Raw genomic sequence first — 922,746 nt, 5'->3', positions numbered from 1 at the left:
CCCCCGAACTGCCGCCCAAGACGGAGACGGACCACCCGGTGGGGCTGGGGCGCGAACAGGCCGCGCTGTATCAGGCCGTCGTCCGCGAGACCCTCTCCCGGATCGAGAACGCCGAGGGCATCGCCCGCCGCGGCCTGGTCATGAAGCTGCTCACCGCCCTCAAGCAGATCTGCAACCACCCCGCGCAGTACCTCAAGGAGGCCGCGCCCGGCGTCGCCGCCCGCTCCGGGAAGCTCGAACTCCTCGACGAACTCCTCGACACCATCCTCGCCGAGGGCGGCGCCACCTTGATCTTCACCCAGTACGTGGGCATGGCACGGCTGCTGGACGCACATCTGACCCGGCGCGGCATCCCGGTACAACTGCTGCACGGCGGCACCCCGGTCGCCGAACGGGAGAAGATGGTCGACCGCTTCCAGTCGGGACACGTCCCGGTCTTCCTGCTGTCGCTGAAGGCAGCCGGCACCGGCCTGAATCTGACCCGTGCGGGCCATGTGATCCACTACGACCGCTGGTGGAATCCGGCGGTGGAGGAGCAGGCCACCGACCGTGCGTACCGCATCGGCCAGACCCAGCCCGTCCAGGTCCACCGCCTGATCGCCGAAGGCACGGTCGAGGACAACATCGCCCAACTCCTCGGCGCCAAAAGGGCGCTCGCCGACGCGGTGCTGACCGGCGGCGAGAGCGCGCTGACCGAGCTGTCCGACGCCGACCTCGCCGACCTCGTCTCCCTCCGGAGGCCCGGATGAACCCACGTCCCGCCTCCGGGCGCGCCGCCGCAGCGGACCGGCTGGCCCGCGCGGACCGCTCACGCACCTTCCCGCCGCTGCCGGTCCGTACTGGCGCCCGGGGGCTGTTCGCCGAGTCCTGGTGGGGCAGCGCCTGGTTGGACGCCCTGGAGACCACGGCTCTCGACAGCGCCCGGCTCGCCCGCGGCCGCACCTACGCCCGCGACGGCCATGTCGACACCATCAACGTCACCCCCGGCCGCATCGTCGCCACCGTCCGCGGCAGCCGGCCCCGGCCCTACAGCGCCGAGATCCGCCTCCGGACCCTCACCGACCAGGAGTGGGACGGCCTCCTGGACGCCATCGCCGCGGAGCCCGGCCGGCTCACCGCCCTGCTGGCCAAGAAGCTTCCGCCCGCACTGGCCGAGGGCGAGGTACGCCTCCTTCCGGGGCCGGGCGACCTCGTCCCCCGGTGCTCGTGCCCCGACCACGGCCGTCCCTGCAAGCACGCCGCCGCGCTCTGCTTCCAGGTGGCCCGGCTCCTGGACGCCGACCCGTTCGTGCTGCTGCTGATGCGCGGCCGCGGCGAACGCGAACTCCTCGACGCCCTCTCCCGCCGCAACGCCGCCCTCACCGCCTGCGAAGCCCGCGACCATGCCCCCGACGCCGACCGGCCGGCCCCGTACCGCCGCGGGCCCGGGGGAGGGCCGCCGGCCGCCGACGCTGAACAGGGCTCAACGGCGGCCTCCGTCGGCGCCCCCGGGGAGGCTGCCTTCGGCGGCGTCCCCGGGGAGCAGCCCGCACCGGCCGAGGCCCGGTCGCGCGGTGTCCAGGCCCGGTTGGCCCTCTCCGACCGCCCCCGGCCGCCGCTGCCGCCACCGCTGCCGCTGCCGCCGCAGCCCGGCCGGCCGTCAGCCCTCCCGGACGGCGACGGTCTCCCCTTCGACCCCGCCACCCTCGAATTCCTGGCAGCCGACGCCGCCGCCCGCGCGCACGCCTGCGTATCCGCCGGCCGCACCCCTGGCCCCGGTGCGCGACACACGGCCGGCCACAGCCCGTTCCCGGCCCTGCCCCCCTGGGAGGACGCCATCCGCCTCACCGCCACGGCCCACCCCACCGCGGGCCTGACCGCCACCACCCGTGTCCTCTACCGCGACCTCGCCGCGGCGACCGGCCGCACCCCGACGGACGTGGCCCGCGCCGTCGCCGCCTGGCGGCAGGGCGGCCCCGAAGGCCTCGTCCTCCTCGACACCCCTTGGAACCCCCCGGCCGGCGACTTCGACCGGGCCCGCAGCGCCCTTCTCGCCGCGGACCTCCCGTCCCTGCGCCCGCGCCACAACCACCTCACCGACCCGGACCGCGGCATTCAGCTCCGCTTCGGTCACGACCACCGCTGGTATCCGTACGAATCCGAACCCGGCGCCCAGGACTGGTGGCCCGCCGGTCCCGCGGACCCCGACCCCGTGGGCGCGCTCACCACCCTGCTCGCGCGATGACTAACCTCGACGCCGTGGAAGGTCTCGACGCACTCACCCGGTCCCTCGCCCGGCGCACCCCCGAGCAGCTCGCCGCGCTCCTCACGCGCCACGCCGAGCCGCTCGCCCGCCGCCCCGCACCCACCGAACTCCGCGGCCTGGCAAGCACCTTGTGGTCGTACGAAACCCTCCACCAGCTGGTGGTGCATCTCGATCACCCGCGCCTCACGGTGCTCGCCACCGCCGCCCGCCTCAGCCAGGAGCGCGCCGGGCAGGCTGCCCCCGGACCCGCGGCCCCCGCCCCGGGCGCCGACTACCAGTCCCTGATGGCGCACCGGCTCTCCTTCGCGCATCTGGCCACCGAACCCGTCCCGGCCCAGGACGTGTTCGCCGCCCTCGACGCGACCTCGCCCGGCCTCACCCGCACCGCCGCCGAAGACGCCCTGCACGCCCTCTGCGACGACGGACTCGCCGCACCGGGCGAGGACGACACGATCGTCGTCCCGCCCCGCGCACCGCAACTCCTCGCCGCCCACGACCTCGGCCCGTTCCTCGCCCACGCCCCACGGCCCGTCCCGGACACCGCCGCCGCCCCGGAAGAGCGCGCCGCCACCGTCCCTCCGACCTCGCCGCACGACGAAGCCCGGGCGGCCGTGGCGACCCTCGCCGCCACCGTGGAGCGCCTGCTGGCCTCTCTGGCGACCCAGCCCGCCGCCCTGCGCAAGTCGGGCGGGCTGACCGTACGGGAGATCAAACGGCTGGCCAAAGCGGCCGGCGCCGACGAACCGCACACCCGCCTCCTCCTCGACCTCACCCTCGCCGCAGGCCTCATCGCCCTCACCCGCACCCCGTCCGGCATCACCGCCCTGCCCACCGGCGCCTACGACGACTGGCTCACCCGCCCGCCCGGCGCCCGCCTCGCCCCCGTCCTGGCCGCCTGGTCCGACCTGTGGGACGTCCCCACCCACACCCCGTTCGGCGAGACCCCGACCGCACTCGTCCGCGGACACGACCGGCATGCGCCCGCCCTCCGGCACGCCCTCCTCGCCGCCCTGGCCACCGTCCCCCTCGGCGCGGGCGTCCCCCTCCCCGCGCTGCCGCTCAGCGAACCCCCGCAGCGGGAGACGGACCACCGCACCCCGTGGACGGACCTCCTCCGGGCGGCCGACTGGTACCGCCCCCTTGCCGTCACCCGCCGGCCGATGGCCGAAGAACGCGCCGCCCACACCCTCCACGAAGCCGCCTACCTGGGTCTGGCCGCCCACGGGAGGCTCACCCCTCTCGGCCGTGCGCTGCTCACCGACCCGCAGTCCCTCGACGAGCCGCTCGCCGCACTGCTGCCGCCGCTCCTCGAACAGGCCCATTTCCAGGCCGATCTGACCGCCGTCGTACCGGGCCGCCCCTCCGCCGCGCTCACCGGACTCCTCGCCTCCGCGGCCGACCGCGAATCCGAAGGCCACGCCGTGACCTGGCGCTTCACCCCGCACTCGGTACGCCGCGCGCTGGACTCCGGCCACACCGCCGCCACGCTCCTCGAAGACCTCACCCGCGCCTCGGTCACCGACACCCTGCCGCAGCCGCTCGATTACCTCATCCAGGACGCCGCCCGCGCCCATGGCCGGATGCGGGTGCTGCCCGCCGCCTGCTGCATCCGCTCCGACGACGAAGCCCTCCTCAAGGAGCTCGCCGCGCACCGCGCGCTGCGCGCCCTCGGGCTGCGCGCGATCGCCCCGACCGTCCTGGTCAGCGGCCGGCCGCCGACCGCCACCCTGGACGCGCTGCGCGCCGCGGGCTATGCACCCGCCCTGGAATCCGACACCGGCACCACGACCGTCGAACGCCTCCCCGCCCACCGCGCCACGGCCCCCGCTCCCACCCGCAACCCCCAGGCACCACTCACCCTCGCCCACCGGCTCCTGGGGCTCACCACACAACCCCGACAGACGGAGGGGGACCGGCAGCCTGCAACGGCCGGTGATACGTGACCTCTGGGGGCGGACCCGCCCCAGCCTGCGGCGCCCGCGCCGCATAGGCAGGCGCGCCACGCCGGGTGTCCGCGCCGTCACCGAGATCCTGCCGGCGGCCGGGCAGCCAATACGGCAGGGCGGACCGCCACCCAGCCATACGGCGGGGCGGACCGCCACCCGCAGTGCCGTCCCGGGCGGTCCGCGGCGCTAGCCCCGCCGACGTGACGGCGGTCCGAACGGGTCTGTGGCCCCGGCCTCAGCCCTCGCCCGGCTTCCGCCGGTTCGCCCCGCCGAAACGGCGCAGCGCCGTCGGCGCGAAGCCGAGTCGGCGGGGGAGCCGTCCGGCCGTGGGCGCGGCGCCGGGGCGGCGGGACGGGGACGAGGGCTGCCCCGGGACGGGTGGCACCGCTGAGAGCGTGGTGGCAGGCAGCGCCGGGAGGGGGGATGCAGCACCGGTCGATGCCGGGGGCCGGGCGCCGGCGGCCGACGAGGGGCCGGGCGTCGTCGGCAAGGACCCCGCCGCCGGCCTCGGTGCCGCCTGCCGGGCCGGGGAACCGCCGGCCGCCGGGCGGCGCCGTGCCGTGTTCCGGAGTGCGTCGAGCGCGGCGGAGGGCCGCAGGAACGGGGCGGCGGGAGCGGCGGGCGTGACGACATCGACGTACGAACGGCGGATGGCGGTGCGGCCGGTGCCGGGGAACGGGAGCGCCTCGCCGGCCGCCAGGGCCCACGGTTCCTGAACGATGCGGCCGATGGCCCGCTGTGTCCTTTGGGCGAGCGCCGGATCGTCCATCCCGTGGCGGCGCAGTACCCGGCGCAGCGCGGTGGCGCCGTGGGCGGCCAGGGACAGGCCCTGACCGCAGTCGGCGGCGAGCGAGACCACGGCGCCACCGAGGACGATGAAGCCCGTGGGCCAGGACGCCAGCTCTTCGTAGCGCCGCCGGCGGCCGGCCGTGTCGCGGGTCAGCCGCACCTCGCTCAGCGGCTCGGCGCCGGCGATGAGGTCGCCGATGAGCGGGCTGCAGCGTTGGGCGAACGGCACGAAGCGGCCCGCGTGTTCGGACGGCCGGTCGTCGCCGGTGCCGGTGAGCGTGACCAGCCAGCGGCCGCCCTCGATCGGGACCAGCGTCGCTGTCTTACCGGGCAGCGCGCGCCGAGGTGCGAACGGACCGGGAACCGGCTGGGTGAGCGGGGAATGGGCGGTGAGCACCGGACAGTTCTCGGTGCCCTCAGGGGCGCGGAAGATACGGGTCGCCGAGACGATCCCGGCGTCCGAGACGTCCTCGGGGGTGGTGGGCAGCCCCAGCGTGGCCAGCCGGGACGGGGTGGTGGAATGGCGGCCCGTGGCATCGATGACGAGGTCGGCATCGAGCCGGTACGTCCCGCCGCCGGTGGTGTCCCGGACCCGTACCCCGGTGATGTGTTCCGCGGTGCCGGTCAGCTCCGCCGCTTCGGTGCCGTCCAGGACGCTCACTCCGGGCAGGCCGGGCACCTGACGGCGGATGACCCGGTCGAGCAGATCGCGGGAGCAGGCCAGCAGATACTGCGAGTGCGGTCGCCGGCCTAACCAGCTCTTCGGGGAACGGTCGGCGAACCCGGCCGGCACCGGCATCCGGCGGGCCCCCTCGCCCAGCCACTGATCGACGCTGCCCGGCAGCAGCGCCTCGACCAGCCGGGCGCCGTTTCCCGTCAGCAGTTGGGCATGCCGGGCCTGCGGAAGGTCCGTGGGCAGCGCAGGAGTCCGCGGCTCGCGCTCGACGACGATGACGTCGGCGTGACGGGACAGGGTGGCGGCGGCGAGCATGCCCGTGAAGCCGCCGCCGAGCACCACGGCGAGGTAGGGGTGGGTGAACTGGAGCCCGTTGCTGCTCGCAAAGCTCGACGCGTTCATGGGCAGTCCCTTTCTCGGCGGCGGAGCACGGTTCCCCGGCCGGCGCGCGACACGTCCACGAAGGGCGGTGCCGCATACGGGCGGGAACACCGGCGTGCGGCGGCGATGACGGCGTCGGTGGCGGCCGTGAAGGAAGCCGTCAGCGAGAACGGCAGGGACGCGGATGCGGTCCGCAGGAGGCGCAGCGGCGCCGGCGGAAGTGGTAGTGCACGCTGGGGGTCCCGGCAGGCCGACGCGAACGCCGGCCTGCCGCCCCCCGATTTCCCCTTCATGATTCCCCCTCAGGCCGTGCCCGCCTTGCCCCGCGCACGGCCACCCCCTCCGCCACCCGCCCGTGTCACCGGGTGGGGCGGGCGAGCACAACTGCCTCGCGGAACGCGCTCGGCCCAGGGGGACGCAGCCGTCACATCTGGTCAACGGCGGACACCCTTCGGGATCGTAGGCTGCGGCGATCACATCCGACAGCGGCGTGTGCAGGAGAGACGCGTGGCAGCCACCCCGGGGATACCGAGGGGTAGATCCGATGCAAAGTGGCGCAATGGGCGGAAATCGCTGCAGGGGTTTCTCGCGTCGCGAGAAAGCAGAGCGAAAAATTTCACCAGGAGAAGGGTGGCGGCGCCGGAAGCCTCTCATGGTTGGCGCGAAATGATCGGATAACCGCGGGTACTTGGCCGGCCTGCCTACCCTGTGCGGGCACCGCACCGGAGAACCAAAGGGAGAGTCGTGCGCGCGATTGTGATGCGAGAATTCGGCGGCCCGGACGTGCTGCGGCTCGAGGACGTTCCCGAGCCCGCGCCCCGCGGCGGCCACTCGCTGGTCGAAGTCGCCCTGGCCGGTATCAACTACGCGGATGTGCACGTACGGGGGGACTCCTACCTCGCGCCCGTGGAACTGCCGTACGTACCCGGCAACGAGGTCGTGGGGACGGTCGACGGCACCCGGCGCGTCGTCGGGCTGTGCCGCGGCGGCGGATACGCGGAGCGGGCGCTGCTGCACCGCCGGGTCACCTGGGACGTCCCCGACGCCGTCAGCGACGAACAGGCCGTCGCACTGGCGCTGCAGGGCAACAGTGCCTGGCACCTGCTGTTCACCTCGCTGCGCCTCACCCAGGGCGAGACGGTCGTCGTGCCGGCCGCGGCGGGGGGCGTCGGTTCGCTGGCCGTCCAGCTCGCCGCGCACGCCGGGGCCAGGGTCATCGGGCTCGCGGGCTCCCCGGAAAAGCGCAAGCTGGCGGAGGAGTTGGGTGCCTACGCGGTGGTCGACTCGACCGCCGAGGACCTGACCGAACGCATCCTGGACGCGGCCGGCGGCCCGGTCGCGGCGGCGCTGGAGATGACCGGTGGTGTCACCTTCGAGCGGACCCTCGCCGCCGTCGCCCCGCGCGGCCGGCTGGCCGTGTACGGGTTCGCCGGCGGCGACCTGGCGAGCGTGCCGACCCGGGACCTGATGGAACGGAGCATCACCGTCTCGGGCTTCTGGCTGCCGCAGCTCTACGCGGACCGTACGGCGCTGCCGACGTCCATGCGGGCCCTGTTCGACGCGGTCGTCGACGGCAGCCTCAAGCCGCTGACCGGCGCCGTCTACGGGCTCGGTGACGCGGCGCAGGCGCACCGGGACCTGGCCGCCCGTACCCCGACCGGGAAACAGGCCCTCGACGTCGCCCGATAATTCCGGTAGCCCAGGGCGCCCGACGGGCAGAACGGCTGCGGGAGTGCACGCCGGGGCCGGCCGTCGGGAACCGTGGGCGACGGGGGAGCCGGCTCGCACCGGAAAAGCCGTGCGCCTTCGGGCGCGGACCATTGCCAGGGGAGAGAGCACACGATGGGCCACAGCACCACAGCCTCGGGATCGCCGGCCTCGGCCACCGCACCCGACTCCGCTTCGGGCACCACCGCCAAGGCGCCGGGGACCACCGCCAAGGCGCCGGGGACCACGGCCAAGGCGCAGGGGACTGCGGCCAAAGCGGCGGGCAGCACTGCCAAGGCGCCGCGCACCACGGGTCATGCCAAGAAGCCCCGCCAGGCAGCCAAGGGCGCGTCGTCCACGGGCTCCCGGACGTCGGGATCCGGCCATGCCGAGCGGGTCTTCCTCGTCCAGACGGCGTTCGCCGAACTCGGCGGCTCCGCCCACGGACCCGGTGAGATTGCCGAGTTCACCGGCCTGGACGACTCCGTCGTCTACCGCATCCTGCAGTCCGGTATCTACCAGCGGATCTTCGAGCGGGTGGACCGCGGCCTCTACCGGCTGCGGACCTCGGCCGCCCAACTCGCCTTCACCGCGCTCGACCACCGTCTCGACGGCGCCCAGACGGTGCTCCGCGATCTGCGGGACGCCACCGACGGGGGGCTGGCGTTCCTCTACATGGTGGCGCCCTTCTCCGGTGCGCAGCGTCAGTGCGTCGACATGGCCGTCGGCGACTCCGACCTCGCGGAGCTGGGCATGACGCCGCGCGATGTGCTGTCCGTGACGCGTTCCTTGCGCACCGGTGCCTCCGGGCGGACGATCCTCGCCTACCTGCCGGAGGTACTGCAGCAGCGGGTGCTGGCCGAGCCCGTGCCCGACCAGGCGGGACCGGGCGTCTACCGGGACAACGACGCACTGGTGGCGTCGCTCGCGGAGGTGCGCGATCTCGGCCATGCGCTCGGGTACGAGGAGTGCATGGCCGGGTGGAACTCCTGCGCGGCGCCCATCATGTGGGACGGCTCCATCATGGGAGCGGTCCTGCTGCTCAAGCTCAAGTCCGTCATGCCGGTGGCCCCCGAGAGCGTCATCGAGGCGACGAAGGAGGCGGCGGCCGTACTCAGCCGCTACGGAGCGGCCCGGCCGGCCGCGGACCAGGCCTGAACCACGGCACCGGGCCACCGGCCCGCCCATGAACCGGCCCGCGTCATGTGGGCGGCACCTGCCGCCCCAGGGCGGACCGACGGGACTCAAGGAGGTCTGATGGAACCGGAGTTGGCGGCGCTCGCCGCGGCAGGGGCGACGACGCTGGTGCAGCAGATGGCGACGGACGGCTGGGCGACGGTCCGCCGCAGAATGGCGGCCTTCCTTGCCCGGCGGCGGGACACGGCCGACGAGGAGGTCCTCGCCGGCGAGCTGGAGGTCTCGCGCGCCGATCTGGCGGCGGCCCGGGAGGAGGACGACGAGAGCGGGGCGGCCGGGGTGACCGCGTTCTGGCAGCTGCGGCTGCGGCGGCTGCTGAGCGAGGACCCGGCCGCGGCGGCCGAACTGCGCGCGCTGCTCGACGAGGTGGCCCCCGAAACGGAGCGCGGAGGGGTGCGGGAGGTGCACAACACCGTCAGCGGCGGGGTGCACCACGGTCCGGTGATCCAGGCCGGCATCATCTCCGGGTCCCACTTCACCACCGGGCCGAACCCGCCGCTGCCGGGCTGACACGGGACGCTCCCGGGCCGCGCGTCCGTGCAGAATGGCGGGGTGCGGCTCGAAGCGATCACCTGGGAACGGCTCACCGACGCGCTCGCCGAGCGCCTCGTCGCGATGCCGTCGAAGGACGGGAGCCCCTGGCTGCGGGTGGCCGTCGACGGGGCACCCGCAGCCGCCCCGGACGAGCTGGCCGGCCGGCTCGCCGAGGCGCTGCGGGTGCGGGGGCGGGCGGTGCACAAGGCCGGCGCCTTCGGCTTTCTGCGCCCCGCCTCGCTGCGGCTCGAATACGGCCGAAAGGACCCGGACGCCTTCCACGACGAGTGGTTCGACCGGCAGGCGCTGTGGCGGGAGGTGTTCCAGCCGCTGGATCCGGGCGGCACCGGGCGGGTGCTCCCCGATCTGTGGGATCCGGTGGCGGACCGGGCGACCCGCAGCGGATACGTCGAACTTCCGCCCGGCGGCGTCCTGTTGCTCCACGGTCCGCTGCTGCTCGGTCACTGGTTCCCCTTCGACCTCTCGGTGCATCTGAAGCTGTCGCCGGCCGCGCTCGCCCGCCGCACCCCGGAGGCCGAGCGCTGGACGACGCCCGCGTTCGCGCGCTACGAGTCCGAGACCCGGCCCGAGGAGGCGGCGGACATCGTCGTACGGGCCGACGATCCCCGCCGGCCGGCCTGGAGCGGGGCGTCCTGAGCGCTCGGCTCGTCCTGCGGCCTGGCTCGTGTGGAGCGCCGGGCCCGGGCTGGGCGCCCGCCCTTCCTCAACGCCCGGTCCGACCCGAGCGCCGGGGCTCACCGGGACGACCGTGCCCTGCACCGTCACCTCGTAGAACTCGTGGGCGCCGCCGCCCTCTTGCGACAGCTCCGGATACGTCGTGCCCTCGGACATGGTGATCCCTTCCACGGCCGGCCCCACGGCCGTCCCCCGCTGGAAAAACCGTACGGCCGACCACTGACAACGGATCGGGGAGCGTCGATCGAGGGCCGCTGATCAGCGCGTTCGCGACGGCGGTTAGCGTGCACCCGTGACGACTTCATTCAATGCACCCGACGAGTCCCCCGCGTTGCCCGGAAGTCAGGGGCCGGCCGCGACCGTGGAGGCGCGGCCGCGTTCCGTCGGCACCGTGACCATGACCTATGCGCCCGACCCCGACGGCGACCCGGACCCCGGAGAGATCGTGTGGACCTGGGTGCCCTACGAGGAGAACGACGGCCGCGGCAAGGACCGTCCGGTGCTGGTCGTCGCCCGTGAGTCGGCCGGAACGCTGCTGGCCGTCCAGCTGTCCAGCAAGCGGCACAACAACGACCGGGAATGGGTGCCCCTGGGCACCGGCCCGTGGGACCGCGCGGGGCGCGACTCCTGGGTGGCCGTGGACCGGGTGCTGCGGGTGCACCCGGCCGGGATGCGGCGCGAGGCCTGCGCACTGGACCGGGGCCGCTTCAACCTGGTGGTCAACCGGCTGCGCGAGCGCTACGGCTGGCGCTGACGGCCGCATGGGGCGTCAGGCGTCCGCCAGGGCCAGAAGCTTGGTGACGGTGTTCCAGTTACGGGCGGTGGCCGTCACCCCGAGCCGGGCGCGGCTCACGGTCTCGGCGAGCTTGGAGCGGCCGATGCCGCCCGGGCACCACAAGTACAGTTCGCGCCCGATCAGCCGGTACTGATCGGGCGCGAACGCGGCGAGGTCGAGCGCGTCGAGCCGCGAGGTGTCGGCCGGCACCGCGGACAGGAACGTCACATGCAGGCTCTTGGGCTCCGGCACGGCCTGCGGGAACGGATTCGCGGCGACGGCGGCGGCCAGCTCGTCGCGGGTCCGGACGACGACCGGCACCGTCAGTCCGAGGTCGGTGGCAATCCGGTCGTGCAGCATCCGGGCCGTCTCCTCCGGCGGCGTACCGGGGTCGGCGAAGACGATATTTCCGGTCTGCAACAGGACCGAGACCTCCTTCAGACCCAGCGACTCGGCCAGCGCCAGCTGCCGGGCCTTGGGGAAGGAGTTGTGTCCGCCGACGTTGATGCCGCGGAGCAGTGCGATCTGACGGGACATGACGCTGCCATTCGTGGGAGCCGGACTCGGTGCGTACGGACGACGGTCGGAATCAGAAGAGCGGGGCGGGCAGCACACCTTCCAGGGCCAGCAGCAGGCGTTTGGTCTCCAGGCCGCCGCCGAAGCCGCCGATCCCGCCGTCACTGGCGACGACACGGTGGCAGGGCACGACGACCGGCAGCGGATTGGAACCCATCGCGGCGCCCACCGCGCGGGCGGCGCCCGGCTCCCCGACCCGGTCGGCGAGGTCCTGATAGCCGACGACGCCGCCATAGGGGACGTCGGTGGCCAGGACCTGCAGGACGCGGGCGGAGAAGCCGGAGGACAGCGACCAGTCCAACGGGACCGTGAAGGTCCGCAGCCGACCGGCGAAATAGGCGGAAAGCTCGGTGGCGGCCGTCGCCAGATGCGGTAGGCCGCTGAGCGGAGGTCCGCCGAAGAACTGCTCCAGACGGGTCAGCGCGCGGCGGGCCGTCCGCTCGTCGGCATGGAAGGCGACCTGGACCAGGCCCGCGCGGGTCGCGGCGAGCAGCAGCGGACCGATGGGGGTCTCCAGCCGGGTCCAGGCCCAGTCGCGCCGGGCCGCCGCCGGGTCCGGCGCTGCGTCCGGCCCGGTCGCCGACGGGGAATCCTGCTCTGCATGCGTCACCTGTTCAGGGTAGGACGCACCACTGACAATGCGCCGGGGCCAGGCGCCCGCCCCCGGTCCGCTCCCGGCGCTCAGTCGTCCTCGTCGTCACTGCCCTCCACGACGTCCCGCACCACGTCGGGCTTGTTGGTGATGATGCCGTCGACGCCCAGGCCGGCGACCTTGAGCGCGGTCGCCGGGTCGTCGACGGTCCAGGTGTACAGGTCCAGCGGCCGGCGGTGCGGGCCCTTCAGCCCGTGGACGGCGGTCACGTAGTCCCGGGTGACCACCGTGTGGACGGGGTTGATCTGGTCGCAGTACTTGGCGAACTTCGGGAGGTCGGCAACGGACGGATTGCCGAGGAAACCCGTCCTGATGTCCGGCCGCAGGGTGTGCACGGTCTTGAGGGTGTCGGCATTGAAGCTCTGGATGATCAGCCGGTGCTTGACGTGTGAGCTGCTCAGCCAGCCCTCGCTGCGCAGCTCCTTCAGGGTCTGCCGCTCGATGCCGGGGTAGAGCTCCGGCGACTTCAGCTCCATCAGCAGGCTCTGGTCGTTGTGCTCGACCTCGTCCATGTAGTCCTCCAGGGTCGGCACCCGCTCGCCTTTGAACTTCCGTCCGAACCAGCTGCCGGCGTCCAGTTTGTCGATCTCGCGCAGCGTGAAGTCCGACACGTTCCACGGGGAGCGGTCGGGGAAGACCTGCTCGACGTTGGTGGTCCGGGCGAGCGAGCTGTCATGGAGGATGACCAGCTCGCCGTCCTTGGTGCGCTGGACGTCGTTCTCGACCCATTCGACCCCGAGCCGGGCGGCGGCGTCGATCGAGGCGAGGGTGTTCTCGGGCGCGTACGACGAGGCACCGCGGTGGGCGACCGTCACCGGAGGGTGTCCCTGTCCGTGCGGTGCTGCCTGGGCGGCGGCCGGGGAGAGGGCGAGCGCGGACAGACCCAGGAGCGCACCGGCGGCGACGGCGGCGACGGGGCGAATACGCATACGGACTCCTCGTGACGTCGTGGACGTGAGCTGACGTGAAGTGACGTGAACCGGGGTCGGACGGACAGAGGCTCGCAGCCGGGCCATGGCGGGAGGCGGTGGTGCGGTGGCGGGGCGCTGAACGAGAAGTGGCCGGTGTTCGGTTCCGGAGCGTCGCGCAGTCGCAGGATGCCCGGACCAGCCGTGCCACAGACGTACGCTCCGACGCCGTCCAACTTGCCGGAGCCACGGCATCCGCGCATCTTGACCGATGATGCGTCACCCGTCGTGCTTCTGAACGGTTTTGGTCGCACACCTCACCGGCCGGCCCGCCGCGACCCGGCTCGCGTGCGCGCCCCCGGCGGTCCCGGCGCCGGCCCGGGACCGGCCCGGGGAATCTGCCGGATGCCCGGCGCCCCCGCCCCGGCGGCGTTCCGCGGCCGGCGCCGCACCGACCCGAGCAGCCAGCCGGGCCGGCCACCGTCCGCCGCCCCGCGCCCGCCGCATGGCGCGGGCACGCGGGGAGCGGGGACACTCGCCTCCATCACCACAAAGCCGCAGGTCAGGGCATTATCCGCGTCGGATGTCAGTGCGGGGTCGTACGGTGGATCCCATGCGGCCCGTATCAAAGATCGAACGCACGGTGGCGCCCTTCGAGGTCGTCAGCCCCTACCAGCCCAGCGGTGACCAGCCGACGGCCATCGCCGAGCTGGAGCAGCGCATCCGCGGGGGTGAAAAGGACGTCGTCCTGCTGGGCGCGACGGGCACCGGAAAGTCGGCGACCACCGCGTGGATGATCGAGAAGCTGCAGCGGCCGACGCTCGTCCTGGCGCCCAACAAGACCCTCGCGGCCCAGCTCGCCAACGAATTCCGCGAACTGCTGCCGAACAACGCCGTCGAGTACTTCGTCTCCTACTACGACTACTACCAGCCCGAGGCGTACGTCCCGCAGTCCGATACGTACATCGAGAAGGACTCCTCCATCAACGAGGAGGTCGAACGGCTGCGCCACTCCGCCACGAATTCGCTGCTCACCCGGCGTGATGTCGTCGTGGTCGCCTCGGTGTCCTGCATCTACGGCCTCGGTACACCGCAGGAGTACGTCGACCGGATGGTGCCGCTGAAGGTCGGCGACGAATTCGACCGCGACCAGCTGCTGCGCCGCTTCGTCGACATCCAGTACACCCGCAACGACGTGTCCTTCACCCGTGGCACCTTCCGGGTGCGCGGCGACACCATCGAGATCTTCCCGGTGTACGAAGAGCTGGCCGTGCGGATCGAGATGTTCGGCGACGAGATCGAGGCGCTGTCCACCCTCCATCCGCTCACCGGCGAGGTGATCAGCGACGACCAGGAGCTGTACATCTTCCCGGCCAGCCACTACATCGCGGGGCCCGAGCGCATGGAGCGGGCCATCGCCGGGATCGAGGCCGAGCTCGCGGACAGCCTCGCCACGCTGGAGAAGCAGGGCAAGCTGCTGGAGGCCCAGCGGCTGCGGATGCGCACCACGTACGACATCGAGATGATGCGTCAGATCGGTTCCTGCTCGGGCATCGAGAACTACTCCATGCACATGGACGGCCGCGAGCCCGGTTCCGCGCCCAACACCCTCATCGACTACTTCCCGGACGACTTCCTCCTGGTCATCGACGAGTCGCATGTCACGGTCCCGCAGATCGGCGCCATGTATGAAGGCGACGCCTCACGCAAGCGCACTCTCGTCGAGCACGGCTTCCGGCTGCCGTCGGCCATGGACAACCGGCCGCTGAAGTGGGAAGAGTTCCTCGAACGCATCGGGCAGACCGTGTATCTGTCCGCGACCCCGGGCCCGTACGAGCTGGCCCGCGGGGACGGCTTCGTCGAGCAGATCATTCGTCCGACCGGCCTGGTCGACCCGGAGGTGGTGGTCAAGCCCACCGAGGGACAGATCGACGACCTGGTGCACGAGATCCGTGCCCGCACGGACAAGGACGAGCGCGTCCTGGTCACCACCCTCACCAAGAAGATGGCCGAGGACCTCACCGACTACTTCCTCGAGCTCGGCATCCAGGTCCGCTATCTGCACAGCGACGTGGACACCCTGCGCCGTGTGGAGCTGCTGCGCGAGCTGCGATCGGGTGAGTACGACGTCCTGGTGGGCATCAACCTGCTGCGCGAGGGCCTCGACCTCCCCGAGGTCTCCCTGGTGGCCATTCTGGACGCCGACAAGGAGGGCTTCCTGCGGTCCGGTTCGGCGCTCATCCAGACCATCGGACGTGCGGCGCGCAATGTCTCCGGCCAGGTGCACATGTACGCCGACAAGGTCACCCGGGCGATGGAGAAGGCCATCGACGAGACCAACCGCCGCCGGGAGAAGCAGCTGGCGTACAACACGGCGAACGGCATCGACCCGCAGCCGCTCCGCAAGAAGATCGGCGACATCGTCGCCACCATCGCCCGGGAGGAGATCGACACCCAGGAGCTGCTGGGCTCGGGCTACCGGCAGGCCGCCGAGGCCAAGGACGCCAAGGGCAAGGCACCGGTCCCGGCGCTCGGTGCGAAGGGTGCGAAGGGCAAGGGCGGCAAGGGAACGGCGACGCTGACGGACCGTCCCGCCGCCGAACTGGCCGAGCTCATCGAGGAGATGACGGAGCGGATGCGGGCCGCCGCGGCCGAGCTGCAGTTCGAGGTCGCCGCCAGGCTCCGCGACGAGGTCGGCGAACTGAAGAAGGAGCTGCGGCAAATGAGGGAGGCCGGGGTGAAGTAAGGGGGCGGCATCGGCTGAGGGGGAGTGAGGACCGGGCGGTGCGCGGCCGGTCCGTCCGGAGGGGGCCGCATCCGCTGCGGTGCGGCATCACCCCAAGTGAACGGGGTGTGCCCAGCGGCTCCCGGTGTGTTGCAGAAACGCCACAAAAGGCGAGCCAGAGTCTCTCCCGGCACGCCGTCGTGCATAGGGTCGAAGGGGCCGCCGGAGAGGCTGGGCGGGACAGTACAGAGAGGGGACGGCGCGTGTCGGTCAATTTGTCCAAGGGGCAGGGCATCAGCCTGGAGAAGTCCGACGGCGGAAGCCTGACCGCGGTGCGGATGGGGCTGGGGTGGCGCTCGGCGCCGCGCCGCGGGCTCTTCGGGAGGCGGACCAGCGAGATCGACCTCGATGCCTCGGCCGTGCTGTTCGCCGAGAAGAAGCCCATAGATGTCGTCTTCTTCCAGCACCTGACCAGCGATGACGGCGCGGTCCGGCACACCGGCGACAACCTGGTCGGCGGTGCGGGCAAGGGCGGTGACGACGAGGCGATCCTGGTGGACCTGGCGCGGGTGCCGGTGCACATCGACCAGATCGTGTTCACCGTCAACTCCTTCACCGGCCAGACCTTCGCCGAGGTGCAGGACGCCTTCTGCCGCCTGGTGGACGAGACCACCGGCGAGGAGCTCGCCCGCTACACCCTCACGGGCGGCGGCGACTACACCGCACAGGTCATGTCCAAGGTGCACCGGGTGGGCGGCGGCTGGCAGATGACCGCCATCGGTGAGCCCTCCGTCGGCCGTACCTTCCAGGACCTCGTGCCGGCGATCCTGCCGCACCTGTAGCCACCACACCGCGGCAGCGCGCACCGGGCCGCGCCGCCGTCGGCTCCGGGCCCGCCGCCCGGTCGGCCCGGCGACGCGCCACGACAACCAGGGGGAACACCGATGACGGCCGAGCTGGTCCGGGGGCAGAACCATCCGCTGGACCGGACGCGGGTGGAGATCCGGGTGGCGGCGGGCGGTCCCGTCGTCGCGGGGGTCACGCTCGGCGACGCACAGGGCAGGCTCTCCGGCGTCGAGGCGGTGGCGCATCCGGGCGCACCCCGGCGCACCGGTATCGAGGTTCCCCGTCAGGCGGCCGCCGAGCACCGCATCGCGGTGGATCTCGACGCGCTGCCCGGGGCCGTCCACCGGGTCAGCGTGCTGCTGGCGCTGCCCAGCACCACCGGTGCGCTGACCACCTTCGGTGCGGCCGCCGCGCCCGCCGTCGCGGTGACCGGCCTCGACGGCACCGCCCTCGCGCGCTACACCCTCACCGGCCTGGACGCCGAGTCCGCCGTCGTCGCCGTGGAGCTCTACCGCAGGCAGGGCGCCTGGAAGGTGCGTGCCGTGGGCCAGGGCTACGCCGGCGGCCTCCCGGCGATGCTGCACGACCAGGGGCTGCCGCAGGCGGCCGAGCTGGCCGCGGAGATCGAGCAGGCGGTCGGCCAGGGGCAGGCCCGCGCGGTCCCCGCGCCCGCCCCCGTGGCGGCAGGCCGGTCCGAACGGCCCGTGACCGGCCCGGCCGCCCCGCCCACCGGGGGCCGGCCATCCTCCGTGCCCCGTACGGCATCTGACGACCCGGCAGCCCCGGCACCCGGCGCCGGACCCACAGCGGAGCCGACGGCCGCAGCCGACGCCGCGTCCGGGACCGGTGCCGCCTCGCCCGCCCCGCCCGCCGCCGGCCCCGTCGACTACCGGCACCCCCGGCGCCGCAGCACCCCCGCACCGCCGGACCCCGCTCCGTCCCCCGCGGCCACGCCGAGCGCTCCGGCCACCGTCCCCGCCGTGGCCGACGCCCCCGCGCAGCCGGTGGCCGGTGACGCCGCCGGCTGGAGCATGGAAGAGCGGCTCTACAACCAGGTCTGGGGCATGTTCGAGGACCTGGCCCGTTCGGTCGCCGCCTACCGCAGCGCCGCCGATTTCGCCGCGTCCCGTCTGGAGCAGGAGCTCGACGCGGCCCTGGCCGACCCGCGCAACCGCCTCGGTACGGCCGCCGATGTCGCCCGTGCCACCGCCCGCGACCGGCACGCCTCCCTCGTGACGCAGGCCCGGGCCGCGCTCGACCGCGACCTCGGCCAGCTGGTGGCCGAGTCGCAGGTCGTCGAGCCCGCGCTGCCGCCGGCCGTCGCCCGCTGGGACAGCCCCGTATGGCACAGCTACCAGGCGCCCCAGGAGCGGCCGATGGCGCTGCGCCTGGGCGATCTGCACCTCCCGGAGGTCCTGGACCTGCGCATCCCCATGCTCGTACGGCTCCCTCTGGAGCGCGGGCTGTGGATCGACAGCGGGCCCGCTGCCCTTGTCCACGGTGGCCCGGACCCGGAGCGCGAGGTCGGCCGCCGGGAGTTGGGCAGCGCGCTCACGGACGGCCCGCCCGACGAGGCCGAACTCGACCGTCTGGCCATGGAGACGGCCGTCGCGATCGCCGCCCGGCTGCTCGCCGTCCACCCGCCCGGTGACTTCGCGGTCCAGGTCATCGACCCGGCCGGTACCGCGGCGCCCGCGCTCGCGCCCCTGCTGGAGAGCGGTGCGCTGCCCGCCCTCCCGGTGCCCGGCGCCCAGGGGGTGGCCTCGGTCCTGGAGGGGCTGACGCGGCGGGTCGACCTGGTGCAGATGGCCGTCCGCCATCGCGCCGCGGATTGGCTGCCGCCGGACCTCGACCCCGCCGAGCAGCTGCTGATCGTGCACGACTTCCCGCACGGCTTCGACGACCGTGCCCTCACCCGGCTCCGCTATCTGGCCGACGAGGGGCCGGCCGTCGGGGTGCATCTCCTGATGGTCGCCGACCGCGCCCGGACCAGGGAGTACGGCCCCGTCCTGGACCCGCTGTGGCGCTCCCTGCTGCGGATCACGCCGGTCCCCGATGCCCACCTCGCCGACCCCTGGGTCGGCCATGCCTGGACGTATGAACCGCCGCTCGCCCCGGAGGGCAGTCAGGTGGTGCGCCAGGTGCTGGGGCAGCTGGCGGCCGCTCGCCGAACGCCCTGACCAGGCACTTTACCTTTCTCTTTACTATTCATTGGATTTCCTTTACTGTTCTTGGTGCGGAGGGGAGTATTCCCACGCGACGTACCCGTCATCACGGATTGCGAGTGTGACGAGATCCCGGGGCGTCGGTCCCGCCCCCCTCGGGCGGACGGGACGGAAGAGACCTCCGGCAGCGACGACGCTGTAAGTGCCGTACGACTCTGCCGGAGGAGCAGTGGACGTTTCCCTGAACCTGTGGGTGCTGACCATCCTTGGTCTGTGCGCCCTGATCGCCGCCGATTTCTTCATCGGCGGCCGCAAACCGCACGAGGTCTCCCTCAAGGAGGCCGGAATCTGGACCGGTGTCTGGATCGCGCTCGCCGCGCTCTTCGGCCTCGGGCTGCTGGTCTTCGGCGGCACCGCGCCCGCCGGGGAGTTCTTCGCGGGCTTCATCACCGAGAAGTCCCTGAGCGTGGACAACCTCTTCGTCTTCGTACTCATCATGGGGAAGTTCGCGGTTCCCGCGATCTACCAGCAGCGGGTGCTGATGGTGGGTGTGCTGATCGCGCTGGTGCTGCGAGCCGGCTTCATCGGCGCCGGTGCCGCGATCATCGCCAACTTCTCCTGGGTGTTCTACCTCTTCGGCGCGTTCCTCATCTGGACCGCGTGGAAGCTCATCAAGGAGGCGCGCGCCGAGGAGGAGGACGAGGAGTTCGAGGAGAACCGCTTCCTCAAGATGGTCGAGAAGCGCTTCCCCTCGACCGACAAGTACCACGGCACCAAGCTGTTCATCGTCGAGAACGGCAAGCGGCTGATGACGCCGATGCTGATCGTCATGCTGGCGATCGGCACCACCGACGTCCTCTTCGCGCTGGACTCCATACCGGCGATCTTCGGCCTCACCCAGGACCCGTACATCGTCTTCACCGCCAACGCCTTTGCCCTGATGGGTCTGCGGCAGCTGTACTTCCTGATCGGCGGGCTGCTGAAGAAGCTGGTCCACCTCTCGTACGGCCTGTCGATCATCCTGGGATTCATCGGGGTGAAGCTGGTGCTGCACGCGCTGCACGAGTCCGGGGTGGCCGTTCCGGAGATCAGTATTCCGGTCTCGCTGGGCGTCATCTGCGCCGTGCTGATCGTCACCACGATCACCAGCCTGCGCGCCTCGAAGAAGCAGGCCGCAGCCGAGACGGCGGCCAAGGAGGGCATCGACGCCTGAGGCCGTTCCCCGGCCCGTGAGGCAACGACGGCGCCCGGCCCACTCCGTGTGGAGCGAGCCGGGCGCCGTCCGTTCTCCCTACCAGCCGCGCTCGCGCCACTGCGCGAGCTGCGGCCGCTCCGCGCCGAGCGTGGTGTCGTTGCCGTGGCCCGGATAGACCCAGGTCTCGTCGGGCAGCCGGTCGAACAGCTTGCGCTGCACATCGTCGATCAGGCTGGCGAAGTTCTCAGCATTGCCGAAGGTGTTGCCGACGCCGCCGGGGAACAGGCAGTCCCCGGTGAACAGATGCGGGGCGCCGTGCGGGTCGTCGTAGACCAGCGCGATGCTGCCCGGTGTGTGCCCGACCAGATGACGCGCGGTCAGCTCGACCCGGCCGACGGTGAGGGTGTCGCCGTCCTCGACCGGCACGTCCGTGGGGACGGGGATGCCCTCGGCGTCGTACCGCCCCGCATACGTCCGTGCGCCGGTCGCCTCGACCACCTCCTGCAGCGCGCCCCAGTGGTCACCGTGCCGGTGCGTGGTGACCACGGAGGAGAGGCCGCTGTCACCGATCAGGGCGAGAAGCGTGTGCGGTTCGGCGGCCGCGTCGATCAGCATTTGCTCATCGGTCGCCCGGCACCGCAGCACATAGGCGTTGTTGTCCATCGGACCGACCGCGACCTTCGAGATCATCAGGTCGGTCAGCTCGTGCACGTCGGCCGGTCCGCCGACCTTCACTGCTCCGCTGTAGCCCATATGACCACTCTAGAGCGGCGGTACGGCGGGCAGCCCGGAGCCATGGCTGTCGAGTTTGCCGCCGTCACCGCGTCCGGTCAGCCAGCCGACCAGCGCGGTCGCCGGGCCCGTCACCACCACCGGTGCGGCCTCGCCGCCCGGCGTGGTGTCCCAGCGCCCGGTGCGCCACCGGCCGCCGTCATCGGCCCGCAGCTCCAGCGCGGGCAGATCCGGATGGCCGGCGAACTTGACCGTGCACAGAAAGGCCAGCTCGCCGGCGACGAACGCGGGCGACAGCTGTTCCACGGTGTGGCCGACGCCGAGGTCGACATGGTGCAGTTCGACCTCCGTCAGCCGGCGCATCGGCAGCCGGTCGGCCCGCTCGACGACGCCGTTGCGCATCTCGACCTCGAACGCCCGGCGCGCCTCGGGCAGCGCCTCCATCGCCGCGTCGAAGCGTGCCGCCGTCTCCTCCAAGTCGGCCAGATGCGCCGTCAGCGGGCGGGCGGCGCCCCGCTCGATATCGTCCTCGCGCGCCTGGGCACTGGCGTACATCGGCGTCCGGACGTCCGTCCGCGCCCAGGTCAGGAGGTTCCCCAGCGCGTCCGCGTTGCGTGCCAGATGGGCCAGGACATGGCCGCGGGTCCAGCCGTCGAGCAGCGACGGCTCGGCGATCGCCGCGTCGTCGAGCGTGCGCACCGAGTCCAGGAGCCGGCCGGTGGCCTCGCGGACGGCTGCCACATCGTGCGGGAAGTCGGGCAGGATGAGGGTCATGGTCCGACGCTAGCGCCGCCGGGGCGCGTGCGGGAGTCGGCCGGCGCCGATCGGGGCGTACGCGGGGGTGCGCCGGCCGGGGCGGGCGGCGCCCGGCAGCCGGGCCGGCGCCGCCCGCGACGGTCAGGCCGCCGTGGCGTCCGGCAGGCCGAACCAGCGCCGTAGCGCGGCCGCCAGCTCCTCGCCCGTGTCCGGCCCGCCGGGGGAGTCCGCGGCCCAGGCGGTGCAGCCGTCCGGCCGTACGAGAAGACCGGCCAGACCCGGCCGCCCGGGGCAGTCCGCGGTGAGCAGACGTATCCGGTCGCCGTATCCCGTGGCGCGCCTGTGCACCTCGCCGTCCCCGGTGAGGTCGAGCAACAGCCCTTGCCCGCCCCGCAGATGGTCCGCGAGCCGGGTGCCGTCGGAGAACTCCAGGTCGGGGGCGCTGCGGCCGGTCAGCGGATGGTCGCCGGGCAGGTCGTAGCGCTGCTGGACACCGGAGATCTTCTTGGCGAAGAACGTGGTGGCGGTGACCGTTCCCGCCAGTTCGGAGATCACCCCGCGCAGCGCCCGGGCGTGCGACTCCGGCCGCATCAGCGCCACTTGGGCCCGGGTCCACTCCAGCACCCATGCGCCCAGGGGGTGCCGCTCGGCCGTGTACGTGTCGAGCAGCCCCTCCGGTGCCCAGCCGCGCACCGTGGCGGCGAGCTTCCAGCCGAGGTTCATCGCGTCGCCGATGCCGAGGTTCAGCCCCTGGCCGCCGAACGGCGAGTGCACATGCGCCGCGTCACCGGCCAGCAGCACCCGCCCCGAGCGGTAATCGGGTACCTGACGCGCATTGTCCGTGAACCGGGTCGCCGTGAGCACCTTGTGGATCCGCACGTCCGGCACCCCGGACACCTTCCGCAGGGAGGCCTCCAACTCCTCGGCGGTGACAGGGGATTCGCGGTCCTCGGGCGGCCCGTCGAACTCCACGGTGAGGATCCGGCCGGGTATCGGGCCGTGGACGTACGTCCCGGTCTCCGTCCAGTTCCACCCGGCTCCCAGCGCCTCGGCGCCGGTCAGCTCCACCAGGGCCTGCCGGCCGGTGATCTCGGGCGCCGTGCCGGGGAACGGGAAACCGGCGAGCCGCCGGACCGTGCTGCGGCCGCCGTCGCAGCCCACCAGCCAGCCGGTACGCAGCGACCCGGCCGAGGTGTGCACCCGCACGCCGTCCTCACCGGCGTCGAATCCGGTCAGGGTCACCCCGCGGCGCAGGTCCACCCCGAGTTCGGCGGCGCGGGTGTTGAGCAGCCGTTCCAGCTCCTCCTGCGGTACGAGACCGACCTCGCCGGCGGGTCCGGGGGCGTCGAAGTCCGGGTCGGACTCGTCCAGCAGGTCGCCGCGCAGCATGATGCCCGCGAAATGCCCGGCGAACTTCGGAGGCTGCCGCACCGGGGAGGCGCCGGCGGCCTGGCGCGCGCGCACGAACGAGCTGAACTTCCCGAGGGCGGCGCGCTGTGCCTCGGCCAGGCCCGGCAGCATCCCGCGCCGGTAAAATGCCTCCGCGCTGGGGGAGTTGATCGCCCCCGCCTTGATCGTGGTGCTCACCTCGGTCAGCCGCTCCAGGACGACCACGGGGACACCGGCCAGTGCGAGTTCGCAGGCGAGCATCAGCCCCACCGGGCCGCCCCCTGCCACTACTACGTCTGCGTCATGTTCCATGGCTTGAGTGTAGTGACTAAAAAATTGTTGCGGCTAAAAATTAGCTAGAATTCCGGCCATGGCGGAAGAGGAGCGGCGCGGCGGTGCACGGACGACGGGCGAGGGGGAGGCCGGTGGCCGGCCGGGCGCGATCGGTGGCCGGCCGGGCGCGCCCGGTGGTCGGGCTGGTGAGACCGGCTTCACCGCCGAGGACGGGCGGCTGACGCTGCGCGAACGCAAGAAGCTGCGGACCCGGCAGCGAATCTCCGCCGAGGCCACGCTGCTCTTCATCGAGCGCGGCTTCGACCACGTCACGGTCGCCGAGGTGGCCCGCGCCGCCGAGGTGTCGACGATGACGGTCTTCAATTACTTCCCGCGCAAGGAGGATCTGTTCCTCGACCGGATCCCCGAGGCGCGGGAGCTGATCGTCCGTGCCGTCCGGGAGCGCGGCGCGGACGAGTCGCCGCTCGCCGCGCTGCGCGCGCTGGTGCTCGGCCTGCTGGCGGAGCGGCATCCGCTGGCCGTGGTGGGGGAGGGGTTCGAGCACTTCTGGCGCACGGTGCTGGACTCCCCGGCGCTGCGGGCGCGGGGCCGCGAGGCGGTCGAGGAGATGGAGGGCACCCTCGCCGCGCTGCTCGCGGAGGCCGCGGGCGGCGACGCCGGCCGGCCCGGTCAGGACGCCCGGCTGGCCGCGGCCCTGATCGTCGCGGGGGTCCGGGCGGCCTGTGCCGGCGCCCTGGCCCGGCAACTCGAGGGTGACCCGGTGGACGAGGTGGCCGTTGAGCAGGCGGAGGTGCTGCGGCGGACGTTCGATGCGCTGGAGCGGGCGCTGCCCGACGGCGCTTGAGGGGCGAGTTTCCGCAGCGTACGGGCGTGCGGGCGGGGCGGGAAGAGAGTGCGGCCGCCACACGTTCGGATGAAGAGGGCTTGCGGCCCCCTAAATCGAATGGGCGTGCTATAAGCTCGTGCGTGGCATCCCAAAGACAGTGCCGCGGCGGGCCCCATACCCTGGGGCGGGGGCTCCGCTCCGCTTCGTCGCCTCTGCTCACCCATCGCGCGGCGGACGCAGGGCCCGCGGCCCCCGCCCCCCTCCAAGAAAGGTGCCGACCGGCGTGGCCGACCGTCTCATCGTTCGTGGCGCTCGCGAGCACAACCTCAAGAATGTCTCGCTCGACCTTCCCCGCGACTCCCTCATCGTCTTCACGGGGCTCTCCGGGTCGGGCAAGTCCTCGCTCGCCTTCGACACGATCTTCGCCGAGGGGCAGCGGCGTTATGTCGAGTCGCTCTCCTCCTATGCCCGGCAGTTCCTCGGGCAGATGGACAAGCCCGATGTCGACTTCATCGAGGGCCTGTCCCCCGCGGTGTCGATCGACCAGAAGTCGACCTCGCGCAACCCGCGCTCGACGGTCGGCACGATCACCGAGGTCTACGACTACCTCCGCCTGCTCTTCGCCCGTATCGGCAAGCCGCACTGTCCCGAGTGCGGGCGGCCGATCGCCCGGCAGTCGCCGCAGGCCATCGTCGACAAGGTGCTCGAACTCCCCGAGGGCAGCCGCTTCCAGGTGCTCTCCCCGCTGGTGCGCGAGCGCAAGGGCGAATTCGTCGATCTCTTCTCCGACCTCCAGTCCAAGGGCTACAGCCGGGCTCGGGTCGACGGGGAGACGATCCAGCTCTCCGAGCCGCCGAAGCTGAAGAAGCAGGAGAAGCACACCATCGAGGTGGTCGTCGACCGCCTCACGGTCAAGGAGTCCGCCAAGCGGCGGCTGACCGACTCCGTCGAGACCGCCCTCGGCCTCTCCGGCGGCATGGTCATCCTCGACTTCGTCGACCTGGACGCGGACGACCCGCAGCGCGAGCGGATGTATTCGGAGCATCTGTACTGCGCCTACGACGACCTCTCCTTCGAGGAGCTGGAGCCCCGCTCCTTCTCCTTCAACTCGCCCTTCGGCGCCTGCCCGGAGTGCACGGGCATCGGCACGCGCATGGAGGTCGACCCCGAGCTGATCATCCCCGACGAGGACCGTTCCCTCGACGAGGGAGCGATCCACCCCTGGTCGCACGGCCACACCAAGGAGTACTTCGGCCGCCTGGTCGGCGCGCTGGCGGACGCCCTCGGATTCCGTACGGACATCCCCTGGGCCGGGCTGCCGGCTCGCGCCAAGAAGGCCCTGCTGAACGGCCACAAGACCCAGATCGAGGTGCGCTACCGCAACCGGTACGGCCGCCAGCGGGCCTACACCACCCCCTTCGAGGGTGCCGTGCCGTTCGTCAAGCGGCGGCACTCCGAGGCGGAGAGCGACAGCAGCCGGGAGCGCTTCGAGGGCTATATGCGCGAGGTGCCCTGCCCGACCTGTGAGGGCACCCGGCTCAAGCCGATCGTCCTCGCCGTCACGGTCCAGCAGCGGTCGATCGCCGAGGTCGCGGCCATGTCGATCAGCGACTGTGCCGACTTCCTGCGGGAGATGACGCTCGATGCGCGCGAGAAGAAGATCGCCGAGCGGGTCCTCAAGGAGGTCAACGAGCGGCTGAAGTTCCTGGTCGACGTCGGCCTGGACTACCTCTCGCTGAACCGCGCGGCAGGCACCCTCTCCGGCGGTGAGGCCCAGCGCATCCGCCTCGCCACCCAGATCGGCTCCGGCCTGGTGGGCGTGCTCTACGTCCTCGACGAGCCGTCGATCGGTCTGCACCAGCGCGACAACCACCGGCTGATCGAGACCCTGGTGCGGCTGCGCGACATGGGCAACACCCTGATCGTCGTGGAGCACGACGAGGACACCATCAAGGTCGCGGACTGGGTCGTGGACATCGGCCCCGGTGCGGGTGAGCACGGCGGCAAGGTCGTGCACAGCGGCCCGATGAAGCAGTTGCTGACCACCGAGGAGTCGATCACCGGTCAGTATCTGTCCGGCAAGAAGGCCATCGCGACACCGGACATCCGGCGGCCCGCCGACCCGGCGCGGCGGCTGACGGTGCACGGCGCGAAGGAGAACAACCTCCGTGACATCGACGTCTCCTTCCCGCTCGGGGTGTTCACCGCCGTCACCGGCGTCTCCGGCTCGGGCAAGTCGACGCTGGTCAACGACATCCTCTACACCCACCTCGCGCGCGAGCTGAACGGCGCCAAGTCGGTGCCGGGCCGGCACACCCGGGTGGCCGGCGACGACCTGGTGGACAAGGTCGTCCATGTCGACCAGTCGCCGATCGGCCGCACCCCACGCTCCAACCCGGCGACGTACACGGGCGTCTTCGATCATGTCCGCAAGCTCTTCGCGGAGACGATGGAGGCCAAGGTCCGCGGCTATCTGCCGGGGCGCTTCTCCTTCAACGTCAAGGGCGGCCGCTGCGAGAACTGCTCCGGCGACGGCACCATCAAGATCGAGATGAACTTCCTGCCGGACGTCTATGTGCCGTGCGAGGTCTGCCACGGGGCCCGCTACAACCGGGAGACGCTGGAGGTCCACTACAAGGGCAAGTCCATCGCCGAGGTGCTGGACATGCCCATCGAGGAGGCGCTGAGCTTCTTCGAGGCGGTGCCGACCATCGCCCGGCATCTCAAGACGCTCAACGAGGTCGGCCTCGGGTACGTCCGGCTCGGGCAGTCCGCGCCGACGCTCTCCGGCGGTGAGGCACAGCGCGTCAAGCTCGCCAGCGAGCTCCAGAAGCGCTCCACGGGCAGCACGGTCTATGTCCTCGACGAGCCGACCACCGGTCTGCACTTCGACGACATCAGCAAGCTGATCAATGTGCTGTCCGGTCTGGTCGACAAGGGCAACACGGTGATCGTCATCGAGCACAACCTCGATGTGATCAAGACCGCGGACTGGGTCGTCGACATGGGCCCCGAGGGCGGCAACGGCGGCGGTCTGGTCGTCGCCGAAGGCACCCCGGAGGGCGTCGCGTCGATCCCGGCCAGCCACACCGGCAAGTTCCTGCGGGAGATCCTCGGCGACCGCGTCAGCGATGCCGCGCCGGCGGGGGCGTCCGAGAAGAACCCGGTGGCCAAGAAGACCCCGGTGGCCAAGAAGACCGCGGCGAAGAAGGCCCCCGCCAAGACGGCTGCCGCCAAGAAGACCGTCGCCAAGAAGACCGCCGCCAAGACGACGACGGCGCGGGCCCGCCGGACCTGACGCCGACGGGCTGTTCCCGGCACGGACCGTTCGCGGCACGGGCCGTCACCGCTCCCCACAGGGGGGGCGGTGGCGGCTCGTCGTGGGTTACGGGGCGGCCCGCCCCCCCGGTGATCGCCCGCCCCGCCCGCTACGCCGCCAACTCCCTCGCGAACGGCGGTTCCGCGCCCGCGCGGGAGCAGGTGACGGCGGCCGCGCGGGCGGCGAAGCGCAGGATGTCGCGCCAGTCGTCGTCGCCGAGCGCGGTGACGGCGGCGTACGAGAGGGCGTCGTGGGCGTCCAGACGGTGCAGCAATGCGGCGTTGACCGTGTCACCGGCACCGATGGTGTCGACGACCTCGACCCGCTCGCCGGGGACCGTCAGCTCCCCGCCGCCCCGCGTCAGCACCGTCATACCGGCCCCGCCACGGGTGAGGACGATCGCCGCGGGCCCCGCGCCCAGCCATTCCTTCGCCGCCGCGGTGACCGCGTCCCACCCGCTGCCGCCCGCCGCGGCACCGGCCCCCGCCAGCCACAGGGCGTCCTCCTCCGACATCTTCAGGAGGGCGAGATCGGGGAGCCAGGTGCGAAAGCGGGCCCGGTAGGCGTCCGGGTCGGCGATCAGACCGGCCCGGATATTGGGGTCCAGCGCGGTGAACACCCCGCGCCGGGCCTCGCGGTGCAGCAGCGCCTCGTAGGCGCTGGCCCCCGGTTCCAGCACGAGCGAGCAGGTGCCCAGGGACAGCGCACGGACCGCGGCGGGCAGCGCCGGCGGCAGGGTGAAGAGCCGGTCGGCGGTGCCGTCGGCGTAGAAGCCGTAGCCCGCCGACCCGTCCGGGCTGATGTCGGCCACGGCGAGGGTGGTCGGCTCACTGCCGCGCTGCACCAGCGAGGTGTCCACGCCGCTGCTGTGCAGCCCGTGCAGCAGCGCCGCACCGAAGGCGTCGGTGGAGACCCGGGAGCAGAACGCGGCGGGCGACCCCAGCCGCCCCAGCGCGACCGCGGTGTTGTACGGGCCGCCGCCGCGCTGCGGCTGCAGCGCCGGAAGCCGGCCGTCCGGGGTGGCGGCGTCCCGCTCGCCCCGGCTGCTCGGGGAGGGCTCCTGCGGGCTGGGGACGAGGTCGATCAGTGCCTCGCCGGCGACGACGATCACGGGGTGCGGTTCCTTTCCTGGGCGGCCGGGGGCGCGGCCGGGGCGGGTTCGGCGCAGCCGCACGACGTACGGTGCACAAAGGCGCAGGGGAGGCGGACGGTGCGCGGCGGACGGTCCGGCTGCTCCAGCCGCTCCAGCAGCAGCCGGAGGGCCGCCGCCCCGATCTCCTTGCTGGGCTGGGCGATCACGGTCAGCCGGGGCGTGAACAGATCGGCCCACGAGAAGTCGTCGAAACAGGCCAGCGCGATATCGCGGGGCACCTCCAGGCCCAGCTCGCGCAGCGCCCGGAGCGCGCCGATGGTCATCGCGTTGTTGGCGGTGACGAGCGCGGTGGGCGGATCCGCCGCGGCGAGCAGCTGCCGGGTGGCGTCATGGGCGCCTGCCGCCTCGGAGTGGCCGCCGGCGAGGAGTTCGGGGGCGAACGGCAGCCCGCGGGCGCGCAGTCCCTCGTGGTAGCCCTGGACGCGCTCGGTGGTCGTGCTCAGCCCGGGGAGGCCGGCCACCAGACCGATCCGGGCGTGCCCCAAGTCGGCCAGATGCTCGACCAGTTGACGCACCGGCCCGGTGCTTTCGGCGCACACCTGGTCGTGGCCGTCGCCCACCAGCCGGTCCAGGAAGACGGTGGGCACCTGGCGCCGGGCCAGGTACTCCACCATCTCGGCGGGCTCCGCGGACGGCGCGACGATCATGCCGTCCACCCGCCGCTCGTGCAGCAGCTGGACGACCGTGCGCTCATGCCGCGGGTCGTCGTGCGGATCGGCGAGCAGCAGGCTGTAGCCGGCTTCCAGGGCACCGGCCTCGACGCCCTGGAGGATCTCGGTGAAGTACGGATTGCTGATCGCCGAGACCGCCAGGCCGATCGAGCGGGTGCGGGAGGTGACCAGGGAGCGGGCCAGGGTGTTGTGGGTGTAGCCGAGCGCGTCGATGGCGCCGAGTACCGCGGTACGGGTGTCCGGGCGCACCGGCCGCGTCCCGTTCAGCACATGCGAGACCGTGGCGACGGAGACCCCCGCGCGCCGCGCCACATCCGCCATCGTCGTCATCCGGCTCTTCCTTCCCGCGCGGGCCACCACGGCGGCGCCCCGGGCCGCGCTGGCACGGCCTCTTCCCGCGAAGCCCCCACACTACGAGGCTCCGCCCCAAACGTAAACGCTTGCGTAAGCGTTTACGTCCTGCGGCCTCGACGCTGCCCGGCCCCGCTCCGGACCCGGCCACGCCGCGCTGCTGCCCGTACCGCCCCTCCTGCTGCACCGACGCCCGGCCCGGCCGGAAGCGGCAGGGTCTGTGCCGGTATCGTCGTCAGCCGCCAGCCACTCACGCCGTCCCCTCTGGAGCAGCCATGAGCCCGTCCCCCGCCCGCCGCACCGTGCTGCGGGGGGCCGCGCTCGCCGGTGCCGCCGGCTGCGGACTGACCGCCTGCTCGCCGGGGGACTCGGGCGCGAACGCCTCGGCGGTGCCCGACCGGCCGGTCGAGCTCGGGGCCGCGGCCGAGGTGCCGGTCGGCGGCGCCAAGCTCTACCGCGAGGACCGTCTCGTGGTGTCGCAGCCCGCCAAGGGCACCTACAAGTGCTTCAGCGCCAAGTGCACCCACGCCGGCTGCATCCTGTCGGAGGTCGACAAGAAGGAGGGCAGCTGCCCCTGCCACGGCAGCCGCTTCGACGTCACCACCGGCAAGGTCCTCCAGGGGCCGGCGGCCGACCCGCTGCCCGAGGTGCCGGTCAAGGCCAAGGACGGCAAGCTGATCGCGGGCTGAGGCAGCGGCCCGCCGCCCCGGCCGCGGGGCTCACCCCCAGTCCCAGGCGATGCCCAGTATCCCGGGCCGTACCCCCTGCTCCACGAGGTGCACGGCGCGGTGCCGTCCGCTGAGCGTCAGTTCTTGCTGACCGCTGCGCGGAGCGCCCGGCGAGGTCTGGGCGAAGCGGCGGCAGCGCACCGGCAGCGCCGCCTCGTCGAAGCGGACCTGGAGTACGTACTGGCCGCCGGCGAAGCTGAAGCCGCGCAGGTACTCGGTGCTCGGGCCGCCGCTGCCGTCCTCGAAGGCGTAGCCGAAGACATGGGTGTCACCGGCCCGCAGCCGGGTGTCGAAGAGCAGCTCGGCGACCACCACCCCGGCCTCGGCGCTCCCGCGCACCCGGCCCAGCCGGCAGTTCTCCGCGGCCCGCACCCGGACGCGGGAGGGGTCGCAGCCGGCATCGCCGCGGTGGATGGCGACATAGCGGTCCACCCCGTCCCGGTGGGCGCGCACCACCTGGAGCGACTCCCGTTCCAGGAGCCGGCGCTCGGGCCCGATGCGGACCCGTTCGTGATGGCCCACGGTGTGCAGACCGCCGTCCGCGGGAGCCTCCAGCTCGGTGAACAGCTGCCGCAGCGCCTCGGCGGGCGCCACCAGGGAGCGGTATGTGCGGGCGGCCGGCCGCTCGGCCTCCGGGTGGCCGCCGCCCTCCGGCACCAGCAGCCGGTGCAGCGAGTGCGCGGGCAGCTCCAGGACCTCCTCCAGGGCGCGCACCGCCCGCAGCGACTCGGGGCGCTGCGGGCGCCGGGCGCCTTGCTGCCAGTAACTCAGGCTGGTCACCCCGATGGTGATGCCGCGCTCTGCGAGCTTGTGCTGGACGCGGGTGAGGGCGAGCCCGCGCTCGGTGAGCGCCGAGCGCAGTGCGAGATGGAACGGGCCGGTGCGCAGCAGCTGGGCCAGCTCGGCCGACCGGGGGGTGTCCTGTGCCATTGCCTCAATCCTCCGGCGTGAACGTTCACATCCGGATCGCCCGCTGCGCGCCGTACAGCCTGGTCACTGCAGCAAGCCGGGCACCGGCCGTTCACATCCGGGCCCGTCCGTCCACACCCCCATGTCACCTCGCATTGAAGCGTGTTGACCTGCCTGCGACAACACCCGATGCTGCTCAACAGCATCCGGATGCGCTCCTCTCACCCCCCTCACCCCCTTTTCGGGAGGAACGCCATGACTCGTGCACCCCACGCACGCGTTTCCCGCCGCAGATGGCTGTCGGCCGCGGCGCTCACCGCCGCCGCACTGACGGCGCTCACGGGCACGACCCCAGCCTCTGCCACCCCCCTCACGCCCCCGGCGCACGCCCTCACCGCCCGTAGTACGGCCGCCGCCCCGCTCGCCGCCAACAGACTCGGCATCTCCATGCAGGCCCAGGAGAACACCAACTGGTGCTGGGCGGGCTCCGGCAACACCATCGCGGCCTGGTACGGCCGGAACTACAGCCAGAACCAGTTCTGCAACGCCGCCTTCCAGCGCCAGCAGGGCACCTCCTGCCCCAACGACCAGGCCACCCTGGGCAATGTGCAGAACGCCTTCGCCTGGATGGGCATCAACTCCGGCTCCTACGTGAGCGGTTCGCTCGGCTACGGCACCGTACAGAGCGAGATCGACGCCGGCCGTCCGATGGAGACCCGCATCCAGTGGTCCTCCGGAGGTGGCCATATGCATGTGCTCTACGGCTATGACACGGAACGCAACTGGGTCTACTGGGGTGATCCCTGGGCGACCAACAATCGCTACAACTGGGGCGATTTCGACTACTACGTGAACGGCAGCTCCTTCTCCTGGACACACTCCCTCTACCGGATAGGAGCCTGAGGCCATGACGAAGCGCACCGCCGTCCGCACCGCCCTCCGCGCCGTCGCCACCGGGACGGTCGCGACCGCCCTCATGGGCCTCGCCCCGCACCCCGCACTGGCCGCAGCCGTCCCCGCGCCGCAGGCCCCGGCCCGCGCGAGCCTGACCGCCGCCCGTGCGGCGGCCACCGCCCCCGCGACCCTGCACACCCTCGCCCGGTTCTTCGCCGCCGAGCGGCAGCGCGGCGGCGCCGCCGCGACCGGGGCCGCACCGGCCGCCCCGCACATCGAGGGCGGCACCGTCCCCGTGTACGGCCTGTCACCGGACTTCGTCCGCGGCCGGCCGGCGGCCCCGGTAGCCCGGCTGGAGTTCCTCGCCACCAAGGCGGTGGCCGCCGACGGCCGCACGGCCTCGGTGTGGACCGCCTCGCAGGGCGGCTCCTGGAAGGTCGTCAATATCGCCGGCGGCGACGACGAGACCCGTTACACCGCGGCCGGGGCCGCCCGGGTACAGGGCGGCACGGTCTTCCACGAGCCGCAGATAGACGCCTGGTACGTCCAGCGCGGCGACCGGATCGAGCCACTGGACGCCGACGCCCGCAAGGCCGTCGGCGCGCACGGCACCACCGTCGCCGCCTACCGCACGCGGGTGGCGAAGGCCTACGGGGACAAGCTCCCGGGCTCCGCGTACGACAGGCGCGGGGAGGCCGGCGGCTACGGGCCGCCCGCCGCCGGGAAGCGTCCCCGGAAGGCGCCCGTGGAGGCCGGGGCGCTCACGGGCGGCTCCTTCCCGGTGACCGCGGCCTCGACCGTGGCGGCCGCCGCCGCACTGCTCGCCCTGGGGCTGTCCGCCACCGCGGCACTGCGCCGCCGGCACAGCCACTGAGCAGGCCGTCTCCCCGTTGCCGTACGGAGGGCGGCAGCGGGGGGACGGGGCGCGGAGCGCGGGACGGCCCGCCTGCACCCGGCGCACGGCGGCGCCTGATCCGCGACTCGTGCGACGGGGCATCCCGGCTGCCGCCCTCCGGGCCCCCGTACGGGCATTGACCGGCCGTCATGCCCCTGACGTGCCTTCCCGGCAGGAGCCGTCCCGGACGTCTCCTGGACGTTCCTCCCGGCGGGCGGGCGCCGGTCTGCCGCGTCGCGCGCCCTTGCCCTGGATCGGCCGCGCGGCGCGGCTCGGCCGGGCCGCGCCGCCCGCTGCTGACCGTCCACCGCCGCCCTGCTCCACCCGGGCGCGCGCACCGCCCCGCCCCGCCGTCACCCTGCCCGCGCCCGGCCCGCCGCAGTCCGGGGCCGGCAGTGGCGCGGGGCTCCGCCGGACCGACCGCGCCCGGCCGGCCGCGGGAGTGGTCGGGGCACCGTGAATGTCGGTGGCGGTCAGTAGGGTGGTGTGCATGGCAGACCCCAGCAGCTATCGACCCAAGCCGGGACAGATCCCCGACTCGCCGGGGGTCTATAAGTTCCGCGACGAGCACGGCCGGGTCATCTACGTCGGCAAGGCCAAGAGCCTGCGCCAGCGCCTGGCCAGCTACTTCCAGGACCTGGCCGGCCTCCATCCGCGTACCCGCACGATGGTCACCACCGCCGCCGCGGTGGAATGGACCGTCGTCTCCACCGAGGTCGAGGCGCTCCAGCTCGAATACACCTGGATCAAGGAGTTCGACCCCCGCTTCAACGTCAAGTACCGCGACGACAAGAGCTATCCGTATCTGGCGGTGACCCTCAACGAGGAGTTCCCGCGCGTCCAGGTCATGCGCGGTGCCAAGAAGAAGGGCGTGCGCTATTTCGGCCCCTACGGCCACGCCTGGGCCATCCGCGAGACCGTCGATCTGATGCTGCGGGTCTTCCCGGTGCGCACCTGCTCCGCCGGTGTCTTCAAGCGCTCCGCCCAGATCGGCCGCCCCTGCCTGCTCGGCTACATCGGCAAGTGCTCGGCCCCCTGCGTCGAGCGGATCTCCGCCGCGGACCACCGCGAACTCGCCGAGGAATTCTGCGACTTCATGGCCGGCCGCACCGGCGCCTACCTCCGCCGCCTGGAGCGGCAGATGCAGGAGGCCGCCGAGGAGATGGAGTACGAGCGCGCCGCCCGGCTGCGGGACGACATAGGGGCGCTCAAGCGGGCCATGGAGAAGAGCGCCGTGGTCCTCGCCGACGCCACCGACGCCGATCTGATCGCCGTCGCCGAGGACGAACTCGAAGCCGCCGTCCAGATCTTCCACGTCCGCGGCGGCCGAGTCCGCGGCCAGCGCGGCTGGGTCACCGACAAGGTCGAGGCCGTCACCACCGGCGATCTCGTCGAGCACGCCCTCCAGCAGTTGTACGGCGAGGAGCAGGGCGACGCCGTCCCCAAGGAGGTCCTGGTCCCCGCGCTGCCCGAGCCCGTCGAGCCGGTCTCGCAATGGCTCTCGCACCGCCGCGGCTCCCAGGTCTCGCTGCGGATCCCGCAGCGCGGCGACAAGAAGGACCTGATGGCCACGGTCGGCCGCAACGCCCAGCAGGCGCTGGCGCTGCACAAGACCAAGCGCGCCTCCGACCTGACCACCCGCTCCCGCGCGCTGGAGGAGATCGCCGAGGCGCTCGGCCTGGATTCGGTGCCGCTGCGCATCGAGTGCTTCGACATCTCCCACCTCCAGGGCGACGACGTCGTCGCCTCGATGGTGGTCTTCGAGGACGGCCTCGCCCGCAAGAGCGAGTACCGCCGCTTCCAGATCAAGGGCCGGGTGGGCGACGAGCAGGTCTGGCACGGCCAGGGCCAGGACGACGTCCGTTCCATGCACGAGGTCACCGCCCGCCGCTTCCGGCGCTATCTCCAGGAGAAGCAGCGGTCCGGCGAGTGGACGGAGGAGCCGGCCGAGGACGCCCCCGTGGAGGCCGACGGCCCCCTGGAGGCCGACGGCCGAATGGCCCCGGCCGCCGGCCGCCCCGTCGACGAGGACGGCCGCCCCAAGCGGTTCGCCTATCCGCCCCAGCTCGTGGTCGTCGACGGCGGCGCCCCGCAGGTCGCGGCCGCCCGCCGGGCCCTGGACGAGCTGGGCATCGACGATGTCGCCGTCTGCGGCCTGGCCAAGCGCCTCGAAGAGGTCTGGCTGCCCGGGGAGGACGACCCGGTGGTGCTGCCGCGCAGCAGCGAGGGCCTCTACCTCCTCCAGCGCGTCCGTGACGAGGCGCACCGCTTCGCCCTCAGATATCAGCGCACCAAGCGCGGCAAGCGGCTGAAGGCCTCGCCACTGGACGCCGTCGCCGGCCTGGGCGACACCCGCCGCCAGGCCCTGCTCAAGCACTTCGGCTCGCTGAAGAAGCTGCGGGCCGCGACGGTCGACGAGATCTGTGAGGTCCCGGGCGTCGGCCGCAAGACCGCCGAGACGGTCGTTGCGGCGCTGGCCGGGGCGGCACCGTCCGCCCCCGCGGTGAACACCGCCACAGGAGAGATCATTGAGGATGACGGGGCCCCACCGGCCGCGTTGTCGGCAGAACGGGGGCAGGAACGATGAGTACACCGCACGAAGCGAAGGAACCGGAGAGAGACGGTGCAGAGGTGAACACGGGCACGACCGACCAGGGCGAGAGCGCCGCGATCCCCGAGTTGGTGATCATCTCCGGGATGTCCGGCGCCGGCCGCAGCACGGCCGCGAAGTGCCTGGAGGACCTCGGCTGGTTCGTCGTCGACAACATCCCGCCCGAGCTGATCGCGCCGATGGTCGAGCTGGGCGCCCGCTCGCAGGGCAATGTCGCCCGGATCGCGGTCGTCGTCGACGTCCGCGGCCGCCGGTTCTTCGCCAACCTCAAGGAATCGCTGGCCACCCTCGACGCGCAGAACGTCAAGCGCCGCATCGTCTTCCTGGAGTCCTCCGACGAGGCCCTGGTGCGCCGCTTCGAGTCGGTGCGCCGCCCGCACCCCCTCCAGGGCGACGGCCGGATCGTCGACGGCATCGCCGCCGAGCGCGATCTGCTGCGTGAGCTGCGCGGCGACGCCGACCTGGTCATCGACACCTCCAGCCTCAACGTCCATGAGCTGCGCGCCAAGATGGACGCCCAGTTCGCCGGCGAAGAGGTCCCCGAGCTGCGCGCCACGGTCATGTCCTTCGGCTTCAAGTACGGCCTGCCGGTCGACGCCGACATGGTCATCGACTGCCGCTTCATCCCCAACCCGCACTGGGTCCCCGAGCTGCGCCCCTTCACGGGCCTCAACGACGAGGTCTCCAGTTACGTCTTCAGCCAGCCCGGCTCCAAGGAGTTCCTGGACGGCTACGCCGAGCTGCTGCGGATCGTCGCGGAGGGGTACCGCCGGGAGGGCAAGCGCTATGTGACCATCGCCGTGGGCTGTACGGGTGGCAAGCACCGCAGCGTCGCGATGTCCGAGAAGCTCGCCCGCCGTCTGGTCTCCGAAGGGGTGGAAACGGTCGTCGTCCACCGGGACATGGGGCGCGAGTGAGCGGGCGCACTCCCCGGCTGCGCCGGGTCCGCCGCTTCGTGCCCAGCGGGCGGACGACGAAGGGCGCCACCCCCAAGGTGGTCGCCCTCGGCGGCGGCATGGGCCTGTCCGCCTCGCTGACCGCGCTGCGCCGGATCACCGGTGATCTGACCGCCGTGGTCACGGTCGCCGACGACGGCGGCTCCAGCGGCCGCCTGCGCGACGAGCTGGGCGTCCTGCCGCCCGGCGATCTGCGCAAGGCGCTGGCCGCCCTCTGCGGCGACGACGACTGGGGCCAGACCTGGTCCCGGGTGATCCAGCACCGCTTCCAGAGCGAAGGGGAGCTCCACGACCACGCGGTCGGCAATCTGCTGATCGTCGCGCTGTGGGAACAGCTCGGCGACCATGTCCAGGCGCTCGACCTGGTCGGCAAGCTGCTCGGCGCGCACGGCCGGGTGCTGCCGATGTCGGCGGTGCCCCTGGAGCTCCAGGCCCAGGTCAAGGGGCATGACGCGGACCGCCCGGACGAGATCTCCACCGTCCGCGGCCAGGCCACCGTCGCGCTCACCCGCGGCGAGGTGCAGTCCGTCCATGTGGTCCCCGAGGACCCGCCGGCCGTCCCCGAGGCGGTCGCCGCGGTGCGTGACGCCGACTGGGTGGTGCTCGGCCCCGGATCCTGGTTCTCCTCGGTGATCCCGCATCTGCTGGTGCCGGAGCTGCGCGAGGCCCTGGAGGAGACCAAGGCCCGGAAGGTCCTTTCGCTCAACCTTGCGCCCCAACCGGGCGAAACCGATGGCTTCTCCCCGCAGCGTCATTTGGAGGTTTTGGCCCGACACGCCCCTAAACTCGCCTTCGACGTGGTGCTGGCCGACAAGGCCGCCGTGCCCGACCTCGACGGCCTGACCACTGCTGCAAAGCAGCTGGTCGGCAGCGAGGTCGAGCTGGCGGCGGTCGCCGCACAAGGAGACGACGCCCGGTCGAGCGCCGGGGGAGCCCCCGACCGGCACGACCCGGAGCTGCTGGCAGCCGCGTACGACCGTATTTTTCGGATGCATGGAAGGATCGGCCCATGGCGATGACGGCAGCGGTGAAGGATGAAATCTCCCGGCTCCCCGTCACCCGGACCTGCTGCCGGAAGTCGGAGGTCTCGTCGATCCTGCGGTTCGCGGGCGGTCTGCATCTGGTCAGCGGACGCATCGTGATCGAGGCGGAGCTGGACACCGGCATTGCCGCCCGCCGGCTGCGCAAGGACATCCTGGAGATCTTCGGGCACAGCTCCGACCTGGTGGTGATGGCCCCCGGCGGGCTGCGGCGCGGCAGCCGCTATGTCGTCCGGGTCGTGGCCGGCGGCGATCAGCTGGCCCGGCAGACCGGCCTGGTGGACGGCCGCGGCCGCCCGATCCGCGGCCTGCCCCCACAGGTGGTCTCCGGCGCGACCTGCGACGCCGAGGCGGCCTGGCGCGGGGCCTTCCTGGCCCATGGCTCGCTGACCGAGCCCGGCCGCTCCTCGTCGCTGGAGGTCACCTGCCCCGGGCCCGAGGCGGCGCTCGCGCTGGTCGGGGCCGCCCGCCGGCTCGGCATCGGCGCCAAGGCCCGTGAGGTGCGCGGCGTGGACCGCGTCGTCGTCCGTGACGGTGATGCGATCGGCGCCCTGCTGACGCGGCTCGGGGCCCATGAGTCGGTGCTCGCCTGGGAGGAGCGGCGGATGCGCCGCGAGGTCCGCGCCACCGCCAACCGCCTGGCCAACTTCGACGACGCCAACCTCCGCCGCTCGGCGCGCGCCGCGGTTGCCGCAGGCGCCCGGGTCCAGCGCGCCCTGGAGATCCTCGGCGAGGAGGTCCCCGAGCACCTCGCCGCGGCCGGCCGGCTGCGCATGGAGCACAAGCAGGCCTCGCTGGAGGAGCTGGGCGCCCTCGCCGACCCGCCGCTCACCAAGGACGCCGTCGCCGGCCGGATCCGCCGCCTGTTGGCGATGGCCGACAAGCGGGCCCAGGACCTCGGCATCCCCGGCACGGAATCCAATCTCACCGAGGAGCTCGCCGAGGGCATGGTCGGCTGACGGCTCCCTGCTGCGTACGCCCCCGGAGGCTCTTCGCGGCCCTGCTGTCACTCCCGCATCGATGCTGGCGGGGGCGGCACGGACAAGCCCCGAAGAGCACGACCGGGGGCGCTCGTTTGAGGTATCAGAGGCCCGTTTGTCAATGTCACGTACGTCTCTCATTGGGGGTAGGGTCGGAGGCGGTCGGGGACAGCCCATACAGCTCGCCGGTGGCTCATCGGCGTACCTAACGAGGAGATCGGTTCGTGACGATCCGCGTAGGCATCAACGGATTCGGCCGCATTGGTCGCAACTACTTCCGCGCGCTCCTGGAGCAGGGCGCGGACATCGAGATCGTCGGTGTCAACGACCTGACCGACAACGCGACTCTGGTTCACCTGCTGAAGTACGACACCATCCTGGGTCGCCTCAAGCAGGACGTCAGCCACACCGACGACACCATCACGGTCGGCAACCAGACCTTCAAGACGATGGCCGAGCGCGACCCGGCCAACCTCCCCTGGGCGGCGCTGGGCGCCGACATCGTCATCGAGTCGACCGGCATCTTCACCAAGAAGGCCGACGCCGAGAAGCACATCCAGGCCGGCGCCAAGAAGGTCCTGATCTCCGCGCCCGCCAAGGACGAGGACATCACGATCGTGATGGGCGTCAACAACGACAAGTACGACGCGGCCAAGCACCACGTCATCTCCAACGCCTCCTGCACCACCAACTGTGTGGCGCCGATGGCGAAGGTTCTCGACGAGAACTTCGGCATCGTCAAGGGCCTGATGACCACGGTCCACGCGTACACCAACGACCAGCGGATCCTGGACTTCCCGCACAGCGACCTGCGCCGCGCCCGCGCCGCCGCGGAGAACATCATCCCGACCTCGACGGGTGCCGCCAAGGCCACCGCCCTGGTCCTCCCGCAGCTCAAGGGCAAGCTGGACGGCATCGCGATGCGCGTGCCCGTCCCCACCGGCTCGGTCACCGACCTGGTCCTGGAGCTGGACCGCGAGGTCACCCGGGACGAGATCAACACCGCCTTCCAGAAGGCCGCCGAGGGCCAGCTCAAGGGCATTCTCGAGTACACCGAGGACCCGATCGTCTCCTCGGACATCGTGAACTTCCCGGCCTCCTGCACCTTCGACTCGAAGCTGACGATGTCCCAGGGCAAGCAGGTCAAGGTCGTCGGCTGGTATGACAACGAGTGGGGCTACTCCAACCGCCTGGTGGACCTGACCACCTTCGTCGGCGGCCAGCTCTGATCTCTGGTTGACACCCGAGGCACCGAGATGTGAGGACGGGGCTCGTACGGCGCGAGGAAGCGTCGTACGAGCCCCGTCCCGCGACCGACCTACGCACAACGGAGCCACTCCTCATGAAGACGATCGACGACCTTCAGGTCGCCGGGCAGCGGGTCTTTGTCCGCGCCGACCTGAACGTGCCGCTGGACGGCACCACCATCACCGACGACGGCCGGATCCGTGCCGTCGCCCCGACGATCGCCAAGCTCGTCGAGCGCGGCGCCAAGGTGATCGTCGCCTCCCACCTGGGCCGTCCCAAGGGCGCCCCGGACCCGGCCTTCTCGCTGGCCCCCGCGGCCGCGCGGCTGGGTGAAATCCTCGGCCAGAACGTGGCGTTCGCGACGGACACGGTCGGCGAGTCCGCCGCGTCCGTGACCGCCGGCCTGGCGGACGGCCAGGTCGCCGTGCTGGAGAACCTCCGCTTCAACGCGGGCGAGACCAGCAAGGACGACGCCGAGCGCGGCGCCTTCGCCGACCAGCTCGCCGCCCTGGCCGACCTGTACGTGGGCGACGGCTTCGGCGCCGTGCACCGCAAGCACGCCTCCGTCTACGACCTGCCGAAGCGCCTTCCGCACGCCGCCGGCGACCTGATCGCCACCGAGGTCGGCGTCCTGAAGAAGCTCACCGAGGACGTCAAGCGCCCCTACGTCGTCGCGCTCGGCGGCGCCAAGGTCTCCGACAAGCTCGCCGTCATCGACCAGCTGATCGAGAAGGCCGACCGCATCCTGGTCGGCGGCGGAATGGCCTACACCTTCCTCAAGGCCAAGGGCCACGAGGTCGGCATCTCGCTGCTCCAGGAAGACCAGGTCCCGGCCTGCCTGGAGTACCTGGCGCGGGCCGAGAAGCGCGGTGTGGAGTTCGTCCTCCCCGTCGACGTCCTGGTCGCGTCCGAGTTCCCGGACCTGAAGACCAAGGCCCCGGCCCACCCCGGGACCGTCGCCGCGGACGCGATCCCGGCCGACCAGGAGGGCCTGGACATCGGCCCGAAGACCCGCGAGCTCTACGCCGCGAAGCTCGCCGACGCGGGCACGGTCTTCTGGAACGGCCCGATGGGTGTCTTCGAGCACCCGGACTACGCGGGCGGCACCAAGGCCGTCGCGCAGGCCCTGCTGGACTCGGACGCCTTCACCGTCGTCGGCGGCGGTGACAGTGCCGCCGCGGTCCGCCTGCTGGGCTTCGACGAGAATGCTTTCGGCCATATCTCGACCGGCGGCGGCGCCAGCCTCGAATACCTCGAAGGCAAGACGCTCCCCGGCCTCGCCGCTCTGGAGGACTGAACATCGTGACTGACCGCACCCCGCTGATGGCGGGCAACTGGAAGATGAACCTCAACCACCTCGAGGCCATCGCCCACGTCCAGAAGCTCGCCTTCGCCCTTGCCGACAAGGACTTCGACGCCGTAGAGGTCGCGGTCCTGCCGCCCTTCACCGACCTGCGGTCGGTGCAGACGCTGGTCGACGGCGACAAGCTCAAGATCAAGTACGGCGCCCAGGACCTCTCCGCGCACGACTCCGGTGCCTACACCGGTGAGATCTCCGGCTCGATGCTGGCCAAGCTCAAGTGCGCGTACGTGGCCGTCGGCCACAGCGAGCGCCGCCAGTACCACGGCGAGAACGAAGAGATCTGCAACGCCAAGGTCAAGGCCGCCTTCAAGAACGGGATCACCCCGATCCTGTGCGTCGGCGAGGGCCTGGACGTGCGCAAGGCCGGCAACCAGGTCGCGCACACCCTCGCCCAGGTCGACGGCGGTCTGGCGGACATCCCGGCCGAGCAGGCCGAGACCATCGTGATCGCCTACGAGCCGGTGTGGGCCATCGGCACCGGCGAGGTCGCCACCCCCGAGGACGCGCAGGAGGTCTGCGGTGCCATCCGCGGGCGCCTCGCCGAGCTCTACAGCCAGGAGCTGGCCGACAAGGTCCGCATCCAGTACGGCGGCTCCGTCAAGTCCGGCAATGTCGCCGCGATCATGGCGCAGCCCGACGTCGACGGCGCGCTGATCGGCGGCGCGGCGCTGGACGCCGACGAATTCGTGAAGATCGTCCGTTTCCGCGACCAGTAGCCGCTATGACGAGGGGGAGCCCTCGTCGTACCCTGTCGGGGCCGGGACCGGTGCAGCAGCGCCGACCCCGGCCCCGCACCATATGTTCCACAGATTTTGATCCATACGTCCGTCCGTCAGTCCTAGAGAGTTGGTCCAGCCGTGGTCATCGGGTTCTCGATCGCCCTCATCGTCTTCAGCCTGCTGCTGATGATGCTGGTGCTCATGCACAAGGGAAAGGGCGGCGGCCTGTCCGATATGTTCGGTGGCGGCATGCAGTCCTCGGTCGGTGGCTCCTCGGTCGCCGAGCGTAACCTCGACCGCATCACCATCGTGATCGGTCTGCTGTGGTTCGCCTGCATCGTCGTACTCGGCATCCTGATGAAGCTCGGCAACTGACAAGGCGTCGGAGGCGCGGCCTATCATGAGGGTGGCGTCCTCGGACGGGTAACTCCAGCCACTGGACGCGCGTTGGGCCTTACGTAGACTGGGGCGTTCCGCAGCGCAGCTGCTGCGAGAGGCTGTGCAGCACCATTACGCAGGGAGTTACGACCGTGGCAAGTGGCAACGCGATCCGAGGAAGTCGGGTCGGGGCGGGGCCGATGGGGGAGGCCGAGCGCGGCGAGTCCGCGCCGCGCACCCGCATCTCCTTCTGGTGCTCCAACGGGCACGAGACGCAGCCCAGCTTCGCCGGCGATGCGCAGGTTCCGGACACCTGGGACTGCCCGCGCTGTGGTTTCCCGGCAGGCAAGGACCGGGACAGCCCGCCGGACCCGCCGCGCACCGAGCCGTACAAGACCCACCTCGCCTACGTCCGGGAGCGTCGCAGCGACGCCGACGGTGAGGCGATCCTCGCGGAGGCGCTCGCCAAGCTCCGCGGCGAGATCTGACGGAGCACCACACACACCGGCCGGCCCGGCCGGAGGGGACAGCACCCTCCGGCCGGGCCGGCCGCGTACGTGCGCCCTCACGGGTCGGCCCCCCAACTCCGGGAGCAGGCGGGGCAGCGATGCGGCGGTCGCCCGAGAGCGACTGTCAGTGGTCGCCCGTACTGTTTTCCGTATGCGCACGAGGCGGACGGGACGGGACGACGAGCAGGGTGCCGGTGCGCCGATACCTGTTCTTCAGGCCGCCGACAGCGCCTCGTCCGGCGGTGGACAGATGCCCCCTACCGCGGGCTGATCAATTAGGTTGGGAGACGGCGGGGCCGCTACGAGACGAAGAAGGCAGATGTCCGAGATGAACGCAGAAGGCCGCAGCAGGCTCGACCAGTTGCCCGAGTGGACCGCGCTGGTCAAGCACCGCGAGCAGCTGGGGAAGGTGCATCTGCGCGAGCTGTTCGAGCGGGATCCGGGGCGCGCCGAGCGCTACACCCTCCAGGTGGGCGATCTGCACCTGGACTACTCCAAGCACCTGGTCACCGACGAGACGCTGCGGCTGCTGGGCGAACTGGCCTCGGCGACCGGTGTGGCGGAGCTGCGGGACGCGATGTTCCGCGGTGAAAAGATCAACATCACCGAGCAGCGCTCCGTGTTGCACATCGCGCTGCGCGCGCCCGGCTCGGCGGTCATCAAGAGCGACGGGGAGAACGTCACCCCCGCGGTGCAGTCCGTCCTGACGAAGATGGGCACCTTCGCCGACCGGGTCCGCTCGGGCGACTGGAAGGGCCACACCGGCAAGCGCATCAAGACCGTCGTCAACATCGGTATCGGCGGCTCCGACCTGGGCCCGGCGATGGCGTACGAGGCGCTGCGTGCCTACACCCACCGGGACATGCAGTTCCGCTTCGTCTCCAATGTGGACGGTGCCGATCTGCACGAGGCGGTCCGCGATCTGGACCCGGCCGAGACGCTGTTCATCATCGCCTCGAAGACCTTCACCACCATCGAGACCATCACCAATGCCACATCGGCCCGCGACTGGCTGCTGAGCGGGCTGCGCGCCGGGGGAGAGGCCGTCGCCCAGCACTTCGTGGCGCTGTCGACCAACGCCGAGAAGGTGACGGAGTTCGGCATCAACCCGGACAACATGTTCGAGTTCTGGGACTGGGTCGGCGGCCGTTACTCCTTCGACTCCGCCATCGGCCTGTCGCTGATGGTCGCGATCGGCCATGAGCGGTTCCGCGAGATGCTGGCGGGCTTCCACCTCGTCGACGAGCACTTCTGCTCCGCCCCGCTCCACGAGAACGCCCCGCTGCTGCTCGGCCTGCTGGGCATCTGGTACGGCAACTTCTGGGACGCCCAGTCCCACGCCGTGCTGCCCTACAGCCACTACCTCTCCAAGTTCACCGCCTACCTCCAGCAGTTGGACATGGAGTCCAACGGCAAGTCGGTGGACCGCGACGGACACCGGGTCAACTGGCAGACCGGCCCCGTCGTCTGGGGCACGCCGGGCACGAACGGCCAGCACGCCTACTACCAGCTGCTCCATCAGGGCACCAAGCTGATCCCGGCCGACCTCCTGGGCTTCGCCGAGCCGGTCGCCGATCTGCAGCCCGGCCTGGTGCCCCAGCACGACCTGCTGATGGCCAACCTCTTCGCCCAGGGCCAGGCGCTGGCCTTCGGCAAGACGCCGGACGAGGTGCGCGCCGAGGGCGTGGCCGAGGAACTGGTCCCGCACAAGACCTTCCCGGGCAACCGCCCCACCACCACCATCCTGGCCAAGGAGCTCAGCCCGTCCGTGCTGGGCCAGTTGATCGCGCTCTATGAGCACAAGGTGTTCGTCCAGGGCGCGGTCTGGAACATCGACTCCTTCGACCAGTGGGGCGTGGAGCTGGGCAAGGTCCTGGCCAAGCGGGTCGAGCCGGCGCTGACCGACGGCGCCGAAGTGCCGGGGCTGGACGCCTCGACGGCCGGTCTGGTCGCCAAGTACCGCGCACTGCGGGGTCGTTGATCCGGACGGTCCCGCCGGCGCGGCCGCCGTGACGCCGAAGGCCCCGCACCCCTCCCAGGGTGCGGGGCCTTCGTATGGCGGCCGGGCCTGACCGCTCAGGCCGAGGCCGGCGGATAGAGCCCGCGTGGCAGCTGTGCCGCCGCCGCCTCGTCCAGCAGCCACAGCGTCCGGCTGCGGCCGCGGGCACCGGCCGCCGGGGCCTGTACCTCGCCGGCGCCGGACAGCGCGATGGCCGCGGCGTTGGCCTTGTCCGCGCCGGCCGCCAGCAGCCAGACCTCCCGTGCCGCGCGGATCGCGGGTAGGGTCAGCGAGGTACGGGTCGGCGGCGGCTTCGGCGCACCGTGCACCCCGACCACCGTCCGCTCCTGCTCGTAGACGGCCGGCAGCTCCGGGAAGAGCGAGGCGACATGGGTGTCCGGGCCGACGCCCAGCAGCAGCACGTCGAAGGACGGCACCGGGCCGTGGTCCTCGGGCCCCGCGGCGGCGGCGAGTGCGGTCGCGTACGCCTCGGCGGCGGCGTCGGCGTCATTGCCGTACGGGCCGTCCGACGGGGGCATCGGATGCACCCGGGCCGGATTCAGCGGGACGCTGTCCAGCAGCACCTCCCGGGCCTGGGTGTAGTTGCGCTCCGGATCGCCGTCCGGTGCGAACCGCTCGTCGCCCCACCACAGATCGAGCCGGGTCCAGTCCACCGCGTCCCGTGCGGGCGCCTCGGCGACGGCTGCGAGCAGCCCGTTGCCGTTGCGCCCGCCGGTCAGCACCACGGACGCGGAGCCGCGGGCGGCCTGCGCATCCACGATCTTGGTGATCAGCCGGGCCGCCGCCGCCTTCGCCATCAGCTCCTTGTCGCGATGGACGACAACCTGCGGAGCACTCACTTGGCGGCTGCCTTCCTGGCGGGCGCCTTCTTCCCCGCAGGCTTGGCCGCAGTGCTTCCGGCCGCCGCCGGATCCCCGGCCGCCGGCGAGGAGTCCTTGCCCTCACCGAGCCGGTCCACGCCGTACTTGAGCGCGGCGGCGTAGATGTCGTCCGGGTCGAGCCGGCGCAGCTCCTCGGCGAGCAGCTCCGAGGTGTCCCGCCGCTTGAGCGCCACCGCACGGTCCGGCTGGTGCGGCATGCAGAGCGTGGCCAGCGAGCCGTCCGGGCGGTCCAGCACGATCGAGCCGATGCTGGACTCCATCCGTACGGCGGTCAGGCCGGGGCCGGCGGACACCTTGCGGGTGACCGGGACTTTCAGCCGGTCGGCGAGCCACATGGCGAGCAGCTCGCAGCTGGGGTTGAACTCCTCGCCCTCGACCTCGGCCGAGCCGACCGTGCACGGGGCCTGGTCGAGCGCCGCCGCGAGCATCGAGCGCCACGGCGTGATCCGCGTCCAGGACAGATCGGTGTCGCCCGGTGTGTAGGTCTCCGCGCGGGCGGACAGCTCCCGGACGGGCTGCTCGGCGGCGTAGGCGTCGGTGACCCGGCGCTGGGCCAGCGCACCGAGCGGATCCTTGGCGGGGTCCAGCGGGGCGTTCACCGCCCACCAGACCACGACCGGGGCGTCCGGCAGCAGCAGCGGCAGCACCACGGACTGGGCGTGGTCGATGACCTCGCCGTAGAGCCGGAGTATGACCGTCTCGCCGGTGCCGGCGTCCGTGCCGACCCGCACCTCGGCGTCCAGGCGGGCCTTGGCGCGGTCGCGCGGCGACCGGCTGACCCGCTTGATGACGACGAGGGTGCGGGAGGGGTGCTCACGCGACGCCTCGTTGGCCGCCTTGAGGGCGTCGTAGGCGTTCTCCTCGTCGGTGACGATGACGAGGGTGAGCACCATGCCGATGGCGGGGGTGCCGACGGCGCGCCGGCCCTGGACCAGTGCCTTGTTGATCTTGCTGGACGTGGTTTCCGTCAGATCGATCTTCATGGCCGGCGCCAGCTCCGTCCGTCTCGTGCGAGCATTTCGTCCGCCTCGGTGGGACCCCAGGTGCCCGCCGGATACTGCGCGGGCTTGCCGTGCTTCTCCCAGTACACCTCGATCGGGTCGAGGATCCGCCAGGACTGTTCGACCTCCTCCAGCCGCGGGAAGAGGTTGGCGTCACCCAGCAGCACGTCCAGGATCAGCCGCTCGTACGCCTCGGGGCTGGACTCCGTGAAGGACTCGCCGTACGCAAAGTCCATCGAGACGTCGCGCACCTCCATCGAGGTGCCGGGCACCTTCGAACCGAACCGCACGGTCACGCCCTCGTCCGGCTGCACCCGGATGACCAGGGCGTTCTGTCCCAGCTCCTCGGTGGCGGTGTGGTCGAAGGGGGAGTGCGGGGCGCGCTGGAAGACCACCGCGATCTCGGTGACCCGGCGGCCCAGGCGCTTGCCGGTGCGCAGATAGAAGGGGACGCCCGCCCAGCGGCGGTTGTCGATCTGCAGCTTGATCGCGGCGTAGGTGTCGGTCTTCGACTTGGGGTCGATGCCCTCTTCCTCGAGGTAGCCGACGGCCTTCTCGCCGCCCTGCCAGCCCGCCGCGTACTGCCCCCGGACGGTCTCCTTGCCGAGATCCTTGGGGATCTTGACCGCACCCAGCACCTTGGTCTTCTCCGCGACCAGCGCGTCCGCTCCGAAGGAGGACGGCTCCTCCATGGCGGTCAGCGCGAGCAGCTGGAGGAGGTGGTTCTGGATGACGTCCCGGGCGGCGCCGATGCCGTCGTAGTAGCCGGCCCGGCCGCCGATGCCGATGTCCTCGGCCATGGTGATCTGGACGTGGTCGACATAGCTGCGGTTCCACAGCGGCTCGAACATCGTGTTGGCGAACCGCAGCGCCAGGATGTTCTGGACCGTCTCCTTGCCCAGGTAGTGGTCGATCCGGAAGACCTCGTTGGTCGGGAAGACCTCGTGGACGATCCGGTTGAGCTCCTGGGCGCTCTGAAGGTTGTGGCCGAAGGGCTTCTCGATGACGGCGCGGCGCCAGGAGCCCTCCGTCTGGTCGGCCAGCCCGTGCTTCTTCAGCTGCTGGACGACCTTGGGGAAGAACTTCGGCGGCACCGAGAGGTAGAAGGCGAAGTTGCCGCCGGTGCCCTGGGCCTTGTCGAGCTCGTTTATCGTCTCCTTGAGCGTCTCGAAGGCCTCGTCGTCGTCGAAGGTGCCCTGGACGAAGCGGCAGCCCTGGACCAGCTGCTGCCATACCTCCTCGCGGAACGGCGTACGGGAGTGCTGCTTGACCGCCTCGTACACCTCCTGCGCGAAGTCCTCGTGCTCCCATTCACGACGGGCGAACCCGATGAGCGAGAAACCCGGCGGGAGCAGACCGCGGTTGGCCAGGTCGTAGACGGCAGGCATCAGCTTTTTACGGGACAAATCGCCCGTGACACCGAAGATGACCAGGCCCGACGGCCCCGCGATGCGCGGGAGCCGTCGGTCTGCGGGGTCACGAAGCGGGTTGGCTCCGCGTGCATCGGACAAAGGAGATCAGCCCTCCGAGGGAGCGAGGCGCTTGAGCTCCGCCTCCGTCGACTTGAGCAGGTCAATCCAGGAGGCCTCGAACTTCTCCACGCCCTCCTCCTCCAGGACCTGCACGACATCGTCGTACGAGATCCCGAGCTTCGCGATCGCATCGAGGTCGGCCCTGGCCGCGTCGTACCGGCCGCGGACGGTGTCACCGGTGATCTCACCGCGGGCGGCGGTGGCCTCCAGGGTGGCCTCCGGCATGGTGTTGACCGTGCCCGGGGCGACCAGCTCGTCCACGTACAGGGTGTCCTTGAAGTCCGGGTCCTTGACGCCGGTCGAGGCCCACAGCGGGCGCTGCTTGTTGGCGCCGGCCTTGTCGAGAGCGGCCCAGCGCTCCGAGGACCGCGTCGATTCGTCGGCGGAGCCGAACACCTCCTCGTAGGCCTGGTAGGCCAGCCGGGCGTTGGCCAGCGCGGCCTTGCCCTTGAGGGCCTTGGCCTCGTCCGAGCCCTGCTTCTCCAGGCGCTTGTCGATCTCGGTGTCCACACGGGACACGAAGAACGACGCCACCGAACGGATCAGGGACAGGTCCAGACCCGCGGCCTTGGCCTTCTCCAGGCCCGCGAGGTAGGCGTCCATGACCTCGCGGTAACGCTCCAGCGAGAAGATCAGCGTGACATTGACGCTGATGCCCAGGCCGATGACCTCGGTGATCGCCGGGAGGCCCGCCTTGGTGGCCGGGATCTTGATCAGCGTGTTCGGCCGGTCCACCAGCCACGCCAGCTGCTTGGCCTCGGCGATGGTCGGCACGGTCTTGTGCGCCAGACGGGGGTCGACCTCGATGGAGACCCGGCCGTCCTGGCCGCCGGTGGCGTCGAAGACCGGCCGCAGGATGTCGGCGGCGTCGCGGACGTCCGCCGTCGTGATCATGCGGATGGCTTCCTCGACGGTGACCTTGCGGGCGGCGAGGTCGGTGACCTGCTGCTGGTAGCCGTCGCCCGCGGAGATCGCCTTCTGGAAGATCGACGGGTTCGTCGTGACACCGACGACATGCTGCTGGTCGATCAGCTCTGCGAGGTTGCCGGACGTGATGCGCTTGCGCGACAGGTCGTCCAGCCAGATCGCGACGCCTTCGTCGGAGAGGCGCTTGAGTGCGTCTGTCATGGGTTCTGCATCTCCTACTTGTCGTGTATGGGCGTCAGCGCGCGGCGGCTTCGAGCGATTCCCGGGCGGCGGCGGCGACCGCATCGGCGGTGAAGCCGAACTCGCGGAAGAGAACCTTGCCGTCGGCCGAGGCACCGAAGTGCTCCAGCGAGACGATGCGCCCGGCGTCACCCACGAAACGGTGCCAGGTCAGACCGATGCCGGCTTCGACGGCGACACGGGCCTTCACGGACGGGGGAAGCACGCTGTCGCGGTAGGTCTGGTCCTGCTGCTCGAACCACTCGACACACGGCATCGACACCACACGGGTGGGAACGCCCTCGGCCTGCAGCTGCTCGCGCGCCGCGACGGCGAGCTGCACCTCGGAGCCGGTGCCGATCAGCACGACCTGCGCCGCGGCGTCCCCGCCGTCCGCTTCGGCCTCGAACAGCACGTAACCGCCCTTGGCGGCATCCTCGTTGGCCGGGTACGTCGGCACACCCTGACGGGTCAGCGCGAGGCCGTGCGGGGCCCCCACGCCGTACTCCTTCGTCCAGCGCTTGAGGATCTCGCGCCAGGCGGTGGCGGTCTCGTTGGCGTCGGCCGGGCGGACGACGTTCAGGCCCGGGATGGCGCGCAGCGAGGCCAGGTGCTCGACCGGCTGGTGGGTCGGGCCGTCCTCGCCCAGACCGATGGAGTCGTGCGTCCACACGTACGTCACCGGCAGGTGCATCAGCGCGGACAGTCGGACGGCGTTGCGCATGTAGTCGGAGAACACCAGGAACGTGCCGCCGTAGACACGGGTGTTGCCGTGCAGCGTGATGCCGTTCATCTCCGCGGCCATGGAGTGCTCACGGATGCCGAAGTGGATCGTGCGGCCGTAGGGGTCGGCCTCCGGCAGCGGGTTGTCCGCCGGGAGGAACGAGGAGGTCTTGTCGATCGTGGTGTTGTTCGAGCCGGCCAGGTCGGCCGAGCCGCCCCACAGCTCCGGGATCACCGGGCCGAGGGCGTGCAGCACCTTGCCGGACGCGGCGCGGGTGGCCACGGACTTGCCGGTCTCGAACGCCGGGAGGTGGTCCTCCCAGCCCGCGGGCAGCTCGCCCGCGGCGATCCGGTCGAACTCCGCGGCGCGCTCCGGGTTGGCGGTGCGCCAGGCGGCGAAGGACTTCTCCCACTCCTTCTTGGCGTCCCGGCCGCGGTCGAGGGCGCCGCGGGTGTGCTTGAGCACCGCGTCGCCGACGTCGAAGGACTTCTCGGGGTCGAAGCCCAGGACGCGCTTGGTGGCCGCGACCTCGTCCTCGCCCAGCGCCGAGCCGTGCGCGGCCTCGGTGTTCTGGGCGTGCGGGGCCGGCCAGGCGATGATCGAGCGCATCGCGATGAACGACGGGCGCCCGGTCTCGGCCTTGGCGGCCTCCACGGCCCTGGCCAGACCGACCGGGTCCAGGTCGCCGTTGGGCAGCTGCGCGACGCGCTGGACGTGCCAGCCGTAGGCCTCGTAGCGCTTGACGGTGTCCTCGGAGACCGCGGTCTCGGTGTCACCCTCGATGGAGATGTGGTTGTCGTCCCACAGCAGGATGAGGTTGCCGAGCTTCTGGTGGCCCGCCAGGGAGGAGGCCTCGGCGGAGATGCCCTCCTGGAGGCAGCCGTCACCGGCGATGCAGTAGATGGTGTGGTCGAAGGGCGAGGTGCCCTCCGCCGCGTCCGGGTCGAACAGGCCGCGCTCGTAGCGCGAGGCCATCGCCATGCCGACCGCGTTGGCGACACCCTGGCCCAGCGGGCCGGTGGTGGTCTCGACGCCGGTGGTGTGGCCGTACTCGGGGTGGCCGGGGGTCTTCGAGCCCCAGGTGCGGAACGCCTTCAGGTCGTCCAGCTCCAGGCCGTAGCCGGCGAGGTAGAGCTGGATGTAGAGAGTCAGGCTGGAGTGGCCCGCGGAGAGGACGAACCGGTCGCGGCCGGTCCAGTTCGCGTCCGCCGGGTCGTGCTGCATCAGCTTCTGAAAGAGAAGATAGGCGGCCGGCGCCAGGCTCATGGCCGTACCGGGATGGCCGTTACCGACCTTCTGCACGGAATCCATGGCCAGGACACGGACGGTATCCACCGCACGCTGGTCCAGTTCGGTCCACTCGAGATCTGTGGTGGTCGGCTTGGTGCTCACCCTGAGTCAGGGCTCCTCTCCACATGTCGAATGCCGCGGACGGTGTGCCCGCCAGGCGGTGTCGAGCCTACCCCCGCAAGTGCGTGCGTCTTTTCGACGCTCAGTCGAAGTTTCCGGCGCTCAGTCGGTGGGTGCGGGGCGGGCCGGCTGTCGCTCCGGGCAACCACATGGGGACCACGCGGATTCCCCGCCCGGACCGGACAGCCATACGACCAGACTGCCGGGCGCCGGTCCGGTTCGCCTCCCGAACGCCGGGTGAACGGGCGAGGAAACATGCCCGGGTGCCCCCGCGGCCCGCCGCCCAACACGACCCCACCCCCGCGAAGATCGCCGAATGGCCAACGTCTAAAGTGGCGTGGTACGCGCAAGCCCTTCCCCACGGGTCCACACCGCCGAAGGAGCTTGCAGGCCTTATCTCTTCCGCGGCAGAGGCCGCTGATGTTACTTCCAGGGGTGTGCGTGACGGCCGTCGAATCCCGTCCTGCGGGTGGGGGCACCGCCCACGCCGGCGAGGCTGTGGGGAAACGCTCTCAGTTCCCCAGAAGTCCCGGCGACCGGCCGTTCGGGGCCCGCGTCAAGGCGTTCGTGGCGCTGACCAAGCCACGGGTCATCGAGCTGCTGCTGATGACCACGGTGCCGGTGATGTTCCTGGCGGCCAAGGGCGTGCCCGATCTGTGGCTCGTCCTGGCGACCTGCGTCGGCGGCTATCTCTCCGCCGGCGGCGCCGCCGCCTTCAACATGTACCTCGACCGCGACATCGACGCGCTGATGGACCGCACGTCCCAGCGGCCGCTGGTCACCGGCATGGTCTCGCCGCGCGAGTGCCTGGTGTTCGCGACCGCCCTCGCGGTCGGCTCCACCGCCTGGTTCTGGTACCTCGTCAACCCGCTGTCGGCGATGCTGTCGCTCGGTGCGCTGCTTTTCTATGTCGTCGTCTACACGATGATCCTCAAGCGGCGCACCTCGCAGAACATCGTGTGGGGCGGTATCGCGGGCTGTATGCCGGTCTTCATCGGCTGGTCCGCGGTGACGAACTCGTTCTCCTGGGCCGCGGTGATCCTCTTCCTCGTCATCTTCTTCTGGACGCCGCCGCACTACTGGCCGCTGTCGATGAAGGTCAAGGACGACTACGAGCGGGTCGGCGTGCCGATGCTGCCGGCCGTCGCGGGCAACAAGGTCGTCGCGCGCCAGATCGTCGCCTACAGCTGGGTGATGGTCGCCGTCTCCCTGCTGCTCCAGCCGCTGGGCTACACCGGCTGGTTCTACACCGCGGTCGCGCTCGTCTGCGGCGGCTTCTGGCTCAAGGAGGCGCACGGTCTGCAATCCCGCGCCAAGGCCGGGATCACGGGCGCCAAGCTCAAGGAGATGCGGCTGTTCCACTGGTCCATCACCTATGTGTCGCTGCTGTTCGTCGCCGTCGCCGTGGATCCCTTCCTCCGTTAGGGGTGTGGGGGATCACCCCCACACAGAGCAGTACTCGCGGGTAGCATGCTGTTCATGGCAGACACCCAGCAGGCGGACGAGCAGGTGGAGACGGTGGCCGGCGCAGCGGCCGGAAAGCGGGCCGGCCGGCACACGGCCAAGCTCGCCCGGGAGATCCGCGCCTTCGCCGCCACCCATGGCGGCAGCGCCGAAGGCCAGCTCGCGCACATCGGCCGCGGCCGCATCCGGATCGCCCTCGTCGGGGCCAACGGCGAGTGGGGCAACCTCGTCGCGGACACCCTCGAATCCGCCAAGGCCGCCGCCGAGCAGGCCGGCCTCACGCTCCAGGACGACTTCGACGGCGACCTCGCCGCCAGGGTCCGCACCGGCCGCTACGAGTGGTCCCGGATGGCGGGCATCCAGGTGGGCGGCCGGGCCAACGCCTGACGGCCGGTCCCGGGCGCCGTGCGCCGGAGCGCACGCCGGAAGCGGAGCCCGCTACCTCACCACCACCTCGGCCGTTAGGTTCACCGGGCGCGGCGCTCCGGCCACGCCCGGCGGGCTCACGGCGAGGAGGGGCGGATGGACGGATCTCCACCGCTCATCGATCAGTACAGCCACGGCGCGGTGCACGGCGAGCTCGGCCTCGGCTCCTTCGAGAGCCACCTCGCCGCCGCGGTCGGCGCCCAGGGCCCGGCCCCCGCCGGCACCAGCTACTTCGACAGCGTCACCGGCCTGGCGATACGCCGCTGGTGCCCCCCGCTGCTCGGCCTGGAACCGCACTGCCCGCCCGCCCGCTACCTCGCCCGCAGGCGCGAGGTCGGCGCCTACCGCGCCGGACGGATACTGCTGCGCGGCTGCGGCATCGGCACGTTCCTGCTGGAGGCCGGCACCCCCAGCGAGCTGACCTCGGCCACCGAACTCGCCACCGCCGCCGAGGCCCCGGCCCACGAGGTCGTCCGGCTCGAACCGCTCGCCGAGCAGGTCGCCGACACCTCCGGCAGCGTCGACTCCTTCATCGGCTACACCGCCGAGGCGCTCTACGCCGCGGCCCAGCACGCCACCGCCTTCGCCTCCGGCGCCACCCACTGCGACGCACACGCCCCCGAGGCCGGTGAGGTACGGCGCGCCGCGGACCGCTGGCTGCGCGGCCGCCGCCCCGGGGAGCGACTCGGCGAGCCCGCCCTCGTCCGGCATCTGCTGTGGAGCGCGGTGGCGACCGGTCTGCCGGTGCAGCTGCACTGCACCGATCCGCAGCCGCTGGCGGCGTTTCTGCGGGCCACGGCCGGCATCGGCTCGGCCCTCGTCCTGCTGCCGGCCGCGCCGCACCACCGGCGGGCCGCGCAGCTCGCCGCGCTGCACGCCCATGTGTACGCGGACGCCGGTCCCCGCCCCGAGGAGACGCTGGGTCAGGCGCCGTTCGGCAAGCTGCTGTTCTCCTCCGGCGCCCGCGGGTTGCCCGAGCTGTACGTCACCGGCGCCCGGTTCTTCGTCCGCGCTATGGACCGGCTCGTACGGGAGTGGACCGACGAGGGGCTGTGCGGCGCCGAAGACGGGCGGCGGATCATGGAGATGGTGGGGTCGGGGACCGCGCGCCGGGTCTACCGGCTGGACGCGGCGGCCAGCTGAGAACCGGGCTCCTCGCGCTCGCCCGCGGGGGCGGGCACGCCGGGCTCCTCCTCCGGGAGCGGACCGCGGTCGCGCAGCGACATGGCAACCCGCAGCACGCAGATCCACACCAGGGTCGAGCCCAGCATGTGCACCCCGATGACGAACTCGGGCAGGCCCGTGAAGTACTGGACATAGCCGATGGCGCCCTGCGCGGCGAGGCAGACGAACAGCTCCAGGACCCTGCGGCGCGGGGCGGCCGGTGCCGTGACGGCGCGCAGCGTGAACCACAGGGCGACGCTCAGGCCGATGACGATGTAGACGAAGTCGACGTGCAGCTGGGTGATCTCCTGCCAGTCCACCGGGATCCGGTGGACCTTGTGGGCGTCGCCCGCGTGCGGCCCCGCGCCGGTGACGACGGTGCCGATGACGGTGAGCGCGCCGGACGCCGCCACCAGCAGCCATGCCAGCTGCCGCACCGGGCGCGCGACCAGGCCGTGCGGCTCCTCGTCGCCCTCGCTCGCCCGCTGCCAGGTCAGTACGGCGACCGTGAGCAGCGCCGTGGCCGCCAGGAAGTGCGCGCTGACGATGTACGGGTTCAGGCCGGTCAGGACCGTGATGCCGCCGATGACGGCGTTGCTCATGACGAGCCAGAACTGCGCCCAGCCGAGGCGGGTGAGCGGGCGGCGCCGGGGGTGGCGGGCGCGGGCGGCGATGATGAACAGCCCGACGACCCCGCACAGCACATAGGTCAGCATGCGGTTGCCGAACTCGATGAGGCCGTTGATCCCCATGGCGGCGGTCGGCGTCAGGCTGTCCGGTGTGCACTTGGGCCAGGTCGAGCAGCCCAGTCCGGACTGGCTGAGCCTCACCGCGCCGCCCGTGACGACGATGATCACGGCCATCACGACGGTGGCCAGCGCGGCCCGCCGCACAAAGGCCGCGGACGGCTGCCAGTGGCGGGCGATCAGCTCAAAGGGATTCAGCGTTTTCGGCACGGGAGACATCGTAGGACGGCCCTTGTGCAAGATTTCACGAGGGGTCCCGGACTCGCCCGGGGCCACTCCCGCGGCCGGGAGCGCGGCCCGCCGGCGACTACTCCCACCGGAAGAACTTCGCCGCCGCGCCCAGCCCGAGGACCGCCCACACGGCGAGGATCCCCAGGTCGGTCCACGGCATCCCGGTGCCGTGCTGAAGGACGTCCCGCAGGCCGTCCGACAGGGCGGAGACGGGCAGGAACTGCAGGACGGACTGCGCCGCCGCCGGGAACTTCGCGAGCGGCACGATCACCCCGCCGCCGACCAGCAGCAGCAGGAAGACCAGGTTGGCGGCGGCCAGCGTCGCCTCGGCCTTCAGCGTCCCCGCCATGAGGAGGCCCAGGCCCGAGAAGGCGGCCGTACCGAGGACGAGCAACAGCAGCACCGGCACCGGGCTGCCCTGCGGGGACCAGCCCAGCGCCAGCGCGATCACCGTCAGCAGCACGGTCTGCAGGACCTCGGTGACCAGCACCGCGCAGGTCTTGGCGGTCATCAGCGCCCAGCGGGGGAGCGGGGAGACGGCGAGCCGCTTGAGGACTCCGTAGCGGCGCTCGAAGCCGGTGGCGATGGCCTGGCCGGTGAACGCCGTGGACATCACGGCCAGTGCGAGGACGCCCGGCGCGAGGAAGTCCACCGGCTTCCCGGACCCCGTGTCGACGATGTCGACGGCGGAGAACAGCACCAGCAGCAGCGTCGGGATGACGACGGTCAGCAGCAGTTGCTCGCCGTTGCGCAGCAGCATCCGGGTCTCCAGCGCCGCCTGCGCCCGGATCATCCGGGACAGCGGCGCCGCGCCGGGCCGCGGGGTGAACGTGCCGGAAGCGACACCGGCTCCGGTGGCGGTCATGCGCGCAGCTCCTTGCCCGTGAGCTCCAGACTGTGCCTTCCCGGGGGACGACCCCCGGGCCCCCGGCCGAACATCGTGGGGCCGTGATTCATCCGCGCAGCTCCTTGCCGGTCAGCTCCAGGAAGACGTCTTCCAGGGTGTGGCGTTCGACGGCTATCGCGTCGGGCATCACGCCGTTCTGGGCGCACCAGGAGGCGACGGTGGCCAGTAGTTGCGGGTTGACCTTGCCGTGCACCCGGTAGACGCCGGTGGCCGGTTCGGTGGCGGCGCTGTCCGCGGGCAGCGCCTTGAGGAGCGAGGCGAGGTCGAGGCCGGGGCGGCCGGTGAAGCGCAGGCTGTTCTCCGCGCCGCCGCGGCACAGCTCGTCCGGGCTGCCCTGGGCGATCACCCGGCCGCCGTCGATGATCGCGACATCGTCGGCGAGCTGCTCGGCCTCGTCCATGAAGTGGGTGGTCAGCACGGTGCTGACGCCGTCTGCGCGCAGTTCGCGTACGAGGTCCCAGGTGGCGTGCCGGGCCTGCGGGTCGAGTCCGGCCGTGGGCTCGTCGAGGAAGACCAGCTCGGGGCGGCCGACCACGGCCATCGCCAGCGCCAGGCGCTGCTGCTGGCCGCCGGACAGCCGCCGGTAGGGCGTCCGGCCGCAGCTGCCCAGGCCGAGCCGGTCGATCAGCATGCCCACGTCGAGGGGGTCGGCGTGCAGGGTGGCGGTGTGCCGCAGGATCTCCTCGGCCCGGGCGCCCGCGTAGACGCCGCCGGACTGCAGCATCACACCGATCCGCGGCCGCAGCGCCGCGGCGTCCGCGACCGGGTCCAGGCCCAGTACCCGGACGCGGCCGGCGTCCGGGCGGCGGTAGCCCTCGCAGGTCTCGACGGTGGTGGTCTTGCCGGCGCCGTTGGGGCCGAGCACGGCGGTCACCGCGCCGCGCTCGACGGTCAGGTCGAGTCCGTCCACGGCGGTCTTGGTGCCGTAGCGCTTGACCAGTCCGACGACCTCGACGGCAGGCTCTCGGCCAGGGGGCCGGGGGGCGCCCCCCGGAGAGGTGCTGGGCATGCCGGGCAGTCTACGGAGAGTGGCAGGGCGCTCTTCAATGGGGGCGTGGGTGCGGAAGGCGCCGGGGTACGCAAGATGGCGGTGCGCGGCCGCACAATTTCCGCCTCCCCGCGCGCCCGGATGCGCCCTTGTCCGCTGCTGTCGGCGGAGCCCGTCCCGTTGCAGGTCGGAGGGGCATCGGAGGGTTTCGGCAGGTGCTTGAATTAGGTGAACCTAAGTGATAGAGGCCACCCGCCCGTGATCGGGACGAGGCTTGTATCGCTTTGACGAATTACGCAACAATGGCGTTGTGAAATACGCGAGCGAGGATCAGGAAGGGCCCGCGGCCGAGCAGACCGCCGGGCCGGCCGCCTCCGCGCCCGAGCACTCCGAGCGCCGCGCAGCCGGCGCCGGGCACCCCGCGGCGCCGCACGACGAACAACAGGGCACCCGCAACAAGGTCGCCCGCTCCATCCTCGACCACGGTCCGTCCACCGCGGCCGAGCTGGCCCTCCGACTGGAGCTGACCCAGGCGGCCGTCCGCCGCCATCTGGACGCGCTGGCCGCGGAGGGCGTCGTCGAGCCCCGCGAGAAGCGGGTCTACGGCACGCGTGGCCGCGGCCGCCCGGCCAGGGCCTTCGCCCTCACCGACTGCGGACGGGACGCCTTCGACCAGGCCTACGACCAGCTCGCCACCGAGGCGCTGCGCTGGATCGCGCAGAGCGCGGGCGGCGGCGAAAAGGGCGAGGCGGCCGTTGCGGCCTTCGCCCGCGCCCGGCTCGCCGCCCAGGCCGAGGGCTACCGCAAGGACGTCGAGGCCGCCGAGCCGGAGGCCCGTACCGAGGCCCTGGCGAAGGCATTGACCGCGGACGGGTACGCTGCTACGGCGCGCAGCGCGCCCAATCCCCAGCTCGGTGAACAGCTCTGCCAGCACCACTGCCCGGTCGCCCATGTCGCCGAGCAGTACCCGCAGCTGTGCGAGGCGGAGACCGAGGTCTTCTCCCGATTGCTGGGGACCCATGTACAGCGGCTGGCCACCATCGCCCATGGCGACGGGGTGTGCACGACCTTCGTCCCGAAGGCCGGCGCCGGCAAGGCCGCTCACCGCACGCCACGCACCACCAAGACCACCACAGCATCTGCAAGCACGGCCGGGAGGAACCCCGCATGACGCTCCCCACGGAGACTGCTCACCCCGAGCTCGAGGGCCTGGGCAAGTACGAATACGGCTGGGCCGACTCCGACGTGGCCGGCGCCTCGGCAAAGCGCGGGCTCTCCGAGGCCGTCGTCCGCGACATCTCGGGGAAGAAGAACGAGCCGGAGTGGATGCTCAAGCTCCGCCTCAAGGGCCTGAAGCTGTTCGACAAGAAGCCGATGCCGCAGTGGGGCTCGGACCTGTCGGGCATCGACTTCGACAACATCAAGTACTTCGTCCGCTCCACCGAGCAGCAGGCCGCCTCCTGGGAGGACCTGCCCGAGGACATCAAGAACACCTACGACAAGCTCGGCATCCCCGAGGCGGAGAAGCAGCGCCTGGTCGCCGGTGTCGCCGCGCAGTACGAGTCCGAGGTCGTCTACCACCAGATCCGTGAGGACCTGGAGGAGCAGGGCGTCCTGTTCCTGGACACCGACACCGCCCTCAAGGAGCACCCGGAGCTCTTCCAGGAGTACTTCGGCACGGTCATCCCGGTCGGCGACAACAAGTTCGCGTCGCTGAACACCGCGGTGTGGTCCGGCGGCTCGTTCATCTACGTCCCCAAGGGTGTCCACGTCGACATCCCGCTGCAGGCCTACTTCCGGATCAACACCGAGAACATGGGCCAGTTCGAGCGGACGCTGATCATCGTCGACGAGGACGCCTACGTCCACTACGTCGAGGGCTGCACGGCGCCGATCTACAAGTCGGACTCGCTGCACTCCGCGGTCGTCGAGATCATCGTGAAGAAGGGCGGCCGCTGCCGCTACACGACCATCCAGAACTGGTCGAACAACGTCTACAACCTGGTCACCAAGCGCGCCGTCGCCTACGAGGGCGCGACCATGGAGTGGGTCGACGGCAACCTCGGCTCCAAGGTGACGATGAAGTACCCGGCGGTCTACCTCATGGGTGAGCACGCCAAGGGCGAGACCCTGTCCATCGCCTTCGCGGGCGAGGGCCAGCACCAGGACGCCGGCTCCAAGATGGTCCACATGGCGCCGAACACCTCCTCCAACATCGTCTCCAAGTCGGTGGCGCGAGGCGGCGGCCGCACCTCCTACCGCGGTCTGGTCGAGATCGGCGAGGGCGCCGCGGGCTCCAAGTCCAACGTGCTGTGCGACGCCCTGCTGGTGGACACCATCTCCCGCTCGGACACCTACCCCTACGTCGACGTCCGCGAGGACGACGTCTCCATGGGACACGAGGCCACGGTCTCCAAGGTCAGCGAGGACCAGCTCTTCTACCTGATGGCGCGCGGCCTGACGGAGTTCGAGGCCATGGCGATGATCGTGCGCGGCTTCGTCGAGCCGATCGCCCGTGAGCTGCCGATGGAGTACGCCCTGGAGCTCAACCGGCTGATCGAGCTGCAGATGGAAGGCGCGGTCGGCTGACGCCGCACCCCCAGCAGCGACCGACTCCCTGATTGCAGAAAGCGAGCACTACGACAGCCATGGCTGAGGCTCAGAACATCCCGGCGGGCTCCACCACCACCGGCTCCCTTGCGGTGGCGGCGGAGTCCACCGTCGCCACGAGGATGAGCGCCCCGCCGTCCTACGACGTGGCGGACTTCCCGGTGCCGCACGGCCGCGAGGAGGAGTGGCGCTTCACGCCCCTCGCGCGTCTGAAGGGCCTGCACGACGGCAGTGCCGTTGCCGGCGGTCCCGACCTGAAGATCGACATCACCGCTCCCGAGGGCGTCACCCACGAGCTGGTCGACCGCACCGACCCGCGGGTCGGCAAGGCCGGCAAGCCCGTGGACCGCGTCGCCGCCCAGGCGTACAGCTCCTTCGAGAAGGCCTCGGTGGTCTCGGTCCCCAAGGAGACCGTGCTCGCCGAGCCCATCCGGATCACCGTGCACGGTGAGGGCGGCACGACCTTCGGCCACCAGGTCATCGAGCTCGGCGCGTTCGCCGAGGCGGTCGTCGTCATCGACCACACCGGCGACGCGGTGCTCGGCGCCAACGTCGACTACCTCCTCGGCGACGGCGCCAAGCTGACCGTCGTCTCCGTCCAGGACTGGGACGACGACGCCGTCCACGTCGGGCAGCACAACGCCCTCGTCGGCCGGGACGCCACCTTCAAGTCCGTCGTGGTCACCTTCGGCGGTGACCTCGTCCGGCTGCACCCGCGCATCACCTACGCGGGCCCCGGCGGTGAGGCCGAGCTCTACGGTCTGTACTTCACCGAGCAGGGCCAGCACCAGGAGCACCGCCTCTTCGTCGACCACGAGGCGTCCAACTGCCGCTCGCACGTCGTCTACAAGGGCGCGCTCCAGGGGCAGGACGCCCACGCGGTCTGGATCGGCGATGTCCTCATCCAGGCGTCGGCCACCGGCACGGACACCTACGAGCTCAACCGCAACCTCGTCCTCACCGACGGCGCGCGGGTCGACTCGGTGCCCAACCTGGAGATCGAGACCGGCGAGATCGTCGGCGCCGGCCACGCCTCGGCGACCGGCCGCTTCGACGACGAGCAGCTGTTCTACCTGATGGCCCGCGGCATCCCGGCCGATGAGGCCCGCCGTCTGGTCGTCCGCGGCTTCTTCGCCGAGCTGGTCCAGCAGATCGGCCTGCCGGACGTCGAAGAGCGTCTGATGAGCAAGGTCGAGGCCGAGCTGGAAGCGTCCGCGGCATGACGTACGTACGCGCAGCGGCGCTCAGCGAGCTGGAGGAGGACACCCCCAAGCGGGTGGAGCTCGACGGCGTCCCGATCTCGCTGGTCCGCACCGAGGGCGAGGTGTTCGCGATCAACGACATCTGCTCGCATGCGAACGTCTCCCTCTCGGAGGGCGAGGTCGAGGACTGCTCGATCGAGTGCTGGCTGCACGGTTCGAGTTTCGACCTGCGCACCGGCAAGCCGAACGGCCTTCCCGCGACGCGCCCCGTCCCCGTTTACCCCGTCAAGATCGAAGGGGACGACGTGCTCGTCTCCGTCACCCAGGAGTCCTGAGTTCCCCATGGCAACGCTTGAGATCCACGACCTGCACGTCTCCGTCGAGGCCGAGAACGGCCCGCGCGAGATCCTGAAGGGCGTCGACCTGACCGTGAAGCAGGGCGAGACGCACGCCATCATGGGCCCCAACGGCTCCGGCAAGTCGACCCTCGCCTACTCCCTCGCAGGTCACCCCAAGTACACGATCACCGGCGGCACCGTCACCCTCGACGGCGAGAACGTCCTGGAGATGTCCGTCGACGAGCGCGCCCGCGCCGGCGTCTTCCTCGCCATGCAGTACCCGGTCGAGGTGCCCGGCGTCTCGGTCTCCAACTTCCTGCGGACCTCCGCGACCGCGATCCGCGGCGAGGCCCCCAAGCTGCGGCTGTGGGTCAAGGAGGTCAAGGAGGCCATGGAGCGTCTCCAGATGGACCCCGCGTTCGCCGAGCGCAACGTCAACGAGGGCTTCTCCGGCGGTGAGAAGAAGCGCCACGAGATCCTCCAGCTGGAGCTGCTGAAGCCCGCCATCGCGATCCTCGACGAGACCGACTCCGGTCTGGACGTCGACGCCCTGCGGACCGTCTCCGAGGGCGTCAACCGCGTCCGCGAGACGGGTGAGGTCGGCACCCTGCTGATCACCCACTACACGCGCATCCTGCGCTACATCAAGCCCGACCACGTCCACGTCTTCGCCAACGGCCGGATCGCCGAGTCCGGTGGCGCCGAACTCGCCGACAAGCTGGAGGCGGAGGGCTACGAGGCTTACACGAAGGGTGGCGCAACCGCGTGACACAGCTGCCGGGCCTCCTCGACACAGAGGCGATCCGTAAGGACTTCCCCATCCTGGATCGTCAGATCCACGACGGGAAGAAGGTCGTGTACCTGGACAACGCGGCGACCTCCCAGAAGCCGCGCCAGGTCCTCGACGCCCTGAACGCCTACTACGAACGCCACAACGCCAACGTCCACCGCGGCGTACATGTGCTCGCCGAGGAGGCCACGGCGCTGTACGAAGGTGCCCGCGACAAGGTGGCCGCCTTCATCAACGCGCCGAGCCGCGACGAGGTGATCTTCACCAAGAACGCCTCCGAGTCGCTCAACCTCGTGGCCAACATGCTCGGCTGGGCCGATGAGCCCTACCGCGTGGACCGCGAGACCGAGATCGTCATCACGGAGATGGAGCACCACTCCAACATCGTCCCGTGGCAGCTGCTCGCGCAGCGCACCGGCGCGAAGCTGAAGTGGTTCGGCATCACCGACGACGGCCGCCTCGACCTGTCCAACATCGACGAGATCATCACCGAGCAGACGAAGATCGTCTCCTTCACGCTGGTCTCCAACATCATGGGCACCATCAACCCGGTCGAGACGATCATCCGTCGCGCCCAGGAAGTCGGCGCGCTGGTCTGCATCGACGCCTCGCAGGCCGCCCCGCACATGGTGCTGGACGTCCAGGCACTGCAGGCCGACTTCGTGGCCTTCACCGGCCACAAGATGTGCGGCCCGACCGGCATCGGCGTTCTGTGGGGCCGCCAGGAGCTGCTGGAGGACCTCCCGCCGTTCCTCGGTGGCGGCGAGATGATCGAGACCGTCTCGATGCACTCCTCGACGTATGCGCCCGCGCCGCACAAGTTCGAGGCCGGTACGCCCCCGATCGCCCAGGCCGTCGGCCTCGGTGCGGCCGTGGACTACCTCAGCGCGATCGGTATGGACAACATCGCCGCGCATGAGCACGCGATCACCGAGTACGCCGTCAAGCGGCTGCTGGAGGTCCCCGACCTGCGCATCATCGGCCCGAGCACGGCCGAGGACCGCGGGGCGACACTCTCCTTCACGCTCGGCGACATCCATCCGCACGACGTGGGCCAGGTGCTGGACGAGCAGGGCATCGCGGTGCGGGTGGGCCACCACTGCGCACGGCCGGTCTGCCTGCGCTACGGAATTCCTGCGACCACGCGAGCGTCGTTCTATCTGTACTCCACCCCCGCCGAGGTCGACGTCTTGGTCGAGGGCCTGGAGCACGTCCGCAACTTCTTCGGTTAAACAGACACAGCCGGTTAACAAGCACAGCGGATGAGGACGAGGACTGACTGAGCCGTGAAGCTGGATTCCATGTACCAGGACGTCATCCTGGACCACTACAAGCACCCGCACGGGCGCGGTCTTCGGGACGGCGACGCCGAGGTGCACCACGTCAACCCCACCTGCGGTGACGAGATCACCCTGCGTGTGCGGCTCGACGGCACGACGATCGAGGACGTGTCCTACGAGGGCCAGGGCTGCTCCATCAGCCAGGCCAGCGCGTCGGTGCTCAACGAGCTCCTGGTGGGCAAGCAGCTCGGGGACGCGCAGAAGATCCAGGAGACCTTCCTGGAGCTGATGCAGTCCAAGGGCCAGGTGGAGCCGGATGACGCGATGGAGGAGATCCTGGAGGACGCGGTGGCGTTCGCCGGTGTCTCCAAGTACCCGGCGCGCGTGAAGTGCGCCCTGCTCAGCTGGATGGCCTGGAAGGACGCCACGGCCAAGGCCCTCTCCGAGGAGGCGAAGACCGCATGACCGACACCCCGACCACCACCAAGCCGGCCTCGGAGGAAGAGGTCCGCGAGGCGCTGTACGACGTCGTGGACCCCGAGCTGGGCATCGATGTCGTCAACCTGGGGCTGATCTACGGCATCCACATCGATGACGCCAACATCGCGACCATCGACATGACGCTGACCTCCGCGGCCTGTCCGCTGACCGACGTCATCGAGGACCAGGCGAAGTCCGCCACGGACGGCATCGTCAGCGAACTGAAGATCAACTGGGTCTGGATGCCCCCGTGGGGCCCGGACAAGATCACCGACGACGGCCGCGAGCAGCTCCGCGCGCTGGGTTTCAACGTCTGACGAGATCTCCCTGAGCGATACGGCCGTGCCCGCCAGCCACCACTGGCGGGCACGGCCGTATCGCGTTGCGGGGCCGACGGGTGTTGTGGGGCCCGTACGGATATGTACGCCCGTACGCAACGTTGTGTACGCTCGTACGCATGGCCTATCTCTTGCTCGCCGGTGCGATCCTGTCCGAGGTCCTCGCGACCACCGCGATGAAGTACAGCGACGGCTTCAGCCGGCTGTGGCCGTCGGTGGGCACGGCGGCGGGCTACCTTCTCGCCTTCGTGCTGCTCGCGCAGACGCTCAAATCGATGAGTGTCGGCACCGCGTACGCCATCTGGGCCGGGGTCGGCACGGCGCTGATCGCCGCGATCGGGATGGTGTTCCTGGGGGAGAGCGCCAGTGGGCTCAAGGTTCTCGGGGTGGTGCTGGTCATCGCCGGGGTCGTGGTGCTGAACCTGGACGGGGCGCACTGATGGGGCGGCGCTACGACCCGGACCGGCGGCAGCGGATCATCGACGCGGCGATCACCGTGGTCGGCGAGCGCGGGATCGCCGGGCTCAGCCACCGCTCGGTGGCCGCCGCGGCGGATGTGCCGCTCGGCTCGACCACGTACCACTTCGCGACCCTGGACGAGCTGCTGGTGGCCGCGTTGCGGCAGGTCAACGGCGAGTGCCTGACCGACTTCGCACGCTGGGTGGACGGCATCGATCCGGCGGCGCCGCTCGCCGATGAGGTGGCCCGGTTCGTCGAGGAGACCCTGACCGGGGACCGCTCGCGGATGGAGCTGGAGTACGAGCTGTATCTGGCGGCGCTGCGGCGCGAGGCGGTGCGGCCGATCGCGGCCGAGTGCCTGGACGAGATGGTGCGGCTGCTGGGCCGGCGGATCGGCGACGAGCGGACGGCGCGCGCCGTGGTGGCCTTCGCGGACGGGCTGCTGCTCCAGCATCTGCTGACCGGCACGCCCTTCGAACCCGCCGTGGTGCGGGACGGGCTGGCCGGGGTGCTGGGCTGACCGGCCGGCCGGCGGGCGGGCGCAGGGCTGGTGCGGTCGTACGAGGCCGGTGGTGCGACCGCAGGGCCGGGCCCGATCGCTGAGACCGGTTCGCCTCGACGGGCGCCCTCCGGTTAGGTTTCGAGCATGACCGATGCTGCTGTTTCCGCTGCTTCTTCCCGTACCACCGGCGCCGTCGCCGCCGGGCTCGCCACCGTCACCTCCGACGGCACCGTTCTCGACACCTGGTTCCCGGCGCCCGAGCTGGTCGCCGGGTCCGCCGCGGACCTCGGGCCGGCCGGCACCGAGCACCTCGACGACGCGCGCGCCACCGAGCTGCTGGGCGCCACCGTGCTCAAGGCGATCGGCCCCGACCCGGTCCGCCAGGTGGAGGTCGTCGCCGTCCGTACGGTCATCGCCTCCCTCGACGACAAGCCGCTGGACGCGCACGACGCCTACCTGCGCCTCCACCTGCTCAGCCACCGGCTGGTCAAGCCGCACGGGCAGAACCTGGAGGGCGTGTTCGGCCTGCTGGCCAACGTCGCCTGGACCTCGCTGGGCCCGGTGGCCGTCGACCAGGTGGAGACGGTGCGGCTCAACGCCCGCGCCGAGGGGCTGCACCTCCAGGTCACCAGCATCGACAAGTTCCCGCGGATGACCGACTACGTCGCGCCCGCCGGGGTGCGGATCGCGGACGCCGACCGGGTGCGCCTGGGCGCGCACCTCGCGGCCGGCACCACCGTCATGCACGAGGGCTTCGTCAACTTCAACGCCGGGACGCTGGGCACCTCCATGGTCGAGGGCCGGATCAGCGCGGGTGTGGTCATCGGCGACGGCTCCGACATCGGCGGCGGCGCCTCCACCATGGGCACCCTGTCCGGCGGTGGCAAGCAGATCATCTCGGTCGGCGAGCGCTGCCTGCTCGGTGCCGAGTCGGGCATCGGGATCGCGCTGGGCGACGAGTGCGTCGTCGAGGCCGGTCTGTATGTGACCGCGGGTACCCGGGTCACCCTGCCCGACGGTCAGATCGTCAAGGCCCTGGAGCTCTCCGGCGCGGACAACATCCTCTTCCGCCGCAACTCCACCACCGGCACCGTCGAGGCCCGCCCGAACAAGGCGACCTGGGGCGGCCTCAACGAGGTCCTGCACAGCCACAACTGAGCGCATACGGCAGCACCGACGGCCCGGCGGACGCCCCGCCGGGCCGTCGGCGCTGCGGCCGCCGTCCCGGGCCCGGGCGGGCGCCGATAGGCTTGCGCCATGCGTGATCTTGTAGCGGGGATGCGGTATCTGGGCAAGGGCCAGCGCTGGGTCGCCCAGCACGGCCGGTGGTGGGGCTTCGGCCTGGTTCCGGCGCTGATCGCCCTGGTGCTGTACGCGGGGGTGCTCACCGTGCTCGCCCTGTGGTCCGGCGACATCGCGGCCTGGGCGACGCCGTTCGCCGACGGCTGGGGCGAGCCCTGGCAGGGGCTGCTGCGCGGGGTGTTCGTGGCGCTGCTGTTCGCCGGCGGGCTGACGCTCTCCGTGCTGACGTTCACCGCCGTCACCCTGCTGATCGGCGACCCCTTCTACGAGTCGCTGTCCCGGGCGGTCGAGGAGTCCGAGGGGCACTGTCCGCCGGACCCGGACCGGCCGCTGTGGCAGGAGATCGGGATCGCGCTGCGCGACAGCGTGCATGTGCTGCTGCGGGCCGCCGGCTTCGGGATCCTGCTGTTCGCCCTCGGGTTCGTGCCGTTCCTCGGGCAGACCGTGATCCCCGCCGTCGGCTTCTGCGTCTCCGGCTTCTTCCTCGCCGTCGAGCTGACCTCGGTGGCCATGCAGCGCCGGGAGGTCCCGGTGCGCGAGCGGCTGCGGCTGCTGCGGGGGCGCAAGGGGCTCGCCGTCGGCTTCGGCACCCCCGTCGTGCTGCTGTTCCTGATCCCCTTCGTCGCGGTGGTGCTGATGCCGGGCGCGGTGGCCGGGGCGACGCTGCTGGTACGGGATCTGGTGCCGGACGGCAGCGAGCCGCCGGCGCCGGACGAGGGCGCGGGCGCAGCCGGGCCGGATCCGGCCGCGCCCTCCTACGGGCAGACCGCGGCCGGGGCGCCGTACGGGCAGCACGGAACCGGGGCGCCCTACGGACAGCACGGCGCCGCGGCGCCCGGGCAGCCCGGTGCGCAGGGCGGTTCCGGCCCGGCGCCCGCGCCCTTCCCGCCTAGCCGGGGACAGTCGCAGGCACCGCGGTATCCGCATCCGCCGTCCGGTCCAGGGTCGTCCGCAGGGCGTCCACCAGCCGGCTGGTGAGCGGGGCGTCCGCCGCCAGCAGCGGGCCGCGGACCGGCCCGGCGGGCAGGCCGAGGTGGTTCAGCAGCGCCTTCGCGGTGACCGTGCCGGGCGTCTCGGTGCCGGTCACCGCCTCGATGAGGGGGACCAGGGCGAGCTGACGGCGGGCCGCCTCGGCGGTGTCCCCGGCGTCATAGGCGTCCAGGACGGCGCACACCGCCCGCGGCGCGGCGTTGGCGGCGGTGCTGATGCAGCCGGTGCCGCCCAGGGCGCGCAGCGGCAGGATCTGCTCGTCGCAGCCCGCGTAGTACGCCAGGCCCGTCGCGGCCAGCACCTTCGCCGACTTCAGCAGATCGTTGCCGCAGTCCTTGACCGCGGCGATCCGCGGGTGGGCGGCCAGCCGCAGCAGGGTGGCGGCGCTCAGCGCGGTGCCGGTGCGGCCCGGGATGTCGTAGAGCATCACCGGCAGCCCGGTGGCGTCCGCGACCGTCCGCAGGTGCTGGGTGACGGCCTCCTGGGTGGGCCGTGAGTAGTACGGGGTGACCACCAACAGGCCGTGTGCGCCCGCCCGTTCGGCGCTGCGGGCCAGCGCGACGGAGTGCCGGGTGTCGCTGGTGCCGACCCCGGCGGTGATTCTCGCCCGGTCCCCGACGGCCTCGACGACGGCCCGCAGCAGGGCCTCCTTCTCGGCGTCCGAGGTGGTCGGGGCCTCCCCGGTGGTGCCGCTCAGTACCAGCGCGTCGCAACCGCCGTCGTCGACGAGGTGGGTGGCGAGCTGCTGTGCGCCGTCGGTGTCGAGCTCCCCGTCGGCGGTGAACGGGGTGATCATGGCGGTCGCGGTACGGCCGAAGGGTGATACGGCCGTCCGGGGTGCGAGGTGATCGGTCACGGAGGTCATGCCAGGAGTCTGAGGGCGCCTCATATTTCACGTCCAGTTAGTTGTTCTGGCTGTTTCGTTAAGCACTGCTGCTATGTCCCGGGTGTGGTGGCGGAACGCGGAACGGCCGCCGCACCTTCGGTGCGACGGCCGCTCGGGCATCACAGGCCCATCACGCGTCAGTCAGGCCATTCCGCGAACGCTTCAGGTCCTGGGTCCGCTCGGAAGCGGACTCCTCCGACGACTTCGGCTTCCGCTGGTCGGCGCGCCGCTCGGCGGCACGGTCCTTGTTGCCCGACTTACGGTTCTGGGACTTCGGCATGATGACTCCCTATGTCTCGCCGAATGTTTCTTACGTGCCCAGTACCGCATCCCCGGCGGCAGTCGGCCCCCGGGCGTGGGCCGTCGGAGTGACGGGGGAGTTACGCGGGGTGACCCCGTGCGGGTCTCACGGCCGGATGCGCAGCACCTGCGGATCGTGGTCGCTGGCCTGGTCGGCGTACTCGGAGTTGAGGTGCACGATGTCGTAGTCGGCCCTGGTCAGCGGGCGAGTGGTGAGCATGTGGTCGAGCACCTGCGAGTTGCCCTGGTAGACGTAGCCGTAGCGCTCGGCGGCCGGCAGCCGGTTGACCTGGTCGGTGAGCACCCCGCCGGCGGTGAGGTCCTTCAGGGCCGGCGAGAACTGGTAGTCGTTGAGGTCACCGGCCACCACCACACCGGCCTTCGGGTCCTTGGCCAGCAACTCCTTGACGAACCCGTTGACCAGCTCGGCCTGTGCGGTGCGCTGGGTCTCCGAGCTCCTGGCCGGCGGCTGGAAACGGCTGTCCATGCCCTGGTCGCCGCCCTTGGAGTTGAAGTGGTTGGCGATCACGAAGACCCGGCTGCCCGGCCGGCTCTTCAGCGCGAACTGGCCGACGAGGGGCTTGCGGCTGGTCTTCCACGCCTCGTCGGTGGGCGCGATCCGGCCCGGGGAGGCGGACAGCGTGACCTTGCCGTGGTCGTCGACCACCTTCACCGGGGTGGTGGCGTCGCCGCCCTTGATGTCCGTGAAGGACACCCGGTCGGGGTTGAACAGGAACGCCGTGCGGATGTTGCCGCCGGGCTGGCCGCCGTCCTGGTCGTTGACCGGGTCGATCTGCCGCGCCTCGTACGCGGGGCCGCCGGCCGCCTTGATGGCGTCGGTCAGCTTCTTGAGGGTCTCCCCGGCGGTGACCACCCCGTTGTCCTTGGGGCCGCTGTCGTCCTGGACCTCCTCCAGCGCCACGACGTCGGGGGCGGACAGGTTGTGCACCAGCGCCTTGGCCAGCCGGTCGAACTTGGCCTGCGGGGTGGCGGGGGAGAGGTTCTCGACGTTGTAGGTGGCCACCGCCAGCTCGTCGGACTTCTGCTTGCGGGTGCTCTCCGGCGCCGGGCCGTGGTCGGTGGGCTTGCCCAGCTCGGTGGCCTGGAGGGTGTAGCCGCCGAAGTTGTCGTAGTCCAGCGGCCCGGCGGTGGTGCCGGTCAGCGCCTGGCCGACATCGGCCACCGGGAACGGCTGCTGCGAGAACGGGATCAGCGACCCCACCTTGATCCGGCCGCCGTTGGGGTCCGCGTACGAGCGGTAGAGCGTCCCGCCGCGGGTCGTGCGGTCGTGGCCGGGCTCGGCGGTCACCCACAGCTCGTGGTACTTGTTGGTCGGGCCGACGACCGGCGCGTTGGAGACCGCGACCCGCATGCCCTCCAGGGACTCATAGCGGTCCAGGGCGTACGACGAGGGGCGCAGCTTCAGCGACTCGATGCTCTTGCCGCCCGCCGCGGGGGCGTAACGGCCGGGCACCGAGGCCGGGTTGAGCTTGAAGGCGGCCGGCAGCGGGGCGTCGGAGGAGACCGTCTTCCAGGTCGCGCCGGTGATCTCGGTGACGGACTGCAGACCGGCGTCCTTGCCGCCCGGGTAGTACTCGCTGACCGTGCCGGAGAACGTGAGGGCATCGCCGACGGCGACCTTCGGCGTCTCCTTGCCGGTGAAGACGAAGACCGCCTCGCTGGTGGCGGGGTTCTTGTCCGGGTGCGGGTCCTGCACCCAGAACCCGCGCGCCGAGCCGAACGAGCGGATCGCGGTGACCGTGCCGGGCACCTCAGTGACCTGCTGTCCGGCCAGCGGGGATATTCGGGTGCTGCCTTGTATGTCGTGGATCCGGGTGCCGGCCGCGGAGGCGGACTGCGTGGTGATCAGCAGTCCGCCGGTCAGGGCGGCACAGGCCACCGCGCTGACGGCGAGCGGCCTGCGGAGCGAACGACGGGACGGCATGCGTGCCTCCGAGGGGGTGATGGGGGGTGGTCGGTGCAGCGGGCCTACGGAGCAGTAACCGACGCGCTACGCGCGTCAATCTCTTGTGTACGCACGGGAGTTGTCAAGACTCCGCGGGTGTCCGGCGGGAGGCGCCGGGGTGAACCGTCCGAGATACGGAGAATTCCGTCTACGCTTGGGCGCGCACGAGCCCGTAGCCGTTCGAGGAGCTGAGCACCCGATGTCCGCAGACCGTCCCACCCTGCCGCCGGTGCGGCTGCACTCCGAAGCGGAGCTGGCCCGGGACGCACTGAGCGCCCCGCTGATGGCCCGGGCCGCGAAGCTCGCCCGCTGGGCCGAGCGGGGCGTCCCGGTCGGGGTGGGCGGCGAGATCCTCCAGGAGCCGCTGGCCGCCGCCACCGAGCACCTCGGCCTGGCCGGCGACGAGGACGGCCCCGCGTACACCGCCGAGGCCTGGCAGCTGGCGGTGGACACCGGACTCGTGGAGATCGAGGAGGCCCCCGACGACGAGGACGGCACCGACCTGCCCGACAACGCCGCGGCCGGCACCGCCACCCCCGGCGAGGAGCTGGGCCTGCTCACCTCCGGCAGTCCGCAGGACATCCTCGACATCTGGCTCGGCGGCATGGAGACCGTGCTCGCCGACGCGGCCGCCCCCGATCTCGCCGACCTCGCCGACCAGCTCACCCAGGGCGGCGAGCTGGACCTGGACGCGATCGACTGGAACCCGGAGGAGGAGGCCGAGATGCTGGACGGCATCCTCGGCAACCTCTATCTGCTCACGGCCCTGAGCGAGCGCCCCGACCAGGACGTCCCGCTCCCGGCGCTGGCCGCCTCCATGATCGTCCCGGACGACATGGACGAGCCCACCGACGACGTCCTCGAAGAGGTCTCCGAGGCGATGATGCGCCTGGACGACCAGTTCCGGGTGCTGGAGCCGATCGGCCTGGTCGCCTACAAGCCCGTCGACGAGGCGCTCATCGAGGAGCTCGACGAGGACGGCGAGACGGTCCTCCCCCAAGGACCTTCGACAGGCTCCGGTCCAGGGGGGACCCCCATCGCCGAGCCGCTGACGGACGAGGACGTCTCCCGCTACGGCCTGGTCCGCCTCACTCCGCTCGGCGTCTACGCCGTCCGCGCCCGGATGCTGGACGCGGGGGTGCACGCCCCGGCGGTCGGCGATCTCTCCGACAAGGGCGCCGACGTCCTCCTGGAGGCGCTGCCCGACTACCCCGAGCCGCTCGCCCAGGCCGAGTCCGAGCTGTGGCTCGCCGCCCGTACGCCCCTGGACGCCGCGCGGGACCTGCTCGCCGCGGCGCGGGGCGACGACGAGCGCGCCCCGCGCCGCCGGCTCGACGCCCAGCAGACCCTCTCGCTGGTCGCGCCGGACGCCGAGGAGGCGCTGCGCGAGGTGCTCGACGACCGGCAGCTGGGCGGTCTGGCCCGGGTCTGGCTCGCCGAGCGCGCGCTGCCCGGCATCCCCGAGCCCTCCCAGGAGATGATCTTCTGGCTGACGGTGGACACCCTCGCGGCGCAGCTGGACAGCGCCGAAGAGGAGGAGGCCACCACCGAGCTGCGCGAGCTGGTCCAGGGCCTGACCGACCAGCACAGCGGATTCTTCGAGACCGCCTGGCGGGTGGACCACCCGGCCACCGCCGACGTCCTGGAGGCCATGGGCCGGCTGCACCCGGACAAGAAGGCCGCCAAGGAGGCCCGTAAGGCCGCCTTCAAGGCGCGCTCGCGGCAGTCGGACTGAGTCCCCCAAGGCACCGGCGGGGCCGGTCCGGCGGAGCAGGGCCCACTGCGGCCCGGTTCCGCCGGGCCGGCCCCAACTGCTTCCTGGATGTCGCGCCGCGTTCAACTGGAGTTCGACGGCGCGCGGAAACGTAAGCGGCGCAGGCCCCAGGGGAGAAGAAACCGGCCATCTTGGAGATGACAATGCCGCTCACCCGAAGAGACTTCGCCACGCGTTCCGCGCTCGCCGGCGCGGGGGTTGCGCTGGCCGGCAGCGTCGGGGTGCTGGCCACCGCGCCCGGAGCCCTCGCCGAGGAGCTCCCGGACGCCGGCCCGGACGGCGCGCCGGACGGGCCCGCGGCCGGCTACGGCCCGCTGGTCCCCGACCCGGACGGCATCCTCGCGCTGCCCGCCGGCTTCTCGTACCGGATCATCACCCGGACCGGCGTCACCAAGCTCGACAGCGGTGAGTCCACCCCGTCCAACCATGACGGCACCGGCACCTTCGAGGGCCACCGCGGCACCACCCTGCTCGTCAACAACCACGAGCTCAAGGGCCCGCGCACCGACTGGCCGCACCCGGTGCCACTGACGGAGGGTCTGGTCTACGACCCGGCGGCGGCCGGCGGCTGCACCGTGGTCGAGGTCGCCAAGGACGGCAGCCCGGTCGGGGAGCGGGTCGGCATCGCCGGTACCGCCACCAACTGCGCGGGCGGCACCACCCCTTGGGGCACCTGGCTCACCTGCGAGGAGACCGAGGACAAGGCCGGCGACCACGGCATGACCAAGGACCACGGCTATGTCTTCGAGGTCGACCCGCACGACCTCGCGGCCGGCCGGAACCCCAAGCCGATCAAGGCGCTGGGCCGTTACGCCCACGAGGCCGTCGTCGTCGACCCCCGGCGCGGTCACCTCTTCCTGACCGAGGACGCCGCCGGCCCCAACGGCCTGTTCTACCGCTGGACTCCGCCGCACGGCTTCCGCCACGGCCACGGCCGGCTGCGCACGCTGGCCGACGACGCGGGCGTGCTGGAGACCTTCAAGTGCTTCGACTCCGGCGGCCGGTTCGTCGACGACCTCTCGCGCGCCACCAAGACCGGCACCGTCTACGGCGTCGACTGGGTCGAGGTGCCCGACCGCGACGCCCGGACGGTCTCGGTCCGCAAGCAGTTCAAGGACGGTGAGGTCACCCGCGCCCGCAAGCTGGAGGGCCTGTGGTGGGCGGACGGCGGCGCCTATGTCGTGTCCTCCTACGCCCGTGCCGAGAGCCCCGTCCCGCACGACGGGCAGGTGTGGTTCTACGACCCGCGGCGGCGGACCCTGACCTTGAAGGTGCTGCTGGGCGTCAACCCGGACCCTTCCAAGGACGGCGCGCTGGACGGCCCGGACAACATCACCGTCTCGCCCTACGGCGGCCTGATCATCGCCGAGGACGGCGAGGGCGTGCAGCACCTCTTCGGCGCCACCGACGACGGCCGGACCTACCCCGTCGCCCGCAACGAGCTCAACATCGGCACCGCGGACAAGCCGGAGTTCAGCGAGTTCACCGGGCCGGTGTTCTCCCCGGACGGGCGGACGCTGTTCGCCAACATCCAGGAGCCCGGCATCATGCTGGCCATCACCGGCCCGTGGAAGCGGCAGCGCCGGCAGCGGTAGCCGCCACGGCTCGCGACCGGCGACGGTCGGCGACCTGCGGGCGAGGCCCTCTGCCGTACGGGCGGAGGGCCTCAGCCGGCCGTCGCGGTGAGCACGTAGTAGTCCAGCAGACCGGTCTCATAGGCCGTCAGATAGCGGCGCGGCCACTCGTCGCGGAGCTCCGGCTGCTGGGCCATATAGCGGTCGTAGGCCTCCCAGACCCCCTCGCCGATCGGCCGGACGCGGACCTGCCGCAGGCCCGCCGCGGAGAGCGTCGCGGCGACCTCGTCGACCACATGCGGCACGTCCAGGCCGTCGGCGTACGGGGGCAGCAGCCCGGGCAGCGCGCGGGCGGCGGCCGGGGTACGGGCGAAGAACGTGGTCAGCGCCAGCCGGCCGCCCGCGCGCAGCACCCGCGCCGACTCCCGGGCGAAACCGGGCAGATCGCGGAAGTGCTGTGCCGCCTCGACGGAGAAGAGGCAGTCGACGCTGCCGTCGGGGAGCGGGATCTGCTGCGCCGCGCCCTGGAGGAACTCCAGCCGGCCGGCGGTGTCCGGGGACGCGGCGAGCAGCTCCGCGTTCGCCTTCCTGGCCCGGGCGATCTGGTCGGGGTGCGCATCCAGCCCGATGACCGTTCCCAGGCCGCACTCGCGCAGCGCCAGCGCACAGCCCAGCCCGCGCCCGCAGCCGACCTCCAGCGCGGTGCGGCCCTGCGCCGGCTCGAAGGTCTCCAGCACCAGGCGGTAGAGGTCCTCCTCGCTGCGCACGCGGTCGGCCTCGGTCAGCGGCCGGTCCGCGGGGCCGGTCAGCCCCGCCCAGTAGCCGAAATTGATGAAGCCGCCGGCGAAGGCCGGGACGGTGCTGAGGTCGAGCTCGCCGTAGACCTTCACGACCCGGTCGGGAAGGTCCGGGGGGCCGGCGGGGCCGGCGGGCGGCGGCTGCTGCGTCATCGAACGCTCCTCGTGCGTGCCGTAGGGGACGTGTCGTGAGGGGTGGAGCCGTGACGGGTGGTGCCGGGGGCGGGTGCGGAGTCCTGGGGTGTGGCGGCCGGTGGACGGGATGTGGCGTGCCCGAGGACAGGGACGGCGGGGCGGCAGGGACCGCACAATTCTCGGCCCGGAGCGTTCCCGCGCCGGGGAAGGCGCGCCGCCCGTACGGACGCTGACGGCCCGTCAGGGTAGCGGGCCGCCGCCGTGGACGGCCCCCGCCGCTCGCCGCGGGGCGGGGCCTCCGGCGGGCGTCACCGGTTCACAGTGCCTGGGCGGCCGGTTTGGTCATGCCGCGTACCGTGCGGGCGTCGACGAACTCGCCCATCGCGGTCATCTCCCACTCGCCGGAGAACTGGCGGATGAGCTTCGCCATCATCACGCCCGTACGCGGTTCGGCGTGCGTGAGGTCGAAGCGGACCAACTCCTCCCCGCTCTGGGCGTCCAGCAGGCGGCAGTACGCCTTGGCGACATCGGAGAACTTCTGGCCGGAGAAGGAGTTCACGACGAAGACCAGGCCCGTCACCTCCGGGGGCAGCCCGCCGAGGTGGACGGTGATCGCCTCGTCGTCGCCGGCGCCCTCGCCGGTGAGGTTGTCGCCGGAGTGCTGGATCGCACCGCCCAGGATCATCAGCTTGCCGAAGAAGCAGTTGTCGACCTTTTTGCGGTCCGGGCCGTAGGCGATGACGGAGGCGTCCAGATCGATGCTCCGGCCCTGGAAGGCGGGCTCCCAGCCGAGGCCCATCCGGACCGAGCCGAGCACCGGACGGCCGCCCTTGACCAGCGACACGGTCTGGTTCTTCTGCAGGCTGACCCGGCCCTTGTCGAGGTTGACCTTGCCGGAGCCGGAGCCGGAGCCGGAGCCGGAGCCGGGGGCCGGGGCGGGCGGCGCGGGAGCCGGGGCCGGGGCCGCCGGCGCGGCGGCGGACGGTGGGGCGACCGGGGCCGGGGCGCCGGTGGGCGGTCCCCACGGGGCGGCCGGGGCCGGGGGAGCGGGGGGTGCCTGCGGGGCGGCGGCGGGCGCGGCCGGTTCCTCCACGCTGACGCCGAAGTCGGTGGCGATCCCCGCCAGGCCGTTCGCGTAGCCCTGGCCGACCGCGCGGACCTTCCAGGCGCCGCCCCGGCGGTAGATCTCGACGACCACCAGCGCGGTCTCGGTGCCCAGCCGCGGCGGGGTGAAGGAGGCGAGGACGCTGCCGTCGTCGGCGTTGCGGACCGTGCCGGTGGGTTCCGTGCCGGCGAAGGTGGCGCCGGGGGTGTCCAGGCTCGCGGTGACGACGATCTTGTCGATGCCCTCGGGTACCGCGGCGGTGTCCACCGTGATGGTGTCGCCGCCGGTGGCGGCTGCGGAGTGCGTCACGCCCGGTGCGGAGGGCTGGTTGTAGAACACGAAGTCGTCGTCGGAGCGCACCTTGCCGTCGGCGGCCAGCAGCAGGCCCGATACGTCCAGCCGCACGGGGGCGGTGACGTCCACCGCCACCCGCACGGCGCTGAGCGGGAGGTTCGAGCCAGGAGTCATAGCGGTCATGTCGGGGTCAACGATCGGCTCGCCTTTGCGGTTCCATTACCTGCGGCCGGTTGGCCGTTACCTGCGGCCGGTTGGCCGTCCGCGGTCACCGGCGGTCCCGGGAATTGCCGAACAGCAGCCGGTAGGCGATCAGCAGGACCAGGGCCCCGGCGATCGAGGCGATCCACATGGAGGGTTCGCCGAAGTCCTTGGGTATCGGGCGGTGCAGGAACTTCGTGGAGAGCCAGCCGCCGATGAAGGAGCCCACGATGCCGATCAGGGTGGTACCGACGATCCCGCCCGGGTCCCGGCCCGGCAGCAGGACCTTGGCGATGACGCCTGCGATCAGCCCGAGTACGAGCCAGCTGACGATGCCCATGATGCATTCCTCGTTCCTGCGCGGAGGGTTGGTACACAGATCAGGACGCCGACCGGGCGGCAGGGGTTCCGTGGCGTGGCACGGGCCACGTGCGCAGGTCACGGCGGTGGGCCGGGCCATGCGGCCACGGACACGGACACGGCCACGGCCGGCACCACCGGGACCGTCGTCGTAGCCTGTCCTCGCCCCGGCCCGTCCTCGCCCCGGCCGTCCTCATCCCGGCCGGACGAACCCGCACTCGTACGCGGCGATCACCGCCTGGGTCCGGTCCCGCACCCCGAGCTTGGCCAGCACCCCCGCCACATGGGTCTTGACCGTGGCCGGGCCCACCCCCAGCCGCTCCGCGATCTCGGCGTTCGTCAACCCCGCCGTCATCAGCCGCAGCACCGCACGCTCCCGTTCCGACAGCCGGGCCCGCAGCGTCCGCACCGCCTCGTCCGCCGCCCGCTCCCCGGCGTGCCGGGCGGCCAGCCGGCGCACCGCCGCCGGGAACAGCAGCGAGTCGCTGCGCGCCACCAGCCGTACGGCCTGCACCAGTTCCTCCGCGCCGGACCGCTTGAGCAGAAACCCGCTGGCACCGGCCCGCAGCGCGGCATAGACGGCGGCGTCGTTCTCGAAGGTCGTCACCACGATGATGCGCGGCGGACCGGCCATCGAGGCAAGCACCTGCTCGGTCGCCCGGATCCCGTCGATCTCCGGCATCCGGACGTCCATCAGCACGAGGTCCGGGCGCAGTTCCCGGATCAGCGGCACCGCCTCGGCACCGGTCGCCGCCTCCCCGACGACCTCCATGCCGTCCTCGGCGCCCAGGATCGCGCGCAGCGCGCTGCGCACCAGCTGCTCGTCGTCGGCGAGGACGATGCGCAGCGGACGGGGCGGTTCCCCGTCACCGGCCCGCCGGCCGTCGTTCCGCACGGTGGTCATACCCCGTTCCCCCTGTTTCCGGCCGGCTTCCCGGCGCCGCTCGGCTCCTCATGTCGTGGCCCCCTTCAGCGGCAGCCGGGCCGTCAGCCGCCAGACGCCGTCCTCGGCCGCGGCCGTCGCCCCGCCGCCCAGCAGCCGGGCCCGCTCGGCGATCCCCCGCAGCCCGCGGCCCCCGCCCGCGCGGGCGTCCGGGGCGGCGCGGCCGGCTCCCGGCACCGCATTTTCCACCCGTATCGTCACGTCCGCGTCCGTCACGCATACGGCCAGCCGGACCGGCACCGGCCCGGCATGCCGCAGCGCGTTGCCGAGGCCTTCCTGCACGATCCGGTAGGCCTCCCGTGAGACCACCGGCGGCAGCCCCGTACACCGCCCCTCGACGTCCGCCTCGATCGGTACGCCCGCCGCCCGGGTCCGGTCGAGCAGCGCCGCCAGGCCGTCCAGGGTGGGCGCGGGCGCGGCCGGATCGCTGCCGTCCTCCTCGCGCAACAGGCCCAGTACGGTGTCCAGTTCGGCGACCGCCGCGCGGGTGGTCTCCTCGATGGCGGCCAGCGCCCGGCGGGCGAACTCCGGGTCCGCCTCCAGCACCCGGCGGGCCGCGCCCGCCTGGAGGGTGACCGCGCTCAGCGCATGTCCGACGGCGTCGTGCAGCTCGCGGGCCAGCCGGTTGCGGGACGCCAGATCGGCGGCCCGGCGCTCGGCGGCGGCCAGCCGGTCGGCGGGCGTGGGGCCCAGCAGCGCCGGGGCGCAGCGCGCCAGCAGCGTCCCGGCCCCCCAGGACGTGCCGGCCACCAGGGCCAGCAGCGCCAGCCCCGCGAGCGGGCCCAGCAGGCCGTGGAAAGCCGGCCACCCCAGCGCGGTGTGCCGCAGGGGATCGGCGAACGGCAGCAACAGCAGCACCACTGCGGCCGGCGGCGCCGCCAGCGTCATCCCGCTGACGATCCCGCCGGCCAGCAGATGCGCCACGAACCACAGCGCGGTACGCCGCCGGGCCGCCCACGAGACGGCCGGCCCCTCGGCCAGCAGCTCCGCGGGCACCCCGCACAGCGACCGCACGGCGCTCACCTCCAGCGGCCGCACCGGCGGGAAGAGCAGCGCGGCCAGCGCGGCCACCGGCAGCGCACAGCCGAACGCGACCAGCTGCCAGCCCACTTGGCGCAGCGGGTCGGCGCCCTCCGCGACCAGCGGCAGGACGACCGAGACCAGCAGGAAGAACGGCATCAGCAGCGCGCCGCCCAGCACCAGATGGACCCAGCGCCGTCCGGTCAGCCGCACCGGACGGCCTCGCGTGCGGCGCAGAACGGCGCCCCGGCCCTGGCGGGTGCGGTGGTGTACGGGGCTCGGGCCGGGCGCCCGGTCATCAGGCTCATGGCCGCCAGCCTTCCGGTGGCGGGCCCGCTGCGCCTCGGCCCCGCTGACGATCCGCCTCCGCCGCACGGGGGAGGGCCGCCCGGCGGGGACGGTGGCCGCGGTGGCTCACAGCCGCCGGCCGGCCGGCGCCAGCCGGTCGCGGGCGGCGAGCAGGGCGTCCTTGATCATCTGCTCATGGGCCGGGGTCAGCCGGGCCACCGGCACCGAGCAGCTGAGCGCGTCCCGGGCCGGTGTCCGGGAGGGCAGCGCGACACCGAAACAGCACAGGCCCAGGGTGTTCTCCTCGCGGTCGACCGCATACCCCTGTGCGCGCACCGTGTGCAGCTCCTCGATCAGCTGCTCGCGGTCGGTGCGGGTGTGCTCGGTCAGCCGCGTGAGGTCCGGCGGCAGCAACGACCGCACCTGGTCGTCGGTGTGCGTGGCGAGCAGCGCCTTGCCCAGCGCGGTGGAGTGCGCGGGCAGCCGCCGGCCGACGCGGGTGACGGGGCGCAGATGGTGCGGGGACTGCCGGGTGGCGAGCGAGACGACGTGGGTGCCGTCGAGGCGGGCGAGGTGGATGGTCTCGGTGGTGTCGTCGGAGAGCCGGTCCAGCGTCGGCCGCGCCGCGGCCACCACCTCGTCGCCGTCGAGGTAGGACGTGCCGACCAGCAGCGCACGGACGCCGATGCCGTAGCGGGTGCCGGTCGCATCGGTCTCGATCCAGCCCAGGTCGACGAGGGTGCGCAGCAGCATGTAGAGGCTGGACTTCGGATAGCCGACCGCTTCCTGGACGGACGCCAGGCTGTGCATTCCAGGGCGCCCCGCGAAGTATTCGAGCAACTCCACCGTCCGCACCGCGGATTTGACCTGCGATCCACCGGTATCGGCAGCTGACATCGCCCTTGACCCCTCTGTTCCGGCCGCCATAGAGTCCCAGTGGTTCGGGTTCATGATCTGGAACGCCGTTCAGCATATAGAACGCGGTCCGGTGTGCTGCACGAAAGCGGAACGTCTCCGAACGACTCGGCACGGCATCGCCCGGGAGGAATGCACGGTGGCAGCAGCAGCTCCAGTCTGGAGTGTCGATCCGCGAACCGGGAAGCAGCGGGAACAGGTTGCGGTGGAGGCCACAGCCGACGAGGTGGACGCCGTGGTCCGGGCCGCGCACGCCGCCCGCGGCGCACTCGCCGACCGCGCCGTACGCACCGCCCTGTTGCGCCGCGCCGCCGATCTGCTCGACGAGGCGGGCGAGGCGGTCATCGAGGCCGCCGACGCCGAGACCGCGCTCGGCCCCGGCCGCCTCACCGGCGAACTCGCCCGCACCACCTACCAGTTGCGGGCCTTCGCGGACCTCGTGCAGGAGGGCGCGTTCCTCGACGTACGGATCGACCACGCCGACCCCGGCCTTGCTCCGCCCCGGCCCGACCTGCGCCGCTACAAGATTCCGCTCGGCCCGGTCGCGGTCTACTCCGCCAGCAACTTCCCGCTCGCCTTCTCGGTACCGGGCGGCGACACCGCCAGCGCCCTGGCGGCCGGCTGCCCGGTGGTCGTCAAGGCCCACCCGGACCATCCGGCCACCTCCGAGCTGTGCGCCGCGCTGCTGCGCCGCGCCGCCGCCGAGGCCGGCCTGCCCGAGGGCGTGCTGCACCTGGTGCACGGCTTCCAGGCCGGCGTCGACCTGGTGCGCCACCCGCTGATCACCGCGGCCGGCTTCACCGGTTCGGTCCGCGGCGGCCGTGCGCTGTACGACGCGGCCGCCGCCCGCCCGCACCCCATCCCCTTCCACGGCGAACTGGGCAGCCTCAACCCCGTGGTGATCACCGAGGCCGCGGCCGGGGAACGCGCCGAGCAGCTCGGCGCCGGACTGGCCGGGTCGATGACGCTCGGCGTCGGCCAGTTCTGCGTCAAGCCCGGCCTGGTCCTGGCCCCCGGCGGCGAGGCGGGCGACCGGCTGCTGACCTCGCTGACCGCCGCGGTCAGCAACAGCGAGGCCGGGGTGCTGCTCGACCACCGGATGCGCCAGGCGTTCCTCGACGGGATCCGGAGCCGTGCCGGACTCCCGGACGTCGGGGCCCCGGTGACGCCGGGCGCCGGCGGCGAGCACACCGTCAGCGCCGGCTTCCTCACCGTCCCCGCCGACCGCCTCACCACCGACGGGCCCCACGACCTCCTCCTGGAGGAGTGCTTCGGCCCGGTGACCGTCGTCGCCCGCTACACCGACGAGGCCGAGATCGCCGCCGTCCTCGCCCGGCTGCCCGGCAACCTCACCGCCACGCTCCACCTCGGCGACGCGGAGAGCGCCGGCACCGACGGGGCGGGGCGCGGCGCCCGGCTGCTGGCCGACGTCACCCCGCTCGCCGGCCGGGTGGTCGTCAACGGCTGGCCGACCGGGGTCGCGGTCGCCCCCGCCCAGCACCACGGCGGCCCCTACCCGGCCACGACCTCCACCTCCACCTCCGTCGGCGGCACCGCCGTGGAACGCTGGCTGCGCCCGGTCGCCTACCAGGACACCCCGCCCGCCCTGCTGCCGCCCGAACTGCGCGAGGACAACCCGCTCGGCCTGCCGCGCCGGGTCAACGGCAAGGCCGAAGGCCTCTAGGCCGTTCCGTTTGGTGGCGAGGGTGGAGAGCTTCTGCCCACCCGACCGATGAGTTCCGCCTCGCCGCGTCGTCTGCATAGTGGGAACGTCCCCCTTCCGCGCCTGCGGGAGGCCCGAGACGAGATGACGAGGAGCGTGAACACCGTGGACCAGGAGAACGTGAGCGCCACGCTGACTGTGGCCGTGCCCGCCGCGAGGGTGTTCGCGGTGCTGGCGGACCCGGCGGCCCATGCGGCGATCGATGGCACCGGCTGGGTGCAGAAAGCTGCCGACCGGGCGCCGCTGACCGAGGTGGGGCAGATTTTCCGGATGGACATGTACCACGCCAACCATCCCCATGGTGACTACCAGGTGGCCAACCAGGTCCAGGTGCTCGACCCGCCGCGGGCCATCGGCTGGCTGACGGGGCAGGAGAAGGACGACGGTCGCCTGGAGTTCGGCGGCTGGCTCTGGCGTTACGACCTTGCGCCGCTCGGCCCGTCCGAGACCGAGGTGACGCTCACCTACGACTGGTCGGCGGTGCCGCAGAGCATCCGGGAGTACATCCAGTTCCCGCCGTTCGGCCCGGAGCACCTCACCAACTCGCTGCACCACCTGGCCGAGCTCGTCTCCGGACCGACGACGACCGGCTGAGCCGAACGAAACGGCTAGCCGCCCTCCGCCGCCTCGTTCGGCTCCCTCCGGGCGACGAGCTGCAGCCGCTCGGCCGTACGCCCGTCCAGCGTGCCCACCGACCCCCGCCGCTCCGCCAGCACCGAGAAGCCCGCCGCCCGCACCAGCCCCCGCAACCGCTCCGGCGGATGGTGCCGGAAGACCCCGCCGTCGGGCGTCTCGAACACGCCGTACGTCCCGTACCGCTCCGCGAACCGCGCATAGCGCTCCTGGTTGAGCGCATCGCCCTGCAGCGGGACATCGCTCAGGTACAGCACCCCGCCGGGCCGTACCAGCCGCCCCAGCTCCCCGGCGATCGCCGTCTGGTCCGCGTCCCCGGGCACACAGGTGAGCACCGCGAACAGCAGCGCCGCATCGAACGCCGCGTCCTCGAACGGCAGCGGAAACCCGGCCCACCGCAGCAGATCCAGCTCCGGATGCTCCCGCCGGCCCCGGGCGATCAGCGCCGCCGACACATCCACGCCGCGCACCGCGCGGTAGCCGAGCCCGGCCAGCTCGGCGGTCAGCCGCCCGTAGCCGCAGCCGTAGTCCAGTACGTGCGCGCCGCGCGGCACATACGCGTCCAGCAGCGCCGGATCGAGGGGATGGGTGAAGGTCTTGGCGGACCCGGTCGTCTCCCAGAAGCCGAGGAAATCCTGTGGCGAGGTCATGGCGGGACGCTACCCCTCGGAACGAGAAGCCCCGCTTCAGGGCGCCGGCCCGCGGACGAAAACGAGGTGCGCGCGATCTCTGTCGTTGACACGCTGCGTGGACATTTCCGAGGACGCCCTGGCACAGGCCCGCCGGGCAGCGCGCGACCTCGGCGTTCAAGAGCGCCTCTCCCTGCTCCTGCGCCGGCCGCCCGACTGCCCCTGAACCTCCTGTGGCGAGGTCACGCCGGTTCGCCACCCCCGGGAATAGCCACACGCCCCGGAAGGTTGCACCGGGGCACACCCACCCCGAGGAAAGTCAGCCGTCCCATGCGCGTCGAAATCTGGTCCGACATCGCCTGCCCCTGGTGCTACATCGGCAAGGCCCGCTTCGAGGCCGGGCTCGCCGCGTTCGCGCACCGTGAGGTCGTCGAGGTGGTGCACCGCTCCTTCGAACTGGACCCGAATGCGCCGGCCGCCGACGGCGTCCCGGTGCTCGACATGCTCGCCGCGAAGTACGGCGTGACCCGCGAGCAGGCCGCGGCGATGGAGGCGCGGGTCGCCGAGGCCGCGGCCGGGGAGGGGCTGGACTACCGCTCCGACCGGATCCACGGCAACACCTTCGACCTGCACCGGCTGGTGCACCTGGGCAAGGCGTACGGCGTCCAGGACGCCCTGCTCGACGCCTTCTACCGCGGCCACTTCGCCGAGGCGCGGGCGCTCGGCGACCCCGCCGTCCGCAGCGAGATCGCCGTCGGCGCGGGGCTGCCCGCCGATGAGGTCGCCCGGGTGCTGGCCGACCCCGGGGCGTATGCCCAGGAGGTGCGCGCCGAGGAGCGCGCGGCGGCGGAGCTGGGCGCCACCGGCGTGCCGTTCTTCGTCATCGACCGCCGCTACGGCATCTCCGGCGGGCAGCCCGCCGAGGTCTTCCGGCAGGCCCTGGAGCGGGCGTACGCCGATGCCGGCGAGCCGCTGTCGGCGGTCGGCGAGGGCGAGGTGTGCGGGGACGACGGCTGCGCCGTGCCCGGGACATGACCGCGCCCGCCGGCCTGCCGCACCCCGCCCGCACTCCGCGCGGGCCCGTAAGGCCCGGTGGCGGGATACGGCCCGCGTCACGGCCCGTGTCATGGACGGGCCGACGATCACCGACCACAGTGGGCACATGCAACGACGTGAGCCACTCGGCGGGGCCGAATTCGCGCCCGAGACGACGTATCTGAACTCCGCCTCCAGCGGACTCCTCCCGGCACGCAGCGCCGCCGCCCTGCGCGCTGCGCTCGACGAATCCGCCTCCTACGGCACCATGGGCCGCGACTACTTCGCCGCCGCCTCGGCGTCGCGGGAGGCCTTCGCCCGGCTGATGGGGGTGCCCGCCGAGCGGGTCGCCGTCGGCAGCTCGGTCGCGGTGCAGTCCGCGTTCGTGGCCGCCTCGCTCCCGGCGGACGCCGAAGTGCTGGCCCCCGAGGGCGACTTCAGCTCCCTGGTCAACCCGCTCGCCGCCCGCCCGGGCCTCACGCTGCGCACCGTACCGCTGGAGGCGCTCGCCGACGAGGTGCGCCCCGGCACCGCCCTGGTCGCCTTCAGCGCCGTGCAGTCGAGGGACGGCCGGATCGCCGACCTGGCGGCGGTGCGCGAGGCCGCACGGGCGCACGGGGCGCGGACCTACCTCGACGCCACCCAGGCCGCCGGCTGGCTGCCGCTGCGCGCCGCGGACTTCGACTTCGTCGTCGCCGGCGCCTTCAAGTGGCTGCTGTGCCCGCGCGGTACGACCTTCATGGCCTTCGGCGGGGAGCTGGGCACGGGCGCGCCGTGGCCGGCCGCGCCGCACGCGGGCTGGGTCGCCGGTGCGGACCTCGATGCGTCCAACTACGGCCTGATCCGGCCGGCCGCCACCGCCCGGCGCTTCGACGAGCCGCATGCCTTCTACTCCTACGTCGGCGCCGAGCAGTCCCTCGCCCTCATCGAGGAGCTGGGGGTGGACACCCTCCACGCCCACAACACCGCACTCGCCGCCCACTACCGTGCCGGGCTGGCCGAGCGCGGCCTGACGCCGGTTTCCGCGCCGGGCTCGGCGATCGTCTCCACGCCGGGGCTCACGGACGCCGAACACCGGCTGTCCGAGGCGGGGGTACGGATCTCGGTGCGCGGCGGACTGCTCCGCGCGGCCTTCCACCTGTACAACTCGACGGATGACGTGGAGCGGCTGCTGTCGCTGCTGGGGTAGGGGTGTCCGCCCTTGGGCCGCCGGGGAATCCCCGCGGGGGACGCGGTGGTGAGACTGATGTAATGGGCAACGGCCATGTCCCGAGCAGCAGTTGAGAGGCCCTCAGTGACCACCGCATTCGACCCGATAGACCTCGCGGGCACCCGGCTCGCCAACCGCATCGTCATGGCGCCGATGACCCGAAACCGCGCCACCGCCGAGGGCGTCCCCACTCCCTCCATGGTCCGCTACTACACCCAGCGGGCCTCGGCCGGCCTCATCATCACCGAGGCCGCCCAGACCGCCCCGATCGGCCGCGGCTACCCGCTCACCCCCGGCCTGCACACCCCCGCACAGGTAGCCGGTTGGCGCGAGGTCACCGACTCCGTGCACGCCGCGGGCGGCAGGATCTTCGCGCAGTTGTGGCACGGCGGCCGCATCGGCCACCCGGTGCTGCTGGCCGACGGCCGGCTGCCGGTGGCGCCCTCCGCGGTCGCCGCGGCCGGCCAGGGCTTCACCCACGAGGGCCCCAAGGACTTCGTCACCCCCCGTGCGCTGACCGGCGAGGAGATCCCCGAGACCATCGCCGGATTCGCGGACGCCGCCCGCAACGCCCTTGAGGCCGGGTTCGACGGGGTGGAGATCCACGGCGCCAACGGCTATCTGATCCACCAGTTCCTGGCACCCGGCTCCAATCTGCGCACCGACGAGTGGGGCGGCTCCGACGAGGCCCGCGCCCGTTTCGCCATCGAGGTCGTCAAGGCCGTCGCCGCCGCAGTCGGCGCGCACCGCACCGGCCTGCGCCTCTCGCCCGGCAACCCCTTCAACGACATCCACGAGCCCGCGCCCGAGGCCACCTACACCACGCTGGTGGACGCCATCGCCCCGCTGGGCCTGGCCTATCTGCACACCTGCGACGTCCGCGACACCGAGCTGCTGAGCCGGCTGCGCAAGCGCTTCGGCGGGACGTTCCTGCTCAACCCGGCCACCGACGGCCGGCCCACCGGCCCCGAGGAGCTGCCGCTCGTCGAGCGGGGCGAGGCCGATCTCCTCGCGTACGGCGCGCTGTTCCTCGCCAACCCCGACCTGCCCCGCCGCCTGGCGCGCGGCGGCCCCTTCAACACCCCCGACCGGGACAGCTTCTACGGCGGCGACGACTCCGGCTACCTCGACTACCCGGCACTGGACGTCTGAAGGGAGTGGCCGGCCCCGCAGCGCACACGGCGCGGCCGCCGCACAGACCCTGCTGTGCGGCGGCCGCGCCACCGGGATCTCCGCGACTACCTCACCGGCGTGAAGTCACGGGCCCCGATGTACTCCGGGCGCCGGACCGGCGCCGCGAACGGCTCCACCGCCGCGTTCTCCACGCTGTTGAAGACGATGAAGACATTGCTGCGCGGGTACGGCGTGATGTTGTCACCCGAGCCGTGCATGGCGTTGCAGTCGAACAAGGTCGCCGAGCCGGCCTTGCCCGTGAAGAGGCGGATGCCGTGCTTGTCCGCCATCTTCGTCAGTACCTCGTCCGACGGGATGCCCGCGTCCTGCATCTGCAGCGACCGCTTGTAGTTGTCCTTCGGCGTCGCGCCCTCGCAGCCCACGAAGTGCCGGTGCGAACCGGGCATGATCATCAAGCCGCCGTTGGTGTCGTAATTCTCCGTCAGCGCGATCGAGACCGACACGGTGCGCATGTTCGGCAGCCCGTCCTCGGCGTGCCAGGTCTCGAAGTCCGAGTGCCAGTAGAAGCCGGAGGCACCGAAGCCCGGCTTCACATTGATCCGCGACTGGTGGACGTAGACGTCCGAGCCGAGGATCTGCCGGGCACGGCCGACCACGCGCGGGTCGGAGACCAGCTTGGCGAACACCTCGCTGATCTTGTGCACCTCGAACACGGACCGCACGGTCTGCGTCGTCTTCTCGACGATGGAGCGCGGGTCGGCGCGCATCGTCGGGTCGAGAACGAGCCGGTCCAGTTCGGCGCGGTACACCGCGACTTCTTCCGCCGTCAGCAGCTCCCCGATGGCAAAAAAGCCGTCGCGTTCGAAGTCGCTCAGCTCGGACGGCGCGAACGGGCCGGCCGTTCCGGGCTGCGACCACACCACCGGGTCCTTCCGCGGGGTGATGACCTCAGCGGTCCCACGGGTCGGGTACAGGTCGGCGGTGCGCTCGGGTGCGGTGGTCATGGTGTTGCCTTCCTCTCCTCTCGTACGGGCTCTGGCTTACGTGGTACAGGCCTTCCTCAGCTGCCGGACGGGGCAGGCGGGGGGTGCGCCTCAGACCGTTTCGGGCTCCGGATCCGGCTCGGTGAGCAGAGGGTAGACACCGTTCTCGTCGTGGTCCTCACGGCCGGTGACCGGCGGGTTGAAGACGCAGACGCAGCGGAAGTCCTTCTTGATCCGCATGGTGTGCTTCTCGTGTCCGTCGAGCAGGTACATCGTGCCCGGCGTGATGGTGTGCTTCTCGCCGGTCTCGTCGTTGGTGAGTTCGGCCTCTCCCTCTACGCAGAGTACGGCCTCGATGTGGTTCGCGTACCACATCGAAGTCTCCGTACCGGCGTACAGGGTGGTCTCGTGCAGGGAGAAGCCGACGCGCTCCTTGGCGAGCACGATGCGCTTGCTCTCCCACGTGCCGGACTTGGCCTTGACGTGGCGGTCGGTGCCTTCGATGTCCTGGAGGGATCGGACGATCACGGTGCGGGGTGCCTTTCTGTGGAACGGTAAGGAACGCTGAGGGCCGTTGGGCCGATCAGGCGCAGTCGCGGACCGCGCGGGCGAGGATGCGCAGACCCTCGTCCAGTTCCTCGGGGGTGGTCGTCAGGGCCGGAAGCAGCTTGACGACCTCGCTCTCCGGGCCGGAGGTCTCGATCAGCAGACCCAGCTCGAAGGCGCGCTTGGCGATTTTGTCGGCCAGGGGCTTGTCGTTGCACTCCAGGCCCCACACCAGACCGCGGCCGCGGTACTCGGCGATGGCGTCCGGGTGCTCCTCGGCGATGGCCTTCAGGTGTGCTTCGACGATCTCACCGCGGGCGAGAGTCTGCTTCTCCATCTGGCCGTCGGCCCAGTAGGTGTCCAGCGTCGCGGCGGCGGTGACGAAGGCCGGGTTGTTGCCGCGGAAGGTGCCGTTGTGCTCGCCCGGCTCCCAGATGTCCAGCTCCGGCTTGAACAGGGTGAGCGCGAGCGGCAGGCCGTAGCCGCTGATGGACTTCGAGACGGTGACGATGTCCGGCACGATGCCCGCCTCCTCGAAGGAGAAGAAGGCACCCGTACGGCCGCAGCCCATCTGGATGTCGTCGACGATGAGCAGCATGTCCCAGCGCTCACACAGGTCGGACAGGGCGCGCAGCCACTCGGGCCGGGCCACGTTGATGCCGCCCTCGCCCTGGACCGTCTCGACGATCACGGCGGCGGGGGTGTTCAGACCGGAGCCCTGGTCCTCCAGCAGCCGCTCGAACCACAGGAAGTCCGGGTAGGTGCCGTCGAGGTAGTTGTCGAACGGCATCGGGGTGCCGTGCACCAGCGGGATACCGGCGCCGGCCCGCTTCATGGAGTTACCGGTGACGGCGAGCGCGCCCAGCGACATGCCGTGGAAGGCGTTGGTGAAGGACACGATCGACTCGCGGCCCTTGACCTTACGGGCCAGTTTCAGCGCGGCCTCGACGGAGTTGGCGCCCGTCGGGCCCGGGAACATGACCTTGTAGGGCAGGTCGCGCGGCCGCAGGATGATGTTCTGGAACGACTCCAGGAACGCCCGCTTGGCCGTGGTGGACATGTCCAGGCCGTGGGTGACCCCGTCCCGCTCGATGTAGTCGATCAGAGCGCGTTTGAGTACGGGGTTGTTGTGGCCGTAGTTGAGCGAGCCGGCGCCGGCGAAGAAGTCGAGGTAGGTGTGACCGTCCTCGTCGGTCATGCGGCTGCCCTGTGCACGGTCGAAGACGGTGGGCCAGCTACGGCAGTAGCTGCGGACCTCCGACTCCACGGTCTCGAAGACGCTCAGATCGGGCTGGGTGATGGTCACAGCATGCTCCTGGGAGATGAGTGGCGAAAGATGGGAAGTCTGTGGGGCTGGGCGGTGCCGGCGGGTGTCGCGGGGTGTGGTGCCGGATCCGCATGGCCGCTGCGGCGCGGTGGCCGCGCGGCCCTCGGGCTCGGTCAGTGCCCTGAGCGGGCCGGTGGGGGGAACGGGCCGATGAGGTGGAGCACCTCCGGCTCGTGGCCCTGCTCGGGGAACAGCCCTGCGTCGAAGAGCACCTCGCGCTTGATCGGCACCGAGTGCCGCTCGGCGAAGGACGCGAACAACCGGTTCGATGCGTCGTTGTCGGGGGTGACGGTGGTCTCGACGAAACGTACGCCCAGCGTGTCCGAGGCACGGGCGGTGAGCCCGTCCAGGAGTGCGGCCGCCAGCCCCTGGCCACGGTGCGCGGCGTCGACGGCTACCTGCCAGACGACGAGCGTTTCCGGGCGCTCGGGGCGGATGTATCCGGTGACGAAGGCGGCCGGCTCACCCTTCGCGTCGCGCGCGACGACGGAGGTGGCGGCGAAGTCGCGACACCACAGGAGGTAGCTGTAGGAGGAGTTGAGGTCCAGCGCCTTGGAGTCGCGGGCGATGCGCCAGATCGCGGCTCCGTCCTCCACTCGTGGGGTGTCGAGCTTGAAGCCCTCCGGAAATTCTCTCAAATCGCTTCGGGCACCTGCATGGTCTGCTTGTGCGGCGGTCATGGGAATTAAATTTACCCAGGGAAAAAGGAAATTGCATCGCGGGCAGGGGTTACGGAAGCGGCGAAGATGTGTTATCGCGCGGGGGCGCCCGTCCGCGCGATGCCACCGTAAAATGTCACGATTTGACCAGGATGTTCGGGGCGAAACGGACACGTTGTGTAGTCGGTCACAGCTCCGTAACACCCAAGAGATGCGTCCGAATTACGGTACTTGCCACTAGCAAAATCTTGGCGTTTGAGGTGCGGAAAAGCGGGCAGAAGAATACGGGAAGCTGTACCGCAAGGGAATTGGGAATTCGTCGCCCGAAGGCTCGGCGTAAGCCCATCGAAACCTGAGCGACAAGTCCGTGACAAGACCTGGAACACCACGCGCGAGATGATGTTGGCCGACCCCTGAGAACGGACACGGAACGTGTGCACAACGTTCCCGGAACCGGACACGGAACGTATGTCGACCGATCACGGAGAGAGCGCGGAGAGAGCGCGGCCAAATGCACGGGCAATGCGCCGGGTTCCCGGGGAGGCGGCCGCGCGAAAGCGCCCGCCGGCCCGTTGCGGCAGCGGCGTGGGCCCACCGCACCACGGCGCCTAAAGTGCCGGTATGACGTCGATGAGTGAGGGTGCGGTGCTGCACCTCAAGGGGCGGGTACTCGTCGGGCCGGACGAGGTCCGCGACGAGCTGTGGGTCGTCGGTGGCCGGGTCACCTTCGACCGGCCGACGATGGCACGGGATGCCACCACCGTGACGGGCTGGGCGCTGCCGGGCCTGGTGGACGCCCACTGCCATGTGGGCCTGGACGCGCACGGCCCGGTGGACGACGCCACCAGCGAGAAACAGGCGCTCACCGACCGTGACGCGGGGACCCTGCTGATCCGCGACGCCGGCTCGCCCTCCGACACCCGCTGGATCGACGACCGCGAGGACCTGCCGCGGATCATCCGCGCCGGCCGCCACATCGCCCGTACCAAGCGCTACATCCGCAACTACGCCCATGAGATCGAGCCCGCGGACCTGGTCGCGTACGTCGCCCGGGAGGCCCGCCGCGGCGACGGCTGGGTCAAGCTCGTCGGCGACTGGATCGACCGCTCCACGGGCGATCTGGAGGCCTGCTGGCCCCGGGGCGCGGTCGAGGCGGCCATCGCCGAGGCCCACCGGCTGGGGGCCCGGGTGACCGCCCACTGCTTCGCGGAGGACTCCCTGGCCCCGCTCGTCGAGGCCGGCATCGACTGCATCGAGCACGCCACCGGTCTCACCGAGGACACCATCCCGCTGTTCGCCGAGCGCGGCGTCGCCATCGTCCCCACGCTCGTCAACATCGCCACGTTCCCGCTCCTCGCGGACGGCGGCGAGGCGAAGTTCCCGCGCTGGGCGGACCACATGCGGCGGCTGCACGCGCGCCGCTACGACACCGTACGGGCGGCCTACGACGCCGGGGTGCCCGTCTTCGCCGGTACGGACGCCGGCGGCTCGCTCGCCCACGGGCTGGTCGCCGAGGAGGTCGTCGAGCTGACCCGGGCCGGGCTGCCCGCCGTGGCGGCCCTCTCCGCCACGACCTGGGGCGCCAGGGACTGGCTGGGCCGCCCCGGCCTCACGGAGGGCGCCTCGGCGGACCTGGTGGTCTACGAGAGCGATCCGCGCGAGGACGTCCGGGTGCTGGCCGCGCCCCGGCGGGTGGTGCTGCGCGGGGAGGTCGTGGGCTAGGGGGTGTCCGATGGGGTCAGGGTCGGACAGGCCCTAGGGAGCCCCGCCGCGCACGGCCGGGCGGCCGCCCCTACGGCGGCCCGGCGGTCCCGCCCACCACAGCGGCCGGGCCGGACCGCGTTGCATGACGGCCTGATCCCCGTCGTGTGAGCAACCGATGACGACCCCGCTGACCGGCGATTTCTGCTGGTTTCGTAGGGGACATGAACCCTGAAACCAGTCCTCATCGCACGTCCCCCCGTCGCCGGGGCCCGGCCGTCCTTGCCACTGTCGTCCTGGTCGCCGTGGGTGGCACTGCCGCCCTGGCCGGCTGCAATGGCGGATCCGGCGGCGGGGCGGCGGACGCGGACTCGTCCGCGCAGCAGCAGAAGACCGGCAAGAAGGTGCTGTGGATGGGGGACTCCATCGCCGGCGCCGAGGCCCCGCCCCTGGAGGCGGCGCTCCAGGCGAGCGGCCAGCGCTTCAAGGACGCGTCCTCCGACGGCGGCGGCACGGTCGTCGAGGGCGACAAAATGGCCGGCTCGATCGCACAGGCGACGTGGAAGGACCTGAAGAAGCACCTCGCGTCGTTCCGGCCGGACGTGATCGCCTACCAGCTCACCTCGTACGACTGGGGCACGCCCGCGCAGCAGCGTGCCGCGTACGAGAAGCTCGCGAGGACCGCACGGGACGCCGGTGCCGAGCTCGACCTCGTCTCCGCGCCGCCGTTCAAGATCGACGACTTCTACAAGAAGTACGAGGGTGCGATCAAGAGCGCGCCGAAGGCGGCCAAGGAGGTCGCCGACAAGAGCGGCGGCAAGGTGCACTTCCTCGACGCCACCCCGCTGTGGGGCACCGACAGCGCCGGTCGGCGGGCCCAGCGCTCCCCGGACGGCATCCACTCCTGCCAGCAGGGCTCGGCCGCCTTCGCCAAGTGGTTCACCGAGCAGCTCGGCAGGCAGGACGGCTTCACCCCGGCCGCGCCGGAGAAGTGGGCGAAGGGTTCGTGGACCGGCAGCAAGCGGTACGTGCCGCTCAAGTGCGGCTGACACCCCCGGTGGCCCCCGCGCCGGTTCCGGCGCACCGTCTCCTTCCCGCTTCGTACGTGGCGGACCTGCCGAGGTGCCCGCACCGGCCGCCGGTCCGCCGAGGACTCCGCCATGGCTGACACCCTTCCCGCACGGCCCGTGCACCGCCGGCCCCGCCCCGGGCGCGCTCCCGGCCGCGCCCATGTCGCCCCGCTCGACGGGCTGCGCGGCCTGGCCGTCGCCGCCGTGCTGCTCTTCCACGCCGGCTACCTGGGCGGCGGCTTCCTCGGTGTCGACCTGTTCTTCGTCCTGTCGGGCTTCCTGATCACGGGGCTGCTGCTGGGGGAGGTGCAGGAGCGGGGCCGGATCCACCTGGGCGTCTTCTGGGCGCGGCGGGCGCGCCGTCTGCTGCCGGCGCTGGCCGTCATGGGCACCGCGGCCCTGCTGCTCGCCTGGGCGGCCGGGCCGCCGTCCCTGCTCGGCTTCGCGCTCGACGATGCGCCGTGGGCCGCGGCGCAGGCGGTGAACTGGCACTTCATCGCCGAACAGGTCGGATACTTCGACGCCTCCGACACCCGCCTTTTCTCGCACCTGTGGAGCATCGCCGTGGAGTGGCAGTTCTACCTGGTGTGGCCGCTGGTGGTCGCCGTCGCCGGCCGCGGCCGGGGCGGTGCGCGGCGGGTCGCCGTCCTCGCCGGTGCGGGCGCGCTCGCGTCGCTGGCGCTCATGATCCAGCTCGGCAATGCGGTGGACACCACGCGGGCGTACGAGGGCACCGACACCCGGGCCTTCGCGCTGCTGCTCGGCGCGCTGGCGGCGACCGCGCCGGTGCGCCGGTCGGCCGCCCGGGTGCCGGGACCGGTCGCCGACGGGGTGTGCGCGCTGCTGGTGTGCGGGCTGGTGGCGTCGTGGGCGCTGACCGGCGGCCAGAACGCACCCGGCCTCTTCCAGGGCGGGCTGTGCGCGCACTCGCTGGCCGCCGCCGTGCTCATCGCGCTGCTCGCCGCGGCGCCGGGCGGCTATGCCGGGCGGGTGCTGGGCAGCGCCGTCCCCCGTCGGCTCGGGGAGCTGTCGTACAGCCTCTACCTGTGGCACTGGCCGGTGTATCTGCTGCTGCCGCAGGAGGTCTTCGGCGTCGGCGGATGGGCGCGTACCGCCCTGGCGATCGGCCTGTCGCTGCTGGCCGCGGTGCTGTCGAAGCTGCTGGTGGAGGACCCGGTGCGGTTCCGGGCGCGGTGGGCCACCGGGCGCCGGGGGCTGGTGGCGCTCACCGCCGCGGCCGTCGTGGCGGCGGGGGTGTGGACGGTCATCCCGCGGCCGCAGTTGGGGGCCGGAACGGTGGATGTGAACCGGCTGATGTCGCCGTAGGCGGCGGCGTACGGCGCCGGCCCCGGCACGGAGGAGAGACTGGGCGAATGCGGAATATGCGGAGGAAGTGGGCGGCATGCGGATGAGGCGTGCCGTGCGCCGCGGGGGCGGGTGGCCGGCGACGGCCGCCGTAGTGGTCGCGGTCGTGGCGCTCGCCGGCTGCGGGGTCACGGACGCCGGGCCGGCGGCGGCCGGTGCGCCGGCCCGAGGGGCGCGAACGGCCGGCGGGCCGGTGGTGCGGGCCTACTTCCTCACCGCGAACGGCACCTGGGCCGTCGCCCGGCCCGCGCCGCCCGGCGCCGGACCGCAGACGGCGCTGAACGCGCTGCTGGCCGGGCCCACCCGGGCCGAACGGGCCCGCGGGCTGGTCACGGCGCTGCCGGCCGGCCCGCACGAGGTCCGGGCCCAGGCGGCACCGGGGGCGGTCGACCTGTATCTGCCGTGGGTGGTGTCGGAGCTGGCGACGGCGGCGGTGAGCCAGCTGGTGTGCACGGCCGCCGCGGCGCCGGGCATCCCGGGCCACAAGCGCCCGGTGGACGTGGTCGTACGGATCCATGAATCAGGGCTGTCCCCGAAGGGCGAGAGCCCTTGGCCGGTGAGGTGCGACGAGACCGGCGCGGCCGCCCCCGTGGAGGCCGTCCGTGCGGCCCGCTGACCCGTGCCTGCGCCCGTGCGCCCCGCCCCGGCGACCACCGCTGCCCCAGATAGGTAGCTTTTCCCGCATCTGTCCCGATAGGGGCGGATATGCCGACCGACGAAGAGGAGAGCCCCGGCCATGACACGCGTCCTGCTGATCGAGGACGATCCGGCGGTACGCCGCGGGGTCTCCCTGGGCCTGCGCCGCCGCGGCCACGAGACCGAAGCGGTCGGCACCGGCGAGGACGGCCTGGCCGCGCTCGTGCCCTTCGCGCCGGACATCGTGCTGCTCGATCTGATGCTGCCCGGCATGAGCGGCCTGGAGGTCTGCCGGCGCATCCGTGAGACCAGCCAGGTGCCCCTGGTGATCCTCTCCGCGCGCGGCGACGACATCGATGTCGTCGTGGGCCTGGAGGCCGGTGCCGACGACTATGTCGTCAAACCCGCCAGCGGTGAGCTGATCGAGGCCCGGATGCGCGCGGTGCTGCGCCGCGTGGCCCCTGCCCAGCCCCCCGCGGGGGCGCGCGAGCGGTGCCGCACCTACGGCGACCTCACCATCGACGGGGTCGGTCTGCAGGTGCACAAGGACGGCCAGGACCTCGTGCTGGCGCCCTCGGAACTCAAGCTGCTGCTGTTCCTGTCCGCCTCGCCGCAGCAGACCTTCAGCCGTCAACAACTCCTCGAACAGGTCTGGGAACACAGCTACTACGGTGACGCCCGCCTGGTCGACGCGTGTGTGATGCGGCTGCGGTCCAAGATCGAGGACGATCCGCGCTCCCCGCGCTACGTCCAGACGGTGCGCGGCTTCGGTTACCGCTTCGGCCCGCTGTGACGCGCCGCCTGATCCCCCGCGGCCTGCGCACCCGGCTCGTCGTCGGCTTCCTCCTGGTGTCCGCGCTCAGCGCCCTGACCACCGCCGCGCTCACCTACCACCAGGCGCGCACCGCGATCCTGGCCCGCGCCCAGGACAGCGCCGTGCACGACCTGCGCGACCAGGTCGACTCGCTCGCGCCCGACCTGCCCGCCCGGCCCACCGACGCGGATCTGCGCGACCTCACGCTCCAGCTCGACCGGGCCGGCGGCGCGCGCGACTGGCGCACCGCCGCCGCGTACCGCAGCGGCCCGCTCGTCGCCACCACCACCCCCGCCCCCGCCGTCCCCGAGGAGCTGCGCAGCGCCGCGGGGACGGCCCGCGACGCCGTCGTGCAGCGCTTCCACCGCGGTGGGGATCCTCGGCTCGCCGTCGCGCTGCCCGTCGCCTCCGCCGACCGCCCGTCCCAGCCGTCCGGACTCGTCGTCTACGCCTCGTTCTCGCTCGCATCCGAGCAGCGCGATGTCTCCTCGCTGGTCGCCGCGGCACGCGCCGGTGCCCTGCCCGTCGTGCTCGCCTCCCTCGTGCCCGCGCTGCTGGCCGCCCGCCGCGTCCTGCGCCCGGTGCGGCAACTGCGCTCCGCCACGGAGTCCATGGCGGCCGGCGCGCTCGACACCCGTATCGACGTCACCGGCGACGACGAACTCGCCGATCTGGGACGCACCTTCAACACCATGGCCGCGACCCTGCAGGCCGATGCCACCACCCTGCGGCGCATGGAGGCGGGCGCCCGCCGGTTCGCCGCCGATGTCTCGCACGAGATGCGCACCCCGCTCGCGGCGATGACCGCCGTGACCGGGGTGCTCGACGAGGACGCCGCCTCCGGCCGGCTGGACCCGGAGACCTCGGAGGCGCTGACGCTGGTCGCCGACGAGACCCGCAAACTCGCCCGCATGGTCGAGGACCTGATGGAGATCTCCCGGTTCGACGCCGGTGCCGCCGTGCTGGACCTCGACGAGATCGATGTCGGCGAACTCGTCCGCAAGACGCTGGCGCTGCGCCACTGGCAGGACCGGGTCGAGGTCGCCGTACCGGACGGCCTGCGCGCCCGCCTCGACCCGCGCCGCATCGATGTCGTCCTGGCCAACCTCCTCGGCAACGCCCTGCGCCACGGCGGCACGTCGGCGCCGGTGCGGCTGCGGGCCCGGGCCGGCGCGGACGCGCTCGTCCTCACCGTCGCCGACGGCGGTGCGGGCATCCCCGACGACGTCCTGCCGCATGTCTTCGACCGCTTCACCAAGGGCGACGCGGCCCGCACCCGCAGCGAGGGCAGCGGGCTGGGCCTGGCCATCGCCGCCGAGAACGCCCGGCTGCACGGCGGCACCCTCACCGCCGCCAACGCCCCCGACCGAGGTGCGGTGTTCACCCTGACCCTGCCGTGGGACCCGGTGTGAGACGGCTCCCGGGAATCCTTGTGCCGCTCGTGCTTGCTCCCCTTGCGCTGGTCGGCGCCTGCGGCATCACCGACAGCGGACCCGCGCGGGCCGGCCCCCCGGCCGCCGGACTGCCCGAGCCGGCGCGGCCCGCGGACGTCGTGCACGTGTACTTCTCCTCGCCCCTCGGACTCGAACGCGTCTCCCGCCTCGACCGCGGCCCCAACTCCCCGCAGGACGCCCTGAATCGCCTGCGGGAGGGCCCTGACGAGGCCGAGCGGGCCCGCGGCCTGATCAGCTTCGTACCGCCCGACGCCCCCGCGCCGACGGTCACCGGGCAGCGGCGCGGCAGCGTCGACGTCCTCGTGCCCCGCGGGTGGGGGACCAGCCGCACGGCCCTGCGCCAGCTGGTGTGTACGGCCGCCGACGCGGTGGGCACGGCGGACGGCACCCGGACCGGCGAGGTGGACGTACGGGTGCGGCGCACGCCGGGCGGCGCCACGGACACCCAGCGCTGTGAGCTGAACCCGGGCTCAGGGCGGGGCCCCGCACCACCCGAATCGAATAGAGACGCGGAAACCACCTAATAGGGTGAACTGACTGCGGGTGGCTCCCCGTTCACCGTCGGTGCGGACACGATGTGCGGGTCGATGTCGCCGGCCCGCGTGATGTCCCCCATTGGCGCGGCCGGCGGCTCCATTTCTCCTGTGAGGGTTCCACACACGTGTCCACCAGTTCCGCCCGTTCCTTCGGCATGCCCCGACGCCTCGCCGCGACCTTCGTCGCCACCGCGCTCACGGCCGGCCCCGCCCTGCTGCTCGGCGCCGTGCCCGCCCATGCCACCGGAGGTCACGGCCCGGCCCGCGGGAGCGCCGACGCGGTCGTGCTGCGCACCGGCCTGAACGTCGGGCTGCTCCACAAGACGCTCGATGTGCCGCTGAACGCCGTGCTGAACGAGGTGCACGCCCCGGCCTCCGCCTCGAAGACCGCGCTCACCGTCAGCCTCGACGGCCTCGACCACGGCAAGCCGTTCAGCGTGCTGCGCGCCGATGCCGCCACCGCCCGGGGCACCGCCGACCGCCACCAGGCCGAGGGCTACGCCAACCTCGTGCGGGCCAAGGTCCATCTGCCCGGTCTGCCGCCGCAGTTGTCCCTGATCGAGGCGCAGCAGGTCACCGCCAAGGCGGTGTGCGAGGCGGGGCAGCGACCCCGCGCCGAGTCCAACGTGCTGGGGCCGGTCCGCGTCCTGGGCAAGAAGGTCACGCTCACGGCGGGCGGGACGACGGACGTCAAGGTGCCGGGCGTGGGCGAGGTGCGGCTCGACCTGTCCCACAAGAGCGTCACGTCCAAGAGCGCCGCGGCCACCGCGCTGGAGCTGAAGGTCTCCCTCAACCCGCTGCGGCTGAACGTCGCCGAGGTGCACGGCCGGGTCACGCTGGTCCGGGCCGGCTGCACCGCACCGGGCGGCACGGCGCCCGGGGACAACGGCTCCGGCGGCACCAGTGGCGGTCAGAGTGGTGGCCAGACGGGCGGCCAGGCCGGCGGTCAGACGGGCGGTCAGAGCGGCGGGGGCACGAAGCCGGCCGGCGGGGGCACCGAGGTGCACCAGGCCGGGACCCGGCCCGGCAGCAGCCAGAACCTCGCGGAGACCGGCGGCAGTTCGGCCACGCCGTACCTCGCCGGTGGCGCGGCCCTGCTGGTCGCGGCCGGGGCCGGCTCGATCGGCTACGCCCGCCGGCGTCGTGGCGCCGCGGCGCAGGGCGGCCGCGGCTGACGGACCCGTACACCACACCGGTGCTGTGGGGGCACTGGGTGTGGGGTACGGCCGGGGTGCGCCGTACGGGCCCGTACGGCGCACCTCACCCCTCGCCTACGTCAGGGCCTCGCCCAGCACGTCGTCCAGCGCCGCCGCGAACCGGTCCGTCGTGGCCCGGTCCCGCACCGCCAGCCGCAGCCAGTCGGGGCCCAGGCCGGGGAAGGTGTCGCCACGGCGCACCGCGAAGCCGCGGGTCCGCAGCGCGGCCCGTACCTCGTCCGCGCCCGGCAGTCGGAGCAGCACGAACGGGCCCGCCGCCGGAGCGACCGTCCGGATCTGCCCGAACGCGGCCAGCCGGGCCAGCAGATGGTCCCGGTCGGCGGCGATCCGCCCGGCCGCGGCGGCGGCCTCGGCCAGCGCCCCGGGCGCGGAGCACGCCTCGGCCGCCGCCAGCGCGGGACTGGAGACCGGCCACAGCGGCTGCGCCCGCTCCAGGGCGGCGACGGTGTCCGGGGCGGCCAGCACGTAGCCGATCCGCAGCCCGGCCAGCCCCCATGTCTTGGTGAGGCTGCGCAGCACCACCAGCCCCGGCAGATCCGTGCGGCCGGCCAGCGCCTCCCGTTCGCCCGGCACCGCGTCCATGAACGCCTCGTCCACCACCAGCGTCCGGCCGGGCCGCGCCAGGCGGGCCAGGTCGTCCGCGGGGTGCAGGACCGACGTGGGGTTGGTGGGGTTGCCGACGACGATCAGATCGGCGTCCTCGGGCACCGCGGCCGGATCCAGCCGGAAGCCGTCCCGGGCGTCGAGCAGCACCCGTCCGACCTCGTGCCCGGCGTCCCGCAGCGCGGCCTCGGGCTCGGTGAACTGCGGATGCACCACGACCGGCCGGCGGGCCCGTACGGCCCGGGCGAGCAGGACGAACGCCTCCGCGGCGCCGGACGTCAGCAGCACCCGCTCCACGGGCAGCCCGTGCCGGGCGGCGACCGCCCGGCGCGCCGCCCGGCCGTCCGGGTACGCGGCGAGGGTGTCCAGCGACGCGGCGATCCGTGCCTTGAGCCAGGCCGGGGGAGTGCCGGTGCGGACATTGACCGCCAGATCCGTCAGCGCGCCGTCCGCGCCCCGCACTTCGGCATCGCCGTGATGCCGCAGATCGGGCTCGGGCGGCGGGGCGGCCGGGGGAGCGGGGAGCCGGGCGGAACCGGTGCGCGCCGGCACGGTCACCGCTCCCCGGTGTCCGCCGCCGGAGAAGCGGTCGGCCGCGTCGCGCCGGCGGTCTCCCGGGCGTCCTCCGCCGCCGCCCGGCACCCGCACGGCGCGCCGCTCAGCAGCGGATCGCCCGCCGCCGCGTGGTAGCGCTCCATGACCACCTCGGCCAGCTCGGCCGGGGTGCCGAGCACCCCCGCCCCGAGCACCTCCGTGCCCGGGTGTGCCGCGGCCCAGCCCTCGGTCTGCATCCGCAGCCGCTCCAGCAGACCGCCGGGGAAGAAGAAGTAGGGCAGGACCACGATCCGGCCGCCCGCAATGGCTCCCGCCGCGGCGGCCAGGGCCCGGCACCGGTCCAGTCCGGCCGGCACGTCGGGGGCCGTCCGGGCGACGAACGCGGTCTCCACGCCCGCGAAACCGCGCCCCTCCCACAGCAGCCGCGCGGCCCGTACCACCTCGGCGTTGGCCTGCGGATCGGCGGTGCCCCGCCCCACCAGCAGCACGGTCGTCCGCGCCCGGTCCTCGGGCCGGCGGGCCCCGCCGCCCAGCGCCTCGTCCAGCCGCCGCTCCAGCACGTCCAGCAGCTTGGGGTGCGGCCCCAGCTCGGCGCCGCAGACGTGGTCGAGGCCGGGGTGGCGCTCCGTCGCCCGCGCCAGCGCCGCGGGCAGCGCCTCCGTGACCGGCCCGGTGGGGGCGAGCAGCAGCGGTATCACCGCGAGCCGGGTCACCCCCCGCGCCACGAGCCCGTCGACCGCCTCGTCCAGCGGCAGCGACGCCGGTGAGGTGCCGAAGAACCCCCCGGCGACGGGGACGTCGGGGTGGCGCTCGCCGAGCACACGCACCAGGGTGCGCAGGGCCTCGGCCCCGCTTTCGTCACGGGTGCCGTGACCGGCGATGAGCAGTGCGGGAGGAGGGGTCACTGGGTCTCCTTGGTGCCGGTGGTTGTGCTGTCGGGCGCCGGGCCGCCGACGGCCGCCGTCCGCCGATCCGTGCCACGGCGGGGCGGGTTGGACGAGGTCATGACGATATCCGCAGCCCCCGAGGGGGCCTCGGCGGCTCCCTCCCTACCAGCGGTAACCCCACCGTGATCCGTTACAGCCGGCCCGGCGAGCGCGCAGGTCGCCCGCGCCGGCCGGCCCCGCGGCGCCGACTTCCGCTTGCCGGCGAGGAGTTCGGCGCCCGGCCCCGCGGCCAGCAGTGCGGCGGCCTCGGCCACGCTCGGCGTCCCGACGGCGGCCGCCGCGGCCGCGGACGGCGCCGGTACCCCTACGGCCGCCAGCTCCGGCGCCGGGAACGACCGCAACGGCACCCCCAGTCGGCGGGCCGCGCCGAGCAGACCCGGCTCCGCCGACTTGTCCGCCACCGTCGCCAGGGCGACGATCCGGGCCGCCGGGTCCACCGTGGCCAGCGTGGCGTGGAGCAGCTCCAGCACCTCGGCGACCGGGACGCCGCGGCGCGCTCCGACGCCGGCGACCAGCGCCGCCGTCGGCTCGCCGGCCGCCTGCCCGCTCATCCCCGGGCCGCGGCGATCCGCGCCGCGCTCGCCACCAGACGCCCGGCCAGCGCCGGTTCGGCGGCCCAGTGCACATGCAGATACGAGGCATGCACCCCGCCGGCCACGAAGCCCTCCACCCGCCGCTCCGGGTGCGTCAGCCCCCACGCGGGATCCGCGCCCGCCCCCGGCTCCAGCACCGTGCGGTGGAACTCGTGGCCCCGCACCCGGGTCCCGGCCGCGGCCAGCGCGTTGTCCCGCAGCGCCACCGCCTCCCGGTAGCCGAGGGTGAGCCGCTCGGTCATCCGGGCCTCGGCGGGCAGCACCCCGCACATCGGCTTCCCGTCGATCGACCGGGACAGATAGAGCAGCCCGGCGCATTCGGCGGAGACCGGCGCCCCCGAGGCGGCCAGTTCGGCCACCGCCGCACGCAGCGGCGCGTTCGCCGACAGCTCCGGGGCATAGACCTCGGGGAAGCCGCCGCCGATCACCAGCCCCTGGGTGCCGGGCGGCAGGCGCTCGTCCCGCAGCGGGTCGACGGGCACCACCTCGGCGCCCGCGACGGCCAGCAGCTCGGCGTGCTCGGCGTACGAGAAGGTGAACGCGGCGCCGCCCGCGACCGCGATCCGCGGCCTGGCGGAAGGGTCGGCCGCGGCCGTCTCCGCCGCCGGTGCCAACTCCGCCGCCGGATCCCACGGCGTGTCCGGAAGTTCGGGCACGCTGTGCGCCAGCGCCAGCAGCGCCGGGAGATCGCAGCCCTCACGGATCCGCGCGGCGAGCTCGCCCACCGACTCCAGCGCCTCGGCCCGCCGTTCGGCGACCGGCACCAGGCCCAGATGGCGCGACGGCGTCCCGGCCCGCCCGTCGCGGCGCAGCGCGCCGAGCACCGGCACCCCCGAGGAGTCCATCGCCTCGCGCAACAGCTGCTCGTGACGGTCCGAGCCGACCTTGTTGAGGATCACCCCGGCCAGCCGCACCTCCGGGTCCCACGAGGCGAAGCCGTGCACCAGCGCGGCCACCGACCGGGACTGCGAGGAGGCGTCCACCACCAGCACCACCGGCGCCCGCAGGACCTTCGCGACCTGCGCCGTCGACGACAGCTCGCCCCGGTCCGACGCCCCGTCGAACAGCCCCATCACGCCCTCGACCACGGCCAGATCCGCGCCCGCCGCACCGTGCAGGAACAGCGGCGCGATCCGGTCCGTCCCGCACAGAAAGGCGTCCAGATTGCGGCCGGGGCGGCCGGTGGCCAGGGAGTGGTAGCCCGGGTCGATGTAGTCGGGGCCCACCTTGTGCGGCGACACCGTGAGCCCGGCCTCGGTGAACGCCGCCATCAGCCCGGTGGCCACGGTCGTCTTTCCCGCACCCGACGACGGCGCGGCGATCACCAGCCGGGGGACCGCACCGCCGCTCATGCCGTACTCGCCCCCTTCACCGTGGTCACCATTCGATGCCCCGCTGGCCCTTCTGGCCCGTGTCCATCGGGTGCTTGACCTTCGTCATGTCCGTCACCAGATCGGCGAAGTCCAACAGCGCCTCGGGGGCGCCCCGCCCGGTGATGACGACATGCTGCTGACCTGGGCGGTCGCGCAGCGCCGACACCACCTCGTCGGTGTCGATCCAGCCCCACTTCAGCGGATAGGCGAACTCGTCCAGCACCAGCAGCCGGTAGGTCTCCGCGGCGAGATCCCGCTTGACCTGCTCCCAGCCCTCGCGCGCCGCGTCCTCACTGGAGGCGATGTCGCGCTGCACCCAGGACCAGCCCTCGCCCATCTTGTGCCAGGCGACGGTGCCGCCCTCGCCGGACTCCCCGAGCACCTTCAGCGCCCGCTCCTCGCCGACCTTCCACTTCGCCGACTTCACGAACTGGAACACCCCGACCGGCCAGCCCTGGTTCCAGGCGCGCAGCGCCAGCCCGAAGGCGGCGGTGGACTTGCCCTTGCCCTGGCCGGTGTGGACGAACACCAGCGGGCGGTTGCGGCGCTGGCGGGTGGTGAGCCCGTCGTTCGGTACGACGGACGGCTGTCCCTGCGGCATTACGCGGCCTTCCTGTTGCCTTGCACGGTCCGTACGAGCGCGGAGACGCTGTCCGCGCGCAGTTCGTCGAGGGTGATCGCGGTGCCCTGCAGCTCACGGGCCAGCTCGCCCGCGAGCCCCAGCCGCACCGGGCCCGCCTCGCAGTCCACGACCACCGAAGCGGTGCCCTGGGCGGCCAGCAGCCGGGCCGCGCGGGCGGCCCGCACCACCGGCTCCGGGCCGCCGGTCGCCCGCCCGTCGGTGACGACCACCAGCAGCGGCCGCCGCGAGGCATCCCGCATCCGCTCCACCCGCAGCACCTCATGGGCCCGCAGCAGCCCCTCCGACAGCGGCGTACGGCCGCCCGTCGGCAGCTGCTCCAGCCGCGCCGCACCCGCCTCGACCGACGACGTCGGGGGCAGCGCCAGCTCGGCGCCGGAGCCCCGGAAGGTGATCATGCCGATCTTGTCGCGCCGCTGATAGGCGTCCAGCAGCAGCGAGAGCACTGCGCCCTTGACGGCACTCATCCGCTTCCGGGCCGCCATCGACCCGGACGCGTCCACGACGAACAGGACCAGATTGCCCTCGCGCCCCTCGCGCACCGCCTCGCGCAGATCGTCGCGGCGCACCACCAGGCCCGGCCCGCGGCGGCCGCGTACCCGCTGGTGCGGCGCCGCGGCCTGCACGGTCGCGGCCAGATGCAGCTTGCCCAGGGCGCCGTGCGGGCGGCGGGCGCCGGTCGTCCGGCCGTGCGCGGTGCGGGCCCGCGACCGGCGGCCGTCCGCGCCCTCGCCCAGCCCCGGCACGTCCAGCCGCCGGGTGCGGAACGGCTCGGTGGCGCCGACCGCGGCCTTCTCGCCGCCCGCGCCCGGTGCGCTCTGCGCGGCCGGTTCCGGAGCCTGTCCCGTGGCCTGCTCCGGGGCCGCGGGCTGCTCCTGGGGGGCCTCCCGCTCCTGCTGGTGCGGGAGTTCGGGGCCCGGCGCCGACTCGTCCGGGCCGCCGTCCTGCGGCGGGCGCCCGCCGCCCTCCGGACCGCCCCCGCCGGGGCCGTCGTCCGGACCGTCCGGCTCCGGATCGTCGTCGCCGCCCGTGCCCTCGTCCGCCCCGAACTCCTCCAGCGTCTGGTCGAGTCTGTCCTCGTCCAGGCCCGGCGCATCGAACGGATTACGGCGCCGGCGGTGCGGCAGCGCCAGCAGCGCGGCCTGCCGCACGTCCTCCTGAAGGACCTCCGTCCGCCCCGCCCACGCGGCCAGCGCGGTGGCGGTGCGCGCCATCACGATGTCCGCGCGCATCCCGTCCACCTCGAACGCGGCACAGGTCGCGGCGATCTGCCGCAGCGCCGCGTCCCCCAGCGTCACACCCGGCAGCAGCTCCCGCGCCACGGCGATCCGCCGGCGCAGCTCGTCCTCCTCGGCCGCCCAGCGCGCCGCGAAACCGGCCGGATCGGCGTCGTACGCCAGCCGGCGCCGTACGACCTCCACCCGCAGGTCCGGCTCGCGCGAGGCGGCGACCTCGACCGTGAGCCCGAATCGGTCCAGCAACTGCGGCCGCAGCTCGCCCTCTTCGGGGTTCATCGTCCCGACGAGCAGGAAGCGCGCCGCGTGCCGTACCGAGACGCCCTCCCGCTCCACGTACGAGGCACCCATGGCGGCCGCGTCCAGCAGCAGGTCCACCAGGTGGTCGTGGAGCAGATTGACCTCGTCGACGTAGAGGATGCCGCGGTGGGCGTCCGCCAGCAGACCCGGCTCGAAGGCCTTCACGCCCTCCGACAGGGCCCGCTCGATGTCCAGCGCGCCGACCAGCCGGTCCTCGGAGGCGCCGACGGGCAGTTCGACCATCCGTGTCGGGCGTTCCTCGGCGGCGCCGGTGCCGTGCGGTCCGTCGGGGCAGCCGGGGTCGGGCGCGTCCGGGGCGCAGGCGAAGCGGCAGCCGCCGACCACGTCCACGGCCGGCATCAGCGCCGACAGCGCACGCACCGCGGTGCTCTTGGCGGTGCCCTTCTCGCCGCGGACCAGCACACCGCCGACCGCGGGGCTCACCGCGTTCAGCAGCAGCGCCAGCCGCAGGTCGTCCATGCCGACCACCGCGCTGAAGGGGTACTGCGGGGTCGTGTCGTGCGGGGTTGTCATGCTGTGTCGTCCTCCACGTCGCCGTCGAGCTCCGTATTCGTCCCTTGGGTACCCCTCATGGCGCCCCCGGAGGCACGAACGGCAGCCCGTCCGGTACCCCCTCCTCGATCAGCCGGAGCAGCGCGGCGGTGTCCGCGTGTTCCTCGATCAGATCGCCCAGCCGGTCCAGCTGCTCCTCGCGCAGGGCGGCGAAACAGGTGTCGGGGGCGGGCACGAAGGCCCGGCCGGCGTCCGCCGCGACCCGCCGCAGCAGGGCCCGGCGGAAGCCGTCGCTCTCCAGGGAGCCGTGCCAGTGCGTGCCCCATACGGAGCCGGCCCGGCACCCGTCCAGGAACTCCTCGTCCCCGCCGGTCACTTCGGCGACGCCGTGGTGGATCTCGTACCCCTCCACCGGCTCGCCCAGCGCCTCACCGGCCGGACGCGCCAGCGTCTTCTCCGCCGCGAACCGCACCCGTACCGGCAGCAGCCCGAGCCCCTCGACGGTGCCCGCCTTCGACTCGACCTCGTCCTCGATGAGTTCGCCCAGCATCTGGAAGCCACCACAGATGCCCAGCACCGGCCGGCCCTCGGCGGCCCGCCGGGCGATCGCGTCCGCCAGCCCCCGCGCGCGCAGCCACTCCAGCGCCCGGACCGTGCCCCGGGTCCCCGGCAGCACCACCAGATCCGCGTCGGCCAGCTCCTCGGCCCGGTCCACGAACCGCACGACCACGCCCGGCTCCGCGGCCAGCGCGTCCACGTCCGTGAAGTTCGACATCAGCGGCACGGCGCAGACCGCCACCCGCAGCATCTCCGCGCCGTGCGGCGGGGCCACCATGCTCTCGCGCACCGCGCCGCGCAGCGACACCCTCAGTCCGTCCTCTTCGTCGATGCCCAGCCCGTGCGCGAAGGGCAGCACGCCCAGCGTCTGCCGCCCCGTGAGGCCGCGCAGCATCGCAAGGCCCGGCTCCAGCAGCGTCACATCGCCCCGGAACTTGTTGACGAGATACCCCGCGACCAGCGCCTGGTCCTCCTTCGACAGCAGCGCGGTGGTGCCGAAGAAGGACGCGAACACCCCGCCGCGGTCGATGTCGCCGACCACGACGACCGGGATCCGGGCGGCCCGGGCGAGGCCCATGTTCACGATGTCGGTGCGCCGCAGATTGATCTCGGCGGGGCTGCCGGCGCCCTCACAGATCACCGCGTCGTGCGTCCGCCGCAGCTCGGCGAGGCAGTCGGTGACGGTGCCGAGCAACTGCTCCTGCCGCCCCGCATGGTAGCCACGGGCACTGAGCTCGCCCACCGGCTTCCCCAGCAGCACCACCTGGCTGCTGCGGTCGCTGCCCGGCTTGAGCAGCACCGGATTCATCAGCGCGGTCGGCTCCACCCGCGCCGCGGCGGCCTGCATCGCTTGGGCCCGCCCTATCTCCGCGCCCTCGCGCGTGACGAACGAATTCAGCGACATGTTCTGCGCCTTGAACGGCGCCACCCGGACGCCCTGGCGGGCCAGCCAGCGGCAGATCCCCGCCGTCACCACGCTCTTGCCGGCGTCGGACGTCGTACCGGCCACCAACAGACCACCACCGACCGCCCCGCCGGCTGCCTTCGACCGCCCGTTCACGGGGTCCTCCTCCTACGCCGGGGCTCCGGCTGTCTTGAGTCGTACGTGCAGCACTTCGGGTCTCTACGGCTGCTCAGCCTTCGATGGCACTTCGGGTCTCTACGGCTGGCCAGCCCGCTAGGGCACTTCGGGTCACTACACCCGCCGAGCTCCCGAGGGCACTTCGGGTCACTACACCCGCCCACCCCCCGAAGGGGGGTGGGCGGCGGGGAAAAAGTAGGCCGCGGCGAGAACGTGGGCCGCAGAGAAAAAACGGACCGCCTCATACCCGCCCCGCCCTGCATCCAAGCCCCGCCCCAACCCCACGCCCCGCACCCGCCCGAGCCGCCGCCCCCCGAGCCCCCGTCGCCCGCCCAGCACCGAACGCCGCCCTCACAGCACCGAACCCCACCCGAGCCCCCACCGTCGCCACCAGCGCCCACACACTCACCCGGCGCGAGAGCCGCACCGCCCGCTCGATGTCGGACACCGCGACCGGCCGCGCCCCGCCGTTGAGCACCGGACGGTGCTCCACCCGCCCGCCGTACGCCAGCGTGCCGCCCAGCCGTACGCCCAGCGCGCCCGCGAACGATGCCTCCACGGGGCCCGCGTTGGGGCTCGGGTGGGCGCCGCCGTCCGCCCGCCAGGCCCGTAGCGCAGCGCGCCGGCCGGGGCCCGCGAGGACCGTGAGGGCGGCGGTCAGCCGGGAGCCGGGCCAGCCGGCGAGATCGTCGAGCCGGGCCGCGGCCCAGCCGAAACGGCGGTAGCGCGGGGACTTGTGCCCCACCATCGCGTCGAGGGTGTTCACCGCCCGGAACGCCACCAACCCGGGCACTCCGCCCAACGCGCCCCACACCAGGGCGCCCACCACCGCGTCCGAGGTGTTCTCGGCGACCGACTCCACCACCGCACGCGCCATCTGCGGCCCGTCCAGCGCCTGCGGATCGCGTCCGCACAGATGGGGCAGCCGCTCGCGCGCGACCTCCAGATCACCCGCCGCCAGCGCCCCGCCGACGGCCCGGGCCTCCCGGCCGAGCGAGGTGCCGCCCAGTACGGCCCACACCGTCGCCGCGGTCAGCGCGACCCCGGCGGAGCCGCGCAGCGGGGACGGCGACGGCGCGGAGCCCCGTACGGCGCGCACCAGCAGCGCGGCACCGGCCGCGGCACCGCCCGCACACAGCACGGCATGGGCCGCCCCGTATCCGCGATGGTCGCGCCACAGCCGGCGCTCGACGGCGGCCGCGGCCCGGCCGAAGGCGGCCACCGGATGGCCGCGCCGGGGATCCGCCGCGATCAGGTCGCCGAGGAAGCCGAGAGCCGCGCCGCACGCATATCCCGCGTGTTCGCCGCGCATCGGGTCAGACCGCCGCTAGGGCGTGTCCACAAAGTCCCGCCTGGCTCGCGACGCCTGGCACGCACGCTCGCTGCGTTGTCGGGATCATCCACGTAGACCCACTACGAGGACGACCCTCCGCCTTGCGAGCGCACGCACCAGACGCCGCGAGCCCCGCCCTCCGGGCGGACGACGGGACTTTGCGGACACCCCCTAGGGCATGTCCGCAAAGCCCCGCCCGTCCCGCGACGCCTCGCCCTACGCCTCGAAGGGGCCCTGCGGCAGCGGGCAGTGGAGCTCTCGACGGGCAGCCGGGCATGGCGGTATGTCCTCACTCAGGGTCCGCGCCCTGGCTCGACGTGACGGCGACATGAGTCTCCTGGCTCCCCGGATCGGCGAGTCCTCCGGCCTTCCAGCCCTGCGCGTACGCCGTCCGGCGTCCGCGAGATGGACCGTGGCCTTCGCTGGAGGAACCCTCCCCGGTGACAGTGGCGGGACCGCGCCGGATTCGCACCGGACTTCCTCAGCTGTCGCCGAATGGCTCGGGCAGTCCACCACGCCCCGCGAATGCCCGTCAACTCACCCTTGACCTGCGACGCCGGCCCGTGGCATGGGCTGTGGTGCACGCCACAGCGTGGTGGCCGGATCACAGACGGTTGCCCGCGCCCCTGATTCCACGTCACTATCGGGAGCGCGGCGGCGATGGGGCCGCCGGAAGGGGGCCGGGGGATGCCGCAGCGCGCTGACCGTCACGAGATCCGCATCAGGATCACGGGCACCAACAATCCCGATCAGGACATCGAGGACCTCAAGTCCTGGCTGGAGCGCGAGCCGTGGCTGGCCCGGCGGCAGTACGACTGGGCGCTGCGGCCACGGCCGGCGGACGCGTACGACGACGACGGCGACGCCCCGCGCGACATGGCCGTCGGCGTCGACGATCTGGTCCTGGTCATCGTCGGGGCCGTGGCCGCCGAGATCACCAAGAGCCTCAGCATCGCCCTCAAGGAGTGGCTGCGCCGCCGCCGGGAGGAGCGGGACACCGGCGAACGGCCCGCCGTCGCGGTCGGGGGCGGCGCCGGCGGCCTGCGCGCACTGGCCGACGAGGGCCCGGGCGTCCCGGCGCCCGAACCCCCCGATCCCGGCCGCCCGGACGACGGAAGCGGCAGCACCGCCGGGGACTGAGCCGGATGTCCGAATACGACGCGCGGGGCAAGGTCAACCGGGCGCTGCTGATCTGTGTCGACGACTACCGCCATCTGCGCCCGCTCCCCGCGGTGAAGGACAACGCCCAGGAACTCGAACGCGCCCTGCTCGCCCCCGGCGCCGACCTGTTCACCCGGGGCGAGGTCGTCGTCTGCCGCCCCCAGGAGCCGTGGGAGGTGGAACAGGCGCTGGACACCGTCACCCAGGAGGCGCGCGGACTGCTGCTGGTGTACTTCTCCGGCCACGGCCGGGTGGGCCGGGACGGCGGCAATCTGCAGCTGATGGTCGGCGCCTCGGAGCGGCGTCACAAGACCGTCTCCTGGCAGGACATGGTGCTGTCCTACCTCGACAACGCCCGGGCCGACCGGATCGTGATCATCCTGGAGTGCTGCTACGCCGGCAACGCCGGGGAGGCCTTCCACAACTGCCGCAAGCCCATGTCGCTGCTGATGGCCGCGCAGCCCAACCGGCGGATCTTCAGCGGCGAGGAGCCCACCGGGGGCAGCGTCTTCACCCGTGCCGTCCGTCAGACCCTGGAACAGGGCTTACCCGGCAGGCGGTTCGTCACCTTCGAGGACCTCGTCCGGGTGCTGTGGGAACAACTCGCCGCCGAACGGACCCCGATGGGCGACATCTGGGAACCGCGGTCGGCGAAGCAGAACACCGTCGACGACGTCATCCTGTCCTTCGCCACCCCCGAGATCCGGCCCCCGACCCCGCTGCGGATCCGCCTGCGCCGCCGGCTGAAGTCCTCCTTCCAGCACTGGCTCAGGATCCTGCTGGTGTCGGCGATCATCCTCGTCCCGGCCACCGCGGGCATCGTCGTGCTGAACCTCCCGAACGCCGACGCGCCCTGCCCGCCCGCCCTCGAACTGCGGCTGCTGACCGCCCCCGAGGCCGAACCCGCCCTGCGCCAGGCCGCCTTCGACTACGAGATGTCCGGCGCCAACCTGAAGCCCCTCAGCGGCGAGGGCGACCTCCCCGACGGCTGCCGGCGCGCCCAGATCACCGTCTACTCCGCGGCCAAGGACCAGGTCGACCAGGGCTTCGCGGCCGCCGACCGCTGGCAGGGCGAGGCCCGCGGCACCGGCAAGGACCGGCCGGCCGACAAGGGCCTCGACCCCCTCAACCGCCCCGGCCCGCAGCCCGACATCTGGATACCGGAATCCACCGCCGACTACTACGAGGCCCGTCGCGGCATGCCGGCCACGGGATCCCCGGCGACCCTGCACTACGGCGACCCGGTCGCCTACACCCCCCTGGTCGTCGGCATCCCCGCGAACCGTCGGCTGGACGACGTCGAACCGGGCGGCGCCTCCTGGCCGGAGCTGCTCACCGGCACCGACCACGCCCACCGCGACCTGAAGCTCCTGCGGCCCAGCCCCGTACTGTCCGGCACCGGCCTGCTGCACACCATCGGCCTCTACCTCGCCCACGGCGGCCCGGGGGCGGCAGCCTCGCCGTACGGCCCCGATCCCGACCCCGCGCTCGCCCGCACCGCCGAGGACCGGCTCTCCGCCCCGGGCAGCCAGTACGCCGGCAGCACCGAACTCCTGTGTTCGCTGCGCCCCGACGTCGCTGCCTCGGGCGCCGTCGACCGCACCAGGTCCGCGCCCCTGGTGTCGGAGAAGTCCCTGGCCGACTACAACCTCGGGCGGGCCATCGGCAGTTGCCCCGCCCTGGGCTCCGCGCTGCCCGTGCACGACCGCTACGTCGCCTACTACCCCGAGAACGTCCCCGCCCTCGACCACCCCCTGATCCGCGTCGACTGGCGCGGCACCACCGACGCCACCCCGCGGCGAGCCGCCGTGGCCCGCTTCGCCACCTGGCTGCGCGACCCGGAGGGCGGTCAGCGCACCCTGGCCGCGCAGGGCTACCGCGGAGTGGACCACCACACCCCGGGCCGTGGCTCCCCGCTCAGCGACAGCCGCGCGAACGTCGGCCGCGACAGCCGGGTCTCCCGTTACACGGCAGGCCCCGACCAGGTGGCCCGCGTACTGGACGGCTACGACAAGGCACAGAAGTCCAGCCAGGTGCTGATCCTCATGGACACCTCCACCTCCATGGCGGACGGCGGCAAACTCCCGGTCGCCCTGAGCGCGGCCGGCCGCGCCCTGGAGATGGCCGGCGCCCGGCACACCTACGGCCTGTGGGCCTTCCCGGACCGTGCGCACCCCGACGACCGCGCGGCCGTGCGTGAGCTGGTCCCGCTCGGCAGCGACGACCCGGCCCGCGGCAAGGCCGCACTGGACCGGGTCGCGGGCGGTGAACTCGTCGATCACGGGGCCGCGATGGAGGAGGCGCTGACCCGCGCGGTCCGCACCATGAAGAAGTCCACCGCCACCAACAAGGCCATCGTGCTCCTCCTCGACGAGGACGACGGCACGGGCGGCCGCGCGGCGAGCGTCGACCGCACCCTCGGCACCCTCGTCGGGGAGGGACCCGAGGTGCCCATCCTGGCCCTGGTGCTGGGCAAGTCCGGCTGTGACAGCTTCGCCCTGCGGCAACTGGCCGGGGCCTCCCACGGCCAGTGCGTACCCGGCGGCCCGCAGGCCGTCGACATCCTGGCCGGACGGATCGCCTCCATCGGCACGGCCACCAAGGGGGAGCGATGACCGCCAAGCGCACCACGGCGGGCGCCGCGCTGGCCGGCCTGGCGCTGCTCACCGCGGTCAGCGGCTGTACCCCGGGGGACCAGGCCGTCCCGGAGAAGGGCGCGATCGTCCTCGCCACCGGCAGCGACCTCAGCAGCTCCGGCGTCCGGCAGGACCTGATCCGCGCCTGGGAGAAACGCACCGGCCACACCGTCCGGATCGTCAAACTCCCCGACACCGCCGACGGCCAGCGCAGCCAGCTGCTGGCGGCGGGTCAGTCCGGCAACGGCGGCTACGACGTGCTCAACCTCGATGTGGCCTGGACCGCGGAGTTCGCCGAGGCGGGCGTCATCAGGCCCTGGCCCGCGAGCCTGGACGGCGACTTCCTGGGCAGCGTGGCCAAGACGGTGGAGTACGACGGAAAGGTGTGGGGCGTCCCGTTCAACACCGATGCCGGGCTGCTCTATTACCGCAAGGACCTCCTCGAAGCCCACGGCCACCACCGGCCGCCCGCCAACTGGGGCGAGCTGAAGGCCTGGGCCCTCCAGGCGGCGGACGCCTACAACCGCCGCTCGGACCAGGACGCCAAGGCCGGGATGAAGAAACGGCCCAGGATGTACGGCATGGTCGCCCAACTGCGGCCCTACGAAGGCCTCACCGTCAACACCCTGGAGTCCGCCTGGGCCAACGGCGGCGACCCGTACGCCACCGGCTTCGCCAAGGGCGAGCAGGTCGGCGCGCTCCAGCTGGGCATCGCGGACCTCAAGGACCGGCTCGGCACGCTCATGCCGCACGAGGCCGTCACGATGGACGAGACCGAAAGCCGCCGCTGGTTCGCCGACGGGCGTGCGGTGTTCATGCGCAACTGGCCGGTCGAGTACGCCTCGGTCGCCGAAAAGCTCACGGCCGGCACCGCCTTCGACGTCGCCCAGCTGCCGGCCCGGCCGTCCGACGGCCGGCGGCTGTCGGTGCTCGGCGGACAGAATCTGGCGATCTCCGCCGGCAGCAGCCGCCCGGCCGGCGCACGGGCCCTGATCGAGGCCCTGACCGACCCGGGCAGCGAACGCTGCCTGCTGGAGCGGGGGTTCGCGGCCACCCGAGACTCGGCGTACCGCGAGGGGGCGAAGGCACCGCGCTGCCCGCTGCCGCCCGTCGGCGCGGAGCAAGCGGAGCACGGCGCCACGGGGCAGCCGGAGCCGCGGCCGGACCCCCGCACCCTGCACGACGCGCTGATGGCGGCCGCCCCACGCCCACGCAGCGCCCATTACCAGACGTTCAGCAAGGTCCTGCAGCTCGGCGTGGCCGCCTATCTCAACGGCAGCGGCGGCACGGCCATCGCCGACCGGCTGGCCCGGCAGGCCGATGACGCGCTCGGCGGCCGGGGCACCCCACAGGAAAGGCGCCCGGCGGACGACGGCTGATGCCGTGCCCCGCCGGACGCCTCGCCGCGTCCGTGGCCGCTTGGTACGCCGCCGTTGCCGGCTGCGTCAGGCGGCGACGATCAGATAGATGCCGTAGGTCACGGCCACCGCGCACAGGGCGAAGGCGGCCACCGCGCCGGCCCGCGCACCGGCACCCGGGGCGGCGACCGCGACCGCCGCACCCTCCTGGGCCGGCTTGCGGGACGCCCCGACGATGCCGACGGTGAACAGGCCCACGATCCCGACCGTCACCACGAGGGTGACGCCGAAGACCTGGCCGAGAGCTGTCCAGTCGATGGTCATGAGGTTCCTTTAAGTGATGACAGCTAGCGGGTGACCGTCGCGGCCTGGGGGCGCGGGGCGGATGTCGGGGTGGCGTCGGGGCCGGCCGGCTGGGCGGGCACCTCGGCGTCGGGGGCGGTCGGCTGGGTGGGCACCCCGGCGGTTTCCGGTGCGTCGGCGGCCGGCGCCGGCTGGCCGGCCGGCGGCGGGGAGACGCTGCGCAGCGCGGCGGTCACCACGCCCGCCGGCTCCGCGGCCGGGCCCTCGTTGACGTTGGTGGCGTCGATCGGCTTGCGCCGGGAGGCGGCCCAGATCGCGCCGCAGATGCCCAGTCCGAGGACCGCCACCGCCGCCACGCCCCAGTCGCCCTGACCGGCGAGGAACGCGGCGCCCGCCGCGACCGCACCGGCGGCCGGCAGCGTCAGGCCCCAGGCGGCGACCATCCGGCCGGCCGTGGACCAGCGCACCACGCCGCCCTTGCGGCCCAGGCCCGAGCCCATCACGGAACCGGAGCAGACCTGGGTGGTGGAGAGCGCGAAGCCGAGGTGGGAGGAGGCCAGGATGGTGGCCGCGGCGCCGGTCTGGGCGGCGAAGCCCTGCGGCGGCTGGATGTCGGTGATGCCCTTGCCCATCGTGCGGATGATCCGCCAGCCGCCCAGGTACGTACCGAGCGCGATGGCCAGACCGGCCGAGGCGATGACCCACAGCGGCGGGTCGGCGTGCGGGGCGACGACCCCGCCGGTGATCAGCGCGAGCGTGATCACCCCCATCGTCTTCTGGGCGTCATTGGTGCCGTGGGCGAGCGAGACCAGGGCGGCGGAGGCGATCTGCCCCGCGCGGTAGCCCTTGGCGGTGTCCGCCTCGTCGCGGTTGCGGGTCAGCCGGTAGGTGAGCCGGGTCGCCGCCATTGCGGCCAGACCGGCCACGAACGGGGCGGCCACCGCCGGGATCAGGACCTTCATCACCACGGCCTCGCCGTGCACACCGTGGGTGCCGACGGACACCAGGGTCGCGCCGATCAGACCGCCGAAGAGAGCGTGGGAGGAGCTGGAGGGGAGACCCGCGAGCCAGGTCAGCAGGTTCCAGACGATCGCGCCGACCAGGCCGGCGAAGATCACTTCTGGTCTGATGCCGGCGCCCTCATCGATGATCCCGCCGGAGATGGTCTTGGCCACCTCCACGGACAGAAACGCACCGACGAGGTTGAGCACTGCCGACATCGCCACCGCGGTCTTGGGTCGCAATGCCCCGGTGGAAATGGTGGTGGCCATTGCATTGGCCGTGTCGTGGAAGCCGTTCGTAAAGTCGAACACCAAGGCCGTGACGATCACGATCCCGATGAGAAGCGTGATGTGTTCCATTCACCCAGGCAATCAGTTCGAAGGTCAGTGTCGCTCGGACCGTACGGAGAGCGGGTGAACGGAAAGTGAACTGGGACGGGCCGGGTGGTGACACCACCGCACTGTTCACGCGGAGGCACCCCAGCTGTCACTTCCGCCTCACCCGTTGGCGACCTGCGGATGCTGTGTCTGCGCGCCGTTTTGGAGGTCGCGGCAGCTCGGCGGCAGCCGCGGTGCACCCGGACGACGGCGTGCGGACCCGGCTCCCCGATGCTCCCAGGCCCCGTCGCACGAGGGTCCGATTTCGGCCGGTTCACGGCAGCGCTAGGGGTATCCCTGAAGAACACGCATATCCCCGGCGGGCACGCACCGGTTCGGCGGGCCGCGGCGTACAGCGCCCGCCCCGGCTCGTACGGTGTCGCGCACCGCATCCGTATCCGATCCGCATTCGCCGCACCGCGCCGGAGGACCCATGAAGGACCACCCCGACCACCTCGCCCAGGCCTGGAGCGACCTGGTCACGACCGCCCGCAGGACCGTCGCCGACGGCCTGGTGGTCGGCACCTCGGGCAATGTCTCCTGCCGCCTGAAGGACCTGGTCCTGGTCACCCCCAGCGGCGTCCCCTACGACCGGCTCGGGCCGGGCGACCTCACCGCGGTCGACCTGGCGGGAACCCAGATCATCGGCACGCTCCGGCCGACCAGCGAACTCCCCATGCACCTGGCGGTCTACCGCAGCACCACGGCCGCCGCCGTCGTCCACACCCACGCCCCGAACGCCACCGCCGTCTCCACCCTCGTGCCCGAACTCCCGCCCGTCCACTACATGACCGCGGCGCTCGGCGGCCCCGTCCGCGTCGCCCCCTACGCCCTCTACGGCAGCGACGAGCTCGCCGCCCACATGCTCGACGCGCTCCGCGACCGCACCGGCTGCCTGCTGCAGAACCACGGCACCATGACCTACGGCGACAGCCTGGACCAGGCCCTGGACCGCACCGCCCAGCTGGAGTGGATGTGCCGCGTCTGGCTCACCGCGCAGTCCGTGCCGGGCCACACCCCCAGCCTGCTGTCGGCCGGGCAGCTCGACGCGGCCGCGGCCCGGCTGCGCGGCTACGGCCAGCGGGGCCGCGGCCGGGACTGACCCCGCCCCGGGCCGCCGCCCCGGCCCCTCACCCGCCCGACTCCGCCAGGTGGCCGCACCCGGCGGCGCTGCGCACACTGGTGAGGTGCGCCTGGGTACTGCGGCGGCCGCGGCCGCCATCACCGTGATAGGTGCCGGGGCGGCCGCCGTGGCGGTCGGCCGGTACGCCAGCGACACTGCCCTGAAACCCTCGCCGGACCAGCCGTTCCCGGGCGACTCGCGGCTCACCGTGCACTCCGCCACCGAGGAGCGCATCGCCCTCACCCGCAGCCTGGCAGCCATGCGGCCCGGCACCTACGGGCTCACCGGCAACGGCTGCCACGCCGTGGTCGGCTCCGTCGTCCACGGCATCCCGCACCCCGCCGACGCCGTCGTCCGCCGCCTGGAGCGGGTCAGCCACGGCACCCTCCGGCCGGGCAACCGGATGCGGCTCACCCCGCAGGTGCACATCGGCAACCCCCGGGACGCCCTCGGCCTCGACTACGCCGACGTCGACGTCCCCGGCGAACTCGGCTCGCTCCCGGCGTGGTTCGTGCCCGGCGTCCGCGACACCTGGGTCATCACCGCACACGGTCTGGGCACCACCCGCGAGCACCCCATGGTGGCCATGCCGTTCCTGCACCGCCACCGGCTGCCCGTCCTCGACCTGGCCTACCGCAACGACCTCGGCGCCCCGCGCACCGCCGACGGAATCCACCACCTCGGCGACACCGAATGGCGCGATCTGGACGCGGCGATCCGCTACGCCCTCCGCTACGGCGCCCAGGCCGTCGTCCTCCACGGCTGGTCCACCGGCGCGACCATGGCGCTGCGGGCCGCCACCCGCTCCGCGCTGCGCGACCGGATCAGCGGTCTCGTCCTGGACTCCCCGGTCCTGGACCGCAATGCCACGGTCCGTGCGCTGGCCGCCGCCCGGCGGGTCCCGCGCGCCCTGCTGCCGCTGGTGGTGCGCGCCGCCGAGGGCTCCACGGGGATTCCCCTGGACCACCCCGTCGACGCCGTCGACCCGGAGGAGCTGGACATTCCCACCCTGCTCTTCCACGGCCCCGACGACCGGATCGCCCCCTGGACGGCCTCCCGTTCCTTCGCCGCCCGCCGCGCCGACCTGATCACGCTTCAGCCGGTTCCGCACGCCCCGCACGCCGCGATGTGGAACGCCGACCCCTCGGGCTACGAAGAGGCACTACGGCGCTTCCTCACCCCGCTCATGTAGCACCGCTGCCGGTCTCCTGCGGCCCCGGTGCCGGCTCCCGGTGCCGTCCCGCCGCCTCCCCGCCGACGCCGCCCCCATGAAGCCCGGGCATACGGCAGGACAACTCCGCCCATCAGGGATGGGACGGCGAAATGACCCGGCCCCAAAAGGCCGCACGCCGGGTTCCGATTGGGCTTTCGGGCCGTCAGCGGCAACACTGCTCCTGTGACGTCCCGTACCCCGCGCGACTCCCGGCTCCGACTCGTCCCCCGTCAACCGGTTGGTGCCGCCCGCCGAGCGGTGACCACCAGGACCAAGCGCCCGGCGCCCCGCCCGCCCGAGGGCACACCGCCGCCCGCGGAGCTGGCCCGGCAGGCCCGCGCCGTGCTGGCCGGCGCGGCCCGCCTCGCCCGGTGGGCCGACAGCGCCGACGGCACCGGCGGCAGCCTGCGCGCCGGCCCCGACGGCGCACTGCCCGAAGCGGCGGTGGAACGGGCCGCCGAGGCCCTGCACCTGACACCGCAGCAGGTCCGCGTCGACTGGGACCGGGCCCGGCTCGCCGGGCTCGTCGAGCTCCACGACGGTCTGGCCCGCCCCGGCTGGCGGCTGCGCGCCTGGGACCGCGACGACACCGCCGTGCTGCGCGGCTGGGTCGCGCTCTTCGACGCCTGGTCGCTGGCCCGCCCCGCCCCGGCCGCCGCCGGCCCCGCGATCGTCGCCGAAGTCGTCGAGGCGCTGCCGCAGTTGCTCTCCCTGCTGCATCTGTCGGCCGGGCCGGTCCAGCTGCCGGTGCTGCTCGACATGCTCGGCCAGCGCGTCGCCGAGCTGCGCACGGAGCGCTGCGAGGTCCCCTACGGCCAGGAGCCCGACCCGGACGGCCCCCAGGACACCGCAGCCGCGGCCGACGACGCCGCGGGGGCGTCGCTGGCCGAACTGCTGGCCTGGGCGCTGGACGCGCTGCGGATCGTCGGGGCGCTGGTCCCGCCGGGGGGTGCGCCGGACGGCGTCCACGAGGCCGTGTACGAAGCGTCCGAGGCGCAGCTCACACCGCTCGGCAACTGGTCGGTGTGGGTCAAGCTGGAACAGATCTGTGTCGCCGCGCAGAGCCCGGCCGGACATATCGAACAGTCCGCGGAGGCGATGCTGCGCGGCTGCGCCCGGCTCACCCCCGGCCCGGCCCGCACCGAATACCGCGCCTGGCTCGCCGCCCGCTCCGTCGGCTCGGCCGTCGAGGAGCTGCTGACCGTGGCCCGCGGTGAGGACGCGCTGCTGCGCGGCCTGGCCTTCGAGGCACTCCGGGCGGTCGGCGCCCCGGCCGAGGCCGCCGTACGGGCCGCGGCCGACGAGCCGGCCCTGCGGCCGTACGCCCTGTTGTGGCTGGTCGAGCACGAGGGCGGCGACCCGGAGACCGCGCCCGATGTGCTCACCCGCGAGGAGTCGACCTGGCTGTGGGTCGACACCGCGGCCGCCGTGGCCGACCACGGCGAGACCCAACTCCTGGTCCGCCACCTCGATTCGGCGGTCCAGGGCTCGGTCCCGCGCCTCCTGGAGGAGGTCCGCGCAGTAGGGCACCCCCGTACGGTCCAGGTACTGGTGGCCCTGGCCGCAGCCCACCCGGACCCCGCCCTCGCCAAGGCGGTACGGCGGGCGGCGTTCCAGGTCCACACGGGTGGCGTTTGATTCCCACGTTGTCGGCTGTCCCGCCGTGGTGGTTTGTCGCCGTTGCGCTTTGCGGCGCCGCCGCACGTTTTTGTCTTTCCCGCCGTGGTGGTTTTTCGCCGTTGCGCCTGCGGCGGGCGTGGGTTGTCGGGTGCGGTGCCGCTCCTCCGGACTTCGTCCTGCGGCGCGGCCCCTCCCGTGGGTGGGAGGAAGAAGGCCGGTGGGGGTGTTTGTAGGTGGTCCGGTGCGCCTCGTCGGTCGCAGTGAACCGGCTACGAGTGGCCAGCCCCCACCAACCGTCACTCACTCCATCCACGGGAGGGGGCGGGCCGGAGGGGCCGGTGTGTGGGACGTAAAGCGAAGCAGTCCCACACACCGGCCCCGGAGGTCCGTCACCGCACCCGACATCCACCCAGCCCGCCGCAGGCGCAACGGCGAGACGACACCGCGGCGGGAAAGCCGACAACGTGCGGCGGCGCCGCAAAGCGCAACGGCGAGCAAGCCCCACGGCGGGAAAGCCGACAACGTGGGGCACGAAAAACCACTTGCAGGGGCCAGATAGACTGCCCCCATGGCAGTTCTCCCTTGGGTTCATTAGACGGCGCAGCTCGCTCTCGGACCGTCCCGTCCAATCCGCCGTCTTTTCCGACCCTGGAGCTTTTTCCCGTGATCACCGCCTCCGGCCTCGAGCTGCGCGCCGGCGCCCGCGTTCTCATCGAGTCCGCCTCCTTCCGTATCGCCAAGGGCGACCGCATCGGCCTGGTCGGCCGTAACGGCGCCGGCAAGACCACCCTCACCAAGGTGCTGGCCGGGGAGGGCATCCCCGCCGCCGGCTCGGTCACCCGCGGCGGCCAGGTCGGCTATCTGCCGCAGGACCCGCGCACCGGCGACCTCGACGTGCTCGCCCGCGACCGCATCCTGTCGGCCCGCGATCTGGACAGCGTGCTGCGCAAGATGCGCGAGAACGAGGACCGGATGGCCAACGGCAAGGGCGCCACCCGCGAGAAGGCCATGCGGAAGTACGAGCGCCTGGAGACGGAGTTCCTGACCAAGGGCGGGTACGCCGCCGAGGCGGAGGCCGCGACCATCGCCGCCAGCCTGGGCCTGCCCGACCGCATCCTCGGCCAGCCGCTCCATACGCTCTCCGGCGGTCAGCGCCGCCGTGTCGAGCTGGCCCGGATCCTGTTCTCGGACTCCGACACCCTGCTCCTCGACGAGCCGACCAACCACCTCGACGCCGACTCCATCGTCTGGCTGCGCGACTACCTCAAGACCTACCGCGGCGGCTTCATCGTGATCTCCCACGATGTCGACCTGGTCGAGACCGTCGTCAACAAGGTCTTCTATCTGGACGCCAACCGCTCCCAGATCGACGTCTACAACATGGGCTGGAAGCTCTACCAGCAGCAGCGCGAGGCCGACGAGAAGCGCCGCAAGCGCGAGCGCGCGAACGCCGAGAAGAAGGCCGCCGCGCTCAACACCCAGGCCGACAAGATGCGGGCCAAGGCCACCAAGACCGTCGCCGCGCAGAACATGGCCAAGCGCGCCGACAAGCTGCTCGCCGGTCTGGAGGCGGTGCGCGCCTCCGACAAGGTCGCCAAGCTGCGCTTCCCGGACCCGGCGCCCTGCGGCAAGACCCCGCTCACCGCCGAGGGCCTGTCGAAGTCCTACGGCTCGCTGGAGATCTTCACCGATGTCGACCTGGCCATCGACAAGGGCTCCCGGGTCGTCATCCTCGGCCTGAACGGTGCCGGCAAGACCACCCTGCTGCGGCTGCTGGCCGGCGTCGAGCAGCCGGACACCGGCGAGGTCCGCCCCGGCCACGGTCTGAAGCTCGGCTACTACGCCCAGGAGCACGAGACCCTGGACCCGGACCGCACGGTCCTGGAGAACATGCGGTCGGCCGCCCCGGACATGGACCTGGTCGCCATCCGCAAGACGCTGGGCTCCTTCCTCTTCTCCGGCGACGACGTCGACAAGCCCGCCGGGGTGCTCTCCGGCGGCGAGAAGACCCGGCTCGCCCTGGCGACCCTGGTCGTCTCGTCCGCCAACGTCCTGCTGCTCGACGAGCCCACCAACAACCTCGACCCGGCCAGCCGCGAGGAGATCCTCGGCGCGCTGCACACCTTCACGGGCGCGGTGGTCCTGGTGACGCACGACGAGGGAGCCGTGGACGCGCTGGCGCCGGAGCGGATCATTCTGCTGCCCGACGGCGTCGAGGACCTGTGGGGCCAGGACTACGCGGATCTGGTCGCGCTGGCCTGACCGCGGCGAATGGATCATGCCGTATGGATCATTCGGCCGACGTGTGATCCATCATCTGAGTGAGAACGGCTCGTACACCGGCGAGCCTGCGACGGATGGCCGGGCCCGTGCGGCCCGGCCGTCACCTTTTTGGCCCCTTACCTCCTGACCTGCCATTTCTCTGGGAAATCCGGGCTCGGAGGGCCTTCTGGGCAGCCGGAATGAGCGCTTCTGGCCCGGCCGGCCGGGTGTCCGACGGCAAAGGATGTCGTAGAGACCTTGCGGAATGGGTGGCCAGGAAGCCGGGGAGGGGTGATCATGAGAGTCCAGAGCGCACTTCCCATGAGGAGGCACGGGTGGCCGAGACTCTGAAGAAGGGCAGCCGGGTAACCGGCGCCGCGCGCGAGAAGCTCGCGGCAGACCTGAAGAAGAAGTACGACTCCGGTGCGAGCATCCGGGCGCTGGCCGAGGAAACCGGCCGGTCCTACGGATTCGTGCATCGGATGCTCAGCGAATCCGGTGTGGTCCTGCGCGGTCGTGGCGGAGCCACGAGGGGCAAGAAGGCCGCTTCGGCCTGACGGCCACGCCTTTGAGTGCAACGGTGTCCCCCCGGCCGACGAAGCCGTCGGCCGGGAGGTTACCGTTCAGTCACTTACGCACGCAGGTGCGGCTGGCTGACTCGGAGGCGCTGATGACTCTGCTCGACAAGGACGGTGTGCGACTCACCGTGGACGATGCCATCGCCACGGTGACCCTCGCCCATCCGGCCAAGCGCAATGCGCAGTCCCCGGCCATGTGGCGGGCGCTCGCCGAAGCGGGCTCGCTGCTGCCGGGCAGCGTACGGATCGTGGTGCTCCGCGGTGAGGGCGCGTCCTTCTCCGCGGGCCTGGACCGTCAGGCGTTCACGCCCGAGGGCTTCGACGGCGAGCCGTCGTTCATCGACCTTGCCCGGGGCACGGACAGCGCACTGGACGCCACCATCGCCGAGTACCAGGAAGCGTTCACCTGGTGGCGGCGCAATGACCTGGTGTCCATCGCCGCCGTGCAGGGACATGCCATCGGCGCGGGCTTCCAGCTCGCACTCGCCTGCGATCTGCGGGTGGTCGCGCCGGACGTCCAGTTCGCCATGCGTGAGACCAGTCTGGGACTCGTACCGGACCTGACCGGTACCCACCCCCTGGTCGGGCTGGTCGGCTACGCCCGGGCGCTGGAGATCTGCGCCACCGGGCGCTTCGTGCATGCCGAGGAGGCCGAGCGGATCGGCCTCGCCAATGTGGTCGTGCCCGCGGACGAGCTCGACGGCGCGGTGGCCGACCTGGCGGCCGCGCTCCTTGCCGCGCCGCGGGACGCCGTGATCGAGACCAAGGCCCTGCTGGCCGGTGCTGCGGGCCGTACGTACGAGGAGCAGCGCATCGCCGAGCGGGCCGCGCAGGCGCGCCGGCTGCGCGACCTGGCGGGCGTGGGGGAGTAGCGCCCCTCCCGCACTGCGGCCGGCTGCCGGCCGGGCTGCCCGGTCGGCCGCCTCAGCCCTGCTCCACCGCCGTGACCAGCACGGCGATCGTCGACACCGCGGGCGGCGCGGCCGCCACCGCCTGCCGTACGGCGGCGGAGACATCCAGCGCCCGGTGGCCGGGCGCGGTAGCCAGCTGGATCAGCGCATGCCCGTCGGTGAGCCGCACCGGACGTGATGAGCCGAGCAACGGCGCCAGCCGGGCCACGCCCGCGACGTCCAGGACGACCGCGGCGATCCCGGCCGCCCCGTCCTGCGTCGCGCCGCTCCGTTCCCCGGCCGCCGGTGCGGCGGGCGGGCCGCCCGACGGGGCGGGCGCCGGTGCCTGCGGTGCCCCGGCTCCGGCTTCGTCCGCGTCCAGCAGGCCGCTGACCCGCAGATCCACCGCGGCCACCACCAGCCCCAGCTCCCGGACCGACGCCTCCAGCAGGGCGGCCCGTACCTGGTCGGCGACCGTGGGCAGCGGCCGGTCGCCGGTCGCGGCGAAATCCGCCTCGATCCGCAGCGGGCCAGGCGGCAGCCCGCTCGGGGGCGCCGGCACCGTGGGCTCCGGCGCACGGTCGGGGTCGGCGACCGACAGCCGCAATGAGCCCAGGCGTACTCCGGGCGGTGTCCCGGCGGCCGTCCGCAGGACCCCGGCGGCGGCCTGCTCGGTGATCCACGAGCCGTCCGCCGGCCCGCCGAGCGGCAGCACCCGGCCGATCTTGAGCTGCGTCCGCACCGCCTGCGCCCACTGGTCCGTGGTCACCGCGTCACCCCTTTCCCGGCAGGTCCCGGCCCCTCGTGCGGGCACGTCCCGGACCACGCCCCCAGCCTGCCGCAGACCGGCCCCCACAGCAGCGCGCTCTCCCGCACGGCGCCGTAGGGAGCACTCCGCTGCCGCATCCCCCAAAGCGGAAGGGAGGAACCCGACCTACTGTGGGCAGCGGAGCGGGCGGACCGCTTCTCCCCGCGGAAAGGGACGTTACGGCGATGAGCGAGAGCCAGCAGGCAGAGGCACCCAGGACCCCGACCAAGCGGGGCGGCGGCGATCCCGCCACCCGCGGGCGGACCACCATCGCCGACGGTGTCGTGGAGAAGATCGCCGGTCTTGCGGCCCGGGACGTCGTCGGTGTGCACGCCATGGGCAGCGGCCTGGCCCGTACGCTCGGCGCCGTGCGCGACCGGGTGCCCGGCGGCGGTAGGGGAGCGACCGCCACCCGCGGGGTCAAGGCCGAGGTCGGCGAGGTGCAGACCGCGCTGGATCTGGAGATCGTGGTCGACTACGGCGTCGCCATCGCCGATGTCGCGCGGTCGGTGCGGGAGAACGTCATCTCCGCCGTGGAGCGGATGACGGGCCTGGAGGTCGTCGAGGTCAATATCGCGGTCAGCGACGTCAAACTCCCCGACGAGGTGGACGAGGAAGAGGAAGAGCCGCGGCTCCACTAGCCGGGGCCGTCCGGAGCGGTAGCGAAGGAGCGCACGATGAGCATGGCCGTGGCCGGCCTCTTGGCCGGTATGGCGCTGGGCTTCGCCGGATTCTTCGGTGGCTTCGGCGCCTTCGTCCTGGTGGCGGCGCTGGGCGCCATCGGGTTCGTGGTCGGCAGATTCCTCGACGGGGATCTGGAAGCCGGCGAATTCTTCCGTCCGCGCCGCGGCGAACGCGACGAGCGGCGGCGGTGAGGCCGGGTGGCGACGGTGTCCCCGCCCGCCGCCGTACCGGCGGGTGAGCGGGGCGCGACCAGAATCGCGGACCGGGTGGTGGCGAAGATCGCCGCACAGGCGGCCCGGGAGGCGCTGCGCCGGGAGTCCCCGCAGGCCCGCACGGACGCCCACGCGACGGTGACCGTGCACCGGCGCGAGGAGCGCCAGAACTTCGGCGAGGCACGCGTACGGATCGCCGTGGAGCTGGGCTACCCCTCCGACATCGGCGCCCAGAGCCGCGTGGTGCGCAGTCATGTCACCGAGCGGGTGCAGGAGTTGGCGAACATGGCGGTCCCCGAGGTCGCGGTGGAGGTCGAGCGGCTGCACTCACCGCAGCTGGACCGTACCGACCGCGGGAGGGTGCGATGAGCGACGACGACGCGCAGCCGGCGGACACCCGGCGGCTGCCCACGCTCGACAAGACACCGGACACCGCGGACGAGGCGGCGCGGTCCGGACCGGACGGCGCCCCCGCGGGCGGCGGCGAGGACGACGGCACCGGACGCTTCTGGTCGGCCCGCCGGGTGCCGGCCGCCGTGGTCGCGCTACTGCTGCTGGCCGCCGCCGGGCTGCTGCTCTACGACGTGGCCGCGGTGCGCGCCGACCGCCCCGCGATGGCCTGGCGCCGGCGCCTCGCCCATGAGCTGGCCACCCGTCCGCTCGACAGCCCCTGGGTGCTGGGCGCCGCCGCGCTCGCCGTCGTCCTCGGCATCGTGCTGATCGTGCTGGCCCTCACCCCCGGGCTGCGCCAGGTGCTGCCGATGCGGTGGACGGCGCCGGGTATCCGGGCCGGGCTGGACCGGTCGGCCGCCGCGCTGGTGCTGCGCGACCGGGCCATGGAGGTCGCCGGCGTCCAGTCCGTACGGATGAAGGTCGGCCGCCGCAAGGCCAGGGCGCATGCCGTGTCGCACTTCCGCGAGCTGGACGAGGTCCGCGCCGACCTCGACGTCTCGCTCGGCGAGGGGCTGCGGCAGCTGGGGCTGGCGCACCCGCTGCGGCTGACGGTGCACGTCCGGCGCCCGAAGAAGGGGTGAGCGCGCAATGCTCAGGGTCCGCAGAACGACCAACCGGGTGCTGCTCGGCCTGGCCGGTGTGGTGCTGTTCGGCACCGGCGGCGCGGTGCTGTTCGGCGGTCTCGACCTGCCCGCGAAGTGGCATCTCGGCCTGCCCGCCGGCTGGCCGTGGTCCCGGCCCGGCGACGTGCTGCTCCCCGCGCACGCCCGCACCCGCTGGACCCACCAGGGCTGGTGGTGGCCGGTCGTCATCGCGGCGCTGGCCGTCTTCGTGCTGCTGATGCTGTGGTGGTTGCTGTCCCAGCTGCGGCGGCACCGGCTGCAGGAGATCCTCGTCGACAGCGGCGACGGCGAGGGCGCCGAGCTGCGCGGCCGGGCGCTGGCCGCCGCCGTCGCGGCCGAGACGGAGTCGCTGGACGGTGTCGACGGGGCCGGTGTGCTGCTGACCGGCAGCCGGACCGCACCGCAGGTCAGGGCGCTGCTGGCGCTGGCCCCGCACGCCGACCCGGGCACCGTCCTGCGGCGGCTGTCCCACGAGGCGGTGGCGCACGCCCGCCACTCGGCCGGGCTCGACGAGCTGCCGGCGGAGGTCCGGCTGCGGGCGGTCAAGCACCGGCCCGAGCGGGTCAGTTAGGGGCGGCGTGCCGTCCCCTCGTCAGAACCCGTGCCGGGCCCCGCCGTCCACCGGCACCATCACACCGGTGACGTACGAGGCGGCCGGTGACAGCAGGAACGCCGCGGCCCGGCCGAACTCCTCCGGTGTGCCGTAACGGCCCAGCGGGATGGACGCACAGTTGCGGGCGCGGCTGCCCTCCGGGTCGCCGGAGAGCGCATCGAGCTGGGTCATCCGGTCGGTGGCGATCCGGCCGGGCAGCACCCCCAGGACGCGGATGCCGCGCGGCCCCAGCTCGTTGGCGAGCGACTTGGCGAAGCCGGCCAGCCCGGGGCGCAGCCCGTTGGAGATGGTCAGACCGCTGATCGGCTCGTACACCGACCCGGACAGCACAAAGCCGATCACCCCGCCCGCCGGCAGCTCGGCGGCCGCCGCCCGGGCCAGCCGTACCGCGCCGAGGAAGACCGTTTCGAAGGCCGACTGCCACTGCTCGTCGGTGTTGTCGGCGGCGGTGCCGGGCGCCGGGCCGCCCACGCTGATCAGCACACCGTCCAGCCGGCCGAAGCGGGCACGGGCCGCCGCCAGCAGGCGGTCGGGGGCATCGGCGGCGGCGTTGTCGGCCGCCACGCCCAGGGCACGGTCGCCGAGCGAGGCGGCTGCCGCGACCGCGCTCTCCTCGGTGCGCCCGGTGAGCACCACGTTGGCGCCGTCGGCGACCAGTTCACGGGCGGTGGCGAAGCCGAGGCCACGGGTCGCCCCGGTGAGCAGGTACGTCCGGTCAGTGAGTCCGAGATCCATGGTCCTAGTCTGCCGTTGCTCCGTCGAGGAGTCCGAAGGCGGTCCCCACCAGGCCGATGTGGCTGAACGCCTGCGGGTAGTTGCCCAGCTGGCGACCCGCGGCCGGGTCGTACTCCTCGGAGAGCAGCCCCACATCGTTGCGCAGGTCCAGCAGCCGCTCGAACATCTCCCGGGCCTCGTCCCGGCGGCCGCTGAGCTGCAGTGCGTCGGCGAGCCAGAACGAGCAGACCAGGAAGGTGCCCTCGCCGCCCGGCAGCCCGTCGACCGAGCCGCCCTCCGTGCTGTAGCGGCGTACCAGACCGTCGTGCGTCAGCTCCCGGCGCACCGTGTCGATGGTGTTCAGCACCCGTGGGTCGTCACCGGGCAGAAAGCCGACCCGGGGGATCAGCAGGGTCGCGGCGTCCAGTTCCTTCGAGCCGTAGAACTGGGTGAAGGTGCCGCGCTCGGCGTCGTAGCCGTGCTCGCACACCTCACGGTGGACCTTCTCGCGCATCGCCCGCCAGCGGTCGGCGTCCCCGCTGAACTTCGGGTTCGCCTCGATCGCCCGTACCGCCCGGTCGGCCGCGACCCAGGCCATGACCTTGGAGTGCACGAAGTGCCGCTGCGGCCCGCGGATCTCCCACAGGCCCTCGTCGGGGTCGCGCCAGGTGGACTCCAGATAGTCCACCAGGGCGCGCTGGATGCTCCAGGCGTGCGGCTCCGACGGCAGCCCGGCCCGGCGCGCGACGTGGAAGGAGTCCAGCACCTCGCCGTAGACATCGAGCTGACGCTGTTCGACGGCGGCGTTGCCGATACGGACCGGCGCGGAGTCGCAGTAGCCGGTCAGCCACGGCAGCTCGGCCTCCGGCAGCCGCCGCTCACCCGCCAGCCCGTACATGATCTGCAGATCGTCGGGGGCACCGGCCACCGCGCGCAGCAGCCAGTCCCGCCAGGCGCCGGCCTCCTCCAGATAGCCGGCGGACAGCAGGGAGTTCAGGGTGAGGCTGGCGTCGCGCAGCCAGCAGTAGCGGTAGTCCCAGTTGCGCACCCCGCCCAGCTCCTCGGGCAGCGAGGTGGTGGGGGCCGCCACGATGCCGCCGGTCGGCGCGTAGGTGAGCGCCTTGAGGGTGATCAGCGAGCGCATCACGGCCTCGCGGTACGGCCCGTCGTAGCGGCAGCGCGCGGACCAGGTGTGCCAGTCGTCCAGGGTGTCCTGGAGTGCCGTGTACGGCTCGATCTGGATCGGCCGCGGCTCGTGCGAGGGGTGCCAGGTCAGCACGAACGCGGCGCGCTCGCCCTCGGCGACGGTGAGGTCCGAGCGGGTGCTGAAGTCCTTGCCGTAGGTGCTGCTCTGCGGCGGGGTGCGCAGCCATACGGAGTCCGGTCCCGCGACCGCGAACCGGCAGCCCTCCGTGGCCCGCACCCAGGGCACCACCCGCCCGTAGTCGAAGCGCAGCCGCAGCTCGCTCCGCATCTCGACGCTGCCGCGCAAGCCCTCCACGATCCGTACGACATCGGGCGCACGGTCGCGCTGCGGCATGAAGTCGATGACCCGGACGCTGCCGGTGGGGGTCTCCCACACCGTGTCGAGGATCAGCGAATCGCCGCGGTAGGAGCGCTGTGCGCGGGCGTCCGCGGACCGGGGAGCCACCCGCCAGTGGCCGTTTTCCCTGCCGCCGAGGAGCGCCGCGAAGCAGGCGCCGGAGTCGAAGCGGGGCAGGCACAGCCAGTCGATGGAGCCGTCGCGGCCGACGAGGGCGGCGGTCTGCAGATCACCGATGAGCGCGTAGTCCTCGATATGTGGATGCACGCCTCGCACCTTCCCGCCCGGCGCCCGCGCTACGCGGTGGGGCGGCTGTCCGGGCTACCCGCGGGCCGGGGCGGTGGCCGCTTCCTCGCCGTCCTGCGGATCCGGGACGTCGTGTGCGTCCCCGCCGTCCTGCGGGTCGTCGGCATTCCCGGTCTCGCGGGGCTCCGCGGCCTCCCGGGCCTCCTTGGCCGCGGCCTCCGCACGGTCGCGGCGCTCACGGCGTACGAGGACGATCCAGCCGACCGGCACCGCCGCCGCGAACAGCCACCACTGGACCGCATAGGCCATGTGCGGGCCGATGGAGTCGTGGTCCGGCTCGGGGACCGGCTCCGGAGTGCCGCCGGCCGGCTTGGGCCCGGTCTGCTCGATATAGCCGCCGAGCGTCGGCCGGCCGACCCGCTTCGCCTGCTCCTTGCTGTTGATCAGCATGATCTGGCGCGGGGGCAGGCCCTTGGTGTCCTTGATTCCGCTGAACGCGGTGGTCTCGTCGGCCATCATCCGGCCGGTCACGGTGACCTTGCCCTTGGGGGCCGCCGGTACGTCCGGGAACTTGGTGAGGTCGTTGCCCGCCGAGATCCAGCCGCGGTTGACCAGCACGGCCTGTCCGTCGCCCAGCACCAGCGGGCTCAGAACGTAGTAGCCGATGCTCTGCTCGTCGGCGGCGGTGCGCTGGCGGACCACGACCTCGTGCGCGGTGTCGAAGGTGCCGGTGGCGGTGACCGGGCGCCACATGTCGTGGCGGGGGAGCGTCCGGCCGGGGGCGGTCAGCTCGGTGACCGGGACCGGCCTGGCCGCCAGATTGCGCCCGATGAGCTGGTTCTGCGCCACTTTGTGCTGATGGCGGTGGAGCTGCCAGAAGCCCAGCTTGATCATGACGGGGATCAGTAGCAGAGCCACGAGGGTGACGATCACCCACTGCCGGGACAACAGGAAGCGGTACACGGCTTCGACGGTACCTGGGGCGCCACGGCCCCGGGGCGGCGGGTCCTGCCGGGTCCTCGCGCTCCGGTCCGGCGGACCCGCCGGATCAGACCCGGTCGACGATGCCCACCCTCCCGTCCGAGCGGGCGCAGTGGGCACCGCAGTACCACTTCTGGTCGGCCTCGACGCCCTGGCCGATGATCTGGCACCGGCAGTGCTCACAGATCGGCGCCATGCGGTGGATGGCGCAGGCGAAGCAGTCGAAGACATGCACCGCGCCCTGCGCGTGCACCTCGAACGTCATGCCGTATTCGTTTCCGCAGACCTCACAACGTGCCATGCGCCACAGGGTGCGGGCGCCGCCCGCGCGGGGCGAGGTGCCGACGGGTGTGTTGACCGGGCTTCACCCGGACGCACGCGCCGGGACCACATCCTGCAGCAGCTGCATGAACGCCGCCTCGTCGACCACGACCGTGCCGAACGAGGCGGCCTTGGCGGTCTTGGACGTACGGGCGTCGGGATCGTTGGTCACCAGCAGGCTGGTCAGCCGGGACAAGCTCGTGGCGACATGCAGCCCGGCCTCGATGGCCCGGTCCTCCAGCAGCTCGCGGTCCACGGAGGTGTCGCCGGAGAAGGCGACCCGCATCCCCTGGACGAGCCGGCCGCCCGCCTCATAGCGCCCCGGGTTGGGGTAGGGGCACGCCGGGCGCTTACGGGACGGCCGCCAGGACGTGGGGCGGTAGGACGAGGCGGTGGGGTGCTGCCGGGGGGCGGGGGCGTCCGACCACTCCGTCAGCGGCTGGCAGGTCAGCAGCGGCAGCCGCAGATTCTCCTGCGCGGCCCGCCGCAGACTGGGCCGGAACGCCTCGGCCAGCACCCGGGCGTCGTCCAGGGCATGGTGGGCGCGCTGCTGCACCACGCCGTAATGGGCGGCGAGCGACTCCAGCTTGTGGTTGGGCAGCGGCAGCTGCAGCTCCTTGGACAGGGCGATGGTGCACAGCCGCTGGCGCACCGGCGCGGCCGCCGCGGCGCGGGCATACTCGCGGGCGATCATCGACCAGTCGAACATGGCGTTGTGGGCGACCAGGACCCGGTCCTCCAGCCGCTTGGAGAGTTCCGGGACGATCTCCGGGAAGAGCGGCGCATCGGCGAGCACGGCGCTGGTGAGACCGTGGATCCAGACCGGTCCCGGGTCCCGCTGCGGGTTGACGAGGGTGTACCAGTGGTCCTGGACCTCGCCCCGGGCGTCGAGTTGGTACACGGCGGCGGAGATGATCCGGTCGTCACGGGCCAGGCCCGTGGTTTCCACGTCGACCACCGCGTACCCCTGGGGATATGCGGTCGGCCAGGGAGCCGGCGGCGTCTGCGGGCCCGGCTGCTGCCCGATCTTCGGCGCGATCGGGTCGGCTGCTGCCATGGGGTCTTCGAGCATGGTCCCTGAGGATACGGGCCGCCACTGACAGCCACCGAACCGCCGTCGGCCGCAACGCCGGTGGGGCGTCGCCTGCAAGGCCCCCACCGCGCGTCTGAGCCCCCTGCAATTCCCGGGTGGGGGTGGGAGTTGACGAGGCGACGAGAAGGGGCGGGATGGGGCGGGAAGGGACGGGAAGGGACAGGAATGGCTGAGAACGGCCGGGATGGGGCGGGATGGGGGCGGGGAGTGGGGCGGGTTGGGGGAGTGGGCCGGGGGGCGGGGCGGGGAGTGGGCCGGGGGGTTCGGGGCGGGCGCCCTGTTGGGATACCTGGGCGTGCTCTCCCCACCCGCCCTCTCCCCACCGCCCTCTCCCCACCTCCTCTCACCTCCTCACCCGCCCACCCCCCGAAGGGGGGTGGGCGGCGGGGAAAACCACCGCCCCCCCCGCCGGGAAAACCCACCGCATCCCAAAAGCCAGGGAAACGAGCATCTAAAGGGAGCGGTGGGAGAAACCACCCAAATGGGTCAACGACTGTACGCCTTGCCAGAATGGGCCAACGGCCGTACGGCTTGCCCGGCTACCGGCTACCGGCTACCGGCGAACGGGTTGAGGTGAGCGTCTCTACGGTCGCGCGCCTCTCCGGCTGAACGCCACTCAGAGGAGACCACCACCCCGTCAGCCGGCCCCTCCGGCGGAGAGCAGCGACGTCACCAGCGCGTCCAGCGAGACCGTGAACAGCCGCTCGGTGTCGACCGGGCCGGCCAGCGCACGGGCCAGCGCCGGATCGTGCTCGGCGGTGGGGGAGTCCCACAGTTCGCCCTCGCTCGGATGCTGCTCGGGCGACCGCTCCCGGTTGCGCTCGACCAGCACGAAGCCGACGACCTGGAACTGGACGGCCCGCACCGCCTCGGCGGCCGTCTCACCGCACAGCCCGGCGGCGTGCATCTCATGGACCAGCGCCTGCTGCGCGGGCAGGAACATCCGCTCCGTCAGGCCGCGTTCGTGCACCATCGCGATCAGCTGCGGACGCTCGCGCAGCGCCGTGTACAGCGCGCGGGCGACCGAGACGATGCGGGCGTGCGGGGTGCGTCCCGCGGGGTGGATCTCGCCCATCTCCCGGACGGTGCGCTCGACGAGGGCGTCCAGGAGTGACTCGCGGTTGCCGACGTGCCAGTAGATGGAGGTGACGGCGGTGCCGAGCTCCGTGGCGAGCCGACGCATGGTCAGCGCCGCGGGGCCGTGCGCCCGCACCAGCCGGGCGGCGGTCGTCAGCACCTCTTCGCCGGTCAGTGCGCTGCGTGTCATGGCCCCACTCCAAACTCTTCCCTCAACCGTCGCCCGGACCTCCCCGAGTCGGCCCTGAGTCACCCCGGAACCTTCCCTGAGCTGCCCCCTGAGTCGCCCCTGAGCCGGCCCTGAGCCGCCCCGGAACCCTCCCTGAGCCGCCCCTTGAGCCGCCCCTGAACCGCCCCTGAGTCAATCGCTGAGCCGCCCCCCGAGCCGGTCCTCCCCCTGGACTCCCCTCCCCCAACTCCCCACCCTCCCCCGCCCTTTACCCTTCGCCCCCCACGGTGTAACAGTGTTACAGACGCCTGGCACGACCCCCGCAAGTCACCGATGGCGAAGGGTGGTACGACATGGCACGCGTACGCTACGGAGCGCGCACCGAGGCGGAGATCAGCGCGGCGCGCACCGCCGGCTCCCGGCTTCCCGACATCTGGTCCACCGGCGTGGTCGCCGTCTGGGAGAGCGACCCGGACGCCGTCGCGGCCGTTCTGCCGCCGCCGCTCGTACCCACCGGACGACCGCTGGTCCGGGCCACCATCAGCCGGGTCGAGCTGACCGGCTACCCCTTGGGCGCGGGCTCGGTCGCCGTCGCGGCCGCGCACCACGGCACCGAGGGCTGGTATCCGCTCGTCATGCCGATGACCCACGAGCGGGCGCTGACCGGCGGCCGCGAGGTCTTCGGCGAACCGAAGAAGCTGGGCGAGGTCACTGTCGAGCGCGACGGCCCGGTGGTGCGCGCCGCGCTCGCCCGGCACGGCATCGCCTTCGTCGAGGTGCGCGGTGAGGTGAGCGGCCCGTTGCCGATCCCGGAGCCGGTCCGGAAGACCGACTTCTACTTCAAGTTCCTGCCCGCCGTGGACGGTTCGGGATTCGACGGCGACCCGGTGCTGGTGCACTGCCTGCGCCAGGAGAAGGTCCGCACCCTGGAGAGGGTCACCGGCGAGATCGTCCTCCGGGAGTCGGCGTACGACCCGGTCGCCGACCTCCCCGTCCGCACCCTCGTCGAGCTCACCCTCGGCGAGAAGACCACCGACCAGCAGGGCCGGGTCGTGGGGCGGGTCAGCGCCCGGGACCTGCTGCCGTACGCCCACCAGCGCTACGACGATCCGCAGCAGCTCCTCGACGGCCCGCCCGAGGGGAGCGCCTGATGGAACTGCGGGCAGGACAGGTCGCGGTCGTCACCGGCGCCGCGAGCGGGATCGGTCTGGCCATGGCGCGCCGCTTCGCCGCGGAGGGGCTGCGCGTCGTCCTCGCGGACGTGGCGGAGGAGCCGCTGCGCGCCGCCGCCGACGAACTGGCCGCACAGGGCGCCCAGGTGCTGGCGCGCACCGTGGACGTCGGCCTCCGCGACGAGGTCGCCGCGCTCGCCGACGCCGCGTACGACGCCTTCGGCGCGGTCCATCTGCTGTGCAACAACGCGGGGGTGGGCTCCGGCGCCGAGGGGCGCATGTGGGAGCACGATCCCCGTGACTGGGAATGGGCGTTCGCGGTGAACATCTGGGGTGTCTTCCACGGCGTCCAGTGCTTCGTGCCCCGGATGCTGGCGGGCGGCGAGCCCGGCCATGTCGTCAACACCTCCTCGACCGACGGCGGTGTCGCGCCGCTGCCCACCGCGTCCGTCTACGCCGTCACCAAGGCGGCCGTGGTGACCATGACCGAGTCGCTGTACGCCCATCTGAAGGCCGAACGGGCCCCCGTCGGCGCCTCGGTGCTCTTCCCCGGCCCGCACATGCTGCGCACCGGCCTGTGGGAGTCGCACCGCAACCGGCCCGAGCGCTACGCCAAGTCCCGGCCGCGCCGTACCCCGTACCGCAGCCTGGCGCAGTGGGAGGCGGCGATGAAGGAGGCCGGCCAGGAGGTCGTCTTCACGCCCGTGGAGGACGTCGCGCAGCAGGTCGTGGACGGCGTCCGGGCCGGCCGCTTCTGGCTGCTGCCGCCCGCCGCACACACCGACGCGCAGCTCAGGGCGCGGTCCGCCTCGATGCTCGACCGCGCCGCCCCGGCGTATCTGGAGCACTTCATCCTCGACCCGGACGACTGAGGGAGGTTCCGCCATGACGGACCCGCAGGGTTCCCCGGACCGGCAGTTCCCCGAGCAGGGCCAGGCCTCCGAGCAGTGCCGGGCCCCCGAGCACCGGCCCGGCGCACAGCAGGACCTGCACGACCCGTACCTGATCATCTCCTCCGACTGCCACGCCGGACTCCCCACCGAGGAGTACCGCCCCTATCTCGACGCCCGCTTCCACCGCGCCTTCGACGAGTTCCTCGGGCAGCGCGATGCCCGCCGTGCCGAGGCCACCCGCCTCGGCATCCGCAACGACGCCTTCGCCGAACGGTGGTTCCGGGACCACGAGGAGGGCCTGCGCGGCGGCTGGGACCCCGCGCAGCGCATCAAGGAGCTCGACGGTGACGGGGTCGCGGCGGAGGTCGTCTTCCCGGACGCGGACGCCGTCGACAGCGGTACGGCCGCCCCCTTCGGCGTGGGCCTGGGCCTCTCCGGTGACCACGACCCGGAGCTCGGCATGGCCGGTGCCCGGGCGCACAACCGGTGGCTCGCCGACTTCGTCTCCGCCCACCCCGAACGGCACTGCGGCGTCGCCCTGTTACCGGTCACGGCCGAGACCGGCCAGGTCGTCGCCGAGATCCACCGCGCCCGGGAGTCCGGGCTCGGCGCGCTGATGATCCCCGCCATGTGGGGCGGCAACGCGCCGTATCACGACCGCCGTTACGACCCGGTGTGGGCGGCGGCCGCCGAGTGCGCGATGCCGGTGCTGACCCACTCCGGGTCGTCGCCCCGCCAGGAGTACGGGGACCACCTGGGGATCTTCGTTTCCGAGGTGACCTGGTGGCCGGCTCGCCCGCTGTGGTTCCTGCTGTGGTCCGGAGTCTTCGAACGCCACCCGGGCCTGCGGTTCGGTATCGCCGAATCCGGCTGCTGGTGGCTCCCCAACCTCCTGTGGTTCATGGACCGCCTCTACCTGGGCGCCCACGGCGGCAAGAAGCTCTCCCCGTTCGCCGCCCTCAAGCGCCCGCCGCACGAGTACCTCGACCGGCAGGTCTTCGTCTGCGCCACCAACACCAAGCGCCGCGAACTCGCCCAGCGCTACGAGATCGGCGTCGACAACATCCTGTGGGGCAGCGACTTCCCGCACCCCGAGGGCACCTGGCCCGACACCCGCGGCTGGCTGAAGAAGACCTTCCATGACATCCCGGTCGCCGAGACCCGGCGGATGCTCGGGCTGTCCGCCGCCGAAACCTTCGGCTTCGACACCGCCGCCCTGGCCCCGCTGGCCCGCCGCATCGGCCCCACCCCGGCCGGACTCGGCCAGCCGGCCGACCAGTTGGCGGTCGAGGCCTCCTGGGCCCGCTCGCGCGAGGTGGGCCGCCACTGGCTGACGGATCACGACTTCCCGGTACTGGGGCCTCAGATCAAACAGGAAGGCAGGACCGCCCGATGACACCGGAGCGCTACACCGTCATCTCCGCCGACTGCCACGCCGGCGCCGACCTCCTCGACTACCGGCCGTATCTGGCCTCCCGGCACCACGAGGCCTTCGACGACTGGGCGGCGGCCTACGTCAACCCGCACGAGGACCTGCTCGCCGACACCGCCGACCGCAACTGGAACTCCGCCCGCCGGCTGGCCGAACTCGAAGCCGACGGCATCGTCGCCGAGGTCGTCTTCCCCAACACCATCCCGCCGTTCTTCCCCTCCGCGTCCCTGATGGCCCCGGCGCCCGCCACCCGTGAGGAGTTCGCGCGGCGCTGGGCGGGCCTGCGCGCCCACAACCGCTGGCTCGCCGACTTCTGCGCCGAGGCCCTCGGCCGGCGGGCCGGCGTCGCCCAGATCCTCCTCAACGACGTCGACGAGGCCGTACGGGAGGTCCGCCGCACCAAGGAGGCCGGCCTCACCGGCGGCATCATGCTCCCCGGCACCCCGCCCGGATCCGGCCTGCCCGAACTCCACTCCGAGGTCTACGACCCGCTCTGGGCGGTCTGCGCGGAGCTGGAGGTCCCCGTCAACCACCACGGCGGCTCCGCCTCCCCGCCGCTCGGCGACGCACCCGCCGCCCGCGCCGTGTTCATGGTCGAGACGACCTGGTTCTCGCACCGCGCGCTGTGGCACCTGATCTTCGGCGGGGCCTTCCGCCGCCACCCGGGCCTGCGCCTCGTCCTCACCGAACAGGGCTCCGGCTGGATCCCCGGCGTCCTGGACATGCTGGACTACTACCACGGCCGGCTGGCCGCCGCCGCGTCCGCCGCCACCGCCGAGGCCAAATTCGGCGCCGGCCTGGCCGCGGCCATGGGCCGCACCCCGGCGGAACTGTGGCGCGACCACTGCTTCGTCGGCGCCAGCTTCATGCGCCCGCACGAGGTCCCGCTCCGCCACCGGATCGGCCTCGACAAGATCATGTGGGGCAGCGACTACCCCCACGACGAAGGCACCCACCCCTACTCCCGCGAAGCCCTGCGCCTCGCCTACGCCGGTCTGCCGCCCGACGAGGCCGCCGCCATGCTCGGCACCAACGCGGCCCGCGTCTACGGCTTCGACCTCGCCCGCCTCGCCCCCCTCGCGGCCCGCGTCGGCCCGGCGGTCTCCGAGATCGCCGCACCCCTGGACGAGGTCCCACCGGACGCCACCAGCCCGGCGTTCGCCCCGGGCGGGTCGGTACGGGTGTGGTGAGCGACGTACGGCCGCCGATGCGGGCGCCCGGCATCGGCGGCCGTACGGGGCCCTCCGGCGCCTTCCGGGCCTGTCGCAGAGTGCGCCGGCGAGACGTACGGGGACGTGCTCGTGAAGGGCTCCGCGGAGTGCCCCGTCGCACACAGCTGACGGCGCGTCTCACATACTTCTCGGTAACAACCCCTAGCGGCACCGCCGTCCACGCCTTTATCGTGCGGGGCATGCCGCACCTGCCCGATGTCGTGTTGTGGTCCGTACCGGCCTTCGTCCTGCTCACCGTGGTCGAGATGGTGAGCTATCGCCTGCATCCCGACGAGGACGCGGAGGGCTACGAGGCCAAGGATGCCGCCACCAGCGTCGGCATGGGCCTCGGCAGCCTGGTCTTCGATGCGCTGTGGAAGGTCCCCATCGTGGCGATCTATGCCGCGGTCTACGAGCTCACCCCGCTGCGGATACCCGTGGTGTGGTGGACGCTGCCGCTGATGCTGCTCGCCCAGGACTTCTTCTACTACTGGTCGCACCGCGGGCACCACGTCATCCGCGTCCTGTGGGCCTGCCACGTGGTGCACCACTCCAGCAAGAAGTTCAACCTCACCACCGCCCTGCGGCAGCCCTGGACGACCTGGACCGTCTGGCCGTTCTACGTCCCGATGATCGCCCTCGGTGTGCATCCGGCCGCGATCGCCTTCACCTCCGGGGCCAACCTCGTCTACCAGTTCTGGGTGCACACCGAGCGGATCGGCACGCTGCCCCGGCCCGTCGAGTTCCTGCTCAACACCCCGTCCCACCACCGCGTCCACCACGCCTCGCAGGGCGGCTACCTGGACCGCAACTTCGGCGGGATCCTGATCATCTGGGACCGGATGTTCGGCTCGTTCGTCGCCGAGACCGAGCGACCGGTCTACGGCCTCACCAAGAACGTCGAGAGCTTCAACCCACTGCGGGTGGCCACCCACGAATACGCCGCCATCGCCCGCGACATCCGCGCCGCGGACAGCTGGCGCGAGCGCGCCGGACGGGTGTTCCGCGGACCGGGCTGGCAGCCGGCCGGGCGGGTTGCCGCGGCGGCGGGCGCCGCGCCCGCGGGCCCCGGCTCGCCGGCGCACGCCTCCGTCGAGGAGCCCGCCGCGTGACCGCACGGTGGCCGCGGGCCGCGGGGCCGCTGCTGGGGGTCTTCGCCGTACTGGCCCTGGTGCACCTCGGGGCGCTGCTCGGGGGCGTCCCGGCCGTCGCGCAGTTCACGAAGCCCGCGCTGATGCCGGTGCTCACCGGATACGCGCTGGCGCGCGGCGGCCCGCCGCTGCTCGCCGGTGCCCTGCTGTTCGGCTGCGGCGGCGACACCCTCCTCCAGATCGGCGGGGACCTCGCCTTCCTGGTGGGCATGGGCTCGTTCGCCGCCGGGCACGTCTGCTACCTGCTGCTGTTCGTCCGGCACGGGGCCCGGCCCGGCGGGGGCCGTCGCGGACTCACGCCCGTGCTCGCCGCCGCGTACGGCGCCCTGCTGGCCGGCACCGTCGTACTGCTGTGGCCGGACCTCCCGGCCGAGCTGCGGATCCCGGTCGCCGGCTACAGCCTGCTGCTCACCGCGATGGCGTTCGGGGCGCTGCGGGCGGGCTCGTGGGCCGCGCTCGGCGGGCTGCTCTTCCTGCTCTCCGACACCCTGATCGCCGGCGGCATCGCGCACTGGCCGCAGCTGCCGCTGCCGCAATTCTGGATCATGCTCACCTATGCCGCGGCCCAATACGCGCTGGCCGAAGGGGTGTTGCGGACGCTCACGGGCGCGGCCCGGCAGCCCGCGCCCCCGCCGGCCCGCACGCTCCCGGAAGCAGGCGTCGCGGAGGGCCGGCGTACCGCTTGAGTCTCCCCCCGTGGGAGACCCGACAGTGGACGGCATGTACGAGGACGGCACAGGCCTGCTCACCATCGGCGCGCTGGCGCGCCTGACCGGTGTCCCGGTCAAGACGATCAGAAACTGGTCCGACCAGGGCCTGTTGCCGCCCGCCGCCCGCACCCCCGCGGGCTACCGGCTCTACGGCCCGGACGCCCCGGCCCGCCTGGAGATCGTGCGCGGCCTGCGCGACCTGGGTATCGGGCTGGCGGCGATCCGGTCGGTGGTGGACCGCGAGCGCACGGTCGCCGAGACGGCGACGCAGTGGGCGGACGCGCTGGACGCGCAGATCCGCACGCTGCAACTACAGCGCGCCGTGCTGCGATCGGTGGCCGCGCGGGGCAGCGCAGCAGAGGAGCTGCCCCACATGACCGAACTGGCCCGTCTGTCGGCCCAGGAACGCCGCCGGATCATCACCGACCTCGTCGAGGACGCCCTCGCCGGGGTGCACGCCCCCGCCTACCGCAGCGGCCTGCTGGCCGCCACCCCCGATCTGCCCGACGACCCGACCCCCGAGCAGATCGGCGCCTGGATCGAACTGGCCGCCCTGGTCCGTGATCCCGAACTGCGGGCGGCACTGCGCCGGCTGGCCGAGTACAGCGCACGGACGGCACCGGCGGCGGGGGAGGGGTCCGGACTGGGGGAGACGGACACTGCCGGGCCGGAACAGGCCGCCGTACGCGTCACGGCCATGGCCGAGCAGGAGCAGGCCGCCCTACGCGTCGCGGAGCTGATGCGGGTCCGGGGCGAGGAAGCCGTCGCGGCCGGCATCGCCCCGGACTCCCCGGCCGCGGAACCCGTGCTCGCCGCGCTGATCGCCGCCTGGATCCCCACCCAGACCGGCACGCCCGACCCGCCCGCCGAGGACTGCCCGGCCGCCCGCGCCCGGCTGCTGGAGCAGCTGGAGTGTGCCGCCGAGCCCGCCGTGGAGCGCTACTGGCAGCTGCTGTGCACGGTCACCGGCCGGCCCGCCCCGCCCCGCTGGGACCTCGCCGGCACCTGGACCGCGGCCGCGCTGCGGGCCCACCCCCGCCCGTCCGCACTGGACCGCTCCGCTTTCGACGCCACCGACCCCGACCGGGTGCTGTACGCCTATGAGCAGGTGACCCGGGACGTCCTGGCCCTGGTCGCCGCCGTACGGCCGGGGGACCTGGCGCTGCCGACGCCGTGCGCGGGGTGGACCGTACGGCAGCTGCTCGACCACATGGTGTGGGAGAACCTGATGGCCGCCTCGATCGCCGAGGACGCCCCGCGCACCGACCACACCGCCGACCACCTCGGCGACGATCACCGCGCCGCCTTCGCGGACTCGGTCCGCGCCGCCCGCGCCGCCTTCACCGGCAGCGGGATGCTGCACCGCACCTACGGGCCCTACGAGGCGCCGGGCGCCATGATCGTCCAGCAGGTGGTGGTCGAACTCCTCGCGCACGGCTGGGATCTGGCGCGGGCGACCGGCGCGCCGACCGTTCTGGCGCCCGAGGTCGCCGAGGAGACCCTGGAGGCCGCGCAACGGATCTACGGGGCGGCGCCGCGCACCGCGGGCAGCTCGTTCGCCCCGGAGCGGCCCGCCCCGGCCGGCGCGAGCGCCACGGACCGGCTGGCGGCCTTCCTCGGCCGTGACCCGGCCTGACCTGTGGGCCCTCGCACCCGCAGGGGGCCGGGTGGCGCACGCACCACCCGGCCCCTCCCGCAACGGCCGTGTCCGGCCCGGGAGTTACTTCTTCACCGCGTCCAGCGCATCGACGATGCCATAGCCGAAGTGGCTGTTGTTGTGCTTGGTGCCGGTGCAGGTGGCGTCACCCGTGGGGCAGCCGGGGTTGTCCGCCTGCTCCTTGAGGAGCCACTGGAGCTCCTGCGGGCTGGACTTCGGGTGGGCGCTCTTGAGCAGCGCCGCGACGCCGGCGACATGCGGGGTCGCCATGGACGTGCCGGCCAGGTAGGCCCAGTCACCGCCCGGCATGGTGGAGAGGATGTTGCCGTTCTTGGCGGGCAGCTCGGGCACCTGCCGCGAGTCACCGCCCGGCGCGGCCACATCGATCTGGCCCAGGCCGTAGTTCGAGTAGTACGACTTGAGCTGGTGCACACCCGTCGCCGCGACCGTCACCGTGCCCGGCAGCTGGGTGGGCACGTCCCAGCAGGTCTTGGGGTTGATGGTGCGCTCGACCGGGGTGGAGTCGTTCGGGCTGGAGGCGTCGGGCAGCTGCGGAGCCGCCAGGTCGAGGCCGGAGTTGCCCGCCGCGGCGACATTGAGCACGCCCTTGCGCTGGGCGAAGCTCGCCGCCCGGCCGACCGCGTCGATGATGGCGGCCTGGTCCGCGTCGTTCTTGCAGTTGAACATCCACGGGTCGACGTAGTAGCTGTTGTTGGTGACCGCGATGCCGTGGTCGGCGGCGAAGACGAAGGCGCACACCACGCTCTCGGCGTAGAAGAGGCTGGTCTCCGGCTCGCTGACCTTGAGGGCGGCGATCTTCACGCCCGGGGCGACCCCCGCCACGCCGACGCCGTTACGGGCCGCCGCGATGGTGCCCGCCACATGGGTGCCGTGGTAGTCGTCGTCCGGGTTCCAGGGCCGCCAGGCGCCCTTGGACGTATCGGCCACCCCGCCCACGCAGTTGGCGGACTGCTTCGCGGAGAAGTTGGCCTTCAGGTCGGGGTGGGTGTCGTCCACCCCGGTGTCGATGATGCCGACGGTGACGTTCCTGCTGCCGGGGTTCACCTTCGCGGCCTTGTCGGCCTTGATGGCCGGCAGGTCCCACTGCAGCGGTTCGAGCGGCTCCTCGCCGTTCGCCTTCGCCATGCTGCCGGCCGCCTTGAGCTGCGCCTTCGACAGGTCGATCCGCTGCGGCTTGCCGACGTCGGTGGTGCCCTGCGCCTTCAACGGCGCGGTGCGGGTCGCGCCCGCCGACTGCACGCCCGGCACCGTCCGCATCTCGGCGGCGAACTGCGGGTTGGCCGAGTGGACGACGGTCACGCCTATCCGCTCATGGGCGATGACCACCTTCCCGCCGGCCTTGGTTATCGCCTTCGTGATCCGGCCGGCCGTGGTGTGGCCGGGCGTGGCGTTCACGACGTACGACAGCAGCGGGCCACTGTCCGAGGCGGCGGCGGCCGGGGCGGTGTCCGTGGACGCGGCGGTGGCCGCGGTCGGGAGGAAACCGAGGGACGCCGTCAGAGCCAGTCCGAGCGGTACGGCCAGCGCCCGCGTGCGTCTGGATCGGGGATGAGCCATGGGTACTCCACATCATCCGTGAGACCGCCCGTGCACGGATTGCGCACGGGCGGATACATGAGACGTGAAGTTATCGGCGATCACCGGCCCACAGCAATGGAACGGGGAGAAAAGCCGTCAGGAGTGGCGAATTGATATCGCGTCAGTCCGCTTCCGTACTACGCCCCTGAGGGGACGTCAGGGCCGGTCAGCCGTCGCGCCGCAGGGCGGCGATGCTGAGCAGTGGCAGGGCGATCCGCGGGCCGTACCAACGGCGCGCGACCGCGGCCGGGCCGGAGCGCGGCTCCTGCGGGGTGACGGGGAGCGGCCCCGGCAGCCGGACACTGCCGTACGGGCGCCGACGGGGAGCGGGTGGCTGCGGGGCCTGCTGTGGCGGCGGGTTCACACCGGACTCAACGAAGCGCCCCGCGCACGGTGGCGGCCGTCATGGCCATTCCGCGGAATCTTCTGGGATTCAACCAACGGCCCCCTGTCGCATCGTATGACGCACCTCTACCATGCGTGATCTACATCACTTACCTGAGCTTTACTGTCGGTCCGGCTCCTCCCGTGCAGCGCCGCCGGACCGGCCCTGGGAACCCGCCCCTTCGCGTCAGGAGATTCCGTGAGCGCCGCACCGACCCTCGACCCGGGGACACACGAGCCGCCCGACTACCGCCAGGTGCAGTCGAGCGCGGAATTCGATGAACTCCGCCGCGCACACCGCTCGTTCGCCTTCCCGGTCACCGTCGCCTTCCTCCTCTGGTACCTCGGCTACGTGCTGCTGTCGAGCTACGCCGGCGGCTTCATGGCCACCAAGGTCCTCGGCCACCTCAACGTCGCCTTCGTGCTCGGCCTCGCCCAGTTCGCCACGACCTTCCTCATCGCCTGGTGGTACTCCCGGCACGCCGCCGCCCGGCTCGACCCCAGGGCCGAGGCCATCAAGTCCCGTCTGGAGGGCGACGCATGAACCTCACCCCCCAGGCGCTCGCGCTCCCGCTCGCGGCCGGCGGCGGCGCGGGCGAGCACCGCGCCCTGATCATCACCCTCTTCGCGGTCTTCGTCGCCGCCACCCTCGGCCTCACGGTCCGGGCCGGCCGGCAGACCAAGGGCGCGGAGGATTTCTACGCCGGCGGCCGGCAGTTCAGCGGCTTCCAGAACGGCCTGGCCATCTCCGGCGACTACATGTCCGCCGCGTCCTTCCTCGGCATCGCCGGCGCCATCGCCCTCTTCGGCTACGACGGCTTCCTCTACTCCATCGGCTTCCTCGTCGCCTGGCTCGTGGCGCTGCTCCTGGTCGCCGAACCGCTGCGCAACACCGGCCGGTTCACCATGGGCGACGTCCTCGCCCACCGGATGCGCCGGCGCCCGGTCCGGACCGCCGCCGGTGTCTCCACCATCATCGTCTCGATCTTCTACCTGCTCGCCCAGATGGCGGGCGCGGGCGCCCTGGTCACCCTGCTTCTGGGCATCACCAGCGAGGCGGGCAAGATCCTGGTCGTCGTCCTCGTCGGCGTCGTGATGATCCTCTACGTCACCATCGGCGGGATGAAGGGCACCACCTGGGTCCAGATGGTCAAGGCGGTGCTGCTGATCGCCGGCACCCTGCTGATCACCTTCCTGGTGGCGCTGAAGTTCCACTTCAACATCTCCACGCTGCTCGGCGCCGCCGCCGAGAACAGCGGCAAGGGCTCCGCCTTCCTGGAGCCCGGCCTCAAGTACGGGGCCACCGCCACCTCGAAGATCGACTTCCTCTCGCTGGGCCTCGCCCTCGTCCTGGGCACCGCGGGCCTGCCGCACATCCTCATCCGCTTCTACACCGTCCCCACCGCCAAGGCCGCCCGGAAGTCCGTGAACTGGGCGATCGGCATCATCGGAGTCTTCTACCTGATGACCATCGCGCTCGGCTTCGGCGCCGCGGCCCTCATCAAGCCCGGGACGATCACCGCGTCCAACAAGGCGGGCAACACCGCGGCCCCGCTCCTCGCCGAGGCGATCGGCGGCGGCGCCGGCTCCACCGGCGGCGCCATCCTGCTCGCCGTCATCTCCGCGGTGGCCTTCGCCACCATCCTCGCGGTGGTCGCCGGCCTCACTCTCGCCTCCTCCTCGTCCTTCGCCCACGACCTGTACGTCAACGTGATCCGCAAGGGCAAGGCCACCGAGAAGGAAGAGATCGGCGCGGCCCGGTGGGCGACCGTCGGCATCGGCGCGGTCGCCATCGTGCTGGGCGTCTTCGCCCGCGGGCTGAACGTCGCCGGCCTGGTGGCGCTCGCCTTCGCGGTCGCCGCCTCCGCCAACCTCCCCACCCTCCTTTACAGCCTCTTCTGGAAGCGCTTCACCACCCGGGGCGCGCTCTGGTCCATCTACGGCGGCCTCGCCTCCTCCGTCCTGCTGGTGCTCTTCTCCCCGGTCGTCTCCGGGAAGGAGACCTCGATGTTCCCCGGCGCGGACTTCGGCTTCTTCCCGCTGGAGAACCCCGGCCTGATCTCCATCCCGCTCGGCTTCCTGCTCGGCTGGCTGGGATCCCTGCTGTCCAAGGAGGAGCCGGACGCCGCGAAGTACGCCGAACTGGAGGTCCGCTCGCTGACCGGGACCGGGGCCCACTGAGACCGGCCACTGGGCCGTCCCCACAGGGCCAGGGCGGGGTCGCGTCGTAGAGAGCTACGACGCCACCCCGCCCACCTCGTGCTTCTCCGCCCTGCTCGCTGTCACACCCATCGCGTAGGCTCGAATACGTACCTGTCCGCGAAGGGCAGACGTCTTGAGTCATCACTCTCGGGGAGGGGGCCCAGTGCTCATCGACACCTACGGTCGTGTGGCCACCGACCTGCGCGTTTCACTCACCGACCGCTGCAATCTGCGGTGCACGTACTGCATGCCGGAGGAAGGCCTGCAGTGGCTCGCCAAGCCCGATCTGCTCACCGACGACGAAATCGTCCGGCTGATCACCATCGCCGTGCGGGACCTGGGCATCGACGAGGTCCGCTTCACCGGCGGTGAACCACTGCTCCGCCCCGGCCTGCCCGGCATCGTCGAGCGTGTCGCCGCCCTGACCCCGCGCCCCCAGATGTCCCTGACCACCAACGGCATAGGCCTGCAGCGCACGGCCGCCGCGCTGCGCGACGCCGGGCTCGACCGCGTCAACGTCTCGCTGGACACCCTGCGGCCGGAGGTCTTCCAGGCCCTGACCCGCCGCAAGCGGCACGACGACGTCCTGCGCGGTCTGGACGCGGCCCGCGAGGCCGGGCTGACCCCCGTCAAGGTCAACAGCGTCCTGATGCCGGGCCTCAACGACGACGAGGCCCCCGACCTCCTGGCCTGGGCGATCGCCCACGACTACGAACTCCGCTTCATCGAGCAGATGCCCCTGGACGCCCAGCACGGCTGGAAGCGCGACGGCATGATCACCGCCGGTGACATCCTCACCTCGCTGCGCACCCGCTTCACGCTCACCCCCGAAGGCCAGGAGGAGCGCGGCTCCGCACCCGCCGAGCGCTGGCTGGTGGACGGCGGCCCCCACCGCGTCGGGGTGATCGCCTCCGTCACCCGCCCGTTCTGCCGGGCCTGCGACCGTACCCGGCTCACCGCCGACGGTCAGATACGGACCTGCCTGTTCGCCACCGAGGAGACGGACCTGCGGACGGCGCTGCGCTCCGAGGCCCCCGACGACGAGATCGCGCGGCTGTGGGAGACCGCGATGTGGGGCAAGAAGGCGGGCTCCGGTCTGGACGACCCGTCCTTCCTGCAGCCGGAGCGCCCCATGTCCGCGATCGGCGGCTGACGCGAGCGGAGGTGGAAGCGGTCAGTGGCTGAAGCGGTCAGCTGCCGGCGGCCGACGCCTCCCACTCCTCCAGCGTCACCACGTCCTTCAGAAAGCCGCGCACACCGAGGAACTGCGACAGATGCTCCCGGTGCTCCTCGCACGCCAGCCAGGTCTTGCGCCGGTCGGGAGTGTGCAGCTTCGGGTTGTTCCAGGCCAGCACCCATACGGCGGCGGCGCGGCAGCCCTTCGCGGAGCAGATGACGGCACTGTCGTCCCGGGCGGCGGGATCCTGGGAATTCGGGGAGTTCACGGCCTCAACCCTACGTCCTGCGCACGGACCCTTCGGGCTCCCGGACATGACGACGCCGGGCAGCCACGGGGGGAGCCGCCCGGCGTCGGTCCGTCGCTCCGACGGGGGATGCGGAGCGCGTACGCAGTATGTCACGGGGGATGGTGCCTGGTGCACCGGAACTCCATGATTGATCTGAGCTTTTCTTGAGCTTTGCAGACCGCGTCGAGATCAACTGGGGTCGGGCCGCGGGCCGGACGTGCCCGTCGCCGGCCGCTCGGGAACGGACTCCGCGGGGGCGTCGGAGGCATCCCGCGTCAGCATCGGCCTGGTCGGGGCCGCGATGAACGTCTTCGGGACCGAAGTGGCGTTCTCCCGGCCCGCGTTGGCGATCACCACTGCGATATAGGGCAGCGCCAGACCGAGCACCAGCGTCGCGATCGCCACCGGCCGCTCGACGTTCCACAGCACCACGGTCAGCACCACGGCCACCGTCCGCACCGCCATCGAGATCACATACCGGCGCTGCCGCCCGCGGACGTCCTCGGACAGGCCCTGCCGGGCCCCCGTGATCCGGAAGGCCTGGCCGCTGCTCTGCTTCCGCATCACTTCCACCACCTGGTCAGTCGTGCCGGATTCTCCCCGAAATCCGGTCGGATTCCACGGTACGCCGCGGTCGCGTCGCCTACGAGACCGGGGCGTGCCGTGCCCGCCCCGACCCCGTCTCCCCGTCGCCTCGCTCCGGGTGCGCACGGGCCGCCGTGGGGCGACACTGAGGGGCGAACATCTGCACCGCGCCGCAAGAGGAGGCGTCATGACGTGGTTGTGGGCCATCATCGTGGGCCTGGTGCTGGGCCTGATCGCCAAGGCCCTCATCCCGGGCAAGCAACAGATTCCGCTCTGGCTGACCGTGATCTTCGGCATGCTGGGCAGCGTCCTGGGCAACTGGGCGGCCACCGGCCTCGGGGTCGCCGACACCAAGGGCATCGACTGGATCCGGCACCTGCTGCAACTGGCGGGCGCGGTCCTCATCGTCGCCATCGGGGACCGTCTCTGGGTCTCCATGCGCGGCCACAAGAGACACGCCACCTAGGTGGTGTCCCGCCCGGGCGGGCCCGGTGGCGCACACGACAGGGGCGGCCGGCGCGCGAAGGATGCGCGCCGGCCGCCCCTGTCGTGTGCGCCCGCTCAGCGGCCGTCGAGCTGCGCCAGCTTCCGCCCGGCCTTCAGGTACGTCACCCCGGCCGTGTCCGCCAGCTTCTCAGCCAGGACCTCGCGCAGCGGGCGGACCGCGTCGGCCTCCGCGAGCACCACGGTCTGCTGACCGTCCGCGCCCTCCACGACCAGCCGCAGCGCATTCTGCTTGGCCAGCCGCCGCGCCGCCGAGGCGCTCGGCGTGAACTCCAGCACCGTCGTCAGCACCGTCGCCACCGTCTCGGCGCCGTGCGCGGCGACCTCGACGACCGGCAGCGACTCCACATCGGAGAACGACTTCTTGGAGAACTGCGCGATGAACCCGGCCCGCGCCGCCATCGCCGCGTCCAGGCCGTACAGCGCGGCCACGACCTCGCCCGCGAGGATCTTCTTCAGATCCATCGGGTGCAGCGAGCGGTCCGCGACCCGGCCCAGGGCGAGCCCGATCTCCTCGTCGGTCCACTCCGTCCAGGCCTTGAGGTACGGCTCCATCAGCCGGTCCGGCACCGACATGATCTTGCCGAAGACATCGTCGGCGGGCGCGCTCAGCCCGACGTAATTGCCCTTGGACTTGGACATCTTGGCGCCCGTGCCGTCCGTGCCCTCGATCAGCGGCATGGTGACGATCAGCTGCGGGGTCTGCCCGCGCAGCTCCATCAGCTTGCGGGCCATCTGCAGATTGAGCAGCTGGTCCGAGCCGCCGAGCTCCACATCGCAGTTGAGCGCCACCGAGTCCAGGCCCTGCGCGACGGGGTAGAGCAGCTCCGTCATGGTCAGGCCGGAGCCGGCCGCCAGCCGGTTGCGGAAGTCCTCGCGCTGCAGCAGCTGCGAGGCCGGGACGTGGGCGAGCAGCGCGAGCAGCTCGGGGAAGGTGTAGGGCGCCAGCCACTCGCTGTTCTGCCGGAAGCTGACCTTCTCGAAGTCGAAGAAGGGGCGTACCTGTTCGCGGTAGGTGGCGAGGTTGTGCGCGATGTCCTCGTCGGTCAGCGGCGGGCGCTCGGCGGTGCGGCCCGACGGGTCGCCGATCTTGGCGGTGAAGTCGCCGATGATCAGCGTGACGTCATGGCCCAGCCGCTGGAACCGGCTCAGGATGATCAGCGGGACCGCATGCCCCAGGTGCACATCGGTCGCCGTCGGGTCGATGCCCAGCTTGATGTGCAGGCCCCGGCCGCCCGCCCGGCGCTCCTCGATCCGCTCGGCCAGCTTGTCCACGCCCGGCAGGACCTCGACCGTACGGGATGCGATCAGCTCGGCCTGCTCCTTGGCCGACAGGTCCGTCAGGTCGAGATAGCGCCGCGCACCCGTCTCCTGGAGCAGCTCCTGGACGGTGGCGTCCGAGGAGAGGTCGCTGGAGAGCAGCGTGCTGGCGCGGGCGACGGATTCGCCGAGGCGTGTCATGGCGTTCCTGATCGATCGGTATTTCCCGTAAGGGAGGACAGGGTGGCCCAGAGGGGACCGGGCAGAAGTCTATGGCCAGCGCAGCGGGCCCCACACACGGGTTTGCGCGCGCGGGGCCCGACAGCGGGCGGGACCGGCCCCGTCACACCCCGCGGCTGACCGAACTCATATGGAAGTCCGCGACGCGCAGGGCCGGCATCGCGGCCCGGGTGAAGTAGTCGCCCCACTCGCGCGGCAGGGTCCGCTCCGTACGGCCCGCCTCCACCGCCCGGGACAGCAGATCCACCGGCGACTCGTTGAACCGGAAGTTGTTCACCTCGCCGGTCACCTCGCCGTTCTCGACCAGATAGACGCCGTCCCGGGTCAGCCCGGTCAGCAGCAGCGTCGCCGGGTCCACCTCGCGGATGTACCACAGGCAGGTCAGCAGCAGCGTGGGACCGTCGTGCCCGGCGGCCGCCACCATCTCGTCCAGCGAGCGTGAACCGCCGCCCTCCAGGAGGAGGTTGTCGATGGCCGGCGCCACCGGGAGCCCGGTCAGCCCGGCGCTGTGCCGGGTGGTCGGCAGCCGGTGCAGGACGCCCTCGCGGATCCACTCGGTGGGCGCGAGCGGCAGCCCGTTGTCGAAGATCGAGGCGTCGTCGCCGGAGGAGTGCGCCAGGACGAACGGGGCGCACTCCAGACCGGCCGCCCGCGGGTCGCTGCGCAGCGTCAGCGGCAGCTCGCTGAGCCGCTCGCCCAGCCGGGTGCCCGCCCCGGGCCGGGCCGCGTCCGAGCCGTCGGCCGGCCGGGAGAAGACCGTACGGCCCTCCGCGGCGTCCCGGGCCCCGGACGACCACATCTGGTAGATCAGCAGGTCGGCGACGGCGGTCGGCGGCAGCAGCGTCTCGTATCGCCCGGCGGGCAGCTCGATCCGCCGCTCCGCCCAGCCCAGCCGCCGGCTCAGCTCGGCGTCCATCTCCCGCGGATCGACATCGGTGAAGTCACGGGTCGCCCGGCCCGCCCAGGCCGAGCGGGGTTCGGCGCCGGTACCGGCCGACTTGGCGTTCAGCTCCAGCGTCCCGGTGGGCTGGTCGTGCCGCAGCCGCAGCCCGGCCGAGGTGCCCAGATACGACGAGACGACGCCGTGGTGTGCGAAGCCGTACAGCTCCCGGCCGCCGGAGCGGGCCTGCCGGAAGGACTCGCCCAGCGCCGGTGCGAACGCCGCGAACACCTCCGAGGAGGTCTCGGCGGGCGCCTCGGTGAAGTGGGCGGACGCCTTCCCGCCGCCCACCAGCGGCTGCGCGTCCTCGGCGGGCCCGGCCTCCCGGGCCGCCGCCTCGGCCGCCCGGACCAGCGGCTCCAGCTCGTCCGCCGTCACCGCGGAGCGGGTCACGACGCCGGACGCGGTGCCCTGCCCGCCGTCGACGGTCGCCACGACGGTGAGGGTGCGGCCGCGGGTGACGCCGTTGGTGGTCAGGGCATTGCCCGCCCAGCGCAGATTGGCGCTGGAGTGCTCGTCGGCGATGACCACACAGCCGTCGGCCCGCGAGAGCTCCAGGGCCCGCTCGACGATCTCGTGCGGCGTAGTGGTGCGACGGCTCATCGACACGCCTCCTGCGTCGTGTTCGGCATGGTCACGAATGTGGTGCCGACCTGGGAGCAGAGCTTATCGGCGGCCCCCGCGCCGGTGGAGACATACGTCGGCCGACCGGAGCGGGCGGTGGCGACCGGGCCGGGTGCGTGCTGTGGCCGCTCAGACGTCGCCGGGCAGGAGAGCGGTCAGCAGACCGCGGATCCGTTGTTCGATCTCGTCGCGGATCGGGCGGACGGCTTCGACGCCCTGCCCGGCGGGGTCTGCGAGCTTCCAGTCCAGGTACGTCCTGCCGGGGAAGACGGGGCAGGCGTCGCCGCACCCCATGGTGATCACCACGTCGGAGGCCCGCACGGCGTCAGCGGTGAGGATCTTGGGGGCCTGTGCGGACAGGTCGATGCCGACCTCGGCCATCGCCGCCACCACGGCCGGGTTCACGGTCTCGGCGGGAGCGGATCCGGCGGAGCGGACCTCGACCCTGCCGCCGGCGAGACGGGCGAGGAAGGCGGCGGCCATCTGGGACCGGCCTGCGTTGTGGACGCACACGAACAGCACGGACGGCGTGGACTCAGACACGGGCAGGACCTTCCTCGGTGGCGGCCGGCGCGGCAGTCGTACCGGTGGTCAGGGGGAAGAAGCGGCGGGCGGACCGGGCGACATGGACCAGTCCGATCAGGACGGGCACCTCGATGAGCGGGCCGACGACCCCGGCCAGAGCCTGGCCGGAGGCGGCGCCGAAGGTGGCGATGGCGACCGCGATGGCGAGTTCGAAGTTGTTGCCGGCGGCGGTGAACGCCAGCGTCGTCGTCTTCGGGTAGTCCAGGCCCACCGCCCGGCCCAGGGCCATGGACCCGGCCCACATCACGGCGAAGTAGACCAGCAGCGGCAGCGCGATCCTGGCGACGTCCAGGGGCCGTGAGGTGATCGCGTCGCCCTGGAGGGCGAAGAGCACGACGATCGTGAACAGCAGCCCGTACAGGGCGAACGGCCCGATCCGCGGGATCAGTCGGGCCTCGTACCAGGCCCGGCCCCTGGCCCTTTCGCCCAGGCGGCGGGTGAGGAATCCGGCCAGCAGCGGGATGCCGAGGAAGAGCAGCACGGCGCGCGTGATCTCCCACCCGCTGACGTCCAGGGTCGTCCGCTGCAGGCCGAGCCATCCCGGCAGGACAGCGAGGTAGAACCAGCCCAGCAGGCCGAACGCGATCACCTGGAACACGGAGTTGAGGGCGACGAGGACGGTGGCGGCCTCACGATCGCCGCAGGCCAGGTCGTTCCAGAGGAGGACCATGGCGATGCACCGGGCGAGACCGACGATGATCAGGCCGGTCCGGAATTCCGGCAGGTCGGGCAGGCAGATCCAGGCCAGCGCGAACATCACCGCCGGGCCGAGGACCCAGTTCAGGACCAGCGACGGCACCAGCAGCCGTCGGTCGCGGGTGACGGTCCCCAGGCGGTCGTAGCGGACCTTGGCCAGCACCGGATACATCATCACCAACAAGCCGAGCGCGATCGGCAGCGAGACGCCGGCGACCGTCACCTCCGCCAGTGCGCCGCCGAGCCCGGGAACGAGGCGCCCGAGGCCGAGGCCGGCGCCCATCGCGATCAGAATCCAGACGGCGAGGAAGCGGTCCAGGAACGACAACCGGGCGGCGAGGGGCCCCGCGGCGGGGGCCTCTGCGGTCATGAGGCGTCCCCGGCGGGCTCGTTGAGGGACCGGCCGGACCGCGGTTCCGGACGGGTGAGGATCCCTGCGAGCTTGTCCGTCATCTCGGGCAGCAGCCAGTAGTAGACCCACGTCCCGCGGCGCTCGCAGTCGATGAGACCGGCCTGCCGCAGCAGCTTGAGGTGGTGGGAGATCGTCGGCTGGGACAGCTCGAAGGCCGGCGTGAGGTCGCAGACGCAGACCTCCCCGCCCTGCCGGGAGGCGATCATCGACAGCAGTCGCAGCCGGATCGGATCCCCCAGGGCCTTGAAGACCTTCGCCAGCTCGACGGCCTGCTCCTCGTCCAGCAGGGCGGTCAGCAGCCCCGGACAGCATCCGCCGGCATCCCCGGCTCCCCGGCCGAGCGCCATCAGCTCTTGTTTCGACACGCATCTATGTTGACGTTCATCTATCCAAGGCGCAAGCTTGATTCGACAGACATCAATTCAGCGAGGATCAGGGAGAGTGCCATGTCCCGTGTGCAGCTTGCCCTCACCGTGGCCGACCTCGAAGGATCGATCGCCTTCTACTCCAAGCTCTTCGGCGCCGAGCCGGCCAAGCGCCGCCCCGGATACGCGAACTTCGCTCTCACCGAGCCCCCGATCAAGCTCGTCCTGATCGAGGGCGAGCCCGGCCGGGAGACCCGTCTGGACCACCTCGGCGTCGAGGTCGGCTCCACCGACGAGGTCACCGCCGCCACGGCCCGTCTCAAGGAGGCCGGCCTGGCGACCTTCGAGGAGAACGACACGTCCTGCTGCTACGCCCTCCAGGACAAGGTCTGGGTCCACGGCCCCGGCAATGAGCCCTGGGAGGTCTACGTCGTCAAGGCCGACGCCGACCGGATGGACAAGAGCGCCGCCCTCGATTCGGGGGCCGACGCCTGCTGCACCGGTCGGTCGGCGGCCGAGCCCGCCGCGGGGTGCACCTGCGGCAGCTGACCGCTCGCCGGCCGCGCAGGCGCCAGGAGCCCGGCCGGGGCGGTCCGCGGTCTGCAAGAGCGGTGGTTACCCACCCGCGCGCGCAGCTCCCCAGGTCGATGGGGAACGTCCGTGGACCGGCCCCACAGGCCTGGGGAGACCACTGCCGGTCAGCTGTGATGCGGTCGGGCCGCCCGCTCGGTCGCGCCCCGACTCGGCCGACGTGTTCAGGATGTTGACCTCCCGGAACAGTGCCGACGGGCAGCCGTGGGAGACCGCGGCGACCTGCCCCGGCTGAGCCTTGCCGCAGTTGAAGGCGCCGCCCAGGACATAGGTCTGCGGGCCGCCGACCGCCGTCATCGAGCCCCAGAAGTCGGTGGTGGTCGCCTGGTAGGCCACATCGCGCAGTTGCCCGGCCAGTTGGCCGTTCCGGATGGCGTAGGCCTGCTGCTGGGTGAACATAGAGGCTGTTGACCTGCTGTGCGGACGGTGGCGTAGCAGGCTCCCTGGTCGTGGGGGGCGGGGGCCGGAGGAGCCCCCACGAGGTTGCGCGTGGCGCATGGCGCCTTGACGGCCTTTTGCTGCGCGGGAATGGCGCTGAGGTGAACGACGGTGCCGCAGTCCGCGGGCGCCTGCCGGGCGCGCCACTGCCGGATCGCCCCGCAGGGGTGATGACGTTCTGACCGGCCGGACCTGCTGGTGCCGGCTAAGGCGAATCTGAGATCGGGGTATCGGGATGGCATGGGGACGGACGCTCAAGACGCGACAGGGCAGTGAGGTGCGGATTGAGGAGGACGGTCGGGGCGTTCGCTGGGTGGTTTGCGCGGGCTGCCGTAAGCGGCGGATCGTGACGGGCTTCGGTACGCCTCGGTCCAAGGCTGAGCGTCACGCACGCATGTGCGGCCGCTGAACGGGCACTCAGGGGCAAGTGGCCCCCGGCTCTCAGGTGTAGAGGAAGGCCCCGGGGGCGGTGGCGGTGCCGCCCGTCGTCGTCACCGTGACGTCCGCGGGGCCAGGGGCGGCTGCGGGGGGAGTGACGGCGACGATCCGGGTGTCGGAGACGGACCCGAAGGAGGCTGCGACTCCGCCGATCGTCACTGACTGGGTGAACGCGAGCTCGGTGCCCTCGATGAGGATGGGGGTGCCGCCCGCTGTCGGGCCGGTGGAGGGGCTTACGGAGGTGATGCCGGGCGACGCCACGTAGGTAAAGGTGGCCCGTCCGTAGGAGTTGCTCCGCGTGACCAGGGTGATCGACACGGGGCCGGCCGTCGTCGCGGGAGGCACCGTCACGGTGACCCTGTCATCCAACACGAACGATGGGGTGACGGCCACGTCGCCGAAGCGCACCGATGTGGTGGTGATCAGGCCGTGACCGAACACGGTGAGGGTGCCGCCTCCGCTCAGCGGCCCGGACGTCGGGCTGATCCTGCTGAGCACCGAGTCGGGGAGGTAGTAGAAGCGGCCCACGGTCCGGGTGGTGTCCTGCCCCAGCGTGGCGTCGATCTTGACGTCGGTGACGAGGCGCGGCGAGACGGCCAGGAGTTCCTGGTCGTTGAGGACCGTGAAGGAGACGGCCGGTTGGCAGCCGAAGCGTACGGCGGTGGTGTTGCGCAGTCCTTCTCCGAAGATGTCGACCGTCGTCCCACCGGACATGGGCCCGACGTCGGGGTACGCACCGGATGGTGCGGTCAGCACCTTCACTGTCTCGTTGCCGTTGTTGACCACGTAGACCTCGAGGTCGTCCGGGGTGATCACCGGCCAGGACGGCGCGTGGAAGCCCGGCACCGTATCGATGATCTCGTTCCTGATGAGGTCGATGGCGGAGACGCTGTCGTCGCCGTCGCGTGCCACGTACGCGAGCAGCCCGTCATGGCTGACCGCCACGCCGAAGGGGATGGGCAGCCCGGTGACCGTGTCTACGGTGGTGTGCGTGGCCGTGTCGATGACGTCCAGTTGGTTGCCGCCGTACTCCGTCACATAGACGCGCTGCCCGCCCGGAGAAACCACCACCCCCCGGGGAAAGAGGAACCCGGTGAGGGCCGCGATGACGGTGTGGGTGGCGGTGTCGATGACCGAAACCGCGTTCGCACCTTCCTCGGTGACGTACACCTCCGTCCCGTCGGGGGTGACCGCCACGTTGCGTGGCCCGGTGCCCACCGGTACCGAGGCGATGATGGTGTCGGTGGCCGTGCTGATCACATCCACCCGGTTCCCACCCTGGCTGGCCACATATAGGCGGGAGCCGTCGGGTGACACCGCGAGGCCCAAGGGCTTGTTTAACCCCGAAATGCTGGCCGTGACGGTGCGGGTGGCGGTGTCGATGACTGCCACACTGTTGGTCCCGAAGCAGGCCACGTAGGCGCGCAGCCCGTCCGGGGCGACTGCGACCCCCCACGGCCCGTTGGCCACCCCGATCGTGGTGATGACGCTGCGGGTGGTCGTGTCGATGACGCTGACGCTGCTGCTCCCGAAGTTCGTCACGTAGAGGTACCGGCTGTCCGGGGTGATCGAGGCCACGATGGGTGCGTGCCCGACTGGGATCTCGTCTGCCAACAGCGGCTCATTTGGCTCCATGACGTCCCCCCAGCTCCGCGATGCCGGCCGTATGGACGGCCGAGGCACCGGTGACACCGGTTCCGCTGACAGGGACGGACGTGCCTCTTGCTGGAGCGCTCTGGGTGGGGCCGACACTGCTCACTACGGGGGCCATGAGGCTCTTCTCCTTGGAACATGCCACTCTGCCGGGAGCGAGCAAGAGCACGGGGACGCTGACGCGCCCATGGCCCCACAAGAGGTGCGGTAGGGCTGGAGGGGCCTGCGAAGACCAAGTGGCTCAGGCAGGGCGTCGCCTGGAAGGCAGGTCATTCACGCGAAGCGACCCGGCCGGGGACGCTGCGGGGCCTCTGTCAAGCTCGCTAGCGTCGAGTAAAGCCATCAGGTGACAGCGACGGCAGGTGCAACTGGATCATTCGGAAGTGATGCGAAAAACTGCCTAAACGCCGAAGAGCGGACGTCGCACGCCGGGGTGCACCATCGCGGTCATCTCGTCGCCGGACAGCGGGGAACCGGAAGGTGGCAAGGTCTGCGACAGCGGCCGGACGCGGCCTAAAGGGCACAACGAAGCCCCCATCGTTTTGCTGCCGGTGGGGGCTTCGCACGTTCAAGGCGGTACGGCTGGAAGGGCGGTGGGCGTCCGGACGGGACCGGCCGAAGGCCGCACGCCCGGCCGGGGCGCCCGGCTCCGCCCGGCGCGCCGCATTGCGCGGTCGACCGCCTGCGCGCAGGCCTGGCTTCGGTGTTCGCGATCCAGGAGGTCGGTTGGACATCCGGCGACCAGGAGCAGGAGGCGCAGTTGCGCTTGGTGACCCGGCCGACCGCCGCGTAGCCCCCGCCCCCTCCGTAAGCGCCCTCGGGAAGAAGGCCGCGTCGTCGTTGAGCCGCCTCCCGCGAAGGAGCGCTCAGGTTCGCACCCGGTTGCGGAAAAAGGGCCTTTTGCGTGGCAGCTTGGCGGCGGCCAGAGCGAAGGTGACGGCCAGCACGATGCTCGCGAAGACGAATCCGTGGAGGGTTGCCGACGCCTTGATGATTCCGGCGGCGTTGGATTCCCGATCGTTGGCCGACAGGACGAGTGCTCCCGCGGCGGCGAACCCGAAGGCCCCGCCCAATTGCCGCAGGGTTTGCCGGAGGACGGAGGCATCCGCACGTTCGTCGACGGTGACGGCGCTCATCATTTCCGCACTCAGCGCGGGAATGGGCATGCCCATCCCGAGGCCGGCGACGATCATCCCGGGGACCTGCCACAGGTATGCGCCCCAGGGAAGAACGGCCGCCCAAGCGGCGGTCCCGAGGGTGGCGACCGCCAAACCCCACAAGACAGGCACCCGGATCGCCTGGAAGCGCTCAAGGAGAAATCCGGAGGCGAAAGTTCCCACGGCCAGCGCAGCGACAAAAGGGAGCAGTGCCACGCCGGAGCCGAGCACCGTCAGGTGCAGATCCTGTCGCAGATAAACGGCGCCGTGCACCAGCACGGGCAATTGGGCGGCCTGGACCAGGAACGTGACCGCCACCGCCGCGGCATAGGTGCGGTTCCGCAAAAGACCCAAATCGAGAAGAGGATGGGCGGCTCTCAGGATGACCCGGACCGAGAGAGCCAGCAGAAGCACGCCCAAGGCCAGGGCAGGAACCGTCCTCGCATCAAGGCCCCAGATTCCGCTCTGATACAGGGCGAAGACGAGCACGACCAGTGCCGGGGTCATGAGGAACGGCTGAAGGACATGGAGCGGCTCCCCCGGAGCCTGATCGCGCCACCGCGCTTTGGCGATCGCCCACAGGACCGATCCCGCGAGCGGAATATTGACCAGGAAGACGGAAGGCCATCCGAAGAACCGCGTCAGCAAGGCCCCCGCCAGGGGCCCGAGCACGAAGAACAGCTGGGCCACACCGGCGTAGGTGGCCAAGGCCCTGCCACGCTCGCGTTCCTCGTAGACATCGGTGATGACGGTTGTGGCGACGGGGAGTATCAATGCGGCCCCCGCTCCCTGAACCGCTCTCGCTCCGAGGAGGAGCGAGGCAGCGGGCCCGACTGCCGGCGCCAGGGCACAACCCCCGGAGGCAAGGGCAAAGAGCACGACCCCGCACCGGAAGACGGGAAGGAGACCGAACCTTCGCGTCGCCATTCCGCCGACCGGCACAAGTGCCGCCAGGGACAGGGCGTAGACGAGTACCACCCGGTGCATGGCGGACGCATTCATTTCCAGGCCTCGCGCCACCGGATCGAGAGCCACCGCGACGACCGTCACGTCGAGGAGGACCATGCCCCCGGTGCACCCCATGGCAGCAAGGACATATCGCTTGCGGGTCAGCGAGGGATCCGTGCCGGGCGAAACCAATGTAAGCCCCTAGATGAATGAGTCCGATGTTTGTGCTGGCCGCGACCATGGCGAAGGGCGCCCGTTGGCTCGTGTGTGACGACAAACCTGGACGCCCTTCTGGCGGCACTGTACGTGTTCATCGCGACCACGTGGCCCCGCGTCGCCGGATCGGGCGACCCCCGAAACTGACGGACGCCGAACTTTTGTGCCTTGCCGTCGCCCAGGTCCTGCTGGGCTTTGCCTCGGCCGGACACTGGATCCGCTTTGCCCCCGCCCGGCTGGGGCACCTCTTTCGCTACCTGCCTCAGCAGTCTGCCTACAACAAGCGGCTCAACACGGCCGGATCGCTGATCAGCCACGTGATCGAGGCCCTGGCCCGGCGGGTGCCGACCTGGCACGACGACCTGAGGCTGATCGACCCCACACCACTGCCCTGCGCGGCCTCCCGCCGGCCGGACCGGAAAGGCGAGCCCGTCCGGCACGGCCGTCTCGCCCGCGTCCGCCTTGGATCGAGGCCGTGTTCGACACGCTCAAAGGCCCGCTCAGCCAGCCTGGAACAGCACGGCGGCAGAACCCTTGCCGGCGTCTTCGCCCGCACCGGCCAACGGCTCCTCGCCCTCGCAGCCGCCATCTGGCACAACTGGCCCACCGACGCCAAGATCAAACGATCCCTGATCGCCTTCGACCACTGAGAACACCGGACTCATTCGTCTAGGGGGTTCGCCGTGCTTGCGTGTCGACCTGGTGCAGACTTCGGGACCCGGCGTGCTGCCTGTCAGGAGCGGCCGGACTCCTGCGAAGTGTTCAGGATGTTCACGTTCCGAAACAGTGCCGTGGGGCAGCCGTGGGACACCGCGGCGACCTGGCCAGGTTGAGCCTTTCCGCAGTTGAAAGCCCCTCCGAGGACGTACGTCTGCGGTCCTCCGACCGCCACCATGGAGCCCCAGAACTCAGGGGTGGTGCCCTGATAGGCAACATCCCGGACCTGCCCGCAAAGGCGTCCGTTCCGGATTGTGTATGCCCTCTGCTCTGTGAATTGGAAGTTGTACCGCTGCATATCGATGGACCAGGAGCGGTCGCCGACGACGTAGATGCCGCGCTCCACGCCCGAGATCAGCTCCTCGGTGGACGGGCCGTCCGGCGCCGGCTGGAGCGAGACGTTGGCCATCCGCTGGACCGGGACATGGTCCGGCGAGTCCGCGTAGGCGCATCCGTTGGAGCGGGAGAAGCCGGTCAACCGGGCGATTCTGCGGTCGAGTTGATAGCCGACCAGGGTTCCGTCCTTGATCAGGTCCCAGGACTGGGCGGCCACTCCCTCGTCGTCGTAGCCGATCGTCGCGAGGCCGTGTTCGGCGGTCCGGTCGCCGGTCACGTTCATCAGCGCGGAGCCGTACGCCAGCTTGCCGAGCTGGTCGAAGGTGGCGAACGAGGTGCCCGCGTACGCCGCCTCGTAGCCCAGGGCCCGGTCCAGCTCGGTGGCGTGGCCGATCGACTCATGGATCGTCAGCCAGAGGTTGGAGGGATCCACCACCAGGTCGTAGGTGCCGGCCTCGACGCCGGGGGCGCGCATCTTCTCGGCGAGGTGCTCCGGGATGCGGGCCAGTTCCCCGTCCCAGTCGTAGTGGTCGCCGGTCAGGTACTCCCAGCCGCGTCCGACCGGCGGGGCGAGGGTGCGCATCGAGTCGAAGTCGCCGCTCACCGGGTCCACGGCGACCGCAGTCAGCTGCGGATGCAGCCGCACCCGCTGCTGAGTGGTGCTGGTGCCCGCGGTGTCGGCGTAGAACTTGTTCTCCTGGACGGTCAGCAGCGAGGCGTCCGCGTGGGACACGCCCTCGGCGGCCAGCAGGCGGGCGCTCCAGTCGGCCAGCAGCCCGGTCTTCTCGGCGTCCGGAACGTCGAACGGGTTGATGTCGTAGGAGGAGATCCAGGTCCGGTCCGGATGCACCGGTTCCGCCGCCAGCTCGACCCTCTCGTCGGAGCCCGCGGCCCGGATCACCTTCGCCGACAGCTTCGCCATCGCCACGGCCTGCGCGGCCACCCGCGCCGCCGCGTCCATGGTCAGATCCACCCCGGACGCGAAACCCCAGGCCCCGCCGTGCACCACCCGCACCGCGTACCCGAGGTCGGTGGTGTCGGACGTCCCGGAGGTACGGGCGTCCCGCAGCCGCCAGGCGGCGCTGCGGATCCGCTCCAGGCGGAAGTCCGCGTGGTCGGCGCCCAGCGCGCGGGCGCGGGCCAGCGCGGCGTCCGCCAGCGCGCGCAACGGCAGCGCCAGGAACGAGTCGTCGAGGGCATGGGGTGCAGGCAAGGAGTCCTCCCGTGGTCGGCGCCTGCATCATCCCCTGCGGGGCGCCCGCGGCCCAGAGCGCAGGTGGGTCCGGCACCGTGAGTCGGCCGGGGCGGCGCGGTGCCGGGCCCGTCGCGACACGGCCGACCGGGCTGCCGGGGAGCGGTCCCCGGCGCGTGGTTCTGTGGGATCCCGACAGTCACCGGCGCATGCGCCTGTCCGTGCTCGATTCCACGGAAGCGCCCCGTGACCGATAGTTTCGTATCGAACGCAGGACGGACAGGAAACGGAAAGGGTGATCTCTTGAGCCGCTCGGTTCTGGTCACCGGAGGTAACCGCGGCATCGGCCTCGCCATTGCCCGTGCCTTCGCCGAGGCAGGCGACAAGGTCGCCATCACCTACCGCTCGGGCGAGCCACCCGCGGGGTTTTTGGCCGTGAAGTGCGACATCACGGACAACGAGCAGGTCGAGCAGGCGTACAAGGAGATCGAGGAGAAGCACGGTCCGGTCGAGGTGCTGGTGGCCAACGCCGGCGTCACCCGTGACCAGCTGCTGATGCGGATGTCCGAGGAGGACTTCACCTCGGTCCTGGAGACCAACCTCACCGGCACGTTCCGGGTGGTCAAGCGCGCCAACCGCGCGATGCTGCGGGCCCGCAAGGGCCGGGTCGTGCTGATCTCGTCCGTGGTGGGCCTGATGGGCGCGCCGGGCCAGGCGAACTACGCCGCCTCCAAGGCCGGGCTGGTGGGCTTCGCCCGCTCGCTCGCCCGGGAGCTGGGCAGCCGCAACATCACCGTCAACGTCGTCGCCCCCGGCTTCGTCGACACCGACATGACCCGTGTGCTCACCGATGAGCAGCGGGAGGGCATCGTCAAGCAGGTACCGCTCGCGCGGTATGCGCAGCCCGAGGAGATCGCCGCCTCGGTCCGCTTCCTGGCGTCCGACGATGCCGCTTACATCACCGGAGCCGTCATTCCCGTCGACGGCGGATTGGGCATGGGTCACTGATCAGCATGAGTGGAATCCTTGCAGGCAAGCGCATCCTGGTCACGGGTGTCCTGACCGAGTCGTCGATCGCGTTCCAGGCGGCCAAGGTCGCCCAGAACGAGGGCGCCGAGGTCATCCTCACCGGCTTCGGCCGGCTCTCGCTCGTGGAGCGGATCGCCAAGCGGCTGCCCAAGCCCGCTCCGGTCATCGAGCTGGACGTCACCAACCAGGAGCACCTGGACGGGCTGGCCGACAAGATCCGCGAGCACCAGGGCGAGGGTGCCCGGCTCGACGGCATCGTGCACTCCATCGCCTTCGGCCCGCAGGGCGCCTTCAACTTCCTGGAGGCGGAGTGGTCGGACGTGGGCACCGCGGTGCAGGTGTCGGCGTACTCGTACAAGTCGCTGACGATGGCCTGCCTGCCGCTCATGGAGCACGGCGGCGCGGTCGTCGGCCTCACCTTCGACGCGCAGATCGCCTGGCCGAAGTACGACTGGATGGGCGTGGCCAAGGCGGCGCTGGAGAGCACCAACCGCTACCTGGCGCGGGACCTCGGCCCCAGGAACATCCGCTGCAACCTGGTCTCGGCGGGCCCCATCAAGTCGATGGCCGCCAAGTCCATCCCCGGCTTCGAGGAGCTGGCGGACGTGTGGAACCACCGCGCCCCGATCGGCTGGGACCTGGCCGACCCGGAGCCGGCCGGCCGTGGTGTCGTCGGCATGCTGTCCGACTTCTTCCCGCGGACGACGGGCGAGATCGTGCACGTCGACGGCGGTGTGCACATGATGGGCGCCTGACGCCCCGAGCTTCCTCCGTACTGCCCGTCCCGGTGTGCCGGGGCGGGCAGTACGCATTGCGCCATGGGAGTCAGCCATGGGGATCAGCGATGGGGATCAGCCATGGACCAGCCATGGCAATCATGGGAATACCGCCCCCGCCTGCCGCGTTGTGGCCCCGCAGGGGGCGCCGGCATCCCCTACGGGAACCGTTCGACCAACCCTCAGGTCCCCGGTACGGCCGGCCGGCAGCCGAAGGGGTGCACGCTCGCCTCCGCGGCGGCCCGGTCACCGTCGCCCGCGCGGATCGCCTCCACCAGGCGGGAGTGGTCCATGTGCGCCTCGGGCCGCAGCTCCGCACCCACGTCGGCCCGCAGGTGGTCGCGGAGGACGCCTCCGAGGTCGGCGTAGACCTCGGCCAGCACCTCGTTGTGCGAGGCCGCCACGATCGCCAGGTGGAAGGTCGCGTCCGCCTCCACGAAGGCTTCGGTCGCCCCCGACTCCCAGGCCGCCTCGCGCCGCTCCAGCAATCCGTCGATCTGCCGCAGGTCCGCTTCGGTGCGGCGGCGGGCGGCGAGCCGGGCGGCCGACGCCTCCAGGGCGCTGCGCAGCTCGGCGACGTGGCCGGGCTCGGCCGCCGCGAACCGCCGGTGCATCACCCCGGCCAGTTCACTGGTCGCCACCACGTACGTGCCCGAGCCCTGCCGGATGTCCAGCAGCCCGTTGTGCGCCAGCGCCCGTACGGCCTCCCGGACGGTGTTCCGGGCCACCCCGAGCTGCTCGACCAGCTCCGGCTCGGTCGGGATACGGGATCCCACCGGCCACTCGCCGGAGGTGATCTGGGCGCGGAGCTGCGCGATCACCTGGTCGGCCAGCGCGGACCGGTGGGGAGAGGACAGGGGCATGGCTGCGCTCCGAAGTGGAGGGGAGGACGGACGACAGCGTGCGGCGCGGTGGACCTGGTGGGCCCCGGCGGCCGCCCGGGCCAGCAGAGGGTACCGATATCCGCTGGACAGGGATTCATCCCATGATTCTATGCTTGACCCATGGCAGACGACGACACCGCGATACTCGGCGCCGCCGAGGAGCGCTCCACGGCCCCGCCCGCCCGACCGACCGACGACACCGGGCTCCCGCAGTCCGGTCCTGCGGGAGGCGCCTCCCGGGGTCCGGCGGGCGGCTCCCGGAGTCCGGCGGCGGGCGGAGGACCGGCCGGCCGCTGGCTGCCGCGGATCGTCATGGCCGGTCTGGTGCTCGCCGCGCTCACCCTCCGCCCGCCCATCACCAGCCTCGGCGCGCTCCTGGAGGAGGTCCGCGACGGTCTGGGCATGAGCGGCACCGTCGCCGGGCTGCTGACCTCCGTACCGGCCCTGTGCTTCGCCGTCTTCGGTATCGCCGCGCCCCGGCTGGCCAGACGCTGGGGGCCCGGCACGATCGTCTGCGCCGGGCTGGCCGCGATCACTCTGGGCATCGCGGTGCGCCCGTTCGCGGGTGGCACCGGCGGCTTCCTCGCCGCCAGCGCGGTCGCCCTGGCCGGTATCGCGGTCAGCAATGTGCTGATCCCGGTCGTGATCAAGGCCTGGTTCCCCGACCGGGTCGGCCCGATGACCGGGCTCTACTCCATGGCGCTGGCCCTGGGCACCTCGCTCGCCGCGGCGCTCACCGTGCCCATGGCCGGTGCGCTGGGCGGCAGTTGGCGGGCCGGACTGGCGGGCTGGGCGGTGCTCGCCGCCGTCGCAGTGCTGCCCTGGCTCGTGGTGGCACGGCAGCGCGGGGCCGCCGCCGGACCGTCCGCGGGCGCCGCGGTACGCCCCGAGGACGCCCCCGTACGGATCACCTCCTCGCCGACCGCCTGGTGGCTGGCCCTCTTCTTCGGTCTGCAGGCCACCGCCGCGTACATCACGATGGGTTGGATGCCGCAGATCTTCCGCGACGCCGGGGTCCCGGCGGGCACCGCGGGGGTGCTGCTCGCGGTCACCATGGCGGTGGGCGTCCCGCTCTCCTTCGTGGTGCCGCGGCTGGCGGCCCGGATGCGGCATCAGGGTCCGCTCGTGGTGCTGCTCGGCCTGTGCGGGCTGGCCGGCGAGGCCGGGCTGTGGCTGGCCCCGGCCGCCGGCGCCTGGGCCTGGGCGCTGCTGATGGGCGTCTCCAACTGCGCCTTCACGCTGGCCCTGACGATGATCGGGATGCGCGCGACCAGCTCCGCCGGGGTCGTCAAGCTGTCGGCCTTCGTGCAGTGCGTCGGCTATCTGCTCTCCATCCCCGGACCGCTGCTGGTCGGCACGCTCTACCAGCACAGCGGTGGCTGGGGGCTGCCGATCGCCCTGATGGCGGGGCTGATGGTGCCGCAGATCGCGATGGGGGTGCTGGCCGGCCGGGACCGCCGGATCGAGGACGAGGCCTGAGTGCGACACTGGGCCCATGCCAGTGCTCGAACCGAATCCGCAGAACAGCCACAAGAAGCTGCTCCTCGTCCTGGGCGCCATGCTCGGCGTGACCGTTCTCGTCGCGATCATCGCGAGTATCGCCGCGCCCTAGTCCGCCCTGGTCGGGCCCGCAGGGGAGGGGGGCCTCCCCACCGTCCCCTAGGGGGCCGGGATCAGGGACGAGTGGGTGGTTTCCCGGGTGGGAAGGGCGGGGGCGGATCCGTAGCGTCGAAGTACACCGCACCACGCGGTGGGCGCACCGCGGTCCGCGGTCGCGCCGCCCTTCGCGCCGCCACGGAGGCGATCCGCATGCCCCCGGTGTTCCGCCGGTCACCCGCCGCCAGAGCCCCGCGTCGGCGGGCGCGGTTGCCGTGGTGGGCGGTGGCCCTGCCGGTGGTCTCTTTCGTGGCCCTGCTGGCGCTCGTCGCCCATTCCTCCCCGGCGAGTGCCGCGGGCGTCCCGCAGGGCCTGGCCCCGCTGCTGGAGATCTTGGCCAGGATTGTCCGCAGTGGTGCCTGATGACCGTCCGCGGACCGTCCCAAGAGGCGGAATCAGCAGTTCAACACCCCGCGCCCCGCGCCGCCTTTCGTGCGAAGCTGGGACGCATGAGCGCCGATACACCACGCCGGATTGTCCTCTTCCGACACGCCAAGGCCGAATGGTCGGAGTCCAGCGACCATGAACGTCCGCTCGCCGAGCGCGGCCGCAAGGATGCCCCGGTCGCCGGCCGCTGGCTGGCCGGAGCCGGGATCACCCCCGATCTCACCCTGTGCTCGACGTCCACGCGCACCCGTGAGACATGGAAGCTCGCCGTCCACGAGCTTCCGCAGCGGCCCAAGACCGTCTATGAGGAGCGGATCTACGAAGCCTCCCTCGGGGAGCTCATCGCGCTGCTCAACGAGACGTCCGACGACGTGTCCGACCTGATGCTGGTCGGACACAACCCCGGTGTGCACGCCCTCGCCGACGCGCTCTCGGGCGAGGCCGAGGGCGATCTGCTGCCGCGGATGAACCGCAGCGGATTCCCCACCGCCTCGCTGGCCGTGCTCAGCTTCAACGGCTCCTGGAAGTCGGTGGAGCACGGCGTCGGCCGGCTGGTCGCGTACTGGACGCCGCACGACTGATCCCGGCGCCCCCTGCGCCGTGCGCGCGGGGCGGCCCGGACGCGACGAGGCCCCGGCAGCAGCTGTCTGCCGGGGCCTTCGTGTGTGCGGGACCGCTCCCGGGCGGGCGGGGTGCGTCCGCCGGGACTCTTTCCATGCCCGGACGCCAGCAGCCGCACTCCCGTACGGGTGGTCCGGGCAGCCGTACCGCTGGGTCCGGGCGGCCGCGGCGGCGACCGGGCCGGCGTACGGCCCCGGGCCTGCCCCGCTCATACGGCCCCGGCCTGCCCCGCCCGCAGTCCGGGCCCGCCCGCTCAGCCGACGTGCGTCTCCGCCGCCTCGACCTCTTCGCGGGTGATGCCCAGCAGATACAGCACGGTGTCCAGGAACGGCACGTTCACGGCGGTGTGCGCCGCCTCCCGCACCACCGGCTTGGCGTTGAAGGCGACACCGAGCCCGGCGGCGTTGAGCATGTCGAGGTCATTGGCGCCGTCACCGATCGCCACGGTCTGTGCCAGCGGCACCCCGGCCCGCTGGGCGAAGCTGCGCAGCAGCCTGGCCTTGCCGGCCCGGTCGACGATGTCGCCGGTGACCCGGCCGGTGAGCTTGCCGTCGACGATCTCCAGGGTGTTGGCGGAGGCGAAGTCCAGCCCCAGCTCCTCCTGGAGCGCATCGGTGACCTGCGTGAAACCGCCCGAGACGACGCCGACTTGGTAGCCCAGCCGCTTGAGGGTCCGTACCAGGGTGCGGGCCCCGGGGGTGAGCCGCACCTCCTTGCGCACCGCCTCGACCACGGACGCGTCGAGCCCGCCGAGCAGCTCGACCCGGGCGTGCAGGGACTGCTCGAAGTCCAGCTCACCGCGCATCGCGGCGGCGGTGACCTCGGCGACCTCGGCCTCACAGCCGGCGTGCGCCGCGAACAGCTCGATGACCTCGTCCTGGATCAGCGTCGAGTCGACATCCATGACGACCAGCCGCTGGGCCCGGCGCTGCAGCCCGGCCGCGACCACCGCGACATCCACCCCGAGCTGCGCGGCCTCGGGGGCCAGCACGCTGCGCAGGCTCGCGGTCTCCGCACCGGAGACCGCGAACTCGACGGCGGTCACCGGATACTTGGCCAGCCGGAAGATGCGGTCGATGTTGCCGCCGGTGGCCGTTATAGCGGCGGCGATCGCGGCGGTGGTCTCCGCGGTGAGCGGATGCCCGAGCACAGTGACGTGCGAACGTCCGGTGCCGCGCGGGCGGTTGTCGCCCCGGCCGGAGATGATCTCCGCCTGGAGGTTCATCGACTCGGCCCAGCCGTGCACGGTGGCCCGCAGGTCGCCCTCGGCGGAGCCCTGGCCGGGGGAGGGGGCGGTGACCAGCGCGCACAGCGTGATGCGTCCCCGGGTCACGACCTGTTCGATGTCCACGACATCGACGGAGTAGGCGGCGAGGGTCTCGAAGAGACCTGCGGTGATGCCGGGCCGGTCCTTCCCGAAGATCTTTACGAGCAGGGTCGGTACGTCATCGCCCGGTACGGCGGTGGCAGGCGGGATCTGCGATGCGCTCATGGTGCCCTTACGGTAACCGCCGGACGGCCGCGTCCAAACGCCTGTCCGGGGTTCGGACCGGCGCGGCCCCGGGCCGGTCCCACCCGCGCCCCGTCGCCCCCGGCTCCGGGTGCCCCGTTGATCGTTATGGAGTCGTGTCCGGTGCGCCGGCCGGAGGCCTGCGCCGGCCCGGCCAACGTCCGTGGCGGGCCGACGCGTTCGGCGCCCCGTCGGCACCCGGCCACGACGGATCGCCTGGCCGGAAGGTGTCCGTCTCCTCCATCATGCCGCTTGCGCGGCGGACCCGCAGGACATCCCCGGCGAGGGCGGACCGTGCCCGAATGGCCCCGCCCTATCCGGAACATCCGGAATGCGGTGATCTCTGCGCTCTATGGGGTCTTCCCGCGCTCCGGGAGCCTTTGGCGGGCGCCCCGGCGAGGCCCGTGCAGCCCTGTCGCGTCCCGGTTTCCGGTCGGGCCTCCGAGCCTGAAATAGTTCCTACGATGTTCGCCATCCCTGGACTTCCCATACAGGGCGTCACTCGGGGGACTATGTAATGGGGCATGGAGTGCCTGAACTCGTACTCGAATTGAACGGAAGGACCTGGACGCTCGATCCGTCCCGGTCCTACAACGTGGGGCGTGATCCGCAGGGCGACATGGTGCTGGACGACGCCAGGGTCTCCTGGCGGCACGCCACCGTCCGATGGGCCGGCCGCAGCTGGATCATCGAAGACCAGGGCAGCACCAACGGCACCTACGTCCAGGGCCAGCGGATCCACCAGATGGAGATCGGCCCCGGCTCGACCGTGCATCTGGGCAATGCCACCGACGGCCCCCGGGTGTCGCTGTCCGCCCCGGCGGCCGCCGACGCCTTCGGCGCACAGCCGGCGGGGGCCGTGCAGCAGCAGGCCGCGCAGGGCTGGCAGGCACCGCCCGCCCAGCAGCCGCCGCCCGCCCAGCAGGGCTGGCAGGCACCACCGCAGGGCGGCCGGCCGCCGTACGCCCCGCCGCAGCAGGCCCAGCAGCCGCAGCAGGCCGTGCCCCCGCAGCAGGCCCGCCCGCCGCAGGAGCGCCCCGCGCAGCAGGCGGGCGGCGCCCCGGCCGGCGGCGACCGCAGCCCGACCACCTTCCACCGCCTCGACACGGGCCGGGTGATGCGCATCGGCCGTGCGCTGGAGAACGAGCTGGTCGTCTCCGACCTCCAGGTCTCCCGCCACCACGCCGAGTTCCGCGCCACCCCCGACGGCCGCTTCGAGATCCGCGACCTGGGCAGCCACAACGGCACCTACGTCAACGGCCAGCCGGTCACCAAGTCCGGCACGAAGGTCATCGGCCAGAACGACATCATCGGCGTCGGCCACTCCACCTTCCGGCTGGTCGGCGACCGCCTGGAGGAGTTCGTCGACACCGGCGAGGTCTCCTTCTCGGCCCGCCACCTCACGGTCACCGTCGACGGCGGCAAGCAGATCCTCAAGGACGTCTCCTTCGGCGTCCCGGAGAAGTCGCTGATCGCGGTCATCGGTCCCTCCGGCTCCGGTAAGTCGACGCTGCTCAAGGCGCTGACCGGCTACCGCCCCGCCAACCAGGGCGATGTCCTCTACGACAACCGGAACCTCTACAAGCAGTTCGCCGAACTGCGCCAGCGCATCGGTCTGGTCCCGCAGGACGACATCCTGCACAAGGAGCTGACGGTCCAAAAGGCGCTCAAGTACGCGGCCAAGCTCCGCTTCCCCGGCGACACCGCGGAGGCCGAGCGCGAGGCCCGGATCGACGAGGTGCTGCACGAGCTCAAGCTCGACGTCCACAAGGACAAGAAGGTCACCTCGCTCTCCGGCGGCCAGCGCAAGCGCGTGTCGGTGGCCCTGGAGCTGCTGACCAAGCCGTCACTGATCTTCCTGGACGAGCCGACCTCCGGCCTCGACCCGGGCATGGACCGCGATGTCATGCAGCTGCTGCGCGGCCTGGCCGACGACGGCCGTACGGTCCTGGTCGTCACGCACTCGGTGGCCGAACTCGCGCTGTGCGACAAGCTGCTGGTGATGGCCCCGGGCGGCGGCGTGGCCTACTTCGGGCCGCCCGAGGAAGCGCTCAACTTCTTCCAGTACGACACCTGGGCGGACGTCTTCTCCGCGTTCGAGAACTACCGCGACTACGACTGGATGGGGCGCTGGCGCGGCTCCCCGCACTTCCAGCTGTACGCGGCGGACTTCGACGCCGTCGCCCCGCAGTCGGGCAACGTCCAGGCGCCGCCGGCCCGGATACAGAAGTCCCAGAGCTGGGGCTCGCAGCTGTGGACGCTGATGCGCCGCTATGTCTCGGTGCTCGCCTCCGACCGGGGCTTCCTGGGACTGATGCTGATCCTGCCCGCGGTGCTCGGTGTGGTCTCGATGCTGATCCCCAGCGACTTCGGCCTCGGATACGGCCCGCTGGAAAAGCACCGCACCAACCGGGACGCGAGCACGATCATGCTGATCCTCGCGGTCGGCATGTGCTTCTCGGGCGCCGCCAACTCGGTCCGTGAGCTGATCAAGGAGCGGGTCATCTACGAGCGCGAACGGGCCACCGGTCTGTCGCGGTCGGCATATCTGATGTCCAAGGTGATCGTGCTCGGCGTGGTCACGGCCTTCCAGGGCGTGATCATCGCGGCGATAGGTTTCTCCACCCGCAACATGCCCGCGGAGGGCCTGGTGGTGGCGGATGCCCCGGCGATCGAGATGGCGCTGGCGATCATCGCGCTCGGCTTCACCTCGATGATGTTCGGCCTGATCATCTCCGCGCTGGTCAAGACGGCCGAGAAGACCATGCCGCTGCTGGTCATGTTCGCCATCGTCCAGGTCGTCTTCACCGGTGTGCTCTTCCAGCTCTTCGACACCGTGGGCGTCGCCCAGTTCGCCTGGCTGATGCCGTCGCGCTGGGCCGTCGCCGCGATGGGCGCGACCGCCGACATGAACACCCTGCTGCCGTGGGAGCCGGGCAACCCGGACCCGCTGTGGAAGCACCAGACCGGTGTCTATGTGATGGACATGATCATCCTGATCACCCTGGGCGTCGGACTCGCCTTCGTCGTCGCGCGGCTGCTGCGCCGCCACGAGCCGGAGGTCATGCGCAAGTAAGCGCCACGGACCGCACCGCCACGCCCGAGGGGCGGCACCCGATGTCGGGTGCCGCCCCTCGGCGGTGTGTGCGCGACGCGCGGAGCGTGAACTGCGGCTCAGTAGGCCGAGTTGACGTTGTCCATCGAGCCGTACTTGGCGGCCGCGTAGTTGCAGGCGGCGGTGATGTTGGCGACCGGGTCGTAGATGTTCCAGGAGGTACCGGCGACGTGGTACGCCCGGAAGGTCGGGTCGATGACCTGGAGCAGACCCTTGGACGGGATGCCGTTCTGGGCGTTGATGTCCCAGAGGTTGATCGCCATCGGGTTGCCGGACGACTCACGCATCAGGTTGCGGTAGATGCCGTTGTACGAGCCGGGGATGCCCTTCTTGGCCATGACGTCCAGCGACTCGCGGATCCAGCCGTCCAGGTTGTTCGGGTACGTCTTCACGACCCGCTTCACGACGGGCTTGGCGGTCGGCTTCGGGGCGGCGGCGGGGATCGCGGTGCGCACGGCAGAGCGGCTCGCGGCGGCCTTCTCGGCGCGCGCCTTCGCGGCCTTGGCCTTCGCAGCGGCGACGGCCTTCGCCTTGGCGGCCTTCGCAGCGGCAGCCTTCTTGGCCGCGGCCTGCTTGGCGGCGGCCTCGGCCTTGCCCTTGGCAGCGGAGCTGTCGGCCTGCCTGGCGATCGTGGCCTGCTGGGTCCGGCCGGCGGTGCCGACGGCGCTGAAAGCGGCCGGCTGCACGTTCTCCACCGCGGTGGCCTGGGTCTTGCCGTGGTCGGCCGCGTTGCCCGGCACCACGGAGAGGGCCAGAGCGGCGGCACCTGCGGCGGCCACACCGGCTACGGAGAGCTTGTGGGTCCGGGTCAGGCGAGAAAAACCAGAATTGGCGTGCTTGGGCATGGCGGGGGCGACCTCTTCCGATGGGGGACATCGCACGGGCCTGTGAGCGGCGGCAAAACGCCGAGTTCAGGTCACGGCGCCGAGCGACGAGAGTCATTCTTAGCGGCCGGAAATTCCCACGGCAAAGGTGCTATATACGATCGAAGTTAGTGGAACCCAGGGCGGAGATAATGCGTCCCGGATACGACCTTCCCAGCTCACGATGTATCCCTGGGTCCACTAAGCCGGCTCGTAAGTGACCTGCGTCCTATGTCCGGCGTCACAATTCCGAGAGGTTTATCTCGCGGGAAGTAATTGCAAACGCACAGTCGGTATGCGGAAATCCTCAACCCTGGCCCGGTTGGGGGGCGTTCGGCGCAAATCGGGCACTTCGCATTCCGTGGATGCCGTTCGGGGTGGGAATCGCGGGGACGCCGGCCGCTCACCCGGGCCGGAACGGCGGGGCGCGTCGGCCGCTCACCGGGCCCGAATTACGGGCTGCGTCGGCCGCCTCACCGGGCCGTACCGGGCGCCCCCCCGGGGAGGCCCTGCCGCGCCCGGCGGATGCGGCAGCGAGGCCGCTCTCCCTGCCCGGGTGCCCGCGTCTTTCCCCGCCCGTACGCCCGCGCGCGAGGCCAGGCCCCACGATCCAGGCTCAGATCTCGCGGCTCCGGGTCGCCCGTGCGCCCGCGCGCGCGAGGCCCGGCGCCGCCGGGTGAGCCCCCGCCGCCCCGCCCAGGTCAGCCGCCCGGCCGCTCCCCCCGGCCGCATCCGACGGTCCCGGCACTCAGTCCGGCAGCACGAGGTGCAGATCGCCGAATTCGTGCCACAGATAACGCCGCTCCACCGCCGCCGCATAGGCGCGCCGCAGCACGTCCGCGTCCGCCACCGCCTCCAGCATCAGCAGATGCGAGGCGGTGGGCTCGTGCAGCCCGGTGAGCAGGCCGTCCACCGCCCGGACCCCGCGCCGCGGCGTCACCACCAGGTCCGTCCAGCCGGCCGCGGCCCGCACCCGCCCGTCCGCGCCGGCCGCCGACTCCAGGGCCCGTACGGCCGTGGTCCCCACCGCCACGATCCGCCCGCCCGTCCCACCCTGCGCCGTCCGCCGCCGCGCCCGTACGGCGTTCACCAGCCATGCGGTGGCCGGCGGCACCACGAACCGCTCCGGATACGGGGGCTCGAACGCCTCCGCGGACGCGACCCCCGTGTGCAGCGAGACCGGCGCGAACTGCACCCCCTTGCTGACCAGCCGCGCCACCAGCTCCGCGGTGAAGGGGCGGGCGGCGCTCGGCATCTCCGCGCTGCCGCCGGGCCCGTCCAGCGCGAACACCGTCTGGTACGCGGCCAGCGGCTGGTCCCGCTCGGTGTAGCCGTAGCGGATCGGCCGCCCGTGGCGCCGCATCAGCTCCGGCACGCCCACGCCCGTCACCCGCGCCCACCACAGCCGCGCGCTCCCGGGGTCCAGCGGGGCCTCCAGCACGAGCCGCGCCCCGCCGGGCAGCCGCACCGCCGCGCCGGCCGGGCCGCCCGCCCGTGGCCGGGTGCTGCCCCGCCCGTCCGGGCTGCGCAGTTCCACCGCCCAGTGCCCGGCCACCGCCCGGCCCGCCGGATGCCACCGGTCCGCCCGGGTCGAGAAGTGCACCACCACCGGCTCGCCGCGCCCCCGGCCGTCCCCGACCCGGCCGTCCACCGCCGCCGGCAGCGTCCGAGAGGTGTTCACGACCAGCACGTCGCCCGCCCCCAGCAACTCGGGCAGTGCGCCGAAGTCGTGGTGGCCGGGCTCGGCCGTCCCCCGGCTCACCAGCAGCCGTACGGCGTCCCGGTCCAGGCCGGGCCCCCGCTGCTCGGCCGGAACCGCGGCCGACAACTCCTGCGGGACCCGCAGCGCCGCGGTCACCGCGGGCTCCGCTCCTCGGGCACGGCCCGCCCCGCGGCCACGGTGTACCGCCCACTACGGGCGGCGTGGTCCAGCAGCCACAGCAGCGCCGGGACCACCGTCTCCGGCAGCGGCCGCCCGGAATCGTCGTCGTCCGGGACGGCGGCCGCGTACAGATCGGTCCGCATGTCGCCCGGGTCCACCCACCACACCCGCAGCCCCGGCTCCTCGACCGCGAGCACCGCCGACTGCCGGTCCAGCGCCGCCTTCGCCGCTCCGTAGCCGCCCCAGGTCGCATACGCCTCGACGGCGGCGTCCGAGCTGAGGGTGAGGACCGCGCCACCTGCCCCTACATAAGTGGGCAAATCGGACAACTGGGCATTTTGGGAATTCTCGGAATAAGGGTACGGATCGTATGTCTCGCTCTTACCTATACCTCCTATATAAGGAGCCTCTTCTCTATAAGGGGTGACTTCTTCATACGAGGGTAGATAGGAGGAAGCGTGCAAAAGCGACAATGCTTCCTGGGTGAGCCCCAGTGGCGCCACCACATTCACCTCCAGCGCCCTCCGCAGCCCCTCCAGCGGCTGTTCCGCCAGCCGCACCAGCGGCTCGGCCCCCAGCGCACTGGCGTTGTTCACCAGCAGATCGAGCCCGCCCAGCTCCCGGGCCGCGGCCACCAGCGCCGCCCGGTGCCCGCCGTCCGTCACATCCCCGGGCAGCGCCACCACCCGTGCCCCCGCCCCGCGCAGCTCCCGCGCCGCCTCCTCCAGCGGCCCGGCCGACCTGGCGTCCACCACCAGATCCCACCCGCGCCGGGCCAGCGCCCCGGCGAGCGCCCGGCCCAGCCCCTTCGATGCCCCCGTGATGACCGCCACCGGCATGATCACGTCCCCTTTTCCGGCCGGGTCCGCACCCGGCCCTCGCCCTCACGGTAGGAACGCCACCGCGCCCGGGACGTCGGCCACCGGACCGGCCGTGGCCAGGGCATTCGCCCTAGGCCCGGGGGCGTAGGCGGCGGCCGCCATCGGACCGATACGGGCTGGTCGCCCCGCCGGTACGGTGAGGCCATGACCAACGGACCGGGCGCGGGGATCCCCGCGGTGAGCACCGCGATCCTGGCGATGAGCAGGCATCTGGAGGTGCGCGACGTCCTCAAGACGATCGTGGCCTCGGCCCGCGAGCTGCTGGATGCCGAGTACGCCGCCCTGGGGGTGCCCGACGACCACGGCGGCTTCGCCCAGTTCGTGGTGGACGGCGTGAGCGCCGAGCAGTGGAGGGCCATCGGCCCGCTGCCCCGCCAGCACGGCATCCTCGCCGCGATGCTGCACAACGCCACCCCCGAGCGGCTCGCCGACGTCCGCGAGGACCCCCGCTTCGGCGGCTGGCCGGCGGCCCACCCGGACATGTCCGACTTCCTCGGCCTGCCGGTCGCCGACGGCGACGAGATCCTCGGCGCCCTCTTCCTGGCCAACAAGCGCTGCCCCAAAGAGGACGGCCGCTGCGGCTTCACCGAGGACGACGAGCGACTGCTCGGCATACTCGCCCAGCACGCCGCCATCGCGCTGACCAACGCCCGTCTCTACGAGCGCAGCCGCGAGCTGACCATCGCCGGGGAGCGCGCCCGGCTCGCCCACGAACTGCACGACGCGGTCGCCCAGAAGCTCTTCTCGCTCCGCCTCACCGCCCAGGCGGCCACCGCCCTGGTCGACCGCGACCCCGGCCGCGCCAAGGACGAGCTCCACCAGGTCGCCGCGCTGGCCGCGGAGGCCGCCGACGAACTGCGGGCCGCCGTCATCGAGCTGCGGCCCGCGGCCCTGGACGAGGACGGTCTGGTCGCCACCCTGCGCTCCCAGGTCCAGGTACTCGACCGCGCCCACTCCGCACACGTCTCCTTCACGGCCCACTGCGTCCGGGCGCTGCCCGCCGCCCAGGAGGAGGCCGTGCTCCGCGTCGCCCAGGAGGCGCTGCACAACGCCCTGCGGCACTCCGGAGCCGAGCACGTCGAGGTGACCCTCGGCCGGAGCGGCCAGGGCGCGCTGCTGCGGGTCGCCGACGACGGCTGCGGCTTCGACCCGGCCACCGTCCGCCGGGCCGGCCGCCATCTCGGCCTGGTCTCGATGCACGACCGCGCCGGCGGCGTCGGCGGCAAGCTCACCGTGGAGTCGGAGCCCGGCAAGGGCACCGCTGTCGAGATGGAGGTGCCCGGTGGCTGACAGGGACAGGGACGGCGCGGGGACGCTCCCCCCGGACGACCGCAGCGGGAGCGGCCGTACACGGGCCGCCGGCCCGGCGATCCGGGTCCTGCTCGTGGACGATCACCAGGTCGTGCGCCGCGGGCTGCGGACGTTTCTGGAGGTCCAGGACGACATCGAGGTCGTGGGGGAGGCCTCTGACGGGGCCGAGGGCGTCGCCGCCGCCGAGGAACTCCAGCCGGACGTCGTCCTGATGGACGTCAAGATGCCCGGCATGGACGGCATCGAGGCGCTCCGCCGACTCCGCGAACTGGCCAACCCCGCCCGGGTGCTGGTCGTGACCAGCTTCACCGAACAGCGCACCGTCGTCCCGGCGCTGCGCGCGGGCGCGGCCGGCTACGTCTACAAGGACATCGACCCGGACGCGCTGGCCGGCGCCATCCGCTCCGTCCACGCGGGCCATGTCCTGCTGCAGCCCGAGGTCGCCGTTGCCCTCCTTGCCCAGGAGGAGGGCAACGGCGGCCAGGGACGCGGGACGTCACTGACCGACCGGGAACGCGAGGTGCTCGGCCTGATCGCCGACGGACGCTCCAACCGCGAGATCGCCCGCGCCCTGGTGCTGTCCGAAAAGACCGTCAAGACCCATGTCTCCAACATCCTCATGAAGCTCGACCTCGCCGACCGCACCCAGGCCGCCCTGTGGGCCGTACGGCACGGCATCGGCGCCTGAACTCCGTACGGGAGCACCGCCGTACCCGGTGCTCCCGTACAGCGACGACAAGCGGAATGTCGTCTTCAGATCCGAGATTCATACTGTCGTGTAGCGGTAGCCCGTTCGGCGCATCCCTTCCCGGGCCCGGCCGTTGTCCAGTGCAGTCGTGGCGGCTGGCCACGGCAACGGCAAGGAGGAGTCAGAAGTGAAGAACATCAAGCGGGCAGCGGCCATCACCATGGCGGCGAGCGGTCTCGCCCTCGCGGGCGCCGGTGTCGCCTCGGCGCAGTCGCAGGCCGCCGGCGGTGCGGACCACTCCCCGGGCATCGTCTCCGGCAACTCCGTCCAGGCTCCGGTGCACGTTCCCGTGAACGCCTGCGGTCTCACCGTCACCGCCATCGGTGCGCTCAACCCCACCTTCGGCGACCCCTGCCTCAACCACTGAGCGCAGACGTCCGCTGCATCCGCCTGACCCGCCTGACGCCATGGTCCGCGCGGGTCACGCCGGACCGGCCCCGTCCGCCCATGGGCGCGCGGCCGGTCCCCTCCCTCAGACACTGTCCTTCCGGCACTGTGCCACCACGTGAGGAACACGTCCCATGAACACCGCCAAGAAGGCCGCCCTCGTCCTCGCCACCACCGGACTCGCCCTCGGTGCGGCCGCCGGTTCCGCCTTCGCCGCCGGCGAGGCCGCCGGTGCGGCGACGCAGTCCCCCGGCATCGGTTCGGGCAACCTCGCCCAGGTCCCCGTGCACGTCCCGGTGAACGCCACCGGCAACACGGTCAACGTCGTCGGTGTGCTCAACCCCGCTGTCGGCAACATCGCCGCCAACAACTGAGGTTGTCCGACCCGGGCCGAACGGCTTCGCCTGCCCAGAGGCGTTCGGCCCCGGTCGGCAAGGGCCCCGCCGGACCACACAATGGTCCGGCGGGGCCCGTCTCGTTCATCCCCGGTGCCGCTCCCGCTCCTCCACCGCGGAGTTGTACGCCGCCACCTGCGCCCGCCGGGCCGTCCGCTCCACCGGTCGCAGCGCCTCGGCGCGGGCCGCGATCTCCGACGAGCTCACCGCGCCACCGTGCTCCCCGCCGGCCTGCTGCGCGATGTCGATCAGCGCACCGACGCGCTGCGCCAGCTCCAGCACCCGCACCGCACGCGGCGGGTACCCGGGAGCCAGCACCTGCCGGCCCGCCTCCGCCCGCGCCCGGTACGCCGCCAGCGCCGCCTGCGCCACCGGACCGGCCCCGGCCACGTCCAGCGTCGACAGCAGCTCGGTCGCCTCCCGCAGCGCCTCCGCGAGCTCCCGCTCCGCCTCACCCAGCGACGGCACATCGGCCGGCGGAGCCTCGCGCACCGGAAGGCAGCGCCAGACCACCTCCACATGCACATCGGGCCCGGCCCCGCCCTCCGGACCGGCCTCGTACGTCTCCGGGATCAGTCCGAGCCCCGCCCCCGAGGCGAGCACCGCCTCCTCGGCCTCCAGCGCCGCCGCATTGAATTCCGGCGGCCCGCACAGCCCCAGCGGATGGCCGGGCACCGGCAGCGCCACCCGCAGGCCGACCGCCCCCAGGGCCCGCAGCCGCCCCAGCGCGAGGGTCAGCCCGACCGGCTGTTCCTCCCCGGGCAGGCCCTCCACGCGGTGCACCGCATCGTCGTCCGCGATACGGTCCGCGGCGTCATCAGGTGAGATAAGTCCGGCCAAAAGGGCATTTCCCCATGCCGCCAGCCGTCCTGAACGAGGTTCATCGAGCATGCCCCCCAGCCTAGGGAACAGCACCGACAACGAGTGGCGTAGGTTTGCAGGGGGGCTGCGCCTACCGGTGCACACGACGACCGAGAAGCAATGGGAGAGATCGCGCTCATGAGCGATGTGCTGGAGCTGGTGGACGTATCCGTGGTCCGCGAAGGACGGGCTCTGGTGGACCAGGTCTCCTGGTCGGTGAAGGAGGGGGAGCGCTGGGTGATCCTCGGCCCCAACGGCGCCGGCAAGACCACCCTGCTGAATCTCGCCTCCAGCTACCTCTTCCCGAGCGCCGGCAGCGCGTCGATCCTCGGCGAGCAGCTCGGCAAGGTCGACGTCTTCGATCTGCGCCCGCGCATCGGCGTCGCCGGCATCGCGCTCGCCGACAAGCTCCCGCGCAGCCAGACCGTCCTGCAGACCGTGCTCACCGCCGCCTATGGCATGACCGCGCACTGGCAGGAGAACTACGAGGACGTCGACGAGCAGCGCGCCCGCGCCTTCCTCGACCGCCTCGGCATGAACGACTACCTGGACCGCAAGTTCGGCACCCTCTCCGAGGGCGAGCGCAAGCGCACCCTGATCGCCCGGGCGATGATGACCGACCCCGAGCTGCTGCTGCTGGACGAGCCGGCCGCCGGCCTCGACCTGGGCGGCCGCGAGGACCTGGTGCGCCGCCTGGGCCGCCTCGCCCGTGACCCGTACGCCCCCTCGATGATCATGGTCACCCACCACGTCGAGGAGATCGCCCCGGGCTTCACCCACGTCCTGATGATCCGTCAGGGCAAGGTGCTGGCCGCCGGCCCCCTGGAGCTCGAACTGACCTCCAGCAACCTCTCCCACTGCTTCGGTCTCCCGCTGATCGTCGAGCGCAACGGCAACGACCGCTGGACCGCTCAGGGTCTGCCCCTGACCTGAGCGCCCGCCCGCCGGCCCGCAAGGAGCCCCCAGCCGTCGTCCGGGGCCCCATTTCGGCGCGTGGTCCCTGCCGCTGACCGATCGTCCCCTGTCCCGCGCAGCCGTACGGATCTACCATGAAGCCGTGGATCCATGGGTGTGGTGGCTGATCGCCGCCGTAGGACTGGGTATTCCTCTCGTCGTGACCGCGATGCCCGAATTCGGGATGTTCGCGGTCGGTGCCGTCGCCGGTGCCGTCACCGCAGGGCTCGGTGGCGGCACCGTTCTGCAAGTCCTGGTGTTCGTGGCGGTGTCGGTCGCGCTGATCGCCGTCGTCCGCCCGATCGCCAACCGCCATCGCGGCCAGAGCCCCCAACTCGCCTCCGGAATCGACGCGCTGAAGGGCAAGAGCGCCACGGTCCTGGAGCGCGTCGACGGCGGGGTCGGCGGCCGCATCAAGCTCGCCGGCGAGGTCTGGTCCGCCCGCGCTCTCGACGCCGGCCAGGTCTACGAGCCCGGCCAGCAGGTCGACGTCGTCGAGATCGAAGGCGCCACCGCCGTCGTCATCTGACCCCAACACGCTGCGCGACGAGCCACGTCTCTGAAAGACTGATCAACGTCAAGCCGGTCGCCGGCCGGCACGAACCAGCAACGAAGGGCACGGGAGCCGCTGTGGAACCGATCATCATCGTCCTGATCATCCTGGTGGTGCTCGTGTTCATCGCACTCATCAAAACGATCCAGGTCATCCCACAGGCCAGCGCCGCCATCGTGGAACGCTTCGGGCGCTACACCCGCACGCTCAACGCCGGCCTGAACATCGTCGTCCCCTTCATCGACTCCATCCGCAACCGCATCGACCTCCGCGAGCAGGTCGTGCCGTTCCCGCCGCAGCCGGTGATCACCCAGGACAACCTCGTCGTCAACATCGACACGGTGATCTACTACCAGGTCACCGACGCCCGCGCCGCGACGTACGAGGTCGCCAGCTACATCCAGGCGATCGAGCAGCTCACCGTCACCACCCTTCGGAACATCATCGGCGGTATGGACCTGGAGCGGACCCTGACCTCCCGTGAGGAGATCAACGCGGCGCTGCGCGGCGTCCTCGACGAGGCCACCGGCAAGTGGGGCATCCGCGTCAACCGCGTCGAGCTGAAGGCCATCGAGCCGCCGACCTCCATCCAGGACTCGATGGAGAAGCAGATGCGCGCCGACCGCGACAAGCGCGCCGCCATCCTCCAGGCCGAAGGTGTCCGGCAGTCCCAGATCCTCACCGCCGAAGGTGAGAAGCAGTCCTCGATCCTGCGCGCCGAGGGTGAGGCCAAGGCCGCGGCCCTGCGCGCGGAGGGTGAGGCCCAGGCGATCCGGGTGGTCTTCGAGTCGATCCACGCGGGCGACCCGGACCAGAAGCTGCTCTCCTACCAGTACCTCCAGATGCTCCCGAAGATCGCCGAGGGCGATGCCAACAAGCTCTGGATCGTGCCGAGCGAGATCGGCGACGCCCTCAAGGGCCTCGGCGGCGCCCTCGGCAACTTCACCCCGCCGACCGGCGGCGGCTCCATCCCCAAGCCCAGCTCGCCCCCTCGCGAGACGCCCCCGATCGACTGACCCCGCGCCCCCTGGTGCATGATCGGTCAGACACCACACCGCTCATGCACGGGGGGACTCCGCGTGACCATCTGGGAAGCCTTCGCCGTCTTCGCCGCGGGGCTCGGCGCCGGAACGATCAACACCATCGTCGGATCGGGCACCCTGATCACCTTCCCGGTGCTGCTCGCCTTCGGCCTGCCTCCGGTCACGGCCAATGTCTCCAACACCCTCGGCCTGGTGCCCGGCTCGCTGAGCGGGGCCTTCGGCTACCGCCGGGAACTCGTCGGCCAGCGCCGCCGCGTGCTGCGCTTCGGCCTCACCGCCCTGACCGGCGGCCTGGGCGGCGCGATCCTGCTGCTCGCCCTGCCCTCGAAGGCCTTCGACACCATCGTCCCCGCGCTGATCGGCCTCGCGCTGGTACTCGTGATCGCCCAGCCCAAGCTCGCCGCCGCCCTCCGCGCCCGCCGCGCGCGCAACGGCACCACCGCGGACCGCGACGGCGGCTGGGCCCTGCTGCTGGGGCTGCTGCTCGCCAGCGCCTACGGCGGCTACTTCGGCGCCGCCCAGGGCGTGCTCTACCTCTCCCTGATGGGCCTGCTGCTCAGCGAGGACCTGCAGCGCATCAACGCCCTCAAGAACGTCCTCGCCGCGATCGTCAACGGCGTCGCGGCGCTCTTCTTCCTCTTCGTCGCCCACTTCGACTGGACCGCGGTCGCCCTGATCGCGGTCGGCTCCACGCTCGGCGGCCAGCTCGGCGCGACGGTGGGCCGCCGTCTGCCGCCCACCGCCCTGCGCGCCGTCATCGTCGTCGTCGGCCTGCTGGCCATCGTCCAACTCCTCCTGAAATAAGGGGAGTCGGGCGACGGCCCAGTACGGGGTGGACCGGCCGGCCGCGGGCTACGCGGGCACCGGCAGCCACTCCGGCAGCCCGTCCCGCACCGACACCCCCAGCGTCGACAGCAGCGCATCCGTCGGCGTCGGCTCGAAAGGGCGTCGCAGCAGCTGCATCCCTGCCTGCTCGGGCGTACGGTCCGCCTTGCGGTGATTGTCCTCCGCACACGAGGCGACGGTATTCAGCCAGGTGTCCCCACCGCCGTGCGACCGCGGTACGACATGGTCCACGGTCGTCGCCCGGCGCCCGCAGTACGCACACCGGTGCTGGTCACGCACCAGCACACCCCGCCGCGACCAGGGCGCCCGTCTTCGGAACGGCACCCGTACGTATCTGCTGAGCCTGATCACCTGCGGCACCGGGACATCCACCGAAGCGGCACGGATGCGCAGCCCCGGGTGCGCGTGCTCGACGACGGCCTTGTCCTGCATGACCAGCACCACCGCACGCCGCAGCGTCACCGTCGACAGCGGCTCGAAGCTCGCATTCAGCACCAGCGTCTCGCGCATCCCGTCCCACCTCCCGGACCCGCTCCGCCCCCGTGGCGAAGTTGCTCCACTGTGCAGCGGCAGGTATTCCCCGAACAACGCAATTTCCGCATGCCACAAGGGAAATGGCGGGCGATCGGCAGATGAAAAAGAGGTGCCGCGGCAGAGCCGCACACCGCGGAAAGAGTGCGCTCCGGGTCCCACCCCCGTGAACACGCGAGACCCGGAGCGAACGGCAGCCGACGAGGACACCCGGAACGCGGGCTCCGGCGAACGGCGGACGACACACCAGCGCCCCGCCGCTCCCGCCACTGCGGTACCGACTGTCCGACGCCCGGTGAGGGGCGGCGGCACGGACACCACTGTGCGCGCGGGAAGCGCCGGGGCGCAACGGAATTACGGGGCTCAGCCCGCCGCGGGCACCTCGTACTCCGCGATCAGCTGGGCCCGCCCGATCGCATGGAACCGCAGGTTGAAGCCCACCACGGCCGGCGAGGCATCCGCGTCCGGACCGAGCTTCGCCTGGTCCACCGCGTACACCGTGAACACATAGCGGTGCGGACCGTCCCCGGGCGGCGGCGCCGCGCCCCCGAAGTCCCGCGTGCCGTAGTCGTTACGGACATGAACGGCGCCCTCGGGCAGGCCCTTCATCTCCCCGGACCCGGCACCGGCCGGCAGCTCCGTCACCGACGCCGGGATGTCGAACAGCGTCCAGTGCCAAAAGCCACTGCCCGTCGGCGCATCCGGGTCGTAGCAGGTGACGGCGTAGCTCTTCGTCCCCGCGGGAGCACCCTCCCACCGCAGCTGCGGCGAACGGTTCCCCTCGGCGAAGACCTGCTCCGCGCGCAGCGTCCCGCCCGGCTCCACCTCTTCGCTCTGCACCGTGAACGACGGCACCGGCGGATGGAAATCGTGCGGGAGCGGCCGCCGCTTCAGCTCGGACACCTCAACACCTCCTGATCGCTTGCTGACACCTGTCCGGCCAGGTTAGAGCCAGTTCCGCTTACCGCCGACCTCCGCCAGCCACTGGTTGAGATATGCCGCCCAGTCGGTCCCCTCGAAGTCGTTCAGCCCCACCGTGAACGACCGGTAGGTGTCCGAACCCTCCGTGAACAGCCCCGGCTTCTTGTCCATCTCCAGGACGACGTCCATCTCGCGGTCGTCCGCCACGAACGACAGCTCGACCTGGTTCAGCCCCCGGTACTGCTGCGGCGCATGGAACTCGATCTCCTGGTAGAAGGGCAGCCGCTGCCGGGTCCCCCGGATGTGCCCCTGCTCCAGATCGGCGGCCTTGAAGCGGAACCCGAGCCGGCCGAACGCGTCCAGAATCGCCTGCTGCGCCGGCAGCGGGTGCACGTTCACCGGGTCGAGATCACTGGAATCCACGGCACGGGCGATCGCCAGCTCCGTCGTCACCCCGACGCTCATCCCGTGCAGATGCGTCCCGAGGAACGTCGTGACCGGCGTCTCCCACGGGATCTCCAGCCCGAACGGCACGGTGTGCGCCGCGCCTGGCTGCACCTCGAACGCACCGCCCAACTGCACCTTGGTGAACTCGATGTTCCGCTTGTACTCCTCGTCGCCGCTCTCGACCTCGACGCGCGCCTGCAGCCCGACCGACAGCCCCTCGACCTGCTGCGCCACGGACCCGCCCTGGATCCGCACCTCGCCCTGTACGACCCCGCCCGGGACCACGTTCTCCTCGAAGAGCACCGTCTCCACCGACGCGCCCCCGGCCCCCAGGCTCGCCAGCAGCTTCTTGAATCCCATGCTCGTCCTCCCCAGGCGGAACGCCTGTGTTTCCTGTAGCGCGCCGTGGTCCCGGCGCGCTTCCTACGAACGCGGAACCACGCGACCCGGTTCCACGGCCCACACCTTCCCAACAGCGGTGCCCCCATGGCCAGCCGCCCGCCCGAACGGCTCCACTACCCTCGGTCCGTATGACCGACGTACCGGAACGAATGCCGCTCAGCCGCGACTTCTTCGCCCGCCCCGTCGTGGAGGTGGCCCCCGACCTGCTGGGCCGCACGCTCCTGCGTCACACCCCCGACGGCCCGATCGAACTCCGGCTGACCGAGGTCGAGGCCTACGACGGCGAGAACGACCCCGGCTCCCACGCCTACCGCGGCCGCACCGCGCGCAACGCCACCATGTTCGGTGCGCCCGGCCATGCGTACGTCTACTTCATCTACGGCATGTGGTTCAGCCTCAACGCCGTCTGCTGCCCCGAGGGCCAGGCGAGCGGTGTCCTGCTGCGCGCCGGCGAGATCGTCACGGGCGCGGAGCTGGCCGCGGTCCGCCGTCCCAAAGCCCGCAGCGCCAGGGAACTCGCCAAGGGCCCCGCCCGCCTGGCCACCGCCCTCGACATCGACCGCAGTCTCGACGGCACCGACCTGTGCGCCGGCGGCAACGCGCCCCTCTCCGTACTGCACGGCCGCCCGCCCGCCCCGGAACTGGTGCGCAACGGCCCGCGCACCGGCGTCGGTGGAGACGGAGCCGACCACCCCTGGCGCTACTGGATCGCCGACGACCCCACGGTCAGTCCCTACCGCCGCCACGTCCCCCGACGCCGCACGACGACCGCAACTTGACTCTGTATCGCCAACCGCCTAACGTAGCCCGAGCCGCTGGAGACGGGCAGCGCTATTGTGCGCGAACCGCAGGCGGCGCAACCAACTACTTCGCACGATTCCCTGACGGGTCTGCTTTCGCGTTGCCGAATTTCAGACCCCGCCGACTCGATTATGAGTCGCCAGGGAAAACCGTTAAAGTAGTAACCACGCCGAACGGCAGCAGCGAATAACTGCTCCCGGCGGCCTCCGATGAAATTCGGACCCGGAATCGACAAGAAACCGGATCTGCTAGAGTCGGAAACGTGAAGAAGCTGAAAGGCGGAAACGCACCGGCGAAAATCGGGCCCGCAAGGATCTGATAGAGTCGGAAACGCAAGACCGAAGGGAAGCGCCCGGAGAGCCTGGTGAAACAGGCACAAAGGAAGCGTCCGTTCCTTGAGAACTCAACAGCGTGCCAAAAGTCAACGCCAGATATGTTGATACCCCGTCCACCTCGGTGGATGAGGTTCCTTTGAAAGTCCATCCCGCCCATGTGGTGCGGATGGCACACACAGCGAGGACGCTGTGAACGACCGGACCTATTCCGTCTGGTCGTTCCACTCTTCTCGTGTGTGTTTCACCCGATTACGGGTAAACATTCACGGAGAGTTTGATCCTGGCTCAGGACGAACGCTGGCGGCGTGCTTAACACATGCAAGTCGAACGATGAAGCCCTTCGGGGTGGATTAGTGGCGAACGGGTGAGTAACACGTGGGCAATCTGCCCTTCACTCTGGGACAAGCCCTGGAAACGGGGTCTAATACCGGATATGACACACGACCGCATGGTCTGTGTGTGGAAAGCTCCGGCGGTGAAGGATGAGCCCGCGGCCTATCAGCTTGTTGGTGGGGTGATGGCCTACCAAGGCGACGACGGGTAGCCGGCCTGAGAGGGCGACCGGCCACACTGGGACTGAGACACGGCCCAGACTCCTACGGGAGGCAGCAGTGGGGAATATTGCACAATGGGCGAAAGCCTGATGCAGCGACGCCGCGTGAGGGATGACGGCCTTCGGGTTGTAAACCTCTTTCAGCAGGGAAGAAGCGAAAGTGACGGTACCTGCAGAAGAAGCGCCGGCTAACTACGTGCCAGCAGCCGCGGTAATACGTAGGGCGCAAGCGTTGTCCGGAATTATTGGGCGTAAAGAGCTCGTAGGCGGCTTGTCACGTCGGATGTGAAAGCCCGGGGCTTAACCCCGGGTCTGCATTCGATACGGGCAGGCTAGAGTTCGGTAGGGGAGATCGGAATTCCTGGTGTAGCGGTGAAATGCGCAGATATCAGGAGGAACACCGGTGGCGAAGGCGGATCTCTGGGCCGATACTGACGCTGAGGAGCGAAAGCGTGGGGAGCGAACAGGATTAGATACCCTGGTAGTCCACGCCGTAAACGTTGGGAACTAGGTGTGGGCGACATTCCACGTCGTCCGTGCCGCAGCTAACGCATTAAGTTCCCCGCCTGGGGAGTACGGCCGCAAGGCTAAAACTCAAAGGAATTGACGGGGGCCCGCACAAGCAGCGGAGCATGTGGCTTAATTCGACGCAACGCGAAGAACCTTACCAAGGCTTGACATACACCGGAAAACCCTGGAGACAGGGTCCCCCTTGTGGTCGGTGTACAGGTGGTGCATGGCTGTCGTCAGCTCGTGTCGTGAGATGTTGGGTTAAGTCCCGCAACGAGCGCAACCCTTGTTCTGTGTTGCCAGCATGCCCTTCGGGGTGATGGGGACTCACAGGAGACTGCCGGGGTCAACTCGGAGGAAGGTGGGGACGACGTCAAGTCATCATGCCCCTTATGTCTTGGGCTGCACACGTGCTACAATGGCCGGTACAATGAGCTGCGATACCGCGAGGTGGAGCGAATCTCAAAAAGCCGGTCTCAGTTCGGATTGGGGTCTGCAACTCGACCCCATGAAGTCGGAGTTGCTAGTAATCGCAGATCAGCATTGCTGCGGTGAATACGTTCCCGGGCCTTGTACACACCGCCCGTCACGTCACGAAAGTCGGTAACACCCGAAGCCGGTGGCCCAACCCCTTGTGGGAGGGAATCGTCGAAGGTGGGACTGGCGATTGGGACGAAGTCGTAACAAGGTAGCCGTACCGGAAGGTGCGGCTGGATCACCTCCTTTCTAAGGAGCATCTAGATCTCGCAAGAGATCCAGAGCCACTACGTCGGCAAATGTTCGACGGTGGTTAGCTCATGGGTGGAACGTTGACTATTCGGCGCACTTGGTTGGTTGTCACTAGTACTGCTTCGGCGTGGAACGTGGTGATGGATCGAGTGGGCCGGGCACGCTGTTGGGTATCTGAGGGTGCGAGCGTTGCTCGCCCTTCGCGATGCCGGCCCCAGTGAACTCAGCCTTCGGGTTGGGGTGGTGGGTGGCTGGTCGTTGCTTGAGAACTGCACAGTGGACGCGAGCATCTGTGGCCAAGTTTTTAAGGGCGCACGGTGGATGCCTTGGCACCAGGAACCGATGAAGGACGTGGGAGGCCACGATAGGCCCCGGGGAGCTGTCAACCAAGCTTTGATCCGGGGGTGTCCGAATGGGGAAACCCGGCAGTCGTCATGGGCTGTCACCCGCTGCTGAACACATAGGCAGTGTGGAGGGAACGCGGGGAAGTGAAACATCTCAGTACCCGCAGGAAGAGAAAACAACCGTGATTCCGGGAGTAGTGGCGAGCGAAACCGGATGAGGCCAAACCAGTCACGTGTGATACCCGGCAGGGGTTGCGTGGTTGGGGTTGTGGGATCTCTCTTCTGTTGTCTGCCGGCAACAGGACGAGTCAGAAACCGTTGATGTAGGCGAAGGACATGCGAAAGGTCCGGCGTAGAGGGTAAGACCCCCGTAGCTGAAACATTAGCGGCTCGTTTGAGAGACACCCAAGTAGCACGGGGCCCGAGAAATCCCGTGTGAATCTGGCGGGACCACCCGTTAAGCCTAAATATTCCCTGGTGACCGATAGCGGATAGTACCGTGAGGGAATGGTGAAAAGTACCGCGGGAGCGGAGTGAAATAGTACCTGAAACCGTGTGCCTACAAGCCGTGGGAGCGTCGCTGTGTGTGCTTGCACATGCAGTCGTGACTGCGTGCCTTTTGAAGAATGAGCCTGCGAGTTTGCGGTATGTTGCGAGGTTAACCCGTGTGGGGAAGCCGTAGCGAAAGCGAGTCCGAATAGGGCGTTGAGTAGCGTGCCCAAGACCCGAAGCGGAGTGATCTAGCCATGGGCAGGTTGAAGCGGAGGTAAGACTTCGTGGAGGACCGAACCCACCAGGGTTGAAAACCTGGGGGATGACCTGTGGTTAGGGGTGAAAGGCCAATCAAACTCCGTGATAGCTGGTTCTCCCCGAAATGCATTTAGGTGCAGCGTCGTGTGTTTCTTGCCGGAGGTAGAGCACTGGATAGGCGATGGGCCCTACCGGGTTACTGACCTTAGCCAAACTCCGAATGCCGGTAAGTGAGAGCGCGGCAGTGAGACTGTGGGGGATAAGCTCCATGGTCGAGAGGGAAACAGCCCAGAGCATCGACTAAGGCCCCTAAGCGTGTGCTAAGTGGGAAAGGATGTGGAGTCGCAGAGACAACCAGGAGGTTGGCTTAGAAGCAGCCACCCTTGAAAGAGTGCGTAATAGCTCACTGGTCAAGTGATTCCGCGCCGACAATGTAGCGGGGCTCAAGCACACCGCCGAAGTCGTGTCATTGCGATATTACCCCCAACGGGGATCGTGATGGGTAGGGGAGCGTCGTGTGCCGGGTGAAGCAGCCGCGGAAGCGAGTTGTGGACGGTTCACGAGTGAGAATGCAGGCATGAGTAGCGATACACACGTGGGAAACGTGTGCGCCGATTGACTAAGGGTTCCTGGGTCAAGCTGATCTGCCCAGGGTAAGTCGGGACCTAAGGCGAGGCCGACAGGCGTAGTCGATGGACAACCGGTTGATATTCCGGTACCCGCTTTGAAACGCCCAGTATCGAATCCATTAATGCTAAGGCCGTGAAGCCGGCCTGGAGTCTTCGGACAAAGGGACGTGGTGGAGCCGCCGATCCAAGGTGGTAGTAGGTAAGCGATGGGGTGACGCAGGAAGGTAGTCCAGCCCGGGCGGTGGTTGTCCCGGGGTAAGGGTGTAGGCCGTGTGGTAGGTAAATCCGTCACACGTTAAGGCTGAGACCTGATGCCGAGCCGATTGTGGTGAAGTGGATGATCCTATGCTGTCGAGAAAAGCCTCTAGCGAGTTTCATGGCGGCCCGTACCCTAAACCGACTCAGGTGGTCAGGTAGAGAATACCGAGGCGTTCGGGTGAACTATGGTTAAGGAACTCGGCAAAATGCCCCCGTAACTTCGGGAGAAGGGGGGCCATTTCCGGTGATGAGACTTGCTCTCTGAGCTGGGGGTGGCCGCAGAGACCAGCGAGAAGCGACTGTTTACTAAAAACACAGGTCCGTGCGAAGCCGTAAGGCGATGTATACGGACTGACGCCTGCCCGGTGCTGGAACGTTAAGGGGACCGGTTAGTCATGATTCGTCATGGCGAAGCTGAGAACTTAAGCGCCAGTAAACGGCGGTGGTAACTATAACCATCCTAAGGTAGCGAAATTCCTTGTCGGGTAAGTTCCGACCTGCACGAATGGCGTAACGACTTCTCGACTGTCTCAACCATAGGCCCGGTGAAATTGCATTACGAGTAAAGATGCTCGTTTCGCGCAGCAGGACGGAAAGACCCCGGGACCTTTACTATAGCTTGATATTGGTGTTCGGTTCGGCTTGTGTAGGATAGGTGGGAGACTTTGAAGCGGCCACGCCAGTGGTTGTGGAGTCATTGTTGAAATACCACTCTGGTCGTGCTGGATGTCTAACCTGGGTCCGTGATCCGGATCAGGGACAGTGTCTGGTGGGTAGTTTAACTGGGGCGGTTGCCTCCTAAAGAGTAACGGAGGCGCCCAAAGGTTCCCTCAGCCTGGTTGGCAATCAGGTGTTGAGTGTAAGTGCACAAGGGAGCTTGACTGTGAGACTGACGGGTCGAGCAGGTACGAAAGTAGGGACTAGTGATCCGGCGGTGGCTTGTGGAAGCGCCGTCGCTCAACGGATAAAAGGTACCCCGGGGATAACAGGCTGATCTTCCCCAAGAGTCCATATCGACGGGATGGTTTGGCACCTCGATGTCGGCTCGTCGCATCCTGGGGCTGGAGTCGGTCCCAAGGGTTGGGCTGTTCGCCCATTAAAGCGGTACGCGAGCTGGGTTTAGAACGTCGTGAGACAGTTCGGTCCCTATCCGCTGTGCGCGTAGGAGTCTTGAGAAGGGCTGTCCCTAGTACGAGAGGACCGGGACGGACGAACCTCTGGTGTGCCAGTTGTCCTGCCAAGGGCATGGCTGGTTGGCTACGTTCGGAAAGGATAACCGCTGAAAGCATCTAAGCGGGAAGCCTGCTTCGAGATGAGGACTCCCTCCCCCTTGAGGGGTTAAGGCTCCCAGTAGACGACTGGGTTGATAGGCCAGATATGGAAGCGCCGTAAGGTGTGGAGTTGACTGGTACTAATAGGCCGAGGGCTTGTCCTCAGTTGCTCGCGTCCACTGTGTGGTTCCCGGGTTGCGAACAGTCGCAATCGCTGGTTGAACCAAGTTTCACTCTTAACTAAAAAGTGTGCTTGTTCGCTAGAACCCGATAGGGTTTCGGTGGTCATAGCGTTAGGGAAACGCCCGGTTACATTCCGAACCCGGAAGCTAAGCCTTTCCGCGCCGATGGTACTGCAGGGGGGACCCTGTGGGAGAGTAGGACGCCGCCGAACAATCTTTCAGGACCCTTGGTCCCAGCGTTCATGCTGGGACCAAGGGTCCTTTTTGTTTTTGCCGAAGCGCGCCGAACTGGTCGGTGCGCGAGAATGAATGCAGTACCGAAGACAGGAGTCACGTCGATGTCCACCAACTCTTCCGACGATCGTTCGGAGCGCCGACCGCAGCGGCGCGACGACGGCGACCGCGGTGGTTTCCGGCGTGATGACCGGGGTGACCGGGGAGCCCGTGGCGCCAACCGCGGTGGAGACCGCGGCGGTTACCGGCGTGATGACCGTCCGTCGGGTGGCGACCGTGGTGGCTTCCGCGGCGGTGACCGTCGGGACGAGCGCGGTGGTGACCGTGGGGGATTCCGCAGGGATGACCGGCCGTCCGGTGGTGACCGGGGCGGGTTCCGTGGCGGGGAGCGTCGGGACGACCGCGGTGGCGACCGTGGGGGAGTCCGGCGTGATGACCGTCCTTCGGGCGGTGACCGTGGCGGGTTCCGCGGTGGTGACCGGCGGGACGACCGTGGCGGTGACCGTGGAGGTTTCCGGCGCGATGACCGGCCGTCCGGTGGCGACCGTGGTGGGTTCCGGGGCGGTGAGCGGCGGGATGAGCGGCCGCGTGGGCCGCGTCGTGATGATGAGCGTGGTGGGTTTCGTAGGGATGACCGGCGGGATGAGCGGGGCGGGGATCGTCCCGGGTTCCGGCGTGATGACCGGCCGTCCGGTGGTGACCGGGGCGGGTTCCGTGGTGGCGACCGGCGGGACGAGCGCGGGGGTGACCGCGGGGGGTTCCGTCGGGACGACCGTGGCGGTGACCGTGGTGGTTTCCGGCGTGATGACCGTCCTTCGGGCGGTGACCGTGGCGGGTTCCGCGGTGGTGACCGGCGGGACGACCGTGGCGGTGACCGTGGAGGTTTCCGGCGCGATGACCGGCCGTCCGGTGGCGACCGTGGTGGGTTCCGGGGCGGTGAGCGGCGGGATGAGCGGCCGCGTGGGCCGCGTCGTGATGATGAGCGTGGTGGGTTTCGTAGGGATGACCGGCGGGATGAGCGGGGCGGGGATCGTCCCGGGTTCCGGCGTGATGACCGGCCGTCCGGTGGTGACCGGGGCGGGTTCCGTGGTGGCGACCGGCGGGACGAGCGCGGGGGTGACCGCGGGGGCTTCCGCAGGGACGACCGTCGGGACGACCGTGGTGGGTTCCGCGGCGGTGACCGCCGGGATGACCGCGGTGGCGACCGTGGTGGGTTCCGTAGGGATGACGAGCGTGGGGGGCGTCGGCCGTATGGGGGCGGGCGTGGGCGTGACGACCGGCGCGACGACCGGCGGGATCGGGAGCGGGAGCCGATCAAGCGGCTGCCGATTCCGGAGGACGTCACCGGTGACGAGATCGACAAGGATGTGCGTCAGGAGCTGCTGAGCCTGCCGAAGACGCTGGCCGAGGACGTTGCCAAGAACCTCGTGATGGTGGCGAAGCTGCTGGACGAGGAGCCGGAGCGGGCGTACGGCTACTCGCGGGTGGCGCTGCGGCTGGCGTCCAGGGTGGCGGCGGTCCGTGAGGCGGCCGGTTTTGCGGCCTACGCGGTCGGCAAGTACAGCGAGGCGCTGGCGGAGTTCCGGGCGGCGCGGCGGATGACCGGCAGTGTGGAGCTGTGGCCCGTCATGGCCGACTGCGAGCGTGGGCTCGGGCGGCCGGAGAAGGCCCTGGCGATGGCCGGTGAGCCCGAGGTGCAGAAGCTGGACCGGGCCGGGCAGGTCGAGATGCGGCTGGTCGCGGCGGGTGCCCGGCGGGACATGGGGCAGGCCGACGCCGCGGTGGTCACGCTGCAGAGCCCGGAGCTCGCGTCGAGCGCGGTGCACCCGTGGACGGCGCGGCTGCGGTATGCGTACGCCGATGCGCTGCTGGAGGTCGGCCGCGAGGACGACGCGCGTGACTGGTTCGCCAGGGCGCTGGAGGCCGACCAGGGCGGCACGACGGATGCCTCCGACCGGCTCGCGGAGCTGGACGGGGTGGAGTTCACCGACGCGCTGGACGAGTCCGAGGCGGATGAGGCCGAGGGTGACGAGGCCGGGGACGACGGTGCGCAGGGCGAAGCCGGGGCTGCGCAGGGCTGAGCCGGCAGCCGCTGCTGCGGGCTGAGTTGACGATGGTCGAAGGGCGGGATCCCGTACGGGTCCCGCCCTTCGGCATGTGTGGGGGAGGGTCAGGCGGCCGGTGCGTAGGGGGCGAGGGGGTTGCGGAGGGTGCCGATGAGCTGGAGGGCGCCCGCGGGGTCCTGGAGGTCGACCATCTCCTGGTTGTTGCGCAGCTGGAGGCGGTTGAGGCAGGAGAGGGCGAACTCCTCGGCGAACATGTCGTACTGGGCGAATTTGTCGGCGAGGTGCGGGGCGCACGCCTGGTAGTCGAGGACGCACTCGGCGACCGTGCGCCAGAAGGTGGCCTCGTCGAGGACGCCGCGGTCGTCGAGGAGGCCGCTGAGGAAGCGGAAGAAGCAGTCGAAGACGTCGGTGAAGACCGAGAGGAGCTTTTTGTCCTCGGGGACCTCGGCGCGGATGCGTTCGACGGCCGGAGGCAGGACCGCGGAAGGGTCCATGACGGCGATCTCCTCGGCGATGTCCTTGAAGATGACCCGGGCCACGGCGCCGTCCTCCAGGACCAGGATGGCGTTCTCGCCGTGCGGCATGAAGACCAGGTCGTAGGCGTAGAAGGCGTGCAGGACCGGGGTCAGATACGCGTCGAGGTAGCGGCGCAGCCAGTCGGTGGGGGCGAGGCCGGACTCCTTGATGAGGGCGGCGGCGAAGGAGTCGCCCGCGTCGTCGGTATGGAGGAGGGAGGCCATCGTGGCGAGCCGCCGGCCCGGTTCGAGGCCGGCGACGGGGCTCTCGCGCCAGAGGGCGGCGAGCATTTTGCGGTACGGGGAGCCCTTGGCGGTGGCGGCCTCGTACTGACGGTGGTGGTAGCCGATGGCGGCGCGCTCGCGGATGATCGAGAAGCCGGCGGCCCGGAAGGTGTCGTCGGCGTCGATCAGGCGGGCGAGCCAGTCGTTGATGGCCGGGGTGGCTTCCATGTAGGCGGCGGACAGGCCGCGCATGAAGCCCATGTTGAGCACCGAGAGGGCCGTTTTGACGTAGTGGGCGGCGGGGGTGGTGGTGTTGAAGAAGGTGCGCAGGGACTGCTGGGCGAGGTAGGTGTCGTCGCCGGGGCCCAGGCAGACCAGGTGCTGCTGGGCGACCTCGGCGGCGAAGGTGACCGAGAGCTTGTTCCACCACTGCCAGGGGTGGGTGGGGAAGAGGTAGTAGTCGTCGGGGTCGAGACCCAGGCCGGTGAGGGTGGCGGTGAAGCGGTCGCGGGTGTGCCGGGGGAGTTCGGTGCGTATCAGGGTGTCGTAGTCGAGGCCGGCGCCGGCGGTGAAGGTGGCGTGGTCGCGGCGGGCGGCGAGCCAGATCAGCCGGAGGGGGCTGGCGGTTTCCGGGGCGTAGGCGTGGTACTCGTGGATGCCGAAGCCGAGGCGGCCGTTGTTGGCGACGAAGCAGGGGTGGCCCTCGGTCATCCCGGTCTCGATGGCCTGGAAGCCGGCGTGCGCGAGTTCGGCGGCGGGGGGCTGCTGGGCGGCGAGTTTGTAGGCGGTGCCGGAGAGGGTGGAGCTGATCTCCTCCAGGTAGACGGGGAGGATCTCCGCGCCCAGGCCCAGGGAGTCGCGCAGTTCCAGGATGAACTCCAGGGCATCCAGGGGGAGTTCGGTGTGGCCGCGGTGGCGGGTGATGCTGTCGGCGTCGATCTGCCAGTGGTCCAGGGCCTGTCTGCGGGCGGCGAAGCGGTACTCGGTCGAGCCGTCGTCGCTGTGCAGGCAGTAGTGGCCGTCCGGTGGCAGCCGCTTGGGGGTGAGCAGTCGTTCATGGGCGAACTCGGCGAGGGCCTTGCGGAGCAGCAGGCGGTTGGCCCGTGCCCACCGGGCGGGGGTGAGGTGGGCGACGGCTTCCTGGGCGGTGGGCCGGCTCGCGGCGGTCATCGGTGGTCTCCTCGGGTGGCCAGGAACTGGTCGCGGGTGCAGGTGCTGAGGCGGGCGTCTTTGGCGGGGAGCGAGACGGTGCGCAGGACCTCGAAGCCGACGGCCTCGTTGAGGGCGTGGACGGCGGTGTTGCGGGTGTCGGGTTCGACGACGACGCGGCGGGTGGCCGGGTCGGCGAAGAGCATCTCCATGACGGTGGTGAGCACAGCGCGGGTGAAGCCGTGCACGGGCGTGGTGGTGGGGGCGGTGAGGAAGTGCATGCCGACGTCGCCGGGCTCGGCGGTGTGGATGCCGACCAGCTCCCGGTGGGCCGGGTCGTAGCGCTCCATGAGGAAGGCCGGGGTGCCGTTGTGCAGGCCGAGGAAGGCGTCGTGGAAGGGGTCGGCGGCGATCCGGGCGCTTTCCTTCTCGACGGCGGCGAGGTCGCAGTCCTGCATCAGCCAGAAGACGGCTTTGGGGTGGGTGACCCAGCCGTGCAGCAGGGCGGCGTCGGCGGCCGGATCGACCGGGCGCAGGGTGAACTCCCCGAGCGCGGGGTCGGTGCGGGTGAAGAGCGGGTCGGGGGCCGGCCGCTCGCCGTGCCCGGCCTCGGGTGCGCTCGGCGGGCGCTGTCCGGGGATGCGCGCGCTGTGCTCGTTCATGCGGGGATCTCCATGGGGTGGTGCGGGCCGGCCGGGGCGGCGAACTCCTGGAAGGCGATGGCCTTTTCGACCGGGTAGTACTCGCGGCCGAGCAGCTCGCGCACCAGACACGAGTTGCGGTAGGCGGCCATGCCGAGGTCGGGGGTGGCGAAGCCGTGCGTGTGCAGCTCGGCGTTCTGTACGTAGATGCCGTGGCCGGTGGTGTCGATGCTGTAGTTGCGGGCCACGTCGTAGCGGCCGGCGTCGTCCCAGACGATGCGGTCGCGGACCGGGGCGAGGAAGTCCGGGACGCGGTAGCGGTAGCCGGTGGCGAGGATCAGGCCCTGGGTGTCGAGGGTGAAGTCCGCGCCCTGTTCCTCCTGGCGCAGGCCGAGGGTGTAGGTGCCGGAGCTCTCGTCGTACCGCGCGGTGTCGAGGGCGGTGTTGGTGAGCAGACGGGTGCGGACGGGGCCGGCCAGGTTCTTCTGGTAGAGGAGATCGAAGATGTCGTTGATCAGCGCCGAGTCGATGCCCTTGTAGAGGTGTTTCTGGGTGGCGTTGAGGCGGTCGCGGGTGGCCGCGGGGAGGGCGTGGAAGTAGTCCACGTACTCCGGCGAGGTCATCTCCAGGGTGAGCTTGGTGTATTCGAGGGGGAAGAAGCGCGGGGAGCGGGTCGCCCAGGTCAGGTGGTAGCCGTGGCTGTCGATGTCCTGGAGGAGGTCGTAATAGATCTCGGCGGCGCTCTGGCCGCTGCCGATCAGGGTGATGCTGTCCTTGGCCTGGAGGGCCGCCTTGGCGTCGAGGTAGTCGGCGTTGTGCAGCAGGTCGCCGCCCACGCCCTGGCAGGCCTCGGGGAGGTGCGGCGGGGTGCCGGTGCCCAGGACGAGCTTGCGGGCGCGGTGGGCGGTGACCTCGCCGGTGGGCAGGTGCGCGGCGTGGACGACGTACAGCTCCTCGGCCGGGTCGTACTCGACGGTGGTGACCCGGTGGGAGAAGCGGACGGTGTCGAGTGTGCCGGCCGCCCAGCGGCAGTAGTCGTTGAACTCGGCGCGCAGCGGATAGAAGCTCTCGCGGATGTAGAAGGGGTAGAGCCGCCCCGATTCCTTGAGGTAGTTGAGGAACGAGAAGGGGGAGGTGGGGTCGGCGAGGGTGACCAGGTCGGCCAGGAACGGCACCTGGAGGTGGCTGCTGTCCAGCATCATGCCGGGGTGCCAGTCGAAGGACGGCTTGTCGTCCAGGAACAGGCCGTCGAGTCCGTCGATCGGCTCGGTCAGACAGGCCAGGCCCAGATTGAACGGGCCGAGGCCGATGGCGATGAAGTCGTAAGGGGCGGACACGGGGGCTCCGATGGGGGGTGGGGAGGGTCAGCGCGCACTGAGCGTCGGCAGGGGCCGGGCGGCGAGGAAGGTGCCGGCGTGCTCGGCGATCAGATCGAGGACGGTGGCGATGTCCTCCAGCGTGGTCTCCGGGTTGAGCAGGGTGAACTTGAGGTAGTGGCGGCCGTCGACGGTGGTGCCCGCGACGACCGCGTCGCCGGAGGCGAACAGGGCTTCCCGGGCGTGCAGATTGACCCGGTCGCTGAGGTCGGGGTCCTGGTCGGTGCTGGGGACGTAGCGGAAGACCAGGGTGCTCAGCCGGGGCTCCACGACGACCTCGAAGCGGGGGTCGTCGTGGAGCAGCTGCCAGGCGTCGGCGGCGCGGTCGATGACCTCGTCGAAGAGTGCGCCGATGGCCTCGGCGCCCATGATGCGCAGGGTGAGCCAGAGCTTGAGGGCGTCGAAGCGGCGGGTGGTCTGGAGCGACTTGTCGACCTGGTTGGGGATGCGCTGCTCGACCATCCGGCGCGGGTTGAGGTAGTCCGCGTGGTAGGTGACGTGCCGCAGGGTGCTGCGGTCGCGGACCAGGAGCGCGCTCGAACTGACCGGCTGGAAGAAGGACTTGTGGTAGTCGACGGTCACCGAGTCGGCGCGTTCGATGCCGGTCAGCAGGGCGCGGCGGCGGGAGACCAGCAGGCCGCAGCCGTAGGCGGCGTCGACATGCATCCAGGCGCCGTACCCGGCGCACAGGCCGGCGATCTCGGGGAGCGGGTCGATCGAGCCGAAGTCGGTGGTGCCGGCCGTCGCGACGACGGCCATGGGTATCAGGCCCTCGCGGTCGCAGCGCGCCAGTTCGGCGGCCAGGTCGGTGGTGCGCATCCGCTTCTGCTCGTCGCAGGGGACGGCGATGACGGCCTCCGCGCCGAGGCCGAGCAGGGTGGCCGCCTTGCGGATGCTGAAGTGGCTGCAGGCGGAGGCGAGGATGCGCAGCCGCGGCAGGACGTCGGACCGCCCGGCGCCGGCGGGGACCTCGCCGCCGGCCGGCGCGCGGCGGCAGGCCTCGTCCCGGGCGAGCAGCATGGCTTGGAGGTTGGACTGGCTGCCGCCGCTGGTGAAGATGCCGTCGGCGCGCGCGCCGAGGCCGATCCGCTCGGCCGTCCAGTCGATCAGCCGGCGCTCGATGAGGGTGCCGCCGGCGCTCTGGTCCCAGGTGTCCAGGGAGGAGTTGACGGCGGCGAGCACGGCCTCGCCGACCAGGGCGGGGATCACCACGGGGCAGTTGAGGTGGGCGAGGTAGCGCGGGTGATGGAAGTAGACGGCGTCGCGGAGGTAGACGTCCTCCAGTTCGTCCAGCGCGGCGTCCGCGTCGTACAGCGGTGTGTCCAGGTCGACGCCGGAGACGGTGGGGGTGAGGCCGTCGACGGTGATGCCGGTGAACGGGCGGGTGGTGCCGGCGATTTTGGCGCTGATCCGGGTGACGGTCTCGGTGACCGCGCGGTGGTAGTGGTGCGCCGTGCCGTTGTGGAGCAGATGTGTCCGGCTGTCGGCCGGGTCCTCGGTGGAGTGCGCGAGGAGACTCATGACGATGTCCTCCCTGGTGCGGAGTCGACCACGTCCTGCGCAGGGTGGGGTGTGCGCAGGGGCAGGGAGGCCCGCCCGGCGACGTAGTTAGGTAAGCCTAACCTAACTACGTCTGGGGGTGGGTGTGTGGTGCCGCGGTAGGGGCGGGGCGGGAGTGTGAGGGCCTGTTCGGTGGATCGGTGTGCGGGAGAACCCCACAGGTTGATCACCACCCGAAACGCGCTAGCTCACCGATGGAGCGTCGGGCACCTGAGCCCAAATCCCGATCGTGCCCATGCCGACGCACCACTCACCGGGCTGACCGGCCATGCGCTGCCACTCTTCGAACCGGTGGGATGCGATCGCCAAGGGGTTGGCGCTGCCGTTCAACAGCTGGAAAGTGATACGCAACCACTCCATCCCGGGGGAACCGCTCTCATGGATCGGGACGTCGCAGTCGACCACGATGTTCGTAAGACCGTGCGCCCGGTACATTTCTGGTAGTTGCCGCCCCCAGCGAGCCGCGAACCCGTTGGACTCCGCGGACGTCATGGCGGCTGCCATCACGTCCCTGTGCAGTTGGGGGCCCAAAGCTGCGGACGCGAACCAGTCCGCCTCCTCCAGAAACAGGTAGCCGCCGGGAGTTACCGCGTCGATCAGCTTTTTGAGGACGTGTTCACGTTCACGAATGTGCCCCAGCACCAGACGCGTGTGCACCAGATCGAAAGCCGCCCGTGGCAACGGATCGACGCGAAGGTCCGATCGAACAATGTCGATGACGTCGGACTTGACGTCCGCCAGTTCGCTCACGTCCAGCTCGGTCGCGGTCACGTGTCCGTTCGGCCCGACCTGCTCGCCCAGCCACCGGGCGATCGAGCCGCCGCCGGCCCCGGCATCCAAACAGGACCATCCCGTTTGGACGCCTATGCGGTTGAGTCGACTGATGCTCGTGTCGTCGTACGTCGACTCCATCACGGACACCCGACGACTCGCGTCAGGTAAGTCACTCTTGAAGAAGTACTCGGCCGCGCCTGTCGGCAGCACCACGATCGTCCACCTCCATTCCACTTCGACGAAGCATCTTCCCGCTCGATGTGCGAGGGATCTTTCCACGACCGACGAACGTGATGGTGGTAGCCGTGATGCCGAGCTCGGCAGAGAGCGCGGAACGTATGCGAGCGGACATGCGCTCCTGAGCCGCCGGCGCCCGCTCGGTGGATTCGACGACCAAGCCCAGCCCGCTGCCGTCGTGACCCTCGACCTGATGAGCCAGCACACCGTGCACCCCGAGGCCGACGATGTCGCGCACCACCGATTCGATGTCACTCGCGTAGTGGTTCGCACCGAAGACGATGACCGTCTCCTTGCTGCGCCCGACGACGTAGAGCTCTTCCTCGTGCCGGACCCCGATGTCACCCGTGGCGACCCAGCCGCCTGGGCGAGCCACCTGCCGTGTCGCTTCGGGATGACGCTCATAGCCGGCCGTGACCGCAGCACCGCGGACCTGGATCTCACCCACGACACCTTCTCCGAGAGGGTGGGCCTGGTCATCCACCAGCCGGACCTCCATCCCGGCAACCGGTCGGCCCACCGACACCAGTTCGCGGTATGTTCCCGGTTTGCCTGTCACTGCTTCGCAGCGCCCTCGACCCAGCGCCTCACGAGACACCCTGATCGTCTTCGTCGGCCGGCCGAGCGGTGGGAACGTGACCGCCAATGTGGCCTCGGCGAGCCCGTAGGCCGGCAGGAACACGGTCTCGGCAAGGCCGGCCCGGGTGAACCGCCGGATGAACGCCCGCTGCAACCGCTCGTCAACGGGTTCCGCACCGTTCACCGCGATCCGCCAGGCCGACAGGTCCAGGTCGCCCACAGCCTCGGGGCCGGTGCGCTGTAGCGCGTACCGGTACCCGGAATCCGGCGACATGGTGAAGGTGGCGCGGACCCGGCTGATCGTGCGCAACCAGTCCACGGGATCACGCAGAAACTCCTCCGGCGGCTGCACATAGATGTCGACGTCGTGCATGGCCGGCGTGATGAAAGAACCGATCAGGCCCATGTCGTGAAAGAGCGGCAGCCAGTTGCACCCGATGTCCGTGTCCGTCAGGCGGGTGCCCGACGCGATGGCGTTCACCCCGGCGGCCACGTTGCCGTGGCTGAGTACCACCCCCCGCGGATCGCTGCTCGTCCCCGACGTGTACTGGACCAAGGCGTCGTGCGAGTCCGCCCGATCCACGAACGTCGCCTCCTGCGCCATGACGCCTCGCACGTCGACCGCCGCGGCCGAGCCGGACGCCGCCGGCATCGACCGAGTCAGCACCGGGGCGATCGACTCGCTGGTCAGAACGAGTCGCACTCGTGACTGACGCAACGCCATCGTGGTGCGTCGGAGGTAGGTTCGCGAGGAACTGAAGGGAGGGGGCGCGGGCAGCGGCACCGCCACCGCTCCGGCAGCCAGCACGCCGAAGAACGCGCTGGCGAACTCCACGGACGTGGGCAGGACCACCGCCACACGGTCGCCGGGTGCAACGCCGCGGGTGAGCAGACCGGTAGCGACCCTCCCCGCCTGCTGGTACAGGTCGCCGAAGCTGAGCGCGGCGACTTCCCGCCCTCGACGCACGATGTGTATGCCATGACCGGATCGGCGCCCGGCCACTCTTCTGAGCCCCTCGACAAGGCTCACGACGTGACGGCGGAGTCGGCCTGGACCGCCACGATCTGGTGGATCACGGCGGCGAACTCCCGCACCGTCCGCACCTCGAAGACGACGTGGTCCTCGACCTCGACATCGAAGTGCTCCTCGACGTCGAGGACGATCTGCAGCGCATGTATCGAGTCGAATCGGGGCAGCGAGCGGAGATCGACGTCCAACGCCACCTCCTCGTCGGATATCCCCAGACGATGCGCGACAAAGTGCCGAACTGTGTTCTCCGTGTCCACTTCTTGAAATCCTTTCCTGAACAGGCAGGCTGGTCATAGCCTCAGCCACCGGCAGACCAGGACCGGCTAGGACCGGCGAGCCATGCTGCGCAGCTTCGCCTTGATGTCGCGCGGTGTCTCCATCGAGTCGTCGTCGACCATGATCCTGATGATCGACATCACTTTGGCGTCGGCGGCGTCCACCGCGTCGTGCTGAATGGTCTCGATCCGTCTGATGCCGTCGGTGGACGTCGAATGCGGATAGAACACGCCGGCCGGGTGCTTGATGCCGTTGCTCCGGTCGGCCAGCCAGATGTACGCCATGCGCAGAGCGGCGACCTGATTCGCCGCATTCCCGTCACACAGTTCTCGCATGAACACCGAGAAAGCCCGGCAGTGCCGCGCCTCGTCCCTGCCCAGCAGTTTCCAGATTCTCCTGATGACGGGTTCGGAGACCTGCGCGGACAGTGCCTTGTAGAGTGCCGCCGCGCGGGCCTCGGAGATCACGTTCATCATGAGGGTCGCGGCGCGGATATCGCCCTGCGGATAGGGCTCTCGTTTGTAGAGGGCGTGCTTGGAGCGCACTTTGACGCCGATGCGATCGAGATACCGCGCCTGGACGAGCGAGTGCCTCGCTTCCTCGGCGCCCCACATCAACACCCACGAAGAGAAGCTGGCCTCGCCCTGCCACTCGCGCAGGAAGTTGTGGGCTCCAGGCAGGGTCCCGAACTCGATGACCGCCGCTTCGGTCAGGAAGTCCACGTCACGCTCGCTCAACATGGCGAGGTCGATCTTGCTGAGATCGACCTCGTTCCAGTCCCACCGCGTGGTCTCGAACCAGTCGAATATCTTGTTGAACGTCATGTCGAGGTAGAAGTGGGTGTACAACTCGTCCCTCATCAAGGCGCGGTGAGCGCGCAGGGCCAGTTCGACCGACTGGCCGATACTTTCCTCGCCCAAGGCCGAAGGCGGGACGACGTCCTCGACGTCCCATGTCTCGAGCCAGCCGGGAACGGGGCCACCGGCACCCGGATCGACCACATACGCCCTGGTCCGGTCGAACCTGCCTACGGACCTCAGGTCGCGAACCGCCGACAGCGCCGACGCCTCCGCGCCGACGAATACCACGCCGAGGTCAGCCTGAGGATCCAACTCGTGCAGGTACCGAACCCAGTCCGCTCGCTCCGGGCGGTCCACGGTGATCCTGCCGAACCTCGGCAAGACCATCTTCTCAGCGGTCGAGGCATCCCGGGAAAGCCCCAACAACGCTATTCGGGTATCACCGCTCATGGCGATCCTCTCCGGGCACGTCGACAAGGTGCGTAAGCGATCGGTCGCACCTGTCGGAGGAAGGGAACGGGACATGCGGGCCGTCACCTTGACGGCAGATCCGGCGCCGCCGCCGGGCCGAGCAACACGGGAAGGCACTCGAGACTGTTGCTGACGAACGACGGGACGGGAGTTGGCTTCCACTCCTGCTGCTCCGGGGTCGCCAGGGACGCTTTGGGGAAACGGCTGAAGAACCCGGCCAGCGCGGTCTCCAACTGCAGGCGTGCGAGGTGAACCCCGACGCAGAAATGGGGTCCGTGACCGAATCCGAGATGCCCGGCCTGTCGCCGTCGGATATCGAACTCGTCGGCGTCGTGGCCGTGCTGGGCGGGATCGCGGCCGGCTGATCCGAAGGAGGACAGGATCGCCTCACCCTTCTTGATCATTGTTCCGTCGATCTCGATGTCTTCGAGCGGGTAGCGCATGGGGAACTGGTTGACCGCGCCGTTCCAACGCATCGTCTCCTCGACCACCGCGCCCCACGGCCACTGACCGGATCGCACCAGAGCAAGCTGCTCAGGATGGGTGAACAGGGCGTAGGAGGCATTCACGATGACGTTGATGATGCTCTGGTGCCCTGCGAAGAACATCAGGAGCACCATGCCGACGAGTTCTTCCTCGCTCAACCGATCGTCATCGCTCAAGGTCGCCTCGATCAGCGAACTGATCAGATCGTCGTGCGGCGCAGCACGCCGTTCCGCGATGATGTCGTGCAAGAGATCATTGATGTGACCGTCGATCTCCCGTACCTGTTCAGGTGAATTGCTGGTGCGTGTCTGCACACCGGTGAGCACGTGCAGCCTGCGCCTCTTCCGTTTCGGGATGCCGAGCAGGTCCGATATCACGGTGGTCGGAATCGGGTAGGCGAACACAGAACGCAGGTCCACCGGCCGGTCCGCCGGCTGACCAGCCAACCGATCGAGCAGCGAGGCCACGAGTGCCTCCACTTGAGGGCGCATGGCCCCGACGCGCGCGGGCGTCAGCGCCTGATCCACCAAGCCGCGTAATCGTCGGTGTTTCGCGCCGTGCGAGTTGATCACGCTGTTGGTGCCGACGAAACCGATCAGCGGCCAGCCGTCCGGCACTTCGCCGCGCGCCATCGCGCCCCAATGCTCTATTCCCTTGGCTACCCGGGGGTCGGTCAACACCTTCCGGAGATCATCGTGGTGGGGAATCGCCCACGCCTGAACCCCACCAGGAAGCTCCACCCGAACCGCCCGGCCCGCTGCCCGCAGGCGCGCGTTCTCGGCGTGCTGGTCGGTGCCGTTGACGTCCAAGACGAACGGGCACTGCGACTTGTGGGTTGATGCCGTGCCAGCGTCCACCCTCGCTCCTGTTCCGCCGCACGTCACGGTGTGGCGCTCGCATCATCCAAGGAAGCGGCGCCGAGGAAATTACGGACCACGGCGGCGAAGTCTTCCGGATTTTGAAAGAGAGGCGCATGGCCGGCGTCCTGGAAGATCCGCAGGATCGAATGCGGTATGTGTCTGGCCAGGAGTCGTCCCTTCTCGGCATCGACCATGACGTCGAGTTCTCCGTGCGCCACCAGCGTTGGCTGTGTCATATGCGCGAGTTTGGCCAAGGCTCCCGGATCCGGAAGTCCCCATGCCGTTGCCGCCGCGATCTGCGCCTGCCAGGCCGACCGGCTGACGCTCCGATCCGGGTCCGGCCGGTGCTGACCGATTCGGCGGATGAAGTCGACCCCTCTCTCGCGACCGGCCGGATGCGCCGGAAAGAAAAGCGACAGGAGGTCTTTGGGGCCGATCACCTCCTTGGTGGCGGATGTGTGGGCCCGTCCGCCGAGTGCGAGATCCCCGCCAGTGCCGCGTGGTGCGGTGCCGACCAGGATGACGCGCCGCACCAGGTTGGGGTGTTGGAGCGCCAATTCTTGGGCGACGTAGCCACCGATGGAGAATCCGAGCAGATCCACCTCGGAGAGCTGACGGGCCTGTAGGAACGCGTGGATGTCCCGCGCCATCTCTTCAATGGTGTGCGGGGTTCTGCCGCCGGAAAGTCCGATACCCGCGTTGTCCACCAGGACAACCGGCCGCTCGGCCGCGATCTCGCTGATCAACAGCGGGTCCCACATGTCGAGGTTGGCGCGAAAATGGGAAAGCAGCAGCAATGGAGTCTGTGCACTGTCGCCAAAGCACCGATAGGCATAGCAGACTCCGTTGGAAGCCTCAACGAAGCGATTTTGCACCAATCTCCCTTCTCGATACACGCGTATCGACGGGAAATTCCATGAGTACCCACCGCTATCTACCCGGTCAGGGTAGCGACCGTGAGCAAGGTCAACAAGACCGTGACGGCGGCGTGGACGAAAGGTGGCGGATTTCGCGCATCAGCACGCAGTCACCTCAAGGACAGCCCTCAGTCGCCCGTGTCGTCCAGCGTGCGCAGGACGAGGCCTGTGGCGGGCTTGGGGCCGAAGGAGGTGGACTTCCGCGGCATCGTCACGCCCTGCTCCGCGAGCTGACGGACCGTCTCCTCGGAGGTGGCGCGCATCAGGACCGCGGTGCCGCCGTGCCGGGCGGCCTGCTCGACCGCGGCCCCGGTGTGATGCAGATAGCCGATGTCCGACGGGTGGTCAGGGATGTGCCAGACCTCGTCCAGCAGGACGGAGTGCAGCACCGTGGCGTCCAGCTGCCGCCAGGCCTCGGGGCGGTCCCGGCGGATCGTACGGTCCAGCAGACCGGGGTCGGGGCGGTCCAGGAGATGGAACGAATCCGGCCCGCCGGCGAGGACGAAGGCGGTACCAGGCGTCTCCTCCAGGGCCTGAAGGGCGGCGGACAGCTCGCCCGGGAGCGTACGGGCCCGGAAGGAACCGGCCAGATCGGCCAGCGCCTTGGCCGGCGGCAGATGCGGCAGTACCCGGTGGATCGCCCGGACCTGGAGCGGATAGCGGGCGGTGTCGACCAGCAGCACCAGGCCGGACGCCCAGGGGGAGGCGACGCCGGCGCCGGGCTGCTGCTCGTACAGCCGCTGGTAGGTCGCCCAGCGGTGGTGGCCGTCGGCGATCAGGGCCTGCCGGGCGCTGAGATCGTCGTCGATGGCGGCGAGATCGCCGGTGTCGGTGACCGCCCACAGGCGGTGTGCGAAGCCGTCCTCCGTGACGGTCGCGAGCAGCGGCTCCTCCTCCACCACCCGCTCGATGACCGCGGCGGCGCCGGTCGCGGTGCCCTGGCCGCGGTAGGACAGCAGCAGCGGTTCGAAGTTGGCGGCCGCCGCACGCATCAGGGCGGCCCGGTCCTCGACCACCTCCGGGATGACGCCCTCGTGCGGCAGCACCGGGCCGTCCAGCCGCAGCGCCCCGATCAGTCCGCGCTGCAGCACCTCACCCGCGCGCTGCTCGTAGACGTACAGCGCGGGCTCGGCGTCCTGCGTCAGCACGCCCTCGGCGCGCCAGCGGCGCAGGGTGTCGGCGGCCTGGCGGTGGCGGGTGGTCGGGTCCGCGGCGTGCGGGAGGATCAGCCGGACGATGTTGTACGGATCGGCGGTCTCCAGATGGCGCACGCCGTCCGGCCGGACCACCACGTCGTACGGCGGGGAGGTCACGGCGGTCAGGCTGCTGACGCGGTCCCGGGCGTAACGCAGTCCGCGGAACGGGAGGAGTCGGAGGCCGTCGCTACTGGTCATTGAAGAATGCTATGCCGCCACACCGATGAGGGAAGATCGGGGGACAGCCCGTATGTGGCTGGAAATACCGGTAGGTGCAAAGTGGAGGGTCACGCACCGGTGCCGGGCGGCGAGTGCGCCCCCGGTGGCGGCGGGTCCCTGCGCAGGCATGTGGGAGCGAGGAGCGAGACGGCATGAACGAGCAGGTTCGCAGGCGGCCCGACGGGTGCCGGCGCGCGCTGAGCGAGGCGTATGACACCGCGCTGCTGGATCTGGACGGGGTCGTCTACGCCGGCGGACAGGCCATCGCGCATGCGGTCCCGTCGCTGACCACCGCGCGGGACGGGGGAATGCACCTCGCCTATGTGACCAATAACGCGGCCCGGACGCCGCAGGCCGTGGCCGACCAGTTGTCCGGTTTCGGGCTGCCGACCGGTGCCGAGGACGTGATCACCTCGGCGCAGGCGGTGGCCCGGCTGATCTCCGAGCAGGTGCCGCCGGGCGCGCGGGTGCTGGCGGTCGGCGGCGAGGGGCTGCTGGTGGCGCTGCGCGAGCGCGGTCTGGAGCCCGTCTTCTCCGCGGAGGACGAGCCGGCGGCGGTGGTGCAGGGCTACGACCCGACGCTGGACTGGGCGCGGCTGGCGGAGGCCGCGTACGCGGTGCAGCGCGGGGTGCCGTGGTTCGCGTCCAACACCGATCTCACCATCCCCAAGGAGCGCGGGATCGCCCCGGGCAACGGTGCGTTGATCGAGGTGGTGCGGATCGCCGCGGGCGGATCGCCGCAGGTGGCGGGCAAGCCACAGCCGCCGATGCACCGGGAGACGGTGCTGCGGACCGGCGCGCGGCGGCCGCTGGTGATCGGCGACCGGCTCGACACGGACATCGAGGGCGCCTGCAACGGCGGGGTCGACTCGCTGCTGGTGCTCACGGGCGTCACCACCCCCGCCGAGCTGCTGGCCGCCCCGCCGCAGCACCGTCCCGCCTATGTGGAAGCGGACCTGCGCGGACTGCTGGCACCGCAGCCCGAGGTGGCCGCGGACGGGGACGGGTTCCGGTGCGGCGGCTGGCGGGCCGAGGCTTCCGGCGACACCCTCGCGGTGACCGGCGAGGGGACGCCGCTGGACGGGCTGCGGGCGCTGTGCGCGGCGGCCTGGACGGCTGCGGGGGACGGCAGTTGCGCGGCGGACGCGGGGAAGGCGCTGGCCCGGATCGGGATCTGAGGGCCGACGAGGGCACCGGGGCTCCGGCGGCGGGCCCGGTCGGTGCGCCCCGGCCGGCGCGCGCCCCGCCGCCCCGCCGCCCCGCCGGCGCGTTCCGGCCGCGGGGTGGCTCAGTCTTCCTGGGAGGTCGCCGTCCCGGCCGTCAGTTCCGCGATCAGGTCCTCCTCGGTGGCGCCGCGCCGCCAGTAGCCGGTGAACGTGACGGCCCGGCGGTCGAGGCCGCGCTCGCGGACCAGATGGCGGCGCACCGCCTTGACCGTCCCGGCCTCGCCGGCGACCCAGGCGTACGGGGTGCCCTCGGGCAGGTCGGCGGCGCGCAGCGCGTCGAGCACCGGCTCGCCGTGTGCGGCGGCCGCCCCGTCGCGGACCAGCCAGGTGATCTCGGCGTCGGCGAAGGACGGCAGCTGCTGCCGGTCGTCCTCGTGCGCGATCTCGATCCAGACCTTGGCGCGGGTGCCGGGGGAGAGCCAGGACAGGATGCCGGCGATCGCGGGCAGCGCCGTCGTGTCGCCGGTGAGCAGGATCCAGTCGGTGCCGGCCGGCGGGCGGAAGTCGACCCCGCCGTTGTCCGCGACGGCCGGGGCGAGCACGGTCAGCCGGTCGCCGGGCCGGGCGTGGGCGGCCCAGCGGGAGGCCGGGCCGCCCGCCGTGAGGGGGCCACCTCCCTGCTCGAACGGAGCGGAGAGCTCGGGGGAGGTCCCCGGCTCCGCGCCGTGCAGGGCGAAGTCGACATCGAACTCCGCCGGGTCGGGGCGCTGTTCGCGGATGGTGTACGAGCGCATCACCGCCCGCTCGGCCGGATCCTGCGCCCGCCAGGCGGCGTACCAGCCGTCGCCGGTGTCGTCGAGGCGGGGCCGGTCCTGATGGGGCTGCGGGAGGAAGAGCTTGAAGCGCTGGTCGCGACCGCCGGACGCCAGCTCGGCCAGCCGTTCGCCGCCGAAGGTGACCCGCACCATGGACGGGCCCAGCCGCCGGGTGCGCAGGACCCGGACCTCGAAGAAGCGGAACGGTGTGGTGGCGGGGGCGGCGGTCGTGGTCATGCGGGGAACCTCCCGGGGCGGACGGCGGTGGGGCGATGGTGGGGGTGCGGTGGTGCTGCGGCAGAGTGCGCCGGGGCCGGGGCGGCGGCCTGGGTTGGCGGCCTGGGCGGCGATCCACCTCAGCCGGGCGTCAGCTGACCTTCCTGGCGCTCCCGATCGCCTTGGCGAGCGACTCGATGAGCGGGGCGGCGCCCGCGTAGGAGAAGCGGGGCTCGCTCGACCAGGGGGTGATCTGGTGGGCCTTGACGGCGGGCAGCGTGGCCCAGGAGGGCTTGGCGGCCAGGTCCTTGGGCTGGAGAGTGGCCGTCCGGTTGTCCAGCAGAAGGACATCGGCCCGGTACTTGTCGGCGTTCTCCCAGCTCAGGCTCTCGAAGTAGCCGTCCTTGTCCAGGTGGTCGGGGACGATCAGGTCGACGCCGAGGGACTTGTAGTACATGAGGTCGGCGTTGATGCCGGGGTTGGAGGCGTAGAAGAGGTCGGGGCTGCCGGAGCAGGCGAGCACCTTGACCGGGTGGGCCTTGGCGGCCTTGCGCAGCGACTCGGAGGCCTTCTCGAAGCGGGCCTTGGCGTCGGTGACCTTCTTGGCCTTGAGGTCGGCGCCGAGCGACTCCGCCAGCTCGGCGTAGCGCTCGATGATCTTGACGAGCGGGGTGCGGGAGGAGGTGAGCGCAACGGACTTGGCCAGCTTGGTGATCTTGTCCTTGCTGTCGTCCGGTACGAACCACAGCGCGTCCGGCTCGTACATGTTGGTGACCAGCAGATCGGGGCGCAGCGCCGCGTACTTCTCGACGTCGAACTGGTTGTAGGCGTTGCCGAGGAGGGTGACCTTGTGGATGTCCAGGTCGCCGGCCTGCGGGTCGGGCTTGCCGTTCTTGAGCTTGGTGGGGCCGAAGACGCCGACGATCTTCTCGTCGATCCCGAAGTCGTGCAGCGCGGCCGCGGTGCCGGTGAAGGCGACGAGGCGCTGGGGGGTGTGCGCCAGGGAGACCTTCTCCTTGCGGTCGTCGGTGAAGGTCCAGGAGCCTTTCCCGGCACTGCCGTTGGTGCCTCCCGGGCCCTTGCCCCCGCCGCAGGCGGCCAGCAGGGCGCCGATACCGACGGCGCCGCCCGCGGCCAGGATGCCGCGACGGGACACAGGGGTCCTTCGGGAGGTACTCATGGTGGCTGCACTTCTCTCTGGGGGCCGGCGCGGTCAATGTGAGGGTAGGCTAACCTAACTAGCGTGTTGGTTGACAGTCCCCCCGAAGCACCGGCCGCCCCGGCCCCGGTGTCACCCCGGCGACGGCAGGTCCTGCGCATTGCGGGGCTGTTCGCCTCCGTGGCCGTACTGGCCGTCGTCGCCGTCCTCGGCATCGCCGTCGGCGCGAAACAGATCCCCCTCGACCAGGTGTGGCACGGGGTGTTCCACTACACCGGCACCGACACCGACGTGGTCGTCCGCGATGTCCGCTTCCCGCGCACTCTGCTCGGTCTGCTCGTCGGCGCCGCCCTCGGCCTGGCCGGCACGGTCATGCAGGCGCTGACCCGAAATCCTCTGGCGGACCCCGGAGTTCTCGGTATCAACGCCGGCGCCTCGGCCGCGGTCGTCACCGCCATCAGCTTCTTCGGCGTCACCTCGCTGTCCGGCTATGTGTGGTGCGCGTTCGCCGGTGCCGCGGTGGTCTCCGTCGCGGTGTACGTCCTCGGCGGCACCCGCAGCGCCACGCCCGTACGGCTCGCCCTCGCCGGCACCGCGCTGACCGCCGTCCTCGTCGGCTACCTCAACGCGGTCAACCTGATGGACACCGCGGCGCTGGACAAGATGCGCTTCTGGACGGTGGGTTCGCTGGCCGCGGCCACCATGCCGACGGTCACCCGGATCGCGCCGTTCCTGGCGGTGGGCGCCGTCCTCGCGCTGCTGCTCGCCCGGCCGCTGAACGCCCTTGCGCTCGGCGACGACCAGGCACGGGCGCTGGGCACCCGGCTGACCCGCACCCGGGTGCTGGCGATGGTCACCGTCACCGTGCTGTGCGGCGGGGCGACCGCCGCCTGCGGCCCGATCGTCTATGTGGGCCTGATGGTTCCGCATGTCGTACGGGCGCTGACCGGGCCCGATCTGCGCTGGGTCCTGCCGTACTCCGCGGTGCTCTCGCCGGTGCTGCTGGTCGGTGCGGATGTGCTCGGCCGGGTCGTGGCCCGGCCCGGCGAACTCCAGGTCGGCATCGTGACGGCCCTCGCCGGCGGGCCGGTCTTCATCTACCTCGTACGGCGTCGGAGGATGGCCCAGCTGTGAGCGCGACCGTGAAATCCGGGCAGGACACCGAGCAGACGCGGACGAAGGGGGCCGGGCGCGGCCGGGGAGCGGGGGCGGCCCGGCGGACCAGAACGGTGCGCACCAAGGGCGGGCTCTCGCTGCGCCTGGAACCACGCGCCCTGTGGACCGGACTGCTGCTGCTGGCCCTCGCGCTGGCCGCCGGCGTCGCACTGATCGGCTCCGGCGACTACCCGATGACGCCGGCCGAGGTGATCGCCACCCTGACCGGCGGCGGCGACGTGGGCCAGCAGTTCATCGTGCAGGACCTGCGGCTGCCGAGGGTGCTGGTGGGGCTGCTGGTCGGCGCCGCGTTCGGGATCGCCGGGGCGGTCTTCCAGACCGTCTCCCGCAACCCGCTGGGCAGCCCGGACGTCCTCGGCTTCGCCCAGGGCTCGTCCGTCGGCGCACTGGTCGTCATCGTCTACTTCCAGGGCGGCGGCTTCGCGGTCGCCGCCGGAGCGGTCGTCGGCGGCCTGGTCACCGGTCTCGTCGTCTTCCTGCTCGCCTGGCAGCGCGGCATCCACGGCTACCGCTTCGTGCTGGTCGGCATCGGCGCCGGCGCGATGCTCTACGCGATGGTGCTCTACCTCCTGACCAAGGCGAACATCGTCGAGGCGACCCGGGCCACCACCTGGATGACCGGTTCCCTCAACGGCCGTGACTGGGACCAGGTCTGGCCGCCGGCCGCCGTCTGCGCCGTCCTCGTCCCGCTGCTGCTGTGCCACGGGCGGGGGCTGCGCATGCTGGAGATGGGCGATGACGCGGCGGCCGCGCTGGGCGTACGGGTCGACCGGGTCCGCGTCGTCGTGCTGATCGCGGCGGTCGTGCTGGTCTCCGTCGCCACCGCGGCGGCCGGGCCGATCTCCTTCGTGGCGCTCAGCGCACCCCAGCTCGCCCGGCGGCTCACCGCCTCGCCCGGCCCCAACCTCCTGCCGTCCGCCCTGATGGGAGCCGCCCTGCTGGTCGCCGCCGACTGGTCCTCGCAGCGGCTCTTCGGCGCGGACCAGCTGCCGGTGGGGGTGCTCACCGGTGTCCTCGGCGGCGGCTATCTGCTGTGGCTGCTGGCCACGGAGCGCCGGGCGGGCCGGATATGAGCGGCCCGGGCAGCGGAGGCCGGCGGCGGATGTCCGCGGCCGTACCCTCGCCCGCACCGTCGCCCGCACCGTTCGCCCGTACCGCGCGGCCCGGGCCGGGCGACGGTCCCGCCGTGCCGGGCAGCAGCAGTGATACGACCCAACCCCCAGGAGTGCTGAAGTGAGCCGTCTCACGGCCGAGAAGGTCACCCTCGCCTACGACCAGCGGGTCATCGCCGAGAATCTCTCGGTCGCCGTTCCCGACCACTCCTTCACGGTCATCGTCGGCCCGAACGCCTGCGGCAAGTCCACGCTGCTGCGCGCGCTGTCGCGGATGCTCAAGCCGGCCGCGGGATCGGTGCTGCTGGACGGCTCCGCGATCTCCTCGCAGCCGGCCAAGAAGGTCGCCAGGACGCTCGGGCTGCTGCCGCAGTCCTCGATCGCCCCGGACGGGATCACCGTGTCGGACCTGGTCGCACGCGGCCGCTACCCGCACCAGGGCCTGCTGCGGCAGTGGTCGGCGCAGGACGAGCGGATCGTCCGGGAGTCGATGGCGGCCACCGGGGTGGACGGGCTGGCCGACCGCTGCGTCGACGAGCTGTCCGGCGGACAGCGTCAGCGGGTGTGGATCGCGATGGCGCTCGCCCAGCAGACGCCGCTGTTCCTGCTGGACGAGCCGACGACCTATCTGGACATCCAGCATCAGATCGAGGTGCTGGACCTGTGCGCGGAGCTCCACGAGGAGCAGGGCCGCACCCTGGTCGCGGTGCTGCACGACCTCAACCACGCGGCCCGGTACGCGACCCATCTCATCGCCATGAAGGACGGTGCGGTCGTCGCCGAGGGAGCGCCGGGCGACATCGTCACCGCGGACCTGGTGGAACGGGTCTTCGGGCTCGGCTGCCGGATCATCGAGGACCCGGAGACCGGCACCCCGCTGGTCGTCCCCGCCGCCCGCCGGCCCCGGCACCGCGGCGGCCGGGCCGTGGCCGGGCAGGCGTCGGGCGGGGCGGCGGCTACAGCAGCGTCCTGAGGCGCAGCAGGTCGCGCAGGCCGGCCTCCAGCTTGACGCGACCGCTGCTCCAGGCCCGGGCGAAGTTCAGCTCCCCGTCCACCAGGGCGACCAGATCGTCGCCGGTCATGGTCAGGCGGATGTCGGCCTTGTGCGGGGGCGGGCCGGGGACGGCGCGCACCTCGTGGATGGTGCCGTCGGTCAGCCGCCCGACGAAGGTCACATCGAGGTCCGTGATGCGGCAGCTGAGCGAACGGTGGACCGCGGTGGCCCCGCGGACCCTGCCGTCGGCCGAGGACATGTTCTGGGCCAGCCGGTCGAGAGCGGCACGGCACTGGTCGAGGGTTGCCATCGGAAGCGACGATACGCCAGGTCGGGGACGGCTCGTTCGCCCCTGGCGCCCTTCGCCGAGGTAGCGTCGGGGGCATGGAACAGCCGATGTCCGGCCCGGAGCCGGAGGCACCCGCACCCGCCGGGCCGGGGCAGCCGGAGGAGCTCGTGGAGCCCGAGGACGGCGGAGCGGGGGAAGCGGTGGGCGCCGGGCCCACCGGGCCGGAGCGCCCCACCGGGCCGCAGCCGCTCGGGGTGGGCGTGACCCCCACCGGCCAGGCCGCGGTCGACGCCCGGCTGCGGCGCCTCGCCGACGCCGACCACCTCCCCGCCGAGGGCCACCTCCCGGTGTACGAGGATGTGCACCGTGGGCTGCGTGACGTGCTGGCCGGCCTCGACCAGCACCCCGGGCCGCCCACACCTTCCTCGACCGTCTCGACGACGCACGACAACAGGAGCTGAACCACAGGTGGCAGGAGTGGCACGACGCCGACTCGACGCGGAGCTGGTGCGCCGCAAGCTGGCTCGTTCGCGCGAGCACGCCGGCCAGCTGATCGCCGCTGGCCGGGTGACCGTGGGCGGGGCGACCGCGACGAAATCGGCCACCCAGGTGGAGACCAGCGCGGCCGTGGTCGTCCGCGCGGACGAGAGCGATCCGGACTATGTCTCGCGCGGCGGGCACAAGCTCGCCGGCGCCCTCGCCGCCTTCGTTCCGCTCGGCCTGAAGATCGAGGGCCGGCGGGCGCTCGACGCCGGCGCCTCGACCGGCGGTTTCACCGATGTCCTGCTGCGGGCCGGCGCCGGCCATGTCGTCGCCGTCGACGTCGGGTACGGACAGCTCGCCTGGTCGCTGCAGAGCGACGAGCGGGTCACCGTCAAGGACCGCACCAACGTGCGCGAACTGACCCTTGACCAGATCGACTCGCAGCCCGTCGACCTGGTCGTCGGTGACCTCTCGTTCATCCCGCTGGGGCTCGTGCTGCCCGCGCTGGCCGCCTGTGCGGCGCCCGACGCGGACCTGGTGCTGATGGTCAAGCCGCAGTTCGAGGTCGGCAAGGAGCGGCTGGGCAGCGGCGGGGTGGTGCGCAGTGCGCAGCTGCGGGCCGAGGCGGTACGGGCCGTCGCCGAGCGGGCGGCCGTACTCGGTTTTGGCGTACTTGGCGTAACTGCGAGCCCGCTGCCGGGTCCTTCGGGAAATGTCGAGTACTTTCTGTGGCTGCGCGCCGGGGCGCCTGCACTCGACCCGGCGGACGTCGACCGTGCAGTGGCGGAGGGGCCTCGTTGACCACTACCCAGGCAGTTGAAGGCAGCGCAGCACACGAGAACGACGGTGCCGGGCGGACGGTGTTCCTGCTCGCCCACACGGGCCGCCCCGCGGCCATCCGCAGCGCCGAACTCGTCGTCCAGGGCCTGCTGCGCTGCGGCATCGGGGTGCGGGTGCTGGCGGAGGAGGCCGCGGACCTGCCGCTGCCGTCGTCGGTCGAGCGCGTCGAGTCCGAGCCGTGCGCGGCCGAGGGCTGCGAACTGCTGGTGGTCCTGGGCGGGGACGGCACGCTGCTGCGCGGCGCCGACTTCGCCCGGACGTCCGGGGTCCCGATGCTCGGCGTCAACCTCGGCCGGGTCGGCTTCCTCGCGGAGGCCGAACGCGACGACCTCGACAAGGTCGTCGACCGGGTCGTCACCCGCGCCTACGAGGTCGAGGAACGGATGACGCTCGACATCCTCGTCCGCAACAACGGCAACGTCGTGCACACCGACTGGGCCCTGAACGAGGCGTCGGTGGAGAAGGCCGCCCGGGAGCGGATGCTGGAGGTGGTGACCGAGGTCGACGGCCGGCCCGTCTCCCGCTTCGGCGGCGACGGGGTGGTCTGTGCGACCCCGACCGGCTCCACCGCCTACGCCTTCTCGGCCGGCGGCCCGGTGGTCTGGCCCGAGGTCGAGGCGCTGCTGATGGTCCCGATCAGCGCACATGCGCTGTTCGCCAAGCCGCTGGTGACCTCGCCGCGTTCGGTCCTGGCCGTCGAGGTCCAGCCGAAGACCCCGCACGGCGTCCTGTGGTGCGACGGCCGCCGCAGCGTCGAACTCCCCGCCGGCGCCCGCGTCGAGGTCCGCCGCGGCGCGATCCCGGTACGCCTGGCCCGGCTGCATCACGCCTCCTTCACCGACCGCCTGGTCGCCAAGTTCGCCCTCCCGGTGGCGGGGTGGCGCGGGGCTCCGCAGTAGGCACGGCCCGGCGCCCGTCCGCCGTAAGACAGCCGTCGGACGGGCCCCCGGGCCCCGGCCCTAGGGGCCTTCCTCCGGCGCCCCCTGGGAGAGGAGTTCCCTGGCGAGGGTGAGGGCGGAGTCGCGCCGGGCGGAGAGCTCGTCGTCGGTGAAGACCGGGGTGCGGACGGCGGGGGGTATGCCGGGGCCGTCGAAGGTGCGGCCGTCGGCGGTCAGGAACTCCTCGTTGGGCAGGCCGAAGGACCAGCCGTTCGGGAGGGCGCGGCCCAGGACGTCGGAGAAGACGCCCTGGGTGTTCTCGCCGATGCGGAGCGGGGCGGGGGAGCGGCCCATCAGGGCCTGGGTGAAGGTTTCGCCCGCGCTGACGGTGAGGCGGCCGGTGAGGACGGCGATCGGGCCCGTGTAGACGGGGCCCTGGTACGGGCGGATCCGGCTCGGCTGCGGCGTGGTGAACCGGGTCGGGTCGTGGGGGTCGTTCCGCGTCCGCTTGCGGTACGCGAGGTACGGGCGGCCGGTGAGCCGGGAGGCGATCCGCAGACCGAGCGGGTCCGCGCCGCCGCCGTTGAGCCGGACGTCGATGATCAGGCCGCGCAGGGAATGCGGCCCCTGGGTGCGGGCCTTGGTGAAGACGGCGTCCAGGGCGCGGTCGAGCTCGGCGACGTCGCCGGCGTAGTCGCCCTTCTTCGTGTAGTGGGCGAACGAGGTGACACGGAAGTAACCGAGGCGGCCGGGCAGATCCGCGTAGCCGAGCTGGCCGTTGGCCCACTGGTGCCGGATGACTCCCGGGCCGAGGTTCGCGGCGATCGCCTTGTCTATCCGGGCGGTGGATTCGGCGGTGGGCAGCACCGTGCCGGGACGCATGCCCGCGAACCACTTGTCCTTGCTGACGACCACGCGGGTGTGGGCGTCGTGCAACGGCTCGATCATCTTGCGGAACACCGCGAAGAGTTCGTCCTCGCTGGTCTTCGCCGTGATCTGCGGCCGGAAGCGGTCGCGGACCGCCGTCCAGTCGATCTTCTTCGCACGGAAGAAGGGGTAGTTCTCGGCATAGGTCTGCCAGAAGATGTCGAAGACCGTCCGGGGATCGTGCGGCGTGCGCCGGGTGCAGCGGGCGGGGAGGGCGTCGATGCGGTGCAGGGTGCGCCGGCCGACGTTGTCCTCGATGGTCAGCCGGGCGCGGCCGGCGCCGGCCGGTACCACGGTGATCGGGGCCGAGTCCGCAACCGTGAAGCGGAGGCTGCCGTGGGCGCCGGGAGCGCCCGCGCGGGTGCCCGTGACGGAGCCGGGCAGACAGCTGATGCCGGTGGTTTCGTACGTCCGCAGGCTGCGGCCCCGGAGCGTGACGAGGGTGCCGTAGCCGTCCATCCGCCAGACGCCCTGGAGGGAGTCGGCCGGGGTGCGGGCGGACCGGGCCGCCGCCGGGTCCGCGGAGGCAGCCCCCGAGCGCTGCGCGCGGGCCGGGCCGGCGCAGGCCGTGGTGGCGGTCAGGACGGTGGTGGCCGTGAGGGCGGTGAGCAGTAACGCCGCCGCGCCGCGGGGGCGGTGGGTGTGCCGGGTGCCGGAGTCGTTCATGGCAGGTACCTCAGGGTGGGGTCGGGCCGCGGACGGCGGCAGAGTGGGGCGGCGCCGTCACGCGACGGCGCTCGGCGGTGCTCATGGCCGGGGGACCGGCGGCGGGGGACGGCCGCCCACCGCCGTGGCTCGGGCGGCCGGACCCGGCTCGACCCCGCCCGCCCGCTCGCGGCCGCGGCGCACGGCGTCATCGCCGCTCCCCAGGCGTGAGCCGGAGCCCGCACACCGCCGTGTGCACCGATCCGCTGTATGCACCGATCTGCCCGACATGAGCACACCTTTCGTTCCGGCTTCGTTCCGGACCGTGCTCAGCGTGACGGCCGGGCCGGGGCCCGCACCATGAGGCATCCACCCGCTTTGCGGTGGGGTTTTCCGTAGGGCCGGGGCAGGAGTGAGGGGAGGCCGTCGCGGGGCGGCCCCCGGACCTCGTAAGGTCGTATCCGTGTTGGAGGAGATGCGGATCCGGTCCCTGGGCGTCATTGACGATGCCGTTGTCGAGCTGTCCCCGGGCTTCACGGCGGTGACCGGCGAGACGGGCGCGGGCAAGACCATGGTCGTCACCAGCCTCGGCCTGCTGCTCGGCGGGCGCGCCGACGCCGCCCTGGTGCGGATCGGCGCCAAGTCGGCCGTCGTGGAAGGCCGGATCAGCGTCGGCTCCCGCGCCCCCGCGGCGGTACGCGCCGAGGAGGCCGGCGCGGAGCTGGACGACGGGGCGCTGCTGATCAGCCGCACCCTCTCCGCGGAGGGCCGCTCGCGCGCCCATGTGGGCGGCCGTTCCGTACCGGTCGGCCTGCTGGCGGAGCTGGCCGACGACCTGGTCGCCGTGCACGGCCAGACCGACCAGCAGGGCCTGCTGCGGCCGGCCCGGCAGCGCCAGGCCCTGGACCGCTACGCCGGGGACGCGGTCGCCGTCCCGCTCGCCAAATACACCGCCGCCCACCGCCGGCTGCGTGCCGTCGCCGCCGAGCTGGACGAGCTGACGACGCGGGCCCGGGAACGTTCCCAGGAGGCCGATCTGCTGCGCTTCGGCCTCGACGAGATCGCGGCGGCCGAACCGCAGCCCGGCGAGGACACCGAACTCGCCGCCGAGGCCGAGCGGCTCGGTCATGCCGAGGCGCTGGCCTCGGCCGCGACCGCCGCACACGCCGCGCTGGCCGGCAACCCCGAGGACCCCGAGGGCGTCGACGCCACCACCCTGGTCGCCGGCGCCCACCGCGCCCTGGAGGCCGTCCGCAGCCACGACCAGGAACTCGCCACGCTCGCCGAGCGGCTCGGCGAGATCGGCATCCTGATGGCGGACGTGGCCGGCGAGCTGGCCAGTTACGCGGACGGTCTGGACGCCGACCCGTTGCGGCTGGCCGCCGTCGAGGAGCGCCGCGCCGCCCTGAACCACCTGATCCGCAAATACGGCCACGGCCCCGGCCACGATATTGCCGCGGTGCTCACCTGGTCCCAGGAGAGCGCCGCCCGGCTCGCGGACCTGGACGGCGACGACGACCGGATCGGCGAGCTGACCGCCGAGCGGGACGCGCTGCGCACGGAGTTGGGCGAGCTGGCCCAGACGTTGACCGACGCCCGCACCGCCTCGGCCGAACGTTTCGCCGACGCGGTCACCGCCGAACTCGCCGAACTCGCCATGCCGCACGCCCGGGTGACCGTCGAGATCCGCCAGACCGAGGTCGCCGACGACGCCGACGGCATCGAGGTCGGCGGCCGCACCGTGGCCTACGGACCGGCCGGTGCCGACGAGGTCGAACTCCTCCTGGCGCCGCATCCGGGCGCACCGCCCCGGCCGATCGCCAAGGGCGCGTCCGGCGGTGAGCTCTCCCGGGTGATGCTCGCCGTCGAGGTGGTCTTCGCCGGCTCCGACCCCGTCCCGACGTACCTCTTCGACGAGGTCGACGCCGGGGTCGGCGGCAAGGCGGCGGTCGAGGTCGGCCGACGGCTGGCCCGGCTCGCCAAGTCGGCGCAGGTCGTGGTGGTCACGCACCTCCCGCAGGTCGCGGCGTTCGCGGACCGTCAGCTGCTGGTGGCGAAGACCAGCGACGGCTCGGTCACCAGGAGCGGCGTCACCGTCCTGGAGGGCGAGGAACGGGTCCGCGAACTCTCCCGGATGCTGGCCGGCCAGGAGGACTCCGAGACGGCCCGCGCGCACGCCGAGGAGTTGCTGGAGACGGCGCGTACGGGCAGCTGAGCCGGCTTCGTCCGGGCGTTGTGCGTCAGGCCCCCGAGATGTGAGCAGTGTCTCCTCCCCGCCCGAGCCGTCGGCCGCGGGCGGAACGCCTTCTGCGCCACAGGGAGGGGAACGCGCACCCACGGCCGCGAGCCGACGGCGGCCGGAGAGGCGTCCTGCGGGGTGGCGTTGATCACGGGTCGCCCGCTGCCGCGTCGGCGGCCCCCCGCTCCCGCTGCGCCGCCGCTTGCGCAGGTGTGACAAACCTCCTGCTCACGGCCGGGGCGCTGATGATTCGCGGTGTCTACCCAGACGGCGTCGTGAGTACACTCGCCCACCATGTGTGAGGCCCGACGGTATGCAAAACGGCGCAAAATATCCGATGACCGACCATGGGTTGATGCTTCCCCCCGGCGCGCGAGGGCTCCGAGGAATCTGCTCGACATCGCCGCAAATGCCCCGTACCAGACCCTTGTTGACCGAAGAAGGGACACAGCGACGCCTGCCTCCGGCGTCCCGGGGGCGATGTGAGGCGCCGCGCGCACCGTGCCCGGCACCGGCAGTCCCGTGACCCGCGCGGCCACTGGCTGCTGCTGTGCATGGTCCTCCCGGTGATGTTCGGCGCCCTGCTCTTCGAGGGCTGGACCACCCACGAGGTCGACGCCGCGAAGACCCGCAAGGACTGCACCACCCCCGTGCCCAGGTCCGTCGAAAAGGGCGGCCCGGTGCTGCGGTTCGACGGCGGCAAGGTGGTCTCGTCCGCGGTGCCGGCCCGTACGGTGGCGCTCACCTACGACGGCGGACCCGACCCCGTATGGACACCCCGGCTGCTCGACCTGCTGCGCAAATACCACGCCCATGCCACGTTCTTCCTCCATGGTGCCCAGGCGGCCCAATACCCGGACCTGGTGCGGCGGATCCGGGCCGAGGGCCATGAGATCGGCTCGAACACCTTCACCGGCGCCGCCATGGGCGAGTCCTCGCCGGTGCGCGCCTCGCTGGAACTGTCGCTCACCCAGAAGGCACTGGCGGGCAGCGCGGGCATCCACACCAAGCTGCTCCGGCTGCCGCAGACCACCGCGGTGGACACCCTGTGCGGGCCCGAATGGAAGGCCGCCGAGAAGGCCGGCGCGCAGGGGTACACCCTGGTCGCCGCCGACCAGTGGTACCGCAAGCCGTCGCGGGGCGTGATCCGGCAGTTCAGCCAGAACGACCTCGCCTACCTGGGCACCAAGGAGCTGCTCGACAACCCGAGGATCGCGAAGTTCACCACCGTGACGGCGGGCGTCCGGCAGCCCTCACCCGACGCGCCGGTCTCCGCCGTCGAGCGCTGGACGGGTACCGGCCTGATCTGGGCCAAGGCCCTGGGGCACGCCTTCGTCAGCGGGATGGCCTGGGTGCTCGCCGTCGCGGGCGGGCTGGGGCTGCTGCGACTGGCGATGCTGGCGTTCCTCGCCCGTGCCCACGTCCGGCGGCTGACCCGATTCCGCCCCGGATCGCCCTGGCTGCGCGAGGTCACCGACCCGGTGACGGTCCTCGTCCCCGCCTACAACGAAGAGGCGGGCATCGAGTCCACCGTCCGTTCGCTGCTCGCCTCGACCCACCGGCAGATGCAGGTCATCGTGATCGACGACGGGTCGACGGACCGGACGGCGGACCTCGCGACCTGGATCGACGATCCCCGGGTGCGGGTGATCCGGCAGCCCAACGCCGGCAAGGCGGCCGCCCTCAACACCGGTCTGGCCCACGCCCGGTACGACATCGTGGTCATGGTCGACGCCGACACCGTCTTCGAACCGGACGCCATCCAGCGCCTCGTCCAGCCGCTCGCCCACCCGGCCGTCGGCGCGGTCAGCGGCAACACCAAGGTCGGCAACCGGCGCCGCCTGCTGGGCAGATGGCAGCACCTGGAGTACGTCTTCGGGTTCAACCTCGACCGCCGGATGTTCGAGGTGCTGGAGTGCATGCCGACCGTCCCCGGTGCCATCGGCGCCTTCCGCCGGGACGCGCTGATGGGCATCGGCGGGGTCAGCGAGGACACCCTCGCCGAGGACACCGACCTGACGATGGCCCTGTGGCAGGCGGGCTGGCGGGTGGTCTACGAGGAGTCCGCCGTCGCCTGGACCGAGGTGCCCACCTCGCTGCGCCAGTTGTGGCGGCAGCGCTACCGCTGGTGCTACGGCACGATCCAGGCCATGTGGAAGCACCGCGGGGCCGTCCTCCAAATGGGCCCGGCCGGGCGCTTCGGCCGCCGCGGGCTGAGCTATCTGGCCCTGTTCCAGGTCGCCCTGCCGCTGTTCGCGCCGGTCGTCGACATCTTCGCGCTGTACGGGGTGCTCTTCCTCAGCCCTTGGCAGTCGGCCGGCGTCTGGGGTGGCTTCCTGCTCGTGCAACTGCTCTGCGCGGCATACGCGCTGCGCCTGGACGGGGAGAAGATGCGGGCGCTGTGGGCGATGCCGTTCCAGCTCCTGGTCTACCGGCAGTTGATGTATCTCGTCGTCATCCAGTCCGTGGTGGCCTTCCTGCTCGGCACCCGCCTGAAGTGGCAGCGGATGCACCGCTCGGGGACCGCCGCGCAGCAGATCGGGCAGCCGGTGGCCTATCAGAGCGTGTCGTCGAGGTGAACGAGCCGGTTGGGGGGGCGGGCCCCGTCACAGGGCGCCCGCCCCGCCTCCGGGCGCCCGCAGCCGCCGGCCCACCTGGCCTCTCACGCACGCCGGTTACCGCACGAAGACTCCGCCGCATAAACACCCCGCCACGCACGAAGTCCGTCTTCCTCCCCCCAACACCGCTCCTCTGGTGCGGAATTGCGCACCATTTGGTGAAGGGCTCGTGAGCATGCAGACTGTCCGCCCATGAATGACTGGCTGGACGGGTCCCACGACACCCACCAATACGGCGGCGCAGCGGAACCGGCGCACGCCGTCACGGGGCAGATATGGCAGCACGCCCCGTACGCGCCGCAGCCGGCCACCGCCAGACCACTGTCCGGCCATCCGGGCGGCGAGGACCCGTATGCCGCGCCCGCCCCGGCCTCGACCGGCGCTCCTGTGGCCGACCCGGCGTTCCCGCCCGGCGGAGACGGCTCGTACGGCGGGCCGCCCTCGCGCGGCGAACCCGGCGGACCCGGTGGGCCCGTGCGCAGAAGCACCCGGCCCGCGGCCACCCGCCCCACCCGGCGCCGCCGGATCCTGCGGCTCGCGGGCCTCCTGATCGTTGTGACCCTGCTCACTTCCGTCGGCACCTACACCTGGGCCGACACCAAGCTCGAGCGCGACGTCGACCTCGGCAAGCTCGCCGCCCGGCCGTCACCGGGCAAGGGCGCCAACTATCTGATCGTGGGCTCCGACAGCCGCCAGGGCCTGTCCGGAAAGCAGTTGAAGGACCTGCACACCGGCGGCTCGGCGGACGCGGGCCGCCGCACCGACTCGATGATCCTGCTGCACACCGGCGCCCACGGCACCACGATGATGAGCCTGCCGCGTGACTCCTGGGTGACCATCCCGCCGTACATCCGCCCCGAAACCGGCAAGCACTACGCCGCGTCGCAGGACAAACTCAACGCGGCGTTCTCGCGCGGCGGTCCCGAGCTGCTCATACGGACCATCGAGCACAACACGGGCCTGCACATCGGGCATTACACGGAGATCGGCTTCGCGGGCTTCGTCGGCATCGTGGACGCGGTCGGCGGGGTGCCGATGTGCCTGGACAAGGCCGTCAAGGACAAGAAGTCCGGCGAAAACCTCACCAAGGGCTGCCATACGCTCGACGGCCGCGCCGCGCTCGCGTTCGTCCGCCAGCGCCACCAAGAGGCCCAGGGCGACCTCGGTCGCGGCCAGAACCAGCAGAAATTCCTGGCCGCGCTCTCCCACAAGGCGGCCACGCCCGGCATCCTGCTCAACCCGTCCAAGGTCTACCCCACGATGAACGCGGGCCTCGGCACGCTCATCGTCGACAAGAACATGAGCCTGTGGAACCTCACTTCGCTCTTCGAAGCGATGAAGAGCGTCTCCGCCGGCAACGGCACCCGCCTCCATGTCCCCGTCTCCAGCCTCGCTTTCCAGACCCCCAAGGGCAGCGCCGTGAAGTGGGACGTGCCACGGGCGAGGAAGCTCTTCGCGGAACTGCACAACGACCAGCCGGTGACGGTCGGGGCGAAGGGCTGAGTGTGCTGTCTCGGCACGTCGGCCCCCATGGCGCGCCCTAGGGTGACGGGAGTTGAGCCCGGCAGGGTGCGGGGCGAGGGGAGTGACGTGGTGACGGCGGCAGGCGGCGGGGCGCTGGGGCGGATCTCTTCGTTCCTGGGGGCGGCGGGGGCGACCCGGGCCGCCTATACGGCGCTGCGGAAGCGGCCACCGGGCGGCGCCGCCCGGTGGGAGCGCACGAACCATGCGGGCCGGACCGTGCAGCTGCATGCCGGACTCGCGACGGTCACCGGCACCGCGCTCGCCGCCGCCGGTGCACCGGGTCTGTCCGCCCGGACCCGCACCGCCGCCGCGCTGGCGGTGCTGACCGCCGGGGCCTGCGGGGCCTACGACGACATGTGCGCGGCCGGCGACCCCCGCCGCGGATTCCGGGCACACCTCTCGGCGCTGAGGGGCGGCGAGGTCACCAGCGGCGCCGTGAAGCTGTTCGGAATCGGTGCCGCCGGGCTCGCGGCGGGCGCGCTGCTGAAGCCGCGCCCGGCCGACAAGCTGCTGGCGGGCGTGGTGATCGCGGGCTCGGCCCATCTGGTCAACCTCCTCGACGTCCGGCCCGGCCGGGCGACCGGCGCCGTCCTGGCCCTCGGGGCGCCCGGGCTGCTGCGCCGTGGACCGGCGGGCCCGCTGTCCGCCGCGCCCCTGGGGGCGGTGGCGGCCGTCGCCGCGGACGACCTGGGGGAGCGCACGATGCTGGGGGACGCCGGCGCGCATGCCCTCGGTGCCGCGCTCGGCCTCGCCGTCGTCATGGGCAACGGCCGTCGCGGACTGGCCGCGCACGCTGCCGGGCTGATCGCCGCCGCGGCCGCGGGGGACCGCATCAGCCGGGCGGCCGCGGCGCTCTGAGGCCGCCCGGGGTGGGAGGCCGGGGCGAGAGGCCGGGAGGCCGGGGCGTGAGGCCGCCCGTCCGAGGGACGGTTGCGTCCGGGATCGCCGTCCGTACGGGCTATGTGACACATGTCCGGGGTGGGCGCGATGTCTGGGATGTGGGGGCGCGCCCCGCAACCCGCCTCCCGTACGCCCGGATCCGGACAACCTCCGGGCGCGCCCCGGCCAACGGCGCACGCGCCCCTCGGGGTGGTGGCAGGCGCACTCCGGAGAGTGGGCACGCCCTACGGACCGTTAACACGCGCGGGCGGTTTGTCGCCCATGTGGGTGATCTGGTGGGCGCTGGGGTGAGACTTCCCACCGGAACGGCGGGCCGACGGTGCCGAATTGACGTCGCCGGGCTGGCATCCTGGGCGCGTGCGCAACCCCGGGCGGACTCGCCGCGTCCGGCCCGTCCTCCGGGCGGGCAGGCGGTCGGTCGCGGGGTGCGCGCCGCAGCACCTCCAGCAATCGGACCCGGCCCGCCGGTACGGTCCGTCCCGCCCCGACCCAGGAGCCCCGATCACGTGATCAGCACCCCGACCTCGGCGCACGGGCTGTCGCCGCTGCGCACGGTCCAGGTGCTGGGGCACGGCAGCGCCGGCAGCGCCGCGCATGTCCGCTCGCTGGCCGAAGGGCTGGTCGCGCGCGGGGTACGGGTGACCGTCTGTGCCACGCCGGAGGCCGAGCAGGCCTACGACTTCGCGGGTGCGGGCGCCCGCTTCGTGCACGTCCCGCCGCGGATGGACCCGGCGAGCGTGGCCCTGCTGCGCAGCGCCTGCTGGGATGCCGATCTCGTCCATGCGCACGGCCTGCGCGCGGGGATGCGTGCCTCGATGGCGTTGCGCGGACTGCGCGGCCCCCGGGGCGGCGGGCGGGTCCCCCTGGTCATCACCTGGCACACCAAGGCCCACACCGAGGGCGCGCGGGCCGGGCTGGTGCATCTGATGGAGCGGCGGGTGGCGCGGGCCGCCGCCGTCGTCCTGGGCGCCTGTTCCGATCTGGTGGACCGGGCACGAGAGCGGGGCGCCCGCGATGCCCGGCTGGCGCCGGTCGCCATTCCGGGGCCCCGGTCCGGCGGTGCCCCGGCCGAGCCCGAGGACGAGGACCGGATGCGCCACAAGGAGCGGGCCGAGCTGGGCGCGGTGGACCGCCCGTTGCTGCTCGCGGTCGGCCGTCTGGATCCGAGCCAGGGCCATGACCTGTTGCTGGACGCGGCACACGCCTGGTGCTCGCTCGATCCGCAGCCGCTGGTCGCCATCGCGGGGGAGGGCGAGCAGCGGGCCGTGCTCCAGCGCCGGATCGACACCGAGCGGCTGCCCGTCCAACTGCTCGGCCGCCGCGACGACGTGCCCGAACTCCTCGCCGCGGCCGACCTGGTGGTGCTGCCCAGCAGATGGGAAGCGCGCTCGCTGATCGCCCAGGAGGCGCTGCGCGCCGGGGTGCCGCTGGTCGCCACCGACACCGGCGGCACCCGCGAACTGGTCGGCCGGGCCGCGGAACTGGTCCCCTACGGGGATGCCGCCGCCCTGGCCCGTACCGTTCTCGCGCTGCTCGCCGACCCGGCACGGCGGGCGGCGCTCGCCGAAGCGGGCCGGGCCCAGGCGGCCGGCTGGCCCAGCGAGAACGACACCGTCGCCCAGGTCCTCAGCGTCTACGACGAGTTGGCCGAGCCGGTTCAGCCGGTGTAGCCAGGACCTGTGTGCGGCGGCCGGCGCACGGGCGCCGCCACGGCCGTCGCCGCCGCCGGTTCGCTCGCCTGGACGGCGGCCGAGACGGTCACCGGCCCCGACCCAAGGCCGCCGCCCGTCACCCCCTAGTCCGTATGGCGTCTGGCGCGCAGAGCCAGCCGCAGGCCCAGTACCGTCTGCGGATCGTCCAGGTCCGTGCCGAGCAGCTGGGCGATGCGGGCCAGCCGGTCGTACAGCGTCTGCCGGTTCACCTTCAGATCGCGGGCGGTCTCGGCCTTGCGGCCCGCGCTGGCCAGATAGGCCTCCAGCGTCGGCAGCAGCGGCTGGCGCGCGCCCCGGTCGTGCGCGAGCAGCGGCCCGATGGCGCGCTCCACGAAATCGGTGAGGACGCCCTGCTCGCCGTGTTCGCGCATCCGCCACAGCAGCAGCTCGATGTCCAGCCGGCGCGCGTCGTACCAGGGCGCCGCCGGCAGGCCCTGGGCCGCGGCCGCCGCCTGCGCCGCGTGCCGCAGGCCGGGGCCCGCGGCCGCCCAGTCGCCCGGTGTGCCGACGACGATCACCGGGCGGTGCGCGGCCGGCCGGTCGAGACCGGCGCGGACGACTCCGGCGTGCAGGGCCTCGGCGATCCGGTCGGCGAGCGCCGCACGGTCCTGGCCCGCGCGCAGCGCGACGAGCACCGGGACCCGGCCCTCCACGGGGCGTACGCCGAGGAGCACCGGCACTCCGGGAGCGGCGAGTTCCTCGCGCAGGGCCTGGGCGAGCAGCGCCCAGCTGCCGGGGGAGGGGAGACCGGCCGGCAGCCGCATCACCACCGGGAGGACGGGTTCCGCACCGGGGCGGAAGCCCAGCAGGCGGGCCTGGACGGGTGCCTCGGCCGCGGTGATCCGGCCCTCCGCCAGATCGGCGAGGAAGTCGCCGCGGCCCCGGGCGGCGAGCACCTCCTCCTGACGGGACTGGAGCATGACGACGGCGAGGAGATCGGCGGCCCGCTCGGCGGCGATGCGGTGCACCGGAGCCAGCGGGGCGTTGACGGGCAGCAGGACGAGACGGGCCCGGACCGCGTCGGGGCCGTGGCCGCCGCCGGGGACGTCGATGCGTACGCCGGTGTCGCGCAGCCCCTCCCAGGCCAGCAGTGGGTCGGCGTCCGCGGGCCCGTCGTCGCCCTCCGGCCCGGCCGCGTACAGCGGGCTGCCGTCGGGGGCCTCCAGGCAGAGCGGGTTGCCGGTGAAGCCGGCCAGCAGCCGCAGCACCTCCGGGGCGCCGCCGCCGCGCAGCAGCACGTCGGTGCAGCGCCGCAGGACCTCGTCGGCGCGCCGCAGCATCGCATAGTGGCTGTTGATGATCTCGGTGTGGATCGCCTCGGTGACCGTGACGTACGGGACCTCACGGTGCAGCTGGATCAGCGGCAGTCCGCAGTCCCGTGCGGCGTCGACCAGGGCGGCGGGCAGCGAGGCGAAGCGGGAACCCAGTTCCACGACGAGTGCGGCGATCTCGCGGTCCGCGAGCTTGCGGATGAAGGCGCGCTGCTCGGAGGGCCGGGCACCCAGCCCCAGGCCGGTGGTCAGCAGCAGCTCGCCGCCCTTGAGCAGCGACGCGATGTGCGGGACCTCGCCCGCATGCACCCAGCGCACCGCACGGTCCAGCCGGTCTCCGCCGGCCAGCACCTCCGGCAGGCCGCGGCGCAGCGCGGGCAGCTCCAGCGCCCTGCGCACCGTGATCTCGGTCTCCATCTTCGCCTCCGGCCCCATGGCCAGGAACGGTACCCGCAGTCCGCTATCCGGAGGGGGTCGGTCCGGATCAGTGCGGGTGTGTGGCGGCGGATTGTGGTGTCCCGGCCCGACCGCCGCCGAGCCTGTTCTGGCGCGGCGCCCGCCCCGCAGGGCCTGTCCGTCGCGGCCGAGGTCGTCCCGCCGCCGAGCCCGCCGCGGCCGAGTCCGTCCCGCCGCCGCCCCAGCTCCTCACGTCGACTCCCGCACCACCAGCCGCGCCTCGGTGATGATCGGCGCCGGCTCCGCCGGGCCCGGCCCCTCCGCCGTCTCCTCCGCCCTCGCCTTCTCCCGGTCCAGCAGCCGCAGCAGCAACTGGGCCATCAGCCGCCCCATCTCCTCCACGTCCTGCCGCACCGTCGTCAGCGGCGGATCGGCCCAGGCCGCCGGCTCCAGATCGTCGAAGCCCACCACCGCCACCTCGTCCGGCACCCGCCGCCCGTGCGCCCGCAGCGTGCGCAGCGCTCCGTTCGCCATCAGATCGGAGCAGGCGAAGACGGCGTCCAGATCCGGTGCGGCCCGAAGGAGTTCGGCCATCGCCCGCTCGCCGCCGTGCGCGGTGAACCCCCCGTCCGCGATCAGCCGCGGATCCGGCTCCGCCGGGCCCAGCGCGTCGCGGTAGCCGTCGAGACGGTCCACGGCCGAGGCCTGGGCCAGCGGTCCGGTGATCACCGCGATCCGGCGCCTGCCGCGGCCGAGGAGATGGCGTACGGCCTGGCGGGCGCCGCCGCGGTTGTCGGTGTCGACGTACAGCGGCGGCGGTGTGCGGTCCGCGCCCGCCCAGTCGGGCCGGCCGCCGTAGACGGTGGGCAGCCCGGCGCGTTCGGCGAGGGCGGGCAGCGGGTCGTCACGGTGCAGGGAGAACATCAGCGCCCCGTCGACGTGCCCGGCCGACAGCCAGCGGCCGATGCGGTCGTAGTCAGCGCGGCCCTCGACGAACATCAGCAGCAGCTGGGTGTCGGCACGGGCCAGCGCCCGGCTGATGCCGCGGAGTTGGCGCCCGAAGAACGGATCGCTGAAGACCCGGCTCTCCGGCTCGGCGATGATCACGGCGACCGCTCCGGTGCGGCGGGTGACCAAGGAGCGGGCCGCGCTGTTCGGTACGTAGCCCAGCTCGGCCACCGCCCGGTGCACCCGCTCCCGGACCGCGGGCCGTACGCCGGCGCCGCCGTTGATCACGCGGGACGCCGTGGCGCGCGAGACCCCGGCGAGCGCCGCGACCGCCTCCAGCGTCGGTCGGGGGCCGTTCGGCTGAGACCTCATCCAACTCCTTTTATCACGCGGTGACTTGACGAGTGGCCGTCGGGTCGGCAGGGTTCACTGGGCGGGAGGTGAGAGCGCTCTCACGCGGGGCGCTCACGCTGCGCCACGCCCCGGCCGGCGGGTGGAGACCACCGGCCACGGGACTCCCCACCACGCTCCCGCCCCACGGAACTCCTCACCACCCCCACTGCACCGAGGAGAGAATGACATGAGCATGCCTATCTGCCCAGGAGTGGTCTCGTGATCACCCGTCGCCGTCTGCTCGGCGGGCTCACCGCCGGCGCCGCCACCACCCTCGGCCTCACCCAGGCCGGCCGCGCCCTCGGCGCCCCCGCCCGGCCCGGCGCATCCGCCCCGTCCGCCGCCGGCATCCCCCTGCACCTCGTCAACCGCTCCGGCGCCTTCGCCAACTCCTCGGTATGGGTCTACCTCGTCGGCAACGACGGCACCCGGCAGGTGCATGTGACCCCGGACGGCGAACTCCGGCCGGTCGCCCTGGCCGACAACGGGCCGGACGGCTTCACCGACTACGCCATTCCGCTCGCCGCGAGCGGCACCACGACCCTCCGGCTCCCCCCGATGTCCGGCCGGATCTACACCGCGCTGGGCGGCAAGCTGAAGTTCAAGGCGGTCCAGGACGGCAACGGCAAGGCCGCGCTCGCCTACCCGGCGGGCTGGGTCTCAGGCGACCCCAACTATGGCGTCGTGCACGACTGCGCCGAGTTCACCTTCCAAAACGGCGGGATGTACTGCAACACCACCATGGTCGACATGTTCAGCGTCCCGCTCGCGATCACGCTCACCGGCGCGCGGCAGCAGACCACCGGCACCCTCAAGGACGGCGCCCGCGCCGCGGTCTTCTCCGCGGTCCGGCAGGCCGAGGGCTTCGACCGGCTGGTGATCGACGACAAGCGGGTCATCGCCCCCGGACACGGCCTGGACAGCGGCCTGTTCGCCGCCGACCACCTCGCCCCGGCCATCGACGAGGCCTGGTCCGCCTACGAGAACAAGGACCTGACCGTCACCACCGACGCCGGCACCTTCACCGGCCGGACCCGCGGCGGCACCCTCACCTTCACCGGCCCCCGCACGGTCTCCTTCCGCAAGCCGTCCACCCGCGACGTCCTCTTCTGCGACGGCACCCTGGCCGCCCCCAACGACGGGGTCCTCGGCCCGGTCGCCGCCGTCCTGGGCGCCGCCCTCAACCGCTCCACCCTCGCCGGCCACGCGCGCCAGCCCACCACCGACCCGGCCGCCTTCTACCAGCAGCGCCTGACCAACCACTACGCCAAGGCCATGCACGCCGCGACCCGCGACGGCAAGGCCTACGGCTTCGCCTTCGACGACGTCGGCGGCTTCGCCTCGTACATCGAGGACCCCGCCCCGACGGAGATCACCCTCACCCTGACCCCCTTCTGACAAGGAGAAGGGTGCCACCCGCAGACCGGGCGGCACCCAAGAACGCCGGGCGGTTGGGCCCCGAAAGGGGGTCTAACCCCCGTACGCCCCACTGGCCGTCAGCCGCAGTGCCGTGTCGATCAGCGGAACATGGCTGAACGCCTGCGGGAAGTTGCCCACCTGCCGCTTTGCCTTGGGGTCCCACTCCTCGGCGAGCAGGCCCAGGTCGTTGCGGAGCGAGAGCAGCCTCTCGAAGAGCTTGCGGGCCTCGTCCACCCGGCCGATCATCGCGAGGTCGTCGGCGAGCCAGAACGAGCACGCCAGGAAGGCACCTTCCTCCCCTTCCAGGCCGTCCACGCCGAGATCGTCCGCACCGGACGTCGGGTAGCGCAGCACGAAGCCGTCCTCGGTGGACAGCTCCCGCTGGATGGCCTCGATGGTGCCGATGACGCGCTTGTCGTCCGGCGGCAGGAAACCCATCTGCGGGATCAGCAGCAGCGAGGCGTCCAGCTCCTGCGAGCCGTAGGACTGGGTGAAGGTGTTGCGCTCCTTGTCGTAACCCTTCTCGCAGACGTCCCGGTGGATGGTCTCGCGCAGGTCCTTCCAACGCTCCAGCGGTCCGTCGACGTCCCCGGACTCGATCAGCTTGACCGTACGGTCGACCGCGACCCAGGTCATGACCTTGGAGTGCACGAAGTGCCGACGCGGCCCGCGGACCTCCCAGATGCCCTCGTCCGGCTCGTCCCAGTGCTTCTCCACCCACTGGATCAGCTTGAGCTGGAGCAGCGAGGCGTAGTCGTTGCGGGCCAGGCCCGTCATGTGCGCCAGGTGCAGCGCCTCGGTGACCTCGCCGTAGACATCGAGCTGGAGCTGTCCGGCGGCGCCGTTGCCGACCCGCACCGGACGGGAATTCTCGTATCCCGGAAGCCAGCTGAGCTCGTTCTCGCCCAACTCCCGCTCACCGGCGATGCCGTACATGATCTGCAGGTTCTCCGGATCGCCGGCCACCGCTCGCAGCAGCCACTCCCGCCAGGCCCGCGCCTCTTCGCGGTAGCCGGTGCGCAGCAGGGAGGACAGGGTGATCGCCGCGTCCCGCAGCCAGGTGAAGCGGTAGTCCCAGTTGCGGACGCCGCCCACGCACTCCGGCAGCGAGGTCGTCGGCGCCGCCACGATCCCGCCGGTCGGCGCGTACGTCAGCGCCTTGAGCGTGATCAGCGAACGCACCACCGCATCGCGGTAGGGCCCGTGATACGTGCAGTGCTCGACCCACTCGCGCCAGAACTCCTCGGTGGCCTCCAGCGACCCCTCCGGGTCCGCCACGGCCGGCGGCTGCTTGTGCGAGGGCTCCCAGCTGATCGTGAACGCGATCCGCTCACCCGGCGCGACGGTGAAGTCGGAGAACGTGGTCAGGTCCTTGCCGTAGGTCTCCGCCGCGGTGTCCAGCCACACCGAATCGGGACCCGCGACCGCGACGGTACGGCTGTCCACCTTGTGCACCCAGGGCACGACCCAGCCGTAGGAGAAGCGCATCCGCAGTTCGGAGCGCATCGGGACGCGGCCGCTGACCCCCTCCACGATGCGGATCAGCTGCGGGGCGCCATCGCGCGGCGGCATGAAGTCGATCACCCGGACCGTGCCGCGCGGGGTGTCCCACTCCGATTCCAGCACCAGCGAATCGCCCCGGTAGCGCCGGCGGTCGGCGGGCGCCGGCCGACCGCCGGGCCCGTTGACCGGGCCCATCCGCCAGAAACCGTGCTCCTCCGTACCCAGCAGCCCGGCAAAGACCGCCGGCGAGTCGAAGCGGGGCAGGCACAGCCAGTCCACCGTGCCGTCCCGGCACACTAGAGCGGCGGTTTGCATATCGCCGATAAGTGCGTAGTCCTCGATGCGCCCGGCCACGTGCGTCTCCCGTCGAACTGGAGTCACGCCCCCCATGGGACGTTGTGATTGTCCGTCCTGCCCATGAAACGTCGCCGAGCAGCGGGACCGGAAATCGGGCGGGGGTGGTGCCTTCCCGGACGGCTCGTAGCGAGTGTCCGAGCAGGATACGACGCACCCGGGGGCTGCGCGCGACCCTCGCGAGCAGAGAAGTGGTCCGAACGGGTGGCCTCCGTCACGTGCCGGGGGCAGCCTGGCCGCCCGCGCAGGGTTTCCGCCTCCGGCCGGGCGCGACCATGCCCGGTCGCTGTTAGCCTGGTACCCCGTGGACCGGTGGGACGCCCAGGACGTCACGGTAGTGGTGAAGGCACCCCCGAACCGCAGCGAGGGCACCCCTGAAACCCCAGGCCGGCGCCGCTTCGCACCTCTCCACCTCGCGACCACGGGAGCTCCCTCTTGGCCATGCCGCCCACTGCTTCTCGATTGAATGCAGCCACGACGACCAAGCACCTCTTCGTCACCGGGGGCGTCGCCTCCTCTCTCGGCAAGGGGCTCACCGCCTCCAGCCTGGGTGCTCTCCTGAAGGCGCGCGGCCTGCGGGTCACGATGCAGAAGCTCGACCCGTATCTGAACGTCGACCCGGGAACGATGAACCCGTTCCAGCACGGTGAGGTGTTCGTCACCAATGACGGCGCCGAGACCGACCTGGACATCGGCCACTACGAGCGGTTCCTCGACGTCGACCTCGACGGCTCCGCGAACGTCACCACCGGCCAGGTCTACAACACCGTGATCGCCAAGGAGCGCCGCGGCGAGTACCTCGGTGACACCGTGCAGGTCATCCCGCACATCACCAACGAGATCAAGCACCGCATCCGGCGGATGGCGACCGAGGACGTCGACGTCGTCATCACCGAGGTCGGCGGCACCGTCGGCGACATCGAGTCGCTGCCGTTCCTGGAGACCGTCCGCCAGGTCCGCCACGAGGTCGGCCGGGACAACGTCTTCGTCGTGCACATCTCGCTGCTCCCCTACATCGGCCCGTCCGGTGAGCTGAAGACCAAGCCGACCCAGCACTCGGTCGCGGCGCTGCGCAACATCGGTATCCAGCCCGACGCGATCGTGCTGCGCGCCGACCGCGAGGTCCCCACCGCGATCAAGCGCAAGATCTCGCTGATGTGCGACGTCGACGAGGCCGCGGTCGTGGCCGCGATCGACGCCCCGTCGATCTACGACATCCCCAAGGTCCTGCACACCGAGGGCCTGGACGCCTATGTCGTACGGAAGCTGGACCTCCCGTTCCGCGATGTGAACTGGACCCAGTGGGAGGACCTGCTCGACCGTGTCCACAACCCCGACCACGAGGTCACGGTCGCGCTGGTCGGCAAGTACATCGACCTGCCGGACGCCTATCTCTCGGTCACCGAGGCGCTGCGGGCCGGCGGCTTCGCGAACAAGACCCGCGTGAAGCTGAAGTGGGTCACCTCCGACGACTGCAAGACCCCGGCCGGCGCCGCCGAGCAGCTCGCGGACTGTGACGCGGTCTGCATCCCCGGCGGCTTCGGCGACCGCGGTGTGGACGGCAAGGTCGGCGCGATCACCTACGCCCGGGAGAACAAGCTCCCGCTGCTCGGCCTGTGCCTGGGCCTGCAGTGCGTGGTCATCGAGGCGGCCCGTAACCTCGCCGGCATCGAGGGTGCGAACTCCACCGAGTTCGACCCGGCCGCGGCCGACCCGGTCATCTCCACGATGGCCGAGCAGATGGACATCGTCGCAGGTGAGGGCGATATGGGCGGCACGATGCGACTGGGCATGTACCCGGCCAAGCTCGCCGAGGGCTCGATCGTCCGCGAGGTCTACGACGACCAGCCCTACGTCGAGGAGCGGCACCGCCACCGCTACGAGGTCAACAACGCCTACCGCGGCGAGCTGGAGAAGAAGGCCGGGCTGCAGTTCTCCGGCACCTCTCCGGACAACAAGCTCGTCGAGTACGTCGAGTACCCGCGCGAGGTGCACCCCTACCTCGTCGCCACCCAGGCGCACCCCGAGCTGCGCTCCCGCCCGACCCGCCCGCACCCGCTCTTCGCCGGGCTGGTGAAGGCCGCGGTCGCGCGCAAGACGGGTGCCGTGAAGTAGCCGCGCCGCGACGGATACGGTTGCCGGGGTACGGCCTCGTTCTTCGAGGTCGTACCCCGGTTTCTGCGTGATAGAGGCATATACAGGAGGACGCGCCATGGCGATCAAGGACACCCCCGAGGAGTGGACGGTCACCGCGACCACGACGCCGTTCACCGGGAACAAGACCAGCGTGCGCACCGACCAGGTCGTCATGCCGGACGGGGCCACCGTCTCGCGCGACTACCAGGTCCACCCCGGTTCCGTGGCCGTCCTCGCGCTCGACGACGCGGGCCGGGTGCTGGTGCTGCGCCAGTACCGCCACCCCGTACGCCAGAAGCTGTGGGAGATCCCCGCCGGGCTGCTCGACGTCCCCGGCGAGAACCCGCTGCACGCGGCGCAGCGCGAGCTGTACGAGGAGGCGCACGTCAAGGCCGGGGACTGGCGGGTGCTGACCGACGTCTACACCACGCCCGGCGGCTGCGACGAGGCCGTGCGGATCTTCCTCGCCCGGGAGCTGTCCGAGGCGGAGGGGGAGCGGTTCGAGGTCTCCGAGGAGGAGGCCGACATGGAGCTGGCGCGGGTGCCGCAGGAGGAGCTGGTGCGCGGGGCGCTCGCCGGAGAGCTGCACAACAACTGCCTCGTCGTCGGCGTGCTCGCGCTCACCGCGGCCCAGGGCGGCCCCGGCCTGGACGCGCTCCGGCCGGCCGACGCGCCGTGGCCGGCCCGCCCCTTCGAGGCCTGAGCCGCCGGGCCGCCACCGCCGCACCACAGGTCTGTCGGATGATCCGCCGATCCGATCGGGTGACTCAACCGCCCTGCTCCGCACCGGACGTGACGGGCTGTGAACTACGCTCGACGGCGTGCCGTCCGCGCCCCAGCGGCGGACTCGTACGCGCAGGTGGACGGGAGCGTGACCGGTGACGGACCAGGCGGTGGGCGGGGGACCCCTCCTGCCGGAGACGGGGGAGGCGCCCGCCGCGACGGCATCCGGCAGGCGGGCCCCGCGGTCCCGCCCGGACGGTGCCGCCGCCCGCCCGGCCGTCCCCGCACCCGCCCCTGTGCACTTCGCCGGGCGCCGCCGTGAGCTCAAGGAGCTGCACGCCGATATCGCCCGCGCCGGCCTGGACACCCTCTCCGGCCGCAAGGGCGCCCGCAGCCGGGTGCTGCTGATCGCCGGCCGCCCCGGCTCCGGTCGTACGGCCCTGGCCGAGGAGCTGCTGCGCGAGCTGGCCGGCGACCACCCCGACGGGGTGCTGCGGGCCACCCTGACCGGACCGGGCGGCGAACCGGCCGACACCGGCCGTACCGCCCGTGAGCTGCTGGCCGCCCTGGGCGCCGGTGCCCCGCCGGGCGCCGCCGAGGACGAGCTGACCGAGCAGCTGCGCGGGGCGCTCGCCGGGCGCCGTGCCCTGCTCTTCCTGGACGACGCCCCCGGCGCGGAACAGGTCGAACCGCTGCTCCCGGACGCCCCGGACTGCCTGGTCGTGGTGGTCTCCCAGGGGCCGCTGACCGGCATCCCGGACGTCCGGCCGTGCACCCTGGGCGGGCTGGACAGCGCGGCCGGCGTCGAGATCCTCACCCGTTACGCCGGACCGACCCGGATCACCGTCGACCCCCGGACCGCCGACAGCGTCGTGGAGGACTGCGGTGGCCAGCCCGCCGCGCTGGTGCTGGCCGGTGCCTGGCTCGCCGCCCGCCCGATGTCCTCGGTCGCCGATCTGCGCCAGGCGCTGCATGCCGTCCCGCTGCCCGAGGACCTGCCCACCGGCGCCCGCCCGCTGTTCCGCGCCTTCCGGCTCGCCCATGACGCGCTGCCGGCGCCCGCCGCCCGGATACTGCGGCTGCTCACCCTGGCGCCGGCCGGTCTCGTGGACGCCCACCTCGCCTCCGCGCTGGCCGGCTGCTCGGTGGCCGCGGCCGCCACGACACTGGACGACTTCGCCGCGCTCGGCCTGCTGCGGCCGCTCGCCGCACCGGAGGACGGGGTGGCGGGCGCCGGTACACCCGATGCCGCCATGCACGCCCGGTACCGCCTGCCCGGCTGCCTCGCTCCGCTGGTGCGCGCACTGCTTAGGGAACACGAGCGCCCGGCGGAACTTGAGCTCGCCCGCGCCCGGATGCTGGAGCGGACCGTACGGCTGCTGCAGTCCTGCCGTGCGATGGGCGAGCCGGCCGACTCGCCCGCCCGGCACAAGGTCGCCGGGCTGCCGCGCTCCCTGCGCTTCGCTTCGAAGAGCACGGCCGCGCACTGGCTGCGCAGCCGTCGGGTGGCGCTGCTCGACGCCGCCGCGATCGCCGTCGCGGACGGTGAACTCGACACCCTGGACCGGCGGTTGATGGCCGCGCTGACCCGCACGCTGCTCGTACACCAGGGCCCCGAGGCCGCCGCGCCGGACCTCTACGCGCTGCACGGGCTCGTCCTCCAGGTCGCCGAACGGCGGGGGCTGGCCCGCGAGCGGGCCGCCGCGCTGCTCAACCTCGCCGACCTGGACGGTCGGGCGGGACGCAGCGCGCAAGCGCTCACCCGTTACCGGAGCGCGCTGGAGGCGGCCCGCTCGGTGCCGGACCCGGTGGCCACCGGCCGGGCGCTGGAGTCCCTGGGAGGTACGTACACCCAGCTCGGCGACTGGCAGCGGGCCGCCGACTGGTACGGCCGGGCGCTGGAGCTGCGGCTGGCTCGCGACGAGGGCGCCGACGCGGCGCGGCTGTACGGCCGGATCGGCAGCGCACACACCTACGCGGGCCGATGGGGCGAGGCGCTCACGTCGTGGCGGGCGGCCGCCCGGACGTACCGCCGGCTCGGTGAGATCTCCGGGCAGGCGCGGGCGACCGGCGAGATGGCCCGGGTGCAGGAGTACGCGGGACGGCCCGAGGAGGCGCTGCGGACCTGCCTCGAAGCCCTCGACGTCGCCCGCAAGGCGGGCGACGGACGACTGGAGGCGGCCCTGCAACTACGGATTGCGGACACCCTCGATCGGCTCGGCGATCCCGCGGCGGCACGGCTCCATCGCTCCGTGGGAGAGCGACTCCTCGACGATTACCCCGAGTGACCTACGAAATCGGTAGTGCTACTCCGAAAGATTATTGCTTTGCAAGGCTAGACAAGAAGAGCTCCTTCAATAGACTGGCGGGGCCGCGTTCGGCGCGGTCAGTTCCGTCATGCAGCGCATGAGGGGATAATTCCTCCTGCACCCTCTCTTTCAAGGACCGTGATCGACGTGAAGGTCGGCATCCCCCGCGAGGTCAAGAACAACGAGTTCCGCGTGGCCATCACGCCCGCCGGAGTCAACGAACTCGTCCGCCACGGCCACCAGGTCGTCATCGAGAAGGACGCCGGTCTCGGTTCGTCCATCACGAACGAGGAGTACGTCGCCGCCGGCGCCAGCATCCTCGACACCGCCGATGAGGTCTGGGGCGCCGCCGACCTGCTGCTGAAGGTCAAGGAGCCGATTGCGGAGGAGTACCACCGGCTCCGTAAGGACCAGACGCTCTTCACCTACCTGCACCTGGCCGCGTCCAAGGAGTGCACGGACGCGCTGCTGGAGTCCGGCACCACCGCCATCGCCTACGAGACCGTCGAGACGGCCGGCCGCCAGCTGCCGCTGCTGGCCCCGATGTCCGAGGTCGCGGGCCGTATCGCCCCGCAGGTCGGTGCCTACCACCTGATGCGCCAGGCCGGCGGCCGCGGTGTGCTGCCCGGTGGCGTCCCCGGTGTCCACGCGGGCAAGGCCGTCATCATCGGCGGTGGCGTCTCCGGCTGGAACGCGCTGCAGATCGCCGTGGGCCTCGGCTTCCACGTCACCCTGCTCGACAAGGACATCAACAAGCTCCGCGAGGCCGACAAGATCTTCGGCACCAAGGTGCAGACGATCGTCTCCAACGCCTACGAGCTGGAGAAGGCCGTCGTCGACGCCGACCTCGTCGTCGGTGCCGTCCTGATCCCCGGCGCCAAGGCCCCCAAGCTGGTCACCAACGAGCTCGTCGCGAAGATGAAGCCCGGAAGCGTTCTTGTCGACATCGCGATCGACCAGGGCGGCTGCTTCGAGGACTCCCGTCCCACCACGCACGCCGAGCCGACCTTCCCGGTCCACAACTCGGTCTTCTACTGCGTCGCCAACATGCCCGGCGCGGTGCCGAACACCTCCACCCACGCGCTCACCAACGCCACGCTGCCCTACATCGTGGAGCTGGCGAACCGCGGCTGGGTCGAGGCGCTGCGCCGTGACCCGGCGCTGGCCAAGGGCCTGAACGCGCACGACGGCAAGGTGGTTTACCAGCCCGTCGCCGAGGCCCACGGCCTCGAGCACATCGAGCTGCGCACGCTCCTCGGCTGACACGTCAACGCCACGCGTCAACGCGGCACATCCGGCCGGGTCCTGTCCACGGGGCCCGGCCGGTCGCATGTCCGACCAGCGGAATCATGTGTTCCGGAACGCCTGCTCTCAACTCGCCGCGAACGTAACCCTTTAACCGATTCGCGCACCCCCAAAACATCGGTGCGATACCGCCTGCGCCCTTGACATCGGGGGGTCCGGTTACCGACACATCGTGCCGGGTCCGGTGGATTGTGTTGCTGCGGACGCCCGACACGCCATAGAGTCGCCAACCGTCGGCATGGTGCCACGCTGACCTATCGATAAAGTTTCCTGGTCACATCCAAGGAGGTAAGACGACTTGTGAATGAGTCGACATTTTCTCCCGGAGGTGGTCAACCAGGAGTGGTTGCACGGGGCCAGGGTCCCTCGGGGCGCGAGGCTGTCGGCTCCGTTGCGGGCCACACCTACGCAGCCCACCAGAGCATTTCCACGACAGCCCACCAGAGCATGGACGGCCATCACGTGAACGCCATGGCCGGCGACCGGGGCAGTGGAGAACCCGCCCGTCTCGCCGACTACGACGACCTGCCCCAGGGGCACTTCTACGATCCGGACGCGGAGTACGAGCCGGACCCCGAATACGCCGCGACGCTCGCGCCGGACGCCGCGCGACAGCGCCGCGAACGCGTCGGCCCGACCGGACGCCCGCTCCCCTATTTCCCCATCCCCGGACCGCTGTCGGACCACGGCCCGGCCAAAATCATCGCGATGTGCAACCAGAAGGGCGGGGTCGGCAAGACCACCTCGACCATCAACCTGGGTGCCGCACTCGCCGAATACGGACGACGGGTGCTGCTCGTCGACTTCGACCCGCAGGGTGCCCTGTCGGTCGGACTCGGCGTCAACCCGATGGAGCTCGACCTGACGGTCTACAACCTGCTCATGGAGCGGGGGATGTCGGCCGACGAGGTGCTCCTGAAGACCGCGGTCCCCAACATGGACCTGCTGCCCAGCAATATCGATTTGTCAGCGGCAGAGGTGCAGTTGGTCAGCGAGGTCGCGCGTGAGTCGACCCTGCAGCGTGCGCTGAAGCCGCTGCTGGCCGACTACGACTACATCGTCATCGACTGCCAGCCCTCCCTCGGCCTGCTCACCGTGAACGCGCTGACGGCGGCTCACAAGGTCATCGTGCCGCTGGAGTGCGAGTTCTTCGCGCTGCGTGGTGTCGCGCTGCTCACCGAGACGATCGAGAAGGTCCAGGAGCGGCTCAACCCCGAGCTGGAGCTGGACGGCATCCTGGCGACGATGTACGACTCGCGCACCGTGCACAGCCGTGAGGTCCTGGCCCGCGTCGTCGAGGCCTTCGACGATCACGTCTACCACACCGTCATCGGCCGGACGGTCCGCTTCCCCGAGACCACCGTCGCGGGCGAGCCGATCACCACCTACGCCTCCAACTCCGTCGGCGCCGCCGCCTATCGCCAGCTCGCCAGGGAGGTGCTCGCCCGGTGTCACGCCGAGTGAGTCTGCCGGGAGCCGACGAACTGTTCCGTACCACCGGGGGAGGGGGCCTGCAGCCCTCCAGCCCCCGTCGGCAGGCGAACGGCTCGGCGGCGCCCGGCGAGGCGCCCCGGGTGCCCGCACCGGCCGGCGAACCCGATCCGGCGGCGGACGGGCCGGAGGCGGCCACCGCGGTCCGCACGCGCCGGCCGGGCACCGGGGCGGACACACCGGCAGCCACGGCCGGCGACGGCGGACCGGCGACCCCGCCGCGAGTGCCCGCCGTCGGCTCCCCGGCCGAGCACAGTGGCCGTGAGACGGACGGCGAGGCGGCCAAGTCCCCTCGGAGCCAGGCGGGCCAGGGCGGCCAGGCCGGTTCCGACGCGGCGGCCGCGGCCGCGCAGCAGGCCGGCGGCCAGGGCCGGCGGCGCGGCGGCCGCGGTGCCAACCGCCGCCCCAGCGGCCGGGAACGGCACGACGAGAAGATCACCGTCTATGTCTCCGCCGAGGAGCTCATGGACCTCGAACATGCCCGGCTGGTGCTGCGCGGTGAGCACGGCCTCGCCGTCGACCGCGGCCGGATCGTCCGCGAGGCGGTCGCCGTCGTCCTCGCCGACCTGGAGTCGCGCGGCGACGCCAGCATCCTGGTGCGGCGGCTGCGCGGGCGTTAGGGCGGAGACGGGATAGCCTGCCTCCTCGGCGGGGTGTCCCGCCCGTGACCAGCCCGTCGCCCCCGGCACGGGACCACAGCAGCATGGACCGCGATGCCGACGACCCACGACGATGCCCCCCGGCCCCGCGCCCGCAGACCACTTGGGCGCGGGGCGGGCGAGGCAGCTACGGCGTCGGGGGTGCCTGAGACGCCTGAGATGCCCGAGGCGCCTGAGGAGTCTGGAGCCGTCGAGGTGCCGGTGCGGCCCCCGGCCGTGGACCCGGCGGCAGGGCCCGGGACCGGGGCCGAGGTCGTACCGGAACAGCCCGAGGCCGTTGACGCGGCGGACGGGACCGAGCCACACGGCGCGGCGGACGGGCCTCAGGGGGGCGACGCGGCGACCGGCCCCGAGGCCGTTCACGTGCCGCAGCCGGCGGCCGTTCCGGGCGAGGAGTCCCCGGAGACGGATGCCGCCGCAGCCGCGCCCGTAGAGGCCGACGACGGCGGCGAGGGCACCTTCACCCTCCACCTGGACAACTTCGAGGGCCCCTTCGACCTCCTGCTCCAGCTGATCTCCAAGCACAAACTGGACGTCACCGAGGTCGCCCTGTCGAAGGTCACCGACGACTTCATGGCGCACATCCGCGCCATGGGACCGGACTGGGACCTGGACCAGACCACCGAGTTCCTGGTCGTCGCGGCGACCCTGCTGGACCTGAAGGCGGCCCGGCTGCTGCCCGCGGCCGAAGTGGAGGACGAGGCGGACCTCGCCCTCCTGGAGGCTCGTGACCTGCTCTTCGCCCGGCTTCTGCAGTACCGCGCCTACAAGCGGATCGCGGACATCTTCAGCGGCCGGCTGGCGGACGAGAGCCGGCGCCATCCCCGTACGGTCGGGCTGGAGCCGCACCTCGCCGAGCTGCTGCCCGAGGTCGTCATCAGCATCGGCGCGGAGGGCTTCGCCCGGCTCGCGGTGAAGGCGATGCAGCCCAAGGCCAAGCCGCAGGTCTACGTCGACCACATCCACGCGCCGCTGGTGAGCGTGCGCGAGCAGGCCGAGGTGGTGATGGTGTGGCTGCGGGAGGCGGGCGAGGCCAGCTTTGCGAAGCTGGTCGCCGACGCCCCGGACACCCTCACCGTCGTGGCGCGCTTCCTGGCCCTCCTGGAGCTCTACCGGGAGCGGGTGGTGGCCCTGGAGCAGGAGGAGGCCCTGGGCGAGCTGATGGTCCGCTGGACGGGCGCCGAGGGGGCCGCGCCGCAGGTCACGGATGAGTTCGACCGGGAGCCGGGGCAGCACGCCGCCGGGGAGGAGCCCGCGGAGCAGGCGGAGGAGGAGCAGGCATGAGCGGTGTGGCCGGTGGTGAGGCGTACGACGTCACGGAGGCCGGAGCGGGCACGCAGTCCGGGACGGGCACGCAGCCCGGGGCCGGCGGTGGTCCTGAGGAGCGGCCCGGGGCGCCGGCCGGTGCGCTGGGCGTCGACGGGCTGGCGCTGAAGCCCGCGCTGGAGGCCGTCCTCATGGTCGTCGACGAGCCCGCGACCGAGGAACACCTGGCCAGAGTGCTGCAGCGGCCCCGCCGCGCGGTCGCCCTGGCGCTGCGCGAGCTGTCCGACGACTACACCCGCCAGGGCCGCGGATTCGATCTGCGTCTGGTGGCCGGGGGCTGGCGGTTCTACTCCCGGGCCGCGTACGCGGACGCGGTGGAGAGCTTCGTTCTGGACGGCCAGCAGGCCCGGCTCACGCAGGCCGCATTGGAGACTCTGGCCGTGGTCGCGTACCGTCAGCCGGTCAGCCGTTCCCGTGTCTCGGCCGTACGCGGCGTGAACTGTGACGGTGTGATGCGCACGCTCCTCCAGCGCGGCCTGGTGGAGGAGGCGGGGACGGAACCTGAAACAGGTGCGATCCTGTACAGGACGACGAATTACTTTCTGGAGCGGATGGGCCTGCGCGGCCTGGACGAGCTCCCTGAGCTCGCACCGTTCCTCCCGGAGGCGGATGCGGTCGAGGGTGACTCCCCGGAAGGTATCCCGTCGTTCGACGTAGACGACAGCGGCGACTCTCAGACGGATCATTGATGCGAAGCAGCGGCAGGAACGACAGGGACAGCGGGCGCGGTAACTACCGCGGCGCGGGGGGCACCTCCCAGCCGAAGGCTGGGGGAAAGAGGGACGACAAGCAGCAGCGCGCGGGCCGCCCCCGTCCCGAGGAGCGCCGCTACGACGTGGGCGGATCCGGCGGCACCGGTGGATCCGGTGGTCCCGGCGGCTCCTCGGGCCGCAAGGACGAGCGCGCGGGCGGCGGCGCCAAGGGCGGCGGTGCCAAGAGCGGCGGCAGCCGGGGCGCGGCGGCCCGCGGCGGCGCCAAGGGAGGCCCCCGTACCGGAGCTGCATCCAAGGGTGCCCGCCCGGGCGCCAAGGGCGGTCCCCAGCGCGGCCGGGGCCAGGCGCCCGCGCGGCCCCGTGAGTACGACGCCCAGGTAGAGGAGCGCAACCGCGCCCGCCACAACAAGCCGCAGGTCAAGACCCCCAAGACCTTCGGCGAGCAGGAGGGCGAGCGGCTGCAGAAGGTGCTGGCCAGGGCCGGTATGGGCTCGCGCCGGGCGTGCGAGGAGTTGATCGACCAGGCGCGGGTCGAGGTCAACGGCCAGATCGTCATGGAGCAGGGCGTCCGGGTCGACCCGGAGAAGGACGAGATCAAGGTCGACGGCCTGACGGTCGCCACCCAGTCGTACCTCTTCTTCGCCCTGAACAAGCCGGCCGGTGTCGTCTCCACGATGGAGGACCCGGACGGCCGCCAGTGCCTGGGCGACTACGTCACCAACCGCGAGACGCGGCTGTTCCACGTCGGCCGGCTGGACACGGAGACCGAGGGCATCATCCTGCTCACCAACCACGGCGAGCTGGCCCACCGTCTGACGCACCCCCGCTACGGCGTCAAGAAGACCTACCTGGCCGCGATCCAGGGCCCGCTCCCGCGCGACCTGGGCAAGCAGCTCAAGGACGGCATCCAGCTGGAGGACGGCTACGCCCGTGCCGACCACTTCCGGGTCGTGGAGAACACCGGCAAGAACTACCTCGTCGAGGTGAGCCTCCACGAGGGCCGCAAGCACATCGTGCGCCGGATGCTGGCCGAGGCCGGCTTCCCGGTCGACAAGCTGGTGCGGACGGCCTTCGGCCCGATCGCGCTGGGCGACCAGAAGTCGGGCTGGCTGCGCCGGATGACCAACACCGAGGTCGGCATGCTGATGCGCGAGGTCGAGCTCTAGCTCGTTCCTTCCCACGTTTTTGTCTTTCCCGCCGTGGGTGTTGCTCGCCGTTGCGCTTTGCGGCGCCGCCGCACGTTGTCGGCTGGCCCGCCGTGGTTGCTTCTCGCCGTTGCGCCTGCGGCGGGCTGGGTGGGTGTCGGGTGCGGTGACGGACCTCCGGGGCCTGTTGTGTGGACTGCTTCGCTTTACGTCCACACAACAGGCCCCTCCGGCCCGTCCCCTCCCGTTGTGGGGAAAGTGAAGGTGGGTGGGGGCGGGCCACTCGTAGCCAGTTCACTGGGACCGACGAGGCGCACTGGACCACCTACGAGCACCCCCACCGGCCTTTTTCCTCCCCCACTCACGGGAGGGGCCGAGCCGCAGGACGAAGTCCGGAGGAGCGGCACCGCACCCGACAAACCACGCCCGCCGCAGGCGCAACGGCGAGAACACCCATGGCGGGAAAGCCGACAACGTGCGGCGGCGCCGCAAAGCGCAACGGCGAAAAACCACCACGGCGGGAAAGCCGAAAACGTGCGGGTGCGCCGCAAAGCGCAACGTCGAGAAACCACCACGGCGGGAAAGCCGACAACGTGGGAAGCCAGCCAAGCGCAGCGGACCGTCAGCCAAGGGCAGAGATTCGGCGCGCTCGGAACAAGAAGTCCGCCACCCGGCCGTGGTCCGGTTCGGCCGGCAACGGCGACCCGGACACCGCCGCCTCGGCCTCCTCGGACAGCCGCGCCATCCGCCGCTCCACCGTGGCCCAGGGCACCTCCCCGCGCCGGACCGCCAGCAGCGCCTCCCGTTCCGGGCCGACATCCAGGGTCAGCACGCCCGTACGGAGCAGATCACGCGAGCTGGCCAGCAGCCGCAGCAGATGCATGGCCTGCTTCCAGCGGGGCGCGCCGTGCTGCCGGACCTCGGCCCGCAGCTGCTTGAGCTGGCCGGTGGCGTAGCCCGCGAAGGTGCGGTGGGCCTGCCGGGACAGGAACGCCTGCCGCAGGGTGAGCAGCTCCCGCCCGACGGGGTCGATGCGCTCGACCAAGGGGGAGTGCAGACACTCCAGGATGGTGGGGTTCGCGCGCAGCCCCAGCTGGCAGAACCGTTCCAGCTCCCAGGAGAACTCCTCCTCGCGCGGCCCCTCCACATGGGTGGGCGGCTTCTCGAAGCCCCAGAAGAGCGGGGTGGGGGCGAGATAGACCCCGCGGCGGTCGGTGTCACTGGTCTCCGTGGCCAGTCCGAAGGCGCGCGAGCCCATGACGCATGCGTACACGGTGTGCTCGGCGACCAGCGAGTGACCTGCGGCGGCTTCCGACATGGCGGAGATTGTCGCTGGTGGGAGGGCGAATGTCACCCGTTTTGCCGGCCGATCGGGAACGCGGGACGGCGTGCTCACGGTCGGTGCGCGGAAGATCGCCGCCTGCACGGGCGCGGGCCGGCCCGTTCCCCTGTCCGGCCGCCGGACACGGAATGTCGGTGCGGCTGGTTACGCTGATCTGGACGCGCGCAGGTGCGTGCGGCCGGACGCAGGGGAGCAGTGACGTGGCGGTACGAGCGGTCCGCGGGGCCGTCCAGCTGGAGCGGGACGACGCGGAGCACATGCAGGAGCAGGTCGGCGAGCTGCTCACCGCCATCCTGGAGCGCAACGGCCTGCTCGCGGACGACCTCATCAGCGTGTGGTTCACCGCCACCCCCGACCTGCACAGCGACTTCCCGGCCGCCGCCGCCCGCGCCCTGGGCATCACGGACGTCCCGCTGATCTGCGCCCAGGAGCTGAACGTCGCCGGCGCCATGGAGCGCGTGGTGCGGGTGCTCGCCCATGTCGAGACCGACCTGTCCAAGGCCGGGATCGCCCATGTCTACCTCGGCGCGGCCGGGGCGTTGCGGAAGGACATCGCGCAGTGAGGACCGCACTCGTCATCGGAACGGGCCTGATCGGCACCTCGGCCGCCCTCGCGCTGCACGCACGGGGCGTGCAGGTGTTCCTGGAGGACCACGACCAGGCCCAGGCCCTCACCGCCGCCGCACTCGGCGCGGGCACCGCCGAGGCGCCCGCGGAGCCGGTCGATCTGGCCATCGTGGCCGTCCCGCCGGCCCATGTCGCCACGGCCCTGGCGGACGCGATGCGCCGCGGGGTGGCCCGCGCGTACCTCGACGTCGCCAGCGTCAAGGGCGGCCCGCGTCGTGAGCTGGAGGCGATGGGCTGCGATCTGTCCGGCTACCTCGGCACCCATCCGATGGCCGGCAAGGAGCGCTCCGGCCCGCTGGCCGCCACCGCCGACCTCTTCGAGGGCCGCCCCTGGGTGCTCACCCCCACCCGCGACGGCAACACCGAGGTGCTCAACCTCGCCCTGGAGCTGGTCGCGCTGTGCCGGGCCGTCCCGGTCGTGATGGAGGCGGACGCGCACGACCGCGCCGTCGCCCTGGTCTCGCACACCCCGCAGCTGCTCTCCAGCCTCGTCGCCGCCCGGCTCAAGAGCGCCGACGAGACCGCCGTGCGCCTCTGCGGCCAGGGCATCCGGGATGTGACACGGATCGCGGCCTCCGACCCGGGGATGTGGATCGACATCCTGTCCGCCAACCCGGGCCCGGTCGCCGACGTGCTGTCCGAGATCGCCGCCGACCTCGACGAGACCGTGCGGTCGCTGCGGGCCCTGGAGTCCGCCGACGAGGAGAAGCGCGGCGGCGGCGCCCTCGGCATCGAGGACGTGCTCCGCCGTGGCAACGCCGGCCGGGACCGGGTGCCCGGCAAGCACGGCGCCGCCCCGGCCACCTACGAGATCGTCGCCGTCTACATCGGCGACCAGCCCGGTGAGCTGGCCCGGATCTTCGCCGACGCCGGCCGGGCCGGGGTCAACATCGAGGACGTCCGCATCGAGCACGCCACCGGCCAGCAGGCGGGCTTCATCCAGCTCATGGTCGAGCCGCAGGCTGTGCCGGGGCTGACCGCGGAGCTGCGGGAGCGGGGCTGGTCCATCCGGCAGTGACACCGTGGACGGGGCGGTGCGGGTGAGCCAGTAACCTTGTGCGAGGCCCTTATGGCCCTTGGACCCCCGCCCCGTGTACAAGAAAGGTGTTCGTCACCGTGGAAACCGCCGCTCGGACCGCCCCGGCAGCAGTGATTGTCGCCATCGACGGCCCCGCAGGCACGGGCAAGTCCAGCACGTCCAAGGCCGTCGCCGCCAAGCTCGGCCTCGGCTACCTCGACACCGGTGCCCAGTACCGCGCGATCACCTGGTGGATGCTGAACAACGGCATCGACGTCGATGACGCGACCGCGGTGGCCGACGCCGCCGCCAAGCCCGTGATCGTCTCCGGCACCGACCCGGCCGCACCGACCATCACGGTCGACGGCCTGGACGCCGCGGGCCCGATCCGCACCCAGGAGGTCACCGCCGCGGTCAGCGCCGTCAGCGCGGTCCCCGAGGTGCGGGCCCTGATCACCGACCTGCAGCGCTCCATCGCCGCCGAGGCGCCGAACGGCATCGTCGTCGAGGGCCGGGACATCGGCATCACGGTCCTGCCCGACGCCGACCTCAAGGTCTTCCTGACCGCCTCCCCCGAGGCGCGGGCGGCCCGCCGCAGCGGCGAGCTCAAGGGCAAGGACCCCCAGCAGGCCACCGACCTGGCCGCCACCCGCGAGGCGCTGATCAAGCGGGACGCCGCCGACTCCGGCCGCAAGACCTCCCCGCTGGCCAAGGCGGACGACGCGGTCGAGGTGGACACCACCGAGCTGACCCTGGAGCAGGTCATCGAGTGCGTGGTCACCCTCATCGAGGGCGCCGGCGCAGAGAAGGCGGGGCGGGTCGCCCGGTGACCGACAGCGGCAGGGCGCCGAGCGCGGCAGGGGCCGCGGTCGGCCGGCGGATCGGCATCGGCCTGATGTACGGGCTGTGGCGGCCGCGGGTGCTGGGCGCCTGGCGGGTGCCGTCCACCGGACCGGCGATCCTCGCCGTCAACCACTCGCACGGCATCGACGGCCCGATGCTGATGGGCACCGCGCCGCGACCGGTGCACTTCCTGATCAAGAAGGAAGCCTTCGTCGGCCCGCTGGACCCGTTCCTGCGGGGCATCGGGCAGGTGAAGGTGGACCGCAGCACCGCCGACCGCAAGGCGATCACCGACGCGCTCGGGGTACTGGAGGACGGCGGGGTGCTGGGGATCTTCCCGGAAGGCACCCGCGGCGAAGGCGACTTCGCCTCCCTGCGGGCCGGTCTGGCGTACTTCGCGGTGCGCTCCGGCGCCCCGGTCGTGCCGGTGGCGGTGCTCGGCAGCACGGACCGGCACAGCCGGCTGACCTCCGCCGTCCCGCCGCTGCGCGCCCGCGTCGACGTCGTCTTCGGCGACGCCTTCCAGGCGGGCGACCAGAGCGGCCGGCGCACCCGTAAGGCGCTCGACGAGGCGACCGTACGGATCCAGGAGCGGCTGACCGCCCACCTGGACCGGGCGCGCCGCCTGACCGGGCGCTGACCCACACTTGAGTAGTGGGCCGCGGACGAGCGGCCCACCGACCACGCGGCGGTAGCCGCACATTGAATGCGTGAGGAACGGACTTCATGAACGACCAGATCCCTACCGGCGACGAGCACGGTGCGCTTGGCGACGCCGAGTACGCGGAGTTCATGGAGCTCGCCGCGGAGGAGGGCTTCGACCTGGAGGAGGTCGGGGGCGACATCGCCGCGGCCGGCCACGGTCCGCTGCCCGTCCTCGCCGTCATCGGCCGCCCCAACGTCGGCAAGTCGACGCTGGTGAACCGCATCATCGGCCGCCGTGAGGCGGTCGTCGAGGACAAGCCGGGCGTCACCCGCGACCGCGTCACCTACGAGGCGGACTGGAACGGCCGCCGGTTCAAGGTCGTCGACACCGGTGGCTGGGAGCAGGACGTCCTCGGCATCGACGCCTCCGTGGCGATGCAGGCCGAGTTCGCCATCGAGGCCGCGGACGCGGTGGTCTTCGTCGTCGACGCCAAGGTCGGCGCGACCGACACCGACGAGGCCGTCGTCAAGCTGCTGCGCCGCGCCGGCAAGCCCGTGGTCCTGGTCGCCAACAAGGTCGACGGCCCGTCAGGCGAGGCCGACGCCGCCATGCTGTGGTCGCTCGGCCTCGGCGAGCCGCACCCGATCTCCGCCCTCCACGGCCGGGGCACCGGCGACATGCTCGACGCCGCACTGGACGCCCTGCCCGAGGCGCCCGCGCAGACCTTCGGCGCCGCCCTCGGCGGCCCCCGCCGGGTCGCGCTGATCGGCCGGCCGAACGTCGGCAAGTCGTCGCTGCTGAACAAGGTCGCCGGCGAGGAGCGGGTGGTCGTCAACGAGCAGGCCGGCACCACCCGTGACCCGGTCGACGAGATGATCGAACTCGGCGGCAAGACCTGGAAGTTCGTGGACACCGCCGGTATCCGCCGCCGGGTGCACCTCCAGGAAGGCGCCGACTACTACGCCTCGCTGCGCACCGCGGCGGCCGTCGAGAAGGCCGAGGTCGCCGTCGTCCTGATCGACGCGTCCGAATCCATCAGCGTCCAGGACCAGCGCATCATCACGATGGCCGTCGAGGCCGGCCGCGCCCTGGTCATCGCCTACAACAAGTGGGACACCCTCGACGAGGAGCGCCGCTTCTACCTGGAGCGGGAGATCGAGCGGGACCTGGTACAGATCCCGTGGGCGATGCGGGTGAACGTCTCCGCGCGCACCGGCCGCCACATGGAGAAGCTGGTCCCGGCGATCGAGACCGCGCTGGCCGGCTGGGAGACCCGGATTCCCACCGGGCGGCTGAACGCCTTCCTCGGTGAGATCGTCGCCTCGCACCCGCACCCGATCCGCGGCGGCAAGCAGCCCCGCATCCTCTTCGGCACCCAGGCGGGCACCAAGCCGCCGCGCTTCGTCCTCTTCGCCTCCGGCTTCCTGGAGGCCGGCTACCGCCGCTTCATCGAGCGCCGGCTGCGCGAGGAGTTCGGCTTCGACGGGACGCCGGTCCACATCTCCGTGCGCGTCCGCGAGAAGCGCGGCAGGAAGAAGTAGCGGCGGTCCCCGGGCCGCGCGGGCGGATCAGCGTCCGTGCGGCCGGTTGTCCCGCTGCGCCGGCGGCAGCGCCGGGGCGTGGCCCCGCGGGTGGTACGGCGGGCGGCTCACGACCTCCCAGTGGCCCGTGGGTGCCGTATGGCTCCAGTCCCCGGCGCCGCGCAGCACCTCCGGGACCTCCGGCTCGTCCGTACGGTCCCCGGGCAGCGCCCGGAAGGAGCGGCGGTACTCGGCGTACAGCGCGTCATAGATCGGGGTGGCCGAGCCGTGCTCCGCGGTGTGCGTCGTCCCGTGTTCGTACGACGGGCGCATGCCGGGGATCGGGTGGGTGTACGGGGCGCGGGAGGGGTCGTATGCGTGCACGTATGTGCCAACGACCCCGAAGGCCCCGGGATGCGGCTTTCGCACGGAAATGGCTGATCGCGAGGGCATGACCGTCCGGAATGGCGGTCCTGCCCCCGCGATCGGGTGCCGGGGACGGTCAGGTGCCGGCCAGCGGCATCTCCGCGGCGACCAGGGCGCCCTTCGCCGCGGCGTTCTCCAGCGCCTGCCGCATCAGGTCCTCGCGCGGCTGGTGGCCGATGGTGCCGGCCGGCGCGGCGTACATCACCACCGACTGCGCCTTGTTGGCCGCGGCGCGCCAGCCGTCGGAGACGGCCAGCGGCTGGTGGGCCTGCCACCAGGCGGCCTGGTTGCCGGCGCTGCCCGGCTGCAGGACGGCGTGCAGCTTGCCCATGGCCAGCAGCGCGGACCAGCCCGGGTTCGGGCCGGGGAGCTGGTTCACGTCCGTCACCGGGTGGAAGCCCTGCTCCAGGAGCAGCGGGAGGAAGTCGTCGTCCGGGCCGGTCGCGCCGGGACGGGCGATCGGGCCGTCCGGCTCGACCACCAGGGCCGGGCGCAGATCGCCCTCGATCAGCACCAGCCCGCAGGTGATCCCGAGGGTGGCCTGGCGCGGGGTGGTGGGGACCGGGGCGGTCGGCGCGGGCCCCGATCCGGGCGTACGGGCGGCGGCGTCCTCTCCGGTGATGGAGCGCACGGCTCCCTGGAGCTGCTCCTCCGACACCGGGACGACCTGCGACGGGATGCACGTGGCATGGGCGAACGCGAGCACCGCGGTCTCCTCGCCCACGAACAGGACGGTGCTGGTGCGCTCCTGGTCGCTGTCTCCGGGGGTCCGGCAGGAGGTGCAGTCATAGCTGCCGGGGGCGTCGCCACCGGCCAGCAGGCGGTCGGCTTCTTCGTCGCCGATCTCGGCGCGAACGTCGTCACTGACGTCGAGCATGCGCGGCACGGGTGGCTCCTCGATCTCTGTGCGTCTGCCGGGTGGTCTCCCGGCTCGTACAAGGACAACGGGTGACCTGCGGCAGGAGTCACGCGAGGGCGGGAACAGAATCGAACCAATCGCCGCACAGGGGAAATCAACGGAAAGCCGCCCCGCAAGCGGTCACATAGCGCCAGCTCTTGCGCAGAACTTGGCGCAGTCGGCGGCGTTCCGTACCCCGGTCCGGGTGGCAACGGGCCGGTGGGGGCGTGCCGCGCTGGTCAACGGCGGACGGCTGCCTACCGTCACCGGCTATGTCGGAGAACTCTTCGTCGCCACGGCGCTTCGCGGGATCCGTCGGACTGCTCACCTCGGCGGCCGCCGCCCTGGTCCTGTGTCTGCCCGGTGGTGCCGCCGCCGACGGGCCGGGCGGCAACGGCACGGGCGGCAACGGCCCCGGCCGCAGGGGCGCCTACGCCTGCGCCGAGGACCAGTGGCCGTGGGGCTGCCTCGCGGAGTGCGAGAGCAGCGGTGACTGGCACATCAACACCGGCAACACCTTCTACGGCGGACTGCAGTTCTGGCAGCCCACCTGGGAGGAGTTCGGCGGCCTGGAGTTCGCCCCGCGGGCGGACCTCGCCACCCGTGACGAGCAGATCGAGGTCGCCAAGAGGGTGCAGGCCGCGCAGGGCTGGGGTGCCTGGCCCGAGTGCGCCAGACGCTACGGGCTGATCGAGGAGGGCGGCCGGACCCATGTCGTACGTCCCGGGGAGACGCTCCGCAAGATCGCCCGCAAGTACCGGGTGAAGGGCGGCTGGCAGGCGCTCCACGAGGCCAACCGGACGGCCCTGGGGGACAACCCGAACCGGCTGATGGTCGGCACCAGGCTGCGGCTTCCCTAGGGGACCTGTCGGGGATCCGCCGGGCAGCGGGCGGTGTCGCCCCTCACGGGCCTGGAGGGCATTCAGGGCTCCGGGGTTCCACAAAGCCGTTACCGATGTCCTAACTCTTTCGGCACAACTTGGCGTGCCCGCCCAACCCGGAACCTCCTCTCGTCGTCCTTCCGTTCAGCAGGGGGATACGTCGCGCCATCAGGAGGGGAGCGCGACGTGCCCACGGGGAGACCAGCAAGGACCGGAAGACCAGGGGACACGGGGACGGATGCACATCTCATTCCTGATTCACAATGCGTACGGGATAGGGGGGACGATCCGCACGACGTTCAACTTGGCCCGTACGCTCGCCGAGCAGCACGACGTCGAGATCGTGTCCGTCCTGCGCCACCGCGACGCGCCGGTCTTCGACCTCGGCCCCCGGGTCGGCTTGCGGCATCTCGTGGACCTCAGGGAGAGCGGCCCCGGCTACGAGGGCGCGGATCCCGCGCACGCCCGCCCCGCCAGGGTCTTCCCCGCCGCCGAGGTCCGCTACCGCCAGTACAGCGAGCTCACCGACCGCCGGATCGCCCAGCATCTGCGCCGCACCGAGGCCGATGTCCTGGTCGGCACCCGGCCCGGACTCAATGTGCACATCGCCAAGCAGGCGCGCCGCGGCCCGGTCCGCATGGGCCAGGAGCACCTCACCCTGGACACCCACCACCCGGCGCTCAAGCTGGCGCTGCGCAGCGCCTATCCGCGCCTCGACGCGGTCACCACCGTCACCGAGGCCGACGCCCGTTCCTACCGCCGGACGCTGCGGCTGCCCGGTGTGCGCATCGAGGCGGTGCCCAACAGCGTGCCGGCGCCCGCCGTCGCGGCCGCCGACGGCAGCGGCAAGTGGGTCGTCGCGGCCGGCCGGCTCACCCGCGTCAAGCGCTATGACGTCCTCATCCGCGCCTTCGCCCAGGTCGTCGCCGCGCGTCCGGACTGGCGGCTGCGGATATACGGCGGCGGCACGGAGAAGGCCGCGCTGCGTGCGCTGATCGACGAACTCGGCCTGTACAACCACGTCTTCCTGATGGGCCCGGCCAACCCCCTGGAGCCCGAGTGGGCCAAGGGCTCGATCGCGGCCGTCTCCTCCAGCCTGGAGTCCTTCGGGATGACGATCGTCGAGGCCATGCGCTGCGGGCTCCCGGTCGTCGCCACGAACTGCCCGCACGGCCCCGGCGAGATCATCGCCGACGGGGTGGACGGCAAGCTGGTGCCGGTCGGCAATCCGCAGGCGCTGGCCGGCTCACTGCTCACGCTGATCAACGACGACGACGCCCGCATCCGGATGGGCGACGCCGCGCTGGCCTCGTCCGCCCGCTACGACCCCGCCATGGTCGCCGGGCGCTACGAGGCCCTTTTCGGGGAGCTGCTCGCCCGCCGCCGGGGAAGCCGGCTGCACTGCAGCCTGCATCGCGCCCGGGGAGCCCTGCTCGGCGGCGCATACGCCACGAAGGATGCGGCCCGCGCCGCGCTGAGAGGGGTGCGGACGGTATGACGGCGTCGAGCCAGCTGACCGAGACCGGACAGAACACGAAGGAGTCCTCCGCCATCGATCAGGAACCTGAGGTGCCGGCCAGACCGGGGCCCGACGGCACCGAACCGCCGCGGGAGCGGGGCGCCACCACGGCGCCGACGGAACTGCGGGCCGACTGCATCGCGGACTCCGCCGGCGGTCTCACCTTCGATCTGAACGTCCCTCAGGACACCCACACCACCTGGAGCGCGGCGCTGGTGCTGCGGCTGCGCGGCGGCGACGGCGCCGACGACGAGGTACGGCTGCCGCTCGGGCCGAACGGCGCCGGCCGGCTGCGCGCCGTGCTGCCCAGCACCGTCGCGCTCGCCGAGGGCCGCTGGAACGCCTACGCCGACCTCGGCGACGGCGAGGACCCCCGGCGCCTGCTGCCGGGCATCAACGATCTGCGGTCGCTGGTGGACCGCCGGCCGCTGGCGGGCATCGGCCGGCTCGGTGTGCGCATCCCGTACGCGACCAAGTTCGGCAATCTCGCGCTGCGCAGCTGGCTGCGCGGCCCGCACGCCGAGGCCGGCGACATCCTCGTCACGCCCGACGGCATGACGGTCTCCGGCCGGCTCTACGGCGCCGCGCCGACGGCCGGCGCCCGGGCGGAGGCCTGGCGGCGCCGCACCGCCGCGTCCGCGGAGGCTCCCGCGGTCACGGTCACCGTCCCGCTGACCGTCGAGGGAGCGGAGTTCACCTTCACGCTGCCCTATGCGGAGCCGGCCGGTCACTGGGAGGACGGCAGCGAGCCGTGGGACCTGTGGCTGCGCCTGACGGAGGGCGCCCGGCCGGTGCGGATCGCCCGCCTCCTGGACGATGTCGCCGACAAGAAGCAGGTCTTCAGCTACCCCGCAATGCCGGTGCGGACGGCTGCGGGGCACCTCAGGGTCGGCCCGTATTACACGCTCGACAACGACCTGGCCCTCCGGGTCGCGGGACCGGCCGGAAGCTGACGGCGAGCGGGCCGGGGGCGCACCGCGGACCGCGGCTGTCCGCAAAGGCTGCGAGACTCGGGCCATGTTGGAGACCTCGGCACGCCTGCTCCGCCTGCTCTCCCTGCTGCAGTCCCACCGGGAGTGGACCGGCGCGGAGCTCGCCGGCCGGCTCGATGTCACCGCGCGCACGGTGCGCCGGGACATCGACCGGCTGCGCGAGCTCGGCTACCCGGTCCACTCCGCCCCCGGGACGGCCGGCGGCTACCGCCTCGGCGCCGGCGCCGAACTCCCGCCGCTGCTGCTGGACGACGACGAGGCGGTGGCCGTCGCGGTCGGGCTGCGCACCGCCGCGGCCGGCGGGGTCGAGGGCATCGAGGAGACCTCCGTACGGGCGCTGGCGAAGCTGGAGCAGGTGCTGCCGCACCGGCTGCAGCGCCGGGTCGGTGCGCTCAACGCCTTCACCGTGCCGATGTTCGGCGCGGGCGGCCCCCGGGTGGACCCGAACACCCTCACCGAACTCGCGCACGCCTGCCGCGACTGCCACCGGCTGCGCTTCGACTACACCAGCCATGACGGCACGCTCTCCCGGCGTACCGTGGAGCCGCACCGCCTGGTCTGCGCCCGGCGCCACTGGTACCTCGTCGCCTGGGACGTGGACCGCGCGGACTGGCGCACCTACCGCGCCGACCGCATCACCCCCACCCCGCCGCACGGGCCGCGCTTCACGCCCCGCACCCCGCCGGCCGAGGACCTCGCCGCGTACGTCTCCCACGGCATCTCCACCCGCGCCTACGCGCAGCAGGCCACCGTGCTGGTGCACGCCTCGCGGGAGCAGGCCGCGGAACGCATCGGCCCGGCCGCCGGGACGCTCGAAGCCGTCGACGCGCAGCGCTGCCTGCTGCACACCGGGGCGCACAGCCTCGACGTGATGGTGGTGCACCTCGTGATGACGGGCTTCGACTTCGAGGTCCGTGAGCCGCCGGAACTGCTGGACCGCGTACGGGAGATCAGGGACCGGCTGTCCCGGGCACTGGCAGCGGCACCGGCTGCTGCCCCACCTCCGGGTGGTGCAGATCGAACGCGGGGGACTCGGAGCGGATCCTCGGGAGAGTCGTGAAGTTGTGCCGCGGCGGCGGCGAGGAGGTCGCCCACTCCAGCGAGCGGCCGTAGCCCCAGGGGTCGTCCACCGTGACCTTGGCGCCGTAGCGCGTGGTCTTCCAGACGTTGTAGAGGAAGGGCAGGGTGGACAGCCCGAGCAGGAAGGAGCCGATGGTGGAGAGGGTGTTCAGGGCCGTGAAGCCGTCGGCGGCCAGATAGTCGGCGTAGCGCCGCGGCATGCCCTCCACCCCCAGCCAGTGCTGGACGAGGAAGGTGGTGTGGAAGCCGACGAACAGCGTCCAGAAGTGGATCTTCCCGAGGCGTTCGTCGAGCATCTTGCCGGTGAATTTCGGCCACCAGAAGTAGAAGCCCGCGTACGTCGCGAAGACCACCGTCCCGAAGACGACGTAGTGGAAGTGGCCGACGACGAAGTACGAGTCGGTGACGTGGAAGTCCAGCGGCGGCGCGGCGAGGATGACGCCGGTCAGCCCGCCGAACAGAAAGCTCACCAGGAACCCGATCGACCACAGCATCGGCGTCTCGAAGGACACCGAGCCGTGCCACATGGTGCCGATCCAGTTGAAGAACTTCACCCCGGTCGGCGCCGCGATCAGGAACGACATGAGGGAGAAGAACGGCAGCAGCACAGCCCCGGTCACGAACATGTGGTGCGCCCAGACCATCACCGACAGGGCCGTGATGGCCATCGTCGCGCCGATCAGCATGACGTACCCGAAGATCGGCTTGCGGGAGAAGACCGGGATGATCTCCGTGATGATGCCGAAGAACGGCAGCGCGATGATGTAGACCTCGGGATGGCCGAAGAACCAGAACAGGTGCTGCCACAGCAGCGCGCCGCCCCACTGCGCCTCGAACACCACCGACCCGAACTGCCGGTCCGCCTCCAGCACCAGCAGCGCGGCCGCCAGCACCGGGAACGCCATCAGCACCAGGATCGAGGTGAAGAGGATGTTCCAGGTGAACACCGGCATCCGGAACATCGTCATGCCGGGCGCCCGCAGCGTGATCACCGTGGTGATGAAGTTGACCGCACCGAGGATGGTGCCGAAACCGGCCAGCGCCAGCCCCATGATCCACATGTCGGGGCCGGCGCCGGGGGAGCGGGTCAGCGAGTTCAGCGGCGCGTAGGCGGTCCAGCCGAAGCTCGGGCCGCCGTCCGGCGTGAGGAAGCTGCCCAGCACGATCAGGCCGCCGAAGAGGAAGAACCAGTACGAGAGCATGTTCAGCCGGGGGAAGGCCACATCCGGGGAGCCGATCTGCAGCGGCATGATCTCGTTGGCGAAGCCGGCGAAGGCGGGGGTGGCGAACAGCAGCAGCATGATCGTGCCGTGCATGGTCACCGCCTGGTTGAACTGCTCGGGGCCGATGATCTGCAGCCCGGGGCGCGCCAGTTCGGCCCGCATCACCAGCGCCAGCACCCCGCCCACCAGGAAGAACCCGAACGACGTGATCAGGTAGAGGTGCCCGATCTTCTTGTGGTCGGTGGTCGTCAGCCAGTCGACCAGCACCGCCCCGAGACTCCGCGCCCCGGGAGGCCGGAGGTCCGCCCGGCCGGTGTCCGTAACCATCCGCTGCACCTCGTTCGTCGACGGTGGACTGGGGCCCGGGACATGATCCCCGCGGCCGCGGCGCAGTGCGAGAGGGCGCTCCGGGCCGTTCCGGTGGGATCCGGCGGAACCGGTCCGGTGGGAACCGGCGCTCCCGGCGGCCCGGTGGCCGGGCGGACGGGGCGGGCCGGGAAGTACGCGGGCCCGGCAATCGGGGCGATGTGCGGGAAATGTGTGTGGAGTGTGTCTCGTTGGTCAATTTCCGGACGGCCGATAAACGGCGTCGAGTAACGGAAATCCGATGCTGCCCGGGGGATTGTTTTCGGGCAGTGCGCCGCGCGGCCCCGAGCGGTTGTGCCCGTTTTGTATTCGATCAAGGTGGAATTTCGGCTGCCGAAAAATTCCACCCGGTTGCGCGGTCACGCGGCGCGTACGGGTGACGGAGTCCGGCGAACGCAGCAACGCACGCTGTGACACAAGTGTGACGAAGGACGGACCGGACGGTCATCGGCGTGTGGCAGGCCGGACTTCCACGGGCCGACGCGGGCGCATACGGTGGCGTCATGGCTGATCTACCGAACCTGCCGGACAACCCTCAGGACGACATCGAGGCCTACGTCGGCCTCGCGCAGGAGAGCGCCGAGGAGCAGGCCAGAGCGCGTGGCTGGACCACCGTCCGCTCCCTGCCGCCGGGCGCGATCATCACCATGGAGTTCCTGTCCGGCCGGCTCAACTTCGAGGTCAAGGACGGCACGGTGCACCGCTGCTGGCAGGGCTGAGCCGCACGGACGACGAAGGCCCCGGCCGCTTCCTCGGGAGCGGCCGGGGCCTTCGTTGCGGGGTGGGGGTGTGCGTACCGGCCCCGCGGTCCGTGGGCGGTCAGCCGCTCCCGTTGCGGCCGCGCCCGGAGGTCGGGCTCAGCGGCGTGGCGCGGGGCATCCGGTCCGCGTGCGGCGGGCGCCGGCTGCCCGCCGGGGTGACCGGGGCGCGCTCCGAGCGGATGGTGTACGGCCGTGCCGGGTGGTGCGGCCAGCCGTCCGGGGAGTGGCCGGCGGAATGGCCGCCCGTGCCGGCGGGGACCGTCTCGCGTACGAGCACCTCGCCGTCGGGCGCGACGCGCTGCCGGGACACCCCGGGAGCCAGCGAGTCGACCGGCAGCGGGCCGCGCAGCGAATCGGGGCGCAGCCGCAGCCACAGCCGCAGCAGGATGCCCATGAGCCGGTCCTCGAACCAGGTGACGCCGGGCTCCAGCCAGGGCATCGCCAGCAGCACCAGCAGCCCCGCGGCCCAGCCGAGCAGGACATCGCTGACCCAGTGCGTGCCGAGGTAGACGGTGGTCATCCCGACGCCCAGCGCGCCGAGCGCGGCGATCACCGACAGCGTGCGGCGGCGCAGCGAGGTGGTGGCGAGGTAGGCCAGCACGCCCCAGGTGACCACGGCGTTCGCGGTGTGACCCGAGGGGAATATGTCGCCGCCCAGATTCATCTCGTTGGCGCCGACCACGGTCGCGTAGTGCGGGCCGAGCCGGCCCATGCCGAGCTTGGCGGCGCCCACGGTGATGTTCAGCAGCAGCAGGGAGGCGCCGAGCACCAGCAGCGGGTGGAGGTTGCGCTGCTGCCAGCAGCGCCAGCCCAGCCAGGCCGCCACTGCCAGCGCGGTCGGCCCGCGCTGCCCCAGTACAACGAAGTAGTCGAGGAAGGCATGGATCTCAGGCCACTGCTTGTACGGCCTGAAGAACATGACTTGCCAGTCGAACGTGACCAGCCATGAAGTCGCCAGCACTCCGACCACGATCGCGAGATACACCGCCAGCGTGCCCCAGAACAGCCACATCCGGGTCCGGGTCATGCGGGGTGGTCGGGCGCGATCGGTCGGGCGCTCCTCCATCTGGTCGAGCTTGTCATCGGTACGCACTCAATCGACGTTACCGCGTGTGATGTAGGTGCTTGGTCAAACTGTGCGCTTTGTAATGACGATGTGATGTGGAATGAGTCTCAAACCAGGCTTCGCCGAAGGGATTTGCAACGGAATTCCTGGCGGTTTTCCATCGCTTCCCGACCGTCCGCGTGTCGGCACCCCGAGCGCCTTATCTGCTTTTCTCCGGATGGAGTTTATCCGGCCTTTGCCGCCAGGCCCCGTAACGTTTCCCCGCGGGGGTGCTCACGGAACGGAACCGGCCGGTCACGGCGGGCCCGAGCCGTTCAGCCAAAACGCCCCGTAGACCGCGGAGCCCGCCGCCATCACACTGATGGCCAGCCACGACCACACCGGGCGCCGGCGGGCGAGCGCCGCGGCCAGCGGCAGCAGCAGCGGATAGGCGGGCATCATCAGCCGCGGCTTGGACCCGAAGTAGCCCTTGGCGGTCAGCGCGAGCAGCAGCACCGTCCCGCCGTAGACCGCCAGCGGCAGCGGCTGGCCCTGCCGTACGCCGTGCACATACAGCCAGATCACCAGCCCGACCCCGAGGAGCAGCCCGAGCCCGCCCGCGACGGTGGGCCCCGACAGCTGCTGCCAGATGAACGCGCCGAACGCGAGGCCCCCGTCGAAGCCGTTGCCCCAGCCGCCCTGGACGTCCAGATACCCGGTGAACGAGCCCTGCCGCGCGCCCACCCACAGGAAGAAGCTGCACCAGCCGAGCGGCGCCAGCAGCACACCGGCCGGCATTCCAGGGTGCGCACGGAGCGCCGCGCGCAGCCGGACGCCGCCGCTCCGCTCCTGCCACAGCGTCACCGCGGCGGTGAGCCACACCGCCGCGACCACCGCCGCACCCACCGGGCGGGTCAGCCCGGCCAGCGACGCCAAGACCCCCGCCGCCACCCAGCGTTCGGTCAGTACGGCGTACACGCCCCAGGCCGCGAGCGCGGTGAACAGCGACTCCGAGTACGCCATCGACTGCACGATCCCGACCGGCAGCGCGGCCCACAGCGCGGCCAGCGCGATCCCGGCCCGCGGCCCGTACAGCCGCTCACCGGTCGCGTACAGCGCCCAGGCCGCGACCGCCGACGCGACCCAGGCCACCGCCATCCCGGCGTCGGCGGGCGACAGCGGCAACAGCGCCGACAGGCCGCGCTCCAGCCACGGCAGCAGCGGGAAGAACGCCAGGCTGGAGTGGAGGTCGCCGTTGGGCATCGGCACCGTGTAGCCGTAGCCCTGCCCGGCGACCCGGGTGTACCAGAGCGAGTCCCAGCGGGCGGTCAGCAGGGTGTGCCAGTCCTTGCCGGCGGCCGCCGACCAGACCGCGAGCACGAGCAGGCCCAGCAGCCGGACCGCCGCGTACGCCGCCAGCGCGGGCGTGGCCCGGCGCAGCGCGGTCCCCGCGGCGGGGCCGGCGCACGTGGTCGGGCCGGGAACGCCGGCGGGCGCAAGATCGTTCATCCCGTCGATTATCCCGTGGCCGAAGAACGTCGGTCGACGGTGGGTGGGGGAACGCAGGGCACTGCGATGCGCGTCTCATCGTGAGGTGAGCCACGCAGGGTACCTGCGGACTCGCGTAGTCTGACGTCTCTACTCGCCCGTGCCACCGGTTCCCCCGGGGCGCTTTCGCGCCCTGATCCGTGGCCGCGAGAGCATGACTGGAGGTACTGCATGTCCGGGTCGACCGCGTCCGGCAGTGGACGGACGGCTGGTGTTCCCCGGCTTTCAGCTGGCGGTGTGAACCGCTGGACCGTGCTGATCGTGCTCTGCGTCAGCCTGCTCTTCGTCGCGCTGGACACCACGATCCTGTACGTCGCCGTGCCCTCGGTCACCGAGGACCTGCGGCCGGGACCCGTGGAACTGCTGTGGATCGTGGACGTCTATCCGCTGATCGCGGCCTCGCTGCTGATCCTCTTCGGCACCCTCGGCGACCGCATCGGACGCCGGCGCGTCCTCCTGCTCGGCTACGGCCTCTTCGGGCTGGCCTCGGCCGCCGCCGCGCTCGCGCCCAACCCGCAGATCCTGATGGTGGCCCGCGCGCTGCTCGGCATCGGCGGCGCCATGATCATGCCGGCCACGCTGTCGATCCTGCGGCAGGTCTTCCCCGACCGGCGCGAGCGCGCGGTCGCCATCGGGGTGTGGAGCGCGGTGGCCGCGGTCGGCGCCGCGGTCGGCCCGGTCCTCGGCGGCTTCCTCGTCGAGAACTTCTGGTGGGGCTCGGTCTTCCTCATCAACATCCCGATGATGGCGGCGATGCTGCTGATCGGCCGATGGCTGCTCCCGGAGTCGCGCGGTGAGCGCAACGGCCCCTGGGACGTGATCGGCGCGATCGTCGCGGCGCTCGGTGTGCTGGGCGTGGTCCTCGGCGTGAAGCGGATCGGCAGCGGCGCCGCGGTGCTGGGCTGGACGACCCTGCTGCCCATCGTCCTGGGCGTGGCGCTGCTGATCCTCTTCGTCCGTCGGCAACACCGGCGCACACACCCGCTGATCGACATGCGGCTGTTCGCCCGGCCCGCGTTCGGCACCTCCGTCGGCTGCATCGTGCTGGCCATGCTCGCGCTGGTGGGCCTGCAGCTGATCGCCGTGCAGTACCTCCAACTCGTGCTCGGACTGAGCCCGCTGGAGACCGGGTTGCGGATGCTGCCGCTGGTCTTCGCCGCGATGGCGGCCGGCCTGACCGGCTCGAAGATGCTGCAACTCCTCGGCCCGCGCGCCATGGTGTCCCTCGGCTTCGTGCTGACCGCCGTCGCGGTGCTCTGTCTGACGGCGATGAGCAGCCAGGACCGCCCCTGGCTGCTGTCCCTGGGCTTCGTGCTGCTCGGCTTCGGCTTCCAGTCCACGCTGTTCGGGGCGTACGAGTCGATGCTCAACGAGGCGCCCGCCGAGCAGTCGGGCGGTGCCGCCGCGCTCGGCGAGACCTCCTACCAGCTCGGTGCCGGCATCGGTGTCGCCCTGCTCGGCAGCGTCATGAACGCCGCGTACGCCCCCGGTCTGGACCGGGTCGACGGCGTCCCCGAGCGGGCCTCCGCCTCGGCCGCGCACTCCCTCGGCGAGGCCTACAAGGTCGCCGCAGGTCTGCCCGGCCCGGCCCGGGCCGCGCTGCGCGAGGCCGCCCGGGACTCCTTCGTCCGCGGGCTGCACATCACCCTCGTCGCCAGCGCCGTGCTGCTGCTGATCGGCGCGGGGATCGCGCTGCGGCTGCCGCGCCGGGCGGCGGAGTCCACGGAGCGGGCGGAGGCCGAGGGTGAGGCGGCCGCGGGCGGGCCGGCCGGTGCCGGCCGCGGCGAGCCCGCCACGGCGCGCTCCGGTCGCTGAACCGCGGATCTCCGCTGCCGTGCGCCTGCGTGCCGCACGGCGATGCCCCTTGCCGGGCGGCACGGTGGGCCGTACCGTCGGAGGCGAAATAACTACCACTGCTAGTTTTTCGCATCCGCCGGAGGCCCCGCCATGTCCGCAACGCCGCCCGCAGAGTCCTCAGCGTCCTTGACGGGTTCGCCGTTCGACGCCCGCGACCCGCTGGGCATCGACGATCTGCTGACCGACGAGGACCGTGCCGTCCGTGCCACCGTCCGCCGGTGGACCGCCGAGCGGATCCTGCCCTCGATCGCCGACTGGTACGAGCGCGGCGAACTCCCCGGTCTCCGCGAACTCGCCCGTGAGCTGGGGTCGATCGGCGCCCTCGGGATGTCCCTGACCGGCTACGGCTGTGCCGGCGCCTCCGCGGTCCAGTACGGCCTGGCCTGTCTGGAGCTGGAGGCCGCCGACTCCGGCATCCGCTCACTGGTCTCCGTCCAGGGCTCGCTGGCCATGTACGCGATCTGGCGCTTCGGCTCCGAGGAGCAGAAGCAGGAGTGGCTGCCGCGGATGGCGGCCGGCGAGCTCATCGGCTGCTTCGGCCTGACCGAACCCGACATCGGCTCCGACCCCGCCGCGATGCGCACCCACGCCAAGCGCGACGGGACGGACTGGGTGCTCAGCGGGCGCAAGATGTGGATCACCAATGGTTCGGTGGCCGATGTCGCGGTGGTCTGGGCCCGTACCGACGACGGCATCCGGGGCTTCGTCGTCCCCACCGGCACCCCGGGGTTCGCGGCCCCCGAGATCAAGCACAAGTGGTCCCTGCGGGCCTCGGTGACCAGCGAACTGGTCCTGGACGAGGTGCGGCTGCCGAGCGATGCCGTGCTCCCCGGGGCCACCGGACTGCGCGGCCCGCTCGGCTGTCTCAGCCATGCCCGTTACGGCATCGTCTGGGGCTCGATGGGCGCCGCGCGCGCCAGCTTCGAGGCGGCGCTGGACTACGCGAAGACGCGCGAGCAGTTCGGCAAGCCCATCGGCGGCTTCCAGCTCACCCAGGCCAAGCTCGCCGACATGGCCGTCGAACTGCACAAGGGGATCCTGCTCGCCCATCACCTGGGGCTGCGGATGGACGCCGGGCGGCTGCGCCCCGAGCAGGTCAGCTTCGGCAAGCTGAACAACGTACGGGAGGCGATCGAGATCTGCCGTACGGCCCGGACGATCCTCGGCGCCAACGGGATCTCGCTGGAGTACCCCGTCATGCGCCACGCCACCAACCTCGAATCGGTGCTCACCTACGAGGGCACCGTCGAGATGCACCAGCTGGTGCTGGGCAAGGCGCTCACCGGCCTGGACGCCTTCCGGTGACCGGCTCCGTGCGGTGATCCGGGCGGCCGCCGCCCGGCCCTGCGGGCCGGGACACGCCGGCGGCGGCCGCCGCGGTTCCGGGCCCGCACCGCAGGCCCGGAACCGCTCAACTCTGGTTGAAGAAACCGCCGTTGCGGTGCGCGCGGGCCTCGCCGCTGACCACCTTGTAGTCGGCGGGGGTCAGCAGGAACACCCGGGTCGCGACCCGCTCGATCGAACCGCGCAGGCCGAAGGTCAGCCCGGCCGCGAAGTCCACCACCCGCTTGGCGTCGGCGGACTCCATGGACGTCAGATTGACGATCACCGGGACGCCGTCGCGGAACAGCTCGCCGATACCGCGGGCGTCCCGGAAGCTCTCCGGGGAGACCGTGGCGATGCGGGTGCCCTGGTCCTGGGCGGCCTCATCGGCCACCCGGACCCGGGGGTCGGTGACCCACGGGTTGTCACCCGAGTCACCGGCATCGGGTCCCTCGGCGTAGTCGTCGTCGTAGTAGCGCTCGTCATCACTGTCGTCGACGAGGCCAAGCCAGGCACTCGCCTTGCGCACCGATCCCATTGACGCCTCCTCTCACCCGCGGTCTCTGCGTGTCCGCCCCTATCGTCGTCCATGAGGCGGAGGGTGTGCCAAGTGGATAGCCGCCGCACGGGGGGTTCGTGACACATCTGGTGCAAAGAGGGTGGCGCGCCATCAGGGTACGCGCCCCATAAGCAAACTGACAGTACGAAGAACGTGACGGTCGGTATTTTACCGGGCCGATACCGAAAAGTGGCCGGTGAAAGGCGGAGTGAACCCCTGGGTAGGTTCGTGCACGGGACCAGGGCAAATGCCAAAGGCGCCGGCGCACCACCGGGAAATAGGACGATGATCGGGTGACTGGCCCATCCGAGGGTCGTTGACACGGCAGCAGATCGCGATCTGCCCACCGCATCAACTTCCCTCGAAAGTTCTGTACGTGGAAACTCAGACCCCACACGCCGGGTACCGGCGCCTCAGGCAATTGGTGACGGCCACGGTCGTGGCGCCACGCACCATCCGTGCCAAGCTCATCCGCATCCTGGCCGTCTCCCTTGCGATACTCCTCGCCCTGCTGGGGTTATCCGCGACGCGGCAGGTGGGCGACTACGAGAACGCCGGTACCACCGCGGCCGACGCCCGGCTCTTCGACGCCCTCCAGGGCTTCATCCACGAGCACCAGAAGGAACGCGGGCTGACGACCGGCTATGTCGGTGGTGTCCGGGAGTTCCACGACCGGATGCTCGCCCAGCGCAAGCTCACCGACGCCGCGCGCGGCGCGGTGGACCGCGAGCTGGCGGGCCGTCACGACAGCGCCGCCGGCGCCGTACGCGCCGCCCTGGCCCGCGTCAACGCCCTGCGGGACATCCGGGCCGCCGCCGACCGCGGCTCCGGCCGGGTCGAGCGCACCTACTCCTACTTCACCGACGTCGATGTCGCCCTGAACGGGCTCGGTGCCGGTCTCGTCGAGGTCCGCGACGGCGAGCTGCGCTCCGACTACCAGGCGCTGCAAGTCCTGGGCTCGGCAAAGGAGTTCACCGGTCAGGAGCGGGCCATCGTGCTCGGCTCGCTGCACGCCCGGCGGTTCCACGGCGAGGACTACACCCGCTTCATGACGGCCCGCTCCGGGCGGCTGGCGGCCCTGGACTCCTATCCGGCGTGGGCCTCCGCGAAGCAGCGGCGGGAGGTGACGGAGGCGCTGGCGACTCCGGCCGCCCGGCGGCTCTTCGGCTACGAGAAAAAGATCGTCGACGGGCGGGGGGCGATGCCGGCCCCCGCGGCGGTGCCGCCGACCGCCTGGTACGACGCGGCGACCGGCACCATCAACGGGCTGCGCACCGTCCAGATCGCCCTGGGCGAGGACATCAAGGACCGCGCCTCGGCCCTGCAGGGCGAGGCCACCCGGACGCTGGTGCTCTTCGGGCTGCTGGCCCTCGGCTCGGTGCTGGCCCTCGGCGCACTGGCCGTCGGCGCCGCCCGGTCGGTCTCCGGGCCGCTCGGCTCCCTGACCCGCCAGGCCCGTGAGGTCGCCGGCGGCCGGCTGCCCGACGCCGTCGCACAGGTGCAGTCCGGGTCCGGCACGCCCGCCCCCCTCGGCCCGCTGACCGTCCCACGGGGCGCGGGCAGCGAGGTCCAGCAGCTGGCCGACGCCTTCGACCAGATGCAGAAGGTGGCCTACGACCTGGCCACCGAGCAGGCCGTACTGCGCCGCAACGCCACCGAGTCGCTGGTCAGCCTCGGCCGCCGGAACCAGAACCTGGTGCGGCGTCAGATCAGCTTCATCAACCGGCTGGAGCACGAGGACGCCGACCCGGAGACGCTGGCCAACCTCTTCGAGCTGGACCACCTCGCCACCCGGATGCGCCGTAACGCCGAGAGCCTGCTGGTGCTCGCCGGTGAGGCCAGCCCGCGGACCTCGGCCACCCCGCTGTCCGTCACCGATGTCATCCGGGCGGCGCTCTCCGAGGTGGAGGAGTACCGCCGGGTGACGCTGCGCCGGGTCGATCCCGGATTCCTCAGCGGGGCGGTCGTCTCCGAGATCGCCCATCTGCTCGCCGAACTGGTCGAGAACGCGCTGAGCTTCTCGCCCCCGGAGACCGAGGTGGAGGTCGAGGGCCGCCGCACCAGAGCCGGCTATCTCATCGCGATCGTCGACCACGGCACCGGCATGACCGCCCCCGCGATGGCCGAGGCCAATGTCCGGCTCTCCGGCATGGCCGGCTTCATGGCCGAACCGACCCGCTTCCTGGGGCACTTCGTGGTCGGCGCGCTGGCCCGCAGGTGCGGTGTCGAGGTCCGGCTCGGCGAGGCGCCGGCCGCCGGCACCGTCGCCCGGGTGCTCATCCCGGGCAGCCTCCTCACGGAGCCGTCCGCGGTGGCGGCCGACGTGGACGTCCCCGGCACACGCGGGGAGCAGGCCGCGGAGCCGGAGCGGAAGCGGCCGGCGGCCGGGCCCGGTGCGGACGACGGAGCCGAGCGGCACGACGCGGCCGGCCCACCCGCCGAGCCGCGGACCGCGGCCGGGCCCGCCGCGGACGACCGGGCCGGCGAGGCGCTGCCGCACCCCCGCGCCGCACGGGAATCCGAGGCGACGACCCCGGCGACGACCCCGGCGGAGGCCCGCGGTTCGGCCGCGTCCCGCACCCGTAACGGGCTGGTCAAGCGCGCCCGGCGCAGCGCCATCCAGTCGGCGGTGAACGAGGCGGCCGCGCCGCGCTGGCAGCAGCAGGCCGCCCCGACGCCGGACCGCACCCCCGACGAGGTGTCCGGCATGCTCGCCACCCTCCGCAGCGCCCATATGCGCGGCGGGATCAGCGTGGAGAAGGAGCGGGAGAGGGAACAGGCGACGGGAGCGGCGGAGTCCGGGCAGGACACCCGGCCGGAGACGGCCCGGACGGCGAAGAAGGGTGACGAGAAGTGAGCGTCGATCTCCACAGCGATTCCCAGACCTTCAACTGGCTGCTGGCCAGCTTCGTCCGCAAGACGGACGGGGTGCGCGACGCGGTGGCGGTCTCCTCGGACGGCCTGCTGATCGCGGTCTCCGAGGGCCTGGGCCGGACCGACGCCGATCATCTGGCGGCGGTGGTCTCGGGCCTGTCGAGCCTGGCGCGCAGCGCCTCGCGCCGCTACGAGTTCGACGGCGTCAAGCTCATCATGATCGAGATGGGCCGCGGCTACCTGCTGGTCTCGGCGGTCCGGGACGGCAGCTGTCTGGGTGTGCTCGCCGACAGCACCGGCGAACTCGGTCTGGTCGGCTACGAGATGGCGGTGCTGGCCGAGCGGGCCGGGGATCTGCTCACTCCGGCGCTGATCGCGGATCTGCGGCAGGTCCTGCCGCGATGAGCGAGGAAGCCGATGCGGCGGAGCTGTTCGTCCGGCCGTTCATCATGACCGGTGGCCGGGCCGAGCCGATGCACGACGGGCTGCGCCTGGAGACGCTGGTGGTCGCCGGGCCCGAGGCGTCGCTCGCGGGCCTGGAGTTCGAGCGCCGCCGGATCGTGGCGCTGTGCGCCCGGCCGACGATGGTGGCCGAGGTGGCGCAGAAGACCGGGGTGCCGCTGGGCGTGGCCAAGGTGCTGATCGCCGATCTGGTCGTCGCCGGACTGCTGGTCTGTCAACAACCCAAGGAGCTGCCGCTCCATGTCCTGGAGAGGATCAGGGACCATGTCAGGGCGCTCTGACAACGCCGCACCGCTCGCCGTGAAGATCGTGATCAGCGGCGGTCTCGGCGTCGGCAAGACGACGTTCATCGGCGCGATCTCCGAGATCGAGCCGCTGGACACCGAGGCCGCCATCACCCAGGTCTCGGTCGGCGTGGACTCGCTGGCCGGCGTGGAGAACAAGACCACCACGACGGTCGCGCTGGACTTCGGACGGATCACCCTCGACCCCACGATCGTGCTGTACCTCTTCGGCACACCGGGCCAGGACCGCTTCTCCTTCCTCTGGGACGACCTGGTCGAGGGCGCCCTGGGCTCGATCGTGCTGGTCGACACCCGGCGGATCGAGGACTCGTTCCCGGCGCTGGACTACTTCGAGGAGCGCGGCACCCCGTTCGTGCTGGCGGTCAACCGCTTCGACGGCGCCCGGCACTTCGCGCTGGAGGAGGTCCGGGAGGCGCTGGGCATCGACGGCGGGGTCCCGGTGCTGGCCTGTGATGCGCGCGGGCGCCCGTCCGTACGCGAGGTACTGGCCGCGCTGATGGACGAGGTCGTACGGCGGCACACGGCCGGCGGCCCGGCGCGGGCGGGGGCGCTCGCCCGCTGACGGCGGGGGCGGGCGGACCGGCCGGATCGCTCGCCCCACGTCCCAGGGGCCGGACCGCCCGCCCCACGCCCCGGCCGAGCGCCGCCCCGGCAGCCGCCAACGAGGCTGCCGGGGCGCAGTGTTACGGGACCCGTGGGGGAGGGGGCGGCCGGGTGCCGGACACAAGACGTTGGTGAACGCCTCTTGCGCAGCGGGGGCGGTGCGCCCGACACTCCGCTCAGCGCTTGTCAGGGGCACGCCGAAAAGGAACGTGCGGATTCCGGTCTGCCCCTCGGCTGCGCCTCACGGGCTGCCCACCGGCGGCCCCCCGATCCCCCTCGGAGGAATCAGTGAGGAACGCGCGCACCAACCCCCACAGCGGCGTGGCGAGACGTACCCGGCTGATCGCCGTGGCGTCCGGACTGGTGGCCATCGGAGCCATCGCCATCCCGACCGCCAGCGCCCAGAACCCCGCACCCGCAAGGACGTTCAGCGCCGCCCAGCTCAGCGCCGCCGGAAACGCGGTCCGTGCCGCGGATGTCGCCGGCACCGCCTGGCGGGTCGACAGTGCCACCCACACCCTGGTCGTCACCGCCGACCGCACGGTCTCGCCGGCCGGGATCGCCAGGATCGAGCGGGCCGCCGGCAGCAACGCCGACGCGGTCCGCATCGACCGCATCCCGGGCACCTTCCGCAAGTTCATCTCCGGCGGCGACGCCATCTACGCCCCCAGCTGGCGCTGCTCGCTGGGCTTCAACGTCCGTAGCGGCAGCACCTATTACTTCCTGACGGCCGGTCACTGCACCGAGGGCAAACCGCCCTGGTACACCAGCTCCTCGCACGCCACGAGCATCGGCCCGACCACCGGCTCCAGCTTCCCGGGCAACGACTACGGCATCGTGAAGTACACCAACACCTCCCTGTCGCACCCCGGGATGGTCGGCAGCCAGGACATCACCAGCGCCGGCACCCCGAGCGTCGGCCAGTCGGTCACCCGCCGCGGCTCGACCACCGGCATCCACAGCGGCAAGGTCACCGCGCTGAACGCCACCGTCAACTACGGCAGCGGCGACATCGTCTCCGGACTCATCCAGACCACCGTCTGCGCCGAGCCCGGCGACAGCGGCGGACCGCTCTACTCCGGGACCAAGGCCCTCGGCCTGACCTCCGGGGGCAGCGGCGACTGCACGTCCGGCGGCACCACGTTCTTCCAGCCCGTCACCGAAGCGCTCAGCGCCTACGGCGTGAGCGTCTACTGACGCCGGCCGGCTGACGTCCCTGCGGGCCGCGGTCCGCAGGGACCGACGGCACGGCGGACCGCCGGAGCCGGCTCCGGCGGTCCTGGGGTCTGTCGTTTGGATCAGACCCCGCGAGCCCGGCCCGATCCAAACGACAGGCCCCAGGGCTCCCGTCCGCCGGCGGACGGGAGCCCGGCCGCGCCATCGCAGTCTCGACCGCCCTCCGAGCCGGGCATACCATGGTAAACAACGCGATTCGGATGGCGTACGGCACACGTTCAGGGAGCCGTGATGGTCGAAGAACTGGTGACGAGCGCGGTGGCGCTGGCCTCTGTGGGCGCGGTGTATCTCGTCGCGGCGGCGCGGGTGGTCAAGCAGTACGAGCGCGGTGTGGTGCTCCGGCTGGGGCGGCTGGCCTCCGAGGTGCGCGAGCCGGGATTCACCATGATCGTTCCGTTCATCGACCGGATGCGCAAGGTCAATATGCAGATCGTCACGATGCCGGTGCCCGCCCAGGAGGGCATCACCCGGGACAACGTCACCGTGCGGGTCGACGCGGTCGTCTATTTCAAGGTCGTGGACGCCGCCGACGCGGTCATCCGGGTCGAGGACTACCGTTTCGCGGTCTCGCAGATGGCGCAGACCTCGCTGCGGTCGATCATCGGCAAGAGCGAGCTGGACGATCTGCTGTCGAACCGGGAGAAGCTCAACCAGGGCCTGGAGCTGATGATGGACAGCCCGGCCATCGGCTGGGGGGTGACCGTCGACCGGGTGGAGATCAAGGACGTCTCCCTGCCGGAGACGATGAAGCGCTCGATGGCCCGCCAGGCGGAGGCGACCCGGGACCGGCGTGCCCGGGTGATCAACGCCGATGCCGAGCTGCAGGCCTCGAAGAAGCTGGCCGAGGCGGCCGCGGCGATGTCCGGCCAGCCCGCGGCCCTGCAACTGCGGCTGCTGCAGACCGTGGTGGCGGTCGCCGCCGAGAAGAATTCCACCCTTGTCCTGCCTTTCCCGGTCGAACTGCTGCGGTTCCTGGAGCGCTCCGGACTGCAGGCCCAGGCGGAGACCGCGGCGGCCGAGGCCGAGCGGGGGCGCGCACGGCAGCCGGCCGCTCCCGAGGTGTCCGACGCGTCGCCCGCGGCCGTGGAGCGTGACGCGGAGGGCGAGCTGCCACCGGAGCTGGAGGACCTCCCGGAGGCGGAGGACCTGCCGTAGGGCGGAGCGCGCCCGCCTGCGCAGCGGCTCGGGGGCGGGCCCAGGCCCCACTCCGCCCGCCTGATGTCCAGTTGAGCGCCGTATATACCCGTTGAGGTGGGTGTGTACGGCGCTTTCTGCTGCCCAGGGGGCGGCCCCCGGCCGCCGTTTTCCGGCCAGCTATAGTCCTCACACGTGGCGAGGCCGCCGCGCTTCCGGATGCCCGCTGATGTCCGCACTCGATGCCGAGGGGCACGGACACAGGTGTGACCACCGTGTGGCGAAATGGTGAACTCCCGTATGTGAGACCGGTAACCGGTCTTGTGCGCGAGTGAGGCGGATGGGGATACTCGGCCGCGCACACGTTGGCATGGACGCGACTTCCCAGGGGTGCGGCTTCCGGGGGGACCGTCCGTGTTCCGATTCCCACTCTCCGGGCTCGGGCAACTCCCCACGGTTTCCGGGCTCTTCCCCCCACGGGAGGCTCTGAGTTGAAGCACCGACGCATACCCAACCGACGCGCCGTGATCGCAGGTGCGGGAGCGCTCGCGCTCGCCGCCAGCGCCACGGTGGTCCTCGCCCACGCCAATGCGTCCCCGGCGCCGGCTCCCACCCCCCTCGCCAAGCTGACCTCCGCCGCGGCGACCACCCTCGCATCCCACCTCAAGACGGACACCGCAGGTGCGTTCTACGACGCCAAGGCCAAGAAGCTGGTGGTCAATGTCGTGAACCAGGCGCAGGCCAGGGCCGCGCGGGCGAAGGGGGCGGAAGCCAGATTCGTCCAGCACACCTTCGCCCAGCTCGACTCGGCCCGGCAGACGCTGAAGTCGAAGGCGACCATCCCCGGGACGTCCTGGGGGATCGACCCGCAGAGCAACAAGGTCGTGGTGACCGCGGACCGCACGGTCAAGGGTGCCAAGCTGGACCGGCTGACCAAGGTCGCCCAGAGCCTCGGTGACAAGGTCGAGCTCCGGCACAGCAAGGGCAAGTTCACCCCGTTCATCGGCGGCGGCGACGCGATCTGGGGGAGCGGTGCCCGCTGCTCGCTCGGCTTCAACGTGGTCAAGGACGGCCAGCCGTACTTCCTGACGGCCGGCCACTGCGGCAACGAGATCAAGAGCTGGTCGGACCAGCAGGGCGGCTCGGCGATCGCCACGACCGAGGACTCCAAGTTCCCGGGCGACGACTTCTCCCTCGCCAAGTACACCGGCGACACCGCGCACCCGAGCGAGGTCGACCTCTACAACGGCAGCACGCAGAAGATCACCAAGGCCGCGGAGGCCACCGTCGGCGAGAAGGTGCAGCGCAGCGGCAGCACCACCCAGGTGCACGACGGCACCGTCAAGGCGCTGAACGCCAGCGTCAACTACCAGGAGGGCACGGTCGACGGTCTGATCCAGACCGATGTCTGTGCCGAGCCCGGTGACAGCGGCGGCGCGCTCTTCGACGGTGACGCGGCGATCGGCCTCACCTCCGGCGGCAGCGGCGACTGCACCAAGGGCGGCGAGACCTTCTTCCAGCCGGTCCCGGAGGCGCTGAAGGCCTACGGCGCGGAGATCGGCTGACCCGGTCCGCACCCGGCAGGCCCTGAGCTGCCGAACGTGACGATCCCCGGGCACCGCCGTCCGGTGCCCGGGGATCGCGAACGGTCCGGTCAGAAGTCGAAGACCGAGCCGCGGCCGTCGGTCATCGCGCAGGGGTTGGCGAAGGTGTAGCTGTACGAGACCCGCTTGCCCTGCCACACGCCGTCCGCGGTGACCACGATGGGAGCCCACTCCTTGGTACACAGGCGCTGTGACGGTGCGGCGGTCACCGCATTGAAGTCGCCGGCCACCGTGCGCAGTTGGTCACAGGCGGCTATCGGGTTGGGGTGGCTGCCGCCGGCCTTCGGCATGCAGGTGAGCGTGACCGCACGTTGGACGGTGGCGGTCGCACGGCTTGCGCCCTGGCCCACCGTCAGTACCAGTTCCGACGGGGCGTACAGGCCGCCGGACCGCCCGGACTGCGCCGGGGCGGCGACGGCCTGTGCGCTGGTGGCCAGGCCGCCGAGAACCAGCGCCGCGCCGAGCGCGACCGCCCCAGTGATGTACCGCATGACGAACACTCCCTTGCTCGAAGGTGCAGATACCGGACGGGAGTCTGGCCCAACCGCATCCCGAAAGCATCTTGAGTCGGCATGAAGCGTTCACTTTGAGTCGTTACCCGAAAGCTCAGGGTAATGGCGCGAACGAGCCGGAGGGGGTGCGGGGCGGCCGGGTGAAAGTGCCGCGCGGCCAGTGGAGTTGCCCCGTTCGTCATGCTCCTGGCAAAGGGTGGCCGCCTCCGGAATGCCGCGATCCGGCCACCGACCGGCCGTTCGGGAAGGTTTCGATCTCCGGCGATTGGCTGAAGAGGGGGGCCGGAGGGTGCCTCCGTGCGGCGCCGGGCGCCCGCCGAGGTAAGAAGCGGCCCGCCGTCGGTCGCCTTACCGGCCCGCGGGCGGCCCGTCGGCGTGCCTTCCCGGGGGTCCTACCGGCCTGCCGGCGGCCCGTCGCCGTACCGTCCCCGGGGTCCTACCGGCCCGGCCGTTCCGTGCCCGCCGGCCCGTCGCCGCGCCGCCCTTCCGCTGTGTGGCCCGGCTTCCGCGCCCTCGCGGCAGGCTTGTGCGCCCCCGCCCGCCCCGGCTTCCCGGTCAGCTCCGGCAGCCCTGCCGTCAGGGCCCGCATGCTCCGCGCCACCAGCTCCGCCGGCCCCTGCGGCCCGTCCGGCGCTTCGTCGCCCGCCGCCCACTGCTCCACCGCGACCCGCATCGCGGTGTTCGCGGCCGCCGCGGCCAGCCGCACCTCCAGCGGGCCGGCGCCGGTCAGCCGTTCCAGGACCGGCATCAGCGCCTCCTCGGCGTCGTGGTGCACCCGGTGCCAGACCGCGCGCAGCGCCGGGTCGCCCGGCATCGCGCGCAGCAGCCCGCGGGTGCGGTGCAGGGACTCGGCGGACGGTGCGTCCGCGGGGGTCAGCGCCCGGCGGGCCGCCCGCTCCAGCGCCTCGCACAGGGGCGGTGCGTCCGGGCCGGCCGGTGACGCCGCCAGATCGTCGACCCACTGCCGCACCCCGGTGGCGAGCAGCGGCACCACCGCGTCCTCCTTGGTGCGGAAGTAGCGGTAGAAGGTGCGCAGCGAGACCCCCGAGGTCCGCGCGATCTCCTCGGCGGTGACGGCGGCGCCGCGCTCCGCGAACAGCGCGGCCGCGGTCCGGGCGATCTCCAGCTGGGTCTCGGCCTTGCGCCGCTCGGTGAGCGAAAGGCGGGGGAGCGGGGCGGGCTCGGACGGCATGGGCGCAGCTTACGCGGCATGCCGTATCGGCACAGGATGTGAGGTTGGCACGATGTGCCACTGCGGAGTTAGCGTGCGCGGACGCCTTGAGAACGGAGCTGGATCATGAACCGTTTTGACGCCCGCCGCGCCCTGATCACCGGAGCTGGCTCGGGTATCGGACAGGCCACCGTCCACCGGCTCCTCGCCGAGGGCGCCCGGGTGGTCGCGGCGGACATCGACGCGGCGGGCCTGCGGAGCACCGCCGGCCGCGCCGCCGAGGACGGGACGGCCGGGCGGCTGGAGACGAGGGAGCTGGACATCGCCGACGAGGCGGCGGTCCGCTCCGGCGTCGCCGCCGCGGTGGCCGGCCTCGGCGGTCTGGACGTCCTGGTCAACGCGGCCGGCATCCTGCGCTCCGCGCACACCCACGAGACCGGCCTGGATCTCTTCAACGAGATCATCTCGATCAATCTGACGGGTACGTTCCTGGTGACCCGTGAGGCGCTGCCCGCCCTCCTGGAGGGCAGCTCGCCGGTCGTGGTCAACTTCAGCTCCACGTCCGCCGCGTTCGCGCACCCGTACATGGCCGCCTACGCGGCGAGCAAGGGCGGCGTCCAGGCCATGACGCACGCCATCGCGAGCGAGTACAGCAAGCAGGGGCTGCGCGCGGTGTGCGTGGCGCCGGGGTCCATCGCCAGCGGGATGACCCACGGGCGCGGGCCGGGGCTGCCCGAGGACGCCGATATGTCGCTGTTCGCCAAGCTCACCCCGGCGCTCGGCGAGGGCTTCGCGGCCCCGGAAACGGTCGCGGGCGTGATCGCGATGCTGGCCTCGCAGGACGGCGCGTTCATCACCGGCACGGAGATCCGGATCGACGGCGGCACGCATATGTGAGCCGGCCGACGGCGGACACCCCCTAGGCCTGCCCGGTCTCGAAGCGGCTCACCTTGCCGTCCTCGACCGTGAACCGCCAGCGGGTCCGCATCTCGCCCCAGGTGTCGTTGCGGTAGTTCGCGACGAGGGACAGCCCGTGGTCCGATTCGGACTGCACGTCCAGGTGCCCTCGGGTGGCAAAGATCTCCCGGTCGCACCACTCCCGCAGGTCCCGGTCGAGGCCGTCGTCGGACATCGTGGCGCCGGTGGTCAGGGCGTCGTAGAACGCCTGCTCGTCATTGCCGTTGAGGGCCGTGACCAGGGCACGGACCGCGGGGTGGGACAGCCGGCCGGCGGAGATGGTCATGAGGGATCACGTCCTTCGCGCGCTTTTGTCCCCCATCTTCCGGGCGGCGGCAAAGCCGTGCAGAGCAGGTGGGGCCGATCGGCGGAGGCGGGAAGATGATCTTCGGCTGCTCTTCGTACGAATGTTCGATGGACGGGTATGGTGGAAGAGAGGGACGGGGGATACCGGGGCGGATGAGGCGCAGGAGGTGCGGATGCCAGGGTTCACGCATCTGCACACCGCTTCGGGGTTCTCCCTGCGCTACGGCGCCTCCCATCCGGAGCGTCTCGCCGAGCGCGCGGCCGAGCGCGGGATGGACGCCCTCGCACTGACCGACCGGGATGGGCTCTCCGGGGCCGTACGGTTCGCCAAGGCTGCGGCCGAGGCCGGCATCCGCCCGCTGTTCGGCAGCGAACTCGCCGTGGCGGAGCACGCGTCGGGACCCGCGACCGGCAGCGCCACCGTGCGGCGGCGCACCCCGGTGCGCGGCGGCGCCTTCCTCGACGAGTCCGCCGCCCGCGCCGTCTTCCTGGCCCGCGACGGAGCGGCCGGCTGGGCCGCGCTGTGCCGGCTGGTCTCGGCCGCCCATGCGGGCGGGGCCGAACAGCCCGTCCTCCCGTGGAGTGCCCTGGCCTGTGCCGCGGACGGGCTGACCGTGCTGCTCGGGCCGGACTCCGAGGTCGGCCGGGCGCTGGCCGCCGGCCGCCCGGACCGCGCCGCCCGGCTCGTCGCCCCCTGGCGGGAGCTGTACGGCGAGGGGCTGCGCCTGGAGGTCGTCGATCACGGGCGGCCCGGCAGCGGACCCGGCTCGGCGCGGCTGGCCGCCCGCACCCTCGGCTTCGCCGTCGACCAGGGCATCCGCGCCGTCCTGACCAACGCGGTGCGCTATGCCGACCCCGGCCAGGGCCCGGTCGCCGATGTCCTGGACTCCGCCCGCCGCCTGGTGCCGGTGGACCGGCACCGGCCCGAGAGCTGGGACGGCGGTGAGCGCTGGCTCAAAGATGCCGCCGCGATGCGGCACACCGCCGGGCGGGTCGCCGAGGCGGCCGGCTTCCGGCGCGACCTCGCCCACCGGCTGCTCGCCATGACCGAGGAGACCGCCGGCGAGTGCCTGGTCGACCCGCAGGACGACATCGGGCTCGGCCGTATCCACTTCCCCGAGCCGCGGCTGGTCGGCGCGGAACACCGCACCGCCGCCCGGGTGCTGCGCTCACGCTGCGCCGCCGGGATGGTGCTGCGCGGCTACGACCGCGACCGGGTGCGCTGGGCGCGGCTGGCGGACGAGCTGCGCACGATCGAGCGGCTGGGCTATCCCTCGTACTTCCTGACGGTCGCTCAAGTCGTGGACGACATAAGGGAGATGGGAATCCGGGTCGCGGCCCGCGGGTCCGGCGCCGGGTCCCTGGTCAACCACCTCCTGGGCATCGCACACGCCGACCCGGTCGCCCACGGGCTGCTGATGGAGCGCTTCCTGTCCGAACGGCGGGCGGCGCTGCCGGACATCGACATCGACGTGGAGTCCGCCCGCCGGCTGGAGGTCTACCGCGCGATCTTCGACCGCTTCGGCGCGGAGCGGGTCGCCACGGTCTCGATGCCCGAGACCTACCGGGTGCGGCACGCCGTACGCGACGTGGGCGCGGCGCTGGGCATGGACCCGGCGCAGGTGGACCGGCTGGCCAAGGCCTTCCCGCACATCCGCGCCCGGGACGCGCGGGCGGCGCTGGCCGAGCTGCCGGAGCTGCGCGGGGTGCGGGAGGCCGGCGACGAGCGGCTGTGGCAGCTGGTCGAGGCGCTGGACGCGCTGCCGCGCGGGATCGCCATGCATCCGTGCGGGGTGCTGCTGTCCGACGCCACGCTGCTGGACCGTACGCCCGTCGTGCCCACCAGCGGCGAGGGCTTCGCGATGTCCCAGTTCGACAAGGACGACGTGGAGGAGATGGGGCTGCTCAAGCTCGATGTGCTGGGTGTGCGGATGCAGTCCGCGATGGCCCATGCGGTCGCCGAGATCGGCCGGGCCACCGGGCGCCGGATCGACCTCGACGACCCCGCGCAGGTGCCGCCCGGCGACGAGGCGACCTACGAGCTGATCCGCTCGACCGAGACGCTCGGCTGCTTCCAGATCGAGTCGCCGGGCCAGCGCGATCTGGTCGGCAGGCTGCAGCCCGCCACCTTCCACGATCTGGTCGTCGACATCTCCCTCTTCCGGCCGGGGCCGGTCGCCGCCGATATGGTGCGGCCCTTCATCGAGGCCCGGCACGGGCGCAAGGCCGTCCGCTATCCGCACCCTGACCTGGAGGAACCACTGCGCGAGACCTACGGGGTGGTGGTGTTCCACGAGCAGATCATCGAGCTGCTGCGGATCATGACGGGCTGCTTCCGGGACGAGGCGGACGAGAAGCGGCGGGCCCTGTCGCACCCCGAACTGCAGGGCCGGGTCCGCGCCTGGTTCGCGCAGTGCGCCGAGCGCCGCGGCTACACACCCGACGTGATCGCGCGCACCTGGGAGATCGTCGAGGCCTTCGGCTCGTACGGCTTCTGCAAGGCGCATGCGGTGGCTTTCGCGGTCCCCACCTATCAGTCGGCCTGGCTCAAGGCGCACCACCCCGCGGCCTTCTACGCCGGGCTGCTCACCCATGACCCCGGGATGTATCCGAAGCGGCTGCTGCTCGCGGACGCACGGCGGCGCGGGGTGCCGGTGCTGCCGCTGGACGTGAACCGTTCGGGCCTCACTCATCGAATCGAACTGGTGTCCGGCGACGGGTCACGTTCCGACGGCTCCGGGGGCCGCCCCGGCGCGGTCTGGGGGCTGCGGCTCGCGCTCTGCGATGTGCACGGCATGAGCGAGGCCGAGGCGCGGCGGATCAAAGCGGGGCAGCCCTACCACTCGCTCCAGGACCTGTGGCAGCGGGCCAGGCCGGGCCGCCCGGTGGCCGAACGCCTCGCCCGGGTGGGCGCGTTGGACGCCTTCGGCGCGAACCGGCGGGACCTGCTGCTGCACATCGCCGAGCTGCACCACCACGGGCGGCAGGCGTCCGGAGGCCAGCTGACGCTGCCGGGCCGGTCCCTCGACGGCGCGGAGCCGGGGGCGTCGGCCGATCCGGTCGAGCCGGCGGGACTGCCCGACCTCAGCGAGGTCGAACGGCTCAGCGCCGAGCTGGGCGTCCTCGGCATGGACGCCTCCCGCCATCTGATGGCCGACCACCAGGAGTTCCTCGCGGAGCTGGGTGCGCTGCCGGCCCGGCTGCTGCGGAACGCCCGGAACGGCGAGACGGTACTGGTCGCCGGCGCCAAGGCGGCCACCCAGACACCACCGATCCGTTCCGGCCGCCGGGTCATCTTCACCACCCTCGACGACAGCACGGGCCTGGTCGACTGCGCCTTCTTCGACGACAGCCATGCGGCCTGTGCGCACACGATCTTCCACTCCTGGCTGCTGCTGGTGCGCGGTACGGTCCAGCGGCGCGGTCCGCGCAGCTTCAGCGTGGTCGGCACCGCCGCATGGAACCTCGCCGAACTGGCCGAACTGCGCCGCGAGGGCGGGCTGGAGGCGGTCACCGCCCGGCTCGCGACCGGGCCGGACGGGGGAGGGGCCGCGCCGGACACCGAGGATGCCGGGGCGGACCAGGGGTCCGGAGAGGAGCGCGGGCCCGGCGAGGAGCCCGAACCGGCCGGCGCCCCGGACCGCACCATCCGCCTGGAGACCGGCTACGAACTGCACCCGTGGGCCGACCTCCAGCCACCGGGTGAACGCGCCGCCACCGGACGCAAGTTGTGGCACTCCAGCCCCGGGAGCGCGGGATGACCCCTGCCCCGAGGCCGCCCGCCGCGCCACCGGAGCACCCCGGCGTCCCGCGGCAGCCGGGCATGCTCCACATCCGCTTCCGGGCCGCCGACGGCACCCCGCCGAGTGCCGGATGCTTCGAGCAACTGCTGCGGCTGCTCGCCCAGTTCACCCCGGTGATCGAGGCGCTGCCGCCGGACGCCGCGCTGGCGGACGTCCGCGGTGCGCTGCGCTACTTCGACCGGGACGCGGCCGGCATCGCCGAACTGGTGCGGCTGCGCGCGCTGGCCTGGCACGGCGTGCAGTGCACGATCGGGATCGGCGCCAACCCGCTGCTCGCCCGGATGGCGGCCCAAGGGGCGGGACCGGGAGAGATCAGGGTCGTCCCCGATGACGCCGACGCCGTCGCCGCGTTCCTGGAGCGCCGGCCGGCCTCGGCGCTGTACGGCGTCGGCCCGGCGACCGCGCGCGCCCTGTGTGCGTACGGGCTCGACAGCGTCGGCCGGATCGCCGCCGCACCGCCCGCGACCCTGCAGCGGATCCTCGGCGCGAAGGCCGGCCGGGTGGTGTACGAGCGGGCCCACGGCATCGACCCGACGCCGGTGACCCCCAATGCGGCGGCCCGCTCGATGGCGGCGGAACACCGCTTCGCCCACGACGAGCTGGACCCGGACCGCCGCCGCCGGGCGCTGCTCTCGCTCGCCGACGGCCTCGGGGCCCGGATGCGGGCGAGCGGGCAGGTGGCCCGTGCGCTCACCCTCACCGTCCGCTACGCCGACCGCTCCACCACCAGCCGCACCCGGCGGCTGGACGGGCCGACCGCGCACGGGCCCGCCCTGACCGAGGCGGCCTACGCCCTGCATGCCGCGCTCGGGCTGCAGCGGGCGCGGGTGCGGTCGGTGGCGCTGCGCGCGGAGGACCTGTGCCGCGCCGAACTCGCCGCCCGCCAGCTGACCTTTGACCCGGCCGACGACCGGGCACACCGCATCGAGGCCGCCGTCGACCGGGCCAGGGCCCGCTTCGGCACCGGGAGCGTACGGCCCGCGGCGACCCTCGGCGGAGCCGGCCCTGCGCCCCCGCCTCCGCCCCCGGGGACGAAGCCCCCTGGCCCCGGCGCCGCCCGGCCGTAACGCACCGGCCCCGGCGCCTCGATGCCCAGCTCCGCTGCCCCGGCGCTCAGCCTCGGCGCGCCCCGGCCCCTAGCCTCGGCGCCCCCGGCCTCTCAGCCGTACAGCTGCTCCGGCCTCTCAGCCGTACAGCCGCTCCGCATACTGCGGGCCATAGTGCTGCTCCAGCTCCTCCAGGGGCAGGTCCTGGGCCTCGATGCCCTTGACCATCCGGGCCCGCGAGGGCAGCGCGTCCGGCTGCCAGGTCTCCGGCTTCCACAGCTCGGAGCGCAAAAACGCCTTGGAGCAGTGGTAGAAGACCTCCTCGACCTCCACCAGCAGCGCCAGCCGTGGGCGGTTGCCCTTGACGATCAGCTCGTCGAAGAACGGGGCATCGCGCAGCAGCCGGGCGCGGCCGTTGATCCGCAGGGTGTCGCCGCGCCCCGGAAGGACGTAGTCCAGCCCGACATGCGGATTGGCCAGGATGTTCGCGAAGCCGTCCAGGCGCTTGTTGCCGGGGCGGTCGGGTATGACGAGGGTGGTGTCGTCCAGGACATGGGTGAAGCCGGCGGGGTCGCCTTTGGGCGAGACATCACAGCGGCCCTGGGCATCCGCGGTGGCCAGCATGCAGAACGGCGAGCGGGCCAGCCACTGGCGGTCGAGGTCGTGCAGCCGGTGCCGGACCTTGTGCGCGGCATGGGAGCTGGGCTCACCGATCAGCTCACGCAGCTCCGCCTCCGACGAGATCTCCACCAGGCCGGCCTCCGCCGATGCCCCCGCCGTTCCCACCGTTCCCGCTGTTCCCGACGTCTCCATCGGCGTCTCCCCTCGTTCCCCTGGTCAAGGCATCACCGAATGTACGGGATGCCACTGACAATCGGCCGTGTACTCCCGCACGCATGCGGGCCCTTGGCTTTGCAGGAGCCTCAACCACCCCTAATGGAACGTGAGTTGGGGGTGACAGGACAAGCCTCCCGGCGGCGCGGCAGGTGACGCGTCCGTTGCGGCACGCTGCATGCAGCACGATCCGGCCGCCGTGTGCCCCGGACGTCCGGTGAGGGTTGTGTGGTGTTTCCTTCACCGTCACGCCGCTGGCACATCCCGCTTACCCGGCCGTAACTTACTTGCGAGTCAACTGCGTTGGCCCTTGCGATCCGGATCGCAGGTGAACGGCTCACCGAGCACTTCGGAGTCCCCTCACCCCCCGCAAGGAGCATCGTATGAAGCTGCGCTGGTCAAGATCGCTCACCTTCCTCTCCGCCCTCGCCCTGGCCTTCGGGGCCGCCACCGTTCCCGCCGCTGCCGACGCCCCCACCGTCAGCAGCGGCTGGAACAACTACTCCTGCAAGCCCTCCGCCGCCCACCCGCGGCCGGTGGTCCTGGTGCACGGCACCCTCGGCAACTCCATCGACAACTGGCTCGGTCTCGCGCCCTACTTGGTGGCGCGCGGCTACTGCGTCTTCTCCCTTGATTACGGTCAGCTGCCCGGCGTCCCGTTCTTCCACGGGCTGGGCCCGGTCGATGCCTCCGCCGGGCAGCTCGCCGCCTACGTCGACCGGGTGCTGGCCGCCACCGGGGCGCCGAAGGCCGACCTCGTCGGGCACTCGCAGGGCGGCATGATGGCGCGGGTCTACATGAAGTTCCACGGCGGCGCGGACAAGGTGAACGCGCTGGTCGGGCTGGCTCCCGACAACCACGGCACCGACCTGGACGGCCTGACCCACCTGCTGCCGTACTTCCCCGGCGCCAAGAAGTACCTCGACGAGCTGACCCCGGGGCTGTCCGACCAGATCGTCGGCTCCGACGTCCTGCGCCGCCTCAACGAGGGCGGCGACACCCTCCCGGGGGTGCACTACACCGTGATCGCCACCAGGTACGACGAGGTCGTCACGCCCTACCGGTCCGCGTTCCTCGACGGCCCCGATGTGCACAATGTCGTGCTCCAGGACCTGTGCGCGATCGACATCTCCGAGCATGTGGCCATCGGGCTCGCCGACCTCGCCGCCTTCCACGAGACGGCCAACGCGCTCGACCCGGCCCACGCCACCCCGACGACCTGCACGTCGGGCTGACCGGGAGCCCGGCCCGGTCCCCTGTCGGCGAGGGGATCGTGCCGGGCTTCGTACCGGGGGCGCCCGCCGCGGTCGGTCGCCGGCCGGTGGTCAGTCGTCGGCCAGCAGGGCGCCGGTGCACTGCTCGGCGAGGTCCTCGGCGTGTGCGGGCAGCGGGGACCCGCCGCGCAGATGGCGGCGTACCAGGGACAGCGGCAGATCGATGACCGCGAGCGTCACCCGGTCCAGGCCGGGGCGGCCGTGGATCCCGAGCGCCCCCGCGAGCGCCGCCACGGCGGCCCGTACCCGCATGTTTCCGTCCTCGGCCCGCAGCAGATGCTCGTCCGGCCAGTCGTCGTGGCCGAAGTCATGGGACCCGTAGAGAAGCAGCGCAGCCTCCTGCGGATGGGCGCGGCTCCACGCCACGATGTGCCGGGCGGCGGCCCGGGCCCCGGTGCGTGGATCGTCCGACGATTCCAGGGCCTCGAAGTAGCCCTCCTGGAAGTCCTCGACGGTACGCAGCCACACCTCGGCGAGCAGCGCCGAGCGGCCGGGGAAGCGGTGGTAGAGCGAGCCGCTGGGCGCGCCGACGGCCGCCGCGACCGCGGACATGGTGACGCCCGAGGGCCCGGATTCGGCCGCCAGCCGTACGGCGGCGTCGAGCAGCTGCGGGGTGTCGAAACGGGGTGGCCTGGCCATGTTCTAGAGGGTACTCTCCACTATATTGGAGAGGCTCCTCTAAAACGGGGGTGCGGACCACACGGGGGAGGGGCGCGATGGGCGTCTACAACGTGCACGAGCGGATGCTGCCGGTGCCCGGGGCCGAGGCCGGACTGCTCATCGACGGCCTGTCGGGGGACGGCGACCGGCTCTGGCCGCGCCATGACTGGCCCCCGATGCGCTTCGACGGCCCGCTGGCGCCGGGCGCGGCCGGCGGCCACGGCCCGGTCCGCTACACCGTGGCGGCCTACGTCCCGGGCCGATGGGTGCGCTTCACTTTCAGCGGCCCGCGCGGCTTCCACGGCTTCCACGAATACACCGTCCACCCGCTGGGGCCGGACCGCACCCTGCTGCGCCACACCCTCGCCATGCACGCCCGCGGCCCGGCCCGTTTCAGCTGGCCGCTGGCCTTCCGGCCGCTCCACGACGCGGCCCTGGAGGACAGCCTGGACCGCGCCGAAGAGGCCTGCACGGGCACCGTCGCCCGGCCCGCCCGCTGGAGCCGCTACGTCCGGCTGCTGCGCCGGCTCGTCCGCTGACCCGGCGCCCCGCGGCCAGCGCTCAGAGGCGGCACGGATTCCCGTGCCGGTGCGTTCCGAGCGTCAACAGGCCGGCGCCGCCCCCGCCTTGACGGGCGAGGGCGGCGCCGTTTACCGGACGGCCGGGCCGCCGGGGTCAGCCGCGGGACCGGGCGGCCTTGCGGCGGGTGGTGGCGACCAGCACCCCGGCGCCCAGGGCCAGGACGGCGGCGCCGGAGACGGCCAGCGGGGCGGTGGAGGAGTCACCACCGGTCTCCGCCAGCCGCCGGCCGCCGGCCGGCTTGGCGCCGCCGTCGGGCCGCGGTGCGTTGCCGGCGGCGTCCGAACCCCCGCCCACCGCGGGGCTGTCGGCGCTCGCCGCGCGCACGGTGCCCGTGTGGTCGCCCGCAGCCCGGTGGCCGTGGTGGCTCATGTCCATCGACGACTTCCCGGCACCCGCCGCGATCTGGGCGTCGCTCGGCGCGGAGGCGGTGGGCGCGGACTTCGCGGTGGCGCCCGCGGCCCGGCCGCCGGCCTTCCCGAAGACGACGTCCGAGCAGGTGTAGAACGCCTCCGGGCTGTCCGACCGCTGCCAGATGCTGTAGATCAGCTGGCGCCCGGACCGCGCCGGCACCGTCCCGTCGAACACGTACTCGCCGTTGGTCAGCTTCGGGTCGGTGACCTTCGCGAACGGCGTCGACTCCAGGTCGGACCACTTCAGCGGCTTGGTCGGGTCATAGCTCTTCTTGGTGAGGTAGAGCTCGAAGGAGCCCTTGTGCGGAGCGGTGGCCTTGTAGTGGAACGTGTGCCGGCCGGCCCGCATGCGGGAGGACGGCCAGTCGGCGCGCGGGAGGTCCAGGCCCTTGTACGTGGCGTTGCCGGCGCTGCACAGCTTGCCGTCCGGGATCTTCTCCTTCGACTTGCCGCCGGCGTTGCCGTCCCGCACGCCGTTCCAGTCGTAGAGCGCCTGGGTCCCGCCGACCTGCACGGCGGCCTTGCACGCCGCGGACCGCGGGCTCTCCGGCCCCTCCGCGTAGCAGGCCGAGACCCGGCTGACCGGGTCCGTCATCGAACCGTGCGCGGCGGCCGGGCTCGCGGTGAGCATGGTGAGCGCGAGCGGTGCGACACCGGCCAGCGCGATCCCGGTGGCCTTGCGACGAGCGGTCATCGTGGGGGTCTCCTTCATGAGGGGGCAGCCAACCGGGGAGGGGAGGGCAAGGGCAGCACAGTGGTGGGGGGTCGGGATGCGGACGTCGGCACCGCCCCCGGTGTACGGCACCGACGCCCCGCAACGCCGCCTTGCGAGAAGCACGTTAGCCCTGCTGAACAGCGGATTTACGGCCCGAAGGCCGATGCGGAGGATCTTTAGGGCGCGCTTAAGGGACCGCTAAGCAGGGGCACAGGAAGGCGGGGAGGAAACGGGCATCGCTCCCCCGGCCAACGGGCCTTGCCGTCACCAAGGTGGGGGCAACCACAGGGAGCTCCCCGGGCCACGGTCCACCCCGGGGCCCGCACCCCCAGCCAAGGCGCCCCGGGAGTCGTCCCCCACCTCAGTAGTCGTCCGCAGTGGAGAACGCGGACGGGTCGCCGAGGTCGGCGGCGAGTGTGCTCAGTTCGTTGGCCGCTGCGCTCACGGGGACGGCGCGGAGCGACAGTTCGGCCCAGATGATCTTTCCCTGGGCGGTGTAGCGGGTGCCCCACCGCTGGGCGTACCGGGCGATGAGGAACAGCCCCCGGCCGCCCTCGTCGGTGGTCCGCGCATGGCGGAGGTGCGGCGAGGTGCTGCTGGCGTCGGACACCTCGCAGATCAGCGCCCGCGCCCGGATCATCCGCAGACCGATCGGTCCGGAGGCGTGCCGGATGGCATTGGTGACCAGCTCGCTGACGATCAGTTCGGTGGAGAAGCCGAGGTCCGCCAGGTCCCACTCCGCCAGCCGGGTGGACGCCGCCCGGCGGGCCTCGCCGACCGCTGACGGATCGGCGGGGATCTCCCAAGTGGCCAGCTGCGTATGGGGCAGGGCCCGGGTACGTGCCAGCAGCAGCGCCACATCGTCGACCGGCTGGGCGCCCGGCAGACCGCCGACCACCGTGTCGCAGAGGCTCTCCAGCGGCGCCTGCGGATCGGCCAGGGCGGTGCGCAGCCGGGCGATCCCCCCGTCGAGGTCGAGGGCCTTCCCCATCAGCAGCCCGTTGGTGTAGAGAGCCAGCAAACTCCCCTCCGGCAAGGGCACTTCGACGGATTCGAAGGGCATCCCGCCCAGCCCCAGCGGCGGGCCGGTCGGCAGCTCCAGCAGCTCGGCGGCGCCGGCCGGGCTCACCAGCAGCGGCGCGGGGTGACCGGCGCGGGCCAGCGTGCAACTACAGGCGACCGGGTCGTAGACCGCGTACAGGCAGGTGGCGCCGACGACCCCGTTGTCGGCGGTGTCGGGGTTCGTGTCGTCGGCTACCCGGTTGACCATGTCGTCGAGGTGCGCCAGCACCTCTTCCGGGGACAGCGGCAGGTCGGCGAGCGCCTGGACGGCGGCGCGCAGCCGGCCCATCGTGGCCGCGGCGTGCACCCCGTGGCCGACCACATCGCCGACCACCAGCGCGACCCGGGCTCCGGACAGCGGGATCACGTCGAACCAGTCGCCGCCGACGCCGCTGAGCGAGTCGGCCGGCAGATAGCGGTAGGCCGCGTCCACCGCGCACTGGTCGGGCAGATCGCGCGGCAGCAGGCTGTGCTGGAGGGTGAGGGCCGCGGTGTGCTCCCGGGTGTAGCGGCGGGCGTTGTCGATGGCCATCGCGGCGCGGGTGACGAATTCCTCGGCGAGCACCAGGTCGTCGGGCTGGAACGGTCCGGTGTGCTGCCAGCGGGCGAACGCGGCCGCGCCCAGGAAGACCCCCCGCGCCCGCAGCGGCACCACCATCAGCGAGTGGAAGCCGAGCCCCCGCAGGTGCGCGGCGTGCACCGGGTCCTCGGCCGCCCACTCGCCGTCGGCGAGATCCAGCGTCTGCAGCAGGGTGGAGTGGCCTTCGGTGAGACTCAGCACCACGGGCGCCGACGGCGGGTAGGAGGCCCGGTCCCCGACGGCGACCTCCGCCTCCGGGCAGCCCTCGCGTACGGACTGCTGTCCCGCCCGGCGCATGGTGAACAGCGCCGTGGCGTCGACCGGGCCGGCGCTCGGCTCCTCCCCGCTGAGCAGCGCGTCGAGCAGGTCGACGGTGACGAAGTCGGCGAGATCGGGCACCGCCGCATCGGACAGCTCCTGTGCGGTGTGCCAGACGTCCAGCGAACTGCCGATGCGTTCCCCGGCCCGGTTCAACAGCGTCATCCGCTGCCGGGACCGGTAACTGTCCGTGACGTCGAGGACCATGTAGCAGACACCGAGCACCTGGCCGGAACCGTCCTCCAGGCGGAAGAACGACGTGGAGTAGGCGTGCTCCCGCTGCGGATCGGACTGCGGACGCCCCAGGTATTCGTAGCCGACCGAGGGGACGCCGGTGCGCAGCACCCGGCGCATCTCGGCCTCGATGGCCTCCACGGCCAGGCTCGGCTGTACGTCCCCCAGGCGCTTGCCGAGGCGGTCCTCGCGCCGGACCCCGCCCATCCGCTCCAGGGCGTCGTTCATCCACACGAACCGCAGATCGGCGTTCACCATGGCCACACCGATCGGCGACATGCCCAAGATCCCCTCCAGGAACGACCGGCTCGCTCCCGACCAGGGCGTCTGTGCCATCTCGGCGGCGAGCACCAGCCGCGCGGAGCGCTGTTCGGCGTCCAGCACCGGCAGCACGCGGAACTCCAGGTCGAGGCGGTGCCCGTCCTTGTGCCGTACGGCCTCCAGCCCGCTCCAGCCGTCCGCCGCCGCCAGCCGGGCCTGCCACCTGGTGTCCTGCGCCGACCGGGGATCCACTCCGGTGAAGAGGTCCGCCAGCGGCCTGCCGACGGCCTCGGACACCGTATAGCCGAGCAGCCGCTCGGCCCCCTCGGTCCAGCCCTGCGCCACCCCCGCGCGATCCGCCATCACCACGGCCGGCCGCGTGAGGTCGAAGACGCCGCCTCCGGAGAGACCGCTGCTCTGGGGCACGCTCATGTGACCGGTCCAATGCCGGTACCACCTGCGACGGACGCCCTGTTGCGGACGGCATCGCCGCACCGTACCGGCCTTTTCCACGGTACTCCCTCACCCTCGCCGGTGCCCTTCCCGGCGCCGCGCTCCGGCCCGCCCGGCTTGCCCGCGCACCGCGTCCGACCGGCGTTGTCAGTGGTCGCTGCCACCATCGGCACATGAGCACCGACGCACCTGCCGACCCGTCCCGCCGGCCCTTCGCCGGATCCGCCAACCCCCGTGCCGGCCGCGGGGAATCGCCCCTGCCGACCGCGGCCGCCGCCTACTGGGAAGCGGCCGCCGCCTCGTTCGACGAGGAGCCCGACCACGGCCTGCGGGACCCCGCCGTCCGCGCCGCCTGGGCCGTCCGGCTGCGCGGCTGGCTGCCGTCCGGGCCCGCCGCCGTCCTCGATCTGGGCTGCGGTACGGGAAGCCTGGCCCTGCTCGCCGCCGAACAGGGGCATCGCGTCACGGGCATCGACCGCTCACCGCGCATGATCGCCCGGGCGCGCGCCAAGCTCGCCGGCCGGGAGGCGGCCTTCCTGGTCGGTGACGCCGCCGAACCACCCGTGGGGGAGCGGCGGTTCGATGCCGTCCTGGTGCGTCATGTCCTGTGGGCGCTGCCCGACGCCCGGGCCGCGCTGCGCCGCTGGGCCGGTCTGCTCGCTCCCGGGGGCCGGCTGGTGCTGGTGGAGGGCCGCTGGGGCGAGGCCGAACCCATAGGGGTGTCGGCCGCCGAACTCACCTCCCTCGTGGAGCCGTTGGCGGCGTGGACGCGGGTGGAGAGCCTGGTGGACGATCCGGCGCTGTGGGGCAAGGAGGTGACCGATGAGCGCTATGTGCTGCTCGCCGAAGTCCCGGGCCGGGACGGCGCCGTGGCCGATGCCCCTCTCGCGTCGCCGAGCGGGTGAGGCCTCGGCTGCGGGCGGTGCCTCAGTCCCGCCGCAGCTCGCGTACGTAGCGCCACTCCCCGGCGCACGGCCGGTAGCCGAAGGCCTGGTTGACGGCGAGCATCGGGGCGTTGGCGGCGTCGTTGCCGGTGACCGCCTCGGTGTAGCCGGCGTCGCGGGCACGGTGGAGGGAGGCGGTCTTGGCCAGCCGGGCCAGGCCCCGGCCGCGGAAGGCGCGACGGGTGCCGGTCATCGCGGAGGAGTAGCGGGTACGGCCGTCGGTGGCCGCCAGGGTGAAGGAGGCGATCTCGCCGTCGACGGTCACCACCGAGGTGAGGTCCAGGTCGAGATGGGGGTGCTCCCAGGTGCGCAGCAGCCAGTCCTCGTAGGCGAGGGCGTCGGCGGGGACATCGCCCGGCTCGTCCGCGGCGGCTTCGGCGTCCGCCTCGTACAGCCGGCGCGGCTCGGCCTCGAAGTCCGCGCCGGTGTGCAGCCGGACACCGGGTGGCAGGGCGGCCGGGAGCGGCGGCAGTGCGGCAGCGGTGAGGTCGAGCCGGAGGAAGCGGGCCTGCCGGGTGCGGCGGTAGCCGTGGTGTTCCGCGAAGGCCGGTGCGCCGGTCCCGTCCACCGCCCAGGCGTACAGCCGGGTCGCGCCGGCCGCGGCGAGATGGTCCTCGGCCGCGGTCAGCAGGGCGTGGCCCGCGCCGCGGCCGCGGTGGTCCGGGTGGACCTGAGGGGTGGCCGCGGCCTGGCCCGGAACGCCGGCGTCGTGCAGCAGGACGGCCCGGATCGCGCCGACGACCCTGCCGTCCAGCTCGGCGACGAACAGCCGCAGACGCTGCGCCGCGGGGGCGGTGGCGACCTCCCAGGCGATGCCCTGCGGGGTGGAGAGGAGGAAGGGCAGGGCGGCCCGTCGCAGCTCGGCGACGGCCTTGGCGTCGGAGGGACGGAAGTCGCGCACGGTAGGCGTCATGACGGCGGAGAGTACGCGCCGGTGCGCGCTGGCGCCGCTCCTTTTCCGGTGGGCGGGGTGCGGTATACGTCCGCTTTTCCGCTCCGCGGCGCGTTTTTCGCCCCGCGGCGCGCGGATGGCTCGATCCGGGCGGCCCGTACGCGGTTTGTGTGGCCCATACACCTATTCGGGCGTACGGTGCGGGCACGGGCCGCCGCCGGAGCGCGGCCGCCCGTCGCTGCCACGAAGGAGGGGCCGCCTCATGTGCGGAATCACCGGATGGATCTCCTACGACAACGACCTCACCACCCAGCGCCCCACGCTGGACACGATGACCGCGACCATGGCCTGCCGCGGGCCGGACGCGGCCGGTATCTGGCTCGACACCCATGCCGCGTTCGGCCACCGCCGGCTCGCCGTCATCGACATCGACGGCGGCACCCAGCCCATGACCGTGGACCACGACGGCCGCACCCTGGTCGTCACCACCTACAGCGGCGAGGTCTACAACTACCGCGAACTGCGCGCCGAACTGACCGGGCTGGGCCACACCTTCCGCACCCAGAGCGACACCGAAGTGGTGCTGCACGCCTACCTCGAGTGGGGCGAGGCCTGCGCCGAGCGCCTCAACGGCATGTACGCCTTCGCGCTCTGGGACCCGCGCACCGAGGAATTACTGCTGATCCGCGACCGGATGGGCATCAAGCCGCTCTACTACCACCCCACCCCCGACGGAGTGCTGTTCGGCTCCGAGCCCAAGGCGATCCTCGCCCACCCCACCGTACGGCCCATCGTCGACACCGAGGGCCTCGCCGAACTGATCACCTTCACCAAGACCCCCGGCCACGCCGTCTACAAGGGCATGCACGAGGTCCGCCCCGGCCATATCGTCCGGGTCGGCCGCGCCGGGACGACCGTCACCCGCTACTGGGCCCTTGAGGCCCGCGACCACACCGACGGCCTGGACACCACCGTCGCGCACATCCGCGAACTCCTCGACGACATCGTGGCCCGCCAGCTGATCGCCGATGTGCCGCTGTGCACCCTGCTCTCCGGCGGCCTGGACTCCTCCGTCATCACCGCGCTCTCCGCCAAGGCGCTGGCGGAAGCGGGCAGCGGCCCGGTCCGCTCGTTCGCCGTCGACTTCACCGGCTACACCGAGAACTTCACGCCCGATGACCTGCGCGGCACCCCCGACGGACCGTACGCCCACGCCCTGGCCGAACACGTCCGCTCCGACCACCGCGACATCGTCCTGGACACCGCCGACCTGATGGACCCCGGCCACCGCGCCGCGGTGCTCGCCGCCCGCGATCTGCCCAACGGCTTCGGCGACGGCGACACCTCCCTCTACCTGCTGTTCCAGGCCGTCCGCGAACAGTCCACGGTCGCCCTGTCCGGCGAATCCGCGGACGAGGTCTTCGGCGGCTACCGCTGGTTCCACGACCCCGCTTCCGTCCAGGCCGACACCTTCCCCTGGATAGCCGCCGGCCTCTCCGGCCGGTTCGCCGGCGGCAACGCCACCCGCGAGGCCCTGCTGGACAGGGGCCTGCTCGGCAAGCTCGACCTGCCCGGCTACGAGCAGCGCCGCTACCGCGAGGCGCTCGCCGAAGTGCCCTACCACGAGGGCGACACCGGCCATCAGCGCCGGATGCGCGAGATCAGTTATCTGCATCTGACCCGCTTCGTACAGATCCTGCTCGACCGCAAGGACCGGGCCAGCATGGCCGTCGGCCTGGAGGTCCGCGTCCCGTTCTGCGACCACCGCCTCGTCGACTACGTCTTCAACACCCCCTGGGCGATGAAGACCTTCGACGGCCGGGAGAAGTCGCTGCTGCGTGCCGCCACCCGCGACGTACTCCCCGCCCTGGTGGCCGACCGGGTCAAGAGCCCCTACCCCAGCACCCAGGACCCGCGCTACAACGAGGCGCTGCGCACCGAGCTGAGGGCGCTGTGCGCCGACCGCGACGCCCCCGTACGACCGCTGCTGGACCCCGAGGCCACCGCGCAGGCCACCGCCGACGGGGCGCGGGACGACATCCGCCCGGGCGCCGAACTCGTCCTCGGCATGAACGCCTGGCTCCGGACGACCGGCACCACCCTCGCCCTGTGACCACCCCCGCGGGACAGCACCTCCCGGCACGGCGGGCGCTCTTGGCGCACAATGGATGCGACAAACAAGCGCACCGGCGGGTCCGCGCACGGCACGCCTCCCGGTACGACCCCGGGCAGCCGCGTCGTCGCCCACCCGCCCCACCACCAGCAACAGGAGCGCCCCCGTGTCCCCGCAGACCTTGTCCCTCACCATCGATCCGGCGGCGTCCGCCGCGCCGTTCGAGCAGGTACGCACCCAGATCGCGGATCAGGCCCGGGACGGCGGCCTGCCGGTCGGCTACAAACTCCCCACCGTCCGCGGCCTGGCGGAGGACCTCGGGCTGGCCGCCAACACCGTCGCCAAGGCCTACCGCGCCCTGGAGACCGACGGGGTGATCGAGACCCGCGGCCGCAACGGCAGCTTCATCGCGGCGGCCGGCGAGGCCGCCGACAAGGAGGCCGCCGCGGCCGCCGAGGCCTACGCCCGCCGTGCCCGGCGCCTCGGCCTGGACCACCGCGCCGCCCTCGCCGCCGTCGAGGACGCCCTGCGCGCCACCTACGACGCCGACGCCTGACCGCCCGGACCCCGCCGCCGCCCGAAAGGATCCGCATGCCCAGCCAGCAGGCGCTCGTCCGCCGCCCCGGCCCCCGCCTCGCCGAGGGTCTGGTCACCCATATCGACCGGCGCCCGGTCGACCCCGCGCTCGCCCTGCGCCAGTGGGAGACCTACGTACAGGTGCTGCGCGACCACGGCTGGCAGACCAGCGAGGTCGCCCCCGCCGACGACTGCCCCGACGCGGTCTTCGTCGAGGACACCCTGGTCATGTTCCGCAACGTCGCACTCCTCGCCCGCCCCGGGGCCGGCCCCCGCCGCCCCGAGGTGCCCGCCGCCCGCGCGGCGGCGGAGGCACTCGGCTGCTCCGTCAACGAGATCCGGGCCCCCGGCACCCTGGACGGCGGCGACGTCCTCAAGGTCGGCGACACCGTCTACGTCGGCCGCGGCGGCCGTACCAACGGCGAGGGGATACGCCAACTCCGCGCCGCCTTCGAGCCGTTGGGCGCGCGCGTGGTCGCCGTACCGGTGAGCCGCGTGCTGCACCTCAAGTCCGCGGTGACCGCCCTCCCGGACGGCACCGTCATCGGCTACCCGCCGCTGGTCGACGACCCCGCCCTCTTCCCCCGCTTCCTGCCCGTCCCCGAGGAATCCGGCGCCCACGTCGTCCTGCTCGGCGGCGGCAGGCTGCTGATGGCCGCCGGCGCCCCGAAGAGCGCGGAGCTCTTCACCGACCTCGGATATCAACCGGTCCTCGTGGACATCGGCGAATTCGAGAAGCTGGAGGGCTGCGTGACCTGCCTCTCGGTACGGCTGCGCGAGCTGTATGCATGAGGGGCATCACCCCGCGGCGCCTCGTGCGCCTGCCCGGACCGCACCCCCGACCGCGCCTATCGTGACGCCATGAGCAACCTCGACCTCAGACCCGCGCCCAGCCTGTGCGGTGGCACCGCCCGTACGGGCCCGGTACGCGACGTCCAGCCCGGCAAGCAGGTGCCGCTCGGCGAGAGCACCGTTGTCCGCAGACTGCTGCCGAACCTCGGCCGGCGGATGGTCGGCGCCTGGTGCTTCGTCGACCACTACGGCCCCGACGACATCGTCGGCGCGCCCGGTATGCAGGTGCCGCCGCATCCGCACATGGGTCTGCAGACCGTCAGCTGGCTGCGCCAGGGCGAGGTACTGCACCGCGACAGCCTCGGCAGCCTGCAGACCGTACGGCCCCGGGAACTGGGCCTGATGACCTCGGGCCGGGCCATCGCGCACTCCGAGGAGTCCCCGCACGGCCACGGCCCGTTCCTGCACGGCGCCCAGCTGTGGGTCGCCCTCCCCGGCGAACACCGCGACACCGCCCCCGCCTTCGAGCACCACACCGACCTGCCGGTGATCGACGGCGGCGGGCTGTCCGCCACCGTCCTCCTCGGCGAACTGGACGGCGCCGCTTCGCCCGGCACCACGTACTCCCCGCTGGTCGGCGCCGACCTCACGCTCGCCGCCGGCACGGACACCCGGCTGCCCGTCGACCCCGACTTCGAGTACGCGGCGCTGACCATCGCCGGCGAGAGCGAGGTCGACGGCGTCCGCCTGAGCCCCGGCGCCCTCCTCTACCTCGGCTGCGGCCGCAGCGAGTTGCCGCTGCGCTCCGACGCCGACAGCAGCCTGATGCTGCTCGGCGGCGAACCGTTCGAGGAGCAGATCGTGATGTGGTGGAACTTCGTGGGGCGGTCACAGGAGGACATCGAAGAGGCCCGGTCGGCCTGGATGTCCGGCTCCCGCTTCGGCGAGGTGACGGGCTACGACGGTGACCGGCTGCCGGCTCCTGCACTGCCGCCGGTTCCGCTGAAACCTCGGGGGCGGGCGCGCTGACCTGCGATGACGTCGAGGGATCGACGGAGGGTCGGCTCGGGCGACGTCAGCGGGGCAGCCAGACGGGCGCGCAGCCGGCGGCCTGTCGAGCAGCATCGGTGGACGACGCCCTCAGGCCCTCGGCACCGACTGCCTTTCGTTGATCCGGCGGTAAATCCGTTCCGGCGTCAGGGGCAGGGCGCGGTAGCGGACGCCCGTGGCGTCGTGCAGCGCATTCGCCAACGCGGGGGCCACCGGGTTGATACAGCATTCCGCGATCCCCTTCGACCGCAGCGGCCCCACCGAATCCGTCGAGTCCACCAGGAGCACGTCGGTGCGGGGAATATCGGCGTAGCCGGGGATGCGGTAGTTGCGGAAGTTCGGGTTGACCATGACGCCGTTCTCGTCGACGTGGAAATTCTCGGTCAGCGTGAAGCCGATTCCCTGGGCGACACCGCCTTCCACCTGTCCCCGGACCTGCCCGGGGTTGATGATCACGGCGGCGTCGGTCGCCTGGACGCTGTAAAGGATACGGATCTCACCCGTCACCCGATGGACGGCGATGCGGAACCCCTGCGCATTGGAGGTGATGCTCCGGGGCGAGCCGTAGGCCTTGCGGGCGGCGGTGAAGCGGATCCCGCGGGCTCGCGCCGACGCGACGAGCTCGGCCAACGACACGCGCTGGTCGCCGCAGACGACACCCTCGTCGTCCATCGAGCACATCACGAGATGGACGCCCGTATGAGCGGCGGCAAATTCGAGGATGCGGTCGCGCACGGCGTTGGCCGCGCGGAGTACCGCGTTGCCCGCCACGAAAAGACCCGCACTCGCAAAGGCGCCGGTGTCGAATCCCGTGCGGTCGGTGTCCGATTGCACCAGACGAATCCGTGACGGCGTCGTGCCCAGCTGGTTGGCTGCGAGCTGGACGTGCGCGGTCGACGTACCCTCGCCGAATTCGACGGTGCCGACGGCCAATTCGTAGAGGAGGTCGTCGCCGAGCGTGACCCAAGCCTCGGAGAGGTGTTCGGTCGGCGGTGCGGTCTCGTGCAGAGAACTCGCGACGCCGGCCCCGACGAGCCACTCCGGGCCGGGGGAGGGCTCATCGGCGCTGCGCGCCATGGCGTCATCCACCAGGTCGATGCACTTCGCGAGTCCGTCCTCGGTGAACACCACGTCGTCGGGGCCGACCTCCATGGAGACGAGCGGATCGCCCGGTCGCACGATATTGCGTCGCCGCAGTTCGAGCGGATCGAGGTGCAGGGCGCGGGCGAGTTCGTCCATCGCCGATTCCACGGCGAACGCCGGTTGCGTCATCCCGTAACCGCGCAATGCCCCGCTCGGAACGGTGTTCGTGTAGACGGAGAATGCGTCGTACTTCTTGTTGGGGCAGCGGTAGAGCATGACGGCGGCGCCGCCTGCATACAGCGTTTCGCCGCCGTGGTTGCCGTAGGCGCCCGTATTCGACACATTGCGGACCTGGAACGCCGTGAGCGTGCCGTCGGCCTTCGCCCCGAGTTTCACCGTCAACGCCATCGGATGCCGTGGCGAGGCCGTGGTGAACTCCTCCTCGCGGGTGAATTCGAAGCAGACCGGCCGCCCGGTGTCCAGGGTGGCGAGCGCGGCCAGATCCTCCGTGATCACTTCCTGCTTGCCGCCGAAACCGCCGCCCACGCGCTTGCAGAACACCCGGAGCTGGTCGGGCCGCAGCGCGAACAGATAGGAGAGTTTGACCTTCGCGATCGACGGCGACTGCGAACTGGTGCGGACGTGCAGACGACCGTCCTCCATCCAGGCGATCGAGCCGTGGGTCTCCAGATGCGCGTGCTGCACGCGCGGTGAGAAGTACGTGCCTTCGTGGACCACGTCGGCTTCGGCGAACCCGGCGTCGGTATCGCCGATATGGGAATGGATTTCGAGCAGGATGTTGCGCACCGGATCGCGGACGAAGGGATCGTCCGAGCCGTGCAGCTGCGGCGAATGCTCGGTCATCGCCTCTTCGGGGTCGAATACCGCCGGCAGCACCTCGTACTCCACGTCGACCTTTCGGCAGCCCTCTTCTGCCGCCCTGGGCGTGTCGGCCAGGACCGCCACGACGCGTTGACCGACGAAGCGGACCGTGCGGTCGAGGATGTAGGTGTCGTCCGGATCGACGAGATGGTCGGTGTGGATCGCCGTGGTGAAGCGTCTGCGCGGCACATCTTCCCAGGTGTAGACCCGATGCACGCCGGGAACGGCGAGTGCCGCGGTCTTGTCGATCGACCGGATCCGGGCGTGCGCGTGGGGCGAGTGCAGCACCTTGAGGTGCAGCATGCCCGGCATGTCGGTGTCCATCGTGAATTCGGCGCGACCGGTTACCACGTCATTGGCTGCCGGCGGGCCGACGCTCGTCCCGACGGCCTTTCCCGGCACGGCCGTCTCCACGCCGACGACGCCCTTCACGGCATCCTCGATCCCTCGATAGCCGGTGCAGCGGCAGAGGTTGCCTTTCAACGCCTGTGGCAGGTCCTCTTTCTGGGCCTCGGTGAACGTCGTCGACGTCATGATCATCCCTGCGGTGCAGAAACCGCATTGAAACCCCGGGGCGTCGCGGAACTGCCGCTGCATCGGATGCAGATTGCCGGGTGATCCGAGACCCTCGATCGTCGTCACCTCATGACCCTCCGCGCGAAACGCAGGGGTGATGCAGCTGTGTACCGGATCGCCGTCCAGCCACACCGTGCAGGCGCCGCAGTCGCCCGCGTCGCACCCCTTTTTGACGCCGAAGTGGCCGAGTGAGCGGAGAAACGTGCGCAGACACTGGCCGGGGTCTGGTTCGTCGTCGAAGCGCTGACCGTTCACGAGGTAGGTCATGCCGGGCCCCCAGCCTTGAGTTCGCGGCGGATCTCTTCGGCGAAGTGCTTCGTCAGGTGGCGACGGTGGTCGGGGGTCCCGTTGGGATCTGCGAACCAGACATCGGCGGGGATGGCGTCGATGCTCTGCTGCAGCGTCCGGGCATCGGGCATGGTGTCGAAGGCGAAGCGCACCGGCCGAGTGGTGCCGGCGGTGACGGTGAGCAACAGATCGCCCGTACCCGGAGTATGAGTGCCGATCAGGAAGACCGTCGAACGGCCGAGGTGGGTCAGTGTGAAGCGGCGGTGCGCGGTACGTTTCCGCAGGGCGCGCGCCGGAATGTCGATGCGCCGCAAAATTTCCCCGGGAGCAAGCACGTTCTGATTGTTGCCGGTCACGAAGTCGAGGGCCTCGACGATACGCACGGACCCGTCAGGAGCCCACAGTTCGTACGTCGCCTCAAGGGCGACCGTCAGCGTGATCATTGGGCCGGCAGGCAACGACATGCAGATATTTCCGCCGACGGTCGCCGAGTTCCAGACCTTGAACGAGGCCAGGAATGCCTCGCAGCTCGTCGTGAAAAGGGTGCCCGCGATCCAATCCGCCGGCACCGGAAAGGCATACAGGTCGTGGATGGTGCAGGTGGCGCCGATTTCGAGACCGGTGTCGCTCGGGACGAGGGGATTCCAATGCAGCGCCGTCAGGTCGATCAGGCGGCGCAGGTGTGGCTGCTCCGCGGAGAACAGCCACGTTCCGCCGGCGAGCCAGGCATCGCCTTCGCGCCAGTCCAGGCCCGGCCGATCGGCCGGTCGCCGGACGACTTCGGTGATGGTGTTGAGGTCCATGGGATCTGATCTCCCTGGCGACGACAATCGTGCGACGGACCGCCTACCGAACTCGACCCACCAGTGCGCGGCGCTCGCGTTCGCGGCAAGGCCGACATTTCCCCGATCTTGTTATTATGGCAGACGGGGCTGCGAACTTCCGGCCCTGAAAATTCGGCGCTGAACTTCCAGCGCTGAAGATCCGACCCTGAAGATCCGGCGCCGATGGGTGGCTCCGGCGCTGAAGATTCGGCCCTGAAAATTCGGCACCGAACATTTGGCTCAGTGCATTCGCCGAATGGCACCGGGTCACCAAGCGCTGGTCACCAAGACCACTGGGGACGGGACAACCTAGGGCCTTTCCGACCCTGACCCGTCGGACAGGCCCTAGCGACGGAGCGGCGCCTCAGATCGGGTCGTCCATCGAAAGGCGCCGCACGCCGGGAAGGTGCTCGTCGAGTTCGCCGGGTTCGAACCGGCACATGCCCACCACATGCCAGAACTCGCCCGCGATGTCACCCTCGTACTTGTAGCCGCCCGATGGAGTCAGCGCGGCCCAGCCCCCCGGCACGCCGATCAGCGTGGCCCGCGGGGTCGGCGCGCCGTCGGCCGGGACGTTCCAGAGCCGGACCGTGCCGTCCTCGCCGCCGCTGGCCAGCAGCGAGCCGTCCGGGCTGAAGGCGACGGTGAGGATGCGGCTGGTGTGGCCGGTCAGCCGGGCCGCCTCACTTCCGTCCAGCGGGTTCCAGAGGCGTACGACCCGGTCGTCGCCCGCCGTGGCCAGCAGCGGCCGGCTCGGGTGGGCGGCGGCGGTCCACAGGCGGCCGACGTGGCCCCGGAGCCGGTGCTGGAGCTCGCCGTCCCGCCAGATGATGGCCTCGCCGTCCCACGACGCGCTCGCCAGCCAGGCGTCCCCGGGCCCGTACGCCACCGCATACACCCGCGCGGTGTGGCCCGCGAGTTCGGCGAGGAGGCGGCTGTCCGCGAGATCCCACAGCCGAACGAACCGGTCGTCGCAGCCGGTGGCCAGGCCCGCCCCGTCCGCGCTGAACGCGATCGACCGCACCCGGCCCCGGTGGTCGGCGAGCGTGGTCACGCGGGCCCCTGTGCTGCGGTACCACAGCGCTACGGTGTCGTCGTCGTTCGCGGTGGCGAGGATCCTGCCGTCGCGGCTGAACGCCTCGGCCCACACATGGTCGGTCTCGGCGTCGATCTCGCGCTGGTACTCACCGGTGAGGGCGTCCCAGAGGTAGATGTCGCCATCGCTGCTGGCGGTGGCGAGTTGGTGGCTGCCGGGGACGAACAGCGCCGAGACCAGGCGGTCGTGGTCGCCGGCGAACTCTCTTGTCCGACGGCCGGTCGCGGATTCCCACACCCGGGCCACGCCGTCGTTGCCGCACGCCGCCAAGTGCGTCCCGTCGGGGCTGAACGCCAGGCTGGCGACGCGCCGCCCGTGGCCGCGGAGGATCCGCCTGCCCTGGCCGGTGGAGGTGTCCCACAGCCGCACCAGGCCCTCGTTGCCGATGGTCACCAGCATCGGGTCGGTCTCCCGGGCGCCGAAACGGCTCCGCGGCCGGAACCGGCAGGCCCAGACCGACCCTTGATGGTCCGCGGGCTGCTGCCGCAGCGGGGCCACCGTCCAGCCCGCGGACCCCTGCGCCACCCGCCACAGGCGGACCGATCCGTCGCTGCCGCCCGCGGCCAGCATCGTCCCCTCGGGGTCGAACACCACCTGGTACACGTGACCGCCGCGGTCGGCCGGCGTCCCGGCGGGGGCCCCGGTCACCGGGTCCCACAGTCGTACCTGGCCGGTGGTGTCGCCGCTGGCCAGCAGCCTGCCGCCGGGGTGGAAGTCGAGGGTGTAGACCCGGCCCGTGTGGCCGGTGAGCTCGTGTTGCAGCCGCAGCTCAGCCACGTCCCAGACGCGCACCGTGCCGTGGTCGTCCTCGCCCATGTCACCGGTGGCCAGGAGGGTGCCGTCCGGGCTGAACTGTGCCCGGTACGCCGGCCCCTGATGGCCGTCGAGGGTGCCGAGGAGCCGGCCGGAGCCGGTGTCCCACAGGCGTACGGACCCGGCGGCGTCGCCGGTGACCAGGGTGCGGCCGTCGGGGCTGAACACCGCGGTGTAGACGGGCGCCGTGTGGCCGTACAGCCGGTGCAGCGGCGTCCCGGTCGCCACCTCCCACACGATGACGGTGCCCTCCGCGTCGCCGGTCGCCAGCCGCGCCCCGGCCACGTCCAGGGACACCGGCCACACCCCGTCCGGGTGCACCTCCAGCTGGTGGAGGCAGGTGCCGGCGACCGGGTCCCACAGTCGGACGGTGCCGTCCGCGCCGCCGGTGGCGAGCACCCGGTCGCGGAACTTCACCGTGTAGACCCGGCCGGTGTGCCCCTGGAGCGTGCGCACCGCGGTGCCGGTGGCGGCGTCGCACACCAGCACGCCGCCGTCCTCGCTGCCCACGGCGAGGAGTTCGCCGTCGGGGCTGTAGGAGACCGGCTCGGGAAGCCGGCTGGTGCGCATGTCGAAGCCGTACGGCACGCCGACCGCGGACGGCCGGAAGCCGGACTCGACGGGCATGCCGGGGGCGAGTGCCGCCGCCCGCAGCTCCGGTGTGTTCAGCGTGGCCTCGTCGGCGACCGCGTTGATGAGGGCGGCCCGGTGCCAGTGGCTGCCGGCCACCCGGGCGCCGCGCAGGTCGGCGCGGAGCAGCCGGGCCATCCGCAGATCGGCGCCGCGCAGGTCCGCCCCGGTGAGCTTCGCCTCGTCGAGACGGGCCCCGGCGAGGCAGGTGTCGCGCAGGACGGCACCGGAGAAGTCCGCGCCGACGAGGCCGGCGTCGGTGAGGTCGGCACGGGTGAGGTCGACGCCGGAGAAGTCGCGGTAGGAGAGGTCCTCCCCGGCGAGGAGGGCGCCCCGCAGATCCGTATGGGCCGGCACCCGGAGCCGGCTGAGGACCTTGACCGCGTTCGCCCGGGCGACCTCGTCGCTCTCCCGGGAGCCGCTCTGCGCGCTGCCCGCCCCGTCGCCCCCGTCGGCCAGGACGCGTTCGGCCCACTGCTGGCAGGTGCGGTGGTCGGCGAGGTCGCACAGGAACTCCACCGCCAGCTGGCTCAGCGGGCGGCGGGCGAGCAGGCCGCTGTCGTCGGGGGCCGCGTTCCCCAGCTGGGCGGCGGCCTCACGGGCCACCAGCCACTCGACGACGGAGCCGTGGATGAACTGGAACAGGCCGTCGTCGGTACGCAGCAGCAGACTGCCCGACCCGACGGCGTGCGCGGCCTGCGGCACGGACAGCCTGCTGTCGGCGAGGCCGGTCAGCACCTCGCCCACGTCGTTGAGTTCGTCCAGCCGCAGTGCGCTGCGGCCGCTCTCCCACAGGCGCAGCGCAAGGGTCGTCACGCCCCGCCAGAGCTGACGCTCACTCAGCCCGGGAGTGCTGCCGGGGCCGCCCTGGCCACGGCGCTCTTCGTACTGCAGCCAGGAGGTGAACACCTCCTCGTACAGCCCCGCGGGGCTCAGGGCCCGGCCGGCGCCCGCGACGGCGCGCAGCCGCTCGTGGTCGAGGTCGGCGACGAAGCTGAGCAGGCGGGGGTTGCGGCACATCGCGAGCAGGTCGGGGATGCCTTCGAGCAGCCGGAGCCGGCGGTCGGCGGCGTGCTCGTCGCCGTAGCGGTTCACCAGATAGGTGCGGATCTGCTGCGGTGAGAACTCCTGGACGGCCAGGACCCGGCGCTGCGGCAGCAGCCCGACGCGTTCCCCGAGCGCGGTCAGCACCTGGGCCTGCGACCGGAAGTGCTGGGTGCGGCTGCTGACCACGATCTTGGCGTTGTCCACCGCGGCGTCGAGCAGCATCTGCAGGTGGTCGGCGGCGCGTTCGTAGCTGACCTGGTTGACCAGTTCGTCGAAGCCGTCGAAGAGCAGGACGATGCGTCCCTGGCGGAGCATGTAGCGGAAGGCCCGCAGATCGATGGTGTCGACGCCGTGGCTCGCCAGATGGGCCGCCACCAGGCCGTCGATGGTGTGGGCCTTGTCGAGGGTGCTCAGCTCGATCAGCAGCGGGACGGTCTGGGGGAGTTCCTCGGGGAGGCGGCGGGCCAGCTCGCGCAGGGCGAAGGTCTTGCCGTGGCCGAAGTCGCCGAGGAGCAGGACGAAGCGGCCGTGGTCGGCGTCGAGCAGCCGCAGCATGTCCTGGACGAGCCCGTCGCGCTCCGCTCCGCCGGGGCGCTCGACCTCGCGGTAGCGCTGCGGCAGATAGAGACTCGGGTGGTACTGGAGATCGCTGCTGAGCCGCTCGGTCTGGCGGGTCACATAGCCGCGCAGATCCAGCAGCCCCTGGAACTCGGTGAAGCTGCGCACCCGGACGCCGCGGCGGCGGGCCCGTTCCCGCAGCTCCGGCGCGGGCGGCGGGCCGTCGTGGACGAGCTCGGCGTCGGGCACCGACTCGGACGCGTGGATGTGGTCGAGGAAACGGTCGACGAACTCCGGCTGCGGGGTGCCGGCACAGACCGCCACCCGCTGCTGCCGGACGAACCCGGATTCCGTCCAGGTGACCAGCAGTTGCGGCACGTCGCCCGGCACCCGCCGGAGCTGGGCTCCCTCGTGGCGGGTACGGCAGACCTCGGTGACCCGGGCGATCAGGGTGTCGAGCGGGTCCTCGACGGTACGGGAGACCTCCGGCCCGGGGGCCGCGGAGCCGGCGTCGGCCACCAGCGCCGAGTCGGTCCCGCCGGACGCCTCGCCACCCGGGGCGTTCGACGGTTCCTGGCCGCCGAAGACGCGCCGGCCGCCGGGCCATGCGGTCGCGAAGCGCCGCGGTTGTCCGTCGGAGCGCTCGGGCCAGCGGGTGACGCCGTCGTCGGTGATCCGGAGCAGTTGGTGCCGGGCCGGGGCGGCGGCGCCGAAGACCGGCAGCTCGCCGGCGGCGAGGGGGAGCGCGGCGGCGGTGGGCGCGGCCGACGCGGCCCGGGGGTTGCCGGCGGGCCCGTGCAGCAGGAGGTGCAGACGCGGGCCGGTGAGCCGGGCGAGGACGTCGCCGTCGCGTACCGGTGCGGCGCCGGATGCGGTGTCGGGACCGGCCCCGCGGCGCGGGCTCCGGTCCGGATCCGCTGCCGGCCCGTCGTCGGCGGCGAGCGGCCGGTCCGCCCCCACCGGGTGCCGCAGGGCACCGATCCGCAGCCACCCCTCCTGCTCGTACGGGCGCAGCGCCTGCGCGAACCAGGCGGCCTGCTCCGGCCCGAGCAGGCCGTACTGGTCGTCGGGCCGGTGGCTGTACGCCATCGAGGAGTTGAGCCCGGCGACGACCGTCCGCAGGTCGGGGATGGGGAACAGGCTCCAGGGCTGGTCGCCGTCGAAGACGACGTCGAGCCCTTGGTAGAGCTCCTGGAACAGCCGGTGGTAGTGCCGCCACTTGGGCCAGTAGGGCGGCCTGGGCTGCATCTCGTCGGCTTCGCAGGTGCTGAAGTAGGCACGGCAGGCGGCCTGGCTGACGTCCTGCCCGCCGGGTACGACGGCGAGCCGGTCCGGGTCGAGGCCGAGCCGCGACCGCAGTCCGGTCAGGAAGCTGAGGGCCTGTTCGCACTCCCGGGGACTGCCGGACGCCGTGAGGTCGCCGGTGACGACCAGGAGGTCGGGGTCGGGCGCCCCGGCATCGGCGAGTTCGACGAGGTCGCCCCAGATGGCCGCCTGCAGCGCGGCCGGTTCGGCGCCGCGGCCGAAGCACGGCCCGGCGAGGTGGAGCACCGAGACGGCTTCTCTGGACGGGCTCGACTCCGCGGCCTGCGGGTAGCGCGGCGGGACCGCCGGCCGCCGGCGCCCCGCCCAGCCCGGCTGGCCGAGCGGCCGGTCCGGGGAGGGCCCGGCCGGCCGCGGGATGCTCGGTACGGCGGTGGGGGCACCGGGCGGTCCGCCGGGGAAGCCGGGGCGCGCGGTGGGCCGGGCCCGGCCCACCAGCGCCTGGCCGACGCGGGTGAGCAGCAGGTCGCGGGCGGCCGCGGTGTCACTGACCCCCACCAGATCGACATAGGTGATGGTGGCGAGCAGACCCTCGACCGGAATGTCCTCGGTGCGGACGGTGATCAGCCTGCGCTCCGGGGCGTCGGGGTCGGCACGTAAGGCGGCCTGCCACTCCATCCGCCCGTACCGGGAGCGCTCGTAGTTCCGGGAGAGGACGGCGATGACGGCGGCGGACTCGCTGACACCGCGGTCCATGAAGTCGACGAAATTCGTGCCGGCCACGAAATCCCAGGCTTGCAGGACGGTACGGTAACCGGCCTCCTCCAGCGTCCAGGCGATCCAGGAAGCCCATCGTTCGTCGGCTGGTGAATAGCTGATGAAGAAGTCCAACAGCTGTGTTTCCCCCGTAAGTTCCTGACGCCCGACCATGACGCCATCCTAGGGAGCCGACCGTCGGCGGACACCGTGTTCGCACAAATGGTGTGCCATGCTTTGCGGGTGCGTGCCGCCATAAAACGTCTGCATGTGCTCGACTGGCTGGCCGGGGGGATGCTCGCCTGCGGCCTGCTGTGTCTTGCCACCGGACTCCTTCCGGCCGAACCCGCCGGGGACGCCATGCTCCGCATCGCCCCGCTGCTCGCCTTCCTCGGGACGGTGATCGTCCTCGCCGAACTGACCAGCGCGGCCGAGGTGTTCGACGTGGTCGCCTCCGGAGTGGCGCGCGCCGGGCGGGGCAGTTACGCCGCGCTGTTCGTACTGTGCGTGGCCTTCGCCTCGCTCACCACGATCACGCTCAACCTCGACACGACGGCGGTGCTGCTCACCCCCGTCATGCTGGCCCTCGCCTCGCGGGTGGGCATCGCGCCCGTACCGCTGGCCATGACGACGGTGTGGCTGGCCAATACGGCGAGTCTGCTGCTGCCCGTGTCGAACCTGACGAACCTGCTGGCGGCGGACCGCGTCGCGCTGACTCCCGCCGGGCTGGCGGCGAAGATGTGGGCGCCCCAGCTGGCGGCCATCGCGGTCAGCATGGGCTGTCTGTGGCTGTTCTTCTGGCGCAGCGGCAAGCGCGGCGCGGAGAACTACCCGCCGCCGGCGGTGCACCGGCCCGCGGACCGCACGCTCTTCCGCGTCTGCGGGCTCGCCTGCGTCGGTTTCCTGCTGGCCATTCTGCTCGCCGACATCCCGCTGTGGGCGGCGTCGGCAGCGGCTGCGGGGGTGGCGGTGGCGGCGTTCGCGGTCCGCCGGAGGGGCGTGCTCCGGCTGTCGCTCGTACCGTGGCGGCTGCTCGTCCTGGTGCCGGGGCTGTTCCTGGTGGTCGAGACGGTCAATGTGAACGGGCTGCACGAGATGCTGGCGTCCGCCATCGGCCCGGACGGCGGGCTGCTCGGCATGCTCCGCGCCGCGGCCGTCGGTGGCGGGCTGTCCAACGTGCTCAACAACCTGCCCGTCTACCTGGCCGGGGAGTCCGCCGTGCCGGTGGGCAACCATGACCAGCTGCTGGCGCTGCTCATCGGGACGAACGTCGGCCCGGTGGTGACACCTTGGGCCTCGCTGGCGACGCTGCTGTGGTTCGAGCGCTGCCATGCCCAGGGCGTCAGGGTGTCGCTGAAGAGCTTCATGGGCACCGGAGCGCTGCTCGCCGCCGGGGCCCTGCCGGCCGCCACCGTGGCGCTCGCGCTGGCCGGTTAGGCGCCGGTCGGACGGGCGCGGGACCACCCCGTCAGCCCCTCGGACCCCCGCTCAGCGGACGCCGGCCGCCGCGCTCCGCTCGACCAGATCCAGCAGATACGGCATGTCGTCCGGCCGCCCGGCCACGAAGCTGCGGTCGGTGTCCGGGCCGGTGGCGTTCCCGCGGAAGGGGCTGCCGTCGAGGGCCCGGATCTCCACGCCCGCTTCCGTGGCGAGCAGCGCGCCCGCGGGCAGGTCGATGGCCTCCGCGCGGTAGCCGACGAAGCCGTCGATCGCACCGCGGGCGAGCATGGACCAGGTCAGCAGGGGCGCCCACAGCTGGAGCAGCCGCCGGGAGCGGACCTCCAGCACCTCCTTCAGGGCCCCCGCCGTCGGATCGTCACGGGCCACCCCGTGCCCCTGGGTCCAGGCGAGCAGCGGCCCCGCGGGCGACAGCGAGCGCCCGGGACCGGTCATCCGGCCCAGGGGCCCGTACGCGCCGCAGCCGGCGAGCGCGGTCCAGGTCCGGTCGGTGACGGGGTCGTGCACGACACCCACGGCGGCCGTGTCGCCGACGCACAGGGCGATCCCGACGACATAGGCGGGCAGGCCGATGACGACGTTGTTGCTGCCGTCTAGCGGGTCGATCAGCCAGGTGCGGGAGGCGCCGTTGGCCGTCCGGTCGCCTTCCAGCGCCCCGGCCTCCTCGGCGAGGATCCGGTCGTGCGGAAAGCGCTCCTGGATGCGGCCGACGATCAACTCCTCGGCCAGCACGTCGAGTTCGGTGACCACATCTCCGTCGTCGCCCTTCGCCCGAACCCGGTAGTCGTCCTGGAAACGGGAGCGCAGCAGGGCACCCGCTTCCCGCGCGGCGGAGACGGCCAGCTCCCGCTCGGCCGCGAACTGCTCCGACGGGTCGTCAGGGGCGGGGGTCATGGATCCTCCTGAGGACGGTCCGGGCGGTCCGGGCGGTCGCTTCGGCGTTGCATGCCTGTCGTACCACTTGATGACCGGTGCCGTGCAGCGGTCCGAGGGAAAGGTCGAAGCGCCCGGGCAGAGACCGGCCGAGCACCAGCGTGGCGGCGACGCCGCCCTCGGGGACGACGGTGGTGTGGAACTCTCCAGCCGGCAGGGTGTAGACCGTGCCGCGCAGGCTGGTCTGTTCGGTGCCCGGCTCGCAGCTCACCAGGCGAGAAGTCGGCTGGATTTCATCTACGCCCGAGGGGTGGCTGAGGACCTCGAAGACCCGGTGGGTGGGTTCCGCGGGCCGCTCGACGACCTGCACGCGCAGATTGCCCACCGCCCCGTACAGCACACAGCTGGTCAGCTCCCAGCTGTGCGAGTGCACCGGCGAGGTGGTCGGCTGCGCCGCCTCCTCCTCCGCCTCGCCGCCGAAGGCATGCACACAGACGCCGCGGTCGCCGACGCGCTCCACCGGAAAGCAGGTGAAGCCGAGCGGATGCCGCACGGCGTGCAGTCCGCGGCGGCCGGAGGCGATCTCTTCCAGGACCGAGGCGGCCGTCTCGAAGATCTCCGTGGCCGCGCCGGGCCGGCTCATGGCCACTTCGAGCTGTCGGTGATCCATGGGGCTGTGCACTCGGCCGCTCACCTCCGGTACGGATTCTCCGCGTGCAGCGCCTTGTCGATGACCTCGCTGACGTCTCTGTCGGTGAAGGTCGTGGGGAGCGGGAGGCCGAGCCCCTCGAAGAGCCGGTGGGTCTCGTCGACCGTCGGCTCCTCGCTCAGCGGCACGGTGCGTCGCAGGTCGAGCGCGACGGCCTGTTCCCGGCTCTGGTGGAGTTCGGTGACGTAGTAGTCGTAGAGCGGCCGGTCGCGTTCCACGAGGAGGTTGACCCGCCGGGGGTCGTCCTGAGTGATGATCAAGCAGGAGGCCGAGAGGTCGAAGCGCAGGGTGGGCACGACCGACGAGAGATGCACATCGATCTCCAGGGTGTCGAGCCGCTGCCGGTGCCAGCAGGCCGCGAGCACGGTGGCGAACGACTCCTTGCGGGTCCGGTCGGCGCTCCAGCTGTCCGGCGGGACGACGTCCAGCCGATGGGCGAAGGTCTGCCGGAAGCGCGCGTACGCGGCGCACGCCTGCTCGTCGGCCGGGTTGATGATGTCGATCTTGACGGTCAGGGAACGGCGCTGGAGCTGCGCCTCCCGGATGCAGACCGGCAGGGTGACGGCCCGCAGATAGGTTCCGGTGCCGCCCTTGAACACCCAGCGGTCGGTGTGGTGGCGCGCCCGGTCCAGGGCCTGTTCGAGCTCGGCGCCGGTCAACGACCGCACCATGGTGAGGTCTTCGAGCGCCCGGTGCGTCGCCGACATCGCCCCCTGGATGTCCGCCACGCGGCGCCTGCGCTCGGTCAGCGTCCCGAAGACCAGCGCGGCCAGCACCAGCAGGGTCGCGCCGGACGTGACATTGTCCTGAATCGCCCCACCGAAGACATCCAGCAGACCGATGACCAGCGCGGCGCCGAGAGCAACGACGCTGTCGAGATTGCGGATGGTCCAGGCGACGGAGTTCTCGATGCCCCGCCGCGTCTCTGCGGTCCTGCGTGCCACGCCCACAACCTCTCCCCCGGGTACTCGCATCGTAGGAGCGAGCCGAGCCCGGCGGCCAGGGATTCCGGCACCGACGATATCTTCTGCGCCACCTCTGTACGGGAGTTGGGGCGGGGAGCGGAGGCTGGTGGATCAGCGGACAGCTGCCACGGCGGGAGACCGGTCCGCGGCCGCCTCACTCGCCGTGGTGGAGGGTGCCGTCCTCGTCCATCCTCGGGTGCATCTTCGTCGGCCCGTAGTCGTCAAGGTCCGAGGGGCGGGGCGGCTCCGGGCCGTCGGGGCCGCATCTGATCATCCGTTCGATACGGCAGATCCGGTACAGCGTGTCGGCCACCCGTACTTCGTCGGCGCGGCCCGCGGCCCTGAACTCCTCGCCGGCCCGCGCGTACTGCTCCCGCTCCCGGTCGTCGAACTTGTGGAGCAGCGGCCAGAATTCGGTCAGCCCGCTGTAGAGCTGCCGCCGCGCCTCGTGCGGGGTCGCCATCAGGGCTCCCTGCGGCTGCCATCCCGGGCCGCTGCGTTCCACCACGCCGAAGCCGACGGGAAGGAGGACGACCTCCGGATGGGACGTGCGTGCCCGGGCGGAGTCCTTGCGCACCTCCGGGGGGAAGCGCGCGCCGGTATAGGCGAACCCCCGCAGCGCCAGCCTCATGGCACCGGCCATCAGGCCGTCCTCCCGGCCGGGGGCGAGGGCGAAGCCCAGGTCCGGCGACGGGGTGTCGTGCCGGCCGTCCCAGGACCGGTCGGCGGGTTCCGGGTCCGTGGGGCGCGGCGGTTCCAGGCCGCTCTCGCCGCTGCGCGCGAACTCCTCCCCGCGCACCACGCGGTAGCGCACCCCGAGGACCGTGAGCTCGTCGACCGGCTCGCGCTCCAGAACCGCCACCGCGGCCAGTAATTCCCGCCGGACGCCGGGGTCGTCGGTGTCGTCCTTGGCCTGGAACCACAGCAGGGAATTCAGGCCGTCCCGGGCCTCCTGGGGCGTACCGCTCGTCGCGGACCGCACCAGCCGCCAGTCCGCCGAGGCGCCGGGGTCCTGTACGGCGAGACCGAAGACCGGTCCGCGGAGCACGAGATGCGGATAACGGTAGGAGGCCTGCACGGCGTCGGCCTCGGTCACCCACTCGGCCGGATCGTCGCGCCGGACCAAGCCCTCGTGCAGCCGCTCGATCTGTCGCTTCCAGTCATCATCCATGTACGCATTGTTGTGCGCGGGCAGTGGGCGGCGGGGCGGAACGTCGCAAATGATCAGGCCCCGCCGCGGTGGCGGCCCGGCCTCAGAGGTAGAGCCCCGCGTCGGCCCCCGCGTCCTGGGCCGGGACCGACGCCGGACGGGTGCCGCGGCGCAGCGCATACAGCTCGGCCAGCGAGGCGCCCTCGCGTCCGATGCCCTGGTCCGTGCCGAGCCAGTGCACCGCTTCCGCGCGGCTCAGCGGGCCGACCTCGATACGGGCCAGACAGCGGCCCGGACGGATCACCGCCGGGTGCATCCGCTCCAGGTCCTCATTGGTCGTCACCCCGACCAGGACGTTACGGCCCTGGCCCAGCAGCCCGTCCGTCAGATTGAGCAGCCGTGACAGTGCCTGCCCCGCGGCGTGCTTGGCCTCGCCGCGGATCAGCTCGTCGCAGTCCTCCAGGAGCAGCAGCCGCCAGCGGCTCTTGCCGGTGCTGTCGTCCTCGCCGATCGCGATGTCCATCAGATAGCCGACGTCGTTGAACAGCCGCTCCGGGTCCAGTACGCAGTCCACCTGGCACCAGTCCCGCCAGGAGCGGGCCAGGGTGCGCAGCGCGGAGGTCTTGCCCGTACCGGGCGGGCCGTGCAGCAACAGCAGCCGGCCGGCGATCTCCTCGGGCGCCACCTTCATCAGCCGGTCCATCGCCTCGGCCACCGGCGCGGTGTAGTTGGGGCGGATCTCTTCCCAGGTGCCGGCCGAGATCTGCCGGGAGGTGCGGTGCGGTCCGCGGCGCGGGGAGAAGTACCAAAAGCCCATGGGAACGTTCTCCGGCTGCGGCGCCGGCTCGTCCTCGGCGCCCTCCGTGGCCTGTGCCAGCACCTTCTCGGCCAGTTCGTCGGTGACGGCGGTGACCGTCACATCGCCGCCGCGGTTCCAGCGGGAGACCAGCACGGTGTAGCCGTCGCCCTCGGCGAGCGTGGCGCTGCGGTCGTCGTCCCGCGCCGCGCGCAGGATCCGGGCGCCCGGTGGCAGCAGCGTCAGCCCGGAACGCACCCGGTCCACGGACCGGCTCCGGGCGTAGGGCTGTTCCCCCTTGGCGAACCGTCCCAGAAAGAGCGCGTCGACGACATCGGCGGGCGAATCGCTGTCGTCCATGGTCAGCCGGAGCGGAAGGGACTCCTCGGTGGCGGACGGCTGGACGTGATCGGCACACATCCCGCCATGATCGGTCACGGCGGCCCTGCACGCACACGGATTATCCCGGCGTTTTCCCGGTACCAGAACAGAACTGTTACGCAGAAAGCCGGGGGGTGAGCGACGGGCCGAAGACGGCCGGAGGACGGCGCCACCGGACGGCGGTGCGCCGCCGGTGAGCCGCCCTCGGACGGCGCAATGGCGACACCGCGGGCGGGCCGTCCGGAGACTGGGGGGACGTGCCGCGAGGTGAGTGACCGCCGGAAGGAGCCGCGTCCGTGGAGCCGCCGGGCGGAATCGCCCTGACGTTGATCATGGTGTGTCTGACCGTGGTCACCGGGATGCTCGACGCCGTCAGCTTTCTGGCGCTCGGTCAGGTCTTCACCGCCACCCAGACCGGCAATCTGCTCTTCCTCGGCTTCGGCATCGCCGGGCAGGGCGGGGTGCCGGTGGCGGCGACGGTGGTGTCGATCGGTGCCTTCGTACTGGGCGCGGCGCTCGGGGCCCGGGTGGAGTCGGGGCTGGCCCGCCTCCGGCGCCCGTGGTTTCCGGTTGCGCTGATCACGGAGGCGGTGATGCTGGCCGCTGCCGCCGCGGCGGCCTGGCAGTCGGGGCCGGCCCGGGGGCTGCCGCCCGGTCGCCGCTATGCCGTCATCGGTCTGATGGCGATGGCGATGGGCATGCGCAACGTCACGGCCATGCGGGTGTCCGCGCCCGACCTCACCACCACCGTGGAGACCCGGGCGATGACGGCACTGGTCAGCGGATCACCGGTGGGGCGCGACAGGCGGCTGGGGTACGGCAGGCACCTGGCGGGCCGTCGGCTGGCGTCGGTCGGCGCGATGTTCGCCGGCGGCCTCCTGGGAGCCGGACTGCTGGGTCTCGGGACCAGTCCGATGCTGGTGATCGCGCTGGTGGCGGCGACCGTCGCGGCCACCGCCTTCCTGGTGCCCGGCCTCGCCCGCCGCCGTACCGCCACCGGGGACTGACGGGCCGTCGGTCGCGCCGGCTGGGCGACGAGCGCGCACGCGTGCGCGGTCGCGCTCTCCGCGGTCCGCCATCGGGGTGGACATGGACGTGTCGGGCAGCGGGCGCCGAAGCGGCGATATGGCGGTGAACAACGGTGAACATCCCTTCGGATCGGCAGATTTGCCGCGAACTGCCGATGAGTTTTGGCATGGACACTTCCGGCTACCCGTGAGTCTTGCTACGACGGATGTGGCAGAGCTCCTGCTAAGGGAGGTTCCATGAAACTGTCCCGATTCGCGGCCTTGACGTCCGCCTTCTTCGTCACCTCAGCGCTCGCGCTCACCGGCGCGAGCGCCGCCGCGTCCGCCCAACTCCCCACCGCCACCGGCTATGTGGCCCTCGGCGACTCCTACTCCTCCGGCGTCGGGGCCGGCAGCTACGACAGTGCCAGCGGCTCCTGCAAGCGCAGCGCCAAGTCCTACCCGGCCCTCTGGGCCGCCGCGCACTCCCCCTCCTCGTTCCGTTTCACGGCCTGCTCCGGCGCCCGAACGGGTGATGTTCTCAGCAGTCAGCTCGGGCCGCTCAGCAGCACCACCGGGCTGGTGAGCATCACCATCGGCGGCAATGACGCCGGATTCGCCGACACCATGACGACCTGTGCGCTCCAGGGCGAGAGCGCCTGTCTGGCCCGGGTCGCCCAGGCCCGGACCTACATCGACAACACCCTGCCCGGCCGGCTCGACGGGGTGTACAGCGCCATCTCCCAGAAGGCCCCCGCCGCCCGTGTGGTCGTCCTGGGCTATCCGCACTTCTACCGGCTCAACGGCACCTGCATCGCCGGTCTCTCCGAGAAGTCCCGTGCCGCGATCAACGCCGCGGCCGACGACATCAACGGCGTCACCGCCAAGCGGGCCGCCGACCACGGCTTCTCGTTCGCCGATGTCAATGCCACGTTTTCCGGACATGAGCTGTGCTCCGGCAGCGCCTGGTTGCACAGCGTGACCTTCCCCGTCGAGGAGTCCTACCACCCGACCGCCGCCGGCCAGTCCGGCGGCTATCTCCCGGTGTTCGCCTCCGCTGCGTGACGACCCGTACGCCGGGCGCCGGGGAGAGGCAGTGAGATCCCGGTCTCTCCTTGTGCGCCCCGGCGGCCCGTCAGGCGCCCCCCCCGGGCTCCGCCGGCGCCCGGTAGTTGCTCAACTCGCCCTGGTCCACGCCGTGTAGGTGACATTCCGTATGGTGTGCGTCAACGTCAAAGCGAGGCAGGTGAATCCGTTGACCGGTCTGCACGCGTGTCCTCCGAGAGAGATAGGGTTACCCTGCCCGGGCCGGGTGCCCTCGTAGGGTGGGGAGAGTCATGGAACAGATAACAGTGCGTAGCAGGGCGCGAGTCCCTGCGATCAACTGCGGGAGTAGTGCATCCAGTGCGCGCCTCGACCGCCATTTCGCCGTGCTGGGGGGTCCCGCCGTCCCGCAGCGTGAGGTGGAGGGCGCGACCTCGCTGATGCAGGAGCTCACCACGCGTGATCGTGCGCGTTCGAGGAACAGCCGCGGTGCCAGGGTGTCGCTGTTCGCGCCGCTGCGCAGGCTGCGGCGCTCGCTGTTCGGCGGGCACGGCTGATCCGCTTCTGAAGCGGCATCTCGGGCGATCACACCGTCCCGGCGCGGCACTGCGGTCCGATCGCTCGTCAGACCCAGGGCGCCGGCAGCGTGTCGGTGTGCTCGCCGGGGCGGGAACCCTCGCCCCGAAGGTGCCGTGAGCCGCTCACTCGCCGGCCCCGTCCCCGCCCGGCCGGCGCAGGAGACTCCCCACCACCCGTTGCGTTGCGACGGGTGGTTTCTTGTGGGCGCCCCGGGCGGCGCCGCGCTCACAGCAGCACGAACTGCCCCTCCGGGCCCTCCTCGTGGTGGTCGAGCACGGAGGCCGGACGGTGGGCGAAGACCGGCGCGGGCAGGATGCCGGCCGCCCGCAGCTCACCCGCCGCCAGCTGCGGACCGCCGTCCGTGGCCTGCTGCAACTCCGCGCACTGGGGCCGGAGTTCGGCCAGCAGCGCCAGTACGGTGACCAGCTCCAGCAGCTCCGAGGTCCACTCCTGGAGCCAGCTGGTGGGGCGCAGCGCCGCCAGCGAACCGGGCTCGGGCTCGTCCGCCGACGTGCCGGTGCGCGCGGCGAACCACGCCTCCAGTACGCGCGTCCCGCCCGCGTGGAAGTCCCAGGCGCCCGCGGGCACCGGGGAGATCCGGCCGTCGCCGAGCAGCAGCGCCTCCTCCTCGGGGTCGTAGCCCAGGGACGGGGGCAGGCCGCGGGTGGGGAGCGCGGAACGGACGTACGGGCGGCGGCCGCCGGGCATCCGGGGCCGCTCGCCGCGGTGCCCGCCCGGGGTCCCGTCGAGGTGGGCGCCCCGGGTCCACAGCCACAGCAGCCGCCCGCCGAGCGCGACACCGCGCTCCCAGATCTCCGGTTCGGCGGTGAGCGGCACCGTGCAGCCGTCGGGGGAGTGCCGGGCGCTCGCGGCGAGCCAGGCGAGCAGGTCGGTGGGGTGCACCGGGCGGTCCAGGCGCCGGCCGAGCAGGGGGAGCAGGCCGGGGGCGAGGTTGGGCTCCCGGCCTCCGGGCCGACGGTAGAACGGACGGATCCGGCCGGGGCGGCCGGCCGGGGAACGCCCGTCGGGCAGCAGCGTGGAGCAGACCACCGGCGGGCCGGGCAGCTGCGGCACCTGGGCCCACTCGACCACGAACAGCTGCCGCTCGTCCGCCACCCGCCACAGCTCCGGCCGCGCCCCGTCGATCAGCCGATGGTCGGGCAGCAGCCACTGCTGGTCGAACGGGCCGTGCAGGATACGCACCGGCTCGGGGCAGGGTCCGCTCGCGCGGTGCAGCCGCCCGGTCGGAGTCGCCTGGCCCGGCAGCTGGCCGACGGCGGAGTGCAGGGTGCGGGCCCTCGACGGCCGGAACAGCCGCTCGCGGGCCGCCGGGTCGCCGGCCTCCACCAGCGCCGACCAGCGGGCGCGCAGGGTCGCCGGATCCGGCGCGCGCACCCAGGAACGGCCGAGCCGCAGCGGCGCCACGGACCACGGCATGAGATCGGACAGCCGTGGCGCGTCCTGCTTCGCCGTCACGCGGAGCCCCTCCCGGACCGTTCGGTTGACCCCGGCATGGTAACCACGGGGCCCGGTGGGCGTGCCGTCCCGCGGGGGACACCACCCCTCCGGGGCGGGCCGCCCCGCGGTCTTCCGCTTGCTGATCTTGGCGGAGTACGGTCCTCGCCGTACGCCCGGCCACGGTGCGGACCTGGCTCCGTGCGGTGCGCCGGGACCTGCTCAGGGGAGGAGCGCCATGACGGACACCGCCTCCCCCGCGCCTGAACGGCGCGGGGGCACCCCCATCGGCCACCGGGCCGCCGCGCGGCTGGACCGGCTGCCGCCGTCCCGGTGGCACCGCCGCCTCACCCTCGTCGTCGGCATCGGCGCCTTCTTCGACCTCTACGAGATCTTTCTGGGCGGGGTGCTGGCCGCGGTGCTCGCCGGGCAGTGGCATCTGGGGCCCACCGCGAAGTCCTGGGTGATCGCGGCCGGTTTCCTCGGGATGTTCGTCGGCGCGAATGTGCTGTCGGTGCTCGCCGACCGCTTCGGACGGCGCCGGATGTTCCTGGTCAACCTGGCGGGGTACTCGCTCTTCTCGCTGCTGAGCGCCTGCGCCCCGGACCTGTCCTGGCTGCTTCCGCTGCGCTTTCTGGCCGGGCTCGGGCTCGGCGCCGAACTCGTGCTGGTGGACACCTATCTCGCCGAGTTCTTGCCCCGGGCGGTGCGCGGGCGCTCCATCGCCTGGGCGTACACCGTCGGCTTCGTCGGCGTGCCGGTCGCCGCGCTGCTCGGGGCCCACCTGGTGGCCGCGCACCGGCTGCTCGGCATCGAGGGCTGGCGCTGGCTGCTGGTCGCCGGTGCGCTGGGCGCCGGGTTCCTTCAGCTGATGCGCCGCCAACTACCCGAATCCCCAAGGTGGTTGGCGGTGCAGGGGCGTGGCGCGGAGGCCGAACGGATCGTGGCGGGGCTGGAGGAGCGGGTGGCCCGGGAGAGCGGCGGCAGCCTGCCGTCGGTACCCGAGACGGAGACCGTCCCGGAACGCAAGGTGCCGCTGGCCGAGATGTTCCGGGGCTGCTACCGACGGCGGACCGTCATGTGGTGGCTCTTCCAGGTGCTGCAGACCGTCGGCTACTACGGCTTCGGGTCGCTGGCTCCGGTGGTGCTCACCGCGAAGGGGCACACCGTCACCGAGTCGCTGCTGTACGCGGCGCTGAGCTTCTGCGGCTATCCGGTCGGCTCCGCGCTGTCCATCCCGCTGATCGACCGGATCGAGCGCCGGACGCTGATCATCGCCTCGGCGCTCGGCATCGCCGGCTGCGGTCTGGCCTTCGGCTTCGCCGCCGCCACCTGGGCCGTCGTCACCTTCGGCTTTCTGCTGACGGTGTGCAGCAACGTCTTCTCCAACGCCTTCCACGTCTACCAGACCGAACTCTTCCCGACCGGTCTGCGCAGCAGCGCGATCGGTATCGCCTACTCGCTGTCCCGGCTCACCTCGGTCGTCCTGCCGTTCGTCGCACTGAGCGTGCTCAGCGACCTCGGGCCGGCCGCGGTGTTCACCGGCTCGGCGGGGCTGATGTTGTTGCTGTGCCTGGACGTGGCGCTGCTGGGGCCACGCACGACTGGGCGCAGTCTGGAACGCATCTGACTTCCCACGTTTTTGGCTGGCCCGCCGTTGCGCCTGCGCTTGGCGGCGCGGCGCACGTTTTCGGCTTTCCCGCCGTGGTGGTTTTTCGCCGTTGCGCCTGCGGCGGGCGTGGGTTGTCGGGTGCGGTGCCGCTCCTCCGGACTTCGTCCTGCGGCTCGGCCCCTCCCGTGGGTGGGGGAGGAAAAGGCCGGTGGGGTGTTTGTGGGTGGTCCGGTGCGCCTCGTCGGTCGCAGTGAACTGGTTATGAGTGGCCCGCCCCCACTCACCGTTACGTACTCCTCTCACGGGAGGGGACGGGCCGGAGGGGCCGGTGTGTGGGACGTAAAGCGAAGCAGTCCCACACACCGGCTCCGGAGGTCCGTCACCGCACCCGACACCCACCCAGCCCGCCGCAGGCGCAACGACGAACAACACCCACGGCGGGCCAGCCGACCACGTGCGGCGGCGCCGCAAAGCGCAACGGCGAGCAACGCCCACGGCGGGAAAGCCGAAAACGTGGGAGGCCTACGCGTCCAGCGTGACCGTGAACGAGAAGCGGTCGCCCCGGTAGTGGATCCGGGCCACATCGACCGCGCGGCCGTCCTCGTCGTAGGTGACGCCCGTGTAGTGCAGGATCGGGCTGAGGAGCGGGATCTGCAGCAGCCGGGCGGTCTCCGGGTCGGCCAGCCGCGCCTCCACGGTGTCGGTGATCCGGCTGATCCGTACGCCCACCATGTCCCGCAGCACCTTCGTCATCGGCCAGCGCGTCAGGTCCGCGGGGTCGATCCGGGCGGCGACCTCGGGCCGTACGTAGTTGTGTGCGTGGTTGGTCGGCTCGCCGGTCTCCTCGTCGCTGCGCAGCCGGCGGAAGCCCGTCACCTCGGCCAGGCCGGGGAAGTATTCGGACAGTTCGGACGGCACGGGGGTGGGGCCGTGGCCCAGCAGCTCGGTGCTCATCCCGGACTGCTGGGCCACGATCGCGTCCACGGAACCCAGCAGCCGCACCGGCGCACCGCGCTGTGCGCTCGGTTCGATGAAGGTGCCACGGCGCCGGTGCCGGCTGATCAGGCCCTCCGCCTCCAGCTCCTTGAGGGCCTGGCGCATGGTCAGCACGCTCACGCCGTAGTGCGCGGCGAGCGCGTCCTCGGTGGGCAGCCGCAGCGGCGCCTCGGGGGAGCGGCCGAGTATGGAGGCGCGCAGCGACTGCGAGACCTGGTACCACAGCGGCAGCTTGCGGTTCAGGTCGAGCGAGTCGGGAGCGAAGGTGGTCACGAGGTCCCCGGTGTCAAGGGCGGAAATGGCGCTGGAGACCCTGCCATACGTCGTCGTAGCCCTGCTGCAGATGGCCGGCGTCCCGGGCCTGTTCGGTGAGCGTCAGCGGCCAGCGGGTCTCGAACATGAAGGCCAGGCCGTCGTCGATCTTCTGCGGCTGCAGCTCGGCGGCGCTCGCCCGGTCGAAGGTCTCCCGGTCGGGCCCATGCGCCGACATCATGTTGTGCAGCGAGCCGCCGCCCGGGACGAAGCCCTCCGCTTTGGCGTCGTAGGCCCCCTCGATCAGACCCATGTACTCGGTCATCACATTGCGGTGGAAATACGGCGGCCGGAAGGTGTCCTCGCCGACCAGCCAGCGCGGCGCGAAGACCACGAAGTCCACGCCCGCCAGCCCCGGGGTGTCGGAGGGCGAGGTCAGCACGGTGAAGATCGACGGGTCGGGGTGGTCGTAGCTGATCGAGCCGATGACGTTGAAGCGCCGCAGGTCGTAGACGTACGGGACGTGGTTGCCGTGCCAGGCGACCACGTCCAGCGGCGAGTGGTCGTAGGTGGCCGTCCAGAGGTGGCCGCAGAACTTGTTGACGACCTCGACGGGGCCCTCGACGTCCTCGTAGGCGGCGACCGGGGCACGGAAGTCACGGGCGCCCGCGAGGCCGTTGGCGCCGATCGGGCCGAGGTCGGGCAGCTGGAAGGGCCGGCCGTAGTTCTCGCAGACATAGCCGCGAGCGGTGGCGTCCAGCAGCTCGACGCGGAAGCGGACACCGCGCGGGATGAGCGCGACCTCGCCCGGTTCGGCGCGCAGCAGGCCGAGTTCGGTGCGCAGCAGCAGCCCGCCGCGCTCCGGCACGATCAAGAGCTCGCCGTCCGCGGAGCTGAACACCCGCCGGTCCATGGAGGTGTTGGCGCAGTACAGATGCACGGCCATGCCGGTGCGCTGCGTGGCGTCGCCGTTGCCGCCCAGGGTCCACAGGCCGTCGAGGAAGTCGGCCGGGCCGGCGGGCTCGGGCAGCGGGTTCCAGCGCAGCCGGTTGGGGTCGGGGACACAGTCGGTGAACGGCGCCGAGCGCAGGGCGCCCTGCCCGGCGCGGACGAACGGCGGATGGGCGGCCGACGGGCGGATGCGGTAGAGCCAGGAGCGGTGGTTGCGGTCGCGCGGTTCGGTGAACGCCGAGCCGCTGAGCTGCTCGGCGTAGAGGCCGAGCGGGGCGCGCTGGGGGGAGTTGCGGCCGATCGGCAGCGCACCCGGGACGGCCTCCGAGCTGTGCTCATTGCCGAAGCCGGTGGTGTACGCCAGCGCCTCGGCCACTTTCCGCGCCTGCTCGTTGCCCGTGCCTGCCATCGCGTGCTCCCGCCGCTCAAGGAATCCTATGCAAGACATTAGGATTGCGGCAGGGGGTCGTCAACGGAGACTCCCGGCCGCGCGGCCGGAACGTCACGGTTGCGCACTGCCGGCCCGGTTGCCGGGCAGGATGGACGGGTGCAGCAGCCCACCCCGCGCCCCGCCCCGCCTGACGGCTCCCTCCGCCGCGCCCCCGTCCAGCAGCGCAGCGCCCAGCGCCTGGCCCGGATCCTCGATGCCTGCGCCCATGTGCTGGAGGAGAGCGGATACGACAACCTGAGCACGCGGTCCGTGGCCGTCCGCGCCGGCGTCCCGATCGGCTCCGTCTACCGCTTCTTCCCCAACAAGCGCGCCATGGCCGAGGCCCTCGCCCGGCGCAATCTCAACGCCTACGCGGACCGCATCACCGCCCGGCTGACCACACCGGCCCATGCGTCGTCGGAGTGGCGCCGGGCGATGGACGTGGTGATCGACGAGTACCTCGCCATGAAGCGGACGGTGCCGGGCTTCGCCCTGGTGGAGTTCACCGTCCCCGCCCCGCGCGCCGCCCGGCAGGCCAACTACGAGGTGGCCGACCGGCTGCTCGCCCTGTTCGCCGGACCGCTCGGCCTGGACACCGCCGACGAGCGGCTGCGCACCGCCTTCCTGGTGGGCGTCGAGACCGCCGATGCCCTGCTCCAGCTCGCCTTCCGTACGGATCCGCAAGGAGACCCGGCGATCGTCGCGGAGGCCAAGCTGCTGCTGCGGGCCTATCTGGCGCGCTATCTGGACGGCGACGGCGACGGTGACGGCGACGCGGCGGACGGGGGGACCGCGGCGGCCGCGGGGGAGGGGTGAGCGCGGTACCCCGGCCGGTGAGATCCACATTGACCTGGGGTTTTGCTCGTATTGCTCGCACGTCAAGCCCTTGTTAACAAAAGTTTGCGGGACCTAACGTCAGCCCAACCGCCACCCCCGGCAGATGTTCAAGGGCGAACGTGAGGTACCCCAATGCTGACAATCCTCGGATTCGTCATGATCGCCACCTTCCTGGTGCTGATCATGATGAAGAAGATGTCACCGATGGCAGCGCTCGTGCTGATCCCGGCGCTGTTCTGCGTCCTGGTCGGCCAGGGCGCGCACCTGGGCGACTACGTCCTCAAGGGCATCGGCGACCTGGCCCCCACGGCCGCGATGCTGATGTTCGCCATCATCTACTTCGGGGTGATGATCGATGTCGGCCTCTTCGACCCGGTCGTCCGCGGCATCCTGAAGTTCTGCAAGGCCGACCCGGTCCGCGTGGTGGTCGGCACGGCGCTGCTCGCCGCGATCGTCTCGCTCGACGGGGACGGCTCCACCACCTTCATGATCACCGTCTCGGCGCTCTACCCGCTCTACAAGCGGCTGAAGATGAGCCTGGTGGTCATGACCGGCGTCGCCGCCACGGCCAACGGCGTGATGAACACCCTCCCCTGGGGCGGCCCGACCGCCCGCGCCGCCACCGCGCTCAAGCTCGACGCCGGCGACATCTTCGTCCCGATGATCCCCGCCCTGGCCGTCGGCCTGGTCGCGGTCTTCACCCTCGCCTACGTCCTCGGCCGGCGCGAGCGCAAGCGGCTGGGCGTCCTGACCCTCGGCGACACCCGGGTGGTGACCGAGGCCGCGGACGAGAGGGAGAGCGAGCAGGTCCTGGTCGGCGCGGGCGCCGTCGGTACGGGCGGCGGCCCGCGCACCTCCGGAGGCGCCGGCACCGGCACCGGGTCCGGCGCCACGTCGTCCGCCGGTGGCCGGCAGGACGAGGGCGACGACGACCTCCAGGTTCTGGACCCGCACCGTGCCACCCTGCGCCCCGAGCTCTACTGGTTCAACGCCGCGCTCACGGTCGCGCTGCTCGCCCTGCTGATCCTGCAGGCGCTGCCGATCCCGGTGCTCTTCCTGCTCGGCGCCGCCCTCGCGCTCACCGTCAACTTCCCGCACATGAAGGACCAGAAGGCCCGGGTCGCCGCGCACGCGGAGAACGTCCTCAACGTCTCCGGCATGGTCTTCGCCGCCGCCGTCTTCACCGGGGTGCTCACCGGCACCGGCATGGTCGAGCACATGGCCCGCTGGCTGGTCAGCGGCATCCCCGACGCGCTCGGCCCGCACATGGGCCTCGTCACCGGCGTGCTCAGCATCCCGCTGACCTACTTCATGTCCAACGACGGCTTCTACTTCGGCATCGTGCCGATCCTCGCCGAGGCCGGCGCCGCCCACGGTGTGGCCCCCGTCGAGATCGCCCGGGCCTCCCTCGTCGGCCAGGCCCTGCACATGTCCAGCCCGCTGGTCCCTGCCGTCTACGTCCTCGTCGGCATGGCCAAGGTCGAGTTCGGCGACCACACCAAATTCACCGTCAAATGGGCCGCGCTGACCTCCCTCGTGGTCCTGGGGGCCGGTCTGCTCTTCGGCATCCTCTAGGGGGTGCCTCTCCGATCTCCTAGGGGCTCGGAGAGGGGGCCCGGAGGGGCGGGGGCCAGGGGTTCCCGAACCAAGAGCGGGGGGCGCGGCCGGCGGGGGTGGGGTCGCGCCCCCGACCACGTGGGGGTCGCGCCCCTGACCACATGGGGCTCGCGCCCCGACCGCATAAGGGCGCGCCCCGACCCCATAAAGGGACGTTGCGGACGCACCGTAGGCTCGTTCCCGCCGTCACCCGGGCGGGTGGCGGCGGGCTCCCTGGCGCACGCAAAACTACCGGCGCTAGTTTGGGAGCCGGAAGAGCACCGGCGGCAGGGGAGGATCACACGTGAAGCAGCACGACGCGATGTACATCGACGGAAGCTGGCGGCCCGCCGCGGGCAGCGACACGATCGAGGTCGTCAACCCGGCCGACGAACGGGTCATCGCCACCGTCCCGGCCGGCTCCGCGGCGGATGTGGACGCCGCCGTACGCGCCGCCCGCGCCGCCCTGCCGGGCTGGGCCGCCACCCCGCCCGAGGAGCGCGCGGACCGGCTGGCCGCGCTGCACGGCCGGCTCACGGAGCGCGCCGAGGAGATCGCCGCGACCGTCACGGCCGAACTCGGCTCACCCCTCGCCTTCAGCACGGCGGTGCACGCCGGAGTGCCGCTCGCGGTCAGCGCGTCCTACGCCGAACTCGCCCGTACGTACGCCTTCGAGGAGAAGATCGGCAACTCCACCGTGCTGCACGAACCGGTCGGGGTGGTGGGTGCGATCACGCCCTGGAACTACCCGCTGCACCAGATAGTCGCCAAGGCCGCCCCGGCCCTCGCGGCCGGCTGCACGGTGGTGCTCAAGCCCGCCGAGGACACCCCGCTGGTCGCCCAGCTGTTCGCCGAGTGCGTCGACGAGGCCGGGATACCCGGCGGGGTCTTCAACCTCGTCACCGGGCTCGGCCCGGTCGCCGGGCAGGCCCTCGCCGGACACGAGGGGGTCGATCTGGTCTCCTTCACCGGCTCGACGGCCGTCGGCAGGCGGATCGGCGCGCTCGCGGGCGCCGCGGTCAAGCGGGTGGCGCTGGAACTCGGCGGCAAGTCCGCCAATGTCATCCTGCCCGGCGCCGACCTGGCGAAGGCGGTCGGCGTGGGCGTCGCCAACGTGATGGCCAACTCCGGCCAGACCTGCAGCGCCTGGACCCGGATGCTGGTCCACCGGGACCATTACGCCGAGGCCGTCGAGCTGGCGGCCGCCGCGGTCGCCAAGTACGTGCCCGGCGAGCGGGTCGGCCCGCTGGTCAACGCCCGCCAGCAGGGCCGGGTCCGCGGCTACATCGAGCAGGGCATCGCCCAGGGGGCGCGGGTCGTGGCGGGCGGCCCGGAGGCGGTCGAAGGGCCCGGCTATTACGTCCGGCCGACCGTCTTCGCGGACGTCACCCCGGAGATGACCATCGCCCAGGAGGAGATCTTCGGCCCGGTCCTGACGCTCCTGAAGTACGAGGACGAGGACGACGCCGTCCGGATCGCCAACGGCACCGTCTACGGTCTGGCCGGCGCGGTCTGGGCGGGCGACGACGCCGAGGCGGCCGCGTTCGCCCGCCGGCTGGACACCGGTCAGGTCGACATCAACGGCGGCCGCTTCAACCCCCTCGCCCCGTTCGGCGGTTACAAGCAGTCCGGCGTCGGCCGGGAGCTGGGGCCGCACGGCCTGGCCGAATATCTGCAGACCAAGTCGCTCCAGTTCTGACCCGGCCGGGCCGCGCGGAGGTCGTCGCCACCCCGCAGCCCGGCACCTTCCGTCCCCGTCCTCCCGCACCGAGGAGACCCCCGTGGTCCGCGCCGCCGTACTGTCCGTCGTCAACGCCCCGCTCCAGGTCACCGAGATCGACCTGCCCGCACCCGGCCCCGGCCAGGTCCGGATCAAGCTCGCCGCCGCCGGCGTCTGCCACTCCGATCTGTCGCTGTCCAACGGGACCCTGCGCCAGCCCGCCCCCGCCGTCCTCGGACACGAGGGCGCGGGCACCGTGACCGCCGTCGGTCCCGATGTGACCACGGTGGCCCCCGGCGACCAGGTCGTCCTCAACTGGGCGCCGTCCTGCGGCGACTGCCACTTCTGCGGACTGGCCGAGCCCTGGCTGTGCGCCGACGCGGGCCTCGCCGCGAACTCCCCGTACGCCACCCTCGCCGGCGGCGACACCGCGCTCTACCCCGGCCTGGGCACCGCCGCGTTCGCCGAGGAGACCGTGGTGCCCGCGCGGGCCGCGCTGCCGCTGCCCGACGGGGTGCCGCTCGCCGACGCCGCACTGCTCGGCTGCGCGGTGCTCACCGGCTGGGGCGCGGTCCACCACAGCGCCCGGGTGCGGGCGGGGGAGTCGGTCGTGGTCTTCGGCGTCGGCGGGGTGGGCCTGGCCACGCTGCAGGCGGCGCGGATCGCGGGGGCCGGTCCGATCGTGGCCGTGGATGTCTCACCGGCGAAGGAGGAGCTGGCCCGCGCGGCCGGCGCCACCGAGTTCGTGGTGGCCGGGGATGCCGCGTTCTTCGAGAAGGAGGGCGCCAAGCGGATCCGCAAGCTCACCGGGGGAGTCGGCGCCGATGTCGCCATCGAGTGCGTGGGCCGCGCCGAGACCATCCGCACCGCCTGGTCGGCGACCCGCCGCGGCGGCCGTACGACGGTCGTGGGCATCGGCGGCCAGGAGCAGCAGGTGACCTTCTCCGCCCTGGAGCTCTTCTACTTCGGCCGGACGCTCTCCGGCTGCGTCTACGGCAACAGCGACCCCGCCCGCGATCTCCCCGTCATCGCCGGCCACGTCCGCTCCGGCGCGCTCGATCTCTCCGCGCTGGTCACCGAGCGGATCGGCCTCGACGGCATCCCGGCCGCGTTCGACGCGATGCTGGCGGGCAAGGGCGGGCGGGCGCTGGTCGTCTTCTAGACGGCGCTGTTCTTCACGGCGGCAACGAAGGACCCCCAGGCGGTGGCGCTGAAGACGAGCGCGGGCCCTTGGGGGTTCTTGCTGTCCCGTACGGGGACGAGGGCGGGGAGGTTGTCGGCTATCTCGATGCACTCACCGCCAGACGTGTTGCTGTAGCTGCTCTTGCGCCAGTTGGCGGCGGTGAGGAAGTCGTCGGAGACCTCGATGCAGTCGCCGCCACTCGTGTTGCTGTAGCTGCTCTTGCGCCACGTCGCATTGCTCAGGTCGATGGCTCGCACGGCACTTCCTCCAACATCTGGATGATGTACTTCCGCGACTCGGCCGGGGACAGCGCCAGGTCACGCATCGCATCGTATCGGCGCTGCAAACCCTCAACCCTGCCGTTTTCCTCGATGAGTTCACCGCGATCGTCATTCTCGGTGTACGCCACGGTACGACCGTCCAGCAGCCGCAGGAACATCATGGCGGTGTTCATCAGGCCATGCGGACCGGCGCTGAACGGCAGGACGTGGAGGGTGATTTTCGGGCGTTCCGCTGCCTCCGCCAGGTACTCCAGCTGCTCCCGCCACTTCTGCGGGTCGCGCAGCCGCGTGCGCAGCACCGCCTCGGAGAGGATGACGCGAAAGGGCGGTGCGTCGTCCCGCTCCAGCAACTTCCGACGCCCTATGCGCGCCTCGACCTGCTGGTCCAGCTCCCGGCCCTGGAGGTCGCCCGTCGCGAGCGCTTCGCGCGCATACCCGGCCGTCTGGAGTAGGCCGGGCGGCGCGCTCGGGGCGTAATGCCAGAGGCTCATCGCCTCCTGTTCCAGCGCCATGTACCTCCGGTACTGCTCCAGGAACTGCGTAGGATCCCCCACCGCCAACTCCCACAGCGTCAGCAGCCATTCCTGCGCCCCGTAGTGCTGGGCGAGCGCCTCCACCACCTCCGGGCTGCCGATGGTCTTCCCGCTCTCCATCTTCCCGAACAGCGACGCGTCCCAGCCGAGCACCTCACCGAGCTTCCGCAGGCTGTCGCCCTTCTGCGCACGCAGTAAGCGCAGTTCCTCCGCGAACCGCTTGCGCGGCTCCTTGCTCCGTCCGGTGACGACCCTTCGCGGCGGCATGGGACCTCCTCCACAACCGGCCGATTCCGGTAATGGCCGGAACACTCACGGTAGTCAGTGCTCGGCGGGCCGCGCAGGGAATTGCAGCGCCAGGCCGTCCACCAGCGCGCGCAGCCCGGTCTCGAACGCGCCCTCGTCCACCTGCCGTTGATGCTCCGCCAGCAGATGGGCCTGGCCCAGATGCGGATAGTCGGCGGGGTCGTAGGCGCTCGGGTCGTCGACGAAACCGCGGGCGAACGAGCCCAGCGCGGAGCCGGCGACGAAGTAGCGGACCATCGCACAGACCCGGGTGGCCTGGGCGGGCGGCCAGCCCGCCTCGACCATGCCGCCGAACGCCGCGTCGGCCATCTTCAGTCCGGCGGGGCGGCGGCCGGGCCCCTGGGCGAGGAACGGCACGATGTGCGGATGGGCGGCGAGCGCCGCGCGATAGGAGCGGGCCCAGCCGAGCAGCCCGGCGCGCCAGTCCCCGCCCGTCTCCAGCGCCGACACATCGACCTGGGCGATGACCGTGTCGGCCACCGCGTCGAGGATCTCGTCCTTGGTCGTGAAGTGGTTGTAGAGGGAGGGCCCGCTCACCCCCAGCTCCGCCGCCAGCCGCCGGGTGGAGAGCGCCGGCAGCCCCTCGGAGTCGATGAGCGCCAGCGCCGTGGAGACGATGCGTTCGCGGCTCAGCAGGGGCTTACGGGGTCGGGCCATGACGCACATAGTAGGGGCCGTTCGCGGAAAACTAGCAGTGCTCATTAACCGCTCCGGCCGGCCCGCCCGCACCCGCCGGACCCTAAGCGCTTGCTCAGCGGCGCGATATGGTGTTCGATCCGTCAGTGGAGGGTCCCTGGTGGATCGAGGAGCGGGGAGCGCGATGGGTGCGGCGGCGGAACGGGCCGAAGAGGAGAACGAGGAGTGGGCCGGGGTGACCCCGGACGCCGCGCGACGGCTGGTCGGTGCCGCCGTCGAGGCCTTCGCGGAGCGCGGCTACCACGCGACCACCACCCGTGACATCGCCGGCCGGGCCGGTATGAGCCCGGCCGCGCTCTACATCCACTACAAGACCAAGGAAGAGCTGCTCTACCGCATCAGCGGCATCGGCCACGAAAAGGCGCTGCGCATCATGGGCGCCGCCGCCGGGGCCGGGGGCAGCGCCACCGAGCGGCTGCGCGACGCCGTGCGCACCTTCGCCCGCTGGCACGCCGAGCACCACACCACCGCCCGGGTCATCCAGTACGAGCTCCAGGCGCTGAGCCCCGAGCACTACACCGAGATCACCGGTCTGCGCCGCCGGACCGACCGGTTGCTGCGGCAGATCATCCAGGACGGCGCCGACAGCGGGGAGTTCCGGGCCGATGACGTCCCCGGCACCACCCTCGCGGTGCTGTCGCTGTGCGTGGACGTCGCCCGCTGGTTCACGGCCGACGGCCCGCGCACGCCGGACGAGGTGGGCACCCTCTACGCCGATCTCGTCCTGCGGATGGTGGGGGCGCCGGACCGGGGCTAGGTGTGCTGTCCGGAGAGGTTGGTGAGGCGGCCGGCGGGGTTCCGCCCCGCGCACCGGCCCGTCGGTTCCGCCCCGGCACCGGCCCGTCGGGTCCCGGACCGGTGTGCGGGGCGTAGGCCGGACTAGAGGTAGAAGCGGCTGACCGTCTCCGCGACGCACACGGGCTTGTCGCCGCCCTCGCGTTCGACGGTCACGACCGTGGTGAGCTGGACGCCGCCGGACACCTCGGCCACCTCCGCGATCCGGCCCGTGGCGCGCAGCCGGGAGCCGACCGGGACGGTCGCGGGGAAGCGCACCTTGTTGCTGCCGTAGTTGATGCCCATCGTCACGTTGTCGACCCGCATCAGCTGCGGGACGAGGGCGGGCAGCAGCGACAGCGTCAGATAGCCGTGCGCGATGGTGGTGCCGAAGGGGCCGGCCGCCGCCTTCTCCGGGTCCACATGGATCCACTGGTGATCGCCGGTGGCGTCCGCGAACAGGTCGATCCGCTTCTGGTCGATCTCCAGCCAGTCGCTGGTGCCCAGGTCCTCACCGACCGCGGCCCGCAGTTCGTCGAGCGATCCGAACACTCGGGGCTGTGCCATCTCCGTCTGCCTCCTCGGGATCCATCCGCCGCCGACCGGCCGGGCGGCGGACTAAGCGCTTGCTCAGCATGCGGAGTACGGGCACCCGCTGTCAACGCTTGGGGACCACCGGACACGTCCTAGGGTGGAACCGTGCCCCAGCTTCCGTACAAGGTTCATGAGCTCTCCGTCGGCCAGCTTTCCGCGCGGAGTGGCGCCGCGGTCTCCGCGCTGCACTTCTACGAGTCCAAGGGGCTGATCAGCAGTACCCGGACGGCGGGCAACCAGCGCCGCTACTCCCGTGATGCGCTGCGCCGGGTCGCGTTCGTGCGGGCGGCGCAGCGGGTCGGGATTCCGCTCGCGGTGATCCGTGAGGCACTGGCGGAGCTGCCCGACGAGCGCACCCCCAACCGCGCCGACTGGGCCAGGCTCTCCGAGGGCTGGCGTTCCGAGCTGGACGAGCGGATCACTCAACTCGTCGAATTGCGCGACCGGTTGACCGACTGCATCGGCTGCGGCTGTCTCTCGCTGGAGACCTGCGCGCTGTCCAACCCGTACGACAGCCTCGGTGAGCAGGGGCCCGGCGCGCGCCGGCTACGGGTCGACCGGAGCGCCCAGGACCCGGAGGGGGCGCAGCGGCGCGCCGGCGACCCGCAGGGCGCGGCCGGGCGGCCCAGCGGCACGCCGGGTGGCCACAGTGCGCCGGGGTGCTGTCCGGACGAGCGGTGAGCGGGTGTGCGTCCGTCCCGGCGCGGGGCGGACGCACACCCGGGTGTCACCACATGGCCGGCTTGCGGCCCGCCCACGGGCGGGCCTGCTCCAGCTGGGCGGAGAGCGCGATCAAGGTGGCCTCGTCGCCGTACCGGCCGGCCAGCATCACCCCGATCGGCAGGCCCTCGGCGTTCCACTGGAGCGGGACGCTCACCGCGGGCTGGCCGGTGGCGTTGTAGACCGCGGTGAACGGGGTGAAGGCGCCGATGGCGGCGAACTCGGCCTGCGGATCGGCGTCGTTGCGCAGGGCGCCGACCGGGACCGGAGGTGCGGCCACGGTCGGCGAGAGGATCACGTCATAGCCGCCCGGCGGCATCAGCCCGTCCGCGAGGGACTGGGCGAGCATCCGGAAGGCATACAGCGAGCGGGAGAATTCCGTGCCGGAGACCTCGGCGCCGCGGGACCGCAGATAGCGGGTGAGCGGCATCAGCAGCTCCTCGCCTCCCGGTGGCACGGGGCGGCTCGCGGCCAGCACCGACCAGACGCGGGTGAAGGCGGTGAGGATGCCGTCGTCGGCCGGCAGTGACAACTCCTCGACCTCATGGCCGAGTCCGGACAGCAGCGCGGCGGTGTCGGTGGTGGCGGTGCGGCAGTCGGGGTGGACCTCGACACCGGGGACGGGCGCCTCGGTGAGGCAGGCGATCCGCAGCCGTCCCGGGTCGCGGCGGGCGTGCCCGGCGAACGTCTCGCCGGGCCGCAACGACGGCGCCGCGAACGGGTCGCCGGGCATGGGGCCCGCCAGGACGTCCAGCAGCGTGGCCGCATCGGCGACCGTACGGGCCAGCGGGCCCGAGGTGGCCAGGCCGGAGACGTCGTGCAGCAGGGGGCCGCCGCTGATCCGGCCCCGGCTGGGCTTGATGCCGAACAGCCCGCAGACGGAAGCCGGAATGCGGATCGAGCCGCCGCCGTCGCTGGCATGCGCGAGCGGCGCCAGTCCGCCGGCCACCGCCGCGGCCGCCCCGCCGCTGGAGCCGCCCGCCGAGCGCTCCGGGTCCCAGGGGGTGCGGGCGGGCGGCGCGAGGCCGTTCTCGGTGTAGCAGGGCAGCCCGAATTCGGGGGTGTTGGTCTTGCCGAGCAGGATCGTGCCGCCCGTCCGCAGCTTGGTGACCACATGGTCGTCGAGCACTGGCACATTCTCGGCCAGTGCCCGGGAACCCATCGTGCAGCGCACCCCGGCCACCTGGTTGAGGTCCTTCACCGGGACCGGGACGCCGTACAGCGGGGGGAGTTCGCGGCCCTCGCGGCGGGCCGCGGCGGCCTCGCTCTCCGCCTCCGAGGCCTGCTTGCGGGCGATCTCCGGGGTACGGGTGAGGAACGCGCCGAGTGTGTCGTCGAGCCGCTCGATCCGCGTCAGATAGTGCTCGGTGAGCTCCACGGGGGAGATCTCACCGGACCGGATCCCCTCGGCCTGTTCGAGCGCGGTCAGATCGTGCAGTTCGGCCATGGACGTCCACCCTCTCCTGGGGGTACCTCCCATGCCCTGGAGGCATGGGGCGGGAGCCCGTGCGGCCTGGTGCCGTACGGGCGGGGCCGGTGCCCGCCGGGCGCGATGCCGGTGCGGGTGGTCAGCCCGTGCACAGTTGTTTCAGTTTCCGGGTCGGTGCGTAAAGGCCGTATTTGACTCCTCCCCCTCGTAAACGAGGGGGTATCCACGAAGCAGACCTGATGAACGGGCAGTTCATGCGTCGCGGGCAGGCCCGCTCATCGCGGCGGCTGCGGCGCGTATCAGCTCAGCGTTGTCGCGGGCCGGGCGGCCGTCGGGCAGCAGGAGGGTGTCCTCCAGGCCGATCCGGGTGTCCAGACCCAGTGCGCCGGCCAGCCGCAGCACCGGCCAGGCCCCGCCGTCCATTCCATGGAGCAGCACCGGGCGGCCGGGCGCGGCACCGGCCAGCGCGGCCAGCAGCTCGCGCGCGGTGGCCGGCGCGGAAGCGGCGTCGGCGCCCGCGTCGGTGCCGGCTTCGGTGCTGATCACTTCGGCCAGCACCCGCAGCACCCTGGGTGCGAGAGGGGAGCGGGCGAACAGCCCGGCGGCGGCGGTGCGCGCCCAGATGCCGGCCTCGACGCCGACGCCGCGCTCCATCAGGGCCGCGGCAAGCGCGTCGGCGCCCGGCTCGTGCCAGTTCACCGACGCGTGATCGGGCAGCACCGTCCAGGACGTGATCCGCGCCAGCCGGCGCTCGGGATCCGGCTCGGCCCAGGCGCCGGTGGTCACCCCGACCGGGACGTCCACCACCGCCCGGATCGCCTCCAGGGCCGCGGCCACCACCTGCGGGGCGAGCGAATCCTGGCCGCACGGGGTCTTGGGATGGACGTGGACATCCTCGGCTCCGGCCGCCACCGCCTGCCGTGCGGCAGTGGCGAGGGCGGCCGGTGACATCGGTACAGCGCCGGAATCGGCCGCGGTCCGGGGGCCGTTGAGGCAGACCTGAATCATGCCCTCATGATGGCAGCAGGGTCCGACAACGCCCGGACACGGCCTTTCCCCCTGAGCCCGGTGCGGCTTCGCCGGCCTGCTCAGGCCGCCGCGAACGCCCCCGCGCCGTGGACCCGGTCCGCGGCCATCAGCACCTCGGGCGTGAGCACGGACACCGGCGCGAGCACCCCGCACTCCCGGCAGGCCGGCCCGGACGCCGGGTGGTTCATGGACTCGGGGAGCCAGGTGAAGCGGGTGCCGCCGCACACCGGGCAGTCGCGGCGCGGGCGTCCCGCCTCCATCGCCGCGATCATGTTGCGGAGCACCACCGCGAGGCGGGCCGCGGGGTGCCGTTGCGGCGACTGGCACGGCACGATGTCGCAGCCGCCCCAGGTACGCCGGTGCCACTCGTCGAGGGCACCGGGCTGCCGGATGCCGTCGTGCTTCTCCTTGCGGCGCCGGGCGGCGAACTCTTCCTCGTACGCGAGCCAGAGAGTACGGGCCTCCTCCAGCTCGGTCAGCGCGGCCACCAGCCGCTCCGGATCGGGATCGCGGTCCTGGGTTGCGATACCGGCCCGGGTGCACAGATGGTGCCAGGTCGCCCGATGCCCGTAAGGGGCGAAGCGTTCAAGGCACTTGCGCAGCGCGGTACGTCGCTGGGTCGCGACGAGACGTGGATTGCGGACCTGCTCTGCGAGGGCTCTGAAACCGGCCATTTCTTCCCACCTCCGTGGGGAGGATCCGACTTGACGTGGATGAGACGTAGCCTGCCCCCACTTGGATCCATCGAACTTTTTTGCGGTTTTGGCTGGTGGGGTGCGGGGGTGCGGGGGTGCGGGGGTGCGGGGGTGCGGGGGTGCGGACCGGCGGGGTCCGGGAGGCGAGCCGGGGTGCGGGGCCGGGCGGAGCTCAGGGGACGGCCCGGGGTGCGACCCGGCGGTGCGATGGCGGCCGTCATCCCCATGTCCCGTGAGAAAGCAAAAAGTTGACTGTTGTTCATCTTCCGGCCTGGGATAACCGCCGGTAACGTCCCGCCCACCTTCCCCCCAAGGTCTCGAAGAGCCGGGGGACCCCCACCGAGGAGCAGGAATGCGACGACGTACCGGAAGGCTCAGGACCGCCGCCGCGGCGGCCCTGTTCGCCTTGGGTGCCACGTTCTTGGCACCGCCCCCCACCGCGGCCGCGGCCGTGCACGACGCCGACGACTACTGCCAGGGCCAGTGCGCCGACATCCTGCCGCCCGGCGCCACCGGCAACGCCACCTTGGTGGAGATCCTCGGCAACAAGCTGTTCGGCACCCACCCCGAGCACTCCACCGACCAACTCGGCCCGTACGGCGCGCTGGCGAGCGGCTATCAGTCGCTCACCGACGACACCCTCACCCAGTTCTTCAACGACGCCTCCTTCGGCGTCCCCCAGGACCAGGTCGGCAAGGTCACCACGCCCCGCAACGACGTCACCATCACCCGGGACAAGAAGACCGGTGTCCCGCACATCAAGGGCACCACCCGCTACGGCACCGAATACGGCGCCGGCTACGCGGCGGGCCAGGACCGGCTCTGGCTGATGGACCTCTTCCGCCACATCGGCCGCGGCGAACTGACCTCCTTCGCGGGCGGCGCGCTCGCCAACCAGGGCCTGGAGCAGCAGTTCTGGCCGCAGGCGCCGTACACCGAGGAGGATCTGCAACAGCAGGTCGACTACATCAAGGACCACAACGGCGAGCGCGGCAAGCTGGCCATGCAGGACGCCCAGGCCTACGTCGACGGCATCAACGCCTACCGCGAACAGTCCAAGAACGGCCGCTACTTCCCCGGGGAGTACGTCCTCACCGGCCATGTCGACGCGATCACCAACTCCGGTGAGATCCAGCCCTTCAAGCTCACCGACCTGATAGCCCTGGCCTCCGTCGTCGGCGGGCTGTTCGGCAACGGCGGTGGCGGCGAGGTCCCCTCGGCCCTCGCGCTGCTCTCCGCCCAGCAGAAGTACGGCGTCGAGAAGGGCACCGCGGTCTGGGAGTCCTTCCGGGAGCGCAACGACCCCGAGGCCGCCAAGACCCTGCACGACGGGAGCAGCTTCCCGTACGCGGTCAAGCCGGCCGAGGCCAAGGGCACCGCGCTGCCCGACCGCGGCTCGGTCACCGCCGAGCCGCTGGTCTTCGACCGCACCGGCGCGGCGACCGTCAAGAGCGGCACCCCGCCGCGGGACCCGGTCAAGGCCCCCAGGAAGTACAAGAAGCTGGAAGGCCTCTTCAAGGACGGGGTGCTGCCCAAGGGGAGCTTCGACCCCACGCAGCACCGCGGGATGTCCAACGCCCTGCTGGTCTCCGGCAAACACACCGCGAGCGGCCACCCCGTCGCCGTCTTCGGCCCGCAGACCGGCTACTTCGCGCCCCAGCTGCTGATGCTCCAGGAGATCCAGGGCCCCGGCATCAGCGCCCGCGGCGCCTCCTTCGCGGGCGTGGGGATGTACGTCCAGCTCGGCCGCGGCCAGGACTACGCCTGGAGCGCCACCTCCGCCGGCCAGGACATCACCGACACCTACGCCGTCGAGCTGTGCAACGCGGACGGCTCCGCGCCCACCAAGGACTCCACCTCCTACCGCTACCGCGGGGGCTGCGTCCCCATGGAGAAGCTGGAGCGGACCAACTCCTGGAAGCCCACCGTCGCCGACCCGACCGCGGCCGGCTCCTACCGGATGCAGGTCTTCCGGACGAAGTACGGGATCGTCAGCCACCGCGCCACCGTCGACGGCAAGCCCGTCGCCTACACCGCGCAGCGCTCCACCTACCGCCACGAGGCCGACTCGATCATCGGCTTCCAGATGTTCAACGACCCGTCCTACGTCACCGACGCCGCGTCGTTCCAGAAGGCCGCCGGGCACATCGGCTACGCCTTCAACTGGTTCTACGCCGACTCCCGGAACATCGCGTACTACAACAGCGGCCTCAACCCGGTCCGCAACCCGGACGTCGATCCGGCGCTGCCCGTCAAGGCGGACGACGCCTACGAGTGGAAGGGCTACGACCCCGCCACCAACACCACCGACTACACCCCGCCGGCCCAGCACCCGCAGTCCGTCGACCAGGACTACTACATCTCCTGGAACAACAAACAGGCCAAGGACTACGACTCGGCGGGCTTCGGCAACGGCTCGGTGCACCGCGGCAATCTGCTGGACGACCGGGTGCGCGCCCTGACCAAGGACGGCGGGGTGACCCGGGCGTCGCTGACCCGCGCCATGTCCCAGGCCGCGGTCACCGATCTGCGCGGCGAGGACGTGCTCCCCGAACTCCTGCGGGTCCTCACCAGCAAGCCCGTCACCGACCCGAAGCTGAAGACCGCAGTGCAGCAACTGGAGGCCTGGGGCAAGGACGGCGCCCAGCGACGGGAGACCGCCGCGGGCTCGCACACCTACGCCCACCCCGACGCGGTGCGGCTGATGGACGCCTGGTGGCCGCAGATGATCGAGGCGGTCTTCAAGCCCGGGCTGGGCGGCGACCTCTATGACGCGCTGCGGGCCAACCTCGGCATCGACGAATCGCCGTCGGCCGGCCACGGTCCGACCGGGGGGCACGCCGGTTCGGCCTTCCAGTACGGCTGGTGGAGCTATGCGGACAAGGACCTGCGGGCGGTGCTCGGCGACAAGGTGCAGGGCCCGCTCGCGGAGCCGTACTGCGGCGGCGGTGACCTGTCCGCCTGCCGTGACACCCTGCTGGCCACCCTGCAGCAGGCGACCGGGAAGACCGCCGAGCAGGTCTACCCCGGCGACGGCAGCTGCAAGGCCGGCGACCAGTGGTGTGCGGACGCGATCATCCACCGCACGGTCGGGGGTCTGACCCACGACACCATCAGCTGGCAGAACCGGCCGACCTATCAGCAGGTCGTGGAATTCCCCGCCCACCGGTAGCGGAGGTACGGCGGCCCGCCCATTCGGCGGACCGGATACCGGCGGCAGGCCCCGGGCGCGCGCCCGGGGCCTGTGCCCGTCCCGCGATCCCGGGATTTACTTGACCATTCCACGGTTCACCGAGAACGCATCCCCTGTTTTCCGGAAGAAACCCCCAGCTATCCCGGCGGTGTCCGGGCGGGTTTTCCCTGGGGTTATGCTGCACCGTCCTGAATTCCGGGGATGGGAAGGCGAGTAGGGGCGCATGGCTTTGTTAGGCCCGCAGCAGTACCCGACGGAGTTGCTGGATACCACCATGGACCAGCTGCGCACGCTGATCGTCGTCCACGAGACGGGCACCGCGCTGGGTGCCGCGCGCCGGCTCGGCCGGGAACAGTCCAGCGTGCAAAAGCAGCTGGACACCATGAACCGCACCTTCTCCGGGCTGTGCGGCGAGGAGTTGGTCCTCAAGCAGGGGCGGGGCAGGGACGCCCTGTTCACCGCGACCGGCGAGGCGCTGGTGGAGCTGGCGCGGCGCACGCTGGGGGAGTGGTCGGACGGGGTGCGCGATGCCCGCCGCCGGCTGGGCCGGACGCTGTCCGTCGGCACCACCCGCTATACGCTCGGCTTTCTGCTGGACGCGGTGGAACGCGTCACCGGGGAATTCGAGCGCGACGACGTCGATCTGAAAGTGACCCATGTCCGCACCGGCGACCTTTTCGCCAAATTGCGCTCCAAGGAGCTCGATCTGGTCTGCGGCAGCGTGGTCGTCACCGAGGGCGCAGAAGCGGAAGTGTTTGGTCCGTACGAGGTCATGGAATGGCGGCGCAGCGGGCTTTCCCTGCTGACGAACCTGCCGCCGGAGACGCTCCCCGGCACCTCCTTCCACGCCCGTGCACTGCCCGGGCTGCCCCTGGTCGTCTCGGCGCGCGGCCTGATAGACCGCTTCCTGACCTCGTGGTACGGCCCGGACTACGGGCAGAAGCTCTCCATCGCGGCCGAGATCGAGGCCGCCCACTACGGCTTCGAGCTGCTGCGGTCCGGGGTGGTGAGCGGGGCGATGCTGGTCACCCGGGGCATCGGAGAAGCGGCCGCGGACGGCCGTCTCCCGGAGGCCGGCGGACTGCGCACCCTGGAACTGGTCGGGGAGGCGGGTCCCCGGACCGAGGTGCTGGTCGGGGTGTTCACCCGCCGCGGGGAGCGCGGCTCCTACGCCCCCGACCACCCCCTCAACCTCCTGTGGGACGCCCTGTCGTGGGAGAGCGGCCGGTGGTGGTTCCGGTCGTGAGGCGGCGCGTCCGCCGTTCTGAGGTGTCGTCAGGAACCGGCCGTGGCGCCCGCCCGGTGGCGGACCGGGGTGCCGTACGCTCGTTCCCGACCAGGGGTGCTTGGGGCGGGACAACGTTGGGGGGACTCCCGTGACGGAAACACAGCAGACCACCGGTGCACCCGCGGCGGACGCCGCCGAGGAGCGCGGCCCGGTCCGGCGCAAACGGCTCATCCCGGTGCTCTTGGCGGTCGCCGCCCTGGCCTACCTCCTCGACCTGAGCAGCAAACTGCTCGTGGTCGCGAAGCTGGAACACCACGACGCGGTACAGGTCATCGGGACCCTGCTGCAGCTCCGGGTCCTCCGCAACCGCGGCGCCGCCTTCGGCCTGGGCGAGGCGATGACCATAATGTTCAGCTTCATCGCCGCGGTGGTGGTCGTCGTCATCGTGCGCCTGGCCCGCAAGCTCTACAGCGTGCGCTGGGCCCTCGCGCTCGGCCTGCTGCTCGGCGGGGCGCTGGGCAACCTCACCGACCGGCTCTTCCGCGCGCCCGGCGGATTCCAGGGCGGGGTGATCGACTTCATCGCCCCCGCCCACTTCGCCGTCCTCAACCTCGCCGATGTGTCGATCTGCTGCGGAGGGTTCCTGGTGGTCCTGCTCGCCTTCCGCGGACTGGACCCCGACGGCACCGTCCACCGGAGCGGCGGCGGGCGCCAACAGAGCGGCGGCGGGCGCCGGCCCTCCCCGGCGCGCTCTCAGCGGTAGCGCAGATAGCGCTCCCGCACCGACCGGAAGCGCCGCAGCCCCTCCTGCCAGGCCGCGATGATCTCGTCCGGCCCCGCACCCGCGTCGATCATCGTCCGTACGGCCGCGGAGCCGGTCAGCCGGTCGATGCCGTGGTCCGGCCGCCAGGCGAAGCCCTTCCAGACGCGCTTCGCGGTCACCAGGAGGCCGATGCCGGTGCGTACCGGGTCGAACGCCTCGGGGTCGTGGACGTGCAACTGGACGCCGCCGATCGTGGTGCCCTGGAACTTGGAGAAGGTGGGGGTGAAGTACGCCTCCCTGAAGTGGACGCCGGGCAGGTCCAGTTCGGTGGCGGCCGCGGCCCACCGCCGGTCGATGCCGTCCGCGCCCAGCAGCTCGAAGGGGCGGGTGGTGCCGCGGCCCTCGGAGAGGTTGGTGCCCTCGAAGAGGCAGCTGCCGGCGTAGACGAGGGCGGTGTCGGGGGTGGGCATGTTGGGGCTCGGCGGCACCCAGGGCAGGCCGGTCGCCCCGAAGAAGTCGGTGCGCCGCCAGCCGGTCATCCGGACGGTCTCCAGCTCCACCGGGCGCCCGGCGGCCTGCGGGACGAACTCGCCGTTGAACAGCAGCGCCAGCTCCGCCACCGTCATCCCGTGCGCCTGGGCGATCGGCTCCCGGCCGATGAACGAGGCGTACGCCTTGTCGAGCACCGGGCCGGTGGCCGCGCGGCCGGTGACCGGGTTCGGCCGGTCGAGCACCACGAAGCGCTTGCCGGCGAGGACCGCCGCCACCATGCAGTCGTAGAGCGTCCAGATGTAGGTGTAGAAGCGCGCGCCGACGTCCTGGATGTCGAAGACGACGGTGTCCACACCGGAGGCGGTGAAGATGCCGGCGAGTTCCTTGCCGCTCTTGTTGTAGGTGTCGTAGACCGGCAGTCCGGTGGCCGGGTCGTCGTAGCGGCCCTCGGAGCCGCCGGCCTGGGCGGTGCCCCGGAAGCCGTGCTCGGGGCCGAAGACCGCGGTCAGCCGCACCCGGTCGTCGGCGTGCATCACATCGACGAGGTGCCGCAGGTCCTGGGTGACGCCGGTGGGGTTGGTGACGACGCCGACGGTGCGGCCGTCCAGGAGGCGGTAGCCGTCGGCGGCGAGCCGGTCGAAGCCGGTGTGCACCCGCCGCCGGCCGCCGTGCGCGGGCCGTGCGGCGGCCGGGCCCGCGGCCGCGGTCAGGGCCGCCCCGGCCGCTCCGGTCGCCGCCAGCCGCCCGAGCAGAACACGTCTCGACAGAGCCATCCGCACACCTCCGTGATCAGCAGCCGGTAATCCAGCGACTACGTGTCGTGTGCACGCTAACGCGCACCGGCCCGCTGCGGAACGGCCCCGGCCGTGACACACGGCCCGCCCGGCGGCGGCCGTGACGGAAACGGGCCTCTTCCGCCAAGACATACCGACTGGTTAGTCTGCCTGCAGCCGATTCGGCGCGACCGAGGGAGACACCGCAGTGGAAGCCGTACGGGACAAGGCCGTTGTCGTGACCGGGGCGGGCGGGGGGATCGGCGCCGCCCTGGCCCGCCGGTTCGCCGCCGAGGGGGCCCGGGTCGTGGTCAACGATCTGGACGAGGCCAAGGCGCAGCGGACCGCCGCGGAGATCGGGGCGCTCGCGGTCGCCGGGGACGCCTCCGGCGTCGTTCCGGCCGCGCGGGCGGCGCTGGGCGGCGGCATCGACATCTTCTGCGCCAACGCCGGGGTCGGCACCGGCGGCGGGCCCGAGGCGTCCGAGGAGGACTGGACGCTGGCCTGGGACGTCAATGTCATGGCCCATGTCCGGGCCGCCCGTGAGCTGCTGCCCGAGTGGCTGGAGCGCGGCAGCGGGCGCTTCATCTCCACGGTGTCCGCCGCGGGCCTGCTGACCATGGTCGCCGCGGCCCCCTACAGCGTCACCAAGCACGGTGCCTACGCCTTCGCCGAATGGCTCTCGCTGACCTACCGCCACCGCGGCATCGACGTCCACGCCATCTGCCCCCAGGGCGTCCGCACCGACATGCTGGCCGCCACCGGCGCCGCCGGCGACCTGGTCCTCACGCCCACCGCCGTGGAGCCCGAGGACGTCGCCGAGGCGCTCTTCGCGGCCATGGCCGAGGGCCGCTTCCTGGTCCTGCCGCACCCGGAGGTCGGCGGCTACTACGCGACCCGGGCCGCCGAGCCCGACCGCTGGCTGGCCGGGATGAACCACCTCCAGCAGAAGCTGGAGCAGGCCGAGGGCCGCTCCTGAGGGAGGCTGCGCGCGCACTGCGCCCGTACGGACGGGGGTGGTGCACCGGGCCGGCCGGTGTACCACCCCCGCCACACCCCCGGTGTTCCCCCGCAGGGATGATCAGGCGATCAGGAAGAAAGGGCCGCACCCGATGACCTCCTACCAGGACAAGCCGTGGCTGGCACAGCTCACCGACGCCCAGCGCGCCCCCGTCCAGCCGCCGCCCACGACGCTGCACGCCTTCCGGGCCGCGGTCGGCCGCGTCCCCGACCGCACGGCGCTCGCCTACTTCGACGGCCGGCTGTCCTACGCCGAGACCGATGCGCTCTCCGACGGCATCGCCGCCCATCTCGCCGGGCGCGGCTTCCGGCGCGGCGACCGGGCCGCGGTCATGCTGCAGAACACCCCGCACTTCGTGCTCGCCGTGCTCGGCGTGTGGAAGGCCGGCGGGGTGGTGGTCCCGGTCAACCCCATGTACAAGTCCGCCGAGATGCGGCACATCCTGGACGACGCCCAGGTCACCGCCGTCATCTGCGCCGACCGCACCTGGGACGGCTTTCTGCGCCTGATCGCCGACGGGGCCCCGTCCGTACGGATCGCGCTCACCGCATGGGAGCGGGATCTGCAGACCCGCGACGACCGGCGGGTGCTGCGCGGCGCCCGGCTGGAGCCGCAGGAGGGCGCCGACGATCTGCTGACCGTCGCCCGCACCGCCGGCCCGATACGTGCGGTACCGGCCGACCCGCAGCTCACCGCCGACGACCTCGCGCTGATCAGCTACACCTCCGGCACCAGTGGCACCCCCAAGGGCGCGACCAACACCCACGGCAACATCACGTACAACGCCGAGCGCCAGCGCACCGGTCTGGGCCTGCCCGACGGCGCCACCTACTTCGCGCTCGCCCCGCTCTTCCACATCACCGGCCTGGTCTGCGAACTGGCGGCCTGCCTCGTCAACTCCGGCACCCTCGCGCTCGCCTACCGCTTCGAGGCCGGCGTCGTCCTGGACGCCTTCCTGGAGCATCGGCCCGCCTATACGGTCGGCCCCTCCACCGCCTATATGGCGCTGATGGCGCACCCCGGGGTCACCCGCGACCACTTCGCGTCCTTCGTGACCATGTCCTCCGGCGGCGCTCCGCTGCCGCCCGCCCTCGTCGAGACGTTCCGTACCGGCTTCGGCCCCTACCTCCACAACGGGTACGGCCTGACCGAGTGCACCGCCCCCTGCGCCAGCGTCCCGCCGGGCAGGGAGGCGCCGGTCGACAAGGTCTCCGGCACCCTCGCCGTCGGCGTCCCCGGCCCCGACACCGTCGTACGGATCATCGACGAGCAGGGCCGGGACCTGCCGTTCGGCGAACAGGGCGAGATCGCGGTCCGCGGGCCGCAGGTCATCCCGGGCTACTGGCGCCGCCCGGACGCCACCGCCCAGGGCTTCCCGGACGGTGAGCTGCGCACCGGCGACATCGGCTTCATGGACACCGAGGGCTGGCTCTATGTCGTCGACCGCAAGAAGGACATGATCAACGCGGCCGGCTTCAAGGTGTGGCCGCGGGAGGTCGAGGACGTGCTCTACAGCCACCCCGCGGTGCGCGAGGCGGCGGTCGTCGGGGTGCCCGACGCCTACCGTGGCGAGTCGGTGAAGGCGTACGTCAGCCTGCGGCCCGGCACCGCCTCGGAACCCGCCGAGCTGGCCGCGTACTGCAAGGAGCGACTCGCGGCGTACAAATATCCCCGTGAGGTGGAGATCCTGGCCGAGCTTCCGAAGACCACGAGTGGCAAGATCCTCCGACGGGAGCTGCGCCACCGCGCATGACAAGGCACGAAGGACAGGTGAGGGCGATGGCCGGCACGAAGGACGGCAACGGCAACGGCGGGGCGAAGCCGGTGGCCCAGCGGCTGCTGGCCACCGCCACCCGGCTCTTCGCGGAGCAGGGCTACGACCGCACCTCCGTCCAGGAGATCGTCGATGCGGCGGGCGTCACCAAGGGCGCCCTGTACCACTACTTCGGCTCCAAGGACGATCTGCTGCACGAGGTCTACGGCCGGGTGCTGCGGCTCCAGCAGGAGCGGCTGGACCACTTCGCCGGCGCCGACGCGCCGGTCGAGCAGCGGCTGCGGGACGCGGCCGCCGATGTCGTCGTCACCACCATCGAGAACCTCGACGACACCAAGATCTTCTTCCGCTCGATGCACCACCTCGCCCCGGAGAAGGACAAGCAGGTACGCGCCGAACGGCGGCGCTACCACGAACGGTTCCGCGCCCTGGTCGAGGAGGGCCAGCGCACCGGCGTGTTCGCCGCCGACATCCCCGCCGACCTCGTCGTGGACTACCACTTCGGCTCGGTGCACCACCTGGGCACGTGGTACCGCGAGGACGGCCCGCTCAGCCCGCAGCAGGTCGCCGACCACCTCGCGGAACTGCTGCTGCGGGCGCTGCGGCCGTAGCGCGCACGGCGAAGGGCCCCGCGACCGCCGGTGGTCGCGGGGCCCTTCGCCGTTCTGCGGCTGCTCGGGCCTTCAGAGGTACTTCTTCAGCTCACGGCGCGCCAGCGACCGCTGGTGCACCTCGTCCGGCCCGTCCGCCAATTGGAGCGTGCGGGCCCCGGCCCACAGCTCCGCCAGCGGGAAGTCCTGGCTGACCCCGGCGGCGCCGTGCAACTGCACCGCCTTGTCGAGGATGTCCACGACGGTGCGCGGGGTGGCGATCTTGATGGCCTGGATCTCGGTGTGGGCGCCCTTGTTGCCGACGGTGTCCATCAGCCAGGCGGTCTTCAGCACCAGCAGCCGCAGCTGCTCCACGGCCACCCGGGCGTCCGCGATCCACCCCTGGACCACACCCTGCCGGGCCAGCGGCTGACCGAAGGCCGTACGGCTCACCGCCCGGCGGCACATCAGCTCGATGGCGCGCTCGGCCATCCCGATCAGCCGCATGCAGTGGTGGATCCGGCCGGGGCCGAGCCGGGCCTGGGCAATGGCGAAGCCGCCGCCCTCCTCGCCGATCAGATTGCCCGCCGGCACCCGTACGTCGTGGAAGACCACCTCGGCATGGCCGCCGTGGTAGTGGTCCTCGTAGCCGTAGACCTGCATGGCGCGCTTCACCTCCAGGCCGGGGGTCTCGCGCGGAACCAGGATCATCGACTGCTGACGGCGGATGTCCGAGCCGTCGGGGTCGGTCTTGCCCATCACGATGAAGATCTGGCACAGCGGGTTCATCGCCCCGGAGATGTACCACTTACGGCCGTTGATGACGTACTCGTCGCCGTCCCTGGCGATATGCGTCTCGATGTTGGTGGCGTCCGACGAGGCCACCTCCGGCTCGGTCATCGCGAACGCCGACCGGATCTCGCCGGCCAGCAGCGGCTGGAGCCACTGCTTGCGCTGCGCCTCGTTGCCGAACTGGGCCAGCACCTCCATGTTGCCGGTGTCCGGCGCCGCACAGTTCAGCGCGGTGGGCGCCAACTGCGGGCTGCGGCCGGTGATTTCGGCCAGCGGCGCGTACTGGAGATTGGTCAGCCCGGCGCCGTGCTCCGCGTCCGGCAGGCTGTGCTGGTCCACAAAGAAGAGATTCCACAGCCCCTGCTTACGGGCCTCGGCCTTCAGCTCCTCGACGATCACCGGGGTGTCCCACGGCGAGGCGAGCGCGGCCCGCTGCTCATGGGCGGTCTGCTCGGCCGGGTACACATGCTCGTCCATGAACGTCAGGAGCCGCTCGCGCAGCTCCTCGGTACGGGCGTCGAATGCGAAGTCCATGGGTGCCTCAGCCTTCCTTGAGGGTGGTGAGTCCGTGGTCGATGAAGACGGGGACGAGCTCGCCGATCCGGTCGAACCCCGCGCCGACGGTCTGGCCGAGCGTGAAGCGGTAGTGGATGCCTTCGAGGATCACGGCGAGCTTGAACCAGGCGAAGGCGGTGTACCAGGGGAGGGCCGAGACGTCCCGGCCGGAGCGGGCCGCATAGCGCTCGATCAGCTCGGCCGGCGAAGGGTGGCCGGGCGCGCCGCTGGTGGTGCTCACCGGGGACTGGGGCAGGCCCAGGTCCGAGCTGTACATCGCCAGCAGCCCGAGGTCGGTCAGCGGATCGCCGAGCGTGGACATCTCCCAGTCCAGGACGGCCTCGATGGTGTCCCCGGCGCCGACCAGGACGTTGTCGAGGCGGTAGTCGCCGTGCACGACGGCGGGCGCCGGGGAGGCGGGCAGCGCCCGGCCCAGCGCCTCGTGCAGCTCCTCGATGCCCGGCAGCTCGCGGTTCTTCGAGGCGGCCAACTGCTTTCCCCAGCGCCGCAGCTGCCGCTCCAGGAAGCCGTCCGGCCGGCCGAAGTCGCCGAGCCCGACCGCCTGCGGGTCCACCGCGTGCAGGTCCACGAGCGTGTCGACCAGGGAGAGGACCACCGCGCGGGTGCGCTCGGGGCCGAGCGGTGCGAGCTGCGCCGCTGTGCGGTACGGGGTGCCCGCCACCAGCTCCATCACGTAGAAGGGCGCCCCGATCACCGACTCGTCCTCGCACAGCAGCAGCGCCTCGGGCACCGGCACCGGGGTGTCGTGCAGCGCGCTGATGACCCGGTGCTCGCGGCGCATGTCGTGCGCGGTCGCCAGCACATGGCCCAGCGGCGGCCGGCGCACGACCCAGGAGCCGGTGCCGTCGGTGATCCGGTACGTGAGGTTGGACCGCCCGCCCTCGATCAGCTCCGCCCGCAGCGGCCCGCCGGTCAGCCCGGGCCGCTCCCGGTCCAGGTGCGCGCGCAATCGTTCCAGGTCGAGGCCGGGAGGCTGCTCCCGGCCCGGGGCCGGCGGGGGAGGGGTGCCCTTGCTCATCGTGCTCCTCCATGCGGAGTGGACGGTCCATCGGTCGCTGGGCACGATCATGCCGACTAGTCGGTATGGCGTCCAGTGGCCCGGCGTGGGGCGTCCGTCACGCAGGGGAATTCCCGCCATCGCCGCGGCCCCGGCCCTCCCCCGGCTGCCTGCGGCAGGAGGGCGGAGCTCAGGCGTGACAGGCCATCGGCACCCCGCCGTTCATCGCCGCCATATCGCCGAAGGCGGCGATCGGATCGAGCGGTGCGCCCGGCGCCGCGCCCGCCAGCTCCGCATACGCCCGGTGCAGGTTGGCCACCAGCCGCTCGCTCTCGGCCAGCTCGGCGAACGGCCCGAGATCCGCCTCGCGGGCCACCTCCAGCGGCGTACGGCCGGCCGCCCGGCCCTCCTGCGCCAGCCGGCCGACGAACCGCAGATAGCGCTCGATGCCGTCGTACACCTCGGGGCCGGTCACCGGCCCGTGCCCGGGGACGACGGTGACCGCGTCCAGGGAGCGCAGCAGCTCCAGCGCGCGCAGCGAGCCGGTCAGCGAACCCATCAGGATGAACGGGGTGCCGCCGTGGAAGACCAGGTCACCGGCGAAGACGAGGCGCTGCCGGGGCAGCCAGACGAGGGTGTCGCCCGTGGTGTGGGCCACGCCCGGATGGAGCAGCCACACCTCGATGCCGCCGGTGTGCAGGGTCAGTTCGTCGGTGTAGGTGACCTCCGGGGCCGTCAGCCGGATGTCGCCGTACTCCACCTCCGGCCACACCGCATGGAGTTGATGCCCGGCGGCCAGCAGCTCACGGCGGCAGGAGACGTGCCCGAGGACCGTCGCCTCCGGTGCGAAGACGGCGTTGCCGTAGGTGTGGTCGCCATGGTGGTGGGTGTTGACCAGCGTGCGGGGCGATGGCGCGCCGCTCTCGGCGATCCGCCGGCGCAGCAGACGGGCCCGGCGCTCGGTGGCGGCGGTGTCCACGACCAGGGTGGCGTCCCCGTCGGTGACGAAGCCCGCGTTGTTCAGGCACCAGCCGCCGTCCGGCTGGATGAACGCATGGACGCCGGGGGCCGGTTCGGTGAGGTACGGCTCGGGTACGGCGGCGCCGGCGGCGGGTGGTGCCGCCGAGGCCGGCCCGTCGGCGTCCGGCCCGGTGGTCCGTGCCGGGTCCGCGGAGTGCGGCGCCGGTGTGGGCGGTGCCGTCTCGTCGTCCATGGGGTGTCTCCCGTCGTCCGATGACCCGTCAGCCCCGCGGCCCGGGCCCCTGGTGCCGCGGGGTCGCGGGGGTCGCGTCACGCTACCGCCGCCGGGCGCCGCGGCGGCACCGCGCCCCCGTCGTCCTCACCCCGGCCGCACCAGCATGACCCCGCCGCACAGCGCCGGCGCGAGGGTGCAGCCGACCAGCAGCAGGGCGGTCCGCGGCGGCAGGCCCGGCGGGCGGCCGGTGGTCATCGCCTGCATCCGGCGGTGCGCAAGCGCCACGAAGGCCAGCCAGAACAGCCCCATCAGCACCACCAGAACCACCTCCACCGCCCCCGGCGCCCGGCTGCCCAGCAGCTGGCGGCCGGCCAGCACCGCCATCGCGGTCGCCGACAGCGTCGTACGCCGCCACGCCAGCCTGGTCCGCTCCGGCTGCAGCCCCGGGTCCCGGTCGGGAGCCGGACGCGGCGCCCCCGCGTCCGGCCGCGCTCCGCCCGCCACCGGTCAGCCGGTCCGGCCGAGCAGCACCAGCACGACCACCGCCACCGCCAGCACGCCGACGGCCAGCGCCAGCGCCGTGGGGAAGCGGGTGACCGGCAGGTCCTCGCCGCGCCGCATCGCCCGCTCGCAGCGCACCCAGTGGTTGACCGCCCGCAGCGCACACAGCGCCCCGCCCGCCAGCAGCACCACGGTGAAGGTCACCCGCATCCCCGGGTGCAGCCGGGGCAGGAACTGGTCCACCGCGAACCCGCCGCCGATCAGCGCCAGCCCGGTGCGCAGCCAGGCGAGGAAGGTGCGCTCATTGGCGAGCGAGAAGCGGTAGTCGGGGGTGGTGCCCTCCGCGCGGATCCGCGCGGGCGCGAACCACAGCCGTACGGCCGCGCCGGCCGACCGCAGCCCGTCAGTGAGGATCATGGCCGAAACCTTAGGTCGGTCCCGCACACCGGTCGCATCAGAGGTCCCCCGCCTCCCGCCGGGCGAGCAGCTCCCGGTAGGCGGCCATCCCGTCCGGCGTCCACGGCCACACGTCGAGCTGCCGGGTGAGCTCCTCCTCGGTCAGGAACGCGTACCAGTCGATCTCCGCCTCCTGCGGGGCGACCGGCAGGGTGCAGCGCACCTGGTAGACGGCCGACCACCAGGTGTGCTCGGCCGTCTCGTAGAGGAACTTGAACAGCGGCTCGGGCCGAGCCAGGCCCTGGACGCCCAGCTCCTCCTCCGCCTCGCGCAGCGCCGCCTCGTCATAGCTCTCGCCGGTGCCGACCACCCCGCCCACGAACATGTCGTAGTGCGCGGGGAAGACCAGCTTCTGCGGGGTGCGGCGGTGCACGAAGATCCGGTCCTCGGCGTCCCGGACCAGGATGAAGGAGCAGCGGGTGCGCATTCTGCGGGCGTAGGCCGCACCGCGTGGGGCCTGCCCCACGACCTGATCGTTCTCGTCCACGACATCGAGGATCTCGTCCGCGTTGAGCGGTTGCTGATCGGTCATGAGGCCATGCAATCACCAGGTGCGGGGGCCGCACCCCGCGGGGCGCCGGTCCTGCCACGCCGTGGCCGGGTCCCCGGGCACGGCACGAGGAGGGCCCTGACGGCGGAGTGCACGCGGGGCCGGACGGGTCACGGGACGTCCCAGGGGGCGTGCTCTGGGAAGAGCCGCCGGGCCCGCCGGCCTCAGCGCGGCTCCAGCTCCCGGACGTCCTCCCGCCGGCCGGCTCCCGGCGGCATCGCCGGATGGCTGCCGATCAGCACGATGCCGGCGACGACGGCCGCGATCCCGGCCACCTCCCAGGCCAGCGCGCCGGCCGTCACCTGGAGCCGGTCGCCGAGAAATCCCACCCCGCAGGCGATCCCGGCGAGCGGCTGGGCGGCGGTCAGCGCGGGCAGCGAGAGCCGCAGCGGCGCCGACTCGAAGGCGCTCTGCACCAGCACCAGCGCCAGCACCCCGAGCACGACGATGGCGTACGGCTGCCAGCTGGTCAGCAGGGCGCCCCAGCCGCCGCGCCCGAAGTTCTCCCCGCTGATCCGGGTCAGTGCGTCCTGGAGCCCGTAGAGGAGCCCGGCGGCGACGCCCAGCAGGGCGGCCTCCAGGCTCACATGCACCCGTTCCCGCTTGGCGACCGCCGCCAGCACCAGGGCGGCGCCCAGCACCATGCCCATGATCAGCCACTGCCAGGTCTGATCGGCGCTGCTGCGCCCGCCCTGCGGACGGCCGGCCACGATGAAGGCCGTCACCCCGCCCGCCAGCAACCACAGCCCCGCCCAGCCGCTGCGGCCGAGCCGCTGCCGGGTCAGCCGCCGGGACAGCGCCATCGCGAACAGCAGATTGGTCGCCAGCAGCGGCTCCACGAGAGTGATGTCGCCCATCCCCAGCGCGATCGCGCCGAGCGCCATCCCGGCCACCATCAGCCCGATACCGGCCACCCACAGCGGCATCCGCACCAGATCGAGCAGCAGACGGACCGAGAGGAAGTCCTTCATCGGGGCGTGCTGCGCCGCGGCCTGCTGAAACACGAAGCCGAGTCCCAGACAGCACGCCGCTCCAAGGGCGAGCAGTATCACCGTCACGTCGCACCTCGTATCGCGCGGGGTGGGGGATTGCGCCTGAGGATAGTCATCCGGCGTCGGGCGTGGGGTGGCCCTCGTCACCCACCATTCTCCCGCGCGCCCTGCGGTACCGCGCAGTAACCCTGTGGTTGACGCGGCAGTCGGGTGCGCTGAGGATCGTTCCACCACGGCGGCCCGGGGCGCCGGGCGTGCCCCGTTGAGGAGAAGCAGATGGCGTACGACGCTGATGTGATCGTGATCGGAGCGGGGCTGGCGGGGCTGGCGGCCACCGCGGAACTGGTGGACGCCGGACGCAAGGTGATCCTGCTCGACCAGGAGCCCGAGCAGTCCCTCGGCGGGCAGGCCCACTGGTCCTTCGGCGGCCTCTTCCTGGTGAATTCCCCCGAACAGCGCCGGCTGCGGATCCGCGACAGCCAGGAGCTGGCCTGGCAGGACTGGCTGGGCACCGCCGGGTTCGACCGGCCCGAGGACCACTGGCCGCGCAAATGGGCCGAGGCCTATGTCGACTTCGCGGCCGGTGAGAAGCGCTCCTGGCTGCACCGGCAGGGCGTACGGCTGTTTCCCGTCGTCGGCTGGGCCGAGCGCGGCGGCTACGGCGCGACGGGGCACGGCAACTCCGTCCCCCGCTTCCACATCACCTGGGGCACCGGGCCGGGGCTGCTCGCCCCGTTTCTGCGGCGGGTGCGGGCCGGGGCCGCCCGCGGCCTGGTCGAGCTGCGCTTCCGCCACCGGGTGACCGGACTGTCGCGCCGCGCCGGGGGCGTGGACACCGTCAGCGGCGAGGTCCTGGAGCCCTCGGACGTCGTGCGCGGGCGGCCCAGTAGCCGTGAGGTGGCCGGCGCCTTCGAGCTCCGGGCCCAGGCCGTGATCGTCACCTCCGGCGGTATCGGCGGCAATCACGGGCTGGTGCGCGCCAACTGGCCCGAGCGGCTCGGCAAGCCCCCGCGGCGGATGCTCTCCGGGGTGCCGGCGCATGTGGACGGCAGGATGCTGGGCATCGCCGAGGCGGCCGGCGGCCGGCTCATCAACCGTGACCGGATGTGGCACTACACCGAGGGCATCGAGAACTGGAGCTCCATCTGGCCGCTGCACGGCATCCGCATCCTGTCCGGACCGTCCCCGCTGTGGCTGGACGCCCGCGGCCGGCGGCTGCCGGTGCCGCTGTTCCCCGGCTTCGACACCCTCGGCACCCTTGAGCACATCATGTCGACCGGCCATGACCACACCTGGTTCGTGCTCACCCAGAAGATCATCGAGAAGGAGTTCACCCTCTCCGGCTCCGAACAGAACCCCGATCTGACCGGAAAGAGCATCCGCGGGGTGCTGGGCCGGGCCCGGTCCGGCGCGCCCGGCCCGGTGCAGGCGTTCATGGACCAGGGTGCGGACTTCGTCGTCGAGCGGTCGCTGACCGATCTGGTCCGGCGGATGAACGAACTGACCGTGGAGCCGCTGCTCTCGGAGGAGGCGGTGCGCGGCGAGATCGTGGCGCGGGACCGGGAGATCGCCCATCCCTTCACCAAGGACCTCCAGGTGACCGCGGTGCGCGGGGCCCGCAAGTACCTCGGCGACCGGCTGATCCGCACCGCCGCGCCGCACCGGCTGCTCGACCCCAAGGCCGGCCCGCTGATCGCCGTACGGCTGCACATCCTCACCCGCAAGACGCTCGGCGGGCTGGAGACCGACCTCTCCTCGCGGGTGCTGACCGACGACGGCACACCGCTGCCGGGCGTGTACGCGGCCGGTGAGGCGGCCGGGTTCGGCGGCGGCGGGGTGCACGGCTACCGCTCGCTGGAGGGCACCTTCCTCGGCGGCTGTCTCTTCTCCGGCCGGACGGCGGGGCGGGCGGCGGCCCGGGCGGTGTCCTGAGCGGTGTCCTGAGCGGGCCGGGCCGGGGGAGCGGCGGACCGGGGGAGGGGCGGACGGTACCGGGTCCGGTTGGCCCGCCGGCCCAATACCGTGATACGTAACGGGGGTTGGCGGATCCAGCCATTCCCCTTCCCGTCTTGACGCGGAGCTCTGCGTACCGCTTTGCTGTCCGTGATGACTGGTACGGACCACGCCATCACCCTCTGTAGAGGCGCGCACAGATCCGGCCCCACCCGCCGAGGACGGCTCGGTACGGCGAACGGCCGGTGCGGCGCGTCATGGAGCCCGCTGACCCGTGATCTCGATTACCCCGTCCCCACCGCCCCCACCGTCGTCCCTCGTGCCCACCTGCAGCCCGGACCTGCGGGCCCTCGCCCCGGCCCTCGACGATGCCGAACTGGCCGTCACCGCCGATGCGCTGGCGCTCGGCCAATGGGCCCGGGTGCGCACCCTGCTCACCGGGACCGGCGCCGACTGGGATCTGCGCGGCCACCGATTAACCGTCCTGGCCACCTCTCCCGGCAGCGCCGCCTGGGCCGCCGACTGGCTGCTCGCCGAACCGGACAGCGGTGACGCCGCCACCCTCCTGGCCCTCGCCACCGTCCGGCTCGCGCTGCGCGGCGCGAGCAGCCCCACGGCCGCCGCCCGGGCGTGTGCCACCGCCGCCGGGATGCTGCCCGACGACCCCACCCCGTGGCTCGGTGCGCTGATCCTCGCCCGCCGCCGCGGCACCCCGGACGGACAGGGGCACGCCTTCCGGCAGATCCGCGCCCGGCACCGCGACCACCACCACGCACACCACCTGATGACGGCCGCGCTGGCCGAACGGCAGCCGGACGGCGGCGACGGCCCGCGGCACCCGGCCCATGACTTCGCCGCCCGGGCCGCGGAACGCGCCCCCGCCGACTCCCCGCTCGCCCTGCTGCCCGTCGTGGCGCACGCCGAGCGCTACCGCGCCCTGGCCGCCGCGGGCCTGGCACCGCCCGACCCCGCGGACTGTGGCCACTGGTCCACCCCGCACGCCCATCAGGTCCTCCAGGCCGCCTTCGACTGGTGGCTGGAGTGGGAGGGCGAGGACCATCCGCGCCGCACGATCGATCTCAACTTCCTCGCCCACGCCATGTTCCACGAGGGGCGGATGGCCGAGGCCGCCGCGCTCTTCCAGCGCATCGGCCCGCACCCCACCCGCGCCCCGTGGTCGTACGCGGGCCGCGACGCCGAGGCCGCGTTCCGGGCCGCCCGCGCCACCGCCCTGCGCCGCGCCGGGACGCCGGCGCCCGGTGCCGCGCTGCTGATGACGAAAGTCTGACGCCGGGGCCCGGACGCTGGCCCCGGCGGCCGCGGGGTGTTCGAATCGGGGAATGACCAAGGACGCGAATCCGGCCCGCGCGGCGGGCGGCGGCGAGGACGGGCGCGGCGCCCCCGTGGGCCGCCGCGTGGTGCTCGGCATGCTCGCCGCCGGTGCCGCCGGCGTCGCCGCGGCCCCCTTCCTCCAGCGCGCCTACGACGAGACGCTCGGCGCCGCCGCCCAGAAGGACCCCACCGGGCTGTCCGGTCTGCTCCCGGCCGGCGGCGGCTTCCGCTACTACTCGGTGACCGGCTCCGTACCGGACAAGGACGCCCGCACCTACCGCCTCACGGTCGACGGCCTGGTCCGCCACCGCACCAGCTACCGCCTCGACGACCTGCGCCGGATGCCGCAGACCCGGCTCGTGCGGGACGTCCAGTGCGTCACCGGCTGGCGGGTGCCCGGCACTCCCTTCGAGGGTGTCCGCCTCTCGGCGCTGCTCGACGCCGCCGGTGTCCGCCCGGAGGCCAAGGCGGTCCGCTTCACCTGCTTCGACGGCGCCTACAGCGAGTCCCTCACCCTCGCCCAGGCCCGCCGCGACGACGTCCTGGTCGCCCTGCGGATGCAGGACAAACCGCTGGCCCATGCACACGGCGGCCCGGTCCGCCTCTACGTCGCGCCCATGTACTTCTACAAGTCGGCGAAGTGGCTCTCCGGGATCACCGTCACCGACCACGTCGCGCCCGGATACTGGGAGAACCTCGGATATGACGTCGATGCCTGGGTCGGCCGGTCGAACGGACGCGACGATGCCCCCACCACCTGACGATCCGTCCGCGGCCCGCCCCCGGGTACGGCGCTTCACCCCCGCCGAACACCGGGTCCACCAGGCCACCGCCGCCCTGATGGCCGTCTGCGTGCTCACCGCGGGCTGTCTCTACCTCCCCTTCCTCGCCGAACTCGTCGGCCGCCGCGCCCTGATGGTCACCGTCCACGAGTGGTCCGGCATCCTGCTGCCGGTGCCCGTGCTGCTCGGCCTCTTCTCCCGGGCCCTGCGCGCCGACCTCACCCTCCTCAACCGCTACGGCCCGCACGACCGCCGGTGGCTGAGCGCCGCCCTGCGCCGCCGCGGGGGCCGCCCGGCCGGAAAGTTCAACGCCGGCCAGAAGCTCTACGCCGCCTGGATCGCCGGCGCCGTGCTGGTGATGCTCGGCACCGGCCTGCTGATGTGGTCCACCCTCCCGCAGGCGCTCGGCCTCGTACGAGCAGGGACGCCCGTGCCCCTGGTCTGGCGCACCGGCGCCACGTTCGTCCATGACTGGCTCGCGCTCGCAGTGATCCTCGTGATCGCCGGTCATGTCGGGAAGGCGTACGGCGATCCCGAGTCCCGCCGCGGGATGCGGACGGGCTCCGTCGATGCGGGGTGGGCTCGGCGCGCGCATCCGTTGTGGCGGCATGGGGACGGGGAGCGGGACGGGGAGCGGCGCGAGCCGCGGGCCTGACGACCCGTCCGACCTGCCGGGGTATCGATTTCAGACAGCTATGCAGAGAACCCTCTGCAAGGGACCCTCTGCGGTCCTAGCCTGCCGTCCATGACCGACACCCCTGGGCCGCCGTCGCGGCCGGCCGCCTCCGGTGCACCGCCCACCCGGCAGATGGACGCCCGCAGTCTGCGCGGCCTCGCCCATCCCCTGCGCATGCGCATCCTGGAACTGCTGAGGCTCGATGGCCCGGACACCGCCACCGGGCTCGGCGGCCGCCTCGGTGAGAACACCGGCACGGTCAGCTGGCATCTGCGCCACCTCGCCGCACACGGCTTCATCGAGGAGGAGACCGGGCGCGGCACCCGGCGCGAGCGCTGGTGGCGGGCGCCCCGGGGCAGCAACAACCTCAACACCACCGAGTTCCGCGACGATCCGGACACCCGCGGCGCCCTGTCCGTCTACGTGCACGAACTGGTGCAGCAGCAATTCCACCGGGTCGTCGACGACCTCACCGAGGACTGGGACGCCGAGTGGCGGAACGCCGGCACCCTCACCCAGTGGCACGACCTGCGGCTCAGCTCCGCACAACTGGCGGCACTGAACGCGGAGTTGGCCGAGGTCGTCGACCGGCACCGGGCGGCGGCGCAGCGCGCGTCCGATGCCGAGGAGGCGGCGGGGCAGCCGGTCCTCGTCCAGCTGCAGTCCTTCCCGCGCAAGGAGCGGGGCGAGCGATGAGCGGACTGCTGCGCCGGCACCGGGACTTCCGGCTGCTGTGGTGCGGGGAGACGGCGGGCAAGTTCGGAGGCGCGTCCGGCAGCCCGCGAGCGCGGACTGCGGGCCATGACCGCGGAGCTCGCCGAGGGGCTGCGGCTGGTCGCCGGCGATGTGTGGTTCCGTACGCTGACGCTCTTCGGCGCCGTCTCCAACCTCGCGCTCATGGGCTATCAGTCGATCGCGGCGGTCTTCCTGGTCCGCGAGGTCGGCCTGGCGCCCGGTGCGGTCGGCGGGCTGCTGGCGCTGGGCGCCTCGGGAGGTGTCGCGGGGGCCTTCCTGGCGCGCCGGGCCGCCGGCCGGTTCGGCACCGCCCGCGCCCTGCTGCTGTCCGAACTCGGCCTGTCCAGCGCCGCGTTGCTCGTGCCGCTCGCCGTCCACGGAGCCGGGGCGCTGCTGTACGTCGCGGGCAGCTTCGGCGTCAGTGCGGGCGTGGTGGCCGGCAACGTCCTCAAGGTGAGCTTCCAGCAGCGGTACTGCCCACCTGCCCTGCTCGGCCGGCTGATCGCCGGCAGCGCCTTCTTCAACTACGGCACGCTGCCCCTGGGGGCGCTGCTCGGCGGGGCGCTCGGCTCGGCCCTCGGCGTCCGCCCGGCCATGTGGATCATGACCGCCGGTGTGCCGCTGGCCGCCCTGATCCTGCTCTTCTCACCGATCGGGCGGGTGCGCGACCTGCCGGTACGGCCCGTGGAGGACGAGCCGGGGCCCGGTGCGCGCGGCCCGGAGCCGGCGGGGCGGGACGGCGTGACGCCACTGCCGGGGGCCTGAGGCAGGGGCCGTCCCGCAGGGCGCGTCACCCGGCCGGCTGCAGTGCCGGTGCGTCCGTGGCCGGCGGCGGTCCCACGGCGGGCAGTTCGACCTCGAAGCGACAGCCCGCCCCGGCATTGCGCACCGTCGTCCGGCCCTCATGTGCCTCCACGATGCCGCGCACGATCGCCAGCCCCAGCCCGGCGCCGCTCTCGCCGTCCGCCCGGGGCGTGCGCGCCGCGCCGCCGCGCCAGCCGGTGTCGAAGACCCGCCCCAGATCCTCCGGCGGGATGCCGCCGCAGCCGTCCTCCACCGCCAGCACCACCCGGCCCTGCTCCTGCCGTGCGCTGACCGCGACGGTCCCGTCGGCCGGGGTCGCGCGGATCGCGTTGACCAGCAGATTGCCCAGCACGCGGGTGATCTGCTGGGCGTCCACATGCACCGGCAGCTGCACCACCCCACCGGCCACCAGCCGCACCCCGCTCGCCCGCGCCAGCGGCCCGGCGCCCGCGAGCGCCTCGTCCACCAGGTCGTAGACCGACACCCGGGACAGCGTCAGGGCCAGCGCCCCGGCCTGGATACGGGAGAGTTCGAAGAGGTCGTCGACCATGGCGGCCAGCCGGTCCACCTCGACCCGCATCCGTGCGTGGTAGCGCGCGGTGTCCTCGGCGACCCCGTCCTCCAGCGCCTCGGCCATCGCCCGCAGCCCGGCGAGCGGGGTGCGCAGATCGTGGGAGATCCCGGCGATCAGCTCCCGCCGGGAGGCGTCCAGGGTCCGTTCGCGCTCCCGCGCCTCCGCGAGCCGCCCGCTGGTCTCCTCCAACGCCTGTGACAGTGCGGCCAGTTCGGCCGTCGGCGGCTCGGCCGGCGCCACGAAGCCGCCCTCGCTGCCGACCGTACGGGCCGAGCGCGCCAGCTCCCGGCTGCCCGCCGCGATCCGCCGCCCGAAGAGCAGCGCGGCCGCCAGCGACACCACTCCGGAGACAGCCACCACGGCCATCACCACGCCCAGGTCGTGCCCGGACAGGAACATCGCCTGGGCGACCGCCACGGTGCCCGCCGCCATCGCGGCCACCGCCAGCGCAGCCACCGCGAACAGCGACAGCGCGACCGAACGGCGCCGCAGGGCCCGTACCGCGGGCGCGGCGAGCAGTCCCGCCAGCGCCGCACCGAGCGCCGCCAGCGCCACGATCACCAGGAAGTCGCTCATGACAGCAGGTCGCCTCCCAGCAGCGGCCCGTCCTGCGGCGGTTCGCTCCGTACGGGGTCGAAGCGGTAGCCGGCGCCCCAGACCGTCGTCACCAGCCGGGGCGCGGCCGGGTCCGCCTCGATCTTCTCGCGCAGCCGCCGCACATGCACGGTCACCGTGGACAGATCGCCGAACTCCCAGCCCCAGACCCGGTGCAGCAGCTCGTCCCGCGAGAAGACCTGCCCGGGGTGGCGCATCAGGAAGACCAGCAGATCGAACTCGCGGGCGGTCAGGGAGAGTTCCCGCCCTGCGCGCTCGGCCCGCCGGCCGGCGGGATCGGCGCTGAGGTCCCCGGCCCGCAGCACGGCGGCCGCCGACGCGGCCGGCGGCGCGGACTCCGCACGGCGCAGCACCGAGCCGATCCGCAGCACCAGCTCCCGCGGGCTGAACGGCTTGGTCACATAGTCGTCCGCGCCCAGCTCCAGGCCCGCGATGCGGTCCGCCTCCTCGCCGCGCGCGGTGAGCATCACCACCGGCACCGGGGGGCCGTCGGCGGACCGGCGCAGCCGGCGGCACACCTCCAGGCCGTCGAGGCCCGGCAGCATCAGATCGAGCACGACCAGATGCGGGCGGAAGTCCGCGGCCCGGTCGAGGGCGGCGAAACCGTCGGCGGCGTGCGCGGTGGCGTAGCCGGCGCGGGAGAGATAGCCGGTGACGACCTCGGCGACGGTCGGATCGTCCTCGACGACCAGGACACGGCGCGGCGGCCCGGATACGGGGACGGGCGGCGGCGTGGCGGGCGGTGTGGCGGGCTGCACGGGTCAGCGTGCCGTTCCCGGGAGGCGGCAGGTCATGGTGCCAGCCAACACCAGCACCCGAGGCGGCGGGCGGCCGGGGCCGTATCCGTAAGACTCCGGTAACCGGTGACGGTGTCCCCGTGCGCTGCCGTACGCCGCCGGGCGGGCCGCGGCGGCGGCCCGGCGGCTCAGCCCTCCAGCCCCTCCCGTACCCGCCGCGACACCGTGATCGCATACAGATCGAGGACGCCCGGCGGCTCCGCGAGGCCCGGGCCGCCGGCGCGGATCCAGGCGGCGATGTCCGCCAGTGCGTCGTCATCGTTGACCAGCCCCAACCAGACGGGCCGCCCACCGGCCGCCCGCCCCGCGGCCGACGGCTGGACCACGACCACGTTCGCCTGGTCGCAGACGTCCAGGCACTCCGAGGCCCGCACCGGTGCCGCGCCGTCCAACGCCGCACGCAACCGCGGGATCTGCGCGGCGTGGTCGACCCCCGGAATCTTGGCCGCATCGCCGCAGCAGCAGCCGCGGCACACGGTGACCCGGCACGGGGCCGCAGTGGCCGCCCGACCGGCACGCTTATTGATCATCCGGCTCATGCTACGGGGGCCGCTCCGGCGCACGGTACGGGGATCCGGGGTGGGGGCAAAATAAACGCAACAAAAAATGCGTTTGCGTTTTGACTGCCGCCCCCGTACTGTCATCCCCGTTCCATTGCCGCCGATCGGAGAAGGCCGTTGCTCGTCTGAGGTCCTGAGACACCGCGCCCGTAAGAGGCGAATCCGCCCTGTGCTCCCGGTATTCCGGAGCGGCGGATCATGCCCCGCGCAGCCTGTCCGTGACCTCGGCGTACCGCAACCGCGTACCCCGACGCACCCCCGCGCTCCGGCCCGGTGTCTCCCGCGCAGTCCTCCCTCCCACCCGCGCCCAGGAGACCCGTATGTCTACGCACCCCACCTCCGCCTCCATCGTCTGCACCGCCCTCGGCTTCGCCTGGCCCGACGGCAGCCCCGTCCTGGAGAACCTCCCGCTGACCGTCGGCCCCGGCCGTACGGGCCTGATCGGCCTCAACGGGGCGGGGAAATCCACCCTGTTGAAGCTGATCGCCGGCGAGCTGACCCCGACCGCGGGCAGCATCAAGGTCGCCGGCGAGATCGGCTACCTCCCGCAGCACGCCCCGCTCGACACCCAGCTGCGGGTCGACGAGGTCCTCGGCATCGCCCGGGCCCGCGCCGCCCTGCACGCCATCGAGGGCGGCGACGCCCGCGAGGAGCACTTCACCGCCGTCGGCGACGACTGGGACGTCGAGGAGCGCGCCCGCGCCACCCTCGACCAGCTCGGGCTGCCCGGCATCGACCTCGACCGCACCATCGGCGAGGTGTCCGGCGGCGAGTGCGTCCTGCTGCGGCTGGCGGCCCTGCTGCTGCGCCGGCCGGACGTGCTGCTGCTCGACGAGCCCACCAACAACCTCGACCGGGCGGCCCGGGAGCGGCTGTACGCCGCGGTCACCGGCTGGTCCAAGGTGCTCGTCGTGATCAGCCACGACCGCGAACTCCTCCAGCTGGTCGACCGGATCGCCGACCTCCGCGACGGCGAGGTCCACTGGTACGGCGGCAACTTCAGCGCCTACGAACAGGCCCTGGCCGTCGAACAGGAGGCGGCCGAGCGGATGCTGCGCGTCGCCGAGGCCGATGTCCAGCGTCAAAAGCGCGAACTTGCCGACGCCCAGGTCAAGTTGGCCCGCCGGGTCCGCTACGGCAACAAGATGAACGCCACCAAGCGCGAGCCGAAGATCGTCATGAACGAGCGCAAGAGGGAGGCCCAGGTATCCGCCGGCAAACACCGCATCCTGCACACCGAACGCCTCAAAGAGGCCAGGGAGCGCCTCGGCGAGGCCGCCGAAGCGGTCCGGGACGACGACGAGATCCGCATCGACCTGCCGCACACCGCCGTGCCCCCGGGCCGCACCGTGCTCAGCCTGGAGGCCCTGCACACCCGCTACGGCGCACCCGCCGACCTGGAGGTACGCGGCCCCGAACGGATCGCCCTGACCGGCCGCAACGGCTCCGGCAAGACCACCCTGCTGCGCACCGTCGCCGGCGAGCTCCCACCGGCCGGCGGCACGGTCCGAGCCCATGTCCCCTACCGCTTCCTGCCGCAGCGACTCGATGTCCTCGACGATGCGCTCACCGTCGCCGAGAACGTCGCCCGCTTCGCCCCGGACGCCACCCAGAACCGCATCCGGGCCCGGCTTGCCCGCTTCCTGTTCAAGGGGGCCCGCGCCGACCAGCAGGCCGGCACGCTCTCCGGCGGCGAACGCTTCCGCGCCTCGCTGGCCGCGCTCATGCTGGCCGAACCGGCCCCGCAGCTCCTGCTGCTCGACGAGCCGACGAACAACCTCGACCTCGCGTCCGTCCGCCGACTCGTCACGGCCCTGGAGTCCTACGAGGGCGCCCTGGTCGTGGTCAGCCACGATCTGACATTCCTGCGAGAGATCGGCATCACACGATGGCTCGCCCTCGACGACGGCGAACTGACCGGCACGGCACCGCTGTAGGCACCCGGGTCGGTGCGGGGGCAGGCTGCGCCCGCCGCCCCCGCACCGACCCGTCCCCAGCCTCGATCAGCCTTGCCGACGCCCGGGCCGCCGCCCACGGGCCCCCATGCCGAAGAGCTCCAGAGCCGCCCCGCACTGCGAATGCAGCGGCACCGGCAGCGCGTGCGGAGCGAACCAGTCGAGCGCATCGAACTTGTGCGGTTCGCCGATCGTCACCTCATCCCGCTCCACCCGTACGGCGAAGACCACCGCGACCCAGTGCGAGTCGACCGGATCACCACGCAGCACATTGCGCACCCCGATCTGCTCGATGTCGAGCGGCCGCACGCCGTACTCCTCGTACACCTCCCGCGCCACGGCCCGCTCGAAGGACTCACCGAATTCCAGCGCCCCCGCGCCACAGTCCCAGGTCCCCGGCTCATCCCTGGCCCCCGCGCCGCGCCGGGCCAACAACACCCGCCCCGCACCGTCATGACACACGAAAACACAGGACACCGCGGGCCTCTTGGGCCCCTTGGCTCCCACCACCCTCACGTCCCCTCCCACCGTCACGTCCTCTCCCACGGTCACCCTCACGTCGCCCCTCCCCGCTCCCCCTCAGAAGTGCCGCAGCAACTCACCGAACGCCGACAGCCGCAGCACCTTCTCGTCGGCCGGGTCGAGGTCGGCGTGCTCCAGCACCCAGGTGTGCTGATGGGGGATGAACACCGCATTGAGGCCGGCGGAACGGGCCGGCAGGATGTCCGACTTGGGGGAGTTCCCGATCATCCAGGCCGAGGCCGGCACCAGATCGTAGGAGCGGGTCAGCTCCTCGTACGTGGCGGTGTTCTTCTCCGCCACGATGTGCACGTCCCGGAAGTGCCGGGTCAGCCCGGACGCGGTGATCTTCCGCCGCTGCTCCTCGGCGTCGCCCTTGGTCAGCAGCAGCAGTTCATGCCGCCGGGCCAGCTCGGCCAGGGTCTCGGCCACCCCGGGCATCAGCTCCACCCGCTCCCCGGCGAAGGCCGCCGCCCACCCGGAGATCCGCGCCGACTCCTCGGCCGTCGCGCCCCGCCCCCGCAGCTGTGCCGCACACTGCCCGAGGCTGTGCAGAAAGACCTTGCTGCCGTAGCCGAGGGTCACCGCGTTCGCCGCCTCGATCCCGTCGAGCATGCCCCGGACCCCGGCCCGGCCGAGCCCGGGAGGGGCCATCGGAGTCATCCACTCCAGGAACTCCTCGATCACCCGCTCGTAGATCACGTTGTTCTCCCACAACGTGTCATCCGCATCGAAGATCAGCATCCGGCAGCACGCCCTTCTCCCACGTCACCGACCCGCGCACCCTACGCACGCACCGGGTCCGGCCGCACCGGAAATACGGTGCGGCCGGAGCCGTGGAAGAACCGGGACGGTCGCCGGGCCCCAGCTCGTCACTCTCGCGGCAGCGAGCCGTCGTCCCACTCCGCCAGCCGCAGCCGGCTCTCGAACCGCCGGGTCCGCCCGTCGACCGGATCGGTGAACTCCAGCACCCTGGCGAGCAGTTGCAGCGGCGCGGAGAAGTCGTCGGGGGCCGGATCCCGGACGACCGGATACACCGGATCATGGCGGATCGGCAGCCCGAGGCCGTTCATATGGACCCGCAGCTGATGCGTACGCCCGGTCGCGGGCAGCAGCCGATAGCGCCCGAGCTCACCGCGCCGCTCGACCAGCTCGATCCGGCTCTCCGCATTGACCGCACCGGCCTCCTCACGCGCCGCGATCACCCCGCGCTCCTTCACGATCCGGCTGCGCACCGTCACCGGCAGCGCCACCCGCCCGTCGTACGGCGCCACCGCCTCGTACTCCTTGCGCACCCGCCGCCCGCTGAACAGCCCCTGATAGGCACCCCGGTCCTCGGGCCGTACGACGAAGAGCGCCAGCCCCGCCGTCAGCCGGTCGAGCCGGTGCGCGGGCTGCAGCGCGGGCAGCCGGAGCGCGCACCGCAACCGGGCCACCGCGGTCTCGGTGATATGCCGCCCCCGCGGCGTGGTGGCCAGAAAGTGCGGTTTATCGGCGATCACGATCCGCTCGTCCTGATGGACGATCCCCACCTCGAACGGCACCGGCACCTCCGGCACGAAGTCCCGGTGAAACCACACATACCGCCCGGCCACATACGCTTCGCCGCCACCGAGCACCCCGTCCACCCCGACAAACCGCCCCGCCTCCAGCATCGCGCCCACCCGCCCGGCCCCGATCGCCCCCTGAAACCGCTCGACGAGATGCTCACGAACCGTCCCCCACCGCCCCTCCGGATCAGCGGGCAGCCGCACCCGTACGGGATCGATCCCCTCACGCTGGGGGAGCGGGGCAGGAGGAATCGGGGCTCTGCGTCTCACCTGGCAAGGGAACACCGAGACGGCCGCCGGCTCAAGTCACGGTCCGATGGCGCGGGCGCCCAGCCGCGCCGCCGACCGGTGCGATCCGGCCGTTTCCCCGGCGCCCGCGCGCCACGGACCGCCCGCAAAACGACCGACGCCCGCGCGACCGGAGCCGAGCGGGCGTCGATAAGGGAAAGCGAAGATTCAGGCGAGGAGGGGTTCAGGAGCGATGGGGGTTGCGCGGCCTGATGGCATGGAGTCGTCCCGCAACGTCATCGCCAACTTCAAAGTCTGCACTTTGAAACTGGTAGGTACCTGCAGGCAACGAGACGAGTAGCGTCTCGACTTCTTCCAAGGAATTTCCCGGAATCGTTGCATCGAACATGATCAATTGGTCATGGACTTCAAGTACCGGGCCCTGATGCCAGTCTTCAATCCCATTGAACGAGCGGCGGGCACCGTCAATCAGTGCCTGCTCCGATGGCGCGTAGCTCCATTGGAGAATGCATTGGAGATCTGGCAAGAACGTGGAAGGCATCGGCTCATCCGCTACGACAATGCCTGTCACTTTCTGGGCTGCTGGACCGAATTCGACCTGCCCGAGATAGTCTTCCACGAGACATGCTTCGTCGTAGTCATCGCCCTCGACTCCCCGCCAGGTGTCACCGCTAGCAGTGGGAACGATGACGAATGGACCTCCAGCGGACTCAATCCATTTCGTCGGGTGATGCGGCAATTCGGCAGGCGTGCCCATATCCTCCATCACTTCCACTTGTTTTCATACAAGGGCTTCATGACAGGCGCGAGCTGCCTTGCCCATCCCGCCTGCTGTCTGCTACACGGCAGGCATTGTGGGTAGAGACGCTGCGGTGTCCCGTCCGGGACCCATGAGCTGATGGGCTGATGATCGGGCACGAAGTTTCCACCCTTCGACATCGGGTCCTTGGAGCCGCATGTGTGGCAACCGAATTGCCTGCCAAGGTCGTTGATCTGATGCCGCTCCTCACTCGTAAACTTCTGGGACTTACTCTGCGCTGGAATGGACTCCTGAGCGTAATCTCCGATGGTGCATACCTTCTCAGGGTCACTGCGCTGACGCTTGTTGTTCTTGCAACCCTCGGGGGCCAACCCCAGAGGGTCAGACCAGCTGTGGGGGTTATGCGGGTAGGTGGCGGGATTTGGTGCGGGCTCGAGACCGAGGGGGTCGGGCGTTGCGTAACGCGCCGTGTCTGGGTCGTAGTGACGGTGGAAATTGTAGTGGAGGGCGGTTTCCTGGTCGTCGTATTGGCCAGGAAACCGCAGTGGTGTGTGGGCGGTGGCATCGCGATTCCGTGCGGTAGTTCCCCAGAGAGTTCTGCGGGAGTACCAGGCGACGTGTCCGGTCTCGTCGACGAGGTCTGTAGGCGTACCGATGAGGTCGGTGATGATGGCGAAGAAGCGAGAGTCGACCTCGGACTGGTCCCAGCGTTGACGCCGTTCGGTCTGCGTCAGGGGGCGATGGCCGTCGTGATCCCAGGTCAGAGTGACACCAGTATCGGGAGTGGTCTGTTCCGAGAGGCGTGTGCCATCCCAGGTGAACATGATTTCTTCGGCAACTGAACCGTCTGCTGCGAGCCGACGCTTGGAGGTCCTGCGTCCCAGAGGGTCGTATGTATAGTTCCATACCGTTCCGTCAGGGGTTGTGCAGGCGGTCAGGCGATCTTCGACATCCCACTCATAGCGCCATGTATCTGGCTTCCTTGACAGGCGGGCTTTCTGGCGCTGACGCGTGCGCCCGGCGTCGTCGTATTCGTACCGGATCCTTCCAGCGGCCAGAAGACGGGTGCCAGAGTAGGTGCGCTCGCCACGAGCGGCGGTGCGACCGGCGTGGTCTGGCCACTCGGCAGTCGTCTGGTTGCCAGCTGAGTCGTAGGCATAGGACTCGGACCAGTTCTCGGCTGTAACGGCCACTGGTCGGCCAACCGGATCCAGATCGAAATGACTTTGCGTTCCCCTCAGCTCGTCAATGACGGTCGTGAGGTAGCTGTCGGGGCGGTAGCGGTAGACGCGAGAGCGGACGGTGTGGGCTTGTGTGGCCAGCGTCTGTTGAGTGGGCCGGCTGCGTTCGTCCCAAGCCGTGGTCAGAGTGACGACGTCATGTGCGGTGCCGAACGCGCGTTTCACTTCACGGCCCAGCTCATCGTGATCGAAGGCTACCTTGTGGCCATGTACGGACATTTCTGTGCGATTGCCAGCAAGGTCGTAGGCCAGGTGTGTGACGACGCCAGTGGGAGTGACGCGAGTGATGCGACGGCCTTCTGCATCATAGGAATAGGTCGTGGTGCGACCTTCCACGGTTTCTGACAAAACGCGACCCATAACGTCTCGTTCAAAAATAAGCGTGGAAGTTGGGGAAGTAGCTCCGATGAAGTCGCCAGCTGTGTTGTAGCTATAGTTAGTAACCTCGCCGGAGGCGTCCTTACTCGCCAACTGGCCAAGGGGATTCCAGATGTAGGTAATGGTCTGCCCGAGCGGATTGGTGCGGGACGTGGGTCGGCCGGCGGCATCATACTGGTAGGTTATAGCGCGATTGTCGAAATCCGTCTCGGATATTAGACGTCCTGCCGCATCGTAGACGTAGTCCCAGGTGAGCCCCTGTGGGTTTCGCACGCTGGTAACTCGAAGTTCGGTGTCGTAAGAGAACTCATATCGGACACCGTCGGGGCCCGTACGCGACGCCAACTCGTCGAAGTGAGTGTACTCATAACGCGTTAGGCCACCGTTCGTGTCGGCGTGAGACAAGAGATTTCCCTCACCGTCAAACGTCCACGTCTCCTCGCGGCCGTCTTGCAAGATTCGCCGAATGGGGTTGCCTTCGGCTGTCCACTCCAGATGGACGATTCCGCCAGTTGGATCAATCAGCTGTGCAACATGCCCAAATGCGTCACGGATGACTGACGTGGTATGCCCAAGCGGATCCCTGATTGCAATCGGAAGCCCTGCGTCGCCGTTGAGGTAGTGCCTTGTTGCCCCAGTCGGATCCGTGGCTGACGCAACAGCTCCCGTTGCGTCGAAGGTGAATGTCGAACGCGCGCCGTCCGGAGTGGTAACCGAGGTGCGATTTCCATTGCTGTCCCACTCCTGCCGCCACACCGCACCATTGGTGCCTATTATCTCCGCAGGCAAGTGGAGTGAGTTGCATGTAATCGTTTGCGCGCTGCCATCAGGAAGCTGAATCGCCGTCAGGTTGTCGTCGCTATCCCATTCGTACTTGGTCACGTTCCCGAGCGCATCCGTATAGGATAGGAGATGGTCCCGACTATCCCATTCTTGGTGGCTTGTGTTGCCCAGCGGATCAGTCTCGGCCACGACTTGAAGTCGTTCGTTGATCCGATAGTGGCTCGTGTGGCCAAGGGAGTTCGTGGCGGCAGTGATACGGTGGCCGGTTTCGGGATCGACTTGATGGTAATTGTAACGGTAGAGCAGGTATCCGTCGGTGCCGCCCTGAGATACGCAGCGGCTCTCCGAATCGTAGGTGTACTCGTAGCGGCTGCCGTTGGTGTCGACCCAAGCCGTCATCCGGTGCTGATCATCGTACTCAAACAGTTTAGGCACACCACTGGAGTTGGTGATTGAGATGAGATTTCCCACGTCGTCGTGCCCGTAAGACACGACCAAGGCATCACCTCCGTCTTCCGCGCCACCAGCCAGGTATAGCGCGGTAATACGGCCCTGATCGTCGCAGGTGAACTTGAGGTGGTATCCGCCGGAGTGCCTGATGGCGAGCGGAGCGCCTGTCTCGTCGTCGTAGTCGAAGGAGATGTAGTTGCCGTTACGATCCGTTATCTCATCAAGCAGAGCCAAGCCGGGGGCGTGGTTAGCTTCGGAGAAGTAACGAGTGCGTCCGCTGTTCGGATTTTCAATGGCCCAATCGCCCTGAGGCGTGCGTAGCAACGGCCAACGAGGGCCGTGGTCGGGCAGAGTCCGCTGCCCAGGCGCAGGGAGACCGTAAGACAGCAGCATCCCGTCCTCGGTGACGAAGACGATCCCCTGATCGTCAATCTCCAGACGCTGGTCAATCGTGGAGGACCACGATGGCCCCACGTGTCGGCCGACGCGGTACGAGGACTCGAACTTCCGCACAAACCGCAGAGGCAAGATGCCCGACAGGGCGATGTCGGTTTCCGTCAGGAAGACGTGTCCGGTGGCGACATCCACCGGATCCCCGCAGCTCTCCTTTGCGCTGTCAGGTCTGGTGCTGTTGTTCGGGTGACTCTTCTCCAGCTGGTCCCGAGTCTTGCCATTTACGCTTGGGCTTTTGGAGCCGCCCGCTGTTGCCGCCGGATGGGGGCTTGTGGGCGTCTCATGGTGCCCGCGGTTCTTGAGGATCTTGTCGAGTTCCGCGGCGTGTTTGGCGTCGTTCTCGGCGTGGTTGGTGGCGACCTTCTTCATCCGATGACCCGTCCCGTGGTACAGGTCCTCGACGGCCTTGCCCGCGTCCTTGCCGAGGGTCTTGCCCAGCTTTGCGGCAGCGTGCTCCAGGGCTTTGACGATCGGATTGGTCATATGAAGCTCGCCCCCGCGGCTTTCGTTTCGAATTCGGCGGCGTGCCCGGCCACCGTCCGTGCATGTGCGTGCAGCTTCTCCGCGCGCGCGTGCAGCGCCTCGGGATGGATGGAGAAGCTCTCGCCGGCACGCCCCCCGCCTCCGCCGGCGGAGACGCCGAGGGTGGACTCGGCGGCCTGGAAGACCAGTCCGCCCACCGCCTTACCGACCGTCTCGACCAGCGGATCGATGGCTGCCTCGATGACCTGGCCGATGATGTACTGCTCCAGCTGCTGGACCAGGTAGTCCATGAGCTTTTCGGCGGCCTCGATGACCAGCGCTTCGGCGGCCTCTGCGATCCCGAGGGTGGCGACGGCAGCGGCCTGGTCAGCGACGAACGTGATGGCCAGGACGGTGAGTTCGGCGATGGCCTCCAGCTTCATCGCCACGATCGTGTCCGCCGCGATGTCCAGTGCGTCGGCCACCGTGTGGCAGGCGTTGACCAGCTCCGTCATGTGGCTGTCGGACATCTGGCCCCACTTGGCCAGCAGCGCCTCGTACGACGCGCCCTGATACACGTCCTCCAACTGCTTGACCGTGGAGGTGGATTCCTTGTGGGTGTCATCCACCTTCTGTGCGAAATCCCGCACGTGGGACCCGAATTCGCGGACCTTGTCCTCGTTGATGTCCGGCCAGTTCACCCCGATGAACTGCAGGAATGACACCACCTGACCAGGCAGCTCAATCGCCACACGGATCCCCCCGATCGCATCCATGACAGCTCACCAGACGACGTTCAAGAGAGAGCAATGCAAGGGCAAATGGTTATCCTATGAGCGGTCATCAGTGCGTACGGCAGGAAGGGCTTCTCTTGCATCCGCCGGCCTCCCTCTGCCCTCTACCCGGTGACAGGCCCGGCGCCCGCGCTACCGGAGCATCGGCACGGACCATGTGAGGAGTTGGCGTGCATCTGGTCGCGCTGCCGCACGCGGACGTGCTCAGCAAGAGACGCGGGCAGGCGGAATACGCTCGCCTTCTACGGCCGGGTCTCCACCGAGGACCACCAGGACCCCGCCCCCCCCCGCGCCTGGCAACTGCTGCGGGCCCAAACTCTTACTGCTGGCCACGGCCGGATCACGACCGAGTACTTCGACATTGGTCGCAGCCGCCCGAGGTATGGCGATCAAGAAACGTGCCGCGGCCGTGCGACCGCAAGGTCAGCAGGCCCTCAGCCCGCTGATGCAGGCCTGCTCGGTCACGTCGGTCAGTCCGACCTGGCTCCGCTCGCGCTCGTCGGCCATGCCCGGCGTGGCAGGCGGTCTGTTTCGGCGAGCAGTTCGAAGTAGGGCTCCTTGCGCCAGCTGTCGTGGTCCCCGATAACGAAGAGCCGTCGCTTGGCACGGTTCACTGCCACATTCGCAGATTGGGTGTCTCGGCTGCCCAGACGCGGGCGTAGGCGCCATGGCGCGGATGCGTCCCCAACACCAGGATGATGACGTCCGCCTCCTTGCCCTGCATCGTGTGTACGGTTCCGATGTGGTCTTTGAGGAATGCGGAGACTTGCCGCGATAGGCCCTCGCGTCGTCACCCGCCCGGACGTGGTCCTCCAGGCGCATGTCTCGTACGGCCCGTGCGCATCCGAAGACCACGTCGCGGAAGGGACTGATGATGCGCACCGGCCCAGGCCGACACCCCACTTCAGATGCAGCATGGTGAGCATGCGTGTCAGAGCTCTTTCTTCCTCGGGCACCCACTTGCCGACCGCATCGGACGGTGCCATATCCACCCAGCAGCTCAGCGGGTATACGCAACGCCGGCAGCATTCCCCGTCGTTTCTCACCTGGCATTCCTCGCACCGTGAGGGCCCCGGGAAGGGCTTCTCCGCGGTGCCGTACACCATCAGCCCGTCGTACGCGATGTCGTTGCTGAGCTCGAACATCGTCCGCTCGCACCGTCGGTGCACTCGCAGTGGCGCACCCACCCACACCGGTTCGATCTCACCGTCCCGGCGGCGGTAGTCGACCGTCGTTCCCCAGCGATTCGTCCGGCCCGCGACGCGCTGGGCGGAAGTCTGCGACGGCAGCCACTCCTCGTCAACGCCGTACGCCTGCCGCAACCGCTGCTGCACCGACAGCGGCAACGGAATCACAGGCTCCAGCTGTAGCGGGTCACCGACCAACACGGCCCGCTGGGCCGGCCGCTTCTGCGTCTTCGCTCCAGACGAGGCCGTCGTCGTGGACGTCGCGAACCTGCAGCACAAGAACCCGGTATCCGCCTACTGCGGCCGAGCGCTCGCCGGCACGGTGCGCAGCACCTGGCGCAGCGGTGTGCGGATCGATAGCGGCGACGAACCACGCGGACGTCTCCTGAAAGGGGGATGGCGTGACCGATGCGGTCTTGGGCCCAGGTGGGCAGCGTTCCGGCCGGTCTCGCGTTCGGCTTGGCGGCGCGCGGCGTACGCCGGCCGGTGCACGGCCCGGTCGGCCGCCGCGAACAACTCGTTACCGCTCCCGAACCTGCGTCCCCAGAGCCCCGCATGGAGGTCATGGAGGGTGCTGACGGCCCACCTGGCTCGTCGCCGACCTCACGGACACGAGATACCGATGCCGCTGAACAGGGCGAACAACCTCATGGCCGCCGAGGCCGAGCGACTGGAACCTTCGCTTTCGCGACGCGCCCCTGTTCCTTGGCCTGTTCACCGCCCAGATCGTCCTCGGCGCAGTGGTGGCCATGACCCCCGTCAAACCGCTTATCGGCACTCAGGTCCCGCAGAGCCTGATCAGCCCCCATCGTCCTCATCTACCTGCTGGTCCTCACCAACCGCCGCGTTTCCTCGGCTCCGCCGCGAACGGACCGCGCTACCGGGTCGCGGCCACCACCGTGGTGGTCGGCGTCGCGGGCATGTCCACCGTCCTGCTCGTCCAGACCATCCTCGGCCGGGTCGGCCTCGGCTGACAGCGCCCCGCGCTTCCGGAACACGCGGAGGACCCTGGCCATGAAGACGTACGCCCGTACCTGGTGGCCACCGCGCTGCCGGCCTGGATCGCCACCATCGTGCTTGTTGATCGACCTGTGGGCCCGAGTGGCAGCGGTACGCCCTGAGCTTGAGAGCGCACCCAGGTGCCTGTCGGAGAGCAGCACAAGTTGCCGTCAGGACACGGCGGTTGGCCCCTCCATATGCGCGCTGATCCATTGCAAGCTGCTGTCGGCCATTCCCTGCACATATTTCTTGGCATCGTGCTGGCCGCCCGGAATTTTCAACAGGTGTGTCTTGACGGGGCCGTGGCCGTACTGGGCGATGAACTTGTCGACCTTCGGCATCACAGTTCGCTCAAGGGTGCCGACCTGGAACTCGACAAAGACGTCGGGGCCCTTCTCGGCAATCAGCTTCCGGGCCAGCCTCTCAGGGTTGTTCGCTTGCTCGGCTGCTCCGTAGCCCGCCCACAGCGGGGAGTCCGGCACGATGTCCGGTCCGGAGGCAATCACGGCCTTGAACTTGTCCGGGTACTTGAGTACGGCTTTCAGCCCCGAGAAACCACCGGAGGAGGAGCCCATGAAGGCCCAGCCGTCGCGCGACTTGAGGGTACGGAAATTGGCCTTCATCAGATTGGGGACGTCCTCGGTCAGCCAGGTGCCCATCTTGGGCTGGCCGGGTATGTCGCTGCCGTCGTAGTAGTTATTGGCATTCGGGTTCAGCACCGGCATGGCGAGCAGGAAAGGCAGGCTCTTGCCCTCCTTCGACAACTGGGCGATGGTCGCCTGCAGCTTGAGGTCGGTTCCCATCCAGTAGTTGTACGGGAAGCCCTCGCCGCCGGGCAGCGCCACCATCACGGGGAAACCGCTTTTTGCATACTTGGGCTCGCTGTACTGCTTCGGAGCCCACACCCACACCTTGCCGGTGAACCCGGATTTGGGGCCTTTGAGCGTCACCACGCCGATCGTGGTGCCATCGGACAGTCGATTCTGAACCCGGAAGTCGGCCTGGGGGCCGGTCGGCATCAACGTCTTGGCCGGGTTGGCGCCACCCCCGCCCTGGTTCCCGCCGGATCCCGATGACTGTTGGCCGTAGCTCACGTGGTCACTCTGGGCCGGGTGAACGGTGGAGTGGTCGATCATGGGCCATGCGAGAACGCCGAGAGCTGCCAGGGCGGCGATCCCGATCAACCAGAGTTTGGCCCGAGAGGCCCGCCGACGGCCGCGGGAGCGGTGGGCTCCCCGGGAAGAATGCTTCATCATGTCCCTCCGGATGGTGCTGCCCCGAAGGGCGAGACTCACGGTTCCCTTCTGCTTGATGGGTGAAGCCGCCGGAGGGTTCCGGCCCCGGACCACGACATGCATGTCACCGTGTTGCCGGCCGACAAATGCGGTCCGCAAGCGAGGGTCGGGGCAACACCGCCGGCCGCAGCACCGTCACCGGACGGCCGTGCGCACCGGCAGCCGCCCTGGCCTCGGGGGCGTTGCCGAGGCCCTGGCCGCACGGCTCACCGGCGTACGTGACCTCTACGGTGCCCCGACGGGCCGAGCCGCAGGTGGACACCCCGCCCGCCGGCAGCGAGCATGAGCCGCATGTCTGAGCAACCGGAGCCCGGTGACATGGGAGGGGCTCTGTCCGAGCGGCTTGCCCGTATCGAGGCGCTGCTGGTGCCCGCCCGGTCAGAGGCCGAGCAGACGGGGCGTGGGTTGCTGCCGGCGTGGCGGCGTGTGACCCGTGGTGAGCCGCGCTGGCCCTCGACGGTCGCGGTGCTGGCGGCGATCGGGCTGCAGTGGCTGCTGCCCGAGCGGCTCACGATTCATCCGGAGTGGTTGCTGCCGTCACTGGAGACCGCGCTGCTGATCGCGCTCGTCGCTGCGAATCCGTACCGGATCGAACGGGTCTCGCGGTTGTACCGGTTGGCGGGGCTGGCTTTGATCGCGATGATCAGCGCGGCGAACGGCTGGTCCGCGGTGCATCTGGTGATCGGGCTGGTGCAGGGGGCCGGAGGCACCGATGCCGGGCCGTTGCTGACGACCGGCGGTGCCATCTGGCTGACGAATGTCATCGTCTTCGCGCTGTGGTACTGGGAGTGGGACCGGGGCGGGCCCGTCGCGCGCATACACGCCACCCGGGCGTATCCCGATTTCCTCTTCCCGCAGATGCAGGCGGCCGAACTCGTGCCGGAGCACTGGGAGCCCGCGTTCCCCGACTACTTGTATCTGTCCTTCACCAATGCCACGGCGTTCAGTCCCACTGATGTGATGCCGCTCAGCCGCTGGGCGAAGATGCTCATGCTCGTGCAGTCGGCGGTCTCGCTGCTGACCGTTGTCCTGGTCGTCGCCCGCGCGGTCAACATCCTGAAGTAGCCGCACAGCGCCACCCCGTGTGGCGGTGGGGAGGCTTCGGCGCGGAGTCGAGGTGACGTCCGGATGAAGAATTTCGTAGGTGCGGCGTCAACTAGCCAAGGCTTGACCGGCCAGCTCTGCGGCAGGCTACTGGCGAGCCTCTGACCTGGGGTTTTGCTCGAACAAAGCGTCGGCCCGAAGACAACCGGACAAAGCCCCGCTCTACGCCGACTTCGGCCTTGAGCTGCAGCACCACGCACATCAGCGGGTTGTGACCGTACGGTCACAACCCGCTGATGTGCGCGTATTCGAGTGTCCGAGGGGGGACTTGAACCCCCACGCCCGATAAAGGGCACTAGCACCTCAAGCTAGCGCGTCTGCCATTCCGCCACCCGGACAAGGTGTCTGCCGGTGCGGCCTGGGCCGTTCCGACGGGGAAAACAATAGCAAACCTCGGCGGGTGGTCGATCACCCGCACTGTTGGCCGGCGGTGGGGCTGTGACCAGGGCATGTCGGGAGTATTGCGCTCTTGGGTGCAGGCGGTGGCGGGTGGAGGATGGCGGTGGACCCCGCTGCGGGCCGTGCTCCCCGGGGGCGTGTGACGCGGCGGCCGTGAACCCAGAGGAGGCAGTGTGAGCGAGCACCGCGAGCGAACCATGGAAGGGTGCGAGCCCCGCGCATGCGAGGCCGGGCGAAGCGAGGTTCCGGCATGAGCGAGTCGCAGTCGGGCCGTGCGGTCACCGGCGAGGACGAGGTCGTCGATCTGTGCCGGGATCTGATCAGGATCGACACCAGCAACTACGGCGATCACTCGGGCCCGGGTGAGCGGGCCGCCGCCGAGTACGTTGCGGAGAAGCTCGCCGAGGTCGGCCTGGAGCCGCAGATCTTCGAGTCCCACAAGGGCCGCGCCTCGACCGTCGCCCGCATCGAGGGCGAGGACCGCTCGCGGCCCGGGCTGCTCATCCACGGCCACACCGACGTCGTACCGGCCAACGCCGACGACTGGACCCACCACCCCTTCTCCGGCGAGATCGCCGACGGCTGCCTCTGGGGCCGTGGCGCGGTCGACATGAAGGACATGGACGCGATGACGCTGGCCGTCGTCCGTGACCGGCTGCGCACCGGGCGCAAGCCCCCGCGCGACATCGTGCTGGCGTTCCTCGCGGACGAGGAGGCGGGCGGCACCTACGGCGCGCGTTATCTCGTCGATCACCACCCGCACCTCTTCGAGGGCGTCACGGAGGCGATCAGTGAGGTCGGCGGCTTCTCCTTCACCGTCAACGAGCAGGTGCGGCTCTATCTCATCGAGACGGCCCAGAAGGGCATGCACTGGATGAAGCTGACCGTGGACGGGAACGCCGGTCACGGTTCGATGATCCACAAGGACAACGCCATCACCGAACTGTCCGAGGCGGTCGGCCGGTTGGGCCGGTACGAGTTCCCGGTCCGGGTGACCAAGACGCTGCGGTCCTTCCTCGACCAGCTCGGGGACGCGCTGGGCACCGAACTCGACCCGGAGAACATGGACGAGACCCTGGCCAGGCTCGGCGGCATCGCCAAGCTGATCGGCGCCTCGCTCAAGAACACCGCCAACCCGACCCAGCTGGGCGCCGGCTACAAGGTCAACGTCATCCCGGGACAGGCCACCGCGCATGTCGACGGCCGGTTCCTGCCGGGCCACGAGGAGGAGTTCCTGGCCGACCTGGACCGGATCCTGGGCCCGCGGGTCAAGCGCGAGGACGTGCACGCGGACAAGGCGCTGGAGACCACCTTCGACGGTGCGCTGGTCGAGGCGATGCAGTCGGCGCTGCAGGCCGAGGACCCGATCGCACGGGCCGTGCCGTACATGCTCTCCGCCGGCACGGACGCCAAGTCCTTCGACGATCTCGGAATCCGCGGATTCGGCTTCGCCCCGCTGAAGCTGCCGCCGGAGCTGGACTTCGCAGGAATGTTCCACGGTGTGGACGAGCGGGTGCCGGTGGACGGACTGAAGTTCGGGGTGCGGGTGCTCGATCGATTCATCGACCAGAGCTGAATTCGGCGCGGATTTCCTGCCTTTCGCGCCGAGTTCGCTGAAACGAGTGAACGCACCGATGTGTTCGTAGCTTCAACGGCCTTTTCTTCGTTGCAGTGTGTGCGGTCCGCGGCTGGGATCGTATTGCCTACAAGGAGGAATAATGATCAAGAAGGTCGCCGCTGCTGCGGCACTGGCCGGTGGTGTCGTGCTCGCCGGGGCGGGCCTGGCCGTTGCGGACTCGGGTGCGCAGGGTGCGGCTGTGAACTCCCCTGGTGTGGTGTCCGGCAACACCGTCCAGGTGCCGGTGCACGTTCCGGTGAACGCCTGCGGCAACACGGTCTCCGTGGTCGGCCTGATGAACCCCTCCTTCGGCGAGAACTGCGTCAACAAGTGACTTTCCGACGTCCTTTGGCGTTGTACTTGCACCCGTAAGGGTCGGACTCAGTCCAGTTCCGGAAGGCGTTTCCCGTATTCCGGAGCCGCTGAGGATTTAGGCGGACGGGTGAATCTTTTCGAGGATCGCCACTCGTCCGTATTCCTGTAAGGCACTAGGCAGGGGAACAATCTATGAGACAGGTCGCACGAAAGGGCCTGATCACCGCGGCGGCCGCCGGTGGCGTACTCGCCCTGGCAGCCGGCTATGCACACGCCGACGCGGGAGCCGCCGGAGGCGCGGCCAACTCGCCCGGTGTGGGATCCGGCAACAGTGTTCAGGTCCCGGTCCATGTACCGGTGAACGCCTGCGGCAACACCGTCAATGTCGTCGGGTTGCTCAACCCCGCGTTCGGCAACCGGTGCGCCAATGGCGGCGGTGGCGTCCATCACGGCGCCCACCACCACGGTGGCGGCGGCGGGGCGGGCGCGGCAGGCCAGGCGTCGAACTCGCCGGGCGTGGTGTCGGGCAACAATGTCCAGGCCCCGGTCGACGTTCCGGTCAACGCCTGCGGCAACCAGGTCTCCGGAGGCGGGCTGCTGAACCCGGCCTTCGGCAACCACTGCGCCAATGAGACGCCGACCGGCCCGGGCGTGCCGCAGCACCCCGGCAGGCCCCACCACCCGGGCAAGCCGCACCACCCGGGGAAGCCGCACCACCCGGGGAAGCCGCACCACCCCGGCACGCCGGAGCACCCGAGCACGCCCCATCACCCGGGCACGCCGGAGCACCCGACGACGCCGCACACCCCGGGCCAGCACACCCCGCACACGCCGGGTACCCACCCGTCGACCGGGGGTCACGGCCCGCATGTGACGCCCGCCAAGCCCGCCAAGCCCGTCGGGCACCTCGCGCACACCGGCGCGGGGTCGATCGGGTACGCGGTGCCGGCCAGCGCCGGGCTGCTGCTCGGGGGCGCCGTGCTCTACCGTCGGGCGCGCGCCGCTCGCCGGTGACCGGCCACGGATAGCGCACCGGGCGCACGACGGAGCGGGCCCCGCCTCGGCGGGGCCCGCTCTGCTGTCCTCACCCGCCGGTGGCGGTCACCAGGTGGCGCGGAGCTGCCGGATGATCCGGCGGCGCAGCCGTACCTTGCGGCTCCCGTCGGGATTCAGCCGCAGGCGGTCCAACTCCCAGTGTCCGTACTCGGCATGGTCGGTCAGCAGGCGTGTGGCGGCCTTCCGGGACACTCCCCGGGGCACATACACATCGCAGAATTCGTATTCCGGCATCGCATCTATTGTGCGGGACCGGCCCCGGTACGGATAGCGTCTGCACTATGTCTGATGCTGCGCAGCCTTCCGCTGCCGAGGTACGTGCCGCCGCCGAGGCGGTCAAAGCCGCGCTGGACCGTCACCTCGACGCGGTCGAACGCCGCTCGGGGCAGGATGATCCGGCTGTCTACGCCGCGTTCGACGAGCTCGCCGCGGCGGCTGAGGTCTATGACGAGCTGCTGTACGACACCTACGACGAGGTCACCCCCTTCGAGATCCCCGGGAGCGACGCGCTGCCCGCCTATGCGGGCCCGGAGGAGCCAAGCGCGCTGAGCGTGCTGATCCGGCGCGACTACACCGTCGCCGAACCGCAGCGGCTGCTGCACCAGGCACAGCGCATCGCCGATCTTGATCCGGACGCCGCCGACGAGGCTGCAGGTCGGGGCGGGGGTGCCGACGCCGCCGCGGTCGTCGGCACCAGCGTGCACGCCGCGCTCGGTGTGCTGTTCGGCGAGTTCGAACCGGACGAGATCGCCTCCCGGCACAAGGAGTTCGGCCTGGAGGAGGGCGATTCCACCCTGTGGGTGGCGGCCGGCGACGACCCGGCCGAGCCGGGGGAGTGGCTGTCCGCCCCCTTCGACCAGGCGGATCCCCAGCGGGTCGTCTGCCGCTTCGACGTCAGCGCGGTCTTCGACGAGGAACTCGGCGACGACGATCTGATGGAGCCGCTCGACCACGAGCGGTGAGTCCGGGTCGGGGTTCGCTGCCGTGGCGCCGCACCCCGACCCCGATACGATGCTGTCCCGGCCGTCGGCAGAATCCTGCCGACGGCCGGGACAGCGGGCGTACGGGGGGCCGGGCTCAGTCGGCCGTCGACGGCTCCTGCGTGGTCTGCACGCTCTGCTGGAGCAGGGTGCGCAGCCGGGTGGTGCGCTCCTTGACGGGTACCTCGGCGACCGCCCGGGGCAGGGCCTGGTCGACACCCTGGACCACCGACAGATGGCGCTCGCCGCGGCTGAAGGCGGTATAGACCCAGGCGCGGGTCAGGCCGCCGGCGGCATCCCCGGGGAGCACGACCACCGCGGCGGGCCAGCGCATCCCGGCCGCCTGATGTGCGGTGAGCGCCCAGCCGTGGCGTACGGCTCCCGCACCGACCTGCTCGCGCGGTACCACGACCGCGGCGCCGTCGCAGTCGAGCCGCAGCCCGGCCGCATCCGCGCCGGTGACCGTGCCGGGCACCGTACGGCCGGGGGCGGGGGCGTAGGCCACCCGGTCGCCGGGGTCGAAGCCGCCGAAGCGGCCGGGGCCGGGGTTGAGCCGCTCCTTGAGGGCGGCGTTCAGCGCGCGGGTGCCGGCCGCGCCGCCGTGGCCGACCGTGATGACCTGGGTCCGGTCCGCGGGGACGCCCAGCGCCCGGGGCACGGAGTCCGCGACCAGCTGGACGGTGCGGTGCACCGCCTCCTTGGCATCCCGCACCGGGACGATCACCACCTCCTTGCCGGGCGCTTCGACCTGGCTCAGCTCGCCGATGCCGATGCCGGACACCAGCTCGCCGATCGGGCCGAAGTCCGGGGTACGGGAGGCGACCTGGGGGCAGAAGCGGGCCGCGAGCAGATCGGCGAACAGCCGGCCGGGGCCGGCCGACCACAGGACGCCCGGGTCGCCGCTGAGCACCAGCCGGGTCCCGTCGGGCAGCGACTCGACGAGCAGCGCGGCGGTCTCCAGATCCAGTTGCGGGGCGTCCAGCACCACCAGCAGATCGAGCGCGAGGGCGCCGTCCGCGTCCCGGCCGGGCCCCTGCTGCCCGGACAGCAGGGCGGACACGGTGACGGCGGCTGTGCCGATGGCCGTGTCGCCGGGCGCGCACTCGGTGAGGTCCGTGGCCAGGCGCCGGCGGCCGTTCTCGGTGTGCGTGGCGCCGAAGGCCCGCAGGCCGAGCGAGCGGGCCGCGGCGAGCAGCGCAGCCGGTTCGGCGCGGGCCGCCTCGGCGCCCGTGTGAGCCACCAGGCCGCTGTGGGCGGCGGTGCGGATGAGCTCCGCGGCGGAGGGCGATGGCGCGGCGGCCGCCGCGGCCTCCCACTCGGCGGAGGAGGGACGGGCGGGGCGGGCGACGGTGGTGTGGTCGGTGGTGTGGTCGGTGGTGCCGTCCGCGTGGCCGGCGGGACGGCCGGCCTCCGCCCCGGCCTCGGTGCCCTTGTCGGTGTCGGCAGCCGGGGTGGTGTCGGTCTCAGCGGCCGGGCGCCCCTCGTCGGTTGCCGGTGCCGGTTCTGCCTCGGTGGCGTCGTCAGCCGTGGCGTCCTCGTCCGGAGCCGGGCCGTCCGCAGGGTGGTCCTCCGGCCCGGCTGCCGCTTCGAAGGTGTTCAGCAGCCGCGCCAGCCCGTCGGCGACGCTCTCCTCGGCCATCGCGAACCGGTCCAGGCCGAGCAGGATCCGGACCGGCTGCGCTTCCTCGCCGTCCTCGTCCGTGACGGGACGTGGCCTGCCCGGTTCCTCGATGGCGTCCTGGAAGACCAGCACGGCGCCATCCGCGATGGCGGTCTGCAGGGCGTCATCGGGATCGGGCACCGCGCGCTGGGCGAGCGCCGCACGCAACGCGGAGGCCTCCAGGGCGGAGTGCCCCGCGACGGCGGCCTGCTCCAGCAGCCAGCCGACCAGCGCCTGTGCGCGCCGCTCGTCGCCCGGCCCGCAGGCGGGGCCGAGCAGTGCGCGGGCGAATCCGTCGGCCTGCTCGGGGCGGATGCCGGGCACGGCGAGCAGCTGCCAGGGGTCCTCGCGCAGCGCCTCGGCGGCCCGCTCCCCGAGCACTTCGGCGGCCCGGTCCGCCAGCGCCTCGGGGGCACCGCCCGCGGCGAGGACCTGGCGGACGCCTTCGGCTCCGGGGGCGTACGCCCCCGGGCCGGGAGCCGCTGCGGGGCTGGTGGGGGCCGCTGCCCCGGAGGCCGGGCCCGTGGTGTCGCGGTCCACGACGGGAGGACGGGCCGGGCCGCCTGCCTCGGGGGCGGGCTGCTGCCGGGCCGGTTCCGGGGCCGGGCCGGCCGGGCGGTCCTGGGGTGCAGGACTGCCGGGCGACGGGGCGCCCTGGGTGGGCCGGCCGGCGGGCGCGGCCGGCTTGGCGGGGCGCGGGGCGTTGAAGAACGAGGCGGCCGAGCGCTCGCCGCTCTCCACGGCCCGCACCGCCGCGGCCAGCGCCGCGGCGGTCGCCTGGGCCGATCCGGACGCCGCGGTGTCCCGCGCCGCACCGGCCGGTGCCGTAGGGGCCTGCGAGCCCGGCGCCGCGGCTTCCGGAGCGCTCGCTGCCGCGTCCTCGCCCGGCGCGGCAGCGCCCCGCGCGGGCGTCCTGCCGTCCTCTGCCGCGGTGGCGTTCCCCGGAGCCGCTGCTGCGGTGGCGTCTCCCGGAGCCGCTGCCGCGGGGCCGTTCCCCGGAGCCGTCGTGTCGTCATCGGACGCCACGGCCTCCCCAGGAGCCGCGGCTTCTCCGCGCGGAGTCGCTGCGGCCCCCGCAGCCTCCGTGTTCCCGCCCGGCGCCGGCGCGGCGGCGGGCGTCCGGGCATCCGCAGTCCCGGGCGCGGCCTCCTGCTCGGGCGGGGTGTCGCCGGCGAGGCGGTCGGTACTCACAGCGTGCTCCAGTCCTGATCGGGGTAGTGGTGCACCGGAGCCGATACATCGTCCAGCGCCCGGCGGATCTCGTCAGGAAGACTAAGGGCCTCCACTGACAATGCCGCGCTGAGCTGCTGTGCTGTGCGGGCGCCGAGGATCGGCGCGGTCACTCCGGGACGGTCGCGGACCCAGGAGAGCGCGACCTGGAGCGGGGTGACGGCCAGTCCGTCGGCGGCGGTGGCGACCGCGTCCACGACCCGGCCGGCCGTCTCGTCGAGATACGGTGCGACGAACGGCGCCATGTGATCCGAGCCGCCGCGCGAATCGGCCGGGGTCCCACGGCGGTACTTGGCGGTCAGCACACCGCGGCCCAGCGGCGACGACGGCAGCAGGCCGATGCCGAGATCCAGCGCCGCGGGCAGCACCTCCCGCTCCACGCCGCGCTGGAGCAGGGAGTACTCCATCTGTGTGCTCGCCAGGCGATGGCGGCCACCGGGCACCGCGAGCTGCCAGGTGCCGGCCTTGGCGAGCTGCCAGCCGGAGAAGTTCGACACCCCCACATAGCGCGCCCGGCCGCTGCTGACGGCGAGGTCGAGGGCCGCCAGGGTCTCCTCCAGCGGCGTGTGCGGATCGAACGCGTGCAGCTGCCAGAGGTCGACGAAGTCCGTGCCCAGCCGCTCCAGGGACGCGTCCAGGGCGGCGAGGAGATGGCGCCGGGAGCAGTCGACACGGCGGTCCGCCTCCAGGACGCTGCCGGCCTTGGTCGCAATCACCAGATCGGCGCGCGGCACGAGCTCTTCCATCAGCCGGCCCAGGAGGTATTCGGCACCGCCGTCGGCGTAGATGTCGGCGGTGTCCACGAGGGTGCCGCCGGCCTCCCAGAACGCCTTGAGCTGGTCGGCGGCTTCCTGCTCGTCCGTGTCGCGGGCCCAGTTCAGGGTGCCGAGCCCGAGGCGGGTCACGCGCAGGCCCGTACGGCCGAGGTGCCTTTGCTCCATGAGCCTTGAGATTACTGGCCGCGCGCGAGGATCAGGGGACCTGTGGACAACCCGCCGATGACGGCCGGCGCGAGCGCGCGCTACAGTCCCCGGAACAGCGACGTTACCGATCGGTAAGGGGAGCGGCATGAGGCTTGGCATCAACCTCGGCTACTGGGGCGCCGGGATGGACTCCGACAATCTCGCGGTGGCGCAGGAGGCCGACCGCCTCGGATACTCCGTCTGCTGGGCCGCCGAGGCCTATGGCTCCGACGCCGCCACGGTGCTCTCCTGGGTCGCCGCCCAGACCGAGCGCATCGACATCGGTTCGGCGATCTTCCAGATCCCGGCGCGGGCGCCCGCCATGACCGCGATGACGGCCGCGACCCTGGACTCGCTCTCCGGCGGCCGCTTCCGGCTCGGCCTGGGCGTTTCGGGGCCGCAGGTCTCCGAGGGCTGGTACGGCGTCAAGTTCGACAAGCCGCTGGCCCGCACCCGCGAGTACGTGGACATCGTCCGCAGGGCCATGACCCGCGAGCGGCTGTCCTACGAGGGCGAGCACTGGACCCTGCCGCTGCCCGGTGGCCCCGGCAAGCCGCTGAAGCTCACCGTGCACCCGCAGCGCGAGCACATCCCGCTCTACATCGCCGCGATCGGCCCCAAGAACCTCCAGCAGACCGGTGAGATCGCCGACGGCGCGCTGCTGATCTTCCCCTCGGCCGACCACCTGGAGGAGACCGCGATTTCGCACCTCCGGGCCGGCCGCGAGAAGGCGGGCAAGACGCTGGACGGCTTCGACGTCTGTCCTACGCTGCCGCTGGCCGTCGGCGCGGACAAGGACGTCAGCGCCCTGGCCGACATGTTCCGCCCGTACACCGCGCTCTACGTCGGCGGCATGGGCAGCCCCAAGCAGAACTTCTACAACCAGCTCGCTCAACGCATGGGTTACGGGAAGGAAGCCGCCGCGATCCAGGAGAAGTACCTGTCCGGCGACAAGGAGGGCGCCGCCGCCGCGATCCCGGAGAAGCTGATCGACCAGACCACGCTGCTCGGTTCCGTCGAGCGGATCGCGGAGCGGATGCAGGCCTACGCGGCGGCGGGCGTGACCACCCTGAACCTGGCCCCGGCGGGCTTCGGCCTGGAGGACCGGCTGGCGTCGCTGCGGGCGGGCACCGAGGCCCTGGAGCGCGCCGGACTGGCGTAGTCCCGCAGGAGCGCCGGTCTCGCGCGGGCCCGTCCGGCCCGTCCCGTCACGGTCCGGCGCCATGACGCGGACCGGACATACGCAGCGGCCGTGGTGGGGGCTCGGGGGAACCTCCCCGCCACGGCCGTCGCGCTGCACAACGCGGTGGCGGGCAGGCTGGTTACGCCCGCCACGAGGGCAGCTGCCGCCCGAACGGCTCATGGGGCCGCGACTGCGGTTGCCGCCCACGGGACACCCCACTTGACTCGTTCTTTGCGGGTGTGTCCGTTCGGAGGTGGCGCAGATGTTCTCGGCCCGAAGCCTGTTCCAGGAGATCGTCGACAACGACGACTCCTACCGACTGTTCTGTTCCATCGCGGCGAGCGGTGAGGCCCAGGGCGGCTGGGAGAACGGCCGGATCGCCGCGCTGCTCCCGGTAACCATGCGCGCGCTGGCGCCCAAGGTCAGCCGGCACGGCGCCGACGAGGACAAACACGGCCGGATCTTCCACGCCCTGATGCGCCGGCGCGGCCTGACACCCACCACGGTCCCCGACGAGACCGACTACACCGCCCTGCTGGAGCGGCACGGCATCGGTCTGGCGCACGACAAGCTGCGCCGCAACCAGCCGCTCACCGAGCTCGACATCATCACCTACCTCGCCCACAGCCGGGTCACCGAACAGCGCGCCGCCGACCAGATGGAGATGCTCACCCGGCACTTCGGCGACCACCCCGAGGTGGGCAAGGCGATCCGGATGATCTGCCATGACGAGGAGAACCACCTCGCCTACTGCCACGAGGAGCTGCTGCGGCTGGCCGGCGCCGGGCACGGCCGGACCATTCAGCGGATCCTGCACGAGTGCGCCCGCGCCGAGATCGTCATCTACCGGGACGTCAGCCTGGCCGTGATGGACCACATGGGCCGCATCCTGAAGTGGCCGAAGGCGAAATCCGCCGCGCTCGCCACCGGGATCCGGGCGATGTACGGCTATGAGCGGCTGGGCGGCTGGCGCCGGATGGTCAGCCTCCAGATGCCCGAGCGGCGCGATGCGCTGGGTGGTCCGGCCGCCTCGGCGCCGGAGTTCGCCTGAGCCTTCGGCCCGTACCGGCCCACGGCCCCCTCTGTGTCACAGCCAGCCGCGGCGCTTGAACAGCCGGTACAGCGACACCTCGATGACGGCCATCAGCAACAGGATCACCGGATACCCCAGGTGCCACTTCAGCTCCGGCATGTCATTGAAGTTCATGCCGTAGATGCCGGCGATCAGCGTGGGGACGGCTGCCAGCGCCGCCCAGGCGGAGATCTTGCGCATGTCGTCGTTCTGCCGTACGCCCATCTGCGCGAGATGGGCGGAGAGAATGTCCGAGAGCAGCCGGTCCAGGCCCTCCACCGATTCGTTGGCGCGAGTGAGATGGTCCTCGACATCGCGGAAGAACGGGCGGGCGTGGTCGTGCACGAACGGCACCCCGGGGTTCTGCAGCCGGGCCATCGGCTCCGCCAACGGGCCGGTCGCCCGGCGGAATTCGAGCACCTCGCGCTTGAACGCATAGATCTCGGCAGCGGTGTTCCGGGTGTCCTGGCCGCGCACCGGAGCGAACACTTCCGCCTCCAACTCCTCCAGATCCACCTGGAGTTCGGCCGCCACCTCGATGTAGTGGTCCACGACCGCGTCGCTGACCGCGTACAGCACCGCCCCCGGGCCGTGCCGCAGGATCTCCGGGTGCTCCTCCAGCCGGTGCCGCACCGCGGCCAGGGGGCTGGCCTCTCCGTGGCGGACGGTCACCACGAACGAGTCGCCGACGAAGACCATCAGCTCCGACGCGGTCACCGTGTCCGCCCGGTCGTCGTAGGTGACCGGCTTCAGCACCATGAACAGGGAATCGTCGTAGACCTCCAGCTTGGGCCGCTGGTGTGCCTTGAGGGCGTCCTCGACCGCCAGCGGATGCAGCGCGAACTCGGACCTGACGAGCGCGAACTCCTCCTCCGTCGGCTCGTACATCCCCAGCCACAGGAAGGAATGTCCCTCGGTCCGCGCCGCATGCAGGGCATCGGAGAAGTCCGTCGCGCACTCGTTGCGACGGCCTTCCCGGTAGATGGCGCAGTCCACGATCACACCTGGCATTCTCGCCCCTCGCCCGGCCACCTGCCAGAAAGGCGACCGCGGAACGTAGGCTGGCGGTCATGCCCACGCTGATCCTGCTGCGGCACGGCCGCTCCACCGCCAACACCGCCGGGGTGCTCGCCGGGCGCGCGCCCGGAGTCGCCCTCGACGAGCGCGGCGCCGCCCAGTCCGCCGCGCTGCCCGCCCGCCTCGCCCAGGTGCCGCTGACCGCCGTCGTCTCCAGCCCGCTGCAGCGCTGCCGGGAGACCATGCGACCGCTGCTGGACGCCCGGCCGTGGCTCACCCTGCACATCGAGGACCGGATCAACGAATGCGACTACGGCGACTGGTCGGGCCGCAAACTCGCCGAGCTGAGCGACGAGCCGCTGATGGAGGTCGTCCAGCGGCACCCGTCCGCGGCGGCCTTCCCCGGCGGCGAGTCGCTGCGGGCGATGCAGGCGCGGGCGGTGGACGCGGTACGCGACTGGAACGCCCGGATCGAGGAGGCGCACGGCCCCGAGGCGACCTACGCCATGTGTGCGCACGGCGACATCATCAAGGCGCTGGTCGCCGACGCCCTGGGCATGCACCTCGACCTGTTCCAGCGGATCTCCGTGGAGCCCTGTTCGGTCACCGCGATCCGCTACACGCGGCTGCGCCCCTACCTCGTACGGCTCGGGGACACCGGTGATTTCGGCTCGCTCGCGCTCCGGGAGGAAGGCGGCGCCGCGGCGGCCGACCGGGACGCGGCCGTCGGCGGTGGTGCGGGAGCAGCGTGATCAGTCGGCGCAGTAGGGTGGTGCGACGGCGCTGCCCGCCACGCCCCTGCGATCCGCGCAGTGACCGCAGGACGTGCAGCGACCGCAGTGACCCCGCAGTCGAGCAATCGGAGCAGGACGTTGTCCCGTCAGGTGTTCTTCTACGACGCGCCGGACCGCTTCGTGGCCGGTACGGTCGGGCTGCCTGGCCGCCGTAGCTTCTACCTCCAGGCCACCGCGGCCGGCCGCACGACCAGCGTCGCCCTGGAGAAGACCCAGGTCGCAGCCCTCGCCGAGCGGATCGACGAGCTGCTGGACGAGGTCGTACGGCGCAGCGGCGGCAACGCGCCGGTGCCCGCGGTCTCGCCCGCCGAGCTGGCCGACACCGCCCCGCTGGAGTCACCGGTCGAAGAGGAGTTCCGGGTCGGCACGATGGCGCTGGCCTGGGACGGCGAGGACGAGCGGATGATCGTCGAGGCCCAGGCCCTGGTCGAGCTGGACGCGGACAGCGACGAGGACCTCGCCGACGCCGAGGAGCGGCTGCTCCAGGACGACGAGAACGGCCCGCCGATGCTGCGGGTCCGCCTCACCGGAACCATGGCCAGGGCATTCGCCAAGCGGGCGCTGGAGGTCGTCAACGCCGGCCGCCCGCCGTGCCCGCTGTGCAGCCTGCCGCTCGACCCGGAGGGACACGTATGCCCGCGCCAGAACGGATACCGGCGGGAAGCCTGAGCGCCATGGAGCCCGCCGCCCGCCCGGCCGCCCCGCTGCCCGGTCCCGCCGCTCCGCAGGAGGTGCCGTCGGCCCCGACACCCGTCCCGGACCCGCGCGACGTCCTCCTCGCCGAGGGGGAGCTGACCGTACGCGGCCGCATCCAGGAGGCGTCCAACGCCGTGCTCTACTGCACGGTCGCGTACGACGGCACCAGCGCCGCCTGTGTCTACAAGCCGGTCGCCGGCGAGCGCCCGCTGTGGGACTTCCCCGACGGCACGCTCGCCCAGCGTGAGGTGGCCGCGTACGAGATCTCCCGGGCCTGCGGCTGGGACCTGATTCCCCCGACGGTGCTGCGGGACGGCCCGTACGGGACCGGCATGGTCCAGGAGTGGATCGAGCCGCCGGAGAGCGCCGACGAGGTGCCCGAGCTGCTCGCACTGGTCGAGGACGAGGAGCCGGGGCCGGGATGGAAGGCGGTCGGCTTCGCGCAGACCGGCGAGGGCCGCACGGCGCTGCTGGTGCACGCCGACGATCCGCGGCTGCGGCGGCTCGCGGTGCTCGACGCGGTGATCAACAACGGTGACCGCAAGGGCGGACATCTGTTGCCCGGCGCCGGCGGGGAGTTCTTCGCCATCGACCACGGCGTGACGTTCCATGCCGAGGACAAGCTGCGCACGCTGCTGTGGGGGTGGGCGGGGGAGCCGCTGACCGAGGAGGCGCTCGCGGCCCTGCGGGAGCTGGACGCGGCGCTGGCGGCCGACCGGCCGCTCGCCGCCCGACTGGCCGAGCTGATCACGGAGCACGAGGCCGCGGCGCTGCGCGCGCGGGTGGCCGGGCTGCTGCGCAGCGGCCGGCACCCGGAGCCGAGCGGTGACTGGCCCGCCATCCCCTGGCCGCCCGTCTGATCCGCCCGTCTGACTCGTGAGGCCACCGGGCGGTGACGCCGGACCGCCCCCTTGCACGTCCGTCCGTCGAACACAAGACCGCCTTTCCGGCCGAGAGTCCTGGTCCGGTTCGTATGCGGAACTTCCGTCCGGTTACGCTCATGGCATGCATGCATGGCCCGCTTCTGAGGTCCCCGCCCTGCCTGGCCAGGGCCGCGACCTGAGGATCCACGACACCGCGACCGGCGGACGAGTGACCCTCGCCCCCGGTCCCGTCGCCCGCATCTACGTCTGCGGCATCACGCCGTACGACGCCACCCACATGGGGCACGCGGCGACCTACAACGCGTTCGACCTGGTTCAGCGCGTGTGGCTCGACACGAAGCGCCAGGTTCACTACGTGCAGAACGTCACCGATGTCGACGATCCGCTGCTGGAGCGGGCCGTGGCCACCGGCGACGACTGGACGGCGCTCGCCGAGCGCGAGACCGCCCTCTTCCGCGAGGACATGACGGCCCTGCGGATGCTGCCGCCCCGCCACTACATCGGCGCGGTCGAGGCGATACCCGGCATCGTCCCGCTGGTGGAGCGGCTGCGTGACGCCGGCGCCGCCTACGAGCTGGACGGCGACATCTACTTCTCCGTCGAGTCGGACGCCCACTTCGGTGAGGTCTCCGGACTGGACGCCGACGCGATGCGGCTGCTGTCCGCCGAGCGCGGCGGCGACCCGGAGCGGGAAGGCAAGAAGAGCCCGCTCGACCCGATGCTGTGGATGGCCGCGCGGGACGGCGAACCGAGCTGGGACGGCGGCTCGCTGGGCCGCGGCCGGCCCGGCTGGCACATCGAGTGCGTCGCCATCGCCCTGGACCACCTCGGCATGGGCTTCGACGTGCAGGGCGGCGGCTCCGATCTCGCCTTCCCGCACCACGAGATGGGCGCCTCGCACGCCCAGGCGCTCACCGGCGAGTATCCGTTCGCCAAGGCGTATGTGCACGCCGGGATGGTGGCCCTGCACGGCCAGAAGATGTCCAAGTCCAAGGGCAACCTCGTCTTCGTCTCCACGGTGCGGCGCGAGGGCACCGACCCGGCCGCGATCCGTCTGGCGCTGCTCGCCCACCACTACCGCGCCGACTGGGAGTGGACCGACGCCGTGCTGGAGCAGGCCGTGGAGCGGCTGGCGCGCTGGCGTGCCGCCGTCTCCCGTCCCGACGGCCCGTCCGCCGACGCCCTGGTCGAGGAGATCCGTACGGCGCTCGCCGACGACCTGGACTCCCCGGCCGCGCTGGCGGCCGTGGACCGCTGGGCCGCCGCCCAGCAGGCCGACGGCGGCACGGACGAGGGCGCACCCGGCCTCGTCTCCCGTGCGGTCGACGCGCTCCTCGGCGTGGCCCTGTAACACCCGTCCGCTCCATCCTCGGGGGCGCTTTCGCCGGCCGGCGAAAGCGCCCCCGCTCACGTGCGGCGCGCCCGGAAATCCAGCAGCCCGCCGCAAGAGTCCATGGTGGCGCGCCCCGCGGGCGGACTAGAGCTTGCGGTCATGAGAACACCAACAGGACTGCGGGCGGCGGTCGTTGCCGCGCTGCTCGGGCTCGCGATGACGGTCGTGGGGCCGGCCGGCAGCGTACGGGCCGACGGCCGGGCGTCCGCACAGACCGTCGGCGACGTCACCGGCTTCGCGGCGGACGGGCCCGTCTACCATCTGCACGCCGGCCGGGCCGAGGCCCGCATCAGCTTTGTCACCCCCCGCACCTTCCGGCTCGAACTCGCCCCGGACGGCACCTTCTCCGACCCCACCGGCAAGGACATCGTGCTGCCCCAGGGCGCGCCGCCCGCCACCCGCTGGCGGGACGCCGGCGACGCCTATGAACTCAGCACCTCCCAGGTCACCCTGAAGGCCTTCAAGGCGCCGCTCCGCTTCGAGCTGCGGCGGGCCGACGGCTCGCTGGTGTGGTCCGAGACGAAGGGGCTGAGCTGGGACGACAAGACCACCACCCAGACCCTCGCGCGCGGCGCCGGCGAGCAGTTCTACGGCGCCGGCATGCAGAACGGCCGCGGCAACACCTCGCACCGCGACCACACCACCGAGGTCGGGGTGGACTACCACTGGGACGACGGCGGACACCCCAACTCGGTCCCCTTCTACCTTTCCTCCGCCGGCTACGGCGTCTTCCGCAACACCTACGCGCCCAACACCTACGCCTTCCAGGACCCGGTGACGACCAGCGCACAGGAACGGCGCTTCGACGCCTATTACTTCGCCGGGCCGAGCGCCAAGGACGTCATCGGCCAGTACACCGCACTGACCGGAAAGCCCTTTCTGCCACCGCTGTACGGGCTGGAGATCGGCGATTCGGACTGCTATCTGCACAATGCGAACCGGGGCGAGCGGCACACCCTCGACGCGCTGAAAGTCGCCGACGGATATACGAAGAACGATCTGCCCAACGGCTGGATGCTGGTCAACGACGGCTACGGCTGCGGCTATGAGCATCTCGCCGAGACCGCACAGGGGCTCGGCGAACGGAAGATGAAGCTCGGGCTGTGGACCGAGGACGGTATCGCCAAACTCGCCGACCAGGTGAAGGCGGGCCAGCGGATCGCGAAACTCGACGTCGCCTGGGTCGGTGACGGCTACAAATTCGCCCTGGACGGCTGCAAGGACGCCTACCGCGGCATCGAGGACAACAGCGACGCGCGGGGCTTCACCTGGGCACCGGAGAGCTGGTCGGGGGCCCAGCGCTGCGGCGTCCAGTGGTCCGGTGACCAGAGCGGCAGCTGGGACTACATCCGCTGGCAGATTCCGACCTATGCCGGCGCCACCATGTCCGGACTCGCCTATACGACCGGCGATGTGGACGGCATTTTCGGCGGCAGCCCCAAAACGTACGTCCGCGATCTGCAGTGGAAATCCTTCCTCCCGGCGATGATGACGATGGACGGCTGGGCCGCCAGCGACAAACAGCCCTATCGCCAGGGCGAGCCCTACACCTCCATCAACCGGAAATACCTGAAGCTGAAGGAGTCGCTGCTGCCTTACATGTATGCATACGCGGCGGAGGCGACCCGCACCGGCGTCGGTCCGGTGCGCCCGCTGGCGCTCGAATATCCCGGTGACCCGAAAGCCGGCACCGACGCCGCGAAGTACGAATTCCTCTCCGGGCAGGATTTTCTCGTCGCGCCCGTCTACCGGGACAGCGACACCCGCGACGGCATCTATCTGCCGAAGGGCACCTGGGTCGACTACTGGTCCGGGCGCACCTACCAGGGGCCGACGACCGTCAACGGCTACAGTGCTCCGCTGGACACCCTGCCGCTGTTCGTCAAGGCCGGGGCCGCCGTCCCCATGTGGCCGGGCATCAGGTCGTATCAGGACCGCACCGCACACGCGCCGCTCGCCTGGGACGTCTATCCGCAGGGCCGTTCCTCGTTCACGCTCTACGAGGACGACGGCGTCACCCGCGCGCACCGGCGGGGCGGCAGCGCCACCCAGCAGGTGCGGGTCGCGGCGCCGCGCTCCGGCGGCGGCGACGTCCGGGTCGACGTCGGCGCCCTGCGGGGTGAGTTCCACGGCAAGCAGACGACTCGGCCCTACCGCTTCACCGTGCACACCGGTGACGCGCCGCGCGCCGTCGAGCTGGCCGGGCGGCCGCTGAAGCAGCTGCCGTCCGCGCGGGCGTTCCGGGCGGCGGACGAGGGGTGGCGCTACGACCCCGCGGACCGCGCGGGCGTCGTACAGATCAAGACCGCCGCCCGCACCACCGGCCGCGCCTTCGCCCTGACGCTCAAGGGCGCGAGCGCCGTCGGCGGCAGAACACCGGGCGCCCCGGCCGTCGTTGCCACCCCCGGCGGCCAGGAGGTGACCAAGGGCGCGCCGACGCCCGTACGGACCACCGTCACCGCCGGCGTCCGTGACGCCCAGGACGTCTCGGTGGCGCTGTCCGCACCCAGGGGCTGGACCACTTCGGCGCCGGTGCACCACCGGCGGATCGCGGCCGGTGCCACCGAGGACGAGACGCTGACGCTCACCGCGCCCCGGGACGCCGTCAGCGCGGACCCGGTCCCCGTCACCGCGACCGTCCGCTACCGCGCGGCCGGTGCCTGGCGCACGGCGGTGCACCGCTTCGAGGTACGGGCCGTGCCGCCGGCGCCCGCCGGGGACACCTGGGCGAGCGATCTGGAGTGGCTGAGCGCGGCCAACGGATACGGGCCGGCCGAACGCGACCGCAGCAACGGCGAGTCGGGGGCGGCGGACGGCCATCCGCTCACCCTCGCCGGGCAGACCTACGCCAAGGGCATCGGGGCGCACGCCGACTCGGACCTGGAGTTCTTCACCGGCGGGCGCTGTACGTCCGTCACCGCGGACGTGGGGATCGACGACGAGATCGCCGACTACGGCGAGGTCGCCTTCTCGGTGGAGGCGGACGGCAAGGTGCTGTGGACCTCACCGAAGCTGACCGGGAAGTCGGCGCCGGTGGCGGTGGACGTGCCCCTCGGCGGCGCCCGGCACGTCCGGCTCAAGGTGACCGATACGGACGGCAAGAAGTCCGGCGATCACGGCGACTGGGCGGGGGCGCGCTTCCACTGCGCACAGTGAGCGCGGCTCCCTCCGGTGAGCGCACGCAGGGCGCCGGACCGGCATGACGGCCGGTCCGGCGCCCTGGTGGGGCAGGTCAGCTCCCGCTGTCCTCCGGGCCGTCCTCCGGCTTCGCGGAGTCGGCGGAGTCCGTACCGCCGGACGCATCCGCTTCGTCCGCGGAGTCCATGGCGCCCTTGTCGTGGCCCGGGTCCGTGGGGCCGGTGCCCGGGTCGTCGCCGGGCCGGGGCTCGCGCGGCTCCTTGGACACCGGACGGGGCGGGCGGGTGCGGCCGCTCGTGGAGTCGCGGTGGAAGGAGCCGTCGCGGCCGTCGGCGAGCCCGCCCTCGGTCGCCACTCCGGGACCGGACTGCGGGTCACGGCGGCGCAGATAGCGCTCGAACTCGCGGGCGATGGCCTCGCCGGACGCCTCCGGCAGATCCGCGGTGTCCCGCGCCTCCTCCAGGGACTGGACGTACTCGGCGACCTCGCTGTCCTCGGCGGCGAGCTGGTCCACGCCCAGCTGCCAGGCGCGGGCGTCCTCGCTCAGCTCGCCGAGCGGGATACGGACGTCGAGGAGGTCCTCCAGGCGGTTGAGCAGGGCGAGGCTGGCCTTCGGGTTGGGCGGCTGCGACACATAGTGCGGCACCGCGGCCCACAGGCTCACCGCAGGGACGCCGGCATGGGTGCACGCCTCCTGGAGGATGCCGACGATGCCCGTCGGGCCCTCGTAGCGGGACTCCTCCAGGTCCATCCGGCGCGCGAGTTCCGCGTCGGAGGTGACGCCGCTGACCGGAACCGGGCGGGTGTGCGGGGTGTCGCCGAGCAGCGAGCCCAGCACCACCAGCATCTCCACACCCAACTCATGGGCAAAACCGAGGATTTCGTTACAGAACGAGCGCCAGCGCATGCTCGGCTCGATGCCGCGGACCAGGACGAGATCCCGCGCCCGCCCCTTGCCGTTCGCATCGCCGACGCGGACGACGGAGAGCCGGGTCGTGGGCCACGTGATCTTGCGTACGCCGCCGTCCAGGAAGACGGTGGGACGGTTCACCTGGAAGTCGTAATAGTCCTCGGCGTCGAGCGCGGCGAAGACCTCGCCCTTCCACTCCCGGTCCAGATGCGCGACCGCGGCGGAGGCGGCGTCGCCGGCGTCGTTCCAGCCTTCGAACGCGGCCACCATGACCGGGTCGATCAGCTCGGGCACCCCCTCGAGCTCGATCACCCAGCGCCTCCTTCCGACCGGTCCGGCCGCCTGGGGCGGCCGCCGGCAGCAGTTCCTTTGCGTGCGATCCCAAGACTACGGCTTCTGTGGTGCCGGTATGCAGCCCCTTTCCAGCAAGGAGTAGTGATTCATCCGACCTGTCGGAGGTCCCATCGACCCAACTTCCGTACGGGGTCTGGACTTCGTCTTGCGCGAAGGGCTATACATCGGATGACCCGGAAAGGTCCGATGTTCTTCCCCAACATCTCAGGGGGCATGCGCATGGCCGGTTCCGATACCCTCACCGCGCTCGAATGCCACGACATCCGCTTCCCCACTTCGGACCGGCTCGACGGCTCGGACGCCATGAACCCGGACCCCGACTACTCCGCCGCCTACGTCGTGCTCCACACCACGAGCGGCCCACAGGGGCACGGCCTCTGCTTCACCATAGGACGCGGCAACGAGGTCATGGCCGCCGCGATCCGGTCGCTCGCACCGCACCTCGCCGGCCGCCCCGCGCCCACCACCGCCGCCGATCTCGCCGCACTCCACCACGACCTCACCCACGACTCGCAGCTGCGCTGGCTCGGCCCGGAGAAGGGCGTGATGCAGATGGCGGCCGGCGCGGTCGTCAACGCCGCCTGGGACCTGGCCGCCCGCCGGTCCGGCCTGCCGGTGTGGGAGTTCCTGGCCACCCTGACGCCCGAGGAACTCGTCTCGCTCGTCGACTTCCGCTACCTCTCCGACGCCCTGACCCCCGGCGAGGCCCTCGCCCTGCTGCGCGCCGCCGCACCGGGCCGCGCCGAGCGCACCGCCCGCCTCAAGGCCGAGGGCTACCCCGCCTACACCACCTCGCCCGGCTGGCTCGGCTACGACGACCGCACGCTGGTACGGCTGGCCCGCGAAGCGGTGGCCGCCGGCTTCGGCCAGATCAAGCTGAAGGTGGGCGCGAACCTCGACGACGACCGGCGGCGGCTGCGGCTCGCGCGGGAGGCGGTCGGCCCCGGCGTACGGATCGCGGTCGACGCCAACCAGCGCTGGGACGTGGCCGAGGCGGTCCACTGGATGACCGCGCTGGCGCCGTACGCCCCGTACTGGATCGAGGAACCGACCAGCCCGGACGACGTCCTGGGGCACGCCGCGGTGCGCGCCGGCCAGCCCGTGAAGGTCGCCACCGGGGAGCACATCGCCAACCGGGTGGTCTTCAAGCAGCTGTTGCAGGCCGGCGCCGTGGACTTCGTACAGATCGACGCGGCGCGGGTGGCCGGGGTCAACGAGAACCTCGCGATCCTGCTGCTGGCCGCGAAGTACGGCGTACCGGTCTGCCCGCACGCGGGCGGGGTGGGGCTGTGCGAGATGGTGCAGCATCTGGCGATGTTCGACTACGTGGCGGTGTCCGGTAGCCGGGAGGACCGGGTCATCGAGTACGTCGACCATCTGCACGACCACTTCACCGACCCGGTCGTCATCGGGCGCGGCCGCTACCGCGCCCCGGCCGCGCCCGGCTTCTCGGCCCGGATGAAACCCGCCTCGCTCACCGCCCACCGCTTTCCCGACGGACCGGTGTGGCGCGCCCGCCGTACGCAGCCGGACCGGCCCGACGCACAGGAGGTCACCGCATGAGTGCCGCACCGCACACCGGCCTGCCGCCGGCCGACTTCACGGGCATGGCCGCCCTCGTCACCGGCGGCGCCTCCGGCATCGGAGCGGCCACCGCCGCGCTCCTGCGGGACCGCGGCGCCCGGGTCGCCGTCCTGGACCGGGACCCCTCCGGGGCGCCCGCCGGGACGATCCCGGTGCGGGCCGATGTCACCGACGACCACGCGGTACGGGCCGCCGTCGCCCGGGCGGTGGCCGAACTCGGCGCCCTGCACACCCTCGTCGGCAACGCCGGCATCGGCGCCGTCGGCACCGTCGAGGACAACGACGACGCGGAGTGGCACCGGGTCCTGGACGTGAACGTGCTGGGCCTGGTGCGCTGCGCCCGCGCCGCGCTCCCGGCGCTGCGCCGCACCGCCGCCGGGGCCCCGGGCCGGGTGTCCATCACCCACACCTGTTCCATCGCCGCCACCGCCGGGCTGCCGCAGCGTGCGCTGTACGCCGCAGGCAAGGGCGCGGTCCTCTCCCTGACCCTCGCCATGGCCGCCGACCACCTCCGCGAGGGCATCCGCGTCAACTGCGTCAATCCGGGCACCGCCGACACCCCGTGGATCGACCGGCTGCTGGACGCGGCCGACGACCCGGCCGCCGAACGCGCCGCTCTGCACGCCCGCCAGCCGATGGGCCGGATGGTCACCGCGGGCGAAGTCGCCGCCGCCATCGCCTCGTTGGCGTCCCCGGGAGCCTCCGGCATCACGGGGACGGCACTCGCCGTGGACGGGGGGATGCAGGGGGTGCGGCTGCGGGCCGTCACCTGAACCGCCTCCTCCGCTTCGACCCTGCAGGGCTTCCCCCGCCCCCTCCCCCTCCTCCCCCTTCGGGGGAGGGGGCGGGGGGGTGGGTTCGGGGGTGGGGGGGATCCGCACACCACGACCGAAGGACCACCCATGAGACTGCGTACCACCGGCGCGGCCGCCTGTGCCGCGGTGCTCGCCACCGCCGTGCTCGCCGGCTGCAACCGCGGCAGCGACACCGCGGGCGGCAGGATCGGCATCGATGTGCCCCGTACGGACACCGACTTCTGGAATTCCTACCAGCAGTACCTCGAAAAGGACCTGGACCACGGCGGCCCGGCCGCGCTGCCGCTGTCCAACTCGCAGAACGACATCGCCAAGGTCGTCGCCGACGTACAGGCACTGACCGGCCAGGGGGCGAAGGCGATCGTGATGGCCCCGCAGGACACCGGCGCCATCACCGCCGAGCTGCGGCGCCTGGCGGAGAAGAAGATCCCGGTGGTGAGCGTGGACACCCGCCCCGACGAGGGCAGCGTCTACATGGTCGTCCGCGCCGACAACCGCGCCTACGGCGAGAAGTCCTGCGAGTACCTCGGCCGGCGCCTGGGCGGCAGGGGCCGGGTCGCCGAACTCCAGGGCGACCTCAGCTCGGTCAACGGCCGGGACCGGTCCGAGGCGTTCGCCTCCTGCATGCGGCGGAAGTTCCCCAGGATCGCCGTGCATGAACTGGCCACCGACTGGAAGGGCGACGTCGCCTCCGGCAAGCTGCAGAGCCTGCTCGCCCAGCACCCGGACCTCGACGGCCTCTACATGCAGGCCGGCGGCGCCTTCCTGCAGCCGACGCTCGCCCTCCTGGAGCAGCGGAAACTCCTCAAGCCGGCCGGCTCCCACGGGCACCTCACCATCATCTCCAACGACGGCATACCGGACGAGCTGGACGCGATCCGCGCCGGAAAGATCGACGCCACCCTCTCCCAGCCCGCCGACCTCTACGCCAAGTACGCGCTGTACTACGCCACATCCGCCCTGGCCGGGAAGACCTTCCGGCCGGGGCCCACCGACCACCACTCGACCATCGTGAAGATCAAGAACGGTCTGGAGGACCAGTTGCCCGCCCCCCTGGTCACCAAGGACAACGTCGACGACAAGTCGCTGTGGGCCAATCAGCTGGCGAAGAAGCGGTAATGGGCGCCGAGACCGGCGAGCGGCCGGCGGCCGTGCACGCCGAGGGAATCGTCAAACGCTACGGCCCCACCGTCGCCCTCGACGGCGCCCGGCTGACCGTACGGCCCGGCGAGGCGCACGCCCTCGTCGGCCGCAACGGCGCCGGCAAGTCGACGCTGGTGTCCGTGCTGACCGGGATGGCACGCCCGGACGCCGGCCGTGTCACCTTCGACGGTGCGCCCGCGCCCGCCTGGGGCGACACCGCCGCCTGGCAGCGCAGAGTCGCCTGCGTCCACCAGAAGTCGATGACCGTCCCGGAGCTGACGGTTGCGGAGAACCTCTTCCTGGGCCGCATCCCGGGCGGCCGCACCATCCGCTGGCGGGCGCTGCGGGAGCGGGCCCGCGCACTGCTCGCCGAGTACGGCGTCGAGGCCGACCCGGCCGCCCGGATCAAGGATCTCGGCGTCGAGCAGCGGCAGTTCGTGGAGATCGCCCGGGCGCTGTCGTGCGGCGCCCGGCTGATCGTCCTCGACGAGCCCACCGCGCGGCTGGACGCCCGCGGCATCGCCCGGCTCTTCGGCAAGCTGCGGGCGCTGCGCGACCAGGGGGTGGCCTTCCTGTTCATCTCGCACCATCTGCAGGAGGTCCACGAGCTGTGCGACACCGTCACCGTCTTCCGGGACGCCCGGCACGTCCTGACCGCGCCGGTCCCCGGACTGGCCGAGGACGCGCTGGTGGCGGCGATGACGGGGGAGGAGGCGGGGTCCGCGCGGCAGCCGCGGGCGGGCGCGCGGACGGCGGGGGAGGCGGTGCTGCGGACCGAAGGGCTGGCCGTCGACGGGCACTTCGCACCGCTCGATCTGACCGTACGCGGCGGCGAGGTGGTAGGGCTCGCGGGCGCCGCGGCCGGCGGCGGCACCGCGATCGGGCGGACCCTGGCCGGGCTGCGCGCCCCGGACGCCGGCCGGATCACGGTGCGCGGGCGGCCGGTCCGCACCGGCAGTGTGCCGCACGCCCTCGACGCGGGCATCGGCTACGTCCCCGAGGACCGGCACCGCGAGGGGCTCGTGCCGGGCCGCAGCCTCGCCGAGAACGCCACCCTGACCGTGGCCGGCCGGCTCGGGCCGCTGGGCACCGTCCTGCCCTCCCGGACCCGCGAGTTCGCCCGGCGGATGATCGCCGCGCTGGACATCAAGGCGACCGGGCCCGGCCAGCCGGTGTCCGGGCTCTCCGGCGGCAACCAGCAGAAGGTGGTGGTCGCCCGTGCGCTGGCCCGCGATCCCGCGGTACTGGTGGCCGTCCGGCCCACCAACGGCGTCGACGTCCGGTCCAAGGAGGCGCTGCTGGGCGTCGTACGGGAGGTCGCCGACCGGGGGAGCGGCGCCGTGATCGTCTCCGACGAACTGGACGATCTGCGGATCTGCGACCGGGTGCTGGCGGTCTTCCACGGCCGGGTGACCGCCGAGTTCGCCGCCGGCTGGCACGACCACGAACTGGTCGCCGCCATGGAGGGCCTCACGGGCACCGGCGGCCCGGACGGCCCCGCGGACACCGGGCGGCCCGCCGCACCGGCCCACCCCGCCACCGACGGAACGGAAGGGACCGCGCCATGACCGAGACCGCCTCGCCGCCGGCCACCCGACGCCCCGGCACCGCCGCACCGCGCCGCCGGCCCCGGACCGGTCCGGGCCGCTGGCGGGACCTCTCCCTGGTGCCGGTGATCTTCGTACTGGGCGTCATCGGCTTCATCGTCTCGCCCGCGTTCCTCACCGGCGACAACCTCATCGGCGTCGTCCAGCAGTCCACGGAGCTGGGTCTGCTGGTGCTCGGTGAGGCGCTCATCCTGATCAGCGGGCGGATGGATCTGTCGCTGGAGTCGACCATCGGACTGGCGCCGGTGCTCGCCCTGTGGCTGGTGATGCCCGCACACGGCGCCCGCTTCGCCGGGCTGGGGCTCCTCCCCACCTGGACGGCGGTCCCGCTCTGTCTGGCCGTGGGCGCGGCCGTCGGCGCCGCCAACGGGTTCCTGATCCTCACTCTGCGGGTCAACGGCTTCATCGCCACCCTCGGCATGCTGACCATGCTGCGCGGACTGCAAGTCGGCATCTCCGAGGGGCAGTCCATCGGCGACGTCCCCGACTCCTTCGCCTATCTGGGCAAGGCCGACTGGCTGGGCGTCCCGGCCGCCGTATGGATCTGCCTGGCCCTCTTCGCGCTCGGCGGCGCCGCCCTGGGCTTTCTCCGGCACGGGCGGGCGCTGTACGCGGTCGGCGGCAACCCGGAGGCGGCCCGCGCGGCCGGCATCCGGGTGGACCGCCTCACCTGGACCGTGCTGACGCTCGGCGGGGTGCTCGCCGCCTTTGCGGGGATTCTCTACACCGGCCACTACGGCGCGGTCTCCGCGAGCCAGGGCAATGGCTGGATCTTCCAGGTCTTCGCCGCCGCGGTGATCGGCGGCATCGGCCTCAAGGGCGGCCGGGGCACCCTCTTCGGGGCGCTCACCGGTGTCCTCACCCTCCAGCTCGTGATCAATGTGATGACGCTGGCCGGGGTGCCGCCGCTGTGGACGCAGTTCCTCAACGGCCTGATCATCATCATCGCCCTGGTCGTCTCCCGCTTCACCAGCGGCGAGAAGCAGGACTGAGCAGCGTTATGGATCATCATCCTTTCGGGGCAAGGGAGTTGGGGCGTACCGGCGTCACCGTTCCGTCCCTGGGCCTGGGCTGCGCACCGCTCGGCAATCTCTACCGCGCCCTCCCGGAACGGCAGGCGCACGAGGTCGTCCGTGCCGCGTTCGCCGCCGGCGCCGGTTACTTCGACACCGCACCGCACTACGGCGCCGGGCTGTCCGAGGAGCGGCTCGGCCGGGCTCTGCGCGGCCACGACCGCACCACCTACACCCTGTCCACCAAGGTCGGCCGCCGCCTGCGGCCGCTTCTGCCGGGGGAGGAGGCGTCCGGTGAGGGGTTCGTCGGCGCCCCCGCACGGGCCCGCGTACGGGACCACTCCCGCGACGGCATCCGCGCCACGCTGGAGGCGTCCCTGGAGCGGCTCGGGGTGGACGCCGTCGACGTCGTCTACCTGCACGATGTCGAGGACCACCTGCGGGAGGTGTACGAGACCGGCTTCCCGGCCCTCGCCGAGCTGCGCGCCCAGCGGATGGTGCGGGCCATCGGCTTCGGGATGAATCACAGCGGTGTGCTGGCCCGGCTGGTCGCCGACCTCGATGCCGATGTGGTGCTCTGCGCCGGCCGCTGGACCCTGCTGGAGCGCACCGCCTTCGACGATCTGCTGCCGGTGTGCCTGCGCCGCGGCACCTCGGTCGTCGTCGGTGGCGTCTACAACTCCGGCCTGCTGGCCGACCCGTCACCCGGCGCGCCCTACAACTACACCCCCGCACCGGCCGGATTGCTCACGCGCGCCCGGCAACTCTCCGCTGTCTGCGCAGAGTTCGAGGTGCCCCTCAAAGCGGCGGCACTACGCTTCCCCTTCGGTCACCCCGCTGTCGCCTCGGCGGTCGTCGGCGCGGCCACACCCGGCGAAATGACCGAGAACGCCGCGCTGTTCACCCGTCATATCCCGGACGAGCTGTGGCATACGCTCGTCGCCCGCGGCCTGCTCGACCCCGATCTGCCGCTGCCCCTGAACGACCGAGCCCGACCCGGAGCGCACCCCTGATGCGTATCGACGCCCATCACCACCTGTGGGACCTGAACCGGCGCGCGCAGCCGTGGATGGACGGGCCATGGGCCGACCCGATCCGCCGCACCTACACGCTCGCCGACCTCACCCCGCATCTGACCGGGCACGGCATCGACGGCACGCTCCTGGTCCAGTCGTCGTCCTCGTACGAGGAGACCGCCGAACTGCTCGCCCTCGCGGCGGGGGAGGGACCCCTCGCCGGCGTCGTCGGCTGGGCCGATCTCCGCGATCCGGCGCTCGCCGAGGTGCTGACGGCGCTGCCCGCGGGGCTGGTGGGCATCCGGCACCAGGTACAGGACGAACCGGACCCCGACTGGCTCACCCGCCCCGACGTCCTGCGCGGCCTGGGTGCGCTGGCCGACGCCGGACTGGTCTACGACCTGCTGGTCACCCCGCGCGAACTGCCCGCCGCACAGGCCGCCGTCCGCGCCCTGCCGCAGCTGGCCTTCGTCCTGGACCACGCCGCCAAACCGGCCGTGGCGCAGGGGGACTGGCAGCCGTGGGCGGCCGCGATCACCGCGCTGGCCGCGCTGCCGAACGTCAGCTGCAAGCTGTCCGGGCTGGTCACCGAGGCCGACTGGGAGGCCTGGCGGCCGCAGCAGATCCTGCCCTACGCCCGGCATGTGCTGGATGCCTTCGGCCCGGGCCGGGTGATGTTCGGCTCCGACTGGCCGGTGTGCACACTGGCCGCCGGCTATGAGGACGTCATCGCCCTCGCGGAGTCGGCCACGAGCCAGCTCGACGGGGCGGAGCGGGCGGCCGTCTTCGGGGGGACGGCCGCGCGGGTGTACGGGGTCGTGGTGCCGCCGTCGGCGGAGTTCCCGGGTCGCTGACACGGCGTCCGGATTCCGCCAGCGCCGGCTCCCGCCGCGCCGGAAGATCGAGTCGTACCGCGGAGAAACCTCCGCGACGCGGCGTCGCCACGCGGTAGCTCGGCATTCCGCACGGCTGCGCCCGGCCACGGACGACTCGATACGAAGGTGATGACGATGACGGCGACGGTGCTGACGGCGACGACGGTGGCGGGGAACGGCGTCCGGCCGCTGGCCGGCAAGGTGGCGCTGGTGACCGGCGGCAGCCGGGGCATCGGCCGGGCGATCGCGCTGCGGCTGGCGGCCGATGGCGCGGGGGTGGCCCTGACCTTCCGGAGCGGGCAGGACCTGGCCGAGCAGGCGGTCAAGGAGATCGAGCGGGCCGGCGGGCAGGCCTGGGCGGTACGGGCCGACAGCGGTGACGCGGCAGCGGTGCGGGCCTCGGTGGCCGGCACCGTCGACCGGTTCGGGCGACTGGACATCCTGGTGAACAACGCGGGCATCGGCGTGCTCGCGCCGTTCGAGGACATCGCCCTCGACGATGTCGACAGAGTGCTGTGGACCAATGTCCGGGCGCCGTTCCTGGCGGCGCAGGCCGCGGCGGCGCATCTGACCGAAGGCGGGCGGATCATCTCCATCGGCAGCTGTATGGCCGAGCGGGTCGCCTTCCCCGGTGGCAGCCTCTACGCCACCAGCAAGGCCGCGCTCACCGGCCTGACCAGGACCCTGGCCAGGGAGCTGGGGCCGCGCGGGATCACCGCCAACCTCGTGCACCCGGGGCCCATCGACACCGATATGAACCCCGCGGACGGCGACAGCGCGGCGATGCAGGCGGGGCTCACCGCGCTGGGGGCGTACGGCCGGGGCACGGATGTCGCGGCGACCGTGGCCCATCTGGCGGGCGACGGCGGACGCTACATCACGGGCGCCTCGATCGCGGTGGACGGCGGCTTCGCGGCCTGACGGCCGGGCGCGGGCACCCACCTCACAGCGAGGCGCGCAACCACTGCTCCACGCTGGCGATGTGCACCGTCGCCCAGGCCCGCGCCGCCTCCGCGTCCCGGTCGCGCAGGGCGCCGAGGATCGCCCGGTGCTCGGTGAGGGTGCGGGTCACCGCGTCCTTCTGCGTCAGCCCGCGCCAGATCCTGGCCCGGGTGGTCGGCCCGGACAGCCCCTCCAGCAGGGAGCACAGCACGGAGTTGCCGGAGGCCGCCACGATGCCGCGGTGGAACTCCAGATCGCAGGCGACCAGATCCTCGACCGAGGGGGCCGGCCCCAGGGCGTTCAACTGCGCCTCCAGGGCGTCCAGTTCATCCACCGGGATGCGGCCGGCTGCCATGGCCGTGGCGGCCGGCTCCAGGATCCGGCGGACGGCGAGGAACTCCAGCACCGTGTCGTCGCGGTGGAAGTCCACCACGAAACTCATCGCCTCCAGCAGGAGGGTGGGATCGAGGCTGGTGACATAGGTGCCGTCGCCCTGGCGCACGTCCAGGATGCGGATGAGGGAGAGCGCGCGCACCGCCTCCCGCAGGGAGTTGCGGGACAGGCCGAGCTCGGCCGCCAGCTCGCTCTCCTTCGGCAGCCGGTCGCCCGGCCGCAGCGCGCCGGAGACGATCATGCCCTTGATCTTCTCGATCGCCTCGTCGGTGACCGCCATGCCGACCTCCCCGCCCGGACCCGTCCGGATCTCGCCGCCGGACGCCTGGCGCAGACATCCGATGTCTGAGCCCATTATGACCTGTGATGCCCACCCCAGCCGCTCCGATAGGCGGCCCAGTCCTCCTCCGTGGCGGCGAAATCGACGTACAGCGCCCTCCCCGTAGATGTGGCCTGGTGCACATCATGGCAGTCGCCACTGACAGTGCAGCCGCCACTGACAGTCACCGCCCGGCCCGGCACGCGGAGACGACGACGGGGCGGCCCCCCTCGTGGACCGCCCCATCCTCACGCGCCGTGCGTCACCATGACGCACCGTCAGCTCTTGGCGCTCACCTCGGCGCTCAGCACTCCGCGCTCAGCACTCCGCGCTCAGCACTCCGCGCTCAGCTCCCGGCCGTAAGCCGCCGACCGCCGACCGTCAGCCGTCAGCTCAGCCGTCATCGGCCGCGCCCGGCGCCCGTACTCAGCCCGCCAGCACGTCCTTGACCTTCGCCCGGACGTCCTCCGTGTCCAGTCCGCGGATCATCAGGGTGGTGCGGCGGCGCAGCACATCGTCGACCGTCTCGGCCCACTCGTGGTCGCGGGCGTAGGCGACCTGCGCCCAGATCTCCGGCGCCTCGGGGTGGATGCGCTCGGCCAGCGCCGGGTTCTCGTTCGCCAGCCGGGCGATGTCGAAGGACAGCGAGCCGTAGTGGGTGGCGAGGTGCCGCGCGGTCTCCGGGGCCATCCGCGGGCCGGGCGTACCGCCGTCGACGAGCAGCCGGTGCGCGACCGCGTTGGGGTTGGCGATACCGGGCAGCGGAAGCTTCTTCGGCAGATGCGCGATCGGCTCCATGTCCTCGGCCAGCGGGTGGCCGGGCAGCGCGGCGAGCTTGTTCATGACCGTACGGCCGATGTGCCGGAAGGTCGTCCACTTGCCGCCGGCCACCGACAGCATGCCGCCGCTGCCTTCGGTGACGACCGTCTCGCGCTTGGCCTTGGAGGTGTCGCCGGGGCCGCCGGGCAGCACCCGCAGACCCGCGAAGGAGTACGTGATCAGATCGCGCGACAGCTGCTGGTCGCGGACGGAGAAGGCCGCCTCGTCCAGGATCTGGGCGGTGTCCTTCTCGGTGACCGCGACATCCGCCGGGTCGCCCTCGAACTCCTCGTCCGTGGTGCCCAGCAGCAGCATGTCCTCCCAGGGGAGGGCGAAGGTGATGCGGTACTTGTCGATCGGGGTGGCCAGCGCGGCCTTCCAGGGAGCAGTGCGCTTGAGGACCAGGTGCGCGCCCTTCGACAGCCGGATGGAGGGGGCCGCGTTCGGGTCCTCCATCTTGCGCAGGTGGTCCACCCACGGGCCGGTGGCGTTGAGCACCAGGCGGGCGTTGACGCCGAACTCCGCGCCCTCCACCCGGTCCTTGAGCTCGGCGCCGGTGACCCGGCCCTGGGTGAAGCGGAGGCCGGTGACCTCGGCGTGGTTGAGGACCGTCGCGCCGGCCGCGGCCGCCGCACGGACGGTCATCAGAGCCATCCGGGAGTCGTTCATCTGGTCGTCGCCGTACACGGCCACGGCCTTGAGGTTGTCCGTCCGCAGCTCCGGGACGTCGCGCGCCGCCTTGGCCGGGGATATGACATGGCCGACGCCGTCGCCGAACGCGGACAGTGCCGAGTAGGCGAAGACGCCCGCGCCCAGCTTGGCGGCGCCGTGCGGGCCGCCCTTGTAGACGGGCAGGTAGAAGGTCAGGGGGTTGGCGAGGTGCGGTGCGACCTGGCGGGACACCGCACGCCGCTCGAAGTGGTTCTCCGCCACCAGCTTGACCGCGCCGGTCTGCAGGTAACGCAGGCCGCCGTGCAGCAGCTTGGAGGAGGCGGAGGAGGTGGCGCCGGCGAAGTCACCGGCGTCCACCAGGGCCACCCGCAGTCCGGCCTGTGCGGCGTGCCAGGCGGTGGAGATGCCCAGGATGCCGCCGCCGATCACCAGGAGGTCGTACGTCGCCTTGGAAAGCTGCTCCCGAGTCTCGGCGCGGCTCGCGTGCGAACCACTGGCCGGGTGCGTCCCGAGTGCCGGGACGCTCTGCAGGGTGCTCATGTTTACTCCTCGTCCTCGATCCAGCCCATGGTCCGCTCGACGGCCTTGAGCCAGCTCTTGTACTCGCGGTCACGGGTGGCCGCATCCATCCGGGGGGTCCATTCGGCGGCCCGGCGCCAGTTGGCGCGCAGTTCGTCGGTGCTGGACCAGAAGCCGACGGCCAGACCGGCCGCGTAGGCAGCGCCGAGGCAGGTCGTCTCGGCGACCATCGGGCGCACTACGGGAGCGTCCAGGAAGTCCGAGATGGTCTGCATCAGCAGGTTGTTGGAGGTCATACCGCCGTCGACCTTGAGCGCGGTCAGCTCGACGCCGGAGTCCTTGGTCATGGCGTCGGTGATCTCGCGGGTCTGCCAGGCGGTGGCCTCGAGCACGGCACGCGCGATGTGCGCCTTGGTGACATAGCGGGTCAGGCCCGCGATGACACCGCGCGCGTCCGAACGCCAGTAGGGGGCGAACAGGCCGGAGAAGGCCGGCACGAAGTACGCGCCGCCGTTGTCCTCGACCGTGCTGGCCAGGGTCTCGATCTCGGCCGCGCTGTTGATCAGGCCCATCTGGTCGCGCATCCACTGGACGAGCGAGCCGGTGACGGCGATGGAGCCTTCCAGGGCGTAGACCGGCTCCTGGTCGCCGATGCGGTAGCCGACGGTGGTCAGCAGCCCGTTGTACGAATTGACCGGCTCGTGGCCGGTGTTCATCAGCATGAAGGTGCCGGTGCCGTACGTGGACTTGGCCTCGCCCTGCTCGAAACAGGTCTGGCCGAACAGTGCGGCCTGCTGGTCACCGAGGGCCGAGGCGACCGGGACGCCGGCCAGCACACCGCTGGTGGCGCGGCCGTAGACCTCGGAGGAGGACTTGATCTCCGGCAGCAGCGCGGCCGGGATGTCCATCGAGGCGAGGATCTTCTCGTCCCACTGGAGGCCGTGCAGGTTCATCAGCATGGTGCGCGAGGCGTTCGTGACGTCGGTGACGTGCACGCCGCCGTCCACACCGCCGGTCAGATTCCAGATGACCCAGGAATCCATGGTGCCGAAGAGGATGTCGCCGCGCTCGGCGCGCTCGCGCAGGCCCTCGACGTTGTCGAGCAGCCAGCGGATCTTCGGGCCGGCGAAGTACGAGGCCAGCGGCAGACCGGTCTCGCGGCGGAAGCGGTCCTGGCCGACATTGCGGCCGAGCTCCTTGCAGAGCGCGTCGGTGCGGGTGTCCTGCCAGACGATGGCGTTGTGGACCGGCTCACCGGTGGTCCGGTCCCACAGCACGGTGGTCTCGCGCTGGTTGGTGATGCCGATGGCCTTGACGTCGGCCGCGCTCAGCCCGGCCTTGTGGACCGCGCTGTCGACGACCTGCTGGACGTTGGTCCAGATCTCGGTGGCGTCGTGCTCGACCCAGCCCGGCTTCGGGAAGATCTGCTCGTGCTCCTTCTGGTCGACCGAGACGATCCGGCCGTCCTTGTCGAAGACGATGCAGCGGCTGGACGTGGTGCCCTGGTCGATGGCCGCGATGAACGGGCCGACCCCGTGGGAGGAGGTGGTGGGGGTGTCACTCATGGTGTGTGCTCCAAGAAGTCTGTGCGGGCGGACGGGGCGGTCAGGCGGCTCAGGCGAACGCCACCTGGTAGATGCCCCCGGCGAGGGCTCCGCCGATCAGCGGACCCACGACCGGGATCCACGCGTAGCCCCAGTCTGAACCGCCCTTGTTCGGCAGCGGCAGCAGCGCGTGCACGATGCGCGGGCCGAGGTCGCGGACCGGGTTGATGGCGTACCCGGTCGGGCCGCCCAGCGACAGACCGATGCCGACGACGACCAGCGCGACCAGCAGCGTGCCGATGACGCCGACGCCCTTTCCGTTGTCGCTCAGACCGAGCGTGAGGATCGACAGCACCAGCACGACGGTGGCGATGATCTCGGTGGCCAGGTTCTGCACGGCATGACGGATCTCCGGGCCGGTGGAGAAGATGCCCAGCACCGGGCCGGCCTTCGGCGCGGTGGCCTGGTCGACCAGGCCTTCGTGGCTGGTGTGATCCGCCAGCACCTCGGGGTCGGTCAGATGCGCATGGAACTGCCCGTAGTACACGATCCACACCAGTACGGCGCCGATCATGGCGCCGAACATCTCGCCGGCGAAGTAGACCGGCACCTGGCTCCATTCGATCCCGCCCTTGATGGCGAGGCCGATGGTGACCGCGGGGTTGAGGTTGGCGCCGGACTTCGCGGCGATGTAGGCACCCGTGAGGACGGCGAAGCCCCACCCGAAGGCGATGGCGACCCATCCGGCGTTGAACGCCTTGGAGCGCTTGAATGTGACGGCGGCGCAGACGCCACCGCCGAGCAAGATCAGAACAGCGGTACCGATGGTTTCGCTGATGAAGATGTCGGAGCTGGACACCCGCGACTCCTTTGTCCTTCGTCCAGGGGAAAGACGAACCCCGGGTCCCGTCCGGTGGTCCGCCGCCCTCCGAGAGGGCGGTGATCGGTCCGCGGCGATGCCCCACCATAGCGAATATTGCCGTCAGGTGTTCGACAATGCCGACCGATGCACGGCAGTTTTGTTCACCCGTAGCACCCCGTCAAGGGTTCCGTGGCCAAAAACTTAGGTGAACTTATGGGGTGAATACGGTCAGAATCGCCCGGCACCAAGATCCCGGGACACTGCGCGTGCGCAATCCCTCACAGCGGCGATGATTTCCGGCCGCAATTCGCCGTCGTTGCAGACCCGCTCCACCGCCCCCGTGATGCCCACCGCACCCACCGGCATCCGCCGCCGGTCGTGGATCGGCGCAGCCACCGAGGCCACTCCGTCCCAGGTCTCCTCCACGTCCGCGGCCCAGCCGCGCGCCCGGGTCAGATCCAGCAGCCCCTCGACGTCCCCCAGCCCGGTCACCGTGCGCGGGGTGATCGCCTCCCGCTCCGCCTCGACGACCTCGCTGTGCGCGACCGGGTCGTACGCGCACAGCACCTTGCCCAGCGCGGTGCTGTGCAGCGGGTGCATCGCGCCCACCTCCAGCACCTGCCGGCTGTCGTCCGGCCGGAAGACGTGGTGGACGACCAGTACGCCCTGCTGGTGCAGGACGCCCAGGTAGACGGCCTCGCCGCTGGAGCGGGCCAGGTCGTCGGTCCACACCAGGGCGCGGGCCCGCAGCTCGTGCACGTCCAGGTAGCTGTTGCCCAGCCGCAGCAGCTCCGCACCCAGCTGGTAGCGGCCGGAGGCGGCGTCCTGCTCGACGAAGCCCTCCTGCTGCAGCGTCCGCAGGATCCCGTGGGCGGTGCCCTTCGCCAGTCCCAGTGAGGAGGAGATGTCGGAGAGTCCCAGCCGCCGTTCCCCTCCTGCGAGCAGCCGCAGCATCGCTGCGGCGCGCTCCAGCGACTGGATGGTGCGTGCCATCGGGCAACCTCCGAAGTGAGCGGTTCGACAATGCTGAACGATATCGGCCCATGCCGACTGGAGTCAGCGAAGTGACGCGACTTGGTCAGAGAAGCAACGAGTCTGCCAACGGGCGCGGAAGGTGCCGCAGTGGGGTGGACCAGTGCTGTCCAGGGCGTGGAACGGGGAACATGTGTACCGGACCGGCAGCTACGCTGGCCGGGTGCGCCCTCTGAAGGAGGGTGCAAAGCCGACAGCCGTCGCAACCACGGGAGCATCTCCATGGCCTCGAACACGCCATCGCCCATCAGCACATCCCGCGTCGACTCGCTCCGTGAGGCCCTGGCCTCGCGGGTGGTGGTCGCGGACGGTGCGATGGGCACCATGCTGCAGGCGCAGGATCCGTCCATGGAGGACTTCCAGCAGCTGGAGGGCTGCAACGAGATCCTCAACATCACCCGGCCGGACATCGTGCGGTCGGTGCACGAGGAGTATTTCGCGGTCGGTGTCGACTGCGTCGAGACCAATACGTTCGGTGCGAATTTCGCCGCGCTGGCGGAGTACGACATTCCCGAGCGGGTCTTCGAGCTGTCCGAGGCCGGCGCCCGGCTGGCGCGCGAGGTGGCGGACGAGTTCACGGCCTCGACCGGACAGCAGCGCTACGTCCTGGGCTCGATGGGCCCGGGGACGAAGCTGCCGACGCTGGGGCACGCCCCGTATGTGACGCTGCGCGACGCCTATCAGCAGAACGCGGAGGGCATGATCGCCGGTGGTGCGGACGCACTGCTGGTGGAGACCACGCAGGATCTGCTGCAGACCAAGGCCGCGGTGCTCGGTGCCCGCCGTGCCCTGGAGGCCACCGGCAGCAATCTCCCGGTGATCTGCTCGGTGACCGTCGAGACGACGGGCACCATGCTGCTGGGCTCGGAGATCGGGGCGGCGCTGACGGCGCTGGAGCCGCTGGGCATCGACATGATCGGCCTGAACTGCGCCACCGGCCCGGCCGAGATGAGCGAGCACCTGCGCTACCTGGCCCGGCACTCCCGCGTCCCGCTGGCCTGTATGCCCAATGCGGGCCTGCCCGTGCTGGGCAAGAACGGTGCGCACTATCCGCTGACCGCCGGCGAGCTGGCCGATGCGCAGGAGACCTTCGTCGCCGAGTACGGCCTCTCGCTGGTGGGCGGCTGCTGCGGTACGACGCCGGAGCATCTGCGGCAGGTCGTCGAGCGGGTGCGCGGCATCGCCCCGCCCGCGCGCGAGCCGCGCCCCGAGCCGGGCGCCGCCTCCCTCTACCAGACGGTGCCGTTCCGTCAGGACACCTCGTATCTGGCGATCGGGGAGCGGACCAACGCCAACGGGTCGAAGAAGTTCCGTGAGGCGATGCTGGACGGGCGCTGGGACGACTGCGTCGAGATGGCCCGCGACCAGATCCGCGAGGGCGCGCACATGCTCGACCTGTGTGTCGACTACGTGGGCCGGGACGGCGTGGCGGACATGGAGGAGCTGGCCGGGCGGTTCGCCACCGCCTCCACCCTCCCGATCGTGCTGGACTCCACGGAACTGAACGTCCTCCAGGCCGGGTTGGAGAAGCTCGGCGGCCGCGCGGTCATCAACTCGGTCAACTACGAGGACGGTGACGGGCCGGAGTCGCGCTTTGCGAAGGTCACCGCGCTGGCGGCCGAGCACGGTGCGGCGCTGATCGCGCTGACCATCGACGAGGAGGGCCAGGCCCGCACCGCCGAGCACAAGGTCGCCATCGCCGAGCGGCTGATCGAGGACCTGACCGGCAACTGGGGCATCCACGAGTCGGACATCCTCATCGACTGTCTGACGTTCACGATCTGCACCGGCCAGGAGGAGTCCCGGGGCGACGGCATCGCCACCATCGAGGCGATCCGGGAGCTGAAGAAGCGCCACCCCGAGGTGCAGACCACGCTCGGGCTCTCGAACATCTCCTTCGGCCTGAACCCGGCCGCCCGGATCGTGCTGAACTCCGTCTTCCTCGACGAGTGCGTCAAGGCCGGCCTGGACTCGGCGATCGTGCACGCCTCGAAGATCCTGCCGATCGCGCGGCTGGAGGAGGAGCAGGTCACGACCGCCCTGGACCTGATCTACGACCGGCGACGTCCCCAACAGGGCGACGAGCCGGCCTACGACCCGCTGCAGAAGCTGATGGAGCTGTTCGAGGGCGCGACGGCGAAGTCGCTGAAGGCGGGCAAGGCGGAGGAGCTGGCCGCGCTGCCCCTGGACGAGCGGCTGCAGCGGCGGATCATCGACGGCGAGAAGAACGGCCTGGAGGCCGACCTCGACACCGCGTTGCAGGACCGCCCCGCGCTGGACATCGTCAACGACACCCTGCTGGAGGGGATGAAGGTCGTCGGCGAGCTCTTCGGCTCCGGCCAGATGCAGCTGCCGTTCGTGCTGCAGTCGGCCGAGGTGATGAAGACCGCGGTGGCGTATCTGGAGCCGCACATGGAGAAGTCCGACGACGAGGGCAAGGGCACCATCGTGCTGGCCACCGTCCGCGGGGACGTCCACGACATCGGCAAGAACCTCGTCGACATCATCCTGTCCAACAACGGCTACAACGTCGTCAACCTCGGGATCAAGCAGCCGGTCGCGGCGATCCTGGAGGCGGCCGCGGAGCACCGCGCCGATGTGATCGGCATGTCGGGGCTGCTGGTGAAGTCCACGGTGATCATGAAGGAGAACCTCGAGGAGCTCAACCAGCGCAAGATGGCCGCCGACTTCCCCGTCATCCTCGGCGGCGCCGCCCTCACCCGCGCCTACGTCGAGCAGGACCTCCACGAGATCTACGAAGGCGAGGTCCGCTACGCCCGCGACGCGTTCGAGGGCCTGCGGCTGATGGACGCCCTGATCGCCGTCAAGCGCGGAGTGCCCGGCGCCACCCTCCCCGAACTCAAGCAGCGCCGCGTTCCCAAGCGGGACACCGCGGTCACGGAGATCGAGGAGTCCGAGGGCGCGGTGCGTTCGGACGTCGCCGTCGACAACCCGGTCCCGGAGCCGCCGTTCTGGGGGACCCGGGTGGTCAAGGGCATCCAGCTCGCCGACTATGCGTCCTGGCTGGACGAGGGCGCGCTGTTCAAGGGCCAGTGGGGCCTGAAGCAGGCCCGCACCGGCGACGGCCCGACGTACGAGGAGCTGGTGGAGACCGAGGGCCGGCCGCGGCTGCGGGGCTGGCTGGACAAGCTGCAGACCGAGAACCTCCTCGAAGCCGCCGTCGTCCACGGCTACTTCCCCTGCCACTCCAAGGGCGACGACCTGATCCTGCTGAACGAGGACGGCACCGAGCGCACCCGCTTCACCTTCCCCCGCCAGCGCCGCGGCCGCCGCCTCTGCCTGGCCGACTACTTCCGCCCGGAGGAGTCCGGCGAGACCGATGTCGTGGGGCTCCAGGTCGTCACCGTCGGCTCGAAGATCGGCGCCGCCACCGCCGAACTCTTCGAGGCCAACTCCTACCGCGACTACCTCGAACTCCACGGCCTGTCCGTCCAGTTGGCCGAGGCGCTCGCCGAGTACTGGCACGCGCGCGTCCGCGCCGAGCTGGGCTTCGCCGGCGAGGACCCCGCCGACGTCGAGGACATGTTCGCGCTCAAGTACCGCGGCGCGCGCTTCTCGCTGGGCTACGGGGCCTGCCCCGACCTGGAGGACCGCGCCAAGATCGCGGACCTGCTGCAGCCGGAGCGGATCGGCGTCGAGCTCTCCGAGGAGTTCCAGCTCCACCCCGAACAGTCCACCGACGCCATCGTGATCCATCACCCCGAGGCCAAGTACTTCAACGCACGGTAGCCAACCGGTACCGGGGCGAACGGGCCACCCGGTGGCGCCGTGTGTCCAGGTCAGGGTCGTCCCCGAACGTCCCCGACCTGGAGCACCGCGCATTCCGGCGCGCACCGTCGTACACTTGTCGGTCCGGTAGTGGCCGGTCGTTCCCCCGCCGGGGAGGGCGACCGGCCCTTGCGTCCCTTGGGGACGTGGCAACGGAGGTGGATGGATGACCAGCAGCATCCCCGCAGTCGGCACCCGAACGGCCGAAGCCGCGACCCTCCAGGCCGTATTCCTCGATCTGGACGGGACCCTCGTCGACACCGAGGGGTTCTGGTGGGAGGCGGAGGCGGAAGTCTTCGCCGAGCTCGGGCACATCCTCGACGACGCACACCGCGAGGTCGTGGTCGGCGGCCCGATGACCCGCAGCGCCGGCTATCTCATCCAGGTCACCGGCGTCGACATCAGCCTGACCGAGCTCAGCGTGCTGCTCAACGCCGCCTTCCTGGCCCGGATCGGCCGCGGCGTCCCGCTGATGCCCGGTGCCCGCAGGCTGCTGGCCGAACTGGCCGCCCATGACGTGCCGACCGCACTGGTCTCCGCCTCGCACCGCGCCATCGTCGACCAGATGCTCTACTCCCTCGGCCCCGAGAACTTCCGGGTGACCCTCGCGGGCGACGACCTGGAGCGCACCAAGCCGCATCCGGATCCGTATCTGACGGCCGCCGCACGGCTGGGCGTGGACCCGGCGCGCTGTGCGGTCATCGAGGACACCCTGACCGGTGTGGCCGCAGGTGAGGCGGCGGGCTGCCCGGTCGTCGCGGTGCCCTCGGTGGCGCCGGTCCCGCCGGCCGCGGGCCGCACGATCGTCCCGTCGCTGGAAGAAGTCGATCTGCCATTTCTCCGAACGCTCATCACGGAAAGCCGCCGGACCGTGCACTGAGCGTGTCCCGGAGAAAGCCCCGGGAACCGAGGGGAGCGGCCCGCTTATTTTCCGTGACGAATGCACTGACCAAATTGCTGCAGCGCCGTGGATCCTCGAATGCGTGACGTTTCTCACGCGCCAGGGCATCGACAGCGGGCCCAACAGGTGTTCCAGGGGCCCCCATGGGGGGTTTCTACGGGGGTAAGTGTCCGCATTGATGGAGCAACGCGCGTATCGTTCCCCCGTCCGGATATCGATCCGGCCGCCTCCGTTATCCATACGCCATATCGATTCAACTCCTTTGTGTCTCAGCGCGGCTGGCCGTGCCTACTAATCTCGACGCGAGCAACACCTCTGCGCTGATAAGGAACCTGCCGACGATGATTCGCAAGACCTTGGTGCTGCCGGCGCTGGCCGGACTCCTGGCCCCCGTCCTTGCTGCCTGCGGTGGCGCGGACGGCGCGGGCGACGGCGGCAAGCCCATCGTCGTGGGAGTCGCGTCCCAGATCGAGGCAACCAAGGCAGCGCCGGCCCCTCTCGACCCGGCACAGGCCTACGACGTCGACGCCTGGAACGTGCTGCGCAGCACCCTCCAGACGTTGATGCGCCTGCCCAGGTCCGGCACCGCGCCGGTGCCCGAGGCCGCCGAGTCCTGCGGGTTCCGCGACACCCAGAACGAGCAGTACCGCTGCACCCTGCGCAGCGGACTGAAGTTCTCCAACGGCCATGCCCTGACCGCGCAGGACGTGAAGTTCTCCATCGACCGGATGCGTGGCATCAACAACGCCAACGGTCCGGTGTCGCTGCTCAGCGGCATCGACAAGGTCGAGGCGCCCAGCGACTCCGAGGTGGTCTTCCACCTCAAGAAGCCGGACGCCACCTTCCCGCAGAAGCTCGCGACGCCGGCCGCCGCCATCGTCGACAGCGAGGTCTACCCCAAGACCCGTCTGTACACCGGCTTCGACGTGGTCGGCTCCGGCCCCTACACGGTCAAGACCGAGCGCAGCAACGGCCGTATCACCAAGGCGCTCTTCACCAGGAACCCCGGCTACAAGGGCGGGGAGAAGCCGAAGAGCGACAAGGTCGAGATGCGCTTCTTCGACGACTCCACCGACATGGAGAAGGCGCTGCGCGCGGGCGCCATCGACCTGATGAACCGTGGTCTGTCGCCCACCCAGGTCAAGGGCCTGGAGAACTCCCGCGACAGCCACATCGTGCTCCAGGAGATGCCCGGCCAGGAGATCCGCTATCTCGCCTTCAACACGAAGGACCCGGCGGTGTCCGACAAGGCCGTACGGCAGGCGATGGCGCAGCTGATCAACCGCTCCCAGCTGGTCCGGGACGTCTACTCCTACACCGGTGACCCGCTCTACTCGATCGTCCCCACCGGCCTCACCGGCCACATCAACTCCTTCTTCACCAAGTACGGGAACCCCAGCGTTTCCGCCGCCCGCAAGACCCTTCAGCAGGCGCACATCAACACCCCGGTGAAGTTCACGCTCACCTACACCACCGGCCACTACGGCTCCAGCACCGTCCAGGAGTTCCGTACGCTGCAGCGCCAGCTCAACCAGAGCAAGCTGTTCGATGTCGACATCAAGGGCATCGACGGCTGGCAGCAGTTCCGCACCGACTCCACGGCCGGCAAGTACACCGTCTACGGCATGGGCTGGTTCCCCGACTTCCCCGACGCGGACAACTACATCGCGCCGTTCGTCGGCAAGGGGAACTTCCTCAACTCCGCCTACCGCAGCACCAAGATCGAGTCTCAGGTGATCCCGGAGACCCGGCAGCAGACCGACCGCAACGCCGCCGCGGCCGGCTTCAAGCAGGCGCAGGACACGTTCGCCGACGATGTCCCGCTGCTCCCGCTGTGGCAGGGCAAGCAGTACGTCGCCGCCCGCGACGACGTCACCGGCGTGGAATGGGCCCTCAACTCCTCCTCGTCGCTGCAGATGTGGGAGCTCGGCCGCGGTGTGGCCGACTGACCCATGCGCATCCGACCGATGCGCCACAGATCCGCCGCGGCCATCACCCCGCGGCCCGACAGGCATGACCCAGAACGTGAGGAACCATTAGTGAGGAAGCGTGACCCGCGGCTGGCTGCCCCGATCGGAGCGGGGCTGGCGACAGCTCTGCTCGCGCTCGCCGGGTGCGGCACGGACGACCCGGAAGCAGCCGGCAACGGTGTACCCGTGGTCATGGGAATGACGAACACGACCATGGCCACCGACCCGGCGGCCGGTTACGACCCCGATTCCTGGCTGTTGTTCAACAACGTCTTCCAGTCGCTGCTGAGCTTCCCCAAGGGCGGTACCACTCCGGAGCCGGAGGCCGCCCAGCACTGTGGCTTCACCGACGGTGACAGCAAGGTCTACCGCTGCACCCTCAAGGACGGCCTCAAGTTCAGCAACGGTGACGCGCTGACGTCCAAGGACGTCAAGTTCTCCTTCGACCGCACCCGGCGCATCAAGGACAAGAACGGCCCCGCCGTGATGTTCGCCGCGCTCGACAAGGTCGACGCACCGGACGCCAAGACCGTGGTCTTCCACATGAAGACGCCCGACGCCACCTTCCCGATGAAGATAGCCTCGGGCGCCGGCTCCATCGTCGACCACGCCGACTACCCGGCCGACCGGCTGCGTACCGACGGCAAGGCCACCGGGTCCGGCATGTACACGCTCAAGGAGTACAACTCCCGTAAGGCCGTCTTCAAGGTCAACGGCTCCTACAAGGGCCCCGCGAAGGCCAAGAACTCCGGGATGACCGTGAAGTTCTTCAACGGCGCGGAGCAGCTCAAGACGGCCGTCGAGAAGGGCGAGGTCGATCTGGCCTACCGCGGCCTGTCCATGAAGGACATCGCCGCACTGGACGGCGCCTCCCTGCAGCAGCAGCACGGCACCCAGGTCGTCGAAGGCAGCAGCGCCGAGGTGATGCACCTGGTCTTCAACCTCAAGGACCCGGTCGCCGGCAAGCTCGGCGTCCGCAAGGCCATCGCCTACCTCCTGGACCGCTCGACCCTCGTCCGGGACGTCTACCAGCACACCGCGGAACCGCTCTACTCGGTCGTCCCGGCCGGCATCACCGGCCACAGCACCGCCTTCTTCGACACCTACGGCGACCAGCCGAAGCCCGACAAGGCGAAGGAAGCGCTGCGCTCGGCCGGCATGCACGGCAAGGTGCCGCTCACCCTGTGGGCCACCCCCGACCGGTTCGGCCCCGGCACCGTCCCCGCCTTCCAGGAGATCGCCCAACAGCTCAACCACAGCGGCCTGTTCGACGCCAAGGTGCGCAGCGTGCCCACCAAGGAGTACGAGCAGGGCGTGGCCGCCGGCCGGTTCGGCGTCTACGTCAAGGGCTGGGTCCCCGACTATCCGGACCCCGACAACTTCACCCAGCCGTTCTTCGGCAAGGACAGCGTGCTGTCCAACCACTACAGCTCGCCCACCATCACCGGCCGGCTGCTGCCCAAGACGGCCGACCAGCCGGACCGCGGCGCCACCAAGTCCGACTTCCGGGAGCTGCAGAACATCATCGCCCAGGACGTGCCGGTCATACCGATCTGGCAGGGCAAGCAGTACGCGGTCGCCCGTGACGGCGTCTCCGGCCTGGAATGGACCCTGGACTCCTCGACCGTCTTCCGGTTCTGGGAGATCAGCAAGCCCTCCGACGCCTGACCGGGCCCGGCACACGACGGCGGGGCCGGTCCGGGAACTCCCGGGCCGGCCCCGCCGCCGTTCGTCTGCCGTGCCGTGCCGGCCCGGCGCTACTGCGCGCCGGGCCGCACCAGCCCGCTCTCGTACGCGTACACCGCCGCCTGCACCCGGTCCCGCAGCCCCAGCTTCGTCAGCACATGCCCCACATGCGTCTTGACGGTGGTCTCGCTCACGAACAGATCCGCGGCGATCTCCGCGTTGGACAGCCCGCGTGCCACCAGCTTGAGCACCTCCACCTCACGCTCGGTGAGGGTGTGCAGGGTGTCCGGCACCGGCTCCTCGCCCGACGGCAGATGGCCCGCGTACTTGTCCAGCAGCCGGCGCGTGATGCTCGGCGCCAGCATCGCCTCGCCCGCCGCCACCACCCGGATCGCCTGCACCAGCTCATCGGCCGGCGCGTCCTTGAGCAGAAAGCCGCTGGCCCCTGCCCGCAGCGCCTCGACGACGTACTCGTCCAGATCGAACGTCGTCAGCACCAGCACCTTCGCCGGGCCGTCCTTCGCCGGGCCGGTGATCTGGCGGGTCGCCTCCACCCCGTCCATCCGGGGCATCCGGATGTCCATCAGCACCACGTCCGGCTGCAGCGCCCGCACCTGTTCCAGTGCCTGCAGACCGTCACCGGCCTCCCCGACCACCGCCAGGTCCTGCTCCGCCTCCAGAATCATCCGGAATCCCGTACGCAGCAGGGGCTGGTCGTCGACCAGCAGGACGCGGATGGCCACGAGCTCTCCTTCGATAGGCCCTCTCCGGGCGATCGCGGGCCCGGCCCTGATCGCCCGGACAGGGCCTACTAGATCTCTCCCATTCTGCCCTGCGGCACCACCGCGCCGTCCGCCGGGCGCACCTCCAGCGGATACACCGGGGGAGTGCCGCCGAATTCCGGACAGTGCGCCTGGTGGTCGCACCAGCCGCACAGCTTGGTCGGCCGCGGCCGCCAGTCGCCGGTCGCCGTGGCCCGCTGGATGGCCTCCCACAGCGCCAGCAACTTCCGCTCCACGCCCCGCAGGTCGGCCTCCCCCGGGTCGTACGTCACCACATCCCCGCTGCCCAGATAGACCAGCTGCAGCCGCCGCGGCACCACACCGCGCAGCCGCCACATCACCAGCGCATAGAACTTCATCTGGAACAGCGCGCCCTCGGCGAACTGCGGCCGAGGCGCCTTGCCGGTCTTGTAGTCGACGATCCGCACCTCGCCCGTCGGCGCGACATCCACCCGGTCGATGAACCCCCGCAGCCGCAGCCCCGACTCCAGCACCGTCTCCACATACAGCTCACGGTCCGCCGGCTCCAGACGCGTCGGATCCTCCAGCGCGAACCACCGCTCCACCAGCGCCTCGGCCTCCGCCAGCCAGGTCGCCAGCCGCTCGCCCGCGGTGTCGTGCGCCGCGTCGTCCGCGGTGTCGTCCGCGAACAGCCCGGCCAGCTCCGGCCGCTTGGCCAGCAGCTTCTCCCACTCGCCCGGGACCATCGCCCGCGCCCCGGCGGCCGTACGCTCCGCCGCCGGAGCGTCGAAGAGCCGCTCCAGCACCGCATGGACGACCGTGCCCCGCGTCGCCGCCGCGCTCGGCTTCTCCGGCAGCCGGTCGATCACCCGGAAGCGGTACAGCAGCGGACACTGCATGAAATCGCCGGCCCGCGACGGCGACAGCGCCACCGGCGGCCGCGGCCCCTCCCGGTCCTCGGTCCCGGTCCCGGCAGCGCCTGCCCGCGCCCCGGCAGACTCCGTCCCCGGCCCGCCGGGCCCGCCCTGCGTGACCGCCTCGGTCTGCTCCGCGCTCCATCCCATGCCGCAAAACCCTACGGCCCGCCACTGACAGGCGCTCACGCCGCGGTAGCCGCAAGGCCCCCGCGGCAGGTCGGGCCGGGGCATTCCGCATACCATCGACGCCGGACCCCTTCGCCCTGCATGATCGAGATACCAGGCCGAACAGGGGCGAATGCCGTATTCGATGAGGGGACGCCGTGGACCAGAGCGGGAAGTCGCAGGACCCCCAGGAGTCCGTGCGGCCTCAGCCGCCCGAACCGCCCGAGCACCACGACCCGCCCAAGGCGCCCACGCCGGGCAGAAAGGGCAGTGGCGGCGGCATCCTGATGGGCCGTCCCTTCGGCGTGCCCGTGTACGTGGCCCCCAGCTGGTTCCTCGTCGCCGCCCTGATCACCTGGGTCTTCGGCGGCCAGCTGGAGCGGGTCCTGCCCGAGCTCGGCGCCGCCCGCTATCTCGTCTCGCTCTTCTTCGCCGTCGCCTTCTACGCCTCGGTGCTCGTCCACGAGCTGGCGCACACCGTCGCCGCGCTCCGCTTCAAGCTCCCCGTACGCCGCATCCAGCTGCAGTTCTTCGGCGGCGTCTCGGAGATCGAGAAGGAGACCGAGACCCCCGGACGGGAGTTCGTCCTGGCCTTCGTCGGTCCGCTGCTCTCCCTCGTCCTCGCCGGCGTCTTCTACGCGGGGATGCACCTGGTCGAACCGGGCACGGTCCCCGGCGTGCTGCTCGCCGGCCTGATGATCTCCAACCTCATCGTCGCGATCTTCAACCTGCTGCCCGGCCTGCCCCTGGACGGCGGCCGGATGCTGCGCGCCGTCGTCTGGAAGCTCACCGGCCGGCCCATGAGCGGCACCATCGCCGCCGCCTGGGTCGGCCGCGCGCTCGCCGTCACCGTCCTCTTCGGCCTGCCGCTGCTCACCCACACCGGCGCCCTGGGCAACGCCCGCCCCGAGATCGGCGGCGCCGACTCGCTCACCGACGCCCTGCTCGCCGCGATCCTCGCCGCCATCATCTGGACCGGCGCCGGCAACAGCCTGCGCATGGCCCGGCTGCGCGAACGCCTCCCCGACCTCACCGCCCGCATCCTGACCCGGCGTGCCGTCCCCGTAGAGACCGACACCCCGCTCTCGGAGGGGCTCCGCCGCGCCAACGACGCCGGCGCCCGCGCCCTGGTCGTCGTCGACCGCCAGGGCCACCCCACCGCCCTCGTCCGCGAGGCAGCCATCGTCGGCGTCCCCGACCACCGCCGCCCCTGGGTCGCCGTGGGCACCCTCGCCCAGGACCTCAAGGACGGGATGCGGGTCTCCGCCGAACTCGCCGGCGAGGACCTCCTGGAGTATCTGCGCGCCACCCCCGCCACCGAATACCTCGTCGTCGAGGAGAGCGGCGAGATCTACGGCGTGCTGTCCACCGCCGACGTCGAGCGGGCCTTCGTCTCCGCCATGGCCCGCCGCCCCTGACCCCGCGCGCACGGCTCGCCTGCCGCCTCCCGGTCCGCCCGGCGGCCGCCCACTGGTCCGCGGCGCCCCAACGGGCCGGTAGGCTGGTCACATGTCCGAACCGACCGGTGCCGCCCGCCGTCGCGGGCCCTTCAAGGTCGGGGACCAGGTCCAGCTCACCGACCCCAAGGGACGCCACTACACCTTCACGCTCGAAGAGGGAAAAAGCTTCCACACCCACAAGGGAGCCTTCCCCCACGACGAGCTGATCGGTGCTCCCGAGGGCAGCGTTGTCCGTACCACCGGGAACGTCGCCTACCTCGCGCTGCGCCCGCTGCTCCCCGACTACGTCCTGTCCATGCCCCGCGGCGCCGCCGTGGTCTACCCCAAGGACGCGGGGCAGATCCTGGCGATGGCCGACATCTTCCCCGGCGCCCGCGTCGTCGAGGCCGGTGTGGGCTCCGGCTCGCTCAGCAGCTTCCTGCTGCGCGCCATCGGTGACGACGGCATGCTGCACTCCTACGAGCGCCGCGCCGACTTCGCCGAGATCGCCACCCAGAACGTCGAGCGCTACTTCGGCGGTCCGCACCCCGCATGGACGCTCACCGTCGGTGACCTCCAGGACAACCTCTCCGACGTGGACGTCGACCGCGTCATCCTCGACATGCTCGCCCCCTGGGAGTGCCTGGAGGCCGTCTCCAAGGCCCTGGTCCCCGGCGGCATCCTCTGCGCCTACGTCGCGACGACGACGCAGCTGGCCCGCACCGTCGAGGCGATCCGCGAGCACGGCACCTTCAACGAGCCGTCGGCCTGGGAGACCATGGTCCGCACCTGGCACGTCGAGGGCCTCGCCGTCCGCCCCGACCACCGCATGATCGGCCACACCGGCTTCCTGCTGACCGCCCGCCGCCTCGCCGACGGCGTCGAGCCCCCACTGCGCCGCCGCCGTCCGGCCAAGGGCGCGTACGGGGACGACTACACGGGGCCGGGCGGACGGGAGAAGGCCGCACCGGGTGGACGGGGGAAGGCGACGCCGGACGGGCAGGAGAAGGCCGCACCGGACGAGGACAGCTCCGCGGCGTCCGGAGACGGCTCCGCCGAGCGCGGCTGACCGACGACCCCGGGTCGGCCGACCGCACGGAACCGGCCACCGAATCCTCAGGCGCCGCCGACGAGTTCCCGTACGGGGAACCGCCGGCGGCGCCGTTGCGTTTCCGCACGGGATCCCCACGGAAAACTCCGCCGGATCGGCACGGAAAACTCCCGTCCGGCCGGTTCCTTGGTGCCCCCTGCTGTGGAACGATGCTGGGCACTCCCACCTCCACAGCACCTCACAGGAGTTACCCCGCGTGCAGCCCATGGCAGGCCAGGACCTCTTGCACACCCAGCCGCGCCCCATGCACTGGCTCGCCACCGCCACCGCCCTCTCGGCGGTCGTCGCGGCCGCGTCCTTCCTCCAGCCCGCCGACGCCACGGCCACGACCTCCCCCGACGCCGGCACCGGCCGCCGCCCCGCGGCCGCCCCGGACCCGGCCAAGGTGACCTTTCCGGTCGACTGCGGCCCCTACCGCCTGGACGTGGTGAAGAAGGCCTCCGCCGACCTCGACGGCGACGGGACGACCGAGACGGTCGCGGCGGTCCGCTGCCACAGCGGGACCGGCACGCCGCCCACCGGCGTCTACGTCCTGGCCCAGCCGGCCAAGGCGGGCACGGCACCACGGGTCGTGGCGACCCTCGTCGCGCCCGCCCAGCAGCTCACCGTCCAAACCCTCACCGTGAGGCATGGCACGATCGCAGCGGCGTTCCTGGGCTACTCCACCCGCGACGTGCCGCGCTGCTGCCCGGACACGCACAAGAGCCTCAAGTGGCAATGGAAGGGCGGGAAGTTCGTTCAGAGCGAACTCCCCGCCGCCCTGAGCACCGGGCGTGCGTGATCTGTCACATGATGTGGTCGGCGGGCGCGTTCCGCGCCCCGCCGGCTACTCCGCGTCCGGGCCGTAGACCTCGACGCCGTCGTTGACCCGGCGGACGTGGATGCAGTCCCCGGGGCACTCCTTCGCCGAGTCCCGCACGTCGGCGAGCAGCTTCAGCGGGACGGGCGTTGTGGCCCCCTGGTCCTGCAGCAGCTCGTCAGCGGGGCTTTTCACATAGGCCAGCCCGTCGATGTCGAGCTCGAAGACCTCAGGCGCGTACTGCGCACAGATGCCGTCCCCGGTGCACAGATCCTGGTCGATCCATACTTCCAGCTCTGGGGCTTCGTCCTGTGCGGTCATCTCGCCTGCCGTTCCTGCGTACGTGAACCGTTTTTGTCTAAGTGGCGCCAGCCCTGACGGGTGTTGACCGACTCGACGATACAACCGCTCGCTTTCCGATGTTGTTGGGTGGGTATTCCCTTGGCGTGAGGACGTGCGCAAGGGTGAAGATCGGACACGCCCCGACAGTCTTTTCGATCTAGGGGTTTCAACCTGCACCGGCCCAGGTAGGGTCAGGAAGCGTCCAGCTCCTTGGAGGAGGTGAGGACCGTGGCAGCCCACGACGACGACATCAACCGCGGCATCCGGCCGGGGCGAGGGTCTGAAGATCCCGCCGGCCAGGTTGCCTATCTCGAGCAGGAGATCGCCGTCCTGCGACGCAAGCTCGCCGACTCTCCGCGTCACACGAGGATTCTCGAAGAGCGGATCGTCGAGCTGCAGACCAACCTGGCCGGCGTCTCGGCGCAGAACGAGCGTCTCGCCAATACTCTCCGCGAGGCCCGCGACCAGATCGTCGCGCTCAAGGAAGAGGTCGACCGGCTCGCACAGCCGCCGGCCGGCTTCGGTGTCTTCCTGCAGGCGAACGAGGACGACACCGTCGACATTTTCACCGGAGGCCGGAAGCTCCGGGTCAATGTCAGCCCGAGTGTGGACACCGAAGAGCTCAGGCGTGGCCAGGAGGTCATGCTCAATGAGGCGCTCAACGTGGTCGAGGCCATGAGGTTCGAGAGCGCCGGCGACATCGTCACCCTCAAGGAAATCCTGGAGGACGGCGAGCGCGCCCTGGTGATCGGGCACACCGACGAGGAACGGGTGGTCAGGCTCGCCGAGCCGCTGCTGGACATCACCATCCGCCCCGGCGACGCCCTGCTCCTGGAGCCCCGCTCCGGCTACGTCTACGAAGTCATTCCGAAGAGCGAGGTCGAGGAACTCGTCCTCGAAGAGGTTCCGGACATCGACTACACCAAGATCGGCGGTCTGGGCGGCCAGATCGAGCTGATCCGGGACGCGGTCGAGCTCCCCTACCTCTACCCCGACCTCTTCAAGGAGCACGAACTCCGCCCGCCCAAGGGCGTCTTGCTCTACGGCCCGCCCGGCTGCGGCAAGACCCTCATCGCCAAGGCCGTCGCCAACTCCCTTGCCAAGAAGGTCGCCGAGGTGACCGGGCAGCCCGCGGGGAAGAGCTTCTTCCTCAACATCAAGGGCCCCGAGCTGCTCAACAAGTACGTCGGCGAGACGGAGCGGCACATCCGGCTGGTCTTCCAGCGCGCCAGGGAAAAGGCGAGCGAGGGCACCCCCGTCATCGTCTTCTTCGACGAGATGGACTCCCTCTTCCGCACCCGTGGCTCCGGCGTCAGCTCGGACGTGGAGAACACCATCGTCCCCCAGCTGCTCTCCGAGATCGACGGCGTCGAGGGCCTGGAAAACGTGATCGTGATCGGCGCCTCGAACCGCGAGGACATGATCGACCCGGCCATCCTGCGCCCCGGCCGTCTCGACGTGAAAATCAAGATCGAGCGCCCGGACGCGGAGGCCGCCAAGGACATCTTCTCGAAGTACCTCACGGAAAACCTCCCGCTGCACTCCGACGACCTCGCCGAACACGGCGAATCGCGGAAGGCCGCAGTGAGCGGAATGATCCAGTCGGTGGTCGAGCAGATGTACGCGGAATCCGAGGAGAATCGCTTCCTGGAGGTCACCTACGCCAATGGTGACAAGGAAGTTCTCTATTTCAAGGACTTCAACTCCGGTGCGATGATCGAAAACATCGTAGGACGCGCAAAGAAGATGGCCATCAAGGCCTTTCTGGAACACAATCAGAAGGGTCTGCGGGTCTCCCATCTCCTCCAGGCTTGTGTGGACGAGTTCAAGGAGAACGAGGACCTGCCCAACACCACCAACCCGGACGACTGGGCCCGGATCTCCGGAAAGAAGGGCGAGCGGATCGTATACATCCGCACGCTGGTCACCGGAAAGCAGGGCGCGGACACCGGTCGCTCCATCGACACGGTGGCGAATACCGGCCAATACCTGTAACACCGCTCTCCGGCTGCGGATGTCCTGCACGGGGCGTCCGCAGCCGGACGCTTTTCCGGGAGCACACCGGAACCGCTCCCCATAAGAGCGCGATGAACCAGGTAAAACCGGACTGGAGCAATGACTGTAATGATCTCCCCAGCGCCGCAAAGGCGTTCTAGGCTCTTCGGTACCGCTACATCACGCTGTGCGGGCGTGGGGCACGCACAGGGACCGGAGGCACAGCGGTACTTGAGCGCCGCCCTTATCCAGGGGCGCCGCCGGGCTAGGAGGGCCGCATGACCGTACGGCGAGTAATGGGAATCGAGACGGAGTACGGGATCTCCGTCCCCGGCCACCCGAACGCCAATGCCATGCTCACCTCATCCCAGGTCGTCAACGCCTACGCGGCCGCGATGCACCGGGCACGCCGTGCCCGCTGGGACTTCGAGGAGGAGAACCCGCTGCGGGACGCCCGCGGCTTCGACCTCGCACGGGAGAACGCGGACGCCAGCCAGCTCACCGACGAGGACATCGGCCTGGCCAATGTGATCCTCACCAACGGCGCGCGGCTCTACGTCGACCACGCCCACCCCGAGTACAGCGCCCCCGAGGTCACCAATCCGCGGGACGCCGTGCTGTGGGACAAGGCCGGCGAGCGGATCATGGCCGAGGCCGCCGAACGGGCCGCCCAGGTCCCCGGCGCCCAGCCCATCCACCTCTACAAGAACAACACCGACAACAAGGGCGCCTCCTACGGCACCCATGAGAATTACCTGATGAAGCGGGAGACCCCGTTCTCGGACATCGTGCGGCACCTGACGCCGTTCTTCGTCTCCCGCCAGGTGATCACCGGCGCCGGCCGGGTCGGCATCGGCCAGGACGGCCACGAGCACGGCTTCCAGCTCAGCCAGCGCGCCGACTACTTCGAGGTGGAGGTCGGCCTGGAGACGACCCTCAAGCGGCCCATCATCAACACCCGCGACGAACCGCACGCGGACGCGGAGAAGTACCGCCGGCTCCACGTGATCATCGGGGACGCGAACCTCTCCGAGATCTCGACCTATCTGAAGCTGGGCACCACCTCGCTGGTGCTCTCCATGATCGAGGACGGCTTCATCGCCGTCGATCTGGCCATCGACCAGCCCGTCCGCACCCTGCACCAGGTCTCCCACGACCCCACCCTGCAACAGCTGATCACGCTCCGCAGCGGCCGCACCCTCACGGCCGTCCAGCTCCAGATGGAGTACTTCGAGCTGGCCCGCAAATATGTCGAGGACCGTTACGGAGCGGATGCGGACGAGCAGACCAAGGACGTTCTGACCAGGTGGGAGGATGTGCTCGGCCGGCTGGAGAACGACCCGATGAGCCTGTCCGGCGAGCTGGACTGGGTCGCCAAGCGTGAGCTGATGGAGGGCTACCGCCGCCGCGACGGTCTGGACTGGGACGCCGCCCGCCTGCACCTCATCGACCTGCAGTACGCCGACGTACGCCCCGACAAGGGCCTGTACAACCGTCTGGCGGCCCGCGGCAAGATGAAGCGGCTCCTGGACGAGCCGGCGGTCGAGCGGGCCGAGCAGAAGCCTCCAGAGGACACCAGGGCCTACTTCCGCGGCCGCTGCCTGGAGCAGTACGCGGACGACGTCGCGGCCGCCTCGTGGGATTCGGTCATCTTCGACCTGCCCGGTCGTGACTCCCTGCAACGGGTTCCCACACTGGAGCCGCTGCGCGGGACCCGTAAACACGTCAAGGAGCTCCTGGACCGCTGCCGCACCGCAGAAGAGCTGGTGAGGACGTTGTCCGGCCGCTGATCCACGACAGGGTCACGACAAAATTCCCGGCGATCCGCAGCCGATCCGGGGCTGAAATTGCCGCGGTGCGGGAATCATCGGGGTGACTCCCGGGCGTTGCAGCAAGTGCAGGGCCGATGTCGGACCCTGCTTGTAGGGTCAGATCTTGAAGGTCACATCGAGCGGGGCGAACCGAGCGGGGTGAGGGACATGGCGACCAAGGACAGCGGCGGCGGACAGGCAAAGGCCACGCGTTCCACCGAAGAGGTCGAGGAGCAGACACAGGACGCGCAGGCCTCGGAAGACCTCAAGGAACGCCAGGAGAAGTTGTCGGACGACGTGGACTCGGTGCTGGACGAGATCGACGATGTCCTTGAGGAGAACGCAGAGGACTTCGTGCGCTCCTTCGTGCAAAAGGGCGGCCAATAGCCGCGCTGCGCCTTTGAATCGAAGGCTCGGGGTGGGTGAGTGGCGGAGTGGGAGCAGACGAAGCGCTGCGCGCGGTGTGGTGAGGAGACACTGCGCGCGGCCTTCGCTCCCCGGGCGGTCGAATCTTGAGGTGTGCAGCGGCATGGCCGAGGGGACGCGCGGCCGGCTTCCCCCTGCCTCAAGCGCCGATACGGCCTCAGCGGGGCCGAACGCGAGGCGATGATCAAGGAACAGCGCGGGATGTGCGTGATCTGCCGGGCTGCCGACCCTGGGCATGTGGATCACGACCACGAGACGGGTAAGGTCCGAGGCGTACTGCTTCAGCTGTAACGCAGCCTTGGGTCAATTCAAGGATCGGCCGGACGTCTTGAGGCGGGCGGCCGAGTATCCGGAAGGAAACGTGTGGAAGCCAACACTCGAAGCATCGGGCGTCTACCAGCTGCCTTCCTGACGCCTGGCTCCTCGTCGTTCATGGACTTTCTCGGCGCGCACTCGCCCGATCTGCTGCCGGGCAACCGCCCGTTGCCGCCGGTGCAGGGTGCCATCGAGGCGCCGCACGGCACGACGATCGTGGGTGCGGCGTTCCCCGGGGGCGTGGTGCTCGCCGGTGACCGGCGGGCGACAATGGGCAATGTCATTGCGCAGCGTGATATCGAGAAGGTTTTCCCGGCCGACGAGTATTCGGCGGTCGGCATTGCGGGCACGGCGGGTCTCGCGGTGGAGATGGTCAAGCTCTTCCAGCTGGAGCTGGAGCACTTCGAGAAGGTCGAGGGTGCCCAACTCTCCTTGGAGGGCAAGGCGAACCGTCTGTCGACGATGATTCGCAGCAACCTCGGGATGGCCATGCAGGGTCTGGCCGTGGTGCCGCTGTTCGCCGGCTACGACCTCGACCGCGAGAAGGGCCGTATCTTCTCCTACGACGTGACCGGCGGGCGCTCGGAGGAGCACGGTTTCGCGGCGACGGGTTCCGGCTCGGTGTTCGCGCGCAGTGCCCTCAAGAAGCTTTTCCGGGAAGACTTCACGGAGAATCAGGCGGCCACCGCCGTCGTCCAGGCGCTCTATGACGCCGCGGACGACGACTCGGCGACGGGCGGGCCCGATATGGCGCGGCGGATCTACCCCATCGTCACGGTGATCACCGAGGACGGCTTCCGGAAGCTGTCCGACACGGAGGTCTCGGACATCGCCCGGGCCGTGTACGAGCGTCGCCTGGAACAGCCCGACGGCCCGCGCGCGGCGCTGCTCTGACGGGACGGATGGTCCGCTATGCATTCGCCAGTGAGAGAGCTTTTGACAGGAAGGGACGGATAGCCGGTGTCGACGCCGTTCTATGTCTCACCCCAGCAGGCCATGGCCGATCGCGCCGAGTACGCCCGCAAGGGCATCGCGCGCGGGCGCAGCGTCGTGGTGCTGCAGTACACCGACGGCGTGGTCTTCGTCGCCGAGAATCCCTCCCGCGCCCTGCACAAGGTCAGCGAGATCTACGACCGGATCGCCTTTGCGGCGGTCGGCAAATACAACGAGTTCGAGAATCTGCGGATCGGCGGCGTGCGCTATGCCGATCTGCGGGGCTATACGTACGACCGTGAGGACGTGACCGCGCGGGGCCTGGCGAATGTCTACGCCCAGACGCTCGGCACGATTTTCTCCAGCGCCGCCGAGAAGCCGTACGAGGTCGAGCTGATCGTGGCCGAGGTGGGCAGTGCCCCCGAGGAGGATCAGATCTACCGGCTGCCGCATGACGGCTCGATCGTGGACGAGCACGGTTCGGTGGCGGTGGGCGGCAACGCCGACCAGATCAGCAGCTACCTCGATCAGCGCCACCGCGACGGTATGACGCTGGCCGAGGCGCTCAAGCTGGCGGTGGAGTCGCTGTCGCGGGACACCAACGGCGGTGAGCGCACCCTGACCGCCGAGCAGCTGGAGGTCGCGACGCTGGACCGTACGCGGCCGCAGCAGCGCAAGTTCAAGCGGATCCTGGGGCGGCAGCTCTCGCGGCTCCTGGACGAGCACGCCACTGCGGACGCCGGGGACGCGGCGGACGCGGACGCGGATGCGGAGGAGGGCGCCGGTGCCGGAGAGGCCGGGGCGTCCGACAAGAGCACCAAGGGCAAGGGAGCGACCGGCAAGGACGACTCCGAGGGGGAGTCCGGCCCGCTGCTCTGATGCCTGGTCTCCGGGAGGGATACCCGGAGCGCGCGCCCCGGTGGGTCATCGCCCGCCGGGGCGCGCGGCGTTGCCGGGGGCGTCCGCGGGCGGGGCGGTGGAGCCGCGGGTGACCAGCTCCACGGGCAGGGCGGGTGCCGGGGCCGGGTGGCCGTCGAGCACCGCCATCAGGGCCCGCATCCCGGCCTCGCCGAACTCCTCTGCGGGCAGCCGTACGGTCGTCAGCTCCGGCTCGACGGCGACCGCCAGGGCCAGGTCGTCGAATCCGGTGACGGAGACGTCTTCGGGGATCCGCAGGCCCAGCCGGCGGACGGCCTTGCAGGCGCCCGCGGCGATGATGTCGTCGTCGCAGAGCAGCGCCGTGGGGCGGGGGCCGGGGCCGGTCAGGGCGGCGTGTGCGGCCTGCAGTCCGGCGTCGATCTGGAGGGCGGTCGGCAGGCGCCGCAGGTGTGCCTCCGGGACGCCGTGGAGGGCGTCGGTGACGGCACGGGCCCGGACCTCGAAGGTCCAGGAGCGCACATCCGCCGCGAGATGGGTGAGGCGGCGGTGCCCGAGGGCGACCAGATGGGTGGTCAGCTGCCGTACGCCGTCCGCGATATCGAGGTTGACGGTGGCGGTGGCCCGGTGGTCGTCGGGGTCGCTGTCCAGCATGACCAGGGGCAGACCGGCGTCCCGGAGGGGGGCGAGGGCGTCGGCGGCCATGGAGGAGGCGATCACGCCGTCGAGGGTGGCCGCGGCGGAGTCGAAGGGGTCGCGGGCGGGGCCGATGCCTTCGGGGGAGGGGTAGAGGACCACACCGAAGCCGTGGTCGGCGGCGACCCGGGCCGCGCCGGTGTAGACGCGGGCGAAGAATTCGGTGGTCAGGGCGGGGACGACGAGGAGCACGGTGCGGGTGCGGCCCATCCGCAGGCTGCGGGCGGCGAGGTTGGGGCGGTAGCCCAGTTCGCGGGCGGCGTCGCGCACGGCCTCCGCCTTGCCGGGGGAGACCCGGCCGTGCCATTTGTCGCCCAGGACGAGGGAGACGGCAGCCTGCGAGACGCCGGCGAGGCGGGCGACGTCCCGGCTGGTGGTGCGGGCGGTGGCCGGCCAACCAGAGTGCGCGGCGCCGGCCGCTCCGGTGGAGCCGGCGCTTGCACCGGGGGGCGTCGTGGCCTCGTTGCTGGTCACCGGGTGTGTCGCTCCTCGTGTTCGGCCGTTGCGGGGTGGACCGCGGCGTGCCGTCATGATACGTATGACGTCGGAAGTTATACGTAACACGTCCGGTCGGGCCGGGCGGAAAGGGGCGGGGATGGCCGAGGGATATGCGGAGCTGCTCAGAACCCGGCACGCGGCCCGGCTCCTGGCGGGGACGCTGGCCGGCCGGCTGCCGAATGCCACCGCGGCGCTGGCCGTGGTCCTCTTCGTGCGGGCCGAGGGCGGCAGCTACGCCCTGGCCGGCGCGCTCTCCGCGGTCTACGGCCTGTGCACCGCCCTCGGCCAGCCGCTCCTCGGCCGGGCCGTGGACCTCTGGGGCCAGCCGCGGGTGATGCTGCCCGCCTCGGTCCTCTCGGCGCTCGGTGCGTCGCTGCTCACGGTCGTCGGCCTGGATGTGCTGTGGCTGGCCTATGCCGCCATGGTGATCGCCGGTTTCTTCACCCCGCCCCTGGAGGGCGGTCTGCGGGCACTGTGGCCCGGCGTCCTGCGGCGCGCGGACCGGGTGCATGCCGCCTACGCGCTGGACGCGGTCGCGCAGGAAGTCATGTTCGCGGTGGGCCCGTTGCTGGTGACGCTGTGCGTGGCGGTCTGGTCGGAGCGGGCCGCACTGCTGGTGATCAACCTGATCGGGGTGCTCGGGGCGCTCTCCGTCGTGGTCTCGGAGCCGTCCCGGAAGTGGCGCAGCGCCCCGCGCGAGGCGCACTGGCTGGGGGCGCTGCGCTCGGCGGGGCTGCGGGTGCTGATCGGGTCGTTCTTCTTCGTGGGGCTGGCGCTGGGGTCGATCGCGGTGGCGGCGGTCGCGTACGCCGATGAGCACGGCGGCGGGATGATCTCCAGCTGGCTGCTCTCCGCGCTGGGCGCCGGTGCGCTGGTCGGCGGGGTGGTCTACGGCGCCCGCCAGTGGCCGGGGCGGCCGGAGGGGCGGCTGCGGCTGCTGATCGGACTGCTGGCGCTGGGGTATCTCCCGCTGGTGCTGGTCCCGGGCGTCGTCGGGATGACGGTGCTGACCGGGGTCGCCGGGGTGTTTCTGGCACCGGCGCTGGCCTGTGCGTTCGTGGTCGTGGACCGGCATGCCCCCAAGGGCACCGTGACGGAGGCGTTTTCGTGGCTGGTGACGACGTTCGGGGTCGGATCGGCGATGGGCGCCTCGGTGGTGGGGCCGGCGGTCGAGCGGGGCGGCGCGGTGGCGGGCTTCGCGGTGGCCGGTGCCGGCGGGCTCGCCGCGCTGCTGGTCCTTTTGTCGACGAAGCGATTCCTCGGGGATCCCGTGCAGCGTACGGCTGATGCGGGCACGATGGAAAATGATCGAAACGGGGCAGCCGAACCCGGTTTCAGAGCAGGCCGTCAGGCGTAATGTTCAGTCATGGACCGCCGCATTTTCGGGCTGGAGAACGAGTACGGCGTCACGTGCACGTTCAGGGGACAGCGCCGACTGTCGCCTGACGAAGTGGCGCGCTACCTCTTCCGCCGTGTCGTGTCATGGGGCCGCAGCAGCAATGTCTTCCTGCGGAACGGCGCCCGCCTGTACTTGGACGTGGGTTCGCACCCGGAATACGCAACTCCCGAGTGCGACAACGTGACCGAGCTGGTCACGCACGACAAGGCCGGCGAGCGCATTCTCGAAGGCCTGCTCGTCGACGCCGAGCGCCGCCTGCATGAGGAGGGAATCGCGGGCGACGTCTATCTGTTCAAGAACAACACCGATTCGGCGGGTAACTCCTACGGATGTCACGAGAATTATCTCGTCGCCCGTCATGGTGAGTTCTCCCGGCTCGCGGACATCCTCATTCCGTTCCTGGTCACGCGTCAGCTGCTGTGCGGCGCGGGCAAGGTGCTGCAGACCCCCAGGGGCGCCGTCTACTGCGTCAGCCAGCGCGCGGAGCACATCTGGGAGGGCGTCTCCTCGGCGACCACACGATCCCGGCCGATCATCAATACGCGCGACGAACCGCATGCGGACGCCGAGCGCTACCGGCGGCTGCACGTCATCGTCGGCGACTCCAACATGTCCGAGACGACCATGATGCTGAAGGTCGGTGCCACCGACCTCGTCCTGCGCATGATCGAGGCGGGCACGGTCATGCGCGATCTGACCCTGGAGAACCCGATCCGGGCCATCCGCGAGGTCAGCCACGACATCACGGGGCAGCGCAAGGTGCGGCTGGCCAGCGGGCGGGAGGCCTCGGCGCTGGAGGTCCAGCAGGAGTACTACGACAAGGCCGTGGATTTCTGCGACCGCCGCGGCATCCGTACGGGCCTCGTCGAGCAGGTGCTGGAGCTGTGGGGCCGGACGCTGGAGGCGATCCGGGACCAGGAGCTCGACCGCATCTCGACCGAGATCGACTGGGTGATGAAACATCAGCTCATCGAGCGGTACCGCACGAAGAACAACATCACCATGTCCCACCCACGGGTGGCGCAGATAGACCTCGCGTACCACGACATCCACCGCCGCCGGGGGCTCTACTACCTCCTGGAGCGCAAGGGCCAGGCCGCGCGGATCTGCAATGACCTGAAGATCTTCGAGGGCAAGTCGGTGCCCCCGCAGACCACCCGTGCGCGGCTGCGCGGCGACTTCATCCGCCGTGCTCAGGAGCAGCGCCGTGATTTCACGGTCGACTGGGTGCATCTCAAGCTCAATGACCAGGCGCAGCGCACGGTCCTGTGCAAGGACCCGTTCCGGTCCGTCGATGACCGGGTGGAAAAGCTGATCGCCGGAATGTGACCCGCGGGGAATGCGGAGGTGTGCCGGGGGCCGTACGGCTCCCGGCACATTGCCTTGTTGTGCCGGGCAGCGTCCGGCGGCACAGGTCGTAGAGTGGCGGGCATTGCCCATTCCCCACGAGCCCGAGTTGGACTGATGAACCTCACGAAGAACACCTGTCGCGCCGCCGCAGCAGCGCTGACCGTGCCCGTCCTGCTGTTCACCGCCGCCTGCGGGTCCGACGACGGCAAGGGCTCGGCGGGCGACGCGGTCGCCAAGGTCGACGGCAAGGTAGGGGCGCAGCCCAAGATCACGGTGCCCAAGGGCGCCAAACCGACCGACAAGGCCGTCACCAAGACCCTCGTCGAGGGCAAGGGCGCCACCGTCAAGAAGGGTGATCTGGTCCGGCTGGACTACTCGGCGCAGTCGATGAAGGGCCAGAACCTCGGCAGCAGCTGGATGCGGCAGCCCGGCGCCAAGCCCGGTGGCCCGCGCGCCCAGATCGTCAGCGAGGTCACCGATCAGGCTCAGCAGCAGCAGCTGCCGCCGAAGGTGCTGTCCGCGGTCGCCGGGCAGAAGGTCGGCAGCCGCTTCGAGGTCGAGGGCACCGCCAAGGAGCTGGTCGGCCCCCGTCTGAACCCGCAGCTCGGCATCAAGCCGGGGGACGGCCTGGTGTGGGTCATCGATGTCGTCGGGGCGAAGAAGCTCGACAAGAAGGCGAAGGCCGAGGGCAAGCAGGCGGCTCCGGAGAGCGGGATCCCCGAGGTGACGGCCGCGGACGAGAAGGCCGCGAAGATCACCGTGCCCAAGGGGGAGCAGCCGCCCAAGGACCTCAAGCAGCAGGTCCTGATCAAGGGCAAGGGCCCCGAGGTGAAGGCCGGCGACGGGCTGATCGCGCAGTACACCGGTGTGAAGTGGGAGGACGGCAAGAAGTTCGACTCCTCCTGGGACCACGGTGGCGCGACCGCGTTCCAGATCGGCGCCGGTCAGGTCGTCCAGGGCTGGGACAAGGCGCTGGTCGGCAAGCACGTCGGTGACCGGGTCGAGATCGTGATCCCGCCGAAGCTGGCCTACGCCGGGCAGCCGCAGAGCGGGCTGGACAAGAACACCCTGGTCTTCTCGGTCGACATCGTCGGCACGGTCTGACGGCGGCGCCCGCAAGATCTGCAAGACTGGCCCGGTAATCGTAAAGATTCGTAAGTAGGAGCACATCCGTGAGCATCGACAAGCCCGAGATCGACTTTCCTGAAGGCCCGGCTCCCACCGAGCTCGAGATCGTGGACCTCAAGGAGGGCGACGGGCCGGTCGCCAAGGCCGGGGACACCGTCTCCGTCCACTACGTCGGTGTGTCCTTCAGCACCGGCGAGGAGTTCGACGCGAGCTGGAACCGCGGCAAGCCGCTGCAGTTCCAGCTGGGCGCCGGCCAGGTCATCGCCGGCTGGGACAAGGGCGTGCAGGGCATGAAGGTCGGCGGCCGCCGCCGGCTGACCATCCCCGCGCACCTCGCCTACGGCGACCGTGGCGCCGGTGGCGGCGTGATCGCTCCGGGCGAGACGCTGATCTTCGTCTGCGACCTGGTCTCCGTCTGAGACCGCTGCCGGTCGCCCCGCGGGGCCACGGCTGACGTATCCGAGGGCCCGTGCCGCGATGGCACGGGCCCTCGGACGAGTAAGCCCTCGCTCCCTTCTGCCCTGCGGGCGGACGAAGGGAGCGAGGGCTTACTCGTCCGCCTTTTGCCCTGAGCATCGCGAGCGGTACGGTCAACGATCGGGAAGACAACGAGAAAGGGCGTCGATGGCCATTGCCAAGGCCGAGCGGTTGATGAACCTGGCGCTGTGTCTGCTGGGGACGCGACGCCCGCTGACCAAGCGTGAGCTCAGGTCGTCCATCGAGGCCTATATCGAGGCCGGCAACGACGACTCGTTCAACCGCATGTTCGAGCGGGACAAGGACGACCTGCGGGAGCTCGGTCTGGTCATCGAGACCGTCGAGGGCATCGAGGGCGACGTCGGCTATCTCGCCCGGCGGGACAGCAACCGTCTGCCCCCGATCACCCTGGACGCCGAGGAGGCCGCCGCCCTCGGGCTGGCCGCGAAGATCTGGCAGCAGGCCCGGCTGGCCGGCGCCGCCTCCGGTGCGCTGCAGAAGCTGCGCGCGGCCGGGATGCCGCTGGCCGGGGAGGGCGCGGACTACGACGCCACCCAGCCGCACAGCGCGCTGGAGCCGCGGATCCCCGCCCACGAGGCCGCCTTCGAGCCGCTGATGCTGGCCTGCCGGGACCGCCGGCCGGTCGTCTTCGACTACCGCAAGTCCACGGCCGCCCACCCCGAGCAGCGGCAGGTCGAACCCTGGATCCTGGAGTGCTGGCGGGGCCACTGGTACGTCGCCGGCTGGGACCGCGCCCGCAAGGCGGAGCGGGTCTTCCGGCTCTCCCGGATCACCGGCAAGGTCCGTTCCCGGCAAGGGAAGTTCACCGCGCCGGTGCCCGACCACGTCACCGTCCGCGAGACCGTCGAGAGCTGGGCCGGGGAGACCGCCACCGGCACCGCCCGCATCAAGCTCCGTGCGGAGCACGGCTATCCGCTGCGGGCCCGTGCGCTCACCGTCCGCGCGCTGGGCGACGGCTGGGACGAGCTGGAGATCCCCAGCGGCCATGGACTCGACGCCTGGCTCGTGGAGTTCGGGCCGGACGTGGTCGTACTGGAACCCGCGGAACTGCGCGCCGAGGTCATCGACCGGCTGCGTGCCGTGGCCAAGGGCTGAGAGGGATACGAGACCCATGGCGACGAACGCGATCGACCAGACCCGCCGGATGCTGTCCCTGGTGACCTACCTGCGCGAGCGCCCCGGCGCCCGCGTCGGGGACGTCGCCCGCGCCTTCGGCATCACCGAGGACGAGCTGATCGCCGACCTCGACGTCCTGCCGATGTGCGGGACGAGCTTCCGCGGCGGCGACCTCCTGGACATCGACACCGACGGCGACCGCATCTGGTGGCACAACCCCGACGATGTCGCCGAGCCGCTGCGGCTGGCCGCCGACGAGGCGACCGCGCTGCTGGTCGCGGCCCGGGCGGTGGCCACCCTGCCCGGACTGCGCGAGGGCGACCGGCAGGCGTTGCTGCGCGCCACCGCCAAGCTGGAGGCGGCGGCCGGTGAGGCGGCCGGCGCCAGCTCCCGGCTCTCGGTGACCTTCGAGTCCGAGGGCGGGGTCTTCGCCGACGTCGACCGCGCCATCGCCGAGCGGCGCCGGCTGTGGCTGCGTTACTACTCCCCGGCGCGCGACGAGCTGACCGAGCGCGAGGTCGACCCGATCCGGCTGTTCGCCGTCGGCCATACGTATATGGAGGCGTGGTGCCGGCTCTCGGAGGCCCGGCGCACCTTCCGGCTCGACCGGGTCGCCGAGATCACGCTGCTGGACGCGCCGGCCGATCCGCCGCCGGTCGAGCTGCGTGATCTGTCGGAGGGCCTGGTGCAGCCCGCGGCCGAGGACCCCGAGGTGTGCATCGAGGTCGGGCCCGGCGGCCGCTGGGTCGCCGAGTACTACCCGCACGACAGCGCCGAGGAGCTGCCCGACGGCGGTCTGCGGATCACCCTGCGCACCCCCGACCCGGCCTCGCTGCGGCGGCTGGCGCTGCGGCTGGGCGGGGACGGTCGGATCGTCGCGCCGCAGGCGCTCGCGGACAGCGCACGGCAGGCCGCCGACCAGGCACTCGCGGCATACGGCGAGTGAGCCCCGCGGCCACCGCGGGGAGAAGGAGGAGGCAGGGATGGTGAGGACCACGAAGGCGACCGTCGGCCTGGCGGGCCGGGCCGCTCCGGTGCTCTTCAAGGCGGCCTGCCCGGACTGCCGGGGCTGCTTCGAGCTCGCCTCGGACGCCTTCCGGCTGGCGATCGGCGCCAGCAGCCGTACCACCTTCTACTCCTTCACCTGCCCCGACTGCCGGCGCGCGGTGCGCAAACCGGCCGGCGAGCGGATCATCGAGCTGCTCACCGGCGGCGGGGTCCGCACGCTGCGGCTGCACACGGGCTGACCGATAGGCTCGTCCCATGCTCTGGCCCATGATCGCAATCGCCCTCGGCTTCGCCGGGATCGCCGTGCTCGGCGTCCTGGCCGTCCGCGTCTTCGCGGAGGTGCGGCGGCTGGCTCGTCAGGTCGGTGCGGCCTCCGAGCAGATCCAGCGGGCCGCCGACGACCTGGAGCGGGCGGCGACGCCGCTCGCCTCCCGGATGTCCGGGACCGGCCGGGACTGACCGGCGGGGCGGGCAGGGAGTCGTTGCCGCGGGCGGCAGTGGTCTGCTGCCCGGAAGGCCGGAGGGGTACCCTGAGGCGCGGTGCGTACAGAGCGGCGGTCGAGGCAATCGGGAGGACGCACGGGCATTGCCCGGCGTTCACCACCGAACGTTACGATCGAGTGAGCACCAGGACGCCAGTCCGACCCCTATCGGCAGGCACCACAGCAGACGCCGCCCCGGCGAGAAGGTAGTCGCACATGCTCAGCAACCTGAGGCCCTCCGAGATCATTCTGATCCTCGTCGTTATTGTGCTGCTGTTCGGCGCGAAGAAGCTTCCGGACATGGCGCGTTCGCTCGGCAAGTCGGCCCGCATCCTCAAGAGCGAAGCCAAGGCGATGAAGAAGGAGAGCGAGACCGAGGGCGGTGCGGCCTCCGGCACGTCCGAGGCTTCCGACGGTGCCCAGCAGGCTCCTCGTACCATCCAGGCGGCTCCCGGTGATGTGAACAGCTCGCGCCCCGTGGCCGAGCCGCAGCACACCACCAAGCAGAGCTGACCCGAACCGATCCCGCCGGCCGGTCCGGCCGGCGACGGCTGATGCACGAGACGAGGACGTGGGTTGCCCAAGTCTGCCCGCAAGCAGGAGAAGGACCCCGAGGGGCGGATGCCGCTCGCGGCGCATCTGCGTGAGCTGCGCAACCGGTTGCTGAAATCGGTGCTCGCCGTCGGTGTGATCACCGCTGTGGCGATGTGGCAGTACGACGCGATCGCCCACTTCATCACCGGGCCGGTCATCGCTTCGGTCGGCTGCCCCGGCGGTACCGCGACCGGCGGACCGCGCACCCATCCGTGTGCGCAGGTCGTCGCCAACGGTCTGCTGGCCCCCTTCACCATCCTGCTCAAGCTGTCCCTCACGGTGGGTGTCGTCGGCGCCAGCCCGATCTGGCTCTACCAGCTCTGGGCCTTCCTCGCGCCGGGTCTGCACAGGCACGAGAAGAAGTACGCGCTGAGCTTCGTCGCCGCCGGCGTACCGCTCTTCCTCGGCGGTGCCTACCTCGCCTACGCGGTGCTGCCGACCACCGCGGGCGCCCTGGTCGGGCTGACCCCCGACGACTGGGCGAACCTGTTCCCGGCCGACGAGTTCTTCGACATCGTCACGCGCATGGTCGTGGTCTTCGGCCTGGCCTTCGAACTGCCGCTGCTCCTGGTGCTGCTCAACTTCGGCGGTGTGGTCACCGGCCGCCGGATTCTGAGCTGGTGGCGGTTCATGGTGCTGGGCATCACGATCTTCTCGGCCATCGCCACCCCGACCGGTGACCCGCTGACCATGAGTCTGCTGGCCGCGCCGATCGTGGTGCTGTACTTCGGTGCTGCCGGCATCTGCCTGTTCAACGACCGCCGCCGCAAGCTGGGCAACCCGGACGCCGACCTGGACGATGACGAGGCCTCGGAGCTGGACCTGACGCCGTCCTCGCTCGAGGAGATCGAGTCGGTCTCCTCCGGGCGGATGCTGCCCGAGCAGGCCGGCGGCGACCGGTCCGACGACGGGCCGCGGCGCCCCGGCGGCTACGACGATGTGACCTGACGCGAGTGACCTGGTGTGACGGGTCGTGACATGACGTGACATGGCGGGATTCGGGGTGACCCGGCCGGGTCCCTTGCGGCCCCCGTGCGCAGTGCGCCGGGGGCCGTTCGCGCGCCGGCGGTCGGCCGCGCCGTACGGGACGGCCGCCGGGGCGGCGTACCAGGCGCCCGCTCGGTAAAGGGCCGACATAAAGATCGCGTCGTTGTCAGAGGTGGCCGGTAGGCTCGTAGACACGATGACCGAGGACATGTCCCCTGCTGAGCGCTATGCCGCCGCCAAGCTCCGGGCGGCCGAGCAGGCCACCGCACTCGCCCCTTTCCGAGAGATGTACGACTTCGGCCTGGACCCGTTCCAGGTCGAGGCGTGCCAGGCGCTGGAGGCCGGCAAGGGCGTGCTGGTCGCGGCCCCCACTGGATCCGGCAAGACGATCGTCGGCGAATTCGCCGTCCACCTGGCCCTGGAGCAGGGCCGCAAATGCTTCTACACCACGCCCATCAAGGCGCTGTCCAACCAGAAGTACCAGGATCTGGTCAGGCGTTACGGCGCCGGCAAGGTCGGTCTGCTGACCGGCGACAACAGCGTCAACTCCGAAGCCCCGGTGGTCGTGATGACCACCGAGGTGCTGCGGAACATGCTCTATGCCGGCTCGCAGTCGCTGGTGGGCCTCGGCTATGTGGTCATGGACGAGGTGCACTACCTCTCCGACCGCTTCCGGGGCGCCGTCTGGGAAGAGGTGATCATCCATCTTCCCGAGTCGGTGACGCTGGTGTCACTGTCGGCGACGGTCTCCAACGCCGAGGAGTTCGGCGACTGGCTGGATACGGTCCGCGGCGACACCGAGGTGATCGTCTCCGAGCACCGCCCGGTGCCGCTGTGGCAGCACGTCCTCGCCGGCCGCCGGATATATGACCTGTTCGAGGAGCGGGACGGACAAAGCGGCGGGCGCCGCGAGGTCAACCCCGATCTGGAGCGGCTGGCCCGGATGGAGAACTCCCGGCCGACGTTCGGCCGGGACAAGCGCCGGGGCCGCACCATGCGCGAGGCGGACCGCGAGCGCGAGCGGCGGCAGCGTTCCCGGATCTGGACGCCGAGCCGGCCCGAGGTCATCGACCGCCTCGACAACGAGGGCCTGCTGCCCGCGATCACCTTCATCTTCAGCCGGGCCGGCTGCGAGGCGGCCGTCCAGCAGTGCCTGTATTCGGGCCTGCGCCTCAACGACCAGGAGGGCCGTGAGCAGGTCCGCCGCATAGTCGAGGCGCGGACGGCCGGGATCGCGGACGACGACCTCCATGTGCTGGGCTACTTCGAGTGGTTGGAGGGCCTGGAGCGGGGCATCGCGGCGCATCACGCCGGCATGCTGCCGACGTTCAAGGAGGTCGTCGAGGAGCTGTTCGTCAAGGGGCTGGTGAAGGCCGTCTTCGCCACCGAGACGCTGGCGCTGGGCATCAACATGCCCGCGCGGTCGGTGGTGTTGGAAAAGCTGGTGAAGTGGAACGGCGAGCAGCACGCCGACATCACCCCCGGCGAGTACACCCAGCTGACCGGCCGGGCCGGGCGCCGCGGCATCGACATCGAGGGCCATGCGGTCGTGCTGTGGCAGCGGGGGATGGATCCGGGGGCGGTCGCCGGGCTCGCCGGGACGCGTACCTATCCGCTGCGGTCCTCCTTCAAGCCGTCGTACAACATGGCGGTCAACCTCGTCTCGCAGTTCGGCCACCACCGTTCGCGGGAGCTGCTGGAGATGTCCTTCGCGCAGTTCCAGGCCGACAAGTCGGTGGTCGGCATCTCGCGGCAGGTGCAGAAGAACGAAGAGGGGCTGGCGGGCTACCGCGGCTCGATGACCTGCCACCTCGGCGACTTCGAGGAATACTCCCGGCTGCGGCGGGAGCTGAAGGACCGTGAGACGGAGCTGGCCCGGCAGGGCGCGGCCCAGCGGCGGGTGGCGGCCGCGGCGGCGCTGGAGAAGCTGAAGCCCGGTGATGTCATCCATGTGCCCACCGGCAAGTTCGCGGGTCTGGCGCTGGTCCTCGACCCCGGGATGCCCTCGGGGCGGACGAACGGCCACCGCGGCTTCGATGCGCAGGACGGCCCGCGGCCGCTGGTGCTGACCGCCGAGCGGCAGGTCAAGCGGCTGGCCTCGATCGACTTCCCGGTGCCGGTCGAGGCGCTGGACCGGATGCGCATCCCCAAGTCCTTCAACGCCCGCAGTCCGCAGTCGCGCCGCGATCTGGCGTCCGCGCTGCGCACGAAGGCCGGCCATCTCGTCCCGTCGCGGCATCGCAAGCCCCGGTCGGCGGCGGCCGACGACCGGGAGATCACCCGACTGCGTACGGCCCTGCGCGCGCACCCCTGCCATGGCTGCGACGAGCGCGAGGACCACGCCCGCTGGGCGGAGCGCTACCACCGACTGCTGCGCGACACCCGCCAGTTGGAGCGCCGCATCGAGGGCCGGACGAACACCATCGCCCGCACCTTCGACCGGATCTGCGCCCTGCTGACCGAGCTGGACTACCTCGAAGGGGACAGCGTCACCGACGAGGGCCGCCGCCTCGCCCGGCTCTACGGCGAACTGGATCTGCTGGCGAGCGAGTGTCTGCGCGAGGGCGTCTGGGAGGGGCTGGGCCCGGCGGAGCTGGCGGCCTGTGCCTCGGCGCTGGTGTACGAGGCGCGCCAGGCGGACGATGCGGTGGCGCCCAAGCTGCCGGCCGGCCAGGCCCGGGAAGCCCTGGGCGAGATGGTCCGTATCTGGGGCCGGCTGGACGCCCTGGAGGAGGACCACCGGATCAACCAGGCGGAGGGCGTCGGCCAGCGCGAACCGGACCTCGGCTTCGCCTGGGCCGCCTACCGCTGGGCCTCCGGCTTCGGGCTCGACGAGGTGCTCCGTGACGCGGAGATGCCCGCCGGTGACTTCGTCCGCTGGTGCAAGCAGCTGATCGACGTACTCGGTCAGATCGCGGCGGCGGCCCCGCCCGAGGGCACGGTGGCGCGCACGGCCCGCCGCGCCATGGACGCGGTACTGCGCGGCGTGGTGGCGTATTCGTCGGTGGGCTGAGGGGCACGGCCCGCCCGTTCCGGGCCATGCAGCGGTGCCGCGCCCCGTCCTGGAGGGGGCGCGGCACCGTTTTTCCATGCTTTGGCACCGCGGCGAGTCAACGGCACCGCGTGCGGTCGGCCGGGTGTGACGGCCGGAGCGGTGGGACAAGGATGCCGCCATGACTATGCCAAGCGACGAGGGTGCCGCCCCGGTGCGGCGCTTCGGAAAGCTCATCAGGCTGCGCCCGGAACATCGTGCGGAGTACCTGCGGCTGCATGCGGAGGTCTGGCCGGAGGTACTGGCCACGCTCACCGCGTGCCACCTCCGCAACTACTCGATCTTCCTGGAGGGCGATCTGCTGTTCTCGTACGCCGAGTACGTCGGGGACGACTACGACGCCGATATGGCCGCGATGGCCGCCGACCCCGTGACCCGGCGATGGTGGCGGCTCACCGAACCGTGCCAGGAACAGACCCGGGGAGCCGTGCCGGGGGAGTGGTGGACACCGATGCGGGAGGTCTTCCACCACGACTGAGCCGCCCAGTGCGGACGGTCAGCTCGCGGCGCCCGCCGTGTACACCCCGTCCAGCCAGCTCTGCCAGGCCCGGCCGGCCTTCTCGGCGTCGGTGTCGCCGGCGAACAGATGGAGCGTGAGGCCGACCGGCGCCTTGAAGGCGTTGCGCCCGAAGAAGCGGTACAGCCCGCCGTCGGTGCGCAGGCCGAGGAAGTGCTCGGTGCGGTAGTCGACGACCGCGTCCAGCGGGGCCGTGCCCGGCAGTTCGAGGCGCAGCCGGTCGCCCACCGCCGTGGTGGCGGCGACGCCGAGGGCGTGCAGCAGCCGCTCGAACCCGTCGGGGGTGAGCGAGGCCGCCGGTCCCTGGATGTCGGCGAAGGCGGCCTGGCGGCCGGTGAAGTACGTCAGGTACTGGCCGAGGGTGTGCAGATAGAAGTCCGTGTGCAGGGAGGCGCCGTCGTACTGGCCGTCCCAGTCGTCGTCGCTCAGCACGCCGCTGTGGACGTACCGCAGTACGGCGGTGCCGCCGTCGCGGGCCTCGATGACGTACTCCAGCGCGTTGAACCAGCCGTCCTCGCCGTCCATCCGGACCTCGAAGCGGTGCGGCGGCTCCCAGACGGTGACCGCGTCGTCCTCGGCGTCGCTGCCCCCGACGGCGGCGACCTTCTCCTTGGGGAACATCCACGCCCCCGTACCGGTGGTGACGGCCGCGAAGACGTCTTCGGGGGCGGCCGGCAGCACGACCTCCCGGCGGATCTCGAACTCTCTGGGCATGGCTACTCCTCGGTCGGTGCGGTGGGCCCGTGCGCCGGGGCCGGTGCGGGCTCGTCGGCGTCGCGGGTGATGCTGGGGTGCAGGGCGACGATCAGCCGGTGCTTGCGACCGCCCGCCGCGCTTTCGTCGTGGTACTTCGCGACGAGGTGGTGCACGGTCGCGCCGAGCTCCTCGGCGAAGGCGGCCCGGTCGGCGGCCGAGGCGAACCGGATCTCACCGTCGACGGCGAAGGTCGCCAGCCGTTGCCGCGCCTTCGTCGAGCGCGCGATGAGCTCGCCCACCTCGCGTACCAGCCGGGCCGCGAGGGCCAGCAGCCAGCGGGCGGAGAGCTGGTCCGGCGCCCGGCCGGGGTCGGGTGCGACCGCGGCCAGCGCGGCGGGGGAGATCACATAGGACGCGGCCGTCGCCTGCACGATCCGCTCCGTCACATTGCCCTTGCGGCGCTCCTCGACCAGCTCGACCAGGCCGTGCCGCTCCAGGGCTCGCAGGTGGTAGTTGACCTTCTGCCGGGACAGGCCGACCTGCGCGGCCAGCGTCGTCGCCGAACCCGGCACGGCGAGCACGGCCAGCAGCCGGGCCCGCACCGGATCGAGCGAGACACCGGCGGCGGCCGGATCGTCGATCACTGCTACATCGATCACCCCACCAGAATGTGACCGAAAATCTTTGTTGTCAAGGAAGGGGATGTTGTCGGAGGGGGGAGTGGGGGGGGCGGTGAGGGGCGGCGACCTGGTGGTGGCGATACGGGCGGCGATGGGCAGGAGGGATGGCTGCGCCACAGTCCCGGATGGCCGCGTCACGGTCCCGGATGGCCGCGCCACGGTCCCGGATGGCCGCGCCACAGTCCGGATGGCCGCGCCACGAGTCAGGAACGGCACGCCAAAGGCCCGGAGCCAACGTCGAGTTGCTCCGGGCCCATGGATGAGCAATTGGCCCACACCTGCGCCCGCGGGGGCCACGTCGTAGCGGGGCTGCCGCCCCATGGTTCAGGAGGCTGTGGCCGCCGGGGACTCCTGCTCGGCCTCGACCTGCTGGTTCCAGTCCCGCTTGGAAGCCTGCCAGCCGTCCTCGTCATGGCCGGCGCGCCAGTAGCCGGAGATGGACAGTGCCTCGCGGGGGACGTTCCGCTCGACGCGGAGCAGCCGGCGCAGCTCCTTCACGAAGCCGGCCTCGCCGTGCACGAACGCCTGGACCGCACCGGCCGGGAACTCCAACTCACTGACGGCCGCGACCAGTTCGCGGCCGACGGGGGCGTCGCCGCGGTACAGCCAGTGGATCTCGGCGCTCGCCGGGGCGGCCAGCTCCTGGCGCTCCTGCGGGCCCGCCACCTCGATGAAGGCGTGCACCGGCACCCCCGAGGGCATCCGGGCGAGCGAGGCCGCGATGGCCGGCAGGGCGCTCTCGTCGCCCGCCAGGAGATGCCAGTCGGCGTCGCCGTCCGGGACGTAGGCGCCGCCGGGACCGAGGAACAGGATCTCGTCGCCCGGCTGGGCCGCGGCCGCCCACGGCCCGGCCAGGCCCTCGTCGCCGTGCACCACGAAATCCACGGTCAGTTCACGGCTGCCGGCATCCCAGGCGCGGACGGTGTACGTACGGGTCCTGGGCCACCGGTCGCGCGGGAAGTCGGCGCGGATCTGCGCGATGTCGAACGGCTCGGGGTACTGCACGCCGGGCACCGGGAAGAGCAGCTTGATGTAGTGGTCGGAGAACTCGCCCGCGGTGAACTCCGCCGGCTCCTCACCCCCCAGCACCACGCGAACCATGTGCGGGGTGAGCCGCTCCGTGCGCTGGACCCGGGCGCGGTGCACGGTGGGCTTCTTGCGGGACGGACGCTCTGCAGCCACGGCGGTCTCCCCTGACGCGTGATGGTTAGGTTTACCTAACCTAACAGGTTACCGGCGAAGTGTGACGAGCAGCCGCTGCAGCGCCCCGCCCAGACCCCACTGTGCGGCGAGCGCCTCCAGCCGCTCGGGGTCGGCCGGTTCGGCCGGGAGGCTGTGGTCGACGGCGGGGACGGGCACGTCGGTGGCCACCTTCACGACCTTCGGGGCGACCGCCAGGTACGGGCCGGCCTCCAGCAGCCGGGTGCGCTGGGCGGGGGTCACCTTCGAGGACGGGTCGGCGGCGGCGGCCAGGATGCCCGCCAGGTCTCCGTAGGCGTCCAGCAGCTTGGCGGCGGTCTTCTCGCCGATGCCCGGTACGCCGGGCAGGCCGTCGCTGGGGTCGCCGCGCAGCAGCGCCAGATCGGCGTAACCGGGGCCGTCCACGCCGTACTTCGCGCGCAGCAGCGCCTCGTCCGTGAGCTGCAGGGTGCCGACGCCCTTGAGCGGATACAGGATGCGGATACCGCGCCGGTCGTCGACGAGCTGGAAGAGGTCGCGGTCGCCGGTGACGATGTCCACCGGGCCCTTCGCCTGGGCAGTCAGGGTGCCGATGACGTCGTCGGCCTCGTAGCCGGCCGCTCCGATACGGGCGATGCCCAGGGCGTCCAGGACGTCCTCGATGACCGGGACCTGCGGCGAGAGGGTGTCGGGGATCTCCTCCTCGTCGGGCTCCGCGGACCCGGCGGGGGCCTCCTCGGCGACCCGGTGCGCCTTGTACGAGGGGATCAGATCGACCCGCCACTGCGGGCGCCAGTCGAAGTCCATGCAGGCGACCAGGTCATCGGGGTGGTGGTCCTGGACGAGTCGGGCGATGAAGTCCAGCAGTCCGCGGACCGCGTTCACGGGAGTGCCGTCCGGGGCCCTGACCGATTCCGGTACCCCGAAATAGGCGCGGAAGTAGAGCGAGGCGGTGTCGAGGAGCATCAGGCGTCGAGTCACATCCCGCATGATGCCGTATGCCCCATACGCCACACAGATGTGATCTAAAACACCGCCGTGTTTGGGACAGATAAAGGCGGGCAGGCGCGCACGCGGAGCTAAACCGGTAGCGGATTCAAGTATTCCACCGGTAAAGGCGGGCCGACCCCGTGTCGCTCCACGACCTGTCCATGGGGGTGACAGGTCGTTTCTCATGCGACAAGAGAGGCATATGTGGCCAGGCTGCAAGCCGAGCACCTGTACAAAGTGTTCGGCAGAAGACCCGAGGAAGCGGTCCGCAGGCTCCGGGACGGTGCCGGCCGCGAGGAACTGCGGGACGAAGGCACCACAGCGGCGGTGATCGACGCCTCGATCGAGGTGGACGAGGGCCAGATCTTCGTCGTCATGGGCCTGTCCGGATCCGGCAAGTCCACGCTGCTGCGCACCCTCAACGGGCTGTTGGAGCCCACCGCGGGAACCGTACGGTTCGACGGCCAGGACCTCACGTCGCTCAGCGACAAGGAGCTGCGCAAGGTCCGCTCCGAGAAGATCTCCATGGTCTTCCAGCACTTCGCGCTCTTCCCGCACCGCAGTGTGCTGGAGAACGCCGCCTACGGCCTCGACGTGCAGGGCGTACCGCGCGCGGAGCGCACCAGGCGCGCCACCGAGGCGCTGGAACTCACCGGGCTCAAGGGCTGGGAGAAGTCCTGGCCCGACGAGCTCTCCGGCGGTATGCAGCAGCGCGTGGGCCTGGCCCGGGCGCTGGCCACCGACGCCGATCTCCTGTTGATGGACGAGTCCTTCAGCGCCCTCGACCCGCTGATCCGGCGGGACATGCAGGACCAGCTGCTGGAGCTGCAGAAGACCCTGAAGAAGACCATCGTCTTCATCACCCACGACCTCAACGAGGCGATGCGCCTCGGCGACCGGATCGCGGTGATGCGCGACGGCCGGATCGTGCAGATCGGCAGCGCCGAGGACATCCTCCTGCGGCCCGCCAACGACTATGTGGCGTCCTTCATCCAGGACGTCGACCGCAGCCGGGTGCTCACCGCCGGCGCGGTGATGGCCGAGGTCGGCACCGTATTGGGTGCTACGGCCCCCGACGGCCGGACGCTTCGCACCGCCGCGGAGTTCCGGGCCGCCGCGCCCGCGACGGTCGGTATCGACACCCCGCTCGCCGAGCTGTTCGCCCCCTGCTCGACCAGCACCGTTCCGGTCGCCGTGACCGATGCGAACGGTGAACTGGCCGGCGCCGTACCGGCCGAGCGGCTGCTCGCCGTCCTCGGCGACAGCGCGGACCGGGAGCCGGCCTCCGGCATCCCCTCCCAGGACACGGGCGCGCCCGCCACGGCGGCGCGGCTCGACAAGCAGCCCGCCACGGGCACGGCGGCGGAGGACTCCCCGGCCGCGCCCGGGGACGACGCGCCCGAGGAGGAGGTGAGCGCCGATGCCTAGGATCCCGATAGGCAGCTGGGCCGAGCACGCGGTCAACTGGCTGCGCGACCACCTCGACTGGCTCTTCACCCTCATCACGAAGGTGCTGAACGGCCTCTACGACGTCATTCACACGGTCCTGTCCGGGCCGCAACCGCTGCTGCTGGCCGGCATCCTCGCGGTGCTCGCCTGGTGGCTGCGCGGTCTGCCGGCCGCGCTGCTGACCTTCCTCGGCTTCGCGCTGATCGAGTCGGTCGAGCAGTGGGGCCCGACCATCGAGTCGCTCTCCCTGGTGCTGGTGGCCTGTCTGATCACCGTCGTGATCGCCGTGCCGCTCGGTATCTGGGCGGCCCGCAGCCGGGTCGTCGGCGGGGCGCTGCGCCCGGTCCTGGACCTGATGCAGACGATGCCGGCGATGGTCTACCTCATCCCCGGCATCCTCTTCTTCGGCCTGGGCGTCGTGCCCGGCATCGTCGCCACCATCGTCTTCTCCATGCCGCCCGCGGTCCGGATGACCGAGCTCGGCATCCGGCAGGTCGACGAGGAACTGGTCGAGGCGGCCGAGGCGTTCGGCACCCACCCGCGGCGCACGCTCTTCCGGGTGCAGCTGCCGCTGGCGCTGCCCACGATCATGGCCGGTATCAACCAGGTCATCATGCTGGCGCTGTCCATGGTCGTCATCGCCGGCATGGTCGGCGGCGGCGGTCTCGGCTCGTCGGTCTACAACGCGATCAGCTCAGTCGATGTGGCGCTGGGCGCCGAGGCCGGCCTCGCGGTCGTCATCCTCGCCATGTACCTGGACCGGATGACCGGCGCGCTCAACCAGCGGGTCTCCCCGCTCGGCCGGCGTGCGCTGGCCAAGGCGCAGGCGGCGCTGGGCGGGATGAAGTTCCTGCAGTGGCGGCCCGCCACCTCCGTGGCGATGGTCGGTGTGGTGGTGCTCGCGCTGCTCGCCGGCGGGATGAGCTACTTCGGCCAGTCCCACGGCAAGTCCGGCGGCGGCAACGGCCGGCCGATCAGCCTCGGTTACGTCAACTGGGACGAGGGCAAGGCCACCACCTACCTCTGGAAGGAGATCCTGGAGGAGCGGGGCTACAAGCCCAAGGTCCAGGCGCTGGAGGCCGGTCCGCTGTTCGCCGGGCAGGCCCGCGGTGACATCGACGTCCAGACCAACGCCTGGCTGCCGACCACCCACGCCTCGTACTGGAAGAAGTACAAGGACAAGCTGGAGGACCTCGGGGCCTGGTACGACAAGACCTCGCTGGAGATCGCGGTCCCGTCGTACATGAAGGACATCAAGTCCCTCGACGACCTCAAGGGCAAGGGCGGCCAGTTCGGCGGCAAGATCACCGGTATCGAGCCGGGCGCCGGCGAGATGAAGATCCTCAAGGACAAGGTCCTCAAGGACTACGGCCTGGGCGGCGAGTACAAGGTCCAGGAGTCCAGCACCGCGTCGATGCTCAGCGAGCTGGACCGCTCGATGCACGCCAAGAAGCCGATCGCGGTCACGCTGTGGTCGCCGCACTGGGCGTACGACAAGTACAAGCTCACCAAGCTCAAGGACCCCAAGGGCTCCTTCGGCTCCGGAGACAGCCTGCATCTGCTGGGCCGCAAGGGCTTCGCCAAGGACGAGCCCCAGGTCGCCAAGTGGATGAAGAACTTCCATCTGGACGAGAAGCAGCTCACCAGCCTTGAGAACGACATCAAGAGCGCCGGTGACGGCCATGAGCAGGACGGTGTGCGCACCTGGCTCAAGAAGCACCCCGGCCTGGTCGACAAGGTCGCGCCGTCCGCGGACGCCTCCTACGCCAAGGGCAAGGACGCGGGCAAGGCCCCGAACATCGGCTACCCCGCGTGGGACGAGGGCATCGCCACCACGTACCTGTGGAAGAACGTCCTGGAAAAGCGCGGCTACCGGCCGAACATCCGTAACCTCGACGTCGGGCCGATGTGGACCGGGCTGTCCACGGGCCAGGTCGATGTGGAGACCGACGGCTGGCTCCCGGTGGCGCAGAAACAGTACTGGGACAAGTACAAGAAGGATCTCGTCGACGTCGGGCCCTGGTACGACAAGACCTCGCTGGAGATCGCGGTCCCGTCCTACGTCAAGGGTGTCAAGACCCTCGACGATCTGCGCAAGCACAAGGACGAGTTCGGCGGCAAGATCATCGGGATCGAGCCCGGCACCGGCGAGATGAAGCGCCTGAAGGACACCGTCGCCCCGGCGTACGGCCTGAAGGACTTCGACGTCACCTCGGCCGGCACCAGCGCCATGCTGACGGAGCTGGACCGGGCGTACCACAAGAAGGAGCCCATCGCCGTGGTGCTGTGGTCGCCGCACTGGGCCTACAGCAAGTACAAGCTCACCAAGCTCGCGGACCCCAAGGGCACCTGGGGCGCCAACAACCAGATCAAGACGCTCGGCAACAAGAGCTTCCCGAAGAAGTTCCCGGAGTTCGCCGGCTGGCTGAAGAACTGGAAGATGGACGCCGAGGAGCTCGGCAGCCTGGAGAAGGACATCCAGGACGCCGGCAAGGGCAACGAGAACAAGGGCGTCGAGAAGTGGATCGGTGACCATCCGGGCATCGTCGACAAGATGGCGCCGGTGAAGTAGGCGAGCGGAGCGTGCCCGGCACGCTCCCGCAGTGGGCCCCGTCCCCGGCAATGGCCGGGCGGCGGGGCCCGTCGCATGGGCGCCCGTGCCGGGTGACCCGTTCGGCGGCCGCCGCCGGTCCCAAACGCGGCCGGTACGGCGAGATCTCCGGACGGCTCACCTGACCGGCCGCGTTTGCTGCGCGGCGCTACGGGCCAGGTGATTCGCTCTGGTATATGACGGTATTTCCTTGGCGGTCGCCGTGGTCTGCCCACGGCCGCAGCGGTCGCGGACGCCGAAGGAGAGGATCGTGAAGCCTGCGCACACCGCCGCTGCCGCCCTGATCGGCGTCGCCGTCCTGGGCCTCGCCGCGCCCGCCGCGTCAGCCCATGTCGAGCCGGATCCCATGGTGGCCGGCCAGCGGGTGCGCATCAGCGACGGCAGCCGGTGTGCGCCGGCCACCGGGGCGCGGGTGGCCTCGCCGCTGTTCGGGTCGGTCGTGCTGCGGCCGGGGCCCCGAGGGATGGCCGCCGATGTCCAGGTCGCCGAGGGGACGGCACCAGGCCGCTACCCGGTCACCGTCGAATGCGGGCCGGGCCGGGAGAGATTCACCGAGACCGTCACCGTGCGGGACGGCCGGGTCGAGGGGGTCGACGCCGGTCAGGCGGTCGGCGGTCTGGCGCTGTTCGCCCTGGCCGGGGGCGCGGCGTACTGGCTCCGCCGCACGGCCAACGGGCGCTCCCCGGGGACGGGTTGACCGGCGGATGCCGGGCGGCGGTCCGCGGCCGGGCCGGGGGCGGGCGCGTACCGTGGGCGGATGACCGGTCCTCGTTCCCCCCGGCGCGTGGTGTCCCTGGTGCCCTCCCTCACCGAGGCGGTGGCCGCCTGCGCGCCTGAGCTGCTGGTCGGGGCCACCGACTGGTGCAGCCACCCCGCCGGGCTCGACGTCACCCGTATCGGCGGCACCAAGAATCCCGACCTCGGCGCGATCGCCGCGCTGGCTCCCGGGCTCGTCCTCGCCAACGAGGAGGAGAACCGTCCGCAGGACCTGGCCGCGCTCCGCGCCGCGGGGACGGACGTCCTGGTCACCGAGGTGCGGACGCTGGACCAGGCGTGGCGGGAGCTGACCCGGGTGCTGGTGGACGGCTGCGGGCTGCCCCGGCCCGGGTGGCTGGCGGCCGCCGAGGCCGCCTGGCGGGAGCTGCCGGTCCCGTCCACGGAGCGCACGGCGGTGGTGCCCGTCTGGCGCCGGCCGTGGAGGGTGCTGGGCCGGGACACCTTCGCCGGCGACCTCCTCGCCCGGCTCGGCGTACGCAACCGGTACGCGGGCCACGCCGACCGCTACCCACGGATCCCGTTGGCGGAGCTCCACACCGCCGGCGCCGAGCTCGTCGTGCTGCCCGACGAGCCGTACCGCTTCACCGCCGAGGACGGTCCCGAGGCGTTTCCCGCGCTGCCCGCGGCGCTGGTGAGCGGCCGGCATCTGACCTGGTACGGGCCGTCGCTGGCGGAGGCCCCGGCGGTGCTGGCCGAGGCGCTGGCCACGGCTCGCTGACCGACGGGCGGACGGCGGCTACGGGACCGCCGGGCGGACGGCGGCTACGGGGTGACCGGCCGGGGCGGCGCCAGCAGATGTCCGCGGGCCAGCCCGAGCGCGGTGCGGGTGAAGGCCACCGCCACCGCCGTGACGAGCAGCGCGTAGAGGGCCACCGCGAGCCCGTCGAAGGCGCCCAGCCCGGTCTGCCGGGCAAGCCCCGCCGCCCCCGTGACACAGGTCCCCAGCGGGAAGGTGAAGCCCCACCAGGTCATCGCGAAACCCATGCCGTCGCGGAAGGCGCGGACCACCATCGCCGTCGCGAGCGCGAGCCAGAGCAGGGCGAAGCCCATCACCGGGACGCCGTAGAGCACCGCGAACGCGCCCATCGCGGGCGCCAGGGAGGCGTCCACGACTCCGGGCGCGACATGGGCGAGGTTGGTCACGGCGGTGGTGGACTGGCCCAGCGGGCCCAGGACGAGGAACAGCGTGGGGGTCAGGGCGAGCGGGAGCGGGCCGTGATGGATCAGCCGGGACAGCACGAGCGGCAGCACGAGCAGCGTGGCCAGCAGGGACATGCCGAACAGCGCGTAGCAGGCGAACAGCAGGGTCCGCTGCCACGGGCCGGCCGGCAGATACGGCACCAGCGCCGGGCCCAGCGCCGCCGAGACCATGGGCGCGACCAGCGGCAGCAGCCAGACGGGGGAGGCGCTGCCGGGGTCGATGCGGTGCCGGGTCACCATCAGATACGGGATCGCCGCGGCCGCCGCGAGGCCGACGAGGGTGCCCAGGCTCCACAGGACGGCGTCCGCGGCGAGGGCGGCGGGTGCGCCGATGACCTCCCGGCCCACGGTCAGCGTGCCGCCGCCCACCGCCAGCAGCGCCATCGCCGTACAGCCGTAGAAGGGGGCGACCGCGGGGTCCAGCAGATGGCGGCGCGCCTGGTCCCCGTGGCGGGCCCAGTGCACACCCCGGGCGGCCAGCAGGGTCAGCAGCATCAGCGCCGACAGCGCCCAGACGGCCTGGTACGCGAGGTGGGGACCGGCCGCGGTGAACGGCAGGGCCGCACCGGCGTTGGCGACGATCGCGGTCCCCATGACGGCGGCGTACCAGTTGGGCCCGAGATGGCGGACCGAGCCCTTGGGAGCGGGTGTGCCGGTTCCGGTGCCGGCGCGGGAAGGTGCGTGCACGAGGGTTGCCATGGCATACAGCGTCGGTGCCCGGCTCCGGCGCCACCAGGGGCGTTGCGTCTATGAGGGCATAAGCTGGGGTTATGTGCAGGGTCGTGTCTGGGGGAGTCGATGGGTGAGGAGGCCGAGCCCGGTGCCGTGTCGCTGGCACACCGGGTCCCGGATCTCGGTGCGCTGGAGCTGCTGCTCGCCGTCGCCCGGCTCGGCAGTCTGGGGCGGGCCGCCCGTGCGCGCGGGATCAGCCAGCCCGCCGCCAGCAGCCGGATCCGGTCCATGGAGCGGCAGTTGGGGGTGGCGCTGGTCGAACGCTCGCCGCGCGGCTCCCGGCTGACGGACGCCGGTGCGCTGGTGACGGACTGGGCGCGGCGGGTGGTCGAGGCGGCCGAGGCCTTCGACGCGGGGGCGCAGGCGCTGCGCGGCCGCCGCGATTCCCGGCTGCGGGTCGCGGCCAGCATGACGATCGCCGAGTACCTGCTGCCGGGGTGGCTGATCGCCCTGCGCGCCCAGCGGCCCGGGACCGCCGTCTCGCTGCTCGCCGGCAATTCCAGCGCGGTCGCCGAGCGGCTGCTGACCGGCGCGGCCGACCTCGGATTCGTGGAGGGGCTGCAGGTGCCGGAGGGGCTGGACGGGACGGTCATCGGGCACGACCGGCTGATCGTGGTCGCCGCCCCGTCCCACCCCTGGACCCGGCGCCGTACGGAGCTGACCGCCGCCGAACTCGCGGCCACCCCGCTGATCCTGCGCGAGCGCGGCTCAGGGACCCGGCAGGTGCTGGATGCGGCGCTGGCCCGCCATGGCGGACTGGCCGCACCGCTCCTCGAACTCGCCTCCACCACCGCCGTGAAGGCGGCGGTGGTGAGCGAGGCGGCACCCTCCGTCCTGAGTGAACTCGCCGTCGGCGAGGAGCTGACCGCGCGCCGGCTGGTGGAGATTCCGGTGCACGGGCTGCGGCTGGGCCGTGAGCTGCGTGCCGTGTGGCCGGCCGGTCAGCGCCCGGTGGGCCCGGCCCGCCAGCTGCTGGGACTGACCCGCGGGACGGCCTGAGCGGCGGCCGCCCCCGCGGGCCGCATGGTCACTCCTCGGCGGCCGCCCCGCTCGCCGCCACGAGGGCTTCCATCACCCGGGTGTCGTCGCCCGCCTCCGGGTGCCACTGCACCGCCAGCGTGAAGCCGGGCGCGTCCGGCAGCTCCAGGGCCTCGATGGTGCCGTCCTCCGCGTAGGCCGAGACCAGCAGTCCGCGGCCGAGCCGGTCCACGGCCTGGTGGTGGTACGTCGGTACGGAGACCGGCTCGGGCAGCGTACGGTCCAGCAGCGTCCCGGGGACCGGCTTGATGTCGTGCCGTTCGAAGACCCCGGGGGCGCCGGCGTGGCCGTCGAGGTGCTGGACGAGGGTGCCGCCCAGCGCCACGTTCAGCAGCTGGAGGCCGCGGCAGATGCCCAGCAGCGGGACGCCGCCCGCCAACGCGGCCTCGATCAGGGCCAGTTCCCAGGCGTCCCGGTCCAGGGACGGCGGACCGGTGCGGGGGTGCGGCTCCGCGCCGTACCGCGCCGGTGCCACATCCGCACCGCCGGCGATCACCACCGCGTCCAGCCGGGCCACCGTCGCGGCGGCGGTCGCCGGGTCGCCCGGCGGCAGCAGCACGGGCAGCCCGCCCGAGCGCTGCACCAGCCGTGGATATCCGGCGGGCACCAGCGCGGCCGGCAGCGTCCAGACCCCCCAGCTGGCTTCCTGCTGGTAGGTGCTGATGCCGATGAGAGGCATGGACACGGATCCCGTCCCTTCAGACGTCCAGTTCGTGCTCAATGGCGGCCAGCTCCTCGGCCGAGCCCTGGACCTTCGGACCGGTGAACCACTTGCGGGCCGATACCAGCCACCAGGTTCCGGCGAAGCCGAGGACGACGAGGACGGCGAGCGGGGTGTAGTTGAAGGTGTCCGCAGTGACCGGGCTGCTCGTCGGGAGCATGAACAGGACGGAGATCACCAGGGTCCATCCGACGGCGATGGTGCCGATGACCTTGCTCCAGCGGCCGAGGTGCCACGGGCCGCGCTCGAACCGGTCGCCCTGCAGCAGGCGGAGGAAGATGGGCAGGACGTAGGCGATGTACAGGCCGATCACGGCGATCGAGGTGACGGCCGCGTACGCCGTGGTGTTCCACAGGTACGGCAGGCCCAGCAGGAAGGCGCCGCCGGCGGACAGCCAGACCGCGTTGGTCGGGGTCTTGGTCCGCTTGTTGATGCGGTGCCACAGCCGGGAGCCGGGCAGCGCGCCGTCCCGGGAGAAGGCGTAGATCATGCGCGAGTTGGCCGTGACCGACGCCATGCCGCAGAAGAACTGGGCGCCGATGGCGATCAGCAGGAGCAGCTTGCCGCCGGTGCTGCCGAGGGCGTCGATGAAGATCTGTGCCGGGGGGACGCCGGTCTTGCTGCTCAGCGCACCGTCGTAGTCCTGGATGGCGAAGGTGATGCCGACCAGCAGTATCCAGCCGGCGACCAGCGAGACGAGGATCGACATCACGATGCCGCGCGGCCCGGCCTTGGCCGCGTCGTGGGTCTCCTCGGTCATGTGCGCCGAGGCGTCGTAGCCGGTGAAGGTGTACTGCGCGAGCAGCAGTCCCAGCAGCCCGACGTAGAGGCTGGAGTGCCAGCCGGTGTTGTTGACGACGTGCGTGAAGACGAAGGAGGCGGACTGGTGCTTCGGGGGCAGGACGACCAGCGCGCCCACGATGACCAGTACTCCGAAGACGTGCCACCACACGCTGACGTTGTTGAGCAGCGAGACCAGCTTCACGCCGAGGGTGTTCAGCAGGCCGTGCGCCAGCAGGACCAGTCCGAACAGCATGATGGTGTGTGCCGGGGTGGCGGTGAAGCCGAACTGCAGGTCCAGCAGCGCGTTCAGGAAGGACGCGGCCCCGAAGTCGACGCCCGCGGTCACCGCGACCTGGCCGAGGAAGTTGAACCAGCCGGTGAACCAGGACCATGCCGGGCCGTGTGAGGGGGCCAGCTTCGCCGCCCAGTAGTACAGGCCGCCCGCGGTCGGGTAGCTGGAGCAGACCTCGGCCATGGCCAGGCCCACGAACAGGGTCATCACGCCGACCAGCGGCCAGCCCCAGGTGATCAGGGCGGGTCCGCCGGTGTTCATGCCGAAGCCGTACAGCGTCAGACAGCCGGAGAGGACCGAGATGATGCTGAACGAGACGGCGAAGTTGGAGAACGCCGACATGGAGCGGGCGAGTTCCTGAGCGTAACCGAGTTGGTGGAGGCGCTCTTCATCGCTGGACAGCTGAGGAGATTGATGTTCCTGGTCTGGGTTCGTCGCGGGCTTGTCGATGGACACAACGCCTCCGAGGGCCTCGGGAATCCGTGGCGGGTACGGCGTCCGGCGAACCGCTCCCAGCCTCGCAATAAAGGTATGGGGCGATACCTTTGCTGCCAGGGCGGCTGAGCGCAAGACCTGGACGAAAATATCTCGTGACGGTCAGGTTTCCCGAGGTGAGCGGTTTCATGACAGGAAGCCGCGCAGCAGGGCCGCCGTGCCCGCGCAGTGCTCCCGCATCACCTCGCGCGCACCGTCCGCATCGCCCTCCAGCACCGCCTCGACCAGCGCGCTGTGCTGGGTCTGGGAGTGCTCCAGGTTCCGCACCAGCAGCGGGATGCAGTCCAGCAGATCGTTCACGCTCGCCCGCACCGCCGCGTACTGCGCCGCCAGCGACGGCGAGCCGGACAGTTCGGCGAGCGTCAGATGCAGCAGGGTGTCCTGCCGGCGGTAGTCGGCCAGCGGGGCCTCCTGGGTCGCCGCGAGCGCCGCCCGCAGCCGGTCTTGCCGCACGTCGGACAGCCCGTGGGCGGCGCACAGCCCGGCCGCGCCCACCTCCAGCACCTCCCGGAAGCGCAGGGTGTCCTCGACGTCGATCTTCTCGGTCCGGCGCCGCAGCTCGGCCTCGCCCGGATTCTCCGCCCGCACCCGGACGAACGTGCCGCCGTAGCGTCCGCGCCGGCTCTCCACCAGGCCCTCGTCCTGCAGCACCTTGAGCACCTCGCGCAGGGTGACCCGGCTGATCTGCAGCCGCTCCGCCAGCTCCCGCTCCGCGGGCAGCCGCTCGCCCTGGGGGACCAGGCCGAGCCGGACGATCTGGAGTATCTGCTCCAGCGCCTCCTCGAAACCGTTGCCCGCCCGCACCGGCCGCAGCACGGGCGCCAGCCGGTCAGCCGCACCGTCCATCGATACCCCTTCCCAATCAATGGTTCGTGTGCCTACCTTATGACCTCCGGATGCAGTGACAGGAGGCAACACCGTGGCAGACCGCACGCCCCCACTCTCCGTCGAGGAGCTCAGAGTCCTCGTCGACGCCGGGGAGATCGACACTGTCGTCCTCGCCTTCACCGATATGCAAGGCCGGCTCCAGGGCAAGCGGTTCGCGGCCCGCTATTTCCTCGACACCGTCCTCGACCACGGCACGGAGGGCTGCAACTACCTCCTCGCCGTCGACGTCGACCTCAACACCGTCGAGGGCTACGCCATGTCCTCCTGGGAACGCGGCTACGGCGACTTCGCCATGCACGGTGATGTCGCCACCCTGCGCCGCATCCCCTGGAACGCCGGCACCGCCCTGATCACCGCCGACCTCGCCTGGCACGACCGCTCCCCGGTCGTCGCCTCGCCCCGGCAGATCCTGCGGCGCCAGCTCGACCGGCTGGCCGAGCGCGGCTGGAGCGCGTACGCCGGCACCGAGCTGGAGTTCATGCTCTTCAAGGACTCCTACGAGGACGCTTGGTCCCGCGGCTACCGTGAGATGAACCCCGCCAACCAATGGAACGGCGACTACTCCGTCCTCGGCACCGGCCGCGTCGAGCCCGTCCTGCGCCGGATCCGCAACGAGATGGGCGCGGCCGGGATGACCGTCGAGTCCGCCAAGGGCGAGTGCAACCTCGGCCAGCACGAGATCGTGTTCGTCTACGACGAGGCGCTCACCACCTGCGACCAGCACAGCATCTACAAGACCGGCGCCAAGGAGATCGCCGCCCAGGAGGGCATGTCGCTCACCTTCATGGCGAAGTACGACGAGCGCGAGGGCAACTCCTGTCACATCCACCTCTCGCTGCAGGACGCGGACGGCCGGCCGGTGCTGGCCGACGAGAGCGGCCCGTACGGCATGTCGAAGACCATGCAGCACTTCCTGGCGGGCCAGCTCGCCGCGATGCGTGACTTCACGCTCTTCTACGCACCCAACATCAACTCCTACAAGCGGTTCCGCCCCGGCTCCTTCGCGCCCACCGCCGTCGCCTGGGGCCCCGACAACCGCACCTGCGCCCTGCGGGTGGTCGGCCACGGCCGCGCCCACCGCCTGGAGAACCGCCTGCCCGGCGGCGATGTGAACCCCTATCTCGCGGTCGCCGGCATGGTCGCGGCCGGCCTGTACGGCATCGAGCACGAGCTGGAACTCCCCGAGGCGACGACCGGCAACGCCTACAACGGCGACGCCGCTCACGTCCCCACCACCCTGCGCGAGGCCGCCGAGCTGTGGGAGAACAGCCCGATCGCCCGCGAGGCCTTCGGCGACGAGGTCGTCGACCACTACCGCCACATGGCCCGCGTCGAGCAGGACGCCTACGACGCCGCCGTCACGGACTGGGAGCGCTTCCGCTCCTTCGAGCGCATGTAAGGAACCCGCACGTGTCCACTGGTCTGCACGAGCTGAAGATCCTCAACCCGGCGACCGAGGAGGTGGTGGCCACCGTCGCCACCACCTCCCCTGAAGAGGTCGACGCCGCGGTCCGCCGGGCCGCCGCCGCCCAGCAGTCCTGGGCCGCGGTGGCACCCGGCGACCGGGCCCGGCTGCTGCGCCGCTTCGCCGAGGTCGTCGACGCCCATATCGAGCCGCTCGCCGCGCTCGAACTCAAGGAAGCCGGCCACCCGCTGGGCAACGCCCGGTGGGAAGCGGGCAACGTCCGCGATCTGCTGCACTACGCGGCCGGGGGAGTGGAGCGCCTGAACGGCACCCAGATCCCCGTCGCGGGCGGCCTGAACATCACCGTCCAGGAACCGCTCGGCGTGGTCGCCGTCATCGCGCCCTGGAACTTCCCGATGCCGATCGCCGCCTGGGGCACCGCCCCCGCGCTCGCGGCCGGCAACGCGGTACTCCTCAAGCCCGCCGAGACCACCCCGCTCACCGCGCTCAAGCTCGCCGAACTCGCCCTGGAGGCCGGGCTGCCCGAGGGCCTCTTCCAGGTCCTGCCCGGCGAGGGCCCGGTCACCGGCACCGCGCTGGTCGACCACCCCGGCGTCGCCAAGGTCGTCTTCACCGGCTCCACCACGACCGGCCGGCAGATCGCCGCCCGCTGCGCGGCCCAGACCAAGCGGCTCACCCTCGAACTCGGCGGCAAGAGCCCCAACATCGTCTTCGCCGACGCCGATCTCGAAGCCGCCGCGGCCGCCGCCCCCGGCTCCTTCCTCGACAACACCGGCCAGGACTGCTGCGCCCGCAGCCGCATCCTCGTCCAGCGCGGCGTCTACGACCGCTTCCTGGAGCTGCTGGAGCCCCAGGTCAAGGCGTTCACCGTCGGCGACCCGGCCGATCCCGCCACCCAGATGGGCCCGCTGATCTCCGCCGCCCAGCGCGAGCGGGTACGGTCCTACGTCCCCGAGGACGCCCCGGCCGCCATCCGCGGCGAGGCGCCCGCCGGCAAGGGCTTCTGGTACCCGGCCACCGTCCTGGAGGGCCGCCCCGAGGACCGTACGGCCGTCGAGGAGATCTTCGGCCCGGTCGCCGTGGTCATGCCCTTCGAGGACGAGGCCGACGCGGTCCGGATCGCCAACACCACCGACTACGGCCTGTCCGGCTCGTTGTGGACGCGTGACGTCGGCCGCGCACTGCGGGTCTCGCGCGGTGTGGCGGCCGGCAACCTCTCCGTCAACTCCCACAGCAGCGTGCGGTATTGGACCCCCTTCGGCGGGTTCAAGCAGTCCGGCCTCGGCCGTGAACTGGGACCGGACGCGCTCACCGCCTTCACCGAGACCAAGAACATCTTCATCAGCACAGAGGAGCGCTAAGTGACCGACCAGACCGCAGTGTGCCGCCGCCTCGTCGGCCGTACCGCCGTGATCACGGGAGCCGGCAGCGGCATCGGCCTGGCCACCGCCCGCCGACTGGCCTCCGAGGGCGCCCACATCGTCTGCGCCGACATCGACGAGGTGGCGGGCAAGGCCGCCGCCGAAGAGGTCGGCGGCCTCTACGTCCAGGTCGATGTGACCGACTCCGATCAGGTGGAGGCGCTCTACAAGACCGCCTTCGACACCTACGGCTCGGTGGACATCGCCTTCAACAACGCCGGCATCTCGCCGCCCGACGACGACTCGATCCTCACCACCGGCCTGGACGCCTGGAAGCGCGTCCAGGAGGTCAACCTGACCTCGGTCTACCTCTGCTGCAAGCACGCACTGCCCTACATGCAGCGCCAGGGCAGGGGATCCATCATCAACACCGCGTCCTTCGTGGCCGTCATGGGCGCCGCCACCTCCCAGATCAGCTACACCGCCTCCAAGGGCGGCGTGCTGTCGATGTCCCGTGAACTGGGCGTGCAGTTCGCCCGCGAGGGCATCCGGGTCAACGCGCTGTGCCCCGGGCCGGTCAACACCCCGCTGCTCAAGGAGCTGTTCGCCAAGGACCCCGAGCGCGCCGCGCGCCGCCTGGTGCACGTCCCGGTCGGCCGGTTCGCCGAGCCCGAGGAGATCGCCTCCGCGGTCGCCTTCCTCGCCAGCGACGACTCCTCGTTCGTCAACGCCGCCGAATTCCTGGTCGACGGAGGCATCGCGGGCGCGTACGTCACCCCGGTGTAACCACTCGTTGTTCACCTCCACTTCCGCGCCATGGCGGCTGGGCTTCGCACCACGCCCGGCCGCCATGCGCTAGCCTCCGCCTTCGATTCTTCGTTCGACAGGTTCGACAGGAGTGTGTTCCATGCTCACCAAACGTCGCTGGCTGGCAGCAGGTGCCGCCCTCGCGGTCGTGGGAGGCGGCGTCGCGTCCGCCCAGACGGCCACGGCGGGCCCGGCACCGCGTCAGTGCCCCACCCTCCATGTCACCAAGGGCTGGTACGGCGACAACCGTGCCAAGCTGCAGAAAATGATCGATGAGCAGGGCAGCTGCTCCGGCTCCGACGGCGCGCGCCCGGTCGCGACCTTCGACTGGGACAACACCGTCGTCAAGAACGACATCTCCGACGCCACGCTGGCCTGGATGCTGCTGCACGACAAGGTGCTGCGCCCCGCCAGCTGGAAGGCCACCAACAAGTGGCTGACCGACGACGCGGCCACCGCGCTCACCAAGGCCTGCGGCACCTCCGTACCGGCCGGCCACCCGCTGCCGACCTCGACCGACACCGGCTGCACCGACGAGATCCTCGACGTCTACAACGACGAGAAGACCTCCGGCGGCAAGCCCGCGTTCGAGGGGGAGTGGAACCACCGGCGTACGGTGCCCTCCTACGTCTGGATCACCCAGCTGTTCGCCGGGCACAGTCCGGACGCCCTGACCTCGTACGCCGCCAAGGCGCGCAAGCAGAACCTCGCCGCGCCGATCGGTACGGAGCAGACGGTCGGCACGCACAAGTGGGCCGGATACATCCGCTACTACGAGCAGCAGCGCGACCTCATCGGCACCCTCAAGAAGGCCGGCTTCGACGTCTACATCGTCTCGGCGTCCGCCGAGCCGCTGGTGCGCGCCTGGGCGCCCGGTGTGGGCATCGACCGTGACCACATCGTCGGCATCCGCAACATCGTCCGCGACGGCCGGCTCACCACCGGTGTCCAGGGCTGCGGTGACGTCAAGGACACCAACGGCGAGGTCCTGACGTACATGGACGGCAAGCGCTGCTGGATCAACCAGGAGATCTTCCACGTCAAGGGCGCCAAGGCCTGGCAGCAGCAGGACCCGGCGCACCGTGCCGCCTTCGCGGCGGGCGACGCCGAGACCGATGTGACGTTCGTCGGCGATGCCACCGCCGGCCACCTGGCCATCAACCGCAACAAGACCGAGCTGATGTGCCGGGCGTACGACAACAGCGACCACCGCTGGATCATCAACCCGATGTTCATCGAGCCGAAGAAGCGCAAGACCGACCCGTACCCGTGCTCGACCGCCGGCTCCGTCCAGCCGGACGGCACCCTCGCCCCGATTCACCGCCCCGACGGCTCGGTGATCCCGGACCAGCAGGACACGGTGTACTGAGCCACCGGCTCCGTACGGGGGAGGGCCGCACCGGTCAGAGAAAGGTGCGGCCCTCCCCGCGGTACGTCGGGACCGTGTCCACCACCCGATCACCCTCGATCAGGTGCAACTCGCCGAACCGCTCGCACAGTTCACCGGCCTTGGCGTGCCGGAACCACACCTTGTCGCCCAACCGCAGCCCGTCGGCGGCCGGCCCCAGCAGCGGCGTCTGCACCTCGCCGGGGCCCTCCTGCGGGTCGTAGCGCAGCCCGGCCGGCAGATACGGCACCGGCAGCCGGTCCGCGCCCGCCGCCCCCGACGCCGGATAGCCGCCGCCCAGCACCGTCACCACCCCCGGGCCGGGCCGGCGTACCACCGGCTGGGCGAACAGCGCCGCCGGACGCCCGCTGAACGAGCGGAAGTTGTCGAACAGCCGCGGTACGTACAGCCCGGATCCGGCCGCGATCTCGGTGACCGCCGCCTCCGCTGCGGTGTGCTGCACACTGCCGGTCCCGCCGCCGTTGACGAACTCCAGCCGCGGTGCCACCGCCCGCACCGCCCGTACGGCCTCCCAGCGCCGCCGCGCCAGCTCCTTGCGGGCCGCCGCCTGCATCACCCGGACCGTCCGCGAGAACACCGGCTTGCCGGCGACCTCGTCGCCCACCCCCGCCAGATGCCCCTCGTACGCCATCAGCCCCACCAGCCGGAACCCGGGGCGGCGGGCCACCGCCCGGGCCAGCGCGGCCAGTTGGGCCGGCTCACGCAGCGGAGAGCGGCGCGCGCCGACCCGTACCTTTCCGCCCAGCAGCCGGAAGGAGGTGTCCAGCTCCAGGCACACCCGCACCTCCGCGCCGCCGCGCGCACCGTCCGGGCGGGCCGCGTCGATCAGATCCAGCTGCGCCGGGTCGTCGACCATCACCGTCACCGCGGCGGCCAGCTGCGGTGCGGCGGTCAGCTCGGCCAGCCCCGCCCGGTCCGCCGTCGGATACGCCAGCAGGATGTCGCCGAAGCCCGAACGCGCCAGCCACAGCGACTCGGCCAGCGTGAAACTCATGATCCCCGCGAAGCCCTCCCGGGCCAGTACCCGCTCCAGCAGCGCCCGGCAGCGCACCGACTTGCTCGCCACCCGGATCGGCTTCCCCTTGGAGCGGCGCACCAGATCGGCGGCGTTGGCGTCGAAGGCCTGCAGGTCGACGACGGCCAGCGGGGCGTCGAGGTGTGCGGTGGCCCGGTCGAACGGGGTCTCCCCGTCGAGAGCCGGGGGGCGGGCCCGGTCGCCGTGCGTGTCGGCAGTCTGCGGTGACATGGCCGCAGCCTGCCAGAACTGCCTACCACGGGGTAAGGGGAGAGATGGCCACAGAGCGGACAGGGGTTGGAGCACGGACACCGCCAGCCCTTAGAGTGGCTCGACACCGCAACCAGCAGGTCAGCGGGTGTTGTCCGGATACGAACCACCGTGCCCCGATTCCGGATCGGGTCGTGGCGGTCAGCGGTGCAAGGGGGAGCGCGGGTGAGCACCGACGCCGAATTCGCCGATGCGCGGCGCATCCCGCCCATACCCCCGCAGCCGCCCCGGCGGCCCGCTCCGGCCGCGCCGCCGGAGCCGGCGGGCGACCCGCACACGGCCGTGCTGCGCCGGGTGCCGGCCGAACCGTCCGCACCGGGGACGCCCCCCGTCCCGCCGCGCCCCACCGCTCCACCGCCCGCCCCGCCGGGTGCGCAGCCGCCCGCCGCCGGCGCCCCGCTGCCGCCCCGCCCGGCCGGCGCGCCCGGCCCGGCCGTCCCGCCGCGGCCCGCCGCCCGCCCCGACGCCTTCCGCGACACCGCCGCCTTCCATCTGGCGCACAGCCAGGACCTGTGGAGCGGGCCGGGCGCCCCGTCGCGCCCCGGCGAGCCCGACCCCGCCACCCCGCAGGCGCCCGCCGGCAGCGCACCGCCCGGTCCCGCCGCCGCGCGCCGGCCACAGCCGCCGTGGTCCTCGGCCCCCGTGCCGGTGCAGGGAGGCGGGCCCGGTGTGCCGAGCCGCCCCTCGGCGAACCGCCCCGGCGCCCGGGTGCTGGCCGCCGCGGCCTGCCTCGTCCTCGGCGTCGGCCTCATCGGCGGTGCGGCGGCGGGCAGTTGGCTCACCGACGAGGCCGCCGGCGCCACCCCGGACGCCGCGGCCACCTTCGCCAAGGGCCGCGACGTCTGGCACAACACCCCCGTCGACACCCTCTTCCCGCGCACCGTCAACGGCTTCGGCGCCGGCCCCGGCGGCGCCGACCGGACCTGGAGCCGGATCGCCGTCGCCCCCGACAGCGGCTGCAGCGGCGCCTACGACCCCAAGCTCGCCGCCGCGCTCGCCCGGGCGGGCTGCCTCCGCCTGCTGCGCGCCACCTACGTCGATGCCACCCGCAGCAGCGTCATCACCGTCGGGGCGCAGATCACCAAGGCCGACCAGGCCGGGATGATGGCCCTCAACACCCGCTTCAGCACCAGGAGTCTGGGCACCCGCACCGACCTGATGCCGCTGCCGTACGCCGCCCGGGACACCCCGGCCCAGGACTTCGGCCGCGCCCAGCGGGTCAGCTGGACCGTCCGGGTGCTCACCGACATCCCGGTCGTCGTCTACGCCGTCTCCGGCTTCGCCGACGGCCGCACCTTCGCCGAGCCGCAGCCCGCCGAGGCCGCGACGAAGCCCGGCGCCACCACCGCCCCGGCCGAGTCCGGTCTGGGCCATGACGCCAAGGACCTGGCGGACCGCATCGGGAAGGACTTCCGCACGGCAGCCGGCAGCCCCCCGCAGGCCACGGAGGCATCGTCATGACGAAGACCGTGCTGCGCGGCGCCGCTGTCGCACTGTCCTGCGCGGCGCTCGCGGTGCTGCCCGCCGTCCCCGCACAGGCCGACGCCCTGCGCGCCCAGGAGTGGGCCCTGCAGGCCGTCCACGCCCAGCAGGCCTGGCGCACCACCAAGGGCGCGGGCGTCACCGTCGCCGTCCTGGACACCGGCGTGGACGCCAACCACCCCGACCTCGCCGGCCAGGTGCTGCCCGAACAGGACCTGGTCGGCTTCGGCGCCGGGCCGGGAGACACCGCCTGGGCCCAGCACGGCACCGGCATGGCCAGCATCATCGCAGGTCACGGCCATGGCGCTGGCCGCCAGGACGGTGTGCTCGGGCTCGCCCCGAAGGCCAGGATCCTGCCGGTCCGGGTGATCCTGGAGGACAACGACCCGCAGCGCGAGCGGGCCCGCACCCAGAAGGCGGGGGCGCTCGCCGACGGCATCCGCTGGGCCGCCGACCACGGCGCCGACGTGATCAACATGTCCCTGGGCGACGACAGCGAGTCCGCACACCCCGAGCCCCGGGAGGACGCGGCGATCCAGTACGCCCTCGGCAAGGGCATCCCCGTCGTCGCCTCGGCGGGCAACGGCGGCCAGAAGGGCAACCACGTCTCCTACCCCGCCGCCTACCCGGGCGTCATCGCGGCCACCGCCGTCACCCATGTGGGCGCGCGCGCCCGCTTCTCCACCCGCCACTGGTACGCCACGGTCAGCGCGCCCGGCTTCGACATCGTCATGGCCGACACCGGGAACGGCTACCTCTCCGGCTGGGGCACCAGCCCCGCCGCCGCCTTCGTCTCCGGCGCCATCGCCCTGATCCGCTCCGCCCACCCCGACCTGAGCCCGGCCCAGATCCGCCGGCTGCTCACCACCACCGCCCAGGACAGCCCCGAGGGCGGCCGCGACGACGATTACGGTGCCGGTCTGATCGACCCCGCCGCCGCCCTCGCGGCCGCGGGGGACCTCAAGCCCACGCCGCAGAAGCCGTCCCCCGCCGCCTACGCCGACCGCTACTTCGGCCCCGGCCCCACCATCGGCGATGCCGCGGACTCCCCGGTCAACTGGCTCCCCTGGACCGCCGGAGCCGCCGGACTGGTCCTCGTCGCGGCCGCCGTCGTCCTCTGGCGCAACCGCCGGACCCACCCCTGACCGGTCCGCGCCCCGTCAGCCTCCGGGCCCCGGCCCGGGCCGCGGACACCGCACCCCCAGCCGATACGCTCACGTGGTGCAGAAGAACATCCCCGACCCCGGTTTCGCCGACGACGACGGCTCCGCGGACCCGGCACTGACCGCGGCCCTGGCGGCCTACGAGCGGGACCGCGCCGCCGAGCCGGAACTCCTGTCGGCGCTGGCCGGGGCGCGCGTCCTGGTCCCCGTGGTGGCCGTGCTCGGCGAGGTGGAGACCGGACCCGACGGCCTGCGCCGCGAGAAGAGCAGCGACATGGCCGTCCCCACCCTCCAGGCCCCGGACGGCCGCCGGGCCCTCCCCGCCTTCACCTCCACGGAGACCCTCCAGCGCTGGCGCGCCGACGCCAGGCCCGTCGCGGTCCCGCTCCAGCAGGCCCTGCTGGCCGCGTCCCACGAGCAGGCCGACACCGTCGTCGTCGACCTGGCCGGGCCGGTCACCTACCAGCTCACCGGCCCCGCCCTGCGCGCGCTCGCCGAGGGCCGTACCAGCGCCGACCCGCTCGCCGACCCGGCCGTCACCGACGCCCTGCGCGCCCTGCTCGACGCCGAGCCGGCGGTGCGGGTCGCCCGGCTCGTGCCGTCCGGTGAAACCGACGCCACCCTCGCCCTCGGCCTCGCCCCCAGCGCGGACCCGGCCACGGTCGCCCAGCGGCTGGCCCGCGCGGTGGCCGCCGACGAGGTACTGCGCGCCCGGCTGGTGAGGGGTCTGGACCTGGCCCTGCTGCCGCCCGGCGCCCCCAGCGACGGGGAGCCGCTCTTCCGGCGCTGACACCCCGCCGCCGGGGCCCGCCGCCGGGCCCCGGCCCGCCGACGGGCGGGTTCGTCTCCAGGGCCGCACAATGCGGAGGAGAGCTCAAGATCCACGCGAGGAGAGCCCCCATGGAGAAAACGGAGATCTCGACGGTCTTGACCCGCCCGGTCGTATCCGAGTTCCTCGGCACGCTGCTCCTGGTGTTCTTCGCCGTCGGCTCGGCAGTGCTGGCGGGCGAATACATCGGCACCTTCGGCATCGCCCTGGCCTTCGGCTTCACCATGGTGGCGCTTGCCTACGCGCTCGGCCCGGTCTCGGGCAGCCAGCTCAACCCCGCGGTGACCCTGGGCATGCTGCTGGTCCGCCGGATCACGCTGCGCACGGCCGCCGAGTACTGGATCGCCCAGGTCGTCGGCGGCATCGTCGGCGCGGCCCTGCTCTTCCTGGTCGCCAAGCAGGTCCCGGGCCTGCAGACCCATGCGTCCTTCGGCACGAACGGCTGGGGCGACCGCTCGGCGGTGCATCTCAACCTCGGCGGCGCGTTCGTCGCCGAGATGGTGATGACCTTCCTGCTCGTCTACGTGTGGCTGGCGGTCACCCACAAGGTGGCCGTGATCGGCTTCGGCGGCCTGGGGATCGGCCTGGCGCTGGCCACCGTCCACCTCATCGGCATCCCGCTCGACGGCACGTCCGTGAACCCGGCGCGCTCCATCGGCCCGGCGCTCTTCGCGGGCGGCGCGGCCATCACCCAGCTGTGGCTGTTCATCGTCGCGCCACTGATCGGCGGCGCCCTCGCGGCGGCGGTGCACCAGGTCACCCACCCGCCGCACGAGCCGTTCCTCATCGCCGACGAAGCGATGCCCCACGACGCCCCGACGGAGCCCCACGAGCCGATCTGACGCCCGCCGCCCGCTCTCCGCGCAAGACGGGCCCCGGCCGGGGCCCGTCAGATGTGCGGTGTCGCCGCGTTCCTAGCCGTGGACGGGCCCGGTGTACTTCTCCCCGGGGCCCTGGCCCGGCTCGTCCGGCACGACCGAGGCCTCGCGGAACGCCAGCTGCAGCGACTTCAGTCCGTCCCGCAGCGGCGCCGCGTGGTACGAGCCGATCTCGGTGGCGCTGGCGGTGACCAGCCCGGCCAGCGCCTGGATCAGCTTGCGCGCCTCGTCCAGGTCCTTGTGCGCCTCGCCCTCCTCGGCGAGCCCGAGGTTGACCGCCGCCGAACTCATCAGATGCACCGCGACCGTGGTGATCACCTCGACCGCCGGCACCTCCGCGATGTCTCGGGTCATGGCGTCGAAGTCAGGCGTCGCCGCGTTCGGGGCGTCGGGCTGCTGCGGGGTCTGGTCGGTCATGTCTCGGGCTTCTTCCTGCTGAGGGGTCGCCTCCAGCCTATGGCCAGCGCATCCGGGCCCCGCGTGCGGGAGGGCCCGTGACTGCCCGCCCCGCCTGCAGGAACTGCACAGGAGTGGGTGCCACCCCTTGACTCGTGTATTCTGGTGTTCCGACCGGCCGGACACGCATGTGACCGGCCCACAAGTGGAGGCTCCGATCTCCCACCCGACTGGCCTCACCGGCTGGCGGGTCAACGGTCCGGCTGCGCCCCGCGGAGACTTCGCGGCGGTGCTCCAGATCCACGTGGAGCCCCGCCTGTGTCCCGTCCGGGGCATTTTTCATGTACCGGCGCGGTTGGTCACACCGAAAAGACGTTACGCGGCAGTCCGCCAGGCCGTCGCGTGGTGCTACCGAGGAGGATCCATCAGCGCCGAGCCCCGCATCAACGACCGGATTCGCGTTCCCGAAGTGCGACTTGTCGGTCCCAGCGGCGAGCAGGTCGGGATTGTTCCGCTTGCCAAGGCCCTTGAGCTTGCTCAGGAGTACGACCTCGACCTGGTCGAGGTGGCGGCGAACGCTCGCCCGCCCGTCTGCAAGCTCATGGACTACGGGAAGTTCAAGTACGAGTCGGCCATGAAGGCCCGTGAGGCGCGCAAGAACCAGGCGCACACGGTCATCAAGGAGATGAAGCTCCGGCCGAAGATCGACCCGCACGACTATGACACCAAGAAGGGTCACGTCGTCCGGTTCCTCAAGCAGGGTGACAAGGTCAAGATCACGATCATGTTCCGTGGTCGCGAGCAGTCCCGCCCCGAGCTGGGCTTCCGGCTCCTGCAGCGGCTCGCGTCCGACGTGGAGGACCTCGGCTTCATCGAGTCGAATCCGAAGCAGGACGGCCGAAACATGATCATGGTCCTCGGTCCGCACAAGAAGAAGACCGAGGCGATGGCCGAGGCCCGCGAGGCGCAGGCCGCCCGCAAGGCGGAGCGCCAGGGTGGAGTTCCCGCGGAGCAGTCCGTGGAGGAGCCCACCGAGGAGCACGCCGAGGCGTGATCCCGTGGCGAGAGCCCCGGATTTCATGCCGGGGCGACCCGCCCCGGACAACAACCGATACATGACGCTCCCGCCAGCCGGTCCGTCCCGGTGGGAGCGCCACTGACGAGGAGAGTACGGCGCATGCCGAAGAACAAGACGCACAGCGGTGCCAGCAAGCGCTTCAAGATCACCGGCTCCGGCAAGGTGCTCCGCGAGCGCGCCGGCAAGCGCCACCTGCTCGAGCACAAGTCGTCCCGCGTGACGCGTCGCCTCACCGGCAACGCCGAGATGGCCCCGGGCGACGCCGCGAAGATCAAGAAGCTTCTCGGCAAGTGAGCCGCTGCGCCCCGCATGACGTACGGGGCGCGCGACTTCGACCGGGACCCAATCGATTCGGGCCGTGTGACGACAACCACGGCCCCGCTACAAGGAGTTAACAAGTGGCACGCGTCAAGCGGGCAGTCAACGCCCACAAGAAGCGTCGGGCGATCCTCGAGCAGGCCAGCGGCTACCGTGGCCAGCGCTCCCGCCTGTACCGCAAGGCGAAGGAGCAGGTCACCCACTCCCTCGTCTACAACTACAACGACCGCAAGAAGCGCAAGGGCGACTTCCGTCAGCTGTGGATCCAGCGCATCAACGCCGCTGCCCGCGCCAACGGCATGACGTACAACCGCTTCATCCAGGGTCTGAAGGCCGCCAACATCGAGGTGGACCGCAAGATCCTGGCCGACCTCGCGGTGACGGACGCCAACGCGTTCGCCGCGCTCGTCGAGGTCGCCCAGAAGGCGCTTCCGAGCGACGTCAACGCCCCGAAGGCTGCCTGAGCCTCAGCCTGACGACGTTGTGACGCGGACCCGCAGGCCCCGGCCTGCGGGTCCGCCGCTTTTCCGGACCGGATGACGCCCGGCTCCGGGCCCCATGCACCGAACAACAGAAGCGAGCCGCCGCCCATGGGCACCCCCGAGCTGATCTCCCCGCGTTCCCCGCGTGTCACCGCCGCCCGGCGGCTGGCCCGCCGCGCCTTCCGCGGCAAGGAGCGCCGGTTCATCGCCGAGGGGCCGCAGGCCGTACGGGAGGCCATCGCGCACCGCACGGACGGGGTGCCCACCCTGATCGAGTTGTTCGCCACCGTCGAGGCCGCCGAGCGGCACACCGAGATCGTCGAGGCGGCCCGCGCGGCCGGGGTGCGGGTGCACCTCGCCGACGACCGGACCATCGCCGACATCTCCCAGACCGTCACCCCGCAGGGCCTGCTCGGCGTCTGCCACTTCCTCGACTCGCCGTTCGAGGAGATCCTCGCCGCCCGCCCGCAGCTGATCGCGGTGCTCGCCAACGTCCGGGACCCCGGCAACGCCGGCACGGTGCTGCGCTGCGCGGACGCCGCCGGCGCGGACGCGGTGGTGCTCACCGACGCCTCCGTGGACCTGTACAACCCCAAGTCGGTGCGGGCGTCGGTCGGTTCGCTCTTCCACCTCCCGGTCACGGTGGGCGTGCCGGTCGAGCGGGTGGTGGACGGACTGCGGAACGCCGGGGCACGGATCCTCGCCGCCGACGGGGCGGGCGACCGTGACCTGGACGCCGAGCTGGACGGCGGCTCCATGGGCGGGCCCACCGCCTGGGTGTTCGGCAACGAGGCCTGGGGGCTGCCGGAGGAGACCCGGGCGCTGGCCGACGCCGTCGTACGCGTCCCGATCCACGGCCGGGCCGAGAGCCTCAACCTCGCGACGGCCGCCGCGGTCTGCCTCTACGCCTCCGCCCGCGCCCAGCGCGGCACCGGCGGATGCCGTGCGGTGTCACCCGCCTGAGGGGCGTAACCCGGATCCTCGCGGCACAGGTGGTGTGAGCTAGTAGGCTTTGGTGCCCGGGGGCCCGGAAGGGGGTAACGGGGATGAGTGTGAGGACTTCCGGCACCACAGCCACTGCCGGCGGCCGCCCGTCCGGCGGACCGCTGCCCGAGCCGTCGCCCGCGACGGGCGGGGGAGCGGACGCCCTGGGGACCGGTCTCGGACTGGACCCCGACGATCTGCCCGACGGCCTGGTGGTCGCCGACGAGACCGGCCGGGTGATCTGCTTCAACGCCGCGGCGGCCAGGATCACCGGCATCGCCCCCGAGGACGCGCTCGGCCACCCCCTCGAACACGCCCTGCCGCTGCAGGACATCGAGGGCCGCCGCTGGTGGCGGCTCACCGACCCCTACGGCGGCCCGGCCATCCGCCGCGGCCAGCCGGAGCGCAATCTGCTGCTCGGCGGCCGCGAGGTGCTGGTCTCGGCCCGCTATGTCCGCCGCGCGCCGACCGGCCCCGTCCAGCGGCTGGTGATCGCGCTGCGCGGCACCGAGGCGCGGCGGCGTACGGAGCTCAGCCACGCCGAGCTGATCGCCACCGTCGCCCATGAGCTCCGCTCGCCGCTGACCTCCGTCAAGGGGTTCACTGCCACCCTCCTCCAGAAGTGGGAACGCTTCACCGACGACCAGAAGCGGCTGATGCTGGAGACGGTGGACGCCGACGCCAACCGCGTCACCCGGCTGATCGCCGAGCTGCTGGACATCTCCCGGATCGACTCCGGGCGGCTGGAGGTGCGCCGGCAGCGGGTCGACATGAGCGCCGCGGTCCGCCGGAACGTCCAGGCGCAGACCACCGCCGGCCAGCGCCCCGACCGCTTTCTGATCCGGATGCGGGAACCGCTGCCCGATCTGTGGGCGGACCCGGACAAGGTCGACCAGGTCCTGGGCAACCTGCTGGAAAATGCGGTGCGCCACGGTGAGGGAACCGTCACCATCGAGGTCGGACCGGTATCGGACGCGACCAGCGCGGAGGGGACGAGCGTCACCGTGAGCGATGAGGGCCCCGGCATCCCCGAGGAGTCGATGAGCCGCGTCTTCACCCGCTTCTGGCGGGGCAGCAAGCGCGGCGGCACGGGCCTGGGCCTCTATATCGTCAAGGGCATCGTCGAGGCCCACGGCGGGTCGATCACGGTCGGCCGGGCGCCGGCCGGCGGCGCGCAGTTCCGATTTAGCCTGCCCGTCGCGGCCCCGGCCTTCCTGGCCTGAGGCCCCGCGGCGGGCGCCCCGCAGGGGCTCGGGCCTGCCGCGGGGCCCGTCCCCCTTAGACTTGACCTTTGGCACCTTTGGCGCACAGGCCTCGCGGGCACAGCGCGGGCTCGGCATCCGACCTTTGTGATCGAGGAGCCGAGGCGAAGCGAGCCAAGCCAAGCCAGTCCACCGGAAGCACGGGAAGAGATGTCCGCACCCAATAAGTCGTACGACCCTGTCGAGGTCGAAGCCCTGAAACCGGAAGAGATCGCCGCCCGGCTGGACGAGGCGCTGGCCGCCATCGCCGCCGCGGCCGATCTGGAGGCGCTGCGTGAGGTGAAGGTCGCGCACACCGGCGACCGCTCGCCGCTCGCGCTCGCCAACCGCGAGATCGGCGCCCTGCCGCCGCACGCCAAGGCGGACGCCGGCAAGCGCGTCGGCCAGGCCCGCGGCCGGGTGAACCAGGCGCTCAAGGTCCGCCAGGAGGAGCTGGAGGCGGAGCGCGACGCGCGCGTGCTGGTCGAGGAGGCGGTGGACGTCACGCTGCCCTACGACCGCACCCCGCCCGGCGCCCGGCACCCGCTGACCACGTTCATGGAGCGGGTCGCGGACGTCTTCGTGGCGATGGGCTACGAGGTCGCCGAGGGCCCCGAGGTCGAGGCGGAGTGGTTCAACTTCGACGCCCTGAACTTCGTGCCCGACCACCCGGCGCGCCAGATGCAGGACACCTTCTTCGTGCAGGGTGGGGGCACCTCCCAGACGGAGTCCGGGGGAAGCACGGAGGGCGACGAGTCCGGCGTGGTGCTGCGCACCCACACCTCGCCGGTCCAGGCCCGTACGCTCGTCGACCGTGAGCCGCCGGTGTACGTCGTCTGCCCGGGGCGGGTCTACCGCACCGACGAGCTGGACGCCACGCACTCCCCGGTCTTCCACCAGATCGAGCTGCTCGCCGTCGACGAGGGCCTGACCATGGCCGACCTCAAGGGCACCCTCGACCACATGGTCCGGGCGCTCTTCGGCCCGGACATGAAGACCCGGCTGCGGCCGAACTACTTCCCGTTCACCGAGCCGTCCGCCGAGATGGACATGGTCTGCTACGTCTGCCGTGGCGAGTCCGTGGGCAACCCCGACCGTCCCTGCCGTACCTGCTCCAGCGAGGGCTGGATCGAGCTCGGCGGCTGCGGAATGGTCAACCCCAAGGTGCTCATCGCCTGCGGCGTCGACCCCGAGAAGTACAGCGGCTTCGCCTTCGGGTTCGGCATCGACCGGATGCTGATGTTCCGGCACAACGTGGAAGACATGCGTGACATGTTCGAAGGCGACGTCCGGTTCACCCGGCCGTTCGGGATGGAGATCTGATGCGGGTCCCGCTTTCTTGGCTGCGGGAGTACGTCGACCTGCCGGCCACGGCAACCGGTCGTGACGTACAGGAGAAGCTCATCGCGGTCGGCCTGGAGGTCGAGACCGTCGAGCGCCTCGGCGAGGGCCTCAAGGGCCCGCTCGTCGTCGGTCAGGTGCTGACCATCGAGGAGCTGGAGGGTTTCAAGAAGCCGATCCGCTTCTGCACCGTCGACGTCGGCCAGGCCAACGGCACCGGCGAGCCGCAGGAAATCGTCTGCGGTGCGCGGAACTTCTCCGTCGGCGACAAGGTCGTGGTCGTCCTCCCCGGCGCCGTACTGCCCGGCGACTTCAAGATCGCCGCGCGCAAGACGTACGGCAAGACCTCGCACGGCATGATCTGCTCCGGCGACGAGCTCGGCATGGGCGACGACGGTTCGCACGGCATCATCGTGCTGCCGCCCGAGTACGAGGTCGGCACCGACGCCATCGCGCTGCTGGAGCTCGTCGACGAGGTGCTGGACATCGCCGTCACCCCGGACCGCGGCTACTGCCTGTCGATGCGCGGTGTCGCCCGCGAGACCGCCACCGCCTACGGCCTGCCGCTGCGCGACCCGGCGCTGCTCGACGTGCCGCCGCCGAACGCCGGCGGCTACCCCGTCCAGGTCTCCGACCCGATGGGCTGCGACCGCTTCACCGCCCGTACGGTCGCCGGCCTGGAGCCCGAGGCGCGTACGCCGCTGTGGATGCAGCGCCGGCTGCAGAAGGCCGGGATGCGCCCGGTCTCGCTGGCCGTCGACATCACCAACTACGTGATGCTGGAGCTCGGTCAGCCGCTGCACGCCTACGACCGGACCCAGGTGGCCGGCCCGATCGGTGTCCGGCGGGCGACCCCGGGCGAGCAGCTGACCACCCTCGACGGCACCAAGCGGGTGCTGGACGCGGCGGATCTGGTCATCACCGACAACCGCGGCCCGATCGGGCTCGCCGGAGTCATGGGCGGGGCCAACACCGAGATCGCGGCTGCGGTCGCCGACCCCGAGACCGGGCGGCTGCGCGGCACCACCGATGTCGTGATCGAGGCCGCGCACTTCGACGCGCTCTCCATCGCCCGTACGGCCCGCCGGCACAAGCTGTCCTCGGAGGCCGCCAAGCGCTTCGAGCGCGGGGTCGACCCGGAGGCCGCGTCCGCCGCGGCCCAGCGGGCCGTCGACCTGCTGGTGCTGCTCGCGGGCGGTACCGCCGAGGACGGCGTCACGGAGATCGTCACCCCCAGCGGGCCGCGCACGATCACCGTCTCCGCCGACCACCCGGACAAGGTCGCCGGTGTCGCCTACGGCCGGGAGACCGTCGTCCGCCGCCTCCAGCAGGTCGGCTGCGACGTCTACGGCCAGGACGAGCTGGTCGTGACCGTGCCGTCGTGGCGGCCGGACCTCAGCGAGCCCAACGACCTGGCCGAAGAGGTCATCCGGCTGGAGGGCTACGAGAACCTGCCGTCCACCCTCCCGCGGCCGCCGGCCGGCCGTGGGCTGACCGAGCGTCAGCGGCTGCACCGCCGGGTCGGCCGGGCGCTGGCCGGTGCGGGCTATGTCGAGGCTCTGAACTACCCGTTCACCGGCTCGCACGTCCTCGACCAGCTCGGCATCGAGCAGGACGACCCGCGGCGCGCGGCGGTCACCCTCGTCAACCCGCTCTCCGACGAGGAGCCCGACCTCCGCACCACGCTCATCCCGGGCCTGCTGAACGCGCTGCGCCGCAACTACGGCCGCGGCTCGCACGATCTGGCGCTCTTCGAGACCGGGCCGGTCTTCCGGGCGACCGGTGACGAGAAGCCGGCCAGCCGGCTGGTGGTCGACCGCCGGCCGACCGACGACGAGATCGCCTCGCTGGACGCCTCGCTCCCGCAGCAGCCGCGGCGCGCCGCCGTGGTCCTCGCCGGGGGCCGGGAGCAGGCCGGCTGGTGGGCCGGCGCGCGCCCCGCGATCTGGGCGGACGCCGTCGAGGCGGGCCGTACGGTCGCGCGGGAGGCGGGGGTTGAGCTGATCGTCCGTCAGGACCAGCACGCCCCGTTCCACCCGGGCCGCTGTGCGGCGCTGCTCGCCCTCGTCGACGGCGAGGAGGTCCTCGTCGGCAACGCCGGTGAGCTGCACCCGCGGGTCATCAAGACCCTCGCCCTGCCGGAGCGCACCTGCGCGATGGAGATCGACCTCGACCGCCTGGAGCAGGCCGGCACCGGCCCGCTGCGCGCCCCGAAGATCTCGGCCTTCCCGGTCGCGACCCAGGATGTCGCGCTGGTGGTCGACGGTTCCGTCCCCGCGGCGGAGGTCGAGAGCGCGCTGCGCGACGGCGCCGGTGAACTGCTGGAGTCGCTGCGGCTGTTCGACGTCTTCACCGGTGAGCAGCTCGGCGCGGGCAAGAAGTCGCTGGCGTACGCGCTGCGCTTCCGTGCCGACGACCGGACGCTGACCGCGGAGGAGGCCTCGGCGGCCCGTGACGCGGCGGTCGCGACGGCCGTGGAGCGGACCGGGGCGGTGCTGCGCGGCTGAGTGTGGGCGCTGCCCGCGACCGCCGCAAGGGCGTGCAAGGCTGAGGGCGCAGACGGTTTGACCGTCTGCGCCCTCAGCGTGTGCGGTGTGCGGCGGGTGTGGCAGGCGCGGCGGGTGCGGCGGGCCTGCGGTGGGGGAGACGATCCTGGGGCGGCAGGGACAGGGCGCCCCGTTCCGGGGAGACCATCAGATCCGTACACGATCACCCAATCGGGTGATTATGTACGCATCGTCGTCGGGTGGACACGGAACGTCGCCAGAATCGGTCGGGTCCGTGCGGCCCGTGTGACCGCGGCCGTGGGCCGCACCAACCCGCTCAACGCCTGCTAGGGGGACCATCGGCATGATCCCAACCTGGGCGAGGGGCGGAGTGCGCGCCGGTGCGGCACACGCCCGGCGCGCCTTCGTCTTCGTGCTGCCCGGCCTCTGGGTGCTCGGGGTGGTGGCCTGGGAGCTGTGCCGCCCGACCAGCGGTCAGCTGCTGCAACTCCTCGCGGCCGCGCCGGCCATCGCCTGTGCGGGCACCGGTCGCCGGCAGTGCGTCCTGCTCGGCGGGGTGTGCGCACTGCTCGCGCTGGTGCCGTTCGGCACGGTCGAGCCGGGGACCGGTCTCGGCACCCGCATGATGACCTGTGGTGCGATCCTCGCGGTGATCGGCGCCAGCTATCTGACGGCCGGCCGGCGGCTGCGGCTCGTACGGGAGCTGGAACGGACCCGGGAGATCGCCGCCGCCGCCCAGCGGGTGGTGCTGCGGCCGCTGCCGCGGCGGATCGACGGGGTGCTGCTGGCGGCCGACCATCTCTCCGCGAGCGAGGGGGCCGAGGTCGGCGGGGATCTGTACGAGGTCGTGGGGACCCGGCACGGCGTACGGGCGGTGATCGGGGATGTGCGCGGGCACGGGCTGGAGGCCATAGGCACGGTCGCCGCGATGCTCGGCAGCTTTCGCGAAGTGGTGCACGACGAGCCCGAACTCGGCGATGTGCTGCGGCGGTTGGAGCGGTCGCACCAGCGGCATCTGCGCGAGCGGGCGGGGGAGGGGCAGCCGATGGGCGGCGGCGGGGAGTCGGTGGGGCGGCTCGCGGAGGAGTTCGTGACCCTGCTGCTTCTTCAGGTGGCGCGGGACGGCTCCGTCACGGCGCTGAACTGCGGGCATCCGTGGCCGTACCGCGTCGCCTGCCAGACGGTCGCCCCGGTCGCGCCGGCCGAGCCGATGCCGCCGCTGGGGCTGTTTCCGCTGCCCGAGGAGCTGTCCGCGGTGCGGTGCGGGCGGCTGCGGCCCGGCGAGGGGTTGTTTCTGCACACCGACGGCGCGGCCGATGCGCGGGATGCGGCGGGGGAGTTCTTTCCGCTGGCGCAGGAGCTGCGCAGCAGCGTCGAGGCGGCCGCGGCGCCGTGCGGACCCTCGCCGGCGGGGGTGGTCGGGGAGGTCCGGGAGGCGCTGCTGCGGCGTGCGGGCGGGCGCCTCACCGACGACGTCGCGTTATTGATGCTGAGCAACGACCGGGTGCGGGTGCCGGCCCAGTCGGCCGGCACCCCGCCTCCTAGCGTGCGGCTTCCGCGGTGACCTGCCGGCCGCTCAGCGGCGGGAAGGCGACACCGGTCAGTTCCTCGGACGCCTGCCACAGACGGGCGGCGCTCTCCGGGTCGCTGGCCGCGGCGGTCCTGCCGACCATCGCCGGTGCGCCGCGCATCTCGGCGAGCCCGTCGGGGCCGAGGTAGGAGGCGCCGGGCAGGTCCTGGGTGGCGGCGTAGAGGGTGGGGAGCGCACCGGCCTTGTTGTCCTGGGCGACCACGCGGTTGCCCACCTGCATCACCGCGCGCCGCAGCGGGCTGGCATCGGCGCCCTGCAGGTTGGTGGCGGCCCAGCCCGGGTGCGCGGCCAGGGCCCGCACCGGCGATCCCGCGGCGGTCAGACGGCGTTGCAGCTCCAGGGTGAACAGCAGGTTGGCCAGCTTGGACTGGCTGTAGGCGGTGACGGGGCGGTACTCGTCGGTGAGGTTCAGGTTGTCGAAGTGGATGCGGGTGCCGGGCAGTCGGTGGGCCCCGGACGCCACGGTCACCACGCGGTCGGTGACGTACGGCAGCAGCAGGTTGGTCAGCGCGAAGTGGCCGAGGTGGTTGGTGCCGAACTGCGTCTCGAAGCCGTCCTTGGTCCGGGACTCCGGGATGTTCATGACGCCGGCGTTGTTGATCAGCAGATCGAGCGGGTCCTGCCAGCCGGCGGCGAAGGCGCGTATGGAGGCGAGGTCGGCCAGGTCGAGGCGGCGGACCTCGACGCTGCCCCTGGCGCCCCGCACGGTCTCGGCCGCGGCCTCGCCGCGTCCGGTGTCCCGTACGGCGAGCACGACATGGGCACCCGCCCGGGCGAGGGCGTCGACGGTGGCGATGCCGAGTCCGCTGTTGGCGCCGGTCACCACGGCGGTGCGGCCGGTCTGGTCGGGGAGGTCGGTCGAGTTCCACTTCGGGGTGTGAGCCATGCCGCCAATGTAGGCAACGCCAACAATGATGTCAATGCCAACAATGTAGCCAGTGAATACATGGGAGATAGGATGGCGGGATGCACACTCGTCGTTACCACCACGGAGACCTGCGCGCCGCGCTGCTCACCCGCGCCGAGCAGACGCTCCGCGAGAAGGGACCGGGCGCACTGTCCCTGCGGGAACTGGCCCGCGACCTCGGCGTCAGCCATGCCGCGCCGAGCCGGCACTTCAAGGACAAGCAGGCGCTGCTCGACGCGCTGGCGCTGGCCGGTTTCGAGCGGCTGGACGAGGCCCTGACCGCGTCCCGGGAAGCGGCGGGCGAGGAGTTCGCCGACCGGCTCCGCGGGCTCGTCCGCGCCTATGTGGACTTCGCCCTCGCCAACGCCGAGCTGCTCGACCTGATGTACACGGTCAAGCACGATCCGGCGGCGTCCGAGGCGCTGATCGCGGCCGGCCAGCGGCTGGCCGCGATGGCGGGGGAGCTGGTCGCGGAGGGCCAGCGCAGCGGTGAGGTGCGGGAGGGGCCCGTCGACAGCATCGCGATGCCGGTGTTCACCACCCTGCACGGCTTCGCCAGTTTCGCGGTGAGCGGCGTGCTCTCGGCCGACGATGTCGCCTCCGGCCTCGATGCGGTGTTCGCGTACATACTGCGGGGCTGCGCCCCGAGTTGAGCCGCCGTCACCCTTCACACCCCGTGTGAGGGGCGCTTCACTACGCTCAACTGACGGAGTGGTGAAGTCGACAAGGCCATGAGCTGATGGCCCGTGGGCGGGCCCGGCTCACCAGGAGGCCGGTATGGAGCCCAACACCCTGCTCGACGCGATTCTCGACGAGTCCGGCATCTCGCACGCCGGGCTCGCCGCGCGCATCAACCAGCTCGGCCGGTGCCGCGGTCTGGCACTGCGGTACGAACACACCGCGGTGGCCCGGTGGCTGAAGGGCCAGCGGCCGCGCGGGCAGGTTCCGGACCTCATCTGCGAGATCCTCGGCGAACGGCTGCACCGGCCGGTCGGGCTGGACGACATCGGGCTGAGCGGACCGGGTGACCGGCGCAGCGCGGACACCCCGCTCTCCGGTTTCGTCGAGCGGGCCACCGCACTGTGGCGGTCCGACGAGCAGCAGCGGCCGCACATCCTCGACGCGCCCGCGCTGACCGGCACCTCGGCGGTCATCCCCGTATGGGAGTGGGAGAACCCTCCCGAGGACTCCGATGTGTCCCGCGACGGGCTGACGCGCGTCGGCATGGCCGACATCGAGATGCTGCGCGCCGCGCGGACGCACTACGAGACGATGTACCGGAAGGCGGGTGGTATCGCTACCAGAGCACGCATCGTGGGATTCCTCAACGCCGAGGCGGCGCCGCTGCTGCGGGGCAGCTACAGCGATGCGACGGGGCGTCAGCTCCACCGGGCGACCGGCGGACTGGTCGCGGTCGCCGGCATCTGTGCGTACGACTCGGACTCGCTCGGGCTGGCCCAGCGCTACTTCCATCAGGCGCTGCGGCTGGCCAAGGCCAGCGGGGACCGCGGCCTCGGCGCGTACGTCATCGCGCTGCTGGTCAACCAGTCCCTCTTCGTACGGGAATACCGCCAGGCGGTCGCCTTCGCGGAGGCGGCGCTGCGGGCCGCGGGCCCGCAGATCACCCCGGCGCTCGCCGCGGACCTCTACGCGATGCAGGCCAAGTCCTACGCCCGGCTCGGCGACGGCGCCAGCGCGCTGTCGTGCATCCGGCGTGCGGAGGCGGCCGCGGAGCGCATCCGGCCCGGGCAGGAGCCGGCCGAGACGGGCTATGTCCAGCCCGGCCTGGTGAACGTACAGGTGGCGGAGGCGCTGCTGAGCCTCGGGGACCTGCGGGCCGCCCGGGAGCAGGCGGACGCCGCCGTCGACACCCCCGCACACGACCGCGGCCGGGTCCACCGGCTGGCCATGCTCACCCATATCGAGCTGCGCCAAGGTGATGCGGACCGGGCCGTGGCCGATGCCGCGCAGATGACGGAGCAGGCTCGGGGCATGGAGTCGCAACGGCTGCGGGACCGGCTGCGGGCGGTGCGCGAGCATCTGGCCAGGACCGGGAGCTCCGCGACGGACGAGGCTGCCGATCTCATCGACGAGGTGCTGCGCGTTCCGCTGTGACCGGGCTCGTGTCACCTTGCCGGCCAAACAGCGGAAGGTGGCAGTTACGTGCGTTGGAACAAGCTCAGCGAAAAGCCCGTCTATGCGAATCCCTGGTTCCGGGTCCAACTGGCCGATGTGGAGCTGCCGGACGGCCGTCACCTGGATCACTATCTGATCCGGATGCGGCCCGTCGCCGTGGCCACCGTGGTCAATGAGGCCAACGAGGTGCTGCTGTTGTGGCGGCACCGTTTCATCACCGACACCTGGGGCTGGGAGCTGGCCGCCGGGGTCGTCGAGGACGGCGAGGACATCGCGGCGGCGGCCGCCCGGGAGATGGAGGAGGAGACCGGGTGGCGCCCGGGGCCCCTCCACCATCTCCTCACGGTGGAGCCGTCCAACGGCCTCACCGATGCGCGGCACCACATCTACTGGTCCGACCGGGCCGAGTACGCCGGTCCGCCCCAGGACGGGTTCGAGTCCGAGCGGCGGGAGTGGGTGTCGTTGAAGCTGGTGCCCGACATGGTGGCGCGAGGGGAGGTGCCGGCCGCCAACATGGCCGCCGCATTGCTGATGCTGCATCACATCCGGCTGGGCTGACCGGTACCGGCCGGTGACCGCGGCCGGCGGTTCACCGGCCCATGGCCTGCCACACCGCCACCGCCAGCGCCGCGAGCCCCGTGAGTGCGGCGAGCGAGGGCAGTGGCCAGCGGGCGCTCTCCAGCTGCGTGACGCGGACCTGCAGTTCGTCCGCGTCACGCGTCTGCTGCTCGGAGCGCTGGGCCAGCAGCGCGAGTTGACCGTCGACCCGGGCGATGCCGACGTCGTGCAGACGTCTCAACTCGGCTAAGTCGGCGATCACCGGATCGGTTCGGGGGTGGGCGGTCACGGTCCGCTCCTCATTCCTTCGTGTCGCGAGTTCGTAGTCCATACGGATAACAGTCAACTGCGCTGGGGCGACGGGCGGGAGCGTGTGCGGCGGGGAGATGTTTGTCCGTGTTTCACACCCCGTGTGAAGTGACACGGGGTGACGGGCGGCGTGGCGCATTCGTACGGGGTGTGAATCGCGCACCCCGACCGGGGCGGTTCACACGCTCCCGCTCGCGCCCGCAGGGGAGTTGACTCGAAGGTGCCACGGGGGCCGACGCCGGCGGACGGGCGCCCGCCGGCCCGGGGTCCGCCCGCCGGTTTTCCCCCGAGCGGCGGGCGGACGCATCTCGGGCTCAGTACGAGTAGAAGCCCGAACCGGACTTACGGCCCAGCCGGCCCGCGTCGACCATCCGCGCGAGCAGCGGGGGAGCGGCGTACAGGGGCTCCTTGTACTCCTCGTACATCGAGGCGGCGACCGAGGCCACCGTGTCCAGGCCGATGAGGTCGGTCAGCTTGAGCGGGCCCATCGGGTGGGCGCAGCCCATCTCCATGCCGTTGTCGATGTCCTCGCGGCTGGCGATGCCCGACTCGAACATCCGGATCGCGGAGAGCAGATACGGGATGAGCAGGGCGTTGACGACGAAGCCCGAGCGGTCCTGGGCGCGGATCGCATGCTTGCCCAGGACGTCCTGGACCAGCGCCTCGGCGCGCTTGATGGTCTCCTCGCCGGTGGTCAGGGCGGGGATCAGCTCGACCAGCTTCTGGACCGGCGCCGGGTTGAAGAAGTGGATCCCGATGACCTGGTCGGGGCGGGAGGTGGCGACCGCCAGCTTCACCAGGGGGATCGAGGAGGTGTTGGAGGCCAGGATGGCGTCCGGCCGGGTGATCACCTGGTCGAGGATCTGGAAGATCTCGGTCTTGACCTGCTCGTTCTCCACCACGGCCTCGATGACGAGGTCACGGTCGGCGAATTCGCCGAGGTCGGTGGTGAAGCTGAGCCGGCCGAGCGTCGCGTCGCGCTCGGCGGTCGTGATCTTGCCGCGCTCGGCGGCCTTGCCGAGAGAGTTGGTCAGGCGGGTGCGCCCCAGCTCCAGCGCTTCGCCGGTGGTCTCGGCGACCATGACGTCCAGCCCGGCGCGGGCGCACACCTCGGCGATGCCTGCGCCCATCTGGCCGCAGCCGACCACTCCGACGCGTGCAATGTCGGCAAATGTGTCCGTCACCTCGTGCCTTTCGCTGATCTTCAGGAACCGGCGGTGCGCCGTAAGGTGCGACGCCCGCTTTCGGCCCCGACGTTACTCCGCGAGGTGCTGTGCTAAGGGCCCCGGGGCGGGCATTCTGAGCCCTCAACACGGGACGAACCAGACACTTGGGGACTTTTGATGAGTCGGATGACACGAAGAGGATTCGCGGTGACCGCACTGGGTGCGGCCTCCTCCCTGCTCACCGCGGGGGCGGCGGCACCCGCGGCCGGCGCGCCCCGGCGCGAGATGCGCGGCATGTGGCTGGCGACCGTCGCCAACCTCGACTGGCCCTCCAGCGCACGGCTCACGCCGGCCGCCCAGCAGCGCGAGCTGCGCGCCCTCCTCGACACCGCCGTCGCACGCAAGCTCAACACGGTGTTCTTCCAGGTGCGCCCCACCGCGGACGCCCTGTGGCCCTCCCCGTACGAGCCGTGGGCGCAGTATCTGACCGGGCAACAGGGCCGCGACCCGGGCTGGGACCCGCTCGACTTCGCCGTCCGCGAGGCGCACCGGCGCGATCTGGAACTGCATGCCTGGTGCAACCCCTACCGCGTCGCCAACCACGCCGACCCCGGCCGGCTCGTCGCGGACCACCCCGCCCGCCGGCACCCGAAGTGGGTCCTGTCGTACGGCGGCAAGCTCTACTACAACCCCGGGCTGCCGGACGTCCGCGCCTTCGTCCAGGACGCGATGCTCGACGCGGTGCGGCGCTACCCCGTCGACGGGGTGCACTTCGACGACTACTTCTATCCGTACCCGGTCGCCGGCCGGCACCTGGACGACGACGCGGCGTTCCAGGAGTACGGCAGCACCTTCGAGAGCCGGGACGCCTGGCGGCGGGACAACATCAACCGGCTGGTCCACGAGATGGCCGGCAAGCTCCGCGACGAGGGGGAGCGGGCCGGGCGCCCGGTGCGGTTCGGGGTCAGCCCGTTCGCGGTCTGGCGCAATCGCACCACCGACCAGCAGGGCTCCCGTACCCAGGCGGGGGTGCAGACCTACGACGATCTGTACGCCGACACCCGCCGCTGGGTGCGCGAGGGCTGGCTGGACTACATCGTGCCGCAGGTCTACTGGCCGCTGGGCACCAAGGCCGCCGACTACGCCGAACTCGTGCCCTGGTGGGCGCGGACCGTCGACGGCACCGGAGTCGACCTCTACATCGGCGAGGCACTCTACAAGGCGGGCGAGACCGAGCCCGTCGCCTGGAAGGACCCGGCCGAGATCTCCCGCCATCTCACCTTCGCCCGCGGCTATCCGCAGGTCGGCGGCCATGTCTACTTCTCGGCGAAGGTGGTCGCCAAGGATCCGTCCGGCGCCATGGCGCGGGTCGTACGCGACCACTACGGGAGCGCGACGGCACGGGCCTAACCGCCGCCGGGGGCGCAGTGCGGACCGGCCGCACGGGCCTTGGCCGTGCGGCCGATGTGCCGGCGGTCCGCGTGCGGGACCGGGTCAGCGGCCGGATTCGGTGTCGGTGGCCTTGACGTGCCGGACGACGGAGTCGGGGCCGGGGGACATGATCGCCTCATGCCCGTCCTCGCCGCGGACACGGTAGGGCGGATCGCCGTTCGTGCCGATTACCTCGATGATCTCGACGACCCGGTCGTGATGCCCGACGGTCCTGCCGTGCACCACCAGCCGGTCGCCCCTGTTCGCGTGCATCAGGGCTCCTCCCCGCCTCGGGGCGGCCGTGTGCCCGGTGCGGCCGACAGTGCGCCGGCCAACGGTTGAACGGCCAACGGTTTCAGCGGTTTACGGGCCTGTCGTGACCCGGACGGCGCTATCTGCCGTCGCCGCAAGTTTACGTCCGCAGGGGCCCGTCGCACCCGGGAAGTGCTCGCTAGTTCCCGGGAAGTGCTCGCTTGTTCCGTCCCCGCGGCCCGTCCCCGTGGCGCGTCTGTCACCCCCCCCGGGCCGTCACCCCCGGGTCCGCTGGGTGACCGCGATGCACACCAGGACGGCCAGCGCCGCGGCGGGCGCGGCCGGGGGCAGGTGCTCGCCGAGCAGCAGCACCGACCACAGCAGGGTCAGCAGCGGCTGGGCGAGCTGCAGCTGGCTCGCCCGGGAGATGCCGATCACGGCCATCCCGCGGTACCAGGCGACCATCCCGAGGAACTGCGAGCCGACCGCCAGCCACAGCACCCCGGCGACCGAGCGCGCCGTCAGCTCCAGCGGCTCGGCGGACAGTGCCAGCGCCGCGCCCGCCACCGTCACGGGCAGCGCCAGCACCAGCGCCCAGCCGATCACCTGCCAGCCCGGCATGTGGCGGGCCAGCCGGCCGCCCTCGGTGTAGCCGGCCGCGCACACCAGCAGCGCGGCGAACAGCAGCAGATCGCTGCGGTTCGGCACCCCGCCGCTCTGCTGCACCGCGAAGCCGATGACGACGACGGCGCCGACCAGTGAGGCGATCCAGAACGTACGGGAGGGCCGGGCGCCGGTCCGTACGGCCGAGCAGGCGGCGGTGGTCAGCGGCAGCAGACCGACCACGACGGCGGCGTGCGAGGTGGTGGAGGTCTCCAGGGCCAGGGTGGTCAGCAGTGGGAAGCCGAGCACGACGCCGCCCGCGACCACGGCGATGCCCGCCCAGTGGCGCCGCTCCGGCGGCCGGACCCGCAGTGCGAGGAGTGCGGCGCCGGCCGGCACGGTGGCCAGCACACTGCGCAGCATCACCACCGTCCACGGGCCCATGCCCTCAAGTCCCCAGGCGGTCGCCGGGAAGGTGAGCGAGAAGGCGGCGACGCCGAGGGCGGCGAGCAGCATGCCGCGGCCGACGGGGGTGCCGGGGGCGGTGGTAACGGCCTTCGGGGTGCCGGGAGTGGTGGCTGCGGTCTTCGGGGTGCCCGGGCCCTTGGCAGCGGCGGTCTGCGCAGTGCCCGGATCGCCGGCGGTGTGGGCGTCCGGGGTGCTGACCGCTATCCCGACGGGGGCGATAGCGCTATCGTTGTCCTTCATGCAAGAGCGTAGCAGTGGTGCCGAGCTGGCCGCGATCCTTCGCCGAGGGCTGGACCGCTACTCTCCAGGAGAGAAGCTGCCGTCCAGTCGTGCCCTCGTCGAACGGCATCGGGTCAGCCCGGTGACCGTCTCCCGGGCGCTCGCCCAGCTGGCGGCGGAGGGCCTGGTCGTCACCCGGCCCGGCGCCGGGGCCTTCCGGGCCGAACCGCGTGGCGAGGCGCCGCGTACCGTCGACACCTCCTGGCAGGAGATCGCGCTGAGCGCGGAGCCGGCCGGCGATCAGGTGCCGCGCAGCGTGGACGCCACCGGAGTACTGGCCACCCTCGCCACCCCGGCCCCCGGCGTCATCGAATTCGACGGCGGCTATCTGCACGCCGATCTGCAGCCCGAACGCGCCCTGGCCGCCGCACTCGCCCGGGCCGGCCGGCGGCCGGGTGCCTGGGGGCGTCCGCCGGTCGGCGGGGTGCCCGAGCTGCGGGCCTGGTTCGCCCGGGAGATCGCCGGCTCCGGCGGCCCGCTCAGCGCCAATGACGTGCTGGTCACCGGGGGCGGCCAGAGCGCGCTGACCGCGGCACTGCGCGCGCTCGCCGCGCCCGGCGCCCCCGTGCTCGTCGAGTCCCCGACCTACCCGGGGGTGCTGGCCGTCGCCCGCGCCTCGGGGCTGCGGCCGGTGCCCGTACCGATCGACGAGGACGGCGTCCGTACGGATCTGCTCGCCGACGCCTTCCGCGCCAGCGGTGCCCGGCTCTTCGTCTGCCAGCCGCTGTTCCAGAACCCGACCGGCGCGGTGCTCGCCGCCGAGCGGCGCCGCGAGGTGTTGCGGGTGGTCCGCGCGGCGGGCGCCTTCGTGATCGAGGACGACTTCGCGCGGCTGCTGGTCCACGCCGACGCCCCCGCGCTCCCGCCGACCCTGATGGCGGACGACCAGGACGGCACCGTCGTCCACGTCCGCTCGCTGACCAAGGCCAGTTCGCCCAATCTGCGGGTGGGGGCGCTGGCCGCCCGCGGCCCGGTCCTCGACCGGTTGCGCGCCATCCAGGTCGTCGACAGCTTCTTCGTGCCCCGGCCGCTCCAGGAAGCCGCCCTGGAACTCGTCGGCTCGCCCGCCTGGCCCCGCCATCTGCGGCTGATCGCCGGCGAGTTGACCACCCGCCGCGACGCCCTGACCACCGCACTGCACCGCGAGCTGCCCGCGTTCACCCGGCGCCGGCCGGCGCCGGGCCACGACCCCGCGCCCGGTGGTCCGTACGTCCCATCGGGCGGCTTCCATCTCTGGCTGCGGCTGCCGGACGGCACCGACGAGGCGGCGCTGACCGGTGCGGCGCTGCGGGCGGGGGTCGCGGTCGCGGCCGGCCGGCCGTATTTCGCCGCCGAGCCGCCGGCCGCGTATCTGCGGCTGAGCTTCGCGGCGGCGTCCGGCACCGGCGAGATCGCCGAGGGCGTGCGCAGGCTCCGTACGGCGTGTACGGAGCTGGGGGTGGAGGTGGGCTGAGGGCCGGGGGCCACCATGGACGTCGCGGAGCCGGGGCCGTCTCGGAGAGGGGGCGGCCCGCTCTCCCATCGGTTCGACGCCGCCCCCGCCGTTCTGCGAACCTCCCGGCATGAACGCCCCCGCCCTCGACGGCTACGAGATCTCCACCGACCCGGCCCGCCTGGACGCCGGCCTGGTCCACCACTGGCTGTCCGCGGACGCCTACTGGGCCGTGGGCCGCCCCCGGGAGCTGCACGACCGCGCCGTGGCGGGCTCGCTCAACTTCGGTCTGTACGCGTCCGGTTCGGGCCGTCAGGCCGGCTACGCCCGGGTGGTCACCGACCACGCCACCTTCGCCTGGCTCTGCGACGTCTACATCTGCCGGGACGACCGTGGCAAGGGGCTGGGCACGGCCCTGGTCGAGGCCGTCGCCGACCACCTGGCGCCCAGCGGCCTCAGCCGGCTGACGCTCGCCACCCAGGACGCCCACGGGGTGTACGAGAAGATCGGCTTCCGCCCCCTGGTGTCGCCGGAGCAGTGGATGACCTTGGGGCTGATCGACCCGGGTCCTGTCGAATTGTGATCAACCGGTGTCACCGGGGCGGCATGGCTCTTACCATCGGCGAATGAGCGTTCGACTCAAGCTGCTCGCCGCCGCCCGCAACTCCTCCCTGCTCGAAACGCGGTTCGACGACGACCGCCCGCTCGACGCCGCCGGGTGGTACGAGGCCGAGCGGGCCGCCCCCGCCCTGTGCCGGCTCGCCGCCGCCGAACTGCGCTACTGCTCGCCGTCCGCCCGCTGCCGGGAGACCGGCGAGGCGCTCGGGCTGCGCCCGCTGGCCCAGCCGGCGCTGCGCGACTGCGACATGGGGCGCTGGCGCGGCCGCACGCTGGGCGAGGTGACCGCCGCCGAACCGCGCGCGGTGGAGGCCTGGCTGGGTGATCCGCGCTCCGCACCGCACGGCGGGGAGTCGCTGCCCGCGTTCATCTCCCGGGTCGGCGGCTGGCTGGACACCCGGCCGGCCGACGACGCCGCCGGACTGCTCGCGGTCGCCGAACCCGGCGTCGTCCGCGCCGCCCTGGTCTATGTGCTCCAGGCGCCCCCGCACGCGTTCTGGCGGATCGATGTGCAGCCGCTGTCGGTGACCACCTTCACCAGCCGGTCCGGCGGCTGGGACCTCCAGCTGGAGACCTGAACAGCCGCCCGGGCACCAGCGCAATGAGGCAGCCAGGCCAGGGCCCGGCCCTGACCCATCGGACAGGCCCTGAGGAGCCGACGAGGCATCCTCGCGCGGTGTGAGGTGCACGTCCCGGTCCGTACCGGCGCACCACCCGGAAAGCCCATCCCGCGCGCTCCGCCGTCCGGGGCCTACGCACCCGTCTGACCTGCGGGAACACTGAGCGCCGGGAGGGGTTCCCGGGCAGTACGCCCCCGGTGCGGCACCCGATCGAGGTGCGCGGCGGGTGACCGGGCGCTTGTCTCGGGTTATGCACATACGCCACATATCCCTGTACACCCTGGGGGCCGGTGCCCTGCTGGCGACCGTCCTGCTCGTCGGCGACGGCGACGGTGCGGACGGCGCCACCGAGGCCGTCAGCGGGGCGGTGAGCGACGCCGTCAACGAGGCCGCTCCCGCCGCCCAGGACACCGCCGGGACGGTGGTCGTACAGCCCGACCCGGTGGCACCGGGCAACGCCTTCTCCGTCCACGACGGCGGCAGCTGCCGGGGCGAATCCGCCACGGCGGCCTTCGGCGACGCGGACATCCCCACGATGCAGCTGCCCGGCCGGAGCGGCCGGACCGAGGGCACCGCGATCCTCCCGGAGGGCACGGCGCCCGGCTCGTACACGGTCACCCTCACCTGCGGCGGCACCTCCGGCGCCCGAACCGGTGCCCTGGCATCCGGCCGGGACGGCGACGAGGACCACGGCGCGGGGGACGGCACCGAAGAGGGCGACGGGGACGCCGGCGGGCGCGGCAAGGAATCCGGCGACGGCGGGAAGACCCTCACCGGCACCATGATCGTCTCCGGCGGCGCCGACGGCACCGTCCCCCTGGGCGGCGCCGACACCGGCCTCGGCGGCGCGGCCGGTACCGGCCGGACGGCCACGACGGCCGGCGGCCTGCTGCTGACGGCCGCGGCCGGCTGGGGCGCCCTCGCCCGCCGCCGGGGCACCCGCGGCACCGGGAGCTGACGGCGGTGGACCACCATCCCATCCGGCGCGGCCTTTTCATCGGCCTCCTCGCGGCCCTCGTCACGGCGGGCGCGCTGGCGTTCGCCGCCGCCCGGCTCCGCGACCGCGAGGCCACCAGCGAGGTCGACGACGGCACCCACACCGTGCTGCGCACCGAGATCGCCAGAGCGATCAGCGGCCAGCTCACCCTGCCGTTCCGCAGCGGGCCCGACGCGGTGCACTGCTTCGGCGACCTGCGGCCCGTGCCGTACGACGCGGTGCGCTGCACGGCGCACTTCCCCATCGGACGGGACCGCCACCTGACCGTCGAAGTCACCCGGGTCCGCCACAACAAGGTCACCTACCGGCGCCACTCCCTGCCCCGCTGAACGCGCCGCGTCCGTCCCGTCCCGCTACGGCGTCAGATCCAGCGCGGCCAGCCCCGATCCGTCCATCAGGAACGGCACCGAGTCATGCGCATGCGTGATCTTCCAGGTGCCGTCGATCCTGCGGAGCCCTACGGTGGCCCGGCTCCACAGTTCCACCTCGAAGCCGTCCGTCTTCGTCCCGCGCATCCGGTTGATGCTGTGGCCGAACGCGACATCGTCGCCGACCGTGATCTCCAGCTGGGTCAGCGTCACCTCGATCGGTCCCCGCCAGGTCGCGTACCAGGCCTCGACGGCCCGCTGGTCGAGCGCCTGCGGTCCCTTGTACTGGAGCGGCGGCGCCAGGCTGAACTCCACGATGTCCGGTGCACAGTGCGACAGAAACCGCCGGGCGTCCCGCGCCGTCGTGGCGGCCGCCCGGTCATGAAGCACCTCCCGGATCCGCGCCTCGTCCGCCTTCCGTTCGATGTCGGTCGTCATGAGGTCCTCCGTAAGTTGTCAGGTGGCCCGGGAGGGCCGGATGTGCCGTGCAACGGGTGGACGCCGACGGCCACGGAAACTCATCGGTGCGGGCCGTCCGGGCGCCGGGCTCCCGGCCTACGGCGCGGGCCGCCCCGCCGCCGGGCCGCGGGTCAGCCAGGCGTTCGCCGCCTCGACCCGGCCGCCGACCCGGAGCTTTGCGTAGGCGTGCTCCAGGTGCTTGTCGACGGTGCGCGGGCTGATCGCCAGCCGGTGGGCGATCTGCTGGTTCGTCAGGCCCCGGGCGAGCAGGGCGAGGACGGCGGATTCACGGCGGGTGACGGGGGACGCCACGGGCGCCGGCGGGGCGAGCCGGCCGAGGACGTGGCCGAGCCGGGTGCGCAGCAGGGCGGCGGCCGCCACATCGTCGTCGGAGAAGTCGCTGGTCCTGCGGCTGAACGCCACACACACCTTCCGCGGCACCCCGTCCGCATGGCCCGCGGGGAACGACATCGCCAGCTGATGCTCGCTGCCGCACGGCCGGTAGACGTCCGTGTAGGCGGCGAGGGCATGGAATTCGTCGGGGGTCTGCAGGGTGGAGCGGCGCATCGGGGTGCCCGGGCCCAGGGTGGTGTGGGCGACGAGGGCGTCGGCGGCCGACTCGCGGGCGAACGCCTCGCGGATGTCGTCGGTCAGCAGGCCGGGGGGCAGGGTGCGCGGGGGGTCGGCGGAGCCGGCGTGGGGGGACCAGACGATGCTGTCGCCGGGCACGGCGGCGAGCAACAACGGCAGCAAGGCCGGAACGAGGGACTCCTCGTCGACGGCATCGCCCAAGAGGTCTACGACGGCGAGAATGCGCCGCAGGCCGGCCTCCGCGGCCGCGCTCATACGTCCAGCGTGCCGAGGGGGCAGGGGCCGGTCAAGCGAGAGCGGGGGCGCCCGGAGGGCGGGCGCGCGGTGGCCACCCGGCCGGCCGGGGGAAGACCGGCCGGGGCGTCAGGCGCCTCAGCGCCCGACGGCATAGACGCGGTTGACGGGGGTCTCTGCGGCGAGTCGCCAGTGGTGGAGGCCGGCTTCGTCGGCGATCTCCCGCATCGCCTCCTCACCCGCGTGGTTTCCCAGTGCCTGCGGCCCGTGCTGGGCCAGCGCGGACGGCAGACAGACGGCGACCGAGGAAGCGGTGATCGCCCGGCCGATGGGGTTGGTGTTCTCCTCGGCGTGCTCCGAGACGTTCGGCTCGACGAGCATGCAGGTCCCGTCGTCGGCCAGCGCCTCCTCGGCGTGGTGGAGTGCCCCGCCCGGATCGCCGATGTCGTGCAGACAGTCGAAGAACGTGATCAGGTCGAAGTCCTCGCCCGGGAAGTCCTGGGCGGTGGCGACGTCGAAGCTGACCCGGTCGCCCAGTCCCTGCTCGGCCACGATCTCGCGAGCCGCCTCGACGGACGGGCGGTGGAAGTCGAAGCCGCGGAACCGTGACCGGGGAAAGGCCTGCGCCATCAGCGTCGTGGAGTAGCCATATCCGCACCCGACGTCCGCGACGAGCGCGCCGCGCTCCAGCTTCTCCACCACGCCGTCCAGCGCGGTCAGCCACTCCGGTACCAGCGCGGCCGCATAGCCGGGGCGGAAGAACTTCGCGGTACCGGCGAACAGCGCCGGGCCGTGCTCCTCCCAGCCGACGCCCTCTCCGGTGCGAAAGGCCGTCATGAGGGCGTCCTCGGTGGCGTAGAGGGCCTGCAGCAGGGTGAAGAAACCGGCCGCGTACGTGGGGGCGTCCTGGTCCGCCAGGACGGCGGCGTGCTCGTCGGGCAGCAGATAGGTGTCGGTTCCGGGCGCGTAGTCGACGTATTCGCCGGCCACCTGGGCGGCCAGCCATTCGCGCACATAGCGTTCGGCCAGCCCGGTGCGGTCGGCGAGCTGCGCGGAGGTGAGCGGTCCGGCACCGGCCATGGCCGCGTACAGCCCGAGCCGGTCGCCGAGCGAGGTGCACAGGCCGGCGACCGCGGCGGCGCTGTCGGAGATGACTTTCTCCAGGAACTGCTGCACCCGCTCCTCGTCCATGGCTCCACCGGGTGTGACGTCGGCAGAGGTCGCCATGTGCGCTCACCTCCTCCGTCCTCTCCACTGCAGCAGCGCGGCCGCCCCCCGCGCCATACGGGATTCGCCGTATTCGACGGGGGGACGACACCGGCCGACACTGGAAGGACGAGGAGGTGCACCATGCGGAAGAAGGTCGACTGCCGGGATCACCCGAGCGAGATGAACTGCAGCCTCGTCATTGCCGGCGAGGAGGACGAAGTGATCCGCGCCGCCACCGAGCACGCGGTATCCGTCCACGGGCACGAGGACAGCCCTGAACTGCGGGAACAGATCAAGGCCGCACTGAAGGACGAGGTTCCGCAGCACGCCTGACGCGCACGGCGATACGCCGCCCCGTCACGGGGCGGCAGTTTCGTCGCGTCCGGACGCGCGCCGCCGGGCTGACGACCGGCGGCGGGCCGGCGGCTCCGCACGCGCGGCGCCGGGGCTGACGACCGGCCGCGGGGCTACGACCGGCGGCGGGGCTTGCCGCGCTTGCCGCCCTTGGCTCCGCCGGCGCCGCCCCGCGGGGTCTTGCCGGCCGTCTTGCCGGTCTTGCCGGCCGCGGGCCGGCGCGGCGCACCGCCGGCGGGAGCCCGCTTCGACGGCTTGGGCTCGGCGGGTGCGGTGGTGCGGCCCCGGGTGCTGTTGACCGTCCGCCCGCGCACGATCCCGATGAAGTCCTCCACCAGGTCGGTGGTCGCGTCCTCCGGCCAGGACAGCGCGACGCGCGACTCGGGGGCATCCGTAACGGGCCGGTAGGTGAGGTCCCGACGGTGGTGCAGCCGGGCGAGCGACTGCGGGACGACGAGCACGCCCACCCCGGCCGCCACCAGCTCGATGGCGTCCGCGGTCGTGGCGGGACGCTCGTTCGCGGGCCGGCCCGGCAGGGTCTCCCAGTCGAGGGTGTCATCGAGGGGGTGCAGCACGATGTCGTCGGCGAGGTCCTCGGCGGTCACCTCGTCGGCCGCCGCCACGAGGTGGTCCTTCGGGACCACGACCACCGTTGTCTCGGTGTAGAGGGGAATCGCGCTGAAGGTCGTCCGATCGACCGGCAGCCGCACGAAACCCGCGTCGGCTCCGCCGTCCCGCAGCACACCGGCGGCTTCGGCGGCGGCCACCGCGACCAGGGTCAGCGGGACGCCGGGCAGCCGCTCCTGCCAGATACGCACCCACTTCGCCGGCGTCACGCCCGGTACGTACGCGAGCCGGAACGAGGGGGGCACATCGGAGCCTGTCACGCCGGCCAGGTTACCGGTCGTGGTCGGAGCCCTCGCACACGCTGGCTACCCTTGACACCATGACGTCGCACCAGACCACCCAGACCATGAAGCCCGCGACCGCGGCAAAGAAGCTGGGTGTGTACCTCGAGGCCACCCCCGTCGAGTTCCAGGAGGGTGTGATCTCGCGCAGCGAGCTCAACGCGCTGCAGGCCGATCCGCCGGAGTGGCTGGTGGAGCTGCGGCGCAACGGCCCGCACCCCCGCCCGGTGGTCGCGGCGAAGCTCGGCATCTCCATCTCGGGCCTGGCCCGCGGCGGTGTCACCGAGCCCCTCACCACCGAGCAGATCGACGCGCTGAAGCAGGAGCTTCCCGAGTGGCTGCAGAAGGAACGCGCCACCCAGGCCGAGGTCCGCAAGGAAGCCGTGCGCATCAAGGAGAAGAACGAGGAGAAGAACGAGGAGAAGGACGCGAAGCGGGGCGAGTGACCCCGCTGGTGCTTTCCTGACCCGTCGCGAGACACCCCCTGGCCACCCTCCGCAGCGGTTCGCCCCGCACGCGGCCGTACCGGTCACGCCCTGATGGATCACCCGCCGGGCGGAGCCGGGCCTGCTGGGCGAGGCTGAGGCGTGGAGGTGGGTCATGGGAAAGGTGCGGGCAGACGTGTGCGTGGTGGGCGCCGGCTTCGCCGGGCTCGCAGCTGCCAGACGTCTCGTCCAAGCCGGTCATGAGGTGGTCGTCCTCGAGGCCAGGGACCGGGTGGGCGGACGGGTGTGGAACCGGGAGCTTCCCGACGGGACCGTGGTCTCGGCGGGCGGCACCTGGCTGGGCAAGGGGCAGGACCGCATGTTCCAGCTCTGCCGGGAACTGGGACTTTCCGTGTACCCCCAGTACGAGCAGGGCGATCACCTCCTGCGCCTGGACGGCGTCAACCACCGTTACCGCGGTGCCATCCCCACCACGGGCCCGGGGACGCTCGCCGCCCTCGGCCTGGCGTTTGCGCGTCTGCATCTGATGGCCCGGCGCCTCCCGGCGGATGCCCCGTGGCGGGCCCGGAGCGCCCGGGCGTGGGACGCCCGCACGCTCGGGCAGTGGCTGTCCGACCCGCTCAACGTGCCCTCGGCGGCCGCCCGCACCCTGCTCAGGTCGACCATGAACCTGCTGTTCTGCGCCGACCCGGCGGAGGTCTCGCTGCTGGGCGCCCTCACCCTGGCCCGGGGCGGCGGCGGTTTCGGCTACTACACCGACTCCCGCAGAACCGAATCCCACCTCGTGGACGGCGGAGCCCCCGAACTGGCCAGGCGCATGGCCGAGCAGCTGGGGGATCGGGTGCATCTGTCCAGCCCCGTTCAGCGGATCACACACGACGGCACCGGTGTGCGGATCGCTTCCGCCTCGCTCGCCGTACGGGCGCAGCGCGTGATCGTGGCGACGCCGCCGGTGCTGGCGGGGCGGATCAGCTTCGACCCGCCGCTTTCCACCGCGTGCAGCCATCTGCTGCAGCGAGTGGTGCCGGGGGCGATCATCCGGGTGCACACGGTGTACCCGCGGCCGTTCTGGCGCGCGCAGGGCCTGTCGGGACAGACGCTCGCGCCCCGGTCGCCCGTCCCGCTCACCATCGACCAGACACCGCGGTCGGGCGAGCCGGGGGTGCTCAGCAGCTATGCCTTCAGTACCGGAGCCCTGCGGATGGAGCGCCTGGACCCGACCGAACGCAAGGAGATCTGGCTGGCCGCGCTGGCCGAGCGGTTCGGTGCCCAGGCCCGCCGCCCCAGCCAGTACCTGGAGACCGACTGGTCCTCCCAACCGTGGTCGCTGGGCGGGATGATCGGCCACTTCCCGACCGGCACCCTCACCAACTACGGCAGCGCGCTGCGCGAGCCGGTGGGCCGGATCCACTGGGCCAGTACCGAGTCGGCCACGCTGATGCACGGTCTGATGGAGGGCGCGGTGCGCTCCGGCGAGCGAGCCGCCCAGGAAGTCCTGACCGCGCTGTCTTCCGGCCGGCACGCCACGGCCGCCCTGTCCGGCCGTTCTGCCTGACCCGCCTGCCCGGACCGGCCGGACACCGCGCGGCTGCGCCCGTCATGCACTTCCGGCTGGGGTATTGGGTCAGTTCAGCCATGGCCGCACTGACGGCGGTGCGTTGCCGCAAGCCGAATAGCCCTGTCCCCAAGGCGCCGTGGATCATGCGGAATTAGTTTCGAGCATATGACGGATGCGAACACCCCCACACGGCACCATGAAACGCAGCTTGCGCTCGTCCTGAACGGCGGCGTCAGTCTGGCCGTGTGGATGGGCGGCGTGACGCATGAGCTGGACCTTCTGCGACGGGCTTCCAGCGGTATCGAGTCGGCGGGTGCCGTGGCCGACGAGGACCGGCCGGTTTTCGAGATCTGGGAGCGACTGGCTCGTGACGCCGGGACGAAGGTATCGATCGATATCGTATCCGGCACATCTGCCGGTGGATTGAACGGCCTGTTGCTCGCGACTGCTCTCGCCCGCGGTTCGGCCCTTCCCAATCTCCGTTCGGTGTGGCAGCAGTCAGCCGCGCTGGACCAGCTCCTGAAGCCGCTGAAAAAACCGGTGAACAGCGTGCTCAGGGGGGAGGCATTCGAGACCAAGATGAGGGATGCCCTCAACACCATCGGTGACTGCGCCGGCTGTCCCCAGCAGCCGGTGACGTTGTTCATCACCGCGACCGCGCTCGATGGTCGGAGCAAACAGTTCAGCGACGGCTTCGGCGCGGTCTTCGATGTCCGTGACCATCGGCGCCTGTACCGCTTCCAGCAGGGTGAGCGGGTCACCTACACGAAGAACACATGCCAAACCTGGGACATGGAGCGAAAGCTGCACACCGACTTCGACAAGGCCAATGACGAATCCCTCGTCCTGGCCGCACGTGCCACCGCGAGCTTTCCGATGGCATTCGGTCCGGTCAGTGAAAGCCTTTTGATGGAGTACCGGCAGGAACCGCCCGCAGCATTGGGGTTCCCGGCGAGCTGCGTCATGGACGGCGGAGTGCTGAACAACGCCCCGTTCGGGCCGGTGCTCGACGCGATCACCCGGCGAAAGATCGACCTTCCGGTTCGGCGCGTCGTTGTCTTCATCGTCCCGTCCGCCGGTCGGATTCCACCGGAGAACACCAAGGACCGAGCGTGCGACGAAATCAAGTGGTATGCGGCCGGCATGAGCGCCATCCGGCATCCCGCAGAGGTCAATTTTCGATCCGGTGCCGAGGACTTGGCGAAACGTCTGGCAAGCAGTATTCGGGACCGGCAGCTCGACCTCTTTCAGAGGATGGCGAGCGACTCCCCTCTGGATGACACCACGCGCAAGGTGGCGGCGGATCTGCTTCCTGAGTACCGCCGGAACCGGGCTCGCTCCGTGCTGTATGACGTGCGAAAGCGCATGACGGCACTGGGTGCGGTGAATTGCCTGTCCGCGACGCCGGAAGCGGAGCGAAAGTGGGTCGACGAGGTTCTTGGGGCAGGTCGGCAGGGAGAAGGGACGTGGGAGCGCCCCAACTGGGTACCGCGCAGTGATGCGAGTGAAATCATGCGACCCTTTGAGGGGGAGCGGGCAACTCGCTGGTCCTGGGGGCTCTCCACAGCGGAACGGGTCCTGCAATGCCTCATCGGGCATCTTCATCAGCCACTCGTTTTTGAGCAGGGCGGGAAACTCGACAGGGCGCGGGGTCCTTTGAGTGAAGGTGCACAGAAAATCAGCGAAAATCTGCGCGAGGTATTGGCGATGACGGATGCCATCAACGCCGAACTCCTCACGCATGCGCGAGGTGAGGAGGTCGCCGACGAAGGGGCGGCTCGACTTTACCAGCGGGTGTTCGACGATCTGAACGTTCCCGAGAAGACGGCGGGAATCATTCTGGAGGCGGCGAACGATTATATCGCGGCGGTTCGCGAGGCAACTCGCCAAATGAGCCAGGACGGCTCCGATTTCGGCACGGAGTGGGCATACCGGGGAGATTGGGATGCGACTTCAGTAGTGTCAGCCTGTCTGGCGGTCGAAGTGCTCTGCCGCACGTATGCACCTCCCGCGGAGGTCGTCGAACCCCTTGCGCCGCAATTCGATTTCTTGCGACTCGGGCCTGATAACATCAGCCCCCTGTTCGACGAAGACCGATATGACGGGCTGGGCGACCGTAAGCTCTTCGGTATCAAATTCGAGCACTTCGGTGCATTCATCGATGCCGAATGGCGCAGGTCCGACTTTGCCTGGGGCCGCCTCGATGGCGCGCACCATTTGCTGTACCTGCTGCCAGGGCTCAGTAGCCAGGACCGCCGAAAGGCGGAGGTGGATCTCCACTTGGCTATCCTCCGGGCGGAGGCGCCGAAGGGCCCCACGGGGGAGTTGGCTACCGCGCGCGCCGCACGCGCATGGATGGAAGGAAATCTGCAAAAGCAGCAGAAGTCGAGCTACGACCTCTTGGAGACCGTCTACCGCGGCAATGACAGTGCCAAGGAGACGCTGAAGGACGTCATGGAATCTGTCGGGAGGCTTCTCAAGGAGTCGGGCAAGCAGCCGGCTCGCGGCCCCGTGCCGCGCTGGGCGCGAGTGTGGGAGACCGTTGTGGCGTACGGAGAGTGCGTCCTTGACCCTTTCCTGAGCAAGTCCGACCTGGCGGGCAAGGAGAACCGAAAGCGCAGATGGATCCGGCGGCTGACCCGGCCCTTGCGGCGATCGATCTCGTCCGCTTATCAGCGGGACCCCACCGAGATCCCCCGAGAAGCAAAGAAAGGGCTGAAGCGGACGGCCCTCACCGTCATCGCCGGCATCCTCGTCGTCATTGCCGTGGCTTTTGCCGTCGCCCTCGCCCTCGGCCTGGTGCTCGGTATGCGGCTGGGCTGACACACCAAGATCCAGGCGTCGGCAGTGTGGGGCTCATGGCCGGCGTGGTGGTGGCGCTTGCTCAGGAGTCCGTCGGGGGAATGAGGTGGTCGAGTGCCTCGGCGCAGTCCTGGGCGGCCTGGGCCGAGCGCGGCAGCATGAGGTGCTCGTAGGCGCGGACGGCGTCGTCGAGGCTGGATTCGGCGAGGAGGGCGTGGGCGAGGTCGGTGCCGTCGAGCATGGCGAGGTTGGCACCGAGCCCGACGGGGGGCATCAGGTGCGCGGCGTCGCCCAGCAGGGTGATGCCGGGGACGTGTTCCCAGGTGTGCGGGGCGGGCAGCGCGAACACGGGCCGGTCGACGAACCCGCCGTCGTGGTGCCGCAGGAGGTGGAGCAGGCTCTCGTCCCAGCCGTCGAACATCTTCAGCAGATGTGCGCGCACGGCCGCCGTGTCGTCGGGCGCCACGCCGGCAGCCACCTGCCAGTCACGTGGGGCGCGGAAGGCGACGTAGACGCGGAGGTAGCCGTTGCCGTTGCGTTGGGCGAGCAGGGCCTTGCCGTCGGCCGTCGCCAGCAGGGTGCCGTTGCCCACCCTGCGTGCGAGGTCGGGATGGCGGGCTTCGCAGTCGTCGAAGCCGGTCTCGAGGAAGGTGACACCGGTGTAGCCGGGCGTGGCGTCCGACAGGGCCGGGCGGATGCGCGACCAGGCGCCGTCGGCGCCGACCACCAGGTCGGCGTCCTCGGTGGTGCCGTCGTCGAGGAGCAGGCGCCAGGCACCGTCCCCGAGCGGGGTGGCCCCGGTGACGGTGCAGCCCCACCGGACGGTGCCCTCGGCGAGGGATTCCAGGAACAGGTTGCGCAGTGGGCCGCGGTCGATCTCCGGGCTGTCGTCGTCGTGGACGGGCCCCGGGAAGGGCAGGGCGGTGGCGGTGACGGGGTCGAGCACGCGCCACTCCTGGCTCTCGGGGCGCGACAGGGCGCGGAACCGGTCGAGCAGGCCCGCCGCACGCAGAGCGGCCTGACCGGTGGCGGCGTGGATGTCGAGGCTGCCGCCTTGGTGGCGGGCGCCGGTGGCCGCCTCACGTTCGAAGACGGTGACGGAGCGGCCGTGGAGCTGCAGGACACGGGCTAAGGCAAGGCCGCCGAGGCCCGCGCCGACGACCGCGATGCGGGGGCCGTGAGCGGAGTTCATGGGAGTGTCCCTTGGAAAGGTGGGTGAGTTGCCAGGAGGTCCGGCGCATGCCAAGAAAACACAGTCATCAAGAAAATGCCTCTGAAATACGGGGTGCCGGGACCGAACCGACCCACGCGGCGCCCCAGGAGAGCTCCGTCACCGTGCGTCGCGCAGCTGAAGAAGGTACGCCGCAGTCAGCGCAACGGCACGGTCCACGTCATGCGACAGCTCCACGAGGGCACGGGACGCCCTCGTCCCCGGGATGCCCGCCAGCGCCTGGGTCAGCCGTCCGCGTGCAGGCGCTTCCGTGGTGTCGTGGGCGAGGCGCTCGACGAGCCCGGTCGCGATCTGATCCGCCGTCACGGTGTCGCTCGCCAGCACGCTCAGTGCATCGGCGGCATCGGTGTCGTTCCTTCCCTCCACGATCATGTCGAGGAGCGTCGGGACCGCATCGGCCACACCACGTGTGCCGAGCTCCAGAGCCGCATACCCGCGGACCACGACATCGGGGTTCGCGAGGGCATCCCGCAGCTGCGCGGTGACCTCACCACCGGGCATCTCGGCGAGGGACCGAACGGCACGTTCCCGCACCGCGGCCACCGGTGAGCCGAGGCCCTCCGCCAGCAGTGCCGGGCCGCGGCCGTTCGATCGCGCCAGCGCCCATCGAAGGGCGCCGGCGACGTTCGGCTCCGTCTCGCTCAGTGCGGCCTCGACCAGGGCCTCCACCGGCACCGGGACCTCGTCGGCCGAGGAAAGGGCCGCGCGCTGGCGCGCGTCGGCGCTCTTCGACTCCAGTGCCTGGAGGAGCGCAACGACCTGGAGGACGTCCTCCCAGCCGGCGGGGTCCGCGGCATCGATCCGGCGCAGCCGGGTGAGCAACTCCGTCTCCGCCGCGATGCGTTCGCGCGTCCGGCGGATGAGGTCGTCGACGAGCGCCGAGGGCATGAAGCCGGGATCGTCGAGCGCGCGTCCGATCTCACGCAGCGACAGCCCCAGCGACCGCAGGCTCTCGATATGGAAGATCCGCTGGATGTCCTCCCCGGAGTACTCCCGATAGCCGGAGCCGGTACGACCCGAAGGGCGCACCAGACCGAGCGACTCGTAATGCCGGAGCATGCGGGCACTGACCCCGGATCGTCCCGCCACCTCACCGATCAACACGTCCTATCGTCCCTCCTGGCCGGCCCCGCCGAGGGCCACGGCGCGCTTCGCCTCCTCGATCGCGAACTCGAATCCGGCGTCCGGGTCGCGCAGCAGTCGTTGTGTGGCGCGCGCGTGCGTGCGTATGCGCGGGTCGGGGGCCGTTGTCGCAGCAAGCAGAGCCGGCACCATCACGTCGCCCAGCGCGACCAGCGCCCGGCTGAGGCTCAGTTGCGTCTCCCGCCCACCGCGCCCGAGCTGCGTCGCCAACACCGTTGCCAACGCGGACTCCTCGCCTTCCGGCACGAGCACGACCGCGGCCCGCCAGGCGCTCCGCGCCACCTCGTCGTCGGCGTCGCACAGGAGCGCCCGTGTGAGGGCCGGCCACGCCTGCCGGTCCCCGATCTTGGACAGCGTGTGCAGCGCCTGGCTCCGTGCCTGCGTACGCTCCGAGCGGACTTCGCGGAGCAGCTCGGGAAGCGTCATGGACACCGGGTGGCGGGTGAGCGCCCAGGTCAGCATGTCGCGGACAAGAAACTCGGGCTCGATCGCGCATCGCTCGATGAGCTTGTCGACGAAGCGTGGGTCGGGCGTCGTGCCGACCGCCAGAGCAGCCCGCAGCCGCACGGACGAACGGCCGTCCTCCAACCCCTGAAGCGCCCGCACCGTATCCGTGTCCTGTCTCGTGACCGTCATCGAGACCACCTCCTCGGCAAGGAGTGAAGACCCTGACATCGTGTCAAGGTCAAACAGCGCCCGCTGCGCGAGCACCCGTCACCTGCCGCGTCCCGAGCGTGCGGCTCCGCGTCAGGACGGGGCGAGGACGCAGAACTCGTGGCCCTCCGGGTCGGACAGGCACGTCCACGGGACGTCGCCCTGGCCGAGGTCGAGGTCGGTGGCGCCGAGGGCTCGCAGCCGGGCCACCTCCGCCGCCTTGTCGTCACCGGGGTACGGCAGCAGGTCAAGATGGACGCGGTCCGGCACGGTCTTCACGTCGGGCGTGCGGAGGAACTCGAGATACGGGCCGACACCCTTGGCGGAGCGCAACGCCGCATGATCGTCGGTCACCTCGCGCAGGGGCCAGTCCATCGCCTCACCCCAGAACCGGGCCATGGCCCGCGGATCCGCACAGTCGACCACCACCGCGGCGATCGGCCCGGTGTCCCGGTAGATCTCCCGAGGCTCCAGCACGCAGAACTCGTTGCCCTCCGGGTCGGCGAGGACCGTCCACGGCACGTCGCCCTGGCCCACGTGGGCGGGCGTCGCACCGAGAGCCTTCAGGCGCGCGACCAACTCCGCCTGATGGGCCGCCGAGGTGGTGGCGAGATCGAGGTGCACCCGGTTCTTCGCCGTCGCCTTGGGTTCCGCAACGGGAACGACGTCGATGCCGACGCCGACCGGTTCCGGCCAGACGGTGCCGCCGGCGGGCCCGGTGTAGGTGGTCACGCCCGGGCTGTAAGCACTCCAGCCGAGCGCCTCCGCCCAGAACCGGCCGACCGCCGAGTGATCAAGAGCCTTGATGTTCACCTGAACCGGACGCAGTGCCATGCCGGTGATCCTATGCGCCCGCTCTGTCACGACATCCGGACCGTCGCCAAACAGAGAGCAACTCGGCGACAAGAATCCTCGGCGCGCTCCTGACCTCCACGGTTCAGATCATGATCCGCCGACCGAAAGTCTCAGGTCACAGGCCCCGGACCGTCCCGCCGCCAGCTCATTGCATAAAACTGCCGCTTTCCGTATAGTCATGCCATGAAGGAGGAGGGTCCATGACGGTACGAGCAGCAGTGGCCGGTGCGAGCGGGTACGCGGGGGGTGAAGTGCTGCGTCTGCTTCTGGGGCACCCGGAGGTGGAGATCGGGGCGCTGACCGGGTACTCCAATGCGGGTCAGCGCCTGGGAGCGCTGCAGCCGCAGCTGGTCCCGCTGGCCGACCGGGTGCTGGCGCCGACCTCCGCCGAGGTCCTGGCCGGGCACGATGTCGTCTTTCTCGCGCTGCCGCACGGCCAGTCCGCCGCGGTCGCCGAGGAGCTCGGGCCCGAGGTGCTCGTCGTCGACTGCGGGGCCGACTTCCGGCTCACCGACGCCGCGGACTGGGAGGCGTTCTACGGCACGGCCCACGCGGGCACCTGGCCGTACGGCCTCCCCGAGCTGCCCGGGGGCCGCGCCGCGCTGCAGGGGACCCGGCGCATCGCGGTCCCGGGCTGCTACCCGACCGCCGTCTCGCTCGCGCTGTTCCCCGCCTACGCGGACCGGCTCGCCGAGCCCGAGGCCGTCATCGTGGCGGCCACCGGCACCTCCGGCGCCGGCAAGGCACTCAAGCCCCATCTGCTGGGCTCCGAGGTCATGGGCGCGATGAGCCCGTACGGCGTCGGCGGCAGCCACCGGCACACCCCCGAGATGATCCAGAACCTCAGCGCGGTGGCCGGCGAGCGCATCGGCGTCTCCTTCACCCCGACCCTGGCCCCCATGTCCCGCGGCATCCTCGCCACCTGCTCGGCGAAGGCGAAGCCCGGTGTGGACGCCGCCGCCGTCCGCGCCGCGTACGAGAAGGCGCTGGCCGACGAGCCGTTCGTCCGGCTGCTGCCCGAGGGCCAGTGGCCGTCGACCGCCTCCGTGTACGGCTCCAACACCGCGCAGATCCAGGTGACCCTCGATGCCGCGGCCGGCCGGATCATCGCGATCAGCGCCCTCGACAACCTCACCAAGGGGACCGCGGGCGGCGCGGTGCAGAGCATGAACATCGCCCTGGGGCTCCCGGAGGAGACGGGCCTGCCGAAGGTCGGGGTCGCCCCGTGACCGGGACCGGCGCAGGACAGCAAGGCGTGACCGGCGGGGCCGGCGAAGCGACGGAGGACAAGCAGTGAGCGTGACGGCAGCACAGGGATTCACGGCGGCGGGCATCGCTGCCGGGATCAAGGAGAACGGCAACCCGGACGTCGCCCTGGTGGTGAACAACGGGCCGCGACGGGCCGCCGCCGGTGTCTTCACCTCCAACCGCGTCAAGGCCGCCCCGGTCGTCTGGTCGGAGCAGGTCCTCAAGGGCGGCGCGGTCTCCGCCGTCGTCCTCAACTCCGGTGGCGCCAACGCTTGTACGGGACCGCTCGGCTTCCAGGACACCCACGCCACCGCGGAGAAGGTGGCCGAGGCGCTCGGGCACAGCGCCGGCGAGGTCGCGGTCGCCTCCACCGGGCTGATCGGCCTGCGGCTCCCGATGGACAAGCTGCTGCCCGGCGTCGACCAGGCGGTCGCCCAACTGACCCCCCACGGCGGCGAGAAGGCCGCCATCGCCATCAAGACCACCGACAGCGTGCACAAGACCGCCGTCGTCACCCAGGACGGCTGGACCGTCGGCGGTATGGCCAAGGGCGCCGGCATGCTCGCCCCGGGCCTGGCCACCATGCTCGTCGTGCTGACCACCGACGCGGATGTGCCGTCGGCCGACCTCGACACGGCGCTGCGCGCGGCCACCCGTACCACCTTCGACCGGATCGACTCCGACGGCTGTATGTCGACCAACGACACGGTGCTGCTGCTCGCCTCCGGGGCCTCCGGCATCGTCCCGGACACCGGCGCCTTCGCCGAGGCGGTGCGCACGGTCTGCGCCGACCTCGCCCGGCAGCTGATCGGGGACGCCGAGGGCGCCAGCAAGGACATCCGGATCGAGGTCGTGGGCGCGGCCAGCGAGGACGACGCGGTGGAGGTCGGCCGCTCGATCGCCCGCAACAACCTCCTCAAGTGCGCCATCCACGGCGAGGACCCCAACTGGGGCCGGGTGCTCTCGGCCATCGGCACCACGTCCGCCGTCTTCGAGCCGGACCAGCTGAACGTCGCCATCAACGACGTCTGGGTCTGCAAGAACGGCTCGGTGGGCGAGGACCGCGAGCTGGTCGACATGCGCTACCGGGAGGTGCGGATCACCGCCGACCTCGCCGCCGGCACCGAGTCCGCGGTCATCTGGGCCAACGACCTCACCGCCGATTACGTCCACGAGAACAGCGCGTACTCGTCATGAGCGCGCACCTAAGGCTCCGGCGCGTGCTGTCCGCACAGCCCGCCTGGGGGTACCTCCCGCGCGAAGCGTGGGGGAGAAACGAGGCCGGCCCGGCATGAGCACCCGTAAGCACACCGCCCTTCCCAAGGCACGCACCCTGATCGAGGCGCTGCCCTGGCTGACCCGGCACCACGGCAAGACCGTCGTCATCAAGTTCGGCGGCAACGCCATGATCGACGAGGAGCTCAAGCGCGCCTTCGCCCAGGACGTGGTCTTCCTGCGGCACGCCGGACTGCGCCCCGTCGTCGTGCACGGCGGCGGCCCGCAGATCAGTGCCCAGCTGGACCTGCTGGGCCTGGAGTCGGAGTTCAAGGGCGGCCTGCGGGTCACCACGCCCGAGGCGATGAACGTCGTACGGATGGTGCTGGCCGGCCAGGTGCAGCGCGAGCTGGTCGGGCTGCTCAACGAGCACGGCCCGCTCGCCATCGGCATGACCGGCGAGGACGCCCATCTGATGGCCGCCACCAAGCACTACGCCGACATCGACGGGGAGCGGGTGGACATCGGCCGGGTCGGCGAGATCACCGCGATCGACCCCGGTGCGGTCCAGGCGCTGCTGGACGACGGCCGGATTCCGGTCATCTCCTCCATCGCCCGCAGCAGCGACGCGGAGGACGCCGCCTCCGGGGGCTCCGGCGTCTTCAACGTCAACGCCGACACCGCCGCGGCCGCGCTGGCCGCGGCCCTCGGCGCCGAGACCCTGATGGTCCTCACCGATGTCGAGGGCCTCTACGAGGACTGGCCCGACAGCGACGAGGTGATCTCCCGCCTCACCGCCTCCGAACTGGAGAAGCTGCTGCCCGACCTGGCCAGCGGCATGGTCCCCAAGATGCGGGGCTGTCTGCACGCCGTCCGCAACGGCGTGCACACCGCCCGGGTCATCGACGGGCGGGTCCAGCACTCGATCCTGCTGGAGATCTTCACCGACGAAGGAATCGGCACGATGGTCGTGCCGGACGCGAACACGATCGAGGGGGCGACATGAGCGAGGCGGCACACGGCCACGGCCCGGTGACCAACGCGGCTCTCACCGGCCGCTGGCAGGGCGCCATGATGGACAACTTCGGCACCCCCCGCGTCCCGCTGGTACGCGGCGAGGGCGCCAGGGTGTGGGACGCCGACGGCAAGGAGTACCTCGACTTCCTCGGCGGCATCGCGGTCAACGCGCTCGGCCATGCCCACCCCGCGGTGGTCCGCGCGGTCTCCGACCAGGTCGCCACCCTCGGCCATGTCTCGAACTTCTTCGTCGCCGAGCCCACCGTCGCCCTGGCCGAGCGGCTGCTCGCGCTGGCCGGCCGCCCCGGCCGGGTCTACTTCTCCAACTCCGGCGCCGAGGCCAACGAAGCCGCCTTCAAGATCGGCCGGCTGACCGGGCGCACCCACATGGTCTCCACCGCCGGCGGCTTCCACGGCCGGACCATGGGCGCCCTCGCGCTCACCGGCCAGCCCGCCAAGCAGGCCCCGTTCGCCCCGCTGCCCGGCGACGTCGACCACGTCCCGTACGGGGACGTGGACGCCCTGCGCGCCGCCGTCACCACCGACACCGCCTTCGTCATCCTGGAGCCCGTCCAGGGCGAGAACGGCGTGGTTGTGCCGCCGCCCGGCTACCTCCGGGCCGCCCGCGAGATCACCGCCGCCACCGGCACCCTGCTCGTCCTCGACGAGATCCAGACCGGCATCGGGCGGACCGGCCACTGGCTGGAGTCCCAGGCCCAGGGCGTCGAGGCGGACGTCGTCACCCTCGCCAAGGGCCTGGGCGGCGGCCTCCCGATCGGCGCCACCCTCGCCTTCGGCCCCGCGGCCGACCTGCTCACCCCCGGTTCGCACGGCTCGACCTTCAGCGGCAACCCGGTGGTCTGCGCGGGCGCCCTCGCCGTCCTGGACACCATCGAGAAGGACGGCATCCTCGACCACGTCAAGCGGGTCGGCGAGCGGCTGCGCGAGGGGACCGAGGCCCTGGGGCACCCATTGGTCGGCCAGGTCCGCGGTGCGGGGCTGCTCCTGGGTATCGTCTTGACGGAGTCGCTCGCGCCACAGGTGCAGCAGGCGGCTCAGGACGCGGGCCTCCTGGTGAACGCGGTCGCGCCGGACGTCGTCCGGCTCGCCCCGCCGCTGATCGTCTCCGACGACGAAGCGGACGAGTTCCTCCGGAAGCTGCCCGCGGTCCTCAGCACGGCCCGCCAAGGGGCCGACGGGGAACGACGATCCGGAGACTGACGACAACGATGACCGAGCCGCAGGACAACGAGTCGCACAACGGTGGCCAGGCCGTGCCGCAGACCCGCACCGCCCGCCACCGCCGGATCGTGGACATTCTCAACCGGCTGCCGGTCCGCTCCCAGAGCCAGCTCGCCAAGCTGCTCGCCGACGACGGCCTGTCCGTCACCCAGGCGACGCTCTCGCGCGATCTGGACGAGCTGGGCGCGGTGAAGATCCGCAACACCGGCGGGGAGCTGATCTACGCGGTGCCCAGCGAGGGCGGCGACCGCAAGCCGCGCGCGCCGCTGGGCGAGTCGGCCAAGGAGGAGCGGATGCGCCGCCTCTCCGGCGAACTCCTCATCTCCGCCGAGGCCTCCGCCAACCTCGTTGTCCTGCGCACCCCGCCGGGCGCCGCCCAGTTCCTGGCCTCGGCCATCGACCAGGCCGAGCTGCACGACATCCTCGGCACCATCGCGGGCGACGACACCCTGATGCTCATCAGCCGCGACCCGACGGGCGGCCAGGCCCTCGCCGACCACCTGCTGCGGCTGGCGCAGAAGGCGCACTGAGCGCCGCCCCCGCCGCCCCCGGGGCGCATCCCGCCACCACCCGGAGCACACCCCCCCGCCCTGTGCGGCCGCCGTTGCCCGGAATCCACCTAGCCACCCGCGGCCTGCCGAACCCCATACGGCAGGATGGCAGTTCGCGCCGGGACGTCCACGGATGTCCCGGCGCCTTCGCAGCCCTAGAGACAAGGTGGCATGGTGACGAGACATCACATCCGGCTCATAGCACGTCCGCTCCTTCCGGTCGCGGGAGGAGCCGGCCGGTGAACCGCGCTGTGACACTGCACGACCTGATCGTCGCCGGAGCGGCGCTGGCCGCCGGCATCGTGGCCGGCCTGCTGCTGCGGGTGGCCCTGCGGTGGCTGGGCAAACACGCGCTCCGCACCCGGTGGAGCGGGGACGACGTCATCGTCGACGCCTTGCGGGCCGTGGTGCCCTGGGCGGCGATCGCCGGCGGGCTGGCGGCGGCGACCGCCGCCCTGCCGCTGACGGAGGCGGTCGGACGCACCGTCGACCGGACGCTGATGGTGCTGCTCATCCTGGTCGCCACGCTCACCGCGGCCCGGGTGATCACCGGGCTGGTGAGGTCCCTTGCCCAGTCCCGGTCCGGGGTGGCCGGTTCGGCGACCATCTTCGCCAACATCACCCGCATCATCGTGCTGGCGATGGGTTTCCTCGTCGTCCTGCAGACCCTGGGCATCTCCATCGCCCCGCTCCTGACCGCGCTGGGCGTGGGCGGTCTCGCGGTCGCCCTGGCCCTCCAGGACACCCTCGCCAACCTCTTCGCGGGCGTGCACATCCTCGCCTCCAAGACGGTGCAACCCGGCGACTACATCCGGCTCAGCAGCGGCGAGGAGGGCTATATCGTCGACGTCAACTGGCGTAACACCGTGGTGCGTCAGCTCTCCAACAACCTGGTGATCATCTCCAACGCCCAGCTGTCCGGCACCAACATGACCAACTTCACCCGCCCGGAACAGAAGTTGACGATCCTGGTGCAGGTGGGCGTCGGTTACGACAGCGACCTCGACCACGTCGAGCGGGTCACCACCGAGGTCGTCGAGAGCGTGATGAAGGACGTCAACGGGGGCGACCCCGACCATGAACCGGCCGTCCGCTTCCACACCTTCGGCGACTCCCGGATCGGCTTCACGGTGATCCTGGGCGTCGGCGAGTTCAGCGACCAGTACCGGATCAAGCACGAGTTCATCAAGCGCCTGCACCGGCGCTACCGGGACGAGGGCATCCGGATCCCCTCCCCGGCCCGGACCGTGGCCCTCCAGAAGCCGGAGGAGATCACGATCCCGCACCAGCGCGACCTCTCGGAGACAGCGCCGTAGGGGACGCCGGCCGGGGCCGGCCGCCCCGCGGCTGCCACAGCCGCCGGGCCGCCGCCGCCCCGGCCGGACCCCGCCCTCCCGGGCCCGTCGCGGCCCCGGGAAGGCTCCCGCGTACGGGCCTCCGGCGCAGCCACAACGGCCAAAGGCCGCCTCCGATGTACGGAAGCGGCCTCTGACCTGCAAAAACACCGTCGGGACGACAGGATTTGAACCTGCGACCCCTTGACCCCCAGTCAAGTGCGCTACCAAGCTGCGCCACGTCCCGGTGCTCGTACCGGCCGGAAGATGCCCGGCCGGGGTGTGCAGAAGAAAAATACCCTGTCCCAGCCCATGAATCCAAAGCGGGGCCCCACGGGGTGCGTCCCGGCCTCCCTGCGGGGGCTCCGGGCCCGTGGTTCGATGAGATATGGGTGAAATGTCCGCGACGGAGGGTCTCCGGGTGCGCCGGGTGTACGAGGCGCCGGAGCCGGCGGACGGGGCGCGGGTGCTGGTCGACCGGCTGTGGCCGCGCGGGCTGTCCAAGGAGGATGCCCGGCTCACCGAGTGGTGCAAGGACGTCGCGCCCTCGACCGAGCTGCGGCGCTGGTACGGCCATCAGGGGGAGCGGTTCGACCGTTTCGCCGAGCGGTATCGCGCGGAACTGGCGCAGGAGGATGCCCGGCAGGCGCTGGAGCGGCTGCGGGCGCGCGCCGGCGAGGGGCCGCTGACGCTGCTGACGGCCACGAAGGACGCGTCCTCCAGTCATGCGGCCGTGCTGGCCGAGGTGCTCCAGGAGGGCTTCTGAGGCCTCGCGCCACGCCGTCGACCCGCCGCTGACCTGCATATTCATCGACGCGTTGACGAAACATACGGTGGAGTGCATACTTATACCCATCAGCGAATGCACCGTAAGGAGAAACCCGTGACCGAGCGCGTCGTACTCGCCTACTCGGGCGGCCTGGACACCTCCGTCTGTATCGGCTGGATCGCCGAGGAGACGGGCGCCGAGGTCATCGCCGTTGCCGTGGACGTCGGCCAGGGTGGCGAGGACCTGGACGTCATCCGCAAGCGTGCGCTTGCCTGCGGCGCGGTCGAGGCCGAGGTCGCGGACGCCAAGGACGAATTCGCCGACGAGTACTGCCTCCCGGCGATCAAGGCCAATGCGCTGTACATGGACCGCTATCCGCTGGTCTCCGCGCTCTCCCGGCCGACCATCGTCAAGCACCTGGTCGCCGCCGCCAAGAAGCACGGCGCCAGCACCGTCGCCCACGGCTGCACCGGCAAGGGCAACGACCAGGTCCGCTTCGAGGCCGGCATCTCCTCCCTCGCCCCCGACCTGAAGTGCATCGCCCCGGTCCGTGACTACGCGATGACCCGGGACAAGGCGATCGCCTTCTGCGAGGAGAAGAACCTCCCGATCGCGACCACCAAGAAGTCGCCGTACTCCATCGACCAGAACGTCTTCGGGCGGGCCGTGGAGACCGGCTTCCTGGAGGACATCTGGAACGCGCCGATCGAGGACGTGTACGAGTACACGGAGAACCCGGCCACCCAGCGGGAGGCCGACGAGGTCGTCATCTCCTTCAAGGAGGGTGTCCCGGTCGCCATCGACGGCAAGCCCGTCACCGTCCTCCAGGCCATCCAGCAGCTCAACGTACGGGCCGGCGCCCAGGGCATCGGCCGGATCGACATGGTCGAGGACCGGCTGGTCGGCATCAAGTCCCGCGAGGTGTACGAGGCGCCCGGCGCCATCGCGCTGATCACCGCGCACCAGGAGCTGGAGAACGTCACCGTCGAGCGCGAACTGGCCCGCTACAAGCGGCAGGTCGAGCAGCGCTGGGGCGAGCTGGTCTACGACGGCCTGTGGTTCTCCCCGCTCAAGCGCGCCCTGGAAGGCTTCATCAACGAGGCCAACCAGCAGGTCAGCGGCGACATCCGGATGACCCTGCACGGCGGCCGCGCGGTCGTCACCGGCCGGAAGTCCGACCAGTCGCTCTACGACTTCAACCTGGCGACCTACGACACCGGCGACACCTTCGACCAGTCGCTGTCGAAGGGCTTCATCGAGCTCTTCGGCATGTCGAGCAAGATCGCGGCCAAGCGCGACCTCGCCTGAGCCGCCTCGTTACCTTCGTACAGCGCCGCCTCCCTGCCCTCATGGTGGGGTGGGGGTCCCCCCTGGTCTTTAAGACCTTGGGGGAGGCGGCACAGGGGGCCCGGGATGCGTCCCGGAATGCCCGTCGCAGCAGCCTTGAGGAGCAGCAGTGAGCAGCAACAGCGGTGACGTCCGGCTCTGGGGCGGCCGTTTCGCCGCCGGCCCCGCCGAGGCGCTGGCCCAGCTGTCGGCGTCGGTCCACTTCGACTGGCGGCTGGCCCCGTACGACATCGCCGGCTCCCGCGCGCACGCCCGTGTGCTCCACAAGGCGGGCCTGCTCACCGAGGACGAGCTGAGCCGGATGCTCGCCGGGCTCGACCAGCTCGAAGCCGATGTCGCGGACGGCTCGTTCACCGGCACCGTCGCCGACGAGGACGTCCACACCGCCCTGGAGCGGGGCCTGCTGGAGCGGCTCGGCCCGGACCTCGGCGGCAAGCTGCGGGCCGGCCGGTCCCGCAACGACCAGGTCGCCACGCTCTTCCGGATGTATCTGCGCGACCATGCCCGGATCATCGGCGGCCTGATCGCCGACCTCCAGGAGGCGCTGGTCGGCCTCGCCGAGGCCCACCCGGACGTCGCGATGCCGGGCCGCACCCACCTCCAGCACGCCCAGCCGGTGCTCTTCGCCCACCACGTCCTGGCCCATGTGCAGTCGCTGTCCCGGGACGCGGAGCGGCTGCGGCAGTGGGACGACCGCACCGCCGTCTCCCCGTACGGCTCGGGCGCGCTGGCCGGCTCCTCGCTCGGCCTCGACCCGGAGGCGGTCGCCGCCGACCTCGGCTTCGAACACGGCTCGGCCGGCAACTCCATCGACGGCACGGCCTCGCGTGACTTCGCCGCCGAATTCGCCTTCATCACGGCGATGATCGGGGTCAACCTCTCGCGGATCGCGGAGGAGATCATCCTCTGGAACACGAAGGAGTTCTCCTTCGTCACCCTCCACGACGCCTTCTCCACCGGCTCGTCGATCATGCCGCAGAAGAAGAACCCGGACATCGCGGAGCTGGCGCGGGGCAAGTCGGGCCGGCTCATCGGCAATCTGACCGGCCTGATGGCCACGCTCAAGGCGCTGCCGCTCGCATACAACCGCGACCTCCAGGAGGACAAGGAGCCGGTCTTCGACTCCTGCGACCAACTGGAGGTGCTGCTCCCGGCGTTCACCGGCATGATGGCGACCCTGACCGTCAACCGTGAGCGCATGGAAGAGCTGGCCCCGGCCGGCTTCTCGCTGGCCACCGACATCGCGGAGTGGCTGGTCAAGCAGGGCGTGCCGTTCCGGGTGGCGCATGAGGTCGCGGGGGAGTGCGTCAAGGAGTGCGAGGCGCACGGCATCGAGCTCGACCAGCTCACCGATGAGCAGTTCGCGAAGATCTCGCCGCATCTGACCCCGGAGGTGCGGGGGGTGCTGAACGTCCCGGGCGCGCTGGCCTCGCGCAGCGGCCGCGGTGGCACCGCTCCCTCGGCGGTGGCGGTCCAGCTCGCCGAGGTGCGGACGGACCTGGTGAAGCAGCAGGAGTGGGCGGCGGCCAAGCAGCCCCTGCAGCAGCCCTAACCGGCTCAGACGTACGACGGCGGCCCGCCCCGGAAAGACCCGGGGCGGGCCGTCGTCGTACGCGGTGCGAGAAGCATGTGAGACATTGACGTCTCATTAGGGTATCTTCTGTCTCATGGCAGTGGATCGTGAACGGGTACTCGAAGAAGCCGCCGCGTTGCTCACGCGCCGGGCATCGACGCCGATGGACGAGATCGCCCGCGCCGCGGGCATCAGCCGCGCGACCCTGCACCGGCACTTCGCCGGACGGGACGCCCTGATCCGGGCGCTGGAGGAGCACGGGATCGCGCAGTTCGTGCAGGCGATGGACGCGGCGCGGCTGGAGGAGGGGGACGCGGCCGAGGCGCTGCGCCGGCTGATCGCCGAGGCCGAACCGGTCGCCGCCGTACTGGCCTTCCTCTTCACCGAGAACCAGCTCTTCGAGGACGGCGAGATCAACGCCGGCTGGGCGGAGCTGGACGCCCGTATCTCCGCCCTCTTCCGCCGCGGCCAGGAAGAGGGCGATTTCCGGATCGACCTGAGCGCCGCCTGGCTCACCGAGGCCTTCTACGGCCTGATCGGCGCCGGCGCCTACGCCGTCCACGAAGGACGGGTGGCCCGCAACGACCTCACCCACTCGATCGCCGAGCTGCTGCTCGGCGGCATCCGACGGAGCATGGAGAAATGACCGAGACCACAGCGTCAGGACCGGCCGGTTCGGCCCATGTGGACGACCAGCCCCGCCCGGGTCGCTGGCTCGCGCTCGCCGTCCTCGTCCTCGCCGTCCTGCTGGTCGGCGTCGATGCCACGGTCCTCGGCCTCGCCACCCCCTTCCTGAGCGAAGACCTGCGCCCCTCCGGCACCCAGCTGCTGTGGATCGGCGACATCTACTCCTTCGTCATCGCCGGTCTGCTGGTGTCCATGGGCAGCCTCGGCGACCGCATCGGCCGTAAGAAGCTGCTGCTGATCGGCTCGGTCGGCTTCGGCGCGATGTCGGTGCTCGCCGCGTACGCCTCCAGCGCGGAGATGATGATCGCCGCGCGGGCCCTGCAGGGCGTCGCCGGTGCGACCCTGATGCCCGCCACCCTGGCGCTGATCCGCAACCTCTTCCACGACCCCAGGGAACGCAGCCTCGCCATCGGCATCTGGGGCGCGATGGCCTCGGCCGGTATGGCCGTCGGGCCGGTCCTCGGCGGCTTTCTGCTGGGGCACTTCTGGTGGGGCTCGGTCTTCCTGATCAACCTGCCGGTGATGGCGCTGCTGGTCGCCGTCGGCGCCAAGGTCATCCCGGAGTCACGCAATCCGGATCCCGGGCCCTGGGACATCCCCAGCGTCCTGCTCTCCCTCGTCGGCATCGTCGCTGTCGTCTACGCCGTCAAGGAAGCGGCGGTGGAGGGCTACCGCTGGGACATCGCCCTGGCGGCCGCCATCGGGGTGCTCGCCCTGGTCTGGTTCGTCCGCCGGCAGCTCACCCTGCCCTCGCCGCTGCTGAACATGAAGCTCTTCGCGCACCGCGGCTTCTCCGGGGCGGTGCTGGCGGACCTGCTGACCATCCTCGGGCTCTCCGGGCTGGTCTTCTTCCTCTCCCAGTTCCTCCAGATGGTGCAGCAGCGCTCGCCGCTGAACGCCGGGCTGGTCGAACTCCCGGCCGCGGTCGGCGCGGTGGGCGCGGGCCTGGCGGCCGGCTGGGTCGCCCGGAAGCTGTCCGTACGGATCGTGGTGGCCGGCGGTCTCGCCGTGGTCGGGCTGTCGCTGGTCGGCTGCACCACCCTGCACGCCGACACCGGTACCGCGGCGCTGTGCTTCATCCTCTTCATCGTCGGTGTCGGTGCCGGTTTCTCGTTCACCGTCACCGCCGATGTGATCCTCTCCAATGTGCCCAAGGAGGAGGCGGGGGCCGCCTCCGCGGTCTCCGAGACGGCCTACGAACTCGGCGCGGCCCTCGGCATCGCCCTCCTCGGCTCCATCGTCACCAGCATCTACCGGGGTTTCGCGACGCCCGCCGGGGTGTCCGAGCCCGCTGCCGACGCCGCCCGGGAATCGCTCGGCGGCGCCGTCGAGACGGCCGGCCAACTCCCCGCCGACCAGGGCGCGGCGCTGGTGAAGGCCGCTCAGGACTCCTTCGTGAACGGGGTGGACGTCGCGGCCGGGGTGGGGGCGGTGGTCCTGCTGGCCGCCGCGGGAGCCGCCTGGTTCCTGCTCCGCGGCCAGCAGCTGGGCAGCGGCCCGGGCCGGGCCGGGAACGCGGCCTTCGCCACGGCCGGGCGCCGGCCGGAGCCCGGGCCCGGCCCGGCGGCCGGCGACCCGGTGCAACGCCTGTAACACCCGTCTCGCCGAACGGCCGATCCGCCGGACGGCGGGCCCCCTCGCGCCCCAGGGCGTGTCCTGTGGATCAGGTGCCACGCACCCGCCATGATCCACGGGACACGCCCTGGGGGCGACTGTCCCCCGCCCGTTCACGCCCGGTACGCGTCCTGGTGACCGGTCGTCCCGAGCGGCTTGCTCGACTCTCCCGTCGTCCCCTCACGGACGGCCCGCTCAGGAGAGTGACGCAGTGCGCGACATCGGACGACGCTCCTTCTTCACCGCCGCGGGGGCTCTCGCCACGGCGAGCGCCATCGGCAGCAACGCCTACGCCACCGGCCACGCCCGCGACGCGGCCACCGCCGACGAATACGTCGACGTCCAACTCCTCAACATCACCGACCTGCACGGCTATCTGCAGGGCGCGCCCGGCGCCCACTCGATCATCACCGGAGCCGGCGGGAAGACCTACACCGTCGGAGGCGTCGCCTCCATGGGCGCCCACCTGGAGCGGCTGCGCGACGGCCGCCGCAACTCCCTCTTCTTCGCCCCCGGTGACCTCTTCTCCGGCTGGGAGTTCGACGCCGCCGCCTTCGCCGACGAGCCCACCATCGAGGCGCTCAACGCCATGGGCCTGGACTTCGCCTCGGCCGGCAACCACGAGTTCGACAAGTCCGCGACCTTCCTCACCTCGCACATGGAGGACGGCGACGGCTACCCGACGGTCGGCCGCGACGACGACTTCACGGACTCCACCGGCCGCCGCTTCCGTGGCGCCGAGTTCCCCTACTACAGCGCCAACATGGTGTGGCGCTCCAACGGCGAACTGGTGCTGCCGCCGTACAACATCGTGCACGTGGACGCCGGCGGCGGCCGCCGGCTGCCGGTCGGCTTCATCCATCTGACCGCCATCGGCACCGAGTCCTTCCCCGGCTCCTACCAGCCGGGACTGCGCACCCTGGACGAGCTGGAGACCGCCAACCGCTGCGCCGCGGAGCTCAAGTCACGCGGCGTCCACGCGATCGTGCTCAGCATGCACGACGGCGCCGTGGCCGGCAGCGACTTCTCCAGCGGCAAGAACCCCTCCGGGCCCGCCTACGAACTGGCGCTGCGCGCTTCCCCGGACATCGACGCCATCGTCACCGGCCACTGGCACTGCGCCTTCACGATGATGCTGCCCGACCCCAACGGCGACCCCCGCCCCTTCGTCGAGGCCGGCTGCTACGGCCAGCTCATCAACGAGATCAATCTGCGGCTCGACCCCGACACCGGCTCGGTGATCCGGGAGCTGACCACCGCCGTCAACCACCCCAACACCCACGACGTGACGCCGGACCCCGAGCTGCGCTCGATCGCCGGCTACTGGGCGGACTACGCCAGCCGGCGCGCCCGCAGCCGCCTGGGCACCCAGACGGCCTCCTTCACCCGGCGGCGCAACGCCGCGGGGGAGAGCACCATGGGCAACCTCGTGGCCGACTGGGCACTGTGGGCGGGCCGCCAGGAGCACGGCCCGATGGACGACCCCGCGCAGTACCCCAACACCCCCGCCGACCTCGCCGTCATCGCGGTCGCACCGCGCGTCGGCCAGGCCCTGATCGCCGGCGATCTGATCCGTGACGAGGAGTCCGAGGGCACCGTCACCTTCGCGCAGGCCTGGAACTCCGTCGGCTTCGGCGACCCGATCATGACCGTCACCGTCACCGGCCGGCAGCTCCACGACGCCCTGGAGGAGCAGTGGGCACCGACCGCCGGCGGCGGCCTCGGCTACTCGCCGCTGGCCGTCTCCGCCAACGTCCGCTACACCTTCGATGCCGCGGCGCCGGTCGGCCGGCGGATCGACCCGGCCGATGTCTTCATCGACGGCACCGCCCTCGACCTCACCCGCCGCTACCGCCTCGCCGCCCCCTCCTACACTCTCATCAACCAGGACGGCTTCAGCGCCTTCACCGGATTCACCGCACCGGTCCGGCACACCCGTGACTTCGAGAGCTTCGTGGCCTTCGTCCGCACCAAGAAGCAGCTGGCGCCCGCCCCGTTGAACCGGGTGTCGGTCAAGAACGCGGGGGTGCCCGGCGCCCGCACCGGCACCGTGGTCCGCCACCAGCAGCTGCTCCAGGCCGACGGCAGCCCGGTCCCGCGGCCCGAGGCGGCGCTGCGTACGGCGCGGCCCGGCGGCGCCGAGGGCCGGCGCGGCCCCGACGGCTTCCGGGTGCCCTGCTGACCTCCGCGGACCGGCACGCACACGAACGGGCCCCCTCCGCGGAAACGGAAGGGGCCCGGTGCACCGCAGAGAGGTCAGGCGGCCCTGGCCTTGGTGGCGTAGATGTCGACGTACTCCTGGCCGGACAGCTCCATGACCTCGCTCATCACCTCGTCGGTGACGGCCCGCAGCACATAGCGGTCGCGGTCCATGCCGTCGTAGCGGGAGAAGTCCAGCGGCGCACCGAAGCGCACCGTCACCGGCGCGATGCGCGGGCGGCCCTTGCCGCCGGGCTGCACCTTGTCCGTGCCGATCATCGCGAACGGCACGACGGGCGCGCCGGTCATCAGGGTCAGGCGGGCGATGCCCGTACGGCCGCGGTAGAGCCGGCCGTCGGGGGAGCGGGTGCCCTCGGGGTAGATACCGAAGACCTTGCCCTCCTCCAGGAGCCGGCGGCCGGTCATCAGCGCCGCGACACCGCCGTGCCCGCCGTCCCGGTCCACCGGGATCATGCCGGTGCTGGTGAAGAACCAGGCCATCAGCCAGCCCTTGAGCCCCTTGCCGGTGACGTACTCGTCCTTGCCGATGAAGTACACCGGGCGCTTGACCAGCAGGCCCAGGAACAGCGAGTCGATGAACGTGACGTGGTTCCCGGCCAGGATCACCGGTCCGGTCGCCGGAATGCGCTCCATGCCCTCCACCTCCGGGCGGTACAGGACACGCATGACGAATCCGAGAATCGCCTTCAGCACAATGCGGGACAACGGGCCCTCCGGGTCGTGGTGGTCAACATCGAGCAGGTGCAGAACTCTGCAGCCCAGGACGATACTCGCGGGTCTCTCCCGCGCGCACATCGGGTTTACAAGGTCGATACGCACAGTTGACGTGTGTTACCGCCCATGTTCCCCCCGAAGTCCGCGTCCGTCTCCCCGGCATCACCCGTCCGTGCTTACGATCGGCCTGGTTCCGTGGGCCGGCGGGCAACACGCCTCACCGCACGCCGGAAAACACCCGGAAGCACGTGCACGACGACAGACCATCTCATTTCAAGGAGCGTGCGTATGCACAAGCGGGAGCAGCCGGGACGGCGGACGGTACTGGGGGCGGCGGCCCTCGGTGCGGGGGCGGCGGTGTTCGGCGGGGCCGGCCAGGCGAGCGCCGCAGGGCGTGACGGTGCGCCCCGGGAACTGCCGGTTCCACTGATCATCGGCCACCGCGGTGCCAGCGGCTACCGCCCCGAGCACACCTTCGGCTCCTACCAACTCGCCCTCGACATGGGCGCGGACGTCATCGAGCAGGACCTGGTCCCCACCAAGGACGGCCACCTGGTCTGCCGTCACGAGAACGACATCACCGCCACCACCGATGTCTCCGCGCACCCCGAGTTCGCGGACCGCAAGACCACCAAGACCGTCGACGGGGTGAAGCTCACCGGCTGGTTCACCGAGGACTTCACGCTCGCCGAGCTCAAGACGCTGCGCGCCAAGGAGCGCATACCGGGCACCCGGCAGCACAACACCCTCTATGACGGCCGGTGGGAGGTGCCGTCCTTCGAGGAGGTCCTGCAGTGGGCCGAACGCGAGGGCCGCAAGCGGGGCCGCCGGGTCTGGCTGCACATCGAGACCAAGCACCCCACCTACTTCCGGAAGCTCGGCTTGCCGCTGGAGGAGCGGGTGGCCAAGGCGCTGCGCGCGCACGGCCGGCACCGCACGCACTCGCCGAACTTCCTGCAGTCCTTCGAGCCCAGCAGCCTCCAGCGCCTGGGCAGGCTCGTCGGCTGCCCGAAGATCGTCCTGCTGGGCACGCCTGACACCCGGCCCTGGGACTTCGTCGAGGCGGGCGACCCGCGCACGGTCGCCGATCTGATCAAGCCCGAGGGCCTGAAGTGGATCGCCGGCTTCGCCCAGGGCATCGGCCCGGACCTCACGGTGATCATCCCGCGGGACAAGGACGGCAAGCTCGGCACGCCCACCTCCGTCGTCAAGGACGCCCACGCCGCCGGGCTGGTGCTGCACCCGTACACGGTCCGCAACGAGAACACCTTCCTGCCGACGAACTTCCGCCGCGGCTCCGACCCGAACGCCTACGGCGACTCCCTCGCCTACTTCAAGGCGCTCCTGGGCACCGGGCTCGACGGACTGTTCTCCGACAACTGCGACACCGCGCTGCTGGCCGCCGCGGAGTTCCGCACGCACTGAGCCGGGCGCCGGGCCGCCGGCGCGGCGGCGGCCCGGCCACCCGGACCGGCACCAGCTCACCCCACTCTCATCTGAGTTGGGAATGTCACAGGAGAGCTCGGCGACGTTCCGTTCGCCCCGTACGCCTGCGCAGAATACTCGCGGCGGAGATTGCCGCTGCCACATTCCGGGGAGTCCGGAAGGAGCAGTGTCAGCCACGCCATGACGGCGACGGGTACCCCGCGGAGCCGTCTGTCAGGGCACATCGTTCCGGGCGCACCCCTTACACCCTCAGCGCGCCCGGGCCAGCGAACCGAATAGGGGAGGCATAGGCGCATGGGCACGAGTGTGACCATCTCTGCGGCGACCGATCAGGACGCCGAGCAGATCCTCAAACTCCAGTACCTCTGCTACCAGCAGGAAGCCGCGCTGTACGACGACTACGGCATCGAACCGCTCACCCAGACGCTGGACGCGCTGCGCGCCGAGCTGGGCGCGGGCTGCGTCGTCGTCGCCAGGCTCGGCGAGGAGGTGGTCGGGTCCGTGCGCGGCACGGTCGACGAGGACGGCACCGCGCGGATAGCCAAGCTCATCGTGCACCCGCGGATGCAGCGGCACGGCCTGGGCGGACGGCTGCTCGACGCGCTTGAGCGGCGGCTCGCGGAGGAGCACTCGGCCCTGCGCTTCCGGCTGTTCACCGGTCACCGCAGCGACGGCAATCTGCGGCTCTACCGCAGCCACGGCTATGTGCCCGTGAGCACCGAGCAGATCGGCCCCCGGAGGGGCGTGGTGACGCTGGAGAAGGAACTCCGTCCGGACGTCGCCCCGGTGGCGGCGCCTTCCGGACCCGGCGTGGGCGAGCTCGCCGCGCAGGCGTAGCCGGACACGCGGACGACAGGGGGACGGGGGGACGGGCCCGGCTGCGGGCCCGTCCTTCAGTCCTGGACCGCGGCGGCCGGCGGCTCCGTACGGGCCCGGCGCAGCCACAGCAGCCCGGTGACGGGCAGGATGACCGGGATGAACAGATAGCCCATGCCGTAGTCCGACCAGACCGTGGCGTCGGGGAACGCGGAGGGGTCGAGCAGCGTCCAGGTGCCGATGCCGAGCACCCCGAGCAGCTCCAGCGCACAGCAGGCCAGTGCGGCCCGGCGGGCGCCCTCACCGCCGCGCACCAGCGAGAAGAGGATGAACCCGTAGACGACCGCGGAGAGGGCCGAGAGGCTGTACGCGAGCGGCGCCCGGTCGAACTGGGCGAGGAGCTGGTAGAGCGAGCGGGATGCGGCCGCCACGGTGAAGACGCCGTAGAGCGCGACCAGCAGCCGTCCCGGGCCGGTGCCCAGGGAACGCTTCGCCGGGGCGGTGCCCGGGGTGCCGTCCGCCGCTGTAGCCGCCGTGGTCTCAGGCACTGCCGCCTCCCCAGATGTCGAACAGCCGCACTTCCAGTACGGCCAGCACCACGGCGCCCGCGGCAGCGGTGGCCGAACCCCAGCGGGTGCGCTCCGAGAGCGACATGAACCCGGTCGCGGGGACACAGGCGGCCGCCCCGAGCAGATACGCCACGAAGAGCGCGGTGCCCTGGTCCGGTGAGTGTCCGCCCGCCAACTGCACGACGGCGATGACCAGTTGCACGATGCCGAGCAGCGACACCAGGGCCATGCCGATGAAGTGCCAGTCCTTGGTGGGCTGGTCACGGAACGCGGCGAGGCCGCACCAGGAGGCGAGGGCGAGAGCGGCCACCGCGACCGCGATCGTCAGCGCGTCGATCACCGGGGCCTCCGGGCGGCATACCGGTGCGCCGTGGGGTTGTGGAGCATGGAGTGATGCTAATCGCCCGGGGGCGGGCGGCCGCGTCCGGCCCCACCGTGGCACGTACGCTCCTGAAGTATGAAGATCACCGCTGATGCGCTCCTTTTCGACAATGACGGCACCCTCATCTCCTCCCTGGAGTCCGTGTACCGCTGCTGGTCCCGGTGGGCGAAGGAGCACGGCGTCACCGAGGAGGACTTCGCCCGGGTCGCGCTGCACGGCCGTCCGGCCGCGGAGATAGTCGCCGATCTGCTCCCCGCGGACCTCGTACCGGAGGCGGTGGCCCGGATCGAGCAGCTGGAGGTCGAGGACGCCGGGGGAGTGGTGGCGCTGCCCGGCACCCTCGCCCTGCTGGAGAGCCTGCCCGCCGAGCGGTGGGCCGTGGTCACCTCGGCCACGCAGCGGCTGGCCGAGGCCCGGCTGGGCCAGGCCGGGATCCGGCCCAAGAATCTGATCGCCGCCGATGACATCAGCCGGGGCAAGCCGGACCCGGAGCCGTTCCTGCTGGCCGCCGCGCGGCTGGGGGCGGACCCGGCCCGCTGCGTGGTCTTCGAGGACGCCCCCGTCGGGCTGGCGGCGGGCCGCGCGGCCGGAATGGTGACCGTGGCGTTGACCACAACGCACCGCGCCGAGGAGCTGTCGGCCGACGTCGTGGTCCCCGACCTCTCGGCGGTATCCGCGCAGGCCACGGGTGGATCGGTGGAGATCACCTTCGCGCGCTAGCGCGTTGTCCACGGGTCGGTCAGGCGTGTCCGCTATACGGACTGGCTTGATCGGCCCGCACGGCTGTCTGGTTTACTTGCCGCCATGACCACGACGAGCTACCGCACCCCTGCGACCGAGGCGTACCTGACGTCCGGTGCTCGTTGCATGTGTCGAATGTGTGACCGCTGAGGGCCCCCGCCTAAGCTCGCGCCCCGAAGTGAGACCCTCCCCCGAGCTCTTGAGGAGCAGGGCGGACCCCCACCGCGCCGTGCCTCCGTCGCCGACGGAATCCGGCCGCCCCGCGTCACCGGAACCCGCAGCCGGGCCCCGCGCCCGCCGCCGCGCCCGTTCCCCCCTGCCGCACTCGCAAGAATGCCCCGTGCTCCGGCGGGCGACCCCCGCCGAGCACTCGACAGTGACGGAATTCCCCTGTGATCACCACTACGGGCCTGACCAAGGTCTACCGTTCAGGAGACCGCGAAGTCACCGCCCTGGACGGCGTCGATCTGCACGTCCGCGAGGGCGAGGTGTACGGCGTCATCGGCCAGAGCGGCGCCGGTAAATCCACCCTCATCCGCTGCCTCAACCTCCTGGAGCGCCCCACCTCCGGCACGGTCACCGTCGCCGGCCAGGAGCTGACGTCCCTCGCCGGCCGCGGCCAGCGTGCGAGCGCCCCGCTGCGCGCCGCCCGCAGCCACATCGGGATGGTCTTCCAGCACTTCAACCTGCTGTCCTCGCGCACCGTCCAGGACAACGTCGAACTGCCGCTGGAGATCCTCAAGGTCGACCGCCGGGAGCGCTCCCGCAAGGCGCTGGAGCTGCTGGACCTGGTAGGCCTCGCCGACAAGGCCAAGGCCTACCCCGCCCAGCTCTCCGGCGGCCAGAAGCAGCGCGTCGGCATCGCCCGTGCGCTGGCCGGCGACCCCAAGGTGCTGCTCTCCGACGAGGCCACCAGCGCCCTGGACCCGGAGACCACCCGCTCCATCCTCCAGCTGCTGCGCGACCTCAACCGCAAGCTGGGCCTGACCATCGTGCTCATCACGCACGAGATGGACGTCGTCAAGACGATCTGCGACTCGGCCGCGCTGATGAAGAACGGCCGCGTCGTCGAGCAGGGCACCGTCGCCGAACTGCTGGCCACCCCCGGCTCCGAGCTGGCCCGCGAGCTGTTCCCGGTCGGCGGTGAGCCCTCGGCCGACGACCGCACCGTCGTCGACATCACCTTCCACGGCTCGGCCGCCACCCGCCCGGTGATCTCCGAGCTGGCGCGTACCTACAACGTCGACATCTCGATCCTCGGCGCCGCCATGGACACCGTCGGCGGCAAGCAGGTCGGCCGGATGCGCATCGAGCTCCCCGGCCGCTTCGAGGAGAACGTGGTGCCCATCGGGTTCCTGCGGGAGCAGGGGCTGCAGGTCGATGTGGCAGACGTCGCCGACGTGGCCGGTGCCACCGGCGGGACCGCCGAAGCCGTCGACGACGCGGTGACCCCGGCGGCCGCCGGCGCGCTGCAGAAGGAAGGTGCCAAGTGACCTGGAACGAGATGCAGCCGCTGCTGTACGACAACACGCTCGACACCCTCTTCATGGTGTGGTGGTCGACGTTCTACGCGGTGCTCATCGGCATCCCGGTCGGGGTGCTGCTGCATCTGACCCGGCGCGGCGCCGTCCTGCAGAACGTCGTGGTGAACAAGGTGCTCGGCGCGATCGTGAACATCGGGCGGTCCTTCCCGTTCCTGATCCTGATCGTCGTGCTGATCCCCTTCACCCGGCTCCTCGTCGGCGTCTCCATCGGCCCGACAGGCGCGGTGGTCCCGCTCGCCCTCGCCGCCATCCCGTTCTTCGCCCGGCTGGTGGAGGCCGCGCTGCGCGAGGTCGACCACGGACTGGTGGAGGCCGCGCACGCCATGGGCGGCGGCACCTGGACCATCGTCTTCAAGGTGCTGCTCCCGCAGGCGCTGCCCGCACTGATCGCGGGCGTCACCACCCTGGTCATCCAGCTGATCGGCTACTCGGCGATCGCCGGTGCGGTCGGCGGCGGCGGTCTGGGCAACCTCGCCTACACCTACGGCTACCAGCAGTACGAGACCTCGCTGATGATCGCCACCGTGGTGGAGCTGATCCTCCTCGTCACCCTCGTCCAGATACTCGGCGACCTCGTCGTCCGCCGGCTCGCCGAGCGCGGCGGCCGTGCCTCCTCGCGGCGCGTCGGTCTGCGCCGCACCCGCACCGAGGAGCCGGTCGCCGTCACCGAAGCCGCCTGATCCCGGAGCCACCCGCTCCGCCCAAGAGCCCGGACCCTTTGCCGGGCGGACACCGCACATGAACCCCCGTGTGTGAACAAGAAAGAGGCACTCTTCGTGCGCAACACCGTCAAGATCACCGTGGCCGTCGCGGCCGCCTCCGCCGTCGCGCTCGGCGCGAGCGCCTGCTCGGCCCCGTCCGACACCACCGCCAGCAGCGACAAGGGCGACAAGAACGCCCCCCTGGTCGTCGCCGCGAGCCCCACCCCCCACGGCGCCATCCTCGACTTCATCAAGAACAAGCTGGCGGCCAAGGAAGGCCTCAAGCTGGTCGTCAAGCCGTTCAACGACTACAAGATCCCCAACAAGGTCACCGACGACGGCCAGGTGGACGCCAACTTCTTCCAGCACAAGCCGTTCCTGGACACCTTCAACAAGGAGAACGGCACGCACATCGTGCCCGTCCAGAACGTGCTGATCGAGCCGCTGGGCGTCTACTCCAAGAAGATCCACAAGCTCTCGGAGCTCAAGTCCGGCAGCACCGTCTCGGTCCCCAACGACCCCTCCAACGAGGGCCGTGCGCTCAAGCTGCTCGCCGACAACGGAGTGATCACCCTCAAGCCCGGCGTCGGCTCCGACGCCAAGCTGACCGACGTCAAGGACGACAAGGGCGTCAAGATCACCGAGCTGGAGGCCGCGCAGACCGCGCCGCGTATCGACGATGTCGACGCCGCGGTCATCAACGGCAACTTCGCCATCGGCGCGCGGCTCAAGCCCTCCAAGGACGCGCTGGCCCTGGAGAAGGCGAAGGGCAACCCCTACGCCAACTTCCTCGCCGTCAAGAAGGGCAACGAGAACGACCCGCGGATCAAGAAGCTGGCCAAGCTGCTGAACTCCCCCGAGGTCAAGAAGTTCATCGAGGACAAGTACAAGGACGGGTCGGTCATTCCGGCCTTCGGGCCTGCCAAGGGCTGAGCTTCCTCCGTATTTTTCCCCGCCGCCCACCCCCCTTCGGGGGGTGGGCGGGTGTAGAGGTGCGGTTGCTCCGGGGGATGGGTGCAGACGTACGGCCCCTCCGGGAGTCGGCAGCTGTAGACGTACGGCCCCTTCGGGAGTCGGAAGCTGTAGACGTACGGCCCCTTCGGGAGTCGGCAGCTGTAGACGTACGGCCCCTCCGGGAGTTGGCAGCCGTAGATGTGCGGCCGCTTCCGGGGTGGGCGGGTCTAGACGTACCGCCCCTTCGGAGGCGGGCAGCTGCAGACGTACCGCCGCCGCCCCATCCCCGGGGCGGCAGCCCCCGCTTCCCCCTCCCGGCCGCCAGCCCCCACCTCCCCGCGTCTCCGCAGGTCACCGGAAGATGGTCGGCCGCACAGACACCCCCCGGACCCCGGACCGCCGAGCGCGCGGCCGGGGCCCACGCGCGTGGCACACCCCACGGCCCATGCTGCATGCTGGTGCATTCAAGACGGTCAAGACAGCCCGTGACCTCGCGCGGAAACAGCCCGCGACGTCCCGGAACCCCACGGTCAACGGCGTTGGAGCAGCGGCATGACATCCACCTTTCCGGACATCTCCATCAGCACGGACCGGTTGGTGCTGCGCCCTCTCGAAGAGGCCGATGTGCCGTCGCTGGCCGACATGATGAACGATGAGCTCGTCGCGGCCTGGACCGCGGCCCCCCAGCCCTACACCCGGGCCGCCGCCCGCACCTGGATCGCCGAGTACGCGCCCACCGAACGCACCGCCGGGCGCGGAGTCGACTTCGCCGTCACCGAGTTCCTCACCCAGCGCCTCGTCGGCGTGGTCCAGCTGACCAACACCGACTGGCGGCTGCGCTCCACCGAGCTCTCCTACATCGTCGCTTCCTGGGCCCGCGGCGAGGGCTATGCGTCCGAGGCGGCGCTCGCCACCGCCCAGTGGGTCTTCCACGACCAGAAGTTCGAGCGCCTGGAGCTGCGTACCGCGGCGGGCAACACCGCGTCCCAGCAGGTCGCCCAGAAGATCGGCTGTATCAGCGAGGGCGTGCTGCGCAATGCCTGGATAGCCCGCAGCCGCACGGAGGACGGCGGCTGGGCGGACATCCGCACCGACCTGATCGTGTGGAGCCTGCTGCCCGAGGATCTCGACGGGGTCCCCGGCCGGCTCGCGGACGCGAACGGATTCACCTACCCCGAGTGGAACTGACCCGCCCCGCGGGCAACCGGCCCACACCCGCACGCAGGTCCGTACCTCTCGGGGTACCCTCGGCCTGCCGCGCACCTGCGCGACCAGCGCGGATCAGCGGACCACGGCGGCAGTGCCACCGGCCTGCGGCCGCCCCGCAGCCGCCGCTGCCCGCGTAACCACAGCAGCCCCAGGAGACTGACGAGCATGGCCGACCGGGTCACGGTGATCGGATGGGACGGCTCTCCGCTGACCGCTGCCGCCCGCTCCGCCCTCGGCGCCGCCACCCTCGTGGCCGGCGCCGCCCACCACCTCGCACTGCCCGAAGTCCCGCCGCACGCCGAGCGGATCCGGCTCGGCAGCGTGACCCTGGCCGCCCGCCGGATCGCCCAGCACCGCGGCACCGCCGTCGTGCTCGCCGACGGCGACCCCGGCTTCTTCGGCGTCGTACGCACCCTGCGGGCACCCGAGCACGGCCTGGAGGTGGAGGTCGTACCGGCCGTCTCCTCCGTCGCGGCCGCCTTCGCCCGGGCCGGAATGCCCTGGGAAGACGCCCGGGTCGTGGTCGCCCACAGTCGCGATCTGCGCCGCGCGGTGAACGTCTGCCGCGCCCACACCAAGGTGGCGGTTCTCACCTCGCCCGGCGCCGGGCCGGCCGAACTCGCCCTGCTGCTCGGCGGCGTCCACCGCACCTTCGTCATCTGCGAGGACCTGGGCACCGACCGGGAGCGGGTGACGGTACTCACATCGGACAAGGTCGCCGACCATGTCTGGCGTGACCCCAATGTCGTGATTGTGGTGGGCGGTTCGCCCGGCGGCGCGGCGGCTCAGGGGACCGGCTGGATCGCCGGCCGCGAGGTGGGCCATCCGACGGGCCCGCGCGGCTGGGGACTTCCGGCCGGTGCGTACGGCGGCGTCCTCGGCGAGGGGGAGTCCGTCCAGTTGCGCACCGCACAACTCGCGCGCCTCGGGCCGCAGGTGGGCGACCTGGTCTGGGACATCGGTGCGGGCGTCGGGGCCGCCGCGGTGGAGGCCGCGCGCTTCGGTGCCGCGGTCATCGCGGTGGACGCCGACGCGGACGCCTGCGGGCGCACCGCCGCCCTCGCCCGCCGGCACGGCGTCCAACTCCAGGTCGTGCACGGCCGGGCGCCACAGATCCTGGAGGACCTGCCGGAACCCGATGTCATCCGGGTCGGCGGCGGGGGAGCGGAGGTCGTCACCGCGTGTGCGGCCCGCCGCCCCGAACGCATCGTCACCCACGCGGCCACCCGCGACGAGGCCGAATCGCTCGGCCGGGCGCTGGCGAACGGCGGCTACGACGTCGAGTGCGCCTTGCTGCAATCCGTCGACCTGGACACTTCCGCCTGGGTCGAACGCGAGCGGTCCGTGGTGTTTTTGCTGAGCGGCTATCGCGTTTCTCACCCATGACCAGCACGGCTACCCGCGCGAGGTAGGCTGGCGGATCGTTGCGCCGCCGTTCCGCGTTCGGCTTCGTACGTCAATATCCGGAAAATGCCGTGGTTTTGGCGGAATATGAAGCTCTGGAGAGCGGACGTGCCGCGAGGCGCGCTCGCTCGTTCTAGCTATCGGGGCGTCGGCGCGCCCCGGTCGAGCGCGTCGCACGAGCGGTTGGAAGGAGCACTACCAATGGGCGAGGGGTACGCATGACCGACACCGGCCAGGTCCCGGGCGAGGGTCAGCCGGAGAACGCAGGCGGACATCCCGGGCAGCCGCAGCCGTCGGCCGCTCCCTCCCCTGCCGATGCCGGACCGGCCCCGCAGCCGGGCATGGTGCCTCCTCCGGGCGAATACCCCTATGTCGACCAGCCCGACGGCGCCGTCGAGGACGACGATCTGCTGCTGATGCCGGGCGCCCAGGGCGCCTGGAGCGAGCAGCCGGCACCCCAGCCGCTCCCGCAGCCCCAGGAGACCCACCAGGGCGCGGACCAGCAGCTTCCGCAGGGCGCCCCGTATGACGCCGCCGCCCAGGGGGCCACCGGCTTCGAGCCGTTGCCCGCCCAGGCCGGCGACCATGAGAGCGGCGGCCGGGATTCCGGTTCCGTCGACCTCGGCGCCGTCCGCATTCCGCAGCCCGCGGCACCCCAGCAGCCGGACCGGGCCCGCGCGGCCGCACCCGCCACGCCCCCTCGCCGTCCGCTGCACATGGGCCCGCCGGTGCCCGACGCGACCGGCGGCGTGGTCCGTTCGCTGGCCGACCGCGGACCGGCGGAAGCGCCCGCGCAGTCCGTCGCGCCGCAGGTGGAACCGCCCACCGGCGGTCCGGAGTACTTCGATGCCCCGGCCGGGGCCCCCGAGGCCATGGCGGGCCCGCCGGCCGGCGGAGCCCACCCCGGGCAGCAGCTCGGGGACGCGGCGGCGCAGGGCTTCGCGGCGCCGTCGTACGGCGGACAGTCCTACGAGGGCCAGTTGTCCGCCGAGCAGACCTACGGGGCAGCGGGCCAGGGCCCGTTGCCCGGTCCGCAGCTCGGCGAGATCCCGTCGCAGGTGACGCCGTGGGGCGAGCCCTCGGCCCAGGCGACGCCCGACGCGGTTGCAGAAACGGTCGCCCCCGAGGTGCCCACCGCACCCGAGGCCGCGCAGCCCGTTCCGCAGGATGCACAACCGCCCGCCGAACAGCTGCAGCCGCTGTCGGCCGAGACCGCCGCACAGCCCGCCGATGCCGCGTCCGTCGTTGCGGACGCCCCCGGAGCCGTGCCGGGCGAGCGGGCCGATGCGCCCGCGCAGCCGCAGGACGTGACGGTGGAGGCGCTGCCGGATGCGGCGGCGCCGGGGCAGGACGGAACGGCTGGGGCGGAGGGTGCCGTAGCGGACGCCACGGCACTGGACGCCGCCGTGGCGGAGGCCCCCGGTGCCGACGCCGTCGCGCCGAACGCCCCTGCTCAGGAGGTGCCCGCTCAGGACGCCGCCGCGGTGGTGCAGCAGTCCGAGGCCGTGGCCACGGACGTCCCGCAGCAGGCCGCGGACCAGGATGGGAGCGCCGAGGCCGGAACCGAGCGCGCGGCGCAGGTGCAGTCCGCCGGGACCTCCGCCCCCGCCGCGGCCGACGAAGCCGTGCAGCCCGCCGAGCTCGCCGAGCCCGAAGCCGACCAGCCGGCCGCCGAGGCACCGGCCGCCCCTGTCGAGGCCGCTCCGGCACCGGCACCGCAGCCCGCACAGCCCGCACAGCCCGCCGACGACGGTCCGACCGGCGCCGTGCCCGAGGCCACCGATGTACCCGAGGCTGCCCACGTGCCTGTGACCGCCGACCAGCCGCAGCAGCCCGCCGACCAGCCGCAGCCCGTCGAACCGGCCCCCGCCGTCGAGGCGACCCATCCGGAGCCCGGGACGGAGGCCGCCCCGGCCCCCGCCGCTCCGGCCGAGGCCGCCGCCGGCGATCTCCCCGTGGCCGGGCCCGTAGCCGCCCCGGAGCCGGCCGCCGTGCCCGAGGACTCCGTTGCTCTCCCCGTATCCGAGGAGGCCGCGTCCCCGGAACAGGCCGTCATAGAGCCGCCCGAGACGCAGCAGCCGGCCGCCGGGCAGCCGCAGCCCGGTGCCCCCGCCGATGCCGCAGGGCAGCAGACCGCCGAGGCACCCGCCCCGGCCGCCGTGCCGCAGGGCCCGGACCCCGGTGCCGAGCAGCAGCCCGTAGCGGACGGTGCCCAGAGCCCCGCCGAACCGGTTGCCCTCACGGCCGATGCGGCCCCGGACACCGACCCTGCCGCACCCGCCCCGGCCCCTGCGCCCGACGAGACCGCCGGGACGGACGAGACCGCCGGCACCGAAGCGAGCGCCACGACGGACGAGACGGCCGTGCCCCCCATGACCGACGAGCCCGCAGACAACGCCGCCCCCGCCGCCCCGCTCCCCGAGCCCCCGCCCGTCGTGGTCCACATCCCCGCCCAGGCGTCCGGCGAGCAGCCCGCGACGGCCGTACCCGCCCCCGACGCCCCGGCCGCCGCCCTGGACGGCATGCCCCAGCAGCAGGACGCCGCCGCCCTCGTCCAGCTCGGCGAGGACGACGACCAGAACGACGACCAGCCGCAGACGGCCGGAGCACAGAAGTCCGCAACGGCGCCCGACGGCGACCCCGCCGACGCCCCGGCCGACGCGTCCCCCGCCGCCGGCTACGACGACTCCGAGCGCGCCGCCGTACACCGCGTGATGCGCGAACGCCGCGACATCCGCAACGGTTTCCGCAGCGACCCGATCCCCAACGAGGTGCTGCTGCGCGTCCTGGAGGCGGCCCACACCGCCCCCAGCGTCGGCCACTCCCAGCCCTGGGACTTCGTCGTCATCCGCTCGGCCGAGACCCGCGAGAAGATGCACCAGCTCGCCATGCAGCAGCGCGAGGCGTACGCCAAGTCGCTGCCCAAGGCGCGCGCCAAGCAGTTCCGCGAGCTGAAGATCGAGGCGATCCTGGAGACGCCGGTCAACATCGTCGTCACCGCCGACTCCACCCGCGGCGGCCGGCACACCCTCGGCCGGCACACCCAGCCGCAGATGGCCCCGTACTCCTCCGCGCTCGCCGTCGAGAACCTCTGGCTCGCCGCCCGCGCCGAGGGCCTGGGCGTCGGCTGGGTCAGCTTCTTCGACGAGCGGGAGATGGTCCGCGAACTGGACCTGCCCGAGCACCTCGAAGTCGTCGCCTACCTGTGCGTCGGTTACGTCGACGAGTTCCCGGAAGAGCCCGAGCTGCTGCAGGCCGGCTGGTCCAAGCGCCGTCCGCTGTCCTGGGTCGTCCACGAGGAGACCTACGGCCGCCGTGCGCTGCCCGGCGAGAGCCCGCACGACCTCCTTCAGGAGACCCTGCAGGGCATCCGCCCGCTGGACGCCAAGGCGCTCGGCGAGGCCTGGGAGCGGCAGAAGCGGATGACCAAGCCCGCCGGGGCGCTGGGCATGCTGGAGATCATCTCCGCGCAGCTGTGCGGACTGTCCCGCAAGTGCCCGCCGCCGATCCCGGAGCCGGCCGCCGTCGCGATCTTCGCCGGTGACCACGGCGTGCACGCCCAGGGCGTGACCCCCTGGCCCCAGGAGGTCACCGGCCAGATGGTCGCCAACTTCCTGGGCGGCGGCGCGGTCTGCAACGCCTTCGCCCATCAGGTCGGCGCCGAGGTCTGTGTCGTGGACGTCGGCGTGGCGAGCGACCTCCCCGCCACCCCGGGGCTGCTGCCGCGCAAGGTCCGCCCCGGCACCGCCGACTTCACGGCGGGCCCGGCGATGACCCAGGAGGACGTGCTCAAGGCGATCGAGGTCGGTATCGACACCGCCCGCGATCTCGTCGCGGCCGGCAACAAGGCGCTGCTCACCGGCGAGATGGGCATCGCCAACACCACCACCTCCGCCGCGCTGATCGCCGTCTACACCGGCGTCGATGCGGCCGAGGTCACCGGCCGCGGCACCGGCATCAACGACGAGACGCACGCCCGCAAGGTCGAGGTCGTCCGCCGCGCCCTGGAGCTGCACCAGCCCGACCCGGCCGATCCGATCGGCGTCCTCGCCGCGATCGGCGGACTGGAGCACGCGGCCATGGTCGGCCTGATCCTCGGCGGCGCCTCGCTGCGTACGCCGGTGATCCTCGACGGGGTGAGCGCCGGCGCCGCCGCACTTGTGGCCCGCGCCATCGCCCCCGAGGCGCTGGCCGCCTGCATCGCCGGTCATCGCAGCGCCGAGCCGGGCCATGTCGCGGCCCTGAACAAGCTGGGCCTGCGCCCGCTGGTCGACCTCGATCTGCGCCTCGGCGAGGGCACCGGCGCCCTGCTGGCGCTCCCCGTGGTGCAGAGCGCCGCCCGCGCCATGCACGAGGTCGCGACCTTCGACTCCGCCGGAGTCACCGAGAAGATCTGAGCGGAGCAGCCGCTCGCCCCCGCATGACCCCCGGCCCGCAGCCCCATAGGCTGTGGGCCGGGGCCTTACCCGCCACCCCGGCCGTACCACCTGATCACCAGCCGCTTCAGCGCCGCAGCGGCTTGGCCGGCCGTCGAAGTCGCCTCATCCGTACAAGGAGCCGTACCGCCATGGCTGAGCATGCCGCCGAACACGCCGCCTACCCCGTCGGACTGCGGCTCTCCGGCCGTCGGGTGGTCGTCCTCGGGGCCGGGCAGGTCGCCCAGCGCCGGCTGCCGTCGCTGCTCGCCGCGGGCGCCGACGTCCTGCTCATCTCCCCGTCCGCCACCCCCTCCGTCGAGGCGATGGCCGACGCCGGCGAGATCCGCTGGGAGCGCCGCCGCTACCAGGACGGCGACCTCGCCGACGCCTGGTACGCGCTGATCTCCACCGACGACCCCCAGGCCAACGCCGCCGCGTCCCAGGAGGCCGAGGACCGCCGGGTGTGGTGCGTACGCTCCGACGACGCCGAGGCGGCCACCGCCTGGACCCCGGCCACCGGCCGCAGCGAGGGCGTCACCGTCGCCGTGCTCACCGGCCGCGACCCGCGCCGCTCCGCCGCCGTACGCGATGCGATCGTCGAGGGCCTGCGGGAGGGCAGCATCGCCGCTCCGCACCACCGCCGCCCGCACACCCCGGGTGTGGCGCTGGTCGGCGGCGGCCCCGGCGACCCCGATCTGATCACCGTCCGCGGCCGCCGACTGCTCGCCGAGGCGGACGTGGTGATCGCCGACCGGCTCGGCCCCCGCGACCTGCTCGCCGAACTCCCGCCGCATGTCCAGGTGATCGACGCCGCAAAGATCCCCTACGGCCGTTTCATGGCACAGGAGGCGATCAACCAGGCGCTGATCGAGCACGCCAAGGCGGGCAAGGCCGTGGTCCGGCTCAAGGGCGGCGACCCGTTCGTCTTCGGCCGCGGCATGGAAGAGGCCCAGGCGCTCGCCGACGCCGGGATCCCCTGCACGGTCGTCCCCGGGATCTCCAGCACCATCTCCGTGCCCGCTGCCGCCGGTATCCCCGTCACCCACCGCGGCGTCGCCCACGAGTTCACCGTCGTCAGCGGCCATGTCGCCCCCGACGACGAGCGCTCCCTCGTGGACTGGCCCTCGCTCGCCAGCCTGCGCGGCACCCTCGTCGTCCTGATGGGCGTCGAGAACAGTGGCGCCATCGCCGCCAAGCTCATCGAGCACGGCCGCGCCGCCGACACCCCGGCCGCCGTCATCCAGGAGGGCACCACCGCCGCACAGCGCCGGGTCGACGCCACCCTCGGCACGCTCGGCGAGACCGTACGGGCCGAGGGCGTACGCCCCCCTGCGGTCATCGTGATCGGCGAGGTCGTCACCGTCGCCCCCGCCCCCACCCGCAGGTAAACCGGTCCCGTACGCGGCTCGGGCCCCCGACACCGACGAAGGCACTCTCCCCGTGGCAGAAATCATCACCGTCGACGACCCGGACGACCCCCGGCTGGCCGACTACACCGGCCTGACCGACGTCGAACTGCGGCGCCGGCGCGAGCCCGCCGAAGGGCTCTTCATCGCCGAGGGCGAGAAGGTCATCCGGCGCGCCCGGCACGCCGGCTACCGGATGCGCTCGATGCTGCTCTCGGCGAAGTGGGTCGACGTCATGCGCGATGTCATCGACGAGATCCCGGCACCGGTCTACGCCGTCAGCCCGGACCTCGCCGAGCGGGTGACGGGCTATCACGTCCACCGCGGCGCCCTGGCCTCCATGCAACGCAAGCCGCTCCCCCCGGCCGGTGACATCCTGGCCGGGGCCCGGCGCATCGTGGTGATGGAGGCGGTCAACGACCACACCAACATCGGCGCGATCTTCCGCAGCGCGGCGGCCCTGGGCATGGACGCGGTGCTGCTCTCCCCGGACTGCGCCGATCCGCTCTACCGCCGCTCGGTGAAGGTCTCCATGGGCGCGGTGTTCTCCGTGCCCTACGCCCGCCTGGAGAGCTGGCCGAGGGACCTCGCCGCCGTACGGGAAGCGGGCTTCAAGCTGCTCGCACTGACCCCGGCCGAGAAGGCCACCGCCCTCGACGAGGCCGCCCCGCACACCCTGGAGCGCGCCGCCCTGATGCTGGGCGCGGAGGGCGGCGGCCTGAGCACCGGTGCGCTGCGGGCCGCCGACGAATGGGTCCGCATCCCGATGGCGCACGGCGTGGACTCGCTCAACGTCGGAGCGGCCGCCGCGGTGGCGTTCTATGCGGTGGCGACGGGCCGGCCGGAGTCCTGACCCGCCTGAGGCCGGCCAACGGCCACCGGCGGCCAGCCACCGGCCAGCCGGAGATGGCCTGACGGAATGCTGCTGAGGGGGATACCTCTCGACGGGAACATCTCCCCGGGAATAACTCCCCGGCCCCGCCGAGTTGTGGCCCCACAGGGGGCGCCCGCATCCCCTAGGGGATCTGTTCCCCCGCCCCCCAGGGCCCGTCCGCGCCCGCGCCCCCGTACGAGGCGACCGGCGCCGGCCGCTCCACGCCCAGCCCGCTGGTCGGCCCCTGACACCCCTGTGCGGCCGCGATACCCAGCGCCACCAGCAGCGTCACCACGAAGAACACGATGATGCGCTGACGCAGCAGCCGGCGGTCGGGACCGGGCCGGCGCCCGCCCGAGGTCGTCCGCACCGGAGTACGTGCACCGTTTCGCCCCGGCGGACGGGCGGCCGGGGCACCCCGAGCGGCGCGCCCGCCGGTCCGCGGCCCCTTCCCCGCGGCCGAGGCCGGCCCGGACGGCCGGGCGGCCGCGTCACGGGGCGCATGCGGCCGCGGAGTGCTCCCCCCGGTCCGCCGCTCGGTGCGCTGCCGCGCGTACTCCTCGGCCCGCCGGCCGGTCGGCCGCTCCGAGAGGCGGCGCTCGGCCTGTTCCCAGCCGCCCCCCGTCCCGCCCTCCAGGGGGCCGCCCGACAGCCCGTGCGCCTCACGGGCGGCGATCTCCTTGAGCCGCAGCGACAGCGACAGGGTGCTGGGGCGGTCCGCCGGATCCTTGGCCAGACACGAGGCCAGCAGCGGCGCCAGGGCATCCGGCACCCCGGCCAGCTGCGCCTCCTCGTGGACCACGCGGTAGAGCATGACCTCCGAACTTCCCTGCCCAAAGGGGGAGTCCGCGGTGCAGGCGTAGGCGAGGGTGGCGCCCAGCGCGAAGATGTCCGTCGCCGGGGTCACGGCGGCCCCGCGCACCTGCTCCGGCGCCAGAAAGCCCGGCGAGCCGACGGCCGTGCCCACATGCGTCAGCGTGCTGGCGCCGGTCGCCCAGGCGATACCGAAGTCGATGATCCGCGGGCCCTTGGGCGACAGCAGAATGTTGGACGGCTTCAGATCGCGGTGCACCACGCCCGCGTCATGTACGGCCAGCAGCCCCTCGGACAGCGCGGCGCCGACGGAGGCGACCTGCGCGGGGGACAGCGGCCCCTCCTCGTTGACCCTGTCGTGCAGCGAGGGGCCCGGGACGTACTGCGTGGCGAACCACGGCCGGTCCGCGTCGAGATCGGCCGCCACCAGCCGCGCCGTACAGCCGCCGCGGATCCGCCGGGCGGCCGACACCTCGCGCGCGAACCGCGAACGGAACTCCTGATCCTCCGCCAGATCCGGCCGGATCACCTTCAGCGCCACTCGCTGCCCGCGTTTGTCCGAGCCGAGATAGACCACGCCCATCCCGCCCGCGCCCAGCCGACGGTGCAGCCGGAACGTCCCGACGACACGCGGGTCCTCGCGTCGGAGCCGCATCATCGCCATGTCCGTCCCCTACCTGCGGTGGGGAGCCCCCTCCGCTGCCAACCGTCTGACGTGGCACAGCTTACGGATTGACGGCTCGCTGTGCGCAGAGGCCGCGCATGCGTCGGCCGCCGGATTGTCCGTGGCCGGTGCGGATTCCGCAGCACAGGGGCGGAATCGGGCCCGGCCCCGCCCGGCTTCGCGCCGGACCTCCCAAAGATCCCTCGCAGCAGGAGAATTGACATGATGAAGGGTGATCGGGCCCGGTTGGTGAGGGATGCCGGGGATACGGTCCCGGCCGGAAAACGGCGGCGGGCGGGGCAGCGGGACGGGCCGGCGGCGCCGGGTGCGGGGGAGCGGCCGGCGTGAGCGAGGTCACCCTCAGGAGTGCGTGCGCCGCCGCATTTCGACGGTACCCCTCGGGGATGCCCCCCAGGTCCTGGACGTGTCTCTCCACCCAGGGGAGTACGTGCAGTCCGGTTTCGTCATCCTCCCGGAGGCCGACGAATCGGTACGACGGCATGACGCCCGCCGCCGGCCCACTGCCTACTGTGGTGTTCAAGCGGCGGGCGCAGCACTCGTCCCCCGAGGTCAGACGCCCGCCGCCCCAGAGACGACGGGAGCGGGACGATGGCAGAGACCTCAGGACGGACGGCCCTTCGGGCGCAGGGCCGCCGGGCCGCCGCGGCGCTCGAGGGCCGGCAGTCCTCCGGCACTCGCCACCCCCTCGTCGCGGTGGCCATGGCGCTGCCGCTGGCGTTCCTTCTCGCCGTCGTCTTCGGCGGCTGGGAAGCCGTCATGACACAGGCGTCGTCCGTGGTCGGAATGCTGGGGCGCTGAACGGCGCCCCAGGACCCGGGAGAGCGGCCCGGGACGGCTGATCACCCCGTGGGGACGGGGGGTACGGCGGACGGCACGACGGCCGGGCATCTGGGGAGATGCCCGGCCATCGGGTTTTCCGGCCGCCGCCCGGTCCGGCAGCCCGTGGCCCGCGTACGATCCCAGGCCGGGCCGCACGGCCCGTACCGCCACCCACGGCGCATCCGGCCCGCACGGGACTCGGGGGAACGATGACCGCACCACTGCTCGCCCGCCTGGCCGCCCTCACCGCGGCAGACGCCCCGGGCGGCACCCCGGACACCGCCCCCGAGGTGCTGGCCGACCGCCCCGACGGCACCGTCGTCCGCAGCGGCCGCACGGTCGCCAAGGCCCACGCCCCCGACGGCGACCCGCACGACCTGGCCGCCCGGCTGCGGATCGCCGCCCACCCCCTACTGCACGGCATCCTGCTGCCCCCGCTCCCCGTCACCGCCCCCGACGGCCTCCTCATCCGCACCGACGGCGGCCGGGCCCTCACCCGCTGGCCCTACGGCAGCCCGGTCCCGCCGGACGACCCCGACGCCGCGCCCTGGGAGGACGCCGCCCGCCTGCTGGCGCGTCTGCACTCCGTCGACCCGCGCCAACTCCCCGGCCCCGTGCCGCCGATGCGCGGTCCCGCCAAGGCCGCCCGCGCCCTTGCTCGCCTGCGTACCGCCCTGGCCCCCGCCGGCGGCCCGCCCTCCGCGCCCGGCGCCGGACCGCTGCCCGCGGCCGCCGCGGCCATCGCGCGCGCCGGGGACCTGCTGCCGCCCTGGGCCCGGGGCGCGGCCCCACCACCGCGCGCCGGGACCCTGTGCCACGGCGATCTGCACCTGGGCCAGCTGGTCCGCCACCCGGCCCCCGACGGCCCCTGGCTCCTCATCGACATCGACGACCTGGGCCTGGGCGACGGCGCCTGGGACCTGGCCCGCCCCGCCGCCTGGTTCGCCACCGGCCTGCTCGCCCCCGACGTCTGGACGCGCTTCCTGGCCGCCTACCGCGCCGCCGGCGGCCGCGCCGTCCGTCCCGCCGGCGACCCCTGGCCCGACCTGGAGATTCCCGCCCGCGCTCTGACCGTGCAGACCGCCGCCCGCGCCGTCGCCAAGGTCGTCGGCGCCGCCCGCCGGCTGGACGAGGCGGAGACCGCGCTGGTCGACGCCTGTGCCCGGATGGCGCCTCTGCCGCAGCACTTGGCGCCTGACGGGCCCGTCGTAGGGTGAACCCCGCGCCGCCGGGAGGCCGTTCCGCAGGCGCCGCAGCGAGCAGTGCCGGATGAGAAGGAGTGAAGCCGACGATGCAGTGCCCCAAGTGCCATGCACCGATGCACACATACCAGCGCAATGGCGTCCAGATCGAGCAGTGCGCCGGCTGCCGGGGGATCTTCCTGGACTACGGCGAGCTGGAGGCGCTGAGCCGGCTCGAAGCGCAGTGGATCCAGCAGCCCCCGCCGCCGCCCGCCCCGCAGGTCTACCCGCCCGCCCCCGCCTGGGGAGCCCCGCACCAGAGCCACCACGGACACCACGGACACCACGGTCATCACCACCGCAGCTTCGGCCACATGCTCTTCTCGTCCTGAGCGCTCTTGTTCCGAAAAACGCCCGAGGGCCGGAGCGATGTGCTCCGGCCCTCGGGATCAGGTGTGGACGATACTGGGATTGAACCAGTGACCTCTTCCGTGTCAGGGAAGCGCTCTCCCGCTGAGCTAATCGTCCTCGGGACCGCGGATCACGAAGATCCGCAGCTGCGTGCGCGATACTGGGATTGAACCAGTGACCTCTTCCGTGTCAGGGAAGCGCTCTCCCGCTGAGCTAATCGCGCGGGGCCCGGTGAAGCCGGGCAGTGGACGATACTGGGATTGAACCAGTGACCTCTTCCGTGTCAGGGAAGCGCTCTCCCGCTGAGCTAATCGTCCTTGGAGGTGGAGACGGGATTTGAACCCGTGTAGACGGCTTTGCAGGCCGTTGCCTCGCCTCTCGGCCACTCCACCAGGAGTGAGGGGGTTCGGGAAGATCCCCCACATCGAGCGGACGACGAGACTCGAACTCGCGACATCCACCTTGGCAAGGTGGTGCTCTACCAACTGAGCTACGTCCGCAGGTGTCTCTCCCAGGCTACGTCCGGGAGCTACTCCGCCTCCGGCGGCGCTTCCGCGTCCCGGCGACGTGTTGAACTCTAGCGGATTCCGGGGCCAGTACAAAAACGCGTTTGTGCAGCGTGCTGCGCCGGGCCGCCCGGCACAGGCGGGGTCCGGGCCGCCGCCATAGACTCGCTGACGTGCACGACTTCGCTCCCATGGCCCGCTTCGGCGGCCTGATAGCCACCGACCTGCGCGATGTGACCAGTGATCCCGCGGCGCTGGACTCCTCGGGCTGGTGGGCGGTGGCCGCCGACTTCGAGGGCGCCGTGGTCTGCGCCCGCTTCGGCGACGTACGACCGGCCACCGCGGCGGACGAGCCCGCGCCAGGCGGCTGGCGCGGCCCCGTACCCGGCGCCTGGACCAGTTCCCTGGACCGGGACGCCTATACCGGCGGCGTACGGCGCATCCGTGAACACATCGCGGCCGGCGATGTCTACCAGGTGAATCTCTGCCGGGTCCTGACCGCGCCGCTGCCCGATCCCGCCCGCGTCGACGTGGACGCGCTGTCCGCCGTGCTGGCCCGCGGAAACCCGGCGCCGTACGCGGGCACGATCCGGCTGCCCGGGCACGGCGTCGAGATCGCCAGCGCCTCCCCGGAGCTGTATCTGCGGCGCGACGGCCGCACCGTCGCTTCCGGGCCGATCAAGGGCACCGGCCGGACCGCGGCCGACCTCTCGGAGAAGGACCGGGCGGAGAACGTGATGATCGTGGACCTGGTCCGCAATGATCTCGGCCGGGTCTGCGCCACCGGGACCGTCACCGTCCCGGCACTGTGCGCCGTCGAGGAGCACCCCGGCCTCGTCCACCTCGTCTCCACGGTGCGCGGTGAACTGGCCGAGGAGAACGAGAAGACCGCCTGGGCGGATCTGCTGGACGCCACCTTCCCGCCCGGGTCGGTCACCGGCGCCCCCAAGTCCAGCGCACTGCGGATCATCGACGAGCTGGAGACCGCGCCCCGCGGCCCGTACTGCGGAGGCATCGGCTGGGTCGATGCGGACCGCCGCACCGGTGAGCTCGCGGTCGGCATCCGGACGTTCTGGATCGACCGCACCATGCCCGGCGGACCGGTGCTGCGCTTCGGGGCCGGCGCGGGGATCATCTGGGACTCCGATCCGGAGCGGGAGTGGGCGGAGACGGAGTTGAAGGCGCGCAGGCTGCTCGCGGTAGCGTCGGGCGCGCACGAGGCGACTGGAGGTACGCGATGAAGATCTGGCTCGACGGAGCACTGCAGGAGGCCGCCGGCGCCCGGGTCTCGGTCTTCGACCACGGGCTGACGGTCGGCGACGGGGTCTTCGAGACCATCAAGGCCGAGCACGGCCGCGCCTTCGCCCTCACCCGCCATCTGGAGCGGCTGACCACCTCCGCCCGCGGACTCGGCCTGCCCGATCCCGATCTCGACGAGGTACGGCGCGGCTGCGCGGCGGTCCTCGACGCCAACCCGATGGCCCTCGGCCGGCTGCGGCTCACCTACACCGGCGGCGTCTCCCCGCTCGGCTCGGACCGCGGCGACGCCGGTCCGACGCTGGTCATCGCGCTGTCCGAGACCGCACGCCGCCCCGACGGCACGGCCGCCGTCACCGTCCCGTGGACCCGCAACGAACGCGGCGCGCTCACCGGCCTGAAGACCACCTCGTACGGCGAGAACGTCGTCGCCCTGGCCCGCGCACGGGAACAGGGCGCCTCCGAGGCGCTGTTCGCCAACACCGTGGGCGCGCTCTGCGAGGGCACCGGCTCCAACGTCTTCGTCGTCCTGGACGGCGAACTGCACACCCCGCCACTGCACTCCGGCTGTCTGGCGGGCATCACCCGGGCCCTGACGATCAGCTGGGCCGGCGCCAAGGAGACCGATCTGCCGTTGGACGCCCTGGAGCGGGCCGAGGAGATCTTCCTGACCTCCACCCTGCGCGACGTCCAGGCCGTCACCCGGATCGACGGCCGCCAACTCGCCGACGGCCCCGGCCCGGTGACCGCCGAAGCCATGCGGATCTTCGACGAGCAGTCGGCCGCCGACTTCGATCCGCGGTGATGACGGGAGCGCGCGCGGGCGAGTAGAAAGTCCGGGTGACCACAACGCTGCGCCCCGCGGGACCGGAAGAACGGCACGACGACGGGGGCCGGGCCCGCCCCTACGACATCTGCGTCAACAGCCGCCGGGTCGGCGGGATCCGGCTGACGACCGACGCCCGGTTCGGCCCGACGGCCGGGCGGATCGCGGACCTGGGCATCGACGCAGCGGACCGGCACCGCGGCCGCGCCACGGTCGCCGCGCTCGCCGCCGAGGAAGTGCTGCGCGGCTGGGGCTGCCGGCAGATCGAGCTGACCGTCCCGGCCGGCGCCGCGGCCGCCCGGCGGCTCGCGGCGACGCTGGGCTACACCGAGCGCAGCCGCACGATGAGCAAGTCCCTCGCCGGGGCGCCCCGGCTGCCCGAGGGCAGCAGTGACCGGGCGCTGAGCGAGGAGGAGTACCCGGCCTGGCGGGAGGCCGCGCTCGCCGAGCACCTCCGTACGCAGCTGGCCCAGGGGATGCCCCGGGCGCGCGCCGAGGAGGCCTCGGCGGCCGGCCATCGCGCCCTGCTTCCCGACGGCGTCGCCACGCCCTACCAGGCGCTGCGCATCCTGACCCACGGCGGCGCGGACGTCGGCAGTATCTGGGTCGCCCTGCGGATGCCGGAACAGCCCGGCGGCTATGTGGTCGATGTGCAGGTCGCGCCCGGACACCGCGGGCAGGGGCACGGCCGCACCCTGATGCTGGTCGCCGAGCGCGAGAGCCTCGCCGCCGGCCGCACCACCCTCGGGCTGAACGTCTACGCGGACAACGCGCCCGCGCTCGGCCTCTACACCTCGCTGGGCTACCGGCCCACCGGCTATCTGCTCTGGAAGCCGATCCTGTGACGGAGCCCGGCGGGCCCCGCCAAGGCTCAGCCCTGCTCGGCCAGCAGCCGGTCGGCGATCTCCTCGATACGGGCCCGCAGCCCCTCCTGGCTCGTGCCGCCGTCCAGCCGCTCGCCGCCGATCACATACGTCGGGGTCCCGGTCACCCCGATCGCCTTGCCCTCGGCCTGGTCCGCGTCGACGATCAGCAGGTGCCGCCCGTCGATCAGCGCGGTGTCCAGCTCCTCGGCGTCCAGCCCGAGCTCCCCGGCGACCTCCAGCAGCAGCTTCTCGCCGCGCTGGGCGAGCTCCTCGCTGCGTGCCAGCACCGCCTCGATGTACGGCCAGCCCTGCCCCTGCTCGATGGCCTCCTCGGCGGCCTGCGCGGCGACGTAGGCGTGCTTGTGCTTGGCCAGCGGGAAGTGGCGCAGCCGGATGTCCAGCCGGTCGCCGTAGTGCGCCCGCAGCGCCCGCAGGTCCTCCAGGGCGGCGTGGCAGTCGGGGCACTGCAGTTCGCACCACACGTCCAGAACGGGGCGGACGGAAGGCGTGGCGGCAGAGCTGGTGGCGTCGTTCATGGGAGTCAGTCTTCCAGCCCTCCGGCCGGTGCCCGAACCGGGACCTGCGAAGGAGCCCGACCCCGAGATGTCCCTGAGGCCGTACCGGAACATGGTCCGTACGGCCCCGGACAAGGCAGGATGGAAGGGAGCAGACTGCCTGCTCACCCATCCATCGGCAGGAGGACCGGATGCTGACCTCGACCGTCTGTGCCGCGGTGTCGGCAGCGGGCCTGGGCATCGCCGCGATCACGGCATACCGCAAGCGGTTCCTGGCCGCGACCCGCATCGCCGCCTTTTCCCTGATCCCCATCGGCCTGGTGATGACCGGCGTCATCGACTGGGTCACCGGCATCGTCTTCAAGCCCACGGTCTGGGCCGGCTTCGGCCTGCTCGCGCTCTCGTTCGTGCTGTTCATGCTCAGCCGGGCCGCGGAGCGCCGCAGGGGCGGGATCGGCAGCCGCAAGGAGCGCAAGGCCGCCGCGGCCGCCCAGCCCGACGCGGTGGCCCCGGCCGCCTCCGCCCCCTCCCTCGGCGCGGGCCGGGCCGCCGCGCAGCCGGCCGCCAAGGGGAAGGCCGCACCGGACAAGGCCGGCGCCCCCAAGGATGACTTCTCGGACATCGAAGCGATCCTGAAAAAGCACGGGATCTGATGAACTACCGCCGCTGAGGCGCCGATCGGGCGCGCTCAGACGATCATCTGCGTCATGATGCGCGCGAGATGAACGATGAGTGCGCCCTCGCCCAAGACGACGCCCCGTCCCCCGAACCGCGCGGTTGCCTGTTCGCGCTGTCCCAGCCGCCGCTGATGCTCTTCCTGGCCGTCATCGGCTTTCTGCTCCTCCTCGGAGCCGTACACGACCTCTACATCCTGTGAGGCCGTCCGGTGCGCCGCGGACCAGGGCCGATCCGGCCAGGGCCCCGCGGCGGGGGCTCAGCCCGCGGCCTCCCGCCGTCGTGCCCGGTAGGCCGCGACATGCAGCCGGTTGCCGCAGGTACGGCTGTCGCAGTAGCGCCGGGAGCGGTTGCGGGAGAGGTCGACGAAGGCATGCCGGCAGTCCGGCGCCTCACAGCGCCGCAGCCGCTCGCGCTCCCCGGCGACGACGATGAACGCCAGCGCCATCCCGCCGTCCGCGGCCAGATGCTCGGCGACCGAGGCGCCCGGCGCGAAGTAGTGGACGTGCCAGTCGTACCCGTCGTGATCGGTCAGTCGCGGGGTGGTGCCGGCCGAGGCGACCAGCGAGTTCAGCTGTTCGGCCGCGGTGCGGTCGTCCCCGGCCGCGAAGATCTGCGCGAACCGCTCCCGCAGGGACCGTACGGCCGTCAGATCGCCCGCACCGAGCGTGCCCACGTCGCTGATGTCGTTGCGCCGGACGAACTCCCCGAGGGCCGCGAGATCGGTCAGGCTGTCGGGCGCCCCGGGCTCTTCGCCCTCCGGCGCGGTGTTCAGCAGGTCGACGACCGCGTCCAGTGCGCACCGGGTGTCATGGGTGATCATCACGGTTCCGCTCCCTGGCAGGGTGGGGCCGGACGGGTGCCGCCCCTGGTGTGGTGGCCGAATGGTCGCCGACTCTAGCGCCTCGAACAAGCTTCAGCGCCGACTCCGCGGTGGGTCCGCGGCGACGACGCCGAAGTGTGCCGTATGAACTTGTCGGTCCTGCGCCGTCTCCCCGAGTCGGACGGGCGCAAGTGTGAGCGGGTGAGTGCTTTCGGTAACCGGTCTGCGTCTCAGCTCTCCGCGAGGATGTGCGAGAGCTCGGTGTCGAGATCGAAATGCCGGTGCTCCGTACCGGGCGGTACGGCGGCATCGGTCCTTTTGAGGAACGACTCGAGAGCCCGCGCGGGCGCCTCGAGCAGGGCCTCGCCCTCCGGGGAGCTCAGGGCGATGCACACAACGCCCTGTCCGTGGCTCCGGGACGGCCATACGCGGACGTCTCCGGTGCCCGTGGGCCGGTGCAGGCCCTCGGCGAGGAGGTCGCGGGCGAAAACCCATTCGACGGTCTCCTCGGCTCCGGTGTGGAAGGTGGCATGCACGGCGTAGGGATCGGCCGTGTCATACCGCAGGCCCGCGGGTACAGGCAGTGAGGACTCGCTCGACACAACGAGGCGCAGGTGCAGCTCGCAGCTGACCGTGGTGTTCATAAGCGCCAGGGCCTTTCGCTCAGTGTGCGCTCGGGGATTCGCACGTCGGCGAAATCGACATGCCACCTACGGTGCCGTTGTAAACCCCTCTGACGGTTTTGGGTAGCTTCAGGTACCTCTTCCGGCGGATTGCGAGATCGTCCTCGTCGGTAATTCCGGCGAACCCGCACCTTCCGGTAAGTTTGAGGCCATGAATACGCAGAGTAACGGGGGGTCGGGAATCGTGGAGGAGGACGCTCCGGCCGGGCAGCCGCTCGGTTCGAGAGCGCCGCACTTCATCAAGCGCTCCCGGCCCCTGCACATGAGCTGGCAGGTCGGAGTCTTCGTCGTCGGGCTCGCGGTCGTCGTGGCCGGCGTGATCATGCTGCCGCTGCCCGGACCGGGCTGGCTGGTGATCTTCGGCGGTCTTGCGATCTGGGCGACGGAGTTCGTCTGGGCCCAGCTGGTGCTGCGCTGGACCAAGCGCAAGGTCACCGAAGCGGCACAGAAGGCGCTGGACCCCAAGGTGCGCCGGCGCAACATCCTGCTGACCGCCACCGGCGTGGTGGTCATTGCGGTGGCGCTCGGGGCCTATGTGTGGCAGTTCGGCTTCGCGGTGCCGTGGCACGTTCCCGAGTGACCGGGAAATGGTCGGAAGTGCCCGTCGGCGTGGGGTAATGTTGGCGATGCGCCCGGGCGATTAGCTCAGTGGGAGAGCGCTTCGTTCACACCGAAGAGGTCACTGGTTCGAACCCAGTATCGCCCACCCCGGACGACGGCCCGGAGACTCCAAGTCTCCGGGCCGTCGCGGTTGTTGGCCGGGTGCGCCGCCCGGGGGCGCACACTGGGATCATGTCCGACTGGTCACGCCGTCTGCACCGCTACCGCTTCCGCACCGTCTGGCTGCTGCCCGCGACGCCCACCGTCGTCTATGCGGTCCTCGAACGTGCCGAGGCCTACCCCTGCTGGTGGCCGCAGGTCCGCGCGGTGACCCCGCTCGACGACCGCAGCGGGATCGCCCGGTTCCGGTCGCTGCTGCCGTACGACCTGACGGTGGTGGCGAGCGAGCGGGTGCGCGACCCCGGCAGGGGCGTGCTGGAGACGGCGCTGCGCGGGGACCTGGCCGGCTGGGCGCGCTGGACGGTCGTCCCCGGGGCGGGCGGCACCCGCGTCGTCTTCGAGCAGGACGTCGAGCTCTGCAAGCCGCTGCTGCGGCGGTTCGCGCTGCTGGGGCGGCCGGCGTTCCTCGCCAATCATGCGCTGATGATGCGGGCCGGGCGGCGCGGCCTGGCCGCCTGGCTGGCCCGTGGATGAGCGGCGCCCCTCGCCCCGGAGGGCGGCGCCGGGGCCCCGATGAACAGGAATTTGATGCCGGGCCCGGGCGGCCTGTATTGTTCTGCTCGTTCGAGCGGGAAGCCCCGCCGACACCCGGGCGATTAGCTCAGTGGGAGAGCGCTTCGTTCACACCGAAGAGGTCACTGGTTCGAACCCAGTATCGCCCACCGGGATCAAGAACCGGGCCGCCAAAAAGCGGTCCGGTTCTTTTTGTTGGAGAACGCCGTGCGGGAATTCCGCCCGGCCCTTTGCCGGCCGGCCCCGGAAATTGCTGATGAGCAATCAGGCCGCGGCGGGGAGGTCGGGACGCAGCGGCCAGTGCGGATCGACGGACTCGGGATTGCCGCTGCGGGCGAACCACGCTTCCAGTCCGCGCGCCTGTGCCGCGTGCCAGACCGCCTGGCGGGTGTGCAGCTCCGCCGGCTGGAGCCCGTCCAGGCGGTCGGCGAAGCGGTGGCCCAGGGCCCGGACAACCCGCAGTGCGGCGAGTGCGTCGGCGGCCGCCTCATGGGCGTCGGTCAGCTCGACCTCGTAATGCGCACACAGGTCGGTGAGCGTACGGCGGCCCTTGCGATAGCGGTCCAGGTGCTTGTCGAGGACCCGGGGGTCCAGGACGCGCAGTGGATGGCCGCCCAGGTAGGCGTCGAGCGAGCTGGCGCGATGTCGCCTCAGCTCGCGCTGCAGGAGGGTGAGATCGAACGGGGCGTTCATCACGACCAGCGGGCGGCCGGCCACCGACTGCGCGGCCAGGGCGCGCGCGACCTCCTCCAGCACCGGCGCCGGCCAGCGGCCGTGCAGCGCGAGATGGTCGGCCGTCAGGCCGTGCACCGCCGTCGCGGCCTCGGGTATCTCCACGCCCGGGTTGATCAGCCAGCGGGTGACCCGGGGCGCGGAACGCGGGGTCTCCTGGACCACCAGGGCCGCGGAGACGATGCGGTCCCGCTCCACGTCGATGCCCGTGGTCTCGGTGTCGAAGGCGGCAAGCGGACCGTCATACCAACACGGCATCATCCCAACTCCTCGCGCTCGTACGGCGGATGACGTGCGCGTCATCCGAGCTGGTGATACCCGAGCGGCCCGGCCGTCGAACCGCCTTTGTTTGCGAACCACTTGACGGGGAGACAACCAGAGGGACGGGCCGGCGCGGATTTTGCCCGCTCCCCGTCATCCACACGCATCGATCGGCACAGCCCGGAAGGCCTTGAGCGATGACGCTCGCGCAGCCCGAACCGGGCGGGCTGCTGCCCCCGCGGGTCACCCCGCAGCGCGGCGGACTCGCCACCACTGCCTGTATGGAGACCCTTCAGGTGGGGTATCTGCACGCGGTCGCCGCCGCCTCCGGGTGCTCGCTGGCGCAGCCCTTCCCGGACAACGGAATCGACTGGCACGTCAGCCATGGCGCGTCCGGCCACACCGTCGACGACGAGGTCACCATCAAGGTGCAGCTCAAGTGCACCTACCAGACCGCACCCCGCCCGCCGGGGCCCACCTTCGCCTTCACCCTCGACAACGACCATCTGGTCAAGCTGGCCCGAACCCCCGTCTCCGTGCACAAGATCCTGGTCGTGATGCTGGCCCCGCGGACCCGAGAGGACTGGCTGCGGGCCTCGCACGACCGTCTCGAACTGCGGCACTGCTGTTACTGGATCAATCTGGCCGGCCACCCGGTGACCGGCCGGCGCAGGACCACTGTGCGGATTTCGACCGCGCGGATCTTCGACGACCGAGCGCTCTGCGAGATCATGACGCGGGTCGGGGCGGGAGGGAGACCCTGATGTACCGGCCGACCGACGATCACGATGCGCGGCTGCTGGATCCCGCGCAGCTCGACCCGGCGGTGCTCGGTGCGCTGCTGGCGCGGCACGGCTGGCGGCGCCGGGGCGGGGCCGCCGGGCATTACGCCCGGTGGACTCCGCCCGGCGGCGCGGCCGGCACCAGCCTGCTGGTGCCGCACGACCGCCGCTTCCCCGACAGTGGGGAGCTGCTCGCGGAGGCGCTGGCGGCGCTGGCGCAGAGCGCCGCGCCCTCGGCCCGCGAGGTGCTGATGGGGCTCGCGGTGCCCAGTGACGAGGTGCGCTGGGAGCGGGAGGTCCCCGACGGGGGCTCGGGGGCCGCGCACTGGGTGGCGCAGGAGCAGCTGCGCGGGGCGGCCCGCTCGATGCTGGTCGCCGGGGCGCTGGGGACGTACGGCCGGGCCGGCTACTACGGCGCGCGGCACCGCCTTCAGGTCGAGGGGTTCCTGGGGGACGTGCTGGTCGGCCCGGCCGTGGCGGGTCGCCGGCTGACCGCGTTCGTCCCGGTACGCGGCGGGCGCGGGGCGGTCGCCGGGCTCCAGCGGGCGCTGCACGCGGCCCGGGACGCCACCGACTACCAGCGGGCCACCGGCGGGATGGAGGCTTTCGACGCGGCCGTCGAACTGGGCGTCTGCCATGAGCTGGTCCAGGCGCTGATCGCGCTGGTGCGGGATGCGGAGGGGGCGCGGATCTCGGTCGAGTGGTCACCGGCGGCCGGCGCCCCGGCCGGCTGTCCGGCCCGCCCCGAAGCGGTGGAGTTCTCGCCCGGCGATCTGCCCGCGCTGCAGCAGGCCGGCCAGCGCTATGTGCGCGCGGAGCCGTCGCTTCCGGTGCGGGTGACCGGCGCGGTGGTACGGCTGCGCAGGGAGCGGCCGGGCGGTCCCGGCACGGTGCGGCTGCGGGTGATCACCGGGGCGGATGTGGTGCAGGTGCGGGTCGCGCTGGGGGAGGAGGACTACCGCATCGCCGGGCACGCGCATCTGGTGGGGCTGCCGGTCCGGGTGACCGGGCGGCTGGAGAGCCGGGGCGGATTCCGCCGGATCACCGGTGGCCGTGATGTCACGCCCGTACAGGTCGACGAGGCCGAGCGGGACCGGCTGCTGAAGTCGCTCCAGGAGAATCTCGACTTCTTCGAGGAGGCCTGCGGCGCGGAGGACTGAGCGCCCGCGCGCCGGGGTGGTGAAACCGTTTCGCGGTCCGGTCCGGCGGCTCGGTACGATTCTGCTGCGCAGCAATCGCTGACGCGAAAGAGACATGAGTCAGGAGAGACCGGTGTCAGACGTCCGTGTGACCGTCCAACGCGATTCCGAGCGGGAAGAACGCGTGGTGACCACGGGGACTACGGCCGCCGACCTCTTCCAGGGCGAGCGCAGCGTCGTCGCCGCGCGGGTGGCCGGAGAGCTGAAGGACCTGGCGTACGAGATCGCCGACGGCGACGCGGTCGAGCCCGTCGAGATCACCTCTGAAGACGGTCTGAACATCCTGCGGCACTCCACCGCGCATGTGATGGCGCAGGCCGTGCAGGAGCTGTTCCCGGAGGCGAAGCTCGGCATCGGGCCGCCCATCAAGGACGGCTTCTACTACGACTTCGACGTCGAGACCCCCTTCCACCCGGACGATCTCAAGCGCATCGAGAAGAAGATGCAGGAGATCCAGAAGCGCGGGCAGAAGTTCGCGCGCCGGGCGGTCAGCGATGACGCCGCGCGCGAGGAGCTGGCGGACGAGCCGTACAAGCTCGAACTGATCGGACTCAAGGGCTCCGCCGCGGACGCCGCCGAGGGTGCCTCCGCCGAGGTCGGCGCCGGCGAGCTGACCATGTACGACAACCTCGACGCCAAGACCGGCGACCTGTGCTGGAAGGACCTCTGCCGGGGCCCGCACCTGCCCAGTACCCGCGCCATCCCGGCGTTCAAGCTGATGCGCTCGGCCGCCGCGTACTGGCGCGGCAGTGAGAAGAACAAGCAGCTGCAGCGGATCTACGGCACCGCCTGGCCGACCAAGGACGAGCTCAAGGCGCATCTGGAGTTCCTCGCCGAGGCCGAGAAGCGGGATCACCGCAAGCTGGGGTCCGAGCTCGATCTGTTCTCCATCCCGGAGGTCCTCGGCTCGGGCCTGGCCGTCTTCCACCCCAAGGGCGGCGTCATCCGCAAGGTGATGGAGGACTACGCCCGCAAGCGGCACGAGGAGTCGGGCTACGAGTTCGTCAACACCCCGCACATCTCCAAGCAGAAGCTCTTCGAGATCTCGGGGCATCTGCCGAGCTATGCGGACGCGATGTTCCCGCCGGTGCAGTTCGAGGGCCAGGACTACCGCCTCAAGGCGATGAACTGCCCGATGCACAACCTGATCTTCCAGGCGCGCGGCCGCTCCTACCGCGAACTGCCCCTGCGCCTCTTCGAGTTCGGCACGGTCTACCGCTACGAGAAGTCCGGAGTGGTCCACGGCCTCACCCGTGCCCGCGGCTTCACCCAGGACGACTCGCACATCTACTGCTCCAAGGAGCAGATGCCCGAGGAGCTGGACTCGCTCCTGACCTTCGTGCTGGACCTGCTGCGCGACTACGGCCTGAGCGACTTCTACCTGGAGCTGTCCACCCGCGACGAGTCCGAGAAGTTCATCGGTGAGGCCGAGGAGTGGGAGGAGGCCACCGAGACGCTGCGCCAGGCCGCCGAGAAGCAGAACCTGGAGCTGGTCATGGACCCGGGCGGCGCCGCCTACTACGGTCCCAAGATCTCCGTGCAGGCCAAGGACGCCATCGGCCGTACCTGGCAGATGTCGACCATCCAGGTCGACTTCCAGCAGCCCAAGCGCTTCGAGCTGGAGTACACCTCGGCCGACGGCTCCAAGCAGCGTCCGGTCATGATCCACCGCGCGCTGTTCGGCTCGATCGAGCGGTTCTTCGCGGTGCTGCTGGAGCACTACGCGGGCGCGTTCCCGGCATGGCTGGCGCCGGTCCAGGCGACCTGCATCCCGATCGGCGACGCGCATGTGCCGTATCTCCAGGAGTTCGCCGCGCAGGCGAAGGCCCAGGGGCTGCGGATCGAGGTGGACGCCTCGTCGGACCGGATGCAGAAGAAGATCCGCAACGCGCAGAAGTCCAAGGTCCCGTTCATGATCATCGCCGGTGACGAGGACATGGAGGCCGGCGCGGTCTCCTTCCGCTACCGCGACGGATCCCAGAAGAACGGCATTCCGCGGGACGCGGCGATCGCCGAGATCCTGGACGTCGTGGAGCGCCGCGCCCAGGTGTGACGCACGGTAGGTGCGCGCGGGGCCCCGGAGAGCGATCCGCTCCCCGGGGCCCCGTCATCTGTCGGTCATCTCTCGCCGTCCTGTCGGAAGCGGCGCAGCAGCCAGGACGAGAAGGAGCCCACCACCGCCCCGACCAGCGCCACCCCGACGAACATCAGCGCCACCGCCTCCACCCGGCCGCGCGGGGTGACCGGGGTGGCGTCCCCGTACCCCGTCGTCGTCAGGGTCGAGCAGGCCCACCACACGGCGTCCCCGAAGGTGTGGATGTTCGCGCCCGGGGCGGCGCGCTCGTCGTGGTAGACGGCCAGGCTGGCCGCGAAGCCCAGCAGCAGCGAGGTGAGCCCGGTGTACACCATCACCCGCGCTTCGAGCACGAGTCGCGGATGGTCCCGGCGCCGCTGCATCCGCTCGTGCAGGTCGACGATCCGCAGCGGCCGCAGCAGGGGCAGCACGGTCACGATCAGGTCCAGCCAGTGGGTGCGCAGAAAGTGCCGGCGGTCGTCGCTGAACGCCAGCCGCGCCAGATATTCGACGACGAAGAAGCTCCAGGTGACGTCGGTGACCAGCTCCCACCAGGTCTGCCAGCCGGGGGAGAGGTCGGGGACCAGGACCCGGACCGCGTAGGAGGTGAGGAAGAGGAGCGAGGCGGCAAGGAGGTACGGCTGGGCGGTCTGCTCCCAGTCCCACAGCCGCTGCTCCCTGTCCACCGGCACAGCATCGCGGAGCGGGGGGTGCCCGGCGCCCCAACGACACGGTGCCAATGGGCGACGCCATATGCTGGCCCGTATGACAAGCGAGCCGGAGCAGCAGATCGGAGTCGGGACGCAGGACGCCTTCCAGCGCCTGTGGACGCCCCACCGGATGGCCTACATCCAGGGGGAGAACAAGCCGAGCGGCCCGGGCGCCGGCGACGGCTGCCCGTTCTGCACGATCCCCGAGAAATCGGACGAGGACGGCCTCGTGATCGCGCGCGGTGAGCATGTCTACGCGGTGCTGAACCTGTACCCGTACAACGGCGGTCACCTCATGATCGTCCCGTTCCGGCACGTCGCCGACTACCTCGATCTGGACGGTCCGGAGACCGCTGAGCTCGCCGAATTCACCAAGCGGGCGATGACCGCGCTGCGTACCGCCTCCGGGGCGCACGGCTTCAACATCGGGATGAACCAGGGCACGGTCGCCGGCGCCGGGATCGCGGCCCACCTCCACCAGCACGTCGTCCCGCGCTGGGGCGGTGACACCAACTTCATGCCGGTGGTCGGCCACACCAAGGTGCTGCCCCAACTCCTCGCCGACACACGGGCGATGCTCGCCGCCGCCTGGCCCGCGTAAGGCGGCGGCGCCTCGTCCGGGACCGCCGTCCGAGGCGACACGCACCAGGGCGAATCGGATAGATCGCCCCAATTCCGATTAATTGCCCCTCTAATGGGGTGGTGACTTCCCTAGATCGCCGCTCCGTGCTGCGCGCGGCCGCCTCGGCGGCCGCCGCCGGTGCGCTCGTGGCGGGCTGCGACCCGGTCCGGGACGAGGACCCCGGCGCCCGGCACGCCCGCCGGGCGAGCCCTTCCGGGGAGGGCCATCCCGTGCCCGCCCCGGTGCATGCCGCCCGGCCGCCGACCCGGGTGCCCGGTCTGCCCGTGGAGATCGCGCACGGGCCGCGCACCGGCCATGCGGTCGCGCTGACCTTCCACGGCAGGGGCGACCCCACGCTGGCCAGGGCGCTGCTGGGCGAGGCCGAGCGGGCCGGTGCCCGGGTCACCGTGCTCGCCATCGGCGACTGGCTCGACGAGCATCCCGCGATGGCCCGCCGGGTGCTCGACGGCGGCCATGAGCTGGGCAACCACACCATGCACCACCGCAACATCTGCGCCCTGCCGGCCGCCGAGGCATACGCCGAGATCAGCCAGTGTGCGGACCGGCTGCGCGCGCTCACCGGGACCATCGGCAGCTGGTTCCGCCCCTCACAGGCCCAGCGGGCCACGGATCTGGTGACCCGGCTGGCCCGCAAGGCCGGCTATCCGCATGTCCTGTCCTACGACGTGGACTCCCACGATGCCGACGACCCCGGTGCCCCGGCCGTCCAGCGCACGGTTCTGGACTCGGTCGCACCGGGCTCGGTTGTGAGCCTCCACCTCGGGCACGCCGGCACGGTGGCCGCGCTGCCCCCGATCCTCGACGGCCTCCGCCGGCGCGGACTGCGCGCGGTGACGACAACGGAGCTAGTGACGTGATGGCTGACCGGACCCGTACCCACCACCATCGGATCCTGCGCGCGCGCCACCGGGCCGCCGCGCTGCTCGCCGTGGCCGCCGCGCTGCTGGCGGCGGGTTGCGGGGGCGGTGACAAGGCCGGCCCCTCCGCGCACAGTCAGCGGCCGGTCGAACGGGTGCCGCTCAAGGCCGCCAGGAACGGCCTGCCGGGGATGCCGCCGCTGCTGGACGCACACGACCTCTACGCAGCGGACCGGCCGGGCCTGTTGTCCCCGCAGGTCAAGGACTTCCCCTCGCGGATCTACGTCCCCAACACCGGGTCCGACACGGTCAGCGTCATCGACCCGAAGACGTACAAGGTCATCGAGACCATTCCGGTGGGCATCCAGCCGCAGCATGTGGTGCCCTCCTGGGACCTGAAGACCCTCTGGGTGAACAACAACCGGGGGCATGACCTCATCCCGATCGACCCCGCCACCGGCAAGGCCGGCGAGCCCGTCAGGGTCCACGACCCGTACAACCTCTACTTCACGCCCAACGGGAAGTACGCGATCGTGATGGCCTCGATGGACCGTCAGCTGGTCTTCCGTGACCCGCACACCATGGAGGTCCGCAAAGTGCTCCCGGTGCCCTGCGGCGGCGTCAACCACGCCGACTTCTCGCCGGACGGGCGGTACTTCATCGTCTCCTGCGAGTTCTCCGGCGAACTGCTCAAGGTCGACACCGAGAAGATGAAGGTGATCGGTCAGGAGAAGCTGCCGTTCGAGGGGGCGATGCCCCAGGACGTCAAGATCTCCCCGGACGGCAAGACCTGGTACATCGCCGACATGATGGCCGACGGCATCTGGGTCATGAACGGCGACGCGTTCGACCGGCCGAGGCTGATGCCGACCGGCAAGGGCGCACACGGCCTCTACGTCAGCCGCGACTCGCGGTACATGTACATCTCCAACCGGGGCGAGGGCTCCGTCTCCCTGCTGGACTTCAAGACCGGCGAACTCGTCGACAAGTGGCACATCCGCGGCGGCGGCAGCCCTGACATGGGCGGTCTGTCCACCGACGGCAAGGTCCTGTGGCTGTCCGGCCGCTACAACTCCGAGGTCTATGCGCTGGACACCCGTACCGGCAAGACCCTCGCCAAGATCCCCGTCGGCCAGGGCCCGCACGGTCTGGCCGTCTATCCGCAACCGGGACGGTACTCCCTGGGACACACCGGGATCTTCCGCTAGCGGCGGACGGCCGGACCCCGCGCGTACGGCCGGATCTTCGGGGGCCCGGCCGTATCCGACTAGGCGTTGTACTCGTCCGCCTTCCCCGGCTCCACGCCCTGGATCATGCCGCTGAGCACCAGGGAGCGGTTGGTGAAGCGCTCGGTGTCCACGCCGTTCTCCTGCAGGACGCTCATCGCGGCCGCATGGACCGTACGCAGCACCGGGGTCGCGGCCCGCAGCGCGTCATCGGCCATGAAGCGGTGCCGCCAGGGCTTGTCGGCCCAGACGTGGCGCAGGCCGAACGGCTCGGGGAGGGTCAGCTTGCCGCCGAGGAAGTCCAGGACCGGCGGGAACCACGTCAGCGGGGCCCGGGCGGTGAGCCGGACCACCTCCTGCGGCTCGATGAGCGGGAGGTGCTGGGTCCTGGTCTCCCAGAACTTGATGACCTTGGCGACGTCCTTGGTCTTGGGCTCCGGCTTGGTCGTGAACAGACCGTTGACCGGGCCGAGGGCATGGCCGGTCACCTCGATGCGCAGGGTCTCGTGGAGCACGGTGACGGTGATCATCAGGGTGATCACCAGCTGCCCGTCCCACAGGACGAACTGCACGCCGAGGTAGTGGCGGTTGCCGCTGCCGAACTGCTGCTCGTTGCAGATCCGCTCTATCTCGTGCCCGCGGATCTGGAAGGCCTCGACATGCGTGCCCTCGGGGCGGCTGACGGCGGCGGCCTTCTCGCCGACCGGGGAGACGATCCAGTGGCGTACGGACGGCGCGGGGAAGCCGCCGGTGTGCAGCGGGCTGCGCTCCAGCAGCCGCAGCCGGTCGTGGATGGCCCGGATGACGTCCCAGCTGCGGAACGGGTGGATCTCGGCGACTCCCGGCGCCGGCGTCAGATCCTCGGCGAGCTGCCAGCTGCCCCAGCGCGTTCCCATGCCGAGTATCCCCTTGGGGCCGGCGTAGAAGACGACATTGCTCTTCTGCTCGGCGGAGATTTTGGCGAGATTCTGGCGGAGGGTCTCGGCGGCGATCTGGTTCGGGTCCTGGGGCACCGCCTCGGGGATCTTCGCGGCCACCCCGCCGCCCTCCAGCAGCCCCTTCCATGCCTCCCGCATGGCCACCGCGGTCTTTTCGCAGATCTGCTTGGCCCACCACCAGCCGATCATCGGGGCGATGATCATGGCGCGGCCGTACATCGGCCAGAAGCCGTTGAGCGGCAGCTTGATCATGAAGAACAGGCCGAGGCCGGCCAGGACCGTCAGCAGCAGCCCGCCGATCAGCGACAGGCCCGCGCCCGCGCCGTCCTTGGAGAGCATCTTGCGCAGCTGGAAGGCGCCCAGCCACAGCAGCACACCGGGCAGGAACACCACCCCGAACAGCACCATCAGCAGCGTCAGCTTCATGTCGCGCTGCTTGCGGATGCGGGTGGCGGACAGACAGTGCTCGACGATGGTCTGCGGCTCGGTCCCGAAGGACTGGATGAGCGGCTTGCGGTCGCCGCCCAGCATCCGCACCTGGACCGCCCGCGAGAACGCCTCGCCGAGGTTCGGCGCGAACAGCGACAGTTTCGGCTTCTTGATCTCGGACTTGCCGGATTCGGAGTCCGCATCGGAGATCTTGGTGAGCAGGCAGTCCCGGTAGGCGGCCGAGGCCAGCGCCTGGGTCGCCGCCGTCTGCCCGGCGCTCCCCGAGAGCGGGACCTGCGCCCCCGGGCTGAAGTCAAAGCCGTCTGCCACTACCGCCCCCCACACCGCACGCATCCGATGATGCGGCTCTTCCCGACTTCCGCTGACGGCACACCTGCAAAGAGCCCGTCATCGAGCCCATGACCTCTTCCTGCGCCGTCGGACGGTGCGTACAACGGCAGGAACTCAGCGTACAGCCGCCGCCCGGCCCAAGGGAGTTGAGCGGGACGGCGGCTGCCGTGGGGGCCGATCGGCCGTTGACTATCCGCCGTTCTCGGCCTGTTCCCGCCACTTGTCGACGAGCTGCGGCGGCATCGGCTCATGCCGCAGGTGGGTGCGGGAGAACCGGCCCGTGCCGTGCGAGAGGGAACGCAGATCGATGGCGTACCGGTCGATCTCGATCTCGGGCACCTCGGCCCGCACCACCGTGCGGCCCGCGCCCGACTGTTCGGTGCCCACGACCCGTCCGCGGCGCCCCGACAGATCGCTCATCACCTGGCCGACGAATTCGTCCGGAACCATCACGCTCACCTCGGACACCGGTTCGAGCAGATCGATCCGGACCTCGCCGGCGGCCTCGCGCAGCGCGAGTGCGCCCGCCATCTGGAAGGCGGCGTCCGAGGAGTCGACCGAGTGCGCCTTGCCGTCGACCAGGGTGACGCGGATGTCGACGAGCGGATGTCCGGCGGCGACCCCGCGCGCGGCCTGGGCGCGTACGCCCTTCTCCACGGAGGGGATGAACTGCCGGGGCACCGCACCGCCCACGACCTTGTCCACGAACTCGATGCCGGAGCCGCCCGGCAGCGGTTCGACCTCGATCGCGCAGATCGCGAACTGGCCGTGCCCGCCGGACTGTTTGACATGGCGCCCGCGGCCCGCGGCGGGGGCGGCGAAGGTCTCCCGCAGCGACACCTTGTGGGCGACGGTGTCCACCTGCACGCCGTAGCGGGTCCGCAGCCGTTCCAGCGCCACATCGACATGCGCCTCGCCCAGGCACCACAGGACGACCTGATGGGTGTCCTGATGGTGCTCCAGGCGCATCGTCGGATCCTCCGCGACCAGCCGGGCCAGGCCCTGCGAGAGCTTGTCCTCGTCGGCCTTGCTGTGGGCCTGGATGGCGACCGGCAGCAGTGGGTCGGGCATCGTCCAGGGCTCCATCAGCAGCGGGCTGTCCTTGTCGGACAGGGTGTCGCCGGTCTCGGCCCGGGTCAGCTTCGCCACACATGCCAGATCGCCGGCGATGGCCTGGGGCAGCGGGCGCTGCTGCTTGCCGAACGGGGCGGACAGCGCGCCGACCCGCTCGTCGACGTCGTGGTCCTCGTGCCCCCGGTCCTCCAGCCCGTGGCCGGAGACGTGCACCGTCTCGTCCGGGCGCAGGGTGCCGGAGAAGACCCGTACGAGCGAGATCCGGCCGACGTACGGGTCGGAGGAGGTCTTGACCACCTCGGCCGCGAGCGGACCGTCGGGATCGCAGCTCAGCGCCTCCCGCGGGGCGCCGTCCGGGCTGGTCACGGCGGGTGCCTCGCGCTCGGCCGGGGTCGGGAAGCCACCGGTGATCAGCTCCAGCAGCTCCATGGTGCCCAGGCCCTGCCGGGCGCCCTCGGGGGCCGGGGCCGCGGCCAGTACGGGGTGGAAGGTGCCGCGGGCGACGGCGGTCTCCAGATCCCGGGTGAGGGTCTTGATGTCCATCTCCTCGCCGCCGAGATAGCGGTCCATGAGGGACTCGTCCTCGCTCTCGGCGATGATGCCCTCGATCAGGCGGGCGCGGGCCGCCTCGATCCGCGGCAGCTCGTCCGCCGTCGGCGCGCGTTCGGTGCGCTCGCCGGAGGAGTAGTCGTAGACCCGCTGGGAGAGCAGCCCGATCAGGCCGTGTACGGGGGCGTGGCCGTCGGCGCCGGGTGTCCCGTACAGCGGGAGGTAGAGGGGGAGCACGGCGTCCGGGTCGTCGCCGCCGAACGCGGCGCGGCAGTGCTCGGTCATCGCGTCGAAGTCGGCGCGGGACGCCTCCAGGTGCGTGATGACCAGCGCCCGCGGCATGCCGACGGCCGCGCACTCGTCCCAGACCATCCGGGTCGCCCCGGCCACCCCGTCGGCCGCCGAGACAACGAAAAGGGCCGCGTCCGCGGCGCGCAGACCGGCCCTGAGTTCCCCGACGAAATCGGCGTATCCGGGGGTGTCCAAGATATTGATCTTGACTCCGCCCCAGTCCACCGGGACCAGGGAGAGCTGTACGGAGCGTTGCTGGCGGTGCTCGATCTCGTCGTAGTCGGAAAGACAGCCGCCTTCCTCGACCCGGCCCGCCCGATTGACCGCGCCGGATGCCAGCGCGAGGGCCTCGACCAGAGTGGTTTTTCCCGATCCGGAGTGGCCGACCAGCACCACATTCCGCAGGTCCGTGGGCTGGCCGGCCGTTGATGCCCTGCGGGCGGCTCCCGGGTGTGTACTCGTCTTCTCGCTCATGTGTCTCGCCTCCAGGTCGACACTTTGCGGTGATTCGAGCTTTCCACCGAGGTCATCATGCGTCCATACATGGCGCAGGGAACCAGCCCTCCCAAGGGTCCCCGGCAGGGGCCCGCGGGCGTGCCCCGGCGGCGCGCGCCGCCGGCCCCGAGCCCTGGTATGCACCCCGCGCCGCGATGCGTTCGCGGTGCCCCGTGGCCGCCTGGCTACGATGGGCCAGCCGGTGGCCCCTTGACCTCGCGGCCCGTATCGACCTCCGGGAAGGCCATGCTGAACAAGTACGCGCGTGCTTTCTTCACGCGTGTTCTCACGCCGTTCGCCGCCCTGCTCATCCGTATCGGCGTCAGCCCGGACGCGGTCACCCTCGTCGGGACCGGAGGCGTGGTGGCCGGCGCCCTGATCTTCTATCCGCAGGGCGAGTTCTTCTGGGGCACGGTCGTCATCACCCTGTTCGTCTTCTCCGACCTGATCGACGGCAACATGGCACGGCAGCTGGGCCGGTCCAGCCGCTGGGGGGCCTTTCTGGACTCCACCCTCGACCGGGTCGCCGACTCGGCGATCTTCGGCGGGCTCGCCCTGTGGTACGCGGGGCGCGGCGACAGCCTGGTGCTCTGTGCGATGGCGATCTTCTGCCTCGCCAGCGGCCAGGTGGTCTCGTACACCAAGGCGCGCGGCGAGGCCATCGGGCTGCCGGTGGCCGTCAACGGCCTGGTGGAGCGCGCCGAGCGGCTGGTCATCACGCTGGTCGCCTGCGGCCTGTCGGGCCTGCACGCCTTCGGGGTACCCGGAGTCGAGGTCCTGCTGCCGATCGCCCTGTGGATCGTCGGCATCGGCAGCGCCGTCACCCTGGGCCAGCGCGTGGTGACGGTACGCCGGGAGTCGGCCGAGGCCGACGCCGCCGTCGCACAAGGGGGGAAGGGCGCATGAGTCCACGCACGAAGGGGCTGCCGGGATTCGACCCCGGCAAGCTCACCGACGCGCTCTACGGCCTGGGCTGGAGCACGGTCAAGAAGCTTCCCGAAGGGGTCGCCGTACGGCTGGGGCGGCGGATCGCCGACACGGTCTGGAAGCGCCGGGGCAAGGGCGTCCTGCGCCTGGAGGCGAACCTCGCCCGGGTGGTCCCGGACGCCTCGCCGCAGCGCCTCGCCGAGCTCTCCCGGGCCGGGCTGCGCTCGTACATGCGCTACTGGATGGAGTCCTTCCGGCTGCCGGCCTGGAGCAGGGAGCGGATAAGGGCCGGTTTCACGCCCGAGGACATCCACCTCCTGGAGGACGGGCTCAAGAGCGGCCGCGGCGTGATCCTCGCCCTGCCGCACATGGGCAACTACGACCTCGCGGGCGTCTGGGTCACCACCAAGCTCAACACCCCCTTCACCACCGTCGCCGAGCGCCTCAAGCCCGAGAGCCTCTACGACCGCTTCGTCGCCTACCGCGAGGGCCTGGGCATGGAGGTCCTCCCGCACACCGGCGGCGAAGCCTTCGGCACCCTCGCCCGCCGGCTGCGGAACGGCGGGCTGGTCGCCCTGGTCGCCGACCGCGATCTGTCCAGCTCCGGGATGGAGGTCAAGTTCTTCGGCGAGGCGGCGAAGATGCCGGTCGGCCCCGCGATGCTCGCCGTACAGACCGGCGCCATGCTGCTGCCGGTCACCCTCTGGTACGACGAGACCCCGATCATGCGCGGCCGGGTCCACCCCGAGATCGAGGTCCCGGAGACCGGCACCCGCACCGAGAAGGCCGCCGAGATGACCCAGACGCTCGCCGACGCGTTCGCCTCCGGCATCGCCGACCACCCCGAGGACTGGCACATGCTGCAGCGACTCTGGCTCGCCGATCTGGAGCCGCGCGAGCGGCCCGGCACACCGGGCGGGGCCACCGCCCCCGGAACGGAGCAGGCGTGAAGATCGGCATCGTCTGCCCGTACGCCTGGGACGTCCCCGGCGGCGTCCAGTTCCACATCCGGGACCTGGCCGACCACCTCATCCGGCTCGGCCACGAGGTCTCCGTCCTCGCCCCGGCGGACGACGACACCCCGCTGCCGCCGTACGTCGTCTCGGCCGGCCGCGCGGTGCCGGTCCCGTACAACGGCTCGGTCGCCCGCCTCAACTTCGGTCTGCTCTCCGCGGCCCGGGTGCGCCGCTGGCTCCAGCACGGCGCCTTCGACGTCATCCACATCCATGAGCCGGCCTCGCCCTCGCTGGGCCTGCTCACCTGCTGGGCGGCCCAGGGCCCGATCGTGGCGACCTTCCACACCTCCAACCCGCGCTCCCGGGCGATGATCGCGGCCTACCCGATCCTGCAGCCCGCGCTGGAGAAGATCAGGGCACGCATCGCGGTCAGCGAATACGCCCGCCGCACCCTCGTCGAACACCTCGGCGGCGACGCGGTGGTCATCCCCAACGGCGTGGACGTCGACTTCTTCGCCTCGGCCGAGCCCAAGGCGGAGTGGCAGGGCCGCACGATCGGCTTCATCGGCCGGATCGACGAACCGCGCAAGGGCCTGCCGGTCCTGATGAAGGCGCTGCCCGCGATCCTCGCCGAGGTGCCCGACGCCCGCCTGCTGGTCGCCGGCCGCGGCGACGAGGAGGAGGCCGTCGCCGCACTGCCCGCGGAGATGCGCTCCCGGGTCGAATTCCTCGGCATGGTCAGCGACGAGGACAAGGCCCGGCTGCTGCGCAGCGTCGATGTCTACGTCGCGCCCAACACAGGCGGCGAGTCCTTCGGCATCATCCTCGTCGAGGCGATGTCGGCCGGGGCTCCCGTATTGGCCAGCGACCTCGACGCCTTCGCCCAGGTCCTGGACCAGGGCGAGGCCGGCGAGTTGTTCGCCAACGAGGACGCGGACGCGCTGGCCGCCGCCGCGGTGCGCCTGCTCGGCGACTCCGCCCGCCTCGCGGAGCTGAGCGAACGCGGCAGCCGCCACGTTCGCCGCTTCGACTGGTCGACCGTCGGGGCGGACATCCTTGCCGTCTACGAGACCGTCACGACCGGGGCGGGGGCCACCTCGGTGGCCACCGACGAGCGGGTGGGGCTGCGTGCGCGCCGCCGCCTGGCGAAGGATTGACGCTTCCCACGTTTTCGGCTGTCCCGCCGTGGTGGTTTTTCGCCGTTGCGCTTTGCGGCGCCGCCGCACGTTGTCGGCTGTCCCGCCGTAGTTGTTCTCGCCGTTGCGCCTGCGGCGGGCGTGGTTTGTCGGGTGCGGTGCCGCTCCTCCGGACTTCGTCCTGCGGCTCGGCCCCTCCCGTAGTGGGTGGGAACAGGCCGGTGGGGGCGGGCCCCCGCCGTCGTCTGCGTGCAGTCGAGGGATGAGGCCCGCCCCCACCGGTCTTCTCCCACCCCCAACGGGAGGGGGCGGACCGCAGGACGGAGTCCGGAGGGCCGGTCCCGCAGCCGAACAGCCAGCGCAGCGGCAACCAGCCCGCCGCAGGCGCAACGGCGACAAACACCCACGGCGGGAACGCCGACAACGTGCGGCGGCGCCGCAAAGCGCAACGGCGAAAAACCACCACGGCGGGCCAGCCAAAAACGTGGGAAGAAAGCCAAGCGCAGCGGACAGGTAACGTGACCGCTCGTGACCACGTTCATCTGGATCGTCGCCGCGATCATCCTCATCGGCATCTACCTGAGCTGGACGGCGGGTCGGCTGGACCGCCTGCACGCCCGTATCGATGCGGCCCGGGCGGCGCTCGACGCCCAGTTGTTGCGGCGGGCGTCCGTCGCGCAGGAGCTGGGTACCGCGGGTGTCCTCGACCCCGCCGCCTCGATCGTCCTCTACCAGGCCGCGCACCAGGCCCGGCAGGCCGAGGAGGACCACCGCGAGGTCGCCGAGAGCGAGCTGAGCCAGGCGCTGCGGGCGATTTTCGCCGAGGAGGCGCAGCTGGAGGCCGTACGGGAGGCCCCCGGCGGCGAGCAGACGGTCACCGAACTCACCGCCGCGGTGCGCCGGGTGCCGATGGCCCGCCGCTTCCACAACGACGCGGTCCGTGCCGCCCGCGCCGTCCGCCGCCACCGGCTGGTGCGCTACCTCCGCCTCGCCGGTCATGCGCCCTTTCCGCTGGCCTTCGAGATGGACGACGAGCCGCCGGCCGTCCTGGACGACCGCTCCGCCGGGAACTGAGCCGGGAAAGACAACCGCAGGCCGCGATGCCAGGCGGTGACGAGCCACTGACCTCTAATTGGCCCTTTTCCCGGGCCACTCACAAACGGTTGTGTGTGCGCATCAGTACAGTCACCCGCACTGAGTGAGGTCACACGTGTCCAGCACGCCCACCACGCCCCAGAACCCCGAGACCGGAACCGCGCGCGTCAAGCGCGGTATGGCCGAGCAGCTCAAGGGCGGCGTGATCATGGACGTCGTCACGCCGGAAGAGGCGAAGATCGCCGAGGACGCGGGCGCCGTCGCGGTCATGGCCCTGGAGCGGGTCCCCGCCGACATCCGCAAGGACGGCGGCGTGGCCCGGATGTCGGACCCCGACATGATCGACGGCATCATCAACGCCGTCTCCATCCCGGTCATGGCCAAGTCCCGGATCGGCCACTTCGTCGAGGCCCAGGTGCTGCAGTCGCTCGGCGTCGACTACATCGACGAGTCCGAGGTCCTCACCCCGGCCGACGAGGTCAACCACTCCGACAAGTGGGCCTTCACCACCCCCTTCGTGTGCGGTGCCACGAACCTGGGCGAGGCGCTGCGCCGGATCGCCGAGGGCGCCGCCATGATCCGTTCCAAGGGTGAGGCCGGCACCGGCAACGTCGTCGAGGCGGTCCGCCACCTGCGCCAGATCAAGGGCGAGATCGCCCGGCTGCGCGGCTACGACAACAACGAGCTGTTCGCCGCCGCCAAGGAGCTGCGCGCCCCGTACGAGCTGGTCAAGGAGGTCGCCGAGCTCGGCAAGCTGCCGGTCGTGCTGTTCTCCGCCGGCGGTGTGGCCACCCCGGCCGACGCCGCGCTGATGCGCCAGCTCGGCGCCGAGGGCGTGTTCGTCGGCTCCGGCATCTTCAAGTCCGGCGACCCCGCCAAGCGCGCCGCCGCGATCGTGAAGGCCACCACCTTCTACGACGACCCCGCCGTCATCGCGGACGCCTCCCGCAACCTGGGCGAGGCCATGGTCGGCATCAACTGCGACACCCTGCCCGAGGCCGAGCGCTACGCCAACCGCGGCTGGTAGGACCGCAGATGAATACCCCCACCATCGGTGTGCTGGCCCTCCAGGGCGACGTCCGCGAGCATCTCAAGGCGCTCGCGGACGCCGGTGCCCAGGCCCGGCCGGTGCGCCGTGCCGAGGAACTGGCCGCGATCGACGGCCTGGTGATACCGGGCGGCGAGTCCACCACCATGTCCAAGCTGGCGGTCGTCTTCGGCATGCTGGAGCCGCTGCGCGCGTTCGTGCGCGCGGGCAAGCCGGTCTACGGCACCTGCGCCGGCATGATCATGGTCGCCGACAAGCTGCTGGACGCCCGCGACGACCAGGAGACGTTCGGCGGGATCGACATGATCGTGCGCCGTAACGCCTTCGGGCGGCAGAACGAGTCGTTCGAGGCGGCCATCGACGTCGCCGGGATCCCCGGCGGGCCCGTCGAGGGCGTCTTCATCCGGGCGCCGTGGGTCGAATCGGTCGGCGGCGAGGTCGAGGTGCTGGCCACGTACGACGGGCACACCGTGGCCGTGCGGCAGGGTAACGTCCTTGCCACGAGCTTCCATCCGGAGCTCACCGGCGATCACCGGGTGCACGCCCTGTTCGTCGACATGGCGCGTCACACCGTGTGATCTGGCCCCGGTAGGATCTCAGCGTTCGTTCAGAAATGGGTTACGCGAAGGAGACAGGCGGATGTCCGGCCACTCTAAATGGGCTACGACGAAGCACAAGAAGGCCGTGATCGATGCCAAGCGCGGCAAGCTCTTCGCGAAGCTGATCAAGAACATCGAGGTCGCCGCCCGGACCGGCGGCGCCGACCCTGACGGCAACCCGACCCTCTTCGACGCCATTCAGAAGGCCAAGAAGAGCTCGGTGCCCAACAAGAACATCGACTCCGCGGTCAAGCGCGGTGCGGGTCTCGAAGCCGGCGGCGCCGACTACGAGACGATCATGTACGAGGGTTACGGCCCCAACGGTGTCGCGGTGCTCATCGAGTGCCTCACCGACAACCGCAACCGCGCCGCCTCGGACGTCCGCGTCGCCATGACCCGCAACGGCGGCTCGATGGCCGACCCGGGCTCGGTGTCGTACCTGTTCAACCGCAAGGGCGTGGTGATCGTCCCCAAGGGTGAGCTGAGCGAGGACGACGTCCTGGGCGCGGTCCTGGACGCCGGGGCCGAAGAGGTCAACGACCTCGGTGAGACCTTCGAGGTGCTCAGCGAGGCCACCGACCTGGTCGCGGTCCGCACCGCCCTCCAGGAGTCCGGCATCGATTACGACTCGGCGGACGCCAACTTCGTCCCGACCATGCAGGTCGAGCTGGAGGAAGAGGGCGCACGCAAGATTTTCAAGCTGATCGACGCGCTGGAGGACAGCGACGACGTGCAGAACGTCTTCGCCAACTTCGACGTCTCGGACGAGGTGATGGCCAAGGTGGACGCCTGACGGGCGGACACGCAGGGCCGGTTGACGGGCCGACGGGGACACACCCCGTCGGCCCGTCGGTTTGTCAGTGGCAGCCACTAGTGTGCTGATCAGGGGGCATGCGCTCCCGAAGTGGGAACAGCCGACCGAGCGGACGAGGGGCGGGAGCGATGAAGGTGCTGGGGGTGGACCCGGGGCTGACGCGCTGCGGGGTCGGGGTGGTCGACGGCGTCGCGGGGCGCCCGCTGACCATGATCGGCGTCGGCGTCGTGCGCACCCCGGCGGACGCCGAGATCGCCCACCGTCTCGTCGAGATCGAGCGCGGGATAGACGGCTGGCTCGACGAACACCGTCCGGACTGCGTCGCCGTGGAGCGGGTGTTCAGCCAGCACAACGTCCGTACGGTCATGGGCACCGCACAGGCCAGCGCGGTCGCCATGCTGTGCGCCGCCCGCCGCGGGCTGCCGGTCGCGCTGCACACCCCCAGCGAGGTCAAGGCCGCCGTCACCGGCTCGGGCCGTGCCGACAAGGCTCAGGTCGGCGCGATGGTCACGCGGCTGCTGCGGCTCGACGCGCCCCCGAAACCGGCCGACGCCGCCGACGCCCTGGCCCTCGCCATCTGCCACATCTGGCGCGCCCCCGCGGTCAACCGCCTCCAGCAGGCGCAGGCCGCCGCCCGCCGTGCCGCTCCCGCATCCGTCACTGCCGCCGGCCTCCGCCGGGCGGCACCCCAGAAGGGCACCCGATGATCGCCTTCGTTTCCGGCCCGGTCGCGGCCCTCGCCCCGGACACCGCCGTCGTCGAGGTCGGCGGTATCGGCATGGCCGTCCAGTGCACCCCGGACACCCTCTCCACGCTGCGCATCGGGCAGCAGGCCAAGCTCGCCACCTCCCTCGTCGTCCGCGAGGACTCGCTCACGCTGTACGGCTTCGCCGACGACGACGAGCGCCAGACCTTCGAGCTGCTGCAGACCGCCAGCGGCGTCGGCCCCCGGCTCGCCCAGGCGATGCTCGCGGTGCACTCCCCGGACGCGCTGCGGCGGGCCGTCGCCACCGGTGACGAAAAGGCCCTCACCGCCGTGCCCGGCATCGGCAAGAAGGGCGCCCAGAAGCTGCTGCTGGAGCTCAAGGACCGGCTCGGCGAGCCGGTGGGCGGCGCCCGCGCGAGCGTCGGCAGCGCCGTCACGGCCGGCTGGCGCGATCAGCTGCACGCCGCCCTGATCGGCCTCGGCTACGCCACCCGCGAGGCGGACGAAGCGGTCGCCGCGGTCGCCCCGCAGGCCGAGGCGGCCGTCGCCGACGGGGCCGCGCCCCAGGTGCCGCAGCTGCTCAGGGCCGCCCTGCAGTCCCTGAACCGGGCGCGATGACCACCGCCCGGGCCCCGCGCCCCCGACCGTACGACCACCCAGGCGGCCCGGCCGCCCCGACCCCGCGAGGCAATCCGCAGTGAACTGGGACGACACCGCACCGCCCGCCACCGACGACGCCGCCCCGGGCGGGCCCGACCGCCTGGTCGGCGCCGATGCGGACGGCGAGGACACCGCCGTCGAGGCCGCGCTGCGGCCCAAGGACCTGGAGGAGTTCGTCGGCCAGGAGCGGGTGCGCGAACAGCTCGACCTGGTGCTGCGCGCCGCCCGGGCCCGGGGCGCCACCGCCGACCACGTCCTGCTGTCCGGGGCGCCGGGCCTCGGCAAGACCACCCTCTCGATGATCATCGCGGCCGAGATGGGCGCCCCGATCCGGATCACCTCCGGCCCCGCCATCCAGCACGCCGGCGACCTCGCCGCCATCCTCTCCTCCCTCCAGGAGGGCGAGGTCCTCTTCCTGGACGAGATCCACCGGATGTCCCGCCCCGCCGAGGAAATGCTCTACATGGCGATGGAGGACTTCCGGGTCGACGTGATCGTCGGCAAGGGCCCGGGCGCCACCGCCATCCCGCTGGAGCTTCCGCCGTTCACCCTGGTCGGCGCCACGACCAGGGCCGGTCTGCTGCCGCCCCCGCTGCGCGACCGCTTCGGCTTCACCGCCCATATGGAGTTCTACGCCCCCGCCGAGCTACAGCGGGTCATCCACCGCTCGGCCGGGCTGCTGGACGTCGACATAGAACCCGAGGGCGCCGCCGAGATCGCCGGCCGTTCCCGCGGCACGCCCCGTATCGCCAACCGTCTGCTGCGCCGGGTCCGCGACTACGCCCAGGTCAAGGCCGACGGCCTGATCACCCGCGAGATCGCCTCCCAGGCCCTGAAGGTCTACGAGGTCGACGCTCGCGGCCTGGACCGCCTCGACCGCGCCGTGCTCACGGCCCTGCTCAAGCTGTTCGGCGGCGGCCCGGTGGGCCTGTCCACCCTCGCGGTCGCGGTGGGGGAGGAGCGCGAGACGGTCGAGGAGGTCGCCGAGCCGTTCCTCGTACGGGAAGGGCTGCTGGCCAGGACTCCCCGGGGCCGGATCGCGACGCCCGCGGCCTGGGCCCATCTGGGGCTGGTCCCGCCGCAGCAGCAATCGGGCGGAAGCGGACAGCAGGGGTTGTTCGGGCCCTGACGGCGCGGGGACTCGCCCGGTCAGGAACTGCGGTGCGATGCTGGGCGTTGTTCCACTGGTGGGGACTCGCTTAGACTCCGCCGATGCCGTCCGTACGGTCGGCATACCCACCCCCGTATAAGAGACCGCGCATCAGCGGTCGTGCGAAGGATTTCCGTCCCGTGAGTATCGTGACTCTCCTCCCCTTCATTGTCCTCATCGGGGCCATGTTCCTGATGACGCGGTCCGCCAAGAAGAAGCAGCAGGCGGCCGCGCAGATGCGCAACGAGATGCAGGCCGGCACCGGCGTCCGGACGATCGGCGGTATGTACGCCACCGTCAAGGAAGTCCACGACGAGACCGTTCTGCTCGAGGTTGCCCCCGGCGTGCACGCCATCTACGCCAAGAACGCCATCGGCGCGGTGATCGCGGACGAGGAGTACAACCGCATCCTGGACGGTGCCGACCCGCTGCACGCCGGCGAGCCGGTCGTCCCGGACGACGCCTCCTCGCTGACCGGCGACGCCGCCGCCGAGGCCACCACAAAGGGTGACAAGATCGACCTGGGCAAGGTCGAGACCCCGGCCGGCGACAAGACCGCCGCCGACGAGGCCCCGGCCGACACGGACGCCAAGGACGCCAAGGGCGCAGCCGAGGCCGACGCGGACGCCGCCAAGGAGGACAAGAAGTCCGGCGACGACGCGAAGTAGTCCCTCCCACGGAACCGCGGAGCACGCGTTGTGTCGTGCACCGCGGTTCCGGGACGGTCTAGGCTCCGGCGGGGGCAGGTCCCCACAAGACTTCGTGGCCGCTCGGCCGGCATCCCGGGCCGAGGGGTTGGACAGGGAGATACGAGAAGGTGGCAGCACCCAAGAAGGGCCGCAGGGCGCCCGCGAGCCAGGGGCATCCGGGCCGCGCCCTGATCCTGGTCCTCATCGCGATCGTGGGGCTGATCGGAGGCATGTTCTACTCCGGCACCCTGACGCCCCGACTGGGCATCGACCTGGCAGGCGGCACCAGCTTCACGCTGGCGGCCCAGAACCAGCCGGGCAAGCCCAACGCGATCAACGAGACCAACATGAGGACCGCCGCCGGCATCATGGAGCGACGGGTCAACGGTCTCGGTGTGTCCGAGGCCGAGGTCCAGACACAGGGCGACAACCACATCATCGTGAACATCCCCAAGGGGACGGACGCGAAGCAGGCTCGCCAGCAGGTCGGCACCACCGCCCAGCTCGGGTTCCGGCCGGTGCTGACCACCACCGCCGGCACCAAGACCCCCGAGCCCAAGCCCAGCCCCTCCCAGAGCGGCGCGAACGGCAAGGGCAAGGGCGACAAGGCCGCGGGCGGCAAGGCACAGCCGGGCACCCAGCAGAACGCCTCCTCCTCGCAGTCGCCGAGCTCGAAGCCCACCACCCAGGGCCGTGCGGTGACGGACGCGCTGAAGAAGGCCCCGTCCCCCAAGCCCACCCCTTCCGGGCCGGCCAAGCCCTCCCTGCCCGCGACGCCCCCGCCGACCCCCGGTGGCGCGGCCATCCCGCCGGCGCTCCAGAAGCAGCTGAACGCGCTGGACTGCTCCACCAAGGCGAGCCGCGCCGCTGCCGGTCAGAAGGCCGCCGCCACCAAGCCGTCCGACCCGGTCGTGGCCTGCAAGGACGACGGCACGCAGAAGTACGTGCTCGGCCCGGTCGGCGTCGAGGGCACGGACGTCAAGGACGCCAAGGCCGTCTTCGACAGCCAGCAGGGCCAGGGCTGGATCGTCCAGATGGACTTCACCTCCGAGGGCGGCAAGAAGTTCGCGGACGTCACCGGCAAGCTCGCCACCAAGGCGCAGCCGCAGAACCAGTTCGCGATCGTCCTGGACGGCGCGGTGGTCTCCGACCCGCGCGTCAGCGAGCGGCTCAACGGCGGCAACGCCACCATCTCCGGCGGCTTCACCCAGCAGTCCGCCGAGGACCTCGGCAACATGCTGTCCTACGGCGCCCTGCCGCTCTCCTTCAAGATCGACGACGAGACCACGGTCACCGCGGCGCTCGGCGGTGAGCAGCTGCACGCCGGTCTGATCGCCGGCGCCATCGGCCTCGCCCTGGTCGTCCTCTACCTCGTCGCCTACTACCGGGGCCTGTCGCTGGTCGCGCTGGCGAGCCTGTGCGTCTCGGCGATCCTGACGTACGCGATCATGACGCTGCTCGGACCGGCCATCGGGTTCGCGCTGAACCTCCCAGCGGTCTGCGGCGCCATCGTCGCCATCGGTATCACCGCCGACTCGTTCATCGTCTACTTCGAACGCATCCGGGACGAGATCCGCGAGGGCCGCACCCTGCGCCCGGCCGTCGAGCGCGGCTGGCCGCGTGCCCGCCGCACGATTCTGGTCTCCGACTTCGTGTCGTTCCTGGCCGCCGCGGTGCTGTTCATCGTCACCGTCGGCAAGGTGAAGGGCTTCGCGTTCACGCTCGGCCTGACCACCGTGCTCGATGTCGTCGTGGTCTTCTTCTTCACCAAGCCACTGATGACGGTCCTCGCCCGGCGGAAGTTCTTCGCCGACGGCCACCCCTGGTCCGGCCTCGATCCCAAGCGCCTGGGCGCCAGGCCACCGCTGCGCCGCCGCCGCGGCAGCGCCCCGACCCAGACGAAGGAGGCGTGAGATGTCCAAGCTCGGCAACATCGGCGCCCGGCTCTACCGCGGCGAGGTCGGCTACGACTTCATCGGCAAGCGGAAGATCTGGTACGGCCTCTCGATCCTCATCACCATCACGGCCATCGTCGGCCTGGCGGTGCGCGGTCTGAACATGGGCATCGAGTTCTCCGGCGGCGCGGTCTTCACCACCCCGAAGACCTCGGTCTCCGCCTCCCAGGCGCAGCACCAGGCCGAGTCGGCGGCGGGCGGCCACCAGGCCACGGTGCAGAAGCTCGGCGGCGGCTCGGGCGGCCCGCTGCGCATCCAGATCAGCGGTCTGGACACCAAGCAGGCGCTGCCGGTCCAGGAAGAGCTCGCCAAGGACCTGAACGTCCAGGTCAAGGACGTCAACACCCAGCTCGTCGGTCCGAGCTGGGGTGAGGAGATCGCCAACAAGGCCTGGCTGGGCCTGGGGATCTTCATGGTCCTCGTGGTGCTCTATCTGGCCATCGCCTTCGAGTGGCGGATGGCGCTCGCCGCCCTGGTCGCGCTCATCCACGACCTCACGATCACGGTCGGTGTCTACGCCCTGGTCGGCTTCGAGGTCACCCCGGGCACGGTCATCGGTCTGCTGACGATCCTCGGTTACTCCCTGTACGACACGGTCGTCGTCTTCGACAGCCTCAAGGAGGCCTCGAAGGACATCACCAAGCAGACCCGCTTCACCTACAGCGAGATCGCCAACCGCTCGATCAACAGCACCCTGGTGCGGTCGATCAACACCACCGTCGTGGCGCTGCTGCCGGTCGCCGGTCTGCTGTTCGTCGGCGGCGGTGTGCTGGGTGCGGGCATGCTCAACGACATCTCGCTGGCCCTGTTCGTCGGTCTCGCCGCCGGTGCGTACTCCTCGATCTTCATCGCGACCCCGCTGGTCGCCGAGCTGAAGAGCCGCGAGCCGCAGATGAAGGCGCTGACCAAGCGGGTGCAGGCGAAGCGTGCCGCGGCCGCCGCCAAGGAGGCGGACCAGGAGGGCCCGCGGGCCGATGCCGAGGACGTCGAGGACGCCGACGGCGCCGCGGTCGTCGGACCGCGCCAGCAGCCCGCCTCCCGCAACCGCGGACGCGGCCGCCCGTCGGGCAAGCGCCGATGAGCGCCCCCGCTGCCCTGCGCGAGCTGCTGCTCAGCCGGATAACGGACGTCCCGGACCATCCGCAGCCGGGCGTGGTGTTCAAGGACATCAGCCCGCTGCTGGCCGACCCGGTCGCCTTCGGCGCGCTGACCGACGCCTTCGTCGATCTGTGCGCGCGGTACCGCGTGGACAAGGTCGTGGGCCTGGAGGCGCGCGGCTTCATCCTCGCCGCCCCGGTCGCGGTCCGCGCCGCCGTCGGCTTCGTCCCCGTACGCAAGGCGGGCAAGCTGCCCGGCGCGACGCTCGGGCAGGCCTACGAGCTGGAGTACGGCACGGCCGAGATCGAGCTGCATGCCGATGCGCTCGCCCCGGGCGACCGGGTGCTGGTGATCGACGACGTGCTCGCCACGGGCGGCACCGCCGATGCATCGTTGCAGCTCATCCGGCGTGCGGGCGCCGAGGTCGCGGGCCTGGCGGTGCTGCTGGAGCTCGGCTTCCTGGCCGGGCGGCAGCGGCTGGAGCCGGGCCTGAAGGGCGCTCCGCTGGAGGCCCTGGTCACGGTCTGAGCAGGTCTTACTCCCCACCACGTCGCAGGGGCCCCCGGAACAATTCGGGTGCCCCTGCTGCTGTGTCATGTACGGACCCATGGCCGCGGGGGAGTTGTGCGCCCGGGGTCGATACCATGGCACCCCGGCCCGTTCGAGGCACTGGGGTCCGGAACCGCCTGAGGAGTGCTCTTGCCAGACGAGGCCCAGCCGCTCTCCCCCGGAACGCGTCCGGCGGGAACCGACGCCGCGCGCCCGGGTGAGCAGAAGCCCACGGACGCGGCTTCCCCCCGCGCGCCCGAGTCCGGGCGGCAGGGCGCCCCCGACGGGCCCCGGCAGCCGGCCGGCCGGTTCGCCGCGTCCGAGCCGCCCGCCGAGCGGCGCGGCAAGGCCGCCGAGCCGGGCTCCGCCGCCTCCTCGTCCAAGCCGGCCCCGACGCCGTCGCGCGCGGACAAGCCGCCGGCCAAGGCCGACCAGCCCGCCGCGTCCCGGCCGCTGCCGCCCGCCTCCGCCGGCCGCTCCGGCTCCCCGAACCGCGTACGGGCCCGCCTCGCCCGGCTGGGCGTGCAGCGCTCCAGCCCGTACAACCCGGTCCTGGAGCCGCTGCTGCGGGCCGTCCGCGGCAACGACCCCAAGATCGAGACGGGCACGCTGCGCCAGATCGAGCGCGCCTACCAGGTCGCCGAGCGCTGGCACCGCGGCCAGAAGCGCAAGAGCGGCGACCCGTACATCACCCACCCGCTCGCCGTGACGACGATCCTCGCCGAGCTGGGCATGGACCCGGCGACGCTGATGGCGGGCCTGCTGCACGACACCGTCGAGGACACCGAATACGGCCTGGACACCCTGCGGGGCGACTTCGGTGACCAGGTGGCGCTGCTGGTCGACGGCGTCACCAAGCTCGACCGCGTCAAGTTCGGCGAGGCCGCGCAGGCCGAGACCGTCCGCAAGATGGTCGTCGCGATGGCCAAGGACCCGCGCGTCCTGGTCATCAAGCTCGCCGACCGGCTGCACAACATGCGCACCATGCGCTACCTCAAGCGGGAGAAGCAGGAGAAGAAGGCCCGCGAGACGCTGGAGATCTACGCACCGCTCGCCCACCGCCTGGGCATGAACACCATCAAGTGGGAGCTGGAGGATCTTTCCTTCGCGATCCTCTATCCCAAGATGTACGACGAGATCGTGCGGCTGGTCGCCGAGCGGGCGCCCAAGCGCGACGAGTATCTGGCGATAGTGACCGACGAGGTCCAGGCCGATCTGCGGTCCGCCCGGATCAAGGCCACGGTCACCGGCCGCCCGAAGCACTACTACAGCGTCTACCAGAAGATGATCGTCCGCGGACGCGACTTCGCCGAGATCTACGACCTGGTGGGCATCCGCGTCCTCGTCGACACGGTCCGCGACTGCTACGCGGCCCTCGGCACCATCCATGCGCGATGGAACCCGGTCCCCGGCCGGTTCAAGGACTACATCGCGATGCCCAAGTTCAACATGTACCAGTCGCTGCACACGACCGTGATCGGCCCCAGCGGCAAGCCCGTTGAGCTGCAGATCCGTACGTTCGACATGCACCGCCGCGCCGAGTACGGCATCGCCGCGCACTGGAAGTACAAGCAGGAGGCGGTCGCGGGCGCCTCCAAGATCCGTACGGATGTCCCGAAGCACGCCGGCAAGGGCCAGGACACCGTCAACGACATGGCCTGGCTGCGGCAGTTGCTGGACTGGCAGAAGGAGACCGAGGACCCGGGCGAGTTCCTGGAGTCGCTGCGCTTCGACCTGTCGCGCAACGAGGTCTTCGTGTTCACGCCGAAGGGCGATGTCATAGCGCTGCCGGCCGGTGCCACCCCCGTCGACTTCGCGTACGCGGTGCACACCGAGGTCGGCCACCGCACGATAGGGGCCCGGGTCAACGGGCGCCTCGTACCGCTCGAATCGACCCTGGACAACGGCGACTTGGTCGAGGTCTTCACCTCCAAGGCGACGGGCGCCGGACCGTCCCGCGACTGGCTCGGCTTCGTCAAGTCCCCGCGCGCCCGCAACAAGATCCGCGGCTGGTTCTCCAAGGAGCGCCGTGACGAGGCGATCGAGCAGGGCAAGGACGCCATCGCGCGGGCCATGCGCAAGCAGAACCTGCCGATCCAGCGGATCCTGACCGGCGACTCCCTGGTCACCCTCGCGCACGAGATGCGCTACCCGGACATCTCCTCGCTCTACGCCGCCATCGGCGAGGGCCATGTCGCCGCCCAGGGCGTCGTCCAGAAGCTGGTGCAGGCGCTGGGCGGCCAGGACGAGGCCACCGAGGACATCGCCGAGTCGACCCCGATCCGGCCGCGCTCCAAGCGCCGTTCCAGCGCGGACCCCGGTGTGGTCGTCAAGGGCGTCGACGATGTGTGGGTCAAGCTGGCCCGCTGCTGCACTCCGGTGCCGGGCGACCCCATCATCGGCTTCGTCACCCGCGGCAACGGCGTCTCGGTGCACCGCGCCGACTGCGTCAACGTGGACTCGCTGTCCCGGCAGCCGGAGCGGATCCTGGAGGTCGAGTGGGCGCCCACCCAGTCCTCGGTCTTCCTGGTCGCCATCCAGGTCGAGGCGCTGGACCGTTCCCGCCTCCTGTCGGACGTCACGCGGATCCTGTCCGACCAGCACGTCAACATCCTCTCGGCGGCCGTCCAGACCTCCCGGGACCGCGTCGCCACCTCCCGCTTCACCTTCGAGATGGGCGACCCCAAGCATCTGGGCCATGTCCTGAAGGCGGTCCGGGGTGTGGAGGGCGTGTATGACGTGTATCGGGTGACGTCGGCCCGCCGGCCGTAGTGGCGCACACAGCAGGCGGCCCCGGTACGGAATCCGTACCGGGGCCGCCTGCTGTGCTGCGCTAGCCGCCGAATTCCTCCAGGCCCTTGAGCGCCTGGTCCAGCAGTGCCTTGCGGCCCTCCAGCTCGCGGCCGAGCTTGTCGGCCTTGGCGTCGTTGCCGGCCGCCCGGGCCGTGTCGATCTGCTTCTGCAGCTTGTCGACCGCGTCCTGGAGCTGGCCGGTGAGCCCCGCGGCGCGGGCCCGCGCCTCAGGGTTCGTACGGCGCCACTCGTTCTCCTCGGCGTCCTGGAGAGCGCGCTCGACGGCGTGCATCCGGCCCTCGATCTTCGGGCGGGCGTCCCGGGGGACGTGGCCGATGGCCTCCCACCGCTCGTTGATCGCGCGGAACGCCGCACGGGCGGCCTTCAGGTCCGAGACCGGGAGCAGCTTCTCGGCCTCGACGGCCAGCTCCTCCTTGCGGGTCAGGTTCTCGCGCTGCTCGGCGTCGCGCTCCGCGAAGACCTCACCGCGCGCCTGGAAGAAGACGTCCTGGGCGCCGCGGAAGCGGTTCCACAGGTCGTCCTCGTGCTCGCGCTGGGCCCGGCCCGCGGCCTTCCAGTCCGCCATCAGCTCGCGGTAGCGGGCCGCGGTGGCGCCCCAGTCCGTCGAGTTCGACAGCGACTCGGCCTCGGCGACCAGCTTCTCCTTCGCCTTGCGGGACTCCTCGCGCTGGGCGTCCAGCGACGCGAAGTGGGCCTTGCGCCGCTTGGAGAACGCCGAGCGGGCGTGCGAGAAGCGGTGCCACAGCTCGTCGTCCGCCTTGCGGTCGAGCCGGGGCAGGCCCTTCCAGGTGTCCACCAGCGCGCGCAGCCGCTCACCGGCGGCCCGCCACTGCTCACTGGCCGCCAGCTCCTCGGCCTCGGCGACCAGCTTCTCCTTGGCGTGCCGGGCCTCGTCGCTCTGCTTGGCCTTCTGCGCCTTGCGCTCCTCGCGGCGGGCCTCGACGGTCTCGACGAGCTTGTCCAGCCGCTTGCGCAGCGCGTCAAGATCGCCCACCGCGTGGTGTTCGTCGACCTGGGTGCGCAGATGGTCGATCGCGGTCGTCGCGTCCTTCGCCGACAGGTCGGTGGTCTTGACCCGGCGCTCGAGGAGGCCGATCTCGACGACCAGGCCCTCATACTTGCGCTCGAAGTAGGCGAGGGCCTCCTCGGGAGTTCCCGCCTGCCACGATCCGACGACCTGCTCGCCATCGGCGGTACGCACGTACACGGTCCCCGTCTCATCGACGCGGCCCCATGGGTCGCTGCTCACAGCGCCTCCTCCACATGATGCCGACGGGGGCGTGCGGCCCCCCGGCATCGTCCACAGTTTCTGTCCGGCAGAGCCACGCCCTGGCCGGTCCGACGGGCTGACTTGCGGGTGAGGGTGGCAGCCGTCGGAGCAGGCACCCTACACAACGCCAATCTAGGCGAACGGCGCTCGGCTGTCCGCATCCAGCGCGACCGAATTCCGCGGTGCGGACGGGGGCGGCGGTGTGCCGCCCCCGGGCCGCCGGGCAGGTCAGGACTTCTTCACGGTCGCCCGGTTGATCACGACGGTGGCGTTCGGCACGGTGGCGCGGATCGCCTGGTCGAGATGCGAACCCGCATCGGCGATCTTGCGCAGCACGTCCATGCCGCCGGTGATCGTCCCGAAGGGGGTGTAGTTCGGGGGCAGCTTGCTGTCCTGGTAGACGAGGAAGAACTGGCTGCCACCGGTGTTGCGGGTCTCCTTGCTCCGGCCGTCGTAGCGGTTGGCCATCGCGACCGTCCCGGCCGGATAGACACCGCCCTTGAGCCGGGGGTCCTTGAGGTTCTCGTCCGGAATGGTGTAGCCGGGGGTGCCCTGACCGGTGCCCTTCGGGTCACCGCACTGCAGGACGTGGAGCCCCTCGTCGACCAGCCGGTGGCACTTGCTGTGGTCGAAATACCCCTGACCGGCCAGGAAGGCGAAGGAGTTGACCGTGTGCGGGGCCTTGCCGGCGTCCAGCTTCAGCTCGATCGTGCCGCAGGTCGTCGCCAGCTTCGCGGAGTAGGCGGCCGAGGTGTCGAGCGACATCGCCGGCTCCTTCTTCCAGGTCTTCGCCGACGGTGCGCCCTTCGCGGGCCGGGCGCAGGGGTCCGGGGCCTTCGACGGCGCCCCGTCCGCCGCGGCCCGGTCGGACGTCCCGCCGCCGGCCAGTCCCGCGGAGGCGTAGACGGCGCCGCCGGAGGCCAGGGCGACGGCCACGGCGGACGCGATGATCACATTGCGGCGTTTGGTCTTCCGCTGGGCGGCGGACCGCCGTTGCTGCTGGCGCTCGAACTTCTCCCGGGCGAGCTGCCGCCGCCGCTGATCTTTGCTGACCACCGGTCGTCTCCTTGTCCGCTCATCGATCACTGAGATGCGCCGTGGCCGTACCGTATACGGGTTCGCCCTGCCGGGAGTCCCGCCGGTAGGCTCTGGAGCTGCCGAGATGTCCGGAGAGCGGTCCCCGCGGCCCGACCTCCACACCGACCTTTAAGGACGAACGTGCTGATTGCCGGGTTCCCCGCCGGGGCCTGGGGCACCAACTGCTACTTGGTCGCCCCCGCCGCCGGTGAGGAGTGCGTCATCATCGACCCGGGCCACCAAGCGGCCCAAGGAGTCGAGGACGCGGTCAAAAAGCATCGGCTCAAGCCCGTCGCGGTCGTCCTCACCCATGGCCATATCGACCATGTCGCCTCGGTCGTCCCCGTGTGCGGCGCACACGACGTCCCGGCCTGGATCCACCCCGAGGACCGCTTCATGATGAGCGACCCGGAGAAGGCCCTCGGCATCTCCATCGGGCAGCAGCTCATGGGCGAGCTGACGGTGGGGGAGCCGGACGACGTCAAGGAGCTGACCGACGGCGCCGCTCTGGAGCTTGCCGGGATGGAGTTCTCCGTCGCGCACGCCCCGGGCCATACCAAGGGGTCGGTGACGTTCAGGATGCCCGAGCAGGCCGACATTCCGCCGGTCTTCTTCTCGGGCGACCTGCTGTTCGCCGGCTCCATCGGACGCACCGACCTGCCGGGCGGCGACCACGCCGAGATCCTGCAGTCGCTGGCGCGTGTGTGCCTGCCGCTGGAGGACTCGACCGTCGTCCTGTCCGGCCACGGCCCCCAGACCACCATCGGCCGCGAGCGCGCCACCAACCCCTTCCTGCGGGAGGTGGCCGCCGGCCTCGGAGACGGCTTCAGCGCCGCTCCACGACGAGGAATGTGACGAGAGCTTCCGTGAGCACCTTCAAGGCCCCCAAGGGCACCTACGACCTGATTCCGCCGCAGTCCGCCACCTATCTCGCGGTGCGCGAGGCGATCTCCGCGCCGCTGAAGAACTCCGGGTACGGCTACATCGAGACCCCCGGTTTCGAGAACGTCGAGCTGTTCGCGCGCGGCGTCGGTGAGTCCACCGACATCGTGACCAAGGAGATGTACGCCTTCGAGACCAAGGGCGGCGACCAGCTCGCGCTGCGCCCCGAGGGCACCGCGTCCGTGCTGCGGGCAGCATTGGAGGCCAACCTCCACAAGGCCGGCAACCTCCCCGTGAAGCTCTGGTACTCGGGCTCGTACTACCGCTACGAGCGTCCGCAGAAGGGCCGTTACCGCCACTTCTCCCAGGTCGGCGCGGAGGCCATCGGCACCGAAGACCCGGCGCTGGACGCCGAGTTGATCATTCTGGCGGACCAGGCCTACCGCGCGCTGGGGCTGCGGAACTTCCGCATCCTGCTGAACTCCCTGGGCGACAAGGAGTGCCGCCCCGTCTACCGGGCCGCGCTGCAGGACTTCCTGCGCGGGCTCGAACTCGACGAGGACACCCGGCGCCGGGTCGACATCAACCCGCTGCGCGTCCTGGACGACAAGCGCGAGGCGGTGCAGAAGCAGCTCGACGGGGCGCCCAAGCTGCGCGACTACCTCTGCGAGGCCTGCAAGGCGTACCACGAGCAGGTGCGCGAGCTGCTGACCGCGGCGGGCGTGGCCTTCGAGGACGACGAGAAGCTGGTCCGCGGCCTGGACTACTACACCCGCACCACCTTCGAGTTCGTCCACGACGGCCTGGGCTCGCAGTCCGCGGTGGGCGGCGGCGGCCGCTACGACGGCCTCTCGGAGATGATCGGCGGCCCCGCGCTGCCGTCCGTCGGCTGGGCGCTGGGCGTCGACCGTACGGTGCTGGCGCTGGAGGCGGAGGGCATCGCGCTCGACATCCCCGCCGCCACCGCCGTCTACGCGGTACCGCTCGGCGAGGAGGCCCGCCGGGTGCTGTTCGGCGTGGTCACCGAGCTGCGCCGGTCCGGTGTCGCCACCGACTTCGCGTACGGCGGCAAGGGCCTGAAGAACGCCATGAAGTCCGCCAACCGCTCCGGCGCACGGCTGGCGCTGGTGGCGGGCGAGCGGGATCTGGCCGAGGGCGTCGTCCAGCTCAAGGACCTTCAGAGCGGTGAGCAGACCGCGGTCGCGCTGGGCGCGGTGGCCGAGGAGATCCGGCGCACGCTGGGCTGAGCCGCCCGCGGACGGACACCGAGGGGCCCGGCGGCGACCTGCCGTCCGGGCCCTTCGCGCTGCCGTGAGCCCCGGGTCAACCCTGGTCGTGCCGTCATCCCGGCGGAGGGATTCCGGTGCGGCCACCGCGGTGGCGGTGCGCTCGCGGGCGGGCGGCACGGTGGGCCGGGACGGAGCACAGTCTGAGAGAACGCTGTGTACGAAGGGTTCGTCTTTATGTGCAGCGCACCGTGGGTCATGGTGAAGTTGGGGCAGAATGAACGGCGCGGCCGCGCTTGCCGGCCTGCGTGCTGAGGCCCATCTTCCGAGGGATCGACGGAACGGCGATATGACGACGACAGCGCTTGACGACGTGTCCACCGACGACGACCACGCGAGCGGCGCGCCCGCCACCGGCTCCGGCCGCGGGCTCGCCCTGCTCCTGGTGATCACCGGTGCGCTGGGTCTGCTGGCGGCCTGGGTCATCACCTTGGACAAGTTCGAGCTGCTGAAGGACCCGAACTTCAAGCCGGCCTGCAGCCTCAACCCGATCATCTCCTGCGGCAGCGTCATGCAGAGCAAGCAGGCGGAGGTCTTCGGCTTCCCGAACCCGATGGCCGGGCTGGTCGGCTTCGGCGTGGTCATCGCGATCGGGATGGCCCTGCTGGCGGGCGCCCGTTTCCGCCGCTGGTACTGGATCGGGCTGAACATCGGCACCGGGCTCGCCGCGGTCTTCTGCATGTGGCTGATGACCCAGTCGCTGTACAGCATCAACGCGCTGTGCCTGTGGTGCACGCTGACCTGGTGCGTCACGATCCTGATGTTCTGGTACACGACCGTGCACAACCTCAAGCACGGCATCATCCCGTCCCCCGAGGGGCTGCGGCGTACGGTGCTGGAGTTCCACTGGGTCGTACCGGTCCTCTGGTACGGCGTGATCGCGCTGCTGATCCTCACCAAGTGGTGGTCGTACTGGAGCACGCTGATCTAGGGCCTGTCCGACCCTGACCCATCGGACAGGCCCTAGTAGGTGCGCGAAGCCCGTTCCACGCCCCGGCCGCCGTCGATGACGGCGGCCGGGGCGTTGTCAGTGGGGTGGCTTAGGCTCGTGATCGTGGAGCCCGACCTGTTCACCGCCGCCGCCGAAGACCGCCAGGAGAAGGACCCCGCGGGGTCCCCGCTCGCCGTGCGGATGCGTCCGCGCACCCTCGACGAGGTCGTGGGCCAGCAGCATCTGCTCAAGCCGGGCTCGCCGTTGCGGCGGCTGGTCGGTGAGGGGAACGGCGGCCCTGCGGGGCCGTCCTCGGTGTTCCTGTGGGGGCCGCCCGGCATCGGCAAGACGACCCTCGCGTATGTCGTCAGCCAGGCGACGAACAAGCGCTTCGTGGAGCTGTCGGCGATCACGGCGGGCGTCAAGGAGGTCCGTACGGTCATCGACGGCGCCCGGCGCGCCTCCGGCGGCTACGGCAAGGAGACCGTCCTCTTCCTCGACGAGATCCACCGCTTCAGCAAGGCCCAGCAGGACTCCCTGCTGCCCGCCGTGGAGAACCGCTGGGTGACCCTGATCGCCGCGACCACCGAGAACCCGTATTTCTCGGTGATCTCGCCGCTGCTCTCCCGGTCGCTGCTGCTGACGCTCGAACCCCTCACGGACGACGATCTGCGCGGGCTGCTGCGGCGCGCGCTGACCGATGCGCGCGGGCTGGCCGGTGCGGTGACCCTCCCCGAGGACACCGAGGCGCATCTGCTGCGCATCGCGGGCGGGGACGCCCGGCGGGCGCTGACGGCTCTGGAGGCCGGCGCCGGATCCGCGCTGGCCAAGGGCGAGAAGGAGATCACTCTCCGGACGCTGGAGGAGTCCGTCGACCGGGCGGCGGTGAAGTACGATCGGGACGGCGACCAGCACTACGACGTCGCCAGCGCGCTGATCAAGTCCATCCGGGGCTCGGACGTCGATGCCGCGCTGCACTACCTCGCGCGCATGATCGAGGCGGGCGAGGACCCGCGCTTCATCGCCCGCCGGCTGATGATCTCGGCGAGCGAGGACATCGGCCTGGCCGATCCGACGGCGCTGCAGACGGCGGTCGCCGCCGCCCAGGCCGTGGCGCTGATCGGCTTCCCGGAGGCGCGGATCACCCTCAGCCAGGCCACCATCGCGCTCGCCCTGGCGCCGAAGTCGAATGCCGCGTATCTCGCGATCGATGCCGCGCTGGCGGACGTCCGGGCCGGTCAGGCGGGTGCGGTGCCGCTCCATCTGCGCGACGGCCACTACAAGGGCGCCCAGAAGCTCGGCCACGGTCAGGGCTATCAGTATCCGCACGACCTGCCGGGCGGCATCGCGGCGCAGCAGTATGCGCCGGACGAGGTGCACGGCAAGCGCTACTACTCACCGACCCGGCACGGTGCCGAGGCCCGCTATGCCGATGTCGCCGAGCGGGTCCGCGGCCGGCTGCGCGGCGCGGGCGGCGAGGGCGCCACCGACTAGGTGCGGCCACGCCCGCGCGATTACCGCGTCCCCGGCTCTACTGCGTCCCCGGCTCTACCGCGCCCCCGCCGCCTCGAAGAGACGGTGCATCGCCCGCCGCAGCCCGGCCACGTCCCGCACCGGCTCCGGGAAGTCGAACCGCGCGTCGTAGGAGCGCTGCCCGGCGTCGGTGAAGCGGACCCGCAGCCCGAAGCGGTCCAGGCTCACCGGCACCGCCCGGTCGCGCAGCCCGCAGACCGCTTCGGTGTCGTCCAGCAGGGCACACAGCCCGCGGACCTGCTCGCCGTGCGCCGCGTGCAGATGCTGCAGCAGGTCCGCCTCATGGGCGATCAGCGGGTCGGGGGCCGCCGCGGCGAAGGCGTCGGGCTCGACGGGCGCGGTGCCCCACAGATCGTCCACCGCGCACTCGCCGACCTCCAGGCGCAGCATCATCCAGGCCGTCCGCCCGTACATGCCCGGCGCCGGGTCCGGCTGCAGTGCCTCGCCGATGCCGAGCAGCTCGCCCACCGGCTGCCGCTCCGCCAGCAGCATCGCGGCCTCGGCGCGCTGCGCGTTGCGTACGGGGGTGAGCCAGCCGGCGATCCAGGCCCGTCCCCGGATGCGATGGGGCACCGAAACCGGTGCGACATCCGTGATCTCCATCACGGCTGCCAGATCGTCATCCTGGGCGTGTGCCGCGGCCCGGGCCGCCGCACAGTCGCCAGGAACCAGCAACAGCACGTCTCCACCGGGTGTCACGGCCCGGCAGACCGGACCGAAGAGCCCGTTGTCGTCGGGGTCCTCGACGCCGGGGACGCTCAGTGACGCCATACCATGGGACTCGACGAGGGTTCGTACGCGCTCGGCGGCAGAGGGCTGCTGGGCGTCTTCCTTGGGACGCGGCTGACCCGCCTCTGTGCTCTGAGCGGCACCGGGCAGGGGGATCCCAGGTCGAAACATGCGTTCTCCTCGCGCTAAGGTAAGCCTCACCTAACTTACACGGAGGTCCGTTCCACGTGAACCAGTCGCGTCCCAAGGTCAAGAAGTCCCGCGCGCTCGGCATCGCGCTGACGCCGAAGGCCGTCAAGTACTTCGAGGCCCGTCCCTACCCGCCCGGCGAGCACGGCCGTGGCCGCAAGCAGACCAGTGACTACAAGGTCCGTCTGCTGGAGAAGCAGCGTCTGCGGGCGCAGTACGACATCAGCGAGCGCCAGATGGCGCGTGCCTACGACCGCGCTCGGAAGGTCGATGGCAAGACCGGCGAAGCGCTGATCATCGAGCTTGAGCGCCGTCTGGACGCGCTCGTCCTGCGGTCGGGCATCGCCCGCACGATCTACCAGGCCCGCCAGATGGTCGTCCACGGCCACATCTCGGTGAACGACCGCAAGGTCGACAAGCCGTCCTTCCGCGTCCGTCCCGGCGATGTCGTGATGGTCCGCGAGCGCAGCCGCGAGAAGCACCCCTTCCAGGTCGCGCGTGAGGGTGGCTACGACACCGACGGTGAGACCCCGCGCTACCTCGAGGTCAACCTGCCGGCTCTGGCGTTCCGTCTCGACCGGGACCCGAACCGCAAGGAGATCCCGGTGATCTGCGACGAGCAGCTCGTCGTCGAGTACTACGCCCGCTAAGCACCACAGCAGGCGCAGCACCACGCTCAGCCCGCCGTCTCCCCGCCGCTCGCGGAGGGGGAGGCGGCGGGTTCGTTCGTGCCGGACGCCGTGCCCCGCACGGCACGACTGACCGCGGAGTCCGGGCCCGCGGACCGCAGGGCCCGCGCCACCGCCGCGTCCAGATCGAGCCGCCCGCCCACCCGCAGGCAGTGCTCGTAGCGCTCGGACCCCAGCCGCTCGCGCGCCTGCTCCGCGCACCGCGCATGGGGCTGGTGGAAGTGGCGCGAGCCGAACAGCGGCAGCCCGACCGACGACCAGAGCCGTGCCGCGGCGCCCTGCAGCACCGCCGCCTCCGCCGCATCGCCCTCGCCCAGCGTCACCTGGGCCAGCAGCTCGATCGCCAGCACCGCACCCAGCAGATCGCCGAAGGAGTGCTCGATGGCCAGGCACTTCTCCAGCAGCGCCCGCGCCCGCCCGCCGTCCCCGCGCGACCAGGCCGCACACGCCAGCACGAACTGGGCGTACGCCAGCGTCCAGCGCTCACCGTGGTCCTCGCACACCTCCAGGACGCCCTCGCACAGCCGCACCGCGTCCGCCAGCTCGCCCTGGAAGGTCAGCGCCATCGCCAGCTCCACCCGCCCCATCAGCACCGTGCTGTTGAGCTCGCCGATCTCCCGGTAGCGGCGCAGCGCCCGGCGCAGCAGCTCCTCGGCGCGCGGCATGTCGTCACAGATCAGCGCCAGGCAGCCGGTGCGCTGCAGCGCATACGCGGCGGCGGTGGCGTTGCCGGTCCGCTCGGCCTCGTCGCGGCACCGCTGCAGCGATCCGAGGGCCGCGACGGTGTCCCCCTGGAGCACTGCGACATAGCCGGCCACCCACAGCGCCTTCATCCGTGCGTCGTCGTGGTCGCTCTCCAGCTCCAGGGCCCGGTCCAGCCAGTGCCGGCCCTCCGCGAGCCGCCCGCAGGCCACCCAGTAGAACCACAGGGTGCCGGCCAGATACTGGCCCAGATGCGAATCGGCGGGGCTCTGCAGGCTCTGCTCCAGCGCCACCCGCAGATTGGGCAGCTCGGCCTCGATCCGGGCCGCGATCTCGGCCTGCCGGGGGCTGAACCAGTCCAGCTCGCACCAGGTGGCCAGCCCCAGATACCAGTCGCGGTGCCGGCGCCGCAGCCGGTCGCCGTCGCCGGTCGCCGCCAGCCAGCGCGCGCCGTAGTCCCGTACGGTGTCCAGCATCCGGTAGCGCACCCCGGCCGCGGTCTCCTCGCGTACCAGCACCGATTGGGCGACCAACTCCGCGAGGACGTCGAGGAGTTCGTCGGCCGGTAGCTCCGGGCCCGAGCAGACGTATTCGGCCGCCTCCAGGTCGAACTGCCCGGCGAAGACCGACAGCCGCGCCCACAGCAGCCGTTCCGCGGGCGTGCACAGCTCATGGCTCCAGCCGATCGCGGTCCGCAGGGTCTGATGGCGGGGCAGAGCGCCACGGGCGTTGCCGGTCAGCAGCCGGAAGCGGTCGTCGAGCCGGTGCAGCACCTGGGCCACGGACAGCGCGCGCAGCCGTCCGGCCGCCAGTTCCAGTGCGAGCGGGATGCCGTCGAGCCGGTCGCAGAGCTCGCCGACCGCCGCCTCGTCGGACGGGCCGACGGTGAAGCCGGCGACGACGGACGCCGCGCGGTCGGCGAACAGGGCACTCGCCTCGGCGGTGTTCATCGGCGCGAGCGGCACGATCCGTTCGCCGCCGAGCCCGAGCGGCCGGCGGCCGGCGGCCAGCACCCGCAGCCCGGGGGCGCGCCGCAGCAGCTCCGCGGTCAGCTCGGCACAGGCGTCGACCAGGTGCTCGTACCCGTCGAGGACGAGCAGCAGCTCACGGTCGGCCAGGTGCTCGCACAGCGCGGCCCGCACCGGGCGGCCGCCGTAGCCGGCCGGCGCCAGGACCTCGGCGACGGCGTGGTCCAGCAGGTGTGCCTCGCGCAACGAGGCCAGTTCGACCAGCCATACCCCATCGGAGAAGCGATCCTGCAAGATCGCTGCGCTATGTCCGGCAAGACGTGATTTTCCGACGCCGCCGAGGCCGGTGAGGGTCACGAGCCGGGCGGAGGCCAGCTCCCGCGCCAGCGCGGCCAGTTCGTCGCCGCGGCCGATGAAGCGGTTGAGTTCCGCGGGGAGATTCCCGGGCCTTCGCGGTGCCCGGAGACGCTCGGGGGAGGGGCGGGCGGCGGGGCCGGGGCGCGTGAGGCGTCGCATGGCACACGGAGCGTACTCGGCGGGATGCGGACCGTACAATCACGCCGCCGGATTCCCCCGGCATCCGCTGCGCGCCACCGGGAACGCGGTGCGGGCGGGCAGTCGCGGCGCGATAAGGTCAAGGTTGCCGTTCGAGCAGGACGAAACCAGACCAGACCAGTCGGAGAGTGGTGCCAACGTGTCCGGTGGAGAGGTGGCCGGGATCCTCGTGGCCGTCTTCTGGGCGATCCTTGTGTCGTTCCTCGCCCTCGTGCTGGTGAGGCTCGCACAGACGCTGAAGGCGACCACGAAGATGGTGGCCGAGGTGTCCGAGCAGGCCGTCCCGCTCCTGGCCGACGCCTCCGCGACCGTCCGCTCCGCGCACAGCCAGCTGGCCCGCGTCGACGCCATCGCGGCCGACGTCCAGGAGGTCACCGCCAACGCCTCCGCGCTCTCCTCGACCGTCTCCTCCGCCTTCGGGGGTCCGCTGGTCAAGGTGGCGGCCTTCGGCTACGGGGTGCGCCGCGCGATCGGCAAGAAGGGCGAACCGGAGTCGAAGCGCACCGTCGTCGTCGGCCGTACCCTGCCCGGCGCCCGCCGCGGCGGGCGCCGCAACCGCCGCTCCAAGGACTGATCACCGCGATGTTCCGCCGCGCATTCTGGTTCACCACCGGCGCCGCCGCCGGCGTGTGGGCCACCAACAAGGTCCACCGCAAGCTGCGCAAGCTGCAGCCCGACAGCCTCGCCGCGCAGGCCGCGGACAAGGCGGTCGAGACCGGACACCGGCTGCGCCAATTTGCATTGGACGTACGGACCGGAATGGCGGACCGTGAAGAGCAGCTGCACGAAGCCCTCGGCATCGGCGAGCCGGCCGAGGTGCGCGAGCTGCCCGCACCGCGGCGTGCGGTGCTCGAACCGCAGTACCGAACCACGAGAACAACCGGACCGCACGGTCTGACCGGACCGACTGGAAAAGAGGACCACTGATGGAGTCGGCTGAAATCCGCAGGCGCTGGCTGCGCTTCTTCGAGGAGCGCGGGCACACCGTCGTGCCGTCGGCGTCGCTCATCGCGGACGACCCGACGCTGCTGCTCGTCAACGCGGGCATGGTCCCCTTCAAGCCGTACTTCCTCGGCGAGGTCAAGCCGCCCGCCCCGCGTGCCACCAGCGTCCAGAAGTGCGTCCGTACGCCGGACATCGAAGAGGTCGGCAAGACCACCCGGCACGGCACGTTCTTCCAGATGTGCGGCAACTTCTCCTTCGGCGACTACTTCAAGGAAGGCGCCATCAAGTACGCCTGGGAGCTGCTGACCGGCTCGCAGGCCGACGGTGGCTACGGCCTCGACCCGGAGAAGCTCTGGATCACCGTCTACCTCGAGGACGACGAGGCCGAGCGCATCTGGCACGAGGTCATCGGCGTGCCCAAGGAGCGCATCCAGCGCCTGGGCAAGAAGGAGAACTACTGGTCCATGGGCGTCCCGGGCCCCTGCGGCCCGTGCTCCGAGATCAACTACGACCGCGGCCCGGACTTCGGCGTCGAGGGCGGCCCGGCCGTCAACGACGAGCGGTACGTGGAGATCTGGAACCTCGTCTTCATGCAGTACGAGCGGGGCCAGGGCACGGGCAAGGAGGACTTCGAGATCCTCGGCGACCTGCCCAGCAAGAACATCGACACCGGCCTCGGCCTCGAACGCCTGGCGATGATCCTGCAGGACGTACAGAACATGTACGAGACCGACACCCTGCGCGTCGTCATCGACAAGGCCACCGAGCTGACCGGCGTCCGCTACGGCGCCGCGCACGACTCCGATGTCTCGCTGCGCGTGGTCGCCGACCACATCCGCACCTCCACGATGCTCATCGGCGACGGCGTCACCCCCGGCAACGAGGGCCGCGGCTACGTCCTGCGCCGCATCATGCGCCGCGCCATCCGCAACATGCGCCTGCTCGGGGCCAGCGGGCTGGTCATCGGTGAGCTGATGGACGTGGTCATCAAGACCATGGGCCAGCAGTACCCGGAGCTGCTGGAGGACCGCCGCCGCATCGAGACGGTCGCCCTCGCCGAGGAGGCCGCCTTCGTCAAGACGCTGAAGGCCGGCACCAACATCCTCGACACCGCCGTCACCGACACCAAGTCCGCCGGCGGCACGGTCCTGCCCGGCGAGAAGGCCTTCCTGCTCCACGACACCTGGGGCTTCCCGATCGACCTCACCCTCGAAATGGCCGCCGAACAGGGCCTTTCGGTGGACGAGTCGGGCTTCCGCCGCCTGATGACCGAGCAGCGGGAGCGCGCGAAGGCCGACGCCCAGGCCAAGAAGAGCGGCCACGCCAATCTGTCCGCCTACCGCGAGGTCGCCGACACGTCCGGCGCCACGGAGTTCACCGGCTACAGCGCCACCGAGGGCGAGTCCGCCGTCGTGGGCCTGCTGGTCAACGGCGTCCCGGCCCCCGCCGCCCACGAGGGCGACGAGGTCGAGGTCGTCCTGGACCGCACCCCCTTCTACGCCGAGGGCGGCGGCCAGCTCGCCGACACCGGCCGGATCAAGCTGGAGTCCGGCGCCGTCGTCGAGGTCCGCGACGTCCAGCAGCCGGTGCCCGGCGTCACGGTCCACAAGGGCGTCGTCCAGGTCGGTGAGGTGGTGGTCGGCTCCGCCGCGTACGCCACCATCGACGTCACCCGCCGGCGGGCCATCGCCCGTGCCCACAGCGCCACCCACCTCACCCATCAGGCGCTGCGCGACGCCCTCGGCCCGACGGCCGCCCAGGCCGGTTCGGAGAACTCCCCGGGCCGCTTCCGCTTCGACTTCGGCTCGCCGGCCGCCGTGCCCGGCACGGTCCTGACCGACGTCGAGCAGAAGATCAACGACGTGCTGGCCCGTGAGCTCGATGTGCACGCCGAGGTCATGAGCATGGAGGACGCCAAGAAGCAGGGCGCCATCGCCGAGTTCGGCGAGAAGTACGGCGACCGGGTCCGGGTCGTCACCATCGGCGACTTCTCCAAGGAGCTGTGCGGCGGCACCCACGTCCACAACACCGCCCAGCTGGGTCTGGTGAAGCTGCTCGGCGAGTCCTCCATCGGCTCCGGCGTACGCCGCGTCGAGGCGCTGGTCGGTGTGGACGCCTACCGGTTCCTCGCCCGCGAGCACACCGTCGTCTCCCAGCTCACCGAGCTGGTCAAGGGACGTCCGGAGGAGCTGCCGGAGAAGATCTCCGGTGTCCTGGCCAAGCTGAAGGACGCCGAGAAGGAGATCGAGAAGTTCCGCGCCGAGAAGGTGCTCCAGGCCGCCGCCGGGCTGGCCGAGGGCGCCAAGGACGTGCGCGGGGTGGCGCTGGCCGCCGGTCAGGTCCCCGACGGCACCTCCGCCGACGATCTGCGCAAGCTGGTGCTCGACGTCCGCGGCCGGATCCAGGGCGGCCGGGCCGCCGTTGTGGCGCTTTTCACGGTGGCCAACGGCCGTCCGCTGACGGTCATCGCCACCAACGAGGCCGCCCGCGAGCGCGGCATCAAGGCCGGTGACCTGGTCCGGGCCGCGGCCAAGACGCTCGGCGGCGGTGGCGGCGGCAAGCCGGACGTCGCCCAGGGCGGTGGCCAGAACGCCGCCGCGGTGCCCGAGGCCCTCGAGGCCGTCGAGCGCCTCGTCGCCGAGGCGGCCTGACGCGCGTGAGTGAGATGCGACGCGGCCGGCGCATCGCGGTGGATGTCGGGGATGCCCGCATCGGGGTCGCCTCGTGCGACCCCGACGGGGTCCTCGCCACCCCCGTCGAGACCGTCCCGGGGCGTGACGTTCCGTCAGCGCACCGCCGGCTCAAGGCGATCGTCGAGGAGTACGAACCCCTCGAGGTCGTGGTCGGTCTGCCCCGCTCCCTCCACGGGGGAGAGGGGCCGGCCGCGGCCAAGGTCCGGGCCTTCGCCCAGGAGCTGGCCAGGAACATCGCACCCGTAGGGGTCCGGCTGGTCGACGAGCGGATGTCGACGGTGACCGCGACCCAGGGCCTGCGGGCCTCGGGGGTGCGGAGCAAGAAGGGCCGCTCGGTGGTCGACCAGGCCGCGGCGGTGGTCATCCTGCAGAGCGCACTGGAGACCGAGCGCGTCTCGGGGGCCCCTCCGGGAGAGAGCGTCGAAGTGGTCATCTGATCGCGGTACGGTAACGTTCCGCGCGATGTGCGGCGTTCGAACAGCCGCGCGTGCAAGTAGAGGCGGGTCGGGTACCTGCAAGCGCGCTGCCAGGCCGGAGCGCACCGCCTCTCGGCTCTAGGGGATCGATGACCGAGTATGGCCGGGGCTACGGCTCCGAACCGTGGCACCCCGAGGACCCGCTCTACGGAGATCAGGGTCCTTACGGAGGCCAGGCCCAGCAGCCTCAGTGGAACGGCAGGCAGTCCGCCCCGCATCCCCCGCAGCAGCCGGAGCCGTACCCTCAGCAGCAGTACAACGGTGGCTGGGACGGCCCGCAGGGCGGACAGGTGCCGTACGACCCGTACGACCCCTACGGGCAGCAGCAGCCGGTCGATCCGTACAGCGGCGCGAGCCCCGATTACTACGGCACGCCGGACGGCTATCCGCCGCCGCAGCCGGACCATCTGCGGCAGCAGGCCCAGCAGGCCCAGCAAATGCAGCAGACGCAGCAGCAGCCGCGGTACCAGCAGCCGCCGCATCCTCAGCAGCAGAGCCCGGAGCATCCGGAGCCGTACTACGACGAGGGCCCGGGCGACGACTGGCGGGCGGCACCGGAGCCGCGCGAGCCGGAGCCGGAGCATGCGTTCTTCGCGGACCAGGACGAAGACGACGACCGCGACGACCTGGACCCGCGCGAGGACGGCCGGGGCGGGCGCGACCGCCGCGGCAAGAAGAACAAGAAGAACAAGCGGCGCAGCGGCCGGGCCTGTCTGGTCGTCGCCCTGGTCTTCGCCGGAGCCGCGGGGACCGTCGGGTACTTCGGCTATGACTTCTTCGTGAGCCATTTCGGCTTGTCCCCCGATTACGCGGGCGAGGGATCCGGCGAGATCCAGGTCGACATCCCGGACGGTTCACCGCTTTCCGAAATGGGGCAGATCCTCGCGGAAAAGGGCGTCATCAAGAGCGCCGGTGCCTTCACGGACGCGGCCGGGGAGAACAAGAAGGCGCAGAGCCTGCAATCGGGGACATACACCCTCCGCAAGAAGATGTCGGGCGCTGCGGCCATCGAGCTGATGCTGGATCCCAAGAGCCGTAACGGCCTCACCATCCGGGAAGGCCTGCGCTCCGCCGACGTCTACAAACTCATCGACACGAAGCTCCATCTCAAGGCCGGCACGACCAAGGGCGTGGCCAAGAGCGACGCCAAGAACCTCGGACTGCCGTCCTGGGCCGATGATTCCCCGAAGATAAAGGACCCGCTGGAGGGCTTCCTCTACCCGTCGACGTACAGCGTGGGCGGCAAGGCGAAGCCGGCCGCGGTGCTCAAGCAGATGGTGGCGCGGGCCAACCAGGTCTACCAGCGCTACGACTTGGAGGGGAATGCCCGAAAGCTCCACCTCTCCTCGCCGATGCAGCTGCTGACCGTCGCCAGCCTCACGCAGGCCGAAGGCAAGTACAAGCATGACTTCGTCAAGGTCGCGCGCGTCGTCTACAACCGCCTCAAGCCGAACAACACCGAGACCTACGGTCTGCTGGACTTCGACTCGACGGTGAACTACGCGAAATCCCAGAGCACCCTGGACACCGGGTCCGTCGACAATCTGCGGAATTTCAACGACCCCTACAACACCTACAAGTTCAAGGGGCTGCCGCCGGGCCCGATCGGTAACCCCGGTGAGGTGGCGCTCAAATCGGCCATCGACCCGGCCAAGGGCAACTGGTACTACTTCGTCTCGATCAACCCGGAAAAGACGCTGTTCGCCGAGACGAACGAAGAGCATGAGCGCAACCGGCGCATCTACGAAAAGGAACACGGGAAAGCCAAGCAATGAGCGCCACCCGTCGAGCCGCGGTGCTCGGTTCCCCGATCGCCCACTCCCTGTCCCCGGTGCTGCACCGCGCCGCCTACCGGGAGTTGGGCCTCGACGACTGGACGTACGGCCGGCACGAGGTCGACGAAGCGGCGCTGCCCGCCTTCATGGCGCGCCTGGACGCCACCTGGGCGGGACTGTCGCTGACCATGCCGCTCAAGCGCGCGGTGATCCCGCTGCTCGACGAGATCACCCCGACCGCGGCCTCGGTCGAGGCGGTGAACACCGTCGTCCTCACCGGCGACGGGCGACGCCTCGGCGACAACACGGACATCCCCGGCATGCTGGCCGCCCTGCGCGAGCGCGGGGTGCAGCAGGTCGAGCGGGCCTCGGTGCTGGGCGCCGGTGCCACCGCCTCCTCGGCGCTCGCCGCCCTCGCCCGTATCTGCACCGGCGAGGTCACCGCCTATGTCCGCAGCGACGCACGCGCCGCGGAGATGCGCGGCTGGGGCGAGCGGCTCGGGGTCGCGGTCCGCACCGCCCCCTGGGAGGACGCCGCCGCGGCCTTCGAGGCGCCGCTGACCGTGGCCACCACCCCGGCGGGCACCACCGACGCGCTCGCCGCCGCCGTCCCCGCGCGGCCCGGCACCCTCTTCGACGTCCTCTACGAGCCCTGGCCGACGGCGCTGGCCGCCGCCTGGGCCGACCGCGGCGGCGCCGTGGTCGGCGGCCTCGACCTGCTCGTCCACCAGGCCGTCCTGCAGGTGGAACAGATGACGGGGCGGTCCCCGGCGCCGCTCGCCGCGATGCGCCGGGCCGGTGAGGCGGCACTCCTCGCCCGCTGATCCGCCCGGCCCGCTCCCGCAGGTCCGGTCCGCACCCTGGACTGGGCGCCGCCCTGTCGGTGCGACGTGGGAGGATCAGGGGGAGACCGTACGCGGATGAGCAGTACATGAGGAGCACCGTTGAGCAGGTTGCGCTGGCTGACGGCGGGGGAGTCGCACGGCCCCGCACTCGTGGCGACGCTGGAAGGCCTTCCGGCCGGGGTCCCGATCACCACGGAGCTGGTGGCGGACGCACTCGCGAGGCGCCGGCTCGGCTATGGCCGCGGTGCCCGCATGAAGTTCGAGCAGGACGAGGTCACCTTCCTGGGCGGCGTGCGGCACGGCCTGTCGCTGGGCTCGCCGGTGGCCGTGATGGTCGGCAACACCGAGTGGCCCAAGTGGGAGCAGGTCATGGCGGCCGACCCGGTGGACCAGGAGGTGCTGGACGCGCTGGCCCGTAACGCGCCGCTGACCCGCCCCCGCCCCGGCCACGCCGACCTCGCCGGGATGCAGAAGTACGGCTTCGACGAGGCCCGTCCGGTCCTGGAGCGGGCCTCCGCCCGCGAGACCGCCGCCCGGGTCGCCCTGGGCGCGGTCGCCCGGTCCTTCCTCAAGGAGGCGGCCGGTATCGAGATCGTCTCGCATGTCGTGGAGCTGGCCGCGGCCAAGGCCCCGTACGGCGTCTACCCGAAGCCCTCCGACGTCGAGAAGCTGGACGCCGACCCGGTGCGCTGCCTGGACGCGGACGCGAGCAAGGCGATGGTCGCCGAGATCGACCAGGCCCACAAGGACGGCGACACCCTCGGCGGGGTGGTCGAGGTGCTGGCCTACGGCGTGCCGGTGGGCCTCGGCTCGCACGTCCACTGGGACCGGCGGCTGGACGCCCGGCTGGCCGCGGCCCTCATGGGTATCCAGGCGATCAAGGGTGTCGAGGTCGGCGACGGCTTCGACCTGGCGCGCGTGCCCGGCTCGAAGGCGCATGACGAGATCGTGGCCACCGAGGACGGCATCAAGCGCACGACCGGCCGCTCCGGTGGCACCGAGGGCGGGCTGACCACCGGTGAACTCCTGCGCGTCCGCGCCGCGATGAAGCCGATCGCGACGGTGCCGCGCGCGCTGGCGACCGTCGATGTGACCACCGGCGAGGCGACCAAGGCGCACCACCAGCGCTCGGACGTCTGCGCCGTGCCGGCCGCCGGCATCGTCGCCGAGGCGATGGTGGCGCTCGTGCTGGCGGACGCGGTGCTGGAGAAGTTCGGCGGCGACAGCGTGCCGGAGACCCGCCGCAATGTGCGCAGCTTCCTCGACAACCTGGCGATCAAGTGACCTCGCCGGTCGTCGTACTGATCGGCCCGCCCGGGGCCGGCAAGTCCACGGTGGGCGCCCTGCTGGCCGAGCGGCTGGGCGTCGGCTACCGCGACACCGACGCCGATGTCGTCGCCACGGCCGGCCGGCCGATCGCCGAGATCTTCATCGACCAGGGCGAGCCGCACTTCCGTGAGCTGGAGCGGGCCGCCGTCCGCAGCGCCCTGGACAGCCACCCGGGCGTGCTCTCGCTCGGCGGCGGCGCGATCCTGGACGACGGCACCCGCGCGCTGCTCACCGGGCTGCCGGTGATCTTCCTGGACGTCCAGCTCGCCGACGCCGTCAAGCGGGTGGGCCTCGACGCGCCCCGCCCGCTGCTGGCCGTCAACCCGCGCAAGCAGTGGCGCGAGCTGATGGAGCGGCGCCGCCCGCTGTACACCCAGGTCGCGCGCGCCGTGATCGATACGGGGGAGCGCTCCCCCGAGCAGGTCGCCGAGGCGATCCTGGACGCTTTGGAGCTACGGCCGGCCGCGGGAGACGCCCCGCGGGCCGCCCACAGGGAGGAAGAGGCATGACGGAGCAGGCCACCCGTATCCAGGTCGGCGGCACGGCCGGCACCGACCCGTACGAGGTGCTCGTCGGGCGGCAGCTGCTCGGCGAACTCCCCGGCCTGATCGGCGGGTGTCACAGCGGCGCGGAGCGCCTCGACTCGGGGCGGTGGCGGGTGACGGGCGGGCGGGTCGCCGTGCTGCACCCGGAGGCGCTGGCCGCCACCGGCGAGGCGCTGCGCGAGGACCTCGCCTCCCAGGGCTACGAGGCGATCGCCATCCAGCTGCCGAACGCCGAGGAGGCCAAGACCGCCGAGGTCGCGGCGTACTGCTGGAAGGCGCTCGGCCAGTCCGGCTTCACCCGCAGCGATGTGCTCGTCGGCGTCGGCGGCGGTGCCACCACCGACCTGGCCGGCTTCGTCGCCGCGACCTGGCTGCGCGGGGTGCGCTGGATCGCGGTGCCGACCACCGTGCTCGGCATGGTGGACGCGGCGGTCGGCGGCAAGACCGGGATCAACACCGCCGAGGGCAAGAACCTCGTCGGCGCCTTCCACCCGCCGGCCGGAGTGCTCTGCGACCTGGCCGCGCTCGACTCGCTGCCGGTGCACGACTACGTCTCCGGTCTGGCCGAGGTCATCAAGGCCGGCTTCATCGCCGACCCGGCGATCCTCGATCTGATCGAGTCGGACCCGGAGGCCGCCAAGCGCCCGGACGGGGCGCACACCGCCGAGCTCATCGAGCGGGCGATCCGGGTCAAGGCCGAGGTGGTCTCCGCCGACCTCAAGGAGTCCGGTCTGCGCGAGATCCTCAACTACGGCCACACCCTGGCGCACGCCATCGAGAAGAACGAGCGCTACAACTGGCGGCACGGCGCCGCGGTCTCCGTCGGCATGGTCTTCGCCGCCGAACTCGGCCGGATCGCCGGCCGTCTGGACGACGCCACCGCCGACCGGCACCGCACCGTCCTCGCCTCCGTCGGTCTGCCGCTGACCTACCGCGGCGACCAGTGGCCCAAGCTGCTGGAAACGATGAAGGTCGACAAGAAGTCCCGTGGCGACCGGCTGCGCTTCATCGTCCTGGACGGCCTGGCCAAGCCGACCGTTCTGGAGGGCCCGGACCCGGCCATGCTGCTCGCCGCGCACGCCGAGATCGCGGCCTGAGCCGTCCGCCCCGGCGCGTCCACGCCGCGCCACGGGCCCGGCTCGTCTCCGGTTGCCCGGAGCCCGGCGCCGCCGCCTGGCGTCCACGCCCCGCCGCGTCCCGCACTCCGCGTACGGGACGCGGCACCCGGCGGACGGCGGTGCCCCAGGACCCCGTACGCAACGGGCCAGGGCGCCCCGTCCGCCCGCCGGTTGGCTGACGCGCCATCAGGGGCACTTCGGTCCGGCCCCGGCCGTTCCTGTGTGTGAGCGCCGGGGCAGGACCTCTTCTGACCGGGCCCGGGAGGGTACCGTTCGCAGCAGCACCACCCTCACCAGGCTGGGGGGCACAACGGCCCCTCCGCGCCGGTGGGTTGCCCCACGCCGCACGGGCGGCCGAGCCCGGCGTCCGGGGGCACTCCCGGCGGCAGCCGGGGGAGCACCGCACCACATCGACCGCACGAGACGGAGAGCCACCGGATGCAGTACGCAGTGGGGGCTCCGCTGCCGCCGCCCCGCGGGCAGGCATCAGGACCCGGGGCCGCCATGAACTGGACGCCCCACCCGGGGCAGCCCACCCCGCCCACCTCGTCGCCGGCCCCCGCGGCCCCGCCTCCGCCCGTGCAGCAGCCCGCCCAGCAGCAGGGCTGGCACGCCCCCGCGCCCCAGCAGTCCCCGCCCCCCGCGAACGGCGGCGACATCACCGGTCAGATCCGGCTGCCCCCGGCCGCCCCGGTGCCACTGCCCAGCCCGCCCGCCGACACCGCCGCCCCGGACGCCGCGCACACGGCCGTCGCGGTGCTGCTCATCGGCCCGGCCGGCGCCGGCAAGACCAGCGTCGCGCGCCACTGGGCCGACACCCGGCGGGTGCCGACCGCGCACATCAGCCTCGACGACGTCCGCGAATGGGTCCGTGCCGGCTTCGCCGACCCGCAGGCCGGCTGGAACGACCACTCCGAGGCGCAGTACCGCCTCGCCCGCCGCACCTGCGGCTTCGCGGCCCGCAACTTCCTCGCCAACGGCATCTCCTGCATTCTCGACGACGCCGTCTTCCCCGACCGGCCGGTCGTCGGCCTCGGCGGCTGGAAGCGGCATGTGGGCCCCGGCCTGCTGCCCATCGTGCTGCTGCCCGGTCTGGAGATCGTCCTGGAGCGCAACGCCCGGCGCAGCGGCAACCGCCGACTGTCCGACGAAGAGGTCGCCAGGATCCACGGGCGGATGGCCGGCTGGTACGGCTCGGGACTGCCGATCATCGACAACTCCCAGCACGATGTCGCCACGACGGTACGGGTCCTGGACGATGTCGTGGCCCGCAGCATCGCCAGCCCGCCCACCTGGTAGCGGCCGGTACCCCGGGCGGCCCCGCTCGACCGGCCGCCTCCGGAAAGCCGCCGTACGCTCGTGATATGTCCGAGTTGTACGCGGCCCGACGCATGCAGCTGCGCAACCGCGTAGCCGGGGCCGGAAGTGCCGCCGCACTGATCTCGCGCCCCGCGAACGTCCGCTACCTCACCGGGTGCGCACCGTCCGGCGCCGCGCTGCTGCTGGGCCCCGCCATCGACGTGCTGCTGTGCGGCAGGCCGCTGAGCGGCGATCCCGCCGAGGGCCGGCCGGCCGATGACGTACGGGTGTCGGTCCTGCCGACCCGGGGCGGCGACCCGGTGGTGGCCGGCGCCGACCTGGCCGCGAAGGCCGGTGCGGACACCCTGGCCGTCGAGGAGCACCATCTGACCGTCACCCGCCACCGGGCGCTCTCCCAGGTCGCGCCCCGGCTGCACCTGACCGACCTGGCCTGCGCGGTCGAGGCGCAGCGGCTGGTGAAGGACGACGACGAGATCGCCTGCCTGCGGATCGCCGCCGAGATCTCCGACCAGGCCTTGGGCGAGCTGCTCGAATCCATCCTGGTCGGCCGCACCGAGCGGCACCTCGCGCTGGAGCTGGAGCGCCGGCTGGTCGACCACGGTGCGGACGGCCCGGCCTTCCCGACCTCCGTCGCGACCGGCCCGAACGCCGGCCGCCCCGGACACCTGCCCACCGACCGACGGGTCGAGGAGGGCGATTTCCTCAGCGTCTGCCTGGGCGCCAACTACCGCGGCTACCGCTGCGAGATCGGCCGTACCTTCGTCATCGGCACCACCCCCGAGGACTGGCAGATCGAGCTGTATGATCTCGTTTTCGCAGCCCAGCGCGCCGGGCGCGAGGCGCTGGCGCCGGGTGTGGAGTGCCGCGAGGTGGACCGGGTGACCCGCTATGTGCTGGACGCGGCGGGGTACGGCGAGCGCCTCGGACCGTGGACGGGGCACGGTGTGGGACTCGAAATCGACGAGGACCCTCAGTTGTCCCCTGCCGCCATGGGTAAACTGGACGCTTGCGTGCCGGTCACCGTCGAACCGGGGGTTCACATCCCGGGCCGAGGGGGTGTCCGGATCGACGACACACTCGTCGTCCGCCCCGAGGCGGACGGCGGGCCCGAGCTACTCACGATCACGACCAAGGAGCTGCTCGCACTCTGAACCGCAGGGTTCGGATCTGCGCCGCTCCCGGGTCCCACCACCTGCAGTCCAGGAGATTCCGCAACCGTGGCATCCACGAACGACCTCAAGAACGGCATGGTGCTCAAGCTCGAAGGCGGCCAGCTCTGGTCCGTCGTCGAGTTCCAGCACGTCAAGCCCGGCAAGGGCCCGGCCTTCGTCCGCACCAAGCTCAAGAACGTGCTGTCCGGCAAGGTGGTGGACAAGACCTTCAATGCCGGTGTGAAGGTGGAGACGGCCACCGTCGACAAGCGCGGAATGCAGTTCTCGTACATGGACGGCGACTACTTCGTCTTCATGGACATGGACACCTACGACCAGCTGCACGTCGACCGCAAGTCCGTCGGTGACGCCGCCAACTACCTGATCGAGGGTTTCGAGGCGGTCGTGGCGCAGCACGAGGGCGAGGTGCTCTACGTCGAGCTGCCCGCCGCGGTCGAGCTGACCATCAAGCACACCGAGCCCGGCGTGCAGGGCGACCGCTCCACCGGCGGTTCCAAGCCCGCCGAGCTGGAGACCGGCCACTCCATCCAGGTGCCGCTCTTCATCACCACCGGCGAGAAGATCAAGGTCGACACCCGCACGGGCGACTACCTCGGCCGGGTGAACAGCTAACCGTGGCTGCCCGCACCAAGGCCCGTAAGCGCGCCTTCCAGATACTCTTCGAGGCCGACCAGCGCGGTGCCGATGTGCAGTCCGTGCTCGCGGACTGGATGCGGCACGCCCGGACCGACCCCCGGCAGCCGCCGTTGAACGAGTACACCCTGCAGTTGGTCGAGGGGTACGCGGACCAGGTCTCCCGCATCGACGAGCTGATCTCCACCTACGCGGTCGACTGGGACCTGGACCGGATGCCGGCGGCCGACCGCAGCATCCTGCGCCTGGGCGCCTTCGAGCTGATCTGGGTGGACGACACCCCGGACGCGGTGGCGATCGACGAAGCCGTGCAGCTCGCCAAGGAATTCTCCACGGACGATTCCCCGGCGTTCGTCAACGGCCTCCTCGGCCGGCTCAAGGAGCTGAAGCCGAGCCTGCGCCGCGAGGAGCGGTAGGCGCTCGGCAGAGCGTGTGAACGGGCCCGGAGCGAAGGGAGCTGCTCCGGGCCCGTCGCATGCCCGCAGAAGGCCGCCAGGGGCGCTCCCCGGGGCACCGCGCGGCGGCAGTCAACCCGCCGATCGCCCGCCGGAACGCAGAACCGCCGCCCCGGAAACCCGGAGCGGCGGCACGTTTCTGCAGGTGGGAGGGGGTCAGAGGTCGTCGTGCTGCACGGCGCGGCGAGCATCGGCGTCGAGCACGCCCCAGCTGATCAGCTGCTCGGTCAGCACCGAGGGCGACTGGTCGTAGATGACCGCAAGGGTGCGCAGGTCGTCCTGGCGGATCGAGAGGACCTTGCCGTTGTAGTCACCGCGCTGGCTCTGGATGGTGGCGGCGTAGCGCTGCAGCGGGCCGGCCTTCTCCTGCGGGACGTGGGCCAGGCGCTCCAGGTCGAGCACCAGCTTCGGCGGCGGCTCGGCCGCGCCGCCCGGTGTCGTACCCGGCAGCAGCTCCTGGACCGGAACGCCGTAGAAGTCCGCCAGTTCGGCGAGGCGCTGCACGGTCACGGCACGGTCGCCGCGCTCGTACGAACCCACGACCACGGCCTTCCAGCGGCCCTGGGACTTCTCCTCGACGCCGTGGAGAGAGAGGCCCTGCTGGGTGCGGATGGCGCGGAGCTTGGCCCCGAGCTGTTTGGCGTATTCGCTGGACATATGGCTCCCCGGACGCTGTGTCGAAATGCGGCTCAGCCGCGGGCTGGTAACTCACTGTGAGGTTACGCAGCGTAATCTGACTTCGTCAAGCGGAACGGGGCAGACCCTCACCCGTCAGGGGTGCGGACGGGCGCTGACGGGGGTCCTGCTAACCTGACTGCGTAATTCCGACGTCCTTTAAGGTCCGTCCCGTGAGGCGGAGAAGGAGGTCCGTTTCGTATGGACGCACACACTTCCGACGCAGGGGTCCAGCTCCCCGCGCGACCGGTGCTCGAAGGCCCGGACATCGCGCGCATGCTCACCCGCATCGCCCACGAAATCGTCGAGCGCGCCAAGGGCGCGGACGATGTGGTGCTGCTGGGTATCCCCACCCGCGGGGTCTTCCTCGCCCGGCGGCTGGCCGCCAAGCTCGAAGAGATCACCGGCCGCGCGGTCCCGGTCGGCTCGCTCGACATCACGATGTACCGCGACGACCTGCGCCTGGGCCCCGCCCGCACGCTCGCCCGCACGGACATCCCCGCCGACGGCATCGAGGGCCGGCTCATCCTGCTCGTCGACGACGTCCTCTTCTCCGGGCGCACGATCCGCGCCGCGCTGGACGCCCTGGGCGACATCGGGCGGCCGCGCGCCGTGCAGCTGGCGGTCCTCGTCGACCGCGGACACCGCGAACTGCCGATCCGCGCCGACTACGTAGGCAAGAACCTCCCCACGTCGCTGCGGGAGACGGTCAAGGTCCAGCTCACCGAGGAGGACGGCCGGGACGCCGTGCTGCTCGGCGTGAAGCACACCGCACCGGCCGGCGAGCGATAGCGCACCCCGCAGGGACCCGGTGACCCCGGGCCCGCAGGCATGCCCGCTCGACGGACATCCCCGTACACCTCCTTCACCCACGGAGAACACCGGATGAAGCGTCACCTCATCTCGGCCGCCGACCTCACCCGCGACGACGCCGTCCTGATCCTCGACACCGCCGAGGAGATGGCCCGGGTCGCCGACCGGCCGATCAAGAAACTTCCCACCCTGCGCGGACGCACGATCTGCAACCTCTTCTTCGAGGACTCGACCCGGACCCGGATCTCGTTCGAGGCCGCCGAGAAGCGGCTCTCCGCGGACGTGATCAACTTCGCCGCCAAGGGGTCCAGCGTCTCCAAGGGCGAGTCCCTCAAGGACACCGCCCAGACGCTGGAGGCGATGGGCGTCGACGCCGTCGTCATCCGGCACGGCGCCTCCGGCGCCCCCTACCGGCTCGCCACCTCCGGCTGGATCGACGCCCCGGTCATCAACGCCGGCGACGGCACCCACCAGCACCCCACCCAGGCCCTGCTCGACGCCTTCACCATGCGGCGCCGGCTCATCGGCCCCGACGCCGGGCTGGGCCAGGACCTCGGCGGCAAGCGCATCACCCTGGTCGGCGATGTGCTGCACAGCCGGGTCGCCCGCTCGAACGTCGACCTGCTGCACACCCTCGGCGCCGAGGTCACGCTGGTCGCGCCGCCCACCCTGGTGCCGGTCGGCGTCGAGACCTGGCCCTGCGAGGTGTCGTACGACCTCGACAGCGTGCTGCCGAAGTCCGACGCCGTGATGATGCTGCGGGTGCAGCGCGAGCGCATGAACGCCGCCTTCTTCCCGACCGAGCGCGAGTACTCGCGCCGCTACGGCCTCGACGGCCACCGGATGGCCCGGATGCCGGAGCACGCCCTGGTGATGCACCCCGGCCCGATGGTCCGGGGGATGGAGATCACCGCCGAGGTCGCCGACTCCGACCGCTGCACGGTCGTCGAGCAGGTGACCAACGGCGTCTCCGTCCGCATGGCCGTCCTGTACCTGCTGCTGGGCGGCAACGAGCCCGCCGTGACCCACCCCCGTACCGAGGAGAAGTAAGACCATGAGCAAGATTCTGATCCGCGGTGCGAGGGTTCTGGGCGGGGAGCCGCAGGACGTCGTGATCGTGGACGAGACCATCACCGCCGTCGGCACCGATCTCACCGTTTCCAGCGCCGAAGGCGCCCAGGTCATCGAGGCCGGCGGGCAGGTGCTGCTGCCCGGCCTCGTCGATCTGCACACCCACCTGCGCGAGCCCGGGCGGGAGGACTCCGAGACCGTCCTGACCGGCACCCAGGCCGCGGCGAGCGGCGGCTACACCGCCGTGTTCGCCATGGCCAACACCTTCCCGGTCGCCGACACCGCCGGCGTCGTCGAGCAGGTCTACCGGCTCGGCCGGGAGCACGGCTACTGCGATGTGCAGCCGATCGGCGCCGTGACGGTGGGGCTGGAGGGCAGGAAGCTCGCCGAGCTGGGCGCCATGCACGAGTCCGCCGCCGGGGTCACCGTCTTCTCCGACGACGGCAAGTGCGTCCACGACGCCGTGATCATGCGGCGCGCCCTGGAGTACGTGAAGGCGTTCGGCGGCGTCGTCGCCCAGCACGCCCAGGAGCCGCGGCTCACCGAGGGCGCCCAGATGAACGAGGGCATCGTCTCGGCGGAGTTGGGGCTCGGCGGCTGGCCGGCCGTCGCCGAGGAGTCGATCATCGCCCGGGATGTGCTGCTCGCCGAGCACGTGGGCTCCCGGGTGCACATCTGCCATCTGTCGACCGCGGGCTCCGTCGAGATCGTGCGCTGGGCCAAGTCCCGCGGGATCGATGTGACGGCCGAGGTCACCCCGCACCACCTGCTCCTCACCGACGAGATGGTGCGCACCTACAACCCCGTCTACAAGGTCAACCCGCCGCTGCGCACCGAGCGCGACGTCATGGCCCTGCGCGAGGCCCTCGCCGACGGCACGATCGACATCGTCGCCACCGACCACGCCCCGCACCCGCACGAGGACAAGGACTGCGAGTGGGCCGCGGCCGCCATGGGCATGGTGGGCCTGGAGACCGCGCTGTCGGTCGTCCAGCGGACGATGGTGGAGACCGGCCTGCTGGACTGGGCGGGCGTCGCGGACCGGATGTCGGTCAAGCCCGCGCAGATCGGCGGGGCCGCGGGCCACGGCCGGCCCATCTCGGCCGGTGAGCCGGCCAACCTCACCCTCGTCGATTCCGCTTACCGTGGAGAGGTGGACCCCGCGGGCTTCGCCTCCCGCAGCCGCAACACCCCCTACGAGGGCCGTGAGCTGCCGGGACGCGTCACCCACACCTTCCTGCGGGGCCGGGCAACGGTCGTCGACGGGAAGCTGGCGTGACTCCTTCACTTTTCCACCTGGCCGCAGCACAGCAGTCCGCACCTGTCACCGACTGGGCGGCACGGATCGGCTGGGTCGTCGGCCTGCTGGTCTTCGTCGCCTTCGTCTACTGGCTGATGCGTCAGGGCTGGAAGTGGCGCGGCACGCTCCAGGGCGATCTGCCCGAGCTGCCGGTCACCCCCGACGACCCCGGCGCACCGCGGCTCACCCTCAGCGGCCGCTACCACGGCTCCACCACAGCCGGGCAGTGGCTCGACCGGATCGTCGCGCACGGCCTGGGCACCCGCAGCCGCGTCGAGCTGACCCTCACCGACCAGGGCCTGGACGTCGTACGGCCCGGCGCCGCGGACTTCTTCGTGCCGGCCGCCGCACTGCGCGGCGCCCGCCTGGACAAGGGCATCGCCGGCAAGGTCCTCACCGAGGGCGGGCTGCTCGTCGTCACCTGGGAACACGGCGGCAGGCAGCTCGACTCGGGCTTCCGCTCCGACCGGTCCGCCGAGCACGCCGCCTGGGTCGAGGCCCTCACCGCGCTGAGTACCACCCCGCACACCACCGAGCACACCGAAACGGAAGGCGCACGATGACGACCTCCACCAGGGGTACCGCCCACGGCACAAGGGGGCTCCCCGCCGTACTCGTCCTGGAGGACGGCCGCAGCTTCCGCGGCCGCGCCTACGGGGCCGTGGGGGAGACCTTCGGCGAAGCGGTGTTCTCCACCGGCATGACCGGCTACCAGGAGACGCTGACCGACCCCTCGTACCACCGCCAGGTCGTCGTCATGACCGCCCCGCACATCGGCAACACCGGTGTGAACGACGAGGACCCCGAGTCGCAGCGGATCTGGGTCGCCGGCTACGTCGTCCGCGACCCCGCCCGCATCCCCTCCAACTGGCGCTCGGTGCGCTCCCTGGACGACGAGCTGGTCGCCCAGGGGGTCGTCGGCATCAGCGGCATCGACACCCGCGCCCTGACCCGCCATCTGCGCGAGCGCGGTGCGATGCGGGTCGGCATCTTCTCCGGTGAGGCGCTGCCCGACGCGGGCACGATGCTCGCCAAGGTGCGCCAGGCCCCCGAGATGCAGGGCGCCGACCTGTCCACCCAGGTCGCCACCAAGGAGTCCTACGTCGTCCCGGCGATCGGTACGAAGAAGTTCACCGTCGCCGCGATCGACCTGGGCATCAAGGGCATGACCCCGCACCGCATGGCCGAGCGCGGCATCGAGGTGCACGTCCTGCCCGCCACCGCCACCGCCGAGGACGTCTACGCGGTCAACCCGGACGGCGTGTTCTTCTCCAACGGCCCGGGCGACCCGGCCACCGCCGACCACCCGGTCTCCGTCATGCAGGCCGTCCTGAAGCGGAAGACGCCGCTCTTCGGCATCTGCTTCGGCAACCAGATCCTGGGCCGTGCGCTGGGCTTCGGCACCTACAAGCTCAAGTACGGGCACCGTGGCATCAACCAGCCGGTGCAGGACCGCACGACCGGCAAGGTCGAGGTCACCGCGCACAACCACGGATTCGCCGTCGACGCCCCGCTCGACAAGGTCTCCGACACCCCCTTCGGCCGCGCCGAGGTCTCCCACGTCTGCCTCAACGACGACGTGGTGGAGGGCCTCCAGCTGCTCGACCAGCCGGCCTTCAGCGTCCAGTACCACCCCGAAGCCGCCGCGGGTCCACACGACGCCGCGTACCTCTTCGACCGCTTCACGTCTCTGATGGAGGGCCAGCGTGCCTAAGCGCACCGATATCCAGTCCGTCCTGGTCATCGGCTCCGGCCCGATCGTCATCGGCCAGGCCGCCGAGTTCGACTACTCCGGTACCCAGGCGTGCCGGGTCCTCAAGTCCGAGGGCCTGCGCGTCATCCTGGTGAACTCCAACCCGGCGACGATCATGACCGACCCGGAGATCGCCGACGCCACCTACGTCGAGCCGATCACCCCGGACTTCGTCGAGAAGATCATCGCCAAGGAGCGCCCGGACGCCCTGCTGCCCACCCTGGGCGGCCAGACCGCGCTGAACACCGCGATCTCGCTGCACGAGGCCGGCACCCTCGACAAGTACGGCGTCGAGCTGATCGGCGCCAACGTCGAGGCGATCAACAAGGGCGAGGATCGCGACCTGTTCAAGGAGGTCGTGGCGGAGGTGAACAAGAAGATCGGCCACGGCGAGTCCGCCCGCTCGGTCATCTGCCACTCCATGGACGACGTCCTCGCGGGCGTCGACGAGCTCGGCGGCTACCCGGTCGTGGTCCGCCCCTCCTTCACCATGGGCGGCGCCGGCTCCGGCTTCGCGCACAACGAGGAGGAACTGCGCCGGATCGCCGGCCAGGGCCTGACGCTCTCCCCGACCACCGAGGTGCTCCTGGAGGAGTCCATCCTCGGCTGGAAGGAGTACGAGCTGGAGCTGATGCGCGACAAGAACGACAACGTCGTGGTCGTCTGCTCCATCGAGAACTTCGACCCGATGGGCGTGCACACCGGCGACTCGATCACGGTCGCCCCGGCGATGACGCTCACCGACCGCGAGTACCAGACCCTGCGGGACGTCGGCATCGCCGTGATCCGCGAGGTCGGGGTCGACACCGGCGGCTGCAACATCCAGTTCGCGGTCAACCCCGACGACGGCCGGGTGATCGTGATCGAGATGAACCCGCGGGTCTCGCGCTCCTCGGCGCTGGCCTCCAAGGCCACCGGCTTCCCGATCGCGAAGATCGCCGCCCGGCTCGCCGTCGGCTACACCCTCGACGAGATCCCCAATGACATCACCGAGAAGACCCCGGCCTCCTTCGAGCCGACTCTCGACTATGTCGTCGTCAAGGTCCCGCGCTTCGCCTTCGAGAAGTTCCCGGTCGCCGACGCCACGCTGACCACGACCATGAAGTCGGTCGGCGAGGCCATGGCGATCGGCCGCAACTTCCCCGAGGCGCTCAACAAGGCCCTGCGCTCGCTGGAGAAGAAGGGCAGCCAGTTCGACTTCGTCACCGCGCCCGGTGACAAGGCGGCGCTGCTGGAGCGTGCACAGGTCCCCACCGACGGCCGGATCAACACCGTCATGGAGGCCATCCGCGCCGGCGCCGGCCCCCAGGAGGTCTTCGACGCCACGAAGATCGACCCCTGGTTCGTCGACCAGCTCTTCCTCATCAAGGAGATCGCCGACGAGATCGCGGCCGCCGAGAAGCTCCACCCGGAAATCCTTGCGGACGCAAAGCGCTACGGCTTCTCCGACGCCCAGATCGCGGCGATCCGCGGGCTGCGCGAGGACGTCGTGCGCGAGGTCCGGCACGCCCTCGGGGTCCGCCCGGTCTACAAGACGGTCGACACCTGCGCCGCCGAATTCGCCGCGAAGACGCCGTACTTCTACTCCTCCTACGACGAGGAGACCGAGGTCGCGCCCCGCGAGAAGCCGGCCGTGATCATCCTCGGCTCCGGCCCCAACCGCATCGGCCAGGGCATCGAGTTCGATTACTCCTGCGTCCACGCCTCGTTCGCGCTCAGCGACGCCGGCTACGAGACCGTGATGGTCAACTGCAACCCCGAGACCGTCTCGACGGACTACGACACCTCCGACCGCCTGTACTTCGAGCCGCTCACGCTCGAGGACGTCCTGGAGATCGTGCACGCCGAGACCCAGGCCGGACCGGTCGCCGGCGTCATCGTCCAGCTCGGCGGCCAGACCCCGCTGGGCCTGGCGCAGGCGCTCAAGGACAACGGCGTGCCGATCGTCGGCACCTCGCCCGAGGCGATCGACCTCGCCGAGGAGCGCGGCGCGTTCGGCCGGGTGCTGACCGAGGCCGGGCTGCCGGCCCCCAAGTACGGCACCGCCTTCTCCTTCGACCAGGCCAAGCGGATCGCCACCGAGATCGGCTACCCGGTCATGGTCCGCCCGTCGTACGTGCTCGGCGGCCGCGGTATGGAGATCGTCTACGACGAGCCCTCGCTCGGGGAGTACCTCACCCGCCACGCCGGCCTGATCGACCGCCACCCGGTGCTCATCGACCGGTTCCTCGACGACGCCATCGAGATCGATGTCGACGCGCTCTACGACGGCCAGGAGCTCTACCTCGGCGGCGTCATGGAGCACATCGAGGAGGCCGGTATCCACTCCGGCGACTCCGCCTGTGCGCTGCCCCCCATCACCCTGGGCGGCTTCGACATCAAGCGGCTGCGGGCGTCGACGGAGGCCATCGCCAAGGGCGTCGGCGTCCGCGGCCTGATCAACATCCAGTTCGCGATGGCCGGCGACATCCTCTACGTCCTGGAGGCCAACCCGCGCGCCTCCCGTACGGTGCCCTTCACCTCGAAGGCCACGGCGGTGCCGCTGGCCAAGGCCGCCGCCCGGATCTCGCTGGGCGCCACCATCGCCGAGCTGCGCGCCGAGGGCATGCTGCCCAAGACCGGCGACGGCGGCACCCTGCCGCTGGACGCGCCGATCTCCGTCAAGGAAGCCGTCATGCCCTGGTCGCGGTTCCGCGACATCCACGGCCGCGGTGTGGACACCGTCCTCGGCCCGGAGATGCGCTCCACCGGCGAGGTCATGGGCATCGACTCGGTCTTCGGCACCGCCTACGCCAAGTCGCAGACCGGCGCGTACGGCGCACTGCCCACCAAGGGCCGGGCGTTCGTCTCCGTCGCCAACCGCGACAAGCGCTCGATGATCTTCCCGGCCCGTGAGCTGGTCGCGCACGGCTTCGAGCTGCTCGCCACCTCCGGCACCGCCGAGGTGCTGCGCCGCAACGGCATCAACGCCACCGTGGTGCGCAAGCAGTCCGAGGGCGAGGGCCCGGACGGCGAGAAGACCATCGTCCAGCTGATCCACGCCGGCCAGGTCGACCTGATCGTCAACACCCCGTACGGCACCGGCGGCCGGCTGGACGGCTACGACATCCGCACCGCCGCGGTCGCCCGCGCCGTGCCCTGCCTGACCACGGTCCAGGCGCTGGCCGCCGCCGTCCAGGGCATCGAGGCCATGTCCCGCGGAGACGTGGGCGTGCGTTCCCTCCAGGAACACGCCGAACATCTCACCGCGGCCCGCGCGGAGTAGGGACCGGGAGGGGGACACCGAGGCGGTGTCCCCCTCTTCGTGAGCCCCGCACCCGCTCCACGAGCCCCCGACTCCTCACCGCGGAAGGTCCCGCCCGACGATGTACCGCCTGTTCTTCGCCCTGTTCTTCCGGCGCATGGATGCCGAGAAGGCCCACCACCTGGCCTTCCGCTGGATCCAGCTGGCCGTGCGCATCCCCGTGCTGCGCACCTTCCTGGCGGCCGCCCTCGCCCCCCGCTACAAGGAGCTGCGCATCGAGGCCCTCGGCCGCCGGATGCACGGACCCTTCGGGCTGGCCGCCGGCTTCGACAAGAACGCCGTCGCCATCGACGGCATGACCATGCTCGGCTTCGACCATGTCGAGATCGGTACGGTCACCGCCCAGCCGCAGCCGGGCAACCCCAAGAAGCGCCTGTTCCGCCTCGTACCGGACCGTGCGCTGATCAACCGGATGGGCTTCAACAACGACGGCTCGGCGTCCGTGGCGGCCCGCCTGGCGGCCCGCAACCCGGTCTTCCCGGCCACCGTCGGCGTCAACATCGGCAAGACCAAGGTCGTACCGGAGGACGAGGCGAGTGCCGACTACGTCACCTCCACCGAGCGGCTCGCCCGACACGCCGACTACCTGGTCGTCAACGTCTCCTCCCCGAACACGCCCGGGCTGCGCAACCTCCAGGCCGTCGACCACCTGCGCCCGCTGCTGACCGCCGTCCGCGAGGCCGCGGACCGCACGGTCACCGACCGCCGGGTCCCGCTGCTGGTCAAGATCGCACCGGACCTCGCCGACGCGGACGTGGACGCGGTCGCCGACCTCGCCGTCGAACTGGGCCTGGACGGGATCATCGCCACCAACACCACCATCGCCCGGGAGGGGCTGGGGCTGACCTCCGACCCGGCGCTGATCGCCGAGACCGGCGGGTTGTCCGGCGCGCCGGTCAAGGAGCGCTCCCTGGAGGTGCTGCGCCGCCTCTACGCCCGGGTCGGCGACTCGATCACCCTGATCGGGGTCGGCGGCATCGAGAACGCCGAGGACGCCTGGCAGCGCATCCTCGCCGGCGCCACCCTGGTCCAGGGCTACAGCGCCTTCATCTACCAGGGCCCGTTCTGGTGCCGCGCGATCCACAAGGGACTCGCCGCCCGCCTGCGCAACAGCCCCTACGCCACCCTCGCCGAGGCCGTCGGCGCCGAGCACAAGAAGGTGACCGCATGACCGAGCCCTCCGGTTCCCGCCCGTCGTCTGCGGACCCCTTCGGGGCCCGCCTGCGCCGCGCCATGGACGAGCGCGGTCCGCTCTGTGTCGGCATCGACCCGCACGCCGCGCTGCTGGCCGACTGGGGCCTGAACGACGACGTGGCCGGCCTGGCGCGTTTCACCCGTACCGTCGTGGAGGCCCTCGGCGAGTCGGTGGCCGTCTTCAAGCCACAATCCGCGTTCTTCGAGCGCTTCGGCTCGCGCGGGCTGGCCGTCCTGGAGACCGCCGTCGTGGAGGCCCGCGAGCGCGGCGCCCTGGTCCTGATGGACGCCAAGCGCGGCGACATCGGCTCCACCATGGCCGCGTACGCCGCGACCTACCTCGACCCGGCCTCGCCGCTGTTCTCGGACGCCGTCACGGTCAGCCCGTTCCTGGGCTACGGCTCGCTGCGCCCGGCCGTCGACCTGGCCCGGGAGCACGGCTGCGGGCTGTTCACCCTCGCCCTCACCTCCAACCCGGAGGGCCAGGAGGTCCAGCGCGCGGTCCGCGCCGACGGCAGCACCGTCGCGGCGACCATGCTCGGCCACCTCGCCGCCGAGAACGCCGGCGCCGAGCCGCTGGGCTCCTTCGGCGCGGTCGTCGGCGCCACGCTCGGCGATCTCTCCTCGTTCGATCTGGCGATCAACGGCCCGCTGCTCGCCCCCGGCATCGGCGCCCAGGGCGCCACCCCCGCTGACCTCCCGACGGTCTTCGGGGACGCCGTGCACAACGTCCTGCCGAGCGTCAGCCGGGGGGTGCTGCGACACGGTCCGGACCCCTCGGCACTGCGCGCGGCGGTGGACCGATTCACCGGCGAAGTGCGCACCGCGCTCGCCTGAACGCCTCCCGACGGGGACTTTGGTCCCGAATTGTCCTGGTCAGCAGAGTCTGACCAGGACTTTTCGTCTGTTCTCGCTGACTCTGGAGCCCTCGCCCGCTAGTCTCCGACGAGAGCAGTGCACGTAAGCGCGTTGCTCGTTGCTCCGCAGGTGCGGGGCGACTAGGTTCCACACCGGTCCGTATCCGACAGTTCGACATCCGAGGTGACGTAGGCGTGGCTCTTCCGCCCCTTACCCCTGAACAGCGCGCAGCCGCGCTCGAGAAGGCCGCCGCGGCTCGCCGGGAGCGCGCCGAGGTCAAGAATCGGCTCAAGCACTCCGGTGCTTCCCTCCATGAGGTCATCAAGCAGGGCCAGGAGAACGACGTCATCGGCAAGATGAAGGTCTCCGCCCTCTTGGAGTCCCTGCCGGGCGTCGGCAAGGTCCGCGCCAAGCAGATCATGGAACGGCTCGGCATCTCCGAGAGCCGCCGAGTCCGGGGTCTTGGCTCCAACCAGATCGCGTCGCTGGAGCGCGAGTTCGGCAGTACCGCTTCCTGAATTTTCCGGCACTACCGGGAAGCTGGAATAATCGCTGCATGAGTTCTGCAGTCTCCCGGGGGACGACCCCCGAGCCCCCGGCCAGACAACCGCGGCTGACCGTGCTCTCCGGCCCCTCCGGGGTCGGTAAGAGCACGGTCGTCGCGCATATGCGCAAGGTCCACCCCGAGGTCTGGCTCTCGGTTTCGGCAACGACCCGCAAGCCGCGCCCCGGGGAGCGGCACGGCGTGCAGTACTTCTTCGTCGACGACGTGGAATTCGACAAGCTGATCGCCAACGGTGAGCTGCTCGAATGGGCCGAATTCGCCGGCAACCGCTACGGCACCCCCCGCAAGGCGGTGCTGGACCGGCTGGAGGCCGGTGAGCCGGTCCTGCTGGAGATCGATCTGCAGGGCGCCCGCCAGGTACGCGAGTCCATGGCGGAGGCCCACCTGGTCTTCCTCGCCCCGCCGAGCTGGGACGAGCTGGTCCGCAGGCTCACCGGCCGGGGCACGGAGGCGCCGGAGGTCATCGAGCGCCGGCTGGCCGCCGCCAGGGTCGAGCTGGCCGCGGAGAAAGAGTTCGATGTGACGCTTGTCAACACCTCCGTCGAGGACGTCAGCCGCGAGCTGCTAGCCTTGATGCTGCATCGATCCGAGGAGCGGAACACCAGCGGCTGACCCCGCCGAGCTTCACCGGCCCCGGATCGTCCACGACTTTGCGCCATTCCGTACGACCAGGCGCAAGACCCATGCTTCATCCCCTTTCGGAAGGCAGAGAGTGTCCTCTTCCATCACTGCACCCGAGGGCATCATCAACCCGCCCATTGATGAGCTTCTCGAGGCCACCGATTCGAAGTACAGCCTCGTGATCTACGCCGCCAAGCGCGCGCGCCAGATCAATGCGTACTACTCGCAGCTCGGCGAGGGCCTGCTGGAGTACGTCGGCCCCCTCGTGGACACGCACGTCCACGAGAAGCCCCTGTCGATCGCGCTGCGCGAGATCAACGCGGGTCTGCTGACCTCCGAGGCCATCGAGGGCCCCGCACAGTAGGCAGCACAGCAGCACGTTCATCGAGGCCCGGCGGCGCGTCCGCCGGGCCCTTGGTGTGTCATAGGGGCATACAGGCACACGGACCGAGCCCGGGGAGCGGCGAAGCGATGGACAAGCGGGAGCGGGAGCGGCCCAGGGTCGTCCTGGGGGTCAGCGGCGGGATCGCCGCCTACAAGGCGTGCGAGCTGCTGCGGCGGCTGACCGAGTCCGGGCACGACGTGCGGGTCGTGCCGACCGCCTCGGCGCTGCACTTCGTCGGCGAGGCCACCTGGTCGGCGCTGTCCGGCAACCCGGCCGGCACCGAGGTCTGGGAGTCCGTCCACGAGGTCCCGCACGTCCGCATCGGCCAGGCCGCCGATCTCGTCGTGGTCGCCCCGGCCACCGCCGACATGCTGGCCAAGGCCGCGCACGGGCTGGCCGACGATCTGCTGACGAACACGCTGCTCACCGCGCGATGTCCGGTGATCTTCGCCCCGGCGATGCACACCGAGATGTGGGAGAACCCCGCCACCCAGGAGAACGTCGCCACCCTCCGCCGCCGCGGTGCGCTCGTCATCGAGCCCGCGGTCGGCCGGCTGACCGGTGTCGACACCGGCAAGGGCCGCCTCCCCGACCCGGCCGAGATCTTCGAACTCTGCCGCCGGGTGCTGGCCCGCGGCCCGCGGGCGGCGGAGCAGGATCTCGCCGGTCGCCATGTGGTGGTCAGCGCGGGCGGCACTCGCGAGCCGCTGGACCCCGTCCGCTATCTGGGCAACCGCTCCTCAGGCATGCAGGGCTATGCGCTCGCCCGCACCGCGGTGACCCGCGGCGCCCGGGTCACCCTCGTCGCCGGCAACACCGAGCTGCCCGACCCGGCCGGCGTCGACGTGATCCGTATCGGCACGGCCCGGCAGCTGCACGAGGCCGTGCTGAAGGCCGCCGCGGAGGCCGATGCGGTGGTCATGGCCGCCGCCGTGGCCGATTTCCGGCCCGCCGTCTACACCACCGGCAAGATCAAGAAGATCGACGGCCAGGAGCCGGAGCCGGTAACTCTAGTGAGGAATCCAGACATTCTGGCGGAGCTCTCCGCTGAGCGGGCCCGCCCGGGCCAGGTCGTGGTCGGCTTTGCCGCCGAGACCGACGACGTGCTCGCCAACGGCCGTGCCAAACTCGCCCGCAAGGGTTGTGACCTGCTGGTCGTCAATGAGGTCGGGGAGCACAAGGCCTTCGGCTCGGCCGGGAACGAAGCGGTGATCCTGGCGGCCGACGGCACCGAGACCCCGGTCCCGTACGGACCCAAGGAAGACCTGGCCGATACGGTGTGGGATCTGGTGGCTCCGCGCCTGGCCGATACCGATCGGTGAGACGCGTATCCGGCCTCCGGAATCACTCCTTCGGCCGTACAAAATCGGGCGTGTCCCCTTGACCCGCCCCATTCTCAAGGTGATCGTCCTACCGTGAGTCGCGGTGTCCCAGGTCACGAGGGGTCCATAAATCGAGACTGCGTGTCCGAACGCCGCATACGACCGATAAACTGGCGAGTGGATCGGGCCGAGCGCAGCTCTCGGCCCTTCCGCCAATGATCAGCCAGCAGCCGCTGCAACCCCAGGGAGCGATGTGTCCCGCCGCCTCTTCACCTCGGAGTCCGTCACCGAGGGCCACCCCGACAAGATCGCTGACCAGATCAGCGACACCATCCTCGACGCGCTCCTCAAGGAGGACCCGACCTCCCGGGTCGCCGTGGAGACGTTGATCACCACCGGCCTGGTGCACGTGGCCGGCGAGGTGACCACGAAGGCGTACGCCGACATCCCCAACCTCGTCCGCAACAAGATCCTGGACATCGGTTACGACTCCTCCAAGAAGGGCTTCGACGGCGCTTCCTGCGGCGTCTCGGTGTCCATCGGTGCGCAGTCCCCGGACATCGCCCAGGGTGTCGACACCGCGTACGAGAACCGCGTCGAGGGCGACGACGACGAGCTGGACAAGCAGGGCGCGGGCGACCAGGGCCTGATGTTCGGTTACGCCTGCGACGAGACCCCGGAGCTGATGCCGCTCCCGATCAACCTCGCGCACCGGCTCTCCAAGCGCCTCTCCGAGGTGCGCAAGAACGGCACCATCCCCTACCTCCGCCCCGACGGCAAGACCCAGGTCACCATCGAGTACGACGGCCACAAGGCCGTCCGCCTCGACACCGTCGTGGTCTCCTCGCAGCACGCCAGCGACATCGACCTCGACTCGCTGCTGGCGCCCGACATTCGCGAGTTCGTCGTCGAGCACGTCCTGGGCCAGCTCGTCGAGGACGGCATCAAGCTGGACACCGACGGCTACCGGCTGCTGGTCAACCCGACTGGCCGCTTCGAGATCGGCGGCCCGATGGGTGACGCCGGCCTCACCGGCCGCAAGATCATCATCGACACCTACGGCGGCATGGCCCGCCACGGCGGCGGTGCCTTCTCCGGCAAGGACCCGTCCAAGGTCGACCGCTCGGCCGCCTACGCGATGCGCTGGGTCGCCAAGAACGTCGTCGCCGCCGGCCTCGCGGCCCGCTGCGAGGTCCAGGTCGCCTACGCCATCGGCAAGGCCGAGCCGGTCGGTCTCTTCGTCGAGACCTTCGGCACCGCCACCGTCGACACCGACAAGATCGAGCAGGCCATCGGTGAGGTCTTCGACCTCCGCCCGGCCGCCATCATCCGCGACCTCGATCTGCTCCGCCCGGTCTACGCCCAGACCGCCGCTTACGGCCACTTCGGCCGTGAGCTGGAGGACTTCACCTGGGAGCGCACGGACCGTGTGGAGGCGCTGAAGCAGGCCGCCGGACTGTAAGTCCGCTGCCTCGTACGAGGCGACCACGGCCCCGGACCGCCAGGCGGTCCGGGGCCGTCGGCTTATCCACAGCCGCCGGTCGCTGTCCGTGCCGTCTGCTAAGACTGATGCTGTGAGCAGGGAGAACGGGCGACCGGAGGCGGGGGCGTCGGATGCGGGCGAGCAGTTGGCCCTCATCCGCGAGGCCGTGCGGGAGAACAAGGCCGGGCGCGCGAAGCCGCGGACCTGGCGGGGCGCCGAGCTCGCGGCCCAGCTGCCGGTGGCGCGGGTGCTGGTCGACAAGGGCCTGGTGCACCTCGACCGGTATTTCGACTATGCGGTGCCCGCGGCGATGGACGACGAGGCGCAGCCCGGGGTGCGGGTGCGGGTGCGGTTCGGCGCGGGGGAGAAGGGCGGCCGGCGCGAGGGCGGCAAGCTGGTCAGCGGATTCATCGTGGAACGGGTGGCGGAGAGCGACTACCGCGGGGTGCTGGCCCCGATCGCCCAGGTGCTGTCGTCGGAGCGGGTGCTGACGCCGGAGCTGCTGGGGCTGTGCCGGGCGGTCGCGGACCGCTATGCCGGGTCGCTCGCCGATGTGGTGCAGCTGGCGGTCCCGCCGCGGCGGGCGCGGGCCGAGGCCAAGCCCTCGCCCGACCCGCAGCCGCCCAACGCGCCACCGGAGCCGGGAAGTTGGGAGCGTTACGGCGCGGGCCCCGGGTTTTTGACGGCGCTGACGCGCGGGGACGCCCCGCGGGCCGTGTGGACCGCACTGCCCGGGGCGACCTGGCCGCAGGAGCTGGCGCGGGCGGCCGCCGCGGCGCTGGCGGGCGGGCGTGGCGCGCTGGTGGTGGTGCCGGACGGGCGGGCCGCGGCGCGGGTGGACGCGGCGCTCGGCGAGCTGATCGGGACGGGCCGGCATGTGCTGCTCACCGCCGATGCCGGACCGGAGGAGCGCTATCGCCGCTGGCTGGCGGTGAGCCGTGGCGCGGTGCGGGCCGTGGTCGGGACGCGCGCGGCGATGTTCGCTCCGGTCGCCGATCTGGGTCTGGTCGCCCTCTGGGACGACGGGGACGCCAGCCACAGCGATCCGCATGCGCCCCAGCCGCATGCCCGCGAGGTCCTCATCCAGCGGTCGGTCAATGAGCGCGCCGGCTTTCTGCTGGGCGGGCTGAGCTGCACCGTCGAGGCGGCGCAGCTGGTCGAGACCGGCTGGGCGCGCCCGCTGGCCGCCGAGCGCGAGCAGGTGCGGGCCGCGGCGCCCCTGGTGCGTACGGTCAGCGACGGCGACGAGGCGCGGGACGCCGCCGCGCGGGCCGCCCGGCTGCCGACGATGGCCTGGCAGCTGGTGCGGGAGGGGCTGCAGCGCGGGCCGGTGCTCGTCCAGGTGCCGCGCCGCGGATATGCGCCCCGGCTGTCGTGCGAACGGTGCCGTACCCCCGCCCGCTGCCGGTCCTGCGCGGGCCCGCTGGAGTCGCAGCACGCGGGTGATCTGGTCTGTGCGTGGTGCGGACGGCCGGAGCCCGACTGGCATTGCGGCGAGTGCGGTGGCGCGCGGCTGCGGGCCCGGATCGTGGGGGCGCGGCGCACGGCGGAGGAACTGGGCCGGGTCTTCCCGGCGGTGCCGGTGCGGACCTCGGGGCGGGACCATGTGCTGGCGACGGTGCCGGACGCCCCCGCGCTGGTGGTGAGCACACCGGGCGCGGAGCCGGTGGCCGAGGGCGAGGGGTATGCGGCCGCCCTGCTGCTGGACGGCTGGGCGCTGCTCGGGCGGCCGGATCTGCGGGCCGGGGAGGAGGCGCTGCGCCGCTGGCTGGGCGCCGCCGGGCTGGTCCGCGGTCAGGTGGCGGGGGGCACGGTCGCGGTGATCGCGGAACCGACGCTGCGGCCGGTGCAGGCGCTGGTGCGCTGGGATCCGGTCGGCCATGCGGTCCGCGAGCTGGCCGAGCGGGCCGAGCTGGGCTTCCCCCCGGTGTCGCGGATGGCCTCCGTGACCGGCCGGCCCGAGGATGTCACCGATCTGCTGCGGTCCGCCGAACTCCCCGCCGGAGCCGAGGTGTTGGGGCCCGTACCCCTTCCGATACCGGACCCCGGTCGCCCGCGCCGGCCGGGCGACCCGCCGGCCGGCGAACAGTGGGAGCGCGCGCTGGTACGCGTCCGCCCCGGCCAGGGCGCGGCACTCGCCGCGGCGCTCAAGGCCGCCCGCGCGGCCCGGATGGTCAAGCGGGAGGGGGAGGCGGTACGGGTCCGGATCGATCCGCCCGATCTTGGGTGAGACGGCTCGGTGCGGGGGAGGGGGTGTGCGCTGCCGGGGCGTCGAGCCGCCATGCAGCGGGGCCGTCCCGCCCTGTTATACGGCAGCCATGCCATGCCATGCCCGGCCGGCCCGGCCCGACGCATCCCGGTCCAGACATGGCGCCGCCCCGGGACCGGTGTCGGCGGGCGGTCCCGGGGCGCTGGCGGGCGGCGCGTGGGCGCGGGGCGCCCGAGGGGGGAGTGGTTCAGCCGTTGCGGGGGCCGGGGAAGGCGCCCGGGCGGGCGGGCTCGTCGCGGGAGGTGGCGGACGGCTGGGCGGGCAGGGAACGGGCCGCAGGCACGGCCGCCGAGCCGGGCAGGCCCGCCGCCATGGTCACCGGCCGGGGCGCGGAGGACTCGGGGGAACGTACCGCCGGCTCCGCGCCGTTGCTGTCCGCGGCGGGTTGGGCGGCGGCTCTGCGGCCACCGTAACGGCGGTGCACCGCCTGTTTGGTGACGCCGAGCGCCGAACCCACCGCGTCCCACGAGAAGCCCAGCGAACGGTCGAAGTCGACCGCGGCGGTGACGAGTGTTTCGACGCTGTCCCGCAACTCCTGGGCAAGGCGCACCGTCGGAGCGGGCGCGCGTCCGTAGACGACGAACCCCGCGGAGGGTCCGGTGCGCCGCGGCCGGTAGACGTTGCCGAGCTGAGCGGTCAGCGTGCGCAGTGCGTCCACCTGCCGGCGCACCCGTTCGATGTCCCGCACCAGGAGATGCAGGCTGGCGCGCGCCTGGGCGTCGTGGGTTGCGTGGTCGGCCATGAGCAAGCCTCTCGAACCGGCGTGGAAAAGGAAGGATGTAAAGAGAGCGGGCCGCCAGGGCGGCCCGGTCTTCAGGTCAATGCTTTTTGACCAACGCGACAGCAGCGGCTCTGGTCACGGTATGGGGGCGTACGAGCTTCCGTACAAGGCGCGGGAATTCGTGTACGCCCCCTGGAACCGTCGCCCGTGGCCCGGGGGCCGGACCCATAGACTGGTGCGTCGTTCCGCTGCGTGTGAGAGGTAGTTCGCCACCCATGAGGCTTGTCTTCGCCGGCACCCCCGAGGTCGCCGTACCCGCCCTCGATGCCCTGATCGCCTCGGACCGGCACGAGGTCGTGGCCGTAGTGACCCGGCCCGACGCGCCGGCCGGACGCGGCCGGAAGCTGGTCGCCAGCCCCGTCGCGGAGCGGGCGGAGGAGGCCGGCATCGAGGTGCTCAAGCCCGTCCGGCCACGCGAGGAGGACTTCCTGGCCCGGCTGCGGGAGATCGCGCCGGACTGCTGCCCGGTGGTCGCCTACGGCGCGCTGCTGCCGAAGGCCGCGCTCGACATCCCCGCCCAGGGGTGGGTCAATCTGCACTTCTCGCTGCTGCCCGCATGGCGGGGGGCGGCGCCCGTGCAGCATGCGGTGCTCGCGGGCGACGAGGTGACCGGCGCCTCGACCTTCCAGATCGAGGAGGGCCTGGACTCCGGCCCGGTCTACGGGGTGCTGACCGAGCAGGTCCGGCCGACGGACACCAGCGGCGATCTGCTCACCCGGCTGGCGTTCGCCGGTTCCGGGCTGCTGGTGGCGACGATGGACGGCATCGAGGACGGCACGCTGCAGGCGGTGCCGCAGCCGGCCGAGGGCGTCACGCTCGCCCCGAAGATCGAGGTCGAGGACGCCAAGGTGGACTGGACGGCCCCCGCGCTGCGGGTCGACCGGGTCATCCGCGGCTGTGCGCCCGCGCCCGGTGCCTGGACGGTCTTCCGCGGCGAGCGGCTCAAGCTGATGTCGGCGGCCTCCGCGGCGGCGCACGACGAGTTGGCGCTGGCGCCCGGCGCACTCGCTGTCACCAAGAAGGCGGTCTACGTCGGTACGGGCAGCCACCCCCTCGAACTCGTCTGGGTGCAGCCGCAGGGCAAGAAGCCGATGAAGGCGGCCGACTGGGCGCGCGGGGTGCGCATCGAGGGCGGGGAGCGGCTGGGGGACTGAGGCCCGGCCCCGCCGCTTCCCCTCCGCCGCGCCCGCGGGGTACCCGGCGCGCGCCCGCCGTGCGCCCCGGCCCGGGCCCGGCCTCCTCGTGCGCCCGGCCCGGGCCCGGCGCCCCGTGCGTCCCGGCCTCCCCGTACGCCCCGGCCCGGGCCCGGCGCCCCCCCTGCGTCCCGGCCTCCCCGTGCGCCCGGCCTCCCCGCGCAGCCGGCCGGTCCGCCCGCGTAGGCTGGGACGGACCCCTCATCTCGTATCCGGAGCACCTTTTCTGTGAGCCAGCAGCCCCGTCGCCGCCCCAGCAAGCCCTACCGCCGCCCGCAGAAGGACCCGGTCCGCATCCTCGCGTTCGAGGCCTTGCGGGCCGTCGACGAGCGGGACGCCTACGCGAATCTGGTGCTGCCGCCGCTGCTGCGCAAGGCGCGTGAGCACGAGGACTTCGACACCCGGGACGCGGCGCTGGCGACGGAGCTGGTGTACGGCTCGCTGCGACGGCAGGGCACCTATGACGCGATCCTCGCGCAGTGTGTGGACCGCCCGCTGCGGGAGGTGGACCCGCCGGTCCTCGACGTGCTCACCCTCGGGGCGCACCAGCTGCTCGGCACCCGTATCCCGACGCACGCCGCGGTGAGCGCGAGCGTCGAGCTGGCCCGGGTGGTGCTGGGCGACGGACGGGCGAAGTTCGTCAACGCGGTGCTGCGCAAGGTCGCGGCCCATGACCTCGACGGCTGGCTGGAGCGGGTCGCCCCGCCGTACGACGAGGACCCCGAGGAGCACCTCGGCATCGTGCATGCGCACCCCCGCTGGGTCGTCTCGGCGCTGTGGGACGCGCTCGGCGGCGGCCGGGCCGGCATCGAGGACCTGCTGGAGGCGGACAACGAACGCCCCGAGGTGACGCTGGTGGCGCGCCCCGGCCGCTCCACCACCGACGAACTGCTGGCGGCGGCCGGCGAGGACAGTGCGCTGCCCGGACGCTGGTCCCCGTACGCGGTGCGGCTCGCGGAGGGCGGCGAGCCGGGCGCGCTGGACCCGGTCCGCGAGGGACGCGCCGGGGTGCAGGACGAGGGCAGCCAGCTCGTCGCCCTCGCACTGGCCAACGCGCCCGTCGAGGGCACCGACCGCGCCTGGCTCGACGGCTGTGCCGGCCCCGGCGGCAAGGCGGCGCTGCTGGCGGCGCTCGCGGCGCAGCGCGGCGCCGCCCTGCTGGCCTCGGAGAAGCAGCCGCACCGCGCCCGGCTGGTGGCCCGCGCGCTCGACGGCAACCCGGGCCCGTACGCGGTCATCGCCGCCGACGGCACCCGCCCCGCCTGGCGGGCCGGAGCCTTCGACCGGGTGCTGGTGGACGTGCCGTGCACCGGTCTGGGCGCGCTGCGCCGACGGCCGGAGGCGCGCTGGCGTCGCCGCCCCGAGGACCTGGACGGCTTCGCCCCGCTCCAGCGCGAGCTGCTGCGGCAGGCGCTGGCGGCGGTACGGGTCGGCGGCGTCGTCGGCTATGCGACCTGCTCCCCGCATCCGGCCGAGACCCGGGCCGTGGTGGACGACGTGCTCAAGGGACGGGGCGGGGCACCGGTGGCGGCGGAGTGGGTCGACGCCCGTCCCCTGATGCCGGACGTACCGGCACTCGGCGACGGCCCGGACGTCCAGCTCTGGCCGCATCTGCACGGCACGGACGCGATGTACCTGGCGCTGCTGCGGCGCACGGGTTGAGGGCCTTGCCGGCCGGTGGGGCGTGATTGCTGACGGCTCGGAGCCGGTGCCCGGGGCCGGTTCGGGTGCCGGGGTTGGCCGTTGGGGTGGGGCGAGATCGTCGCCCCACCCCAACGGTCAGCGGCCGGTTCAGCCCTTCAGCCGGGTGATCGACGGAACGAGGTCTCCGTGTTCGGCGATACCGGCGGCCCAGAGGTCGGCGCTCCCGGGCACCGTGGTGAAGCTGCGGACGACGAGGCCCGGGGACGAAGCCGTGTCCCACTGCTTCTTCTGGGCGTCCCACCGCAGCGCGACGGACGCGGCGCCCTTGCCGCCGACGGCCCAGAGCTCGCCGCTTCGCGTCCGGCCGACCGCACGCAGCCGGCCGTCCGCCACGTCCGGCGTCTTCGCAGCCGTCCAGGCCGTGCCGTTCCAGTGCACGGCGTAGGGCCGGTCCGCGCCGCCGGACGTACTGCCGCCCACTGCCCAGACGTCATCGGAGGCGAACGCGGTGATCCCGCCGAGCCAGTTGTGGGATTCCTGCGGGCCGGGCGCGGTGATGCGCTTCCAGGCGGTGCCGTCCCAGTGCAGGAGCAGCGCCTTCTGCGGTGACGAGGCGTCGGTGGCGTATGCGGTGCCGACCGCCCAGATGTCGTCCGGGGCGACGGCCGTGACGCTGCTCAGTTCACCTTTGCCGACATCGGGCAGGGTCTGCCGCTGCCAGCTCTTGCCGTCCCACGACTGGATGGCCGGGACGCCGTCCTTGACCGACCGGTTCATCGCCCGGCCGACCGTCCACGCCTTCCCGTCGGATGTCGTCGTCACGGCGTCGGGGACGACCCGGCCGCCCGGGTCCTTGGCCAGTTGGTAGGTGGTCCATTGTGATCCGTCCCAGTGCACCGACGCGCTGCCCACCGTCCAGATATCGGTGGCCGACCGGACGGCGAGGGCCTGCGGAAAGCTGTTGTCCGGAAGCGTGGACTCCTGGGTCCAGGACGTACCGTTCCAGCGCAGCGCGACGGCTTCGAGCGCGGTGGCACTCTTCAGCCGATAGCCCACGGCCCAGGCCTGCTTGTCGCTCAGAGCCGCTATTGCGGTCAGATCGCCCTTCGCCACGGGCACCGGTGTGGTGTGCCACTGGCCCGCGCGTGACGCGGAGGGGGCGGGGGCGGTGCCGGACGAGGTGGCTGCGGATGCCGCCGGTTCACCGTTCAGGCCGGTCACGACCAGCGCCCCGGTGACCAGGGTGGCGGCCAGCGCCGCCGGCACCAGCGGCACCCGGCCGAGACGCCGTCGGGGCAGGGGGGTACGGGAGGGCATGGGGAATTCCTTGTCTGATGGGGAATCAAGCCTGCGGGGGCGGGGGATGAGGGGCATCGCCTGCTCTCTAGACCTTCGTTGTGAGGACGAAGTCGAAGGTGCCGGTGTAGCGGCCGCCCTCGGGGCCGGTGAGCGCGATGGTGCAGGCGCGATTGCGCAGCCGGTCGGCGGCGTTGAGGGCGGCGAAGTCCCGGCCGTAGGCCTGGGTGTCGTCCGGGAAGTACAGCTGGGTGACGAGCAGGGGGCCGCCGGACACCTGCACCTGGGTGTGGATGTGGGGCGCCCGTTGGCCCCAACGTCCCCAGTAGTCCCGGGGGATGATGGTCTTCAGGAGGTAGGCGCCCCTGCTGTCCGTGTACTGGTGACCGCGGAGCGAGAATCCCGAGGTGTCGTAGTCGCCGTTCTGATCGCACTGCCAGAACTCGATGAGTGTTTCGGGCAGCGGCTTGCAGGCGGTGTCGTAGACGATTCCGGAGAGGTCGAGACGTACCCCGCGGATGGCCGGTGTGATCAGATCGCCCCGGGCGGGGGAGTTGGGCTTGAACAGCGGGCCCTCGATGGACGCCGGGGTCTCCTGGCCCGAGCAGGCCGGGGTGACGGCGAGCGGGCGCGCCGCACCGCCTGACGTCGCCGGACGGCCCTTCTGAGCTGCCTCGGCCGCCGGGCCGGCCGAGGCAGCCACGCTCGCCCCGATGGCCACGGCGGTCACGCCCGCGGACGTGGACTTGATGAAGGACCGCCTCGAACTTCCCTGCTCGTCGCCGCCTGCCCGTGACGGCGGTTGCGGGCCGGTCGCGGCCTCCGGGCTCGTATCGTCGGCGTAGCGCATGGCATCTCCTTGCCGGAAGAACTCGGTCATGAGGCACACCACGGGGAGGGGCCGACCTTGACGGCCGGCGGCAGGCCGGTGTCGGCGGGGAGGTCGACCGGCCGGCTGCCCTTGTGGGGGTCCTTGTGCCGGTCGCCTCTGGGCGGTACGTCCATGGACGGTCGCCATGGACGGTCGCCCATGCACCGCCGTCCCTGCGACGGCTGTCCCTGCGGCGCCCATCCCTCCGACGGTCATCCATGGGACCGCCGGTGGGGCTGGGTTGGCCTCGGGACGGCCGCCCGTCGGGTGCGCTCTCCGCACAGCCTCCGGTGCCGGCTCGGCCCGCGCATCGGTCGGATGACCGGCGAGTTGTGCGCGTGACGAAACCCAGCCGGAGGCCGGAGACCAGAGGCCGGGCGACGGGCGCCGGCGCGCCATGGCCGCCGGTCCGCTCAGAGACCGGACTCCGGGCGGCCCGCGGCCTGGTCCGCGACCCGGACGGCGATCTGGGTTCGGGACCTGACCCCCCACTTGTCCCGGACCCGGTCGAGATGGCCGGCCACGGTGCTCTTCGAGAGGCCCAGATGGGCGGCGATCTGCTGGTTGGTCAGGCCCTCGGCGACCAGCTTCGCGACCGTCGACTCCCGCCCGGTCAGGGGCGGGTGGCCCGCCGCGCCGACTCCGTCGGGACTCCCTTCGTGCGCACTGCCGCGTCCGGCGGGACCGGCCTCGGTGCCGCGCAGCGCGTACGCGACCAGCCGGGCTCCGCGCAATCGACGCCCGGCCGCCATCGCCGCCGCGGCACCGGCGGGCGGCAGTCGCTCCTTGACCCGTGCCACGGCCGCCTCCACCTGCCCCCACCAGTGCGCTTCCGGCTCGGTGTCGATCCGCTGCCGGATGGCGGCGGCCGCCGCGTACAGCCGGAGCGACCGCTGAAGATCTCCCCGCTCGGCCGCCACGATGGCCAGACCTTCCAGCGGATAGAGCGCATGGAAGCTCTCGCCGGACGGCGTCTTGAGCAGCACCTCGGCGAACCGCCGCTCGGCGCCGTCCAGGTCGCCCCGCGCCAGCCGGATCGCACCGTCGGTGTGCAGCGCGGCCGTCACCTGGCCCAGCGGAGCCCGTGCCGCCAACTCCGGCAGACACTCCTGCATCAGCCGCTCGGCCTGTGTCGTCGTGCCGGTTTGGAGCATTGCCCAGGCCAGATGGTGCCGGCAGAGCGCGAGGTCCAGCGGACGGCCGAGCGTACGGACCACGTCGAGGCACTCGGCGAACACCGCGACGGCGTCGGCGAACTCGCCCCGGCACAGCCGCGCGGCCGCCAGCGCGTCCAGGGAATTGGCCAGCCTGGCGGGCTGCTGCCCCGCGCGCCCGACGGCGACGGCCTCCTGGGCGAAGGCGAGGGCCGCGGCATGATCGTCCTGCAGACAGGCCGACCGGGCGGCCAGCGCCAGTGCCGCGCCGCGGTCTTCGCGGTCCTGCACCCGCTCCAGCAGGTCCGACAGCAGTGTGCGCGCGGCCGTCAACTGCTCCTGCCGGTACAGCAACCGGGCCAGCGCGATCGCCAGCGGGATGTGCCTGCGGTCGGAACGGGCGGCGGAGTACGTGACGGCCGCCGCGAGGATCTCCTGCTCCTGGCCGAGTGGCTCCTCGGTGAGGTCGGCGAACACCCCGGGCCCGACGGCTTCCGCGCTCTTCCCGGCCAGCCAGTCGAGCGCCCGGTCCCAGGTGTCCGGCAGCTCCCCGGCTTCCGCGAGCCGGTCCATCCCGTAGGCCCGGATGGCGCTCAGCTGCCGGAACCGCGCGGCGCCCCGCTGCTCGTCCCCGCGTACCCGCACGATCAGGGACTTGGCCTCCAGCGCGCAGACCACGGGCACCACCTGCTCCGGGCGCACCGTGGCGTGCGGACCCCGAGGCGCGACGCCGTCCCGTCGGCCGACTTCCTCTCCGCGGACGTCCCGGTCTCCGTTCCGGCCGCCGTCCCGGTCCCTGCCGTCGTCATCCTCGACACCGTCGGCGCAGACCGCGGCGGCTCCCTCCGTATCGAAGCCGCCGCCGAGCACCGACAACCGCCGGAACACCACTGCCTCCAGCGGATCCAGCAATCGATGACTCCAGTCGATCGCGGCCGCCAGCTCGCGGTGCCGGCCCGGCCCGGTCCGGCTGCCGTCGGTCAGCAGGGACAGCTGGTCGTCCAGCCCCCGCAGAATGCCGGGCAGCGAGAGCGAACCCGCCCGGCCCGCCGCGAGTTCGATGGCCAGCGGCAGCCCGTCCAGCCGTCGGCAGATCTCGGCCACCGTACGGGCGTCGCCGGGCCCGAGCGCGAACGCCACGTCGCTCGTCCGGGCGCGCGCCAGGAACAACCTGACCGCTTCCGACCGCAGCAACTCGGCGGTGTCGAGCTCCTCGCCCGCGGGCGACAGCGACAGTTCGCCGACACGGAAGACGACCTCGCCGGGGACCCGCAGCGTCTCCCGGCTGGTGGCGAGAATCCGCAGCCGGGGGCAGCGGGCGAGCAGCGTCGCAGCCAACCGCGCGCAGGCGTCGGCCAGATGCTCGCAATTGTCCAGCACGATCAGCAGGGTGCGGGAGCCCAGCGCATGGACCAGTGCCTCGATCCCCGCGCGGCCGCCGCGCTCCCGCACCCCGAGGGCGGCGGCAAGCGCCTGCGGCAGTAGCTCGCTGTCGTGCAGGGAGTCGAGTTCGACCCACTGCGTGCGGCCCGCGCGGCTGCCCCGCACACTGCCCGCGAGCTCCAGCGCCAGCCGGGTCTTGCCCACGCCGCCGGGGCCCGTCAGCGTGAGCAGTCGGGAGGATCTCAGCAGCGTACGTAACCGCGACAGCTCTCGCTCACGACCCACGAACGCATCGAGCGGGGGCGGCAGTCCGCGCCCCGGCAGCTCCGCCGGCTGCGGGGCGCGCTGCTCCGCGCGCTGCCGGAACGCGCGTTGCCGACAGGCTCGGGAGCAGTACCGCGCGGGCCGGCCGCCCGGCGCCTTTCCGTCTCGGGCAGCCCCTGCGGGGGTCGGGAGCGGCGTACCACATGCTTCACATCTCCTCGACGTCGCCACACCAGGCATCCTGCCGAAGAGGGGGCCGGCCGCACCAGCCGCTCCCGCGCCCCGTCCGCGAACCACCGGCACCCGACGACCGCGCAGGCGGCCGTGCGAGCCCCGCTGACCGGGCCCGGGCAGGCGCAGCCGCCCCGGCACGTGCCTACCTGTGGCTTTCGCCTCGCGAGCTCCCGTGAGCGGGTGGCGCCACCGGCGGGGGTCACTCGGGGCGCCCGGAACCGATCCGCAGCAGCGGCGACTGGCGCGGCATACCGGCGTAGGGACAGCCGACGGCGGACCGGTCGGGACTCGTCCAGCCGCGCAGCCAGGGGCTCGGACGGCCGTTGTCGATCCGGAGGGTGCCGTCGGGCCGCAGCCGCCCGATCGCGGGAGGGAACGACGGGGCACACCGCCGTGCCCGGCCGCTCGGGGCCCGCCCCTGGGGCCGCCCGGCCGCGCGGGGGAGTCCGCCGCCACGGCCGAACCGGTGGCCGGGCCCCGGCCCCCATGGCTCGCCCCCGATCCGTCCCCCCTCCACCCCCTCGCGGGCCGCAGGCCATACTGGGGGCATGGCCTTGATCAACCCCAGCATCCTGTCCGCGGACTTCGCCCGGCTCGCCGAGGAGGCGAAGGCGGTCGAGGGCGCCGACTGGCTCCATGTCGACGTGATGGACAACCACTTCGTCCCGAACCTCACCCTCGGCGTGCCCGTCGTCGAGTCGCTGAGCAAGGCGACGGACACCCCCCTCGATCTGCATCTGATGATCGAGGACCCGGACCGCTGGGCACCGCAGTACATCGAGGCAGGGGCCGGTTCGGTCACCTTTCATGTGGAGGCGGCGGCCGCGCCGGTGCGGCTGGCGCGGGAGATCCGGGCCAAGGGGGCGCGGGCCTCGATGGCGCTGAAGCCGGCCACGCCCATCGAGCCGTACGAGGACCTGCTGCCCGAGCTCGACATGTTGCTGATCATGACCGTGGAGCCCGGCTTCGGCGGCCAGGCGTTCCTGGACATCATGCTGCCCAAGATCCGCCGGACCCGTGAGCTGATCTCCCGGCACGGCCTGGAAATGTGGCTGCAGGTCGACGGCGGGGTCTCGGCGGCCACCATCGAGCGCTGTGCGGAGGCGGGCGCCGATGTCTTCGTGGCGGGCTCGGCGGTGTACAGCGCGGACGACCCGGCGAAGGCGGTCCGGGATCTCCGGGAGAAGGCGGAGACGGCGACCGCGGCGGCGGGCTGGGGCTGCGCGCACTGATATTCCCGGAAACGGGGGCGGGCGGTCCGGCCGCCGCAGGCCGCGGCGGCTCCGTGGCGCGGCCGTGCCGTCGCTTGTCCGTGGCGCCACCGAGCGTTCACGTGGGTCGGGGCGGTCATGGTCCCCGTTGCCCCCGGGTTTCTGAAAGGATGAGCAAAGACTCGATCAGATGCGCAAAAGGGGAGAATTTCGTGGTAGCCAGCCGCCCACAGTCCGGAATGGGCCCTGCCGAGCTGGTGCAGGCTGCGGCCATGGCCCGCCGTTTCTATCTTGAGGGAAAGTCGAAGATCCAGATCGCGGAGGAATTCGGCGTCAGCCGGTTCAAGGTCGCGCGGGTGCTGGAGACGGCACTGGAACGCGATCTCGTACGGATCGAGATCCGGGTGCCCTCCGAGCTGGACGCCGAGCGCTCCGACGCCCTGCGGGCCCGCTACGGCCTGCGGCACGCGGTGGTCGTCGAGTCGCCCGCGGACGCTCCCCCCGCCTTCGGCGGTCAGAACCCGCCCGATGACGCCGCCGACCCGGAGAACCTCGGCGAAGTGGCCGCCGATCTGCTCGGCGAGCTGGTCAACGAGGGCGATGTGCTCGGGCTGGCCTGGGGCCGGTCGACGATTCACATGGCGGCGGCCCTGCACCGCCTCCCGCCCTGCACCGTCGTCCAGTTGACCGGTGTCTACGACGCGGGCACCGCCGACCGCGGCTCGGTCGAGGCGGTGCGCCGCGCGGCCGATGTCTCCGGCGGTGAGGCGCACCCGATCTACGCACCGATGCTGCTGCCCGATTCGGCGACCGCCGAGGCGCTGCGCCGGCAGACCGGGATCGCCCGCGCCTTCGAATACTTCGACAAGGTCACCGTCGCCTGCGTCTCCATCGGTTCCTGGGAGCCGGGCGTCTCGACCGTCTACGACATGCTCTCGGAGCAGGAGCGGGAGCACTACGCCTCGCTGGGTGCGGCCGCCGAGATGTCGGCGCACCTCTTCGACGCCGAGGGGCGGCGGATCGGCCGGGACCTCGGCGAGCGGTGCATCACCGTCGAGGCGGACCGACTGCGCCGTATCCCGGAGGTCGTCGCCATCGCCGGCGGCCGGCGCAAGGCCGACGCGATCGGCGCGGTGCTGCGCTCCGGACTGGTGACAAGCCTGGTCACGGACACCGCCGCCGCCGACCACCTGCTGCTGGAGACCGGCCCCGGGCCGCGCCCCGCACTGGACCGCGCGGATCCCGACGGGGCGTGACCCGCGCGGAAACGTGCCGCCGCGGGCGCCTGTGGTAGCTGCTGCCGGATGCCCGGCCCCACCCCGGTGCGGTCACCGGCGAGCGGCCCGCGCGGGCCTGTGACAGCATCGGCGCCATGGTGATCCGCTCCGCCGTGCCCCGCGCCGCCGCGCTGCTCGGTGCGCTGCTCGCCGGGCTGCTCCTCGTTCTGACCGGGTGTGCCACGAGCGGTGCCGGCAACGGGAGTTCGCAGGGATCGCCGGGTGCCACCGCCACGGCCGCCGCCGGTTCGCCGGGTGCCACCAAGGCACCGGCATGGGCGCGGGGCATGCCGGTCGTCACCGTCGCCCAGCTGCCCTCCCAGGCGCGAGTAACCCTGCGGATCATCGACGCCGGCGGGCCCTTCCCGTACCGGCAGGACGGGACCGTCTTCGGCAACCGCGAGCGGTTGCTGCCCCGTCAGCCGCGCGGTCATTACCACGAGTACACGGTCCGCACGCCCGGCTCGCCGGACCGCGGAGCCCGCCGGATCGTCACCGGCGAGAGCCATGAGACGTACTACACCGACGACCACTACCAGACCTTCAAGGCGGTGCTCCGATGACGGGTTCTGTGCCCCGGCCGCTCGCGGCGGTGCTCGACGGCAGTACGCCTCCCGGGGTGCTGCCCTGGCCCGCGGAGCGCTCGGTCGTGGAGGCGCTGGCGGCCGCGCGGGACGCCGGCTGGTCGGGGACGTCACTGGACCTGGACGGGGTCGTGGACAAGGCCGCGTTCATGGACCGGTGCGCCCGCTCGCTGCGGCTGCCGGACTGGTTCGGTCGCAACTGGGACGCGCTCGCCGACTGCCTGACCGATCTGTCCTGGTGCCCCGCCGGCCGCGGCCGGCTGCTGGTCGTGACCGGCTGGCAGGGCTATGCCGCCGCGGCCCCGGAGGACTGGAGCGTCGTCGAGGGCATCCTGGCGGACGCGGTGGGGTACTGGCGGGACACGGACACCGGCCTGGCCGTGATCATGGTCAGGTGCCGGGCCCGGCAGGGCGCCTAGCGGCGGGGCATTTGGCGGCCGGGCCGTGCCGTGACCTGCCGCGTTCCGGCGGGGGCCGTGCCGCGGGGGCCGTGCCGCGGGGGCCGGGAGGCGCGCGGAGCACCCGGCCGGCCTGGGGCGCCGGGTGCTGCACGGGCCCTTTGGGGGATCGCACACACGACTGGCAAATACCTCAGACAATCACATGAGCCCTGGTCAGGGCCCGTATCCTGGCCATATGCGATTCCTGAATCCGAAGAACGGCGCGCTCGAAGAGAGTTCTTCGGTGCCCTACGACCTGACCTACGACGATGTGTTCATGGTGCCCGGCCGCTCCGCCGTGGGCTCCCGCCAGGGCGTGGATCTGTCCTCCCACGACGGGACCGGCACCACCATTCCGCTCGTGGTCGCCAACATGACGGCGATCGCCGGCCGCCGGATGGCCGAGACCGTGGCCCGCCGTGGCGGCCTGGTCGTGATCCCGCAGGACATCCCGCTCGATGTCGTCACCGACGTCGTGACCTGGGTCAAGCGCCGCCATCTGGTCCTGGACACGCCGATCGTGCTGTCCCCGGTCGCGACCGTCGCCGACGCCCTGGCGCTGCTGCCCAAGCGGGCGCACGGCGCGGGCATCGTCGTCGAGGGCGGCCGCCCGGTCGGTGTGGTCACCGAGCACGATCTGGCCGGGGTGGACCGCTTCACCCAGGTCGCCGAGGTCATGTCCAGGGACCTGCTGGTCCTGGACGCCGACATCGACCCGCGGGAGGCCTTCAACCGCCTCGACGCCGCCAACCGCAAGCTCGCGCCCGCGGTCGACGCCGACGGCATGCTGATCGGCATCCTCACCCGCAAGGGCGCGCTCCGCGCCACCCTGTACACCCCCGCCACGGACGCCAACGGCAAGCTGCGGATCGCGGCCGCCGTCGGCATCAACGGCGATGTCGCCGGGCGGGCGAAGTCGCTGCTGGACGCCGGTGTGGACACGCTCGTCGTGGACACCGCGCACGGTCACCAGGAGTCGATGATCAGCGCGATCAAGGCGGTCCGCGCGCTGGACCCGCAGGTCCCGATCGTGGCGGGCAACATCGTCGCCGCCGAGGGCGTCCGCGATCTGATCGACGCCGGCGCGGACATCATCAAGGTCGGCGTGGGACCGGGCGCGATGTGCACCACCCGCATGATGACCGGTGTCGGCCGGCCGCAGTTCTCCGCGGTGCTGGAGTGCGCCGCCGAGGCCAGGAAGTACGGCAAGCACGTCTGGGCCGACGGCGGGGTGCGCCACCCCCGCGATGTCGCGATGGCGCTGGCCGCCGGCGCGTCCAACGTCATGATCGGCTCCTGGTTCGCCGGCACCCTGGAATCGCCCGGCGACCTCCAGCACACCGCCGACGGCCGGCCGTACAAGGAGAGCTTCGGGATGGCCTCCGCGCGTGCGGTGCGCAGCCGCACCAGCGAGGAGTCGGCCTACGACCGGGCCCGCAAGGGACTCTTCGAGGAGGGCATCTCCACCTCCCGGATGTTCATCGACCAGGCGCGTCCCGGCGTCGAGGACCAGATCGACTCGATCATCGCGGGCCTCCGCAGCTCCTGCACCTACGCGGGCGCCGCCTCCCTGGCGGAGTTCGCCGAGAAGGCCGTGATCGGCGTGCAGAGCGCCGCCGGCTACGCCGAGGGCAAGCCGCTCCACGACAGCTGGAGCTGACCGCCGAGGAGCCGTAAAGGGCTCCGCGCGCCGTTGACCGGCCCCGCACCGACCCGGTGCGGGGCCGGTGGCGTATCCGGAACCATCGGACCCGGTTCGCGGCCCATCCGGAGGCGGCCGTTACGATCTCACCCTGGCGCGCAACGAACCATCGTCCGCCGCGCCGGTGCGCAACGATCATCCGCGGTTACGCAAGGAACCTGCATTACGGCAGGTCAGCGGCGGCCCGTAAGGTCAAGCGCTGTACGTGGAGTGGCGGGGACCGCCTGCTCGGCGGTCTCCTGCTGCGGTGTGCTTCGGCATGCCCTTCTACCGACCGCTGCCGGTCGCCGTCTCATCCGTACGTCATCGATCGGCAGCGAAAAAGGAGCCACTTCAGTGTTGGAGCACGGCGCAGCCCCGCCCGCAGGGGTCGGCGACCCCGGACCGCCCTCCCCCGGAGGACTCGGCACCCGGCTGATGCGGCGCAAGCCCGTCGAGCGGCTGGTGGCCGAGGGCGGCAAGGGGCAGGGGGGAGAGCTCCGCCGCTCCATGGGCATGTGGCAGCTGACCATGATCAGCATCGGCGCCACGCTCGGCACCGGCATCTTCGTCGTCCTCGGCGAGGCCGTGCCGGACGCCGGGCCCGCGGTCATCCTGTCCTTCGTCCTCGCCGGGATCACCGCCCTGTTCTCCGCGCTGTCCTACGCGGAGCTGGCCGGCTCCATCCCGGTCTCCGGATCCTCCTACTCCTACGCCTACGCCACCCTCGGCGAGCTGATCGCCTGGGTCTGCGGCTGGTGCCTGATCCTGGAGTACGGCGTCTCGGTCGCGGCCGTCGCGGTGGGCTGGGGCCAGTATCTGAACGAGCTCCTCGACGGCGTCTTCGGCTTCACCATCCCGGACGCGCTGTCCCAGCCGCCCGGCGACGGTGGCATCTTCAACCTGCCGGCGCTCGTGGTCGTGCTGCTGGCGATGGTGTTCCTGCTGGGCGGGGCCAAGGAGAGCGCCCGGGCCAACACGATCATGGTCGTTGTCAAGATCGTCGCGCTGCTGCTGTTCTGCGGCGTCGCGCTCCAGGGCGTGCGCTCGGGCAACTACGCGAACTTCATGCCGATGGGCATGGCGGGCGTCAGTGCCGCCGGCGCGACCCTGTTCTTCTCGTACATCGGCTTCGATGCCGCCTCCACCGCGGGCGAGGAGGCCAAGAACCCGCAGCGCGACATGCCGCGCGCGATCATGCTCTCGCTGGTGATCGTCACCGCGCTGTACTGCCTGGTCGCGGCCATCGCCGTGGGTGCCATGCCCTGGCAGAAGTTCAAGGGCTCGGAGGCCGCGCTGGCCGGGATCATGAAGGACGTCACCGGCCAGAGCTTCTGGGCCGTGCTGCTCGCCTTCGGCGCGGTCATCGCCATCGCCAGCGTCGTGCTGACCGTGCTCTACGGCCAGACCCGCATCCTCTTCGCGATGTCCCGGGACGGGCTGGTGCCGAAGGTGTTCTCCAAGGTGCACCCCAAGAGCGGGGCGCCGCGCGCCAACACCGTGATCGTGTCGCTGTTCTGCGGGGTGCTCGCCGCGGCGGTGCCGCTGGGCCAGCTGGCCGACGCCACCAGCATCGGCACCCTGTTCGCCTTCGCGCTGGTCAATGTCGCGGTGATCGTGCTGCGCCGCACCCGGCCCGACATGCCGCGCAGCTTCCGCACCCCGCTCTCGCCGCTGTTCCCGGCGATCGGCTTCCTGCTGTGCCTCTACATGATGGGCAGCCTCGACGTCGTGACCTGGGTCGTCTTCGGTGCCTGGTTGGTCGTGGGCCTTGTGGTCTACTTCGGATACGGCATGCGCCGCTCCCGATTGGCCACCGCAGAGAAGTGATCCACCCGCAGTGCGACTGAACGATCTCGACGAACGCATCGTCCACGCCCTCGCCGAGGACGCCCGCCGCAGCTACGCCGACATCGGCCAGGAGGTCGGACTCTCCGCGCCGGCCGTCAAACGCCGGGTGGACCGGCTGCGGGCGGACGGCGCGATCACCGGCTTCACCGTACGGGTGGACCCGGCCGCACTCGGCTGGGAGACCGAAGGGGTCATCGAGCTCTACTGCCGCCGGAACACCTCGCCCGAGGCGATCCACCGCGGTCTGTCGCGCTACCCGGAAGTGGCGTCCGCCTCCACCGTCACCGGTGAGGCGGACGCCATCGTCCAGGTTTTCGCCGCCGACATGCGGCACTTCGAGCGGGTACTGGAGCGGATCGCCGGCGAACCGTTCGTGGAGCGGACCAAGTCCGTGCTGGTGCTCTCGCCGCTGCTGCGCCGGTACGGCTCGGGGGCGCCGCGCTGATCGGGCCGTGGCCCCGCCCCTCGGGAGCCCCTGCTCCTCAGACCCCCGCCAGGCGGGGCTGCTGCCTCGTACCCGAGGGAGGTCAAGCCCCGCTCCGGTCGGCCCCCGCCCTGCTGCGCAGACCGGACGCCACGGCGACGCCCACCACCAGCACCACTCCCGCCGCGATCCGGTAGCCCAGCGCCATGGCGTCGGTGAACGCGGTGGCCCCCGCGGCGCCGTGCCCCGTGCCCGAGGCGAGGCGCCTGGGCGGGACTGAACGCCGCAGGCCGGTCCTCGTCGGGGGATCAGGCTGCGCGGCCGCGTCCCGGGTCGGTGCCGGCTACGGCGGGCGGGGCAGGCCCGGCCGCCCCGGCATCCGTACGCTGACCGGCGGCTTCCCTGCTGCGGACCGCGGAGGCGGCGATCGGCTGCCCCGGCCTCGGCGGCGCGCAACGAATCACCGCATACTCTCGTGAACACGCAATGAATCGTCCATCGGCGCGCAACGGTGGCGCCTTGTCCCGCATCCCCGGCGGCCCGTACCGTCAATGCGTCCACCCGCACCACCTCGCCGAGGGATCCCATGACGTCGCTGCACACGGCCCTGCTCCAGAGTTCGGGACGGCCCGGCGATGTCGCGCACAACCTGCGGATCCTCGACGACGCGGCCCGCACGGCGGCCGCGACCGGCGCCGGACTGCTCGCCTGCCCGGAGCTCTTCCTGACCGGCTATGCCATCGGCGACGGTGTCCAGCGCCTCGCCGAGACCGCCGACGGCGACAGCGCCCGGGCCATCGCGGAGATCGCCGCCGCACACGGCATCGCGGTGCTCTACGGCTACCCCGAGCGCGCCGCCCACGACGAGCGGGACAGCGCCGCCGTCTACAACTCGGCGCAGCTCATCGGCCCCGAGGGCGAGCGGCTGGCGAACTACCGCAAGACCCATCTCTTCGGCTGCTTCGAGCGTGAGTGGTTCACCCCGGGCGAGCAGGCCGTCGTCCAGGCCGACCTGGGCGGCCTCCGGATCGGCGTCATGATCTGCTACGACGTGGAGTTCCCGGAGAACGTCCGGGCCCATGCGCTGGCCGGCACCGATCTGCTGCTGGTGCCCACCGCGCAGATGCACCCCTTCCAGTTCGTCGCCGAGTCCGTCATCCCGGTCCGCGCCTTCGAGAACCAGATGTACGTCGCGTACGTCAACCGGGTCGGCGCGGAGGGCGAGTTCGAGTTCGTCGGCCTCAGCTGCCTGGCCGGCCCCGACGGTGTCGTACGCACCCGCGCCGGCCGCACCGAACAGCTGGTGCGGGCCGAGGTCGACCCCGCCTTCCTGAAGGAATCCCGGGTGGACAACCCGTATCTGCACGACCGGCGGCCGGAGCTGTACGGCCCGCTGACCTGACTCACCCGATCCGCCCGCCCCCTCGTTCTGCTGGTTCCCCCTGCCCCGCCGCAGGCCGGTCCCGCCGGCCTGTACAGCCCTGCCTGCTGTGCCCTGTCTGCAAGGAGTCCGTCCCGATGACGTCCACGGTGCCCACCGCCGCCCACCACGCGGATGCCCAGCCCCCGATCACCATGTTCGGCCCGGACTTCCCGTACGCCTATGACGACTTCCTCGCCCACCCGGCGGGCCTGGGCCAGGTCCCCGCGACCGAGCACGGCAAGGAGGTCGCGGTCATCGGCGGCGGCCTCTCGGGCATCATCACCGCCTATGAGCTGATGAAGATGGGCCTTCGGCCCGTCGTCTACGAGGCCGACCAGATAGGCGGGCGGCTGCGCACCGTCGGCTTCGAGGGCACCCCGTCCGAAGCGGCGGGCCTGACCGCCGAGATGGGCGCGATGCGCTTCCCGCCGTCCTCGACGGCGCTCCAGCACTACATCGACCTGGTGGGCCTGACGACCACGCCGTTCCCGAACCCGCTGGCCGCGGACACCCCGTCGACCGTCGTCGACCTCAAGGGCGAGTCCCACTACGCGCGTACGGTCGAGGACCTCCCCGAGGTCTACCACCAGGTCATGGACGCCTGGAACGCCTGCCTGGAAGAGGGCGCGGACTTCTCCGACATGAACCAGGCGATCCGCGAGCGCGACGTCCCGCGCATCCGCGAGATCTGGTCCCGGCTCGTCGAGAAGCTCGACAACCAGACCTTCTACGGCTACCTCTGCGACTCGACGGCCTTCAAGTCCTTCCGCCACCGGGAGATCTTCGGCCAGGTCGGCTTCGGCACCGGCGGCTGGGACACCGACTTCCCCAACTCCATCCTGGAGATCCTGCGGGTCGTCTACACCGAGGCCGACGACCACCACCGCGGCATCGTCGGCGGCAGCCAGCAGCTGCCGCTGCGCCTGTGGGAGCGCGAGCCGCAGAAGATCGTGCACTGGGCGTCGGGCACCTCGCTCTCGTCGCTGCACGACGGCGCGCCCCGGCCCGCGGTGACCCGCCTGAACCGCACCGCCGGCAACCGCATCACCGTCACCGACGCCGACGGCGACATCCGCACCTACGAGGCCGCCGTCTTCACCGCGCAGTCCTGGATGCTGCTGAGCAAGATCGCCTGCGACGACTCGCTGTTCCCCATCGACCACTGGACGGCGATGGAGCGCACCCACTACATGGAGTCCAGCAAGCTCTTCGTGCCCGTCGACCGGCCGTTCTGGCTCGACAAGGACGAGGACACCGGCCGGGATGTCATGTCGATGACGCTGACGGACCGGATGACCCGCGGGACGTATCTGCTCGACAACGGCCCGGACGAACCCGCCGTCATCTGCCTCTCCTACACCTGGTGCGACGACAGCCTCAAGTGGCTGCCGCTGGAGGCGAACGAGCGGATGGAGGTCATGCTGAAGTCGCTCTCGGAGATCTATCCGAAGGTCGACATCCGCAAGCACATCATCGGCAACCCGGTCACCGTGTCCTGGGAGAACGAGCCGTACTTCATGGGCGCCTTCAAGGCGAACCTGCCCGGCCACTACCGCTACCAGCGGCGCCTGTTCACGCACTTCATGCAGGACCGGCTCCCCGAGGACAAGCGCGGCCTGTTCCTCGCGGGCGACGACATCTCCTGGACGGCGGGCTGGGCCGAGGGCGCGGTACAGACCGCACTCAACGCGGTGTGGGGCGTCATGCACCACTTCGGCGGCACGACGGACGCGACGAACCCGGGCCCGGGCGATGTGTACGACGAGATCGCACCGGTGGAGCTGCCGGAGGACTAGAGGGAGTTGACGGGGCCGTTCCTGTCTGTCGGCAGGAACGGCCCGTACCGGGGCGTCGGGACGGGGTGACGGGAGGGGCGGCCCCGGCGGCGGCCGCGGGATCAGCCCGGCAGCGGGGTCAGCAGCATCCGTCCGACCAGGCCCACCCCGGCGTCGAGGCGTTCGATGAGTTCCTCGGTGACATCCGGCAGCCGGCGGACGCTCCACAGGGCACGGGCCGCCACCCAGGCGCCGTCCCTGGCCTTGTCCAGGCTCCACGAGCCGATCAGATGCGTCAGCGGATCGGCGACGTCCAGCACATCGGGGCCGGGCATCAGCCGCTCCCGGATCCGCTCCTCCAGGCTCGTCAGCACCCCGCCGACCCGCTCGAAGTCGGTCTCCAGCGCGGCCGGTTCGCACTCCAGCACCCGGCAGGTGTCCAGCACCGCCAATGCCAGGTCGTGGCCGATGTGGGCGTTGATCCCGGCCAGTGCGAACTGCAGTGGATGCACGCCCGGGTGCCGGCGCAGCTGGAAGAGCGGACGCCAGCAGGCCGGCGGCCGCAGCCCGGCGGTCGCGGCGTCCACCGCGGCGAAGTACCGCCGCGCAAAGCAGCGGTCCAGCTCGCCCGCGGCCGCCGGGTCCTGGAACGTACCGTCCCCGATACGCCCCGCCACCGCCTCGGTGACGGCCAGATAGACCCCGTTGAAGACGGCCACGCCGTCCTCGGCGGGCAGCGCCGCGGCGAGCGCCCGCATCCGGGCCAGCACCTCCGCCAGCTCCGCGGCGGCCGCGGTTTCCGCACCGGTGGGCGGCCTTGCGGCGGGCCCTTCGGCCGGGTCCGGCCGCCGGTGGACATCAGGGTGCGGGGCAGGGTGCCGAGTCGTCGTCATGCACTCAGCGTGACACCGCAGTTACGGATCTCGCGGGATCGTGGTGACCGTTGACCGATACGGGGTAACGAACGGCGCGCCCTCTTGTGGAACGGTGCGCCCGACGCGGCGCGGCCGCCCCTGCCTCCAGTACGGAGGTCTGCACCGGACCGGGCCTCGGTTTGTCCAGACGCAGGCGTTCGACTATGAATCACCTCGGCTCTGTGACCTGCAGGGCGTCACAGAGTGGAGAGTGATCATGGCCGGCTTCGGGTGGCAGCTTCATGGCGACGGGCGACATCTGAAGCCCGGCGAGGTGGTCAGGCCCGGGGAGCGCCTGACGTGGGGGCGGACGATCGCGCTCGGCGCCCAGCACGTGGTGTCGATGATCGGGGCATGTTTCGTCGCCCCCGTGCTCATGGGGCTGGACCCCAGTCTTGCCCTGATGGCGTCGGGTGTCGCCACCGCACTGTTCTTGCTGACGACCCGCGGACGCATCCCCAGCTACCTGGGCTCCTCGCTCTCCTTCGTGGGCGTCTCTGCCGTGATCGCGGGTCAGGGGGGCGACGCCGGCACGCTGACGGGGGCGATGCTCGTGGTGGGTGCCTGCTTGGCCGGCTGCGGCCTTGCCATCCATGTCGTGGGGGCCAGCGTGATCCACGCCGTGCTCCCGCCGACGGTGACCGGCGCGGTCGTGATGCTGATCGGCTTCAACCTTGCCCCCGTTACGGCGTCCACGTACTGGCCCCAGGACCAGTGGACGGCCCTGGCGACGATGCTGTTCACCGGGCTCGCGCTCGTCGTGCTCCGGGGTTTCTGGTCGCGGATCGCCATCTTCTTGGGCCTGGTCTTCGGCTATGCGCTGTCCTGGGTTCTCGACCGCATCGCGGGGAAAATTCATTCGGTCAATGGTGCGGGCAAGCTCACCGACCACTGGCGCATCGACTTTTCCGGCGTCGAAAAGGCTGACTGGATCGGCCTTCCCACCTTTCACGCACCGAATTTCTCCGCCTCCGCGGTCCTCGTCGCACTGCCGGTCCTGATCGCGCTGATCGCGGAGAACGCCGGACACATCAAGGCGGTCTCCGCAATGACCGGTGATCCCCTGGAGGACAAGATGGGCATGGCCCTCGTCGCCGATGGCACGGCAACGGTCCTGTCGACTGCGGTGGGTGGCCCCGCCACCACGACCTACGCCGAGAACATCGGCGTCATGGCGGCCACCCGGGTCTACTCCACCGCGGCCTATTGGGCGGCGGCCGGTTTCGCCCTGCTCTTCGGCTTGTGCCCGAAGTTCGGCTCGGTGGTGGCGGCGATCCCCGGCGGGGTGCTGGGCGGTATCACCGTCATCCTGTACGGCATGATCGGGCTGCTGGGAGCCCAGATCTGGGTCCGGAACAAGGTGGATTTCTCGGTGCCCCTGAACCTCATTCCCGCAGCGGCCGGGATCATCATCGCCATTGGCGGCGTCTCGCTGAAGTTCACCGAGAACTTCGAGCTGAACGGCATCGCGCTGGGGACGCTCACCGTGCTCACCGGCTACCACTCCCTGCGGTGGCTCTCCAGGGCGGCAGGCCGGCCGCACCCGCCACTCCCCGACACCCCGCCGGACGAAGCGTCCTAAGCGTCCGCTTACCATGGCTGCGGTGGCTCACACGCGTGCCACCCGCCCCACCACATCCTCCGCTTCCACCGCGCCCGCAAGCACCTCACCACCCCAGGAGCACCACCCGTGAGCGTCGAACCCCGCCAGGTCCCCACCGTCCCGTACGGCGAACTGGTCCCCGTCACCGTCCACTTCGACGACCTCGACGCGCTCGGCATGCTCCACAACTCCCGCTACCCGCTGCTGGTGGAGCGCGCCTGGGCGGAGTACTGGCACGGCCGGGGCTTCCGCTTCGACGGTGACTGGGTCGCCGCGGGGGACATGTGCAACGTCATCAAGGAGATGCGCCTCTCCTACGAGCGTCCGGTCACCCGGCCCGGCCGATACGCGGCGCATCTGTGGGTGGAACGCCTCGGCCGCACCGGCCTCACGTACGGCTTCCGGCTCTGCTCGGCCGACGGTGCCGAGACCCATGCCCAGGGGCATCGGGTGCTCGTCCGGGTCGACGCGCGGACACTGCGTCCCACCCCGTGGTCCGACCACGCCCGCGCGGTCGCCGCGGACCTGCTCCGGCCGGCCGCCGCGGAGAGGGAGGCGGAGGCGGAGCGGGATGCGGCCTGAACCGTCCGCCACCGGCCGGCCCCGCGCACCGGCCCGGGCGCCGCGCGGGGGCGGCCCGTGATTCAGGATCGCTCCAGGTCCCCGGTCACCGCGCGGGGGCTGCCGGACGCCGTCCGGCTCGGCACCCGCAGCACCCGCGCGCCCGCCACCAGCCCGCACGCCAGCGTCGTGACCAGTACGAACGACATCGTCAGCGAGGACGCCTGGGCGATGCCGCCGATCGCGGACGGGGCGATCAGACCGGAGGTGTAGGTGAGGGTGGCGACGCCCGCGATGGCCTGGCTGGGGGCCGGACCGCTGCGCCCGGCGGCCGCGAAGGCCAGCGGGACCACCACTGCGATCCCCAGACCCAGCAGGCCGAACCCGCCCATCGCCATGGCCGGATGCCGGGCCGCGACGATCAGCAGACCGCCCGCCGCCGCCAGCACCCCGCCGGCCCGCACCGTACGCACCGGACCGAAGCGGGCCACTACCTTGTCGCCCGCCAGCCGGGCGGCGGCCATCGTGCAGGCGAAGGCGGTGGTCGAGGCGGCCGCCAGCCCGGCATCGGTGCCCAGCCGGTCGCGGAGGAAGACCGCCGACCACTCCAGTCCGGCGCCCTCCGCGAAGACGGCGCAGAACCCTATTGCCCCGATGATCAGCGCCGACCGCGGCGGCAGCGCGAAGCGCGGCGGCGGATCCTCCTCGGGGGCGCTGCGCAGGTCCAGGACGCCCTGACAGGCGAGCGCGCCGAGCAGGGTCAAGACGACTGCGGCACCGGCCAGATGGAGCCGGGCGTCCCACCCGGCGTGCGCGGCGACGGTGCCGACCGCCGAGCCGAGCAGGGCGCCGGCGCTCCACATGCCGTGCAGCCCCGACATACCGGGCCCTCTCGTCGGACTCGATATGCCTACCCACAGAGTTTCCGTCGCGGTCGCCGATCTGCTCGGCCGGGTACGTGCCGAACGCACCGTCCCCATCGGCCCGGAGACCGGCCGGAGTGGCGGCGACGAGCTCGCCGACCGGGTCGCCGGGCGGCTGGCCCGGCTCTCCCCGCTGCGCACCGAGGTGCGGGCGGGGACCGTCGGCGGGCGGGCGGTGCCGCACGGCGCCGTCCTCGCCGCGCGGGAGGCCGCTCAGGACGAACTGTTCGCACCCGCGGACTGATCCGCCGCGCCGCCGGTGCGCGCCGCGAGGAACTCGGCGTAGGTCCGCTGCCCGTCGGCGTGTTGCGGTGTGAGGTTCTCGCCACGCCGCAGTGCCGCACCCGCCGCGCCCGGCAGCCACAGCGGCACCAGCAGCCGGCGCCTGTCGCCCGCCCGCAGCGTGGTCCGCACCAGGTCCCGGGCGTCCAGCACCTCCGGACCGCCCAGGTCGGTGACCCGGCCCGCCGGTCCGCCGGCCGCCAAATCGGCCAGCCGGTCCGCCACTTCGTGCACCTCGACCGGCTGCACCCGCACGCCCGTCGGCACCGGCAGCACCGGCGACCGGGCGCCCGCCTTGATCACGCCGAGCACCAGATTGTGGAACTGCGTCGTCCGCAGCACCGTCCAGCCGATGCCGGAGTCCTCGATCAGCCGCTCCACGCCCAGCTTGGTGCGGTAGTAGCCGAACGGGATCCGGTCCACCCCGACGATCGAGATGTACACCAGATGCCCGACCCCCGCCGCCTTCGCCGCCTGGACGAGCCGCCCGGCCGCCTCCGTGTCCCCGCCGGTGGGTGACGAGGCGCAATGCACGACCGTGTCCGCCCCGGCCACCGCCTCGGCCAGCCCGGTACCGTCGCGCAGATCGACCGCGTACGACCGCAGCCGCGGCCGCCCCGTGCCGGTGTGCGGCCGTCTGCTCAATGACCGGACGTCATGACCGTCGTCGAGCAGCCGGTCGACCAGCGCCCGCCCGAGTGTGCCGGTGCCGCCGGTCACCAGAATTGTCGCCATTGCGGATCAGTCCTTGAAGGGGAGAGGAGACGTCTGCTGTCCCGTTATGACGGAACACGGCTGCGTTCTGTGACAGGCGGCGCGCCGAGCGTTGTGAGGCAGCCCACAGGGCTTCGCCCGCATGGGCGACGATCGGCCGTGGCAAAATGAAGCCGTACTGACATAAGAGCAGCAGCGCACTCCGGGGTCGGTGTAATTCCGAACCGGCGGTTACAGTCCGCGACCCGTCCGCAGCCAGCGGCCGGTTGAGCAGGTGAAATTCCTGCACCGACGGTGAAAGTCCGGATGGGAGGCAGTGCGCGGCGGGCGAGCTTCGGTACACCGCCGTCGGCGGCGCGTCCGGTCGTTTCCGGGCGGGCCTTGCTCTTCCGGCCCGGTGTTCCCGTTGTCGCGTTTCCGCTTCTGTCGTCCTGACAGCCCCGGAGTCCGTGCCCTGAGAGGCAGGAGGACCCGGTGGCCACCCCAGCCCCCGTTGAGACCGCGGCGATGCGCCGGGCCATTGAGCTCGCCGCGCGCGGTCTCGGGCACACCAGCCCCAACCCCGTGGTGGGCTGTGTCGTCCTGGACTCCGAGGGCCGTACGGCGGGTGAGGGCTGGCACCAGCGGGCCGGCGGGCCGCACGCCGAGATCCACGCACTGCGCGCCGCGGGCGAGCGGGCCCGGGGCGGCACCGCACTGGTCACCCTCGAACCCTGCAACCACACCGGCCGCACCGGCCCCTGCGCCCAGGCGCTGATCGACGCCGGGATCGCCCGCGTCGTCTACGCCGTCGCCGACCCCGACCCGAGCGCCACCGGCGGCGCCCTCACCCTGGCCGCGGCCGGCGTCGACGTCGAGGGCGGACTGCTCGCCGACGAGGCCGCCGCCGGCAACGAGGCCTGGCTGACCTCGGTCCTGCGCCACCGCCCCTTCGTGCTGTGGAAGTACGCCGCCACCCTCGACGGCCGGGTCGCCGCCGCGGACGGCACCAGCCGCTGGATCACCTCGCCCGAGTCGCGCGCCGATGTGCACCGGCTGCGGGCCGCCGCGGACGCTGTGATCGTCGGCTCCGGTACCGCCCGCGCCGACGACCCGCAGCTCGGCGCGCGGATCGGCGGGCTGGCCGACGACGAGATCAGCCAGCCGCTGCGGGTCGTCGTCGACTCCGGCGCCACCGCCGTCAAGGCCGGCGCCCGCGTCCTGGACGGCACCGCCCCCACGCTCATCGCGGTCGCCGAGGACGCCGACGCGAGCCACCTCGACGGCCTCGCCCCGCTCGTGCGGCTGCCGCGCGCCGCCGACGGCCGCGGACTGCACCTCCCCGCTCTGCTCCAGGCCCTGTACGACCGCGAGGTCCGCTCCGTACTGCTCGAAGGCGGGCCCACGCTCGCCGGAGCCTTCCTCGCCGCGCAGGTCGTCGACAAGGTCGTCGGCTATCTCGCACCGGTGCTGCTCGGCGCCGGACCGGCCGTCCTCGGCGACGCCGGAATCACCACCATCGCCCAGGCGTTGCGGCTCGATGTGACCGACACCGAACGGCTCGGACCCGATCTGCGCATCACCGCCACGCCCGCCCGCCACGCCCTGAACGAGGAGAACTGACGTGTTCACCGGAATTGTCGAAGAGCTGGGTGAGGTCGTCGCCATCGAGAACCTCGGTGACGCTTCCCGGTTCCGACTGCGCGGCCCCCTCGTCACCGAGGACGCCAAGCACGGCGACTCGATCGCCGTCAACGGCGTCTGTCTGACCGTCGTGGAGACCGCCGACGGTGAATTCACCGCCGATGTGATGGCCGAGACCCTGAACCGCTCCAGCCTCGGCGCGCTGGCCGCCGGCTCGCGGGTCAACCTGGAGCGGCCCATGGCGCTCGGCGGACGGCTCGGCGGTCACCTCGTCCAGGGCCATGTCGACGGCACCGGCACCCTCGTCGAGCGCATCCCCGGCGAACACTGGGAGATCGTCAAGATCGCGCTGCCGGCCGCGCTGTCCCGCTATGTCGTCGAGAAGGGCTCCATCACCGTCGACGGCGTGAGCCTGACCGTCGTCGACGCCGCGGACGACTACTTCACCATCAGCCTCATTCCCACCACCCTCGCCCTGACCACCTTGGGGCTCAAGAAGGCCGGCGACCCCGTCAACCTGGAGGTGGACGTCCTGGCCAAGTACGTCGAGCGCCTGCTGGGCCGCGGCTCCGCGGCCGGCACGGACCTCCGGGACCTCAACGAGATCAAGGAGATGGACCGGTGAGCGTCCTCGACTCGCTGAACGGCGTGGCGTTCACCGCCTTCGGCCAGCACGTCATCTGGTCGGACATGATCGGCAACACCATCGGTCTGGCCGCCCTGGCGCTCGGCTGGCGGCGCTCGATCTGGACCTGGCCCGCCCAGTTCCTCTCCGGCGCCATTCTCGTCGCCGCCTACGCCTCCGCCCACCTCAGCGGCGGCGTCGGCAAGCAACTCCTGGTCATCGGGGTGGCGTTGTGGGGCTGGCGGCAGTGGCAGCGCGGCCGGCGGCAGGCGCAGGACGGCTCCATCGCCGTACGCTTCGCCGGCCGCCGCGAGCGCGCGCTGCTGGTCGCCGGCACCGCCCTGGGCACCGCGGCCGTCGGCACCCTGTTCACCCTGATCCCGCAGCTGTCCTGGAACCCCTGGCCGGACGCGTACATCTTCGTCGGCACGCTCGCCGCGATGGTCGCCCAGGCCCGCGGGCTGGTCGAGTTCTGGTTCGCCTGGCTGCTGGTCGACGTCGTCGGCGTCCCGCTCGCCTTCAGCAGCGGCCTCGCCTTCTCCGGCCTCGTCTACGTCGTCTATCTCGCCCTCGTCGTGTGGGGCATGCGCGACTGGTGGCTGCGCTCGCGCGCCGCCGCCGACCGCGCCGTCCTGGAAGGAGCAGCGGCATGACCGCACTGCAGAGCTGGTACGACACCGAGGACGCCGAGGCACTGGCGCTCGACCCCGTCGAGCAGGCCATCGCCGATATCGCCGCCGGCCGCCCCGTGGTCGTCGTCGACGACGAGAACCGCGAGAACGAGGGCGACCTCGTCGTCGCCGCGGAGAAGGCCACCCCCGAGATCGTCGCCTTCATGATGAGCGAGTGCCGCGGACTGATCTGCGCCCCCATGGAGGGCCCGGAGCTGGACCGGCTGGAGCTCCCGCAGATGGTCGAGCACAACACCGAGTCGATGCGGACCGCCTTCACCGTCTCCGTCGACGCCACCGCCGCGCACGGCGTGACCACCGGCATCTCCGCCGCCGACCGCGCCACCACCCTGCGGCTGCTGGCCGCCGGCGAGTCCGTGGCCGGCGACTTCGTCCGGCCCGGTCACATCTTCCCGCTGCGCGCCCGGCCCGGCGGGGTGCTGGTCCGCAACGGCCACACCGAGGCCGGCGTCGACCTCGCCCGGCTGGCCGGTCTGCGCCCGGCCGCCGCCATCGTGGAGATCGCCGGCGAGGACGGCACGATGCTGCGGCTGCCCGAGCTGGTGCCGTTCGCCCGCAAGCACGGTCTGTCGATCATCTCCATCGAGGACCTGATCGCCTACCGGCAGTCCTCCGAGCCCACCGTCCGCCGCGAGGCCACCACCCGGCTGCCCACCGCCCACGGCGAGTTCACCGCCCACGGCTACCGTTCCACCGTCGACGGCGTCGAGCACATCGCGCTGGTCGCGGGCGATCTAGGCGAGGGCGAGGACGTCTTGGTCCGGGTCCACTCCGAGTGCCTGACCGGCGACGTCTTCCACTCGCTGCGCTGCGACTGCGGCCCCCAGCTGGAGGCCTCGCTGCAGCGGGTCAGCGAGGCCGGCCGGGGCGTGGTGATCTACCTGCGCGGCCACGAGGGACGCGGCATCGGGCTGCTGTCCAAGCTGCGCGCCTACGAACTCCAGGAGCGCGGCCGCGACACCCTCGACGCCAACCTCGAACTGGGGCTGCCCGCCGACTCCCGCGACTACGCCGCGGGCGCGCAGATGCTCCAGGACCTCGGGGTGCGCTCGCTGCGCCTGATGACCAACAACCCCGACAAGACCGCCGCCCTGGTGCGGCACGGCCTGACCGTCCACGGCCGCGAGCCGATGCCGGTCAAGGCCGGTGAGCACAATCTGCGGTACCTGCGCACCAAGCGGGACCGCATGGGCCACGACCTGCCGTGGCTGCCCGGTGCAGGCACCGGCTCCACCGGAGCGGCCGAGGCCGCGCCCCCTGGTGGCGCGACCACCTGCGACAACCAGTAACCCCGGACCGACGGTCCATCCACCACCCACCATCACCCGTACGAGGAGAACCGTGAGCGGCAAGGGCGCACCCGAACTGACCGTGAAGAACTGTGGCGACCTGCGGGTGGCCGTCATCGCGGCGCAATGGCACGAGCAGGTGATGGACGGACTCGTCGACGGCGCGCTGCGGGCGCTGAACGATCTGGGCATCAGCGAGCCGACGCTGCTGCGGGTCCCCGGGACCTTCGAGCTGCCGGTGGCCGCCAAGGTCCTGGCGGGCCGCGGCTATGACGCGGTGGTCGCCCTCGGCGTGGTGATCCGCGGCGGCACTCCGCACTTCGACTACGTGTGCCAGGGCGTCACCCAGGGCCTGACCCAGGTCAGCGTCGACACCGGCGTTCCCGTCGGCTTCGGCGTACTGACCTGCGACAACGAGGAGCAGGCGGTGGATCGCGCGGGCCTTGAGGGCTCGCACGAGGACAAGGGCCACGAGGCGGTCACCGCCGCCGTTGCCACCGCCGTCACCCTCCGCTCGGTATCCGAGCCCTGGCACTGACAGGGCGGGGCGACCGCGTAGGGTAGTCACCATCATGTCCAAGAAGACGTTCGAGGAGCTCTTCGCCGAGCTCCAGCAGAAGGCCGCCACGGGCGACCCCGCCACTTCCCGTACCGCCGAGCTGGTGCAGGCCGGTGTCCATACGATCGGCAAGAAGGTCGTCGAGGAGGCCGCCGAGGTGTGGATGGCCGCCGAGTACGAATCCGACGAGGCCGCGGCCGAGGAGATCTCCCAGCTCCTCTACCACCTCCAGGTCATGATGGTCGCCAGGGGCATCTCCCTCGACGACGTCTACGCCCACCTCTGATCCAGCTCCCCGCTTCTCCCAACACCCTTAGCTGCAAAGGAACTCGCTCTCATGCTGCGCATCGCTGTCCCCAACAAGGGTTCACTGTCCGAGCCTGCGTCGGCGATGCTCCATGAGGCTGGCTACCGCCAGCGCAAGGACCGCAGGGAGTTGGTCCTGGTCGACGCCGAGAACGAGGTCGAGTTCTTCTTCCTGCGGCCGCGGGACATCGCCGTCTACGTCGGCTCCGGCAAGCTCGACATCGGCATCACCGGTCGTGACCTGCTGCTGGACTCCGGCTCGCCGGCCGAGGAGATCCTCCAGCTCGGCTTCGCCGGGTCGACGTTCCGCTACGCCACCCGCCCGGGTACCGCCAAGGACGTCTCCGAGTTCGGCGGCATGACCATCGCCACCTCGTTCTCCGGTCTGGTCCGGCAGCACCTCGCCGACAACGGCGTGGACGCCTCCGTCGTCCACCTCGACGGCGCCGTGGAGACCGCGATCCAGCTCGGGGTCGCCGAGATCATCGCGGATGTCGTGGAGACCGGCACCACCCTGCGCAACGCCGGCCTGGAGATCATCGGCGAGCCGATCCTGGAGTCCGAGGCGGTCGTCATCCGGGGCACCGGCGCACCGGACGACGACCCGAAGGTGCGCCAGTTCCTGCGCCGCATGCAGGGCGTCCTGGTGGCCCGCCGGTACGTGATGATGGATTACGACATCCGCGTCGAGCACGTCGAGAAGGCCGTCGGCCTCACCCCCGGCCTGGAGTCGCCGACCGTCTCCCCGCTGCACCACGAGGGCTGGGTCGCGGTCCGCTCCATGGTCCCGTCCAAGGATGCCCAGCGCATCATGGACGAGCTCTACGACCTCGGTGCCCGTGCGATCCTGACCACCGGCATCCACGCCTGCCGGCTGTGACCCGCCGTCACTGATCACCCGTACGCCCCGCCTCACCCCCGACGGAAGACCCACGACGTGTCCGCGCCCCTGCCCAGCCTCCCGGTGACCTTCCGGCCGACCCGCACCCGGGTCGTCCTGTACACCGTCGGCATCGCCCAGCTCGCCGCCCTCACGGCGATCGCGCTGGCGCTGCCGAAGCTGACCGGCGGCGAACGGCTCAGCTTCGTGCTCACCGGACTGCTGGTGCTGGCCGTCCTCCTGCTGCTCAGCCGCCCCAAGGTGGTGGCGCGGCAGGAGGGCGTCACGGTCGTCAACCTCACCACCAGGCGCGAACTGGCCTGGGCCGAGGTCCTGCGGGTCAACCTCCGGGCCGGCGACCCCTGGGTCCATCTCGACCTCTCCGACGGCACCAGCCTGCCCGCCATGGGCATCCAGCCGGGCATCGCCAGGGAGCAGGCCGTCCGCGACGCCCGTGCGCTGCGCGACCTCACCGAGAAGCACGGTGCGCTCGGCCACACGGCCGGGTGAGCCTGCCCTAATCGGGGTCCCGCTGTTTACTCTGTTCTCCGGGGCGCACCCTGCGCCCTGCCCCTTCGTGGGCCCAACGCGACCCGAGGAGTGACTCCCTCCGGCAATGGACGGATCGTCCTGTAGTACCTGCGCCGCCCCTCCCCAACCCCCGCACACCACGGAGGAGGCGGCATGACCGGCCCGCTGCTGCTGCTCGCCGCGGCCCTCGTCCTGATCCTCGCCAACGGTTTCTTCGTCGCCGCCGAGTTCGGACTCGTCACCGTCGAGAAGGCGGACGCCGAACGCGCCGCGGCCGACGGCGACCGCCGCGCCCGCACCGTCGTCGCCGCCCTGCGGGAACTCTCCTTCCAGCTGTCCGGCACCCAACTGGGCATCACGATCACCTCTTTGGTGGTCGGTATGCTCGCCGAGCCCGCGCTCGCCCGGCTGCTGGCCGGGCCGCTGCTCGCCATCGGCCTGCCGAAGGCCGCGGTGCCCGGCACCGCCGTCGTCCTCGGCATGCTGCTGGCGTCCGCCGTCCAGATGGTCATCGGCGAGCTGGTGCCCAAGAACTGGGCGGTCTCCAAGCCGCTGCCCGTCGCCCGGGTCGTCGCCGGTCCGCAGCGGGCCTTCTCCCGCTTCTTCCGCCCGGTGATCACCCTGCTGAACACGGTCGCCAACCGGCTGGTGCGCGCCCTGGGCGTGGAGCCGACCGACGAGCTGGCCTCCGCCCGCACCCCCGGCGAACTGGTCTCCCTCGCCCGGCACTCCGCCCGCGCCGGCGCGATCGAGCAGGACACCGCGGATCTGTTCGTCCGCACCCTCTCGCTGGGCGATCTGACGGCGGAGAACGTCATGACGCCCCGGGTACGGGTGAGCGCCCTCCAGGCGTCCGCGACCGCCGAGGACGTGGTGAACCTCACCCGCGCCACCGGACTCTCCCGCTTCCCCGTCTACCGCACCCGCCTCGACGAGGTCGTCGGCATGGTGCACCTCAAGGACGCCCTGGCCGTCCCGGCGCACGACCGGCTGCGCATACCGGCCGGCCGGATCGCGGTGCCGCCGCTGCTGGTGCCCGAGACCCTGCCGGTGCAGCCGCTGCTGGAGCGGCTGCGCAGCGAACAGCCGATCGCGGTGGTCGTCGACGAGTACGGCGGCACGGCCGGCGTGGTCACCCTGGAGGACATCATCGAGGAGCTCGTCGGCGAGGTCCGCGACGAGCACGACCGGGTGGACCTGCCCGAACTCGGCCAGGCCCCGCCGGAGGAGGGCCGCCCCGCCTGGGACGCCGACGGCGGCTGCCGGGTGGACACCCTGCGGCGGATCGGGCTGGACGCCCCGGAAGGACCGTACGAAACGGTGGCAGGACTGGTGGCGCACATACTCGGCCGGATTCCGGCCCCCGGCGATACCGCGGAACTCGACGGCTGGCGGCTGCGGGTGCGGCTGGTGTCGCACCACCGCGCCGAGCGGATAAGGATCGTACGGACCGCGACCGTCACGCTGCCCGCCGCCCCCGAGGCGCCCCGTGAGCCCGTCACCGTCGGCGCGGAGGTGGCCCGATGATGCTGGCCCAGCTGTTCTTCGCGATACTGCTCGTGCTCGCCAACGGCTTCTTCGTCGGCGCCGAATTCGCGCTGGTCTCCGTACGCCGCAGCCAGATCGAACCGCTGGCGACCGAGGGCTCCACCCGCGCCCGGCAGGTGCTGCACGGCCTGGAGAACCTGCCGCAGATGATGGCCGCCGCCCAGTTCGGCATCACCGTCTGCTCCCTGACGCTCGGCGCGGTCGCCGAGCCGACCGTCGCCCATCTCCTGGAGCCGCTCTTCGAGGCGGTCCGTCTCCCGGCGGCGCTGGTCCACCCGCTCGGCTATGTCATCGCCCTGGCCCTGGTGGTCTTCCTCCACCTGGTCATCGGCGAGATGGTCCCCAAGAACCTCGCGATGGCGGCGCCCGAGCGGACCGCCCTGTGGTTCAGCCCGGGGCTCGTCGCCTTCGCGCGGCTGTGCCGCCCGGTCACCGTGTTCCTCGGCGCCTGCGCCCGAGGGGTGTTGCGGCTCTTCCGGGTGGAGCCGAAGGACGAGGTCGAGGCGGTCTTCACCAGCGAGCAGCTGACCCACCTCGTGGAGGACTCGGGCCAGGCGGGACTGCTCGACCCGGCGGAACAGGAGCAGCTCTCCGACGTCCTGGAGCTCGGCAGCCGCCCCGTCACGGACGTCCTCCTCGACCGGGCGGCCCTGGTCACCGTCGAACCGACCGTGACCCCCCGTCAGGTGGAGGAGCTGACCGTACGGACCGGCTACTCCCGCTTCCCGGTGTGTGCGGCCGGCGGCGCGTACATGGGCTATCTGCACGTCAAGGACGTCCTCGACCTGGAGGAACGGGACCGCGCGGTGCCCCAGCGCATCTGGCACCCGATGACCACGCTCCGCGCCGAGCTGCCCCTGGACGACGCGCTGACCGCGATGCGCCGGGCCGCCTCCCATCTGGCGGCGGTCGCCGATGCGACCGGCCGGGTGCTCGGCCTGGTCGCGCTGGAGGACGTGCTGGAAATGCTGGTCGGCGAGGTGCGCGACCCGGCCCACCGCCGGGCCCCGGCCGCCCGTGCCGGACGGCGGGGAGCGGGGGAGCGGGTCACCGAACCCCGCGAGGAGGCGTCGCTGCCGGCCGGGAACCGGGCGCTGGCGGGCTGACCTCTGCGGTGTCCCGGCCGGTGCCCGGCAACGGCCGGGACACCGCGCCGTGACGGGCGCCGAGGGAGGCCGGCCGGCGCGGACGGCGCTGCGGACCGGCGCCGATCGGAATTCCGGCCGCCCCGGTCAGAATTCCGGCCGCCGCCCCGGTGACTCGGGGCCGCGGCCCGAGAGCACTTCCCCGTACGCCTGCATCAGGTCGGGCAGCCGCAGGGTGGCGAGGTCGTCGCGGCTCGGGGTGCCGCGCCACTGGGACAGCCGTAGATCGCGGTAGGCGCAGCTCTTCTCGTACAGAGTGCGCAGAAAGCGGCCGTTGCCCAGCTCGTCGATCCAGCCCTGGTCGACGACGTGGCCGCTGATGCTGCACAGCTCGTCGCGGGCCTCCTCGTCCCAGCGGTCGCCGTTCTCCGCGGCCAGCACCTCGCCGATGGCGGTCAGCTCCAGCGGCCGGTAGCTGGGGAAGTCGACCCGGCTGGTGAAGCGGGAGGACAGCCCCGGGTTGGCGGCCAGCAGCCGGTCCATGCCCTCGGGATAGCCCGCCAGGATGACGACGAGCCGGTCGCGGTTGTCCTCGGCGCGCTTGAGCAGCACCTGAAGTGCCTCGTCGCCGTAGGCGTCGCCCTTGCTGTAGCCGGAGTTGGACAGGCTGTACGCCTCGTCGACGAACAGCACCCCGCCCAGCGCCGAGTCGATCAGCTCATTCGCCTTCACCGCGGTCTGGCCCAGGAACTCGCCGACCAGATCGGACCGTTGGGCCTCCACGAGATGATCGCCGCCGAGCAGCCCCAGCGCGTAGAAGACCCGCCCGAGTATCCGGGCCACGGTCGTCTTGCCGGTGCCGGACGGTCCGGAGAAGACGAAGTGCCGTTTCGGCGGCTGCACCGGCAGCCCCTGGCTCGCCCGCAGCCGCGCCATCCGCAGCTGCGCCGACAGCGCCCGCACCTGCCGTTTGACCGGCTCCATGCCGACCATCCGCTCCAGCTCCGCCAGCGCCTTCTCCAGCAGCACCGGGTCGGCGGGCCCGGCCGGCAGCCGTTCGGCGCCGCGCGGCACCGGCGCCGTCGTCTTGGCCCGGGCCGCGGCCCCGCCCCCGGCCGGCGCGCCGCCCACCTCGCCCTCCGGTACGTCCGCCTCACCGGTCACCAGCAGTTCACGGCCGTCGACGGGGTCGAGCGGCGCCATCGGATCCGGATCGCCGCCCGCCTCTTGGCCGAGGCCGGACGCGGGGACCGTCGCGAGATCCGAGCCCTCGTCCAGCCCGTCCCCCTCGGCGATGGCGGCGAGCCGCGCCGCGGTGTCCATGAACGCCGGGTCGACGCGGTGCACCGCACGGTAGAGGGGGAGTGCCGCGGCGCTGCGGCCGGTGCCCTCATGGGCGCGGGCGAGCCAGTACCGCAGCTCCTTGCGCTGCGGCTGCTCGCTGCGGCAGCGCATCAGCGCGGCGGACAGCAACGGCTCGGCCTGCCCGTACATCTCCAGCCGCACCCGCGCCATCCCGCCGAACAGCCCCGCCTCGATGCCCAGCACCGGGTCGCCGAGCAGCGGCTCGGTGTGGCGTACGAGCTGGTCCCAGTCCTTGACGAGGTAGGCGCGGCAGGCGTGCAGAAAGCGCACCTGGGGGTCGGTGTCGACGGGCGGGCAGCCGGCCAGGGCCTGGTCGAGCTCCGCGACATGGCGGCCGTCGAGCCAGTGGGAGGCGTGTGCGAGCAGCAGATCACGGCCGGTCTCCAGCACTGGCTGCACCCACCAGCCCAGCCAGTACCAGGAGTTGAGGGTGCGTCGGTGCCGGGCGCGCATCTCGCCGAAGCGGTCGCGGTGCCGGTGCATCCGCAGCAGGGCGATGGAGGTGTCGGCGCGCAGCGCGTGCAGCCCGAGCCAGGCGTCGGCCATCGAGGGATCGAGCCGTACCGCGGCCCGGAACTCCTCCTCCGCCTGCGGATACGCGCCCACGGTGTAGGCGTCGACCGCCCGCAACCATGCGAGCTCGGCCGGGGCGGGCGAACCCTGAGTGCCGACATCCATCCCGTCCCCCCACAAAACGTTCCCCCGTGCCGCCGGGCGAGTGCGGGCCGCGGTGTCGAACCGGAGTACCGGGAACGGGAGTTGACCGTCACCGCGCACACCTCGGTCCCTGGCCTGCGGCGGCCCGGACTCGCATGGTACCTGCGGGATCGGTGCAGGCCGTAGAGGGCGGCCGGGGCGAAAACTGACCGTTGGGTACGCCACGACGGCGCGAAGAATGCGGTGACCCAGGGTGAGGGCGGAACGGCGCCCAGCGGGCGGCAAGAGGGGGTTTGGGCAGAACGAAGCCCCCGATCACGGGGGAACAACCGGGGGCTTCGCATCTGCGGGCGGTCCGTAGAACCGCACATTGAGAACGTAAGTCCTGTACGCCCCCCAGGTCAAGCCGAGTTGAGGCACTCGGCGGGACCCTGTCGGCATCGCCGGGCGCGTCGGCCGCCGTCCGTCACGGAGTGTTAAATGCGGGGGCGGTCATGGCGCCGCGGATGGTCCCACGAGTACCTCGTACCCCATCTCCCCCTGATGCACCAGGAAATCCGCATACGGACGGGAGGGATCCGCTGCGAAGTGCGCGCGCTCCGCCGAAATCCAGCCACTCCAGAACGTGGAGAGCCCCGGCCCGTCCCGGAGTTGACCCCTTTCCCAGGAGTGTTCGCTCGCCAGTTCCATCCACAGCAGACACGCCAGATGCGGCCGCAGCGCCCGCCGGCCCGCGCCCACGCCTTCGACCAGCACCAGCGGCGCGGGTGCCAGCTCCCGCTGCCCGGTGAACTCCCCGCGCACCCAGTCGTAGACGCCGTAACGCGCCGTCTCCCCCCGGGAGAGCGGGGCCAGGACCTGCGCGCGGAAGCGGTCGCTCCACCCGAACAGCTCCTCATGGGTGGCGAGGTCGTCGGTGTGCACCACCGGCGCCCCGCCCAGCGCCTCGGCCAGGTCCGCGGCGAAGGTGCTCTTGCCCGACCCCGCGTGCCCGTCCACCGCGATCAGCCGCACCGGCCCGCAAGAGGGCGGCAGGGCGTGCAGCCGGGCGGCGAGCGAAGCCAGATCATGATCCATCGCGCCAGCGTACGCGTCGGGCCCGCGCCGCCTTGCGTCAGTGGTCCACACCAATATTCCTGCCGCGACGCGCCCCGCACCGCCTTCCGAAGCAGGCTCGCAACGGCAATAGTTGAGCCACTGCCGCTCCGCCCGGGCCCGACCCGACCCTCCGTACCCACTCGTCTGCATCCGACTGGGGGACCTCCACCATGACCAGCTCCGCGCCCCGGCGCACCGTCCTGGCCGCCGCGCTCGCCGCCGCGGCGGGCGCCGCCACCCCCTCGGCGCAAGCCGAAGACGCGTCCCGCACGTCCGCCGCCGGAACGACGGCCCCGGTCGCCGCGCCCACCGCCCCGGACGCCGTCGCGCCCCGATCGAAGAGCCTCGTGGACTATCACGCCTGGACCACCGCAGCCGACTGGGCCAGGGGCCACGCCCGGGGCACCGGCCTCGCGCACGGCGCCCGCCCCGGCATCCGCCTCGTGCACCCGGCCGGCACCGTCGACTACAAGGATCCGCACACCGGAAAGACCGCCGCCTGGGAGTACGCCACCTGGACCTCCCCGGTGCACACCCTCACGGTCCCGGCCACCGAGGCAGTCGCCTCCTGGAACGCACACACCCCACCCGGCACATGGATCGCCGTCGAGCTGCGCGGCGGCTACACCGACGGCGGCCGCACCCCCTGGTACGTCATGGGCCGCTGGACATCCGGCGACAGCGACGCCGACATCCGGCGCACCTCCGTCGACGGCCAGAAGGACGGCAGGAGCAGCATCTCCACCGACACCTTCGCCATCGACACCCCCGCGAGCGGCCTCCGGCTGGCCTCGTACGAACTCCGCGTCACCCTCTACCGCAAGCCCGGCGCCCGGCTCACCCCCACGGTCTGGCGGCTGGGCGCGATGGGTTCGGACCTCCCCGACCGCTTCGAGGTGCCGGCGTCCGCGCCCGGCCGGGTCGGCCGCGAGCTGGTGGTCCCGCGCTATTCGCAGGAGATCCACAAGGGCCAGTACCCGGAGTACGACAACGGGGGCGAGGCCTGGTGCAGCCCCACCTCGTCCCAGATGATCATCGAATACTGGGGCCGCCGCCCGAGCCAGCAACAGCTGTCCTGGGTCAACCCCGACTACGCCGACCCCCAGGTCTGCCACGCCGCCCGCTACACCTTCGACTACCAGTACGACGGCTGCGGCAACTGGCCCTTCAACGCGGCCTACGCCGCCACCTACCGAAACCTCCAGAGCGTGGTCACCCGCCTCACCTCCCTCACGGACGCCGAACGCCTCATCCACGCCGGCATCCCCGTCATCACCTCCCAGTCCTTCTTGAAAACCGAACTCGACGGCGCGGGCTACGGCACCGCCGGCCATCTGATGACCGTCATCGGCTTCACCAAGGACGGCGACATCATCGCCAACGACCCGGCCTCGCCCGACAACGCGGCGGTTCGGCATGTGTACAAGCGCCGGCAGTTCGAGAACATCTGGCTGCGGACGAAGCGCCACGATGCAAAGGGCCAGGTCAAGAGCGGGTCGGGAGGCGTCTGTTACCTCTACTTCCCGGCTGAGCCGGCACCAACTCAGCACCGGGTACTCGCCGAGCTGGGAATCCGCTGAGCAGGTGCACCCCGAAGGTGGCCTCGATGACCTGACGGCAGCGGTCGCTGCCGTCGAGGGTGAGGTGGCCGTACGGCAGCAACTCGTGAGGGAACAAGCGCCGGCCCCGGAAGGCTGGGCAGGACCTCACCTGCTCACCACCGGGCGATCATCTCGGCGGGAATGTCCTGCTCCGTCCAGATGATCTTGCCGGTCGTCGTGTACCGGGTGCCCCATCTCCGGGCGAGTTGTGCCACGATCAGCAGGCCCCGCCCTCCCTCGTCGGTGGTCCGGGCATGGCGCAGGCGCGGCGAAGTGCTGCTGGCGTCGGAGACCTCGCAGATCAGCCCGCGGTCCCGGATCAGGCGCAGGCTTACCGGTCCGGTCGCATGGCGGATGGCGTTGGTGACCAGCTCGCTGACGATGAGTTCCGTGGTGAACGTCAGGTCGTCCATGCCCCACTCCGCCAACTGCCGGCCGGTGAGGGTGCGGGCGTTCGCCACGGCGGCCGGGTCGCTGGGCAGGTTCCATGACACGACCCGGTCCGGAGCCAGGACGCGGGTCCGGGCGAGAAGCAGGGCCACGTCGTCGGACGGCGGACCCGTCAGCAGGGCGTCGACCACACCCAGGCCGATCTCCTCCAGCGTCGGCCCGGGCGCCACGAGGGCGTCGCCCAGCCGGGAGAGCCCGACGTCGAGATCCCGGTCGAAGGTCTCGATGAGGCCGTCGGTGTAGAGGGCGATGAGGCTGCCTTCGGCCAGCTCCAGTTCGACGGACTCGAAGGGGAGATACCCGAGGCCGAGTGGTGGTCCGGCGGGCAGGTCGAGGACGTCGGCAGTGCCGTCGGCGCCGACGATCACGGGTGGGAGGTGACCGGCCCGGGCCAGCGTGAACCGTCTGCTGACCGGGTCGTACACCGCGTACAGACAGGTGGCACCCATGAACGCGGCACCCGCGGTCTCGTCCTCGGCCTCCGCCGGCCCCATGAGGCCGATGACCAAGTCGTCCAGATGAGCCAGCAGTTCGTCCGGGGGAAGGTCCAGATTGGCGAGCGTGCGTACCGCGGTGCGCAGACGCCCCATGGTCGCCGCTGCGTTGATGCCGTGTCCGACGACGTCCCCGACGACCAGTGCAACCCGGGCTCCGGACAGCGGAATCACGTCGAACCAGTCGCCGCCCACACCGCTGGGGGCATCCGCCGGGAGATACCACGACGCCACCTCCAGAGCGGACCCTCCCGTGAGCTCCTGCGGCAGCAGGTAACGCTGCATGGAGCGGGCCGCTGTGCGCTCGCGGGTGAAGCGGCGCGCGTTGTCGACGCACACCGCCGCGCGGGAGACGAGTTCCTCGGCGAGACGCACGTCGTCGTCCTCGAAGGGGCCCAGACGCCGGGAGCGGGCGAACGTCGCCACGCCAAGGGTGACGCCGCGCGCCCGCACCGGAATCACCATCAGCGAGCGGAAGTCGAACTCGCGGATGGAGGCGCCCAGTGACGGGTCTTCGGTCACCCAGGCGCTGGTGGAGCGGTCCAGGGTCCGTTCCACGAGGGTCCTGCTTTCCCGCAGGCAGCGGGTCACGGGTGACGAGGGAGCCCGCCGGACCGTCTCGCCCACGGCCAGAGTCGCCTCCGGACAGCCCTCGCGCACCGACTGCTGCCCCGCCCGGCGGATGACGGGCGTCATGCCGACCGGTCCGGGAGCCGGCTCCTCGCCCCTCATGACCGAGTCCAGCAGGTCGACGGCGACGAACTCGGCGACGGACGGTACGGCTTCGTCGGCCAGTTCCTGCGCGGTCCGCGTCACTTCCAGTGTGCTGCCGATACGGGCTCCGGCGTCGTTCAGCAGAGCCAGGCGTTCCTGGGCCCGCCAGCGTTCGGTGACGTTGATGACCATGTACCAGATGCCCACGTACCGGCCTTGGCGGTCCTTCATGGCGAAGAAGGAGGCGGAGAACGCGCGCGTGCGGTGGGGATCGGTATAGCTGGGGCCGCGGAACTCGTAGTCCAGCACCGGGTTCCCGGTCTCAAGAACCCTGCGCAGCCGCTCCTCGAAGGCTTCCGCCTCGGGCCTCGGCAGCACCTCCCCCACCTGCCGCCCCAGTCGTTGTTCGAGGGGGATCAGGCGGCCCAGGGGCTCGTTCACCCAGACGTAGCGCAGATCCGTGTCCATGACGGCCATGCCGACCGGTGCGTGGGTGAGGAACGGCGTGAGCATCAGCTGGCTCACCCCGCCTCCCGGCATCCGCCAGAAGGCCCGTTTCGGCGGCCGGCCGACGAACCTGCCGAAGACCAGGGCGGCCACCGTGGCGACCAGTACACCCGGGACCATTTCGTAGATGCCCGACTCGAGTGGCCCGAGCAGTGGATTGATCTTCTTCCAGAGAAGCACCGTGGTCGCGCCCGACACGATCCCGGCCATGGCTCCCGCCCAGGTCATACGCGGCCAGTACAGCGAGAGGAGGATGACCGGCCCGAAGGCGGCCCCGAAGCCCGCCCAGGCGTAGGCGACGATGCCCAGCAGCCCGTCGCCGTGGAGCGCGATCACGAAGGCCGCAATGATCACCGCGACGATGGCGCCGCGGCCGACCAGCACCAGCGCCCTGTCCGAGGCACGCCGGTTGAGGAACGCGCGGTAGAAGTCCTCCGTGAGCGCGACGGATGACACCAGAAGCTGGCTGTCCGCGGTCGAGATGATCGCGGCCAGTACGGCGATCAGCATCACCCCGGCGAGCCAGGGATTGAGCAGGATGCGGCTCAGGGCGATGTACACCGTCTCGGGGTCGTGGAGCGGTGTGCCGAGCTGCCCGATTCCCGCGAGGCCGACGAGTGTGGCGCCGGCGAGTACGACGATGACCCACCCCGTTCCGATACGGCGGGCCGCGGGGATGGCACGGGTGCTGCGGATGCCCATGAAGCGGGCCAGGATGTGCGGCTGACCGAAGTAGCCCAGGCCCCAGGCGAGCAGCGAAATGATCGCGACGGCGCCGAGCGACCCGCCGGCCGACCACTTTCCGTCGGCGTAGCTGACCTCTGCCCCCATGTCCAGCAGGCCCGGTGCCTTCTTGTCGACGGCATCCCCCAGTTCCCGGAAGCCTCCGAGGGCCCCGATGCCGGCCAGGGGGACCACGAGCAGGGCGAGGAACATCAGCGTCGCCTGCATCACGTGCGTCAGGCTCACGGCGAGGAAGCCGCCCAGGCCCGAGTAGATGACCATCACCAGGGCCATCAGGGTCACTCCGAGCCCGAAGCGGATGTCGAAGACATGCTCGAACAGCAACCCGCCGGCCACCAGGCCACTGGCAACGTAGACGGTGAAGAACACGAGGGTGACCACCGCCGAGACCATCCTGAGCATCCGGGTGCGGTCCTCGAACCGCTCCTCCAGGTAGGCCGACAGGCTCACGGCGTTCTCGGCACGCTCGGTGTAGGTCCGCAGCCTCGGCGCGACGAACCGCCAGTTGAGGTAGGTGCCGACCGCCAGGCCGACTGCGATCCAGCTGGCGCCGATGCCTGCCGCGTACACCGCTCCGGGAAACGCGAGAAACAGCCAGCCGGACATGTCGCTGGCCCCTGCGGACAGGGCGGCGACCAACGCGCTGAGCCTGCGGCCCCCCAGCGCGAAGTCGGCGAAGGTGTGAGTGCGGGTGTACGCCCAGACGCCTACTCCGATCATGGCGACCGCATACACCAGGAACGTGATCACGATCGGCGCACTCAAATCGGACATATTCTCCTCGCCTGCGAGGTTCACGAGCACCGGGCGCAACCATAGGCGCGAAAGGGGGCCCGGCCTGCCCTGGCGGGTAAATGTACCGATATGGGGCGCCGGGCAGCGGCCGCCACCTCCGCGCAGGTGCCGAACGGCCTATCCATCCGCTGATCAGAGACATGGGCCACGACGCGTCCGCTGCCAGCCGTTCGGCCAGGCGCGTCGAGTCGTGGGACCGCTCGAGTGCCCGCCGCGGCGTTTGAGCATGTGTATGAACGCACGGCGGAGCGAGCCTGGCATCTGTCCATGGTGCGGGGGAGGAGCCGCTTCTACAGTGCTTCTACTGTCGATGTACGCGAGGGAGTTTCCGCCGGGCGACCCCCGGCCCTCCTCGTCGGGCAGGGCGGCCTTCGTCGAAGGACCGACAAGTCGTGGCTCTCGTATTGATCGTGGCGTCATGCGTCACCGAGTCCGGTGGTCGGGGAGTCACCGAGTCCGGTGGTCCGGGCCACCGTCGTGGCGACGGAGCGGACGGCTGTGTCCCTCGGTGTCAGGTGGATCGTGCCGCCGAAAGCGGTGCATACGGCGCTTCACGCTGGTCCGAGACGTCGCGCTGCTGCCCTCTGAGAGCTGCTCGTGCAGGTGTCATCCCGGTCGTACGGCCCGGAAATCCCGTGGACCGGTGTACCAGCGCAGTCGGCCCGACCTGCTCCGCCGGGTGGCGTACATGCTGCCCATTGTTCCCACGGCGCCTCCACGCCTGTGACAGCCAGGCCCGGGGCGCCGGCAGGCGGGGCCGTCCCGTTCATGGCCCGGAGTACTGCACCAGATCCGATGGGAGTAAGCCAGTGAGTGCTGAGGCCAAGCAGCCTGTTCCGTCTACCGGCATCATCCACCGCCCACCGACCAAGGTCGGTCGGTCCGCCGCCGATCCAAGCGTCTCCAGGTGCCACTGCGGGCGGTTGCTCATCCGATGCAGCGGCTGCCGGAGCCTCCGTTGCCTTGACTGCGACCCCTACTCTTCCGATGACTGCATCTTCGACCTCTGAGCACTCCCACAACGGAGCCTCCGGTGGTGACCTGGTGTTCCGTGCGGGCGGGGTAGTGCTGGAACGGTTCGTGACCGACGATGGTCCGGAAGGGAGGCGGTCAGGATGTCCCGTCCCCGCCGCGAACCGGGGCCCGAGGATCTGGTCCGGGCCGCCCGCGCCTCCGGCGTGACGGACGAGCGCCTCCTGCGTGCCCTCCAGGCGACCCCGCGTTCGGCCTTCGTCCCGGCGTCGCACCGCGCGTCGGCGTACGCGGACACGCCGGTTCCGATCGGTCATGGCCAGGTGACGACGCAGCCCTCCCTCGTGGCGATGATGGTTGCCGCGCTCGGCCTCACGGGGGACGAGCGGGTCCTGGAGATCGGCAGCGGCCACGGCTTCCAGACGGCGCTGCTGGCGCGCCTCGCGGCGTACGTCGTCGGCGTCGAGCGGTGGGCGGACATGGTCGAGCAGGCCCGGGCCAACCTCGCCGGCCAGGGGGTCGAGAACGCCGAGGTCGTCGTCGGCGACGGCACCCTGGGCATGGCCGACCGGGCTCCGTTCGACGCGATCGTGATCTCCGCCGCCTTCCCGGAGGTGCCGCCGCCGCCGGCCGCACAACTGCGGCCGGGCGGCCGTCTGGTGCAGCCCATCGGGCCGGGCGGCCGGGAGCGGGTCGAGCTGTACGAGAAATCGGAGCGGGGCCTCGTGCGCCGCCGGACCGTCGCACACGCTTGTTTCGTCCGCCTTCACGGTGCGTACGGATACCCTCCGACGGCTCCGTTCGAGGACGCCGACTGACATGGTGACCGTCCTCGGCGTCGATGCGTGTCCGGCCGGATGGCTGGCGGTCGGGCTCCATGACGGACGCTTCGCCGACGCTCGGGTCGTCAGCACCCTGGGCTGCCTCCTCGCCGGGGCCGCGGTCGACGGCGTCGCGGTCGTGGCCGTGGACATGCCGCTGGGGCTCCTCGACGCCGGGTGGCGGCGGGCAGACACGGAGGCGGCGGCCCTGCTGGGCCCGCGGAGGGGCAGTGTTTTCCGGGTGCCACCGCGCGCGGTGTGGCAGGAGGAGGAGTACGACGACGCGCGGCGCCGGTGCCGCGAACTCACCGGGGCCGGGCTGAGCCGCCAGACCTGGGGGCTGGCACGCAAACTCCGTGAGGCGAACGCCTGCTTGGCGGAGCCTGGGGGTGGCCGGCTCTTCGAAGTGCACCCCGAGGTCTCGTTCCGGGCCCTGGCGGGCGGGACGGTGCTGCTGCCCCGAAAGAAGAGCTGGGCGGGGCAGATGGCACGGCGTTCGCTCCTCGCCGCGGCCGGCATCGTTCTCCCGGACGACCTGGGGGACGCGGGCCGTACCCCGCCGGACGACGTGCTGGACGCGGCCGCTGCCGCGTGGACGGCCGACCGGATCGCCCGCGGCCGTGCCCGCCCTCTCCCGAATCCGCCCGAGCGCACCGCGGGCGGCTGCCCGGTGGCCATCTGGTACTGATCTGCGCTCGCTGGTGTGACGCCGGCATTGCGGGCGACGACCTCGAAGGCGACGTGCTGTCCGGCACCGTCCGTGCGCCCACGCTGGCAGCAGATAGGGGCACTTGCGCCGGTCCGTAGCGACCGGCACGTCGTTCGCCGTCGAACAGTGCTCGACGTCCCCCGGGGGGACGGAGCCCGGGGCACCTCCGGAGTCGGCGCCGGGGTCAGGAGTGCTGCGCCCCGCGGGCCAGCAGCATCAGGGCGTCTACGAGTTCCTCGGCGGGCCGGCCGGTGGCCAGGCTGCGCAGTTGCAGTCCGAAGACCAGCGCGATGGCGCTGCTCGCCAGCCGCTCGGCGCCGGGTACGCCGAGGCCGGTGAGGATCCGGGTGGCCAACTGGTCGTACGCGGCGAAGCTCTGCGCGGCCGCGCTGCGCAGCCGTTCGTCGCGGCCGGCCTGGATGTAGAGCTCGAAGGGCGCGATGTGCCTGGTGTCGAACGGCGTCCCCCCGGCGACCTGGCCGACCGTGGCGGCGGCCCGATCGGCGTCCATTCCGTCGGTCTGGCACTGGGCGGCGAGCTCGGTGAGGCGCCGGGTCTCCTCTGCGACGAAGTGCAGCAGACTCTCGCGCAGCATCTCGTGCTGGGTCGCGAAGTGGTAGGTGACCGACCCGAGGGAGACCTCGGCCTCCTTGGCGATCCGCCGGTTGGTGACCGCGGCGACGCCGTCCTCACCGATGATGCGCAGGACGGCGTCGATGATCCTCTGCCGGGTTCCGGGGGGCTTGGGCATGCAGTCATTGTGCCAGCGGCGCCCGCCTGGCAAGGGGGAAGGGCCGGGGCCACACCGGCCGGCGGAGATCGTCCTGGAGCCGGGAAGCAGGCCTGGCAGCAGGCCGGGCACCACGGGGATCCGCGCCTCCCCGTGGATCAGCATCTCCCAGTGGATCAGTGTTGTCGTGGATGGGTGCCTTCTCGTCGCGGGTGGTCCGAGCAGTGGGGCGCCGACCGGCAGCCGGCCCCGGCGAGGTCCGGTGTTGACACGGTCGCCCTCCCTCCATACTGTTCGTTCGAACGAACAGTTTCCAGAGGGCAGGTCTCATGCGCATCGAAGGATCAACCGTTCTCCTCACCGGGGCCGTGGGCGGCATCGGTCAGGCCATGGCCCGCGAATTGGCCGCCAAGGGGGCCAAGCTGGTTCTCTCCGGCCGCCGTGCCGATGCCCTGGAGGCGCTCGCCGCCGAGCTCGGGGCCCGAGCGGTCACCGCCGATCTCGCCGACCCTGACCAGGTCGACCGCCTCGCCGAGGCCGCTCCCGACACGGACATCCTGATCGCCAACGCGGCCATGCCCGCCACCGGCGATCTCCTCGACTACACGCCCGAGCAGATCGACCGCTCGCTCACCGTGAACCTGCGCGCCCCCATCATGCTGGCCCGCGCGCTCGCGCCCCGGATGGTGGCGGCGGGGCGGGGCCATATCGTCCTCGTCGGCTCGATCTCCGGGAAGACGGCCACCAAGTACTCCTCGCTGTACAGCGCGGCCAAGTTCGGTCTGCGCGGCTTCGCCCTCTCCTTCCGCCAGGACCTGCACGGTACGGGGGTGGGCGTCTCGCTGGTCCAGCCTGGCGCCGTACGCGACGTGGGCATGTTCGCCGCCACGGGCGCCACCCCGCCGACCGGTGTGCGCATGGTCTCCCCGGAGCAGGTGGTCGCGGGGGTGGTGCGGTCCGTCGAGCGCGATCTGTGCGAAGTCAACGTCGCACCCCTGGAGTTGAGGGTGCTCAGTGCCCTCGCCGGACAGTTCCCCGGCTTCGCGGAGAAGGCGCAGCGCGGCTCCAGCGCCGAGCGCACCATCAACGAGGTCGCGGCGGCCCAGCGGAACAGGCGGTAGCCGCCTGCTTCGGCGCCGCCGGAGGCCCGGGGATATGGTGCATCTGAGGTCGATGTCCCTCCACAGCGGGAGTCGCAGTGGCCCTGCCCTACACCGACGCGCTCCAGCGGCTGGTCGACTCGCTCGCCGCCCGCATCCGGCATTCGGTCGCCGTGGACGACGAGCGCGGCAGCCTCGTCGTGTGCAGCCGTCACTACGGGGACGAGGACCAGCTCCGTATCGACGTGGTGCTGTCCCGGCGGCTGCCGGCCCCCGTCGCCGAGTACCTCAACGGCTTCGGCATCGCCACCTCTGCCGCGCCCCGGTCGATTCCCGGCAATCCGTCTCTCGGGCTCAAGGACCGGCGGTGCTATCCGATTCGTGATCATGGGCGGCTGCTCGGTTACCTGTGGCTGATCGACGCGCACGCAGAGCGCTTCGACGAGGTGGCGGCCGACTGCGTGGTCCAGTTGTCGGCGCGGCTTCGGGAGTGGTCGCTCCGGGTGACCGAGGAGGAGAAGCGGCGCCGGGCCCTGGTGGCCGACCTCCTGCACGGGGGAGAGGGCTCCGCCCGTGCCGCCCGGGACCTGGTCGACCAGGGGCTCGTGGGTGCGGAGGACGAGGCCGTGGTCATCGTGGCCGGGCCGACCACGGGCCCCGAGGCGGTCGCCGCCGCGATCGAGGCCGCCACCGGTCGGGGCGGCCACGACGCGCCGTCGGCCCGGGCGCTCACGGCCGCGGTGGGGGATCGCGGTGTGGTCCTCGTCACCGGCAGCCGGCAGGGGGTGGCGCGGGCAGCGGAGTGGTGGGCCGATGAGGTGCGGCGGGGGGTGCGGCACCGGGAGGGGGAAGGCGGCGGCGTCTTCGTCGGTCTGAGCAACGCCGGCCGCCTCGACGAGGGTCCTGATCTGTTGCGTCAGGCGGTGCTGGCGGCGTTCGCCGCTGCCGAGCTGCCGGAGCTGGCACCGGTCGTCTCCTGGCGGGACACCGGCGTCTACGGCCCGCTCCTGCTCGCCGCGACGACCTCTCCGGAGCTGGTGGTACTGCCGCAGATCGCCGGCCTCAGCACCGGTACACGCACCGACTCCCTGGCCCACACCGCGGAGGTGTACCTGGACGCCGCCGGGGACTCCGCGGCCGCGGCCGAGCAACTGATGATTCACCGGACGACGCTCTACTACCGGCTGGCCCAGGTCGAGAACCGGACCGGGTGGGACCTGAAGAACGGCCGTGATCGGTTGACCCTGCACCTCGGTCTGAAGATGCAGCGCTTCCTCAACAGCGGCATCCCGGCTTTGCTACGGGGAGAGGACGCTCAGCGGGAAAGTTCCTGACCCACGACGATGCCGCCGGAGGCCGGGCGGCCGGAGACTTCGCGGAACCCGGACGATGGCCCCGGGCGAGGATCGATCGTGAAGGAACCCGCACATGACCATCCCCACGGACCGGCAGCGCCTCGCTGACCGGCTGAAGCTCGGCTCGGAACTGCTCTACCTGTCCCGGAGGGACGTGGAACACCTGCAACTGACGCGGGACGCCATTTTGGAACTGACCCGTCAGGCCCTGGTCGAGCACGGTCACCGCCGCTACGAGATGCCGGCCAAGATCGGTGTCCACCCGTACGACAACGTCTTCTACCACGCCATGCCGGCCTACCTGCCGGGGCCGGGGATTGTCGGCGCGAAGTGGATCGAGTGCTACCCGGACAACCCGCGCAGGTTCGGTCTTCCGCAGACCACCGGGCTGCTCGTGCTCAACGATGTGGAATCCGGTGTGCCGCTGGCCGTCATGGACTCGGCGTGGCTGACCGCGATGCGTACCCCGGCGGTGACGGTGCTGGCCGCCGCGGCGCTGCACCCCGGCGCCACCACGTTCGGGATGTTCGGCTGCGGCGTGCAGGGAGTGGAACACGTCCGCTACGCGGCCCTGGCGATGCCCAGGTTGGAGACGGTCTACGTCTACGACACCCACGAGGCCGCCGCGGATGCCCTGATCACGCAGCTACAGCCCGAACTGGAGGTGCGACTCGTCAAGGGCGGGTCGGCCGAGGAGGTCACCAAGAGCGCGGAAGTGCTGAGCTCGGCGACGGTCATCCTGCGGGAGCCGCTCGCGGTGGTGAAGGACGAGTGGGTCACCGCGGGGCAGACGATCCTCCCGTGCGACCTGAACACCTTCTGGGACCCCCGTACTTCCCGGCGTGCCGACAAGTACATCGTCGACAGCGTCGAGGAACACGAACTGTTCGCATCGATGGGGTACTTCCCGGACGGGCTGCCGGAGATCGTCGCCGAGACCGGCGAGGTGCTGGCCGCAGTGAAGCCCGGCCGGGAGCACCCCGACGAGATCATCGTCAACAGCAACATCGGCATGGCCGTCTGCGACATCGCGGTGGGCGACGCGCTCCTGCACCGCGCGCTGGAGCACGGCGTCGGGGTGCGGCTCCCCCTCTGACCTCCGGGTGGCGGGGGCCGGCTCTGCTGATCAGGGCGGGAATCAGCCAGGCGTCATCTCTACCGCGTATGTCCGGGAACTCACCCCGGATCCCTCGCGACTCATGAGGCGAGGTTGCCGTCCGGCAGCCCGCTCATGACGGTGCGGGGGAGGGGGAAGGTGACACACCACGTTCGCGGTGCGGGACGGGCCGGTCGCATATCCGGCGGTGGGGACCGCTGGTCGCTGGTCTCTGGTCGTTGCGGCGGGTGTGCCGGCGTTCGTGGCGATGCTCGACATGAATATCGTCAATGTGGCGCCGGCGGACCTCGCGGATGGTCTGCACGTGTCGACTGCCACCGCTCAGTGGGCGGTGCCGGGTTGTCAACTGCCTGTGGTGGCTTTGTTGTTGCCTGTTGGCCGGTGGCTCGACGGGGTGGGGCTGCGGGCCGCCGTGCTGACGGCGACCTGCGGCTCCGGTCTCGGGGCCGCCGTTCAGGCCCGTCCCGGCACCCGCCAGCGCCAGCCGCCAGGCCGAGAAGACCACCGACGCGGCGGCCGCCGCCCACGATTGATCCAGGAGTCACCCGCATGTGCGGAATCACCGGCTGGGCATCTTTCTCTCCCGACGCCCGCAGCCAGACGGCGGTCATCGAGGCCATGACGGCCACCCTCACCGCGCGCGGCCCCGACGCGGGTGGCGTCTGGCTCGGCGAGCACGCCGCGATCGGCCATCGCCGCCTGGCCGTCCTCGATCCGGCCGGCGGTGGACAGCCGATGACCGACCGGCCCGACCGGCCGACCCTCGTGCTCAGCTACAGCGGTGAGGTGTACAACCACCACCAGCTGCGTGCCGAACTGCGCGGCCGTGGACACCTCTTCCGCACGCGCAGTGATACCGAGGTGGTGCTGCGCGCGTACGCCGAGTGGGGTGAGGACCTCGCCGACCACCTGGAGGGCATGTTCGCTTTCGCGGTGTGGGACGAGCGCGCGCAGCGGCTGCTGCTGGTGCGTGATCGCCTCGGCGTCAAGCCGCTGTTCTGGGCCGCCGTCGAGGGCGGCGTGGCCTTTGCCTCCGAGCCGAAGGCGCTCTTCGCTCACCCGGAGATACGGCCGCGGGTGGACGCCGACGGGCTTCGGGAGGCGTACAGCCTGCTCTTCAACACCGGGCCGACGGTGTGGTCCGGTGTGCGGGAGGTGGAGCCCGGCGGGGTGCTCGTCCTGGACCGCGACGGTATGCGTGAACGCCGCTACTGGCAGTTGGCGGCACAGATCCCTGACGATGACGACCAGGACTCGGCCGTCGCACGCATCCGTGAGCTGGTCGGGACGGCCGCCCGCAGCCAGCTGGAGGCCGATGTCCCGCTGTGCAGCCTGCTGTCCGGTGGCATCGACTCCACGGTTCTGACCGCGCTGCTCGCCGACGAACTCCGGCTGCGTGAAGGGCGGGACGCCCGTATCCGCTCGTACGCCGTCGACTACAGCGACCAGGCCGAGCAGTTCACCGGCGACGTGCTGCGCACCGGCCACGACACGCCGTACGCCGCCGAGGCCGGCGCATTCATCGGCACCGACCACAGCACGGTCGTCCTCGACCCGCGCGCCCTGCTGGACCTCGAGCACCGCAAGGCGGTCGTGGTGGCGAGGGACTCACCGATCGGTGTCGGCGACATGGACACCTCTCTGTATCTGCTGTTCGGCGAGGTCCGTCAGCACTCCACCGTGGCTCTCTCGGGTGAGGCGGCGGACGAGGTCTTCGGCGGTTACCCCTGGTTCCACTCCCCGAAGGCACTGGACGCGGCCACCTTTCCTTGGCTGCTCGTCACGGGGGACGAGGCCGCGATGCCGCTCAACCCGGAACTCGGCCTGCACATGGGGGAGTTCCGCCGGGACACCTATGCCGGCGCGCTGGCCGCCGTACCGCATCGGGACGAGGAAACCCCCGCGGAGCACCGGCAACGCGAGATGCAGCACCTGTCACTGACCCGCTGGCTGCGTCAGCTGCTGCACCGCAAGGACCGGTTGAGCATGGCCCAGGGCCTGGAGGTCCGCGTCCCCTACTGCGACCATCGTCTGGTCGCGTACGCCTTTGCCGCGCCCTGGGTGCTGAAGAGCTTCGACGGCCGGGAGAAGAGCCTGCTGCGTGCCGCCGGCGCCGGACTCGCTCCGCACTCCGTGCTGCACCGGCCCAAGAACCACTACCCGGCCACCCACCACCCCGACTACAACCGCGGCCTGCAGGACCTGGCCCGCGATGCCCTGGCCGTCGACCAGGTCCGGGCACTGGCCGACGAGGCCCGCATCAAGCCCTGCCTCGACACCCCGCCGGACCGCCTGGAGTGGGGCCACCGCCTCCGCCTGGAACGCGTCGTCGACCTGGCGCTGTGGCTGGACCACTACCGGCCCGAACTCGCCCTCTGAGGAGGGGCGCGGCGCGGGTCCCGCTTCTGCCGGCAGCCGGGCCGTCGTCGTGATCAGGGGGCTTGGCCGGCGGTTGACGCCCGTCGAGCCGATATCAGGCGGCCGAGTGACCGTTGTAGAAGGCCCGCACGGCGAAGCTTGTCCATTCGGGGTGATCCCAGGTGCTCCATCGGGACCGGGCACTGTCGCTGATCTTCTCGGCGGCCTCGTCCTCCGTGGTGCCTCGGTCGCGCAGGCGCGTCGCCTCGGTGCGCACATGGTCGAGGTAGTCCCGCACGTCCCGGATGAGCGTGGCGTCGGACACCTCGCCGTGCCCGGGAACGACGACCGCCGGGGCGAGGGCCAGGAGTTGGTCGAGCACCGTGATCCACCGGTCCGCGTCGACGTCGGTGTCATGCGGCGGGAAGTACGGGGCGATGGGAAACATGCGGTTCTCCAGCAGATCACCGCCGAACAGGATGCGGTCGTCGACAAGGACGACCTGGTCGCCGACCGTGTGCGCGGGCCCCACCTCGCGCAGGAGTGCCGTGCGGCCGCCCAGGTCGACCTCGGCCTCCCCCGTGTACGTCACCTCGGGATCGACGAAATGCACGCCGTCCAGCTCCGCCGCGACTGCCGGGCTCAGTCCCCGGAACATGTCGGCATAGGCAGCGCCCTTGCGGTGCAGCTCCGCCCGCTGCGCAGCGTTGTAGACGATCGTCGCAGCCCCCTTGAAGGCGTGCGCCCCGAAGCCGTGCTCGGGGTGGAAGTGGGTGAGGGTCAGGAACAGGCGCCGCCCGCCGGCCAGCCGTCTGGCTTGCTCCAGGACGTACCCTCCGTTGCGATCCCCGATCCCCGTGTCGATGACCAGCGCGGCGTGCTCGCCGACGACGATGCCGACGTTGGGGACGATCGGCACCCGGTTGTCCGGGATGACGAACACCCCTTCCGACACCTCGATCGGCTCGCCCTGGACGAGCGGCGCGGGAGCGTCCGCCAGGTCGGGCGGCGCCAGTTCTCCGGCCGCCGTTGCGGCGTGCGGTGAAGGTGCGGTGTGGCACACGGCCGAACTCCCATCTGATCAGTGTTCAGATTTCCTTGATGGAAGGTAGCACGCATCTGAACACCGTTAAGATCTGTCGCATGCCCAAAAATCGCTATCACCACGGAGAGCTGCGAGGAGCCCTGCTGGACGCCGCCGAAGCGCTGGTCCGCGAGCGCGGTGTGGAGGGATGGTCGCTGCGGGAAGCCTCGCTCCAGGTCGGCGTCAGCCCCAGCGCGGCCTACCATCACTTCGGTTCGCGGGAGGGACTCGTGCACGCGCTGTCCGGGCGGGTGTTGGCCCAGCTGGGGGAGCGGCTGAGCCTGGCCGTGAACGACGCGTCGAGCGAAGGTCAGCAGCGCCTCATCGCCTACGCCCGCGGGTACGTCAGCTGGGCTCTCGACGACCCTGCCGTTGCCCGTCTCGCATTCGGTGCCGGGGAACCCGAGATCCCCCTGTCGACGCACCCACACGATGTGCTGGCCACGGAACTCGACCGGCTCGTCGATACCGGCGGCCTCGGCGCCTCGGCTCGCCCCGGAGCCGAGTTCCTCCTCTGGGCGGCCATCCACGGGCTCGCCACCCTCCTCGTGGAGGGGCTCGTCCGCCACGATGACCACGAGGCGATCGACCTCCAGACGGAGCGCCTGGTCAAAACCGTCCTCAGTGGTCTCGCGCAGGAGGCCCCACAAGCCCCCGCGTGGCCGCAGGCCCGCTCCGCACACACCGAACGCCTGGCGCAGCAGGCCGTACATCCCGAACGGCACGGCGCGGTCGCCGACGGTCGAAGCGATCGCGAATGACTCGCGATTCCTTCGCGACCGACTCGCGCATGAAGAGCGGGTGACATGTCATCTTGCCGCCGCCGTAGGGGACTTGAGCGGAATTCACGAGTGGGACGTGAGCGGAACGTAAGGGGGGTTTGAGCGGAAGGTGAGCGGGCCCGGGGGCTGAGGGGAAGGGCCGCCCTCGTTTCCCACGGTCTTCCCGCTGACTTCCTCGGCGTTGCCACGCGGCCGAAAGTCTAGTGATTACCGCAATTTACGGCGTGGCCTACCACGTACTTCCGCGGTGTTCGTTGACGTGCGAGCGGCGGCCTGCTGAGGCTGTTGTTGACCACCGCACCGCAGGCACTCGGGATTTGTGGCCCGGCAGCTGCGTGTATCTCCTGTGCCCACATTCTTCGGAGCTTCTGTGACCACCGCGCGTCTGGCTGATGCTGTCTTGGGGACAAGTCCTTTCGGGGAACCCGATCCGAGAATCGTCGCCGCCGTCTGCCGGGCCGGGGGGCTCGGCGTGCTCGATCTCGGCAAGGGGGACAGGCGGGCCAGGGAGGCGCTGGAGTCCGTCCGGCGATGGGTGTCGCGGCCGTTCGGGGTGCGGGTGGCCGCCGGGTGTGCCGTCACCGCGGCCGAGTTGGTGAGTGGCGGGGGCGTGCACACGGTGGTGCTCGGCGTGGAGGCGCCGGTGCGGCTGGCCGACGTCGTCGGCGACCACCGGGTGCTCGTCGAGGTCACGAGCCATGCGGAGGCGCTTGAGGCGGCCCGGGGCGGTGCGCACGGACTGATCGCCCGTGGCAGTGAAAGTGGCGGGCGGGTCGGTGAGTTGAGCACCTTCGTGCTCCTTCAGCAGCTGGTGGCGGACCCGGGCCTGGCCCTGCCCGTCTGGGCCTGCGGCGGTATCGGGCCGCACACCGCCGCGGCCGCCGTGGTCGGCGGTGCGGCCGGAGTCGTTCTGGATACGCAGCTCGCCCTGCTGGAGGAGTCCGGCCTCCCGGAGGATGTCGCCGCGGCCGTGCGGATCCTGGACGGTTCGGAGACGGTCGTGGTGGGCGGGCACCGGGTGCTGTGGCGCCGGGGGCCGGACGCGCCGGAGGTTCCGGACGACCCGGTGGAAGTGGCCGGCATGCTTGGTGCCGGCGATCTGCGGACGCAGCTGCTCCCCGTCGGACAGGACGGCTTCCTGGCCTCCCGCTTCGCAAAGCAGTGGCGCGATGCGGGTGGGGCGGTTCGCGCGGTCACCGCCGCCATGTGCGACGCGGTGCGGGAGGACGTGCCGCTCGACGCGCTGGGCAGCGGGTCGGCGATGAGCCGCGCCCTGGGGACGCAACTGCCCCTCGCCCAGGGGCCGATGACCCGGGTCAGTGACCAGCCGGGGTTCGCCGCGGCGGTCGCCGAGGACGGGGCGCTGCCGTTTTTGGCGCTGGCACTCGCCGGCCCGGAGCAGACGCGCACCCTGCTGGAGCAGACGCGTTCCGCACTGGACGGCCGGCCCTGGGGGGTGGGCGTGCTCGGCTTCGCTCCGCAGCGCACCAGGGCCGCACAGCTGGAGATCATCCGGGAATTCCAGCCGTCCTGCGCGATCATCGCGGGCGGCCGGCCCTCGCAGGCGTCCGCGCTGGAAGAGGCCGGTATCGACACGTTCCTCCACGTGCCCTCGCCCGGCGTGCTGCGGCAGTTCCTGGACGTCGGTGTCCGCAAGTTCGCCTTCGAGGGGTCCGAGTGCGGCGGTCATGTCGGGCCGCGGAGCAGTTTTGCGCTGTGGGAAGCGCAGATCGCCGTCCTCACCGAGTTCCTCGACGCGGCCGAGGACACCGAGGGCGACACGCTGCGGGTGCTGTTCGCCGGCGGGATTCACGACGCGCGGTCCGCGGCGATGGTCACCGCGCTCGCCGCTCCGCTGACCGCCCGTGGCGTGGCCGTGGGCATGCTCATGGGCACCGCGTATCTGTTCACCGAGGAGGCGGTGAGCCATGGCGCGGTGCAGCCGCTCTTCCAGCAGCAGGTCCTGGCGGCCCGGCGGACCGAGCTGCTCGAAACGGCGCCCGGCCACACGACACGGTGTGTGACCAGCCCCTTCACCGACAACTATCTGGGCATCAAGGACGAGTTGCGGTCGCAGGGCGTCCCGGAACGGCAGGCGTGGGAACAGCTGGAACGGCTCAATGTCGGCCGGCTGCGGATCGCCAGCAAGGGCGTCGAGCGGGTCGGCGAGGAGCTGACCGAGGTGGATGAGCCCCGGCAGCTCGCCGAGGGCATGTTCATGGCCGGCGAGGTGGCCGTGCTCCGGAACCAGGCCACCACGATTGCCGAGCTGCACGCGTCGGTCAGCAGCGCCGCCGCCGATTTCTACACCGAGCACGCCGCGCGGGCGCGCGAGCGGCTCGGTGTGGCTCCCAAGGTGAGTGCGGAAGTCCCCGCCCCGGCCCCGCTGGACATCGCGGTGGTCGGCATGTCCTGCATGTTCCCGGACGCGCCGGACCTCGCCAGTTACTGGGCGAACGTGGTCGGGGGAGTCGACGCCGTCAGGGAGGTGTCCGCGGAACGGTGGGATCCGGCGGTCTATTACGCGCCTCAGGCGGACGGCGGTCACACCGATTCGAAGTGGGGCGGTTTCCTGCCCGACATCCCCTTCGACCCGTTCCGCTACGGCATTCCGCCGTCCTCGCTGGGCAGCATCGAGCCGGTGCAGCTGCTGTCGCTGGAGGCGGCGCGCCTGGCACTGGAGGACGCCGGGTACGGGGAGCGGGACTTCGACCGGTCCCGGGCCGCCGTGGTCTTCGGGGCCGAGGCGGGCAGCGACCTGTCGAACGCCGCCGCGCTGCGCTCGCTGCTGCCGGCCTACGTGAGCCGGCTGCCGCCCGAGCTGGACGCCCAGCTGCCCAGGCTCACCGAGGACTCCTTCCCCGGGATGCTGGCCAACGTCATCTCCGGCCGGATCGCCAACCGGCTCGACCTGCGGGGCATGAACTACACGGTGGACGCGGCCTGCGCCTCCTCGCTGGCCGCGGTGGACGTGGCGTGCAAGGAACTGTCCGCCGGCACCAGCGACCTCGTGCTGTGCGGCGGCGCCGACCTGCACAACGGGATCAACGACTACCTGCTCTTCTCCTCGGTCCGTGCGCTGTCCCCGACCGGCCGCTCCCGCCCCTTCGACAGTGCGGCGGACGGGATAGCCCTGGGCGAGGGCGTCGCCTGCCTGGTGCTCAAGCGGCTGACCGATGCGGAGCGTGACGGGGACCGTATCTATGCCGTGATCAAGGGGGTCGGCAGTGCCAGTGACGGCAAGTCCCTCGGCCTGACCGCACCCCGTGCCGAGGGACAGCGTGCCGCGCTGGAACGCGCCTACCGCAACGCGGGGGTCTCTCCGACGGAGGTCGGGCTGATCGAAGCGCACGGCACCGGGACCGTGGTCGGCGACCGTACCGAACTGAGCGCCCTCACCGAGCTGTTCACGCAGGCCGGAGCGGCGCCGGGAAGCTGTGCGCTGGGGTCGGTCAAGTCGCAGATCGGGCACACCAAGTGCGCCGCCGGTCTGGCGGGTCTGATCAAGACCGCCATGGCGCTGCGCACCGGCGTCAAGCCGCCCACGAGGCAGCTGGAGCAGCCCAATCCGGCCTGGGACCAGGAGAGCAGCCCGTTCGCCTTCCACACCTCGGCGCGGCCGTGGGCGGCGCGGCCGGCCGAGCGGGTCGCCGGGGTCAGCGCCTTCGGCTTCGGCGGCACCAACTTCCACGTCGTACTGCGTGCCCACGACGAGGGGCCCCCGCCGGTGCAGGGCCTCGACTCCTGGCCGGCCGAGCTGTTCGTCTTCCGCGGCGCCGACCGCGAGGACGCCGACCGGGCGATCCAGGAGCTGCTGGATCTGGCGGAGAAGAACGAGCGGGACGGCCGCCCGTGGCGGTTGCGCGACTTCGCGGTGACCGCCTCCCGCCGCTGCGATGCTTCACGGCATCCGGCGCGGTCGGCGGTCGTGGCCGGAGACCTGGACGAGCTGGCCGTGCTGCTGCGGCGGGCGCGGGCGGGCGAGCACGACCCGGCCGCGGGGGTCTTCGCCGTCGGGGCGGACGACGGGTCCGACGACCGTGGGACCGACGCCAAGGTGGCGTTCCTCTTTCCCGGCCAGGGCAGTCAGCGACCGGACATGCTCGCCGACCTGTTCGTCGCCTTCCCGGAGGCCCAGCGCTACCTCCAGCTCGGCCGCGAGTGGGCCGAGGACCTCTACCCGCCGCACGCCTTCGACCCCGCCGTCGCGGCCGAGCAGCGGGCCAGGGTCACCGACACCACGGTGGCCCAGCCCGTCCTGGGCATGGTCGGCCTGGCCGCGTACGACCTGTTCTGCCGCGCCGGTGTGGTCCCGGACATGGTGGCCGGGCACAGCTACGGCGAATTGGTGGCGCTGTGCGCCGCCGGGGCGCTGGACCCGGCCACCCTTCTGGAGCTGAGTGCGCGGCGGGCCGAGGCGATCGTGTCCGCGGCCGGCACGGACCCGGGCGCCATGGCCGCGGTGTCGGCCGGCCTTGAGGACGTCTCCCGGCAGCTCGACGCGGCGGGCCTGGCGGACCGCGTCGTCATCGCGAACCACAACGCGCCCGAGCAGGTCGTCATCTCCGGGCCCGGCGACGCCGTCGCGACCGCGGTGGAGCGACTTCGCGCGCACGGTTACGGTGCCAAGACCCTCCCGGTGGCCTGCGCCTTCCACAGCCCGGTCGTCGCCGGTGCCGGGGAGCGGTTCGCCGAGGCACTCGCCAAGGCGCCGGTACGCGCACCGCAGACGCCGGTGTGGGCCAACCGCACAGCGTCCGTCTATGCGCCGCGACCCGAGGACGTACGCACCGAACTGGCCGCACAGATCGGCGCACCCGTCCGGTTCACCGAGCAGATCGAGCAGATGTACCGGGCCGGGGCCCGGATCTTCGTCGGGGTCGGGCCCGGCTCGACGCTCACGTCCCTGGTGTCCGCGATCCTCCGTGACCGCCCGCACTCGACGGTCGGTGCCGAAACGGCGGGCGGCCGGGGCGTGCGCGGTTTCCTCGGCGCGCTCGCCCAGCTGGCCGTCGCCGGCGTGCGGGTGCGCACCGGCTGGCTGTTCCAGGGCCGCCACGCCACCGACCTGCGGCACGCGACTCCCCCCGAACGACCCGGCTGGACCGTCAACGGGCACCTGGTGCGTACCCGTGACGGCAGCCCACTGCCCGGCTCTCTCAAGCCGGCCCGACGCATCCAGGAGATGTTGGTGACGACGCCCGACCCCCACGAAGCTGCCGTCAGCCCGGACCGGATGGTCTCCGAGTTCCTGCGCACCAGCCGGGAGATCGTCGCAGCGCAACGCGATGTGCTGCTCACGTACTTCGGTGCCGCGCCGGGCACACCGGCCCTCGCACCGCCGGCTCCGCAGATGCCCGTCCACCAGGTGCCCGTCCCGGTCGCACCGGTCACGTCCACCCCGGTCCCCGGCGATCCCGGCCCGCTCGCGCCCGCCCCGGAGGCGGCAGCCCCGCCGGCCCAGGAGGCCCCCACCACTGCCGCACCGCTCACCGAGGATGACGTACTGCAGACCATCCTGGGCCTCATCAGCGAACGCACCGGCTATCCGGTGGACATGATCGAACCCGATCTCGACCTGGAGGCCGACCTGAGCGTCGACTCGATCAAACGGATCGAGATCGCCGGTGAACTGGCCGCCCGGGTCCGGGCCGGCGGGGAGAGCGGGTCGGGCGTCTCCCAGCTCGACGACGCGGAGTTGGACGCGCTGTCCGCGGCCCGCACCGCCTCCGGCATCGCCGGCCTGCTGATGGCACGGCTCCGCGGCGACGAGGAGCAGCCCCCCGAGGACCGGAGCCCGTCGGAACCGGTCGGCCGCCCGGCCCCGGTGGAGGTGGTCGCCGAGGCGCCTGCCCGGCTGCTGCTGCGGCAGGTGGCTCTGCCCGAGCCGGCCGCGGACCCCGGTGCGCTGGCCGGAAAGCGGTTCGCGCTGCTGGGCGGGGACAGCCCGGTGGGCGAGCGCCTGTCGGCCCAACTCGCCGCACGGGATGCGCAGTGCGTCGTACGCGACGGTCAGCACCTGCTGACGGATGAGGACGGCCCGCTGGACGGTGTGCTCCATCTGGAGGCGCTGACCGGCACCGAGGAGCCGCTGTTGCCGGAGTCGTTCCCGGTGGTGCAGGCCGCGCTGCGGCGCGGGCCCCGGTGGCTGATCGCCGCCGTCCCGGGCGGGACGGCGGCGGACGACGGGCGACCGGACGGACTGCGGGGGATGTTCCGGACCATCGCCCAGGAATATCCGGACACGGTCGCCAGGGTGGTCGAGGTCTCCTCCGACGAGCCGGCGGAGGCCGTGGCGTCCACGCTGGTGGGCGAGTTGCTGTCCACCGACCGCGCCCCGGTCGTCCTCCGCTCCTCCGGCCCTCGGTACGGCCTCGAACTGGCCGAGACCGGCCTCGGCCGGCTGGGCTCGACGGGAGCCGGGCCGGCCGGCGACGGTGCGGCCGAGGCCTCGGCGCTCGGCCTGGACCGGGACGCCGTGGTGCTGTTGGTGGGCGGAGCCCGGGGTATCACCGCACGCTTCGCCGCGACGCTGGCGGCGGCCGCCGGCTGCCGGATCGAGCTGGTCGGCAGGACCGCCGCGCCGAGCGGCCCGGAAGACCCGGCCACCCGGTCGGCGCCCGACCGCGAGGCGCTCCGGGCCACCCTGGCGGCGCTCGGCAACCGCACGCCGGCCGAGATCGAGCGCACCGTCGGGCAGATCCTCGCGCAGCGCGAGATCAGCGCCACGATCGACGAACTGCGCTCCCTCGGCAGTCAGGTGCGCTACCACTCGGCGGACACGCGGGACACCGAGGCGGTGCACCGGGTGGTGAAGGACATCCACGCCGAGCACGGCCGGCTGGACGGTGTGGTGTACGCCGCCGGGGTGATCGAGGACCGGATGCTGGCGGAGAAGGACACCGAGTCCTTCCGGCGGGTGTTCGACACCAAGGTCGACGGCGCCCGCACGCTGCTGGCGGCGTTGGAGTCCCTGTCCAACCCCCCTGGCTTCACGGTGTTCTTCGGCAGCATCTCGGCCGTGCTGGGCAGCCGCGGCCAGGTGGACTACGCCGCGGCGAACGACGCCTTGCAGAGCATGGGCAGCCGCTGGGCCGACCGCACCGGCAGCCGGCTCCTCACGGTCCACTGGGGACCGTGGGCCCCCACCGGGCAGCACAAGGGCATGGTCACCCCCGAGCTGGCGCGGGAGTACGCCCGCCGGGGCATCCGCCTGATCGACCCCGACGAAGGAACCCTCTGCCTGCTGCGCGAGCTCGCCTGGGGCGAGGAGTCGGACCGCGCCGTCGTCTACACCGCGTCGGGGTGGTGAGATGACCAAGGGGGAAGACGGCGCGGGCGCCCGGATCGCCATCGTCGGCATGGCGGTCCTGCTGCCGGGCGCGGCAGACCTGGATGCGTACTGGCGCAACCTGGTCGCCGGAGTGGACGCGATCACCGACGTCCCGGCCGGCCGGTGGGACGCCAGCTTCTACGATCCGCAGGCGGTGGGGCGTTCGGACCGGGTCTACTGCCGGCGCGGGGGATTCGTCGACGAGCTGGCCGAGGTCGAGGTGACCCAGTTCGGGATCATGCCCAACTCGGTGGCGGGCACCGAACCGGACCAGCTCATCGCGCTGAAGGTGGTCGCGGACGCGATCGCCGACGCGGGCGGCGAGGACCGGTTGCCCGACCGCGACCGGATCGGCGTGATCCTGGGGCGCGGTGGCTACCTGACGCCGGGACTGTCCCGCGGGTCCCAGCGGGTGCGCACGGCCAACCAGCTGGTGCGCACGCTCGGGGAGTTGCTGCCCGACCTCGGCGGTGACCACATCGAGCGGGTACGGCAGGCGTTCGTCCAGCAGCTCGGGCCGGACGACCCCGAGCAGGCGATCGGCCTGGTGCCCAACCTCACCGCCTCCCGGGTCGCCAACCGGCTGGACCTGCGCGGCCCCGCGTACACCGTGGACGCCGCCTGCGCGTCCTCGCTGGTCGCGGTCGACCAGGCGGTGGGCGAACTGGCCAGCGGACGCTGCGACCTGATGCTCGCCGGTGGCGTCCACCACTGCCACGACATCACGCTGTGGAGCGTGTTCGCCCAGCTGCGGGCGCTCTCTCCCAGCCAGCGGATCCGCCCCTTCGACCGGGCCGCGGACGGCCTGCTCATCGGTGAGGGCTCCGGCGTCGTGGTCCTCAAGCGGCTCAGCGACGCGCAGCGCGACGGGGACCGGGTCTACGCCGTGATCCGCGGCACCGGAGTGGCGAGCGACGGCCGCAGCGGCAGCCTCGTCAACCCGGACTCCGGGGGGCAGGTGAAGGCGGTGCGGCAGGCGTGGCGCGCGGCCGGTCTCGACCCCACCCGGCCGGGTTCGATCGGCTTGCTGGAGGCCCACGGGACCGCGACTCCCTCTGGCGACGGCGCCGAACTGGCCACCGTGCAGGAGGTGTTCGGCACCGCTGACGGCGTGGACCGGGCGGTCATCGGCTCGGTGAAGTCGATGATCGGCCACACCATGCCGGCGGCGGGCGTGGCCGGCCTGGCCAAGGCGGCGCTCGCCGTGCACCACGCGGTGCTGCCGCCCACGCTGCACTGCGACGACCCGCACCCCGCCCTGGAGCGGACCCGGTTCCGGCCGATCCCCGTGGCGCAGGCGTGGCGGACCGAGGGCGGAGAAGGCGTCCGGCGGGCCGCCGTGAACGCCTTCGGCTTCGGCGGCATCAATGCGCACGTGGTGCTCGAAGCCCCGCCCGAGGGCGCAGCGGGCAGGCGCAACCGGCCCGCGGTGTCGGTGCGGGAACAGGAGCGCGTGCTGCGGCTCACCGCCGACACCCCCGAGCAGTTGGCCGGCCTGCTGGACGCCGACGACTCGGCGGTGCTCGCGGCAGGTCTCGACGACCGGGCTCCCGGCAAGGGGCACAGCCGGCTCGGCATCGTCGACCCGACGGCCAAGAGCCTCGCCCTGGCGCGCAGGGTGGTGGCCAAGGGCCGCCCGTGGCGGGGCCGCGGCGATGTGTGGTTCACCGCCGAGCCGCTGCTCGGCGGGGACGGCGGTGCGCAGGTGGCCTTCGTCTTTCCGGGGCTGGAGGCCGAGTTCCGGCCGAACGTCTCCGACGTCGCGCGGCACTTCGGGCTGGGCGCCCTGCTCCCCACCCTCCAGGCCGGGCAGCCGAGCGAGGTGGCGGACGTCGGGCGGCACGGGGGCGAGGTGGTCGCGGTGGGCCGGGTGCTGGACGCCGCCCTGCGGCGGATGGCCATCGTGCCGGACGCGGTCGCCGGCCACAGCGTGGGCGAGTGGACCGCCATGGTCACCGGCGGGTTGTTCGCCGGCGGTGCGGTGGACGCATTCATGGCGGACTTCGACCCGGACGAACTACGGGTGCCGGGCCTGGCCTTCGCCGTCCTGGGCGCCCCGGCCGACCGGGTCGCGGCCGCCCTTGAGGACCGTCCCGAGATCGTGCTGTCCCACGACAACGCGCCGGACCAGGCCATGGTGTGCGGTCCGCCCGGCCCGGTGGACGAGCTCGTGCGCTGGTTCCGTGCGCGCAACGTCGTCGGCCAGGTCCTGCCGTTCCAATCCGGCTTCCACACCCCGATGCTGGCCCCCTACCTCGACCCGATCCGCAGTGCCGCGAGCCGGTTCGCGCTGTATCCGCCCACCGTTCCGGTGTGGTCGGCGACCACGGCGTCGGTGTACCCGCCCACCGAGGCCGAGGTCCGCGAGCTGTTCCTGAGGCATCTGCTGGAGCCCGTGCGCTTCCGCCCGCTGATCGAGGCGATGTACGCGGCCGGCGTCCGGGTCTTCGTACAGGCGGGAACGGGCCAGGTCGGCGCGCTGATCGACAACACGCTGCACGGCCGGCCGCACCTGGCCGTGGCCGCCAACTCCCCGCACCGCAGCGGACTGGCACAGCTGCACCGGGTGGCCACCGCCCTGTGGGCGGAAGGCGGCGAGCCGGATTTCCGGCCGCTGAGAAGTGCGCGCGGCGCGGCCTCGAAGCGCCCGCCGGTCCGGCTGGACCTCGGAGGAGCGTTGGTCTCCTTCGACGAGGAGACGCTGGGCAGCCTCCGCTCGGCACTGGCGGCCCGGCCCGCGGTGCGCACGGGCGGCGAACTGTCCGCCCTGGAGGCGGTGGCCGACCGGCTGCCGGTCGCCGGCGAACTGAGCGCGCTGCTGAAGGACACCGCGGACACCGCCACCGCGGTGCTCAGCGCCGCCCGTACGGCCCGCAGGGGCACCCCGGCGACGCCTCCCGCTCCGGCGGTGGCTCCGTCCCCGGCGGCGCCCCCGTCCCCGGCGGCGCCCCCGTCCCCGGCGGCGCCCCCGGCACCGGCGGCGACCCCCGCCCCGGCGACGGTGCACAGCGCGCCGGCGCCCGGCGGGCGAGAGTTCCGCACCGTGCTGCGGGTGTCCACGGACACCATGCCGTACCTGCTGGACCACTGCTTCTTCGCGCAGCGCCCCGGCTGGCCGGACGAGGCCGACCGCTGGCCGGTGGTCCCGGCCACCACGGTGATCCATCACATGATGGAGTGCGCCGAGGCGGCGGCGCCCGGCTCGACCGCCGTGGCGGTGCACGGGGTGCAGCTGAACCGGTGGGTGACCGTCAGCCCGGCCGCCGACGTGCCCGTCACCGTGGCACCGCAGGGGCCCGGGCGGGTCGGCGTGACCTTCGGCCGGTTCGCGCGCGCCGAGGTCGAACTCGCGGCGGGCCACCCGGAGTCGCCGCCCCGCCCGTGGACCTTTGACCCCGCCACCGAGCGGACCCCGGAGATCACCGCCAAGGAGCTCTACGAGGACCGCTGGATGTTCCACGGCCCGCTGTTCCAGGGCGTCACCGAGCTCACCGCGGTCGGCCCCCGCCACGTACGCGGGCAGCTCACCACCCCGCCCGCTCCCGGCGCCCTGCTGGACAACGTCGGTCAGCTGCTCGGGTACTGGATCATCAGCACCCTGACCGAGCGGACCGTGGTGTTCCCGGTACGCATGCGACGGATGCGCTTCTTCGGCCCGCACCCCGCGACCGGAACCACGCTGGACTGCCTCGTCAGCATCACCTCCGTCACCGACACCGCGGTGGAGGCGGACATCCAGCTCGTCGCCGACGGCCGGGTGTGGGCGGAGATCCACGGCTGGCAGGACCGCCGCTTCGACAACCGCGAGGAGACCAGGGTCCAGGAACGGTTCCCCGAGCGGAACACCCTCTCCCGCGTCCAGCAGGGCGGCTGGTCGCTCGTCCACGACCGATGGCCGGACCTCGCCTCGCGCGATCTCGTCATGCGCAACCATCTGAGCAGCGCGGAACGCGAGGACTACGAGCAGCGCCCGCCGCGCGGCCGCGCGCAGTGGCTGCTGGGCAGGATCGCGGTCAAGGACGCCGTCCGCCAGTGGCTGTGGGATCACGGCGAGGGGCCCGTCTTCCCCGCGGAGATCCGGGTGAGCAACGACGAGGCCGGCCGGCCGCGGGTCGCCGGACTCCACGGCCGGGCGCTGCCCGAGCTGGACGTCACGCTGGCGCACTGCGCGGAGACCGGCGTGGCCATGGTGCGCCCCCGTACCGGGCACGGCCCCGGCGGGATCGGCATCGATGTGGAGGAGATCACCGGACGCCCGGAGACGGCCCAGGCGATGGCGCTCGGCCCGGCCGAGCGCGCACTCCTCGGCGCGCAACCAACCGAAGCGGGCGAGCCCGAAGGCCTGTGGTTCACCAGGTTCTGGGCGGCCAAGGAAGCGGTGGCCAAGGCGCAGGGCACCGGCCTGCAAGGGCGGCCGAAGGACTTCGCCGTGGTCGCCGCGCAGCCGGAAGAACTGCTGGTGGAGGCGGCAGGCCGGCTGTACCGGGTGGGGTGCCGCCGGATCGGCAATCCGGCAGACCTGCCGAGTAGGGAGTACGTCGTCGCATGGACGACGGAATCGACGGAATCGACGGAAACGATGGACGAACGGGAGACGACGCGGTGAACAGCGGTCAGATACAGCCACCGGTGTGCGCGGACGAGACAGTGGTGTTCGACGAGATCACCGGAATGCTGCGGGCCGTGCTCGACGATCAGGGGCTGGACGAGGTCGAGATGACCCGGGACACCCGGTTCCACGACGACCTGGACCTGGAGAGCATCGATCTGGTCACCCTCGGCGGCCAGTTGGCGGCGCGGTACGGGGAGCGGGTGAACTTCGCCGAGTTCCTCGCCGGCCTCGAACTCGAAGAGATCATCTACCTCACCATCGGCCAACTCGTGGACTACGTGGTCGGCTGCCTGCGCCAGACGGGAGAGTGCTGAACGGTGGCGGTGATCAACGCCAACGGCATCGCCCTGCACGTGGAGCAGATGCCCGCCCGGAACCCCACGGACGCCGCGCCGCCGCCCACGGTGGTGTTCGTCCACGGCATGCTCGTGGACAGCCTCGTCAGCTACTACTTCACCCTGGCGCCGGTCTTCGCCGCCGAGGGGATGGACGTGATCATGTACGACCTGCGCGGTCATGGTCACAGCGAGCGGGTGCCGAGCGGCTACCTGCTGGAGGACTTCGTCAGCGACCTCGACGCGCTGCTCGACCGGCTGGCGGTGACCGGACCGGTCCACCTGGTCGGCAACTCCTACGGCGGCACCATCGCGTTCAGCTACGCGGCCCGCCGGCCCGAGCGGGTGGCCAGCGTCGCGGTGATCGAATCCGAGCCGGCCACCGAGGCCTGGTCGCGCAAGATGGCCGTCAACCTGCAACGCGCGGCCGACGAGTTCGCGCGCAGCGACCTCCACGAGCAGCTGACCCGGGAACACGGGCCGCACGTGACCCGCCGGGTGAAGTCGGCCTCGCGGCTGCTGAGTTCCAGCACCATGGCCCGGGACATCCCTGCCAGCCGGCTGCTGGACGAGGACGAGATCCGCGCACTGCGCTGCCCGGTGCTGGCCGTCTACGGCAGCGAGTCGGAACTCGCCGCCCAGGAACCCTGGCTGAAGTCGCTGCTCACCGACTGCCGGACCGTCGTGGTGCCGGACCAGGAGCACTGGGTCCTGATGGGGGCCACGGACCTGGTGCGCGACCTGTTGACCGGGTGGGTCCGCGAGCACCACGCTGCCGGGGCGGCGGAGGTCGGCGGCCGGTGAGCCGATTCCTGTGCGTGGTGCCGCCGCTGGTCGGCCACATCAACCCCACCCTCGGCGTCGCGGCGGAGCTGGTCCGGCGGGGGCACGAGGTCGCCTGGGCCGGACTGCCGGACGTGGTACGGCCGCTGGCCGGCGAGCGGGCAGCGGTGTTCCCGTGCGCCGCGCCGCCGCTCGACGACCCCGCCCTGCTGCGGCCGCTCTCGCTCCGCGGACCGGCGGCGCTGAAGTTCCTCTGGGAGCGGTTCCTCATCCCCCTGGCGGAGCAGATGGCCCCGGGGGTGCGGACCGCCGTGGCGGAATTCCGTCCGGACGTCCTGATCGCCGACCAGCAGGCCGTCGCCGGCGGGCTGGTGGCCGAGCAGCTGGGCATCCCCTGGGCCACGTCGGCGACCACCTCGGCGGGGTTCACCGCCTTGGCCGGCATGCCCAAGGTGGAGGAGTGGATCACCGACAGGCTGCACGCCCTGCGGCAGCGGATCGGCGATCCGGACAGCACGGTGGACCCGCGGCTGTCCGACCGGCTCGTATTGACCTTCAGCACCGAGGAATTGGTCGGGTCGGCCGATTCCTTCGGCGACCAGGTACGGTTCGTCGGCCCGTCCCTCGCCTCCCGGCCGGCCACCGACGACTTTCCGTGGGACCGGCTGGATCCCGGGCGCGCCACGGTCCTGATCACCCTGGGCACGGCCAACGCCGAGGTCGGGGCGCGCTTCCTCGCCACGTGCGCGGAGGCGGTGCGGTCCCGGTCGGACCGGCTGCAGGCAGTGGTCGTCGACCCGTCGGGAACGCTGGAGGAGAGCGGAGAAGGGCTGCTCGTGCGCCCGAGCGTGCCCCAACTGGCGCTGCTGGAGCGGTGCGACGCCGTGGTCTGCCACGGCGGGCACAACACCGTCTGCGAGGCGCTGTGGCACGGGCTGCCCCTCGTGGTCGCCCCCATCCGGGACGACCAGCCCACCATCGCCGCCCAGGTGGTCGACGCCGGCGCGGGCGTGCGCGTCCGCTTCGGCCGGGCGAGCGCCGAGCAGCTCGGCACGGCCCTGGACGCCGTGCTCGACGAACCGGGCCACCGCGCCGCCGCGGAACGGGTGGGCCGGTCCTTCCGCGCCGCCGGCGGCGCAGCCGCCGCCGCGGCCCACCTCGAACACCTCGCCGCGCTCCCAGCCACAGAAAGCCGTTGATGATGAGCAGGGTCGATCAGGTCGCCGCACTGCGCTCCCGCTACCAGGACGACCTGGCGCACGGGCCGGCGCGGTTCTTCCAGCCGCGCCGCACCGACTGCCCGTGGTGCGGTGCGGCCCGGCTGAAGGTACGGCTCAAGACCCGCGACCTGTTGCAGGGCAAGCCCGGCAGGTTCGTCCTGGAACAGTGCCAGGACTGCCGCCACGTCTTCCAGAACCCCCAACTCAACGCCGAGGGGCTGGAGTTCTACTACCGCGACTTCTACGACGGGCTCGGTGAGGAGAACCTCGCCGCGCTCTTCCGGGGGCACGACGCCCGCTACCCGCTCAGGGCCGAGGCCGTGCTGCCCCACGCCGAGCCGGAGACCTGGCTCGACGTGGGGACGGGACAGGGGCACTTCTGCGACGCGGCGCGTGCCGTCCTGCCCCATACGGTCTTCGACGGGCTGGACATCAGCGCGGGCGTCGAGACCGCCCAGCAACGAGGCTGGGTGCAGCGGGGCTACCGGGGCGGCTTCGTCGAACTGGCCGGGGAACTGGCCGCGCAGTACGACGTGGTCAGCATGTTCCACTACCTGGAACACAGCACCGATCCCGAGGCCGAGCTGATCGCGGCGCACCGGGCCCTGCGCCCCGGCGGGCATCTGCTGATCGAGGTGCCGGACCCGCAGTGCCGGTTCGGCCGGCTGCTCGGCCGCTGGTGGCTGCCGTGGCTCCAGCCGCAGCACCTGCACTTCATTCCGGTGGGAAATCTGCGCGAGCGACTGACCGAGCTGGGGTTCACGGTGGTCGCGGAGGAACACGCCGAACCGCACGACCCCGTCGACCTGCTCGCCGCGGCCTGGCTGGCCCTGAGCAGCGTGGCCCCCCGTAAGGACGAACCGTGGTACGCCGAGGCACCCGGACGAGCGAGCCGCGTCCTGCGGGCCACCGTGCTCGCCGCCGGCGTTCCCCTCCTCGTGCTGGGCTGGCTGCTCGACCGCCTGATCAAGCCCGGGACCCGGCGGCGGCCGGGCTTCTCCAACGCCTACCGTGTCCTGGCCCGCCGCGATGACCGACCGCGCTGACGGTGCCCACCGTCACACTCGGTCACCGCCACCGACGCGGCTCCTCGAAGCCGCTTCTCCTGAACCGGAGCCGCTTCTCCTGCCCCAGGCCAGGCGGTGCGGCGCCCGGTGCCGCGCGCACCCTGCATCTGTTGCACATACCGCGCATCTGTGAAGCGATGGGCATACCGAGGTAGTCGGTGAGGCGCATCGTGCCGTGGCCTTACGTTTCGTTCCGCGTCGCGAGCGCGGCCCGGCAGCAGGAGAGGGCACTGTGAATGGCTTGCAGCCCGCGCCGGTGAAGGTGCCGTGGACGCTCGTGGCGCTGGCCCTCGTGACCGGCGTGCTGCTGGACCTTTTCGCGTTCGAGCCGTACCTGGGACTGCCGCTCCTGGCGGCCGGGCCGCTGATCGCGGGCGCCATGCTGCCCTACCGTTCCGCCGTCACTGTCGTGGCCGTGACGTGCGCGGTCTCGGTGGGGCTGGACATCGAGCGCGGGCGGCCGGCGACGCCGCTGCTCGTCGATCTGGCCGTGGTCGGCCTGATCGGTGTGCTGGCGCTGGCCATCAACGGGCTGATCGCGCGCCAGGGGCGTGATCTGGCGCTGACCAGGGATCTCGCGGAGGCGGTCCAGCTGGCGGTGCTCCCGGACCCGCCGGAGCGGGCCGGTCCGCTGGCGGTGGCCGCCGGATATGTCGCGGCGCAGGCGGAGGCACGGATCGGCGGTGACCTGTACGCGGTACAGGAGACACCCTTCGGGGTGCGAATGATCATCGGCGATGTACGCGGCAAGGGTATCCAGGCCGTCGCCGCCGTCTCGGTCGCCATCGGCGCCTTCCGGCAGGAGGCCGAGTACGCTCCCACGCTCGAGACGCTGGTGCAGCGGCTGGACGAGGCGATGGCCAGGGCGGCGGCCCGGGCCGGCCCGATTCCGTCGAGCGAGGGCTTCACCACCGCCGTACTGGCCGAGGTGTCCGCCGACGGCCAGGTACTGAGGCTGGTCAACCGCGGGCATCCGCCCCCGTACCTGGTCCACGGCGGGCAGCTCGTACGACTCGATCCGGCCGTCCCGCAGCTGCCCCTCGGCATGGGGCTGGACGACCTCGCTCCCGTGGAGCGCGCGCCGGCCGAGGTGGTGCGCCTGCCCCCGGGCGCTTCGCTGCTCCTGGTCACCGACGGGGTCACCGAGGCCCGGGACGAACAGGGAACGTTCTACGACCCGCTGCGTTCGAGGCGCATGGGCCGGCGGTTCACCCACCCCGAGGCCCTGGTGGAAGCCCTGATCAAGGACGTCGGCCGCTGGACCGGCGGCGAAGGCCAGGACGACATGGCCATCCTGGCGGTCACCCGCAGCCTCGCCTCCCGGGCGTAGGGCGCCTCGTGGGGGTCTCAGCCGAGGACGTGCCGGAGGTAGGACTGCGGGTCGCCGAGATAGCGGCGCCAGTGATCGACCAGGGCGAGTTCATCCCAGGCCACTCGGCGCATGCCGTGTTCGCCGATCTCGACGATGTCCGCACCCGGCAGCGCGGTCAGCAGCGGAGAGTGGGTGGCGCAGACGACCTGACCACCGCTCTTCACCAACTGGTCGACATGGCCGAGCAGTTCGAGGCAGGAGGCGAACGACAGCGCGGCTTCCGGCTCGTCCATCACGTACAACCCGGGCTTGAGGAACTTCCACCGGAACGCCTCCAGGAAGCCCTCGCCATGGCTGACGGAATCCGGCGCGAACCCCTCCCGCTCCAGCGCGTTCAGCGCTGTTTCGGCGCGCAGGAAGAACCCCTTGCGGGCCGACCAGCTGCTCAGCATCTGCCGTCCACGCGGGGCCGCGTCGAAGCGGATCCGCTCGCCCAACGCCGATTTGGCCCGGTGGCTGGCGTAGCGCCAGTCGTGGGAACCGCCCCAGGGGTCCAGACCGAAGCCCTCGGCGAGCGCCTCGACCAGCGTCGATTTGCCCGAGCCGTTCTCGCCGACGAGGAAGGTCACCGGCGCGGTGAAGCGCAACCCGTTCGCCAGGAGGTCGCGCACACAGGGCACGGACCAGGGCCACTCCCGGTCGTCACCGGAGGCCACGTGTGCGTACGCACGTTCGATAATCACGCGTCGAGTCTCGCACGGTGGCCCGGGAACGAGGAGGACCGGCGCGCCTGCCGTTCATCGGCCTCTTTCGTGGGCCTCTGTCTTTGGGCAGAGGCGGGTCCGCCGCAAGGAGCAGGGGCGCCCCGTGCGTCGCCCCGGATAATCGTCGTCATGTCGTCCAGCGCCCCACCCGTGTCCGAGAACCGTGCTACCCGGAGCCTCTTTACGCAGCCCGGGGAGCCGGGGCCGCAGCTGTGGCGGGCGGCCGGTGAGGCGGTGCTGGCCGGGGCGCTCGTGCTGCTCGGCTACCAGGCCGAGTCGGCGATCGACGCCAGGCTGGGGGCGGTCTGGGCGGCGGTGGCCCTGGGGGCCGTCGGCATCGCGCTGATGCTGGTGCGGCGCCGGTACCCGGTGGCCAGTGTGGTCGGGCTGGCCGCGCTGATGGGCGTGGCGCCGTCCGTGGCGCTGCTGACCGCGGTGGCGGCCTACACCGCGGCCCGGCAGCTGCCCACGCCACGGCGGCAGGTCGGGGTGCTGCTCGCGGCGGCCGCCTCGGCGATGCTGACCTGTGCGGCGTTTGCTCCCGTGCTGGGTGTGGGCAGCCGGCTGTTCGGCCTGGCGCTGGCTGCGGTGTTCGCCGTCACCACGGTCGTGGTGCCCGGGCTGGTCGGTACCGCCGCCGGGCAGAGCGACCGGCTGTTGCGGGCGTTGCGGGAGCGCGCTGCCGCCGCGGAGGAGGCGCGGCGGCTGGCGGACAGCGAGTCCCGGATGCGCGAGCGGTCGCGGATCGCCGCGGAGATGCACGATCTGGTCGGGCACCGGCTGAGCCTGGTCTCGCTGCACGCGGGCGGGCTGGAGATGGCGCTGCTCAAGGAGGCGCCCGAGCTGCGGGACGAGGCCGCGGTGGTGCGCCGTGCCACCCGGGATGCGATGCAGGAGCTGCGGGAGGTGCTGGGGGTCCTCGGGCCGTTGGGCGGCGAGCCCGGCATCGGCGCGCTGACCGATGCCACCGGCACCCGAGCGGACGTCGAGGCGCTGGTCGAGGAGTCGCGCGGCGGCGGCATCCCCGCCGAGCTGGTGTGGGAGGGGCCGGATCTCGACGCCCGCCCGGCCCGGGTGCGGCGGGCGGTGCACCGCGTGGTGCGCGAATCGCTCACCAATGTGCACCGGTACGCGGCCGGGGCTCATGTGACCGTTGCCGTCCGGCACATTGGCGAGCGGGTGGAGGTGCGGGTGCGCAACGGCGCTCCGCCCACGCGGCCGCCCGTCGTGACCGGGCTGGGCTCCGGTCGCGGGCTGACCGGGCTGCGGGAGCGGGTGGCGCTGCTCGGCGGCGGCCTGGAGGCCGGGCGGACGCCCGGCGGCGGCTTCGCCGTGGCGGCCGACCTCCCCGCCGACCCCGGGCCCGGCGCGGAGACGGTGGAGGCGGCGCCGTATGACAGCGGACCGGTCGCCGTCGAGGAGCCCGGCAGCAGGCTCTCCGTCCTCCAGCGGCGCATCGCCGTTGCCGTCACCGGGCTGCTCGGCCTGGTGGGGCTGGGCGCGATGACGCTGTTCGGGGTCTTGCTGGTGGACCATTCCCGGTACGACCTCGCGTACCGGAGCCCGGCACCGCCCCGGGTGGGGATGACGAGGGAGCAGGTGCAGCGCGCCGTGGCGCCGGACGACGCCGCGTCGCGCGCGGCGGCCGCCGGGCGCGAACCGCCGCGGCCGGGTTCCGCCACGGACTGCCTGTATCCGTACACGGACGCAAAGTCCGCGCACGGGCGGCTGGAGCTCGTCCGCTACTGCTTCCGGTCCGACACTCTGATCGCGATCGACCGCTTTACCGTTCCGGTGGTGACCGAACCGCACAGTGGGAGAAGGACACATGACTGACCAGGCCAACTCGGGGAAATCCGGGGCGGGTTCCGCGATCCGGGTGCTGCTCGCCGACGACGAGGAGATGATCCGGCACGGCGTCCGGCTGGTCCTCCGGCACGCCGACGGCATCGAGGTGGTGGCCGAAGCGGCCAACGGCGCCGAGGCCGTCCGGCTCGGCGCCGAGCACCGGCCCGATGTGGTGCTCCTCGACGTCCGCATGCCCGTACTCGACGGGCTCGCGGCCGTCGCACCGCTCGCCGCCCTCGACCCCGCGCCGAAGGTGGTCATGCTCACCACCTTCGGCGACGAGGAGAACGTCCTGCGGGCCCTGCGGGACGGCGCCACCGGCTTCCTGCTCAAGGACGAGGGGCCGCAGGAGCTGATCAGCGCGGTACGGGCCGCGGCCGCGGGGGACGCGGTGCTCTCGCCCGGCGTCACCGGGACCGTCATCCGGCAGATGCTGAGCCGCGGCGGAGGCGGGGCGACCGGCGCGGACAGCAGGGTGACGGAGTTGACCGGCCGGGAGCGGGAGGTGCTGCGCATGCTGGGGGAGGGGCTCTCGAACCTGGAGATCGGCAGGCGGCTCGGCATCGGCGTGGGGACGGTCAAGAGCCACGTCGGCTCGATCCTGGGGAAGACGGGGTGCGGCAGCCGGGTGCAGGCGGCGCTGCTGGCGCACCAGGCCGGGCTCATGGGCTGAGGCGCGGGGCGGGGTTCGTGGGCCGAAGCCCCGGGGCCCCGCTCGCTTACCCTGCGGTGGGTGGCTCGGCAGCCGGAACGGTCGGCCTGCTGGGGTCGTAGCCCTCAGCGCCGGGATAAACGTCCCGGTATATGGCGCGGGAAATGGTCTCTATCGTGTCGATCCCGTAATCCCACCCCTCGTTGGTGGGGTGCCCTTCAGGAACTCTGTTGTTCTCGGTGAGGACGACCAGACCGGAGTCGTAGCCGTGCTCCGTGAGGACGGCCATGCTGTTCACCTTCCAGTCGCCTCTGTCGAATGCGTCGACGTCGGGGTTCTGACTGCGCTGCAGCCAGCCGTTCTTCACATGGATCACGGAGTCGACCGGAGCACCGGCCGTGGCGCCCCAGCGCTGGATGCTCTGCACGTGGTTCATGAGGTCGAGTGCGTAAGCGCGGGCCTTGCTCCCGAGCACTGCATCATCGTCACCCGAGAAGAGCCGCAACAGCTTGGCCTGGTCGTGCGCGGTGACCTGGGTGAGGCCCCAGAAGCCCTCCTTGTCGGGGACGGTCTGCTGCATCCCGGCCTTGTCGAGGAATTCCTGGATCTTCACCGGGTCCGGCTTCTTGGGATCCGTCAGATCGGACAACTGCTTCCACAGGGTGGTCGCGGCATCGTTGTCCGAATCGACGATCATCTTGCGCGCGAGAGCGTCTTCTTCCCCGGTCAGGTCGCCGCCCCGCTGATACAGCAAGGCGCCGAGAATGATCGTCTTCGCCACGCTCGCCGAGTCGTACTGCTTGGCAGCGTCGGCGGTGCACCTGGTTCCGGTGGGCCGGTCGTAGAAGGAGAGCGAGGCCATGCTCGCCCGGCTTTCCAGCGCCTTGGCTATATCGCTCGCCAGTTTCGTGGCCAGCTCTCGATCCTTGGATGTGCATCGCACCGTCGAGGTGGCTGCCTTGGCTCGCTGCGGTGCCGCGACGGAAGGCGAAGCCGCTGCGACGGGCCCGGCAACCGCTCCGGCTCCAAGTGCCGCCGCGGTGAGGGTGGAAGACCATTTCATTGCTGAACGCTGTCCTTTCGGGGTGCCTGAACCCTCGCGGTCCAGGCTTGAGGGGTGCGGGAAGCAGCCGCCGGCCCTGGTTGTCGGGCAGGGCCGGCACAGGGGAAACGTGGTCACCGCGCCGAGGCCGACTCGGCGCCGGTGACGGGCGGATGGCGTACCGCAGCTGCCCGGGCGGGCGTGCTACGCGGGCGTCAGCCGCTTGAACCAGGTTTGCGGGCTGGTGGTGTCGGGCGCCTGGACGTAGGCCCGGGCGGGTATGGCGACCAGCGACTCCTGGTTGTTGCTGTCGATGTCGCGGACGACGATGTAGCCGGTGTAGTACGCGCCGTTGGCCCGGCCTTCCAGATAGCCCTTCTTGTCATTCGGGACCTCGATCTGGACCGACGTCTCCAGCGTGTTCATCACTCGCTTGAGGGAGGTGGAGGAGTAGCTGTAGGTGAAGCTGACCTCACCGCCGATCTCTCCGCCCGCTCCTCCCTTGTCTCCGGCGGGAGTTCCGGTGATCTTGGGCGAGATCTTGCCGCCCGCCGACCAGCCTTCCGTCGTGCTCTTCTCGTCGGTGACGGACCCCGAGACCTTGTAGCTGAGCGTCCCCCCGCCCGCCACACCGTCCGTGGATCCCCGCACCGGCCACTTCTCGTCGACCTTGCCGACGAAGATGCAGGGTGCCGTCTGCCCGAACGCCGCATGATCCGGGTCCTTGTTGACCATGTTGCAGTACTGCTCAGCGGGCTGTCCGCCCACCACATCGTTCTTGGTGTTCGGACGGATGTCGGGTCCGTTTGCCGCCTTCGAGCCGGGCCAGCCCGTCGACAGGTGTTCGGCGCTCGCCCTGAGCGGCGCGGGGTTCTTCGTGTCGGCCGCGTACTGCGCGGCCGCCAGTTCGGCGTCCTTGACCGCCTCGTCGGGGTCGTACTTGGGCTGCACGTCCGCCAGGGTGATGGCCTTGACGTTGCCGTCCTTGTCCCTGTCGAGGCCCTTCGGGTAACCCATCACGCTCTCCGAGGGCTTGACGGGCGCCCACTTCTCCATCGCCGTGAGGACGTCCTGCTCGTTCTGGTACAGCTTTTCGTCGACGTTCGCCTGTTGGCCGTCATCGGCATGGGCAGGTGTGGGGGAGCCGATCAGCGCCAGGCCGGAGAGGACAGTGGTGGCGAGGGCGCCCGCCAGCACACTTCTCCGGCGTCGGCCCCGGGCAGCGTCGGTGCACGGTGTTCTTGACATGTGGATCTCCTCTTTTCTCTTCCCCCGGGCGTCCGATCGCTTGTCGACAACGCCGGCACGTGGGGGCTCGTTCAGTGAAATCCCGCCTCGGCGATGGCTTGTCGCGCCTCGGCCGGTCCGGTCCAGTGCCGGGCGGGTATCCCCGCCGCGCGGGCACTGTCGATGTTGATGCGCCGGTCGTCGAAGAACAGACAGTCGGCAGGTGCGCAGCGCAGGTGCTGGAGCAGGACTCTCCACACGTCGCTCTCCGGTTTCGCGACCCCGACCTCCCCGGAGAACACCAGGTGGTGAAAGAGCGCGGACCACGGCTGGCGGCGGAAGAACCGACCGTGCGAGCGGGGCGCGTTGGACAGCAGGGCCAGGGCGGCCCCCGCCCGGTTCAGCTCACCGAGCAGCGTCACCACCTCAGGCGCGGTCTCCCGCCACCCGGCGAGGTCGACCCGGGTGAGCTGGGCGGCCTGCCGTACGGTGACGCGCTTGCCGGCGGCGTGCCCGACGGCCCGCCAGTAGCGAAGGTCCGTCCAGCCCCGGTCGTAGACGTCCCGGAACCTCCAGTAGCCGCGTGCGAAGGGCTCCGGCTCCACGCCGAGGAGGGCGGCGAGCTCCGGCACGACCTCGCTCTGTCTGCTGATGACATTGCCGTAGTCGAAGATCAGCCAGCGCAACGGGATTCCTCCCTCGCCTGGTCGCCGGGGAGCAGGAGCACTTTCATGGCCGCGTACGAGGACGGTGCCGGCCGGGTGTCCGCCAGGGGGACGTGCAGGGCGGCGAACGCCTCGGCATACCGGTGGAGCGGCAGAGTATGGGTGACCAGGCTGTCCAGGGGCAGGTCACGCGCCAGGTCCAACGCCGTCTGGAACAGGTGCGGGGGATAGGGGCCGGCGCCCACGACGCGCACTCCCCGGGTGACGAGAGACCGTACGGGAATCGTGGCGGTGGCCGTCTCCCGCTCGCCCATGGCCACCACCGTTCCGCCGGTCGCGACCACCTCCAGGGCGTCGGCGAGCAGCACCCCCGTGGTGTCGACGACCACGTCCGGCCCGGCGTCCCGGCCGTCGGCCGCCGGCCACAGGTCCCCGCCCCGCGCCGGCACCACCTGTGTCGGCGCGGGCAGGACGTGCTGCGCCAGCTCGACTCTGACGGCGTCGCGTTCCACCACGGTGACGCGGTGGCCACGGAAGGCGAGCACCAGGGCGCACAGCGTTCCGATGGGGCCGGCCCCGAGGACCAGGCAGCGGTCCGTCCAGCGCAGGGAAGCGGCGGTGAGGTTGTTCAGCACGCACGCCAGCGGCTCGACGAGAGCGGCGCGGCGGTAGGAGACTCCCGGCGGCAGGGGGTGCAGGAAGGGCGCCGGGACCACCACGTACTCCGCGAGGGTGCCGTCGCGGTCGACCCCGATCTCGCGCCCGTCCTTCGACGCGCAGTGGGCGGCCATCCCGCGACGGCAGTACCGGCAACTGCCGCAGTGGTAGGTCGGATTGATCACCACGCGTCCGCCCGGAGCCAGGGAGCCGACGGCCGGACCCGTGGCCACCACCCCGCCGGCTGCCTCGTGTCCGAGCACGACGCCGGAGCGGGCGGGGAAGTCGCCCAGGACGATGCTCCGGTCCGTGCCGCAGATGCCACTGGCCGCGACCCGCACCAGGACGTCGTCCGGATGGCACAGCGCGGGCAGCGGACGGCTGCACAGGCGTAGTCGCTCGCCCGTTTCGAAGACCAGGGCCTGCATCATCGTGTCGCTGTCCACGTTCATGCTCCTTGGGCCGGAGGTATGGTCTGGGCTCTCGCCGGTTGCGGCCCATCGGAGGCGTGCTGCGGACCGGTGTCGGTGAATTCCCGCCAACCGTGAGCCCGTCCGACGGGTTGTGAGAATGAGGACCCGGGTGATGACCGATGAAAATCCTGCTGCTCGGTGCGTCGGGCTATGTGGGCGGAGCCCTGTGGCAGAGCCTTTCGGCCCGCCACACGGTGGTGGGTACCTGCTCGCGACGGGCCGTGCCCGGTCTGGTGACGGTGGATCTGCGCGACGAGGCGGCGCTGTGCGCACTTCTGGGTCAGGGCTTCGACCTGGTGATTCACGCCGCCGGGCTGGTGGACCTCGCCTCCGCCGAGGCGCAGCCCGCACTCGCCCACGCGCTCAACGTCCGCTCCGTGGAGGTGCTGCGCACGGCGCTCCGGGATACCCCGACGAAGATCCTCCTGCTGTCCAGTGACAACGTCTTCGACGGCACGGGTGAGGTGTACACCGAGGAGGACCCGCGCTCGCCCGTGAACGTCTACGGGCGGACCAAGTGCGCGGCGGAGGATGCGCTGCTGGGCCCGGGCGGCCACCTGGTGGTCCGCATCCCCCTGGTCTACGGCCGCAGCCCATGGGCGGACAGGTTCATGGCGCGCTTTTCGGGCCCCGTCACGCAGGCACAGACGGACGTCGTCTGCGCGCCGGTGTATCTGCCGATCCTCGCGCCTGCCCTGGAGGAACTCTGGGACCGCCAGGGGCTGTTGCACTTTGCCGGTGCCGAGGTGGTGACCCGCTTCGAGCTGATGTCGAGAGTCGCCGAGGCGCTGCGACTTCCCACCCGGGTCGTACCCGTCCGGAACGACGACGTTTTCGCCTCGCCCCGCCGCCCCAAGCGGCTGGTATTGCGCAGTGTTCATCATGGTTTCCTGGGTCCTGATGTGGCGGCGGCTCTCGCTGATATGGCGAGCGGCAGCACGGAAGAAACAACCTGAGCCCCCGGCGAAAAACTCTGTGCTCCGACCCGGCTGTGCCCGGACTTCCCGGACAGCTCGTTCCATGGCGGGAGACGACCCACGCTACGGCCGCCACCGGCGGATATGCCCGGTGCGGAGGGGAATGCCGGGGCAGCTCCGTGCTGATTGCGGTGCGGTGACAAACAATTTCGTGGTCACGACGGGCCGGTGTACGGGGTGACCGAAGCATTAGCCCCATCCGGTTGATTCGCTGCTGGGCGCTGCTTTCAATGAGGGCGACTTGAGCCGCGGGTGGCTGAAACTTTGTGCCGCCGCTTCTTCCATCACGGGGGGCCGCCGTGCCGCATCCTTATCCCTCTGGCGTTTCCGCCGTGCGCGCGCTGCCTTTGCGCGCGGTCTTCTTCGATTTCGACGGCACCTTGTGGGACCCCGAGCCGCATATCTTTCATGCGTACGCGGAGGTATTCCACCGGCACGGACAGGTGCTCACGGGAAGCACCTGGTCCACCGTCGTGGGCACGGTCGGCTTCGACCTGTGGAGCGAACTGGAGCGGCTGACGGGCGGCCGCGTTGATCGGGAGGCGGCCGATGCCGTGGTCTCGCGCAGCACCGAGGAGCGGCTGGCGGGACTGGGATCGCGCCCGGGAGTACGCCGGTGGCTGGCCGAGTTGGACCGCTCGGGCCTGGCCCGGGCGCTCGTCAGCAACAGCCGCAGACCCTGGATCGCCCGCTATCTCCGGCAGTGCGGCATCGAACGGGGCTGGCAGGCCATCCACAGCTCGGAGGGGCAGCCCGACCGGGCCAAGCCGGCGCCGCATCTGTACCAGGAGGCGCTGGACCGGCTGGGGCTGCGGCCGGACGAGGCGATGGCGTTCGAGGACTCGCCCAGCGGCATCACCGCAGCCAAGAGAGCCGGCCTGCGGTGCGTCGCGGTGCCCAACGCGATGACCGCCGGCCTGGATCTGAGCGAGGCAGACCTGACCCTGGCGTCCTTCGCGCACACCGACCTTCCGCGGCTGCTGGACTCGATGGGGCTGCGGGCCCGGAGCGGACCCCCGCGGCCGCACGGCTCCCGCGAGCCTCGGGCGATGCGTGGTGCGGACTCCCGCGAGGCAGGCCGAGGTATTCCGGAACACAGGCAAGGAGCGCCCAGGATGACCGTGTTGCCGTCAGCGAACTCCTGTGGCGAGGACGTCGACGACGTCCTGCGCCACTACTACAACCCACCGCATCCCTTGAAGGCCGCCCGGGGCGAGGGGGTCTACCTCTGTGCGGATGACGGGACGCGGTACCTGGACTGCTCGTCGGGAACCTTCAACCTGACGCTCGGATACTCCCACCCGGAGATCGTGGAGGCGGTCCGCGCGCAGGCGGGCGAACTCATCCACGTCACGTCCAAGTTCCAGTCGGGTCCGGTGAACGAACTGGTCAGCCGGCTTGCGGAGATCGCGCCGGACGGCTTGAGCCGGGTCCACCTGAAGTCGTCGAGCGGCTCGGACGCCAACGAGGGCGCCATCAAGATCGCTCAGCACCACACCGGGAATCCGGACGTCGTCTCGCTGTTCCGCGCCCACCTCGGACAGACCATCGGCATGATCGGCGCCTCGGGCGCCGCCTTCCGCCGGGCTCCCTTCCCCTCCCAGATACCGGGCGTGGTGCACGTCCCCGACCCGTACTGTGCGCGGTGCTTCTACCGCCAGGAACGCGCCACCTGCGGACTGTTGTGCGCGGAGCGCATCAACGACTTCATCGACTACGCCAGTTCCGGCCGGGTGGCGTGCGTGGTGGTGGAACCGGTCTCCGGCAACGGGGGCAACATCGTGGCCCCGGACGGCTATCTGCAGGCGCTGCGCGACCTGTGCGACGAACGCGGCATCCTGCTGGTGTTCGACGAGATCCAGACCGGCTTCGGGCGGACCGGCCAGATGTTCGCCGCCGACACCTTCGGCGTCACGCCCGACCTGCTCACCTTCGGCAAAGGGCTGGGCGGCTCGGGCCTGCCCATCGCGGGCATCCTCGCCCAGGAGCGGCTGACCGGCCTGGAGGGGCACCACATCAGCTCCACCTTCGGCGCCAATGTGCTGGCGGCCGCCGCGGCGGTCAAGACGATCGAGATCCTCCGCCGCCCCGGATTCCTGGAGAACGTGCGCGCCGTGGGTGCGCACGTCATGTCCCGGCTGCGGGAGCTGGCCACCCAGGTCCCCTTCCTGGGCGACGTACGGGGCGAGGGCCTGATGATCGGGGTCGAGATCGTCGACAGCGACGGAGAACCCGACCCCGCGCTCACCAACCACCTGGCCGAACGCGGCATGCGGCACGGCCTGTTGCTGCGTACGTCCCTGTACGGCTTCGGAAACGTCGTCAAGGTCAGACCACCGTTGATCATGACGACGGAGGAGGCGGACGACATGTGCGACCGTCTGCGGCGACTGTTCCTGGACGCCTCATGAGGAATCTGGTCCATGGCCTGGCGGCGCACATCCGCCACGTCGTCCGTGCCGACCGGGCCGGTGCCGGCGGCCGCTACGTGGACGGCACCACCGCCGGCGGTGACGCGGAGTTCCCGGTCGACGTCCTGGCCGAGGAAGCAGCCTGGGACTACCTCGTCGAGGCCGGCATCCCGCTGGCCGTCTACACCGAGAGCCACGGGCTCCGCCGGATCGGCGCCCACCCGCGTCATGTCCTGGTGATCGACCCGATCGACGGCACTCGCGGGGCAGCGGCCGACATGGAGCCGGCGTGCGTGTCGATCGCCGCCGCGCGCTACACCGACGCCCCCACCATCGGGGACATCGACTGCGCGATGCTCATGGAGATCAAGACCGGTCACTGGATGTACGCCGACGACTCCCAGCCGGGCATCCACAGCAGCGGCTACCCGGGACGGCTGCCGTGCCCGGGGACCACCACGGATCTGGAGCGGATGTTCTGGACCCTGGAGTTCAACGGTCACCCGGCCCAGCTGATGGTGGGTGCCTACGGGCACCTGATCGACGCCTCTGCCAACCGCGGCGGCGTCTACGTCGTCAACAGCGCCTCCTACTCCATTTCCCGGATCATCACGGGCCAGATGGACGCCTACGTCGACATCGGCAACCGTCTGCTGCGCGACCACCCCGAGACGGAGGCCGCATTCCGCACGGTGGGGCACGGAAGCATCCTGCACCTCTTCCCGTACGACATCGCCGCGTCGGTGTACCTGGCCGAGCGTGCCGGTGTCGTCATCACCGACGCCTACGGGGAGTCGCTGCACGACACCCTCCTGCTGGACATCGGCGCCGGCAACCAGCGCTCCTGCATCGCCGCGTGCACCCCCGAACTCCACCAGTCCCTGCTGTCCGCCATCCACTGGTGAGCGCCGACGCCCGGAGGACACCATGAGCACCAACCCGCCCGGACCCACGACGGGACCCGTCTCCACCGCCGGCCCGGCCGAGCAGCGGGCACGCGAAGCGGCCGCACGGCGGCTCGGCCTGGAGGTCGGCGAGGAGATCCTCGACGGTGGTTCGCCGGCCCGCGTCCACCGGGCGCGCACGGCCGACGGCACCGAGCTGGTCCTGAAGGTCCTGACGGCGGCAAGCGGCGCCGTCGACGGGCACGACCTGGCCTCCTTCCGCGGAAAACGCGAGCAGATCGGGCTCATCCGGCAGGCCGCACCCCAACTGGGCGCCCACTACCTGCCCGTACGGGACAGCATCGAGGGCAGCGGATGGGCCGCCTGCACCACGCCGTACTACCCGTCCCGGGACCTGGCGGCGTGCCTGCGGGAGGGGCCGGAAGGAACGCGGCGGTTCTTCGCCCAGCACGACGCCGTGGTGCACGGCCTGTTCGTGCACGGCTATGCCACCCGCACGGTCCCGGCCCCGGCCGGCCATCTCACCGACGTCAACCTCGGGAGGTTCCTGCGCCGGCTCCCGGTGCTGGCACGCCGTCTGCCCGAGGTCGCCGCGGCCGACGAGCTGGTGATCAACGACCGGCGCTGCGCCTCGCCGGCCCGGCTGCTGCACCGCCTGTCGGACGAACACGCCGCCCGGCTGCGGCGGCTGGCCCCGCCCCGGCTGATGTTCCCCGCCCACGGGGACGCCAACGTCCGCAACATCCTGGTCGGACGAGCCGACCAGGAAACCGGATCGCGAGCCGACTCGGAGACGGACTACCGCATCATCGATCCGCGCGGCTCCGTGGACCACTGGGATCCCGTCTACGACCTCGCCAAGACCCTGTTCAGCCTCACCGTGTGGGACCCCGCCCTCCGGCTGGGCTTCGCCATCGACGGCGGCGCCGGGAGGGGAACGCCGCGCTACCGGGTCGGGTTTCGCCGGCCCGTGTATCCGGGCTACCGCTCGGCGGCCCACGGCTTCCTGCCGTACCTGGAGACCTCCGCGATACCCGGGCTGCTGGAGGGGGATCCCGGCTGGCGGCAGCGGCTGCTGCTCACGCACGACCTCCATGTCCTGGCAGAGGCGCCCTGCCGTCTGTCGGACCGCAAGCCGAAACCGGACGCCGAGGGCCGATGCGCGCCGCCCGAGGAACTCGCCCTGGGCCACTACCTGATGGGCACCCTGCTCCTGGACGACCTGGTCCGGCAGCTGACGGGGCCGGCAGAACCGGACGTGGACCGGCACCTGGCACTGGTGACCGGCGGGCCCGGGTGGGAGGCCGGCTCATGACCGGCCCGCCGGCCCCCCGGCACCCGCCGGCCACTGGCGCCCCCCACCTGCGGGCGGCGGTCGTCGGACACCTGGAATGGACCACCCTCGCGCGCGTGCGGCAGCTGCCGGCCCGCGGAGACATCGTCCACGCGGACGTCCTCTGGGAGGGGCCGGCCGGCGGCGGAGCGGTGGCCGCCGTGCGACTCGCGGCCCTGGCCGGGGCGTGCACCTTCTTCACGGCGCTCGGCGACGACCAGGCGGCCCGTCGCTCCCGGGAGGTGCTCGGCCGGCTCGGCGTGGAGGTGGTGGCCGCCGTACGGGACCGGCCCACCCGGTCCGCGGTGAGCCTCGTCGACGCCTCCGGCGAGCGGACCACGACCACCCTGGGGGCGCGGCTCCAGCCGGAAGAAGCGGACGACCTGCCCTGGGAGACCCTCCGCTCCTGCGACACCGTCTACTTCACCGCCGGTGGGGCGGGCGCCTTGGCGAGGGCACGGCAGGCAGCGGTCCTCACCGCAACCAGCCGGGAGTTCCCCCTCCTCACCACCGCGGGGATCCCGGTCGACGCCATGGTGGGCAGCGCGGACGATCCCGCGGAGCGCTGCGACCCGACGGGCCTGCCCCGTCCACCCGGCCTGCTCGTCGTCACCGAGGGCGCGCAAGGAGGCGTGTACCGCGCACGGGGCGGAACCGCCCGACGCTATCGGGCCGTCCGTCCTCCCCGCCCGGTGGTGGACTGCTACGGCGCGGGCGACAACTTCGCCGCCGCACTGGCCTTCGCGCTGGGCACCGGCAGCGGTGCCGCCGAGGCCGTGACGTTCGCGGCGGGCACCGCGGCCCTGTGTACGGCCACCCGCGGACCCTACGCCGTGGCCCGGACCCCGGGCCCCACGGGGCCGCACCGATCCAACCGAGGAGCCTCATGCGCACCACCCTCGTTCTCTGGGACATCGACCACACCCTGATGGTCAGCGGGCCGGCCGCCACGTCCGTATACCCCCGGGCCTTCGCCCTGCTGACCGGGCGCCCGCCCACCGCCACCGTGGAGACGCAAGGCCGCACCGAGCGCGCGATCCTGCAGGAGCTGCTGGCCCTCGAAGGGATCACCGGCATCGCCCAGGCGGCGGCGGACCGGGCGATGGTGAGGTCGCTGCGGGCGGTGGCGAAGGAACTGCGCGACCACAGCCACGCCCTGCCCGGCGCCCGCGAAGCGCTCACCGCCCTGCGCGCCGAGCCACGGGTGATCCAGTCCCTGCTGACCGGCAATCTGCTCCGGAACGCCGTCCGCAAGCTCCGTGCCGTCGCGCTGTACGAATGCGTGGAGGCCGGGATCGGCGCGTACGGGTCCGACAGCGCCGTGCGCGCCGACCTGGTGGGCGTCGCGCAGCAGCGGGCACGGCACCGGTACGGAGCCGTCTTCGGACCGGACAACACGGTCGTGATCGGGGACACCGTCCGGGACGTGCAGGCCGCACGCGCCGGCGGAGCCCGGCCGATCGCCGTGGCGACGGGCACGTACACCGCCGCGGAACTGCGGGCCGCCGGCGCCGAGTCGGTGCTTCCCGACCTGCGGGACACCGACGCCGTGCTCGCCGCGGTGCTGGGCGGCCCCCCGCCGGAAGGCCCGCAGCCCCGGGGACAGCGGGCCGCCGCGCCCACGACTGCCACGCCCGGCCCGGCCACCGGCTCCGCCGACACCGGGAGACTGCCGTGACGGCGGCACCCGGCCGGCAGACGGGCGGGCGGCCGGCACGGAACCGGCAGACCGGCGGGCAGCCGGCACCGGCGCAGGAAGCGCAGCCGGCGCGGCCGCTCCCCCTGGTCTCCGTCGTCCTCCCCGCCCGCAACGCCGCCGCCACGCTCGGCCGGCAACTGGAGGCACTCGCCGACCAGGACTACGCCGGGCCGTGGGAGGTCATCGTCGTCGACGACGGCTCACAGGACGGCACCGGGGAGGCCGCCGCGGCCTACCGGCACCGGCTCCCCCGGCTGGTCGTCGTCCGCGCCCGGGGAACCGGGGGAGGAGGAGTCAACCGCGCCCGCAACACGGGCTGCCGGCACAGTCAGGGCGACGTCCTGGTGTTCTGCGACGCCGATGATGTCGTCGCCCCGGGCTGGCTCACCGCGATGGAACGGGCGCTGCGCCGGGCACCGGCGGTCGGCGGCGCCCTCGAACGCGTCTCCCTGAACGATCCGGTGGCGCTGGCCGCCCGCCCGCCCAAGCCGACCGCCTCGCTCGCCGACACCTTCGGATTCCTGCCCTACCCGCTCGGCGCCAACTGCGGTGCCCGACGGGAGGTCTGGGCGCAGCTCGGCGGCTTCGACGAGAGGTACCTGTACGGATCCGACGACGTCGAGTTCTTCTGGCGTGCGCAGCTCGCCGGCCGGGAACTGGCCTTCGTCCCGGACGCCGTCGTGCACTACCAACTGCGCTCGACCGTCCGGCAGATGGCGCGTCAGGCGTTCCGCTACGGCCGGTCCCACCCCATGCTCTTCCGCACCTTCGCCGCCCACGGCATGCCACGCTCCTCCCTCCCGGGCCTCGCGCGCGAGTGGGGGTGGCTGCTCTACCACGGGCTCCACCTCGTGGGCCGCACCGACCGCCGTGCCGCCTGGCTCTCCCGGGCCGCCCTGCGGTCCGGCCGGCTCGTCGGAAGCGTCCGGCATCGCGTGCTCTACCTGTAGGGCCGGTACGCCGCCTGCGAGCACGGACCGCGCGCGGCCTTTCCGGCCGCGTCCACCACCCCCAGCGGAGTAGTGATGACCCGTATCCCCCGCGCCCTGACGACGGACCCCCCTTCCGCCCGGCCCTCTCCCGGACCGGGGGAGGACCCACGCCCGGTCCTGGCCCTCGACATCGGCGGTACCAAGATCGCCGCGGCACTGGTGGATGCGGCGGCCCGGGTGTCGGCCCGTACGCGGATTCCCACCCCCACCGGGCAGGACCCCGACGCGGCCTGGCACGCCGTGGCCGGCGCGGCCGCTGTCCCGCTGTCGCAGGCGGGTGCCCACTACGGCGGGGTACGCGGCATCGCCGTCAGTTCCGCCGGGCCGCTCGACGTGGCCCGCGGCACCATCAGCCCCGTCATGATCCCGGTATGGCGGGACTTCCCGGTACGGGACCGGGCGGCCGCACTGGTACCGGGATGCCCCGTCACCCTCGTCGGCGACGGCATCTGCGCGGCCGTCGGCGAACACTGGGCAGGCGCCGGCCGTGGGGCCGACGACATGCTCGGCTGTGTCGTCTCCACCGGTGTCGGCGGCGGTCTCCTCCTCGACGGGCGTCCCTGGACGGGCCGTTCCGGCAACGCCGGGCACATCGGCCATACCGTCATCGACCTCGACGGCTCGCCGTGTCTGTGCGGCAGCCGCGGCTGCCTGGAGCTCTACGCCAGCGGTACCGCCCTGGTCGCCTGGGCCCGCCAGGCCGGATGGCGTGGGCCCGGCGGGCAGCCCACGGCGCGCGAGCTGAGCACCGCGGCCCGCGCCGGCGACCCGGTGGCCGCGGCCGCCTTCGACCGCGCGGGCCGGGCCCTCGGCGCCGCGTTCGCCTCCGTGGGTGCGGTCTGCGCACTGGACCGGATCGTGATCGGCGGTGGCGTCGCCCAGGCCGGCCGGGTGCTGTTCGAGGCCATCGAGGCCGGGATGCGGGAGTTCGCCGGGCTGGCTTTCGTCCGTGACGTCTCCCTCCACCCGTCCGCTCTGGGCGGTGACGCCTGCCTGGTGGGCGCTGCGGCGACCCTCCTCGCCCCCGACCGTTACGGACGGCGGCCCCCGTCCGCCACGGTCGACGGCACGCCTGCCGCCCCGGCACCCTGACGGGCCGGGCGGCCGCGGGAAGACACCTCAGGTCCTCCTGCCCGCCGGTGCGCCACCGCCCGTTCCCCGTCACGGGGCAGCCGGACCATCGGAACCAAGGAGTTGCAGCTTCATGTCTCTCGGCGGGGAACGGCGGCTGCGCGCCGCCCGGCTGGCCACCTTCGGCTATTTCGCGCTGAACGGATTCCTGATGGGAATGTGGGTCGTCCACATCCCCGTCGTCGAGCAGCGCACCGGCATCGGTCATGCCGTCCTCGGCTGGCTCCTTCTGCTGCTGGGCGGGGGAGCCTTCACGGGCATGCAGGTCGCCGGCCGGCTCACCGATCGCCTCGGTCCGCGCACCGTCGTACCGAGCGGCGCCGCGCTGTGCAGCGCGGCGCTGATTCTGCCGGGGCTGGCCACCGGCGCCTGGACGCTGGGGGCGGCGCTGCTGGTGCTCGGCTTCGGCAACGGCTGCCTGGACGTCGGCATGAATGCGCACGCCGTCCAGGTCGAGCGCGGATGCCGACGTCCGGTGATGTCCGCCTTCCACGCCACCTTTTCCGTCGGCGGCGTCCTCGCCGCGCTGCTGGGCGCCGGCGCTCTCGGCTGGGGCTGGAGCCCTGTGGCGGCCCTCGGCGCGACGGCCGTCGTCGGCCTCGCGATCGCCGTACTGGCCGCCCCCGCGCTGCTCGCGCCCGAGCGTGCCGGCACCGACGAAGGGCCGGCGGCCGCCGCGGGGACGCACCGCCGCACACCACGGCGCATCTGGACGCTTGCCGCCCTGGCGCTGGCCCTGATGTTGTCCGAGGGTGTCGCCTACGACTGGAGCGTGCTGCATCTGCGCGACGTCCTCGACGCGCCCGCTTCCACCGCCGCTCTTGCCTACGGGGCGTTCGCGACCGCCATGACGGTCGGCCGCCTGCTCGCCGACCGCGTGGTCGCGCGCTGGGGACCGGTGGCGGTCCTGCGGTACGGAGCGTCGACGGCCGCGGTGGCCGTGACGGTGGTGGCGTTGTCCCGCTCGGTCCCGCCGGCCCTGCTCGGCTGGACCGTGTTCGGGGCCGGGCTGGCCGGTTGCGTCCCGCAGCTCTTCAGCGCGGCAGGTCACGCCGACCGCGCCGCCACCGGGGCCAACGTCTCCCGCGTCGCCGGCCTCGGCTACCTGGGCATGCTCGCCGGGCCGGCCGTGATCGGGCAGCTGACCCGCTTCGCCCCCCTCAACCTCACGTTCTTCGTGCCGGCTGCGTGCTGTCTCCTCGCGGCGGGCACGGCCGGCATCCTGCGGGCCCGGAGCACGACTTCCGGCCCGCGCTAGCCCGGGAGTTCCCCACCTGGTTCAGCCGCCGGCGACCGCACGATCCAACGAAAGGGGCGTTGTTCTCCGTCACATGGCACACCACGCTGCCGTACTCCGTCACACCCCGTGACCGTCCAGGACCACGACACGTAGGCCGCACCACCACGACACCGGGCCGCCCGTACCACGACACATAAGGGCTCAACCTCGCCGAACAGGGCGGTGACTCGCCGAAAACCGATCTGCGCTGCCGCATGTGCAACCTGCTTACGCAAGCAAGCGTCTGACACAGCGAGCGACAGAAGGTGAGCACCGGATGGACAGGCGCCGACGCGACACGACGGATCCGGCTCTCCCGCGGCGCGCCGAACCGCCGCAGGACCGTGCATCCGAGCAGGCCGCTTGGCCCTTCGTGGGACGTGCCGCCGAGCTGACGGCGCTGCATGCGGTGGCCGGGGAAGTCCGCAACGGGGGGCTGCGGGTCGTACAGCTCGACGGGGACGCCGGCATCGGCAAGACGGCCCTGTTGCACCACTGGCTCGACGGGCTCCCCGACTTCCTGGTGCTGCGGGCACATGGCCACGCGCTGGAGCGTGATTTCGCCTTCGGGACGGTCCGGCGGCTGCTGCGTTCGCTGCTGGCCGCCGACCCCGGCATCGAGCACGGGCATCCGTTGCACGGCGCCGCCGACTCGGTCATGCGCATGCTCTGCCTGGAGGACCGCCCGCACCGAGCACCCGGCGCCCGCGCCGACGGGGCCGAGACGATACGGAGCTTGAACCACCTCGCCTTCCGCCTCTCGCGCCGCCGGCCGTTGGCGCTGGCGATCGACGACGTGCAGTCGATCGACCCGCCGTCGCTGCGGTGGCTCGCGGGCCTGGTGCACCAGGCGGACGCCCACCCCGTTCTGCTGGCCGTCACCACGCGCACGGGCGAACGGCCCGCGCCCGAGGCGCTGTTCAACGAGCTGGCCCACCCGTCGATATGCCGCACCGTCCCCCTGGAACCGCTCGCACCGGGAAGCGTGGAACGCCTGGTGGCGGAGGTGTTCGACACCCGGCCCGTGGATCCGTCCTTCGCCGCCACCTGCCACGCCGCCACCGACGGCCACCCGCTCTTTCTGCGGGCCCTGCTGTGCGATGCCCGGCGCAGCGGCGTACGGCCGGACAGCAAGGGACGCGAAAGCATCAAGACCTTCGGTCTGCACACGCTGCAGCGAGAGATCCGGGACCGGCTCTGCCAGGGGTCCGAGGACACCGCCGCACTCGCCCGTGGGCTGGCCATTCTGGGCGACCGCCGGCCGCCGGAGCTGCTGGCGGCCTACTGCGGCAAGGGCGAGGCCGTGATCCGGTGCGCTGCGGCGGAGCTGCACGCCCTCGGCCTGCTGCGCGCCGGCGAGGACCTGTGCTTCGTGCACCCCGTCGTCCGGGACACCGTGCGGGCCCAGTGGTCCCCCCAGGAGGTGGGCGAGGCCCATGCCAGGGCGGCACGGGTGCTCCACCTGGGCGGGCGGCCCGACGAGGAAGTGGCCGCACACCTGCTGGCCGCCGGTCCGGTCCAGGGCGGCTGGGCGGTGGCCGTCCTGCGCCGGGCCGCCGAAGAGGCCGTACGCAGGGGCGCCGCCGAGACCGCCGTGACGTATCTGCGCCACGCGGTGCACCAGCCGATCACGCCGGAGGAACAGGCCCAGGTCCTCCTGCAACTCGCCACCGCCGCCAGCCACTACGACCCGGCCCTCGCGGTGTCTTACGCGGCGGCGGCGCTGGAGGGGCTGAACGACGCCTCGCTCCGTACGAAAGCCGTCGGCGTGATCACGTACTCCTCCCTCCTGTCCCGGGACCACCGCGGGCTTGCCGTGGGGCTGGCCAGCCTGACCGCCGAACTGTCCACGCCGGCGGCTTCCGCGCCGAGCGCCCGCGAGCGGCGGCTGCGCAAGGAGGCGCTGCGCTGGTGGCTGGAGTTCGAGCGGCCCTCGTTGCGGAGCGCGTCGGAACAGCCGAGCCTGCGCTTCGACGAGGAACTGACGGGCAGCACGCCGGGGGAACGGCAACTGCTGGGCATCCGGGCGTTCGACGCCCTGCGGGCGGGCAAGCCGGCCGGGGAGGCCATCGAGCTGATCAACCGCGCCGGTGTCAATCTGCCCATGTTCTCCCTCGACCTGTTCCCGCTGCACTACTGCGTGGCCCGCTCCCTGCTCCATCTGGACCAGCTCGACCGGGCCGAGCAGTTCTGCGGACATCTGCTGCGGGAGACCAGGGCACGGCGCCTCGACCTGCTGTCCGCGTCCCTGCTCGTCTACAAGGCGAGCATCCTGTTGGCGAGGGGGGACATCGGGGAGGCGGCCGCCACGGCCCGAGCGGCGGCCGAGGGACCGTGGCCGAACGGCGAGCCACCGTACTGGCTGTCGTTGGACACGATCAGGATCGACGCCCTTGTGGAGCAGGGCGATCTGGAGATGGCCGAGACCCTCGCGGCCCGGCACTCCGGCACCGACCCGGCCGACGTCTCCTGGGAGTGGAGCCGCTTCCTGATGAGCCTGTCGGCGCTGCGCACCGCCCGGGGCGACCTCTACGGCGGCCTGTCGCTGCTGCGGGAGTGCGGCCACCACCTCGCGACGGCCGGCGCCCTCAGCCCGGCGATCGCCCCCTGGCGGTCCCGCGCCGCCATCCTCCAACTGGCGCTGGGCCGCCGCCGCGACGCACACGCGCTCCTGGAGGAGGAGCTCGACCTCGCGAGGCGCTGTGCGATCCCACGCGCCCTGGGAGTGGCGCTGCTCGCCCAGGGCGCGATGACGGACGGGCCGAGAGGGCTCGCCCTGCTGGCCGAGGCCGTGAGCACGCTGGAACGCACCCCCGCCCGTCTTGAGCACGCCCGCGCTCTGCATGCGTACGGGCGTGCGCTGATGCAGCGCGACGACAAGGCCGGTGCGCGGACCGCCGTACGCCGCGGACTGGAGATCGCCACCGCGTGCGGGGCCACGTCGCTCGCCCAGCGCCTGCAGAAGAGGCTGCACGACGCGGGCGGCCGGTCCACCACGCGTATGGCGCACCCCGGTGGCAACCTGACGGTCAGCGAGGAGCGGGTCACCGCGCTGGCCGCCCAGGGCTACAGCAACAAGCAGATCGCGCAACGCCTCTTCGTGTCCCTGCGGACCGTGGAGACCCACCTCACCCGTGCCTACCGGAAGCTGCACATCGACGGGCGCTCCCAGCTCGTCGCCGCGCTCGGCAACGGCAGCGGGAGCCTCGGCGCGCAAGGATCCGGCGGAGGGATGTGAGCGCGAGCCGTTCCCCTGTGACGGCCCGGGCCACGTCCTCCACCGGATCGCGGGTGCCGGCGTACGGCCTCCCAGGGCTGCGAGCGGGAGGGGCGGGACACGCCCGCACTTCGTCACCGGTCTCGTGCGCGACGGGCTGTCGTGGGAAGCACGGTCTCCAACGGGCCTGCGGAGAGGGCGTGTTCCTGCGCCAGCCGGCGTCATGCGCGAAGCGTCCAATATATTGGCACTTTGTGGACTGGAGGGTCAAGTAGTCTTGTGTAGTGGCCAATCAGCTACTACACAGTGGCTGACACAGGGGATGACGGGCGGGTCCGGCCGGGGAGCGTGGGCATGGTGGGAGAAGCTGGCCGCGGCAGCGGGACGTCGCTGGCCGAGCGGCTGAACGCATTGTTCGCCAGGGTGCGGTGGACCGATGCCCATGGCCGGCAGCGGGAGTACTCCACTGCCGAAGTGGCCAAGGCGGTGACCGCCGATCCCTCGCACCCGGCGACGCTGTCGCGGAGTTATCTGGCCATGCTGCGCAACGGGTCGCACACCAACCCCACGCTCAGCGTCCTGGAGGGGCTGGCGAAGTTCTTCGACGACCACCGCGAGCCGGAGTCGCGCCCGATCACGGTCCAGTGCCTGGTCGCTCAAGAGGACCCCGAGGACGCTCTGTTGCGCGAACGGCTCGCCGGTCATCAGGTGCGGAAGATCGCGATGAGGGCGGGCGCGATGACGCCGGCGATGCGCGAGCAACTGCTCAAGATGATCGAGACATTCGATGAGGACGGGACCCCCGGCTCCGGCGCCGGGGCGTGAGAAAGGACGCCGTGGCCGTACGCGAACGCGAACTCCGCCGCTCTTGCAAGCATCTGCTGCGACAACTCGACATCCAGCCTCCGCTGGAGGTGTACGAGTTATGCCGGCGGCTCGGTGAACTCCGGGGAAAACCCATACGGTTGATTCCCTGGGCGCTGCCGATACCCGGCCCGTTCGGGGTGTGGATGTCCCGGCCGCATGAGGAGTGCATTTTCTACCAAGAGGAAACGACCCGCGTACATCAGGACCACATCATCCTGCACGAGATCGGCCATATCCTCGCCGACCACCAGGACGACGGCGGTTCGGACGAAGAACTGCCGGATCTCGGTCCGGATTACCCCCGCGATGAGGTCCCCCGGGGTTTTCGCCGCACCTGCTACACCGAGGACTATGAACGCGAGGCCGAACTGGTCGCGACCATCATCCAGGAATGGGCGGTGGTCATCGACTACGCCACCCCACGCACCCCCGAGGATTCCGCGCTCGGCCCCCTTCGTTCCGCGCTGAACCCCCGCTGGGGGTGGACGTAATCTTCCAGCAGCCAGTGACCCTCATGCTGATCGTCGGGGCGATATGGAAGATCGTCGATCTGACCAGCGCGCCACGGGACCGGGTGCTGCGCCTTCTGGTCGCCTGCCTGCTCCTGCTGGCTGCCGGGCAAATCCTCAGCTTTCCCGGCGTCACGCTCGCGGTCGATTCCGCCACGGCCCTCGGAGTCGGAAAGGTCGCGTTCAACGCGGTCTACATGTCCGGCCTCGGCGCGCTCATCCTGGTCTTCCTCTTCTCCCTGCCCGGCCCGGACAGGGCCCGTCGGCGCCGGGTCCGGCTCCATGCGGGCCTGCTCGCCGCTGTCCTGACCGCCCTGGTCATCGACATGATCGCGACGCCGCCGGCGCTGCGCGGCCACACCTTGACCACTGCGGACATGGCACAGCCGACCATCGCCGCGTTCTACCTCATCGGCAACGCCTATTTCGTCTACGCCTATCTCACCCCGGCGCTCTGGGCGTTGCGCTATGCGCGCCTGGCGACCCGGCACCTGGCGCTCGGCCTGCGGGTCTTGGCGCTCGGCCTGTTCGTGCTGGCGATCACCTCGGTCAACCGGGTCGTCTGGGTCTTTCTGCGCATCGACGCTCCCGGGGGGCATCAGGCGTTCAACACCGTGAACTGGTCGATGACCGACTGGGCACTGGGCATCGTCCTGCTGGGGTTGACCTATTCCGCGGGTATGCAAGTAGCCGCGCATCTCCGGTCCGTTGTGTACCACCGCCGTATGTACCGCGAGCTCACCCCCTTGTGGACCGCCCTCGCCACGGCCTATCCGGAACTCGTCCTGAACGTCGAGCCGAGTGGGTCCAGGTGGCGTCGCTTCCGGCTCCGCCGCACCCATGAGCGCTTCTACCGCCGGCTCATCGAATGCCGCGACGGACTGGTGCGGCTGAGCCCCTATTTGGCACGCGTCGCTCCTGAGGCCGATCTCGCCCGCGGCCCGGCCGATCAACTCGCCCGGCACATCGCCGAGGCGCTCGCGCTGAAGCCGGTCACCGAGGACCCCGATACGGCCTTTTCCGCCACCCGTATCGCCTCTCCTTCCGGCAATGACCTGGGCGCCGAAGCCCGCGAACTCGTCGCCGTCTCCCGTGCTTATGCGAAAGGACACCGTGAACAAGGTACTGATAACCGCTGACCTGGTCCTCACCGGACATGCGGACCAGGAGATCCGCGACGGCGCCGTACTCGTCGACGCCGGCGTGATCACCGCTGTCGGTACCGCGGCCGAGCTGGCGGCGACGGTGGATCCGGGCGTGCGGCGCCTGCGGTGCCCGGGGGCCACGGTGCTGCCCGGGCTGATCGACTGCCATGTCCACCTCGCCTTCGACGCGGGCCCGGACCCGGTGCGCGCGGTGGCCGAGGCCGCTCCGGACGAGCTCGCCGCCGCCATGGCGGACCGCGCCGGACAGCTGCTGGCCGCCGGGGTGACGACCGTACGGGACCTCGGCGACCGCGACGCGCTCACCATTGCGCTGCGTGCGTCCATCGCGTCCGGGAAGACGGCCGGGCCGCGCATTCTCGCCGCGACCGCACCCCTGACCCTGCCCGGTGGCCACTGTGGATTTCTCGGCGGGGGAGTCACCACCGACGACGACATCCGCCGGCAGATCGCCCGCAACGCGGCGGCCGGAGCCGACCTGATCAAGGTGATGGCCTCCGGCGGCGCCCTCACCCCCGGCGGCCCGCGGATGTGGGAGTCGCAGTTCACCCGCGCCCAACTGCGCCTGATCGTCGAAGAGGCCGCTCGCCACGGCCTGGAGGTGGCGGCACACGCCCACGGCACCGCCGCCATCGCCGACTGCGTCGAAGCCGGCGTCCGGACCCTTGAGCACTGTTCCTGGCGCACCGCCGACGGCGTCACCTACGACCCGGAGGTCACCCGCCGCATCATCGAGAACGACATCGCCGTCTGCCGCTGTATCTCCGGGGACTGGCGGCTGTTCCTCCAGCAACTCGGCCCCGACCGCGCCGAGTCGATGTCCAGGGTCATCCGCGACATGCGGGAGGCCGGTGTCCGGTTCATCGCCGGCACCGACGCCGGTGTGCCGGGAGCGCGGTTCGGCGACTACGTCGGCATGCTCGAATTCTTCGCCTCCCTGGACTTCACCCCTGCCGACATTCTCGAGATGGCCACCGCCAACGCCGCCCGCGCCCTGGGGCTGACCGACACCGGCGCCCTGCGTCCCGGCCTGCGCGCCGACCTCCTCGTCGTCGACGGCAACCCGCTGCACGAACTGGCCGCCCTCCGCCGCGTCCGACACGTCTTGGTGAACGGTCGCCACGAGAGCGTCTGAGGGGCCGGCCCGGCCCGAGCGCCGGGGGGGAGGGCCCGTCCTCCTGGGGCACGTACCCAGGGCGAAGGGCCCTCCGGGATTTCCGTACAACCTTCAACGGCATTGAGCGGTCTTCACCACACCATCACAGATGCTGGGGGATTGTTCATGTCGCACTCACAACAGCAGCCCGCGTCCTTCGGTCGGCAGCCCCACTCCTTCGTCATCCCGCCGGCCGGGCAGCCGCCGCGGAAGGGGCATGCCGCACTCAAGATCGCAGTGGGGGCGGTGTGTGCGTGCACCGTCATCGGGCTCGGCGCGGTCGTCGGAGGTGACGGCGGCAACGGCAGGAAGTCCGCGGCGCAGCCGGCCCCCACGGTGGCGGTCACCTTCACCGCCAAGCCGGTCCAGGCCTCGGTGGGGGAACCGGAGAAGGCGGCCGGCAAGGCGGCCGCCGCGGGGCCCGGCACCACGGTCGGCCGGGGCAGCTATCTGGTGGGGGAGGACATCGCGGCCGGTACGTACCGGACCAGTGGCCCCGCCGCGTCCGACACTCCGCTGTGTTACTGGGCACGCGCGAAGGACTCCAGCGGTGAGATGGGCAGCATCATCGCCAACGGCACACCCCGGGGCCCGGCCCGCGTCACCGTCACCAAGGGCGAGACCTTCGAGACCGACGGCTGCCGGCGGTGGACGAAGGTGGGCTGAGTGGTTGCCGTGCTGGTGGGCGGTTTCCGGGGGCCCATCAGCAGGCGCGCTCGGATCCGATGCCCAGGCCGGCCGAACGGAAAACGAAATAGACCGGCCGAAACCGTTCGGAATGGATTCCTCCGGATTTGCCCGTGGCGGGGCCATGTCGAGCGGGAGCCGCCCACGAGATATCTTGATGTCGAGCAATGTTGCAGACGTGGAGCGGAGCACCCGGTGACTGACTCGACCATCATCTACACCCACACTGACGAGGCCCCGGCCCTGGCGACGTATTCGTTCTTGCCGGTGATCCAGGCATACGCCTCGACGGCCGGCGTCAGCGTGGAGACCCGTGACATCTCCCTGGCCGGTCGCATCATCGCGAGCTTCCCCGAGTACCTGGAGGAGGGCCAGCGGATCGACGACGCCCTCGCCGAGCTCGGTGAGCTGGCCAAGACTCCCGCGGCGAACATCATCAAGCTGCCGAACATCTCGGCCTCGATTCCGCAGCTCAAGGCGGCCATCGCCGAGCTCCAGGAGCAGGGCTACGCGCTCCCGGCCTACCCGGACGACCCGAAGACCGACGAGGAGCGGGACATCCGCGCCCGTTACGACAAGATCAAGGGCAGCGCCGTCAACCCGGTCCTGCGCGAGGGCAACTCCGACCGCCGCGCCCCCGCGTCGGTGAAGAACTACGCCAAGGCGCACCCGCACCGGATGGGCGCCTGGACGTCCGGTTCGAAGACGAACGTCGTGCACATGGACACCGACGACTTCCGCTCCACCGAGAAGTCCGCGGTCATCGCCGACGCCGGCTCCCTGCGCATCGAGCTGTCCGGGGACGACGGCAGCACCACCGTGCTGCGCGAGTCGGTACCGGTCCTCGCGGGCGAGGTCGTCGACGCGTCCGTGATGCGCGTGGCCGCGCTGCGCGAGTTCCTCACCGCGCAGGTCGCCCGCGCCAAGGCCGAGGGCGTGCTGTTCTCGGTGCACCTCAAGGCCACGATGATGAAGGTCTCCGACCCGATCATCTTCGGCCACGTGGTCCGCGCCTTCTTCCCGAAGACCTTCGCCCAGTACGGCGAGTCGCTCGCCGCCGCGGGCCTGACCCCGAACGACGGCCTCGGCGGCATCTACAAGGGCCTGGAGTCGCTGCCCAACGGTGCCGAGATCAAGGCGTCCTTCGACGCCGAGCTCGCCGAGGGCCCGGAGCTCGCCATGGTCGACTCCGACCGCGGCATCACCAACCTGCACGTGCCGAGCGATGTCATCGTCGACGCCTCCATGCCGGCCATGATCCGTACCTCCGGCCACATGTGGGGCCCGGACGGCGAGGAGGCCGACACCCTCGCGGTGCTCCCCGACAGCAGCTACGCCGGTATCTACCAGGTCGTCATCGACGACTGCCGTGCCAACGGCGCCTACGACCCGTCGACGATGGGCTCGGTGCCGAACGTCGGCCTGATGGCGCAGAAGGCCGAGGAGTACGGCAGCCACGACAAGACCTTCGAGATCCCCGCCACGGGCACCGTGCGGGTCCTCGACGAGGCCGGCAACGTCGTGCTGGAGCAGGCCGTGGGCGCCGGCGACATCTTCCGTATGTGCCAGACCAAGGACCTGCCGATCCGTGACTGGGTCAAGCTCGCCGTCACCCGCGCCCGGGCGACCGGCGACCCGGCCGTGTTCTGGCTCGACGAGGACCGCGCCCACGACGCGCAGCTGATCAAGAAGGTCAAGACCTACCTCGCCGAGCACGACACCGACGGCCTGCAGATCGAGATCATGGCGCCGGTCCACGCGATCAAGTTCTCCCTCGACCGCATCCGCCGCGGCGAGAACACGATCTCGGTCACCGGCAACGTGCTCCGCGACTACCTGACCGACCTGTTCCCGATCCTGGAGCTGGGCACCAGCGCCAAGATGCTCTCCGTCGTCCCGCTGATGAACGGCGGTGGCCTGTTCGAGACCGGTGCCGGCGGCTCCGCGCCCAAGCACGTCCAGCAGCTGGTCAAGGAGAACTACCTGCGCTGGGACAGCCTGGGTGAGTTCCTCGCCCTCGCGGTCAGCTTCGAGCACCTCGCGCAGAAGACGGGCAACGCGCGCGCCCAGGTGCTCGCCGACACCCTCGACCGCGCCACCGGCACCTTCCTCAACGAGAACAAGTCGCCCAGCCGCAAGCTCGGTGGCATCGACAACCGCGGCAGCCACTTCTACCTGGCGCTCTACTGGGCTCAGGAGCTGGCCAAGCAGACCGACGACACCCAGCTCGCGGAGGCGTTCGCGGCGCTCGCCAAGACGCTGTCCGAGCAGGAGCAGGCCATCGTCGACGAGCTGATCGCGGTGCAGGGCTCGCCGGCCGACATCGGCGGCTACTACCAGCCCGCCGTAGCGAAGGCCTCGGCGGTCATGCGCCCGTCGGCCACCTTCAACCAGGCCCTCGCGACCCTGAGCTGACGCGAATCCGCAAAAGGCCCTTCCGCCCCGGCCGGCACCCGCCGGCCGGGGCGGTTCCGGATGACGGACCGGATGCGGGTCGCCCATCTCAAGGACCCCGAGGGGAACCTCGTCGAGCTCCAGGAGTGGCCGGCGCTGCGGGCGGCGGACTGACCCCGTCGTACCGAGGCCTCAGCCCACCAGGTCCAGCACCGGCCGCAGACCGTCCGGGCGCCCGTCCGCCGGCAGATGCTCCACCGGCAGGAAGGCGCAGCCCACCGCCGTGGCGCCGCCGTCCGCCGTACGGTCGTCGCCCACCATCAGGACGTCGGACGGGGCGAGCCCCAACTCCCGGCAGGCGAGGGCGAAGAGCTGCGGATCGGGCTTCTGGAGGCCGTGCTCACAGGACAGCACGCAGGTCTCGACGTAGCGATCCAGGCCGTGGGCGCGCAGCACCGGCCGCAGGTCCCAGCCGATGTTGCTCAGGACGCCGATCCGGATGCCGCGCCGGTGCAGCTCCGCCAGCACCTCGGCGGCATCGGGGTAGGGCCGCCAGGCCTCCGCGGTCTTGTGGCGCTCATAGAGCGCGTCGTACAACTCCGGTGCGGGGAGCGGAACTTGGCGGGCCAGTGCGGTGTACACCGCGCGATGGAGGCGGGCGTCGCGGTCGCGGATCTCCCACTGCCCGGCCAGAGCGGCAGGGATCTCGACGGGCGGTGCGCCGCCGGGCAGCGCACCGGCCCGTTCCAGTGCGGCCGCCCGGCGGGCGAGCTCGGCCTCGTCCATGGCCGTGCCGGACGCGGTCAGCGCCGCGCGCAGCCAGGACTCGGCGGGCTCGATGTGCAGCAGGGTCCCGGAGAAGTCGAAGAGCACACCTTTGATCGTCGTCATGACCGCCATCCTGACTCGTGCGCGCAGCCGGGTCGATCCCGCCCGGCCGGATACGCGTGGTACGCCGCCACCGACCCCGCCACCAGGGCGCCGCCCAGCAGCCAGCCCCCGACGACATCCGACGGCCAGTGCACCCCCAGGAACACCCGGGTGAAGCCGACGCCGACGACCGAGACCGCAACCACCGCCCGGGCCGCCCACTGCCACCGCCGCGGCATTCCGTGCAGCCGCAGCAGCCACAGCACCAGGACGCCCGCGACCATCGCGGACAGTGCGTGCCCCGAAGGGAAGGCGGCATAGCCCGCGGAGTCCACCGGGTCCGGCCAGACGGGGCGTTCCCTGCCGACCAGCGCCTTCACCGCCTGCTGGAGGCCGGTACCCACCAGCGAGGTGGCCGCCACCCAGGCGGCGAGCAGCCGCTCCCCACGCCGAAGCAGCAGACAGACCGCCACCGCCAGCACCGCCCGCATCGTCCACGGGTCCCACACCCAGTCGCTGAGCACCCGGTTGCGGTGGGTCCAGCCGGGCGCGGCGACGGCCGTACGGTGCAGCGCCCCGGCCAGATCCGTGTCCAGGGAGATCAGCGGGTCCCAGCGCAGCACGACGAGGGTGAGCAGCAGGCCGAAGAGGACCGTGCACAGCAGGGCGGCGGCAGCGGGGCGCGGCGGGACGGATGCGGCGCGGCGCTCGCCGTCCACGGCGGACGTCCGGGCAGCGGGAGGCGGCGTGGTAGGCATGGGACGATCCTCACCCACACCGGGCGCCGGGGGCGACACTCCCTACGTCAGTGCGCGCAGCCCGGGAATGAAGGTCACCAGCAGCGGCACCGCCGGCACCAGCGCGGCCACCGCCGTCATCCGCAGCCGTCGGCCGGGGGTGAAACGGGGCGCGGGGGACAGCAGCCGGTCCACCCGCTCCGGCACCTGGGCCAGTTGGGCCGGGCACGGGCCGAACACGCCGCGGTCCTCGTTGAGCTCGACCAGCGCCAGGGCGATCGTCAGCCGGCCGAAGCGGCGCGAGGCCACATCGTCGGCGGCCAGCTCGACCAGCCGGTGCACCTGATCGCGGAACGCGGCGAAGACCGGGATCTGCGGAAAGCCGACGGCCAGCGCCGAGGCGCAGTGCAGCAGGAGGTCGTGCCGGGCCCGCGCATGGCCCTGCTCGTGGGCGATCAGCGCATCGAGCTGACGGCCCCTCAGGCGCCGCAACGCCGAAGTGGTGATGACCAGTTGGGGCGAGGACTGCTGCAACCACCAGGCCTCCGGGCGGTCCCCCTCCAGGACGACCAGACGCTCCCCGGCCGGCTCCTCACCGGGCAGCAGCGGCGAGCGGCGCAGGAGTTCGGCGCGGCGCTGCCGGCGGCGGGCGCGCGCCGCCCGCACCTCACGGGCCAACGTGACGGCGGTCCAGGCGCCGCCGCCCGCCAGCAGGAGGGCCAGCGCCCCGGCCCAGGGCCCGTACCTGTTGAGCGCATACGCCTCGACGACCACATGCGGGGCGAATCCGAACACCGGGCTGCGGACGGACTCCCAGGCGGCGGCCGCGCTCAGCGACATCGCGAGCAGAGCGCACAGCAGGACACCGGCGACGACGCACTGCCACACCCACAGCGCGAGCACCGGCTCACGGTCGGGCCAGTCGGAACGGGCCATCAGTCGCGGCGCCATTGCCGCGGCCAGCACGCCGAGAATCATCAGCGCGAGGGGGACCATCATGGCGTCAGCCTATGAGCGGGCGCCTACCCGTTGGTACGGGCGCGAGCCGGAAGTGACGTATGCCACCCGCGCAACGGGTGTGAACCACGGACCGGCGCGCGGCCTGCGCACCCTCGTGGCGGCAGGCATCGTCGCAGTTCACAGCGCCAGCAGCATCGCCAGCATGCCGATCCCCATTGCCACCCGGCAGGCCCGCAGCACTCCGGGCGGCCCGGCGTCCGCCGCCGGCCCGTCCGGCACCGTGGTCACCGCCGCCGGCGCCAGCCGGACGCCCGCCGCGATCACGTACACCGTGAAGTAGACGAGCAACAGCCCGGTCAGCAACGGCACTCCGCCCGGCGCCGGGTGCCCCATCGCGCTCATCCCGGCCGTCCGGCCCATCCCGTCCGGGTGCCCGGCCGGACCCCACTGCCCGGGGGGCAGCTCCATCGCGAGCGCCATGTACGCCATGGCCCCCGCGCCCACCGCATGATGCAGATGGCGCCGGGCCAGCGCCCACAGCCCCGCCGCCCCGCACACCGCGGTGAACAGCCACGGCGACCACACCGGGGGCGCCGCGGCGGGCCACGCCATCGCCGCCATCCCCAGCGCCATCAGCCCCTCACCGCGCGCCACACCCCGCTCGGCGGCCGGGCCGGTACGCGACCGCACCAGGCAGTACGCGCCGGCCGCGGCACACAGCAGCACCAGCGGCCAGCCGACCCACGGTGGTCCGTGCACCGAGCACCTCCCCTCGCACCCGTACGCAACGGGGGCAGGATTCCCGCCCGGTGCCCCGTACACGGGAGCGCACGGACGCACGGGGGGCGCGGGTACCGGGGTAGGTACGTCGTCCTGGGCCGCGGACCGTCCGGCCCCGATCCGCCGGACGGGCCTCAGGGGCGGTAGCGCAGCGGATGGTCCGCCGGGACCTGCGTCAGCACGATCCGGTGGCCGTCCGGGTCTCCGAACCGAAAGGAAGCAGCAATTAAGGACATAGTGTGCGTATGGCAACACATGACATCAAAGCGCTCTCTGTAACGGTGGCGGTGGCGAACCGTGTGAGGCCGAGGCTGGGGCGCCAGTCGGCATGGCGGTATTCTGTTCGTAGATTCGTCGAGGTGATGAAATTTCGAACAAGGGTGGGGGGCGTCGTGGGGCGCCTTGTGCCTGCAGTGACTCGCGCGCTGGACATTCTCGAGCTGTTTCTCGACGGGGACGGTTCCCTTGCTGCCCCTGGCATCGTGCACAGGCCTGCTGGCTTCCAACTTAAAAGCGCATACTCCTTGCGTGACCGAGCGGTCTCAGGGCGTGAGTCTCTCCACGATCGCAGATGTCTGAGCCTACAAACAGTGTTTGCCTTGCAGTCGCGCCTGACTCGGTGTGAGGGATTCAGCGAAGCAAGATCGCCCACCGTTATCGGTCCGGCATAACTCCTCCGAAGCGGTCCTTCAGCCGGCCCAACGTCCCGATGTGAAGGCCACCGTGAAGATGATCATCAGAGGTGCGACGACGCATATATACGCCTCGCTGACTCTGGGGCGTTTCAGGCTCCAACGCGCCAGGCCGATCCACAGGGGCCACCACAGGAGCGTCGCTCTGGGAATGGACGTGTACCAATAGGAAGTACCCAGCGCCCACAGGGAGAGCGCCATGTACGTTGCCTCCGGCCAGCGCCGATGCCACATCAGCAGGCTGAGGACCACCAACCCCACAACCATCGCGGCAAGTTCCGCCTGGAACATCAGGCCGTAGCCAGTTGGATGAAGGTGACCGAACGCGGAGTCCCATGTGTGGAGCCAGGCGTCCCATGGTGCGTGGAATTCTCGGTACCAGCCGCGCTCCTGTGCGTGCTTCCACGCGAGCCAGTCGCCGGTGCGCATGTGCAGGTACCAGGTGTAGCTGAGGGCTGGTACGGCGGGGAGCAGGAGCCACGGTGATCTGGACCAGCGGCGACGGCCATCCCTGGCTAGAAGGAATTCCACTACAAGTGCCGCGGACACAAAAAGACCGCTGACCCTGACGGTTGTGCACTCGGTCGCCAGCGTCGCAGCTAGCGGCCAGTTCCCTCGCTTTGCCGACAGCCACGCGGGCAAGGCACAGGAGAGAAACAGGGCTTCGGTGTATCCCGCGGTGAGAAAGACAGCGCACGGGGAAAGCAGCAGAAAGAGGACGGCGTGTTTCCCCATGCTGCTGTCGTCGCTGTGGAATTGGGCGAGCCGGGCCAGCGCCAGAACGGCAACCGCTCCTGCAACGAAAGAGATCAATAGTCCCGAAACCGTCCAATTCCCAACGACCATATGGACAGCGCGCAAGAGGAGAGGTAGTCCGGGGAAGAAGGCTTCGCGATTGTCCCCGCCAGCGACAGACGTCGCTGATGTGTCGCTGAAGTACCCCTGCTCAGCTATCCGTCGAAAGAACACCCAGTCCCACTGCGTCCAGCGGGAGATGAGGGACGGGGCAACGCGGGAGTCTCCGTCGCCGGTGAAAAGCCACGCGCTGCAAAAAGCGCTGATCCACACACCGGCCTTGGTGAGGAGATACAGGCGCAGCACCGCTCGGTCGGAGGCGCTGAGTCGGGCCAGGAGAATGTGGAGGAGGGGGAGGCAGCAGTGGCGTCGGCGTCTGACGCCGGAGGCCGACCGCGATACCTCGGAGTCCAGCCGTCTCCGGTCGCGCTGCCTACAGAACGAAGTGACCTCGGGGGCAGACCGCGACGGCGGGCCTTGCTGCGGTGCACCCATGCTCATACGGGGCTCCTGAGTGGGGATTGGGGGATACGGGCACGTTGCTTGGCCGTGCGGCAGACGGCGTCGGTGCGAGGTAGGGGTGGCGGATCAGCGTCAGCGGACGCCCGGGGCGGACGGCGCCAGCGAAGAGGGCCGGGCCTGCTCTCAGCCCCCGGAGTCGTCTCCACCGCGAGAGGCGGGAACGCGGCTTCGGAATGGCGATGGGCCCGTTCCGGTGCGCTGTCTTCCGGTGGGGGGGCGGGGTGAAAGACCCGGTGAAGGTGAGGGCGTCGGAGACAGGCCAGGTGAACCCGAAGGCCCACCCGCGGGAAGGTTGGTTTCCCTTATCCCGAAGGGGAGCAGACCGGCGGTGACGGCCAGACAGGCAGCAACGAGACGAACGGTGATCCAGCGGCGCCGCGCCCGGTTCCCTCGACCGGTGATGACGGCAACGGAAACTGGGGTGACCCGACTCCGACCGCGAGATGCGGCGTCCTTGAGCCAAGAGGCCGGCGGCTCTTGCGAGTCACGCACCAGATGCCTCGTCGTTGTACACGCTGGCCAGATGGTGGGCGAGAGCGCCCCGGACCAGGTGGGTCGTGGCCGTACCGTAGTACTGCCTGGCAGCCTGCCCGCCCTGGCGGGAGCACGTAATCCCCACCAAGCTGCCCTGGCGCCGAACATGAGTGAGGTCGGTCCGAAGTTGTGCTGACACACGGTCTCCTGTCAGTCGGTCACCGGCCGCAATGTCGGCCAGCGCTGAATCGTGGGGGTAGTGCGGTGGGCGCCGGGACGAGGTGCCGCCCGGCCGTAGGCTGATATCCGAGGAGGCCAACGCAGGATGGGCGGAGTCTGGACGCTTTGCCGGCCAGGCGGCGTGACAGCCCGTGCGACATGCATCTGCGAAGCGCCTTCAGCTTCTTGCCCTCGGCGGACTACTCGTCCAGCGTGTCCCACAGCTTGGTCGAGCCGATGTAGGTGTAGACGCCTGGTGCGCCCTGGGCGGAGCAGCTGCTGCCGCCCGCGACGATGCCGATCTGGATCGGATACTGTCGGCCGGGAACCTTGCGCAAGAGCGGGCCGCCGCTGTCGACCTGGCAGGAGTTCTTACCCGCGACGCCGGCGCAGATGTTGACCTGAGAGTTATAGCTGTCCCAGGGCCTGTCGTGACTCGCCTTGCACTCGTCCTGCGAGAGGATCGGGACGTGCACCTCGCGCAGCCGGTCAGGGGTGTGCGGCATGAACGGATCAGTGTTGCCCCAGCCGAGGGCGATGGCCTTGGCACCGGGGCGGATCAGCGCGTCGGTGCCGATGGTCGGGAACTTGACGGGTCGAATGCCGGTGACCGGCTTGGCGAGTTCGACGAAGGCCTGGTCATAGGCGCGGTCGCCCTTGGCGTACCGGGCATGCACGACGACGCTGCGGACGTTGCGGATCTGGCCCTGCTGGGAGTCGGATAGGTCGGTGCGGCCGACGACGGCTTCGAAGTCCTTGGCACCCAAACCCTTGATGCAGTGCGCAGCTGTCATGACGGTGTGTTGACTGGTGAGGCTGCCGCCGCAAAACTGACGCTTGCGGGCGCTGCCCGAGCCCTTCTTCAGCAGGGCGACCATGAAGGGGTACTTGTCATTGGGCACCTCCTGGCCACCAATAATGCTGACGCTGGGCGTGGAACTGTCACCGGACAGGACCGACTGCCCGGCCCGGCCCGTCGGAGCGGCCGCGGCGACCAGGGCCAGGGAGGCTCCAGCAGCCAACACGGCGGCGGCTGTGCGGTGGACGCCACGACGAGAGGGAAGAACTGTCATGCGGGTTGTCTCCATTTCGGCGGGAATTGATTCAACGGGTCGCAAAGGGTGCGCACGCTCAAGGAGCACCTGATCAGTCACGGAGGATCCCAACCTGCGTAAGATTGGATGCGGTATTGGGCCGAGGGTGACACTCCCTTCGATCTGGCTCGACGCTGCACAACTTCGAACTTCACTTTTCATCGGGCACGCAATTCAACGTCTGCGCCGCAGCACCACCAGCCCGATCCCGGCGAGCGCCAGCACCACCATGGCCCCGCCGCCGAGCGTCATCCCGAGCAGCGACGGATCCCCCCGGTACCAGTCCAGCGCCACATACGTGAGCAGCACCAGCAGCTGGGCGAGGAAGGCCTCACCCGCAGCCCGCCACAGCTGCCACGCCCCTTCTCCGGGCCCGGCGAACGGGCCCCGCGCGGGGCTTGGGCTGCGAAAGCTGGCGGCGCTTGGGGAGACATACCGTCGGTTATCGGTTCCACCTGTGCCGGGTTCCTGCGACGTGCGGAGGATCGCCCTCTGCCGGAAGGCAGACGCCGGCGGCACTGCGCTGGGTGGGAAGCCGTCCGCGGGCGGGCGAGGGCGAAGCGGACAAGAGCCCGAAGGCGCGGTAGGCCGGTCGACCGCGGTCGACCGGCCTACGGCCCCCTCCCGCTGGCTGGGGCCGCCTGCACCCCGCACCGGCTGAGGGCCCGCTACGACGCGTCCTTGACTCGCTCGACCCAGGTGACCGGACTGTTCATGCCCGGTTCCTGGACGTAGGCCCGTGCGGGAATGGCTATGAGGTGCTCCTGTTGGTTGCTGGTGTCGATGTCGCGGACGACGATGTACCCGGTGTAGGTGGCGCCGTTGGCCCGGCCCTCCAGGTAGCCCTTCTTGCCTTGCGGCACGTCGAACTGGATGTCCGTTCCGTGGGAGCTCTGGACCTTGGTGGTGGAGGTGGAGCTGGAGCTGTAGGTGAAGTTGGCCTCGCCCCCGGCCTCAGATTCGCCGTCACCAATCTTGGCTGTGATCTTGCCGCCCGCCTGCCAGCCGTTGGTCGTGCTCTTCTCGTCCGCGACAGACAACGAGACGTTGTGCTTGACCGTGCCCGCGCCCATGAGGCCGCCGCTGGCACCCCGCTGCGGGTACTTCTCAGTGACATACCCGACGAACATGCACGGCGGCGCCTGCCCGGCAGAGCTCTTTGAGTCCTGGCTGGCCATGTTGCAGTAGTCCTTGGCGTGCTGCCCGCTGGGCAGCGCGTCGTCGTTGGTGTTCTGCCGGAGTTCGGTGCCGGCGGGCTTGGTCGTACCGGACCAGCCGTCGACCAGATGTCGGGCGCTCTCCCGCAGCGCCGAGTCGTGGCTCGTATCGTCCGCGTACTTCTTCGCCTGATCCTGGGCGTCCTTGACGGCATGTTCGGCGCTCTCCTGGGCGTTCTCCAGGGTGGTGCCGTCCTCCTTGCGGGAGGCGTACGCGTTCGTCGCGTCCTCCGAGTTGATGACCTTGACGTTGCCCTTGTCGTCCTGCTCCAACCCCGTCGGGTAACCCCAGGAGGATTCCCAGTTGTTGACCGGATCGGTCTTCGCCATCGCGTCCATGACTTCTTGATCGGTCGCGTAGGTTCCTTCGGCGACCTTCGCCTGACCGTCGTCGGCGAAGGCTGGGGTCTGGCCGCCGATCAGGGAGATGCTGGTGAGGAACGCGGTGGCCAGTGCTGCGGCCACCACACTGCTCTTACGGCGCGGTGTCTTGTGGTCGGGGGTGATGACGGGAGTGGTCGTGCCCTGGGGGACTGAGGGGGTGGGGACTGCCTGCGACATGGATGCTCCTGAAACCTGCGACATGGGAACCTCCTGGAGGGGGATGCTGGAGTCCCCTCCATCGTGGTCATGCCGGTGGCTGGATCCGTCACTCTCAGGGACCGGATCAGCGCTCTGTCTAAGGACGGAGCCACGGCGCGTCGGTATGCCTCGCGGAACACCACGCCTCTACCCAAAGGAAGAAGTGGACCTTTGCCCAAAGGAAGGCCCCCGGTGCCGCTGACTCCGAAGGACCTACGGGGGTCGAGGCGCAGCCGACAGCGGTGCGGCGAGGGCGCCGGTGACCGCGATCAGAGTGGGGCAGCATGCCCAGGGCGTTGACGATCTCAGCCCCACGACGGCGCAGCCATACCCCACCGCGGCGGTCAGCCCCACGGCTGCCCCGTCGAGATCAGCGGCGCGGTATGCCTGGTGTCGGAGGCGCCGGGAGGAGCGGCGCAGTGCGCTTCGTTGCACTAGAGATCTTTAAGGGTGTGGGTTACGTGGGGTCGTGACGGCTGTCGTGGGCCGCGCTATGCCGGAGCGATGAAGTATCCCGATGGCGGAGGGCTGACGGCTGAGGAGCGGGTGCGGCGTGAGCGGGTCCGGTTGGCGGCCGCCGATCTGATCGAGGCAGGTGCCAGTGATCGGGAGGTGGCCCGGCGGTTCAGGCTGACCCGTATGTCGGCGAACCGCTGGCGGCGAGCGTTGGTCACGGGTGGTCGGCAGGCTCTGGTTTCCAAGGGGCCCGGCGGCGCCCGCTGCAAGCTCGATGCAGGTCAACTACGTGTGCCGCAAGCCGTGTTGGATGCCGGTCCGGCCGCTGCGGGCTGGATCGACCAGCGCTGGACCCTGGCGAGGATCGCCGAGGTGGTGCGACGCCGCTTCGGCGTCGAGTACACGCTCGCCGGGATGGACCTGCTGCTGCACCGCATCGGCTGGAGCGTGCAGGTCCCGTCCCGCAAGGCCACCGAGCGCGACGAGGAGAAGATCGCCACCTGGAAGGACGAGCAGTGGCCCGTCATAAAAAGACGGCGGCGGACCTGGGCGCCTGGCTCTGCTTCGAGGACGAAGCCGGGCAGGGCTGAGGCCGCCCAAAGGCCGTACCTGGGGCCGACGGCGCCACACACCGGTCGTGCGCGTCACCGCCGCGGGCACCAAGCGGGTGTCCATGGCCGCGCTGATCTGCATCAAGTCCGGCCACCGGTCCCGGCTGATCTACCGCATCCACCTCGACCGCGGCCCCGCGAAAGGCCGGCGCAAGGGCTTCACCGAGACCGACTACGCCCGCCTGCTCGACGCCGCACACCAGCAGCTCGGCGGCCCCATCGTCCTGGTCTGGGACAATTTGAACACGCACGTCAGCCGCACCATGCGCGAACTGATCGATGCCCGATTATGGCTGACCGTCTACCAATTCCCGCCATACGCGCCCGAGTTCAACCCGGTCGAAGGCGTGTGGTCGCACCTGAAACGGTCCCTGGCCAACCTCACCAAACACAGCCTCGACCAGCTCACCGCGCTGGTGAAGACCCGGCTCAAACAGTACCGCCCCGGCCTCATCGAAGGTCTCATCGTCAAGACCGGCCTCGACTTCCAACCGCCGTAACCTCAGCCATTGAAGATCTCTAGTTGTACTGACCGGGCACGTTGATTGAGAACAGGGGACGTGATCGGCAATCATGATGCGGGGGTTGAGTGTCTGTCAGCCAGGTCCCTGGCGAGCTGACTGATGCGTGCGCGGGCCGTCTCAGGGTTGAGCACCTCGATGTGGTCGCCGAACTGAAGAAGCTGACGCACCGACTCGATGTCGGGGTAGCGCACGACGACGACGCACGAGCCTTTTTCCGCGTCGGAGACACGGTGGATGCGGGTGCCGAGGATGCGCCGCGCCAGGTCGAGACCCTTTTCCGGCAGGCGGATGGTCACGCTCACGCGATCTTGCTCCTCAGTGCGTTTCTTCAACACGGCCCATCTGGTGCGGAGGGTTTCGCCTGGTTGGAGCACGGCTGGTGCGTCTAGCTGTTCGAAGGCCGACAGTCGTTCCAGAGCGAGCAGCCGGCTGTCGCCCTGGTCATCGGCGACGAGATACCAGCGACCTGATTTCGCCACGATCCCGTACGGGTCGACCACCCGTGTCGAGGCCTGGCTCTCGGCGCTGCGCCGGTACAGGATTCGAAGGCGTCGCCGGTGTCGCAGGGTCGAGGCCAGATCCGATACTTCGACCGCTGCCTCGGGGGCAGCAAACCACGGGGTGCTGTCGACAAGCACAAGGTCAGCCAGCCGCAGCGGGCTCGGCGACTCAGGTGCTGCAGCCTGGCGGGCGGCGATCTTGCGCTCGGCCGACTCCCACACCGCAGTTAGGCCCATTCGCTCACGTAGTGCGCTGTCCAAGCCGGCCACGGATAGGGCCTCCAGTTCTGGTGGTTCCAGATGGGATGCGTTGAGCCGTGCACTGGGGAGCAGGACGATCCCGCCGTTCCGCCCACGTTCGGCATAGACGGGCACGCCCGCTGTCGATAGCGCCTCGACGTCCCGCAGCACAGTCCGCCGGGACACCTCAAGACGCGCGGCGAGCTCCGTGGTAGTGAGCCGCTGACGGGTCTGCAGGAGCAGCAGGAGATGCAGGAGCCTTGAAGCCTTCATGCTTACCCATGTTCTCAGAAAAGGTGACAGGTTCCGTCGCGATTGGGTGATCCGCTGGGTGCTGGACCGAGTAATCAACGAGTTGAGGAGCACTCCATGCCCGCACCGAACCTGTTCCTGATCGGCGTCCGCGACGCCGAGGCCGCCACCGCCTTCTACAGCGACCTGTTCGAGATCGAACCGACCTTCACCAGTCCCCACTACGTAGCCTTCGAAGCTGCCCCCGGTGTCCTGTTCGCACTGTGGACGGGCTACAGCGAGCACGCGGTCCCGAGCCTCCCTCGTACGACAGAGATCGGACTCATGGTGCCGGGGCCATCGCAGGCGATTGACGAGATCTTCACGAGGTGGGCCTCGAAGGGGGTCCACGTTGTGCAGGAGCCGCATGATGCTGTCTTCGGCCGCACGTTCGTGATTACGGACCCTGACGGCAACCTCATCCGAGTCTCCCCGGTCGACTGACCTGCACTATCCCTCCCCGCATATCTCCAAGCTGAAGGGCCGGCCACACACCATGGCCGGCCTTCAGCCTGTCTAGGAGCTCAGAAATGTCGCATTCGAACGCGGCCCTCACCCCGCGCCACCGGCTGAAAGTCGCTCGACTCGTCGCTGACGACGGCTGGCCAATCAGCGAAGTCGCGGCCCGCTTCCAGGTGTCCTGGCCGACCGTGAAGCGCTGGGTCGATCGCTACCTCGCAGGCGAGTCCATGCAGGACCGATCCTCACGACCGCGGAGCTCTCCGGCCAAGACACCCAAGACCGTGACGAAGAGGTGCGTCAGCCTGCGACTACGTCTGCGGGAAGGGCCGGTCCAGCTCGCTGCGCGACTCAATATCGCCCCGTCGACAGTGCATCGAATCCTGCGATCGGCCCGCCTGAACCGACTCGCCTACGTCGACCGTGAGACCGGTGAGCCCGTCCGCCGGTATGAGCACGACCATCCCGGATCACTGGTGCACGTGGACGTGAAGAAGCTCGGGAACATCCCCGACGGTGGCGACTGGCGTTACGTCGGCCGCCACCAAGGCGAGAAGCACCGCGCCGCGACGCAGAGCAAGTCACGCAACGCCTACGGCGGCCCGAAGGTCGGATACGCATTCGTGCACACCGTCATCGACGACCACTCCCGCGTCGCCTACACCGAGGTCCACGACGACGAAACAGCCGTCACCGCCGTCGGCTTCCTGCACCGGGCTGTCGACTGGTTCGCTGACCGTGGCGTCACCATTGAGAGGGCCCTGTCGGACAACGGCGGCGCGTACCGCTCGTACCTGTGGCGCGACAACTGCGAAGCGCTTTCGATCACCTCGAAGTTCACGCGCCCTTACCGCCCGCAGACGAACGGGAAGGTCGAGCGCTTCCACCGCACCATGGCCGATGGCTGGGCCTACGCCCGCTGCTACACCAGCGAGCAAGAACGACGCGACGCACTGGCCGGTTGGCTCCACCAGTACAACCACCACCGGCCCCACACCGCGTGCGGCAACCAGCCGCCATTCTCACGATTGATCAACGTGCCCGGTCAGTACATCTAGTGGCGGCTGGTGTCGGGCCGCCCGCTCACGCACGGGAGTACGGCTGATCTGGCGGTTCTTGCGTCATCACACCGTTGCCAGGGGGCGGTGCGGGGTGAAGGGGTGCAGATGGCCACCAGGTCGTCTGGGGGTCGCCGGGCTCCGCCATCGGCCGTGACGCGGGTGAGGCGACCGGGCTGGCCGGGGCGACTGGGTTGGGTGGGTTGACGGGCTTGCGTGCTCGTGTGTGGGGGCAGGCGTGATTGCGGACGCCGGAGCGGGCTTCGTGTGGGCCCAGGCCCTGGGGGTGGCGGCGGACGGCGGCCACGTATGCGCCGATCAGAGTCAGGCAGGCGGCTGGGGGCAGCAGCAGGACGAATCCCGACGCCGGGGCTGCCGAGAGGTTCCGGAAGACGACCTCGTCGGCGAGCTGGATCGGTACGGAGGGGTCGGCGACAGTAGCCAGGAGCACACCTGTGGCGAGGCAGGTGAGTACCAGGGGCGGGCTCAGGAGCAGGGCGCGTAGCGCTAGCCGTGCGGGGTTCGGTCGCTTGCCATCCGGTGTGACCAGTCGCAGCAGCAGTACGTGTTTGCCCGGGGTTGCGCCGGTCAGCCAGGGGAAGGCGACGAACCACAGTGCGAAGGCGAACGGTGGCGCGAACAACATTGCCTCAGCGCCGGGCCCGAAGTAGGCGATGACCGCGATGATCCAGCTCAGTACGGTGACGCCGGTCGCGTCCAGGAGGAGTGCGACGAGTCGGCGGCCGAAGGGGACCTTGCCGGCGGCGAGCGGGGTGAGCGCGCGGTCGTCCAGGGCGTCCAGCTCGGGCAGCACCCGGGCGAGCGGTCCGGCGACGGCCCAGCCGAGGGCGGCGCCGGCAGTGTTGACGATGAGGTCGTCGACGGCGAAGAGGCGGTAGGGGCAGTCGTAGAGGCCCCAGAGCCCGGTGTACTGGGTGAGTTCGAAGAACAGCGAGGCGGTGAAGCCGGCTGCCGTGGCGGCGGGGAAGCCGCGACGGAAATGGATGCGGACGAAAGCCCCCAGCGGCAGCAAGAGGAACAGGTTGAACACGGTCTGCCAGAAGGCAGGGTTGTGCACGATCAGGGCGCTGAGGGTGGCGTGGTGGTGGGACTCCTTCCAGATGTCGGAGAGGGCGACGCCGGGGGTGAGCTGGGGGCGGGCGAAGGACGGGTATGCCTTGCACACGTCCCCGGAGGGCTTGGGGAGGGGCACGATCGTCATACAGAAGGCGGTGAGCGCGTAGTACACGCCGCCGTAGAGGGACAGCACCCGCCAGCGGGTCATGATGCCGTGCCGCCGGTAGAGAACGATGGCCGTCGGCACGAACGTCACGAAGGCCAGTGCGGGGAAGATCAGCGCGGCTGTACCGATGGGCAGCAGGTAGATCGCGTTCATGCCGGGCGCCCCGCAGGCCGCAGCAGATGAACGAGTGCCAGTGCCGGCCGTGGTGGCGTGGTGAGGGGGTGTCCCCACGAGGGCTCGGTGATCGTCACGATGTTCCTCAGTTGGTGATGAAGCGGCCGACGAGTCAGTGGTGGGTGACGTGGTCGGCCGCGTCAGGGGGAGTTGCGGTCGTAGGGCGGTCGGGTCCGCGTGACCGGCGGCGCCAGCTCGCCTCACGCTCGTTTGCGGCACATGGGGCCATGCGGCCCATGTGGTTCTCAGTGGGCCGCGATCGCCCGGAGCATGTTCAGGCGTGCGGCTCGGTGGGCCGGCCAGATGGCTGCCAGGACGCCGATCAGCAGTGCCAGCGCGACGAAGAGTCCGAGCTTGGCCCAGGGCAGGGCCGTTTCGTACAGGGGCATCGACGACGTCGTCATGCCGCCTGCCGCCCAGGCCAGGAAGATGCCCGTGCCGATCCCGAGCAGTGCGCCGAAGACGGAGATGACCACCGATTCGAGTCGGATCATTTGCCTGATGCCGGCGCGGTCGAGGCCGATGGCGCGCAGCATGCCGATCTCCCGGGTGCGTTCGAAGACGGACATGGCGAGGGTGTTGACGACGCCGAGGACGGCGATGACGACGGCCATGGCGAGCAGTCCGTACAGCATGTTGAGGACGGTGGTGAGGTCTCCGCTGTCGGCTGTGATGAGCTGTTCCTGGTTCTGGACCTTCAGCAGGGGGCTGTTGCCGAGGGCCTTGCGGATCTGGGGCTCCAGCCCTGCGGCCTTGCCGGGTTCGGCCTTGACCAGGACGTTGTCGAGTGTGTGGGTGGCGGTGGAGGGGAGCACATCGGCCACGGTGCCCAACGCGTCATATACGGCGCGGGTCTTGGTGTAGATCCCGACGACCGACAGCCTCTTCCGGATCTTGTCGCCCTGGCCGGTGCTCAGGTCGGCGTCGACCCTGTCGCCGACATGCAGCCCGGCCTGCTGCGCGAACGTGTCGGAGACGGCGACCTTGCCCGGGCCGATGTCGCGCAGTGAGCCGGCCTGGAAGTTCAGGTCCACTGCCGTGCCGAGCGCCCTCGGGTCGGTGCCTGTGATCGTGGCGAAGGTGCCCTGGATGTCGAGGTTCGTGGAGGTGACGGGGGCGGCTGCCGCCACGCCGGGCAGCTTGGCGAGCTTGTCGGACGCGGTGGCGTCGAGGCCGCGGGAGGAGCTGTTGGAGACCTTGTAGTCGGCGGCCAGGCCCTGGGTCGCCTCCTTGTCGAGGGCTTGCTGGGTGGAGTACCCGCCGACGGTGAGGCCGGTGATCAGGGCGAGCCCGATCATGAGGGCCGAGGCGGTGGCGGCGGTGCGCCGCGGGTTGCGCAGGGCGTTCTGCTGGGCGAGTTTGCCGCTGATGCCGAAGAAGCGGGTGGTGACCTTGCCGGCCAGGGTGATCAGTGGCCGGGAGAGCAGCGGAGCCAGCACGATCATGCCGCAGAGGGTGAGGGCGCCGCCGAGCATGGCGATCATCAGGTTCGACTCCTTGCTGGTCTTCAGCGTGGAGACGTACAGCATGACCGCCACACCGAGTCCGGTCAGGAGCGTGCCGAGGATGGTGCGGACCTTCAGGGAGCGGGCGGGGGGAGCCAGGCCGGCGCTGCTGAGAACCGCGACCGGCGCGATTTTGGCGGCCTTGCGGGACGGCAGCCAGGCGGCCAGGACGGTGACGACGACGCCGACCGCGAGCGAGGCCAGCGGGGCCGTGGGCGAGATGACCAGGGGGCCGTCGGGCAGCTCTGCGCCGTTGGTGCTGAGCAGCGGGTGCAGGGCGGTGGCGATGCCCAGGCCGAGGGCGAAGCCGGCGGCGGAGGCGCCGAGTCCGACGAGGGCGGCCTCGATGAGGACGGAGCGCACGACCTGGCGGCGGGAGGCGCCCACGGCCCGCAGCAGCGCGATCTCGCGGCTGCGCTGGGCGATCAGCATGGTGAAGGTGTTGGCGATGAGGAATACGCCGACGAACAGCGCGATGCCTGCGAAGGCCAGCAGCGTCTTGGTCAGCCGCGTGGTGCTCTCGGTGATCTGCTGTGACTGCTGGGCGGCCAGGTCGGCGCCGCTGGTGGCCATGGCGCCTTTCTCGGGCAGCAGGGCCTGCACCCGGGCGGTCAGCGCGTGCTCGTCGGTGCCGGGCTGCGCGGCGACGGCGATCTCGTGGAAGCGGCCGGGAGTGTGGAACAGCTTCTGCGCGGTGGTGGTGTCGAACAGCGTGAGTGTGCCGCCGGCGGTGATGCGCGGATCGTCGGTGGTGACGATGCCCACCAGCTTCTTGGTCAGGGCGGGGCCGTCGGTGGCGAAGCGGACGGTGTCGCCGATCCGGTAGCCGGCCTTCTGGGCGGTCTTCGCGTCCAGGGCCAGCTCGCCGTCGTTGGCCGGGCCGCGGCCTTCCTTCAGCGGGAAGTGGCTGTCCTTGCCGTCCTTGGCCGGCAGGTAGTTGGTGGCCAGGTTCTGCCAGCTGCTGTCGGCGTTGACGGGGCGGCCGTCCTTGCCGGCCAGGGTGGCTTGGCCGTTGACGGTGGCGCGCACCGAGGCGACGCCGGGCAGCGCGCGGATTTTGTTCGCCAGCGCGGCATTGAGCACGGTGGTCGTCCTGTCGCCTCTTCCCTGTGCCGGGCTGACGGCGGCGGGATCGGCCTCGGACGCCTGCTCGTCCTGTACGGAGACGGCGACGTCCTTGAGGCTCTGGGCGGAGGCGTTGCGGAAGGCGTTCGCGGTGGTGTCGCCGAAGACGAGGGTGCCGGCGACGAAGGCGACGCCGAGCAGGACCGCGAGCGCGGTCATGAGCAATCGGGCTTTGTGCGCAAGGACGTTGCGCAGAGCGGTACGCAGCATGGTGGTGTCAGTCCTGGAGGTACGCGGCGGGAGACCGAGGTATGCGGTGGTGGGATGCGTGAGCGGATGCGCGGGCGCGGGTGTCAGCTCGTCCGGCCTGTGGCCTCGAAGTGCCGCATCCGGTCGAGGACGGCTTCGGCGGTGGGGGCGGGTAGCTCGTCGGTGATCTGTCCGTCGGCGAGGAAGACGACGCGGTCGGCGTAGGAGGCGGCCACCGGGTCGTGGGTGACCATCACGACGGTCTGCCCCAACTCCCGTACGGAGTCCCGCAGGAAGCCGAGGACTTCCGCGCCGGAGCGTGAGTCGAGGTTGCCGGTCGGCTCGTCCGCGAAGATGATCTCCGGACGGCTCGCCAGCGCGCGGGCCACGGCGACCCGCTGCTGCTGGCCTCCGGAGAGCTGCGAGGGACGGTGCTGGAGCCGCTCGGCCAGACCAACGGTCCGTACGACCAGATCCAGCCACTGCTGGTCGGGCTTGCGGCCGGCGATGTCCATCGGCAGCGTGATGTTCTCGATGGCGGTCAGGGTGGGCAGCAGGTTGAACGCCTGGAAGATGAAGCCGATCTTGTCCCGGCGGAGATGGGTGAGCTGCCGGTCGTTCAGGCGGGAGAGCTCGGTGTCACCGATCCGGGCGGAGCCCCCGGAGATCGAGTCGAGCCCCGCCATGCAGTGCATCAGGGTCGACTTGCCCGAGCCGGACGGACCCATGATCGCGGTGAACCGCCCTCGCCCGAACTCCACACAGACCGAGTCCAGCGCCACTACGCGGGTCTCGCCCTCGCCGTAGACCTTGCTCAGCCCGGTGGCGTACGCGGCGGCCTCGACGGGAGCCGGACCGTGGGAAGTTGTGGCCAGATGGGGGGTTGCGGGGGCGGTGGCTGCGTACGACAGGGGTGGCTGCGACATGGGGGACTCCCGGGGCTCCTGAAAGGGGTGCTCGACTCGCTTCCATCGTGGTCGCGCAGATGGCCTCGATCCGTCGCCCTCAGGACCTGAATTTGCGGCCTGCCCAAAGGCAGAGCCGCGGCACGTCGGTATGCCTCGTGGAACAGAGCCCCTCTGTCTAAAGAAAGGCGTGGACCACGGCGCCTCTGCCTAAAGGAAGACCCTGCGAGCCGGGCACAACCGCGTCCCCCCCCGGTCATCCGCGTCCGCGGTCGCCCCTCGCACGGCCTTCCCGTCGCCGCCTGCCGACAGTCGGCCGGCCACTCTGCGGTGAGGCTGCACGGCCAACGCCGCCGTCCGCAGCCCGAGCACTCCTCATCCGCACCGTGCGGCAGAGCCGTCGCAGGCGCCAGTGCAGCCCCGAGTGTCGTCGGCTTCCTGGACAGCCGACCACCACGAGTTCAGGCTCAGCAGCTTGCGGACGTCGCCCACTGCGGGATCTTCCTTTGGGCAGAGGCGCGGTATGCCCCGAGGCATATCCACGCCTGGTGGCTCTGCCTTTGGGCAGGCCGCAGATTCAGGCCCTCAGAGCGACGGACCCGGCCTCTTACGCGATCACGATGGAGGCGAGCCGAGCCAAGCCCCCCGGCCAGCGGGCGGGGTCATACGCGTCCTTTGCCGACCACCCTCGCGTTCTGGCTGGTGAACGCCACGACAACACCAAGGTGGACCCTTTCATGAGCAACGCGCATCGTGTCGGACGAGCACATCGGCGCTGGTACGCCATAGCGGCAGCAGTGTGCGCAGCCGCGGTCGCCCTGCCGCTCTACACGGCACAGGGCCAGGAAGAGAGCAGCACCCGCAACGATGGGACCAGCACCCTCACCTGGCAGCCGTGCAAGGGGCACTCCGACGCCCAGTGCTCCACACTGACCCTGCCGATTGACCGTTCCGCACCCGGGAAGACCTTTGGCATGAAGGTGGCCCGGCGCAAGGCCACCAACCCCTCGAAGCGCATCGGCGTCCTGCTGGTCAACCCCGGTGGCCCCGGAGGCTCCGGCGTAGATATGGCGCTGGACGGCAAGAGCTTCCCCGCCGAGCTGCGGGAGCGCTTCGACATCGTCGGCTTCGATCCACGCGGAACAGGCCAAAGCCACCCCATAAAATGCTCGATGAAACTCATCGGCAAGGCGCCGAAGGAACTGCCGCGCAACCAAACCGAGTTCGAGCGGCTGGCCACGTACAACCGCACGCTTCGCGAGGACTGCCGCAAGCGCAACGGACCGCTGTTCGAGCACGCCGACACCCTCAACGTCGTCCGGGACATGGATGCCCTGCGTGCCGCCCTCGGAGAGGAGAAGATCAACTTCTACGGGCACTCCTACGGCACGCTCATCGGCCAGCAGTACGCACAGCGATACGGCCGACACGTCCGAAGCATGGTCCTGGACAGCAACATGGACCACAGCCTGGGCACATCGAAGCTGGCGGCCACAGCGGCGGCCGCCGTCGAGGACTCGCTCACGGCGTTCGCCCAGTGGTGCAAGGCCACGTCGACATGCGCCCTGCACGGACAGGATGTGCTGGGCCGCTGGGACCGCCTGCTGGCCGCGGCCGACCGCGGCCAGCTGCATAACGCCTACGGGCCGGCCTCCGCCGACAACCTCATCAGCTACGCCGAGGATTCCTTCATGGTGCCGGAGTGGCCCGAGTTCGCCGCCTGGCTGAAGAAGTTGCGCATCGGTAAGCCACAGCGCCAGACCGATTCCTCAGGTATCGGAACAGATCCGGTCAGGTCCGCGGTGTTCTGCCAGGACTGGCAGGTCCGGGTGCGCGACTACCAGGACCTGCAGGACCTCGTCCGCGCCGAGAAAGCCACCGCCCCGCACGCGCGCACCTCGCCCAAAATGCACAAGACCATTCTGGGCTGCGCCGGATGGCCGGAGCGTGCCAACAATCCACAGCGCTCCCTGCACCTCGACCCGGGCGCCCCCACCATCCTGTTGGCCAACTCCCGCCACGATCCCGCCACCGGGCTCGCCTGGGCACGCAACGTGCACCGGCAAGCACCGCACAAGACCCGGCTGCTCACCTACGAAGGATCCGGCCACAAAGCAGTGGGCACCCCCTGCACCATCAACGCGATGAACCAGTACTTGATTCACCTGACGCTGCCGCCGCAGAGCAGCTGCCCTGCGGCAGACGTCAAGTAGCGCATACACCCGCATCCGGCCGTGCCAGAGCGGCGACGCCCAACATTCCCTCAAGACTGTGGACACAATCGCCTCAGGAGGAATTGCGGTGCGAGGCAAACTGTCCGTTGTGATCAGAGCAGTTGGGTTCCGATGCTCTATCGGCAAGGGCGCCGACTTCACGTGGCCTACGGGCTCGAACCCGTGAGCAGCTCGCCGCGGGCGCCATGCTTCCCGGGCCCGAGGCTTCGTCCGGGAAGTACCTCGGGTCGCCCTAGCGCATGAGTCCTGCCTGATGCGCGAGCAGTGCCGCCTGTACCCGGCTGTCCGAGCCGGTCTTGTCCAGGATCGACCGGACGTGTGACTTGACCGTTCCCACGCTGATGCCCAGCCGTTTGCTGATCTCCAGGTTGGACAGGCCCTCGCCCAGCATGGCCAGGACCTCGCGTTCGCGGTTCGTCAGGCCGGCCAGCCGCTGGTCCGGTCCGGTGGTCACGGCACTGGCCGCGCCGCCGCGCAGCATCCGCTGGATGACGGTCCCGGTGACTCCGGGAGAGAGGACCGCGTCTCCGTTGGCCGCCGCCCGTACCGCGCTGATCAGCTCCTGCGGGCCCTCGTCCTTGAGAAGGAAGCCGGTGGCGCCGGCCGCCAGGGCCCGCATAACGTTCTCGTCGTCGCCAAAGGTGGTGAGCATGACGACCTGCGGGGCGGGATCGAGAGCGAGCAACTGCTCGATGGCGGCGAGCCCGTCGAGGACCGGCATGCGGATGTCGAGCAGTACGACGTCGGGCCGGTGCTCGGCGGCGAGGCGGATGGCGTCGGCGCCGTTAGCTGCCTCGCCGACCACGTCGATGCCGTCGGCGTGCCGGAGGATCAGCCGTACGCCGTGCCGGATCATCTGCTCGTCGTCGGCGAGCAGTACCCGGATCGCGGAGCCGGACGCGGGGCCCGTCGAGTCGGCGGCTTGGTCAGTCATGTGTCCTGCTCCCACGGGGCGGCTGTGGTTCGGTCACCACCGGCACGGTGAAACGGTCGATCGAGATCAGGATGTCGGAGCGGAAACAGTAGCGGACGATCGGCAGCCGCCCGCCCTTGGCCTTCTTGTCCACCCACGGGTACATGCAGTCGGTGGCGGATGCCGGGCGGTGCGGTTCCCGGCCGGCGGCGGCCGCGCGCACTATGTCGTCGTCGGTGATCCACTCGCGCTGGACCTGCTCCCGCGTCATCCCCACCCGGGGCTCGAAGGGGTGGTAAGGGCGGCTCGGCCGCGCCTCGTTCACCAGGATGACCCCGAACAGCATCATCGCCCCCACGCCCGCCAGGCCGAGCAGCCCGACGGCCGCACTCGTCAGGCCCCGCTGAAGGCGCCGGCCCGCCCTGACGGGCGTGCTGCCCTGCGGCCGCTCCTCGTGCGGTGCCGCGTCCGCTACGTTCTCCGCTTCCTCCGCCTGCGCCCCGGAAGCAGGGTCCGCGGGGATGTCCGCCGTCACGCTGAACCCGCCGCCCGGCGTCGCACCCGCCTCCACAGTGCCGCCCAGCAGAGCCACCCGCTCCCGCAGCCCCGTCAGCCCGCGCCCCGAGCCCAGCCCCGTAGTGGCGGCGGGCGGCACGGGAGGAACGCCATTGCGCACCCGGACCGTCACCCGCTCCCCGGAGTGGGTGACGGCGACGGTCACATGGGCCCCGGCCGCGTACCGGTGGACGTTGGTCAGCGACTCGCGTACCACCCGGTGCACCGCCCGCCGCACCCGTGCCGGCCGCGCATCCAGATCATCCCCGTCCCACGAGAACTCGACGGGCACGCCCACGCCGCGCGACTCCGCCACCAGCGCCTCGATGTCGGGACGGGTGCCGGTCGCGTCGGTCAGCGCGTCCGTGCCGGTGTCCCGCCCCAGCGGGCCCAGAACCCCCAGCGCCTCGCGCAGCTCCCGCATCGCATCGCGGGTGGCACCGCGCACCAGCGACGCCTCTTCCCGTAGCTCCGGGGCCTGCTCCCGTAGCGCCATCTCCAGGCCGCCGGCGTGCAGCGAGATCAGGCTGAGCCGGTGCCCGACCAGATCGTGCATCTCCGCGGCGATGCGCGAGCGCTCGTGCATCCGCGCCTCGCTGTCAGCCAGCCGCCGTGCCTCCTCGGCGGCGGCCGTACGCTCGCGCAGCGCCCTCACCAGCCGGTCCTGCTGCCCGCCCGCGGTACCGACCAGGCCCGGAATCAGGACGGTGGTCGCGGCCAGCACAGCACCGAGTACGAGCCCGTACGGCCTGCTGCCCAGCCCGGTCGCGGGAGCCGACGCGAAACCGGCCAGCACGGCCGACGCAAGCCCCGCCAGCAGCACCGCACCACGCCATCGCCGCACCTCCGTCTGCCGGGCCGCGGTGTACGAGGCCACCGCGGTCAGCAGTCCCGTGGCAGGAAACACCCCCATCAGCGCGGACAGCCCGAGCAGACTCCACGCCGGGAACCGGCGCCGCACCAGCACCAGCCCGATCCCAGCCAGCGCCAGCACCACCATGACCGAGCCGTCGAGCGTCATGCCCAGCATCGACGGCTGTCCCCGGTACCAGTCCAGCGCCTGGTACGTCAGCAGTACCAGCAGCCCGGCGAGGGCCGCCTCACCCGCCGCCCGCCACAGCTGCCGCCCCTGTTCCCCGGGCCCGGTGAAGGGACTCCGGGTGGGCGGACGCTGGGCTGCGGTCGGTGGGGCACTGGACGGCATACCGCCGATTATGGATCTCACCTGGGCCGGTCCCCTGCGACTCACGGAGGAGCTGGTCCTCCACCCAAAGGCAGACGGCCAGCCGGCCGCACAGACCGATCGCCGGCTGAGGAGCCGCTACGCGGCCTTGAGGCGCTTGACCCAGGTGACCGAGCTGCTGCTGCCAGGGGCCTGGATGAAGACCCGGGCCGGAATGGCTACGACATGTTCCTGGTTGGTGCTGGTGTCGAGGTCGCGGACGGAGGGAGCGGTGCCCCGCCGTCCTCCTCAACGGCGCGTGTGGCACCCCGGCCGCCGCCCCTCTGTGGGGGAGGCAAGCGGCGGCCGGCTGACTGCCCACCGTGCCCAGCGGTGATCGGGGTCGATGTCATCTCAGGCGGGTCGCCTTTGAGGCGGGCCCCGGTTGTCTCGCCGAGTTCGGTGGGTGCGCAGCGGAGGCGTGGGTGGGCGGGAGCGGGTCTCGGTCGTGTCGAGCGCCTGCCACACGCGGTGGGGGGCGAGGTCGAGATGCTGACCGGAGAGGCGTTCTGCGAGGTAGCCGAGGACGAGGGCGGCGCGGTCGGTGTACTCGACGGCCTCGCCGGGTGGGCATGCAGGGCCTCGCGGAGGACGCCGTCACGGGCCTCCTGCGCGTCGGCGCCGTAGAGGTTCCTGAGGTCGCCCGGGAGGGAGGCCGGCGGTGTGGGTGAGGAGGTGGTGGGCGGTGGCCTGTCTGGGGGGCGTCCGGGGGTTGCGTCGAAGGGGGACAGGCATCTCGGCGTGCGTTATCCGTCCGCACGTGCGCCGACAGGCTTTGTGTAACGGTGGCGGTGGCGAACCGTGTGAGGCCGAGGCTGGGGCGCCAGTCGGCATGGCGGTATTCTGTTCGTAGATTCGTCGAGGTGATGAAATTTCGAACAGGGGAGGGACGTCGTGGGGCGCCTTGTGCCTGCAGTGACTCGCGCGCTGGACATTCTCGAGCTGTTTCTCGACGGGGACGGCACCCTCGCCGCCCCGGATATCGTGCGCAGGCTGCAGCTTCCCCGGACCACCGTGCATGAGCTGGTGAGCACGCTCGCGGCCCGTTCCTACATCGTGCCGGTGCCCGAAGAGCCGGGCCGATACCGTCTCGGGGTGCGGCTGTACCAGCTGGGCAGTCGGTACGCCGAGCAGCTCGACCTCGCCGCAGAGGGGCAGCGGGTGGCCCGTTCCGTCGCCGAAACCTGTGACGAGACCGTGCATGTGGCTGTCCTGGAGGGCGCCGATGTCATCTACGTCGCCAAGGTCGATTCCACGCATGCCGTGCGCATGGTCTCGGCTGCAGGTCGGCGGCTTCCGGCGCACTGCACCGCGGTCGGGAAGATGTTGCTGGCCTCACTGCCCGAGAGCGAGCTCGATGCCCGCATCCCCGACGGGGCCGAACTGGTCGCCATGACGCCGTACAGCATCACCGACCCCGGCGTTCTGCGCGCCGAACTCGCGTCGATACGCGACCGCGGTATCGCCGGCGAGGAGCGCGAGTCCAACCCGGACGTGTCCTGTGTCGCCGCGCCGGTCAGGGACCGCTCGGGTCATGTCGTCGCGGCGCTGTCGATCTCCGTGCCGATGATCCGGTGGAGCGATGAGCGCCGCACAGCGCTGGAGGAACTTGCCGTCAAGGGAGCCGCGGATCTGTCCGCCCGGCTGGGGCACCGGGGCCCAGAATAAGCCCGCTCGCCCTGCACGGCGCGCTGTGGGCCGGGGCGATGCGCAATGGCGGGCGCATGTACTGAGTCGACTCGCCGATACGGCGGATCGGCGTCTTCGGCGTCGCCGAAGGGACTGGCTGCGGAGGAACCAGCGCCTCCTCGCGGTGATCGAAGAGGGGCGCTGGGTTCCGCGACGGGCTCACCGTGGACGTCGAGGGCTGCATCTGGGCTGCCCACTGGGGCGGTGGCGCGCCGCGGCGCTACACATCGCAACGTGACCTCGACCGGGTGATCGAACTGCCGTTGCGCCAGCCGCCCGCGTGCGCCTTCGGCGTGGCGCGGGCGCAACGACCTGTGCATCAGTACGGCGCGCGTGGGGCTCGTAGACCTGCATCCCTGTCCGGCTTCCCTGCTCGCGCTGCCAGATACCGGCCACGGACCGGCGCAGCCGCCCTTCCCCAGATGAAGCTCCCCATGACGTAGTCAGGGGCCACGGTCCTTCGCATCACAACACTGGATGTTCGATATACCGACCAGTGTTCGGAGTTTTGGTCAAAACCATTGACTCCACGTTTCGTCGGCGTCTACCGTCCGTCCGAAGTCGCGTCAGTGGGTCGATATTTCGAACGACCTCGGAGCCGAAGGAGCCACGCGATGCCCGACCTTCCCCGTACGACCCGTCCGAGAAGCGCCCGCACTGCGCTGGCCGCCGGCGCCGCACTGCTCGCCTGTCTGACGCCGGCGCTGCCCGCCGCGGCGGCACCGGCCACACCGTACGGCGCCGGCGCGGCCACGGCCTCGCCGGCCTCCGCCCCTCCTGAAGCCGGCTATCCGGATCCTCGTCCACTCACCGGCCACACCGTGGTCCACGACCCCTCGGCAATACGCCTCAAGGACGGCACCCTGATCGTCTATGCCACGCACGCCGGGCTGGAGGCGCACGTCTCACGCGACGGCAAGCACTGGGGGCGGGCGGGCTCCGCCTTCGAGACCGTCCCCGACTGGTGGCGCACCTACTCGGCCGAGGGCGACGCTTGGGCTCCGGAGCTCGTGTACCGCAACGGCACCTACTGGCTCTACTACGCCGTCTCGTCCTTCGGTTCCAACAACTCCGCGATCGGGCTTGCCACTTCGCCCACTGGGCGCCCCGGCAGCTGGACCGACCACGGGAAGATCTTCGCCAGCTCCACCGCCGACAAGTACAACGCCATCGATCCGGGCATCGTGGAGAGCCGCGGCAAGCTGTGGATGGCCTTCGGCTCGTTCTGGACCGGCATCTACATGATCGAGCTTGACCCCCGCACCGGCCGACCGGCCGCCACCGGCGACGACCTGACGAAGTATCACCTGGCGACCAGGCCCGACGCACCGCACGCGGTCGAGGCACCCTACGTCGTCAAACACGGCCGCTACTACTACCTGTTCGTCTCCTACGACCGCTGCTGCGCCGGCACCGACTCGACATACAACATCCGCGTCGGACGCGCCACAAAGCCCACCGGCCCCTACACCGACCGCGAAGTCACCCCGATGACCGAGGGCGGCGGCACGCTGCTGCTGAAGGGACACGGCCGCTACATCGGCCCCGGCGGCCAGTCCGTGCTCAAGGACCGCGGCCGCTACCTGCTCATCCACCACTACTACGACGCCGAGGACAACGGCACGCCCAAGCTCGGCATCAACTCCCTTGCCTGGGGTCACGACGGGTGGCCCTCGGTGGCCCCCTGACCCCGCCTGGTGCCCATCCCCACCTGCTCGTACGCCCGGAGAGACATCTCACGGTTCCAAGCCGTCAAGCCGCCACTGCTAGAAGGGAGGGAAAGGCCTGATGCTCATCGAAAAGTTCGCCGGTCTTGAGGCAGGGGAAGTGCTGGCCCAGCATGCGATTGAACAGGTGTCGTTGGGCCTGAGCATGCCAGTCCCCGGCCTCGCGTCGGTGGCGGTAGTGGGCGGCGGCCATCGGGTTGACGGCGAACACCTTGCGCCTGCCCTGGCGCAGGGCTGCGACGAGCAGTCCGCGGCTGGTCTCGATCGCCACCGGGATCGGGGCGTCCTCGGTGTCGCCGTACTCAGCGAGCAGGTCCAGCAGCAGCTGGTAGCCGGCCGCGTCATCCATGATGCGGCGCTTGGCCAGGAGCTGGCCGGTGTCGTCGATCAGGGCGATGTCGTGGTGGGTCTCGGCCCAGTCGATTCCGCAGTAGATCAAGTTGTCCCTCCCCTTGTTCGTGCTGTTCGCGCTGGTTGCGAGCGCATGAGGGCCACGCGGCGACCTAATTCAAGGACTCGAACCATCGGGTCGGTCCGCCATCTCACAAGCCGTTCGCGGCACCAGCTCACCCCACGGGCCTCGGTCTGCTCCAGAACTCGACGGTTCGGGACTTGTAAGAGGTCACCGTGCGGCGGGCTCGCACCACAAACCCCAACGAGCGGACGCCGAGCGGGGTGGTGGCGGCCACGACAGCGCCGGGCGCCACCGGTCTTTCGGGAGGCCTTGCCAGCCGGGACACACATGAGGCGTCCGCCCGGCGCCGACGAGGCCGCCACCACCCCATCAGCTGGATCCGTCCGCCGGTCTCTCGGAAGGCCTCAACGGCCAGGACCCACATGAGGCGTCACGCATCCAGCCCTCGAACAGTCCGGGGAGCTCAACGCTCCGTCCGGAACCGCTACTCACAGAATTAGGACCTCATGGCTCCCAGCCCTCCGGACCGCACCGCCCGCTTCTCCCTCGACCCCGCCTTCACCGTCGGCGAGGTCAGCCCCCGGCTCTTCGGCTCCTTCGTCGAACACCTCGGGCGCTGCGTCTACACCGGCATCTTCGACCCCGATCACCCGTACGCCGACGAGGCCGGCCTGCGCACCGACGTGCTCGCGCTGATCCGCGAGCTCGGTGTGACCACGATCCGCTACCCCGGCGGCAACTTCGTCTCCGGCTACCGCTGGGAGGACTCCGTCGGCCCGGTCGAACAGCGGCCCCGCCGACTCGACCTGGCCTGGCGGAGTACCGAGACGAACCGCTTCGGTCTCAGCGAGTTCCTCGCCTTCCTCAACAAGGTCGGCCCCCGGACGGAGCCGATGATGGCGGTCAACCTCGGCACGCGCGGCGTCGCGGAGGCCGTCGCACTCCAGGAGTACGCCAACCACCCGTCCGGCACCGCCCTGTCCGACCTGCGGATCCGGCACGGCGACAAGGAACCGTTCGGCATCCGGCTGTGGTGCCTGGGCAACGAGATGGACGGCCCCTGGCAGACCGGGCACAAGACCGCCGAGGAATACGGCCGGCTCGCCGCCGAAACGGCGCGCGCCATGCGCCAGATCGACCCGGCCGTGGAACTGGTCGCCTGCGGCTCCTCCGCCCAATCGATGCCCACCTTCGCCGCCTGGGAGGCGACGGTGCTGCAGGAGACCTACGAGCTGGTCGACTACATCTCCCTGCACGCCTATTACGAGGAGAAGGGCGGCGACCGCGACTCGTTCCTCGCCTCCGCCGTGGACATGGAGTCCTTCATCGCCAACGTCGTCGCGACCTGCGACCACGTCGGGGCGCGGCTGAAGTCGAGGAAGCGGATCAACCTGTCGTTCGACGAGTGGAACGTCTGGTACCTGAGCCGGTTCGAAGCCGAGGCCAAGGCCAATCCGCTCGACTGGCCGGAGGCCCCCCGGCTGCTGGAGGACAGCTACAGCGTCACCGACGCTGTCGTCTTCGGTTCCCTGCTGATCGCCCTGCTGCGGCACGCCGACCGGGTCACGGTCGCCTGCCTCGCCCAGCTCGTAAACGTCATCGCACCGATCATGACGGAGCCCGGCGGCCCGGCCTGGCGGCAGACGACGTTCTTCCCCTTCGCGCAGGCATCCCGGTACGGCCGTGGGCAGGTGCTCGACGTACGCGTCGACTCGCCCACGCACGAGACAGCCGCCTACGGCGAGGTGCCTCTGCTGCACGCCACGGCCGTGCACGATCCCGACACGGGTGCCGTCACCGTCTTCGCGGTCAACCGCGACCAGCACGATCCGTTGCCGCTGCGCATCGCCCTCACGGGCCTGGGGCTGACCGGGGTCGCGGAACACGCCGTGCTCTCCGACGCCGACCCGGACGCCCGCAACACTCTCGCCGAGCCCGAACGCGTCACCCCGCATCCGGGCGACGGCGCCGAGCTCACCGGCGACGAACTCGCCGTCACGCTCGAACCGCTGTCCTGGACCGTGATCCGCCTGAACTGACGCATCCCGTCGCCGTCCTGCCGTGCCGTCGCGGCCGCCGAGCCGCCCCCACCACCCAAGCCCCCTCGTGACTCTCGTGAAAGACGAGCCGCCATGCAGCACTCATCTCACCTCAGCCGGCGCCGTGCGCTCGCCGGCGGGCTGGGCGCTCTCGCCGCCGCGGGCGCCCTCGGCCCGCTCGCCGCGGGGTGTGCCGCGCCCACAGCCACCGCCTCCGGTAAGACCGGTCTGCGCTTCTGGCACCTGTTCGGAGGCGGCGACGGCGTCAACATGCAAGGCATGCTGGACGCGTTCCGGAAGGCGCATCCGCAGATCGCGCTGGAGGACACGGTCCTCCAGTGGGGCGCCCCGTACTACACCAAGCTCGCCATGGCGGGCGCCGGCGGCCGCGCACCCGAACTCGCCGCCCTCCACATGGCCCGCGTCCCCGGCTTCGGCCCCGGCCGCCTGATCGACCCGTTCGACCTCGACCGGCTGGCCGAACACGGCATCCGCGCCAAGGACTTCCCGGCCACCGTCTGGCGGCGCGGGCGGATCGACGGCAAGCAGTACGCCGTACCCCTCGACACCCATCCCGTGGTCCTCTACTACCAGACCGAGATCTGCAAGAAGGCGGGCCTCATGGCCGGCGGCCGGCTCAAGCCCCTGCGTAGCCCTGCCGAGTTCGCCGACGCGCTGCGCGCTGCCAAGAAGGTCACCGGCCGGCCCAGCCTGGTCACCGAGACACTCGGACCAGACTGCATCACCCCCTGGCGGCTGTTCCGCACCTTCTACGCCCAGACAGGCGCAAGGGTGCTGTCCCCGGACGGCACACGGCTCGCCCTTGAGGACGCCAAGGCACTGAAGGTGCTGGACTACATGGCATCCCTCGTCGAGGAGGGACTGTGGGCGCGCCGCGTCGACTACGGAGCGAGCGTCGCCACCTTCAACCAGGGCCACACCGCCTTCCAGCTGAACGGCGTCTGGGAGGTGACCAGCTACCGGACCGGCGGCGTGCCGTTCTCCATGACCGCGGTACCCGCCCTCTTCGGCCACCCCGCCGCGCACGCCGACTCCCACGTCTTCGTCCTGCCCCACCAGGCCGACCGCGGCGGCGGCCCGGAGGAGGCGGCCTACACGCTGGTCGCCTGGATGCTCAAGCACTCAGTGGACTGGGCCGCCGGCGGTCACATCCCCGCCTACCTGCCCGTCCTCGACGACCCTGCCTACCTCCGCCTCAAACCGCAGTCCGAGTACCGGGACGTGATCAACCACGTCGTGCTGGACGAACCGGCCTGGTTCGCCGGGTCCGCCTCCCGGATGTGGATCGAGCTCGGCGAGGTCCTCTCCTCCCTGCTCACCGGGGACCGCACGCCCCGCGCCACGCTGGCCGAGATACGCCACCGGCTCCAGCAGCTCCTCGACACCCGCAACCCCCTTCCGGGAGCAGCGTCATGACCACTGTGACCCCCACGGCCGGCGCGGCCCCAGGCGCCGGGACCCGCCTGCCGGACGCGGCCGCCCGGCCCGCGGCGCTCCGCCACAAGTGGACCGAGCACGGGCTGATGTTCGTCGGCCCGTTCCTGATCGTCTACGCCCTGTTCCTTCTCTGGCCCCTGCTCTACGGCGCCGGAATGAGCCTGACCAGCCAGAACATCTCGGGCCACGGTGGCGAGTTCGTCGGCCTCGACAACTACGCCGAGGCGGTGGCCGACCCCCAGATGTGGGCCTCGCTCGGGAACACCGTGTGGTTCACCGTGCTGTCCACGGTGCCGCTGGTGGCCGTCGGCCTGGTGCTCGCCCTGCTCGCCCACCAACTCCGGGTGGTGCAATGGCTGTGGCGGCTGAGCTGGTTCGCACCGTTCCTGCTGCCGTCGGGCGTGGTCTGCCTGCTCTTCGCCCAGATGATCTTCCCCAGCGACTACGGTCTTGCCGACCAGCTGCTGGCATCCGTCGGCCTGAAGCCGGGCATCGGATGGCTGAGCGACGAACGCTACGCGATGCTGTCCATCGTCCTCACCACGGTCTGGTGGACCGTCGGCTTCAACTTCCTGCTCTACCTCGCAGCCCTCCAGACCATTCCACAGCACCTGTACGAGGCGGCCGAACTCGACGGCGCCGGCGCCTGGAAGAAGCTGTGGCACATCACCCTGCCGATGCTGCGCCGCACCACCGGCCTGGTCCTGGTCCTCCAGGTGCTCGCCTCACTGAAGATCTTCGACCAGGTGTACATCATGACTGGCGGCGGCCCGGACGACGCCACCCGCCCCATCCTCCAGTACGTCTTCCAACAGGGCTTCACCGGCTACCGGATCGGCTACGCCTCGGCCGTCTCGTACATCTTCTTCGCTCTCATCCTCATCATCGCCCTCGTGCAGCCCCGGCTGTCCCGCCGCAGAGAGGAGGCCGGCAAATGAGCCACGCCGCCATCCCGAAAAGCCGCCGTGTCGCCGACCGCCCGGACCGCACCCGCACTCGTACCCGTAGCGGACTTCCGCGCTGGACACCCGGCCGGATCTGCCTGCTGGCCGTCGCCCTGCTGCTCGCCGCCGTCTGGCTGCTGCCGCTGGCCTGGGCTGTGGCCACCTCGCTCAAGCCCGAGGGCGAGACGACGAAGACCGCGCTGGAGTGGATTGGCTCCAAGGTCACCTTCGAGGCGTACGCCAAGGTGTGGGAGTCCGGAGACCTGCTGCGCTGGACGGTCAACTCCTTCTACATCTCCGTGATGACCACTCTGCTGACGGTCGTCCTGTGCGCGATGGCCGCCTATGGCTTCACCCGCACCGAATTCCGCGGCCGCAAGCTGCTCTACGGCGTCGTGCTCGCCGGCATCATGGTCCCTCCGCAGGTCCTGATGGCGCCGCTGTTCCTCCAGATGGTGCAGCTGGGGCTGGTGGACACCTACTGGGGAGTGATCCTGCCCCAGGTCGCCGTGCCCGCGATGGTCTTCATCCTGGTGAAGTTCTTCCAAGGCGTACCCCGTGAGCTGGAAGAGGCGGCCTTCGTCGACGGGGCGGGCCGCTGGCGGGTCTTCTGGACCATCGTCATGCCCCTGTCGCGGCCGGTCCTGGCCGCGGTCGCGATCTTCACGTTCATCTCCACCTGGAACAACTTCCTCTGGCCGTTCCTGGTGACCACGGACCCGGCCGGCATGACCCTCCCTGTCGGCCTGGTCAACGTCCAGTCCGGATTCGGCACGCGCTACGCACAGATCATGGCCTCGCTGGTGATCGCCGGACTGCCGCTCGTGTTCGTCTTCATGCTGTTCCAGCGCCAGATCGTGCGCGGCATTGCGCACACCGGTCTCGCGGGGCAGTGACGCGTCCGGGGCCCGGCCGCGGGGCCGGGCACTCGGGACGGCTCAGCCGCTCCTCGCCCTCAGCTCTGTCACCTCGTGGTCGATGGCGTAGAAGATCTTTGGATCGGCGAAGGCGAGGGTTTGCATGACCCTGGAAGCGCGCAGGGTGTCGCGGCGGCGGATGAGGGTACCCGACGTGGCGTAGCGGGTGAGGAAGGCGGCCTCCTCCAGCGCGGTGTCCTCGCCGCCGACCACTGCCAGATGCTGCCCTATGAAGAGGAACCCGTCGCAGGTGGCTCACCAGGACACCCCGCAGCCGGACAACTCGCCCTCGCGCGGAATGGCCGGACGGCTACGCGCCGGGGACGCCGATGTGGTGCTGCTCGACCGCGTCAGCGAGGAGCCGTCTTATGGTGTGGCGCAAGTTCCGTGGCTTGCCACAGTCAGTCACCCGGCGCTATTGCGGAGAGGCCAGCGTGTCCGGATGCGATCGGTGAATCTGCGTCATTCAGTCCGCGCGATCATCCTCGACGAAGACGACCGCATCCTTCTGTGCAGGATCGAGATCCCGGATCCTGTGGGGACGGCCGTATGGGCGGCCCCCGGTGGGGGAATAGAGCACAGCGAGACGCCGCTCGGCACACTGCGGCGCGAACTGAGGGAAGAGGTGGGGCTCGTCTTCGATACGGATCCGCCGCACGTGTGGCACCAGGAAGTCGTCGCGCCTGGTCACGCCGCGGGCTACGACGGTGTGGTCAACGACTACTTCCTCGTGCGCACTGCTCGCTTCGAACCTTGCGGCATCCTGTCCGACGGCGAACTCGCAGCCGAGAACATCAGCGGGCTGAAGTGGTGGCGCCCCCAGGACATCGCTGGCTATCACGGGCCCGATCTGTTCTCCCCACGCGACCTCGCCACCCCACTGAGCGCATTGGTCAGCTTAGGGATCCCGGTCGAACCGGTGTCGCTCGGCCTGTGACATCCCGGTCATCGGCCCGCCTGGTGATGTGATCCATCATCAGCGCTGTGTGACGCCCGGTCAGTCCATGGGGCCGGTGGGCGGGAGTTGTCTACCGCGAAATCGCCGACCTGCCGCTGCTGGTCCGGCACGTGGTCGCCTTCCGCCGCGACAGCTCGTTCGCGGCACAGGTCCCACAGCCCTGACCGGAGCCTCCCACCGACTGGGCACCCACCAGGGAAACCTGAGCCGCCGGCTACAACGGATCGAACGAGCCACCGTCCTGATCGTCTTCCATCGCAACCACCGCGGCGCCATGCCGACCGCGGCGGGACGGCTCCTGCTCCACGGAGCCGATGCGCTGCTCCTGCTGGTCGATCAGCTACCCGCACCGCACGTCCCCCCATTCCCTCCCCCAACCTCGTCCCCTTCTTCCCCCCACACGACGGATAGGCCGCACAGACCGTGGAGGACCTAGCTCGGCCCCCGGCGGCGGTCACAACTCGGCCGGGAACCGCCGCAGGCTGCCCGGCAGCCGCGAGCCGAGTGGGGACATGGCGGTGTGGGCCCCGTGCCGGGCCAGCAGGTCCAGGGCCAGGCGGCCGCGGCGAACGCGCTCGCGCGCCGTACTGAGTACCGTCTCTCGCAAATGGGCCCCGGACGGATAGATCGACGGCGCCTTGGCCAGGCCGAACTTGAGATAGAGCGGCGCTCCGCGCCGGATTAGCTCGGCGACCTCGTACATGCGGATGTAGCCGCCAAGGTCGTCCGGCGCCTCGATGTACATGTCCATCGGCGCGGCGCTGACCCGGCGGATCTCGGTGAGGTGGGCGAGGGTGAGGTCGCTGGGCACGTTGAGGGAGTCGGCGCCGAGCCGCTCGTACACGGCGTAGGCGGCCGGGTTGACGGGGCCGATCAGGGCAGAGACCTTGAGGGTGGTGTCGGCCGGAACGAGTCCCTGCTCCCGCGCGCGGTGCAGGGTCCACAGCACGCCCTCGTCCGCGACGAGCAGGCACTTGACGCCCAGTTCGGTGGCGCGCAGGGCGTCCTCCACGCAGCCGGCGACGGCGTCGTGGCCGCGGGCGCGCAGCCCGCCGCCACGCGAGTCGGTGCGGGTGGAGCCGCCGATGTCCCAGGTGCCGCGGGGGCCGGTGAACAGGCACAGTTCGACGGAGCGTTCGGTGGTGGCCTTCACCATCTCGGTGATCTCGGCATCACTGAGCATCCAGACGCCGCTGCCCTGGCTGACGCGGTGGACGGGCACCTCCAGGCACTCGGCTTCCTCAAGCACCGCGGCCAGCGCCTCCGGCCCTTCCACGGAGGGTATTTCAGTGCGCCAACGGCCGCCGTCGGGGAACGTGTGCGGGGACGCGTCGGCGGGCGACGGCTCGGGGGGGCCGAGGCCGAGCGGGCCGAGGGCGCGTTCGCCGGGGCGGCGGACGGAGGGGGACTGAGGCACGGGAATCTCTCCTCGAGGTTCGAAATACCGAATGCAGTTCGCGGTCGTGGGCGTACGAAGGGTTCGGGTGGCGGGTGTACGCCGGTACGGGGTCTGGGAGAGCAGGCCGTACCGGCGTACGTCAGAGGGCAGGCGGCCTCCCTGGGGGCCCGCCTACGGATGCAGCAGCACCTTGCCGACGTCGGGGTCGCCGCTGCCGACCAGCTCGATGGCCCGCTCGAACTCGGCGAGCGACAGCTCGTGCGTGACCAGGGGAAGGGGGGACAGCAGGCCGGCGGCGAAGGCCCGTACCGCGTGTGCCCAGGCCGCCGGTGGAGCTCCGAACACGGTGTGCACCTCCAGCTGCCGTACGACGAGGTCGGTCGGGTCCGGGCCGTCGGCGCCCGGTGCCGGGATGCCGGTGAGCACCAGGCGTCCGCCGGGGCGAGCCAGCGCGGCCGAGGCGCGGGCGGCGGAGGTGGACCCGGCGGCTTCGACGACCAGGTCGAAGCCGCCGAGGTCCGGGTCCCAGGTCTCCCAGGCGTGGAATCCGGTCGCGCCGAAGGTGCGGGCGGCCGCCGCGCGTTCGGGCCGGGTGTCGACGACGGCCAGTTCGGCCGGCGAGGCGGCGGAGAGGAGTTGGGTGGCGAGGAGTCCGAGGGTACCGGCGCCCACCACGGCGGCCCGCTCGCCCGGGCGCAGGTTCGCCTTGAGCGCGGCCGCGGCGACGCAGGCCGCGGGTTCTAGCAGGGCTGCGGCCGTCAGGTCGGTGTCGTCGGGCAGGATGTGCAATAGCCGCGCCGGGAGGGTGAGTGTCGAGGCCATGGCGCCGGGCTGGGTGAAGCCGGTCTCCTCGTACCCGGCGGTGCACAACGTGCTCTCCCCGGTGTGGCAGCGCTCGCACACCTGGCAGTTGCGGAAGCCCTCGCCGACGACCTTGCGGCCGGTCAGCCAGGCGGGAACGCCGTCGCCGACCGCCTCGACCGTTCCCGACCACTCGTGGCCGGGGATAACGGGGTAGCGGACGTACCCCTCGGGTCGGCTGCCCTGGTAGATCTCGCGGTCGCTGCCGCAGATCCCCACGCTGTGCACCCTGACCAGCGCCTCGCCGGGCCCGGGACTCCGGGGGGTGTGCGGGGTGAGGCGGCAGGCCCCCGGGGCGCTGAGGACGACCGCGAGCCCGTCGGCGCTCATGCCTCGCCTCCGCCGGGGGTGCGCTTCTCCCAGCCCTCGGCCCACAGGTCGAACCGGGCGCGCTGCTGCGGGAATTCGGCCGCCGCCTCCACATCGAACTCGACGCCGAGCCCGGGGGCATGGGAGATCTCGAAGCAACCGGTCTCCGGGTCCACCTGCGGGGCGCCCTTGACCACCTTCTTGATCTCGGCGTCCGCGAAGTCGTTGAAGTGCTCCAGGACCTTGAAGTTGGGAGTGGTGAAGCCGACTTGGAGGGAGGCCGCAGTGAGCACCGGACCGCCGACGTTGTGCGGGGCGACGAGCATGTAGTGGGTCTCGGCGGTGGCCGCCAGCTTGCGCGTCTCTCCGATGCCGCCGATGTGCCCGAGGTCCGGCTGGATGATGTCGGCAGCCTGGCTCTCGAACAGCTCCCGGAACTCGATCCGGTCGTGGATGCGCTCACCGGTCGCGATCGGCAGGTCCACCTTGTCGGCCACCTTGGACAGGGCTTTGAGGTTTTCCGGCGGCACGGGCTCCTCCAGCCACGCTGGCCGGAACGGCGCCATCTCTTTCGCCAGGCGGATCGCGGTCGCCGGCGCGAAGCGGCCGTGCATCTCCAGCATCAGCTCGGCGTCCGGCCCGATCGCGTCACGGACGGCCTCAATGAGCGAGATGGCGTAGCGCGACTCCGCGTGCGACAGCTCGTAGCGGCCGGTCCCGAACGGGTCGATCTTCAGCGCCCGATACCCGCGGGCCATGACCGCCTGGGCGGCCTTGTGGTACGCCTCCGGGGTGCGCTCGGTGGTGTACCAGCCGTTGGCGTACGCCTTGACCCGGTCGGTCACCTTGCCGCCGAGCAGCTGCCACACCGGCACGCCGAGTGCCTTGCCCTTGAGGTCCCAGCAGGCCATCTCCACACAGGCGATGCCGGACATGACGATCTCACCGGCCCGCCCGTAGTCGCCGTACTTCAGACGCCGGACGAGGTCCTCCACGGCGAACGGGTCCGAACCGGCGATGTGGTTGACCTCGGCCTCGCGGAGATACCCGATGAGCGCGTCGGTGTGGCCGAGCATCCGGGTCTCCCCGACGCCCGTGAGGCCGTCGTCGGTGTGCACCTGTACGTAGGTCAGGTTCCGCCAGGGTGTCCCGACCACGTGGGTGCTGATTCCGGTGATGCGCACGAAGCCACTCCCTGAGTGTTCGAAATTTCGGCATGCGTTCGAAATCTTGTCGTGACGGTAGAGATACGGGTGTGGCGGTGTCAATAGGTCCGGCGTCTCGGGGTGTTGCTGTCGGATGTTGGATCCCTTGACCGATTTGACTGGCAGCCCTTAGCCTGCATCGGCCGATATGAGGAACAGCGTTCGAAATTACGAACACACGGCCGTCGGAGGGAACCAGTATCGTGAGCCCAGAACCCGTGTGGAGCACCGATCCCCGTACCGGGAAACGGCGTGCGCAGGTTGCCGTCGAGGCCACGGCCGGGGACGTCGACGGCGCCGTACGCGCCGCCCACGCGGCCCGTGGCGCGCTGGCGGACCGAGGGGTGCGTGCGGCGTTCCTACGCAGCGCCGCCGAGCAGCTGGAAGCCACCCGAGGCCGTCTGGTCGAGATGGCGGATGCCGAGACGGCGCTGGGTGAGGCGCGGCTGACCGGTGAACTGGCCCGAACCTGCTACCAGTTGCGGGTGTTCGCGGACATGGTCGACGACGGTGCCTTCCTCGACGTGATCATCGACCACCCGGACGAGGCGGCCACCCCGCCGGTGCCGGACCTGCGCCGCTACAAGGTCCCGCTGGGCGTGGTCGCGGTGTACGCGGCCTCCAACTTCCCCCTCGCCTTCTCAGTGCCCGGCGGTGACACCGCCAGCGCCCTCGCGGCGGGCTGCCCGGTCGTCGTCAAGGCCCACCCCGACCACCCAGCCACCTCCGAGCTGGCCGTCGAAGCCCTGCGCCGGGCCGCCGCGGCACGCAACATCCCCCAAGGCGCGGTCGGCCTGGTGCACGGCTTCGACGCGGGCGTGGCCCTGGTTGCGCACCCACTGGTGTCGGCGGCCGGGTTCACCGGTTCGGTACGCGGTGGCCGGGCCCTGTTCGACGCGGCCGCCGCTCGCCTGGTGCCCATCCCCTTCCACGGCGAGCTCGGTTCGCTCAACCCGGTCGTGGTCACCCGGGCCGCCGCGGCCGAGCGCGCCGAGGAGATCGGCAGGGGGCTGGCCGGGTCGATGACGCTCGGGCACGGCCAGTTCTGCACCAAACCCGGTCTGGTCCTCGCCCCCACCGGCCCGGCCGGCGACAAGCTCGTCGCCTCGCTCGCCGACGCCGTCGCCGCCACTACGGACGGGGCACTGCTCGACCACCGGATGCGGGAGGCTTTCGTCGCCGGTGTCGCCGAACGCGCCGCCCTGCCCGGCGTGCAGGCCTCCGTCGCCGCGGGCGCGGCCGGCGAGCACGCCGTCACCGCCGGCTTCCTCACCGTACCGGCGGACCGGCTGACCGCCGAAGGGCCGCACGACGTGCTGCTGGACGAGTGCTTCGGCCCGGTCACCGTCGTCGCCCGCTACGACACCCGCGACCAGGCCACCGCCGTCCTCGGCCGCCTGCCCGGCAACCTCACCGCCACCGTCCACCTCTCTACAGACGAGACCCACGGCCACGGCGACGGCGCCGCCCTCCTCGCCGAGCTGACCCCGCTGGCCGGCCGCGTCCTGGTCAACGGCTGGCCCACCGGCGTCGCCATCGCCTCCGCCCAGCACCACGGCGGCCCCTACCCCGCCACCACCTCCACCTCCACCTCCGTCGGCGCCAGCGCCATCGAACGCTGGCTGCGACCCGTCACCTACCAGTCCACCCCCGACGCGCTCCTCCCGCCCGAGCTGCGCGACGGCAACCCCCTCGGCCTGCCCCGCCGCGTCAACGGTCGGGAGGAGACGGCACAGGCGAGTTCCGACGAGCAGACGTGAGACGAGCAGATGATGAGTTGGGAGAAGACATGAACCAGATGAGGCTCGGCAAGATCGGGTTCGGGGGTGACTACAACCCCGAACAGTGGCCCACCGCAGTCCGCGTGGAGGACCTCAAACTCATGCGTGAGGCCGGGGTCGACCTCGTCAGCGTGGGCATCTTCGCCTGGGCCACGGTGGAACCCACACCCGGGGAATTCCACTTCGAGCTGTTCGACCGGGTCCTCGACGACCTGCACGGCGCGGGGGTACGCGTATCGCTGTCCACGATGACCGCGTCACCGCCGCCGTGGCTGTCCCACCGCTACCCGGAGATTCTGCCCGTACGCGCCGACGGCACCCGGTTGTGGCCCGGTGGCCGGCAGCACTACTGCCCCTCCAGCACGGTCTACCGGGACCACGCGGTACGGCTCGTCGAACAGATCGCCCACCGCTACCGCGACCACCCGGCGCTGGCGCTGTGGCACGTCGGCAACGAATACGGGGTCCATGTCGCGGAGTGCTACTGCGACGTCAGTGCCGCGCACTTCCGCTCCTGGCTGGAGTGCCGCTACGGGACGGCCGACGCCCTCAACGACGCCTGGTCGACGACCTTCTGGTCACAGCGTTACGCCGACTTCGCCGAGGTCCTCCCGCCGCGCTCGGCCCCCACCTCCCCCAATCCCGCACAACAGCTGGACTTCGCGCGGTTCAGCTCGGACGCCCTGCTCGCGTGCTACCGGGCCGAGGTCGGCGTGCTGCGCCGGGAGACCCCCGATATCCCGGTGACGACGAACTTCCTCAGCATGTGGAAGCCGGTCGACTTCTGGGCGTGGGCGCCGCACCTCGACATCGCCAGCCTCGACTCGTATCCGGATCCCAGCGACCCGCACGCCCACGTGGAGGCGGCACTCGGCTACGACCTGCACCGTTCCCTGAAGGGCGGGCGCCCCTGGCTGCTGATGGAACAGGCACCGAGCGCGGTCAACTGGCGGCAGCGCAACGCCCCGAAGCCGCCGGGCGCGATGCGGCTCGGGAGCTGGCAGGCCGTGGCGCGCGGCGCGGACTCGGTGATGTTCTTCCAGTGGCGGCAGTCCCGTGGCGGGTCCGAGAAGTTCCACTCCGCGATGGTGCCGCACGGCGGCCCGGAAAGCCGCACCTTCCGCGAAGTGGCCCAGCTCGGCGCCGAACTGGCCGCTCACCCCGAACTCGCCGGGACACATGTCGAAGCCGACGTCGCGGTCGTGCTGGACTGGGCGAACTGGTGGGCGGTCGAGCAGGATGCCCACCCCTCGGTCGACGTGACGATGCGCGAGGCCCTGCTGTCGCACTACACCCCGATGTTCGAGGCCGGGATCACGTGCGACGTCGTCCCCTCGACCGGCGACCTGAGCCGCTACCGCTTCGTCCTCGTGCCCAACCTCTATCTCGTCGGCGACGAGGCCGCGCGGAACCTGCGGGAGTACGTCGAAAGCGGCGGCCACCTGGTCGTCTCCTACTTCAGCGGCATCGTCGACGAGTGTGACCGCGTCCATCTCGGCGGCTACCCGGGGCCGCTGCGCGATCTGGTCGGCGCCCGGATCGAGGAGTGGTGGCCCCTGCGGCGGGGCGGCACGCTGGCGGTCCGATTCGCCGACGAGCTCGGTGGTTCGGCCTCCGATGCCACGGTCTGGTCCGAGGCCGTGGTACCCGAGGGCGCGGACGTCCTCGGTTCGTTCGCCGACGGTGACCTGGCCGGTTCCCCCGCCGTACTGCGGCACCGCGTCGGCCACGGCACCGTGTGGTACCTCGCGACCAGGCTGGACCCCGCCGGCATGCGCACGGTACTCCACACCGCCGCAGCCGCGGCGGGAACGGCCCCCACCATCGCTGGACTCCCGGCGCACGTCGAGGCGGTGCGTCGGGTCGCCGACGACGGCACCGCCACCCTCTTCCTGCTCAACCACCGGCCCGAACCGGCGACCGTCACCCTGCCCCGACCCATGACCAACCTCATGGCAAGCAACCACGCCGTCGGCGACATCACCCTGCCGCCTCGGGGCGTGGCCCTGCTCCGCGACGCCGGACCAGGAGAACCCCAAGCCCGGGCAACCATCCAGGGGAGCGAGCGATGATCGCGGTCGAGCAGCTGACGGACAGCTGCACCTACCACGGTGAGGGGCCGGTCTGGGACGCTGCCGCGGGGCTGCTGCGGTGGGTGGACCTGCTCGCCGGTGACGTGCTCTCCCTCTCGCCGTCAGCCGGCGGTACCCCGTCCCGGCTCCGGGTGGGCCAGGTCGCGGCGGCCGTGCGTCCGCGCCACCACGGTGGCCTGGTCATCGCGGTGGAACGCGGGTTCACCCTGCTCGACCCCGGCGCGTCCGAGCCGCGCCCGCTGCCCGAGCTGTGGTCCGACGCGTCGGTCCGGATGAACGACGGCGCCTGCGACCCGCAGGGCCGGTTCTACTGCGGATCCATGCCGTACGACGGAGCGGCGGGGCGTGGGGCCCTGTACCGGCTGGACGGGGACGGCTCGACGCACAGGGTACTGGCCGGGGTGACGATCTCGAACGGGCTGGTGTGGAGTAACGACGGGTCCACCGTCTTCTACATCGACTCACCGACCCAGCGGGTGGACGCCTTCGACTTCGACCCGCGCAGCGGAGCCTTCTCCGGCCGCCGCACCGTCGTGGAGATACCGCCCGAGCACGGCATGCCCGACGGCATGGCCATCGACGCGGACGGCGGCCTGTGGGTGGCGTTGTGGGGTGGCGGCGCGGTCCACCGATACCTGCCCGACGGACGGCTCGACGCCATCGTGGAGCTGCCCGTTCGGCAGGTGACCGCCTGCGCGTTCGGCGGCGAGTCGCTCGGCGACCTGTTCATCAGCACCTCACGGATGGACATCCCCGACCGGGAGCAGCCCGGCGCCGGGGCACTGTTCCACGCCGTTCCCGGGGTTGCCGGCCTGCCCGCGGCCGCCTTCGACGGATGACCGATCGAGAACAACAAGCGTGAACTCTGGACGGACAGCACCGGCCAGAAGTTCAAGATCATCGCATTTCAGAGACCCTAGGAGGTTTTGCGATGTTCAACCAAAGAACCCGCGCATGGTCGCGGTGGCGTGCTCGGCGAACAGGGCTGATAGCCGTCGTAGCCGCGGTGTTGGCAGCGGTGGGGTTCGCCGTGCTGCCGCCGGCCTCAATGGCGGCGACGGTGGAGAGCAAGCCGGCCTCGTACCCCAACCCGGGGCGGGTCACCGGCGACGTCAGCCCGGTGCACGACCCGAGCGTTGTGAAGGCCCAGGGCAGATACCTCGTGGCGCATACCGGTCGCGACATCCCGCTGAAGACGTCGACCGACCGGACCGACTTCAAGCGTGCGGGTACGGTCTTTCCGAATGGCCCAAAAAAGGTAAAAGTAAAAGATCCAAGAGACCCAAACAAAGAAATAGAGGAGCCGTGGACGTACAAGTACACGGACCCAGAGAATAAGGACCTCAAGACCAAGCGCGACCTGTGGGCGCCGGACCTCTCCTACCATGGCGACACGTACTATCTGTACTACTCGGCGTCTACGTTCGCATCGAACAAGTCGGCCATCGGCCTGGCCACCAGCACGACTGGGAACAAGGGAGACTGGACCGACCACGGTCTCGTCATCGAGTCGAACGACAAGAACGACTTCAACGCGATCGATCCGAACCTGATCGTCGACGGCAAACGTTGGTACCTGAGCTTCGGTTCGTTCTGGTCCGGCATCAAGATGATCGAACTCAATCCGGACACCGGGCTGCCCAAAGAGGAGCTCGACCCGAAGACCAAGTTGCCCAAGGACATGAAGAGCATCGCTGGCCGCAGTACCGACGTCGGCGGAGCCATCGAAGCCCCGACCATCTTCAAGCATGACGACTGCTACTACCTGTACGTGTCGTTCGACAGATGCTGTCAGGCCGCCAAGAGCACGTATCGGGTGATGGTCGGTCGTTCGAAGAGCGTGACCGGTCCGTTCGTGGATCGCGTCGGCAGGGCGATGACCGAAGGTGGCGGTACGGAGGTCCTGTCCGGCCACGGCAGCATCCACGGACCGGGCCACCAGTCCCCACTCGCCGACAGTGACGGCGACATCCTCTTCTACCACTATTACCCCGACAGCGGGACAGGCGAGGAGGGGAAGGACTGCGGCTACTGCACGCTCGGCATCAACCGAATCGGCTACGACGCCGACGGCTGGCCCTACGTCTACTGAGGACGTCGCCCAGGGGCACGACGCAGCGGCGTCGTGCCCCTGCAGGTCAACGGCCGGAAGCGAGGTCTTGCGGTCTGTCGCTGCGGGAGCTGTCGGATGAAGCCATCGGCTTTGAGGCGTGTGGTGGGTCGGCTGGGTTGGGAGGGCTGGGCCGGTTCCGTGCTCGGGCGTGTGGGAGGGCACGGTTCCGGACACCGGAGTACTGGCGGGAGGGAGTTAGACCGTGTCCTATGTGGTGAGGCGGACCAGACGCTTGTAGCAACACAAGGCTGCGGCAAGTCCGAGAAAGCCCAGGTAGTTGCGGGGGTGACGTTCGTAGCGGGGGCTGAGTCTGCGGCCCACGCCGTAGTGACCTCTCTTGGGTGCAGTCCCGCTCTCGGCTTTGTCCACTCCGGCCACGAACTGGCCTTTGTCCTGGACATCGCTGACCTCTACAAGACCGAGATCGGCATCCCGCTGGCATTCGACGTCGCCGTTGAGGACGAGACAGACGTCGGGCCTCGCACCTGGCGCGCTCTGCGCGACCGGATCAGCGAACTTCGCCTTCTGCAACGGTGCGTGGACGACATCAAGGACCTTCTCGTTCCAAAGGAAAGCGCTTCCGATGTGCAGAGCGATGGCGACGTCGTCACACTGCAGGCCGACGGCGAGTGCGGAGTTGCCGCGGGCCGGAACTATGCGGAGGAGTCCTGGTGACCATCATCGTGCTCACCAATTGTCCAGTTGGCTTGAGAGGCTTTCTCACCCGCTGGCTCCTTGAAGTCTCGGCGGGTGTGTTCCTCGGCAGTCCTTCAGCGCGGGTTCGCGATGCCTTGTGGGAAGAGGTGCAGCAATATGCGGCTGTCGGTCGTGCCTTGCTCGCATACACCACGAACAACGAGCAAGGGTTCACCTTCCGTACCTACGACCACATCTGGCGGCCTGTAGATCACGAAGGCGTGACGCTGATCCAGCGCCCCAAGGCACTGACCTCCACCGCCATGAGCAGCCCGCCCTCCGGCTGGAGCAAGGCGTCCAAACGACGACGCTTCGGCAGCCGATAGCACGTAAAGCAAACTTAAGCCGTTTTGTCCGAATCAATGGAAGTGGTCGAAACCGGAGCTCCCGCTGCGTAACGTCGCAGGTCACGGAGTCTGCTCCCCGCACCCGCGGGGATGGACTCGGGGAGCCCTGACCGCGGCCCCCGCGCTGCTGAGTTCGCCGCCTCCTGGCGGGCCGCGCACGGCCACGGCCCGTCGATCGCGCAGCTGTGCTGGGGCTGGGTTGGCCGCTGGAGTCGCGGGAACTGCGTGCATTCACTCCGAAGGCCCGGACTCTGTGCCGACGGCGACGACGTCAGCTCCAGCAGTCCGAAGGCATGGAAGGCATGAGTCGAGCTGTGCCGCCGGCGGTACGGGAAAGGCGCGCACTCAACCTGTCCGGAAGCATGGCCGACCGCGAACGGCTGCGTGGCACGGTCCTGGCGGCGGGTTGTCGAGGCCATGGGGCCGGCCGCAGTCAGTGCGGCAACTTTCCGGTGATGCTCTGCCACCGTTTGCGGGCGGCCTCCAGCTCCGCCCGGGCGGCCTTCCGCTGGCGGTCGTGCTGGTGGAGTGTGGTCATCTGGGTGAGGTGAAGGCGGGCCGCGTCCCGCGCTCCGGTGTCGGCGCGGGCCTCCTGCAGCTCCGTCTCGGCCTGGGTGATCAACGCCTTCTGCTGCGCGCGGAAGGCGTTCTCCGCCGCCACAGCGTTCTCGATGCGGACGGCGAAGCGGCGAACGCCGTCCTCCTCGTGCTCCGTGTGCGGAAACGGCGTCCAATGGACCGTGCCGTCTGGCCGCGTCAGGTAGATGTGGTTCTTGTGTTGGGCCTGTTCGAAGCGGACGCGCAGCCCGGCGAGAGGGATCTCTTCGCCAGCGATCAGCAGTACGTGCTGGTGGAGCACCGCGGTGCCTTGTTGCTCCACCGGCTCTCCCCGGCCGGGCTGGCTCATACGCTGAAGAGTCTTCTCTGCACGGCGGATCCGCTCCTCGAACAGGGCCTGCGTGCTGTGCTGCTGCTCCTTGGCTGCTGCCACCCTGCGGTATGAACTGCGCTCTGCCTCCCGCATCTTTCTGCGTGCCTCGGACAGGTGCTGTCGTTCCCCGGCGTGCTGCGTACCGAAGGCGAAGGCCCAGCCGCCCGGGAAGCTGTAAAGCTGCCATCCCACCCATGTCGCGCAACCGATCACGATCAGCACCATCACGCGAACGCTGTCCATGAAGTCCTCCCCGAGCAGTTGGCACACACCGTCCTACCGGGTGTGTCACTGCCAAGGGGCTAGTTCAGGAAGGTCACGTCATAGTCGGCGGCCGCGCGTGGACTCCGGATGTTCGCGGAGCGACGGCCCGGGGGTGTGGTCGGGGGCCGGTCTTGGCGCTGGGAAGCAACTTCGGAGAGCGCCGCACGGTCGTTCCCGGAGTGGGGCATGATGGGGGCACCCGGCAGCGGGGCACTATATCGACACAACGTCATTTGCGGTCGTTTATCGCAAAGTTCGACTAGTTGACCGCACTGGTGTGGGAAAATCCCGCGACTCTTCCCAGCTTGTCGTTAGCTGGTGTTGCTTTCGTGTAGCCGATGAACCTCAAACCCGCTTTCGTGACGAACTCGTCGCTCTCTGTTTATGCGAGGGGGTATGTTCGGCATGCGAAAGGGCCCTGTGGCGGCGTCCAACCATCCCGCAGGGCCCTCTCGTTCATCTGCAACTACGAAACAAGGAGAGAGAGTGCGCCCCTGTTCGCGTCCTGCCGGTTCACTGACCAGCGGGTTCGAAATTAGCATGCGTCACACGCCCGAGCGCCAAACTCCCGGACTTGTCGACACCACTGTCAACATCGCCGGCGGAGCCTTCCTCGCCGTCGCCGCACTGGGTCTCGTCCTCATCTACGGGCCGGCAGCAGCGCCCGCGATCGTGGTGCTGACGCCGCTGGCCTACGTGGCAAACCGGTCCTACCTCCGTCATCGCTCACAGCGCCACAGCTGACAGGCCCTCACGCCCGGCCTGTCCCGCCACACCCTCGGCCGGGCCGGGCCGGGCCTGAGCCGAGCCCGCACCCGTACGCGGGCCGTTTCGTGGCGCTTGGCAGCGACATATTCGCTGCTGTCACGTCACGAAAACCCCCCTTGCGGATGAACACAACCGATGTGTTCACGCATCCCTGTTCTCACACGGATAGTCGATGAGGAACAACGAGCGCCCCCTTCGCTGCCAACGATGCCAGCGTGTCTTTCCCCGCCCCCATTCCACCGGCCGTATTCCCCGCTACTGCAGCGGTAGCTGCCGCAGCGCCAGCTACCGACGCCGTACCTCCACCCCCTCCAGCCCACGCTCCTACGGCGCCGCTTCGGTACGCCTCTCCCGGGCCGTACTGAGCAAGGCCCAGGCGATGGCCAACAACTCCCAACGTCCGGTGCAGGCGGCCCCGCTGGAGATGCTGCAGATCTGCGTCGCCATGCGGCGCGATCTGGAGGACATCACCGCGGTCGCGGTACGCCAAGCCCTCGCCGACGGCGCCATCTGGAAGGACGTCGCGAAAGTGATGGGGGCGGCTGAAAGCACCCTCAAGACCAACTACTCGCGGGAGAGGGTGGACAAGATGCTCAAGGCCCGCATGGAACGGGGGCCCGCCCGCCCTCGCCAGCCAGCAGTGCCCAAGAACCCCGGTGGCGCCACGCCTTCGTCAGCGCACCCGCTGCTACCGGGCCAGGCCGGCTACCCGCTCTCGTGTGCGCTGTCCTACCTGCGGCGCACCAGCAAGAACACGGTGGGGAGCCTGGCCTACCTCACCGGGGTGTCGGCCTCGTACATCTACCGGATCACCTCCGGAGAGCGGACACCTACCTGGGAGGTCACCAAGCGCTTCGCCCTCGCTTGCGAGGCCGACCCGGAAGACCTGATGTTCTTGTGGAATCGGGCCCACTCCCTGCAGACCCCACCCGCTCTCAACTACGCGGAAGCGGTCCGTACCCTTCAAGCGGCCCTGCGCGGAATGTACCTGGCCGCATCCAGTCCCGACCTCCCGCGCCTCCGGAAGACCACACACCTCACGGCCCGGGCGGCCGAGGCCCTCCTGGTCACCAGCACCGACGCTGTCCCTACCGACTACTACCTGCGCTGGCCGGTGGTCAGGGACCTGACGACGGCGCTGCGGGGCGACCCGCAGGCCATCCGCCCGCTGTGGGAACACATCAAATCCCCGCCCCCGGCAGCCGATCACGGCAGCGACGGAGACGGGCCGTCCTGGCCGGCTGCCGCCTTCGGCTGACCCACTCCACCGACACCGCACTCCGTACCGAACACCTGGGGGAACCATGCCGCCCGCCTCACTCACCGCCGACGGCTCCAGCCCGCACACCACCCCCGTGCATCCCCCGCTCGGCGAGCAGGCCATCACCGTGGTCCTGCCCGCCGACTTCGCAGCGTTCTGCCAGCTCCACCACGAGATCTACCAGCGATTCGTCCAGCACCTTCTCGGCGATCACGACACCGCGGCCGATGTCGTCCGGCGTGCCCTGGGTGATCTGGCGGCCTCCTGGACCCAGGCACTGGCCGGCCACCGCACCACCGCCATCGCGTGGGAAGCCCTCACCCACCGCGTCCAGCGCGCCCACACCCCCGCCAACACCCCCGCGAGCGCCCTGCACTCCCTTGTCCCCGCCGCGGAAGCCGATGCTGCTGTCCTGCACCGCGTCATGGGACTGAGCATTACCACCACCGCCGACACCCTTGGCATCGAATCCACCACGGTCACCTCACTATTGGCCACCTTCGACCGTCGGCTGGCCGTCGGCACGGCCACGGCCCTGCGCGCATGCTGGCGAGCGGCCCGGCAGGCGTAGCTGTCGAATGGCGCGTCGCCGACGATCGGCGGGCGAGGTTACGGGAGTTCGCCGGCGCCGTGGCCCGGTCCCCGATGTCGGGCGGGCAGCGAGCCACCTGCAAGCGGCGGTTCGCCACTGGTGTCTCGAATCCGCGCCCCGCCGCTTCATCCTGCCGCCAGGCGCGCCGGGCCCTCTGGCCGGAGGGGTGGCCGACTGATGGGATGTGGCCCATGGCAGACACCAACCGCATGCCAACCACTGGTGGCGGCGGCCCGGCTGGGGCCCGGGGAGCCGCTTCTTCACCTTCCACTTCACCTTCCAGAAGGTGCCCCGCCTGCACTGCCTGGCCGCCGACTACCGGCGCGCCCTGGCCGGCATCGACGGCCTGGACCTGGTGCCCGATGCACCGGACCACGCAGGGGGTCGGCTTCACCGACCGGGTCCCGGAGGTCGATCTCCGCGCCATCCTCGCCGCCGCCCAGCACCGACTCGCTGCCGTCCCTGCATTCGACCTGACGGTGCACCGTCCCGAGATCACCCCCGAGGCGATCCGCTGGGAGGCCGCACCCAGCGGCCCGCCCGCCGCGGTCAGAGCCGCGCTACGCGACGCCATCGGCAGCGTCTGGGACACCGTCCCCGAACCAGCTGACGGGTTCGGCCCGCACATCACGATCGCCTACAGCAGCGCCGACGGGCCCGCCGCGCCGGTGCGGGCCGCCCTCGATACCGTGCAGGTCGAGCCGGTCCCCGTGCATGTGGACCGGGTCGAGCTGATCGTCCTGCAGCGGGACCGGCGGATGTACGAGTGAGCCACCTACACGCAACTCTCCCTCGACGGGTAGCAGAGCCATCGGTGCGCACCTCGCCCCGGGGGCCTAGTGCCGGGGCGGAAGCTCATGAGCCGAGCGGGCGGCCGAAGGCGGAGGTTGTGGTCCGGAGCTGTCCCGGATCACAACCGGCTGTAGTGCGTAGGGCCGGCTGGATTCTCAGGCGCTGGCGAGGAAGTCGGTGGCGCGTTCATCGAGGTCGGTGGCGGATCGTACGCCGCGGGCGCGGAAGCGGGCGAGGTCGGCGCGCATGCTGGTGACGGCCTTGCGGGTGCGTACGGACCGGATGCCGTCCATGTGGTCGAGGGCCGCGTTCCAGGTGGCGCACGCCTGCTCGATCTGGCCGCGTTTGAGCTGCATCTCGGCGCTGGCCACCAGGTCGAGGGCCACGATCCGCGCGTAGGTTCCGGCGGGGCGGGAGGTGGCAGCACGGGCGTACTGTTCGGCGGCTGCCCGGTGGTCCCCGATCGTCTCGTAGACCTTGGCGGTGCGCGAGTAGACGGTGGCAGCCGGAGGCCCCCAGGCCAGGGCCCAAAACGGCACCTCGTCGCCTGGGGCAGCGGTCAGCAGGGCGCGCGCGTGCTGGGCCTCGGCGAGCGCAGCCTTCGGCTGCCCGGCCTTGGCCAGGGTGTGGGCGTGGACGACGCGGAAGAGGGACTCGCTCTGGGCATCGACCTTGCCCTTTGCCCGATTCAGGCCGGTCTCGGCCAGGCCCAGGCAGTGCTCGGGCCGGTGGAGCTTGAGGCCTTGCATGGCCATGGTGCGCATCACGAAGCCGTCGTGCCCGGTGATACCGGATTCGACGGCGAGCACGTAGGACTGGAGGTAGTAGCGCTGGGCGAGGCCTTGCTGGCCTGCGTCGTAGGACTTCCAGCCAAGGAGGTGCACGCCGCGGCTGGCGGCGGAGAGCATGTGCCGCCGGATCTCCTCGGTGCGGAAGCGGCCCCGGCACAACGGGGCGACATCGTCGCGCAGGTACTGCACGAGCGCGCTGCGACCGTGCTGGCCGCCGTGGCGTTCGTCCATCTCGGAGAAGACACGGACCATGTCGCGCACCGCCGCGACCTCGGCCATCCCAATGATCTGGCCGGTGCGTGCCGAGGCTGTACGGTCGGCGATCTCCTGGACGTATGTAAGTGGCAGTGCAGCGGCGGCCACCGAATACGCGGAGGTGGCAAGGAAGCGGCGCCGGTCCAACTCACACCTCCACATCGGCAGCAGGGCGTCGATCGGGTCGTCCCCGAGCGACAGGCCGATGCTGTCATCTTCCTCGTCGTCCCCGTCCGCCAGCCCGAGGTCGTGGAGGGTCAGCAAGCGGCCGAGCCGCCGGGAGAGCGCCACGGCGAGGTAGCGGCCGGTGTCGCCGGCGGGCATGACGCCGGCGATCCAGTGCTCGATGGTGGACTTGTTGGTCCGTAAGCCCACGCCGCACTCGGCGGCCACCGCGCGGACCGCCTTGGCCAGGGCCGCGTAGGTCAGCCCGGATTCGGCGACGAGGTTGCGCAGTTGGTGGTTCGGCGTGCGCGTGGTCATGAGTACCTGCCATATACCCGATATACCGCTTGCCCTGCCCGCCACCGTACCGCTGCCCGCGTCACGCAGGTTGACTGTTCATCAGGCCAAGCGGCCGGGGCCCAAGCGGCTCCCCGGGCCCCTGCTGTGTGGCTGTGCACCGCCCGTCCACCATGCCCACTCCCGGGTGAGGGGACGAAGAGACCTGGAGGTTTCGATCATGGAGCAGACCGCCACCCCCGTGTACGTGGCGCCGGTCGTCCTGGACGCCGGGAACGTTGCCGAGGTGACGCTGGGCACGAACAACTTCGACACCGCCGACGACACCCAGTACAAGAACGCCTGAACCAGCGATCTGCCCAGGGTCGGCGGGTCTGAGTGCCACCGCCGACTCCGGGTGTGAGAGGGCGTCGGGCTGCGACGGTCGTGCTGGGGCATGGCCACAGGCGGCCCGGCGCCCTCTCCTTGTTGACCACCGAAACGATGCAACAGATTTCAGAGAGCGGGCGGCGGATGCGGTGGAGTACGGGTTGGTACGGAGCGGTCGGGCACGACCGGCTGCCGAGAGGCGGGCGGCCGATTGCGGGACTTGAGGCGGCGTGGACGGTCGACTGGCCCACCGGCCGGGTCCGGACTGCTGGCTCCGGTCCGCTCGCTTTGGCTGTGATCGGCGACTGCGGCGCCGATGACCAGCAGCTTGGGCAGGCGCTGGAGCGGGTGCGGGCGAAGGACTGGCGGGCGCTGACCCGTTGGCCCGGCTCCTACCTGGTCGTCGCACGCAGCGGCGAGGTGCTGGCGGTGATCGGTGACCTGGCAGGCCAGCACCCGGTGTATTGGCGGGCCGAAGGTGCTGGGACATGGTGGTCGACCTCGGCCGGGGCGCTGGCCGCGCTGGACGGAGCACCGGTCGATCCGACCGCGCTGGCCGCCCACCTGGCGCTCGGGCAGCCGGACGTGCTCGGGCGGCGGAGCCTGTTCCGCACGGTGAACCGGGTGCCGACCGGAGACCTGCTGCTGATCACCCCCGAGCAGGCCACGGCCGAGCACTACGAGCCGGCCGACACTGAGCCGGTGCACCTGCGCGATGCCGCCCCGACGGTCCGGGCCGCGCTCACGGAGGCGGTCGCCGTCCGACTCGACGGCCGTCCGGTGAGCGCCGATCTGGCAGGGCTGGACTCCACCACGCTGGCCTGCCTGGCCGCGAAGAGGGGGCCGGTCGCTGCAATGACGTTCGCCGACGAACGCCTGCGCGACGACGACCTTGTGTACGCGGTCCGCACCGCGGCCACGGTGCCCAACCTCCAGCACCATACGGTGCCCGGCAGCGCGCAGACCGTGTACTACGCGGGATTGAACGACCTGTCGTCGCTTCCGCTCACTGATTCCCCGAATGCGTACGTGGTCACGGCCTCCATCAAGCGTGCCGTCCTGGACACGATCACCACACAGCAGGCCGGGGGCGTGCACTTCACCGGTACGGCCGGGGACGCAGTGCTGTCCGCGCCGTCGGCCTACCTGTCCGACCTGCTGCGGACCCGGCAGCACCTCCGGGCCCTTCAGCACGGCCAGGCGCATGCCCGGCTGCGGCACTCCTCCGCGTGGACCGTGCTCTGTCGGGCCCGCCGCGCCTCGCGCACCGATCTGGCCGGTGCCTGGCGGCAGCTGGCCTCCGCGCTGCGGTCGGCGCCACGGGAGTGGGTTCCGCAGGCCCAGCAGCCGGTCGCCTGGACGCCGTTGCTGGCTACGGCGGACTGGATGAGTCCCGACGTGCGCGGACAGCTCGCGAACGCTCTCGATGCGGCGTCCGACCGCGCCGTGGCGCCCCGTCTCCTGGCGGCATGGGCAGACCGGCAGGACCTCGCGCGGGTCGGCGCGGACACCAACGGGTGGCGCGAGATCGCGCTCTGCCGTCACGGCGTCGACCTCGCTGCCCCGTTCCTGGACAACGAGGTCATCCGAGCCTGCCTCGCCGTCCCAGCCGACGAGCGCGGTGCCCCGGGCCGCTACAAGCCCCTGCTGGGCGAGGCGTTCACCGCTACCGGGTTGATCCCGGACTTCGTGCTGTCCCGGGTGACGAAAGGCGGCTTCAACGCGCTCGCCTACGCAGGCTTGACCCAGCATGCTCCCGTCCTGGCCGACCTGCTCGGCGCTTCCTCCCGGCTGGCCGCCGCCGGACTGATCAACCAGACGCCGGTGGCGAGAATGCTGACCCGTGCAGCGGCCGGGCAACCCACCGCCCAGGGCGCACTGCACCTGGCTGTGGCCGCCGAGGTGTGGCTGCGGCAACTCGAAGCCACCGACGCCCGTTGGTGGTGGGAGGTGAGCGCTCGTGCGGCTGTGTGAGAGCGCCCACACGGTACTCACCGACGAGGGCGGCGCCATCCTCGATGAGCGCACCGGCCGTTGGACGCAGTTGACGCCGACCGCGTCGGCCGTGGTCATGCTGCTGCTGGCCGGCGCCACCGAGGACCAGGCCGCCGGCCGATTCGCGGAGCGGTACGGCATCGGAGCCGAGCAGGCCGCCCGCGACGTGCGCACGGTCGCGGGCACCCTCGCCGCCCAGGGCCTGACCGCCGCGAACCCGGCCTCGGATCGCCGGTGGAGGTGGTGGCGATGAGCAGCATGGAGGCGTACTCCACCGTCCGCACCGGCACCTTCACCGAGCGACTGGCCGCTGCCGCTGGCCTTGCCCTCGCCCTGGGGCTGCTGCGGCTGCCCTTCCGACACACCGTCCGCGCCGCCCGCTTCGCCCGGCGGATCGGCCGCCGCCCGCTAGACACCGCGCGAGCAGAGGCGTTGATGGGCGCGGTTCGGCACACCGGCCGTCTGTGGCCGGGACGTGCCGCCTGTATGGAGAGCTCGCTGGGCGCCGTGCTCGCCGCTGCCCTGCTCGGCCGCCGCCTCAACTGGTGCCTGGGCGCGCGGTTCGCTCCACCGCCGGTGGAGTACCACGCCTGGGCCGAACTGCCCGGTGGCGGGCCGGTCGGTGAGCACACCGCCGGCCGCTGGCACCATCACGCCGCCCTCACGACCTGACCCGCTCTGCCTCACCGGCGCCGTGTCCTTCACCCGCCCGGAGCAGTTGACCGAATACGCGTACCCGCACCCCTCGAAGGAGTGAAGCCGTTGAACGCCGTCGCCTTGGCCGCCGAGTCCGTCCCTGAGCGCCACTACACCCACCACGAGGGCCGCGGTCCGACGCCGCACCGATCCAACCCGGCGGTCATCCACCGCGAGCTGACCACCCTGGACATCCGTCCCGGCCACAAAGTCGCCGAGTACGGCACTGGTTCTGGCCTCACCGGCGCCCTGCTCGCCGAACTGGTGGGCCGGGCCGGCTCGGTGACCAGCCTGGACATCGACGCATTCTTGGTGCGCTGGGCCAACCTCATCCACCACGAACGTGGCGTCGACAACGTTCGCTGCCATACCGCGGACGGCACGGGAGGCTTCGCCAAGGGAGCCCCGTACGACCGAATGGTGGCCTGGTGCACCCCGCCGCTGCTGCCCAAGGCGTGGGTGGACCAGATCGCAGGCGGCGGCCTGATCGTGGCCCCGCTGCCGATCGCGGCGGTGCCCAACATGACGGTCGTCGCAAAAATCCGCGTGAACGACGGGGAGCCGGGTGTGGAGGCGGTGTTCACCGGCGGATACATCGAGGCAACCGCCTCCCCCAAGGGCGACCTGGACCTGCCCGGCCGCTGGGTGGACTGGGAAAATCGCGCCCCCGCCCCCTCCTGGATCTCCATCGCCTGGCGCGGAGACGACGACCCGCTGCACACCGGCGCCCGCACCGCACTCGGCCGACTGCTCAACGCCGCGCACACCGAGCCCTACGACGGCCGGAGGTCAACTGGCCGTCCTGGCGCACCTTCGCCGCAGCCCTCGGCGACCACCGGCTTACCATGGCCGGGCTCCGCCCAGACCTGTGGGCGATCGGCCACACCACCGCCACCACAGCCGCCGTCATCCAGCAGGACGGCACAATCCTCGCCGACCAGCCCGACTCCCCGTCCCTGGCCATCCTGCATGGCTGGCTGAAGCAGTGGGAGGAGGCCAAACGGCCGGCGCCCGAGACCTACAACGCAGCTCTGGTGCGCGCGGGCGGCGACGAAGCCCCGGAGGGCTGGCACCTGCGGTTGTCCCGGTAGCCGCTCCAGCTCGGGCCATTGGCCGAACGGAGTCGACCACGCCTGCCGGGTCTGCACCACCACCCGCGCTGACCAGCGACCGGCGGTGGTCGTGGACGCCCGCGCGCTGGCCCACGACCGCACGGAAGCCGGTGCCGCAACGGAATCCCGGAAGAAGAAAACGCATGACCACCCCTCACTGGCACTTCGTGAAGAAGCGCACCGCCGATCCGGCCGCCGGCGCCGTGTACGTCAACGATGACCGAACCCGTTACCGCAGGACCGGCGGGGAAGGCCTCGTCGCGGAGGCCGCCTATCAGCGGCAACTCGCCGGGCTCGGATACCCGGTCCCGCGCATTCTGGAGGACGGCACCACCGACGACGGCAACGTCTACATCGTGGAGGAGTCCCTGGGGGAGCGGTCACTGCACGATATGGCCCTGGAAAATCTTGACCACACCCGTGCCCTGTCCGACACGGTCGTTGACCTGGCCGCTGACGTCGGTGGCCGGCTGCTGCGGGCACAGGCCGCACACGCGGCCTCCGCCGACCTGCAGGCGCTGCACGCGTGGGTGCGCACCGCGGGGTGGACGGACAACGTCTTTGCCGAGAACCCCGACCTCGACAACCCGCAGGCGCGGGCGGCAATGGACCGTGCGGTGGCCCAGCTCGCCGGTGTGCCGCTGGTGCGCGGACATCTCGACTACGGCCTGCCCAACGTCCTCCCGGTCGGCGTCATCGACTGGCAGCACCACGGCCTGGTGCCACTCGGCTACGACACCGCCCTGGCCCTGGAGATCATCCCGTTCAAGGGCGGCACCAAGGGCTACTTGCCCAGCACCGAGCAGCGGCGCCGGTACCTGGAGGTGCTCAACGAAGCGGCCCGCGCCACCGCCGGACAGTCCCTAAGCCAGCACCTGGCCCCGTTCCTCCTGATCAAGGCGCTGTTTTTCCTCGCGCTGATGAAGCCCACCGACCCCGCGCGCACCGACAAGCACCTCAAGTGGAACTACCGCCGGCACCTATTTCAGGAGGTCATGGAGCAGTATGAGCACACCGGAGCAGTTGACCCCACCCTCTTCCCCACCCTTGAGGACTTCGCCGCTCGGAACGTCGCTCCCGGCCGTCCGTGACGCCCGCGATTGCAGACCTACGATCCGCTAGAACGCTGGCGGCGTCAGTCTCACCCGCTCGGCTTCTCTCGTGCGGGGCCGGCCCCCAGCATGGCCGCCGCGACCGGCGGCCTGTTGTTGACGTAGAAGGTGACCAAGCCAACCAGGGACGGCCCCCTCGCCGGGTCGGCCGTCCCCGTGCCGTGCCCGGTGTGCTGCTCCGACACCGTCCTGCAGCACCAACGCTGAACTAGGGCCGGGGCTGTGCATCCGCGAGGGGTGACCACGGTCAGAAAGCGGGTATCCGCACGATCAGCGCTGTCACCGAGCTCACCGTGTCACAGCCCCCACTGTGGTGAACACCAGGTAGGACGTTTGCTGGCTGGGGTACCTCCGGGCTCCTTCGCGCATCTGGTAGTGAGATGGATTCGGCCAGCTTGACCAGCGGGCAATGCGGCTGGCGGTTGCATCAGTGAGGCGTGGTACGTGAGGGCTGGGTTCTGTTCTCCGGGCGGCGAGAGCGAGGGAGAGGAGAGGGCGGTGGCGCAGCATCGAGGACGACAGCGCCGGCTTCGCGGGCCAGGAGGCGGTGGGTGCTTTCCCAGGTGCGGGTTCTGCTGCGGTCGCGGCGTTCTTCCCAGCGTTCCTGGAGACGCATGCCGGCGAAGATTGCGAGGGCGCAGAGCAGGATGGTCGCGATCAGGGCGTAGATCGGGGTGTAGTGGTCGTCGAACATGGAGCGGTGTTCGTCGACTTGGCGGGCGTTGATGCCGAAGAACCCGAAGAGCAGGCTGAGGGTTCCGCTGACGGTGGTGACGAAGGTGACGGCGACGACGGTGCGGACGCGGCGGCGGTCGGCGGCGCGTCGTTCCATGCTTTCGACCGAGGTGAGTTCTGCGGCGATGGCGTTGTCCAGCCGGTTGAGCATCTGTCCAATGGTGGCGGCGCGTTCGGTGACGCCTATGGCGGCGAACAGTTCCTGGTGGAAGCTCTCGACGCGTAGGGCGGGGACGAGCATGCCGATTTCTGCGCCGGCCTCGACGCTGTAGCTGAGTTCGACTTCGAGTTGGCTCAGCCCGTCGGAGATGTCCTCCAGCGTGGTGCGTCGGTCGTGTGCATTGCCTTGGTCGGCGGTGCGGTGTCGGAATCGGTGCACGTAGGTGTAGGCGACTGCACGGATCTCGCGGAGGCGGGCTGCGGAGCCTACTGCTTGCACGGCGGAGAGCAGGACGCAGTTCTCGACGTAGTCCTGGTGGCCGCAGAGGAGGCTGACGTACGGCCCGAGCGCGCCCACGGTGGTGGGGCGCCGGTTGAGTTCTGCGGGGTAGCGGATCGAGCTGTGTTCAGGGCGGTAGGGCAAGTCGGTGCGGTAGATGACGCGTTGGACCGTGTCGTCGTTCGGCGCCTGGTCTGGTGTGTCGACGCTCCGGAAGACCAGTTGATGCCGTTCGGGGAGGAAACCTGGAACCGTGCCGTCACCGTTCGGGCCGCAGCCGATCCGGTCCGCCGCGAGCTGCTCAAGCGGCAGGCCTGCGCAGGTGACGCTGGCGTAGTAGAGGTCCTCCAGCAGCGGGATGGCCTCGGTGAGGGTGTCGGGTACGTCCAAGGTCAGGGCGACGACTACTTGGCCTGAGGGGACAAGGAAATGCCACAGCTGCGCTGAGACCGCTTCACCGGCGCTCCAGCGCTGGCAGGTAAGGCTTGAGCAGTCGAGCGCTTCATGTCTGAGGACCCGTGGTAGTTGCTGGTCGGATGTGTTGTAGTACTTCGCCAGCCGTCCAAGGTTGAGGACGTCCCCTGGGCGTCCCGCGGCTTGGTCGACCGTGGCGGGGTCGTAGGTCCAGGGGGTCGCGTAAACGGTCGTCAGGCGCAGGCTCTCTCTGGAGGCGTAGGGATCGAAAGGTAACGGGTTCTGCCCGTCAGAGCGCGTGCCAGCGCCGCTCACGGTCGTCCTTCCGTAGAGAGTCCATGCGGAGAGCGAATTCCGCCGCTGCCGGACCGGAATGGGCGTTCTGCATCAGCCACGTGGTCATGCCCAGCTCCCGCACGGTGCGAAGCGGACCGTACCCGTGCCAGTCGGTGACATCCCAGTCGTACGTGCGACAGAAGGCGGTGTAGTTGTCGGGCGGCAGGCCGAACCTGTCGACGGCCGTAGCGGTCGGGATGAGATCCCAGGCGCGGGGACCGGTCGCGACAGCTTCGTAGTCGATCAGGAGCACCTGACCGTCGCGTGCCAGCAGATTCCCCCTGTGGGCATCTCCGTGGATCAGGCCTCCGACGTCCTCAGCCATGAGGCTGCGGAAAGCCGATTCGCTGCGGTCGCACGCTTCGGTGAGGAACTCAACGTCCCGTCGTTCGATGCCCTGGGCAAGCGCGAGACGCCGCCGCATGATCGGGAAGGGATCGAGGACCGGAAGAGGGAAGTCAGGACGGGGCAACGCGTGGAGGTCACGCAGGAGGCCGGCGAGATCCACCACGCCGGGTTCGACCCGGCTCGGTGGCACATACTCCCAGAACGTAACGAGCCTGCCGTCCGCCAGGACCGGCTGCGGCAGTTCATCGCGAGGCCGGACAGCTGGGAAGTCCTGGGAAGCCAGCCAGCGCGAGATCGCCAGCTCTTTGACGACCTTCCGCTTGATGTCTTCGGTAGCGGCCCGCGCCACTCGAACGACGACGCCTTCGGTGGGTAGCGCGTAAATCGCGTTCTCGCCCAGCCGCAGCAGATCAACGTGCTCAGAGTCCAGCCCCACTTGGCTGCAGGCCGATGCCAGAGCTCGAGCTGCGCTCGCTTGCGTTAACCCCTCGTGACTCACGGCATCGTCCATCTGCCCCAGCCTCATGGTCGCAGCTCTGCGCTGTCAAGGACGCTATGAGGCACGGTACTTGCCGCTATTCGGGAGACGTTTGATTGGATGCCACATGAGTTCACCCTCAGCGAGCCGCACATGTAGACGGTCGGTCGGGCGGGACTGGCTGTCAGGGGGGCCGTCGACGCCCGTAGCGCGGGTCGAGGTTGTACGCGTCATGCAGGGTAGGACCGATTCGACGAGAGAGTCGAACGGTTCGTCGAGCCCGTCCGCAAGGACGACCCCGTGCCGCCCTCTTCCACTGGGGTTTCAGGCACGCCAGGGCACTGCCGAGCCGGGTCGGCAACGCCGAGGTGCGCCGACGCCTGACGGAGGTCGAAGGCGCCGTCACGATGGCTGCGCCGGAGCGTGAGCGAGCGATGGCACGGATCGAAAGGGTGCAGGGACACGGGTCCCGCGTCCCTCCTCGGCGGGCTGCCGGATCGGGGTGGGGATTTCTTCCGTCCCGCATTTGGTTCTGATCGGCCGATTGTGTCGTCGACCGGCAGGAGCGAGATCGCTCGGGTCAGCGGAGGAGTCAGCTAACAAGCCGCAGGTGTTGGCCGGCCTTGGGGTGGTGCCCGGAGCTCGACCGTCAGACCTGTTCCGCAGGTGTCATGTGAGACGTGTGAGGAGCTGTCAGAGCTGTGCACGGTTGCCGATGTATCGTGTCGTCTCACACGCCATTCGCGAGATTCCTTCGAATTTGACGCACAGTTTGGTATCGGTCCCGGTGTCGAAAGTGCTCCATGTGTGGCTGAGCGTACTTCCAACCCGGTGTGCCTGCGCTGTGCTGTAGCGCCTCCCGTTCATGAATAGGGTGACCTTCCTTTTCCTTGTCCCCCGGGAAGGATTGGTCCAGATCGCCGTCACAGAATTCAGGTGATTACGCCCCATCAAACGGATGCAAACCTGGGATCCCCAGAAGTGATGCGTGCACGCACTGGTGTCAGCCGCGGCTGGGACCGCGGTGGCGATGGGAAGCAGCATCGAAGCGACCACAGTAGGGAGAGCACGCTTCAGGAGTGGACTAACTCTCATGAACATCACGCTTGGTCAACGGGCTACCGACGCAAAGGGAATCGTCGCCTCAATGCGATCACTCAACCGGCCGAGTCCGTTTCGCTCAAGAGGATCAGCTGCTCGTACCACCACGTCAACGGTAAACTGTGCCTCCTGACATTGGGCTCTCCCCCCTTGATGTACTTGGGGGCAGACCAGCCGATTTGGATGACACGGGGCCGCTGCCGGGGATTGACCAATGGGACTCGCCCGGGTGTCATCGGCTCAGTGTTCGTATTGGCCTACGAGCGGCCCTTCGTCCGGTTCGCGACGGAATCCTAGGCGTCGATAACGATGAAGATCGCGGGGCCGTGCCACCAGCTGTGGGCAAGCATCTGCTCGGTGGTGACCTGGTCGGTCGGCATCCGGGCTTGGAGGACCGGGGCGAGGCGGCTCAGGCTCACACCCGCTTCAATCCGGCGCCGATCAGCTCACGCAGCAAGCTCACGTAGCCATGGGCAGCCAGTTCATGTGCCCCCGGTTTGGCGTCGGGGTGCAGGTGGGTGAACAGTGGCGGCACATCGCCTTCGTTGTGGCAGAACCAGCATTTCATGTTGCAGATGGGGGTCAGCGAGACGCTGAGCTGTCCACGTAGTGCCGCGAAGTTCCGCAGCGCGGTCCAGTCCAAGTCAGCCTTCGGGAGTGGACGGGGAGGCGGAGGGCCTGGACGCGGCTGTGGACGCTTATGCCGCGTACATGGCTCACATTTTGGGCTGTGGCGAGTGAGGACGGGTGCGCTGTGCTGTGGGGGCAGAACCTTGTGGAGGTCTACCTGCGTGAGGTCCGCCGCCGCAGGTGGCCAATCCTTGCAGTCGGTGATCAGGCAGGTACCGGCGAAGTGTGGCCGCGTGCGGGCATTTTGCCGGAAGCGCAGGATACGACCCGATGCTCCGTCTAAAGTGCTTCTCCTGCGGCCAGGGGAGGGAGCCAGGGACATGGACGAGCAGCGCCTGCCGGGCCACCGGGCGCTGGTGGTGGGGGTCGAAGGCCCTCGACCGGATCCGCGCGACGAGTCCGACTCCGGGCTGCTACCGATGACGTACGCCCCCGGATACGCCGAGGAGCTCCGCACCGTCCTGGACGACCTCCGCTACCGGCCGCATGCCGCCGACCCGGACCCCGCCGGCTCGGCGGAGGCCCTGGAGAGGGCCATCGATTTGGTGCTGTCCGCCGGCCCGGGGTTCGTGGTGGTGCACGTCCTGGCGCACGGCGCCACGGGCGCCAACAGCGGCGGCCTGTACATGGTCGGTGGGGACGGGCAGCGCACGGTCCATGACATCGAGCACTGGATCAAACGGGTCGAGGACGCGGAACCGGCCGAGGACGCGCCGCAGGTGCTATTCCTGCTAGACCTGTGCTTCGCCGGACGGGTGGCCCGGCTGGAGTGGCAGAACGACGTGGACCCCGCTCAGCGCCGGGCCTGGGTCATCGCCGCCGGCGGGATCGGCGAGGAGACCTACGACGGTCGCCTGACCCGGGCCGTCACCGAGGTGCTCAGGCGAATCGCGGACGGGCAGGCCGACGTGCACCCCTCCCTTCCCTACGCTCCGCTTTCCCTGTTCTGCCGACAGGTCGTCGATCTCGTGCAGCAGTACGCGGTCGACGGGTATCCGCAGAAAGTCACCACGCCCTTGGCTGCCCTGGACCGCGCCGCCGACCTCGCTCATCTAACGTTCTTTCCGAACCCGGCGTATGAACGGAACCCTTCGCGGTCCGGTGCAGGCGCCTCCGTGGACCGTACGGTCGCGGCTCTGCTCGACGAGATTGCGGACGCGACCCACTTCACGGGCCGCGCGTCCGGTACGGAGGCGGTGTTACGGAAGAGCGACCACGGCTTCTTCCGGGGCAGAAACGACGAAGTACGGTTCCTGTCGGCCTGGTTACGGGGTGAGGGCCAAGATGTGCTGGTGGTGACCGGCAGGCCCGGGGTCGGCAAGTCCGCGCTGCTCGGGGCGTTGGTCTGCGCGGCGCACCCGGACCTGAGGGACAAGACACAGGGGCTGTGGCTGGGACTGCTCAAGGACCCGCCCCTCGCGGTCCGGAATCTGGCTGTCGTGCACGCGCGCGGGCGCTCCGTGTCCGAGGTGATGGCCGCACTGGGCCGCCAGTGGAATCTCGGGAAGACCCCCAAAGTGGACGATGTGGCTGGCGCTTTGCGTGACCTCCCCCGGCCGCGGGTGCTGGTCCTGGACGCGCTGGACGAGGCAGAGCACCCAGAGGAACTGACCGAGGCGCTGCTGCAGCTCGACGGAGCCTGCCGGATGCTGATCGGCGTCCGCTCCGGGCGTCGTTTCAAGTCCCTGTTTTCCCGCGTCGGCCAGGGCCGTGTGGACCTCGACAAAGTGCCCCGGAGCCGCCTGGACGACGAACTGCGCACGTACCTGTACGACGTGCTGACCGTCCAGGGGCCCTACGCGAGGAGCGAGCACGGGGAAACCGCCCGCCTGGTCGCGGATGGCATTGCTCGAAACCTGGTGCGACGCAGAGTGCCGGAGTACGGCGAGTTCCTGGTGGCCGCCTTGTACGCGCGGTATGTGCTGGACCGGCCCGTACCGGACGACCTGGCCAAGGTGGAAGAGATCTGTGAGGGCGTGCCACGCAATGTGCAACAGGTCGTCGACCTGCATCGGGAGCAGCATCCCGACGTTCCGTGGCTGCCCGCCGTTCTCTCCGCCCTGGCGTTCGCCCAGGGCGCCGGCATGCCGGAAGAGGTAGTGACGGCCACCGCCGCGGCTTTCCGGGACGGCACACCGCGGAGCGAGCAGATCCGGCAGGCGTTGGACGCGGCACGCTTCTTTCTGCGCCGCGACATGGACCGCGAGGGCAAGGCGTTGTACCGCCTCTTCCACCAGGGCCTCGCCGACGCACTCCGTTCCCAGTCGAGCGGCGGCACGGGAGCGGTGTGGACGCACCTGCTCACGGTGGTCGGCACTCCCCGCCGCTGGGCATCGGCCGAGCCGTACCTGCGGCGCCACGCGGCACACCACGCGGCCGAAGCCGGGAAGCTGGACGAACTCCTCACGGACACGGAGTTCGTCGTCCACGCCGAGGCCGGGATCCTGGAACCCCTCCTGCTGCGACTCGACGGCCCGCACTGGCTGCCGAAATGGCTGCGGTACTCCCACCGCCTCACACCGCTCGCCCGCCTGTACGTCGAGACCGCCGACGTCCACCGCGACCTGTTGGAGCCCTCCCGTCGCCGGCAGATCCTCCACGTGGCAGCGGCCAAGAAGGGCGAGCAGGAGGTATCCCTGACCCTCACCGGCAGCGGTTCCTGGCATGCCCGCCGGGTCGGGCGCGCGCCGCGACACGACGCGAGGCAGGAAGCAGTGCCCTTGTCTACGTGGGGTGACTCGGGGCAAAGCGTCAGCAAGGAGATTTCCAAGGTCACGGGGCTTGCTCCGGTCAGCCTGGGCGGACTGCCTCACGTCGTCACGGCATCCGATGACGGCGTGGTCCGTGTCTGGGACTTGCGAGAGGGCAGGGTCGTCGCCCGTGGGGCCGGCCGCTGGAACCTGGACGAGGACTGGAGCGCCACCTGCACCGTCCTGGACGGTCTTGTCGTCTCCGTTCACCACAACGACAGGTCGGGTGTCAGCAAATCACGTCTCAACGTCTGGGACCTGCCGGTGAACCGTACTCCGACAGCGAGGACGGAGACCAGGCATGTGTTCGTCGCAGTGGCCGCGACCGCCGTACGGGACCGGCCGATGGTGGTCCTGTGCGGCTATCGGCGGACCTGGAAACTCGACGCATTCGGATCGCTGGTGCTCTGGGACCCGTCCGGGGAGCCGCAGCTCGGCGAGCCGCTCCTCGACACAGGGGCCCCGCTGTCCTGTGTGGCGGCCGGGTCACTGGGCGGCCGTCCTCATGCAGTCACCGGCGGGCAGGACGGTGCGGTGCGCGTCTGGGACCTGGAGGAGGGCACGGAGACGCGCGTGCTGGCAGGACACGAGCGTGCGGTGATGTGTGTGGCCTTCGCATCGCTGGGTGGCCGTGAGCATGCGGTCACAGGCGGGCAGGATGGTGCGGTGCGCGTCTGGGACCTGGAGGAGGGCAAGGAGACGCGCGTGCTGACAAGACACGAGCGTCCCGTGTGGTGCGTGGCGCTCGCGTCGATGCGCGACCGTCCGCATCTGATCTCCGGAGGAGGCGACCGCACACTCCGCGTCTGGGACCTGACGTCCGGAACCGAAGTGGAGGTTCTGTACCTGCCGGAGATGCCGACGGCGCTCGCGGTGGCCACGGACGGCACCGTCGTCGTCTCCCTGGCCGATACCGTCCTCGCTCTGGAACTCCCGCCCCATCTCCGGCCGATGGCTCCTTGGACTACCCAGACCGTTCGAAGCGACGACTTACCGGAGGCACCTTCATGTCCTTGATCGTCGGTGTTCACGGCATCAGGAACCACTATCCCGGCCACGCCCCTGAAGACGTCGCGGCTCAGAAGGCCACACTGTGGGCCGAACACCTCGCCACAGGTCTCGGCAGCCCACTCGACGACGGCGACGTGGCGTTCGCCTACTACGCCCACCACCTGTGGCGGGACCTGCCGGTCGCCCAAGGCATGTACGACGGCCTGGACAACCTCACCCCGGCCGAGACCGAACTGGCGGGACACTGGCTGGAATCCCTGGACCTGCCCGAGGCCACCGTGCAGGGACGCCTGACCGTGCCGGTGCGGCATGCCGTGGAGATGCTGGCAAAGCGCTTCGACCTGGACGGGCCTCGCCTGCGGATCTTCAGCCGCGCCCTGCTGCGCGAAGTCGCCGCGTACATACGAGTGCCGGATGCCCCGGCCCGCCACGCGGCCCGCGAGGAGGTCGCCTCCGTGATCGCCGCGCACCGGCCGCGGGTGGTCATCGCCCATTCCCTCGGCACGGTGGTGACTTACGAGGCCCTGCATGCCCATCCCGAGCTGAGCGTCGATCTCCTCATCACCCTGGGCTCACCGCTCGCCCTCCCGCACGGCGTCTTCCACCGGCTCCAGCCCGCACCGATCGCGGACAAGGGCGCCCGCCCGCCGGGGGTTGCCCACTGGGTGAACGTGGCAGACCGAGGCGATCCCATCGCGGTGCTGCGGCCGCTGAGCCGGTACTTCGCGGGAGTGGACCTCGATCTCCCCGAGCTCATTGGCGTGTTCGCCTACCACGGCGTGGAGAAGTACCTGCGCACTCAGGCCGTCGCCGACGCCGTGAAACCGTACCTGCCGCTGCGCTGAGTCACCGGCGGCTGGTCCGGCCAGGTGAGGGTGTACGCCGGGTCGCCGTCGTGGCTCAGTCGTACGAAGCGCAGGAGTTCGCGGACGATGCCTTGACCCGAGGTGACGTTGCGTTCGTCGCCCCGTCCGAGCAGGAGATCGCCTGGCACCCCGTGGCAAAGTCTTTGGTTCGTTGGTCTGTTCGTGGTGCGTCGACATGAGCTGACTGATGAGTCGTGGACGGTGATCGAGCCGTTGTTTGCGCCGTCGCGGATGGGCCGGCGGGTGCGGGACCGTCGCCAGGTGGTCAACGGGGTCCTGTGGAAGTTGTCCACCGGGGCCGCCTGGCGGGACCTGCCCGAACGCTACGGACCGTGGAAGACGGTCTACGAACGCTTCCGTCGCTGGTCGGCCGACGGCACCTGGGACCGCGTGCTGGCCCACGTCCAGCAGCATTCCGACGCCGTCGGCACAGTCGACTGGTCCTTGGTGTGCATCGACTCCACGACCGTGCGGGCTCATCAGCACGCGGCCGGAGCCCGAAAAAGGGGCAGGACTGGCCGGGCGAGGCCATCGGCAGATCCCGCGGCGGACTGACCACCAAGATCCACCTCGCCTGCGACGGACACGGCCGCCCCCCTGGCCTTCACCCTCACCGCCGGCAACGTCAACGACTCACCACAGGTCACCGTCCGCGATCCGCTGCACCCGCGTCCTAATCACGCTCAGCGAGTCCGGATCCTCAGCTGGCCACTCCCGACGTCCCGCCACTCGCAGGTAGGGGATGCCCTTCCTGACGTCCGTGACGATCGCACGGCGGCCAGTGGCGTACTCGACCTCATCGCCCACTTGTGGACGCTGACCGCCGTTCATCGTGCGCCCTTGATCGCGTCACACGTGGTCGTCAGCTCCTGGCGAGGAGGCAACGGGGACCTACTGTCCAGAACGGCGCCGGAGGGACGGTCGGATTCGCCGAACGTGGTGACTGTTCGGCCGCTGGCTTCGATGACGCGCTGCTGGAGCAGCAGGCGGTGCGTGGCATCGGTCGCCAGCCTCTCCCAAGTGTGCACCAGGCAGAGCACCTCGCGACGGTCCGCAGCGGCCCGCATTGCAGTCAGCAGTGCGGCCAGCTGTGGTCGGTGAGTGCTCAGCGCGTGGTCGCCGAGATCACACCAGCGGCCAGCGTGGGCCCAGCCCGCGTGATGGGCGTAGTGGCGGCAAGCTGCCGGGCGCATGGCGAGCGTGCGTTGGGCCTGGCCGGCGGACCGGCCGTATACGAGGGCCGAGGGATTCGTGGCTGTCATCGCAGGGCCTCCGCGGTGTGCCGCGCCAGCAGGTACTGGCAATCGCGCGCAAGCTGGTTCACCTGGACACGGGCGGAGAGTGGTCCCTGCCCGAGGCCTTGCTGGGTCCGTCGCTCGATTGCGTCGAGCCGGGCCTTCAGCCGGTGTACGTCGATACTGCTGGGCCACAGCTGCCGGACCGGTTTACGGGCCTCAGAGAGGAGGAGCGAGACGTGCCCCCGCAATTCCTCTTCCAGCTCTGTCAGTACGCCCGAGTCCGTCCGGCCGGAGCCGAGACACAGTGCCCGTCCGATGGTCGCGCTGATCGTTTCCACATCGACCGGTGGCACTTCACGCCCAGTTCCAGCTCCTACGGGGAAGGCGACGCGGTGGGCCGTCGCCCGCTCGTCGCCGCACTGACCGACCTCGTAGTCGTAGGCGGTGACGTAACGGCCATTGTCGACGGTGACGTCCTCGCGGACTGCTGAGTTCAGCAAACGTGAAGCGGCGACGGCGGCCGCGTCGGTCCAGACGACTTCGAGCCCGTTCGCTCGGAGGTGCTCGGCCAGAATGGCGACCGAGTCGTTTCTCGGGTTCATGGTGCCAGTGCACTGTGGCGCGAGTGGCCAGGGGATCTGACAATCTATGACACGGACTTGATCATGACTCTGAGCATTGCCATTACCGGAACCCGGTCAACCGAGCACCACGAAGTCACCTGGTACACCGACCTTTTCGCCCGCTACATCGGGCCGTTCGCGTGCGACGACACCCACTTTCATATCGGTGGAGCGAAGGGGATCGACTCGCTGTCGTTGCTGTGGCTGGCCGGCCATTCACAGTCGTCGATCACGGTCGTCGTCCCGGGGACTGTCGACCAGCAGCCGACCGACGCACAAGAGACGATCAGCCGGTGCCGAGGGCGGATCGCGGACGTCATCGAACTTCGGGCTTCCGAGTTGCGGACGCCTGCCTACTACGCACGCAACCGGTACATGGTCGACCGCTCCGACATGGTGATCGGGTTTCCTCTTGACGGGGGCGCCAGTACGTCCGGCACATGGCAGACGATCAATCACGCCGCGGAGGGCGGGAAGCCTCGCCTGATCGTCCCCGTGTGACGTACAGCGCGGGCATGATGGGGACATGAGCGAGCACGATCGCCATCTCGGTGCGGCCACACTGAAGCAGCTGCGCCGCAGCCGGGGCATGTCCCTGGCCGACACCGCCCGCGCCTTGGTCGATGTGGCCGCCCGCCTTGGGCAACCCCTCGACAGCAGCCTCGCCAGCGTTCAGCGGACCGTCGCCCGCTGGGAGAGCGCCAAGCCGATCTTGCCCAGCGAGCGGTACCAGCTGCTGCTCGCCCACCTCTACGCCCGACGCCCCGATTCCGAGACGGCCCTCGGTACCGGCTCGGATTTCGCCGAACTGCTCGATGCCCTAAGACACCTCGGCGAGAGCGAGCAGGCCGTTGACGAACTTCGCCGCCTCCTGGTGCGAACCTCGACGGACGACAGCCTGGATCTGCTCGCTCTGCTCGGCCCGCAGGCGCGCACTACCCTGGCCACAGCGCTCGCAGATCCGGGGCGGGCGGACGAGGCACTGCTCGATGTGATGAGCACCGGGGTCAGTGACGTGAACCGTGAGGTCGGCAGTCTGCCGTTCGTACGGTTGCAACTCCTCCTCGCGCCCGTCGTCGAATCGTGCCGGCGATTACTGCTCGCCGATACTGTTCCCGCGCCGCTGATGCCGGGCTTGTGGACCGTCGCCGCGCAGGCCTACACGCTTGCCGGCCGACTCGCCTTCGAAACACGAGACGACGCCGCTTCGCACAGCCTGTACACCGCCGCCACGGAAGCGGCCGGGAAGATCGGGATGCCGTGGCGCCGTGCCATGGTGCACATGAGCCACGCTCTGGTCACCCTGTATTCGACGCCCGGTCTGGAATCTGCTCGACGGCTCGTCGATGCCGCAGTACGCGACGCTCGCGCCGGCGACAGCACCATCGTTCGCGCCCGCGCCCATGCGCTCCAGGCAGAGATCACCGCGCGGGCGGGACGGGAGCACGCTGAGCGGCAGGCTCGGGCGGCACTCTCCCTCTCCTGGTACGACCTCGACGGTGACCACTCCGGTGATCCGTCGGTGTCGTCTTTCTCGGCCGCACACCTGCGCGGGTTCGAGGGCGTGACGTCGTTGTACGTGGGCGACGCAGCCGCCGCACACGATGAGTTCGCGCGGTCCGCGGCGGCCCTCACGCGACCCCGTGAACAAGTACAGCGAGCCATCGTGACGTCTGACCAGGCATTGGCCAGGCTGCGGCTTGGCGACCCGCAGGCGGCGGCCGCACTGCTGCACGAGTGTGCCGACGCCGCGTCGGCAACCGGCGGTCGAGTAGCGACGATCCGGCTACGGCGTGCCCGCCACGAGCTGCGGCCGTGGCGCCGGGAGGACTGGGTTGCCGACCTCGACGATCACATGATCGATTCCTTGGGGGCGTAGGTTGTGGCAGTAGGAGAACGTCGCCTGTCTCTCATCGCGGGCCTCATGGTCCGACCGCTGCTCGGCAGCCACTCAGCCTCGCTGTCGAATGCGGTTCAAAGCGGCACGTACCTCGACGGTCGCAGAGGCGTCCTTACCCATCAGGCGGGCCAAGACGGGATACAGCTGAGCCAGCTGTTCGACCGCGGAGCGGACGTCTCCGGAAGCTGCTAGCAGCAGAGCGTGGTGGCGCCTGACCTCCAGAAGGAGGGCGTCTTCAGTTGTTCGCTGCGTTTGGAGCTCTTCGATCAGGCCCCGGAAGGCTCCCAAGGCCACGGGGTGGTTGCCGAGCTGCATGTGGCAGTAGGCGACTTTTGCCCGGCACTCCACCACGTCCTCCCTCGCGTCAGGTCCTGCCTGGACCAGTTCTTCGGCGAGCGCGGTGTACTGCGCCAGCGCCTGGCTGAAGTGTCCTTCATCGCATAGTGCCAGGGCTTGCACCATCCGCACCGGCGCGGGCAGCGGGTCGTCGGCGTGGGGCGGGATCGGGAACACCGAGTGGGCAACGGTGTCGGCGCAAGTAGCCGCAGTGGGCTGCGCGGGGGATGTGTCGAAGGGAGCGAGGCGTTCGAGCATGGCCCGTGCGGATTCGGGACGTCCTGCAGGCTGCTTGGCCAGAGCCTGCAGGATGAGGGCCTCCAGTGCAGGGTCGATGTCGGGTCGCAGGAGTGTGGGTGGGTCGGGGGTGCGGTGGCGGTGACCGTACATGACGGCAGGTGGATCGCCGGTGAACGGCGGTTGCCCGGTGAGCATTTCGTACAGCAGGCACGCAAGGGCATACAGGTCGCTGCGTGGGCTGATGGCGGGGGCCTCTTCGAATTGCTCGGGTGCCATGTATTCGAGGGTGCCTAGCACTTGCCTGCCGGTGGTCAGGCGAGGGTAGGCGGTGCCGAAAACGGCGGCCACGCCGAAGTCGAGGAGTTTCACCTTCCAGTCGCCGGTCAGCATGATGTTGCCCGGTTTGAGGTCGCGGTGGATGACAGGGTCGGCGTGAGTGTGCTCGAGGATGCCGCACAGCTGTGCTGCGACCGTCACGGCCTGGGGTATCGACAGTCGGCCCATGCGGTGCAGGACCTGTTCCAGGTCTTCGCCGAGCACGAGTTCCATGACCATGTAGGGGCGGTCGGGGCCGGAACCGAGCTGGACGTCGAAGAGGACAGGAATGCCCGCATGCGTGAAGCGGGCCACGAGTTGGGCTTCGCGACAGAACCGCTCATAGACGTCGTTTGGCTGGCCGCTGTGGGATGGGGCGGTCACGCGACTGGGGTGGATGGTCTTGACCGCCACGGACCGGCGCAGTGCCCGGTCCCAGCTGTGCCAGACCTGGCCCATGGCTCCCTGTCCAAGGAGGGTGCGCAGTTCGTAGCGGTCATCGATGACCCGTGCGTCAACGGCCACTGTCACCGTCGCCCTCGGCCGGCAGGGGCAGGCTTTGTGCGAGTTCCGCCAGGGTTCCTTCACCGGGCACGAGCCAGCAGCGCGTGCCCTGCACGGCCGAGGGTGCCGCGGTCCAGTCGGCTTCCTCCCAGATGCGGAGTACCAGGCCGCTGGGCGCGTAGCACTCGTGGTCGACTTCCCACATCAGTGGACGGCGGGGGTCATTGATCCAGGTGGCCAGGTAGCGGCTGGGTTCCGCGCTCAGCCACGGTCCGAGTGCGCGTTCCTCCGCGGCACTGGGGCGATACACCAGGCGGGTGCCGTCGGGAATGCGCCGGTGCTCAACCAGAGCGCGAACGGCGTTCGGGCGCCGCGGGCGACGCCTCGGTACTCGATAGGGCTCCTCGCCCGGCGGGGGCGGGGCAACAGTACCCATCGTCGCCCACGCGCACCCCAGCGCCGACCAGCTCATCCCCACGCCGCCCGCCGACGCCGACCCCGGTGTCATCCACAGCGACCTGATCGTCCTCACACCGATCCACCACCCCTGAGCCCCCGAGGAGTTCCCGTGCCCTGTTACGACTCGGTGTGGAACACCGCCCCCACCTCCGCACCCGCTCAACGAAAGGGTCGCTATACCCCTGGGTCGGCGGCCCACCCCGCCAAGATGCACCCCGGCGTCGCCGCCCACGCCATCGCCACGTACACCAAGCCCGGCGACCTGGTCCTCGACCCGATGTGCGGCATCGGCACCACCCTCGTTGAAGCCCTCCACCTCGGCCGCAACGCCCTCGGCATCGAATACGAACCCAAGTGGGCCGACCTGGCCTCCCGCAACACCAGCCTCGCCGAGGAAACAGGAGGAAAAGCCACCGGCGCCGTCCACTGCGGCGACGCCCGCCGGCTCACCGAGTTCATCCCCGCCACGCTCCACGGCGAGGCAAATCTCGTGCTCACCTCACCCCCCTACGGCCCAAGCGTCCACGGACAGGTCCGCTCCACCCGGGACACCGGCGAACTCGGCGTCGTCAAGAAGAACTTCCGCTACGGCCACGATCGCGACAACCTCGCCCACGTCTCCACCACCCACCTCCTTGAGGCGTTCACCGAGATCCTCGCCCAGTGCCGCACTATGTTGCGCCCCGGCGGCACGGCCGTCGTCACCACGCGCCCGTGGCGAGTACGCGGCGAACTCATCGACCTGCCCTCAGCCGTCCTCGCCGCAGGCCGAGCCGCAGGACTTACCCCCACCGAACGGTGCGTCGCCCTCCTTGCCGGAATTCGCAACGGCCGCCTCGTCACCCGCCCCTCGTTCTTCCAGATGAAGAACGTCCGCGACGCCCGTCGACAGGGCGTCCCCCTCTCGGTCGTCCAGCATGAGGACGTCCTGGTCTTCACCAAGATCGGGAAGTCGCTTCCCGATCAGTCATGGTCGGACACCGCACATGGGAGCGGGACGTGACAACGAGCCGCCCACCGTGGCTCCAAAATGACCGCAGCACACTACTGCTCGGCGATGCCCGACGGGCGCTGAGCACCGTGGATGCGGGGCCCATCAACTGCATCGTCACGTCCCCTCCGTACTGGCAGGCCCGTGACGATGAAGGCCCTTCAGGGCAGTCGGGGCAGACCGTCGAGGAACGCATCGAAGCGCTGCCGGCGCCCTCAGGAGTCGCTGTGCTTCAACTCGGCAGGACCTATACGGGGATCGACATCGTTGAGGGGTATCACCGCCTTGTTCAATGCCGGTTTGAGGCGATTGGACCGGGTAGATGACAACTCGGCCGTGGGTGCAGCAAGAGGCGGTTGAGGAAGAATTGAGCCTCCCGCGCATGCCTCACGCGGCTGGGACCAGCTGCACGGAGGCTGGGCAATCGCCGCTCAAGGGGATTCGGCCATCGGCAGTGTCTGTGGGGCGATTCAGGGCTGGAACTGTGTGTGCCGGGCGTCCGGTTGCGCTGGACACATGGCGAGTGACGACAAGTGACATGAATGTCGCCCGTTGTATCGCCGCATGCTTCGGCGGCAAGCTGAAACGGTGCGGTCAAGAGGGCGGCGACATGGTTGAGGTCACTACCACCGCCGCTTCTGTAGACGTGGTCGTAGATCGGTTGGCCGCGATTGAAACTCGAATGAGAATTTACGGCTCGGATAGTGTCGCTCTCGCCACTTCAACAGAAGGAGAAGGTTGGTTCCCGCTAGTGAGAGAAGGGGCGGCATTGTCACGGCACACCCTTTTGGCTCGGGTGGGGCAAGGGCTGCGACCAAGTATCTTGCTCGGGTTTCGGTTGACCGAACTCCCGGACGTGGGACAGTTTCAATTGGTGTCGGCAGCATGGTCCCTTGTCGAGGGCTTGCATTTCCTGATCGAGCAGCTTCGCGCAGAGGGGCGCCCTGTTCGCGCGCGATTGACCTTGGAGAGTGCAAAGACTTCCGGCAAGGGCAGCCACTTCAGCTACCCCGTGGTGCGGTTCCTGGGGCCTGGTTAGCATTGAATGTGCTGTGGGGGGCTTTCAAGGGCCGAGGAGGTGTAACACGGGTACGCCGTGATAGGCGACGCCGCTCGTCGACAAGGGGAGCCCGGGGACACGCTGTGTGGTGATCGCTGCGGGCGAGCACCGGCTTATCAGCCCTCTTCCTGAGGTTGAGAGGGCGTTCCTCATCGGTGAGATCGGACTTGCCTCCGCCTGTACACAGACGGCGAGTAGGTGCTGGTGCGGGATCTGCGTACATCTTCCGAGGCAGGCAGAGGTACGCATTCCGTGTCGGCGTCGGATGAAACGGAATCTCGATAGCGACCGATTCAGCCGACGCCGACACGGAATCCGTACCTCGGTGGAATTTCGAGGAGCTGCGCGGCACACAGATGCTGTCCCTGGCGCGTCAGCTTCACGGTCCTTGCCGAGGAAGTGAGCTCGTGATTGAGCAGCTCTGCGTGGAGAGTAACTCTGTTCGCGTACGATTGGCTGTGGGGGTGCGCAGTATCCCCGGCAAGGGCGGCGACTTCGAAGAGGCTATGGAAAGTGGCCCCCCGGTCCCGTTAGGCTGTGCTTTCGTCAGGGTCGGTATCGGAGTGGATGGTCCGCTGGGATTTCCACGATTACAACTTTGTGACCGTCCGGGTCGGCGACCCACATCTCGATGAGGCCCCACGGCTCCTGCACGGGCGGCCGCAGCACCTCGACGCCATGGGCCCGCAGTTCTTCGTGTGCGGCGGCCACGTCCGCCACCTGGAGCCACAACTGGAGGGTGTCCGTGGCCGGATCCGCGGCGCGGCCGGAGACCTCCAGGAAGCCACCGCCCAGGAAGTAGACCGTGCCGCGTTCGGGCCCCGTGCCGAATTCCCGGTAGATCTCCAGCCCCAGCGCCTCGCCGTAGAACGCCCGCGACCGCTCGGGGTCGGACGGCCGCAACAGCACCCTGCTGCTCAGTACGTGCACCATGCCCCAGGACCCTACGGCCTGCGGTGGGGCGCGGCCCGCTCCCATCGCCGTAAGACCATGGCGAAAGGCCCTGACACGGCAGGCATACCGCTTGTTAGCCTCCATGCAGTCATTCGTGCCGCCCTGAGAGGACTCCGCGCACCATGCCCACCAGCGAGCTGACCTTCCGTACCGCCCTCGACGCCGATGTCCCCGGGCTCGTCGAGCTGATCGAGTCGGCGTACCGCGGCGACGCGAGCCGGGCCGGCTGGACGACGGAGGCGGACCTGCTGGCGGGGCAGCGCACCGACCCGGACGGCGTGCGTGCCGTGGTGCGCAAAGCGGACGGCCGGCTGCTGATCGCCGAGCGGGACGGCGAACTGATCGCCTGCTGCCAGCTCGAACACCGCGGGGACCACGCGTACTTCGGGATGTTCGCGGTGCGCCCGGAGCTCCAGGGCGGCGGCCTCGGCAAGGTGATCATCGCGGAGGCCGAGCGGACCGCCCGGGAGACCTGGGGTGCCCGCGAGATGCGGATGACGGTCATCCGGCAGCGCGACGAGCTGATCGCCTGGTACGAGCGCCGCGGCTACCGGCGCACCGGGCAGCTCACCCCGTTCCCGTACGGCGATGAGCGGTTCGGCATCCCGCAGCGCCCCGACCTGGAGTTCGAGCTGCTGATCAAGTCGCTCGACTAGGGCACGCCGGGCCCGGCGGCGCGTGCGGCCGGACGGTCCCGGCCGGCGCTCACAACCGTCCCGCCTGGATGATCCGCCGCAGGAACTGCCGGGTGCGGTCGTGCTGCGGGTCCCCGAAGACCTGCTCGGGCGTGCCGCGTTCCACCACCACCCCGCCGTCCAGGAAGCACACCTGGTCGGCGACCTCCCGCGCAAAGCCCATCTCATGGGTGGCGATGACCATCGTCATCCCCTCCTCCTTCAGATCGCGGACGACGCCGAGCACCTCGCCGACCAGCTCCGGGTCGAGCGCCGCGGTGATCTCGTCCAGCAGGAGCAGCCGGGGCCGCCCGGCCAGTGCGCGGACGATCGCCACCCGCTGCTGCTGGCCGCCGCTGAGCCGGTCCGGGTACTCGCCGGCCCGCCCGCCGAGCCCGAGTCGCTCCAGCAGCTCGCGCGCCCGCGCCTCGGCCTCCGCACGCGGCACCCCGTGGACCCGGCGGGGCGCCAGCGTGATGTTGTCCAGCACGGTCATGTGCGGGAAGAGGTTGTAGGCCTGGAAGACGACGCCGATCCGGCGGCGCACGGAGTCCGCGTCGATCCTCGGATCGGTGATCTCCGCGCCGTCCAGGAAGATCGCGCCGTCGTCGATCTCCTCCAGCAGGTTCGCGCAGCGCAGCAGCGTGGACTTGCCCGACCCCGAGGCGCCGATCAGCGTGGTCACGGTGTGCGCGGGGACCGCAAGATCCACATCCCGCAGCACGACCGTGCCCCGCCCGTACGTCTTGCGCACGGACTCCAGCCGCAGCACCGGGCCGTGACCGGGCGCCTCTTGCCCGACGGCCCCGTCGGCCGGCCGCGGGGTGTCGTCGGTCGTGCTCATACCAGGCCTCCCTGGGCGCGCTTGCGGTCCATGCGGGCCGTGATCCAGTCCGTGCCGCGCGTCATCGGGATCGTCAGCGCGACGAAGACGAGACCGGCCACGACGTACGGCGTGAAGTTGAAGTCCTTGCCGGCGATGATCTGCGCCGCGTAGACCGCGTCCACCGCGCCCGCGATGGAGACCAGCCCGGTGTCCTTCTGCAGCGAGACCAGATCGTTCAGCAGCGGCGGCACCACCCGCCGTACCGCCTGTGGCAGCACCACGAAGCGCAGGGTCTGCCCGCTGCTCAGCCCCAGCGACCGGGCCGCGGCCCGCTGCGAGGGGTGCACCGATTCGATGCCGGCCCGGAAGACCTCGGCCACATACGCCGAGTACGTCAGCACCAGCGCGGTGCCGCCGAGCGCCACCGGGTCGGTGGTCACGCCCTGGAGCCGCAGCGCCGGCACCCCGAAGACCACCATCAGCAGACAGATGATCAGCGGCAGTCCGCGGAAGAAGTCGGTGTAGGCGGTGGCCAGGGCGCGCAGCGGGAAGAACACCGGGCCGCGCAGCGTCCGGGCCACCGCCAGCAGCAGCCCGAGCACCAGCACCGCCGCCCCGCACACCACCAGCAGCCGCAGATTCAGCAGCAGCCCGTCAAGGACCTCCGGCAGCGCCTTGCGCGCATACGCGGCGCTGAAGAAGGTCTCCCGGGTGCGCGGCCAGCCGGGGGAGCGGGTGATCACGAGGAACAGGACGACGGCGGTGACCAGGGTGCTCAGCGCGGCGACGGCGATCGCACGCCGGGCCCTGGCCCGCTTGAAGCGCTCCCGCTCGACCCGCCGCTGCGAGGGCACATACGCGCCGGCTGCCCCGGCCTCCCCGGAGGAAGCCTTCACCACACCTTTCGAGGACGTCATGTGAGCACCGGGACGGACACCGCGTCGGTCAGCCACTTCTTCTCCAGCGCGGCGAGGGTGCCGTTCTTGCGCAGGGCGTCCACCGCGGCCGTCACACAGCCGGTGAGCCGGCTCTCCTTGTCCAGGACCAGGCCGAACTGCTCCTCGGCGGCGCCGGTGGCCGCGAACTGCCCGACCACCTCGGCGTCCTTCACCTCGGCGGAGGTGATGTAGAAGGCCGTCGGCAGATCGGTGAGGATCGCTTCGACCTGACCGTTCTTCAGCGCGGACTTGGCGAGGTCGTTCTTCTGGAAGACGGCCGCGGGCTGCGTCGGCCGGACGGTGTCATGGACGACGTCCAGGCTGGTACTGCCCACCTGCGCGCCGAGTTTGAGCTTACGGAGATCGGCGATGCTCCTGGCGTGCGCGGCCTTGGAGCCCTTCAGTGCGATGACCGCCTGCCGTACGTCGTAGTAGCCGGAGGAGAAGGCGACGGCCCGTTTGCGTGCGGCGCTGATGGAAACCTGGTTGATGTCGAAGTCGAACTTCTTCTCGCCGGGCGCGAAGGCGTTGTTGAACGGCACGGTCTGCCAGTGCACCGCGCCCTTGCCATAGCCCAGTTGCCGGGCGACGGCGTAGGCGACCGCCGATTCGAAGCCCTTGCCGCTCGCCGGGTCGTCGTCGTGGAACCACGGTGCATAGGCGGGCTTGTCGGTGCCGATCGTGAGCGTGCCGCGGGCGACGGTGGGCAGTTTGCCGCGGTCACAGCTCTGCGTGCCCGGCCCGGCGGCCCGTGGGCCACCGGGGGACTCGTCCTGTGGGGCACAGCCGACGGCCGCCGCGAGCAGCACGACGGTGGTGCAAGTGGCAAGGCGGAGCGGGCGGTTGGCGAGGCGCATGGCGGGAGAGTGGCAGTGCGCAAGGCCATCTGTCGAGATCACCGGGGGAAACGTCCGCATGCTGGAAGCTCGTTGCACCGCTGTGAACTGCGGATTTCGCAGCTCACAGACGACGGGCACCGGGTCGCGCGACGGGGCGGAGGCCCGGCTCGTACTAGCCGGCCCGTACCACCCGGCGCAGCCCGTCCCGTTCCTCGCCGGGGGCTTGGCCGCCTCACGCCGTGAAGCGCACCGCCCGCCGGATCTCCGGCAGATCGGTCACCACACCGTCCAGGCCCAGCCCGCGCGCGAGCCGGAGCTGGTCGTGGGTGTTGACCGTCCAGCCCAGGACCTTCAGATGGGCGGCGTGGGCGCGCTCGACCAGCTCCAGGGTGAGCCGCCGGATGTTCAGGGACACCATCGTCGCCCCGACGGCCTGGGCACGGTCGACGACATCGGCGCCGTAACGGCTGGCGACCAGCGCGGTGCGGACGCCGGGCAGCAGGGTGCGGATGGCGGCCAGCGCCTCGTCGTGGAAGGAGATCACGTCGACCCGGCCGGTCAGATCGCGCGCCCGCATCACCTCGGCCAGTGCCTGCGCGGCGGCCACATCCTTGATCTCGGCCTGCAACGGTGCCTTGACCGCCTCCACGACCTCCTCGAAGACGGGGATCCGCTCGCCCTGCCCGGCATCAAGTTCGCGCAGCTCGGCGAGGGTGCGCTCGGAGATCGGGCCGGCGCCGTCGGTGGTCCGGTCGACATCCGCGTCGTGCATCACCACCAGCGAGCCGTCCTTGCTCAGATGCAGATCAAGTTCGATGACATCGAGGCCTTCGTGCTCGGCGCGGATGAAGGACCGCAGGGTGTTCTCCGGCTCGACGCCCATCATCCCGCGGTGTCCGATGGTGAGAAAGGACAAGGCTGCCTCGCTTCTGTCGGCTCGGTGCTGCTGTCGGCTCTGGAGCATGTCGACCGTCGACCGTCGGCCACGGCGTACGAAACGGCGCACAGCCTAACGGGAGGGGCCGGGGAAAAAAGGGGTGCCGAACGGACCGCGGTGTGTCCAGTACGGGTACCCGCCAGATCCGGCCGCAGACCGCTTCACCCTCATGTGGGCGATTCCCCGGTGCGCTGACGGCATCCCGGAGCCGGGGCGCGGCGTCGGAGGCGTCCGGAGAGGAGATCCCTCAGGCGGCGGCAGCACGCTGCGACCCCTTGTCCGAGCGGGTGTGGCATATGCCACACGGTGCCGGGGAGGGGATTGCGCGGCCTGTCCGGCGCGGTGCACCCAGGGCTCCTCCGGACCCCGCCCAGGGCCCGCTCAAGGCTCTCTCACGGGGTTGTCGGCTCCTGGAGGAAGCGCGGAGAGTGCGCCCACGCCTGAGAGGAAGTGGCGTCCAAGCCGTCACGCACAGGAAAAATCGGCGTGTGTACGGGGTGTCAACGAGATAATTTTCAGCTAGCCCACTTGAGTGGACGATCCTTGGCTGGTTACCGTGTCCTGACAACACGATCTACCGCCGGAGGGCAGTCATGACGGAAATTCTTTCGCCTGTGGGTGTCCAGGGGGGCACCACGACCGCAGGGAGTGTGGTCGGACACCCGGCGTGGCCCGTGCTCAAGAGCGCGGTCGAGACCATCCGCCCCTGGCAGTCCAAGGACGGTTCGGTCGACCTGGAGGCGGAGGGCGCACCGAGCGCAGACGCCGTCCGTACGGAGGTCGACCGCGTGATAGCGGCCCTCGGGGAGCTCGCCCCGCTGCTGCCGCACAACGCCGCCTACCACCAGGCGCTCGCCGCCGACCTGCGCCGCTGGGCCGACGGCGGCTTCGGTGTGCCGGACTTCCTCGACTCGCTGCTCGCCTTCCAGCCCGCCCAGCAGCGTGCCGACGGCCTCCAGCACCTCGTGCTGTTCCCCATGTACACCCAGAACGGCAACCCGGACCGCAACTTCGAGGCCGTCGTCCTGCGCATGGTCTGGCCGGACTGGCTCGCCGAGCTGGAGCGCACCCGCTACGACAACGCGCTCTTCTGCGGCATCGCCTTCGAGGACTTCACGGCCGGCTACGACACCAACTCCGCGGTGCTCTTCCCGGAGACCATCGCCGTGCGCGAGGCCCCCGAGCGCTTCAGCTGGGGCGGCATCTTCTGCGACCGCGAGGCCGCCCGCTTCCGCCGGGTCAGCCAGGCCGCCGTCGAGACCCTGGGCCTGGAACTCCCCAAGGACATCGGCGAGATGCTCGCCGACCAGGAGCGCTGTCAGGAGGCATTCGTCCTGTGGGACATGGTGCACGACCGCACCCACAGCCACGGTGACCTGCCGTTCGACCCCTTCATGATCAAGCAGCGCCAGCCGTTCTGGATGTACGGCCTGGAGGAGCTGCGCTGTGACCTCACCGCCTTCAAGGAGGCCGTGAAGCTGGAGGCCGAGGGGTATGCGCAGGCCCGCGACGTACAGTTCGCGGTGATCTTCGACCGGATGTTCCGCTTCCCGGTCACCGGCGACCGGGTCCGTAACTACGACGGCCTGGGCGGACAGCTGCTCTTCGCGTACCTCCACAAGCACGACGTCGTACGCTGGACGGACAACACACTGCACATCGACTGGGAGCGGGCGCCCAAGGTCACCAACGAGCTGTGCGGCGAGATCGAAAAGCTCTACCGCGACGGCATCGACCGGCCCAAGCTGGTCCACTGGTTCGCCGCGTACGACCTCGTCTCGACCTACCTCGCACCGCACCCGGGGTCGGTCTGGGCCAAGGGGCCCGACGCCCTCGACCTGGACCAGCCGCCGCGCAAACTCGTGGACGACGTGCTCCCCGACGAGTTCCCGCTGAGTATGTTCTACGAGGCGCTCGCCAAGAAGCTGCGTGCTGTGATCGCATCCACCAAGGGCATCACGGCCCACAGCGATGAATTGGCGGCGGCATGAAGACCGACCGGAACACCCGGCCGAAGGCCGTCCAGGAGCAGGACGAGGAGGCGACGGAGATGGTGACGTCGACGGGTGGCCAGGGGCCGCTGGAGGGTGCGGTCATCGCAGTCGCGGGCGCGGCCGGACCGGCCGGCCGGGCGACCCTGCTGCGACTGGCCGAGGCGGGCGCGGTGGTGGTCGGCTCGGACTCCAACCCCGAGCGGCTGGCGGAGGCCGTGGACGCGGCCCGGTACGCCCACGGGGGCGCCACGGTCATAGGGGAGACGGTGGATCTCCTCGACGTGGACCAGGCCCGGGAGTGGGCGGCCCGTACGGAGAAGGAATTCGGCCGGGTCGACGGCCTGGTGCATCTGGTCGGCGGCTGGCGCGGCTCGTCGACCTTCGCGGAGACCGACCTCACGGACTGGGAAGCGCTCCACAAGCTGCTGATCCGCACCGTGCAGCACACCTCCCTCGCGTTCTACGAGGCCCTTGAACGCAGCGGCAACGGCCGCTTCCTCCTCACCAGCGCGGCCGGCGCCAGCAAGCCCACCGGGGGCAACGCCGCCTATGCCGCCGCCAAGGCCGCCGCCGAGGCCTGGACGCTCGCCATGGCGGACGGCTTCCGTAAGGCGGGGGGTGAGCAGGGGCCGCGCGCCGCGGCTGCCATCCTGATCGTGAAGGCGCTCGTCAACGACCAGATGCGCGCCGAGCGACCGAACGCCAAGTTCGCGGGCTTCACGGATGTCACGGAGCTGGCCGAGGCCATCGCCGGGGTCTGGAGCCGGCCCGCCCAGGAAGTGAATGGACAGCGTCTGTGGCTGACCCCCGAGCCGTGACCGGAGCGAAGACCGACGCCCGGCTGCACCACGACCCCGAGATACGCGGCTTCGCCAGCGACAACTACGCAGGCGCGCATCCGGAGGTACTCGCCGCGCTCACTCTCGCCAACGGTGGCCACCAGGTCGCCTACGGCGAGGACGACTACACCGAGCACCTCCAGCGGATCGTCCGCAGCCATTTCGGGCAGCGCGCCGAGGCGTTCCCGGTGTTCAACGGCACCGGCGCCAATGTCGTCGCGCTGCAGGCCGTGACCGACCGCTGGGGTGCGGTGATAGCGGCCGACACCGCGCACATCCATGTCGACGAGTGCGGTGCGCCCGAGCGGGTCGGCGGGCTGAAGCTGCTCACCGTACCGACCGAGGACGGCAAGCTCACCCCCGAGCTGATCGACCGCGAGGCGTACGGCTGGGACGACGAGCACCGCGCCATGCCGCAGGTCGTCTCGATCACCCAGAGCACGGAGCTGGGCACGGTCTACACGCCCGAGGAGATCCGGGCGATCTGCGAACACGCCCATGAGCGCGGCATGGTGGTGCATCTCGACGGCGCGCGGATCGCCAATGCCGCGGCGACGCTCGACGTCCCGATGCGGGCCTTCACCAACGCCGTGGGGGTCGACATCCTCTCCTACGGCGGCACCAAGAACGGCGCGGTCTTCGGCGAGGCCGTGGTCGTGCTCAACCCCGACCGGGTGCGCGCGATGAAGCATCTGCGCAAGCTGTCCATGCAGCTGGCCTCCAAGATGCGCTTCGTCTCCGTCCAGTTGGAGGCGCTGCTCGCCAAGGACCTGTGGCTGCGCAACGCCCGGCACGCCAACACCATGGCGCAGCGGCTGGCGGCCGGGGTGCGGGAGATCGACGGGGTGGAGATCTGCTACCCCGTGCAGGCGAACGCGGTCTTCGCCCGACTGCCGCACGATGTCAGCGAGCGGCTGCAGAAGCGCTACCGCTTCTACTTCTGGGACGAGCAGACCGGCCAGGTGCGCTGGATGTGCGCGTTCGACACCACCGAGGCGGACGTCGACGGCTTCCTGGCCGCGCTCCGCGAGGAGATCAGCCGCTGACCCGGCCCTGCCATTCCGTATAGCTATGCGCCCGACCGAAAAGTCATTGACTCTCGGTCGGGCGCATCGCTACGCTCCCCGCGCATGGAGCTGATCCAGAACACCCCGGATATATCCGCCTACTTGGCCGCATGCGAAGCCATCGATCACGGGCATCCGCTCGTCCGGTCCACCGCCGCGACGCTCGCCGCCGACGCCCCGGATGCATACACATACGCCAAGGCCGCCTTCACCTTCGTCCGCGACGCCATCCCGCACAGCGCGGACACCGGTGATCCGCGCGTCACCTGGCGCGCCTCGGACGTCCTCGCGCAGCGCACCGGCATCTGCTGCGCCAAGGCGCACGCCCTCGCGGCCCTGCTGCGCGTCCGGGGCATCCCGGCCGCGCTGTGCTACCAGAAGTTCGATGTCGTCCACGGTCTGGTGGCCCTCCGGCTGCCCGGTGCGCATCGCTGGGCCCGGCAGGATCCACGGGGCAACAAGCCCGGCATCGACGCGCAGTTCCGCCTCGACCGCGAGCAGCTCGCCTTCCCCGTACGGGCCGAGTGCAACGAACTGGACTACCCGGTGCTATTTGCTGAACCGCATCCGGTCGTGCTCCAATGCCTCCGCGAGGCCGTCGACCGGCCTCACCTCTGGCAGACGCTCCCCACCGATCTCTGAGGAACGCCCCCATGCCCGACTCTTCGCCCGTCCCCGTTTCCGGCATGACCTGCGCCCTGCACGTCTCCGACGAGGTGCGTGCCCTGGCGCCCGGCTTCGGCTACCTCGCCGTCGAAGCCCACGACCTGACCAACGGGCCCAGCGACGAGGCCGGCTCGGCGCTCCTGGACGAAGCCACCCGACGGCTGGCCGAGCGCCTCGACGGGCGCGCCCCGCAGGACGACCCGCACCTCGCCGCCTGGCGCGCCGCGTACACCGCCTTCGGGAGCAAGCCGTCGCGCACCCGCAACTCCGCCGAGGCGCTGGCCAGGCGGGCGCTCGCGGACGGCGGCCTGCCGCGCATCAACCGGCTCGTCGACCTCTACAACGCCATCAGCGTCGCCCATCTCATCCCCGTGGGCGGCGAGGACCTGGACCGCATCCGAGGCGGGATGCGGCTGGTCAGGGCCACCGGGGACGAGCCGTTCGCGACCGCCGCCGGCGGCGCCGAGGTCATCGAGCACCCCGAGGCGGGCGAGGTGGTCTGGTGCGACGAGGAGGGCGTCACCTGCCGCCGCTGGAACTGGCGTCAGGGCGTGCGCACCCGCCTCACCGAGGATTCGGTCAGTGCGCTGTTCCTGCTGGAGCGGATGGCTCCGATGCCGCTCGATGCGCTGACGGCCGCCGGCGCCGAGCTGGCCGAGGCGCTGCACAAGGCCTGCCCGGACGCCCGTATCGAGATCGGCGAGATCTGGTCGCAGTGACCCGACGGCCGGCCGGTCCGATCCGGTTCGATGCCTAGGCGATGCTCCCGGGCGCGGCGGGTGCGGTGCCGCCGAGGTGGGCCGGAATCCACCAGGTGTCGTCGGGACCCTTGGGGCGTACGGGATAGGCGCGCTGGGCCGCCTCCAGGAGGTCCTGCACCCGGGCCCGCAGCCGGTCGGTGATCTTCTCGGCCGACTCGGCCGGGTCGGCCTCCATCGGCTCGCCCACCCGGATCGTTATCGGCAGGTGGTTGCGGCCCAGATCGCGCTTGTGGCCCTTGGTCCACAGTCGCTGGGTGCCCCACAGCGCCACCGGCAGCAGCGGCACCCCGGCCTCCTGGGCCAGCCGCGCCGCACCCGACTTGAAGGTCTTGAGGGTGAAGGACTCGGAGATCGTCGCCTCGGGGAAGACGCCGATGATCTCCCCCGAACGCAGCGCCGACAGGGCGTGCTTGTAGGCGTCCATCCCCTGCGCCCGATCCACGGGGATGTGCTTCATCGCGCGCATCAGCGGCCCCGACACCTTGTGCCGGAAGACCGACTCCTTCGCCATGAAACGCACCAGCCGCTTAGCCGGCCGCGCCGTCAGCCCGGCGAAGACGAAGTCCAGATAGCCGATGTGATTGCTCACCAGAACCGCCCCGCCGCGGCGCGGAATATGGTCCGTCCCGGCGATGTCGAATTTCAGATCGAGCGCCTTGAAGAGAGTGCGGGCGGCGCCGATCACCGGCGGATAGACGAGCTCTGCCATTGTCCGGAGGACCCCTTTTTCCACGCCTGGGGAGGGTTCTCCCGGCGGAAACCTACGCAGCCGTAACTGCGGCTTTCGGGAGATCGTGCCCGATGTCGGCCGTGGCGGCCAGCGCGGCAGCCACCACGGCCGGGAGATTCTTGTCACGTGTAAGGGCGGCCGGACCGCCTGTCCCCAGTGGCCCACGGCGCCGATCGCACCGCGGGGAGTAACCCGACGAGGCAGGGGAGAGGCGCCACGTGGGCACGGACCGCCCGGGAATCTTTACGGTCCCGTGGACGCTGCACCCCTGGACGACCGGACAGGTGGTGCGGTCACGGCGCCCATGGCGGTGAGCGCCTCGGGCCGAAGACACCACTACAGCAAGGAGAGGACGACGGTGCAGGAGCGGGACGACCGGGGCGGGGCAGCGCGGCTGAGCGCTGCGGAGATCGGCGCGGCGCTGGGGGAGCGGGCCACCCTGCTGCAGTTCTCCAGCGCCTTCTGCCAGCCCTGCCGGGCCACCCGGCGCACCCTGGCCGAGGTCGCCGGCATGGTCGACGGGGTGGCCCATGTCGAGATCGACGCGGAGGACCATCTCGCGCTCGTACGGGAGCTTGCGGTGCAGCGCACCCCGACGGTGCTGGTGCTCGACGCGGAGGGCGCGATCGTGCGCCGGGCCGCCGGGCAGCCCCGCAAGGCCGATGTCATCGCGGCGCTGGGTGCGGCCGTCCGTGATTGATCTCCCAGATGGCGGGCGCCCCTTGACGCTGTGGGTCACGCATCGTCACTCTGACGTGATGTGGCCAGGATTCCTTCTCTACGGACGCGCCCACGTCGACCTGCTGCGGACTGCCGGCGCCCGCTGTCCGGGCGCGTGAGCAGCGACGACCTCACAGCCGCCGACCGCGGCCCGGCGCCGGCGGCGCTGCCCGGGCCCGCACACCACAGCTGAAGGACAACTCCATGACGGCCTCGCCCGGCCTCGGAACGCCCCGTACCGCCTCTCCCGAGCTGCTGCGCTCGGTCTTCCGGCAGCATGCCGCCGGTGTCGCGGTGATCACCGCGCACGGCTCGCGCCCCGTCGGCTTCACCGCCACCTCGCTCACCTCCGTGGCTGCCGACCCGCCGCTGGTCTCGTTCGGTATCGGCACCGGCTCCTCCAGTTGGCCGACCGTCGCGGAGGCCGAGCACATCGGCGTCCACATACTCGGCGAGCACCAGCAGGAGCTGGCCGCCACGTTCGCGCGCAGCGGTGCCGACCGTTTCGGTCCCGCCACCTCCTGGCGCACGGGTCCCGAGGGGGTGCCCCTCCTGGACGGCGTCCTGGCCTGGCTGGTGTGCAAGGTCGTGGCGCGGGTGCCGGCCGGTGACCATCACCTCGTGCTCGCTCGGCCCGTGGTCGGCGACCCCGCGGGGCCCGGCCGTCCGCTGCTCTACCACCAGGGCCGCTTCAACGCGCTGCGGGACTGACGGGTTCCCGCTCCGCCTCTTCGTCGCCCGGTCGGGTCCGTTGGCAAGGTCACATTTCGACAGCCTTGATTCGGGGCACAAGACTGGATGTACTGGCGAGTAATATGACGGTCGGCGTGGGGAACCGCTTCCGCCCGGGAGCCGCCCCCAGAGGCGCCTATGCTGCCAGCACCAGGCAGTTCGGAAGAGACGAAGCAGGTAGGAGAGTCGGCGTGAGCTTGAGGATCGTTGTCTGTGTGAAGTACGTGCCCGACGCCACCGGCGACCGGCACTTCGCCGAGGATCTGACCGTCGACCGTGACGATGTGGACGGTCTGCTCTCGGAGCTCGACGAGTACGCCGTCGAGCAGGCCCTGCAGATCAAGGAAGCGGCCGACGACGCGGAGATCACGGTCCTCACCGTGGGTCCCGAGGACGCCAACGACGCGCTGCGCAAGGCGCTGTCGATGGGCGCCGACAAGGCCGTCCACGTCGAGGACGACGACCTGCACGGCACCGACGCGCTCGGCACCTCGCTCGTGCTCGCGAAGGCCATCGAGAAGACCGGTTACGACCTCGTCGTCTGCGGTATGGCCTCGACCGACGGCACGATGGGTGTGCTGCCCGCGCTGCTCGCCGAGCGGCTGAACGTCCCTCAGGTCACCCAGCTCTCCGAGGTTTCCGTCGCCGACGGCAAGGTCACCGGCCGCCGGGACGGCGACACCGCCAGCGAGCAGCTGGAGGCCGCGCTGCCGGCTGTCGTGTCCGTCACCGACCAGTCGGGCGAGGCGCGTTACCCGTCCTTCAAGGGCATCATGGCCGCCAAGAAGAAGCCGGTGGAGTCCCTGGACCTGGAGGACCTGGAGATCGAGGCGGACGAGGTCGGCCTCGAGGGTGCCTGGACCAAGGTCGACGACGCCACCGAGCGTCCGGCCCGTACGGCGGGCACGATCGTCAAGGACGAGGGCGAGGGCGGCAAGCAGCTCGCCGAGTTCCTCGCGGGCCAGAAGTTCATCTGAGCCGCAGCCCTTACCACCGCCCTCATTCTTCCCGCAGGAGAGCAATCCCATGGCTGAAGTCCTTGTCTACGTCGACCACGTGGACGGTGCCGTCCGCAAGCCCACCCTCGAACTGCTCACCCTCGCCCGCCGTATCGGCGAGCCGGTAGCCGTCCACCTCGGCCCCAACGCCGAGGAGGCCGCGAAGGTCCTCGCCGAGCACGGCGCCGTCAAGGTGCTGGCCGCCGACGAGCCCGAGTTCGCCGAGTACCTCGTCGCCCCCAAGGTCGATGCGCTGCAGGCCGCTTACGACGCGGTCTCGCCGGCCGCCGTGCTGCTGCCGTCCTCCGCGGAGGGCAAGGAGATCGGTGCCCGCCTCGCGGTCCGCATCGGCTCCGGCATCATCACCGACGCCGTCGACCTGGAGGCCGGCGCCGAGGGCCCGGTGGCCACGCAGTCCGTCTTCGCGGCCTCGTACTCCACCAAGTCCCGTGTCTCCAAGGGCACTCCGGTCATCACGGTCAAGCCCAACTCCGCCGCTCCGGAGGCCGCGCCGGCCGCCGGTACGGTCGAGCAGCTCGCGGTGACCATCGCCGACTCCTCGAAGGGCACCAAGATCGTCTCGCGCACGCCGCGTGAGTCGACCGGCCGCCCGGAGCTGACCGAGGCCGCGATCGTGGTCTCCGGTGGCCGTGGCGTCAACGGCGCGGAGAACTTCCCGGTCATCGAGGCGCTCGCCGACTCGCTCGGTGCGGCCGTCGGCGCCTCGCGCGCCGCGGTGGACGCCGGCTGGTACCCGCACACCAACCAGGTCGGCCAGACCGGTAAGTCGGTCTCGCCGCAGCTGTACATCGCGGCCGGCATCTCCGGCGCGATCCAGCACCGCGCCGGTATGCAGACCTCGAAGACCATCGTCGCGATCAACAAGGACGCCGAGGCGCCGATCTTCGACCTGGTCGACTACGGCGTGGTCGGCGACCTCTTCGAGGTCGTCCCGGCCCTCACCGACGAGGTCAAGACCCGCAAGGGCTGAGCCCGCCGGGCGCGCCGGAGCCCGCTTCGGCGCGCGCACGAGGCCCCGTACGCATGGCGCGTACGGGGCCTCGTGCGTCTGCGACGGAAAGGCGGCGGCAAGGGCCGCTGGGGGATGCCCTAGCTGCCGGTCACGCCGTCGATCTGCTCGCGGAGGATATCCGCATGGCCGTTGTGCCGTGCGTACTCCTCGATCATGTGGACGTAGATCCAGCGCAGGCTCAGCGGGCGGCCCCGGGAGCTGAGGAAGGTCTCGTCCAGTTCGCTGTCCGACACGGCCTCGTCGCAGGCCTCGATCTCGGTGCGGAAGGCCGCGAAATGAGCCTCGGCGGCGGCCGGGTCGAGATCGTTGAAGTCGGCGTCGGGATGGTCCTCTGTGAAGTAGTGATCGCCGATCCGCTCGCCGAGGAAGCGCTTGCGGAACCAGGTCCGTTCGACTTCCGTCATGTGGCGCACCAGGCCCAGCAGGGTGAGGTTGGACGGCGCGCAGCCGGCCTGGGTGAGCTGGTCGGCGGTGAGTCCGGTGCATTTCGCGAGCAGGGTGTCGCGATGGAAGTCGAGCCAGCCCTGAAGCATCTCCCGTTCACCGGCCACGGTGGGGAGTTCTTTGCGCTCGATAGTGGGTGCGATCCAAGTCATGCGGGGAGTCTGACGAGACCGGCGCCGTGGCGCCACGGGGTTTCCGGTCGACGGCCGCACGCCCCTGACCTGCGCCGCTCCGGGCGGGGGGTGTTGACCTTGCCGAACGACCCGGATAACTTCGCTATACGGATTGTTGATTCCGTTAGACGGAATGTGCTCGATGGTCGGGCCGAGCAACGGGAGGGGCAGCGAATGGGGCAGCAGGAGACCGTGGCGACGAGCCTCGCGGACACCGTACGCGAGGGCATCGGCACCGCTCTCGCCCAGGTGGACGCGGATCTGGCGCGGCGCTACCCGGGCGACCCCGGCACCCGGCAGCCGGTCCACACGGTCTACGTCCCCGGCGACGTCTTCGCCGCCGACACCGTGCGCTCCTGGGGCGACCAGGCACTCGCCGCCCTCGACGAGCACGCCCCGGACGCCGCTGCGCTCGCCGCCGTCCTCGGCCTCCCCGACGCGCTCGCCGACGAGGTCCATGACCGGGTCCGCGCCAAGCTGATCCGCGAGCCGGTCGAGGACCTGCGCATCGACTTCGAGGACGGCTACGGCCCCCGCCCGGACGCGGAGGAGGATGAGGCCGCGGCCCGCGCCGCCGCCCTGGTCGCCGCCGCGTACCGTGGGGGCACCTCCCGGCCGGAGGCTGGGGGAGGCACCGCGGCCCCGTACATGGGCATCCGGATGAAGTGCATGGAGGCCGCCGTCCGCGACCGCGGTATCCGCACCCTCGACATCTTTCTCACCGGCCTCATGCGGGCCGGCGGTCTGCCCGACGGCCTGCTGCTGACGCTCCCCAAGGTCACCTACGCCGAGCAGGTCACCGCCATGGTCCGGCTGCTGGAGGCCTTCGAGAAGGCGCACGGCCTGGAGAGCGGCCGGATCGGCTTCGAAATCCAGATCGAGACCACCCAGTCGATCCTGGGGGCCGACGGCCGCGCCACCGTTGCCCGCATGATCGAAGCCGCCGAGGGCCGGGCCACGTCGCTGCACTACGGCACCTTCGACTACAGCGCCTCCTGCGGCGTCAGCGCGGCCCACCAGTCCCTCGACCACCCGGTGGCCGACCATGCCAAGGCCGTGATGCAGGTGGCCGCCGCGGGCACCGGCGTCCGCCTCTCCGACGGCTCGACGAACGTCCTGCCGGTCGGCCCGACCGAACGGGTCCACGACGCCTGGCGGCTGCACCACGGCCTGGTCCGCCGCTCGCTGGCCCGCGCCTACTACCAGGGCTGGGACATGCACCCCGGCCATCTGCCCACCCGTTACGCGGCGGTCTACGCCTTCTACCGCGAGGGCCTGGAGCAGGCCGCGGCCCGGCTCGCGGCCTATGTCGCCAAGGCCGGCGGCGACGTCATGGACGAGCCCGCCACCGCCAAGGCGCTCAGCGGCTATCTGCTGCGCGGCCTGGACTGCGGCGCCGTGGACCCGGAAGAGGTCGCCCGGCTCACCGGGCTTACGCGCGGCGATCTGGACGGGTTGGCGGGGCGGTTGGGGGAGAGGGGCTGAGGGACTGAGGGGGCTGGCTGGGGGCCGGAAGAGGGGCTGAGGGGGCTGGGGGCGGGGCGCGTGGGGTTCGGCACCCCACCTCCCCTCGGCACCCCACCTCCCCTCGGCACCCCACCTCCCCTCGGCACCCCACCTCCCCTCGGCACCCCACCTCCCCTCGGCACCCCACCTCCGATCGGCACCCCACCTCCGGTCGGCACCCCACCTCCCCTCGGCACCCACCTCCCCTCGGCACCCCACCTCCGGTCGGCACCCCTCACCCCCCCACCCCCGAACCCACCCCCGCCCCCTCCCCCGAAGGGGGGAGGGGGAGGGGGCGGGGGAGAGCCGCGCGGCCCCGGCCTCGGCGCCGGGCCGCGCGCCGCCTGCTTGGCCCGGCCGGCCGCCGCCAATTCGGCCCGGCCGGGCTGAGCCTGCTCGGCGCGCGTGGCCGCGCGCCTCTCTGGGGCGTCTCGCCCGGCCGCGCCCCGTCCCTTCCTGCCACCCTCCGCTCGCCTCGCTTCGCCCCGTCCCGCCTGCATCCCGCCCGCCGCCCTAGTTGCCAACACCTCCCGCGACCCGCGCCGTACACAGCGGCATCGCGTTGTCAGTGGCGCGTGCGAGCATGGCTGTGCGTTGATGAAGGACCACGGCGGGGGGAGCCGATGAGGCTGATGTGGGGGGCTGCAAAGGGGCAGTTGACGGTGTGTGGGCGGGCGGTGCGAGCGGTGCCGGCGCGGGTGGCCCGAGTGGTCCGAGTGGCCCGGGCGGTTGGTGGACGGGCCATCAGGTCGGGACGTTCTCGCTCAGTCCTCGGTCGGAGGGATCTCGCCCGAGCCGCGGGCGATCAGACGGGTGGGGATCTCCGTGCGGCGCGGCGGGTCCTCGATGCCGTCGAGGCGGCGGAAGAGCAGCCCGGCGGCCGTCCGGCCCATGCGCGCCGGGTCCTGGGCGACGACCGTGATCGCGGGCCGGACGAGATCGGCCAGCTCGAAGTCGTCGAAGCCCACCAGCGCGACCGGGCGCGGGCGTTCACCGAGGACGCGTACGGCGGTGACGGTGACCCGGTTGTTGCCCGCGAAGAGCGCAGTGACCGGCTCTGGGGCATCCAGCATCGTGGTGGCGGCGGCGCGTACGCGGTCGGGTGCGGTGGAGCCGAGCGACACCCAGGAATCGTCGATGGGCAGTCCGGCCGCGGCCATCGCCGCGCGATAGCCGCGCAGCCGCTCCCGTGCGGTGTGGATCCGAGGCTGGTCACCGATGAAGCCGATCCGGCGGTGGCCGTGCGCGATGAGATGGGCCACCGCGTCCCGGGCGCCGCCGAAGTTGTCGGAGAGCACGGCGTCCGCGTCGATCCGGCCGGCCGGACGGTCCACGAACACCGTCGCTATCCCGGCCGTGATCTCCGGCTCCAGATAGCGGTGGTCGTCGGCGGCCGGGATGATGACCAGCCCGTCCACCCGCCGCGCGCACAGCGCCAGCACCAACTCCTGTTCGCGGGACGGGTCCTCGGCGCTGGAGCCGTTGATCAGCAGCGCCCCATGGCTGCGCGCGACTTCCTCGACGGCGCGGTTGAGCGGGCCGTAGAAGGGGTCGGCGAGGTCCTCCAGCACCAGACCGATGCTGGCCGTACGCCCCTTGCGCAGAATCCGGGCGGAGTCGTTGCGGCGGAATCCCAGGGCGGTGATGGCTTCCTGGACGCGTCGCTCGGTGTCCGGGGTCACCCCCGGTTCGCCGTTGACCACGCGGGAGACCGTCTTGAGTCCGACGCCGGCGCGTGCCGCGACATCCTTCATCGTGGGCCGGGTGCCATAGCGGCGGGACGTGCCCCGCGCGGTGTCGGTCACGGTGTGCGGTCCTGTTTCTCTCGGCGTCGAGGTGTGGCGTCGAGCATAGCCTCTAGACAACGTTGTCAATCAACGGAAGACTGGCGTTCACGCGCCGGGACGATACCCCCGGTTCCCGGGCCCACCAGGAGATTCATCACCGATGCAGACGGACCTCAGCGCAGCGCTGGACATTGGCGGCACCAAGATCGCCGGCGCTCTGGTGGACACCCACGGCAGGCTGATCGTACGGGCGGCCCGGCCCACCCCCGCCGACAAGGACGGGGCGACCGTGATGCGTGCGGTGGCCGAGGTGGTCGGTGAGCTGGCCGCGGGGCCGGAGTGGGCGCGGGTGGCGGCCGTCGGCATCGGCAGTGCGGGCCCGGTGAACGCCGCCGCCGGCACCGTCAGCCCGGTCAACATCCCCGGTTGGCGCGACTTCCCGCTCGTCGCCGGGGTGCGGGCGCTCGTCGGGGAGCGTCCGGTCGTGCTGGTCGGTGACGGTGTCGCGATGACCGCGGCCGAGCACTGGCAGGGCGCCGCGCGCGGCCACGCGAATGCGCTGTGCATGGTGGTCTCCACCGGAGTCGGCGGGGGACTCGTGCTCAACGGCCGGCTGCATCCGGGCCCCACGGGGAACGCCGGGCACATCGGCCACATCAGCGTCGACCTCGACGGTGACCCCTGTCCGTGCGGCGCCCGGGGCTGTGTGGAGCGGATCGCCAGCGGTCCCCACATCGCCCGCCGGGCGCTGGCCAACGGCTGGCAGCCGGGCCCCGACGGCGACACCAGCGCGGCAGCCGTCGCCGCGGCCGCGCGTGCCGGGGACCCGGTCGCCCGCCGTTCCTTCGAGCGGGCCGCCCAGGCGCTGGCCGCCGGGATAGCCGCCACCGCCACGCTCGTCGAGATCGATATCGCGGTCATCGGCGGGGGAGTTGCGGGCGCGGGCGAGGTCCTCTTCGCCCCCTTGCGGGCGGCCCTGCGGGAGTACGCGACGCTGTCGTTCGTCTCGGGGCTGACGGTCGTCCCCGCCCAGATGGGTACGGACGCCGGGGTGGTGGGAGCCGCCGCGGCCGCCGCCCAACAGTCCCGACTGGAAGCCTTCGTTCCGGCGCCGTGACCACACGACGGGGTGCTGGATGCACCCCGTTGCGATGGTGTTCGGCCGCGCGGTGCACGGTGACGCATACGCCCGGCCAGCCCGACGGCGTACCGAGGCGGTGGCGTGCCGAAGCGGCATGTGTACCGAAGCGACAGGGCCTATTGAAGGGGCGGCCCACCGAACCGGCGGTGTACCGAACCGGCGGTGTACCGAAGCGATGGGGCCTATCGAAGCGGCGGCGTTCCGAGGTGGAGGCCTGCGAAGCGACGGGGCTCGCCGAAGGAACGGCCCACCGAACCGGCGGTGTCCAAAGCGACAAGGCCTACCGAAGCGGCGCCGTAGCGAAGCGACGGCGCCCACCGAAGCAGCGGCGTCCCCTAAACGACGCCCACCGAAGCAACGGCCCACCCATGACGCGAAGAGCCGAACGGGCGAACACGCGAAGATGCCGGGCGGGCCGTCCGACCCCACCCGGCATCAACTCAGCTCTCAGCAGCTGAACTTGGCGTCCGCCCAGTCGGCGTGGTCGTAGTCGATCCCGTCCCCGCCGTCGGTCGCGACGAGCCGGACGGTCCGGGCTCCGGTGATCTCGGCGCTGACTGCTGTAGCCGCGTCCGCGCCGGTCACCGTGGCGGTCCTGGCGACCCGCTTGCCGTCGGCCCATACCTCGAAGCCCACGGAGCCCCGGTCACCGGACTCGTCGTCGATGCCGACCTGGGCACGGAACGCGGAGCAGCGTCCGCCCGTGTAGAAGCTCACCGCGCTCGCGGCATGGGTGCCCAGGCCCCGTGCGAAGCCGGTGCCGCCGATGCTGAGCGGTCTGCCGTCCCCCGCCGCACGCTCCCCGACGCTGGTGTTCTTCTCGACCGGGCCCCAGCCGTTGGTGGCGGTGAGCCAGGGCAGTTCGGCGGCGTACGAGGTCCCGGACGGCGGTGGCACCACGACATGAGCCGTGCCGGGCAGTGTCGTGGTGGTCCGTTCGCCGCGGGGTGAGCGGTATCCGGCGGTGAGCGGCACATCGTAGGCGCCGGGCGGGGTGCCGGCCGGTGCGGTGATCTTCCAGCGGGTGGTGAGCGTCTTCCCGCCGGGCAGCGCGCGGGCCGTCGCCGGCGAGGTGGCCTTGAGTTGCCAGCCATGCGGGGCCTGGAGCGTCACCATGAGGTTCCTGGCGGGGGTGCCGCCCAGATTGCGGACGGTCGAGCGGAGGTCGGCGGCGGTGCCGGCCTCGACCAGCGGGGTGTGGTCGAGACCGGTCTCGACGGCCGGCGGATACTCGGCCCAGTGCGGGTCGGCGGAGATCCGGTAGACGACGGTGCCGTGCGGCGGCACGGTCGCGGAGACGGTGCCCGTGGTGTGGGTGTCCCGGTGCTGCCACAGATCGCGCAGCCGGTAACCGGCGGCCTGCGGAAGGCCCGCCTCCCCGGCGGTGGTGGAGATCCGCTGCGGCTGGTCGGTCTCGTTGAACAGCGCCACCGCGCGGTCGCCGCCCGCCAGTTGCCTGACCAGCGTCCAGCGGCCGGACTCGGACGCCAGCACCGTGGCCGGTTTGCCCAGTGCGTCCTGGTCCACGGCGATGAGGTCCTTGTTGGCCAGGATCGTGAAGGTCTCCGGGGTGGCCTTGCGCAGATCGGAGCCGATCAGCAGGGGGGCGGCCATCATCGACCACAGCGAGAAGTGGCTGCGGTACTCGGTGTCGGTCATCCCGCCGTTGCCGACCTCCAGCATGTCCGGGTCGTTCCAGTGCCCGGGCCCGGCGTGCGGCGCGAGCGGCAGATTCTGCTTCGCGATCCCGAGCATGCTCGCCCATGAGTCGCTGATGTCGCCGGTGGTGCGCCACAGATGCCCTACGTCGGACGCCCACTCCCAGGGCTTGTTCTCGCCCCATTCGCAGATGCTGTAGACGATGGGCCGTCCGGTGGCCTTGAGCGCGTCCCGCATGGTGCGGTACCGCTGCTTGGCGTCCACGCCGAGGTTATTGCAGTTGTCGTACTTGAGGTAGTCCACGCCCCAGTCGGCGAACTGCTGGGCATCGGACGTCTCGTGCCCCAGTCCGCCGGGAAATCCGGCCGGGTTGCAGGTTTTGATGCCGGCGCTCGTATAGATGCCGAACTTCAGGCCCTTGGCGTGCACATAGTCGGCCACTGCCTTGATGCCGTGCGGGAAACGCCGGGGGTCGGGCACGAGCTTGCCCGCCCCGTCGCGGGTGGGCAGCGCCCAGCAGTCGTCGAGATTGACGTACTGGTAGCCGGCGGCCTTGAGGCCCTTGCTGACGAAGAGATCGGCGATGCCCTTGACCATCTCCTCGTTGAACTCCGCCCGGCACTCGGTGGAGTTCCAGTTGTTGAAGCCCATCGGGGGCGTCTTGGCGAGCCCGCCGGGAAGCCGGGGTGCGGTGGTGCCGCCGCTGCGGGCGGTGCCGGGGCCCGGAGTGTCGGGCGTACGGGCCGCGGCGGGCAGGGCGGTCACCCCTGCCGTACACAGCAGTGCGGCGGACAGCGCTCCGACGATTCTTCGGTGACCTCGCCGGTGGGTGGTGCGGATATGAACGCGCATGCTTCGCGTCCTCCGTCTTCACGAGAGAGAGGTGTGGTGGGGTCGCGACCGGTCGCTGGCGAGTGTTTACGGTAGAGCTTGTTGGAGTCTGTTGGAAGAGGGGCGGTGATGGTTCCTCTGTCGCCCCCAAAGTCCGTGACGTTCCCCGCCGTTCGGGCGAGATCTCGCCACGTGCGTTCGGTTATGTTTGGTTCCGCCTGCTCGCCTGGCGCGCCGCCTGCCTGCCCCGAGCTGCCCCGACCTCTCGCCACCTCGCTGTACGGGGGGTGAACAAACCGCGGGATACGGCAATTTCTCCCTTCCGCGTCCTCTCTCCGTCGCCTGCCACCGACAGGCATGCGCCGACTCCGGCCCGAGCGCATACTCGTTCTCCGCCTCCGCGCCGGTATCCGCACCCGCGTCTGCACCCTGGCGAATTCCACGCGGGCCCCGCCCCGGGAATTCCTGATAGCCGCAATCGGCGGCGGATAAGGTGTGTCCGGATGCAGTACCGGCAGGTCACTCTCCCTCCGTACGTCTTCCGCGCACTCACCGCCCTGGGGCCAAGCAATTCCCCTGGAAGGGCAACGAATTCCTCCCAGGGTCAGGCATTTCCCTGCAGAGGGGGGCGAACTCCGGACACCGGTATTCCTGCTCCTCCGGCGGCATTTCCTCGCCGGTCGCCGGCCCTTGAGGCGGGCAAAGCGTGGTGGACCGTGCGGAACCGGCCGTCGGCCGTCCACGGGCCGCCGTCATATGCGCGCCGCCTGGGGCGACGCGGCGGGAATCCGGTATGCGGGGGAGGGTTTCGGTTCTGGAGGGGCTGGGGAGCGCTTGTTTGCCGGGGGCTTCGCGGCGGGGATGCGGTGACCGGCATCCTCCGCGCGGTGCATTTCGCGATCGGCTCGTCCACGGGTGCGCGAAGTCTCCCTGGCCGCGCCGTTGGTCGAATGCGCAACGTTCCCGGTCCTGTACGCGGCCCCTGGCCCCGGACTTTCCGTGGCAGGGTGTGCCGGGCAACTCACCTGGGTCTAGGGAAGAGGGGAAACCGTGATCGTCTGGCTGAACGGCACGTTCGGTGCGGGCAAGACCACTGCGGCTCAAGAATTGCTCGACCTGCTTCCCGGAAGCACGCTCTACGACCCCGAACTCCTCGGCAGCGGACTGCGGTTGATGCTGCCGGCCAAGCGGTTCGAGGAGATCGACGACTATCAGGATCTGCCGGCCTGGCGGCGCCTGGTCGTGGACACCGCCGGGGCACTGCTCACCGAAGTGCCGGGCCCGCTGATCACGCCGATGACACTGCTGCGGCAGGAGTACCGCGACGAGATCTTCGGCGCCCTCGCCGCCCGCCGGATTCCCGTACGGCATGTGCTGCTGCATGCGGAGGAAACGATCCTGCGCGCCCGAATAGCCCACCGTGCGGACGCCGCCGAGGACACCGAGGCCGCCGCGTCGACGCGCCGGTGGAGCCTGGAACACCTGGGTCCGTACGCCGACGCCCTGCCCTGGCTCCAGGACGACGCCCATGTCGTCGACACCACCCGGCTGACGCCCCGGCAGACCGCCGAGCGGGTCGCCGAGGCCGTACGCACCGGTGCCGGCGCCTGCGACATCGTGCAGACCCCCGAACCGACCGCCGAGACGCTCGCGGCCGGGGTGCTGCTCTTCGACGACCAGGACCGCGTGCTGCTCGTCGACCCGACCTACAAGGCCGGCTGGGAATTCCCCGGGGGCATCGTGGAGCGCGGGGAGGCACCCGTCCACGCCGGGGTGCGGGAGGTCGCCGAGGAGCTCGGCATCGAACTGCCCCGTGCGCCCCGGCTGCTCGTACTGGACTGGGAAGCCCCCAAGCCGCCCGGTTTCGGCGGTATGCGGCTGCTCTACGACGGCGGCACCCTGACCGACGAGCGGATCAGCAAGCTGCTGCTGCCCGGCTCCGAACTGCGCGACTGGCGCTTCGTCACCGAGACCGAGGCCGAGAAGATGCTGCCGCCGGTGCGCTGGAACCGGCTGCGCTGGGCGCTGCGCGCCCGCGAACAGGGCTGTCCGCTCCACCTGGAGGCGGGCGTCCCCGTCGGCTGACGCACCCGCCGGAGGATCGGGCGCCGCGCCCCGGCCGGCCGCGGCGCCCGTCCGTCCCTGCGGGACGCAGGACCTCAGACGCGGCTCTTCGCGTACTGCCCCAGGAACAGCGCCTCCGCCAGCGAGAGCCGCTCCAGTTCCTGCGGCGAGACGCTCTCGTTGACCGCGTGGATCTGCGCCTCCGGCTCGCTCAGCCCGATCAGCAGGATCTCCGCGTCCGGGTAGAGCCCGGCCAGGGTGTTGCACAGCGGGATCGAGCCGCCCATGCCGGAGGTCTGCATCTCCTCGCCGTCGTACGCCTCCTGCAGCGCCGCCGCCATCGACGCATACGCCGGGCTGCTGGTGTCCGCGCGGAACGCCTGCCCCTGCCCGACCTGCTCGACCGCGACCCGCGCACCCCACGGGGCGGCGCCCTCCAGATGCGCGGCCAGCAGCTTCGTCGCCTCGGCCGCGTCCGTGCCCGGCGGCACCCGCAGGCTCACCAGCGCCCGCGCGCCTGCCTGGACGGACGGCGTGGCACCGACCACCGGCGGGCAGTCGATGCCGAGCACCGTGACGGCCGGACGCGCCCAGATCCGGTCCGCGACGCTGCCGCTGCCGAGCAGCCCGACCCCGTCCAGGACCTTGGCGTCCTTGCGGAAGTCGGCTTCCGGGTAGGCCAGGCCGTCCCAGGTGGCGTCGGCGGCCAGGCCCCGGACCGTCGTCGAACCGTCCTCGGCGCGCAGCGAGTCCAGGATCCGGATCAGCGCCGCCAGTGCGTCGGGGGCCGCGCCGCCGAACTGGCCGGAGTGCAGATTGCCCTCCAGGGTGTCGACCTGGACCCGTATCAAGGTCATGCCGCGCAGCGTCGCGGTCACCGTCGGCAGCCCGACCCGGAAGTTACCGGTGTCGCCGATGACGATGGCATCGGCGGCCAGCAGCTCGGGGTGCGCCTCGGCGTAGCGCTCCAGACCGCCGGTGCCCTGCTCCTCGGAACCCTCCACGATCACCTTGACGTTGACCGGCACACCGCCGTGCTCCTTCAGCGCGCGCAGCGCCGTCAGATGCATGATCAGGCCGCCCTTGCAGTCGGCGGCGCCGCGGCCGTACCAGCGGCCGTCGCGCTCGGTCAGCTCGAACGGCGGGGAGACCCAGGCGGCCTCGTCCAGCGGCGGCTGCACGTCGTAGTGCGCGTACAACAGGACCGTCGGGGCGCCGGCCGGGCCGGGCAGGTAGCCGTACACGGACTGGGTGCCGTCGGGGGTGTCCAGCAGCGCCACGTCCTGGAAGCCGTCCGCCCGCAGTGCCCCGACGATCCACCGGGCGGCCGCCTCGCACTCGCTCCGGGGGAACTGGGCCGGATCTGCCACCGACTTGAAGGCCACCAGCTCGGCCAGCTCGGTCCTGGCACGCGGCTGCAGTGCGGCGACGGTGTGTGCGAGCGGACTGTCAGACATGGAACGCTCCTGGTGGGCGCGGCGTTGTGCGTACGGGCCGTCCGGACCTTGTGAGCCGGACGGGCCGGACGTACGGACATCAGTGCCCCCGATCTTCCCACAGGCCCCGCGCACAACAGGGGCCCGTAGGATGCGGGCGGACGCGCAGCCAGGCATGGAACGGGAGCAGACGTACAGGTGAGCAGCGAGCGGGCAGCGGAGGACAACGAGCAGGTGTGGGACGTCGTGGTGGTGGGCGCGGGGCCTGCGGGCGCCTCGGCAGCGCATGCCGCGGCGTGTACGGGACGCCGGGTGCTGCTGCTGGAGAAAGCGGACCTCCCGCGCTACAAGACCTGTGGCGGCGGCATCATCGGCCCCTCGCGGGATTCGCTGCCGCCCGGCTTCGACCTGCCGTTGCGCGACCGGGTGCATGCGGTGACGTTCTCGCTGAACGGCCGGCTCACCCGCACCCGCCGCTCCAAGAACATGCTGTTCGGGCTGATCAACCGCCCCGAGTTCGATGCCCGGCTGGTCGAGTCGGCCCAGGACGCGGGCGCCACGGTCCGTACCGGCGTCACGGTCGCGCGGGTGGAGCAGCACGGTGCCGAGGTGCCGGACCGGCGGACCGTCGCGGTGGTGCTGGGCGACGGCGAGGTGGTGCTGGCGCGTGCCGTGGTCGGCGCGGACGGCAGCTCGGGCCGTATAGGGGGTCACGTCGGGGTCAAGGTCGACCAGGTCGACCTGGGCCTGGAGGCGGAGATTCCGGTGCCGGCGCCGGTCGCCGAGGACTGGGCGGGCCGGGTGCTCATCGACTGGGGACCGATCCCCGGCAGCTACGGCTGGGTGTTCCCCAAGGGCGACACCCTCACCGTCGGCGTCATCTCCGCGCGTGGTGAGGGCGCGGCGACCAAGCGCTATCTGGAGGACTTCATCGGCCGGCTGGGCCTGGCCGGTTTCGAACCGAGCATCTCCTCGGGGCATCTGACGCGCTGCCGCGCCGATGACTCCCCGCTGTCCCGCGGCCGGGTGCTGGTGTGCGGGGACGCGGCCGGGCTGCTGGAGCCGTGGACCCGGGAGGGCATCTCCTTCGCCCTGCGGTCCGGGCGGCTCGCGGGCGAGTGGGCGGTGCGGGTCTCCGAGGCGCATGACGCGGTGGACGCCCGCCGCCAGGCCCTCAATTACGCCTTCGCCATCAAGGCCGGCCTCGGGGTGGAGATGGGCGTGGGCCGCCGGATGCTCCACGTCTTCACCCGCCGCCCCGGCCTGATGCACGCCGCGGTCACGGGCTTCCGCCCGGCCTGGCACGCCTTCGCGAAGATCACCCGCGGGACGACCACACTGGCCGAGATCGTCCGCACCCGCCCGGTGGCGCGGCGGGCACTGGAGGCGATGGACCGGGGGTGAGCGGCGGCCTTTGGGGGTCGTCGCCGGACGGGGGCGGGCGTACGGCCCTCGTCGCGCTCTGGGCAGCCGGGCGGTGACCAGGCATGCCGTGCCGTCCGCCGCGTCCTCCCGGCGGTAGGTCGTACTCCCGGGAGAGTACGGCCGGCCCCTGCGCCGGGCTGACGCCTGGGGGCCCCGTCGCGGTCTAGCGTGACCGTATGGAGAACGCACGGCCGACGTGGGCGCGGCGCTGCTTCGGGCCGTGGTGGGCGCGGTGGCCGGCGGCCATGCCCGGGGAGCGGTGGGGCCGGTCGGGCACCCGGCTGCCCTGGCTCTCGACGCTGGTCGTGGCAATTGCCGTGACGGTGGGCTCGGGCTTCGCCGGGCACAAGCAGCCCGGCCGGGTGCCGGTGGACTCCCTCGCCCGGGCCCTGCTGATCGGGGGCGCGGCACTGCTGCTCTACCGGCACCGTTATCCGCGTGCCGTCGCCCTCGGCACCGCCGCCGTCACCGCCGTCTACCTTGCGGCCGGCTATCCGTACGGACCGGTCTTCCTCCTCCTCGCGCTCGGGGCGTTCTCGGCCGTGGTCGCCGGGCATCGCACGGTCGCCTGGTGCGCGCTGGGCGGGGTGTGGGTCTCCCATGTGCTGGTCGCCCACTGGCTCTACGCCCTGCTGCCCCCGCACAAGGGGCCCGGCTCCTGGGATCAGGAACTGCTCGCCCTCGTCTGGGTGGTGGCCGTGATGGCCCTCTCCGAGCTGGTACGGGTGCGCCGTGAACAGCTGGCCAGGGCAGGTGCGGAGCGTGCCGCCGCGGAGCGGCGCAGGGCGGACGAGGAGCGGCTGCGGATCGCCCGGGAGCTGCATGACGTACTCGCCCACAGCATCTCCGTCATCAACGTCCAGGCGGGCGTGGGCCTGGCGCTGCTCGACCAGGACCCGGAGCAGGCGCGGACCGCGCTGACCACCATCAAGGACGCCAGCAAGGAGGCGCTGGGCGAGGTGCGCCAGGTCCTCGGCACCCTGCGTACCCCGGGCGACGCGCCGCTCTCCCCGGCGCCGGGGCTCGATCGGCTGCCCGAACTCACCGAGCAGGCACGGCGCGCCGGTCTCGCTGTGGACATCAGCACCGAGGGTGCCCGGGCCACCCTGGCACCCGGGACCGATCTGGCCGCCTTCCGTATCGTGCAGGAGGCGCTCACCAACATCGTCCGGCACTCCGGCTCGCGCACCGCCCGGGTGCTGCTCCGCTACCTCCCCGGGGTGCTGGAGATCCGGGTCGACGACGACGGACCGGCGACCTCCGGCGCGGGCGAGCCGTCCGGCGGCGGCAACGGTCTGGTCGGGATGCGGGAGCGGGCGGCCGCCCTGGGCGGCACCGTCGAGGCGGGTCCGCGTCCGGACGGCGGGTTCCGGGTCCGGGCGCGCATCCCGCTGGCCGGGACGCACGATCCGGGCCGGGCCGCGGATGCGGATACGGTGACCCCGGCCGCCACCGAGGAGGAGTCGTGATCCGGGTACTGCTCGCCGACGACCAGCTGCTGGTCCGGGCCGGATTCAAGGCGCTGCTGGACGCCCAGCCCGATATCGGGGTGGTCGCCGAGGCCGCGGACGGAGAGCAGGCGCTGGCCGCCGCCCGCGAACACCGCCCGGACATCGTCCTGATGGACATCCGGATGCCGGTGGTGGACGGCCTGGCCGCCACCCGCCGGATCACCGGGGACCCGCGGCTGGCGGAGGTGAAGGTCGTCATGCTGACCACCTTCGAGCTGGACGAGTACGTCTTCGAAGCACTCCGCTCCGGCGCCTCCGGCTTCCTGGTCAAGGACACCGAACCGGACGAGCTGCTGCGGGCCGTGCGGGCGGTCGTCGCCGGCGATGCGCTGCTCTCGCCCGGTGTCACCCGCCGTCTGATCGCGGAGTTCGCGGCCCGCTCCAAGGAGCCGGCCGCGGCCGGTGCGCTGTCCGAACTGACCGAGCGGGAGCGGGAGGTGATGGCGCTGGTCGGCATCGGCCTGTCCAACGACGAGATCGCCCGCCGGCTGGTCGTCAGCCCGCTCACCGCCAAGACGCATGTCAGCCGCACGATGGTGAAACTGGGTGCCCGTGACCGTGCCCAACTGGTCGTGCTGGCCTATGAGTCGGGGTTGGTGCGGCCCGGCTGGCTGGGCTGACAGCGGGCGGGGGTTGGGTTGCGGGCACTTCCGGTGGGCTGGTGGCCGAGGGAGCGGGGATCGGCGGACCCGTGCACCCGGTGGATCGGCGGACCGGGGTGCCCCGCCCGCCCGGGACCGCTGGCCGGTGGCGGCCCGGGCGCGTGACCCGTCCGCCGGCCTCCCCGCTCACATGCTTCCCTGCTCCATGCCCCCTTGCTCGGATGCCCTGCCTCAGATGCCCCCCTGCTTCCGCCACAGCTCGGGCAGCGTCTCATCGCCCGTGATCGTCAGCGTGTCCCACGGCAGACGGTTCCACAGGGCGAGATACAGCTCCTCGGCCGGGCCCTCGATCGTGCAGTCCACCGGCTTTCCGGTCTCCGGGCTGTCGGCGTCCGGGGCCGTACGCACGGTGCGCGGCGGGGTGTCGGAGAGCTGGACGGTCCAGTCGGCGCCGGGCGCATCCGTCGCGCGCAGACGCAGCGTGCGGGGGCGGTCCGTACGGACTCTGCTGCGGTCGCTGGAGTGAAAACCCGTCAGGATTTCATCGATGCCGTCGGCGGCGAAGGCGGACGGGAGGGGGGTGAGGGAGGCGCCGGCCGCCTGCTGGGCATCGGCGCGGTGTACCGAGGTCTCGTGTGCCTGGCGGCGCGCCCAGAACGCCAGCGCTGACGGGGCGGGCAGAAACGTCCAGGCCGTCAGGTCCTGCGGGGCGGAGTCCAGGGCCAGGACGAGGTGGTGATGGCCCTCGCGCAGCCAGCTGACGAGTTCGCCGTCGGCCAGATCGGGAGCCTCGGGGAAAGAGCCGGGCTGCTCCTTCCCCTGCGTCACGAATTCCGTCGCCCACCGGTGGACCCGCCCTATGTGGCTGACCAGATCCCGCATCTGCCACTCGGGACAGGCTGGAATCCGGGCATCCGGCCCCGCCTCCTCGGCGGCATCGGCGAGCAGGCTGCCGTCCAGTCGCAGTGTTTCGACGAACTCGGTGATCTCCATGCCCCTGAGTGTGCCAGCCGGCACTGACAACGGACCCGCGCGGGTCCGGCCGCAGTCGGCCCGCGCATGGTCCACCGGCACCGGCGTCACCGCGCTGACCTGCACCGCGACCGTCGTTGTGGGCTCAACCACCCGCCGGTCGCACCGGATTGGGTGACCCCGCAGCACGCCGCGCGGGAGGGGGTGCCGTCACGCTTCCCGCGTCACCCGGCGTCCGGTGTGATGCGCCCCGCGGGTGGCGTACGCGATGACCGCCGCGACCGCGGCCAGCAGGGCGACCGTGGTCAGTGCGAGGGGCAGTCCGGCCGCTTCGGCGAGGAAGCCGATGGCGGGCGGGCCGAGCAGCATGCCGCCGTAGCCGACCGTGGAGGCCACGGCGACCCCGTCCGGCCCGCCGGTCTCGCCGGCGCGGGCGATGGCGATGGGAAAGATGTTGGCCAGCCCCAGGCCCGCGACGGCGAAACCGGCACCGGCCGCCCAGACCGTCGGGGCGAGCGCCCCCAGCAGCATGCCCGCGGTCGCCGTCGTGCCGCCCGCGATCAGCGCCCGCGCCGCGCCGAAGCGCTGGACGACCGCGGTTCCGGACAGCCGTCCGAGGGTCATCGCCAGCGCGAAGACGGCATATCCGGCGGCGGCCGTCCCGGGGCCGGCGGCCAGGTCCTGGGTGAGGTGCAGCGCGCCCCAGTCGGCCATCGCCCCCTCACCGTAGGCGGTGCACAGCGCGATCAGGCCGAAGACGACGACCAGGCGTCGCCCCCGCCCCTCGTGCCCACTGCGCGGCCGGCTCTCCTCGGTCGTTCGCCGCTCGGGGACGACCGGTGCCGGGTGGATGCGCAGCGAGCGCCCCGCGACGGCCGTCACCAGCAGTCCGACCACGGCGAGGAGCGAGAGGTGGACGGTGGCGGACAGGCTGCCCGCTACCAGCCCGCCGAGCCCGGCGCCGAGCATCCCGCCGAGGCTGAAGGCGGCGTGGAAGCTCGGCATCACCGGGCGCCGCAGGGCGCTGATGAGATCGACGGCGGCGCTGTTCATCGCGACGTTGAGCGACCCGTAGGCGGCGCCGAAGACCAGCAGGACCAGGCCCAGCGCGGTGGCAGAGTGGGTCAGCGGCGGCAGCACGATGCTCAGGGCGAGGGCGGCCGCCGAGGCGATGGTCACGGTGTGGCTGCCGAACCGCCGGCACAGTCGCCCGGTGAGCATCATGAAGGCGACCGCGCCGGCCGACACGCCGAGCAGCGCGAGTCCCAGGGCGCCCGCGCCGGCGCCGGTCTGCGCCTTGATGGCGGGGATCCGGACGACCCAGCCGGCGAAGAGGAAGCCGTCCATGGCGAAGAAGGCCGTGACGGCGATGCGGAGACGGGTGAGGTGTGGATCGGCGGGGAGCGGGTCCCGGTGGGTCGTCAGGGCCGCCCGTATTTTGTTTAGTGTCGGCACAAAGCCAGAATAGAGGGGTGACCCAGACTCGGACAACCAGGTTGGAGCGGGGCCGTGGCGCCCTCGGACCCGCACTGGAGCTCGTACACACCGGACGCGCGCCCACCCGCGCCGTCCTGACCTCCGAACTCGGCGTGACCCGCGCCACCGCGGGGGCGGTGGCCGCCGAGCTCGAAGTGCTCGGCCTGATCACCGTCGACTCCCGGCCGACCGCCTCGGCAGGCTCCCAGGGGCGCCCCTCCCACCGGCTGTTCGTCGCCGAGAACGGACCGGTCGTGCTCGCCGCGCAGATCCACGCCGACGGATTCCGGGTCGCGCTGGTCGGCCTCGGCGGCCGGATCGTGGCGACCTCGACCGGCTGCGGTGCCATCCCCGCCGACCCGGCGCACGTCCTCGCCGATGCCGTCGGGGCGGGCGCGGAGCTGCTGCGCGAGACCGGCCGGCGCTGCCTGGGGGCCGGGCTCGCGGTGCCCTCCGCGGTCGCCGAACCGGACGGGGAGGCCCTCAACCCGCTGCACCTCGCCTGGCCCGCGGGCGCCCCCGTCCGCGAACTGTTTCTGCGCTCGCTCGCCGCTGCCGGCATCCCGGGAGTCACCGACGCGATCGGCTTCACCGGCAACGACGTCAACCTCATGGCGCTCGCCGAACACCGCCACGGCGCCGGCCGCGGCGCCCGCGATCTGCTCTGCGTGGCCTCCGGCCACCGCGGCGTCGGCGGCGCGCTGGTGCTCGACGGCCGTCTGCACAGCGGCAGTTCGGGCCTGGCACTGGAGGTCGGCCATCTGACGGTCAACCCCGAGGGGGCGCCCTGCCACTGCGGCAGCCGCGGCTGCCTGGACGTCGAGGCGGACCCGCTCGCCTTCCTCGGCGCCGCGGGCCGCGAGCCGGGCCCCGAGGTCTCCCTGCTCCAGCAGGCCACCGATCTGTTGCGGGACGAGTACGCCGATCCGGGTGTCCGCGCCGCGGCCGATCTCCTCATCGACCGCCTCGGCCTCGGCATCGCCGGGCTCGTCAACATCCTCAACCCCGACCGCATCGTCCTCGGCGGGCTGCACCGCGAACTGCTGGCGGCCGACCCCGAGCGGCTGCGCGCGGTGGTCGCCGACCGCAGCCTGTGGGGCCGCAGCGGCGGGGTACCGATCCTGCCCTGCAGCCTCGACCACAACAGTCTGGTCGGCGCGGCGGAGCTGGCCTGGCAGCCTGTGCTGGACGATCCGCTGGTCGTCCTCGCACGGTAGGGCCCGCCGCCGGCCGGACGCTCTAGGCTGCGCGCATGATTCCCGAAGCGGTCGCGCGCAGCCCGTACGTCAGTCTGGTCACCTACCGCAGGAACGGCACCCCGGTGGCCACCCCCGTCTGGGCAGTGGCCGAAGGGAGCGAACTCCTGGTGTGGACGCGGGAGGACAGCGGGAAGGTCAAGCGGCTGCGCAACGGCGCGCGGGTGACCGTCACCCCGTGCGATGTGCGCGGGCGTATCGCCGCGGGCGCGCAGAGCGTCGAGGGCACCGGCCGGCTCCTGGAGGGAAGTGCCGGGCTCGGCCGGGTGCGTACGGCGATGGCGCGCAAATACGGGCTGCGGTTCCGGCTGATGGACGGCGTCGGCGCACTGGTGCGTGGCGGGCGGCGGCCCCATGTGGGGATTTCCGTCACGTTGTAGCCGGCGCGTCCGTTGCCCGGCCCGGGGGCGAAGTCCGGCCCGCATGCGGAGTCCGCGCCCAGGGGGCGGCGAAGGCGCGCGCCGGATTGGCGGTCAGAAACTGCGTCACCAGGTCGGCGCCCAGGGCGATTTCGAGCCGTTTCCGGTGGCGGCTGAGCAGATGCGGCATGCCCGGGCCGCCGTTCACCGACCGGGCATCGGCCGTCGTGGTGTCGCCGCCCAGCAGGATCCGGTCGGCGAAGCCCGCCCCGGCCAGCGCGGCCAGCGCCTCGGGCAGCCGCCAGTCGGTCGCATGATGGGCCCGCGAGGGGCCGTCGAACGCCAGATACGCCCCGGCCCCGGCGGCCGCCCGGTGCACCACGAGGTCCGGTGCGCGGTTGAGATGGCCGAGGATCACCCGGTCCGGCGGAACGGCCAACTCACCGCAGAGCAGGTCGAGCACGTCCAGCGCGCCGGTCCCCAGCTCCAGATGCACGCCGATCGCGGCGCCGGTCGCCCGCTGGGCCTCGGCGGCCGCGGCCATGGTGTACCGGGCGTGCCGGTCCAGCCCGTGGAAACCGCCCGCGACCTTGATCATCCCGGCCCGGGGGCCGGTGCCGCCGATCCCCACGGTCAGCTCGGCGACGAACAGTCCGGCCAGATCGGCGCGGACCCGCTCCAGCACCTCAGGGGCGTAGTGCACCGCCTGGTGCAGCCCGGTGGCGGCGACGATCCGCACCCCCGACTCCCGTGCCAGCCCCGGGAGTTCGGCCGCGCCCCGGCCCATGCCGTACGGCGTCCACTGGATCACCGCCGCGCCGCCGGCCGCACGGAAGGCTCCGAGCTCGGCGGCCGCGGCCCCGGCGTCGTCCAGCTCCTGCCCCGGCAGCCGGGGGCTGCGCAGGAAGAGATGGTCGTGGGCGTTGCAGACGCCCAGGTCCTCGGGGGCGATGTCGCCGAGGACCGTACGGACGGCGGGGACGGCCGCCCCGTGCGCGGTGGCCGGGGTCACCACTGCCGCCCCGCACCCAGCCGCCCGGCCTCCGGGGCGGACAGATGCAGCACCTGGAAGCGCTCGCCCGCGGACCCGGGGGAGGCGTCCGCCCACAGGGTGAAGTGGACCAGCTCCCAGTGGTGCGGATCGAGGCCCAGTGCCGTGGTGTGCACCCCGTCCGTTGTGGCCAACTCCTCGTGTGCGGCCGCCGCGGCTGCCACGGCGGCGGCCGCGTCGGCGTCGCCGGGGAGCGTTTCGGTCCGCCGGGTGAAGGCGCGGGGGAGGGTGCCGGCGGCCGGGCCCCGCCGGTGGAACAGCCCCTGCCAGTGCCGTACGTCCGGCCGCCCGAAGTCGCGGACCACGCCGCGGAATCCGTCCCCGAGCAGGAAGCGGTTCATGGCCTCCGGGGCGGCCCACAGGTAGAACGGCCCGTACTGGTTGACCGGCGCACCGTCGACGCCGCGTGCGCGGATGCCGTACGCCTTGAGGCCGAGCCCGGCGTACTCGTCCAGGAGGTGGCCCCTGGACTTCACCCGGTCCCGGATGATCTGCATGTCGTAGTCGGCGGGCAGGGTGATGGCGTACTGCATGGCGTGCATACGGACTCCGTAGGGGGAGGGGGAGGGCTTCAGCCGGCGGCGGGCGTGGCCTGCGCGGCGAGCAGCGCCAGCACGCCCTGGACGGCGGCGTCGAAGGGGGCGGTGTCAACGGCGGCGCGGGCCAGGACGTAGCCGCCCTGGACGACGGCCGCGACGGTTGCGGCGCCGGCCACCGGATCCAGCCCCGCGGCCAGTTCGCCGCGACGCTGCCCCTCGGCGAGGACCTCCGCGATCCGGCCCCGCAGCCAGCCGAACATCTCGTCCAGCGGCTGCCGCAGCACGGGGCTGTGCACCACATCGCGGTCCTGGGTCATCCGGCCGATCGGGCAGCCGCGCAGCACCTCCCGCTCGCGCAGCAGATAGGCCGCGACCCGGTCGTACGCCGTACCGGGGCCGGTCAGGCACTCCTCGGCGGTCTCCGTCATCTCCTCGGCGGTCCGCCGGATCGCGGCGAGGGCGAGCTCGGACTTGCCGGTGAAGTGGTGGTACATGCTGCCCTGGCCGACGTCCGCACGTTCCAGGATCGCCTTCGGGCTGGTGCCGACGTACCCGCGCTCCCACAGCAGTTCCTGGGTACTGCGCACCAGTCGTTCCCGGGTACCGGGCCGTTCCTGGCGGCCGGGCCGCTTCCGAGTGCTCATGGGCGGACTGTACATACTAGTAGTTACAGCGGGCAAGAGCGGGCGGAGCGGAGTGCGTCGGCGTGACCGGAGCAGACCTTCCCGCCCCGCGTACTTCCTGCGGCGTACGAGCGAAGCCGCTGGCCGTACGACGACCGGCGGCGCCCGGGGAGCGAGGCTCGAAGGAGACCGGACACACCGGTCTCGCGGGGACCGGTGGCACCGGCCCCGCCCCCTTCCACCGAGGAGTTGAGGGCGATGTTCACGCTCGCCGCACCCTGGGCCGGCGGCGGCCCGGGCCCCTGGATCCTGTTCGTGCCCGTGATCTGGGCGATGGTCATCTTCGGTGTGGTGACGCTGCTGCGCCGCACCGTGTGGCGGCACGGCGGGCCCCGCGGGCACCTCCGCGGCCCGCAGCTCTCCGCCCGTACCGATGCCCCCTCACCCCTCGCCGTGCTCGGGCGGCGCTTCGCCGCGGGCGAGATCGACGAGGAGGAGTACTGGCGCCGGCTCTCCGTCCTGGAGGAACACTTCGCCACGGGGTCCAAGGGGGGCGCGGCCTGACCGCCGCCGTCGGCGCCCGGAAGGGCGGACGGCCGGCCCCGCCGCGACCGGCCGGGCCTGCCGTCCGCCCGTCAGCCGACCTTCGTGCCCCGCATCCGGGCGCGCGGACCGGCGTCCGCCATGGGCAGGGGCTCTGGGTACGCGCGGTCCGTGCACGCCTCTTCGGGCGCGGTGGTCAGCGCCGGAAGGGTGAACCACACGACCTTGCCGCTGCCGTCCGGGCGCATCCCCCAGCTCTCGCTGAGCGCCGCGATCAGCGCCAGCCCGCGGCCGCAGGTCTCCCAGCTGCCGGCGGCCCGCAGCCGCGGCAGCCGGGGATCCTCGTCATGCACCGAGACCGTCAACTGATCTAGGAGCACGCGGAGTTCCACGGTGCACTGCTTGCTGGGGCGGGCATGGCGGTGGACATTGGCGAGGAGTTCGGTCACCCCGAGCGCAGCCGGGTCTATCAAGGCGTCGAGACGCCAGTACCGCAGCTGCGCGGAGACAATTCTGCGCACATGTCCGATGCGAGCCGGAACGGCTTGGAGCTCCACCGTGCAATGCCTGCTGGGCTGCCTGATCACGACCGCGACTCCCTGATGAGGCCGGGCGCCCCTCGTACCGGGCAGGGGCGAAGATCGGATCCAGCGATGCCGGCTGCACCACAGCGTCACCGCTGGTGAACCCTCAGTGATACGAGTACAGGGTCATCCAGTCGGTGCGCTCCCGCAACCGCACGTCCCGGCCGGAAGGGGCCGTCAGGTGCGCGGCGGACGCGCCGCTTCCAGCGCCTTGAGGAAGAGCTCCGGTGCGCCGAGGGTGAGGGAGTAGCGATGGCCGTTGAGCGTGGCCAGTGCCCGGTCCCGCGCTGCGAACAGCGGCTTGTGGGCCTGTACCGCCTGTAGGGGGGCGCTGTCGATCTCTCTGCCGTAGCTGGTCAGCAGCGCCAGTCTGCCGTCCTGGATGACGACCTGTCCGGCGCGGGTCAACGACCGCAGCCACCGTTCGATCCGTACGCCGGTCGCGTTGAACTCGGCCTCCGCCATGCCGGCACCTCCTCGGTGAACGGGCAGCTGCCCTCCACCGCCCCTTGGGGGAAGTCTGCCGGTCCGGCGCCCGGTGCACCAGTCTCCCCGGCGCGCAGCGCGCACAACAGCACCGCCCCAGGGCCTCCTTGGGGTATCTCAAAGTGATGTTTATGCAGGTGAGGAGGTTGCGGCGGGGGTTATAGTCGGAATCGGCCCGCCGTTGCGCGCGGGTTTCCCCAGCCCCTTGAGGAGTGCGCCGGTGAGCACCGCACAGGAGCCCCAGAACCGGCCCGACCGTGCGGCCGCGGCCGCGGCCCCGATGCCGACCGTCGATGTCGACCGCACGGATCCGGACTACCGAAGCTGGCTGAAAGAAGCCGTTCGCAAGGTGCAGGCGGATGCCAACCGTACGGCCGACACCCACCTCCTGCGCTTCCCGCTGCCCGAGGAGTGGGGGATCGACCTCTACCTCAAGGACGAGTCGACGCACCCCACCGGCAGCCTCAAGCACCGGCTGGCCCGCTCGCTGTTCCTCTACGGGCTGTGCAACGGCTGGATCCGCCCCGACAAGCCCGTCATCGAGTCCTCCAGCGGCTCCACGGCCGTGTCCGAGGCGTATTTCGCCTCGCTGATCGGGGTGCCGTTCATCGCGGTGATGCCGGCCACCACCAGCCAGGAGAAGACCCGGCTGATCGAGTTCCACGGCGGCACCTGCCATCTGGTGGACGACCCGCGGACGGTCTACGAGGTCTCCGCCCGGCTCGCCGCCGAATCCGGCGGTCACTACATGGACCAGTTCACCTACGCGGAACGGGCCACGGACTGGCGCGGCAACAACAACATCGCCGAGTCGATCTACCAGCAGCTGCGGCTGGAACGCTATCCCGAGCCCGCCTGGATCGTGGCCACCGCGGGCACCGGCGGCACCTCCGCGACCATCGCCCGCTACGTCCACTACATGCAGTACGACACCCGCGTCTGCGTCCCCGACCCGGAGAACTCCTGTTTCTTCGACGGCTGGCTCACCGGGGACGCCAAGACCGACTGCGCCACGGCCTCGCGCATCGAGGGCATCGGGCGGCCGCGGATGGAGCCGAGCTTCGTCACCGGCGCGATAGACCGGATGATGAAGGTGCCGGACGCGGCCAGCATCGCCGCCGTACGCGCCCTGGAGGCCGCGATCGGCCGCAAGGCGGGCGGCTCGACCGGCACCGGGCTGTGGAGCTCCCTGCGGATCGTCGCGGAGATGGTCGCCGAGGGCCGTACGGGGTCCGTCGTCACCCTGCTGTGCGACCCCGGCGACCGCTACCTCGACAAGTACTACTCCGATGCCTGGCTGGCCTCTCAGGGGCTGGACATCACGCCGTACGCGCGCACCCTTGAGGAATTCCTCGCGACCGGCGTCTGGCCCGCCTGAGCCTTCCGTCCGGCGCGCCTGCGGCTCCCGTCCGGCTCGTCTGTGCCCTCCGGCTCGTCTGCGCCCTGGGGCGGCCCGCGCCGGACCAAGGCGCCTCAGGCCCTGGCGAGCCGGCGGTCCAGGGCCCGCGCCGACTCCCGGAAGGCGCGGCCCAGACCGGGCCGCGCCAGCGTCAGCAGCAGGCGGAACGGTGCCGGGCCGTCCGCCGCGAACGTCCACCGCAGCCGGGTGCCGGCGCCCGCCGGTGTCAGCCGCCAGTCCTCCAGCAGCGCCCACAGGCCGGGGGCGTTGGTGGTGTCGACCCGGTAGGCGTACTGCGCACCGGGCTCGGCCACCAGCACCGTTTCGGCGAAGCGGGTGCCCCCGGTCAGTCGTACCACCCGGCCCGTGCCGTCCAGCGTCGGCGCCGACCGGGACACCCCCGTGAACCAGCTCGACCAGCCCGCCACATCCTCGGCCAGCGCCGCATAGACCGCCTTCGGCGGGGCGGTGAGCTCCGCGGCGAACGCCAGCCGCAGCGGGGCGGAGTGAGCGAAGTCGAGTCCGACGGGGCGGAGTTGGCGTGCCATGGGAGAGCTCCCTGGGAACGGTCGGCGGACCGGGGTGCCCCGGCGCGGCACACCATAGCTGGCGCACCGTCAGATGTCTGCGGCCGCCGGCTCTTCGCCCGCCACCACCAGCTCCGGCGGCAGCTCCGCGAACTCCGCGCGCGCCGCGGCCGACAGCCCGGAGTCGGTCACCAGTACTGCGACCTGATCCAGTGTCGCGAACGAACTCAGGCCGACCGTGCCCCACTTGGTGTGATCGGCGACCACCACCACCCGCCGCGCGGACCGCACGAAATGCCGGTTGGTCTCCGCCTCCGCCAGATTCGGCGTCGACAGCCCCGCCTCCACCGATATGCCGTGCACCCCCAGGAAGAGCACATCGAAGTGCAGCGACCGGATCGCGGCATCCGCCACCGGCCCCACCAGGGTGTCCGAGGGCGTACGCACCCCGCCGGTCAGCACCACCGTCGCGGCCCCCGCACGCGGCCCGCCGCCGCTGGCCGCCGCCCGCTGCGCGGTGTAGAACACATCGGCCACCCGCACCGAATTCGTCACCACCGTCAGATCCGGCACCTCCAGCAGCTGATGTGCCAGCGCGAACGCGGTGGTGCCGCCCGCCAGCGCGATCGCGCTGCCGGGCGCCGCCATCTCGGCCGCGGCCCGGGCGATGTCCTCCTTGGCGCTCAGCTCCAGCGCCGACTTCGCCTCGAAACCGGGCTCGTGCGCGCTCGGCTCGCTGACCGGCACCGCGCCGCCGTGCACCTTCTCCACCATGCCCTGACGGGCCAGGGCGTCCAGATCGCGGCGGACCGTCATGTCCGACACCTTCAGCCTGCGGGTGAGTTCATTGACCCGTACCCCGCCGCGCCGTCTGACCTCGTCGAGAATCAGGGCCCGCCGCTGCTCCGCGAGGAGGTTCTGGTTGTCGCTCACCCCGGCCCGTCCCTTCCGCCCCGGCTCGCGCTCCCGGGTCTGCGCGCAGGCTGCCGCCCGCGATCACTGATGACCTCATCCTCGCACGTGGTGCTGACAGCGACGCCGGTTGCCGGTGGTAAGCATGCGGCGCGGCCGGTTCCGGTCGGGGGCCCGGCGCGGGTACTGGATGTGCTCCCGGGGGGAAGGGACAATCCTGGGGCGCCACACCGCACGGCGCCGTACGGACAACGGGGGACATCGTGGAGACCGCGGAACCGACACCGCACGCCCGCACAAAGGACCGTGACACCCCGGCAGACGGTCCACCGGACCCGGCACCACAGCTCTCCCTGGAGCTGCTGGTGCACGGCGTCGGCGGCACCTCGGCCCAGGAGATGCTCGGTGATCCCCGGGTGCAGCTGATCACCGGCGACGACACCGCGGCCTGCTACCGCCGCACGGACGACGCGGACGCCGAGCAGCGGCCCGACGACTACCGGGGCGAGCCGGTCCGCGAGGCGTACTGCTGGTCCAACCTCACCTCGGGCAACGGCGCCCGCGCCCTGTGGCTGATCCTGCTGCCCTTCATGGTCGCCAACCTCGCCCACTGGATGCGCCCGGCCGCACCCCCCGAGCACCGCGCCCAGCGGATCTACGACGTGCTGGTGCGCCTCCTTGCCCTCACCCTCACCGTCCTGCTCGCCGCCGCGGCCTGTGAGGTCGCCCTCGACCTCACGGCCTGGCAATGCGCCGGCACCACCGCCTGCAACGCCGACAAGTCCTGGATGGGCTTTCTCAGCCCCGACAACTCCGGCTGGTGGAGCCCCCCGGGCCGCCGCCTGGCCCTCGCGGCCACGGTGCCGCTGGCCGTGATCGGCTTCCTGTGGGGGCTCTCGCGCCGTACGTGGAGCGCCTACGAATCGGCCTCACCGCCGCCGCGGCAGCCCGGCACCTCCCGGGACACCCCGGCCGCCGAACGCACCGCGCTCAGCCGTGAAGGCTTCTGGTACGGCCGCCGGGTGGTCGCCCGGCTGCGTGCCGCCCACACCACGGCCGGTGTGCTGACCATCGGGACCGTGCTGCTCGCCGCCGGAGCGAAGGCCGACGGGCACGCCGGCGGCAGCACCGCCCTCGCGGTCACCGGCCGGGCGCTGACCGCCCTGGTCGCGCTGCTCGCCGTCGCCACCCTGGCGGTCGTCTGGCGCACCGCCCGCAACGAGGCCGCACCGGACGTCCAGACCGACCGCCTGGTCGTGCGGGTGCTGCCGTTCGCCGCCCTCGCCGTGCTGGCGCTGATCGCCGTGCACACCGGCTGGGCGCGCCCCGGCGCCCGCAGCCACGGCGCGCTGCCCGGCGCCGGCGCCTTCGGCGGGATCGCCGTCTTCCAGGGCCTGCTGGTCCTCGCGCTGGCGCTGACCGCCTGGGTCCTTAAGCGCGCCGCCCGGGACGACGCGCGCACCGCGCTGCGTGGCATGGGCGGGCCGGCCGTCGCCCTGCTGGCCTGCGCGGTCGGCGGGGTGCTGTCCGGGGGAGTGGCCCAGCGCTTCGCGGACTGGCTGGACGGCGACGCGACCCCCGGCCAGGAGCACGCCCCGATTCCCGGGCCGCCGGTCCTGCTGTCCTGGCAGGCCTCGGTCCTGCCCGTCCTCCTGGTGGTCGTCGCCGCCGTCGCGGTGCTCGCCGCCGTCCGGGTGGTGCTCGTCCGCGGCCGGGTGGCCCGGGACGTCCCCGGGCTCTACGACCCGCGCGAGCACCTCGACCGGCGCCGTATCCAGGGCATCGCCGGCGCCATCGCCCGGGCCGGACTCACCGATGCCGCCCCCGTCCTGGTCGCGGCCATCGCGGCGGTCACCCTCGTCCTCGGGGCCGGTGCGGTGGCCGGTGCCTGGCTGACCGACCTGGCGCCGGGCCGCGCCACCGACGGTGCGCCGCCCGTCGTGCACGCCGCCGCCGAGACCGCGGAGTCCCTGGGCTCCTGGCTGATGAGCGCCGGCGTCATACTGCTGATCACCATGGGCCGGCGCGCCTACCGGGACCACGCCGCCCGCCGCACCATCGGCATCCTCTGGGACGTCGGCACGTTCTGGCCGCGCGCCGCCCACCCCTTCGCCCCGCCCTGCTACGCCGAGCGCGCCGTCCCCGACCTCACCTGGCGGATGGCCACCTGGACCGAGCGGTTCGACGGCCGGCTGGTGCTCTCCGGGCACTCCCAGGGCAGTGTGCTGGCGGCCGCCGCGGTCTGGCAGCTGGACCTGGTCACCCGCAGCCGGGTCGCGCTGCTGACGTACGGCAGCCCCCTGGAGCGGCTCTACGGCCGCTGGTTCCCGGCCTTCTTCGGGCCGCCGGCGCTGACCGGTCTGCACCGCGAGATGGACGACTGGCGCAATCTGTGGCGCTTCACCGACCCCATCGGCGGCCCGATCCGGCTCACCTGCGAGGACGGCCGGGGGATCGACGAGGGGCCGCTGCGCGACCCGCTCGCCTTCGGCCGCACCCTGTACCACCCGCTGCCCGCCCAGATCCTGGGCCATGGCGACTACCAGGCCGACCCGGTCTTCGACAGGGTGCGCGGCGAACTCATCGCCCGGCTCAGCCCGGACCTGCCGGGCCAGCGGCCCGCCGGCGCAGGCGCGGACTGCCGGGCGGATCAGGGGAGTTCGGGCAGATCGTCGGCGTAGAGCAGGGTCAGGTCGTCGGTGCTCGGGTCGGTCAGCTGCGCCACCCGGCCCGCGTGCCGCTCGACCATGGCCTCGAACGTCTGCCGCGCGGTGCGGCCGTTGCCGAACGACGGCCCCTTGGGCAGCGCCGTGAAGTACTTCAGCAGCGCCTCGCCGGCTCCGTCGGCGAGGTGGTACTCATGCTCCTCGCCCTGCTGCTCGACGATCCGCAGCAGCTCTTCGGGCGCGTAGTCGCCGAAGGTGATGGTCCGTGAGAAACGGGACGCCACACCGGGGTTGACCGCCAGGAAGCGCGCCATCTCGGCGGTGTAGCCCGCCACGATCACCACCACCGCCTCCCGGTGGTCCTCCATCAGCTTCACCAGGGTGTCGATGGCTTCCTTGCCGAAGTCCCGTCCGGAGTCCTCGGGGGAGAGGGCGTACGCCTCATCGATGAACAGCACCCCGCCGCGCGCCCGGTCGAACGCCTCCTGGGTACGGATCGCCGTCGACCCGATGTGCTCGCCCACCAGGTCCACCCGGGACACCTCGACCAGATGCCCGCGGTCCAACACCCCGAGCGCGGCGAGGATTTCGCCGTATAGCCGGGCCACGGTCGTCTTGCCGGTACCGGGGGAGCCGGTGAACACCAGATGGCGGCGTACCGAGGCGGCCTTCAGTCCCGCCTGCTGCCGGCGGCGCCCCACCTCGATCATGTTGATCAGGCTGCGCACCTCACGCTTGACGCTCTCCAGGCCCACCAGGGTGTCCAGTTCACCCAGCACCTCGTCGGAGGGCCGGCTGCTGACGGCCGGGGCCGCGGGAGCGGACGGGGCAGCCGGCGGGGCCTGGGCCGGAACGTTGCCCAGCAGCCCGGCCGTCTGGGTCGCCTGCTGGACGGCGGGCGCTGCCACCGCAGCGGCCGCCGGCGCCGGGAGCGCACGGCTCTCGTCGCTGGTGCAGTCCTGGACCGTCGGCCCGTCACCCTGCCCCGCGCCGCCCTCGGCGAACTCGTAGCCGCCGCGCGCGCACCGCTCCGTACGGCACCGCGTCAAGGTCGTACGGCAGCCGTCGATCACATGGAAGCCGAAGCCCGAACTCCCGGTGACCCGGCAGCCGTGGAAGGTGCCGCGACCCTCCGCGGAGACGTAGAACCCGGCCTCGGCCGGTGAACTGACCGTGCACCCCTCGATGGTGGGGTCCGCGCCCTTGGTGACGATCACGCCGGTCTGCGCACCGTCGATGGTGCAGTGCGCGAGCGTGCCGCCGCTGCCGTGGTCGCGGAACCACGCGCCGGTGGCGGCCTCCCGGATCCGGCAGTCGTCGAGCTGGACGGTGGCGCCGTCGCTGACCGACACCGCGGTGTTGCGGACCTGGGCGAGGTCGCAGTCCACCACATCGGCGCGCGAGCCCCGGTCCAGTACGAACAGTGCGTCCGGCACGTCGTGCACCCGGGTCGAGTCGAGTACGGCGGTGGCGCCGTCGCTGACCCACACCGCCGGATAGTCGCCCGTGCTGTCGTGGATCTCGCACTGGTTGGCGTCCACCCGGGTGCCCGGGTCCCATACGGACAGGCCGTTGCGCCCGAAGTGCCGCACCGTGCTGCGGGTCAGCGTCAGCACCGAACGGGACCGCAGATCGACCGCGTTCTCCGGGATGTCGTGGATGTCGCAGTCGGCGAGGGTGAGGACCGCGTCGGTGTCCAGGGTGACCCCGTCGGCGGAGGTGCGGTGCACCGTGCAGTCGGTGAAGTGGCCGGTGGCCCGCGCGGCGATCTGGATCCCTGCGCCCTTGATCTCGTACAGCTCACAGCCGACCGCCTCGACCGCGCTGCCCTCGCCGTTGACCGACAGGCCGGCGCCCGAGGCGTGGTGGATCCGGCACTTCTCCAGCCGCGGATGGGCCCCGTCGCGCACCGCCACGCCGGCCTGCCCGGCGGCCACCACCTCGCACTCCTCGAAGAGGCCGCCGGCGCCGTCCAGGACGCTGATGCCCACCCCGCCCGGATTGTCGACCGTGCAGCGGCGCACCGTCGGGCGGGCGCCGCCGCGGACCTCGATGCCGGACGCGGACCGGGTCACCACCCGCAGGCCGGACAGCTCCGGGGCGCCGTCCTCCACCAGCAGGGCGGGAGACGTCGAATCCGTCGCCTCCAGATGCAGATCGTGGACGGTGGCCGAGGCCCGGACCGTCAGCGCCACCCCGTCGGCCGGGGCGATCCGCACCGCACCGCGCGCCCCGTCCGGGCCGCGCAGCGTCACCGCGCGCCCCAGCACCAGATTCTCCCGGTACGTACCGGCCGGGACCGTCAGCACATCACCGTCCCCGGCGGCCTCCAGGGCGGCGGCGAGCGAGCTGTACTCCCCTGTGCGGCGCCGCCACCGCGAGGTTCCGGAGTGCGTCACCTGGACCGAGGCCTGTGCCATGGTGCTGTCGTGTCCCCACTTCGTGCGGCTGTTGTCGGCTCGCCGGCATCCGTCCGCGGATGTCCGCATTTCGGCCGGCGAGGCGCCGGCCGAAGGGCCGGCGCCACCACCGTAGCGCGCCCGGCGAGCGGTAGTTGACACGGTCAGCAGCCTGGTCAGCCGCCCCTCAACTACCGTGGTCGGCCCGGCCCCAGTCCTGGCCCGCCCGCTCCCACTCCTGGTCCCAGCGGCGGAAGCGACGCACCATCAGCTGCCAGCCGACCAGCCGCCGGGCACCCTCGATCATCATGCCGACCCCGGCCGCGGTGCCCAGGCCGGCCAGCACCGCATGCGTACCGGCCGTGCTGACGTCCATCGGCCGCGGCATCACCCGGCCCCGGTCGTCCGTCCAGATCCGGAACCGCTCGCCGGGCTCGACGGGCCGTGGCGCGGCGAGCTCCCCGATGCGGGCGCTGCCGTCCGACGCCGTCCAGCGGGCGATGACCCGGCGGTGCGCATCGCGCTGCGAAGCGGTTTCCGGATCGGGGTCGAGCGGGGCCCGCGACACCAGCCGGTCGACCGTGACCCACACCAGCTGCCGCTGCTGGTGCTGTATCCGTACGGTCTCCAGCAGCGCGCCGTGCGCGGACCGGCCGGCGAGCCAGCCCGCACAGGTCGCGCCGAGGGCGATCAGCAGGGCGGCGACGAGCGCCACCCAGGCCTCGATCCGGTCGGTGCGGCGCCACAGCGGACTGTGCCGCCAGCGCCAGACCCCGCGCATCGCTCGCATGGTTGCCCCCTCTCGGTGTGTCCGTGAATACCCCATCGCGGGTGGTCCCCGCGAGAGTTCTGCGAAGAGGGAGCAACTTCAGGCCGTACAAAACGTGACATCAGGAGGGATAGGCCCGCCGCTCGTACGTCTGTCTCCTTGCGGCGGGAGCGGTTCGGGACGGCCGTTGCCGGCGGCCGGGAGCCGCCTTCGCCGCCGGGACGGCGAAGGCGTCCGGGCCCGTCAGTGTGCGGGCCCGCGGGCGTCGAAGTCCGCGTCGGCGAGGGGCAGGGCGAGCGCGGACGGGTGGTGGAGCGAGATCTCGGACGGCTGGAGGCGGGTGGCCGTCGCCAGCGGTTCACCGGTGCCGGTGTTGCGGGCGAAGCGCGGGTGGGCGCCGCCGCTGATCTGCAGGCGGATCATGTGTCCGGCGGCGAAGCGGTGGGCGGTGGCGCTCATGTCCACCGTGACCTCGGCCGGGCCGTCTTCGGTGAGGTGGAGCCGCCGCAGCCCGTCGCAGACGTTGACCGAGCGGCCCCGGTCGTCGACGTCGCAGAGCCGCGCGAAGACATCGGCGTGGCCGGTGTCGGTCGTGACCCGTAGTTCCGCCCGGACCGGCCCGACGACGTCCAGCGGTTCGGTGAGCGGCGCGGTGGTGAAGGTCAGTACGTCGTCCCGGGCCTCCAAAGCGGTGTTGTCCCGGCTTCCGGCCTTGGGGGACAGCAGCGGACCGCCGACCGAGGGGGTCGGGTCGGCCGGGTCGTAGCGGAACGACAGCGGCGCGGCGGTGTCTTCGGGAGCCCGGTCGCGCAGTGTGCCGCCGCTGCCGAGGTACCAGCGCCGGTCCGTGGCGGGCGGGGGCCAGTGGGGGAGGTCGTGCCAGGTCCGCCGGCCGCCCACGTGGACCCGCACCCTCGACTCCCGCAGGCCGGCGGGGTCGTCACACAGATGGGCCCGCAGCCACGCCAGGCTTGCGGTGAGCGCCTCGAGCCCGCCCGGTGCGGAGTTGTGCGTCCAGGGGCCGATGAGCAGGGAGGCGTCGCAGCCGGCCCGCCCGAGCCGGGCGTACTGCTGCAGGGTCTGGTCGAGCAGCGCATCGTGCCAGCCGGTGATCAGGGCGGTCGGTACGGTCAGCCGCTCGGCCGCGACCCCTGCGTCCGCCCCGTGCCAGTGCGGGTCCTCGGGGTCGGGGTGGGCCATCACCTCCTCCAGATACGGCACCCGGCCGCCGAGACCGGCCGCGTACACCTCGCCGAGGGGGAGGGTCCGGGAGATCTTCCCCATGTGGCGCTGCAACCGCAGCGCGGCCCGCACGGACTCCCTCATGCCCTGGTGCTGGGACAGCCGGCCCATCGTGGAGGTCAGCCCGGTCTCCAGGGAGAACGCGCCCCCGGGGTGGAAGAAGGCGTGCAGGTCGTGCAGGCCGACCTGGACCACCATCGCCCGCAGCTCCGGCGGCGGATCCAGCGCGAGCGCCCACTGGACGTAGCCGAGGTAGCTGGCGCCGATCGTCCCCAACACGCCGGTGAACCACGGCTGTTGGCGCAGCCAGGCGACGGTGGCCTGGCCGTCGGCGGCTTCGTTGCGCCACAGGTCGGTTTCGCCGCCGGACCCGCCCGAGCCGCGGCAGCTCTGCAGGACGACATGGAAGCCCTGTTCGGCCAGGTGCACGCCGTACATGGGCGCCCAGGGGAAGCCCCGGCCGTACGGGGAGCGGACCAGGACGGTGGGGAAGTCGCCGGCGGCCAGGGGGAAGTAGTGGTCGGTCAGCAGGGCGCTGCCGTCGGCGGCGGGCACCACGAGGCCGGGCTCGTGGGCGACGTCATGGAGCTTGGGCGGGAGGTTCCCCATGGTGCGCCTCATGGCCCGGGTGCGCAGGGGCAGCTTCTTCGCGGAGGGGTGGGCGGTCGCCGTCGTCACGGTGCCTCGATTCCTGAGCAGGAGCGCGGGTATTCCCGTACGTCGTACTAGAATAGACGATGAGAGGATGGCGCGCAGGAACGAGGAGAGGCTGCCGTGGCCCGAACAAGCACAGCCGGCCGCAGTACCGGAGTGGATCCCGAGGCGCTCTGGCCGACGGCCGAACGCCCGCGGCGGGGGCGGCCGCCGGCGCACAGCCGCGCCGAGATCACCGCCGAGGCCGTCGCCCTCGCCGACGCCGAAGGGCTCACCGCCGTCACGATGCGCGCGGTCGCGGCCCGGATCGGGGCCGGCACGATGTCCCTCTACAGCTACGTCCCCAACAAGGAGACGCTGCTGGAGCTCATGATCGACCAGGTCAGCGGCGATCACCGGATGCCCCGCGAACCCTCCGGCGACTGGCGTGCGGACCTGCGGCAACTCGCCCGTGAACAGCGCGCGCTCATGCGGCGTCACCCGTGGCTGCCGACCGCGCTGCCCGCCCGACAGACGCTCGGCCCGAACGCCCTCACCGTCCTGGAGTACGCGCTGGCCGTCCTGGCCCCCGCCGGCCTGGACGCCCGGGCCCGGCTGGAGACCTTCACCCTGCTCACCGGGTTCGTGGCCAGTCACGTTTCGTACGAACTCGCCCAGGAGCAGGCGACCGTGGCCGCCGGCCGTACCTCCCGCGACCTCCTGGAGGCCCAGGCGCGCCACCTCCGGTCCGTTGCCACCGGGGATTCCTACCCCCACCTCGCCGAAGCCCTGACGGCGGCGAGCCAGGACTCAGGCGATCAGGAGGCCTTCGACCGCCTGCTGGACCGCATGATCGACGGGCTGACGGCAGCGGTCTGACGGCAGCGGTCTGACGGCCGGGGTACGGCCGGCGAGCTGCCAGGGCGAGGCCCGCGCCGGACCGTCAGTCGAGTATCTCGAACGGGTCGCCGATTCGGATCGTGCCGACCCCGCGCGGTATCAGGTTCTGGCCGAAGACCAGCCGGTCACCGAAGCGGCGGTGGCGGGCGAGGGTGCGCAGCGGCTCCTTGCCGCGCTCGGCGGTGCGCTGGTCGGTCGTCGTGACCACGCAGCGGGCGCAGGGCTTGGCCACCTCGAAGACCACCTCGCCGATGCGGATCCGCCGCCAGCCGTCCTCCGCCCAGGGGGCGGTGCCGTCCACCACCACATTGGGCCGGAAGCGGTCCATGGGCAGCGGCCCCTCGTCGGCATGGTCGCCCTGCGCGATGAGGGAGTTGAGGGCGTCCAGCGAGGAGCCGGTGGTCAGCAGCAGCGGGAAGCCGTCGGCGAAGCTGACCGTGTCACCGGGCGCGCAGAACTCCGGCGCGATGGGGCGGCGCTTCTCCGGGGCGTCGAGATGCACCAGCCGGCATTCGATGCCCAGATACCCGCGAAACCACTCGGCCGCCGCCGGATCCGCGGGCACCGCCTCGACCTCGTCCTTCCAGACCTCCACCGGGAGGGTCTCCCCGGAGGCGGGCACCTCGACCGTCAACGGCTGCCGTCCGGGCGCGGTGAGGCGCAGCGCGCCACCCGGCAGCTCCTGGGCATGCGCCAATGCCAGGGCCGGCTGCTGCCGTTGGGTGAGCTGCCTGCGCTCGGCATCGACCAGCAGCCAGCGTCGGTCCCCGGCGAGCCCCCAGGGCTCCACGACCGCCTCGCCGGGATCTGACCCCGCAATGGATTTGACCGGATAGAGATGGATCGAACGCAGCGCAGGCTTCGGCATGCGATCCATCCTGCCAGCCGCCTCGGACAGTTGACCGATCGGCCAGGTCAGTACCCCCGCGGATACTGACGGCCGTAGGGATCGTCGTAGGGCGAGGCAGGCCGCGGCGCCACCGGAGCGGCCGGCCGCATCGCCTCGTACCCCGTGCCCATGGGCGGGCGCTGGGGCTGCTGCTGTTGCGGGGACGGATAGCCGCGCCCGCCCGCCTGCTGCGGGATGTACGGCGCCGGGGCCTGCTGCAGCGGGGCGACCGGCTGTGCGGCCGCGCCCGGGTAGCCCTGCGGGGGCGACGGATAGGAGGGTGCGGCAGGCAGCGCCGGAAGTGCCGGCCGGGCCGGCGCATAGGACGAGACCGTGTCGTAAGGGGCGGGGTTCACCCGGATCGGGGCGATCTGCGGTGTGCCGCGTTCTGCGACGAGGCTGTCGTAGATCGGGGTGTCCGGGAAGGAAGGCGAAGCGTAGTAGCCGCCGCCATAGGTAGAGCGGGGGGAGGTCATGCTTCATAAGTTAAGCCCACGATGTGCCGATTGGGGAGTCTGGAAAGCGGGTTGTTTTCCGTGTTCGGAGTGGCTGCGGAGCGCCAATGCGAGCGAACTTGTGGAAATCGGTCGCGATCGCCCGTAGGGATCGTGTAAAGACCCCGCTCCTCGCAGGTGAACGGGGGGCGTTCGGAACGGTTCGGGCCAAGTAGGTTGGGTGGCGCCACCACCGGCGGACGAGAGGAAGGCGCGGCGATGTCGATGCTCAAGGGCAGCAATGTTCCGGTCCCGGCCGCGGCGGTCCGGGTGGAGCTGGGATGGCAGGCCGCCCCGGGGACACCGGACGTGGACGCCTCCGCGCTGCTGCTGGTGTCCGGAAAGGTCCGCGACGACGGCGACTTCGTCTTCTACAACCAGGCCGCGCACCGCTCCGGCGCCGTACGCCACGAGGGCAAGCGCCCGGCCGGCGGCGCGCTGACCGACAGCCTCACCGTCGAGCTGGCCGCCGTCGAACCCGCCGTGGACACGGTGGTGCTCGCCGCCTCCGCCCACGACGGCACCTTCGGGAGCGTCCCCGGGCTGCACATCCGGGTGCTGGACGCCGCGGGCGGTGCCGAGCTCGCCCGCTTCGACAGCCAGGACGCCGGCCCCGAGACCGCCTTCGTGCTCGGCGAGCTCTACCGCCGCCAGGGCGCCTGGAAGTTCCGCGCGGTGGGGCAGGGCTACGACACCGGTCTCGCCGGTCTGGCCACCGACTTCGGCATCAGCGTCGAGGAGCCCGCGGCGCCGCAGCCCGCGCCCGCCCCGGCCCCTGCCGTGCCGCCGCCCGCCCCGGCCGTGCCGACGCCGCCGCTCGCCGCGCCCCCGGCCATGGCGCCCGCGCCTCCCATGCCGCCCGCCGCGCCCCCCGTGCCGACGGGGGAGCCGGTGACGTCCGTCCCGCCCCCGCCGGGGCAGCACGCCCCCGCCCCGGTGCCGCCGGCCGTCCGGCTGACCAAGGTGACGCTCACGAAGGCGGCGCCCGCCGTCTCGCTGACGAAGCAGGGCGGCACCTCCGGGGCGATGCGGGTGAACCTCAACTGGAGCAGCGGCACGGCCGGCAAGCGGCTGGGCAAGACCCTCGGCCGCAAGGCCATGCAGGCCATGGGCGCCCGCGGCGCGCTGCTGCCCCCGTCCGGTGAGCTCGACCTCGACCTGTGCGCGCTGTACGAACTCACCGACGGCGCCGCCGGTGTGATCCATCCGCTCGGCAACAACTTCGGCGCCCTGCACGCCCCGCCGTACATCCAGCTCGACGGCGACGACCGCACCGGCGCCGTCACGGCCGGCGAGAACCTGACCATCAACCTCGACCACCAGGCCCGGATCAAGCGCATCCTGATCTTCGTCACCGTCTACGCGGGCGCCCGCAGCTTCGAGGGCCTGAACGCGACGGTCACCCTCCAGCCCCAGTACGGCGCCCCGGTCGACTTCTCGCTCGACGCCTGCACGGTGCCCTCCAACGTCTGCGCGCTGGCCCTGATCACGAACACCGGCAGCGAACTCGTCGTCCAGCGCGAGGCCCGCTACCTCGTGCCCGCGCCCGGCGTCAGCCCGCAGCGGACCGTCGACCAGGCCTACGGCTGGGGCCTGGACTGGTCACCGGCCAGGAAGTGACCGCGGCACCGGGGGCGCCGCTCAGGGCTTCGGGTACGTCCGGCCCTTCCATGCCGCGCCGCGCCCCCGGTGGTGCTGCACCGCCGAGTCCACCGTCATCAGCAAATACAGCAGCGCGGTGAACGGCAGCAGCGGAGCCGTCCACCACGGCTGCCCGTAATGGCGCAGCATCGGCAGATACGTCCCACACATCACCGCCCAGGCCGCCCCACCCAGCGCGGCCGTCGCCGTATCGCCACCGGCCGCCCCGGCCACCAGCGCGACGGGCGGCACGAGGTACACCAGCGTCAGGCCGAGCACCGTGCCGAGCAACAGCAACGGCCGGTGCCGCAGTTGGGCGTACGCGCTGCGCGAGACCATCCGCCACAGATCGGCCGGCCGCGGATACGGCCGCACACTGGCCACCCGGTCCGCCAGCCCCAGCCAGATCCTCCCGCCGGAGCGCTTGACCGCGCGGGCCAGCGCCACATCGTCGATCACCGCATGCCGGATCGTCTCCGGGATGCCCGCCCGCTCGGCGGCCTCCCGCCGCAGCAGCACACAGCCGCCGGCCGCCGCCGCGGTCCGCGCCCCGGGACGGTTGACCCACCGGAAGGGATACAGCTGCCCGAAGAAGTACACGAACGCCGGGACGATCAGCCGCTCCCAGCGCGTCACCACCCGCAGCCGCGCCATCTGCGACACCAGATCCCACTCCGCCGACCGGGCGGCTGCCACCAACTCCCGCAGACTGTCCGGTTCGTGTGCGATGTCCGCGTCGGTCAGCAGGAGATATTCCGGCTCCACGCGCTCGTGCGCCAGCGCCATGCCGTGCCGCAGCGCCCACAGCTTCCCCGTCCACCCCGGCCCGGGCTCGCCGGGCGCGGACACCGTCAGCGGCAGCCCGCCCCGCGCCGCCGCCAGCTCCCGGGCGAGCGCGCCGGTCCCGTCCGTGCTGCCGTCGTCGACCAGGAACACCTCCGCCCGGCCCGGGTACTTCTGCCCGAGCAGCGACGGCAGGCTGTCCGGCAGCACCACGGCCTCGTCCCGCGCCGGGACCACGACCGCGACGGACGGCCAGCGCTCGGGATCCCGGCGGGCCGGCAGCCGGACGTCCGTCCGCCAGAAGAAGCCCTGCCCCAGCAGCAGCCACACCCACGCCAGCAGTGACCCGGCACCGATCCACTCCATCGCTCCCACGGCACCGCAGTCTGCCGCACCGCACCCGGCGCACGGCGGTGATCGGCACGGAGTCCCCGGCGTGGCGCCCCCGCGGGAACGGCCGGAACGCCACGGTCCGCCCGCGGCGGGCAGCCGCCGGTCGCCGCCCGGTATGACAAGACGGACGCCCGGCTGAGTAAAGTGTCCGGGTGAAGATCGCGCTGATGGACTCCGGGAATGGGCTGCTCGCGGCGGCCGCCGCCATGCGGCGACTGCGGCCGGACGCGGATCTGGTGCTCTCCAGCGACCCCGACGGAATGCCGTGGGGGCCCCGTACGCCCGACGACGTCACCGCCCATGCGCTGGCGGTGGCCCGCGCCGCGGCCGCGCACCGGCCCGACGCCCTGATCGTCGCCTGCAACACCGCGTCCGTGCACGCCCTGCCGGCCCTCCGCGCCGCGCTCGAACCCGGCATCCCGGTCATCGGCACCGTCCCGGCCATCAAGCCCGCCGCGGCCGGCGGCGGCCCGGTCGCCATCTGGGCCACCCCCGCCACCACCGGCAGCCCCTACCAGCGGGATCTGATCGACCGTTTCGGGCAGGGCGTGGACGTCACCGGTGTGCCCTGCCCGGGGCTCGCCGACGCGGTCCAGGAGGCCGACGAGGCCGCCATCGACGCCGCCATCGCGGCCGCCGCGCAGCGCACCCCCCGGGACGTACGGGCCGTGGTCCTGGGCTGCACCCACTACGAGCTGGTCGCCCAGCGCATCCGGGCCGCCGTCCAGCAGCCCGGCGCCCCCGCACTCGTACTGCACGGCTCCGCCGAGGCGGTCGCCGCCCAGGCGCTGCGCCGTATCGGAGCCGAGCCGGCACCTGCCGCCGCCCCGACCGGCACCCTCGGTGTGATCCTCAGCGGCCGCCCCGCAGCCCTCCCGGCCGCGGCGCTCGTCTACGCCGAGGGCCGGCTGCTCGCTCAGAGCCGTACGGACGACACCGTGGTGTCGCCGCCGGACGCCGCGACCGAGGCCGACGGGGCCGCCGCCACCGCCCGCCGCTGACACCGGACGCGACCTCGCGCGCCCCGCAAACCGGGCCGTCGACGACGCGTCCGATGCGCTGCCCCTGAGTGCAAAGACGCGTACGCTGCGTCTCATGAGGGACCACCCCCACGAGGGGGCAGCCGCCCCCGAGAGCCATGACCCGACCGACGGCGCCGACGGCCCGGCGCGCCCCGTCGGCGGCTCCCACGCGGAGCTCCCCGAGGTCTGGCACGGCAGCGCCACCAACCGTATCCAGTGGCTGCTGGCCGCGATCGGCGCGGCCTGTCTGGCCCTGGGCATCGAACTCGCCGTCGACAGCAACTGGACCTCCGGCCTGGCGCCCCTGGTGATGTCGGTGGTCGGCTGTGTCGCGGCCGGCCTGCTGGTGCTCTTCGGCACGCTCGCCTTCGTCCATGTCGCGGTGCGCGTCGACAAGGAGTGCCTGGAAGTGCGGTGCGGCCATATAGGGGTGCCGCGCCGCCGGATCCCCCTCGACACCGTCGTCGGCGCCGACTTCACCCCGCAGGTCACGCCCCGCCACTGGGGCGGCTGGGGTTACCGCTGGCGCCCCGAACAGGGCACGGCCGTGGTCGTCCGCCGCGGCGAGGGCGTGGTGCTCCGGCTCGGCGACGGGCGCACCTTCACCATCACCGTCGACGACGCGGAGGTCGCGGTGCGGGTGATCCGCGGCCGGCTCCGTCCGCGCAAGGGGAGCCCGGCGGGCGCCTGAGCGCGGCACGGGCGGACGGATGCGGCAGGGGCACATCACGCCAGGAGCCCTTGGGGGATCTCCCGTAGGGTCGGAGGATGGCAACTCCCGAATTCATCCGTGACCTGCGGACCTCCATCGGCCGGCAGCTGCTGTGGCTGCCCGGGGTCAGCGCGGTGGTCTTCGACGACCGGGGCCGCGTCCTCCTGGGCAAGCGGGTCGACACCGGCGGCTGGTCGGTGATCGGCGGCATCCCCGAGCCCGGCGAGCAGCCGGCCGAGACCGCGGTACGCGAGGTCTACGAGGAGACCGCGGTGCGGGTCGTCCCCGAGGAGGTCGTCCTCATCGAGACCATGCCGCCCACCCACTACCCCAACGGTGACGTCTGCCAGTTCATGGACGTGACGCTGCGCTGCCGGGCGATCGGCGGCGAGGCGAGGGTCAACGACGACGAGTCGCTGGAGGTGGGCTGGTTCGCGGTGGACGCCCTCCCGGAGCTCAAGGAGTACGCGCTGACCCGCATCAAGCGGGCGCTGGAGGCGGGCCCGACGTGGTTCCAGGGGATGGGGGAAGAGCCGCCGGCGGAGCAGCCCTGACCCTGAGGACTCACCGCGGGCGGATCAGGGTGATCTCCGGGGGCGCCGCGGGTTTCCCGGGCCGTGTGCGCCGCGGGCTTCCCGGGCGAGCGGGGGCCGGACCGGCTCCGGCGGCCGGAGCGCCCCTACAGCTCCTCCGTCGACGGCTCGTCCATCGGGTCGGAGGGTTCATCGGGAAGGGTGGGCAGCTGCGAGCCGTCCGGGACGTCCGGCTCGCCGGGCTGTGTGTGCCGGCCGGTCGGCTCCTCTGTGTGCATCTCCCGCTTGCTCTTGCGGCAAGTCGTGATCCAGGTGCCTGTAGGGCCGCTCTCGTACTGGCAGAGCCAGCCCCGTACGGCGAGGGTGCCCCGGTCGTCCTCGGCCTCCCGCGGCGCCCGCACGAAGAACTCGGACATCACCTTGCGGGCCTCCGCGCAGCCCACCGTGCCACCGGCCGCGGCATCCGCGAAGAGCGTGACATCGCCTTCCGGCCCCAGCGCGTCGGCGAGCTCGCCGCAGTCCACCGGCTGTCCGGGGACGGTCGGGGACGCCGAGCCCCGGCCGCCCGGCCCGCTGCCCGTGGCGGACGGCGCCGCGGGCGTCGCCTCGCCGGCGTCGTCCCCGCAGCCCGCGGCGGCAAGGGCGAGCAGCACAGTCGGCACGGTGATGAGCCTCCGCATGTCGGACTCCCTCGGACTCCCTTGTGGCGGTGGTGCGCAGACGGCACGCCGCGTCGTACGACGCTAGGGGGCCGCGGGGAGCCCGGCGAACTGGGACGACCGATCGGGTGACCCCCTCCCTGTCCCGCCGCCACCTCCTCGCCGGCCACGGGCGCCGCCTGCTCGTCAACCACGCCGGGCGCCAACTCGTCCGCCCCATGGGGGAGTCCCTGCCCGGCGCCGCGGCCCGGGATACCGACGCGTAGCGGGGCCCCCGGGACGGACCGCGGCCGGCGGGCCGGTTCCCACCGGTAGCCGCCTCCGGGTGCGCTCCGCCACGACCTGCGGCAGCGTAGTGGCGAAGCTTTCCTCTCCCCCCACATGTAAGGAGTTCGACATGGGTGGCAAAGGTGCCATGGACAAGATGAAGGGCAAGGCCAAGCAGAAGGCCGGCAAGGCCATGGGCGACGAGCGCCTGAAGGGCGAAGGCCGCGCGGACGAGGCCAAGGGCAGGGCCAAGGGCGCGGTGGGCGACGCCCGGGAGAACCTCCAGGGGATGAAGGACTCCCTGAAGGGCAAGGGCCGCTCCTGACGCCCGGCGGGGGCGTGGCGGACCCGCAGCCCCGTCTCCCGGTGCCGTCCCCGGCCCGCCACGCCCCCGCCGTACATCAGGTTCCTCAGGCCCCCGTGGACGGTACGGCCGAGGACGCCCCGCCCTTGCCCAATGCCCCGGGCGCCGCGTCCGGCCCACCGCCGCGAGATCGCGGCTGCGGGTCTCCTTCCTTTCAGACGGTTGAACTCGTCAGGGCTGACGAGTTCTTTCGGCTCCAGTGCGGGCGGCTACTGTGCGCTTGCAGCGGGGCGGACCACGATTTCGTTCACATCGACCTGCGGGGGCTGGGAGAGCGCGTACGCGATGGCGTCCGCGACGGCGGAGGCCGGCAGCGCCACCGCGCGGTAGGTCCTCATGGCCTCCCGGGCTTGCGGATCGGAGATGCCGTCGGCGAGTTCGGACTCCGTCACGCCCGGGGAGACGAGGGTGACGCGGATGTCTCCGGCGGATTCCTGGCGCAGTCCTTCGGAGAGGGCGCGGACAGCGAATTTCGTGGCGCAGTAGACGGCTGCGGTCGGCGAGACCTCGTAGGCGCCGACGGAGGCGAGGTGCACGAAATGGCCGCCGCCCTGTTCCCGCATCATCGGCAGCGCGGCGGCGATCCCATGCAGGACGCCGCGCAGGTTCACGTCGATCATGCGGTCCCACTCGCCGGTCCGCGTCGCCTCCAGGGGAGACAGCGGCATCACTCCCGCGTTGCTCACCAGGACATCGATCCGGCCGAACTCGGCGCGAGCGGCGTCGACGAACGCCCGCACGTCCGCCACGTCGGTGACGTCCAGCCGCCGGAAGGCCGCTGTGCCGCCCTCTTCCGTGATCTCTTCGGACAGCTGCTTCAGGCGGTCGGTGCGGCGCGCGCCGAGAAGGACCCGGTGCCCGTCGGCTGCGAGCCGGCGGGCGGTCGCCGCACCGATACCGCTGCTCGCGCCGGTGATCGCGACGACCTTGGTGTGCTGCGTCATGCCTGTTCCTCCCGGTGGAGGGCGAGGTGCTCGTGGGGGAGCACGTCGTCCCTGATGTCGCCTGTGGCGGCGAAGCCCGTGTCGTGGATGTCGTCGAGTCTGGGCGGCGGCAGAAGGCGCAGCCAGAACAGGCCGTGCCTGGGCATGGCACACCCAGGCACGGCCAAGGGGCGGCCCTTAGCCTGACGAAGTGATGAGCAACGACCTCGGGGACTTCCTGCGCGCGCACCGTGCCCGCCTGCTGCCGGGCGATGTGGGGCTGACGTCCTACGGCCGACGACGGGTGGCGGGCCTGCGGCGGGAGGAGGTGGCCGTCCTGGCCGGTATGAACGCCGATTACTACGCCCGCCTGGAACAGGGACGCGAATCCAGCCCCTCTCCGCAGGTCCTCGACGCGATCAGCGGCGCCCTGCGCATGGACGAGGAGACCCGCGACCACCTCTACCGGCTCGCGGACACCATGCCGGCCGGCTTCCGGGCGCACCCGCAGGAGACGGTCGGCCCGATGCTGCGGCAGCTACTGGACGGCTTCCCGCACACCCCGGCATTCGTCCTCAACCCGGCCCTGGATCTCCTGGCGGCCAACCCGCTGGCCGACGCGCTGTTCTCGCCGTTCGACCACGCGGACAACCTCGCCCGGATGATCTTCCTCGACCCCGCGGGCCGGCGCTTTTACGCACACTGGCCGCGCGCGGCCGAGGCGACCGTGGCCCACCTGCGCCAGGCCACCGGCCTCGTGCCGCACTATCCCCGCCTGCGCGCCCTCGTTCGGACACTCATGGCGTCGAGTGAGGAATTCGTCGCGCTCTGGACAGCACAGAAAGTCAACGGAAAGAACCACGATGCCAAGGAACTCCGCCACCCCGAGGTCGGGGACCTGGCACTCACCTACCAGTCCTTCGACGTACGAGGAGCGCACGCCCAGCAGCTCGTGATCTACCACGCAGAAGCAGGAAGCCCCAGTGCCCAGGCACTCACCCTGCTGGGCACCCTCGATGCCACGCGCCGCCGGGCACATTCCACGGACCGGTAGTAACCCACGGCACCACGGCAACTGCCCCGTCCTCCTTGAGCTTCTGATGCTCAGACGAACCGAACCGAACCGAACCGAACCGTCGCAGGAGCGCGGCCGCCTGCATGCAAGGACGTCGGGGCCGGCTGATTGCCGGGCCGAGCTGCTGCCAGGGCGGAAACTCCGGCGGGCGGGACTAGGGAAGCTCGCGGTGGGCACCCGCTGCAATGCGCGAAATTCGCGCTACGGGTTCTGTACCCACAGGAGAGTCGCCACTGAGGAGGCGTCACTATGAGCATGGTGAAGGAGACGGTGGACGTCGACGTCCCGGTCCACACCGCCTACAACCAGTGGACGCAGTTCGAGGAGTTCCCCCAGTTCATGGAAGGCGTCGAGAAGATCACCCAGCTCGACGACCTGCACAACCGCTGGACCACCAAGATTGGCGGCATCCGGAGGGAGTTCGACACCGAAATCGTCGACCAGCTCCCCGACGATCGGATCGCCTGGCGCACCACCAGCGGCGATACCCGGCAGAAGGGCCTCGTCAGCTTCCAGCGCCTGGACGACACGCACACCCGGGTGGAGCTCGTGATGGATGTCGAGCCCAGTGGTGTGGCGGAGACAACCGCGGACATGACGGGTGTCATCGCCCGGCGGGTCAAGGGCGATATGCAGCGCTTCAAGCACTACATCGAGCACCGGGGAACCGAGAGCGGCGCCTGGCGCGGTCGCGTCACGCCGAGCTGACCCCTGCGCCGGCGCTCGCCACAAGGGTGGCGGCGGGACTTGCGCCGCCACCCGGACGCCGGGCGATCGGCCGGACTCAGTGCGGAGATCGCCCCCCACTGAGGAGAGCCCGAACGCAGCCGGACGCCCTGGACTTCGTCGCGCCGATACCGCAACGGGGCAGTCACCGCGGCAAGTTCCCCCCTTGACATGCCCACAATGACCCTTTGCTCCCGAAGGTCACACATCCATCACAACTCCTGGATATTCCGGCCCGGCGGTATGTCATCGCGCCAAGCTCAACTCTCCAACCGGAACCACCAGGGGGGCACCTTGCTCAACACCCACCGTGCGGCACGCCGTATCCGAAGCGCCTTCGCCGCCGCCGCACTCGCCACTGCGGTGATCGCACCCGTCACCCTCGGCGCCACCACCGCGCAAGCCGCCACCGTCCACTGCGCGCACCACACCACCGGCACCTGTGGCACCCACATCAAGCACCCTCGAGGCGCCATGGCCAAGTGCAAGGACGGCACCTGGTCCTACAGCCGCCACTTCTCCGGCACCTGCAGCCACCACCACGGCGTGCGGTACTGGTTCAAGTAGGCCGACCCGGGGCCGCTGTGGCCCCAGCATGCCGATGCCCCGTCCGGTTTCCCGGGCGGGGCATCGGGCCGTTTCGAGGGCGCCTCCCCTCTGCCTGTCCGGGCAAACTCCGGCTGGTCAGCACGCGTCCGGGGTCGCCCGGGGGCCGCCCGCCGGGCGCCGCCCGTCCGGGGTTTTCCGGCGGCCACCAGATTTTTTTCGCACGCCACCAATCCGCCGGGGCGGCAGCTCCGAATAACGGCTGATGCCTCGTTGAGGTGTTGCTTCTGCCTCGCTGAGGTGTTGCTTCGAACCCGGACGACGTGCGGTCCCCCCTCCTCCGCGGAGGCCGCCGGAAAAGGAACGAACGTGATAGCCAAGCGCACCAGCCGACTCGCCGTACTCGTTGCTCTGCCTGCCGCCCTGGCCCTCACCGCGGGTGCCTCGTCCCAGGCCGTCGCCGAGGGCAACGGCGCGTACCAGATCAACCTGTCGCAGCTGAACAACTCCGGCTCCAAGGGCACCGCGATGCTCAGCCTCAAGGGCCACGAGCTGACCGTGAAGATCGAGTCCGAGGGGCATGTGCCCGGGCAGCCCTCCGCCCAGCACCTCCATGGCTCCACCGACGGCCACGACTTCCACTGCCCGGACCCGAGCGCCGACACCAACGGCGACGGAGTCATCAACAACACCGAAGCCACGGTCGACTACGGCAACATCAACATCTCGCTCACCACCAAGGGGCCCACGGACGCCATGGGCAGTGGTCTCGCCGTCGACCGCATGCCCGTGGCCGACGCGCAGGGGAAGCTCTCCTACGAGCGCACGATTCCCGTCTCCCAGGCGGTGGTCGACCACATCAAGGACCTGCACATCGTGCAGCACGGCATCGACCGCAACAACAACAAGAAGTACGACTTCGAGGGCGCCGGCAAGAGCGAACTCGATCCCAAGCTCCCCCAGGAGGCCACCGCCCCGACCAACTGCGGTGAGGTTCAGGGCGCCGCGGTGGGATCCATCCCCGTCGGCGGTGTCGAGACCGGCACCGGGCCCGTCGAGGAGAAGGCGATGCCGGCCGCGATGATCGGTGCCGGAGGAGCGGCCTTCGTGGTGGTCACCGGCGCGCTGGCCCTCGTACGGCGACGGCGGGGCGTGCTCTTCGCCGGGCGCAACCGGAGCAACGGGGGCGCCGCGTGAACCGCTGGAGCCAGGAAATCGTGTGCACCGCCGGCCGTCGGGGGCGCCGTGCCACCGCATACGTGCTCGCCGCGGCGATGGCGTCCGTGCTCCTTGCCGGGTGCGGGGGACAGGGTGCGGCGCCGCCCCAGTCGGCCCCCGCGGAGCAGCAGCCGGCTCAGGGCGGCGGTCAGTCGTCCCAGGACGGGGCAGCCGGGGGAGACGCCGGTGCGAAAGCCGCCGCCGCGATGCCGAAGTCGGCCCCAGAACGGCTCTCCATCCCCGCGCTCAAGGTCTCCTCCCCGCTGGAGTCGCTGGGTCAGCACAAGAACGGATCCATGCAGACGCCCAAGGACCCCGCCAAGGCGGGCTGGTACGAGCCGGGGCCGACGCCCGGCTCGCAGGGGCCGGCCGTGATCGCCGGTCATGTCACCTGGAACGGCACGCCGGCGGTGTTCCACGCGCTGTCCAAGATGAAGGCCGGTGACGCCATCGACGTCACCCGGCAGGACGGGAGCACGGCGAAGTTCACCGTCGACCGCGTGGCCCAGTACCCGAAGAACAAGTTCCCCACGCTCGAGGTGTACAAGAACCTCGACCACGCCGGCCTCCGCCTGATCACCTGCGGCGGCGACTACGACCAGGGAAAGCACTACTACCCCGACAACCTGGTGGTGTTCGCCAGCCTCACGGGCAAGGCGTAACCGCGACCCGCGGTGAACCGGCCGGCGGCCCGGCGCCCCCGCGGCGGCGACCGGGCCGTCGGCTCGCTGCGGAACCGCCCCCGCTCAGGGTGATGGACGCTGTATCAGGACGGCGCTCCCGAGTACCAGTCGATCATGGCCCGGTACTCGGGAGCGGGCGTGTTGTCGGGGGACAGCCAGTCCTCCGGACCGCGCCGGTGTTCCCAGGCCAGGTGTCGTTCTCCGATGGCGGCGACGAAATCGGCGGCCAGCCGCCCCGCCTCATGGAGGTCCTGGTCCGGGGATTGCGAGCTGGCGCCGACGATCTGGCCGCGCACCTCCGCGGAGTGGCCGTACCGGAAATCGCCGGTGCCGAGGCGGTGCGGATCGACGTGCACCGCCTCACCGTTGTTGCGCCCCAGGCGGCGGTGGCAGCCGGCCTTCGCGGCCGCGTTCGGCAGGTACTCGTGGCCGCGGTCGCCGATGACGACCACGCCCAGCACCGCGCTGTCGTTCGGTACCCAGGGGCCCGCGGTGGCGTCCATCAGGACGAAGCCCATCATCGGGCGGGGGTAGGCGCCGCGGGGCGCGCGCTCGCCGGCGGTGTGGTTCCGCCAGATGGCGGCCGCGCGCTGGAGCGCCAACTCAAGGAGCAGCGCGTCGAGTTGATCGCCGGTGAGCAGGTACGCGTAGGGGTTCCGACGGTGTGCCACATGGACCTTGAGCCCGTCGGGCGAGACGGTCTCGGCGCCTGTCATGCCTTCTCCTTGTGGGACTGACAGGGCCGTTCACCGAGTCGCCGAGCTTCGCGTGCGAGGGCAAGGGGTGGCGCTCGGTGACTGGCCCGCTGGGGTGGGCTCCATGTCATGACGGGTGTCCTCACGGACGTCATGACAGAACTCGTCACCGCGGGCGGTGCGGGGGAGTGGGGCGTGCGGAGGGAGCGCGTCCACGCTGGGTACTTGTGTTCTCCCAGGCATGGTGTGGTGCGAGTGGTGCCCATGGTGCGAGTGCGGGGGCGGGGTGTCATCAGTGCGCAGGGTCACGTTTAGGGGGTGGCTGGAGCGCGCGGGCAGGGGGCGGCAGGAAAGGCCGCTGATAGCGGGGCGCCTTTCCGTGTACCGGAAACCGGAAAAAGTCCTTCCGGTGCTTGATGAAGGTGAGCGGACGGCCGAAACTCGGCTCTCCGGTGAGCGTTATCCAGCCAAACCCGAGCGTGTGGGTGGGGTGGCTCCGGGCGGTCGAGGATGTCGGGAAGCTGTCGTGTGGGCGTACGGGGGGAAATCTCAAGCCGGCCCGATGTATTGGTTTTTTCCAATCGGGCGAATCGCCCATCAAGCACCACAGTCGAGAGATGTACTCATCTCGTTCTCCGGGAAAGACCTCGGGCGTGGGCTGCCTTGACTGCCACGAAATCCGTATGTAAAAATTTCCGGCGTTGTGAAGATCAACTCGCCAACGGGGGGCCTATCGGGGCTGAGTGGGGATCGTTGGGGAATGGCCAGGCCTTCCCGTTGTTGTTGCCAGTTGCTTGGAACGCTAAATTCCGTTTTTTTGCTCATGCTTGCCGGGTGGCCTGCGCTCTATGCGTGGCAGGTCCCGGAGGTGTTCCGTATTCTTGCCCCCGATGGGGCTCACCCTTCGATTGCGGCCATCCGGCCCCGGATGATGTCTTCTTCCGTCCATCAAGATCATTGAAATGGCGATGGGCGCAGTTCCTCTCATGCGCACGCCCTCTGGTCGGGTACGTCGGCAAGGCCGGGGGAAACACTCACGAGAATGGGTCTCGCAATGACGCTGAGCACTGATCTCGAACGTACGCAGGTATTCCAGCAGGATGGGTTCGCCTTGACCGGAGAACTGCTCTCCATGGCCGAGGTGGAAACCTACCGAAATATCTATGACCGCCTCTTGAGTGGTGAGATAGAAAGCGGCGACAAGCGCTCAGATCTCGCTTCCCATGTTCCGCGCCGGGAGGGGGTCCGGGAGAACATCACCCAGATCATGTGGCCCTCGGCGCTCTACGCACCGTTGAAGGATCTGCCGCTGCACTCCCGGGCGTTGACGATGGCGCGTGAACTGATCGGCGACGACGCCGTGCTGGACTTCGACATGCTGATTCACAAGGCGCCGCACACCGGGGTGCCGACCCCGTGGCATCAGGACGCGGCCTACTGGATCGATCTGCCCGACACCCGGGCGGTCTCGATCTGGGTGGCGCTGGACGAGGCCACTTTGGACAACGGCTGCATGTGGTATATCCGGGGTTCGCACCAGAAGCCCATTCGCCCCCACCGGCCGACCAGCGACGGCCGCAACATCGAATGCGACTGCTCCGAGGACGAACCCGGCGCGACTGCGGTGCCGTTGTCGCTCGGCGAGGGAGTCGCGCATGCCGGCGGTACGCTGCATTACTCCCGCGGCAACATCTCGGTCCGGACCCGACGTGCATGGATCCTCAATTACCGCCCCGCCGACATGATTCGGCTGGAGCGGGAGCAGGGCATGGATCACGGCCTTGAGAACAATGAGCGCATGGTGCGCAATGCCGATGCCGCTGATGCCGCCGATGTCGCCGATGTGGTCGGTTCCGGTGACTGAGGCGCCGGTGCGCCGGTGCGCCCGTGCGTGAGTGGTGACCCCACCCGAGTTGTGGCCCCGCTCCACCGTGAGTTCTGACCTCTGGCGGTGAGTGTCGCTCTTCCGGAGATCGCTGCTCACCGGGGTGCGAAAATTCGGCGAATCGATCTTTCCGGTGCCGGCGCAGGAGGCCGGATCAGATCCCCCCGAAACGGCCGGAGTTCACCTCGTTCCTCGACTGACATCCGCCGTGGTCGTGCGTGATTCCCGTGGTCTTGCATTTCCCGGACTGTGACCCGGCGACAGCCTTCTCCCCGCTCTCCCTTCCCACACCCCCCTTTCGCCGCCCCAGTTACTCTTGCGAGGTAGTGCAATGGATGATCCCCTGAGCCATCCGTCCGCGTCGAATGCGTCCGCATCGAATCCGTCCGCATCGAATCCGGCCACCTCGACGGCGTTCACGAACGGGCCGGTCAAGCTGAGTGGTGCGGTCATGGCGCATCCCCGGCGCGCCGAGGCCGCCCAGTTACTCGCGGGCCGCGACGCGCAGGGCCGGGTGGCCGTGGTGCTGGACCCCGAGCCCGAGGGGCCCCCGACGGCGCTGCGTACCGCCAATCCGGCGTGGAGCTGCGTGGCGGAGGACGCCACGCACCATCTGGTGCTGCAGGACGACGTGGTCCTCGCCGAGGGATTCTTCGCGCACGCGGAGCGCGTCGCGGCGGCGGTGCCGCACGAGGCCGTGGCCTTCTACGCCGGCTGGGAAGGGCGCAACGGTGCCGTGGTGCGCCTGGCGGCGCTGACGGGCGCGCAGTGGGCCTACGCGCTCCAGGAGCACGTGCCCTGCCTGGCGTTGCTGCTCCCGGCCCAAGTCGCCCGGGGATACGCGCGGTTCGCGACCGAGCAGGGCGCCGGCTGGCCCTACGACGTGGTGATGCAGCGCTACCTCAACGTATGCGGTGTCCCGGTGCGGGTGTCCGTACCCAGCACGGTGGACCATACCGAGGTGCCCAGCATCGCCGGCAACAGCACCCACGGGTGGCGGCGGGCGGCCCTCTACACCAGCGAGGCGGCCGCACCCACGACGTACGACTGCGCCGATTTCCCGGTCGTCCCCTTCTACCAGTACGGCGAGGCCCGGTGCGCGGTCCGGTACGGGACGGAGCGGGAGTACGTCGAGACCGAGCGGTACCTCCAGCGGATCGGCCTGCTGGAGCACAGCCATGCGGCCTTCGCCGCGGCCGGGCCGTCTTCGCTGTCCGAGCAGGTGGCGAGGGCCGTGTGGATGACGGGGTTCGCGCTCGGCACCGCCGTGGCCGGCCTCACGACCGAGGCACCCGACCCGTCGGTCGCGCGGGAGGTGATGGAATCGCTGGGGCCCGGCGGCCTGTGTGAGGACTTCACCGCCGACGAGCTGAACGAACTGGTACCTCCCGTACGGGACTTGGCCCTGGCGGCGCTGGAGGAGGGACGCAGGGCCGGGCGCAAGCCGGCGACGGACCCGCCCGCCGCCCGGGTCGCCGTCACCGGAGGCGAGCGCGGCTTCGGGCCGCAACTGGCCCGGCTGCTGGGCGACGTGGGGCAGCCCGCCGGTCATTTTCCGCACCCCGTGACCGGCAAGGACCTGGACGGCGTCGTGCACCTGGTGCACCTGGGCTCCCCGGCCACGGATCCGGGCCGGCTGGCGGATGTCCTGGCGGCCGCGGAGGAGGCAGGGGTGGAGCGGCTCGTCTACGCCGGTTCCGCGGCGGTCTACCGCGGCAGCGGTGAGCAGTCCGTGACGGAGGGGTCGCTGACGGGGCCGCCGCAGGACCCGGTCGCCCTGGCGTGGTGGCGCGAGGAGGAGCAGTGCCGCCAGTGGGGCGAGCGGAGCGGCATCCCGGTGCAGGTCCTGCGGCTGGCCCAGCCGGTGGGGCCGCACGCCCCCGCCGACACCACGCCCGCGCAGTGGATCCATCGGGTGTGGACGCGTAAGCCGCTGCACCTGTGCCCGCAGCGGCAGCACCAGGTCGTGGACTACCGGGACATGGCGGGCGCGATCGCCGCCGTCCTGGCGGCACGGCCGCAGCACCCGGTGCTCCACGTCGCCTCAGGGACGTACGAAGAGGAGGAGCTGGCCGAGCTGATCTCGGTCGTCGCCCGCCGCACCCCCTGGGAGCGGCTCTCCGACGCCGGGGTCCCACAGCCGGTCATGGCGACCGATCTGATCGGCACCGCACTGCACTGGCAGGGCTCGGCCTCGCTGTTCGACGGCATGCGGGCGCTGGCCCAGTGGCTCGCCTGCGACACCCACGGCACCGGCACCGGCGGGCCGCGGCGGGCTGACGGCGATGGCTGAGCAGGCGCCGGCCCGGGCCGAGGCCGCTGCGGAAGGGCTGTTCTCCCGGACGTACGCGGCCGCCACGGCCAGCTTCGCCGGGGTGATGTTCCTGACCGGGTTCGCCGCGCTGGCCGTGGTGCCCACCCTGCCGGTGGCCGCACAGGACCTGGACGGGGTGTCGCTCTACCCCATGGTGGCGGGCTGCTTCGTGGCCGCGAGCCTGCTCGGCGGGGTGCTCGGCGGCGGCTGGGCGGACCGGGCGGGGGCGCGCCGCCCGCTGGCGGCGGGCCTGCTCCTGGCGGTGGTCACCCTGCTGGTCTCGGCCACCAGCACCACCATCTGGCAGCTGGCGGCCGGGCGCTTCCTGGACGGGGTGGCGGGCGGGATGGTCGCGGTGTCGATCAACACCGCCATCGGCCAGGCCTACCCCGACCGCCTGCGGCCACGGGCCCTGGCGCTGATGAGCACCTGCTGGATCGTCCCGTCGCTCGCCGGCCCTCCGCTGGCGGGACTGGTGGCCGCCTGGTGGTCCTGGCGGGCGGTGTTCTTCGGCCTGGCCGCGCTGACCCTGCTGCCGGCGCTGGCCGTGGTGGCGATGCTGCGCAGCCGCTCCCGGCACGCCGCGCCCGAGCCGTCGGACGCGCGGACGCCGCGCCCCGCCCTGCTCGTCGCGGCGGCGGTGAGCGCGGGCGCGGCGCTGGCGCAGTACGGCATTTCGGGCTGGGACCTGCGCCATCTGGTGTGCACGGCGACGGGGCTCGCCCTGCTCGCGGTGTTCGCCGCCCGGCTGCTGCCGCCGGGCACCTGGCGCGGCGCGCGAGGCCTGCCCGCCACGGTGCTGCTGCGCGGGCTGGCGTCAGGGGTGTACTTCACGCTGGAGGCCTTCGTTCCGCTGTTGCTCGACACTGTCCGGCGGGTGCCGGCCGCGGTGACCGGCCTGGCCTTCACGGGCGCGGCCATCGCCTGGGCCGGTGCCTCCTGGGTGCAGGGCCGCCTGCACGAGCGCTGCCCCCGCCACCGCCTGGTCGCGGCCGGTGCGCTGCTGCTGGCGGCGGCGGTCGCGCTCGCCACGGTCGGCACGTTGCCCGCGCTGCCCGCGCTCACCGCCGCCTCGGCCATGCTTCTCGCGGCCGTCGGGATGGGCCTGCTCGTCCCCTCGCTCACCCTCCTCTCCCTCTCGCACAGCCCGCCCGACCGGCAGGGCTATGCCAGCAGCGCGATGCAGACCACCCAGAACCTGGGCCAGATCACGGTCATGGGCCTCGCCTCCGCCCTGTTCCACGCCGGCCTGGGCACGGGCTCCACCGGTCTGGCCGGCTATGTCGCCGCCTTCGGGCTGCTGCTCGTGCCGAGCGTCCTGGCTGCCCTGCTCGCCGCTCGCGCCCGTACGGCGTGAGGCCCGCGCCCGTACGGCGTGAGGGCCCGCGCCCGCACAGCGTGAGGCCCGCGCCCGCACGGCGTGAGCCGAGCGCCTCCCCGTAGACCTGCTTCTCCGTCAGAAAGCATCAGAAAGGGACAACCGTGCGCAGTGACTTGGTCGTCATCGGCCTGGGGTACGTCGGACTGCCGCTCGCGCTGGAGGCGTGCCGCTCCGGGCTGACCGTCACCGGCCTGGACCGTGACGCGGAAACGGTGGCGCGGCTCACCGCGGGCACCTCCCACATCGGCGACGTCGCCGACGACGAGGTCGCCGCCATGCGCGCGGCCGGCTTCACCGCCACAACCGACGAGGGGGTGCTCGCGGACGCCGCCGCGGTGGTGGTGTGCGTGCCGACCCCGCTGAGCGCCCACAGCGGCCCCGATCTGGCCATGGTCGAGGCCGCCTGCGCGGCGGTGACCCGGCAGCTGCGGCCCGGGACGCTGGTGGTCCTGGAGTCGACCACCTACCCGGGCACCACCGACGAAGTGGTGCGCCCGATCCTGGAGCGCTCGGGGTTACGGGCCGGGACCGACTTCCACCTGGCCTTCTCCCCGGAACGCGTCGATCCGGGCAACAAGCACTTCGGGATCAAGAACACCCCGAAGATCGTCGGGGGGTACACCCCGGACTGCACGGCCGCCGCCGGAGCCCTCTACGGCAAGTTCGTCGACACCGTGGTCCAGGCGGCCGGCACCCGCGAGGCCGAGATGGCCAAGCTCATCGAGAACACCTACCGGCACGTCAACATCGCCCTGGTCAACGAGATGGCGGTGTTCTGCCACGAGCTGGGGATCGATCTGTGGGACGCGATCGCGTGCGCGTCCACCAAGCCCTTCGGCTTTCAGGCGTTCCGCCCCGGTCCGGGCGTCGGCGGCCACTGCATCCCGATCGACCCCAACTACCTGGCCCACAAGGTCCGCACCCTGGGCTATCCGTTCAGAATGGTGGAACTCGCCCAGGAGATCAACACACGGATGCCGCGCTACGTCGTCGAGCGGGCGCAGCAACTGCTCGACCGGGCGGGCAGGACCCTCAGCGGTGCCCGAGTGCTGCTGCTCGGCGTCACGTACAAGGCCGACGTCGCCGACCAGCGCGAAACCAGTGCCCGCCCGGTGGCGAGGCGCCTGCGCGCGCTGGGCGCCCACGTCGTCTTCCATGACCCCTATGTGTCCCAGTGGGAGGTCGACGACAGCGCCGTGTCCGCCGCCCCCGATCTGCCGCAGGCCCTGAGGGAGGCAGACCTCGTGATCCTGCTGCAACAGCACCGCTGCTACGACCTCGACGAGATCGCGCACCACGCCCCGCTGCTGCTCGATACCCGCGGCAGCGCCCCCGCTCGCGCCCACGTCGAACTCCTCTAGGAGGAAGGGGAGTTGTCTGCGCACGCGGTACAGGCCGCCTGCTACGGAATCGGAGCGATCTACCCCGTGGTGATCCTCGACGAGGTCCACCGATGGGCCCGGCCGACCCACCCCGGCCTTCCCGAGCAGCAGCCCGGAACGGGCCACGGCATGCTCGTCCTGCGCTGGACCGGGCCGCAGGGCGAACACACCGCGGCCCCCGGCCTGCTCGCGGCCGCGGCGGCCCGGGCCCCCGCCATGCCGGCCACCGGCGACGAACTCCTCGCCTACCAGCAGTCGTTGCCGCACGGCCTCTACCTGACCACGCTGTCCGCCGAGCTCGTCCTCGGGCCCTGGGAGCAGCGGCCGGGTGCCGCCTGTGCCCCCGGTTCCCTGCACCGCTCCGCATGAGCCTCCTGCCCGTCCGCTTCCGCCCGTCCCTTGCCGCGAGGAAGTTCCCGTGCCCCATGCGAATGCCGACGTCGCCGTCATCACGCCCACCCGTCTGCGGCCCGAGCGGCGCCCCTACCTGATCGCGCTGTACGAGAGTCTGTGCAGGCAGGATGCCTCGTGGGAGTGGGTCGTGTCCCTGGACGGCGTTCCGTTACCCGACGTGCCCGCCCGGCTCCGGGAGGACCCCCGGGTCCGCGTGGTCGACCTCCCCAGGGCGGTCGGCGCGGGCGCTGCGCGGAACTTCGCGCTGAACGAGGTCTCCGCGGAGTGGTGCACCACGGCGGACGACGACGATCTGCTCCCCGAGGGGTCGCTGTCGGTCCGCCTGGCACACGCCCGCGCGCATGCCCTCGGCTGGGCCGCGGGCTGGTCGGCCGACCTGCATCCGGACGGCTCGGCGGTCACCTGGCGCTGCCCGACGCCGCCGGGCTTCCACGCTCCCGGTGAGGTATGGGGGTATTGGAGGTCGCCGGAGGCCACCATCCCCCTCGGACCGACCACGCTGCTCGCACGGACGGACCTCATCCGCGGCTGCGGTGGCTACGCCGCGCTCCCGCAGGGCGAGGACTACGCCTATCTGGTCGGTGTGACGGGCGTTGCCCGCGGAGCCCTGGTGCCCACCGTCGTCTACCACTACAGAAAGCACCCCGCACAGATGACGGCGCAGCCCGGCTATCCGCTGCTGGAGTCCCGCGCCCGGCAGTTCGCGTACCGCCAGGGTGAGCACCTGGCCGCGCGGTACGAGGCGGCGAGCGGGCGCAGCCGCGTGGCCTCGTGACGGGCGCGGGGGCGTCGTGCCGTACGGCCGCCCGGGACTGCGTGCGGGTGTGCCGGGCGTCGCGGGCCAGGCGCGACTTTGCGGACCCGCCCAGGAGGTTTTCCTATGAGAAAGGAGGGAAATGGCCGCGTCACCGCGACGGTGCGGACCGCCTCCACGACGCGTCCGGAATCATTCATTCACCCCCGTTCCGGCACGGCATTCAGCAGAGGGATTCAGCCAATTGACAGGACCCTCTTGGTCAATGTGGGAGGGGAGTCTCGGCCGCTCCCGGAAAGTCGGCTGTGAACAGAAGTTGAATCCCAGGTCAGAGCAATGGCCGGAGCCGCTGGATCGCGATTTCCTGGGGCGCGCCGGGTGCGGTGCATCCCCCAGCGGTGCCTGCGATGCCCGACCGCCCCGCAAACAGCGCAGGTCACAGGGGTGTGGTCGGCCCCGGAATGATCCGCGCCGGTCAGCCCAACGTGCTTTTGGCAGTTGACAGTTGGGTGTGCCCGGTCACAAGATCCGTCAGTCGATTCACACCGCGGACCTCAACTCGACGAGTGGAGAGTTCGGCGGCCGCGGTATGGCGGACGCATTTCGTGAACGGAAACGATGGGTGCCACTGATTCCACTCGAACCATGTCGTTGCTCTTTCAGATCCCCAAAGGAGAACTTATATGTCAACGGCTGCCGTAAGTGCTGCTGTTACCACTGATCCCTGGCTCTCCCTCCGCGGCCGCGAATTCCGGTCCCGGCTCATCCTTGGCATTGAGCAGTACACCGACCCCACTCTCGTCAGTGAGGTCCTGCGCAGCGCGGCGTGCGATGTCTTCATCACCACCTTCGACCTGGAACAGACCAAGCCCAGCCTGCTGATGTCGGACCTGGACGACGCCGTCGGGCTCGACGACTACGTGTGGATCGGGACCACGTCCTTCGCCCGCTCCCAGCAGGACGCCCTCCTCACCGCGCGCCGGCTGCGCGACTCCTACGGCATCGACATCATGAAGCTCGACGTCCGCCCCTCGGACAACCTGCCGCACAACGCCCAGACCGTCACGGCGGCAGCGGAGCTGATCGCGGAGGGCTTCGACGTCCTGCCGTTCATCCTGCCCGACCCCGCCACGGCCGTCGCCCTGGAGCAGGCCGGCTGTGCCGCCGTCCGCGTCATGTGTTCGCCGGTCGCCAGCGCCCGAGGCGTGGTCGACGAGCGTGCGGTGCGGGAGACGATGGCCGCCGTCTCCATACCGGTGGTGCTGGAAGGCGGCCTGGGCACTCCCGCCCAGGTGGTCCGTGCGATGGAACTCGGTGCCGACGCGGTACTGGTCAACACCGCCGTCGCGCAGGCTCCTTCACCCACCAAGCTCGCGGAGTCGATGCGGCTGGCGGTGGAGGCCGGCCGTCTCGCGGCCGACCAGGACCTCGTGGGTCCGCTCGACAAGTAAGGCAATACCGGAGGTATCACTGTGCAGTTTTCTGGCGTGCTGTTCGACATGGACGGCGTCCTGGTCGATACGGACCAAGCCGTCGCCGACCTGTGGAACGGGCTGGCCTCGGAGTACGGACTGACCATCAGCGACGGGGAGTTCGCGGCCCATGTGTATGGCTGCGTCCCCGAGCACACCGTCGAGACGGTGTTCGCCCCGCTCGCTGAACCGGACCGGGCGAAGGTCTTGACCCGGGTGCGTGAGTCCGAACCCGACCTGGCCTGCACGCCGGTTCCCCGTGCCTCCGAACTCGTGCACGACCTGGCCGGCGCGGGCGTACCGCTGGCCCTCGTCACCGGTGCCTCGGCAGCCCGGGCGGATCGCGCGCTGCGGACGCTCGGGCTGACGGGTCGCTTCGGCACCACCGTGACCTGGGGCGAATCCGCCCGCGGCAAACCCGCGCCGGACTGTTATCTGCTGGCCGCCCGCCGGCTGGGCATCCCGCCCGCCGCATGCCTGGTCTTCGAGGACACCTCGGGCGGGGTGCGTGCGGCCACCGCGGCCGGCGCCACCTGCGTCGCGGTGAGCCGGCTCGACCCGGCGCCCTTGCGGGCCGGCGGGGCCCGCCACGTCGTCCCGGGCTTCGAGGCGGTGTCGTTCCGTCGGCACGCGGCCGGGGCGGTGCTCAACGTGGCGGACCAGGAGGACATGCAGTTCGGCTCCACTGCGGGGCACCACCCGGTGACCCCGACCACGGCAACCCACACAGAAGGGGGCTCACCATGCCGGTGACAGTCCGGATTCCCACGGTCCTGCGCACCTACACCGCCGGCGCGGCCGAGGTGTCGCTGAACACGGGCACCGTCGGCGAGGCGTTCACCGCGCTCGAGGGCGACTTCCCGGGCATCTGCTCACGCATCCTGGACGACGACGGGAAGTTGCGCCGCTTCATCAACGTCTACGTGGAGGACGAGGACATCCGCGGGGCCGACAGTCTGGGGACCGTCACCCCGGACGGGTCGAAGATCTCCGTCATTCCCGCGGTCGCCGGAGGCTGTTGACCTATGACCGTCCCGCGACGACGCGGCCCCACCGCCCCTCGCGGGACGGCCAAGGCCGGCTCCTTTGACCTCTCCACCCGCTGCGACGGGCCGGTCTTCCGGCGCGATCGCCTCACCGCCCTGGGGTACACCAGCCTGGCGGCATACGCCTACTGCCTGTACGCCCTCGCCCCCTTCCTCACCCTTCTCCGGCGTGACCTGGACTTCAGCTACCTGGTCATGAGCCTGCACTCCACGACGTTCGCCGCCGGCAGTGTGCTGTCCGGTCTCTTCTTCACCCAGGCGCTGCGCCGCCTCGGCCGGCACCGGCTGTTCTGGCTGTCCGTGATCGGCACCGCCTGCGGCGCCGTCCTGCTCGCCGTCGGCCACACCGTCGCGTTCACCCTCGCCGCCACGGCCCTGCTGGGCCTCACCGGACCGATGCTCCAGACGTCCAGCCTCGCGCTGCTCTCCGTCCACCACTCCGCGCACCGGGACCGGGCGCTGGTGGAGGCCAACGCGACCGCCAGTCTGGCCGCGGTGCTCGCCCCCGCCGTGATCGGCTCCTTGGGCGGCACCGACAGCGGCTGGCGGGCGGGGCTGGCGCTGCCGGTCGTCGCCTTCGGCCTCCTCTACGCGCTGGGCCGGGGCCGACCCTTGCCCGACCAGGGCCCCGCCGCCGGCACCGTGCGCCAAGGCCGCTTGCCCGCCCGCTTCTGGCTGCGTTCCGCCGCTCTGGGGGCCGCGGCCGGCATCGAGTTCGGGACGGTCTTCTACGGAGCGCCGCTGCTGGTGAGCCGCCTGGACCTCAGCATCAGCCATGCCGCCACCCTCATGACCCTCTTCGCCGTGGGCATCCTGATCGGGCGTACGGCGGGGAGCCGGCTGGTGAACGACCAGGGCAAGGCGCCCCGGTTGCTGACCGGCTCCCTCCTGCTCACCGCGGCGGGGCTCGGCATCTTCTGGTCCTCGTATGCGGTCGTGCTGTCCAGCGCTGCGCTGCTGATCGCGGGAGCGGGGGTGGCCAACCTCTTCCCGCTCAGCTTCTCGCACGCCATCGCCGCCGCGCCGGACCGCTCCGACCTCGCGGCCGCCCGCAACCAACTCGTGGTGAACTCCGCGATCATGGCGGCGCCGCTGGCGTTGGGTGCACTGTCCGACCGGGTCGGGGTGTCGTCCGCGTTCGCCGTGCAGGCCGTGCTGATCGTCGCGGCGCTGCTGCTGGTCACCGTGGACCGGCGGCCGGCCGCGGCCGGCGGTGCGGGACGCGATCCGCTTCCGGCGGACCGGGGTTGATCTGAGCCGGGCCCGCTACCCCGGGGCCCCGGGCGGGGCGGCGATCGCGATCACCGCCGCGTCGTCGCCCAGGGTGCCGCCGGCGTACCGGAGCAGATCGTGCTGGAGCCGGCGCACCAGGGACGTGGGGTCGGTCTCGTTCCAGGACGTGAGCCGGTCGATCAGCGGATAGAACGTGCCGGAGCGGTCCCTGGCCTCGATGACACCGTCTGTGTAGAGCAGCAGGAGATCGCCGGGCGAAAACCCGAACCGCTCCACCCTGAAATCGCTCTCCGAGGGGGCGGTCAGGCCCAGGGGGAGGGCGGGCTCGGCGACCTCCAGCACCTGGACGGTGCCGTTCCGCAGTAGCAGCGGCGGCGGATGCCCGCAGTTCACCAGCTCGATGAACGGGCTGTCGTTGTGGACGTCGACGACCAGGGCGGTCACGAACGACTCCGCGGGTTCCGGTCCGGCGCCGTCGAGGTGGGTGGTGTTCCAGTACACGGAATTTCCCAGGTGCGCCACGATGGCGGGCAGCGGAAGGTTGCGGTAGGCGGACCCGCGGAACGCCCCGACCAGCACGGCGGCCTCCCCGACGGCGGCCATCCCCTTGCCGCGAACATCACCGACGACCAGCCGGGTCGCGCCCGGGGCGGGCACCGCCGCATACAGATCGCCGCCGATCTGGGCCTCGGCCTCCGCCGCGAGGTACGTGGAGGCGATCCGCAGCGCTCCGGCCCGGTGGGGCAGCGGCCGCAGCAGCACGTCCTGCGCCGCGGCGGCCACCGACCGCACCTGGTGCAGCTGCCGCCCGCGCCGGTCGCGGAGGTAGCGGAACACCGTGACGAGGACGGAGATCACGACGAGGGCGGCGATCTGGGCCTGATGGTTCGGTGTCAGCAGTCCGCCGTGCAGCTCGCCGATGACGACCTGGGCCCCCACGGCCAGCACGCCGACCGCGCCGGTGACACCGGCACCGGCGAACGACGCGGTGATCGCGGGTGCCGCCACCAGGAACGGTCCCAGGTGGATGGTCGGCGGGGTATTGATGTCGATCACCGTGATCGCCGCGATGAGCACGAGCGGGAGGGCGATCAACCCATGGCCCAGCCGCCAGGGTCCGCCGGGAGAGGTGCGACCGCGCCGGACGCTCATATCTCTTCCTTACACCTCGCCCGACCCCCGCGCCCGGCAGACCAGGTCAGCCGGAACGACGCAGTGTGACCGACCGGCGACAGCAGGGTCATCTTTCTCCCCGCTCCGAAGGGACCCTGCGACGTGTCCTCCTCCACCACCTCCTTCCCTCGCCCACGAACCGGCGTCGTCATCGTCGGTGCGGGCCCTGCCGGGCTCACCGTGGCGAACCTGCTGCGCGCCGCCGGGGTCGACTGTGTGGTGCTGGAGGCGGAGAGCCGGGAGTTCATCGAGCAGCGGCCACGGGCCGGGTTCATGGAGGAGTGGGCGGTGCGTGCGCTGGAGCGGCACGGGCTCGCCGACCGTCTGCTCGAACGGGCCGCCACCCAGGGGGAGTTCGAGTTTCGCTTCGAGGGGGAGCGGCACACCGTCCGGACGGCGGAGCTGTCGGGACGGCGTCACTTCGTCTATCCGCAGCCGCTGTTGGTCACCGACCTGCTCGCCTCCTACGCCGACGTGGCGGGCGGGGATGTGCGCTTCGGGGTACGGGAGGTGCGGCTGCACGACATCGACAGTGCGCGGCCGGCGGTGTCGTACACCGACCCGGCGACCGGCGACCGGCACCGCCTCGCCTGCGACTTCATCGCGGGCTGCGACGGCGCGCGCGGGGTCACCCGGGCGGCCATACCCGCCGACCGCGCGGTCCTCACCCGCCATGACCACGGTGTTGCCTGGCTCGCCCTGCTCGCCGAGGCACCGCCGTCCGCGGACGGTGTGGTCTTCGGCCTCCACGAGCGCGGGTTCGGTGCACATATGGCCCGCAGCCCCGAGGTCACCCGCTACTACCTCCAGGTCGCGCCCGGCGAGGACGCCGGCAACTGGTCGCACACCAGGGTGTGGAGCGAGCTGCGCGCCCGGCTCGCCGCCGCCGGCGCCCCGCCGCTCACCGAAGGGCCGCTGATCGAGAAGGTGGTCCTGGACATGCACAACTACGTGGTGGAGCCCATGGTTCACGGCCGTCTGCACCTGGCGGGCGACGCGGCGCACCTGGTCGCGCCGATCGCCGCAAAGGGCATGAACCTCGCGATCAACGACGCCCTGCTGCTCGGCGAGGCGCTGATCGCGCACTATCGGGGCGACGACAGCGGTCTCGCCGGATACTCGCAGGCCTGCCTGCGGCGGGTCTGGCAGTACCTGGAGTTCTCGCAGTGGCTCTCGGAGGTGCTGCACGGCGCCTCGTCCGGCGACCGGTTCCAGGCGGGTACGGCGAGGGCGCGGCTGCGGCGGCTGCTGGGTTCCGAGTCCGCAGCAAAGGCGTTCGCCGGGCTCTACCTCGGGGAGGAGGCCGACCTGTGAGGCCGCTGCGCACCCGCAGAGCAGGGACGCCGTGGGGTGATTCACACCTCGGGGCGGGATGAGTGGCGCGGGGCCGGGTACGGGGCTCCGTGATCGCCGGGCAAGATACCGTGGTGAAGTGGTAGAAATTCGGCGAAACATATCGCTGAGAACGTCAGGAAGGGGACGCCATGTCATCGAAGCGCCGTCGTAAGAAGAAGGCCCGTCGCAAGAACGGTGCCAACCACGGCAAGCGGCCGCAGTCCTGAAGCAGGGACGGTGACCGGCCCCCGCCGAGGGGTCACCCATGGGCTCCTGGTGTCCGCGTCTCAGCGGAAGCCAGGAGCCCACGCGCGTGTCAGGGGGACGCGGCCGCTTCGCCGCACCCTTCCCCGACCACCCGCTCCAGCCATGCAGGCGGCCGGAGTTCACGTCGGAACGGCGCCGTAACGGCGCGGCGGCTCCGACAACTGCCCTGCGGAACACGGTAGAAGACCTCATGCCGGACAGCCTCGCGCGTCCGCGCCACGATGTCGTCAGGGGTCGCCCTGTCCCGCCCCTGAACCACCCCCGAGGTGCCCCGCACGCCACCCCGTACGCCACGCCGGAGGCCCGCCGCGCCCTCGGCCGCCGTGCCTCCCGGACCCTTGGGCGCCCGAGTAGAGGGAGCCGCCGCAGCGGTTTAACGTGAAAGGAGTTGCACCCGAGGAGGGGCAGTTGCCATGGCACTCGGCCGGCAGGAGACCGCTGCCGACGGGCGGCTGTCGCAGTTTCTCGACAGCCCCGTCGTCGGAATGGCGCCCTGGATCGCCATGTCCGTCCTCGTCGGGCCGGGGCGCTACGAGCTGGCGGTCGGCATCGCCCTCGCGCTTGCCGTCGCGCTCGTCATCGTGGGCCGAGTACGCCATCCCGGCACGTCCTTCAAAATCCTCGAAGTATCCGATGTGGTCTTCTTCGCGGTGATGGCGGTCATCGGCATCTTCGCCTCCGCGGGCACACACCGCTGGCTGGAGAACTACTCCGGGGAGATCTCGAATATCGCGCTGCTGGTGATCGCCCTCGGATCCATGGCGGTCCGGGTGCCGTTCACCCTGCAGTACGCCCGGGAACAGGTGCCCCGTGAACTCTGGCACGAGCCGGCATTCCTGCGGACCAATTACTACATCACCGGGGCATGGGGTGCCGCATTCGGAGTGGCGGCGATATCCGGAGCCTACGGCGACCTCGTACTGCACAATTCCAATAACCTGTGGACGGGCTGGGTCATCCAGATCGGGGCCATTATCGTCGCGCTGCAGTTCACCCAGTGGTACCCGCAGGTCGTACGGGCCCGGGTACGGCAGGAACGGAAGATTCCCGGCCCGCCGGAACCCCCCGTCAGCAGCCTGCTCATCCCGCTGGCGGGCTATCTGACCCCGGTGGGCATCATGGTGCTCGCCTTCGATGCCGGGCCGACATGGCTGGGTGTGGTGCTGATCGTGCTGGGCGCGCTGCTCGTCAAATCGCTGAGCCGCACCCCGGAGACCGGGGCCGATACCCGGACTCCCCCGGGGTGACGGAGGCTTGTGCCGGGTGACCTATCATCGCTGGATGATCTTCATTGTCGTCAAGTTTCCCGTGAAGCCCGAATACGCCGACGAGTGGCCGCAGCACGTCGAATCCTTCACCAGTGCCACCCGCGCCGAGCCCGGCAACCTGTGGTTCGAATGGTCCCGCAGCATTGCCGACCCCCACACCTATGTCCTGGTCGAGGCATTCAAGGACGACGCGGCCGAAGCGCACGTCAATTCCGACCACTTCCGCGCCGGGCTCGAGCGGATGCGCCCGCTGCTGCGTCACACCCCCGACATTGTGAGCACCACCATCGAGGGCGCGGACGGCTGGAGCAAGATGGGTGAACTCACCCTCGACTGAGGGCCCCATACCTGCTTCGACCGAGGGCGCTATACCTGCTTCACCAGGTGGGTGAGGAACCAGTCCCGGGCGAGGTCGGCGACCTGCTGGAGGGCGCCGGGTTCCTCGAAGAGATGGGTGGCGCCGGGGACGATCTCCAGTTGGTTCTCGCAGCGCAGTGCCGTCTGGGCCGCGCGATTGAGCTCGATGACCATGGTGTCGTTGCCGCCCACGATCAGCAGCGTCGGCGCCCGTACGCCGGACAGGTGCGGACCGGCGAGGTCGGGGCGGCCGCCGCGGGAGACCACGGCACCGACGTCCGCGCCGGAGCCGGCGGCGGCCTGCAGCGCCGCCGCGGCTCCGGTGCTCGCCCCGAAGTAGCCGATCTGGCCCGCGGTGCGGCCGCGCAGCCAGCCGGTGGCGTCCGCCAGCCGCCCGGCGAGGGTTTCGATGTCGAAGACCTTCGCCCGGTTGTTCTCCTCCGCCGGTGTGAGCAGGTCGAAGAGCAAGGTGCCCAGGCCCGCGTCATTCAGGGCCGCGGCGACCAGCCGGTTGCGCGGGCTGTGACGGCTGCTGCCCGAGCCGTGGGCGAACATCACCACCGCCCCGGCGCCCGCCGGCACCATGAGGTCACCGGTGAGACGGACCCCGGCGGCGTCGATCGCCACCTCCTGCTCCACGTCCTCGTCCGCCGCCGGCCCCTCCGGCGTCCCCTCGGACGCCCCGGGGCCCTCCGCGGCCTGCGCCAGCAGCGAGACGACCTCGTCGTCCGGGGTCTGGGAGAAGTCCCGGTACCACTCGCCGACGGCGGAGAAGGCGAACGGGGTGGAGAGACACACGAATTCATCGAGAGCGGTGCGCAGCCGTTCGGCCGCGTCCGGTGGCGCCACGGGCACCGCAAGCACCACCCGGGCCGCGCCCTGTGCCCGCGCCACCTCGCAGGCGGCCGCCGCGGTGGCGCCGGTGGCGACCCCGTCGTCCACGACGATCGCCGTCCGGCCGTCGAGCGGGAGCCGCTGCCGCCCGGCGCGGAAGCGCTCCGCCTGCCGCGCGAGTTCCGCCGCCTCGGCGTGCTCCACGGAGGCCAGATCCGACTCGTCGAGCCGGCCGCGGCGGACGATGTCGTCGCTGATCACCCGTACGCCGCCCTCGCCGATGGCGCCGAAGCCCAGCTCCCGCTGATAGGGGACGCCCAGCTTGCGGACCACGATCACATCGAGCGGTGCATGGAGCGCCCGCGCCACCTGGAAGGCCACCGGGACCCCGCCTCGGGGCAGGCCCAGTACGACGGGATCCTCACCCTCCAGATGCCGTAGCGCCTCGGCAAGCCGGCTTCCCGCGTCCGCGCGGTCAGTGAACAGCACGTGTGCACCCCCTACCCAGGGGAGACGGAAGCTGCGTCCACACCTCACTTTCGAACTAACACCGTCCGCGGGGCACGCGCAAGTCGGGCCCCGCGCTGCCCCCGGCCACGGCCGGACGTGGTTACCGTCGGCGTATGAAAGGAATCGGAGCGGTCCTGATCGACATCGACGGCGTGCTCACCGTCTCCTGGAAGGCGCTGCCCGGTGCGGTCGAGGCGATGGAACGGCTGCGCGCCGCGGGACTCCCGCTGGTCCTGGTCACCAACACCACCTCCCGCACCCGCGCGGCGGTCGCCGGACGGCTGGCCCGGGAGGGCTTCCCGGTCGGTGCCGAGGACATTCTGACCGCCCCCACGGCCACCGCCGCCTACCTGCGCGCCCACCATCCCGACGCGCGGTGTCTGCTGATCAGCAGCGGTGAGGTCGGCGCGGACCTGGAAGGGGTGGAGCTCGTCGGGGAGCCGGAGGGCGAGCGGGAGGGGGCCGCCGGCCGGAACGCCCCAGATGTGATCGTTTTCGGCGGTGCGGGCCCGGAATTCAGCTATCCGACGCTCAACCGCGCCTTCCGGCATCTGCAGCGGGGCGCCCATCTGGTCGCGATGCACCGCAATCTGTACTGGCGCACCGCGGACGGCTTCGACCTCGACGCCGGAGCCTTTCTGCCGGGGCTGGAGCGGGCCGCCGGGGTGACGGCGACGGTCACCGGCAAACCGTCACCGGCGTTCTTCGACACCGCCCTGGCCCACCTCGGCGTCCCGGCGTCGGAGGCGCTGATGATCGGCGACGACATCGAGTCCGATGTGCTGGCGGCCCAGCGCCGCGGGATCACCGGCGTGCTCGTCAAGACCGGCAAGTACCTGCCGGAGACGCACCGGGCCGCCGACGGCACACCGGACCATGTGCTGGATTCCTTCGCGGGTCTGCCGGGCCTGCTCGGGTACTAGGGGTGTCCGCAAAGTCCCGCCTGGCTCGCGACGCCTGGCATGCACGCTCGCTGCGTTGTCGCGTGGACGTATGGGTGAAGCTGCCGGACGGCGTCGACTACGACGACGCTCCGCCCCTGGCCAGGGCGGTTCGCGCCAGCCCGCGCAGCCAGGTGTGGGCGTGGTCGGTGTCGTAGCGCTGATGCCACGACAGGTATATCGGTGCCGACGGCAGTTCGAGCGGGAGGGGGAGCACGACCAGGCCGAGGTCGGCGACCGCTGACCGCGTGGTGGCTTCGGGGACGCTGATCAGGAGATCGGAGCCGCGCGCGAACTCCAGCGCGGCCGCTTCCGTGGGCGCGGTCGCCACCACGCGGCGGGTGAGGCCGAGCCGCGCGAGGGCGTCGTCGAGGGCATTGCTGAGGTTTCCACGTCGCGAGACGGTGACGTGCTCAGCGGCGGCGTACCGCTTTGCGGTGACGGTCCTGACGCGGGTGAGGGGGTGCCCCTGCCTCACGACGATGACGAGGCGGGTCTCGCCCACCTGCTCGGTACGGATGTCCGGTGCGCTCGGCCGGTTGGCGTTCGCCTCCAGGTCGACCTCGCCGCGCCGCAACTCGGGGGTGTCGATGCTCGATTCCGCGACGAAGCGCAATCGCACGCCCGGCGCCTGTCCGCGCACGGCCGCGAGCAGTGCGGGGCCGCTCAAGGCGACCAGGGAATCATGCCAGCGGAGTGTGAAGGTGCGCTCCAACGTTGCCAGATCGAGTTCACGGCTCGGTGCCAGCACCCCCTGGACCTGGTGCAGCAGCTCGTGCACCTGTTCCCGGACGGCGATCGCATACGGCGTCGGGGTCATCGTGCGGCCGGTGCGCACCAGGATCTGATCCCCGGTCGTGTGCCGGATTCGGCCCAGACTCCGGCTCATCGCGGGGGCGGTGACGTGCAGGCGCGCGGCCGCCCCGGCCACGCTTCCCTCCTCCAGCAGCGCGTCGAGCGCGGCGAGCAGGTTCAAATCCAATTGCATGGGAGTAATCCTAGCCGTGCTTGACATGCATTTGAAGTTAATCAAAGGGCTCTATACCTTCGAAACGAGAGCGCAAGACGGAACGCACAGCCAGGCCCGAGCGGCCTCAACACCCCTCCTCACACGGGAGTACCGCCATGTCCGAAACGCTTCAGACCACTGACGTCGCCGCCTCCGACGCCGACCTGCTCGGCCGGACCGCGACCGCCGTGCGCGCGGCCGGTTCGGCGCTGCGCGAGCGCTTCGGCGAGGTGGTCCGCTACCGGACCCGCGAAGAGCTGATGCGCGCGCTCGCCGCCAACGACGAGGTGGCCCTCGACATCCTGCGCCCCCGCCTCACGCGCCTGCGCCCGGACGCCGGCTGGGTGGAGGACGAGCTGGACGGCGGGGCGCTGCCGCCCGGCGAATGGTGGGTCGTGGATCCGGCCGAAGGCAACGTCAACCACCTGCACGCCCTGCCGGATTGGGCGGTGACCGCCACCCTCGTGCGCGACAACCAGCCGGTGCTCACCGCGGTCCACCTGCCGTTGACCGGCGAGACCTACACCGCGCTCACCGGCGCGGGCGCCTACCTCGACGGCCGACCGCTGCACGTCTCCCAGACCGCGGACCTCGGCCTGAGCATCGTGGCCACGAGCCAGGCCCGGCCGGACGAGGACGAGAAGGTCGTGCGACGCGTCGGCTCCTCGATCACCGCGATGCTCTTCGACGCGCTCGTCGTCCGCACCGCCGTGCCCGCGACCCTGCACCTGCTGAACGTGGCCGCCGGCCGGATCGACGCCTTCTGGCAGTTCGCCGGCGCCCGCGCGGATCTGCTGCCCGGGGCGCTGCTCGTCACCGAGGCCGGCGGACAGCTCTCCGATGCCGAGGGCCGCCCCTGGACCCCGCGGAGCGAGAGCCTCCTGGCTGCCGCGCCCGGCGTCCACGCCGAGGCCGTCGCCACGCTCTCCCGCTGACCGCGCACCACAACCTGCACGCACGGAAGGACCAGATCATCATGACCACGATCGCAGTTCTCGGAAACGGCCGCGTCGGCGGCAACCTGGCCACCGCCCTCACCCGGGTCGGGCATGAGGTGACCGTCGCGGACCGCACGCCGGGCGCCGCCGCCGACGCCGCCCGCACAGCCCGCATCGTCATCAACGCCACCCCGGGCGCCGGCTCGCTGGACCGGCTCGCAGCTCTGCGCGAGGAACTGCGCGACAAGATCCTCGTCGACGTCTCCAACGCCACCGTCGACGGACCAGACGGACTGCCCGCCGACCTGATCTACCCCGGCTCAAGCCTCGCCGAGCAACTCCAGGAAGCGCTCCCCGAAACGCGCGTCGTCAAGACACTCAACACCATGCTCTTCCCGGTGATGACCGCGCCGGCCACGCTCACCCAGGCGCCCGACGCCTTCCTCTCCGGCGACGACCCGCAGGCCAAGCAGACCGTCCGTGAACTGCTCATCAACCTCGGCTGGCGCAAGGGGTGGGTCACTGACCTCGGCGGGATCCAAACCGCCCGCGCCACGGAGGCCGCGATCCTGTTCGTACCGCACGTGATTCGGTCCAGCGGATTCGCGCCCTTCGCGATCTCGATCGCCCGCTGATCCGCACCCAGTGCACCGCCGCCGGGGGGTGTCCAGGACCACCATCAGCTGAGCCAGGCCCAGCACGGCCAGGGTGTCCACGACGTGGCGCGGCCGCACCCTCGGGTTCGAGGGCCGCAGCGGATGCGGTGCTCATGACGAACTCCAAGTCGATGAAGAAGTATCAGTAGGAGAGGGGCCGCGGTGGGCGAGCCGGGCCTCAGCGACCACAACACCCCTCGCCGTGCGGCCCTGCCTCCGCCTTGACGCCGCAATGGCTCGTCGTCCGGCCGTGCCGTGAGGGGCCGCTCCGGTTCCCTCCTGGTCCCGGGTGTGAGCCCGGGACCAGGAGGAGGGGAGGGCTGTCGGCGGGGGCCGACGGACCGTCGGTCAGGGGCGGACGTAGGGCCGGGTCATGATCTCCATGTTGTGGCCGTCCGGATCGTCGAAGTACGCGCCGCGACCGCCGAAGAGGCGGTTGATGTGACCGGGCTCGGTGTGGCTGGGGTCGGCGTAGTAGGTGACCCCGACCGCTTCCAGACGGGCGATCATGTGGTCGAACTGCTCGTCCGGCACGAGGAACGCGTAGTGCTGCGACTGGATCGGCTCGTCACGCTTCTCGTAGTAGTCGAGCGTCACGCCGTTGCCGAGGTCGACGGGGAGAAATGGCCCGAAGGGAGCGCCGACCTTCAACCCCAGTATCACGGCCAGGAACTCGGCCGACAGCTGCCGGTCCCTGGCGTAAATGGCGGTGTGGTTCAACTGGACCGAGGGCTGCGGCAGTTCGGATTCGTACGGGTGCTGCTGTTCGTTCGGCATGTGGGTGGTGTGTCTCCGGGTCTTGGGATGCGTTGGGACGGGCGCCGTGTGCGGGCGCCCAGCAGGAAGACTCGGAACGGAGGCGGGGCTCGTGCCCTCACAGACTCTCGGCTTCGCTCGAGCGGGGGGACCCCCGCCGTGCTCACGCCGAGGCCGGGCGCCTCACTCGTGCATGGCCCATGGCCGACCCGGTAGTCACCCGACGGACTTTAGTGATCATCGCGGGCCGAGGCAACGCCGTTTCTCGGCTGTGCTCCCGCCACAGGTGCGATTCCGCTGGATTCCGTCGCTTCGTTCCACAGCGGAGCAGTCCGCCCGCTGACCGGCGCGCTGAGCAGGGGCGACGGGGAGTCACCCCGTCGAGGCGGCCCGGGCGCGCCGGTAGTGGAGGAGGACGACGCCGTTGCCGAAGGTGTGGGTCCCGGCGAGCTGGAGATCGGCGGTGGTGTCCGACGGTGCGAACAGCGGTTTGCCGCGGCCGATGAGGACCGGGTGGACGTAGATGCGGTACTCGTCGATCAGATCGTGCTGCCGGAAGGCCGCGGCGAGGTCGGCGCCGCTGAGCACCAGGTCCCCGCCCGGCTGCGCCGTGAGCGCCCTGATCTCCTCGGGGACGACGTCCCGCATGATGGTGGTGTTCCAGTCGGCCCGCTCCAGGGTCCGGGAAAACACGATCTTGGGCATGTCCCGCCAGATCCCGGCAAACTCCACCATGGGCGCGGTACTTGACGGGTCGGCGTCCGCGGTCGGCCAGAATCCGGCCATCAGCTCATGGGTGACCCGGCCGCTCAGGAAGGCGCCCTTCGTCCTGAGCTGCTCGTTCATGTGGCGGTGCAGCTCGTCGTCGACCCGATGCCAGTCGATCTCGCGGTGCGGTCCCTCGATGAAGCCGTCGAGGGACACCGACATGGACAAGACGATCTTTCTCATCGCGGTCCTCGCCGAAGTCGTGTCGTCAGGGGCCGGGGCGCCGGCCGGAGGGCACCAGTGTGCCGGGGACGGGCGCGGCGGGGGAGGAGGCACGCACCGCGCGTCGGTCAGGGCACGGCGGCGGAGGAGGGGAGGCGCACCGCGCGTCGGTCAGGGGGCGCCGGTGAGCAGTGCCGCGATCTCCCCGGCCGTCCAGTGACCGGCGGCTCCCGGGCAGCCCGCGAGATACCGGGCGGTCCCGTGCACGCTCCAGTCGTGGGCGGCGACGATCCCGGCCCCGATGTGCCGCAGATAGGCGGCCGAGGGGGCGTTCAGGGCGACGTCGTCGCTGCTCCACGGGGCCGTGCAGGTCAGGACGGGGTAGCCGTCCAGTGTCCCGGCACACACCAGGGTTTCGTACCGGCCGGGACCGATGTGGGCCCGGCCATGGGTGAGGACCTGCGTCAGATCGAGGTCCTCGCCGGGCTCCCGGTACATCTCCTGGGCCAGGATGTCGGAGAACTGGCCGGTGGTCAGGAGGTAGGCGCGACAGGGCAGTTCGGGTCGGCCCGCACCGGTGGCCCGTGCGGGGCCGGGGTCGTAGAAGGCCCGGCCGCCGGTCCACACCTGCGATTCGGTGGCGAAGTACAGCAGGCCGGGCAGCATGAGCGGGACCGTACGGGTGGGGTCGCGGGGGTCCCGGCAACCAGGACAGGTGCGCAGCCCGCCGGGGGGCCGGCCGCCGGTCAGGTAGGCGGTCAGCCGTTCCCGGTGCATGTTGGAGCCGTAGGCGGCGTACCACAGGCGGCGTACGGGCGTGCGGCGGCGGACGGCTTCGGGGGAGCTGTCGAGGGCTTCGAGGCGTCGGGGCCTGATCACGCCCTCACGCTACGCGGCCCGGCCCGCCGGGGCGCCCGAGGCGGCCGTGGCTTGATCGTTTCCGTCCACGTTTTGCCGCGGGGGGTGTGGAGATGCGCACTGCACGGACAGGACCTGTCCGCACGACAACCGGCGCCCGGACATGGCGGGACGCCGGGGGACGGAGGCAGTGTGACGGACGAGGTGTCAGGTCGAAGCGGCTCCGGCATACCCGGGGCGCGGGCAGCCGGCGGCCGCTCCGCCCGGCCGGTGCCGTCGTCGCCGGACGCGACCCGGCGGCGGGTGCTCGCGGTCACCGCGGCGGCTGGTCTCGGCGTGCTCACCGGATGTGGAGGTACTCCCTCCCGTGCCGACCCCGCCCCCGAGGCGTCACCACCGGGCGGCTCGCGCTCGTCGCCCTCCGCCGGGACCGGGGCTCCGGGCCCGTCCGGCTCCGCGACCGCGCGGCAACCGGCCCGTCCGGTCAAACGGCGCCGTCCCGAACTCCCTCGTGGCGGACGCGAGTTGTTCCCGCGCTACCGGCTGGTCGGGTTCTGCGGGCTGCCCGGTGCCGCGGCACTCGGCCGGCTCGGGACCGGTGAGCCGGGACAGCGGGCCGCCGAGGTGGAGAAGGTGGCGCACCGCTACGCCGCGGGGCGCGAACCGCTGCCCGTGCTCGAACTCCTGGCGACCGTCGCCAATGCCACGGCCGGCCCGGACGGCACCTACCGCTCACGGACGCCCGCCGCGACCATCCGCCGCTTCCACCGCGTGGCGCGCGACCGGCGGGCGCTGCTGCTGCTGAACATCCAGCCGGGCCGCGCGGACGTACTCGACGAGGTCAAGGCGTTGCGCGACTGGCTCGTCCACCCCGATGTGGGGATCGCGCTCGACCCGGAATGGGAGATGGCCCGCGGGCAGGTGCCGGGTGACACCTACGGGCGGACCGACGGCCATGAACTGACCGAGGTGGCACGCTATCTGTCCGGGCTGGTCGAGGCGCACGATCTGCCGCAGAAGCCGCTGGTCTTCCATCAGGTCGCCACGTCCGTCGTGCGCGCGCAGTCCGCGCTGCGGCCCCAGCCCGGTGTGGCGCTGATCAAGAGTGCCGACGGCATCGGCTCCCCGGGCCTGAAGCGCGGGACCTGGCAGCGGCTGGTCCATGATCTGCCCGACGGCCTCCACACCGGCTTCAAGCTCTTCTACGAGGAGGACGCCCAGGGCAGCCGGCTGATGACGCCGAAGGAGGTGCTGGCCCTGCGGCCGCAGCCGGAGTACGTGATGTACGAGTGACGCCTCGCGCGCCCCGCGTGCGCCGGGCCCCTCGCCGCCCGCGCAGGCCGCCCGCGCAGGCCGCCCGCGCAGGCCGCCCGCGCAGGTCGGACGCCGGGCCGCCGCCCGTCCGGCGGGGGCCCGGCACCTGCCGGTGGTGACGGAGCGTCAGTAGGCGTGCTGGAGCCGCCGTTTGTTCCATGCCTCGTAGGCACGGGCGCCCATCTCGGGGTAGATCTGCTGGATCTTGATCCTGCGCTCGGAGAGCGGCTTTGCGAAGTCCTCGTACTGGAACGAGTCGTCGAAGCCGATCTTGGCGGTGTCGTTCAGGTCGCAGCTGTAGTACACCGCGTCCATCCGTGCCCAGTAGATGGCGCTCATGCACATCGGGCAGGGGGCGCCGCTGATGTAGATCTCGTGGCCCTGGAGCATCCGGGCGCGCTCCGGGAGCGGGTCCGGTGACCCCTCGGGGCGGGGGACGTACCTCAGAGTGCTCTCGTTCTGACGATCCACGGAGATGCTCGGCGCATCCGGGTTGAGGACCTGCACGGCCTTCCGGATCGCCTCGACTTCGGCATGGGCGGTGGGGTCGCCGGTCAGCAGGACGTGGTTCTGCCCGCGGGCGACGATGTTTCCGTTGCGCGCGATGACCGCGCCGAACGGGCCGCCCCAGCCGTTCTCCACGGATTCCGTGGCGAGCCGGACGGCTTCTGCGAGGAGTTCTTTCTGGTCCATTACGGGGTCTCCGATCGGCATCGATTCCTCTGCGGAACGGTAGGGCATATGCTCCATTTGCCCGATAAATCCCTTGTGCACTAGGCTACTCAAGGTGAGTCCCCGTGCAAGCCGTGCTTCCGCGGCCGAGAATGCCACCGTCGTGACCTCGCAGAAGGTGCGCGAGGGACGGACGGATGAGTATCAGCGGTGGCAGGACAAGGCGAACCGCGCGGCCCGTGAATTCGAGGGATTTGTGGCCGCCGAGGTATATCCGCCCGGCGCCGGCGAGGAAAATGAATGGGTCACTGTATTCCGGTTTTCCGACATGGACCACTTGACCGCCTGGCTGGATTCGAGCCGGCGGCAGGATTTGCTCCAGGAGGCGACCGGATACTTCGAGGGGCCTCCGACGCAGGAGGTGCTCCAGGGCGGCACCCCCTCCGAGCAGGCCCCGGAAGCGGTCACGGCCGTCATCTCGCACGAGGTGCGCCCCGGGCACGAGCAGGCGTTCCTCGACTGGCAGCAGAAAGCCCTCGAAGCGCAGGAGAAGGCACCGGGCTTCATGGGGTCCGAGCTGTTCAGGCCGGTCCGCGGCGTGCAGGAACACTGGGTCGTCGTCTTCCGCTTCGACTCCCGCGAACACCTCGACCACTGGCTGGAGTCCGACACCCGCAAGACGCTGCTGGAGGAGGGGGAGAAGCACTTCACCTCCTTCGACGTCCGCAAGGTCGGTTCGTCGTTCAGCGGCTGGTTCCAGTTCGACCACGGCAAGGGCGGCTCCGCCCCGCCCAACTGGAAACAGGCGATGTCCGTCGTCCTGGCGCTCTATCCGACGGTGATGGTGCTCAACCTGACCGTGGGCATCGCGCTGGAGAAGCTCACCATCCGCGGGTACATCGGCCTGTTCCTGTCCAACGTGCTGAGCGTCAGCGCCCTGACCTGGCTGCTGATGCCGCTGGTGAACAAGGCGCTCGCCTTCTGGCTGGTGCCCGAACGGTGCACCAGCCGCCGGATCCAGGTGCTGGGCACCGGGGTGGTGGTGCTCGGCTATCTGGTGTCCATCGGTGTCTTCGGTCTGATCACCGGCCAGATCTGGTGAGGAGGCCGCGATGTGTCCACCCGTACCGGAACCAGGGCCAGAGGTCGCGGGCACACTGATCCGCCGCGGCGACGCCGGCTATGAGACCGCACGCTCCCGTGCGGTGTGGAACGCGCTGCTGCCCGAGCGGTTCCCCGAGGCCGTCGTGCGGGCCACCTCGGAAGCGGACGTGGCACACGCCGTGCGCTACGCCCGCGCGCACGGGCTGCGGGTGGCGCTGCGTTCCGGCGGGCACAACTGGTCCGGTTCGCCTTTGCGCGACGGGAGCCTGCTGCTCGACCTCTCCGGGCTGCGGGAGTGCCGCCTGACGCCCGCGACCGACAACGCCCCGGCGACCGTCACGGTGGAGCCCGCCGCCACCGGACAGGAACTGGTCGCGTTCCTCACCCCGCAGGATCTGGCCTTCCCGGTCGGCCACTGCCCCAGCGTGGCGGTCGGCGGCTTTCTGCTCAGCGGCGGCCTCGGCTGGAACTCCCGCGCATGGGGGGCGTCCTGTGCGGACGTCCTGGAGATCCGGGCCGTCACCGCCGACGGGCGGACGGTCACGTGCAGCGAGCGGGAGCACCCCGAGCTCTTCTGGGCCGCGCGGGGCGCCGGCCCGGGATTCTGCGCGGCCGTCACCCGCTTCCGCCTCGCCCTGCACCCCCACCCCGCCTCGATCATGGCGACTTCCCTGACCTTTCCGATGGCGGAGCTCGCCCGGGTGACCGAGTGGACGGAGCGGACCGCCCGTGGACTCCCGCCGTACGTCGAGGTGGCGTTCGTCCTCCAGCCCGCCGAACCGGCCGCGGACGGCGCGCCCGGGCTGCGGATCACGGTCGGTGCCACCGCGTTCGCGACGACGCAGCGGGAGGCCCTGCAGGCGCTGGAGCCGTTCGCCGACTGCCCCTTCGGTGAAGTCGCCGTCAGCCGGCAGCCGCCCGCGCCGACCTCCTTCGCCGCCCTGCACGAGGGCGCGGCGGTCCTCTGGCCGCCCCTGCACCGGTATGCGGCGGACACCCTGTGGTCGCCGGAGAGCCATGCGACGCAACTGGGCCGGATCGCCGACGTGGTGGCCCGCGCCCCGTCCGGGAAGTCCCTGGTCCTCTCGCCCGTGCAGCCGGTCTCCACGGACCCCGCCCTGCTGCGGAACATGGCCTTCGCCCCGCTCGGCGAGTCCTACCTGGTCTGCTACGGGGTCTGGGAGGACCCGGACGCGGACGACGCCAACGCGCAGTGGGTGCGGGACGTCATGGCTGCCGCCGACCCGCAGGGCGACGGTCCCCACTACATCGCCGAAGCGGACCTGGAGGTCGACGCGGCCCGGCCCCGGCGCTCGTACGCCCCCGCCACCTGGGACCGTCTCCAGGAGGTCAAGGCGCAGTGGGACCCGGACAACGTCTTCCACTCCTATCTCGCCCCGTGACCGGGGCGCGGCGGGCGGACGGGCCGGCCGGGAAGCGGGAACGGCGCCGCGGGGGCACCATGGCCCTATGCTGCTGGCCGGTCTCGCCCAGGTGTCTGCGGACGTCGCCGCGACGTCGGCGCGTTCGCGGAAGATCGCACTGCTGGCCGGGCTGTTCCGGGACGCGGCGCCCCAGGACGTCCCGGTGGTCATCCCGTACCTCGCCGGTCGGCTGCCCCAGGGGCGGATCGGGGTCGGCTGGAGCGTGCTGCGCGAGCCGGTCGCGGCCGCCGAGCACGCCACCCTGACCGTACGCGACGTGGACACCGCGCTGACCGCCCTGGCGCGGGTCTCGGGCGCCGGGGCGCAGGGGGAGCGGCGCAGACTCGTCCGGGCGCTGCTGGCCGCCGCGACGGCGGCCGAGCAGCGGTTCCTGGTCGGCCTGCTGACCGGCGAGGTGCGCCAGGGCGCGCTGGACGCCATCGCGGTCGAGGGACTCGCCGCCGCCACCGAGGTGCCCGCGTCGGACGTCCGGCGGGCCGTGATGCTGGCGGGGTCGCTCCAGGACGTGGCGCAGGCGCTGCTCGCCGAGGGGCCGGAGGCGCTCGCGCGGTTCCGGCTCACCGTCGGCCGGCCCGTGGGGCCGATGCTGGCGCACAGCGCCAGGACCGTGGCCGAGGCCATCGAGAAGCTCGGCGCCTGCGCCGTGGAGGAGAAGCTCGACGGCATCCGCGTACAGGTGCACCGCGACGGGCCCAACGTCCACATCCACACCCGCACCCTGGACGAGGTCACCGACCGGCTCCCCGAAGTCACCGCGCTGGCACGGGAGTTGCCCGCCGACCGTTTCATCCTCGACGGCGAGGTGATCGCCCTGGACGGTGCGGGCCGGCCGGTGCCCTTCCAGCGGGTCGCGGGGCGGTTCGGTTCCCGGGTGGACGTCTCCGCCGCGCAGGCCGCGCTGCCGCTGTCCCCGGTCTTCTTCGACGTGCTCTCGGTCGGCGGCCGCGACCTGCTGGAACTGCCCGCGGCACAGCGGCACGCGGAGCTGGCCCGGCTGGTCCCGGCGCCCCAGCGGGTGCGCCGCCAGGTGGTCGCGGACCCGTCCGACGCCGGGGCCCGCGCGGCCGCCGAGGACTTCTGGGCCGAGACCCTGCGCCGGGGCCATGAGGGCGTCGTGGTCAAGGCGCTCGACGCCCCCTACAGCGCGGGCCGTCGGGGCGCCGCATGGCTCAAGGTGAAGCCCGTGCACACCCTCGACCTGGTGGTGCTGGCGGTGGAATGGGGACACGGCCGGCGCACCGGGAAGCTGTCCAACCTCCACCTCGGGGCGCGCGCGGCGGACGGCGGATTCGTCATGCTGGGCAAGACCTTCAAGGGGCTGACCGACGCCACCCTCAGCTGGCAGACCGAGCGGCTGCAGGAGCTCGCGGTGGCGGACAACGGCCATGTGGTGACGGTGCGTCCGGAACTCGTCGTCGAGATCGCCTACGACGGACTGCAGACCTCCTCGCGCTACCCGGCGGGCGTGACCCTGCGCTTCGCGCGGGTGGTGCGCTACCGGGAGGACAAGACGGCGGACGAGGCGGACACCGTCGAGACGGTGCTTGCCGCGCACGACGGCGGGGAACAGTAGCCGCCATGGCGGGAAAACGAAGTGCCGGGCTGCTGTTGTACCGCCGCGCGGCGGGCGGAGTCGAGGTGCTGTTGGGGCACATGGGCGGCCCGTTGTGGGAGCGCCGGGACGCGCGGGCGTGGTCCGTGCCCAAGGGCGAGTACGTCCCTCCGGAGGAGGCGCAGGCCGCCGCCCGGCGGGAGTTCGAGGAGGAGTTGGGGATGCCGCCGCCCGACGGCCGCTACCTTCCCCTGGGGGAGGCGCGCCAGCCGAGCGGCAAGGTGGTGACCGTCTGGGCCGTCGAGGGCGATCTCGATCCGCGGCTCATCGTGCCCGGCACCTTCGAGATGGAGTGGCCGCGCGGCTCCGGAGTGACCGGCAGCTTCCCCGAGATCGACCGGGTGGCCTGGTTCCCGCCGCACGAGGCACGGGAGCGGTTGGTGGCGGGCCAGCAGGTGTTCCTGGACCGGCTGGCGGAGGAACTGGCGGGGGGCGAGGACTGAGCGCCGCAGACGTACGGGGCCGCCCGGAGTCAAGGGGCGCCCGGCGTCAAGGAGTCCAGCCGTCAACGGGCCCGGTGCCGCCGGCCGCGGCCCCCGCGAGAGCGGCCGGAAGGCCGCTGCACCGGCAGCAAAAGGGCGCCCCGCGCTCCCCACCTTCACCACCGCGCAGGCCGAAGGCCTCCAGTCGCCCTGTACACCCCCGTTCCCCGCCGGGCAGTCTGGCGGCGGGGCCCGCATGCCGGGCCCCGAACGGGGGGCCCTGGCCACAGGGTCATGAGCATGCCGCGGGGGCCGCATGTTGCGCATTCACTTCGAAGACCGGGATCTGGCACGCGTACAGATCGCCGCCGAACCCGATCCGCTCTGGGAAACGGTGCTGGCCATGCACCATCTGGCGCCGCCGGGGCGGGGTGTGCCGGTCTACGGCGCCTGGCGCGCCAGGGCCCGCCGCGAGCTGCACGAGCGGGGGCTGACCCGCGCCGCCGGACTGCTCAGCGCCCTGGCCCCGGCCGACGCCGCCTACTTCCCGGACTTCCTCACCCCCGATGCGGCCCGGGACGGCCTGGCCGCGGGCCTGGCCGCGCTGCGGGACACACCCCGGGAGCGGCTGGCCGCGGAGAGCGCGCGGGCCGGGCTGCCGGCCCGGCTCCCGCGCTGGACCGGAGCCCTGGCCGCAGGCAGCCGCGAGCCGCTCGACGAACTGGCCGCCGCGCTCCAGGAGGTGCACCGCGCGGTCGTCGCCCCGGACTGGACCCAGGTGTCCGCCACGGTCGACTCCGACCGGGGTGCCCGCGCCCGCACCCTCTGCCGCGACGGCGTCGACCGGCTGCTCCACACCTTCCGCCCGGCGCTGCGCTGGGAGCCGCCGGTGCTGTACGCCGACTACCCCTGCGACCGCGATCTGTGGCTGGGCGGGCGCGGGCTGCGGCTGATTCCGTCCCATTTCTGCTGGCGCAGACCCATCGCCCTCGCCGACCCCGGCCTGCCGCCGGTGCTGGTCCACCCGGTGGAACACCCCACGTCCTGGGCGCCGGCCGGCCCCCGCAGCTGCCATCCGCAGGCGCTGTCCACCCTGCTCGGCCGCACCCGGGCCCGTATCCTCGCGGCCCTCGACGACCCGGCCACCACCGGTGAACTCGCCCGCCGCCTACGGGTCTCCGCCCCCTCGGCCAGCGAGCATGTGAGCGCCCTGCGCGAGGCCAACCTCGCCCGCAGCCGGCGGGACGGCGGCTGCGTCATCCACGCCCTCACCCCGCTCGGCACGGCGCTACTGCACGGCGAACTCGCCCCCGCACGAACCGCGGGCGGAGCCCGCCGGCCGCCCGGCCTCACGGCCGTACCTGGATCTTCCTCCCTTCGCCGGCCCGGAAGCGGCCCAGCGCCTCGGCGTAGCGGTCCAGCGGCAGCCGGTCGCTGATGAAGACCTCCGGGTCCAGGACCCCGGCCGCGAAGAGCTCCGCGGCGCGCTCATAGCTGTGCAGGACCGCCATCGAGCCGGTGATGGTGATCTCCTGGTTGTAGATGCGGTAGGGCTCGATGACGGCCCGGGCCGCGTAGTCGGCGACGCCGAACTGCAGGAAGGTGCCGCCCTTGCCGACCCGTCCCAGCGCGTCCTGGATGGCGTGTTCGTTGCCGGTGGCGTCGATGACCACGTCCCAGCCGCGCGGGCGGTCCAGTTCGTCGGCGGAGCCGGCCGCGGCGCTGCAGCCCAGGGTCCGGGCGGTGGCCAGCCGCTGGGGGTTGATGTCGACGACGTCGACGCCGGCCGCGCCGGTGCGCTTGGCGAGCTCCAGCATCATCAGGCCCATCGTGCCCGAGCCGTAGATCAGGACCCGGGTGCCCAGTTGTGCCGAGCGCAGGATGTCGTAGCCGCGGACGGCGCAGGAGAGCGGCTCGATCAGGGCGGCGTCCTCGGTACGGACGTGCTCGGGCAGCTTGATGCAGTTCGCGACCGGCGCGACGGCGAATTCGGCGGCGCCGCCGGCCGTGGTCACCCCGATCGCGGACCAGCGCTCGCAGAGGTTGTTGCGGCCCAGGCGGCAGTAGTGGCACTCGTAGCAGTAGAGGGACGGGTCGACGGCCACCCGGTCGCCCTCGGTCAGTTCGGTCACGGCGCTGCCGGTGGCGACGACCGTACCGGCGAACTCATGGCCCGGCACGACGGGCAGGGTGGGGGCGAACTCGCCCTGGAGGATGTGCAGATCGGTGCCGCACAGTCCGCAGGCGGCGACCGAGACCACGACCTCGCGGGGGCCGGGCGTGGGGTCGTCGACGGTGGCGACCTCGACCTCGCCGGGGGCGCTGATCACTGCGGCTTTCATTTCACGGCTCCGAGCGAGAGGCCCTGGACCAGCTTGTCCTGGGCGGCGAACCCGGCGATGAGGACCGGGAGGGAGATGACGGTGGCGGCGGCGCACACCTTGGCCAGGAAGAGGCCCTGGCTGGTGACGAAGCCGGTCAGGAACACCGGCGAGGTACCGGCCATGATGCCGGTCAGGACCCGGGCGAACAGCAGCTCGTTCCAGCTGAAGATGAACGAGATCAGGGCGGTCGCCGCGATTCCCGGCATGGCCACCGGGGCGACGATCCGGAGCAGGGTGGTGTGCAGTCCCGCGCCGTCGATCGACGCGGCCTCCAGGATCTCGACCGGGACCTCGGAGAGGAACGAGCGCATCATCCACACCGCGATCGGCAGATTCATCGAGGTGTAGAGGATGACCAGCAACCAGATGCTGTCCAGCATCCCGGTGTTCTGCGCGACGAGATAGATCGGCAGCAGACCGGCCACCAGGGGCAGCATCTTCGTGGAGAGGAAGAAGAACAACACGTCGCTCCACTTGCGTACCGGCTTGATCGACAGCGCGTACGCCGCCGGGATGGCCAGCAGCAGCACGACGAGTGTGGAGACGACGGAGGCGGTCATCGAGTTGATCAGCGGTGGCCAGGGGCTGACGCCGGTGCCCTCGCCGAAGAACTCGCGGTAGCCGTGCAGGCTGAGCCCGGCACCGATGCTGGGCGGGTTGGTCGCCGCGTCCGTCTCGCTGTGGAAGGACGTCAGAACCATCCACGCGACGGGCAGGAAAAAGGTGATCCCGCACAGCCAGGCCACCAGGCCCAGCAGACTCCCGGACCGGCGCCGGCGGCGCAGCGGCATGGTGGTGGTGCTCATCGGGTGACCTCCTCACGCAGCAGGGACGAGACGGTGCGCAGCGCGAAGGTGGCCACGACCAGCGAGCACAGCACCACGACGACGCCCTGTGCGGAGGCCCGTCCGTAGTCGTGGGCCTGGTAGAAGGTCTGGTAGATGGTGTACGGCAGGTTGGCGGTGCCCAGCCCGCCGGAGGTGAGGGTGAACACCGCGTCGAAGTTCTGGACGACGTACACGGTCCCCAGCAGCGCGGCCAGTTCGAGGTAGCGGCGCAGATGCGGCAGGGTCAGATACCGGAAGATGTCGAAAGGGGAGGCGCCGTCCATCCGGGCCGCCTCGATGGCGTCCCCCGGCCGGCTCTGCAGCCCGGCCAGCAGGATCAGCATCATGAACGGTGTCCACTGCCAGATCAGCGACACCTCCACGGCGGCGAGCGGTGAGTCGGTCATCCAGTCCGGCTGCGGCGGGTTGTCGCTGCCGAACAGCCCCCATATCCAGGTCAGCGCGCCGTTGAGCAGCCCGTACGAGGCGTTGTAGAGGGCGTGCTTCCAGAGCAGGGCGGAGGCGACGGGTACCACCAGGAACGGCGTGATGAGCAGGGTGCGGACGATGCCGCGGCCGCGGAAGCTGCGGTCCAGCAGCAGCGCGAGACCCAGCCCCAGCAGCAGGCTGACCAGCACCACGGTCACCGTCAGCAGCACTGTGGTGAGGACCGACGACCGCATGGCCGGGTCGGCGAAGACGGCGGTGTAGTTGTCGAAGGCGGCGAAGCCGCGGTTGCCGGGGTTCAGCGCGTTCCACCGGGTGAAGGAGAACACCACGGTTGCCACGAAGGGCAGTTGGGTCACGATGATCAGGAAGACGAGGGCGGGCAGCAGCGGAGCTCGCCGGGCCCAGTCCTTCGTGCGCTGGGCCCGCCGGGCGCGGGCCGTCCGACGGCCGGTCGCCGTCACGACGGCCTCGACGGACCGGGGCGCCTCAGTTGTTTGCGTGTGCATCGGATACTTCCTTGGCCAGTCGCTGGCTCTTCTTGAGGGCCTCGGGCACGCTCTGCTTGCCGGCGATCGCCGAACTCACCTCGTTGGAGACCTTGGTGCCGAGGTCGGCGAACTCGGGGATACCGACGAACTGGATACCGGGGGCCGGGCGCGGCTGGACGCCGGGGTCGTTGGGCTTTGCCGAGCTGATCGCCTGCTGGGTCGCGGGGGCGAAGGCACCCGAATTCTTCAGGTACTGGGGGTTCCGGTAGAGCGACGCCCGCTTGCCCGCAGGCACCTTCGACCAGCCCAGTGTGCGGCCCACCAACTGCTCGTACCCCTGGCTGGAGGCCCAGCGGATGAACTTCCAGGCCGCGTCCTGGTGCGTGCTGGCCTTCTGCAGGCCCCACGCCCAGGTGTAGAGCCAGCCTGAGCTGGCGGTCTTCTCGACCGGCGCCGGTGCGTAGCCGACCTTCCCCGCGACCTTCGAGTCGGAGCTCTCCAGCGAGCCTGCGCCGGCGGTCGCGTCGTACCACATGGCGACCTTGCCCTGCTGCATGTCGTTGAGGCACTCGGTGTAGCCGGCCTGTGCGGCGCCCGCCTCGCCGTGCTTGCGGACCAGGTCGACGTAGAACTGCGTGGCCTTGGTGAATTCCGGGCTGTCGACCTTGGCCTGCCAGTCCTTGGCGAACCAGGTGCCACCGAAGGTGTTGACGACGGTGGTCAGCGGGGCGACCACCTGGCCCCAGCCGACCTGGCCACGCAGGCAGATGCCCTTCATGCCCTTGCGGTATCCGTCCAACTTCTCTGCCATCGCGGCGACTTGGTGCCACGTGGGATGGGCGGGCATGGTCAGCCCGGCCGCCTGGAAGACGTCCTTGCGGTACATCAGGAACGACGATTCGCCGTAGAAGGGCTCCGCGTAGACCTTGCCGTCGGCGGCGGTGAGTGAGGAGCGGACCGGGTTGAGAATGTCGCTCTGGTCGAACTTCGGGTCCTTCTCGGCCCGATCGCCGAGCGGGGCGAGCCAGCCGTTGCGGGCGTAGATCGGCGTCTCGTAATTGCTCAGGCTGGCCACGTCGTACTGCCCGGCCTGGCTGGAGAAGTCCTGGCTCATCTTGTCGCGCAGATCGTCCTCCGGCAGCACGGTGTAATTCACCTTGATGCCGGTCTCCTTGGTGAAGTGCTCGGCGGTGAGCCGCTGCAGATCCACCATCTGCGGGTTGTTCACCATCAGCACATTGATGGTGTTCGGGTCGCCCTTGCCCACGTTGCCGGCGCCGGAGCAGCCGGCGACGGACAGCGTCAGTGCCAGGGCGACCGAGGTCAGCCCTATGGTGCGGCCGGTACGGCCTCGCCCGGTGAATCGTGCTCTCACGGCTCTTGCCCTTCTGAAGACATCTGGGGAGATGGAGATATCTGGGGAGATGGGTGTGCTTGCGGTACTGGTGAGGCGGTTGCCGCGGTGGTCCGGGTAGGCCCGAGGGACCGTCGTGGGCCGGGGTGTGGCCTACGGCGGTGCGGTGGCGGTGGTTCGTTCGTACGGGGCCGGTCGTCCGGGCGGCCCCCGCCCGGGTCAGACCCGGAGCACCTGCGGCCCCAGGAGGGAGTAGCGATGCGCCTCCGGCGCGGACAGACCCGCGTCGGTGACGATCGTGTGGAAGTCGCTGACGTCGGCGAACCGGCAGAAGCTGCTGGCGCCGAACTTGCTGTGCACCGCGACCAGCACCCGCCGCCGCGACGAGCGCACCGCCTGCTCCTTCACCTCGGCGACCGCCGGATCGGGGGTGGTCAGCCCGTGCTCCCGGGAGACGCCGTTCGCCCCCAGGAACGCCAGGTCGATCACGAACCGGGCGAGCATGTCCCGGGCCCAGGAGCCCACCGTCGCCTGCGTACCGGAGCGGACCCGCCCGCCGGCCAGCAGGACGGTGGTCGACTCGGACTCCGCGACCAGCGACGCGGTCCGCAGCGACGCGGTGATCACGGTCAGCGGACGGTCGGTGGGCAGCAGCATCGCGACCAGCTCCGGGGTGTAGCCCTCGTCGAGGAACACCGTCTCGGCCTCACCCACCAGCGTGGCCGCGGCCGCCGCGACCCGGCGTTTCTCGTCCACCTGCTGGGTCTGCCGCCGGGCCAGCGTGGTCTCGAACCCGGCACTCTCGACCGCGTACGCCGCGCCGTGCGTACGCCGGACCAGGCCGCGGCGCTCCAGCTCGCTCAGATCGCGCCGTACGGTCTCGCGGGCGACCCCGAATTCCGCTGCGGCATCGGCGACCTCGACCCGGCCGGCCTGCCGGGCGAGCGCGAGGATGCGGTGCTGGCGTTCCTCGGCCCTCATGGCTCACTCCTGGCTGAATCTGATCGTTTCGGCTTTTGCGTTCGGTCACGGGACTGCCCGTTTCCGCCCGCATCAGGTTTATAGCAACCAGGGTGGCGCGAAAGGCTGCCCGTAACCACAGAAAACCTGCCCGTTTCTGCCCGCACCGGGGTGCTGTCAGCCTGGCCAGGTGCACGAACGGGTCTCACGGCGGTGGCGGGCCCCACCGCCACCGCCGTCCATCAGCCGCCGCCCGCGGCGGACCCCGCGGCGGTCCGTGACTGGAACGCCATCGCCACCGACACCATCAGCACCAACCTCGGCCCCACCCGCCCCTCCGGGCAGGCGGTCGTCTGGCACGGTTTCGTCTCGGCCGCCGTCTACAACGCCGTGGTCGGCATCCAGGGCCGCTACGCCCCGTACAAGTGGCGGGCGCGGGGGCCCTCCACCGCCTCGCCCGAGGCGGCGGCCGTAACCGCCGCACACCACGTACTGGTCGCCTACTTCCCGGCCTCGCGGGCGCCGCTCGATGCCGCGTACGCCGATTCCCTGGCCAGGATCCCCGACGGCACGGCGAAGACGCAGGGCGTGGCCTTCGGGGCACGCGCTGCCGACCACCTCACCGCCCTGCGCGAAGGCGACGGCCGGTTCGCCACGGTGGAGTTCACCATGCCGCCCGCACCCGGCGTCTGGCGGCCCACCCCGCCCGCCCACCTGCCCTTCATCGATACCTGGCTCGGGAAATTGCGCCCCATGGTGCTCACCTCCCCGGCCCAGTTCCGTCCCGGCCCGCCGCCCGCGCTGCCCTCGGCCCGCTACGCCCGGGACGTGAACGAGGTGAAGACCATGGGGGCGAGAACCGGCTCGCCGCGTACCCCGCAGCAGACCGAGACCGCGCTGTTCTTCGGCGGCAGTCTGGTGGTGCAGCTCCAGTCGGCGTACCGCGACTACACCGCCCGGCACGATCTGGACATCGCCGACACCGCGCGGATGATCGCCGCGGCGAACGCCTCGGCCACCGACGCCGTCGTCACCGCCTGGAACGCCAAACTCCACTACGGATTCTGGCGGCCCCTCACCGCCATCCAGCTCGCCGACACCGACGGCAACCCCGCGACCGACCCCGACCCACAGTGGCAGCCGCTGCTGATCACCCCACCGCACCCCGACTACCTCAGCGGTCACGCGACGGTCGCCGGCGCCGTGACCCGGACCCTGACCGGAATCCTCGGCACCGCGCACCTCGACCTCAACGTCTCCTCCGAGGCCACCGGCACCACACGGCACTACGACGACGGCGTCCGCTTCAACGAGGACATGATCAACGCCCGGGTCTGGGCCGGAATCCACTTCCGCACCGCAGACGTCACCGGCTGCCACGCCGGCGACCGCATCGGCGCCTGGACGCTCACCCACTCCTTCCAACCGCTGCGCCCGGCCCGCCCGCACGCCACGCCGCCGGGCCGACCGATCTGCCCGCACGGCACCGCGCGCTGACCGTGCCCGCACCGCTCGTCGGCCACCGTACGCACGCGGGCCTGCGACGCCCGGCACCGCACTCCCCCAGCTAGGGGGTACCCCACGCGGCGTTGTCGCATCACCCGTGATCCTCGACCCCTGGAAAACAGTTCGATGGCTTCGCGGAGCCCTGGCACAGTGGCGCACCACGGATGATTCCGAGCTCGTGACCACTGCGGACGCGCAGCTCATGCAGGGCCTGGCGCAGCGGGTTACCGCCCTCCGTCCCGACCTGGTGAACGGCCACGCGACGTACGGAGAGCCGGCCTGGAACTGGGGCATCCCGGCTACCGGCGGCTCGGGTTGGGCAGGGCGATGCTGCTCCACGGGATGCAGTTGGCGCGGGAGGCCGGGGCCCACCACATGACGGTCGCCTGTCCGGGTGCGCTCACACGGGGATGGCCGGCCCGACCGGCAGGGCCGACAACAGCAGTAGCGCGACATCGTCCTGACGGTCCGTGTCGGCGTGCTGGTTCTCCAGGAGGGCGTCGGCGAGGCGCTCGGGGCTCAGGGGTGGGGCGTCGTTGAGGCGGCCGGCCAGGTCGGCGACGGAGCGATCCGGATCGACGCCCGGGGTTTCGACCAGGCCGTCGGTGTAGAGGGCCAGAACGGACTTCGGGGGCAGGGTGATCTCCGTGGCGGAGTAGCGGGCGTCCGGGTCGATGCCCAGGAGGAGGCCGGGCGGCACGTGCAGTACCGAGGTGTGCCGGTCGGGGTGGCGGAGGATGGGCGGCGGATGACCGGCGCCGGCCAGGCACGCCCGCCGGGTCCGCAGGTCGATGCGGACGTACAGGCAGCTGGTGAACAGATCCGGGTCCAGGTCGGTCAGCAGCCGGTTCGTACGGGCCAGCACCTCTCCGGGGGGCACACCCGCGGTGGCATAGGCGCGGACGGCGGTGCGGGCCTGGCCCATGAAGGCGGCGGCCGTCGCGTTGTGGCCCTGCACATCACCGATGACGGCGGCGATGTGGCCCTCGTCGAGCCGGATCAGGTCGTAGAAGTCGCCGCCGATCTCCATACCGCGGGTCGACGGGAGGTAACGGCCGGCGACCGCGAACCCGGGCACCGCGGGCAGGCTGTGCGGCAGCAGGCCGGCCTGCAGGTCGTGGGCCAGCTGCTGTTTGGTGTCGTAGAGCCGGGCCCGGTCGAGCGCCTGGGCGATCAGCCCCGCCAGCGAGGTGAGGACCTGGCGTTCCTCCGGGCTGAAGGTACGGGGCCGGGTGTACGAGAGGATGCAGCAGCCGACCGGGCGGCCGGAGACCACCAGCGGCAGCACGGCCCGGGAGGCCTTGCCGGTCAGCTGCAGCAACCCCGGGTAGTCGCGTTCGCTCTCTTCGGGAGAGCTGAAGAAACAGGGCTCCCCGGTGGCGAGGGCGCGTACGGCAGGGCTGTTGGCGGCGTCCAGGGCGACACCTTCGAAGGCGGCGACGGCCTCAGGGGGGTATCCGCGGTGGCCGATGGTGTGCAGCCGGCCGCCCTCCGCCGCGTACATGATCATGCCCTGGGCGCCGAACGCCGGCACGATCTGGCCGGCGATGAGATCGACGACATCCCGCACGCCCACGGCCTCGGTGAGGGCCGCCGCAAGATGCAGGACGTGGTAGATCTGCCCGGCCCGCACGGGTACGACCTCGCCTTGCGCGGGAGGGGGCGCCACCGGGCCGTAGTCCTTGCCCGAGGGGCCGATCCATACGCTCAGCCCCCGGGCGTCCGGGAACAGCCGGAAGGTGAGCCACTGGTCCGGGGGCCGGCAGGCGGTGAACGACATCGGGCGGCGGCTGATCACCGCGGCGCGGTAGCGGTCTTCGAAGGCGGGGTCGCGCAGCCACGGCAGGGCGTCCCAGGGGCGCGAGCCGAGCAGCCGCGCCTCCTGCTCGCCGAGCAGCTCCGCCGCGCCCGTGGTGACCAGGGTGAAGCGCCCCTCCAGGTCGAGGGCGCAGCAGCCGCCGGGCAGCCGCTCCAGGTAGGCGACGGCCGCCAGCGCCTCGGCGTGGCCCACGGTCCGCGCCGGAGGCGGCGAGAGGACCCGCGGGGCGCCGGTGGGCGCGGCGGCGGTGCCGGGCCGGGGGAGTTCGTCCAGCAGCGCCGCCAGACGCCGGCAGGCGGCCTGAACCGCTTCGGATTCGTACCCCGACAACTGCGGTGCGTGGCCGGCCGGCCACAACAACAGCAGGGCGCCCCGGCCGTCGCCGCGCTCGCCGACCGGAGCCGCCGCCAGTGCGAAGTCATAGGGCACGGCCACCGCCGTACGGGGAAAGTCGCGGGCCATCTGCTGCTGGCCGCCCGCCCACACCAGCCGCTGCTCGCGGGCCGCGACGGCGACCGGAATCGGGGCCGCCAGCGCGACCCGGCTCCACGGCTCCAGGAACGGCGCCGGTATCCCGCTCATGGCGGTGAGCTGCAGCACCGGCTCATCGGCCGCCAGCTCGTAGAGGCCGCCGGCGGACGCCCCGGTCTCCCGCAGGGCGCCGAGCAGGGCCCGGTCCACCGGATCCGCCCCGGCCCAGCCGGTCATCGCTCACCTACACACAGCTGTCGCGCCATCGAGACCACTCCGGCCCGCTGGTTCTCCCGGGCCGAGACCGTCGCGGCGTCTCTGCCGGGTCAGTGCTGACGTTACGCCGCCGACCGGGCTGCGGCACTCGGATCCCGGACCGCCCGGTGCTCCCATGGGCACGGCGCGCTCAAGATGCGCACAGCTCAAGCCGTATATCATGTAGGGACGCCTCTTGGAAGTGGCGTGGGCAGCATGTCGCCTCCGAATCCGGAGAGGACCATGGCCACAGGCGAAGAGGACGACACGGACCGAGTCCGGCGTCCGTCCAGCAAGAAGACCGCCAGGAAAACCGTCAAAAAGACCAGCAGTACCCGGGCCGAGAGCCGCGAGAGCGGGACGGAACGCGTGGCCCGCCGCGTTTCGGCACCACGCGCCATGCGGTACGCGTCCGAGCAGCTCGAACAGCTGCTGGGGCGGGTCCCCGAGTCCGTCTCCGCGGTGCAGCCGACGGAGGACGGCTGGCAGGCGGATGTGGAAGTCCTGGAGCTGGAACGGGTGCCGGGGACCACGAGCGTGATGGCGACGTACCGGGTGACGCTGGACGAGGAAGGCGAACTCGTGGCGTACGAGCGCACCCGCCGTTACACCCGCGGCCAGATCGACCGGCGTTGAGGCCGGGCCGGCCGCAGCACCACGTTCGCCAGGCGAACGACTCGGCCGCTCCGCACCGCGGGGCGAGCCGCTGAAGGGAGGCACCATGACTGTGGTGCCGCAAGGCGGAGGGACCCTCGCCCCTGGTGGCGGGGGAGGCTCCGGAAATCTCTACGAGATCCTCGATCTGATTCTGGACCGCGGTCTGGTGATCGATGTCTTCGCGCGGGTGTCGTTGGTCGGCATCGAAATCCTCAAGATCGATGCCCGCGTCGTCGTGGCGAGCGTGGACACCTACCTGCGCTTCGCCGAGGCCTGCAACCGCCTCGACCTGGAGGCGGGACGCAAGGCGCCCTCCCAGCTGACCGATCTGGTCGGCGAGGTCACCGAGGGTGGTTCGCACGGCAAGGCCAAGGGCGCACTGTCCGGAGCCGCGGAGGCCGTCAGCGACGCCCTCAAGGGCGACGGCGACGACGAGGAGCATGAGGAGAAGCAGAAGGAGCCTGCCGGCCGGCATGAGCGGTCGGCTCGTCGTCCGGCCCGGCGCCGGAAGGAGTGAGCGATGCCCGTCTATGTCTACTCCATCGTCGCAACCAGCCACCCCCAGCGCCTCAACGGCCTGAACGGGGTGGGCGACCCGCCGTCCGCGCTGCGCACGGTGCAGAGCGGGGAACTCACCGCCGTCGTGAGCGACGCCCCCGAGGAGCTGCGCCCCAAACGCCGCGACCTCGGCGCGCATCAGGCCGTCCAGGAAGCGCTGATGGCCGACGGCACCGTCCTGCCCCTGCAGTTCGGCTTCACCACCGCGGACGACGACTCCGTACGGGACGTGCTGGAGGAGCGTGCGGAGATATACGCCGAACGGCTGGAGGCGCTGGAGGGCTGCGCGGAGTACCACCTCAAGGCCAGCCAGGCCGAGGAGGCGCTGCTGCGGCAGATCCTCTTGGAGTCGGACCAGGCACGCGCACTGAACGAACAGATCAGAAGCGGCACCGGCGGCCCGGAAGTACCCCTCGCCCTCGGTGAGTTGGTCGCCGCGGAAGTACAGGCACGTGAGGAACAGCTCGCCGACCGGATCGTCGGGGCGCTGCGCGGATTCGCGCGGGAGGAGCGCCTGTCCCAGGCGACCGGCGACGACTTCCTGAGCGTGTCCTTCCTCGTGGAGCTGGACAACGAGAAGAGCTTCCTCGGCGCGGAGCAGGATCTCGCCCACGAGCTGGGGGAGGACTTCGACCTCCGGCTGATCGGCCCGCTGCCCGCCTACAGTTTCGTCTAGGGAGTCCCCATGGGACTGTTGAGCCACCTCGCCACCCTTCCGCTGGCGCCCGTGCGCGGCGTGGCCTGGGTCATGGAACGCGTCGTCGACGCCGCGGAGGAGGAGTACTACGACCCTGCACCCATCGAGCGGGAACTCGCCGCGCTCGAACGGGCGCTGCTCGCGGGCGAGATCGACGAGGAGACCTTCGACCGGCGCGAGGACGAACTGCTGGACCGGCTGGACGAGATCAGGGCTCATGTGCAGGGCACCGGCAGCTGACCACGGCCACCGGGGAGCCGGAGCGCGGGCGCGCGCTCCGGCCACAATGCCGGGACACCCGGGAATCGAGGTGCAGCGGCCGTGAACGAACCCGTGGCACGGAGGATGGGTGACTACCCGTCCAGGGCCGGCCCGTACGGCGGCCAGGGCTCCTCGGCCAACCTCGCCGACATCCTGGAACGCGTCCTGGACAAGGGCATCGTCATCGCGGGCGACATCCAGATCAACCTGCTCGACATCGAACTGCTCACCATCAAACTCCGCCTGCTGGTCGCCTCGGTGGACAAGGCGAAGGAGATGGGCATCGACTGGTGGGAGCACGACCCCGCGCTCTCCTCCCGCGCCGCCGACGGCTACCACTCGCTCGCCGAGGAGAACCGGCGGCTGCGCGCCGAGATCGAGGCCCTGCGCCAGGGCGACGAGCTGCCGCCGGCCGAGGAGGAGGACGAGGAGAGCCGCCCCGCGCCGCGCCGTGCCGCCCGGACCTCCCGCGCCAAGCGGGCCGAGCCCCGCCCCCGGAGCAAGCGGCGGGACGAATCATGACCGGGACCATGAGCTATGCGTACGCCGTCGCCCGGGACGACGACGACACGCTGGCGCAGGCGCTGTCCGGTCTGCCGGGTGTGGCGGACGCGCCGGTGCACCTGGTGCGCGCGGGCCGGCGGGGCGAGATGGTGGTCGCCGTGAGCCCGGTGCCCGAGCCGGACTTCCAGGAGTCCGCGCTGCGCGCCCACTTGGAGGACCTGGACTGGCTGGAGTCGGTGGCCCGCGCCCACCACCGGGTGATCGGGGCGCTGGCCGAGCGCACCACCGTCCTGCCGCTGCGGCTGGCGACGGTGTACCTCGACGACGAGCGGGTGCGGCAGATGCTCGACGCCCGCCAGGAGTCTTTCGCCGGCCGGCTGGCCGACCTCACCGCCCACACCGAGTGGGGCGTCAAAATCTACGTCGAGGCGCCCGCGGCCACCGAGCGCCCGGCCGTGCCGCCGGCCGCGGCGGACCTGAGCCCCGGGCGGGCCTACCTCAGCCACCGCCGGGCGCAGCGGCACGCCCGCGAGGACGCCTACCGGGACGCCGAAGAGGTCGCCCGGCGCGTCGAGGACGCCGCCCGGCACCACGCCGTCGACCGGGTCCAGCACCGCGCCCAGCAGGGCGAACTCGCCCGCGGGCCGGGGGAGAACGTCGTCAACGACGCCTACCTCGTACCGGTGGGGCACGCCGAGGGCTTCCGCGCCGACGTCCTGCGGGCCGGCGAGGGACTGACCGGGGTCCGGGTCGAGGTCACCGGGCCATGGGCCCCGTACTCCTTCGCCACGCCCCCCGAAACCGAGCCGATGAAGCGAGCCGCACCGTGAGGGCGGCGGACGGCCGGCCGCCGGCAGTGGCGCAGGAGCCGCTGCCGGACCGCCAGATCGCGCTGATCGACCTGCTGGACCGGCTGCTCAGCGGGGGCGTGGTCCTCACCGGCGATGTCGTGCTGTCCATCGCCGACATCGACCTCGTCCGCATCTCGCTGCGCGCGCTGATCGTCTCCATCAGCGAGCAGATGCCCGCCCCGTGGTCCGCCACCGCACCCCCGGTACGCGACGGTCATGACGGATGAGGACCGCCGCCCCGCCAGCCGCTTCGACGATGTCGCCGACGCGGCCGCCCGGGCGTTCCGGCTGCTGCCCGCGGCCCCGCAGGACGAACTGCCGCCCGGCGGCGGGGAACGACGCGGCCCGGCACACCGGCTGCGCACCAACCCGGACACGGTCGAGCGCGACCTCATCAAGCTCGTGCTCACCCTCGTCGAGCTCCTGCGCCAGCTCATGGAACGTCAGGCCCTGCAACGGGTCGACTCCGGAGACCTCACCGAGGAACAGGAGGAGCGCCTGGGAGCGACGCTGATGATTCTGCACGACCGCATGGTGGAACTCTGCACCCAATACGACCTCTCGATGCAGGACCTCAATTTGGATCTCGGCCCGCTCGGGACGTTGCTGCCACCCGCTGAATCACCCTGAAGGAGCGTGACATGGGAATCGCAAAGAAGACCAGGAACCTCGGCCACATCGTCGAGGGAAAGGCCATGCAAACGACCGGCAAGGCGCTGGGCAACAAAAGTCTGGCCCGGAGAGGGAAAGCCGAACAGGTGAGGGGCAAAGTGTTGCAGGCAATGGAGAAGGGCAGGGACTCGCTCAAGCACTGACCGGCACGGCCCCGCCGCCGCACTCCCTGCGACGACGGGGCCGGCGTCTTGTGCCGGGAGACCTTCCGGCCCGGCTCAGGGCTGTCGGCTCGCCTGCTGGACGGCCACCCGGCCCGCCACGGCCTCGCCCCGGGCCGCGCCGGTGCTGAGCGTGCCGCCGGCGCTCTCCAGATGCGCCCGGACGAACCACTGGAACAGCTCCAGCGACCGCAGATGCTCGATGAGCAGGTCCTGGGTCACCGGATCGACCCCGTCGGTGGCGGCCACCGCCGCCCGGTGGTCCTTGATGATCCCGGAGTAGACGACATCCAGCGCACCCAGGTGCGCGATCGCGTCCGCCCGTCCGACGGAGTAGTCCTCCCAGGTCCGCTCCGCGGCCAGCGCGCCCGGCGTGCCGGTCGGGGAGCCGCCGAGGGTCGCGATGCGCTCCGCGGTGGCATCGACCATGCCGCGGACGGAATCGACTTGCGGATCGAGCATTTCGTGGACGGCGATGAAATGCGGCCCCACGACATTCCAGTGCACATGCTTGAGCGTCAGAGCCAGATCATTGAGCGCATGCAGCCTCAGCCGCAGACGTTCGATGACCTCTCCGCCCTCGGCCTCGGTCAGGCCGGGCACGGTGTATGCGGGGGAATTGCTCGCGGCCACGGTGAACTCTCCTTTCACCACAGGTCGGTTCTTCCTGCGATGATGGACCGGGTGCCCGGCAATTCCGCACGGAAACATCTCCTCAGCGCTGATTGAAGCGGTCCGCCGCCCGTTCGTTGAGGGCGCCGAGGACCGCGCGCAGCCGAGGGGCGGGCGGCTGCTCCCCGGCCTCGACCGCCGAGCCGCGCACGGTTTCGCGGGTGCCGTCACGCGGCAGCACCCGGGCGGCCGCCGACACCAGCCGGGTGGTGGTCACCGGCGCCAGCCCATGAGCCGTGGCGCCGAGCCGGGCCGCCGGTGTCAGCACCAGGCGCGGGCGCCGGCGCTGGAGCGCGGTCACGATGCGGTCCGCCGCCCGCTCGGCGTTCATCGACAGCAACGGCGCCCCGGCCACCGCGGAGAACCACCCGTACTCCCGCCGCCGGTCCCCGCCGAAGAACGCATGGACATGCGCCCCGGTGCGCATCAGGCCGGGGTGGACCGCGGTCACCGAGACGCCGTGCGGGGCCTCCTCCGCGTGCAGCCCGTCGGCCAGCGCGGCCACCGCCGACTTGGCGCAGGAGTACGGCAGCAGATGCGGCACCGCCAGCAGACCGCCGACCGACCCGATGAGCACCAGCCGGCCGCCGGCCGGGCTGCGCCGGAGGTGGGGGAGGGCGGCCAGCGCGGTGTTCAGGGCACCGTTGAACACCGAGTCCATCGCGTCCTGGAAACCCTCGGCGCCGAGGGCCTCCGCGGGGCCGACCTGGATGATGCCGGCGTTCGCGATGACGATGTCCAGCCCCCCGCGGTCCCCGGCGATCTCCGCGAGACGGTCGCGCACCGCGGCCCGGTCCCGTACATCGCACACCATCCCGTGCACCGTGCCGCCGCGGAACGGGCCGAGCTTGCCGACCGCCCTGCCCAGTTCGGCGTCGTCCCTGGCCAGCAGCACGACGTCACAGCCGCGCCGCAGCAACTCGCGGGCCAGCAGCAGCCCGAGCCCCCGCGAACCGCCGGTGACGACGGCGGTGAGCCCTTCGATCGAGGGAGGAGGCGGAAACACACGCATGGTGAGTCCTTCCATCGGGCGCCGGCCGGCGCGGGCGGGAGACGTGAACTCGCCGGCCCTCGCGCACCGACCGGCTCACTCCTCTTCCTCGTCCTCTTCCCACTCCTCGTCCTCCTCGCCCTCTTCGCCCTCCTCGTCACGGTCCTCGGCGTCGCCCTCTTCCTCGTCCTCGTAGTCCTCGTCGTACTCCTCCTCGGCGCCCTCACCGTCCTCGGCTTCCTCGCCCTCGTACTCCTCCTCCTCGGCCTCTTCGGCCTCGACGGCCTCCTCATGGGTCCGTACGACCTCGCCGTCGCGGATCTCGCCACGCCAGCCCTCCGGCTCCTCCTCGGTGAGGGTCACGTAGCGCTGGAAGTGTTTGAAGTCCAGCCGCAGTCGGCGTCCCTGGGCGCGCCAGATGTTCGCGGTCTTCTCGAAGAATCCCGAGGCGTAGTACTCGACGACCAGCACGATGCGGGTCAGGTTGGGCGCCAGTTCGTGGAAACTGACGGCGCCGTGGGTCGTTCCCTTGGCACCCTCGGACGTCCAGATGATGCGTTCGTCCGGCACCTGCTCCAGGACGGTCGCCTTCCAACCCCGGGTCGAGGGGCCGACCTTGGCCTTCCAGTCCGTGGTCGTCTCGTCCTGCACCGACACATTGCGGACGCCCTTGGTGAAGCTGCTGAATTTCTCGTACTGGGTCCAGTGGTCGTAGGCGGTGCGCAGCGGTACGCCGATATCGAGGACCTCGATGATGTTGGTGACCTTCTGGTCCCCCGACTTGCGTTTCTTCCCGCCGCCGAAGACCTCCTTGGCCTTCCCCACGACGTTGTCCTTGACGTTCTCCGCCGTGCCCTTGAGGGCGGCGGAGACGGGGGAATCGCCGCCGAGGAGATTGGCGCCGATTTTGGAGAGGGATCCGCCGTTCTCGGCGACATCGGTGAGCTGGTCCGTCACATCCATCAGCTTGTCGCCGGCTCGTTCGGCCAGATTCCCGACCCAGCTCGTCACATAGTCCCCGAGCTCGTCCCGCAGTCGGTCGAGTCCCGAGTCCGCTTTGTCCTGTCCCGTCTTGGCCATGACCGGTTACCTCCGGCGCTCGACGCGCGCTGATGTCTTCTTGGCGCTCTTCTTCGCAGCGGGGGCTGCCTTCCTGCCTGCGGCAGTCTTTTTCGCGGGGGCCTTCTTGGCGGCCTTCGCTGTCGTCTTCTTGGCTGTCGTCTTTTTGGCTGTCGTCTTTTTGGCCGTGGTCTTCTTGGCGGGCGCCGACTGCTTGGCGGATGCCGTCTTCTTCGCCGCGGTCTTCTTGGCGGCGGTCTTCTTCGCGGGGGCCTTCTGTGCCGCGGTCTTCTTAGCCGGGGCCTTCTTCGTCGCAGTCTTCTTCGCCGCAGTCTTCTTGGCGGCGGTCTTCTTGGCCGGCGCCGTCTTCTTCGCGGCCGTACGGCCGCCGGCGGCCTTCTTCCCAGCGGCCTTCTTGGCCGGCCGCTGCTGCCCGCCCCGCTTCGCCGGGCCTCCCCGTTTTGCCGCCGGTGTGCGCTTCTGCGGCGCCGCCCGGGGGGCCTCCCGCGGGGTACGCCGACGGGGCCGCTCCTCGGGCTCCTCCTCCGGCTCCTCTTCCTCTTCCTCCTCTTCTTCCTCGTACTCGTCCTCGGGCTCCTCCTCGCCCTCTTCTTCCTCCTCTTCCTCCTCTTCTTCGCCCCGCGCGGGCTCTTCTTCCTCCTCCTCTTCTTCTTCTTCTTCCTCCTCCTCCGGCGCCAACTCGCCGCTTTCGAGCTTCAGGGTCCGGTCGTGGAGCGTATCGGCGAGGGTCTCCAGCTGGCGGTTGGCGGCCGTGGTCAGGGCCTTCCGGCCGGCGTCCATCACTTCTCCGCGCAGTTGGTCGCCCAGCTCGGCAACCTGGGGGATCTCGCCGAGTTTGCGTACCCCTTCCGTCACGAGCTGGCGCGGTGAAAGCCCGAATTGGCGTCCGGCGAGATACGACGCCACCGTGAGGGCGAACCGGGCCTTCTTTGTGCGGCCCAGCAGATAGCCGCCGGCCAGTGCGGCGGCCAACAGGGCCTTGGATCCGTCATTCATGGGTGCGCCACCTTTTCCCGGTCATCCGGCCGAATCGGCGTCTGTGCAGAGGGCCACCGCCCAGCGGTGTGTTGCTCCGCCCTAACTCCAGAGTGAGCCGTGTGATGACCTCCGCATCTTGAGCGCGCCGACAAGCACTATCTGGCTACACGGTGAATGCGGCTGATCCCACTGCGTGGTGCATGTCCGCGCGGAAAGGGCGCGCGGAATACCGGCGGCTGCCTCCTGCCTGCCCGAATAAGGGCTGGTCACGGGGGCGTACGGCGCGTCGAATGCCCCCGTCGCAGGTGTGCGGACGCCGCGTAACGGTCCTAGGCTCGGAATATGCCGGGAACACGCCGTGCGCCGTCTCGTGTGGGAGTAGGGGGAGCGCGGCGTGTTCGCCGGCGCACGGTTTCGGTACGGCTGTGGGCCGTGGCGGCGGTGGTGGCGCTGTGCGGCGCCTTCGCGGGAACTCCCGCCGCGGTGGCAGTCGGTGACCAGGATCTGACACCGTTCTACCGGCAGCACCTGTCGTGGGAGCCGTGTGGCACGGACGTGCAGAGCGGCGCGCAGAGCGGGGGCGCCACCGAGCCGCCCGGTTTCCGGGAGCGCCTGGAGTGCGCCCGGCTGATGGTGCCGCGGAACTACTCCGACCCCGGCCGGAGCACGATGCAGGTCCAGCTGATCCGGCTGAAGGCGACCGGGCCCGGCAAGCGGCTCGGCTCACTGGTGCTCAACCCCGGGGGACCGGGTGCTTCCGGCGTCAACTATCTGATCGACAGCGGCAGTGCCTTCGCCCGGCTGGGACAGCGCTACGACATCGTCAGCTTCGACCCGCGCGGCACCGGCCACACCGACCCCGTCTCCTGCGGCAGCAAGCTCAGCCCGCCCCCCACCACGGGCGAGGACAACAGCCTGGCCGCGAAGGAGAAGCGCATCAACGAGGCCTGCGGGCGCTACTCCGGCGGGCTGCTGCCGTGGGTCGGCACCCCCGACGTCGCCCGGGACATGGACGTCCTGCGCGCCGCGGTCCATGACGACAAGCTCAACTACCTCGGCTTCTCGTACGGCACCAAACTCGGCGCGGTCTACGCCCATGAATTCCCCCGCAAGGTCGGCCGGATGGTGCTGGACAGCGTCGAGGACCCCACCAAGAACACCTGGCAGACCGCGGTGGCCCAGGCCCGGGGCTTCCAGCGGGCGCTGGACGACTTCGCCGCCGACTGCCTCCATGGCGCGGGCTGCCCGCTGGGCACCGATCCGCATAAGGCGCAGGAGCAACTCCGCAGCTGGTACCAGAAGTTGCGCGATACGCCGATGAAGGCGAAGGGGGAGACGGTGGATGAGACCACCTATGTGTACGCGCTGCGGGAGGCCCTCTACAGCAGAAGCGACTGGCCGCAGCTGCGCCAGGCGCTGGCCCAGCTGCGGCGCGGCGACGCCTCGGGAATCCTCCGGCTGAGCAACAGCGGGGAGGGCGGCGGGGGCGCCGGCGCCACCCGCACCGGCCGGCTCCCGGCACGCCAGGTCGGGCGGGACGAGCTACCGCCCCAGGACCAGCTGGCCCTGCGGGCGATCTCCTGCCGGGACACCTCGGAACGCTACGGCGGCGACGACTTCCCCCGGGCGGAGCGTGAACTCACCAAGGCCTCCCCGCTCTTCGGCCCGGACATCGCCCCCACACTGCTGGACTGCTACGACTGGCCGGTGGCGGGCGACGACTCCTCCCGCGACGTCTCGGCGCCCGGCGCCCCGCCCATGCTGCTCGTCGCCACCACCAATGATCCGGCGACGCCCTACCAGGGTGCGTTCAGCATGGCGCGGGCGCTGGACAACTCCAGTGTCGTGCTGACCTATCGCGGTGAGGGCCATGCAGCCTACACCACGGGCGACCCCTGCATACAGCACTATGTCGACGACTTCTTCCTGAACGGCACCCTGCCGAAGGCCCGTACCTCCTGCGGCTGACCTGCCCGCCCCGCGGGGGTCCATCGCGCCGACGGGGGAGGCTATTTGTAGTAGCGGGCATCCTCGACATCGACGACCGGGGCGCCGGGGGACGGCGGCTGGGTGCGGCGCCGCTTGAGGATGCTGACGTAGGTGGCGAGGCCGATGATGCCGACGATCATCATGATGATGCCCACCAGGTCGAGGTTGATCCCGGCCATGTGCCAGTCCACCGCGAAGGTGAGGATCGCGCCCACCGCGAGCAGGCCGATACACCCGCCGATACCCATGGTGTCAACCTCCATAACTCTCTTGGCAGTAATCCCCGTTGAGGCATCGGGTACCCCGAGGCGGTCGCCTTATGTGCGCAAGCGGGGCGGGCGGTGGGCGGCACGGCTCCGGCCGGGCTCAGCCGGCCCGCCGGCCGCCTCTGCCGGAGGTCTTCTTCGCCGCGGCTGTTTTCTTGGCGCCGGACTTCTTGGCAGTGGCCTTCTCGGCGGTGGCTTCGCCGGCGGCCGTCTTCTTCGCTGCGGTCTTCTTCGCGGTGCTCTTCGTCGTACTGCGGCCGGACCGGGCGGTGCTCCGGGCGGGTTCGCCCTCCTCGTCCTCGCCGCGGGACTTCCTGGCCGCGCGCACACTGTCCTGCAGGGCCGCCATCAGGTCCATCACCTGTCCGGCGGGCGGCTCCTCGCCGGCCTCGAAGTGCGGCTCACGATGCGCCAGTTTCGCCGCCACGATCTCTTCGAGCGCCTCGCGGTAGTGGTCGTGCACGTCGTCCTCGGACAGTCGGCCGAAGGAGTCCATCAGGGTCTCGGCGGCCTCCACCTCATTGGCGTGGACCTCCACCTGCCGCTCGGGAAGGACCCCGTCCATCGGGCGGATCTGGTGCGGCCACAGCAGCACCTGCATCACCAGCGCGCCCTCCATCGGCCGGATCATGGCGAGCGTCTCCCGTCCGTGCAGCGCGATCTTGCCGAGGCCGACGCGCTGATGCCGTTCCATCGCCTCGCGCAGCAGCACATAGGGCTTGGCCGCGGCGGGGCTGTCGATGCCCAGGTAGTAGCCCTTGCCCATCTGCAGCGGGTCGATGTCGCCGCCGGCGACGAAGGCCAGGATCGTCAGGGTCTTCGCGGTCGGCAGCGGCAGTGCGTCCAGATCCTCGTCGCTCAGCGGGACGACGGTGTCGCTGTCGTCGGGCCGGTAGCCCCGGCCGATCTCGTCCGGGGAGATCTCGACGCCCTCCGCCGAGCACACGGGCTGATTGCGCACCCGTCCGCCGTCCGCGGTGTGGATCCGTACGAAGCTGACGGACGCGGAGCTGTCCGTGGCGTTGTACGCCGCGACCGGGATCGTGACCAGGCCGAAGCTGATGGAGAACTTCGCCGTGGGGCGCATGGGGCCGCCTTCGTCGGAGCCATTCGGATCCATGCTAGGCGGGGCGGACGGGGCGTACATCCCGTGCGCTGCCGGGTGTGCCGATCGGGTGGCGGGGGCTGTGGGCGCCCGCCACCCGCGTCCGCCGCCTCAGCCGGCCTCGGCCCGGACGCGGCCCGAGCGGACCGCCGCCACGAGCGCCTGGTGGTCGCGCGCGTTCTGGTCCGCGTAGCGCTCCGCGAACTGCGCCAGCGCCTCGTCGAAGACCGTCCCCGAGCCGAGGTACGCGCCGATCGCGATCCGGTCGCCCGACCTGGCGTGCGCGCGGGCGAGCGTGGCGCCGCAGCGCACGGCGAAGCGCCGCATGCCCACCGGCACCATCTCGTCCGCCGGCATGATGCCCTTCCAGTCGCGCAGCTGGCGTACGTAGAAATCGCGGGGGCGGCCGTCGACACCGGTGGTCCGCTGCCAGCCGAGGAAGATGTCGCTGGCGGCCTGCATCATCCGCTGGCCGTCCACCACCCGGGCGCCCTGGTTGCGGTGCCGGCTCGCCCCGGCGTACGGGGCGAGCACCGACTCGTCGGCCTCCTTGGCCTGGAGCAGCAGCGGATCGTCGTCGTCCCTGCCGAGCAGCAGCACGATCCAGCAGCGGGTGCCCACGCTGCCGACGCCGACGACCTTGCGGGCCAGGTCGACGACCCGGTACTGCTCCAGCAGCCGGCGGTGGTCCGCGCGCAGACTGCGGCCGTAACTGGCGATGAGATCACTGAGGGTGCCGGCCAGCCGGTCGCCCTCGGAGCCCGGCAGCAGCTCGTGCAGCGGCACGATCAGCGGCGGATCGGACGCGATCCGCACCTGCCCGCCGCTGCGCCGGGTCAGCTTGCGAAACGCCTGCAGGGTGTCGTGCCCATGGGCGTCCTCGATGACCCTGGCCAGCCCCGCCCGGCCCCTGGCGCCCAGCTCATGGGCCTCCTCGGCCTCGACCTCGGCCATATCGGCGTGCGCGTACCAGACCTCCAGGGTGCGCATCTGCGCGTACCGGCGCATCTGCTCGCGGTAGGAAGCGCCGGCGGCCCGGATGATGCCGGCCCGCTCCGGCTCGCTGAAGCCGTTCTGACGGGCCGCGATGGCGAAGCTGGCCGCCAGTCGCTTGACGTCCCACTCCCACGGGCCGGGAAGGGTCTCGTCGAAGTCGTTGATGTCGAACATCAGATGACGCTCGGGGGAGGCCAGCAGCCGGAAATTCAGCAGATGGGCATCCCCGCAGAGCTGGGCCCGCAGCCCCGTCGACGGTGTCGTGGCCAGATCCGCCGCCATGATGGCGGCCGCACCGCGATAGAAGCGGAACGGTGACTCCAGCATCCGCCCGTAGCGAAGGGGCACCAACTCCGGGACCCGGTGGGCCGATTGCCGCTCGACGATGTCCACCGGATCGGCCCGGTCCGGCGCCGGGGTGAACTCCGCATGACGGGAGCGGGGCACTTCGGAGCGAAGTGCCCTGCCCCGTTCCGCGCGTTCCCGCGCGGTGGGTCCGGAGGCCATCAGGCGCGCCGGGCCGGCTCAGACGGCGACGGCGTGGCGGTGGTCTCCGGCACACAGCGCCCAGATGATGAAGATGTCGATGGCGAGCACCACGATGGCCCAGAACGGGTAGTGGGGGATCCACAGGAAGTTCGCGAGCGCGCTGAGGCCCGCGAGGATCACACCGATCACCCGGGCCCACATCGCGCCACTGCTCAGCAGGGCGATGCCCGCGAGCAGGATGACGATGCCCAGGATGAGATGGATCCAGCCCCATCCCGTGAGGTTGAAGGAGAAGACGTAGTTCTGCGTGGTGACGAAGACGTTGTCCTTGGCGATGGCGGAGATGCCCTCCAGGAGGGTCATCGCACCACCGAAGATCATCAGGACTGCGGCGAATGCGGTCCATCCGCCCACTGTCTGCTTCCGAGAGGCCATGGGTCACTCCTCTGCTTGAGAAACCTGGCCGACCAGACCGGACCCGCCGGTGATCACGCCGTGACACCACGGTTCCACAGGTAGGCGTCACCCGCATGTCAGGGACGTTCGTAGGCCTGCAGCACGCCCGCCACCGCAAAGCACAGCGCGCCCGTGAGGGTCCCCCAGTTGGCGACGCCGACGTTCACGAGACTGCCGGTCGCGGGCCGGCTGAAGGCCGCCAGCGCCGAGACCATGAAGAGCGCCGAACCGAGCTGATTGACCGCGACGATCCACCAGCCGAGGCTGCGCCGGTGGAAGCACGGCCGGCCGTGGCAGACCTCGATGACCGCCAGCTGCCCGGAGACCAGGAACAGCGCACAGCCGATCATGTCGGGGGTCCAGACCAGCCGGTTCATCTGCCGCGCCGTGAGCCCCTGCAGAAACGAATCCAGCAGATTGACGCCGAACACCAGCGTCCCCTGGAACAGCAGAAACGTACTCAGCCAGTCGACCCGGCCGGGCTCGTAGCTCCACCACCGGAACCCGTGCGAGGTCAGCTCACCTGCCGTACCCTCCCGGCGCGGCGCATTGATGGTCTGGGCCAGTGCGGCATAGCCGCCGAGGGTGAAGAACACGCCGCCGATGAAGTAGACCGTGGCGCTCACGAGCGGACCCGCGGTACTGAACTGGGCGAGCGCCGCACCGACGGCGAAGAGGACGCCGCCGAGCGTGAACGAGCCCGCGGCCACGCCGTTGAGCCTGCGCAGCCGCGCCAGGGCCGCGGTGTCGGCGCGCCGCTGGCTGCTCTCGGCGGCACCGGCGGGCCGCACCGCGAGCGTCCCGCGCTTGCGGGCCGCCCGGGACTCCCAGACGGCGGTGCCGCCCTCCTCCAGGCGCCAGGTCAGCCGGGTGATGAACGGTCCCGCACCCTCGGCGCGCTCCTCGGAATGCCCCACCCGCCGAGACTAGGGCCTGTCCGTGCGGGATTGCCGGTAGCGCCTCGTCAGGTCTTGTGCACCAGACGGGCGAGATGGGCCAGCGCGAGCGCATAGCCGTGGGCGCCCGCCCCGCAGATCACGGCGTCGGCGACCCCGGACACGTAGGAGAAGTGCCGGAATTCCTCCCGCCGGTGAATGTTCGACAGATGCACCTCGACGATCGGGACGTCCGCCGCGGCGAGTGCGTCGCGCAGGGCGACGGAGGTGTGGCTGTAGCCGGCCGGATTGATCAAGATTCCGCGGTGTGCGGTCCGGGCCTCCTGCACGGCGTCGATGAGGACGCCCTCGTGGTTGCTCTGCCGCAGATCGGCCCGCAGCCCGTGTTCGGCGGCGGTGCTCCGGCACAGTTCCTCGATGTCGGCGAGGGTGTCCCGTCCGTAGATCTCGGGCTCACGCAGCCCGAGCAGATTGAGATTGGGCCCGTTGAGGACCAGGACGGGGACGGCGGAGGCCCTGTCGGCGTCCGGGTTCGGCATGTTCTCTCCCGTGCAGAGGTGCGCGGTGCGCGCCCGGCGTCTGGATGAACCGGTGGGTTCATTGTGCGGGACGCCGCGACACCCCCGGCTCGCCGGTCGGCGCCCGGCCGGCTCGGGAGCCGGTGCAGCGCGGGCCGGTCCCGCGGACTACCCCGTCCGGCCCGGCCGCCCGGCCTGTCGGTCGGTGCCCGGCGCGGGCAGCGGATCGGGCGCGGGGCCGGGCTGCGGACCCGGCGTCGGCGGTGCCGGGTGCGGCGGGACCGGATCCGGTTCGGGCCCCGGCACCGGCGGCGGCACCGGATCGGGGCCGGGGGAGGGAACCGGGCCGGGCGCCGGGCCCGGAGTGGGTCCCGGCGGGCCGGGGCCCGGGCCAGGAGTGGGCGGAACCGGGTCCGGACGGGGGGTGGCCGGCGTAATCGTGTGCGCTCGCACCGTCATCTGCTCCTCATGTTTCGTTCTGTGTCGTTCCTGGGCGGAGGGGATGTGTCGTTCCCGGGCGGACGGGCGCCGGGCGCTCCCTCCGCCCGGGCCTGCCGGTCTCCTTGCCGGTCCTGCGCCGCCCATGCGCCCAGCCGCGCCCGGACCGCGTCCCTGCCCACTCTGCGACGGCCCGCGGGACCCCGCGACACCGGCGGCGCCCGGACGCTCCCGCCGGACGTGCCACCCGGACGCGGGAGCGTAGCGGCGGCCCGGACCGGGTACCCCCGCCCGCATGAACCCCACGGACACGGACACGGGCTCCGGTACGGACACCGGCACGGCCTCGGTGCGCGCGGGCCGCCGCACGGTGCGCCTCCACCGGCCGGAGAAGGTGCTCTTCCCCGACGACGGGCTGACCAAGGCCGATGTCCTCGACTACTACCGCCGGGTGGCCGCGTCGATGGTCCCGCAGCTGCGCGGGCGCCCGCTGATGCTGGAGCGGCTCCCCGAGGGCCTGGGCGGCCCGCAGTTCATGCAGAAGGACACCCCGGACCACTACCCCGACTGGATCCGGCGGGCCGAGGTCGCCAAGGAGGGCGGCACCGTCACCCATACCGTCTGCGAGGACAAGGCGACCCTCCTCTTCCTCGCCGACCAGGCCTGCCTCACCTTCCACCGCTGGCTCTCGCGCGCCGACCGCCCCCTGCACCCGGACCGGCTGGTGTTCGACCTCGACCCGCCCGGACCGGACTTCGCGGCCGTACGGGACGCCGCCCGGCGGCTGTGCGCGCTGCTCGACGAACTCGGCCTGCCCGCCGCCCTGATGACCACGGGATCGAAGGGCCTGCACGCCGTCGTGGCGCTGGACGGCAAGAGCGACGTCGACACGGTGCGGAGCTTCGCCCAGGACGTGACGCAGGTCCTGGCGGAGCGTCACCCGGACCGGCTGACCACCGCGGTCCGCAAGACGTCCCGCGGCGACCGGCTCTACCTCGATGTGCAGCGCAACGCCTACGCACAGACGGCCGTCGCCCCCTGGTCGCTGCGGCCGAAGCCGGGCGCTCCGGTCGCCACTCCCCTCAGCCGCGGCCAGCTCGACGAGCCCGGACTCACCCCGCAGCACTGGTCCTTGCGGGACGTCGCGGGCGTCCTGGAGCAGGCGGCCGCCCGCCCGTGGTCCGGGGTGCCGGCCCGCGGGCGGTCGCTGCGTACGGCGCGCAGGCGGCTCGACGCGCTGCGCTGAGCCCCGCCACGCCCGCCCATACGGTGCGGCGCGTCCTTGCGCCCCTTGGAGCAGCGGCCGTTTCCCGTGCGTCGGGGGCCGGGGAGGGTGACCGCGGACGAACCGACCGGAGCAACGGAGGACATGGCGTGGCAGGCACTCTCCCCCTCGACCCCGGGCGCCCGTACGGGACCGCGGTATGAGCCCCCGCGGCGGGCAGCGGGCCCTGGCGCACGCCCTGCTGGAGCGGCACGGCGAGACCTTCGCGGCACAGAGCGGGATCCGGGTGGGCAACACTCCGCAGCCGCTGTACCAGGTGCTGGTGCTGGCCGGGCTGCTCAGCGCGCGCATCCGTGCCTCCGTGGCGGTGGCGGCCGCCCGTGCCCTGTTCGACGCGGGGATGCGCACCCCGCGGCGGATGGCCGGGGCGACCTGGCAACAGCGGGTCGACGCCCTGGGGGAGGGCGGCTACCGGCGCTACGACGAGCGCACCGCCACCCAGCTCGGTGACGGTGCCACGCTGCTGCTGGACACCTACGGCGGCGATCTGCGGCGGATGCGGGAGGCGGCCGACGGCGACGCCACCGCGCTGCGCCGGGCACTGCAGGAGATTCCCGGGATGGGGCCCGCGGGCTCCCACATCTTTCTGCGTGAGGTGCAGGGCGTCTGGCCCGAATTCGCCCCGTACCTCGATGCCAAGGCCGTCCAGGGCGCGGAGCGGCTGGGTCTGCCGGGCGAGCGCCGGCAACTGGCCCGGCTGGTCGGGCCGGACCGGACCGCCGCCTTCGCCTCCGGGCTGGTGCGCGCGGCGCTGGACCGGTCCGTCGTCGAGGACGTGCGGAAGGCCGCGGGGGCCTGAGCAGGCGGGCGTCCGGGGCTGATCCGGCGCGGGCGTCCGGCTCAGCCGCTCCAGGTCCAGTCCGCGACCTCCGGCAGATCGGTGCCGTACTCCCGGATCCAGGCGTGATGACGGGTACGGGCGTCGGCCATCTCCTGCCGGAGCGCGACGGCGCGCACGCCGAGGCCGGGCACCCGGTCCACCACGTCCATCACCAGCCGGAACCGGTCGAGATCGTTGCGGACGACCATGTCGAAGGGCGTGGTGGTGGTGCCCTCCTCCTTGTAGCCGCGGACGTGCAGGTTCTCGTGGCCCGCGCGGCGGTAGCCGAGCCGGTGGATCAGCCACGGGTAGCCGTGGTAGGCGAAGATGACCGGCTTGTCGCGGGTGAACAGGGCGTCGTACTCGGGGTCCGGCATGCCGTGCGGGTGTTCCCCGGGCGTCAGCAGCCGAGCCATGTCGACGACATTGACCACCCGCACCGCCAGCTCCGGCAGATGCCGGCGCAGCAGATCGGCCGCGGCCAACGTCTCCTGGGTGGGGACGTCCCCGGCACAGGCCAGCACCACGTCCGGCTCCCGGCTGCCGTCCTCCGTCCCCGCCCACTCCCAGGCGCCGGCGCCGCGCGCACAGTGGGCGCGGGCCTCGTCGAGGGTGAGCCAGTCGAAGCTCGGCTGCTTGCCGGCCACCATCACATTGACGTAGTCGCGGCTGCGCAGCACATGATCGGCCACCGCGAGCAGGGTGTTGGCGTCCGGCGGCAGATAGACCCGGACCACCTCCGGGCTCTTGTTGAGGATGTGGTCGACGAAGCCCGGGTCCTGGTGCGAGAAGCCGTTGTGGTCCTGCCGCCAGACGTGTGAGGTGAGCAGGTAGTTCAGCGAGGCGATGGGGCGCCGCCAGGGCAGCCGGCGGGACGTCCGCAGCCACTTGATGTGCTGATTGACCATCGAGTCGACGATGTGCGCGAACGCCTCGTAGCTGGAGAAGAGCCCGTGCCGGCCGGTGAGGAGGTAGCCCTCCAGCCATCCCTGGCACAGATGCTCGGAGAGCACCTCCATGACCCGCCCGTCGCGGGCGAGATGCTCATCGGTGCCGAGCCGCTCGGCCTGCCAGGCCTTGCCGGTGGCCTCGTAGAGGGCCTCCAGCCGGTTCGACGCGGTCTCGTCGGCGCCCATCACCCGGAAGTCACGGCGCTCCGCCGTGGCCTCCATGACCGCTTCGAGCAGCCCGCCCAGCACCCGGGTCGGCTCGTGCAGCGCGCTGCCGCGCTTGTCGACCTCCACCGCGAAGCGCTCCAGCGGCGGCAGGGGCAGCTCCCGCAGCAGCAGACCGCCGTTGGCGTGCGGCGAGGCACCCAGCCGGCGCGGCCCGTCCGGCACGCAGGCCAGCACCTCGGGGCGCGGCCGCCCCTCGGCGTCGAACAACTCGTCCGGCCGGTACGAGCGCAGCCAGTCCTGCAGCTGCCGCAGATGCCCGGCGTCGTCCCGTACACCGGGCAGCGGGACCTGGTGGGCGCGCCACGTCCCTTCGATGGGCTGCCCGTCGACCTCGTGCGGACCGGTCCAGCCCTTGGGGGTGCGCAGCACGATCATGGGCCAGCGGGGGCGCTCGGTGACCCCCTCCGTGCGGGCCCGGCGCTGGATGGCGGCGATGCGGTCCAGCGCGTGGTCCATCGCGGCGGCCAGCGCCTGGTGGACCGCCGCCGGGTCGTCGCCGGTGACATGGAGCGGGTCGTGACCGTAGCCGCGCAGCAGTGCGTCCAGCTCGTCCTGCGGGATCCGGGCGAGCACCGTCGGATTGGCGATCTTGTAGCCGTTGAGGTGCAGGACCGGCAGCACCGCGCCGTCGTGCACCGGGTCCAGGAACTTCGTGGCGTGCCAGGACGCGGCGAGCGGCCCGGTCTCCGCCTCGCCGTCGCCGACCACGCAGGCGACCAACAGCTCCGGGTTGTCGAACGCCGCGCCATAGGCATGGGTGAGGGAGTAGCCGAGCTCGCCCCCCTCGTGGATCGAGCCCGGGGTCTCCGGGGCGACGTGGCTGGGGATGCCGCCGGGGAACGAGAACTGCCGGAACAGCCGGGCCATGCCCGCCCCGTCCCGGGGGACGTCGGGGTAGGTCTCGGAGTACGTGCCGTCCAGCCAGGAATTGGCCACCACGGCGGGGCCGCCGTGCCCGGGCCCCCATACGCACAGGGCGTCCAGCTCGCGGGCCTTGATGACGCGGTTGAGATGGGTGTGCACCAGGTTGAGGCCGGGTGAAGTGCCCCAATGGCCCAGCAGCCGCGGCTTGATGTGCTCGGGGCGCAGCGGGACGGTCAGCAGCGGATTGGCCATCAGGTAGATCTGCCCGGCGGACAGGTAGTTGGCGGCCCGCCAGTGGGCGTCGAGGGAGCGCAGCTCGTCGGCGCCGAGGGGGCCCGGTGCGCCGGTCTCCGTGTGGTCCGCGTTGCGCATGCTCATCTCCTCACCAAGGTGGCGTGCAAGGGGCGTTCAGCGGCGGAACTGTGCGTGTGCCCACGAGATGGGCATGTCATGGCCGGGGCCCCCGACTGGCGGCTCGGGCCATGCCGTGCGGGCAACCGGAGGACGGTGGTTCAGTCGGGTGGCTCGGGGGCCGGGTGCTCGCCCGGCTCCGTGCCGGGGGGTTCCGCGGGGGCGGGGCCCGGCTCGTCGGGTTCCGGTGCTGGTTCCGGTTCCGCCGGGACCGGGTCCCGCGGCGTGGGCTCCGGCTCGCTCGGCACGGCGTCCGGCCCCCTGGGCTCCGGTTCGGTGGTCAGGGCGGCAGCGGTCATCAGGGTCATGTTCCTCTCCTTCCTCACCATGGTCGGTCCGATGCCCGCCGTCGGCCCGTTCAGGCAGAACGGGGAAGCGGCTGGCCGAGGGCCGGGCTCAGGTGGGGAAGGGAGGCACCCGCGACGGCGGACAGGTGCCGGGGAGGCGGCCCACAGCGCCGGGGCCGGGGGTGCCGAGGGCGATGCCCTCGGTCAGTACACGTCCCGGACGTACCGCTTGTCGGCGGCGAGCTGTTTCACATAGCCCGCGGCCGCCTCCTGCGTCAGGCCGCCGTGTGCGACGGCGATGTCCCGCAGCGCCCGGTCCACGTCCTTGGCCATCCGGGACGCGTCACCGCACACATAGAAGTGGGCGCCGTCCTGGAGCCAGGACCACAGGTGGGCGCCGTGCTCGCGCATCCGGTCCTGGACGTAGATCTTGGCGCGCTGATCGCGGGAGAAGGCGGTGTCCAGCCGGGTGAGCAGTCCGTCCTGGCACAGCCGGCCGAGGGCGTCCTCGTGGTAGAAGTCCGTGGCGCGGCGCTGCTCGCCGAAGAAGAGCCAGTTGGGGGCGCGGTGGCCGCGGGCGCGCCGCTCGTCGAGGAAGCCGAGGAAGGGCGCGACGCCGGTGCCGGGGCCCACCATCACCATCGGGGTCGCCGGATCGGCCGGCGGACGGAACTGGGGGGTGCGCCGGACGAACACCGGCACCGGGCTCCCCTGCTCGGCATCGGCCAGAAAGGTGGAGGCCACGCCCCCACGCGGGCGGCCCTGGCGGTTCTCGTAGCGGACCACGGAGACCGTCAGACGCAGCAGAGCGGGGTCGGTCAGCGGGCTCGACGAGATGGAGTACAGCCGGGGCTGCAGACGGGGGAGGAGGTCCGCCCACTCCGCCGCACCGGCCTGTACCGGGTATTCGGCGAGGACGTCGACGGCCTGCCGGCTCCAGGTCCACTGGGCCAGCTCGCCCCTGTTGTCGGGCCGCAGCAGCTTCTTCAGGACCCGGTCACCGGTGTGTTCGGCGACGAGGCGCAGCAGACCGGGGGTGATCCGGGTGATGTCCAGGTGGCGGTGCAGCGCCTCGCCCAGCGGCACCGCGCCCGGGCCCGGGAGGTCGACGGTGGCGGCGGGATCGGCACCGGTGACCGCCAGCCACTCCGCGACGAGCTCCGGGCGGTTCTGCGGCAGCACCGCGAGCGCGTCGCCCGCCTCGTAGTCCAGCGGGGTGCCGTCCTCGTCCCGGGTGTCGAAGGTGAACTCCCGCACCTCCTTGGTGGCCCCGTCCCGGCTCAGCAGCTGGTTGCCGACGAGGCGGGCGGTGACGGGCGCGGGCTTGGCGGGCCCGGTGGCGGCCGGCGCCGCGGGAGCCGGGGCGGCCGCCGGCTTCCCGGCATCGCCGGGCGCCGCACCGCCGGCCGGCTGCGGGCCCTCCGTCAGGACCGTGAGCACCTGGTCGAGCCACTGCCCGGCCGGTGCTTCGTAGTCCGGTTCGCAGTCGGTCCGCGGCACCAGCCGCACCGCGCCGAGTTCGGCGAGGCGGTCGTCGAGCCGGCGGCCGTGGCCGCAGAAGTCGTCGTACGAGGAATCGCCCAGCGCGAGCACCGAGTAGCGCACGCCCTCCAGCCGCGGGGTGTCCGGGGCGTTGAGGGTCTCCCAGAAGTCCGATCCGTTGTCGGGGGCGTCGCCGTCACCGAAGGTGCTGGTGACGATGAGCAGATCGGCGCCGTCCGGCAGGGTGGCCGGTGCGGTGTCGGCCATGCTCAGCAGGGTCGCCTGCCGGCCGCTGCCCTTGAGCCGGCGGGCCGTGTCGGCGGCGACCTCCTCCGCGTTGCCGGTCTGCGAGGCCCACAGGACGACGACCGTCCGGGCCGGTGGGTCCCCGGCCGGCGCGGCGGGGGCGTCCGGCGCCGCGGTCCGCGGCCGGACCTCGGGTATGCGGGAGAACATCCCGGCCAGCACGCCGTTGACCCACAGCGCGGTGTCCGGGCTGAAGGGCGCCTCGGCCGGCAGCACCGGGGTGCCGACGGCGGACCCGGAGTCCAGCCCGGCGAGGAAGCCGGACAGATAGCGGCGCTCGTGCGGGGCCAGCACCGGCGGCGCGGGCTCGGCGAGCTGGAACACCCCGGCCAGCGCCGCTACCGGCACACGCTCACCGGGGCCCGGGCCCGCGTCCTCCGCGGCCGTCCCGCCCGTGTGGGCCGCCGTCCCCGGCACGGGCCCCGTCTCTCCCGCAACTTTGGCCAGGGAGACCGCACACACCTTGAACTCGGGCTGGAAGGAGATCGGATCGACCGCGTCATGGGTCACCGCGTTGACGCTGAGGTACTCGCCGAACAGATCGTTCCAGTGGAACGGCGCGAAGCAGTTGCCGGGCCGCACCCGGTCGGTCAGGACGGCGGGCAGCACCGCCCGGCCGCGCCGTGAGGCGACCTCCACCATGTCGCCCTCCGCCAGCCCCAGCGCCTGGGCGTCCTGGGGGTGGATCTCCACGAAGGGGCCGGGGTTGAGCTTGTTCAGCTTGGCGACCGTGCCGGTCTTGGTGAGGGTGTGCCACTGGTGCTGCAGCCGGCCGGTGTTGAGGACGAACGGGAAGTCGTCGTCGGGCAGTTCGGCCGCCGGGAGATGCGGACGGGCGAAGAACACGGCCCGGCCGGACGCGGTGGGGAAGGTCAGCCGGGGGCGGGTACCGTCCGGCCGCTCGTCCAGGGACTGGCTGACGCCGTCGTTGAGGTAGCGCACCGGGTTGCGGGCGGGCCCGTCGGCGGTGGCCGAGGGCCACTGCACGGGCGTCCGCCGCAGCCGCTCGTAGGACACTCCGCGCAGGTCATAGCCCGTCTGCGGGTTCCAGGCGCGCTTGATCTCCTCGAATATCTCCTCGGCACTGCGGTAGCTGAAGGCGTCCTCGAACCCCATCTCGCAGGCGACCTCGGCGATGATCCGCCAGTCCGGCCAGGCCTCGCCCGGTGCGTCGGTGGCCTGCCGCACCAGCGTCAGCGTGCGCTCCGAGTTGACCATCACGCCCTCGGACTCGGACCACATCGCGGCGGGCAGCACCACATCCGCGTACGCGGTGGTCTCGGTCTCCGCGAAGACGTCCTGCGCGACGACGAACTCCGCGGCCTCCAGCCCCTCGATGACCGTGCGGCGGTTGGCGACCGAGGCGACGGGGTTGGTGCAGATGATCCAGCACGCCTTGATCTCGCCGTCCGCCATCCGCTGGAACATCTCGACGGTGCCCCGGCCGGGCTCGTCCGCCCGCAGCGTCCCCGGCTCCAGGCCCCACAGGTCCTCGGTGAAGGCACGGTCCGCGGCCACCAGCGTGGACCGCTGTCCGGGAAGGCCCGGCCCCATGTAGCCCATCTCCCGCCCGCCCATCGCATTGGGCTGGCCGGTGAGGGAGAACGGGCCGCAGCCGGGCCGGCAGATCGCCCCGGTCGCCAGATGCAGATTGATCAGGGCATTGGTGTTCCAGGTGCCATGGGTGCTCTGGTTCAGGCCCATGGTCCAGCAGCTCATCCAGGCGTCCGCGGCACCGATCCACTCGGCGGCCCGGCGCAGCTCGTCCTCCGGTATCCCGGTGAGTTCCGCGACCCTCGCGGGCGGATAGTCCTGGAGGAACTCCGGCATCGCCTCCCAGCCCTCGGTGTGCTCGGCGATGAACTCCGCATCGAGCCGGCCGTCCGCGGCCAGCAGATGCAGCAGGCCGTTCAGCAGCGCCAGGTCCGTCCCCGGCTCGACCTGCAGAAACAGGTCCGCCTTGGCCGCGGTGGCGGTGCGCCGAGGGTCGACGACGATCAGCTTGGCGCCCGCTTTCACCCGCTCCATCATCCGCAGGAAGAGGATCGGGTGGCAGTCGGCCATGTTGGAGCCGATGACGAGGAAGACGTCGGCGTGCTCGAAGTCCTCGTACGAGCCGGGCGGGCCGTCCGCGCCCAGCGACAGCTTGTAGCCGCTGCCCGCGCTCGCCATGCACAGCCGCGAGTTGGACTCGATGTGCCGGGTGCGGACGAAGCCCTTGGCGAGCTTGTTCGCCAGGTACTGCGCCTCCAGCGTCATCTGCCCCGAGACGTAGAGGGCGAGGGCGTCCGGGCCGTGCTCGTCGATGATCTCCCGCAGCCGCGCGGCGGTCTGCTTGACGGCCGTGTCCATGGCCTCGGCCATCGGCTCGTCGCCGCGGTCCGCGCGCAGCAGCGCGGTCGACAGCCGCCCCGGCGCCGCGAACAGCTCGGCGCTGGTCGCACCCTTGGTGCACAGCCGGCCGGCGTTCGCCGGGTGGGCCTTGTCGCCGGCCGCCTTGCGCACCGTCCGCCGCCCGTCCCCGTCCGTCGCGACGTCCAGCACGACCCCGCAGCCGACACCGCAGTACGTGCACGCCGTCCGCACCTGCGAAATGCTTTCTGCCGGCGGTTCCGGTGCGGTCACGGACGGTCCCCTTCGCGGTCGGCTGCTGTGCTCCCGACCTTACGAACCGCCCGTTAACCAGGTGTCACGGCAACCGCGCACCCGTCGTTACGGCGACCACACAGTGGCCGGCGGCGCTCCGTGAGCACCGCCGGCGGGGCCCGCTCACAGGGCCGGACGGCGCCCCTGAGCTGCGGGGGCCATGATCCGGCCGCAGGGCGCGGCCCGGACTGTGCGGGGCCGGGTACGACCCGCCCCCACCGCCCCGGCAGCCCGCCGTCCGCCCCGGACGCCCGCGCAGCGCCCGACGGGCCGGGCACCCGCGGCGGCGGACCCCGGCGGGGCGGAGCACCTCGGCCCTGCCCGCCCGTACCTCAGCCCTCCCCACCCGGGCCGGCCTCCCCGCCGCCCAGGAAGTGGAAACCGGGTCGCGGGTGCATGAGGAAGTCATGGTGCGAGATGTTCCAGGCGTACGCGCCGGCGACCCCGAACACCATCCGGTCACCGGCCCGCAGCCCCGGCGCCGGGACCGCGCGGGCCAGGACGTCCTTGGGGGTGCACAGCTGCCCGGTGACAGTGACCGGGCCGCCCTCCGCCGCCGCCCGCGGCCAGGGGTGCGGCCAGGGCGCCTCCGACGGCACCACCGTGCAGGGCTGGTCATGGCCCTTGGTCGCGGGGGTGCGCAGGTGGTGGGTGCCGCCGCGCACCACGGCGAACTCCTCGCCGTGGCTGCGCTTCACGTCCAGCACCTCGGTCGCGTACCACCCGCAGTACGCGGTCAGCGCCCGCCCCGGCTCGATGCGCAGGGTGAGACCGGGATGGGCGGTGGCGAGCCGTGCCAGGCCCGCGCCGTAGGCGGCCCAGTCGAAGCGCCGCTCCGGGGCGGCGTAGTCGACGGCCATCCCGCCGCCGATGGTCACCTCGGACAGCGGGACGCGGTGCCGGGCGGCCAGTGCGGCGGCCCAGGTCACGATGGCCTCGGACACGGCGAGCTGCTCGGGCGCCGCCAGACCGCTGGCCAAGTGGGCGTGGACGCCGCGGAGTTCGAGGTGCGGATAGGTGCCGTCGGTGAGCAGGGCGACGACCTCACCGGCCCGGTCGGGGTCCAGCCCGAAGGGGGTCGGGCGGCCGCCCATGGCGAGCGAGCTGCCGTCCAGGGAGCCGTCGTCGACCGGCAGGTTGAAGCGCGCCAGCACCGCGATCCGGCGCTCCGGTACATGGCGGGCGGCCAGGCTCGCCAGCATGTGGAGCTCGTACACGCTCTCCACGTGGAAGCGCTGCACGCCGGTCTCCAGCCCCCGCACGATCTCCGCGGGCGTCTTGCCCGGTCCGCCGAAGGCCAGCGGAGCGCCGGGCACGGCCTTGGCGACATGTGCCAGCTCGCCGCCCGAGGAGACCTCGTAGCCGTCCACGTACGGGCGCAGCGCCCCCAGGATCTCCGGCTCCGGGTTGGCCTTGGCCGCGTAGTACAGCTCGACGCGCCCGGGCAGCGCGGCCCGTACCTCGGCCAGATGCGTGCGCAGCGCGGGCAGGTCGTAGACGTAGGCGGGCAGTTCCTCGGACGCGAGGGAACGGACGCGGTCGCGGACCGTGGGGGGAAGGGCGGGGCTCGGGGTGGTCATCGGGCGCTCCAGGGGGTTGTGTCGTCGGTACGTGAAGCGCCCGACAGCACGGCTTCGGCCAGCGGCGAGGGCAGTCGCACATACCCGGCTTCCCGGTCGGCCTTGCGCTCCCAGCGGGTGAGCAGATTGGCCTTGGCGGGCAGCGGGACACCGGCCAGCAGGGCGGCCAGCCGCGGCGGGCAGCCGTAGCGGTCCGCGTGGGTCTGCAGGGTGCGGCGGACCTGCGCCCACAGCTCCGTCTCGGTGTCCGGGTGCAGATCGGCGAGCGCGGCGAGCATCTCGGCGACATGGTTGACCAGCAGGCAGTACACCACGCGGTCCCAGCCGCGCTGGGCGTCGTACGTCATCGGTGCCGCCACCTGCTCCGGCAGCGAGGCCAGCAGCTCGGTGTGGTGTTCGGGGACGAGCTTGGTGCCCTCCAGGTCGCGGAAGAGGACCTGCGCGGGCATCCCGTCGCCGTCGACGCAGACCAGGACGTTCTGCAGATGCGGCTCCAGCACCAGCCCGTGGTCGAAGTAGGCGGCGAGCACCGGCGGGAGCAGCAGACCGAGGTAGGCGGCCCACCACTCCAGCGCGGCCTGCGGGCCGGCCCCCGCCAGCAGCCGAGAGACATGCGCCGGTCCGGTGGGGTACTCGTCGGCGACGGCGGCCGCCAGCAGCGGGGTGGTGCCGGGCAGCAGCCGCTGGGACAGCCCCTCGCGGACGATGACGCCGAACCCTTCGAGCAGCTCGGTGGCCGGGCGGCCGTCGGCGCCGGGCAGCGCCAGGCTGCGGTAGGCGGGCTCCTGGAGCACCGCGCTGCCCGGGAAGCGGGTGGCGAGGTCGGTGAGCTGCGGCGCCAGCAGCCGGGTGAGCGCCACCGCCCCGGACAGCTCGTAACTCGCGTTCTTCCGGAGGCAGTTGGTGATCCGCACATTCAGGCTGAACTTGAGGAAGGCGGCACCGTTGTAGAGCGTGCGGACGGACGCGGTGGCGGCGAACGGCGTCCGGCCGCTGCCCAGGTCGCGGATGTCGCCGCGCTCCAGCGCCTCTTGCAGGCCCGCGTGGTCGCGCAGCAGCTCGTACTGCCAGGGGTGGACGGGCAGCAGCCGGTAGCCGTCCGGGACGTCGGGGTGCAGCGCGTCCAGCACCGCGGTGGCGCCGTCCGCGCAGGACTCCTCGGCGATCAGCTCGTCCCGCACCGCGAGCAGCAGCAGCGGGAAGGCGGCGCCGGTCTCGGGGGCGTACGACTGCCAGGCGGTGGGGTCGCCGGTGCGGGCCTTCGGGGTCGGGTGGAAGCGGTGGCCGAAGAGCAGCGACTGCTCGGAGGCGACATAGGCGGCCTGCCAGTCCTCCGCGGTGTACTCCCCGGCGGCCGGGCCCGCCACACGCGAGGCGAGCGCGGCGGACACGGCCTGGTGGCTGGAGGCGATCTGGGCCAGGAACTCCTCGTTGTGCACCCCGGTGCGCAGCGACAGCTCGGCGTGCGCGTACTCGGCCAGCTGCCGCCAGCCGACCTCCGCCCAGCCGCCGTCGGTCTGCTCGGACACCGGGCCGGTGAAGCGGTGCGCGCCCAGCAGCGAGGTACGGCGCAGCGCGACGCGCAGCAGCACACCGCGGCGCGGCAGCCGGATCAGCAGCCGCCCGTCGTCGACGGCGGTCTGGTGCTCGGGGCCGGAGACCTCCCGCAGCAGACAGTTGAGCAGGGTGTGTGCCACGGCCTGGTCGGCGGTGGGCAGGCCGGTGGGGGCGGCGGTCACCGGGGCGGTGTCGGGCGAATTGGTCAGCGAGGGCATCGGGGGCTCCTGCGGGTGCGGAGAGTACGGGCGAGGAGGGGGGCGGCGGTCGCGAGTCCGGTGGCCACGGCTATCGCGGTGCCGGTCAGCAGCGGGGCGACCGGACCGAACCAGTCGTTGCCGGCGGTGGCCGCCACGCCCGCGGCGACCGCGCCGGCCTTGGAGAAGAACTCGATCGAGCCGAACAGCCCGCCGGGGGCACGGCCCTTGGCGCAGTCGGCGGCCAGCACGGACAGGCACACCAGGCCGAGGGTGAGCCCGGCGCCCAGCACCAGACGTACGGCGATGAAGGAGGCGAGCGAGCCGGCGAGGCCGTGCCCGGCCAGGCCGGCCGCTATACAGCCGAAGCCGAGGGCGATCCCGGTGCGGGGGCGGGTGCGGAAGGCGCGGTGCACGCCCATCGCCGCGACCAGATAGCACAGGTGCGGCAGGGCGAACAGCACACCGGACACCAGCGGCCCGGTCCCCGGCAGCTGCTGGGAGATGAGGGAGATCAGGTAGGGGAAGGAGATGACGGTGGAGAAGACGAACGCGAACTCCAGGGCGTAGAGGGCGCGCAGCGGGCGGGCGTCCGGGGTGTACCCGGCCGGCACCGGTCCGGTCGGCACCGGATCGGCCGGGTCCGTGACCTCGGCGCCCGGGGCGGTACCGTCCCCCTGCACCGCGCCGACCGGGTCGGTGGCCGGCTCCGGGAGCTTCGCCAGCATCAGGGCCGCGGCCAGCGGCAGTACGGCCAGCAGGGCGTACTGGCGGTGCGGCGACAGCCATGGCGTCAGCGCGCCGACCACGATCGGCGCGAAGACCAGCGCCGCCCGCGCGCTGCCCTGCATCAGCGTCAGGGCCCGGGACAGCGCATGGCCTTCCAGGGCCGCTCCCAGATAGCCGTTCGACGCGGCGAAGGTGCCACCGAGGACGCCCTGGACGACCAGCGCCGCGGCGAACGTGGCGAGCGAGTCGGCCCAGCCGGCCAGCAGAAACGCCGCCGCCAGCCCCAACTGCGCCCGCAGCAGCAGGCGTTTACGGCCGAAGCGGTCGGCCAGCCGCCCCCACAGCGGGGCGCCGAGGGCGCCGAACAGGGTGGGGACGACATAGAGCAGACCGGCCCAGCGGGCGGCGCCGTCGCCCAGCTCGGGCAGGACTTCGGTGAGGTACGGCGGCAGGCCGAGGGCGGCGAACGAGGCCACGAAGTAGCAGCCGGCCACGGCGTGCACCTGGCGGCGCGCGAGGGCCGGACGGGCCTTGGTCTCGACGACCGCCGGCTCGGTCCGGCGGGAGGTGGCGGTGCTCATCGGGAAGCCCCCGTAGGCAGCAGATAGTTGGGTCCGGTGGTGTAGTGCTTGTTGATGTCGGCGGCCCCCGAGCGCTCCTTGGACAGCAGCGTCCCGGCGCTGACCATCGCCTTCACCGGAAGCTCCGGCGCGTCAAGGACATGGGCGCGCAGCGCGGCGCCCGGCTCGTGCGGCCCGGTACCCAGCCGCTCGACGGCCTCGGCGAGCCGGTCGCGGACCAGGCCCAGCAGCCGAGCCAGCGGGGCGCGCCCGTGCCGGGCGAGGCCGAAGGCGTACGAGCCCGCGCACAGATGGACGGTGATGGTGGTGAACAGGTCCAGCACCGGCCGGTCGCTCCCGGCGAAGATCCGTGGGTCGGCGAAGCCGGCGGGGTCCGGGGCGTCGTCGCCCAGGGTCTCCCGCAGCCGGACGGTGTTGATGCGTGGCCCGTCGTTGTCCTTGAACAGCAGCCGCAGCCGGGTGCCGCCGGTGGCCCGGTCCAGCACCAGCGAGATGTTCTGCTGGTGGGATTCGAGCGCGATGCCGTAGCCGAAGAGGGTGGTCTGCCAGTCGAAGAGCAGGGTGAGGCAGGCATCGAGCAGGGCGAGCGGGTCGCCGCCGTAGAAGCGGTCCGCGAGGTGGTCGATCACCAGCCGCCCGCCCGGTGCCCGGCTCAGCAGCGCGGCCATCGGCACGACGGCGCTGTGGTCCAGGCCGGCCGGGTAGCGGCGGCACAGCACGGCCAGCAGCTCGTCCCCGGCGTGCGCGTAGCAGGTCTCGTCGGCCTGGAGGATCGCCGCGGCGAACCGTGGCTCGCGGGCGAGCACGGTCTCCAGCAGCCGCTGGCCCGCCGCGCCGTCGACGAGCGTGCCCGGCTTGATGGTGCGCCGGTTGCGCAGCCCCAGCGTGGCGGTGGCCAGCGGCAGCTTCAGGTGCAGCCGCGGGTCGGCATCGAGCGCCACGGCACGCATCGACAGCGTCGGAACCGCGGTGCGCAGCTCGCGGTCGGACAGCACCGCCGCGCCCTCCAGACCGGCCCGGCGCAGCGCGCCGTCCAGCGGATCGCCGAGGGACAACGGGTGGACGGGGAAGGCGAGATGGCTCTCGTCGAGGTGGCGCAGGCCCAGCTCCCCGGGTGTCGGCCAGCAGCCGGGCAGCGCCGCCGCGCCGCCCGGCACGGTGACCTCCGCACGCGGCAGGGCGAGCCAGCGCAGTGCGAACTCGGGGCGGAACTCCGGTGCGTACGCGCGCAGTTGGTCCTCGTCGAGGCCGGAGCGGCCGCGGGCGGTGGGGTAGACGGGGTGGTCGGTCCGGGCGGCCAGCGTGTCGTACGCCAGGCCGCCGGCCAGGCCCTGCCAGGCGCCGGGATCGCTGCCGTGGCGGTTCGTCAGGAGGGCGTCGGCCTCGTGCCGGGTCCGGGTGTGCAGCCGCATCGTCGCCAGGGTCTGGCGGCATTCCTCGGCGAGGGCGTCGAAGCCGCCCTGGTCGGCCGGGTCGGCGAGGTCGCGCAGCGCGGTGCCGACCTCGTCGAGCGTGGTCAGCCTGGCCCCGTCGGACTCGCGGACCAGGAGCGGCAGCCGGGCGGTGTACGCGCTCTGGTAGCCGTCCTCGGCGAGCGGCAGCAGCAGGGTGCCGGCGGCGGGGCCCGCGGGGAGCCGCAGCCAGTGCCCGTCCGGCCGTTCCAGCAGCGTGCCGCGGGTGCGCAGGCCGACGACGTCCTCCCGCAGCAGCGCACCCAGGACGCGCACCAGCAGCTCGGCCTCTTCCGCCGCCCCGGCCGGGTCGTCGGTCCGGTGCGTGGCGGGGTCCTCGGTGGTGGCGAGTGCGGTGTTCAAGGGGTGATCTCCCAGCGCTCCGCGGCGACGAAGTCGTCCGCCACCCGGTCCACGGCGCCGCGGTCGGTGCCGGTGACCCGCAGTACGCCGATGTAGTCGCGGTTGGTGCCGTAGTAGGGGTGCGCTTCGCCGAGGTCGCGCAGCGGCCGGTACGACAGCCGTACGCCGTCCACCGTCCGGTCGGTGGCGGTGGGCGCCGCGGTGAGCGTGCCGGCCCGGTCGGCGAGGGCGTAGTCCACCCGGCCCGCGCCGTCGCGCCGGGCACCGAGGTCCGCGGGCAGCGGCTCGCCCAGATGCGCCCGCAGGATGTGCTCGAACAGCTCGATGCCCAGGGCCCGGGCGAGCAGCAGGTCGCACTGGTCGCCGATGACGCGGTAGTTCACCTCGATGAGCCGCGCCCGGCCCTCGTGCACCACGAACTCGGTGTGCGCGGCGCCCAGCCCGATGCCCAGCGCGTCGAGTTGGGTAGAGACCTGGGCGACCACGGGTTCCGGCGGGGCGGCGACGAAGTCCAGCCGCTCCTCGATGAAGACGGGCGGCGCGGACATGGTGGTGTGGAAACCGCCCAGGACATGCCGCACCCGGCCGTCGCCCAGGGTCTCCAGCGTGTACAGCTCGCCGGCCAGGAACTCCTCGGCCAGCAGCGCCGCGTCGGGGCGCCGGGCCTGGATCTCCTTGGCGAGCGCCACCAGTTCCTCGGCGTCCCCGGCCAGGATCACGTCCTCGCTCGCCACGCCCTCGCGGGGCTTGAGGACCACGGGGTAGGGCAGGTCGGCGGCGGCGAACGCGGACGGGTCCTGCCCGGCGGCGAGCTCCATGGACCGCACCGCGTCCAGGCCCGCGGCGGCCAGGTGGCGCCGCATCTCGCCCTTGTTCTTGGCGCGCAGCGCGGCCCGCCAGTCCTTGCCGGGCAGTCCGAAGTAGTCGGCGGCCAGGGCGGCCTGGGTCTGCAGATGGTCGCTGTTGGTGAACACCGCGTCGGGGCGGTGGTGGGTGGCTATCCGGTTGATGACGGCGCGGAAGTCATGGACGTCGCACTCCAGGACCTCGGTCTGCGCGGGTACGTCCCTGTGCGCCGGTGGCTGGTCCGTCAGGATCGTGACGTCGAGGCCGAGGCGGGCGGCGGCCGGCAGGAACCCCTCGGTGACCGAGTCGGTGGGGTTGAGGGCGAGCAGATACATCCGCATGAGCGGGCCCCTTCGGGGTCGACGGTGGGGGAGCAGGAGGGGCAGGAGAGGGGCGGCCCCGGCAGGGAGGGGCCACCCCAGGGGGTCAGCCCTTCGGCAGCGGCACCCCGGTGGCCTTCGCCACGTCCGCGAGCATGTGCTCGGCGGCCTGGATGCCGATGCCGGACATCCACGTCTCGTCCGGCACATCGAAGACCTTGTGCTGCTTGACGGCCGGCAGGTCCTTCCAGACCGGGTTGGACGTGACGTCCTTCTGCTGGGTCTTGCCCGGCGCGTCCGCGGAGGCCACGAACACCAGGTCCGCGTCGGCCTTGTCGATCTGCTCCGGGCTGACGTCGAGCATGGTCTTGGCCGGGTCGGTGGAGCTCTGCGACTTCGGGCGGGCCAGGCCGATGTCGTCGAGGACCACACCGCTGTAGGAGGACTTCTGGTAGAGGCGGGTCGGGCCGGCGACGAAGCGCACGACCGAGGCCGAGGGCATCGTGCCGTGGTACTTCTTCTTGATGGCCGCGCCCAGCGCCTTGGCCCGGGTCTGGTACTCCGTCAGCTTCCGGTCAGCCTCCTTCTCCAGCCCCAGCGCCTTGGCGTGGACCTTCAGATTGGCCTTCCAGGGGCCGCCGGTGGTCTCGGTGAAGACGGTCGGCGCGATGGCCCGGAGCTTGTCGTAGATCTTCTCGTGCCGGACCTTGGAGGACAGGATCAGATCGGGCTTCAGGGAGATGATCTTTTCGAGGTTGGGCTCCAGCAGCGGACCGACGTCCTTGACGCCGCCGATCTCGTCCTTGAGGTAGGTGGGGAAGCCGCCCTCGGTCTTCATGTGCGGCGAGACCGCGCCGACGGGCTTGACGCCGAGGGTGGTGACGTCGTCCAGCTCGCCGGTGTCCAGGACGACCACGCGCTTCGGCTTGGCGGGGATCTTCACCTCGCCGCCCATGGCGCTCTTGACGGTACGGGGGAAGCCGGCGCCGGCCTTGCCCTGCGCCGCGTCGTCGCCGGCCTTGGTGCCGCCGCCGCAGGCGGTCAGGGCGGTGGCGCCCAGGGCGACGGTGAGCAGCGCGGCCGGCAGCCGGCGGGTGGTGGCGCGGAGGGGGATTCTGGTCAGCATGAGGGTGTCTTCCTTGACGGGAGCGGAGGGAGCGAGCAAACGCCCGTGGGGGAGGCGGTCAGACGGTGACGGCGGTGTGCCGTTTCGCGCTGCTCTTCGGGACGACCAGCGGGGTGCCGGTCTCGGGGTCGGGGATCACCCGGCAGTCCACGTCGAACACGGACTTGACCAGCTCCGCGTCGAGGACGTCCGCCGGGGCGCCGGCCGCCGCCAGCCGCCCGTCCTTGAGGACCACGAGGTGATCCGCGTAACGGGCGGCCTGTCCGAGGTCGTGCAGCACCATCACCACGGTGCGGTCCGCCTCGGCGTGCAGCGCGGCGACCAGGTCGAGGACATCGAGCTGGTGCCGCAGATCCAGGAAGGTGGTCGGCTCGTCGAGCAGCAGCAGATCGGTGTCCTGGGCCAGCGCGAGCGCGATCCAGGCGCGCTGCCGCTGACCGCCGGAGAGCTGGTCGACGGGCTGATCGCGCAGCTGAAGCGTGCCGGTGCGCCGCAGCGCCTCCTCCACCGCCTGCTGGTCCGCCGCCGACCAGGGGCTCAGCAGCCGCTGGTGGGGGTAGCGGCCGAGCCGTACCAGCGCCTCGACGGTGATCGCGTCGGGGGTGACCGGCTGCTGGGGGAGCAGCCCCATCCGCAGGGCCAGCGCCCGGGCCGGCATCCGGTGGATATCGGCGCCGTCCAGCGCGACGGTGCCGGCGGCCGGCGCCAGCAGCCGGGTCAGCCCGCGCAACAGAGTCGACTTGCCGCAGGCGTTGGGCCCCACGACGGCGGTCACGGCGCCGCCGGGCAGCACCAGATCCAGGCCGCCGACGATCAGCCGGTCGCCGTAGCGCAGATCGAGTCCGTGGGTGGAAAGCTGATTGGCGGTCATCGGACACTCCTGTTCACGGAACTGCTCTGACGGATCATCAGCACCAGCAGCCATGGCGCGCCCAGAGTGGCGGTGACCACTCCGACCGGCAGCCCGCCGACCGGCAGCAGATACTGCGCCACGAGGTCGGAGGCGAGCAGCAGCACGGCACCGGCGAGGCCGGACAGCGCCAGCGTCCCGGCGGTCGGCGGCCCGGCGAGGAACCGCACCATGTGCGGGACGGCCAGCGCGACGAAGGCGACCGGTCCGGTGAGCGCGGCGGCCAGCGAGGCCAGCACGATCGCGATGACCAGGACCTGCAGCCGGGCGGAGTGGGTGCGCAGGCCGAGCGCGCCGGCCGAGTCGTCGCCCAGGTCGAGGACGGCGAGCCGGCGGTGCAGCGCGAAGGCGACGACCAGGCCCAGCGCCACCGCCCCACCCGCGGACCACACTTCGGGCCAGGTCCGCCCGTACACCGAGCCGGTCGTCCACTGCAGGGCCGACCCCGCCAGCTCGGTGGGGAAGCTGACGACCATGAAGCTCACCGCTGCGGACAGGCCGGCCTGTACGGCGAGACCGACCAGCACCAGGCGGGTCACGCTGACCCCGCCGCGCCAGCCGAACACCCCGAGCAGCACCGCGGCGAGCAACCCGCCGCCGAGCGCGGCCAGCGGCATCAGGGCCTGCGAGGCCCCGGCGGCCAGCATCGCCACCGCCCCGAACGAGGCGCCGCCGGTCACCCCCATGACGTCGGGCGAGGCGAGCGGATTGCGGAACAGCCGCTGGAGCAGGGCGCCGGCCACCGCCAGCCCCGCCCCCGCGACGATCGCCGCGACCATGCGCGGGGCCCGGAACTCCTGGACCACCAGCACCGTCGCGGAGTCGCCGAGCCCGAACAGGCCCTGGACCGCGTCGGCGGGCGGCAGCGCCAGGTCACCGTTGGCCACGGACACCGTCACCAGGGCGCAGAGCACCACGAGACCGACGACGGCGGTCAGCGCGGTGCGCCCGCGCGCGGGGCCCCGGCCGGTCCGGCGGCCGACGTCCGTCGCCGCACCGTGCGGCGCGGCACCGCGTACGAAGCCGTTCATCGGGCCACCTTCCGGGCCAGCAGCGCCAGCAGCGGCGCGCCGAGGAACGCGCTGATGATGCCGACCTGCAATTCGGACGGGCGGATGACGATCCGTCCGAGGATGTCGGCGGTGAGCAGCAGCAGCGGGCCGGCCAGCAGAGCGCCGGGGACCACGATCCGGTGGTCGGAGGTGCGCAGCAGCTGGCGGACCAGATGCGGAGCGGCCAGCCCGATGAAGGCGAGCGGACCGGCCACCGCCACCGCGGAGCCGGCGAGCAGGACGACGGCCAGCCCGCCGGCGCTGCGGATCCGGGAGACCGGTACGCCCAGCGCCTGCGCCGAATCGTCGCCCAGCGCCAGCGCGTTGAGGGCCGGGGCGATGGCCAGCGCGAGGACCAGCCCGATCAGCAGGGTCGGCAGCACCGGGTAGAGCACCGCCAGCGGGCGTTCGGCCAGCGAACCGGCCAGCCAGAACCGCGCCTCGTCCAGCGACCGCTTGCTGGCCAGCATGACCGTCGACGTCCAGGACAGCAGGACGAGTTGCAGGACGGTGCCGCCGAGCGCCAGGCGCACCGGATCCAGGTCACCGGCGCGGCGCGCCAGCGCCTGGGCGAACAGCGCGGCGGCCGCGGCGCCCGCGAAGGCGAACCAGATGTACTGGACGGGTTGGGTCAGATGCAGTGCGTAGATCGCGGTGACCACCGCGAAGCCCGCACCCGCGTTGATGCCGAGCGTCGTCGGGTCGGCGAGCGGATTGCGGGTGATGCCCTGGACGACCGCTCCGGCGACCCCGAGCGCCGCGCCGACCGCGAGGCCGATCAGCGTGCGCGGCAGCCGAAGTCCCGTCACCACGAGGGCGTCCCGTCCGTGGGTGGCGCCGGTCAGCGCGTCCCAGACGGTGGACAGCGGTACGGACCGGGTACCGAGGGCGAGGCTGAGGGCGGCACAGAGCGCCAGCGCTCCGAGCCCGACCACGAGCAGCGGGACACGCCGCAGGAGGTGCGCGGCGGGCGGCGCATCGGGCACAGCGGGTGCGGTGGCAGATGGTTTGGTCGTCGACACGCGTCGCTACGTTAGGTTAGGCATACCTAATTATGCAAGCGTGGTTCCGTAGAAGTGACCAACTTTCCCTTTTGTCGGGCCGACGCTCCCTCAACAGGCCCTCACCGCCCCCGACCTGGGACGACCTACCCACCGCCCCGCCCGCCCACGCGCGCCTCCCCGCCGGCGCCCCGGTATGCGGAGCCTGCGGGCGGGCAGCGGACGGCGCCGTGCTGCACCCGGTGGGCCACTGTGCTTTTCTGGCCAGGGGGCTGCCGTTTCGCTCAGCCGAGGAGCGCCATGAACCCCGCCCCGCCCCGTATCGCCCTCATCGGCGCCGGTCCCGGCGGGCTCCTCTGCGCCCGCGTGCTGCGGCGCAACGGGCTGCCGGTCACCGTGTTCGAGCAGGACCCCTCCGTCGCCGCGCCGGACCGGCACGGCGTGCCGGAGCTGTGGCTGACGACCGGTCAGGAAGCGCTGCGCGCGGCCGGTCTCCAGGAGGAGTTCGCCGCGCTCGCCCGCCCGGCGGGCCAGGAGCTGCGGCTGCTCGACCACACCGCGACGGAGCTCTTCCGGCAGGCTCCGGCCCCCGCCGAAACCGGCGGATCCGAGATCGGCCGGGGCGCGCTGCGCCGGCTGCTGCTGGCATCCCTGCCCCCCGGAACCCTGCGCTGGGGCAGCTATCTGCGCACCCTGCACCCGCTCGGCGACGGCCGCCACACCGCCGAGTTCGACGACGGTCACACCGAGACCTTCGATGTGGTCATCGGCGCCGACGGCGCCTGGTCCCGGGTGCGTCCGGTCCTGTCCGACGCCACCCCCCACTACTGCGGCGTCACCTTCGTCGAGGCCGGGTTCGAGGACGCCGACGCCCGCCATCCGCGGCTCGCCCGCCTGGTCGGTGCCGGCACCCTGCTGGCGCTCTCCGCCGGCAAGGGCCTGATCGCCCGGCGCCACGGCAACGGCCGCCTGCACGTCCAGGCCGCCTTCCGCGGCTCCCAGGACTGGGCGCTGGAGGCCGGGGTGACGATGGCGGACACCGAAGCGGTCCGCGAGGTGCTGCTCGACGCCTTCGCGGGCTGGGACGACCGGCTGCTGGCGCTGCTCCGGGACCACGACGGCGGCTTCCGCAACCGGCCGCTGTTCGCCCTGCCCGTCCCGCACACCTGGACCGCCACCCCGGGCCTGACCCTGCTGGGCGACGCCGCGCACCTGATGGCGCCGTTCGCCGCCGAGGGTGCCGGCCTCGCGCTGCTCGACGGCGGTGAACTCGCCCGGGCGCTCGCCGGGGACCGCGATGCCGACGCGGCGCTCGCTGCCTACGAGGCGGCCATGCTGCCCCGCGCCGCGCGCGCCGCCGAGGCCGCCGCCGACGCCCTCGCCGAGGCCTTCGCCCCCGACGCCCCGCACGGCACCCTGCGCCGGCTGCGCGCGGACGGCCCCTGAGCCGCGGCCCGGGCGACGCCGCACCAGGGGCCGGTCCCGCCCCCTCCGGTTGCGGCCCGGTCGCACCCGTCGGACCATCGGCAGCGTACGGCTACCGATCGGCAGCGGACGGACGCATGCGCAGCCCCGTCCGCCACGGCCCGGCGCGGAGGACGGAACACACCGTGAAGATCACTGAGCCCACTCCCGGTGCGCCCTGCTGGGTGGAGCTGGGCACCTCGGACGTGGATGCCGCCAAGGTGTACTACCGCCAGGTCTTCGGCTGGCGCGCCGAGACCGACCCGCGCCAGGAGGCGGGCGGCTACACCACGCTGTACCTGGGCGCCGCCCCGGTCGCCGCGCTGACCCCGCTCTACGCCCCCGGGCAGCCGACCGCCTGGACCGTGTCGTTCGCGACGCGGGACGCCGATGCGCAGGCCGCGGCGGTCACCGAGGCGGGCGGGCGGCAGCTGATGGGGCCGATGGACGTCTTCGACCTGGGCCGCTTCGCCGTGCTGGCCGATCCGGAGGGCGCGGTGTTCTCGCTCTGGCAGGCCCGTTCCTTCGCCGGCGCCGCCCTCCTCAACGCGCCCGGCTCGCTCGGCTGGGTCGAGCTCGCCACCCGGGACGCCGAGGCCGCCAAGGCCTTCTACACCCGGGTCTTCGGCTGGACCGTCGGCGCCCACGCGGACTACCCGCAGTGGGGCATCGACGGCGCCGACTTCGGCGGGCTGAGCGCACTGGACGAGTTCTACCCGGACGACGTGCGGGCGCACTGGCTGCCGTACTTCGCGGTCGCCGACGTGGACGAGACGGCGGCGCGGGCCGCGGAG

The 922,746-nt window shown here is 71.6% G+C and carries 802 protein-coding genes, 9 tRNA genes, 3 rRNA genes, 15 pseudogenes and 2 riboswitches (2 of these 831 cut by a window edge); of the genes and pseudogenes, 514 read left to right on the top strand and 315 right to left on the bottom strand.

The window, feature by feature from the left end:
- The 3 genes in view from BKA18_RS08635 to BKA18_RS08625 are tightly spaced (at most 14 nt apart) and all read left to right on the top strand, a layout consistent with a single transcriptional unit that may run on beyond the window.
- Window positions 1–749: the final stretch of a DEAD/DEAH box helicase gene (locus BKA18_RS08635; RefSeq protein ID WP_366046189.1), read on the top strand. It extends 2,185 nt beyond the left edge of the window; the window shows 749 of its 2,934 coding nt (coding positions 2,186–2,934); its start codon lies beyond the left edge, outside the window; the stop codon is at window positions 747–749.
- Window positions 746–2,224, top strand: a complete 1,479-nt coding sequence (locus BKA18_RS08630) for an SWIM zinc finger family protein (protein ID WP_366046188.1) — start codon at window positions 746–748, stop codon at window positions 2,222–2,224. Before BKA18_RS08635 ends, BKA18_RS08630 begins: the two co-directional genes overlap by 4 nt.
- A 14-nt stretch (window positions 2,225–2,238) precedes the next feature.
- Window positions 2,239–4,188, top strand: coding sequence for a helicase-associated domain-containing protein (locus BKA18_RS08625; protein WP_429638258.1), 1,950 nt, complete (start codon window positions 2,239–2,241; stop codon window positions 4,186–4,188).
- Window positions 4,189–4,426: 238 nt separating this feature from the next.
- Here the strand turns inward: BKA18_RS08625 and BKA18_RS08620 are convergent, their stop codons facing one another.
- Window positions 4,427–6,058, bottom strand: a complete 1,632-nt coding sequence (locus BKA18_RS08620; RefSeq protein ID WP_366046186.1) for an FAD-dependent oxidoreductase — start codon at window positions 6,056–6,058, stop codon at window positions 4,427–4,429.
- Window positions 6,059–6,781: 723 nt separating this feature from the next.
- Between BKA18_RS08620 and BKA18_RS08615 the strand changes: the two genes are divergently transcribed.
- The 5 genes from BKA18_RS08615 (at window position 6,782) to BKA18_RS08595 (ending at window position 10,925) form a co-directional block, all read left to right on the top strand.
- On the top strand, window positions 6,782–7,726 hold the full coding sequence (locus tag BKA18_RS08615) for a quinone oxidoreductase family protein (RefSeq protein ID WP_366046185.1): 945 nt from the start codon (window positions 6,782–6,784) through the stop codon (window positions 7,724–7,726).
- A 153-nt stretch (window positions 7,727–7,879) separates the two neighbouring features.
- The gene (locus BKA18_RS08610; RefSeq protein ID WP_366046184.1) at window positions 7,880–8,902 is read left to right on the top strand and encodes an IclR family transcriptional regulator domain-containing protein; all 1,023 of its coding nucleotides are present in this window, start codon (window positions 7,880–7,882) and stop codon (window positions 8,900–8,902) included.
- 99 nt (window positions 8,903–9,001) lie between these two features.
- Window positions 9,002–9,451 (top strand): hypothetical protein, encoded by a 450-nt coding sequence (locus BKA18_RS08605; protein ID WP_366046183.1) that lies wholly within the window; start codon window positions 9,002–9,004, stop codon window positions 9,449–9,451.
- A gap of 42 nt (window positions 9,452–9,493) precedes the next feature.
- Window positions 9,494–10,132 (top strand): nucleoside/nucleotide kinase family protein, encoded by a 639-nt coding sequence (locus tag BKA18_RS08600; RefSeq protein WP_366046182.1) that lies wholly within the window; start codon window positions 9,494–9,496, stop codon window positions 10,130–10,132.
- 331 nt (window positions 10,133–10,463) lie between these two features.
- Complete coding sequence (locus BKA18_RS08595; RefSeq protein ID WP_040899510.1) at window positions 10,464–10,925, top strand: type II toxin-antitoxin system PemK/MazF family toxin; 462 nt, start codon at window positions 10,464–10,466, stop codon at window positions 10,923–10,925.
- A 15-nt stretch (window positions 10,926–10,940) separates the two neighbouring features.
- Here the strand turns inward: BKA18_RS08595 and BKA18_RS08590 are convergent, their stop codons facing one another.
- The 3 genes from BKA18_RS08590 to BKA18_RS08580 form a co-directional block, all read right to left on the bottom strand.
- Window positions 10,941–11,483, bottom strand: coding sequence for a DUF1697 domain-containing protein (locus tag BKA18_RS08590; RefSeq protein WP_366046181.1), 543 nt, complete (start codon window positions 11,481–11,483; stop codon window positions 10,941–10,943).
- A gap of 52 nt (window positions 11,484–11,535) precedes the next feature.
- Window positions 11,536–12,132: a methylated-DNA--[protein]-cysteine S-methyltransferase gene (locus BKA18_RS08585; RefSeq protein WP_366046180.1), complete on the bottom strand. Its 597-nt coding sequence runs from the start codon at window positions 12,130–12,132 to the stop codon at window positions 11,536–11,538.
- Between the two features lie 71 nt (window positions 12,133–12,203).
- Window positions 12,204–13,103, bottom strand: coding sequence for a glycerophosphodiester phosphodiesterase (locus BKA18_RS08580; protein ID WP_366046179.1), 900 nt, complete (start codon window positions 13,101–13,103; stop codon window positions 12,204–12,206).
- Window positions 13,104–13,695: 592 nt separating this feature from the next.
- Between BKA18_RS08580 and uvrB the strand changes: the two genes are divergently transcribed.
- The 4 genes from uvrB to BKA18_RS08560 all read left to right on the top strand — a co-directional run bounded on the left by uvrB (window position 13,696) and on the right by BKA18_RS08560 (window position 20,031).
- On the top strand, window positions 13,696–15,828 hold the full coding sequence (uvrB, locus tag BKA18_RS08575) for an excinuclease ABC subunit UvrB (protein WP_366046178.1): 2,133 nt from the start codon (window positions 13,696–13,698) through the stop codon (window positions 15,826–15,828).
- 242 nt (window positions 15,829–16,070) lie between these two features.
- A complete protein-coding gene (locus tag BKA18_RS08570) occupies window positions 16,071–16,649 on the top strand; it encodes a TerD family protein (RefSeq protein WP_129250291.1) in 579 nt (192 codons plus the stop codon).
- Window positions 16,650–16,751: 102 nt separating this feature from the next.
- On the top strand, window positions 16,752–18,833 hold the full coding sequence (locus BKA18_RS08565; protein WP_366046177.1) for a TerD family protein: 2,082 nt from the start codon (window positions 16,752–16,754) through the stop codon (window positions 18,831–18,833).
- A 214-nt stretch (window positions 18,834–19,047) separates the two neighbouring features.
- Entirely contained in the window at window positions 19,048–20,031 is a 984-nt protein-coding gene (locus BKA18_RS08560) for a TerC family protein (RefSeq protein ID WP_366046176.1), read from the top strand.
- Between the two features lie 78 nt (window positions 20,032–20,109).
- Here the strand turns inward: BKA18_RS08560 and BKA18_RS08555 are convergent, their stop codons facing one another.
- The 3 genes from BKA18_RS08555 to BKA18_RS08545 all read right to left on the bottom strand — a co-directional run bounded on the left by BKA18_RS08555 (window position 20,110) and on the right by BKA18_RS08545 (window position 23,202).
- Window positions 20,110–20,766 (bottom strand): MBL fold metallo-hydrolase, encoded by a 657-nt coding sequence (locus BKA18_RS08555; protein WP_366046175.1) that lies wholly within the window; start codon window positions 20,764–20,766, stop codon window positions 20,110–20,112.
- A 9-nt stretch (window positions 20,767–20,775) separates the two neighbouring features.
- Window positions 20,776–21,519, bottom strand: coding sequence for a maleylpyruvate isomerase family mycothiol-dependent enzyme (locus BKA18_RS08550; protein WP_366046174.1), 744 nt, complete (start codon window positions 21,517–21,519; stop codon window positions 20,776–20,778).
- Between the two features lie 123 nt (window positions 21,520–21,642).
- Window positions 21,643–23,202: an FAD-dependent monooxygenase gene (locus BKA18_RS08545; RefSeq protein WP_366046173.1), complete on the bottom strand. Its 1,560-nt coding sequence runs from the start codon at window positions 23,200–23,202 to the stop codon at window positions 21,643–21,645.
- Between the two features lie 58 nt (window positions 23,203–23,260).
- Between BKA18_RS08545 and BKA18_RS08540 the strand changes: the two genes are divergently transcribed.
- Together BKA18_RS08540 and uvrA are read left to right on the top strand one after the other, a co-directional pair.
- On the top strand, window positions 23,261–24,028 hold the full coding sequence (locus tag BKA18_RS08540; RefSeq protein WP_366046172.1) for a TetR/AcrR family transcriptional regulator: 768 nt from the start codon (window positions 23,261–23,263) through the stop codon (window positions 24,026–24,028).
- Window positions 24,029–24,293: 265 nt separating this feature from the next.
- On the top strand, window positions 24,294–27,308 hold the full coding sequence (uvrA, locus tag BKA18_RS08535; protein ID WP_366046171.1) for an excinuclease ABC subunit UvrA: 3,015 nt from the start codon (window positions 24,294–24,296) through the stop codon (window positions 27,306–27,308).
- A gap of 130 nt (window positions 27,309–27,438) precedes the next feature.
- Here uvrA and BKA18_RS08530 read toward each other — a convergent pair whose 3' ends face one another.
- Together BKA18_RS08530 and BKA18_RS08525 are read right to left on the bottom strand one after the other, a co-directional pair.
- Window positions 27,439–28,440: a carbohydrate kinase family protein gene (locus BKA18_RS08530; RefSeq protein WP_366046170.1), complete on the bottom strand. Its 1,002-nt coding sequence runs from the start codon at window positions 28,438–28,440 to the stop codon at window positions 27,439–27,441.
- Window positions 28,437–29,483, bottom strand: a complete 1,047-nt coding sequence (locus BKA18_RS08525; RefSeq protein ID WP_429638250.1) for a LacI family DNA-binding transcriptional regulator — start codon at window positions 29,481–29,483, stop codon at window positions 28,437–28,439. Before BKA18_RS08525 ends, BKA18_RS08530 begins: the two co-directional genes overlap by 4 nt.
- A 296-nt stretch (window positions 29,484–29,779) precedes the next feature.
- Here BKA18_RS08525 and BKA18_RS08520 point away from each other — a divergent pair, with 296 nt between their 5' ends.
- Entirely contained in the window at window positions 29,780–30,193 is a 414-nt protein-coding gene (locus BKA18_RS08520; RefSeq protein ID WP_366046169.1) for a Rieske (2Fe-2S) protein, read from the top strand.
- Window positions 30,194–30,223: 30 nt separating this feature from the next.
- Here BKA18_RS08520 and BKA18_RS08515 read toward each other — a convergent pair whose 3' ends face one another.
- Entirely contained in the window at window positions 30,224–31,162 is a 939-nt protein-coding gene (locus BKA18_RS08515; protein ID WP_366046168.1) for a hypothetical protein, read from the bottom strand.
- A gap of 234 nt (window positions 31,163–31,396) precedes the next feature.
- On the opposite strand from BKA18_RS08515, the gene BKA18_RS08510 reads away from it, so the two are divergent.
- From BKA18_RS08510 to pgi, 12 genes are all read left to right on the top strand, one after another.
- Window positions 31,397–32,044, top strand: coding sequence for a papain-like cysteine protease family protein (locus BKA18_RS08510; protein WP_366046167.1), 648 nt, complete (start codon window positions 31,397–31,399; stop codon window positions 32,042–32,044).
- Between the two features lie 4 nt (window positions 32,045–32,048).
- Entirely contained in the window at window positions 32,049–32,909 is an 861-nt protein-coding gene (locus BKA18_RS08505) for a hypothetical protein (RefSeq protein ID WP_366046166.1), read from the top strand.
- Between the two features lie 511 nt (window positions 32,910–33,420).
- The gene (gene uvrC / locus BKA18_RS08500) at window positions 33,421–35,517 is read left to right on the top strand and encodes an excinuclease ABC subunit UvrC (protein WP_366046165.1); all 2,097 of its coding nucleotides are present in this window, start codon (window positions 33,421–33,423) and stop codon (window positions 35,515–35,517) included.
- Complete coding sequence (gene rapZ, locus BKA18_RS08495; protein ID WP_078568763.1) at window positions 35,514–36,458, top strand: RNase adapter RapZ; 945 nt, start codon at window positions 35,514–35,516, stop codon at window positions 36,456–36,458. The genes uvrC and rapZ overlap by 4 nt, the downstream gene beginning before the upstream one ends.
- The gene (locus BKA18_RS08490) at window positions 36,455–37,516 is read left to right on the top strand and encodes a gluconeogenesis factor YvcK family protein (protein ID WP_366046164.1); all 1,062 of its coding nucleotides are present in this window, start codon (window positions 36,455–36,457) and stop codon (window positions 37,514–37,516) included. Before rapZ ends, BKA18_RS08490 begins: the two co-directional genes overlap by 4 nt.
- The gene (gene whiA, locus BKA18_RS08485; protein WP_018091880.1) at window positions 37,507–38,496 is read left to right on the top strand and encodes a DNA-binding protein WhiA; all 990 of its coding nucleotides are present in this window, start codon (window positions 37,507–37,509) and stop codon (window positions 38,494–38,496) included. The genes BKA18_RS08490 and whiA overlap by 10 nt, the downstream gene beginning before the upstream one ends.
- A gap of 245 nt (window positions 38,497–38,741) precedes the next feature.
- Window positions 38,742–39,746, top strand: a complete 1,005-nt coding sequence (gene gap / locus BKA18_RS08480) for a type I glyceraldehyde-3-phosphate dehydrogenase (RefSeq protein WP_006606292.1) — start codon at window positions 38,742–38,744, stop codon at window positions 39,744–39,746.
- Window positions 39,747–39,859: 113 nt separating this feature from the next.
- Complete coding sequence (locus BKA18_RS08475) at window positions 39,860–41,062, top strand: phosphoglycerate kinase (RefSeq protein ID WP_366046163.1); 1,203 nt, start codon at window positions 39,860–39,862, stop codon at window positions 41,060–41,062.
- 5 nt (window positions 41,063–41,067) lie between these two features.
- Window positions 41,068–41,844 (top strand): triose-phosphate isomerase, encoded by a 777-nt coding sequence (gene tpiA / locus BKA18_RS08470; RefSeq protein ID WP_366046162.1) that lies wholly within the window; start codon window positions 41,068–41,070, stop codon window positions 41,842–41,844.
- 141 nt (window positions 41,845–41,985) lie between these two features.
- The gene (secG, locus tag BKA18_RS08465; RefSeq protein ID WP_006606295.1) at window positions 41,986–42,222 is read left to right on the top strand and encodes a preprotein translocase subunit SecG; all 237 of its coding nucleotides are present in this window, start codon (window positions 41,986–41,988) and stop codon (window positions 42,220–42,222) included.
- Window positions 42,223–42,377: 155 nt separating this feature from the next.
- Window positions 42,378–42,713, top strand: coding sequence for an RNA polymerase-binding protein RbpA (locus BKA18_RS08460; protein WP_006606296.1), 336 nt, complete (start codon window positions 42,378–42,380; stop codon window positions 42,711–42,713).
- Window positions 42,714–43,062: 349 nt separating this feature from the next.
- On the top strand, window positions 43,063–44,715 hold the full coding sequence (gene pgi / locus BKA18_RS08455) for a glucose-6-phosphate isomerase (RefSeq protein WP_366046267.1): 1,653 nt from the start codon (window positions 43,063–43,065) through the stop codon (window positions 44,713–44,715).
- Window positions 44,716–44,810: 95 nt separating this feature from the next.
- Here the strand turns inward: pgi and pgl are convergent, their stop codons facing one another.
- From pgl to tkt, 5 genes are read right to left on the bottom strand one after another with little or no spacing between them, the layout of a single operon-like run.
- Window positions 44,811–45,593 carry a 6-phosphogluconolactonase gene (gene pgl, locus BKA18_RS08450; RefSeq protein ID WP_006606298.1) on the bottom strand — a complete coding sequence of 261 codons (783 nt, stop codon included), beginning with the start codon at window positions 45,591–45,593 and terminating at the stop codon, window positions 44,811–44,813.
- The gene (gene opcA, locus BKA18_RS08445; RefSeq protein ID WP_366046161.1) at window positions 45,590–46,618 is read right to left on the bottom strand and encodes a glucose-6-phosphate dehydrogenase assembly protein OpcA; all 1,029 of its coding nucleotides are present in this window, start codon (window positions 46,616–46,618) and stop codon (window positions 45,590–45,592) included. The genes pgl and opcA overlap by 4 nt, the downstream gene beginning before the upstream one ends.
- Window positions 46,615–48,147: a glucose-6-phosphate dehydrogenase gene (gene zwf / locus BKA18_RS08440; protein WP_366046160.1), complete on the bottom strand. Its 1,533-nt coding sequence runs from the start codon at window positions 48,145–48,147 to the stop codon at window positions 46,615–46,617. Before zwf ends, opcA begins: the two co-directional genes overlap by 4 nt.
- Before the next feature lie 6 nt (window positions 48,148–48,153).
- Window positions 48,154–49,296, bottom strand: a complete 1,143-nt coding sequence (gene tal / locus BKA18_RS08435; protein WP_366046159.1) for a transaldolase — start codon at window positions 49,294–49,296, stop codon at window positions 48,154–48,156.
- Between the two features lie 34 nt (window positions 49,297–49,330).
- Window positions 49,331–51,430, bottom strand: coding sequence for a transketolase (gene tkt, locus BKA18_RS08430; RefSeq protein WP_366046158.1), 2,100 nt, complete (start codon window positions 51,428–51,430; stop codon window positions 49,331–49,333).
- Window positions 51,431–51,889: 459 nt separating this feature from the next.
- On the opposite strand from tkt, the gene BKA18_RS08425 reads away from it, so the two are divergent.
- From BKA18_RS08425 to BKA18_RS08415, 3 genes are all read left to right on the top strand, one after another.
- Window positions 51,890–52,873, top strand: coding sequence for a heme o synthase (locus tag BKA18_RS08425; RefSeq protein WP_382971974.1), 984 nt, complete (start codon window positions 51,890–51,892; stop codon window positions 52,871–52,873).
- Window positions 52,874–52,918: 45 nt separating this feature from the next.
- Window positions 52,919–53,299 carry a type 1 periplasmic-binding domain-containing protein gene (locus BKA18_RS08420; protein ID WP_006606304.1) on the top strand — a complete coding sequence of 127 codons (381 nt, stop codon included), beginning with the start codon at window positions 52,919–52,921 and terminating at the stop codon, window positions 53,297–53,299.
- Between the two features lie 135 nt (window positions 53,300–53,434).
- A complete protein-coding gene (locus tag BKA18_RS08415; RefSeq protein ID WP_366046156.1) occupies window positions 53,435–54,481 on the top strand; it encodes an amidohydrolase in 1,047 nt (348 codons plus the stop codon).
- Here the strand turns inward: BKA18_RS08415 and BKA18_RS08410 are convergent.
- The 3 genes from BKA18_RS08410 to BKA18_RS08400 all read right to left on the bottom strand — a co-directional run bounded on the left by BKA18_RS08410 (window position 54,454) and on the right by BKA18_RS08400 (window position 57,395).
- Window positions 54,454–55,458, bottom strand: a complete 1,005-nt coding sequence (locus BKA18_RS08410) for a COX15/CtaA family protein (protein ID WP_366046155.1) — start codon at window positions 55,456–55,458, stop codon at window positions 54,454–54,456. The two genes, BKA18_RS08415 and BKA18_RS08410, sit on opposite strands and share 28 nt — an antisense overlap.
- A 97-nt stretch (window positions 55,459–55,555) precedes the next feature.
- Window positions 55,556–56,344, bottom strand: coding sequence for an ABC transporter permease (locus BKA18_RS08405; protein WP_006606308.1), 789 nt, complete (start codon window positions 56,342–56,344; stop codon window positions 55,556–55,558).
- Window positions 56,345–56,432: 88 nt separating this feature from the next.
- Entirely contained in the window at window positions 56,433–57,395 is a 963-nt protein-coding gene (locus BKA18_RS08400) for an ABC transporter ATP-binding protein (RefSeq protein ID WP_366046154.1), read from the bottom strand.
- A 289-nt stretch (window positions 57,396–57,684) separates the two neighbouring features.
- On the opposite strand from BKA18_RS08400, the gene BKA18_RS08395 reads away from it, so the two are divergent.
- The 12 genes from BKA18_RS08395 (at window position 57,685) to BKA18_RS08340 (ending at window position 67,653) form a co-directional block, all read left to right on the top strand.
- The gene (locus tag BKA18_RS08395) at window positions 57,685–58,545 is read left to right on the top strand and encodes a helix-turn-helix transcriptional regulator (RefSeq protein WP_006606310.1); all 861 of its coding nucleotides are present in this window, start codon (window positions 57,685–57,687) and stop codon (window positions 58,543–58,545) included.
- Window positions 58,542–59,963 carry a Fe-S cluster assembly protein SufB gene (gene sufB / locus BKA18_RS08390; RefSeq protein ID WP_006606311.1) on the top strand — a complete coding sequence of 474 codons (1,422 nt, stop codon included), beginning with the start codon at window positions 58,542–58,544 and terminating at the stop codon, window positions 59,961–59,963. The genes BKA18_RS08395 and sufB overlap by 4 nt, the downstream gene beginning before the upstream one ends.
- A 59-nt stretch (window positions 59,964–60,022) precedes the next feature.
- The gene (gene sufD, locus BKA18_RS08385) at window positions 60,023–61,207 is read left to right on the top strand and encodes a Fe-S cluster assembly protein SufD (RefSeq protein ID WP_096214286.1); all 1,185 of its coding nucleotides are present in this window, start codon (window positions 60,023–60,025) and stop codon (window positions 61,205–61,207) included.
- Window positions 61,204–61,521, top strand: coding sequence for a non-heme iron oxygenase ferredoxin subunit (locus tag BKA18_RS08380; RefSeq protein WP_093482597.1), 318 nt, complete (start codon window positions 61,204–61,206; stop codon window positions 61,519–61,521). Before sufD ends, BKA18_RS08380 begins: the two co-directional genes overlap by 4 nt.
- 7 nt (window positions 61,522–61,528) lie before the next feature.
- The gene (gene sufC, locus BKA18_RS08375; RefSeq protein ID WP_006606314.1) at window positions 61,529–62,293 is read left to right on the top strand and encodes a Fe-S cluster assembly ATPase SufC; all 765 of its coding nucleotides are present in this window, start codon (window positions 61,529–61,531) and stop codon (window positions 62,291–62,293) included.
- Window positions 62,290–63,546: a cysteine desulfurase gene (locus BKA18_RS08370; protein WP_093482595.1), complete on the top strand. Its 1,257-nt coding sequence runs from the start codon at window positions 62,290–62,292 to the stop codon at window positions 63,544–63,546. Before sufC ends, BKA18_RS08370 begins: the two co-directional genes overlap by 4 nt.
- A gap of 54 nt (window positions 63,547–63,600) precedes the next feature.
- Complete coding sequence (gene sufU / locus BKA18_RS08365; protein ID WP_006606316.1) at window positions 63,601–64,059, top strand: Fe-S cluster assembly sulfur transfer protein SufU; 459 nt, start codon at window positions 63,601–63,603, stop codon at window positions 64,057–64,059.
- Window positions 64,056–64,391, top strand: a complete 336-nt coding sequence (locus BKA18_RS08360; protein ID WP_006606317.1) for a metal-sulfur cluster assembly factor — start codon at window positions 64,056–64,058, stop codon at window positions 64,389–64,391. Before sufU ends, BKA18_RS08360 begins: the two co-directional genes overlap by 4 nt.
- Window positions 64,392–64,531: 140 nt before the next feature.
- A complete protein-coding gene (locus tag BKA18_RS08355; RefSeq protein ID WP_006606318.1) occupies window positions 64,532–64,852 on the top strand; it encodes a DMT family transporter in 321 nt (106 codons plus the stop codon).
- Window positions 64,852–65,391: a TetR/AcrR family transcriptional regulator gene (locus tag BKA18_RS08350; RefSeq protein WP_366046153.1), complete on the top strand. Its 540-nt coding sequence runs from the start codon at window positions 64,852–64,854 to the stop codon at window positions 65,389–65,391. The genes BKA18_RS08355 and BKA18_RS08350 overlap by 1 nt, the downstream gene beginning before the upstream one ends.
- A gap of 126 nt (window positions 65,392–65,517) precedes the next feature.
- Window positions 65,518–66,531: a 2,3,4,5-tetrahydropyridine-2,6-dicarboxylate N-succinyltransferase gene (gene dapD, locus BKA18_RS08345; RefSeq protein WP_366046152.1), complete on the top strand. Its 1,014-nt coding sequence runs from the start codon at window positions 65,518–65,520 to the stop codon at window positions 66,529–66,531.
- Window positions 66,532–66,630: 99 nt separating this feature from the next.
- The gene (locus tag BKA18_RS08340; protein ID WP_366046151.1) at window positions 66,631–67,653 is read left to right on the top strand and encodes an EI24 domain-containing protein; all 1,023 of its coding nucleotides are present in this window, start codon (window positions 66,631–66,633) and stop codon (window positions 67,651–67,653) included.
- Here BKA18_RS08340 and dapA read toward each other — a convergent pair.
- From dapA to BKA18_RS08325, 3 genes are all read right to left on the bottom strand, one after another.
- Window positions 67,565–68,530 carry a 4-hydroxy-tetrahydrodipicolinate synthase gene (gene dapA, locus BKA18_RS08335; RefSeq protein ID WP_366046150.1) on the bottom strand — a complete coding sequence of 322 codons (966 nt, stop codon included), beginning with the start codon at window positions 68,528–68,530 and terminating at the stop codon, window positions 67,565–67,567. The genes BKA18_RS08340 and dapA overlap by 89 nt on opposite strands.
- A 151-nt stretch (window positions 68,531–68,681) precedes the next feature.
- Entirely contained in the window at window positions 68,682–68,831 is a 150-nt protein-coding gene (locus BKA18_RS08330) for a hypothetical protein (RefSeq protein WP_167511565.1), read from the bottom strand.
- 126 nt (window positions 68,832–68,957) lie between these two features.
- Window positions 68,958–70,796 carry an endonuclease/exonuclease/phosphatase family protein gene (locus BKA18_RS08325; RefSeq protein WP_366046149.1) on the bottom strand — a complete coding sequence of 613 codons (1,839 nt, stop codon included), beginning with the start codon at window positions 70,794–70,796 and terminating at the stop codon, window positions 68,958–68,960.
- Between the two features lie 220 nt (window positions 70,797–71,016).
- Here BKA18_RS08325 and BKA18_RS08320 point away from each other — a divergent pair, with 220 nt between their 5' ends.
- Both BKA18_RS08320 and BKA18_RS08315 read left to right on the top strand, forming a co-directional pair.
- Window positions 71,017–72,552: a hypothetical protein gene (locus tag BKA18_RS08320; protein WP_235447468.1), complete on the top strand. Its 1,536-nt coding sequence runs from the start codon at window positions 71,017–71,019 to the stop codon at window positions 72,550–72,552.
- Between the two features lie 182 nt (window positions 72,553–72,734).
- On the top strand, window positions 72,735–74,186 hold the full coding sequence (locus tag BKA18_RS08315) for an alkaline phosphatase PhoX (RefSeq protein ID WP_366046266.1): 1,452 nt from the start codon (window positions 72,735–72,737) through the stop codon (window positions 74,184–74,186).
- Window positions 74,187–74,257: 71 nt separating this feature from the next.
- Here BKA18_RS08315 and BKA18_RS08310 read toward each other — a convergent pair whose 3' ends face one another.
- The 6 genes from BKA18_RS08310 to BKA18_RS08285 form a co-directional block, all read right to left on the bottom strand.
- A complete protein-coding gene (locus tag BKA18_RS08310) occupies window positions 74,258–75,115 on the bottom strand; it encodes a class I SAM-dependent methyltransferase (protein ID WP_366046148.1) in 858 nt (285 codons plus the stop codon).
- Window positions 75,116–75,413: 298 nt separating this feature from the next.
- A complete protein-coding gene (locus tag BKA18_RS08305) occupies window positions 75,414–76,670 on the bottom strand; it encodes a TerD family protein (protein WP_366046147.1) in 1,257 nt (418 codons plus the stop codon).
- A 94-nt stretch (window positions 76,671–76,764) separates the two neighbouring features.
- Entirely contained in the window at window positions 76,765–77,037 is a 273-nt protein-coding gene (locus BKA18_RS08300; protein ID WP_006606328.1) for a GlsB/YeaQ/YmgE family stress response membrane protein, read from the bottom strand.
- A 213-nt stretch (window positions 77,038–77,250) separates the two neighbouring features.
- On the bottom strand, window positions 77,251–77,961 hold the full coding sequence (locus BKA18_RS08295) for a response regulator transcription factor (protein WP_366046146.1): 711 nt from the start codon (window positions 77,959–77,961) through the stop codon (window positions 77,251–77,253).
- A 48-nt stretch (window positions 77,962–78,009) separates the two neighbouring features.
- Window positions 78,010–79,179 (bottom strand): sensor histidine kinase, encoded by a 1,170-nt coding sequence (locus BKA18_RS08290; protein ID WP_366046265.1) that lies wholly within the window; start codon window positions 79,177–79,179, stop codon window positions 78,010–78,012.
- A gap of 255 nt (window positions 79,180–79,434) precedes the next feature.
- Window positions 79,435–80,205, bottom strand: coding sequence for an IclR family transcriptional regulator (locus BKA18_RS08285; RefSeq protein ID WP_366046145.1), 771 nt, complete (start codon window positions 80,203–80,205; stop codon window positions 79,435–79,437).
- Between the two features lie 157 nt (window positions 80,206–80,362).
- Between BKA18_RS08285 and BKA18_RS08280 the strand changes: the two genes are divergently transcribed.
- Both BKA18_RS08280 and BKA18_RS08275 read left to right on the top strand, forming a co-directional pair.
- The gene (locus BKA18_RS08280) at window positions 80,363–81,907 is read left to right on the top strand and encodes an aldehyde dehydrogenase (NADP(+)) (RefSeq protein ID WP_366046144.1); all 1,545 of its coding nucleotides are present in this window, start codon (window positions 80,363–80,365) and stop codon (window positions 81,905–81,907) included.
- A gap of 144 nt (window positions 81,908–82,051) precedes the next feature.
- Complete coding sequence (locus tag BKA18_RS08275; RefSeq protein ID WP_366046143.1) at window positions 82,052–82,540, top strand: SRPBCC domain-containing protein; 489 nt, start codon at window positions 82,052–82,054, stop codon at window positions 82,538–82,540.
- Between the two features lie 14 nt (window positions 82,541–82,554).
- On the opposite strand, the gene BKA18_RS08270 is transcribed toward BKA18_RS08275, so the two are convergent.
- A complete protein-coding gene (locus BKA18_RS08270) occupies window positions 82,555–83,229 on the bottom strand; it encodes a class I SAM-dependent methyltransferase (RefSeq protein WP_366046142.1) in 675 nt (224 codons plus the stop codon).
- Between the two features lie 309 nt (window positions 83,230–83,538).
- Between BKA18_RS08270 and BKA18_RS08265 the strand changes: the two genes are divergently transcribed.
- The 3 genes from BKA18_RS08265 (at window position 83,539) to BKA18_RS08255 (ending at window position 86,605) form a co-directional block, all read left to right on the top strand.
- Window positions 83,539–84,243: a DsbA family oxidoreductase gene (locus tag BKA18_RS08265; protein ID WP_366046141.1), complete on the top strand. Its 705-nt coding sequence runs from the start codon at window positions 83,539–83,541 to the stop codon at window positions 84,241–84,243.
- Window positions 84,244–84,370: 127 nt separating this feature from the next.
- Window positions 84,371–85,432 carry an aminotransferase class V-fold PLP-dependent enzyme gene (locus BKA18_RS08260; RefSeq protein ID WP_366046140.1) on the top strand — a complete coding sequence of 354 codons (1,062 nt, stop codon included), beginning with the start codon at window positions 84,371–84,373 and terminating at the stop codon, window positions 85,430–85,432.
- Between the two features lie 105 nt (window positions 85,433–85,537).
- On the top strand, window positions 85,538–86,605 hold the full coding sequence (locus tag BKA18_RS08255) for an alkene reductase (protein ID WP_366046139.1): 1,068 nt from the start codon (window positions 85,538–85,540) through the stop codon (window positions 86,603–86,605).
- An 86-nt stretch (window positions 86,606–86,691) separates the two neighbouring features.
- Here the strand turns inward: BKA18_RS08255 and thpD are convergent, their stop codons facing one another.
- From thpD to ectA, 4 genes are all read right to left on the bottom strand, one after another.
- A complete protein-coding gene (gene thpD, locus BKA18_RS08250; RefSeq protein WP_366046138.1) occupies window positions 86,692–87,591 on the bottom strand; it encodes an ectoine hydroxylase in 900 nt (299 codons plus the stop codon).
- 90 nt (window positions 87,592–87,681) lie between these two features.
- Window positions 87,682–88,098: an ectoine synthase gene (locus BKA18_RS08245; RefSeq protein WP_006606340.1), complete on the bottom strand. Its 417-nt coding sequence runs from the start codon at window positions 88,096–88,098 to the stop codon at window positions 87,682–87,684.
- Window positions 88,099–88,153: 55 nt separating this feature from the next.
- Entirely contained in the window at window positions 88,154–89,422 is a 1,269-nt protein-coding gene (gene ectB, locus BKA18_RS08240; protein ID WP_093482575.1) for a diaminobutyrate--2-oxoglutarate transaminase, read from the bottom strand.
- A 134-nt stretch (window positions 89,423–89,556) separates the two neighbouring features.
- Complete coding sequence (gene ectA / locus BKA18_RS08235) at window positions 89,557–90,123, bottom strand: diaminobutyrate acetyltransferase (protein WP_366046137.1); 567 nt, start codon at window positions 90,121–90,123, stop codon at window positions 89,557–89,559.
- A gap of 609 nt (window positions 90,124–90,732) precedes the next feature.
- Between ectA and BKA18_RS08230 the strand changes: the two genes are divergently transcribed.
- From BKA18_RS08230 to BKA18_RS08195, 8 genes are all read left to right on the top strand, one after another.
- Entirely contained in the window at window positions 90,733–91,824 is a 1,092-nt protein-coding gene (locus tag BKA18_RS08230; protein ID WP_359362342.1) for an amidohydrolase family protein, read from the top strand.
- 203 nt (window positions 91,825–92,027) lie between these two features.
- The gene (locus tag BKA18_RS08225) at window positions 92,028–92,852 is read left to right on the top strand and encodes an SGNH/GDSL hydrolase family protein (protein WP_366046136.1); all 825 of its coding nucleotides are present in this window, start codon (window positions 92,028–92,030) and stop codon (window positions 92,850–92,852) included.
- Between the two features lie 111 nt (window positions 92,853–92,963).
- Window positions 92,964–94,199 (top strand): acyltransferase family protein, encoded by a 1,236-nt coding sequence (locus BKA18_RS08220; RefSeq protein ID WP_366046135.1) that lies wholly within the window; start codon window positions 92,964–92,966, stop codon window positions 94,197–94,199.
- 76 nt (window positions 94,200–94,275) lie between these two features.
- Window positions 94,276–94,854: a GerMN domain-containing protein gene (locus BKA18_RS08215; protein WP_366046134.1), complete on the top strand. Its 579-nt coding sequence runs from the start codon at window positions 94,276–94,278 to the stop codon at window positions 94,852–94,854.
- Between the two features lie 120 nt (window positions 94,855–94,974).
- Window positions 94,975–95,667 carry a winged helix-turn-helix domain-containing protein gene (locus tag BKA18_RS08210; protein WP_366046133.1) on the top strand — a complete coding sequence of 231 codons (693 nt, stop codon included), beginning with the start codon at window positions 94,975–94,977 and terminating at the stop codon, window positions 95,665–95,667.
- Complete coding sequence (locus BKA18_RS08205; RefSeq protein ID WP_366046132.1) at window positions 95,664–97,100, top strand: ATP-binding protein; 1,437 nt, start codon at window positions 95,664–95,666, stop codon at window positions 97,098–97,100. Before BKA18_RS08210 ends, BKA18_RS08205 begins: the two co-directional genes overlap by 4 nt.
- A gap of 29 nt (window positions 97,101–97,129) precedes the next feature.
- Window positions 97,130–97,666: a hypothetical protein gene (locus BKA18_RS08200; RefSeq protein WP_366046131.1), complete on the top strand. Its 537-nt coding sequence runs from the start codon at window positions 97,130–97,132 to the stop codon at window positions 97,664–97,666.
- Window positions 97,667–97,833: 167 nt separating this feature from the next.
- Window positions 97,834–98,853: an SCO1860 family LAETG-anchored protein gene (locus BKA18_RS08195; protein ID WP_429638385.1), complete on the top strand. Its 1,020-nt coding sequence runs from the start codon at window positions 97,834–97,836 to the stop codon at window positions 98,851–98,853.
- Window positions 98,854–98,949: 96 nt separating this feature from the next.
- Here BKA18_RS08195 and cobC read toward each other — a convergent pair whose 3' ends face one another.
- The 8 genes from cobC to BKA18_RS08155 form a co-directional block, all read right to left on the bottom strand.
- The gene (cobC, locus tag BKA18_RS08190) at window positions 98,950–100,050 is read right to left on the bottom strand and encodes an Rv2231c family histidinol phosphate aminotransferase CobC (RefSeq protein WP_366048482.1); all 1,101 of its coding nucleotides are present in this window, start codon (window positions 100,048–100,050) and stop codon (window positions 98,950–98,952) included.
- 2 nt (window positions 100,051–100,052) lie between these two features.
- Window positions 100,053–100,958, bottom strand: coding sequence for a sirohydrochlorin chelatase (locus BKA18_RS08185; protein ID WP_366048483.1), 906 nt, complete (start codon window positions 100,956–100,958; stop codon window positions 100,053–100,055).
- Window positions 100,955–101,551, bottom strand: a complete 597-nt coding sequence (locus BKA18_RS08180) for a cobalamin biosynthesis protein (RefSeq protein ID WP_429638236.1) — start codon at window positions 101,549–101,551, stop codon at window positions 100,955–100,957. Before BKA18_RS08180 ends, BKA18_RS08185 begins: the two co-directional genes overlap by 4 nt.
- Window positions 101,548–102,945: a cobyrinic acid a,c-diamide synthase CobB gene (locus BKA18_RS08175; RefSeq protein ID WP_366048484.1), complete on the bottom strand. Its 1,398-nt coding sequence runs from the start codon at window positions 102,943–102,945 to the stop codon at window positions 101,548–101,550. Before BKA18_RS08175 ends, BKA18_RS08180 begins: the two co-directional genes overlap by 4 nt.
- 25 nt (window positions 102,946–102,970) lie before the next feature.
- On the bottom strand, window positions 102,971–103,567 hold the full coding sequence (gene cobO, locus BKA18_RS08170; protein ID WP_366048485.1) for a cob(I)yrinic acid a,c-diamide adenosyltransferase: 597 nt from the start codon (window positions 103,565–103,567) through the stop codon (window positions 102,971–102,973).
- A complete protein-coding gene (locus BKA18_RS08165; RefSeq protein WP_366048486.1) occupies window positions 103,567–105,675 on the bottom strand; it encodes a putative cobaltochelatase in 2,109 nt (702 codons plus the stop codon). The genes cobO and BKA18_RS08165 overlap by 1 nt, the downstream gene beginning before the upstream one ends.
- A 55-nt stretch (window positions 105,676–105,730) precedes the next feature.
- A complete protein-coding gene (locus tag BKA18_RS08160; RefSeq protein ID WP_366048487.1) occupies window positions 105,731–107,272 on the bottom strand; it encodes a cobyric acid synthase in 1,542 nt (513 codons plus the stop codon).
- Window positions 107,273–107,534: 262 nt separating this feature from the next.
- Window positions 107,535–108,605, bottom strand: a complete 1,071-nt coding sequence (locus BKA18_RS08155; protein WP_366048488.1) for a cobalamin biosynthesis protein — start codon at window positions 108,603–108,605, stop codon at window positions 107,535–107,537.
- Window positions 108,606–108,957: 352 nt separating this feature from the next.
- Window positions 108,958–109,108, bottom strand: a riboswitch (cobalamin riboswitch).
- A 205-nt stretch (window positions 109,109–109,313) separates the two neighbouring features.
- Between BKA18_RS08155 and BKA18_RS08150 the strand changes: the two genes are divergently transcribed.
- Genes BKA18_RS08150 through BKA18_RS08140 form a run of 3 tightly spaced genes read left to right on the top strand, consistent with a single transcriptional unit; the run spans window position 109,314 to window position 113,802 of the window.
- Window positions 109,314–109,766 carry a hypothetical protein gene (locus BKA18_RS08150; RefSeq protein WP_366048489.1) on the top strand — a complete coding sequence of 151 codons (453 nt, stop codon included), beginning with the start codon at window positions 109,314–109,316 and terminating at the stop codon, window positions 109,764–109,766.
- 5 nt (window positions 109,767–109,771) lie between these two features.
- Complete coding sequence (locus tag BKA18_RS08145; RefSeq protein WP_366048490.1) at window positions 109,772–112,402, top strand: caspase family protein; 2,631 nt, start codon at window positions 109,772–109,774, stop codon at window positions 112,400–112,402.
- The gene (locus BKA18_RS08140; RefSeq protein WP_366048491.1) at window positions 112,399–113,802 is read left to right on the top strand and encodes an extracellular solute-binding protein; all 1,404 of its coding nucleotides are present in this window, start codon (window positions 112,399–112,401) and stop codon (window positions 113,800–113,802) included. The genes BKA18_RS08145 and BKA18_RS08140 overlap by 4 nt, the downstream gene beginning before the upstream one ends.
- 66 nt (window positions 113,803–113,868) lie before the next feature.
- Here the strand turns inward: BKA18_RS08140 and BKA18_RS08135 are convergent, their stop codons facing one another.
- Window positions 113,869–114,105: a hypothetical protein gene (locus BKA18_RS08135; RefSeq protein ID WP_006606363.1), complete on the bottom strand. Its 237-nt coding sequence runs from the start codon at window positions 114,103–114,105 to the stop codon at window positions 113,869–113,871.
- Window positions 114,106–114,128: 23 nt separating this feature from the next.
- Window positions 114,129–115,445 carry an inorganic phosphate transporter gene (locus BKA18_RS08130; protein WP_366048492.1) on the bottom strand — a complete coding sequence of 439 codons (1,317 nt, stop codon included), beginning with the start codon at window positions 115,443–115,445 and terminating at the stop codon, window positions 114,129–114,131.
- A gap of 451 nt (window positions 115,446–115,896) precedes the next feature.
- Here BKA18_RS08130 and BKA18_RS08125 point away from each other — a divergent pair, with 451 nt between their 5' ends.
- From BKA18_RS08125 to BKA18_RS08100, 6 genes are all read left to right on the top strand, one after another.
- A complete protein-coding gene (locus BKA18_RS08125; protein ID WP_366048493.1) occupies window positions 115,897–116,565 on the top strand; it encodes a class II aldolase/adducin family protein in 669 nt (222 codons plus the stop codon).
- An 85-nt stretch (window positions 116,566–116,650) separates the two neighbouring features.
- Window positions 116,651–117,778 (top strand): alpha/beta hydrolase, encoded by a 1,128-nt coding sequence (locus BKA18_RS08120; RefSeq protein ID WP_366048494.1) that lies wholly within the window; start codon window positions 116,651–116,653, stop codon window positions 117,776–117,778.
- A 204-nt stretch (window positions 117,779–117,982) separates the two neighbouring features.
- A complete protein-coding gene (locus BKA18_RS08115) occupies window positions 117,983–119,437 on the top strand; it encodes a hypothetical protein (RefSeq protein WP_366048495.1) in 1,455 nt (484 codons plus the stop codon).
- 645 nt (window positions 119,438–120,082) lie between these two features.
- The gene (gene abc-f / locus BKA18_RS08110) at window positions 120,083–121,681 is read left to right on the top strand and encodes a ribosomal protection-like ABC-F family protein (protein WP_006606368.1); all 1,599 of its coding nucleotides are present in this window, start codon (window positions 120,083–120,085) and stop codon (window positions 121,679–121,681) included.
- Window positions 121,682–122,016: 335 nt separating this feature from the next.
- Window positions 122,017–122,238, top strand: a complete 222-nt coding sequence (locus BKA18_RS08105) for a helix-turn-helix domain-containing protein (protein WP_006606369.1) — start codon at window positions 122,017–122,019, stop codon at window positions 122,236–122,238.
- A 113-nt stretch (window positions 122,239–122,351) separates the two neighbouring features.
- Window positions 122,352–123,131: an enoyl-CoA hydratase/isomerase family protein gene (locus tag BKA18_RS08100; RefSeq protein ID WP_366048497.1), complete on the top strand. Its 780-nt coding sequence runs from the start codon at window positions 122,352–122,354 to the stop codon at window positions 123,129–123,131.
- A 52-nt stretch (window positions 123,132–123,183) separates the two neighbouring features.
- Here BKA18_RS08100 and BKA18_RS08095 read toward each other — a convergent pair whose 3' ends face one another.
- A complete protein-coding gene (locus BKA18_RS08095; RefSeq protein WP_366048498.1) occupies window positions 123,184–123,918 on the bottom strand; it encodes a hypothetical protein in 735 nt (244 codons plus the stop codon).
- Between the two features lie 224 nt (window positions 123,919–124,142).
- On the opposite strand from BKA18_RS08095, the gene BKA18_RS08090 reads away from it, so the two are divergent.
- The 5 genes from BKA18_RS08090 to amaP are packed head-to-tail and all read left to right on the top strand — an operon-like array spanning window position 124,143 to window position 126,500.
- A complete protein-coding gene (locus tag BKA18_RS08090) occupies window positions 124,143–124,598 on the top strand; it encodes an Asp23/Gls24 family envelope stress response protein (RefSeq protein ID WP_006606372.1) in 456 nt (151 codons plus the stop codon).
- Window positions 124,599–124,634: 36 nt separating this feature from the next.
- Window positions 124,635–124,832 carry a hypothetical protein gene (locus tag BKA18_RS08085; RefSeq protein ID WP_006606373.1) on the top strand — a complete coding sequence of 66 codons (198 nt, stop codon included), beginning with the start codon at window positions 124,635–124,637 and terminating at the stop codon, window positions 124,830–124,832.
- Between the two features lie 6 nt (window positions 124,833–124,838).
- Window positions 124,839–125,222: an Asp23/Gls24 family envelope stress response protein gene (locus BKA18_RS08080; protein WP_366048499.1), complete on the top strand. Its 384-nt coding sequence runs from the start codon at window positions 124,839–124,841 to the stop codon at window positions 125,220–125,222.
- On the top strand, window positions 125,219–125,887 hold the full coding sequence (locus BKA18_RS08075; RefSeq protein ID WP_366048500.1) for a DUF6286 domain-containing protein: 669 nt from the start codon (window positions 125,219–125,221) through the stop codon (window positions 125,885–125,887). Before BKA18_RS08080 ends, BKA18_RS08075 begins: the two co-directional genes overlap by 4 nt.
- A gap of 7 nt (window positions 125,888–125,894) precedes the next feature.
- Window positions 125,895–126,500, top strand: a complete 606-nt coding sequence (amaP, locus tag BKA18_RS08070) for an alkaline shock response membrane anchor protein AmaP (protein WP_366048501.1) — start codon at window positions 125,895–125,897, stop codon at window positions 126,498–126,500.
- Between the two features lie 21 nt (window positions 126,501–126,521).
- Here amaP and BKA18_RS08065 read toward each other — a convergent pair whose 3' ends face one another.
- From BKA18_RS08065 to BKA18_RS08040, 6 genes are all read right to left on the bottom strand, one after another.
- Complete coding sequence (locus BKA18_RS08065) at window positions 126,522–127,277, bottom strand: SDR family oxidoreductase (protein WP_366048502.1); 756 nt, start codon at window positions 127,275–127,277, stop codon at window positions 126,522–126,524.
- 4 nt (window positions 127,278–127,281) lie between these two features.
- Window positions 127,282–129,066, bottom strand: coding sequence for a glycoside hydrolase family 15 protein (locus BKA18_RS08060; RefSeq protein WP_366048503.1), 1,785 nt, complete (start codon window positions 129,064–129,066; stop codon window positions 127,282–127,284).
- Window positions 129,067–129,120: 54 nt separating this feature from the next.
- Window positions 129,121–130,008 carry an SURF1 family cytochrome oxidase biogenesis protein gene (locus BKA18_RS08055; RefSeq protein ID WP_366048504.1) on the bottom strand — a complete coding sequence of 296 codons (888 nt, stop codon included), beginning with the start codon at window positions 130,006–130,008 and terminating at the stop codon, window positions 129,121–129,123.
- Between the two features lie 85 nt (window positions 130,009–130,093).
- Window positions 130,094–130,327 (bottom strand): hypothetical protein, encoded by a 234-nt coding sequence (locus tag BKA18_RS08050; RefSeq protein ID WP_006606380.1) that lies wholly within the window; start codon window positions 130,325–130,327, stop codon window positions 130,094–130,096.
- Window positions 130,328–130,390: 63 nt separating this feature from the next.
- Complete coding sequence (locus BKA18_RS08045) at window positions 130,391–131,419, bottom strand: DEDDh family exonuclease (RefSeq protein WP_366048505.1); 1,029 nt, start codon at window positions 131,417–131,419, stop codon at window positions 130,391–130,393.
- 658 nt (window positions 131,420–132,077) lie between these two features.
- Window positions 132,078–132,707: a TetR/AcrR family transcriptional regulator gene (locus tag BKA18_RS08040; RefSeq protein WP_147249571.1), complete on the bottom strand. Its 630-nt coding sequence runs from the start codon at window positions 132,705–132,707 to the stop codon at window positions 132,078–132,080.
- A gap of 332 nt (window positions 132,708–133,039) precedes the next feature.
- Between BKA18_RS08040 and BKA18_RS08035 the strand changes: the two genes are divergently transcribed.
- From BKA18_RS08035 to BKA18_RS08005, 7 genes are all read left to right on the top strand, one after another.
- Window positions 133,040–133,837 (top strand): acetoacetate decarboxylase family protein, encoded by a 798-nt coding sequence (locus BKA18_RS08035; RefSeq protein WP_366048506.1) that lies wholly within the window; start codon window positions 133,040–133,042, stop codon window positions 133,835–133,837.
- A complete protein-coding gene (locus tag BKA18_RS08030; protein WP_366048507.1) occupies window positions 133,837–134,730 on the top strand; it encodes an SDR family NAD(P)-dependent oxidoreductase in 894 nt (297 codons plus the stop codon). The genes BKA18_RS08035 and BKA18_RS08030 overlap by 1 nt, the downstream gene beginning before the upstream one ends.
- 13 nt (window positions 134,731–134,743) lie before the next feature.
- Window positions 134,744–136,147, top strand: a complete 1,404-nt coding sequence (locus BKA18_RS08025; RefSeq protein ID WP_366048509.1) for an amidohydrolase family protein — start codon at window positions 134,744–134,746, stop codon at window positions 136,145–136,147.
- The gene (locus BKA18_RS08020) at window positions 136,144–137,373 is read left to right on the top strand and encodes an amidohydrolase family protein (RefSeq protein WP_366048510.1); all 1,230 of its coding nucleotides are present in this window, start codon (window positions 136,144–136,146) and stop codon (window positions 137,371–137,373) included. Before BKA18_RS08025 ends, BKA18_RS08020 begins: the two co-directional genes overlap by 4 nt.
- Before the next feature lie 221 nt (window positions 137,374–137,594).
- Window positions 137,595–138,506, top strand: coding sequence for a sterol desaturase family protein (locus BKA18_RS08015; protein ID WP_366048511.1), 912 nt, complete (start codon window positions 137,595–137,597; stop codon window positions 138,504–138,506).
- A complete protein-coding gene (locus tag BKA18_RS08010; protein WP_366048512.1) occupies window positions 138,503–139,231 on the top strand; it encodes a lysoplasmalogenase in 729 nt (242 codons plus the stop codon). The genes BKA18_RS08015 and BKA18_RS08010 overlap by 4 nt, the downstream gene beginning before the upstream one ends.
- Before the next feature lie 10 nt (window positions 139,232–139,241).
- Window positions 139,242–140,891: a TIGR03086 family metal-binding protein gene (locus BKA18_RS08005; RefSeq protein ID WP_366048514.1), complete on the top strand. Its 1,650-nt coding sequence runs from the start codon at window positions 139,242–139,244 to the stop codon at window positions 140,889–140,891.
- Window positions 140,892–140,975: 84 nt separating this feature from the next.
- Here the strand turns inward: BKA18_RS08005 and BKA18_RS08000 are convergent, their stop codons facing one another.
- Entirely contained in the window at window positions 140,976–142,490 is a 1,515-nt protein-coding gene (locus tag BKA18_RS08000; RefSeq protein WP_366048515.1) for a S8 family serine peptidase, read from the bottom strand.
- Between the two features lie 187 nt (window positions 142,491–142,677).
- Window positions 142,678–142,875, bottom strand: a complete 198-nt coding sequence (locus BKA18_RS07995) for a hypothetical protein (RefSeq protein WP_366048516.1) — start codon at window positions 142,873–142,875, stop codon at window positions 142,678–142,680.
- Window positions 142,876–143,094: 219 nt separating this feature from the next.
- Between BKA18_RS07995 and BKA18_RS07990 the strand changes: the two genes are divergently transcribed.
- From BKA18_RS07990 to moaA, 3 genes are all read left to right on the top strand, one after another.
- Window positions 143,095–143,439, top strand: a complete 345-nt coding sequence (locus BKA18_RS07990; protein ID WP_366048517.1) for a DUF485 domain-containing protein — start codon at window positions 143,095–143,097, stop codon at window positions 143,437–143,439.
- Window positions 143,436–145,076 carry a solute symporter family protein gene (locus tag BKA18_RS07985; RefSeq protein WP_366048518.1) on the top strand — a complete coding sequence of 547 codons (1,641 nt, stop codon included), beginning with the start codon at window positions 143,436–143,438 and terminating at the stop codon, window positions 145,074–145,076. The genes BKA18_RS07990 and BKA18_RS07985 overlap by 4 nt, the downstream gene beginning before the upstream one ends.
- A gap of 184 nt (window positions 145,077–145,260) precedes the next feature.
- Entirely contained in the window at window positions 145,261–146,250 is a 990-nt protein-coding gene (gene moaA / locus BKA18_RS07980) for a GTP 3',8-cyclase MoaA (RefSeq protein WP_366048520.1), read from the top strand.
- A gap of 37 nt (window positions 146,251–146,287) precedes the next feature.
- On the opposite strand, the gene BKA18_RS07975 is transcribed toward moaA, so the two are convergent.
- Together BKA18_RS07975 and BKA18_RS07970 are read right to left on the bottom strand one after the other, a co-directional pair.
- Entirely contained in the window at window positions 146,288–146,542 is a 255-nt protein-coding gene (locus BKA18_RS07975; protein WP_366048522.1) for a hypothetical protein, read from the bottom strand.
- Between the two features lie 210 nt (window positions 146,543–146,752).
- Window positions 146,753–147,127 carry a DUF3099 domain-containing protein gene (locus BKA18_RS07970; protein ID WP_366048524.1) on the bottom strand — a complete coding sequence of 125 codons (375 nt, stop codon included), beginning with the start codon at window positions 147,125–147,127 and terminating at the stop codon, window positions 146,753–146,755.
- 208 nt (window positions 147,128–147,335) lie between these two features.
- On the opposite strand from BKA18_RS07970, the gene BKA18_RS07965 reads away from it, so the two are divergent.
- On the top strand, window positions 147,336–147,614 hold the full coding sequence (locus tag BKA18_RS07965) for a GlsB/YeaQ/YmgE family stress response membrane protein (protein ID WP_006606397.1): 279 nt from the start codon (window positions 147,336–147,338) through the stop codon (window positions 147,612–147,614).
- A 95-nt stretch (window positions 147,615–147,709) separates the two neighbouring features.
- On the opposite strand, the gene tyrS is transcribed toward BKA18_RS07965, so the two are convergent.
- The 5 genes from tyrS to BKA18_RS07940 all read right to left on the bottom strand — a co-directional run bounded on the left by tyrS (window position 147,710) and on the right by BKA18_RS07940 (window position 152,774).
- Window positions 147,710–149,113, bottom strand: a complete 1,404-nt coding sequence (gene tyrS / locus BKA18_RS07960) for a tyrosine--tRNA ligase (RefSeq protein WP_147249488.1) — start codon at window positions 149,111–149,113, stop codon at window positions 147,710–147,712.
- Between the two features lie 142 nt (window positions 149,114–149,255).
- Window positions 149,256–150,695: a metallopeptidase TldD-related protein gene (locus BKA18_RS07955; protein WP_366048654.1), complete on the bottom strand. Its 1,440-nt coding sequence runs from the start codon at window positions 150,693–150,695 to the stop codon at window positions 149,256–149,258.
- 150 nt (window positions 150,696–150,845) lie between these two features.
- The gene (locus BKA18_RS07950; protein ID WP_366048655.1) at window positions 150,846–151,259 is read right to left on the bottom strand and encodes an arsenate reductase ArsC; all 414 of its coding nucleotides are present in this window, start codon (window positions 151,257–151,259) and stop codon (window positions 150,846–150,848) included.
- Complete coding sequence (gene arsB, locus BKA18_RS07945; RefSeq protein ID WP_366048656.1) at window positions 151,252–152,367, bottom strand: ACR3 family arsenite efflux transporter; 1,116 nt, start codon at window positions 152,365–152,367, stop codon at window positions 151,252–151,254. The genes BKA18_RS07950 and arsB overlap by 8 nt, the downstream gene beginning before the upstream one ends.
- Window positions 152,364–152,774 (bottom strand): ArsR/SmtB family transcription factor, encoded by a 411-nt coding sequence (locus BKA18_RS07940; protein ID WP_366048657.1) that lies wholly within the window; start codon window positions 152,772–152,774, stop codon window positions 152,364–152,366. Before BKA18_RS07940 ends, arsB begins: the two co-directional genes overlap by 4 nt.
- 81 nt (window positions 152,775–152,855) lie before the next feature.
- Between BKA18_RS07940 and BKA18_RS07935 the strand changes: the two genes are divergently transcribed.
- On the top strand, window positions 152,856–153,323 hold the full coding sequence (locus BKA18_RS07935; protein ID WP_366048658.1) for an ArsI/CadI family heavy metal resistance metalloenzyme: 468 nt from the start codon (window positions 152,856–152,858) through the stop codon (window positions 153,321–153,323).
- Window positions 153,324–153,506: 183 nt separating this feature from the next.
- Here the strand turns inward: BKA18_RS07935 and BKA18_RS07930 are convergent.
- The 3 genes and pseudogenes from BKA18_RS07930 to BKA18_RS07920 all read right to left on the bottom strand — a co-directional run.
- Window positions 153,507–153,761 (bottom strand): annotated as a pseudogene (locus BKA18_RS07930) (TldD/PmbA family protein); the annotation flags it as partial.
- A 483-nt stretch (window positions 153,762–154,244) separates the two neighbouring features.
- Entirely contained in the window at window positions 154,245–155,855 is a 1,611-nt protein-coding gene (locus BKA18_RS07925) for an IPT/TIG domain-containing protein (protein WP_366048659.1), read from the bottom strand.
- A 905-nt stretch (window positions 155,856–156,760) separates the two neighbouring features.
- Window positions 156,761–158,116 (bottom strand): MFS transporter, encoded by a 1,356-nt coding sequence (locus BKA18_RS07920; RefSeq protein ID WP_366048660.1) that lies wholly within the window; start codon window positions 158,114–158,116, stop codon window positions 156,761–156,763.
- Window positions 158,117–158,266: 150 nt separating this feature from the next.
- Between BKA18_RS07920 and BKA18_RS07915 the strand changes: the two are divergent.
- Window positions 158,267–158,865, top strand: a pseudogene (locus tag BKA18_RS07915) (transposase family protein).
- Between the two features lie 83 nt (window positions 158,866–158,948).
- Here the strand turns inward: BKA18_RS07915 and BKA18_RS07910 are convergent.
- Window positions 158,949–160,481 (bottom strand): TldD/PmbA family protein, encoded by a 1,533-nt coding sequence (locus BKA18_RS07910; RefSeq protein WP_366048661.1) that lies wholly within the window; start codon window positions 160,479–160,481, stop codon window positions 158,949–158,951.
- A 282-nt stretch (window positions 160,482–160,763) separates the two neighbouring features.
- Here BKA18_RS07910 and fabG point away from each other — a divergent pair, with 282 nt between their 5' ends.
- Complete coding sequence (gene fabG, locus BKA18_RS07905) at window positions 160,764–161,468, top strand: 3-oxoacyl-[acyl-carrier-protein] reductase (RefSeq protein ID WP_366048662.1); 705 nt, start codon at window positions 160,764–160,766, stop codon at window positions 161,466–161,468.
- Between the two features lie 5 nt (window positions 161,469–161,473).
- The gene (gene fabI / locus BKA18_RS07900) at window positions 161,474–162,244 is read left to right on the top strand and encodes an enoyl-ACP reductase FabI (RefSeq protein WP_329152377.1); all 771 of its coding nucleotides are present in this window, start codon (window positions 161,474–161,476) and stop codon (window positions 162,242–162,244) included.
- A gap of 203 nt (window positions 162,245–162,447) precedes the next feature.
- On the opposite strand, the gene BKA18_RS07895 is transcribed toward fabI, so the two are convergent.
- Window positions 162,448–163,128, bottom strand: coding sequence for a FadR/GntR family transcriptional regulator (locus BKA18_RS07895; RefSeq protein WP_366048663.1), 681 nt, complete (start codon window positions 163,126–163,128; stop codon window positions 162,448–162,450).
- Between the two features lie 141 nt (window positions 163,129–163,269).
- Between BKA18_RS07895 and BKA18_RS07890 the strand changes: the two genes are divergently transcribed.
- The 4 genes from BKA18_RS07890 to BKA18_RS07875 all read left to right on the top strand — a co-directional run bounded on the left by BKA18_RS07890 (window position 163,270) and on the right by BKA18_RS07875 (window position 165,773).
- The gene (locus tag BKA18_RS07890; protein WP_366048664.1) at window positions 163,270–164,628 is read left to right on the top strand and encodes a CynX/NimT family MFS transporter; all 1,359 of its coding nucleotides are present in this window, start codon (window positions 163,270–163,272) and stop codon (window positions 164,626–164,628) included.
- 16 nt (window positions 164,629–164,644) lie between these two features.
- Window positions 164,645–164,761: an SGM_5486 family transporter-associated protein gene (locus BKA18_RS07885; RefSeq protein WP_254068946.1), complete on the top strand. Its 117-nt coding sequence runs from the start codon at window positions 164,645–164,647 to the stop codon at window positions 164,759–164,761.
- A gap of 197 nt (window positions 164,762–164,958) precedes the next feature.
- Window positions 164,959–165,168: a hypothetical protein gene (locus BKA18_RS07880; RefSeq protein ID WP_366048665.1), complete on the top strand. Its 210-nt coding sequence runs from the start codon at window positions 164,959–164,961 to the stop codon at window positions 165,166–165,168.
- An 86-nt stretch (window positions 165,169–165,254) separates the two neighbouring features.
- Window positions 165,255–165,773, top strand: a complete 519-nt coding sequence (locus BKA18_RS07875) for a SixA phosphatase family protein (RefSeq protein ID WP_006606414.1) — start codon at window positions 165,255–165,257, stop codon at window positions 165,771–165,773.
- A 293-nt stretch (window positions 165,774–166,066) separates the two neighbouring features.
- Here the strand turns inward: BKA18_RS07875 and serB are convergent, their stop codons facing one another.
- Window positions 166,067–167,305, bottom strand: a complete 1,239-nt coding sequence (gene serB, locus BKA18_RS07870) for a phosphoserine phosphatase SerB (protein WP_006606415.1) — start codon at window positions 167,303–167,305, stop codon at window positions 166,067–166,069.
- A gap of 535 nt (window positions 167,306–167,840) precedes the next feature.
- Between serB and BKA18_RS07865 the strand changes: the two genes are divergently transcribed.
- Window positions 167,841–170,399, top strand: a complete 2,559-nt coding sequence (locus tag BKA18_RS07865; RefSeq protein ID WP_366048666.1) for an ABC transporter ATP-binding protein/permease — start codon at window positions 167,841–167,843, stop codon at window positions 170,397–170,399.
- A 98-nt stretch (window positions 170,400–170,497) separates the two neighbouring features.
- On the opposite strand, the gene BKA18_RS07860 is transcribed toward BKA18_RS07865, so the two are convergent.
- The 3 genes from BKA18_RS07860 to BKA18_RS07850 all read right to left on the bottom strand — a co-directional run bounded on the left by BKA18_RS07860 (window position 170,498) and on the right by BKA18_RS07850 (window position 174,022).
- The gene (locus tag BKA18_RS07860) at window positions 170,498–171,283 is read right to left on the bottom strand and encodes a transglycosylase SLT domain-containing protein (RefSeq protein WP_366048667.1); all 786 of its coding nucleotides are present in this window, start codon (window positions 171,281–171,283) and stop codon (window positions 170,498–170,500) included.
- Window positions 171,284–172,049: 766 nt separating this feature from the next.
- The gene (locus BKA18_RS07855) at window positions 172,050–173,159 is read right to left on the bottom strand and encodes an S-adenosylmethionine:tRNA ribosyltransferase-isomerase (RefSeq protein ID WP_366048669.1); all 1,110 of its coding nucleotides are present in this window, start codon (window positions 173,157–173,159) and stop codon (window positions 172,050–172,052) included.
- A complete protein-coding gene (locus tag BKA18_RS07850) occupies window positions 173,156–174,022 on the bottom strand; it encodes an SDR family NAD(P)-dependent oxidoreductase (RefSeq protein WP_366048670.1) in 867 nt (288 codons plus the stop codon). The genes BKA18_RS07855 and BKA18_RS07850 overlap by 4 nt, the downstream gene beginning before the upstream one ends.
- Window positions 174,023–174,208: 186 nt before the next feature.
- Here BKA18_RS07850 and BKA18_RS07845 point away from each other — a divergent pair, with 186 nt between their 5' ends.
- The 4 genes from BKA18_RS07845 (at window position 174,209) to BKA18_RS07830 (ending at window position 176,884) form a co-directional block, all read left to right on the top strand.
- Entirely contained in the window at window positions 174,209–175,354 is a 1,146-nt protein-coding gene (locus BKA18_RS07845) for a GAF domain-containing sensor histidine kinase (protein WP_366048671.1), read from the top strand.
- Between the two features lie 79 nt (window positions 175,355–175,433).
- A complete protein-coding gene (locus BKA18_RS07840) occupies window positions 175,434–176,063 on the top strand; it encodes a response regulator (protein ID WP_366048677.1) in 630 nt (209 codons plus the stop codon).
- Between the two features lie 187 nt (window positions 176,064–176,250).
- Window positions 176,251–176,490 carry a chaplin gene (locus BKA18_RS07835; protein WP_006606422.1) on the top strand — a complete coding sequence of 80 codons (240 nt, stop codon included), beginning with the start codon at window positions 176,251–176,253 and terminating at the stop codon, window positions 176,488–176,490.
- A gap of 154 nt (window positions 176,491–176,644) precedes the next feature.
- Window positions 176,645–176,884 carry a chaplin gene (locus BKA18_RS07830; RefSeq protein WP_366048672.1) on the top strand — a complete coding sequence of 80 codons (240 nt, stop codon included), beginning with the start codon at window positions 176,645–176,647 and terminating at the stop codon, window positions 176,882–176,884.
- Between the two features lie 105 nt (window positions 176,885–176,989).
- Here BKA18_RS07830 and BKA18_RS07825 read toward each other — a convergent pair whose 3' ends face one another.
- Complete coding sequence (locus BKA18_RS07825) at window positions 176,990–177,796, bottom strand: hypothetical protein (RefSeq protein WP_366048673.1); 807 nt, start codon at window positions 177,794–177,796, stop codon at window positions 176,990–176,992.
- Between the two features lie 90 nt (window positions 177,797–177,886).
- Here BKA18_RS07825 and BKA18_RS07820 point away from each other — a divergent pair, with 90 nt between their 5' ends.
- The 4 genes from BKA18_RS07820 to BKA18_RS07805 all read left to right on the top strand — a co-directional run bounded on the left by BKA18_RS07820 (window position 177,887) and on the right by BKA18_RS07805 (window position 181,120).
- Window positions 177,887–178,699: an ABC transporter ATP-binding protein gene (locus BKA18_RS07820; protein ID WP_040899543.1), complete on the top strand. Its 813-nt coding sequence runs from the start codon at window positions 177,887–177,889 to the stop codon at window positions 178,697–178,699.
- 136 nt (window positions 178,700–178,835) lie between these two features.
- Entirely contained in the window at window positions 178,836–179,249 is a 414-nt protein-coding gene (locus BKA18_RS07815; protein WP_040899546.1) for an NfeD family protein, read from the top strand.
- 101 nt (window positions 179,250–179,350) lie between these two features.
- Complete coding sequence (locus BKA18_RS07810; RefSeq protein WP_006606427.1) at window positions 179,351–180,289, top strand: SPFH domain-containing protein; 939 nt, start codon at window positions 179,351–179,353, stop codon at window positions 180,287–180,289.
- Window positions 180,290–180,352: 63 nt separating this feature from the next.
- On the top strand, window positions 180,353–181,120 hold the full coding sequence (locus tag BKA18_RS07805) for a sulfite exporter TauE/SafE family protein (RefSeq protein ID WP_366048674.1): 768 nt from the start codon (window positions 180,353–180,355) through the stop codon (window positions 181,118–181,120).
- Window positions 181,121–181,168: 48 nt separating this feature from the next.
- Here BKA18_RS07805 and BKA18_RS07800 read toward each other — a convergent pair whose 3' ends face one another.
- From BKA18_RS07800 to BKA18_RS07790, 3 genes are all read right to left on the bottom strand, one after another.
- The gene (locus BKA18_RS07800) at window positions 181,169–181,672 is read right to left on the bottom strand and encodes an HNH endonuclease (RefSeq protein WP_366048675.1); all 504 of its coding nucleotides are present in this window, start codon (window positions 181,670–181,672) and stop codon (window positions 181,169–181,171) included.
- 384 nt (window positions 181,673–182,056) lie between these two features.
- Window positions 182,057–182,596 carry a YbhB/YbcL family Raf kinase inhibitor-like protein gene (locus BKA18_RS07795; RefSeq protein ID WP_096214334.1) on the bottom strand — a complete coding sequence of 180 codons (540 nt, stop codon included), beginning with the start codon at window positions 182,594–182,596 and terminating at the stop codon, window positions 182,057–182,059.
- A gap of 42 nt (window positions 182,597–182,638) precedes the next feature.
- Window positions 182,639–183,421, bottom strand: a complete 783-nt coding sequence (locus BKA18_RS07790) for a sporulation protein (RefSeq protein WP_006606431.1) — start codon at window positions 183,419–183,421, stop codon at window positions 182,639–182,641.
- Window positions 183,422–183,591: 170 nt separating this feature from the next.
- Here BKA18_RS07790 and BKA18_RS07785 point away from each other — a divergent pair, with 170 nt between their 5' ends.
- The 6 genes from BKA18_RS07785 (at window position 183,592) to BKA18_RS07760 (ending at window position 192,140) form a co-directional block, all read left to right on the top strand.
- Window positions 183,592–184,242, top strand: coding sequence for a DNA-3-methyladenine glycosylase (locus BKA18_RS07785; RefSeq protein ID WP_366048676.1), 651 nt, complete (start codon window positions 183,592–183,594; stop codon window positions 184,240–184,242).
- A 619-nt stretch (window positions 184,243–184,861) separates the two neighbouring features.
- Window positions 184,862–186,388 (top strand): 16S ribosomal RNA (locus BKA18_RS07780).
- A 297-nt stretch (window positions 186,389–186,685) separates the two neighbouring features.
- Window positions 186,686–189,807: ribosomal RNA gene (locus tag BKA18_RS07775) — 23S ribosomal RNA — on the top strand.
- A 113-nt stretch (window positions 189,808–189,920) separates the two neighbouring features.
- Window positions 189,921–190,037: ribosomal RNA gene (gene rrf, locus BKA18_RS07770) — 5S ribosomal RNA — on the top strand.
- The 16S, 23S and 5S rRNA genes sit together here, the layout of an rRNA operon.
- A 232-nt stretch (window positions 190,038–190,269) precedes the next feature.
- Window positions 190,270–191,445, top strand: a complete 1,176-nt coding sequence (locus tag BKA18_RS07765) for a hypothetical protein (protein WP_366048336.1) — start codon at window positions 190,270–190,272, stop codon at window positions 191,443–191,445.
- A complete protein-coding gene (locus tag BKA18_RS07760; protein ID WP_366048335.1) occupies window positions 191,382–192,140 on the top strand; it encodes a hypothetical protein in 759 nt (252 codons plus the stop codon). Before BKA18_RS07765 ends, BKA18_RS07760 begins: the two co-directional genes overlap by 64 nt.
- Before the next feature lie 89 nt (window positions 192,141–192,229).
- Here BKA18_RS07760 and BKA18_RS07755 read toward each other — a convergent pair whose 3' ends face one another.
- From BKA18_RS07755 to BKA18_RS07705, 11 genes are all read right to left on the bottom strand, one after another.
- Window positions 192,230–194,035, bottom strand: a complete 1,806-nt coding sequence (locus tag BKA18_RS07755; protein WP_366048332.1) for an IucA/IucC family protein — start codon at window positions 194,033–194,035, stop codon at window positions 192,230–192,232.
- Entirely contained in the window at window positions 194,032–194,676 is a 645-nt protein-coding gene (locus tag BKA18_RS07750; RefSeq protein ID WP_366048330.1) for a GNAT family N-acetyltransferase, read from the bottom strand. Before BKA18_RS07750 ends, BKA18_RS07755 begins: the two co-directional genes overlap by 4 nt.
- Window positions 194,673–195,992, bottom strand: a complete 1,320-nt coding sequence (locus tag BKA18_RS07745; protein WP_366048329.1) for a lysine N(6)-hydroxylase/L-ornithine N(5)-oxygenase family protein — start codon at window positions 195,990–195,992, stop codon at window positions 194,673–194,675. The genes BKA18_RS07750 and BKA18_RS07745 overlap by 4 nt, the downstream gene beginning before the upstream one ends.
- A gap of 27 nt (window positions 195,993–196,019) precedes the next feature.
- Window positions 196,020–197,552 carry a pyridoxal phosphate-dependent decarboxylase family protein gene (locus BKA18_RS07740; RefSeq protein ID WP_366048328.1) on the bottom strand — a complete coding sequence of 511 codons (1,533 nt, stop codon included), beginning with the start codon at window positions 197,550–197,552 and terminating at the stop codon, window positions 196,020–196,022.
- 222 nt (window positions 197,553–197,774) lie between these two features.
- Entirely contained in the window at window positions 197,775–198,578 is an 804-nt protein-coding gene (locus tag BKA18_RS07735; RefSeq protein WP_366048327.1) for a class I SAM-dependent methyltransferase, read from the bottom strand.
- On the bottom strand, window positions 198,535–200,211 hold the full coding sequence (locus BKA18_RS07730; protein WP_366048326.1) for an AMP-binding protein: 1,677 nt from the start codon (window positions 200,209–200,211) through the stop codon (window positions 198,535–198,537). Before BKA18_RS07730 ends, BKA18_RS07735 begins: the two co-directional genes overlap by 44 nt.
- Window positions 200,208–200,468, bottom strand: coding sequence for an acyl carrier protein (locus tag BKA18_RS07725; RefSeq protein ID WP_366048325.1), 261 nt, complete (start codon window positions 200,466–200,468; stop codon window positions 200,208–200,210). Before BKA18_RS07725 ends, BKA18_RS07730 begins: the two co-directional genes overlap by 4 nt.
- A gap of 66 nt (window positions 200,469–200,534) precedes the next feature.
- Window positions 200,535–201,737, bottom strand: coding sequence for a ferritin-like domain-containing protein (locus BKA18_RS07720; RefSeq protein ID WP_366048324.1), 1,203 nt, complete (start codon window positions 201,735–201,737; stop codon window positions 200,535–200,537).
- An 83-nt stretch (window positions 201,738–201,820) separates the two neighbouring features.
- Window positions 201,821–203,101, bottom strand: a complete 1,281-nt coding sequence (locus tag BKA18_RS07715; RefSeq protein WP_366048323.1) for a cytochrome P450 family protein — start codon at window positions 203,099–203,101, stop codon at window positions 201,821–201,823.
- A gap of 23 nt (window positions 203,102–203,124) precedes the next feature.
- A complete protein-coding gene (locus BKA18_RS07710) occupies window positions 203,125–203,979 on the bottom strand; it encodes an alpha/beta fold hydrolase (protein ID WP_366048322.1) in 855 nt (284 codons plus the stop codon).
- 170 nt (window positions 203,980–204,149) lie between these two features.
- Window positions 204,150–205,415 (bottom strand): DUF1015 family protein, encoded by a 1,266-nt coding sequence (locus BKA18_RS07705; protein ID WP_366048321.1) that lies wholly within the window; start codon window positions 205,413–205,415, stop codon window positions 204,150–204,152.
- Window positions 205,416–205,588: 173 nt separating this feature from the next.
- Between BKA18_RS07705 and BKA18_RS07700 the strand changes: the two genes are divergently transcribed.
- The gene (locus BKA18_RS07700; protein ID WP_366048320.1) at window positions 205,589–206,614 is read left to right on the top strand and encodes an HAD-IIA family hydrolase; all 1,026 of its coding nucleotides are present in this window, start codon (window positions 205,589–205,591) and stop codon (window positions 206,612–206,614) included.
- Between the two features lie 110 nt (window positions 206,615–206,724).
- On the opposite strand, the gene BKA18_RS07695 is transcribed toward BKA18_RS07700, so the two are convergent.
- The gene (locus tag BKA18_RS07695) at window positions 206,725–207,654 is read right to left on the bottom strand and encodes a siderophore-interacting protein (protein ID WP_366048318.1); all 930 of its coding nucleotides are present in this window, start codon (window positions 207,652–207,654) and stop codon (window positions 206,725–206,727) included.
- A 130-nt stretch (window positions 207,655–207,784) separates the two neighbouring features.
- Window positions 207,785–208,813 carry an ABC transporter substrate-binding protein gene (locus BKA18_RS07690; protein WP_366048317.1) on the bottom strand — a complete coding sequence of 343 codons (1,029 nt, stop codon included), beginning with the start codon at window positions 208,811–208,813 and terminating at the stop codon, window positions 207,785–207,787.
- 63 nt (window positions 208,814–208,876) lie between these two features.
- Here BKA18_RS07690 and BKA18_RS07685 point away from each other — a divergent pair, with 63 nt between their 5' ends.
- The 3 genes from BKA18_RS07685 (at window position 208,877) to BKA18_RS07675 (ending at window position 212,053) form a co-directional block, all read left to right on the top strand.
- Window positions 208,877–209,926, top strand: a complete 1,050-nt coding sequence (locus tag BKA18_RS07685; RefSeq protein ID WP_366048316.1) for a FecCD family ABC transporter permease — start codon at window positions 208,877–208,879, stop codon at window positions 209,924–209,926.
- On the top strand, window positions 209,923–211,041 hold the full coding sequence (locus BKA18_RS07680) for a FecCD family ABC transporter permease (protein WP_366048315.1): 1,119 nt from the start codon (window positions 209,923–209,925) through the stop codon (window positions 211,039–211,041). The genes BKA18_RS07685 and BKA18_RS07680 overlap by 4 nt, the downstream gene beginning before the upstream one ends.
- Window positions 211,042–211,201: 160 nt before the next feature.
- Window positions 211,202–212,053, top strand: coding sequence for an ABC transporter ATP-binding protein (locus BKA18_RS07675; protein WP_366048314.1), 852 nt, complete (start codon window positions 211,202–211,204; stop codon window positions 212,051–212,053).
- On the opposite strand, the gene BKA18_RS07670 is transcribed toward BKA18_RS07675, so the two are convergent.
- Complete coding sequence (locus tag BKA18_RS07670) at window positions 212,037–212,384, bottom strand: SCP2 sterol-binding domain-containing protein (RefSeq protein ID WP_006607790.1); 348 nt, start codon at window positions 212,382–212,384, stop codon at window positions 212,037–212,039. The genes BKA18_RS07675 and BKA18_RS07670 overlap by 17 nt on opposite strands.
- Window positions 212,385–212,458: 74 nt before the next feature.
- Between BKA18_RS07670 and BKA18_RS07665 the strand changes: the two genes are divergently transcribed.
- Genes BKA18_RS07665 through BKA18_RS07655 form a run of 3 tightly spaced genes read left to right on the top strand, consistent with a single transcriptional unit; the run spans window position 212,459 to window position 214,585 of the window.
- Window positions 212,459–212,824, top strand: coding sequence for a hypothetical protein (locus BKA18_RS07665; RefSeq protein WP_366048313.1), 366 nt, complete (start codon window positions 212,459–212,461; stop codon window positions 212,822–212,824).
- Window positions 212,825–212,831: 7 nt separating this feature from the next.
- The gene (locus tag BKA18_RS07660; RefSeq protein WP_366048312.1) at window positions 212,832–213,647 is read left to right on the top strand and encodes a TlyA family RNA methyltransferase; all 816 of its coding nucleotides are present in this window, start codon (window positions 212,832–212,834) and stop codon (window positions 213,645–213,647) included.
- Window positions 213,644–214,585, top strand: coding sequence for an NAD kinase (locus BKA18_RS07655; RefSeq protein ID WP_366048310.1), 942 nt, complete (start codon window positions 213,644–213,646; stop codon window positions 214,583–214,585). The genes BKA18_RS07660 and BKA18_RS07655 overlap by 4 nt, the downstream gene beginning before the upstream one ends.
- Window positions 214,586–214,645: 60 nt before the next feature.
- On the opposite strand, the gene BKA18_RS07650 is transcribed toward BKA18_RS07655, so the two are convergent.
- Window positions 214,646–216,157, bottom strand: coding sequence for a S41 family peptidase (locus BKA18_RS07650; RefSeq protein ID WP_366048309.1), 1,512 nt, complete (start codon window positions 216,155–216,157; stop codon window positions 214,646–214,648).
- 454 nt (window positions 216,158–216,611) lie between these two features.
- On the opposite strand from BKA18_RS07650, the gene recN reads away from it, so the two are divergent.
- The 5 genes from recN to BKA18_RS07625 all read left to right on the top strand — a co-directional run bounded on the left by recN (window position 216,612) and on the right by BKA18_RS07625 (window position 225,087).
- Window positions 216,612–218,351 (top strand): DNA repair protein RecN, encoded by a 1,740-nt coding sequence (recN, locus tag BKA18_RS07645; RefSeq protein ID WP_366048334.1) that lies wholly within the window; start codon window positions 216,612–216,614, stop codon window positions 218,349–218,351.
- A 506-nt stretch (window positions 218,352–218,857) separates the two neighbouring features.
- A complete protein-coding gene (locus BKA18_RS07640) occupies window positions 218,858–220,954 on the top strand; it encodes a bifunctional polysaccharide deacetylase/glycosyltransferase family 2 protein (protein WP_366048308.1) in 2,097 nt (698 codons plus the stop codon).
- A gap of 231 nt (window positions 220,955–221,185) precedes the next feature.
- A complete protein-coding gene (locus BKA18_RS07635; RefSeq protein ID WP_366048307.1) occupies window positions 221,186–222,496 on the top strand; it encodes an LCP family protein in 1,311 nt (436 codons plus the stop codon).
- 87 nt (window positions 222,497–222,583) lie between these two features.
- The gene (locus tag BKA18_RS07630) at window positions 222,584–223,375 is read left to right on the top strand and encodes a hypothetical protein (RefSeq protein ID WP_366048306.1); all 792 of its coding nucleotides are present in this window, start codon (window positions 222,584–222,586) and stop codon (window positions 223,373–223,375) included.
- 548 nt (window positions 223,376–223,923) lie between these two features.
- The gene (locus tag BKA18_RS07625) at window positions 223,924–225,087 is read left to right on the top strand and encodes a glycosyltransferase family 4 protein (protein WP_366048305.1); all 1,164 of its coding nucleotides are present in this window, start codon (window positions 223,924–223,926) and stop codon (window positions 225,085–225,087) included.
- Window positions 225,088–225,212: 125 nt separating this feature from the next.
- Here BKA18_RS07625 and BKA18_RS07620 read toward each other — a convergent pair whose 3' ends face one another.
- On the bottom strand, window positions 225,213–226,817 hold the full coding sequence (locus tag BKA18_RS07620; protein ID WP_429638223.1) for a PucR family transcriptional regulator: 1,605 nt from the start codon (window positions 226,815–226,817) through the stop codon (window positions 225,213–225,215).
- Window positions 226,818–227,045: 228 nt separating this feature from the next.
- A complete protein-coding gene (locus BKA18_RS07615; RefSeq protein WP_366048303.1) occupies window positions 227,046–228,116 on the bottom strand; it encodes a LacI family DNA-binding transcriptional regulator in 1,071 nt (356 codons plus the stop codon).
- Window positions 228,117–228,356: 240 nt separating this feature from the next.
- Here BKA18_RS07615 and BKA18_RS07610 point away from each other — a divergent pair, with 240 nt between their 5' ends.
- Window positions 228,357–229,535 carry a beta-1,3-glucanase family protein gene (locus tag BKA18_RS07610; protein ID WP_366048302.1) on the top strand — a complete coding sequence of 393 codons (1,179 nt, stop codon included), beginning with the start codon at window positions 228,357–228,359 and terminating at the stop codon, window positions 229,533–229,535.
- A 72-nt stretch (window positions 229,536–229,607) separates the two neighbouring features.
- On the opposite strand, the gene BKA18_RS07605 is transcribed toward BKA18_RS07610, so the two are convergent.
- Complete coding sequence (locus BKA18_RS07605) at window positions 229,608–231,449, bottom strand: glycoside hydrolase family 15 protein (RefSeq protein WP_429638221.1); 1,842 nt, start codon at window positions 231,447–231,449, stop codon at window positions 229,608–229,610.
- A gap of 405 nt (window positions 231,450–231,854) precedes the next feature.
- Here BKA18_RS07605 and pyrG point away from each other — a divergent pair, with 405 nt between their 5' ends.
- From pyrG to BKA18_RS07560, 9 genes are all read left to right on the top strand, one after another.
- Entirely contained in the window at window positions 231,855–233,528 is a 1,674-nt protein-coding gene (gene pyrG / locus BKA18_RS07600) for a CTP synthase (protein ID WP_366048301.1), read from the top strand.
- A gap of 97 nt (window positions 233,529–233,625) precedes the next feature.
- Entirely contained in the window at window positions 233,626–234,252 is a 627-nt protein-coding gene (locus BKA18_RS07595; protein ID WP_366048300.1) for an NUDIX domain-containing protein, read from the top strand.
- Window positions 234,253–234,427: 175 nt separating this feature from the next.
- Window positions 234,428–236,560 (top strand): tetratricopeptide repeat protein, encoded by a 2,133-nt coding sequence (locus BKA18_RS07590; RefSeq protein WP_366048299.1) that lies wholly within the window; start codon window positions 234,428–234,430, stop codon window positions 236,558–236,560.
- A 168-nt stretch (window positions 236,561–236,728) separates the two neighbouring features.
- Window positions 236,729–237,844: an alanine dehydrogenase gene (gene ald / locus BKA18_RS07585; protein ID WP_093488518.1), complete on the top strand. Its 1,116-nt coding sequence runs from the start codon at window positions 236,729–236,731 to the stop codon at window positions 237,842–237,844.
- 489 nt (window positions 237,845–238,333) lie between these two features.
- Window positions 238,334–239,350 carry a ParA family protein gene (locus BKA18_RS07580; protein ID WP_030078562.1) on the top strand — a complete coding sequence of 339 codons (1,017 nt, stop codon included), beginning with the start codon at window positions 238,334–238,336 and terminating at the stop codon, window positions 239,348–239,350.
- Entirely contained in the window at window positions 239,335–239,997 is a 663-nt protein-coding gene (locus BKA18_RS07575; protein ID WP_366048298.1) for a hypothetical protein, read from the top strand. The genes BKA18_RS07580 and BKA18_RS07575 overlap by 16 nt, the downstream gene beginning before the upstream one ends.
- Window positions 239,998–240,090: 93 nt before the next feature.
- A complete protein-coding gene (locus BKA18_RS07570; RefSeq protein WP_366048297.1) occupies window positions 240,091–241,320 on the top strand; it encodes a segregation/condensation protein A in 1,230 nt (409 codons plus the stop codon).
- On the top strand, window positions 241,317–242,051 hold the full coding sequence (gene scpB, locus BKA18_RS07565) for an SMC-Scp complex subunit ScpB (protein WP_366048296.1): 735 nt from the start codon (window positions 241,317–241,319) through the stop codon (window positions 242,049–242,051). Before BKA18_RS07570 ends, scpB begins: the two co-directional genes overlap by 4 nt.
- Complete coding sequence (locus BKA18_RS07560; protein ID WP_366048295.1) at window positions 242,051–243,241, top strand: pseudouridine synthase; 1,191 nt, start codon at window positions 242,051–242,053, stop codon at window positions 243,239–243,241. The genes scpB and BKA18_RS07560 overlap by 1 nt, the downstream gene beginning before the upstream one ends.
- A 601-nt stretch (window positions 243,242–243,842) precedes the next feature.
- On the opposite strand, the gene BKA18_RS07555 is transcribed toward BKA18_RS07560, so the two are convergent.
- A complete protein-coding gene (locus BKA18_RS07555; RefSeq protein ID WP_366047896.1) occupies window positions 243,843–244,538 on the bottom strand; it encodes a nucleotidyltransferase domain-containing protein in 696 nt (231 codons plus the stop codon).
- A gap of 224 nt (window positions 244,539–244,762) precedes the next feature.
- Here BKA18_RS07555 and aroH point away from each other — a divergent pair, with 224 nt between their 5' ends.
- The 5 genes from aroH to der all read left to right on the top strand — a co-directional run bounded on the left by aroH (window position 244,763) and on the right by der (window position 249,237).
- Complete coding sequence (gene aroH / locus BKA18_RS07550) at window positions 244,763–245,125, top strand: chorismate mutase (RefSeq protein WP_366047895.1); 363 nt, start codon at window positions 244,763–244,765, stop codon at window positions 245,123–245,125.
- The gene (locus tag BKA18_RS07545; RefSeq protein WP_006607763.1) at window positions 245,122–246,207 is read left to right on the top strand and encodes a prephenate dehydrogenase; all 1,086 of its coding nucleotides are present in this window, start codon (window positions 245,122–245,124) and stop codon (window positions 246,205–246,207) included. The genes aroH and BKA18_RS07545 overlap by 4 nt, the downstream gene beginning before the upstream one ends.
- 86 nt (window positions 246,208–246,293) lie before the next feature.
- Window positions 246,294–247,037, top strand: coding sequence for a (d)CMP kinase (gene cmk, locus BKA18_RS07540; RefSeq protein WP_006607762.1), 744 nt, complete (start codon window positions 246,294–246,296; stop codon window positions 247,035–247,037).
- Entirely contained in the window at window positions 247,034–247,690 is a 657-nt protein-coding gene (locus tag BKA18_RS07535; protein ID WP_366047894.1) for a lysophospholipid acyltransferase family protein, read from the top strand. The genes cmk and BKA18_RS07535 overlap by 4 nt, the downstream gene beginning before the upstream one ends.
- An 86-nt stretch (window positions 247,691–247,776) precedes the next feature.
- Entirely contained in the window at window positions 247,777–249,237 is a 1,461-nt protein-coding gene (der, locus tag BKA18_RS07530; RefSeq protein ID WP_366047893.1) for a ribosome biogenesis GTPase Der, read from the top strand.
- Between the two features lie 27 nt (window positions 249,238–249,264).
- On the opposite strand, the gene BKA18_RS07525 is transcribed toward der, so the two are convergent.
- Window positions 249,265–249,600: a hypothetical protein gene (locus BKA18_RS07525; protein ID WP_006607759.1), complete on the bottom strand. Its 336-nt coding sequence runs from the start codon at window positions 249,598–249,600 to the stop codon at window positions 249,265–249,267.
- A 118-nt stretch (window positions 249,601–249,718) separates the two neighbouring features.
- Window positions 249,719–250,528: a hypothetical protein gene (locus BKA18_RS07520; protein ID WP_366047892.1), complete on the bottom strand. Its 810-nt coding sequence runs from the start codon at window positions 250,526–250,528 to the stop codon at window positions 249,719–249,721.
- Window positions 250,529–250,812: 284 nt separating this feature from the next.
- Here BKA18_RS07520 and BKA18_RS07515 point away from each other — a divergent pair, with 284 nt between their 5' ends.
- The 4 genes from BKA18_RS07515 (at window position 250,813) to BKA18_RS07500 (ending at window position 254,992) form a co-directional block, all read left to right on the top strand.
- Window positions 250,813–251,400 carry a transglycosylase family protein gene (locus tag BKA18_RS07515; RefSeq protein WP_366047891.1) on the top strand — a complete coding sequence of 196 codons (588 nt, stop codon included), beginning with the start codon at window positions 250,813–250,815 and terminating at the stop codon, window positions 251,398–251,400.
- Window positions 251,401–251,659: 259 nt separating this feature from the next.
- Window positions 251,660–252,919 carry a glycosyltransferase family 4 protein gene (locus BKA18_RS07510; RefSeq protein ID WP_366047890.1) on the top strand — a complete coding sequence of 420 codons (1,260 nt, stop codon included), beginning with the start codon at window positions 251,660–251,662 and terminating at the stop codon, window positions 252,917–252,919.
- The gene (locus BKA18_RS07505; RefSeq protein ID WP_366047889.1) at window positions 252,916–253,893 is read left to right on the top strand and encodes a hypothetical protein; all 978 of its coding nucleotides are present in this window, start codon (window positions 252,916–252,918) and stop codon (window positions 253,891–253,893) included. Before BKA18_RS07510 ends, BKA18_RS07505 begins: the two co-directional genes overlap by 4 nt.
- Window positions 253,894–253,957: 64 nt before the next feature.
- The gene (locus BKA18_RS07500; protein WP_366047888.1) at window positions 253,958–254,992 is read left to right on the top strand and encodes a helix-turn-helix transcriptional regulator; all 1,035 of its coding nucleotides are present in this window, start codon (window positions 253,958–253,960) and stop codon (window positions 254,990–254,992) included.
- Here the strand turns inward: BKA18_RS07500 and ctaD are convergent.
- Window positions 254,883–256,562, bottom strand: a complete 1,680-nt coding sequence (gene ctaD / locus BKA18_RS07495; RefSeq protein ID WP_366047887.1) for an aa3-type cytochrome oxidase subunit I — start codon at window positions 256,560–256,562, stop codon at window positions 254,883–254,885. The genes BKA18_RS07500 and ctaD overlap by 110 nt on opposite strands.
- Window positions 256,563–257,104: 542 nt before the next feature.
- On the opposite strand from ctaD, the gene BKA18_RS07490 reads away from it, so the two are divergent.
- Entirely contained in the window at window positions 257,105–257,320 is a 216-nt protein-coding gene (locus tag BKA18_RS07490; protein WP_040901734.1) for an I78 family peptidase inhibitor, read from the top strand.
- Window positions 257,321–257,420: 100 nt separating this feature from the next.
- Here the strand turns inward: BKA18_RS07490 and BKA18_RS07485 are convergent, their stop codons facing one another.
- Complete coding sequence (locus tag BKA18_RS07485; protein WP_366047886.1) at window positions 257,421–258,455, bottom strand: phosphatase PAP2 family protein; 1,035 nt, start codon at window positions 258,453–258,455, stop codon at window positions 257,421–257,423.
- Between the two features lie 267 nt (window positions 258,456–258,722).
- Window positions 258,723–259,916 (bottom strand): hypothetical protein, encoded by a 1,194-nt coding sequence (locus tag BKA18_RS07480; RefSeq protein ID WP_366047885.1) that lies wholly within the window; start codon window positions 259,914–259,916, stop codon window positions 258,723–258,725.
- A gap of 210 nt (window positions 259,917–260,126) precedes the next feature.
- Between BKA18_RS07480 and BKA18_RS07475 the strand changes: the two genes are divergently transcribed.
- Together BKA18_RS07475 and BKA18_RS07470 are read left to right on the top strand one after the other, a co-directional pair.
- On the top strand, window positions 260,127–261,770 hold the full coding sequence (locus BKA18_RS07475) for an MFS transporter (RefSeq protein WP_366047884.1): 1,644 nt from the start codon (window positions 260,127–260,129) through the stop codon (window positions 261,768–261,770).
- Window positions 261,771–261,902: 132 nt separating this feature from the next.
- Complete coding sequence (locus BKA18_RS07470; protein WP_040901728.1) at window positions 261,903–263,117, top strand: acyl-CoA dehydrogenase family protein; 1,215 nt, start codon at window positions 261,903–261,905, stop codon at window positions 263,115–263,117.
- Between the two features lie 106 nt (window positions 263,118–263,223).
- Here BKA18_RS07470 and BKA18_RS07465 read toward each other — a convergent pair whose 3' ends face one another.
- Window positions 263,224–263,673 (bottom strand): cell division protein SepF, encoded by a 450-nt coding sequence (locus tag BKA18_RS07465; RefSeq protein WP_006607746.1) that lies wholly within the window; start codon window positions 263,671–263,673, stop codon window positions 263,224–263,226.
- A 397-nt stretch (window positions 263,674–264,070) separates the two neighbouring features.
- On the opposite strand from BKA18_RS07465, the gene BKA18_RS07460 reads away from it, so the two are divergent.
- The 7 genes from BKA18_RS07460 (at window position 264,071) to BKA18_RS07430 (ending at window position 271,873) form a co-directional block, all read left to right on the top strand.
- The gene (locus BKA18_RS07460) at window positions 264,071–266,551 is read left to right on the top strand and encodes a sensor histidine kinase (protein ID WP_366047883.1); all 2,481 of its coding nucleotides are present in this window, start codon (window positions 264,071–264,073) and stop codon (window positions 266,549–266,551) included.
- Window positions 266,548–266,973 carry a roadblock/LC7 domain-containing protein gene (locus BKA18_RS07455; protein ID WP_006607744.1) on the top strand — a complete coding sequence of 142 codons (426 nt, stop codon included), beginning with the start codon at window positions 266,548–266,550 and terminating at the stop codon, window positions 266,971–266,973. The genes BKA18_RS07460 and BKA18_RS07455 overlap by 4 nt, the downstream gene beginning before the upstream one ends.
- Window positions 266,970–267,311, top strand: a complete 342-nt coding sequence (locus BKA18_RS07450; RefSeq protein WP_006607743.1) for a DUF742 domain-containing protein — start codon at window positions 266,970–266,972, stop codon at window positions 267,309–267,311. The genes BKA18_RS07455 and BKA18_RS07450 overlap by 4 nt, the downstream gene beginning before the upstream one ends.
- On the top strand, window positions 267,295–267,897 hold the full coding sequence (locus BKA18_RS07445) for a GTP-binding protein (RefSeq protein WP_366047882.1): 603 nt from the start codon (window positions 267,295–267,297) through the stop codon (window positions 267,895–267,897). The genes BKA18_RS07450 and BKA18_RS07445 overlap by 17 nt, the downstream gene beginning before the upstream one ends.
- A 329-nt stretch (window positions 267,898–268,226) precedes the next feature.
- Window positions 268,227–269,135: a S1 family peptidase gene (locus BKA18_RS07440; RefSeq protein ID WP_006607741.1), complete on the top strand. Its 909-nt coding sequence runs from the start codon at window positions 268,227–268,229 to the stop codon at window positions 269,133–269,135.
- Between the two features lie 270 nt (window positions 269,136–269,405).
- Window positions 269,406–270,329 carry a slipin family protein gene (locus BKA18_RS07435; RefSeq protein ID WP_366047881.1) on the top strand — a complete coding sequence of 308 codons (924 nt, stop codon included), beginning with the start codon at window positions 269,406–269,408 and terminating at the stop codon, window positions 270,327–270,329.
- A gap of 470 nt (window positions 270,330–270,799) precedes the next feature.
- Entirely contained in the window at window positions 270,800–271,873 is a 1,074-nt protein-coding gene (locus BKA18_RS07430; RefSeq protein ID WP_437115123.1) for a S1 family peptidase, read from the top strand.
- Between the two features lie 89 nt (window positions 271,874–271,962).
- Here BKA18_RS07430 and BKA18_RS07425 read toward each other — a convergent pair whose 3' ends face one another.
- Both BKA18_RS07425 and BKA18_RS07420 read right to left on the bottom strand, forming a co-directional pair.
- Window positions 271,963–272,403: a subtilase-type protease inhibitor gene (locus tag BKA18_RS07425; RefSeq protein ID WP_040901724.1), complete on the bottom strand. Its 441-nt coding sequence runs from the start codon at window positions 272,401–272,403 to the stop codon at window positions 271,963–271,965.
- A 457-nt stretch (window positions 272,404–272,860) separates the two neighbouring features.
- Window positions 272,861–273,616 (bottom strand): TetR/AcrR family transcriptional regulator, encoded by a 756-nt coding sequence (locus tag BKA18_RS07420; protein WP_366047879.1) that lies wholly within the window; start codon window positions 273,614–273,616, stop codon window positions 272,861–272,863.
- Between the two features lie 105 nt (window positions 273,617–273,721).
- Between BKA18_RS07420 and BKA18_RS07415 the strand changes: the two genes are divergently transcribed.
- Entirely contained in the window at window positions 273,722–274,492 is a 771-nt protein-coding gene (locus BKA18_RS07415; RefSeq protein WP_366047878.1) for an SDR family NAD(P)-dependent oxidoreductase, read from the top strand.
- A gap of 22 nt (window positions 274,493–274,514) precedes the next feature.
- Here the strand turns inward: BKA18_RS07415 and BKA18_RS07410 are convergent, their stop codons facing one another.
- Window positions 274,515–274,838 (bottom strand): nuclear transport factor 2 family protein, encoded by a 324-nt coding sequence (locus tag BKA18_RS07410; RefSeq protein ID WP_366047877.1) that lies wholly within the window; start codon window positions 274,836–274,838, stop codon window positions 274,515–274,517.
- A gap of 193 nt (window positions 274,839–275,031) precedes the next feature.
- Between BKA18_RS07410 and BKA18_RS07405 the strand changes: the two genes are divergently transcribed.
- Entirely contained in the window at window positions 275,032–278,619 is a 3,588-nt protein-coding gene (locus BKA18_RS07405) for a DNA polymerase III subunit alpha (RefSeq protein WP_366047876.1), read from the top strand.
- A complete protein-coding gene (locus BKA18_RS07400; protein WP_366047875.1) occupies window positions 278,616–279,728 on the top strand; it encodes a DNA polymerase Y family protein in 1,113 nt (370 codons plus the stop codon). Before BKA18_RS07405 ends, BKA18_RS07400 begins: the two co-directional genes overlap by 4 nt.
- Window positions 279,729–279,845: 117 nt before the next feature.
- On the opposite strand, the gene BKA18_RS07395 is transcribed toward BKA18_RS07400, so the two are convergent.
- Window positions 279,846–280,520, bottom strand: coding sequence for a pyridoxamine 5'-phosphate oxidase family protein (locus BKA18_RS07395; RefSeq protein ID WP_366047874.1), 675 nt, complete (start codon window positions 280,518–280,520; stop codon window positions 279,846–279,848).
- A gap of 404 nt (window positions 280,521–280,924) precedes the next feature.
- On the opposite strand from BKA18_RS07395, the gene BKA18_RS07390 reads away from it, so the two are divergent.
- On the top strand, window positions 280,925–281,776 hold the full coding sequence (locus BKA18_RS07390) for an esterase/lipase family protein (RefSeq protein ID WP_006607731.1): 852 nt from the start codon (window positions 280,925–280,927) through the stop codon (window positions 281,774–281,776).
- Window positions 281,777–281,866: 90 nt separating this feature from the next.
- Here the strand turns inward: BKA18_RS07390 and BKA18_RS07385 are convergent, their stop codons facing one another.
- Window positions 281,867–282,454, bottom strand: coding sequence for a TetR/AcrR family transcriptional regulator (locus BKA18_RS07385; protein ID WP_366047873.1), 588 nt, complete (start codon window positions 282,452–282,454; stop codon window positions 281,867–281,869).
- A 77-nt stretch (window positions 282,455–282,531) separates the two neighbouring features.
- On the opposite strand from BKA18_RS07385, the gene BKA18_RS07380 reads away from it, so the two are divergent.
- On the top strand, window positions 282,532–283,014 hold the full coding sequence (locus BKA18_RS07380) for an SRPBCC family protein (RefSeq protein WP_096214372.1): 483 nt from the start codon (window positions 282,532–282,534) through the stop codon (window positions 283,012–283,014).
- Between the two features lie 136 nt (window positions 283,015–283,150).
- Here the strand turns inward: BKA18_RS07380 and BKA18_RS07375 are convergent, their stop codons facing one another.
- Both BKA18_RS07375 and BKA18_RS07370 read right to left on the bottom strand, forming a co-directional pair.
- Window positions 283,151–284,161 carry a lytic polysaccharide monooxygenase gene (locus BKA18_RS07375; protein ID WP_366047872.1) on the bottom strand — a complete coding sequence of 337 codons (1,011 nt, stop codon included), beginning with the start codon at window positions 284,159–284,161 and terminating at the stop codon, window positions 283,151–283,153.
- Window positions 284,162–284,543: 382 nt separating this feature from the next.
- Entirely contained in the window at window positions 284,544–287,069 is a 2,526-nt protein-coding gene (locus BKA18_RS07370; protein WP_366047871.1) for a SpoIIE family protein phosphatase, read from the bottom strand.
- A 194-nt stretch (window positions 287,070–287,263) separates the two neighbouring features.
- On the opposite strand from BKA18_RS07370, the gene BKA18_RS07365 reads away from it, so the two are divergent.
- Entirely contained in the window at window positions 287,264–287,995 is a 732-nt protein-coding gene (locus BKA18_RS07365; protein WP_366047870.1) for a class I SAM-dependent methyltransferase, read from the top strand.
- A gap of 22 nt (window positions 287,996–288,017) precedes the next feature.
- Here the strand turns inward: BKA18_RS07365 and BKA18_RS07360 are convergent, their stop codons facing one another.
- On the bottom strand, window positions 288,018–288,947 hold the full coding sequence (locus BKA18_RS07360; RefSeq protein ID WP_366047869.1) for a GNAT family N-acetyltransferase: 930 nt from the start codon (window positions 288,945–288,947) through the stop codon (window positions 288,018–288,020).
- A 241-nt stretch (window positions 288,948–289,188) separates the two neighbouring features.
- On the opposite strand from BKA18_RS07360, the gene asnB (BKA18_RS07355) reads away from it, so the two are divergent.
- From asnB (BKA18_RS07355) to BKA18_RS07340, 4 genes are all read left to right on the top strand, one after another.
- The gene (gene asnB, locus BKA18_RS07355) at window positions 289,189–291,039 is read left to right on the top strand and encodes an asparagine synthase (glutamine-hydrolyzing) (protein WP_366047868.1); all 1,851 of its coding nucleotides are present in this window, start codon (window positions 289,189–289,191) and stop codon (window positions 291,037–291,039) included.
- A 166-nt stretch (window positions 291,040–291,205) separates the two neighbouring features.
- The gene (locus BKA18_RS07350; RefSeq protein ID WP_366047867.1) at window positions 291,206–291,595 is read left to right on the top strand and encodes a GntR family transcriptional regulator; all 390 of its coding nucleotides are present in this window, start codon (window positions 291,206–291,208) and stop codon (window positions 291,593–291,595) included.
- 35 nt (window positions 291,596–291,630) lie between these two features.
- The gene (gene ddaH / locus BKA18_RS07345; protein WP_366047866.1) at window positions 291,631–292,407 is read left to right on the top strand and encodes a dimethylargininase; all 777 of its coding nucleotides are present in this window, start codon (window positions 291,631–291,633) and stop codon (window positions 292,405–292,407) included.
- Window positions 292,408–292,476: 69 nt separating this feature from the next.
- On the top strand, window positions 292,477–293,436 hold the full coding sequence (locus tag BKA18_RS07340) for a pirin family protein (RefSeq protein ID WP_366047865.1): 960 nt from the start codon (window positions 292,477–292,479) through the stop codon (window positions 293,434–293,436).
- A 111-nt stretch (window positions 293,437–293,547) separates the two neighbouring features.
- Here BKA18_RS07340 and BKA18_RS07335 read toward each other — a convergent pair whose 3' ends face one another.
- The 3 genes from BKA18_RS07335 to BKA18_RS07325 form a co-directional block, all read right to left on the bottom strand.
- Complete coding sequence (locus BKA18_RS07335) at window positions 293,548–296,265, bottom strand: molybdopterin-dependent oxidoreductase (protein WP_366047864.1); 2,718 nt, start codon at window positions 296,263–296,265, stop codon at window positions 293,548–293,550.
- A complete protein-coding gene (locus BKA18_RS07330; protein WP_366047863.1) occupies window positions 296,262–297,089 on the bottom strand; it encodes an FAD binding domain-containing protein in 828 nt (275 codons plus the stop codon). The genes BKA18_RS07335 and BKA18_RS07330 overlap by 4 nt, the downstream gene beginning before the upstream one ends.
- Before the next feature lie 385 nt (window positions 297,090–297,474).
- A complete protein-coding gene (locus BKA18_RS07325) occupies window positions 297,475–303,447 on the bottom strand; it encodes a WD40 domain-containing protein (protein ID WP_366047862.1) in 5,973 nt (1,990 codons plus the stop codon).
- Between the two features lie 120 nt (window positions 303,448–303,567).
- Between BKA18_RS07325 and BKA18_RS07320 the strand changes: the two genes are divergently transcribed.
- Entirely contained in the window at window positions 303,568–304,710 is a 1,143-nt protein-coding gene (locus tag BKA18_RS07320; protein WP_078568920.1) for an ArsB/NhaD family transporter, read from the top strand.
- A gap of 51 nt (window positions 304,711–304,761) precedes the next feature.
- On the opposite strand, the gene BKA18_RS07315 is transcribed toward BKA18_RS07320, so the two are convergent.
- From BKA18_RS07315 to BKA18_RS07295, 5 genes are all read right to left on the bottom strand, one after another.
- A complete protein-coding gene (locus BKA18_RS07315; RefSeq protein WP_366047861.1) occupies window positions 304,762–305,625 on the bottom strand; it encodes an inositol monophosphatase family protein in 864 nt (287 codons plus the stop codon).
- Window positions 305,609–306,274: a hypothetical protein gene (locus BKA18_RS07310; protein ID WP_366047860.1), complete on the bottom strand. Its 666-nt coding sequence runs from the start codon at window positions 306,272–306,274 to the stop codon at window positions 305,609–305,611. Before BKA18_RS07310 ends, BKA18_RS07315 begins: the two co-directional genes overlap by 17 nt.
- Before the next feature lie 20 nt (window positions 306,275–306,294).
- Complete coding sequence (locus BKA18_RS07305) at window positions 306,295–307,257, bottom strand: hypothetical protein (RefSeq protein ID WP_235448599.1); 963 nt, start codon at window positions 307,255–307,257, stop codon at window positions 306,295–306,297.
- Between the two features lie 175 nt (window positions 307,258–307,432).
- Window positions 307,433–308,449, bottom strand: a complete 1,017-nt coding sequence (locus BKA18_RS07300) for a DUF5954 family protein (RefSeq protein ID WP_366047859.1) — start codon at window positions 308,447–308,449, stop codon at window positions 307,433–307,435.
- A gap of 82 nt (window positions 308,450–308,531) precedes the next feature.
- Window positions 308,532–309,644 (bottom strand): DUF5925 domain-containing protein, encoded by a 1,113-nt coding sequence (locus tag BKA18_RS07295; RefSeq protein ID WP_366047858.1) that lies wholly within the window; start codon window positions 309,642–309,644, stop codon window positions 308,532–308,534.
- A gap of 257 nt (window positions 309,645–309,901) precedes the next feature.
- On the opposite strand from BKA18_RS07295, the gene BKA18_RS07290 reads away from it, so the two are divergent.
- The 3 genes from BKA18_RS07290 (at window position 309,902) to BKA18_RS07280 (ending at window position 312,213) form a co-directional block, all read left to right on the top strand.
- Window positions 309,902–310,612, top strand: a complete 711-nt coding sequence (locus tag BKA18_RS07290) for a YoaK family protein (protein ID WP_366047857.1) — start codon at window positions 309,902–309,904, stop codon at window positions 310,610–310,612.
- A 258-nt stretch (window positions 310,613–310,870) separates the two neighbouring features.
- Window positions 310,871–311,677 (top strand): SGNH/GDSL hydrolase family protein, encoded by an 807-nt coding sequence (locus BKA18_RS07285; protein ID WP_366047856.1) that lies wholly within the window; start codon window positions 310,871–310,873, stop codon window positions 311,675–311,677.
- Window positions 311,678–311,949: 272 nt separating this feature from the next.
- Window positions 311,950–312,213, top strand: a complete 264-nt coding sequence (locus BKA18_RS07280; protein WP_366047855.1) for a hypothetical protein — start codon at window positions 311,950–311,952, stop codon at window positions 312,211–312,213.
- A 247-nt stretch (window positions 312,214–312,460) separates the two neighbouring features.
- Here the strand turns inward: BKA18_RS07280 and BKA18_RS07275 are convergent, their stop codons facing one another.
- Window positions 312,461–313,711, bottom strand: coding sequence for a type ISP restriction/modification enzyme (locus BKA18_RS07275; protein WP_366047854.1), 1,251 nt, complete (start codon window positions 313,709–313,711; stop codon window positions 312,461–312,463).
- Between the two features lie 217 nt (window positions 313,712–313,928).
- On the opposite strand from BKA18_RS07275, the gene BKA18_RS07270 reads away from it, so the two are divergent.
- The gene (locus tag BKA18_RS07270; RefSeq protein WP_366047853.1) at window positions 313,929–315,320 is read left to right on the top strand and encodes an MFS transporter; all 1,392 of its coding nucleotides are present in this window, start codon (window positions 313,929–313,931) and stop codon (window positions 315,318–315,320) included.
- A 504-nt stretch (window positions 315,321–315,824) separates the two neighbouring features.
- On the opposite strand, the gene BKA18_RS07265 is transcribed toward BKA18_RS07270, so the two are convergent.
- Window positions 315,825–316,571, bottom strand: coding sequence for a GntR family transcriptional regulator (locus BKA18_RS07265; protein ID WP_366047852.1), 747 nt, complete (start codon window positions 316,569–316,571; stop codon window positions 315,825–315,827).
- A 13-nt stretch (window positions 316,572–316,584) separates the two neighbouring features.
- On the bottom strand, window positions 316,585–317,910 hold the full coding sequence (gene hmgA / locus BKA18_RS07260; RefSeq protein WP_366047851.1) for a homogentisate 1,2-dioxygenase: 1,326 nt from the start codon (window positions 317,908–317,910) through the stop codon (window positions 316,585–316,587).
- A gap of 138 nt (window positions 317,911–318,048) precedes the next feature.
- On the opposite strand from hmgA, the gene BKA18_RS07255 reads away from it, so the two are divergent.
- The 4 genes from BKA18_RS07255 to BKA18_RS07240 all read left to right on the top strand — a co-directional run bounded on the left by BKA18_RS07255 (window position 318,049) and on the right by BKA18_RS07240 (window position 323,246).
- Window positions 318,049–318,747 carry a TetR/AcrR family transcriptional regulator gene (locus BKA18_RS07255; RefSeq protein WP_366047850.1) on the top strand — a complete coding sequence of 233 codons (699 nt, stop codon included), beginning with the start codon at window positions 318,049–318,051 and terminating at the stop codon, window positions 318,745–318,747.
- Between the two features lie 153 nt (window positions 318,748–318,900).
- On the top strand, window positions 318,901–320,343 hold the full coding sequence (locus tag BKA18_RS07250; protein ID WP_366047849.1) for a CitMHS family transporter: 1,443 nt from the start codon (window positions 318,901–318,903) through the stop codon (window positions 320,341–320,343).
- A gap of 325 nt (window positions 320,344–320,668) precedes the next feature.
- The gene (locus tag BKA18_RS07245; RefSeq protein ID WP_366047848.1) at window positions 320,669–322,063 is read left to right on the top strand and encodes an aldehyde dehydrogenase family protein; all 1,395 of its coding nucleotides are present in this window, start codon (window positions 320,669–320,671) and stop codon (window positions 322,061–322,063) included.
- An 82-nt stretch (window positions 322,064–322,145) separates the two neighbouring features.
- A complete protein-coding gene (locus BKA18_RS07240) occupies window positions 322,146–323,246 on the top strand; it encodes a zinc-binding dehydrogenase (protein WP_366047847.1) in 1,101 nt (366 codons plus the stop codon).
- Here BKA18_RS07240 and BKA18_RS07235 read toward each other — a convergent pair.
- Genes BKA18_RS07235 through BKA18_RS07225 form a run of 3 tightly spaced genes read right to left on the bottom strand, consistent with a single transcriptional unit; the run spans window position 323,243 to window position 325,044 of the window.
- The gene (locus BKA18_RS07235; protein WP_366047846.1) at window positions 323,243–323,524 is read right to left on the bottom strand and encodes a DUF397 domain-containing protein; all 282 of its coding nucleotides are present in this window, start codon (window positions 323,522–323,524) and stop codon (window positions 323,243–323,245) included. The genes BKA18_RS07240 and BKA18_RS07235 overlap by 4 nt on opposite strands.
- Complete coding sequence (locus BKA18_RS07230) at window positions 323,506–324,348, bottom strand: helix-turn-helix domain-containing protein (protein ID WP_366047845.1); 843 nt, start codon at window positions 324,346–324,348, stop codon at window positions 323,506–323,508. The genes BKA18_RS07235 and BKA18_RS07230 overlap by 19 nt, the downstream gene beginning before the upstream one ends.
- A gap of 54 nt (window positions 324,349–324,402) precedes the next feature.
- A complete protein-coding gene (locus BKA18_RS07225) occupies window positions 324,403–325,044 on the bottom strand; it encodes a TetR/AcrR family transcriptional regulator (RefSeq protein WP_366047844.1) in 642 nt (213 codons plus the stop codon).
- Between the two features lie 163 nt (window positions 325,045–325,207).
- Here BKA18_RS07225 and BKA18_RS07220 point away from each other — a divergent pair, with 163 nt between their 5' ends.
- On the top strand, window positions 325,208–325,840 hold the full coding sequence (locus BKA18_RS07220) for a TetR/AcrR family transcriptional regulator (protein ID WP_147248120.1): 633 nt from the start codon (window positions 325,208–325,210) through the stop codon (window positions 325,838–325,840).
- A 122-nt stretch (window positions 325,841–325,962) separates the two neighbouring features.
- Here BKA18_RS07220 and BKA18_RS07215 read toward each other — a convergent pair whose 3' ends face one another.
- Window positions 325,963–326,424, bottom strand: coding sequence for a MaoC family dehydratase (locus BKA18_RS07215; protein WP_006607694.1), 462 nt, complete (start codon window positions 326,422–326,424; stop codon window positions 325,963–325,965).
- Window positions 326,425–326,556: 132 nt separating this feature from the next.
- On the opposite strand from BKA18_RS07215, the gene soxR reads away from it, so the two are divergent.
- The gene (gene soxR / locus BKA18_RS07210; RefSeq protein ID WP_366047843.1) at window positions 326,557–327,132 is read left to right on the top strand and encodes a redox-sensitive transcriptional activator SoxR; all 576 of its coding nucleotides are present in this window, start codon (window positions 326,557–326,559) and stop codon (window positions 327,130–327,132) included.
- Between the two features lie 46 nt (window positions 327,133–327,178).
- Here the strand turns inward: soxR and BKA18_RS07205 are convergent, their stop codons facing one another.
- From BKA18_RS07205 to BKA18_RS07195, 3 genes are all read right to left on the bottom strand, one after another.
- On the bottom strand, window positions 327,179–328,618 hold the full coding sequence (locus tag BKA18_RS07205) for an amidase (RefSeq protein WP_006607692.1): 1,440 nt from the start codon (window positions 328,616–328,618) through the stop codon (window positions 327,179–327,181).
- A 234-nt stretch (window positions 328,619–328,852) separates the two neighbouring features.
- Window positions 328,853–329,608 (bottom strand): 3-keto-5-aminohexanoate cleavage protein, encoded by a 756-nt coding sequence (locus BKA18_RS07200; protein WP_366047842.1) that lies wholly within the window; start codon window positions 329,606–329,608, stop codon window positions 328,853–328,855.
- Window positions 329,609–329,688: 80 nt separating this feature from the next.
- Window positions 329,689–330,303: a hypothetical protein gene (locus BKA18_RS07195; protein WP_366047841.1), complete on the bottom strand. Its 615-nt coding sequence runs from the start codon at window positions 330,301–330,303 to the stop codon at window positions 329,689–329,691.
- Window positions 330,304–330,676: 373 nt separating this feature from the next.
- Here BKA18_RS07195 and BKA18_RS07190 point away from each other — a divergent pair, with 373 nt between their 5' ends.
- The 3 genes from BKA18_RS07190 (at window position 330,677) to lspA (ending at window position 335,508) form a co-directional block, all read left to right on the top strand.
- Window positions 330,677–333,496, top strand: coding sequence for a penicillin acylase family protein (locus tag BKA18_RS07190; protein ID WP_366047840.1), 2,820 nt, complete (start codon window positions 330,677–330,679; stop codon window positions 333,494–333,496).
- A 244-nt stretch (window positions 333,497–333,740) separates the two neighbouring features.
- A complete protein-coding gene (locus tag BKA18_RS07185; RefSeq protein ID WP_366047839.1) occupies window positions 333,741–334,763 on the top strand; it encodes a LysR family transcriptional regulator in 1,023 nt (340 codons plus the stop codon).
- A 130-nt stretch (window positions 334,764–334,893) separates the two neighbouring features.
- On the top strand, window positions 334,894–335,508 hold the full coding sequence (gene lspA, locus BKA18_RS07180; protein ID WP_366047838.1) for a signal peptidase II: 615 nt from the start codon (window positions 334,894–334,896) through the stop codon (window positions 335,506–335,508).
- On the opposite strand, the gene BKA18_RS07175 is transcribed toward lspA, so the two are convergent.
- Window positions 335,499–336,773, bottom strand: coding sequence for an exo-beta-N-acetylmuramidase NamZ family protein (locus BKA18_RS07175; RefSeq protein ID WP_366047837.1), 1,275 nt, complete (start codon window positions 336,771–336,773; stop codon window positions 335,499–335,501). The two genes, lspA and BKA18_RS07175, sit on opposite strands and share 10 nt — an antisense overlap.
- Window positions 336,774–336,981: 208 nt before the next feature.
- Between BKA18_RS07175 and BKA18_RS07170 the strand changes: the two genes are divergently transcribed.
- From BKA18_RS07170 to BKA18_RS07160, 3 genes are all read left to right on the top strand, one after another.
- Window positions 336,982–337,752: an SDR family oxidoreductase gene (locus BKA18_RS07170; protein WP_096214409.1), complete on the top strand. Its 771-nt coding sequence runs from the start codon at window positions 336,982–336,984 to the stop codon at window positions 337,750–337,752.
- 133 nt (window positions 337,753–337,885) lie between these two features.
- A complete protein-coding gene (locus BKA18_RS07165) occupies window positions 337,886–339,547 on the top strand; it encodes an AMP-binding protein (RefSeq protein WP_366047836.1) in 1,662 nt (553 codons plus the stop codon).
- 26 nt (window positions 339,548–339,573) lie between these two features.
- Entirely contained in the window at window positions 339,574–340,179 is a 606-nt protein-coding gene (locus BKA18_RS07160) for a TetR/AcrR family transcriptional regulator (RefSeq protein WP_366047835.1), read from the top strand.
- Window positions 340,180–340,251: 72 nt separating this feature from the next.
- Here BKA18_RS07160 and BKA18_RS07155 read toward each other — a convergent pair whose 3' ends face one another.
- The 7 genes from BKA18_RS07155 to BKA18_RS07125 all read right to left on the bottom strand — a co-directional run bounded on the left by BKA18_RS07155 (window position 340,252) and on the right by BKA18_RS07125 (window position 346,283).
- On the bottom strand, window positions 340,252–341,484 hold the full coding sequence (locus tag BKA18_RS07155) for an acyl-CoA dehydrogenase family protein (protein WP_366047834.1): 1,233 nt from the start codon (window positions 341,482–341,484) through the stop codon (window positions 340,252–340,254).
- 7 nt (window positions 341,485–341,491) lie between these two features.
- Window positions 341,492–342,544 carry a phosphotransferase family protein gene (locus BKA18_RS07150; protein WP_366047833.1) on the bottom strand — a complete coding sequence of 351 codons (1,053 nt, stop codon included), beginning with the start codon at window positions 342,542–342,544 and terminating at the stop codon, window positions 341,492–341,494.
- A 169-nt stretch (window positions 342,545–342,713) separates the two neighbouring features.
- Window positions 342,714–343,736, bottom strand: a complete 1,023-nt coding sequence (locus BKA18_RS07145; protein ID WP_366047832.1) for an MBL fold metallo-hydrolase — start codon at window positions 343,734–343,736, stop codon at window positions 342,714–342,716.
- A 126-nt stretch (window positions 343,737–343,862) separates the two neighbouring features.
- Entirely contained in the window at window positions 343,863–344,222 is a 360-nt protein-coding gene (locus BKA18_RS07140) for a DUF202 domain-containing protein (protein WP_366047831.1), read from the bottom strand.
- Window positions 344,223–344,225: 3 nt separating this feature from the next.
- Window positions 344,226–344,636 carry a YidH family protein gene (locus BKA18_RS07135; protein ID WP_093482389.1) on the bottom strand — a complete coding sequence of 137 codons (411 nt, stop codon included), beginning with the start codon at window positions 344,634–344,636 and terminating at the stop codon, window positions 344,226–344,228.
- Between the two features lie 37 nt (window positions 344,637–344,673).
- On the bottom strand, window positions 344,674–345,207 hold the full coding sequence (locus BKA18_RS07130; RefSeq protein ID WP_366047830.1) for an NUDIX domain-containing protein: 534 nt from the start codon (window positions 345,205–345,207) through the stop codon (window positions 344,674–344,676).
- Window positions 345,208–345,389: 182 nt separating this feature from the next.
- The gene (locus tag BKA18_RS07125; RefSeq protein WP_366047829.1) at window positions 345,390–346,283 is read right to left on the bottom strand and encodes a DMT family transporter; all 894 of its coding nucleotides are present in this window, start codon (window positions 346,281–346,283) and stop codon (window positions 345,390–345,392) included.
- 210 nt (window positions 346,284–346,493) lie between these two features.
- On the opposite strand from BKA18_RS07125, the gene BKA18_RS07120 reads away from it, so the two are divergent.
- The 6 genes and pseudogenes from BKA18_RS07120 to BKA18_RS07095 form a co-directional block, all read left to right on the top strand.
- Window positions 346,494–348,149, top strand: a complete 1,656-nt coding sequence (locus tag BKA18_RS07120; RefSeq protein ID WP_366047828.1) for an FAD-binding dehydrogenase — start codon at window positions 346,494–346,496, stop codon at window positions 348,147–348,149.
- A gap of 340 nt (window positions 348,150–348,489) precedes the next feature.
- Window positions 348,490–349,458, top strand: coding sequence for a hypothetical protein (locus tag BKA18_RS07115; protein WP_366047827.1), 969 nt, complete (start codon window positions 348,490–348,492; stop codon window positions 349,456–349,458).
- 52 nt (window positions 349,459–349,510) lie between these two features.
- Window positions 349,511–350,263: a molybdopterin-dependent oxidoreductase gene (locus BKA18_RS07110; RefSeq protein WP_366047826.1), complete on the top strand. Its 753-nt coding sequence runs from the start codon at window positions 349,511–349,513 to the stop codon at window positions 350,261–350,263.
- Window positions 350,247–350,939 (top strand): cytochrome b/b6 domain-containing protein, encoded by a 693-nt coding sequence (locus BKA18_RS07105; protein ID WP_366047825.1) that lies wholly within the window; start codon window positions 350,247–350,249, stop codon window positions 350,937–350,939. Before BKA18_RS07110 ends, BKA18_RS07105 begins: the two co-directional genes overlap by 17 nt.
- 90 nt (window positions 350,940–351,029) lie before the next feature.
- Window positions 351,030–351,656 (top strand): helix-turn-helix domain-containing protein, encoded by a 627-nt coding sequence (locus BKA18_RS07100; RefSeq protein WP_366047824.1) that lies wholly within the window; start codon window positions 351,030–351,032, stop codon window positions 351,654–351,656.
- Between the two features lie 66 nt (window positions 351,657–351,722).
- Window positions 351,723–352,460: pseudogene (locus BKA18_RS07095) on the top strand (MFS transporter); the annotation flags it as partial.
- Between the two features lie 25 nt (window positions 352,461–352,485).
- Here BKA18_RS07095 and BKA18_RS07090 read toward each other — a convergent pair.
- The 3 genes from BKA18_RS07090 to BKA18_RS07080 form a co-directional block, all read right to left on the bottom strand.
- Entirely contained in the window at window positions 352,486–353,649 is a 1,164-nt protein-coding gene (locus BKA18_RS07090; protein WP_366047822.1) for a sensor histidine kinase, read from the bottom strand.
- Entirely contained in the window at window positions 353,646–354,446 is an 801-nt protein-coding gene (locus tag BKA18_RS07085) for a response regulator transcription factor (protein WP_006607668.1), read from the bottom strand. Before BKA18_RS07085 ends, BKA18_RS07090 begins: the two co-directional genes overlap by 4 nt.
- Window positions 354,447–354,613: 167 nt before the next feature.
- Complete coding sequence (locus BKA18_RS07080) at window positions 354,614–355,015, bottom strand: (2Fe-2S) ferredoxin domain-containing protein (RefSeq protein WP_208859257.1); 402 nt, start codon at window positions 355,013–355,015, stop codon at window positions 354,614–354,616.
- Window positions 355,016–355,365: 350 nt separating this feature from the next.
- Here BKA18_RS07080 and BKA18_RS07075 point away from each other — a divergent pair, with 350 nt between their 5' ends.
- Window positions 355,366–356,982 carry an ABC-F family ATP-binding cassette domain-containing protein gene (locus BKA18_RS07075; RefSeq protein ID WP_366047821.1) on the top strand — a complete coding sequence of 539 codons (1,617 nt, stop codon included), beginning with the start codon at window positions 355,366–355,368 and terminating at the stop codon, window positions 356,980–356,982.
- A gap of 66 nt (window positions 356,983–357,048) precedes the next feature.
- Here BKA18_RS07075 and BKA18_RS07070 read toward each other — a convergent pair whose 3' ends face one another.
- The 6 genes from BKA18_RS07070 to BKA18_RS07045 all read right to left on the bottom strand — a co-directional run bounded on the left by BKA18_RS07070 (window position 357,049) and on the right by BKA18_RS07045 (window position 364,573).
- Window positions 357,049–357,516 carry an NUDIX hydrolase gene (locus BKA18_RS07070; protein WP_366047820.1) on the bottom strand — a complete coding sequence of 156 codons (468 nt, stop codon included), beginning with the start codon at window positions 357,514–357,516 and terminating at the stop codon, window positions 357,049–357,051.
- A 63-nt stretch (window positions 357,517–357,579) separates the two neighbouring features.
- Window positions 357,580–358,263, bottom strand: coding sequence for an HAD family hydrolase (locus BKA18_RS07065; RefSeq protein WP_366047819.1), 684 nt, complete (start codon window positions 358,261–358,263; stop codon window positions 357,580–357,582).
- Between the two features lie 128 nt (window positions 358,264–358,391).
- Window positions 358,392–359,339, bottom strand: a complete 948-nt coding sequence (locus BKA18_RS07060; protein ID WP_366047818.1) for a pseudouridine synthase — start codon at window positions 359,337–359,339, stop codon at window positions 358,392–358,394.
- Window positions 359,340–359,541: 202 nt separating this feature from the next.
- Window positions 359,542–360,084: an Imm21 family immunity protein gene (locus BKA18_RS07055; RefSeq protein WP_366047899.1), complete on the bottom strand. Its 543-nt coding sequence runs from the start codon at window positions 360,082–360,084 to the stop codon at window positions 359,542–359,544.
- Window positions 360,084–363,866, bottom strand: coding sequence for a DUF6531 domain-containing protein (locus BKA18_RS07050; protein WP_366047817.1), 3,783 nt, complete (start codon window positions 363,864–363,866; stop codon window positions 360,084–360,086). Before BKA18_RS07050 ends, BKA18_RS07055 begins: the two co-directional genes overlap by 1 nt.
- Complete coding sequence (locus BKA18_RS07045) at window positions 363,863–364,573, bottom strand: WXG100-like domain-containing protein (RefSeq protein ID WP_366047816.1); 711 nt, start codon at window positions 364,571–364,573, stop codon at window positions 363,863–363,865. Before BKA18_RS07045 ends, BKA18_RS07050 begins: the two co-directional genes overlap by 4 nt.
- A 2,002-nt stretch (window positions 364,574–366,575) precedes the next feature.
- Between BKA18_RS07045 and BKA18_RS07040 the strand changes: the two genes are divergently transcribed.
- Window positions 366,576–366,800, top strand: a complete 225-nt coding sequence (locus BKA18_RS07040) for a hypothetical protein (RefSeq protein WP_366047815.1) — start codon at window positions 366,576–366,578, stop codon at window positions 366,798–366,800.
- A 195-nt stretch (window positions 366,801–366,995) separates the two neighbouring features.
- Here the strand turns inward: BKA18_RS07040 and BKA18_RS07035 are convergent, their stop codons facing one another.
- Entirely contained in the window at window positions 366,996–368,009 is a 1,014-nt protein-coding gene (locus BKA18_RS07035) for an alpha/beta hydrolase (RefSeq protein WP_429638213.1), read from the bottom strand.
- 402 nt (window positions 368,010–368,411) lie between these two features.
- Here BKA18_RS07035 and BKA18_RS07030 point away from each other — a divergent pair, with 402 nt between their 5' ends.
- Window positions 368,412–369,185, top strand: a complete 774-nt coding sequence (locus BKA18_RS07030; RefSeq protein WP_366047813.1) for a hypothetical protein — start codon at window positions 368,412–368,414, stop codon at window positions 369,183–369,185.
- A gap of 292 nt (window positions 369,186–369,477) precedes the next feature.
- On the opposite strand, the gene BKA18_RS07025 is transcribed toward BKA18_RS07030, so the two are convergent.
- Window positions 369,478–369,562: transfer RNA gene (locus tag BKA18_RS07025), tRNA-Leu, on the bottom strand.
- A 311-nt stretch (window positions 369,563–369,873) separates the two neighbouring features.
- On the opposite strand from BKA18_RS07025, the gene BKA18_RS07020 reads away from it, so the two are divergent.
- The 3 genes from BKA18_RS07020 to BKA18_RS07010 all read left to right on the top strand — a co-directional run bounded on the left by BKA18_RS07020 (window position 369,874) and on the right by BKA18_RS07010 (window position 372,570).
- Window positions 369,874–371,199, top strand: coding sequence for a M20/M25/M40 family metallo-hydrolase (locus tag BKA18_RS07020; protein ID WP_006607661.1), 1,326 nt, complete (start codon window positions 369,874–369,876; stop codon window positions 371,197–371,199).
- A gap of 142 nt (window positions 371,200–371,341) precedes the next feature.
- Entirely contained in the window at window positions 371,342–371,575 is a 234-nt protein-coding gene (locus BKA18_RS07015) for a chaplin (RefSeq protein WP_235450712.1), read from the top strand.
- A 173-nt stretch (window positions 371,576–371,748) separates the two neighbouring features.
- Window positions 371,749–372,570 carry a chaplin gene (locus BKA18_RS07010; RefSeq protein ID WP_366047812.1) on the top strand — a complete coding sequence of 274 codons (822 nt, stop codon included), beginning with the start codon at window positions 371,749–371,751 and terminating at the stop codon, window positions 372,568–372,570.
- An 87-nt stretch (window positions 372,571–372,657) separates the two neighbouring features.
- On the opposite strand, the gene BKA18_RS07005 is transcribed toward BKA18_RS07010, so the two are convergent.
- Window positions 372,658–372,846: a DUF5703 family protein gene (locus tag BKA18_RS07005; protein WP_006607658.1), complete on the bottom strand. Its 189-nt coding sequence runs from the start codon at window positions 372,844–372,846 to the stop codon at window positions 372,658–372,660.
- Window positions 372,847–372,893: 47 nt separating this feature from the next.
- Here BKA18_RS07005 and BKA18_RS07000 point away from each other — a divergent pair, with 47 nt between their 5' ends.
- Window positions 372,894–373,574 (top strand): hypothetical protein, encoded by a 681-nt coding sequence (locus BKA18_RS07000; protein ID WP_129280788.1) that lies wholly within the window; start codon window positions 372,894–372,896, stop codon window positions 373,572–373,574.
- 115 nt (window positions 373,575–373,689) lie between these two features.
- Here the strand turns inward: BKA18_RS07000 and BKA18_RS06995 are convergent, their stop codons facing one another.
- Both BKA18_RS06995 and BKA18_RS06990 read right to left on the bottom strand, forming a co-directional pair.
- The gene (locus tag BKA18_RS06995) at window positions 373,690–376,443 is read right to left on the bottom strand and encodes a helix-hairpin-helix domain-containing protein (protein ID WP_429638212.1); all 2,754 of its coding nucleotides are present in this window, start codon (window positions 376,441–376,443) and stop codon (window positions 373,690–373,692) included.
- Window positions 376,440–377,423 carry an aldo/keto reductase gene (locus tag BKA18_RS06990; RefSeq protein WP_366047811.1) on the bottom strand — a complete coding sequence of 328 codons (984 nt, stop codon included), beginning with the start codon at window positions 377,421–377,423 and terminating at the stop codon, window positions 376,440–376,442. Before BKA18_RS06990 ends, BKA18_RS06995 begins: the two co-directional genes overlap by 4 nt.
- A gap of 127 nt (window positions 377,424–377,550) precedes the next feature.
- Between BKA18_RS06990 and BKA18_RS06985 the strand changes: the two genes are divergently transcribed.
- Window positions 377,551–378,606 (top strand): LLM class F420-dependent oxidoreductase, encoded by a 1,056-nt coding sequence (locus BKA18_RS06985; RefSeq protein ID WP_366047810.1) that lies wholly within the window; start codon window positions 377,551–377,553, stop codon window positions 378,604–378,606.
- A 283-nt stretch (window positions 378,607–378,889) separates the two neighbouring features.
- Window positions 378,890–379,678, top strand: coding sequence for a ferritin family protein (locus BKA18_RS06980; protein ID WP_366047809.1), 789 nt, complete (start codon window positions 378,890–378,892; stop codon window positions 379,676–379,678).
- A 36-nt stretch (window positions 379,679–379,714) separates the two neighbouring features.
- Here the strand turns inward: BKA18_RS06980 and corA are convergent, their stop codons facing one another.
- Entirely contained in the window at window positions 379,715–380,710 is a 996-nt protein-coding gene (gene corA / locus BKA18_RS06975; protein ID WP_366047808.1) for a magnesium/cobalt transporter CorA, read from the bottom strand.
- A gap of 59 nt (window positions 380,711–380,769) precedes the next feature.
- On the opposite strand from corA, the gene BKA18_RS06970 reads away from it, so the two are divergent.
- The 5 genes from BKA18_RS06970 to BKA18_RS06950 all read left to right on the top strand — a co-directional run bounded on the left by BKA18_RS06970 (window position 380,770) and on the right by BKA18_RS06950 (window position 387,639).
- A complete protein-coding gene (locus BKA18_RS06970; RefSeq protein ID WP_366047807.1) occupies window positions 380,770–381,468 on the top strand; it encodes a histidine phosphatase family protein in 699 nt (232 codons plus the stop codon).
- Window positions 381,469–381,588: 120 nt separating this feature from the next.
- Window positions 381,589–382,179, top strand: a complete 591-nt coding sequence (locus BKA18_RS06965; protein WP_366047897.1) for a DUF3090 domain-containing protein — start codon at window positions 381,589–381,591, stop codon at window positions 382,177–382,179.
- A 5-nt stretch (window positions 382,180–382,184) separates the two neighbouring features.
- Window positions 382,185–383,066: an SCO1664 family protein gene (locus BKA18_RS06960; protein ID WP_366047806.1), complete on the top strand. Its 882-nt coding sequence runs from the start codon at window positions 382,185–382,187 to the stop codon at window positions 383,064–383,066.
- A 145-nt stretch (window positions 383,067–383,211) separates the two neighbouring features.
- The gene (gene mshC, locus BKA18_RS06955) at window positions 383,212–384,441 is read left to right on the top strand and encodes a cysteine--1-D-myo-inosityl 2-amino-2-deoxy-alpha-D-glucopyranoside ligase (protein ID WP_366047805.1); all 1,230 of its coding nucleotides are present in this window, start codon (window positions 383,212–383,214) and stop codon (window positions 384,439–384,441) included.
- A 141-nt stretch (window positions 384,442–384,582) separates the two neighbouring features.
- A complete protein-coding gene (locus tag BKA18_RS06950) occupies window positions 384,583–387,639 on the top strand; it encodes an NPCBM/NEW2 domain-containing protein (RefSeq protein WP_366045382.1) in 3,057 nt (1,018 codons plus the stop codon).
- 76 nt (window positions 387,640–387,715) lie between these two features.
- On the opposite strand, the gene BKA18_RS06945 is transcribed toward BKA18_RS06950, so the two are convergent.
- Complete coding sequence (locus tag BKA18_RS06945) at window positions 387,716–388,843, bottom strand: PAC2 family protein (RefSeq protein ID WP_366045381.1); 1,128 nt, start codon at window positions 388,841–388,843, stop codon at window positions 387,716–387,718.
- Between the two features lie 261 nt (window positions 388,844–389,104).
- On the opposite strand from BKA18_RS06945, the gene BKA18_RS06940 reads away from it, so the two are divergent.
- The 8 genes from BKA18_RS06940 (at window position 389,105) to BKA18_RS06905 (ending at window position 397,859) form a co-directional block, all read left to right on the top strand.
- Window positions 389,105–390,448, top strand: a complete 1,344-nt coding sequence (locus BKA18_RS06940) for an enolase C-terminal domain-like protein (protein WP_366045380.1) — start codon at window positions 389,105–389,107, stop codon at window positions 390,446–390,448.
- Window positions 390,445–391,242, top strand: coding sequence for an SDR family NAD(P)-dependent oxidoreductase (locus tag BKA18_RS06935; RefSeq protein ID WP_366045379.1), 798 nt, complete (start codon window positions 390,445–390,447; stop codon window positions 391,240–391,242). The genes BKA18_RS06940 and BKA18_RS06935 overlap by 4 nt, the downstream gene beginning before the upstream one ends.
- Before the next feature lie 129 nt (window positions 391,243–391,371).
- Complete coding sequence (locus BKA18_RS06930) at window positions 391,372–392,403, top strand: sugar ABC transporter substrate-binding protein (RefSeq protein ID WP_366045378.1); 1,032 nt, start codon at window positions 391,372–391,374, stop codon at window positions 392,401–392,403.
- Window positions 392,403–393,995, top strand: coding sequence for a sugar ABC transporter ATP-binding protein (locus BKA18_RS06925; RefSeq protein ID WP_366045377.1), 1,593 nt, complete (start codon window positions 392,403–392,405; stop codon window positions 393,993–393,995). Before BKA18_RS06930 ends, BKA18_RS06925 begins: the two co-directional genes overlap by 1 nt.
- A complete protein-coding gene (locus BKA18_RS06920) occupies window positions 393,992–395,026 on the top strand; it encodes an ABC transporter permease (protein WP_366045376.1) in 1,035 nt (344 codons plus the stop codon). Before BKA18_RS06925 ends, BKA18_RS06920 begins: the two co-directional genes overlap by 4 nt.
- An 8-nt stretch (window positions 395,027–395,034) precedes the next feature.
- Window positions 395,035–396,060 (top strand): aldo/keto reductase, encoded by a 1,026-nt coding sequence (locus BKA18_RS06915; protein WP_366045375.1) that lies wholly within the window; start codon window positions 395,035–395,037, stop codon window positions 396,058–396,060.
- Window positions 396,060–396,917: an amidohydrolase family protein gene (locus tag BKA18_RS06910; protein WP_006607638.1), complete on the top strand. Its 858-nt coding sequence runs from the start codon at window positions 396,060–396,062 to the stop codon at window positions 396,915–396,917. The genes BKA18_RS06915 and BKA18_RS06910 overlap by 1 nt, the downstream gene beginning before the upstream one ends.
- 150 nt (window positions 396,918–397,067) lie before the next feature.
- A complete protein-coding gene (locus BKA18_RS06905; protein ID WP_366045374.1) occupies window positions 397,068–397,859 on the top strand; it encodes an SDR family oxidoreductase in 792 nt (263 codons plus the stop codon).
- 22 nt (window positions 397,860–397,881) lie between these two features.
- Here the strand turns inward: BKA18_RS06905 and BKA18_RS06900 are convergent, their stop codons facing one another.
- The 5 genes from BKA18_RS06900 to BKA18_RS06880 all read right to left on the bottom strand — a co-directional run bounded on the left by BKA18_RS06900 (window position 397,882) and on the right by BKA18_RS06880 (window position 404,001).
- On the bottom strand, window positions 397,882–398,553 hold the full coding sequence (locus tag BKA18_RS06900) for a FadR/GntR family transcriptional regulator (protein ID WP_366045373.1): 672 nt from the start codon (window positions 398,551–398,553) through the stop codon (window positions 397,882–397,884).
- A gap of 465 nt (window positions 398,554–399,018) precedes the next feature.
- Entirely contained in the window at window positions 399,019–400,623 is a 1,605-nt protein-coding gene (locus BKA18_RS06895; RefSeq protein ID WP_366045372.1) for a glycerol-3-phosphate dehydrogenase/oxidase, read from the bottom strand.
- A 2-nt stretch (window positions 400,624–400,625) separates the two neighbouring features.
- Window positions 400,626–402,167, bottom strand: a complete 1,542-nt coding sequence (gene glpK, locus BKA18_RS06890) for a glycerol kinase GlpK (protein ID WP_366045371.1) — start codon at window positions 402,165–402,167, stop codon at window positions 400,626–400,628.
- Window positions 402,168–402,216: 49 nt separating this feature from the next.
- Window positions 402,217–403,005, bottom strand: coding sequence for an MIP/aquaporin family protein (locus tag BKA18_RS06885; RefSeq protein ID WP_006607633.1), 789 nt, complete (start codon window positions 403,003–403,005; stop codon window positions 402,217–402,219).
- A gap of 231 nt (window positions 403,006–403,236) precedes the next feature.
- Complete coding sequence (locus BKA18_RS06880; protein WP_006607632.1) at window positions 403,237–404,001, bottom strand: IclR family transcriptional regulator; 765 nt, start codon at window positions 403,999–404,001, stop codon at window positions 403,237–403,239.
- Between the two features lie 261 nt (window positions 404,002–404,262).
- Between BKA18_RS06880 and metH the strand changes: the two genes are divergently transcribed.
- From metH to BKA18_RS06860, 4 genes are all read left to right on the top strand, one after another.
- Window positions 404,263–407,790: a methionine synthase gene (gene metH / locus BKA18_RS06875; protein ID WP_366045370.1), complete on the top strand. Its 3,528-nt coding sequence runs from the start codon at window positions 404,263–404,265 to the stop codon at window positions 407,788–407,790.
- A gap of 205 nt (window positions 407,791–407,995) precedes the next feature.
- Complete coding sequence (locus tag BKA18_RS06870) at window positions 407,996–408,709, top strand: HAD family hydrolase (RefSeq protein WP_366045369.1); 714 nt, start codon at window positions 407,996–407,998, stop codon at window positions 408,707–408,709.
- 362 nt (window positions 408,710–409,071) lie between these two features.
- A complete protein-coding gene (locus tag BKA18_RS06865) occupies window positions 409,072–410,679 on the top strand; it encodes an ABC transporter substrate-binding protein (protein WP_366045368.1) in 1,608 nt (535 codons plus the stop codon).
- A gap of 90 nt (window positions 410,680–410,769) precedes the next feature.
- A complete protein-coding gene (locus tag BKA18_RS06860; protein ID WP_366045367.1) occupies window positions 410,770–412,368 on the top strand; it encodes an ABC transporter substrate-binding protein in 1,599 nt (532 codons plus the stop codon).
- A gap of 89 nt (window positions 412,369–412,457) precedes the next feature.
- Here BKA18_RS06860 and BKA18_RS06855 read toward each other — a convergent pair whose 3' ends face one another.
- Window positions 412,458–413,129, bottom strand: a complete 672-nt coding sequence (locus BKA18_RS06855; protein WP_006607627.1) for a response regulator — start codon at window positions 413,127–413,129, stop codon at window positions 412,458–412,460.
- Between the two features lie 68 nt (window positions 413,130–413,197).
- Window positions 413,198–414,193, bottom strand: coding sequence for a RecB family exonuclease (locus BKA18_RS06850; RefSeq protein WP_366045366.1), 996 nt, complete (start codon window positions 414,191–414,193; stop codon window positions 413,198–413,200).
- A gap of 176 nt (window positions 414,194–414,369) precedes the next feature.
- On the opposite strand from BKA18_RS06850, the gene BKA18_RS06845 reads away from it, so the two are divergent.
- From BKA18_RS06845 to BKA18_RS06835, 3 genes are all read left to right on the top strand, one after another.
- Window positions 414,370–415,629: a site-2 protease family protein gene (locus tag BKA18_RS06845; RefSeq protein ID WP_366045365.1), complete on the top strand. Its 1,260-nt coding sequence runs from the start codon at window positions 414,370–414,372 to the stop codon at window positions 415,627–415,629.
- A 91-nt stretch (window positions 415,630–415,720) separates the two neighbouring features.
- Window positions 415,721–416,719: a tRNA (adenine-N1)-methyltransferase gene (locus BKA18_RS06840; protein ID WP_366045364.1), complete on the top strand. Its 999-nt coding sequence runs from the start codon at window positions 415,721–415,723 to the stop codon at window positions 416,717–416,719.
- Window positions 416,720–416,966: 247 nt separating this feature from the next.
- On the top strand, window positions 416,967–417,542 hold the full coding sequence (locus BKA18_RS06835) for a hypothetical protein (RefSeq protein ID WP_366045399.1): 576 nt from the start codon (window positions 416,967–416,969) through the stop codon (window positions 417,540–417,542).
- A 45-nt stretch (window positions 417,543–417,587) separates the two neighbouring features.
- Here BKA18_RS06835 and BKA18_RS06830 read toward each other — a convergent pair whose 3' ends face one another.
- Window positions 417,588–417,881: a ferredoxin gene (locus BKA18_RS06830; RefSeq protein WP_006607622.1), complete on the bottom strand. Its 294-nt coding sequence runs from the start codon at window positions 417,879–417,881 to the stop codon at window positions 417,588–417,590.
- Window positions 417,882–418,130: 249 nt separating this feature from the next.
- On the opposite strand from BKA18_RS06830, the gene arc reads away from it, so the two are divergent.
- The 6 genes and pseudogenes from arc to prcA all read left to right on the top strand — a co-directional run bounded on the left by arc (window position 418,131) and on the right by prcA (window position 424,261).
- Window positions 418,131–419,897 (top strand): proteasome ATPase, encoded by a 1,767-nt coding sequence (gene arc / locus BKA18_RS06825; protein ID WP_006607621.1) that lies wholly within the window; start codon window positions 418,131–418,133, stop codon window positions 419,895–419,897.
- 278 nt (window positions 419,898–420,175) lie between these two features.
- The gene (gene dop, locus BKA18_RS06820; RefSeq protein ID WP_366045363.1) at window positions 420,176–421,687 is read left to right on the top strand and encodes a depupylase/deamidase Dop; all 1,512 of its coding nucleotides are present in this window, start codon (window positions 420,176–420,178) and stop codon (window positions 421,685–421,687) included.
- A gap of 189 nt (window positions 421,688–421,876) precedes the next feature.
- Window positions 421,877–422,095, top strand: coding sequence for a ubiquitin-like protein Pup (locus BKA18_RS06815; protein WP_006607619.1), 219 nt, complete (start codon window positions 421,877–421,879; stop codon window positions 422,093–422,095).
- 219 nt (window positions 422,096–422,314) lie between these two features.
- Window positions 422,315–422,546 (top strand): annotated as a pseudogene (locus tag BKA18_RS06810) (endonuclease VII domain-containing protein).
- A complete protein-coding gene (gene prcB, locus BKA18_RS06805; protein ID WP_366045362.1) occupies window positions 422,498–423,343 on the top strand; it encodes a proteasome subunit beta in 846 nt (281 codons plus the stop codon). Before BKA18_RS06810 ends, prcB begins: the two are co-directional and overlap by 49 nt.
- Window positions 423,344–423,409: 66 nt before the next feature.
- Window positions 423,410–424,261 (top strand): proteasome subunit alpha, encoded by an 852-nt coding sequence (gene prcA, locus BKA18_RS06800; protein ID WP_147249253.1) that lies wholly within the window; start codon window positions 423,410–423,412, stop codon window positions 424,259–424,261.
- Between the two features lie 45 nt (window positions 424,262–424,306).
- Here prcA and BKA18_RS06795 read toward each other — a convergent pair whose 3' ends face one another.
- Entirely contained in the window at window positions 424,307–425,428 is a 1,122-nt protein-coding gene (locus BKA18_RS06795) for a LacI family DNA-binding transcriptional regulator (protein ID WP_366045361.1), read from the bottom strand.
- Between the two features lie 121 nt (window positions 425,429–425,549).
- Here BKA18_RS06795 and BKA18_RS06790 point away from each other — a divergent pair, with 121 nt between their 5' ends.
- From BKA18_RS06790 to BKA18_RS06735, 12 genes are all read left to right on the top strand, one after another.
- On the top strand, window positions 425,550–426,809 hold the full coding sequence (locus tag BKA18_RS06790) for an MFS transporter (RefSeq protein ID WP_366045360.1): 1,260 nt from the start codon (window positions 425,550–425,552) through the stop codon (window positions 426,807–426,809).
- A 9-nt stretch (window positions 426,810–426,818) separates the two neighbouring features.
- Complete coding sequence (pafA, locus tag BKA18_RS06785; protein ID WP_006607613.1) at window positions 426,819–428,180, top strand: Pup--protein ligase; 1,362 nt, start codon at window positions 426,819–426,821, stop codon at window positions 428,178–428,180.
- A 135-nt stretch (window positions 428,181–428,315) separates the two neighbouring features.
- Window positions 428,316–429,305: an FKBP-type peptidyl-prolyl cis-trans isomerase gene (locus BKA18_RS06780; RefSeq protein ID WP_366045359.1), complete on the top strand. Its 990-nt coding sequence runs from the start codon at window positions 428,316–428,318 to the stop codon at window positions 429,303–429,305.
- A gap of 68 nt (window positions 429,306–429,373) precedes the next feature.
- Window positions 429,374–429,748: an FKBP-type peptidyl-prolyl cis-trans isomerase gene (locus BKA18_RS06775; RefSeq protein WP_006607611.1), complete on the top strand. Its 375-nt coding sequence runs from the start codon at window positions 429,374–429,376 to the stop codon at window positions 429,746–429,748.
- A gap of 205 nt (window positions 429,749–429,953) precedes the next feature.
- Complete coding sequence (locus BKA18_RS06770) at window positions 429,954–430,922, top strand: helix-turn-helix transcriptional regulator (RefSeq protein WP_366045358.1); 969 nt, start codon at window positions 429,954–429,956, stop codon at window positions 430,920–430,922.
- A gap of 16 nt (window positions 430,923–430,938) precedes the next feature.
- Window positions 430,939–431,889, top strand: a complete 951-nt coding sequence (locus BKA18_RS06765; RefSeq protein WP_006607609.1) for a helix-turn-helix transcriptional regulator — start codon at window positions 430,939–430,941, stop codon at window positions 431,887–431,889.
- A gap of 37 nt (window positions 431,890–431,926) precedes the next feature.
- On the top strand, window positions 431,927–432,190 hold the full coding sequence (locus tag BKA18_RS06760; RefSeq protein WP_006607608.1) for a hypothetical protein: 264 nt from the start codon (window positions 431,927–431,929) through the stop codon (window positions 432,188–432,190).
- Between the two features lie 16 nt (window positions 432,191–432,206).
- Entirely contained in the window at window positions 432,207–432,410 is a 204-nt protein-coding gene (locus BKA18_RS06755; RefSeq protein WP_006607607.1) for a hypothetical protein, read from the top strand.
- Window positions 432,411–432,649: 239 nt separating this feature from the next.
- Window positions 432,650–432,946, top strand: coding sequence for a Sec-independent protein translocase subunit TatA (tatA, locus tag BKA18_RS06750; protein ID WP_366045357.1), 297 nt, complete (start codon window positions 432,650–432,652; stop codon window positions 432,944–432,946).
- A gap of 63 nt (window positions 432,947–433,009) precedes the next feature.
- Window positions 433,010–433,975: a twin-arginine translocase subunit TatC gene (gene tatC / locus BKA18_RS06745; RefSeq protein WP_366045356.1), complete on the top strand. Its 966-nt coding sequence runs from the start codon at window positions 433,010–433,012 to the stop codon at window positions 433,973–433,975.
- Between the two features lie 235 nt (window positions 433,976–434,210).
- Entirely contained in the window at window positions 434,211–437,027 is a 2,817-nt protein-coding gene (locus tag BKA18_RS06740; protein ID WP_366045355.1) for a DEAD/DEAH box helicase, read from the top strand.
- A gap of 160 nt (window positions 437,028–437,187) precedes the next feature.
- Complete coding sequence (locus BKA18_RS06735; RefSeq protein ID WP_366045354.1) at window positions 437,188–437,544, top strand: L-rhamnose mutarotase; 357 nt, start codon at window positions 437,188–437,190, stop codon at window positions 437,542–437,544.
- Between the two features lie 18 nt (window positions 437,545–437,562).
- Here the strand turns inward: BKA18_RS06735 and BKA18_RS06730 are convergent, their stop codons facing one another.
- The 4 genes from BKA18_RS06730 to BKA18_RS06715 all read right to left on the bottom strand — a co-directional run bounded on the left by BKA18_RS06730 (window position 437,563) and on the right by BKA18_RS06715 (window position 441,104).
- Window positions 437,563–438,297: an SRPBCC family protein gene (locus BKA18_RS06730; protein ID WP_366045353.1), complete on the bottom strand. Its 735-nt coding sequence runs from the start codon at window positions 438,295–438,297 to the stop codon at window positions 437,563–437,565.
- Window positions 438,298–438,299: 2 nt separating this feature from the next.
- Complete coding sequence (locus BKA18_RS06725) at window positions 438,300–438,938, bottom strand: ArsR/SmtB family transcription factor (RefSeq protein ID WP_366045352.1); 639 nt, start codon at window positions 438,936–438,938, stop codon at window positions 438,300–438,302.
- A 345-nt stretch (window positions 438,939–439,283) separates the two neighbouring features.
- Window positions 439,284–440,141, bottom strand: a complete 858-nt coding sequence (locus BKA18_RS06720; RefSeq protein WP_366045351.1) for a siderophore-interacting protein — start codon at window positions 440,139–440,141, stop codon at window positions 439,284–439,286.
- Between the two features lie 48 nt (window positions 440,142–440,189).
- Window positions 440,190–441,104 carry a 5'-3' exonuclease gene (locus BKA18_RS06715; protein ID WP_366045398.1) on the bottom strand — a complete coding sequence of 305 codons (915 nt, stop codon included), beginning with the start codon at window positions 441,102–441,104 and terminating at the stop codon, window positions 440,190–440,192.
- Window positions 441,105–441,332: 228 nt separating this feature from the next.
- Between BKA18_RS06715 and BKA18_RS06710 the strand changes: the two genes are divergently transcribed.
- The 4 genes from BKA18_RS06710 (at window position 441,333) to BKA18_RS06695 (ending at window position 446,683) form a co-directional block, all read left to right on the top strand.
- Entirely contained in the window at window positions 441,333–442,556 is a 1,224-nt protein-coding gene (locus BKA18_RS06710; protein WP_366045350.1) for a quaternary amine ABC transporter ATP-binding protein, read from the top strand.
- Window positions 442,549–445,149, top strand: a complete 2,601-nt coding sequence (locus BKA18_RS06705; protein WP_366045349.1) for an ABC transporter permease/substrate binding protein — start codon at window positions 442,549–442,551, stop codon at window positions 445,147–445,149. The genes BKA18_RS06710 and BKA18_RS06705 overlap by 8 nt, the downstream gene beginning before the upstream one ends.
- 289 nt (window positions 445,150–445,438) lie before the next feature.
- Complete coding sequence (locus BKA18_RS06700) at window positions 445,439–445,885, top strand: hypothetical protein (RefSeq protein ID WP_366045348.1); 447 nt, start codon at window positions 445,439–445,441, stop codon at window positions 445,883–445,885.
- A gap of 60 nt (window positions 445,886–445,945) precedes the next feature.
- Window positions 445,946–446,683 (top strand): helical backbone metal receptor, encoded by a 738-nt coding sequence (locus BKA18_RS06695; protein ID WP_366045347.1) that lies wholly within the window; start codon window positions 445,946–445,948, stop codon window positions 446,681–446,683.
- A 44-nt stretch (window positions 446,684–446,727) separates the two neighbouring features.
- On the opposite strand, the gene BKA18_RS06690 is transcribed toward BKA18_RS06695, so the two are convergent.
- Window positions 446,728–447,864, bottom strand: a complete 1,137-nt coding sequence (locus BKA18_RS06690) for a TDT family transporter (RefSeq protein ID WP_366045346.1) — start codon at window positions 447,862–447,864, stop codon at window positions 446,728–446,730.
- A gap of 99 nt (window positions 447,865–447,963) precedes the next feature.
- Between BKA18_RS06690 and BKA18_RS06685 the strand changes: the two genes are divergently transcribed.
- On the top strand, window positions 447,964–448,896 hold the full coding sequence (locus tag BKA18_RS06685) for a LysR family transcriptional regulator (protein ID WP_006607593.1): 933 nt from the start codon (window positions 447,964–447,966) through the stop codon (window positions 448,894–448,896).
- Between the two features lie 28 nt (window positions 448,897–448,924).
- Here the strand turns inward: BKA18_RS06685 and BKA18_RS06680 are convergent, their stop codons facing one another.
- From BKA18_RS06680 to BKA18_RS06670, 3 genes are all read right to left on the bottom strand, one after another.
- Complete coding sequence (locus tag BKA18_RS06680; protein ID WP_366045397.1) at window positions 448,925–449,614, bottom strand: gamma-glutamyl-gamma-aminobutyrate hydrolase family protein; 690 nt, start codon at window positions 449,612–449,614, stop codon at window positions 448,925–448,927.
- Window positions 449,615–449,633: 19 nt separating this feature from the next.
- On the bottom strand, window positions 449,634–451,073 hold the full coding sequence (locus BKA18_RS06675) for an amino acid permease (protein WP_366045396.1): 1,440 nt from the start codon (window positions 451,071–451,073) through the stop codon (window positions 449,634–449,636).
- 279 nt (window positions 451,074–451,352) lie between these two features.
- Window positions 451,353–452,072 carry a FadR/GntR family transcriptional regulator gene (locus BKA18_RS06670; protein ID WP_093482322.1) on the bottom strand — a complete coding sequence of 240 codons (720 nt, stop codon included), beginning with the start codon at window positions 452,070–452,072 and terminating at the stop codon, window positions 451,353–451,355.
- Between the two features lie 73 nt (window positions 452,073–452,145).
- On the opposite strand from BKA18_RS06670, the gene BKA18_RS06665 reads away from it, so the two are divergent.
- From BKA18_RS06665 to BKA18_RS06650, 4 genes are all read left to right on the top strand, one after another.
- Window positions 452,146–453,513 (top strand): glutamine synthetase family protein, encoded by a 1,368-nt coding sequence (locus tag BKA18_RS06665; RefSeq protein ID WP_366045345.1) that lies wholly within the window; start codon window positions 452,146–452,148, stop codon window positions 453,511–453,513.
- An 11-nt stretch (window positions 453,514–453,524) separates the two neighbouring features.
- A complete protein-coding gene (locus BKA18_RS06660; RefSeq protein ID WP_366045344.1) occupies window positions 453,525–454,901 on the top strand; it encodes an aldehyde dehydrogenase family protein in 1,377 nt (458 codons plus the stop codon).
- Entirely contained in the window at window positions 454,902–455,687 is a 786-nt protein-coding gene (locus BKA18_RS06655) for a 3-oxoacyl-ACP reductase (RefSeq protein ID WP_366045343.1), read from the top strand.
- A gap of 121 nt (window positions 455,688–455,808) precedes the next feature.
- The gene (locus BKA18_RS06650) at window positions 455,809–457,077 is read left to right on the top strand and encodes an HAD family hydrolase (protein WP_366045342.1); all 1,269 of its coding nucleotides are present in this window, start codon (window positions 455,809–455,811) and stop codon (window positions 457,075–457,077) included.
- A 34-nt stretch (window positions 457,078–457,111) separates the two neighbouring features.
- Here BKA18_RS06650 and BKA18_RS06645 read toward each other — a convergent pair whose 3' ends face one another.
- Entirely contained in the window at window positions 457,112–458,362 is a 1,251-nt protein-coding gene (locus tag BKA18_RS06645) for an amino acid deaminase/aldolase (RefSeq protein ID WP_366045341.1), read from the bottom strand.
- A 204-nt stretch (window positions 458,363–458,566) separates the two neighbouring features.
- Between BKA18_RS06645 and BKA18_RS06640 the strand changes: the two genes are divergently transcribed.
- The 4 genes from BKA18_RS06640 to BKA18_RS06625 all read left to right on the top strand — a co-directional run bounded on the left by BKA18_RS06640 (window position 458,567) and on the right by BKA18_RS06625 (window position 462,717).
- Window positions 458,567–459,862 (top strand): hypothetical protein, encoded by a 1,296-nt coding sequence (locus tag BKA18_RS06640; RefSeq protein WP_366045340.1) that lies wholly within the window; start codon window positions 458,567–458,569, stop codon window positions 459,860–459,862.
- On the top strand, window positions 459,859–461,028 hold the full coding sequence (gene mycP / locus BKA18_RS06635; RefSeq protein WP_366045339.1) for a type VII secretion-associated serine protease mycosin: 1,170 nt from the start codon (window positions 459,859–459,861) through the stop codon (window positions 461,026–461,028). Before BKA18_RS06640 ends, mycP begins: the two co-directional genes overlap by 4 nt.
- Before the next feature lie 73 nt (window positions 461,029–461,101).
- A complete protein-coding gene (locus tag BKA18_RS06630; RefSeq protein ID WP_366045338.1) occupies window positions 461,102–461,836 on the top strand; it encodes an SseB family protein in 735 nt (244 codons plus the stop codon).
- A gap of 110 nt (window positions 461,837–461,946) precedes the next feature.
- A complete protein-coding gene (locus BKA18_RS06625; protein ID WP_096214457.1) occupies window positions 461,947–462,717 on the top strand; it encodes an aquaporin in 771 nt (256 codons plus the stop codon).
- A 72-nt stretch (window positions 462,718–462,789) separates the two neighbouring features.
- Here BKA18_RS06625 and BKA18_RS06620 read toward each other — a convergent pair whose 3' ends face one another.
- Window positions 462,790–463,170, bottom strand: coding sequence for a DUF1844 domain-containing protein (locus BKA18_RS06620; protein WP_366045337.1), 381 nt, complete (start codon window positions 463,168–463,170; stop codon window positions 462,790–462,792).
- 334 nt (window positions 463,171–463,504) lie between these two features.
- Here BKA18_RS06620 and infC point away from each other — a divergent pair, with 334 nt between their 5' ends.
- The 8 genes from infC to BKA18_RS06580 all read left to right on the top strand — a co-directional run bounded on the left by infC (window position 463,505) and on the right by BKA18_RS06580 (window position 472,664).
- Complete coding sequence (gene infC, locus BKA18_RS06615) at window positions 463,505–464,203, top strand: translation initiation factor IF-3 (protein ID WP_078568917.1); 699 nt, start codon at window positions 463,505–463,507, stop codon at window positions 464,201–464,203.
- A 123-nt stretch (window positions 464,204–464,326) separates the two neighbouring features.
- Window positions 464,327–464,521 (top strand): 50S ribosomal protein L35, encoded by a 195-nt coding sequence (gene rpmI, locus BKA18_RS06610; RefSeq protein ID WP_006607578.1) that lies wholly within the window; start codon window positions 464,327–464,329, stop codon window positions 464,519–464,521.
- Between the two features lie 104 nt (window positions 464,522–464,625).
- Entirely contained in the window at window positions 464,626–465,009 is a 384-nt protein-coding gene (gene rplT / locus BKA18_RS06605; RefSeq protein WP_006607577.1) for a 50S ribosomal protein L20, read from the top strand.
- Between the two features lie 126 nt (window positions 465,010–465,135).
- On the top strand, window positions 465,136–465,990 hold the full coding sequence (locus BKA18_RS06600; RefSeq protein WP_366045336.1) for a TrmH family RNA methyltransferase: 855 nt from the start codon (window positions 465,136–465,138) through the stop codon (window positions 465,988–465,990).
- Window positions 465,991–466,073: 83 nt separating this feature from the next.
- A complete protein-coding gene (locus BKA18_RS06595) occupies window positions 466,074–467,234 on the top strand; it encodes a sensor histidine kinase (protein ID WP_366045335.1) in 1,161 nt (386 codons plus the stop codon).
- A 189-nt stretch (window positions 467,235–467,423) separates the two neighbouring features.
- Window positions 467,424–468,575: a phenylalanine--tRNA ligase subunit alpha gene (pheS, locus tag BKA18_RS06590; protein WP_006607574.1), complete on the top strand. Its 1,152-nt coding sequence runs from the start codon at window positions 467,424–467,426 to the stop codon at window positions 468,573–468,575.
- Window positions 468,575–471,100, top strand: a complete 2,526-nt coding sequence (gene pheT, locus BKA18_RS06585) for a phenylalanine--tRNA ligase subunit beta (RefSeq protein ID WP_366045334.1) — start codon at window positions 468,575–468,577, stop codon at window positions 471,098–471,100. Before pheS ends, pheT begins: the two co-directional genes overlap by 1 nt.
- 343 nt (window positions 471,101–471,443) lie before the next feature.
- Entirely contained in the window at window positions 471,444–472,664 is a 1,221-nt protein-coding gene (locus BKA18_RS06580; protein ID WP_366045333.1) for a PP2C family protein-serine/threonine phosphatase, read from the top strand.
- Here BKA18_RS06580 and BKA18_RS06575 read toward each other — a convergent pair.
- Window positions 472,642–473,577, bottom strand: a complete 936-nt coding sequence (locus tag BKA18_RS06575) for an oxidoreductase (protein WP_366045332.1) — start codon at window positions 473,575–473,577, stop codon at window positions 472,642–472,644. The genes BKA18_RS06580 and BKA18_RS06575 overlap by 23 nt on opposite strands.
- 80 nt (window positions 473,578–473,657) lie before the next feature.
- Here BKA18_RS06575 and BKA18_RS06570 point away from each other — a divergent pair, with 80 nt between their 5' ends.
- The 3 genes from BKA18_RS06570 to BKA18_RS06560 all read left to right on the top strand — a co-directional run bounded on the left by BKA18_RS06570 (window position 473,658) and on the right by BKA18_RS06560 (window position 476,292).
- The gene (locus BKA18_RS06570) at window positions 473,658–474,251 is read left to right on the top strand and encodes a TetR/AcrR family transcriptional regulator (protein WP_006607570.1); all 594 of its coding nucleotides are present in this window, start codon (window positions 473,658–473,660) and stop codon (window positions 474,249–474,251) included.
- A 124-nt stretch (window positions 474,252–474,375) separates the two neighbouring features.
- On the top strand, window positions 474,376–475,713 hold the full coding sequence (locus tag BKA18_RS06565; RefSeq protein WP_006607569.1) for an NsdA family TPR-like regulatory protein: 1,338 nt from the start codon (window positions 474,376–474,378) through the stop codon (window positions 475,711–475,713).
- Between the two features lie 48 nt (window positions 475,714–475,761).
- Window positions 475,762–476,292 carry an NUDIX domain-containing protein gene (locus tag BKA18_RS06560; protein WP_366045331.1) on the top strand — a complete coding sequence of 177 codons (531 nt, stop codon included), beginning with the start codon at window positions 475,762–475,764 and terminating at the stop codon, window positions 476,290–476,292.
- Between the two features lie 31 nt (window positions 476,293–476,323).
- On the opposite strand, the gene BKA18_RS06555 is transcribed toward BKA18_RS06560, so the two are convergent.
- Complete coding sequence (locus tag BKA18_RS06555; protein WP_006607567.1) at window positions 476,324–476,581, bottom strand: hypothetical protein; 258 nt, start codon at window positions 476,579–476,581, stop codon at window positions 476,324–476,326.
- A 334-nt stretch (window positions 476,582–476,915) separates the two neighbouring features.
- Window positions 476,916–477,785 carry a 3-hydroxybutyryl-CoA dehydrogenase gene (locus BKA18_RS06550; RefSeq protein WP_147249340.1) on the bottom strand — a complete coding sequence of 290 codons (870 nt, stop codon included), beginning with the start codon at window positions 477,783–477,785 and terminating at the stop codon, window positions 476,916–476,918.
- 159 nt (window positions 477,786–477,944) lie between these two features.
- Here BKA18_RS06550 and BKA18_RS06545 point away from each other — a divergent pair, with 159 nt between their 5' ends.
- On the top strand, window positions 477,945–479,177 hold the full coding sequence (locus BKA18_RS06545; protein ID WP_366045330.1) for a glycoside hydrolase family 10-like protein: 1,233 nt from the start codon (window positions 477,945–477,947) through the stop codon (window positions 479,175–479,177).
- A gap of 84 nt (window positions 479,178–479,261) precedes the next feature.
- On the opposite strand, the gene BKA18_RS06540 is transcribed toward BKA18_RS06545, so the two are convergent.
- Window positions 479,262–479,471, bottom strand: coding sequence for a DUF1918 domain-containing protein (locus BKA18_RS06540; protein ID WP_006607564.1), 210 nt, complete (start codon window positions 479,469–479,471; stop codon window positions 479,262–479,264).
- A 255-nt stretch (window positions 479,472–479,726) separates the two neighbouring features.
- Window positions 479,727–480,761 (bottom strand): DMT family transporter, encoded by a 1,035-nt coding sequence (locus tag BKA18_RS06535; RefSeq protein WP_366045329.1) that lies wholly within the window; start codon window positions 480,759–480,761, stop codon window positions 479,727–479,729.
- On the opposite strand from BKA18_RS06535, the gene BKA18_RS06530 reads away from it, so the two are divergent.
- The 5 genes from BKA18_RS06530 (at window position 480,760) to BKA18_RS06510 (ending at window position 484,796) form a co-directional block, all read left to right on the top strand.
- Window positions 480,760–482,253 (top strand): aminotransferase-like domain-containing protein, encoded by a 1,494-nt coding sequence (locus tag BKA18_RS06530; RefSeq protein ID WP_366045328.1) that lies wholly within the window; start codon window positions 480,760–480,762, stop codon window positions 482,251–482,253. The two genes, BKA18_RS06535 and BKA18_RS06530, sit on opposite strands and share 2 nt — an antisense overlap.
- Before the next feature lie 109 nt (window positions 482,254–482,362).
- Entirely contained in the window at window positions 482,363–482,815 is a 453-nt protein-coding gene (locus BKA18_RS06525) for a GNAT family N-acetyltransferase (RefSeq protein WP_366045327.1), read from the top strand.
- A 43-nt stretch (window positions 482,816–482,858) separates the two neighbouring features.
- Window positions 482,859–483,428: a histidine phosphatase family protein gene (locus BKA18_RS06520; protein ID WP_366045326.1), complete on the top strand. Its 570-nt coding sequence runs from the start codon at window positions 482,859–482,861 to the stop codon at window positions 483,426–483,428.
- Between the two features lie 292 nt (window positions 483,429–483,720).
- Window positions 483,721–484,428 (top strand): hypothetical protein, encoded by a 708-nt coding sequence (locus BKA18_RS06515; RefSeq protein WP_366045325.1) that lies wholly within the window; start codon window positions 483,721–483,723, stop codon window positions 484,426–484,428.
- A gap of 5 nt (window positions 484,429–484,433) precedes the next feature.
- Complete coding sequence (locus tag BKA18_RS06510) at window positions 484,434–484,796, top strand: DUF4333 domain-containing protein (RefSeq protein ID WP_366045324.1); 363 nt, start codon at window positions 484,434–484,436, stop codon at window positions 484,794–484,796.
- A 24-nt stretch (window positions 484,797–484,820) separates the two neighbouring features.
- On the opposite strand, the gene BKA18_RS06505 is transcribed toward BKA18_RS06510, so the two are convergent.
- The 3 genes from BKA18_RS06505 to BKA18_RS06495 form a co-directional block, all read right to left on the bottom strand.
- Window positions 484,821–485,273 (bottom strand): YybH family protein, encoded by a 453-nt coding sequence (locus tag BKA18_RS06505; protein WP_366045323.1) that lies wholly within the window; start codon window positions 485,271–485,273, stop codon window positions 484,821–484,823.
- A 117-nt stretch (window positions 485,274–485,390) separates the two neighbouring features.
- Window positions 485,391–486,140, bottom strand: a complete 750-nt coding sequence (locus tag BKA18_RS06500) for a helix-turn-helix transcriptional regulator (protein WP_366045322.1) — start codon at window positions 486,138–486,140, stop codon at window positions 485,391–485,393.
- Between the two features lie 117 nt (window positions 486,141–486,257).
- A complete protein-coding gene (locus BKA18_RS06495) occupies window positions 486,258–487,346 on the bottom strand; it encodes a class I SAM-dependent methyltransferase (RefSeq protein ID WP_366045321.1) in 1,089 nt (362 codons plus the stop codon).
- A 123-nt stretch (window positions 487,347–487,469) separates the two neighbouring features.
- Between BKA18_RS06495 and BKA18_RS06490 the strand changes: the two genes are divergently transcribed.
- A complete protein-coding gene (locus tag BKA18_RS06490; protein ID WP_366045320.1) occupies window positions 487,470–487,661 on the top strand; it encodes a DUF1059 domain-containing protein in 192 nt (63 codons plus the stop codon).
- A gap of 134 nt (window positions 487,662–487,795) precedes the next feature.
- On the opposite strand, the gene BKA18_RS06485 is transcribed toward BKA18_RS06490, so the two are convergent.
- Window positions 487,796–488,569 carry a LysR substrate-binding domain-containing protein gene (locus BKA18_RS06485; protein WP_366045319.1) on the bottom strand — a complete coding sequence of 258 codons (774 nt, stop codon included), beginning with the start codon at window positions 488,567–488,569 and terminating at the stop codon, window positions 487,796–487,798.
- Between the two features lie 59 nt (window positions 488,570–488,628).
- On the opposite strand from BKA18_RS06485, the gene BKA18_RS06480 reads away from it, so the two are divergent.
- From BKA18_RS06480 to BKA18_RS06470, 3 genes are all read left to right on the top strand, one after another.
- Window positions 488,629–489,036, top strand: a complete 408-nt coding sequence (locus BKA18_RS06480; protein WP_366045318.1) for a DUF5997 family protein — start codon at window positions 488,629–488,631, stop codon at window positions 489,034–489,036.
- Between the two features lie 154 nt (window positions 489,037–489,190).
- Window positions 489,191–490,591: a flavin monoamine oxidase family protein gene (locus BKA18_RS06475; RefSeq protein WP_366045317.1), complete on the top strand. Its 1,401-nt coding sequence runs from the start codon at window positions 489,191–489,193 to the stop codon at window positions 490,589–490,591.
- A gap of 168 nt (window positions 490,592–490,759) precedes the next feature.
- Complete coding sequence (locus BKA18_RS06470; protein ID WP_366045316.1) at window positions 490,760–493,417, top strand: patatin-like protein; 2,658 nt, start codon at window positions 490,760–490,762, stop codon at window positions 493,415–493,417.
- A 61-nt stretch (window positions 493,418–493,478) separates the two neighbouring features.
- Here the strand turns inward: BKA18_RS06470 and BKA18_RS06465 are convergent, their stop codons facing one another.
- From BKA18_RS06465 to BKA18_RS06450, 4 genes are all read right to left on the bottom strand, one after another.
- Window positions 493,479–494,588, bottom strand: coding sequence for an FAD-dependent oxidoreductase (locus BKA18_RS06465; RefSeq protein ID WP_366045315.1), 1,110 nt, complete (start codon window positions 494,586–494,588; stop codon window positions 493,479–493,481).
- A gap of 138 nt (window positions 494,589–494,726) precedes the next feature.
- Window positions 494,727–495,731 (bottom strand): MerR family transcriptional regulator, encoded by a 1,005-nt coding sequence (locus BKA18_RS06460; protein WP_366045314.1) that lies wholly within the window; start codon window positions 495,729–495,731, stop codon window positions 494,727–494,729.
- Window positions 495,732–495,734: 3 nt separating this feature from the next.
- Window positions 495,735–496,406, bottom strand: a complete 672-nt coding sequence (locus tag BKA18_RS06455; protein ID WP_429638205.1) for a HEAT repeat domain-containing protein — start codon at window positions 496,404–496,406, stop codon at window positions 495,735–495,737.
- Between the two features lie 111 nt (window positions 496,407–496,517).
- A complete protein-coding gene (locus tag BKA18_RS06450) occupies window positions 496,518–497,258 on the bottom strand; it encodes a VOC family protein (protein ID WP_366045313.1) in 741 nt (246 codons plus the stop codon).
- Between the two features lie 221 nt (window positions 497,259–497,479).
- Between BKA18_RS06450 and argC the strand changes: the two genes are divergently transcribed.
- From argC to BKA18_RS06420, 6 genes are all read left to right on the top strand, one after another.
- Window positions 497,480–498,508, top strand: a complete 1,029-nt coding sequence (argC, locus tag BKA18_RS06445) for an N-acetyl-gamma-glutamyl-phosphate reductase (RefSeq protein WP_366045311.1) — start codon at window positions 497,480–497,482, stop codon at window positions 498,506–498,508.
- A gap of 64 nt (window positions 498,509–498,572) precedes the next feature.
- A complete protein-coding gene (gene argJ / locus BKA18_RS06440) occupies window positions 498,573–499,724 on the top strand; it encodes a bifunctional glutamate N-acetyltransferase/amino-acid acetyltransferase ArgJ (RefSeq protein WP_366045310.1) in 1,152 nt (383 codons plus the stop codon).
- Window positions 499,725–499,818: 94 nt separating this feature from the next.
- The gene (argB, locus tag BKA18_RS06435; RefSeq protein ID WP_006607544.1) at window positions 499,819–500,748 is read left to right on the top strand and encodes an acetylglutamate kinase; all 930 of its coding nucleotides are present in this window, start codon (window positions 499,819–499,821) and stop codon (window positions 500,746–500,748) included.
- Window positions 500,745–501,980, top strand: coding sequence for an acetylornithine transaminase (locus BKA18_RS06430; RefSeq protein WP_366045309.1), 1,236 nt, complete (start codon window positions 500,745–500,747; stop codon window positions 501,978–501,980). The genes argB and BKA18_RS06430 overlap by 4 nt, the downstream gene beginning before the upstream one ends.
- 8 nt (window positions 501,981–501,988) lie before the next feature.
- Complete coding sequence (locus BKA18_RS06425) at window positions 501,989–502,531, top strand: arginine repressor (RefSeq protein ID WP_006607541.1); 543 nt, start codon at window positions 501,989–501,991, stop codon at window positions 502,529–502,531.
- Between the two features lie 260 nt (window positions 502,532–502,791).
- Window positions 502,792–503,868, top strand: coding sequence for a mechanosensitive ion channel family protein (locus tag BKA18_RS06420; protein ID WP_366045308.1), 1,077 nt, complete (start codon window positions 502,792–502,794; stop codon window positions 503,866–503,868).
- 191 nt (window positions 503,869–504,059) lie between these two features.
- On the opposite strand, the gene BKA18_RS06415 is transcribed toward BKA18_RS06420, so the two are convergent.
- Window positions 504,060–504,133: transfer RNA gene (locus tag BKA18_RS06415), tRNA-Pro, on the bottom strand.
- A 150-nt stretch (window positions 504,134–504,283) separates the two neighbouring features.
- On the opposite strand from BKA18_RS06415, the gene BKA18_RS06410 reads away from it, so the two are divergent.
- From BKA18_RS06410 to BKA18_RS06385, 6 genes are all read left to right on the top strand, one after another.
- A complete protein-coding gene (locus tag BKA18_RS06410) occupies window positions 504,284–504,652 on the top strand; it encodes a DUF488 domain-containing protein (protein ID WP_366045307.1) in 369 nt (122 codons plus the stop codon).
- Between the two features lie 117 nt (window positions 504,653–504,769).
- The gene (locus BKA18_RS06405) at window positions 504,770–505,963 is read left to right on the top strand and encodes an argininosuccinate synthase (protein WP_366045306.1); all 1,194 of its coding nucleotides are present in this window, start codon (window positions 504,770–504,772) and stop codon (window positions 505,961–505,963) included.
- 148 nt (window positions 505,964–506,111) lie between these two features.
- Complete coding sequence (gene argH, locus BKA18_RS06400; protein ID WP_366045305.1) at window positions 506,112–507,554, top strand: argininosuccinate lyase; 1,443 nt, start codon at window positions 506,112–506,114, stop codon at window positions 507,552–507,554.
- Between the two features lie 115 nt (window positions 507,555–507,669).
- On the top strand, window positions 507,670–508,221 hold the full coding sequence (locus tag BKA18_RS06395; RefSeq protein WP_159479817.1) for a TetR/AcrR family transcriptional regulator: 552 nt from the start codon (window positions 507,670–507,672) through the stop codon (window positions 508,219–508,221).
- The gene (locus BKA18_RS06390; RefSeq protein ID WP_366045304.1) at window positions 508,218–509,855 is read left to right on the top strand and encodes an MFS transporter; all 1,638 of its coding nucleotides are present in this window, start codon (window positions 508,218–508,220) and stop codon (window positions 509,853–509,855) included. Before BKA18_RS06395 ends, BKA18_RS06390 begins: the two co-directional genes overlap by 4 nt.
- A gap of 232 nt (window positions 509,856–510,087) precedes the next feature.
- Complete coding sequence (locus BKA18_RS06385; RefSeq protein ID WP_366045303.1) at window positions 510,088–512,058, top strand: bifunctional metallophosphatase/5'-nucleotidase; 1,971 nt, start codon at window positions 510,088–510,090, stop codon at window positions 512,056–512,058.
- A 74-nt stretch (window positions 512,059–512,132) separates the two neighbouring features.
- Here BKA18_RS06385 and BKA18_RS06380 read toward each other — a convergent pair whose 3' ends face one another.
- Window positions 512,133–512,801 (bottom strand): lysophospholipid acyltransferase family protein, encoded by a 669-nt coding sequence (locus BKA18_RS06380; RefSeq protein ID WP_366045302.1) that lies wholly within the window; start codon window positions 512,799–512,801, stop codon window positions 512,133–512,135.
- Between the two features lie 297 nt (window positions 512,802–513,098).
- On the opposite strand from BKA18_RS06380, the gene BKA18_RS06375 reads away from it, so the two are divergent.
- Together BKA18_RS06375 and BKA18_RS06370 are read left to right on the top strand one after the other, a co-directional pair.
- On the top strand, window positions 513,099–514,235 hold the full coding sequence (locus BKA18_RS06375) for a glycerophosphodiester phosphodiesterase (RefSeq protein WP_366045301.1): 1,137 nt from the start codon (window positions 513,099–513,101) through the stop codon (window positions 514,233–514,235).
- A 315-nt stretch (window positions 514,236–514,550) separates the two neighbouring features.
- Entirely contained in the window at window positions 514,551–515,093 is a 543-nt protein-coding gene (locus BKA18_RS06370) for a GNAT family N-acetyltransferase (protein WP_366045300.1), read from the top strand.
- A 56-nt stretch (window positions 515,094–515,149) separates the two neighbouring features.
- Here BKA18_RS06370 and BKA18_RS06365 read toward each other — a convergent pair whose 3' ends face one another.
- Entirely contained in the window at window positions 515,150–515,620 is a 471-nt protein-coding gene (locus tag BKA18_RS06365; protein WP_366045299.1) for a hypothetical protein, read from the bottom strand.
- Window positions 515,613–515,981, bottom strand: coding sequence for a hypothetical protein (locus BKA18_RS06360; RefSeq protein ID WP_366045298.1), 369 nt, complete (start codon window positions 515,979–515,981; stop codon window positions 515,613–515,615). The genes BKA18_RS06365 and BKA18_RS06360 overlap by 8 nt, the downstream gene beginning before the upstream one ends.
- A 117-nt stretch (window positions 515,982–516,098) precedes the next feature.
- Here BKA18_RS06360 and BKA18_RS06355 point away from each other — a divergent pair, with 117 nt between their 5' ends.
- From BKA18_RS06355 to BKA18_RS06315, 9 genes are all read left to right on the top strand, one after another.
- A complete protein-coding gene (locus tag BKA18_RS06355; RefSeq protein WP_366045297.1) occupies window positions 516,099–516,743 on the top strand; it encodes an HAD family hydrolase in 645 nt (214 codons plus the stop codon).
- 413 nt (window positions 516,744–517,156) lie between these two features.
- Entirely contained in the window at window positions 517,157–518,257 is a 1,101-nt protein-coding gene (locus BKA18_RS06350) for a methionine ABC transporter ATP-binding protein (protein WP_006607527.1), read from the top strand.
- A complete protein-coding gene (locus BKA18_RS06345) occupies window positions 518,254–518,988 on the top strand; it encodes a methionine ABC transporter permease (RefSeq protein ID WP_366045296.1) in 735 nt (244 codons plus the stop codon). The genes BKA18_RS06350 and BKA18_RS06345 overlap by 4 nt, the downstream gene beginning before the upstream one ends.
- 72 nt (window positions 518,989–519,060) lie before the next feature.
- Window positions 519,061–519,942, top strand: a complete 882-nt coding sequence (locus BKA18_RS06340) for a MetQ/NlpA family ABC transporter substrate-binding protein (RefSeq protein WP_366045295.1) — start codon at window positions 519,061–519,063, stop codon at window positions 519,940–519,942.
- Window positions 519,943–520,515: 573 nt separating this feature from the next.
- Window positions 520,516–521,151: a GNAT family N-acetyltransferase gene (locus BKA18_RS06335; protein ID WP_366045294.1), complete on the top strand. Its 636-nt coding sequence runs from the start codon at window positions 520,516–520,518 to the stop codon at window positions 521,149–521,151.
- A gap of 186 nt (window positions 521,152–521,337) precedes the next feature.
- The gene (cbiE, locus tag BKA18_RS06330) at window positions 521,338–522,558 is read left to right on the top strand and encodes a precorrin-6y C5,15-methyltransferase (decarboxylating) subunit CbiE (RefSeq protein WP_366045293.1); all 1,221 of its coding nucleotides are present in this window, start codon (window positions 521,338–521,340) and stop codon (window positions 522,556–522,558) included.
- Between the two features lie 236 nt (window positions 522,559–522,794).
- On the top strand, window positions 522,795–526,973 hold the full coding sequence (gene cobT / locus BKA18_RS06325; protein ID WP_366045292.1) for a nicotinate-nucleotide--dimethylbenzimidazole phosphoribosyltransferase: 4,179 nt from the start codon (window positions 522,795–522,797) through the stop codon (window positions 526,971–526,973).
- A 170-nt stretch (window positions 526,974–527,143) separates the two neighbouring features.
- On the top strand, window positions 527,144–528,382 hold the full coding sequence (gene cobA / locus BKA18_RS06320) for a uroporphyrinogen-III C-methyltransferase (protein ID WP_006607521.1): 1,239 nt from the start codon (window positions 527,144–527,146) through the stop codon (window positions 528,380–528,382).
- 52 nt (window positions 528,383–528,434) lie between these two features.
- Window positions 528,435–529,253: a TrmH family RNA methyltransferase gene (locus BKA18_RS06315; RefSeq protein ID WP_096214484.1), complete on the top strand. Its 819-nt coding sequence runs from the start codon at window positions 528,435–528,437 to the stop codon at window positions 529,251–529,253.
- Between the two features lie 163 nt (window positions 529,254–529,416).
- Here BKA18_RS06315 and BKA18_RS06310 read toward each other — a convergent pair whose 3' ends face one another.
- On the bottom strand, window positions 529,417–530,751 hold the full coding sequence (locus BKA18_RS06310; RefSeq protein ID WP_366045291.1) for a serine/threonine-protein kinase: 1,335 nt from the start codon (window positions 530,749–530,751) through the stop codon (window positions 529,417–529,419).
- Between the two features lie 609 nt (window positions 530,752–531,360).
- Between BKA18_RS06310 and BKA18_RS06305 the strand changes: the two genes are divergently transcribed.
- From BKA18_RS06305 to BKA18_RS06295, 3 genes are all read left to right on the top strand, one after another.
- Window positions 531,361–531,570, top strand: coding sequence for a hypothetical protein (locus BKA18_RS06305; RefSeq protein ID WP_366045290.1), 210 nt, complete (start codon window positions 531,361–531,363; stop codon window positions 531,568–531,570).
- Between the two features lie 230 nt (window positions 531,571–531,800).
- Complete coding sequence (locus BKA18_RS06300; RefSeq protein ID WP_366045289.1) at window positions 531,801–532,808, top strand: phosphotransferase; 1,008 nt, start codon at window positions 531,801–531,803, stop codon at window positions 532,806–532,808.
- 74 nt (window positions 532,809–532,882) lie between these two features.
- Window positions 532,883–533,164 (top strand): TFIIB-type zinc ribbon-containing protein, encoded by a 282-nt coding sequence (locus BKA18_RS06295; protein ID WP_366045288.1) that lies wholly within the window; start codon window positions 532,883–532,885, stop codon window positions 533,162–533,164.
- Window positions 533,165–533,228: 64 nt separating this feature from the next.
- Here BKA18_RS06295 and BKA18_RS06290 read toward each other — a convergent pair.
- The 5 genes from BKA18_RS06290 to BKA18_RS06270 form a co-directional block, all read right to left on the bottom strand.
- Window positions 533,229–533,300, bottom strand: a tRNA-Val gene (locus tag BKA18_RS06290).
- 34 nt (window positions 533,301–533,334) lie between these two features.
- Window positions 533,335–533,406, bottom strand: a tRNA-Val gene (locus BKA18_RS06285).
- A gap of 22 nt (window positions 533,407–533,428) precedes the next feature.
- A tRNA-Val gene (locus BKA18_RS06280) sits at window positions 533,429–533,500 on the bottom strand.
- 1 nt (window position 533,501) lies between these two features.
- Window positions 533,502–533,575 (bottom strand) — tRNA-Cys (locus tag BKA18_RS06275).
- 35 nt (window positions 533,576–533,610) lie between these two features.
- A tRNA-Gly gene (locus tag BKA18_RS06270) sits at window positions 533,611–533,683 on the bottom strand.
- Window positions 533,684–533,880: 197 nt separating this feature from the next.
- Here BKA18_RS06270 and BKA18_RS06265 point away from each other — a divergent pair.
- From BKA18_RS06265 to BKA18_RS06255, 3 genes are read left to right on the top strand one after another with little or no spacing between them, the layout of a single operon-like run.
- Window positions 533,881–534,930 (top strand): chorismate-binding protein, encoded by a 1,050-nt coding sequence (locus BKA18_RS06265; protein ID WP_366045394.1) that lies wholly within the window; start codon window positions 533,881–533,883, stop codon window positions 534,928–534,930.
- Window positions 534,927–535,751 (top strand): aminotransferase class IV, encoded by an 825-nt coding sequence (locus tag BKA18_RS06260; protein WP_093482260.1) that lies wholly within the window; start codon window positions 534,927–534,929, stop codon window positions 535,749–535,751. Before BKA18_RS06265 ends, BKA18_RS06260 begins: the two co-directional genes overlap by 4 nt.
- Window positions 535,752–535,786: 35 nt before the next feature.
- On the top strand, window positions 535,787–536,617 hold the full coding sequence (locus tag BKA18_RS06255) for a GNAT family N-acetyltransferase (protein ID WP_366045287.1): 831 nt from the start codon (window positions 535,787–535,789) through the stop codon (window positions 536,615–536,617).
- A gap of 26 nt (window positions 536,618–536,643) precedes the next feature.
- On the opposite strand, the gene BKA18_RS06250 is transcribed toward BKA18_RS06255, so the two are convergent.
- Entirely contained in the window at window positions 536,644–537,174 is a 531-nt protein-coding gene (locus BKA18_RS06250; protein WP_366045286.1) for a DsbA family protein, read from the bottom strand.
- A 170-nt stretch (window positions 537,175–537,344) separates the two neighbouring features.
- Between BKA18_RS06250 and BKA18_RS06245 the strand changes: the two genes are divergently transcribed.
- Both BKA18_RS06245 and BKA18_RS06240 read left to right on the top strand, forming a co-directional pair.
- The gene (locus BKA18_RS06245) at window positions 537,345–537,806 is read left to right on the top strand and encodes a hypothetical protein (RefSeq protein WP_235449308.1); all 462 of its coding nucleotides are present in this window, start codon (window positions 537,345–537,347) and stop codon (window positions 537,804–537,806) included.
- Window positions 537,807–537,874: 68 nt separating this feature from the next.
- On the top strand, window positions 537,875–538,030 hold the full coding sequence (locus tag BKA18_RS06240) for a hypothetical protein (protein WP_006607510.1): 156 nt from the start codon (window positions 537,875–537,877) through the stop codon (window positions 538,028–538,030).
- Window positions 538,031–538,087: 57 nt separating this feature from the next.
- On the opposite strand, the gene BKA18_RS06235 is transcribed toward BKA18_RS06240, so the two are convergent.
- Together BKA18_RS06235 and BKA18_RS06230 are read right to left on the bottom strand one after the other, a co-directional pair.
- Window positions 538,088–538,654, bottom strand: coding sequence for a CGNR zinc finger domain-containing protein (locus BKA18_RS06235; RefSeq protein WP_040901669.1), 567 nt, complete (start codon window positions 538,652–538,654; stop codon window positions 538,088–538,090).
- A gap of 227 nt (window positions 538,655–538,881) precedes the next feature.
- Window positions 538,882–539,295, bottom strand: coding sequence for an SsgA family sporulation/cell division regulator (locus BKA18_RS06230; RefSeq protein ID WP_003959770.1), 414 nt, complete (start codon window positions 539,293–539,295; stop codon window positions 538,882–538,884).
- Window positions 539,296–539,485: 190 nt separating this feature from the next.
- On the opposite strand from BKA18_RS06230, the gene BKA18_RS06225 reads away from it, so the two are divergent.
- The 4 genes from BKA18_RS06225 (at window position 539,486) to BKA18_RS06210 (ending at window position 540,776) form a co-directional block, all read left to right on the top strand.
- Window positions 539,486–539,914 carry a TIGR02611 family protein gene (locus BKA18_RS06225; RefSeq protein ID WP_366045285.1) on the top strand — a complete coding sequence of 143 codons (429 nt, stop codon included), beginning with the start codon at window positions 539,486–539,488 and terminating at the stop codon, window positions 539,912–539,914.
- A 54-nt stretch (window positions 539,915–539,968) separates the two neighbouring features.
- A tRNA-Val gene (locus tag BKA18_RS06220) sits at window positions 539,969–540,040 on the top strand.
- An 86-nt stretch (window positions 540,041–540,126) separates the two neighbouring features.
- A complete protein-coding gene (locus tag BKA18_RS06215; RefSeq protein ID WP_006607507.1) occupies window positions 540,127–540,588 on the top strand; it encodes an SRPBCC family protein in 462 nt (153 codons plus the stop codon).
- A gap of 116 nt (window positions 540,589–540,704) precedes the next feature.
- A tRNA-Val gene (locus BKA18_RS06210) sits at window positions 540,705–540,776 on the top strand.
- 115 nt (window positions 540,777–540,891) lie between these two features.
- On the opposite strand, the gene BKA18_RS06205 is transcribed toward BKA18_RS06210, so the two are convergent.
- Window positions 540,892–541,617, bottom strand: a complete 726-nt coding sequence (locus BKA18_RS06205) for an exonuclease domain-containing protein (protein WP_006607506.1) — start codon at window positions 541,615–541,617, stop codon at window positions 540,892–540,894.
- Between the two features lie 200 nt (window positions 541,618–541,817).
- Here BKA18_RS06205 and BKA18_RS06200 point away from each other — a divergent pair, with 200 nt between their 5' ends.
- The 3 genes from BKA18_RS06200 (at window position 541,818) to thrS (ending at window position 545,654) form a co-directional block, all read left to right on the top strand.
- Window positions 541,818–542,384, top strand: a complete 567-nt coding sequence (locus BKA18_RS06200; protein ID WP_366045284.1) for a DUF4365 domain-containing protein — start codon at window positions 541,818–541,820, stop codon at window positions 542,382–542,384.
- Window positions 542,384–543,562 (top strand): hypothetical protein, encoded by a 1,179-nt coding sequence (locus BKA18_RS06195; protein WP_366045283.1) that lies wholly within the window; start codon window positions 542,384–542,386, stop codon window positions 543,560–543,562. The genes BKA18_RS06200 and BKA18_RS06195 overlap by 1 nt, the downstream gene beginning before the upstream one ends.
- A gap of 112 nt (window positions 543,563–543,674) precedes the next feature.
- Window positions 543,675–545,654, top strand: a complete 1,980-nt coding sequence (gene thrS, locus BKA18_RS06190) for a threonine--tRNA ligase (RefSeq protein ID WP_366045282.1) — start codon at window positions 543,675–543,677, stop codon at window positions 545,652–545,654.
- Window positions 545,655–545,719: 65 nt separating this feature from the next.
- Here thrS and BKA18_RS06185 read toward each other — a convergent pair whose 3' ends face one another.
- Window positions 545,720–546,367, bottom strand: a complete 648-nt coding sequence (locus BKA18_RS06185) for a potassium channel family protein (protein WP_174244040.1) — start codon at window positions 546,365–546,367, stop codon at window positions 545,720–545,722.
- Between the two features lie 61 nt (window positions 546,368–546,428).
- On the opposite strand from BKA18_RS06185, the gene BKA18_RS06180 reads away from it, so the two are divergent.
- The 3 genes from BKA18_RS06180 (at window position 546,429) to BKA18_RS06170 (ending at window position 549,093) form a co-directional block, all read left to right on the top strand.
- On the top strand, window positions 546,429–546,986 hold the full coding sequence (locus tag BKA18_RS06180) for an HIT family protein (protein WP_006607501.1): 558 nt from the start codon (window positions 546,429–546,431) through the stop codon (window positions 546,984–546,986).
- Window positions 546,987–547,111: 125 nt separating this feature from the next.
- Window positions 547,112–547,885 (top strand): polysaccharide deacetylase family protein, encoded by a 774-nt coding sequence (locus BKA18_RS06175; protein WP_366045393.1) that lies wholly within the window; start codon window positions 547,112–547,114, stop codon window positions 547,883–547,885.
- A complete protein-coding gene (locus BKA18_RS06170; RefSeq protein ID WP_366045281.1) occupies window positions 547,885–549,093 on the top strand; it encodes a YncE family protein in 1,209 nt (402 codons plus the stop codon). The genes BKA18_RS06175 and BKA18_RS06170 overlap by 1 nt, the downstream gene beginning before the upstream one ends.
- Window positions 549,094–549,152: 59 nt before the next feature.
- Here the strand turns inward: BKA18_RS06170 and BKA18_RS06165 are convergent, their stop codons facing one another.
- On the bottom strand, window positions 549,153–550,832 hold the full coding sequence (locus tag BKA18_RS06165) for a hypothetical protein (protein ID WP_366045280.1): 1,680 nt from the start codon (window positions 550,830–550,832) through the stop codon (window positions 549,153–549,155).
- Between the two features lie 186 nt (window positions 550,833–551,018).
- Window positions 551,019–553,217, bottom strand: a complete 2,199-nt coding sequence (locus BKA18_RS06160; RefSeq protein WP_366045279.1) for an elongation factor G-like protein EF-G2 — start codon at window positions 553,215–553,217, stop codon at window positions 551,019–551,021.
- Window positions 553,218–553,484: 267 nt separating this feature from the next.
- Between BKA18_RS06160 and pgsA the strand changes: the two genes are divergently transcribed.
- From pgsA to BKA18_RS06085, 15 genes are all read left to right on the top strand, one after another.
- Window positions 553,485–554,144 (top strand): phosphatidylinositol phosphate synthase, encoded by a 660-nt coding sequence (pgsA, locus tag BKA18_RS06155; protein ID WP_366045278.1) that lies wholly within the window; start codon window positions 553,485–553,487, stop codon window positions 554,142–554,144.
- Window positions 554,141–555,115, top strand: a complete 975-nt coding sequence (locus BKA18_RS06150; protein ID WP_366045277.1) for a phosphatidylinositol mannoside acyltransferase — start codon at window positions 554,141–554,143, stop codon at window positions 555,113–555,115. The genes pgsA and BKA18_RS06150 overlap by 4 nt, the downstream gene beginning before the upstream one ends.
- On the top strand, window positions 555,112–556,278 hold the full coding sequence (locus tag BKA18_RS06145) for a glycosyltransferase family 4 protein (protein ID WP_366045276.1): 1,167 nt from the start codon (window positions 555,112–555,114) through the stop codon (window positions 556,276–556,278). Before BKA18_RS06150 ends, BKA18_RS06145 begins: the two co-directional genes overlap by 4 nt.
- A gap of 507 nt (window positions 556,279–556,785) precedes the next feature.
- Window positions 556,786–557,331, top strand: coding sequence for a LemA family protein (locus tag BKA18_RS06140; RefSeq protein ID WP_006607493.1), 546 nt, complete (start codon window positions 556,786–556,788; stop codon window positions 557,329–557,331).
- 136 nt (window positions 557,332–557,467) lie between these two features.
- The gene (pdxS, locus tag BKA18_RS06135) at window positions 557,468–558,379 is read left to right on the top strand and encodes a pyridoxal 5'-phosphate synthase lyase subunit PdxS (protein WP_006607492.1); all 912 of its coding nucleotides are present in this window, start codon (window positions 557,468–557,470) and stop codon (window positions 558,377–558,379) included.
- An 8-nt stretch (window positions 558,380–558,387) separates the two neighbouring features.
- On the top strand, window positions 558,388–558,978 hold the full coding sequence (gene pdxT, locus BKA18_RS06130; RefSeq protein WP_366045275.1) for a pyridoxal 5'-phosphate synthase glutaminase subunit PdxT: 591 nt from the start codon (window positions 558,388–558,390) through the stop codon (window positions 558,976–558,978).
- A 61-nt stretch (window positions 558,979–559,039) separates the two neighbouring features.
- A complete protein-coding gene (locus tag BKA18_RS06125) occupies window positions 559,040–559,792 on the top strand; it encodes a YebC/PmpR family DNA-binding transcriptional regulator (RefSeq protein WP_006607490.1) in 753 nt (250 codons plus the stop codon).
- Window positions 559,793–559,941: 149 nt separating this feature from the next.
- Window positions 559,942–560,520, top strand: a complete 579-nt coding sequence (gene ruvC, locus BKA18_RS06120; RefSeq protein WP_366045274.1) for a crossover junction endodeoxyribonuclease RuvC — start codon at window positions 559,942–559,944, stop codon at window positions 560,518–560,520.
- Complete coding sequence (ruvA, locus tag BKA18_RS06115) at window positions 560,517–561,137, top strand: Holliday junction branch migration protein RuvA (protein ID WP_366045273.1); 621 nt, start codon at window positions 560,517–560,519, stop codon at window positions 561,135–561,137. Before ruvC ends, ruvA begins: the two co-directional genes overlap by 4 nt.
- A gap of 79 nt (window positions 561,138–561,216) precedes the next feature.
- On the top strand, window positions 561,217–562,308 hold the full coding sequence (ruvB, locus tag BKA18_RS06110) for a Holliday junction branch migration DNA helicase RuvB (RefSeq protein WP_006607487.1): 1,092 nt from the start codon (window positions 561,217–561,219) through the stop codon (window positions 562,306–562,308).
- Window positions 562,309–562,469: 161 nt separating this feature from the next.
- Complete coding sequence (yajC, locus tag BKA18_RS06105; protein ID WP_366045272.1) at window positions 562,470–562,997, top strand: preprotein translocase subunit YajC; 528 nt, start codon at window positions 562,470–562,472, stop codon at window positions 562,995–562,997.
- 149 nt (window positions 562,998–563,146) lie between these two features.
- Complete coding sequence (gene secD / locus BKA18_RS06100) at window positions 563,147–564,931, top strand: protein translocase subunit SecD (protein WP_366045271.1); 1,785 nt, start codon at window positions 563,147–563,149, stop codon at window positions 564,929–564,931.
- Between the two features lies 1 nt (window position 564,932).
- Window positions 564,933–566,054 carry a protein translocase subunit SecF gene (gene secF / locus BKA18_RS06095; RefSeq protein ID WP_366045270.1) on the top strand — a complete coding sequence of 374 codons (1,122 nt, stop codon included), beginning with the start codon at window positions 564,933–564,935 and terminating at the stop codon, window positions 566,052–566,054.
- On the top strand, window positions 566,051–566,599 hold the full coding sequence (locus BKA18_RS06090) for an adenine phosphoribosyltransferase (protein WP_366045269.1): 549 nt from the start codon (window positions 566,051–566,053) through the stop codon (window positions 566,597–566,599). Before secF ends, BKA18_RS06090 begins: the two co-directional genes overlap by 4 nt.
- Before the next feature lie 171 nt (window positions 566,600–566,770).
- Window positions 566,771–569,392 (top strand): RelA/SpoT family protein, encoded by a 2,622-nt coding sequence (locus tag BKA18_RS06085; protein WP_366045268.1) that lies wholly within the window; start codon window positions 566,771–566,773, stop codon window positions 569,390–569,392.
- A 61-nt stretch (window positions 569,393–569,453) separates the two neighbouring features.
- On the opposite strand, the gene BKA18_RS06080 is transcribed toward BKA18_RS06085, so the two are convergent.
- Entirely contained in the window at window positions 569,454–570,683 is a 1,230-nt protein-coding gene (locus tag BKA18_RS06080; protein ID WP_006607481.1) for a DUF349 domain-containing protein, read from the bottom strand.
- Between the two features lie 249 nt (window positions 570,684–570,932).
- On the bottom strand, window positions 570,933–571,760 hold the full coding sequence (locus BKA18_RS06075; RefSeq protein ID WP_366045267.1) for a peptidylprolyl isomerase: 828 nt from the start codon (window positions 571,758–571,760) through the stop codon (window positions 570,933–570,935).
- Window positions 571,761–571,922: 162 nt separating this feature from the next.
- On the opposite strand from BKA18_RS06075, the gene BKA18_RS06070 reads away from it, so the two are divergent.
- The 4 genes from BKA18_RS06070 to BKA18_RS06055 all read left to right on the top strand — a co-directional run bounded on the left by BKA18_RS06070 (window position 571,923) and on the right by BKA18_RS06055 (window position 576,374).
- Complete coding sequence (locus tag BKA18_RS06070) at window positions 571,923–572,636, top strand: MBL fold metallo-hydrolase (protein WP_006607479.1); 714 nt, start codon at window positions 571,923–571,925, stop codon at window positions 572,634–572,636.
- A gap of 11 nt (window positions 572,637–572,647) precedes the next feature.
- Window positions 572,648–573,910 (top strand): histidine--tRNA ligase, encoded by a 1,263-nt coding sequence (hisS, locus tag BKA18_RS06065; protein ID WP_093482231.1) that lies wholly within the window; start codon window positions 572,648–572,650, stop codon window positions 573,908–573,910.
- 328 nt (window positions 573,911–574,238) lie between these two features.
- The gene (locus BKA18_RS06060; RefSeq protein ID WP_366045266.1) at window positions 574,239–574,880 is read left to right on the top strand and encodes a vitamin K epoxide reductase family protein; all 642 of its coding nucleotides are present in this window, start codon (window positions 574,239–574,241) and stop codon (window positions 574,878–574,880) included.
- A 123-nt stretch (window positions 574,881–575,003) separates the two neighbouring features.
- On the top strand, window positions 575,004–576,374 hold the full coding sequence (locus BKA18_RS06055) for a replication-associated recombination protein A (RefSeq protein WP_040901868.1): 1,371 nt from the start codon (window positions 575,004–575,006) through the stop codon (window positions 576,372–576,374).
- Between the two features lie 54 nt (window positions 576,375–576,428).
- Here BKA18_RS06055 and BKA18_RS06050 read toward each other — a convergent pair whose 3' ends face one another.
- A complete protein-coding gene (locus tag BKA18_RS06050) occupies window positions 576,429–577,184 on the bottom strand; it encodes a DUF2470 domain-containing protein (protein ID WP_366045392.1) in 756 nt (251 codons plus the stop codon).
- A gap of 185 nt (window positions 577,185–577,369) precedes the next feature.
- Here BKA18_RS06050 and rpsD point away from each other — a divergent pair, with 185 nt between their 5' ends.
- A complete protein-coding gene (rpsD, locus tag BKA18_RS06045; RefSeq protein WP_006607474.1) occupies window positions 577,370–577,981 on the top strand; it encodes a 30S ribosomal protein S4 in 612 nt (203 codons plus the stop codon).
- Between the two features lie 26 nt (window positions 577,982–578,007).
- Here the strand turns inward: rpsD and BKA18_RS06040 are convergent, their stop codons facing one another.
- Window positions 578,008–580,206 carry an ATP-binding protein gene (locus BKA18_RS06040; protein WP_366045265.1) on the bottom strand — a complete coding sequence of 733 codons (2,199 nt, stop codon included), beginning with the start codon at window positions 580,204–580,206 and terminating at the stop codon, window positions 578,008–578,010.
- A 178-nt stretch (window positions 580,207–580,384) separates the two neighbouring features.
- On the opposite strand from BKA18_RS06040, the gene BKA18_RS06035 reads away from it, so the two are divergent.
- The 13 genes from BKA18_RS06035 to nusB all read left to right on the top strand — a co-directional run bounded on the left by BKA18_RS06035 (window position 580,385) and on the right by nusB (window position 593,512).
- Window positions 580,385–580,819, top strand: a complete 435-nt coding sequence (locus tag BKA18_RS06035; protein ID WP_006607472.1) for a DUF948 domain-containing protein — start codon at window positions 580,385–580,387, stop codon at window positions 580,817–580,819.
- A gap of 8 nt (window positions 580,820–580,827) precedes the next feature.
- On the top strand, window positions 580,828–581,172 hold the full coding sequence (locus BKA18_RS06030; protein ID WP_006607471.1) for a DUF6167 family protein: 345 nt from the start codon (window positions 580,828–580,830) through the stop codon (window positions 581,170–581,172).
- Window positions 581,172–583,841 carry an alanine--tRNA ligase gene (gene alaS, locus BKA18_RS06025; RefSeq protein ID WP_366045264.1) on the top strand — a complete coding sequence of 890 codons (2,670 nt, stop codon included), beginning with the start codon at window positions 581,172–581,174 and terminating at the stop codon, window positions 583,839–583,841. Before BKA18_RS06030 ends, alaS begins: the two co-directional genes overlap by 1 nt.
- Window positions 583,842–583,855: 14 nt before the next feature.
- Window positions 583,856–584,320, top strand: a complete 465-nt coding sequence (ruvX, locus tag BKA18_RS06020; RefSeq protein WP_006607469.1) for a Holliday junction resolvase RuvX — start codon at window positions 583,856–583,858, stop codon at window positions 584,318–584,320.
- A gap of 128 nt (window positions 584,321–584,448) precedes the next feature.
- Window positions 584,449–586,134: an endolytic transglycosylase MltG gene (mltG, locus tag BKA18_RS06015; RefSeq protein WP_366045263.1), complete on the top strand. Its 1,686-nt coding sequence runs from the start codon at window positions 584,449–584,451 to the stop codon at window positions 586,132–586,134.
- Window positions 586,131–586,958, top strand: coding sequence for a shikimate dehydrogenase (locus BKA18_RS06010; RefSeq protein WP_366045262.1), 828 nt, complete (start codon window positions 586,131–586,133; stop codon window positions 586,956–586,958). The genes mltG and BKA18_RS06010 overlap by 4 nt, the downstream gene beginning before the upstream one ends.
- 120 nt (window positions 586,959–587,078) lie before the next feature.
- Window positions 587,079–588,263: a chorismate synthase gene (gene aroC, locus BKA18_RS06005; protein WP_006607466.1), complete on the top strand. Its 1,185-nt coding sequence runs from the start codon at window positions 587,079–587,081 to the stop codon at window positions 588,261–588,263.
- Window positions 588,260–588,817 carry a shikimate kinase gene (locus BKA18_RS06000; protein WP_366045261.1) on the top strand — a complete coding sequence of 186 codons (558 nt, stop codon included), beginning with the start codon at window positions 588,260–588,262 and terminating at the stop codon, window positions 588,815–588,817. The genes aroC and BKA18_RS06000 overlap by 4 nt, the downstream gene beginning before the upstream one ends.
- Window positions 588,814–589,950 carry a 3-dehydroquinate synthase gene (gene aroB, locus BKA18_RS05995; RefSeq protein ID WP_366045260.1) on the top strand — a complete coding sequence of 379 codons (1,137 nt, stop codon included), beginning with the start codon at window positions 588,814–588,816 and terminating at the stop codon, window positions 589,948–589,950. Before BKA18_RS06000 ends, aroB begins: the two co-directional genes overlap by 4 nt.
- Before the next feature lie 459 nt (window positions 589,951–590,409).
- Window positions 590,410–591,270: a Pro-rich N-terminal domain-containing protein gene (locus BKA18_RS05990; protein WP_366045259.1), complete on the top strand. Its 861-nt coding sequence runs from the start codon at window positions 590,410–590,412 to the stop codon at window positions 591,268–591,270.
- A gap of 65 nt (window positions 591,271–591,335) precedes the next feature.
- Window positions 591,336–592,442, top strand: a complete 1,107-nt coding sequence (locus BKA18_RS05985; RefSeq protein ID WP_366045258.1) for an aminopeptidase P family protein — start codon at window positions 591,336–591,338, stop codon at window positions 592,440–592,442.
- Between the two features lie 66 nt (window positions 592,443–592,508).
- On the top strand, window positions 592,509–593,075 hold the full coding sequence (efp, locus tag BKA18_RS05980) for an elongation factor P (RefSeq protein WP_006607461.1): 567 nt from the start codon (window positions 592,509–592,511) through the stop codon (window positions 593,073–593,075).
- A 2-nt stretch (window positions 593,076–593,077) separates the two neighbouring features.
- Window positions 593,078–593,512 carry a transcription antitermination factor NusB gene (gene nusB / locus BKA18_RS05975; protein ID WP_006607460.1) on the top strand — a complete coding sequence of 145 codons (435 nt, stop codon included), beginning with the start codon at window positions 593,078–593,080 and terminating at the stop codon, window positions 593,510–593,512.
- 195 nt (window positions 593,513–593,707) lie between these two features.
- Here nusB and bldD read toward each other — a convergent pair whose 3' ends face one another.
- Window positions 593,708–594,208: a transcriptional regulator BldD gene (gene bldD, locus BKA18_RS05970; RefSeq protein ID WP_006607459.1), complete on the bottom strand. Its 501-nt coding sequence runs from the start codon at window positions 594,206–594,208 to the stop codon at window positions 593,708–593,710.
- A gap of 219 nt (window positions 594,209–594,427) precedes the next feature.
- Here bldD and pyrR point away from each other — a divergent pair, with 219 nt between their 5' ends.
- The 14 genes from pyrR (at window position 594,428) to BKA18_RS05900 (ending at window position 611,125) form a co-directional block, all read left to right on the top strand.
- Window positions 594,428–595,018, top strand: a complete 591-nt coding sequence (pyrR, locus tag BKA18_RS05965) for a bifunctional pyr operon transcriptional regulator/uracil phosphoribosyltransferase PyrR (RefSeq protein ID WP_006607458.1) — start codon at window positions 594,428–594,430, stop codon at window positions 595,016–595,018.
- 93 nt (window positions 595,019–595,111) lie between these two features.
- Window positions 595,112–596,089, top strand: coding sequence for an aspartate carbamoyltransferase catalytic subunit (locus BKA18_RS05960; protein WP_366045257.1), 978 nt, complete (start codon window positions 595,112–595,114; stop codon window positions 596,087–596,089).
- 4 nt (window positions 596,090–596,093) lie between these two features.
- Window positions 596,094–597,389 carry a dihydroorotase gene (locus tag BKA18_RS05955; RefSeq protein WP_366045256.1) on the top strand — a complete coding sequence of 432 codons (1,296 nt, stop codon included), beginning with the start codon at window positions 596,094–596,096 and terminating at the stop codon, window positions 597,387–597,389.
- Window positions 597,386–597,973: a PH-like domain-containing protein gene (locus BKA18_RS05950; RefSeq protein WP_366045255.1), complete on the top strand. Its 588-nt coding sequence runs from the start codon at window positions 597,386–597,388 to the stop codon at window positions 597,971–597,973. The genes BKA18_RS05955 and BKA18_RS05950 overlap by 4 nt, the downstream gene beginning before the upstream one ends.
- Complete coding sequence (gene carA / locus BKA18_RS05945) at window positions 597,970–599,124, top strand: glutamine-hydrolyzing carbamoyl-phosphate synthase small subunit (protein WP_366045254.1); 1,155 nt, start codon at window positions 597,970–597,972, stop codon at window positions 599,122–599,124. Before BKA18_RS05950 ends, carA begins: the two co-directional genes overlap by 4 nt.
- Window positions 599,117–602,428, top strand: a complete 3,312-nt coding sequence (carB, locus tag BKA18_RS05940) for a carbamoyl-phosphate synthase large subunit (protein ID WP_366045253.1) — start codon at window positions 599,117–599,119, stop codon at window positions 602,426–602,428. The genes carA and carB overlap by 8 nt, the downstream gene beginning before the upstream one ends.
- A gap of 100 nt (window positions 602,429–602,528) precedes the next feature.
- Window positions 602,529–603,638 carry a quinone-dependent dihydroorotate dehydrogenase gene (locus tag BKA18_RS05935; protein ID WP_366045252.1) on the top strand — a complete coding sequence of 370 codons (1,110 nt, stop codon included), beginning with the start codon at window positions 602,529–602,531 and terminating at the stop codon, window positions 603,636–603,638.
- Window positions 603,635–604,498, top strand: a complete 864-nt coding sequence (pyrF, locus tag BKA18_RS05930; protein WP_366045251.1) for an orotidine-5'-phosphate decarboxylase — start codon at window positions 603,635–603,637, stop codon at window positions 604,496–604,498. Before BKA18_RS05935 ends, pyrF begins: the two co-directional genes overlap by 4 nt.
- Before the next feature lie 215 nt (window positions 604,499–604,713).
- Window positions 604,714–605,037 (top strand): integration host factor, encoded by a 324-nt coding sequence (locus tag BKA18_RS05925; RefSeq protein ID WP_006607450.1) that lies wholly within the window; start codon window positions 604,714–604,716, stop codon window positions 605,035–605,037.
- Between the two features lie 38 nt (window positions 605,038–605,075).
- On the top strand, window positions 605,076–605,696 hold the full coding sequence (gene gmk, locus BKA18_RS05920; protein ID WP_147246692.1) for a guanylate kinase: 621 nt from the start codon (window positions 605,076–605,078) through the stop codon (window positions 605,694–605,696).
- A 100-nt stretch (window positions 605,697–605,796) separates the two neighbouring features.
- Entirely contained in the window at window positions 605,797–606,069 is a 273-nt protein-coding gene (rpoZ, locus tag BKA18_RS05915) for a DNA-directed RNA polymerase subunit omega (protein WP_005319902.1), read from the top strand.
- A gap of 107 nt (window positions 606,070–606,176) precedes the next feature.
- Window positions 606,177–607,412 (top strand): bifunctional phosphopantothenoylcysteine decarboxylase/phosphopantothenate--cysteine ligase CoaBC, encoded by a 1,236-nt coding sequence (coaBC, locus tag BKA18_RS05910; protein ID WP_366045250.1) that lies wholly within the window; start codon window positions 606,177–606,179, stop codon window positions 607,410–607,412.
- 253 nt (window positions 607,413–607,665) lie between these two features.
- Window positions 607,666–608,874 (top strand): methionine adenosyltransferase, encoded by a 1,209-nt coding sequence (gene metK, locus BKA18_RS05905; protein ID WP_366045249.1) that lies wholly within the window; start codon window positions 607,666–607,668, stop codon window positions 608,872–608,874.
- A 112-nt stretch (window positions 608,875–608,986) separates the two neighbouring features.
- Window positions 608,987–611,125, top strand: a complete 2,139-nt coding sequence (locus BKA18_RS05900) for a primosomal protein N' (protein WP_366045248.1) — start codon at window positions 608,987–608,989, stop codon at window positions 611,123–611,125.
- Window positions 611,126–611,351: 226 nt separating this feature from the next.
- Here BKA18_RS05900 and BKA18_RS05895 read toward each other — a convergent pair whose 3' ends face one another.
- Entirely contained in the window at window positions 611,352–611,906 is a 555-nt protein-coding gene (locus tag BKA18_RS05895; RefSeq protein WP_006607444.1) for a hypothetical protein, read from the bottom strand.
- Window positions 611,907–612,160: 254 nt separating this feature from the next.
- On the opposite strand from BKA18_RS05895, the gene fmt reads away from it, so the two are divergent.
- The gene (gene fmt, locus BKA18_RS05890) at window positions 612,161–613,099 is read left to right on the top strand and encodes a methionyl-tRNA formyltransferase (RefSeq protein ID WP_366045247.1); all 939 of its coding nucleotides are present in this window, start codon (window positions 612,161–612,163) and stop codon (window positions 613,097–613,099) included.
- Between the two features lie 267 nt (window positions 613,100–613,366).
- Entirely contained in the window at window positions 613,367–614,800 is a 1,434-nt protein-coding gene (locus BKA18_RS05885; RefSeq protein WP_366045246.1) for an RsmB/NOP family class I SAM-dependent RNA methyltransferase, read from the top strand.
- Window positions 614,801–614,929: 129 nt separating this feature from the next.
- Here BKA18_RS05885 and BKA18_RS05880 read toward each other — a convergent pair whose 3' ends face one another.
- The 4 genes from BKA18_RS05880 to BKA18_RS05865 all read right to left on the bottom strand — a co-directional run bounded on the left by BKA18_RS05880 (window position 614,930) and on the right by BKA18_RS05865 (window position 619,771).
- On the bottom strand, window positions 614,930–616,099 hold the full coding sequence (locus BKA18_RS05880) for a hypothetical protein (protein WP_366045245.1): 1,170 nt from the start codon (window positions 616,097–616,099) through the stop codon (window positions 614,930–614,932).
- Window positions 616,100–616,166: 67 nt separating this feature from the next.
- The gene (locus BKA18_RS05875; RefSeq protein ID WP_366045243.1) at window positions 616,167–616,928 is read right to left on the bottom strand and encodes a dioxygenase family protein; all 762 of its coding nucleotides are present in this window, start codon (window positions 616,926–616,928) and stop codon (window positions 616,167–616,169) included.
- Between the two features lie 26 nt (window positions 616,929–616,954).
- A complete protein-coding gene (locus BKA18_RS05870; RefSeq protein ID WP_366045242.1) occupies window positions 616,955–617,110 on the bottom strand; it encodes a hypothetical protein in 156 nt (51 codons plus the stop codon).
- 252 nt (window positions 617,111–617,362) lie between these two features.
- The gene (locus BKA18_RS05865) at window positions 617,363–619,771 is read right to left on the bottom strand and encodes an ATP-binding protein (protein WP_366045241.1); all 2,409 of its coding nucleotides are present in this window, start codon (window positions 619,769–619,771) and stop codon (window positions 617,363–617,365) included.
- 761 nt (window positions 619,772–620,532) lie between these two features.
- On the opposite strand from BKA18_RS05865, the gene rpe reads away from it, so the two are divergent.
- The 9 genes from rpe to BKA18_RS05820 all read left to right on the top strand — a co-directional run bounded on the left by rpe (window position 620,533) and on the right by BKA18_RS05820 (window position 630,671).
- Window positions 620,533–621,216: a ribulose-phosphate 3-epimerase gene (gene rpe, locus BKA18_RS05860; RefSeq protein WP_093482199.1), complete on the top strand. Its 684-nt coding sequence runs from the start codon at window positions 620,533–620,535 to the stop codon at window positions 621,214–621,216.
- A 218-nt stretch (window positions 621,217–621,434) separates the two neighbouring features.
- On the top strand, window positions 621,435–622,451 hold the full coding sequence (locus BKA18_RS05855) for a sugar-binding transcriptional regulator (protein ID WP_040901660.1): 1,017 nt from the start codon (window positions 621,435–621,437) through the stop codon (window positions 622,449–622,451).
- A 116-nt stretch (window positions 622,452–622,567) separates the two neighbouring features.
- On the top strand, window positions 622,568–623,035 hold the full coding sequence (locus tag BKA18_RS05850) for a guanyl-specific ribonuclease (protein ID WP_366045240.1): 468 nt from the start codon (window positions 622,568–622,570) through the stop codon (window positions 623,033–623,035).
- Window positions 623,032–623,475 (top strand): barstar family protein, encoded by a 444-nt coding sequence (locus tag BKA18_RS05845; protein WP_366045239.1) that lies wholly within the window; start codon window positions 623,032–623,034, stop codon window positions 623,473–623,475. Before BKA18_RS05850 ends, BKA18_RS05845 begins: the two co-directional genes overlap by 4 nt.
- A gap of 217 nt (window positions 623,476–623,692) precedes the next feature.
- Window positions 623,693–625,156: a GuaB1 family IMP dehydrogenase-related protein gene (locus tag BKA18_RS05840; protein WP_040901658.1), complete on the top strand. Its 1,464-nt coding sequence runs from the start codon at window positions 623,693–623,695 to the stop codon at window positions 625,154–625,156.
- Between the two features lie 378 nt (window positions 625,157–625,534).
- Window positions 625,535–627,007, top strand: a complete 1,473-nt coding sequence (locus BKA18_RS05835) for an amino acid permease (RefSeq protein WP_429638185.1) — start codon at window positions 625,535–625,537, stop codon at window positions 627,005–627,007.
- A gap of 10 nt (window positions 627,008–627,017) precedes the next feature.
- Window positions 627,018–627,473 (top strand): Lrp/AsnC family transcriptional regulator, encoded by a 456-nt coding sequence (locus BKA18_RS05830; protein WP_006607431.1) that lies wholly within the window; start codon window positions 627,018–627,020, stop codon window positions 627,471–627,473.
- 565 nt (window positions 627,474–628,038) lie between these two features.
- Window positions 628,039–628,854 (top strand): carbon-nitrogen hydrolase family protein, encoded by an 816-nt coding sequence (locus tag BKA18_RS05825; RefSeq protein WP_366045238.1) that lies wholly within the window; start codon window positions 628,039–628,041, stop codon window positions 628,852–628,854.
- Window positions 628,855–628,970: 116 nt separating this feature from the next.
- Window positions 628,971–630,671, top strand: coding sequence for a flavin monoamine oxidase family protein (locus tag BKA18_RS05820; RefSeq protein WP_366045237.1), 1,701 nt, complete (start codon window positions 628,971–628,973; stop codon window positions 630,669–630,671).
- Window positions 630,672–630,772: 101 nt separating this feature from the next.
- On the opposite strand, the gene BKA18_RS05815 is transcribed toward BKA18_RS05820, so the two are convergent.
- Window positions 630,773–631,543, bottom strand: a complete 771-nt coding sequence (locus tag BKA18_RS05815; RefSeq protein ID WP_374205545.1) for a DUF5995 family protein — start codon at window positions 631,541–631,543, stop codon at window positions 630,773–630,775.
- A gap of 238 nt (window positions 631,544–631,781) precedes the next feature.
- Between BKA18_RS05815 and BKA18_RS05810 the strand changes: the two genes are divergently transcribed.
- Window positions 631,782–633,146 (top strand): uracil-xanthine permease family protein, encoded by a 1,365-nt coding sequence (locus tag BKA18_RS05810; RefSeq protein WP_366045236.1) that lies wholly within the window; start codon window positions 631,782–631,784, stop codon window positions 633,144–633,146.
- Between the two features lie 108 nt (window positions 633,147–633,254).
- Window positions 633,255–633,749 carry an acyl-CoA thioesterase gene (locus tag BKA18_RS05805; RefSeq protein ID WP_366045235.1) on the top strand — a complete coding sequence of 165 codons (495 nt, stop codon included), beginning with the start codon at window positions 633,255–633,257 and terminating at the stop codon, window positions 633,747–633,749.
- A gap of 62 nt (window positions 633,750–633,811) precedes the next feature.
- Here the strand turns inward: BKA18_RS05805 and BKA18_RS05800 are convergent.
- Window positions 633,812–634,615, bottom strand: a pseudogene (locus BKA18_RS05800) (MFS transporter); the annotation flags it as partial.
- Between the two features lie 19 nt (window positions 634,616–634,634).
- Between BKA18_RS05800 and BKA18_RS05795 the strand changes: the two are divergent.
- A complete protein-coding gene (locus tag BKA18_RS05795; RefSeq protein ID WP_429638182.1) occupies window positions 634,635–634,895 on the top strand; it encodes a hypothetical protein in 261 nt (86 codons plus the stop codon).
- Here the strand turns inward: BKA18_RS05795 and BKA18_RS05790 are convergent.
- Entirely contained in the window at window positions 634,865–635,668 is an 804-nt protein-coding gene (locus BKA18_RS05790; RefSeq protein ID WP_366045234.1) for an SDR family oxidoreductase, read from the bottom strand. The genes BKA18_RS05795 and BKA18_RS05790 overlap by 31 nt on opposite strands.
- 172 nt (window positions 635,669–635,840) lie before the next feature.
- A riboswitch (FMN riboswitch) is annotated at window positions 635,841–635,971 on the top strand.
- A gap of 150 nt (window positions 635,972–636,121) precedes the next feature.
- Between BKA18_RS05790 and ribD the strand changes: the two genes are divergently transcribed.
- From ribD to BKA18_RS05740, 10 genes are all read left to right on the top strand, one after another.
- A complete protein-coding gene (gene ribD, locus BKA18_RS05785; protein ID WP_366045233.1) occupies window positions 636,122–637,249 on the top strand; it encodes a bifunctional diaminohydroxyphosphoribosylaminopyrimidine deaminase/5-amino-6-(5-phosphoribosylamino)uracil reductase RibD in 1,128 nt (375 codons plus the stop codon).
- 1 nt (window position 637,250) lies between these two features.
- Window positions 637,251–637,895 (top strand): riboflavin synthase, encoded by a 645-nt coding sequence (locus BKA18_RS05780; RefSeq protein ID WP_366045232.1) that lies wholly within the window; start codon window positions 637,251–637,253, stop codon window positions 637,893–637,895.
- The gene (locus tag BKA18_RS05775) at window positions 637,892–638,548 is read left to right on the top strand and encodes a nicotinamide mononucleotide transporter family protein (RefSeq protein ID WP_366045231.1); all 657 of its coding nucleotides are present in this window, start codon (window positions 637,892–637,894) and stop codon (window positions 638,546–638,548) included. The genes BKA18_RS05780 and BKA18_RS05775 overlap by 4 nt, the downstream gene beginning before the upstream one ends.
- Complete coding sequence (locus tag BKA18_RS05770) at window positions 638,545–639,876, top strand: bifunctional 3,4-dihydroxy-2-butanone-4-phosphate synthase/GTP cyclohydrolase II (protein WP_366045230.1); 1,332 nt, start codon at window positions 638,545–638,547, stop codon at window positions 639,874–639,876. The genes BKA18_RS05775 and BKA18_RS05770 overlap by 4 nt, the downstream gene beginning before the upstream one ends.
- 52 nt (window positions 639,877–639,928) lie before the next feature.
- The gene (ribH, locus tag BKA18_RS05765; RefSeq protein ID WP_366045229.1) at window positions 639,929–640,414 is read left to right on the top strand and encodes a 6,7-dimethyl-8-ribityllumazine synthase; all 486 of its coding nucleotides are present in this window, start codon (window positions 639,929–639,931) and stop codon (window positions 640,412–640,414) included.
- A gap of 34 nt (window positions 640,415–640,448) precedes the next feature.
- A complete protein-coding gene (locus tag BKA18_RS05760) occupies window positions 640,449–640,721 on the top strand; it encodes a phosphoribosyl-ATP diphosphatase (RefSeq protein ID WP_006607416.1) in 273 nt (90 codons plus the stop codon).
- Window positions 640,722–640,772: 51 nt separating this feature from the next.
- Window positions 640,773–641,621 (top strand): ATP phosphoribosyltransferase, encoded by an 849-nt coding sequence (hisG, locus tag BKA18_RS05755; protein ID WP_006607415.1) that lies wholly within the window; start codon window positions 640,773–640,775, stop codon window positions 641,619–641,621.
- A 57-nt stretch (window positions 641,622–641,678) separates the two neighbouring features.
- Window positions 641,679–642,131 carry a PH domain-containing protein gene (locus BKA18_RS05750; protein WP_366045228.1) on the top strand — a complete coding sequence of 151 codons (453 nt, stop codon included), beginning with the start codon at window positions 641,679–641,681 and terminating at the stop codon, window positions 642,129–642,131.
- A 174-nt stretch (window positions 642,132–642,305) separates the two neighbouring features.
- Window positions 642,306–643,679: a hemolysin family protein gene (locus BKA18_RS05745; RefSeq protein WP_366045227.1), complete on the top strand. Its 1,374-nt coding sequence runs from the start codon at window positions 642,306–642,308 to the stop codon at window positions 643,677–643,679.
- Window positions 643,676–644,806 carry a hemolysin family protein gene (locus BKA18_RS05740; RefSeq protein WP_040901654.1) on the top strand — a complete coding sequence of 377 codons (1,131 nt, stop codon included), beginning with the start codon at window positions 643,676–643,678 and terminating at the stop codon, window positions 644,804–644,806. Before BKA18_RS05745 ends, BKA18_RS05740 begins: the two co-directional genes overlap by 4 nt.
- A 126-nt stretch (window positions 644,807–644,932) precedes the next feature.
- On the opposite strand, the gene BKA18_RS05735 is transcribed toward BKA18_RS05740, so the two are convergent.
- Together BKA18_RS05735 and BKA18_RS05730 are read right to left on the bottom strand one after the other, a co-directional pair.
- Window positions 644,933–646,828 (bottom strand): AAA family ATPase, encoded by a 1,896-nt coding sequence (locus BKA18_RS05735; protein ID WP_211823382.1) that lies wholly within the window; start codon window positions 646,826–646,828, stop codon window positions 644,933–644,935.
- Between the two features lie 471 nt (window positions 646,829–647,299).
- On the bottom strand, window positions 647,300–647,884 hold the full coding sequence (locus BKA18_RS05730) for a uridine kinase family protein (RefSeq protein WP_366045226.1): 585 nt from the start codon (window positions 647,882–647,884) through the stop codon (window positions 647,300–647,302).
- 191 nt (window positions 647,885–648,075) lie between these two features.
- Between BKA18_RS05730 and BKA18_RS05725 the strand changes: the two genes are divergently transcribed.
- Window positions 648,076–649,485 carry a C39 family peptidase gene (locus BKA18_RS05725; RefSeq protein WP_366045225.1) on the top strand — a complete coding sequence of 470 codons (1,410 nt, stop codon included), beginning with the start codon at window positions 648,076–648,078 and terminating at the stop codon, window positions 649,483–649,485.
- Window positions 649,486–649,619: 134 nt separating this feature from the next.
- Here the strand turns inward: BKA18_RS05725 and putP are convergent, their stop codons facing one another.
- Window positions 649,620–653,189 carry a sodium/proline symporter PutP gene (putP, locus tag BKA18_RS05720; protein ID WP_366045224.1) on the bottom strand — a complete coding sequence of 1,190 codons (3,570 nt, stop codon included), beginning with the start codon at window positions 653,187–653,189 and terminating at the stop codon, window positions 649,620–649,622.
- A gap of 1,136 nt (window positions 653,190–654,325) precedes the next feature.
- On the opposite strand from putP, the gene BKA18_RS05715 reads away from it, so the two are divergent.
- A complete protein-coding gene (locus BKA18_RS05715) occupies window positions 654,326–655,000 on the top strand; it encodes a protein-L-isoaspartate(D-aspartate) O-methyltransferase (protein WP_366045223.1) in 675 nt (224 codons plus the stop codon).
- 1 nt (window position 655,001) lies between these two features.
- The gene (locus BKA18_RS05710) at window positions 655,002–655,691 is read left to right on the top strand and encodes a DUF429 domain-containing protein (RefSeq protein WP_366045222.1); all 690 of its coding nucleotides are present in this window, start codon (window positions 655,002–655,004) and stop codon (window positions 655,689–655,691) included.
- Window positions 655,692–655,896: 205 nt separating this feature from the next.
- On the opposite strand, the gene BKA18_RS05705 is transcribed toward BKA18_RS05710, so the two are convergent.
- Window positions 655,897–656,463 carry a TetR/AcrR family transcriptional regulator gene (locus BKA18_RS05705; protein ID WP_366045221.1) on the bottom strand — a complete coding sequence of 189 codons (567 nt, stop codon included), beginning with the start codon at window positions 656,461–656,463 and terminating at the stop codon, window positions 655,897–655,899.
- A 308-nt stretch (window positions 656,464–656,771) separates the two neighbouring features.
- Here BKA18_RS05705 and BKA18_RS05700 point away from each other — a divergent pair, with 308 nt between their 5' ends.
- The 4 genes from BKA18_RS05700 to asnB (BKA18_RS05685) all read left to right on the top strand — a co-directional run bounded on the left by BKA18_RS05700 (window position 656,772) and on the right by asnB (BKA18_RS05685) (window position 662,393).
- Entirely contained in the window at window positions 656,772–657,563 is a 792-nt protein-coding gene (locus BKA18_RS05700) for an SDR family NAD(P)-dependent oxidoreductase (protein ID WP_366045220.1), read from the top strand.
- Between the two features lie 77 nt (window positions 657,564–657,640).
- On the top strand, window positions 657,641–658,876 hold the full coding sequence (locus BKA18_RS05695) for a PucR family transcriptional regulator (RefSeq protein ID WP_366045219.1): 1,236 nt from the start codon (window positions 657,641–657,643) through the stop codon (window positions 658,874–658,876).
- A 94-nt stretch (window positions 658,877–658,970) separates the two neighbouring features.
- A complete protein-coding gene (locus BKA18_RS05690; RefSeq protein ID WP_366045218.1) occupies window positions 658,971–659,993 on the top strand; it encodes an ornithine cyclodeaminase family protein in 1,023 nt (340 codons plus the stop codon).
- Window positions 659,994–660,563: 570 nt separating this feature from the next.
- Entirely contained in the window at window positions 660,564–662,393 is a 1,830-nt protein-coding gene (gene asnB / locus BKA18_RS05685) for an asparagine synthase (glutamine-hydrolyzing) (RefSeq protein WP_366045217.1), read from the top strand.
- Between the two features lie 94 nt (window positions 662,394–662,487).
- Here the strand turns inward: asnB (BKA18_RS05685) and BKA18_RS05680 are convergent, their stop codons facing one another.
- The gene (locus BKA18_RS05680; RefSeq protein WP_366045216.1) at window positions 662,488–663,435 is read right to left on the bottom strand and encodes an MBL fold metallo-hydrolase; all 948 of its coding nucleotides are present in this window, start codon (window positions 663,433–663,435) and stop codon (window positions 662,488–662,490) included.
- Window positions 663,436–663,515: 80 nt separating this feature from the next.
- On the opposite strand from BKA18_RS05680, the gene BKA18_RS05675 reads away from it, so the two are divergent.
- The 8 genes from BKA18_RS05675 (at window position 663,516) to BKA18_RS05640 (ending at window position 680,918) form a co-directional block, all read left to right on the top strand.
- Window positions 663,516–664,217, top strand: a complete 702-nt coding sequence (locus BKA18_RS05675; protein WP_366045215.1) for a TetR/AcrR family transcriptional regulator — start codon at window positions 663,516–663,518, stop codon at window positions 664,215–664,217.
- A gap of 493 nt (window positions 664,218–664,710) precedes the next feature.
- Window positions 664,711–671,550 (top strand): SDR family NAD(P)-dependent oxidoreductase, encoded by a 6,840-nt coding sequence (locus BKA18_RS05670; protein ID WP_366045214.1) that lies wholly within the window; start codon window positions 664,711–664,713, stop codon window positions 671,548–671,550.
- 1 nt (window position 671,551) lies between these two features.
- Complete coding sequence (locus BKA18_RS05665; RefSeq protein ID WP_366045213.1) at window positions 671,552–676,177, top strand: beta-ketoacyl synthase N-terminal-like domain-containing protein; 4,626 nt, start codon at window positions 671,552–671,554, stop codon at window positions 676,175–676,177.
- Window positions 676,178–676,242: 65 nt separating this feature from the next.
- The gene (locus BKA18_RS05660; protein WP_359364731.1) at window positions 676,243–676,497 is read left to right on the top strand and encodes an acyl carrier protein; all 255 of its coding nucleotides are present in this window, start codon (window positions 676,243–676,245) and stop codon (window positions 676,495–676,497) included.
- Window positions 676,498–676,500: 3 nt separating this feature from the next.
- Window positions 676,501–677,322, top strand: coding sequence for an alpha/beta fold hydrolase (locus BKA18_RS05655; protein ID WP_366045212.1), 822 nt, complete (start codon window positions 676,501–676,503; stop codon window positions 677,320–677,322).
- Entirely contained in the window at window positions 677,319–678,500 is a 1,182-nt protein-coding gene (locus BKA18_RS05650) for a glycosyltransferase (RefSeq protein ID WP_366045211.1), read from the top strand. The genes BKA18_RS05655 and BKA18_RS05650 overlap by 4 nt, the downstream gene beginning before the upstream one ends.
- On the top strand, window positions 678,500–679,567 hold the full coding sequence (locus BKA18_RS05645; protein WP_366045210.1) for a class I SAM-dependent methyltransferase: 1,068 nt from the start codon (window positions 678,500–678,502) through the stop codon (window positions 679,565–679,567). The genes BKA18_RS05650 and BKA18_RS05645 overlap by 1 nt, the downstream gene beginning before the upstream one ends.
- A 253-nt stretch (window positions 679,568–679,820) precedes the next feature.
- Window positions 679,821–680,918, top strand: coding sequence for a PP2C family protein-serine/threonine phosphatase (locus BKA18_RS05640; protein ID WP_366045209.1), 1,098 nt, complete (start codon window positions 679,821–679,823; stop codon window positions 680,916–680,918).
- A 17-nt stretch (window positions 680,919–680,935) separates the two neighbouring features.
- On the opposite strand, the gene BKA18_RS05635 is transcribed toward BKA18_RS05640, so the two are convergent.
- Entirely contained in the window at window positions 680,936–681,643 is a 708-nt protein-coding gene (locus tag BKA18_RS05635) for an AAA family ATPase (RefSeq protein ID WP_366045208.1), read from the bottom strand.
- Between the two features lie 150 nt (window positions 681,644–681,793).
- Here BKA18_RS05635 and BKA18_RS05630 point away from each other — a divergent pair, with 150 nt between their 5' ends.
- Complete coding sequence (locus BKA18_RS05630) at window positions 681,794–683,500, top strand: sensor histidine kinase (RefSeq protein ID WP_366045207.1); 1,707 nt, start codon at window positions 681,794–681,796, stop codon at window positions 683,498–683,500.
- Window positions 683,493–684,185, top strand: coding sequence for a response regulator (locus BKA18_RS05625; protein ID WP_366045206.1), 693 nt, complete (start codon window positions 683,493–683,495; stop codon window positions 684,183–684,185). The genes BKA18_RS05630 and BKA18_RS05625 overlap by 8 nt, the downstream gene beginning before the upstream one ends.
- 46 nt (window positions 684,186–684,231) lie before the next feature.
- Here BKA18_RS05625 and BKA18_RS05620 read toward each other — a convergent pair whose 3' ends face one another.
- The 4 genes from BKA18_RS05620 to BKA18_RS05605 form a co-directional block, all read right to left on the bottom strand.
- Window positions 684,232–685,107: a serine hydrolase gene (locus BKA18_RS05620; RefSeq protein WP_366045205.1), complete on the bottom strand. Its 876-nt coding sequence runs from the start codon at window positions 685,105–685,107 to the stop codon at window positions 684,232–684,234.
- Between the two features lie 303 nt (window positions 685,108–685,410).
- Entirely contained in the window at window positions 685,411–686,454 is a 1,044-nt protein-coding gene (locus BKA18_RS05615) for a hypothetical protein (protein ID WP_366045204.1), read from the bottom strand.
- 71 nt (window positions 686,455–686,525) lie between these two features.
- The gene (locus BKA18_RS05610; protein WP_366045203.1) at window positions 686,526–687,119 is read right to left on the bottom strand and encodes an HAD family hydrolase; all 594 of its coding nucleotides are present in this window, start codon (window positions 687,117–687,119) and stop codon (window positions 686,526–686,528) included.
- A complete protein-coding gene (locus tag BKA18_RS05605; RefSeq protein WP_366045202.1) occupies window positions 687,107–688,201 on the bottom strand; it encodes a zinc-dependent alcohol dehydrogenase in 1,095 nt (364 codons plus the stop codon). Before BKA18_RS05605 ends, BKA18_RS05610 begins: the two co-directional genes overlap by 13 nt.
- Before the next feature lie 146 nt (window positions 688,202–688,347).
- On the opposite strand from BKA18_RS05605, the gene BKA18_RS05600 reads away from it, so the two are divergent.
- The 17 genes and pseudogenes from BKA18_RS05600 to BKA18_RS05520 all read left to right on the top strand — a co-directional run.
- Window positions 688,348–689,184, top strand: a complete 837-nt coding sequence (locus tag BKA18_RS05600) for an SDR family oxidoreductase (protein ID WP_366045201.1) — start codon at window positions 688,348–688,350, stop codon at window positions 689,182–689,184.
- 353 nt (window positions 689,185–689,537) lie between these two features.
- Window positions 689,538–691,616 carry an aminotransferase class III-fold pyridoxal phosphate-dependent enzyme gene (locus tag BKA18_RS05595; RefSeq protein ID WP_366045200.1) on the top strand — a complete coding sequence of 693 codons (2,079 nt, stop codon included), beginning with the start codon at window positions 689,538–689,540 and terminating at the stop codon, window positions 691,614–691,616.
- Window positions 691,613–692,521: an inositol monophosphatase family protein gene (locus BKA18_RS05590; RefSeq protein ID WP_366045199.1), complete on the top strand. Its 909-nt coding sequence runs from the start codon at window positions 691,613–691,615 to the stop codon at window positions 692,519–692,521. Before BKA18_RS05595 ends, BKA18_RS05590 begins: the two co-directional genes overlap by 4 nt.
- 22 nt (window positions 692,522–692,543) lie before the next feature.
- Window positions 692,544–693,836, top strand: coding sequence for an aminoglycoside phosphotransferase family protein (locus tag BKA18_RS05585; RefSeq protein ID WP_366045198.1), 1,293 nt, complete (start codon window positions 692,544–692,546; stop codon window positions 693,834–693,836).
- On the top strand, window positions 693,833–694,783 hold the full coding sequence (locus BKA18_RS05580) for a PfkB family carbohydrate kinase (RefSeq protein WP_366045197.1): 951 nt from the start codon (window positions 693,833–693,835) through the stop codon (window positions 694,781–694,783). The genes BKA18_RS05585 and BKA18_RS05580 overlap by 4 nt, the downstream gene beginning before the upstream one ends.
- On the top strand, window positions 694,741–695,532 hold the full coding sequence (locus BKA18_RS05575) for an HAD family hydrolase (protein ID WP_366045196.1): 792 nt from the start codon (window positions 694,741–694,743) through the stop codon (window positions 695,530–695,532). The genes BKA18_RS05580 and BKA18_RS05575 overlap by 43 nt, the downstream gene beginning before the upstream one ends.
- On the top strand, window positions 695,529–696,503 hold the full coding sequence (locus tag BKA18_RS05570; RefSeq protein ID WP_366045195.1) for a glycosyltransferase family 2 protein: 975 nt from the start codon (window positions 695,529–695,531) through the stop codon (window positions 696,501–696,503). Before BKA18_RS05575 ends, BKA18_RS05570 begins: the two co-directional genes overlap by 4 nt.
- A 75-nt stretch (window positions 696,504–696,578) precedes the next feature.
- Window positions 696,579–697,637, top strand: a complete 1,059-nt coding sequence (locus BKA18_RS05565) for an ROK family protein (protein ID WP_366045194.1) — start codon at window positions 696,579–696,581, stop codon at window positions 697,635–697,637.
- Between the two features lie 112 nt (window positions 697,638–697,749).
- Window positions 697,750–698,934, top strand: coding sequence for an MFS transporter (locus BKA18_RS05560; RefSeq protein WP_366045193.1), 1,185 nt, complete (start codon window positions 697,750–697,752; stop codon window positions 698,932–698,934).
- Window positions 698,935–699,232: 298 nt separating this feature from the next.
- A complete protein-coding gene (locus BKA18_RS05555; protein ID WP_366045192.1) occupies window positions 699,233–702,193 on the top strand; it encodes a helix-turn-helix transcriptional regulator in 2,961 nt (986 codons plus the stop codon).
- A 333-nt stretch (window positions 702,194–702,526) separates the two neighbouring features.
- Window positions 702,527–702,997, top strand: a complete 471-nt coding sequence (locus BKA18_RS05550; RefSeq protein ID WP_366045191.1) for a hypothetical protein — start codon at window positions 702,527–702,529, stop codon at window positions 702,995–702,997.
- Window positions 702,998–703,008: 11 nt separating this feature from the next.
- Window positions 703,009–703,530, top strand: coding sequence for a hypothetical protein (locus BKA18_RS05545; RefSeq protein WP_006607369.1), 522 nt, complete (start codon window positions 703,009–703,011; stop codon window positions 703,528–703,530).
- A 23-nt stretch (window positions 703,531–703,553) separates the two neighbouring features.
- Window positions 703,554–704,687: an MAB_1171c family putative transporter gene (locus tag BKA18_RS05540; protein WP_366045390.1), complete on the top strand. Its 1,134-nt coding sequence runs from the start codon at window positions 703,554–703,556 to the stop codon at window positions 704,685–704,687.
- Window positions 704,662–705,846, top strand: a complete 1,185-nt coding sequence (locus BKA18_RS05535; protein ID WP_366045190.1) for an amidohydrolase family protein — start codon at window positions 704,662–704,664, stop codon at window positions 705,844–705,846. The genes BKA18_RS05540 and BKA18_RS05535 overlap by 26 nt, the downstream gene beginning before the upstream one ends.
- 147 nt (window positions 705,847–705,993) lie before the next feature.
- Window positions 705,994–706,533, top strand: a complete 540-nt coding sequence (locus BKA18_RS05530) for an Rv1352/Rv1906c domain-containing protein (protein WP_366045189.1) — start codon at window positions 705,994–705,996, stop codon at window positions 706,531–706,533.
- Between the two features lie 216 nt (window positions 706,534–706,749).
- Window positions 706,750–708,969 carry an NADP-dependent isocitrate dehydrogenase gene (locus tag BKA18_RS05525; RefSeq protein ID WP_366045188.1) on the top strand — a complete coding sequence of 740 codons (2,220 nt, stop codon included), beginning with the start codon at window positions 706,750–706,752 and terminating at the stop codon, window positions 708,967–708,969.
- Window positions 708,970–709,029: 60 nt separating this feature from the next.
- Window positions 709,030–709,122: pseudogene (locus BKA18_RS05520) on the top strand (VOC family protein); the annotation flags it as partial.
- An 18-nt stretch (window positions 709,123–709,140) separates the two neighbouring features.
- On the opposite strand, the gene BKA18_RS05515 reads toward BKA18_RS05520, so the two are convergent.
- The 5 genes and pseudogenes from BKA18_RS05515 to BKA18_RS05495 form a co-directional block, all read right to left on the bottom strand.
- Window positions 709,141–709,848, bottom strand: a complete 708-nt coding sequence (locus BKA18_RS05515; protein ID WP_366045187.1) for an HAD family hydrolase — start codon at window positions 709,846–709,848, stop codon at window positions 709,141–709,143.
- Window positions 709,836–710,576 (bottom strand): phosphatase PAP2 family protein, encoded by a 741-nt coding sequence (locus tag BKA18_RS05510; protein ID WP_366045186.1) that lies wholly within the window; start codon window positions 710,574–710,576, stop codon window positions 709,836–709,838. The genes BKA18_RS05515 and BKA18_RS05510 overlap by 13 nt, the downstream gene beginning before the upstream one ends.
- A 42-nt stretch (window positions 710,577–710,618) precedes the next feature.
- A complete protein-coding gene (locus tag BKA18_RS05505; protein ID WP_366045185.1) occupies window positions 710,619–711,554 on the bottom strand; it encodes a M56 family metallopeptidase in 936 nt (311 codons plus the stop codon).
- A 138-nt stretch (window positions 711,555–711,692) separates the two neighbouring features.
- On the bottom strand, window positions 711,693–712,274 hold the full coding sequence (locus BKA18_RS05500; protein WP_366045184.1) for a DUF5134 domain-containing protein: 582 nt from the start codon (window positions 712,272–712,274) through the stop codon (window positions 711,693–711,695).
- 155 nt (window positions 712,275–712,429) lie between these two features.
- Window positions 712,430–712,498 (bottom strand): annotated as a pseudogene (locus BKA18_RS05495) (VOC family protein); the annotation flags it as partial.
- A 189-nt stretch (window positions 712,499–712,687) separates the two neighbouring features.
- On the opposite strand from BKA18_RS05495, the pseudogene BKA18_RS05490 reads away from it, so the two are divergent.
- A pseudogene (locus BKA18_RS05490) lies at window positions 712,688–712,786 on the top strand (IclR family transcriptional regulator); the annotation flags it as partial.
- 198 nt (window positions 712,787–712,984) lie between these two features.
- Here BKA18_RS05490 and BKA18_RS05485 read toward each other — a convergent pair.
- From BKA18_RS05485 to BKA18_RS05470, 4 genes are all read right to left on the bottom strand, one after another.
- The gene (locus tag BKA18_RS05485) at window positions 712,985–714,088 is read right to left on the bottom strand and encodes a mannosyltransferase family protein (RefSeq protein ID WP_366045183.1); all 1,104 of its coding nucleotides are present in this window, start codon (window positions 714,086–714,088) and stop codon (window positions 712,985–712,987) included.
- A 1,109-nt stretch (window positions 714,089–715,197) separates the two neighbouring features.
- Window positions 715,198–716,070 carry a S1 family peptidase gene (locus tag BKA18_RS05480; protein WP_366045182.1) on the bottom strand — a complete coding sequence of 291 codons (873 nt, stop codon included), beginning with the start codon at window positions 716,068–716,070 and terminating at the stop codon, window positions 715,198–715,200.
- A 195-nt stretch (window positions 716,071–716,265) separates the two neighbouring features.
- A complete protein-coding gene (locus BKA18_RS05475; protein ID WP_366045181.1) occupies window positions 716,266–716,400 on the bottom strand; it encodes a hypothetical protein in 135 nt (44 codons plus the stop codon).
- A gap of 359 nt (window positions 716,401–716,759) precedes the next feature.
- Entirely contained in the window at window positions 716,760–717,869 is a 1,110-nt protein-coding gene (locus tag BKA18_RS05470; RefSeq protein ID WP_366045180.1) for a hypothetical protein, read from the bottom strand.
- 525 nt (window positions 717,870–718,394) lie between these two features.
- Here BKA18_RS05470 and BKA18_RS05465 point away from each other — a divergent pair.
- A pseudogene (locus tag BKA18_RS05465) lies at window positions 718,395–719,457 on the top strand (IS630 family transposase).
- Between the two features lie 71 nt (window positions 719,458–719,528).
- On the opposite strand, the gene BKA18_RS05460 reads toward BKA18_RS05465, so the two are convergent.
- Window positions 719,529–720,494 carry a helix-turn-helix transcriptional regulator gene (locus BKA18_RS05460; RefSeq protein ID WP_366045178.1) on the bottom strand — a complete coding sequence of 322 codons (966 nt, stop codon included), beginning with the start codon at window positions 720,492–720,494 and terminating at the stop codon, window positions 719,529–719,531.
- Window positions 720,495–720,590: 96 nt separating this feature from the next.
- On the opposite strand from BKA18_RS05460, the gene BKA18_RS05455 reads away from it, so the two are divergent.
- On the top strand, window positions 720,591–720,956 hold the full coding sequence (locus BKA18_RS05455; RefSeq protein WP_046929261.1) for a VOC family protein: 366 nt from the start codon (window positions 720,591–720,593) through the stop codon (window positions 720,954–720,956).
- Between the two features lie 86 nt (window positions 720,957–721,042).
- Window positions 721,043–722,029, top strand: coding sequence for an IS481 family transposase (locus BKA18_RS05450; protein WP_366045177.1), 987 nt, complete (start codon window positions 721,043–721,045; stop codon window positions 722,027–722,029).
- Between the two features lie 25 nt (window positions 722,030–722,054).
- On the opposite strand, the gene BKA18_RS05445 is transcribed toward BKA18_RS05450, so the two are convergent.
- The 3 genes from BKA18_RS05445 to BKA18_RS05435 all read right to left on the bottom strand — a co-directional run bounded on the left by BKA18_RS05445 (window position 722,055) and on the right by BKA18_RS05435 (window position 727,191).
- Window positions 722,055–723,425 (bottom strand): VanZ family protein, encoded by a 1,371-nt coding sequence (locus BKA18_RS05445; RefSeq protein WP_366045176.1) that lies wholly within the window; start codon window positions 723,423–723,425, stop codon window positions 722,055–722,057.
- A gap of 266 nt (window positions 723,426–723,691) precedes the next feature.
- Complete coding sequence (locus tag BKA18_RS05440; RefSeq protein WP_366045175.1) at window positions 723,692–726,286, bottom strand: ABC transporter permease; 2,595 nt, start codon at window positions 726,284–726,286, stop codon at window positions 723,692–723,694.
- 83 nt (window positions 726,287–726,369) lie between these two features.
- The gene (locus BKA18_RS05435; RefSeq protein WP_429638174.1) at window positions 726,370–727,191 is read right to left on the bottom strand and encodes an ABC transporter ATP-binding protein; all 822 of its coding nucleotides are present in this window, start codon (window positions 727,189–727,191) and stop codon (window positions 726,370–726,372) included.
- 716 nt (window positions 727,192–727,907) lie between these two features.
- On the opposite strand from BKA18_RS05435, the gene BKA18_RS05430 reads away from it, so the two are divergent.
- The gene (locus BKA18_RS05430) at window positions 727,908–729,383 is read left to right on the top strand and encodes an alpha/beta fold hydrolase (protein ID WP_366045174.1); all 1,476 of its coding nucleotides are present in this window, start codon (window positions 727,908–727,910) and stop codon (window positions 729,381–729,383) included.
- A 253-nt stretch (window positions 729,384–729,636) separates the two neighbouring features.
- On the opposite strand, the gene BKA18_RS05425 is transcribed toward BKA18_RS05430, so the two are convergent.
- The 3 genes and pseudogenes from BKA18_RS05425 to BKA18_RS05415 form a co-directional block, all read right to left on the bottom strand.
- Window positions 729,637–730,338, bottom strand: a complete 702-nt coding sequence (locus BKA18_RS05425) for a response regulator (RefSeq protein WP_366045173.1) — start codon at window positions 730,336–730,338, stop codon at window positions 729,637–729,639.
- Window positions 730,331–732,076 (bottom strand): sensor histidine kinase, encoded by a 1,746-nt coding sequence (locus BKA18_RS05420; RefSeq protein ID WP_366045172.1) that lies wholly within the window; start codon window positions 732,074–732,076, stop codon window positions 730,331–730,333. Before BKA18_RS05420 ends, BKA18_RS05425 begins: the two co-directional genes overlap by 8 nt.
- A 372-nt stretch (window positions 732,077–732,448) precedes the next feature.
- Window positions 732,449–732,616 (bottom strand): annotated as a pseudogene (locus BKA18_RS05415) (hypothetical protein); the annotation flags it as partial.
- A 372-nt stretch (window positions 732,617–732,988) separates the two neighbouring features.
- Here BKA18_RS05415 and BKA18_RS05410 point away from each other — a divergent pair.
- The 3 genes from BKA18_RS05410 (at window position 732,989) to BKA18_RS05400 (ending at window position 735,471) form a co-directional block, all read left to right on the top strand.
- Window positions 732,989–733,762: an IclR family transcriptional regulator gene (locus tag BKA18_RS05410; protein ID WP_366045171.1), complete on the top strand. Its 774-nt coding sequence runs from the start codon at window positions 732,989–732,991 to the stop codon at window positions 733,760–733,762.
- Between the two features lie 185 nt (window positions 733,763–733,947).
- Window positions 733,948–734,226: an SMP-30/gluconolactonase/LRE family protein gene (locus BKA18_RS05405; protein ID WP_429638173.1), complete on the top strand. Its 279-nt coding sequence runs from the start codon at window positions 733,948–733,950 to the stop codon at window positions 734,224–734,226.
- A 171-nt stretch (window positions 734,227–734,397) separates the two neighbouring features.
- The gene (locus BKA18_RS05400) at window positions 734,398–735,471 is read left to right on the top strand and encodes an arabinan endo-1,5-alpha-L-arabinosidase (protein WP_366045170.1); all 1,074 of its coding nucleotides are present in this window, start codon (window positions 734,398–734,400) and stop codon (window positions 735,469–735,471) included.
- Between the two features lie 205 nt (window positions 735,472–735,676).
- On the opposite strand, the pseudogene BKA18_RS05395 reads toward BKA18_RS05400, so the two are convergent.
- Window positions 735,677–735,949, bottom strand: a pseudogene (locus tag BKA18_RS05395) (IS110 family transposase); the annotation flags it as partial.
- A 482-nt stretch (window positions 735,950–736,431) separates the two neighbouring features.
- On the opposite strand from BKA18_RS05395, the gene arfA reads away from it, so the two are divergent.
- From arfA to BKA18_RS05375, 4 genes are all read left to right on the top strand, one after another.
- Entirely contained in the window at window positions 736,432–737,964 is a 1,533-nt protein-coding gene (gene arfA / locus BKA18_RS05390) for an arabinosylfuranosidase ArfA (protein WP_366045169.1), read from the top strand.
- Window positions 737,965–738,057: 93 nt separating this feature from the next.
- On the top strand, window positions 738,058–739,401 hold the full coding sequence (locus BKA18_RS05385; protein WP_366045168.1) for an extracellular solute-binding protein: 1,344 nt from the start codon (window positions 738,058–738,060) through the stop codon (window positions 739,399–739,401).
- Window positions 739,398–740,360, top strand: a complete 963-nt coding sequence (locus tag BKA18_RS05380) for a carbohydrate ABC transporter permease (protein WP_366045167.1) — start codon at window positions 739,398–739,400, stop codon at window positions 740,358–740,360. Before BKA18_RS05385 ends, BKA18_RS05380 begins: the two co-directional genes overlap by 4 nt.
- Complete coding sequence (locus BKA18_RS05375) at window positions 740,357–741,262, top strand: carbohydrate ABC transporter permease (protein ID WP_366045166.1); 906 nt, start codon at window positions 740,357–740,359, stop codon at window positions 741,260–741,262. Before BKA18_RS05380 ends, BKA18_RS05375 begins: the two co-directional genes overlap by 4 nt.
- Before the next feature lie 42 nt (window positions 741,263–741,304).
- Here the strand turns inward: BKA18_RS05375 and BKA18_RS05370 are convergent, their stop codons facing one another.
- The gene (locus BKA18_RS05370; protein ID WP_429638172.1) at window positions 741,305–741,496 is read right to left on the bottom strand and encodes an NAD-binding protein; all 192 of its coding nucleotides are present in this window, start codon (window positions 741,494–741,496) and stop codon (window positions 741,305–741,307) included.
- 37 nt (window positions 741,497–741,533) lie between these two features.
- Here BKA18_RS05370 and BKA18_RS05365 point away from each other — a divergent pair, with 37 nt between their 5' ends.
- The gene (locus BKA18_RS05365) at window positions 741,534–742,220 is read left to right on the top strand and encodes an NUDIX domain-containing protein (RefSeq protein ID WP_429638171.1); all 687 of its coding nucleotides are present in this window, start codon (window positions 741,534–741,536) and stop codon (window positions 742,218–742,220) included.
- A 67-nt stretch (window positions 742,221–742,287) separates the two neighbouring features.
- Window positions 742,288–742,677 (top strand): LysR family transcriptional regulator, encoded by a 390-nt coding sequence (locus BKA18_RS05360; RefSeq protein WP_366045387.1) that lies wholly within the window; start codon window positions 742,288–742,290, stop codon window positions 742,675–742,677.
- An 18-nt stretch (window positions 742,678–742,695) separates the two neighbouring features.
- Here the strand turns inward: BKA18_RS05360 and BKA18_RS05355 are convergent, their stop codons facing one another.
- The 3 genes from BKA18_RS05355 to BKA18_RS05345 all read right to left on the bottom strand — a co-directional run bounded on the left by BKA18_RS05355 (window position 742,696) and on the right by BKA18_RS05345 (window position 745,994).
- A complete protein-coding gene (locus BKA18_RS05355; protein WP_366045165.1) occupies window positions 742,696–743,658 on the bottom strand; it encodes a hypothetical protein in 963 nt (320 codons plus the stop codon).
- 153 nt (window positions 743,659–743,811) lie between these two features.
- Window positions 743,812–744,831, bottom strand: a complete 1,020-nt coding sequence (locus BKA18_RS05350; RefSeq protein WP_366045164.1) for a zinc-dependent alcohol dehydrogenase — start codon at window positions 744,829–744,831, stop codon at window positions 743,812–743,814.
- Window positions 744,828–745,994, bottom strand: a complete 1,167-nt coding sequence (locus BKA18_RS05345; RefSeq protein WP_366045163.1) for a mandelate racemase/muconate lactonizing enzyme family protein — start codon at window positions 745,992–745,994, stop codon at window positions 744,828–744,830. The genes BKA18_RS05350 and BKA18_RS05345 overlap by 4 nt, the downstream gene beginning before the upstream one ends.
- 224 nt (window positions 745,995–746,218) lie before the next feature.
- Between BKA18_RS05345 and BKA18_RS05340 the strand changes: the two genes are divergently transcribed.
- The 4 genes from BKA18_RS05340 to BKA18_RS05325 all read left to right on the top strand — a co-directional run bounded on the left by BKA18_RS05340 (window position 746,219) and on the right by BKA18_RS05325 (window position 751,981).
- Window positions 746,219–747,775 (top strand): aldehyde dehydrogenase (NADP(+)), encoded by a 1,557-nt coding sequence (locus tag BKA18_RS05340; RefSeq protein ID WP_366045162.1) that lies wholly within the window; start codon window positions 746,219–746,221, stop codon window positions 747,773–747,775.
- Window positions 747,776–747,804: 29 nt separating this feature from the next.
- The gene (locus tag BKA18_RS05335; RefSeq protein ID WP_429638170.1) at window positions 747,805–749,868 is read left to right on the top strand and encodes a beta-galactosidase; all 2,064 of its coding nucleotides are present in this window, start codon (window positions 747,805–747,807) and stop codon (window positions 749,866–749,868) included.
- The gene (locus BKA18_RS05330) at window positions 749,865–750,728 is read left to right on the top strand and encodes an SMP-30/gluconolactonase/LRE family protein (RefSeq protein ID WP_366045161.1); all 864 of its coding nucleotides are present in this window, start codon (window positions 749,865–749,867) and stop codon (window positions 750,726–750,728) included. The genes BKA18_RS05335 and BKA18_RS05330 overlap by 4 nt, the downstream gene beginning before the upstream one ends.
- A gap of 92 nt (window positions 750,729–750,820) precedes the next feature.
- Entirely contained in the window at window positions 750,821–751,981 is a 1,161-nt protein-coding gene (locus tag BKA18_RS05325; protein ID WP_366045160.1) for an arabinan endo-1,5-alpha-L-arabinosidase, read from the top strand.
- A 228-nt stretch (window positions 751,982–752,209) separates the two neighbouring features.
- Here BKA18_RS05325 and BKA18_RS05320 read toward each other — a convergent pair.
- Window positions 752,210–752,317: pseudogene (locus BKA18_RS05320) on the bottom strand (IS5/IS1182 family transposase); the annotation flags it as partial.
- Here BKA18_RS05320 and BKA18_RS05315 point away from each other — a divergent pair.
- Both BKA18_RS05315 and cas2e read left to right on the top strand, forming a co-directional pair.
- A pseudogene (locus tag BKA18_RS05315) lies at window positions 752,318–752,677 on the top strand (type I-E CRISPR-associated endonuclease Cas1e); the annotation flags it as partial.
- Window positions 752,674–753,024: a type I-E CRISPR-associated endoribonuclease Cas2e gene (cas2e, locus tag BKA18_RS05310; RefSeq protein ID WP_366045159.1), complete on the top strand. Its 351-nt coding sequence runs from the start codon at window positions 752,674–752,676 to the stop codon at window positions 753,022–753,024. The pseudogene BKA18_RS05315 and the gene cas2e, both read left to right, overlap by 4 nt.
- A gap of 454 nt (window positions 753,025–753,478) precedes the next feature.
- Here the strand turns inward: cas2e and BKA18_RS05305 are convergent, their stop codons facing one another.
- Window positions 753,479–754,219 (bottom strand): hypothetical protein, encoded by a 741-nt coding sequence (locus BKA18_RS05305; protein WP_366045158.1) that lies wholly within the window; start codon window positions 754,217–754,219, stop codon window positions 753,479–753,481.
- Window positions 754,220–754,780: 561 nt separating this feature from the next.
- On the opposite strand from BKA18_RS05305, the gene BKA18_RS05300 reads away from it, so the two are divergent.
- The 4 genes from BKA18_RS05300 (at window position 754,781) to BKA18_RS05285 (ending at window position 757,631) form a co-directional block, all read left to right on the top strand.
- Window positions 754,781–754,984, top strand: coding sequence for a hypothetical protein (locus BKA18_RS05300; RefSeq protein WP_366045157.1), 204 nt, complete (start codon window positions 754,781–754,783; stop codon window positions 754,982–754,984).
- Window positions 754,985–755,387: 403 nt separating this feature from the next.
- A complete protein-coding gene (locus BKA18_RS05295; protein ID WP_366045156.1) occupies window positions 755,388–756,266 on the top strand; it encodes a helix-turn-helix domain-containing protein in 879 nt (292 codons plus the stop codon).
- A gap of 46 nt (window positions 756,267–756,312) precedes the next feature.
- A complete protein-coding gene (locus tag BKA18_RS05290) occupies window positions 756,313–756,840 on the top strand; it encodes a SigE family RNA polymerase sigma factor (protein ID WP_129281153.1) in 528 nt (175 codons plus the stop codon).
- A gap of 383 nt (window positions 756,841–757,223) precedes the next feature.
- Window positions 757,224–757,631 (top strand): 2'-5' RNA ligase family protein, encoded by a 408-nt coding sequence (locus BKA18_RS05285; protein WP_366045155.1) that lies wholly within the window; start codon window positions 757,224–757,226, stop codon window positions 757,629–757,631.
- Between the two features lie 177 nt (window positions 757,632–757,808).
- On the opposite strand, the gene BKA18_RS05280 is transcribed toward BKA18_RS05285, so the two are convergent.
- On the bottom strand, window positions 757,809–759,182 hold the full coding sequence (locus BKA18_RS05280) for an NsdA family TPR-like regulatory protein (RefSeq protein ID WP_366045154.1): 1,374 nt from the start codon (window positions 759,180–759,182) through the stop codon (window positions 757,809–757,811).
- Window positions 759,183–759,381: 199 nt separating this feature from the next.
- Here BKA18_RS05280 and BKA18_RS05275 point away from each other — a divergent pair, with 199 nt between their 5' ends.
- From BKA18_RS05275 to BKA18_RS05250, 6 genes are all read left to right on the top strand, one after another.
- On the top strand, window positions 759,382–759,507 hold the full coding sequence (locus tag BKA18_RS05275) for a lasso RiPP family leader peptide-containing protein (protein WP_366045153.1): 126 nt from the start codon (window positions 759,382–759,384) through the stop codon (window positions 759,505–759,507).
- A 137-nt stretch (window positions 759,508–759,644) separates the two neighbouring features.
- Window positions 759,645–761,504 carry an albusnodin/ikarugamycin family macrolactam cyclase gene (locus BKA18_RS05270; RefSeq protein ID WP_366045152.1) on the top strand — a complete coding sequence of 620 codons (1,860 nt, stop codon included), beginning with the start codon at window positions 759,645–759,647 and terminating at the stop codon, window positions 761,502–761,504.
- On the top strand, window positions 761,491–761,778 hold the full coding sequence (locus tag BKA18_RS05265) for a PqqD family peptide modification chaperone (protein WP_366045151.1): 288 nt from the start codon (window positions 761,491–761,493) through the stop codon (window positions 761,776–761,778). The genes BKA18_RS05270 and BKA18_RS05265 overlap by 14 nt, the downstream gene beginning before the upstream one ends.
- Complete coding sequence (locus tag BKA18_RS05260; RefSeq protein WP_366045150.1) at window positions 761,775–762,197, top strand: lasso peptide biosynthesis B2 protein; 423 nt, start codon at window positions 761,775–761,777, stop codon at window positions 762,195–762,197. Before BKA18_RS05265 ends, BKA18_RS05260 begins: the two co-directional genes overlap by 4 nt.
- A 90-nt stretch (window positions 762,198–762,287) precedes the next feature.
- On the top strand, window positions 762,288–763,202 hold the full coding sequence (locus BKA18_RS05255) for a protein-L-isoaspartate O-methyltransferase family protein (protein ID WP_366045149.1): 915 nt from the start codon (window positions 762,288–762,290) through the stop codon (window positions 763,200–763,202).
- A gap of 274 nt (window positions 763,203–763,476) precedes the next feature.
- On the top strand, window positions 763,477–764,424 hold the full coding sequence (locus tag BKA18_RS05250; RefSeq protein WP_366045148.1) for a phosphotransferase: 948 nt from the start codon (window positions 763,477–763,479) through the stop codon (window positions 764,422–764,424).
- A 448-nt stretch (window positions 764,425–764,872) separates the two neighbouring features.
- Here BKA18_RS05250 and BKA18_RS05245 read toward each other — a convergent pair whose 3' ends face one another.
- From BKA18_RS05245 to BKA18_RS05230, 4 genes are all read right to left on the bottom strand, one after another.
- The gene (locus BKA18_RS05245) at window positions 764,873–766,348 is read right to left on the bottom strand and encodes a hypothetical protein (protein ID WP_366045147.1); all 1,476 of its coding nucleotides are present in this window, start codon (window positions 766,346–766,348) and stop codon (window positions 764,873–764,875) included.
- Window positions 766,323–767,228 carry a phosphotransferase enzyme family protein gene (locus BKA18_RS05240; RefSeq protein ID WP_366045146.1) on the bottom strand — a complete coding sequence of 302 codons (906 nt, stop codon included), beginning with the start codon at window positions 767,226–767,228 and terminating at the stop codon, window positions 766,323–766,325. The genes BKA18_RS05245 and BKA18_RS05240 overlap by 26 nt, the downstream gene beginning before the upstream one ends.
- A gap of 1,361 nt (window positions 767,229–768,589) precedes the next feature.
- The gene (locus BKA18_RS05235; protein ID WP_366045145.1) at window positions 768,590–768,715 is read right to left on the bottom strand and encodes a hypothetical protein; all 126 of its coding nucleotides are present in this window, start codon (window positions 768,713–768,715) and stop codon (window positions 768,590–768,592) included.
- On the bottom strand, window positions 768,712–768,939 hold the full coding sequence (locus BKA18_RS05230; protein ID WP_366045144.1) for a hypothetical protein: 228 nt from the start codon (window positions 768,937–768,939) through the stop codon (window positions 768,712–768,714). Before BKA18_RS05230 ends, BKA18_RS05235 begins: the two co-directional genes overlap by 4 nt.
- Before the next feature lie 307 nt (window positions 768,940–769,246).
- On the opposite strand from BKA18_RS05230, the gene BKA18_RS05225 reads away from it, so the two are divergent.
- Together BKA18_RS05225 and BKA18_RS05220 are read left to right on the top strand one after the other, a co-directional pair.
- Window positions 769,247–772,693: a WD40 repeat domain-containing protein gene (locus BKA18_RS05225; RefSeq protein ID WP_366045143.1), complete on the top strand. Its 3,447-nt coding sequence runs from the start codon at window positions 769,247–769,249 to the stop codon at window positions 772,691–772,693.
- Window positions 772,684–773,532: a hypothetical protein gene (locus tag BKA18_RS05220; RefSeq protein WP_366045142.1), complete on the top strand. Its 849-nt coding sequence runs from the start codon at window positions 772,684–772,686 to the stop codon at window positions 773,530–773,532. The genes BKA18_RS05225 and BKA18_RS05220 overlap by 10 nt, the downstream gene beginning before the upstream one ends.
- On the opposite strand, the gene BKA18_RS05215 is transcribed toward BKA18_RS05220, so the two are convergent.
- Window positions 773,487–773,681, bottom strand: a complete 195-nt coding sequence (locus tag BKA18_RS05215) for a hypothetical protein (protein ID WP_366045141.1) — start codon at window positions 773,679–773,681, stop codon at window positions 773,487–773,489. The genes BKA18_RS05220 and BKA18_RS05215 overlap by 46 nt on opposite strands.
- A gap of 34 nt (window positions 773,682–773,715) precedes the next feature.
- On the opposite strand from BKA18_RS05215, the pseudogene BKA18_RS05210 reads away from it, so the two are divergent.
- Window positions 773,716–774,249: pseudogene (locus BKA18_RS05210) on the top strand (IS5 family transposase); the annotation flags it as partial.
- 131 nt (window positions 774,250–774,380) lie between these two features.
- On the opposite strand, the gene BKA18_RS05205 reads toward BKA18_RS05210, so the two are convergent.
- Both BKA18_RS05205 and BKA18_RS05200 read right to left on the bottom strand, forming a co-directional pair.
- Entirely contained in the window at window positions 774,381–774,815 is a 435-nt protein-coding gene (locus BKA18_RS05205; protein WP_366045140.1) for a hypothetical protein, read from the bottom strand.
- The gene (locus BKA18_RS05200; RefSeq protein ID WP_366045139.1) at window positions 774,812–775,393 is read right to left on the bottom strand and encodes a DUF6415 family natural product biosynthesis protein; all 582 of its coding nucleotides are present in this window, start codon (window positions 775,391–775,393) and stop codon (window positions 774,812–774,814) included. The genes BKA18_RS05205 and BKA18_RS05200 overlap by 4 nt, the downstream gene beginning before the upstream one ends.
- 63 nt (window positions 775,394–775,456) lie before the next feature.
- On the opposite strand from BKA18_RS05200, the gene BKA18_RS05195 reads away from it, so the two are divergent.
- Window positions 775,457–775,915 (top strand): DNA-processing protein DprA, encoded by a 459-nt coding sequence (locus tag BKA18_RS05195; RefSeq protein WP_366045138.1) that lies wholly within the window; start codon window positions 775,457–775,459, stop codon window positions 775,913–775,915.
- A gap of 25 nt (window positions 775,916–775,940) precedes the next feature.
- Window positions 775,941–777,293, top strand: a complete 1,353-nt coding sequence (locus tag BKA18_RS05190; protein ID WP_366045137.1) for an NsdA family TPR-like regulatory protein — start codon at window positions 775,941–775,943, stop codon at window positions 777,291–777,293.
- A 72-nt stretch (window positions 777,294–777,365) separates the two neighbouring features.
- Here BKA18_RS05190 and BKA18_RS05185 read toward each other — a convergent pair whose 3' ends face one another.
- Window positions 777,366–778,730: a serine/threonine-protein kinase gene (locus tag BKA18_RS05185; protein WP_366045136.1), complete on the bottom strand. Its 1,365-nt coding sequence runs from the start codon at window positions 778,728–778,730 to the stop codon at window positions 777,366–777,368.
- Window positions 778,720–779,019 (bottom strand): hypothetical protein, encoded by a 300-nt coding sequence (locus BKA18_RS05180; protein ID WP_366045135.1) that lies wholly within the window; start codon window positions 779,017–779,019, stop codon window positions 778,720–778,722. The genes BKA18_RS05185 and BKA18_RS05180 overlap by 11 nt, the downstream gene beginning before the upstream one ends.
- Window positions 779,020–779,277: 258 nt before the next feature.
- Here BKA18_RS05180 and BKA18_RS05175 point away from each other — a divergent pair, with 258 nt between their 5' ends.
- A complete protein-coding gene (locus BKA18_RS05175) occupies window positions 779,278–780,171 on the top strand; it encodes a TRM11 family SAM-dependent methyltransferase (RefSeq protein ID WP_366045134.1) in 894 nt (297 codons plus the stop codon).
- Window positions 780,172–780,481: 310 nt separating this feature from the next.
- A complete protein-coding gene (locus BKA18_RS05170) occupies window positions 780,482–781,198 on the top strand; it encodes a recombination directionality factor (protein ID WP_366045133.1) in 717 nt (238 codons plus the stop codon).
- Between the two features lie 567 nt (window positions 781,199–781,765).
- Here BKA18_RS05170 and BKA18_RS05165 read toward each other — a convergent pair.
- The gene (locus tag BKA18_RS05165) at window positions 781,766–782,152 is read right to left on the bottom strand and encodes a VOC family protein (protein WP_366045132.1); all 387 of its coding nucleotides are present in this window, start codon (window positions 782,150–782,152) and stop codon (window positions 781,766–781,768) included.
- A gap of 143 nt (window positions 782,153–782,295) precedes the next feature.
- Between BKA18_RS05165 and BKA18_RS05160 the strand changes: the two genes are divergently transcribed.
- Window positions 782,296–782,829, top strand: a complete 534-nt coding sequence (locus tag BKA18_RS05160; RefSeq protein ID WP_366045131.1) for a GNAT family N-acetyltransferase — start codon at window positions 782,296–782,298, stop codon at window positions 782,827–782,829.
- A 49-nt stretch (window positions 782,830–782,878) separates the two neighbouring features.
- Here the strand turns inward: BKA18_RS05160 and BKA18_RS05155 are convergent, their stop codons facing one another.
- The 4 genes from BKA18_RS05155 to BKA18_RS05140 form a co-directional block, all read right to left on the bottom strand.
- Window positions 782,879–783,691, bottom strand: a complete 813-nt coding sequence (locus BKA18_RS05155; protein WP_006607357.1) for an amino acid ABC transporter ATP-binding protein — start codon at window positions 783,689–783,691, stop codon at window positions 782,879–782,881.
- Window positions 783,688–784,590: an amino acid ABC transporter permease gene (locus BKA18_RS05150; RefSeq protein ID WP_366045130.1), complete on the bottom strand. Its 903-nt coding sequence runs from the start codon at window positions 784,588–784,590 to the stop codon at window positions 783,688–783,690. Before BKA18_RS05150 ends, BKA18_RS05155 begins: the two co-directional genes overlap by 4 nt.
- A complete protein-coding gene (locus BKA18_RS05145; protein ID WP_366045129.1) occupies window positions 784,587–785,468 on the bottom strand; it encodes an ABC transporter substrate-binding protein in 882 nt (293 codons plus the stop codon). Before BKA18_RS05145 ends, BKA18_RS05150 begins: the two co-directional genes overlap by 4 nt.
- Before the next feature lie 214 nt (window positions 785,469–785,682).
- Complete coding sequence (locus BKA18_RS05140) at window positions 785,683–786,366, bottom strand: glycerophosphodiester phosphodiesterase (RefSeq protein WP_366045128.1); 684 nt, start codon at window positions 786,364–786,366, stop codon at window positions 785,683–785,685.
- 614 nt (window positions 786,367–786,980) lie between these two features.
- Between BKA18_RS05140 and BKA18_RS05135 the strand changes: the two genes are divergently transcribed.
- The 5 genes from BKA18_RS05135 (at window position 786,981) to BKA18_RS05115 (ending at window position 791,672) form a co-directional block, all read left to right on the top strand.
- A complete protein-coding gene (locus tag BKA18_RS05135; RefSeq protein ID WP_366045127.1) occupies window positions 786,981–788,378 on the top strand; it encodes a DUF6421 family protein in 1,398 nt (465 codons plus the stop codon).
- Complete coding sequence (locus tag BKA18_RS05130) at window positions 788,375–789,199, top strand: SDR family NAD(P)-dependent oxidoreductase (protein ID WP_429638166.1); 825 nt, start codon at window positions 788,375–788,377, stop codon at window positions 789,197–789,199. Before BKA18_RS05135 ends, BKA18_RS05130 begins: the two co-directional genes overlap by 4 nt.
- Window positions 789,178–790,266 (top strand): threonine aldolase family protein, encoded by a 1,089-nt coding sequence (locus BKA18_RS05125; RefSeq protein WP_366045126.1) that lies wholly within the window; start codon window positions 789,178–789,180, stop codon window positions 790,264–790,266. The genes BKA18_RS05130 and BKA18_RS05125 overlap by 22 nt, the downstream gene beginning before the upstream one ends.
- An 84-nt stretch (window positions 790,267–790,350) precedes the next feature.
- Window positions 790,351–790,929 carry a transglutaminase domain-containing protein gene (locus BKA18_RS05120; protein ID WP_366045125.1) on the top strand — a complete coding sequence of 193 codons (579 nt, stop codon included), beginning with the start codon at window positions 790,351–790,353 and terminating at the stop codon, window positions 790,927–790,929.
- A gap of 44 nt (window positions 790,930–790,973) precedes the next feature.
- Window positions 790,974–791,672, top strand: coding sequence for a B3/B4 domain-containing protein (locus BKA18_RS05115; protein WP_366045384.1), 699 nt, complete (start codon window positions 790,974–790,976; stop codon window positions 791,670–791,672).
- Between the two features lie 34 nt (window positions 791,673–791,706).
- Here BKA18_RS05115 and BKA18_RS05110 read toward each other — a convergent pair whose 3' ends face one another.
- Window positions 791,707–792,423 carry a lysophospholipid acyltransferase family protein gene (locus BKA18_RS05110; RefSeq protein WP_006607348.1) on the bottom strand — a complete coding sequence of 239 codons (717 nt, stop codon included), beginning with the start codon at window positions 792,421–792,423 and terminating at the stop codon, window positions 791,707–791,709.
- Window positions 792,424–792,748: 325 nt separating this feature from the next.
- On the opposite strand from BKA18_RS05110, the gene BKA18_RS05105 reads away from it, so the two are divergent.
- The 4 genes from BKA18_RS05105 to BKA18_RS05090 all read left to right on the top strand — a co-directional run bounded on the left by BKA18_RS05105 (window position 792,749) and on the right by BKA18_RS05090 (window position 795,885).
- Window positions 792,749–793,144: a TlpA family protein disulfide reductase gene (locus BKA18_RS05105; protein WP_429638380.1), complete on the top strand. Its 396-nt coding sequence runs from the start codon at window positions 792,749–792,751 to the stop codon at window positions 793,142–793,144.
- Between the two features lie 224 nt (window positions 793,145–793,368).
- Entirely contained in the window at window positions 793,369–793,875 is a 507-nt protein-coding gene (locus BKA18_RS05100) for a flavin reductase family protein (RefSeq protein ID WP_366045124.1), read from the top strand.
- Between the two features lie 212 nt (window positions 793,876–794,087).
- Window positions 794,088–794,873 (top strand): electron transfer flavoprotein subunit beta/FixA family protein, encoded by a 786-nt coding sequence (locus BKA18_RS05095; RefSeq protein ID WP_006607345.1) that lies wholly within the window; start codon window positions 794,088–794,090, stop codon window positions 794,871–794,873.
- Window positions 794,874–794,922: 49 nt separating this feature from the next.
- The gene (locus BKA18_RS05090) at window positions 794,923–795,885 is read left to right on the top strand and encodes an electron transfer flavoprotein subunit alpha/FixB family protein (protein ID WP_366045123.1); all 963 of its coding nucleotides are present in this window, start codon (window positions 794,923–794,925) and stop codon (window positions 795,883–795,885) included.
- Window positions 795,886–796,004: 119 nt separating this feature from the next.
- On the opposite strand, the gene BKA18_RS05085 is transcribed toward BKA18_RS05090, so the two are convergent.
- Window positions 796,005–796,523 (bottom strand): DinB family protein, encoded by a 519-nt coding sequence (locus BKA18_RS05085; RefSeq protein ID WP_366045122.1) that lies wholly within the window; start codon window positions 796,521–796,523, stop codon window positions 796,005–796,007.
- Between the two features lie 195 nt (window positions 796,524–796,718).
- Here BKA18_RS05085 and BKA18_RS05080 point away from each other — a divergent pair, with 195 nt between their 5' ends.
- Window positions 796,719–798,029 carry a DUF6986 family protein gene (locus BKA18_RS05080; RefSeq protein WP_366045121.1) on the top strand — a complete coding sequence of 437 codons (1,311 nt, stop codon included), beginning with the start codon at window positions 796,719–796,721 and terminating at the stop codon, window positions 798,027–798,029.
- A gap of 785 nt (window positions 798,030–798,814) precedes the next feature.
- On the opposite strand, the gene BKA18_RS05075 is transcribed toward BKA18_RS05080, so the two are convergent.
- Window positions 798,815–799,855 carry a LacI family DNA-binding transcriptional regulator gene (locus BKA18_RS05075; protein ID WP_366047542.1) on the bottom strand — a complete coding sequence of 347 codons (1,041 nt, stop codon included), beginning with the start codon at window positions 799,853–799,855 and terminating at the stop codon, window positions 798,815–798,817.
- Window positions 799,856–799,997: 142 nt separating this feature from the next.
- On the opposite strand from BKA18_RS05075, the gene BKA18_RS05070 reads away from it, so the two are divergent.
- Entirely contained in the window at window positions 799,998–800,954 is a 957-nt protein-coding gene (locus BKA18_RS05070; RefSeq protein ID WP_366047541.1) for an ROK family protein, read from the top strand.
- Between the two features lie 471 nt (window positions 800,955–801,425).
- On the opposite strand, the gene BKA18_RS05065 is transcribed toward BKA18_RS05070, so the two are convergent.
- Window positions 801,426–803,489, bottom strand: coding sequence for an NPCBM/NEW2 domain-containing protein (locus tag BKA18_RS05065; protein ID WP_366047540.1), 2,064 nt, complete (start codon window positions 803,487–803,489; stop codon window positions 801,426–801,428).
- Window positions 803,490–804,518: 1,029 nt separating this feature from the next.
- Between BKA18_RS05065 and BKA18_RS05060 the strand changes: the two genes are divergently transcribed.
- Window positions 804,519–805,553, top strand: coding sequence for an NUDIX hydrolase (locus tag BKA18_RS05060; protein ID WP_366047539.1), 1,035 nt, complete (start codon window positions 804,519–804,521; stop codon window positions 805,551–805,553).
- A 74-nt stretch (window positions 805,554–805,627) separates the two neighbouring features.
- Here the strand turns inward: BKA18_RS05060 and BKA18_RS05055 are convergent, their stop codons facing one another.
- Window positions 805,628–806,989 (bottom strand): dipeptidase, encoded by a 1,362-nt coding sequence (locus BKA18_RS05055; protein WP_366047538.1) that lies wholly within the window; start codon window positions 806,987–806,989, stop codon window positions 805,628–805,630.
- A 177-nt stretch (window positions 806,990–807,166) separates the two neighbouring features.
- Here BKA18_RS05055 and BKA18_RS05050 point away from each other — a divergent pair, with 177 nt between their 5' ends.
- From BKA18_RS05050 to BKA18_RS05040, 3 genes are all read left to right on the top strand, one after another.
- Window positions 807,167–808,372: a geranylgeranyl reductase family protein gene (locus BKA18_RS05050; RefSeq protein ID WP_093482115.1), complete on the top strand. Its 1,206-nt coding sequence runs from the start codon at window positions 807,167–807,169 to the stop codon at window positions 808,370–808,372.
- Window positions 808,373–808,569: 197 nt separating this feature from the next.
- Window positions 808,570–809,862 (top strand): sensor histidine kinase, encoded by a 1,293-nt coding sequence (locus tag BKA18_RS05045; RefSeq protein ID WP_429638165.1) that lies wholly within the window; start codon window positions 808,570–808,572, stop codon window positions 809,860–809,862.
- Window positions 809,859–810,524: a response regulator gene (locus BKA18_RS05040; protein WP_366047537.1), complete on the top strand. Its 666-nt coding sequence runs from the start codon at window positions 809,859–809,861 to the stop codon at window positions 810,522–810,524. The genes BKA18_RS05045 and BKA18_RS05040 overlap by 4 nt, the downstream gene beginning before the upstream one ends.
- Window positions 810,525–810,737: 213 nt before the next feature.
- Here the strand turns inward: BKA18_RS05040 and BKA18_RS05035 are convergent, their stop codons facing one another.
- Window positions 810,738–811,499 carry a maleylpyruvate isomerase family mycothiol-dependent enzyme gene (locus BKA18_RS05035; protein ID WP_366047536.1) on the bottom strand — a complete coding sequence of 254 codons (762 nt, stop codon included), beginning with the start codon at window positions 811,497–811,499 and terminating at the stop codon, window positions 810,738–810,740.
- Window positions 811,500–811,688: 189 nt separating this feature from the next.
- Entirely contained in the window at window positions 811,689–812,933 is a 1,245-nt protein-coding gene (locus BKA18_RS05030) for an MFS transporter (RefSeq protein WP_366047535.1), read from the bottom strand.
- Between the two features lie 17 nt (window positions 812,934–812,950).
- Here BKA18_RS05030 and BKA18_RS05025 point away from each other — a divergent pair, with 17 nt between their 5' ends.
- Together BKA18_RS05025 and BKA18_RS05020 are read left to right on the top strand one after the other, a co-directional pair.
- Window positions 812,951–814,171 carry an ROK family protein gene (locus BKA18_RS05025; RefSeq protein WP_366047534.1) on the top strand — a complete coding sequence of 407 codons (1,221 nt, stop codon included), beginning with the start codon at window positions 812,951–812,953 and terminating at the stop codon, window positions 814,169–814,171.
- A gap of 35 nt (window positions 814,172–814,206) precedes the next feature.
- The gene (locus BKA18_RS05020) at window positions 814,207–814,590 is read left to right on the top strand and encodes a PPOX class F420-dependent oxidoreductase (RefSeq protein WP_366047533.1); all 384 of its coding nucleotides are present in this window, start codon (window positions 814,207–814,209) and stop codon (window positions 814,588–814,590) included.
- Here BKA18_RS05020 and BKA18_RS05015 read toward each other — a convergent pair.
- The 3 genes from BKA18_RS05015 to BKA18_RS05005 are packed head-to-tail and all read right to left on the bottom strand — an operon-like array spanning window position 814,580 to window position 816,803.
- Window positions 814,580–815,584: a phosphotriesterase family protein gene (locus tag BKA18_RS05015; RefSeq protein WP_366047532.1), complete on the bottom strand. Its 1,005-nt coding sequence runs from the start codon at window positions 815,582–815,584 to the stop codon at window positions 814,580–814,582. The two genes, BKA18_RS05020 and BKA18_RS05015, sit on opposite strands and share 11 nt — an antisense overlap.
- Window positions 815,578–816,162 carry a DUF4865 family protein gene (locus BKA18_RS05010; RefSeq protein ID WP_366047531.1) on the bottom strand — a complete coding sequence of 195 codons (585 nt, stop codon included), beginning with the start codon at window positions 816,160–816,162 and terminating at the stop codon, window positions 815,578–815,580. Before BKA18_RS05010 ends, BKA18_RS05015 begins: the two co-directional genes overlap by 7 nt.
- A gap of 29 nt (window positions 816,163–816,191) precedes the next feature.
- On the bottom strand, window positions 816,192–816,803 hold the full coding sequence (locus BKA18_RS05005) for a TetR/AcrR family transcriptional regulator (protein ID WP_366047530.1): 612 nt from the start codon (window positions 816,801–816,803) through the stop codon (window positions 816,192–816,194).
- A gap of 237 nt (window positions 816,804–817,040) precedes the next feature.
- Here BKA18_RS05005 and BKA18_RS05000 point away from each other — a divergent pair, with 237 nt between their 5' ends.
- Complete coding sequence (locus BKA18_RS05000) at window positions 817,041–817,346, top strand: SHOCT domain-containing protein (protein ID WP_366047529.1); 306 nt, start codon at window positions 817,041–817,043, stop codon at window positions 817,344–817,346.
- A gap of 71 nt (window positions 817,347–817,417) precedes the next feature.
- On the opposite strand, the gene BKA18_RS04995 is transcribed toward BKA18_RS05000, so the two are convergent.
- Together BKA18_RS04995 and BKA18_RS04990 are read right to left on the bottom strand one after the other, a co-directional pair.
- On the bottom strand, window positions 817,418–817,912 hold the full coding sequence (locus BKA18_RS04995) for an ATP-binding protein (protein WP_147246606.1): 495 nt from the start codon (window positions 817,910–817,912) through the stop codon (window positions 817,418–817,420).
- A 174-nt stretch (window positions 817,913–818,086) separates the two neighbouring features.
- A complete protein-coding gene (locus BKA18_RS04990) occupies window positions 818,087–818,374 on the bottom strand; it encodes a hypothetical protein (protein WP_006607324.1) in 288 nt (95 codons plus the stop codon).
- Between the two features lie 301 nt (window positions 818,375–818,675).
- Between BKA18_RS04990 and BKA18_RS04985 the strand changes: the two genes are divergently transcribed.
- The gene (locus BKA18_RS04985) at window positions 818,676–819,773 is read left to right on the top strand and encodes a PLP-dependent cysteine synthase family protein (RefSeq protein ID WP_366047553.1); all 1,098 of its coding nucleotides are present in this window, start codon (window positions 818,676–818,678) and stop codon (window positions 819,771–819,773) included.
- A gap of 95 nt (window positions 819,774–819,868) precedes the next feature.
- On the opposite strand, the gene BKA18_RS04980 is transcribed toward BKA18_RS04985, so the two are convergent.
- Complete coding sequence (locus tag BKA18_RS04980) at window positions 819,869–820,342, bottom strand: SRPBCC family protein (protein ID WP_366047528.1); 474 nt, start codon at window positions 820,340–820,342, stop codon at window positions 819,869–819,871.
- Between the two features lie 69 nt (window positions 820,343–820,411).
- Window positions 820,412–821,254, bottom strand: a complete 843-nt coding sequence (locus BKA18_RS04975; RefSeq protein WP_366047527.1) for a DeoR/GlpR family DNA-binding transcription regulator — start codon at window positions 821,252–821,254, stop codon at window positions 820,412–820,414.
- 242 nt (window positions 821,255–821,496) lie between these two features.
- Here BKA18_RS04975 and BKA18_RS04970 point away from each other — a divergent pair, with 242 nt between their 5' ends.
- Window positions 821,497–823,914: a hypothetical protein gene (locus tag BKA18_RS04970; RefSeq protein ID WP_429638162.1), complete on the top strand. Its 2,418-nt coding sequence runs from the start codon at window positions 821,497–821,499 to the stop codon at window positions 823,912–823,914.
- On the opposite strand, the gene BKA18_RS04965 is transcribed toward BKA18_RS04970, so the two are convergent.
- The 3 genes from BKA18_RS04965 to BKA18_RS04955 form a co-directional block, all read right to left on the bottom strand.
- Window positions 823,884–826,319, bottom strand: a complete 2,436-nt coding sequence (locus tag BKA18_RS04965; protein WP_366047526.1) for a right-handed parallel beta-helix repeat-containing protein — start codon at window positions 826,317–826,319, stop codon at window positions 823,884–823,886. The two genes, BKA18_RS04970 and BKA18_RS04965, sit on opposite strands and share 31 nt — an antisense overlap.
- Window positions 826,320–826,485: 166 nt before the next feature.
- Complete coding sequence (locus tag BKA18_RS04960) at window positions 826,486–827,088, bottom strand: Rv1733c family protein (RefSeq protein ID WP_429638160.1); 603 nt, start codon at window positions 827,086–827,088, stop codon at window positions 826,486–826,488.
- A 222-nt stretch (window positions 827,089–827,310) separates the two neighbouring features.
- Entirely contained in the window at window positions 827,311–828,930 is a 1,620-nt protein-coding gene (locus BKA18_RS04955; RefSeq protein WP_366047550.1) for a CocE/NonD family hydrolase, read from the bottom strand.
- Window positions 828,931–829,119: 189 nt separating this feature from the next.
- Between BKA18_RS04955 and BKA18_RS04950 the strand changes: the two genes are divergently transcribed.
- On the top strand, window positions 829,120–829,821 hold the full coding sequence (locus BKA18_RS04950; protein WP_006607316.1) for a TetR/AcrR family transcriptional regulator: 702 nt from the start codon (window positions 829,120–829,122) through the stop codon (window positions 829,819–829,821).
- Between the two features lie 64 nt (window positions 829,822–829,885).
- Here the strand turns inward: BKA18_RS04950 and BKA18_RS04945 are convergent, their stop codons facing one another.
- Both BKA18_RS04945 and BKA18_RS04940 read right to left on the bottom strand, forming a co-directional pair.
- Window positions 829,886–830,710 carry an MOSC domain-containing protein gene (locus BKA18_RS04945; RefSeq protein ID WP_366047525.1) on the bottom strand — a complete coding sequence of 275 codons (825 nt, stop codon included), beginning with the start codon at window positions 830,708–830,710 and terminating at the stop codon, window positions 829,886–829,888.
- A gap of 47 nt (window positions 830,711–830,757) precedes the next feature.
- On the bottom strand, window positions 830,758–831,207 hold the full coding sequence (locus BKA18_RS04940; RefSeq protein WP_366047524.1) for a DUF6643 family protein: 450 nt from the start codon (window positions 831,205–831,207) through the stop codon (window positions 830,758–830,760).
- Between the two features lie 237 nt (window positions 831,208–831,444).
- Between BKA18_RS04940 and BKA18_RS04935 the strand changes: the two genes are divergently transcribed.
- Entirely contained in the window at window positions 831,445–832,845 is a 1,401-nt protein-coding gene (locus BKA18_RS04935; protein ID WP_366047523.1) for a TerD family protein, read from the top strand.
- Between the two features lie 21 nt (window positions 832,846–832,866).
- On the opposite strand, the gene BKA18_RS04930 is transcribed toward BKA18_RS04935, so the two are convergent.
- Window positions 832,867–834,015, bottom strand: coding sequence for a glycosyltransferase (locus BKA18_RS04930; RefSeq protein WP_366047549.1), 1,149 nt, complete (start codon window positions 834,013–834,015; stop codon window positions 832,867–832,869).
- A 179-nt stretch (window positions 834,016–834,194) separates the two neighbouring features.
- On the opposite strand from BKA18_RS04930, the gene BKA18_RS04925 reads away from it, so the two are divergent.
- The 3 genes from BKA18_RS04925 (at window position 834,195) to BKA18_RS04915 (ending at window position 836,330) form a co-directional block, all read left to right on the top strand.
- Window positions 834,195–835,043, top strand: coding sequence for a glutamate racemase (locus BKA18_RS04925; RefSeq protein WP_366047522.1), 849 nt, complete (start codon window positions 834,195–834,197; stop codon window positions 835,041–835,043).
- A gap of 94 nt (window positions 835,044–835,137) precedes the next feature.
- Window positions 835,138–835,755, top strand: a complete 618-nt coding sequence (locus tag BKA18_RS04920) for a hypothetical protein (protein WP_096215652.1) — start codon at window positions 835,138–835,140, stop codon at window positions 835,753–835,755.
- Window positions 835,756–835,832: 77 nt separating this feature from the next.
- Window positions 835,833–836,330 (top strand): NUDIX hydrolase, encoded by a 498-nt coding sequence (locus tag BKA18_RS04915; RefSeq protein ID WP_006607308.1) that lies wholly within the window; start codon window positions 835,833–835,835, stop codon window positions 836,328–836,330.
- A 125-nt stretch (window positions 836,331–836,455) separates the two neighbouring features.
- Here BKA18_RS04915 and BKA18_RS04910 read toward each other — a convergent pair whose 3' ends face one another.
- A complete protein-coding gene (locus BKA18_RS04910; protein ID WP_366047521.1) occupies window positions 836,456–836,989 on the bottom strand; it encodes a hypothetical protein in 534 nt (177 codons plus the stop codon).
- Between the two features lie 107 nt (window positions 836,990–837,096).
- Here BKA18_RS04910 and BKA18_RS04905 point away from each other — a divergent pair, with 107 nt between their 5' ends.
- Together BKA18_RS04905 and BKA18_RS04900 are read left to right on the top strand one after the other, a co-directional pair.
- Entirely contained in the window at window positions 837,097–837,234 is a 138-nt protein-coding gene (locus tag BKA18_RS04905) for a hypothetical protein (RefSeq protein WP_366047520.1), read from the top strand.
- Window positions 837,235–837,365: 131 nt separating this feature from the next.
- Window positions 837,366–837,560 (top strand): CsbD family protein, encoded by a 195-nt coding sequence (locus tag BKA18_RS04900; RefSeq protein ID WP_366047519.1) that lies wholly within the window; start codon window positions 837,366–837,368, stop codon window positions 837,558–837,560.
- Between the two features lie 248 nt (window positions 837,561–837,808).
- On the opposite strand, the gene BKA18_RS04895 is transcribed toward BKA18_RS04900, so the two are convergent.
- Both BKA18_RS04895 and BKA18_RS04890 read right to left on the bottom strand, forming a co-directional pair.
- On the bottom strand, window positions 837,809–838,543 hold the full coding sequence (locus tag BKA18_RS04895; protein WP_366047518.1) for an SDR family oxidoreductase: 735 nt from the start codon (window positions 838,541–838,543) through the stop codon (window positions 837,809–837,811).
- Window positions 838,540–838,641 (bottom strand): annotated as a pseudogene (locus BKA18_RS04890) (Atu4866 domain-containing protein); the annotation flags it as partial. The pseudogene BKA18_RS04890 and the gene BKA18_RS04895, both read right to left, overlap by 4 nt.
- A 92-nt stretch (window positions 838,642–838,733) precedes the next feature.
- Between BKA18_RS04890 and BKA18_RS04885 the strand changes: the two are divergent.
- From BKA18_RS04885 to BKA18_RS04865, 5 genes are all read left to right on the top strand, one after another.
- Window positions 838,734–839,576, top strand: a complete 843-nt coding sequence (locus BKA18_RS04885; RefSeq protein WP_366047517.1) for a helix-turn-helix transcriptional regulator — start codon at window positions 838,734–838,736, stop codon at window positions 839,574–839,576.
- Window positions 839,577–839,846: 270 nt separating this feature from the next.
- Window positions 839,847–840,305, top strand: coding sequence for an SRPBCC family protein (locus BKA18_RS04880; protein WP_366047516.1), 459 nt, complete (start codon window positions 839,847–839,849; stop codon window positions 840,303–840,305).
- Between the two features lie 312 nt (window positions 840,306–840,617).
- A complete protein-coding gene (locus BKA18_RS04875) occupies window positions 840,618–840,890 on the top strand; it encodes a DUF3761 domain-containing protein (RefSeq protein WP_006607300.1) in 273 nt (90 codons plus the stop codon).
- Window positions 840,891–841,238: 348 nt separating this feature from the next.
- Entirely contained in the window at window positions 841,239–842,066 is an 828-nt protein-coding gene (locus BKA18_RS04870; protein WP_366047515.1) for a hypothetical protein, read from the top strand.
- Window positions 842,063–842,749 carry a class F sortase gene (locus BKA18_RS04865; protein WP_366047514.1) on the top strand — a complete coding sequence of 229 codons (687 nt, stop codon included), beginning with the start codon at window positions 842,063–842,065 and terminating at the stop codon, window positions 842,747–842,749. The genes BKA18_RS04870 and BKA18_RS04865 overlap by 4 nt, the downstream gene beginning before the upstream one ends.
- A gap of 104 nt (window positions 842,750–842,853) precedes the next feature.
- On the opposite strand, the gene BKA18_RS04860 is transcribed toward BKA18_RS04865, so the two are convergent.
- Window positions 842,854–843,486 (bottom strand): hypothetical protein, encoded by a 633-nt coding sequence (locus BKA18_RS04860; RefSeq protein WP_366047513.1) that lies wholly within the window; start codon window positions 843,484–843,486, stop codon window positions 842,854–842,856.
- Window positions 843,487–844,519: 1,033 nt separating this feature from the next.
- Between BKA18_RS04860 and BKA18_RS04855 the strand changes: the two genes are divergently transcribed.
- The 10 genes from BKA18_RS04855 to BKA18_RS04810 all read left to right on the top strand — a co-directional run bounded on the left by BKA18_RS04855 (window position 844,520) and on the right by BKA18_RS04810 (window position 855,364).
- A complete protein-coding gene (locus BKA18_RS04855; protein WP_429638157.1) occupies window positions 844,520–845,329 on the top strand; it encodes a phytanoyl-CoA dioxygenase family protein in 810 nt (269 codons plus the stop codon).
- A 352-nt stretch (window positions 845,330–845,681) separates the two neighbouring features.
- On the top strand, window positions 845,682–847,643 hold the full coding sequence (locus BKA18_RS04850; protein WP_366047511.1) for an NAD-dependent epimerase/dehydratase family protein: 1,962 nt from the start codon (window positions 845,682–845,684) through the stop codon (window positions 847,641–847,643).
- Window positions 847,636–849,021 carry an MFS transporter gene (locus tag BKA18_RS04845; protein ID WP_366047510.1) on the top strand — a complete coding sequence of 462 codons (1,386 nt, stop codon included), beginning with the start codon at window positions 847,636–847,638 and terminating at the stop codon, window positions 849,019–849,021. Before BKA18_RS04850 ends, BKA18_RS04845 begins: the two co-directional genes overlap by 8 nt.
- Window positions 849,022–849,146: 125 nt before the next feature.
- Window positions 849,147–850,406, top strand: coding sequence for a nucleotide sugar dehydrogenase (locus tag BKA18_RS04840; RefSeq protein ID WP_366047509.1), 1,260 nt, complete (start codon window positions 849,147–849,149; stop codon window positions 850,404–850,406).
- A 12-nt stretch (window positions 850,407–850,418) separates the two neighbouring features.
- Window positions 850,419–850,796 carry a hypothetical protein gene (locus BKA18_RS04835; RefSeq protein WP_366047508.1) on the top strand — a complete coding sequence of 126 codons (378 nt, stop codon included), beginning with the start codon at window positions 850,419–850,421 and terminating at the stop codon, window positions 850,794–850,796.
- Window positions 850,797–850,845: 49 nt separating this feature from the next.
- Window positions 850,846–851,616, top strand: coding sequence for a glycosyltransferase family 2 protein (locus tag BKA18_RS04830; RefSeq protein WP_366047507.1), 771 nt, complete (start codon window positions 850,846–850,848; stop codon window positions 851,614–851,616).
- Between the two features lie 662 nt (window positions 851,617–852,278).
- Window positions 852,279–853,046 carry a HisA/HisF-related TIM barrel protein gene (locus tag BKA18_RS04825; protein ID WP_093482068.1) on the top strand — a complete coding sequence of 256 codons (768 nt, stop codon included), beginning with the start codon at window positions 852,279–852,281 and terminating at the stop codon, window positions 853,044–853,046.
- Window positions 853,047–853,067: 21 nt separating this feature from the next.
- Window positions 853,068–853,820 (top strand): HAD family hydrolase, encoded by a 753-nt coding sequence (locus BKA18_RS04820; RefSeq protein WP_366047506.1) that lies wholly within the window; start codon window positions 853,068–853,070, stop codon window positions 853,818–853,820.
- Window positions 853,811–854,089: a MoaD/ThiS family protein gene (locus tag BKA18_RS04815; protein ID WP_093482066.1), complete on the top strand. Its 279-nt coding sequence runs from the start codon at window positions 853,811–853,813 to the stop codon at window positions 854,087–854,089. Before BKA18_RS04820 ends, BKA18_RS04815 begins: the two co-directional genes overlap by 10 nt.
- Window positions 854,090–854,092: 3 nt before the next feature.
- Window positions 854,093–855,364: an MFS transporter gene (locus BKA18_RS04810; RefSeq protein WP_366047505.1), complete on the top strand. Its 1,272-nt coding sequence runs from the start codon at window positions 854,093–854,095 to the stop codon at window positions 855,362–855,364.
- A gap of 15 nt (window positions 855,365–855,379) precedes the next feature.
- Here the strand turns inward: BKA18_RS04810 and BKA18_RS04805 are convergent, their stop codons facing one another.
- On the bottom strand, window positions 855,380–856,498 hold the full coding sequence (locus BKA18_RS04805) for a PP2C family protein-serine/threonine phosphatase (protein WP_366047504.1): 1,119 nt from the start codon (window positions 856,496–856,498) through the stop codon (window positions 855,380–855,382).
- A gap of 123 nt (window positions 856,499–856,621) precedes the next feature.
- Between BKA18_RS04805 and BKA18_RS04800 the strand changes: the two genes are divergently transcribed.
- The 4 genes from BKA18_RS04800 to BKA18_RS04785 all read left to right on the top strand — a co-directional run bounded on the left by BKA18_RS04800 (window position 856,622) and on the right by BKA18_RS04785 (window position 859,726).
- Complete coding sequence (locus BKA18_RS04800; RefSeq protein ID WP_366047503.1) at window positions 856,622–857,833, top strand: 4-hydroxybenzoate 3-monooxygenase; 1,212 nt, start codon at window positions 856,622–856,624, stop codon at window positions 857,831–857,833.
- 170 nt (window positions 857,834–858,003) lie between these two features.
- Complete coding sequence (locus BKA18_RS04795; protein ID WP_370454205.1) at window positions 858,004–858,081, top strand: 50S ribosomal protein bL37; 78 nt, start codon at window positions 858,004–858,006, stop codon at window positions 858,079–858,081.
- A gap of 453 nt (window positions 858,082–858,534) precedes the next feature.
- Entirely contained in the window at window positions 858,535–859,368 is an 834-nt protein-coding gene (locus BKA18_RS04790; RefSeq protein WP_366047502.1) for a hypothetical protein, read from the top strand.
- Window positions 859,369–859,402: 34 nt separating this feature from the next.
- The gene (locus BKA18_RS04785; protein WP_366047501.1) at window positions 859,403–859,726 is read left to right on the top strand and encodes a putative quinol monooxygenase; all 324 of its coding nucleotides are present in this window, start codon (window positions 859,403–859,405) and stop codon (window positions 859,724–859,726) included.
- Window positions 859,727–859,755: 29 nt separating this feature from the next.
- Here BKA18_RS04785 and BKA18_RS04780 read toward each other — a convergent pair whose 3' ends face one another.
- Window positions 859,756–861,069, bottom strand: a complete 1,314-nt coding sequence (locus BKA18_RS04780; protein ID WP_366047500.1) for a phosphoribosyltransferase family protein — start codon at window positions 861,067–861,069, stop codon at window positions 859,756–859,758.
- A gap of 134 nt (window positions 861,070–861,203) precedes the next feature.
- Here BKA18_RS04780 and BKA18_RS04775 point away from each other — a divergent pair, with 134 nt between their 5' ends.
- On the top strand, window positions 861,204–862,013 hold the full coding sequence (locus BKA18_RS04775; RefSeq protein WP_366047499.1) for an HAD-IIA family hydrolase: 810 nt from the start codon (window positions 861,204–861,206) through the stop codon (window positions 862,011–862,013).
- A 97-nt stretch (window positions 862,014–862,110) separates the two neighbouring features.
- On the opposite strand, the gene BKA18_RS04770 is transcribed toward BKA18_RS04775, so the two are convergent.
- Complete coding sequence (locus BKA18_RS04770) at window positions 862,111–863,019, bottom strand: LysR family transcriptional regulator (RefSeq protein WP_366047498.1); 909 nt, start codon at window positions 863,017–863,019, stop codon at window positions 862,111–862,113.
- Window positions 863,020–863,156: 137 nt separating this feature from the next.
- On the opposite strand from BKA18_RS04770, the gene BKA18_RS04765 reads away from it, so the two are divergent.
- Both BKA18_RS04765 and BKA18_RS04760 read left to right on the top strand, forming a co-directional pair.
- Complete coding sequence (locus tag BKA18_RS04765) at window positions 863,157–863,975, top strand: inositol monophosphatase family protein (protein WP_366047497.1); 819 nt, start codon at window positions 863,157–863,159, stop codon at window positions 863,973–863,975.
- Between the two features lie 41 nt (window positions 863,976–864,016).
- Complete coding sequence (locus BKA18_RS04760) at window positions 864,017–864,613, top strand: NADPH-dependent F420 reductase (RefSeq protein ID WP_366047496.1); 597 nt, start codon at window positions 864,017–864,019, stop codon at window positions 864,611–864,613.
- Between the two features lie 369 nt (window positions 864,614–864,982).
- Here BKA18_RS04760 and BKA18_RS04755 read toward each other — a convergent pair whose 3' ends face one another.
- From BKA18_RS04755 to BKA18_RS04745, 3 genes are all read right to left on the bottom strand, one after another.
- Window positions 864,983–865,411: a VOC family protein gene (locus BKA18_RS04755; protein WP_366047495.1), complete on the bottom strand. Its 429-nt coding sequence runs from the start codon at window positions 865,409–865,411 to the stop codon at window positions 864,983–864,985.
- A gap of 351 nt (window positions 865,412–865,762) precedes the next feature.
- Entirely contained in the window at window positions 865,763–866,341 is a 579-nt protein-coding gene (locus tag BKA18_RS04750) for a dihydrofolate reductase family protein (RefSeq protein ID WP_366047494.1), read from the bottom strand.
- 150 nt (window positions 866,342–866,491) lie between these two features.
- Window positions 866,492–867,199: a histone deacetylase gene (locus BKA18_RS04745; protein WP_366047493.1), complete on the bottom strand. Its 708-nt coding sequence runs from the start codon at window positions 867,197–867,199 to the stop codon at window positions 866,492–866,494.
- A 171-nt stretch (window positions 867,200–867,370) separates the two neighbouring features.
- Here BKA18_RS04745 and BKA18_RS04740 point away from each other — a divergent pair, with 171 nt between their 5' ends.
- Window positions 867,371–868,471: a hypothetical protein gene (locus BKA18_RS04740; protein WP_366047492.1), complete on the top strand. Its 1,101-nt coding sequence runs from the start codon at window positions 867,371–867,373 to the stop codon at window positions 868,469–868,471.
- A gap of 147 nt (window positions 868,472–868,618) precedes the next feature.
- Here the strand turns inward: BKA18_RS04740 and BKA18_RS04735 are convergent, their stop codons facing one another.
- Entirely contained in the window at window positions 868,619–869,185 is a 567-nt protein-coding gene (locus tag BKA18_RS04735; protein ID WP_366047491.1) for a nucleoside deaminase, read from the bottom strand.
- A gap of 94 nt (window positions 869,186–869,279) precedes the next feature.
- Here BKA18_RS04735 and BKA18_RS04730 point away from each other — a divergent pair, with 94 nt between their 5' ends.
- The 5 genes from BKA18_RS04730 (at window position 869,280) to BKA18_RS04710 (ending at window position 875,185) form a co-directional block, all read left to right on the top strand.
- A complete protein-coding gene (locus BKA18_RS04730) occupies window positions 869,280–870,266 on the top strand; it encodes an antibiotic biosynthesis monooxygenase (RefSeq protein WP_366047490.1) in 987 nt (328 codons plus the stop codon).
- A gap of 10 nt (window positions 870,267–870,276) precedes the next feature.
- Window positions 870,277–871,671, top strand: coding sequence for an FAD-binding oxidoreductase (locus BKA18_RS04725; RefSeq protein WP_366047489.1), 1,395 nt, complete (start codon window positions 870,277–870,279; stop codon window positions 871,669–871,671).
- Window positions 871,672–871,738: 67 nt separating this feature from the next.
- Complete coding sequence (locus tag BKA18_RS04720) at window positions 871,739–873,286, top strand: ATP-dependent DNA ligase (protein WP_366047488.1); 1,548 nt, start codon at window positions 871,739–871,741, stop codon at window positions 873,284–873,286.
- Between the two features lie 5 nt (window positions 873,287–873,291).
- Window positions 873,292–873,768: an NUDIX hydrolase gene (locus tag BKA18_RS04715; RefSeq protein WP_366047487.1), complete on the top strand. Its 477-nt coding sequence runs from the start codon at window positions 873,292–873,294 to the stop codon at window positions 873,766–873,768.
- Between the two features lie 295 nt (window positions 873,769–874,063).
- Window positions 874,064–875,185 carry a helix-turn-helix domain-containing protein gene (locus BKA18_RS04710; RefSeq protein WP_366047486.1) on the top strand — a complete coding sequence of 374 codons (1,122 nt, stop codon included), beginning with the start codon at window positions 874,064–874,066 and terminating at the stop codon, window positions 875,183–875,185.
- On the opposite strand, the gene BKA18_RS04705 is transcribed toward BKA18_RS04710, so the two are convergent.
- The 5 genes from BKA18_RS04705 to BKA18_RS04685 all read right to left on the bottom strand — a co-directional run bounded on the left by BKA18_RS04705 (window position 875,097) and on the right by BKA18_RS04685 (window position 880,231).
- On the bottom strand, window positions 875,097–876,089 hold the full coding sequence (locus BKA18_RS04705; protein WP_366047485.1) for a zinc-dependent alcohol dehydrogenase family protein: 993 nt from the start codon (window positions 876,087–876,089) through the stop codon (window positions 875,097–875,099). The two genes, BKA18_RS04710 and BKA18_RS04705, sit on opposite strands and share 89 nt — an antisense overlap.
- The gene (locus BKA18_RS04700) at window positions 876,086–876,937 is read right to left on the bottom strand and encodes a carbohydrate ABC transporter permease (protein WP_366047484.1); all 852 of its coding nucleotides are present in this window, start codon (window positions 876,935–876,937) and stop codon (window positions 876,086–876,088) included. Before BKA18_RS04700 ends, BKA18_RS04705 begins: the two co-directional genes overlap by 4 nt.
- Window positions 876,934–877,914 (bottom strand): carbohydrate ABC transporter permease, encoded by a 981-nt coding sequence (locus BKA18_RS04695; RefSeq protein ID WP_366047483.1) that lies wholly within the window; start codon window positions 877,912–877,914, stop codon window positions 876,934–876,936. Before BKA18_RS04695 ends, BKA18_RS04700 begins: the two co-directional genes overlap by 4 nt.
- Window positions 877,895–879,271 (bottom strand): ABC transporter substrate-binding protein, encoded by a 1,377-nt coding sequence (locus BKA18_RS04690; RefSeq protein WP_429638154.1) that lies wholly within the window; start codon window positions 879,269–879,271, stop codon window positions 877,895–877,897. The genes BKA18_RS04695 and BKA18_RS04690 overlap by 20 nt, the downstream gene beginning before the upstream one ends.
- A gap of 198 nt (window positions 879,272–879,469) precedes the next feature.
- Window positions 879,470–880,231 carry a DeoR/GlpR family DNA-binding transcription regulator gene (locus tag BKA18_RS04685; RefSeq protein WP_006607262.1) on the bottom strand — a complete coding sequence of 254 codons (762 nt, stop codon included), beginning with the start codon at window positions 880,229–880,231 and terminating at the stop codon, window positions 879,470–879,472.
- A gap of 192 nt (window positions 880,232–880,423) precedes the next feature.
- On the opposite strand from BKA18_RS04685, the gene BKA18_RS04680 reads away from it, so the two are divergent.
- Entirely contained in the window at window positions 880,424–881,707 is a 1,284-nt protein-coding gene (locus BKA18_RS04680) for a vanadium-dependent haloperoxidase (RefSeq protein ID WP_366047482.1), read from the top strand.
- Between the two features lie 409 nt (window positions 881,708–882,116).
- Here the strand turns inward: BKA18_RS04680 and BKA18_RS04675 are convergent, their stop codons facing one another.
- Window positions 882,117–884,243 carry a SpoIIE family protein phosphatase gene (locus BKA18_RS04675; protein WP_366047481.1) on the bottom strand — a complete coding sequence of 709 codons (2,127 nt, stop codon included), beginning with the start codon at window positions 884,241–884,243 and terminating at the stop codon, window positions 882,117–882,119.
- 261 nt (window positions 884,244–884,504) lie between these two features.
- Here BKA18_RS04675 and BKA18_RS04670 point away from each other — a divergent pair, with 261 nt between their 5' ends.
- The 9 genes from BKA18_RS04670 (at window position 884,505) to BKA18_RS04630 (ending at window position 888,604) form a co-directional block, all read left to right on the top strand.
- Window positions 884,505–884,897, top strand: coding sequence for a gas vesicle protein GvpO (locus tag BKA18_RS04670; RefSeq protein ID WP_366047480.1), 393 nt, complete (start codon window positions 884,505–884,507; stop codon window positions 884,895–884,897).
- An 85-nt stretch (window positions 884,898–884,982) separates the two neighbouring features.
- Entirely contained in the window at window positions 884,983–885,435 is a 453-nt protein-coding gene (locus BKA18_RS04665; protein ID WP_366047479.1) for a gas vesicle structural protein GvpA, read from the top strand.
- A gap of 3 nt (window positions 885,436–885,438) precedes the next feature.
- Window positions 885,439–886,152, top strand: coding sequence for a GvpL/GvpF family gas vesicle protein (locus tag BKA18_RS04660; protein ID WP_366047478.1), 714 nt, complete (start codon window positions 885,439–885,441; stop codon window positions 886,150–886,152).
- A 9-nt stretch (window positions 886,153–886,161) separates the two neighbouring features.
- Window positions 886,162–886,413 carry a gas vesicle protein GvpG gene (locus BKA18_RS04655; RefSeq protein ID WP_366047477.1) on the top strand — a complete coding sequence of 84 codons (252 nt, stop codon included), beginning with the start codon at window positions 886,162–886,164 and terminating at the stop codon, window positions 886,411–886,413.
- A 105-nt stretch (window positions 886,414–886,518) separates the two neighbouring features.
- Window positions 886,519–886,956 carry a gas vesicle protein gene (locus BKA18_RS04650; protein WP_366047547.1) on the top strand — a complete coding sequence of 146 codons (438 nt, stop codon included), beginning with the start codon at window positions 886,519–886,521 and terminating at the stop codon, window positions 886,954–886,956.
- The gene (locus tag BKA18_RS04645) at window positions 886,953–887,768 is read left to right on the top strand and encodes a GvpL/GvpF family gas vesicle protein (RefSeq protein ID WP_366047476.1); all 816 of its coding nucleotides are present in this window, start codon (window positions 886,953–886,955) and stop codon (window positions 887,766–887,768) included. Before BKA18_RS04650 ends, BKA18_RS04645 begins: the two co-directional genes overlap by 4 nt.
- Entirely contained in the window at window positions 887,765–888,016 is a 252-nt protein-coding gene (locus tag BKA18_RS04640; protein WP_006607243.1) for a gas vesicle protein, read from the top strand. The genes BKA18_RS04645 and BKA18_RS04640 overlap by 4 nt, the downstream gene beginning before the upstream one ends.
- Window positions 888,006–888,419: a gas vesicle protein K gene (locus BKA18_RS04635; protein WP_366047475.1), complete on the top strand. Its 414-nt coding sequence runs from the start codon at window positions 888,006–888,008 to the stop codon at window positions 888,417–888,419. Before BKA18_RS04640 ends, BKA18_RS04635 begins: the two co-directional genes overlap by 11 nt.
- A gap of 11 nt (window positions 888,420–888,430) precedes the next feature.
- Window positions 888,431–888,604 carry a CsbD family protein gene (locus BKA18_RS04630; protein WP_366047474.1) on the top strand — a complete coding sequence of 58 codons (174 nt, stop codon included), beginning with the start codon at window positions 888,431–888,433 and terminating at the stop codon, window positions 888,602–888,604.
- 75 nt (window positions 888,605–888,679) lie between these two features.
- Here BKA18_RS04630 and BKA18_RS04625 read toward each other — a convergent pair whose 3' ends face one another.
- The 4 genes from BKA18_RS04625 to BKA18_RS04610 form a co-directional block, all read right to left on the bottom strand.
- A complete protein-coding gene (locus BKA18_RS04625; RefSeq protein WP_366047473.1) occupies window positions 888,680–889,255 on the bottom strand; it encodes a Dps family protein in 576 nt (191 codons plus the stop codon).
- A gap of 82 nt (window positions 889,256–889,337) precedes the next feature.
- A complete protein-coding gene (locus tag BKA18_RS04620; RefSeq protein ID WP_366047472.1) occupies window positions 889,338–890,306 on the bottom strand; it encodes an SDR family NAD(P)-dependent oxidoreductase in 969 nt (322 codons plus the stop codon).
- 75 nt (window positions 890,307–890,381) lie between these two features.
- The gene (locus tag BKA18_RS04615) at window positions 890,382–891,365 is read right to left on the bottom strand and encodes an SRPBCC family protein (RefSeq protein ID WP_366047471.1); all 984 of its coding nucleotides are present in this window, start codon (window positions 891,363–891,365) and stop codon (window positions 890,382–890,384) included.
- A 6-nt stretch (window positions 891,366–891,371) separates the two neighbouring features.
- Window positions 891,372–892,361 carry a histone protein gene (locus tag BKA18_RS04610; protein ID WP_366047470.1) on the bottom strand — a complete coding sequence of 330 codons (990 nt, stop codon included), beginning with the start codon at window positions 892,359–892,361 and terminating at the stop codon, window positions 891,372–891,374.
- Between the two features lie 414 nt (window positions 892,362–892,775).
- On the opposite strand from BKA18_RS04610, the gene BKA18_RS04605 reads away from it, so the two are divergent.
- Window positions 892,776–894,311 carry an alpha/beta hydrolase gene (locus tag BKA18_RS04605; RefSeq protein ID WP_366047469.1) on the top strand — a complete coding sequence of 512 codons (1,536 nt, stop codon included), beginning with the start codon at window positions 892,776–892,778 and terminating at the stop codon, window positions 894,309–894,311.
- Between the two features lie 41 nt (window positions 894,312–894,352).
- Here the strand turns inward: BKA18_RS04605 and BKA18_RS04600 are convergent, their stop codons facing one another.
- From BKA18_RS04600 to aroQ, 6 genes are all read right to left on the bottom strand, one after another.
- On the bottom strand, window positions 894,353–894,580 hold the full coding sequence (locus tag BKA18_RS04600; protein WP_040901776.1) for a DUF6458 family protein: 228 nt from the start codon (window positions 894,578–894,580) through the stop codon (window positions 894,353–894,355).
- A 118-nt stretch (window positions 894,581–894,698) separates the two neighbouring features.
- Window positions 894,699–895,685, bottom strand: a complete 987-nt coding sequence (gene ku / locus BKA18_RS04595; RefSeq protein ID WP_366047468.1) for a non-homologous end joining protein Ku — start codon at window positions 895,683–895,685, stop codon at window positions 894,699–894,701.
- 129 nt (window positions 895,686–895,814) lie between these two features.
- Window positions 895,815–897,206 carry a DUF2252 domain-containing protein gene (locus BKA18_RS04590; protein WP_366047467.1) on the bottom strand — a complete coding sequence of 464 codons (1,392 nt, stop codon included), beginning with the start codon at window positions 897,204–897,206 and terminating at the stop codon, window positions 895,815–895,817.
- Window positions 897,207–897,224: 18 nt separating this feature from the next.
- On the bottom strand, window positions 897,225–897,623 hold the full coding sequence (locus BKA18_RS04585) for a DUF7144 family membrane protein (RefSeq protein WP_366047466.1): 399 nt from the start codon (window positions 897,621–897,623) through the stop codon (window positions 897,225–897,227).
- Window positions 897,624–897,721: 98 nt separating this feature from the next.
- Window positions 897,722–898,561 (bottom strand): hypothetical protein, encoded by an 840-nt coding sequence (locus tag BKA18_RS04580; protein ID WP_006607231.1) that lies wholly within the window; start codon window positions 898,559–898,561, stop codon window positions 897,722–897,724.
- 47 nt (window positions 898,562–898,608) lie between these two features.
- Window positions 898,609–899,079 (bottom strand): type II 3-dehydroquinate dehydratase, encoded by a 471-nt coding sequence (aroQ, locus tag BKA18_RS04575; RefSeq protein ID WP_366047465.1) that lies wholly within the window; start codon window positions 899,077–899,079, stop codon window positions 898,609–898,611.
- 712 nt (window positions 899,080–899,791) lie between these two features.
- Here aroQ and ligD point away from each other — a divergent pair.
- Window positions 899,792–900,742, top strand: coding sequence for a non-homologous end-joining DNA ligase (gene ligD / locus BKA18_RS04570; RefSeq protein WP_366047464.1), 951 nt, complete (start codon window positions 899,792–899,794; stop codon window positions 900,740–900,742).
- Window positions 900,743–900,920: 178 nt separating this feature from the next.
- On the top strand, window positions 900,921–901,580 hold the full coding sequence (locus tag BKA18_RS04565) for an endonuclease (protein WP_366047463.1): 660 nt from the start codon (window positions 900,921–900,923) through the stop codon (window positions 901,578–901,580).
- Between the two features lie 41 nt (window positions 901,581–901,621).
- Here the strand turns inward: BKA18_RS04565 and BKA18_RS04560 are convergent, their stop codons facing one another.
- The 12 genes from BKA18_RS04560 to BKA18_RS04505 all read right to left on the bottom strand — a co-directional run bounded on the left by BKA18_RS04560 (window position 901,622) and on the right by BKA18_RS04505 (window position 920,473).
- Complete coding sequence (locus BKA18_RS04560) at window positions 901,622–904,015, bottom strand: phosphoketolase family protein (RefSeq protein WP_366047462.1); 2,394 nt, start codon at window positions 904,013–904,015, stop codon at window positions 901,622–901,624.
- A gap of 140 nt (window positions 904,016–904,155) precedes the next feature.
- Window positions 904,156–904,362: a hypothetical protein gene (locus tag BKA18_RS04555; RefSeq protein WP_366047461.1), complete on the bottom strand. Its 207-nt coding sequence runs from the start codon at window positions 904,360–904,362 to the stop codon at window positions 904,156–904,158.
- A 183-nt stretch (window positions 904,363–904,545) separates the two neighbouring features.
- The gene (locus BKA18_RS04550; RefSeq protein WP_366047460.1) at window positions 904,546–908,754 is read right to left on the bottom strand and encodes a bifunctional nitrate reductase/sulfite reductase flavoprotein subunit alpha; all 4,209 of its coding nucleotides are present in this window, start codon (window positions 908,752–908,754) and stop codon (window positions 904,546–904,548) included.
- A 353-nt stretch (window positions 908,755–909,107) separates the two neighbouring features.
- On the bottom strand, window positions 909,108–910,355 hold the full coding sequence (locus BKA18_RS04545; RefSeq protein ID WP_366047459.1) for a type III PLP-dependent enzyme: 1,248 nt from the start codon (window positions 910,353–910,355) through the stop codon (window positions 909,108–909,110).
- A complete protein-coding gene (locus BKA18_RS04540; RefSeq protein WP_366047458.1) occupies window positions 910,352–912,130 on the bottom strand; it encodes an IucA/IucC family protein in 1,779 nt (592 codons plus the stop codon). Before BKA18_RS04540 ends, BKA18_RS04545 begins: the two co-directional genes overlap by 4 nt.
- Window positions 912,118–913,419, bottom strand: coding sequence for an MFS transporter (locus BKA18_RS04535; RefSeq protein WP_366047457.1), 1,302 nt, complete (start codon window positions 913,417–913,419; stop codon window positions 912,118–912,120). Before BKA18_RS04535 ends, BKA18_RS04540 begins: the two co-directional genes overlap by 13 nt.
- Entirely contained in the window at window positions 913,416–915,233 is a 1,818-nt protein-coding gene (locus tag BKA18_RS04530; RefSeq protein WP_429638153.1) for an IucA/IucC family protein, read from the bottom strand. Before BKA18_RS04530 ends, BKA18_RS04535 begins: the two co-directional genes overlap by 4 nt.
- Window positions 915,230–916,420, bottom strand: a complete 1,191-nt coding sequence (locus tag BKA18_RS04525) for an ATP-grasp domain-containing protein (RefSeq protein WP_366047456.1) — start codon at window positions 916,418–916,420, stop codon at window positions 915,230–915,232. Before BKA18_RS04525 ends, BKA18_RS04530 begins: the two co-directional genes overlap by 4 nt.
- 85 nt (window positions 916,421–916,505) lie before the next feature.
- Entirely contained in the window at window positions 916,506–917,525 is a 1,020-nt protein-coding gene (locus tag BKA18_RS04520; protein ID WP_366047455.1) for an ABC transporter substrate-binding protein, read from the bottom strand.
- A 58-nt stretch (window positions 917,526–917,583) separates the two neighbouring features.
- Window positions 917,584–918,396 (bottom strand): ABC transporter ATP-binding protein, encoded by an 813-nt coding sequence (locus BKA18_RS04515; RefSeq protein ID WP_366047454.1) that lies wholly within the window; start codon window positions 918,394–918,396, stop codon window positions 917,584–917,586.
- On the bottom strand, window positions 918,393–919,466 hold the full coding sequence (locus tag BKA18_RS04510; RefSeq protein ID WP_366047453.1) for a FecCD family ABC transporter permease: 1,074 nt from the start codon (window positions 919,464–919,466) through the stop codon (window positions 918,393–918,395). The genes BKA18_RS04515 and BKA18_RS04510 overlap by 4 nt, the downstream gene beginning before the upstream one ends.
- Window positions 919,463–920,473, bottom strand: coding sequence for a FecCD family ABC transporter permease (locus BKA18_RS04505; protein WP_366047545.1), 1,011 nt, complete (start codon window positions 920,471–920,473; stop codon window positions 919,463–919,465). Before BKA18_RS04505 ends, BKA18_RS04510 begins: the two co-directional genes overlap by 4 nt.
- A 315-nt stretch (window positions 920,474–920,788) precedes the next feature.
- Between BKA18_RS04505 and BKA18_RS04500 the strand changes: the two genes are divergently transcribed.
- Both BKA18_RS04500 and BKA18_RS04495 read left to right on the top strand, forming a co-directional pair.
- A complete protein-coding gene (locus BKA18_RS04500) occupies window positions 920,789–921,934 on the top strand; it encodes an FAD-dependent oxidoreductase (protein ID WP_366047452.1) in 1,146 nt (381 codons plus the stop codon).
- Window positions 921,935–922,098: 164 nt separating this feature from the next.
- Window positions 922,099–922,746, top strand: partial view of a VOC family protein gene (locus BKA18_RS04495; protein WP_366047451.1) — the 5' portion only. The gene runs 117 nt beyond the window's last position; 648 of the gene's 765 nt are visible here — the first part of the coding sequence; its start codon is at window positions 922,099–922,101; the stop codon falls past the right edge of the window.

Origin of the sequence: Streptomyces auratus, assembly GCF_050433025.1 — a bacterium.
Lineage (GTDB): Bacteria > Actinomycetota > Actinomycetes > Streptomycetales > Streptomycetaceae > Streptomyces > Streptomyces sioyaensis.
This window is presented reverse-complemented; position numbering and strand designations above follow the sequence as displayed.

Coding starts and splice junctions, on each gene's coding strand:
- BKA18_RS05585 (WP_366045198.1), top strand. CDS start 692,544: ATGAGCACCAACCCGCCCGGACCCACGACGGGACCCGTCTCCACCGCC.
- BKA18_RS06675 (WP_366045396.1), bottom strand. CDS start 451,073: ATGTCGGCGTTCTCCAACTTCGCCGTCTCGTTCAGCATCATCTCGGTC.
- BKA18_RS07515 (WP_366047891.1), top strand. CDS start 250,813: ATGTCGGAGAACTCTTCGTCGCCACGGCGCTTCGCGGGATCCGTCGGA.
- BKA18_RS04635 (WP_366047475.1), top strand. CDS start 888,006: ATGACGGATGAGGACCGCCGCCCCGCCAGCCGCTTCGACGATGTCGCC.
- BKA18_RS04945 (WP_366047525.1), bottom strand. CDS start 830,710: ATGCCGAAGCCTGCGCTGCGTTCGATCCATCTCTATCCGGTCAAATCC.
- BKA18_RS08090 (WP_006606372.1), top strand. CDS start 124,143: ATGAGCGAGAGCCAGCAGGCAGAGGCACCCAGGACCCCGACCAAGCGG.
- BKA18_RS08610 (WP_366046184.1), top strand. CDS start 7,880: ATGGGCCACAGCACCACAGCCTCGGGATCGCCGGCCTCGGCCACCGCA.
- BKA18_RS05630 (WP_366045207.1), top strand. CDS start 681,794: ATGTCGTCCAGCGCCCCACCCGTGTCCGAGAACCGTGCTACCCGGAGC.
- BKA18_RS06600 (WP_366045336.1), top strand. CDS start 465,136: ATGGGCACCCCCGAGCTGATCTCCCCGCGTTCCCCGCGTGTCACCGCC.
- BKA18_RS07105 (WP_366047825.1), top strand. CDS start 350,247: ATGCCCCCACCACCTGACGATCCGTCCGCGGCCCGCCCCCGGGTACGG.
- BKA18_RS04665 (WP_366047479.1), top strand. CDS start 884,983: ATGACTGTGGTGCCGCAAGGCGGAGGGACCCTCGCCCCTGGTGGCGGG.
- BKA18_RS07580 (WP_030078562.1), top strand. CDS start 238,334: ATGGACGGCCATCACGTGAACGCCATGGCCGGCGACCGGGGCAGTGGA.
- BKA18_RS07875 (WP_006606414.1), top strand. CDS start 165,255: ATGAGCGCCGATACACCACGCCGGATTGTCCTCTTCCGACACGCCAAG.
- BKA18_RS05165 (WP_366045132.1), bottom strand. CDS start 782,152: ATGGTGCACGTACTGAGCAGCAGGGTGCTGTTGCGGCCGTCCGACCCC.
- BKA18_RS05065 (WP_366047540.1), bottom strand. CDS start 803,489: ATGCGCGTTCATATCCGCACCACCCACCGGCGAGGTCACCGAAGAATC.
- BKA18_RS06520 (WP_366045326.1), top strand. CDS start 482,859: ATGAGCGTTCGACTCAAGCTGCTCGCCGCCGCCCGCAACTCCTCCCTG.
- BKA18_RS07740 (WP_366048328.1), bottom strand. CDS start 197,552: ATGAGTCTCCTCGCGCACTCCACCGAGGACCCGGCCGACAGCCGGACA.
- BKA18_RS07880 (WP_366048665.1), top strand. CDS start 164,959: ATGCCCCCGGTGTTCCGCCGGTCACCCGCCGCCAGAGCCCCGCGTCGG.
- BKA18_RS05300 (WP_366045157.1), top strand. CDS start 754,781: ATGCGTCACACGCCCGAGCGCCAAACTCCCGGACTTGTCGACACCACT.
- BKA18_RS04565 (WP_366047463.1), top strand. CDS start 900,921: ATGAGCCCCCGCGGCGGGCAGCGGGCCCTGGCGCACGCCCTGCTGGAG.
- BKA18_RS05770 (WP_366045230.1), top strand. CDS start 638,545: ATGACCGCACTGCAGAGCTGGTACGACACCGAGGACGCCGAGGCACTG.
- BKA18_RS05220 (WP_366045142.1), top strand. CDS start 772,684: ATGTCCTTGATCGTCGGTGTTCACGGCATCAGGAACCACTATCCCGGC.
- BKA18_RS05205 (WP_366045140.1), bottom strand. CDS start 774,815: ATGACAGCCACGAATCCCTCGGCCCTCGTATACGGCCGGTCCGCCGGC.
- BKA18_RS07370 (WP_366047871.1), bottom strand. CDS start 287,069: ATGAGCGTGCCCCAGAGCAGCGGTCTCTCCGGAGGCGGCGTCTTCGAC.
- BKA18_RS05825 (WP_366045238.1), top strand. CDS start 628,039: ATGACGTCGCTGCACACGGCCCTGCTCCAGAGTTCGGGACGGCCCGGC.
- BKA18_RS07595 (WP_366048300.1), top strand. CDS start 233,626: ATGGCGATCAAGGACACCCCCGAGGAGTGGACGGTCACCGCGACCACG.
- BKA18_RS08175 (WP_366048484.1), bottom strand. CDS start 102,945: ATGAGCGGCGGTGCGGTCCCCCGGCTGGTGATCGCCGCGCCGTCGTCG.
- BKA18_RS06920 (WP_366045376.1), top strand. CDS start 393,992: ATGACCGAGACCGCCTCGCCGCCGGCCACCCGACGCCCCGGCACCGCC.
- tatA (WP_366045357.1), top strand. CDS start 432,650: ATGCTCAGCAACCTGAGGCCCTCCGAGATCATTCTGATCCTCGTCGTT.
- BKA18_RS06650 (WP_366045342.1), top strand. CDS start 455,809: ATGCTCACCAAACGTCGCTGGCTGGCAGCAGGTGCCGCCCTCGCGGTC.
- BKA18_RS08130 (WP_366048492.1), bottom strand. CDS start 115,445: ATGGAACACATCACGCTTCTCATCGGGATCGTGATCGTCACGGCCTTG.
- BKA18_RS06755 (WP_006607607.1), top strand. CDS start 432,207: ATGCTCTGGCCCATGATCGCAATCGCCCTCGGCTTCGCCGGGATCGCC.
- BKA18_RS05275 (WP_366045153.1), top strand. CDS start 759,382: ATGGAGCAGACCGCCACCCCCGTGTACGTGGCGCCGGTCGTCCTGGAC.
- BKA18_RS07505 (WP_366047889.1), top strand. CDS start 252,916: ATGACGGCGTCGAGCCAGCTGACCGAGACCGGACAGAACACGAAGGAG.
- BKA18_RS06355 (WP_366045297.1), top strand. CDS start 516,099: ATGAAGATCACCGCTGATGCGCTCCTTTTCGACAATGACGGCACCCTC.
- ruvA (WP_366045273.1), top strand. CDS start 560,517: ATGATCGCCTTCGTTTCCGGCCCGGTCGCGGCCCTCGCCCCGGACACC.
- BKA18_RS05990 (WP_366045259.1), top strand. CDS start 590,410: ATGCAGTACGCAGTGGGGGCTCCGCTGCCGCCGCCCCGCGGGCAGGCA.
- BKA18_RS04545 (WP_366047459.1), bottom strand. CDS start 910,355: ATGACCACCCCGAGCCCCGCCCTTCCCCCCACGGTCCGCGACCGCGTC.
- BKA18_RS07755 (WP_366048332.1), bottom strand. CDS start 194,035: ATGACCGCCGCGAGCCGGCCCACCGCCCAGGAAGCCGTCGCCCACCTC.
- BKA18_RS06980 (WP_366047809.1), top strand. CDS start 378,890: ATGTTCTCGGCCCGAAGCCTGTTCCAGGAGATCGTCGACAACGACGAC.
- BKA18_RS06840 (WP_366045364.1), top strand. CDS start 415,721: ATGTCCGAACCGACCGGTGCCGCCCGCCGTCGCGGGCCCTTCAAGGTC.
- opcA (WP_366046161.1), bottom strand. CDS start 46,618: ATGAAGATCGATCTGACGGAAACCACGTCCAGCAAGATCAACAAGGCA.
- BKA18_RS08035 (WP_366048506.1), top strand. CDS start 133,040: ATGGCACGCGTACGCTACGGAGCGCGCACCGAGGCGGAGATCAGCGCG.
- BKA18_RS06960 (WP_366047806.1), top strand. CDS start 382,185: ATGGAGCCCGCCGCCCGCCCGGCCGCCCCGCTGCCCGGTCCCGCCGCT.
- BKA18_RS08415 (WP_366046156.1), top strand. CDS start 53,435: ATGGACGGATCTCCACCGCTCATCGATCAGTACAGCCACGGCGCGGTG.
- BKA18_RS07145 (WP_366047832.1), bottom strand. CDS start 343,736: ATGGACGACGAGACGGCACCGCCCACACCGGCGCCGCACTCCGCGGAC.
- BKA18_RS04695 (WP_366047483.1), bottom strand. CDS start 877,914: ATGCACACGCAAACAACTGAGGCGCCCCGGTCCGTCGAGGCCGTCGTG.
- BKA18_RS08045 (WP_366048505.1), bottom strand. CDS start 131,419: ATGCTCGAAGACCCCATGGCAGCAGCCGACCCGATCGCGCCGAAGATC.
- BKA18_RS05425 (WP_366045173.1), bottom strand. CDS start 730,338: ATGACTGACCAAGCCGCCGACTCGACGGGCCCCGCGTCCGGCTCCGCG.
- BKA18_RS05600 (WP_366045201.1), top strand. CDS start 688,348: ATGAAAATCCTGCTGCTCGGTGCGTCGGGCTATGTGGGCGGAGCCCTG.
- BKA18_RS05420 (WP_366045172.1), bottom strand. CDS start 732,076: ATGCCGTCCAGTGCCCCACCGACCGCAGCCCAGCGTCCGCCCACCCGG.
- BKA18_RS04655 (WP_366047477.1), top strand. CDS start 886,162: ATGGGACTGTTGAGCCACCTCGCCACCCTTCCGCTGGCGCCCGTGCGC.
- BKA18_RS04705 (WP_366047485.1), bottom strand. CDS start 876,089: ATGAAAGCCGCAGTGATCAGCGCCCCCGGCGAGGTCGAGGTCGCCACC.
- arsB (WP_366048656.1), bottom strand. CDS start 152,367: ATGACCGCAGAGGCCCCCGCCGCGGGGCCCCTCGCCGCCCGGTTGTCG.
- BKA18_RS08515 (WP_366046168.1), bottom strand. CDS start 31,162: ATGGCACAGGACACCCCCCGGTCGGCCGAGCTGGCCCAGCTGCTGCGC.
- fabI (WP_329152377.1), top strand. CDS start 161,474: ATGAGTGGAATCCTTGCAGGCAAGCGCATCCTGGTCACGGGTGTCCTG.
- BKA18_RS06910 (WP_006607638.1), top strand. CDS start 396,060: ATGCGTATCGACGCCCATCACCACCTGTGGGACCTGAACCGGCGCGCG.
- BKA18_RS07360 (WP_366047869.1), bottom strand. CDS start 288,947: ATGACGCCTACCGTGCGCGACTTCCGTCCCTCCGACGCCAAGGCCGTC.
- BKA18_RS06680 (WP_366045397.1), bottom strand. CDS start 449,614: ATGCCTCTCATCGGCATCAGCACCTACCAGCAGGAAGCCAGCTGGGGG.
- BKA18_RS08510 (WP_366046167.1), top strand. CDS start 31,397: ATGACTCGTGCACCCCACGCACGCGTTTCCCGCCGCAGATGGCTGTCG.
- BKA18_RS07560 (WP_366048295.1), top strand. CDS start 242,051: ATGCGAAGCAGCGGCAGGAACGACAGGGACAGCGGGCGCGGTAACTAC.
- whiA (WP_018091880.1), top strand. CDS start 37,507: ATGGCGATGACGGCAGCGGTGAAGGATGAAATCTCCCGGCTCCCCGTC.
- BKA18_RS06515 (WP_366045325.1), top strand. CDS start 483,721: ATGCACATACGCCACATATCCCTGTACACCCTGGGGGCCGGTGCCCTG.
- BKA18_RS05715 (WP_366045223.1), top strand. CDS start 654,326: ATGTCCCGTCCCCGCCGCGAACCGGGGCCCGAGGATCTGGTCCGGGCC.
- BKA18_RS07215 (WP_006607694.1), bottom strand. CDS start 326,424: ATGGCACAGCCCCGAGTGTTCGGATCGCTCGACGAACTGCGGGCCGCG.
- BKA18_RS06150 (WP_366045277.1), top strand. CDS start 554,141: ATGAGTCCACGCACGAAGGGGCTGCCGGGATTCGACCCCGGCAAGCTC.
- BKA18_RS07320 (WP_078568920.1), top strand. CDS start 303,568: ATGCTCGCCTGCGGCCTGCTGTGTCTTGCCACCGGACTCCTTCCGGCC.
- BKA18_RS04645 (WP_366047476.1), top strand. CDS start 886,953: ATGACCGGGACCATGAGCTATGCGTACGCCGTCGCCCGGGACGACGAC.
- BKA18_RS08025 (WP_366048509.1), top strand. CDS start 134,744: ATGACGGACCCGCAGGGTTCCCCGGACCGGCAGTTCCCCGAGCAGGGC.
- BKA18_RS07385 (WP_366047873.1), bottom strand. CDS start 282,454: ATGGCCAGGCCACCCCGTTTCGACACCCCGCAGCTGCTCGACGCCGCC.
- pyrF (WP_366045251.1), top strand. CDS start 603,635: ATGACCGAGCCCTCCGGTTCCCGCCCGTCGTCTGCGGACCCCTTCGGG.
- BKA18_RS08140 (WP_366048491.1), top strand. CDS start 112,399: ATGACCGCCAAGCGCACCACGGCGGGCGCCGCGCTGGCCGGCCTGGCG.
- BKA18_RS06240 (WP_006607510.1), top strand. CDS start 537,875: ATGAACGATGAGTGCGCCCTCGCCCAAGACGACGCCCCGTCCCCCGAA.
- BKA18_RS04515 (WP_366047454.1), bottom strand. CDS start 918,396: ATGACCGCCAATCAGCTTTCCACCCACGGACTCGATCTGCGCTACGGC.
- BKA18_RS04775 (WP_366047499.1), top strand. CDS start 861,204: ATGAAAGGAATCGGAGCGGTCCTGATCGACATCGACGGCGTGCTCACC.
- BKA18_RS08360 (WP_006606317.1), top strand. CDS start 64,056: ATGACCGACACCCCGACCACCACCAAGCCGGCCTCGGAGGAAGAGGTC.
- BKA18_RS07850 (WP_366048670.1), bottom strand. CDS start 174,022: ATGCCGGTGGCGGTCATCACGGGGGCATCGAAGGGGCTGGGCCGGGCG.
- BKA18_RS07500 (WP_366047888.1), top strand. CDS start 253,958: ATGTTGGAGACCTCGGCACGCCTGCTCCGCCTGCTCTCCCTGCTGCAG.
- BKA18_RS04700 (WP_366047484.1), bottom strand. CDS start 876,937: ATGAGCACCACCACCATGCCGCTGCGCCGCCGGCGCCGGTCCGGGAGT.
- BKA18_RS05295 (WP_366045156.1), top strand. CDS start 755,388: ATGGCCAACAACTCCCAACGTCCGGTGCAGGCGGCCCCGCTGGAGATG.
- BKA18_RS07615 (WP_366048303.1), bottom strand. CDS start 228,116: ATGAGGTCTCAGCCGAACGGCCCCCGACCGACGCTGGAGGCGGTCGCG.
- BKA18_RS04760 (WP_366047496.1), top strand. CDS start 864,017: ATGACCACGATCGCAGTTCTCGGAAACGGCCGCGTCGGCGGCAACCTG.
- scpB (WP_366048296.1), top strand. CDS start 241,317: ATGAGCGGTGTGGCCGGTGGTGAGGCGTACGACGTCACGGAGGCCGGA.
- BKA18_RS07340 (WP_366047865.1), top strand. CDS start 292,477: ATGAGCAACCTCGACCTCAGACCCGCGCCCAGCCTGTGCGGTGGCACC.
- BKA18_RS06765 (WP_006607609.1), top strand. CDS start 430,939: ATGGCGACGAACGCGATCGACCAGACCCGCCGGATGCTGTCCCTGGTG.
- BKA18_RS06900 (WP_366045373.1), bottom strand. CDS start 398,553: ATGGCGGTCACCGACGAGGCGATCGAGAAGATCAAGGGCATGATCGTC.
- BKA18_RS07820 (WP_040899543.1), top strand. CDS start 177,887: ATGGGAGAGATCGCGCTCATGAGCGATGTGCTGGAGCTGGTGGACGTA.
- BKA18_RS05045 (WP_429638165.1), top strand. CDS start 808,570: ATGGAGAACGCACGGCCGACGTGGGCGCGGCGCTGCTTCGGGCCGTGG.
- BKA18_RS06525 (WP_366045327.1), top strand. CDS start 482,363: ATGAACGCCCCCGCCCTCGACGGCTACGAGATCTCCACCGACCCGGCC.
- BKA18_RS06200 (WP_366045284.1), top strand. CDS start 541,818: ATGACGCTCGCGCAGCCCGAACCGGGCGGGCTGCTGCCCCCGCGGGTC.
- BKA18_RS06010 (WP_366045262.1), top strand. CDS start 586,131: ATGAGCGCCACCCGTCGAGCCGCGGTGCTCGGTTCCCCGATCGCCCAC.
- BKA18_RS06395 (WP_159479817.1), top strand. CDS start 507,670: ATGGCAGTGGATCGTGAACGGGTACTCGAAGAAGCCGCCGCGTTGCTC.
- BKA18_RS07480 (WP_366047885.1), bottom strand. CDS start 259,916: ATGAACGATCTTGCGCCCGCCGGCGTTCCCGGCCCGACCACGTGCGCC.
- BKA18_RS05110 (WP_006607348.1), bottom strand. CDS start 792,423: ATGGCAGAGCTCGTCTATCCGCCGGTGATCGGCGCCGCCCGCACTCTC.
- BKA18_RS05795 (WP_429638182.1), top strand. CDS start 634,635: ATGCCTACCCACAGAGTTTCCGTCGCGGTCGCCGATCTGCTCGGCCGG.
- BKA18_RS04920 (WP_096215652.1), top strand. CDS start 835,138: ATGAGGGACCACCCCCACGAGGGGGCAGCCGCCCCCGAGAGCCATGAC.
- BKA18_RS08325 (WP_366046149.1), bottom strand. CDS start 70,796: ATGCCGTCCCGTCGTTCGCTCCGCAGGCCGCTCGCCGTCAGCGCGGTG.
- fmt (WP_366045247.1), top strand. CDS start 612,161: ATGAGGCTTGTCTTCGCCGGCACCCCCGAGGTCGCCGTACCCGCCCTC.
- BKA18_RS08230 (WP_359362342.1), top strand. CDS start 90,733: ATGAGTGAGGGTGCGGTGCTGCACCTCAAGGGGCGGGTACTCGTCGGG.
- BKA18_RS06050 (WP_366045392.1), bottom strand. CDS start 577,184: ATGGCGTCACTGAGCGTCCCCGGCGTCGAGGACCCCGACGACAACGGG.
- BKA18_RS06705 (WP_366045349.1), top strand. CDS start 442,549: ATGCCTAGGATCCCGATAGGCAGCTGGGCCGAGCACGCGGTCAACTGG.
- serB (WP_006606415.1), bottom strand. CDS start 167,305: ATGAGCGCATCGCAGATCCCGCCTGCCACCGCCGTACCGGGCGATGAC.
- mshC (WP_366047805.1), top strand. CDS start 383,212: ATGCATGCATGGCCCGCTTCTGAGGTCCCCGCCCTGCCTGGCCAGGGC.
- BKA18_RS04670 (WP_366047480.1), top strand. CDS start 884,505: ATGGCCACAGGCGAAGAGGACGACACGGACCGAGTCCGGCGTCCGTCC.
- BKA18_RS05960 (WP_366045257.1), top strand. CDS start 595,112: ATGAAGCGTCACCTCATCTCGGCCGCCGACCTCACCCGCGACGACGCC.
- BKA18_RS08150 (WP_366048489.1), top strand. CDS start 109,314: ATGCCGCAGCGCGCTGACCGTCACGAGATCCGCATCAGGATCACGGGC.
- BKA18_RS05280 (WP_366045154.1), bottom strand. CDS start 759,182: ATGACCACGCGCACGCCGAACCACCAACTGCGCAACCTCGTCGCCGAA.
- BKA18_RS07010 (WP_366047812.1), top strand. CDS start 371,749: ATGAGACAGGTCGCACGAAAGGGCCTGATCACCGCGGCGGCCGCCGGT.
- uvrC (WP_366046165.1), top strand. CDS start 33,421: ATGGCAGACCCCAGCAGCTATCGACCCAAGCCGGGACAGATCCCCGAC.
- BKA18_RS08265 (WP_366046141.1), top strand. CDS start 83,539: ATGCGCGTCGAAATCTGGTCCGACATCGCCTGCCCCTGGTGCTACATC.
- BKA18_RS04785 (WP_366047501.1), top strand. CDS start 859,403: ATGATCTTCATTGTCGTCAAGTTTCCCGTGAAGCCCGAATACGCCGAC.
- BKA18_RS04535 (WP_366047457.1), bottom strand. CDS start 913,419: ATGAGCACCGCCACCTCCCGCCGGACCGAGCCGGCGGTCGTCGAGACC.
- BKA18_RS08420 (WP_006606304.1), top strand. CDS start 52,919: ATGCTGTTCATGGCAGACACCCAGCAGGCGGACGAGCAGGTGGAGACG.
- BKA18_RS04765 (WP_366047497.1), top strand. CDS start 863,157: ATGTCCGAAACGCTTCAGACCACTGACGTCGCCGCCTCCGACGCCGAC.
- BKA18_RS04860 (WP_366047513.1), bottom strand. CDS start 843,486: ATGACAGGCGCCGAGACCGTCTCGCCCGACGGGCTCAAGGTCCATGTG.
- BKA18_RS06735 (WP_366045354.1), top strand. CDS start 437,188: ATGACTATGCCAAGCGACGAGGGTGCCGCCCCGGTGCGGCGCTTCGGA.
- hmgA (WP_366047851.1), bottom strand. CDS start 317,910: ATGGCAGGCACGGGCAACGAGCAGGCGCGGAAAGTGGCCGAGGCGCTG.
- BKA18_RS06670 (WP_093482322.1), bottom strand. CDS start 452,072: ATGGACGGTGCGGCTGACCGGCTGGCGCCCGTGCTGCGGCCGGTGCGG.
- BKA18_RS07895 (WP_366048663.1), bottom strand. CDS start 163,128: ATGCCCCTGTCCTCTCCCCACCGGTCCGCGCTGGCCGACCAGGTGATC.
- cobA (WP_006607521.1), top strand. CDS start 527,144: ATGGCTGAGCATGCCGCCGAACACGCCGCCTACCCCGTCGGACTGCGG.
- BKA18_RS05665 (WP_366045213.1), top strand. CDS start 671,552: ATGACCAAGGGGGAAGACGGCGCGGGCGCCCGGATCGCCATCGTCGGC.
- BKA18_RS07465 (WP_006607746.1), bottom strand. CDS start 263,673: ATGGGATCGGTGCGCAAGGCGAGTGCCTGGCTTGGCCTCGTCGACGAC.
- BKA18_RS05735 (WP_211823382.1), bottom strand. CDS start 646,828: ATGGATGTCGGCACTCAGGGTTCGCCCGCCCCGGCCGAGCTCGCATGG.
- BKA18_RS08270 (WP_366046142.1), bottom strand. CDS start 83,229: ATGACCTCGCCACAGGATTTCCTCGGCTTCTGGGAGACGACCGGGTCC.
- BKA18_RS05070 (WP_366047541.1), top strand. CDS start 799,998: ATGCAGACGGACCTCAGCGCAGCGCTGGACATTGGCGGCACCAAGATC.
- BKA18_RS06715 (WP_366045398.1), bottom strand. CDS start 441,104: ATGCTCCTCGACACCGCCTCGCTCTACTTCCGCGCCTATTTCGGGGTA.
- BKA18_RS07890 (WP_366048664.1), top strand. CDS start 163,270: ATGGCAGACGACGACACCGCGATACTCGGCGCCGCCGAGGAGCGCTCC.
- BKA18_RS05645 (WP_366045210.1), top strand. CDS start 678,500: ATGATGAGCAGGGTCGATCAGGTCGCCGCACTGCGCTCCCGCTACCAG.
- BKA18_RS06030 (WP_006607471.1), top strand. CDS start 580,828: ATGTTCCGCCGCGCATTCTGGTTCACCACCGGCGCCGCCGCCGGCGTG.
- BKA18_RS06865 (WP_366045368.1), top strand. CDS start 409,072: ATGATTCGCAAGACCTTGGTGCTGCCGGCGCTGGCCGGACTCCTGGCC.
- BKA18_RS08540 (WP_366046172.1), top strand. CDS start 23,261: ATGGCGGAAGAGGAGCGGCGCGGCGGTGCACGGACGACGGGCGAGGGG.
- BKA18_RS05660 (WP_359364731.1), top strand. CDS start 676,243: ATGCTGCGGGCCGTGCTCGACGATCAGGGGCTGGACGAGGTCGAGATG.
- BKA18_RS07435 (WP_366047881.1), top strand. CDS start 269,406: ATGGTCGAAGAACTGGTGACGAGCGCGGTGGCGCTGGCCTCTGTGGGC.
- BKA18_RS07380 (WP_096214372.1), top strand. CDS start 282,532: ATGGGCGTCTACAACGTGCACGAGCGGATGCTGCCGGTGCCCGGGGCC.
- BKA18_RS07700 (WP_366048320.1), top strand. CDS start 205,589: ATGAACGAGCAGGTTCGCAGGCGGCCCGACGGGTGCCGGCGCGCGCTG.
- arfA (WP_366045169.1), top strand. CDS start 736,432: ATGGCTCCCAGCCCTCCGGACCGCACCGCCCGCTTCTCCCTCGACCCC.
- BKA18_RS06970 (WP_366047807.1), top strand. CDS start 380,770: ATGCCCACGCTGATCCTGCTGCGGCACGGCCGCTCCACCGCCAACACC.
- BKA18_RS08355 (WP_006606318.1), top strand. CDS start 64,532: ATGGCCTATCTCTTGCTCGCCGGTGCGATCCTGTCCGAGGTCCTCGCG.
- BKA18_RS07075 (WP_366047821.1), top strand. CDS start 355,366: ATGTCTACGCACCCCACCTCCGCCTCCATCGTCTGCACCGCCCTCGGC.
- BKA18_RS08085 (WP_006606373.1), top strand. CDS start 124,635: ATGAGCATGGCCGTGGCCGGCCTCTTGGCCGGTATGGCGCTGGGCTTC.
- BKA18_RS07865 (WP_366048666.1), top strand. CDS start 167,841: ATGGGGCATGGAGTGCCTGAACTCGTACTCGAATTGAACGGAAGGACC.
- BKA18_RS07790 (WP_006606431.1), bottom strand. CDS start 183,421: ATGGGATTCAAGAAGCTGCTGGCGAGCCTGGGGGCCGGGGGCGCGTCG.
- BKA18_RS05385 (WP_366045168.1), top strand. CDS start 738,058: ATGCAGCACTCATCTCACCTCAGCCGGCGCCGTGCGCTCGCCGGCGGG.
- BKA18_RS04965 (WP_366047526.1), bottom strand. CDS start 826,319: ATGGCACAGGCCTCGGTCCAGGTGACGCACTCCGGAACCTCGCGGTGG.
- BKA18_RS05225 (WP_366045143.1), top strand. CDS start 769,247: ATGGACGAGCAGCGCCTGCCGGGCCACCGGGCGCTGGTGGTGGGGGTC.
- BKA18_RS07220 (WP_147248120.1), top strand. CDS start 325,208: ATGGGTGCGGCGGCGGAACGGGCCGAAGAGGAGAACGAGGAGTGGGCC.
- BKA18_RS04620 (WP_366047472.1), bottom strand. CDS start 890,306: ATGCGTGTGTTTCCGCCTCCTCCCTCGATCGAAGGGCTCACCGCCGTC.
- BKA18_RS06925 (WP_366045377.1), top strand. CDS start 392,403: ATGGGCGCCGAGACCGGCGAGCGGCCGGCGGCCGTGCACGCCGAGGGA.
- BKA18_RS07150 (WP_366047833.1), bottom strand. CDS start 342,544: ATGAGCAAGGGCACCCCTCCCCCGCCGGCCCCGGGCCGGGAGCAGCCT.
- BKA18_RS06905 (WP_366045374.1), top strand. CDS start 397,068: ATGACGATGACGGCGACGGTGCTGACGGCGACGACGGTGGCGGGGAAC.
- BKA18_RS07785 (WP_366048676.1), top strand. CDS start 183,592: ATGACCGACGTACCGGAACGAATGCCGCTCAGCCGCGACTTCTTCGCC.
- BKA18_RS05090 (WP_366045123.1), top strand. CDS start 794,923: ATGGCTGAAGTCCTTGTCTACGTCGACCACGTGGACGGTGCCGTCCGC.
- BKA18_RS04930 (WP_366047549.1), bottom strand. CDS start 834,015: ATGGAGTGGATCGGTGCCGGGTCACTGCTGGCGTGGGTGTGGCTGCTG.
- BKA18_RS04520 (WP_366047455.1), bottom strand. CDS start 917,525: ATGCTGACCAGAATCCCCCTCCGCGCCACCACCCGCCGGCTGCCGGCC.
- BKA18_RS05010 (WP_366047531.1), bottom strand. CDS start 816,162: ATGCACGCCATGCAGTACGCCATCACCCTGCCCGCCGACTACGACATG.
- BKA18_RS06690 (WP_366045346.1), bottom strand. CDS start 447,864: ATGGCAACCCTCGTGCACGCACCTTCCCGCGCCGGCACCGGAACCGGC.
- BKA18_RS08580 (WP_366046179.1), bottom strand. CDS start 13,103: ATGCGTATTCGCCCCGTCGCCGCCGTCGCCGCCGGTGCGCTCCTGGGT.
- BKA18_RS06815 (WP_006607619.1), top strand. CDS start 421,877: ATGGCGACCAAGGACAGCGGCGGCGGACAGGCAAAGGCCACGCGTTCC.
- BKA18_RS04715 (WP_366047487.1), top strand. CDS start 873,292: ATGGCGGGAAAACGAAGTGCCGGGCTGCTGTTGTACCGCCGCGCGGCG.
- BKA18_RS05445 (WP_366045176.1), bottom strand. CDS start 723,425: ATGAACGCGATCTACCTGCTGCCCATCGGTACAGCCGCGCTGATCTTC.
- putP (WP_366045224.1), bottom strand. CDS start 653,189: ATGTCCGATTTGAGTGCGCCGATCGTGATCACGTTCCTGGTGTATGCG.
- BKA18_RS07335 (WP_366047864.1), bottom strand. CDS start 296,265: ATGACCTACCTCGTGAACGGTCAGCGCTTCGACGACGAACCAGACCCC.
- BKA18_RS07720 (WP_366048324.1), bottom strand. CDS start 201,737: ATGAGCGGTGATACCCGAATAGCGTTGTTGGGGCTTTCCCGGGATGCC.
- carA (WP_366045254.1), top strand. CDS start 597,970: ATGACGACCTCCACCAGGGGTACCGCCCACGGCACAAGGGGGCTCCCC.
- BKA18_RS05455 (WP_046929261.1), top strand. CDS start 720,591: ATGCCCGCACCGAACCTGTTCCTGATCGGCGTCCGCGACGCCGAGGCC.
- asnB (WP_366047868.1), top strand. CDS start 289,189: ATGTGCGGAATCACCGGATGGATCTCCTACGACAACGACCTCACCACC.
- BKA18_RS05480 (WP_366045182.1), bottom strand. CDS start 716,070: ATGACAGTTCTTCCCTCTCGTCGTGGCGTCCACCGCACAGCCGCCGCC.
- BKA18_RS07325 (WP_366047862.1), bottom strand. CDS start 303,447: ATGGTCGGGCGTCAGGAACTTACGGGGGAAACACAGCTGTTGGACTTC.
- BKA18_RS08590 (WP_366046181.1), bottom strand. CDS start 11,483: ATGTCCCGTCAGATCGCACTGCTCCGCGGCATCAACGTCGGCGGACAC.
- BKA18_RS08555 (WP_366046175.1), bottom strand. CDS start 20,766: ATGGGCTACAGCGGAGCAGTGAAGGTCGGCGGACCGGCCGACGTGCAC.
- BKA18_RS04750 (WP_366047494.1), bottom strand. CDS start 866,341: ATGAGAAAGATCGTCTTGTCCATGTCGGTGTCCCTCGACGGCTTCATC.
- BKA18_RS06895 (WP_366045372.1), bottom strand. CDS start 400,623: ATGAGCACCCTGCAGAGCGTCCCGGCACTCGGGACGCACCCGGCCAGT.
- pyrR (WP_006607458.1), top strand. CDS start 594,428: ATGGACGCACACACTTCCGACGCAGGGGTCCAGCTCCCCGCGCGACCG.
- BKA18_RS08565 (WP_366046177.1), top strand. CDS start 16,752: ATGACGGCCGAGCTGGTCCGGGGGCAGAACCATCCGCTGGACCGGACG.
- BKA18_RS05400 (WP_366045170.1), top strand. CDS start 734,398: ATGCCCGACCTTCCCCGTACGACCCGTCCGAGAAGCGCCCGCACTGCG.
- BKA18_RS06990 (WP_366047811.1), bottom strand. CDS start 377,423: ATGGAGCAAAGGCACCTCGGCCGTACGGGCCTGCGCGTGACCCGCCTC.
- BKA18_RS07390 (WP_006607731.1), top strand. CDS start 280,925: ATGAAGCTGCGCTGGTCAAGATCGCTCACCTTCCTCTCCGCCCTCGCC.
- BKA18_RS07705 (WP_366048321.1), bottom strand. CDS start 205,415: ATGACCAGTAGCGACGGCCTCCGACTCCTCCCGTTCCGCGGACTGCGT.
- BKA18_RS04990 (WP_006607324.1), bottom strand. CDS start 818,374: ATGGCGGAGGCCGAGTTCAACGCGACCGGCGTACGGATCGAACGGTGG.
- ctaD (WP_366047887.1), bottom strand. CDS start 256,562: ATGGTTACGGACACCGGCCGGGCGGACCTCCGGCCTCCCGGGGCGCGG.
- BKA18_RS07315 (WP_366047861.1), bottom strand. CDS start 305,625: ATGACCCCCGCCCCTGACGACCCGTCGGAGCAGTTCGCGGCCGAGCGG.
- BKA18_RS06490 (WP_366045320.1), top strand. CDS start 487,470: ATGCGGAAGAAGGTCGACTGCCGGGATCACCCGAGCGAGATGAACTGC.
- BKA18_RS07020 (WP_006607661.1), top strand. CDS start 369,874: ATGAGCGAGTCGCAGTCGGGCCGTGCGGTCACCGGCGAGGACGAGGTC.
- asnB (WP_366045217.1), top strand. CDS start 660,564: ATGTGCGGAATCACCGGCTGGGCATCTTTCTCTCCCGACGCCCGCAGC.
- sufC (WP_006606314.1), top strand. CDS start 61,529: ATGGCAACGCTTGAGATCCACGACCTGCACGTCTCCGTCGAGGCCGAG.
- BKA18_RS05955 (WP_366045256.1), top strand. CDS start 596,094: ATGAGCAAGATTCTGATCCGCGGTGCGAGGGTTCTGGGCGGGGAGCCG.
- BKA18_RS05880 (WP_366045245.1), bottom strand. CDS start 616,099: ATGCCCTCCCGTACCCCCCTGCCCCGACGGCGTCTCGGCCGGGTGCCG.
- BKA18_RS07005 (WP_006607658.1), bottom strand. CDS start 372,846: ATGCCGGAATACGAATTCTGCGATGTGTATGTGCCCCGGGGAGTGTCC.
- BKA18_RS06880 (WP_006607632.1), bottom strand. CDS start 404,001: ATGGCACGCACCATCCAGTCGCTGGAGCGCGCCGCAGCGATGCTGCGG.
- BKA18_RS04720 (WP_366047488.1), top strand. CDS start 871,739: ATGCTGCTGGCCGGTCTCGCCCAGGTGTCTGCGGACGTCGCCGCGACG.
- BKA18_RS07190 (WP_366047840.1), top strand. CDS start 330,677: ATGCGACGACGTACCGGAAGGCTCAGGACCGCCGCCGCGGCGGCCCTG.
- BKA18_RS06160 (WP_366045279.1), bottom strand. CDS start 553,217: ATGAGCGAGAAGACGAGTACACACCCGGGAGCCGCCCGCAGGGCATCA.
- thpD (WP_366046138.1), bottom strand. CDS start 87,591: ATGACCACCGCACCCGAGCGCACCGCCGACCTGTACCCGACCCGTGGG.
- BKA18_RS08195 (WP_429638385.1), top strand. CDS start 97,834: ATGCCCCGACGCCTCGCCGCGACCTTCGTCGCCACCGCGCTCACGGCC.
- BKA18_RS07695 (WP_366048318.1), bottom strand. CDS start 207,654: ATGACCACGACCGCCGCCCCCGCCACCACACCGTTCCGCTTCTTCGAG.
- BKA18_RS05555 (WP_366045192.1), top strand. CDS start 699,233: ATGGACAGGCGCCGACGCGACACGACGGATCCGGCTCTCCCGCGGCGC.
- BKA18_RS07130 (WP_366047830.1), bottom strand. CDS start 345,207: ATGACCGATCAGCAACCGCTCAACGCGGACGAGATCCTCGATGTCGTG.
- BKA18_RS06040 (WP_366045265.1), bottom strand. CDS start 580,206: ATGCGACGCCTCACGCGCCCCGGCCCCGCCGCCCGCCCCTCCCCCGAG.
- BKA18_RS07030 (WP_366047813.1), top strand. CDS start 368,412: ATGTCTGAGCAACCGGAGCCCGGTGACATGGGAGGGGCTCTGTCCGAG.
- BKA18_RS05435 (WP_429638174.1), bottom strand. CDS start 727,191: ATGTCGCAGCCACCCCTGTCGTACGCAGCCACCGCCCCCGCAACCCCC.
- BKA18_RS08100 (WP_366048497.1), top strand. CDS start 122,352: ATGACTCTGCTCGACAAGGACGGTGTGCGACTCACCGTGGACGATGCC.
- BKA18_RS06575 (WP_366045332.1), bottom strand. CDS start 473,577: ATGGCTCACACCCCGAAGTGGAACTCGACCGACCTCCCCGACCAGACC.
- BKA18_RS08305 (WP_366046147.1), bottom strand. CDS start 76,670: ATGACTCCTGGCTCGAACCTCCCGCTCAGCGCCGTGCGGGTGGCGGTG.
- BKA18_RS07200 (WP_366047842.1), bottom strand. CDS start 329,608: ATGATTCAGGTCTGCCTCAACGGCCCCCGGACCGCGGCCGATTCCGGC.
- BKA18_RS06570 (WP_006607570.1), top strand. CDS start 473,658: ATGCACACTCGTCGTTACCACCACGGAGACCTGCGCGCCGCGCTGCTC.
- BKA18_RS06580 (WP_366045333.1), top strand. CDS start 471,444: ATGATCCCAACCTGGGCGAGGGGCGGAGTGCGCGCCGGTGCGGCACAC.
- BKA18_RS07310 (WP_366047860.1), bottom strand. CDS start 306,274: ATGGATCACCGACAGCTCGAAGTGGCCATGAGCCGGCCCGGCGCGGCC.
- dapD (WP_366046152.1), top strand. CDS start 65,518: ATGACCGATGCTGCTGTTTCCGCTGCTTCTTCCCGTACCACCGGCGCC.
- BKA18_RS05130 (WP_429638166.1), top strand. CDS start 788,375: ATGAAGACCGACCGGAACACCCGGCCGAAGGCCGTCCAGGAGCAGGAC.
- BKA18_RS06940 (WP_366045380.1), top strand. CDS start 389,105: ATGGCCGGTTCCGATACCCTCACCGCGCTCGAATGCCACGACATCCGC.
- cbiE (WP_366045293.1), top strand. CDS start 521,338: ATGGCCGACCGGGTCACGGTGATCGGATGGGACGGCTCTCCGCTGACC.
- BKA18_RS05820 (WP_366045237.1), top strand. CDS start 628,971: ATGACGTCCACGGTGCCCACCGCCGCCCACCACGCGGATGCCCAGCCC.
- BKA18_RS08125 (WP_366048493.1), top strand. CDS start 115,897: ATGAAGGACCACCCCGACCACCTCGCCCAGGCCTGGAGCGACCTGGTC.
- BKA18_RS05430 (WP_366045174.1), top strand. CDS start 727,908: ATGAGCAACGCGCATCGTGTCGGACGAGCACATCGGCGCTGGTACGCC.
- BKA18_RS06180 (WP_006607501.1), top strand. CDS start 546,429: ATGCTGGCCCGTATGACAAGCGAGCCGGAGCAGCAGATCGGAGTCGGG.
- BKA18_RS06305 (WP_366045290.1), top strand. CDS start 531,361: ATGGCAGAGACCTCAGGACGGACGGCCCTTCGGGCGCAGGGCCGCCGG.
- BKA18_RS06195 (WP_366045283.1), top strand. CDS start 542,384: ATGTACCGGCCGACCGACGATCACGATGCGCGGCTGCTGGATCCCGCG.
- BKA18_RS07935 (WP_366048658.1), top strand. CDS start 152,856: ATGTCCCGTGTGCAGCTTGCCCTCACCGTGGCCGACCTCGAAGGATCG.
- glpK (WP_366045371.1), bottom strand. CDS start 402,167: ATGAGTGACACCCCCACCACCTCCTCCCACGGGGTCGGCCCGTTCATC.
- BKA18_RS07065 (WP_366047819.1), bottom strand. CDS start 358,263: ATGCTGATCTTCGATGCGGATGACACGTTGTGGGAGAACAACGTGATC.
- BKA18_RS07195 (WP_366047841.1), bottom strand. CDS start 330,303: ATGGCCGGTTTCAGAGCCCTCGCAGAGCAGGTCCGCAATCCACGTCTC.
- BKA18_RS07555 (WP_366047896.1), bottom strand. CDS start 244,538: ATGTCGGAAGCCGCCGCAGGTCACTCGCTGGTCGCCGAGCACACCGTG.
- BKA18_RS06985 (WP_366047810.1), top strand. CDS start 377,551: ATGAGGCTTGGCATCAACCTCGGCTACTGGGGCGCCGGGATGGACTCC.
- BKA18_RS06060 (WP_366045266.1), top strand. CDS start 574,239: ATGACGACGACAGCGCTTGACGACGTGTCCACCGACGACGACCACGCG.
- BKA18_RS05850 (WP_366045240.1), top strand. CDS start 622,568: ATGGTGATCCGCTCCGCCGTGCCCCGCGCCGCCGCGCTGCTCGGTGCG.
- BKA18_RS08525 (WP_429638250.1), bottom strand. CDS start 29,483: ATGACGACGATGGCGGATGTGGCGCGGCGCGCGGGGGTCTCCGTCGCC.
- BKA18_RS05270 (WP_366045152.1), top strand. CDS start 759,645: ATGCAACAGATTTCAGAGAGCGGGCGGCGGATGCGGTGGAGTACGGGT.
- BKA18_RS08505 (WP_366046166.1), top strand. CDS start 32,049: ATGACGAAGCGCACCGCCGTCCGCACCGCCCTCCGCGCCGTCGCCACC.
- mycP (WP_366045339.1), top strand. CDS start 459,859: ATGACGAAGACCGTGCTGCGCGGCGCCGCTGTCGCACTGTCCTGCGCG.
- BKA18_RS07650 (WP_366048309.1), bottom strand. CDS start 216,157: ATGAACGACTCCGGCACCCGGCACACCCACCGCCCCCGCGGCGCGGCG.
- BKA18_RS08050 (WP_006606380.1), bottom strand. CDS start 130,327: ATGGCACGTTGTGAGGTCTGCGGAAACGAATACGGCATGACGTTCGAG.
- BKA18_RS04955 (WP_366047550.1), bottom strand. CDS start 828,930: ATGAGGCGCACCATGGGGAACCTCCCGCCCAAGCTCCATGACGTCGCC.
- BKA18_RS08315 (WP_366046266.1), top strand. CDS start 72,735: ATGCCGCTCACCCGAAGAGACTTCGCCACGCGTTCCGCGCTCGCCGGC.
- BKA18_RS05290 (WP_129281153.1), top strand. CDS start 756,313: ATGCCGCCCGCCTCACTCACCGCCGACGGCTCCAGCCCGCACACCACC.
- BKA18_RS07825 (WP_366048673.1), bottom strand. CDS start 177,796: ATGCTCGATGAACCTCGTTCAGGACGGCTGGCGGCATGGGGAAATGCC.
- BKA18_RS08300 (WP_006606328.1), bottom strand. CDS start 77,037: ATGGGCATCGTCAGCTGGCTCGTACTCGGGCTGATCGCAGGCGTCATC.
- BKA18_RS05870 (WP_366045242.1), bottom strand. CDS start 617,110: ATGGGCGACCGTCCATGGCGACCGTCCATGGACGTACCGCCCAGAGGC.
- BKA18_RS05690 (WP_366045218.1), top strand. CDS start 658,971: ATGACCATCCCCACGGACCGGCAGCGCCTCGCTGACCGGCTGAAGCTC.
- cobT (WP_366045292.1), top strand. CDS start 522,795: ATGACCGACACCGGCCAGGTCCCGGGCGAGGGTCAGCCGGAGAACGCA.
- BKA18_RS05710 (WP_366045222.1), top strand. CDS start 655,002: ATGGTGACCGTCCTCGGCGTCGATGCGTGTCCGGCCGGATGGCTGGCG.
- BKA18_RS05675 (WP_366045215.1), top strand. CDS start 663,516: ATGCCCAAAAATCGCTATCACCACGGAGAGCTGCGAGGAGCCCTGCTG.
- BKA18_RS06225 (WP_366045285.1), top strand. CDS start 539,486: ATGAATACGCAGAGTAACGGGGGGTCGGGAATCGTGGAGGAGGACGCT.
- BKA18_RS06295 (WP_366045288.1), top strand. CDS start 532,883: ATGCAGTGCCCCAAGTGCCATGCACCGATGCACACATACCAGCGCAAT.
- BKA18_RS04980 (WP_366047528.1), bottom strand. CDS start 820,342: ATGGCACGCCAACTCCGCCCCGTCGGACTCGACTTCGCTCACTCCGCC.
- BKA18_RS06950 (WP_366045382.1), top strand. CDS start 384,583: ATGAGAACACCAACAGGACTGCGGGCGGCGGTCGTTGCCGCGCTGCTC.
- BKA18_RS08350 (WP_366046153.1), top strand. CDS start 64,852: ATGGGGCGGCGCTACGACCCGGACCGGCGGCAGCGGATCATCGACGCG.
- BKA18_RS08330 (WP_167511565.1), bottom strand. CDS start 68,831: ATGCCGAAGTCCCAGAACCGTAAGTCGGGCAACAAGGACCGTGCCGCC.
- BKA18_RS05845 (WP_366045239.1), top strand. CDS start 623,032: ATGACGGGTTCTGTGCCCCGGCCGCTCGCGGCGGTGCTCGACGGCAGT.
- BKA18_RS07165 (WP_366047836.1), top strand. CDS start 337,886: ATGACCTCCTACCAGGACAAGCCGTGGCTGGCACAGCTCACCGACGCC.
- BKA18_RS07405 (WP_366047876.1), top strand. CDS start 275,032: ATGCCAGGGTTCACGCATCTGCACACCGCTTCGGGGTTCTCCCTGCGC.
- BKA18_RS04850 (WP_366047511.1), top strand. CDS start 845,682: ATGGATGATCCCCTGAGCCATCCGTCCGCGTCGAATGCGTCCGCATCG.
- BKA18_RS05575 (WP_366045196.1), top strand. CDS start 694,741: ATGCGCACCACCCTCGTTCTCTGGGACATCGACCACACCCTGATGGTC.
- BKA18_RS05540 (WP_366045390.1), top strand. CDS start 703,554: ATGCTGATCGTCGGGGCGATATGGAAGATCGTCGATCTGACCAGCGCG.
- BKA18_RS05855 (WP_040901660.1), top strand. CDS start 621,435: ATGGGCCCTGCCGAGCTGGTGCAGGCTGCGGCCATGGCCCGCCGTTTC.
- BKA18_RS05350 (WP_366045164.1), bottom strand. CDS start 744,831: ATGAGCGCCGACGGGCTCGCGGTCGTCCTCAGCGCCCCGGGGGCCTGC.
- BKA18_RS05020 (WP_366047533.1), top strand. CDS start 814,207: ATGATTCCCGAAGCGGTCGCGCGCAGCCCGTACGTCAGTCTGGTCACC.
- BKA18_RS04710 (WP_366047486.1), top strand. CDS start 874,064: ATGTTGCGCATTCACTTCGAAGACCGGGATCTGGCACGCGTACAGATC.
- BKA18_RS07205 (WP_006607692.1), bottom strand. CDS start 328,618: ATGGCCGAACTGCACGATCTGACCGCGCTCGAACAGGCCGAGGGGATC.
- BKA18_RS05450 (WP_366045177.1), top strand. CDS start 721,043: ATGTCGCATTCGAACGCGGCCCTCACCCCGCGCCACCGGCTGAAAGTC.
- BKA18_RS08220 (WP_366046135.1), top strand. CDS start 92,964: ATGGCTGACACCCTTCCCGCACGGCCCGTGCACCGCCGGCCCCGCCCC.
- BKA18_RS07415 (WP_366047878.1), top strand. CDS start 273,722: ATGAACCGTTTTGACGCCCGCCGCGCCCTGATCACCGGAGCTGGCTCG.
- BKA18_RS05360 (WP_366045387.1), top strand. CDS start 742,288: ATGGGGCCGGTGGGCGGGAGTTGTCTACCGCGAAATCGCCGACCTGCC.
- BKA18_RS04845 (WP_366047510.1), top strand. CDS start 847,636: ATGGCTGAGCAGGCGCCGGCCCGGGCCGAGGCCGCTGCGGAAGGGCTG.
- BKA18_RS07410 (WP_366047877.1), bottom strand. CDS start 274,838: ATGACCATCTCCGCCGGCCGGCTGTCCCACCCCGCGGTCCGTGCCCTG.
- BKA18_RS07830 (WP_366048672.1), top strand. CDS start 176,645: ATGAACACCGCCAAGAAGGCCGCCCTCGTCCTCGCCACCACCGGACTC.
- BKA18_RS07135 (WP_093482389.1), bottom strand. CDS start 344,636: ATGATCCTCACTGACGGGCTGCGGTCGGCCGGCGCGGCCGTACGGCTG.
- BKA18_RS04805 (WP_366047504.1), bottom strand. CDS start 856,498: ATGAGCGTCCGGCGCGGTCGCACCTCTCCCGGCGGACCCTGGCGGCTG.
- BKA18_RS04735 (WP_366047491.1), bottom strand. CDS start 869,185: ATGGACCAGAAAGAACTCCTCGCAGAAGCCGTCCGGCTCGCCACGGAA.
- tal (WP_366046159.1), bottom strand. CDS start 49,296: ATGACAGACGCACTCAAGCGCCTCTCCGACGAAGGCGTCGCGATCTGG.
- pafA (WP_006607613.1), top strand. CDS start 426,819: ATGGACCGCCGCATTTTCGGGCTGGAGAACGAGTACGGCGTCACGTGC.
- BKA18_RS06410 (WP_366045307.1), top strand. CDS start 504,284: ATGTCCGCGACGGAGGGTCTCCGGGTGCGCCGGGTGTACGAGGCGCCG.
- pheT (WP_366045334.1), top strand. CDS start 468,575: ATGCGGGTCCCGCTTTCTTGGCTGCGGGAGTACGTCGACCTGCCGGCC.
- BKA18_RS06265 (WP_366045394.1), top strand. CDS start 533,881: ATGGCCCGCTTCGGCGGCCTGATAGCCACCGACCTGCGCGATGTGACC.
- BKA18_RS05550 (WP_366045191.1), top strand. CDS start 702,527: ATGGTGGGAGAAGCTGGCCGCGGCAGCGGGACGTCGCTGGCCGAGCGG.
- BKA18_RS07620 (WP_429638223.1), bottom strand. CDS start 226,817: ATGGAGACCGAGATCACGGTGCGCAGGGCGCTGGAGCTGCCCGCGCTG.
- BKA18_RS05330 (WP_366045161.1), top strand. CDS start 749,865: ATGATCGCGGTCGAGCAGCTGACGGACAGCTGCACCTACCACGGTGAG.
- BKA18_RS05895 (WP_006607444.1), bottom strand. CDS start 611,906: ATGGCCGACCACGCAACCCACGACGCCCAGGCGCGCGCCAGCCTGCAT.
- BKA18_RS06685 (WP_006607593.1), top strand. CDS start 447,964: ATGGGTGAGGAGGCCGAGCCCGGTGCCGTGTCGCTGGCACACCGGGTC.
- BKA18_RS07120 (WP_366047828.1), top strand. CDS start 346,494: ATGGCGTACGACGCTGATGTGATCGTGATCGGAGCGGGGCTGGCGGGG.
- BKA18_RS05560 (WP_366045193.1), top strand. CDS start 697,750: ATGTCTCTCGGCGGGGAACGGCGGCTGCGCGCCGCCCGGCTGGCCACC.
- BKA18_RS08550 (WP_366046174.1), bottom strand. CDS start 21,519: ATGACCCTCATCCTGCCCGACTTCCCGCACGATGTGGCAGCCGTCCGC.
- BKA18_RS05725 (WP_366045225.1), top strand. CDS start 648,076: ATGACCAGCTCCGCGCCCCGGCGCACCGTCCTGGCCGCCGCGCTCGCC.
- BKA18_RS05470 (WP_366045180.1), bottom strand. CDS start 717,869: ATGTCGCAGGCAGTCCCCACCCCCTCAGTCCCCCAGGGCACGACCACT.
- BKA18_RS06480 (WP_366045318.1), top strand. CDS start 488,629: ATGACGTCGCACCAGACCACCCAGACCATGAAGCCCGCGACCGCGGCA.
- BKA18_RS07955 (WP_366048654.1), bottom strand. CDS start 150,695: ATGAGCCGTCGCACCACTACGCCGCACGAGATCGTCGAGCGGGCCCTG.
- BKA18_RS07420 (WP_366047879.1), bottom strand. CDS start 273,616: ATGCCGTCCGAGCCCGCCCCGCTCCCCCGCCTTTCGCTCACCGAGCGG.
- BKA18_RS08155 (WP_366048488.1), bottom strand. CDS start 108,605: ATGCGCGGCGAACACGCGGGATATGCGTGCGGCGCGGCTCTCGGCTTC.
- aroB (WP_366045260.1), top strand. CDS start 588,814: ATGACGGAGCAGGCCACCCGTATCCAGGTCGGCGGCACGGCCGGCACC.
- BKA18_RS05515 (WP_366045187.1), bottom strand. CDS start 709,848: ATGGCGGTCATGACGACGATCAAAGGTGTGCTCTTCGACTTCTCCGGG.
- corA (WP_366047808.1), bottom strand. CDS start 380,710: ATGCCAGGTGTGATCGTGGACTGCGCCATCTACCGGGAAGGCCGTCGC.
- BKA18_RS06310 (WP_366045291.1), bottom strand. CDS start 530,751: ATGGCGATGATGCGGCTCCGACGCGAGGACCCGCGTGTCGTCGGGACG.
- BKA18_RS07885 (WP_254068946.1), top strand. CDS start 164,645: ATGCCAGTGCTCGAACCGAATCCGCAGAACAGCCACAAGAAGCTGCTC.
- BKA18_RS07400 (WP_366047875.1), top strand. CDS start 278,616: ATGACCCCTGCCCCGAGGCCGCCCGCCGCGCCACCGGAGCACCCCGGC.
- BKA18_RS04725 (WP_366047489.1), top strand. CDS start 870,277: ATGTGTCCACCCGTACCGGAACCAGGGCCAGAGGTCGCGGGCACACTG.
- hisG (WP_006607415.1), top strand. CDS start 640,773: ATGCTGCGCATCGCTGTCCCCAACAAGGGTTCACTGTCCGAGCCTGCG.
- BKA18_RS04560 (WP_366047462.1), bottom strand. CDS start 904,015: ATGCGCAACGCGGACCACACGGAGACCGGCGCACCGGGCCCCCTCGGC.
- BKA18_RS04590 (WP_366047467.1), bottom strand. CDS start 897,206: ATGGCCTCCGGACCCACCGCGCGGGAACGCGCGGAACGGGGCAGGGCA.
- BKA18_RS07985 (WP_366048518.1), top strand. CDS start 143,436: ATGAACCTCACCCCCCAGGCGCTCGCGCTCCCGCTCGCGGCCGGCGGC.
- BKA18_RS05705 (WP_366045221.1), bottom strand. CDS start 656,463: ATGCCCAAGCCCCCCGGAACCCGGCAGAGGATCATCGACGCCGTCCTG.
- BKA18_RS04880 (WP_366047516.1), top strand. CDS start 839,847: ATGAGCATGGTGAAGGAGACGGTGGACGTCGACGTCCCGGTCCACACC.
- BKA18_RS05055 (WP_366047538.1), bottom strand. CDS start 806,989: ATGTCTGACAGTCCGCTCGCACACACCGTCGCCGCACTGCAGCCGCGT.
- recN (WP_366048334.1), top strand. CDS start 216,612: ATGCGGATCCGGTCCCTGGGCGTCATTGACGATGCCGTTGTCGAGCTG.
- BKA18_RS07225 (WP_366047844.1), bottom strand. CDS start 325,044: ATGGCCCGACCCCGTAAGCCCCTGCTGAGCCGCGAACGCATCGTCTCC.
- BKA18_RS05170 (WP_366045133.1), top strand. CDS start 780,482: ATGACAACTCGGCCGTGGGTGCAGCAAGAGGCGGTTGAGGAAGAATTG.
- secF (WP_366045270.1), top strand. CDS start 564,933: ATGTCCAAGCTCGGCAACATCGGCGCCCGGCTCTACCGCGGCGAGGTC.
- BKA18_RS06730 (WP_366045353.1), bottom strand. CDS start 438,297: ATGCCCAGAGAGTTCGAGATCCGCCGGGAGGTCGTGCTGCCGGCCGCC.
- BKA18_RS04770 (WP_366047498.1), bottom strand. CDS start 863,019: ATGCAATTGGATTTGAACCTGCTCGCCGCGCTCGACGCGCTGCTGGAG.
- BKA18_RS06425 (WP_006607541.1), top strand. CDS start 501,989: ATGACCGAGCCGCAGGACAACGAGTCGCACAACGGTGGCCAGGCCGTG.
- BKA18_RS05745 (WP_366045227.1), top strand. CDS start 642,306: ATGACCGGCCCGCTGCTGCTGCTCGCCGCGGCCCTCGTCCTGATCCTC.
- BKA18_RS04675 (WP_366047481.1), bottom strand. CDS start 884,243: ATGACCGGCTGGGCCGGGGCGGATCCGGTGGACCGGGCCCTGCTCGGC.
- BKA18_RS06930 (WP_366045378.1), top strand. CDS start 391,372: ATGAGACTGCGTACCACCGGCGCGGCCGCCTGTGCCGCGGTGCTCGCC.
- BKA18_RS07055 (WP_366047899.1), bottom strand. CDS start 360,084: ATGGAGGATATGGGCACGCCTGCCGAATTGCCGCATCACCCGACGAAA.
- rapZ (WP_078568763.1), top strand. CDS start 35,514: ATGAGTACACCGCACGAAGCGAAGGAACCGGAGAGAGACGGTGCAGAG.
- BKA18_RS05160 (WP_366045131.1), top strand. CDS start 782,296: ATGCCCACCAGCGAGCTGACCTTCCGTACCGCCCTCGACGCCGATGTC.
- BKA18_RS06850 (WP_366045366.1), bottom strand. CDS start 414,193: ATGGGATGGAGCGCGGAGCAGACCGAGGCGGTCACGCAGGGCGGGCCC.
- BKA18_RS06790 (WP_366045360.1), top strand. CDS start 425,550: ATGGCCGAGGGATATGCGGAGCTGCTCAGAACCCGGCACGCGGCCCGG.
- BKA18_RS06335 (WP_366045294.1), top strand. CDS start 520,516: ATGACATCCACCTTTCCGGACATCTCCATCAGCACGGACCGGTTGGTG.
- BKA18_RS08225 (WP_366046136.1), top strand. CDS start 92,028: ATGAACCCTGAAACCAGTCCTCATCGCACGTCCCCCCGTCGCCGGGGC.
- BKA18_RS05565 (WP_366045194.1), top strand. CDS start 696,579: ATGACCCGTATCCCCCGCGCCCTGACGACGGACCCCCCTTCCGCCCGG.
- BKA18_RS06830 (WP_006607622.1), bottom strand. CDS start 417,881: ATGACCGCACAGGACGAAGCCCCAGAGCTGGAAGTATGGATCGACCAG.
- BKA18_RS06170 (WP_366045281.1), top strand. CDS start 547,885: ATGGCTGACCGGACCCGTACCCACCACCATCGGATCCTGCGCGCGCGC.
- BKA18_RS08400 (WP_366046154.1), bottom strand. CDS start 57,395: ATGCCCAGCACCTCTCCGGGGGGCGCCCCCCGGCCCCCTGGCCGAGAG.
- BKA18_RS05195 (WP_366045138.1), top strand. CDS start 775,457: ATGACTCTGAGCATTGCCATTACCGGAACCCGGTCAACCGAGCACCAC.
- BKA18_RS04755 (WP_366047495.1), bottom strand. CDS start 865,411: ATGCCGAACGAACAGCAGCACCCGTACGAATCCGAACTGCCGCAGCCC.
- BKA18_RS05840 (WP_040901658.1), top strand. CDS start 623,693: ATGCGATTCCTGAATCCGAAGAACGGCGCGCTCGAAGAGAGTTCTTCG.
- BKA18_RS06595 (WP_366045335.1), top strand. CDS start 466,074: ATGAGTGTGAGGACTTCCGGCACCACAGCCACTGCCGGCGGCCGCCCG.
- BKA18_RS06505 (WP_366045323.1), bottom strand. CDS start 485,273: ATGACGACCGACATCGAACGGAAGGCGGACGAGGCGCGGATCCGGGAG.
- ligD (WP_366047464.1), top strand. CDS start 899,792: ATGAACCCCACGGACACGGACACGGGCTCCGGTACGGACACCGGCACG.
- BKA18_RS06625 (WP_096214457.1), top strand. CDS start 461,947: ATGGAGAAAACGGAGATCTCGACGGTCTTGACCCGCCCGGTCGTATCC.
- BKA18_RS07750 (WP_366048330.1), bottom strand. CDS start 194,676: ATGAACGAGCACAGCGCGCGCATCCCCGGACAGCGCCCGCCGAGCGCA.
- BKA18_RS06230 (WP_003959770.1), bottom strand. CDS start 539,295: ATGAACACCACGGTCAGCTGCGAGCTGCACCTGCGCCTCGTTGTGTCG.
- BKA18_RS08475 (WP_366046163.1), top strand. CDS start 39,860: ATGAAGACGATCGACGACCTTCAGGTCGCCGGGCAGCGGGTCTTTGTC.
- BKA18_RS06090 (WP_366045269.1), top strand. CDS start 566,051: ATGAGCGCCCCCGCTGCCCTGCGCGAGCTGCTGCTCAGCCGGATAACG.
- BKA18_RS04660 (WP_366047478.1), top strand. CDS start 885,439: ATGCCCGTCTATGTCTACTCCATCGTCGCAACCAGCCACCCCCAGCGC.
- BKA18_RS05580 (WP_366045197.1), top strand. CDS start 693,833: ATGACCGGCCCGCCGGCCCCCCGGCACCCGCCGGCCACTGGCGCCCCC.
- BKA18_RS08290 (WP_366046265.1), bottom strand. CDS start 79,179: ATGCCGTTCTTCCTGCTGGTCTCGGTCGTCCTGCCGCTGGTCGCGGAG.
- BKA18_RS08340 (WP_366046151.1), top strand. CDS start 66,631: ATGCGTGATCTTGTAGCGGGGATGCGGTATCTGGGCAAGGGCCAGCGC.
- BKA18_RS08215 (WP_366046134.1), top strand. CDS start 94,276: ATGCGGATGAGGCGTGCCGTGCGCCGCGGGGGCGGGTGGCCGGCGACG.
- BKA18_RS08135 (WP_006606363.1), bottom strand. CDS start 114,105: ATGACCATCGACTGGACAGCTCTCGGCCAGGTCTTCGGCGTCACCCTC.
- BKA18_RS08405 (WP_006606308.1), bottom strand. CDS start 56,344: ATGACCGCCACCGGAGCCGGTGTCGCTTCCGGCACGTTCACCCCGCGG.
- BKA18_RS07920 (WP_366048660.1), bottom strand. CDS start 158,116: ATGGTCCTCCTCGACGTGACGGTCGTCGCGGTGGCTCTCGATCCGGTG.
- mltG (WP_366045263.1), top strand. CDS start 584,449: ATGACCGAGTATGGCCGGGGCTACGGCTCCGAACCGTGGCACCCCGAG.
- BKA18_RS08040 (WP_147249571.1), bottom strand. CDS start 132,707: ATGACACGCAGCGCACTGACCGGCGAAGAGGTGCTGACGACCGCCGCC.
- BKA18_RS07185 (WP_366047839.1), top strand. CDS start 333,741: ATGGCTTTGTTAGGCCCGCAGCAGTACCCGACGGAGTTGCTGGATACC.
- BKA18_RS04555 (WP_366047461.1), bottom strand. CDS start 904,362: ATGACCCTGATGACCGCTGCCGCCCTGACCACCGAACCGGAGCCCAGG.
- BKA18_RS05530 (WP_366045189.1), top strand. CDS start 705,994: ATGTCGCACTCACAACAGCAGCCCGCGTCCTTCGGTCGGCAGCCCCAC.
- ku (WP_366047468.1), bottom strand. CDS start 895,685: ATGCGCCCCACGGCGAAGTTCTCCATCAGCTTCGGCCTGGTCACGATC.
- BKA18_RS07475 (WP_366047884.1), top strand. CDS start 260,127: ATGTCCGGGTCGACCGCGTCCGGCAGTGGACGGACGGCTGGTGTTCCC.
- BKA18_RS05080 (WP_366045121.1), top strand. CDS start 796,719: ATGGGGCAGCAGGAGACCGTGGCGACGAGCCTCGCGGACACCGTACGC.
- BKA18_RS07470 (WP_040901728.1), top strand. CDS start 261,903: ATGTCCGCAACGCCGCCCGCAGAGTCCTCAGCGTCCTTGACGGGTTCG.
- ectA (WP_366046137.1), bottom strand. CDS start 90,123: ATGACCGCCGCACAAGCAGACCATGCAGGTGCCCGAAGCGATTTGAGA.
- BKA18_RS05285 (WP_366045155.1), top strand. CDS start 757,224: ATGCACCGGACCACGCAGGGGGTCGGCTTCACCGACCGGGTCCCGGAG.
- BKA18_RS05985 (WP_366045258.1), top strand. CDS start 591,336: ATGTCCGAGTTGTACGCGGCCCGACGCATGCAGCTGCGCAACCGCGTA.
- BKA18_RS05260 (WP_366045150.1), top strand. CDS start 761,775: ATGAGCAGCATGGAGGCGTACTCCACCGTCCGCACCGGCACCTTCACC.
- BKA18_RS07330 (WP_366047863.1), bottom strand. CDS start 297,089: ATGGACCTCAACACCATCACCGAAGTCGTCCGGCGACCGGCCGATCGG.
- BKA18_RS05875 (WP_366045243.1), bottom strand. CDS start 616,928: ATGCGCTACGCCGACGATACGAGCCCGGAGGCCGCGACCGGCCCGCAA.
- BKA18_RS07285 (WP_366047856.1), top strand. CDS start 310,871: ATGAAACTGTCCCGATTCGCGGCCTTGACGTCCGCCTTCTTCGTCACC.
- BKA18_RS06390 (WP_366045304.1), top strand. CDS start 508,218: ATGACCGAGACCACAGCGTCAGGACCGGCCGGTTCGGCCCATGTGGAC.
- BKA18_RS05005 (WP_366047530.1), bottom strand. CDS start 816,803: ATGAGCACTCGGAAGCGGCCCGGCCGCCAGGAACGGCCCGGTACCCGG.
- BKA18_RS05380 (WP_366045167.1), top strand. CDS start 739,398: ATGACCACTGTGACCCCCACGGCCGGCGCGGCCCCAGGCGCCGGGACC.
- BKA18_RS05200 (WP_366045139.1), bottom strand. CDS start 775,393: ATGAACCCGAGAAACGACTCGGTCGCCATTCTGGCCGAGCACCTCCGA.
- BKA18_RS06300 (WP_366045289.1), top strand. CDS start 531,801: ATGACCGCACCACTGCTCGCCCGCCTGGCCGCCCTCACCGCGGCAGAC.
- alaS (WP_366045264.1), top strand. CDS start 581,172: ATGGAGTCGGCTGAAATCCGCAGGCGCTGGCTGCGCTTCTTCGAGGAG.
- BKA18_RS08075 (WP_366048500.1), top strand. CDS start 125,219: ATGAGCGACGACGACGCGCAGCCGGCGGACACCCGGCGGCTGCCCACG.
- BKA18_RS04650 (WP_366047547.1), top strand. CDS start 886,519: ATGGGTGACTACCCGTCCAGGGCCGGCCCGTACGGCGGCCAGGGCTCC.
- BKA18_RS04985 (WP_366047553.1), top strand. CDS start 818,676: ATGCCGACCGTCGATGTCGACCGCACGGATCCGGACTACCGAAGCTGG.
- BKA18_RS04810 (WP_366047505.1), top strand. CDS start 854,093: ATGACCGTCCCGCGACGACGCGGCCCCACCGCCCCTCGCGGGACGGCC.
- BKA18_RS07250 (WP_366047849.1), top strand. CDS start 318,901: ATGCTGACAATCCTCGGATTCGTCATGATCGCCACCTTCCTGGTGCTG.
- BKA18_RS05590 (WP_366045199.1), top strand. CDS start 691,613: ATGAGGAATCTGGTCCATGGCCTGGCGGCGCACATCCGCCACGTCGTC.
- BKA18_RS05100 (WP_366045124.1), top strand. CDS start 793,369: ATGACGGCCTCGCCCGGCCTCGGAACGCCCCGTACCGCCTCTCCCGAG.
- BKA18_RS04815 (WP_093482066.1), top strand. CDS start 853,811: ATGCCGGTGACAGTCCGGATTCCCACGGTCCTGCGCACCTACACCGCC.
- BKA18_RS05000 (WP_366047529.1), top strand. CDS start 817,041: ATGTTCACGCTCGCCGCACCCTGGGCCGGCGGCGGCCCGGGCCCCTGG.
- BKA18_RS05155 (WP_006607357.1), bottom strand. CDS start 783,691: ATGAGCACGACCGACGACACCCCGCGGCCGGCCGACGGGGCCGTCGGG.
- BKA18_RS08285 (WP_366046145.1), bottom strand. CDS start 80,205: ATGTCAGCTGCCGATACCGGTGGATCGCAGGTCAAATCCGCGGTGCGG.
- BKA18_RS06760 (WP_006607608.1), top strand. CDS start 431,927: ATGGTGAGGACCACGAAGGCGACCGTCGGCCTGGCGGGCCGGGCCGCT.
- BKA18_RS04525 (WP_366047456.1), bottom strand. CDS start 916,420: ATGCGGATGTATCTGCTCGCCCTCAACCCCACCGACTCGGTCACCGAG.
- BKA18_RS08310 (WP_366046148.1), bottom strand. CDS start 75,115: ATGACGCAGCAGCCGCCGCCCGCCGGCCCCGCCGGCCCCCCGGACCTT.
- BKA18_RS04610 (WP_366047470.1), bottom strand. CDS start 892,361: ATGAATGACGGATCCAAGGCCCTGTTGGCCGCCGCACTGGCCGGCGGC.
- BKA18_RS06125 (WP_006607490.1), top strand. CDS start 559,040: ATGTCCGGCCACTCTAAATGGGCTACGACGAAGCACAAGAAGGCCGTG.
- BKA18_RS07050 (WP_366047817.1), bottom strand. CDS start 363,866: ATGACCAATCCGATCGTCAAAGCCCTGGAGCACGCTGCCGCAAAGCTG.
- BKA18_RS04855 (WP_429638157.1), top strand. CDS start 844,520: ATGACGCTGAGCACTGATCTCGAACGTACGCAGGTATTCCAGCAGGAT.
- BKA18_RS05510 (WP_366045186.1), bottom strand. CDS start 710,576: ATGCCTACCACGCCGCCTCCCGCTGCCCGGACGTCCGCCGTGGACGGC.
- BKA18_RS07295 (WP_366047858.1), bottom strand. CDS start 309,644: ATGTGTGCCGATCACGTCCAGCCGTCCGCCACCGAGGAGTCCCTTCCG.
- BKA18_RS07280 (WP_366047855.1), top strand. CDS start 311,950: ATGGAACAGATAACAGTGCGTAGCAGGGCGCGAGTCCCTGCGATCAAC.
- BKA18_RS07015 (WP_235450712.1), top strand. CDS start 371,342: ATGATCAAGAAGGTCGCCGCTGCTGCGGCACTGGCCGGTGGTGTCGTG.
- BKA18_RS08065 (WP_366048502.1), bottom strand. CDS start 127,277: ATGGATCTCGGACTCACTGACCGGACGTACCTGCTCACCGGGGCGACC.
- sufB (WP_006606311.1), top strand. CDS start 58,542: ATGACGCTCCCCACGGAGACTGCTCACCCCGAGCTCGAGGGCCTGGGC.
- BKA18_RS07845 (WP_366048671.1), top strand. CDS start 174,209: ATGACCAACGGACCGGGCGCGGGGATCCCCGCGGTGAGCACCGCGATC.
- BKA18_RS07300 (WP_366047859.1), bottom strand. CDS start 308,449: ATGGATGATGACTGGAAGCGACAGATCGAGCGGCTGCACGAGGGCTTG.
- BKA18_RS07175 (WP_366047837.1), bottom strand. CDS start 336,773: ATGGCTCTGTCGAGACGTGTTCTGCTCGGGCGGCTGGCGGCGACCGGA.
- BKA18_RS07670 (WP_006607790.1), bottom strand. CDS start 212,384: ATGGCAACCCTCGACCAGTGCCGTGCCGCTCTCGACCGGCTGGCCCAG.
- ruvX (WP_006607469.1), top strand. CDS start 583,856: ATGCGACGCGGCCGGCGCATCGCGGTGGATGTCGGGGATGCCCGCATC.
- BKA18_RS08520 (WP_366046169.1), top strand. CDS start 29,780: ATGAGCCCGTCCCCCGCCCGCCGCACCGTGCTGCGGGGGGCCGCGCTC.
- BKA18_RS06530 (WP_366045328.1), top strand. CDS start 480,760: ATGCAAGAGCGTAGCAGTGGTGCCGAGCTGGCCGCGATCCTTCGCCGA.
- BKA18_RS06260 (WP_093482260.1), top strand. CDS start 534,927: ATGAAGATCTGGCTCGACGGAGCACTGCAGGAGGCCGCCGGCGCCCGG.
- BKA18_RS05325 (WP_366045160.1), top strand. CDS start 750,821: ATGTTCAACCAAAGAACCCGCGCATGGTCGCGGTGGCGTGCTCGGCGA.
- coaBC (WP_366045250.1), top strand. CDS start 606,177: ATGGACAAGCGGGAGCGGGAGCGGCCCAGGGTCGTCCTGGGGGTCAGC.
- BKA18_RS07080 (WP_208859257.1), bottom strand. CDS start 355,015: ATGATCAATAAGCGTGCCGGTCGGGCGGCCACTGCGGCCCCGTGCCGG.
- BKA18_RS05120 (WP_366045125.1), top strand. CDS start 790,351: ATGGAGCTGATCCAGAACACCCCGGATATATCCGCCTACTTGGCCGCA.
- BKA18_RS08620 (WP_366046186.1), bottom strand. CDS start 6,058: ATGAACGCGTCGAGCTTTGCGAGCAGCAACGGGCTCCAGTTCACCCAC.
- BKA18_RS04615 (WP_366047471.1), bottom strand. CDS start 891,365: ATGGCCAAGACGGGACAGGACAAAGCGGACTCGGGACTCGACCGACTG.
- BKA18_RS08630 (WP_366046188.1), top strand. CDS start 746: ATGAACCCACGTCCCGCCTCCGGGCGCGCCGCCGCAGCGGACCGGCTG.
- BKA18_RS07970 (WP_366048524.1), bottom strand. CDS start 147,127: ATGCGGAAGCAGAGCAGCGGCCAGGCCTTCCGGATCACGGGGGCCCGG.
- pdxT (WP_366045275.1), top strand. CDS start 558,388: ATGAATACCCCCACCATCGGTGTGCTGGCCCTCCAGGGCGACGTCCGC.
- BKA18_RS07800 (WP_366048675.1), bottom strand. CDS start 181,672: ATGCGCGAGACGCTGGTGCTGAATGCGAGCTTCGAGCCGCTGTCGACG.
- BKA18_RS04910 (WP_366047521.1), bottom strand. CDS start 836,989: ATGCGGAGGCTCATCACCGTGCCGACTGTGCTGCTCGCCCTTGCCGCC.
- BKA18_RS04960 (WP_429638160.1), bottom strand. CDS start 827,088: ATGCGAGCGATGCGCGGGGTCTGGCGCTGGCGGCACAGTCCGCTGTGG.
- BKA18_RS05305 (WP_366045158.1), bottom strand. CDS start 754,219: ATGGACAGCGTTCGCGTGATGGTGCTGATCGTGATCGGTTGCGCGACA.
- BKA18_RS06500 (WP_366045322.1), bottom strand. CDS start 486,140: ATGAGCGCGGCCGCGGAGGCCGGCCTGCGGCGCATTCTCGCCGTCGTA.
- rpe (WP_093482199.1), top strand. CDS start 620,533: ATGGCCTTGATCAACCCCAGCATCCTGTCCGCGGACTTCGCCCGGCTC.
- dop (WP_366045363.1), top strand. CDS start 420,176: ATGACCGTACGGCGAGTAATGGGAATCGAGACGGAGTACGGGATCTCC.
- tyrS (WP_147249488.1), bottom strand. CDS start 149,113: ATGACACGCCTCGGCGAATCCGTCGCCCGCGCCAGCACGCTGCTCTCC.
- BKA18_RS06475 (WP_366045317.1), top strand. CDS start 489,191: ATGGGAAAGGTGCGGGCAGACGTGTGCGTGGTGGGCGCCGGCTTCGCC.
- BKA18_RS05760 (WP_006607416.1), top strand. CDS start 640,449: ATGTCCAAGAAGACGTTCGAGGAGCTCTTCGCCGAGCTCCAGCAGAAG.
- BKA18_RS06215 (WP_006607507.1), top strand. CDS start 540,127: ATGTCCGACTGGTCACGCCGTCTGCACCGCTACCGCTTCCGCACCGTC.
- BKA18_RS08605 (WP_366046183.1), top strand. CDS start 9,002: ATGGAACCGGAGTTGGCGGCGCTCGCCGCGGCAGGGGCGACGACGCTG.
- BKA18_RS06645 (WP_366045341.1), bottom strand. CDS start 458,362: ATGTCACCGCAGACTGCCGACACGCACGGCGACCGGGCCCGCCCCCCG.
- amaP (WP_366048501.1), top strand. CDS start 125,895: ATGCTCAGGGTCCGCAGAACGACCAACCGGGTGCTGCTCGGCCTGGCC.
- BKA18_RS06545 (WP_366045330.1), top strand. CDS start 477,945: ATGAGTCGGATGACACGAAGAGGATTCGCGGTGACCGCACTGGGTGCG.
- BKA18_RS08210 (WP_366046133.1), top strand. CDS start 94,975: ATGACACGCGTCCTGCTGATCGAGGACGATCCGGCGGTACGCCGCGGG.
- BKA18_RS06870 (WP_366045369.1), top strand. CDS start 407,996: ATGACCAGCAGCATCCCCGCAGTCGGCACCCGAACGGCCGAAGCCGCG.
- BKA18_RS05505 (WP_366045185.1), bottom strand. CDS start 711,554: ATGATGGTCCCCCTCGCGCTGATGATTCTCGGCGTGCTGGCCGCGGCA.
- BKA18_RS07690 (WP_366048317.1), bottom strand. CDS start 208,813: ATGAGTACCTCCCGAAGGACCCCTGTGTCCCGTCGCGGCATCCTGGCC.
- BKA18_RS04790 (WP_366047502.1), top strand. CDS start 858,535: ATGGCACTCGGCCGGCAGGAGACCGCTGCCGACGGGCGGCTGTCGCAG.
- BKA18_RS04940 (WP_366047524.1), bottom strand. CDS start 831,207: ATGACCTCCCCCCGCTCTACCTATGGCGGCGGCTACTACGCTTCGCCT.
- gmk (WP_147246692.1), top strand. CDS start 605,076: ATGAGTTCTGCAGTCTCCCGGGGGACGACCCCCGAGCCCCCGGCCAGA.
- ruvC (WP_366045274.1), top strand. CDS start 559,942: ATGAAGGTGCTGGGGGTGGACCCGGGGCTGACGCGCTGCGGGGTCGGG.
- BKA18_RS04895 (WP_366047518.1), bottom strand. CDS start 838,543: ATGACGCAGCACACCAAGGTCGTCGCGATCACCGGCGCGAGCAGCGGT.
- BKA18_RS06370 (WP_366045300.1), top strand. CDS start 514,551: ATGGGCACGAGTGTGACCATCTCTGCGGCGACCGATCAGGACGCCGAG.
- BKA18_RS06695 (WP_366045347.1), top strand. CDS start 445,946: ATGACCGGTCCTCGTTCCCCCCGGCGCGTGGTGTCCCTGGTGCCCTCC.
- BKA18_RS07425 (WP_040901724.1), bottom strand. CDS start 272,403: ATGCGGTACATCACTGGGGCGGTCGCGCTCGGCGCGGCGCTGGTTCTC.
- BKA18_RS07570 (WP_366048297.1), top strand. CDS start 240,091: ATGCCGACGACCCACGACGATGCCCCCCGGCCCCGCGCCCGCAGACCA.
- BKA18_RS06565 (WP_006607569.1), top strand. CDS start 474,376: ATGGAGCCCAACACCCTGCTCGACGCGATTCTCGACGAGTCCGGCATC.
- BKA18_RS05190 (WP_366045137.1), top strand. CDS start 775,941: ATGAGCGAGCACGATCGCCATCTCGGTGCGGCCACACTGAAGCAGCTG.
- BKA18_RS05375 (WP_366045166.1), top strand. CDS start 740,357: ATGAGCCACGCCGCCATCCCGAAAAGCCGCCGTGTCGCCGACCGCCCG.
- BKA18_RS05740 (WP_040901654.1), top strand. CDS start 643,676: ATGATGCTGGCCCAGCTGTTCTTCGCGATACTGCTCGTGCTCGCCAAC.
- BKA18_RS06470 (WP_366045316.1), top strand. CDS start 490,760: ATGACGGATGCGAACACCCCCACACGGCACCATGAAACGCAGCTTGCG.
- BKA18_RS08295 (WP_366046146.1), bottom strand. CDS start 77,961: ATGACCACCGTGCGGAACGACGGCCGGCGGGCCGGTGACGGGGAACCG.
- BKA18_RS05810 (WP_366045236.1), top strand. CDS start 631,782: ATGGCCGGCTTCGGGTGGCAGCTTCATGGCGACGGGCGACATCTGAAG.
- BKA18_RS05935 (WP_366045252.1), top strand. CDS start 602,529: ATGTACCGCCTGTTCTTCGCCCTGTTCTTCCGGCGCATGGATGCCGAG.
- der (WP_366047893.1), top strand. CDS start 247,777: ATGAACGACCAGATCCCTACCGGCGACGAGCACGGTGCGCTTGGCGAC.
- BKA18_RS04540 (WP_366047458.1), bottom strand. CDS start 912,130: ATGCCCTCGCTGACCAATTCGCCCGACACCGCCCCGGTGACCGCCGCC.
- BKA18_RS04585 (WP_366047466.1), bottom strand. CDS start 897,623: ATGGCCTCTCGGAAGCAGACAGTGGGCGGATGGACCGCATTCGCCGCA.
- BKA18_RS08165 (WP_366048486.1), bottom strand. CDS start 105,675: ATGACAACCCCGCACGACACGACCCCGCAGTACCCCTTCAGCGCGGTG.
- BKA18_RS08180 (WP_429638236.1), bottom strand. CDS start 101,551: ATGAGCGGGCAGGCGGCCGGCGAGCCGACGGCGGCGCTGGTCGCCGGC.
- BKA18_RS05035 (WP_366047536.1), bottom strand. CDS start 811,499: ATGGAGATCACCGAGTTCGTCGAAACACTGCGACTGGACGGCAGCCTG.
- pgi (WP_366046267.1), top strand. CDS start 43,063: ATGAACGCAGAAGGCCGCAGCAGGCTCGACCAGTTGCCCGAGTGGACC.
- BKA18_RS05150 (WP_366045130.1), bottom strand. CDS start 784,590: ATGACGTCCTCGAAAGGTGTGGTGAAGGCTTCCTCCGGGGAGGCCGGG.
- BKA18_RS06535 (WP_366045329.1), bottom strand. CDS start 480,761: ATGAAGGACAACGATAGCGCTATCGCCCCCGTCGGGATAGCGGTCAGC.
- dapA (WP_366046150.1), bottom strand. CDS start 68,530: ATGACCTCCGTGACCGATCACCTCGCACCCCGGACGGCCGTATCACCC.
- BKA18_RS07605 (WP_429638221.1), bottom strand. CDS start 231,449: ATGGGGGGCGTGACTCCAGTTCGACGGGAGACGCACGTGGCCGGGCGC.
- sufD (WP_096214286.1), top strand. CDS start 60,023: ATGGCTGAGGCTCAGAACATCCCGGCGGGCTCCACCACCACCGGCTCC.
- BKA18_RS06430 (WP_366045309.1), top strand. CDS start 500,745: ATGAGCGAGGCGGCACACGGCCACGGCCCGGTGACCAACGCGGCTCTC.
- BKA18_RS06770 (WP_366045358.1), top strand. CDS start 429,954: ATGGCCATTGCCAAGGCCGAGCGGTTGATGAACCTGGCGCTGTGTCTG.
- cobO (WP_366048485.1), bottom strand. CDS start 103,567: ATGCCGCAGGGACAGCCGTCCGTCGTACCGAACGACGGGCTCACCACC.
- pheS (WP_006607574.1), top strand. CDS start 467,424: ATGTCCGCACCCAATAAGTCGTACGACCCTGTCGAGGTCGAAGCCCTG.
- BKA18_RS04685 (WP_006607262.1), bottom strand. CDS start 880,231: ATGAGGGCCGAGGAACGCCAGCACCGCATCCTCGCGCTCGCCCGGCAG.
- BKA18_RS05790 (WP_366045234.1), bottom strand. CDS start 635,668: ATGGCGACAATTCTGGTGACCGGCGGCACCGGCACACTCGGGCGGGCG.
- BKA18_RS05240 (WP_366045146.1), bottom strand. CDS start 767,228: ATGGACGATGCCGTGAGTCACGAGGGGTTAACGCAAGCGAGCGCAGCT.
- BKA18_RS08380 (WP_093482597.1), top strand. CDS start 61,204: ATGACGTACGTACGCGCAGCGGCGCTCAGCGAGCTGGAGGAGGACACC.
- BKA18_RS05115 (WP_366045384.1), top strand. CDS start 790,974: ATGACCTGCGCCCTGCACGTCTCCGACGAGGTGCGTGCCCTGGCGCCC.
- argB (WP_006607544.1), top strand. CDS start 499,819: ATGAGCACCCGTAAGCACACCGCCCTTCCCAAGGCACGCACCCTGATC.
- BKA18_RS05085 (WP_366045122.1), bottom strand. CDS start 796,523: ATGACTTGGATCGCACCCACTATCGAGCGCAAAGAACTCCCCACCGTG.
- BKA18_RS06205 (WP_006607506.1), bottom strand. CDS start 541,617: ATGCCGTGTTGGTATGACGGTCCGCTTGCCGCCTTCGACACCGAGACC.
- BKA18_RS06495 (WP_366045321.1), bottom strand. CDS start 487,346: ATGGCGACCTCTGCCGACGTCACACCCGGTGGAGCCATGGACGAGGAG.
- BKA18_RS07270 (WP_366047853.1), top strand. CDS start 313,929: ATGACGGACACCGCCTCCCCCGCGCCTGAACGGCGCGGGGGCACCCCC.
- BKA18_RS08020 (WP_366048510.1), top strand. CDS start 136,144: ATGACACCGGAGCGCTACACCGTCATCTCCGCCGACTGCCACGCCGGC.
- BKA18_RS07490 (WP_040901734.1), top strand. CDS start 257,105: ATGGCTGATCTACCGAACCTGCCGGACAACCCTCAGGACGACATCGAG.
- BKA18_RS08545 (WP_366046173.1), bottom strand. CDS start 23,202: ATGGAACATGACGCAGACGTAGTAGTGGCAGGGGGCGGCCCGGTGGGG.
- BKA18_RS07450 (WP_006607743.1), top strand. CDS start 266,970: ATGAGCGAGGAAGCCGATGCGGCGGAGCTGTTCGTCCGGCCGTTCATC.
- BKA18_RS07860 (WP_366048667.1), bottom strand. CDS start 171,283: ATGCCCAAGCACGCCAATTCTGGTTTTTCTCGCCTGACCCGGACCCAC.
- uvrB (WP_366046178.1), top strand. CDS start 13,696: ATGCGGCCCGTATCAAAGATCGAACGCACGGTGGCGCCCTTCGAGGTC.
- BKA18_RS06780 (WP_366045359.1), top strand. CDS start 428,316: ATGAACCTCACGAAGAACACCTGTCGCGCCGCCGCAGCAGCGCTGACC.
- BKA18_RS07090 (WP_366047822.1), bottom strand. CDS start 353,649: ATGAGCGACTTCCTGGTGATCGTGGCGCTGGCGGCGCTCGGTGCGGCG.
- BKA18_RS07155 (WP_366047834.1), bottom strand. CDS start 341,484: ATGGACTTCGCATTCGACGCCCGTACCGAGGAGCTGCGCGAGCGGCTC.
- BKA18_RS06245 (WP_235449308.1), top strand. CDS start 537,345: ATGCTGACCTCGACCGTCTGTGCCGCGGTGTCGGCAGCGGGCCTGGGC.
- aroQ (WP_366047465.1), bottom strand. CDS start 899,079: ATGCCGAACCCGGACGCCGACAGGGCCTCCGCCGTCCCCGTCCTGGTC.
- BKA18_RS07665 (WP_366048313.1), top strand. CDS start 212,459: ATGGAACAGCCGATGTCCGGCCCGGAGCCGGAGGCACCCGCACCCGCC.
- BKA18_RS08145 (WP_366048490.1), top strand. CDS start 109,772: ATGTCCGAATACGACGCGCGGGGCAAGGTCAACCGGGCGCTGCTGATC.
- BKA18_RS05105 (WP_429638380.1), top strand. CDS start 792,749: ATGGCGGTGAGCGCCTCGGGCCGAAGACACCACTACAGCAAGGAGAGG.
- BKA18_RS04915 (WP_006607308.1), top strand. CDS start 835,833: ATGGCAACTCCCGAATTCATCCGTGACCTGCGGACCTCCATCGGCCGG.
- BKA18_RS06620 (WP_366045337.1), bottom strand. CDS start 463,170: ATGACCGACCAGACCCCGCAGCAGCCCGACGCCCCGAACGCGGCGACG.
- BKA18_RS08000 (WP_366048515.1), bottom strand. CDS start 142,490: ATGGCTCATCCCCGATCCAGACGCACGCGGGCGCTGGCCGTACCGCTC.
- BKA18_RS05700 (WP_366045220.1), top strand. CDS start 656,772: ATGCGCATCGAAGGATCAACCGTTCTCCTCACCGGGGCCGTGGGCGGC.
- argC (WP_366045311.1), top strand. CDS start 497,480: ATGACGGTACGAGCAGCAGTGGCCGGTGCGAGCGGGTACGCGGGGGGT.
- metH (WP_366045370.1), top strand. CDS start 404,263: ATGGCCTCGAACACGCCATCGCCCATCAGCACATCCCGCGTCGACTCG.
- bldD (WP_006607459.1), bottom strand. CDS start 594,208: ATGTCCAGCGAATACGCCAAACAGCTCGGGGCCAAGCTCCGCGCCATC.
- pyrG (WP_366048301.1), top strand. CDS start 231,855: ATGCCGCCCACTGCTTCTCGATTGAATGCAGCCACGACGACCAAGCAC.
- rpmI (WP_006607578.1), top strand. CDS start 464,327: ATGCCGAAGAACAAGACGCACAGCGGTGCCAGCAAGCGCTTCAAGATC.
- BKA18_RS04900 (WP_366047519.1), top strand. CDS start 837,366: ATGGGTGGCAAAGGTGCCATGGACAAGATGAAGGGCAAGGCCAAGCAG.
- BKA18_RS06465 (WP_366045315.1), bottom strand. CDS start 494,588: ATGAACTCCGCTCACGGCCCCCGCATCGCGGTCGTCGGCGCGGGCCTC.
- BKA18_RS05335 (WP_429638170.1), top strand. CDS start 747,805: ATGAACCAGATGAGGCTCGGCAAGATCGGGTTCGGGGGTGACTACAAC.
- BKA18_RS07365 (WP_366047870.1), top strand. CDS start 287,264: ATGAGCACCGACGCACCTGCCGACCCGTCCCGCCGGCCCTTCGCCGGA.
- BKA18_RS08320 (WP_235447468.1), top strand. CDS start 71,017: ATGTCCGCAGACCGTCCCACCCTGCCGCCGGTGCGGCTGCACTCCGAA.
- BKA18_RS07000 (WP_129280788.1), top strand. CDS start 372,894: ATGTCTGATGCTGCGCAGCCTTCCGCTGCCGAGGTACGTGCCGCCGCC.
- BKA18_RS05460 (WP_366045178.1), bottom strand. CDS start 720,494: ATGAAGGCTTCAAGGCTCCTGCATCTCCTGCTGCTCCTGCAGACCCGT.
- BKA18_RS05135 (WP_366045127.1), top strand. CDS start 786,981: ATGACGGAAATTCTTTCGCCTGTGGGTGTCCAGGGGGGCACCACGACC.
- BKA18_RS06835 (WP_366045399.1), top strand. CDS start 416,967: ATGGCAGGCCAGGACCTCTTGCACACCCAGCCGCGCCCCATGCACTGG.
- BKA18_RS06450 (WP_366045313.1), bottom strand. CDS start 497,258: ATGGCACTGCGTCCGGTTCAGGTGAACATCAAGGCTCTTGATCACTCG.
- BKA18_RS05145 (WP_366045129.1), bottom strand. CDS start 785,468: ATGCGCCTCGCCAACCGCCCGCTCCGCCTTGCCACTTGCACCACCGTC.
- BKA18_RS05625 (WP_366045206.1), top strand. CDS start 683,493: ATGACTGACCAGGCCAACTCGGGGAAATCCGGGGCGGGTTCCGCGATC.
- BKA18_RS07160 (WP_366047835.1), top strand. CDS start 339,574: ATGGCCGGCACGAAGGACGGCAACGGCAACGGCGGGGCGAAGCCGGTG.
- BKA18_RS07230 (WP_366047845.1), bottom strand. CDS start 324,348: ATGCCGCCGCGAAGGGTCGTCACCGGACGGAGCAAGGAGCCGCGCAAG.
- BKA18_RS06250 (WP_366045286.1), bottom strand. CDS start 537,174: ATGAACGACGCCACCAGCTCTGCCGCCACGCCTTCCGTCCGCCCCGTT.
- BKA18_RS07100 (WP_366047824.1), top strand. CDS start 351,030: ATGACCGACACCCCTGGGCCGCCGTCGCGGCCGGCCGCCTCCGGTGCA.
- BKA18_RS07965 (WP_006606397.1), top strand. CDS start 147,336: ATGACGTGGTTGTGGGCCATCATCGTGGGCCTGGTGCTGGGCCTGATC.
- BKA18_RS04795 (WP_370454205.1), top strand. CDS start 858,004: ATGTCATCGAAGCGCCGTCGTAAGAAGAAGGCCCGTCGCAAGAACGGT.
- BKA18_RS06165 (WP_366045280.1), bottom strand. CDS start 550,832: ATGCGTGCGGTGTGGGGGGCGGTAGTGGCAGACGGCTTTGACTTCAGC.
- BKA18_RS05615 (WP_366045204.1), bottom strand. CDS start 686,454: ATGTCAAGAACACCGTGCACCGACGCTGCCCGGGGCCGACGCCGGAGA.
- BKA18_RS05440 (WP_366045175.1), bottom strand. CDS start 726,286: ATGCTGCGTACCGCTCTGCGCAACGTCCTTGCGCACAAAGCCCGATTG.
- BKA18_RS06455 (WP_429638205.1), bottom strand. CDS start 496,406: ATGACGGTCACGAGACAGGACACGGATACGGTGCGGGCGCTTCAGGGG.
- BKA18_RS05250 (WP_366045148.1), top strand. CDS start 763,477: ATGACCACCCCTCACTGGCACTTCGTGAAGAAGCGCACCGCCGATCCG.
- BKA18_RS04510 (WP_366047453.1), bottom strand. CDS start 919,466: ATGAACGGCTTCGTACGCGGTGCCGCGCCGCACGGTGCGGCGACGGAC.
- BKA18_RS06540 (WP_006607564.1), bottom strand. CDS start 479,471: ATGCACGCGAACAGGGGCGACCGGCTGGTGGTGCACGGCAGGACCGTC.
- ddaH (WP_366047866.1), top strand. CDS start 291,631: ATGCCCAGCCAGCAGGCGCTCGTCCGCCGCCCCGGCCCCCGCCTCGCC.
- BKA18_RS05815 (WP_374205545.1), bottom strand. CDS start 631,543: ATGACGACGACTCGGCACCCTGCCCCGCACCCTGATGTCCACCGGCGG.
- BKA18_RS05730 (WP_366045226.1), bottom strand. CDS start 647,884: ATGGATCATGATCTGGCTTCGCTCGCCGCCCGGCTGCACGCCCTGCCG.
- BKA18_RS07635 (WP_366048307.1), top strand. CDS start 221,186: ATGAATGACTGGCTGGACGGGTCCCACGACACCCACCAATACGGCGGC.
- BKA18_RS06915 (WP_366045375.1), top strand. CDS start 395,035: ATGGATCATCATCCTTTCGGGGCAAGGGAGTTGGGGCGTACCGGCGTC.
- BKA18_RS08030 (WP_366048507.1), top strand. CDS start 133,837: ATGGAACTGCGGGCAGGACAGGTCGCGGTCGTCACCGGCGCCGCGAGC.
- BKA18_RS07510 (WP_366047890.1), top strand. CDS start 251,660: ATGCACATCTCATTCCTGATTCACAATGCGTACGGGATAGGGGGGACG.
- BKA18_RS04500 (WP_366047452.1), top strand. CDS start 920,789: ATGAACCCCGCCCCGCCCCGTATCGCCCTCATCGGCGCCGGTCCCGGC.
- BKA18_RS04600 (WP_040901776.1), bottom strand. CDS start 894,580: ATGGGTATCGGCGGGTGTATCGGCCTGCTCGCGGTGGGCGCGATCCTC.
- BKA18_RS04630 (WP_366047474.1), top strand. CDS start 888,431: ATGGGAATCGCAAAGAAGACCAGGAACCTCGGCCACATCGTCGAGGGA.
- BKA18_RS06375 (WP_366045301.1), top strand. CDS start 513,099: ATGCACAAGCGGGAGCAGCCGGGACGGCGGACGGTACTGGGGGCGGCG.
- BKA18_RS07375 (WP_366047872.1), bottom strand. CDS start 284,161: ATGACCGCTCGTCGCAAGGCCACCGGGATCGCGCTGGCCGGTGTCGCA.
- BKA18_RS07395 (WP_366047874.1), bottom strand. CDS start 280,520: ATGGAGACGTCGGGAACAGCGGGAACGGTGGGAACGGCGGGGGCATCG.
- BKA18_RS04935 (WP_366047523.1), top strand. CDS start 831,445: ATGTCGATGCTCAAGGGCAGCAATGTTCCGGTCCCGGCCGCGGCGGTC.
- BKA18_RS08015 (WP_366048511.1), top strand. CDS start 137,595: ATGCCGCACCTGCCCGATGTCGTGTTGTGGTCCGTACCGGCCTTCGTC.
- BKA18_RS07040 (WP_366047815.1), top strand. CDS start 366,576: ATGACCCCCGTCAAACCGCTTATCGGCACTCAGGTCCCGCAGAGCCTG.
- BKA18_RS06740 (WP_366045355.1), top strand. CDS start 434,211: ATGACCGAGGACATGTCCCCTGCTGAGCGCTATGCCGCCGCCAAGCTC.
- BKA18_RS04825 (WP_093482068.1), top strand. CDS start 852,279: ATGTCAACGGCTGCCGTAAGTGCTGCTGTTACCACTGATCCCTGGCTC.
- pgsA (WP_366045278.1), top strand. CDS start 553,485: ATGCTGAACAAGTACGCGCGTGCTTTCTTCACGCGTGTTCTCACGCCG.
- BKA18_RS07445 (WP_366047882.1), top strand. CDS start 267,295: ATGTCAGGGCGCTCTGACAACGCCGCACCGCTCGCCGTGAAGATCGTG.
- BKA18_RS07110 (WP_366047826.1), top strand. CDS start 349,511: ATGACCAAGGACGCGAATCCGGCCCGCGCGGCGGGCGGCGGCGAGGAC.
- BKA18_RS08260 (WP_366046140.1), top strand. CDS start 84,371: ATGCAACGACGTGAGCCACTCGGCGGGGCCGAATTCGCGCCCGAGACG.
- BKA18_RS06935 (WP_366045379.1), top strand. CDS start 390,445: ATGAGTGCCGCACCGCACACCGGCCTGCCGCCGGCCGACTTCACGGGC.